This is a genomic window from Microbacterium sp. CFBP9034, assembly GCF_034045255.1.
Classification (GTDB): Bacteria; Actinomycetota; Actinomycetes; order Actinomycetales; family Microbacteriaceae; genus Microbacterium.
The window spans coordinates 455,733-1,183,907 of sequence record NZ_JAXCWC010000002.1 but is presented as its reverse complement, the minus strand read 5'-3'; the positions used below and the strand labels follow the sequence as shown (position 1 = coordinate 1,183,907).

The window sequence follows — 728,175 nt, the reverse complement described above, 5'->3', positions numbered from 1 at the left end:
TATTTTGGCATTTGACAAGTGCACGCTGTTGAGTTCTCAAGGATCAGACGCTCCCACCAACCAGCCTCACGACCAGCCCAGCAGGGCAACTTCACTATCTTATCCCTCTCGCTCCGTCTGTCAAACCGACGCGCCGTGACTGTTGAGGTCGGACGGCAGCGATCGATGACCGCGGTTTCCGGAAGGGAGACTCCCATTCTAGACCCGAAGGCCGGCCACCTCAATGAGGTGATGTTGAAGGGAGGTGGTCCGCTGCTTGAGGGGGGTGAGGCTCTGGGCCTCTCCGCTTCCCTGTGGGGCGAACAAGAAGAACACTACGTGAGGCTGGGCGAACGCGCGAATCGAGCCCCCCGCCCGGGCGTGTCGCGGCAGGTCCCGACGCGCTTCACAGAAACAGAACCCCTGATGGCGCGCGATTCGGTGGACGACGGCATCCGCTCGTCCCGGATAAGTCTCGGAGTGCAACCCGGTGACGGCCCCGCACCTCACGGCGCTACCGTGGAGGCATGAGCGACGAGCGATGGGTATGGGGCGTCGGCCTCGCGACGACGGCAGAAGACGGCACGGTGCTGGACACCTGGTTCCCCTCCCCCGAGGTGGGACGCATTCCGCTGGGGTTCGATCCGGCGATGCCGCCGGATGAGATCGACCGCCTCGCCGTACCCGATGCCCGCCGGGCGGTGACCGTCGACATCGTGACCATCGAGGTCGACCTCGATGAGGCGCCGGCCTCGACGTCCGACGCCTATCTGCGGCTGCACGCGCTGTCCCATCGCCTGGTGGCTCCCAACCAGGTCGATCTCACCGGCATCTTCGGGTTCCTGCCGAATGTGGCGTGGACCAACGCCGGGCCGATGCATCCCGAGACTTTCACCCGCCTGCGCCCCTTCCTCGCGCGGGAGGGCATCCAGGTGCAGGGCCTCGACAAGTTCCCGCGCCTGCTCGACTACGTCACGCCGCCCGGAGTGCGGATCGCGGATGCGTCGCGCGTGCGCCTGGGCGCCTACCTCTCGCCCGGCACCACCGTGATGCACGAGGGCTTCGTGAACTTCAATGCCGGCACCGTCGGCCAGAGCATGGTCGAGGGCCGGATCTCGCAGGGCGTCGTCGTCGGCGACGGCAGCGACATCGGCGGCGGCGCCTCCATCATGGGCACGCTGTCCGGCGGAGGCACGCACCAGGTGTCGGTCGGCGCGCGATCGCTGCTCGGCGCGAACGCCGGCATCGGCATCTCACTGGGCGACGACTGCGTCGTGGAGGCGGGGCTCTACCTCACGGCGGGCTCGAAGATCGTGCTGGCCGACGAGCCACGCCGTGCGGACGGATCCCCCACCACCGTGAAGGGCGCGGAGCTGTCGGGACGCAACGGTCTGCTGTTCCGGCGCAACTCCCTCACCGGTGCGGTCGAGGCGGTGCGGCGCGCGGGCGTCGGCGTCACGCTCAACGAGGCGCTGCACGCCTGATCGATCCGAAGGATCAGTCCCGGACCCGCACCGACAGGCATGTGACGCAGCCCTCGAGCTTCTCGAACTCGGTGACCGGCGTCGTGATGACCTCGAGACCGCGGCCGCGGAAGAGCTCCGCGCTCTCGGGCGCGTCCGCGGACATGAGGACGGTGGTCTCGTCGAGCACGACGACCGCCGTGCCGTGCGCCTCGGGAACCGCGAGGAAACGATCGAACGACGCCGGGTCGTCCACCAGGGGAGGGTAGCCGATCACGGTGCCGTCCGGCAGCGCCGTCACGCCCGACTTGAGGTGCAGCACCTTGGTCACGGGCACCTCGACGACTGTCCAGCCGCGCGGCTCGATGGCGGCCCGCAGCTGAGAGATGCCCGCATCGTTCGTCCGCGCCGACCGGCCGACGTACGCCGTGCGGCTCACCTTGAGCACATCGCCGCCGTCGAGAGTGCCGGGCTGCTCGATCCCCACCACGAGGAGGCCGGATGCCACGACCGCCGCCTCGACCGTCGAGGCTTCGCCGCGCCGGGACTCAGCGCCCGCGCGGCACAGCACCGCCAGGTCGTCGAAGACCACGACGGCATCCTCGACGAACACCCCGTCGGGCTGTGCGTCGGCCGGCTCGACCTCGATGACGTCCCACCCGCAGGAGCGGAACGCCGTGACGTAGGCCTGCCACTGCTCGTGCGCGAGAGCCGGGTCGACGGCCACACGCTCGAGGTGCGTGAGCTCGCCCTCGGCGAGGAGCGGCGACGGACGGCGGACGAAGAGCCGAGGCATCCGCTCGTCCTCAGACGCCCGGGTAGTCGCGCTCGCCCGCGCCGATGTACAGCTGCTGGGGGCGGCCGATCTTGGTCTGCGGGTCGCTCGCGGCCTCGCGCCACTGCGCGAGCCAGCCCGGCAGTCGCCCGATGGCGAACAGCACCGTGAACATGCGGGTCGGGAAGCCCATCGCCTTGTAGATGACGCCGGTGTAGAAGTCGACGTTCGGGTACAGGCGACGCTCGCGGAAGTAGTCGTCGCTCAGCGCGATCTCTTCCAGCTGCTTCGCGAGGTCGAGGAGCGGATCGCTGACGCCGAGCGCCGTGAGGACCTCGTCCGCCGATTCCTTCACGAGCTTGGCGCGCGGGTCGTAGTTCTTGTAGACGCGGTGCCCGAAGCCCATGAGCTTCACGCCGTCTTCCTTGTTCTTGACCCGCTCGACGAAGCGCTGGACGCTCTCGCCCGACTCCTGGATGCGCGCGAGCATGTCGAGCACGGCCTCGTTCGCGCCGCCGTGCAGCGGGCCGTAGAGCGCGTTGATGCCGGCCGAGATCGACGAGAACTGGTTCGCTCCGGTCGAGCCGACCAGGCGGACGGTCGACGTGGACGCGTTCTGCTCGTGGTCCTCGTGCAGGATGAGCAGCCGCTCGAGCGCCCGCGACATGACGGGGTCGACCTCGTACACCTCGGACAGGACGCCGAAGTTCAGCTTGAGGAAGTTGTCGACGAACCCCAGCCCGTTGTCGGGGTAGAGGAACGCCTGGCCGACGCTCTTCTTGTGCGCGTACGCGGCGATGACCGGCAGCTTCGCGAGCATGCGGATCGTGTTCAGCTCGACGTGCTCGGGATTGTTGGGGTCGGTCTCGCCCTCGTAGTACGTCGACAGCGCCGACACGGCCGAGGAGAGCACGGACATCGGGTGCGCGGTGTGCGGCAGCGCCGAGAAGAACCGCTTCAGGTCTTCGTGGAGCAGCGTGTGGTGACGGATGCGGTCGTCGAACGCCGCCAGCTCGTCTGCCGTGGGCAGCTCGCCGTAGATGAGCAGCCAGGCGACCTCGAGATAGGTGCTGTTCTTCGCGAGCTGCTCGATCGGATAGCCGCGATAGCGCAGGATGCCCTGGTCGCCGTCGATGTACGTGATGGCGGACTTGGTCGCCGCCGTGTTGACGAAGCCGTAGTCGAGGGCGGTGTGCCCCGTCTGCCGGGTGAACGTCGAAAGATCCACACTCGGCGTCCCGCCGCTGCCCCGCAGCAGCGGGAACTCGGCGGTCGTGTCACCGATCGTGAGGGTGGCCTTCTCCTGCTGGGTGCCCGCGTCGCTCACGGCGCCTCCTCGCGATTTCTGGTCGTGCCGGGGGTGTCGTCCGTCTCGCGGACGCTCAAGAGGCGTCTTCCGAGTACGGCAAGCGGGGACGGGATTGTCGCGCCGCCGCGTCATTACAGCCTAGTGCGCTCGCACGCCTACTGCTGACACAGCCAAAGGGCAGCAGCATCCGATGGAGGAATCCTCACGCGGTGGGGCGGAGCCGGGCCGAGGCCGCGGCGATGCGCTCGTCCGGTGCCGTGAGCGAGAGGCGGATGTGCCGCGGGAAGTGCGTGCCGTAGAAGTGCCCGGGGCCGGCCAGGATGCCGAGATCGGCGAGGCGTGCGAGGCTCTCCCACGCGTCGCGCCCCTCCGTGGCCCACAGGTACAGCCCGGCCTCGCTGGCATCCACCTGGAAGCCGGCCGACTCGAGCGCCGGCTTGAGCATCGCGCGTCGCCGGCGGTAGCGCTCCTTCTGGGCCGCGACGTGGTCATCGTCGCCCAACGCGGCGACCATGGCGGCCTGCACGGGCGCGGGAAGCATCAGTCCGAGGTGCTTGCGCGAGGTGACCAGGCGCGCCACGATCTCCGGATCGCCGGCGAGGAACGCCGCGCGGTAGCCCGCGAGGTTCGACTGCTTGCTCAGCGAGTACACCGAGAGCACGCTGTCGACGGAGCCGCCGGTGACCCGCGGGTCGAGCGCGGACGGGATGGGCTCGGCGTCCCACGGCGCCTCCCAGCCGAGCTCCGCGTAGCACTCGTCCGAGGCCAGCACGGCGCCGAGCTCGCGCGCCCGGGCCACGGCGGCGCGGAGTCCTTCGACGTCGAGCACGCGTCCGTCGGGATTGCCGGGCGAGTTCACCCACACGAGGCGCGTGCCGGCCGGCCACTCCGCCGGGTCATCGGAGGGGAACGGCGTCGCACCGACGAGCTCGGCCCCGACCGCGTACGTGGGGTAGGCCGCACGCGGGTGGACGACGACGTCGCCCGGGCCGAGTCCGAGCAGCAGAGGCAGCAGTGCGACGAGCTCCTTCGAGCCGACCGTCGGAAGGACATGGGCGGCGGTCAGGCCCGGCACGCCGCGGCGCCGCGCGTACCACTGCGCGATGGCGTCGCGCAGGGCGGGAGTCCCGACGGTCTGCGGGTACGCGTGGGCATCGGTGGCAGAGCGGAGGGCCGCGGCGACGATCTCGGGCGTCTCATCGACGGGCGAGCCGATGGAGAGGTCGACGAGGCCGTCGGGATGAGCCCGGGCACGCTCGGCGTAGGGGGCGACGGCGTCCCAGGGGTAGTCGGCGAGATCCGCGACGCCCACGTCAGCGCTCCCCGCGGTGGGCGAGGGTCACGGTGCCTGTGGAGGGAGGGCGGCGATGACGGGGTGGTCCTTGTGGATCACGCCGACCTTGGCAGCGCCGCCGGGCGACCCCACGTCGTCGAAGAACTCGACGTTGGCCTTGTAGTAGTCCTGCCACTCGTCGGGCAGGTCGTCCTCGTAGTAGATCGCCTCGACGGGGCAGACCGGCTCGCAGGCGCCGCAGTCGACGCACTCGTCGGGGTGGATGTACAGCGACCGGTCGCCCTCGTAGATGCAGTCCACCGGGCACTCGTCGATACAGGCCCGGTCTTTGACATCCACACAGGGAAGAGCGATCACATACGTCACTCCCCCAGTCTAGTTCTCCTCGCGGGGGCCGAAGCGGTCGGGCCAGCCCACCACGATCGCGACGATGATCGGCAGGGCCAGCGTCCACACCGAGCCCAAACCGGTCTCGGGCACGACCACCGAGCCGCCGGGGCCACGCCCGGAGAAGACGAGGGTCGTCGTCATCATGCCCAGACCGGTGGCCAGCGCCGCCCAGCGGTCCAGCGTGAGCATCCGCACCGCGACGAGCAGCGCCGCGCAGCCGACGATCCCGAGGACCAGACCGAGGGGGAACCAGCCGAGCTCGTACGCGTGGGCGATCGTCCCGGCGAGCCCGTACACCGCGCCGACGACGAAGGCCACGAACCACGTGCCGACGCGGGCGGGAACGGAGGAACGCACCCGTCGACTCTACCGGCGCTGCTGAGGGCCCTCAGGCCGCCCAGCCCCACAGCCGCAGGAGCGCAGCCGTGAGCGCCGCCGCCGCCACGACGACGAGGAAGGGGGCGCGGAGCAGCAGCAGACCGGCCGCGACCAGCACCGCGGGCACACGGGCGTCGACGACGATCGCCTGCCCGGCGCCGAGCGTCTGCACCGCCACGAGGGCGGCCAGAAGGGCGACCGTCAGCAGGTCGGCGATGCGCATCGGCCGCGGAGCCTCCACCCAGCGCGCGGGCATCAGATAGCCGACGGTCTTCAGCGCGACGCAGATGATCGACGCCACGAGGATCGCGGTCCACATGGTCACGGCATCCCCTCCCGCTCTGCGACGTTCCGGGGCTCATCCCAGTCCGTGCCCTCGTCGTCGGAGCCGAGCCAGTTCAGCCAGCCCACGACGACCGCCACGGAGGCGGCGATGATGACCGGGAGCCCGGGCATGAGCACCGGGGTGAGGATCGTCGCGACGACCGCCGCCGCGACGCCCACGACGATCGGCTGCCGGCGGCGCAGGCGCGGCCACAGGAGCGCGAGGAAGGCGGCGGCGGCCGCGGCATCCAATCCGTACTCTCTGGGGTCTCCCAGCACGTCGCCGAGCAGTGCACCGGCCAGGGTGGAAAGGTTCCAGCCGATGTAGATGCCGATGCCGGTCACCCAGAAGCCGAGCGTGCGCGCGTGACGGGTCTTCTGCGCGAGGGATACGGCCGTCGACTCGTCGATGGTGAACTGCGCGGCCGCGGCCCGGCGCCAGAAACCCGGGCCGATGACCGGCGACATGCGCATGCCGTACGCGACGTTGCGCACTCCGAGCAGCGCGGCCGACGCGATGGCGGCCGGCGCGGCCGCGAGTCCCCCCGCCCCTACGACACCGACGAAGGCGAACTGCGAGCCGCCGGTGAACATCAGCAGGCTCATCACGCAGGTCTGCCAGACGTCGAGCCCCGACGCGACCGCCAGTGCGCCGAACGAGATGCCGTAGGCACTGGTGGCAAGCGCGACGCCGAGACCCTCGCGCACCGCTCGCCGGGCCTCGCCGGCGTGGTGCTCGTCGTCGAAGTGCGGGTCGAGGCTCACCCGTTCGATGCTACCGACGGGGCTCGCGACCTCCCGCGTGCCGCCGCGACACGGGTGGCACGATCCCTGCCATCTTCGGGGTGCCCCGTGGGGCATCCGGGGATTGCGCTTTCCGTCGGTCGTTGCGATGCTGGGGACACCGCAGAAAACGCTTCCTCAGCTTGCAGACGCCCTCGCGTCCGTTCTCATCACGATTCTGCCGTCGGACGAAGGAGTCCCATGAGAACGACCCTGCCCGCGCGCGAGCGCGCACCGCGCACGATCGCCCCTCTCGCCCTGGCAGCCGCAGTGGCGGCCGGCCTGATCGTCGGCGCCGGCGGTGGCCCGGCCGCCGCGGCTCCGCCGACCGCTCCCCCACCGCCGGCCGTGGATCTCGGGCGCGAGGCGATCGCCGAGAACGACGGCTGGGCCTCCTGGACCGGCCCCACCTTCCCCGAGCGGATCGAGCGTGCGGCGGCGCGGACCACCGGTGGCGCCGCCGCCGATCCGTCCGAGGTGTACGTCGTCGACACCTGGCAGGAGCTGCGCGACGCTCTCGCCGGCACGCCCGGCGGATCCCAGAACGACGCCCGGTTCAACGTGGTGCCGAGGATCGTCTACATCACCGGCACGATCGACCCGTGGCTGCAGCCGGACGGCACGCGCCTCACCTGCGACGACATCGCGGGCCGGGTGACCGTCGCCGGCACCGGCGCCCCCTTCGCGATGGCCGACTACATCGCGGCCTTCGGGCCCGGCATCGACCCCGCCGGACCGCTCGAGGCCGCACGGGTGGCCGCGGCGGCGATCCAGGCGCAGCTCACGCTCCAGCACATCGGCTCGAACGTCACCCTGGTCGGCGTGGGCGAGGCGACCGTGACCGGCGCGTCGCTTCGGATCCGCGACGCGCACAACATGATCGTCCGCAACCTCACCCTCTCGGACGCCTATGACTGCTTCCCGCAGTGGGACGCCAACGACTCGGGCGGCAACTGGAACTCGGCGTACGACAACCTGTCGGTCTGGACGGCGACGAGCGTCTGGATCGACCACAGCACCTTCGGCGACGGCGAGCATCCTCCGGCCAGCCTGGACCGCGTGTACGGGCGGCCCTTCGAGGTGCACGACGGGCTCGTCGACGTGACCCACGGCGCCGATCTCGTGACGCTGTCGTGGAACTGGTTCCAGCACCACGACAAGACCGACATCATCGGTTCGTCGGACTCGCGGCTGCAGGACCGAGGGCAGCACCGGGTCACGCAGCACCACAACCGCTGGACCGACATCGGCCAGCGGGCGCCGCGCGTGCGGTTCGGCGACGTGCACGTCTACAACAACCTGTACGAGCAGACGGATGCCACGGCCCACGAGACCGTGCCCGGATCGCCGTTCTTCCAGTACTTCTGGGGCGCGGGCGTGGAGAGCAGCATCGTCGCGGAGCAGAATGCGTTCGAGCTGCTGGAGTCGTCCCCGGTCGAGCGGATCATCGCCGGCTGGAAGGGCACCGAGCTCTCGGCCACCGGCAGTCTCGTCAACGGCGAGCCCGCGGACGTCCTCGCCGCGTTCAATGCGACGGCGGCCGTCCCGCTCTCGCCCGACGTACGCTGGAGCCCCGCCGATCACTACGCCTACACGGCGCAGCCGGCCGTGGAGGTCCCGGCCGCGGTGCGGGCCGGCGCCGGCGCCGGCATCCTACGCTCCGGATCGCCGGTGGCGACCGCGGCGCCCGGCACCTTCGCCCTCTCCGACGACAACGGCTGGGACACCGGACTGCGCGACGGCGACTACCGCGTCAGCGCCGACCTGTGGTGGGGGCGCAACGCCACGGTCGTCAAGCTCTACGAGAACGGCCGGCTCGTCGGAGCCCAGCGGCTCGACGACGCCACGCCGGGTGCTCAGCACGTCACGTTCGACATCACCGGCAAGGCCGACGGCACGTACGCGTACGAGCTGATCGCCCTGAACCCCTACGGCGAGACGAGGTCTGCGGTGCACACCGTGGCGGTGACGGATGCCGCGCCCGCCCGTGCGGTGCTGTCGGCGGCGGGTCTGCGGACCGGGGCGCCCGCGATCACCGCGAACCTCTGGTGGGGCACGAACGCCACCGAGTACGTGCTGTTCCAGGACGGCATCGAGATCGACCGCCAGGAGCTCGTGGCCGCCACGCCCGGCGCCCAGTCCGCGACCACGGCGCTCACGGGCCTCGCGCCAGGGACGTACGTGTTCACGTCCGAGCTGCGCAACGCCGCGGGCGCGACCGCCACGCGACCGCTCACGGTGACGATCCGCGGCTGACGGGAGCCGCGGCATCCGGAATCACGAAAGGGCATGTCCCCCGCAGAAGCGGTGGGGCATGCCCTTTCGAAGGGATCAGGCGTTCGCGTCCTGGCGCTTCAGACGCGCGGTGGCGCGGGCGCGCTCGGTGGCGTCGAGGTTCACCTTGCGGATGCGGACGATCTCGGGCGTCACCTCGACGCACTCGTCCTCGCGGGCGAACTCGAGGCTCTCCTCGAGGGAGAGCTGACGCGACGGGGTCATCGACTCGAACGTGTCGGAGGTGGACTGACGCATGTTCGTCAGCTTCTTCTCCTTGGTGATGTTCACGTCCATGTCGTCGTTGCGCGAGTTCTCGCCGATGACCATGCCCTCGTAGACCTCCTGCGTGGGCTGGACGAAGAACGACATGCGCTCCTGCAGCGCGATGATCGCGAAGGGGGTGACCACACCGGTGCGGTCGGCGACGATGGAGCCGTTCTGACGGGTGACGATGCTGCCCGCCCAGGCCTCGTAGCCGTGCGAGATGGCATTGGCGATGCCGGTGCCGCGTGTCGTCGTGAGGAACTCCGTGCGGAAGCCGATCAGGCCGCGCGAGGGAACGACGAACTCCATGCGCACCCAGCCCGTGCCGTGGTTCGACATGCTCTCCATGCGGCCGCGACGCGTCGCCAGCAGCTGCGTGATCGCGCCGAGGTACTCCTCCGGGGCGTCGATGGTGAGGTGCTCGAACGGCTCCTGCAGCTCGCCGTCGACGCGGCGGGTGACCACCTGGGGCTTGCCGACGGTCAGCTCGAAGCCCTCGCGGCGCATGTTCTCGACGAGGATGGCGAGAGCGAGCTCACCGCGACCCTGCACCTCCCACGCGTCCGGGCGTCCGATGTCGACGACCTTGAGCGAGACGTTTCCGATGAGCTCGCGGTCGAGGCGGTCCTTGACCAGGCGCGCCGTGAGCTTGTGGCCCTTGACCTTGCCGGCCAGCGGCGAGGTGTTGGTGCCGATCGTCATCGAGATCGCGGGGTCGTCGACGTGGATCTGGGGCAGCGGACGGACGTCCTCCGGGTCGGCGATCGTCTCGCCGATCGTGATGTCGGGGAAGCCCGCGATGGCGACGATGTCGCCGGGGGCGGCGCTCTCGGCCGGGTAGCGCTCGAGGGCGCGCGTCTTCAGCAGCTCGGTGATGCGGGCGCTGCTGACGGTTCCGTCCGCGCGCACCCAGGCGACGGTCTGGCCCTTCTTCAGGGTGCCGTTGAAGACGCGCAGAAGCGCGAGGCGACCGAGGAACGGGCTCGAGTCGAGGTTGGTGACCCACGCCTGCAGCGGGGCCTCGTCGTCGTAGACGGGGGCAGGCACGTGCTCGAGGATCGCACCGAAGAGCGGCTCGAGGTCGGCGTTGTCGGGCAGCTCGCCGTTCGCCGGTCGGTTGCGCGAGGCGGCGCCGGCGCGGCCCGAGGCATAGACGACCGGCACGTCGAGAAGCGCGTCGACGTCGAGGTCGGGCACGTCGTCGACGAGGTCGGAGGCGAGGCCCAGGAGCAGGTCGTGCGCCTCTTCCTCGACCTCGGCGATGCGCGCGTCGGGGCGGTCGGTCTTGTTGACCAGGAGGATGACGGGAAGCTTGGCCTCGAGCGCCTTGCGCAGCACGAAGCGGGTCTGCGGCAGCGGGCCCTCGCTCGCGTCGACCAGCAGCACGACGCCGTCGACCATGGACAGGCCGCGCTCGACCTCTCCGCCGAAGTCGGCGTGACCGGGGGTGTCGATCACGTTGATCGTGACGGGGCCGTCCTTGGCGTGCTCGCCGGAGTACGTGATCGCCGTGTTCTTGGCGAGGATCGTGATCCCCTTCTCGCGCTCCAGGTCGTTCGAGTCCATGGCGCGCTCCTCCATGTGCTCGTGCGAGCCGAAGGAGCCGGTCTGACGAAGCATGGCGTCGACGAGGGTCGTCTTGCCGTGGTCGACGTGGGCAACGATTGCGACGTTGCGAAGGTCTGAACGGAGGGCGCGCACCATGAAGGATCCTTGCAAAAAAGAGGGAGGGCCGGGATGCCGGCATCCCCAGCCTATCGCAGGCAGCCGAAAGCGACCTGAGGGTGCGTGCAGGCACCGCTCAGGCCGCTTCGGTTCACATCAGTCCTGCTGCGCGAGGAGCGCGGCACGCGCTTCGCGGCGCATGCGCTGCTCGGCGGGGTCGGGCACCGGCACGGCGGAGATGAGCCGCTGCGTGTAGGGATCCTGCGGGTTGCGCAGAATCTGCTCCTTGGTTCCCTGCTCCACGATCTTGCCGTGCTGCATCACCGCGATGCGGTCGGCGAGGAGGTCGACGACCGCGAGGTCGTGCGTCACGAACAGCGTCGCGAACTGCTGCTCCTTCTGGATCGCCTGGAGGAGCTCCAGCACGCGGGCCTGCACCGAGACGTCGAGCGCGCTCGTCGGCTCGTCGGCGACCAGCACCTTCGGGTCGAGCGCGAGGGCGCGCGCGATGCCGATGCGCTGGCGCTGACCACCCGAGAGCTCGTGCGGGTAGCGGTTGCGGAACTCGCGGGGCAGCTCGACCATGTCGAGCAGCTCGGTCACGCGGCTCGCGATCGCCTTCTTGTCGCGGCCGGCCAGCTCGAGCGGCTCGCCGATGGACTCGCCGACGGGCCAGCGGGGATTGAGCGACGAGCCCGGGTCCTGGAAGACGATGCCGAGCTTGCGGCGCACCGCGCGCAGCTGCTTCGTGTCGACGCCCACCATCTCCTGACCGGCGACGCGGAGCGTTCCCTCGGCGATCGGGACGAGGCCGACGATCGCACGCGCGATCGTCGTCTTCCCCGACCCCGATTCGCCCACGAGGCCGAGCACCTCGCCCGGCTGGATCGAGAGCGACGCGTCCGCGACAGCCCGGAACGCGGGCACCCGCCCGCGCTTGGGGTAGTCGATCGACACGCGGTCGAGCAGCAGCGCTGCGGTCGCATCCTGGCTCGTCGACGCGATGTCGGCCACGGCGGTGCCGAGCCCGAGGTGCGGGACGGACGCCATGAGCGCCTTGGTGTAGGGGTGCTCCGGCGCGCTGAACAGCTTCGCCGAGGTGCTGTGCTCGACGACGTCGCCGTCCTTCATGACCATGACGTCGTCGGCCATGTCGGCGACGACGCCCATGTCGTGCGTGATGAGGATGATGGCCGAGTCGAGCTTCTGGTGCAGGTGGCGCAGCAGGTCGAGGATCTCGGCCTGCACCGTGACGTCGAGCGCGGTGGTCGGCTCGTCGGCGATGAGCACGCGCGGGTCGAGCGAGATCGACTGCGCGATCATCGCGCGCTGGCGCTGACCGCCCGACAGCTGGTGCGGGTACGAGTTGTACGCCTTCGTCGGGTCGGGCATCTCGACCAGGCCGAGAAGCTCGATCGCGCGGGCCTTCGCCTGCTTGCGGGTCATGCCCGGGCGGTGGGTGAGGATCGTCTCCGAGATCTGGAACCCGATCGTGTACACCGGGTTCAGAGCCGTCATCGGCTCCTGGAAGATCGCCGCGATGCCCTCACCGCGCACCTGGCGCAGCACCTCTTCGCGGGCGTTGATCAGCTCACGGCCGGCAAGCTTCGCACTGCCCGACACGCGGGCGTTCTTGGGCAGCAGGCCCATGATCGCCATCGAGCTCGTGCTCTTGCCCGAACCCGACTCACCCACGATGGCGAGCACCTTGCCCGGCATCAGGTCGTACGTGACGTGCTTGGCAGCCGCGGCCCAGCCGCCGCCCACCCAGAACTCCACGCCGAGGTTCTTGACGGACAGCACGGGGCCGCCCTCCTGCGGGACGTGTCCGCGCATGCGGGCATTCTCCTTCGTGCTCATCGAACCGTCTCCCATGTCAGGATGGGCGCATGCCCGAACCGGTCACTTTTCGTCCGCGCGGCGGTCAGATCCTCGCCTGGGTGGCGATCGGCATCTGCGCTCTCGGACTGGTCTACATCGCCGTCACCGACGGCGTCGCGAGCCTGGTCGTGTGGGCCTGGCCGATCGTCCTGGTCGCCTGGCTGGCGTGGATCCTGTACGTCCGTCCGTACGTGCGCATCCACGAGGGCTTCATCGAGATCGGCAACGTCTTCCGCACCCACCGTGTGCCGTGGGGCGACGTGGCCGACGTCGACTCGCGCTACGCGCTCACCATCCACACGACCGGCGGCCGCAGCATCCGCGCGTGGGCCGCTCCCGCACCCGGCGCCCGACAGGCCATGACGACGCGCCGGGACGAGGTCGCGCGCACGCCCGGCGAGGGTGACACGCGACGGCCTGCGGATGCCGAGGGCACCGCCAGTGGCGACGCCACGGCGCTCGTCCGCCGAACGCTCGAGGAGTTCCGACGCCGCGGCGGAGACACCCTGCCGGGCGGCACCGCGTCGACGCTGAACGTCGCCGTGATCGCCATGACCGCGGTGCTCGTCGCGGCCGCGGTGCTGAGCCTCGCGGCCCCTCACGACTGATCGTCCTTGCGGCGGCCCCAGCGGCGCTTCTCGGCTGCAGGCGACTCCGGCAGCCCGCCGAACTGGTCGATGTACGCTTCGTCGTCGCTGGACGTCGGCCCCTCGATCATCTGGACGCCCTGCACGGAAGGGATCGCGGCGACCGCGCGGTTGGACTTCCGGCGGCTCACCTTGCCCTGCTGACGCGGATCGAAAGCGTCGCGCAGGCCGTCGCCGATGAAGTTGATGCACAGCGCGAGGATCACGATGAACAGACCCGGCCACCAGAACAGCCAGGGCCGCGTGCGGAACGCCTCGCGGTACTCGCTGATGATCTGACCGAGCGAGACGTCCGGCGGTGTGATGCCGAAGCCGATGAAGCTCAGCGCCGCCTCCGTCAGCACGGCCGCGCTCATGAGCAGGGTCGTGTTGACGATGATGATGCCGACCGCGTTCGGAAGGATGTGCTGGAAGATGATGCGCCCGTTCGACGCACCCGCGACGCGCGCGGCGTCGACGAACTCCCGTTCGCGCAGGGCGAGGAAGTCGCCGCGCACGAGGCGCGCAAGGCCGGTCCAGCTCAGGATTCCGAGGAAGAGCCCGAACACCACGGCGCTGCTGCCGCCGAGCATCTTTCCGATGATCGAGCCGATGACGATGATCGGGATGATGATGATCACGTCGGTGAAGCGCATGATCAGCGAGTCGACCCAGCCGCGGAAGAAGCCGGACAGGGCACCGAACAGAACGCCGAGCACGAGCGACACGACGCCGACGATGAACATGACAGTGAGCGACTGCTGCGTGCCCCGCATGACCTGGGCGAAGATGTCCTTGCCGAGCGTGTCCTGGCCGAAGGGGTGCTCGCCGAGGCTGAACGGCCACCACGTCAGCGTGGGCTGACCGCCGTTGACGAGCGGGTAGCTCGTCCACCAGTTCAACGGCCACCAGCCGGGGATGCGGAAGCCGCTGAGGTCGAGCGTCCCGTCGGGTGAGGCCACGAGCTTGCCGGTGCCGCCGATGACGGTGCCGACCGAGGTGAACGCCAGGATGATGACCAGCACGAGCACGACGAGCGACGCCATCGCACCGGCGTGACGGAAGAACCGGCGGCGCACGAGCGCCCCCTGGCTCAGACCGGCCACGGCCTTCTGCTCGATGGACTGCTCGCTGCCGCGGTCCTGCGGCGCGTCGGTGGGAATTGTGGTCGTCATGTCAGCTCACCCGGATCCGGGGGTCGAGGGCGGAGTAGAGGAGGTCGGCGATCAGGTTGAACATGACCGCGAGAACGCCGGTCACCACGAAGAAGCCCATGACGAGGTTCACGTCGCCGGCCTCGAGCCCGTCGACGAACAGCGCACCCATGCCCTTCCACGCGAAGATCGTCTCGGTGATGACGGCACCGCCGATGAGCGCGCCGATGTCGAATGCGATGATCGTCGCGATGGGGATGAGCGCATTGCGCATCGCGTGGCGCACGACGACCGTGCGCTCGGTGAGTCCCTTCGCGCGCGCGGTGCGGACGTAGTCCTGGTTCATCACCTCGAGCAGGCTCGAGCGCGAGTACCGGGTGTACGCGGCGATGGAGACGAGCGCCAGGGCGATCGTCGGCAGCACGAGGTGGGCGAACCCGTCGAGGATCTGGAACCACATGTCGCCCTGCAGGCCCGGTGTCTTCGAACCGATCGTCGCGATGACACCGCTCTGCGGGATGCGCTCGACGTAGTCGGTATAGACGAGCATCACGCGGTCGACAACGATCACGAAGAACGTGATGAAGCTCACGATCGCCGCCGTACGGGCGGCCTCCTTGCGCGCGTCGCCTCCGACGAGGACGCCGACGAGGATGCCGATGCCGATGGCCACGATCCCCATCACGAACAGCATCCAGCCGTACGGGAGGTAGAAGAACAGGTACTGGAGCGGGAAGTAGAGCGCTGCCCAGACGGCGACGACGATGAGCGTCGCGTAGAGCGTCCGCCGGTTCGCCAGCCCGGTAGAGATCGCCGTGACGCCGACAGCGGCGCCGATGCCGGTGATGACCACGCCGATGAAGCCGATGGACGGAGCCTCGAACCAGCCGGTGATTCCCAGGAGGGCGAGCATGCCGCCTGCGGCGACGAACGCCGATGCGAAGGTGATGAGGCGCCTCTTCATCGAACCGCCGATGATGCTCATGAAGATCACACCGGCGATCAGGCCGGTGATGAGCACCGCTGTTATCGACACCTGCGGATTCGCGAGGAACTCGTTGAAGCGGATGGCGCCGAACTCCTTGAGGAGCACCGCGACCCAGAAGATCGGGAGCGAGTAGACGATGAAGGTGAGGAACGTCACCGAGTAGTCGAAGCCGCTGTACTGCCGCAGCGCCGTCAGGATGCCGATCGTCAGGCCGAAGATGATGGCGACGATCGTCGCCGCGGTGACCAGCTGGATGGTCGATGACGCCGCGGAGGCCACTGCCTCGGTCACGGGCTGGTTGCTGCGGCTGAAGGCGACGCCGAGGTCGCACTGCCCGATGAAGCACTTGGCGGCACCGCCGAGCCACGCGAAGTAGCGGATGACAGGCGGCAGGTCGAGCCGCAGCAGCTCGGTGCGGTTGTCGATCGCCTCCTGGCGGTTCGGCGCGTTGCTCGCCTTGAGGTCCGCCAGCGGATCTGCGGTGATCGCCGTCAGGGTGTAGACGATGAAGGAGGCGACGAGGAGGACGAGGAGGATGGCGCCCAGTCGTCGCAGGATGAAGGTCAGCACGGAAGCCCTCTCGGATATGGGGCTGAAGTCATGATTTTACGTCCGTCCCGGAGTGCCGGTATGGCACGCCAAAACTACTACGAGGAGGACTCGACGGCACCTGGTCTGCCGCGAGTCCGATTCGGACATGACTGTGGGTGCCAAGGGTTCGCCTCGGCACCCACAGTCTCTCGCGATGTCTGCGACGGGATGGGCAGGAGACCCGCCCATCCGTCGCGGCGTGGATTACTCCGCGCCTGCACCCACCGGCGTCCACTCCCAGAAGTTCCAGAAGTAGTCGGGGCTCAGGGGCATTGCCTTGACCTCGGTCACCTTGTCGCTGTTCACCAGCAGACCCGGGTGCTGGAAGATCGGGATCGAGACGGCGTCCGCCCAGATGCCCGCCTCAGCGGTCTCGAGGAGCTCGGTCTGCGCGGCAGTGTCGGCCGTGGCGTTGAGAGTCTTCAGCGCCGCGGTCACCTCGTCGTCGCAGTAGCCGTTGTAGTTGCCGCCCTTGGCCATCGGGTCGTCGTAGCACGCGTAGATCTGGTCGGATCCACCCACGGCGAGGCTGGTCTGCGACCAGGCGAACAGGGTTGCGTCGTGCGGGTTGATCGGCTCCTGCGCCGGGTCGGTGAAGACCCAGTCCGGCTCGCTCTCGTCGACGAGCTCGAAGCCCGCCAGAGCTGCCGAAGCAGAGATCAGCTCGAACTCCTGGCCACGACGGACGTTGCCCTCGGGGTACCAGAATCCGACCTCGACCGGACCGGTCACGCCGGCCTCGGCGAGCAGCGCCTTGGCGCCGTCGATGTCGACCTCGGCGTAGTCGGCCGAGCCGTTGCTCTCGCTCAGGACCGGGTAGCGCTCCGGGTCGGCCGAAGAGACGAGGTGCGTGTTGCGGACCTCGGCCTCAGGGTCGAGCGGCACGATGATCTTGTCGACGATCTCCTGGCGGGGGATGGTCTTCAGGAACGCCTGGCGAACCGCGAGAGCCTTGGCCTCGTCGCCGCCGTAGGTGGCCGGGTCGAACGGGCCGCCGTTGTTGACCGTGAGGTCGACGTGCTCGTGCGAAGCCTGGACGCCGGTCTGAACCGTCGCGGTGTCGATGTCCTCAGCGAGCTGGAGGATGTCGGCGGTCGGCTGACCCGTCCAGATGTCGAGCTCGCCGGACTCCAGAGCCTGGAGTGCGGTGGTCGAGTCGGCGATCGTGCGGACGGTGATCTTCTCGAACTTCGGCGACGGACCCCAGGTGTAGAGGGGGTTCGCGGCGATGGTGATGTACTGGTCCTCGACGATGTCGTCGACGATGTACGCACCGCTCGTCAGCGCGGCTGCCGGGCTCTCGGGAAGCGTGGTGTAGCCGTAGGCGTTGCTCCACGCGTCGCCCAGGGCCGTGAGCACTTCCTCGTCACCGTCGGCGATGGCCGTGGCGACCTTCTCCTTGGCACCCTCGGCGAACTCCTTGGCGGCGTCGGTGTATGCGGTGAAGTCGCCCTCTTCGCCCGACTCGCTCCACGTGTCGTACGCGGCCTGGACGTCGGAGTACTCCTCCGGGAACGCGAGCGCGTAGGTGCCGTGCGCCGAGACGCCGAGCGGTCCGACGAGCTCCCAGTCCACGTAAGGCTCGTCGTAGACGAACGTGATCTCCTTCTCGCCCGTCTCCGGGACCTCGGTGACCAGGTTGTAGCCCGTCGTCGCAGCCGGCGAGAACGCCTCGTTGACGTTGCCCGACATCGCGGCCCACTGGAGGAGCATGTCGGTCTCGTCGATCGGCACGCCGTCCGACCAGACTGCGTCGGCGGTGATGGTGTACTTGACCGTCAGCGGGTCTTCGCTGACCTGCTCGTACTCGCCGAACTCGGTGTTGCGCACCAGCTCCGGGGTGTTGTTGTAGTACGAGAAACCGGTGTCGGTCATGTACTTGACGTTGCCGTTGGCCGTGTTGTTGCCGGCCGAGCTGTCGTCGTTGAAGTGGAAGAAGCCCGAGTTGTACGCGGTGGTAATCTCGGTGCCTTCCACGACTTCGGACTGGTATGGGTTGCCGCAGCCTGAAAGCACGAGTGCTCCCGCAGCCACGACCCCCACGCCCGCCATAAGACGCGCGATCTTCACATTTCCTCCTGTGCAAGGGTTGGGTGCCCAGCCTGTGGCAGCTCTGGACACGGACAGGGACACACTAAGCACCGCGTGCGGACGTGGCAAAACAGAACGGCAAACCGTTACATATCCTTAACTCAACGCTACGTGCGTGTGACAATCTGACAACGTGCACGCTTTCGCGTCTGGGAATCTGCCCGACACCGCCCCCATAGATCATGCGACGCGCGTGCGGCTGCGGTGGGAGATCGCTCTCGTTCTCCTGCTCTCGGTCGGCCGCTCCGCGATCTACTCCGTCCTGGGCCTCATCCGGTCGCTGCAGCGCGACGTCGCCCTGGGCGATCAGCAGACATCGCTGAACCCTGCCGCCGACGCCGAGGCCTTCTGGGACGTGCTGTACGGGTTCCTCGGGCAGGCCTTCGGCCTGGTGCCGGTGGCGCTCGCCGTCTTCCTGCTGTGGGAGCCCGGGATGTCGGCGTTCCGCCGGATCGGTCTCGACTTCCGGCGCTTCGGCGGCGACCTCGGCCGCGGCGTCGCCCTGGTCGCGCTCATCGGCATCCCGGGTCTCGCCCTCTACGCGGGAGGGCGAGCGCTCGGGCTCTCGCTGCTCGTCGAGGCGTCGCCGCTGTCGACCTCGTGGTGGACGATCCCCTTCCTGCTGCTGGCGGCCCTCCGCGCCGGGCTGACCGAAGAGGTCATCTTCATCGGCTACCTGTTCGACCGCCTTCGCCGCCTCGGCTGGGGCTGGTGGACGATCATCCTCTCCACCGCCGCCCTGCGCGGGGCCTACCACGCCTACCAGGGCTTCCCCGCCGTGATCGGCAACTTCGCGATGGGCGTGGTCTTCGGGTGGTGCTACCGACGCTGGGGCCGTGTCATGCCGCTCGTGATCGCCCACACCCTGATCGACATCATCGCCTTCGTCGGCTATCCGCTCGCCGTCGCGCTCTGGCCGGGCGTGTTCGGGCCGCTCCCGTCGCCGTCGGGCACACCCACCCCCGCACCGAGTCCGACGGCCTGAGGCGGCGCGGGGATCTCCGCGCCGCGGCATCCGCCCCCCTGCTGGCGCCCACGACCCAGGCCGCGCGCTGAGACACGACGATTCGGCTGGAAAACGCTGCGCCGCAGCGTTTCCCAGCCACGATGCCCTGTTCCACCAGGCGCGAGCACTCCTCCACAGCCAGACCGACGGCCGCGCACGCACCACGGCGCCCGCATGAGGCGCACGCCGCCGCACGGAGCGACGACAGTGGGCGGATGCCGCTCCCCACGATGACGATCCAGCACGCGCCCATCGAGCTCCTTGTCGCGCGAGATGAAGCGACGGCAGGCATCCGTCTTCGACGAGATCCGAGGTTCGTCAGAGTGCGGTCAGGCATCTACGCCGCGACAGCAGCCTGGCGCCGCCTGAAGCCGTGGGAACGGTACCTGGCGAGAGTGCATGCGTTTGCGCTGCGAAGCCCCGGCGCGGTCTTCTCACACGAGTCAGCCGCTGCCCTGCTCGGGCTGCCGGTGTTCGGAGAGCCGCGAGACATCCACGTCTTCGATCCGGGCCGCACGCGGTCGTTCCGGTTCGGCGACGTACTGGTTCACACGAGTCAGGACTCGCGGGCGATCCTCGAGCGCGGCTCCTTCGCTGTCACGGCGGTCGCCGACACCGTCGTCGACCTCGCACGAGTGCTGCCGCCCGCGTTCGGTCTTGCCACGGTGGATGCCGCCCTCGGCGGGGGGCCGGGACATCCGTCGCTCGACGACATGCGCGACAGGGCACGCGAGCAATCCGCGCGACGCGGGCGACTCAAGCTCGCCTGGATCTGCGACCAGGCCGACGGGCGGGCGGAGTCTCCGGGCGAATCGGTGAGTCGCGCCGTCATCTCGTGGTGGGGCTTCGAGCCTCCCGAGGTGCAGGTCGAGTTCGCGCACGAGGGCGTGGTCGATCGCGTCGATTTCTTCTGGCGTCGGCACCGGGCGATGGGCGAGTCGGACGGCTACAGCAAGTACGCGGCCGACGACCCCGTCGAGCTGAAGAGGCAGCTCATCGCGGAGAAGGTCAGGGAAGACCGGCTTCGCCGCCACCAAGGCGCCCTGGCGCGCTGGGACTGGTCCGACTCGATGCGGGCCGTGCCGCTGCGCGACAAGCTGCTCCTCGCGGGACTCGAACCCGCCGGTCGGGCGCGGACGGCCATGCTGGCGACGCTCCGGACGCACCCGCGCTCGCTCTCGCGCGATGAACTCGTCGCGCGCGGCCCGGCGCTCCGCGCGAGGTCGCACGGGTGAGAACGCGCGGCGGGTGAGAAACGGCGATCTGGCCGGGAAACGCGGCGGCGCCACGTTTCCCGGCCAGAACCTCGTTTCTGGAGGGAGAGCAGCGGCGCCTGGCCAGGGCGCGCTGAGGCGGCGCGGGTGTCTCCGCGCCGCGCGCCGAGCAGCGTGACGGGATGCCGGAGCCCGGCATCCCGCCACCCGGGGTCGGCTACGCGAACGCCTCGATCGGCGGGCAGGCGCACACCAGGTTGCGATCGCCATAGGCCTGGTCGATCCGGCGCACGGGCGGCCAGTACTTCGTGCGCACCAGGGCGTGCACGGGGTACACCGCGGTCTCGCGCGAGTACGGGTGCGTCCACTCGCCCGTGACGACGGACTCGGCGGTGTGCGGCGCGTGGACGAGCGGGTTGTCGCCGGCCGGCCACTCCCCCGCGGCCACGGCGTCCGCCTCGGCCTTGATCGCGATCATCGCCTCGATGAACCGCTCGATCTCGCCGAGGTCCTCGGACTCGGTCGGCTCGACCATGAGCGTCCCGGCGACCGGGAACGACATCGTCGGGGCGTGGAAGCCGTAGTCGATCAGGCGCTTGGCGACGTCGTCCACCGTCACCCCGGTGGCCTCGCGCAGCGGTCGCAGGTCCAGGATGCACTCGTGCGCGACGAGGCCGCCCTCGCCGGTGTACAGCACCGGGTAGTGGTCCCGCAGGCGCACCGCGATGTAGTTCGCCGCGAGAACGGCTGCCGCGGTCGCGTCGCGCAGACCCTGCGCGCCCATCATGCGCACGTACGCCCAAGAGATGGGCAGGATCCCGGCCGAGCCGTGCGGCGCCGCGGAGATCGCACCGCCTTCGAACACGCCGCCGGCGTGGTCCTTGCGCTGGGCGAGCGGATGCCCCGGCAGATACGGCGCCAGGTGCGCCTTGGCAGCCACCGGCCCGACGCCCGGCCCACCGCCGCCGTGCGGGATCGCGAACGTCTTGTGCAGGTTCAGGTGCGACACGTCGCCTCCGAGGTCGCCGAACCGCGCGTACCCGAGGAGCGCGTTGAGGTTCGCGCCGTCGACGTAGACCTGGCCTCCCGCGTCGTGGACCGCCTGCGTGATGTCGAGCACGTCGTGCTCGTACACGCCGTGCGTCGACGGGTAGGTGATCATGAGCGCGGCGAGCGCGTCGGCATGCGCGGCGATCTTGGCCCGCAGGTCGTCGAGGTCGACGTTGCCGGCGTCGTCGCACGCGACCACGACGACCCTCATGCCCGCGAGCACGGCCGAGGCGGCATTGGTGCCGTGGGCCGAGGACGGGATGAGGCACACGGTGCGCTCGAGGTCGCCGTTCGCGCGGTGGTAGCCGCGGATGGCCATGAGTCCTGCGAGCTCGCCCTGCGAGCCGGCGTTGGGCTGCAGCGACACCGCGTCATAGCCGGTGACCTCGGCGAGCCACACCTCGAGCTGCTCGATGAGCGCGAGGTAGCCGTGCACGTCGGCCTCGGGGGCGAAGGGGTGCACGCGTGAGAACTCGGGCCACGACACGGCCGCCATCTCGGTCGCGGCGTTGAGCTTCATGGTGCACGAGCCGAGCGGGATCATGCCGCGGTCGAGCGCGTAGTCCCGGTCCGACAGCTGCTTGAGGTAGCGCATCATCGCCGTCTCGGACCGATGCGTGTTGAACACCGGGTGCGTGAGGTACTCCTCGACGCGTGCGAGGTCCGCCGGTACCCCGACGAGGGGCTCGGCATCCGCGAAGGGGACGTCGCGCACGTCGTGCTCGTCGGCGCTCGGCAGTCCGAACGCCCAGGCGACGGCCGCGAGGTCGTCGGAGGTCGTCGTCTCGTCGACCGAGACGCCCACGGTGGCGTCGTCGGCCCAGAAGAGCTGATAGCCCTTGTCGCGGGCGCGCTCGATGACGCGGCTCGAGGGTCCGGGGGTCACGACGCGGATCGTGTCGAAGAACGAGTCCGACACCAGCGACAGCCCGTGGGAGCGCAGGCGCTCGGCGAGCGCCTCAGCCTTGCGCGCCACGTCGGTCGCGATCTTCTTCAGTCCTTCGGGACCGTGGTAGACGGCGTACATCGACGCCATGACGGCCAGCAGCACCTGGGACGTGCAGATGTTGGAGGTCGCCTTCTCGCGGCGGATGTGCTGCTCGCGCGTCTGCAGCGCCAGGCGGTAGGCCGGGTGGCCGACCGCGTCCTGCGACACCCCCACCAGGCGCCCGGGGAGCTGGCGCTCGAGACCCGCCCGCACGGCCATGTAGCCGGCGTGGGGTCCGCCGAAGCCGAGCGGCACGCCGAAGCGCTGGGTCGTGCCGACCGCCACATCCGCGCCCAGCGATCCGGGCGAACGCAGCAGCGTGAGCGCGAGGAGGTCCGCCGCGACGACGGCGAGGCCACCCTGGGCGTGCACGGCGGCGATGACGTCCGACGGGTCCCACACGCGCCCCGACGCACCGGGGTACTGCACGAACGCGCCGAAGGCCGCGGCATCCGGAACCGACGCGTAGGAGCTGTACTGCAGCTCGATGCCCACGGCCTCGGCGCGGTGCTCCAGGAGCGCCTTGGTCTGCGGGAGCGCGTCGGAGTCGACGAGGAACACGTTCGAGGCGGACTTCGACGCGCGGCGCGCCACGAGCATGCCCTCCACCACGGCCGTGGACTCGTCGAGCATCGACGCGTTCGCGGTCTCGAGCCCGGTGAGGTCGGTCACCATGGTCTGGAAGTTGATGAGCGCCTCGAGGCGCCCCTGGGAGATCTCCGGCTGGTACGGCGTGTACGCGGTGTACCAGGACGGGTTCTCGAGCACGTTGCGCGCGATCACCGACGGCGTGAACGTGTCGTAGTAGCCGATGCCGATCATCGGCCGCGCGACCCGGTTCTGCGAGGCCAGCACGCGCAGCTCGGCGAGCGCCTCGGCCTCGGTCGCGGCGGGTGGGATGTCGCTCGTCTCGCGCTGCTTCACCTGGATGGATGCCGGCACCGCGCGCTCGACGAGGGCGTCGACGCTGTCGTAGCCCAGGGCGTCGAGCATCGTGCGCTGGGCCGCGGCATCCGTTCCGATGTGACGCGCCGCGAAGGCGCCCGTCATTCGTCGCCGCCCGTGAGTGCGACATAGGCGTCGCGGTCGAGGAGCGCGGCGACGGCGGCGGCGTCGACCGTGAGCTTCACGAGCCAGCCGGCGCCGAACGGGTCGGAGTTGACCAGCGAGGGATCTTCGACCACGGCGTCGTTGACCTCGGCGACCTCGCCGTCGAGCGGCGCGTACAGCTCGCCGACGGACTTCGTGGATTCGATCTCTCCCACCACGGCGCCGGCGGAGACCGCCGTGCCGGCACCGGGCAGCTCGACGAAGACGACGTCGCCGAGCTTGTCCGCGGCGTAGTCGGTGATGCCGACGGTGGCCACGTCGCCGTCGAGGGCGATCCACTCGTGCTCGGCGGTGTACTTGAGGCTGTTGAGATCGGTCACTTGGTCCTCCGGTAGAAAGGCAGGGCGGTCACGGTCGCGGGGATGCGGGTTCCCCGCACGTCGATGAAGAGGTCGGTGCCGGGCTCGCTGACCGACGGACGGACGAAGGCCATCGCGATCGGATGCCCGAGGGTGGGACTGAGGGCGCCGCTGGTGATCTGACCGACGCGCTCGTCGCCGTCGAGCACGTCGTAGCCCTCACGGCCCGCGCGGCGGCCCTCCGACACGAGGCCGACGAGCACGGGGGCGTCGGTGGCGACGACCGACTCCAGGGCGGATCGGCCGACGAAGTCCGCGGTCTTGGTCGACAGCGGCACGACGCGGCCGAGCCCGGCCTGCGCCGGGATGACGTGACGCGACAGCTCGTGCCCGTACAGCGGCATGCCCGCCTCGAGCCGCAGCGTGTCGCGCGAGGCGAGGCCCGCGGGAACGAGCCCGAGCGGCTCCCCCGCCGCGAGGAGCGCGTCCCACAGCCGCACGGCGAGGTCGCCGTCGACGCTGATCTCGAAGCCGTCCTCGCCGGTGTAGCCGGTGCGGCTGATGAGCACGGCGCTGTCGCCGAACCGCATGCCCATCGCGGCGTAGTACGGGAGCGTGTCGAGGGTGTGCCCCAGCGCGAGCTCGTCGTCGTGGTCGAGTCCGGCGGTCTGCTGGAGGATCTCGCGGGCACGGGGCCCCTGCACGGCGATGAGCGAGTCGTCGAGCTCGATGAGCATCGCCTCGAAGCCGTCGAGGCGCTCCTGCAGCGCCGTGCGGACGGCATCCCGGTTCCCCGCGTTCGCGACGATGAGGAACTGGTCCTCGGCGTTGCGGGTGACGATGAGGTCGTCGATGATGCCGCCGTCCGGGGCGAGGATCATCGTGTACTTCGCCCGCGACAGCTTGAGCGCGGTCGGGTCGAAGGCCAGCGCGTAGGCGAGGAAGGCCTCGCGCTCGGGTCCGGCGACGCCGAAGAGAGCCATGTGGGAGATGTCGAAGAGACCGGCGGCCGTGCGCACCGCGTGGTGCTCGGCGAGCTCCGAGCTGTACCGGACGGGCATCGACCAGCCGCCGAAGTCGGTGAAGGACGCGCCGAGGGCGACGTGGCGGTCGTGCAGCGGAGTCGTGCGGGGGTCTGTCATGAGTTCTCCCGTTTCGCGATCGGGCGGACGCCGGACGGCGCCGTGGAACTCCCCCTCTGTCATGGGCCTGAGAGTTTCGCCGCGGCATCCGTCCTGCTGAGCGGATGCCGCTGCTTTCACCTTCGGCGGACCCCCGGCGCGCAGCGCAGGAGATCACTTTCCAGAGTCGGCCTCACCCGAGCGGTACGCGTACCTGAGAGATTGGCGGGGAGGCTTGCTCCTTCGGTGCTCGACTGACTGCTGTCGAGGCTCTCCCGCCCGGGTCGTTGGCCGGTATTGAATTGCTGTGCCAGCATACCGGTCGCGAGGCGCTCAGCCGGTGCAGCGCCCGGACGGCACGGCGTCGCGGAGCGAGGCGGCCTGCGCGGCCACCGGACTGAGCTCCGCCATGGTCATCGCGTAGCCCCGCTCGGGGTCGTCCTCGCCCCGGGCGAACACCACGCCGGCGACCTCGCCGTCGTCGGTGAGCAGCGGTCCGCCCGAGTTTCCGGGCCGCACGGCGGCCTGCAGCGAGTAGATCTCCCTCGGTGCGGCGCTCTCGTCGTAGATGTCGGGCACCGGCACCGTGCCCGTCGACAGCACGCCCGCCGGGATCATGGTGAAGGGGCCGCCGTGGGGGTAGCCCTGCACCACGGCAGGCGCCCCGGGTGCGAGCGTCGGGGCGAACGGCAGCGGGTCGACGCCGAGGCTGTCGACGGCGATGACGGCGATGTCGTCGATCGGGTCGAAGTACACGACGCGTCCCTCGCGCGCGGTGACCCCCGGCAGCTCGACGACGGGCTGCTCCACGCCGGCGACGACGTGCGCGTTCGTCACCACGCGGTCGGCGGCGATGACGAAGCCGCTCCCGGTGGAGCTGCGGCCGCACGCGAATGCCCTGCCCGAGACGCGCGCGACGGATGCCGCGGCCTCGGCGAGCTCGGGATCGGCGAGGTCCACGGGCGGGATGTTGACCGGGCCGGCCTGCTCCAGGAGCTCGCCGAGCGCCGGCAGCCCCTCGTCGAGCACGAACCCGCGCAGCTCGGCGAGCGCCACCGCGACGGGCACGGGGGTCACCCGGTCGATCGTCCGGAGCACGGTCGAGGACGACAGCGCGGACGACACCACCGGCATGCCCGTGGCCGCGAGGCTCGCCCCCGCGAGGGAGATCGCGAGCGCTGCCACCACGGTGCCGGCGACCCCGCCGAGCACGCGGTCGATGGCCCGCAGCGGCGTGCGGTCGACGCCGCGCCGGAGGGCGGCTCCCGCCGTGGCGCCGAGGGCGGCCCCTGCCACGATCAGCCCGACGGTCACCGCCAGCACCACCGCCGGACGCCACTGCTGCCAGGGCCAGGCGTCGTTGACGACGGGCACGAGCCAGTACGCAGCCGCCCCGCCGGCGACGAGCCCGAGCAGCAGCCCGAGACTCCCAGTGAGGCCTCGCCCGACACCGACGACCAGGCCCACGACCAGGAGCGCGACGAGCACGACGTCGACGACGAGCATGCGGCCTCCTGAGTGCGAGCGGGCGAGCGGTCGGTTGTTGCCAGCGTAAGCATCGAACCTGTGTGACGGCCTCGGTTTGCCCTTCGTGTCAAAGTGACACTAAGATGGATGCGGAGTAATAGTCACCATGACCAGAACCAGCACCCTCACCCCCGCGACGGCCGATGCCTCGGCCGTCGATGCGACGCGCGTCGCCGTCTCCACGGTGATCTTCACGCTGCGGCGGCTCCCGGGCGCCGACTCCGCGAGCGTCGTGCTGCCGCTCGTGCGCCGCACCCGTGACCCGCACGAGGGTCTGTGGGCGCTTCCGGGCGGCTGGCTCGACGTGGCGGAGGGACTGGATGCCGCGGCATCCCGCACCCTCGGCGAGACCACCGGGCTGGCACCGAGCTTTCTCGAGCAGCTGTACGCGTTCGGCGCGGTGGACCGCTCCCCCACCCGGGTGGTGTCGATCGTCTACTGGGCGCTGCTGCGCCCCGACGAGGTGCCCGACGCGAGCGATGAGAACGTCGCCTGGTTCGACGCCGCCGCGCTTCCGCAACTCGCCTTCGACCACAACGTGATCGTCGACTACGCGCTGTGGCGTCTGCGCAACAAGGTGGGCTACAGCCGCATTGCGCACGGCCTCCTCGCCGACGAGTTCACGCTCGCCGAGCTGAGAGAGGTGTACGAGTCGATCCTCGGCCGTCGCCTCGACCCCGCGAACTTCCGGCGCCAGGTCGAGAACTCCGGCACCCTCATCCCGACCGACCGCTTCCGCACCGGCAGTCACCGGCCCGCCCGGCTGTACCGCTACAACCAGGACGTCGAGCTGTCCGACAGCGGCCCGCTCGACTCCCGTCACTGAAAGAGTCCGCCATGTCCGCCGTGAACATCACGCTGCAGCCCCGACCCGACGTGGATGCGTCCGTCGATCACGCGATCCAGGCGATCGTGGCCGGGGCATCGACCGCCGAGACGTGCAACACGGATCTCGCCTCGGGGCCGTGGGACTTCGACATCCGTCCCGGCTACGGTCCCGGATCCTCCATGGGCGACGTCATCCCGACCGGCTCGCCGCGCCAGGGCGAGCTGCCGCAGTCGTACCGCGACGCGTCCGAGCACGAGCTCGCCGATCGCATCCGTGCCGCCAAGGCGACGCTCGGCGAGCGCGCCGTGGTGCTCGGGCACTTCTACCAGCGGGAAGAGGTGATCGAGCACGCCGACTACGTGGGCGACTCGTTCCAGCTGGCGAACGCCGCGAAGGAACACCCCGAGGCGGAGGCGATCGTCTTCTGCGGTGTGCACTTCATGGCGGAGACCGCCGACCTGCTGTCGGGACCGGAGCAGGCGGTCATCCTCCCGAACCTCGCCGCCGGCTGCTCGATGGCCGACATGGCCGACATCGACCAGGTCGAGGAGTGCTGGGAGCAGCTCGCCGAGGTGTACGGCGACATGGATCAGGCGGATGCCGAGGGCCGGGTGCCCGTGATCCCCGTGACCTACATGAACTCGTCGGCCGCCATCAAGGGCTTCGTCGGGCGGCACGGCGGCATCGTGTGCACCTCGTCGAACGCCCGCACCGTGCTCGAGTGGGCGTTCCAGCGCGGCCGCCGCGTGCTGTTCTTCCCCGACCAGCACCTGGGCCGCAACACCGCGAAGGCGATGGGGGTCCCCCTCGAGCAGATGCCCATGTGGAACCCGCGCAAGCCGCTGGGCGGGGCATCCGCTGCGGAGCTCGTCGACAGCCGGGTGATCCTGTGGCACGGCTTCTGCTCGGTGCACCGCCGCTTCAGCGTCGCGCAGATCGACAAGGCGCGCGCCGAGCACCCCGGGGTGCGGGTCATCGTGCACCCCGAGTGCCCGATGGACGTCGTCGACGCGGCCGACGAGTCGGGCTCGACCGACTACATCCGCCGCGCGATCGAGGCGGCGACCGAGCCCACCACCTTCGCCATCGGCACCGAGGTCAACATGGTGCAGCGCCTCGCGGCGCAGTACCCCCAGCACGAGATCTTCTGCCTCGACCCGGTGGTGTGCCCGTGCTCCACCATGTACCGCATCCACCCGGGCTACCTGGCGTGGGTCCTCGAAGGGCTCGTCGCCGGCCAGGTGCTCAACCGCATCACGGTTCCTCAGGACGTCGCCGACCCGGCCCGCGTGGCGCTCGAGCGCATGCTCGCCGCGAAGCCGCCCGAGGCGCCGGCGGCCGCGTGGGAGCACGCCTCATGACGTCGGCGGCCGAGGGCTCCGCGGTCCACGTCGTCGTGGTGGGCAGCGGCATCGCCGGGCTGACGGTGGCGCTGCACGCCGTCGACCGCGGCTGCCGCGCGACCCTCGTGACCAAGGACGTGCTCGAGCACGCGAACACCCGGTTCGCCCAGGGCGGGATCGCCGGCGTGATGTTCGACGACGACCACGTCGAGGACCACATCCGCGACACCCTCGTCGCCGGCGCCGGGCTCAGCGACCCCGAGGCGGTCCGCGTGCTCGCCGAGGAGGGCCCGGCCCGGATCCGCGAGCTCGTCGACCTCGGCGTGGCGTTCGACCTCGATGCCGAGGGCGGCTTCGTCAAGGGCCTCGAGGCCGCGCACTCGTACCCGCGCATCCTCCACTCCGGCGGCGACGCGACGGGAACGGCGATCGAGAAGGCGCTGGTCGCCCGGCTGCGCGCCAGCCGCGTGCGCGTCGTCGAGCACGCGTTCCTCGTCGACCTCGTCCTCGACGGCGGCCGGGTGCGCGGCGTCGAACTGCTCGTCGACGACCACGCCGCCACCGCCCACTCGCCCGCCGTGGCCGGACGCCGTGAGACGATCGCGGCCGACGCCGTGGTGCTCGCCACCGGCGGGGCGGGCGAGCTGTACGCGCACTCCACCAATCCCCCGGTGGCCACCGGCGACGGGATCGCGGCTGCGCTGCGGGCCGGAGCCGACGTGCGCGACCTCGAGTTCTTCCAGTTCCACCCGACGATCCTGGCCGTGGGCGAGGCGTTCCTCGTGTCCGAGGCCGTGCGCGGCGAAGGCGCGACCCTCGTCGACGAGCACGGACGCCGGTTCGCCTTCGATGCCCACCCCGACGGCGAGCTCGCACCGCGCGACGTCGTGGCCCGGGCGATCGCCCATCAGATGGACCTGCAGGACGGTCGTCCGGTGTTCCTCGACGCGACGCACCTGCACGGGACGGATGCCGCGGCCCGCGCCGCCTTCCTCGCCCGGCGCTTCCCGACCATCGACCGGGCCGTCCACGACCGCGGTCTCGACTGGGCTCGCCAGCCCATCCCGGTCACCCCGGCGGCGCACTACCTCATGGGCGGCGTGACCACCGACCTCGTCGGGCGCACGACGCTTCCCGGCCTCTACGCGGTGGGCGAGGTCGCCCGCACGGGCGTGCACGGCGCGAACCGACTGGCGTCCAACTCGCTGCTCGAGGGCGCGGTCTTCGGTGCTCGGGCGGGCGACGCGATCGCGGCGGATACGGCATCAGGCGTCTGGCCGGTGGCTGTCGCCCACGAGCGGGAGGCTCCGAGGCTGCCCGCGGAGCCGTCGCCCGACGCGCCGGCCTTCACACGCCCCGCCCTGCAGCAGCTGCTCTGGGAGGACGCCGGACTGGTGCGCGACGAGGCGGGCCTCGGGCACGCGGCATCCGTCCTCGCCGCCTGGCGCCTCCAGCAGCGCGCACCGCGCACCGAGCACGAGTACGAGAACGAGAATCTGCTGGCCGTCGCCGAGCAGCTGGTCGCCGCCGCCCGGGCACGCCGGGAGTCCGTCGGTGCGCACTACCGCCGCGACGCCGTGGCACCGGACGAATCATCCGCCCTGCACCCCGAGGAAGCCGTCGCATGCTGACCCGCGCCACCATCGACCGCGTCGTCACGGCCGCCCTCGACGAAGACGCGCCGTGGGGAGACCTCACGAGCGAGTACCTCATCGTCGAGAGCGCCACCGCGCGCGCCGACCTCGTCGCCCGGGAGTCCGGCGTGTTCAGCGGCGGGGAGGTGTTCGCCGCGGCGTTCCGGCTCACCGATCCGCGCATCGACGTGCAGCTCGTCGTCGAGGACGGCGAATGGTTCGCGCCCGGCGCCGTGCTCGCGGTCGTCACGGGGCCCGCCCGCGGAGTGCTGACCGCGGAGCGCATCGGACTGAACTTCGTGCAGCGCATGTCGGGCATCGCGACGCTCACGAGCAGCTACGTCGCCGAGGTCGCGCACACCGGCGCGCGCATCGCCGACACCCGCAAGACGACGCCCGGTCTCCGCGCCTTCGAGCGGCACGCCGTGGTCAACGGCGGCGGCCACAACCACCGCTTCTCGCTGTCCGACGCCGTCATGGCCAAGGACAACCACCTCGCGGTGCTGACGCGCTCCGGCCTGTCGGTGACAGCGGCGCTGCAGGGGGCGATCGCGCGTCTCCCCCACACCACCCACGTCGAAGTGGAGGTGGACCGGCTCGACCAGATCGAACCGGTGCTCGGCGCGGGCGTGGGCACGATCATGCTCGACAACTTCTCGCTCGACGACCTCCGGACGGGCGTGTCGCAGGTCGCCGGCCGGGCGATCGTGGAGGCCTCGGGCGGGGTGACGCTCGAGACCGTGCGCGCCATCGCCGAGACCGGCGTCGACGTCATCTCGGTCGGCGCCCTCACTCACTCCGCGCGGGCCCTCGACCTCGGCCTCGACGTGCGCATCGACGCCCCGTGAGCCGCGGCCGGTGAGCATGCTCTACCTCGACAACGCCGCGACGACACCGCTGCGCCCCGAAGTGCTCGAGGCGATGATGCCGTACCTCACCGAGCGCTTCGGCAACCCGTCGAGCCACCACACCGTCGGCGAGGATGCGGCCGACGCCCTCGCCGATGCCCGGGCTCGCGTGGCACGGGTGCTCGGCCTGCGCGCGAGCGACATCGTGTTCACGTCCGGCGGCACGGAGGCGAACAACCTGGCCGTCAAGGGCATCGCGATCGGGGCCCGCGAGCACCGCGGCGCCCGGCACGTCGTGACGACGCCCATCGAGCACGAGTCGATCCTCGAGTCGGTCGGCTACCTCGAGCGCATCCACGGGTTCGACGCGACGCGCGTGCCCGTCGACCACGTCGGGCGGGTGGATCCGGATGCCGTGGCCCGCGCCCTCCGCGACGACACCGCGCTCGTGAGCATCGGGTACGCCAACAACGAGGTCGGCACGGTGCAAGATGTCGCCGCGCTCGCCGCCGTCGCCCGCGAGCGCGGCGTGCCCGTGCACATCGACGCCGTGCAGGCCGCCGGCTGGCTGCCGCTCTCGGCCGCCGAGCTCGGCGTCGACGCCATCTCGCTGGCCGGGCACAAGCTCGGCGCGCCGAAGGGCACCGGCGTGCTCGGCGTGCGGGGCCGCATCCCGCTGGAACCCCTGCTGCACGGCGGGGGCCAGGAGCGCGGCCGGCGCAGCGGCACCGAGGACGTGGCCGGAGCCGTGGGCCTGGCGACCGCACTCGAACTCGCCGAGGCGGACCGGGCCGAGGCATCCGCTCGCGTCACGGTGATCCGCGATCGGTTCGTCGCCCGGGTGCTGACGACCGTCCCGACGTCGGAGCTGACCGGAGACCCGGTGCACCGACTCCCCGGCACGGCCAGCTTCACCTTCGCCGGCACGAGCGGCGAGGCGGTGCTGCTCGAGCTCGAGCGGCGTGGCGTCGTGTCCTCCAGCGGCTCGGCCTGCGCGGCCGGGAGCGACGAGCCCTCGCACGTGCTGCTCGCGATGGGCATCGCACCCGAGGTCGCGCAGACCGCCGTGCGCTTCACCTTCCCCCACCGGCTGCGTCAGCCCCTGGATGCCGTCGCCGACGCGGTCGCGGCATCCGTCAGCGCCGTACAATCGGGCGGATGACCTCGCCGCCCGCACCCGTCGTGACCGTCATCGTCCCCGGACACGACGTCGCGGACTACGCGCAGGAGGCGGTCGACTCGCTCCGCGCGCAGACGCTGGCGGACTGGACGGCCGTGCTCGTCGACGACGGGTCGATCGACGACACCGGCGCCGTCTTCGATGCCGCTGCCGCCCAGGAGCCGCGCTTCACGGTCGTGCACCACGCCACGCGCTCCGGCCTCAGCGCCGCCCGCAACACCGGGCTCGATCTCGTGGAGACTCCGTTCGTCGGCTTCCTCGACGCCGACGACCGATTCACCCCGCGCGCCCTCGAGCGCCTCGTCGGCACGGTGGCCCAGAGCGGCAGCGACTTCGCCCTCGGCGCGTACGTGCGGCTGCGACCGGATGGAGACGGCGGTTACCGCGCAGGAGAGGTGCAGCCCTGGGTCGCCGCGGCGACCGACCCCGCCCGCACGGGGACGACCCTCGACGAGCATCCCGACGCGTCGGGCAACATCGTCGCGTGGTCCAAGGTGAGCCGGATGGACTTCTGGCGCCGGGCCGGCCTGCGGTTCCCCGTCGGGAAGTCGTACGAGGACCAGGTGCTCGCGCAGCGGATGTACACGAGCGCGCGGGCGTTCGACGTGATCCCCGACGTCGTCGTGGAGTGGCGCGAACGCGCGGACGGCTCGTCCATCACGCAGCACAAGGGCGAGCTGCCCGTGCTGCGCGATTACCTCGAGGCCCTCGCCGGTGGGATCGCGGTGCTGGATGCCGCGGGCCAGACGCAGGCCGCGGCATCCCGGGTCCGTCTCATCCAGTCGATGGACCTTCCCCCGCTCGTGCGCCTGGCCGGCGACCACCCCGACGACGCCTACCGGAGCGCGGTCGGAGCGTTCGCCCGGGACCTGTGGGCCCGCGACGCGGGATCTGGGCGCGAGCTCGACGAGCTCGTGGCGCCGGCGCTCGCGGCCGCGCGGCTCTGGTAGCCCTGGGGGGCTGCGGGGGGGGTGCCGGGGGGGGTGCCGGTCGGGTTGCGGCCGGTCGGGGTGCGCCCGGCCGAGGTCAGGAGATCTGCCGTGTTCAGGACGGGTTCTGCCCGAATGGTCCTGACTCGGGCTGATCGCCTGAGCTGGGCAGACAGCCGGACAGGCGGGCGCACCAGCGGTCCGACGACGCAGCAGCCCGCCACTGCGCGTGCGCCCGGCCGAGGTCAGGAGATCCGCCGTGTTCAGGACGGATTGGGCCCGATCCGTCCTGACTGGGGCAGATCGCCTGATCTGGGCAACCAGCAGGCGGGTGGCAGACCGGCGCCAGAGGGCGGACTGAACCCCGCTGCGCGGCCGAGCGTACCTCCGGCCGGCCGCGAGAACTCAGGCCTCGGGGAGGTCGTCGCCGGGCACCCACCCGGGCCCGGCGACGACGCCGGCGGCGAAGCGGGCGGGGCCTTCCACGGCCGCCGGGCCCGCGGCGAAGCGGACGGGGTCCTCGACGGGCGCCGGGAGCGCCGGGCGCTCCGTCTGCTCGCCCGCGGCGGTCCCTTCCGCCTCCTCTTCGGCCTGGAGGATCCGCGAGGCGGCGAGCTGCTGCGCCGCGAGCTCGGCGTACAGCCCGCCCTGCTCGATGAGCGACGCGTGGGTGCCCGACTCGACGATGCGGCCGGCCTCGACGACGTGGATGACATCCGCCGCGATCACCGTCGACAGCCGGTGCGCGATGGAGAGCGTCGTGCGGCCGCGGGCCGCGGCATCCAGTGCCTCCTGCACGACGCGTTCGGAGACGGTGTCGAGCGCCGAGGTGGCCTCGTCGAGCAGCAGCACGGGCGGATCCTTGAGCAGCACGCGGGCGATCGCGATGCGCTGCTTCTCGCCGCCCGAGAGCCGGTACCCCCGCTCCCCCACCACGGTGTCGTAGCCCTGCTCGAACTCCTCGATGATGTGGTGGATGTTCGCGGCTCGGCAGGCCTCCACCAGTTCGGCGTCGCTGGCGTCGGGCTTGGCGTAGCGGAGGTTCTCGCGGATCGAGGCGTGGAAGAGGTAGGTCTCCTGCGACACGATGCCGATGTGATCGATGATCGAGTCCTGCTGGAGCGTACGGACGTCTGCCCCGGCGAAGAGCACTTGACCGCCGGATGCCTCGTACATGCGCGGGGTCAGGTAGATCACAGTCGTCTTCCCCGCCCCCGACGGTCCGACGAACGCGACGTGCTGACCGGGCTCGGCCGTGAATGTCACGCCCTGAAGCGTCGGACGGGCGTCCTTGCCGGCATCCGGATAGCGGAAGACGACGTCGCGGAACTCGATGCGCCCCATCGGCCCGGGCGCCCGCTCGACCGGGATCGCGTCGGGCGCGTCGCGGATCGCGGGCTCGAGGTCGAGGTACTCGAAGATGCGGGCGAAGAGCGCCGAGGAGGTCTGCAGGTCGAGCGTGACGCGCATCAGGCCCATGAGGGGCATGAGCAGCCGCGCCTGCACGGTGGTGAAGGCGACCACGGTGCCTGCGGTGATCACCACGTCGCCCCCGGTGATGAAGTACCCCGAGACGAGGTAGATCACCGCCGGCACGCTCGCCATCAGCACCTGGACGACGGCGAAGAATCCCTGGCCGCTCATCGCACGGCGCACCTGCAGCCGGACCTGGTTGCGGTTCTCGTCGGAGTACCGGGCCGACTCCGCCCGCTGCCGGTTGAAGGACTTCGACAGCAGGATGCCCGAGACGCTCAAGGTCTCCTGGGTGATGGCGGTGAGCTCCGACAGCGACTCCTGCGTCTCGCCGGCGATCCGCGCCCGCACCTGCCCGACGCGCCGCTGGACCAGGACGAGGATCGGCATCATCACGACGGCGATCAGCGTCAGACGCCAGTCGATGATGATCATGGCGATGAGCGACGCGATGACCGTCACGACATTGCCGAGGATGCTCGTGAACGTGTTCGTCAGCACGCCCGAGACGCCCCCCACGTCGTTCTGGAGGCGGGACTGGATGACGCCCGTCTTGGTGCGCGTGAAGAATCCGAGCTCCATCGCCTGGAGGTGGTCGAAGAGGGTCACGCGCAGGTCGCCGGTGACTTTGTTGCCGATGGTCGACGTGAACCACGTCTGCGCCACGCCGAGCGCGGCCGACAGCAGGAACAGCACGATCATGAGGGCGACCAGACGCCACAGCAGCGGCATGTCGGGCGGAGAGCCATCGATGGGGAAGAGCGCGTCGTCGAAGATCCGCTGCACGATCAGCGGCGGGATGACCGCGATGGCCGCACCGACCACGACCAGCACACCGGTGAAGGCGAGAGGCCACGCGTAGGGCCGGAAGAGACCGACCACGCGCTGCTTCAGATGCGGGATCTTGGGGGCCGCCGCGTTGAGCTTGCGCTGCGCCTCGATGTCGACGCCGCGGAAGCCAGGGTGCCCGCCACCGCCACCTCCGCCGCCCCCTCCGCCACCGCGCATGCTCACGTTTCCAGCCTACTGACGGCCTTCCCCCCGAGGGCTAGGCTGACACCATGGTCTCCCCCTCCGACACCCCGCCGCACGACGGCTCCGACTTGGCGGCGCTCCGAAAGGAGATCGACGCCCTCCAGGCCATCCCCGAGGAGGAGCTGCTCAATCCGCTGCCGACCTCGGTGGAGGAACGAGAGCCGACCCCGCACTCGACGGATGCGATCGGCACCGAGAAGTGGGATCGGCCGGCGTCGGAGGAGACGCTGGAGGGCTGATCCCCTTCACCTGAAAGCCCCGTTCCGGACGACGATCTTCGTGGGATCGGGAATGGGATGTCGGCGCTCGCCGTTAGCCTGAGAGCTTGCCATCTTCGGGTGGCTCATCGCTGTCCACCGAGCCCCGAGGAGACGACCTATGGCCGCCGTCCAGACATCCCCCGGAACCGACAGCATTCGCGTGCCCGCAGCATCCACCCCGATGCTGCGCCCCGAAGACAGCCGCATCATCTGGCTGCTCCTCGGCGCCGCGTTCGTCGCGATCCTCAACGAGACCACGATGGGTGTGGCGATCCCGCACCTCATCACCGACTTGGGCATCACCGCGCTGGCGGCCCAGTGGCTGACGACGGCGTTCATGCTGACGATGGCCGTGATCATCCCGATCAGCGGGTTCCTGCTCCGCCGATTCACCACGCGCACGATGTTCATCGCCGCGATGGGCCTGTTCTCGGCCGGCACGCTGATCGCGTTCCTCTCCCCCGGCTTCCCTCTGCTGCTGGTCGCCCGGGTGGTCCAGGCGTCGGGCACCGCCATCATGATGCCGCTGCTCATGACGACGATCATGACGCTCGTGCCGTCGGCGATCCGCGGTCGAATGATGGGCCGCGTCAGCATCGTCATCTCCCTCGCGCCCGCGATCGGACCCACCCTGGCCGGCGCCCTGCTCGACACGGTCGGGTGGCGCTGGATCTTCGGCATCGTCCTGCCCATCGCCCTCGTCGCGCTCGCCGTGGGCGCGCGCTGGATCCACAACATCGGCGAGACGACCCGCGCTCCCATCGACGTGCTCTCGGTCATCCTGTCGGCCTTCGGCTTCGGCGGGCTCGTCTTCGGGCTCAGTCAGCTCGGCGCCGGCGGGCACGGGACTGGAGCGGATGCCGCGGCGGCCGACGCGCTCTCGCGCGTCTCGCTGATCGTGTCGCTCACGATCGGCATCGTCGCTCTCGGCCTCTTCGCCTGGCGTCAGATCCTGCTGCAGCGCAAGGACGATGCGCTGCTCGACCTGCGCGTCTTCCGGTCCGCCAACTTCTCGCTCTCGATCGGCCAGATGGCGATCATGTCGATGGCGTTCTTCGGCGCGATCACGGTGCTGCCGCTGTACCTCCAGCGCGTTGTCCAGGTGTCGCCCCTCGACACTGGACTTATCGTCCTGCCCGGCGCGCTCGCGATGGGCCTCGCGGGCCCGCTGATCGGCCGCATCTACGATCGCTGGGGCACCCGCGTGCTCCTGGTCCCGGGCGCCGTCATCACCACCGGCATGCTGTGGTTCTACACGACCTACACGGCGACCACTCCCATCTGGATCATCACGGTCGCGCACACGGTGTTGTCGATCGGCCTGGCCCTGTCGTTCACCCCGCTGTTCACGGCGTCTCTGGCGTCGCTGCAGCCGCGCTTCTACTCCTACGGGTCGGCGGTCGTGGGAACGGTGCAGCAGGTCGCGGGCGCCGCGGGCATCGCCCTGATGTTCGGGGTCATGGCGTCGGCCTCCGCGAGCGCGACGGCCGCCGGCGCAGATGCGATCTCGGCCGAGGCGGCGGGCACGCAGGCCGCGTTCCTCATCGCCGCGATCCTCTCGCTGCCGCTGATCGTGGGGGCGTTCCTCATCCGCAAGCCCGCCGATCAGCCGATGGGTGCGCCGGTCGGCCACTGACACGCAGGACCTGGATGCCCCGCCCTCTCGACGGAGGGCGGGGCATCCGTCATTCTGGAGGCGCCGGCAGGCAGTGCGCAGGAGGCGTCCGATGATCGTCCAGACCCCACCCCTCGACCGAGCGACCGGTCACGTCGCCGATATGTACGACGGCGACCTCCGCCGAGACGGACTCGTCTACGCCCACACCCGGGCGATGGCGATCAATCCCGAGGCGCATCAGGCGTTCGAGGCACTGGTTGCCGCCATCGTGCCGTCGATCGGCGTGCGCACCTACGAGCTGGCGACGCTCGCCGCTGCTCGGGCGGTGGGCTCGCCGCACTGCCTTCTCGCCCACGGCCGCAAGACACTCCGCGCCGGGCTCATGACGGAGGAGGAGCTCGAGCGGGTCGCGCGCGACTACACGGATGCCGGGCTCGACGACGCCGACGTCGCGGTCATGGCGTACGCGGAGAAGCTCTCCACAGCGCCGGCGAGCATGACGGACGCGGACTCGGAGCGCCTCCGCGCGGTGGGCTTCTCGGACCGGCAGATCGTCGACATCACGCTCGCCGCCGCCATGCGAAACCACTTCAGCAGGGCCCTGCAGGCGCTCGCGGTTCCCGTCGACGAGGTCCCGGGCCTGACTCCCGCGCTCGTGGATGCGCTGCTCTCGCCCGTGGACTGACGACGGACGTCGCCAAGATCAGTGGTGGATGACGGCCTTGAGCAGGATCAGGACCCCGCCGAACGCCGCGGTGAAGAGGGCGCTCAGCAGCCGGGGCCACCAGTGGGTGCTCCACCGGGCGACAGCGGTCCAGCCGAGGCCGCCGAGGATGATCGTGTTCACGACGAGCGCGGTCCAGATCGCGGTGTCGTCGTCGAGGAGGCCCACCGCGCCGAGCAGCAGCACCAGCAACGGCGCTACGGCGGCGAGCAGCATGCCCCCGGACTGCCGCACGGATGACCTGATGCTCGCCGCGAGTCCGGCGTGACCGTCGGTCGCCGCGAGCCGGCCCAGAGTGCCGGCGTAGACATGGGCGGCGTAGAACACGAGCACGGTCACCGCCACGGTGATCAGGGCATTGATCGACGTGCCGACGGATGTTCCGCTGACCACGATCATCCCGGATACGAGGATGAGCCCGTAGATGGCCTCTTCCGACATCAGCACGCGGGCGACCCGCGGCGTGATGTGGAGCTGCTCGTCGGTCATAGCGGACTCAGCGTCTCACTCCGCACGGGGGCGGGTCAGTCGGTGCTGCAGCTGCCGCCACCGCAGCACGAGCCGGTGGACTCGACGACGGTGAGGAGGCTCTTCTCGTCCGCGACCGGCTGAAGGGTGGGGGTGGGAAGCTGCGAAGACGTCATGACGCCCATGCTACCCGCGGTGCGAGCGCGTCGAGGTCGCCTTCGGCCGTGTCACAGCTCGGCCCCCGCGGTCTGACAGGTGGGGCAGTACTGGGCCGTGGTGCTGGCGAAGGCGAAGTCGCGGATGGTGTCGCCGCAGACCGGGCAGGCTTCTCCGCCCCGGCCGTGCACCCGCATGGCCGCGACCTTCGCGGCCTTGAGCAGGTGAATCGGGATGCCGCGCTGCGCGTCGATGGTGTCGCGCACGGTGCGCACGGTGGCGTCGTACAGCCGGGCACGGGTGTCGTCGTCGAGCGCTGCCGCGTGGGCGACCGGCGACACCCGTGCGAGGTGGAGGATCTCGTCGGAGTAGGCGTTCCCGATGCCCGCGATCGACTCCTGCTCCTGCAGGATCGCCTTGATCTGCTTGCGGCGGCCCCCGAGAACCGCTTCGAAGTTCTGCGGGGAGAACGCCGGATCGGCGGGATCGGGCCCGAGCTTCGCGATGGCCGGCACGTCGGCGACGTCGGCGACGACGAAGAGGCCGAGCGAGACCCAGGTGCCGGCATCCGTCACCTCGAAGGCGTCTCCGCCGTCGAGACCGAAGTTCGCGAGCGCGGGCGGGGCGTCGTCGGGAAGCGCGAGGGGCGCTTCGGCGTCACGCCACCGCACCCAGCCGTATCGGCCGAGAGACACCACCAGCCGGGTGCCGTCGTCGATCGCGAGGGCCACATGCTTGCCGTGCCGATCTGCGCCCGTGACGGCATGGCCGACCAGCGTCGCGGGCGGTGCGGCACGCGTCTTCACCGAGCGGAACTCAAGGACGTCGACCTCTCGGATCGCGTGCCCCGCCGCATGCTCGCCCAGGAATTCGGCGAGCGCCTGGACTTCGGGCGACTCCGGCATGGCACCATCCTGGCACCGGGGTCCGACATCCGCTCAGCGCAGCGCCTTGCGCAGGAACACCTGCTCGATGCCGTCGTCCTCCTGCACCCGCTCGGTCTCGCGGTATCCGGCTCGGGTGTACAGCCGCAGGTTCGCCTCGCTCAGCGATCCGGTGAAGAGCTCGGCCTCGCGGCATCCCGCGTCCGCCCCACGACTCTCCACCGCCTCGAGGAGCGTGGTCCCGACCCCCCTCCCCTGCATGTCCGGCGCGATCGCGAGACGGCCGATGAGCAGCAGGTCGCCGTCGCGCCGGGCCCGCACCGCGCCGATCATGCGACCGCCGTCGAGGGCGACGCATCCGAGGTTCTCGATGAGCTCGGCGCGCAGCTCGTCCAGCGTCTGGGTGAGGGGCGGCATCTGCACGGAGTCGTAGATCAGCGCCTCCTGGACGAACGCGGCTCGCTGAAGGGTCAGCGCCTCCCCCGCGTGAGCGGGGCGGATGTCGCGGATCTCGATGTCGTTCTCGGCCACCCTCCCGTTATACGCGATCCGGTGCGCCGACGAGAACCCGCCCCGAGCCCGGGGTGCGCGGGAGATAGTTAGGCCTCCTAGCCGGAATTAGCCGACCGCGCCGCACCGTCTACGGTGCAGACGTGGGAAGACTGATTTACGGCAGCGACGGTCAATCGTTGGACATCGACGATCGGGCGCTGGCGCACCTGCGGGTCGTCTTCATGAACAAGCTGCGGCGTGCCGAGCCGTTCCTCTTCCACCACACCGAGGCCTCTGGGCTTCGGAGCCTGTGGATCCATCCGGCCGTCCCCATCGTCTTCCACTTCTACGGGAGCCGCCAGCCGGCGCTGAACCGGGAATGGGTCGAGAGCCTCATGATCGCCGCCAGCGGGGCCCACGGGCTGAGCGTTTTGCCCGAGCCGGCCGCCGCGACGCCGGCGCCGAACGACCAGGTGCCCGTCTAGCCCTCGCTCACAGGCATTCGCCGTCCACGGCCTCGGTGACCGCCTCCAGGAACCGGGCGACGTGATCGGCCTCGCGCTCGGTCAGCCCACCGGCGAACTCGCGGATCCGCGCGGTGAGCGGGTCGATCTCGTCGATGTCCGCCGAGCGGTCGACAGGCACCACGCGCTTGCTGCGGCCGTCGTCGGGATTGCGCTGGAAGGTGATGAGGCCTCCTCCGCGCAGGCGATGAAGGATCCCGGTCATCGACGCTGTGGCCAGGCCGAGGTGCTCGGCGATCTCGGTGGGGGTGGCGGGGCTTCCGTCGTCGGCGCGCTCGAGGATGTAGCGCATCGCCGCCCGCGCGGTCTCGCTGGGACCGCACTGCGTCTGACGCCGGCGTGCCAATCGAGCTTCGGCCAGGCGGAGCCGTTCCACGGCGAGGGCGGCGGTGAGTGTCTTCTCTTCTACGGGCATGGATCCTCGCTACCGGGGGCCGCAATGGGTGTCAACCCCCTCGACCCCGAATCGACCTCGACCCGATGCTTCCAGGGTCGGAAAGCGCCTGCGGGCGGAGCCCCAGGAAGCAGAGGAAATCACCATGACCGCGGATGCCATACACCGCCTGGAACTCGTCCCTCTGGGCGAGCGCACCTGGCGGGTCTGCGACCATCGCACGACGGACGACCAGCATGAGACGCTGATCGCCTCCGTGGAGCAGCTCTCCACGGGCGGGTTCGAGACGGTGTGGGTGAACGACCTTCCACGAGTCGAGGAGTTCCCCTCGCTGGGTGACGTCCTGGTTGCGGCGGCCCACCGGCTCTCGGCGCATCGGCGGACGGATTCCAAGCCGATCCCCATCCCGCATCGCGCACCGATTGCGGCTCGCTGAGTGCGGGTGAGGACCCTCGGCGTCCCTGCGCGCCGAGCCATTGCCGCCGCCGCCTCCGGCGAGGACAATGAGGCGCAGACGGCGCAATCCCCGGCGGGCCTGGCGGAACCTCTGACGGTCGTGCGGTCGCGGGCGGCATGCGGAGGGCGCCATGGGTAAGTTCGTCTACGAAGGCACCGTGAAGGTCGACTTCGACGACCGGACGCTCGCACACCTCCAGCTGGTGATCGGCACGAAGCTGCGACGCGGCGAGCCCTTCCACTTCACGTGGAAGGACGATGCGAGCATCGGCAACGGGCGCACGACCGTCTGGATCCATCCGCGGTGCTCGTTGATGTACAAGTACTACGGCAGCCGCAGACCCCGGCTCAACATGGCGTGGATCGATGCCCTGGCGTACACGGCCAACTCGCCGACGGGACTGTACCTCGTGCCCGAGCCGAGCGGCCCGGCGACGGGGGAAGTGGAGTCGCTCTAGTCGGCATCCCGTCCCCTTCCATTATCCCGGACGGAGGGGGGCTTGCGGCAAGGCCCCCTCGGTACGGCAGAATCGCAGGTCGCGCCGCGAATCGGGCACCGACGACCCCTCCTCGTGCGCGACTGGACCCGGGAGCCGCCGAGTGACCACCACCGCCCTGTTCGACCTGCCCGAGGGCCTCGCGACCAAGAGCGACCCGCGGCTCATCGCCGACGACGAAATGCACCTCTCGGCGATCGCCGCGGCGCTGGAGCAGCAGATCGCCGATCACTCCGCCCGGCTGGAGGCCTGGCGGCGAGCCGCGGCGGGAGCCGGATCGCAGGCACTCGAGCGCGACCTGGAGATCCACCGCCTCAGCGCCCGCCTGCGCGCCCTTCGGCGGTTCGGCGCGGAGCTGTGCCTCGGCCGCATCGTCGGCGGGCACGGCGAGGAGCCGGTGTACATCGGACGCTTCGGACTCACGGACGGCGAGGGCCGCCACCTCCTCGTCGACTGGCGGGCGCCCGCCGCCGCGCCGTACTTCGCGGCCACGTATGCCCAGCCGATGGGTCTGATCAGCCGCCGACGCTATCGCTGGGGCGGCGGCCGGATCCGTGACTACTGGGACGAGGTGTTCACCCTCGACGGTGCGCGCGACGGCGTCGCCCTCGACGACGAGTCGGCGTTCATCGCGAGCCTCGGCGCGAGCCGCTCGCCGCACATGCGCGATGTGCTCAGCACCATCCAGGCCGATCAGGACGCGGTCATCCGCGCGGGCTCCGAGGGTGCCCTGGTGGTGGACGGCGGTCCGGGAACGGGAAAGACCGTGGTGGCGCTGCACCGGGCGGCCTACCTGATCTACTCCGACCCCCGGCTCGGCGCGGGTCGCGGCGGAGTGCTGTTCGTCGGGCCCCACGAACCGTACCTCGCGTACGTCGCGGATGTGCTCCCCAGCCTCGGTGAGGAGACGGTGCAGACCTGCACGCTGCGTCACCTCGTGGCCGAGGGCGCCGGCGCGGGTGCGGAGACGGACCCCGATGCTGCGCGGCTCAAGGCGGACACCCGCATGGTCGACGCCATCGAGCCCGCCGTGCGGCTGTACGAGGAGCCTCCCGTCCATGAGTTGACCGTCGAGACCCCGTGGGCGGAGCTCCGGCTGACCCCCCAGGATTGGGCAGAGGCGTTCGCCTCGCCCGAGCCCGGCACCCCGCACAACGAGGCGCGCGACCAGGTGTGGGACACGGTGCTCGACATCCTCACCGACAGGTTCCCGGACGAGGACGTGCCGCTGCACCTGGTGCGTCGCGCCCTCGCGCGGAGCGAGGAGCTCACCCGCACCTTCAACCGCGCGTGGCCGCTGGTCGAGGCATCCGTCCTCGTCGCAGACCTGTGGTCGGTGCCGGCGTATCTCCGCCGCTGCGCCCCCTGGCTCACCGCGAACGACGTGGCGACGCTGCAGCGCCAGGACCCGGGGGCCTGTACGGTCTCGGACGTGCCGCTCCTGGATGCCGCGCGCCGTCGCCTCGGCGATCCCGCGGCCTCGGTGCGCCGCCGCCGCCGTGAGGCGACCCTCGCCGCGGAGCGCGAGTACATGTCGCAGGTCGTGGAGCGGCTGAAGGAGGCGGGCGACGAGATGCTCCAGTGGCTCGACGGCGATGACCTGCGGAACAGCCTCGTCGACGAGGCCGCGCTCCCCTCGCTCGACCCCGACCTGCTCGCCGGTCCGTTCGCCCACGTCATCGTCGACGAGGCGCAGGAGCTGACGGATGCCGAGTGGCTGATGCTGATGCGGCGGTGCCCCTCGCGCAGCTTCACGATCGTCGGCGACCGCGCTCAGGCCCGGCACGGCTTCACCGAGTCCTGGGAGAACCGGCTCGGACGGATCGGGCTCTCCTCGGTCGAGCTGGCCACCCTGCGGATCAACTACCGGACACCCGAAGAGGTCATGGTCGAGGCCGAGCCGGTCATCCGCACGGCGGTCCCGGACGCGAACGTGCCGACCTCGGTCCGCTCGACCGGCATCCCGGTGCGGCGGGCCTCGGTGGCCGATCTGGGCGGCGTGCTGGACGAGTGGCTCCATGCGCATCCGCAGGGCGTCGCGTGCGTCATCGGCGACCCGCGCTTCCCCGAGAGGGAGCGGGTGAGGTCACTGACCCCGGCGAGCGCGAAGGGCCTCGAGTTCGACCTCGTCGTGCTCGTGAACCCGGACGCGCTGGGTGACGGCATCGAGGGGGCCGTCGACCGCTACGTGGCGATGACGCGCACGACCCAGGAGCTCGTGATCCTGCGACCGTGACGGTCGCGCACTGGTCGGGCGGAGCCGGCTCAGCCCTTGAGTCCCGAGGTGCTGATCCCCTGGATGATCTGACGCTGACCCACGAAGAACACGATGATCATCGGGATGGTCGCGATGACGCTCGCCGTCACGATGATCTCCCAGTGCCACTCGCCGCCGAACCCGAACGCGTCCACGAGCGACTTGAGGCCTCGCGGAATCGTGAAGGTGGACGAGTCCCGCAGGTAGATGAGGGCTCGCATGAGGTCGGTCCACACCGCCTGAATCTCGAACACCAGCGTCACCGCCAGTGCCGGCTTCGTGAGCGGGAGCGCGATACGCCAGAAGACGGCCCACTGGGATGCCCCGTCCACGCGCGCGGCATCGAACAGGTCGCGCGGCAGCGCGAGCATGAACTGACGCAGCAGGAAGATGTAGAAGGCGCTTCCGAAGAGATTCTGCGCCCACAGCGGGGTCAGCGTGCCCACGGCGCCGAGGGAGTTCCAGATGAGGAACGTCGGGATCATGGTGACGGCGCCCGGCAGCATCATGCTCGCGAGCACGAAGCCGAACAGCACGCCGCGGCCCCGGAACCGGAAGTACGAGAATCCCCAGGCCACCATGGCGCTCGAGAGGGTCACGGTCACCGAGGCCAGGACCGTCACGATGAGGGTGTTGAGCAGCCACAGTCCCAGCGGCGCCTCCTGCCAGACGTTCACGTAGTTGTCGAGCGTGAACGTCTTGGGGATGAGGCGGTTGTCGAACACTTCGCCGCGCGGCTTGAACGAGGCGCTCACGAGCCACACGAACGGATAGGCGAACACCACCGCGAGCACGCTCAGCGCGATCACCCGGGAGACCTTGAGCGCCTTGTGCACCCCCGGCCGGGATCCCACCGGCAGCGTCGCGCGCGCCGGCTCGCGCGGAGGCGACTGGCCGTCGTCCGAGCCCAGCCCCGACTTTCCCGCCGGCGTCGCCGGCTCGCCTCGAGCGGGATCGGGTTCGCGCTCCTGGTCGCGGACGTTCGGAGGCAGCACGCCGGTCATTTCGCCGCCTCGCCCTCGTAGTAGACCAGCCGCCGGGAGACGATCAGCTGGATCCCGGTGACCACCATGATGATGAGGAAGAGCAGCCACGCCATCGCAGACGCGTACCCCATGTGGAGGAACTCGAACGCCTGCTGGAACAGGTAGATCACATAGAAGAGCGCGGCATCATTGCTGTACGTCGTGTTGCCCGAACCGAAGAAGGCCGTATACGCCTCGTCGAATGTCTGCAGTCCGGCGATGGTGTTGACGATGACGATGAAGAAGATCGCCGGGCTGATCATCGGCATCGTCACGCTGAAGGACTGCCGCCAGAAGCCGGCGCCGTCCAGGCGGGCCGACTCGTACAGCTCCTCCGGCACGTTCTGCAGGGCGGCGAGCAGGATGATGATCGAGGCGCCGACGGTCCACAGGCTCATCATGATCAGGCCGGGCTTGACCCATGCCGGGTCGGTGGTCCACGACGGCCCGTCGATGCCGAACCACCCGAGCACCGTGTTGATGAGCCCGTTCTGCCCGTTGAAGAGCAGGAGGAACAGGATGCCGATCGCGACCGGCGGCGTCATCTTGGGGAGGAAGAACACGGTGCGGAAGAACCCGGAGGCCCGCCCGGCACGGTTGAGCAGCAGTGCGAGCGTCAACGACACGGCGACGTAGAGCGGGATCTGCACGAGTGTGAAGAAGAAGGTGTTGGCCAGCGCGAGTGCCACCTTCGGGTCGGAGAGCAGGGTGGCGTAGTTCTCGAAGCCCACGAACTGCGGATCGTTGATGACGTCGTAGTCGGTGAACGACAGGTACGCGCTGTACAGCAGCGGCCACAGGGTGAACACGAGGAACCCGATCACCCACGGCGACAGGAAGAGGAGGGCGGTCAGGAAGTTCCGCCGCATCGCCCGACGGTGCGACGGGCGGTGAGCGGCGTCGACGGGCGCCCCGCGCTCGGCCTTCCGTGACCGCGGGGTGACCGCCGTCGCGCCCGACATGTCAGCCCTCTTCCTCGAGCTTCGCCCAGCCCTCGTCGAGCGCCGTCTGCGCCTTCTGCTGGGCCTCCGCAAGCGCCTCCTCAGGGCTCGCCTGACCGTTGAGCACCGAGTTGACCGCGTCCTGCAGGGCGCTCTTGAACTCCGCGTCCGCGGGGTTGGCCGGGAGCGAGAACGTGGCCTCATTGGCTTCGTACATCTTGGCGATGCCGGTGTCCCAGGGTTCGCCGCCCTCGGTCACCATGCCCTGGATCGCGGCGTCGGCCTCGGCGTTGCCGGTGAGGATGCCGGTGAACGGCTTGCCCTCCTCGGTCCTCACATCGATGCGAGCCTGAGCCGCGGTCTGCCATGCCTCCGGTGAGGTCATCACGCGAGCCCAGCGGCAGGCAGCACCGGGGTTCGCCGTACCCGAGGGAATGGCCCACGCCGACCCCGAAGCGTAGGCGATCGGCGCCCCGCTGGTGTCGCGCACCGTGTCGAAGGCGAGCGGAGCATCAGGCGACACGTCGTTGAGCACGTTGATGTACCACTGCTCCATCGGCATAGCGCCGAGCGAGCCGACGGCGAACTGGTTCCCTTCGCCGAAGAAGTCGGCCGAGTCCCGGAACGCCTTCACCGCGCTGAACCCGCCCTGGTCGTCGTAGATCGAGACGGCCCAGGTCAGCGCCTCGACGACGGCCGGGTCGTCGAGGTTCGCCGTGCGACCGTCTTCGGAGATGAGGTCGACTCCGTTGGCCTTGGCCCACAGCGGCATGAACTCCGGCAGCTTGCTGTCGACGCCGATGACCGACAGCCCGCCGCCCTCGGACTTCGTGAGCGCCTTGTTGGCCGCCGACATCGCCTCCCAATCGGACCCGTTCACGTCGTCGAGAGTCAGGCCGGCCGCGTCGAGCAGATCGGCGTTGGCCATGGTGAGCTGAACCGTGTTGAACTCGGGGATGCCGTACACGGTGCCGTCGAGCGTGACCTGCTCGAGCGCCGGTCCGACGAACATCCCGGTGTCGATCCCCTCGCCCTCGATGCAGTTGGTGAGCGGGATGATGGCCCCACGCGCGGCGAGGGAGCCGATCTGATCGCGGTTGGCGTAGAGCAGCTCGGGCGGTTCCCCGCTGGCCACCGACGAGAGGAACTGCTGCAGGTCGAGGTCTCCCTCGATGAGCTTGACATCGACCCCCGTGCCCAGTTCCTCCTCGGCCAGCGCGACGCGGGACGTCGCCACTTCGTCGACGCCGGAGAAGCCCATGACGCTCAGCGGGCCCTCGAGTTCGGCGCCGCTGTCGTACGATCCCTCGTCGGCGCCGCCGCCCGTGCCGACCGCGCACCCGGTCACGAGGAGGGCCGCTGTCGCCGCCGCGGCGGCAACGGGCAGGCGCCAGGGGCGTGCTGTGTGAGTCATCTCGGTTCCCTCCGTCGGGCCCTCGGAGAAGTGGGCGGTGGGGTGAAAGTAGAACGGCGCCACGGAGGCACCGAGGGGCTTGACGAGAACCGGGAACGGGCCTATCGTCGGCCGGCCGGCCATCGGCGGCTGACGCCGGGCCGGTCCCCCGCTTCCGGCTCCGACTACAGGGACGCTGTCGGCGTGTCAAGGTGTTGGCACGGCGGTCTCGCGCTGTCAGGGTGAACGTGACGGCCGAGGTCTCGCACACCGTGCGCCTCGTTGCCGGCGGGATCGGAGAAGGCCGATGGGCAAGTTCATCTACGAAGGAACCGTCAAAGTCGACTTCGACGACAGAACGCTCGCCCACCTGCAGATCGTCATCGGGACGAAGTTGCGCCGTGGAGAGGCGTTCCACTTCAGCTGGAAGGACGATGCGAGCATCGGAGACGGGCGGACCACCGTCTGGGTGCATCCCCGCTGCTCCCTCGTGTACAAGTACTACGGCAGTCGGCGGCCGCCGTTGAACATCGCCTGGATCGACGCGCTCGCCTTCACGGCGAACTCTCCGTCAGGCCTTCACGTCGTGCCCGAACCGCCTGAGGGCTCGGTCGGCCGGGAAGAAAGGGGGGCCCTCCTGTGAAGCGCATCGACATCATCTACGGGAACGAGCACTACAGCGTCGGCGGGCGGACTCTCGAGTCGCTGACCCAGGAGATCGCCGAAGGGCTCGCCTCCGGACACGGCTGGCTGCAGGTGAACGACGGTGAGGGCGCCCCACGCGTGGCCTACCTGCTGCTGACGCCCGGAGTGAACCTCTCCATCGTCCCGATCCCCGACACCGCGACCCCGGATCATGACGGCTCCGAGCCGCTGGCCGACGACCCCGAGGCCGACGTCGCACGAAGCACGTGAGGCGCGGGCCCGTCAGGCCGGCTGCAGCACGACCTTGATGCAGCCGTCCGCCTTCTTCTGGAAGGTCTCGTAGAGAGCCGGTGCCTCCGCGAGCGGAGCCCGGTGGGTCACCAGGCTCTGCGTGCCGAGGGGGTCGGCCGGGTCCTCCACCAGGGGCAGCAGGTCGTCGATCCACCGCTTGACGTTGCACTGTCCCATCCGCAGGGTCAGCTGCTTGTCGAACATCGTCTTCATCGGCATGACATCGGCGTCGCCGGCATACACGCCGCTGATCGAGACGGTGCCGCCGCGGCGCACGAGCTCGATCGCGCTGTGGAGCGCCGCCAGGCGATCGACACCGGCGTGCACCATGAGCGGCCTCGCGAGGGCATCCGGCAGCACCGCCAGCGCGCGGTGTCCGGCCTTGACGATCGGATTGCCGTGGGCCTCCAGGCCGACCGCGTCGACGACCGCATCGGGCCCTCTCCCCTCTGTCACCGAGCGGACGCGCTCCACGAGGTCGTCCTCCTCCCACGCTTCGATTCCGTGGCGGCAGGCGAGCTCTCGCCTCTCGGGCACATCGTCGATCCCGATCACGCGATAGCCCCGGTGCCGTCCGATGCGGGCGGCGAACTGACCGACCGGTCCGAGCCCGAGCACGACCAGCGTGCCGCCGTCCGGCACCGCCGCATACTCGACCGCCTGCCACGCGGTCGGCAGGATGTCGCTCAGGAACAGGTAGCGCTCGTCGGGAAGGTCCTGATCGAGCACGATGGAGTTGTAGTCGGCATACGGCACGCGGAGGAGCTCGGCCTGGCCCCCGGGCACCTGCCCGTAGAGCTTGGTGTACCCGAACAGCGCGGCGCCGGTGCCGTACTCGGTGACCTGCGTCGTCTCGCATTGCGACTGCAGCCCGCGGCGGCACATGAAGCATTCGCCGCACGCGATGTTGAAGGGGATCACGACTCGCTCCCCGACGTGGAGCCGCTGCACGGCCGAGCCGACCGCCTCGACGACCCCCATCGCCTCGTGGCCGAGCACGTCGCCGCTGTCCAGGAACGGACCGAAGAGCTCGTAGAGGTGCAGGTCGGAGCCGCAGATGGCCGTCGACGTGACGCGGATGACGGCATCCGTCGGCTCTTCGATCCGCGGATCGGGGACATCGACCACCGCAACCTTGCGATGCCCCTGCCAGGTGAGGGCCTTCATGGTCTTCCTCTCGTCGCCGGCGGCATGCCGCAGCGGTGGCCGGATGCCGCCACCGTACGAGCCATCCACACGGTTCGCGCAGGCGGTTGACCCCGGCCGCGCGATCGCGTTAGGCCGCCCCTGGCACCTCCGCCGCGGTCCGGTACGCGCGACATCGCGCACTGTCAAGGCCCTGCGCGCGGAGCGTCCACCGCTTCTACGTTCGCCGCACCAACGGAAGGAACCGATGATGACTGTCGCACGAGAGATCATGACTCCGGACGCGCGCTGCGTCGGAGAGAACGAGACGCTGGTGGATGCCGCCCGCCTGATGGCGTCGCTGGACGTCGGCGCACTGCCGATCTGCGGCGAAGACAAGCGGCTCAAGGGGATGGTGACGGACCGCGACATCGTCGTGAAGTGCCTCGCCGAGGGCGGAGACCCGGCGTCCACCACCGCGGGGTCGCTGGGCAGCGGCAAGCCGGTGACGATCGGCGCCGACGACGACATCGAAGTGGCCCTGGAGATGATGAAGCGGCATCAGGTGCGGCGACTGCCGGTGATCGACGGCCACGACCTCGTCGGGATCATCAGCCAGGCCGACATCGCCCTCTCGCTCTCGGCCTCCGACGTCGGCGAGACCGTGGCCGAGATCTCCGAATGACACCCGAGGAGACGACGACGAGGATCACCACGAGCCAGGCGAGCGCGACCCAGATGTCGGTGCCGACGGGCTCCTGGGCGAACAGCGAGCGCATCGTGTCGACGATGGCCGTCACAGGCTGGTTCTCGGCGAACCAGGCGACGGGGCCGGGCATCGACTCGGTGGGCACGAACGCGGAGCTGATGAACGGCAGGAAGATCAGCGGATAGCTGAACGCACTCGCGCCGTCCACGGTCTTGGCGGAGAGCCCCGCGATCACGGCGATCCAGGTCAGGGCGAGGGTGAAGAGCACCAGGATGCCGATCACCGCGAGCCACGCGCCGAACGATGCGCCGGTGCGGAAGCCCATGATCAGCCCGACGCCGATGACGACCGCGATCGACACGAGGATGGCGACCAGTGACGTGAAGACGTGGGCCCAGAGCACACTGGAACGGGCGATCGGCATGGACTGGAACCGCTCGAAGATGCCGCCCTGCATGTCGAGGAACAGCCGGTACGCGGTGTAGGCGATGCCCGACGCGATCGTGATCAGCAGGATGCCCGGCAGCATGTAGTCGATGTACGACTCGCTCGACCCGGTGTCGATGGCGCCGCCGAAGACGTACGTGAACAGGAGCATCAGCGCGATCGGCGTGACCGCGGTGGTGATGATCGTGTCGGGGCTGCGCAGGATGTGGCGCAGCGAGCGGCCGGTCAGGACGCCGGTGTCGCTCAGGACGTGCGTGGTCATCAGGGTTCCTTTCGTGTCGCGAGGGCGTCGTCGGCATCGCCGGGTTCGGTCTCGCCGGTGTCGCCGACGAGGGCGAGGAAGACGTCCTCGAGGGACGGCTGCTTCTCGACGTACTCGACCGTGGCGGGCGGCAGCAGACGCTTGAGCTCGGCGAGCGTGCCGTTCTGGATGATCGTGCCCTTGTGCAGGATCGCGATGCGGTCGGCGAGCTGCTCGGCCTCGTCGAGGTACTGCGTGGTCAGCAGCACCGTGGTGCCGCCCTTGGCGAGCTCCTTGACGGTCTGCCACACCTCGATGCGCGCCTGAGGATCGAGGCCTGTGGTCGGCTCGTCCAGGAAGATGACCGGCGGGTCGCCGATCAGGCTCATCGCGATGTCGAGCCGCCGGCGCATGCCGCCCGAGTAGGTGGCGGCCTTGCGGCCGCCGGCCTCGGTGAGCGAGAAGCGCGCGAGCAGGTCGTCCGCGATCGCGCCGGGGTCCTTCAGGTGCCGCAGCCTGGCGACGAGCACCAGGTTCTCCCGGCCGCTGAGCACCTCGTCGACGGCGGCGAACTGGCCGGTCAGGCTGATCGACTCGCGCACCTGGCCCGGGCTGGCGGCGACATCGAAGTCGTTCACCGTCGCGGTGCCGGCATCCGCCTTCAGCAGTGTCGACAGGATCCGCACAACCGTGGTCTTGCCCGCGCCGTTCGAGCCGAGGAGCGCGAAGATGCTCCCCGCTGCCACATCGAAGTCGACGCCTTTCAGCACGTGAAGATCCTTGAACGACTTCTCGATGCCCTGTACGCGGATGGCGGCATCGTTGGTGGAGGTCATCGATCGTCCTTCGAGTCGAGGCTGCGGATGGTATCGGTGAGGCGCGTGCGCTCTTTGTCGATCCATCGCTTGCCCGCGTAGGCGGCGGCGAACACCTCGGCGAATTCGACCGGATCGTCGCCGACGATCTCGTTGACGGGCGTCTGATCTGCGGCTGCGCGCTCCCACAGGTCAGCGAAGTCGTTCAGCATCGTGATCATGACGGCCGGATCGCCGTCGGTGATGCCGCCGTTGTACATGAAGTAACGCTCGAAGGCCATCGCGGCCTTCTTGTAGGGCTCGGGCAGCGCCGCGATGCGGGCCTTGTACTGCCGGTATGCCTTCTTGTCGTCGAGCGACCCGGTGAGGAACTCGATCCACTTTGCGGCCATGATTACTTCTCTCCTTCGTCTGTCTGGTTCATCTGCTCGTGGTGAAGCTGTTCGATGCGTTCCGAGAGGAAGCTCCATGTCCTCCAGAACTCTCCGAGCTGTTCGCGCCCGCTCGCGTTGAGCGAGTACACCTTGCGCGGCGGTCCCTTCTCGGAGGGGACCTTCACGACATCCACGAAGCCCCGCTGCTCGACGCGGACGAGCAGCGCGTACACGGTGCCTTCGACGATGTCGGCGAATCCCTGCTCGCGCAGCCGTGCCGTGATCTCGTACCCGTATGCGGGCCGCGCGGCGACGGTCGCGAGCACGATGCCCTCGAGGGTGCCCTTGAGCATCTCCGTCATCTGACTGCCCATCACTCTCCTTCCGATCTACTCTGTGATGCTGACTACCACTAGACGGTAACACTGAGTACCGGTACTTAGCAACACCAGATACCGAATTTGCCGAACTGCGCCGGCGGGCGCACGACAAAGGCCCGTGCTCGATGAGCACGGGCCTTCGTCAGCAGCGGGTCAGGAGCGCGTGACGCTGTTCCGACGCGTGAAGAAGACGTACAGTCCCAGCACGATGATGGCGCCGATGATGGAGCCGATGATGCCGGCCGGCTGCAGGAAGCCGTCGTTCGCGTCGCTGCCGAAGATGAGGAATCCGAGGAATCCTCCCACGAACGAGCCGACGATTCCGAGGACGATCGTCAGAAGGATGCTCATGCTCTGCTTGCCTGGAATGAGCGCGCGGGCGATGAGTCCTGCGATGAGGCCGATGACGATGAGGCCGAGGATGGTCCAGAGCATGTTTCTCTCCCTTTTGGTTCGGATCGCCGACGGGTGTGCGGCGATCCACTGTGAGGCGGACATCAAGCTAGCAGGATGCTGAGATCAACGGCCGGATCTACACATCACGGTTTTGACCCGGTATTATCACGGCCGCATCGCCCCGGCCGGTGTCGCCACCTGCATGGTCGATGACCGCCGATCCGCCAGCGCCGCCGCGGTGCGCGCAATCGTCCGCTGCATCACACCCACAGCGGCGGTGGGCGCCATGCCCGCCACACGCGCGATGCTGATCGTGCGCGTGAGCGTGGGCTCGACCAGCCGGACCGACCGCAGCCCCGGACGCTCGACGACCACCATGGCCGGCACGATCGCGACGCCGATGCCCCGCTCCACGAAGCGGATCACCGCATCCATCTCTGCCCCGTCGATGACCGCCTTCGGCGTCAGACCCGCGGCCTGGAACGCGGCATCCGTCGTACGGCGCAGGTCGTATGAGGAGGCGAAGACCACCTGCGGAAGGTCGGCGAGCTCCGCGAGACGGATGCTGTCTGCCCGCGCCACGGGCGGTGCCGCGCTGGATGAGATGACGACGAGCTCCTCGACCAGCAGCGGCGCGACGGCGAAGCGCTCGCCCGCAGCACCGTCGGACGTGGTGATGAGCGCGAGGTCGAGCTGCCCGCCGGCCAGTTCCTCGAGCAGGTGCCGGGAGCCGTGCTCCGAGATGTGCAGCTCGATGGCGGGGTGCGCGGCGTGGAATGCGCTCAGCACCTCCGCGACCAGGCTGATGCACAGGGTTGGAGTCGCACCCAGGCGCACGCGGCCGCGGCGGAGCCCGGCGAGCTCGTCGATCTCGCGGCGCACGGATTCGGCATCGGCCATCATGCGACGGGCCAGCGGAAGCAGCGTCTCCCCCGCGGTGGTGAGCGTCGTGCCGGTGCGGGCGCGATGGAACAGTTCGGCACCAAGGTCCTGCTCCAGCACAGCGATCTGCCGACTCAGGGACGGCTGTGCGAGACGCAGCCGCTCGGCGGCGCGCGTGAAGTTGCCGATCTGAGCGACCGCGACGAAGCTGCGCAGCTGTTCCAGGTTCATGGTCATAGCGTACGGCTATCGGCTGGAGTGAAAAGACTCATTGGAGTTATGGATCGGCTCCGCTTAGCGTCGAGGCATGACAGTTTCCGAGCGCCGGCTCTCCACCACCGTTCTCGTGATCGGCACGGGAGGCTCCGGGTTGCGCGCAGCCATCGAACTCGCCGAGGCGGGAGTCGACGTGCTCGCGCTGGGCAAGCGCGCGAAGTCCGACGCGCACACCTCCCTCGCTGCCGGCGGCATCAACGCCGCCCTCGCCACCATGGACGCCGACGACAGCTGGCAGCAGCATGCCGCCGACACGCTCACGGAGAGCTACCTGCTCGCCAACCCCGAGACGGTCGAGATCGTCACCTCCGGGGCGGCACGGGGCATCGAGGACCTGGAACGCTACGGCATGCCCTTCGCGCGGGAGGACGACGGGCGGATCTCGCAGCGCTTCTTCGGCGCGCACACCTACCGTCGCACCGCGTTCGCCGGCGACTACACCGGGCTCGAGATCCAGCGCACGCTGATCAACCGAGCGGCGCAGCTGCAGGTGCCCATCCTCGACACCGTGTACGTCACTCGCATCCTCGTGAACGACGACGGCGTCGTCTTCGGCGCCTACGGCTTCGACCTCGAAGACGGCACGCGGTACCTGATCCACGCCGATGCCGTGATCCTCGCCGCCGGCGGCCACAACCGGATCTGGCGCCGCACCTCGTCCCGGCGCGACGAGAACACCGGCGACTCGTTCCGGCTCGCCGTCGAAGCCGGCGGACGCCTGCGCGACCCCGAGCTCGTGCAGTTCCACCCCAGCGGCATCATCGAGCCGGAGAATGCCGCCGGGACCCTGATCTCCGAAGCGGCGCGCGGCGAGGGGGGCATCCTGCGCAACGGCCTGGGTGAGCGCTTCATGCACAAGTACGATCCCGAACGGCTGGAGCTGTCCACGCGCGACCGCGTGGCCCTGGCCTGCTACACCGAGATCAAGGAGGGCCGCGGCACCGCGAACGGCGGCGTCTGGCTGGATGTCTCGCACCTCCCGCGCGAGACGATCATGACCCGGCTCCCCCGGGTGTACCAGACGATGCTCGAGCTGCAGATGCTCGACATCACGAAGGATCCGATCGAGATCGCCCCCACCGCCCACTACTCGATGGGCGGGGTCTGGGTCCGCTCGTCGGACCACGGCACGGACGTGCCGGGCCTGTACGCGATCGGCGAGGCCTCGTCGGGTCTGCACGGCGCGAACCGCCTCGGCGGCAACTCGCTCATCGAGCTGCTGGTGTTCGGGCGGATCGTCGGTCAGGCGGCGGCCGCCTACTCGGGGTCCCTCCGGGCCCAGGTGCGCTCCGGGTCGGCCGTGGCCGCTGCGCGCTCGGAGATCGACGTTCTCCTCGCGTCGGACGGGCAGGAGAACGTCCGCGCGCTGCAGCGGGCGATCCGAGACACCATGACCGAGCACGCGGGCGTCGTGCGCTCTGAGGCAGGGCTGCGGGCCGGGCTGGCCGAGCTCGACGCGATCGAGGCACGCATGGCACACGTCGGCGTGCACCCCGACATCGCGGGATTCCACGACCTCGCGCACGCGTTCGATCTGAAGTCCGCGGCGCTGGCCGCCCGCGCGACGCTCGAGGCGGCGCTCGAGCGACGGGAGACCCGCGGATGCCACAACCGCTCGGACTTCCCCGACACCGATCCCGATCTGCAGGTCAATTTGGTGTGGTCGCCCGGGACGGGCGTGGTGCGCGAGGCGATCCCGCCGATTCCGGACGAGATCGCTCAGCTGATGCGGGACGAAGTGTCGGTGGCGGGGAAGCTCGTCGAGTAGGGCCGAGATTCCCGAGCATCCGGCCTCCCTCCCGCCCGGTGGCGACGGTCCTCTTCGTCGAGGAGCCGAGTGAGACCGAAGAAGTCGCGCATCAGGATCCACTCCCAGGCGATGGCGGGGAGGAGTGCAGTGAGCCCCAGCCAGCCGGCGATGTCACCCTCGTACTCGGCGCGCATCCGGGTGCCGCCGTTCTCCGGCAGGCAGACATACTCCACGCGGGAGTTCCAGGGCGACGTCGAGTGCCAGACGACGCGCCGTCCCGGCTCGATGCTCTCGAGCACGTCGGCGAACCGCACCCGGAACGGACCGATGCGGTCGACGGCCCACCAGCGGCTCCCCACATCCGGAGGAACATCGCCGATGAGCTGGCGAAACGCCACAGCCGGCGCGAAATCCGGCCAGCGCGCCGGGTCGGCGAGATACCGGAACACGCGCTGCGGCGGGTGAGGCAGGTGCACGTCGAGCACCACGCGCTTCCACATGGCTGTCACACCATCGCCGGAACCGGACGATCGGGGTAGAGGTCCCGCATCGCGCGGTCGTACTGCCTCTTCAGCAGCAGGGCGTACAGGATCCGAATCGGCGCCGGGATGTTCGCGCGCATCCACTCCCGACGCTCATCCTGCGGAACACTCGCGATCAGCAGGCCGGCCTGCAGCGCCATGATGTCGTTTCCGAGGTCCTTGCGATGCGAAGCCAGGGTCGCTCGCGTGTGCTCCTCCATCCAGTCCCACTCCTGTTGAGAGAGGACGGCGCCGGCGACGGGCATGATGTCGTCCTCCTCCTGCCCGAGATGCGTGTTGAGCGCGTCCCGCAGGACTTCGATGTCGGCGGCGAACGCCTCCCCTCGGGCAGGGTCTGCCGACGTCATCCAGGGCTTCAGCTGCGGCTCGATGCGAGACAGCATCGCGGCCACCTGGGCATGCTGCGCCCGCATCTGATCGACGTGCGCTGCGCATCCCGGGTCCCTGATCGTCAGCCGGTCCCAGAGCGCCGCGTCCTCCGTCTCGTGGTGCATGTGGAGTGCGAAGAAGTCGAGGTGCGCGTAGCGGCCGACGACCGCGGCCCGCTCGGTGTCCCCCGGCTTCACCTCGCGAATCAGCCCCGGCAGCTCGCGGTAGAGCCATCGGAAGATCCGGTGCACGAGGATGAGTCCCGAGGTGTCGCACCCCGCGTGCTGCCCTTCGGGCATCGCTCCGGACGAAGGCAGTTTGGTGACCATGTCTCACTCCCCAGTGTCATCCGCCGACCACCGGGATCGACAGCACCAGTGGCGCGGACGGTCGAACGATACACCCGCGACCGGCGCCGGGACAGTACCCCGACGGTGCGAGCGGCACTCGGAACGAACCCCAGCGCCCTGGCTCGCGCGTCGCGAAGCCCCCGGGGCGCGTAGCCTGGGCAGGCCGCGCCGAGCGTCCCGTCCATCGGCGCTCGACTCGAACGGGTCGGCACCCACACACGAGAGGTACCCGTGAAGCTCGCAGACCTCAGCCGGTTCGTCGCCCTCGTGGGCGCCGACTTGCACTTCCCCCGGGCGGCCGACGCCCTCGGGATCCCGCTGGCCTCCCTCCACTCCTCCATCGAGAAGCTCGAGGCCGAGGTGGGGCATCCGCTATTCGTCCGCACCAAGGCCGGGCCGGCCTTGAGCCCGGCGGGGACGCTCCTGCTGGAGGAAGCCGCCCAGCAGATCGCCGCGGCACCTGCCCCCGCGCCGAAGCAGATCGCCCCGGCGGGCGGCAAGGCGAAGGCCTCGAAGGGCAAGGGCCGCGCGCCGGCCGTGAAGGGCCAGCCGAAGCCGTTCAAGAAGCGCCAGGGTCGCTGACCGACCCCGCGCGACCGAAGAGCTAGAGCTCGGCGACCTGACCGGCGTCGACGCGCCAGCGCCGATCGAGCCGCACGGTGGCGAGCATCCGGCGGTCGTGCGTCACGAGCAGCAGTGCTCCCTCGTAGGACTCGAGCGCCTGCTCCAGCTGCTCGATCGCCGCCAGGTCGAGATGGTTGGTCGGCTCATCCAGCACCAGCACGTTGACGCCCCGTGCCTGCAGCAGCGCCAGGCCGGCGCGCGTGCGCTCCCCCGGCGACAGCTCGTCGACCGGGCGTCCGACGTGATCGGCCTTGAGCCCGAACTTGGCGAGCAGCGTGCGCACCTCGCCCGAGGCCAGGGCGGGCACGAGGGCTTCGAAGGCATCGGCAAGAGGGGCGGATCCGACGAGCAGCGACCGCGCCTGGTCGATCTCGCCGACCTGAACGCTGGCACCCAGGGAGGCTGTCCCGGACGTGGGCGCCTGCGTGCCGAGCAGCGCGCGGAGCAGCGTCGACTTGCCCGCCCCATTGGGCCCGGTGATGCCGATGCGCTCCCCGGCGTTGACCTGGAGCGACACCGGCCCCAGCGTGAACGCGCCCTGCCGGAAGACCGCCGAGCTGAGCGTCGAAACCACCGAGCTCGATCGCGGAGCCGACCCGATGGTGAACTCGAGCTGCCACTCCTTGCGCGGTTCCTGGACCTCGTCGAGCCGGGCGATGCGGCTCTCCATCTGGCGCACCTTCTGCGCCTGCTTCTCGCTCGACTCGGTCGCCGCCTTGCGCCTGATCTTGTCGTTGTCGGGCGACTTCTTCATCGCATTGCGCACACCCTGACTCGACCATTCCCGCTGGGTGCGCGCCCGCGCGACGAGGTCCGCTTTCTTGTCGGCGAACTCGTCGTACTTCTCGCGCTGGTGACGGCGCACCGTCGCGCGCTCCTCGAGGTAGGAGTCGTAACCCCCGCCGAACAGCCGGTTCGCGTTCTGCGCGAGGTCGAGCTCGAGCACACGCGTCACGCAGCGGGCGAGGAATTCGCGGTCGTGGCTCACCAGCACCACGCCCCCGCGGATGCCGCGCACGAACGCTTCGAGCCGCTCGAGTCCGTCGAGGTCGAGGTCGTTCGTCGGCTCGTCGAGCAGCACGATGTCGAACCGCGAGAGCAGCAGCGCCGCGAGCCCCACGCGGGCGGCCTGGCCGCCGGAGAGCGACGTCATGGTCGCCTGTTCCGGCGTGTCGCCGAGATCCAGCCCGAGGTCGGCGAGCACCACCGGAAGGCGCTCATCCAGGTCGGCTGCGCCGCTCGCCAGCCAGCGATCGAGGGCGGTCGAGTAGGCGTCGGCCGGGTCGGCTCCGGCTGCCGAGAGCGCCGGGTCGGCCAGAGCGGATGCCGCGGCATCCATCTCGCTCGTCGCCTGCGCGCATCCCGTGCGCCGCGCGATGTACTCGGCGACCGTCTCGCCTGCGACGCGTTCGTGCTCCTGGGGCAGCCATCCCACGAAGGCATCGGCGGGCGACAGCGCGACGCTGCCGGACTGCGGCTCGTCGATGCCCGCGAGCAGGCGCAGCAGCGTCGATTTCCCCGCGCCGTTGGCGCCGACGACCCCCACGACATCGCCCGGGGCGACAGTCAGGTCGAGCGAGTCGAACAGGGTGCGATGGCCGTAGCCTCCGGCGAGACCCTGGGCGACGAGTGTTGCGGTCATCAGTCCCAGTCGAGGTATTCCTCGATGATGACCGCGGTCTCGACGGGGTGCGTGAGGGGGAAGAGGTGCCCGCCCGGCAGAGTCTTGACACTGGCCCGCTCCGGCGCGGTGGACTGCAGGCGCTCGCCGTTGACCGGCGGGGTGACCTCGTCATCGCTGCCCTGGACGATCAGCACCGGGATCACCGGGGCCAGGGGGATGTCCTCGTCCTCCACGCCGAGCAGCAGCAGCCCGTTCGCGCGGTCGCTGTGCGCGGCGACGGCTGCGCGGGCGACGGTGCCGCCGAACCCGTGGCCGCCGATCCAGGCGTGATCGAAACCGAGGTGATCCATCACGGCGGTGAGGTCTGCGACACGATCGCTCACCGACGCCTCACCGTCCGCATCGCCCGAGGAGTCGCGGAACCCGATCCGCACGACGTGGAAGCCCGCCTCCTCGGCGAGGTAGTGGGCTACGACGCCCAGGGCGCGGTCCTGACCCGGCTCCGGGACGAGAACGAGCCGGACCGGCCCGTCCCCTTCGCTGGCATACGGGATCGCGCGTCCCTCGGGCTCGAAGATCTGGGTGTCGGTCATGGTCGTGAGTCCTCTCGTGCGACGCGACGGTCTCTGCCCGGCGGGGTCAGACGTTGAACCTGAACTCCACGACATCGCCGTCGTGCATCACGTAGTCCTTGCCCTCGAGCCGGGCCTTGCCGCGGTGACGCGCCTCCAGGACCGATCCGGCGTCGACGAGGTCGTCGAACGAGATGACCTCCGCCTTGATGAAGCCCTTCTCGAAGTCGGTGTGGATCACCCCGGCCGCCTGCGGAGCCTTCCAGCCCTTGCCGATGGTCCAGGCGCGCGCTTCCTTCGGACCGGCCGTGAGGTAGGTCTGCAGGCCCAGCGTGTCGAAGCCGATGCGGGCGAGCTGGTCGAGCCCGGACTCCTCCTGGCCGGTCGAGGCCAGCAGCTCGGCGGCGTCCTCGGGGTCGAGGTCGATCAGCTCGGACTCGATCTTGGCGTCGAGGAAGACGGCGTGGGCCGGCGCGACGAGCTCTTCGAGGGCGGCCTTGCGCGCGGCATCCGTCAGCACCGCCTCATCGACGTTGAACACGAAGATGAAGGGCTTCGCCGTCAGCAGGCCGAGCTCCTTGATGGGCTCGAGGTCGATCTTCGACGCCGACAGCAGCTCACCGCGCTGGAGGGCATCCCGGGCTTCGACGGCCGTCGCGAGCACCGAGGGGTCGAGCTTGCGGCCCTTGACCTCTTTCTCGTACCGGGTGATCGCCCTCTCGAGGGTCTCGAGGTCGGCGAGCTGCAGCTCGGCATTGATCGTCTCGAGGTCGTTCTTGGGATTCACGCCGCCCTCGACGTGCACGACGTCGTCATCGGTGAAGCCCCGCACGACCTGTGCGATCGCGTCGGCCTCGCGGATGTTCGCGAGGAACTTGTTTCCCAGCCCCTCACCCTCCGACGCCCCACGGACGATTCCCGCGATGTCGACGAACGACACCGCCGCGGGCAGGATGCGCTCGCTGTGGAAGATGTCGGCGAGCTTCTGCAGGCGCGGATCCGGGAGGTTCACGACCCCGATGTTCGGCTCGATCGTCGCGAACGGATAGTTCGCCGCGAGAACCTGGTTCTTGGTCAGGGCGTTGAAGAGGGTGGACTTGCCGACATTGGGCAGTCCGACGATTCCGATGGTGAGAGCCACGGGAGTTCAGTCTACGTGGCGCCCGGTGCCCGCTCAGTCGTGGGCCCGCACGCCCTCGACCGGGTCGACGCGCCAGCGCATCAGCACGTTGCCCGATTCCTCCCACGCCTGCGTGCCGAGCAGCTTCAGCGCCACGGGCGGTCGCGAATCGAACAGCGGCACCCCGGTGCCGGCGATGAGGGGAAACGTCACCAGGTGCAGCTCATCCACGAGTCCGGCGTTCATCAGGTCGTTCCACAGCACGCGTCCGAGGAGGATCAGGATGCCGCGCCCCTCGCCCTCCTTGAGCGCGGCGATCTCGCGCCGGGCGTCGGAGACCGGCACGATCCGGACGTTCCCGTACCGCGCGATGTCGTCGGAGGTGATCGTGTCGGACACCACGAGCTTCTCGATGCCGAGGATGAGGTCGGCGAGCTCGCGGCGGATCGCCGTGGCACCGGAGTCGGCGCGGACCGAGGTCCAGTACTCCAGGTTGCCGAGAGCCGAACGGCGACCCGACAGCACCATCGTGTCGGACGCACGCAGCAGCGACGCCGTGTAGTGGTCGAACGTGTCCGCGCCGGCGTAGTCGGGGTGCTGATGCTCGAAGAACGACCCGATGTCGTGATCGTCGTCTTCGTACCTGCCGTCCACGGTGACGAAGTTGCAGACGGTGAGGGTGCGCATGGGGTCACGCTAGCGGTGCCCGCCGACGGTCGCTACGGACGGATGCCGCGGAACGCCTCGGTCCGATAGGGGATGTCAACCACCTCGGCGCCGTGCGGGCCGATGCGGCGCTCGGCGTCGAAGAGCGCTCCGACCTCGGCGAGGATCTGCGCGCGCTCGCTCTCGGGCGCCGTGATGATGTAGCTCCGAGAGGCCACCAGGTCGAGCAGCGCCCGGCGCCCGACGGTGCGGGTCCACCGCCAGGTGCGCGTCTCGAGCGCTCCGAACGGGGGGCCCACGACCGGTCCGTCGCCCGCGAGAAGCTGCTCCGCGTGGCTGCCGTGCATCGCGGCGGTGAGGCGCCTGACCCACGGCACGGACTCGTCGCGGATGTTCCACACGAGTCCGAGCACTCCGCCGGCACGCAGGACCCGTGCGGCCTCGGCGCCTCCGGCGGCAGGGTCGACCCAGTGCCACGCCTGCCCGAGCAGCAGCGCGTCGACCGAGGCGTCGGGAAGGGGCATCCGCTCGGCCGTTCCCACGAAGGTCGGCACACCGTGCACGTTCTCCCGCAGGGCGGCGAGCATCTCGGGGTCGGGGTCGATGGCCACGACATCGGCGCCCGCTTCGACGATCGTGCGCGTGAGCTTGCCCGTGCCGGCGCCCACGTCGGCGGCGCGCAGGGCGCGACCCTCGGTGCGGACCGGCTCGAGGAGCCAGTCGACCGCCTCCCGGGGATAGTCGGGCCTTCCGGCCTCGTAGGCGCTCGCGGCGGCGCCGAACGACGTGGACATCTCCTCGCGGCTGGCCATGATCCGAGCCTATTCCGCTCGCGGCCGCTCGGGCCGGCGAGCGGACGTTCGCACCGTCTGCGGCGCGCCTGGCGGCGGGGCGCACGCGCCCGGGTGAGTCTGAAGGCGTGCCACTGGACTTCACCGCGATCGACTTCGAGACGGCGAACTCCAGCAACGCGTCGGCCTGCGCGGTGGGTCTCGTCCGCGTGCGGGACGGCGAGATCGTGGCGAAGACCGGCTGGCTGATCCAGCCGCCGCCGGGCCATGATCGGTTCTTCGAGCTGAACACGCGCATCCACGGCATCACCGCCGAGGATGTCGTGGGGGCCGCGACCTGGACCGCCCAGCTCGGCGCGATCTCGGGGTTCGCCGGCGACGACGTGCTCGTCGCCCACAACGCCGGCTTCGACATGGCCGTCATCAAGCGGGCGTGCGAGGCCACCGGCGACGACTGCCCGCCCTTCCGTTACGCCTGCAGCCTGCAGGTGGCCCGCAAGGTCTATCAGCTGGAGTCGTACCGCCTCCCCTTCGTCGCCGCCGAGGCAGGATTCGCCGAGTTCGCGCACCACAACGCGACCGCGGACGCCCTCGCGTGCGCACACGTCATGATCGACGCCGCCCGCCGGCTGGGCGCCGACGACATCGAGGCGCTCGCAGCGGGGGCCGCCGTGCGCGTCTCGCAGATCGCGGTCGCCGAGGCTCCCGCCGTCTCGTTCGCGATCGCCTGAGGCGACGGAAGAGCGGATGCCGCGGCCCGCCGCCGCGCGATGTCGGAGGCGCAGGGCATCCTGAGGCGATGGACCCGCTCATCGTCTCTGTGATCGCCGTCGCGATGCTGGCCGTCGGCGCGCTGGCGGGCTGGGCCGCGGGTCTCGCGCGGGGGGCCGCCCGCGCCGCCCGCGAACAGGCCGACCTGCGCGCGCGCCTGGCCGGCGCCGAGGCGACGCGGCACGGCGTGCAGGCGCAGCTGGAGCACCAGCAGCTTCTCTACCGCGAGCTCGCGAGCCAGTCACGACACGACCAGGCGTCCCGGGAAGAGCGCGAGCGCCGCGAGCAGACCGTGCTGCGCGCCCTCGCGCCGGTGCAGGAGACGCTCGCCGCGATGCAGACCAAGGTGGGCGATCTCGAGCGCGACCGCCACACCCAGTTCGGCACCCTGGCCGAGCAGCTGCGGCGGGCGCACGAGTCCGACGAGGCCCTGCGAGCGACGACCGAGTCGCTGGCCAGCGCCCTGCGCTCGGGCGCCACGCGCGGTGTCTGGGGCGAGACGCAGCTGCGTCGGGTGGTCGAGGCCGCAGGACTCACGCGGTACGTCGACTTCGACCTGCAGACCTCGATCGCGTCGGATGCCGGGGCCGGCCGCCCCGACATGGTGATCCGGCTTCCCGGCGACAAGGCGATCGCCGTCGACGCGAAGGTGCCGCTCGATGCCTACCTGGAGGCCAGCGCGATCCCGCTCACCGCCCAGGGCGCCGAGGGCGCGCGGCGGGAGGCGCTGCTCGACAAGCATGTGAAGGCGGTGCGCGCCCACATCGACGCCCTCGCGAAGAAGGCCTACTGGTCGGGCCTCGCCTCGAGCCCGGAGTTCGTGGTGTGCTTCGTCCCCAGCGAGTCGCTGCTCTCGGCGGCGCTCGAGAGGGATCCCTCGCTGCTCGACTACGCCTTCGGCAAGCGCGTCGCGCTCGCGTCCCCGGTCAATCTGTGGGCGGTCCTCAAGACCGTCGCCTTCACCTGGACGCAGCAGGACGTCTCGCGCGAGGCCCGCACGCTGTTCGACCTCGGCAACCAGTTGTACGAGCGCCTCGGCTCACTGGCGTCGCACGCCGACGACCTCCGTCGCGCGATCGAGCGCACGGTCGACAGCTACAACCGGTTCGCCGGGTCGCTCGAGTCGCGCGTGCTCGTCAGCGCCCGCCGGTTCCCGGGCATCGACGCGACGAAACTCGATGCGGTCGCTGCGCCGGCCACGATCGAGAAGACTCCGCGCCGGCTGACGGCGCCGGAGTTCCTCGACCAGACGCTCCTCACCGAGGATGCCGCGGCGACAGCAGACCTGGGCGAGCTGCGGGAGCGGATCGCCCCGGCGCGCGAATAGCGGCGCGACCGGCGCCGGCTCGCGGGCTCAGGCGCCGCCGGGAACGAAGCTCAGCAGAGCGATCACGGCGACGGACACGCCGACGAAGGCGCCGACCATCCACCACGCGCTGATCTCATGACCCTCGTCGCGACGGACGCGCAGCAGCACATCCGGACGCCGGGCCGGGTCCACCGCGTTGGCGACGACGGCGTGCGCGCCGGTCTGCGGCGACGAGCCGCCTACCTGTCCGGACATTGGAGACTCCCTCGCATCGGCAATACGTGCGTCGCCGTCGACCCGCGTCCGATTCTGCCAGAGTTCCGGCGGCCGAGTCGTCACGAATGAGTCACAACAGTCACACCCGCCCCACCTGTCACAGGGCTGATCCCGGAGAACTCAGAGCCACTTGGAGACGAGGTGCTCCGATGAGATGCGTCGCAACGTGCCCGAGGCGCCGCGCAGCACGACGCTCTCGGTGTAGACATAGCCGCCTTCGCGTCGCACGCCGGCGACCAGCTGGCCGTCGGTGACACCGGTCGCGACGAAGATCGTGTTGCTCCCCTTGACGAGATCATCGGCTTCGTACACGTGGCCGTCGAGCTTCAGCCCCGCGTCGACGCCCTTCTGCTTCTCGTCGTCGTCGCGCGGCCACAGGCGACCCTGGATGTGGCCGCCGAGCGCCTTGATCGCGCACGCGGTGACGATCCCCTCGGGGCTGCCGCCGACACCGACGCACATGTCGGTGCGGGCGTTGTGCCGCGCGGCGTTGATGCCTCCGGCGACGTCGCCGTCGCTCATGAGTCGCGTCCCGGCGCCTGCTTCGCGGATCTGCTCGATCAGCTCCTCGTGGCGCGGGCGGTGAAGCACCGACACGACGATCTCGTCGACGGGCTTGCCGAGCGACTTCGCGAGCAGGCGGATGTTCTCCCCGATCGGGAGGCGGATGTCGACGACGCCGACGCCGGCCGGGCCGGTCACGAGCTTGTCCATGTAGAAGACGGTGGACGCATCGAGCATGGTGCCGTGATCGGAGACGGCGATGACCGAGAGCGCGTTGTTGCGGCCGGCGGCCGTCAGCGACGTGCCGTCGATCGGGTCGACCGCGACGTCGCATTGGGGGCCGCGTCCGTTCCCGACCTTCTCGCCGTTGAAGAGCATCGGCGCCTCGTCCTTCTCGCCCTCGCCGATCACGATCGTCCCGTCGAAGTTCACGGTGGTGAAGAAGGCGCGCATCGCGTCGACCGCAGCGCCGTCGGCATCCTCCTTCGCCCCGCGGCCGATGAACGGCACGGCGCGGATGGACGCCGCCTCGGTCGCGCGAACGAGCTCCAGCGCGAGGTTCCGGTCGGGGTGCAGGGGACTCATGTCCGCGGTCAGACTCACCATGGCGCCAGCCTAGCCAGAGCCCCCGTGATCGCCCCGGAGTTTCCGCCTCGCCAGCGTGAAGGAATCGACTTTCTTTCCCCAGTGGCAGAACCTCCCGGCACAGCCCGCTGCGAGCTGCGCTGAGGCATCCTGCTCGCCGGCAGCCCTTCGGTAGAGTTCTCGTGAAGCCCGTCACGACCTAGGAGCACTCATGCCCGTCGCCACCCCAGAGCAGTACGCCGACATGCTGGACCGCGCGAAGTCCGGTGGGTTCGCGTACCCCGCCATCAACGCCGCGAGCTCGCAGTCGGTGAACGCCGTCCTCCAGGGTCTGACCGAAGCCGGTTCCGACGGCATCATCCAGGTCACCACGGGCGGCGCGGACTACTTCGCCGGCCACACCGTCAAGGCCCGCGCGACCGGCGCACTCGCCTTCGCCGCCTACGTCCACGAGGTCGCGAAGAGCTACCCCATCACGGTCGCCCTCCACACCGACCACTGCCCGAAGCCGGCGCTCGAGGACTTCGTCCTCCCGCTGATCAAGGCCTCGGAGCAGGCTGTCGCCGACGGCGGCAACCCGATCTTCCAGTCCCACATGTGGGACGGCTCGGCCGTTCCGCTCGACGAGAACATCGCCATCGCCAAGGACCTCCTCCCCCGCCTCAAGGCGATCAACGCGATCCTCGAGGTCGAGATCGGCGTCGTCGGCGGCGAAGAGGACGGCGTGCAGCACGAGGGCTCGAACGAGGCTCTCTACACGACCACGGCCGACGTCACCCAGGTCGTCGAAGCCCTCGGCCTCGGCGACCAGGGCCGCTGGATCGCCGCCCTCACCTTCGGGAACGTGCACGGCGTCTACAAGCCGGGCAACGTCAAGCTCCGTCCGGAGCTCCTGGGCGAGATCCAGGAGGGCATCGCCGCGAAGTTCGGCACCGGCCCCAAGCCGCTCGACCTCGTCTTCCACGGCGGCAGCGGCTCGACCGACGCAGAGATCGCCGAGGCGGTCGCGAACGGCGTCGTGAAGATGAACATCGACACCGATACCCAGTACGCCTTCACGCGCTCGGTCGCCGGCTTCATGTTCGCCAACTACGACGGCGTGCTGAAGGTCGACGGCGAGGTCGGCAACAAGAAGGCCTACGACCCGCGCGCATGGGGCAAGGTCGCCGAGTCGGCGATGGCCGCCCGCGTCGCCGAGGCCACGAAGCAGCTCGGCTCGGCGGGCAAGAGCCTCGCGGCCTGAGCCACAGGTCCGGGCACTGAGCCCGATCGACGTCCGGATGCCCCGGCGCCTGCCCTCCGGGGCGGCGCGCCGGGGCATCCGTCGTCCGACGCTCGAACGGCGGGATCGGTCAGCGAACGGTTCCCACGAGGGCATCCCAGACGGCGGGGTCGTTCATGATCGGCACGAGGATGAGCATCGCGGCGACGAAGGTGAACACGATGCCGCCGACCAGCGGGATCCACCAGGAGAGGCGCCCGCGACGCAGGTTTACCCACGCGAGCAGCGCCGTGAGCAGCCAGCCGAAGGCGAGCACGAGCGCTGCAGCGATGCCCCAGGGCCGGCCGCCAGAGGGATCCGAGAGCTCGACGTCGAGGCCGAGGATCTCGAACATCGTGTCGGTGTAGGCGACGTAGTCCACCATGGCGGGAAACGCCGAGATCACGTTCACCAGGCCGTACGCCAGGAGCGCGAACGTCACGATGCGGTCGATGGCGCGCGAGCGCTGGGGCCGGGCGGAGGCATCCGGCGTCGCAGGCGCTGCGCCGAGCGGCGGAGCCACGGCGGTGGGAGCCACGGCGGGCGCTTCCGCGGGCGACGCCTGGCCGGTCTCGAGTGCCCAGGTGACATCGGGCTGGCGGATGCGCGCCTGCTGCTCCTCGGGCGACGCGTATTCGCCGTACTGGGGGCGGGGGCGCGGGTCCGGCGACGCGTTCGGGCTGGGGGTGGCCGCCTCGGTCATGCGCTGGTCCGTCCGCCCAGGGCGCGCTCGTCGCGCTTGCCCGAGGCATCCTGTCGCAGTTCCTTGGGGAGGGAGAAGATCAGGTCCTCCTCGGCGGTGCGCACCTCTTGGACGGTGCCGTAGCCGGCCGACGCCAGGTCTTCGAGCACCTGCTGCACGAGCACATCCGGCACCGACGCGCCGCTGGTCACGCCGACGGTCTCGACGCCCTCGAGCCAGGACTGCTCGACCTCGTCGGCGTAGTCCACGCGGTACGCGGCCTTCGCGCCGTACTCCAGCGCCACCTCGACGAGGCGCACGCTGTTGGAGGAGTTGGCCGAACCGACGACGATGACGAGGTCGGCGTCCTTGGCGACCTTCTTGATGGCGACCTGGCGGTTCTGGGTGGCGTAGCAGATGTCGTCCGAAGGCGGGTCCTGCAGCTGCGGGAACCGCTCGCGCAGCCGGCGGACCGTCTCCATGGTCTCGTCGACGGAGAGCGTGGTCTGCGAGAGCCACACGACCTTGGAAGGGTCCTTCACCTCGATGGTGTCGGCATGCGCCGGCGAGTTGACGATCGTCACGTGATCGGGCGCCTCGCCCGCGGTCCCCTCGACCTCCTCATGGCCTTCGTGGCCGATGAGAAGGATCTCGAAGTCGTCGCGAGCGAATCGCACGGCCTCGCGGTGCACCTTCGTGACGAGGGGGCAGGTGGCGTCGATGGCCTGGAGCCGCCGATCGGATGCCGCGGACACGACCGCGGGCGACACTCCGTGCGCACTGAAGACGACGTGGGCGCCCTCGGGAACCTCGTCGACCTCCTCCACGAAGATCGCGCCCTTCTGCTCGAGCTCGGTCACGACGTGGATGTTGTGGACGATCTGCTTGCGGACGTACACGGGAGCGCCGAAGCGCTCGAGGGCCTTCTCGACGGCGATCACCGCACGGTCGACGCCGGCGCAGTAGCCGCGGGGGGAGGCCAGCAGCACCCGCTTCTGTCCTTGGACGGGGATATCCTGGAGGCGTTCGCGCCGCCGCGGTACGCGGGGAACGGGCATGCTCACAGGGGTTCTGCCCACGGTGCTGGTGCTCACACGTCGATTCTACGTGCGGCCCCTGGGCAGGGGCCGAGCGCCGACGCCCGAGCGCACGAGAGGACCGCATGACGACCTTCCAGGCCGAGCCCGTCGCGGGCGAGCCGCCGCCCGCCGATTCCGTTCGCCCGAAGGACTCCACCCCGCAGGCCCCGACCTCGGTCAGCCGGCTCAACGAGACGATCAGAGGGTTCATCTCGACGTGGGGCTCGGTGTGGGTCGAAGGCGAGATCACGGCGTGGAACCTGCGCGGCGGCAACGTCTTCGGCCGTCTGAAAGACCTCGTCACCGATGCCACGATCTCGTTCCGCATCTGGTCGTCGACGCGCGAGCGACTGCCCGCCGACCTCAAGGTCGGAGACCACGTGATCGCCGCCGTGAAGGCGGACTACTTCGTCAAGAGCGGCGACTTCGGCTTCGGCGTGTCGTCGATGCGCCACGTCGGACTCGGCGATCAGCTGGAGCGCCTGGAGCGGCTCCGGGTGCAGCTGCGGGCCGAGGGGCTCTTCGATCCGTCGCGCAAGAAGCCGCTCCCCTTCCTGCCCCAGGTCATCGGCCTCATCACCGGCGAGAACTCCGATGCCGAGAAGGACGTGCACCGCAACGCCGAACTGCGCTGGCCGCAGGTGAGGTTCCGCACGAAGTACGCGGCCGTGCAGGGTGACCGCTGCGTTCCCGAGACGATCGCTGCCCTGAAGGCCCTCGACGCGGCCCCCGAGGTCGACGTGATCGTGATCGCGCGCGGCGGCGGCGACCCCCAGACGCTCCTGGGGTTCAGCGACGAGCGCCTGGTGCGCGCCGTGGCGGCGGCATCCACTCCGATCGTGAGCGCGATCGGCCACGAGAACGACCGTCCGCTGCTCGACGACGTGGCCGATCTGCGGGCCTCCACGCCGACCGATGCGGCCAAGCGGGTGGTTCCGGATGTCGCGGAGCAGCGTGCGCTGGTCGCGCAGCTCCGGTCGCGGCTCACCTCGCGCCTCACCCACCGCATCACCCACGACATCGCGCAGCTCGAGCAGCTGCGCTCACGCCCGGCGCTGCGCAGCCCCGAGTCGATGATCGACTCGCGCGCCCAGGACATCGAACTCCTGGCCTCCCGAGGCCGCGATCGGGTCGACCGCGCGCTCGAGACCCAGTCGCGTCGCACCGCCGAGCTGCGCGCGACCCTGCGGGCCCTCTCCCCCGCCTCGACGCTCGCCCGCGGCTACGCGATCGCCCACCTGGCCGACGGCACCATCGTGCGCGACGCCGCCCAGGCGCCGGCATCCACCGCGGTGCTGGTGACGGTCGAGCGGGGCTCGTTCGCGGTGCGTTCCGAGGGCGAGATCGCCGAGAGCGGGGTCGGTCCGGCGGCCGCCCCGCCCGCAGGCGACGCCCAGCCGCCGAACTAGGATGGAAGCATGACCGAGCCGACCGGAGCACCGTCCGACGTCGCCGAGCTGTCGTTCGAGCAGGCGCGGGACGAGCTCGTGCGCGTCGTCTCCGAACTCGAGCAGGGCGCGCCGACGCTCGAGCACTCGCTCGCTCTCTGGGAGCGCGGCGAAGCCCTCGCCGCGCGCTGCGACGAGTGGCTCCTCGGCGCCAAACGGCGCCTCGAGGCCGCGCGCTCCACGGCCGAACGCTCGGCGGAGGGCGCGTGATGGCACGCTCCCCGCGAATCGTGGCGGAGCTCGGGCGCCCCGAGACCCCCGGTGAGACCGCGTCCCGCAAGGCGGAGTCCTCCCGGGTCCACCGCGAGAGCCAGAACACCCGCAACCTCGTGGCGGCGCTCATCGTGACCGTCCTGGTCGTGGTCGTCATCATCTTCGCCGTTCCCCGCGGAACGCCGCCCGAGCGGGCGCCCATCGACGTGGCCGCCGTCGCCGAGAGTGTTTCGACCGCCGAAGGCCGCACCGTCATCGTCCCCGATGCCCCGGCGGACTGGCGCGTCAACGTCGCCAGCGTCGAGGGTGACGCTCCCCGGGCGTGGACGGTCGTCTACGCCCCCGAGTCCGGATTCCTCCGCGTGGCACAGGGCTTCGACGCCGACCCCGCGTGGGCGGCCCGGATGCTCTCCGGCGCCCGCGTCGACGGCACCGTGACGATCGACGGCATCACGTGGGACCGGTACGACATCGCGGATCCTGCTCGCGCCGGCAACGTCTCCGTGGCCCTCGCCACCGAGGCGGGACCCGACACCGTCCTGATCTACGGCAAGGCCGACACCGCGACACTCGAGCAGGCGGCGTCCGCCGTCGCGACCGAGGTCGCCGAACTGCGCGAGGAGTCCGAGTGACCGAGGAGCCGATGCCCCGCAAGGTGTGGCAGGAGATGCAGCGGGGCAATGCCCGGTTCGTCGCGGGAGAGCCGCGCCATCCCCGCCAGGACGTCGAGCGGCGTCACGACCTGGCGGCGGGTCAGCGCCCGCGTGCCGCGCTCTTCGGATGCTCCGACTCGCGGCTCGCCGCCGAGATCATCTTCGACAAGGGACTCGGAGACCTCTTCGTCGTGCGCAACGCCGGCCAGGTCATCTCGGACTCGGTGATCGGCAGCCTCGAGTACGCCGTCGCCGTCCTCGGCGTTCCGCTCATCGTCGTCCTCGGCCACGATGAGTGCGGCGCGGTCAGCGCGGCCATCGAGAGCACCCGAGCGGATGCCCCGTCCCTCCCGCCGCACATCTGGCGCCAGATCGCGCCGATCGTGCCCGCGGTGCGCCGGGTCATCCGTCAGGGCACGGTCGACGGCGTTCCGCCCGAGACGATCGACGCCGAGCATGTCGGCCGCGAGCACCTGCGCGACACCGTCGGCGAGCTCCTGCACTCGTCCGAGCTGATCAGCGACGCCGTGGCCGCCGGCCGGCTGGCCATCGTCGGCGCGAACTACCGCCTCTCCGAGGGCGCCGCCGTGCCGGACGTCCTGGTCGGCGACGTCTCCGACGACTCCTGACACTGCTCCCACACACACTCGCCACCAACGGAGGAACGACGAAGTGACCGACACCGACTACCGCATCGAGCACGACACCATGGGTGAGGTGCGCGTCCCGAAGGATGCGCTGTACGCCGCGCAGACCCAGCGCGCCGTCGAGAACTTCCCCATCTCGGGCGACCCGCTCGAGCCGGCTCAGATCGTGGCGCTCGCGCGCATCAAGAAGGCCGCCGCGCTGGCGAACAAAGAGCTCGGCACGCTCGACGGCGCGATCGCCGACGCCATCGCCCGCTCCGCCGACCGGATCATCGCCGGCGAGTTCGCCGACCAGTTCCCGATCGACGTCTACCAGACGGGCAGCGGCACCTCGTCGAACATGAACATGAACGAGGTGCTCGCGACGCTCGCAACGCGCGACCTCGGGTCGCCGGTTCACCCGAACGACCACGTCAACGCCTCGCAGTCCTCGAACGACGTGTTCCCGACCTCGGTGCACATCGCCGTCACTCAGGAGCTCATCGACGACCTCATCCCCGCTCTCGACCACCTCGCCGTCGCGCTCGAGGCCAAGGCCGAGGAGTGGAAGAGCGTCGTCAAGTCGGGCCGGACGCACCTCATGGATGCCACGCCCGTCACGCTCGGCCAGGAGTTCGGCGGCTACGCGCGCCAGATGCGCCTGGGCATCGAGCGCGTGCAGGCGGTGCTCCCCCGCGTCGCCGAGGTGCCGCTGGGCGGTACGGCGGTCGGCACCGGCATCAACACCCCGCTCGGCTTCCCGCAGAAGGTGCTCGAGCTCATCGTCGCCGACACCGAGCTGCCGATCACCGAGGCGAAGGACCACTTCGAGGCCCAGGCCAACCGCGACGGGCTGGTCGAGGCATCCGGCGCGCTCCGTACGATCGCGGTGTCGCTCACGAAGATCAACAACGACATCCGCTGGATGGGCTCCGGCCCCAACACCGGTCTCGGCGAGCTGCACATCCCCGATCTGCAGCCGGGGTCCTCGATCATGCCCGGCAAGGTCAACCCCGTCGTGCCCGAGGCCACGCTCATGGTGTGCGCGCGGGTCATCGGCAACGACGCGACGATCGCGTGGGCCGGCGCCTCGGGCTCGTTCGAGCTGAACGTCGCGATCCCCGTCATGGGGTCCGCGCTGCTCGAGTCGATCGAGCTGCTCGCCAACGCCTCGCGCCTCCTCGCCGACAAGACCATCGACGGACTCCAGGCGAACATCGAGCGCACGTCGGCGCTCGCGGGCATGTCGCCGTCGATCGTCACCCCGCTGAACAAGCTCATCGGCTACGAGGCGGCGGCCAAGATCGCCAAGCACTCGGTCGCCAAGGGCATCACGGTTCGCGAGGCCGTCATCGACCTCGGGTACGTCGAGCGCGGTGAGCTGACGATCGAGCAGCTCGACGAGAAGCTCGACCTGCTTTCGATGACTCACCCGGGCTGATCGCCGACCCTGTGCCGCCGACGACGACGGAGGGCGATAATCAAGGGGTGACCCGCTCGTCGTCCCGGCCGATCCCGGCTCGCGTCAGGATCCTGGCAGCGATCCTCGCTGTGGCGTGCGTGGGCCTGGCCATCGTGGGGAGCGTCACGTTCGTCGTGCAGCGCGAGCGGGTGATCGCCGAGATCGACCACCGGCTCGACGCGCAGGTCGAAGGCCTGCTCACCGTGGCGAAGCCCGACGAGACCCCGGGCGCCGACGACGGCGCGACGACGGCGACGACGGTCCTCGACATCTCGGAGTACGACTCGGTCGAGGACTACCTCCACGACGCAGTGGCGCGGCTCGTGCCGGCCCGGAACGAGGCATCCGTCGCGATCGTGGACGGTGCTGCGCGGTACAAGCCCGCCACTCTCTCGGGCTTCGACATCTCGGACGACGCGGACTTCATCGAACGGGCCGTCGCCGAGACCTCGACCGGCAAGACGAAGATCGGCACCGCGGTGACCGACGAGGGCTCGCTGCGGTACATCGCGATCCCCATCGCCATGGAGGGCGACCCGCAGGCCGGTGTGTACGTGAGGGCGGTGAACCTCGGCGCCGAGCTCGAGGCGGTGTCCGCCGCGATGGCGACCTACGTCATCGCGGCGATCGCCGTCCTCGTCGCGATCGGCATCGTCGGCTGGTTCGTGACGGGCCGGCTCCTCTCTCCCCTGCGTCATATGCGGGAGACCGCCGATTCCATCTCGATCTCCGACCTGTCACCGCGGCTCCCTGAACAGGGCAACGACGACATCTCCGATCTCTCCCGCACCATGAACTCCATGCTCGACCGGCTCGAGGGGTCGGTGGACGTTCAGCGACAGCTTCTCGACGACGTCCGGCACGAGCTGAAGACCCCGATCACGATCGTGCGCGGCCACCTCGAGCTGATGGACCCCGACGATGCGGGCGACGCGGCATCCGCTCGCGAGATCGGCATCGCGGAGCTGGACCGCCTGGCGCGCCTGGTGGAGGACATCGACCAGCTGGCCGCCGCGGAGGGCGACTCGTACCTCATGAGCGAAGTCGACCTCGGCGCGCTGACCGCACGCGTGGGCGAACTCGTCGCGGTGATACCGGGCCACGCCTGGCGGGTCGAGGCGCTCGCAGACGGTGTCGTGCAGGGCGACCAGGACCGCCTCCTGCAGGCCTGGCTGCAGCTCGCCGACAACGCCGCGAAGTACACGCCCCCGGGCTCGCCCATCGAGATCGGCAGCTCGCTGGCACCCGACGGCGCACGCCTGTGGGTGCGCGACCACGGGCCGGGAATCCCGCCCGCCGCCCGCCACCGCATCTTCCGCCGCTTCGATCGCGCCCAGGGCAAGCGCGTCGTCGGCGGCTCCGGGCTGGGCCTGGCCATCGTCGACGCGATCACCAAGGGGCACGGCGGCAGCTGCACCGTGGCCGACACCGAGGGCGGCGGCGCGACGTTCACGATCCACCTCCCGCCCACCGCCGCCCAGCTCCCGGCACCCGTTCGGGTCGGCGACGTGCTGCAGCGGGAGGCGACAGCATGACCAGGATCCTCATCGTCGAGGACGAGCCGCGCATCGCGTCGTTCGTCAGCCGCGGCCTGGTGGCCGCGGGATACGAGACCATCCTCGTCGAGGACGGCGCCGAGGCGCTGGCGGTGGCGCTGCGCGGCGATGCCGACCTCGTGCTGCTCGACGTCGGCCTCCCGACCATGGACGGGTTCGAAGTCCTGCGCGAGCTGAGGTCACGCGGGTCGGTGATCCCCGTCATCATGCTGACCGCGCGTTCGAGCACGCGAGACACGGTGGAAGGGCTCGACGCCGGCGCCAACGACTACGTGCCCAAGCCGTTCACGTTCGAAGAGCTCCTCGCCCGCGTGCGCTCCCGGCTGCGCGAGACCGTTCCGCAGCTCGGGGTGGCTGTCTCGCACGGCGATGTGGTGCTCGACATCCTCGCCCGGCGTGCCAGCGTGGGCGGGCGCGACATCGACCTATCCGCGCGCGAGTTCGCCCTCGCCGAGCAGTTCCTGCGCAATCCCGGCCGGGTCCTCAGCCGGGAGCTGCTCCTCAGCCGCGTCTGGGGGCTGGACTTCGACCCCGGATCCAACGTGGTGGACGTGTACGTGCGGTACCTCCGGGGCAAGCTCGGTCCCGACCACATCGTCACGGTGCGAGGAGCCGGCTACCGCTGGGAGTGACTCCGCCCACGAAGAAGCCCCCGGCGCTGGGGGACGCCGGGGGCTGGGAAGGGCCGGATTGGGGGATCCGACCGGTTACCGATCGCGTCTGTCTGGGGAAACGCGCGATCGGTCTTTCTTCTCGCCGGCTCCGGGCTTCTCTGACCGGTGCTCGGCGTTCGCACCCGCGTGTGCGGGGCGCTGTGTCGGGGAGTTGCCGGCATTCGCCGGCTTCTCCGCCGTGCCTGTGGGGGCAGCGGGCGCTGCCGGTGCGGGTTCGACCGCGAGCTGCTCCGTGCCGACGGACTCCTGGCCGTGATCGGCGCCGCTGCGCGTACGGTCCGCGTCGCGGCGGTCGGAACGGCGGTCGGAATCGCCACGGTCCGAGTCACCTCGGTCGGAGTCGGAATCGGTGGTCAGCTCGCTGCTGCCGTCGCCGCCCTGCCAGTCGTCGAGCACCGAGCCGTGGGTGCGCTCGAGCTTCGCGATCCACGCGTCGATCCGAGCCTGCGACCAGCCGACCGTGGCGGCCCATTCCCGGGCCGAGTCCCAGGATCCGGAAGCCTTCGCCGCCGCAACTGCTTCTGCTTGGCTCGGGATGACCGGCGAGCCGCCATGCGGCTCCGCGACGGGTTGCGCAACCGGGGGCGCGATGACGACGGGGTCAGGAGCGGGAACGATCTCGGCCACCGGCGTGACGGGGAGAGTGCGGGTCTCTTCCGCGGCCGGCGGCACCGGAGCGACGTCATCCGGCGCCTCGCCGCCGTTCGCCGCGGAGGCTCCTCCCGAGGAGGGAACGACCACGCGAGCCGCGTGCACCGTCGAGCCTTGGGTGTCGGAGAGCGCCATCGAGTTGGTCAGCGCGACCGCGCAGATGACCGCAACGCTCGCCGCGACCGTGGACATGCCACCGATCGCAAGTCGCGTCCGACCTTCCACGCCTGCACCTTCCGTCCCCGATACCGAAATGCACCTCCTCCATCGTCGCAGACCACGTGCCCCGCTCGGCACGATGGGAATGAGACTCTTCTCATCCTGGAAAGCCATTTCCTCACGCGAACACGGCAACGAGGCCGGGATGCGGCATCCCGGCCTCGCAGCGCGGATCAGGCCAGTTCGCCCGCTTCGAGCAGCTCGGTGACGAGCGCGGCGATGGCCGAGCGCTCGGACCGCACGAGGGTGACATGGCCGAAGAGGCCGTGCCCCTTGAGTGTCTCGATGACGGACGCGACACCGTCGTGGCGGCCGACCCGGAGGTTGTCGCGCTGACCGACGTCGTGCGTGAGCACGACCCGGGAGTTCTGGCCGATGCGACTGAGCACCGTCAGCAGCACGTTGCGCTCGAGCGACTGCGCCTCGTCGACGATCACGAACGCGTCGTGGAGCGACCGGCCGCGGATGTGCGTCAGCGGGAGCACTTCGAGCAGACCGCGCTCGATCACCTCTTCGACGACGTTCGACGAGACGACGGAACCGAGGGTGTCGAAGACCGCCTGTCCCCACGGGTTCATCTTCTCCTGCGCGTCGCCGGGCAGGTAGCCGAGCTCCTGGCCGCCCACCGCGAACAACGGTCGGAAGACGATGATCTTGCGCTGCTGCTGGCGCTCGAGCACGGCCTCCAGGGCGGCGCACAGCGCGAGCGCCGACTTGCCGGTGCCCGCCCGGCCGCCGAGCGACACGATGCCCACCTCGGGGTCGGTCAGCAGGTCGATGGCGATCCGCTGCTCCGCCGACCGGCCGTGCAGCCCGAACACCTCACGGTCACCGCGCACGAGCTTGTACGCGCCGTCTCCGGTGACGCGTCCGAGGGCAGAGCCTCGTTCGGAGTGGATGATGAGACCGGTGTTGATGGGAAGCCCCCGCACGTCGTCGCTCGAGGCGACTTCGCTCTCGTACAGGTCGCTGATGTCGTCGCCCGACACGTCGATCGCGGCGATCCCGGTCCAGCCCGAGTCGACGGCCTGCTCGGCGAGGTACTCCTCGGCTGTGACGCCGAGCGATGCGGCCTTCACGCGCATCGGCAGGTCCTTGGAGACCACCGTGACGGACTGGCCCTCCTGCGCCAGGTTCATCGCGACCGCCAGGATGCGGCTGTCGTTGTCGCCGAGTCGCATGCCCGCGGGGAGCACGCCGGCGTCGGTGTTCGTGAGCTCCACGCGGAGGGTTCCGCCCTCGCCGACGGGGACCGGGAAGTCGAGGCGCCCGTGCTCGACGCGCAGCTCGTCGAGGTGCCGCAGCGCCTGGCGGGCGAAGTAGCCGATCTCGGGGTCGTGCCGCTTGCCTTCGAGCTCGGTGATCACCACGACGGGGATCACGACGTTGTGCTCGGCGAAGCGGAAGAACGCCCGCGGATCGCTCAGCAGCACCGACGTGTCGAGCACGTATGTGCGGAGATCCTGGTCGAGGTCCTCCTGCTGCTCGAAGTGCTGACCGTGCTGCTTGTGTGGTGCTCGTGTGGTCACAACCCACTCCCGCCCCGGGTGGGAAACCCGGCAGTCACGAGTCGACCAGAGGTCACGAGTCGTGGTCCAAGCGGCCGACCCGAACGGGCACCTTGCCCGATGTGATGAACGTACGACCGACCTGCGACAGACACGCGGCCGACACGCTGTGCGACGGTTACGACGGGGTTAATTCCGGATGCCGCGGACTCACCACACCCGCGACGACGAGAACGCCGCGAGCGCGTCGCCGAACAGACGCAGGGTGTCGCCCCCGGTGCCGACGTGCGGGGAGATGCGAACGAGGCCGGAGCGCACCGTCACGGTGAGCCCGTGATTGGCCAGCGAGGCCGCCAGCGGAGCGGCATCCTGCGGCGCGGGAGCGAGGGTGACGATCCCGCCGCGCTGCGCGGGATCGCGCGGGGTGATGACGGGCACCTCGTAGCGATCCGCGAAGAACATCACGTCGCGCGTGCGCTCCGACAGTTCGGCATCGACCGTGGCGACCCCGACGTCGGCGAGCTCCTGGAGCGCCGTCGCCAGCCGCGCCGCGGCGAGCGTGTCGATGCCGCTCACGGTGAAGGCCTGGGCCGAAGCAGACGGCAGCGGGACGAGGTCGAGCGGCAGATCGCCGTCTGTGCCGGCGAACCCCGACAGCACCGGAGCGATCCGTTCGAGGGCGCGCTCGCCGAACCACGCGAACCCGGTCCCGCGGCCTGCCCGCAGCCACTTGTAGCCGTTGGAGCAGACCACATCGGCCGCACCGTAATCCACGTCGACGGCGCCGAAGCCCTGGATGGCATCGACGATGAGCAGCCGGTCGCCGATCACGTCGCGCAGGCCCGCCAGGTCGGCGCGGTACCCGGTGCGGAAGTCGACCAGGCTCACCGCGACGGCGCGGGTGTCGTCGGTCAGCGCCTCGCGCACGACATCGGGAGTGATGAAGCCGTCATCGGGCTCGAGCCACTGCAGCTGGACGGAGCCCAACGCATCGGCGGCACGCGTGGCGGCGACCGTCAGGCTCGGGAATTCGCCGCGGCCGAGCATGAGCCCGCCGGCGAGTCCGTAGATGGCCTGCATGAGCCCGTACGTCGTCGAGGGCTGCAGGACCACCTGCGAGGCATCCGTCCGCAGCAGCGACGCGACGAGCTCGCGCGCCTCGCGCGCGTGATCGTTCACGAGGTCGATGCTGGTGCGCCGCCCCGAGCCCAGAAGCTCGGTGTCGGCCTGCGCTTCCGCGCGCACGGCAGGCGAGAGCGGTCCGAACGCAGCCCAGTCCAGATACCCCGGCTCCCCATCGAACGACGCCAGATATGAATCCAGATCCGTCACCGTGCCATTGTGGCACGGTGCGACCCCAGGCGGGGTGCCGCCCGGAAGCGCGCGCTCAGCTGCCGAAGCGCCGGTCTCGCGTCGCGAAGGCGCGGATCGCGCGCAGGAAGTCCACCTCGCGCAGATCGGGCCCGAGCGCCTCGACGAAGTAGAACTCGCTGTGGGCGCTCTGCCACAGCAGGAAGTCACTGATCCGCTGCTCCCCCGACGTGCGGATGACGAGGTCGGGGTCGGGCTGCCCGCCGGTGTACAGGTGCTCGCCGACCTGCTCGGGTGTGAGGCTGGCGGCGAGCTCCTCGAGCGAGCCGCCCTCCTCGTCGTGCTTGGCGATGATGCTGCGGACGGCGTCGACGATCTCGCCGCGGCCGCCGTAGCCGACCGCGAGGTTCACGTGCAGCCCGCTGTTGTTCCGGGTGCGCTCCTCCGCCTCGGCGAGCACGCGCGCCAGATCGGGCGGGAGCAGGTCCGCCCGGCCGACGTGCTTCACGCGCCAGTCCCGCTCGAGGGAGAGCTCGTGGGCGAGCTCGGCGATGATCTCGATGAGATCGGAGAGCTCCTGGGTGTCGCGCTTGCGCAGGTTGTCGGTCGAGAGCAGATAGAGCGACACCACGCCGACGCCGACGTCGTCGCACCAGCCGAGGAACTCGTGCATCTTCGCCGCCCCTGCGCGATGGCCGTGGGCGGCGGAGTCGAAGCCCAGCTGCTTGGCCCAGCGCCGGTTGCCGTCGATCATCATGGCGACATGGCGAGGCACTGCGTCCGGCTCCAGCTGACGGCGCAGACGGTTGATGTAGAGCCGGTAGAGGGGTCCCCTGCCCTCGTTCGACCAAGCGCGCGCCACACGCCTACGCTACCCTCCCGCCGACCGCCTCCCTAGCGTGGCACTCAGTACCACCGCCGGCGGGACTGGGCATGTAACGCTTCGGGCATGCCCTGCGGCCTAGTCTGGGGGGCATGAGCCGTCGCAGCAGACTCCCCCGCGCACCAGAGGTCCCCGAGCTGCCGTTGATGGATGCCGCGGACGTCGATGCGGCCACTCCCGAGCTGAAGCCCAGCTGGCGCGGCTGGATCCACGCCGTGACGTTCCCCGTGGCGATCGTCGCGGGCATCGTGCTGATCGGCGTGGCCCAGGGACCGGCCGCCAAGTGGGCGTGCGCCGTGTTCATGGTCACGTCGGTGGTGATGTTCGGCAACTCCGCGCTCTATCACCGTTTCAACTGGGGCCCCAAGACCAAGGCGGTGCTCAAGCGGATCGACCACGCGAACATCCTGCTGCTGATCGCCGGCACGTACACGCCGATCGCGGTTCTCGCTCTCGCGCCGCAGCAGGGCGCGATCCTGCTCGTGGTGGTGTGGTCGGGCGCCGTGGTCGGCATCCTGTTCCGGGTCTTCTGGATCAACGCGCCGCGCTGGCTCTACGTGGCCCTCTACCTCGCGCTCGGCTGGGCGGCCGTGATGTACCTGCCCGACCTCCTGCGCGCGAACGCGGTGATGATGATCCTCGTCGCCGTCGGTGGCCTGCTCTACACCGGCGGAGCGATCGTCTACGCGATGAAGCGTCCGAACCCGTGGCCCGGGCACTTCGGCTTCCACGAGATCTTCCACGTCTGCACCGTGCTGGCGTTCCTGTGCCACTGGGCCGCGTGCCTGCTCATCGCGATCGACCCGCTGTCCCCATCGCTCGGCCTCTCCGGCTGACCCGGGCTGCGGCATCCGCTCCCTTCAGAAGGCGAGGATGCCGGGCTCAGCCCCGCGGGCGGTCGTCGGGCTCGCCGGCGTCGATGTCCTCGTCGTCGGTCTCGGTCGCCGCGACGGCGCGGGCCGCCTGCTCCTCGGCGTCGAGCTCCTCGTTGATGTCGGCGCGGACCCGTCCGCGGCGGATCCGTCGCATCATGTCCCACACCAGCAGGATCACCGCGAGGGCGACGAAGGCGATCGCCAGGAAGCCGACGACACCCGGCGTCACCAGGTCGGGATCGACCATGGACGGCGTCGGAGTGGGAGTCGCAGCCGCGGCGCGCGCGAGAGCGTCCAGCGCATCGTGCATGGGTGTCCTCGTTCTGCCCCGTCGCGGGGCCGTCCGGGTGGCGACGGCGGCGCTCGAGAGCGCATAGCCTGGAATCTCCAGCCTAATCTTCCGACGGACCGGCGATGACGACACAGGACATGCTCGACGAGCGATACGGGCGCGTGCGCTCCCCGCGCCGACGCTGGACGATCGGCATCGCGATCGCGGTCGCCGCCCTGATCGTCGCGCTGTTCGCCTGGTTCGCGGTGTCGGACTCGCTCGACGCCGTCGACGCCGACACGACCGGCTTCGAAGTCGTCGACGGGCACTCGGTGACGCTCAGCTTCCAGGTGTCCGCCCCGCCCGGGAGATCGATCGCGTGCGCCATCGAAGCCCAGGACGAAGAGCACGGCGTGGTGGGCTGGCGCGTCGTCGAGTACGCCGCATCCGACCTCCCCGCCCAGGCTTTCCGCGAGGAGATCCCCACGGTCGCCGCGGCCACGACGGGTTTTGTCAACTCCTGCTGGGTGACGTAGTCTGGCTCGACTGCAGTCGAGAGACGCCCTGGCCGTGAGCCGGGGCGTTTGACATATCGACCGTCCCCCGCAGACCGAAGGAGTCAGACGTGTCCAGCGATGCCCCTGTGACGTTCCTCACGCAGGATGCCTACGACCGGCTCGCCGGCGAACTCGAGCAGCTCTCCACCACCGGACGCGAAGAGATCGCGAAGAAGATCGAAGCGGCGCGCGAAGAGGGCGACCTCAAGGAGAACGGCGGCTATCACGCGGCCAAGGACGAGCAGGGCAAGCAGGAGGCGCGCATCCGCACCCTGCAGCACCTGCTGAAGACCGCCACCGTCAGCGAGGCGCCCCAGAGCACCGGCGTCGTCGAGCCCGGCACCGTCGTGACCGCGCTCGTCGCCGGCGGCGAAGAGGTCTTCCTGCTCGGCAATCGCGAGATCGCGGTCGGCTCCGAGCTCGATGTCTACAGCGAGGCCTCTCCCCTGGGCGTCGCCATCCTCGGCCGCAAGGAGGGCGAGAAGACGTCGTACACCGCCCCGAACGGCCGCGAGATCGCCGTCGAGATCGTCAAGGTCGAGACCTACAACGGCCAGTAGGCCGGCAGGGCCGCCGGCTCGCTAGCCGGGCATCACCGTCGGCGCGTAGCCGGCCTGCTCCAGCACGGAGATTACGTGTGCCCGGTGCTCCTCGCCGCGCGTCTCGACGCTCAGCTGCAGGATCACCTCGCTGATCTGAAGTCCCTGGCCGTGCCGGGTGTGCAGCACCTCGATGACGTTCGCGCCCGCCTGCGCGAGCAGCTCCGACACGCGGGCGAGCTGGCCGGGGCGGTCGGGAAGCGGCACCTGGAGGGTCATGTACCGGCCGGATGCCGACAGCCCGTGCGAGACGACCCGCAGCAGCAGCATCGGGTCGATGTTGCCGCCCGACAGCACGGTCACCGTCGGTCCACCTGCCTTGATCTTGCCCGCGAGGATGGCCGCGACCCCGACCGCGCCGGCCGGCTCGACCACCTGCTTCGCGCGCTCGAGGAGCACGAGCAGGGCGCGCGCGATGTCGTCCTCGGACACCGTGACCACCTCGTCCACCAGGTCGCGGATGATCTCGAACGGCAGGTCGCCGGGACGCGCGACGGCGATGCCGTCCGCGATCGTCGGAAGGGTCGCCACCTCGAGCGGGTGACCGGCGGCGAGCGAGGCCGGGTAGGCGGCCGAGTTCTCCGCCTGCACGCCGATGATGCGTATGGTGCGTCCTTCGACGGCCGCGCGGGCCTTCACGGCGGCCGCGACACCCGCGACGAGTCCGCCGCCGCCGATGCCGAGCACGATCGTGTCGAGGTCTGGCAGCTCATCCATGAGCTCGAGGCCGAGCGTGCCCTGGCCGGCGATCACGTCCGGGTGATCGAACGGGTGGATGAAGACGGCGCCGGTGCGCTCGGCGAATTCCGCCGCAAGGCGCAGCGGCGTCTCGACCGTCGCGCCCTCGAGCACCACGTCCGCGCCGTAGCCTCGCGTCGCCAGCAGTTTGGGGACCGGCACGCCGAGCGGCATGAAGATCGTCGCCGAGATGCCGAGCTCCTTGGCCGCGAGCGCGACGCCCTGGGCATGGTTGCCGGCCGACGCTGCGACCACACCGCGGGCGCGCTCCTGCGCCGTCAGTCGGGAGAGCCGGTACGTCGCGCCGCGGATCTTGAAGGATCCGGTGCGCTGCAGGTTCTCGAGCTTGAGATGCACCGGCACGCCGAGCAGCTCGCTGAGGTGGAGCGACTCGTCGAGCGGCGTGTGCGCGATCACTCCGTCGAGAGTGGCCGCGGCATCCGCGAAGTCCGCGAGCGTGGGGGCCACGAGCTTGCGTGCGGGGGGCGAGGTCATGCTCACGAACGGGTCCTCCTCGGACGTGGGACGGTGCTCCAGATGAGGTCGCCGCGCGGGATGCCGCCGGTCTTCCACGCCTTCTCGGCCAGGTACACCGCGACCACGTTCACGAAGGCGGCCAGGGGCACCGCGAACAGGGCCCCCGGGATGCCGGCGATCATCGCGCCGCCAGCCACCACGAGCACGACCGCGAGGGGATGCACCTTGACGGCCGAGCCCATGAGCAGCGGCTGGAGCACGTGGCCCTCCAGCTGCTGGACTCCGAGCACGACGATGAGCATCCACAGCGCGATCCACGGCCCGTTGTAGACGAGCGCGAGGAACACGGCCACGGCGCCCGTCACGACCGCACCCACGATCGGCACGAACGCGCCGAGGAACACGAGCACGGCGACGGGGATCGCGAGCGGCACGCCGAGAAGGAAGGCGCCCAGGCCGATGCCGACGGCGTCGATGGTGGCGACGAGCAGCTGGGTGCGGGCGTAGTTGACGACGGTGACCCAACCCGCCCGGCCGGCGCCGTCTGCCGCCGGACGCGCCTTCTTGGGGAAGAGCCGCAGAGTCCAGCGCCAGATGCCCGCTCCGTCGGCGAGGAGGCACAGCAGGATGAAGAAGGCCAGCACTCCGCCCGTCAGCACGTGCCCGAGCGTGGAGCCGATCGCGAGCGCCCCCGACCACACGAGCTCCGCCTGCTCCTGCACGAGCGCCCACCCCTGCCCGAGCAGACCGTCGATCTCCCCCGCGGTGAGGTGGAGCGGACCGTCGATGAGATAGTCGCGGAACCGCTCGATCGCGGCGACCGTGCTCTCCCGGACCGACGACCACTGCCGGGCGATCTGCCAGGCCACGAGCCACAGCAACCCGCCCACGATCGCCAGGGTTCCGACGACCGAGATGACGATGGCGAGCCAGCGCGGCACGCGGCGGCGCAGCATCCAGCTGAAGACGGGCCACAGCAGAGCGGTGATGAGGATCCCGATGAGGAGAGGGATGACGAGGAGCTTGAGCTGGATGACCAGCCAGATCGCCACGCCGATCGCAGCGGCGACGATGAGGAACCGCCAAGAATAGGCGGTCGCGATGCGCAGACCGTGCGGGATGCTTCCCGACAGGTCGGTCGAGACGACCCTGCTCCGATCGCGGATGGCGTCGACCAGCGAACCGCGGGGCTTTTCGTCGGAGCCGCTCATCCCGCCAGTCTAGGCGGGTCGCATGCCGGCCCGGTCATGCGTCGGACGGCCCTCCCAGGGCCTGCGCGCGGCTGTCGGACGCTCTCATTAGGCTTGCGGCGTGAAGTCGACCCTCAGCGCCGCCGAGGCCCGCCGCATCGCTCTCGCGGCGCAGGGATTCGCGCGGCCGCGTCCTGCCGCCGCCGGCACGCGCCAGCTCAACATGGCCCTGAGCCGCATGGCGACCCTGCAGATCGACTCCGTCAACGTGTTCGCCCGCTCGCACTACATGCCGCTCTTCTCGCGCGTCGGGCCCTACGACACCGCTGCACTCGACCGTCTGCTCTTCGCCCAACGACCGCCTTACGTGGAGTACTGGGCACACGTCGCCGCCTTCATCCCGGCCGCCGATTGGGGGCTGTTCCGTTTCCGCATGGACGATCTGCGCGCGAAGTACGGGACCCAGCCCGACGGGTGGTTCCACTCCCATCGCGAGATCGTCGACTGGGTGCGCGCCGAGCTCACCGAGCGCGGTCCCCTGCGTCCGGCGCAGATCGAGCACGACGCCAAGAAGGGCGCACGCGGCCCCTGGTGGGACTGGGACGTCGTGAAGAACGCGCTCGAGTACCTCTGGATGTTCGGGGATGTCGCCATCGCGGGGCGACGGGGGTTCGAGCGCCGCTACGGCATGGCCGAAGACGTCATCCCCGCCGAGGTGCTCGCGGCCCCGGTTCCCCGCGCAGACGCGGTGAGAGAACTGGTCCGGCGTGCGGCCGCCGCCTACGGCGTGGCGACGGCGTCCGACCTGGCCGACTACTGGCGACTCAAGGACCGCCGCGCCGTCATGACCGCGATCGCGGAGCTCACCGACTCCGGCGAGCTGCAGCCGGTCTCGGTGCAGGGATGGACAAGCGCGGGCCGACCGGCCAAGGCGTGGGTCCACCGAGATGCCGCACTCCCCCGCCGGGTGGATGCGACCGCCCTCCTCACCCCGTTCGACCCGGTGGTGTGGTTCCGCGACCGCGCCGAGCGCCTCTTCGACTTCGAGTACCGCATCGAGATCTACACCCCCGCGCCGCAGCGCCGGTACGGCTACTACTCGCTCCCCGTGCTGATCGGCGACGACGTGGTCGGACGCGTCGATCTGAAAGCCGATCGTGCCTCGTCCACCCTGCTCGTGCAGTCGGCGTGGTGGGAGAACGGCCATCCGGCCGACGCCGCGGCCCGACTCGCCGACGAGCTGCGCGCCGCCGCGCGCTGGCAGTCCCTCGAGGCGATCTCGGTCTCGCGGTGGGGCGACGCCGTCGACGACCTCGCCGATGTGCTGCCCGAGGCCCGGCGTCACGACGCGGGGCCGCTGGCCGAGCCGGTCGCGCTCGCCGCGGACGAGCCGGCGGGCTAGCGTGGAGGGGTGAAGCGCGCAGCGGTCGTCGGCGTCGCCGCCGGCGTCACCGCGATCGTGATCGCCGCCGGCGCGACGGGGTGGCTGCTGACACGCCCATCGGGACCGGATGCCGCAGCCCGCGGCTTCCTCGAGGCACTCGCTGCCGATGACGCGGAGGCGGCGGTCGCCCTGCTCGCCGACGAGCCGGAGTCGCGAACAGACCTCGTGGCGGCCTACGACGGCGCGACGTCGATGGTCGTCGATCCCCGCGTCATCGGGACGGAGTCCGAGAGCGGCGGACGCAGCCGCGCGGAGGTGTCCTTCACCCTCGACGGCGACGTGGTCACCACGTCGTTCGGTCTCGTGGAGACGCGCGACGGCTGGCGCATCGCCGCGGACGGTCTCGGCGCGGTCACCCCGACGGTCACGATCGGGGATGCCGTCGCCACGGGCTCCGCGCTCCTTCCGGCGGGCACCGAGTCCGACCTGCTTCCCGGCGCGTACGCCCTCGCCGCGGCCCCCGTGCGGTTCCTGGACGGGGAGACCACGGCGACCGTGCTGCCCGGGGGCAGCGAGCAACCCGAGGTCGAGGCATCCGTCGATCCGGCCGCCACCGAGGCGGCGCAGGACCAGTTCGACGCGTACCTCGAGGAGTGCGCGGCCCCCGCCACGGCCGTGCCCGACAACTGCGGCCTGCGGGTGCCATGGGCGGTCGATCTCACGTCGCTGGACCGCATCGCGTTCCGGATCGACGAGCGTCCGGTGCTCGCGCTCTCGGAGGACGGCGCCTCGTTCGACGCCACGGGCGGAGTGATCGTCGCGACCGCCACCGGCACGGCGCGGGGCGGCGGCACCGCCTCGTTCACCTACCGCGCCGACGACTGGGCGCTGCGCGGGTCGGTGCGGTTCACCGGCGACGACCTCGTGCTGGTCGTGCGCTGATCAGCCCTCGGGTAGGCCCTGCACGTCGAGGCCGAGCCAGCGCGCGAGTTCGCGGATCTCGGCATGGACGGCCTCGGCGGTGGGCGCATCGAACGGGTGGTCCTCGTGGACGGCGGACACCCGGAGCACACCGGCCTTGCGATCGGCCTTCGCATCGAGCTTGCCGACGAAGCGATCGCCGTGCAGGATCGGCAGGGCGAAGTATCCCCAGCGACGCCGGGCAGCGGGCTTGTACATCTCGAGCAGGTACTCGTACTCGAAGATCTCCTCGAGCCGACGGCGGTCGAACACCAGCCGGTCGAACGGCGACAGGAGCGCGGTACGCGGTGCGAAGTCGTCGAGCCCCTCCGACGCCTCGGGGTCGATGCGCCACACGCCGGGCACCCCGTCGATCACGGCCTCTTCGCCGACTTCGCCGACGTCGATCGGCTCGACGGGCTGCGCCAGGCTCTTCGGCCGCGCCACGCCGAAGGAGGTGAGCCGGCGCTCCGCGCGCTCGCGAGCCGCCTCTTCGGCGGACAGGACGGTCAGATCACGGGGATACACGCGCTCCGCCAGATCGAACAGACGCCCCCCGGAGTCGCGCGACGACACGGCCACATCGCCGCACATGGTCAGGATCTCGAGCATCTGCATCGTGTTGCGATTGTTCGTCCAGCCGGACGACCGCCACGACACCTGTGCGGTGTCGGGGATGTCGGCCGGGCGCAGCGGGCCTTCGGCGCGGAGCCGGGCGAGCACCTCGGCACGGAACACCGCGTTCGCGTCGAGCCAGTCGCGGGCCTCGCGCGAGTGCGGCCGGGAGGCCATGTCGGGCACGAGCAGCGGCAGATCCGCCATCGTCCGATAGAAGCCGCCCCACTCGAAGACGGCGCGGTCCTCCTCGACCAGCCGCGTGAGGTCGGCCGGCTGGTAGGGCCAGCCGAGCCTGCTCCACAGGATGAGGTCTGCGCTCGGCGCGATCGCAGCCGTCGGCTCGATGTTGACGACGGTCAGCGCGTCGATCGTCTCGACGATGCCGGCGGGACGGTCGGCCGCGAGCAGCTGGGCACGGACGGCGATGTGCCGCGCCTGCTCGCGCGTGAGCCGATGAGCCATGGTGCGAGGCTAGTGGCCCCGTGCGACAGGCGGGGCGAGGCGGCCCTCAGCGCGCGATCAGAACTGGACGCGCGGCGGCTCGGAGATGGCTGCCCCGTCGACGACCTCGAAGAACTCGCGCTCGTGGAAGCCCAGGTTGCGCGCGAAGAGGTTGTTGGGGAACACCTTGATCTTGGTGTTGAGCTCGCGCACACCGCCGTTGTAGAACCGGCGCGACGCCTGGATCTTGTCTTCGGTGTCGACGATCGACTGCTGGAGCTGGAGGAAGTTCTGGCTGGCCTGCAGCTGCGGGTAGGCCTCGGCGACGGCGAACAGCGACCTCAGCGCCTGCTGCATGTGCCCTTCGGCGAGCCCTGCCTGCGCGGGTCCGCCGGCGGTGAGCGTCTCGGCCCGTGCCCGCGTGACGTTCTCGAAGACGGCCTTCTCATGCGCCGCGTAGCCCTTCACCGCCTCGATGAGGTTCGGCAGGAGGTCCGCACGCCGCTTGAGCTGCACCGTGATGTCGCTCCACGCCTCATCGACGCGCACGTTCAGCTGGACGAGCGAGTTGTACGTCGCCCAGAGATAGATGCCGACGATGATGACGAGAGCCACCACGATCAGGACCGGGATCAGCCATTCCATTGCGGTGACTCCGTTTCGAGGTTTTCCTCATCCTAGCGAGGAGGGTCCTCGCCGACGGAGCGCCTGTGCAGGACTCTCAGCCGTTACCCACCGAGCACGCGTTCGAGGTACGGGTTCTGGAAGAGGCGATCGGGATCGAGGCGATCGCGCAGCGCGACGAAGTCGTCGAAACGCGGGTAGCGCTCGCGCAGGATCGAGGCATCCAGCGTGTGCATCTTGCCCCAGTGCGGGCGCCCGTCGAAGCCGAGCATGATCTTCTCGACGGCCTCGAAGTACTCGGTGGGGTCCTCGCGCCAGTAGCGGTGCACGGCGATGTAGCCGGACGCACGGCCGTGAGCCGTCGAGAGCCAGCGGTCGTCCGCGGCAGCGAAGCGCACCTCGACCGGGAAGGAGATGCGCCATCCCTTCTCGTCGACCAGCGACCGCAGGGCGTCGAACGCCGGACGCACGTTCTCAACGGGCAGCGCGTACTCCATCTCGCGGAAGCGGACCGACCGCGACGTCGCGAAGACGCGGGACGAGGCATCCGTGAATTCGCGGTCTCCCCACATCTTCACCGAGACGCGGTTGATGAGCGGGATGGTCGCGGGAATCGTCCGCGCCACGCTGCACGCGACCTGGTGCAGCCCGCTGCCGACGAGCGTGTCGTCGACCCACTTGCCCACCGGAGAGAGCGGATGCCTCGGCGCGCTCTCGGGAAGCCGCGTGTTGGTCTTCGTCATCGCGCGGTCGGTGTGGGGGAACCAGTAGAACTCGAAGTGATCGGCCGCCGCCACCCGGGCCTCGAGGTCGTCGAGGACCGCATCGAGCGCCTCGGGCTGCTCGACCGCGTGCAGCACGAACGCCGGGACGCACTGGATGGTCACCTCTACGAGGATGCCGAGGGCGCCGAGGCCGAGGGCCACCGCGGGAACCAGGTCGGCGTTCTCGGTCTCGTCCACGACGAGCAGCTCACCGGATGCCGTCACCAGCGTGGCGCCGACGACCTGAGTGGCGATGCCGCCGAACCGGGAACCGGTGCCGTGCGTGCCGGTCGAGATCGCGCCCGAGATGGACTGCCGGTCGATGTCTCCCAGGTTCTCCATCGCCAGCCCGTACGGCGCCAGGAGTGCCGGCACCTGGTGGAGGCGGGTTCCGGCCCGGAACGTCACGCGCGAGCGCTCGACGTCGACGCTCACGAGGCCGCTGAGGTCGCTGAGATCGAGCAGCACGCCGGGCGCGACCGCGATGCCCGTGAAGCTGTGCCCTGCCCCGACCGCCTTGATCGGCAGGCCCTGTGCCGCTGCCGCGACGACGGCGCGCTGGACCGCATCGGCGGTGCGAGGGAACTCGACCCGGCGCGGACGCACCGACTCCGAGCGTCCCCAGTTCTGCCATCTTCCGCCGGGACGGGTCACAGGAACGCCTTCCCTTCGCCGCGATACGTCGGCACCTCGCCGAGGATCCGGTCTCCGTCGACCACATGGTAGCGATCGACGCGCTCGGCGAGCTCCCCGCTCTTGGAGTGTCGGAACCACACCCGATCGCCGACCCGCAGGTCGCGGGCCGCCTCGCCCTTGAGCGGTGTCTGCACCTCGCCCGCGCCCTCCCGCGCCACGGTCTTGAGCCCGGCCGGCCACACGGGCAGCGGCTGACGCGACGCCACCGGCGGCCCCGAGGCGATCCAGCCGCCGCCGAGCACGGTCGCGATGTCGGGAGCGGGCTTGCGCACCACCTCGAGGGCGAACGCCGCGGCGGGCGCGAGGTCGAAGGCGCGGTAGCCGTCGAACAGGTGTCCGGCGAGCAGTCCGCTCCCGGCGGTGATTTCGGTGACCGACTGATCGGATGCCGTGAACTCCAGCGATCCGGTGCCGCCGCCGTTGACGAACTCCAGCGGAGCGATGTCGCGCAGCGCCGAGACGATCTCGGACCGGCGCTCGAGCAGCTCGTGCTCGGAGCGGCGCTGCATCCAGCGGATGACGGCGTCGCCCGATCCGGTGGCATCGCCCTGGCCGGCGATCTGCGCCTCGTACATCATGAGCCCGACCAGCCGGAAGCCGGGGCGTGCGGCGATGGCGCGGCCGAGAGCGGCCACCTCGCCGGGCTCGTGGACCGGCGAGCGGTGGACTCCGATGTGGCCGAGGCCGGGCGCCCGCCAGGAGGCGTCGGCGTCGATCGCGACGCGGATCTCGGGTCGCCCGCCGGGTGCGGCGGTCACGTCCACCAGATCGAGCTGAGCGAGGTCGTCCACCATGAGCGTGATGCGCGCCGCCGCCTGCTCGTCCGCGACGAGCGCGGCAAGCGCGGCGCGGTCGGCGGTCGGGTACCCGAGCACCACATCGTCGTGGGTCTGGGCCAGCCACAGCGCCTCAGGCAGGGTGAACGCCAGGATGCCGTGGTAACCGGCCATCGCGAGCGTCGCGTCGATCGCCTCTCGCACGCGCACGGACTTGCTGGCGACGCGGATCGGAACGCCGGCGGCGCGCACGAGCATGTCGAGCGCGTTGTAGCGCAGGGCGGGGAGACTGAGGGTGGCCAGGGGTCCGGAGATGCCCTCGACCGCGTGTGTCAGAGAACCCCAGTACGACGCGGGGTCGTTCCATGGTTCGGTCGCCGTGGGCGAGGACAGCAGGTCGAGGCTCATACGGCCCGCTTCGGGTGCGCGCGCATGCCGTCCAGCCTAGGGCTCGCGGAGCGCGGCCTCAGACGGGGTGTGGACCGTGTCGTCCGCACCTCGCGCAGGGTTCGGCAGTGCACCATGGAGCCTCCTCCGAGGACCGTACCCCCGCTGGGACTCGAACCCAGACTGAAGCGATTTTAAGTCGCCTGCCTCTGCCGATTGGGCTACGGGGGCGCCGCGTGCGCGGACGCCCTCCACCGTACCGGTCAGCTCGTCGCGGACGCCTTCTCGGGAGTCTTCTTCGCGGCGGGCCGCTTCGCGACCGGCTTCGCCGCCGGCGCAGCCTCGACGGGCTGCGGCGGACGCGGGCGGGCCGCGAACTCCTCGAAGACGTAGCGCGGGTTCTGGACGGTCGAGAGGTTCACGAGGTCGCGGCGCAGCCAGAGGTTGTTCCACCAGCCCCACAGCACGCGGAACTTGCGCTCCCACGACGGCATCGCGAGGCCATGGTAGCCGCGGTGCGCGACCCAGGCGACGATGCCCTTGAGGGCGATGTTGCCCGACTGGAAGACGCCGTTGTAGAGACCGAGACCGGCCACCGCGCCCAGGTTCTTGTGGAAGTACTCGCGCGGGAGCTCGCCGCGGAGCACCGCGATCAGGTTCTTCGCGAGCAGCTTCGCCTGTCGGACGGCGTGCTGGGCGTTCGGCACGCAGTAGCCGCCGACGCCGCCGCCCGAGAGATCGGGAACGGCCGACACATCACCGGCTGCCCAGGCGCCTTCGACGATCTCCTCGTCGCTGCCCACCCGCAGATCGGCGCGCGTGCGGATGCGGCCGCGCTCCTCGACGGGGAGGTCCCCGCCGCGGACGACGGTCGGGTTCGCCATGACACCGGCGGTCCAGACGATCAGGTCGGTGGGAATGGTCTCCCCCGTCGACAGCTCGACGATGCCGTCGACAGCGCTCGTGAGCTGCGTGTCGAGGTGCACCGACGCGCCGCGCTTGGCGAGGTCCTTGAGCACCCACTCGCTCGTCTTCAGCGACACCTCGGGCATGATGCGCCCCATCGCCTCGATGAGGTGGAAGTGGGTGTCGTCGAACGTGATCTCCGGGTAGCTCTTGACCAGCGACGAGGCGAGCGAACGAAGCTCGGCGAACACCTCGATGCCGGCGAAGCCGCCGCCGACGACGACGACGGTCAGCAGGCGTGCGCGCTCGGGGCCGGGGGGCAGCGTCGAGGCCTTGTCGAAGTTCGACATCAGGCGGTCGCGGATGGCGACGGCCTCCTCGATCGTCTTGAGGCCGATCGCGTTGTCGGCGATCCCGGGAATCGGGAACGTGCGCGAGACCGCGCCGGCCGTGACCACGATCTGGTCGTATTCGAACTCGTAGGGCTCGCCCGCGATCGGCGTGATCGTGGCGACCTTGCCGGCGTGGTTGATGCCGGTGACCTTGGCGGCCACGACCTTGGTCTTCTTGAGATGACGACGCAGCGCCACCACGGAGTGGCGGGCCTCGATCGAGCCGGCGGCGACCTCGGGGAGGAACGGCTGGTAGGTCATGTACGGGAGCGGATCGACGATCGTCACATCGGCCTCGCCCTTGCGCAGCTGCTTCTCCAGCTTCCACGCCGTGTAGAAACCTGCGTATCCGCCACCGACGATGAGGATCTTGGGCACGGTGTTGGTCACGTTTGGAGGCTCCTCCTGGATCAGCGGCTCGGCGCGCGGGACGCCAATCGGATGCGTCGGACAGCTGCGGTGACGCCGAGCGCCACCAGTATAGCCGTCGCTGACACCACCGAGAGCGGCAGCGTCCCGTACAGCAGGGTGTCTCGGGACGGGAGCAGGGGCGATGTCGGGCGCACGGCGCTCTCCGCCGGCGGCAGGGGCGCGACCTGCACCGGCTCCGCGGGCCGGGAGGGAACCGGGTCGCTCTGCGCGCGCCGGTTGAGCCGTACCCACTCGGTGAGGCTGCCCATCGGGTTCTCAGCGACGGCGGGCACCGTCGCCGACACGGCGGCCGCGGCATCCACCAGTCCGTGGCCGTAGAGCGGATCGGGCACGGACTTGGCGCCGGCCGCCGGGCGGGTGGTGCGGATGATGCGGTTGATGACATTGTCGGCATCGAGGTCGGGATACGCCGCGCGCACGAGCGCGGCGACGCCCGCGACGATCGGGGCCGCGCCGCTCGTGCCGTTCCACAGCACCAGCCGGCCGTCCGCCGAGACCCCGACGAGGTCCTCGCTCGGCGCTGTCACCCCGATGGTGATGCCCTGCGTGGACGCCTCGACGCTCGCCTTGCCGTCGGGATCGACGCCGCCGACCGTCAGCACGCCCGGGATGGTCGCCGGTGCGCCGACGCGCGTCGTGCCGCTGCCCCTGTTGCCCGCCGCCACCACCACGACCACGTCGTTCTCGAATGCGTAGAGGAATGCATCGTCCCAGCTCTCATCCCAGTCGGGCACGTTCGTGGTGAGGGACATGTTGATGACATCGGCGCCGTGATCCACCGACCAGCGGATCGCCTCGGCGATCTGCTCGGTGAACGAGGCAGAGGCCGCCGAACCGAAGCCGACCGACACCGACAGCAGCTCGGCGGCGGGTGCGACGCCGATCATGCCGGCGCCGGGCCCCGTGCCGCGGCCGGCGGCGAGCGACGCGACCCAACTGCCGTGATTGGCGTCCACCGCACCCACGGGTGTCCGACCGTCGGGCGTTCCTGCACCTGAGACGTCGGTGCCGCCCACGACGGCCCCTTCGAACTCGACGGGTCCCTTGCCGATGCCGGTGTCGATCACGGCGATGGTCACGCCCGCACCCCGGGTGGTCTCCCACGCCTTCTCGATGCCGTACTCGGTGAGCCAGTACTCGGCCGCCCGGACAGGGTCTTCCTCGGGAGCCTCCGGCGCGACGGCCGCAGCGGGCGCGGCGCCGACCAGGGTCAGCACCGCGGCGGCGGCGATCGCGGCGAGGAGGCCCCGGGTCATCCGGCCGTCCCGGGCTCTGCGCACACGCAGCGCTGCGGGGACCACGACGAGAGCTCGAGGGCACGGTCGCCGATCGGATTGACGCCCGGGCCCGCCGCGAGCGCGTGCCCCGCCAGCGCGTGCAGGCACTTCACCCGCGTCGGCATCCCACCCGCGGAGATGCCGTCGATCTCCTCGACCTCGCCGTACGCCGCGCGATCCCGGAGGTAGGCGTCGTGCGCCCGCGCGTACGACGCGGCGAGCTCCTCGTCGGCGGCGAGCTCGTCGTTGAGACCCCTCATGACGTGGTCTGCCTCGAGCACCGACATCGCCGCCGTCGCCGCGGGGTGTGTGAGGTAGTAGAACGTGGGGAACGGTGTGCCGTCGGGAAGGCGCGGCACGGTGGCCGCGACCGTGGGATTGCCGCACACGCAGCGCGCGGCGATGCCGACGACCCCGCGGGCGGGACGCCCCAGCTGCTCGCGGAGCACGGCGAGGTCGGCGTCGCTGACAGGGGGGAACGGCACGGTCGTCACGTCGCCAGATTACCGGTGGCGGCTGGGACGAGGCTGGATCGCACACCCGTGCAGGCGGGAGCGCCGTTCGTGTCAGGGCGCGGCGGGCGGCGGCGGCTCGCCGTCGGGCACGCCGACCGTGGGCGTCTTGACCGTCTGGGCGAGCCCGGCCGCGGTGACCGAGCGCACGAGCTGCGACATCCAGTCGGTGCGGGTCTGTCCGACCTCGTCGCTCACGGGCGACTGCTCCTGCGGCACGAGCTCGGGCGGCAGGTCGTCGTCCACCAGGTACACGACCTCGCCCGGCCGCACGTAGTAGAGCCGCTCGCGCGCCTGGGTCGTGATGTAGGCGGGGTCCGCCCAGCGATCGCGCTGCGACTCCAGCTCGGCGACCTCTTCGCGGCTCACCACGACGGCCTCCTCCAGCGCCGCGATCTGCTGGCGCTGGTCGACATAAGTGCCGATCGTCGGGACGAGAACGAAGGCGGCGAGCACCACGAGCCCCATCATGATCACCATGAAGCCCGACAGGCGGATGCCGCCGAGCCAGCCGCGTACGTCGACCGCGGCCTGCGCGGGGCGACGTCGAGGCGGACGGGAAGGGGGAGCCGTGGTCTTCGCCATGGCTCCCCCTCTCGTGTTCGTGTCAGCCCTTGAAGCGCGGGAACGCGCCGCGGCCGATGAACTCCGCCGCATCGCCCAGCTCTTCTTCGATACGCAGAAGCTGATTGTATTTCGCGACGCGCTCGCTGCGAGCGGGCGCGCCGCTCTTGATCTGGCCCGAGTTCACGGCGACCGCGAGGTCGGCGATCGTGGTGTCCTCGGTCTCGCCCGAGCGGTGCGAGAACATCGTGGTGTACCCGGCTCGGTGGGCCATCTCGACGGCGTCGAACGTCTCGGACAGCGTCCCGATCTGGTTGACCTTGACGAGCAGCGAGTTGCCGACACCGAGGTCGATGCCCTTCTTCAGCCGCTCGGGGTTGGTGACGAACAGGTCGTCGCCGACGAGCTGGATCTTGGAGCCGAGCTTCTCGGTCAGGTGCTTCCAGCTGTCCCAGTCGTCTTCGTCGAGTGCGTCCTCGATCGTGACGATCGGGTAGGCGTCGGCGAGCTCGATGTAGTAGTCCGTGAGCGCCTCCGCCGTCCAGGGCTTGCCCTCGAACGTGTAGACCCCGTTGTCGTGGAACTCGCTGGCGGCGACGTCCATGCCGAGGGCGATGTCGCTGCCGACGGCGAAGCCCGCCTTCTCGATGGCCTTCACGAGGAAGTCGAGGCCTTCACGGTTGCTCTTCAGGTCGGGTGCGAACCCGCCCTCGTCTCCCAGTCCGGTCGCGTAGCCCGCCGCCTTCAGCTCGCTGTGGAGCACGTGGTACGTCTCGGCGCCCCAGCGGAGGGCCTCGGCGAAGGACGAGGCGCCGACCGGCGCGAGGAAGAACTCCTGGCAGTCGATGCCGTTGTCGGCATGGGAGCCGCCGTTGATGACATTGAACAGCGGGATGGGGAGCACATGCGCGTTCGGGCCGCCCAGGTAGCGGAACAGCGGCAGGTCGACGCTGTCGGCCGCAGCCTTGGCGACGGCGAGCGAGACGCCGAGGATGGCGTTGGCGCCGACGCGGCCCTTGTTGTCGGTGCCGTCCACCTCGATGAGGATCTCGTCGATGATGCGCTGCTCGCTCGCGTCGACGCCCTCGATCGCGGGGCCGAGCTCGTCGATGACCGCGGCGACGGCCTTGAGCACGCCCTTGCCGTTGTAGCGCGTCTTGTCGCCGTCGCGCAGCTCGTACGCCTCGAAGGCTCCGGTCGACGCGCCGGAGGGGACGGCTGCGCGCTGGACGATCCCGTCGTCGAGCAGCACCTCCACCTCTACGGTCGGATTTCCACGCGAGTCGAGGATCTCGCGCGCGCCTACAGCCTCGATCAGTGCCACAGGGTGACTCCTTGCTTGGGGAGAACGGGCCGCAGCCCGTCGGAACAGTGGAGCATCGTCGGTCCGCAGACGAGTCTAGTGATCGGGATGCCCCGGCCACAGGTCCCCGCACGCGCGGGCGTCACACCACGACGGCGATCGCGACGCCGTCCCACCCCTTGAGGTCGAGGGTCTGCAGTGCGGTCGCATCGAAGCGAGGATCCCGCCCGAGCATCTCGAGGCCGCGCTGCACGCCGATGATCTGCGAGTTCGTGGTCGCGGGGTTGGCGACCTCTCCCCCACGGACGGTGTTGTCGACGACGACGACCGTGCCGGGCCGCCCGAGCCGCGCGGCCCAGTCCAGGTAGATCGTGTTCGACTCCTTGTCGGCGTCGATGAACACCAGATCGAAGGGCTCCGCGCCTTCGAGCCCCGGCAGGACGTCGGCCGCGCGTCCGAGCTTGATCTCGACCTTGCCGCCGACCCCCGCCCGATCCAGGTTCGCCCGGGCGACCTTCGCGATCGCCGGCTCGGCCTCGATCGTGACGACGGCGCCGTCGTCGGGCAGGCCGCGCGCCATCCAGATCGTCGAGTAGGCGCCGAGCGTGCCGATCTCGAGCACCCGCCGGGCGCCCGCGATGCGGACCAGCAGGTGCAGCAGCTTGCCGTTGACCGGCGCCACCTCGATCGGCGGCAGACCGGCGGCGTGCTGCTCGGCGACGGCGAACTCCAGATCGGGGTCGTGGCCCACGAGGGTCTCGGTCAGGTAGGCGTCGACGCGACGCCAGGATTCGGGAGTGGGCGTCGGGCTGGGCTCGCTCATCCCGCAAGCCAACCGTGTCGCCGACGAGACCGCAACGGGTGCCCAGCCCGGGATTTGTCGTTTGTCCACAACGGATGCCGCGACGCTGCGAGCGCTTTGGCACCATGACCGGATGCAGATCACGCCTCGCCGCCTCGCCCTCGGAATGAGCCTCTGGGCACCGAACCTCTGGAGCGGCATCCGCGTCAAGCGCTTCTCCGACGACTGGACCAGCGCGACCGTCGAACTCCATGTGAACTTCCTCACCCGCAACTACGTCAAGACGGCGTTCGGCGGGTCGATGTCGGCGATGACCGACCCCTACTTCTTCATGCTCGTGATGCATCAGCTGGGCCGCGACTACGTGGTGTGGGACACCCGCGGCGAGATCGAGTTCGTCAAGCCGGGCCGTGGCGTACTGACGGCGCACTTCGAGGTGCCGCCGGAGAAGGCCGACGAGCTGCGGGACCGCGCTCGCGGCGGCGCCAAGGTGCTGGAGTGGTTCGAGACCGACATCACGGATGCCGCGGGCGACGTCGTCGCACGGGTGCGGCGCGAGGTCTACGTCCGCGAGAAGAAGCGGGTCACGACCGGCGTCCGCGGCTAGCGCTCACTGCGGTACTCCGTCGCCGTCATCCCCAGCACGGTGCGGAAGTCGTTCGCCAGATGGGCCTGGTCGGCGTAGCCCAGCGACACCGCGATCTCGGCGAGCGAGGCATCCGGATCCTCCCGGACGTGCTGCGCGGCCTCCTGGAGCCGCCGGCGCCGGATCATGGTGGCCGGCGGCAGGCCCACGGTGCGGTGCGCGAGGCGCTGCAGCGTGCGCGGCGACACCGAGAGCCGTGCGGCCGCATCCTCGACGCGGAGGATCGTGGCATCCGTCATGAGCAGCTCGGCCATGTCGGCGGCCAGACGCGCCTCGCCGGTGCGCACTCCGACTCGGGCGTCGACCCAGGCCGCCATGCGTGCAACGGCCGCCTCCGCGCCGCCGGGCATCACACCGCGGACGGCCGCGTGCAGGTCGGGCTCGTCGAGGGTCGCGAACGAGTCGACCAGGTCCGCCGGCGAGTCCGACAGGACGGCGAGGGCCGCCGGCTTCAGCAGCGCCCCGACAGCCCATCCCCGGCCCTCGAGGACGCGCTCGGACACGCGGGTCGTCGCCCCCCACAGCGTCACCCCGGAAGGCTCGACGACGAGGTTCGCCGCCGGGAACGCGAGCACCTGCTGTCGGGATGCGACGCCGGGCGGAAGGTCCCATTCGGGCACCCAGAACCAGCCCACCAGGTCGGCGGCGGCGTCCGGGGCGGGGAGCCGCTGGAGGTGGGGCAGCCGTTCGGGGTACAGGATCCCGCGCGTCGGATCGGTCACCAGGTCAGGGTAGACGGAGCCTGTCGCGAATCTCCAAGACCGCGGCCGGTTGCCGCTCCTACCGTCGGAGCATGAGCACAGACAGCATCACCGGCGCGACCGGTGCACACACCACGAACGGACGGCCGAACACGGCGACGAGCCTCACTCCCTTCCTCGCGATACGGCGCGCCAAGGAAGCGCTCGAGTTCTACCGCGACGTGTTCGGGGCCCGGATCATCGACGCCACCGAGATCGGCGGGGTCGTCGTCCACGCCGACCTCGACTTCGGTCTCGGACTGCTGCAGTTGGGCGAGCCCACCCCGGAGTACGGGCTGATCGCGGCACCCGACGGCGACGAGGACTGCTACTCGCTCGGGCTCTACGTTGCCGACGTCGACGCGACGGTCGCGGGCGCGGTCGCAGCGGGTGCGACCGTCCGGGAGGCTCCCGACACCTTCGTCTCGGGCGACCGGTTCGCGAGCATCCGCGATCCCTTCGGTGTGCGCTGGAGCATCATGACCAGGGTCGAGGACCTGTCGGAGCAGGAGAGCGCGGCGCGCGTCGCGGAGTGGGCCGCGTCGTTCAGCCCGACGGAGTGAGGCGTCGGGCGGGACGAGAAGCGAGCGTCGACCCGGCGACGAAAGAGGGCACCCGCCACTCCCCGGTGTTCGCCGCCACCCGTTAGGGTTCCGCTCGTGACCTCGACCTCGCTCCCCCGCCGGCTCGGACTGGGCGATGCGGTGTTCATCGGCCTCGGCTCCATGATCGGCGCCGGCGTGTTCTCCGCGTTCGCGCCGGCCGCCGCGGCGGCGGGGAGCGGCCTTCTCGTGGGTCTGGGCATCGCGGCGATCGTGGCGTTCGGCAACGCCACCTCGTCGGCACAGCTCGCGGCGGTGCATCCGACCTCGGGCGGGGCCTACGCCTACGGCCGCGCCGAGCTGGGGCCGTGGTGGGGGTTCGTCGCGGGGTGGGGGTTCGTGGTCGGGAAGACCGCCAGCTGCGCCGCGATGGCGCTGACGTTCGCCGCCTACGCCGCACCGCCGGGATGGGAGCGACCCGTCGCCATCGCCGCGGTCGCCGCCCTCGCCGCAGTGAACTGGTTCGGGGTCACGCGCACGGCGCAGCTCACGCGCCTCATCGTCGTGTTCGTGCTGCTCGGACTGGCAGTGGCGGTGGCGGCGGCGACCGCGGCCCCCGACGCGCCGGGCTGGCTGGAACCCGGTGCCCTGTGGGAGCACGGCGGGTACGGCGTCCTGCAGTCGGCGGGTCTCCTCTTCTTCGCCTTCGCCGGGTACGCCCGCATCGCGACGATGGGCGAGGAGGTGCGCGACCCCGCGCGCACCATCCCCCGCGCGATCGTCCTGGCTTTCGCGGGGGCGCTGGTGGTCTACGCCGTGGTCGCCGTCGCCGTGCTGTCCGCGCTCGGGGCGGCGGGAACGGCCGCGGCCGCCGACCCGGTGGCCGAGGCCGCAGCGGCGTCGGGGTGGGCCTGGGCGGAGCCGGTCGTCCGCGTCGGGGCGGCCGCGGCATCCCTCGGCGCCCTGCTCGCCCTCATCGCCGGAGTCGGCCGCACCGCGTTCGCCATGGCGCGCGAGGGCGACCTGCCGCCGTACCTGGCCGCGGTGCACCCGAGGTGGCACGTGCCGCATCGCGCCGAGGCGACGCTCGCGGTCGTCGTGATCGGGCTCGTCGCGGTCGTGGATCTCCGGGGCGCGATCGGCTTCTCGTCGTTCGGCGTGCTGCTGTACTACCTCGTCGCCAACATCGCCGCGTTCCGCCAGGCGGGGGCCGCGCGCCGCTATCCCCGTGCGCTCCAGATCGTCGGCGGGGTCGGATGCCTCGTCCTGGCGGTCACCCTGCCGTGGCAGGCGGTCGTCGCCGGCGTCGTGGTGGTCGCCGCGGGGATCGTCTACCGTTTGCTGCGGGTGCGGCTCAGGCCAGCGGCTTGACCTCGAGGCCGGCGGGGACGGTTCCGGCAGAGACCGTCGCGAAGGCCGTGTAGCCGTCGGATGCCGCGCGCTCGAGCAGCGCCTTGAGGTTCTTGGTTCGCTGCTCCAGGCGCACCCTCGAACCCTGGGCGATGAGCGCGGCCTTGAGCGCGAGCAGCTCCCCCGTGGGCACGTCGCGGTCGTGGACCAGCACGACCGCCGAGGGGCCGTCGCCGTCGGCGGCCTCGATCAGGTCGACGAGACGCTCGAACCCGATGGAGAAGCCGACGGCGGGCACGTCCTGGCCGAGGAACCGCCCGATCATGCCGTCATAGCGTCCACCACCGCCAAGCGAGTAGTCCACCGACGGGTGCGCGAGCTCGAAGATCGTCCCGGTGTAGTACCCCATGCCGCGGACGAGGAAGGGATCGAACACGAGCGGGATGTCGATGCCGTCGCCGTCGCCGTCGCCGCCGGCGCGAGAAGCCGCGACCGCCTCGCCGATGCCCACCAGGTGCGACACGATCTCGTCGGGCGCGTCCGGCGGCAGGAGCTTGCGGATCTGCCGCTCACCGTACGGGTTGTACTCGAGGGTCATCGGCCGGGTGAGGAACGCCTCGAGCGCGTCCACCGCCGGAGCCGTCGCGCCGCGCTCACGCAGCTCGGCCACGACCCCGTGCGGCCCGATCTTGTCGAGCTTGTCGATGGTGATGAGCACGCCCGGGCGCTCGTCGGCGGTGAAGCCGAAGCTGTCGAGCATCCAGTCGAGCGCGCGACGGTCATTGATCCGGATGCTGCCGCCCTCGAGTCCGAGGGCCTCGAGCGTGTCGAGCGTCGCGACCGCGAGCTCCGCCTCGGCGCGGGCGGAGGCATCCCCGATGATGTCGATGTCGCACTGGACGAACTGGCGGTAGCGGCCCTTCTGCGGCCGCTCCGCGCGCCACACCGGCGCGATCTGGATGGCGCGGAACACCGCCGGCAGCTGACCCCGGTTCGTCGCGTAGAAGCGGGCGAGCGGCACCGTGAGGTCGTAGCGCAGGCCGAGGTCGGTCAGCTGGGACTGATCGTCGGCGGCGGCTCGGAGGGCCTCGGGGTCGAGGCCGCGCTTGAGCACGTTGTAGGCGAGCTTCTCGTTGTCGCCGCCGATCCCGGCGTGCAGCCGCGAGTACTCCTCCATGACGGGCGTCTCGATCTCGTCGAACCCGTGCGCGCGGTAGCGGTCGCGGATGACGGCGAGCACGCGCTCGCGGCGGGCCTTGTCGGCGGGGAGGAAGTCGCGCATGCCGCGCGGCGGGTTCACGGATGCCACGTCCGTATTCTCTCAGGTCGGCTCGGCCCCTCATTCACGCAGCCGCCGGCCGTGCCTGCCCACCCGCCCCGCCCCGCCTGCCCGGCTCAGGGGATCCGCCCAGATCAGGACGAATCAGGGCCATCCGGTCCTGATTGCGGCAGATCTCCTGAGCCCGGCAGCGGGCTGGCCGGGCAGCGAACGGTCGGTCGACCTGATCTTCCGCGGCCGGCCACGCATGCCCACCCACACCGCTCCGCCAGCCCAGCTCAGGGAATCCGCCCGGATCAGGACGAATCAGGGCCTTCTGGTCCTGACTGCGGCAGATCTCCTGAGCCCGGCAGCGACCAGACAGGCCCAAGCCCGGCCCCAAACCAGGCCGCCTCAGGCGGAGCCGGCCTCGGCGCGCCGGATCTCCGACTCGAGGCCGCGGAGGCGTTCGCGCAGCGCGCGCTCGGCATCCCAGCCGTTCGCACGGGCCGTGGCCACGAGCGCCAGCAGCGCGTCGCCCAGCTCGGGCTCGGTGGCGGGGCCTTCGGCGGGAGCGACCCGGACGCCGGCCTGGGACCCCTTCGACACGAGCTTCTGCGCGAGGGCGAGGGACGGCATCCGCTCGCTCACTCCGTCGAGCACGCTGGTGCGCGAGCTCTTCTCCGCCGCCTTGGCCGCGTTCCAGTGCACGAGCACCTCTTCGGGCGTGTTCGCCACCGCATCGCCGAAGACATGCGGATGCCGGCGCACCATCTTGTCGGTCAGGCCGCGTGCGACGTCGTCGATGTCGAACGGGTCCTGGGTGTCGCGGGAGGCGATCTCGGCGTGGAACAGCACCTGCCACAGCAGGTCGCCGAGCTCTTCGCGCAGCTCGTCCCGGTCGCCCTCCTCGACGGCGTCGATCAGCTCGGCGCTCTCCTCGACGAGGTACGGGACGAGGGCTCGATGGTCGATCTGCTGCGTCCACACGCACCGGTCGCGCACCGCCCGCATGGTGTCGGCGGCGTCGCGCAGCGGATCGGTCGGAGTCATGCCTCGGCCGCGTCCGCCGTCGCCTGCGCTGCCTGCTTCCGGTAGTGCCATGCCCGCCACGATACGAGGATCCCGGCCAGAACGAGCGAGATCAGCGACCCGGCGAGCACGCCGAGGATCGCCTGATCGCGGATCTCGGGCGCGTCGCCGAAGGCGAGCTCCGACAGCAGCAGCGACACCGTGAAGCCGATCCCGCCCAGCGCCCCGGCCGCGATGAGGTCGCCGAACCGCAGCGGCGGCGCGCTGCTGCGGTCGCCGATCCGCAGCGACACCCATCCGAACAGCGCGATGCCCACGATCTTGCCGACCGGGAGCGCCACCAGCACGCCCCAGAACGCGGGCGACAGCTCCCCGAGCGACACCGCCGGGATCGCGACGAGCGCGGCGTTGAAGGCGAACAGGGGCAGCACGACGACGTTGACCCACGGCTCGAGCTCGTGCCGCACCCGCAGCGCCGGCCGCTGCGCCATCGCGAGTCCGAGCACGACGCCGGCGATGGTCGCGTGGACACCCGACTGGTACACGAACGCCCAGGTCAGGATCGCCAGGATCACGAGGAGGACGGCGATCGGCACCCGCGCACGCGTGTCGAGCAGGCGGCTCAGGATGCCGAACAGCACCACCGAGAACAGTGCGAGCCCCAGCATCCCGAAGTCCACGTCGCTCGTGAACAGCACCGCGATGAAGACGATCCCGACGATGTCGTCGAGGATCGCGAGTGCGAGCAGGAACACCCGGAGCGCGGGAGGAAGCCCCTTGCCGAAGACCGCGAGCACCCCGAGCGCGAAGGCGATGTCGGTTGCCGTCGGAATGGGCCAGCCCGACGCCGCCTCGCTGCCGAGGGCGAACATCAGGTAGATCGCGATGGGGACGACGACGCCGCCTGCGGCCGCGATGGCCGGCTGCATCGCCTTGCGCGCCGAGTTGAGCTGACCCGCGGTCAGCTCGTACTGCAGTTCGACCGCGACGACGAAGAAGAACACGGCCAGGAGCCCGTCGGCGATCCAGTGGTCGATCGTCAGCTCGAAGAACCCCGGGATGCCGACATACGTGTGCAGGAAGTCGTCCACGGGCCCGCCCGCCGGGCTGTTCGCCACGACGAGGCCCGCGGTCGCGGCGACCAGGAGCACGATCGCCGGGAAGCGGGCCGATCGTAACAATGACATCGAGGTCCTTCCGTCCAGCCGCCCACGAGGGTCGTCGCGACATCGCCGACCAGACTTCCCGGCACACCTGCGGGCAGTCTAGCCACAGGCGGTCGTCACACGGGGCCCCGCGTGTCATCGCCGAATCGCCGCGGCATTAGCGTGGAACCATGCGTGAACTCACCCAGACCGAAGCGATCGACCTCGTCGGGCGCTTCGAGGCCGAGCAGGAGATCCCGGAGAGGATGCGCGCCGACGTCAGCATGCTCGGATCGCTCCTGGGCCGCGTCCTGCGCGAGAGCGGATCGCACGGGCTGTACGACGATGTCGAGCGGCTGCGGATCGCGACCATTCAGGCCTACACCGACGAGACGCCCGAGGCGTTCGCGCGGGCCGCGGCGATCGCCGACTCCTTCACGGTGGCACGGGCCGACGAGGTCGCGCGGGCGTTCACGGCGTACTTCCACCTCGTGAACCTCGCCGAGGAGCACCAGCGCGTGCGCATCCTCCGCGAGCGCGACGGCCGCCCCGACCGCGAGCAGGCGACCGATTCGGTGGCGGCGGCGTTCGTGCGCCTCGCCGCGGAGGTCGGCGACGACACCGCCCTCGCGCGCCTTCAGGGACTGCGCTTCCACCCGGTCTTCACGGCGCACCCCACCGAGGCGCGCCGCCGCGCGGTGTCGTCGAGCATTCGCCGTCTCGCCGCCCTGCTCGAGGAGCACGACGCCTCGCTGCGCAACGGGGCCGACCAGCGCCGCGCCGAGCGCCGCATGCTCGAGGAGGTCGACACGCTGTGGCGCACCGCGCCGCTGCGCCCGGAGAAGCCTGCTCCCACCGACGAGGTGCGCGCGGTCATGGCCGTGTTCGACGAGACCCTGTACACCGCGGTGCCCCACGTCTACCGGCGCGTCGACGACGCCCTTCAGGGTCCGGCCGCTGGCAGCCGCGCGCCCATCGTGCGTCCGTTCGTGCGCGTCGGATCGTGGGTGGGCGGCGACCGCGACGGCAACCCCTTCGTGACGGCATCCGTCACCCGCAAGGCGGCGAAGATCGCGAGCGAGCACGTTCTCCTGGGCCTCGAGCGCACGACCAGCCGCGTGGGTCGCACGCTCACGCTCGACGGGAGCACGACGCCGCCGAGCACCGCGCTGGTGGCCCTGTGGAAGCGACTGTCGGCGGCCGACGAGGACGCCGCCGCCGAGATCGCCAAGCGCTCCCCCAACGAGCCCTACCGCCGGATCCTGCTCCTGCTCGGACGCAAGCTCACGGCGACGCGAGAGCGCAACGCCGACCTGGCCTACAGCGACCCGGAGCACTTCCTCGCAGACCTCCGGGTGGTGCAGGACTCGCTCGTGCAGGCCGGCGCCGCCCGCCAGGCGTACGGCCACCTGCAGCAGCTGCTGTGGCAGGTGGAGACGTACGGCTTCCACCTGACCGAGCTGGAGGTGCGCCAGCACTCGGCCGTCCACGCCTCGGTGCTCGCCGAGCTCGACGCGGGGGGTGCGCGCTCCGAGCAGGCCGAAGAGGTGCTCGACGTCTTCCGCTCGATCGCGTTCCTGCAGGAGCGCTACGGTCCTCGCGCCGCCGGTCGCTACATCGTGTCGTTCACGCAGTCGGCCAACGACCTCGCCGCCGTCCATCGCCTCGCGCGGCACGCCTTCGGATCCGACGCCGAGCTGCCCGTGCTCGACGTCATCCCGCTCTTCGAGACCTTCGCCGACCTGCAGGCCGCCCCGCGGATCCTGGCCGAGATCGTCCACCATCCCGAGTTCGCGGCGCGGCTCGACGCCACGGGCCGCCGGCTCGAGGTCATGCTCGGCTACTCCGATTCCTCGAAGGACGTCGGTCCGGTGGCGGCCAACCTCGCTCTCTACGAGGCGCAGGCCGCGATCGCCGCCTGGGCGCGCGAGAACGGCATCGAACTCACCCTCTTCCACGGTCGCGGCGGCGCCCTCGGTCGCGGCGGCGGACCGGCGAACTCCGCGATCCTCGCCCAGCCCCCGCACTCGGTCGACGGCCGGTTCAAGCTCACCGAGCAGGGCGAGGTGATCTTCGCGCGCTACGGCGACCCCGCGATCGCGATGCGGCACATCGACCAGGTGGCCGCGGCGATCCTGCTGGCGTCCTCTCCCACCAACGAGGAGCGCAACCGCGCGGCCGCCGAGCGCTACGCCGCGGTCGCCGCGACGATGGACACGGCATCCCGCGAACGCTTCTTCTCGCTCGTCAAGGCGCCCGGCTTCGCCCCGTGGTTCGCCCGCGTGACGCCCATGGAGGAGCTCGGCCTGCTCGCCCTCGGATCGCGGCCCGCACGCCGCGGGCTGTCGGTCGAGTCGCTCGAGGACCTCCGCGCCATTCCGTGGGTCTTCGCCTGGACGCAGGCGCGCATCAACCTGGCCGGCTGGTTCGGGCTGGGAACCGCACTCGACGCGGTCGGCGACGAGGACCTGCTGGTGCGGGCGTACGACGACTGGCCGCTGCTGCGCACCCTCATCGACAACGTCGCGATGAGCCTGGCCAAGGCCGACGACCGCATCGCGCAGCTCTATCTCGCGCTCGGCGACCGCGACGATCTCGCGGCGCTCGTGCGCGACGAGATGACCCTGACGCGCTCGTGGGTGGTGCGGATCACCGGGGGCACCGAGCTGCTCGGCAACAAGCCGGTGCTGCAGCGCGCCGTCAAGATGCGAAGCCCCTACGTCGACGCCCTCTCGCTCCTGCAGCTGCGCGCCCTGCGCGCCCTCCGCGACGCCCCCGAGGGTTCGCCGGTCGACCCCGAGCAGCAGCGCCTCCTGCTGCTCTCGGTGAGCGGGGTCGCGGCCGGCCTTCAGAACACCGGCTGACACGCGCGTCGCTGCCACGGATGCCGCGGGCCGGGGCTACCGTGGCGGCATGGCACGGACCATCGTCGCCGAAACCTGTCCCGAATGCGGATCGCTCGATGTGCGGGCGACCGAGCCGAAGTGGTTCCTCGTGGAGTTCGACCGGCGCGTCGACCTCGACGACGGCTGGGTCGAGCGCCTCGAGTTCGAGTGCCGCGACTGCCACGGCAGCTGGGATTGACGGCCGGAGGAGAGCGGATGCCGCACCCCCGGCATCCGGTCATTCGACGCGTCGGTCGTCGGCGTGGCGCGACAGCCCGCGCCCGTAACGCTCGGTGAGCTGCACCATGAGGTCGGGCGTCTCGCGGTCGAGGCCGAAGACGTAGCCCGGGAAGTCGAGCTCGCGCTGCGCGGCCCAGATCTCCTCGTGTCTGTCGGGAGACAGGATCTGCAGCGGCTCGCCGACCGCCACCCACGCGATGGGCACCACCGTCTCGGGGGGCAGCACCGTGCGCAGGTGCACGACGGCGTTGATGCGCACCTCGCTCCGCTCGCCGATGCGGGCGCCGTTGAACACTCGCGTGCCCGTGGCGAGGAAGACCTCGTCGCCGATCGTCGCGCCCGAGACGCTCGCCATCGGCCCGACGAGCACATGGTCGCCGATGTGCACCGGATTGGTCGAGGTCGCACGGATCAGCGCGTTCTCCATGACGATCACGTTCTCGCCGAGGGTGATCGGACCGCCCTCCGCCGTGATCACGGCACCGTGCAGCACCTGGCAGTCCGGTCCGATCACGACATCGCCGCTGATCACCGCGGTGGCCGCGATGACGGCATCGGGATGGATGCGGGGCTGTGCCCCGAGGTGTTCGAACCGCATGCGGCCTCCTCGCTCGGTGTCAGCGTAGCGGGGTGCCTCAGCGGCGCGAAGGGTCAGCCGCCGGCCGCCGCGGCCCCGACGCTCTCCGGCTTGGGCGTGGGCCACAGCTGGTCGAGCAGCTGCCGCACCCATTCGATGAGCTCGGCGTCGCCCAGCGGCTCCCCCGCCGCGCGCGGCAGCGGGAGGACGAGCGCCTCGCCGCCCGAGAGCAGCTTGGCCTTCGGGTGCAGGCGCTGCAGGCGCACCCGCATCGAGTCGGGCAGGTCCGCGGGCGCGATGCGCAGGTTCGGCCCCATCGCGACGACGTCGGTGAGCCCCGCCTGGGCGGCGCGGCGCCGCAGCCGTGCGACCGCGAGCAGCCCCTCGACGTCGGCGGGCGGCTCGCCGTAGCGGTCGCGGAGCTCGTCGATCACGAGGTCGAGCGACTCGTCCTTCGCCGTGACGGATGCCGCGGCCGACAGCTTCTGGTACGCCTCGAGCCGCAGCCGCTCGCTGTCGATGTACGACTCGGGGATGCGGGCCTGCACCGGCAGCTCGAGCCGCAGCTCGGCCGGGCCCTCGACCTCGTCGCCCCGGAACGCCGACACGGCCTCGCCGATCATGCGCAGGTAGAGGTCGAAGCCCACGCCGGCGATGTGGCCGGCCTGCTCGGCGCCGAGCAGGTTGCCCGCGCCGCGCAGCTCGAGGTCCTTCAAGGCCACCTGCATGCCGCTGCCGAGGTCGTTGTTGACGGCGATCGTCTCGAGGCGGTCGGCCGCGGTCTCGGACAGCGGCTTCTGCTCGTCGTAGAGGAAGTACGCGTAGGCGCGCTCGCGCGCACGTCCGACGCGGCCGCGCAGCTGGTGGAGCTGCGACAGGCCGTACTTGTCGGCCCGGTCGATGATGATCGTGTTGGCGTTCGAGATGTCGAGGCCCGTCTCGACGATGGTGGTGCACACCAGCACGTCGGAGCGGCGCTCCCAGAACGCGTCGACGACCTCTTCCAGCGCGTGCTCGCCCATCTGGCCGTGGGCGACGGCGATGCGCGCATCCGGCACGAGCTCGGCCAGCTGCGACGCGACCCGCTGGATCGACTGCACCCGGTTGTGGACGAAGAAGACCTGGCCCTCGCGCAGCAGTTCACGGCGGATCGCGGCGGCGATCTGCTTGTCGTTGCGCGGGCCGACGAACGAGAGGATCGGATGCCGGTCCTCCGGCGGCGTCTGCAGCGTCGACATCTCGCGGATCCCGGTGACCGCCATCTCGAGCGTGCGCGGGATCGGCGTCGCGCTCATCGCGAGGATGTCGACGTTGGTCTTGAGCTTCTTCAGCTGGTCCTTGTGCTCGACTCCGAAGCGCTGCTCCTCGTCGATGATCATGAGGCCGAGGTCCTTGAAGAACACCTTCTCGGTGAGGATGCGGTGCGTGCCGATCACCATGTCGACGGTGCCGTCGGCCAGCCCCGCGAGCGTGTCGCGCGCCTCCTTGTCGGTCTGGAAGCGCGAGAGCGCCTTGACCTTGACCGGGAAGCCGGCGAAGCGCTCGGTGAACGTCTCGATGTGCTGCTTGACGAGCAGCGTCGTCGGCACGAGCATCGCGACCTGCTTGCCGTCCTGGATCGCCTTGAACGCCGCCCGCACGGCGACCTCGGTCTTGCCGAACCCGACGTCGCCCGACAGCAGCCGGTCCATGGGGATCGGCTTCTCCATGTCGGCCTTGATCTCGTCGATCGTCTGCAGCTGGTCGGGCGTCTCGGCGAACGGGAACGCCTCCTCGAGCTCGCGCTGCCAGGGCGTGTCGGGGCCGAACGCATAGCCCTTGGCGGCCATACGCGCCGAGTAGAGCTTGACCAGCTCGACCGCGATGTCGCGCACCGCCCTGCGGGCGCGACCCTTGGCCTGTGCCCAGTCGCTGCCGCCCATCTTCGAGAGGGTCGGCGCCTCGCCGCCGACGTACTTCGAGAGCAGGTCGAGCTGATCGGTGGGGACGAAGAGCTTGTCTCCCGGGTAGCCGCGCTTGGAGGGCGCGTACTCGAGCACGAGGTACTCGCGCACGCTCTTGATCGGGTTGCGGCCGCCGCTGGAAACCTCGCGCTGGGTGAGCTCGACGAAGCGCCCGATGCCGTGCGTCGCGTGCACGACGAAGTCCCCCGACTTCAGCTGGATCGGGTCGACGACGTTCTTCCGCCGCGACGCCAGCTTCTTCACGACGCGCTGGTCGCCGCCGATCGTGCGGCCGTAGAACTCGGTCTCGGTGAGCACGGCGAGCTTCGCATCGGCGGATTCGAAACCGCGCTCGAGCACCGACAGCACGATGTGCGCGACGCCGGGCTCGGGCGCCTCGAGCACCGTGTCGACGCGGCGGGCGGCGATGCCGCGTTCGGCGAGCACATCGCGTGCGCGCTCGACGAGTCCTGCTCCGGATGCCGCGACCACGACCCGCCAGCCGTCGGCGAGGAGCGATCCGACATGCGCGGTGGCGCCCTCGACGTTGCCCTGGAACGAGGGCACCGGGGCGCCCGGCACGCGGACCACGGCCGCGGCTTGGAGCGCGACGTCGATGTCGACGTCGAGCAGGCCCTCGGCCGAGGCATCCGCTTCTCCCGAGTCGAAGGCGCTCATCGTCCACCAGACGTCACCGCGCTGGTGCGCCGCCCGGCGCAGCGCCGGCAGCGTGAGGAAATCGCCGGCTCCGAGGTCGATCGGCGTCTGCGCGCCGGCGGTCGCCGCGCTCCAGGCCGCCTCGAGGAACTCGCGGTTCGTCTCGCCGAGCGTGATGGCGCGCGTGACGGAGCGCTCCGGGTCGACGAGCGCCACGGCCGCGCCCTCGGGCAGGTAGTCGACGATCGTGACGAGTCGGTCGACCACCGCAGGCAGGAGCGACTCCATGCCCTCGACGGGGATGCCCTCCGACATCTTCTCGAGCATGCCGGCGAGCCCGGGGAACTCTCCCTTGAGTTCGCGGGCGCGCGCGCGGACGGCGTCGGTGAGCAGGAGCTCGCGGCTCGCGAGGAGCGAGACCTCGGGCACCTCGCCCGGGAGCGAGCGCTGGTCGGCCACCGAGAACGCGCGGATCTGGTCCACCTCGTCGCCGAAGAACTCCACGCGGAACGGATGCGGCGCGGTCGGCGGGAAGACGTCGAGGATGCCGCCACGCACCGCGAACTCGCCGCGGCGCGACACCATGTCCACGCGATGGTAGGCGAGTTCGACGAGGCGCAGCGAGACCTCGCCGAGGTCGTTGCCGCGCGCACCCACCACGAGGTGGATCGGATCGACGTCGGTGAGCCCGGCGGCCAGCGGCTGGATCGCACCGCGCACGGACGCCGTGATGACGAGAGGGGTCTCGCCGCTCCAGCGGGCGATCCTGCCGAGCACGTCCAGCCGGTTGCCGACGATCTCGGGGCTCGGGCTCAGGCGCTCGTGGGGCAGCGTCTCCCAGGCCGGGAAGTGCAGCACCTCGGCCCCCGGCAGAAGCGCACCCAGCGCCGGGCCGATCGATTCGGAGCGGCGGCCGGTCGGGGTGATCAGAAGGATCACCGGCGGCTTGCCGGCCGCACGGCGGCGTTCGAGGAGCGCGGAGAGGAGTGGCGCTGCGAGGCCTTCGACCAGTGAGAAGTCGCCGTCGACGGATGCCGCGGCCACCGCATCCCGGAACGACTCAGCCTGCTCGAGGGCGCGCACGATCCCGGGAACTGTCACCGTAGGAGTCTAATGGCGGCCGCCGCCCGGGAGGAGCGGGAGCGCCTCATAGGATGAGCCCGTGAGCGACCAGACCGAGCCGACGCCCCCGCAGCCGCCGACGTCCCCTCCGACGGTTCCGGCCGCAGCTCCCTGGGCTCCCCCCGGCGCCCCGCCGTTCGGGGCACCCGCGGGCACTGCCGGTGGGCAGGGTGCCGCGGCGTACGCTCCGCCGGTGGGCTACGCGCTGCCGCCCGCCTCCCCGCTCGCCCCCGCCGGCCCCGCCGGTCAGGCCAGGCAGCCCGGTCCCCCGTTGACTGCCGCCGCGGGCTCGGCGCCACGGACCGCCCGCCTCGGCCTCGTCGCACTCGCACTGGCGGTCGTGGCCACCGTCGGCACGGCGGTCGCCGTTGCGATCGCCGCCTTCAACATCGGGCTCGGCACCGGCCGGGAGATCGCCATGCGCGCGATCGACGCCGACTTCGACTGGTCGGTCCTGACGCCCGTCCGCGGCTGGGTCCAGCTCGCCGAGACCGCGTTCTGGATCGGGACGGCGCTGGGCGTCTGGGCGCTGGTGCAGGGCGTCATCGCGATCGTGAAGGACCGGGGGCGCGGCGCGGCGATCGCCGCCGTCGCGGTCGCCGCGATCGGGCCGATCGTCGCGTTCGTCGTGCTGCAGGGATTCCTCGCCGCCGGGTTCACGGCCGGCGCGGGCGTGGGCGGCTGACCGCCGCAGCCCTACACCCGCGGCGCGTGATGCTTCTGCTGCGCGGCGAGGAGGCCCTCCTCGATGAGCTGCTCGACCGCATCCGCGGCATCGCCCAGGAGGATCGGCAGGTTATTGCGCTCGGTCGCGCCGAAGGGGTCGAGCACCCAGTCCGCGGCATCCTGACGCCCCGGCGGGCGTCCGATGCCCACCCGCACGCGCGCGAACTCTCCGGAGTCGAGAGCCTTGGCGACATCCCGCACCCCGTTGTGACCGCCGTGACCGCCGCCGGTCTTGAGCTTGATGGTGTCGAAGGGGATGTCGAGCTCATCGTGCACGACCACGACGTGCTCGGGCTCGATCCCGTAGAACTTGGCCAGACCGGCCACCGGACCGCCCGAGACGTTCATGAACGTGTTGGGCTTGGCCAGGATGAGCTTGGCCCCGCCCGGACGCAGCCAGGTCTCAGCCACGCGGGCGTTCGCCTTGTGCGCGCGGAAGCCCTCGCCGCGGCGGCCGGCCAGCTCATCGACGACGAGCTGACCCACGTTGTGACGGGTCAGCTCGTAGCGGGGTCCCGGGTTTCCGAGGCCCACGATCAGCCACGCCTGTGCCATCTGTCCCTGTCCTTCCGACGGCGAAGCCCGTCCCCCTCAGTATCGGGGACGGGCTTCGACGGATGATGCGGTGAGTCCTACTCGGACTCGGCCTCCTTGGCCTCTTCGGCCTGCTCCGCCTGCTCGGCGGCGACCTCGGCGTCAGCCTCGGCGATCTCGTCCTCGGCGGCGAGCGTCGACGACGGCACGGAGATGGCGACGACGAGCGTCTCGGGGTCGACGGCCAGCGTCGCGCCCTTGGGCAGCGTGAGGTCGGCCGCGGTGATGTGCGTGCCCTCCTCCAGGCCCTCGACGTCGACCTCGATGCGCTCCGGGATGTGGGTCGCCTCGACCTCGAGGAGCACCGTGTTGGCGTCCTGCGCGGCGATGGTGCCGGGGGCGGACTCGCCGGTGACGGAGATCGGGACGTCGACCTGGACCTTCTCGCCCTTCTTCACGACGAGGAGGTCGATGTGCTCGATGATCTGGTGGACCGGGTCCTTCTGGACGTCCTTGACCAGGGTGAGCTGCTGCGTGCCGTTGACGTCGAGCTCGAGCACGACGTTCGCGCGGCGGATGAGCAGCGCGACCTGGTGGCCCGGGAGGGCGACGTGCACGGGGTCGGTGCCGTGACCGTAGATGACGGCGGGGATCTTGCCGGCGGCGCGGAGGCGGCGGGCGAAGCCCTTGCCGAAGTTCTCGCGGACTTCGGCGTGGACCTTGGTGTCGGACTCGGTCGACATGGTTACTCCTAGCGGGCGCGTGCCCGGTCTGATCGCGGGTCCGCGCGGATGGCGGGCCCAGGTATTTGGGGGTTGTCTCGACTCGAACGCACACGCGTGAGGAAAGCCATGGGCCTGCTCCACCGCGTCGATCACGGATGCCGCATCCCGCCGTTCAGGCGGGCGCGAGGCATCCCTCGCCGAAGTTCAAGCAATGAGTCTACCAGCGGCCCCGCTACGATGAGGAACGCACCCCATCCACCCCTGGAGGACCCCCATGGACTACGGCTTCCTGTCCCACGCCCTGCTGTGGCTGATCGGCGCGATGGCGGCGGTGGGCGGTGTCCTGACGATCGCCGCGTTCTGGTCGATGGGGCGCGCGAACTACCGCAAGGACTGACCCGGCCAGCCTCACAACGCCGTACCGCCGGCGGTGAGCAGCACGCCGCTCCCGCGTAACACGGGCACGCCAGACTCTAGGCTGGAAGTCTCCCCTCTACGAACCTCAGGAGTGCGTGTGTCATCGAACGAGCCCTCGGCGCAGACGAACATCTCGACCGATCGCGACGATCAGCCCGGATCCGCGCGCGAGCACGAGGGGGCTCCTGCTCCCGAAGAGGTTCCCCGCCACCGGGCCGAGCCCTCGGACGGCACGCCCTCGGGTCCGGCGAACATCGGCGTCGTGGGCCTCGCGGTGATGGGCTCGAACCTGGCCCGCAACCTCGCGAGCCGCGAGGGCAACACGGTGGCGATCTACAACCGCAGCCGCGAGAAGACCGACACCGTGCTCGCCGAGCACCCGGACGCGCAGTTCGTCCCCGCGTTCTCGTACGACGAATTCGCCGCCTCGCTGCAGAAGCCGCGCACCGCGATCATCATGGTCAAGGCCGGTGCCGGAACGGATGCCGTCATCGACGCGCTCGTGAGCGTGTTCGAGCCGGGCGACATCATCGTCGACGGCGGCAACGCCCTCTTCACCGACACCATCCGCCGCGAGAAGGCGGTGCGCCAGACCGGCATCAACTTCGTCGGCGCCGGCATCTCCGGCGGCGAGGAAGGGGCGCTGCTCGGCCCCTCGATCATGCCCGGCGGCTCGGACGAGTCGTGGGTCACCCTCGGCCCGATCCTCAAGTCGATCGCCGCGATCGCCGAGGGAGAGCCGTGTGTCACCCACGTCGGCCACGACGGCGCGGGCCACTTCGTCAAGATGGTGCACAACGGCATCGAGTACGCCGACATGCAGCTCATCGCCGAGGCGTACGACCTGATCCGCCGCGGCACCGGCAAGAGCCCCGCCGAGATCGCGGACGTGTTCGCCGAATGGAACGGCGGCGAGCTCGAGTCGTACCTCATCGAGATCACCGCCGAGGTGCTGCGCCAGGTCGATGCCGAGACGGGCAAGCCGCTCGTCGACGTCATCCTCGACCAGGCCGGGGCCAAGGGCACCGGCGCATGGACGGTGCAGACGGCGCTGAACCTCGGCGTTCCCGTCTCGGGCATCGCCGAGGCCGTGTTCGCCCGTTCGCTGTCGAGCCACCCCGAGCAGCGGGCCGTGTCGGGCGGCCTCCCCGGCCCCGCCGAAGGACTGCAGGTCGACGACGCCGACGCCTTCATCGAAGACGTGCGCCTCGCGCTCTACGCCTCGAAGATCGTCGCCTACTCGCAGGGCTTCGACGAGATCCGCGCGGGAGCGATCGAGTACAACTGGTCGATCGACCTGGGCGCGGTGTCGAAGATCTGGCGCGGCGGCTGCATCATCCGGGCGCAGTTCCTGAACCGCATCGCGGACGCCTACGTCGAGACGCCCGAGCTGCCCGTGCTGCTCACCGCGCCGTACTTCGTCGAGGCGCTGGGCCGCGCCCAGGCGGCGTGGCGGCGGATCGTGTCGACGGCCTCGGCCGCCGGCATCCCCGCTCCCGCCTTCTCGTCGTCGCTCGCGTACTACGACGGCCTGCGCGCGGAGCGGCTGCCCGCTGCCCTCGTGCAGGGTCAGCGCGACTTCTTCGGCGCCCACACGTACCAGCGCATCGACAAGCCCGGCACCTTCCACACGCTGTGGTCGGGCGACCGCACCGAGATCGAGGCGGAAGACACGCACTGACCGCGGCGTCACCGCTCGGCCGAGGCCCTCACCGCTTTACGGTGAGGGCCTCGCCTGTGCGCGGGCTCAGGACGGCCGGATGTTGTGGCAGCGCGCGAAGAGGTTCTGCGGGTCCCAGTCCCGCTTGACGGCGGCCAGGCGCGCCACCGTCTCGGGCGAGTACATGCGCTCGACCAGCGCGGGATCGGTCGACACCGTGAAGTTGCCGTAGAGCGCTTCGCCGAGGGCCTCGATGGCGTCCCACTCCGCCTGGATCAGCGGACGGTTGCCGTCGTGCACGAGACCCGGGATGTCGAACGCGCCGGCCATCGCGAACCACGTGGCGTTGCGCGCCGGGAACGCCGTCGCCTCCTGCGCGACATCGCCGAACGCCCCGCCCAGCGAGCGCAGGAACAGCACCGAGGCCTGATTGGCCTCGCGGAACGACGCCAGCCGCTCGATCGCGTCGTCGCTCAGGTCGCGCAGCAGCGTATTGCCGCCGACGAACCCGGGCATCGGCGCGTCGGGATCCGCCGCCGGCATCTCCATCAGGATGTCGGGGTACGACCGCACGGCGAGCTCGGTCTCGGTCACGCCGTCGAGAGCGAGGAGCGGTGCCAGCGCGGCGCGCGCAGCGGCCTCGTCGTCTCCGATCCAGCACGCCGTGATCGAGGCGCCGCCGGGGGCGCTCGGGTCCATCTCGGGCACGTCCATGTACGTCACGGTGAGCTCGCGCGGGGCATCCTGCAGCGTGTCGCGGAGCGCGCGCAGCACGGGCCTCGCGTCGCCCGTCACCGCGAGCGTCGCGAAGACGACGGAGGGCAGCTCGTGCGCGCGGAAGTCGAACCGCGTGACCACGCCGAAGTTGCCGCCACCGCCGCGCAGCGCCCAGAGCAGCTCGGGATGCGACGCGTCGGTCAGCTCGAGCACGTCGCCGCGGGCGGTGACCAGCTGGGCTCCCACGAGCTGATCGGCGGCGAGCCCCCAGGCGCGCACCATCCAGCCGATACCGCCGCCGAGCGTGAGTCCGCCCACGCCGACGGATGCGGTGTCACCCGAGCTCACGCCCAGCCCCTGCTCGGCGAGCGTGTGGGCCACAGCGCCCCAGGTCGCGCCACCGCCCACGCGGACGAGGGTGCCGTCGACGTGGATGCTGTCGAGAGCGTCGAGGTCGAGGGTGACGCCTCCGGGCACCGCACCCCAGGCACTGTGCCCACCGCCGCGCACCATGACCTCGAGGCGCTCGGCGGCGGCGTAGCGCAGGGCGGCGCGCACATCGTCGACGGATGAGGCGCGGACGACGATGGTGGGTTCGCCGATGCCGGAGTGGAAGGCCCGTGCTTCGTCCCATTCGGCATCGCCGGGCTTGACGACCGTTCCGGCCGCGAGGTCGCTCAGAGTAGTGTCAGTCACCCGCGCCACGGTAACGGGGGGTGACGACATCCCGCTAGAGCCACCCCTTGCGCTTGAAGATCACGTACAGCGTCACCGAGGTCGTGGCCATCAGCGCCAGCGCCATCGGATAGCCGAGGGTCCAGTGCAGCTCGGGCATGTGGTCGAAGTTCATGCCGTAGATGGTGCCTACGAGGGTCGGGGCGAACAGGATCGCCGCCCAGCCGGAGACCTTCTTCACCTGCTCGTTCTGCTGGATGCCGAACTCCGCGATGCGCCGCATCGCCTCGTTGTTGTCCTGGTCGACCATGGTCGCGTGCACCGTGAGTGCACTGTCGAGCGTGGGGCGGAACCCATCGACCTTCTCCACGATCCGCCGGGCATGGTCGTCGACGTCGCGGATCGCCGGTGCCTCCGTGGCGCCGGTCGACTCGATGACGATCTCCTGGAGCCGGTCGAAGATGTCCACGAGCGGAGTCGTGGCGTGCTGCAGGTCGATGACCTCGCGCTGCAGCCCGAAGATGCGCTGGGATACCGCGGGGTCGCGCGAGAACAGCTCGTCCTCGATCTCGTCGATGTCGTTCTCGACGCCTGCCACGACCGGCTGGTACTGGTCCACGATGTCGTCGCACACGGCCCACACGACGGCGAACGGCCCCTGCGCGAGCACGTCCGGCCGACCCTCCAGTCGGTGTCGCACGGCTCCCAGGTCGGGGTTCTCGGCGTGACGGATCGTGATGACGTAGTCCGGGCCGACGAAGATGTGGACCTCGCCGAACTCCACCGTCTCGCTGGCGTCGAGGTAGCGTGCCGGCTGGAGCACCAGGAACGTCATGTCGCCGTACTGCTCGAGCTTCGCCCGCTGGTGGCCTTTCAGCGCATCCTCCACCGCGAGGGGGTGGAGGCCGAGGACCGCCGCGAGCTCGTTCATCTCCTCGATCTCGGGCCGGTAGAGGCCGATCCATGCCATTCCGCCGCGGGCACGGGCGTCGGCGAGCGTCTCGGCCGCCGTTCCACTGGAGACCCGCCGGCCGTCGATGTACACGGCGGCATCAACGAGGGTCATGGAGCCACCCTAAGTCAGCGCGGGCGCGGCTAGTGTCGAAGCGTGACGACCAGGCGAGTGCTCTACATCGGCGGAACGGGAACCATCAGCGCGGCGTGCGTCCGGCGCACGGTGGAGACGGGGAACGAGGTCACCGTGCTCAATCGCGGCTCGTCGCCGCGAGAGCTCCCCCCGGAGGTGCGGCAGCTGGTCGCCGACGTCCGCGACCCGCGTGCCGTGCGCGCGGCGCTCGGCGGGGCCGAGTTCGACGTGGTGGCCGAGTTCCTGGCGTTCACCCCCGAGCACGTGCAGCAGGACCTCGACCTCTTCGAGGGCCGCACCGGACAGTACGTGTTCATCAGCTCGGCATCGGCGTACGAGAAGCCGCCCCGGCGCGTCCCGGTCACCGAGTCCACGCCGCTGCGCAACCCGTTCTGGCAGTACTCCCGCGACAAGATCGCCTGCGAGGACCTCCTGGTGGACGCCCACCGTCGGCGCGGACTGCCGGTCACGATCGTCCGGCCGTCGCACACCTACGACGAGCGCTCCATCCCCACGATCGGCCACTGGATCGACATCGCTCGGATGCGGGCAGGCAAGCCCGTCGTGATCCACGGCGACGGCACGAGCCTGTGGACGATCACCCACTCGGACGACTTCGCGGTCGCGTTCGCCGGGCTGCTCGGCCATCCGGACGCGATCGGCGAGGCGTTCACGATCACCGGCTCGCACGCCCCGACCTGGAATCAGATCTACGGGTGGCTGGCGGCGGCCGCCGGCGTCGACGAGCCGTCGTTCGTGCACGTCGCATCGCAGACCATCGCGGCCTTCGAGCCGGACCTCGGCCCGACGCTCATCGGCGACAAGGCGCACTCGATGCTGTTCGACAACGCCAAGGTGACCGCACTTGTGCCGGAGTTCCGCACGACGATCACGTTCGACGAGGGCGCGCGCCGCATCCTCGCGCACTACGACGCGCACCCCGAGGAGCAGCAGGTCGACGCCGACCGCGATGCGCTGTTCGATCGCATCGCGGCCCACGCCCGCACCGCCGGCTGACATCGCGGGCCTTCGCCCGTCCTTCTCACAGCCAGTGCATAGCGCGCGCCATAGGAAGTGCATAGGAACGGGCGCACAATGGAGCCATGACCAACGCCTCCCCCGCGCTCCTGCGTCCCGACGGCACACCGCTGCGCGTGCTCGTCGTCGATGACGAGCAGATGCTCACCGACCTCCTGTCGATGGCCCTGCGCATGGAGGGGTGGGAGGTTCGGACCGCGGGATCCGGCTTCCAGGCGCTGCAGGCGGCACGCGAGTTCGTCCCCGACGCGATGGTGCTCGACGTGATGATGCCCGACCTGGACGGGATGGCGGTGCTCCAGCGGCTGCGCCAGTCCGGAGATGACGTCCCCGTCCTGTTCCTCACCGCCAAGGATGCGGTCAGCGACCGGGTCGCGGGACTCACCGCGGGCGGCGACGACTACGTGACCAAGCCGTTCAGCCTCGAGGAGGTCGTGGCGCGCCTGCGCGGCTTGATGCGGCGGGCCGGCACGGCGCACGCGGCGGGCGCGGAGCCGATCCTGCGGGTCGCCGACCTGACCCTCAATGAGGACTCGCACGAGGTGGAGCGCGGCGGCGATGAGATCGAACTGACCGCCACCGAGTTCGAGCTGCTGCGCTACCTCATGCGCAATCAGCGGCGCGTGGTGTCGAAGGCCCAGATCCTCGACCGCGTCTGGAACTACGACTTCGGCGGACGCTCGAGTGTCGTCGAGCTGTACATCTCCTACCTCCGCAAGAAGATCGACCACGGCCGCGAGCCGCTCATCCACACCGTGCGCGGGGTGGGCTACATGATCAAGGTCCCGCAGTGACCGAGACCGCCGCTTCGCCACCCGAGAGCGCGGAGACGGATGCCTCGGCACCGCCGGCGGCCGCGGCATCCGCTCGCCGTCCCTGGACGCTGCAGCGAAAGCTCATCGTCACCGTCGTGGGGATCACCTCGCTCATCATGGTGCTCGTGGGGGTCTCGATCAGCCTCCTGCTCGGGACCGTGCTCGAGGGTCAGCTGACCGCCCAGGTGGACGCGCTGAAGAGCCGCAGCGCCGGCATGCAGGGGCCGATCATGGCCGGCATGAGCGCGGAGCAGATCCTGCAGGAGCAGCCGCAGGCGCCGGGAACGCTGCTCGCGATCGAGACGCCGCCGATGCCGCCGACGGCCGCGGTCACCGACGCCGAGGGCGAGGTCGTGGCGCTCGACGCCGCGCAGATCGATCAGCTGGCCGACGGGCTCGGCCAGGAGGGTCCGATCGTCGTGGACATCGACGACCTCGGCACCTACCGCGTGGCGGGAGAGCGATTCGGCCAGACCGTCGTGGTCGCGGGGGTCTCCCGCGCGGAGATCGTCGCGACGACCGGCAAGATGCTGACGACCATCGGACTGCTCACGGCCGGCGGCCTGATCCTGCTCGCGACCGCCACGGCGTGGACGATCCGGGCGGGCCTGGCGCCGCTGCGCGCCGTCGCCGACACCGCCGAGCGCGTCTCGAAGCTCCCGCTGGACCAGGGCGAGGTCTCGATCCCCGAGCGCGTGCCGGCACGCCAGGCGGACCCCCGCACCGAAGTCGGTCGCGTCGGCGAGGCGCTCAACACGCTGCTCGATCACGTCGGCGAGTCGCTCACGGCCCGGCAGCGCAACGAGGAGCGCATGCGCACCTTCGTCGCCGACGCCAGCCACGAGCTCCGCACTCCCCTGGCTTCCATCCGCGGATACTCGGAACTCTCGCTCCGCGCGCTGTCGAAGGACCGTCGCGAGGAGACCATCGAGACGGCGGAGTCGTCGCTCGAGCGCATCCAGGCGCAGTCGCTCCGCATGACCACGCTGGTCGAGGATCTCCTGCTTCTCGCGCGGCTCGACGAGGGCCAGGAGCTCGTCTACGGCACCGTCGACCTCTCGCGGCTCGCGATCGAGGCTGTCGGCGACGCCCGGCCCGCCGGCCCGGGCCACAACTGGGTGCTCGAGCTCACCGACGAGCCGGTGCAGATCGCCGGCGACACCGGGCGGCTGCACCAGGTGGCCGCGAACCTGCTCGCGAATGCGCGAACCCACACGCCGGAAGGGACGACCGTCACGGTCACCGTCGCGCGCGAGGGCGACAGTGCGGTGCTGCGCGTGCACGACGACGGTCCCGGCATCGAGCCGGCGCTGCGGGACGAGCTGTTCCAGCGCTTCTCACGGGCCGACCGCTCGCGCGCGCGTCAGACCGGCGGCACCGGGCTCGGGCTGTCGATCGCCCGGGCGATCGTCGACGCCCACGGCGGGACGATCTCTGTCGAGAGCGTCCCCGGCGACACGAGCTTCGAGGTGCGGCTGCCCGCGCGGCCCATCGTGCCCGGGGCCCTGGCCGACGCCGAGCCGACGATGGACGCGCCCGACGAGGAGTCGCTCGACCCGGTGAGCTGAGCGGGGGTTCTGAGCTCTTGCGGCTCTGGGTTCTGGGTTTCCCACGGCCGAGGTCAGGAGATCAGCCGCAGTCAGGACCCAAAGCGGTGGATCCGTCCTGATGCCGGCAGATCGCCTGACTGCGGCAGATGGATTGGGCCCGGGCAGCCCGGGGCTGAGTGCCGGGGCGGTGCTTCGGCTCGGCTCACGGACCCAGCCTTCCCCGCGGCCGAGATCAGGAGATCAGCCGCAGTCAGGACCCAAAGCGGTGGATCCGTCCTGATGCCGGCAGATCTCCTGACTACGGCAGATGGATTCGGCCCGGGCGGCCCGGGGCTGAGTGCCGGGGCGGTGCTTCGGCTCGGCCCAGGGGTCCAGCGCGCGGCGGCCGAGGGCAGGAACCCAGCCCCCCTCGCCGCGGCCGAGGTCAGGAGATCAGCCGCAGTCAGGACCCAAAGCGGTGGATCCGTCCTGATGCCGGCAGATCTCCTGACTGCGGGCGGCGAGACGCCAAGCGCCCGCCCGCCGACACCCGCCGTGTCAGTAGCCGCTGAAGGCGTCCGTCGTGATCGAGCGCGCGCGCTCCAGGGCCGGCGCGAGGTCGGCGATGAGGCCGGCCGGACCGGAGATGTATGCGTGGCGCGAGCTGATGTCGGGCACGATCTTGAGAAGGCCCTCGGCGTCCAGCCGCACTCCGCGCGCCCACATCCAGTTCGCCGGCAGATCGGCGGGCCGGTCGCGCGTGAACAGGATCACGGGAACTCCGGATGCCACGAGATCGTCGCGGTACGCGAGCTCCGAGGCATCCGACGCCACGTACACGAGCACGATGTCGCGCTCCTCGCCCGCCGCCCGGGCATGACGCAGCTGCGAGATGAACGGAGTGACGCCGATGCCGGCGGCGACCATCAGCAGCGGCGCGGAATCCCGCTTCGGGAGCACGAAGTCGCCCCACACCCCGGTGATCGCGAGGCGCTCGCCCTCGTCGACCTGTGCGAGCGCCTTCTTGAACGAGCTCTGCGGCTTCGAGCTCGAGCCCTCCTTGAACGCGACGCGCAGCAGCGGCAGATCCTCCGGGGCCGACGCGATGCTGAACTCGCGACGCGTTCCGCGGGCGTCGGGGTGCGGGTGCGGCACCTCGAGCTCGAGGTACTGACCGGGCACGAACGACAGCCGGTCGTGCACCTCGAAGGTGAGCTCCTTCACCGTGGGCGTCCGCTCGGCCCGCGAAGCGAGCGTCAGGCGCACCGCGGTGCGCGCGGCGAACGCGAAGGCGACCAGGTTGCCGATGAGCAGCGCGCGCTCCTGCCCGAGCGAGATGTCGCCGAGCGGGATGGGCCACCCCGCGAGCACGCCGACGATGCCGGCGACGACGAACTGCTGCCACCGGCGCGGTGGGAGCGTGAGGGGCTCGGAGAGCATGAACGCGCCGAGGAACAGGAACGGCGACGACCACAGGATCTGCCAGAAGACCGTCATGGCGTCCACCGCGACCCCCGCGGCCTGCAACTGCGCGGCCGTGCGCAGCACCGCGATGGCGACCGCGATCACGAGGAACACGGCGACGACGCGGATCTTCTCGGTGCGCCACAGCACCGCCAGGCCCAATATCAGGACGGGCGCCGCCATGGCGGGCGTCCCGACCCACCAGGCCGAGGCGCCGAGTGCCGGCCAGACGATGCTCAGCAGGGTGAGGACCGTGGCGCCGATCGCGGCCGGGTTGAAGATGTGTCGCCCTCGCCAGGCGAGGAGGTACTTCGATGCGGATGCCGCGGCCGCCGCGATCACGAGGCCGACGAGTGCGACGACGTCGAGTGTCGGGCGCAGCACGAACAGCAGGATGTGCGCCGTGATGAGCGACGACTCCAGCCGCCACGGCAGGTGCATGACGCGCTGGGCGGCGGCATCCACCCCCACGCAGACGGCCGACAGGACCGCGAGGGTCACGACGAGTTCGAGCGGACCCGGCCCGACGAGGTCGAAGAACGACAGGATCAGCGCGATGACGGCGAGCGTCGCGAGCGCGAGGTAGACCACCCGATACATCGAGACGCGTCCGAGCAGGGCGAAGACGCGATTCCAGAGCGAGGTCAGGCTTCCCACGTCACACCGCCTGCAGGGGCACGTGGGCGGCGGGAGGAATGACGCGGATGCCGTCACCCGGCCGCACCTCGCCGCCCGCGACGACGATCGACATGATGCCGGCCAGGCGCACGGTGTCACCCTGGTCGTCGACGTAGACGAGCTCCTTCATGAGGCCTTTCGAGAGTCCGTTGATCTGGCTGCAGGGGTTGCGCAGCCCGGTGACTTCGACGACCGCGTCGTCGCCGAGCGCCAGCCGGGTGCCGCGCGACAGCCCGAGCAGATCGATGCCCACGGTCGTGATGTTCTCGCCCATCGCACCGGGGGCGATCCCATGACCGCGAGCGGCCATCTCGTCGAAGAGCTCGGAGTGCAGCAGATGCACCTGCCGAAGGTTCGGCGCGGCGGCATCGCGCTGCACGCGGGAGCGGTGCTTGACCGTGGCGCCGGCGTGGGCGTCGCCCTCGACGCCGTAGCCGGCGACCAAGGTGATGCTCGTGCGGGTGGGCTTGCTGAACCGGTGGCCGTCGTCGCGCGCGACGGCGACGATCTGTCCGGCGGGAGGCGACTGGCTCACCGTCCCACGCTAGCCGGTCCGGTGAACAGGTCGGCGCGGCAGCCGGGCGACCAGTCCACCCGCCCGTCCGTGGTCATGCGCACCCACTCGACGCCCCACTCGAAGGCGAGCCGGGGTCCGCCGTCGAAGAACAGTGCCGTCGCGGTCGCGTCCGCGATCATCGCGGTGGGCGCCACGGCCCAGGTGGCGGCGATGGTCCGCACGGGCAGTCCGGTGCGCGCGTCGAGCACGTGGTGGAGCCCGCCGCCCCACGTGCGTCGATTCACGGCCGAGGCGCAGAGCGCGGCATCCGTCACCTCCCACACGCCGATGGCGCGACCCGGATCGAACGGATGCTCCAGCCCGATGCGCTGGGAGCTCCCGCGGACCGCGAGGTCGCCGCCGGCGTCGACGACGATGTCACCTCCCGTCGCACCCGCGACGACCGCGGCCACGAGGTCCACCAGGCGCCCTTTGCCGAGCGCTCCGACGTCGATGGTCGCCGGGCGGTCGAGCGCGAGCACTCCCCCGCCCCAGGTGAGCGCCGCCGTCCAGTCGGGCGGTGCGGCGACCGGGTCGTGAGGCGTGAACGAGTACGACGCGTCATAGCCGAGCCGCTCCAGCGAGCCGCCGATCAACGGGTTGACGGCGCCCTGGGTTGCCGTGGACAGTGCGGCGAAGGCGTCGAGCATCTCCTCCGCGTCGGCCGGCGCCGGGGCGCGGCCGCCGGTGCGCGCGAGGGCGGTGACGACCGAGTCCGGGCGGAACCGCGACCACGCCGCGTCGAACGCCTCGATCACGACGGTCACCGCGCGGCGGCTGTCGTCGCCGAGCGGCTCGGGCGTGACGATCTCCCACGGCGTGCCGATGGCGTCGAAGCGCCACGACGCCTCGGCGGGCGGAGTGGTACCCGCGCGGGGCATGACGCTACAGGGCCGCTTCGGCCTTGATCGCGTCGATGGCCTGGTTGAACCCGCCGCTGGTGAGCGACGAGCCGGCGACGCGGCTCACCGAGATGTCGTCGATGTCCTGGCCGACGACCTCGTCCGAGATCCCGCCGATGAACTGGCCCTGATACTGCTCCGACTCGCTCTTCTGCGGATCCCCGACCACCTCGACGTCGGTCACGACGTCGTCCTCCAGCGTCACCGTGACCGAGATCGTCTCGACCGACTCGGGGGTCTGGTACGTGCCGTCGGCGGTGTACGTGCCGTCCGCGTACGCGGCGGCGCCGTCGGCGCCGCTCGAGCCGTCGGCGGTGTCGGTGGAGGCGTCGTCGGGGGTGTCGGTCGCGGGCGCGCAGCCGGCGAGCAGGACGATGCCGGCGACCGCCGCGAGAGTGGCACCGGCGCGGGCGGGACGGGTGGCGACGGCGGTGCGGATCATGGTGGTCCTCCTGGGTCGTTGAGTCGTGCGGACGCCGGCGAGCGACGCCGTGAAGGCATCCTGACAGCGGCCGCTATGAGCGGCCTCCGAATCGCTTCGCAGTCCGCCATGGTGGGAGAGGCGGGACCTCGGGCGGTCAGGCCGCTCCGTCGAACATGCTGGTGACGGAGCCGTCCTCGAACACCTCGTGGATCGCCCGGGCGAGCAGCGGCGCGATGGGCAGCACCGTGAGCGTCGGGAAGCGCTTCTCCTCGGGGATCGGGATGGTGTCGGTGACGACGACCTCGTCGATCGCCTCGCTCTGCAGTCGCTGCGTGGCGGGGTCGCTGAAGATCGGGTGGGTGGCCGCGACGATGACCCGGACCGCGCCGCTGGCCTTGAGCGCCTCGGCGGCCTTGACGATGGTGCCGCCGGTGTCGATCATGTCGTCGACGAGCAGGCACACCCGCCCCGACACGTCACCGACGATCTCGTTCACCGTCACCTGGTTGGCGACGTTCGGGTCTCGGCGCTTGTGGATGATCGCGAGCGGCGCGCCCAGGCTGTCGGACCAGGTGTCGGCCACGCGCACTCGTCCGGTGTCGGGCGAGACCACCGTGAGCTTGGCGCGATCGTCGGCGGTGAGCGTCCTCTCGAAGTACTCCAGCAGGACGGGCTTCGCGAACAGGTGGTCGACGGGGCCGTCGAAGAAGCCCTGGATCTGAGCGGCGTGCAGGTCGACGCTCATCACGCGGTCGGCGCCCGCGGTCTTCATGAGGTCGGCGACCAGGCGTGCGCTGATGGGCTCGCGGCCGCGGCCCTTCTTGTCCTGACGCGAGTACGGGTAGTACGGCGCGACGACGGTGATGCGCTTCGCCGAGGCCCGCTTGGCCGCGTCGAGCATGATGAGCGTCTCCATGAGCCACTCGTTGACCGGCGGGCCGAAGCTCTGGATGAGGAAGAAGTCGCAGCCGCGGATCGACACCTCGAACCGGGTCAGGATCTCGCCCGACGCGAAGGTGCGGTACTCGGTGGGCACGAGCTCGGTGCCGAGGTGCTCGGTTACCTCTGCTGCCAGCGCGGGGTGCGAGCTGCCCCGGGCGATGACGAGTCGCTTCTTCGTCTTCGCGACCAGTCCGGGCGCGATGTCGTTCTCGCGGTCGAGCTCAACGGTCTTCTTCTTGCGCGCCATCGTCCGCCTTCTGTGCGGACCGAGCCTTTGCAGCGACCTGCGCCGCGCCGGTACCCGGTCGGTTGTCCTCGACCCACCCCTCGACATTGCGCTGAGGGGCGACACTGAGAGCGAGGGCGCCGGCCGGCACATCCTTGCGGATCACCGCCCCGGCCCCGGTCTTCGCGCCGTCTCCGATCCTAACGGGCGCCACGAACACGTTGTGCGACCCGGTGTGCACCTCGTCGCCGATCTCGGTGCGGTGCTTGGTGACGTCGTCGTAGTTGGCCGTGATGGCGCCCGCGCCGAGGTTGACGCCGGTGCCGATCGTCGTGTCGCCGATGTACGACAGGTGGGGCACCTTGCTGCGCTCGCCGATCGTGGAGTTCTTCGTCTCGACGAAGGTGCCGATCTTGCCCTTGTCGCCGAGGTACGTCCCCGGACGCAGGTAGGCGAACGGTCCGACGTTCGCACCCTCGCCGATGACGGCGAGCGTGGCATCGGTGCGGGTGACCACGGCGTTCTCGCCGACCTCGCAGGTGACCAGGCTCGTGTCGGGGCCGATGAGGGCGCCCGACGCGACGTTGGTCGCCCGCAGCAGATGCGTGTTGGGCAGCACGGTGACGTCGGTGCCGAGCGTGACGTCGACGTCGATCCAGGTCGTGGCCGGATCGAGGATCGTCACGCCCTCGAGCTGCCACCGGCGCACCGTGCGCGCGTTGAGCAGGCGCGCCGCGTCGGACAGCTGCACCCGGTCGTTGACGCCCAGGGCGGCCGCGGCATCCGGAGCGCTCGCGGCTGCTACGAGAAGGTGCGAGCCGCGCAGCAGCGCCACCACGTCGGTGAGGTACTTCTCGCCCTGCGCGTTCGCCGTGCCCACCAGCGCGAGGTGGGACCGCAGCGCCTGCGCCTCGAAGACGTAGACCCCGGCGTTGATCTCGGAGACGGATGCCTCGTCCGCCGTCGCGTCCTTCTGCTCGACGATGCGGGCCACGGCGCCGTCGGCGTCGCGGATCACGCGGCCGTATCCCGTCGCGTCGTCGAGGACGGCGCTGAGCACGGTGGCCGCCGCGGCGCCGTCGCGGTGCGCCTGGACGAGCGCCGTGAGCGTGTCGGAGTCGAGCAGGGGCACGTCGCCGCTGAGCACGAGGACGTCGCCCTCGAAGTCGTCCAGCGCGGCGAGCGCGAGCTCGACCGCGCGACCGGTTCCGGGGATCTCGTCCTGGTCGACAACGAGCACCCCGGGCATCGTCTCGACGACCGCGCCGGCGACGAGGTCCCGCTCGTGGCGCACGACGAGCACCACGTGGTCGGGGGAAAGGGTCAGCGCGGTGTCGATCACGTGCCCGATGAGCGGGCGACCGCCGATGCGGTGCAGCACCTTCGGAAGCGACGACTTCATGCGCGTGCCCTGGCCGGCGGCCAGCACGATCACGGCGAGCGTGCGATCAGACGTGTTGTGGGTCATGCTCCGCCGCCAGGATTCGAACCTGGACCTAACAGCTCCAAAGGCTGTCGTGCTGCCGTTACACCACGGCGGACCACCGCGTCGCGCGCGGCCGCCGTCAAGTCTGCCAGACCTCCCTGCGCCGCCTGCCCGGCCCGAGGCCCGACGCGCTGCCGCGCCCGCTGGCGCCCGGCCTGTCCATCTGTGCGAAATCGGCCTTCGTGCGCTCCACGACCGTCGACTACGCACAGATGAGTCGGGGCGACGACCCGCGCGACTTGATAATGGAGCCATGGCCAAGGAGACCGACGAGGTCGATCGCATCGTCGAGGCGTGGATCGCGCAGCGCCCCGACCTCGACTTCTCGCCCCTCGAGGTGCTCTCGCGCGTCGACCGGCTCTCCCGGCATCTCGACCGCGCCCGGCGCGACGCATTCCGGCGCAGCGACCTCGAGCCGTGGGAGTGGGACGTGCTGTCGGCGCTCCGGCGCGCGGGCGAGCCGTTCCAGCTCACCCCGAAGCAGCTGCTGCTGCAGACGCTCGTATCGAGCGGCACGATGACCAACCGCATCGACCGGCTCGTCGGGCGCCGACTCGTTCGGCGCGAGGCCGACCCGGACGACGGGCGCAGCATCCTGGTCATCCTCTCCGAGGACGGGAAGACCCGGGTGGATGCCGCCATCACGCGACTGGTCGACGCCGAGGCCGTGCTGCTGGGCACGCTCTCGCGCAGCGACCGGGAGAGGCTCGCGGCCCTGCTGCGAAAGCTCAGCCTCGGCTTCGACGCCTGACCGACGTCAGTCCATGTGCTCGGTGAGCTCGAACCACCGCGTCTCGACGTCGTCGCGGTCGGCCTCCAGGGCGCTGATGCGCTCCATCTCCGCACCGATGCCGACGTAGTCGCCCTGATCGTGCTCGGCCAGGGCGGTGCGGGCAGCGGCGATCTGCTTCTCGAGCTTCTCGAGCCGTCGCTCGAGGGCCGAGATCTCCTTCTGCGCCGCGCGGAGCTCCGCACCCGTGAGCCCCGGCGTCTGGGCGGCAACGGATGTCGCGGCCTGCCGGCCGGCCGGCGCCTCGCGCTCGCGGGTGCGCAGTCGCAGGTACTCGTCGACGCCGCCCGGCAGGTGGCGCAGGTGCCCGCTGAGGATGGCGTACTGCTGGTCCGTGACGCGCTCGATGAAGTACCGGTCGTGCGAGACGACCAGCAGCGTGCCGGGCCACGTGTCGAGGAGATCCTCCATGGCGGCCAGCATGTCGGTGTCGAGGTCGTTCGTCGGCTCGTCGAGGATCAGCACGTTGGGCTGCTCCAGCAGGATGAGCAGCAGCTGGAGCCGGCGCTTCTGGCCGCCCGAGAGGTCCTTGACCGGCGTGGAGAGCTGGGCGCTCGCGAACCCCATGCGCTCGAGCAGCTGGCCGGGCGTCAGCTCCTGCGCCTTGGACCCGCTGCCGAACGTGTAGGTCGTGCGCAGCCGCTCGATCACGATGCGCACCGGACTCTCGAGGTGCGCCTCGAGCTCGTCGAGTCGCTGCGTGAGCGTGGCCACGTGGACGGTCTTGCCGCGCTTGACGCGCCCGCCGGTGGGCTCGACCTCGCCGGACACGAGGCCGAGGAGCGTCGACTTGCCGACGCCGTTCACGCCCAGGATGCCGGTGCGCTCGCCCGGGGCGATGCGCCACTCGACGGGGTGGACGACCTCGCGATCCGGCCCTCCGTCGGACGACGGGTAGGTCACCGAGGCGTCGAGCAGATCGACGACGTCCTTGCCGAGACGGGAGACCGCGAGGGACTGCAGCTCGGTGGGGTCGCGGATCTCGGGCACGTCGGCTATCAGCGCGTTGGCGGCGTCGATGCGGAACTTCGGCTTCGACGTGCGCGCCGGCGCCCCCCGGCGCAGCCATGCCAGCTCCTTGCGCGCGAGGTTCTGCCGGCGCTGCTCGATCGCGGCGGACTGCCGGTCGCGCTCCACCCGCTGCAGGATGTAGGCCGCGTAGCCGCCCTCGAACGGGTCGACGATGCGGTCGTGGACCTCCCACGTGCGGGTGCACACCTCGTCGAGGAACCACCGGTCGTGCGTGACGACGAGCAGGCCGCCCTGGTTTGCCGACCAGCGGCGCTTGAGATGCTCGGCGAGCCACGCGATCGCCTCGACGTCGAGGTGGTTGGTGGGCTCGTCGAGGAAGATGACGTCGTCATCGCCCGCCAGCAGGGCCGCGAGCGCGACGCGCCGTCGCTGCCCGCCGGAGAGACCGGTTACCGGACCGTCCCACGCCAGCCCGTCGAGCAGGCCCGCGATGACGTCCCGGACGCGCGCGTCGCCCGCCCACTCGTGCTCCGCCCGGTCGCCGACCACGGACTGGGCGATGGTGAGCGAGTCGTCGAGGGTGTCGGCCTGGTCGAGCACCCCCACCCGCACGCCGCTGCGCACCGTCACGCGGCCGGAGTCCGGCGTCAGCCGGCCGGCGAGCATCGCCATGAGGCTCGACTTGCCGTCGCCGTTGCGACCGACGATGCCGATGCGGTCGCCCTCGTCGACGCCGAGGGAGACGCCGTCGAAGACGACCTTGGTGGGGAATTCGAGGTGCAGGGCCTCGGCCCCGAGAAGATGTGCCATGTCCCCTCAAGGCTAGGCGAGTCGAGGCGCCCCGGTCACCGATCGCCGGTCAGTACCAGATGCTCAGCCTCGGGGCGGTGTGCCAGGCCAGCACGCGGGCGGCGGTCGAGGGATCCGCCGACTGCACCCGACCGGCCGCGGCGAGCGTCGCGAGCGACACCCCGCCGAGATAGGCGGCCGAGAGCTCCTCGATGCCGAGCGACACGGCGACGGCGCCTTCGGGCGCGCTCGGGGACTCCCAGGGCGTCACCGTGCCGCGGCCCTCGGCGTCGACCTCGAGCAGGTATCGCCCGGCGGCATGGCCCAGCGGATCCGCGACGTCGAGCGCGAGCGTGCCCGAGGCCCCGAACCGGCGCGCCTCGAGCGCCCTCGGCACGTCGAGGATGCGCACGTACTGGTGGTCGCGCAGCGTCACCGTGGCCGCACGCTGGTCGGCGATCATCCACCGCAGCGGCTCGTCCACCGACTGCTCGTCGGCGTTCACCTCTGCGACGAGGTCGAGCTCGAGGAGGAACCGCCACAGCGCCGCGTAGGCGTCGTCGGTCTCGGCGAGGAGATAGGTCACCCGCACGGACGCCTTGGTGAAGTCGTCGTGGTTCTCCTTCACGCTGTACAGCGCGAGGCCGCGGACTTCGCCGGACGCATCGGCGTACTGGATCGCCCGCTTCTCGCCCGCCTTCTCGGCCGTGGGATGCGTGCCGGCCATGCCGTCCCAGTGCCCCGCCGGCACGTCGATCTCACCGGCGAAGCGCCGGCGTGCGCGGTCGTGCAGCGGCGCGATCAGCTCGCGCAGCCGCTCGCGCGGGATGAAGTCGACACGGCCGTCGGGCCGGGGCCCGATCCAGGTGGCGCGCTTGGTCTCGATGCGCCACGAGGCGCTCGCCGCGGCGGGGGCGAACCCGTACCGGCCGTACAGCGTCGACTCGCTCACGGTGAGCATAGCCATCGGAAGGTCCGCGTCGACGGCGGACCGGAGCTCTCCCTCGAGCATCACGCGCGCCAGGCCGCGGCGGCGGTGCGTGGGGGCGACGGTGACGGCCGAGATCGCGCACGACGGGACCGCGGCGCCGCCCGGGACGGTGAGCTGGCCCACCCACGAGGCGATCGTCGCGACCGGGGCGTCGGGCACCGGCGCGGACGGATCGTAGATACCGGTGGTGCGCCGGAAGGCGCTGCGCTCACGCGCGGAGGCGATCTGCTCCTCGGAGCGCTCGCCATCGAGGAATCCGCGGGCGGTCGACTGCAGCCAGCCCGGGAAGTCGTCGCCGTCGACCGGCACGAGACGCGCCTCGAGCCCGGCGTCGGCGAGCCGCGCGGTGGTCGTCTCGTGGATCGGCGCGACGCGGAACGCTGTCGCGTCCGCCTCTCCCGGCGCCCCGGGGCGGGTCTCGGTGTCGAACGTCATCGTCGCTTTCCTTCCGTCTTCGTCGTTTCTCGGAGTCAGAGGCCCACGACGCGCGCACCCGTGACGGGTCCGTGCACGTGCAGCGCCTCGAGTCCGGCGGCCGAGAGCGTGACCTGCAGCTCGAGGGCCGACTCGGGGTCTCCGGTCAGGAATGCCAGCGTAGGACCCGACCCCGACACCATCCCGGCGAGCGCACCCGACCGCTCGCCGAGCTCGAGGGCCTCGCGCAGCCCGGGGCGCAGCGAGAGCGCAGCGGCCTGCAGGTCGTTGCGCGTGTGCTCGGCGAGCGCCACAGGGTCGCCCGCCCGCAAGGCGTGCAGCACGGCCGGGGCGACTTCGGGCCGCTCGGCGACCGCGGCGATGTCGTGTTCGCCGCGCAGGGTGTCGAGGTGCGCGTACACCTCCGGTGTCGAGAGCCCTTCGCCGGCCGGGGGCACGATGACCCAGTCGAACCGGCCCTTCGCGAGCGCGGGACTCAGCTGATCGCCGCGCCCGGTGCCGATCGCCGTGCCGCCCATCAGCGCGAAGGGCACGTCCGCGCCGAGCCGGGCCGCGAGCTTGTGCAGCTCGGCCGTGCCGAGCTCGGCGCCCCACAGCGCGTCGCAGGCGACCAGGGCGGCTGCGGCATCCGCCGACCCGCCGCCCATGCCGCCGGCGACCGGGACGTTCTTGACGATGTCGAGGTGGACGCCGCCCCGATGGCCGATGCGCTGCGCGACCAGGCGCGCCGCGCGCACCGCCAGGTTGCGGTCATCGGCCGGGACGCCCGCGAGGTCGACCGTCCCCGAGATCATGACCGTGAACTCGTCGGAGGGGGTCGCCCACACGTTCTCGTACAGCGAGACCGCCTGATACGCCGAGGCGACCTCGTGATAGCCGTCATCCTGGACGCCGCCGACCTGGAAGAACAGGTTCAGCTTGCCCGGCGCCCGCACGTGGACGCGGTCGGTGACGGCGGCGTGGGTCACAGCTGGGTCGACTCCGCCCACAGGTCGACGTCGATGCCGTCCGACAGCGCGTCGATCTGCTCGAGCTCCTCGGTGCTGAACGCGGGCCCGTCGAGGGCCGCGAGGTTCTCGTCGAGCTGGGACGTGCGCGACGCGCCGATGAGCGCGGAGGTGACCACCGGATTGCGCAGCACCCACTGGATCGCCAGCTGGGCGAGTGACTGGCCGCGCTCCTTCGCGATGGTGTCGAGCCCGCGGAGCTTGGCGAGGCCCTTCTCGGAAAGCGAGCGATCGGGCACGGAGGAGCGCTGCTGAGCGCGCTCGGCCGGACCGCCACCGAGGTACTTGTCGGTGAGGAGACCCTGGGCGAGCGGAGTGAAGGCGATCGCCCCCATGCCCTCCTGCTCGAGCACTCCGGTGAGGCCGTCCTCGACCCAGCGGTTGAGGATCGAGTACGCCGGCTGGTGGATGACGAGCGGGGTCCCGAGCGAGCGGGCGACGGATGCGGCGACCGCGGTGCGCTCGGCACTGTAGGACGAGATGCCGACGTAGAGCGCCTTGCCCTGGCGGACCAGGGTGTCGAGAGCTCCTACGGTCTCCTCCACGGGGACGTCGGGGTCGACACGATGGGAGTAGAAGATGTCGAAGTAGTCCACGCTCATGCGCTTCAGCGACTGCTCGGCGCTCGCCAGCACGTACTTGCGCGAGCCGCCGTCGCCGTACGGACCGTGCCACATGTCGTAGCCCGCCTTCGACGAGATGATGAGCTCGTCGCGGTACGGCGCGAAGTCCTCGCGCATCATGCGGCCGAAGTTCACCTCGGCCGATCCGTAGGGCGGGCCGTAGTTGTTGGCGAGATCGAAGTGCGTGATGCCCTTGTCGAACGCGTGCCGCAGGAGCGCCCGCTGGTTGTCGAAGGGGATGTTGTCGCCGAAGTTCCACCACAGCCCGAGCGAGATGGGCGGGAGGGTGAGGCCCGACGTGCCGACCCGGCGGTACTCGGCCTGGTCGTAGCGGTCGTCGGCGGCGGTGTACGGGCGGTTGAGGTCTCCCCCACGGGAGCGGTACTGCGGCTCATCGGTCACCGGTCCAGGCTATCGGCGCGGCGGCGTGCGCGCAGGATCGGGCGCTCGGTCGCGCTCCGGAGCGGCCTGCACACGCCAGCACGGCGTGTCAAGGGGCGGGCTCGGTAACGTCGCTGTAATGGAGAGTGCCTAAGGTGAGGAGACCGGATGTCGCAGTCGCGGCATCCGGTTCGCGCGCGAAGGAGGAACAGTTGCCCGCACTCTCGGTCATGCCCACCCCCCAGGACCCCTGGACGACACTGCTGGAGCGCCCCGACGTCGCGCTCAAAGGCGGCCTGCTCCACATCGTGCACGACACGGTGACTCCTGAGGAGGCGCGCACCGCCGACCTGCTGCTGGTGGCTTCCGCACTCGAGGCGGCGGGTGTGGAGACCACGCTCATCCGCCACGACCGCGCGATCCCCGCGCTCGTGGTCGACGTGGCCGCACGGGCCGCTGCCATCGCGGCGATCGCCGCGCTGGGCGAGACCGAGCCCCTCTACGTCAAGGAGAAGGGGCGGCCCGCCATCCGCGCCACCGAGGCGCGCGTGCCCGGCGCCGGACCGTCCGCCGTGCGGATCTACCGCCCCCGCGTGGCGCGCACCGGCGGCCTGCGCTACGGCGCCTCGCTCGGCGCGCGGCTGGAGTTCTGGCGCTTCGGCGAGGAGCTGATCGAAGCGCCGCACGACAACGCCTTCACCCGGCGCCTCACTCCCGCGAACGACCTCGAGTACACCGTCGTGGAGCGCTACGGCCGCAACTGGCGGACCATCGACGGCATGTTCGACCTGCAGCCGCACGAGTTCGCCGAGCCGGTCGATCTCGTGTTCTCGTGGGTCGACGGCTCGTCGAGCGACTTCCAGCGTCAGCGCGCGGCACGGATGGCCGAGTACGTCGTCGGCGACGGCGACGAGGGCCCGGCCCGCTACCGTCACGTCGACGAGCTGCGGTACGCCCTGCGCAGCGTGCACATGTACGCGCCGTGGGTGCGCCGGATCTTCATCGCGACCGACTCCCCCACGCCGGCGTGGCTCCTGGATCATCCGAAGGTCACGATCGTGCGCAGCGAGGAGTTCTTCGCCGACCCGTCGGTGCTTCCCACGCACAACTCGCACGCCGTCGAAGCGCAGCTGCACCGCATCCCCGGGCTGTCGGAGCACTTCCTCTACTCCAACGACGACATGTTCTTCGGACGGCTCAGCGAGCCCGAGCTGTTCTTCACGCCGGCGGGCGTCACGAAGTTCGTGGAGTGCGAGGTGCGCATCGGCGCGGGCGCTCCGGCGACCCACCGCAGCGGCCACGACAACGGGCTGCGCGTGAACCGCGACCTGCTCAAGCAGCGGTTCGGCCGGGCGATCGTCCGCGACCTCGAGCACTGCGCGACTCCGGTGCGTCGCAGCGTGATGGCCGAGCTCGAGGAGACCTTCCCCGAGGACTTCGCCCGGACCGCGGCATCCCGCTTCCGCTCGGCGACCGACATCTCGGTCACCAACAGCCTCTACCACTACTACGCGCTCATGACCGGGCGGGCCGTCGCCACCCGCCAGCCCCGGGTCCGCTACGTGCAGACCACGCTGGCGGCGTCGCTGCGGCGCATGGAGCGCCTCGCCGACCGCACCGACATCGACATGTTCTGCCTCAACGACGGCGGCGAGAGCGAGGTGCCCGAGCAGCTGCGCACCCGCGTGCTGCGTGCGGCGCTCGAGCGCATGTTCCCGGTGCGCGCCCCGTGGGAGCGCGAGGAGCTCAGCGTGGCAGAGCGATCGGCTCGGTCGGCGCACCCGTCCGCGCGACTCTGACCGGATCCACGCCGGCCAGCCGGAGCCGCCGCAGCGCCTCGTCGGGATCGATGTACTCCAGGGTGCGCGACGCGTCGACCGGCACCACCGAATGCACGATCGTGTCGTCGTACAGGTGGATCAGGTTGAACGCCTGTGCGCCGTCCTGGGGACGCGTGCCGCCGGTCGGCACCGTGAGGTCCTGGGCGTAGCAGGTGGACGAGGCCACCGACACCGGGATCCCGGCGAACGTCGCGAACGTCGAGTAGTGGAGATGGCCGGCGATGATCGCCCGGACGTCGGTCCCGCGCAGCACCGCCGCGAGGCGCGACTGCTGGCGCAGCTCGACGCTGGCGGCCAGCGGCAGCACGCTCGGCACCGGCGGGTGGTGCATCGCGAGGATCGTGCCGAGGGGCGCGGGCGTCGCCAGCACGGTCGAGAGCCAGGCCAGCTGCGCGTCCCGCACCTCGCCGTAGTGGTGGCCGGGGACGCTGGTGTCGAGTGTCACGATCCGGAGCCCGTCGAGCTCATCGACACGGTCGACCGGGGCGGCGTGGCCCGTCTCGCCGAGCAGCGTCTGGCGGAAGGCCGCCCGGTCGTCGTGGTTGCCCATGACCCAGAACACCGCCGCGCCGATGCGCACGGCGAAGGGCTCGACCAGGGCGCGAAGGTCGGCGTACGCTCCCTGCTCCCCCAGGTCGGCGAGGTCCCCGGTGAACACCAGCGCGTCAGGCTGGACGCCGCTGGCCTCGATGACGTCCAGCGCGCGCTCCAGGTGCGTGGCGGCGTCCACGAGGTCGAACAGCCGCGAGCCGCCCGCGCGCAGGTGGGTGTCGCTGAGATGGAGCAGAATCCGGTCGGGCGCCGGATACTCGGCGGTGCGCATCGTCACATCCCTCCGCCCCGCGGTCGAGACGAGACGTTCCGAATGTTACAGACATGTTTCGCAACGGCCCGGAAGCACGCGGTGAACGTTGGACGAACGGTGCGTCACAGGACGCGGGCGATCCTCACGAAGTCGTCGATCGACAGCTCCTCGCCGCGGGCGGTGGGCGCGACTCCGGCTCGCTCCAGGACAGCGGATGCCTCGGCCGAGCTGCCGCCGAGCACCACGGAGAGGGCCTGCCGGAGCATCTTGCGGCGCTGCTGGAAGGCGGCATCGACGATCCGGAAGGTGCGGCGGCGCTCGTCCTCGCTCCCCCGCGATTCGGCGTCGCGGCGGAACCCCACCAGCACGCTGTCGACGTTGGGCACCGGCCAGAACACCTGGCGCGAGACGGTGCCGGCCAGCCGCCACGAGCCGTACCAGGCGGCCTTCACGCTGGGTGCGCCGTAGACCTTGGATCCCGGAGGTGCGGCGAGCCTCTCCCCCACCTCGGCCTGCACCATCACGACGCCCGACTCCAGGCCGTCGAACGTCTCGAGGAAGTGCAGCAGCACGGGGACGGACACGTTGTACGGCAGGTTCGCCACCAGGATCGTCGGGTCGCCCGGCAGCTCGGTCACCCGCAGCGCGTCGGCATCCACCACGGTGAGCGTCCCGTCGGTCACGCCGTGCGCGGCCGCGGTCGCCGGAAGGCGCTCCGCCAGCCGGTGGTCGATCTCGACGGCGGTGACGGATGCCCCGGCCTCGAGGATCGCGAGGGTCAGCGAGCCGAGGCCCGGCCCCACCTCGACGACGCGATCGCCGGGAGCGACGCCGGCGACGTGGACGATCTTGCGCACCGTGTTGGCGTCGACCACGAAGTTCTGGCCGAGCTTCTTGGTCGGAGTGACGTCGAGGTCGGCGGCGAGCGCGCGGATCTCGGCGGCTCCGAGCAGTGACACGGGCATGGGTTCACTGTACCCAGTGACGCACGCACTCCCCTGTGGCTAGTGTGAGGCGAGTGAACACCACTGGAGCAATTCCGTCCGATGCGTTCTCACTCCGGAGCCCCTACGGGCGAAGGGCCGTCGGCCTGTCCGTAGCCGCGGCGGTCGGCGGGTTCCTCTTCGGCTTCGACTCCTCGGTCATCAACGGAGCGGTCGACTCGATCTCGTCGGACTTCGCGATCAACGACGTGCTCACCGGGTTCGTCGTCGCGATCGCCCTCCTGGGCTGCGCCGTCGGTGCGATCGTCGCCGGCAACCTGTCGGATCGCTGGGGGCGCCTGCGGGTGATGTTCCTCGGCGCGGTCATGTTCTTCGTCAGCTCGATCGGCGCCGGACTCGCCTTCTCGGTCTGGGACCTCGCTCTCTGGCGCGTGATCGGCGGTCTCGGAATCGGCATCGCCTCGGTCATCGCGCCGGCCTACATCGCGGAGATCGCACCCCGTCAGATCCGCGGCGGCCTCGCCTCCCTGCAGCAGCTCGCGATCACCCTCGGCATCTTCACGGCGCTGCTGTCCGACGCCCTGCTCGCCAACACGGCCGGAGGCGCGGACAACGTGCTGTGGCTCGGCCTCGAGGCCTGGCGCTGGATGTTCATCGTCGGGGTGATCCCGTCGGCCGTGTACGGCATCCTGTCGTTCACGCTGCCCGAGTCGCCGCGCTACCTGCTGGCGAAGGGCCGCACCGAGGAGGCCAGGGCGATCTTCTCGCGCCTGGTGCCGCCGGCGGATCTCGACCACACCATCCGCGACCTGCAGACCACGATCGAGACCGACCGCAAGAACTCCGGCGTCTCGCTGCGCGGACCGGTGCTCGGGCTGCAGCGGATCGTCTGGGTGGGCATCATCCTGTCGGTGTTCCAGCAGTTCGTCGGCATCAACGTGATCTTCTACTACTCCACGAGCCTGTGGCAGTCCGTCGGCTTCGACGAGACCGACTCGTTCACGATCAGCGTCGCGACCTCGATCACGAACGTGCTCGTGACGCTCATCGCGATCTTCCTGGTCGACCGGGTGGGGCGAAAGCCCATCCTCCTCACCGGGTCGGTGATGATGGCGCTGTCGCTCGGCCTCATGGCGATCTCATTCGTGTTCTCCGAGACGGACGCCGAGGGAGCCGTGACGCTGCCGGCCCCGTGGGGCCCCATCGCGCTGATCGCGGCGAACGTGTTCGTCGTGGGGTTCGGCGCGTCATGGGGACCGCTCGTCTGGGTGCTGCTCGGCGAGATCTTCCCGAGCCGCATCCGCGGCAAGGCGCTCGGGGTCGCGGCGGGCGCGCAGTGGATCGCGAACTTCCTCATCACGATCTCGTTCCCCGCGATGTCGTCGTGGTCGCTGCCGCTCACCTACGGCATGTACGCCGCCTTCGCCGCGCTGTCGTTCTTCTACGTGCTCTTGCGCATCCCCGAGACGAAGGGGATGGACATCGAGCAGACGGAGACGCTGTTCACGCATCCCGGTGCCAAGGCGACGACGCCGGTGGCAGACCGGGACTGAGCGGCGAGAGTCGCGAGCGCCTCGTAGGATCGAGGGATGCCCACGCTCGGCGACCTCATCGCACCCCGCCGGATGGGGAGAGATTTCCGCTGGCTGCTCGCCGCCTCGTGGACGAGCAACCTCGGCGACGGCATCGCCCTGGCGGCGGCTCCGCTGCTGATCGCCTCGCTCACCTCGTCGCCGATCCTCGTCGCCGCCGGCGCCATGATGCAGTTCCTGCCGTGGCTGCTGTTCGGCCTGCTCGCCGGCGCGGTCGCCGATCACCACGACCGACGGCGACTCGTCATGCTGGCCAACAGCCTTCGCGCCGTCGTCGTGCTCGCCCTCGTGGCCTTCCTCGTCACCGGGAACGCGTCGGTGTGGCTCGTTCTGGCCACCGCCTTCCTCTACGGCACCGCCGAGGTGTTCGCCGACTCGGCCGGCAGCACCCTCCTGCCGATGCTCGTCAAGCCCGGCGACCTCGGCATCGGCAATGCGCGCATGCAGGCCGGGTATCTCGTCGCGAATCAGCTCGCCGGCCCCCCGCTCGGCGCGTTCCTCTTCGCCCTCGGCTCGTTCTGGCCCTTCGTGCTGCAGGTGGTCTGCGTGGCGCTGGCGGTGCTGCTCATCTCCCGTATCTCCCGGACGCCCGTTCCCGAGCATCCCGAGCAGCCGTCGGGGACGAAGGCCCACGCGATCCGCGAGGGCCTGCAGTGGCTGCGCCACAACGCGCCGGTGCGGACGCTCGTGATCATCATCCTGGTGTTCAACGTGACGTGGGCCGCGCCCTGGGGCGTGCTCGTGCTGTACGCCACCGAGTACCTCGGCATGGGGCCGGTCGGCTACGGCGCCCTCACGACCGCCACCGCGCTCGGGGGCATCATCGCGGTGTTCGGCTTCGGCTGGCTCGAGAAGCACGTGTCGTTCGCGACGCTCATGCGCGTGTGCCTCTCGCTCGAGGTCCTCATGCACCTCGGCTTCGCGCTGACCACGTCGCCGGCGGTCGCCTTCGTCATCATGTTCGGCTTCGGGCTGTACGCGTTCGTGTGGGGCACCATCTCCACCACCGTGCGCCAGCGCCTCGTGCCGATGGAGCTGCAGGGACGCATCGCGTCGGTGAACATGGTCGGCGTATTCGGCGGGCTCGTGATCGGGCAGTTCCTCGGCGGCATCATCGCCCAGGTCTGGGGCCCGACGGCGCCGTGGTGGTTCGCCTTCGGCGGCTCGGCGATCACGCTCGCCCTGGTGTGGCGGTCGATCTCCCACATCGCGGCCGCGAAGCCGGTGCTGGGGGCCGATGAGACCGACGCGATCGACCCCGAAGACGAGCCGGGCGCCGGTGGGATGCCCCTTCCCGACCGCGGCTAGAGAAGGGGATCAGTCCGCGCTCTCCCAGGAGAGCGCGACGGTCGGCAGGATGAGGACGCGCCCGAGCACCGCGGTGGGGTGCTTCGCCATATACGCTGCCGCCTCCTCGATGGACTCCGCCTCCACGAGGTCGTAGCCGGCGAACCACTCCTTGAACTCGGGGAACGGACCGTCGGTGACGATCGTCCGCCCGTCGCGGACGACCACCGACTTCGCGCGATCCGGTCCTGCGACCGTTGATCCGCTCCCGACCGTGCCGGCCTCGACCCCCTCCTCCTCCCATGCCTCGAGCATGCGCCGGTCCTCCCCGGCGTCGAGCCGCGAACCGCTGGAGTCGGTGAGGTGGAGCACGAGGAACTGCTGGGTGGTCATTCGGTTTCTCCCTTGGTGGATGCCGCGAGATCGCCGCGGCGGCGGATGAGATGGGCGACCTCGGCGGTGTTCCCTGCCAGCAGGATCGCCCGGTCGTACGCGGCGCGCGCCTCCTCAGGACGGCCCGAGCGCCGGAGCAGCTCCGCACGGGTGGCGTGGAACGCGTGGTGGCCGTCGAGCGGCACGGCGAGCCGCTCGGTCATGGCCAGGCCGATCTGCGGAGAGTGGAGCTCCGACAGCGCGATCGCCTTGTTCAGTGTGACGAGCGGGTTCGGGTCGACGCGCTCGAGCTCGCCGTACAGCGTCACGACCCGCGACCAGTCGGTGTCGCGCGCATGCGGTGCCGACGCGTGCACCGCGTTGATCGCCGAGAGGATCTGATACCGGTCCAGCATCGCCTCGCCGTGTGCGGCGGCGTCGACCCGCGCGCGCACCAGGGCGAGGCCCTCGTCGAGGAGGGCCCGGTCCCACGCACTGCGGTCCTGCTCGTCCAGGCGCAGCAGCTCACCGTCCGACGACACCCTCGCCGCGGCGCGGGCCTCGGTCAGAAGCATGAGCGCCAAAAGCCCTGTCGCCTCGTGCTGTTCGCCCGACCTCGACGCGAGCAGATCGCGCAGCAGCCGTGTGAGCCGGATCGCCTCGCCGGTGAGATCCGGGCGGAGCGGATCGGAGTGCCGCCCCGAGGCGAGGTAGCCCTCGTTGAAGATCAGGTACAGCACCGCGAGCACCCCCTCGGCCCGATCAGCCAGCTCCTCCCGCTCCGGCACCCGGAACGGCACCCCTGCCGCCTTGATCTTCGCCTTGGCCCGGGTCAACCGCTGTCCCATGGTCGTCTCCTGCACCATGAACGCGTGCGCGATCTCGCTGACGGTCAGGCCGCCGACGACGCGCAGTGTGAGGGCGACACGTGCCTCCATCGACAGCACGGGGTGACAGCACACGAACATCAGGCGGAGTCTGTCGTCGTCGACGGCGCCCACGTCGACGACGCCCGCATCGCCTGCAAGCATCAGCGCCTCCCGGGAGAGCTCATCGCCGCGCGCTTCCCGCCTGAGCCGGTCGATCGCCTTGCGATGCGCGGTCGTCGTGATCCAGGCGCCCGGATTCGGCGGGACGCCAGCGGTCGGCCACCGCTCGATCGCCACGGCGAAGGCTTCGGCCGCGGCCTCCTCGGCGATGTCGAGGTCGGCGAAGCGCCGGGCGAGCCCTGCGACGACGCGGGCCCATTCCTCCCGGTGTGTACGCGCGACGGTCGCCGCGACATCTGCGCGCACGGTCACCGCCGGCTCACCGAAGGGCGGCCCCTGCCTCTGTCCCTGCGCCATCGACCGCTCTGCCTCCTCGTGGTCGCCTGGCGACGACCCTCACCAAGTCAACGAACGGGACTCGTCCGATTCGACACCGGACTGCAAAGAGATTCAAGTGCCCGTGATCGATCAGCGGTGTCGAATTCGCGCTCCGCCGTTCGTGGCGATGGTGAGGGCAGGTCACCGGATCGCCCCGCGAGGAGAGGGGAAGGCATGATGCACAGCCGCATGAGCGCCGATGACGAGCGTGAATACGCCGACCGGATCATCGAGGCCCGGCAGCAGCACCGCCGGGAGAGTCGGCCGCGACGTCACGCATTCTGGAACGACATCAGAGCGTTCCTCCTGTCGATCCCGGCAGGAATCGGGATTCGCATCGGCGGCTGACGAGCCGAGGACCGGCAGTCGTGCGGCAGGTCAGACCGACGGCCGTGCACTGCCGGCCAGCTCGGCGAGCCGCTTCCCGAGCCGCTCGAGCCGCGGCACCCACGGCCCCGCCATCTCGCCCGCGCCGCTCCGGCGCAGGGCCTCCGTGAGCGGCACCCACTCGGCCTCGCACACCTCCTCGGGATCGAGCTCGAGAACGGGGTCGCCCACCACGTGGGTCACGTACACGTCGAACAGCGCCAGCCTCTCGACAAGCCGCCCGACGAGCGTCAATGCTGCAGTCTCGACGCGCACGCCGGACTCCTCCGCCAGCTCGCGCACCGCGGCATCGGCGCTCGACTCACCGGTCAGAGCGCTGCCGGCGGGGAACTCCCACGCCAGCGGCCAGTCCTTGATCGCGGCACGTTTCGTCATGAGCACGAGTCCATCGCCGCGCACGACGCACACCGACGCCACGATGTGGAACAGCCCTGACGGGAAATCCGGGTCGTCCCGGCGATGCGTGCGGCCGGTCGGGATGCCCGCGGCATCCGTCAGGTCCCACAGTTCGCCGCGCGACACGTCAGTCCTCGAAGGCTCCGTACACGGCGAGCGTGTTCGCGGCGACCTGTGCGCAGAACTCGTCGAGGTCGGCGCCGAGCTCGGCCGCCATGAACCGCACCGTCACCGGGATCAGGTACGGGGCGTTCGGGCGGCCCCGGTGCGGGATGGGCGTGAGGAACGGGGCATCCGTCTCGACCAGGATCCGCTCGCGCGGCGTCACCGCGAGCGCATCGCGGAGGTTCTGCGCGTTCTTGAAGGTGACGTTTCCCGCGAAGGAGAGGTAGTAGCCGCGCTCGGCGGCGATGCGGGCCATCGCGTCATCGCCCGAGAAGCAGTGGAAGACGGTCCGCGCGGGCGCGCCCACCCGCTCCAGGGCGTCGAGCACGGCGTCGTGGGCGTCGCGATCGTGGATCTGCATCGCGAGGTCGTGCTTCTTCGCCAGCTCGATGTGCGCCTCGAACGAGCGCAGCTGCGCAGGGATGCCGTCGGGCTCGGTGCGGAAGAAGTCCAGGCCCGTCTCGCCGATCGCCCGCACGCGGGGCTGCGCCGCGAGCTCATCGATCACCGCGATGGCCTCGTCGAGGCGTCCGGCCTCTTCGTACGCCGGCGCCTCGTTCGGGTGGATGGCGACCGCGGCGAGCACGCGGGGGTGCGAGGCCGCGGCCTCGGCCGACCACACGCTCGACTCGATGTCGCCGCCGGCCTGCACGACGCCCATCACCCCGACGCCGACCGCCAGCTCGAGCTGCTCCGCCAGCGTGCGCGGCTCGTCGCCGTCGGCGATCTCGAGGTGGGCGTGGTTGTCGTACAACGGCACGGCCAGAGGCTCGGGCGCCGCGGGCCAGCGAACGTCGCGCGACCCGTCGTTGTGCCGCTGCCGGACGTACTGGCTGGGGTCTGTCATCGGGGTCGGCGGGTCAGCCGGTCTGCTCGATGCGCGGGAACAGCGGCGCCAGCCCGTTGACCGAGGTGCCCGGCTTGAGCACGCCCCACGCACCGGCCTCGCGAAGCGGCTGGTCCTGCAGGCGCCCGATCGACTCGGCCGCGCCCAGCGCGACCCACAGCTTCTCGGTGGCGATCGGCATCACCGGCGACAGCAGCACGGCCAGCGCCCGCAGGCCCTCGGCCGCGGTGTAGAGCACCGTGCCCAGCCGTCCGCGCTGCGCCTCGTCCTTCGCGAGCGCCCACGGCTCGTTCTCGGTGATGTACAGGTTCAGCGCGTCGACGATCTTCCAGATCGACGAGATCGCCTCGTCGATGCGGAAGCGCTCGATCGCGTCGTCGGCGGCGGCCGCGGCATCCGCCACCGTCTTGTGGATGTGCCGATCGGCGTCGGTGTACTCGCCCGCCGGGGGCACGACGCCCTCGAAGTAGCGCTCGACCATCGCCGTCGTGCGCGAGGCGAGGTTGCCGAACCCGTTGGCGAGCTCGGCCTGGTAGCGGGCAGAGAGGTCCTCCCACGAGAACGATCCGTCCTGGCCGAACGCGATGGCCGACAGGAAGTAGAACCGGTACGCATCCGAGCCGAAGACGTCGGTGATCTCGGTCGGCGCGATGCCGGTGAGCTTGGACTTGGACATCTTCTCGCCGCCGACGAGGAGCCAGCCGTGGGCGAAGACGCCCTTGGGCACATCGACGCCCGCCGCGAGCAGCAGCGCGGGCCAGATGACGGCATGGAAGCGCAGGATGTCCTTGCCGACCACGTGGTACGCCGGCCAGCGCCGCGCGAACTCCTCGGGGTCGGAGCCATACCCGACGGCCGTGGCGTAGTTGAGCAGCGCATCGACCCACACGTAGATGACGTGGCTGTCGTCCCACGGGACCTTGATGCCCCAGTCGAACGTCGAGCGGGAGATCGAGAGGTCCTTGAGCCCGTTCTTCACGAACGACACGACCTCGTTGCGCGCCGACTCGGGTCGGATGAAGTCGGTGTCGGCGTACAGCGCGAGCAGCTTGTCCTGGAACTCGCTGAGCTTGAAGAAGTAGTTCTTCTCGTGCAGCAGCTCGAGGGGCTTGGAATGGATCGCGCAGACCTTCAGCCCCTCGAAGGCGCCGGTGCCGTCGACGATCTCGGACTCCGGCTTGAACTCCTCGCAGCCCACGCAGTACAGCGCCTCGTACTCGCCGGCATAGATGTACCCGCGGTCGTACAGCGTCTGGAAGAAGGTCTGCACGTTGCGCTCGTGGCGCTCCTGCGTCGTGCGGATGAAGTCGTCGTTGGCGACGTCGAGCGTCTTCAGCAGCGGGAACCACGACTCGCCGACGAGCCGGTCGACCCACTGCTGCGGCGTCACGCCGTTCGCGCTGGCGGCCCGCAGCATCTTCTGACCGTGCTCGTCCGTGCCCGTCAGCATCCAGGTGTCGTCGCCCGACTGGCGGTGCCAGCGCGCCAGCGTGTCGACGGCCACGGTCGTATAGCCGTGGCCGATGTGGGGCACGTCGCTCGGATAGTAGATCGGCGTCGTGATGTAGAAAGATCGGCCGGAAGTCACCCGAGGATTCTAGTCGGGCGGGGTGCCACGCCCGGCCGCTGTGACGACGGGTGGCCGCGCGCGGGCCCGGCGGGCGCCTTTCGTCACAAACGGGCGAGCACTCAGGCGGGAGCCGCGCCGGGCTTGCCTCGCACGGCGAGGGCGGCCTGGTAGAGCTCGCGGCTGGAGTGGCCGGTGTGGGCGGCGACCTCGCCCGCGGCATCCTTCAGCCGGGTGCCGGTGCGCACGAGCTCGAGCACCTGCGTCACGGCGTCCGGGAAGGCGATGTCCCGGGGCGCGGCGCCGGCCACGACGATCACGAGCTCGCCGCGCACGCGCTCCCCGGCCCAGTCGACCAGTTCGGCGAGGGTCCCGCGGGCGATCTCCTCGTGCAGCTTGGTCAGCTCGCGGCACACCGCGGCCCGCCGGTCGGCGCCGAACGCCGACGCCATGTCGGAGAGCGTCGCGCCCACGCGCGTCGGGGCATCGAAGAAGACCATCGTGCGGGGCTCGCTCGCCAGCGCCCGGAACGCGCTCAGGCGCTCGCCCTGTTTGCGGCCGACGAACCCCTCGAACGTGAAACGGTCGGTCGGGAGCCCCGAGACGGCGAGCGCGGTGAGCACGGCGCTCGGTCCGGGAATCGCCGTGACCGTGACTCCCGCGGCGGCAGCGGCGGCCACGAGCCCGTACCCCGGGTCGCTGACGGTCGGCATCCCGGCATCGCTGAGGACGAGGATGTCCTGATCGCGCGCGAGCTCGACCAGCTCCGGCGCGCGGTCCTTCTCGTTGTGGTCGTGCAGGGCGATCAGCCGCGGACGATTGGCGATGCCGAGCGCCGTGAGCAGGCGCACCGTGGTGCGGGTGTCCTCGGCGGCGACGATGGTCGCGGCCTCGAGCGCGTCGACCAGGCGCCGCGACGCGTCCCCCAGGTTGCCGATCGGAGTGGCCGCGAGGATGATCACGCACTCAGCCTAGGCGGGCCGAATCGTCGTGTGGGGTCGCCGCGAGGATGATCACGCACTCAGCCTAGGCGGGCCGTGAATCGTCGTGTGGGGTCGCCGCGAGGATGATCACGCACTCAGCCTAGGCGGGCGGCGAATCCTCGTGCGCGGGCTCCACGAGGTCGACGGCCGCCTGCAGGCGCTCCAGGCAGTCCATCACGATGCGGATCTCGTCCGGGGACATGTCGATGACCGCATCGAGCATCCGGCCGTGCATCGCGCCGAGCGTACGCCTCACCTCGTCGTCGGTCTCCACGGTCGGCTCGACCACGATGCTGCGGCGGTCGGTCGGGTGGGGCCGGCGGCGCACATGGCCGGACTTCTCGAGGCGGTCGATGATCGCGGTGGACGACGCGGTGGACACTCCCAGATACCGCGCGAGCTCCGCCGACGAGACCAGCCGGCTCTCCTTCTCGGCCTTGAGCAGATAGCGGAGCGTCAGCAGATCCTTCTCGCCCATCGACATCGAGTCGCGAGTGCGACGGCGCATCGCGACCTCGGCGGCGCGGTAGAGACGGAAGGCCTGCAGGAGCTCCACGGCACGACGACGGCGCGAGTCGTGATCATCGCCGTACCAGTACCCCGTGCTGTCGCCCACGTCACGAATCATACGGATGCCGCGACCCCGAGCGGCCGGCTCCTGTGGACGGGTCGTCCACGGGGCGCCGCCTACACTGGGCTGGTGACGCACGCCCCCCGGCTGGACGCCGACCCGCCCGCCGAGTCGCTGCTTCCCCCCGTGCGTCCGAGCCTGTACGACCGGTTCGTCCTTCACCTGAGTCTCGACCCGCGAGCCGCCCGCCTCTACGGCTGGATCGGCCCGGCGATCGTCGTCGTCCTCGCCGGTGTGCTGCGGCTGTGGAACCTCGGCGCCGCCCACGACCTGATGAATCAGTTCGACGAGACGTACTACGTCAAGGACGCGTGGACGCTGTCGCAGCTCGGGTATGAGGCAGCGTGGCCGGCCGAGGCGAACGACCGCTTCCTGGCGGGTGCGACGGACATCTTCACCACCGACCCCGCCTTCGTGATCCACCCCCCGCTGGGCAAGTGGATCATCGCGCTCGGCATGATGATCGTCGGGCCGGAGAACGGCTGGGGATGGCGCCTCACGACGGCACTCCTCGGCACCGCGGCGGTGCTCGTGCTCATGCTGATCGCCAAGCGCCTCACCCGTTCGACCACCTTCGCCGTGATCGCCGGGCTGCTGATGGCGGTCGACGGCCTCGCGATCTCGATGAGCCGCGTCGCGCTGCTCGACACCCCGCTGATGTTCTTCGTGCTGCTGGCGTTCCTCTTCGTGCTGCTCGACCGCGAGAGAACGATGACCCGGATCGCTCAGACCGTGGCCGCGCGCTTCGACGAGCATGACGAGCCGCCGTCGTGGGGCCCGATCCTCTGGAACCGGCCGTGGATCGTCGCAGCGGGCACGGCGCTCGGGGCGGCCACGGCGGTCAAGTGGTCGGGAGCATGGGTGCTCGCGGGCCTGGGCGTGTACCTGGTGGTCACCGATGCCCTCGCACGGCGGCGGGCGGGCGTGCTGTTCTGGCCGACCGACGCCATCCGACAGGGCGCCGCCACCTTCCTCCTGCTCGTGCCGGTGGCCGTCGTGGTGTACCTGGCCTCGTGGACGGGATGGCTCGTCAGTGACGGCGGCTACAGCCGGCACGCCGCCGACGCGAACCCGGCGACCGGGCCGTGGTCGTGGGTGCCGCTCTCGCTGCAGAGCCTCTGGCTCGACCACGTCACGATGTTCAACGCCGCCTCGCAGATCACGTCCGGTCACACCTACGCCAGCCCGGCGTGGCAGTGGCCGCTCCTATTGCGGCCCACCGGGATGTACTACCACCACGACGTGCTCGGCACCGACGGCTGCACGGCGGTGAACGGCTGCTCGTCGGTGATCGCCAGCATCCCGAACCCGCTCATCTGGTACGCCGCCGTCGCCGCGGTGCTCTACCTGGCGTACCGATTCGTGGTCGCGCGGGACTGGCGCCACGCCCTCGTGCTCACCGGCATCGCCGTGACCTACGTTCCCTGGCTGTTCTACCCCGAGCGCACGATCTTCCAGTTCTACACGGTCCTGATGCTCCCCTTCATGCTGCTCGCGCTCGTGTTCGCACTGCGCGACATCGCCGGTCCGGCGCACGCCGACGCCTACCGGCGCCATACCGGTCAGCGGCTCGTGCTGGTCTTCCTGGTCGTCGCGCTCGCGCTCTCGGCGTTCTGGTACCCGGTGATCTCGGCCATGACGGTGCCCTACGACTTCTGGCGCCTGCACAACTGGATGCCCACCTGGGTCTAGCGCACGCTCGAGTCAGAGTGCGAGCGCGGCGGGATCTTTCACGCCCAGTGGGTCTAGCGCACGCGCGTCAGGGCGCCAGCTCCGCCGGCTCCGTCACGGGCAGCAGGCACGCGAAGTCGCGGCAGTCGTACGCGGTGGCGAGGCCGTCACGCGCGGTCTTGCCCTCGAACAGCGCGAACCCCGCCACGGCGAACGCATCGGACTGCTCGGGGGTCGCGATGACGACGACGTCGGCCGGGATGCCGCGGGCCGCGGTCACCAGCGGATCCCGGCTGTCGGCGGTCACGACCACCACCTGACGCGGCGCCACGGCGAGGCCCGCGGCGACCCGCAGCAGCGCGCCGTGGGCCAGCGGCTGCTCGAGCGCGACGCGCGCGTGCCGTGCCGTGATCCGCTCGGCGACCTCGCGCATGGCGTCGCCGGATCCGAGCACCCAGAGCGCCAGCGCGGCCTCGGCGAAGGCCGCGACGCCGGACGGCTCGTCGCCGTCGGACGAGGCATCCGGAGCCCCCACGCCCTGCGCCGCGAGCACCGGGTCTCCCCCGCCCGGCACGGCCGGCTCACCGTCGGCGCGGAGGCAGGCCTCCACCAGCTCGCGGCCTCGCACGGCGTAGCGGACGTCGCCGGTGGCGGCCGCGAGGGCGACGAGTCCCGACGCCAGCTGTCCGTAGTCGGCGAGGGTGGCGGTGGCGCGCGACGGGATCTCATCGAGCGAGGCCCGCACGAGCCGCCCGTCGAGGGCGACGTTGCTCTCGAGCACGGCGTCGGCGGCCCAGCGGGCGGACTCGATCCAGCGATCCTCGCCGTGACGGCTGCCGGCCCGGGCGAGGGCGCCGATCGCGAGGCCGTTCCATCCGGTGACGACCTTGCCGTCGACGGCCGGCGGTGCCAGCGCGGCGCGGGCGGCGGCATCCGCCCGGTAGTAGCCGCCCTCGCTGCGTTCGCCGTCGATCCACGACTCCGAGTCCTGCGCGGCTCCGAACCCGCCGCTGGACTGCTGCAGCACCTCGAGGAGGAAGTGCGCGACACCACGGGCCGTGGACTCGTCGCCGGCATCGCGCGCCACATCGAGGAGCTGTGCGTTGTCGGTGAGCATGCGCTCGTAGTGCGGCACCGTCCAGTCGCGTCGCGTCGCATAGCGGAAGAAGCCGCCTTCGACGGCGTCGCGGAGCGGCGAGGAGGCCATCGCGGCGAGTGCGCGATCAGCGACGGCCGCCGCCGGCGCTGCCCGCTGGCGCACGACGGGGCTCTGCAGGAACCGCAGCGCGGTCGCCACAGGGAACTTCGGCGCCGCCGGGTCACCCCCGCCGAAACCGCCGAACTCGTGGTCCTCGCGCTCGGCGAGGGTCTGGGCCGCGGCGGCGAGCTCGGCCGGCGAAGGCAGACCGGATGCCGCGTCCCCACCGTCGGCCCGCACCTCGGCGAGCGCTGACACCACCGCGTCGGCCGTTCCGTCGATCTGATCCCGGCGCTCGGTCCAGGCCTCCCTTACGGCGGCCAGCACCTGCCGGAACGCGGGCAGCCCTCCCCGCGGCTGCGGCGGGAAGTACGTGCCTGCGAAGAACGGGCGGCCCTCCGGCGTCACGAACACCGTCAGCGGCCAGCCGAGACTCGGGCTGAACGCGGAGGCCGCCGCCATGTAGGCGGAGTCGACCTCCGGATGCTCTTCCCTATCGACCTTGACCGCGACGAAGCCCGCGTCGAGCTCGGCTGCGGTGGCGGCGTCCTCGAACGACTCGCGGGCCATGACGTGGCACCAGTGGCACGTCGAATAGCCGATCGACACGAGCACGGGCACGTCGCGGGCGCGGGCCTCGGCGAACGCCTCCTCGCCCCAGGGGAACCAGGAGACGGGATTGCCGGCGTGCGCCCGCAGATACGGGCTGGTGGATTCCGCGAGACGGGGGTTCATTGCGCGTGCCGTTCCTGTTGCGGTGTCAGTGCACCTCGGACGGGTGGGCCGAGACCCGGCCGTCCCGCTCGAGCGCGGTGATCGCCGCGTGCTCTTCGGGGGTGAGCTCGAAATCGAGGATGTCGATGTTCTCGCGCATCCGGGTCAGGCTGCTGGACTTCGGGAAGACGATCTCGCCCTCCTCCAGATGCCAGCGCAGGACGACCTGGGCCGGGGTCTTGCCGTGGGCGGCCGCGGCTGCGGCGACCGGCTGCTCGTCGAACAGCGGGTACTTCCCCTGCCCGAGAGGCCCCCATGACTCGATCTTGATGCCGTGCGCCGCGGCGTAGTCGGTCACCTCGCGCTGCTGGTACGCGGGGTGCAGCTCGATCTGGTCGACGGCCGGGGTGACGCCCGTCGCGGCGATGATCCGGTCGAGGTGCTCGGGGAGGTGGTTCGACACACCGATCGAGCGGGTCCTTCCCGACTCCCGGATGTCGATGAGCTTCTCCCACGCGTTGACGTAGTTGCCGTTGTCGGGGGCGGGCCAGTGCACCAGGTACAGGTCGACGTGATCGAGGCCCAGCTTCTCGAGGCTCTCATCGATCGCCGCCAGGGGCGCGTCGCCGGCCTGCCGGTCGTTCCACAGCTTCGTGGTGATGAAGAGCTCGTCTCGCGGGATGCCGCTTGCCGCGATCGCGGCCCCGACGCCCGCCTCGTTGCCGTAGATCGCCGCGGTGTCGATGTGGCGGTACCCCGCCTCGAACGCGTCCAGGACGAGACGTTCGGTTTCGGCCGGTGCGACCTTGAAGACGCCGTAGCCGAGCTGCGGGATGGTGTTGCCGTCATTGAGGGTCAGGGTGGGGATGATCGCCATGCTCTCCAGCCTACGAGCGGGCGTGCACCCGCGGGGCTTCTCAGCGGAAGCGCCGCCCCTGATCGCGCCGGAACAGCAGGAGGGCGAGGGCGAATGACCCGATGGTCCACACGAGCAGCCCGACCCAGACCCACCACGGCAGCGGTCCGCCTTCCACGGCCCAGATGACGAACTCGCGCGCCTGACGGGAGGGCGTGAACTTCGAGATCGTGTCGAGCCAGTCCGCGAACATGATCGGCGGCAGGAACAGCCCGCCGATGAACGCGAGCGAGAACATCACGATCTGCACGACCGCGATCGCCGCCTTGAACGGCAGCGCGTAGCCGATCGCCGTGCCGATGAACATGAACGGCAGCGCCGAGACCATGAGGGCGAGCACGCCGGCCAGGATGCGCTCCGGCGGCGCTTCGGCGGCGGTGAGCAGTCCTCCGACGACGACGACCGGGATTATGGCCACGAGCCCCAGCGTGCCGGTGGACACGATCTGGGCGAGCACGCGGGCGACCCCCGGCGCCGGCAGCGTGCGCAGATACGGGTCCCAGGGCTTCTCGCGGTTCTCCGAGATGGTCAGTCCGAAGGAGAAGAGCGCATTCGACATGACGGCGAACACCGACAGCGAGATCACGGCTGCGGTCGCGAACTCGGGATTCTCGGCGACCGTCCGCTGGGGCACCACGAAGAACAGCAGCGCGAGGGCGGGGAAGACCAGGGTGCCGATCACCGCGACCGGCACGCGCAGCGTCTCGATGAGACCGTACTTGGCATGCAGGAGCGTGAGACGTGCGGTGGACGGGCCTGCGGCCGCTGTGGCGCTCATGCCGCCGCCTCGCTCGACAGGGAGGCATCGGTCAGCGCGAGGAACGCCTCCTCCAGGGTCGCCCCGCGCACCGCGAGGTCGTGGAAGTCCAGCCCGCCCTTGACGAGCTCGCGGACGAAGAGGTCGGCATCCGCCACGGTCAGCTCCTCGCGACCGGCGACGCGGTCGTGCCGCACGACGCCGGGCAGCCGGCCGATGAGCTCGGGAACGGCGCTCGTCAGCTGAACCCGGCCGACGCCGACTCGGCCGATGACGCGGGCGACGGTGTCGTCGGCCAGGACCCGGCCGTCGCCGACGACGATGACCCGCTCGGCGAGCGCCTCGATCTCCTCTAGATAGTGGCTGGTCACCAGCACCGTCGCACCTGCCTCGTGCTGTCGGCGGATGGCGGCCCAGAGCGTCCGGCGCGCGTCGACGTCGAGGCCGGTCGTCGGCTCGTCGAGCAGCACCAGGCGCGGCCTCCCGACGAAGGCGAGCGCGACCGCGAGGCGCCGCTTCTGGCCGCCCGACAGGGCGCCGCACTGGCGTCGGAGCAGCTCGGCGAACCCGAACTCCTCGGCCAGGGCGGCCGTCGGCACGCGCTGGGCGAAGTGACCGCCGACGTAGTCGACGACCTCGCCCACCCGCAGCGTCTCGGGCAGCGCCGTCTCCTGCGGCGTGGTGCCCAGGGCGACACGGCGGCGCGCGTCCAGTGGATTGCCTCCGAAGAGCGTGACGGTGCCGGAGGTGGGGCGCCGCAGCCCCTGCAGCAGCGAAAGGAGGGTCGTCTTCCCCGCGCCGTTCGGCCCGAGGAGGCCCACGAGGGTGCCCTCGCCGATGACGAGTGAGATGTCGTCGACCGCCACCACGTCGCCGTAGCGGCGCGTGACGCGATCGAAGGAAGCGAGTGTCATGGGTGTTCTCCCAACACGGATCGGAGCGTCTCGACGTAGTCTTCGAACGCGCGCCTGCCCTGCCTGGTGAGCGCGAGGTAGGTCACCGGGGTGCGCCCCCGATGCGTCTTGTCCACGGCGACGTAGCCGGCGTCCTCCAGCTTGCGCAGGTGCGTCGAGAGGTTGCCCGGGGTCATCTCGAGCAGGCTCTGCAGGCGAGGGAAGGCCATGCTGTCGCCGGCGTCGAGGGTCGCCAGCGCCGCGGTGATCCGCAGGCGCGCGGCGGCGTGGATGACGGGGTCGAGCTCCGTCATCGCCGGGCCCACAGCCACACCACGAGCGCACCCACCAGGAAGCCGCCGCCCCCGCCGAGCGCGAACACCAGGTAGTGCGTGGGGTAGCCGAAGTACGGCGCGACGAGCGCGACGGCGACGATCCACAGGCCCATCCAGAGGGTCGGGCGCGCCTGCCAGATGGCGGCCGCGAGCATGTACATGATGCCGACGAAGAGCACCGAGCCGGTCGGGTAGAAGATGTTGGCGAGCGCGGGCGGCATGCCGTTCACGATGAGCGCTGTGCCGAAGACCATGAGCGCCAGGAACCCGACCATCCAGGTGAGACCGAACACCGTGCCGGTGAAGGCGGACTCCGCCGACGTGCGGATGCCGCGCTGGCCGCGGGCGCCGAGGACGGCCGACGCGACGATCGCGGCGATCATGAGCCCGATGAACACGGCGACCGCGAAGGGCAGCGGCACCGCGAAGGCGGGCTCCGCGCCGTCGATGAGCCACAGCATCCCGAACCCGACCGTCCACGCGATCCCCCACGACAGGAGGATGGCCGGCACGTAAGCCGCCATGCTCCGGGTGACGCGGTCCTGCTGGCTCTCGAGCAGCTGCAGCATCTCGGCCGGGTCGCCGGGCGACTCGTCGTCGGCCTGGGCGTCGTCGATGTTCACGAGGCTCCGTTCGAGATCAGGAAGGGCACGATGAGCACGGGGAGCGTCGTGAAGAGGTTGACCATGCCGTGAGCCAGGATCAGCGGGAACAGCCGGCCCTGCCGCCACGCGATGATCCCCGATCCGACGCCCCACACGAAGAACGCGCATACGTAGACGAGCACGGCGTCGGGTGTCGGGGCGTACCAGGCGTGCTGCAGGCCGAACAGCACCGATGGCACCGCGATCGCCAGGGCGAGCGGCCAGCGCGTGGCCAGCGATCGCTGGGCGTATCCGCGGTAGACCAGCTCCTCGGTGGGTGCGTTGAGCGGTGCGAAGGTGAGCACCGCGATGAGGGCGAGGACGAGCGTCACGATGGGATCGGCCGTCGCGACGGCGGCCTCATCGAAGAACACGGTCTCGAAGCCGTCCCACACCGCCGGACCGTGCAGCGCCCACATGACGCCGGCGATCGTGAGCATGAACGGCACCGACAGCACGGCCAGCCACAGCAGGCCCCACAGGATGTCGCGGCCGAGGTGCTGCGGGCGCCAGCCGATGACGGCGCCCGCGCTGCGCCTTTCCCGATGGAGCTGCCGGAGCACCAGAGCCAGGCACACGATGTTGACGGGCAGCATCGCCACGGTCGCGACGAGCGGCGTCGGTGGGAACGGCGCCCAGCCGGCGGCAAGGCCCACGACCACCCAGGCGCACACGCAGGCGACGGCCACCAGGACGACACGCAGCGCGGGGAGGCCGAGCCCCCACGCGAAGGACCAGGGGCGCCCAGCCGTCGCCGTCACACCGCGTCCTGTCGTCGTCAATGGCGTGCTCATGGCTACTTTGTACTGCAAAGTACTTTGTCGCGCAAGAGGCGGTCGCTCAAGCGGGCGCCTCTCGGACCGCCGCCGTCATACGATGGAGGGCTATGTCTGCGACCGAACCCGTGATCTCCTACCCGCCGGAGCTGCCCGTCAGCGCCGCGCGGGAGGAGATCTCCCGTGCCATCCGCGACCACCAGGTGGTGATCGTGGCGGGGGCGACCGGCTCGGGCAAGACGACGCAGCTTCCGAAGATCTGCCTCGAGCTCGGCCGCACCCGCATCGCGCACACCCAGCCGCGACGCATCGCCGCGCGCACGATCGCCGAGCGCGTCGCGGAGGAGCTGCAGGTGCCCCTCGGGTCGACCGTCGGCTACCGGGTGCGCTTCACCGACAAGGTGTCCGAAGACACCCGGATCGCGCTGATGACGGACGGCATCCTGCTCAACGAGATCCATCGCGACCGGCTGCTGCGGCGCTACGACACGATCATCGTCGACGAGGCGCACGAGCGGTCGCTCAACGTCGACTTCCTCATCGGCTACCTCAAGCGCGTGCTGCCCCAGCGCCCCGACCTCAAGGTCGTCATCACGAGCGCGACCATCGACCCGGAGAGCTTCGCGAAGCATTTCGCGGATCGCGACGGCACGCCGGCGCCGATCATCGAGGTCTCGGGCCGGACGTTCCCGGTCGAGGTGCGCTACCGCCCTCCCGTCCCGCCCGCCGGCGATCGCGCCGAGGCGGACGACGTCGACGGCATCACCGCCGCGCTGCGCGAGCTCGACCGCGAGCCGGCGGGCGACGTGCTGGTCTTCCTGCCGGGCGAAGCGGAGATCCGCGATGCGACGGATGCCGTTCGCGGAATGTATGCCAAGGACACCTCCCCGACAGAGGTGCTCCCCCTTTACGGGCGGCTGAGCGCGGCCGAGCAGCACCGCGTGTTCGAGCGGTCCTCGGTGGCGGGCGTGCGCCGCCGGGTGATCCTCGCGACCAACGTCGCCGAGACGAGCCTCACCGTGCCCGGCATCCGCTACGTGATCGACACGGGCACCGCCCGCATCTCCCGCTACAGCCACCGCACGAAGATCCAGCAGCTGCCCATCGAGGCGATCTCGCAAGCCTCGGCGCAGCAGCGCTCGGGGCGCGCCGGGCGCACCAGCCCCGGCGTCGCCATCCGCCTCTATGCGGAGGAGGACTTCGCGACCCGCGACGAGTTCACCGAGCCGGAGATCCTCCGCACCAGCCTGGCATCGGTCATCCTGCAGACGCTGACCCTCGGCTTCGGCGATATCGCGTCGTTCCCGTTCCTGATGCCGCCCGACTCCCGCGGCGTGAAGGCGGCGTTCGATCTCCTCGTCGAGCTCGGCGCGGTGCGCACCGGCGCGGACTCGGGAGCCGGGTCCGGCCGCGGGCCTGCGCTCACCGACATCGGGCGCGAGATCGCGCGACTGCCGATCGACCCGCGGTTCGCGCGCATGCTCATCGAAGCGCGGCGTGCCGGCGTGCTCCGCGACCTGCTCGTGATCGTGGCCGGCCTGTCGATCCAGGATGTGCGTGAGCGACCCGAGGAGCGACGCGAGGAGGCCGATCGCCTGCACGCGCGCTTCACCGATCCGACCAGCGACTTCCTCAGCCTGCTGAACCTGTGGAACCACCTGCAGGAGAAGCAGGCCGAGCTCGGATCGAGCGCGTTCCGGCGGCTCTGCCGCCAGGAGCACCTCAACTACGTCCGCGTGCGGGAGTGGGCGGACGTGCACCGCCAGCTCAGCACGATCGTGGGGGCCTCGCGCAAGGGATCGGCCGGCTCGACCGCCGACCCCGATGACATCCACCGCGCGATCCTGTCGGGACTGCTGTCGCAGCTGGGCATCCTCGACGACCGCACGCCGCCGAAGACGGCCCAGCGCGGGCGCCCGGCGAACGACCGGGCCGAGACGCGGCGATCGGCCGAGTACCTGGGCGCGCGCGGCACGCGGTTCGCGATCTTCCCCGGCTCGGGCCTCAAGAAGAAGCGGCCCACGGCCGTCATGGCGGCCGAGGTGGTCGAGACGTCGCGACTCTTCGCCCGCACGGTCGCCGCGATCGATCCCGCGTGGGCCGAGCCCCTTGCCGGCGATCTCGCGAAGCGCCAGCTCAGCGAGCCGCACTGGTCGAAGGACGCCGGCGCGGCATCCGCCTACGAGAAGGTGACGCTGTACGGCGTCGAGATCATCCCCCGCCGCCGGGTGCAGCTCGCCCGGTTCGACCGGCCGTTCGCGCGCGAGCTGTTCCTGCGCCACGCGCTGGTCGAGGGCGAATGGGACTCCACGGTGCTCGACAAGCGCCTGACCGCGTTCGAGCGACGCAACCTCGAGCTGCGCCGTCGGCTCGAGAAGGTGGAGGAGCGCGAACGCCGCCGCGACATCCTCGTCGGCGACGAGGCTGTGTACCGGTTCTACGACGCGCGTCTCCCGCGCGACGTGTTCGACCTGCGGTCCTTCGAGGCCTGGTGGCGGGATGCCTCGCAGCGCACCCCCCGACTGCTCGACATGACCGAGGCCGACCTCGTCGACGAGGCGTCGCGCGGTGACGAGCGGGACTTCCCGGCCCGCTGGCAGCAGTCGGACCAGGTGCTCTCGCTCGCGTACCGGTTCGAGCCGGGCGCCGCCGACGACGGCGTGACGGCGATCGTGCCCCTCGCCCTTCTCGCGCAGCTGCAGCCCGTCGGCTTCGACTGGCAGGTGCCCGGCATGCGCGACGAGCTCATCACCGCGCTGCTGCGCTCGCTGCCGAAGGCCATCCGCCGTCATGTGGTTCCCGCGGCGGACTGGGCGGCGACGCTCGCCGGCGAACTCGCCGGGCAGGGTCCGGAGTCGCACGCGGGGGTTCCTCCGACCGGGCTGCGGGAGGCGCTGGCCGCCCGCATCCAGCGGGTCGCGAGCCAGCCCGTCACCGCGGCGGACTTCGACATGGATCGGGTGCCGCCGCACCTGCAGATCTCTTTCCGCGCCGTCGACGAGCGCGGCCGCGCGGTGGGGTCCGACCGCGATCTCACGGCGCTCCAGCGTCGCCTTGCGACCCGCGCTCGCGACTCGGTCGCCAAGTCGGTGGCCCGCGCCCAGTCCGGCCCGTCACGCACCTCCCCCGCACATGCCCCCGCCTCCGCCGCCCCCGCCGCCGACGGACGCGCCGCGTTCGTGGAGCGGACGGGCCTCACCGAGTGGTCGTTCGGCGACCTCCCCGACGTCGTCGACACGCGGGTGGCCGGCGGCGTCGTGCGCGGCTACCCCGCGCTCGTGGACGAGGGCGCCTCGATCGCGCTGCGCGTCGAGACCACCCCGGAGGCCGCGGCGGCGTCGACCCGGGCGGGCGTCCGCCGCCTGGTGCTGCTGTCGGTCCCCTCTCCCTCGACGTATGTGCTCGACCACCTGACCTCGCCGGAGAAGCTCGCCCTGGCCGCGTCGCCCTATGCCTCGGCCCGGGCGCTCGTGGAGGACTGCCGCGTCGCGGTGGCGGATGCCGTGATCGACCGGGTGGCACCGGGCGGCGTCGTGCGCACGCGCGCCGGCTTCGACGCCGTCCGCGACGCGGTGTCGGCCGTCGTGGTCGACGAACTCTTCCAGACCGTGTCGCTCACCGCGCGCATCCTGACGGCCGGTCGGGAGGTGGAGCGCGCACTGCGCTCGCAGAACTCGCTCACGCTCCTCGGTGCGCTGAACGACGTCAAGGGCCAGCTCGCCGGGCTGGTCTTCCCCGGATTCGTCTCGCGCATCGGCACCGCGCGGCTCGCACACCTCCCCCGGTATCTGCGCGGTGCGCTCGAGCGTGTCAACGCTCTCTCCGACAATCCGGGGCGCGACCGCCAGCGCATGAGCGAGTTCGAGCGCGCGGCGGTGGTCTTCGCCGACGCGGGCGGGGTCGTCCCGGTTCCGGCCGACGCATCGCCGGCGCTGGCCCGCACGCGGTGGCTGCTCGAGGAGTACCGCGTGAGCCTGTTTGCGCAGCAGCTGGGCACGGCCGAGCCGGTGTCGCTGCAGCGCATCCAGAAGGCGCTGCGGGAATAGCCGGAGACGCCCGGAGGGTTGCGACTGCCATGACCAGTGCCATCGTCTACACCGAGTTCGGCGGACCAGAGGTGCTCCACCTCATCGACGTGCCCGACCCCGTCCCCGCCGAAGGGGAGGTCGCGATCCGCGTCGAGGCGGGGGGCGTCAACCCCATCGAATGGAAGCTGCGTCAGGGCCTGCGCGCCTCCGACCCGATCGTCGAGCCGCGGCGCGTCGGAACCGACGGCGCCGGCGTCGTCACCGCGGTCGGTGAGGGGGTGGACGGCTTCCGCCCCGGCGACGCCGTCGCGTTCTCCGGAGCCACGGGCTCCTACGCCACCGATCTTGTCGTCGCAGCTCACCGCGTCCACTCCCGTCCCCCGCAGGTCGACGCCGCGGTGGGCGCCGGGCTCGGCATCCCCGTCGGCACGGCCTACCAGACGCTGCGCTCGCTGTCGGTCGGTCCCGGCGACACCCTGCTGTTCCACGGCGGATCGGGCGCCGTCGGACAGGCCGCGATCCAGCTCGCGGTGCTGTGGGGGGCGACCGTCATCGCGACGTCATCGCCGCGACGCGCGGAGACCGTCCGCGCGCTCGGCGGGATCCCGGTGGCCTACGGCGACGGACTCGCCGACCGCGTGCGTGCGCTCGCCCCGTGGGGCATCACCGCGGCGATCGACGCCGCCGGCACCGACGAGGCGCTGCAGACCTCGATCGAGCTCGTCGACGACAAGACCCGCATCGCCACCCTCGTGCGAGGACGGGATGCCGCATCCCTCGGAATCCGCGCCTTCTCCGGCGGCTCCCCCGCGCCGCTGACCGCGCAGCAGCAGGCCTGGCGCGGCGAGGCGGTGCCGGTCGTGCTCGCACTCATCGCCGCGGGGCGGTTCACCGTCGAGCTCGGACCCTCGTTCCCGCTGGCCGAGGCATCCGAAGCCCACCGTCTCGTGGCGGACGGCGTCGACGGCAAGGTGACCCTGGTCCCGTAGCGGCGGCGAGCGGGACGCCCTCAGCCCGGAGCGCCAGGCTCCGCACCGGTCGCGACCGGCCGGCCCGGGGTGTTGGACCATGCGCTCCACGACCCGGGGTACACCGTGACCTCGAGGCCGGCGAGTGCGCCGGCGAGCGCGGTGTGGGCCGCGGTGATACCCGAACCGCAGTACGCGGCCACCGGCACGTCGGGGGTCGCCCCGACCTCGGCGAACGCCGCGCGCAGGGCTGCGGCATCCCGGAATCTCCCGGCCTCGAGCACGGCCGCCGCCGGCAGGTTGCGTGCGCCCGGGATGTGCCCCGCCCGGGGGTCGAGCGGCTCGACGTCGCCGCGATAGCGCTCGGGAGCGCGGGAGTCCAGGAGCACGCCGGCGGCGGGCCACTGCGCGGCGCCGTCGGTGGTCAGCACGCCGTCCAGAATCGGCTTCAGCGTGACGGCCCCCGGCTCGGGCACGACATCATCCGTCTCGAGCGGGTGACCCGCGTCCGTCCAGGCGCGGAATCCCCCGTCCAGCACGCGGACGTCGGCGACGCCGCTGCGGCGCAGCAGCCACCATGCCCTGGCGGCGGCGAGCGAGTTCCAGTCGTCGTAGACCACGACGACATCGCCGTCGTCGAGTCCCCACCGCCGGGCCGCCGCCTGCAGCGTCTCGAGGGAGGGAAGCGGATGACGGCCGTCCTCAGGTGCGTGGTGGCTCGCGAGCTCGCGGTCGAGGTCGACCCAGACGGCACCGGGGATGTGCCCCGCGAGGTAGTCCGGATGCCCGTCCGGGCGGTCCAGCCGCCACCGGACGTCGAGCACCGCGACACGCGGAGCGGAGTCTCGGAGGGCGGCGAGCTGAGCGGGGGTGACGAGCAGCGGCATGCTCCCATCCTCGCCCGTGCCGGGGGCCGACGCACGCAGATGCGGCACCGGGCGGTGCAACAGTTCGACACACGGCGGGCGGGGCGGGGCATCCGCCCTCGACAATGGGACGCATGTCACACGAGCCTGTTGCTTCCCCGGCCCCGCGCTCGTTCGCGACCTCGCAGGTGCAGGCGGGGTTCGACTCCGGCATCGCCGAGAACACCGCCGTCCCGTCGATCCACCAGTCCAACGCCTTCGAGTTCCGCTCGCTCACCGAGGCGCGCGACCTGTTCGCGCTGCGCCGCGACGGCAACATCTACAGCCGCGCCGCGAACCCGACGGTTCTCGTGTTCGAGAAGCGCGTCGCCGAGCTCGAAGGCGGCGTCGCCGCAGCCGGTGTCGCGTCCGGGCAGGCCGCGGTCGCCCTCGCGCTGCTCGCCCTCGCCAAGCAGGGCGAGCACATCGTCGCCGCGCGCCAGCTGTACGGCGGCACGGTCGACCTCCTCCAGGACACCCTCGCCGACTGGGGCATCGAGGTCACCTTCGTCGATCAGGACGACACGGATGCCTGGGCCGCCGCCGTGCGACCCACCACGCGCGCCTTCTTCGCGGAGTCGATCACGAATCCGATCGCCCAGGTGCTCGATGTCCGCACGGTCGCCGACATCGCCCACCGGGCGGGCGTGCCACTCGTGGTCGACGCGACCGTCGCGACGCCGTACCTGCAGCGCGTCAAGGACCTCGGCGCCGACATCACGGTGCACTCCGCAACCAAGTTCCTCGGCGGACATGGTACGTCGCTCGGCGGCGTCATCGTCGACCTCGGGACATTCGACTTCACCGCCGAGCCCGATCGCTGGCCGCAGTTGACGAAGACGTACCCTCGGGTGCCGAGCGGCAGCCTCGTCGAGCGGTTCGGCGCGACCGGCTCCCCGTACATCGCACTGGTGAAGACGAAGTACGTGCACGACCTCGGGCCCTCGCTGTCGGCATTCAACGCCTTCCAGCTGCTGCAGGGCATCGAGACGCTCGACCTGCGGATCGCGCGTCACTCGGCGAGCGCTCTCGAGGTCGCACGGTTCCTCGAGGCCCACGACGCCGTCACCGCCGTGCACCACCCCGGACTGGAGTCCAGCCCGTGGCACGGGCGCGCACAGGAGTACCTCCCGCGGGGGGCGAGTTCAGTGTTCGCGTTCGATCTGCCCGGGAGCGGAGATCCGGAGACCGACTTCGCTCTCGTGGAGTCGTTCATCGAGCGCCTCGGCCTGGTCAAGCTCGTCGCGAACATCGGCGACGCCCGGAGCCTCGTCGCCCACCCCGCCTCGATGACGCACAGCCACCTGAGCGCGGCCCAGCTGGCCGAGGCCGGAATCTCGTGGACGACCGTGCGCCTGTCGATCGGCCTCGAGGATCCGAGCGACATCATCGCCGATCTCGGGCAGGCGCTCGCGGGCGTCGTGCCCGCCACGGCCGCCGAGCCCGAGTTCGCAGTGAGCGGCGCACGAGCCTGAGCCGCGAGTGAGGCGTCCGGTCGGTACGCTCGGGGAATGACCCCTCCTTCTTCCCCCGGCCTGCGCTGGGGCATCCTCGGCCCCGGCGGCATCGCCCGGGCCTTCGCGTCCGATCTCCGCACCGCCGGACTCGACCTCGTGGCCGTCGGCTCCCGAAGCCTGGATAGCGCCTCCGCCTTCGCGACGGAGTTCGGTGCCGCGCGGGCCCACGGCTCGTACGAGGAGCTCGTGTCCGACCCCGAGGTCGACATCGTCTACATCGCGACGCCGCATCCGTTCCACGCGGAGCAGGCGATCCTCGCCCTCGAGCACGGCAAGCACGTGCTCGTCGAGAAGCCGTTCACCCTCACCGCGGACGAGGCGGCCGCCGTCCGCGCCGTCGCCGCCGAACGCGGGCTCCTCGCGATGGAGGCCATGTGGACGCGGTACCTGCCGCACATGGTCCGCATCCGCGAGATCGTCGCCGCCGGCACGCTCGGCGAAGTCCGTCTGGTGACGGCCGACCACACCCAGCTGATCTCGAGCGACCCGTCGCACCGCCTCAACGCGCTCGAGCTCGGAGGCGGCGCACTGCTCGATCTGGGGATCTACCCGATCTCCTTCGCCTGGGACATCCTGGGCGAGCCGCTGTCGATCACGGCGGCAGCCCGGCTCGGCGAGACCGGCGCCGACAGCGAGGTCGCCACGATCATGTCGCACGTCTCCGGAGCGCTCTCGACCTCCATCTCGGCCTCACGCTCCGCCGGCCCCAACACCGCGCACGTGATCGGCACCGACGCCCGCATCGACATCGACAGCGTCTGGTACAACGCCACCTCGTTCCGCGTCATCACCGCCGACGGCACCGTGCTCGAGGAGTACGCCTCCGACATCCAGGGCCGCGGAATGCAGTACCAGGCGATCGCCGCCGAGCGCTACATCGCCGCGGGACTCACCGACAGCGAGATCCTCCCCATCGACGAGACCGTCGCCATCATGGAGTCCCTCGACGAGATCCGCGTCATGATCGGCGTGCGCTACCCCGGAGAGGACTGACATGCCCGACATCCAGAACCCCCGCGTGGCGGTGTACCTCGATTTCGACAACATCGTCATGTCCTGGTACGACCGCGTGCACGGACGCAACTCGTACTCGCGCGATCGCCAGCGCATCGCCGAGACTCCCAGCGATCCCGAGATCGCCGAGCGTCTCTCGGCGGCCACGATCGACGTCGGCGCCATCATCGACTTCGCCGCGTCCTTCGGCACCCTCGTGCTCACGCGCGCCTACGCCGACTGGTCGTCGCCGGTCAACGCGATCTACCGGTCGCAGCTCGTGGCCCGCGCGGTGGACCTCGTGCAGCTCTTCCCCGCTGCCGCCTATGCGAAGAACGGGGCGGACATCCGCCTGGCGGTGGACACCGTCGAGGACATGTTCCGGCTCCCCGACCTCACCCACGTCGTGATCGTGGCCGGCGACTCGGACTACGTCCCGCTCGCCCAGCGCTGCAAGCGGCTCGGCCGGTACGTGGTCGGTGTCGGCGTCGCCGGCTCCACCGCGAAGTCGCTCGCCGCCGCGTGCGACGAGTTCGAGGCGTACGACTCGCTGCCCGGAGTCCCCCGGGTGGTGCGCGAGCCGGCGAGGGCGACGAGGACCGCCGACAAGTCGGCCGAGCCGGCGTCGGACAAGGCACGCGAGAAGGCTCCGGCGAAGGCCGGATCGCGCACCCGATCGACCAAGGCGAAGGACGCAGCCGCCGCCGCTGCGGTCGCCGACGGTGAGACTGCGGTCGAGGCACCCGCTGCCGCCGCTGCTCCGCGTTCGGGAGGCCGACGCGGCACGAAGGCCGCGGCGCCGACGGAGGCCGCGGTTCCCACGGATGCCGTGGAGACGACCGCGCTCGAGATCGTCGCGCCGGCTGAGGTCGCCGGGGCGCCGACGACCACCGCCGACGTCGAGGCGTCGCTCAACGAGGCGCTCGTGGCTGCCGCTCCCCCGAAGCGCACCAACCGGCGCGTCTCGTCGAAGAGTCTGGCGGCGAGCGCTGAAGCTCCCCCTGCGGAACCGGAACCGCAGCCCGAGCCCGAGCAGCCCGCCGAGGAGCCGGCCGAGGATCCGCAAGACACCGCGACCCGCCTGCTCGAGCGCGCGCTGCGCCTGGGCCACGATAAGAACGACGACTCCGAGTGGCTGCACAGCTCGGCGGTCAAGACGCACATGCGGCGCATGGACCCGTCGTTCAGCGAGAAGGCCCTCGGCTACCGGTCGTTCAACGACTTCGTCAAGGCCCGTGAGTCGATCGCGGAACTCGAGGAATCCGGCCACGAGAGGCTGGTGCGGCTGCGCGAGTAGCAGCGCTGCCCCCTCGCGCAGGATCGTCAGTCGGCTCGGCCGAGGAGCTCCAGCCTGGAGGTCCTCGGCCGATGTCGTCAGCCGGCTCGCCCGAGGAACTCCCGCATGGCCGCGTTGAACGCCTTCGGCTGCTCGATGTTCGCGGCGTGCCCGTCATTGTCGATCACGACGGACTCGCCGCGCGCGGCGAGCGATGCGGCCGCGGCGGCGTGCGAGCTCGGCCAGAATTCGCTCTCCGCTCCGGCGACGAACAGGATCGGCACCTCGGTCGCCGCGATGACCGGCCGCCAGTCCGCCTTGGCGTGGTCGTTCAGCAGCGCCAGCTCTCCCGGCGTGAGGTCGCGCTCGGCGCCCTTCATCGCCTTGAGCAGCCTGATGAGACGCATGCCCCGGCGCGCGAGCGGCGTGCCCATTCCTGTGTCGGGGATGCGCTCGGCGAAGTACGTGTCGATGTTGCTCTCGTCGTAGCCGTAGAACCCGTGCGTCCACTCGGCGGTGCCGAGCATCTTCGGGGTCTGGTCGACGATCACGATGGCTCCGACGCGGTCGGCGCCGTACTGCGCGAGGTACGACCAGACGGTGTTGCCGCCCATCGAGCCGCCGACGAGAACCGCATCGTGCAGGTCGAGAGCCGTCATGACGTCACGCAGGTCGCGGCCGCGACGGGCCATGTCGACCCCCGATGCCGGCCGCTCACTCATGCCGTGACCGCGCAGGTCGACGGCGAGCACCCGGTAGCCCGCATCCGCCAGCGGGCCCGTCTGGTACAGCCAGCTCGTGGCGGCGGCCTTGAATCCGGCGAGCAGGACGACGGGCCGACCGCCCGGGGCTCCACTCTCGGTGTAGTCGAGACGGACGCCGTCGTCGGCGGTGAGGGAGGGCATGGATCAGGCTCCGTTCGGGAAGGCTTTGCCGGGATTGAGGAGGCTCCGGGGGTCGAGGGCGTCCTTGATCGCGCGGTGCAGTCCGAGGACCACCGGGCTCAGCTCCTCGGCCGCGCCGGGAAGCTTCAGCAGGCCGACGCCGTGCTCGCCGGTGACCGTGCCGCCGAGGGCCCGGCAGTCGGCGACGATGCGATCGAACGCGACCTTGGCTCGGGCCTTGGCGTCGTCATCGCCCTCCGGCGCGATGATGAGGGGGTGCAGGTTGCCGTCGCCGGCGTGCGCGATGTTGGCGATCACGACGCCCGCCTCTGCGGCGACGGCCTCGATGCGCGCGAGCATCTCGGGCACGGCCGACCGCGGTACGCAGACGTCTTCGGTGAGCACGGGGCCGAGTCGCTCGAGCGCCGGGTAGGCGAGCCGCCGGGCCGCGAACAGCCGATCGACCTCGTCGGGATCGGACGCCCGCTCCACCCGCGCACCCCCGGCAGCGCGGAACAGCGCCTCGATCGCCGCGGCGAGCTCCTCGCCGCGCGCGCCGGTCTCGTCGACCTTCGCCAGCAGCAGCGCGTTCGCCTCCTCGGGGAGCTCCCACCCCTGCCACTGCGCGACCGCATGGAGGCACGTGCGGTCGATGAGCTCCAGCGCCGAAGGCACGATCCCTGCCGCCGAGACCGCGGCGACGGCTCGGCCGGCGTCGGTCAGCGAGCGGAAGTAGCCGACGATCGCGCGCTCCTCCCGCCCGCCGAGCGGGCGGAGCTTGACGGTCACGTCCACGACGATGCCGAGCGTGCCCTCCGATCCGACGAACAGCCCGGTGAGGTCGTAGCCGGTCACGCCCTTCGCCGTGGTCCGCCCGAGCTTCGCGATCGACCCGTCGGCCAGCACCACCGTGAGCCCGATCACGTAGTCGCGGGTGACGCCGTACTTCACGCAGCAGATCCCCCCGGCGTTCGTGGCGACATTGCCGCCGATGGTGCTGATCGACTGGCTGGCGGGATCGGGGGGATACCAGAGACCGGATGCCGCGACCACGCGCCGCAGGTCGTCGTTGAGCACCCCCGCCTCGGCCACGGCGTAGCGCTCGGCGGCATTGACCTCGGTGACGGCGGTCATGCGCTCGAGGGAGAGGACGAGGCATCCGCTCGTCGCGTTCGCACCGCCCGACAGGCCGGTGCCGGCGCCGCGGGGGACGACGGAGACGCCGTGGGCCGCGGCGATGCGCACGGTCGCGGCGACGTCGTCGATGCCGGACGCGAAGACCACGGCCGCGGGAAGGCCGTAGTCGGCCCACTCGGCGTCGTCGTGGCTGCAGCGGGAGAGCGTCTCGTCGTCGGTGGCGACGGCGGAGGCGGGGAGAGCGGCGCGCAGCGCCTCGACGACGGTGTCCATCGCGTCCGATGCTAACCCCCGACGTGAGGGCTTTCTCACGCGCCCGGTGTTGAAACCTGAATCCGTCGTCAGGTAAGGTTCCCAGCGCGGCGGTCTCGTCGCGTCCGCGCTCCACAAGGAGGTTCAGCGCATGGCATCCGCCACAGCATCCCCCCAGCAGTCGAGTCTTCGCCGCGTCGTCACCGCGTCGATGGCCGGCACCGTCGTCGAGTGGTACGAGTTCTTCCTCTACGCCACCGCAGCGACCCTGGTCTTCAACCAGATCATGTTCCCGCCCTCGGACGACCCCTACACCCCGATCATCGCCGCCCTCGCGACCTACGCGGTCGGGTTCATCGCCCGCCCGCTCGGCGGCATCGTCTTCGGGCACTTCGGCGACAAGTACGGCCGCAAGAAGCTCCTCCAGCTCGCGATCATCCTGGTCGGCGTCGCGACGTTCCTGATGGGATGCCTCCCCACCTACGATCAGATCGGCTACTGGGCCGTCGGGCTCCTGCTCTTCCTCCGCTTCGCGCAGGGCTTCGCCGTCGGCGGCGAGTGGGGCGGCGCCGTGCTCCTGGTCTCGGAGCACTCGCCCGACCGGACCCGCGGCTTCTGGGCATCCTTCCCCCAGGCGGCGGTGCCGCTCGGAAACCTCATCGCGACCATCGTGCTCCTCGTCCTCAGCAACGTGCTGAGCCCCGAGGCGTTCCTGTCCTGGGGCTGGCGGGTCGCCTTCTGGCTGTCGGTCGTCATCGTCGCCGTCGGCTACTACATCCGCACGAGGATCACCGACGCCCCGATCTTCCTCGAGGTGCAGAAGCAGGTCGAGCACGAGAAGCACCTGCGGTACGGCGTGCTCGAGGTGATCAGGCGCTACCCCCGCGGCGTCCTCACCGCGATGGGCCTGCGCTTCGCGGAGAACATCATGTACTACCTGGTCGTGACGTTCTCGATCGTCTACCTCCGCACCGCCCTCGGCATGGACGTCGCCGCCATCCTCGGATACCTCGCGATCGCGCACATCGTCCACATGATCGTGATCCCGCTGATCGGCGGCCTCGCCGACCGGATCGGCCGCAAGCCGGTGTACCTCATCGGCACCGTGCTCGCCGCGACCTGGGGCTTCATCGCGTTCCCGATGTTCGACACCCGGAATCCCGGCGTCGTCATCGCGGCGATCTGCCTCGGCCTCGTCATCCACGCGTTCATGTACGCGCCGCAGCCGGCGATCATGTCGGAGATGTTCCCCACGCGCATGCGCTACTCCGGCGTCTCGCTGGGATACCAGGTCACCTCGATCGTCGCAGGCTCGCTCGCGCCGATCATCGCGACCGCGCTCCTCTCGCAGTACGGCACCTGGCAGCCCGTCGCGATCTACCTCGCCCTCGCCGCGGCGGTGACCCTGGTCGCCGTCCTGTCGATGCGCGAGACCAAGGGCGCCTCGCTGCACGAGCTCGACCGCATCGACGAGGAGAAGCTGGCCGCCGCGCGGACGGCCGATCGCGCCACGGTATGACGGACGACCGGATGCCCCGACCCGGCGACGGGTCGGGGCATCCGGTCCCGTCGTTCCCGGCCCTTGCCGCCAGAGCCTCCGAACGCACGCCCGACCTGGGAAATCCGCCGTCCGGTACAGTGTGGAACGTGGCACGCCGTAATCCCCCGCCGGGGTCGCAGACCTCGCTCCGCGAGGCCAATCGCGCGCGCCTGGTGGAGTCCCTCAAGCGACACGGCCGGCTGACGCAGGTCGAGCTCGCCGGGAGCACGGGCCTCTCCCCCGCCACGGTGTCGAACATCGTCAAGGAGCTGACGGCCTCCGGGCTGCTGCACACGTCGTTCACGTCCCGCAGCGGTCGCCGCGCCACCCTCGTCTCGCTCGCCCGCCAGCTCGGGCTCGTCGCCGGCGTGCACTTCAGCTCGCGGCAGCTGCACATCGCCATCGCCGATGCGACCCGCACGATCATCGCGCAGACCTCGCTCCCGCTCGCTCTCGACCACCGCCTCGACGCCGAGCTCGACCGGCTCAGCCTCCTGCTCGGCGACATGATGGAGTCCCTCGGCGGCGCGCTGTCCGATCTCCTCGCCGTCGGCCTGGCCCTGCCCGCCCCCATCGACCCCCGCACCGGCATGGTGTCCACCCCGGGGCTGCTGCGCGGATGGGAGGGCGTCGATGTCGCGGCGAGCCTCTCCGACCGCATCGGCCGCCCCGTCTACGTCGACAGCGAGGCCAACCTCGGCGGACTCGCCGAGGCCCGCGAGGGCAACGGCCGCACCGCCTCGTCGTCGGTCTTCATCCGCGTCGGCCACACGATCAGCGCGGGCCTCATCGTCGGCGGCGACCTGTTCCGCGGCGTCAACGGCAAGGCCGGTCAGATCGGGCACGTCACGATCGACGAGAACGGGCCCATCTGCCGCTGCAGCAACCGCGGATGCCTCGAGACGTATGCCGGCGGACCGGCGCTGCTGTCGCTGTTCCCTCCGGCGGACGGCATGCAGCGGCTGGGCGATCTGCTGCAGGCGGCCGAAGACGGCGACGGAAGCTCGCGCCGCGTGATCGCGGACGCCGGCCGCCACATCGGCATCGCCGCCGCGAGCCTCTGCAATCTGTTCGACCCCGAGCTCATCGTCGTGGGCGGCGAGCTCGCCCAGGCCGGCGAGATCCTGATGGCGCCGATGCGCCACTCGCTCGAGCGCACCGCGCTGTCGAGCGCCGCGGGCCTCCCTGAGATCGTGGAGGCCTCGTTCGGCGAGTGGGCCGAGACCCGCGGGGCGATCGCGATCGCCCTCGAGCATGTGACGGTGGACGCACAAGCACTCCCGTTCTCGGCGTAGATACCCGATGTCGCTCTCCGCGTCGCTTCGACGCCTCCTCCCACGGACCGCTGCAGCGGTCGCCGCGACCGCCCTCGCCGCCGCCGCGCTCACCGCGTGCACGGGACCGGGCGCCGCATCCGGCACCGACGGCACCGTGGCGCTCCTCCTCCCCGACGCGAAGACGGCCCGGTACGAGACGTTCGATCGCCCGTTCTTCGAAGCGCGCATGACCGAGTTGGGCGACTACCGCGTGCTGTACTCCAACGCCGACCAGGACGCCCAGAAGCAGCAGCAGCAGGCGGAGTCCGCGCTCGCGGCGGGCGCGGGCGTGCTCGTGCTCGACCCCGTCGACGTGCAAGCCGCGATCACCATCGTGGCGGCCGCGAACGCGCAGGACGTCCCCGTCATCTCGTACGACCGGCTCGTGGCGGGCGGCGACCTGGCCTACTACGTGTCCTTCGACAACGAGAAGGTCGGCGAGCTGCAGGCCGAGGCGTTCGCCGAGGAGCTCGAGGCGCGCGGTCACGGGCGCGGAGGCATCCTGATGGTCAACGGCTCGCCCACCGACAGCAACGCCACGAGCTTCGCCGAGGGCGCCCACCGCGTGCTCGACGCGACCGACCTCGACGTCCTCGCGGAGTTCGCGACACCGGACTGGAGCCCCGACAAGGCGCAGACCTGGGTGGCCGGCCAGATCGCGCAGTTCGGCGACGACATCGTCGGCGTCTATGCGGCCAACGACGGCACGGCCAGCGGCGCGATCGCGGCGTTCAAGGCGGCGAACGCCGAGGAGCATCCGGTCGTGACGGGTCAGGATGCCGAGCTCTCCGCCATCCAGCGCATTCTCACCGGCGACCAGTACATGACCGTGTACAAGGCGATCCAGCCGCAGGCGGAGCTCGCCGCCGAGGTCGCCGTGGCCCTTCTCAACGGTGACGAGGTGACGGCGCCCATGGAGATCGACGGAACGCCCACCACGCTCCTGGACCCCGTCGCGGTCACCGTCGACAACATCGTGGAGACCGTGGTGGCGGACGGCTTCTGGACGATCGAGGACATCTGCACTCCGGCCTACGCCGATGCGTGCGCGGCGGCGGGCATCGGGTAGGGTCCTGACCTTGGCAGGGAAGAGGACATGACGAGAACGCCGATCACACAGCCGCGAGCCGGGCGCGCCCGCAACCGCGTGCTGACGATGCACGGCATCGGCAAGCACTTCGGCGCCGTCAAGGCGCTGACCGACGTCGAGTTCTGGGTGAACGAGGGCGAGGTCGTCGCACTCGTCGGCGACAACGGCGCGGGCAAGTCGACCCTGGTGAAGGTGCTCGCCGGCGTGCACGCGCCCGACGCGGGGACGATCGACTTCGACGGCGAGCTGGTCGAGATCGAGAGCCCCGCCGACGCGCAGGACCTCGGGATCGCGACGATCTTCCAGGACCTGGCGCTGTGCGACAACCTCGATGTGGTCGCCAACCTGTGGCTGGGCCGCGAGCTCGTCGAGGGCACGACCCTCAACGAGGTCGACATGGAGCAGCGCACCTGGAGCCTGCTGCGCGAGCTCTCGGCGAAGATCCCGTCGGTGCGGATCCCGGTGGCCTCTCTCTCCGGCGGTCAGCGACAGACGGTCGCGATCGCCCGGTCGCTGATCGGCGATCCCCGGATCGTCATCCTCGACGAGCCCACCGCGGCGCTCGGCGTGGCGCAGACCGCCGAGGTGCTGAACCTCATCGAGCGCCTCCGCGAACGTGGGCACGGCGTCATCCTCATCAGTCACAACATGGCCGACGTGATGGCTGTCGCCGACCGCGTCGTCGTGCTGCGGCTCGGGCGCAACAACGGGGTGTACAACGTGGCCGATGTCACGAGCGAGACCCTCATCGCCGCCATCACCGGCGCCGCCGACAACTCGGTCACGCGCCGGGCGGCCGAGCGGCCGGTCGAGCAGCCCGACAGCCTCGCGGACGCTGCACCCGAGCAGCGAGACGCCAAGATCACCCGCATGCCCTCCGGGGGCGCCCGGCGCTCCGACAGCACGGGCAAGCCGCGCGCATGACCGTCGGCAGAGACGAGCGCGCGCTCACGGACGAACTCCCCGACGAGGGGCTGTTCAGCGCCGGCGGCGTCCGCGCAGCCGTGTCGCTGCTGGTGTCCCGGGTCCGCGGCGGCGATCTGGGCTCGCTCCCCGTCGCCGTGGGGCTCGTCGTCATCTGGACCGTGTTCCAGCTCCTCAACCCGGTCTTCCTCTCGAGCGAGAACCTCGTCCTCCTCACGATGCAGTGCGCGGCGATCGGCACGATCGCGCTCGGCGTCGTCCTCCTCCTGCTGCTCGGCGAGATCGACCTGTCCGTCGGCTCGGTGTCGGGACTGGCTGCCGCCGTGCTCGCGGTCTCGTTCGTGCAGCTGCAGTGGCCGCTGATCCTCGCGCTGGCCGCGGCCGTCGCCATCGGCTGTCTCGTCGGCCTGCTCTACGGCTATCTCTTCACCCGCTTCGGCGTGCCGAGCTTCGTCATCACGCTCGCCGGGCTGCTGGGGTTCCTCGGGCTCCAGCTGTGGGTGCTCGGCGACACCGGGTCCATCGCGATCCCCTACGACTCGTGGATCGTCCAGTTCGCGCAGCAGGCGTACCTGCCGCCGTGGGCGTCGTACGCGGTCGTGGTGCTGTCCGTCGGCGCCTTCGCCTGGACGCTGGTGCGACGGGCACGGCGGCGGGCGGCCGCGAACCTCGCGAGCCAGAGCTATCTCGAGATCGGCGTGCGAACGGGCACACTGCTCGTCTTCCTGGTCGCGGCGACCTGGTACCTCAACCTGGACCGCGGCGTCGGGGCCATGTTCCTGCTCTTCCTGGCGCTCGTGGTCGTGATGAACTTCCTGCTGACGCGCACGCGCTGGGGCCGGGCTGTCTACGCCGTCGGCGGGTCGGTCGAGGCGGCGCGGCGAGCCGGGATCCGCGTGGACCGCATCTACCTCTCGGTGTTCATGCTGTGCTCGACCCTGGCCGCGGTGGGCGGCATCCTGGCGGCCGCGCGCCTGGGCTCGGCCAACCAGAGCTCGGGAGCAGGCGACACCAACCTCAACGCCATCGCCGCCGCCGTGATCGGCGGCGCGAGCCTGTTCGGCGGCCGCGGCTCGGCGTTCTCGGCGCTGCTCGGGATCATCGTCATCCAGTCGATCTCCTCCGGCCTGACGCTCCTCAGCTTCGACTCGTCCGTGCAGTTCATGATCACCGGCGTCGTCCTCGTCCTGGCGGTCATCGTCGACTCGATCTCTCGTCGCACCCGGGCTGCCACCGGTCGCGCCTGATCGCGCTCTGTTCATTGGGCAAACGCTCACCCGCAGAACGATGATGGTCGCGCGTTCGCTATTGCGCGCTATGGCGGTTCTCCGTGAGAATACTGCGCACTATGCGCGTTCGCGGCGCCGGAGACTCTCGGTCGCACGGACCCCGATCGATCGCCGGACGGGCGTTGCCAAAGCGTTACGTTCAAGACTTGACGACAAGAACCGTTCGGGAAAGGATCTCATCAAGCGCGAAGCGAAGCAGAGATGCTCCTGGGCTCGCGACCTTCAATGACGAAAGGCAAAAGATGAAGAAGTCTTCACTCCTCGCCGTGGCCGCCTTCACGGGCGCAGCCGCGGTGATGCTCTCCGGCTGTGCCGGCGGCACCGGTGGGACCCCGAGCGAGGGCGGCGGCGATGCCGAGGCCGGCCGCGCCTGCGTGATCCTCCCCGACGCGGCGTCCTCACCGCGCTGGGAGAACTTCGACCGCAAGTACCTCCAGGAGGGCCTGGAGGGCGCAGGCTTCGAGGTCGACATCCAGAACGCGCAGGGTGATGTCGCCAAGTACGCGACGATCGCCGAGCAGCAGCTCACGCAGGGCTGTGGCGTCATGCTCCTGGTGGACTACCAGGGAGCAGCCGAGGGCGTCGCCGCCGACGCGAAGGCCGAAGGCATCCCGGTCATCGCGTACGACCGCCCCTTCACGGGCGCCGACTACTACGTGTCGTTCGACAACGTCGAGGTCGGCCGCATGGAGGGCCAGACGGTCCTCGACGGGCTCGAGACCGCCGGCGTCGACCCGGCAGAGGCCACCGTCGTCTACATGGGCGGCGACCCCACCGACGGCAATGCCGCGATGTTCAAGGAAGGCGCTGTCGAGGTCATGGAGGCCGCAGGCATCACGCCCGCCGCCGAGCCGCAGGGCGTCTGGGACCAGGCCAAGTCGCAGACCAACTTCGAGCAGGCTCTCACGGGCCTCGGCGGTCAGGTCGACGGCGTCTGGGCCGCGAACGACACCAACGCGGCCGGCGTGATCAAGGTCCTCCAGGACAACAACCTCGAGGGTGTTGCCGTGTCGGGCCAGGACGCGAACGTCGCCGGACTGCAGAACATCCTGCTCGGCTGGCAGACGGCCACCGTCTACAAGCCGGTCAAGGATGAGGCCGAGGCAGCCGTCGACACGGCCGTGGCGCTGCTGAAGGGCGAGACCCCCGACGCCGGTGCCGAGCTGGAGGACGGCACGCCGTACATCCAGGTCACGCCCATCCTGGTCGGCCCGAACGAGGTCAAGGACGTCATCGCCGCCGGCGACGCGGCCTACGACGACGTCTGCACCCCGGATGTCATCGACGCCTGCGAGGAGTTCGGAGTCCCCGCCGAGTAAGTTATCGGTCAGAGCCGCGAGGGCGTCGCGTCATCATGGCGCGGCGCCCTCCGTGCGCTCGTACCGACATTCTGCAAGGAAGCGAGTATGTCAGAGACGATCACAGCCCCAGAGCCGATCATCCAGTTGGTCGGCGTCAAGAAGTCGTTCGGTCCGGTCAGCGTCCTCAAGGGCGTCGACCTCAAGGTGTACCCCGGCAGGGTGACCGCCCTCGTGGGCGACAACGGCGCCGGAAAGTCCACGCTCATCAAGGGTCTCGCGGGCGTGCAGCCCTACGACGAGGGCGAAGTCCTCATCGACGGACAGCACCGCGACCTGCACGCGCCGCGGGATGCCGCCCACCTCGGCATCGAGGTGGTGTATCAGGATCTCGCACTGTGCGACAACCTCGACATCGTGCAGAACATGTTCCTCGGGCGGGAAGAGCTCTCGACCGGCACGTTCGACGAGGGCCGCATGGAGAAGGACGCGTCCGACACGCTGCGCTCGCTGTCGGTGCGCACCGTGAAGTCGGTGCGCCAGAAGGTGTCGTCCCTGTCGGGCGGCCAGCGGCAGACGGTCGCCATCGCCCGCGCAGTGCTCAAGAAGGCGCGCGTGGTCATCCTCGACGAGCCGACCGCCGCGCTCGGAGTCGCACAGACGGAGCAGGTGCTGAACCTCGTCCACCGCCTCAAGGAGCAGGGCGTCGCCGTCGTGCTCATCAGCCACAACCTCGTCGACGTGTTCCAGGTCGCCGACGACATCGCGGTGCTCTACCTCGGCCAGATGGTCGCGCAGATCCCCACGTCCGAGACCACCCGCGACGACGTCGTCGGCTACATCACGGGCACGAAGACGCTCGGCGGCGTCGAGATCATCAACACATCCACGCTTCGCACCGAGGGAGGGGCGGAATGAGCAGCAACACCCGCACGGAAGCCGCACCCGATCCGCTCGCCAGCGACCTGATCGGCAGCGGCGTCGAAGGCGGCCTCGGCGACCAGGTGCAGGCCTGGTGGCAGCGCGTCCGCAGCGGCGACATGGGAGCACTCCCCGCCGTCGGCGGCCTCGTGGTGCTGAGCATCCTGTTCTCCGTGATGAGCCCGTTCTTCCTCACCGAGCGCAACTTCGCCAACCTGCTCAACCAGGCCGCGACGCTCGTGGTGCTCGGCATGGCGCTGGTGTTCGTGCTCCTCCTCGGCGAGATCGACCTGTCCGCCGGCGTCACCGGCGGCGTGGGCATGGCGCTGTTCGTCGTCCTCAATGCGCAGTTCGGCGTCCCCTGGCCGCTGGCGCTGCTGATCGGGTTCGGCTTCGGCTTCTTCATCGGCGCGCTCATAGGCTTCTTCGTCGCGAGGGTCGGCATCCCGTCGTTCGTCGTGACGCTGGGTCTGTTCCTCGGGCTGCAGGGCCTCGCCCTCGTCGTCATCGGCCCGGGCGGACTGTTCCGCGTCGAGGTGCCCGAGCTCATCGCGCTGCAGAACGGCAACCTGCCCGTCTGGGCCGGCTGGGCGATGCTGCTGATCATGCTCGCCGTCTCGGCCGGCACGGCGTTCTGGGACCGCGCGCGCCGCGCCCGGGCCGGCGTGCCCAACCGGGCGATCTCGCTGGTCTTCATCAAGCTCGGCGTGATCGCCGTGCTCGGCGGCATCGTCGTCTTCATCCTCAACCAGGACCGCGGCCAGGGGCTCAACGCCGTCCAGGGCGTGCCGAACGTGGTTCCGATCGTGCTGGTGATCCTCTGGATCGGCACGTTCGTCCTCGACCGCACGCGGTTCGGCCGCTACCTGTACGCCATCGGCGGCAACGCCGAGGCCGCGCGCCGGTCGGGCGTCAAGGTGCGGTGGATCAAGTGGTGGGCCTTCGTAATCTGCTCGAGCCTCGCGGTGTTCTCCGCGCTGCTGAGCGTGTCACGGGTCGGCTCCGTCGACGCCACCGTCGGACGCGACATCGTGCTGAGCGGTGTGGCGGCAGCGGTCGTCGGCGGTGTCAGCCTCTTCGGCGGACGCGGCCGGCTCATGCACGCCGCCATCGGCGCGCTGGTGATCGCCGTGATCACCAACGGCCTCGGCCTGCTCAACCTGCCGGCCGGCATCAACCTGCTCGTCACCGGCGGCGTGCTGATCCTGGCCGCCACCGTCGACGCGCTCTCGCGCATCCGCTCCGGCGGCGTGCGAACGTAGCGCAGGGTTCGGAAAGGCGCCGGGGCGATCACCGCTCCGGCGCCTTTCGCGTCCCCCGCTCAGCGGCGGCGGCGGCGAGCACCTCGTCGACCCAGACCGGCACGAGGTCGCCCGCGCGGCCGGCGCGCGCGTCGTCGAACGGGATGATCGCGTCGCTCGGCTCGAGGTTGAGCTCCACCGTGCGCGCACCGAAGGCCGCGGCGAGCGCGACATAACCCGCGGCCGGGTACACCGCACCCGACGTCCCCACCGAGACGAAGACGTCGCAGGCGACGACGGCCTGCTCGATGCGATCGAGCTCGTACGGCATCTCGCCGAACCACACGACGTCGGGGCGCAGCATCCGCTCTCCGCAGACCGGACACGGCGGCCGCGGTTCGAGGTCGTCGTCCCACGCCGGCCGGGCGCCGCACCACCCGCACAGCGCGCGACGCAGCTCGCCGTGCATGTGGATGAGCCGACGCGTGCCCGCCCGCTCGTGAAGGTCGTCGACGTTCTGCGTGACGATGAGCAGGTCGTCGTCGAGGGCTCGTTCGAGCCGCGCGAGCGCGAGGTGCGCCGCATTCGGCCGGACCCGGCTCAGCGCCCTCCGGCGGAGGTCGTAGAAGCGCTGCACGGCATCGGGGTCGCGCTCGAATCCCTCGGGCGTCGCGACGTCCTCGATGCTGTGCCCTTCCCACAGGCCGTCGGCGTCGCGGAAGGTCGGGACCCCGCTCTCGGCCGAGATGCCGGCGCCGGTGAGCACGACGATGCGCATGCAGCCATTCTCCCGCCCGGCACACGCGCAGGAGACGGGCCGGGCAACCAGCCCGGCCCGTCTCCCGAGATCCGGTCAGGCCATGAAGGGGATGGCTCCGACGAGCACGCCGACCGCGAGCATCGCGAGCGACACGACGCAGGCGCGCCACAGCACCTTCTTGTGATGGTCGCCGAGGTTCACGCTCGCCAGCGACACCAGGAGCAGGATCGCCGGAACGAGCGGGCTCTGCAGATGCACGGGCTGACCGGTGATGGATGCCCGGGCCATCTCGACCGGCTCGATCCCGAAGTGGGCGGCGCTCTGGGCGAGCACCGGCAGGATGCCGTAGTAGAACGCGTCGTTCGACATGAAGAACGTGAACGGGATCGACAGGATGCCCGTGATCACGGCGAGGAAGGGGCCGAGCGACTCGGGGATCACCGTGGTGATCCACGTCGCCATGGCGTCGACCATGCCCGTGCCGTTGAGCACGCCGACCAGCACGCCCGCGGCGAGCACCATCGACACGACGCCGACGATGCTCGGCGCGTGGGCCACGATCTCGTCGGCCTGGCCCTTGAGCTTCGGGAAGTTCACCACGAGCGCGACCGCCGCGCCGACCATGAAGACGTACGCCAGCGGGAAGACGTCGGCGATCAGCAGCGCCATCACCGCGATCGTGAGCGCGAGGTTGACCCAGATGAGCTTCGGACGAAGCGTCGCGCGGTCGGGGTCGAGCATCGTGTCGGCCATCGCGGTGTCCTCGCGGTCGACGAGCGCGGTGGCCGCGGGCACGCCGCGGCGGCCGCCGGCGACGGTCAGGAGGTTGCCCGTCCGGAGAGAGGCACGCGCACCCGGCTTGGCGTCCGCGCCTCGGAACATCGCCGGGGCGGCGAGCACTCCCCCGCCACCCTCGACGCCGACGGCGTCGAGCTGGCCGATGCGGCGGCGCTCACCCAGGCCGAGGAACCACGCGAACGTCAGGGCGATCACGAGGCCCGCGGCGAGGGACGGGAGCATCGGCACGAAGATGTCGGTCGGCTGAAGCCCGAGCGCGGTGGCGGCCCGCACCGTGGGACCGCCCCACGGCACGATGTTGAGCGTGCCGTTCATGAGCCCGGCGACGCACGTCAGCACGACGGGGCTCATGCCCAGGCGCAGGTAGATCGGCAGCATCGCCGACGTCGTGATGATGAAGGTGGTCGATCCGTCGCCGTCGAGCGACACCGCGCCGGCGAGGATCGCCGTGCCGAGCACGACCTTCGCGGGGTCGTCGCCGAGGAGGCGCGTGATGACCCGGATCAGCGGGTCGAACAGCCCGACGTCGATCATGATGCCGAAGTACATGATCGCGAACATCAGGAGTGCGGCCGTGGGCGCCATGGTGGCGATCGCGTCGATGATCATGTCGCCGAGGCCGAGGCCCGCGCCGGCGAAGAGTCCGAAGACGGTCGGCACGAGGATCAGCGCCACCATCGGGGTCAGTCGCCGCGTCATGATCAGCGCCATGAACACGAGGACCATGGTGAACCCGAGGGCGACGAGCACCCACTCGGGCGGGATGAAGGCGGTGGCGTAGGCCTCGGCCTCGTCCGCGGCCGCCCGCAGAATCGGTGTTGCCGTGTGCATGTCGACTCCTTCGTCGTCGGTGCGCATCCATCGGTGCGTCCGTGCGACATTAGGAGCCACCCGCGGCCCGGCGCGCGCTTGCTCGCATTCCGGCGGGTTGTGCGCGTAGCCTTGGTTCTGCTCATTGTGCTCAGGTGGCTCGGGCAGCGAGGAGGTGGCCGTGCGATTCGCCACGCGCCTGCTCCTCGTGCAGCTGATCACGGTCGCCGCGGTGCTGGCGGTATGCGCCACGGCGTTCGGCTGGCTGGGTGTGCGCCAGCTGCGCGCGGAGTCCGAGGCATCCGCTCTCAACATCGCCCGGACCGTCGCCGAGGACCCGGAGGTGCGGGCCCTCGTGGCGGAGTTCTCGGCGGATCCCGGGACACCGGATGCCGCGGCCCTCCGCGGCGGCGACCTGGATCGCCTCGCCGCCGGTGTGGCCGGCCGCACGGACGCGCTGTTCGTCGTGATCACCGACGACCACGGGATACGTCTCGCCCATCCGAACGCGGAGCTGCTCGGGCAGGTCGTGTCGACGCCGTTCGAGGAGGTGCTGGAGGGCAACGAGGTCGTGGACTGGGAGACCGGAACGCTCGGCGAGTCCGCGCGCGCCAAGGTGCCCGTCTATCCGCCGGGCACCGCAGCCGCCCCCGTCGGCGAGGTGAGCGTCGGCTTCGAGCGGGCGAGCGTCTTCGACGACCTGCCCGCCCTCCTGGTGAGCATCGTCATCGCCGTCGCCGCCGCGCTCGGTCTCGCGACGCTCGCCACGCTGCTCCTGCGCCGCCGCTTCGAGCGCCTGACGCTCGGCCTGCAGCCCGAAGAGCTCGTGGCGCTGGTGCAGAATCAGGCGGCGGTGCTCGATGGCGTGGACGACGGCGTGATCGCGCTGGACCCCGACGGCATCGTCCGCGTCTGCAACAGTGCGGCCGAGCGGATGCTGCGCCTCGACGATCCCGTGGGGCGCCCGATCGATCGGCTCGGCCTTCCGGTTGAGGTGCTGGAGGGACTGCGGTCCGGCGCTGCCGCGAACGGCGTCGTGGTGGGCGACCGCGTGCTGTACCTTGACGCCCGGCCGGTCTCGCACGGGGCCCGCCCGCTCGGCGAGGTGGTCGTGGTGCGCGATCGCACCGACCTCGAGGCGCTGGCGAGCAGGCTCGAGACCGTCGGCGCGATGACCGAGGCGCTGCGCGTGCAGCGCCATGAGTTCGCGAACCGGCTGCACGTCGCGGCCGGCCTGCTCGACGCGCAGCGCGTACCCGATGCCCGGGCCTTCCTCGGCGACCTGCTCGACCGGGGCTCGGTCGACTTCGCGGTCGCCGGCATCGAACGTGTGCCCGACCCGCTGCTGCAGTCCCTCCTGGGGGCGAAGTCGATCGCGGCCGGCGAGCGCGGGGTCGCCTTGCGCGTGTCGGACGACACGCTCGTGATCGGCACGCTCTCTGCGGTCGAGGACGTCGCCGCGATCCTCGGCAATCTGCTCGACAACGCCGTCGTCGCTGCCGTGTCGGGCGACGCGCCCGCGTGGGTCGAGGTGGCGCTGCTGGGCGATGCCGACGAACTCGTGATCGCCGTCTCGGACTCGGGCGGCGGCATCCGGCCGGGGCTCGACCCGTTCCAGCGCGGTGCCGAGCAGTCGGGCGACACGGAGGACGACGCGGGGAGGGTGCACGGCCGCGGTTTCGGCCTGCCCCTCTCGCGGGAGCTGGCGCGGCGCGTCGGCGGCGACGTGTGGCTCATCGACGGCGGTGGCGACGGGCGAGGAGCGGTGTTCGGCGCGCGGATCCCCGGCGCGCTGCGACAGGACAAGACGGAGCACACACCATGAGCGACCCGATCCGCGTGCTGGTCATCGACGACGACTTCCGCGTCGCCGGGCTGCACCACGACATCGTCGCGGCCCGACCGGGCTTCGCGGCGCTGGAGCCGGCACGAACGCTCGGCGCGGCACGGCAGGCGGTGCGCGCGCACGCGCCCGACCTGCTGCTCGTCGACGCGTACCTGCCCGACGGCGACGGCATCGAGTTCGTCGCGTCCGCCGAGGTCGACGCCTTCGTGCTGTCGGCGGCGACGGATGCCGCGACCGTCCGTCGGGCGCTGCGCGCCGGAGCGTTCGGCTATCTCGCCAAGCCGTTCGAGGCGCGCGCGCTCGCGGCGCTGCTCGACCGCTACGCGCGGATGCGCAACGTCCTCGGCACCGATCGACCGCTCGCTCAGGAGCAGATCGACAGAGCGCTCGCGATCATGCACGGCGGCGGCGAGCCCGCGAGCGTCTCACGGTCGGCCACGGAGCAGCTCGTCCTCGAGGGCCTCGGGACGGACGAGGCCTCGGCGGCCGAGGTCGCCGATCGCGTCGGCATCTCGCGAGCGACGGCGCAGCGGCACCTCGCGGCACTGGCCACGCGCGGGCTCGTCGACGTCCGACTGCGCTACGGATCCACCGGGCGCCCGGAGCACCGGTACGCCCTCGCACGCCCCGCATGAGATGCCTTGGCGCGCACCCTCAGCGTGCGCTCAGGGGTCGGCTGAGCGCACGGTCCGCCCCGGAGCAGCGCCCTGAGCGCGTCGACGGCGAGGGGGCGCGCACCGGAGGCCCGGGCCGACGAGCGGTCCGGGCCTCCTGCTGCGCGTGGTCCGTGGACTACTTGAGCTTGAACAGCGCGGTCAGGCTCGAGCCGTCCTGGGTGCTCATCGTCACCTGGTAGCAGGCGCCCGGCTTCTTGGGGGTCTGCCAGTTCTGGATGAACTGCCCGGCCGTGCTGTCGTACCGGAGCGTGGTGCCGCCGGTCGTGGTCAGCTCGATGTCGTCAGTCGCAACCGCCGTGCCGGGGCAGGCGACGCCCTTGACCGTGAACTCCTTGACCGCGGAGGTGCCCACGAGCTCAGTCGAGCCGGCGAACACCTCGAACTTCAGGGGCACGGTGGAGCCGCCCTTGACGCTGTTCCAGACGCCGTTCATGTCGACGGGCTGGAAGAACCCGCCGAGACGCCATGCGTCCACCGAGTATTCGCGCGCCTCCGTGGCGGTGTTGCCGGCCTTGTCCACGGCTGTCGCGGTTGCGGTGTGGGACCCCACGGTGGTGCCGTAGCCCTCGATCTCGCACGGCACCGATCCATCGACCGTGTCCGTCGCGGTGCACGAGCCCATGGCCGGCACCGCACCGAACACGTAGGTCTGGCCGTCGACCGGCCCGCCGGGCCAGCTGATCGTCGGCTCCGTGCTGTCGATGACCTCCACCGAGAACGACTCGCTGGCAGAGTTCCCGGCGGCATCGGTCGCCGTGCAGTCGACCTGATGCGTCCCGAGGGCGAAGGTCTCGCCCGAGTCGCGCGAGCAGTCCACCGTGACGTCACCGTCGACGATGTCGTCTGCCGTGACCGTGAACTCGACGATCGCGCCGTCCGGACCGGTCGCCTCGGCGACGATGGCGGTGGGCACATCGAGGTCGGGCGGCGTCGAGTCGACCACCGTGACCACGAAGGTCTCCGAACCGGTGTTGCCCGCCGCATCGGTCGCGGTGCAGGTGACGGTCGTCTCACCCATCGGCAGCGTGGTCGCCGACGCCGGAGCGCAGACCGGCGTGATGGCTTCGTCGACGATGTCGTGGGCTGTCGCAGCGAACTCGACGGTCGCGCCGTCAGGGCCGGTGGCCTCGGCGGTGAACGAGGCCGGGACCGTCACGGTGGGCGGCGTCGAGTCGACGACCGTGACCACGAAGGACGCATCGACAGCGTTTCCGCGGCTGTCGGAGGCGGAGCACTCGACGAGCGTGTCGCCGAGAGGGAAGGTCTCGCCGGACTCATGCGTGCAGTCCACCGCGACGTCCCCCTCGACCAGGTCGGTGGCGGCCGTCGTGAAGTCCACGGTCGCACCCAGAGGGCCGGTCGCTTCGCGGCTGATGTCACCCGGCACGATGAGGCTGGGGGCTTGGGTGTCGGAGATCGCCACGAGGAAGCTCATCGAGCCCGTGTTGCCCGCACCATCCGTCGCGGTGCAGGTGACGTCGGTCTCTCCGACGGAGAAGCTCGTCCCCGAGGCGGGCGAGCAGGTGACCGGCGGAGCGCCCGAGACGGCGTCCGAGGCCACGGGGTCCTCCCACCAGACCACGGTGTACTCGGCTTCGGCCTCCATGTGCACATCGTCGATCTCAGCAACGCTCGGTGCGATGCTGTCCTGCACGGTCACGCCGAAGCTGCCCGTGCGGACGTTGCCTGCCGCGTCGGTCGCGGAACAGGAGACGGTTGTCGTTCCCAGCTCGAACACCGAGCCCGCGACGGGCGTGCAGCTGACGGCAGGGAATGCGGGCGCGGTCTCGTCGGTCGCCGTCGCGGCGAACGTGACCGTTGCTCCGAGCGCGCTCGTCGCCTCTACGGTGAGGCCTGAGGGGAGCGAGAGCGTCGGTGCGATCGCATCGGTGATGCATTTCTTGGTCGTCCACGACACCGGAACCGTCGAGGTGCCCAAGACGGCGCCGCCGCCGCTGTTGACGCCCGCGAAGTTGAACGCCAGCGTGCCCGACCCCGCCACCGCCTTCGCGGGCAGCATGACCGTTGCCGCGATGGTGTCGGAGCTGACGCTGTCGGCGGAGCTGCCCATCGTGGCCCAGCCGGCCGGGATCGCGATCGTGGAGTCACCCAGCGTGGCGGTCATCCCCTCTGTGGTCTGCGCAACGGCGAATGTCACGCCGACGCTCGAGAGGTCGGCGAACACGTTGCCACCGCCGCCGTTGCGCCGCGCGGCGATCAGCACCGTGAACGGCACCGCCTGATCCGAGCATGCCTGCACCGACGTCGCGCCTTGGTCGAACGGCGCGAGGCCGTCGACGTCGAAGGCGAGCTGATCGGCTACGGCAGCCGACGCACCTCCTGTGATCAGCAGCAGCGCCGCACCGATTGCGGCCGTGATTTTGAGCGCACGAGATCGCGCCATGGTGAATCCCCATTCTCCCCACCGGCCGCGGCGACATCGCCGAGACTCGGTCCCGCCCACATCGTGACACGCGGCGTCCCGAAGTCACAGAGCAGGATCCTCAGCATGCGCTCAGGGTCGGCTCAGCGGGCGCTCAGCCCCGGAGAAGCGCCCGGAGCGCGTCGATGGTGTCGGCATCCTGCGGCCCCTTGTCGGGGCGATACCCCTTCACCCGGGCGAACCGCAGCGCGACTCCGCCGGGATAGCGCGTCGACCGCTGCACGCCGTCGATCGCGATCTCGACCACCGTCTGGGGCCGCACGTGCACGGCGTACGCGGACCGGTGCGTCTCGATCGAGGGGAAGTGCTCGGTCTGCCAGCGCAGCAGTGCGTCGGTGAGTCCCTTGAAGGTCTTGCCGACCATGACGAAGCCGCCCGGCTCGCCGAACGCGCCGTCGGGGTCGCGTGCGCCGAGGTGGAGGTTGGACAGCTGGCCGGTGCGCCGCCCCGATCCCCACTCGACGGCGAGCACCACGAGGTCGAACGTCAGCACGGGCTTGACCTTGAGCCAGCTCTTGCCCCGGCGCCCGGCGGCGTAGGCCGAGTCGACCGCCTTCACCATGACCCCCTCGTGCCCGGCCGCGAGCGCCTCGCGCGAGAACTCCTCGGCGCGCGCCGCATCCGTCGTGACGATGCCGGGCATCCGCGACGGACCAGCGACCCGCTCGAGGATCTCGAGGCGCTCCGACAGCGGCTCATCGAGGAGGTCGCGGCCGTCGAGGTGCAGGATGTCGAAGAACCACGGACGCAGCACGACCGACTCCCCGCTCTCGGATCCGAAGCGGGCCATCGTGTCCTGGAACGGCCGCGGGCCGCCGTCCTCGTCGAGTGACAGGGTCTCGCCGTCGAGGATGACCCGCTCGGCGGGCAGCGCGCGGACGGCCTCGACGATCTCGGGCACGCGGTGCGTGATGTCGGCGAGGTTGCGCGTGTAGACCTGCACATCGTCGCCGTCGCGGTGCACCTGGATGCGCGCTCCGTCGAGCTTGTATTCGACGGATGCCGCTCCCCCGAGCGCCGCGATCGCCTCGGCGGTCGAGCCGGCCGTCGACGCGAGCATCGGCATGACGGGGCGGCCGACGACGAGTCCGACGGCGTCGAGCTCGTCGGCGGTTCCGGTGAGCGCGAGGCGAGCCGTGGTGCCGAGGTCGCCGGAGAGCATCGCGGCGCGGCGGACGGTCGCGGCATCCCGCTCCGCCGCCCGGGAGACGGCGTCGAGCAGCACGCCTTCCAGCGCGCCGGTGCGCAGCTCGCCCAGCATGACCCGCACGAGGAAGTCCCACTCCCCCGCCGTCGCGCGCTCGGACAGCGCGACGAGCTCGCGGCGCCGGGACGCGACCGAGCCCTGGCCATCGGTCGCCGCGAGGCGATCGAGCGCGTCGTCGACGTCGAGGATGGTCAGCGACGGCTCGGCCGCGTGAGCGGTCTCGAGGCTCGTGAGGCTTCGCCAGCCCACTCCGAGGCGTCCCTGCCGAGGAGTCGCGGTGAGGAAGCCGATGGCCGGCACGATCTCGTCGGCGGCGAGGTCACGCAGGACGCCGGCGAGCGCCGCGACCTTGGCGAGGCGGGAGGACGTGGCTGCGACGGACTCGGTGGCGGCGACGACGTCGGTGAGCAGCATGAGGGCATTCTTCCACCGGTCCCCGACAGACCAGCGCGTCGGACGGGAGCCGACCGCTACGCGACCGAGGCGGGCACCGCGCCCGGCCGGAGCACGCCGTCGTGCAGCTCGAGCACCCGGTCGGCGCGGAGCACGATCGAGGGGTCGTGCGTCGACAGCAGCACGGCGACCCCGTCTTCGTGCGCGATCGACGCGATGAGGTCGATCATCGTGGCCGCCGTGTGGGAGTCGAGCTGGCCGGTGGGTTCGTCGGCCAGGAGGATGCGGGGCGACCCCGCCAGCGCCCGCGCGATCCCGACGCGCTGCTGCTGGCCGCCCGACAGCTCTCCGGGCCGCTGCGTGGCGTGTCCGGCGAGGCCCACGCGTTCGAGCAGACGCGCCACGCGCTCGGACCGCTGCGACGGGTCGGTGCCCTGGATCCGCATCGGCAGCTCGACGTTCTCCTCCGCCGACAGTGCGCCGATGAGCCCGAAGGACTGGAAGACGTATCCGATGTCGTCGCGGCGCACCGCGTCGACATCCCGCTCGGGTGCGTCGGTGAGCACGACGTCGCCGACGCGCACGCGGCCGGTCGTGGGCGGCTGGATACCGCCGAGCACATGGAGCAGCGTCGTCTTGCCGGCGCCCGAGGGGCCGATCAGGACGACCAGCTCGCCGGCGTGGAGTTCGAGCGAGGCATCCGTCAGCGCGTGCACGTCACCCGCGGGAGTGCGGTGCAGCACGGAAAGCCCGGATGCCTCGAGCACGGGTTCACTCATGGGCGTCGTCCTCTCCGGGGCCCTCGATGCGCCTGCTGCGGCGCGTCTCGGTGGTGGACCCGCGCTCCGGAGCAGGAGCCGCGGGCGGTGCGGCAGGCGTCTGGCGACCGTCGCCGGGCCAGACGCCGACGTGATCGGCATTGAGCTTGAGCCGCACGCGGTCGCGGAGCGACAGCTGGTGCATGTACTCGGTGGGCAGCTGCATCCGGCCGACCTTGTCGAGCACCACGAACTCCTCGGCCATGTCGTGCTCGCGCCCCTCGGCGTCGGTGTGCGTCCAGCGCAGCACCTCGGTCGAGGTGCGTCCGTCGCGGATCTGGACGGTGCGCTGCACGTGGTCGGAGACGGCGGGATCGTGCGTGACGATCAGCGCCGTCGTGCCGATCTCACGGTTGACGGTCTCGAACGTCGCGAGCACCTCCGCCGAGGCGTGTTCGTCGAGGTCGCCGGTGGGCTCGTCGGCGAGCAGCACCCGGGGATCGTTCGCGAGCGCCACGGCGATCGCGACCCGCTGCTGCTGACCTCCCGACAGCTCGGCCGGTCGCCGGTCGGCGACGTCGGCGACGCCCGCGAGCTCGAGGAGCTCGTTCGCCCGCTCCGGGTGCTTCCGGTCCCCGCCGATCGCGCGCGCCAGCAGCACGTTCTCCCGCGCGGACAGGTACGGGAGGAGGTTCCGAGAGGTCTGCTGCCAGACGAATCCCACGACTTCGCGGCGATACGTCACGCGGTTGCGCGGGGAGAGCGAGGGCAGGTCGCGCCCGGCGACGCGCGCGGCGCCGGCGGTCGGGGCATCCAGCGCCGACAGGATCGACAGCAGCGTCGACTTGCCCGATCCGGACGCGCCGACCAGCGCCACGAGCTCGCCGCGGTCGACGACGAGATCCAGTCCCTGGAGCGCCTGCACCTCGATGTCGGCGACGGCGAAGATCCGCACGAGACCCTCGCACACGATGTCGGGTTCGGTCATCAGTCCTCCTCGGTTCGGAGCACGGTCGCCATCGACGTCGTCCGGGCGCTCACGACCCCGCCGACCACGGCGAGAGCGAGGGCGACCACGACGACGGCGATGAGCGCGCCGCTGAGCACGGGGTCGACGGCGACGGCGGGCTGTCCGCCCCCGCCGGTGAAGGGCCGCAGGTCGATCGACGTCACCACGAGGAGCGGCAGCACCGCGCCGAGCACCACGCCGCCCACGAGGGCCGTGACACCGAGCGGAGCGAACTCCCACGCGACGACGCCGCGAGCGCGGCGTCGGTCGAGACCCATGCTGCGCAGCAGGGCGATCACACGTGAGCGGGCGTCCTGCGAGACCCCTGCCACGAGCAGGAGCGCGACGACCGAGAGGGCGACGGCGATGCCGAGCGCGGCGAACAGCACGAAGCGCAGCGCCGACACGGCCGGCGACGCCTGGATCTCGGCCGTGGACTCCTCGAGCACGCGCACGGAATGGGCGCCGCCGACGATGTCGTCGAGCTCGGCCACGACGGCCGCGGGATCCGCGTCGTCGGCGATCTCGATCATGACCGTGCGCGGGAAGAAGCCGAACCCCGTGAGCGACGCGTAGTCGGCCTGGTCCATGAGGACGAACTTCTCCGAGCCCGAGAGGCCCAGCACGCGCTCGAGCGTTCCCACGACGTCCACCGGCTGTTCGGCCGCCGAGGCGTCCCCCTCGCCGAGCGACTCCACGAGCGCGGTCGACTCCACGAGCTGGACCGGGTCCGAACCCGGCCTGATCAGCCCGGGAGGGAGGGCGCCGACCATCCCCGCCTGGACGGCCGCGAGGCGCTCCACCTCGGTGACCGTGACCTGCACGCTCTCGCGTCCACCCGGGCCGGTCACCGAGACGTAGTCACCGCGGAGCATGCCCACGGCCTCCACGACGCCGTCCACCGCGCGCATGCGATCGATCGTGTCGGCGTCGAAGTACGGACCCGCCAGCCGGATGTCGCCGCCCACGTCGCGCTGCGCCGCCACGACCGCCCCACGGTCGACGGTGGCGAGCACGAGCGATGAGAACACCGCGATCGCCACCGCGACGAGCATCGCCAGCACAGCGGTGGTGCCCGCGGCGGAGTCGCGGAGGTTGCGGGCGGCGCCCACGAGCCCGACGACGCCGCGCCCACGACGGGCGACGCGCAGCGCCGCGGCGATGGGGAGGGGATGCAGGCGCACCACGATGAGCGCCACCGCCACGGTCGCGAGCAGCGGCGCCGCGACGACGAGCGGGTCGATCCCGTCGGTCGCGGGCCCGATCCCCCGCACGAAGAGCTGCACGACGGCGACGAGGGCGAGCAGCAGCACGACGGCCTCGGCGATCCGCACCGCCTTGCTGCGCTGCGGTGCGTCGAGGTCGGAGCGTCCGCGCTCGAGGAGGGCCGGACGGAGCGTGAACGCGAGGGCGAGGCCCGGGACGACGCCCACGGCGATCGCCGCGATGGTCGGGGCGGGACCCGCGTCGTTCGGGGTGACGACGACGGCCACGGTCGCGGCCGTGACGGCGATGGGCAGCCCGAGGATCAGTCCCTCGCCGAGGAGCAACCGCCGCAGCCGCGCCAGCGGCGCGCCCCGGGCGCTCATCAGCGACAGGTCGGCGCGACGGCGGCGGATCATGAGCGCGGCCGCGAGCACGACCAGCGCCACGCTCACGGCGAGAGGTCCGACGGCGGCGACCGCGAGGATGGCGCTGGCGGAGTTCGCCCGCGCCAGGGCGGTGGAGAGCACGTCGACGATCTCGCTCTGGAACCGCACGCGCAGCTGACCGGCGTCGTCCACGGGGACGCTCGACGACGTCGCGGCGCGGAGCGCGGAGAGCAGGGCGACGGGCTCCTGCCCGATGGCGGCCCTCCCGTCGACCGGGTACCACAGGGTCATCGCGGGATCGTCGAAATGGTCCAGGTTCGCCCGCGACTCAGGATGCACCCACGCGACCGAGGTCGCCCGCGGCCGCCGGTTGCCGTCGTCGAACACCGTCGCCGTGAGCGCCGTCGGCAGATGCGTCCAGCGGTCGGCCTCGGGATCGGATGCCTCGACCGTGCCGACCAGTTCCATGACGGGACCGTCGGCGCTTCGTCCACTCGTCGTCGGCGCGCTCGGATCGCCCGGGAGCGCGCGCTGCTCGCCGACGGGCCACTGCATCGTCGCGGCCGCCTCGGCGCTGAGGACGATCTCGAGCGTCCCGTCGCCGCTCCACGCAGCCGGCCATTCGCCGTCGACGAGCTCCAGGTGCTGCTGCTGCTCGGGATCGGCGAGCAGCTGCACGAGCGACAGCGGCGCATCCGCCGGAAGCGCCTGCGGCACGACCAGCGTCGGCTGGCCGTACAGCGCGAACCGGGCATCCGACACCAGGGGCTCGAGCGCCGGATCGAGCGAGTCCCGGTTCTCGGCGAGCAGCTGGCCGAACGCGCCGAACACCTCGGCCGCGCCCTCGTCCCAGCCCGCACTGACCTCGGGATCGGTGGCGGCGCCGACCACCGGCATCCCGAGCAGGCTGGCGGAGAGGTCGCGCGCGACGGCGGGCATGTCGGCGATCTGATGCGCGACCTCGGCGCGGACGACCCCGACGAGCGCCCGTGGCGCTGCCGCGATCACGAACGCCGCGAAGGCGATGAGCGCCACGATGACGAGCGCGGCGCTGCGCGGCGTGGCGAAGCGCCGGCGCGTGAGGGCGGACAGACCGGGCGACCTGGTCACTCGTCCTCCCTCATGAGCGGGGCGAGCACGGCCGGTGTGCGGACCGTGGCGACGATCGCGGCGAACACCGCGATGACGACCGCGATCGCGACGGTGAGCGCGACGGGATCGGCCTGCAGCAGCACGGGATACGCTTCGGGCACGCCCGCGTACGCGGCGCGGACGAGCGGCGCGACGACGAGCCAGGCGGTCGCGGCTCCGGCGGTGATCCCGCCCACGGCCCCGACGAAGACCGCGAAGAGGTCCTCCTGCGCGCGGAGCCGGGAGGCGCGCCGTCGCCCCAGGCCCATGACGGCGAAGAGCGCGAGCTCCCGGGAGTCCGCGCGGCTTCGGGTGCGGCGAAGGACCAGGACGACGATCGTCAGCACCACCGCGCCGGCCGCGGCGAGGTAGAACGCCCATGCCGTCCCTGCCGCGTTCTGCGCGGACCGCGGGTCGGCGACGATCGCGACGGTCTGCGGGAACTCGTCGGAGACGGCCGCCGCGACCGCTCCCGGGTCATCGGTCGCGAGCCAGGCCTGCGTCGGCGCGATCTCGAACGGGCTGGCGAGCGCGAGCGTTCCCAGATCGACCAGCATGCCCTGGCCTGAGACGGTGCCGGGCAGCACCGGTACGACGTCGATGATCTCGAAGTCGGCCTCGAAGTCGGGCTTGACGATCTCGAGGGCGATGGAGTCCCCGATCTCGAGGCTCATGGAGTCGGCCAGGGCCGAGGTGATGACGGTGGGCACGCCCGCCGGAACGCCGGGAGCGACCGCCCGGGTGAACGGGTGCTCGGTGCTGGGCTCGGGCGCGAACGAGAGTCCGGCCGATGTCGCCTCGACTGACCCCGGGGTGCCCGCGGCCGGCCGGAAGTCCGCGACGTCGAGGGCTTCTCCTCCGCTGCGCAGCTCGGAGATCTCCGCCGTGCCCGGGAAGCAGGAGAAGGGGTGGAAGGCCACGTCGACGGCGGCCAGCGACCACGGCCCGGCGTCGGGCAGCTCGAACTCGGCCGTCTCGACCGCGCGCGCCGCCGTCTCGGCGCACTCGAAGAATCTCGGGTCGGGATCGACGGTCAGGTCCGCGTTCGAGAACGCGAACGACGCGACGGCACCGGATGCCGAGACCGCCGTCACCCGCACCTGGAAGGCCAGCACGCCCTCGACCACCTCGCCGTCGTCGAGCTGGAGCGCCGGCGACGCGGGTGCGAGGAGGGTCAGCGACACGTCGTCACCGGCCAGCGGTGCGCCCGTGTCGGGCAGCGCCAGCGTGCCGCCCAGCGCGACGGGATCGAGGATGCCGCCCCCGTCGAGCATGACCTCCCCGAGCTGCGGCGCCTCGACCGCCAGGATCGGGATGCGCTGGTCGGCGCCCTCGGCGTTCATGGGTCGCGCGAGCATCGCGGCCGCGGGCGAACCGGCGGCCGCGACATCCGCCGCCGGCACGTCCTCCGGAATCGTGCCCACCTTGACGTCCGCGCCGACGCGCAGGGCCTCGGGAGCGTCTCCGAGCGCCGTGAGGCTGGCGTGATAGGCGCCGGCGACCGTCATCGTGCCGATCGCGAATGCCACGACGGTGATCGACAGCGCGTGGCGGGCGGGCCTGCGCGAGGCGAGGCGGAGCGACGTGACCGGGGACACGCCGCGCGTCGGGGCGAGGGCGGCCGCTACGGCGCGAGCCACGGGTGTCGCCACGGCGACGGCGACGAGCGCGGCGAGCCCGAGCGCCAGGGCCGGAGCGATGGCGACGAGGGGGTCGAGGACGGTGGCGCCGTCGCCTCGCTCGACGACGGGTGTGCCGGCCCGGACGAACTGCCAGACGGCGAGCCCCGTGATCACCGCGAGCAGGATGACCGCCCCGACGTCGGCGACGGTGCGGGCGCGGGATGAACCGCGGTCGACTCCGCGAGACGTCGCCACCGCGACCACCAGGGCTGCGACCACGACGATCCCGGCGGCGGCGACGGCGGACACGACGACATCGGGGGCGGTTCCCGACCACAGCGCCACGAGGAGCGCGCCGAGGACGGCTCCGGCGGATGCTCCGACCAGCGCGACGGCGGCGGTCTCCACCGCGGCCAGCCGGACCAGGTCCCGGCCGCGTGCTCCCCTCGCCCGCAGCAGCAGGCTCTCCCCCTCGCGGGCCCGGACCGCTTCGAGTGCGACGGCACCGACCACGACCGCGGTCAGGAGGCCCAGCAGCCCGAGGGCCACGGCCGTCGGACCCCGCCGTGCCCCGATCCCGTCGCGCACCGCGTCCAGCGTGGCGGGAAGTCCTCCGGAGGTCTGCGGGCGGTCGCCCGTGCGCTCCTCTACGGCGTCGCGCAGGCCGCCGATCGCGTCTGCCAGTGCGAGCGCCTGCCCGCTCGTGACGGCGTCCAGGTCGGGGGTGAGCACGACGTCACCGTCCTCGACCCCGATCCTGAGGGCGCCGGCCCCGCCGTCGGCGGCCAGAGCACCCGCCACCGCGTCGGCCACGGCATCCGCCGACGCGCCCTCTTCGACGCTCAGCACCACCCGGGCGCGATCCCCGGTCGCCGCGGAGAGCGCGGCGCGCACCTCACGGGTCTCGACGGACGAGACCAGACCGGCCACGCCGACGATCAGCAGTGCGGCGAGGGCCGCGACCACAGCCAGGGTCACCAGCGGCGCGGCGGCGGCACGTGCCCGGGCGATGGCGAACCGGGATCCTCCGATCACGCGGCCGCCCTTTGCACTCTGGCACTCTAACCCAGCCCGCGACCGCCCCCGGGAAGAGTCGCCGGGCCTGGGGAGAGGGCGTCCACGACGTCTCGCAGCGCAGGCTCCAGCTCGGCGTGTGCGAATCGATAGCCGGCATCGTCGAGGATCCCGGGCGCGACCCAGCGACTCTTGAGAACCAGCTCCGGCTCGGTGCGCAGCGCCCACATCGCGGGCTCCAGCATGAAGCGCCACGCCGGCAGTCCGATCGGGGCACGCACCACGCGTCGGAGCGTCGCCATCAGCGTGCGATTGTCGGTCGCCTCGGGCGTCGCCAGATTGACCGGGCCCGAGATCGCCGGATCGTCGCGGATGAACCGCATCGCCCCGATCACATCGTCGAGGTGGATCCAGCTGAACCGCTGAGCTCCCCGGGACCGGTGTCGGGGTGCGCGGCCGTCTCCGGTCGGTCGCGGCCCGATCCCGCGGTAGCGGCGGTGCGGGAACCACCAGCCGTCGTGCTGCGCGCCGCCGACACCGAGACGGGCAAGGCGCACCAGCGTGCGCGTGGCGGGCCCGTCCCCGAGGACGATCGCCATGCGGAGCGCGACGCGCCGGGTGTGGGGCAGCTCACCGGAGAAGAGCTCGTCCTCCCATGTGCGGGCCACGTCGACGGAGAAGCCGCTCCCGAGCTCGCCGTCCGCCTCGGTCTGCGGCCGATCGAGCGCGTACCGGTAGATGGTGGCCGTGCTCGCGTTGAGCCACAGCGGCGGCGGGGCCGCGGCATCCGTGATCGCCTGCCGCAGCGCGCGGGTCGTCTCGACCCGCGACCGCAGGATCTCATCGCGATTCGCGTCGGTGTAGCGGCAGTTCACCGACTTCCCCGCGAGGTTGACCACGAGGGCAGCACCGTCCACCACGGCGCGCAGGCTCGCGGGGTCCGACCAGCGGGCGTCCGGGCCGTGGCGTCCGACGAGGCGGACGTCGTAGCCGTCCTCGGCGAGCGCACGGCGCAGCGCTCCCCCGACGAAACCGGAGCCGCCGGCGATCACCGCCACCGGGCGCGTCATCGACGGCGTCGCTTCGGCGCGGGTGCGGCGTCGGGCCACGTGCTCCACAGAGCCCAGGCGACGAGGACAGGCTGCAGCAGCAGCCGCACGAACCGGGCGCGATCGGTGCGCATGAGGGGTGCGGACCGGCCGGTGCGCCACTGATGCACGTTGCCGGGGAAGACGGCCACGAAGAACGCGGCGACGACCCAGCCGATGCGCTGCCGGTCCCGCGGGAGGGCGACCAGCGCGCCGCCGAGCATGAGCTCGACCGCTCCCGAGGCGACGACGATCATGTCCTTGTCGGTGCGCAGCAGGCGCGTCGCCCAGTCCGGCACGACGATGCGGTAGCCGCGGCGGCCCCACGTGAGGTGCGAGGCCCCGGCGGCCAGGAGCAGCAGCGCGAGCAGGCCGCGGCCGAACGTGCGGAGGACGGGAGTCGCGGAGCCGTTCGTCATGCCCCCAGTTTCGCCCGTCGTGCATCCAAACCCGCCGCACACGCGGAATCACTCCATGACCGCCCGGCTGCCGGGCGAGCCTCCCACAGAACGAAGGAGTTCGATCATGAAGAAGATCATCGCGACGGCTGCGGCCGCGGCACTGCTCGTCATCGGAGCCGCCACCCCGGCGCAGGCCGCGGACCCCCGCCCGGCGCACGGCTCGGCGCCCACCATGAACATCGTCCAGACCGCCGTCGCGGCGTCGGGCGGTGGCACCCCGGATGCCAATCCGAATGACTACGACATCCTCGTTCAGGCGGTGCTCGCCACCGAGCTCGCCGAGCCGCTGTCGGGCGGCACATGGACCGTGTTCGCGCCCACCGACCGCGCGTTCCTGCGGCTCGTCCGCGACCTCACCGGCGTCGCGCCGGCAAGCGAGGCCGAAGCCCTGACGACCATCACCACCGCGTTCACGATCGACCAGATCCGCGAGATCGTGCTCTACCACGCCGTCGAGGGCCGCACGATCAGCCCGCTGCGCCTCATCCTCACGCGATCCCTCACGATGGCGGACGGCGGCGTGGTGCGGCCGATCGGCATCGTGCTGCGCGATGAGAGCCCCACCCTCCGCAACCCGAAGCTCGTGCTCAGCGGCGTGAACATCAAGGCCACGAACGGCGTGATCCACACCATCGACCGCGTGCTGGTGCCCAGTCTCTGACCACGTGCGCAATCAGCCCCGGCGTCGCGATGCGACCCCGGGGCTGACTCGTGTGCGCGGATGGCGCCGATCCGATACGAGCGCGTGGTCGGGCGTTCTTCCGTTCGTCACCATGCCCGCATACCGTGGAGGAGCCCCCGCTCGCGCCCAGGCACGGCGCCGTCTCATTGAGGAGAACTCATGTCCCCCCGACTCCGCGGCGTGATCGCCGCTGTCACCGCCGCCGGTGTGGTCTGCGCCGGCGCGCTGGCCGCCGTTCCTGCGTCGGCCGCCCCTGCCGGCCGCGGTGACGTCCTCTTCCAGAAGGAGCCGCTGCGCGTGGCGACCTTCAACCTGTCGCTGAACCGCAGCGCCGCGGGACAGCTCGTCACGGATCTGTCCACCGGTACGAACGCCCAGGCCCGCACGGTGGCCGAGATCATCCAGCGCGCCGATCCCGACGTGGTCCTCCTCAACGAGTTCGACTACGTGGAGCTCGGCGCCGCGGTCGACCTCTTCCGAGACAACTACCTCGAGGTCGGCCAGAACGGCGCGGCGGCCGTCGAGTACCCCTATGCCTTCGTGGCCCCCTCGAACACCGGTGTCCCGAGCGGCTTCGACCTCAACAACAACGGCGTGATCGCGGGCGGCGACGACGCGTTCGGCTTCGGCGCGTACGAGGGCCAGTACGGCATGGTGGTGCTGTCGAAGCATCCGATCGTCAGCGATGAGGTGCGCACGTTCCAGCACTTCCTGTGGAAGGACATGCCCGGCGCGCTGCTCCCCGACGACCCGGCGACCGCTGCTCCCGCCGACTGGTACTCCGCCGCGGAGCTCGAGGTCTTCCGGCTGTCGAGCAAGTCGCACTGGGACGTTCCGGTGAGGGTCGGTCGGCACACGGTGCACATCCTGGCGTCGCACCCGACTCCGCCCACCTTCGACGGCGTCGAGGACCGCAACGGCCGGCGCAATCACGACGAGATCCGCTTCTGGGCGGATTACGTCACTCCCGGCAAGGGCCGTTACATCTACGACGACGAGGGCGAGCGGGGCGGGTTGCGGCCGCTGTCGTCGTTCGTCATCGTCGGCGACCAGAACGCCGATCCGCTGGACGGCGACTCGGTGGATGCCGCGATCCAGCAGCTGCTCGGCAGCCGCTGGATCCGCGATCCGAAGCCGGCGTCGGCCGGAGCGGTGGAGGCCGCCGCGCTTCAGGGAGGCGCCAACGCCACTCACCGCGGCGATCCGAAGTACGACACCGCCGACTTCGCCGACACGGCGCCGGGCAACCTCCGCGCCGACTACGTGCTGCCCTCGCTGACCCTGCCTCCGGTGGCCTCCGGTGTGTTCTGGCCGATGCAGGCCGATCCGCTGTCGTCGCTGACCGGCGTGTACCCGTTCCCAAGCAGTGATCACCGGCTCGTGTGGGTCGATGTGAAGGTCCCCCGCATCGGTCGTTGACCGTTCGATGCGGCCGTTCCCTCCGTCAGCCCCGGAGTCGCGATGCGGCGCCGGGGCTGACTCGTGCGGTCAGCGGGCTGCGGCGGCCGCTTCGATGAACCGCATGTAGTCCCCCGCGGTGGCGCCGGGCGTGATCGCTCGCAGCACGACCTCGTCGACGGCCGAGCGATACGCCGCGATCCGTGCGGCCGCGTCGCCGGGACGGATGATCGTGTCGGCCGCGTCGATGCGGAGCCGCTCGAAGTTCGCCGCATAGGCGGGGTAGCCGGCGTAGGCGGCGGTCTCGGCCTCGAGCAGCCCGGTCGCGGCCGGGTCGAAGGCCGCGCGGACGTACAGCGCGACGTGCGCCTCGGGCGCGACCGCGTGCGCCTCCGCCGCCTGGTCGGCGGCCGCGTCCGGCGTGAGCCAGCTCAGGAGAAGACCAGCGGATGCCTCGGCCCCCAGCCGCCGCATCTTCGGGCCGAGGGCGCCGACCACGACCCGGGCCGTCGTGCCCGCACCCAGCGCGGCGGCGGCATTCCGCACCCGATCGAGGGCCCCCGGCGCGCGGCCGCCCGAGCCGATGCCCAGCACGAGCCGATCGGCGGGCAGCCCGAGGTCGCGGACGCGGTCCAGGATCTCGGCGGGGCGGCGGCGGTCGACCGGCAGCACGCCGGTCGCGACCACCAGTCGGTCGGTGGTGCGCGCCGCAGCCGCGATCACCTCGAGTGCGTCGTGACCGGGGGTGTCGTTGACCCACAGCGCGTGGAACCCGGCGGCCTCGATCCGTGGTGCGATGTGCGCCGCCAGCTCGGGGCCGACGGCCGCCGCGACGCCGATCGACAGCCGGCCGGCACGCTCGGTCATGCGGCGCCGACGAGCCGGGCGACCTCACCCGAGCCGGCGTAGAACGCGGCGAGGTCTCCGCGCGATGCCGGCAGCAGGATGACCTCGTCGACACCGGCGTCGAAGAACGCCCGCGTGCCGGCTGCGACCTCGGAGGGCTCGCCCCACACGGCGCGGCGGTGCGGATCGTCCCGCTCGCCGACATCGGCGATCGCGCGGGCCTCGGCGTCCGGGCCGAACGCCGCCATGACGTAGGCGACGATGTCGTGCGCGCCGTCGCGCCCGGTCTCGGACCGGGCCTCGCGGATCGCGCGGACGGAGGCGGCGACCTCCTCGGGGGTGTGGCCGCTGTCGAGCACCGTGCCGTCGGCGACCTCGCCGCTCAGGCGGAGCGTCTTGGGCCCCTCCGCCGCCGCGTAGACCCGTGGCGGTGTCACCGGCGGCGCGTCGAGGCGGACGCCGCGGAGCGTGACGTAGCGGCCGTCCACGTCGAGCTCATCCCCGGCGAGCAGACCTCGCAGGGCGGGCACGTACTCGCGCATGAGCGTCAGCGGCGAGGCGACGCGGGCGCCCACCTGGCCCATCCACGGCAGCACGCCGTGCCCGACGCCCGGAAGCAGGCGGCCAGGGAAGAGGCGCTCGATCGTGGCGATCTCCATCGCCGTCGCCGCCACGTTGCGCAGCGGCATCGGGGCGATGCCGATGCCGATCTTCAGGCGCTCGGTCCGGGCGAGCGCGGCCGCGGCGGCGGCGAACGCGGACTGGCGGAAGCAGTCCTCCCAGAGCCACAGCTCCGGAACGCCGGCGGCCTCGGCGTCGCGGACCGCGGCGAGGAACTCGTCGGGCGAGTGGGTGTACGGGTTGAAGATCGCGCCGATGCGGGTCATGCCTCCACTCTGGCAGGCGGATCCGACACCACGCATGGCGAAGGCGCCGTGGATCGCTCCACGGCGCCTTCGGTGTGCGATCAGGCCGCGACGGAGTACGCCGCACCGGCGCGGACGGTCAGGCCGTCGGCCGCGGCATCCACCGTCACCGTCCCGCCGTCCACGAGCGCGCCCGTCACGAACAGGTCGGCGATGAGGTCGTCGACCTCGCGCTGGATCAGGCGTCGCAGCGGCCGCGCGCCGTACTCCGGCTCGTAGCCGTGCTCGGCCAGCCAGTCGATCGCGGCGTCGGTGACCTCGAGCCCGACCTCGCGCTTGGCGAGGCGCCGCTCGGACGTGGCGAGCATGAGGCCGACGATCTCGCGCAACTGGGGCTTGTCGAGCTTGCGGAACAGCACGATCTCGTCGATGCGGTTGAGGAACTCCGGCCGCATCGCCTCGCGCAGCTTGCCCATGACGCGGTCGCGCAGGTCCTTCTCCGAGCCGAAGCCGGTCGACCCGCCGCCGTCGGCGAGGAAGCCGATCGCACCGCCTCGCGAGGCGAGGAACTCCGAGCCCAGGTTCGATGTCATCACGATGACCGTGTTGCGGAAGTCGACGGTTCTGCCCTGCCCGTCGGTGAGCCGGCCGTCGTCCAGCACCTGCAGCAGCAGGTTGAAGACGTCGGGGTGGGCCTTCTCGATCTCGTCGAACAGCACGACCGAGTACGGGTTGCGGCGGACCCGCTCGGTGAGCTGGCCGGCCTCGTCGTAGCCGACGTATCCCGGAGGGGCGCCCACGAGCCGCGACACGGTGTGACGCTCGCCGAACTCGCTCATGTCGAAGCGGATCACGGCGCTGCCGCCCGAGTCCGCCGTCGGCTCGTCGAACAGGCTCGCGGCGAGCGCCTTGGCGAGCTCGGTCTTGCCGACGCCCGTCGGGCCCAGGAAGAGGAAGGAGCCGACCGGACGGTGGGCGTCGCCCATGCCGGTGCGGTTGCGCCGCACGGCCTTGGCCACGGCGGTCACGGCGTCGTCCTGCCCGATGACGCGGTCGTGCAGCTCGTCCTCCAGCTGCGCGAGTCGCTCGCGCTCGGTCTCGGTCAGCCGGTTGACGGGGATGCCGGTGGCCCGGCTGATGACGGCGGCGATCTCGGGCTCGCCCACGACGGCATCGCCGCTCCGGGCGGCGCCCGCGGTGGTGGCCTCGTCGAGCTTCGCCTGCACGGCGGCGATCTGATCGCGGACGCGCGAGGCCTCTTCGTAGTGCTCGGCCGAGACGGCCGCGTTCTTGTCGGCCTCGAGGGTGGCGAGCTGCTCGATGAGGTCGCTCACGTCGACCTTCGCGCCGAGGCGGAGCCGCAGCCGCGCACCGGCCTGGTCGATCAGGTCGATGGCCTTGTCGGGAAGCACCCGGTCGGTGAGGTAGCGGTCGCTGAGCTCGACGGCCGCGCGGATCGCCGCGTCCGTGTACGCGATGCCGTGGTGCTCCTCGTACGCGGGCTGGAGACCGCGCAGGATGAGCACCGCGTCCTCGACCGTGGGCTCGCCGACCTTGACCGGCTGGAAGCGGCGCTCGAGCGCCGGGTCCTTCTCGACGACGCGGTACTCCTTGAGGGTCGTGGCGCCCACGAGGTGCAGGTCGCCCCGCGCCAGGCGGGGCTTGAGGATGTTGCCGGCGTCCATGCCGCCGTCGCCCGCTCCCCCGGCACCCACGACCGTGTGCACCTCGTCGATGAACACGATGAGCTCGCCCTTGTGCGCGGCGATCTCGTCCATCGTCTTCGTGAGGCGCTCCTCGAAGTCGCCGCGGTACCGGGTGCCGGCCAGCATCGCGGGGAGGTCGAGCGCCACGACGCGCCGGCCGAGCAGCTGCTCGGGCACGCCGCCGTCGACGATCGCCTGCGCGAGGCCCTCGACGATCGCGGTCTTGCCGACGCCGGCCTCGCCGACGAGCACCGGGTTGTTCTTGGTGCGCCGGCTGAGGATCTCGATGGTCTGCTCGATCTCCTCGGCGCGCCCGATCACAGGATCGAGCTCGCCGGCCACGGCGAGCGCCGTCAGGTCGGTGCCGTACGTGTCGAGGAGCGGGGTGGCGGATGCCGAGGCATCCGTCTCGTCCGCAGGCGTCGGCTCGCCGCCGGACGTGACCGTGTCACGCAATCCCTGGGTGAGGGCTTCGGCGGTCACACCGGCCCGCGCCAGCACCTGGCCGGCCGGAGTGTCCTGGGCGAGCACGAGGGCGAAGAAGAGGTGCTCGGGATCGACGTAGGTCGAGCCGGACGAACGCGCGACCTGGAAGGCGTGGAACAGCGCGCGCTGCACCGACGGCGTGATGACCGCGCCATCGATGTCGGCCGCGGCGGAGGCCGCCGGAAGGCGCTGCTCGGCGGCGCGGACGATCGCGGTGGGGTCGGCCCCGATGTGCTCGACCGCGTCACGGGCGGGCGCCTCGTCGGCGAGGATGCGCAGCACGTGCAGGGCGTCGAGCTCTCGCTGGCCGCGCTCGAGGGCGAAGCGGCCGGCGCGCTGGAGCAGCTCCTGGGTGCGCGCGCCGAGGAAGCGGCTGAGGTCGATCGACCGTTCGGCGCGTGAACGCTCCCTGGCCAGGTAGCGCGCGAGGAACTCGTCGAACGAGCCGCTGTCGTCGGCGTCCGCAGAGGGGGTGAAGTCTTCGGGCATTCCGTCTCTCCTGAAACTTGAGTAGATGCGTATCAAGTTCAACCCACCGGGACGGAACCTATTCCCGGGAGGCGACGCGAGTAGCCTCATCGCAGCAGCGACGAAGGAGCCCGCGATGACCGACCCGACGCACGGCGACGACCACGCGGCGACGTCGCCGCGGGTGCAGCCCGCGCCGCCCGAGATCGACGAGAGCACCGCGGCGCGGATCGTCCTAGAGGAGTGGGGCATCCGGTCGACCGCGAGCGCGCTCGGCAGCCACCAGGACCGCAACTTCCTCCTCGAGCGGGCAGGCGCTCCCCCGCTGCTTCTCAAGATCGCGAACCCCAGCGTCACCGCCGCCGAGCTCGAGGCGCAGTCCGCCGCCGCCGCCGCGATCGCCGATCGTGCCGGAGCCCGCGCGCCGCGGGCGATCTCCCAGGACGGCACGACGGCCTGCTCCGTCGTCGTCGCGGGAGTCACGATGCAGGCGCGCGTGCTCGAGTTCCTCGAGGGTGAGACGCTGTCGGGCTACCTCTCCCCCGCAGTGGTCGCCGAACTGGGCGCGCTCGCCGGCCGCGTGGCCCTCGCTCTGGACGATCTCGACGTTCCGGCCGCCGAGCGCGTGCACCAGTGGGATCTGCGCCATGCACCCGCTGTGCTGGAGGAGCTCCTCCCCTTCGTCGCCGATCCGGCGGTGCGCGCCCGGCTGGCGGAGGCCGCGGCATCCGCGTGGACCGTCGTCGAGGACATCGCCGGGGAGCTTCCCGTGCAGTTCATCCACGGCGACCTGACCGACGACAACGTCGTCACCGCCGACCCGGTGACACGGGTGCCCGACGGCGTGATCGACCTCGGCGACCTCAACCGCACCTGGGCGGTCGGCGAGCTCGCGATCACCGTCTCCTCCCTGCTGCACCACGACGGGATAAATCTGCCCGCGGCGATGCGCGCCGTCGCGGCGTACCACGCGGTGCGTCCGCTCTCCGAGGCCGAGGCGCGGGTACTCTGGCCGCTCGTGGTGGTGCGGGGCGCCACGCTGGTCGCGAGCGCCCACCACGTGCTCGCGACCGATGCCGCCAACGCGTACGCGGCGGGCAACCTGGTGAGCGAGCGGGCGATCTTCGGGCAGGCCGTGTCGGTCCCGCTTCCCGTCGCGACCGCCCTGGTGCGTGCTGCGATCGGCATGGCGACTCCTCCGCTCACCGTTCCGGCGGGGTCGCTGCTGCTCCCCTGGCTCGCCGCCGCCGACGTCACGACCACCGACCTCTCCCCGTCGAGTCCCGCACTGCACGACGGGCGGTGGCTGGAGGCCTCCGCGGAGGAAGACGTGATGAGCGGATGCCTCGGCCCCGCCCGCGCCGCCGCGGCGCCGTTCGGCGAGCCCCGGCTCACGCGCTCACGGCTGCACGACCCCGACGAGCCGTACAACGTCGCCCTGGGCGTCGAGCTGCGCTTCGCCGAGCCGCAGCCCGTCGCCGCGCCGTGGCCGGGCATCGTCGAGGTGACCGAGACCGGCGTGCGGCTCCGCGCCGGCCAGGTCGATCTGCGGCTCGACGGCGTGCGGTCCGCTCTCTCCCCCGGCACGGCGGTCGAGCCGGGCGAGCTTCTCGGCGAGGCCGATCGGGCGCTGTGGGTGCAGGTCGCCCAGGCGGGGATCGACCCGCCGCCTTTCACGACGCCCGGTCTCGCCCGTGCGTGGCGCAGCGTCGTCGCAGATCCGGGATCGCTCGTGCCGGGGCATCCGCTCGCTCGCCCCTCCGTCGACGCGGCCGCCCTCCTCTCGCGCCGGGACGCGGTGTTCGCCGACGTGCAGGAGCACTACTTCGACGATCCGCCGATCATGGTGCGGGGGTGGCGCGAGCACCTCGTCGACGCCGAGGGGCGCGTGTACCTCGACACGCTCAACAACGTCACCTCCGTCGGGCACGCGCACCCGCGCCTCGTCGACGCCGTCGCCGGGCAGTGGCGGCTGCTCAACACCAACTCACGCTTCCACTACGCCTCGGTCGTGGAGTTCTCGGAGCGGCTGGCGGAACTCGTCCCCGACCCGCTCGACACGGTGTTCCTCGTCAACAGCGGGTCGGAAGCCGTCGACCTCGCGCTGCGCCTGGGCCAGGCGTGGTCGGGGCGCCGCGACGTGCTCGCGGTGCGCGAGGGCTACCACGGGTGGACCTATCTCACCGATGCGGTCTCGACCTCGGTCGCCGACAATCCGACCGCGCTCGACACGCGTCCCGAGTGGGTGCACACCGTGCCCGCTCCCTACGGTCCGCGCGGCACGGCGCCCGCGCGGTACGCCGAGGGTGCGGTCGCCGAGATCGAGCGCCTCGCTGCCGCGGGGACGCCGGTGGGGGCGTTCGTCGCCGAGACGGTGTTCGGCAACGCCGGCGGCATCCCCCTCCCCGACGGCTACCTCGCCGCGATCTACGACGCGGTGCGCGCGCAGGGCGGTCTCGCCGTCGCCGACGAGGTGCAGGTGGGCTACGGCCGGCTGGGCGAGTGGTTCTGGGGCTTCGAGCAGCAGCGGGTCGTTCCCGACGTCGTCACGATCGCCAAGGCGATCGGCAACGGCCATCCCCTGGGGGCGGTGATCACGACGCGGGAGATCGCCGAGCGCTATCGCGAAGGCGGCTACTTCTTCTCCTCGGCCGGCGGCAGCCCGGTCTCGAGCGTCGTCGGGCTCACCGTGCTCGACATCATCCGCGACGAGGGGCTGCAGCAGAACGCGCGGGAAGTCGGCGGCTACCTGCGCGACCGTCTCCAGCAGCTCGGGCAGCGGCATCCGCTCCTCGCCGCCGTGCACGGCAGCGGGTTCTACCTGGGGCCGGAGTTCGTGCGCGACCGGAGCACCTGGGAGCCGGCGACGGCCGAGACGGCGGCGATCTGCGCCCGGCTGCGCGAGCGAGGCGTGATCGCCCAGCCCACCGGCGACCACCAGAACGTCCTGAAGATCAAGCCGCCGATGTGCTTCTCCCGCGAGAGCGCGGACGCACTCGTCGAGGCGCTCGACCTGGTGCTGACGACCGGGTGGTGACGTCTCAGGGGATGCGCACCACGACGGCGCCGCGCTTGCGCCCGGTGTCGACGTACCGGTGGGCCGCGACGATGTCGTCGAGCGCGAACGTGCGGTCGACGACCGGCCGCACCGCGCCGGCCTCGGCGAGCGCGACGAGCCGCTGGATGACCGCGGCGCCGAACGTCACGCCGGTGTGGGTCACGAGCCGACCCGACCGACGGGACTGGCCCTTCTCGCGCAGCATCGCCGGACCGTCCGCGATGACGAGGAGGAGCGCCCCTCCCGGGTTAAGCACACGCTCCACGCGAGTGAAGGGGGCGTTGCCGACGCACTCGACGATCACGTCCCAGCGCTGCTCGCCGGCGGCGAAGTCCTCCTTCTCGTAATCGATCACGCGCGCGGCGCCGAGCGAGCGCACGAGGTCGGCATTGCGGCCGCTCGTGACGGCGGTCACGCGTGCGCCGGCGTGCACCGCGAGCTGGACGGCCGAGGTCCCGACGGCGCCGGATGCCCCGTTCACGAGCACCTCGGTCCCCGGGCCGAGCTCGACCTGGTCCAGGAACGAGATCGCGGTGTACCCGCCGAACAGGAGGGCGGCGGCATCCTCGAGCGAGAGCCCGTGCGGCGCGCGGGCGACAGCATCCGTCGCGCGCATGGTGACGTACTCTGCGTGGCAGCCCATGCGCGAACCGCGGAGGAAGACGACCTCGTCTCCGACCGCGAACCCCGTGACGTCGTCGCCGACCGCCGCGACGACCCCGGCGCCTTCCATGCCGAGCGCGGGCTTGCGCGGCCGGAATGCTCCGAGCGCCACGATCCGCAGGAATCCGAGGCCGCGCGGCAGGTCGGCGGCGCGGATGCGATGGTCGGCGATGCTCACGGTCGACGCGCTCAGCCGCACGAGCACCTCTCCCGGCGCAGGCACCGGCGTCGGCACCACGCGGAGCTCCACGACCTCCGGCGCCCCGAACCGTCGCGCGACGGCGGCGCGCATCGTCTTCGGCACGGCCTGGCGAGCGGCTCGGGTGGGTTCGAGCTGAGTCATGGTTTCTCCCTTACGCTGTAAGTATTACAACGTAAGGTACGCCACGGACGCCGCCCTGTCCAGCGTTGGATGTGCGCTCCGCCGTTGTACGGTGAGAAGCGAGGAGGTGAGCGGATGCCGCAGCGCAGCGTCGCCGAGCGCCCCGCGCTCACGCGCGAACGCGTGGTCGCCACGGCGATGTCGCTCGCCGACGGCGGAGGTCTCGACTCCCTCACGATGCGCCGCCTGGCCGAGGAGCTCGGCGTCGAGGCGATGTCGCTCTACTACCACTTCCCCAACAAGAACGCGATCCTCGACGGCCTGCTCGAGCGCACGTTCGCCGAGATCGAAGACGAAAGCGGTGGGTTCTCCACCGAGGCGTCGGGCGACACGTGGCAGCAGGCGCTGCGCGATCGCATCCTCGGCGCGCGGCGCGTGCTGCTGCGGCATCCGTGGGTTCCGGCCGTGATGGAATCACGCTCCACGCTGGTGCCCACGATGGCGCGCTACATCGACGCGAACGTCGGCCTGATGAGGTCCGGGGGGCTTTCGCACGACCTCATCCACCACGCGATGCACGCGCTCGGCAGTCGCCAGTACGGGTTCAGCCAGGAGCTCACGCTCGACGGGGACGGGTCGTCGAGCCCCGGCGACCAGGACCTCGCGCGCATGGCGGAGATGGTGCCGCACCTGGCGGCCATGCTGCAGGAGGTCGTGCACGACGACCCCGAATCTACGCTCGGCTGGTGCGACGACCAGACCGAGTTCGAGTTCGGTCTGGACATCCTCCTCGACGGCCTCGCCCGGCGGCACGCCGCCGAAGAGCACTGAGCACCGTCTCGACGGTCGGATCGGTCAGTCGCGCCCGCCGGGAGGACCGACGAGCAGCAGGATCGCGTACAGCGCCACGACCGCGACGGCGATGAGCACGGCGAGAAGCCAGGCGCGGTTGAGGAACCAGCGCATCAGCCGGTCATGCCAGGCCCCGTCCCGGGGGTCGTCGGTGGCGGTGAGCCGCCACGCGCCCGCGAGCCGCCCGGAGCGGTGCAGCCACACCTCGGTGGGGATCGTGGCGTACGGGATCACCGCGCTCGCGATCGCCACGACCGTCGGCCATGCCCCCCACCGCTGGTTCTTGGCGACCAGGATCGCCGTCGCGCCGTACGAGAGGAAGACGAACCCGTGGATGCCGCCGCCCACCGTGACGCCCACGGCGACGTCCGTCGTCGCCCGGAGGACGAGCCCCGCGATCAGCAGTGTCCACGAGATGGCCTCGGCGATCGCCAGGACGCGGAACAGGGTCAGGGGCGCGCGGAACACAGGTCTCCTTCGGGTGGGGATGCCTCCACCCTACGTTCGCCCGTGGGCGGGGCCCGACCGGCGGGTGGTCGGCCCGAACCGCCCGCCGGGGCGACGCACTACCGTGGGACGGTGGACTTCTCCCTGACCGCGCTGCGGCGCTGGCCCGATCTCGAGGGGCCCGACCTGCCTGCCGCGGACGCCGCCGACCGGCTGATCCTCGACGAGTCCGCGGCTGCGCGGGCCTCGCTCTCCGACGGCGATCTCACGATCATCGGCGACGGGTTCGGGGCGCTGACGCTCGGTGCCGCCGCGGACGGGGGGCGCGGCATCCGGGTCCATCAGGACGCGCTGACCGGCGAGCTCGCGCTCGCGGCGAACGCCGAGCGGCTCGGACTCGCCGGCGGGTTCGTCTCGCTGCCACTCACCGCCGAGCTCGTGGCCGGCGCGCGGGTCGTGCTGCTGCGGCTGCCGCGCTCGCTCGACGAACTGCGAGACGTCGCGGGCCTGATCGCCGCGCACGCCGCACCCGAGGTCGTCGTCTTCGCGGGCGGACGCCTGAAGCACATGACCACGGCGATGAACGATGTGCTCGGCGCGCACTTCGATCGGGTCGACATCACGCACGCCCGCCAGAAGTCGCGGGTGCTCATCGCGCGCGGACCCCACGACGGGCGCGACCCCGAGCCGCGACGCCAGGTGCACGACGGCCTCACCGTGTGCGCGTTCGGCGGCGCGTTCGCGGGGACCTCGCTCGACATCGGCACGCGGTTCCTCCTCGAGCATCTGCCGCCCGTCGAGTCCGGCGGCGACGCGGCGATCGACCTGGCGTGCGGCACCGGCATCGTCGCGACGACACTCGCCCTGCGGCATCCGGACCTGCGTGTCTACGCGTGCGACCAGTCCGCCGCCGCCGTGGCGTCGACCCGAGCCACGGCCGAGGCGAACGGCGTGGCCGATCGGATCGACGTCGCCCGCGACGACATGCTGCGGTCGAGGCCTGACGCGAGCGCAACGTTCATCGCGCTGAATCCGCCCTTCCACGTCGGCGCCGCTGTGAGCGAAGGAGTCGGCCCGCGCCTGTTCGCCGATGCGGCGCGCGTGCTGCGGCCGGGCGGCGGGCTCTGGACGGTCTGGAACTCCGCGCTGCAGTATCGGCCGATCCTCGAGCGATTGGTGGGTCCCACGCGTCAGATCGCGCGCAACGCGAAGTTCACCGTCACCGCCTCGACACGGCGCTGATCGCTGCCCGGGCCACACTGCTCGGGCAATGCTGCCCGGCGCCCCGGCTCACTTCGGATCGCGGGTCGACCAGAATGCCCACGCGACCAGCACCGGCTGGAAGAACAGCCGGACCAGCCGCTTCCTGTCGGTGTCGAGACCGAACCCGTCACGCCGTTTGGCGTACTGCTCGATGTTGCCTGGGAAGACGGCCACGAAGAACGCCGCGAGGATCGCCCCGATCGTACGCCGGGACGCAGGGAGGACGACAAGCGCGGCCCCGAGCATGACCTCGACGACACCGGATGCCACGACCACGGCATCCTTGTCCATCGCCTTGGTCGTGAAGTCGGGGACCTGCGCCTGGAACTCCCGGCGTGCCCAGAACAGATGGCTGATGCCGGCGAACATCATCGATCCGGCGAGAAGCCACCGCGCGAACGTTCTCATGTGGGCATCCTAGGCGCCGGCGGTCACTCCTCGACGACCTCCTCCGGCGGTGCGAACGACGCCCACTCACCATCTGTGCACTGGTAGAGCACCGACGATGACGTGTCGATGTAGATGTCGTCGCCCTCGCACGCGCTGTCCTCCGGCTCGCCCGTGCCCAGGGTGATCTGCGTTCCGGCGGCTCCCGGCTCGCCGGGAGCGCCCGGCTCGCCCGGTGCGCCGCTCGCGCCGGGGGCTCCGGTCGCTCCCTGCGACCCGGTCGCTCCCGTCGAGCCTGGTGTGCCGGGGGCGCCGGTCGCGCCGGTGAGATTCTCCGCCGCCGACTCCCGGATGTTGCCGACCAGCGTCCAGTCCTCCTCGAAGAGCCACACGTCGGCCGATGCGACGTCGATGTACACGTCCCCTTCGGAGCCCTTGCCCGTCTCGGGCGCGCCCGAGCCCGCACGCACCGCGGAGCCGGCGGGGAGGATCTCCTCGAGCGCCGCCTCGTAGTCGTCCATGCTCGCCTCCTCGACCGTCGCGCTGGGCGACGGGGCGGCGGTCGTCTCCACCGAGCGGGCGAGCCACGATCCGAGGAACGCGGCGAAGAACGACAGGGCGACGATGGCGAGGCCGAACCACACGAGGGTGCCGCGTGTTATCCCGACGGGCGGCGGCGGCTGCTGCGGGGGCAGTGCGGAGGGCTTCGTGATGGGTGGCGAGGGTTCTTGAGACATGCCGGACTCCGTTCGACCGCTCCCCAGAGCGCCCGGGGTTTCAGCGCAGAGCGGCGTGAGGCTCACTGTAGGGATCAGGCCACACAGCGGCAACACCCGTCACAGGGCGTGTCGCCCGGCCCCCGCCTCCGTCGTCCGGACATGAAGCCGCCTCCGGGCCCGATTGGGGAGGGGCCAGGAGGCGGCGTGAGACGGTTGGGGTCGTCTCACTGATGAGACGGCGCACCCGCTCGGTTATTACGCGGTTGTCAGAAGTTCCAGTCCTCGTCTTCCGTGGCCTCGGCCTTGCCGATGACATACGACGAGCCCGACCCCGAGAAGAAGTCGTGGTTCTCGTCGGCGTTCGGCGAGAGCGCCGAGAGGATGGCCGGGTTCACGTCGGTGACGGATGCCGGGAACATCGCCTCGTACCCCAGGTTCATCAGGGCCTTGTTGGCGTTGTAGTGCAGGAACTTCTTGACGTCCTCGGTCAGGCCGACGCCGTCGTACAGGTCCTGCGTGTACTGCACCTCGTTGTCGTAGAGCTCGTACAGCAGCGAGAACGTGTAGTCCTTGATGTCGTTGCGCGTGGCCTCGTCGACCTTCTCGAGCCCCTTCTGGAACTTGTAGCCGATGTAGTAGCCGTGCACGGCCTCGTCGCGGATGATGAGGCGGATGAGGTCGGCGGTGTTGGTGAGCTTGGCGCGGCTCGACCAGTGCATCGGCAGGTAGAAGCCCGAGTAGAACAGGAAGCTCTCGAGCAGGGTCGAGGCGACCTTGCGCTTGAGCGGGCTGTCGCCCTGGTAGTACTCCATGACGATCTGAGCCTTCTTCTGAAGGTTCGGGTTCTCGACGGACCAGCGGAACGCCTCGTCGATCTCCTTCGTCGAGCAGAGCGTCGAGAAGATCGACGAGTAGCTCTTGGCGTGCACCGACTCCATGAACGCGATGTTGGTGTACACCGCCTCCTCGTGGGGCGTGATCGCGTCGGGGATGAGCGAAACCGCGCCCACCGTGCCCTGGATGGTGTCGAGCAGCGTCAGGCCGGTGAAGACGCGCATCGTGAGGGTCTGCTCGTCGGGCGTGAGCGTGTTCCACGACTGGATGTCGTTGGACAGCGGCACCTTCTCGGGCAGCCAGAAGTTGTTCACGAGACGGTTCCAGACCTCGAGGTCCTTGTCGTCCTGGATGCGGTTCCAGTTGATCGCTTCGACGTGGCTGAGCAGCTTGAGCTTGTCGGGGGTCATTTTCTCGGTGTCCTAGATCAGGGGTGCGCGGCTAGAGCATGCAGGAGACGCACTCGGACATGTCGGTGCCCTCCAGCGCCATCTGCCGCAGGCGGATGTAGTAGATCGTCTTGATGCCCTTGCGCCAGGCGTAGATCTGCGCCTTGTTGATGTCGCGCGTGGTGGCGGTGTCCTTGAAGAACAGCGTGAGCGACAGGCCCTGGTCGACGTGCTGCGTGGCCGCGGCGTACGTGTCGATGACCTTCTCGTAGCCGATCTCGTACGCGTCCTGGTAGTACTCCAGGTTGTCGTTCGTCATGAACGGCGCCGGGTAGTAGACGCGGCCGAGCTTGCCTTCCTTGCGGATCTCGATCTTCGACGCGATCGGGTGGATCGACGACGTCGAGTTGTTGATGTACGAGATCGAGCCGGTCGGCGGCACCGCCTGCAGGTTCTGGTTGTAGATGCCGTGCTCCTGGATGCTGGCCTTCAGCGCCGTCCAGTCCTCCTGCGTCGGGATCGGGATGCCGGCGAACAGCTCCTTGACCTTCTCGGTCTCGGGCTCCCAGGCGCGGTCGATGTACTTGTCGAAGAACGTGCCCGACGCGTACGTCGAATCGGCGAACCCATCGAAGGACTCCCCCCGCTCCTTGGCGATGTTGTTCGAGGCGCGCAGCGCGTGGAACAGCACCGTGTAGAAGTAGATGTTCGTGAAGTCCAGGCCCTCTTCCGAGCCGTAGTGCACGTGCTCGCGGGCGAGGTAGCCGTGCAGGTTCATCTGGCCGAGGCCGATGGCGTGCGAGCGGTCGTTCCCGTCCTCGATCGAGCGGACCGACGCGATGTGGCTCTGGTCGCTGACCGCGCTCAGTGCGCGGATGGCCGTCTCGACGGTGGCACCGAGGTTGCCGCCGTCCATCGCCAGGGCGATGTTCATCGAACCCAGGTTGCAGGAGATGTCCTTGCCGATCTCGGCGTAGGAGAGGTCCTCGTTGTACGTGGTCGGCGTGTTGACCTGGAGGATCTCTGAGCACAGGTTGGACATGTTGATCCGGCCCTTGATCGGGTTGGCCTTGTTCACCGTGTCCTCGAACATGATGTACGGGTAGCCCGACTCGAACTGGATCTCGGCGAGGGTCTGGAAGAACTCGCGCGCGTTGATCTTGGTCTTCTTGATGCGGGGGTCGTCGACCATCTCGCGGTACTTCTCAGTGACCGAGATGTCGCCGAAGGGCACGCCGTAGACCTTCTCGACGTCGTACGGCGAGAAGAGGTACATGTCCTCGTCGTTCTTGGCGAGCTCGAACGTGATGTCGGGCACGACGACGCCGAGCGACAGCGTCTTGATGCGGATCTTCTCGTCGGCGTTCTCGCGCTTGGTGTCGAGGAAGCGCAGGATGTCGGGGTGGTGCGCCGAGAGGTACACCGCGCCGGCGCCCTGGCGGGCACCCAGCTGGTTGGCGTAGCTGAAGCTGTCTTCGAGCAGCTTCATCACGGGGATGATGCCGCTGGACTGGTTCTCGATCTGCTTGATCGGGGCGCCGGACTCGCGGATGTTCGACAGCAGCAGGGCCACGCCGCCGCCGCGCTTGGAGAGCTGCAGCGACGAGTTGATCCCGCGCGAGATCGACTCCATGTTGTCTTCGATGCGCAGCAGGAAGCACGAGACGAGCTCGCCGCGCTGCGCCTTGCCGGTGTTGAGGAAGGTCGGCGTCGCGGGCTGGAAGCGGCCCGAGATGATCTCCTCGACCAAGTCCATGGCGAGCTTCTGGTCGCCGTCGGCGAGCGCGAGCGCGGTCATCACGACGCGGTCCTCAAAGCGCTCGAGGTACCGCTTGCCGTCGAAGGTCTTCAGCGTGTAGCTCGTGTAGTACTTGAACGCGCCGAGGAAGGTCTCGAAGCGGAACTTCTTGCCGTACGCGAAGTCATTGATCTTCTGGATGAACTCGAACGGGTACTTGGCGAGCAGCTCGGGCTCGTAGTACTCCTTCTCGACGAGGTAGTCCAGGCGCTCCTTGAGGGAGTGGAAGAACACCGTGTTCAGGTTGACGTGCTGCAGGAAGTACTCCCGGGCGGCGCGCTTGTCGGCGTCGAACTGGATCTTGCCGTCGGCGTCGTAGAGGTTGAGCATCGCGTTCAGGGAGTGGTAGTCCATCCCCTCGAAGCGCACCTCTGTCTTGAAGTCCTTCTCGGTCACTGCAGCTTCTGCCATCTTTCCAATCCCTCGCTCACGCGTTCCACGTCTTCAGGCGTGCCGAATACTTCTAGCCGGTACAAGTGCGGCACGTTGCACTTGCGGCTGATGATGTCGCCGGCGAGACAGAAGTGCTCGCCGAAGTTGGTGTTGCCCGCGGAGATGACCCCGCGAATCAGGCGCCGATTGCGCTCGTCGTTGAGGAACCGGATCACCTGTTTGGGAACGGCTCCGCTCTCCTCGCCCCGACCTTGGCCACCGCCGTAGGTCGGGGTGACGAGGATGAACGGCTCATCGACCACGAGACCCGGATCCGCCGCATGCAGCGGAATCCGGACCGCCCTCGCCCCCAGCTTCTCTATGAAGCGTGCGGTGTTCCCCGAAACGCTCGAGAAGTAGACGAGGAGCGGTGTCGCGGTCGCCCGCCCGGCAACCGCGCTTCGCTGAGCGACCGCGGTTGCCATGGCACTACGCGAGTCGCGACGCGAGCTCGTCGATCTTGTCGGGCCGGAAGCCCGACCAGTGGTCTTCATCGGTGATGACGACCGGCGCGGAGAGGTACCCCAGCGCCTTGACCTGCTCGAGGGCCGAAGGGTCCTCCGACAGGTCGTGAATCTCGTATTCGATACCCTTCGAGTCCAACGCTCGGTAGGTCGCCGTGCACTGCACGCACGCGGGCTTCGTGTAGACCGTGATCGCCATATGGATCCGTCTCTCCCTCACATCCGCTTGTCTTTCCGGCAGGCCCCCCGCCGGGAGACCAATACTACATATGGGTACCGACATTCGATAGCACCACAAGGGCTAGTAGTTACATCGGTGTGATTATCCACCGCCCTCCCCATGTACAACACAGGTTGTCCACCGTTTCATCCACAGGGACGACCCTGATTCCGAACCTGGAAAATCCCTGGATCCCGGGGTTTTCGGAGGCCGCCGGCCAGACTCTCCACAGGTCGGACGTTACGGCGGGCCTCCGACATCGGATCCGCCTGTGGAGAGCCGATCCGGGCGTGTCGCGGCGTGTCGCGAGGCATCCGTCCCCTCCTGCCTGTCGCGGGCGCCTCGCGGACGCGACCACCCGCGATAACGTGGAGCCGTGGCGGGCTACCGGGATCTTCTTCGCACGCCGGGCGTCGGGCGCATCATCGCCGCACAGCTCACCGCGCGGTTCCCGAACGGTATGACGAGCCTCGCGATCCTGCTGCACATCGAGTACGTGACCGGCTCGTACGGCGCTGCCGGGCTCGTGCTGGCCGCGGCCTCGATCGGGCAGGCGATCGCCGGGCCGGTGACCAGCCGCTGGATGGGCCGATGGGGCATGCGCCCCGTCATCACCACCACGCTCGCGGTGTGCGCCGTCTCGATCACCGCGATCGCGCTGCTTCAGCTGCCGCTCCCCGGGTACATGGCCCTCGGCTTCGTCAGCGGCCTCTCGACACCGCCGATCCAGTCCGCGGCGCGCACCATCTACCCGAAGCTCGTCACCTCGAAGCAGCTGACCCCGCTGTTCTCGCTCGACGCGTCGCTGCAGGAGATCATCTGGATCGTCGCGCCCGTCGTGATCACCCTGGTCGCGACGCAGGTCGGCACGGTCCAGGCCCTGCTGCTCATCGTCGTCATCCTGATCGCAGGCGGATCCTGGTTCATCCTCTCCCCCGAGGTGGGGCGCGTGCGGATCCCGCGCAGCCGCCGCAGCATCGGCAAGGTGCTCACCAAGGCTCCCGTGCTGCTGGCGACCGTGGTCGGCTTCCTCCTCATCGGCGCCTGCGCGGCGGTCGAGGCCGGCGTGGTCGCCACGTTCGACCACGGCGGACTCGAGGCCGGCATCGTGCTCGCCCTGTTCTCGGTCGGGAGTCTCGCGGGCGGCCTGTCGTTCGGGCACCTGCCGATCGGTCCCTGGGCCATGGCGCGGCGCCTGGCGATCGTGACCGTCGGGCTCGCCCTCACCATCGTCTCGCTCAACGTGTTCTGGCTCGGCGGCACGCTCGTGCTCGCCGGCATCGGCATCGCTCCCGCCCTGGCCGTGCTGTTCGCGATGACCTCCGCGAGCGTCAAGTTCAGCGACACGGCCGAGGCATTCGGATGGGTCGGCACCGGTCAGCTCATCGGCGCCGCCGCCGGCTCGGCGATCGCCGGCTTCCTGATCGACGACCTCGGCCCAACCGGCGCGTACATCGCCGCGACCGTGTTCGCCGCGGTCGGTCTGCTCGTGGCCATCGTGTTCGCCAAGGGATTCCCCGACCTGCGCGGCCGTGACGCCGCCCCCATCCCCGACACCGAGCCGGTCCCCATCGTCACCTGAGAACGGCATAGCCGGGCCATAGCGGGCGCAAAGGCCGGGGGTGTGTCGTAGTCGTCATGAGACAAGACGACAGCCCCTGGACCGACGCCGACGGCCGGGTCATCGACGAGGACCACCGAGGCCTCGTCTACGACATCCGTACGCTCATCGACCGCCGCCGGGCGCTCGGCATCTTCGGCGGCGTGGCGCTCACGAGCCTGCTCACCGCCTGCGGTGTGAAGACCGACGCGGACGCCACGGCCGGTGCCGCCTCGCCGGCCTCAGGGACCCCGACGCCCTCCGCGAGCGCGACGGCCGAGGCATCGGCTCCCCTCGACGAGGTCCCCGACGAGACCGGAGGTCCCTACCCGGGCGACGGGTCGAACGGTGTGAACGTGCTCGACGACTCCGGGATCGTGCGCACGGACATCCGCTCGAGCTTCGGCTCGTCGACGACGGTGGCGCAGGGCGTGCCGCTCACGATCGCGCTGACCGTGCGGGATGCCACAACCGGGGCAGCCCTGGCGGGACGCGGTGTGTACCTGTGGCACTGCGACCGCGATGGCGGCTACTCCCTCTACAGCCAGGGCGTGGAGGACGAGAACTACCTGCGCGGTGTGCAGGAGACCGATGCCAGCGGCACTGTCACGTTCACGTCGATCTATCCCGCCTGCTACTCGGGCCGCTGGCCCCACATCCACTTCGAGGTCTATGACGACGTCGCGACGGCCGTCGCCTCGGGCCCGATCGTGAAGACGTCGCAGATCGCGCTTCCCGACGAGGCCAACTCGGCGGTCTACGCCACGAGCGGGTACGAGCGCAGTGTTGACAACGCCGCACGGGTGTCGCTGCAGAGCGACAACGTCTTCGCCGACGACGGCGGCATCCACCAGATCGCGACGATGTCGGGATCCGTCGACGACGGCTTTCGGGCGGCGCTCACGATCGGCGTGTGAGAACGCCGGAGCCGGGCCGGAGCGCGCACACAGGTCGCGGGTGTTCTGTGAGCGTCAGAGGATGCGGCGCAGCACCTCGAGGAGCGCGAGGGCGTACGCGTCAGCCGGCTCGGGGAACTCGAACACCAGCACCTCCTCCGGCTCCTCCGCGCGGCGCAGGACGATCTCGACCTCGTACGTGTCGGGCAGGCGCCGCAGCACCCGGAACGAGCCGCCGAGCATCTCGCGGAGCTGACTCTCGTGCGGCAGCCACAGCGCGTCCTCGAGGGCGACGGAATCCAGCGCCCACTCGGTCGTGCCGTTGAAGGCGAGGATGCGTCCCGTCGGGTACTCCCGCGGCTCGATGGTCATCTCGCTCACAGTGAAGACGTCGGCCTCGAACTCCGGCTCATTCAGCTGGAACCGGTCGCCGGACCGCGGACGCCAGACCAGCCCCGCCTCCCGCAGTGCCACTGCCAGTTCCGTCGAGATCATGCCAACCATCATGCCGCGGGATGTCGCACCCCCGGGCCGCTTCTAGGCTGGGGGCCATGCCTGCTCCCGTCACCCTTCCCCGCCTGTCGTGGGGAGATCCCGGTTCTGCGCATCGCGCGCTGCTCGTCCACGGCCTCGGCTCGAACGGCCCGCTGATGTGGCGCTACGGCGTGGCGCTGGCGGAAGCCGGCTGGCACGCCGACGCCGTCGACCTGCGCGGCCACGGGATGGCACCGCGGGCACTCGACTACACGATCGCGGCGTACGCCGCCGACCTGGCCGCGACCGCCCCGGTGGGCGGCGGGCCCTGGGATCTCGTGGTGGCGCACTCGCTGGGCGGCGCCGCAGCCACGGTCGCCGGCGCGGCCGATGCCGGATGGGCGCGGCGGCTCGTCCTCATCGACCCCGCGATCGCCCTGACCGACCGCGACCGGGAGATCGTGCGCGCCAGCCAGGAGGAGTCGTTCGCCGATCCCTCGAAGCGCGCCGTGCGCGACGCCCACCCCCACTGGCACGAGCACGACATCGAGCTCAAGTCGCTGTCGGCGCAGCAGGCCAGCCGGTGGGCGGTGGAGCAGACCAGCGTGCAGAACGCCCACTGGGATGTGACGGATGCCGCGGCCGCCCTCACGGTGCCGACCCACGTGATCGCATCCGACCCGAAGGTCTACAGCATCTTCCGCGGCAAGCCGGCCGAATCGGTGGTGGCGGCGAACCCGCGGATCACGATGTCGGTCGTCGCCGGCGCCGGGCACTCGCCGCACCGCGACAAGCCCGAGGCCACGATCACGCAGCTGATCGCGGCACTCGAGGGCTGAGCCCACTGCACCGGGCTCACTGCACGGGCTCACTGCACCGGGATCTCGACCCCCTGGCCCGCATCGACCACGACGCCGACGAACGCCGGGATCGCGGTCGACAGTGCCTTCTGAAGTTCGTCGACCGGGGGAACCTCGCCGTCGTTCGTGGTGACGTCGACCGTCGCCGTCGCTCCGCTCCAGGTCACGTCGTAGACGCGCGCACCCTTCTCTCCCGCCAGCCAGTCCCCCGTGATCGTCTGGATCGTGACGGACCAGCGCGCGAGAGCGACGGCGGCGATCGAGTTCGCCGCCAGCGGGATGGCGACCACCACCGCGAGCACCGTCACGACGATGTAGGCGCGGCGCCGGTTCGCCGTCGTCGACGAGCCGGGCTCGCGTGCGTAGCCGCCCATCGTGAACACGATGCTGCCGGCGATGACCAGCGCCAGGACGTTGGACAGGAACAGGACGAGCGCCCCCAGTGCGTCTCCCCAGAGCCCCTGGCCCGCACACACCCCGACCACTCCGAGCGGCGGGACGAGCGAGATCGCGATCGCGACGCCGGGGAGCACCGCGCTCAGGTCCTTTCGGCACATCGCGAACCCGCCGGCGAAACCGGTCGCCAGCGCCGCGACCAGATCCATCAGGCTCGGTGAGGTGCGACCCACGACCTGCGAATTGGTGGCGAGGCTCTCCGGCGTGGCGACGAAGGCGGAGAACAGCACGCCGAGCACGACGACGATGACGAGTCCGGTGAGCACCCAGAAGATCGAGCGCAGCACCAGACTCAGGTGGCCCGTCACGATGCCCAGCGCGATCCCGAGGATCGGCGTGCCGAGCGGCGCGATGATCATGGCGCCGATGACCGTGGCGGTCGACTCGGTCAGCACGCCCGCGATCGCGATGACCCCCGAGAGGGTCAGCATGATGAGGAAGCCGGTGCGCTTGCTCGACGTCTCTCCGAACCCGAGGTCGAGCGCATCGTTGAGTTCGCCGACCGTCTGCCGCTTCTGAGGTGGAATGAGGGTCTGGGTGAGACGGGACATGGCTGCTCCTCGGTCGTGCTTGCGATCATCGTGGCACGCGTTCGCGGCGACACCCGGGATCCTGCGCGGGAGAATGGGCGGGTGAGCGACTTCGATCCGACCGCGTACCTTCCCGACGACCTGCTCGAGCGCGTCCGTGAGCGCGCGGCGGTGCACGACCGAGAGAACACCTTCCCCGAGGCGGACCTCGCGGAGCTGCGGGATGCCGGGTACCTCGCGATCCTCGTGCCGTCGGAGCTCGGCGGTGCCGGACTCGGGCTGGCCGAGGCATCCGCTCTCCAGCAGCGACTTGCGGGCGCCGCCCCCGCGACGGCCCTCGCGATCAACATGCACCTGGTCTGGACCGGCGTCGCCAAGGTGCTCGCGGACCGCGGCATCGACGACCTCCGCTTCGTGCAGGACGGCGCCGTGGCCGGCGAGGTGTTCGCATTCGGGATCAGCGAGGCGGGGAACGATCTCGTGCTGTTCGGGAGTGGAACGGATGCCGCGCCTCATGCCGACGGCGGCTACGCCTTCACCGGCACGAAGATCTTCACCTCGCTCGCCCCCGTGTGGACCCAGCTCGGCCTGCACGGCCTGGACACGGCGTCGCCCGACGGTCCGAAGATGGTCTACGCGTTCGTGCCGCGGTCCGAGGAGTCCGCGGGCCGGGTGGTGACGCGCGACGACTGGGACACGCTGGGCATGCGCGGCACGCAGTCGCGGACGACGGAGCTGCACGCCGCGATCGCCCCGGCGGACCGGGTCGCGCGGCGCATCGACCCCGGACCCAACCCCGACCCTCTCGTGTTCGGGATCTTCAGCGTGTTCGAGATCCTGCTCGCGTCGGTGTACACGGGCATCGCCCGGCGGGCCCTCGACCTCGCGGTCGCCGCGGCCGGGAAGCGCACGTCGAAGCGCACCGGCAAGCCGTACAGCCAGGATCCCGACATCCGGTGGCGCATCGCCGGCATGGCGCTCGCGTACGACGCGCTGCCGCCGCAGCTCGAGTCGCTCTCGCGTGACGTCGACGACCTCGCCGACCACGGCGCGCGGTGGTTCTCGCTGCTCGCGGGCCTCAAGCACCGCGCCGTGACGGCCGCCAAGGGCATCGTCGACGACGCCGTGCTCGTGGCCGGCGGCTCGTCCTACTTCTCCTCGAACGAGCTCGGGCGCCTGTACCGCGACGTGCTGGCCGGTCTCTTCCACCCGAGCGATCCCGAATCCGCCCACTCCACCGTCGCGACCGCCTGGCTCGGCCCGGTAGAGGACTGAGTCGCGCGGGGGGCATCCGGCCGGCTAGGCGGACGTGGCTGTGCGCCGAGATCAGGAGATCTGCCGGGCGGATCTCCTGAGCCGGGCTGGGCGCTGTCAGCCGGCGACCGTCGGCGCCGGGTGTGTCGGCCGGAGCATCCTCTGGGCGCCCGACCGCCAGATTTGCCGACGTCAGGAGATCTGCCGGGATCAGGACCGTCTGGGCCGATACGGTCCTGACCCCGGCGGATCTCCTGCGCTCGGGCGGCGAGGCCGGCCGTGTCGTGCCGTCGCGGCGCGGTTCATCGCGGCACTGTCGGCAACGGCGTTCGCGGGCATAGGATCCGGCCAGCAGGTCGAAGACGACCTCCGGGATCACCTCGCCCTCGCAGGGCCTCACAGAACCGAGTTTCTGATGTCAGTGAATCCCTTCGGCGCGCCCTCGCGCGCCTTGCCCACCCTCGGGGTCGCGCTCACCGCGGCGGCCGCCCTGATCGCGACAACGCTGTGCACGCCGCTCGCCGCGGCGGCCGCTCCGATGTCGGACGCGCCCCGCGACGCCCGCACCATCACTCAGGTCGACGTCTTCGAGAGCGATGACGACGCGGACGGCGTGATCGACAGTCGATCCACGACCACCGTCGTGATCGACTCCAAGGGTCGGTTGCTCTCGCTCCGCGCCGACAACGACATAGATGCCGACGGCGTCATCGACGACGCGCTGGTCGAGACCTACAGCTACGACCATCGCGGTCGCCCGGTGCTCGCTGTGCGAGAGACATTCGAAGGCGCTGATCCCTTCCCGGTCAGTCGCGTCACGATCCAGGGCGAATACGCGAAGAGCGGCGAGCTTTTCCGCCTCACCGAGCGCGTCGACAGCGACGCCGACGGTGTCGTGGACACGACATCGGTCAGCGAGACGACGTGGGGGAAGAAGCCGACGTCTGTGACCGAGACCTGGCACACGGACGCGGACAATGACGGCGAAGCGGACGACGTGTTCGCAACCTACTCGGAGTACGACCACCGCGGGAACCACGTGCTCCAGCGATCGACGACCGATCTCGACGACGACGGGGTGATCGACGAGCGCTTCGAATCGAGCTACACGTACTCCAAGTCGGGTGCGCTGCTCACCGAACACGCCACGGTGTCGATCGAAGGCAACGAGTGGACGACTGACACCGTTTGGTCGTATGGGAGCCGGGATGTCGTGCTCGGTTACACAATCGTCGAGTCGAGCGGCAACGTCGTCTCGGTATCGATCGGGTACGACGACCAGGGCCGGATCGTCCGGATCAGCGAGACGTCGGACTGGGAGGGTGACGGCATCGTCGACTTCACCTACGTCGAGTCATCAACGTGGGGAGATGGCGACCTTCTGCTTTCGTCGGTCGTGGAGACCGGCCTGGACCTTGCAGGGGCGAGTCCGCTCTACGAAAGGACGACGATGACCTTCACCCATGACGAGGAAGGACGCCAGGTGTCATGGGTCTACGACACCGACACCGGGGCCGACGGAACTCTCGACAGCCGCTCTGAGTGGTGGAGCACCTGGGAGGACGGGCTGCCTGTGTCGGACCTGACCACCACTGACGGCGACGGCGACGGAGACGTGGACAGGAGCACGCTCAACACGTATGGCTACGACGAGAACGGCAACCTGATTCAGGTGATCACGGAGGCGGACGACGACGGCGACGGCGTCGTCGACAGCCGTCAGACCTACACCCGGACGACGATCGGCTGACGAGAGTCCGCCTGGCGGCTGCCGCTCTCCGCGGTGCGGCAGCCGCCGGGATCAGGAGATCTGCCGGACTCAGGACGGTTTCGGCCCAATCCGTCCTGACTCGGGCGAATCTCCTGAACTGGGCCGCCATCGCCCCGGATCGGCCGCACCCCCAGCACCCGCTGCATCCCCCGGCCGCGTCGTCTCGAACGTGCCGGGATCAGGAGATCTGCCGCAGTCAGGACGAATCCGGCCCAATCCGTCCTGACTCGGGCGAATCACCTGACTCGGGCCGCCACGGCACCGAACTCCACCCCGCCCAAGCCCCCGGCGCAACCGCGAACGCACCACCTCGCACGACGCACGACCCGGGCGCAACCCCGGGCCGCGTCACGTGCGCCGTGCGAGGATGACGGCATGGCGCGCACCCCCACGGCCCTGTTGAGCCCCGCAGACCAGGAGCGGCGGCGCGGGCTGCGGGTGATGAAGGGCGTCGCCCTCGGCGGCCTGGTCTTCATGGCCGTGCTGTTCGTCGTCGCCTTCGCGTTCCAGGACCAGTATCCGACCCTCGCCTACGTGCGGGCGTTCGCGGAGGGCGGCATGGTCGGTGCGCTCGCCGACTGGTTCGCCGTCACGGCCCTGTTCCGGCATCCGCTCGGCATCCCCATCCCCCACACCGCGATCATCCCGAACCGCAAGGACGAGATCGGCCGCACCCTGGGCGAGTTCGTCGAGACCGAGTTCCTGCGGGGCGACGTCGTGCGCACCAAGCTCGAGGCGACCGCGATCGCCGCGCGGCTCGGCGAGTGGATCCGCGAACCCGCGCATGCCGAGCGGGTGGCGGCCGAGGTATCCGTCATGGTCTCCGGTGTGCTGGCGGCGCTGAGCGACGACGACGTCCAGACCGTCATCGAGGACCTCGCCCGCGAGCACCTCATCGCGCCGGAGTGGGGACCCCCGCTCGGCGCGTGGCTCGGTCGCATCGTCGAGTCCGGCGCCCACCACGGCGCGGTCGACCTCGGCATCGACAGCATCGCGGCGTGGCTCGAGGCCAACCAGGCCGCGTTCACGGGGCTCGTGTCGCGGCGCCTTCCGTCGTGGATGCCCTCGGTGGCGCAGCGGCTCGTCGACGACACGGCGTACAACGAAGCGGTGAAGTTCGTCGCCGCCGTGCGGAACGATCCCGGGCATCAGGCGCGGGGCGCGATCGACGGCTATCTCGTGCGCCTCTCCGAGAACCTGCAGCACGATCCCACCACGATCGGCCGATTCGAGGACGCCAAGTCGACGGTGTTCGACAGCCCCCGCGTGCGGGAACTCGCCGCCGAGGCCTGGAACACCGCCAAGGCGGGGCTGCTCACGGCCCTTGCCGACCCCGAGAGCGGCCTGCGCCGGCGGGGCGCGACGGCGCTGGCCGAGATCGGCGATCGATTGACGACGGATGCCGCGCTCCAGCGCCGCGTGGACTCCTGGGTCACCGATGCCGCCGTCTTCCTCGTCGACCGCTACCGGCACGACATCGCCTCGATCATCACCGACACCGTCGAGCACTGGGACCCGGTCGAGACGACCGAGAAGATCGAGCTCATGGTCGGACGCGACCTGCAGTACATCCGGCTGAACGGCACGGTGGTCGGTGCACTGGCGGGACTGGCGATCTACTCCCTCGCGCAGGCGTTCCTCGGCTGACCCGCGCCCAGACCCACAGACGCCCCGACGCGCTAGCCTGAACCCGTGGCCGCCGACGAGCTCCTCTTCAGCTACGGGACGCTCCAGAACCCGGAAGTGCAGCTCGACACGTTCGGTCGGCTGCTCGACGCCGAGGACGACGTGCTCCCCGGCTACACGGTGGACTACGCCGAGATCGCCGATCCGAGGGTCGTCGATCTCTCCGGCCTCTCCGTGCATCCGATCGTCCGCGAGACGTCCAACCCGCTCGACAAGGTCGTGGGCAAGGCGCTGTGGGTGACCGAGGAAGAGCTCGAGGCATCCGACGAGTACGAGGTCTCGATGTACCGCCGCACCTCCGTGGTGCTCGCCAGCGGACGAGCCGCCTGGGTGTACGTCTCAGCCTGACCGCCGAACCTCCGTGACGCTCGCCAGCGGACGCGCCGCCTGGGTGTACGTCTCAGCCTGAACGGTCGGGCCGCGCCGGCGGCTGATCCACCCTGCGCGTGGGTGTACGTCTCAGCCTGAACGGTCGGGCCGCGCCGGCGGCTGATCCACCCTGCGCGTGGGTGTACGTCTCGGCCTGAACGGCCGGGCCGTGCCGGCGGCTGATCCACCCCGCGCGTGGGTGTACGTCTCGGCGTGAACCGCCCCGTGCCGCACCGGCGGCTGATCCACTCTGCGCGTGGGTGTACGTCTCGGCCTGAGCCCCCGACCGGAGTAGCGTCGACCGCGTGACGCTCTCGCACGATCCCCTGTGGCCCCGCGCCGGCGGCTGGCCCGCTCCGCACGACGAGGCGGGACGGTGGGATGCCGTGGTCCTGGGCGTCCCCGCCTGGCGGACCTCGCTCTCCCCCACCGGTGCCCACGCCACTCCGGCCGCGGTGCGCGAAGCGCTCCGCCGGTACAGCCCTACGCTGCTCGGACCTCCGCCGATCGACCTGACCGAGACGCTCCGGATCGCCGACGCCGGTGACATCCCCTCGCCCGACGGGCCCGAGGGCGAGGCATCCGTCCGCTCCGCCGTGCGCGAGCTCAGCGCGACCTCGCGGCTCGTCATCGCACTGGGCGGCGACAACTCGGCGACCTACGCGGTCGCCCAGGGCGCCGGAGCCGGAGGCCTGATCACGATCGACGCGCACTTCGACCTGCGCGACGGCATCTCCAACGGCTCGCCGGTGCGCCGCCTCGTCGCGGACGGCCTCGATCCCCGGCGGATCGTGCAGCTCGGCATCGCCGACTTCGCCAACTCGACGGCCTACGCCCAGCGTGCCGCCGACCTCGGGATCACCGTGGTGAGTCTGGACGACGTGCGACGGCGCGGCGCGGCCGACGTCATGGCGCAGGCGCTCGAGATCGCGGGGGCCGGCGACGGCGGCATCCACCTCGACATCGACGTGGACGTGTGCGACCGCTCGGTGGCTCCCGGATGCCCGGCGTCGGTGCCCGGCGGCCTGGCGGCCTGGGAGCTGCGCGCCCTGGTGCGGGCCGCGGCATCCGATTCCCGCCTCCGCAGCGCCGACATCGTCGAGGTCGATGCGACCGCCGACGCCCCCGACGGACGAACCGTGCGCCTCGCGGCGCTGTGCGTGCTGGAGCTCCTGGCCGGCGTGGCGGCGACGGCATGATCCGCCTCGCGCTCGTGCGGCACGCGAAGTCGGACTGGGGCGACGCGTCGCTGCCTGATCACGACCGGCCGCTCAACGACCGGGGTCGCCGGGATGCTCCGCGCATGGCGGCCCGGCTGGCGGAGTCGGGGTTCCGGCCCGACGTGATCCTCTCGAGCACCGCAGTGCGAGCGCGCACGACGGCCGGGTTCTTCAGCAAGGAGTTCGGCACCGCGATCGATCTGCAGGAGACGCTTTACGGCGCGCCGGCGTCGGTGCTGCTGCGCGCGGCCGCCGAGTCGGGAGCGACCGCGGCGATGGTCGTCGCCCACGATCCCGGCATGAGCGAGCTGGCGGAGCAGCTCTCGGGCGGCGGGATCGCGCACATGCCGACCTGCGCCGTCGCCACCTTCGCGTGGGACGCCGACGAGTGGGAGGTCGCGACCGCCCTCGACCCCGACGACTGGACCCTCGACACGCCGCGCTGATCGCCGCCCGCGTATCACCCGCCCGCGGCGTTTCCTCCTTCCCTGCACAACCCTCACTTTGGGGAAAGGGAAGGTACTGCCATGGCCAAGCTGGACATCGCCGAACTCACAACGGCGATCCGAACGAACAACCTCACGTGGGTCGCGAGAGAGAACACGGTCGCGACGCTCTCCGAGGCGACCAAGAAACGGATGCTGGGCGTCGTCGTCGACGAAGCGGCACTGCGGGCCGAGATGGCGCCACGTGCGCTCGTCGGAGCCCCGCCCGCCTTCGACCCCGCCGTCGACTGGCGCAATCGCAACGGCAACCACGTCACACCGCCCAAGGATCAGGGCGGCTGCGGCTCGTGCGTGTCGTTCTGCACCACCGGACTCGTCGAGTCGATGGCGTCGATCGAGAAGGGACAGCGGCTCGACCTCTCCGAGGCCGACCTGCACTTCTGCTCGAACCACGGGGCGAACTGCGGTGGCTGGTGGCCGTCGCAGGCACTCGACGAGATCAAGGCCCGCGGCATCCCCGATGAAGCGGCCTTCCCGTACTCGACGGCCTTCACCGGCGCCGACGGGGCGCCGGTCTGCAAGCTGGTCCCCGACCGCGACAAGCGAGCGGTGAAGATCACGTCGTGGAACGCGCTCACGAGCGCCGCCGAGCGGAAGAACCACCTCTCCACCAAGGGGCCCGTGTCGGCCGTGATCGAGGTCTACGACGACTTCTTCTACTACTCCAGCGGCGTCTACCGTCACACGACGGGCGGACTCGCGGGCCTCCACTGCGTGCTGGTCATCGGATACTCCGAGGCCGAGCAGGCGTGGCTCGTGAAGAACAGCTGGGGCACCGCGTGGGGCGACGGCGGCTACGTCAAGATCGCCTACGGCGAGATCGGCATCGACACCACCTATCCGTTCCACGGTGCGCAGGGGGTCAAGATCCCGGGCACGCAGTTCAGCGGCTGGGAGGACCTCGGCGGCATCATCACGTCGCGGCCCCAGGCCGAGTCGTGGGGTCCGAACCGCATCGACGTCGTCGCGCGCGGGACGGACTCGGCGGTCTGGCACCGCTGGTGGGACGGCTCGTCGTGGAAGGGGTGGGAGAGCCTGGGCGGAACCATCCAGGACGGCCCGGCGATCAGCAGCTGGGGCTCCGGGCGCCTCGACCTCTTCGGGATCGGCACGGACCACAAGCTGTACCACAAGTGGTTCCAGGGCGGCTGGAGCGGCTGGGAGAGCCTCGGCGGCTTCCTCACGTCGGAGCCTGCGGCGGTCTCGTGGGGCCCGAACCGCATCGACGTCTTCGCCCGCGGCGGCGACTACGCGCTGTGGCACCTGTGGTGGGACGGCACGGCGTGGCGCGGCTGGGAGCGCCTGGGCGGCTACATCACGTCGGCTCCGACGGTCGCATCGTGGGGCCCGAACCGGCTCGACGTGTTCGCGGCCGGCGGCGACTCGGCGATGTGGCACCTCTGGTGGGACGGCACCGCGTGGCGCGGCTGGGAGAGCCTCGGCGGCGTCATCACCGAAGCCCCCGGCGCTGTGTCGTGGGGACCGAACCGCGTCGATGTGTTCGCGCGGGGAACCGACTCGCACATGTGGCACAAGGCCTGGAACGGCAGCGCATGGGTCGACTGGCAGGACCTCGGAGGTATCCTCAGCTCAGGTGTCGGCGCGAGCTCGTGGGCCGAGAACCGGATCGACACGTTCGTGATGGGCACCGACAGCCACATGTACCACAAGTGGACCGTCTGACCGGGAGCACGCCATGGAGCACGTCACCACCGCCGTAGGTCAGCTCCTGCGCATCGCGCTCGAGTCCTTCGGCGGCGCGGGATACGAGTGGCGGCTCCGTGATCCGGTGCCCGGCCTCCAGCTCGAGACTCGCGAGAGCCTCCCGCCGGAGGCCGGGTCGCCTCCCGGCTCACCACACCAAGTGGTGTTCACGTTCGTCGCCGAGGAGCCCGGCATCTACGACGTCATGTTCGTGCTGCAGCGGCCCTGGGAGGCGGAAGCTCTCAAGGAGACCGCCTACGTCGTCGAGGTGGAGGAGGACTAGAGCGCCGCGCCGTCCTTCCACACCCGGAAGACCAGCGGCACACCCGGACGGTAGGCCAGGTGCACCCGAGTGGGCGCGTCGAGGAGCACGAGGTCGGCCCTCATCCCCGGCGCGATCGCACCGATGTCGTCGCGTCGCAGCGCCCGCGCACCCCCGGCGGTCGCTGCCCACACCGCCTCGGCGGGAGTCATTCCCATCTCGCGCACGGCCAGGGCGATCATGAGCGGCATCGAGCTCGTGAAGCTGGAACCCGGGTTGCAGTCGCTCGCCAGGGCCACCGTGACGCCGGCATCGATCAGCCGACGCGCGTCGGGATACGGCTGCCGGGTCGAGAACTCCACGCCGGGCAGCAGCGTCGCGACGGTGTCCGAGCCGGCGAGGGCGGCGACATCCGAGTCCTCGAGATACGTGCAGTGATCGACGGATGCCGCGCCCGCCGCCACCGCGAGCCGCACGCCCTCGCCCGGGCCGAGCTGGTTCCCGTGCACCCGCGGCAGCAGGCCGTGCGCGACGCCGGCCGCCAGGATGCGCCGGCTCTCGTCCGGGGTGAACGCCCCGCGTTCGCAGAAGACGTCGATCCAGCGGCTGTGCGCGGCGCACGCCTGCAGCATCTCCCCCACGACCAGCTCGACGTACTCGTCGCGCCGGTCGGAGTACTCCGCCGGCACGACGTGGGCACCGAGGAACGTGACCTCGGGAGTGACCTCGGCGGCGAGCCGCGCGAGGCGCGCTTCGTCGTGCACCGTCAGGCCGTACCCGGTCTTGACTTCGAACGTCGTCGTGCCCTGGGCATGCAGCTCGGCGACGAACCCGGCGAGACGGGCACGGAGCTCATCGTCGCCGGCGCCGCGGGTCGCGGCCACCGTCCGTCGTATGCCGCCCGCGGCATAGGGCGTGCCGGTCATGCGCGCCTCGAACTCGTCGGCCCGGTCGCCGCCGAACACGAGGTGGGTATGGCTGTCCACGAAGCCGGGGATGACGGCCCGTCCGCCGGCATCGACGACCTCGACCGATGCTGCATCGTCGGGCGAGGCATCCGCTGAAACATGACCTTCCGCCCCGGAAACGGTGCGGCGCCGCGTTTCCGAGCCGATTCGGTGTGTCTCAGCGTCGGCCGCGGACCCGACCCAGACGACGCGAGAGCCCTCGAGGAGCACGGCGGCGTCGAGCTTGGTGCCACAGGCGTCACCGTCGCGTGCGACGTTGGTCGTCAGCTCGCCGATGTTCGTGATCAGCGTCGTCATGGTGGCTCCTGCCTCGGGCGTCGGCGGTCCGGCTCGGGCGTCAGCGGTCCAGCATCGGCACGTTGAGGCCACGCTCGCGCGCGATCTCCTTGGCCCGGTCATAGCCGGCGTCGACGTGCCGCATGACCCCGGTGCCCGGATCGTTGGTGAGCACCCGCTCGAGCTTCTCGGCGGCGAGGGCCGTGCCGTCGGCGACGGTGACCTGACCGGCATGGATGCTGCGGCCGATGCCGACGCCGCCGCCGTGGTGGATCGACACCCACGACGCCCCGCTCGAGGTGTTGAGGAGCGCGTTCAGGAGCGGCCAGTCCGCGATCGCGTCGGAACCGTCGGCCATCGCCTCGGTCTCGCGGTACGGGCTGGCGACCGATCCGGAGTCCAGGTGGTCGCGGCCGATCACGATCGGCGCGGACAGCTCGCCCGACGCCACCATCTCGTTGAACTTGAGGCCCGCGAGGTGGCGCTCCTTGTAGCCGAGCCAGCAGATCCGGGCGGGAAGGCCCTCGAAGTGCACGGTCTCGCCGGCCTTGTCGAGCCACCGCACGAGCCCGGCGTCATCGGGGAAGAGCTCTTTGACGGCACGGTCGGTCTTCGCGATGTCCTCGGGGTCGCCCGAGAGCGCCACCCAGCGGAAGGGTCCGCGTCCCTCGGCGAACTGCGGGCGGATGTAGGCGGGCACGAAGCCGGGGAAGGCGAACGCCCGCTCGAACCCGCCGAGCTCGGCCTCGCGCCGGATGGAGTTGCCGTAGTCGAAGACCTCGGCTCCGGCATCCTGGAACCCGACCATCGCGGCCACGTGCTTCGCCATGCTTCCGCGCGACCGCGCCGTGAACGCCTCGGGATCGCGGTCGGCCTCGGCCTTCCAGTCTTCGAAGGCGATGCCGACGGGCAGGTAGGCCAGCGGGTCGTGGGCGCTCGTCTGGTCGGTGACGACGTCGATGGGCACCTTCCGCAGCAGCAGGTCGCCGAAGACCTCGGCGGCGTTGCCGACGACGCCCACGCTCAGCGCCTCGCCGGCGTCCTTGGCGGCGACGACCCGGGCGATGGCCGCGTCGAGGTCGGTCGTGTACTCGTCGAGGTAGCCGTGCTCGACCCGGCGCGCGAGCCGCGACTCGTCCACGTCGACGATGAGCACCGCCCCGCCGTTGAGGGTCACGGCCAGGGGCTGCGCTCCGCCCATTCCGCCGCAGCCGGCGGTGAGGGTGAGCGTGCCGGAGAGGTCGTCGCGGCCGAGCGACCGTGCGACCGCCGCGAACGTCTCGTACGTGCCCTGGAGGATGCCCTGCGTGCCGATGTAGATCCACGAGCCGGCGGTCATCTGGCCGTACATGGTGAGGCCGAGCTCCTCGAGCTTGCGGAACTCGGGCCACGTCGCCCAGTCGCCGACGAGGTTGGAGTTCGCGATGAGCACCCGCGGCGCCCACTCGTGCGTGCGGAAGACGCCGACCGGCTTGCCCGACTGCACGAGCAGCGTCTCATCGGGTTCGAGTTCGTCGAGCGTGCGCACGATGGCGTCGTACGCCTCCCAGCTACGCGCGGCCTTGCCGGTGCCGCCGTAGACGACGAGGTCCTCGGGGTGCTCGGCGACCTCCGGGTCGAGGTTGTTCATGAGCATGCGCTTGGCGGCCTCGGCGCCCCAGCTCTTGGCGGTGCGGACGTTGCCGCGCGCGGCGCGCACGGTGTGGGTCTCGGTCGGGACGGTCATCGTCTCACTCCTTGTTGTCTGGCTGAGGGCTGAGCGCCGTCGCGGCCACAGCGCCCGACGACACGAGCACGGTCACGGCCTCCATGTCGGGCGAGAGGAACCGGTCGGGGCCAGGGCCGCCGGCGACGGTGCGCACGAGGTCGCGCACGGCTCCGGTGGCGCGGCCGGGCTGCAGCGGGGCGCGCAGGTCGAGCGCCCGGGCGCCGGTGAGCACTTCGATCGCGAGCACGCGGGCGAGCCCGTCGATGCCCCGACGGAGCTTGCGTGCCGCCGCCCAGCCCATGGACACATGATCCTCCTGCATCGCGGATGACGGGATCGAGTCGACCGATGCCGGCACCGCGAGCCGCTTGAGCTCGGACACGATCCCGGCGGCGGCGTACTGCGCGATCATGAGCCCCGAGTCGACGCCGACCTCGTGGGCGAGGAACGGCGGCAGCCCGTTGCTGCGACTCTTGTCGAGCGCCCGGTCGGTGCGGCGCTCCGAGATCGAGGCCACATCGGCCACGGCGATCGCGAGGAAGTCGAGGACGTACGCCACGGGCGCGCCGTGGAAGTTGCCGTTGGACTCGACGCGGCCGTCGTCGGTGATGACGGGGTTGTCGACGGCCGAGGCCAGCTCGCGCGCGGCGATGAGCCTGGCGTGCTCGACCGTGTCGCGGGCAGCGCCGTGCACCTGCGGCGAGCAGCGCAGCGAGTACGCGTCCTGCACGCGCGTGCACACGGCGGGGTCGCGGTGCGAGGCGACGATGGGCGAGTCCGCCAGCACGGCCCGCAGGTTCCACGCGGACGCCGCCTGCCCGACCTGGGGACGCAGCGCCTGCAGATCGGCGGCGAAGACCGCGTCGGTGCCGAGCTGCGACTCCACCGACATGGCGGCTGCGACATCAGCCGTGTCGAGCAGCACCGACAGGTCGTGGAGTGCGAGGAGCAGCATCCCGAGCATGCCGTCCGTGCCGTTGATGAGGGCGAGCCCTTCCTTCTCGCGCAGCACGAGAGGGGGAAGGGATGCCGCGGCCAGCGCATCCGCGGCATCGACCTCGACGCCCTCGGCATTGCGCACGGGCCCCTCGCCCATCGCGGCGAGCGCGACGTGCGAGAGCGGAGCGAGGTCGCCCGAGCAGCCCAGCGAACCGTACTCGCGCACGATGGGGGTGATACCGGCGTTGAGCATGCCGGCGTAGGTCTCCACGACGACGGGGCGCACGCCGGTGTGACCGGTGGCCAGGGTCTGCAGCCGCAGGAGCTGCAGCGCGCGCACGACTTCCCGCTCGACCTCGGGACCGGTGCCGGCGGCGTGCGAGCGGATGAGGCTGGCCTGCAGCTGCAGCCGGCGCTCCGGTGCGATGAAGGTGGTGGCGAGCGCGCCGAACCCGGTCGAGATGCCGTAGTGCGGGTCGGGGTCGTCGGCCAGACCTTCGACGAGCGCGCGGGTCGCGACGACGCGAGCGAGGGCCTCAGGCGCGATCTCCACGGTCGCTCCATGGCGTGCGACGGCGACGACATCGTCGGGGTGCAAGGGGGAAGCCCCCACGGTGACGGTGGTCATGGCTCGATTCCACACCCCAGGGCTGGCGCCGGACAGCCGGCGGTGCCATCCTGTGTCTGTCATGCCAGACAGTCCGCGGACCCGACCGCAGGTTCCGGCAGCGGATCAGACGCTGCGGATCCTGTCGTTCCTCGCGCACCAGCGCGGTCCGGTGGCAGCGAGCACCATCGCCACGACGCTCGGCATCGCCCGGTCGAGCGTGTACCACCTGCTCGATGCGCTCGAGGCGCACGGGTTCGTGATCCACCTGCCCGCCGAGCGGCGCTGGGGGCTGGGGACGGCGGCCTTCGAACTCGCGGGCGGGTTCTCGCGCCAGCAGCCGCTTGCGCGTCTGGGCCGCCCGCTCGTTGCCGCGCTGGCCGACCGGGCCGGCGAGAGCGCGCACCTCGCCGTGATGACCGGACGTGATGTGCTCTACATCGTCGAGGAGCGCGCCCCGCGACGCCCGGCGCTCGTGACCGACGTCGGCGTGCGGCTGCCGGCGCATCTGACGGCGACCGGCCGCGCGATGCTCGCGGTGCTGCCGCGCGAGCAGGTGCGGGCGCTGTATCCGGATGCCTCGGCCTTCGCCGATCGCACCGGCCGGGGTCCGTCGGGTCCGTCCGAGCTGCGAGAGGTGCTGCGCGAAGTTCGCGCGCGGGGCTTCGCGACCGAGGACGGCGAGGTCACGCTCGGGCTCCGGTCGGTCGGCGTCGCGGTGCGGGACCACGCGGGATGGCCCGCGGCGGCGATCGCACTGACCTGGCCGACGGATGCCGAGCGCGATGCGGAGTCGCTGGCGGCGCTCATCCGGGATGCCGCGACCGAACTCGAGCGCCGAATCGGACGTACCTGAGCACGGGGCTCACACGGCAGCGGTCAGTCGACCTTCGCCACGGTGCCGCCCGTCAGCCGCACGAGTTCGGCGTAGGTCAGTGGGAACAGGGTGTGGGGCGTGCCGCCGGCCGCCCAGACCTCGTCGAACGCGGCGAGGTCCTGATCGACCACGGTCGTGAGGGGCGCCGGATGCCCCGTCGGAGCCACGCCGCCGATGGCCTGGCCCGTGGCATCCCGCACCTGCTCGGGGGTGGCTCGCTGGATCTTCTGGCGGCCGAGACGCTCGGCGAGCGCGGCGGTGTCGACGCGGTGCGCGCCGCTGGTCATGACGAGCAGGGGCTCGCCGTCGCACCAGAAGACGAGGCTGTTCGCGATCGCGCCCACCTCCACCCCGAGGGCGGCCGCGGCGAGCGCGGCGGTGGACGCGGCATCCGGGAGCATGATGATCTCGCCCGAGATGCCGGCCCCGCGGAGGGAGTCGTGCACGAGGCGGCTGCGGGCGGGCAGGTCGTGGGGTGCGGTCACCGGTCGAGCCTAGCGACGGGCGTCAGCCACGAGCGAGGATCTCGGCGTGCGGCATCAGCAGCCACCCGTCGGGTGACGCCGCCCACTCCCGCCACCCAGCGGCCATGCGCTCGAGCGCCGCCCGATCGGCGAACCCGAGCGAGAGCGCGTGCTCGGCGAACTGCGACTCGACGGCACGCACCGCCCACGACCCGCCCCACCATTCGCGGTCCGCCGCATCCTCGAACAGCCAGGTCGACACGGACGACGTGATCTCGGCGAAGCCCGCGGCGCGCGCCCACGCCTTCAGCCGCCGACCCGCCGCCGGCTCGCCGCTCACGGCGCGGTGCACCCGCAGGTACACGTCGCGCCACTCGTCCAGCGCGGGCACGAGCGGGTACCAGATCACCCCTTCGTAATCGACGTCGCGGGCCGCCACGACGCCGTCGGGGCGCACAACACGGCGGAACTCCCGCAGCGCGTCGGACGGCCGCTCGAGATGCTGCAGCACCTGGTGGGCGTGCACCACGTCGACGCTGTCGTCGGCCGCGGCGAGCGCGTACGCATCGCCGACCTCGAACGTGATGTGGCCCAGTCCGCGCTCCGCCGCGTAGGCCGTCGCCTTCTGGACGATCTCGGGCGAGGCGTCGATTCCCGTCACCTGTCCCGGCGCGACGAGGTCGGCCAGGTCGGCCGTGATGGTCCCGGGGCCTGCGCCGACGTCGAGCACTCGCTGACCCGGACGCAGGAACGGCAGCAGGTAGGCGGCGGAGTTCTGGGCGGTGCGCCACTCGTGCGAGCGCAGCACGCTCTCGTGGTGGCCGTGCGTGTACGGGGTTGCCATGCCGCGAGACTACCGAAGGCTGAGCACAGTGCTGGCCCGTGCGCCTTGCTGGACCGCGCGGCCTGTCAGTCTGCTCCCTTGCGCGGCGGCCGGTTGAACACTTCGCCTGATGGTGGTGCAATGGTCACGGATGCCGCAACGGCGCGGCGTCCGCAGCGCACTGCCCACAAGGCCCGCCGAAGGAAGAACCGCGATGACGCACACTCTGCCCCTGCCCGATTTCACGCACGAGCGCGTGGAGGTGATCACCGGCCGGCGGAGCGGACTGTTCATCACGGTCGCGCTGCACTCCTCCGTCCTCGGCTCCGCTCTGGGCGGCGCCCGTCTGTGGACCTACCCGCACTGGAGCGACGCACTGGGCGACGCCCTGCGCCTCTCGGCGGCGATGACGCTCAAGAACGCGGCGGCCGGGCTCGACGCCGGTGGCGGCAAGTCCGTGATCGCGCTCCCCCCGGGCACGGTGCTCGACGCCGAGCGCCGCCGCGAGGCGTTCCTCGATCTCGGCGACGCCGTCGAGTCGCTGCACGGCTTGTACCGCACCGCCGAGGATGTGGGCTCGACCACTGAGGACATGCTCGTGGTCAGCGAGCGCACCGAGCACGTCGTGGGCCTTCCCGACGCCGTGGGCGGCTCGGGCGAGCCCGCCGGTCCGACGAGCCTCGGCGTGTACGAGTCGCTCCGCGCGACGCTGGAGCGCGTGACCGGATCTGCCGGGATGGACGGTCGCCGCATCACGATCTCGGGCCTGGGCCAGGTCGGCAGCCGCCTCGCCGTGCGTTTGGCCGCGGAGGGGGCGAAGCTCACCGTCACCGACGTCAACCCGGCCAAGCGCGACCTGGCGCTCGAGCTCGGCGCCGAGTGGAGTGCCCCGGGCGAGGAGCACCTGGTGAACGCCGACGTGTTCGTGCCCGCCGGTATCGGCGGTCTCCTCACCGACGACATCATCGACGCGCTCGACGCCAAGGCTGTCTGCGGCCCGGCGAACAACCCCCTCGCCGAGCGGGCCGGCGCCGAGCGACTGGCGCAGCGCGGCATCCTGTACGCCCCCGACTTCGTGGTGAACGCGGGCGGTGTCATCTACCTCGACCTCGAGGCGAAGAAGCTCGGCACCCGCACCGAGATCATGGACCGCGTCGCGCACATCGGCGACACCGTCCGGCGCATCTTCGACGAGGCCGAGACGCGCGGCATGACGCCGCTCGAGGCCGCCGAGGGACTCGCCGCCGAGCGCCTCGCCGCGGGCGCACAGCGCCACGCGCTGGCGGTGTAAGCGGTCGAAAGAGCCCCGGCTCGGAGTGGCACGCGGTCCCGTCTGCGGCGGAATCGCGTGCCACGACGCCGGTTCGGGTGGCAGGATGTGAGTCGGCGCAGCGTCGCGCCGACGATCGAAGGAGATCCGGTGTTCACCAGTGCCTACCCCGATGTCGACATCCCCGCCCTGAGCGTCTACGACTACCTGTTCGGCAGCCTCGAGGGCGATGATCTCGGCAAGGTCGCGCTCATCGATCCGGCGACCGGCGCCGAGACGACCTACGGGGTGCTGCGGGCGCAGATCGACGCGTTCGCCGGCGCGCTGGCTGCGCGCGGGGTCGGACCCGGCGCCGCCGAGGGCGAGCAGACCGTGCTCGGGCTCCTCTGCCCGAACGTCCCGGCGTTCGCGACGGTGTTCCACGGCATCCTCCGTGCGGGCGCGACGGTGACCACGATCAACTCGCTCTACACACCCGGCGAGATCGAGAAGCAGCTGCGGGATGCCGGGGCCACTTGGCTCATCACGGTGAGCCCGCTCCTCCCCCAGGCCGTCGCTGCGGCTGAGGCAGTCGGCATCCCGCACGATCGCGTCATCGTGCTCGACGGCGCCGCGGGACACCCCAACCTGCGCGACCTGCTGACCGAGCAGTCGCCGGCGCCCGAGGTCTCGTTCGATCCGGCCACGCACGTCGCGGTGCTGCCCTACTCGTCGGGCACGACGGGCATCCCGAAAGGCGTGATGCTGTCGCATCGGAATCTCGTCGCGAACGTGCAGCAGTGCCGCGTCAACATCGACCTGCGCGAGACCGACCGCGTGCTCGCCGTCCTGCCCTTCTTCCACATCTACGGCATGACGGTGCTGCTGAATCTGGCGCTGCGTCAGCGGGCCAGCCTCGTGACGATGCCGAAGTTCGATCTGGTCGAGTTCCTCACGAACATCCAGAAGTTCCAGTGCACGTACCTGTACATCGCGCCGCCGATCGCCGTCGCGCTCGCCAAGCACCCGATCGTCGACCAGTTCGACATCTCGAGCGTGCACACGGTGTTCTCGGGCGCGGCGCCGCTCGACGGCGACACGGCCGAGCTCGCCGGACGGCGCATCAACGCCCGCATGATGCAGGGCTACGGCATGAGCGAGCTCAGCCCGGTCTCGCACGCGATGCCCTTCGAGCGCGACGACATCCCGGTGAGCTCGGTGGGCGTGATGCTGCCGAATGAGGAGTGCAAGCTCATCGACACGGCAACGGGCGAGGAGATCACCGAGGTCGGCGACGACGGCGTGACGCGACCGGGCGAACTGTGGGTCAAGGGCCCGAACGTCATGCTCGGCTACCTCGATCAGCCCGAGGCGACCGCCGAGACGCTCGACGCCGACGGATTCCTCCACACCGGAGACATCGCGGTCTACCACGAGGGCGGCTACTTCTCGATCGTCGATCGGGTGAAGGAGCTGATCAAGTACAAGGGCTACCAGATCGCGCCGGCCGAGCTCGAGGCGCTGCTCCTCGGTCATCCGAAGGTGATGGATGCCGCGGTCATCGGCGTGCTCGACGACGACAAGCAGGAGATCCCCAAGGCCTTCGTCGTCGCCGCCCCCGAGTCTGGCCTCACCGAGGACGAGGTGATGGCGTTCGTCGCCGAGAACGTGGCGCCGCACAAGAAGGTGCGCCGCGTCGAGTTCATCGAGGCGATCCCCAAGTCCACCGCCGGCAAGATCCTGCGCAAGGATCTGCGGGCGCGCGAGGCCTCGACGGTCTGACCCGTGCGGGAACGGATGCCGCGGCCCGCGTGGCCGCGGCATCCGCTCCCCTGCGCACGTTAGGTTGGCGCCATGGACGGGGTGTGGCTCGCCGCGCTGAGCGGCGTGATCGGCGGCGGGACGCTGCTCGTGGGCGCGGCGGTCGCGTGGTTCATCGACATTCCGCAGCGGGTCGTCGCCGGGATCATGGCGCTCGGCGCCGGGGTGCTGATCTCGACGCTCGCGTTCGAGTTGGTGGAGGAGGCCGCCGAGGTCGGCGGGCTGATTCCGACGTCGGTCGGCTTCCTGGTGGGTGCGCTGCTGTACATCGTCGCCGACTGGCTGGTGTCGCGGCCGAAAGCGCCGCGACCGAGCACCCCCGCCAACATCGTCGCCCGTCGCGCGGGTTCGCGGGTGGCCGGTGGCGCGGGCGTGGCGATCGCGATCGGGGCCCTGATCGACGGCATCCCGGAGTCGATCGTGATGGGCCTGTCAGTGTTGCAGGGAGGCATCAGCATCCCGATCGTGGCCGCGATCGCGATCAGCAACTTCCCCGAGGGTCTGGGGTCGACCGCCGCCCTCAAGCGCAGCGGCTCGAGCGGGCGGCGCGTCGCGCTGCTGTGGTCGAGCATCGCGGCGGTCACGGTCGTTGCTGCGGTGCTCGGCTATGTCGCGTTTCAGTCCGCGCCGGTCGGACTCATCGCCCTCATCACCACGATCGCCGCCGGCGGACTGCTGGCGATGGTCTGCAACACGATGATCCCCGAGGCGTTCGACGAGCAGCAGGCGCTCACCGGCCTCTACGCGACGATCGGCTTCTTGGCCGCGTTCCTCCTGCACGAACTAGCGGGCTGACCGGGGTCTCGCTGGGGCCAACATCTCATCGGCATCGGCCCAGGGCCGCACATGGGGCACGATCGTGACATGCCTGGCGAACTCTTCTCCGGACCTCTCGGGCCGATCCATCTTGCTGTTCAGGAGCAGTTGCTCGCATTCGGGGACGACATCGTCCAAGAGTTCACGGCTACGCAGGTGAGCTACGGCGCCGCACGGAAGTTCGCGTGGCTGACTCCCCTCACCAAGACGAAGGCGCTGCTGAATCTCGACCTGTGGGAGCAGCGGAGCGCCCCCATCCTGCGGAGCGTCATCCGGTACCGTGACGACAAATACACGCACCAGATCGAGGTCCGCGATGCGGAGGACATCGACGCGATCGCTGACCTCGGCTGGTTCGACGAAGCCGTGTCCTGGGGCAGGAAGCTCCGATAGCGGGGCGGCGATCGCGGCCGGTCTTCGGGGCGCCGATGGCTCCTCACAACACGGCAACCACGCCCGCGCGGGAGCGCTTGTCCCGGGCTCCTAAGACAGGTCGAGCAGGACTTCGAACGACGCCGGACCGTCGTCTGCGGCGCGCATCACCTCGTGATGTCGCTGGTCGATCTCATGGGTGGAGGCGGCGCCGACGCGCCGGCGCGATCGATGTCGTCGGTCTCCATCGCGTAGACGATGACGGGACCTTCGCTCGTGTCGAGGATGATCGCCGTCTCATGGCGCACGCCCTCGGCGGCGAGGGTCTCGAGCGCCTCCGTGCGCAATGGGCCGTTCACCTCCGCGAGCCACCGCTCGACGGACGCTCGCTTCTCGGGCTTCAGTCGCCGCACGCTCAGTTGGATCACTCGACGATGCTAGAGCGAGACATGATGTCGTGTCGCTCGACGCGGATCTCATTCCGGCCCGCGTTCGGCGGCCCCGTTCGGCGGCCCCGTTCGGCGGCCCGTTCGGCGGCCCGCGTTCGGCGGCCCCGCCGCATCGCGGCGTCGGGCCGCGACTCGCGTCGGGAACGGGCCGCCGGCGCTCGAGGTCAAAACGGCGCGCGGGCCGACGCGACGGCATCCGCAGCACGGAACACCGGCACCCGCCGTTCGGGTTCGACGCGATATCGTCGCCCGCTCGGCGAACACCACTCGAGCGCACCTCCGCTGCCGTCGATCTGCCGGACGGTCCAGCCTCCGTGATGCTTCACGATGTGGTGGCCTTTGCAGATCGGCGCAAGGTTCTCCAGCGAGGTCGTTCCCCCGTGCTCCCACGCGACGGTGTGGTCGATCTCGCATCTCGACGCCGGCGTGCCGCATCCGGGAGCCATGCACCGGTCGGCGCGCCACTTGACGATCTTTCGCAGGCCGGGTGGCGGCCGGTACTGATCCCGGCCGACCGACAGCACGGCGCCGGTCTCAGGATGAGTCAGGATCCGTGTCCACCCATTCGCAGCACCGCACAGCTCGCGAGCACGCGAGAGCGGGATGGGTCCGACGCCCTCCACGGTCGGAGGTTCGCCTGACCCGGCTGAGTCATCGTCCAGCAGCGCCAGCACGGGCACGGTGACCATCACGCTCGCACGGATGCCCCGAGCCTCCGCCGGGTGCACCCCGGCTTCCCCCTCGACGAGCAGGTCGCCCAGCACGTCCGCGCGGACCTGGTCCAGCGTGCGCGTCTCTCCGTCGCCCTCCGCGATCACCTTGGCCATCGCCGTGACGCGCGACTGGATCGCTCTCGCCTCGACCGCCGGTAGCAGCGCCGACAGCCACGCCATGCCGTCGTCGGCCGGTTCGACGATCACTCGACGCTTCTCGAGCGCCTCCTGGTGGCGCTGCTCGAGGGTCTCCGAGCGCACGGTGTCGATCAGCGTCCTCAGGAAGCGCCGGAACGGCCCGACCGACTCCGACTCGGCCAGCTCGACCGCGAGTGGAACGATCCGATCGGCGAACTCGGGCTCGACCCCGGTCATGGCATCGACGAAGATCGCCGCGTGCCGCTCGGTCGTGCGAGCGCCGCCCAAGGACGCCAGCATCTGTGGATACCGGTGCACGAGCGCCTCCGCCCGCGCCAGCAGCTCGCCCGCGGCGTGGTCGGTCACCCGCAGGGCGGTCGCCAACTCGAGTCGGATCCCGCGCTCCACGATCTCGGCCGCGCGCGAGCCTCGAACGACGGCATCGGCGAGGGCTTCACACCGCATCGCATCGATGCGCTCGAGCTGCTGCGCGGCGAAGACGGACATCATCGTCGCGACCTCCACCACGAGGTCGACGGCGTCAGGCAGGTCGGGCAGATCCTCGACGCCCCAACTGACGGCGACGAAGGGCGCGCCCCCTGAGTCGCCGTTGCTTTCCATACCTTGAGATTAGAACATACCTCCGACACTGTGGCGGCGTCGCGGTCGAGTTCGGCCGTTGGTTGAGGGCGGAGGGCGGCGGGCGGCGGGCGGCGGAGTCGGAGAGTTCGGATGCCCCGGGAGAGGCCTGGGTCGTCGAGCGCCAGGGGAAGCCGACGGCACGAAATTCCCGGAACCCGCACCGCTGAACCCGCCTCGCTCGGAATCCCGGGCGGGACCGGAAACCTCACTCCGCCAAGACCCGGACGCCGCAACCCAGGGCCCGTCACCCTCGACGGCGCAACCTGGTCCACTTCCCGGATCCGGACACCCTGGACACCGCACCCGGCAGCAGAAACTCCGGACACCGAACCGAGCCCCGGAACCCGCGGACACCGCGCCTCTCACGAAGGACGCGGCATCCGCTCCCCGATCACCCCACGGCGATCACGGCTGCACCCACGCAGCCGCAGGCCGCTACGGCTGCACCCACGGCGACGGCGCCGGCGGGGCGACCACGGGCGGCCGGTCGTCGCATGTGATGGTGTTCGGCAGCTGCCATGACCCGGCCCAGGGCCCGGTGGTGCCGCCGCCGTCGTTGCCGCCGAGGTCGATGACCGAGAACTCCGAGCCCGTCGGCGGGAAGCCGAAGGAGCCGCAGTTGTTGATCCCCACCGCCCCCACATTGCGGGCGTCGACGTTCTCGAACGACGCGGAGCCCTCGATGCGGGCGCTCAGCACCGACGTCCCCGTGCCGTCCACCCGGACGTCGGCGAACGAGACGTCCGACAGCGAGTACAGGTCCTTCACACCCCACTCCGACACCAGCATGATCGCGTTGTAGGTGCTGTCGAGATAGTGGTCGCCTGTCACACGGACTCCGGAGATCGAGCCCTCGAGGGCATAGATCCACAGCGACCCGAGGCCGATGTTCCAGTTGAGCTCGCGCGTTCCGGCGCGGGCCGTCGTGTTGTCGCGGAACGTCAGGGTGCCGGCGAACGGGTGCGCGCCGAACCTGGATCCGGCGTGCAGCGCGCTGCCCTCGCGGATCGTGTCGGCCACCAGGTTGCCCGACACCATGATGTCGGTCCCGCCGTAGATCGCGATGCCGTTGGCCAGCGTAGGGGTCTGCACCGTGTTGTGGTCGAACACGTTGCCGGCGTTGGTGGGCGTGGTCCCGCCGCGGGACTCCGCCCACATCGCCAGCCCGTCGTCGCCGCTGTTCCGCACGAAGTTGTTCCGCGCGACCGAGTCCGTCACGCCGAGGTGGAAGTTCAGGGCATCGGCGATCTGGTCGACGATGATGTTGTCCTCGACCGCGACGTTCGACATCGGTCCGTCGAACCACAGCCCGACCTTGGTGTGCTGGATGTGGAGGTCCGAGAACGACGAGTCGTGGAAGGCCCCGCCGACGGCATTGACCTGGTCGGTGTCGATGCGCTCGCGCACGTCGCCCTCGATCGCGAAGCCCGACAGGTGCACGTTGCGACTGCCGCCGGCCGCGGCATCCTTCCCGTAGAACCCGACGCCCGTATGCGTCGAGCCGTCAGCGGCAGGTTCGGCCAGTGCGACCTCCCGACCCTTGATGGTGGTGTACCAGTGCCCCGCGCCGCGGATGGTCACGTCGTCGACGACGATGTGGCGGTCGACCCGGTAGGTCCCCGGCGGCACGTACACCGTGAGTCCTGCCTTCTTGGCGAAGGCGATCGCCTTGTCGAACGCCTTCGCCGAGTCCTTGCGCCCGGTCGGGTCGGCGCCGAAGGCGAGGACGTTCGAGGCGACGAGCTTCACGTGCGGCTTGCCGACGAGCTCCGTGTCGATCAGGTCGATCACGGTCCAGGCGAGATCGGCCGGCGCCGTGAGGCGGATCCTCTCCCCCGCCTTGTACGTCTTCCCCAGCAGCATCCTCTCCTCGTCGTAGAACTTCATCGGACGGAAGGGCTTCACCGGCTCGAAGCCGGGCTGGTCGAACTGAGGCACGCAGCCGCACTCCGCGAGCCACCAGTCGGGGTGCAGCAGACCGGCGGCGGGGTCGTTGGTGAACGGGTACTGGTTGTACAGGTAGGCGTACTGCGAGGTCAGGCCGAGCGAGGTCGCCTTCTTGCCGGTCGTCACCCCGAGCTTCGCCGTCAGGCCACCGCCGCCGGGCGCGTCCGGGATGCTGTACCGCACCGTCAGCGCATTGGCGGCGGCGGGCAGCGTGAACTCGACGTACTGCCCGGGCAGCAGTCGGACCGCCTTGCGCCCTGACGCCTCGGCCTCGATCGTGTACGCCTCGCGGCCGGGTCCGATCACCGTGCCGTTCGTGACGGCGTTCTCGGCCTCCTGCTCGAGGAAGGGCACATCCGCCCCGCGTCCGACGGTGAGCGCGGGGTCGAGCGCGGCCCGCGTCACGACCGCAGCGGGAGCGGGGTCCGGCGGTGCGGCGGATGCGGCCGGTCCTGCGGCTATGACGCCGACGGTGAGGGATGCCGCGGCCAGCGCCGCGACGAGGGTGGTGGATCGCGTCATCATCGACTCGCTTCGTCCGGGGACGGGCATCGTCGCCCGCTCGGCGCCAATCTAAGACGCGCGAGCGGGCGACATCAAGCTTTCGTCGTAAAATGCCGCGAACTTGTGCATTTCTTGCGCAGGAACGACGCAGCAACGCAAGACTTGCGCGCCCGACCGCGTCAGTTGCGCTCCACCGGCACCTGCAGCTCGGTGACCCACTGCGACTGCGGCAGGTCGTCATCGGCCTCGAGGTACACCTCGCGGCACGGTCCGACCATGCGGTAGCCGTCGTCGATCAGCCCGTTCATGAGCAGGTCGTAGGACTCGCCGATGCTGGGCATGTCGCCCCGATGAGTGACCACCGCCGCGAGCGGCACGGCGGGCAGCTCCACGACGTCGTAGCCCTCCCCCGCCTGCGGCTGGGGGTCGGCCGTGAACGACACGTGCACGCCGAGCTCTTCGGAGCCCTCGATGTCGTCGTACCAGAAGATGCCCGGCTCGATGAGCTCCCGCCCGGCGGCGCGCAGTGAGCCGGTCAGGCGTTCGAGGAGCGGGTCGATGACGGGGCTGACGTTCTCCGGGCCGGCCCCCGGCGCCCTCCCCTCGACGGCGTAGACGGTGACGGCCTCGATCGGTCGATATTCGATGGGTGCGGACATGGTGTGCTCTCCTTCCAGGATGCGAAGTCGTTCGCCGATGCGGGCCAGCCGCGCGCGGTCGGCGGCGACGGATGCCTCGAGCTCGGCGGCACGACGCACGAGGAGGTCGCGCATGACCTCCCGCTCGTCGTCCGCCTCGAGCACGACGGCGATCTCGTCCAGCCCGCAGCCGAGGCCGCGCAGCTCGACGATCCGCAGCAGATCGCGCAGCTGCGCGTTGCTGTAGAAGCGATAGCCGCTGCGTTCGTCGACGCGGGCGGGCCGCAGCAGCCCGACCGCGTCGTAGTGCCGCAGCATCCGCACGCTCACTCGCCCGAAAGCGGCGAACTCTCCGATGGTGTACATGTTGGAGACCACGGTCGACCCTGACACAGCGTGAGAGTCAAGCGGAAGGGCGGAACTAGGCCGAGGCGGTCCAGATGTCGCCGTCGGCGATCGGCTCGACGTCGACCGACAGCCCGTGCAGCATCTCGAGCGCCGCCGTGACCTCGTCGATCCGTCCTTCGACGGCCAGCTCGCGGATGCGGACCGACGGCCGGTGGAGCAGCACGCCGGCGAGGTGCCGGAGGGCCGCTTCGGTCTCATCGCCGGCACCGCGGGCACGAGCGCGCGCGATCTCCTCGTCGACGATCTGGAGGACGTCCCGGCGCAGAGCGGTGATCGCGGGGCCGGCCGTGCGATCGGCGGTGAACTCGCTCGCCGCGTCGCCCACGATCGCGCGGGCATCGGAATGGGCGCTGAACTGCTCGAGCGGCGCGTGCAGGCGGATCGTCTCGAGGTCGAGGAGCTCGACGCCTTCGACGAGCCCGACGGCGGGGTCGACGTTGCGCGGCAGGCCGAGGTCGATGACGAGCACGCGGCGTCCCGCGGTGAAGGCGTCGGCGTGCACGACGGCGTCGGCCGTGCAGGTGATGACGACGTCGGCGCGGGAGGCGGCCTCGGCGAAGTCCGAGACGGGAAGCAGCCCGTGCTTCACCGCGAACGCGCCGGCGCGGCCCGAGGGCGAGAACACCTCGATGCCGAGGGCGCCGCGCGCGCGCACGGCCTCGACCGTGCGCGAGGCGTAGCGGCCGGTGCCGACGACGAGCACACGGGCGGCGGACCAGTCGGCCACGCGGCTCGAGGCCAGCTCGAGGGCGAACCGCACGAGCGACCGGTGCGTGCCGCGAAGGCCGGTGCGATTGCGGATGCCGCGGCTCGTGTGCGTCGCCTTCTGGAAGAGTCGCTCGAGCTCGCCGCTCGTCGTGCCCTCGGCACGCGCGGCGTCGAGGGCGCGGCGCACCTGACCCGAGATCTCGTCCTCGCCGACGACGACGGACTCCAGCCCGCTCGTCACCGCGAAAAGGTGTGCCGCGGCATCCTCACCGGAATGCACGGTGACCGACGCGCGGAGGTGCTCGACCGGGACATCGGATGCCGCCGCCATCGCCTCGACGACCGACTCGACCGCGACGGCCTCGCCGCCCGTCAGCGGCTCATCGATGTCGAGGTAAGCCTCGAATCGGTTGCACGTGGCGAGCACGACGGCCCCGGCCACGAACAGCTCATCGTCCACGAGGGCGCGAGTCGCCGACGGCGCCCCGATGGAGAGGCGCTCCAGGATGTCGAGGCTCGCGTTCCGATGGTTCGCGGTGAGACAGAGAAGCACGACTCTAATGTTAACGTGTGCCGCTGCATAGCTCTCACCCATCCATCGTCCATCGCCAGAACCCGCCCGCGCTGATCCGCGCGTACCGCGGCGACCGCCCCGAGACGACGCCCGTCTGGTTCATGCGGCAGGCGGGCCGTTCGCTGCCGGAATACCGGGATCTCCGCGCCGGCACGGACATGCTCGAGACCTGCCTGAACCCCGAGCTGGCGAGCGAGATCACTCTGCAGCCGGTGCGCCGACACGGCGTCGACGCCGGAATCTTCTTCAGCGACATCGTGATCCCGGTGAAGCTCGCGGGCGTCGATGTGCGGATCGTCGCCGGGCGCGGACCCGTGCTCGCCGAGCCCGTGCGCACCGCCGCCGACGTCGCCGCCCTCCCGCCGCTCGAGCCGGAGGCGCTCGCGCCGATCCGTGAGGCGGTCGCCCGCACGGTCGCGGAGCTCGGCGAGACGCCGCTCATCGGCTTCGCCGGCGCCCCGTACACACTGGCGTCCTACCTCGTGGAGGGCGGCCCCTCGAAGGAGCAGCTCAAGACGCGCGCGCTCATGCACTCCGACCCCGCCACCTGGTCGGCGCTGCTGACGTGGTGCGCCGACATCACGGGCGCGTTCCTCGAGGCCCAGCTCGAGGCCGGAGCGTCGGCCGGGCAGCTCTTCGACTCCTGGGCCGGATCGCTCAGCCTTGCCGACTACACGACCCACGTCTCACCGCACTCGGCGAGGGCGCTCGAGCGCGCCAAGGCGCTGGGCCTGCCGCTCGTGCACTTCGGCGTCGGCACCGGTGAGCTCCTCACCGCGATGCACGGGATCGGCGTCGATGTGATGGGGGTGGACTGGCGCCTGCCCCTCGACGAGGCGTCGCGCCGGCTCGGCGCCCACGTGCCACTGCAGGGCAACATCGACCCGGCGCTCCTCGCGGCGCCGTGGCCGGTGCTCGAGGCGCACATCGCCGGCGTGCTCGAGCGCGGCCGCAGCGCTCGCGCGCACGTCGTCAACCTCGGGCACGGCGTGCCGCCCGACACCGACCCGACCGTCCTTACCCGCATCGTGGAGTTCGTCCACACCCATGGCTGATTTCACCGTCGTCGGCGGCGGCATCGCAGGGCTCGTGGTGGCCCGGCGGCTCGCGGCCTCCGGCGCGGGAGTGGTGCTGGTGGAGGCATCCGATCGTCTCGGCGGCACGGTCGCGCGACACGAGGTCGCGGGCATCGCCCTGGATGCCGGGGCCGAGAGCTTCGCCGTGCGGGGTGGGATCGTAGCGGCCCTGCTCGCCGAGCTAGGGCTCGACGGCGACATCGTGGAGCCCCGCCCTGGACCGGCCTGGCTGCAGCCGGCGGCCGGACCCGCCGTGCCGCTCCCTGCGACGGCGCTGCTCGGCATCCCGGCCGACCCGCTCGCCGCCGACGTGGTGCGGGTGGTCGGCGCGGAGGCCGCGCAGCGCGCGATCGCGCTCGATGCGCTCCCGGTCTCACCGCTGCCCGACGACGCTCGCCTCGGCGCCCTCGTCCGCGAGCGGTTCGGCGCCGAGGTGCTCGATCGCCTGGTCGCTCCCGTCGTGCACGGCGTCCACTCGCAGCACCCCGACGACGTGCCGGTAGCCCGCGCCCACCCCGGCCTTGCTGCCGCCTATGTCGACGGCGGGTCGCTGGCGGGCGCCGTGTCGCGCCTGCGGGCCGCCGCTCCCCCGGGGTCTGCCGTGGCCGGCCTGCGCGGCGGCGTCCACCGGCTCGTACCCGCGCTCGCCGACGACCTGGCGCGGCGCGGAGTCGACGTGCGTCTCGGCGCCCGTGTCGACGACGTCTCGACGCTCCCCGGCGCCGTCGTGATCGCCGCTCCGGGCCTCGCCTCTCCGTCGCAGCCCGGTCGCCGGATCGACCTCATCACGCTCGTCGTCGAGCAGGACGAATTGGATGCCGCCCCCCGCGGCAGCGGGCTCCTCGTGGCGCAGGGGGCGCCGGTGGCCGCGCGCGCTCTGACGCACGCCACCGCCAAGTGGGAGTGGCTGCGCGAGGTCGCCGGCGGGCGCCACGTGCTGCGGCTGTCCTATGACGACGTGCCCGCCGATCCTGTCGAGACCGCGCGCCGCGATGCCGAGGTGCTGCTCGGGGTCGCGCTCCCCGTCGTGGTCGATGCGGCGCAGGTGACCTGGAACCGCCCGGCCGCCGCATCCGTCACCGACAGGTCCGTCGTGGGCGAGACCGTCGCAGGCTCCGGCCTCGCCGGGATCATCGCCCAGGCCGAGCGCGCCGCGGACGCACTGCTCGGACGCTGAGCACCCCGCCGCGGCACAGATTCAGGAGACACGCCGCGTCCCGGCCCTCTCCGGCGGTGCGTCACGGCGTGTCTCCTGAACCTGGGTCGGCCATCGCCGTCGTCCGCGCACCGCGGACGCGCTCATCCAGCGGGGCTGACCCCGGCCGTCCGCTCGCCCTCCGCCACTCGACCCGCTTCGTCTCAGTCGCTCCGCTCCCTCGCTCAACGACCGGGTCCCGCGGCGGCACAGATTCAGGAGACACGCCGCGTCCCACCCTCCCTCCGGCGGTGCGTCACGGCGTGTCTCCTGAATCTGCACCGGCCATCCCGGGCGTACGCTCACCGCGGTCGTCCGCTCGTTGAGCGAGCGCAGCGAGACGAAACGCCCCCACGCGCGACTGCGCGTTTCGTCTCGGTCGCTCCGCTCCCTCGCTCAACGACCGGCGCCTTCGGCTCCCGCGCGGGATGAAACAATGGGTTCATGAGCGATCCCTCGGCAGCCCCCCCGACCGAGAACCCCGCGATCGGCTACACCCTGTGGGCCGTGTTCCGCCGTGACCCCCACCACCCGGCCCCCGCCGGCGACCTGTCCGCCGCTGTGGCGGAGGTCGAGGCATCCGGAGTCACTGTCCGTGGGTTCTACGACGTCTCGGGCCTGCGCGCCGACGCCGACCTCATGATCTGGCTGCACAGCGCACCGGAGTCGTCCGGCGAGCCCGAGGCACTGCAGGCCGCACTCCGCGTGCTCCGCCGCGCCGAGCCGCTGGCCTCGCTCATCCCGGTGTGGAACGCGATGGGCGTGCACCGCGACGCCGAGTTCACGGCGAGCCACCTGCCGGCGTTCCTCCGCGGCAAGGAGCCCGAGACGTGGCTCACCGTCTACCCGTTCGTGCGGTCGTACGAGTGGTACATCCTCCCCGACGACGAGCGACGGGCGATGCTGGCCGACCACGGCCGCAAGGGCTCGGAGCATCGTCAGGTGCTCAGCAACACCGTGGCGAGCTTCGCGCTCGGCGACTACGAGTGGATCCTGGCGCTGGAGGCTCCCGAGCTCGTCGACCTGGTCGACCTCATGCGGCATCTGCGGCAGACGGAGGCGCGACGGCACGTGCGCGAAGAGGTGCCGTTCTACACCGGACGCCGCATCGGACTCGACGAGATCGGCGAGGTGCTGTCGTGACTGCGGCATCCAGCAGCGTGCTGCGCATCGGCACGCGGGGCAGCGCCCTCGCCCTCACCCAGACCGGCATGGTGGCCTCCGATCTCTCCGACGCCACGGGCGTGCGAACCGAGCTCGTGACGATCACCACCGACGGCGACCGCTCGAACGAGCCGCTGTCGCGCGCGGGAGGCATGGGGCTCTTCACCGGTGCGCTGCGCGATGCGCTGGTCGAGGGTCGCTGCGACCTGGTCGTCCACTCGCTCAAGGACCTCCCCACCGCCCCTCACGACCAGCTCGTCGTCGCGGCGATCCCCTCCCGCGAAGACCCCCGTGACGCCCTGTGCGCGCGCGACGGTCTGACGCTCGAGGCCCTGCCCGCGGGCGCCCGCGTCGGCACCGGGTCGCCGCGGCGCATGGCGCAGCTGCGGGCGAAGCGTCCCGACCTCGAGATCGTCGACATCCGCGGCAACGTCGACACGCGGCTCGGCCGGGTGGCCCCCGGCGATCTCGATGCCGTCGTGCTCGCCGCGGCGGGGCTGCGCCGCCTCGGCCGCGCCGACGTCATCACCGAGCTGCTCGACGCCGACCGGTGGCCCACCGCTCCGGGGCAGGGCGCCCTCGCGGTCGAGGTGCGCCGAGGAGACGAGGACCTCGTCCGGGCGCTCGACCACCCCGAGACGCGCGCCGCCGTCGAGGCGGAGCGGCACGTGCTCGCCCTCCTCGAGGCCGGCTGCTCGGCCCCGCTCGGCGCCCGCGCCGTCGTCGACGCCGGCCTGCTGCTGCTCTCGGCCAGCGTCTACAGCCTCGACGGCGCGACCGTCCTCACCTCGTCCCACGCCGGGGTCTGGCCCGATGACGGTGACGTGTCGCTCGACATCGCCGAGGGCGTCGCGCGCGAGCTGATCGATGCCGGCGCCGCCGGACTGACCGGAGCACGCCCATGATCGAACGCCCCCGGCGCCTGCGTGCGACCCCGGCCATGCGCCGGCTCGTCGCCGAGACCCGCCTGCACCCCGCCGACCTGATCCTCCCGATGTTTGTCCGCGAGGGCGCCGGCGCCCCCGTGCCGATCTCGTCGATGCCGGGCGTGGTGCAGCACACGACCGAGTCCTTCAAGGGCGCGATCGCGGATGCCGCGGCCGCCGGCATCGGCGGCGTCATGCTGTTCGGCGTGCCCGAGCACAAGGACGCCGTCGGCTCCGGTGCGACCGACCCGGACGGCATCCTGAACGTCGCGACGCGGATCGCCGTCGCCGAAGCCGGTGACGCGCTCGTCGTGCAGACCGACCTCTGCCTCGACGAGTTCACCGACCACGGGCACTGCGGCGTGCTCGATGCCGAGGGACGCGTCGACAACGACGCCTCGCTCGAGCGGTACCGCGAGATGGGGATCGCCCAGGCCGAGGCCGGCTCGCAACTGCTCGGGCTCAGCGGCATGATGGACGGCCAGGTCGCGGCGGTGCGCGACGCGCTCGACTCGTCCGGCCACGCCGCCACCCCGATCCTCGGGTACGCCGCGAAGTACTCCTCCGCCTTCTACGGCCCGTTCCGAGAGGCCGTGCAGTCGTCGCTGCAGGGCGACCGGCGCACCTATCAGCTCAATCCGGCGAACCGCCGCGAGGGCGCGCGCGAGATCGAGCTCGACGTCGCCGAAGGCGCCGACGTCGTGATGGTCAAGCCCGCGATGAGCTACCTCGACGTGCTGGCGGATGCCGCGGCATCCAGCCCTGTTCCCGTGTGGGCGTACCAGGTGTCGGGCGAGTACGCGATGATCGAGGCGGCCGCCGCCCACGGCTGGATCGACCGGCGCCGGGCGATCGAGGAGTCCGTGCTCGGCATCCGTCGCGCCGGCGCGGAGGCCGTGCTCACCTATTGGGCCGTCGAACTCGCAGGATGGATCCGATGACCACGAACGACCAGGAGTTCGCCCGGGCACGCGCCGCCATGCCGGGCGGGGTCAACTCCCCCGTACGGGCGTTCGGCTCCGTCGGCGCCACGCCGCGCTTCTTCGTCTCGGCGTCGGGCCCGCGTGTCACCGACGTCGAGGGCCGGGAGTACGTCGACCTCGTCGGATCCTGGGGTCCCGCGATCCTCGGGCACGCGCATCCCGCCGTCGTGAAGGCTGTTCAGGATGCCGCCGCCCACGGCCTCGGCTTCGGAGCGTCGACGCCCGGCGAGACCGAGCTGGCCGAGCTGATCGAGGCCCGCGTGAGCCGCGACGGCGTGCGCCCGATCGAGCGCGTGCGCCTGGTCTCGACGGGCACCGAGGCGACCATGACCGCCATCCGCCTGGCGCGCGGTGCGACCGGCCGCGACCTCATCGTGAAGTTCGCCGGCCACTACCACGGCCACTCCGACGGATTGCTGGCCGAGGCCGGCTCCGGCGTCGCGACGCTCGCCATGCCGGGTTCGGCGGGCGTGCCCGCGGCGATCGCGGCACAGACCCTGGTGATCCCCTACAACGACGTCGACGCCGTGCGCGAGGTGTTCGCCGCTCGCGGCAGCGACATCGCCGCGGTCATCGTCGAGGCGGCTCCGGCCAACATGGGCATCGTTCCCCCTGCGCACGGCTTCAACGCGGCGCTGGCCGACATCGCGCACGCGCACGGCGCGCTGCTGATCCTCGACGAGGTGCTCACGGGCTTCCGGGTCGGGACGGCCGGCTGGTACGGGATCGACCCGGTGCCGTTCGCTCCCGACCTCATCACCTTCGGCAAGGTCGTTGGCGGCGGGCTGCCGCTCGCGGCGCTCGGCGGTTCGGCGGCGCTCATGGAGCTGCTGGCTCCCCTGGGGCCGGTGTACCAGGCGGGCACGCTGAGCGGCAATCCGCTCGCGGTCGCGGCCGGGCGCGCGACCCTCGCCCACCTCGACGCCGACGCCTACGCCCGCATCGACGCCGCCGCTTCGCGGATCGCGGATGCCGCGGCATCCGCCCTCGCCGCCGAAGGCGTCACTCACGTGGTGCAGCGCTCGGGCAACCTGTTCTCCATCCAGTTCGCCGGCACCGCACCGCACGACTACGACACCGTGAAGGCGCAGGAGGCGTTCCGCTACCCGCCGTTCTTCCGCGCGATGCTCGAGCAGGGCGTCTCGCTGCCGCCGTCGGTGTTCGAGGCGTGGTTCGTCTCGGCCGCCCACGACGACGCAGCCGTGTCGCAGATCATCGAGGCCCTGCCCGCCGCCGCACGCGCCGCCGCCGGGGCCGAGCCGGTCTGACCCCGGGCGACCGCCCCGGGCCACCACGCGCGTGTGCCGGGTGCGCCGGGGTGCGTGCGGCGCGCTCCGGCGTCGCGTCACAGATTCAGGAGACACGCCGCCTGGCGCCGCGCCGCGGGGCCGGGGCGCCGCGGTTCCTCCTGAATCCGGAACGGCAGCGACCGGATTGGCCCCGCTGGCCGCATCGGCGGCTCCGGGCCGGGTCCCGTCACAGGTTCAGGAAACACGCCGCCCGGGCACCCCTCCGGCTGGCGCGATCGGCCGGTTCCTCCTGAATCCGGTACGGCGGCGACTGGTAAGGCCGCGGCGGCGCAACTCTCAGGACGCCGGTTCCGACTCACGCCGTCGGCGGGGCGGCCTCGGCTGTAGCCGTTACAGATTCAGGAGACACGCCGCCTGCAACCCCTCTTGCGGAACCGGATCGGCGGGTTCCTCCTGAATCCGGCACGGCAGCGACCGGACCGCCGGGCAACGGGAGGGGCCTGAGGATATTCACGCACGCCACGCCTCAGCCGCCGGTCAGGATGCGCGCCGGCCGGGGCCGGCCGGATCCCGGCCGTAGCTGTCACAGATTCAGGAGGCGCGCCGCCCTGCGCCCTTCCCGCAGGGCCGAGGTGTGCGGTTCCTCCTGAATCTGGAACGGCGGCGACTGGTCGGGACGCGATGGCACGCCGTCGGCGCGACGGGGTACCGTACGGCCATGGGCCGCACTGCCGCGACACTCGCCACCCTCGCGCTGCTCGCCGCCCTCCTCGGAGGGTGCTCCGGGCCGCCGTCGACAACCGAGCCGACATCGGCACCGACCGACGGCGTGATCGTGCACACGCCGGCCGCCGACCTGGACGAGGCGCTGCGCGACGAGCTCCTCACGATGCTGGAGGAGGACCAGGCCGAGCGCCTCGAGGGCGCCGACCACGGAGGCGACGCTCCCCGCACCGCCCGCCTCGAGGAGATCATCCTCGAGCACGGCTGGCCGTCGTACTCGCTCGTGGGCGAAGAGGCCGAGGACGCCGCCTGGGCGATCGCGCAGCACTCCGACCAGGACCCGGACTTCCAGGCGCTGGCCCTCGCGCACCTTGCGGCTGCTGTCGAGGCCGAAGACGCCTCGCCGGGCAACCTCGCGTATCTCACCGATCGTGTCGCGGTCGGCGCGGGAGAGCCGCAGACCTATGGGACGCAGATCGGCTGCGGCGAGGACGGCCCCGAGCCCGTCACGCCGATCGTCGATGAAGAGGCCGTCGACGAGCGACGAGCGGATGCCGGACTCCCCCCGCTCGCGGACTACTACGCCGAGATGGAGGAGATCTGCGCCGAGGACTTCTGAGCGGCGTGGGGCTCTCGAGGGATCGAAGGCTCCGCCCGATGAACGCAGAAATGCCCCCGCAAGCAGGGGCATTTCTCGGTTGTGGACCTGAGGGGATTCGAACCCCTGACCTCCTCGATGCGAACGAGGCGCGCTACCAACTGCGCCACAGGCCCGGAAACCTCAGCTAGATTATCACGCTCGCGCGGCCGCCCCGGACCGCCGCGATGGCCCGTCGGCGACCGCCCGAAACAGGGTCGCGCCGCTGGAAAGCACGCTGCGGGAGAGGATGGAGGCATGAGCTCCGCGTCCGCCCTCCCCGTCCGTGCCGTCCGAAACGTCCGCATCGAGGCGGGCGGCCGCGACGGGTCGCTGCGTGACATCCGCATCGACGAGGCCGGCCTCATCACGGCGGTGGAAACAGCCACCGCCGCACCCGTCGGCCCGGACGAGATCGACGGCCGAGGCCTGTTCGCACTCCCCGGACTCGTGAACACGCACGCGCACATCGACAAGTCGTGGATCGGCCACCCGTGGCAGTCGTACGGCGGCGAGGGCGGCACCGACGGGCGCATCCGCCACGAGCGCGCCCGCCGCGACGAGCTCGGCATCCCGAGCCTCGACATCACCCGTCGCGTGCTCGCCGAGTTCGTGCGGTTCGGCACGACGGCGCTCCGCACGCACGTCGATGTGGATCTGGGGCTCGGCGTGCGGGGCATCGAGATCGTGCGCGACGCCGTGGCCGAGTACGACGGCGCGATCCAGGCCGAGATCGTGGCGTTCCCGCAGGACGGCGTGCTGCGTCGCCCCGGCGTCGTCCAGCTCCTCAACGCCGCGGTGGAGGCGGGTGCCGAGCACATCGGCGGTCTGGACCCCGCGAGCATCGACCGCGACCCGGTCGGACAGCTCGACGCGATCTTCGCCCTCGCCGCTGAGACCGGCGCGGGGATCGACATCCACCTGCACGATCCCGCCGAGCTCGGGGCGTTCCAGTTCGACCTCATCCTCGATCGCACCGAGGCGCTCGGACTCGTCGGCAGGGTCAACATCGCCCACGGGTTCGCGATCGCCCAGGTCGACGCGGTGCGGCGCCGGGATCTGCTGCAACGGATGGCGGCGCTCGACGTCACGATGACCACGGTCGCGCCGCTCCGGCTGCCGCAGCTGCCGCTCCGCGAGTTCGACGAGGCCGGCGTCCGCTTCGGTTTCGGCACGGATGGTATCCGTGACCTCTGGAGCCCGTACGGCACCGGCGATCTGCTCGGCATCGCGTGGCAGTACGCGCGAGCTTCGAGTCTCGTGCGCGACGAGGATCTCCGCCGCGTGGTCGAGCTGGCCACCACGGCGGCCGCGCCCTTCGCCGGCCTGAGCGGCAACGCCCTGGCCGCGGGCGATCGCGCCGACGTCGTGCTGCTCGACGCCGAGAACCCTATGGACGCTCTGGTGCGCACTCCCCCGCGCGAGCTCGTGCTCGGCGCCGGAAGCGTGCTCTACGGGGCCTGAGCGGGGGCCTGGGCTCAGGCCTGAGCCGAGGCCTGAGCCGGGGTCACTGCCCGGCGGCGCGGCGTGAGAGCAGGTCGCGCACGTGCGCCTCGATCTCGGCGTCGTCGACGTAGCCCATCTGCGAGTACTCGGACCCGCCCGCGCGGGCCGTGCGTGCGACGTCGATCGACGGCGGACGCTGCGCGGCGGCGCGCTCGCGCATCGCCTCTTCCAGCGCAGCCTGACGCAGCGCTTCGCGAGCCGCCTCGGCTTCGAGCACCGCAGAAGCGCGGGATCCGGCAGAAGCCGTGAGCGGCCTCGGAAGTTCGCGCGGCGCCCAGACGCGCGGCTCACGCTCGAGCTCGACATCCTGCAGGTGCGCGGGAGCGCGGGTCGCGGCATCCATCGTCTTCGCAGCCGCGCGCGCGCCGACCTGGGACATGCGCTGCAGCAGCAGCCCCGCGGCGATGGCGACCAGCACGCCTGCCCAGAGCAGGAGCTGCGCACCGGTGGTCACGACCTGGATCGCGCCCCAGACGGCGACGCCGATCGCGGCGAGCGCCACACTCGTGGCGGCGAGGCGCAGCCGGCGACGAGCGCGGGCCTGGCGCACCGCGGGAATCGCGCGCACCGCCGCGTGCTCGGAGCGCGCCCGCTCGAGGTCGGCCTTGGCGTGCTCGAGGGCGGCGGACTCTCGCTCGGCCATCGCCTGACGCGCAAGGCGCTGCTGGGCCATGGCCGTGCGGGCGTTGAGCTCCAAGCGCACTTCACCCGGCACTTCGCTCGTCTCGGCGAGCACCCGGAGCGCCTGGTTCAGCCGCACGGCGTTGCGCTCGGCGGCGTCGAACTGGCGTCGACTGTGCCAGGTCGGAAGCAGATACACGAGCCACAGGAGCGCGGCGACGAGAACGATCACGCCCCCGCCCAGCACCTGCCCACCCATGTCGACAACGGTAGGCGACGCGCGTGCCCACGCCCGGCCATCGGTCGCGTGTCGGACTATGCGTGCAGGCGATCGGCCGGCGGTACGGTGGCGGCGTCCTGCGGTGCGCGCCCGGCGACCCAGCGCTGGAGCACGCCCTCGGGCACCTCTTCTCGCACCAGCGCGAACGCGTAGTGGTCGCGCCAGTCGCCGTCGATGTGGATGTAGCGCCGGCGGAGGCCCTCGTAGCGGAACCCGAGCTTCTCGACGACCCGGAGGCTCGCGAGGTTCTCCGGGCGGATGCAGATCTCCATGCGGTGCAGGCGCAGCTCGGTGAAGCAGACGTCGGTGGCGAGGGCGACGGCCGTCGGGGTGATGCCGCGCCCGGCGTACCGCTTGCTCACCCAGTAGCCGATGGTCGCGGAGGCGAGCGAGCCCCGCGCGATCCCCCACACGTTGAGCTGGCCGGCGATGTCGCCGTCGTGCTCCATGACGAACGGCACGCCCGCACCGTCGCGGTACTGCTGGAGCAGGCGGCGCACGCCGAGCCGCATGTCGAACGAGACCGGGCCGTCGGGGCTCGTGGCCTCCCACGGACGCAGCCACTCGCGATTGAACATCAGCTCGTTCTGAAGGGTGCGCGCATCACGAGCACGCACGATCCGGATGGATACCGGGCCGTGCGTGCGGGGAGCCGTCAGGTCCACCATGACCCCCCTCGAACGGGCGGCGTCAGAGCGTCGCCGCGAACTCCTTGAACCAGGGCCGCAGTTCGGGACCGAGATCCTCGCGGTCGGCCGCGAGCTGCACGATGGCCTTGATGTAGTCCACTCTATCGCCGGTGTCATACCGACGACCCCGGAAGACGACACCGTACACGCCGGGTCCCTCGGGGTCGCTGGCGAGCTCCTGCAGGGCATCCGTGAGCTGGATCTCGCCGCCCTTGCCCGGCTCGGTGCGCTCCAGGATGTCGAACACTGCGGGGGTGAGGACGTAGCGGCCGATGATGGCCAGATTGGAGGGGGCGTCCTCCTTCTTGGGCTTCTCGACGAGGCCGGTCACCTTGACGATGCCGTCGGTGCCGGTCTCCTCGACGGCCGCGGCCCCGTACATCTGGATGTGCTCGGGGTCGACCTCCATGAGCGCGATCACGGACGCGCCGGTGCGCTGGTGCTCGGCGATCATGGTGGTCAGGAGCGGGTCGCGCTCGTCGATCAGGTCGTCGCCGAGCATCACGGCGAACGACGCGTCGCCGACGTGGGCGCGGGCACGCAGCACTGCGTGGCCCAGACCCTTCGGCTCGCCCTGGCGGACGAAGTGGATGTCGGCCAGATCGCTCGAAGCCATGACGCGGCGCAGACGGTCGTCGTCGCCCTTGTCCTTCAGCTTCTCCTCGAGCTCGGGCACCGAGTCGAAGTGGTTCGAGATCGCGTTCTTGTTGCGCCCGATGATGACGAGGATGTCCTCGATCCCGGCCTGGGCCGCTTCCTCGACGACGTACTGGATGGCGGGCTTGTCGACGACCGGGAGCATCTCCTTCGGCATCGCCTTCGTTGCCGGGAGGAATCGGGTGCCGAGTCCCGCCGCGGGGATCACTGCCTTGATGGGGGTGTGGAGCATTGGACGATTCTAGTTGGCGACCATCGAGGCACTAGGCCGCCGATTCCGGGGGCGCGCCGGGGCGAGGCGGGCGACGCCTAGAATCGAGGGCATGTCCGACGCGATCGCCGATGCGAAACGCGCGCTCCGCGCAGAGCTGAGGGAGCGGCGGCAGCTGCTGACCCCCCACGCCCGCGAAGTGGCCTCCGCCGGTGTGCGCGAGCAGCTCGATGCGCTGGTCGACAGGCTCGGCGTCACGTCGATGTCGTGCTTCCTCTCGACCACGACCGAGCCCGACACCCGCGAGTTCGTCGCCGCGGCGGTGGCGCGCGGCATCCGTGTGCTCCTCCCCGTCACGCGCACCGACGGCCTTCTCGACTGGTCGGTGGCGACGCCCGGCTTCGACATCGCCGAGGGCATGTTCGGTCTTCCCGAACCCGTCGGCGAACTGCTCGGCCCGATCGCCGTGAACGACGTCGACCTTCTGGTCATCCCCGCCGCCGCCGTCGACCGCCGGGGCATGCGCCTCGGCTGGGGCCGCGGCTACTACGACAAGACCATCGGCTCGATGCACCGCTGCCCGCCCGTCTACGCCGTCGTCTTCGACTCCGAGGTCGTCGACGAGGTTCCGAGCGACGTGCACGACCAGCCCGTGACCGGGGTCGTCACCCCCACGCAGACCGTTGTCCTCGCGCCTTCGCGGCGCTGAACGTCCGAGAGAGACATGCCCACCTACGCCTACGCCTGCAAGCAGTGCGGCCATCGTTTCGACGCCGTCCAGTCCTTCGCCGACCCCACGCTCACCGAGTGCCCCGAATGCGGCGGCCCGCTCCGCAAGGAGTACGGCTCGATCGGCGTCACCTTCAACGGGTCGGGCTTCTACCGCACCGATTCCCGGGCCGGTGAGAAGAGCGCCGGAGAGAAGAAGTCGACGGATGCCTCGTCCGGCGCCTCCTCATCGGGTTCGGCATCATCGAAGCCCGAGGCGAAGGCCTCCCCCGCCTCCACCGGATCCTGACCGGCGCACGCCGGAGAGAGTGAAGAGCATCACGTGATCAAGGGCTTCAAGGAATTCATCCTCCGCGGAAACGTCATCGATCTGGCAGTGGCCGTCGTCATCGGCGCGGCGTTCACCGCGGTCGTGAACTCGATCGTCTCGAGCATCATCACGCCGTTCATCGAGCTCTTCTGGAAGCCCGATGCGGAGGGCAAGATCGGATTCACCGTCGAGGGCATGTGGGGCCCGGTGACCTTCCCGATCAGCGACCTCATCAACGCCATCATCGGGTTCCTCGCGGTCGCGGTCGTCGTCTACTTCGTGTTCGTGTTCCCGATGAACAAGCTCAAGGCGCGCGCCGCCGCGAAGGCCGGGCTCACCGAAGCCGACGAGGAGCCCAAGCTGCCTACCGAGCAGGAGCTCCTGGTGCAGATCCGCGACCTGCTCGGCAGCCAGAGCACCACGCCGCGCGGCTGACACGTTTCGTCTCGGTCGCTGCGCTCCCTCGCTCAACGACCGGGTCACGCCCACCGGCCCCCGCTCGTTGAGCGAGCGAAGCGAGACGAAACGCCCCACCGAGCGTCAGTAGTGCGGCGGGACGTCGCGTCTCAACTGGTCGTCGTTGGGTCCGCGCACGGCTCCGGATGCCGCGTCCGCCGGGGCTGCGGCATCCGCTGTCTCCTCGTCGTCGGCGGGAACGGGCTCGGGGCTCGTGCCGGGCGCGGGCGTGAGCTTCGCACGGCGCGACCCGGGGACCCGCTCGATGCGCTGGCGCCTATTCGACGACATCGATCGGCTGCGTGTCGTTCTCGACGCGCAGCGCCTCCGGCGGCACCCCGAGCATCTCGGCGATGCGCTGCGCGACGCCCGCGGGGTCGCTGTACAGGTCGAACGAGTGCACGCGCACGTAGTGCCAACCCAGGCGGCGGAGGATCTGCGGGCGCAGTCGCAGCGACTCGCGCAGCGACTCCCCGATCGTCTCGGGGTCGCTCTCGACCACGACCGCCTTGCCGTCGTACTGGGCGACGAGCGGGAGCAGGCCGCGGTAGTGCACGTCGACCGAGAGTCCGAGGCGCCGGAGCTCGCGGGCCAGGCCCAGCGTGAGCGGATCGGCGAGGTCCTCGAGGCGGGCCTCGCGGGCACGCGCGGCGATTCCGCCGAGGATCGACATCAGCGTCGCGGCGCCGTGCTCCAGCCGGCCCTCGTCGAAGGCCGACGGTCGGATGGACGACACGATGACCATCGAGCGTCGGGCCCGGGTCATGCCGACCGTGAGCAGCCGCTCGCCGTCAGGTGTCGACAGGTCTCCGAAGTCGCTCAGCACCCGGCCGTGCTTGGTCAGCCCGAACCCGAGCGAGAAGATCACGCGGTCGCGGCTCTCCGCGACGGACTCCTCGAGCGTCAGCACGGCGAACGGCTCGGCGGTGTCGCGCGAGACGAAGTCGGCCACGTCGGCGCGTCCCGAGAACGCGGCGTCGACGGCGGCCCGGATGCGCTCGGCGTGCCGCGAGCTCGCGGTCACCACCATGAGCGACTCGGTGCCGCGGTTGACGGCGTGCTCGACGACGAGCGTCACCACGCGGGCGACCTCGGCGTCGGGGCTCTCGACCGCGCCGGTGATCGGATCGGGGGCGCCGGTGCCGCCCTCGACGTAGTCGACGCCGAGGCTGCCGCGGCCGAGGTAGGAGCCCGCCCACGGAAGCGACACCAGCTCGCCGCCGTAGAAGGCGTCGTTGACGAGCTCGGCGAGATCTTCGCCGCCGGCGCGATAGCTGCGGGTGAGGGTCTCGACGGGGAGGATGTCGGCGAGGCGCTCGAACACGCTCGTCGAGTCGAACGGCTCCTCCGGCTCGACGGCGTCACTCGCGAAGCCGGCGGCCACGCGGAACGGGGTCGGCTTCTGCGTCACGGGGTCGCCGAAGACGACGATCTGCCGGCCGCGCCGCAGCGCGGGGGCGGCTTCCGCGAGGCAGAGGGCCGCGGCATCCGCCACGATCACGACGTCGAAGTCGGCGGACGAGGGGATCTCGGGCACGTCGTAGGGCGACGCGAGCCAGACCGGAGCCAGCGTGCGCGAGAGCGACGGGGCGACGACGGCGAGGTGCTCAGGGGTGACGGCGCCGTTCTTGAGTGCGAGCTTGAGCGCGCCGGCTTCGGCGGGGTGATCGACGATGCCGATCCGCCACTGCGTCGCGAGCTGGGCCGCGAGAAGCGGACCGGATGCCGCGGCATGCGCCTCGTCGACGAGCCGGAAGTCGCGTTCCAGGCGATCGACCACGGCGGTGTTGGCGCCGAGCACGGCACGGTCGGTGCGCAGCAGCAGCTCGAGCGCGGACTGCCACCAGGCGTACTCGAGCTCGGCCGCGACCTCGTCCTCGGGCACGTGCCGCACCGAGAGATCGGTGAGCAGCGGCTCGAGGCCGAGGGAGCGCAGCTCGGTGCGCAGCGTGACGCGCTCCTTGAGGTTGTCGAAGACGTCGGAGTCGGCCGCGAGTCCGGCGAGCGTGCGCACGAGCTGCTTCACCGGCAGCGTGACGAGGCGATCGGCGCCGCTGCGGCCGAGGATCTCGTCGAGCTCGCCGAGCTCGGCATCCACCCGCTGCCAGGCGACGTGCACGTCGCTCAGGCCGAGCGGCACCTCGGGCGTGACGCCGGCGTCCACGAAGCGCTGCCACTCGGTGCGCTGCTGCTGGATGCGCAGGAGCGCCTCGTACATGTCGGTGATGTGCACGCCGGGCCGCACGTACTCGCGCGACAGGCGGCGCAGGCGACGGCGGTTGGCTCCGCTCAACGTCGGGGAGTCACGGCGGGGAGCGTGCGCCTGGATGAGCTCGCCGAGAGGGCGCTCGAAAACGGTGAGGCTGAAGCGGTCCAGCGAGTCGCGGATGCCCTGCAGCAGTCGCAGGTACGCGCCCAGTTCGGCGATCGTGTGGAACGGGCGCATGCGCGTCTGGGCGATGAGCTCGTAGCCGCGCTCGAGCAGGTTGGGCACGTCGCTGCGCTGCAGCTTGCCCGCCAGCGCGTGGGCCGCACGGGCCTGCTCCGTCGTCGCGAACGACACCCCGTACCAGGGCGAGTCGTCGGGGCCGAAGCGGAACTCCCCCAAGCGCGCCGCCGACGACAGCTTCGCGGCGGCATCCGTCCGACTGTCGGCGAGGCGCTCGAGCGTGGGCCCGTCGAACCGGGCCTCGGTCGAGGGCGAGACCTCGCGTCCGTTCAGCGCGGCGAGGGAGCGCAGGATGTCGAGGACCGACACGCCCAGCGAGGGGTGCTGGGCGGTGACAGCGCCGCGGTAGTCGCGGAGCACGCTGCGCAGGCGCACCAGGGCGTCGTCGACGTCGGCGATCTTCGGCTGCTCGGCCTTCTCATTGCGGCCGATGGCGCGGATGAGATCGCGCTGCAGGCGGCGCGGCGACACCGCGAGCCCGGGGAGGCCGATGCCGGCCAGGCGATGGCGGATGCCGTCGACCGTCGAGCTGCGAGCGCTCACGACGAGCACGCGGCGGCCGTCGCGGACGAGCGCTCCGACCGCGTTGATCACGGTCTGGGTGCCGCCCGTGCCGGGCAGGGTGTGCACGGCGAGCGACTGTCCGGCGACGATGCGGGCGAGGACGCGCTCCTGCTCGGAGTCGGCGTCGAGCAGCAGGGTGTCGGCGGCGGGCGGACGCTCGTCGGGACTCACGGGCGCCGGCGTGTCGCGCCGGATGGCGAGCGCCTCGCGATCGGAGTGATGCCCCGCGAGGGCGTTCAGGACCGGATGGTCGAGGTTGGAGGCATCGCGCGCCATGCCTCCGGCGACGTCGGCGAAGCTCGACACGAGCAGCCGTGGCTTGACCGTGTACGACTCGATCCACGAGGTCAGTGCACGCAGGTGGTCGATGACGGGCTGCGGCTTGAACACGCCGCCCTCGTGCGCGAGCACGGCGAGCCCGGCGCCGTCGATCTCGATGCCGAAGTGGGTGCGCATCGCGCGGACGAGTTCGGGATTGACCACGAACGCGCCCTGCAGCTTGAGTTCGAAGTCGGCGTGATGACGGCGGATCGCCAGCGGACGGAGCAGGATCGGCGCGGTGCACTCCAGGTTGCCGATGCGCCAGGTGGCGAGGCCCACGGCCAGATGCACGGCCTCGATGCCGCGCGTGGTGCGCAGTTCGACGTTCTTGGCGGTGATGCGCTCGGCCGCGAGGCGGGCGTTGCGCAGGGCCACCTCGTCGCGGAAGAGGTTGGAGAGGAGCGTCGAGCGCCCGGTGATGAACTGCGGGAGGCTGCCCGGGTGCGCCTTGGTGATCTCGATCGAGGCATCCGCGGCATCCGTGAAGTGGAGCAGCGTCGAGCGGCCGCCCAGCTCCGCCGACTGCACCCGCAGGCGCTCGCGCTCGGGGTCGGCGACGTGGGCCACCGTGACGTCGGGCTCGGCAAGGCCGAGATCGCCCGGGGTCACGACGCTGCCTGACTCGGCGCTGTCTGCGCCGGCCACGACGCTGCCTTCTGCTCGCCACACACGAGCCACCCTAAGCGCCGGTTCCCGATGCCTCTTGCAGTGAGGCCGAGTTTCGCGGTATTGGCGACACGCCCCGTGATCAGCGCTTCCTCCCCACGACGGTCCGGGCACGCGTCGTCCACACCGACCGGCGTCGCCGACCCCGCCCATCTCCCCCGGGCCAGGATGGTCGCATGACCTCCGAGCACCCGCCTCGCTTCCGCGTCCACCCGTCGCCGATCGGCGACATCCTCATCGTCACGACCGACGACGGCATCGTGACGCTCCACCCCTTCGACGGTCCGCTCGGCGCCGAGCTCGAGCGCGTCGCCCGGGCACTGCACGCCGTGGCGGAACACGACGGAGCGGATGCCGCGGCCGACGCCGCAGCGACGCAGCTCGACGAGTACTTCGACGGCGAGCGCCGGAGGTTCGACCTGCCGCTCGACTGGCGGCTGGTGCGCGGGTTCACCCGTGCGGCCCTCGAGGCCGTGTGCGACATCCCCTACGGCGAGACGGCCGGGTACGGCGAAGTCGCGATCGCCGCCGGCAGCCCGCGCGCCGCCCGAGCCGTCGGCACCGCGTGCGCGACCACCCCGTTCTCCATCGTGGTCCCGGTGCACCGGGTCGTGCGAGCCGACGGCTCCCTCGGCGAGTACGGGGGCAGGCCCGAGATGAAGCAGTACCTCATCGACCTCGAACGGGCCGCGGGCGTGTAGGCCGCCGGCGCGCCGCGCGGCCCGGGCGGATCGCTCCGCCCGGGCCGCGCATTCACCCTCGGTTGCCGGGGGTCAGTGGTGCGTCGCCTTCTCGGCGCCGAAGCCGGTGAGCGACCGCACGTCCATCTCGGCCGCCTTGCGACGGTCCTCCGCCCGGCGCGAGGTGACTGAGCCGAGCCAGCCGAGGAAGAACCCGAGCGGGATCGAGACGATGCCCGGGTTGTTCAGCGGCCAGATGGGCGTGCCCACCTTGAACACGCTCAGCTCCCCGCCCCAGAACACCGGCGACAGGAAGATGAGGATGACCGCGGCGCTGAGCCCGCCGTACATGCTCCACACCGCGCCGCGCGTGGTGAACTTGCGCCAGTAGAGCGAGTAGAGGATCGTCGGCAGGTTCGCCGACGCCGCCACGGCGAAGGCGAGCGCCACGAGGAAGGCGATGTTCTGCCCCTGCACGCCGATGCCGCCGATGATCGCCAGGATGCCGATCACGACCACGGTGCGCCGTGCGACCTTGACCTCGCCGTCGGGCGGCACATCGCCCTTCTTGATCACGTTCGCATAGATGTCGTGGGCGAACGACGCGGCGGCCGTGATGGTGAGTCCGGCCACGACCGCGAGGATCGTGGCGAACGCCACCGCCGAGATGAAGCCCATGAGCAGCGGTCCGCCGAGCGCGAGCGCGAGCAGCGGTGCCGCGGAGTTGGCCCCGCCGGGCGCCGCCTTGATCGCATCCGGGCCGACGAGCGCCGCGGCGCCGTAGCCGAGCACGAGCGTCAGCAGGTAGAAGAGGCCGATCAGCCAGATCGCCCAGACCACCGAGCGCCGCGCCTCCTTGGCGGTGGGCACCGTGTAGAAGCGCATCAGCACGTGCGGCAGCCCGGCGGTGCCGAGCACCAGGGCGATCGCGAGTGAGATGAAGTCCCACGGGTTGGCGCCGTACTGGAGCCCAGGGCCGAGGATCGCGTCCTGGGGGTCGGTCGTCGACTGCTCGACCGCGCTGGCGAGCAGGTTGTCGAGGCTGAACCCGTTGATCGCGAGCACCCAGATCGTCATGATGAGCGCGCCGCCGATGAGCAGGAACGCCTTGACGATCTGCACCCAGGTCGTGCCCTTCATCCCGCCGACGAGCACGTAGACGATCATCAGTGCGCCGACGACGGCGACCACGAGCGCCTGGCCGATCCACTCGTCGATGCCCAGCAGCAGCGACACGAGGCCGCCGGCGCCGGCCATCTGGGCGAGCAGGTAGAAGAAGCAGACGGCGAGCGTCGTGATGGCGGCCGCCATCCGCACCGGGCGCTCCTTGAGCCGGAACGACAGCACGTCGGCCATCGTGAACTTGCCGGTGTTGCGCATGAGCTCGGCCACGAGCAGCAGGGCCACGAGCCAGGCGACGAGGAACCCGATCGAGTACAGGAAGCCGTCGTACCCGTTGATGGCGATGGCGCCGCAGATGCCGAGGAACGACGCCGCGGAGAGGTAGTCGCCCGAGATCGCGAAGCCGTTCTGCGGACCGGTGAACGAGCGGCCGGCCGCGTAGTAGTCCGCGGCGGTCTTGTTGTTGCGGCTGGCGCGGATGACGATGAACAGCGTCACGCCGACGAAGGCGGCGAAGATCGAGATGTTCAGGATCGGGTTGTTCTCGACCGTCGTGACGGCCGCCTGGATTGCGGTGAAGACCTCGTTCATGCCGCCTGCTCCTGCTTCTGCTCGAGATTGTCGCGGATCTCCTCGGCGATCGGGTCGAGCTTGCGGTTCGCGTACGCCACGTACGTCATCGTGATCGCGAAGGTGGTGACGAACTGGCCCAGCCCGAGCAGAAGGCCCATGGTGACGTGGCCCCAGACCTGCTGCGCCATGAACTCGGGCGCGAACGACGACAGCAGCACATAGGCGAAGTACCAGACCAGGAAGGCGATCGCCATGGGAAAGACGAAGCCGCGCTGACGCCGTTTGAGCTCGACGAATTGCGGCGACTGCTCCTCCGCGATGTAGTCGATGTCACCGGGTGGCGCGGCATCGATGGTGGGTTCGGACATGTGGCCTCCTTGCCTCATGAACTGGCGCATCTTCGCGCCGGTGGGGGGTGCCCGGACGGCGGGATGGGGCCCCTGGTCCGGTGGTAAGGTCGACGCTACGAAAAGCGGCGAGGATGCCGTCACCCCCGGAAGTAGGTAGTACGTGGCCGCGCAGCACGGCAGCCGTACACAGAGCCGCACGCAGATGCTCGCCGGCGGCGAATCGCCGTCGTCCGCCGAGACCGACACTGCGGCCCTGGCCCGCGCGGTGGCCGACCTCGTGCGGCGCACCCACTTCCCCGTCGCGTTCGGCGGACTGGAGCACGGCGACGCCATTCACGTCACCTCGATCGTCGGCGCCCGCACCCGGAGTCTCGAGGGACTGGTGGTGCAGGCGTCCCGCGGACTCGGCGGTCGCGCGCTGGTCGAGAAGCGGCCTCGTCTGGCCATGGACTACCGCTCGTCGCGCGCGATCACCCATGACTACGACCGCGCCGTGCTCGGCGAGGGCATCTCGACGCTCTTCGCCGTCCCGGTGCTCGTGGGCGGCCGGGCGCGCGGCGTGATCTACTGCGGGTCGTGGGCGGAGGCGCCCGTCGGCGACGTCGTGGCGAAGCCCGCCTTCGCCGTGGCCGAGGAGCTCTCCTCCGAGCTGCGGATCCGCGAAGAGGTGCTGCGCCGACTCGCCCTGACTCCCCGGCCCAGCGACGCCGCGACGATGGCCCCTGCAGCCCGCGAAGAGCTGCGCCAGACCTACGCCGAACTGCGCAGCATCGCTGCCGTGGTCGACGACCCGCTGCTGCGTGAGCGGCTCGCTCGTCTCGAGCAGCGCCTGGCCGCGCTGACGCACTCCGAGGTCGACCCGCCGCTGAATCTCGACGTGCGCCTGTCGCCGCGCGAGGTCGACGTGCTCGCGTGTGCCGCCCTCGGCGCGACGAATGCCGAAATCGCCGTGACGCTGGAATTGCGCGAAGGCACGGTCAAGTCGTATCTCCAGTCGGCGATGTCGAAACTGGATGCCTCGACCCGGCACGCCGCGGTCGCCACCGCCCGGCGCGCGGGCTTGCTTCCCTGAATCGACTTCTTCTCCCGGAATTTCGCGGCGCCTATCTTTCGGTAATCCGCACTTCATCGGACAAACGAAAAGCAATTGTCGCGCGCAATGACATCGGAATTCTCGACAATTCGGCGTAATGTTCCTCCCATGGCTCGCAGAATCGTGCATCAACTCGTCGACGACCTCGACGGAACCCTTCTCGAAGTCGGGGAGGGCGAGACCGTCCTCTTCTCGATCGACGGGGTCGCCTACGAGATCGACCTGACCGACGGCAACGCGGCGTCGCTCCGCGACGCGCTCGCCCCCTACGTGGCGGCCGGGCGCAGCGTCTCGTCGCGGGGCGCGGGTGGCGGTGGCACTCGCAATGGCTCGTCCGCAGCGAGCCGGCGCCGGCGCACCGGACAGCAGGACTACAGCGCCATCCGCGAATGGGCCAAGTCGAACGGCTTCACCGTGTCGGAGCGGGGCCGGGTGCCGGCAGCCGTTCTCGAAGCGTACGAGGCGGCCCACTGACGCAAGCCGCCTCGCGGCGCGTTTCGTCTCGTCGCTTCGCTCGCTCAACGACCGAGCGCTCGTTGAGCGAGCGAAGCGAGACGGAACGCCCCGACCCCGGTCGTTGAGCGAGCGAAGCGAGACGAAACGCCCTACGCGGTCGTCTTGACCGCCGCCAGGATCTTGGTCAGCGTGTGCTTGGCGTCGCCGAGCACGATCGACACCTTCGGGTCGAAGAAGAGCTCGTTGTCGATCCCGGCGAACCCGGGGTTGAGCGAGCGCTTGAGGAAGACCACCTGCTGCGCGTCGGCGACGGTGAGGATCGGCATCCCGTAGATGGGTGAACCCGGCGAGGTCTTCGCGGCGGGGTTGACGACATCGTTCGCGCCCACGACGAGCACCAGGTCGGTCGTGCGGAACCGCGGGTTGACCTCATCCATCTCGACGAGCGCGTCGTACGGCACGTTCGCCTCGGCGAGCAGCACGTTCATGTGGCCCGGCATCCGGCCGGCGACCGGGTGGATGCCGAACACCACGTCCACTCCGCGTGCGCGCAGCACCTCGGCGAGCTCGGCCGCGGCGTGGTGGGCGCCGGCGACGGCGAGTCCGTAGCCGGGCACGATCACGACGCGCTGCGCGTAGTCGAGCAGGATCGCGACGTCGTCGGGTCCCATCGTGCGCACGGGCCGGTCGGCGGCCGCTCCCCCGGCCGCGGCAGAGACGTGCGCCCGGAAGGCGCCGAACACGATCCCGGTGACCGTGCGGCCCATGGCCTTCGCCATCGCCATCGTGAGGATCGTGCCGCTCGCGCCGACGAGCGTGCCCGCGATGAGCAGCAGCACATTGCCGAGGACGATTCCGGATGCCGCGACCGCGAGCCCGGTGAAGGCGTTGAGCAGCGAGATCACGATGGGCACGTCGGCGCCGCCGATCGGCAGCACCAGCAGCACTCCGAGCACGAGGCCTATAGCGACGAGCGCGAACGACCAGACGGCGTCGCCGGTGAGGACGAGCGCGGTGCCCGCGGCGAGCGCCGCGACGACGAGCAGCACCATCAGCGCGCGGAGGCCGGGGAAGGTCACGGCGCGCGAGGTCAGGATGCCCTGCAGCTTGCCGAAGGTCACGAACGATCCGGTGAGCGAGACGCCGCCGATGAGCACCGTGAAGGCGACGACGCCCAGCGTCCCCGGGTTGTCGCTGTGGCCGACCTCGACGAGGGCGACGAGCGCAGCAGCGCCGCCTCCGACGCCGTTGAACGCGGCGACGAGCTGGGGCATCTGGGTCATCTGCACCCGGCGCGCCGCGGGGACGGCGATGATCGCGCCGACAACCACGGCGGCGATGATCCACCAGATGTTGCGCAGCTCGACGCTCAGGCAGAACGCCAGCACCGCGATGGCTGCCCCGGCCGCGCCGAGCAGGTTCGCGCGGCGGGCCGTCCGCGGGTTGCCGAGGCCCTTGAGCGCGAGGATGAAGAGCACCGCCGCCAGGATGTAGCAGGCCGTGACGACCTCGGGGGGCAGGAGCTTCACGACGCCACCTCCGCCCGGCGGGGCTTGGCCGAGAACATCACGAGCATGCGGTCGGTGACCACGAAGCCTCCGACGACGTTGATCGTGGCGAGCAGCACCGCGACGATCGAGAGGCTCAGCGACAGCGCGTCCTCGGCTTGCCCGGCGACCATGATGGCGCCGAGCAGGATGATGCCGTGGATGGCGTTCGCCTCGCTCATGAGCGGAGTGTGCAGGGTGCTCGACACCTTGGAGACGACCTCGAAGCCGAGGAAGACGGCGAGGATTGTGATCGTGAAGAGGGCGAAGCCATCCATCAGGCGCTCTCCTCCACCATGGTGGACGGCGCGAGCGCGGCGGCGACGCGCTCGCTCACGATCCGTCCGTCGTGGGTGATGGCGCTCCCGGCCACGAGCTCGTCGTCGAAGTCGAGCACGGTCTCCCCTTCCTTCAGCAGCAGCGCGGTGAAGTTCGCGCAATTCATGGCGTAGAGCTTCGAGGCATCCGGAGCGAGGTCCGACTGGATGTCGCGGGCGCCGATGAGCGTCACCGCGCCTCCCTCGACGGCGACCCGGCGCCGCTCCCCCGCGACGGACCCCTCGATGTTCCCGCCGGTCTCGGCGGCGAGGTCTACGAGCACGGACCCGGGCTTCATGCCCGCGATCATCGCCGCCGTCACCAGGCGCGGTGCGGCCCGCCCGGGCACGGCGGCCGTGGTGATGACGATGTCGGATGCCGCGATGTGCGGTGCGAGCAGCTCCTGCTGGCGGCGGGCCCGGTCTTCGGCGAGCTCCTTGGCGTAGCCGCCGGCGGCATCGGCGGTGCCGAGGTCGAGGTCGATGAAGGTTCCGCCGACCGAGCGGACCTCGTCGGCCGAGGCCGCTCGCACGTCGTTGGCCGACACGATGCCGCCGAGCCGCTTGGCGGTCGCGATCGCCTGGAGTCCGGCTACGCCCGCCCCGAGCACCAGCACGCGGGCAGGGGCGAGCGTTCCAGCCGCCGTCATGGTCATGCCGAACATCCGGCCGAACGCGTCAGCGGCGAGGGTCACGAGCCGGTAGCCGGCGAGCAGCGCCTGCGACGACAGCACGTCCATCGACTGGGCGCGTGAGATGCGGGGCAGCAGGTCGAGCGCGAACGTCGTCACTCCCCTGTCGCGCGCCGCCTCGACCCCTGCCGCGTTCTGGAAGGGGTCGAGCATGCCGACGGTGATCGCCCCGGACGGGAGCGCCTCGACGTCATCGACGGTCAGCGGGCGCACGTGCAGCAGGACGCCGCTCGCGACAGCGGTGCCCGGCGGCACGATCGCGGCGCCGGCGGCGCGGTAGGCGGCATCCGATATCAGTGAAGCCTCACCCGCGCCCGCCTCGATCTCGACTGCTGCGCCGGCGGTGACGAGCTTCTTGACGCTCTCGGGCGACGCGGCGACGCGCTTCTCCCCTGACGCGCGTTCGGCGCGCACGCGGACGGTGACCGGCACGGATCCCTCACTCCTCCGCGACGACGGCGTCGCGGCACTGTGGGAATCGTAACGAGCGGATGCCGCCTCCCGGCGAGGTGGAGACGCAATCGTTGTGCGGCGGTGGGGTCATGGTCCCCCTGATGTCGACGCATCCCGAGTTGTCAAGCCCAAGAGTGATTAGACCGAAACGTGCGTAGGGTGCCGCGAAAGCGTGGGGGCGACAAGGTGCGCAGCGATCGATCTCCGCGAGGCGGAGAAGTCGACCACGAAACCGGCAGGCCATGAAAGCACTCACCAATCGAGTCGGAACCTTCCTCACCGGCGATGAGATCGCCGACGCCGTCATGGAGTACAGCGGCGCGCTGGCGCAGGAGCACCGCACCGAGGTCGTCGAGTTGCCGTTCATCACCGGCAGCGGAGATGTCGGCCACGTGAAGATGCTCATCGGCTGGCAATCGGACGTCACCGCGATCCGCGAGGGTCATCACCATCGCGAGATGGTGGACGACGAGCTGGCCGATGCACTGCGGCGGTCGGCGGCGACGGTCCGGGGCCCGTCCGGCGACACGCCGTTCAGCGCTCGCGACCTCGAAAGCTTGGTCGACGAGTGCGAGTTCTGACAGGTCTTGACGTCGTTCTGCGGGGTCAGGGCGTGCTGTCGGGGCAGAGCTCGAACACGTAGTCGGGGTCGCCGGGGGCGGTGAGACCGCGGTCGCGCAGGACAGCGGATGCCGGCATCCCCTCATCGCTGCAGGCTTCGGTGAAGTCCACGCCGGTGTCATCCGAGTACTCGATGGCGATCACGTGCTGGCCGTAGACGTCGGTGTACAGGTCGCACTCGTCGAACGCGGCGCACTCCTCGGCGATGGCGAAGTCGAAGTCGGCTTCGTCGCGCAGGGTGGCGGCGTTCTCCGCGGAGTTCTTCTGGGCGGCGGCGAGCCCTGCCTCGTGGGCGATCTCGACGAGCTCCTCGGCGAGTTCGAGGTTGTTCTCGAGTGTCAGCGCGCCGTCGCTGCGGGTGAACGAGTCGAGGTTGTCGAACTCGACCGCGTTGAAGCCGGCGCCGGCGCACTCCTGGATCCACGGCGACACGATGTCTTCGATGGCTTCGCGGTTGTCGTCGGTAGACGTGTCGAGCAGCGCCTCGTCGGGCCAGTCGGGGTCGACCACCGGGTCGCCCTCTTCGCTCAGCAGCACGAGTTCGTCGGGCCAGTCGCCTAACTCGTCGGGCTGCGTCTGGAAAGCGTTGATGTAGCAGATCGAGTACATCTCTTCCGGCGGAGGCGAGGTGCGATCGCGCACGAGGATCTCGACGCCCTCCGGCGGCGGATAGCCCTCACCCAGCTGATAGTCCGGCGCGGCGCCTTCCGGCGGCAGCGTGACGGCCGACTCTCCGCTCGCGCACGCGGTCAGCGCCGCCGCCACGAAAGCGACGACCATGACGGATGCCGCACCCCTCCTGATGCTCATGGGTGCGAGGCTAGCGCTCCAGGGCTGTGTCGGCACGAGGGTAGACTTTCGAGGCCAGCCTCTGTAGCTCAATGGAAGAGCAGTTCCGTCCTAAGGAAACGGTTGGGGGTTCGAGTCTCTCTAGGGGTGAAACTCATCCCGCTATCGGTTCCGGGCTCTGCAATGGGCTCCGTCCAACCTCATGGAGCGCGAGAAGCGACCTTTCGGGTGATCAGTGGTTCGATCGTTCGACTGAGCATTCTGCTCGGCCGCTACCCTTCGTACATGAACAAGACTCGCCTCGCCTCCGTCGCCGTTCTTCTCCTCCTTCTCACCGGCTGCGCCAGCCCTGCCGCTGATGAGGCGGGAACCGGGAACTCTGGGTCCACGACCGAGCAAGAGGCGGAGGAAACTCAGGCGCCGCCTGCTGAGCCGCTGGACCTCGCTGGTGAGTGGAAGCAGACGAACTCGAAGTCCACGGACGCCTACCAGGCTGCGATCATCACCGGAGACGAGATCGTCGTCAACTGGGTGAACGACACCGAGGACACGACCGCGCTGTACTGGGCCGGCACCTACGTCGCGCCGACCGAGGACGTCGACACGTACACGTGGAACTCCGCGAACGACACCGCAAGGACGGAGAGCGCGATACTCGCGTCGAGCGACCCGACGAAGACCTTCACATACGAGGGCGGCGTCCTCAAGTATGAACTCACCGCCATGGGCGTCACGATGACCGTCGAGATGGCACAGCAGTAGCCTCGACGCCCTTCTCCATCGGCACGCTCACAGACACACCCGGCCCGGCTCTTCCATGGCTCCCGGGTGCTCGCTTTGCGCTCGTGCAGCTGGGATGGCGCTTGCTCAGGAATTGGCAAGGCGTCACCGAGTGGTGCGGTCTGCGGCAATCGTGCCCTAGGTTCAACACTGGGGCGCACGGTGTGCGCGGGGTACGTTCGGTGGCTTCCAGCCACTCGATGCGCCTGCGTCGTGGACCCCGACCAGAACGCGATGTCCTTGCTGCTCTATCTGTTCACAAGGGATCGCGCTCTGCTGCCCTATCCGGCCACCAGAGCCGGCAACCATAACTGAAAGAGAACCATGACTGACTCGCAGCAGCCATCGCCCGCTCCGCAGGACCAGCCCCCGGCATACCAGCCGCAGCAGCCCGCCTACCAGCCGCAGTACGGCGCGCCGGTCGAGGCCCCCGTCAAGGTGAAGCCGGGCCGCAACGTCCTCGGGATCATCGCGCTCGTCGCAGCTGCCGTCGGCTTCATCTTCGCCTGCATCCCCGGCGCGCTCATCCTCGGCTGGATCCTTCTCCCCATCGGCTTCATCCTCGGCATCATCTCGCTGTTCCTCAAAGACAAGGCGAAGTGGCAGGGCCTGACCGCGATCATCGTCTCGGTCATCGGCACCATCATCGGCTTCATCGTGTTCTTCGCCGTGGTCGCGAACTCGTTCGACAACGCGTTCAACTCAGATGTCGAGGTCAGCGATGGTGACACCTCTGTCGTCGAGGAGAGCGAAGAGCCTGCGGCCGAGGAAGAGCCCGCTGCAGAGGTCGGCACGCGAGAGAATCCCGCCGCCATCGGCTCGACTATCGAAGGCGACGAGTGGACCGTCGTCATCAACTCGGTCACCCCCGGGGCGACGGACCAGATCCTCGCCGAGAACTCGTTCAACGAGGCGCCAGACGCGGGCACCGAGTACCTCCTCATCAACTACACCGTCACCTACACGGGTGATGACGCCGACGGGCAGATGCCCGCGTTTGTGAGCATCGACTACGTCACTGCCGACGGCGTGACCGTCAACAGCCTCGACAAGCTCATCGTGGCCCCGGACGCGATGGACACCACGAGCGTCCTCTACGCGGACGCCACCGCGACCGGCAACACCGCCATCCAGGTTCCCAGCCCCGTCGACGGCGTCATCGTCGTGAGCCCGGGCATGCTTTCCGACAACGTGTTCGTCGCCACAAAGTAGCGCTCAAACCGCGAAGGGCCGGGGAACATCAACTCCCCGGCCCTTCCTGCCGGCACCAGTAGGCGATGCCCCGGGAACGCGCGGCGGAACCGCCCCGACCGAGCGGTGGTCCCACCCGCCCAAACGTTCAGGCAGCGCTCAGCGGCGCATCGTAATCTGCTCATAGGGCACTCATAGAAGCTGATTAGAAACCCCATGGCGCCTTCTAAGCCGTGGATGGTTGGCGGCGTCCGAGTGTTCTCGTGTGAGTAGGAACCCGGCTGCCGTATGGGTCAAAGGTTCAGGAAGCAACTCCCTGTCGAGCGGAAGGCCGCGCATTTGTCTTGGTTGTCAGATTCTCTTGCAGTGCTCGGCGGCGCCGACCTGCGAGTACTCGAGCGCGCACGTTCGGAGAAGAACGGGCTGGTCAGCCTTGGCCTCGTCGTCCTCTCGACCGCGACGGTGGCCGCCATCTCGATGTTCTTTGCGGTCGCCAACGCCATGGGTCAACCGTGGCCTGTCGCGATTGTGATCGGTCTTGTCTGGGGAGCAATCATCGTCGCCCTGGACCGACTCCTCATTAAATCAATGCAGGGCATCTATGGCGTCCAGGCATTGTGGTTCGGACTTCCGCGTCTTCTGATGGCGCTCGTCATCGGCGTCGTCGTGTCCATACCGATCACTCTTCAGATCTTCGACCGCGAGATCGAGATGCAGGTCCACGTCGACAACGTCGCCGCGGCCGCCGCCGCCTCAGACGAAGTCGAGAGTGGGCCCGTCGCACAGCAGCTCAAGTCCGTCGAGGAGGAAATCGCCGCAAACGAGGCAATTCTGCGCGGAGACGTACAGGGGCTGACGTCCCCCGAGCTGCAGACGGCTCAGCTCGAGTTCGACGAAGCCACAACGGCGAGCGAAGCGGCCGATGCCGCCAAGACCGAAACCTACAAGGTCATGGTCTGCGAGAAGGAAGGCGCCGGCAGCAATGCCGAGTGCGACGGCCTGGCGAGTCAGACCGCCGGCGAGGGGCCCCTGTACGAGGCTCGGGTCCGCGAGTACCAAGACGCGTTGGGGAAGGCGGATGCCGCAGCCGACCGTCTCGCCACGGCTCGCGTCGCGCTCGAGACTGCGCGGACGAACGCCGTATCCTCCAACGCCGAGATCGTCGAAGAAGCGCAACTGGAAGCGCAGAACCTGCTCTGCGGACCCTCTGCCGCCGCCAGTACAGAGACGACGTCCGAAGCCGCCGGAATCGATCCGGAATGTGTCGGGGGCCTGCGGGCCGAAGCCGTGAACCTTCGTCAGCAGATGGCGCGGGCTCAGGACCCCACGACGTTCGAGGAGAACACCGGCATGCTCGCCCGCCTTCAGGCGCTGCACGAGCTGTCAGCGCAGAATCCGCTCAGCGGCACGGCGCATATCGCCATCGCTCTGCTGTTCATCATCATCGAGCTCATGCCCGTGACTGTGAAGACGCTCCTCGCCTTCCGCGGTGAGAGCCAGTACGACCGCATTGCGCTCCGGCTCCAGGAAGACGAACTCAACGAACTCGAGACGGAGGTCGACACCGGGCAGGTGCAGCGCGAGCGCGAGATGCGTAAGCGGGAGGAGGTTCGCGAGGACATGCTTCAACGCGAGATCGCGCTCGGGAAGACTGCGAACGCCCACGTGGCCGAACAGATGCAGTCCATCCTCGCCGCGTCGCTCGACAGGTGGAGCGCCGACGTGCAGGAGACCTTGGAACGGAACCGCGCGACCTCAGGCACCGAGCCGCAGTTCGCCAATGCTTCCCGCCGCCCCTACGACCTCCCGCCCGAGGAGAGTCTGTGACCGCGGGCGATCCGGAAGCCGGCTCGCTCACCGCCGCGCCCGACCCAGCCCAGACGCAGACTGTGTTCCTTGTCGTGACGACGGCAGAGCTCAAGGACTCCGTGGCGGGCATCGTGGAGTCCGCGCGCTACCGCCTGACCACACGTCCGAGCCTCGAGGGGATCACAGTCGTCGGCCCCGTGCGACCCTCTCGTACCGTAGGTCAGTGGCTTCGCGGCAGCGAGGACGCCGGAGAGTCCGTCTGGAGGGCTCTGCGCGACAGCATTCCCAAAGTCACGTCACGGCAAGGTGCGAACCTGCTCCTAGGGGTCGTCGTTGTCGACCGCCAGCCCGACGCCGTCGCGGATCGCATCGCGGCGCTTCGCGCCTCTCCGCGCTTGCAGGCGCTTCCGCTGCAGATCCATGGGCTCTCCATCGATGGGCAGGCCGCAGACGGGAGCGGGCGCGCCGCCGCGAGCAGAGGTGTGGAGGAGGACGAGCATGCCGTCGGCGCGGCCGTGCGCGACCGAATCGATATCGCCCTCCTGCGCATCATGGAAGGCGCGCTGTCACGCGCGGAGGCCGACCCCGATCTCCTCATCCCCGAACCACTGCTCGCACGGCTCTTCGCCGGACGCACCATGCAGCGCGATCTGGCGGCAGGAGTGCGAGGAGTCACGCTAAGCGACACCGACGAGTCCTCGGCCCACGCGCGGCTGATTGCGTCAGGAACCCGTCAGGACGCTGAGGAACCGCAGTTGAGCACGCCCGCGCCGCCCGACGTGACTGGGATCAGTCACCGGCCCTTGCGCAGGCTTTACATCGTGGCCGCGGCCGGCGTCGAGTCGCGACCCCGCAAGGTCAGGCGACGTCTAGGCGAGCTCATCGAGAACCTCGATCTCTCGCTCACCCCCTCGGACAGCGAGACGACGGGATACACCTGGCTCGTCGCTGCGGGGAATCCGCAGTTCTCCCAGCCGACCGTGCGGCCGAGCGGGACGCTGACGGCGGCGGATCTCCCGCGCGGCTCGGCAACGCATGTCGATATGCGTGCCACGATGCGCGGCGTTGCGGCACTCGTCAGCGGTCACGACGCATCGTTTCGACGTCGCGGCCACGCCCTGACGCCCGCTCTCGTCGTCTTCGTGCTCCCGAGCGCCACCCTCGCAGGGCCGACAACACTCGCCGCCTATCGCTCGATCAAAGAGCTCGCGACGGTCGGGTGGATCATCACGGGTTCAGGGTCGCGCTCCCCCAGCCGGGATGTCGACGGCGCGACACTCGTTCACGACACGGATGACGCGGCGAACGAGCTCGCTGCAGCGCTGCGCATCGCCGAACTCGAGGCGAGTGACGTCGACAGCGTCCTGCGCGACCTCGAGAACGAGATGCAGCACAGGTGATCCGCCATGGTCGCTAAGGAAGAACTCGGCACGCTCACTCCGGTCGACGATCCGAGTGCCGTCGCATCGGAATATCGGACCGGCTACCGCCTGCCGGGGTACTCGGGCCCGCTCGCATTCGTCGAGCTGGACTCTCATCTGGACGAGGAAGCACTCCTGCGCTCGAAGCGTGCCCTGGCACAGGCCATGCGGCTCAGGCAGGACCTGGACACACCGGGCCGCACGAGCCTCGACAGCGTCGCATCGTGGCCGCTCGAGCAGGTGACCGACGCCGGTCGGACGGTCGGATCGCTCGTGCCGCCGACCCCCGAAGAGTTCTTTGTGGACTTCGAGACTCCGAGGCTTCCGCCCGTGCGACGCCCGCAACTGCTGGAGTGGCTGTCGGTCGCGCCCATGCAGGCCGCGGTGGCGGGCTACCGTGTCGACACACGTGACGCCCTTCTGCGCTTGGCGGTGCTGGCGAACTTCGTATTCGCGGTAGCGACGCTCCACCGCCACGGAATGGTCTACGGCGATCTGAGCCTTGCGAGCGCGGCCTTCTCGGCCAGCGATGCGCGGGTACACCTGCTGGACTGCCACGCCGCGGCGGCCCTGACCGACCCGGGCCGGCACCAGGACAACACACCTCACTTTCTCGCGCCCGAGTGTCGGGCCGTTGGCGTAGACGAGCACGCGCGGGGCAACCCGCATCTTCAGGATCAGCAGACAGATGTCTACAAGCTCGGCTTGTGCATCGTGCGCGGGCTCAGTCAGGGCCGCGGCTCGACCCAGCTGAGGACTGCCGAACACTTGGCCGACGTCCTCGACACCGAGATGATGGCCGCCGTCAACGGGGCGCTCAGCCCCGACCCAGGCGCACGGCCGTCCGCGCGCGTGCTGTACTCGCAACTAGCCCGCTACATCGAGCGACTGACCGAGCCGCCCGAGATCGCGCAATTCGGCGCCCTGTCGACAGCTGTGCCACGGGGCAGCGATCTGATGTTCACGTGGGAAGTCCGCAATGCGACGGCGGCCTATCTGCGCGGACCCAACGGGTTCTCGATGCCAGTCGATCCGAACTGGGGCTATTTGGCCCTTCCGGTCACGCACTCGGGAGATTTCGCACTCGAGGCGAGTCGACGTGGCGCAACGACCGTCCGGCGCTCGGCCTTCATCACGGTCTTCGATCTTCCCGAGTTCGATGTCGCCGACGTTGCCGGGCGGATCGTCGAGATCCCCACTCTTGAACCGATCAGCCTGGGGACGATCCTCAACGACGTACCGCACCGCCCCACGGTCGAGATCGGCGCCGACTTCATCCCGTCGGTGACCATCCCGCCCATCGCGACGCTCACCACCGCCATCGCAACGATGAACCACCGTATGGGCGAGTCGTTCTCCGTGGCCGAGGCGGTCGAGACGCTCACGGGAGCCGATGTCGGCGGTCTGACGCTGCCGACGATCGACGCGCTCCGATTCGACGTGACCGACGTCGGCATGGCCGCGGCATCCGAATCACAGCGCGCACACGGCGAGGAGACACCAGCATGACGACGAACCCCGGGTGGTTTCCCGAACCTTCGAACCGCGGCCAGTCTCGGTATTGGGATGGCCAGCAGTGGACCGATCATGTCCTGCCCACCGCCACGATCGGTGCGCCCTCAGCGTGGGCTGTCCCCACCGACGGGCCGAGCCTGCCCCTCTGGAGCTGGCTCCTGATGGGGGCCGCGGGACTGCTCCTCCTGGTGTTGCTGCCGCCCGTCTTCGGCGTCCTCGCGCTCGTCGTCCTCGTTACGGCGATTCTCGCGCTGACGAGGAATACAGCGACGTGGATGCGCCTCCCGAGCCGCCGGTTGGCGATTGCGGCCACCGCGATCGCCGCTGCCTGCTTCCTGGTGGCCGGCGGGATGACCGCCGCGGCGTTCGCCGGCATGACGGGCGACGCCGTGGTGAAGGCAGCCAGCAGCGGTGGCAGCGGCGCGCCAGCCGCCCTGCCTGCATTCACCGGTGAGATCGGAACTGCCGCCGACACCTCCGTCACGGACGAACAGACTGCGCTCGCCGTGCTTGCGACGCTCCCGATCAAGGGGCGCGCATCGAAGACCGACTACGACCGCGACGCGTTCGGCCAACGGTGGCTCGACGTGGATCGGAACGGATGCGACACCCGAAACGACATCCTCGCCCGCGATCTCACCGAGATCGGGCGCTCTGGCCCCTGCACCGTCATGGAGGGAATGCTCGCGGATCCTTTCACGGGTGAGAGCATCGAGTTCGAGCGCGGCGAACACACCTCGGCCGAGGTGCAGATCGATCATGTCGTGGCCCTGTCGGACGCGTGGCAGAAGGGCGCGGCGCAACTCACAGCGGACGAGCTCGCGACGTTCGCCAATGACCCGCTCAACCTTCTTGCTGTATCGGGGCCCGCCAATACGCAGAAGGGCGACGGAGACGCGGCGACGTGGCTTCCGCGGAACAAGGCCTTCCGCTGCTCCTATGTCGCGCGACAGGTGTCGGTCAAGGCAACCTACGGCCTGTGGGTGACCCAGGCGGAACACGATGCGATAGCCGCCATCCTCGCCGCGTGCCCCGACGAGCCGGCGCTGACTTCGGACTACGCGGCAAAGGCCACGGCACGCGAAGAGGTTGTGACCGAGCCGGTGGTGTTCGGTAAGACCTCTGTCGACGACCCGACGCTATTGGCCGGCCAGACCCGCGTCACGACCCCCGGACAGGACGGCGAGAGGACGCTCACCTACCGCGTAAAGGTCGTCGACGGCAAGGAGACGGGGCGCGAGCTCATCTCGGATGAGGTCACCACACCGCCTGTCGCAGAGGTGACCGCCGTGGGAACGGCCGCCGCGGCAGCGCCACCGGCGCCAGCGCCCGCGCCCGCGCCCGCAGAGCCGGGCTCGGGGTGCGACCCGAACTATGCCGAGGCGTGTGTGCCTGCCTCGAGCGACGTCGACTGCGCGGGCGGCAGTGGAAACGGCCCCGCCTACTTCGACGGCGTTGCACGAGTAGTCGGCAGTGACATCTACGGCCTCGACAGGGACGGCGACGGCTACGCCTGTGAGCCGTGGGGATACTAGCGACACCGTATCCGCGCACTCCCGGACCGTTTCCTCCGCACTTCCGGAGACGACGGTAGAGCACGCGCAGCACGGTTCGCCGCCTGTTCCACAAGTACGAGCCTGCGATCGCCATAGCTCTGCTATAAGACTTGCATAGAACTCCCATAAAGCATTGATAGAAATAGGTGTCTCATTTGGGTCACTCGCACTTCAATGCCCGCCGACCACGAGCTGCTTCAATTCGCCTAGAGAGAGTCCCATGAACCCGAAACCCGAGGAATCGCCCCTCGTTGATCCGATGACCCCGCCCCCGCTGCCCGTTTCGCCGCGCAGCCGCAAGAAGCTGAAGGCTTACTTCACTCCGACGGTGGGCATGATCGGATGTGGTGCCGCCGTCGCGTCCGTTATCGCTCTTGGCACGCTCGCCGGCGTGAACGGGTCGATGGCGAACATGAACCTCGCGGCCTACAACGCGAGCCAGCAGGAGGTAGACGAGCTGACCGCCGAACTCACGTCGACCGCGCGTGAACTCGCCGGGTCCGAGGAGGACGTGGCCAAGTTCAAGCCGGCCTTCGACATGTTGGCAGATGTCGAGAAGCGCGAAGCTGAGCTGACGGCTGCCGAGGAGGCCATCGATGCGCGTGAGGCTGCGGTCACTGTCGTCGAGGAGACGATCGAGCGAAACAGCTTCGCGGATGGCGGGTACATCGTAGGCGTCAGTATCGAACCTGGCCGCTACCGCACCACGACCGCCACGTCCTCGTGCTACTGGGGTGTCTACGCCTCCGGAACGAACAAGGACGACATCGTCGCGAACGACTTCGGCACCGCGGGTACCGCGGAGGTCACGTTGAGCATCGGGCAAGACTTTGAGTCCGACTCCTGCGGCGAGTGGACGAAGGTCGGCTGACCTATGCGGCTTCATACCTCGTCACCGCGCGCAGCGGGTTTCACCTCGAGCGCAATCTCATGAGCAATGGCACGCCTGCTGGCTGGTACGACGATGGAACTGGCCGCCATCGTTGGTGGGACGGCTTTCGATGGACGGACCAGTTCACTCCCGCGCTGGTGCTCGCTCAGCCACCCGCGCCAGCGACCGCCAGGGACCAGCTCGAGTTGGTCAGCCCCCTGCCTAACAAGTTGGGCTGGGCTTCACTCGGCGTTGCCGTATTTGGGGTGCTGCTTGCCGTTCTTCCGGGACTGTCGCTCGTGGCGTGGATTCCCGCGCTCGTTGCTGTTGGACTGGGCATCGCCGGCTTGGTCTCGAAGAATCGCCGACTCGCGGCCGCGGTTACGGGGATCTCGATCGCAGTGTTTGCGATGCTCATCGGAATCGTCCTCACCGTCATGAGCATCTCGCTGGGGGCATTGGATTCGCGCAACAGTGGAAGCGGGAACGCTGTCCCGTCAGACGTCGATGTCGCTGAACTCAGCGCTGCACCGACAGCCGAGCCGGGAGCCGATCGGCGCGCGACGGTCGTCTGGGAAGGTCAGGGCGAAGGAGCATCCGCGAAGGCCATCTTAGAGGGTGACTACGTCGTAACGTGGGAAGCGGTCGGATCCTGCTACTACTCCGCAACGCTTGATGATGAAGCTTTCGAAAACGTCTTCACGGCCTCCGATGCAGCCACGGGAACGAATAACCTCTACGGCCTGGAGGCTGGCGAGCACTTCGTATCGGTGATCACGGGACCCGCACCAGACTGCGGCTGGAGGGTGACCTTCACGCCTCAGTAGGCGGGCTCGGAACGTGGCGATCACGATTGGTCCGAGGACGCCAGAAGCTGAACGAGCATGCGGAGTCGGCCTCGAATGCAGCTGCGGCGTGGCGCAGCCGAGTTCTAGCGGTGCCAGATTGACTGCCGCCATGACTCGTTACAGGGTCTCACCACATCTCGGACGGTCGCTGTATCAGGTCGAGGGAGACGCTCGCTGTTGAGCGTTGCGACGACGCCAATAAGCGCATGTGCTCGCGAGGGCGCTCCCGCAGGGGACCCATCACCCATGACCTCGCGTGATGTGAGTCGAGGAGGGGAGAGGTCTAACCGTTCCACACGCCCTCTCCGTCCGTACGACGCAGCCCAGCCTCGGAGTGATCCCAGAGGTCCTCCGTGCTCCTACCCATCCGAATCCGGAGCCACCCAGGCACCTTGAACATATTCGCACCCATCTCGCCCCTGATCTGCACGAACCGGCGTGTCGCCCCCTCCCCTGGTCCATACTGCATTCGAGAACCATCCGGCGATTGGGGCTTCTGGCTGTCGTCGGCTCGCGGGGGAGTCGTCCAGCACAAGCGGAGGATTCGCGATGGATCACGAAAACATTCATGGGGAAATCAGCGGTGGCGGGGGCGTCAGCCGCAGGACCCTTCTCCTCGGCACGGCCGCAACGGCGGTGGGAGTCGCCGCCGGGCTCGCTGAGGTAAGCGCAGCCCATGCTGCGCCCAGCTACACCAAGGTGCCGAAGTTGCCGGGCGAGCTGAGTCGCAGGGAGACCCAGTACTCGCTGTCGGGCACGCCGTACGAGAACATCGACGTGTCGATTCAGGGCGACCGCACGCGGCTGTTCGTGCCGCATGCGTCGCCACCATCCCTGTCGACGTCGGTCTCGGTCGTCTGGTACTACCACTCGAACGGCGGGTCGTACACCGACCTGAACTACCCGTACAAGTACGCCTCCGATCCGCTCATCGATCACGGGCTGATCTCGATATGCCCTAACCACGGTGGACCCTTCGAGTTCGCAGGGCCGAAGGCTGCCACCGCCGCCCGAAACGCCATCGCGTACGTGAACTCACTGTGGCGCGTCGGGCGCAGCTTCGGCCGCGCCAACTCCGCCGGCGGAGCGCTCATGGGCTGGGCGTTCGGCAACAAACTCGTGCCCAATCGCTACGGCATGTACATGGCGAGCGCCGTGTACGACGTGATGGACATCTACCGCCGCGATCCGATTCGCGTCGGACTGCCGTACGGGTACAGCACTACCCGCATCCAGGCGACGAACCCGGCCAAGCTGCCGCAGTCCGCCTGGACCGGCATGCGAATCAGAGCCTCGTACGCCACCGAAGACCAGGTCGTGCCGCCCCAGGCGCACTGCATGGCGCTCGCGACCAAGGCGGCACCCGTGGCCGTCGAGGCATCCCTCCTGCAGGTCACCGGAGGCGAGGGACCCGGCGGGCACTACATCGCCGCGAATGCGAACCGGGAGATGGTCGCGACCTTCCAACGGTGGACGGGATGGTAGCCCCGGGTCGATAGAGTGCGCGGTATGACGGATGTCACCCTCTACATCGGAACCATGCCGTACCCCGCAAAGTTCCGCTTCGCCGACGCGAGCGTCTGGCACAACGTACGGTCGCAGATCCTCGCGGCGATGGATGCCGGCAAGGGAACGATCGAGATCGACCGCAAGGGAGACAAGGTCGTCTACGTCTACAGCCCGTTCCTCCAGGTGAACTGGGTGGAAGCGGGCGCCTGACACCCCGTCCTAGAGATCGGCGATGCGCGCCAGCGCAGCCTTGACCAGCGCGACCAGCTCGCTGTCGTCGGCGGATGCCTCTTCCTCTGGTTCTTCGGGCTCGGGTGCCGTCATGGCATCGGGCTCGATGTCGGTCCCGCGCACTCGCGCCATCTCGGGGTCGACCGGATACCACTCTCGGACCGCCGCCTGCTGGGCGGCGACCGTGAGCAGCAGACGCATCTCGGCGACCGCAGCTGGATCAGGCCCTGCGGGTGTCGCGCCCCCAGACACGGGAGCAGCCGGGGTCGTCACCGGAGGAACCGCCGGCGGATCCACGAAGAGTCCGGCGATCCACGCCCCGAGGGCAGCCAAGCCCGACGGGGGCGGAACGACAGGCGGCCCCTCAACCACGACGGCCGGCACGGGTGCCTGGCCGACCGGGGGTGGACCGGGCAGCGGCATGTACGCCTCGCTCCGATAGCAGGCCAGGGAGTACGCGATGCCGGCGTCGCGCATGACGTCGCTCGACACGGCGAGCGCGGCATCCTCCCGACGGAATCTCGTCGCGAGGTCGTCCGCCGGCCTCGACGCGTTCCCCGTCACCGAACCACTGCTCGTGCCCGCCTCGTCGTCGGCCATCGGGCCAGCGGTCGTGCCGGACGCTTCCTCGGCCGTACCACCGCCACTCGCGACCGACCCGTCCTCCGCCGGAAACGCCCCAGCCGGAGCAAGCGGAGCCGCCACTCCCCGCCAGGCCTCCCGCTCCCCCGCGTACTCCCGCCGCTCCAGGATCGGCGGGATCGCGCCGGCCGCCTCCTCCTCGGTCCACGGCGTCGCCCGCAGCTCGTCGATCAGCAGCAACTGGCGCCGCCGGATCGAGGCCGGCGTGCCGTCTTGCCGTTCGCCGATCGCCAGGTACAGGCGCAGCCACCGCCCCGGGTCGTCCGCGAGTGGGGGTGGAGACAGATGGGCCGGCACCGACTGCCCGGCGTGCACCAGCGCCCGAAGATTCGCCGAGGCCGCCGAATAGGTCTGCAGGAGTCGCGTCAACAGCGTGTTCCTGCGCAGGGCGGAGCGCCGAGCACGCTGAGCCCGGTCGCCGATGCGCGCGTACAGGCCATCCTGGGAGGTGACGGTGCGCAGCCACACCTCAACGGGCGTCGCACGCCGCGCGCGGCGCACCTCCTCGTCGATGGCCGTGATCAAGGACTCCCGGTACACGATGTGCGGCGTCGCGTCACCGATGGGAGTCAACTCCGGATCGCGGTAGAGGAAGTTGGCGAGCGTCACCCACGCCGCGCGATTCGCCGGGTCATCGTCGAGCGCTCGCCGCAGCAGCGGAACCGCCTTCTTGCGAAGCTCCCTCGTGCCCGCGAGCGTGCTGCTGGCCACGAACTGCAGGCCGATCGACGACCCCTGCGTCGCACCGTGCAGATACGGATCGAACTCGGCGCGGTACCGCAGCCGGAGCGCGGCGATCAGCTCTCCGGCGGCGAGCGCCGCGAGCTGGTCGGCGCGCGAGGATTCGCTGATCCCGTGCAGCGGATGCCCCTCATCGATGCGCATGCGCCTGGCTGCGAGCAGGACGCCATTGCGCGAGATCGCGATGGATGCGGCATCCGCTGTCTCGCTCTCGACCTTCATCTCCCACGGGCTCGCCGCGAAGATCGCCTTCACCACGGCCTGCACGGCCGCGACGGCCTTGTTGGACGAGATCTCGGTGACTGCCGCAGAGGCCGACGCGAGGTCGGTGCCGACCGGGAACTCCAGCCCGCGGGCGCCGCGTCCGGCCATGGCGTGGATGGCGGCCATCAAGCGCGTGGAGTCGAGCCCCGTGCCATCCTCCTTCGGCTTGATCGTGACGGTGACGCGCTGCCGCGACCCGAACGCGAACGCGAGCAGCGCCACCGACAACACTGCGGGCACGACGAGCCACCACCACCAGGGCCAGCCGTTCGCCGCGACCAGCGCCACGAAGTCGGGGTAGAAGGGCGTCGTTTCGGCAAGGCTGGTGCCGGCCGGCCCCTGCGTTCGCATGAGCCACATCCCGCGGAGAGCGACCGCACTCGGCACCGCGAGCGCGAGCACGAGCCCGATGGCTCCCGCGATGCGACGCACCGCGCGCCGCTGCCCGCGCCACTTCCAGTCTCGGAACGGCGGCAGGAGCGCCAGCAGTCGTCCGAGTGCGACCAGCACGAGCGTCGACAGACCGACGAACCCGGCGACGGACGACAGCGGCGTCAGGACGGACTTCTGGAACTCCGTCCACAGACCGCCGAACCCTTCGGGAGTGGATGCCGTCGCCCCGCCCGCTACGGCGGCGTCGAACTCGTCCTCGCAGAGGTCGGTGCTGTCCTTCGCCTCGCGCGCTGCCTCGATGAGCACGACCGCGTCGTCGAACTTCTTGTCGGCGTTCAGCTCCCCCGCGATGGCGCAGACCGCTTCCGTGGACTGGGCGCCGGTGAGCTTCTGCGGCGCGACGGTCAGGCAGCGGGTGATCGCGGCTGCGACATCCTCGACGTCACGGCCCTGCGAGAGAAGCTCATTCGCGATCCGGATGCCGTCATCCGACTCCGCCGCGATGATCGCGTCGACGACCTCGCACACCGGATTCGTGGTCGGCGAAGGCGAAGGCGTCGCGCCGACCGAGTCGGCCGGGAAGGACGCGGCGTGCGCGGGAAGCGCGAAGCCCCCCATCGCGAGCGCCCCAGCGATGATCAGCGTGCCGACGCCGGCACGCACAAGTGAAACCTTTGGCATCGTGGCCCCCGCCGTTCGCTACCAAACCCCCGGATATAGGCACAACAGTGGCCCCGCCGGTCCTCGCCGTCAAGGTGGCTCCTGCCCGACGAGTCCGCAGCGCGACAGGTTGCCCACGGCTTCTCTCACGGGACTTCGGCAAATGCAAGGGGGTACCCGCACGGAGCACCGCTTGATTCGGTAGCCGAGGGCTTGCACCCAGGCCCGAACCACACCCGAGGAAGGGAACCACCCCATGAGTACGAAGGTCGAAAAGAGGATCCTCGTCAACGTGCCGCTGAGCGTCGCGTACAACCAGTGGACCCAGTTCGAAGAATTCCCGCACTTCATGAGCGGCATCAAATCCGTCACTCAGCTCGATGATCAGCACTTGGAGTGGGTCGCGGAGATTGCCGGTGTCCGCCGGCAGTGGAAGGCGAGAATCGTGGAGCAGGTGCCGGACAAGAAGGTCTCTTGGGCGGCGACGGAAGGTGCCACGAACGCAGGGTCAGTCACGTTCGAGGACGTCGGAGGCGGGCAGACTCAGGTGCATCTCGTCCTCGAATACGAGCCCGAAGGTCTGGTCGAGAAGATCGGTGACAAGCTGAACGTCGTCGAGAACAGGGCCGAAGGGGACTTGGACCGGTTCAAGGCGTTCATCGAGTCCGAAGGCTATGCCACGGGAGCATGGCGCGGCGCGGTCGGAACCGGCACTGCCGCCGGCGAGCCCGGGATCGAGGCTGCCGCGGCGTCGCGTGGTGACAGCGGCAAGGCGGGCATTTCGGGCAAGGTCGCAGCGGGGGTGGGTATCGCCGCTGCAGGTGCCGCCGCCGCTGCTGCTGTGGCCGCCAGCAAGCAGAACCGCGACGACGCAGCTGACGTCACGGTTACCCCTGCTACGCGTGACGAGAGGTCCCAGACATGGGATGCGTGGAGTTATCGTGACACCGCTCGTCCCGCGCAGGGATCGCGGAGTTTGGTCGGCTACGAGGTGACTGCCCGCGACGGTGACATCGGCAAGATCGATGAAGCCAGCGACGAGGTCGGCACGAGCCGACTTGTGGTCGATACCGGTCCTTGGATCCTGGGCCGGAAGGTCATCCTTCCGGCAGGGACCATCGACCGCGTAGATGACGCCAACCGGAAGGTTTACGTCGACCTCACGAAGGACCAGATCAAGAACTCTCCGGAGTGGGATCAGGACACCGCGTTCGACGGGGACTACCAAGGCCGCCTCGGGAACTACTACGACGAGTTCTACCGGTGACTGACAGGGCTGCCCGGCTCTCGAGCCGGGCAGCCCTGTCCTCACGTTTTCGGCACCGACGGCTTCTGAGCGCCCTGGTGTCCTGAGACTCAGAGGGGGATCGGCGATCCGCGGGTGAGCGCGCCCTGAACAGGGCGGCCGAACCGATCGAACATGGACTCCAAGACACCGATCACAGGGGCGATTGCCCGGAGCCGTGGAGGCCTGCCATGCCGAAGACCATTGACATTCCCGTCCCCGACCTCACCGGAAAGCTGGCGCTCGTCACCGGCGCGAGCGACGGGGTCGGCATCCACATCGCCGCCCGACTGGCGCGCGCCGGCGCGGAAGTCATCATGCCGGTGCGCAACAAGACGAAAGGGGATGCCGCCGCAGATCGCATCCGGGAGAGCACTCCGGGCGCCCTGCTCGATGTGCGGTCGGCGGACCTCTCATCGCTCGCATCGGTCACCGAGTTGGCGGACGAGCTGCTGAGCGAGGGCCGCCCGATCAGCATCCAGATCAACAACGCCGGCGTGATGAGTCCTCCGACCCGCCAGGTGAGCGTCGATGGGTTCGAGCTCCAGCTCGCCACCAACCATCTGGGACACATCGCGCTGACCACGCGGCTGCTCCCGCTGCTGAAAGCCGGGAACGCCCATGTCACCAGCCAGGTGAGCGTGGCGGCGAATCACAACGCCGTCAACTGGTCAGACCCGAACTGGGAGCGCGACTACGACCCGATGAAGGCCTACAGCTCGTCGAAGATCGCGTTCGGCCTGTTCGCCAGAGAGCTCGACCGCCGGAGCGAGGCGGAGGGGTGGGGTATTCAGAGCAACCTCTCCCATCCCGGCATCACCCCGACCAACCTGCTCGCCGCCCAGCCGCAGCTGGGGCGACCGCAGGACACCGCCGCCGTGAGATTCATTCGAGCGATGTCTCGCCGCGGCATCCTCGTCGGCACACCCGAGTCCGCCTCTCTGTCGGCCGTCTACGCGGCAACGGACCCGGCCGCGATCGGCGGTGGGTTCTACGGTCCGCGTGGGTTCCAGCACCTCAGCGGACCGCCCGCCGAGCAGCCCCTCTACTCGCGACTGCAGAACGCCGACGACGCGAGGAGGATGTGGCAGCTGTCCGAGACGCTGATCTCGGCGAGCCTGCCCGTCTGAGGTCGGCACGAGGGCCGTGGGTGGGACCGCCGATCCCTTGCTTCGCCTTCGACGAGATCCGAGACTCGACGCATGGACAGAGACCAGCTGGCCGACTTCCTCCGCCACCGCCGCGAGTCGCTGCAGCCCGAAGACGTCGGGCTGGGTCGCGGCCCGCGGCGGCGCACCGCGGGCCTCCGGCGCGAAGAGGTCGCGGCGCTGTGCGACATGTCGGTCGACTACTACAGCCGGCTCGAGCAGCGCCGCGGGCCGCAGCCATCGGAACAGATGCTCAGCGCCATCGCCCGCGGACTTCGACTCTCCGTCAACGAGCGCGATCACCTGTTCCGCCTGGCCGGCCACAATGCGCCGGTCCGCTCATCCCGGAGCGAGCATGTCTCGCCCGGGATGATGCGCATCCTCGACCGCCTCGCCGACACCCCGGCGCAGGTGATGAGCGAGCTCGGCGAGACACTCGCGCAGACGCCCGCCGCGAGAGTGCTCTTCGGCGACGAGACGAGATACCAGGGAATGATCCGCAGCGTCGGCTACCGCTGGTTCACCGACCCCGAAGCGCGCAACGTCTACCCCGTCGAGGATCACCCCGCGCACTCGCGCGCCTTCACCGCCGACATCCGCTCGATCTATGCCCTGCGGGGTGCTCGATCCCGCGCCGCGGCGATCGTCGATGCACTCCTCGCCGAGAGCCCTGAGTTCGCCGCGCTCTGGGAAGACCACGAGGTGCGCAACACCCACAGTCTCGAGAAGCGACTTCGGCATCCCGAGGTCGGCGTCATGGAACTGCAGTGCCAGGTCCTGTTCGATCCGGAGCAGGGGCACTCGCTGCTCGTCCTCACCGCGCAGCCGGGCACCGAGAGCTACGACAAGCTGCAGCTGCTGTCGGTGATCGGAACGCAGCAGATCTCGGGCGGGCGCTGAGTCTCAGATCCAGTCCCGCTCCTGCGCGAGCAGGACGGCCTGCTGGCGGGTGTCAACGGCGAGCTTGCTCAGGATGACCGAAATGTGGTTGCGCACGGTGCCGGGCGCGAGCGACAGGGTTCGTGCGATCTGACCCGTGGTCTCGCCGCGCTGCCCGGCACGCAGCACGTCGATCTCTCGATCGGTCAACGGGCTGCGCTCGTCGCTCAGAGCATCGGCCGCGACCTCCGGATCCACGTAGCGTCCGCCGGCGGCGACCCTGCGGATCACCGTGGCGACCTCGTCCGCGTCGCGGGACTTCGGCAGGAAGCCCGCGACCCCCGACGAGAGCGCACGCCGGAGCACCCCGGGTCGCGCATGGCGAGTGACGACGATGCACCGCGTCACCACCAGACGGCTCAGCCGCTCGGCGACCTCGACACCGTCGAGGCCGGGCATCTCGAGGTCGAGCAGGCAGATGTCGGGGCGCAGCCGGACCGCGGCGGCGAGCGCCTCCTCGCCGTCCGCGCACTCGGCGACGATCTCGATGTCGGGCTCCAGCCGGAGCAGCGCCGCGAGCGCGGAGCGGATCATCGCCTCGTCGTCAGCGAGCAGGACGGTGATCACGGGCGCTGCTCCTGCCGCACGGGGATGGTCACGATGACGGTGAAGTCCTCGTTCGTGTGCCGCACCTCGAGGCGCCCACCCGCCTCTGCGATGCGTCGGCGGACGCCGTCCAGCCCTGAGCCGTGACTGCTGGCGACGGCGTGCGCGGCGACGTCGTTCGAGATCTCATAGCGCCAGGCATCACCGGCCTGCTCGAGCGAGAGACGCGCCCGCCTGCCGCCACCATGGCGGAGGACATTGGTCGTCGTCTCGCGGATGACGGGACCGAAGTCGGATGCCGGCGCCCGGTCCACGTCCGGTCCGACGGAGGCCTCGGCCGCGATCCCCGCGGCGATCAGCAGATCCCGGGCGTTCGCGATCTCGTCGCCCAGCGGCACCGAGCGGAACCGTGTCGCCAGGTCGCGCGTGCCCTGTCGGGCTTCATCGACGCTCGCGCGGGCGGCACGCAGTGTCTGCAACGCCGCGTCGGGATCGCGCTCGAGGAGCTTCTCGGTCAACTCCAGCTGCAGGGCGATGACCTGCAGGTGGTGGCCTTGCAGATCGTGGACGTCTGTCGCGACGCGCAGTCGCTCCTGGGTCGCGGCGAGTCTCGCCTCGGACGCTCGCGCGAGATCGAGGGTCGCCAGAACGTCCCACCACCACAGCGAGGCGACGGTCATGGTGGGCAGCAACGCGGAGTAGAAGCCGAGCAGCGCCCAGCTGCCGGCATCCTCGAGTCTGCCGCCCGCCGCGAAGGCGACTTGCGCGTCGATCATCCAGACGATGCCCAGCAGGAGCGTCACGCCGAGCACCACGCGGAGGCGCACCCCGCGCGGCCAGTTCAGCAGCATGAGGGTCTGCGACACCGGCAGGAGGGCGATCAGCCAGCTGCCCGTGGTGACGACCGCGACGGCGCCGAACAGGACGGCGACGAGCAGTGGGCCGACGGCCCTCGGCCAGATCCCCGCGGCCGACGCATCGGTGCGCAGACGGTAGTCGAAGAGCAGGGGCAGGGTCGACGCCACCCACAGCAGTCCCCCCACCCCGATGGCAAGCAGGACCCCGGACTCCAGGCCCGCGTCGAGCAGTGCCACCAGCCACACCCCGACGATCATCACCTCGAGGAAGACGATGGCGGTCACCGTGTACCACCAGGTCGCGGTGATCCCCCGGTTCAGCCGCAGAGTCGCCCGGGCCGCAGCGGCCGGAGCCCCGGCATCCGGGTCAGTGCGAGTTTTCACGCGCCCCACCATACGTCCATGACAGATGTCACGGATCCCGCGTGCGAAGCACCCGGCAACCGGTGACACCACGACACTCCCGCGCAGCGCCGGGGTCCGATGAGCTTGACGCAACACCACGGAGCGCGTCGAGATGCGACCGCCCGACCGGCAGGAGCACACATCCCATGAACCTCATCGAAACCTTCCAGGACCTCGTCGCGCAGGTCCCCGAGCTGGTCCAGCCGCTGATCGTGGCCGCGGCCGGCGCCATCCCCTTCATCGAGGGTGAGGGCGCCGCAACGATCGGCATCATCGGCGGCATCCCGCCCGTCGTCGCCGTCGTGGCCGCGGTGATCGGCAACTTCCTGTGCGTCACCGTGCTCGTGCTGCTCAGCTCCCGTGCCCGCACGAAGGTCGTCGGGCGGCACCGCACCCGCAAGGAGGCTCGCGAGAGGGTCGTGGCCGGCGGGCAGGACGAGGCACCGCCCGCAGCGAGCAAGCGAGCACTCGATGAAAGCGCGGCCGCCTCGCCCCGCGCCGCGAAATTCCAGCGAGCCTTCGAGCGTTACGGCGTGCCCGGGGTGAGCCTGCTCGGCCCGCTGCTGCTCCCGACGCAGTTCACCGCCACCATGCTCGCGGCCGCCGGCGTGGGCACCGTCCGCATCCTGATCTGGCAGGCCGTCGCGATCATCGGCTGGACGACCGCGGTCGCGGTGATCGTCGGCGGCGCGGTCTACGCCGTGCGGTGATCATTGACGGGCATTCCGCCAGGCAATACCGTCTCGAACGCAGTGCCATCCCCGCGCAGATCGGAGCACCATGCTGAACCAGGTCGCTGAGGGCGTCTACGTCCACGAGAGCGAGTTCCTCCAGAGCAACTCCGTCGTCGTCCAGGGCCGGGAGGGTGTGCTGCTCATCGACCCGGGCATCACCCGCGACGAACTGGCCCACCTGGCGGAGGACCTCCGCGAACTGGGGCAGCCGGTGGTCGCAGGATTCTCGACGCATCCCGACTGGGACCACGTGCTGTGGCATCCGAGTTTCGGCGATGTCCCCCGCTACGGGACGGCCCGCGGCGCGGCGTCCATCCGCGAGGTGCTGACCCATCCGGACTGGCAGGCCGAGGTGGCCGAAGGCCTGCCCCCGGAGCATGCCGACGAGATCCCCATGGAGCTGCTCGGCCTGCTCGCCGGGCTGCCCGCCGGGGCCACGGAGGTGCCTTGGGACGGACCGACCGTGCGGATCATCGAGCATCGGGCGCATGCGCCCGGCCACGCGGCGCTCTTGATCCAGGAGCGCAGGGTGCTCGTGGCCGGCGACATGCTGTCCGACATCCTGATGCCGTTCCTCGACCTGCAGGCCGCGCATCCGATCGACGACTATCTGGCCGCGCTGCAACTGTTTGAGAGCGTGATCGATGAAGCGGATGCCGTCATCCCCGGTCACGGCTCCGTCGGCATGGGGCAGCTTCGGGCGCGCATCGAACTGGATCGCGCCTACGTGGAGGCCGCGCGAGACGGTTCCGAGATCGACGACCCGCGGGTCGGCCCCTCGGCTCCGCTGGAGTGGCTGCCCGACGTGCACGAGTGGCAGGTGGAGCGGCTCGCCCAGCTGCGGGCGCAATGAGGGTCGCGAGCACCGGCTTCGGGAGACCATCGGGCTTCCCTCCGCACCGCTGCACCAGGATGGGACGGTGACCGATACCGAGACGAGCGGCGCCGGCCTCGCCCGCGCGTACTTCCTCGAGATCGTGGAGCCGCTGCTGACCGAGCGATTCCCCGGTCTTCGCTACTCGGCCGGGCGACTGGGGCCCGGTTCGGACGTCCTCGGTCTCGACGACGCCATGTCGCGCGATCATGACTGGGGTCTGCGGCTGAGCCTCTTCGTCCCGACTGACGCCGTCACCGAGGTCGACCGAGAGCTGGGGCGGACGCTTCCAGAGAGCTTCCGCGGCCTGCCGGTGCGGTTCGCATTCACGGGCGAGACGGAGCAGCGACACCACGTCGGCGTGACGAGCGTGTCGGAGTTCCTCCACACGCGGATCGGCTTCGATCCCCGTTCGGGCGCATCGGCCCGCGATTGGCTCTCCCTCTCGGGGCAGGCGGCACTCGAAGTTGTCGCGGGTCCGGTCTTCGTCGACTCCTCAGGCGAGCTCGACGCCGCTCGACGAGCGCTGGAGTGGTATCCGGACGACGTGTGGCGCTACGTGCTCGCGTGCGACTGGATTCGCATCGAGCAGGAGCTGCCGCTCATGGGACGCGCTGCCGACGTCGGTGACGACGTCGGTTCCCGCCTCATCGCGGCGCGACTCGCGCACAGCGTCATGCACTTGGCATTCATGGTGGAACGGCGCTGGCCGCCGTACTCGAAGTGGTTCGGCACCGTCTTCCAGACCTTGGCCTCCGCACCCGAGGTGGGTGCGGCGGTCGATGCGACGCTCCGCTCCGCCGACCTCGCCGGCCGACAGCGCGGTGTCGCTGTGGCGCTCGACGCGATACTCCAGCGTCAGAACGCGCTCGGATTGACCGCGACGACACGGGCGACGATCCCGTTCTGGGATCGGCCGTATCTGCACCCCGACCCGGCCATCGTCGCCGAACTCCTGAACAGCGTCGCCGATCCGAGTGTCCGCCTCCTGCCCCGTGGCCGCGGCTCCGTGGAGCAGCGCACCGACAACGTCGATGTGCTCATCGATGTCGACGCTCGCAAGGCCGCCGTCGCGGACTGAGCCGCTGTGATCAGCGAGTGACCCGTTTCGCGGCGACCCGCTAGGCGGACGCGTCCTGGTTCGAGGCGAGGCGGAGGCGGCCCCGGAGGAACGGCAGCGCGGGCGCCCGGTAGACGAGCGCCGGCGTGTGACCGGGCTCGAAGGCGAACTCGGCCTGACCGAACCGCCACACGCGGTTGAAGACGTACACGCTGACCTGCACAGTGCGGTCGACGGGGACCTGCCACGTGCCGACGCCCCACTGCGCCGGGTGACCGCGACCGTCGACCACGAGCGTCGGCTTCACACGGGCGTAGAGCGCGAACCACGGCTTGTGCAGCGTGATGTCGATGCGGCGGGTCATCGGGGCTCCCCCGGCCCGGCGAGCGCGTGCGCGTCCGCCGACGTGGGCGTTTGCGGGGCGGAGGGCATCGGCCCATCCTGTCAGACCCGATGGCCCAGGCTTTTCCCCACCGGTCGCCGTGGGGCCGCGATCACAGCGGTCGCGGCATCCGCTCGTCCATCGGATCAGGGTCGGCAGTACCCAGGAATCGCCCGTCCAGCGCCGCGGCGTCGAGCGCCACGGTCGCCGCCCGGCGCCCCTCGGCGATGAGCCGCGGCACATCGGACATCATCCACTGCGCCATGCCCTCCATCTCGGGCTGGATGAGCAGCACCGACGGGTCGTCCGCCAGATCGGCGGTGCGGGTGACGGTGCGCATCATGCGCACGTTCTCCCACCGGGCGTGCAGACGCACGACGACCACCCGCTCAGCGCCCATCGCGCGGGTGGGGCCGACGGGGACGTTGTCGAGCATGCCGCCGTCGGCGAGCAGGGTGCCGTGCCGACGGACGGGTGGCAGCAGCCCGGGGACCGCGATCGTCGCCCTGAGCGCCACGCTCAGCGGACCGCTGTCGATCGTGACGGTGCGGCGCGCTCGCAGGTCGGTCGCCACCGCGCCGAACCGCAGCGGGAGGTCTTCGATCAGCGGCTCGGTTCCGAAGACCCGGCTGACGGCATCCGTCACCGCATGCGTGTCGAGCAGGCCCCAGCGCGGGCTCAACGACCAGCGCGCGATCGCGCGCCAGCGGAACTGCAGCACCGCCTGCTCGATCACCGACAGCTCGAGTCCCGCCGCATAGGCGGCGGCGACGAGGGCACCGGAGCTGGTGCCCGTGGCGATTCCCGGACGGATGCCGCGTTCCGCGAGCACCTGGAGAACGCCCACGTGGGCCGCGCCGAAGGCGCCACCGCCACCGAGGGTGAGCCCTAGGGTCGGGTCGGCGCTCACCCGGCCCGGGTCGTCGCTCACCTCACCGTCTTGACGGGCTTGAGGACCAGACCCGTGCCGCCACCGCGCCGGACCGGCTCTGCCGCGGCGGTCATCAGGCCGTTCTCGTCCACCTCGATGGCGGCCACCGCACCGATCTCGGCGGCGGTCGTGAACTGGTGGCCGTAAGCCGCGAGCGCGCTCTCGTACTGCGTGCGGAAGGCCTGCTCGGCCGCGACCGCAACGCTGTTCCGCTGCGACGCCCGAGGTGCCGCCACCGCCTGGGGCAGCGTCATCCCGAGATCGATGCGGTTCATGAGCACCTGCGTCACCGTCGTGATGATCATGGATCCGCCCGGCGAGCCGACCACGAGCCGCACTTCGCCGTCTTCGAGCACGATCGTGGGCGACATCGAGGACCGGGGCCGCTTGCCGGGCTCGACGGTGTTGGGATCCGTCGGAGTGGTCGGCGCGAAGTTGAAGTCGGTCAGCTCGTTGTTGAGCAGGAACCCGCGACCGGGAACGGTCATGCCCGACCCGCCGGTCTGCTCGATCGTGAGCGTGTAGGCCACGGCGTTGCCCCACCGGTCGACGACCGACAGGTGGGTCGTCGAGATGTTCTCGGTGTCGGCGGCCTCCGCGGCGGCCACGGCCTCGCAGCCGGCCGCGGTGAGCGGCGCCGGGGCGACCGGCTTGACGGATGCGGCATCCGGATCGATCACGCACGCGCGGGCGTCGGCGAACTCCTGGCTGAGCAGGGTCTCGGTCGGCACGTCGACGAACGCGGGATCACCGACGTACGCGTTGCGGTCGGCGAAGGCGTGAGCGGTCGCCTCCAGGTACAGGTGCAGCGCCTGCGGCGTGTGGGCGGCCGAGAGGTCGTAGTTCTCGAGGATGTTCAGCGACTCCCCCACGGTGGTGCCCCCGGACGACGACGGCGCCATGCCGTACACGTCGAGGCCGCGGTAGTCGATGTGCGTCGGAGCCTGCTCGAGCACCGTGTAGTCGGCGAGATCGTCGGCCGTCAGGTAGCCCGGGTAGGCCGGCAGCGTCGCGCCCGGCGTCGTGATCGGGTCCTGCACCACGGCGGCGATCTCGTCGGCGATCGCCCCCTCGTAGAAGGCGTCGGTGCCGCGCAGGGCGATCCGGAGGTAGGTCTTCGCCAGGTCGAGGTTCCGGAAGGTCGACCCCACGACCGGCGGGGCGCCGTTCGGCAGGAAGAGCTCCGCGGTGTCGGGGAACGCAGCGAACCTCGCCTGATTGTCGGCCGTCTGCTGCGCGAAGGTCGCATCGACCCTGAAGCCACGAGTGGCGAGCACGATCGACGGCTTGAGCATCTTCTTGAGCGACTCGGTTCCGAACTGCTCGAGCGCCGCCTCCCAGGTGGCCAGGGTGCCCGGCACTCCGACCGAGAGGCCGGACGACACCGCAGCCGGGAACGCATACGGCGCGCCCGTCGCCGGGTCGATGAACGCCGTCGTCGGCATGCCGGCCGGGGCGGTCTCGCGCCCGTCGATCGTGCTCACCTCGCCCGTCGCGGCGTCGAAGTACACGAAGTACCCGCCGCCGCCGATGCCCGCACTGTAGGGCTCGGTGACGCCCAGGGCCGCAGCGGTGGCCACGGCGGCGTCGGCGGCATTGCCGCCCTTGCGCAGCACCTCGAGCCCGACCTTGCTCGCTTCGGCATCGACGGAGGACACCGCACCGCCGTATCCGGTCGACGTCGAGGGCGCAGGTGGGGCGGGGCGACCGGCGGCGACGGGCGCGCCCGCGAGGGTCGATTGCCCCGCGGCGGCCGGGCCGGCGACCGCCACGGCTCCGACGACGAGCGCCGCGCTGAGGACGATGCCCGCGCCGCGGCGAGCGGACGTGTGCGTGATGTGGACCATGAGAACCCCGAACTGGCGAGGGGTGGTGCGGATCCTCTTCACCGTAGTCCGAGACCTGGTGGTCGGCAATGGCGGCCGATCGGCCTCAGTCGTCGAAGGCGTTCCAGCAGATCGCGCTGCGGAGCCGCTGATCGTCGAGCACGAGATCGCGGATCTCCCCCGGCAGCCGGTCACGCTGCCAGTCCCGTTCCCGGATGCGCGCCGACTCTGATTCGCCCTCGGATGCCGCGGCCGCCTCGGCCCGGATGGCATAGGCCGCAGCCCCCAGTTCGTGTGCGGCGACGTGCGCCACCGCCACCGCCTGTCCCGCTGAGAGCGCCGCGAACTTCGCCGGATCGGGCAGTCCCCGCCCGGCCGCGTTCGCGACGAAGGCCGTACGGTGAGCCTCCCGCATGGTGCGCTCGCCCCGGATCCACATCCGGCCGACCTCGATGGCGTCACGCGGGCGGGTGTCGCCGGGCTGCTCCAGCTCGAACAGCGGCAGGACGTGCTCGGCGCATTGCGCCGCCCACTCCGCGAGCAGCCGGTGGTGCTCGTCGGTCAGCGTCCCGCCGCGGCGGACCGTGATCAGCCGGGGATCGCGCTCGGCAGGCAGGATCGGCATGGCCTACGCCGCCGGTTCGAGGGTCGGATCGAGAGGCATCCCGGCAAGCTACCGCATGAGCCCGGTGTCGGGCGTCGCCGCTACCGTCAGGAGCGTGATCGAGATCGCGCACGCCCGCCGCCGCTCCCCCGCCTCGCCCGAGGCCTTCCACGCTCGCTGGATCGACCTCGCGACGCACCCCGAGTGGGCGAAGGGCATGGAGTTCCTGCGCCTCGACGAGCCGTTCCGCATCGGCGCCCGCGGGGTGCTCAGGGTGCGGGGCGGCCACGAGGCGCCGTTCGTGGTGACCGCGTGCGTGCCCGGCCGGGTCTACGCCGACACCACCGTGCTCGACGACGCCGAGCTGACGGTCCACCACGAGGCGTTGCCGGCGGAGGGCGGCGGGAGCGATGTCGTGCTGCGCGCCTGGCTCACCGGTCCCCGCGCCGAGGCGTATGCGACCCAGATGGGCACCGACGTGCAGGAGAGCCTCGATCGAGACCTCGCGGCCCTCGCGACACTCCTCGAGGTGGCCTGACCTCGCGTCGGGCCTGACCCGGCTGACCGGGCCTGACCCGGCCGACCGAGCGACAGTCAGGCCAGCAGGCCGGCGCCGATGTACGAGCCGGGGGTCGCTCCGGGCGGGACCGCCCAGATGCCCGACCCCACGTGCCGGATGTACTCGTTCAGCACGTCGGTCGACAGCGCGCGCTGCAGGCGCACGAACTGGTCGGGCTCGCGCTGGAACGACAGGAAGAACAGCCCGGCGTCGAGGCGCCCGAGGTCGTTGTTGCCGTCGACGAAGTTGTAGCCGCGCCGCAGGATCCGGTTCCCGCCGTTGAGCTCGGGATGCGCCAGCCTCACGTGGCTGGCCGCCGGCATCGCCGGTGCTCCCCCGCTCACGGCCGCGAAGTCGGGCTGGGTGAACTCGTCGCCGCCCGACAGCGGCGCGCCCTGGCCCTTGTCCCGACCGATGATCGTCTGCTGCTCCGTCAGCGGCACACGATCCCAGGTCTCGATCATCATGGCGATCTTGCGGGCCACGAGGTACGAACCGCCCGCCATCCACGCCGGCTGATCGGATGCCGCGACCCACACGTGGTCGTCGAGCGCGGCGGCATCGTCGGCAAGGATGTTCGCCGTGCCGTCCTTGAAGCCGAACAGGTTCCGCGGCGTCGCCTGCGCCGTCGTCGTGCGCGAGGTGCGGCCGAAGCCTAGCTGCGACCAGCGGAGCCGCGCCCGCCCGAAGGCAATCCGGCTGAGGTTGCGGATCGCGTGCACGGCCACCTGCGGATCGTCGGCGCACGCCTGGATGCACAGGTCGCCCCCCGACGCGTCGGGATCGAGGTCGTCGCCGAGGAACGCGGGCAGCCGTTCGAGGCCCGCCGGGCGCCCCGCCGCGATGCCGTAGCGGTCGACGCCGTCGGCCTCGAACAGCGTCGGACCGAAGCCGAACGTCAGGGTGAGGTGGCTCGAGGGGAGACCGAGCGCTTCGCCGGTGTCGTCGGGCGGGGCCTCCAGCGAACCGCCCACCGCACCCGTGGCGCTCACCTCGAGCCCCTGGCTCATGCGCGCGGCCGCGTACGTCCAGTCCTGCATCAGCGTCACGAGGTCGTCGCGATCGGTGCGGGCCATCATGTCGAACGACGCGAAGTGCAGGTGATCCTGCACGGGGGTGGTGATTCCGGCCTGATGGGCACCGAAGAAGTCGTAGGCGGATGCCGCGGCATCCGCTTCTCTCGCACGCCCGACCGCGACGCCGGCCGTGGCGCCCGCACCGGCGCCGAGCGCGAGGCCCGCAGCGCCCGCGCCGAGGGCGAGCCCGAGGAGACCTCGGCGGGAGACGCCCGCAGGCTCAGCGGCGCTGTCGGCCGCTGCGCCCGTCGGGGTCTGCTCGTGGGTGGTGTCGGTCATGTCACTCCAGGACGGTCACCGTGAGCTGGGAGATCGGCTCGCCGACGGCGTTGAGCAGGTCTGTGAGCTCGCGCTTGTCGTCGTCAGTGAGCTCGCTGTAGTTGATGAACCCCTCGGCGAGCGAACCGTGCTCGGCCAGCGCCGCCTCGAGGGCCACGTACCCGGCGGCGATGTCGTCGACCAGTGCCGCGCCCTCGTCGCCCTTGGTGGCGGCGAAGTCCTCGACGAGCGAGAAGGCCATCTTCGACCCCTCGACGTTGGCCGCGAAGTCCCAGAGGTCGGTCCCCGACCACCAGTCCTCCTCGCCGCTGATCTTGCCGGTGGCGACCTCGTCGAGGAGCGCCCGTGCGCCGTTGGACAGGCCGGCGACGCCCTGCGCGTCGAGGGCCGTCTCGAAGTCGGTGGAGTGCACGTAGTCGTAGAGCTCCTGCGTGTCGGCGATGAGCTGGTCGCCGTAGCCGATGCGCTCCTCCTCGGTGGACGGAGCCCAGTCCTGCCACGCCGGGGTCTCGCCGTCGGCGTTGAGCGCGTCTTCGGCCGGGACCCAGAGGTCCTTCTCGATGCGGTGGAAGCCGGTCCAGTCGAGCCCTTCGGCGACGGCGTCGACCTCGCGGTAGTCGATGCGCGGGTCGAGGTCGCCCAGCGCCTCGGCAACTGGCTCGATGCGCTCGTAGTAGGCACGCACCTGGGGGAACTGCTCGCGGGCGGCCGCGTCGTCGCCGGACTCGTACGCGGTGGCGAACGTCTCCACGGCCGGGAGGAGTTGACCCACCTGGTCCTTGACGAAGGCGGCGTACAGGTCGACGGCCTGCTGCTTCTGCTCGGCATCCGGTCCGTCGATCGCCACGGTGTCGCCGGTGACCGAGAACCCGGCGCGCCCGACACCGTCGCCGATCATGCCGGGCTTGCACAGGGTGTAGTACTCCCCCGGCTGCGCGGTGAGCGTGAGGGTGCGCGATGCGCCGGGGGCGATGTTCTCGACCTCGCCCACGATGCGCAGTCCGTCGTCGGCGAGGAGGTAGAACTCGGTGACCTCGTCGCCGCCGTTGGTGACCTCGAACGCGAGGGTCCCGCTCTCCGCTGCGGAGCCAGAGACCTCGCAGCCGTCGGCCGTCGAGGTGACGACGAGGGCATCGGAGGCCGCGGCATCCGCTTTCGCGACGCAGCCCGCGAGGAGGAGAGCGCCGGCTCCGGCGATCGCGATGGCCCCGAGGAGGCGGTGGGTGGTCATGCTGCTCCCTGCTGTGAAGTGGTCGAGACGGAGGATGGATCGTGTGCGGCGGCGGTGGTCGCCGGGGTGCCGGCGGGGGCCGGGGTGGCGGCGGGGGCCGGGGTCGCGGTGGGGCGCGTGGGGCGGAACTGGCCCCGCGCCCACACGGTGCCGACGACGGCGACGTAGACGACCCACGCCACGACCTGCAGCCACGACATCCTGGGCATGAAGCCGACCGTGGCCTGGAGGATCGCGGCCAGCGGCGAGCCGGGCGGGATCGCCGCGCTCACGTCGAAGGCCCAGCCGAAGGGGAAGGCGGCCCAGCCGATGGCGACCGCGCCGGTGACGGCATCGATGGGCGCGGCGGCGGTGAAGGGTCCGGGCAGCGCGCCCGCCTCCTGCAGGTCGTGGATCGCGTAGGCGAGCACGCCGGCGGCGACGATGATGAGGAAGGCGCCCGTCCACGTGAAGAACCGGCGGAGGTCGAGGCGCAGCATCCCTCTCGCGAGCAGCCAGCCGAGGACGACCGCCGCGACCAGCCCGAGCAGTGCGCCGAGGAGCGCTGTCGGGGCGTCGCCGAACGACTGGACCATCGACCACAGCAGGAGCGTGGTCTCGATGCCTTCGCGGGCGACCGAGATGAAGCCGATGGCGACGACGGCCCACAGGCTGCTGGCCGCGAGGGCCCGATCGATGCCGCCTTCGAGCGATTTCTTCAACGTGCGCGCCGTGCGCTGCATCCAGAAGATCATCCAGGTCACCATCGCGACCGTGAGGAGCGAGAGCGTTCCGCCGAGCAGCTCCTGCGCTTCGAACGTGAGCGTGTAGGCGCCGAAGGTCAGCACCGCGCCGATGACGAGCGCGAGTCCGACGGCGAGGGCGACGCCCGTCCACAGTCGTGGCAGCACGTCACGGCGGCCGAGCCGGGTGACGTAGGCGACCAGGATGCCGACGACCAGCGCGGCCTCGAGGCCTTCGCGCAGGCCGATCAGGAAGGTTGCGAGCACCAGGAATCCAGGAGAGGGAGAGAGGAGGGTGCACGCGATCGCGTGCGAAGTGAGGGTAGCCTCACCTACCCAGCGTAGTCCCGGTGCCGCGACGTTCGCGAATCAGCGCCGTCATACGGGGACCGGCAGGTGGGGGTGCTGCCCGTCCCGTCCCGCCGCGTTCGTCGGTCAGGCGAACGCGCGCACGTGCGCGGCCAGGTGAGGCTGTGCCCGCCCATCCAGCACGTGGACGGTCAGGCGAGGCTGCGCCCGAACACGGACACGGTGGGGCCAAGCTGCGCCAGCAGACTCGGAGTCTCGCGGTCAGGCAAGATTGCGCCCGCCATCCAGCACACGCAGATGGTCAGGAGAACGCGTGCCGGCACTGCCGCACACGGGCACGGTCAGGCGAAGCTGCGTTTCGCACTTCCGGCACACGTCGCCGGTCAGGCGAACGTGCGCCCGCACATGCCGCACACGTTCGTCGGCGGGATCTCGACGAAGCAGTCGGGGCACAGGTCGCGGGGTCGCTCGACGGCGGCCGCGCTGCGACGGGGGGCGACCTGGCGTTCTGCCCGCGGCGCGGCCGTGCGGGCCGGCCGGGTGGTCGGCGCCTCGACGCGCTTGATCGCGGGCACGTGGGCGCGGCAGTAGAACCGCACAAAGCCGTCGTGGTTCTTCGGATGCCGGTGCTTGACCGCCCACAGCTCGGTGCGCGGCAGCAGCTCGGACTCGGCGCCGCACGCGACGCACCGGGCGTCTTCTCCCGGGGAGATGTCGGCGACGAGGGCCGGTGACTCGAATGCGAGGCCGTCTCGCCAGTCGGAGCTCGAAACGACCTTCATGACAGTCCCTTTCCCGGCGTCCGACCATGGCGACGTGAGAGAGCCTCATCGTCGGCCGGAGCGCTTTCGAGGATACCTTCCGCGGCTGGGCGCGAGATGCACGAGCGGGTGCACGCAGCGCTGCATCGCGGGGCGTCCGCAGCTCGCTGCCGTACCGCGCGGCGGTCCTCGCAGCGGGGCGTCGCGGGGCGGTCCGCGGCTCATCGGAAGTCCCGGGACTGGTGGTTCACGCCCACCCGGAGGTCTTCGAACCTGTCGGCGAGAAGGTTGGTGACTCCCTCGACCGAGCGCTCCAGCATCCCCCGCACGATCAGTGCCGGAGCGTCGCGCACCACACGGCGGTAGCGATTCCAGACCCCGACCGAGCAGATGACGTTGACCAGGCCGTGCTCGTCCTCGAGGTTGATGAAAGTGACACCGGATGCCGTGGCCGGCCGCTGGCGGTGCGTCACGAGTCCGGCGACCTCGATGCGGCGGCCGACGTCGTGGGTGCGCAGCTCGCCCGAGGTCAGCACCCCGCGGGCGTCGAGCCCGGAGCGGTAGTGGGTCATCGGATGGTCGTCGGTCGAGACCCCGGTCGCCCAGAGGTCGGCGGCGAGCCTCTCGTAGCTGGTGGGATCGGTGAACAGGGGCGGCTGCACCGAGATGAGCGAGTCGGGGAGGAACTCCGGCCGGTCGAGCGCCGCCGAGCCGGCGAGCCAGATCGCCTCGCGCCGCGCGAGCCCCATGCCCTCGAACGCTCCGGCGGTGGCGAGGGCCTCGAGCTGGGCGGCGGTCACGCTGGTGCGCCGCACCAGGTCGCGCAGGTCGCGGAAGGGTCCGTCGGCCTCGCGCGCGGCGACGATTCGCTCGGCGACCTTCGACCCGATGCCCTTGACCGCGGCGAGCCCGAGCCGCACCGCGAACCCGCCGTCGCGGCGGTGGGCGGCGGACTCGTCGGGAGCGCGCCGGTCGAACTTGCCCACCGGCGGCTGGATGCGGTGGGTGCAGGAGTCGAGCCCCGTCGGTCGCTGGGTGGGCTGCTCCGGCTCGTCCGGCCGCGCCCCGGTCGACCCCATCCCGCCCGGCCGCCGCCCGAGCTCAGGAGATCCGCCGAATTCAGGACCAAGTCCCCCGTTTCCGTCCTGATCCGGGCTGATCTCCTGAGCTGGGCCGCTCCCTAGGCCGGGCTGCCCGTGGGTGGACTGTCCGTCGGTGGGCCTGATCCCGCCCGGCCGCCGCCCGAGATCAGGAGATCCGCCGAATTCAGGACCAATCCGCCCGTTTCCGTCCTGATCCGGGCTGATCTCCTGAGCCGGGCCGATCCCTAGGCCGGGCTGTCCGCGGGTGGACTGTCCATCGGTGCGCCTGATCTCGCCCGGCCGCCGCCCGAGCTCAGGAGATCCGCCGAATTCAGGACCGATTCCCCCGTTTCCATCCTGATCCGGGCTGATCTCCTGAGCTGGGCCGCTCCCCCACCCCGACCCCAACCCCGAACCCTCCCCGACCGGCTCGACCGCCGCCTCGACGCCGGATAGGTGCAGGTCGGGGCGGCGCACCTCGACGCCGTGCCGGCGGGCATCCGAGACCAGGGTGGCCGGCGAGTAGAAGCCCATCGGCTGGGCGCGCAGCAGCCCGGCGAGGAACGCCGCGGGGTAGTGCAGCTTGATCCACGAGCTGGCGTACACGAGCAGCCCGAACGAGAGGGAGTGCGACTCGGCGAACCCGAAGTTCGCGAACGCCTGGATCTTGGCGTAGATCGCGTCGGCCTCTTCGCCGACGAGCCCGTTCTCGGCCATGCCGGCGTACAGCTTCTCCTTGAGCGAGTCGATGCGCTCCACCCCGCGCTTGGATCCCATGGCCCGTCGCAGCAGGTCGGCGTCCTCGCCGCTCAGACCGCCGACCGCCATGCCCATCTGCATGAGCTGCTCCTGGAACACCGGGATGCCGAGCGTGCGCGCGAGCACGGGCTCGAGCTTGGGGTGGGCATAGGTCACCTCCTCGAGTCCGAGCTTGCGCTTGACGAACGGGTGAACCGCGCCGCCCTGGATCGGACCGGGACGGATCAGGGCGATCTCGATCACGAGGTCGTAGAACCGGCGGGGCTGCAGGCGCGGCAGCAGACCCATCTGCGCCCGCGACTCGACCTGGAACACCCCGATCGAGTCGGCCCGGCACAGCATGTCGTAGACGGCCTGCTCCTCTTTCGGCAGGGTCGCGAGCTCCCAGTCCTCCCCCGTCGAGGCGCGGATCATGTCGAAGCAGTACTGCAGGGCGGCCAGCATCCCGAGCCCCAGCAGGTCGAATTTGACGAGCCCCATCCAGGCGGCGTCGTCCTTGTCCCACTGGATCACCGTGCGGTTCTCCATGCGCGCGTGCTCGATCGGCACGACCTCGCCCACCGGCCGGTCGGTCAGCACCATCCCGCCGGAGTGGATGCCGAGGTGCCGCGGCGCCTTCAGCAGCTCACTGGCGAACTCGAGCACCTGATCGGGGATGTCGTGGCCCGGCCCGGTCTCGAGGTGCGCGCCCCATCCCTCCACCTGTTTCGACCAGGCGTCCTGCTGACCCGGGGAGTGCCCGAGCGCCTTCGCCATGTCGCGCACGGCGTTCTTGGGACGGTACTGGATCACGTTCGCCACCTGCGCCGCGCGCTCGCGCCCGTACTGGCCGTAGACCCACTGGATGATCTCCTCCCGGCGATCGGAGTCGAAGTCCACGTCGATGTCGGGCTCCTCGTCGCGCAGGCTCGACAGGAAGCGCTCGAACGGCAGGTCGTATGCGATCGCGTCCACCGCGGTGATGTCGAGCAGGTAGCAGATCGCACTGTTGGCCGCGGAACCGCGGCCCTGGCACAGGATGCCGCGGCGCCGCGCCTCCTGCACGATGCCGTAGACGATCAGGAAGTAGCCGGGGAAGTCCTTCAGCTCGATGACCCCGAGCTCCTTCTCGATGCGCGCCCGGTCTTTGTCGGAAAGGTCGGGGTACTTGCGGGGCACCGCCTCCCAGACCAGGTGCCGCAGCCACGACATCGGCGTGTGCCCGTCGGGTACCTCCTGCTTCGGCAGCGCAGGCTTCGCGCGACGCAGCGGGAAGGCGAGCTCGTCGGCGAGGGCGACCGTGCGGGCCACCGCATCGGGATGCCGGACGAAGCGCTCGGCCATCTCGGCCCCGGAGCGGAGGTGGGCGCCGGCGTGCGACGGGAGCCAGCCGTCGAGCTCGTCGAGTCCGCGGTTCGCCCGCACCGCGGCGACGGCCGCCGCGAGGAGCTGCCGGCGCGGCACGGCGTAGTGCACGTTGTTGGTCGCCAGCAGCGGCAGCCGCCGCTCCCGTGCGAGGCCGGCGAGCACATCGTTGTCGCGCGTGTCGAGCGGATTGCCGTGGTCGATGAGCTCGACGTGCACCGCATCGCGCCCGAACATCGCCACGAGCCGGTCGAGCTCGCGGGCCGCGGCATCCGCTCCCTCCTCGGCGAGGGCGCGACGCACCGCCCCCTTGCGACAGCCGGTGAGCACCGCCCACTCCCCCGCCGCCTGCGCCACGAGCTCGTCGAGGTCGTAGACGGGGCGGCCCTTCTCGGCACCCTGCAGCTGCGCGTGCGTGATCGCCCCGGCCAGGCGGTGGTACCCCTCCTCGCCGCGCGCGAGCACGAGCAGGTGCGTGCCCACGGGATCGGCCTCGCCGTTCTGCGGCTTCGGCAGCTCGAGCGACAGCTCGGCGCCGAACACGGTCTGCAGCGCCAGCGTCTCGGCCGCCTCGGCGAAGCGCACGATGCCGTAGAAGCCGTCGTGGTCGGTGATCGCGAGGGCGTGGAGCCCCAGACGCTCCGCCTCTTCCGCGAGCTCCTCGGGAGACGAGGCCCCGTCGAGGAACGAGAACGACGAGTGCGCGTGCAGCTCGGCGTACGGGATCGACTCTGCGGGGCGCTCGATGCCGGGCGCGACGTACGGCCCGCGCTTGTGCGACCAGGCCGGGCTGTCGCCGCCGTCGGCGCCCGCGGGCGGCCCACCGGGACGCCGCCGCCCGCTGAGCACGCGCTCCATCTCGGACCAGGGCACCGAGGGGTTGTCGAAGCCCATCAGCCACCGCCCCGCCCGGGGCGCCGACACACGTCAGTCATAGGTCGCCTCCGCCGTCCAGCTGTCTCCCTCGCACACCAGCAGCCAGGCCGCGCCGTCGGCGTCGACCACCTGGAACCGGTGCGCACGACGCGAGCGCACGGCATCCCATCCGCGCTCCACCACCGGCCACGGCCCCGCCCAGGCCTCGATCGGCCGCCGGCGCCCGCTCTCGATGAGCAGCGCCGGGACCGCGGAGACGCTGCCCCGGTCGTCGACGTCGATCGTCTCGCCGCCGAGCGCGCGCACGTCGACGGGGATCGGCTCGGCGAACACCGTCGTGGGCAGCGGATCGGGAAGGCTCCCCGGCCAGGGCCGGGCGCGCTGCGCCGCGAGTCCGTCCGGCCCCTTCACATGCCGGTCACCCCACGGCACGAGCACCTGCCGCTCGGTGAGCCACCGGCCGCCGCCGATCACCGGGGTGAGCACGCCGCGATGCCCGAGCATCGCCTGCACGCGCGACAGGGCGTGGTGCACGCGCTCCTCGGGTCCGCCGCCGAAAATCGCCGGGGCGTGATGGGATGCCGCGTCCACCGCCTCGGGCGAGATCCGCACCAGTGCGACCCCGCTGCGCAGCCCCTCGGACTCCTCGGAGAGCTGCCAGCGCACCCGGTCGACGACCGCGGCCGCATCGAAGGATCCGGGATGCAGCCACACCCGCTCACTGCGCTCCCCCCGATCGCCGACGAGCTCGACGCGCAGCTCGGTGCAGACGAGATCGACCGCACCGAGCCCCGCGATGAAGGCGTCGGCGGTGACGCGCATGCCGAAGGCGACCTGGTCGGCGATCTCGAGCGGCGGCTCGAAGGCGATCTCTCGATGCAGCTCGGGCGGTGGGGTGCGGGGCTCGACCGGGCGGGAGTCGCGGCCGCCGGAGAGGGCGTGCAGACGGATGCCGCGCTCTCCGAAGCGCTCGCGCACCCGATCGGGCTCCATCGCCGCGAAGTCGCCGAGCGTCTGCACGCCGAGGCGAGCGAGCAGGCCGACGAGATCGGCCGAGGCGGGAGCCGACGCCGACGGCGTGCCGACGCCGAGCGACGACGCGTCGAGCACCGACACCGAGAGGGGTGCGAGGAATCCCGCGGCCCCGCCGGCCGGCACCGCGCAGACGGGCTCGGCCCGGCTCGCGCCCGCCTTGGCGGCCTGTTCGGCGGTGAAGGGCCCGTCGGCGATGCCCGCCCGGACGTCGCCGAGACCCAGGCCAGCCAGCGTGTCGAGCAGCACGCGCGCCGCTTCGATCTCACCGCCGTAGTAGCGGGCCGGACCCCGCGCGCGCAGGGCGCACAGCCCGGGGCGCACCAGCTGAACTCCGGGTGCGCGCTCCTCGATGCGCGACACGACGGGGGCGAACGCGCGATGGTCGCGCGCGGGGTCGGCCGCCACCACCGTGAGCCCGGGGCAGCGGGCCTGGGCGTCGCGGCGGCGCTGCCCACGGCGCACCCCCTCGGCTCGTGCGGATGCCGAGCATGCCGTGACGAGGTTGCGCTCCATGACCGCCACCGGCTGCCCGGGATCGAGCGGCGCACCGCCGGCGAGGCCGCCGCCGTCGCGCGTCAGCGCGGTGACCGGCCAGTCGGGGAACCACAGCACGAGGCTCCGGACGGGAGACTCCCTGACCATGTCAGCCGACCGCCCTCGCTTCGAGCGGCGCGTACACCGGCTCGGCACCCCACTCGCCGCTCGCCGGAGAGTCGGGCACGGCCGTGAGCGCGGGCACCGGCTCGGCGATCGCGGCGACCGCCCCGTTCGCATCCGGCAGCAGCAGCCGCGACCGGCGCGCCCTCGGCCATCGCCTGCTCGACGCGGTGACGGTCACCTCGCGGCCCGCGAGATAGCCGTGTCCCCGGCCGACCCCCGTCCAGTCGGGCGCGTCGAGCTCGAGCACCGCCTCGGCCTGCGGCCACGGTCCCTGCACGAGCAGCACCGCCCCGCGATCGCGCAGTCTCGCCGCGAGGCGCGCGACCTCGCCGTCGGGCGCGCGCCCGGCGGGACGCACCGCCACGACCGGCAGCACCTCGGAGACGGTCGCCGTCACCGCGAGCCACCGCGGACCGGGCTCGGGGATGAGCACCAGCCGGGAGAGGTCGACCCCCAGTCGCTCGGCGGCCTCGACGCCGAGCCGCGGCATCCCCACCACACCGCACCACGACCCCGCCTGCGACGGCTGGGCGAGCAGCGCCAGCAGCAGCGAGGTGGACCGGGACAGGGAGTACGCCGCCCCGGGACGGAGTCCGCCGCCGGGCAGCAGCGCCGCGAGTGCGGGGTGCACGGGCAGCACCGGTGCGTCGAGCCGGCGCCCCTGGACCCGCTCGAGCTGCGCACGCAGGGAGGCCAGTTCCCCCGCCGCGCCGGCACGATCCCGCATCGCCGTCATTTGAACATCCTAGAATCTTTGTTCTAATGAATCAATCCTGAGAGTGATGCTAGTTCGCACCTCCGACACAATAGATGCGCGCGGCGGAAGCGCCCCGAGCACGATCCCGGCGAGCACGAGCACGACCCCGACCGCCTGCGGCAGACCGAACGCCTCTCCCGCGATGACCACTCCGAGCGCCACGCCGGTGACCGGGTTCAGCAGCCCGATGACCCCGACGACGCCGGGCGCGAGATGCCGCAGACCCGCGAACCATGCCGCGTACGCGAGCGCCGTCGCCACGAGGGTGACGTATAGGAAGCCCAGCGCAGACGGCACCGAGAGCGACGGCGGCGCCCCCTCCACCAGCAGCGCCGCCGGCAGGAGCACGAGCGAGCCGCCGACCAGCTGCCACGCCGTCATCGGCAGCGCCGGGACATCCGAGCCCCACCGGGCGGTGAGGACGAACCCGAGCGACGATGCCACCATCGCCCCCAGGGACGCCACGACTCCCCACGGATCGACCGCGCCCAGGTCGACGCCGAGCATCACCACGACTCCCACGAGCCCGACGCCCGCGCCGGCGACCGCCGCAGCCCGGGGCCGGCGATGCAGCAGCAGCCACGCGAACAGCAGCATGCCGGCCGCGGAGGTCGACATCAGGGTGGCCGCGAGGCCCGACGGCAGACGCTGACCGGCGATGTACACCAGCACGAAGAAGCCGCCGACGTTGAGCGTGCCGAGCACGAGCGAGCGCCACCACCACGACCCCTTCGGCAGCCTTCGGGCCACCAGCAGCACGAGCAGTCCCGCCGGCAGCGCCCGCAGCACGCCGCCCCACAGCGGCGACTCGGGCGGGAGCAGATTGCGCGTCACGACGTAGGTGCTCCCCCAGGCGATGGGGGCGATCGCCGTGACGAGGATCCAGCGCCATCTTCTATCTTCCATGGAAGATACTTTATCTTACCGGGAAGATAAGATGGCCGAATGGATGCCGCCGCTGAAGAGCCGCTCGACCGCGTCGCCGAGATCCAGCAGGCGTGGAAAAGGGAGCGACCCGACCTCGACCCCTCCCCGCAGGGCGTGATCGCGCGCCTGCACCGCGTCGCGCTCGAGCTGACCGAGCGACTCGTGGCGGTCTATGCCGAGTTCGGTCTCAGCGAGGGCGAGTTCGACGTGCTCGCCACCCTTCGCCGCGCCGGAGCTCCCTACGAGCACGCCGCGGGCGACCTCGCCGACCACACCCTGGTCACCACGGGCGGGCTCACCAAGCGCGTCGACCGGCTGGTCGCCCGGGGCCTCGTCGAGCGGCGGGCCGAGGCATCCGATGCCCGCCGTCGTCTGGTGCGGCTCACCCCGGAGGGCGTCGACCTCATCGACCGCGCGTTCACCGCGCATCTGGCGAACGAGCACCGCATCCTCGAAGAACTGGGATCAGCGGATGCCGCGGCCCTCGAGCCGCTGCTCACCCGCTGGCTGCGCGTGCTCGACGCGCACTAGACCCCTGTCACCGCGCCGGGCCCCGGCGCGAAGTCGCCCTTCCCCGCGCGACGCCGGGGAAGTAGCGTGAGGCCGACCGTGGCTCTGCACCACCCCGTGTACCCGTGAGGATCCTCGCCGATGAACGATGCCGTGCACCCGTCCCTGCTCGAATCGATCTCGGCGTGGGTGCTCGTCGCCGCCTTCGCGCTCTCGCTCGTCTACGAGCTATGGCGAGCGACCGTGAAGGCGGGAGCGTCGCGCCACGACTCTCTGAGTGCCTTCGTTCGGGAGCTGTGGCTCTACGTGCTCGCCGCCGTCGTGATCGTCCTGCTCTTCACGGGCGTGCCGTTCTCCGCATGGGTGGGACTGGTCTTCGCAGTCCTGGTCATCCTCGTCTCGATCTTCTACTACAACCCGAAGATGATGGTCGAGCGCGATCCGGGCCTGATCGACTGGTTCGAGGACCTCGTCTACACCGGGCTGCTGTTCGTGGTCGCGACCCTGCTGATCCTCGAGGTCTCGGGACTCGTGCTGGCGTAGAGCCGGCGGTCACGCCGCGAGGGCGAGGTAGGGCTCCCATCGAGGGTCGGTGCGCTCGGTGCCGCGGACGGTCCACTGCGCGCCGCGCGGCGGGTGCGGCGCGAAGCGAAGCTGCCAGTTCATCTCCTGCGGCGTGCGATCGCCCTTGACGTTGTTGCAGCGCAGGCAGCACGCGACGAGGTTCTCCCACGAATCGGCCCCACCGCGCGAGCGCGGCAGCACGTGGTCGATCGTCGACGCCGTCGTGCCGCAGTACGCGCAGCGGTGCGCATCGCGGCGCAGCACCCCGCGCCGGGTCACCGGCACGCGCCGCGCGCCGGGCACCCGCACGTATCTGGTGAGGATGATCACCGCCGGACGGTCGTAGGCACGTCTCGTGCCCCAGACGGGATCACCGTCGGTGTGCTCGATGACGGTTGCCTTCTCGTTCATCACGAGCACGAGCGCCCGTTTGAACGACACGACGGCGAGCGGTTCGTAGCCCGCGTTCAGCACCAGAGTGCGCATTGATCATCCTCTCGAACGGCCGGGACGGCTTCCCGGTGATTCGACTACTCGACGATTCGAGGTGCGCAGGGGTACGAAAAAGGCGCTGTCTTATAGACAGCGCCATGGCGCCACGGCGTGACCGTGGCATCCGCTCGTGCAATGCCGAAGAACAAGGCGTCCGAGCGCATCCGTGGTTCGGATGCGTGGTGTGATGCCCATCGGCTCCCTCCGCTTCTCTCAGCGTCGGATTTCAGGGTAACGCACGCACGAAGAAGGAGGGCCGCAGCCGCAGGTGAACGTCCCGTGGCGTGTCGGTCAACGAGAACTCCCCCCGACGCCAGGCGCCGAGGGGAGTCTGCGGAGAATTTCTCAGCCCGCGTTGGCCAGGAGCCAGGCGTACGGGTCGATGTTCGAGCCGTTGAGGTACGTCTCGAAGTGGAGGTGGTTGGCGGTCGAGCGACCGGTGCTGCCGACGAGGCCGATGATCTGGCCGGCCTGCACGGTCTGCCCGGCGACGACCTGACGGCTGCCGTAGGTCATGTGACCGTAGAGGGTGCCGACGCGCTGGCCGTTGATGACGTGGTCGATCGTGACCGCGACGCCGTAGCCGCCGTAGCTCTCCTGCGACACCTTCACCACACCGGCGGCGGCCGCGAAGATCGGGGTGCCGCCGGCGGCGAGCATGTCGACGCCCATGTGAGCACCGCCACGCGTGCCGAATCCTTCGCCCAGGGTGTAGCCGGCGAGGGGCCAGCGCACCGCGCCGGAACCGGGGGCGACCATGTTCAGGTCGACGGAGACGCGAGACTGCGTCTGAGCCTGCGAAGACGCGACACTCGCGGCGAGCCGTGCGCGCTCGGCGGCGGCGGCAGCTGCGGCTTCTTCGGCCTTCTTCTTCTCGATCTCCTCGGACGTGGTGGCCGAGTAGCTGTCACGGGAGAGCTCGGCCCCGGTGGCGTCGGACGCGACGACGAGCGTCTGCGCATCGGCCACGGCCTTCTGCTGAATGGTGACGCTTTCTTCCTGCAGCCCGCCCGCGGCGAAGGCGGGCAACGCGACGGTGGCGACGAGGCCGCCGACCATGCTCAGGATCACGAGGCTGCGCAGCGGCTTGACGACGCGGTTGGGGCCCTTCGGGGCGGCAGGTCGAGCGGCGGGCGCGGTGCGGGCGACCTTCGCCGGGGCCTGGGAACGACGAGCGACCGGACGTCGCACACGCGTGCGAGGGGTCAGACTCGTCGCGTCGTTGTCGGGCTCGCTCGCGAGCGAATCGATCTTTTCAGCCAAACTGTCCTCCGGCGCCTCTACGCCGTCGGCGCTGGCTCGTCGGCATTCGGTGTCGGGGCACGATATGCGGGCTTCACCGCGCGGACGACGAGCCAGGGAGGCAATCCGTGCGGGGTCCGTTGGCGGGCTTCTCGCCTGGTGGACTTTCCGAGGCTACCCGAAGGTAACGAATATGTCACGCTCATCGGCTGGCAGAACCCTGGGATGTGCGCGCGAACGGCGGCTGAGGCATCCGCTCGCGTCTCGAACGAGGGGTCAGCGGCGCTCGTCGACGAGGAAGATGTGCGAGGCGACCTCGATGGGCAGCTCGAGGCCTTCGTCGTTGCCGTGCATCTGCACCAGCACGTAGCCCTCGCTGTAGCGGTAGTCGCCGGAGGCCCCCGGGAGAACCCCCGCGCCCTTCAGCTGCTGCAGCAGCTCGGGGTCGACCTGGGCCGGCTCGGCGAGGCGCCGGACGGTGCCGGTGATCGGCTCGCCGGCCTCGTTCAGGCGACGGACGAGCCCCACAACGCCCTGATCGAACCCGTTCGCCGGCACGTCGCCGAGCTGGTCGAGTCCGGGGATGGGGTTGCCGTAGGGCGATTCGGTGGGATGCCCCAGCAGCTCGACGAGCCTGCGCTCGACCTGCTCGCTCATCACGTGCTCCCAGCGGCAGGCCTCTTCGTGCACGTACGCCCAGTCCAGACCGATCACGTCGGAGAGGAGGCGCTCGGCGAGCCGGTGCTTGCGCATGACGTCGACGGCCTTCTGGCGGCCGGCGGCGGTGAGTTCGAGACGGCGGTCCTCGGAGACCACGACGAGGCCGTCGCGCTCCATGCGGCCGATCGTCTGCGAGACGGTGGGACCGGAGTGGCCGAGCCGCTCCGAGATGCGCGCGCGCAGGGGAACGATGTTCTCCTCCTCGAGTTCGAGGATGGTGCGCAGGTACATCTCGGTGGTGTCGATCAGGTCGGTCATCTCGCGGTGTCCTCGTTCGTCGAAGGGGCGAGGCAAGCCTATCCATTCCCCCGACATGCGGCTCCGTCGCGGGCGCCGGCGCCGGGCCGCCCCGCGATGCGTCATCGGATGTCGTCCGACCCGGTCGGCTCGCGGCCCCGACCATACAATCGAGCCATGCCCCACGTCGCGCTTCCCCGTGAGATCCTGCCCGCCGACGGACGCTTCGGCTGCGGCCCGTCCAAGGTGCGCTCCGCCCACCTCGAGGCCCTCGCCGGCCCCGGCGCCGCGCTGCTCGGCACCTCGCACCGCCAGGCGCCCGTGAAGAGCCTCGTCGGCCAGGTGCGCGCCGAGCTGAACGAGCTGTTCCGGCTGCCGGCCGGCTACGAGATCATCCTCGGCAACGGCGGCTCGACGGCGTTCTGGGATGCCGCCGCGTTCGGGCTGATCGAGAAGCGCAGCCAGCACCTCGTGTTCGGAGAGTTCGGCGGCAAGTTCGCCTCGGCCGCCAGGACGCCGTGGCTCGAGGCCCCCGACGTGCGGGAGGTGCCCGCCGGCACGCGCACGGTCGCCGAGGCGGTCGAGGGCGTGGACGTCTACGCGTGGCCGCACAACGAGACCTCCACCGGCGTCTCGGCGCCGATCGAGCGCGTGCACGGCGACGAGGGCGCCCTCACGGTGATCGACGCCACCAGCGCCGCGGGCGGCATCGACTTCACGGTCCACGAGACCGACGTCTACTACTTCGCCCCGCAGAAGAACCTCGGCTCGGACGGCGGCCTGTGGTTCGCCGCGGTGTCGCCCGCGGCCATCGAGCGGATCGAGCGCATCGCCGCCTCGGGCCGCTACATCCCGGAGTTCCTGAGCCTCAAGAACGCGCTGGACAACTCGCGCCTCAACCAGACCCTGAACACCCCCGCGCTCGCGACGCTGTTCCTCCTCGACCGTCAGCTCGACTGGATCCGCGACAGCGGCGGCCTGCAGTGGGCCGACGCCCGGACGCGGCAGTCGTCGCAGGCGCTCTACGACTGGGCGGAGGCATCCGCTTTCGCGACGCCCTTCGTCGCCGACCCCGCCGACCGCTCCCCCGTCGTGGTGACGATCGACTTCGACGACTCCGTCGACGCCGCCGCCGTGGCGAAGAGCCTGCGTGCGAACGGCATCGTCGACACCGAGCCGTACCGCAAGCTCGGACGCAATCAGCTGCGCGTGGCGACGTTCGTCTCGATCGACCCCGAAGACGTGGAGCAGCTCATCCGCTGCATCGACTACACCGTCGAGCGCCTCTGACCCCGACCTCGCTCAGACGAGCGGCGACGGCACGGGCTCGAGCACCGAGGTGACGATCGCCTCGATCGCGAACTCCGACGCGCGCCCGAGGTCGAGCGCGGTCGGATCGAGCAGCCACTGCACCTGGAGCCCGTCCATGACGGCGAGGATGCTCGTCGCCGCGTAGGCCACCGTCTCGGGCTCGCTGATGCCACGCTCGGCGCAGGCGACGGCGAATGCGTGCGCGACCTCGCCACGCAGGGTCTCGTACCGCTTCTGGAAGAAGTCGCGGCCCGGGTGGTCATGGGTCACGGACTCGGCCGAGAGCACGGCGTAGGCCTGCACGATCCCGGGTCGGTCGGCGTTCGCGAACGCGGTGCGGACGAGGTGGCGGAACAGGTCCATCCCGTCGGGGATGTGCTGTTCCGCCAGGTCTGCCACATCGGTTTCATCACGATGCTTCAGCACCTCGAGCAGCAGGGCATCTTTGGAGCCGAAGTGATGGAGAATCCCTGCATGGGTCATGCCGACCTGGTCGGCGATCTCCTGGAGGGTGCCGCCGGTGAACCCTTTCGCGCCGAAGATCTCGGTCGCGGCATCGAGAATGTCGCGGCGACGCGCGATGGTTTCGGGTCGCGAACGCGGCTGTCTGCGCTGATCTGTCACTGGCTTCCGCCCCTCCACTCGTCGGCGGATCAAGAGTCTACGCACGAGTTGGACACGGTTCGGTCGACTCGGTTGCAATACTTACTTACTAGCACGTAAGGTAACTCCGCAATCACATCCCCCACGACGTCGTGGCGACTCACGTGAGTACGACGACGTCACATCACGAAGGAGAAGCAATGAGGCTTAGGTCCTCCCTCGTCGCCGTCGGCATCGCCACGGCGATCGTGCTGACCGGCTGCGCGGCCGGCGGCACGGACTCCGGCAACGCCGAACCCGGTGCCGCGCTCACGATCGCGAAGCCCGACGGCGCGATCACGACCGAGTCGAACAACCCGTACCTGGGCGACTCGTCCGCATCGAAGTACTCGTACCGCATGGTCATCTTCGAGTCGCTCGCCCTCGTCAACCCGACCGGCGACCTCGGCACCACGCCGTGGCTGGCCGAGTCCGTGACGTGGAACGACGACTACACCCAGCTCACCGCGGTGGCCCGCAGCGGCGTGAAGTGGAGCGACGGCGAGGACTTCACCGCCGACGACATCGCGTTCTCCTTCAACCAGGTCCTTGACGGAAAGCTCAACGACACCAACGCGCTGGACATCAAGAGCGTGAACGTCGACGGCGACACCGTCACGATCGACTTCAACAGCTCGAAGTACACCCAGCAGGCCCGGGTGCTGCACTTCCAGATCGTGCCCGAGCACATTTGGAGCGAGATCGAGGACCCGAACACCGACCCGCTGACCGGCGAGGGCCAGGTCGTGGGCACCGGTCCGTACGTGATGGACTCCTGGACGACCGAGTCGGTCACCCTCACCGCGAACCCCGACTACTGGGGCGGCGAGCTGGCAGTGCCCGAGCTGCACTACGTCTCGTACGGCGACAACGCGGCCCTCACCACCGCGCTGGCGACCGGCGAGGCCGACTGGGCGCAGGCGTTCATCCCGCAGATCGAAGACAGCTACCTGTCGGCCGACCCCGACAACAAGTTCCTGGCCTCGCCCACGGCGGGCGCGGGAACGCTGTTCATGAACCTGCAGACCAAGCCGTTCAACGACCCGGCCCTCCGTGAGGCCCTCGCCTGGACGATCGACCGTCAGGCCTACGTCGACATCGCACGCGAAGGCGCGAGCGAGGCCGTATGGAGCGTCACCGGTCTCGGTGCGCTGCTCGAGGACGAGGTCATCCCGGAGTACGCCGGCCAGGAGTACTCGGTCGACATCGACAAGGCCCGCCAGGTCCTCACGGACGCCGGCTACACCTGGGAGGGCGAGACGCTCATCGACCCGGATGGTGAGGCGGTCTCGTTCTCGATCTCCGTCCCCGCCGGCTGGAGCGACTGGAACACCGAGCAGGCGCTCATCGCCGAAGAGCTCAAGGAAGGCCTCGGCATCGAGGTCAAGGTGGACCAGCCCGACTGGGGCGGCTGGGATGCCGCACGCCAGGAGGGCACCTTCCAGGCGATCATCCACTGGCTCGAGGACACCGGCAACGCGTACGGCCTGTACACCTCGACGATGGACCCGAAGTGGATCGTCGACAACAAGGCGCAGTTCAACTTCGGCCGCTTCGACGACCCTGCGGTCACCGAGGCGCTGAACACCTACGCGAACGCGGCGTCCGACGCCGACCGTGAAGCCGCCCTCGAGGTGATGCAGACGGCCTTCGTCGAGAACGTGCCGGCCATTCCGCTGGGTGCGCACCCGCTCCTGGGCGAGTTCAACACGCGCAACTACGTCGGCTGGCCGTCCGAGGAGGACCAGTACGCCTCGGCCGACCCGACGCAGCCCGCGATCGTGCAGATCCTGACCGAGCTGCAGCCCGCCGAATAACGCACCGCAGGCGGGGCGGATGCGCTGCATCCGCCCCGCCTGTGCGTCACCCTCACGAAAGCGAACCAGCACAGATGAGAGATTCGCTGCTCTCCGTCGATGACTTCTCCATCGTCTATGACGTCGATCCCCCCGTACGAGCAGTCAAGAACGTCTCCCTCGAACTCCAGCGCGGTGAGATCCTCGGACTCGCCGGCGAGAGCGGATGCGGCAAGACCACCCTCGCCTATGGCGTCCAGCGCCTGCTCAAGCCCCCGGCCGTGATCACGAGCGGCTCCGTCGTCTTCCACGACGCGAGCGGCGAGGACGTCGACATCAACAGCCTCGGCGCCGAGGAGATGCGCCGCTTCCGCTGGGACAAGATCTCGATGGTCTTCCAGGGCGCGATGAACTCGCTGAACCCCGTCGCCACCATCGGCTCACAGCTCGCGGACGTCTTCGAGGTGCACCGCCCCGATCTCTCGCGGTCGCAGCGGCGTGAGGCGGTCGTCGAGCTGCTCGAGATCGTCAAGGTCGGCGCGCAGCGCTACCGCTCCTACCCGCACGAGTTGTCGGGCGGCATGCGCCAGCGCGTCATGATCGCCATGGCGCTCGCCCTGCGCCCGCAGCTCATGGTCATGGACGAGCCGACCACCGCTCTCGATGTGCTGGTGCAGCGCGAGATCCTGCGTCAGATCTCGCACCTGCGTCACGAGTTCGGCTTCTCGGTGATCTTCATCACCCACGACCTGCCGCTGCTGCTCGAGATCAGCGACCGGATCGCCATCATGCGCGACGGCGAGATCATCGAGCTCGACACGGCGGAGCGGATCTGGACCGACCCGAAGGACGAGTACACCCGCACGCTGCTCGCCTCGTTCCCACGACTCACCGGAGAGAGGGGGGTGGTCCACCGATGACCGTCCTCGAATTCGACGCCGTCACCAAGGTGTACTCGGTGCGCGGCGCCGGCCAGATGAAGGCCCTCGACGACGTGAGCTTCACGCTCCGCTCGGGTCAGACGATCGGTCTCGTCGGCCAGTCCGGCAGCGGCAAGTCGACCATCGCGAAGATCCTCACCCAGCTCGAGACGCCCACGAGCGGCGAGGTGCGGCTCGACGGAGAGCCGATCCCCCGTCGCGGCAAGGGCCTGCGCAAGTACCGCCAGCAGCTGCGGATGGTGTTCCAGGACCCGTTCGCGTCGCTCAACCCGTACCACTCGATCCGCTACGCCGTCGAGCGCCCGCTCCAGCTCGACGCCGTCGTCCCCAAGGACCAGCTCGAGGATGAGGTGCGCCGTCTGCTCGGCCGGGTGCGCCTCGACGCCGACGCGGTGATCGACCGCCGTCCGCACGAGCTCTCGGGCGGTCAGCGTCAGCGCGTCGCGATCGCCCGGGCCCTGGCATCCCGCCCGAAGCTGCTCGTGGCCGACGAGCCGGTGTCGATGCTCGACGTGTCGATCCGCCTGGGCGTGCTCAACCTGCTGGCAGACCTGCAGCGCGAGGAGGGCCTGGGCGTGCTGTACATCACGCACGACCTCGCCACCGCCCGCCACTTCAGCGACGAGATCCTCGTCCTCAACCAGGGCCGGGTGGTCGAACGCGGTCCCGCCGACGACGTGATCCTGCGTCCTCAGAACCCGTACACCCAAGAGCTGCGCGCGGCATCCCCCGATCCCGACACCTACTTCGCGCACGCATCAGGCATCCTCGGAGGTGAGAAGTGAGCGCTGTCGCTCCCCAGCTGCCGGTTCCCGACTTCGACGCGATCGAAGCCGGCACGACGGCCACCGGCGCCGTCAAGGCTCACGCGCGCATCCCGTGGCGCTTCCTCGGCAATCGCATCCTGTTCTACCTGTTCACGCTGTGGGCCGCGATCACGATCAACTTCTTCCTCCCTCGCCTGATGAAGGGCGACGCGGTGACGGCGTACCTCGCCCGCAACCGCAACGTCAGCCCCGAGGCGGCCGAGGCGCTGCGCGCCCTGCTCGGCCTCGACACCGACAAGTCGCTGTGGCAGCAGTACCTCGACTACTGGGGCCTGCTGCTGCGCGGCGACCTCGGGATCTCGCTGCTGCACGGCATGCGCCCGGTGACCGAGGTCGTCGGCCAGTCGCTGATCTGGACCGTCGGCCTCGTCGGCTTCGCGACGCTCATCGCGTTCGCGATCGGCACCATCGGCGGCGCGATCGTGGGATGGCGCCGCGGCAGCCGGCTCGACGCGCTCATCCCGATCACGACCTTCCTCAGCACCATCCCCTACTTCTGGCTCGGCCTGCTCGCCATCTCGTTCTTCTCGGTGACGCTCGGCTGGTTCCCCATCGGCAAGGCGTACGGCGTCGGAGTCGCGCCGGAGTGGTCGTGGGAGTTCGTCGGAGACGTGGCCCACCACGGCTTCCTTCCCGCGGCGACCATCATCATCGCCTCCCTCGGCGGCTGGATGCTCGGCATGCGCAACATGATGCTCACGGTGCTCGACGAGGACTACGTCACGGTCGCCCAGGCAAAGGGCATGCCGAACGACCGGGTGCTGTGGCGCTACGCCGCCCGCAACGCGGTGCTGCCGCAGATCCAGAGCTTCGCGCTGGCGCTCGGCTTCATCGTCGGCGGCACGATCGTGATGGAGGTGGTGTTCAGCTATCCCGGCGTCGGCAAGCTGCTGCTCGACGCCACCAACGCGAAGGACTACGCGCTGATGCAGGGAGTGTTCCTCGTGCTGACGATCTCAGTGCTCCTGGCCAACCTCATGGCGGACATCGCCTACGGATTCCTCGACCCGCGCACGCGCCAGACGGAGGCCTGAGCATGGACACCATCGTCAACGAGACCTCGGCCCAGCGTCCGGCGAACACGCCCGCGACCGCGACCGTACGCACCCCCGCACTCTCCGAGAGCACCGACGCCCCCCAGAAGCCGACCTTCCGGTCCAAGCTGGGCTCCGCCTTCGCGATGTTCCGCAACGGGAAGTCGATCGCGGGCCTGGCGATCCTCGGCTTCTTCGTGCTCGTCGCCATCTTCGCCGACGTGCTCGCCCCGTACTCCCCCACGAAGGTCGACAACACGGCGCGCTTCCAGCCGCCGTCGGCGGCGCACTGGCTGGGGACGACCCACATCGGCGAGGACGTGCTGAGCCAGGTCATCCACGGCACCCGCGGGGTCATCGTGGTCGGCTTCCTGGCCGCGATCATCGCCACCTTCCTCGCCATCGTGGTGGGTGTGATGTCGGGCTATCTGCGAGGGTGGCGCAGTGAGGGCCTCTCGGCGCTCACGAACGTCTTCCTCGTGATCCCCGGCATCCCGCTCATCATCATCGTGGCCTCGATGTTCGAGGACCCGCCGCTCATCCTCGTGGCGGGAGTGCTGGGCCTGATCGGCTGGGCCTGGGGCGCACGCGTGCTCCGTGCACAGACGATGTCGCTGCGCAGCCGCGACTTCGTGCTGGCCGCGAAGGCCAACGGCGAGCCGCTGCACCGCATCATCACCGTCGAGATGCTCCCCAACCTCATGGCGCTCATCGCCGCGAGCTTCGTGGGCACGGTGACGGCCGCGATCATCGGCCTCACGACCCTGTCGTACATCGGCATCATCCCGGTCACGACGTACAACTGGGGCACCATCCTCAATTGGGCCAGCGCGCAGGGAGCGTTCCGCCAGGGGCAGTGGTGGTGGTTCGTGCCTCCGGGCCTGTGCATCGCCGCCATCGGCGTCGCGCTCTCGCTGATCAACTTCGGCATCGACGAATACGTCAACCCGCGCCTCCGGTCCGCCGGCGAGCGAGCCCGCGCCCTCAAGAAGAAGGGCATGAGCGTCAACGACACCGTCACGGCCGTCCGCACCGCGCCCGCGACGCCCCGACAGGAGAACCTGTGACCAACGACGCCCCCTACCTCGACTCCGAGCTTCCGGTCGAGGAGCGGATCGCCGACCTGCTGGGTCGCATGACCCTCGAGGAGAAGGTCGGGCAGATGCTGCAGCTCGACGCCCGCGAGGACCTCGACGACCAGATCGTGCGGATGCACGCCGGATCGATCCTGCACGCCTCCCCCGCACACGTCCTGCGCGCCAGAGACCTGACGCTCCGGACGCGCCTGCAGATCCCCCTCCTCGTCGGCGAGGACTGCATCCACGGTCACGCCTTCTGGGAGGGAGGCACCGTCTTCCCCACGCAGCTGGGCATGGCGGCGACGTGGGACCCGGCGCTCGTCGAACAGGTCGCCAAGGCGACGGCGGCCGAGGTGTCGGCCACCGGCATCCACTGGACCTTCTCCCCCGTGCTGTGCATCGCCCGCGACCTGCGCTGGGGCCGCGTCGACGAGACGTTCGGCGAGGACCCCTATCTGATCGGCGAGCTCGCGTCGGCGATGGTGCGCGGGTACCAGGGCGGCGGGCTTCACGACCCCGACGCGATCCTCGCGACGGCGAAGCACTTCGCCGGCTACTCCGAGACGCAGGGCGGCCGCGACGCGAGCGAGGCCGACATCTCCCGTCGGAAGCTCCGGTCGTGGTTCCTCCCGCCGTTCGAGCGGGTCGCACGTGAAGGGTGCCGCACCTTCATGCTGGGTTACCAGACCACCGACGGCGTGCCCATCACCGTCAACGACTGGCTGCTGAACGACGTCCTCCGCGGCGAGTGGGGCTACACCGGCACCCTCATCACCGACTGGGACAACGTCGGCCGCATGGTGTGGGAGCAGAAGGTGCAGCCCGACTACGCGCACGCCGCCGCCGCCGCGGTCAAGGCCGGCAACGACATGGTCATGACCACGCCGGGCTTCTTCCACGGCGCGCTGATGGCGATCGAGCGCGGGCTGATGATCGAGAGCGATCTCGACCGCGCCGTGTCGCGCATCCTGCGCCTGAAGTTCGAGTTCGGACTGTTCGAGAACCCGCGTCTCCCCGACACCGAGCGCATCGAGACGGTGATCGGCCGCGCCGAGCACGTCGCGCTCAACCTCGAGACCGCCCGCCGGTCGCTCGTGCTGCTGCAGAACGACGGCACGCTTCCCCTCGGCGTCGACGAGAAGCCCCGCCGCATCGCGGTGGTCGGACCCCTGGCCGATGACGCGCAGACGCAGCTCGGCGACTGGGCCGGGTCGTCGGGTCAGGTCGATTGGCTCCCCGACGGCCAGCCGCGCGAGCTCATCACGACGGTGCTCGACGGTCTGCGCGCGCACGCGCCGTCGAACTGGGAGGTGACGCACACGCGAGGTGCCGACATCCTGGCGCTCGAAGAGGACCCGGACGGCGCCTTCTTCCCCGACGGACAGCCCCGCCCTCAGATCGTCGTTCCCGTCAGCCCCGACGCCGCGCTCATCGCAGAGGCTGTCGCGGCCGCCGAAGCCGCGGACTATGTCGTCGCCGTCGTGGGCGACCGCGTCGAGCTCGTCGGCGAGGGACGTTCCACCGCGACCCTGGAGCTCCTCGGCGGTCAGCAGGCGCTCCTGGAGGCGCTCGCGGCGACCGGCAAGCCCCTCATCGTCGTCCTGCTCGCCTCCAAGCCCCTGGTACTCCCCCGATCGGTGACGGATGCCGCGGCCCTCGTCTGGACCGCCAACCCGGGCATGGAGGGCGGTCACGCGATCGCCGAACTGCTGCTCGGGCACATCGAGCCCTCCGGCCGGCTGCCGATCTCGTTCGCGCGCCACGTCGGCCAGCAGCCGACGTACTACAACCAGCTGCGCGGGCAGCACGGGTCGCGCTATGCCGACCTGACGCAGAGCCCGGCGCACGCCTTCGGCGAGGGCCTGTCGTACACGCGGGTCGAGTACTCGGACCTCCGGATCGACGAGCCTGTGCTGGGCGCCGCCGACACGGTGCGTGCGAGCGTGACCGTGAGCAACGTCGGGTCGCGGCCCGCGCGGGAGGTCGTGCAGGCCTACATCCGCGACAGTGTGACCTCGGTCAGCTGGGCCGACAAGGAGCTCAAGGGCTTCACCGTCGTCCACATCGAGCCGGACGCCCGGGCGACCGTCGAGCTCGAGATCGCGGTGGCGGACTGCACGATCGTGGATGCCGACAGCCGCCGTGTCGTCGAGGCCGGGGAGTTCGAGCTGCTGGTGGGCCCGTCGTCACGCGACGAAGCCCTCCTGAGCGCACTCTTCACCGTCGAGGCTGGAAGTGCCGAGCGCACGGTCGAGATGATGGCTGCCGCGGCGCTGACCCCCTGAACCGCGAGGTCGGCGGCGCGGCGAGTCACTCCTCCGCGTCGTCGTCCTCGTCGTCGGAGTCCTCGTCGGACTCGTCCTCGTCGGAGTCGTCCTCGTCGGAGTCGTCGTCGTCCGCGTCTTCGTCGTCCGAGTCGTCGTCCTCGTCCGAGTCGTCCTCGTCCGAGTCGTCCTCGTCCGAGTCGTCCTCGTCCTCGTCGTCCGAGTCCTCGTCGTCGGCGTCTTCGTCGAGCTCGTCGATGTCGACGCCGTCGACGTCTCCGGCGTGGAGGATCGGGGATCCGTCATCGTCGAAGTCCGCGGCATCCAGATCGTCGACGTCATCCAGATCGTCGTCGTCCTCGTCGGAGTCGTCATCGTCCACGGCGTGCGGCGCCTCCGCGAGCACGACCTGGGCAGCCTGGTATTCGGCCAGGCGCACGGCCCACGGTACCCAGTCGGGAGCGAGCAGCGCGCCGTCGCCGGGCAGGAGCTCGACCTCCAGCACCGTGGGATCCGCGCCGTCGACGCGTGCCAGGCTGACCGTCCAGAACCAGCCGGGGTAGCCCGCCATACGGTTCGCGAAGCGCAGCGAGACGACGCCGTCCGGCTCGAGACGGTAGTCGGCGGCACCGCCCACGGTGGTCGCCGGGGTGATCTCGTGGAGCGCCGCGAGCGCCAGATCGTGTGCCTCGAGAAGCGCGGGATCGGGCTCGACGACGGCCGCCGGCTCAGGTTCCTCGACGGACGCGGTCTCGGGCTCCACGACGGGCGCGGCCCCCGGCTCAGACTCGACAGCCGATTCGGGCTCGACGGCGGGCTCAGCCGTGACCGCGTCATCCGGGGACGGCACGGCGTCGGCGGGCGCGTCGGCCGGATCAGGCGTCAAGTTCATCCGCGACCTTGCGCAGCACCGCTGCGACCTTCTTCGCGTGGGCGCCGCTGGGGTAGCGACCGTGACGCAGATCGCCGCCGAGGTCGTCGAGAAGCTTCACCAGATCCTCGATGATGATCGCCATGTCGTCGGCGGGCTTGCGCGAGCGCTTGGCGAGGCTCACCGGAGCCTCGAGCACCCGCACCGAGAGCGCCTGGAGCCCGCGCTTGCCGTCGGCGACGCCGAACTCGAGACGCGTGCCGGCCTTGGGCGGGAGGGTGCCCGCGGGCAGGGCCGTGGCGTGCAGGAAGACGTCCTGGCCGTCATCAGTGGTGATGAAGCCGAACCCCTTCTCCTCGTCGTAGAACCTGACCTTGCCGGTGGGCATCGGAACCTCGCTGTCTCGTGCGCCGCTGGAAGGGCGGGCATGACGGAACAGGGATCGGCGGATCCCCACCCCCCAGCCTACGCCAACGGCGCCGTCGGTCACCGGCGAGTGGGCGTCTGCCGTAGGCTGAGGCTGATGAGCAAGAACACTCCCAGTGAGGACGTCCCCGTCCGGCGGGTCGACCGCATCCTGGCTTTCATGTCGCTGGGTCTTCTGGTGCTGTCGATCCTCAGCTTCTTCGCCATCATGATCGGCTCGTCCTCTGGCGCCGACATGGCGTCCGGCATCTGGCCCCTCGTGGGCGTGCTCGTCTACATCGCCCCGATCGTGGCGTTCGCCCTGCTCCTGGCCGTGCTCATCATGAGCTTCACCCGGAGGGCTCGGGCGAACCGAGGAGGCTGAGTGGTCTCCGACGAGCGGGCTCTGGCGACCTGGCTGGCCGCACTCGACGACGAGGGACTGGCCGCGACGCTCGCTGGCCGCGGCGTGCCCGCGTCGGTCGCCTGGCACGACTTCTTCGACGCCTCGGAAGGGCTGCTGGATGCCGCGTCCCTCGACCGGGCACTCGCGCGGCTGCCGCGCTCCGCCCTGTCGGCCCTCGCCGGCGACGCCCCCGTCACCGACGGCGCGCTGCAGCGTCTGGCGCTGATCGACGCCTCCGGCCACCCGTACGCCGCCGTCAAGGACCGCATCGACCAGCTCTCGGCGTCACGCCCGGCCGCGTTCGATATCGCCCCGAGCCCCCCGCCGCCCGTCGCCGCCGACGACCGCACTGCGGCCGCCGCAGCCGAGCGCGCCTTCACCACCGCCGGCTCTCTCGCCGACGCCCTCCTCGCGTGCCTCCACTCCCCCTTCGCGCGCACCGGTTCGGGCGTGGTCAGCGCCGCCGAGCGCAAGCGCCTCGGCGACACCGGGGCCGTCGGGGCGACGGAGGACATCGAGGACCTCCTCGCGGCCGCGGAGGCCGCCGGGCTCGCCGCCGCCGAGGACCGGCAGTGGGTCGTGACACCGGAGGGCGAACGCTGGCTCGAGTCGTCGACGGCGCGCCGCTGGACCGTTCTCGCCGAAGGATTCCGTGACGCACTGCCCGAGGGGCTCCGCACCGACAGCGGCGGCTTCGTCGATCCGGCCGCATGGGCCGACGCGTACCCGCTCGATCCGGAGTGGCCGCTGCGTGTGGCGCGGATGCAGCGCATCGGCGCCCGCTGGGGCCTGCTCACGGCGGACGGCTCTGAACTGCCGTGGACCGCGGTGCTGCGCGAGGGCCTTCCGGCCGACGCGACCACGCTCGGCGTGCATCTTCCGGCTGAGATCGATCGCGTCTACCTGCAGGCGGATCTGACCGCGATCGCGCCCGGGCCGCTCGCGCCGGCACTCGATCTGCGGCTGCGCGCCATCGCCGTCCGCGAGTCCCGGGCTCAGGCCTCGACCTATCGGTTCACCGCCGACTCGCTCGGGGCCGGCATGACGGAGGGCGAGACGGCGGGCTCGATCCGCGAGTTCCTCGCCCAGCTGTCACTCACGGGCATCCCCCAGCCGCTCGACTACCTCATCGAGAGCACCGCCGCCCGGCACGGGCTCGTACGGGTCCGTGCCGACGAGGTCACCGGGCGCGCCGTCGTCGAGAGCCCGGATGTGTCGCTCCGAGAGACCATCGCCATCGACCAGGCGCTCCGGCCTCTCGGCCTGATCCCCGACGGCGACGTGCTGCTCTCACGCGTCACGCGGGACACGGTCTACTGGTCGCTCGCCGACGCCCGCTACCCCGTCGTCGCCCTCGATGCCTCCGGTGCGCCGGAGTCCGTCCGTCGCCGCGCCGTCGCCATCGACTCGCCCGGCGCGTCGTCACCCACAGGCACGTACGCCCGCCTGCTCTCCGAGCTGCGCAACGGCCACGGCACCGAGGGCGAGGAGGGCTGGCTCGGCCGCGAGCTCGAGCAGGCCGTGCGCGGGCGCTCCGAGATCGTCGTGGTCGTGCGCATGCCCGACGGCGCCGAGCGCACGCTCACGCTCGAGGCGTCGGGACTCGGCGGCGGAAGACTGCGTGGGCGCGACCGCGCCGCTGACATCGAGCGCACGCTTCCCGTCTCGAGCATCGTGAGCGTCCGTCCGGCGTGACCCGCTCCCCCGGTGCGACACGCCGGTCGGTCCGCGACCCCGGTAGACTGGCCCGTTATGGCTGACGGCCCCCTCATCGTCCAGAGCGATCGCACCGTGCTGCTCGAAGTCGCCCATCCGGATGCGGAGAGCGCGCGACACGAGCTCGCGATCTTCGCCGAGCTTGAGCGCGCCCCCGAGCACATCCACACGTATCGCATCACCCGGCTCGGACTGTGGAACGCGCGCGCCGCGGGCCACGACTCGAGCGACATGCTCGCGACCCTCGACCGGTGGTCCCGCTTCCCCGTGCCGCCGTCGGTGTCGATCGACATCAAGGAGACCGTGGGCCGGTACGGCCGCCTGGTCATCGAGCGCACCGAGGACGGCGACCTCGTACTGCGGTCGACGGATGCCGCGGTCCTGGCGGAGGTCTCCAAGAACAAGCGCATCCAGCCCCTGCTGATCGGGCGTCCGTCCCCCGACACGTTCGTCATCGACGCGTGGGCGCGCGGCCACATCAAGCAGGAGCTCCTCAAGATCGGCTGGCCGGCCGAGGATCTCGCCGGCTACACGCCCGGGACGCCGCATCCGATCGATCTCGACGAGAGCGGCTGGAACCTGCGGCCCTACCAGCGTCAGGCCGTCGACATCTTCACCCAGGGCGGCTCGGGGGTCGTGGTGCTGCCCTGCGGCGCCGGCAAGACGCTCGTCGGCGCCGCCGCCATGGCCGACACGAAGACCACGACGCTCATCCTGGTGACGAACACGGTCAGCGCCCGCCAGTGGCGCGACGAGCTGCTCAAGCGCACCTCGCTGACGGCCGAGGAGATCGGCGAGTACTCCGGGCAGGTCAAGGAGATCAAGCCGGTCACGATCGCGACGTACCAGATCCTCACGGCCAAGCGGAAGGGCGCCTACGCGCACCTCGCTCTCCTGGACGCCCTGGACTGGGGCCTCATCGTGTACGACGAGGTGCACCTGCTGCCGGCGCCGGTGTTCAAGCTCACCGCCGACCTGCAGGCCCGTCGCCGTCTCGGCCTGACGGCGACCCTCGTCCGGGAGGACGGCCGCGAGGGCGACGTCTTCAGCCTCATCGGCCCCAAGCGGTTCGACGCTCCGTGGAAGGAGATCGAGGCCCAGGGCTTCATCTCCCCGGCCGTCTGCTACGAAGTGCGCGTCGACCTTCCCGCGGGGGACCGTCTCGAATACGCCGCGGCCGCGGACGACGAGCGCTACCGGCTCGCGGCGACGGCGCCCGCGAAGATCGGCGTGGTCCGCCGGCTGGTCGAGCGGCACGCCGGCGAGCGCATTCTCGTGATCGGCCAGTACCTCGACCAGATCGACGTGCTCGCCGAAGCCCTGAACGCGCCGAAGATCACCGGCGCGACGCCCATCGACGAGCGCGAGCAGCTCTACCAGGCGTTCCGCGTCGGCGAGATCTCGCTGCTCGTGGTGTCGAAGGTCGCGAACTTCTCGATCGACCTGCCCGAGGCATCCGTCGCCATCCAGGTCTCGGGGTCGTTCGGCTCGCGGCAGGAGGAGGCCCAGCGCCTCGGCCGCCTGCTGCGCCCGAAGGAGTCCGGCAACACGGCGAGCTTCTACACGCTCATCGCCCGCGACACCGTCGACCAGGATTTCGCGCAGAACCGCCAGCGCTTCCTCGCCGAGCAGGGCTATGCCTACACGATCCTCGACGCGGACGGCATCGCCGCCTGAGACTCCGGGAACGCCGAACGGCCCGGCGCTGCATCGCAGCGCCGGGCCGTTCGTCTGTCGCTACTGCTTGACGATGCGGTCGAGCGGCGTCGGCGCGTAGGGGCTGTTCGCGGCGAGGTACGCCGCGAACGCGTCGATGTCGAGACCCCCGTAGTAGACGTCGTCCGCTTCCAGGAACGTCGGGAAGCCGTCCCCGCCGCCGGCGAGGAAGTTGTTCGTCACGACACGGTAGACGGTCGTGTCGACCAACGGCACACCGTTCAGCGTCACCGTGCCGAGCGTGGTGCCCGAGTACGTGTACGCGAAGCCCTCGCTGACCTGCAGGATCTTCGGGGCGGCCGCGTTCGCGCCGCTCCACTGCTCGACCAGCAGCTGCTTGATCTCGGCGCCCGTGAGGTCGAGCGAGACCAGGTAGTTGTTGAACGGCTGGACGGTGAACGCCTCACTGAAGGTGACTTCACCCGGCGTCCCCTGGGCGTACTGGAGATCTGCACGGATGCCGCCGGGGTTCATCAGCGCGATCTGCGGGGCGGCGTACGGCCCGATGACACTCGGGTCCGCCAGCTGCGCATCGGCGATCAGGTTGCCCAGCGCCGATTCACCGCCCGCGTTCACCATGCGCGTGATGTCGGCGGTGATCTGACCGATCACCTTGTTGGCGATGGGAGCGACGAGCGTGTTGTACTTCAGGATGAGCGCCGTCTCGGCCGCATCCTTCGGCACGTCGCGCGACACGAGCATGTTCTCGCTCGTGACCGACGTGCGCACGATGTCCTGCGTGCGCCGGTCGTACGTCAGGTTCGTGTCGGTGTACAGACGACCGAACGACGACGCCGACGTCACCATGCGGTCGTTGCCCGCCGGGTCCGGGATGTTGCAGACGTACGGCTGGTGCGTGTGCCCCGAGACGATCAGGTCGATCGCCGGATCGAGCTGCTCTGCGATCGGGATGATCGGGCTGTTGGCGGCCAGCTCGGCTCCGTTGCCGCACGCGGCGTTGTATGCCGGGCCGCCGACGGGCGATCCGCCCTGGTGGAGGAGGACGACGACGGCATTCACGCCCTGCGCCTTGAGCACCGGAACGAGCGCGTTCGCCGTCTCGACCTCATCCTTGAACTCGAGGCCGGCGACGCCCGAAGCCGTCACGATGTCGGGGGTGTCCTCGAGCGTCATGCCGATGAAGCCGATCTTGGCTCCCTTGAACTTCTTGATCGCGTAGGCCGGGAGGATCGTCTCGCTCGTGCCCTCCTTGACGACGTTCGCGGCCAGGAAGTCGAAGTCGGCGCCGGTGAAGGTTCCCGCCGGGCACGAGTTCTGGTTGTCCGCGCCGTCACCGTCGTCGAGGCACCCGCCGTTCGCCATGCGCAGCAGCTCGACGTAGCCCTCGTCGAACTCGTGGTTGCCCACCGCCGAGACGTCGAGCTTCAGCAGGTTGAGCGCCTCGATGGTCGGCTCGTCATGGAAGGCTGCCGAGAGCAGCGGCGACGCGCCGATGAGGTCGCCGGCCGCGACGGTGAGCGAATACGGGTTGCCCTCGCGTGCCTGCTCGAGGTGAGTCGCAAGGTACTCGACACCGCCGAAGTTGCCCGTGGTTCCATCCGGGAGCGTGAGCCGTGCACTGGAGCCGGCGGGCGGCTCGAGGTTGCCGTGGAAGTCGTTGAACGACAGGAGCTGGATGTCGATCGTCGGGCCGTTGGGCGTCTTCTTGTCGCCTGGCGCGGCGGTGGCCGCCGACCCCGGGCCGGCTACGGCGAGCGCGACGACGGTCGCAGCGACCAGCGCTCCTCCCGCCAGCCGGGCGATCGATGTCTTACGTGTGTGCACAGGGCCCTCCCCCATCTCGCGGGCGACGCTGCCCGCTGCAACCGCGTCCTCGTGAGCGCGATCACGAGAAACCTAATACACGGCGCCCTGGTGCGACAGGGAGAGATTCACGACAGGGCGCGACTCAGGACAGGACGAATCCGGCGATCCGGCGCGCGACCTCGCCGGGATTGTCGTCGACGAGGAAGTGCCCCCCGCCGGGAACGAACTCGACCGTCGTGCGGGGAGCGTCCGCCGCACTGACGACGAGGGCGTCCTTCGGCAGCAGGGCGTCGTCCGCTCCGAAGAGCACCAGCGTCGGGGTGTGCAGCACTCGCCCGGCGTAGGCGCCTCTCAGGATGCGGACGAAGCCGGGGAGGATGAGCCCTCGATACAGCTTCGATCCGGCCTGGGCCCGGGCCGGATCGCGCAGCGCTGCGACGTACGCCGCCACGTCGTCCGCGTCCATGGGGCGGGTCTCGAAACCTCGGAGGAGCCAGTGGGCGAGCCGCTGCCGACCGCGCGAGAGCAGCATCGACCCCAGCAGCGGGGTGGCGATCGCCCACTGGAACCACAGGTGCGGCATCGCCTTGATCAATCCCAGAGCGAGCGCCCGGCTCATCCGCAGATGCGGTGCGGGAACCGCGATCGCGACGTAGCGACGGATCCGATCCGGATGGTCCAGGCACAGGTCGAAGCCCACGATGGCACTCCAGTCATGGGCGACGAGGTCGACGCGGTCCACGCCCAGCTCGTCGAGGAGCGCGATCACGTCCCGTGCCACCGTCGCACTGTCGTATCCCGAGGACGGCGCGTCGGTGCGCCCCGCCCCGCGAAGATCGGGCGCAATCAGGCGAGCGCGGTCGGCGAGCTCGGTCATCACCGGCGCCCACTCACGGGAGCTCTCCGGGAATCCGTGCAGCAGGAGCACCGGCGTGCCCGAGCCGGCCTCGGTCACGTGCATGCGCAGTCCGTTCGCGGTGACCGTTCGCGAGCGGATGCCGGTTGCCTCGGCCATGAGGGAATCGTACTACGTTCATAGTGCTCTGTCACTACGGATGTAGTGTCGGTGCTACGGTTGCCCGGTGACGTCCATTCGCGAGCGTGCGCTCGAGGCCGCTGTCGATCTCGTCGGCACCCAGGGCATCCGAGCTCTCACCCACGCCCGCATCGACGCCCAGGCAGGGCTCCCCCGGGGTTCGACATCGAATCACTTCCGCACCCGCGCGGCCCTGCTCACCGGCGTCGCGACGTGGATCGCCGAGCAGGAGCGAGGTGCTCTCGGCGCCAAGGCCGCGCAATCCTTCGACGACGTCGACGGGTTCATCGACCTGTTCACCGAGATGGTCGAACTCCTCACCGGCCCGTACGCGGTGCGCACGCGCGCCCGGTATGCGCTGTTCCTGGAGGCGGCGTCGGATCCGGAGCTGTTCGCTCCCCTGCAGGCCCAGCGCGAGGCCATGGTCGCGTGGTCGGCGAACCTCCTGAGCACGCTCGGAGCGCGGCATCCGGATGCCGCCACCCACGCGTTCATGGCGTTCGGCGACGGGCTCGTCCTGCACCGCCTGAGTGTCGACCCGGATGCCGCGATCCGGCCCACGGTCGCGATCGCCGTGCACGGCTGCCTGTCGGCCTGACGACCCCGGCTCGCACCCCGTCTCCCGGCGTTCCGGCGGATATCCAGACACCGCACCGGATCCCTGGCCATAATGAGGGCATGACCGCACCTCGCATCCTCGTCGTGGACGACGAGCCGAACATCCGAGATCTGCTCATCACGAGCCTCCGGTTCGCCGGGTTCCAGGTGAGGGCCGTGTCCAACGGCGCCCAGACGATCTCGGCCGTCCTCGAAGAGGAACCGGACCTCATCATCCTCGACGTGATGCTGCCCGACATGAACGGGTTCAGCGTGACCAAGCGCCTGCGCGGCGCCGGGTACACCGCTCCGATCCTCTTCCTGACGGCCAAGGACGAGACCGAGGACAAGATCACCGGCCTCAACGCCGGCGGCGACGACTACGTCACCAAGCCGTTCAGCCTCGACGAGATCGTCGCCCGCATCCAGGCCATCCTGCGTCGCACGATGCAGGCCGACGAGGAGTCGATGATCCGCGCCGGCGAGCTCACCATGGACCAGGACACCCATGACGTGCAGGTGGGCGAGGCGAGCATCGACCTCAGTCCGACCGAGTTCAAGCTGCTGCGGTACCTCATGCTCAACCCCAACCGCGTGCTGTCGAAGGCCCAGATCCTCGACCACGTGTGGGAGTACGACTTCAACGGCGACGCCGGCATCGTGGAGAGCTACATCTCCTACCTCCGGCGGAAGATCGACCCGCACTCCTCGGAGCCCCTCATCCAGACCAAGCGCGGCTTCGGCTACATGCTGAAGGCGGGCAAGCCCGCGTAGAGCACGCGGCACGAGTCGAGGAGCCGCCCTGGCGCACAAGACGGACGTGATCACCCGGCGGTGGCGCGGCACGAGCCTGCGCGCGAAAGTCACCGGGGTGACGGTCGCCGTGCTCGCGCTCGGGCTCCTGGCGACCGGTGCGGGCGCCACAGTGTTCCTGCGCACCGCCCTCATCGCGAACCTGGACAGCACCGTCCAGCAGGTCGCGGCGACCGAGATCGGCGACGAACTGTTCGACATCCAGATCCAGGACGGCGTGGTCACGGCGACGGAGAAGCCCGATCTGGCGCGCACGGATTACCACGTCGCCCTCTACCAGTCCGGCAAGCCCGGAGAGTTCATCGCCTCCACGGGCGGCAGCGAGCCGTTCCCGGACTTCCCGGCCGAGTACTCCCTCGAGCAGGCCGTCACGGCCGGTCCCGAGGCGTTCGACCTGAGGGATGCCGAGACGGGCGCCCGGTTCCGCGCGAGCGTCGCTCCGCTCGAGGGCCCGGGCGGCGCTCTCCTCCCCCAGCTGGTCGCCCTCCCGGTCGCCCCTGTCAATCAGGTCGTCGGCACGTTCCTCGGCATCTACACCGTGCTCGCCGTCATCACGATCTTCGTCGGCGCACTCGCCACCCGCTGGCTCGTCACACTCACCTTCCGCAGCCTCGGCCAGGTCGAGGCCACCGCCGATGCGATCGCCGGGGGCGAGTTCAGCCTGCGCATGACCGACATCGAGCCGACGACCACCGAGGTCGGCCGGCTGAAGACCGCGATCAATGCCATGCTCGACCGGGTCGACGCCGCCCTGTCGCAGCGGGACGCGACCGTGCGCCAGATGCGGCGCTTCATCGGCGACGCGAGTCACGAGCTGCGCACGCCGCTCGTGACGGTGCGCGGCTACGCCGAGCTCTACCGGATGGGCGCCATCCGCGGCGACGAGGACGTCACGCAGTCGATGGAGCGCATCGAGAAGGAGGCGATCCGCATGGGCGTGCTGGTCGAGGACCTCCTCGCCCTGGCGCGACTCGACGAGCGGCGGGACGTCGTGATCGGTCCTGTCGACCTGCGGCCGATCGCGAGGGATGCCGCCCTCGACCTGCGCGCGTCGGCGCCGATGCGCCCCGTCACGGTGATCGACACCACGGTGGCGGCGCAGCGAGACGTCCCACCCGTCGAGCGGCCCGAGACCACGACAGAGGCTCCTAAGCCGCCGCCGACCGCGCTGACCCGCGCCGGGGCCACGCTGTCACTCCTCCGGCGGCGACCGAAGCCGGTGCCCGCCTCGAGCGCCACGGGGGCGCGCGAGCTGCCGTCGATGACCCCGCTGCCCGACGACCCCGCCGCGGTCGCAGGCACCGTCGTCCCGGTCGTCCTCGGCGATGAGAACCGGATCCGCCAGGTCGTGACGAACCTGATCGGCAACGCCCGTCGCTTCACCGCGAACGACTCCCCCATCGACCTGCGCGTCGGGGTCGAACCGTCCGCGCGCATGGGATGGGTCGAAGTCGTCGATCACGGCGAAGGGGTGCCCGACCAGATCAAGGACAAGATCTTCCAGCGCTTCTGGCGTGCCGACACCTCGCGCACGCGGGAGACCGGCGGCTCGGGGCTCGGACTGTCGATCGTGGCGTCCATCGTCGAGGCGCTGCACGGATCGGTCGGGGTGACCGACACGCCTGGCGGCGGCGCCACCTTCCGGGTGTCGTTCCCGCTCGCCGAGGGACGAGGTGCCGCGGAGCAGCTCCACATCGAGACGCAGCCGATCGAGCGGCTCGTGCTCGACGTGCCGTCCCCCGAAACGGACTGAGCCCCTCCTCCCCAGTGCGACCGGCGCCCGGCGCCTCCACGGGCGGACCGCAGGCGGACAGCCCGTGCCGTGCCCGCTCCTAGCGTGGCGGGAACGCGCGGCGCGACATCCGGTCGATCCGCAGAGTGAAGGAGCAATCCATGGCCGTCTTCTCCGTCGACAGCGACGCCGTCCTCGCGACCACCGCCTCGGTGCGCGGCACGATCGAGCGACTGCAGGCCGAGTCCAACGCGATGATGGGCCAGCTCACCCAGCTGCAGGCCACCTGGACCGGTTCCGCGTCGATCGCCTTCCACACGGTCACCGACCAGTGGCGAGCGACCCAGCGCCAGGTGGAGGAGTCCCTGGCCGGCATCAGCGTCGCCCTGGCTGCCGCCGGGCGGCAGTACGCCGATGCCGAGCTCGCGACCACGAGCCTGTTCCGCTGACCGCGGGAACGACGAAGGGCCCCTCCCGGAGAAGGGGCCCTTCGCTGCTACGCGTGACGCGGGCAGAGCTTCTGGATCAGAAGTCCATGCCGCCCGTGGGGTCGCCGGCCGGAGCCGCAACCCGCTCGGGCTTGTCGGCGACGACGGCCTCGGTGGTGAGGAAGAGCCCGGCGATCGACGCTGCGTTCTGCAGCGCGGAGCGGGTGACCTTCACCGGGTCGTTGATGCCGGCGGCCAGCATGTCGACGTACTCGCCCGTGGCGGCGTTGAGGCCCTGGCCCGCGGGAAGCTCCGCGACCTTGTTGGCGACGACGCCCGGCTCGAGGCCGGCGTTGAGGGCGATCTGCTTGAGCGGAGCCTCGATGGCGACACGCACGATGTTCGCGCCGGTCGCCTCGTCGCCCGTGAGCTCGAGCGTCTCGAAGGCCTTCTTGCCGGCCTGGATGAGCGCGACGCCACCACCGGGGACGATGCCCTCCTCGACGGCCGCCTTCGCGTTGCGCACGGCGTCCTCGATGCGGTGCTTGCGCTCCTTGAGCTCGACCTCGGTCGCCGCGCCCGCCTTGATGACGGCCACGCCGCCCGCGAGCTTGGCGAGGCGCTCCTGGAGCTTCTCGCGGTCGTAGTCGCTGTCGGTGTTCTCGATCTCACGACGGATCTGGGTCACGCGACCCTCGAGCTGCGCGGGGTCACCGGCACCCTCGATGATCGTGGTCTCGTCCTTCGTGATGATGACCTTGCGCGCACGGCCGAGCAGGTCGAGGGTGGCGTTCTCGAGCTTGAGACCGACCTCCTCGGTGATGACCTGGCCGCCGGTGAGGATCGCGATGTCCTGCAGCTGCGCCTTGCGACGGTCGCCGAAGCCGGGAGCCTTGACGGCAACCGACTTGAAGATGCCGCGGATCTTGTTGAGCACCAGGGTCGCCAGCGCTTCGCCCTCGACGTCCTCGGCGATGATCAGGAGTTCCTTGCCGTCCTGGATCACCTTGTCGACGATCGGCAGAAGGTCCTTGATGTTCGAGATCTTCTGGTTCGCGATGAGGATGTACGGGTCCTCGAAGACCGCCTCCTGGCGCTCCGGGTCCGTGACGAAGTAGGGGTTGATGTAACCCTTGTCGAAGCGCATGCCCTCGGTGAGCTCGAGCTCGGTGCCGAAGGTCTGCGACTCCTCGACGGTGACGACGCCCTCCTTGCCGACCTTGTCGATCGCCTCGGCGATCAGCGCGCCGATCTCGGGGTCGCCCGCGGAGATGGATGCCGTCGCGGCGATCTCCTCCTTGGTCTCGACCTCCTTGGCGTCGGCCAGCAGCTGGGTCGTGATGGCCGCGACGGCCTTCTCGATGCCCTTCTTGAGCGAGATGGGGTCGGCGCCGGCCGCGACGTTGCGCAGGCCCTCGCGCACGAGCGCCTGAGCGAGCACGACCGAGGTGGTCGTGCCGTCTCCGGCGACGTCGTCGGTCTTCTTGGCGACCTCCTTGACGAGCTCCGCGCCGATCTTCTCGTACGGGTCGTCGAGTTCGATCTCCTTGGCGATGGAGACGCCGTCGTTCGTGATCGTGGGGGCGCCCCACTTCTTCTCGAGAACGACGTTGCGACCGCGGGGGCCCAGGGTCACCTTGACGGCGTCGGCGAGGATGTTGAGGCCGCGCTCGAGACCGCGACGGGCCTCCTCATCGAAAGCGATGATCTTTGCCATTTTGTGTTTCGTCCTCCCAGGACGGGGCTTATGGATTAGCACTCGACAAACCGGAGTGCTAATCCATTCTGGCACTCCCCCCTACCGAGTGCAAGCCGCCGCCGAGGGATCGCAACACGCAGAAACGGGATGCCGCAGCATCCCGTTCCCGATCGTGCGCCGGTATCGCGCGGTCAGACGACGCGCACGGCCTCCGCCTGGGGGCCCTTCTGCCCGGTTCCGACGGTGAACTCGACGGTCTGGCCCTCCTCGAGGACGCGGAAGCCCGACATGTCGATGTTGGAGTAGTGGACGAAGACGTCCTGTCCCTCCGCCGTGATGAAGCCGAAGCCCTTCTCGGCGTTGAACCATTTGACGGTGCCCTGAGTCATGCGCATCTCCTGTTGCTGGTACGACAGGCCTCATCGTATGCATGGCGCGACACCGCCCGGAGCCCACTCGGGGACTTGTTGACACGGCGGCATACAAGTGTTTACCGGCGCGAAACACTCGCGCCCGCGGAGGGTCAGGGCGTAGGTGTGGCGGGTGCCCCGGCCGCCGTCCGGTCGAGGCCGATCACGACGGTGAGCTGCTTGGTCGCGGGGTCGGCCGGCTGGTAGACGTCGCTGCGCTCGATGTTCGCACCGCCGATCAACTGGGCCAGTCCCGCGGCGGCCGCCTCGTCCTCGGGGGCGAGGTAGTACACGGTCGTCTCCGGGAAGTCGTCAGCGCTCGCCTCACCGGCCGTGACGTCGGTGTCGGCCCATCCGGCGCCGACCACGACCTCCTTCATCTGCGTCGCGAGCCCCTGTTCCGGCGTCGCGTTGAGGATCACGACCTCGAAGGTGGGGTCGGTCACCGGCGTCACCTCGGCCGCCGCGGTCGGCGTCGGCGTGGGCGTCGGGAACAGCTCGATGCGCCCAGAAGTCAGGAGCGTGCCGAAGATCCCCACCGCGACGAGCACGATGGTCGCGAGCGCCGCCCACAGCAGCACGACCCAGCCGCGCATCCGGGGGTTCTCCGCCCGGTGGGCGCCGACCCGGTCCGCCTCCGAGAGGTCGTCGAACCGATCCCGGGGGAAGGACGTTTTCGGCACTTGACGATGCTACCGGGCCCGGCGCTGTGAGCCTGCGCGGAGCATCAGCGGGCCTCACCGGCGGCGCGACCCACCCTGGCCTCTGCCCGTGCGTCGCGGAGCCGGCGCAGCCGCTTGACGAGCATCGGGTCGTGAGCCTGGGCCTCCGGCGTGTCGATCAGCCGTCCGAGCAGCTGGTAGTAGCGGGCGGGCGACATCCCCAGCTCCGCGCGGATCGCCTCCTCCTTCGCACCGGCGTGACGGCGCCATTCGCCCTCGAAGGAGAGCAGAGCACGGTCGCGGTCGGAGAGGGGCACGGCCCCACGCTAGCCGGGCGGGGGCGAAGGACCGGCGCGCCACTCCACGGAAGCACCGAGCGGATCGACGGCGGCGAGCGGAACGCCGTCGCGACCGAGGACGAAGCCGCCCCAGGTGGCCTCGTCGACCGGGGGGCGCCAGGCGCGGTGCAGTCCGGGCGGGTCGATCGAGATCCAGACGGCGTCCAGCTCGCGCAGCGCACCGAGCAGCCGCTCCCGTCCCTCCCGAGGGATGTGCGGCAGCACGCCCGGGGTGGTGACGACGAGGGTGGCGTCGCGGGGCGCGCGGGCGGCCGCGGAGTGCACCACCGCGGGGTCGGAGGCGTCGCCGGCGATCAGGAGCGGCGGATCGGCGGCGACGATGTCGAGCGCCGCGTCGATGCGCGCGGCGCGCCCCGCTTCGCCCGGCCACACCAGCGCGGTCAGGAATCGGCGGTCGTTCGGATCGGCGGCGTCGAGGGGGGCGAGGTCGATCCCTGCGCGCCACACGATCTCCGGCATCCGCAGCGGCGGGTCGCCGACGAGGTCGCACTCCAGGACGACGCGGGACTCGCCGTCCGCCGGGTCGAGGTCGCGACCCCCGCCGAAGCGGTACGAATAGCGGTCGGGGTACAGGCAGAGCCCGGCGCTCGCTCCGAGCTCGAGGAGCGCGATCGGTCCGGCGACCGTGCTCAGCGCGGGCAGCAGGGCCGCGCACCGCTGCGGCTCGTTGGTCTGGAGGCTGCGACGGGATGCCTCGGCCACGACCTCGTCGGCGTGCGCGAGGAGCCAGGCCGACCACACCGCGAAGGGCGCCTCGGGGGCGCCGAGCAGGCGAGTCACCGCGAACACCAGCGGCGGCTGCCGACGGGTTTCGGGGATCCGGGCCAGGATGCCGGCGACCGCGACCGATCCGGCCACCCCCGACGCCCAGTCCGCGTACAGCGCGGAGCGTCCGGGCGCCTCGTCGCGGGCGAACCGGTCGTACCGTTCGGCGACGGCGGCGGCGGCATCCGTGATCACCGCCCCATTCTCGCGGTCAACGTCCAGCCCGTGCGGACCGCCGAGCGGCCGACTGGGGTTGAATGGAGGGGACCCACAGGAGAGCACGGAGGAGTCATGACCTACGCCGTTGACAAGAGCGACGAGCAGTGGCGGGCGGAGCTCAGCCCGGAGCAGTACGCCGTGCTGCGCCAGGCGGGCACCGAGCGCGCCTGGACGGGCGAGCTGCTCGACGAGAGCCGAGCCGGACTGTACACGTGTGCCGCGTGCGGCGCGGAGCTGTTCAAGAGCGGGACGAAGTTCGACTCGCACTGCGGCTGGCCGAGCTTCTACGAGTCGATCGAGCCGGAGGCGGTCGAGCTCATCGAGGACACCAGCCACGGGATGTCGCGCACCGAGGTGCGCTGCGCCAACTGCGGATCGCACCTCGGACACGTCTTCCCCGACGGCTTCGGCACACCGACCGGCGACCGGTACTGCATGAACTCGCTGTCGCTGGACTTCACGCCCGAAGCCACCGCATGACGGTCCCCACCGCTCCCCCGCACGCCGCCGGCGACGCGTCGCACGGAGCCTCCGCGCACGCGGGCACGGCCCTGGAGGCGGTGCGCAGCCGCCGGTCGTGGTCGAAGGTCACCGACGAGGCGCCGACGCACGCCGAACTGCTGACCCTGGTCTCCGCGGCCGGACGCGTCGCCGATCACTCCTCCCTGCGGCCGTGGCGGCTGATCGAGCTGCGCGGCACCGACCGCGAGCGACTCGGCCGCGCGATCGGCAAGGCCGAAGGCGACAAGGGCTCGTCGTCCAAGCCCCTGCGCGCACCGCTGCTCATCGCCGTCGTCGCCAGCTACCGCAAGAGCGACAAGGTGCCGCGCTGGGAGCAGGAGGCCGTCGCCTCCGGCGTCGCACACGTGCTGAGCCTGCTGCTGGACGAGGCCGGCTGGGGCGTCATCTGGCGCACCGGCCACTACACGCGCTCGAAGCCCGTCGCCAAGGCGCACGGACTCGAGAAGAACGAAGAGCTCCTCGGCTGGCTGTACGTCGGCGGCAAGCCGCCCCGCTCACGTCTCGGACGACGCAAGGGCGTCGAAGCGCGCAAGCACCTCTCGCGGATGCCGCGGCCCACGAAGGACTGACCCTCCGGCTGGGCGACCCGCTCAGCGGGCGCGGCGCCGCCACGGCACGGCGGCGACCACCACGGACAGCAGGGCGACGGTGACCATCGCGAGCTCCTGCACCACGCCGGGGCTCGCCGGTGCCGGCCACAGCGCGTCGAGCACGACCGACATGAGGAGCTGGCCCACGACGGCTCCGAGGCCGAGCAGGAGCACCCCGGTGTACTGCACGATCGCGGCCGACATGACGATGTAGACCACGCCGAGCGCCCCGCCCACGTAGAGCCACGGCTCGGTCGGGAAGGGCTCGGGGCCGCCGACCACCGCGATGTGCACCAGTGCCGCGAGGACGAGCAGCAGGGTGCCGCCGGTGAAGTTGACGAGCGTCGCCGTGAGCGGCGTTCCCACCCGCTGGCGCAGCCGGCCGTTGGTGGCCTGCTGCCAGGCGATCGCGATTCCGCACAGGAACGGCAGCGCGAGCATCCACACCGGCACGCCGGCGAGCCCGTCCCCGACGAGCGCGAGCCCCACGGCCACGAGCGCCAACGCGCCACCCAGCAGCCGCGGCACGGTCACCGCGACGACCCCGGCCGGCCCGAACCCGATGCGATCGAGCACGAGCCCGTTCACGGTCTGGCCGGCGACGATCCCGACGGTGAACAGCGAGACGCCGATGATGCCGACGGCGAGGCCCTGGGTCGCGACGGTCAGGGCGCCCGCGGCGCCGCCCGCCAGCATCCACCAGGGGATGCCCCGCGTGCGCACGCCCGAGACGAGCTTCGCGAAGCCCGCACGGCCGGAGGGAAGCACGGCCGACAGCACGACGACGATCACCAGGCCCGAACCGAAGGACACGACTGCGGCGACGAAGCCGTCGTCGAGGCGGATGCCGAGCTGCCCGTTCACGCGCGCCTGCACGGCCGTCATCATCCCGATGCCGGCCGCGGCGCCGAGGGTGACCCAGACGGGCAGGCGGGCGCGCGACGAGGGCGTGGCAGTCATCGAGCCGACGACGGGACTTGAACCCGTAACCCCCTAATTACAAGTTAGGTGCGCTACCAATTGCGCCACGTCGGCAGAGCGACCAGTCTATCCGCGCCTCGCGCCCCGCCGAACGGGTTACGGCGTCGGGGTGGGGCTGGGCGACTCTTCGTAGTACGCGTCGCTCGCGACCGTGAGCACGAACTGTGCGAACTCCTTGGGGTCGTTCAGGGCGCCGACGTAGGGCGTGCCGTTCACGAGGACCATCGGGGTTCCGGTCAGCGCCACGTCGTCGGTGTCGGGGAGCCCGTCGAGCGCGCGCTCGGTGGCCGTCTTCGCCCAGGACGCGAAGGCCTGGTCCTCGATGCACGACCGCACCGGCTTGGGCGAGTCGATGCCGCTCGCCTGCGCGAGGTCGGCCAGCTCGGCGTCGGTGTAGCCGTCGGAGTCGACGTCGGGCTGCTGCGTGAGCAGCGCGTTGTTGAAGGCGAAGAAGAACTCCGGCGAGTGCGTCGCGACGCACGCCGCCGCACCGGCGGCCCGCAGCGAGTACTTCGTGCCGTTCGACTTCGAGGTCAGCATCGCGACGGGATAGTACGTGAGCGTGGCGGCCTCCTCGGTGACCCACTTCGACAGCTGCTGCACGTTGGCGAGCTGGAAGTCACGGGAGCCGGTGGAGAGGTAGTCGACGTATACGCGGATGTCGACGTCGGGCTGCGCGGTCGGCGTGGCCTTCGGCGTCTTCTCTGCGTCAGACTCCGGTTCCGGCGTCGGCGTCGGCGTCGCCTCGATCGCTCCGGTGTCGGCGGGATCCTCGGAGGCGATTCCCACCCCGGAGACGCCGGTCACGACGAATCCGTCGTGCGTCGCGTTCGCGGGGCTCAGCAGCGGCTTGGACGCCGCCGACGAGACCGCCCAGGTCACCACGATCGCTGCGACGGCGATGACGGCGATCACGGTCGCCGTGATCGTCGCGCCCCGGATGGCCCGGGCTCGGGACTGGCGGGCCTGCACCTGCTGGGCCTTCTCGCGCACAGCGTCACGCCGCTCGCTCGCGGCAGCGGCGTTCTGTGACTCGTCGCTCGACATGGAACCTCTCGGGACGGAATGGGGCAGTGGCTCTCCGGGGGGAAGCGGCCGTGGACGATGCTAGCCAGACAGCCTGGGAAATGCCCAGACGGAGGCTCCACGCGCGCCGTGTCATACTAAAGGAGCGCCCGAAGAAGGGCGTGCGGGCAAGCCCCCGCTCATCCCATCACTACGGATCGTCCGGCACGTACCTGCCGGTGAGGAGAAGAGAACATGGCGTCAGTCACGTTTGACAACGCAACCCGCTTGTACCCCGGGGGCACGCGCCCCGCTGTGGACAAGCTCAACCTCGAAGTCGCCGATGGCGAGTTCCTGGTTCTCGTCGGCCCCTCGGGCTGCGGAAAGTCCACCTCGCTGCGAATGCTGGCCGGCCTCGAAGAGGTCAACTCGGGCCGCATCCTCATCGGCGATCGCGACGTCACCGACGTCCCGCCGAAGGACCGCGACATCGCGATGGTGTTCCAGAACTACGCGCTGTACCCCCACATGACTGTCGCCGAGAACATGGGCTTCGCCCTGAAGATCGCCGGCGTCGGCAAGGAGGAGCGTGCCGCACGCGTCCTCGAGGCCGCCAAGCTCCTCGACCTCGAGGAGTACCTGACCCGCAAGCCGAAGGCCCTCTCGGGTGGTCAGCGTCAGCGCGTCGCCATGGGCCGCGCGATCGTCCGCCAGCCGCAGGTGTTCCTCATGGACGAGCCGCTGTCGAACCTCGATGCCAAGCTGCGCGTGCAGACCCGCACCCAGATCGCCTCGCTGCAGCGCCGCCTGGGCGTCACCACCGTCTACGTCACGCACGACCAGACCGAGGCCCTCACCATGGGCGACCGCATCGCGGTCCTCAAGGACGGCATCCTGCAGCAGGTCGGCACGCCCCGCGACCTGTACGAGCGTCCGAACAACGTGTTCGTCGCCGGCTTCATCGGCTCCCCGGCCATGAACCTGTTCCCGGCGGACCTCGCCGAGGGCGGCGTCCAGTTCGGCTCCGAGGTCGTGCCGCTCGATCGCGACACGGTCGGCCGTGCGAACGGCAGCCAGGTCACGGTGGGTGTGCGGCCCGAGGACATCGTCGTCGGTCCGGCCGACGGCAAGGGCCTGTCGGTCGTCGTCGACCTCGTCGAGGAGCTCGGCGCCGACGGCTACCTGTACGGACACACCGACATCGCCGGCAAGCGCACCGACATCGTCGCGCGCGTCGACGGCCGCAGCCACCCGATCGCGGGCGACACCGTGACGCTGGCGGCCACCGCCGGGCACGTGCACGCGTTCGACGTCGAGACGGGCGAGCGCCTCAACGACGCTCCGGTCATCTCGGGTTAGTCAATCGCCGTTGCGGCGCGGGCGGGTCTTCGACCCTCCCGCGCCGCAGTCGTATCCAGGGAGACAGATGCCAGAGGCACTCAGCATCACCGCGAGCAGCGTCGACCCTGGGCTGCTGACGCTCCCCTGGTCGACCACGCTCGCCGATTGGCCGTCGAGCACGATCGTCTACCTGCCCAAGGGCCTCTCGCGCCACCTGGTCCGCTTCGCCAACCTCTCCGGCCGGGTCGTCGCCATCAAGGAGACGACCGAGGAGATGGCCCGCCGCGAGTACGACATGCTGGGCAATCTCGACCGCCTCGACGTGCCGTGCGTGCAGCGTGTGGCGGTGATCGCCGGGCGGACGGATGCCGAGGGCCACCCGCTTCCCGCCGCGCTCGTCACCGCGCATCTGAAGTTCTCACTCCCCTACCGGGCGCTCTTCACCCAGGTGCTGCGCCCCAACACGGCCACACGACTCGTCGATGCTCTGGCCGCCCTCCTCGTGCGGCTGCACAACGTCGGCTTCTTCTGGGGCGACGTCTCACTGTCCAACACGCTGTTCCGCCGCGACGCCGGCGCCTTCGCCGCCTACCTGGTCGACGCCGAGACGGGCGAGCTCCACGAGACCGGGCTGACGCGCGGCCAGCGGCTGCACGACCTCGACGTCGCACGCACGAACATCGCCGGCGAGATCATGGACCTCGAGGCAGGCGGCAGACTCGAGGGCGGCGTCGACGCCATCGCGATCGCCGACGGGATCGTCTCCTCGTACCACGCACTGTGGGCGGCGCTCACCGACAAGGAGTCGTTCCGCGCCGACGAGGCCTGGCGCCTCACCGAGCGCGTCCAGAGACTGAACGAGCTCGGCTTCGACATCGGCGAGATGTCGATCCAGACCACGGCCGACGGCACGCGGGTGTCGATCCAGCCCAAGGTCGTCGACGCCGGACACCACCAGCGGCGGCTGATCCGCCTCACCGGACTGGACGTCGAGGAGAACCAGGCCCGGCGACTCCTCAACGACCTCGACGAGTTCCGCGCCCGGGTGTCGCGGCTGGGCGACGACGAGGAGATGGTCGCGCACGAATGGCTCACCCGGGTCTTCGAGCCCGTGGTCAAGGCGATCCCGTGGGACCTCCGCGCCAAGCTCGAGCCCGCCGAGGTGTTCCACCAGGTGCTCGAGCACCGCTGGTACATGTCGCAGGCCCGCGGCCGCTCCGTGCCGCTGGCCGAGGTGCTCACGAGCTACATCGACGAGGTCCTGCGCCACCGGCGCGACGAGGCGACGCTCATGGGGCCGCCGACCGAGACGGTGTCGCTCGCGGTGATCACCTCGAGCATCCCGGTGATCGACGACGAGGACGACATCGACTGGCGCGACCTCGTCTAGAGGCCGCGCCGGACGGTGTCAGTAGCCGACGGTGAACCGCTCGCGCGAGTGCTGCGGGTTCTCGATCTCGTCGACGACGGCGACCGCGAGGTCCGGACCCGAGATGTAGGACTCGCCCTGATCGTCGGTCACGAGCACGTCGCCGCCCACGCGGTACGAGCCGGTGCGCTCGCCGGGGTTCCAGACGCCGAAGCCGCCGGCCGGGTGCACGTAGAACCAGTCGCGCGACGCCGGACCGTTCTGCAGATCCTCGAGGATGCCGATCGCCTCGAACGCCTCAGGCTTGTACTCCTCGGTGAACGACGGCTGGTCGACCAGACGCTCGCCGCCGGGGGCGACGAGGCTGCCGCCCGCACCGCCGATGACGCCGATCCGCACGTTCGCGGGCAGCTCGACCGCGAGCTCCGCGACGTTGTTGCGCACGTTGCCGACCATGTCGCCACGGGCGGGGACCGTCGAGACGACGACGTCCACCCCCTCGAGCTCGGCGACGAGACCGGGAACGTCGAGCAGGGTGCCCTCGATGTAGGTGGCGCCTTCGATCCGCTCCGCCGGAACCGAACGCGCGACCGACACGACAGTGTGGCCGCGACTCACCGCCTCCGCGACGATGTTGCTGCCGGCATAGCCGGTTCCTCCGATGACGGCGATGCGTGCCATGGTCTCCCTTTCGACGGTTACCCCTGACCCAAGGACGGCCCCGGCGCATTCATTCCCACGAATACGCCGGGTGACGGCATCCGGTCAGCTGTCCTTCTGAACGCGAAGCGTCGCGACCTGGTACAGCGCGACGGATGCCGCGATCCCCGCGTTGAGCGACTCCGTCGAGGCCGAGATCGGGATCGAGACGACCTGGTCGCAGGTCTCGGTGACCAGGCGCGAAAGCCCCTTGCCCTCGGAGCCCACCACGATCACGACAGGACGGTCTGCGAGCTCGAGCGCCGGCAGCGAGACGTCGCCGCCGCCGTCGAGACCGAGCACGAACACGCCCTGCTTCTTGAACTCCTTGAGCATCGACGTGAGGTTGGCCGCGATCGCGACCGGCACGCGCGCCGCGGCTCCGGCGCTCGTCTTCCAGGCGGCGGAGTTGACGCTGGCCGAGCGGCGCTGCGGCAGGATCACGCCGTGGCCGCCGAAGGCCGCCGTCGAGCGGATGATCGCACCGAGGTTGCGGGGATCGGTGATGCCGTCGAGGGCGACGAAGAGGGGCGTCCGGCCTTCGTCGATGACCTTCTCGAGGAGGTCCTGCGGGTGGGCGTACTCGTACGGGGGCACCTTGAGCGCGACGCCCTGGTGCACGCCGTCGAAGCCGGCCATGCGGTCGAGCTCGGGTCGCGTGACCTCCATGACCGGGATGCCTCGGTTCGTCGCGATGGACAGCATCTCCTTGACGCGATCATCCATCTCGACGCGCTGCGCGATGTAGAACGCGGTCGCGGGGATCTTGGCGCGCAGCGCCTCGAGCACGGAGTTGCGTCCGGTGACCGTCTCGGTGTCGTCTTCCTTCTTGGCGCGGGGCGAACGGTTCATGTTCGACGTGCCACCGGGCTTGCCCTTGCCGCCCGACGCCGCGTACCGCTCAGCGGCCGCCTTGCGCTTGCCGGCGGGGTGCCATGCGCGGTCCTCGGCCTTCGGGGTCGGGCCGCGGCCCTCGAGCGAGCGCTTGTTCTTGCCGCCGGTGCCCTTGGTGGGCTTCTTGCCGCCCTTTGCGGCGCCCGGTCGTCCTGGCTTTGCCATGAGTTACTTCTCCTTTGCGCCGGGCTCAGCGCCGGCGAGACTCCAATGCGTGCCGTTCGGCCCGTCTTCGAGGGCGATGCCCGCCGCCGCGATCGCGTCGCGGATGCGGTCGGCCGCCGCCCAGTCCTTCGCGGCCCGCGCGTCGGCGCGCTGGACCAGCATCGTCTGCACGAGGGCGTCGAGAGCGGATGCCTCGGCCGAGGCATCCGTCGACTGCCAGTGCGGGTCAAGAGGGTCGATCCCGAGCAGACCGGTCATGACCGCCACCTCGGCGAACGCGGTGAGCGTGGCGTCCCGGTCGCCGGCGTCGAGGGCGGAGTTGCCGTCGCGCACCGTCTCGTGGATCACGGCGAGCGCCTGCGGCACGCCGAGGTCGTCGTCCATCGCCGCGGCGAAGCGGTCGGGCACGGCGGCCGCGATGTGCAGGTCGTCGATCGCCTGCAGGGCGCGCACGGCGCGCTGCAGGAACGTCCGGATGCGGTCGACCGCGGCCTCGGCCTCGTCGAAGACCTTCGGCGCCACGTCGATGCTCGAACGGTAGTGAGCGGCCGCGAGTGCGTAGCGGACCACCAGCGGGTCGCGCTCAGCGAGGATGTCGTCGGCGAGGACGAAGTTGAAGAGGGACTTCGACATCTTCTGGCCCTCGACGTTCACAAGACCGTTGTGCATCCAGTACCGGGCGAACGCGTCTCCTGCGGCCGTCGACTGCGCGAGTTCGTTCTCGTGGTGCGGGAAGCGCAGGTCGAGGCCGCCGCCGTGGATGTCGAACTCGGGGCCGAGGTAGCGCCGTGACATGGCGGAGCACTCGATGTGCCAGCCCGGTCGGCCGGCGCCCCAGGGCGAGCCCCAAGTGGCCGATGACGGCTCCTCCGCCTTGGCGCCCTTCCACAGGGCGAAGTCGCGCGGGTCGCGCTTGCCGCGCGGATCGGCGTCGGCGGCGGGCTCCATGGCGTCGAGTGACTGGTTGGTGAGCGAGCCGTAGTCCGCCCATGAGCGCACATCGAAGTACACGTCGCCCGCGGCCTCGGAGTCCGGTGCGGCGGGGTAGGCGTGACCGGCCTGGACGAGGCGCTGGATGAGCTCCTGCATCTGCGGGATCGACGCTGTCGCGCGCGGCTCGTAGGTGGGGGGAAGGATGCCGATCGCCGTATAGGCCCGGGTGAACTCGAGCTCCATGCGATAGGCCAGCGCCCACCACGGCTCGCCGTCGGCGGCGTTGGCGAGCACCTTGTCGTCGATGTCGGTGACGTTGCGGACGAAGGTCACTCGTCCGAAGCGGTGGGACAGCCACCGGCGGAGGATGTCGAAGCTCAGCGCACCGCGCAGGTGACCGATGTGAGGACCCGACTGCACCGTCGGGCCGCAGACGTAGATCGAGACGTTTCCGGGGTCGAGCGGTACGAAGTCGCGCAAGACCTGCGCTTTGGTGTCGTAGAGCTGAACCGTCACCGCACCAGCCTACCGGCGGCCACCTGTGCGCCCGGGGTGTGACCAGCCGGTAGAACTGTAGGGTGCTCCACGTCCTCGCCGTCCTCGCCGCCGCGGTGCTGTTCGGCACCACGGGCACGTCGCAGGCGCTCGGTCCCGAAGGCACGACGCCCCTGTCGATCGGGGTCATGCGCATGGTGATCGGCGGCACCGGCCTCGCGGTCATCGCGTTCCTGCTGGCCGCCCGTCACGCCCGTGGGCGCCCGATGGATGCGCCGCGGCCGCGGCTCGGCATCCGGCCGCTCTCGCTCATGGTGCTGACCGGCGCATGCCTGGCGATCTACCAGCCGCTCTTCTTCCTCGGCACGGAGCGCAACGGCGTCGCCGTCGGAACGGTCGTCGCGCTGGGGTCCGCTCCGATCCTCGCCGGGCTGCTCGAATGGTCGCTCACGCGACGGATGCCGAGCGCCACCTGGATGGGCGCCACCGCACTGGCCACCCTCGGCGTGGTGCTCCTGGGCTTCGGCGGCGAGGCGGGCACGGGCGGCGGGACCGACCCGGTCGGGCTCCTCGGATCCGTCGGCGCGGGAGCGTCCTTCGCGGTGATCGCGAACGCGCAGCGACGCCTGCTCGACGACGGCTGGGACCCGTTCACGGTGGTGGGAGCGATGGGCGCGAGCGCGGCGATCCTCTGCGCCTTCGCGCTGCCGTTCGTCGACCTCGCGTGGCTGGGCACCGCCAGCGGCGTGGTGATGGCGCTGTGGCTCGGACTCGGCACGATCTCCGTCGCCTATGTGATGTTCACGTGGGGACTGAGCGGCCTCACCGCCGCCACCGCCGCGACCCTCACCCTCGGCGAACCTCTGACCGCGAGCATCCTGGGCATCACGGTGCTCGACGAGCGGCTGTCCGGGCTCGCGATCATCGGGCTGATCGTGCTCGCCGCGGGCCTCGCCCTCCTCGCCTGGGGATCGCGGTCACCGCGCAATCCGGCACCGTTCGCGGTCGAGGCCTGACGAAACGTCGGTGCAATCTTCGCGTGCGACACTGGCTGCGCCATGGAAGCCACCATCCTGATCCAGCCCGATGATCTCAGCGGCGATGCGACGCGCCGGCTGATCGCGTTCCACCTCGAGGGCATGCACGACACCTCGCCGCCCGAGAGCGTCCATGCGCTCGACGTCGAGGCCCTCCGCGATCCGGCGATCTCGTTCTGGTCGGGGTGGATCGACGGCGAACTGGCCGGCATCGGCGCGCTCAAGGCCATCGACGCCGAGCGAGGAGAGCTGAAGTCGATGCGGGTGGACGACCGGTTCCGCGGATACGGCGTGGGCCGCGTGCTGCTGCGCCACATCGTCGAGGTCGCCCGCGAGCGCGGGATGACGAGCCTCTGGCTGGAGACCGGCGACAGCGCGGACTTCGTGCCGGCGCAGCGGCTCTACGAGAGCGAGGGGTTCGTGCGGTGCGGCCCGTTCGGGGGCTACGTGCCGGATCCGTTCTCGGTGTTCATGACACGCGCGGTCTGACCCGGAGCTGCTCAGGCCGGCACGACCAGGGCGACGGCGAAGGCCGCGACGCCCTCGCCCCGGCCGGTGAACCCCAGCCCGTCCGTGGTCGTCGCCGACACCGACACCGGCGCCCCGCCGAGTGCCGCCGACAGCACGGCCTCGGACTCGGCTCGCCGAGCGGCGAACCGGGGGCGTACGGCCTGCACCTGCACCGACACGTTGCCGATGCGCCAGCCTGCCTCGCCGAGGAGGCCCGCGGTCCGTGCGAGGAACACGTCGGCGTGAGCGCCGGCGTACTCGGGATGATCGGTGCCGAAGTGCGTGCCGATGTCGCCGAGCCCGGCGGCGGCGAGCAGGGCGTCGACGATGGCGTGCGCGACCGCGTCGCCGTCGGAATGACCCGACAGGGGCTGCTCCCCCGGCCACTCCAGGCCCGCCAGCCACAGCGTGCCGTCGCCGCCGAAGGCGTGCACATCGGTGCCCGTCCCGACGCGGGGAATCGGCGCGGAGTGGTCGAGGTGCGCCGAGGCCGGGGCGATCGGCCGCTCCCCCACGATGCCGCGCGCGCGGTCGAGGTCGGCGGAGGTCGTGATCTTGAAGGCGAGCGGATGCCCCTCCACCGCGGCGACCGCATGCCCGGCGTCGGCGACGAGAGCTGCGTCGTCGGTGAACTCCGCGGTGGCGTCGCGGTAGGCCGCATCGAGCACCTCGCGGCGGAAGCCCTGCGGAGTCTGCGCCGCGGACAGCTTTGACCGGTCGACCGCCCCGACGACCTCGGCGCCTTCCACGCGCTTGATCGTGTCGACCACCGGGAGCACCGGCACGGCGCCGGCGCGCCCGTCGTCGATCGCCCCGATGACACGACCGAAGACCTCGGGAGGTGTGAGCGCACGCGCGGCGTCGTGGACGAGCACGATCTCGATGTCGGCCCACAGCGCGGCCAGCCCCGCGGCGACGGACGCCTGCCTGGAATGCCCTCCGGCGACGACCGTCACGAGATCGCGTCGGTCACCGGCGGCTGCGAGAGCCTCGCTCAACGCGTCGCCCTCGCGGCCCGCGGGCGTCACGACGACGACCTGTGCGGGCGGCCCGGCGAAGACGCGCTCGAGCGCGTGCCGCAGGATCGTGTGCCCGTCGATGCCGACGAACCCCTTGGGCGCTCCCGCGCCGAGACGCGAACCGGAACCGGCCGCGACCACGATGATGCCGACGCGGGGAACAGGGGTGATGGTCACCCCACGAATCTAGCTGGCGAGGACCTCGTCGAGGATGACGCCGGCCTTCTCCTCATCGGTCTTCTCAGCGAGCGCGAGCTCGGAGATGAGGATCTGCTTCGCCTTGGCGAGCATGCGCTTCTCACCGGCCGACAGACCGCGGTCCTGGTCGCGACGCCACAGGTCGCGAACGACCTCGCTCACCTTGATGACATCGCCGGAGGCGAGCTTCTCGAGGTTCGCCTTGTAGCGGCGGGACCAGTTCGTGGGCTCCTCCGTGAAGGGTGCGCGCAGGACCTCGAAGACCTTGTCGAGTCCTTCTTTGCCGATCACGTCGCGAACACCGACGAGATCGACGTTCTCAGCGGGGACCTCGATGATCAGGTCGCCCTGTGTGACGTTCAGCTTCAGGTACTTCTTGGTCTCGCCGCGGATGATCCGGTCTTTGACCTCGATGATCGTCGCCGCGCCGTGGTGGGGGTAAACGACCGTCTCGCCAACCTCAAAAAGCATGGAGTTATGTCCTTTCGGCAACCTCCAGGATACCACAGGCGACATACGCTAAGGTTCTCCGCCGCCCCGTGGCGGTGCGCCCGACGCCGGTGTCGGCGAACCCCTAGAATGCTGTGGAAGCCGTCATCCGTCCTGGGAGGATCTGTGAAACCGCGCCTCATCGCGTCGCTCGCCATCGGAACCGCGCTGGTTCTGGGCACGACCGGCTGCAGCATGATCTCGCCGCAGGCGACAACGATCGATTACTCCGCCGCCGAGGGCGTGAACGTCTACGGTTCCGGGCCGCTCGATGTGCGCAACGCGTTCATCGTCGCCAACGAGGACGGCTCGCAGGGCAACCTCGTCGCCGCGATCGTCAACCAGACCGATGTGTCGCACACGCTGCGCATCGAGCTCGGCGAAGGCTCCTCCGCGATCCCGCTCACGCTCCGCGTTCCGGCGAACACCACGATCAGCCTCGGCGCCGACGGTGAGGACCCGATCCTCGTCGAAGACCTCGACACCCCTGCGGGCGCCGACATCCCCGGCTACTTCCAGTCGGGCGACGGCGAGGGCGTCCTGGTCTCCGTCCCCGTCCTCGACGGCGAGCTGGACTACCTGGCGCCGCTCGTCCCCGAGGAGTCGACCTCGACCTTCGGCGGCTGAGAACGCCTCTCGTTCTGTCGTACGACGAAGCCCGCCCGGCGCCTCAGCGCGGGCGGGCTTCGTCGTCTCGCCGTCAGCCTTCGAAGCGGTAGCCCAGACCGCGGACGGTCACCAGCATCTCCGGCGTGCTCGGGTGCTCCTCGATGCGGGAGCGGATGCGCTTGATGTGCACGTCGAGGGTCTTCGTGTCCCCGAAGTAGTCGCTTCCCCACACCCGGTCGATCAGCTGCCCGCGGGTGAGCACGCGTCCGGCGTTGCGCATGAGCACCTCCAGCAGTTCGAATTCCTTCAGCGGAATGCTGATCTCCGTGCCCGCCACGGCGACGGTGTGGCGGTCGATGTCGAGCACGACCCGTCCGCCCTCGAGGACGCGGTCGTCGAGGTCGGTCTCCACCTGGTCGAACCGCCGGAGCACCGCGCGCATGCGGGCCAGGAGCTCGCGGGCGGAGTAGGGCTTCGTGACGTAGTCGTCGGCGCCGAGCTCCAGCCCGACGACGATGTCCACCTCCGAGTCCTTGGCGGTGACCATGATGATGGGGACGGTGGACGTGGTGCGGATCTGCCGGCACACCTCGGTCCCCGGCATCCCGGGCAGCATGAGGTCGAGCAGGACGATGTCGGCCCCGCGCTCGCGGAAGGCGGCGAGCGCCGCCGGGCCGTCCTCGGCGATCTCGACCTCGTAGCCCTCCCGGCGCAGCAGATAGGCCAGGGGGTCGGCGAGATCGGGCTCGTCTTCGACGATCAGGACGCGGGTCATACGGGTTCTCCGTTCGTGGGAAGCGGGCCGGTGGCTTCGACCGTCGCGCGCTTCTTCTTGCGCCCGCGCTTGGGCGCGGGCTCTGAAATGGGGGCCTCGGTCTGCGGGAGCCGGATGGTGAACGTCGAGCCGCGTCCGGGCCGGGACCACAGCCGCACCTCGCCGCCGTGGCGCTGGACGGCGTGCTTGACGATGGCGAGTCCGAGCCCGCTGCCGCCGGTGCGCCGCGCGCGGGCCGGATCAGCCCGGTAGAACCGCTCGAAGACGCGGTCCTGCTCGCCTTCGGCGATGCCGATGCCGCGATCGGTGACCGCGATCTCGACGATGCCGTCGACGAGCTTCACACCGACGCCGACGCTGGAGCCTCGGGGCGAGTAGGCGATCGCGTTGGCCACGAGGTTGCCCACCGCTTCGCTGAGCACCTGCGCGTCGCCGCGCACGTAGAGTCCGCGCTTGCCGCCGCGCACGACCTGGACGCCTGCCGAGTCGGCCTGGATGGCGTGTGCGTCGAGGGAGGCCGCGACGACCTCGTCGATCGACACGTCCCGCTCATCGGCCAGCTCGTCTGCGGACTGCAAGCGCGAGAGGTTCATGATGCGCGAGGTGAGATTGGCGAGCCGGGCGGCCTCGGCGGTGAGCCGCGCGGTGAAGATCCGCACCTGGGGCGGATCGTCCGCCGCGGACTCGATCGCCTCGGCGAGCAGGCTCACGGCCCCGACAGGGGTCTTCAGCTCGTGGCTGGTGTTCGCCACGAAGTCGCGGCGCATCTGCTCGACGCGCTCCCGCTCGGTGATGTCGCGCAGGACCAGCAGCGTCAGGCGCGGCGAGATGCGGGTGGCCCGCACCACTACGAGGCGCGGCTCCGCGGGCGGGGCGCCGCGGCGCAGGCGGATGGTGTCGGTCGCCGATGCACCGCCCGTGCGCGCTGCGCGCGCCACCGTGCGCAGCTGGTCATCGGGCACCGACCGGCCCTCGCGAAGGTGGAACGGAGCGGCGGCGGCGGAGGCCGCAAGCACTGTGAACGATGCGTCGACGACGACGGCCGCGTCATCCATCCCATGCAGCACTTCGCGCACTCCCTCGGGGATGGCGAGCGATGTCTCCGTCCGTGCGCGATCACGTGCACGAAGCGAGGTGACGATGACCGCGGAGACGGAGCCTCCGATCACGACTCCGGCGAGGAGGGCGAGCAGCGCGAGCTGCGTCGTATCCATGTGACCAGCGTAGAGGGCGCCCGGGAGCGCACCCCGGCCGAGCCGGAGATGCTCCAGGATGATCTCGCTACAATTCACCGCGGCGGCACCATCCGTTAACCTTCCCTGGCGAGAATCGCCAGGGTCACCGGGGCTGATGCCCGCCCGGATTCAGGAAAGGTGCGTCGGAATGCGCGAAGTCTTCCACCAGTCGCTCGAGGATGTGCAGGGCCGTCTGGTCGAGATCGCCGAGCTCGTGACAGTCGCGATCGACAAGGCGACACGGGCGTTCGGCACGAGCGACGTCGCGCTCGCCGAAGAGGTCATCGAGAACGACTCGGTCATCGACGACAAGGCGCTCGCGCTCGACGAGCTGGCGATCGAGATCCTGGCCCGGCAGCAGCCGGTGGCCCGCGACCTCCGCATCGTGGTGAGCGCGCTGCGCATGAGCGCCTCGCTCGAGCGGATGGGCGACATCGCCGAGCACATCGCCCAGCTGACCCGCATGCGCTTCCCCGAGCGGGCCATCCCCAAGGGCCTCAAGTCGACCTTCCTCCGGATGGGCGAGCTCGACGTCGAGGTGGCGCGCCAGCTGACCGAGCTGCTGCGCACGCAGGATCTCGGCATCACCGAGCAGATCCGCAACGCCGACGACCTGATCGACGACCTGCACGTCTCGGTCTTCGAGAAGGTCCTCAGCGACAGCTGGCAGGGCGAGGCATCCGCGACGGTCGATGCGACGCTCGCCAGCCGCTACCACGAGCGCTTCGCGGACCACGCGGTCTCGGTCGCTAAGAAGGTCGCGTACCTCTCGACGGGTGACTGGACCCCGTCGACCGACGCGCTGAACATCATCGCCGCGCCGTAGCGGCGCCAGAGACGAGAGAGCGGATGCCTCCGGGGAGGCATCCGCTCTCTTTCGCGTGGGGGGTGAGGGCTACTTCTTGCCCTGGCTCGCGACGGCTGCGGCGCCGGCGGCGGCGGCCTCGGGGTCGAGGTACTCCCCCGGGCCGGCCGGGGTGAGGTCTTCGTTCAGGCGGTACACGAGCGGGATGCCGGTGGGGATGTTGAGCTCAGAGATGTCGGCGTCGCTGATGCCGTCGAGGTGCTTCACGAGCCCGCGCAGCGAGTTGCCGTGCGCGGTGACCAGCACCGTCTTGCCGGCGCGCAGGTCGGGCACGATGTCGCTCTCCCAGTAGGGCAGGAAGCGGTCGATCACGAGCTTCAGCGACTCGGTGCGCGGGACCTCGCCGTCGATGCCGGCGTAGCGGGGGTCGTCGACCTGGCTCCACTCGCTGTCATCGGCGAGCGGCGGCGGCGGCACGTCGAACGAGCGGCGCCAGAGCATGAACTGCTCCTGGCCGAACTCCTCGAGGGTCTGCGCCTTGTCCTTGCCCTGCAGGGCGCCGTAGTGGCGCTCGTTGAGGCGCCACGTGCGCTTGACGGGGATCCAGAGGCGGTCGGCGGCGTCCAGCGCGATGTTGGCGGTCTGGATGGCGCGGCTCAGCACCGAGGTGTGCAGGACGTCGGGGTGCAGCCCCGCTTCGGCGATCAGCTCGCCGCCCCGCTTCGCCTCGGCCTTGCCCTGCCCGGTGAGGCGGACGTCCACCCATCCCGTGAAGAGGTTGAGCTCGTTCCATTCGCTCTGGCCGTGACGGAGAAGGATGAGCGTATAGGGCGCAGTCATGCGCCCCATGATATCGGCGCGGAGCGACCCGACCACGTCGCGTGACGCCTGACATCATGGGGGGATGGGACCCCCTCGCTCCGCTCTCGGGCACTCGAAGCGGGTCGGGCGCATCACGCGGGGCACGACCGGGACCAATCGCCTTCGGCGCATCGACCGGTGGATCGCCCGGCACCCCGCCCTGCGGCGGGCGGAGGATCCGCTCGTGGTCGACCTCGGCTACGGCGCCAGCGGCGTGACCGCCCTCGAGCTCCACGCACGACTCGCCCGGGTTCGTCCCGACGTCGAGGTGCTCGGCCTCGAGATCGACCCCGCGCGGGTCGCGCGGGCCGAGGAGCAGCTCGCGGCGGTGCGCGACGGCCGGACCTCGTTCGCGCCGGACGCGCGCGTCTCGTTCGGCCGGGGCGGGTTCGAGGTGCCGCTCCCCCGCGGGCGCCGACCGGCCGTGATCCGCGCGTTCAACGTGCTGCGGCAGTACGACGAGCACGAGGTCGCCGCGGCATGGGCGTCGATGTCGGCGCGACTCGCGCCCGGCGGGCTGCTGGTCGAGGGCACCTGCGACGAGCTCGGCCGCATCGCGACGTGGGCGGCCGTCGACGCCGGGGGCATCCCGCAGTCCCTCACGATCTCACTGCGGCTGACGGAACTGGAGCGTCCGTCGATCGCGGCAGAGCGCCTCCCGAAGGCCCTCATCCACCGGAACGTCCCGGGGGAGGGCGTGCATGCGCTGCTCGGCGGGCTCGACGCCGAGTGGGACCGCGCCGCGGCGGTGTCGCCCTTCGGGCCCGTCGAGCGCTGGCGCGCCGCGCTCGGGGCGCTCGCGGGCGCGGGGTGGCCGCTGCGGGAGCCCGCGCGCTGGCGGCTCGGCGAGGTCACCGTGCCGTGGGATGCGGTGGCCCCCACCGCGCGCTGACGTCTGCGGATCAGATCCGCGGCACCGCGGCACGCGCCTCAGCCGAGGTCATGCCGGTCGCCGTGAGGAGATCGACCACGAGCGGGCGGATCGCGGCGATGAGGTTCTGGTCGCCGAGCGACGCGCCAGGCAGGAGCGCGGCAGGGTCCAGCCGGGACGCGACCGCGGCGAGCGCGGCGCGGGCCGGCGGCTCGAGAGAGATGTCGTCGAGCGCGTCCGAGACGAACCCGGCACCGCGCATGGTCTCGGCCAGCACCTCGGCCGAGACCGGGCGACCGACGCCGTCGTCGCACAGGTAGACGACCCGGCGGGCAACGACGCGGAGGTTGCGGGTCGCGAGGTCGACCGACTCGCGGACGCGCTCCTGCCGCTCGAGGTCGAAGCGCTGCCGGCGAAGGAACGGCGAGATCCGGGCGATCGCGCGGCCGGACTCGAGCGAGGATCGCCAGTCGTCGAGCAGGGGCTGGAGCGCGCGGGCCTTCTCCAGTCCGCGCTCCGCGCGCATGCGGTCGCCCCGGCGCAGCGCCTGCACGAGGGCCGCGGACGCGCTGTCCATCGCCGCGAACACCGCGCGGCCGTCCCGCAGCGCCGCGCGCAGCGGATTCCGCGGGATGAGCGCGGTCACGAGCAGGGCGGCGACACCGCCGATCATGCCGTCGACGAGGCGCGTGAACGGGGCGATCGCCGGGATCACCATGACGATCAAGGACTGGATCGCGGCGGCGATCGCGAAGCTCGCCTGCGGGGAGAGCAGCCGCGCGACGACCAGCGTCAGCCCCAGTGTCAGACCGAGCTGCCACCACCCGGTGCCGGTCACCAGCAGCAGCAGCTCCGCGACCAGGATGCCGAGGAGCATGCCGAGCACCGTCTCCAGCACGCGGCGTGGACGCGCATCGCGCACCAGACCCAGGCTCGCCACCGTCACCGTGGCGGCGAGCAGCGGAGCCGGATGCCCCAGCACGTAGTGCGCGAACGCGTAGGAGGCGGTCGCCGCGACGACGATCTGCACGATCGCGATGCCCGAGTCCCGCACGCGCAGCAGCGCGGGTCGCGGGTCGACGCGCGCGCGCCACCCCGTGGGGATCGCGGTGGTCGACGGTGGACCGGTCACCGAGGCGCTCCGCTCCCCCGCGGCGGGATCATGTCGCCGCGGCCCGGCGCCCGAGTCTCGGCAGGCGAGGGACGTTCGCGGTCTTGCCTGCCTCCGGGGGCACCACGATCTCCTGCGCGGCCGCGATCGGCCCGTCGTCGGTGTCGACCAGCAGGGTCGCGTCCACCGGGGTGGAGCGGCGCACGATCGCGAGCGCGATGGGCCCCTCCTCGAAGTGGAGGGCGGTGGACGTCACCGCGCCCACCTCGTCGTCCCCGACGCGGACCACCGCCCCGCGAGCGGGGAGCACACTCGCGCTGCCGTCGAGCTGCAGCGCGACGAGCCGGCGCGGAGGATGGCCGAGGTTGTGGACCTTGGCGACCGTCTCCTGGCCGCGGTAGCAGCCCTTGCTGAGGTGCACCGCCGTGCGCAGCCAGTCCAGCTCATGCGGAAGGACGCGTTCGTCGACGTCGGCGCCCCAGCGAGGGCGCCAGGCGGCCACGCGCAGCGCATCGGCGGCGATGAGGCCCGCCACGGCGAGGTCGCCCGCGGCCGCGGCATCCGCGATCCGGCGCTCCTCCTCCCGCGTCACGAGCGCTTCGGCCCAGTCGCGATCGGCCCCCGGATGCGGGTCGACGGCGGCGTAGCCGTAGCCGCCCGGCGAGACGGCCGGCCACGGGTCGATCCACACCAGCGGGACGGACGCGGGCTGCGCGGCGGTGATCCGCTCGAGCGCGGCGGTCGTCCCGCCGATGACGGCGTACTCCTCGGTCGCGTCGCGCGGGTCGACGCGGAGCCGGAAGCGCATGCGGCGCAGCCACGACAGCAGGCCCTCGGCATCCGCCCGATCGACGATCAGCCACGTCGTCTCGCCGTCGTCGATGACGGATGCCGCGTGCTCGACTCGGCCCTGCGGGTCGAGCACGAGCAGCTCGGTGCTGACGCCGGGAGGGAGCGCTGCGAGCGCCTGCGACGTGAGGGAGTCCAGCCACGACAGGCGGTCTTCACCCGGCACCGCGATGACCGCGCGATCGCCGAGCGGAACGACGGCCTCGCCCGCGGCGATCGCCCGCTGCTCGACGAGGGGATTGCCCACGTGCTGCAGACCGGAGTCGTCGATGACGGCTCCGGGAAGTCCCGCGAACAGGGCGCTCATCACTCCACCCGCGCGAGGCGTGCGGAGGCGTGCGCGCCGAGCTCATGGCCGAGGGCCGCCATGTCCCACGCCCACAGCAGGTGGCCGTCGACGAGCCCGTACATGCGGGATGCCGCGGCATAGGCCTTCGCCCCGGCCGGTCGCACGACCGCGTCCGTGGAGATGTCGATCCGGGGCCCGCGGATCTGCCCGAGGTAGAGCTCGCTCACCCCGTCGGCATGGACCAGGGCGACCTCGATGTCGAAGCCGCCCTCCGGGTTGCGGAGCAGCTCGACGTCGTCGACGGTGCGGACCACCCCGGTGGTCACGGGCGGCAGGAGGCCCGGTCCGGCGTCGGCGTCCGTCGCCGCCCGCGAGAGGCGCCAGTAGCCCATCTCGGCGACCAGCGGCATGCTCGTGTCGGCGGCTCCCGCGGTGTCGCCGTGCAGCCAGGCACTGGCCGAGTAGTTCAGGTAGTCGCCGCCGTCATGGCTGAAGCTCACGCGATGGGTGAACTCGCCGCTGAACGCGTGATCGGCGTAATCGATGACGCCCGTGCCCTCCCAGACACCGACGAGCCACGACAGCGGCGCGAGGTCGGCGGGCAGGTCCGTCGGCAGATCGAACACGGCAGGGCCGCTCAGCGCTGGCCGCGGTACAGGTTCTTGAGGACCACGACCGATACGAATGCGATGGCGAGCGACGCGAGTCCGAGAAGGCCCACGTAGAACATTTCGAGCGCGAAGAGGTCCATGTGCCGAGTCTAACCGGGAACGATCGCGGCCAGGCCGAACCCCAGGCTGATGACGCCCATGACGACGAGTGCCCCCAGCGCGCTGGCTGCGACGCGCTCGGTGAAGCCCTGCGACCGACCGGACCACAGCTGGACGGCGAACGCGAGGACGAGGCATCCGCCCAGTCCGACCGCGAGCCATTGCGCGCGCCACTCGTCGCCGGCGAAGAGGCCGACGGCGATGCCGATCACGGCGGCGACGACCCACACGGCGACGATGCCGCCCATGGTTCGGCGGGGAGCGAGTTCGGGCACGGCCACGCCCCCATTCTCACCCACGACGGTGCAACATGCACAGTCGCGCAGCCGTGCGGCGCGTGACGCAGCGCAGAACGCGCTCTCCGACACGCCCTACACTGGGACGACGGCGCTCCCCGGCGCCGGGAAGGCGATGCTTTGGCACAGCTCCTCGTTCTGAGCTCCACACACGGAGGCGGGCCCGTCCTGCCCTCGCTCGAACTCCTGAGTCACCGCGTGCGCCAGATCCCGGCGGAGCCCGCCCAGCTCGTGAACGCCCCGAGCGCCGACGTGATCTTCGTCGATGCGCGCGTCGACCTCGTCGGCGCCAAGTCGCTGTGCAAGATCCTCAACACGACCGGGCTCGACGCCCCGCTGCTGCTGGTGGTCACCGAGGGCGGCCTGACCGCCGTGTCGACGGACTGGGGCGTCGACGACGTCATCCTCGTCACCGCCGGTCCTGCCGAGGTCGATGCCCGCGTGCGCCTGGCCGTCGGCCGGATGACCAAGGAGCAGGTCTCGACCCGCATCCAGACGTCCGGCATCAGCATCGACGAGTCCTCGTACTCGGCCAAGGTGCACGGCAAGCCGCTCGACCTCACGTACAAGGAGTTCCAGCTCCTGCACTTCTTCGCGACACACCCATCGCGTGTGTTCACCCGCGAGCAGCTGCTGAGCGAGGTCTGGGGCTACGACTACTTCGGCGGCACCCGAACCGTCGACGTGCACGTCCGGCGGTTGCGGGCCAAGCTCGGCGACCTGGAGCAGCTCATCGGCACGGTGCGCAACGTCGGCTATCGCTTCAACGTCTACGAGGACGATCAGCTGCCCTCGCGCGAGCGCACCGACGCGTAGCGCGGCATCCGCTCGGTCCTGAGGGAGCGAAGCGGAGACGAGCGGTTCACACTCTCGTCACGTGTCCCTGCAATGATGAGGGGATGATCGAACACGAGGTGCTCGACGCGGGGCTCGGCGACGCGGACGACGATGATTTCGACCAGTCCGAAGAAGTCGATGCGCAGCTTCCCGACCACCGCTATCTCGACCGCGAGCTGAGCTGGCTCGCCTTCAACCAGCGCGTGCTCGAGCTCGGCGAGGATCCCAACCTCCCCGTCCTCGAACGGGCCAACTACCTGGCGATCTTCGCGAGCAACCTCGACGAGTTCTTCATGGTCCGGGTGGCCGGCCTCAAGCGCCGCATCGTGACCGGGCTCGCGGTGCCGACGAACGTGGGCCGCGCGCCCGCCGAGGTGCTCGCCGACATCTCCGCCGAGTCCCACCGCCTGCAGCTGCGCCACGCCGACGCGTGGATGTCGCTCGTCCGGCCCGCGCTCGCGGCGGAGGGCGTCGACGTCGTCTCGTACGACTCCCTCGGCCCCGAGGACCGCGAGCTGCTCTACGACTACTTCCAGGCGCAGGTCTTCCCGGTGCTCATGCCGCTCGCGGTCGACCCGGCGCACCCGTTCCCGTACATCTCGGGCCTGTCGCTCAACCTCGCCATCCGCATCCGCAACGCGCGCACCGGTCGCCAGGAGTTCGCGCGACTCAAGGTGCCGCCGATGCTCCCGCGCTTCGTCGAAGCTCCGGCGGCGGAGGGGCGGGTGCGCTACCTGCCGCTCGAGGAGCTCATCTCCAACCACCTCGACGACCTGTTCCCGGGGATGGAGGTGCTCGACCACCACGCGTTCCGCCTGACGCGCAACGAGGACGTGGCGATCGAGGAGGACGAGTCCGAGAACCTGATCCAGGCGCTCGAGGCCGAGCTGCTGCGGCGGCGCTTCGGGCCGCCGATCCGGCTCGAGATCACCGACGACATGGACGAGCTCACGCTCGACCTGCTCATCCGCGAGCTCGACATCACGGCGCAGGAGGTCTACCGCCTCCCCGGCCCGCTCGACCTCCGGGGCCTCTTCGACCTGCGGATCGACCGCCCCGATCTGCGGTTCAAGCCGCACGTGCCGACGACGGCGATGGCGTTCCAGCCGGGCGACAACAACGAGCGTCCCGACATCTTCGCCTCGATCCGCAAGGGCGACGTGCTCGTGCACCACCCGTACGAGTCGTTCGCGACCAGCGTGCAGGCCTTCCTCGAGCAGGCGGCCAAGGACCCGCACGTTCTCGCGATCAAGCAGACGCTGTACCGCACCTCGGGCGACAGCCCGATCGTCGAGGCCTTGATCGACGCCGCCGAGGCGGGCAAGCAGGTGCTGGCCCTGGTCGAGATCAAGGCTCGGTTCGACGAGGCCAACAACATCCTGTGGGCCCGCAAGCTCGAGAAGGCCGGCGTGCATGTCGTCTACGGCCTCGTGGGCCTCAAGACCCACTGCAAGCTCGCGCTCGTCATCCGCGAAGAGGGCGGCGTGCTGCGCAGCTACAGCCATGTCGGCACAGGCAACTACAACCCCAAGACGAGTCGCATCTACGAGGACTTCGGCCTGTTCACCGCCGACGATCAGGTCGGCCGCGACCTCACCCGGCTCTTCAACGAGCTGAGCGGCTACGCGATCGAGAAGAAGTTCAAGCGCCTCCTCGTGGCCCCGCTCCACCTCCGCAAGGGGCTGCTGCGCCTCATCGACAAGGAGCGCCGCAACGCCCAGGCCGGCAAGCCGGCGCAGGTGCGCATCAAGGTCAACTCCATGGTCGACGAGCAGATCATCGACGCGCTGTACCGCGCCAGCCAGGCCGGGGTGAAGGTCGAGGTCTGGGTGCGCGGCATCTGCTCGCTCAAACCCGGGGTCGAGGGGATGAGCGAGAACATCACCGTCCGCAGCATCCTCGGCCGGTACCTCGAGCACTCGCGCATCTTCTCGTTCCACAACGACGGCGATCCGCAGCTCTTCCTCGGCAGCGCCGACATGATGCACCGCAACCTCGATCGCCGGGTCGAGGCGCTCGTGCGCGTGGTGGCGCCGGGGCACCTGAAGGAGCTCACGGACTTCTTCGACCTCGCCATGAGCGACACGTCGAGCTCGTGGCACCTCGGCTCGGACGGCGAATGGACCCGCCACAACGTGGACGAGCACGGGAAGCTCCTCGTCGACATCCAGGACCGCACCATGACGAACGTGCAGCGTCGCCGGCGCGCACGCGCGGTGCGATGACGGATACCGCCGTCTACGCCGCAGGAGGCGTCGTCTGGCGCGTCGTCGACGAGAAGCTCCGGGTGCTGCTGATCCACCGGACGAAGTACCGCGACGTGACGCTGCCCAAGGGCAAGGTCGACCCCGGCGAGATGCTCGCCGAGACCGCCGCCCGCGAGATCTTCGAAGAGACGGGCATCCGTGTCGCCCTCGGCGTGCCCGTCGGCGTCTCGCGGTACCGACTGCCCAGCAAGCGTCAGAAGATCGTCCACTACTGGGCCGCCGAGGCGACGGATGCCGCGATCCGCGCGTCCGCCTTCGTGCCGAACCGGGAGATCGCGGCGCTGGAATGGGTCACGCCGAAGAAGGCGATGTCCCGGCTCAGCTACCCGGTGGACGTGGAGATCCTCGAGAACTTCCTGCGGATGGTCGACGAAGGCGTCCTGCGCACCTTCCCCCTCATCGTGCTGCGCCACGCCAAGGCGCTCGGACGAGAGGAGTGGGACGGCAAGGACGCCGCGCGCCCGCTCTCCCCCCGCGGGCGCAAGCAGGCCAACTCGATCGTCGGGCCACTGCTCGCGTTCGGCGCACGCAAGCTCATCTCCAGCCCGGCCACTCGCTGCGTCAAGACGGTGGCGCCGTTGTCGGCCGCCACCGGGCGCAAGGTGGAGAAGTCGGCGCTCATCAGCCAGGACGCGTGGGAGGAAGGCGCCTCCGACGCTCGCACCGTGGTCGGGGAGCGGGTCCGCGCCCGGAAGCCCACCGTGCTCTGCAGCCACGGACCGGTGCTTCCCGAGATCCTGACCGAGATCGCGCTCGCCACCGGCACCCTGCGCGGATCGTACCTGGGCAGCGCCTCCGCCCTCGAACCCGCCGCCTTCTCGGTCGTCCATCTCTCCGTCGACAACCCCGGGTCGGGGATCGTCGCCATCGAGACGCACACGCCGAAGGTCTGACGCCCCCGCCGGCACCGGGTGCTGCGGGCCAAGGTGAACGGCTCGGGTCGCGTTCGAGCGCCGCGGGCGCGCCCGTCCGCGCTCGTTCACCTTCCGTTCACCGTGGGAGCGCACTCTCGTAAGAGTCCCCGCCTACGTTTCAGTGCGAGCCCTGCACCGGGCTCATACCCGAAGCCCTCCCGGGCCTCAATTCCCTGACACGTGAAGGATTCACACAGTGAAGATCTCCCGCATCGCCCAGGTGGGCGCTGTCGCCGCAGTCGCGGCCCTCGCCCTCGCCGGCTGCGCATCCAACGAGCCTTCGGGCGAGCCCTCGGGCGACGCCCCCGTCTCCGACCTCTCCGGCGCCATCGCCGGTGGCGGCGCGTCGTCGCAGGAGGTCGCCGTGTCGGCGTGGACCGCCGGCTTCCAGCAGGCGAACCCCGACGTCGACGTCACGTACGACCCCGCCGGCTCCGGCGCGGGCCGCGAGTCGTTCCAGGCCGGCGCCTTCCCGTTCGCGGGCTCGGACCGTCCCTTCAAGCTCGAGGAGATCGAGGCCGGCCCGTTCGACGGCTGCGTCGAGGGCACGGGCATCGTGGAGCTGCCGACCTACATCTCCCCCATCGCGGTCATCTTCAACCTCGAGGGCGTCGACGAGCTCAACCTCGATGCCGCCACGATCGCCGGCCTGTTCGCGGGCGAGATCACGAACTGGAACGACGAGGCGATCGCTGTCCTCAACCCGGGCGTCGAGCTTCCGGACGCCCCCGTGACGCCGGTGCACCGCGCCGACGACTCGGGCACGACCGAGAACTTCACCGACTACCTCTTCGCGGCCGCGCCCGACGTCTGGACGTACGAGCCCGACGGCGTGTGGCCGCTCAGCAGCGGTGAAGCCGCACAGGGCACCTCGGGTGTCGTCGGTGCCGTCGCGGGCGGCAACGGAACGATCGGCTACGCCGACGCATCGCGTGCCGCCGAAGAGGGTCTGTCGACCGCTGCCGTGCAGGTCGGCGACGAGTTCGTGACGTACTCGCCCGAGGCCGCCTCGGCCATCGTCGACGCGTCGCCGTTCGAAGAGGACCGCGCCGACGGCGACCTCGCGATCGCCCTCGACCGCACCTCGGAAGAGGCCGGCGTCTACCCGATCGTGCTCGTGAGCTACATGATCGCGTGCCAGGAGTACGTCGACACGGCCGTCGCGCCGATCGTCAAGGGCTACCTCCAGTACGTGGCGAGCCCCGAGGGCCAGGACGCTGCGGCCGCCGCCGCCGGCAGCGCCCCGATCTCGGACTCGCTGCGCGACAAGGTCAACGCGGCGATCGACACGATCGTCACGGAGTAGGACCATTGAGACCCGGCTCGGCTTCATCGCCGGGCCGGGTCTCGCCCTGAACACCACCCGAACCCGAAGGACACCATGACGACGACCACCGCTCCGGCAGCCCCGGCGGCCACGGTCAAGCAGCGACCGGGCGACCGCTGGTTCTCGGGCACCGCGCTGGCCGCGGGCAGCATGATCCTCGTGACGCTGGCCGCCGTCGCGATCTTCCTCATCGTCCAGTCGGTCCCCGGTCTCACCGCCACGAGCGAGACCGCGTCGATCCTCTCCGGCAACTTCTGGGAGTACGTCTGGCCGCTCGCCTTCGGCACGGTGTGGGCGTCGTTCCTCGCCCTTCTGATGGCGGTCCCCCTCGCGGTCGCCGTCGCCCTGTTCATCTCGCACTACGCGCCTCGCCGGCTCGCGCAGAGCCTGGGCTACGTCGTCGACCTGCTCGCCGCCGTTCCCTCGGTCGTGTTCGGCCTCTGGGGCATCATCGTCCTCGCCCCCGCCGTCCAGCCGGTCTATGAATGGCTGAACGCGAACATGGGCTGGTTCCCGCTCTTCGCCGGCACGGTCTCGCAGACCGGACGAACCATCTTCACCGCGGCGATCGTGCTCGCGGTCATGGTCGTCCCGATCATCACCGCCATCTGCCGCGAGATCTTCCTCCAGACGCCGGTCCTCCACGAGGAGGCCGCACTGGCCCTGGGCGCCACGCGCTGGGAGATGGTGCGCATGGCCGTCTTCCCGTTCGGCCGCAGCGGCATCGTGTCGGCCTCGATGCTCGGCCTCGGTCGTGCCCTCGGCGAGACGATGGCCGTCGCCATGGTGCTCTCCGCGTCGGGCATCATCACCTTCCAGCTGTTCACCGCCGAGAACCCGAACACCATCCCCGCGAACATCGCGCTCTCGTTCCCCGAGGCATTCGGCAGGAACATCAACGTGCTGATCGCGACGGGTCTCATCCTCTTCATCGTCACCTTCGCCGTGAACGCGATCGCCCGTTGGATCGTCAGCCGCCGCAAGGAATTCTCGGGAGCCAACTGACATGACCACCGTTACCGCTCCCCCGCAGGCGCCACCGCCCAGCGTGGTGCGCGAGCATCACGGTCTCACGAGCGGCCGTCTTCCGAGATGGGCCCCGTGGGGGATGCTCGGAGCGAGCGCCGCGCTCACCGCGCTGGTGTTCGCGGTTCTCGCGATGGCCGGCGACGCCGGCTTCAGCATCGCCGGCTGGGCCGTCGTCACGGCCCTCGTCTACCTGATCCTCATCACCGCCGTCTCGAGCGTGGTCGAGGGCCGGCGCAAGGGCGTCGACCGCCTGGTCACGGGCGTCGTCGCCGTGGCCTTCGGCGTCGCCATGGTGCCGCTGGTGTCGGTGGCGTGGACCGTCCTCGTCAACGGCATCGCCGGCATCAACGCCGAGTTCTTCACGAGCTCGATGCGCAACGTCGTCGGCGAGGGCGGCGGTGCCCTGCACGCGATCGTCGGCACCCTCCTCATCACGCTCGCCGCTGCCGTCATCTCCATCCCGATCGGCATCTTCACCGCGATCTACCTGGTGGAGTACGGCGCCGGCAAGCGTCTGGCGAACGGGATCACGTTCCTCGTCGACGTCATGACCGGCATCCCGTCGATCGTCGCCGGCCTGTTCGCGTACGCCCTCTTCGCGCTGTTCCTCGGCCCCGGCATCCGCATGGGCATCATGGGATCGATCGCGCTCTCGGTGCTCATGATTCCGGTCGTGGTGCGCTCGAGCGAGGAGATGCTGCGGCTCGTCCCGAATGAGCTGCGCGAGGCGGCCTATGCCCTGGGCGTGCCCAAGTGGCTGACCATCACCAAGGTCGTGCTGCCGACGTCGATCGCCGGCATCACGACCGGTGTCATGCTCTCGATCTCGCGCGTCATCGGCGAGACCGCCCCCCTGCTGCTCACCGCCGGCGTCGCGACCTCGATGAACTACAACCTCTTCGAGGGCCGCATGATGACGCTGCCGGTGTTCGCGTACACGCAGTACATGAACGCGGGCATCCCGGTGCAGGCCTACCACGATCGAGCCTGGGCCGCCGCGCTCATCCTCATCCTCATCGTGATGCTCCTCAACCTGGTCGCGCGCCTCGTCGCGAAGATCTTCTCCCCCAAGCTGGGCCGCTGACGCGCCGCCCCCCCAACTTCCCGAATCGAATCCGAGGAATCGTGTCCAAGAGCATCGAAGTCAATGATCTGAACGTCTACTACAGCGACTTCCTGGCCGTCGAAGGCGTCTCGCTCGAGATCGAGCCGCGCAGCGTGACGGCGTTCATCGGCCCGTCGGGCTGCGGCAAGTCGACCTTCCTACGCACCCTCAACCGCATGCACGAGGTCATCCCCGGCGCACGCGTCGAGGGCGAGGTGCTGCTCGACGGCGACGACCTCTACGGCGCGAACGTCGATCCGGTGCTCGTGCGCCGGCAGGTGGGCATGGTGTTCCAGCGCCCGAACCCGTTCCCCACGATGTCGATCAAGGAGAACGTGCTGGCGGGCGTCAAGCTCAACAACAAGCGCATCTCGAAGTCCGACTCCGAGGAGCTCGTCGAGAAGTCGCTCAAGGGCGCGAACCTGTGGAACGAGGTCAAGGACCGCCTCGACAAGCCCGGCTCCGGACTCTCGGGCGGCCAGCAGCAGCGTCTGTGCATCGCCCGCGCGATCGCCGTGTCGCCCGAGGTGATCCTCATGGACGAGCCGTGCTCGGCGCTCGACCCGATCTCGACCTACGCCATCGAGGAGCTGATCGGCGAGCTCAAGAACGACTACACCGTCGTCATCGTGACGCACAACATGCAGCAGGCCTCGCGGGTGAGCGACAAGACGGCGTTCTTCAACATTGCGGGCACCGGCAAGCCCGGGAAGCTCATCGAGTACGGCGCCACGACGTCGATCTTCACGACGCCCACGGTTCAGGCGACCGAGGACTACGTCTCCGGCCGCTTCGGCTGAGCGCTACCGCAGCCGGGCCCACGGCGGCCCGTGTCGGCTCAGGAGACGCGCCGTGCAGTGCGGCCCGAGGGCGGCTTCAGGCGGCGTGTTTCCTGAATCCGGTCCGCTCGTGGTCGCAAGACCGGTCCGCGGGCGCAGGATCAGTCGCGCGGGCTGAGCAGGTAGCGGTTGACGGATGCCGTCAGCTCCGCGTCGACCGGAACTTCGACTCCGTCGATCGCGGTGATCGGCGCGGCCAGGCGCACGCTCGACAGCAGCCACGCGGCATCCGCTTTCGCGAGCGCGCCCACCGGGACGGTCTCGTACGCGGTCTCATGGCCTTCCGCCGCGAGGTGCTCGAAGAGACTCAGCTGCGTCGTGCCGTGGAGGATCCCGCCGTTGGGCGCCGGCGTGACGAACCGGTCCCCCAGCCGCAGCACCAGCGACGCCGTCGGCGCCTCGAGCACGAAGCCGTCGGACGTCACGAAGATCGCGTCATCGGCCCCTCGCCGCTTGGCCTCGCGGATCGCCGCCATGTTGACCGCGTACGACAGCGTCTTCGCTCCCAGCAGCAGCCACGGCGCCCGGGCGGGAGTGTCGATGCCGTAGCCGCGGTCGAGCGTCACGACGCGGATGCCCCGCTCGCGCGCCGCAGTGTTGTCAGGAGCCTCCGCCGCCGTGACCCACGCAGTCGGAGCCGGGCCGTGCTCGACCCCACGGCTGAGGATGAGCTTGATGACGCCCTCCCCCTCCGGCGGGCAATGGGTCGCTGCTTCCGTCACGGCCTGGCGCCATTGCTCCCGGTGCGGCACGGGAAGGTCGCACAGCGACGCGGAGTGCGCGAGCCGATCGAGATGGGCGACGAGTTCCTGCGGATGCCGGTCCACCACGCCGATCGACTCGAAGATCCCGTCGCCGCGCTGGGTGCTGAGCTCGCCCACACTGAGCGCGGGCGCCGAGGGATCGATCACGCGGAAGGTCTCGGCGAACTCGGTTCGACGGTCATCGGATGCCGCGGGCTCGATCACGAGCGCGAAACGCCAGGTCATGCCCCCGAGCCTAGGCTGTCCGGGAATGCCCGCGCTCTCTCCTCGGTTACACTGGATCGGCCGGGCCGCAGTAACCCCGGGCTCCAAAATCTGCCGCCGCGAGCGGCTCCGCGCCGAGAGGCGTTCTGCGGCCCGGCACTTCCGTTCCCGGGGGCGGCGAAGATGCCGACGCCCCCGAAGCGGGCGTCTCGGAGCAGGCTCCGGCACCGGCTCAGGTCAGCGCGTCACGGCGCCACAGCGCCGCGCAGGCGGTGAGATCGACGGCGTAGTCCGCGAGACGCAGCGCCCTCGTGGTGAAGGTCGACGCGCGCTCGGGCTCGGTTGCCTCGTAGTCGTCGGCCAGGTGTATCGCACCCGACGCCTGCACGCGGCAGAACGCCGCCGCTCGGTCGAGGGCGACGGCGAAGTCGCCTTCGAAGAGGCCGCGCAGGATCTGGTCGATGAGCGCCACCAGCTCGTCGGGTCCGGCCGGCGTCGGCGCCCCCGCGACGACCTCGTCCGCCGAAGAGAGTGCTGTGCGACCGCGTTCGTACAGGAGCGCGGCCGTCCGCGGGTCGTCGTGGATCGAGAGCTGCAGCAGGTACAGCCGCCACAGGGCTCCGGGCAGCGACTTGGCGGGCGAACGGGACCAGAGCTCGGCGATGTCGTCGATGCCGTTCTCGTCGGTGAACGCGACAAGGCGGTCGACCACCTCGCCGTCGGGTTCCGCTCGCACGCGAGCGAGCAAGGCGTGCGCGGTCGAATGGGCGACCCGCGACACCTCCGCCGGGTCCTCGGCGGCGAACAGCCGGTCGAAGAGTTCGGCGGGGCGTCTGACGGGCTTGTGGAACTCCCTGGACTCATCGCTCACCCGATCCAGGGTACCGGCGGCCACCAGGACGGGCGCCCGTTCGGGCGCGCCGACCATCCACGGCAGGCACATGTCGCTTCCTGGCCGCGTGGGCGCGATCAGGACTGGTTGATGCGGATGTGGTTGCCCGCGGGGTCGCGGAACGCGCAGTCGCGCGGGCCCCAGTCCTGCTGGATCGGCTCCTGAAGCACCTCGGCGCCGGAGGCCCTCAGCCGCTCGAAGGTGGCGTCGATGTCGTCGGTCGCGAAGACGTAGGGGCCGGGGCCCGAGCCCTTGACGACGAGCCGCTGCAGCGCGTCGCCGTCCTCGGGCGAGCGGCCCGCAGTCGGGTCGGAGAAGACGACCGCGAGACCCTCCTGACCGGGGAAGCCGAAGCTCAGCCAGCGGTGTCCGTCGTAGGAGACGTCGTTGACGACTTCGAGGCCGAGACCGTCTCGGTAGAAGGGCAGCGCCGCTTCGACGTCGTCGACGGTGATGGGGCAGTATGCGAGAGAGATACGGGACATGGATGCCACGCTAGCCAGCCGCAGGCGCCCGCGCTTCTCCGATCCTGCTCGTTCGCGACGCGGGGTCAGACGTATCTGGCCGGCCGCGTGAGGATCTTCGCGATGCACAGCGGCATCGCCTCGGCGGCGTCGTGCGGACGCGAGCGGTAGGCGCTCGGCGTCTCGCCGACGATCTCGCTGAAGGTGGAGCTGAACGACCCCAGTGAGGTCGCCCCGACCGCGGTGCAGGCATCCGTCACCGACGCGCCGGCCCGCAGCAGCGCCATCGCCCGCTCGATGCGGCGCGTCATGAGGTAGGCGTACGGGGTCTCGCCGTAGGCGAGCTTGAACTCCCGCGAGAAGTGGGCCGGCGACATGAGGGCCTTGGCGGCCATAGTGGGCACGTCCAGCGGTTCGGCGAAGTCGCGGTCCATGAGGTCGCGCGCACGGCGGAGGTGCGCGAGGGTCTGGGTGGTCTGCGGAGCGGATGCCACCCTCTCACGCTACCGGGCGCGCGCGGTCGTGCGGCGTCAGGCCGTGGGGATCGTGACGATCGGCTCCGTCGACGGCTCGCCGGTCGGCGAACCGCCCTGCGGCTCGACGGTCACCGCGATCACGTCGCCGGGCTCCATCGCTCCGGCGAGCACCGCCGTCGAGGCACCTTCCTCGGCGGGGTCGAACGTTCCGGCCGACACGGCTCCGCCGTCGCGGACGAACCAGAGCTCGAAGCTCTCATCCTCGGCGATCTGAGGCAGGCCGTCCGAGACGAGCACCGCCTTGCCGAGCGACTCCGACCAGTGGGCGGTCGCGGTGCCTCCCTCGGCGAGCTCGGCTGTCGCGGCCTGGGCGTCGGGCGCGGCCTCGATCTCCTGCAGCGCGGCCACCTCAGGGGGTCGGTTGATGTACTGGTTGAGAGACACGGCGCCGAAGCCCAGCGACACGAGCAGCACCATCGAGGCTGCGAGCGTGAGCAGCCCGCGCGTCCAGTTGCGGCGCGAGATCGCCTGGATGGTCGATGTGGTCGGCGCGGGGTCGACGACCGCGTCGTCGCGGGAGTGCTCGGCGGCGACGGGACGTTCGGCCCCGGGACTCGGTGCCGCGGCGGCGACCGCCGCGTCGAGGTCGGGCACCTGCGGCATCGTCGCGATCCGCGACAGGAGCGTGGAGCGCAGCGTCAGGGGCGGGAGGGCGGGGTCGATCGAGTCCGCGAGCGCGGCGGCGGTCGCAGCATCCGCTTCGATCCAGTGCTCCCACTCGGGGTGCGCTGCGCGCGCGGTCTCGAAGGCCTGCCGATCTGCGGGCGACAGCGCGTTCAGCGCGTAGCCTGCGGCGTATTCGGCGAACTCCTGCTCGTCCATCACGCGGTCACCCCCATCTCTGCCCTCAGGCGAGACAGTCCGTCCCGCATCCTGGTCTTGATCGTGCCCAGCGGCGCCCCCACGAGCACCGCGATCTCGCTCTGACTGTAACCACCGAAATATGCCAGTGTGAGGGCTTCGCGCTGCGCCTCCGGCAGAGCCGTCAGTGCCGTCGCGACCTTCGCCCCCTCGACCCGCAGCTCCACCTGCTCGGCCACGCCGTCATGCGCGACATCCAGATCGCGCAGGCCGGCACGCACGTCCCGGTTCGTGCTCGCCTGCGACGATCGCACTCGATCGACCGCCCGGCGATGCGCGATCGTGAGGATCCACGACCGGCCCTGACCTCTGTTCGGAGCGAAGCGCGATGCGGATTGCCACACCTCCAGGAACACCTCCTGCAGCACCTCTTCGCTCTGCGATCTGTCGACGAGCACGCGCAGGATGAGGCCGAAGGCCCGGGGCGAGAGCATGTCGTACAGGCGGGCGAAGGCACCTTGATCGCCCTGCGCGACGCGCTGGAGCAGCTCACCGGCATGGTCGATGGGCTCGGCGCCGTCCTCCGGCACGTCGATCCCGTCGATCACCATGTCCACCAGCATGCCCTACTCCCCTCCGCCTGACCGACTGGGCCGCGCCGTCGTGAGCTCGGCTGTTGTTCGCGTCGGGACCGGCATCGGATTGCGCGGGGTGGCCGTGCGGACACCGGATGCCGATTTCCAATCCATTCGCCGCGCACCTCCGAACAGCCCGTTGTAGCCGCTCCCAGCGGCCACGCTCCCCACACCGGGGACCTGTAGATCACGGTCCGCACGGACCTCATGAAGGAGGAAGTCATGTCTCGCATCACCAGCAAGCGTGTCTCGGCGGGCCTGGCCCTTGCCATCGCCGCGACGTTCGCACTGTCAGCGTGTTCCATGGGTGGCGCGTCCACCGCCGAGCCGTCCGAGGAGCCCTCGACGCCCGCCGTCGAAGAGTCCGAAGAGCCCATGGCGATGGACCCGGCCGCGAACCTGGTCGGACCCGGCTGCGCCGACTACGCCGAGGCCGTGCCGGACGGCGGCGGCTCGATCGAGGGCATGTCGGCCGACCCGGTAGCCACCGCCGCCTCGAACAACCCGCTGCTGACCACCCTCGTCGCTGCGGTGAGCGGACAGCTCAACCCGGAGGTCGACCTCGTGGACACGCTGAACGGTGACGAGTTCACGGTGTTCGCACCGGTGGACGAGGCCTTCGCCGCGATCGACCCCGCGACCATCGAGGCGCTGAAGACCGACACCGCGACGCTGTCGTCGATCCTCACCTACCACGTGGTTCCCGGCCAGATCGCGCCGGCCGACATCGAGGGTATGCACACCACCGTGCAGGGCGCAGATCTCGAGGTGACCGGCAGCGGCGACAGCCTGATGGTCAACGACGCGAGCGTGATCTGCGGCGGGGTGCAGACGGCCAACGCGACGGTCTACCTGATCGACGCGGTGCTGATGCCTCCGACCGAGTGACTCGGTCGCCGGCTTCCGGCCGGCGATAGAGGGGCGGCGCGGCCGCCGGTGCCTGCGAGGTGGCACCGGCGGCTTCGTCGTTTTCGCGCCGCGGTCGTTTTCGCACCCGCGCATGCCTCAGATCGGGCCGAGAGTCAAGGGCATCCGGCCAATATGTGCGCGTAGGTAGTGTCAAAATCGCCCGGACTCCATCGGCTCCCTCACGACGTGGAATCCGAGTGGGGAGGAACCTTGACCGATCTGCGTGAGGCCGGTGATCTGTCGACCGGCGAGCTTCTGGACCATCGCTATCTGCTGCAGGAACGCATCGGCGAGGGCGGGATGGCGCGCGTCTACCGTGCCCACGACGAAGCCCTCGGCCGCACGGTCGCCATCAAGGTGCTGCGAGGTCAGGTCGACGCCATCGCGTCGGTGGAGCGGGCGCGCACCGAGACGACGCTGCTGGCGGCTCTGAACCATCACTGCCTGGTGACGCTGTTCGACGCCCACATCTCCGAAGACGACGTCAGCTACCTCGTGATGGAGTACGTCGAGGGACTCACCCTGCGCGAGCGGATCGCGCGGAGTCCGCTGCCTGCGCGAGAGGTCGCATCGGTCGCGGTGGACCTCGCCGAGGCGCTGCACGTGGCGCATTCGGCCGGCATCGTTCACCGCGACATCAAGCCGTCCAACGTTCTGCTGTGGAGGTCGCCCCTCCCCGGACGCGAGTGGCGGGCGAAGCTCGCGGACTTCGGCATCGCGCACCTGCTGGACTCGGCCCGCATGACGACTCCCGGCCTGATGGTGGGCACGGTCGCCTACATCGCTCCTGAGCAGGCCCGCGGCGAACCGCCCGCCCCGGCCGCCGACATCTACGCCCTCGGGCTGCTGCTGATCGAGGCGATCACCGGCAGGCGCCCGTTTGCGGATGCCGAGGGCATCGGCGCCGTGATGGCCCGACTGGATCACCCGCCCGACGTCCCCGAGTCGCTGGAACCGGAATGGCGCGGTCTGCTGCGCGGGATGACGTCCGTGCTCCCCGAGGACCGGCCGACGGCGCTCGAAGTGGCGATCGTGGCCGAGCGCCTGGCGCTGGGTTCGGCGCCCCCGCTGCCGGCGGCGCTGGCCGAGGTGCCGACCCAGGGAGCCGCTGTCATCGCCACCGCCCCCACCGCGGCCACCGGGCCCACCAGGATCCTGGCGCCCGGGCTCATCGCTGGCGCTGCGGCGAGCGCGGTCGTCGGCCTCCCGGGTCCGTCGCCCGTGGACGCCGCTCCCCCGTTGACCCGACGCTCGGCGGGCGCGCAGGCGACTCGCCGCTCGGCTGCCGCGCAGGCCGCCGCCGCGGTGCCCGACGGTGCCCGGTCGCGCCGGCTCATGATCCTCACGGCGCTCCTCCTCGCCTTCCTCGTCCTCGCCGGGGCCACCACCGCGATCTGGCTGTCGGCCCAGGCCGCCGCTGTGCCCGAGCCGCTGCCCTCGCAAACGGTCGTCGAGGAGCCCTCGCCGGAGCCGAGTGCCGCGCCGACCGAGCCGGAGGCGCCCGCTCCAACGGAGGAGCAGCCCGCAGGCACCAACACCGGGTCCGGCAACGGCGGAGGCGGTGGGAACGGGAACGGGAACGGCAACAGCGGACCCGGCAACAACAACGGCGGCGGCAACGGCGGGAACGGCGGCGGCAATGGCGGCGGGAACGGCGGGAACGGCAACGGTGGCTGAGAGCGAGCGCGCACCTCGACGCCATTAGGCTGGATGACGCGGGCCTCTAGCTCAGTCGGTAGAGCATCGGACTTTTAATCCGCGGGTCGTGGGTTCGAGCCCCACGGGGCCCACTCCTGCGTAGCCCCCGAGATTCCTGGATTGCACTGGGATCGCGGGGGTTTTTCTGCTGCCTCGATTCTGTCTCGTGACAACACTCGTGGAGCTCGCGGAGTGATCGAGGGCGTCGGAAACGGCGTCAAGGTCGTCGCGGGTGCTCGGCCACGCGTGGTGGGCCGGTTCGATTGAGGCGCCTGAGCGGGCATGTTCATCGCGCGGGGTAAACGTGCCGAGCTCGCCACTCGACCGGTCTGCAGCGACGGGCACCGGCATGTGGGCAGCCGGCAGACCACTGACGGAGCACTGGACTCCAGCGCTGACTCTTTCGCGATCAGCCCCTCCCCGCACTGCACGGCTTTGGATACGCTGACCTCGGGAGGCATCATGTCGAGCGACAACCCACACGTCCATCCCGAATCGGAGATGGACCTGGCAATAGAGCGGGCTCTCGAGTCGGCCAAACTCCAGGCTGGCGGTGCCACGACAACATCAACCGCCTTCGTCGAACACGGGGAGCTCTCCGCCGCAGAAGCGGATGGCGGCGCGGCTGACGGCGACTGAAGGCTGGCGTTCGTCGCAGGCCGGGTCCGCGCCGAGCGGAATCCGATGGTGCCGCGCGCGGTCTGTATTGTCGGAGCGTGATGGAGCGTAGACGAGCCGCCGCCGCGTGGGCGATAACAGGCACATTCGTCGTAGTGGGCGTCATTGTGGTTGTGATGGGACTGCTCACGCCAGTGACGTTCGGCTGGTTCGCTTATCAACCACTCGCCAATGCAACCTTCACTCCGGATGGAAGCGTCGTCTTCCTCTCCCGTGTCACCATCATCGGGTTCATCCTGCTGACGATCGGAATGCTTGCGGTCGCGTTCCTGCTCGGCCAGCGCGCAGGCGCCAAACGACGCCCATCTTCCGCGACCTAGGAGCCGCCCGCTCAGCGACCGGCGTACGTACCGTGGGAGTCGACTTCGTCTCGCCGTCGTGCCACGTTGGGGCGATGGATGCACCGCTCGCGGTCGACTCACATGGCCAGCGCCTAACTGAACTAAGCACCACTGCCGAGCCGACGGCCCAGCAGGTGGGCGGTGTTCCGTGCCCCCTGTCGTTGGTGGTCGCGTCCTGCTCATCGAAGGTCCTCTTCGGCCTCAACCGTTGGCGCCAACAGTGGGAGCTGCCCGGCGGAATGATCGACGCAGACGAGACACCGCGGATGGCGGCTGTCCGAGAAGTCCTGGAGGAGACCGGGCTTGTGGTCCACCCTGACGAGTTGGAGTGGGTAGGGCTGGCCGCGTTCGAGCTGCTCAACCCTCCCCGCCGGGAGTTGGCAGCTGTCTATCGGGTGAGCTTCGTCGACACCCCGTCCGTTCACGTGTCCGATGAGCTCCTCGAGGTGGCGTGGCTGGAACTGGACAGTCCGCCATCGAAGCACTCCGCGCTTGATCTGGCCATCGCGAGGCGGACACGCGACGTCGTTCGTTGAGCGACCCTCCGACGGCGCATGGCTTCAGCTGCTAGCGCTGGGGCTCCAGGGGTGCCGCGAATGCAGCGCCCGCGCATCTCCGGATCGCCGTCGCTGTCAACGACAGATCGGCGTGCAAACCCGACGGCAAGCGTCGCCACTGGATCGCTGATCGACGGGCGTTCCATGCCGAGACGAGTTTACGACTCGGACGCGTCATCACCCGTTGCGGGTGCCTCATCGTCGTTTGTCAGTTGCTCTCCACCGCGGAGGTCTGCCGCCAGTTGGTCGGTACCGGCCGGCGGCTCTTCGATGGGTTCATTATTGGCGCGCGCTTCAGTCATGGCTCGACGGTACGCCGGGCGATCTTGGCGTAGACCGGGATGGACAAGGCGTCTCCAGGTGAGCCGTCACAGCAGCCCGACTCCTCGTGGTCTGGCGCCATAGCGCGCTCGTTGCGTGCAGAGTGAGTAACGGGTTCGACTCCCGCTGCACACGTGGAAGCGGCGCCCGCTCGCGGACCGCCGAGCGAGCGGCGCGCTGGACACGGTGATCCCGCGCATCCAGCTAGTTGGGCCGTACTGAGAGAGCGATGCTCGCCGCCGTTACTCGTCGGTTTGGCTGTCATCGGGGATCACAAACCAGTCGGTGAATGATCGGGCGCGACCAGCAGTGAGTGTGATGACCATGAGGTTGTCGTAGTGGTGGCTCTTCTCAGTCGCGGCCGGGTAGCTCGTCCGTCCTCGGATGATCGCGACATCACCATCGACAGCAACGAGTTCATACTCGAACGACCACGTGCCGGGATCATCTTTCTGACCAAGCCACCCATCGAGAATCGCGTCGTGCCCGACCCACGGCGCCGTGGACGGGCCATCGCGATATTCCGCATCCGCCGTGAACAGCGAGCGAATGTCGTCTGGGTCGTTGGTCCCCCATGCGAGAACGTAACGCGCCATCCACTCACGCGCGGCGTCCGCCGCAGCTTCGCGATCCCACATGCCGTCATGCTCCCGTGGGATCACGGCGAGTGCAAGGCACAGCCTCGCCGCTCGTTTCTCCGCGTAGTCAAACGGCAGGGATGCGGCCGGTTGTGCCGCTCCCGACGGTGGTCTGCGCCGACCGTCCGCCCGTATGGCGACCGCTATTCGGTCGTCGGCCGGCGCAAGGCCATGACCGCCATCTCCATCACACGAGAGGCTGCCTTCGGCTGACCCAGCCCGCAAGACACCGCGGACTGGTCGGCCTCTCTGTTGCCTCGCCTAAGACCGAGCGGCAAGAATGGGACGACCGGCGTCGAGAGGAGCTGTGTGGACCAGCGCATGCTCGGGCGCACCGGCGTCTCGGTCAGCCAGATGTGTCTTGGCGCGATGATGTTCGGCGCCTGGGGCAACGCTGACCACGACGAGTCGATTCGCATCATTCACGCCGCTCTCGACGCCGGTATCAACTTCATCGACACCGCCGACGTCTACGCGCAGGGTGAGTCCGAGCAGATTGTCGGCAAGGCTCTGAAGGGCCGCCGCGACGACATCATCTTGGCCACCAAGTTCCACGGCGCTATGGGCGAGGATCCCAACCGCCAGGGCAGTTCCCGACGCTGGATCTTCCGGGCCGTCGAGGACTCGCTGCGCCGCCTGGACACCGACTGGATCGACCTCTACCAGGTACACCGACCGCGGACCGACACCGACATCGACGAGACCCTGGGTGCTCTCAGCGACCTTGTCCACCAGGGCAAGGTCCGGTACATCGGCGGCTCTACCTTCCCCGCCAGCCAGATCGTCGAAGCCCAGTGGTTGGCCCGTGAGCGTGGTTTGCCGCGCTTCGTCACGGAGCAGCCTGCCTATTCGATACTGGTCCGCCGGATCGAGGATGACATTCTGCCCACCTGCCAGCGCCACGGCATGGGCGTGCTGTCGTACAGCCCACTCACCGGCGGTTGGCTGTCCGGACGCTGGCGCAAGGACAGCGGCCAGCAGGACTCATCTCGTGCCAGCCGGCTCCCGGAACGATTCGACGTTTCACAGCCCGCCAACCAACGCAAGCTCGACGCCGTCGAGGCCCTCGCGCAGCTCGCCGACCAAACCGGCATCACCCTCATCCAGATGGCCATCGCTTTCGTGCTCAATCATCCAGCGATCACAGCAGCGATCATCGGACCGCGCACCATGGAACAGTTCGAGGGTCAGCTGGCCGCGGCAGACGTCGTACTCGAGCCGGCCGTGCTGAACCGGATCGATGAGATCGTCGCCCCCGGCACCACCATCAACCCCGTCGACAACTCCTTCGACAACCCCGCCCTGGCGCCGGCCGCTCGACGACGTCCGCACTGACCTCGGTCCACCCGCAAAGCGATGGATGAGACTCTGCGCGCAGGGCGATCGCTGCCGGTTCGAGCCCGGATGACGACCGTGAGCGAGCGAACTCCCCTTTAGCCAGGAACGCAGTCTCACACTCGACGGACAGAGGCCTTCAGGGCTGTCGCAGATGGCGTGGACCATCACGATCAGCGTGCTCCGTAAGAAGCTCGGGATCTCCCCGCTCGGCGTTGTTCCCATCACTACGGCGGCTGCACTGCTGACCCGCCTCGTCGGCGCGACCGTCTGGTTCGCCGTCCTGCCTCCCCTCCCTGACACACCCTCGTTCTGACGCGCCCTCGAGAGCTGGGTATCAGCCGCTCGATGAAGGACGTTCTCGGTTCGATGAAGGACTGAGCCGTGCCTGATCGACCTGTAACAGGTGGTTAGCGCAGTCGCTTGCGAAGGTAGACGAGCTCTACCGCCGGCAAGGTGACCCGATGTGTCTCGACGTAGCCCTGGCGTTTGTATAGACGGAGGTTCGCGACACTGAGCGCGCCTGTGAAAAGCGTGGCCTCCGCTGCATCCCATCGTGCCTCGACGGCTTCGAGGAGCCGTGTTCCGATTCCCCGGCCCTGCATGTCGGGGACCACCGCTAGCCGCCCGATCCTGAGAACGTCGCCGACCATTCGTGCGGTGACCGAACCAACCATCCGCGATCCGACAAGCGCCACGCAACCGCTGTTCGATGCGAGTTCGGCCTTCAGCTCGTCGAAGGTCTGGGTGAGTGCTGGTGTCTCAATCGTCTCGTAGAGGTGGGCCTCCTCGATGAACGCCGCCCGCTGGAGGGTGAACACCTCACCCGCATCGGCCAAGTCAATCGGGCGGATGCGGAGATCATCGATCATGACCTCACGATAAGGGGTTACCGCTGGTGCGGGTCAGTGGGGTCCAGAACAGCGTGCGCGTGGGAACGGTGATACGCGCTGAAAACGCCGTACGCGCGATTTAACCTCAGCATCGAGGGCAACTTCGGCTACAGCCGAAGCTCGTCCTGCACAGGGTCGACCACGACACGTTCGAGCGGGGCACGTTGCGCCGAGCGGACACGGTGCGGCCGGTCGTGTCGTGCCCGACTCGGCACCACCATGCCCGTTCGGCGCGACAGGGTAGAGGCGCCCCGCACGTCGCACCCCGGTACGGAGCAGACGTGAACGCCTCGGGCGGCGGACGGCTCAGTCCGGGGGCGTGCGGCGGGAACGGCGCAAGCCGGGTGCATGGATGGCCGCTTTCCCAACCGGCGCATCAGCCGCGGCGCCGCCCGCGTTCGCGGGACCGGGGAGCGCGGCCCTACGGTCGGCGGGCTGTGCCGCGCTCGTCCGGCGCAGGGGTTGATGCGTGTCGAGAGCGTGCCGGTAGGCCTTGTAGCCGCGCCGCATCCAGAGTGCTCCCGTGGTCAGTCCGACGAGCGCGCCTGCGGCAACTGCCCACCCGATCCACCCCGACAGCGCGATGATCAGGCTGGCGACGAACAGCCCCGTGATCGCCGCTTCGACGACAACGATCAGCAGCATTGAGCTGCCGAGCACCTGCGATCGGTCGCGGTTGGCGAAGGGGAAGTAGGTTCTCCTCATTCCGGCGTCGTCGTCGGCCGCCGACATGATGAGATAACGCTCGATTCCGGGATCGAGGTCGAGGTAGGCGCCCCGCAGTCGGTTCATGGCGAGCACGTGCGCGAGGTCCTCGGTGCCGGTATTGAGCACGCGAACGGTGGTGATGAGTCCCAGCAATACCAGCAGCAGAAGCACGCCGAGCGCAGCGACGCCGAACCAGCCGCGGAACTGAGTCGCGTTGCCCATGACGCCGAGGGCGAAGAGCCCGACCGAAACGAGGGTCAAGAAGATCGCAATGCGGGTGAGCACCTCGCTTTGAGTCGTGCTGCGCGAGGCAAGCAGGCTCCAGTGCTCCGTCGCGAGCATCTGCGCCCGCAGCGACCGCTGGGCATCGGTCAGGCGGGTGACGTCTTCGGCGCCCGACGCCTCGGGAACCCCTTCTTCGGCCGTCATAGGCGCATTCTCCACCCCCACGGCGCAGGCCGCCACACGCGTGATCCCCTGCACCTGGGGTGCGGCCGTGCGATACGCCGGGGGTCAGTGACCGTGATCGTCAGAGTCGGTGAGATCGATGAATGTGTCGTGTTGCGGATGGGCGTGGCCGTGGTCGGCAGGCGGGACTTCATGAGGAAGTGCCACGGCGTTGGAGTCCGCTTCGCCATGGGGAACGATCTCCACTGCGACAGAATCCCAGCGGTACACCGTCGTTCCTGCCGCTGGGCTCTGCGAGGTGATGTAGTAGAGCCCCGGCCACGCCAGTGCACCGATCGGCGGGCCGTCTGGATCGGGGTTGGCGAGCGTCACGCCCGCGTCGTTGGCCAGATCGCGGCCGACATGAAAGGGAAGCCCGACGACGTCGGGCACGGTCACTTGACCCGCGAACCGCTCTGTCATGATTCCGAGGCTACGCCCGTGTCAGCGGCCACCTATACGCCCGAGCGAAGACCGGCTTGCGTGCCGCGGGCCCAGTGGGATGGCGCGCCTGCCCCTCATGGAGCAGGCGCGCCCGATGGGGGCGGTGGCTACCCGCGCCTCCACTGCTGGGTCGGAGCGGTGGCGTCGCACGGTGCGAGCGTCACGCCCCACTGGTCTTCTGGCGTGGCCCAGCAGAGGTTGGGAGCGGCCACGCTGCTGATGGTGGAATCGGCGGCGAGTTCCCACTGCTGCTCGCTGCTCCCGGTGCAATCGGCAATCATGAGCTGACTGCCCGCGGTGGCCGCACCGACCGGTGCCACACACATATCTCCGTAGATCGACAGCTGCTTGTCGGCGGTCCAGTTGAACGACTGGTTTCCGCCCCCGTTGCAATACCAGAGGCCGAGGGTCGTACCGGCGGTAGTCGAGAAGCCTGGCACGTCTACGCACACGTCATGCTGGACGCTGACAAGCGGCTCGCCTGGAGGGGCGGCGGGCAGATCGTTGAGCTCTTCCGCCTTGAGAACGCCCCAGCCCCACTGCAGTTGTGCCAGGCCGCTCTGGTTGGTCACCTCTAGGTCACCGTCACCCACGAGGGTTGTAAGGGTGTACGCATCGCCCGTCCGCAGACCCGGCCAGTACACCAGCCCCATGCCCTGATCCCGGGCTACCTCAGTGAGGGCGCCGAGATACGACGTGTACACATCGCCCTCGTGGTTGCCGTAGTTCAAGCCGGTCGTCATCGGCGAGCCAGCCTCCGAGACGATCGTGCGCCACCCGTATTCGCCGATCCGCGGCAGCAGGTTCGCTTTCCACTCAGCCTCCGTCGTGTGATCGGCCCAGAATCCGTAGAAGTGCAGAGAGAGGAGCGTTCCCTCCAGCTCGGTTACCGCGCCAACACCTGTCACGTCATCGTTGTAGCCCGTCCCGGACACAACCACGCGCTTGCGCGGAACCTCGGAGTGGTCCCCGAGCCAGTTGGTTGCCACCGAGACCCACTCGTCAAGGGTGTAGCCGAAGGGTTCGTTCATGATCTCGAAGTACACGTGGGGGTTCTTGCCGTACTTGGCCACGACGGTGTCCCACATGGCGTCGAAGGCGGATGGGCTGTCCACCCGGCCGTCCTTCGCGTTGTCGGCTTCCCAGTAGCTGAGGATCACCTTAAATCCGTGGCGCGCGGCAGCGTCGATGGCGCCCTGGTAGGAGTCCCACCAGGCCGTGCCTACGCTTGCCGGATTAATCGGGAGGCGAACCGTGTTGGCTTTGAGCTCGTGACGGTATTCCGACACGATGTCTGACGCCTTGGCGTACGTGAGGCGGTAGTCGTCTGCGGTGCTCAAGCCCGACGGCACGACTTCGTCGTCGGCGTAATTGTCGCGTGGATCGGCCCAGTTCACACCCCGGAATTCGCTGGTGCCGGCCGGACCCGTAGACGGCAGCGCGAGCGCGGGAATGGGGGTGGCCAGAGCGATGAGAAGGGCTGCGACGGTCGCGAGGCCCAGTGATTTCTTCATTGATCTCCAATCGGCCGCGGCGCATCAGTGCCCCGCGATGTCTATGTTTGCGCAAACATAGGCGATAACGCTGCCATGTTATCCCAGGCTGTTTGCGCAAACAACCACCCCCTCGAGGCCGTAACCCCCGCGAACACTGAGAATGCAACCCGATTGTCGATGAGGGATGCCTGCACTAGCGTGCTGGAAGTCGATCGGCCCGCGCCTGCGCGTCGAAGGTTCACAACGGAGGTCATGAATTGTCGGTCGGTTTGCTCGCAGTCGTGGACGACATCCTGACCGCTGCCGTGAAGGCGAGCGCGAAGACCGCCGGCGTAGTGATCGATGACGCGGCCGTCACCCCGCAGTACGTGCAGGGAGTCACTCCCGCACGGGAGTTGCCGATAATCGGCAAGATCGCAATCGGCAGTCTCGTCAACAAATTCGTGATCATCATCCCCGTCGCTCTCCTGCTCACCGCCTTCGCGCCTTGGGTGCTGCCGTGGCTGCTCATTCTCGGCGGCTCATACCTCTGCTTCGAGGGCGCTGAGAAGGTCATGGAATGGTTCGGCGCTCACCACGGCCCTGGTCAGGATGAGCCGCGGGACGAGCGCAAGCTCGTGTTCGGCGCCATCCGGACAGACCTCATCCTGAGTGCGGAGATCATGCTGATCTCCTTGGCCAGTCTCGACGCGGACTTCGGGATCTGGATGACCTTCGGCGCTCTGGTCGTCATCGGTCTCGGGATGACGCTTCTCGTCTACGGTGCCGTAGCGCTCCTGGTCAAGATCGACGACATCGGGCTGGGGATGGCGGCCAGCCCGGCGCGCGGCGTGCGCAGCACCGGGGAGGGCATCGTGCGATCGATGCCGACGGTCTTCCGAGTCATCAGCATCGTCGGCACCGTGGCGATGCTCTGGGTGGGTGGCCACTTGGTCATCACCAACCTGGCGGAGACCCTCTGGCACGGCCCGCACGACTTGTTGCATGACGCGGCGCACGCGGTCGAGTCGCTCGGGCCGCTCGCGATGTGGATCACCGACACAGCGTTGTCGGGCGTGTTCGGCCTGGTGTACGGCCTGATCATCGCGGGGATCGTGTTCGCGGTGATGAGGATCGTGAAGCGCAGTCCGCCGGCAGATGTAGGTGCCTCGCATTGAGGACCTGACAGCCGGCGTTCCATTCGGGCGATCGGGCCACTTCCCCCGATCACGCGGCCGCCGGGACGGACCCCTTCGGGTCCTCGAAGATCATCGCGTCATCGTTGCCCGGTGAGGGACACCTGCCTGCGCACAGACCCGATCGCTACGTCCGGCACGAAAGCGCGGCAGCCTCGGCCCAGCCAATCAAATGAAGCTGTTCACGAGCTTGCGCCAGTCCTGGGGTCGAGCGGAGACTCCGTCGGTCTCGGTGAACTCGTAGTAGGAACCGTTGCGTTCGACGAACTCGCCGATGCGGTCGAAGCGGCGCGCAGCGCGCCTGAACTCGAAGACGCTCCAGGCGTCTGGTTGGTCAGCGGTGATCGAATACTGGATCTTGCCGATCCAGAAGTCGACGCTTGCTCGTTGGATCCTCGGCAGCTCGATGTCACGAAGGCTCGGGTTGTCCATTCCCCGACGATAGCGGGGCTTCGTGTCGGGCTGTGACTCGCATCATCTCGACGAGCTGTGCGGCAGCGAGTCCCCGCGGGTCGTGATCGGGGTTGTACTCCACAAGGAGCACGCCGGCGCAGCGCGGGTCGGCGAAGAGGATCCGGAGAGTGGCGGTGAGGTCTTCAATGGAGAGTCCTCGCCCGTAGGTCGGGATGTCGGCGGCGGGGACCTGCAGAAAGTCGAGCACGTCGACATCGATGTGGATGACAATGCTGGCGGCGCTGAGCGCGGCAAGGGCACGGGATGCGGCCGCCTCAGGATCGGCGCTGACGACGGACGCTGGGATGCGCTCGCTGTGCACAACGTCATGGATGTCCTCCTCCTCGTCGGAGTACCCGAGGAAGACGATGTCTGAGTCCCGCAGGAGCGGCCGCCGCGGGCCGATGCCGGAAATGGTGCCCTCCGTGCCGGGAAGGTCGAGCATGTGCGCGACACCCATGCCGTCGAGAATCGGTTCCTCGCGGTTGTCGTCGGGCGTCATGAGGTCCTGCCCACCGTCCACGTACACGACTCCCACATCGCGACCGCACTCGGCGAACGCACTCACCATCGCGACGGCCAGCGTGCACTCTCCACCGATCACGAACGGGCGGATGTTCTCGCGCAGCACATTGACGATGCGCTGACGGGTCTCGTCGAGGACCGCGCGTACCGCATCGACGTTGTTTACCCCGTTCCCCGTTCGCAGTGCGGCCCACTGGGCGACCTCCTGGTCACCGAAGTCCATAACCGGAGCGGATCCGTCGGACAACGCATCCACGAGTCCGGCCGATCGCAGCGCGGCTGGTGCCTTTTCGATCCCTGCCCAGTGCGCTGCGGCGCTGGACGGGGCGCCTACGATCCCCCAGGGTGAGGATGCGCCCGCGCCCTCACGCGCAGATGCTGCAAGCCGCTCCATGCAGTCGACACTGCCAGGTACCGAGGACACTGGATGATCCTCCCGCCGATCCAGTTGTATGGAGCTAGTAGGGAATGTGCCCGTTGGTCTGATTGACTTCGCTATCCCCGAGGAGCGCTCGTGTCCGCTTATCCACGCCACATCACCGAACGATCCGTCGGGAACGCAGACCAGCAGAACGCTCGCTGGGTGGCAGGCCACGCGCCGCTGTTCGATCCCATCCTCGTGGTCGAGCCCGATCCGGCATGGCCGGACATCTACCGCCGCGAGGCAGATCGCGTTGTTGCTGTGCTCGGCGACGAGGTCATCCAGATAGAACACGTCGGGTCTACGTCGGTGCCCGGTCTGCCTGCCAAGCCGATCATCGACATCGACCTACAGGTCCACGACTCGGAAGCCGAGCAAACGTACGTCCCAGCACTCGAGCAAGCGGGCTACACCCACGTGCTTCGCGAGCCGTGGTGGAACGGCCACCGAATGCTCGTCAGCGAAGACGGGCAGATCAACCCGCACGTCTTCCCCGCCGGGGCGCCGGAACCGCTGCGTCACCTCCTGTTCCGAGACTGGTTACGGGCCCATCCGGACGATCGGGAACTGTACGGGGCCACGAAGAGAGCCCTCGCCGCCTCCACTGTCGATGACCCCGATTCCTACAACTTGGCCAAGAACGACGTCATCGACGAGATCTACTCCCGAATCTTCAGCGTGCCGCCCGACGCCCATCCGGCCTGGCCGCTCGGAGGGCCGGAGCCGAGTTGACTTCCGTGGCCGCGACGCGCCCGGGCTGAGGGCGACGAGGTAACACGCCGATCGGGCCGGCGAAGCGAAGCCGCCGGCCCAATCGAGGAGTCAGGACATGCCGTGGAAGAAGCCGCGGATGTCGTCCGCGAGCAACTGTGGCTCCTCCATCGCGGGGAAGTGGCCGCCTTCGACGTGGTCGGTCCATCGGTCGACGGCGTTCCACGGGTCCATGGTGCGTCGAATGAGCGGGTGGGTGTCGAATGCCACCCACGCTGACGGCACCCCCTCGGCGAAAGCGAACGCCAGTTCGGAGTGTTCGGACTCGTAGTAGAACTGCGCGCTCGAGGCGCCGCTTCGCGTGAACCAGTAGAGGCTGATGGTGGTGAGCAGCTGGTCACGGTCGACGACCGGCGCCTGATGGCCGTCCTTGCTCCGCACCTTGAATTTCTCGCCGATCCACGCGAGGAGGCCGGCCGGTGAATCGGTGAGCGCCGGTCCGATCGTGTCGGGTCGGTGGTTGTGCATCTCGAGATAGCCGCGTTCGGCGGCGCTGACAGCCTGCAGCGTCGCGAGCTGGCCGGCCTCGTCGTCCGTCAGGCCTTCGGGCGCGGGGAAGATGACACCCACCAATCCGAGCACGGCGCGGTCGAAGCCGAGGTGCGTGCCGATCACCCGCTCCGGATAGAGAGCCGCGAGGCGGCCCGCGATGCCGGAACCGATGTCGGTGCCGTGCACCGCGTAGCGCTCGTAGCCGAGCCGTGTCATGACCTCGGCGTAGGCATCCGTCGTCCTTGCCAGTTCCCAGCCGCTGGACGATAGCGGAGTGGAGAAGCCGAATCCGGGCGGCGACGGGATCACCACATGGAACTCGTCGGTCAGCAGCGGGACCAGCCGCTGGTACTCGATGAACGAGCCGGGCCAGCCGTGGTTCAGCAGCAGCGGAGTGGCGGCCGGATTCGCGGATCGCACGTGCACGACATGGATCGTCTGGCCGTCGACGACGGTCGTGAACTGCTCGTACTGGTTGAGCTTCGTCTCTTGCGCGCGCCAGTCGAACTCATCACGCCAGTAGTCTGCGAGCTCCTGGAGATACGTCAGGGGGATGCCGCGGCTGAAGTCCCTCGGGTCATCCCGGTCTGGCGTGGGGAGAGGCCAGCGGGTGCGGGTGAGTCGGTCGTGCAGGTCGTCGAGGTCGGTCTGCGAGATGTCGATGCGGAATGGCGTGAGTGAGGTGGACGTGTTCATGCCATCGACCATTCCAAGCGATGCGGCAGGATAGCTTCCGCAATCTCCGGAATGATCGAGAACATGCTGGAGACATCGGCCCGCTTGCTCGAATTGCTGTCGCTGCTGCAGCTCAAACGCGACTGGACGAGTTCAGAGCTGTCCACCCGGCTGGAGGTGAGCACGCGAACGGTGCGTTCCGACATCGGGAAGCTGCGATCGCTCGGCTATCCCGTTGATGCTCGTCCCGGCGTCGCCGGCGGCTATCGGCTGGCCGCCGGCACCGCCATGCCGCCGCTGTTGCTCGACGATGACGAGGCCGTCGCCGTCGCGGTCGGACTGGGTGCGGTCGCGATCTGGCGACTCGGCGTCGAAGAGACTTCGCTCACCGCGCTCGCGAAGCTCGAGCAGGTGATGCCGTCACGCCTCCGACGGCGCGTCGATGCGATACGGGAGTCGACCAGCGTCGTCCCGGGAACCGAACCCCGACCCGATCTCTCGGTGCTGAACGCGGTGGCCTCGGCCATCCGCGGCCATGAACGGCTCCGGTTCGGCTACACGACTCACGCCGGCGGTGAAGGGGTGCGCCACACCGAGCCGCAAAGGCTCGTGAGTTGGGGACCCGTCTGGTATCTGTTCGCGTGGGACCTCGACCGCGAGGACTGGCGAGTCTTCCGCGTCGATCGGATCGTTCCGCACCGGCCGACGGGGGCGCGATTCCGTCCTCGCATGATTGCGGAGGACGATCTCGTCCAACACGTCGTCCGACGCATCGTCCGGGCGAGCTGGAAGTACCGCGCACGGGTCGTGGTCCACTCCCCCGCCGCCAAGGTCGCCGCCGCACTCGGCATCCCGGTCGACGTCGAGGCGATCGATGACTCCACATCTCGAGTCGAGCTCGGTTCAGATGACCCCGACGCCCTCGCCCTGCGGATGGCGCAGCTCGGCGCCGACATCGAGGTCATCGAGGGCGACGAGCTGAAGATGGCCTTCGAGCGCCTGGCGACGAGATTCGGCCGCGCAGCCGGCAATGACGGTCATTCGGCCAACCTGGCCCTCGGACACTTCGCGGCAGTAGATTCGTCCCGATGAACCTCGCCGCCAAGGTCACCACCGGAGTCGCTGTGCTCGTCGTCGGCGGCCTGGTCGCCCTCGCCGTGCCGTCTGTATCGGCCGCTTACGCTGAGGTGTCGGCCTGGGCGGTCTTCCAGCCGACCGAGCGGCGAACCGCCGAGCCGGCCTCCGAGGAGGACGGCGACCAAGTCGGCGAGCAGACGATCGATGAGCTGGGCGACGGCTACGTGTACGTCGGCAACGGCACCGCCATCCCGAAGGGCAGCCCTGCCGGGTGCGAGGACCCGGCCTGGATTCACCAGGGCGAGATGAGCGCGAGCCTGAGCGGGGACCTCGTGGACCGGGGCGCGCGCGACCTCGCGGCCGGCACGGCCGGGCTGGACGACGAGGGCCGGATCGTCTCCTACACCGTCGCGCCCGGTGACGCGCTCTACGCGATCGGCGATCGGTTCTGCATCGCGAACGCGCTCACGATCGCGGACCTCAACCACACGCGGACCATTCAGCCGGGCGAGGTGCTGCTGCTCCACCCGGACCGTTCGATCCCGTGGGTGCCGTACCTCATCCCTGCGGGCGCCCCCGCCGGTTACCGGCAGATCCCGTACCAGGTTGCGATCGAGGCCATGGGCACTGCGGCCGACGCCGGCGACGTCGAGGCGATGCGCGCGATCTTTGCCGACGGCTTGTCGAGCATGTTCCCCAACCCGGCACACGCCGACATGATCGCGCAGGCGCTCGACGGCGGCGACCTTCACGTGCTGCGCCAGATGTTCCCTTAGGCCACAGCCCACCGACGGCGCGTCGAGTCGAGCCGAGCATCCTCGCGGCAGGGTCGATCGCGATGATGAACGACGACTGGCCGTTCTGACGGACGCTCTTATACGGCGGCGGGCCGCCAACATCCATACCCTTGCGGTGGTCAAGATTCGGGTGTAGGGATTGCCGCAGACGAAGAAGTCTGGGGACACGCATGGGGATGCGAAAGGCAGGGCGTCGGCGAACGCTGACAGCATGGGCATCAGCGATCGCGGTCGTCGCGGGGAGTCTGCTCGGGGCTCCGGCAGCGACAGCGGTCGATGAGACGTTCACGATCGTCGTGCTGCCCGACACGCAGGGCTACACCGTGTCATCGACCTACGAGGCGACGATGGGCGCTCAGACCCAGTGGATCGTCGACTCCCGCGCCTCGCTGAACACGAAGTTCGTCATCCAGGTCGGCGACCTCGTCGAGTCGTGGCCCAATGTCAATCACTGGGAGCGCGCGAGCCGGAACATGAAGACCCTCGACGACGCAGGTGTCCCGAACTCCGTCCTGCCCGGCAACCACGACCTGGACATCACGACGGGTCAGTCCAGCACCTTCGACACGTACTTCCCGCCGTCGAGGTACGCCGGCGCGTCCTGGAACTCGCCGTCGGTCTCGTACGGCGGCTACCTCGGTCAGAACCTGTTCGGACCGGATGAGATCGATCGCAAGAACAAGGACAACTTCAGCCTGCTCACCGTCGGGGGCGTCGATCTGCTGATCCTGAACCTCGAGTTCGAGTCACCGGGCTACTCGATGCGCTGGGCGCAGAAGGTGCTCGACGCTCACCCGGATCGCAAGGTGATCCTCGCGACGCACGGCTTCATCAACACCGGCGGGACCCGCTCGACGCACGTCATCCGCACGGATGTCACGCCGACCTCGGCGGTCACGCTGTGGAACCAGTTCGTCACGAAGAACTGCGCGATCTTCATGGTCGTCAACGGGCACTGGCATGACGGCGACATCGGCGAGGCTCGGCGCACCGACGCGAACGACTGCGGTCAGCCGGTCCATCAGATCCTGTCCAACTACCAGAGCCGGGCGAACGGCGGGAACGGCTGGCTGCGGTACTACACCTTCAATCCCGGCGCGGGCACCGTCGACGCGTACACCTACTCCCCGAGCCTCGCGCAGTATGAGACGGATGCCGGCAGCCGCTTCACGCTTCCCGTCGACCTGACCCCTGGACAGGACGAGGTGCTCGTCGCCGGAGGTTCGACGTGGAAATGGCGCAACTCCGTCCAAAGCTGGCCGGCCGCCTGGAACACGGTCGGGTTCGACGATGCCCCATGGTCAGCGGGCCGCGCGCCGCTCGGGTGGGGCGCGGGCGTGACCACGAACATCGACCTGGCTCCCCCGACGACGGATCGTGCGCGGGCCATGATCTTCCGTCACACGGTGCAGCTCGATGACGTGGATGAGCTCTCGCAGGTGCAGGTCACGACACGTGCGGATGACGGCGTCGCGGTGTGGGTGAACGGCACGCTCGTCGGTTCGGCCTCGCTGCAGTCGACCACTCCGACGAGTTCGACGTACGCGAGCGCGGTGCGGAGCACGAGCGCGGCGACCGCCTCGCCGACAGTCTTCACGGTGCCCGCGTCTCTGCTGCGCGAAGGTGCGAACACGATCGCCGCATCCGCGCACGTCAACTACCGGGGCACAGCCGACAGCAGCTTCGATCTCGTCATGACCGCGCGCCGCGCCGAATCGGAGCCGCCCGTCGATCCGCCTGCCGCTCCCACTGTCTCGGCCACGGCCCTCTCAGCGACTTCCGCGCGCGTCGACTGGTCGGCGGGCGGCGGAGGGGAGACGACGGGCGTCGAGATCTCGCGCGGCGGCACGACGGTCACGGCGTCGGGAGCATCCGGCTCGTACGTCGACACCGGTCTGGACCCCGGCTCATCCGTGACGTACAGCGTCGTCGCCGTGGGGCCTGGGGGCCGCTCGACGGCGGCCTCTGCCACCGTCCAGCTGCCTTCCCCACCGCCTCCGCCCGGAGCGCCCATCGTCACGGCGACCGCCACAAGTGCGCGGTCCGTCGTCATCTCGTGGTCGCCCGGTCAGGGAGGCGCCGTCGCAGGGGTGGAAGTCACTCGCACGGGCGGCCCGACCCTGCAGGGGACCGGATCCTCCGGCAGCGTGACCGACAATACGGCGCCGGCCGGGTCGACGCTGACGTATTCGGTGACGGCGCTCGGCGCGGACGGGTCCCGCTCGCCTGCGGCAACGGCTACCGTGACCACTCCGCCGGCGACCGAGCCGGTGCCGGTCACCCTCGTCGCCAGCAATGCGTCGTGGCGGTTCCGCTATGAGGCCGGCGCCTGGCCGACCGGCTGGACATCGACCGCGTTCGACGCCGCGGCGTGGAATCAAGGGCCCGCCCCCCTCGGGTTCGGCGCCGGCGTGGCGACGGTCGTGGACGTGCCCCCGGGCTCCGTGCGCCCGCTGAGCATGATCTTCCGCACCGGATTCACGGTCTCCGACCCGGGCGCGCACTCGGCGATCACGCTCACGGTGCGCGGCGACGACGGGGTCGTCGTCTATCTGAACGGAACCGAGGTCGGGCGTCTGCGCATGCCGGCCGGATCCGTTACGGCGACGACGTATGCGACTGCCGCACCGAGCCTGGCCGCTGCGACGGCCAGCCCGCTCGTGATCCAGGTGCCCGCCTCGCTGCTGCGCGCCGGCGGCAACGTCATCTCGGCGTCCACGCACCTGAACTACCGCTCCACTCCAGGAGTCTCGTTCACGGCGACCCTGGAGGCGATGCGTCAGCCGTGACCGCCTCGGCCGGCGCGGCACCGCCCAGACTCCGACCCGCGTAGGCTCCTCGGATGACCTTCGATGCGAACGACGCGGGCACCGCCGTCGACGGGTTCCCCCGCGAGATCCCCACTTGGCACCAGTTCCGCGACGCGGCACCATCGCTTGCGGTCGCAGCCGGGGATCGTGCCGCGTGAGCGTGCATCTCATCGGCGGCGGCGCGACCACGAGTGCGGATGCCTCGCTCTACGCGCCGTTCGTCGCCGAAGCGCAGCTGCGAGCAGGTCACGCGGGCCGCGCGCGTCCGCGCGTCGCCGTAATCTCACTGCATCCCGAGCCCGAGGAGAAGGCGGCGGCGCTGGGTGAGCTTCTGGCTGAGGCCGGAGCGGGACCCGCGATCGATGTGCACCTGACCGCGGGGCGGCCGGGCGAGCCGATCGGGCTCGGCGCGATCGCCGACGTCGACGGCATCGCGGTGGGGGGCGGCGTCGTCGAGGACGTGCGAGCCGGGCTCGAGCCGGTATTCGGCGAGTTGCGCCGGCTGGTCGCCGGCGGTGTGCCCTACCTCGGCGTCTCCGCCGGCGCGATGATCGCGGCGGAGGGCTCGCTCGGAGGCGGCTCGCGCATCGGTGGCGTGGTCGTCTCACCCGAGGACGCCGGCGAAGCGGGCGACGAGTTGGAGATCGAGGCCGGTATCGGCCTCGTCGACGTGGCCATCGAGGTGCACGTGGCCGAGCGCGGGATGCTGTCCCGATTGGTCGCCGCCGTCGAGTCCGGGCTGGTCCCGGGTGGGCTCGGAATCGACGAGCGCACCGCCCTGATCGTGGGCGATGGCGGGCTCCGGGTCGAAGGCACAGGCAGCGTCTGGCGGGTGCTGCCGGCCGAGGGCGGCGTGCTGGTTTCCACGATCGGCGCTTGAGGGCGCCCCGGGATCGTCAGTCTCCCGACGGCAGCTCAGAGGTTGCGGCGTACATCCGGGTCGTCTGCGAGCCGGTCCGCCTCGCGCGCCACGGCCTCCTGCTCGGCCTCGCTGAGCGGCGGCAGGCCGACTTCGTCGGCCGGGATGCCCGCGTACGGGTCGGCGCCGGGGAACTCCTGACTGAACGAGCCCGCGACGACGCCCCCCGGGGGAACCTCGTCTCCTGCGGCGCCCAACAGCGTCTCCTCACCGGAAGCCTGCTCCGGCACGTCGTCTCCGAGGTGCTTACGATGCCATTCGCCACTCATGTCCACTCCCAGCAGTACGAACTGTGTCACACCGCGATCATCAGCGAGATGATGAAGGTGTCGGCGACGTTGTCGATCGCCAGCCGCATCCGCGGTGTGTTGATGAAGTCTATGACCAGCCCCTGCGCGCGGATACGCGATCAGGGATCGACATGGGGAGTGTCTCGTCGCGTCATCGTCGCTGACGAGCCGCGCCAGGCGCTCCCGCCCCAGGTGAGGTACAGGACACGACCGGCGGTCGCCGAGACGAGCAGGATTCCGGCCAGCACCAGGAGCCAGCCGATGTAGGTGAACGCCATGCCGAGGACGCCGAACCGATTCGCGGAATCGGCCAGGAGCGGGGGAAGGATGACGCGTCCGACCAAGCCGGCCACCGCGAACCCGATGCCGGCGAGCACCGACCCGGGGAGCAGTTCGCGGATGCTGATGCGCCGGTTGACGACGATCCACGTCGCGACCAGCCACAGCGACGTCCATACCGCGATCTCGACGACGAACTCGATCACCGGCATCACGCTGTCGCCGACGAGAATGATACGCGCACTCACGATCAATGCCAGTCCGATGACGACGGCCGCGAGAGCCGCGAGCCAACGCCACGCGAACTTCATGCTCACCGTCGGCGTGTGCCAGATCGTTCGGAGGCACCGTTCCAGCGCGCGCGCGAACGACGTCGCCGCGATGACGAGGAGCACGATGCCCACGATCCCGGTCGCCCGCAGCTGCTGGGCTTCCCCGGGCAACGATTGCTCCAGGATGTCGGCGGTGGCCGGGTTCAGGCCCAGGTGCTCCGCGAAGACCGGCCCGGTGCCTGGTTCCATTCGTGCCCGAAGCGCGCCCACGACGATGAGGATCGGCAGAATGGACGTGAACGCGTGCGCGGCCAGCGTCATGCTCCGGTCGACGAGCGCGAGGTTGCCGAGGTCTCGACCGACCCGCAGCACGACCTGTCCCGGTACCGTGCGGGCGGCGGTTCTCACTACGCGGTTCACGGTCCAACGACCCATGGGCACCTCACGTGGTCCATTCACCCGATGTCACCCTCGCTTGGTGACTCATGCTGAAGCGGTCTGAGGCTAACACCGGCGACCAGACCGCAGATTCTGTGCCGCGCCGCCGCACCCTCACCAGCCGTCGATGTGCAGAACCTCGTCGAGCGGCGCCCGGTGCGCGGGTCGGAAGTCCGTACCGACGGTGTACCCGACGGGCAGCAGCACGCCTTGGCGCACGGTCGGCGGGATGCCGAGGAGCTCTCCGATCTCACGCTCGTACGCGAGATGCAGGGTCGTCCACGCGCTGCCGAGGCCACGCGCTCGCAGGGCGAGCTGCAGACTCCAGGCGGCGGGGAGAAGCGATCCCCACAGACCGGCCTGACTTCCGGGCTCGAACTCCTCAGCGCCCGCGAAGATCGCGCCGATCACGAGAACCGGGACCTCTCGCATGTGCTCGGCCAGGTAGTCGGCGCTCGAGGAAACGCGCTGTTGCACCGCCTGACGCGTCGGGTCGGCGTAGGCCCGGGCGCCGGATGCGCGGTACCGGGCGAACGATCGGGCGTACAGCGAGGCGATGGCCTGGCGCTTCTCGGGGTCGGTGACGACGATCCAGTGCCATGTCTGGGCGTTGCTCCCCGTCGGCGCCTGGAGCGCGACCTCGAGCGCTTCACGGACGACGTCGACCGGGACGGGTCGTTCGAGGTCGAGCCTTCGCCGCACGGAGCGCGTCGTCGTCAGCAGCTCGTCGGGACTCAAGGGGAGGACGTCGCTCATAGGCCGAGGCTATCGCTCGTGCGCACCACCAATCCGAAGGCGTCTCCGCTGCGAACAAGCAATGTGACGCCGGGGCCGACCCTGCGCAGAAGGGTCCGATCATGGCGACCAGTCGCAGAGAACGTCTGAAGTTCCTGTCGCTCGCGGCGCTCGCGGGCGTGGTGAGCGCAGCCGTCTTCCTTGCCGTCGCCGAGTGCGTCGCACTTGTCGTCGCTCGCGAGAGCAGCCCGATCCTGGCGATCGGCTCGTTCGTCATCGACATCGTGCCGCAGCCGTTCAAGGAGTTCGCGATCGCGACCTTCGGCGAGTACGACAAGATCGCCCTGCTCGCGGGCCTCGGACTCGCGGTGTTCGTCGCTGCCGTCATCACGGGCATCGCGCAGTTCCTCAAGCCCCCGCTGGGGGTGATCCTCCTGGTGATCGCCGGCGGGCTCTCCGTCGCCGCGATCGTCACCCGGGCCGGCGCGACGCCGTTCGCCGCCCTTCCCCCGATCGCGGGGACGCTGGCCGGCTGCATCCTCCTCACCTCCCTCGTCACCCGGCTCCGCCGTTGGGCGGGCGTGGCTGCGGGTGCACCCGCCGTCCCGGAGACCGCCCCACTCGCCGACCGGCCCTTCGTGCACCCTCCGAAGAGTGCTCCGGCCGTCGAGGAGCGACCCGGAGGCCTGGACAGACGGTCCTTCTTCCGGATCACGGCCATCGCCGCGGCATCCGCCGTCATCGTCGGCATCGGCGCACGGGTGGTCAACGCCACGACGTCGTCGATCGCGGGCGTGCGCAAGGCTCTCAACCTGCCCGCTCCGCGATCGACCGTCATCGTGCCCGACGGCGCCGAGCTCGACATCGAGGGCATCTCGCCGCTGTTCACGCCGAACGCCGACTTCTACCGCGTGGATACGGCCCTCACCGTCCCCTCGATCGATCCGGCCACCTGGCGGCTCGTGGTCGACGGGATGGTGGACGAGCGGGTCGAGCTGACCTTCGACGACCTGGTGGGCATGGGCCTCGACGAGTACTCGATCACCCTCACCTGCGTCTCGAACGAAGTAGGCGGCAACCTGCTCGGCAACGCCAAGTGGCTCGGTGTGCCCGTGCGCGACGTGCTGAAGATGGCGGGTGTCCGATCGGGCGCCGACATGGTGCTGTCCACGAGCGTCGACGGATTCACCGCGAGCACTCCGCTGAGCTCGCTCACCGACGAGGGGACGGATGCCATCCTCGCGGTCGCGATGAACGGCGAGCCTCTGCCCCTCGAACACGGGTTCCCCGTGCGCATGGTCGTGCCCGGGCTCTACGGCTACGTCTCCGCGACCAAGTGGCTGACGGAGCTCAAGGTCACGACCTTCGCGGACGACGAGGCCTACTGGACCCCGCGCGGCTACAGCGCGGAGGCGCCGATCAAGTTCTCATCGCGCCTGGATACGCCGCGCACCGGCACCGCCGTTCCCGCCGGCCGCACGGCGATCGCCGGAGTGGCGTGGGCCCAGACCGTCGGCATCGAGCGTGTGGAGGTCAGCATCGACGACGGCGACTGGCAAGCCGCGACCCTCTCGTCGCCGGTGAACGAAGACACGTGGGTGCAATGGTTCCTGGACTGGGACGCCGCGGCCGGCAGCCACTTCATCACGGTGAGGGCGGTGAACAAGAACGGCGACCTGCAGATCGAGGAGCGTGCGCCCATCGCGCCCAACGGCTCGTCGGGCTGGCAGCGCACGCTGGTGCAGGTGACCTAGCGAGCGAAGAGCCGGTCGGGATCAGTTCCGCTGGTCGAGCGCCGTGCGGGCCGTCCGACGGGCGTGGGCGCTGAGTTCGTCGCCCCGCCGGTCGAGGAACTCGCGCAGGCGCGCGGCATCCACTCTCCCGATCTCGCGCAGCGCAACGCCGACGTTCGTCTGGACGAGATGCTCGGGATCTGCGGCGAGGATGTCGCACAGCGCGAGGGGGTCGTCGAGATCGCCGGAGCGGATGATCCAGAAGGCCGCCGTGACGGCCGCACGGCGATGCCACCAGTCAGGTGAGCGTGCCAGCTCGAACAGCACGTCGCGGGGCTTGTCGAGCAGGTACCAGCCGACGACGCGGGGCGCTGACCGGTCGATGTAGTCCCAGGTGTCGATGCGGTCCAGCCGTCGCATCCAGAGCTCGTACAGCGCCTGGCGGTCCACACCTTTCCGGCGAGCCTGGAAGTCGAGGATCGACACCGCGACCATCCGCAGCTCGTACACGTCCGAGTCGAGGAGGCGGTCGACCTCGGAAAGAGGCATCCGCTCGTTCGCCTTCGCGATGTCGAAGACCGTCCCCATCCGGACGCCGATCACCTCGGTGGCGTCGTCCGTCAGGCGCGCACGGATCTTGGCACGCTGGTCGACGGATGCCTCGGCCTCCAGCGCCGCCCGCACCGCTTCCGCCGTGAGCGGCTCAGGCACGGTCGAGCCGCTTCTCCATCTCGAGCTCCCGGCCGTTCTGACCGTCGATGGTTCCCCCGGTCGGCTGGAAGCCCATCCGGGCATAGGCGGCCCGGGCGCGAGCGTTGTCCTCGTGCACGTCGAGGACGAGCTCGGTGCATCCCTGGGACGCTGCCCACTCGGCGGCGGCGTCGAGAAGCTCGCCGAGGAGACCCTGCCCGCGGCGGGACGGCGCGATGTAGACGGCGACGATGAGGGCCGTTCCCTCATCGCGGATTCGGCCGAAGTAGTCGGGGCGTCCCGGCTCGGGCACGAGCACCGTGACGGTTCCCACCCACGTCGGCCCGGCCTCTGCGATGAACTGGGCCGCGGAGCCGGTCAGCGCGGCGACGACGGCCCGCTCGTCCCAGAACTCATCCGGACGCGCCGCTGCCTCGTCGCGCGTCTCGAGGAAGGCGATGCCTGCCGCCGGGTCGCCGAGCGCTTCGAGCCGGAGCGCGCGCAGCCGCGCGCCGTCGCTCGCGAGCACACGGCGGATGTGCGCGTCAGGCACCGGACTCCGCGAGTTCCGCGCCGGCGTGGGCGAGCTCGGCGAGCGCTGCGTCGCTGGACTCGGCGGCGACGCCGGCCACCAGGTCCGTCAGCACCCGCACGTGCCGGCCGTGCTCGATCGCGTCGAGCACGGAGGCCCGCACGCAGTAGTCCGTGGCGAGGCCGGTCACGTCGATGTCGACCACGCCGTGCTCGTCGAGCAGCTGAGCCACCGTCGTGCCATCGTCGGTGGTGCCCTCGAACAGGGAGTACGCCGGCTTGCCCTGGCCCTTCTTGACGTGGTGCGTCACGGCACCGGTGTCGAGCCCCGGGTCGTACTCGGCACCCTCTGTGCCACCCACGCAGTGCACCGGCCAGGTGCCGACGAAGTCGGGCTCGGGGTGGAAATGCCCGCCGTTGTCGTTGTCGGCATCGTGCCAGTCGCGCGAGGCCACGATCACGGCGTACTCCCCCGCGTGGGCGGCGAGATGTCGCGTGATCGCCTCGGCGACCGCGTCACCGCCGGACACGGCGAGCGCCCCGCCCTCGGTGAAGTCGTTCTGGACGTCGACGATGAACAGCGCCTTGCTCATGATTCGAGGGTACGCCGGTACTCCTCCCGTGTGAGCAGGTGTCCGTCTTCGGCGACCGGCGAGGGCTCGACGGTGGGGGCCGCACCGTCGTTGCGCCACAGCTTCGACGGCCACCAGATCGCGCGGCCGATGTCGTACGACAGGGCCGGTACGAGGAGGGACCGCACGACGAACGTGTCGAGCAGCACACCGAAGGCCACGATGAACGCGAGCTGCGCGAGGAACAGGATCGGGATCACGCCCAGGGCGGCGAAGGTGGCCGCCAAGACGAGGCCCGCGGACGTGATGACACCGCCGGTCGCGACGAGTCCTCGAAGGATGCCGGGTCTCGTGCCGTGGACGAGCGACTCCTCGCGCACCCTCGACATGAGGAAGATGTTGTAGTCCACGCCCAGCGCGACCAGGAACACGAACCCGTAGAGCGGCACGGCGGGGTCGGCGCCCGGGAACCCGAGCACCTGGTTGAAGACCAGCGCGCTCACGCCGAGTGCGGTCGCGAACGACAGGATGACGGTCGCTATGAGCAGCACGGGCGCCACGATCGATCGCAGCAGCAGCATGAGGATGAGCAGGATGACCAGGAGGATGACCGGGATGATGACCGTCCGGTCCCTGATCGACGTGTCGTTCGAGTCGATGTCGGTCGCGGTCTCGCCGCCGACGAGGGCCGTGCCCGCACCCAGCGAATCATCGAGGTCGGCGCGGAGCTCGCGCACCGTGTCTTCGGCCGCGAGGGAGTCGGCGGCATCGGTCAGAGTGCCGATCACGAGGACGTCGCCGTCCGAGACGGTCGGCGCGGGTGCGGGCGTGCCCGGTGGCCCGACCGCGGTGAACACCGGCTCGCCGTCCTCGACCGCGACGTCGGCCTGGCCGGTCGGAGAATCCTCCGAGGCCACGGCCACCGAGTCGATCCCGTCGCTGGCATCGAGCACCTCGACGGTCGCGGCCAGGTCCTCCTCGGGGACGATGACGTACACGGGGCTTCCCGATCCCGCCGGGAAGTGCTCGGCGAGCACCTCCTGACCGTCGCGCGCCTCGGATGCCCCGAGCACGAGGTCGCTCGAAGGCACGCCGTCCGCCTTCAGCTGGGTGAGCCCGAGCGCACCGATCAGCAGGACGATCGTCGAGATCACCCAGACGGCCCGGGTGTGCCGTGCGATGAACCGCGCCTGGCGGGGCCACAAGCCCTTGACCGGCTCGGTGAGGTCGTCGGGGATCATCGCCAGCGGCTGCTTCGGGATGAAGGGCCAGAAGGCGCTGCGGCCGACCAGGGCGAGGAGCGCGGGCAGGAACGTCAGTGCGGACAGCACGGAGAAGGCGATCCCGATCGACGCGATCGGGCCCAGCGCCCGGTTCGTCGCGAGGTCGGACAGCAGCAGGCACAGGAGGCCCGCGATGACCGTGCCGCCCGAGGCGAGGATCGGCTCGAAGGCTCCGCGCCAAGCCCTGGTCGTGGCATCCCACCGATTCGCGCCGTCGGCGATCGCCTCGCGGAACCGTGCGACATAGAGCAGGGCGTAGTCGGTGGCGGCGCCGATCACGAGGATGAAGAGGATGCCCTGCACCTGCCCGTTGAGGACGACGATGCCGGCCTTGGCCAGCCACCAGACGGTCAGGAGCGCGACGCACAGCGCAAACACCGAGGTCAGCAGCACCAGGACCGGCAGCAGCGGCGACCGGTAGACGATGACGAGGATCACGAACACGGCGATGAGCGCCACGGCGAGCAGCAGGCCGTCGATGCCGAGGAAGCCTTCGACCAGGTCCGCGGTGAAACCCGCCGGACCGGTCACCCAGCCCTCCATGCCCTCGGGAAGGTCGTCGGCGACCAGGGTGCGGATCTCCTCGACGATGTCGCTCACCTCGCCGCTCGCGTCGATGGGCACGAAGATCTGCGCCGCCGCGCCGTCGTCCGAGACGATCGGCGGGGAAACACCGTCTTTCACCCCCTCGATGCCGGCGATGTCGTCGGCGAGGGTCTGCACGTCGGCGAGCTCCGCCTCGGTCAGATCGCCCTCACCGGTGACGACCACCACGGCGGGGATCGTGTCGTCGCCCAGAAAACCGGGGAGCTGCTCGTTCACCTGCGTCGCATCCGCGCTCTCCGGCAGGAACGACGACCGGTCGTTGGACGAGACCTCGTCGACTTTCCCGAAGTAGGGACCGCCCATCGAGCCGACGACGAGCCAGACGAGGACGAGCAGCGACGGAATGCCGATGCGAAGCCACCGGCTGGGCAGGCGACGCGAGCGGTGAGGAGAGGCCATATCGCTAGCTTATCTAGCGAAATAGGTTCTGCGCACCATCCGTATGCTGAAAGGCGATGATCTCGGCAGCCCTCGCTCTGGTCGGCGCCCTCATCTACGGGGCCGCGGACTTCTTCGGCGGCCTCGCCGCCAAGCGTCTCCGCTCGATCGTGGTCACGGCTGTCGCCGCGCTGTCGGGCCTGGCTGCGCTGGTCGTCGTGCAGCCTCTGATCGGCGGCGAATGGGCCGGACCCGATCTGGCCTGGGGCGTGCTGGCGGGGTGCTTCGGAGTGGCGGCCGTCGCCCTCCTCTACGCCTGCCTGGCGATCGGGCCGATGAGCATCCTCTCCCCACTCACGGCCGTCGTGTCGGCGATCGCGCCGATGCTCTGGGGACTCCTGATCGACGACGAGACGCTCTCCCCGGTGGCCTACGCCGGACTCGGCGTCGCCCTCGTCGCGGTGGTGCTCGTCGGCTTCATCCCGGGCGAGAAGGTCGTGCGTCCCAGCGCACGGGGCCTCCTCATGGCGGTGGGGGCGGGACTCGCCATCGGCGGATTCCTCATCGCGGTCGACCAGACGTCGAGCGAGAGCGGACTCGTGCCCCTCGTGCTGAGCCGCGCCACCACGCTCACGGTCACCGTCGCCATCGTCGGCGTGCTGGCGCTCGTGGCGGTGCGTCGCGGGCAGGGCGCGGCATCCGTCCTCGCTCCCCCGGGCGCCGCTGAGACGCCGGGAGCGACGTCGCTCGCACGGGCGTGGTGGCTCGCGATCGCGTGCGGCGTGGTCGATGCCGCCGCCAACGCGCTGATGCTCATCGCACTGCGGGCGGGCGACCTGTCGATCGTCTCCGCGCTGACGGCGCTGTATCCGGCCGGCACCATCCTGCTCGCAGCACTCGTGCTCCGGGAGCGGGTCGCCGGTGTGCAGTGGCTGGGGCTCGGCCTGGCCCTCGTCGCGGGCGGGATGCTGGCGCTCGGCTGATCGCCGTGCGGGTGGGCTCAGCCGCGTGTGAAGAGCAGCACCCCGGAGGTGACGAGCGCGACGACGCCGACACCGACCAGCCCGAGCGACAGCAGTGCGAACGCTCGCACCGATGGCGAACCCGGAGTCAGCCGCATCCGCCCGATCTTCCCGCGACGGTAGTAGATGTCGGCCATGTCCTTGCCCGCCAGCGCGCGCTCCTGCTCGTGAGAGAGATGCGACTCGTTCACGCCGCCGTCCTGGTCGAACCAGCGCACGATCCGGCCGTGCTCGGCGTCTTCGACCACGGCGCGCGCGGGCAGCCAGGTGCCGTCGACCAGGTGCATGATGAGGGCGATTCCCGCGAGCAGCGCACCGAGGCCGAACCCGACCCAGGAGAAGATCTCGACGAGGGCGTCGATCGCAGAGTCCATCGGATCCTCACCGGGTGTGCGGGTACGAAAGAGGCCCGCCAGAAGCGGGCCTCCACTGTCCGAGCCACCTAAGGGAATCGAACCCTTGACCTATTCATTACGAGTGAATCGCTCTGCCGACTGAGCTAAGGTGGCGCGCTTCGCTTGCGCTATGCACGATCAACGATCTTACAGGGTCGCAGAGGTGCTCGCGAACAGCCGCCCGGCTCCCGGTGTCGACGTGTTACGACCCGATTCGGCCCTCGCGGGAGCGCGACGTAGCGTCGAGGCGGTACCGCGACGGAGCGAGCGCGGTCGAGCGATCGTGTTCGTGTTCCGACAGCCGCCGCGGACCACGACGCACAGGAGCACCAGATGTCCAAGAAGTTCACGATCGCGGCCGCAGCGGCCCTTCCCCTCGCCCTCCTCCTCGCCGGGTGCGCCGGCACGAGCGATGCCGGCAGCGGCGACGCAGGCACCACCGACGAGGTCGTCCGCATCGGCGTCGTGGGCGCCGGCGACCCGTACTGGGAGACCTACAAGGAGGCCGCGGCCGCCGAGGGCATCGAGATCGAGCTCGTCGACTTCAGCGAGTACACACAGCCGAACCCGGCTCTCTCCGCGGATGAGCTGGACCTCAACCAGTTCCAGCACGTGATCTACCTCGCGACCTACAACGTCGCCAGCGACGACGACCTGCAGCCCATCGGGGCGACGGCCATCTACCCGCTCGGCCTGTACTCGTCGCAGTACGACTCCGTCGAGGACATCCCCGACGGCTCCACCGTCGCCGTGCCGAACGACGAGAGCAACCAGGCTCGCGGCCTGCTCGTGCTCCAGTCCGCCGGCCTGATCGAGCTCGCGGACGGCGGCTCGATCTTCTCCACCGTCGCGGACGTGGAGCCGTCGTCCAAGGTCAAGGTCGAGGCCCTCGACGCGGCCCTCACCGCCACCTCGCTGCCCGACGTGGCGGCGGCCATCATCAACAACGACTTCGTCGCCGACGCCGGGCTGACGTTCGACGACGCCATCGCCGTCGACGACCCGTCGGACCCGAACGCGCTGCCGTACATCAACATCTTCGCCGCACGCGCCGAGGACGCCGAGAACCCGACGTACCTCAAGCTCGTCGAGATCTACCAGAGCACGCAGGACGTGCTGGACGGCGTCCAGGAGGCATCGGGCGGCACCGCCGTCTTCGTCGACACTCCGGCCGCCGATCTCGTCGCGTCGCTCACCGACGTCGAGGACGACATCCGCGCCAACCAGTAGCACCAGCCGTTCCGTCGCCTGTGCGGCCCGTCCGATCGGTCGGGCCGCACAGGCACGTCTCCAGGAAGCACCATGAGCCTCATCCGTCTGAGCGGGGTCTCCAAGACCTTCCCGCCCTCCGCCAAGGACGCATCCCCGGTCACCGCGGTCGACGACGTCGACCTGACGATCGACGCCGGGGAGGTGTGCGGGATCATCGGGTACTCCGGTGCGGGCAAGAGCACCGTGCTGCGTCTCGTCAACGCCCTCGAAACGCCGACCGCGGGCACCGTCGAGATCGACGGCCGCGACATCACGGCTCTCCGAGAGCGCGAGCTCCGGGAGCTCCGCGCCGACATCGGCATGATCTTCCAGCAGTTCAACCTCTTCGAATCGCGCACGGTCGCCAAGAACGTCGCCTACCCGCTGGAGATCGCAGGGCGCTCGCGGGCGGAGATCTCCACCCGCGTCGACGAGCTCCTCCGCTTCGTCGGTCTCGCCGACAAGGCCCGCAGCTATCCCGAGCAGCTGTCCGGGGGCCAGAAGCAGCGCGTCGGCATCGCCCGCGCCCTCGCCACGAACCCCCGCATCCTCCTCGCCGACGAGGCCACCAGCGCCCTCGACCCCGACACCACCCAGGAGGTGCTGGGGCTCCTCACGCGCGTCACCCGCGAGCTCGGCATCACGATCCTGGTCATCACGCACGAGATGGACGTCATCCGCACGCTCGCCGACCGCGTGGTCGTCATGGAAGCCGGCCGCATCATCGAGAGCGGCCCCGTCTTCGATGTGCTCTCGGCTCCGCAGCACCCGTCGACGCGGCGATTCGTCTCCAGCATCATCGAGGACGTGCCCGTCGGCGAGCAGTTGCGCACCCTCCGTGAGCGGCACCCCGGCCGGATCGTCACCTTCACCATCCGCGACGGCGACGTGACGCAGTCCGACGTCTTCGAGGCGCTCTCCTCGCACGGCGTGCGCTTCGAGCTCATCCACGGCGGCATCAACGACATCCGCGGGCGGGTCTTCGGCCACCTCACCCTCGCGCTCACCGGTGCCGACGACGCGGTCAGTCGGGCCATCGCCGCCGCGTCGGAGTTCGCGCCCCTGATCGAGGAGGATGGCCGTGGATAGGCTCATCGACCTGCTCCCGGAGCTGTGGGCGGCCACCGCCGAGACGCTCTACATGGTGACGTTCAGCCTGCTGCTCGGCGGCCTGGGCGGTCTCATCCTGGGGGTGGCGCTCTACGCCACCCGTGCCGGCAGCCTCTTCCCCCATCGCGCGTTGTTCGGCACCCTCAACGTCATCGTGAACACGGTGCGCCCCATCCCGTTCGTGATCCTCCTCACCGCGCTGCAGCCGCTCGCACGGAGTCTGGGCATCCCCGGTATCGGCACCAACTTCGGCGTCTTCGTGATCTCGGTCGCCTCGCTCTTCGCGATCAGCCGGATCGTCGAGCAGAACCTGCTGACGGTGCGCCCGGGCGTCATCGAAGCCGCCAGGGCGGCCGGTGCCAGCCGCTCCCGGATCCTCTTCCGGCTCGTCCCCCGCGAGTCGCTCGGCCCGCTCATCCTGGGCTACACGTTCATCGTCGTCGCGCTCGTCGACATGACGGCGATGGCGGGCGCGGTGGCCGCGGGCGGCCTCGGCGACTTCGCGATCGTCTACGGGTTCAAGCAGTTCAACCCGTGGGTGACGTGGTCGGCGGTCGTCGTCATCATCGTGATCGTGCAGGGCGTGCAGTTCCTCGGAAACGCCCTCGCCCGTCGCGTGCTGCGCCGCTGACCCTCTCGCCGACCGGTCTCTACTCGCAGACGAGCCCGTCCTCCGGAACCGTCCCGTCGAGCAGATACGTCTCGACCGCCTGGTCGACGCACGCGTTGCCCTTGTTGTACCCCGTGTGGCCTTCGCCGACCCGCGTGACCAGGACGCCGGATTCGAGCTGCTCCGCGAGGGCGACCGACCACTCGTACGGCGTGGCCGGGTCGTTCGTGGTGCCCACGACGACGATCGGCGCCGCGCCGGCGGCCGCGATGGGCTCGCGGATGCCGGTGGCCGGGTAGGGCCACACCTCGCACGGATCGGGCCCGGCCCAGTACGGGGCGACGGTGGGAGCTTTCTCGGCGAGCAGCGCCTCCGCTGCGGCGACTTCCTCCTCGGTGGAGTCGACCGGGTAGTCCATGCAGTTGTAGGCCCGGAACGCCTCGGTGGAGTTGTCGAGGTACGCGCCGCCTTCGCGGTTGAAGTAGAAGTCGGCCAGCTGGAACGCGGTCTCGGCTTCACCCTGCAGCGCACCGTCGAGGGCGAGCGTGAGGTACTCCCAGCTGTCCTCCGAGTACAGCGCGGCGACGATGGCGGTCATGAGCGAATCGGCGCCGAGCATGCGGCCGTCCGAGTTCGGGATGGGGTCGCGGTCGACCGAGGCCAGGAGGGCGCCGAGGTCGAGCATGGCCTGATCGACGGTGCCGCGGAACGGGCAGTCGCTGCCTTCGAGGCAATCCGCCATGTAGGCGCGCAGAGCCGACTCGAACCCGACGCCCTGGGTGATCCCGACGTCCAGCCCCGAGATCGACGGGTCGATCGCGCCGTCCAGCACGAGGCGTCCGACGCGATCCGGGAACAGCTTGGCGTACGTCGCGCCGAGGAAGGTGCCGTAGGAGTAGCCGAGGTAGGAGAGCTCGCGGTCGCCGAGCACGGCGCGCAGCAGATCCATGTCGCGCGCGGCGTTGTCGGTGGTGACGTACGGCAGGATCCCGTCGCTCGCGTCCTCGCACGCCTCGGCGAAGGCGCTGTGCCGGTCGAGCAGCTCGCCGGTCCAGGCATCCGACCCCCGCGTGTTCTCGGCGATGTCGAAGAGGTACGCGTCCATCTCGTCGGCGTCGTAGCAGCGCACGGCGGTGGACTCCCCCACCCCCCGCGGGTCGAACCCGATCACGTCGAACTGCTCGCGCAGGGGCTCGCCCACCGCGTACTCCAGGGAGTCGCGGATCAGCCCGACGCCGCTCGCACCCGGTCCGCCGGGGTTGGTGAGCAGTGAGCCGATGGCTTCCCCGCCCGTGGCGCGGCTGCGGATGATCGACAGCTCGATGTCGCCCTTCGCGGTGTCGGACCAGTCGAGGGGCGCCGTGACCGTGGTGCAGTCCAGGCCGTCGCCGCAGTCCGTCCAGGCGAGCGACTGCCCGTAGTACGGGAGCAGCTCGGCGGTGACGCCCTCGGTGTCGGGTGCAGGACTGGCCGTCGAGACCGGTCCGTCTTCCGGGATGAGGACGGAGACGCACCCGCTCAGGGCGAGCGACGCCACCGCCAGCCCGGCGATGATGCCGGCGAGGCGTCGAGCACGACGAGGAGTGTTCACGGGGTCCTTCCGCTCGCGACGGTCACGAGCATGCTCTCGAGGGCGAGGGTCGGAGCGGCATTGAGTTCGACGTTCTTGCGGGTCTCGCCGATCCGGTCGACGACGGCGAGGGTGCGATCGGGCGTCCACGCTTCGGCGAGTGCCCGGAGATCGGGCTCGAGCTCGCGATTGATCAGCTCGGTGTCGCGACCGAACTGCAGCATGAGAACATCGCGGAACATCGACTCGAGATCGGTGAGCACGCGGTCGATGCCGTCTCGCAGGCTGCGTGTGGCGCGGCGCTTCTGATCGTCCTCGAGGGCCGACAGCTGCGAGCGCACGGTCGGCGGCACCGGCGTGCCCGCGGCGATGCCGAGCGTGCGCAGCAGACCGGCCCGCTCCGCCTCGTCCCGCTCGGTGGTGAGCGCCTTTGCGTCGTCGGTCGCGGCCTGCACGATGCGGCCGGCGACCTCGACCACGTCGCCGACGCCCCGCACGCGGAGCACCGCGCGCAGCGTGTCGTCGCGGCGGGCACGGGCCGCGGCATCCGTCGCCAGCCGCTGCGCCATGCCGATGTGGCGCTGGGCATGCCGCGCGGACTGCTCGGCCGTGGCGGGATCGGCTCCGGTGCGCTCGACGATCAGTCGCGCCACGTCGGCGACATCGGGTTCGCGCAGCCGGAGGGTGCGGACGCGCGAGCGGATCGTGGGCAGCAGGTCGGCGTCGCTCGGGGCGCACAGCACCCAGACCGTCCGCTCGGGCGGCTCCTCGAGCGCCTTGAGCAGCACGTTGGAGGTGCGCTCGGCCATGCGATCGGCGTCTTCCATCACGATGACCCGGTACCGGCCGAGGGAGGGAGAGAAGTACGACCGCTCCACGAGCGCCCTGGCGTCTTTGATGGAGATGATGACGCCCTCGGTGCGCAGGGCGGTGAGGTCGGGGTGCGTGCCGGCGAGGACCTGTCGCATCGCGTTCTCGTCGCCCTCTTCGGCGATCAGCGCGGCGGCGAAGGCGTAGGCCAGCGTCGAGCGGCCGGAGCCGGGAGGGCCGGTGATGAGCCACGCATGGGTCAGGGCCGCGGGGTCGGATGCCGCGTCCTGCAGCGCCGCGACCGCGTCGTCCTGCCCCCAGACCGCACCCCACGGCACGTCGGAGTGCACCGTCGCGGTCGTCGGGCTCGCCGTGGCATCCATCCCGCTCAGCCTAACCGCCGCGTCCGACGCGTCCGCCCGGGCATCAGCCCAGGAGCGGCCGCACGCGGTCGCGCACCGCCGCCGCCAGCTGCTCGGCCGGGAGCGTGGCATCCAGCACGAGGAAACGGTCGGGCTCGGCCCCCGCGAGCGCGAGGAACTCCTCGCGGACGCGGGCGTGGAACGACTCGCGCTCGGCCTCGAGCCGGTCGAACGGCTTGTCGTCGGCGTCGAGTCGGGCGCGCGCCGCCGCGGGGTCGAGGTCGAGGAGGACGGTGAGATCGGGAAGCAGCCCCTCCGCCGCCCAGAGGGACAGATCGCGCACCTCGTCGCGGCCGAGGACCCGTCCGGCGCCTTGATATGCCACCGAGGAGTCGAGGTACCGGTCCTGGATCACCACGTCGCCGCGCGCGAGCGCCGGGCGCACCACCGTCTCGATGTGGTGAGCGCGGTCGGCCGCGTAAAGGAGCGCCTCGGCGCGCGGCGCGACCTCGCCGCGGTGATGGAGCACGATGTCGCGGATGAGCGCGCCGACCTCCGTGCCCCCGGGCTCGCGCGTGCGCACGACGGTGCGCCCGGCGTCTGCGACCCACTCCTCGAGGAGCGTCGACTGCGTCGTCTTGCCCGCACCGTCCCCGCCCTCGAACGTCACGAACAGGCCACCCGTCGTCCGGGGGTGGGATGCCGCCGCGCTCACTTCTTGGCCGGCGCCTTCTTCGTCGTCGTCTTGCGCGCGGTCGTGCGCTTGGGAGCGGGGCCCTTGGCACGCTTGTCGGCGAGCATCTGGACGGCGATCTCGTACGTGATGTCGTCGGGCGTCTGGCCGCGCGGGATCGTCACGTTGGTCACGCCGTCGGTGACGTACGGGCCGAACCGGCCGTCCTTCACCTTGATCGGCTTCTCGCTCACGGGATCGTTCTCGAACTCCTTGAGCGCGCTGCTGGCGCCGCGCGCCCCGTACTTCGGCTGGGCGTAGACCGCGAGCGCCTCGTCGAGGGTGATGTCGAACAGCTGCTGCTCGCTCTGCAGCGTGCGCGAGTCCGTGCCCTTCTTCAGGTACGGGCCGTAGCGGCCGTTCTGCGCGGTGATCTCGGCGCCGGACTCGGGGTCGACCCCCACGACGCGCGGCAGGTCGAGCAGCCGCAGCGCGGTCTCCAGGTCGATGGTGTCGACCGACATGGACTTGAACAGCGACGCGGTGCGCGGCTTGGGCGCGACTTCCTTCTTGGCCCCGCGCTTCTTCGGCGCGGGCTCGGAAGCCTCGACGATCTCACCGGTCGCCTCGTCGACCTCTTCATCGGCAGGCGGATCGCTCTCCTGCACGTAGGGGCCGAACCGTCCGTCCTTCACGACCACGAGCTTGCCGGTCGCCGGGTTCTCACCGAGCACGCGGTCACCGGCGACGGGGGCGTCGATGAGCTCCTGCGCCTTGGCGGGAGTGAGCTCGTCCGGCGCGAGATCCTCGGGGATGTTGACGCGACGCGGGTCGCCCTCGGGATTGTCGGCGTCGGGCAGCTCGAGGTACGGGCCGTACTTCCCGAACCGGAGGGTCGCGACGTCGCCGATCGGCGTCGAGTTGAGGGCGCGTGCGTCGATCTCGCCGAGGTTCTCGACGATGTTGCGCAGCCCCACCTGCTCCTCGGAGCCGAAGTAGAAGTCCTTGAGCCAATCCTCGCGCTTCTGCTCGCCGCGGGCGATCGCATCCAGGTCGTCCTCGAGCGCAGCGGTGAAGTCGTAGTCGACGAGGTCGGCGAAGTGCTCCTCGAGCAGACGCACGACGCTGAACGCGAGCCAGCTGGGGATGAGGGCCTGACCGCGCTTGGTGACGTAGCCGCGGTTGATGATCACGTCGATGATGCTCGCGAACGTCGAGGGGCGGCCGATGCCCTTCTCCTCGAGCGCCTTCACCAGGCTGGCCTCGGTGTAGCGCGGCTTGGGGCTCGTCGAGTGGCCCTTCGCCTCGGTGTCCTTGAGGCGCAGCACGTCCCCGACGGCGAGCACGGGAAGCGACTGCTCGTCGGCCTTGTCGGCGTCGCCGCGCTTCTCGTCCTTGCCCTCTTCGTACGCCTCGAGGAACCCCTTGAAGGTGTAGACGGTGCCGGATGCCGTGAACTCCGCGCGACGGCCGCCCGCGTCGACGCTGAGCGTGACGGTGGTGGTCTCGTACTTGGCGTCGGACATCTGGCTCGCCATGGTGCGCTTCCAGATGAGGTCGTAGAGGCGCTGCTCATCGCGGTCGAGCTCACCCGAGACGGATGCCGGCGTGCGGAACGTCTCGCCCGAGGGGCGGATCGCCTCGTGGGCCTCCTGCGCGTTCTTGCTCTTGCTCGCGTAGGTGCGGGGGTTCAGCGGCACGGCCTTCTCGCCGTACATGGCGACCGCCTGTTCGCGCGCGGCCTGGATGGCCTGCGTGCTCAGCGCGGTCGAGTCTGTGCGCATATAAGTGATGAAGCCCTTCTCGTAGAGACGCTGGGCGACGCTCATGGCGTGCTTCGCGCTCATCGAGAGCTTCCGACCGGCTTCCTGCTGCAACGTGGAAGTGGTGAACGGAGCGCGCGGGCTGCGTGTGCCCGGCTTCGCTTCGACGTTCGCGACGGATGCCTCGGCCGCCGCGTCGATCGCCGCAGCCAGTTCGCGCGCCTGCGCCTCGTCGAGGACAAGCACCGCCTTCTTCAGCTCACCGCGGTCGTCGAAATCGGTGCCGCGGGCGAGCGACGCGCCGTCGACACGGGCCAGACGCGCGGCGAAGGACTCCGCATCCTTCACCGCGAGCGTCTCGATGTCCCAGTAGGACGCCGACACGAAGGCCATGCGCTCGCGCTCGCGCTCCACGACCATGCGGGTCGCGGCGGACTGCACACGGCCGGCCGACGTGCCCTGCTGCACCTTGAACCACAGCACGGGGCTGACGTCCCAGCCGTACAGGCGATCGAGGATGCGCCGGGTCTCCTGCGCGTCGACGAGGGCGAGGTCGAGCTCGCGCGTGTTTCCGACCGCCGCCTGGATCGCGTCCTTGGTGATCTCGTGGAACACCATGCGCTTGACGGGGACCTTGGGCTTGAGCGTCTGGAGAAGATGCCACGCGATGGCTTCGCCCTCGCGGTCTTCATCGGTGGCGAGCAGGAGCTCGTCCGCACCCTTCAGCGCCCGCTTGAGCTCGGCGACGGTCTTCCGACCGCGCTCGCTCTCGACGTAGTAGGGGTCGAAGCCGTTGTCGATGTCGATGGAGTACTTGCCGTACGCCTCCTTCTTATCGGCCGGAATGTCCTTCTTGTCCGCGAGATCACGGATGTGCCCGACCGAGCTGAGCACCTCGTAGCCATCGCCGAGGTAACCCTGGATCGACCTCATCTTCGTCGGTGACTCGACGATGACGAGCTTCTTGCCTTCTGCCAACGGGGGCGTCCTTTCTTCGTCGCAAACCATACACGCCAGTTATCGGAGTGGTCGCTGTGAGCTCTGCGTGCGTGCTCCATGTGACGACGCCCCGCCCCGCGCTCACGGCGGCGGACCGGCACGCGCGGACGCGGCCGCAGGCAACGCGCCGAAGCGCGCCGAGACCGTCACCGTGGCGATGAGTCCTTCGACGTCGCAGGACTCGATCGCGGCGCCGCCGGACGCCGCCACCTCTTCAGCGCGGACGCACGGCACGCCGATGACCGCGCCGGATGCGGTGTCCGCGGCGGCGAGGGCGGCGGCATCCGCTGTTCCCGCCAGACGCTGCCCGAACACCGCCCCCGCGGCAACGGACAGGAGGCCCACCGTGAGCACGGCCGCGCTGCCGACCAGCCCCGCCGACAGGACGGCGCCGGGCATCAGAGCCCTCCGGCGAGCGCGCAGCCCGTCGCGCTCAGCCGCACGGAGAGCAGGGCGGGAGCGGATCCGGTCACGCACACGAGGTCGCCGCGGTGCGCGATGACGGCCGCGGCCCCCGGCGCGACGGACGACACCACCGCGTGCACGCGGTCGTCGGACTCGCCCCGCGCCGCCAGCCGTGCGGCATCGGAGACGGCGTCCTGCAGTCGCACGTGCCGCGCTCCGGCGCCGAGCGCTCCCATCCCGAGCAGCAGGACCAGGGCGACGGCCGGCAGCGCCACCGCGAACTCGGCGACGACGGAGCCGGTGTCGTCGCCGAGTCGGCGGCGGTTCACGCGACGGTGAGGGCGCGGCGCACGAGATCGGTGAGGATGCCGCGCACCTCATCAGACCTCATGATCACGACGAGGAGCCCGGCGAAGGCCACGGCGGCCATCGTCGCGATCGCGTACTCGGCGGTCGCGGCGCCGGTGTCATCGGTGAGCACGTCGGCGAACAGCCGCGCGGCACGGCGAGGGGTGAGAGGCGGAAAGGACATGTCTGCTCCAGTCGGTCGAAGGGATTCGGGCACGGTTCGCGGGCACGGCGTCGTCGGGCGCGTCACAGCGAGAGCGGCATCGTGGACATCACGCTGAGCATCATCGGCGCGACGCCGAGGAAGAGGAATGCGGGCAGCGTGCACACGCCGAGCGGGAGGAGCAGGCGCGACGAGAGCCGCGCCGCCCGGAGGCGCCCCTCGATGCGGGCGCGGTGCCGGGCGAACGCGGAGGTGGCGCGCAGCAGCTCGACGGCGGGCACGCCCGCGCTGCGGGACAGCGCGAGCACTCCCTCGGTCGCGGGATCCGCCGTCACTCCCGCCGCCCGCACGAGGGCGATGGCGCGCTCGACGGAGACGCCCCCGCTCAGAGCGATCGCCAGCAGCTCGGACTCGAGTCCGGCGATCCCGCCCTCCATCCGGGCGCGGCGCACCAGTGCCGCCGTCCAGCGCTGCGCGCCGACGATGAGCGCCACGCCCGCGGCCAGGCACACCAGCCCCAGCGGCTGCCCGAGCAGCACGGCGAACGTGTCGAACCCCAGCGCCGCGCCCAGCCCGACCGCGACCAGGGGCAGCCACCCCATGAGCCTCGCCGTGCCCGCCGGCTCGGCGAGCGCCACGCGCACGTCATCGGCGGCCTCCTGCGCATCGCGGAGCGCCGTCGCGAGACCACGCAGGCTCTCGGCGAGCGGAGCGCCGACGGTCGTCGCCACGCGCCAGGCCGCTGCCACCTCGCGCCACGCACGAGCAGTCTCGTCGGAGGCGCCGGGTGCGCGCTGCGACGGCTGTACAGCCCCGGCCTGCACGATGGCGTCGGCGAGCGGCATCCCGTCGTCCATCGACGCCACCACCCGCGCGGCCGGCGTGTCGCCGGACGCGGCCAGGTGCGACCACGCCCGTGCCGGCGACATCCCGGCCTGGAGCAGCACCGCCAGTCGCAGCACGGTCTCGGTCGCGTCGGAGGCGGACGCCTTCGGACCTCTCACTCGGGCGCCCATGACACCTCCTCGACAGCGAGCCGACCCGCCGTGTCGACGAACGGTCGCCCCACACCGGCGAGCCGCCGCACGCCGTCGGCGCCGCGCTCGATGTGCAGGATGCGTCCGATGGCACTGGCCACCTGGCGGGCCAGTGCCCGGTCGTCCAGCCCGGCCAGAGCGCCGAGCGCCTCGAGCCGGGCGGGGACGTCGTGCAGCCCGTTGGCGTGGAGTGTGCCCGCACCGCCGTCGTGACCCGTGTTGAGGGCGGACAGCAGTTCGCGCACCTCTTCACCGCGGCACTCCCCCACCACCAGCCTGTCGGGGCGCATGCGCAGGGCTTCTCGCACGAGCCGCGCGAGGCCGATGGCGCCGACGCCCTCGAGGTTGGACTGCCGCGCCTCGAGCCGCACATGGTGCGCGTGGTCGATGCGCAGTTCGGCGACATCCTCGATCGTGACGATGCGCTCGTGCGAAGGAGCCTGCCCGAGCATGCTCGCGAGAAGCGTGGTCTTCCCGGCGCCGGCCGCACCGGTGACGAGGATGTTCTCGCGCCGGCGGATGAGGTCTTCCAGCCCGGCGCGCGCCGGGGCGTCGAACATGCCCGATGCCTGGAGCTCGTCGAGCCCCGGCCGCTCCATCCTCGGAACGCGGATCGAGATCGCGGTGCCCTCGGGGGCCACCGGAGGCAGCACCGCGTGGACCCGCACGCCACCGTCGAGACGCACGTCCACGCAGGGAGTGGCGTCATCGATGTGCCGGCCGCCGAGCCCGATGAGGGCGATCGCGAGATCGCGCACCTCGTCCTCCCCGGCGTGCCAATCCGCGGCGGCGACGGGGCCGGAGCCGCGATCGACGAAGAGGCCGGTCCCGCCGTTGACGAAGAGGTCGGTGACATCAGGATCGTCCAGATACGCCGCCAGGGGCGCGAGCGAAGGATGCCGCGGCCTGACGGCGGGTCGTCGCGGCGGCGGGCTCGGCATCCATCCTGATTCCTGACCGCTCGGGGTCCCGACCTCGATCGCCGTCTTCCGAACGTTCGGAGCGCATGGCTCCTGCGGGCGGACGACGACGAACGGCTCGGGCATGCCTTGAAGGTAGGAGGAGCTCCCTCGCCGCGGAGCGCGTGGGAGAACGACTGTGGAGACGGCTGAGCGGCGCTCGCCTGGGGAGGAGCGGGATGCTCGTCGACCACCCGGAGAAAACAGGGGCGGCATCCCATGGGGGGAATGGGATGCCGCCACGCGCGACACACCACTTCGGGGGGTGATTGGGTGCCGCAATGCCAGAATCGATGTTCGGCCGCTCGACAGCATATGCGAGGAAGGGGTCCTTGCAAAACACATTATGAGAGCCTTCTCACTCATATATCGGTCGAGTCGAACAATTGGAGCGTCACCCACTAACGGGGGTGGTGACTCTCGGAGTCCAGAAGTACATTTCGTGACAGACTCGCCGGACCTCCGGCGCCCCTCCAGCCCGCAAAGGAGCGTGCTCAATGAGCAGCCAGATCGACCACCTGCTGACCGAGGATCGCCGGTTCTCCCCCTCTGAGGAATTCGCTGCGAACGCCGTGGCGAACCGGGACCTGTATGCCCGTGCGGCAGCCGACCCCGAGGGTTTCTGGGCCGATCAGGCGCGTGAACTGCACTGGCACACGCCCTTCACCGAAGTCCTCGACTGGACCAACCCGCCCTTCGCCCAGTGGTTCGCCGACGGCGAGCTGAACGTGGCGTACAACTGCCTCGACCGCCACGTCGAAGCGGGCAACGGCGAGCGCGTGGCGCTGCTGTGGGAGGGCGAGCCCGGGGACGACCGCCGCGTCACCTACGCCGAGCTGACCGCCGAGGTCAAGCGCCTCGCGAACGTCCTCGAAGGTCTCGGCATCGGCCAGGGCGACCGGGTCGCGATCTACATGCCGATGGTCCCCGAGGCCATCGCGGCGATGCTCGCGGTGGCGCGCATCGGCGCGATCCACTCCGTCGTCTTCGGCGGCTTCTCGGCCGACAGCCTTCGAGCACGCATCGACGACGCGGGCGCGAAGCTCGTGATCACCGCCGACGGCGGCTACCGCAAGGGGAAGGTGTCGCCGCTCAAGCCCGCGGTCGACCTCGCCCTCGGCGACCGCGGTGCGGGGCTGCAGGAGACCGTCGAGCACGTCCTCGTCGTGCGACGCGGCGAGAACGAGGTCGAGTGGACGCCGGGGCGCGACCTCTGGTGGCACGAGGTGGTGCCGGCGGCGTCGGCGGACCATGAGGCGCGCGCGTTCCCGTCGGAGAACCCGCTCTTCATCCTCTACACCTCGGGCACCACCGGGAAGCCGAAGGGGATCCTGCACACCTCGGGCGGCTACCTGACGCAGGCCGCCTTCACCAACAAGGTCGTGCACGACATCCACCCCGAGTCCGACGTGTTCTGGTGCACGGCCGACATCGGCTGGGTCACCGGCCACACCTACGTCGCCTACGGCCCGCTCGCGAACGGCGCCACGCAGGTCCTCTACGAAGGCACCCCCGACACCCCGCACCCGGGCCGCTGGTGGGAACTCGTGCAGAAGTACGGCGTCACGATCCTCTACACGGCGCCCACTGCGATCCGCTCGTTCATGAAGCTGGGCCGGGCGATCCCGAAGAGGTTCGACCTGTCGTCGCTGCGGCTCCTCGGCTCGGTCGGAGAGCCGATCAACCCCGAGGCGTGGATGTGGTACCGCAAGATCATCGGCGGGAAGACGGCCCCGATCGTCGACACGTGGTGGCAGACGGAGACCGGCGCCATCATGATCTCGGCGCTGCCCGGGGTGACCGAGACCAAGCCCGGCTCCGCCCAGGTGCCGCTGCCCGGCGTGTCGGTGGACGTCGTGGATGAGGACGGCAGCCACGTGGGCAACGGCAATGGCGGGCTCCTCGTCGTCACGCAGCCGTGGCCCAGCATGCTGCGCGGCATCTGGGGCGACCCGGACCGGTACGTCGAGACCTACTGGGAGAAGTTCCGCACTCAGGGCTACTACTTCGCCGGGGACGGCGCACGGCTCGACGACGACGGCGACGTCTGGCTCCTCGGCCGCGTGGACGACGTGATGAACGTGTCGGGCCACCGGCTCTCGACGACCGAGATCGAATCGGCGCTGGTCGGCAACGAGGCGGTGGCCGAAGCGGCCGTCGTCGGGGCATCCGACGAGACGACCGGGCAGGCCGTCGTCGCCTTCGTCATCATCAAGCAGTCCTACCTCGACGCGCACTCCCCCGACGGCCTGGCCCAGACGCTCCGGCGGTGGGTCGGCGAGCAGATCGGGCCGATCGCCCGTCCCCGTGACGTCTACATCGTGGGCGAGCTGCCCAAGACGCGCTCCGGCAAGATCATGCGGCGGCTGCTCCGAGATGTCGCGGAAGGCCGCGAGGTCGGCGACACCACCACGCTCGCCGACACGGCCGTGATGAGCGTGATCTCCGCCCAGGTGAGGTGATGCACGAGCGGCGGCGCGAGCTCGCCCGGAAGGCCCTTGAGGGCTACCCGGAGGGCCCCGCCGCCGCACTCGTCGGACGGACCGCGCCGGAGGGTCTCGACGACCAGCGCGCGATCGTGCTGGTGGAGGGCGTGAGCGACCAGATCGCCCTCGAGGCGGTCGCGCGGCGCCTCGGCCGCGACCTGCCTGCGTCGCGGGTCGCGGTCGTGCCGACCGGCGGCGCGCACGGGACGGCACGGATGCTGCGCACCCTGACCGCTCGGCCACCACACGCCGTCCTGAGCGGGGTCTACGACGTCGCCGAGACCGACGTGGTGCGTTCCGCGCTGCTCGGCGTGGGCCTGATCGAGCCGGGCGGTCCGCTCGAGGAGGCCGGGTTCTTCGCGTGCGAGGACGACCTCGAGGACGAGCTCATCCGCGCCCTCGGACCCGAAGCGGTCGAACGCTGCCTGACCGAGCAGGGCGACATCGCCTCGTTCCGCACGCTGCAGAAGCAGGTGGAGTGGCGCGAGCGCGATGTCCGGGCGCAGCTGCGCCGGTGGTGTCCAGCGGCGCACGACGGAAGCTCCGCTACGCCCGCGTGCTCGTCGAGGCGACTCCCCTCGAGCGGCTGCCCCGGCCCCTCGTCGCGGCGCTCGCGCGCAGCGATGCGGCCTAGGCGTCAGGCGTAGGAGAAGACGACCTCGACCTCGACCGGCGAGTCGAGCGGCAGCACCGGCACGCCGACAGCCGAGCGGGCATGCGTCCCCGCCTCGCCGAAGATCTCGCCGAGCACGTCGCTCGCGCCGTTGATGACACCGGGCTGACCGGTGAACTCGGGAACGGATGCCACGAATCCGACGACCTTGACCACTCCGGTCAGCCGGTCCACTCCGCCGACCGCGGCAGCGGCGGCCGCGATCGCGTTCAGCGCGCTCTGACGGGCGTAGGACTTCGCGTCCGATGCGGGGACCAGCCCGTCGCCCTCGCCGACCTTTCCGGTCGCGGGCAGGGCGCCCGCGATCATGGGCAGCTGCCCGGCGGTGTAGACGAGGTCGCCGTGCGCCTTCGCCGGCACGTACGCGGCGACCGGGGGCACGACGTCGGGCAGCGAGATGCCGAGTTCTGCGAGGCGGGAAGTGTTGCTCACCGGAGTCACGCCCCCTCGAACTGCTTGGCGGCCTGGGCCGCGGCATCCAGTCCCGCGTTCGCGTCGCCCCCGCCGGTCGGGCGCTTGAGGTAGGCGACGAGTCCGCCCTCGGGGCCCGGCACCACCTGAACCAGCTCCCAGCCCTGCTTGCCCCAGTTGTTGAGGATTGCAGCGGTGTTGTGGATCAGCAGGGGCGTGGTGAGATACTCCCACGTCGTCATCGAGGCTCCTCGGGTCGTGCGGAATCAGGCGTGCAGAGACTGGGAAACACCCCGGTGGGGGCACGTCCGTCAGGGATTCGCCCAGGTAATTCCCTTACGATCAACCCTATGCCTGATAAGAATCGCACGGCCAGCGGTGTGCTCGGCGGTCTCGCCGGCCTCGTCGGTCTGAGCGCCGTGGCGGGCGTCCTCGTAGCCGCCACCGTCACCCCCGCGATCGCCGTTTCCGGTGCCGCGGCGACGAGCGCGATCACGATGTTCGACAATCTGCCCAGCGTGCTCGAGATCGACAAGCTGATGCTCCCGACCACTCTGTGGGTGAAGAACGCCCCCACCGACGAAGAGTACGTCGAGATGACGCAGTTCTACGACCAGAACCGCTCTCCCGTCGAGTACAACGAGATCGCGCCGGTCATGTACGACGCGATCCTCTCGAGCGAGGACCCCCGCTACTACCAGCACGGTGGGGTCGACCTCATCGGAACCACGCGCGCCGTGCTGTCCAACCTGCGCGGCGGTGGCGAGACCCAGGGCGGATCGACGATCAGCCAGCAGTACGTGAAGAACATCCTCGTCCAGCGCTGCGAGGCAAAGGCGCAGACCGAGGAGGAGAAGCTCGACTGCTGGACTCAGGCCACCACGGCCGTCGGCGACGAGGGCATCGAGCGCAAGCTCCAGGAGATGCGCTACGCCATCGCCCTCGAGCAGAAGTACGACAAGGAGACGATCCTTCTCGGCTATCTGAACATCGCGAACTTCGGCGGCACGACCTACGGCATCGACGCCGCAGCCAAGTACTACTTCGGCGTCTCCGCCAAGGATCTCAACCTCGCGCAGGCCGCCACCCTCGCCGGCATCGTGCAGAACCCGAACTCGTACCGCATCGACAAGACCGACGGATCGTGGAGCGACGCCGACGGCGTCACCTACAACAAGGCCGCCGACCAGTCGGTCGAGGACGTCAATCCGAAGCAGATCCAGGCGCTGACCTCATTGCTCGACGCGGGCACGATCACGCAGGAGCAGTACGTCGCGGCCGCCGATGCCTACAGTTCGACCAAGGGCCGGCAGCTGTATGTGCTGAGCCGGCTGCTGGATGACAAGAAGATCACGCAGGAGCAGTACGACGCCGCCGTCCTCCAGCCGATCACTCCCAACATCACCCGCCCGAAGGCCGGATGTGCGGGAGCCGTCGGGCTCGAGTACTTCTGCCAGTACGTGCGCTACGTCATCGAACGCGATCCCGCCTTCGGCGCGACGCCGGAAGAGCGCACCGAGACGCTGCGCCGCGGTGGCCTGAACATCTACACCACGGTCGACCTGCGGATGCAGTACGAAGCGCAGACGACGATGAACGAAGTGGCGCCCACCTCGGTCCCCGGCGGCAGGTTCGGTGCCGCGGCCGTGAGCATCGAGGCCACGACGGGTCGCATCCTCGCGATCGCCCAGAACACCAAGTTCAGCGAGTCGATCACGGACGACCCCAACTACTCCTCGATCGTCTACGCGGGCAATCGCCAGTTCGGCCAGTCCGACGGCTTCAACGCCGGGTCGACCTTCAAGCTCTTCACGCTGGTGGACTGGCTCGAGAAGGGGCACTCGGTCAACGAGGTCGTCAACGGGCGTGATCGCATCATCAAGGAGTACCCGGACTCCTGCTACAACAACCCCGCGTACTACAACACGACCTACTCGCCGAAGAACTTCAACAACCAGAGCGGCTTCGTCGGCACGCCGATGCAGTTCACCAAGCAGTCGCTCAACACCGGCTTCATGGGCATGGCATCCCTTCTCGACCTCTGCAACATCGGCAAGGCCGCCACGAAGATGGGCGTCACCCTCGGAACGGGCGAGGAGATCGTGATGATCGGCCCCAACCAGGTGATCGGGTCCGACGCGGTGTCGCCGCTGGCCATGGCCGGCGCCTACGCCACCGTCGCGAACAACGGCATCTACTGCCAGCCTCAGGCGATCGATCGCGTGACCGACTCGGACGGCAACGAGATCAAGAAGCCCGATCGCACGTGCAAGCCGGTGCTCGACCCGGCGGTCGCGGCCACGGCCGCCTATGCGCTCGCCGGCGTCATGAACGGCGGCACGGGTCAGCCCGGCAATCCCAACGACGGCACGCCGCTCCTCGGCAAGACCGGCACCCACGAAGAGACCCAGACCTGGATGATCGAGTCGAGCACGACCGTGACCACGGCCGCCTGGGTGGGCAACGCCGACGGCGCGATCACCCTGCGAAACGCCTGGCACAACGGCCGCGCGCTGAACACGCTGCGCTACGCGCTGGCCTACGACATCCAGAAGTTCGCGAATCAGCTGTATCCCGGCGGGCAGTTCCCCGCTCCCGACAGCAACCTGTCGCGCCAGGTGTTCACCGACCTCCCCGACGTCGTCGGCAAGTCCGTCGAGGAGGCCACGACGATCCTGAGCAATGCCGGGTTCGAGGTGATCGTCGGCGCGCCCGTCGACTCCGACCAGCCGACCGGAATCGTGGCGGCGCAGAGTCCCCAAGCGGGCAAGGTGGCGGGCGGGACGCCCATCACCATCAGCCCGAGCAACGGGCAGGGCCTCACAGTGCCCGACGTGTCAGGCCGCTCACTCGATCGCGCCATCTCGGAGCTTCGGCAGGCAGGGTTCGGCAATGTGCAGCCCGGCACCTGCAACGAGAGCAAGGGCGCCGACCGGCGCGGGGAGGCGACGGCCACACAGCCCGCCGCGGGAACGGTCACCAACCGCAACACCGCGATCACCGTCGACTACGCCGCGCCCGATTGCGGGAACGGCGGAGGCAACGACGGCGGTGACGACGACTAGTGCCGTTCAGCTCTTCGCGGGCCGCCCTCACCTCGCTCGGCGTGGTGGGGGCGGTCGGCGCGGCGGCCGCCGTCTGGGGCATCGGCATCGAGCGGTACCTCTTCACGGTGCGCCGTCACCAGCTGCCGATCCTTCCGCGGGGCTCCGGCCCGCTGCGCATCCTGCACCTCTCCGACGCCCACATGGCACCGTGGCAGCACCGCAAGCAGCAGTGGATCGCCGCGCTCGCCGAACTCGAACCCGATCTGATCGTCAACACGGGCGACAACATGGGCCACGCGGACGGGCTGCGCGGACTTCGCAGCGCCTTCGACCCGCTCCGCGGCATCCCGGGCGTCTTCGTCCACGGGTCGAACGACCACACCGCGCCGTCCCCCCGGAATCCGATCAAGTACTTCATGGGTCCGTCGCACAGCGTCCACACGGCCGAGCCGCTCGACACCGAGGCGCTCGACCGCTACTTCACGGATGAGCTGGGCTGGCTCGACCTGAACAACGCCGTCGGCTCCGTGCAGGCCGCGGGCCTGCGGGTCGACACGTTCGGCGTGAGCGACGCGCATCGCGGCTGGGACCGGCTCGAGGTGCTGCCCGATCTCGTCGAGGATCTGCGCGACGGCGGCGCAGCCTCCGTGACCCTCGGAGTGACGCACGCCCCGTACCGCCGAGTGCTCGACGAGTTCACGGACCTGGGTGCAGACGCCATCCTCGGCGGCCACACGCACGGCGGTCAGGTGCGGATCCCTGGCGTGGGCGCGCTGGTCGCGAACTGCGACATCCCGCTGCGCCAGGCGCGCGGGCTCAGCGAGTGGAGGCGCGGGGCACGGACGGTGCCGCTCAACGTCAGCGCCGGCCTCGGCCACTCCATCTACGCTCCCGTGCGATTCGCGTGCCGGCCCGAGGCATCCGTCCTCACTCTCACCGCCGCTCCCTGAGCTCCGGACGTCTCGGCGACTCCTCCCCAGCGGGCGTCTGCGGCGGACATCCTCACCGCGTGGGCTCCGAACGTTCCGCAATCCGCCGCAGCGGTGAGGATCGAGGCGTCTTGCACGAAACGGAGCCGCCATGCACCCGACGACCGAAGGCCGTCCCCTCACCGCCCGCCTCGCCGCGATCGTCCTCGCTGTCGCCCTCCTCGCGGCCGCGATAGTCCTCCCCGCCTCACCCGCCCACGCGGCTTCACAGGGGTCGGGATTCGGGGCGTGGGCGCCGGTGTCCACGTACGGATGGCACGGCTCGAAGCTCGTCGGCGGCGTGCACACGTACTGCATCCTCCCCGGGGCATCCGCCCCCACTGGTCCGAGCACCGACAACGGCACGCGCTCCGCGGTGCTCGGGTTGAGTCCGCAGCAGCTCACCGGAATCAACCTCCTCGTCACGAAGTACGGGCAGACATCCGACCCGGCGCAGGCGGCGGCCGTCGCGTGGGCGGTCAAGGCGATCGCCGATCGGGATGCCGCGCTCCATCACTACGGCTACCACGGCGACTCGCTGGCCGGGGCGATCAACTGGACGTTCTCGGCCCTCGCTCCTCAGCACAACGCCACCGTGCAGCGTCTGGCGGTCGCCTACTACGACGAGGCGACGCGCACGCCTGCCGCGAAGCCTCCCGGCGGCCAGCTCGTCTTCACGACAGACGCGGCCGACCACCGTCTCGGCACCGTCACTGCCAAGGTCTCGCCGGCCGACGCGACAGGCTCGATCACCCTCGAAGGGGCGGTCTTCGTGAACGGCGGGGGCGCGACACTCCGCCACGCGAAGGCAGGCGTCGCCTACGCGATCCGCACGACACCCGGCTCCCCCGGCCGGCCGCACACGGTGACGGGCGCAGGGCGCTTCACCGATCCCAGACCGGCAGCGGTCCGTCACTTCACCACGCCGGGCGGGCAGGACACCGCAGGACCGGCCGCACCCGTGCCGTTCGCCGTGACCGGTGCGGATGCCGCGCCCCGCGTCGCGCCGTTCCTCCCATCGATCTCCACCCGCGTCGAGGCCCGGTACTCTGCGGGCGGGCCGTTCGTCGACGCCGTCACGATCGAGGTGGACGCGGGCGAGTGGCCGCGGACGAAGACAGGCGGGTACGTCCCCCTCGCAGCCTCCGCGACGGTGTACCGCACCGACGAGGAACCCGTCACGACTGCCGCAGTCCCGTCCGAGGCGGTCGTCGCAGGGACCCTGGAGCTGGTCACCGACCCCGTTGCCGGCCCGGAAGCCCCGTACCGAGTGACGTCGGAATGGACCGCCGACGAGCCGGGCTTCTACACCGCGGTGTGGACCATTCGCGCGGACGGCCAGCCGGCATCCGAGGCGCTTCGGATGCCCGCGGGGTATGCCTGGACCGAGGACTTCGGCGTCGAGAGCCAGGTGACGATGGTGACCGCGATCTCGTCTCGGGCCGAGCGGTTCGTCCCCGCAGGGCAGACGGCGAGCGACACGGTCCTCATCGACGGACCGATGCCGCGCGACGGGCTCGATGTGTCGTCGTCGCTCTATCGCGGAAGCCCCGACACCCCGGCGTCCGAGGCATGTGTAGCCGACGCCCTGGTGTGGACCTCTCCGACGCTCCACGTGCCGGGTCGTGGCGAGGTGACGGTGACCGCGCCCGCCGTCACCGAGCCCGGCACCTACTACTGGCAGGAGACGGCCACCGACGACGCCGGTGCCGTCGTGCACGTGGGCACCTGCGGCGTGGAAGCCGAGACGACCGAGGTGGTGCCCGCTGCGGCGCCATCCCCGACCCCGTCCGCGCCAGAGCCCGCCGCACCCGAGCCCACGGCGGCCGCCGCCCCCGAGGCACCGCAGCCCCCGGGGCCCTCCCGGCGCGTGCCGGATCTCGCGGCGACGGGCCTGGCCGCCGACGGCACGCGCACGATCGCGGCGGCAGGAGTCGTTCTCCTCACGCTCGGAGCGTCGCTGTTCACTTTTCCTCGCCGTGGGCGGTTCGGAGCACGGCCGCGGATCGGCTAGACTCGGAGGGTTGCAAAACGGGGTGTGGCGCAGCTTGGTAGCGCGCGTCGTTCGGGACGACGAGGCCGCAGGTTCAAATCCTGTCACCCCGACAGCAGAGAGGCTCCGCCGAGAGGCGGGGCCTTTCGTGTATCGGAGAAGACCCTGAGGAGAACACGATCGTGACCGACCGCACCACTCCCCGTCTCGTGGCATTCGATCTCGACGACACCCTCGCCCCGTCCAAGAGCGCGATCGATCCGAGGATCGGCGATCTCCTGGTCGCTCTCGCCGACCGCGTGGAGGTCGCCATCATCTCGGGGGGACAGCTCGCGCAGTTCACGGCCCAGGTGGTCGACAGGCTTCCGGATGCCTCTCCCGAGGCGCTCTCGCACCTGCACCTGCTCCCGACCTGCGGCACGCAGTACTACCGGCTGTCGCCCGACGGCATCGTCACGGTCTACGCCCATTCGCTGACCGACGATCAGAAGTCGCGGGCCCTCGCGGCCGTCGAGGGCGAGGCGCGGCGACTGGGGCTGTGGGAGTCGGAGACCTGGGGCGACATCCTCGAAGACCGCGGCTCGCAGATCACGTTCTCGGCGCTCGGCCAGCGGGCGCCGCTCGACGCCAAGACGGCGTGGGACCCGACCGGCGAGAAGAAGAGCTCGCTTCGCGCGGCGGTCGCCGAGCTCATCCCCGACCTCGAGGTGCGCTCCGGCGGATCCACCTCGGTCGACATCACGCACGAGGGGATCGACAAGGCCTACGGCATGCGCCAGCTCGCCGAGCAGACCGGCATCCCGCTCGACGACATGCTCTTCGTGGGCGACCGGCTCGACCCCGACGGCAACGACTATCCCGTCCTGGCGATGGGGGTCGCGTGCCACGCGGTCGAGGGCTGGGAAGACACCGCGGTCTATCTCGAGCAGCTCATCCCGACACTGCCCGAGCGCGTCTGACCGCGATCAGCTCTTTGCGGTCGAGCGGGCGCGAGGCGCCCGGACCGAGGTGGGCTGCCCCACCGGCACCAGCCGCTGGAGTTGGGTCACGTGCCCGGGCTCGAGCTCGGCGAGCGTCGAGACGCCCAGCAGCTTCATCGTGCGCTCGATCTCGTCGCGGAGGATCGCGATCGTGCGGTCGACGCCCTGCCGGCCGCCGGCCATCAGGCCGTACAGGTAGGCGCGCCCGATGAGGGTGAACTTCGCGCCGAGGGCGATCGAGGCCACGATGTCGGCGCCGTTCATGATGCCGGTGTCGATCATGACGGTGGCGTCCGGGCCCACGGCCTTCACGACCTTCGGCAGCAGGTGGAACGGGATCGGCGCGCGATCGAGCTGGCGCCCGCCGTGGTTGGACAGGATGATGCCGTCCACTCCGGCGTCGATCAGGCGCACCGAGTCCTCGACGTTCTGGACGCCCTTGACGACGATCTTCCCCGGCCAGATGTCGCGGATGACGGCCAGATCCTCGTAGCTGATGGTCGGGTCCATCGCCGCGTTGAGCAGCTCTCCGACAGTGCCCCCGGTGGTCGACAGCGAGGCGAACTCCAGCTTGGGGGTGGTGAGGAAGTCGTACCACCACCACGGCCGCGGGATGGCGTTGATGATCGTGCCGAGGGTGAGCTGGGGCGGGATGGAGAATCCGTTGCGCTTGTCACGCAGACGCGCACCGGCGACCGGCGTGTCGACGGTGAACTGCAGCGTGTCGAAGCCCGCCTCTGCCGCGCGGCGCGCGAGCGCGTAGGAGATCTCCCGGTCCCGCATGACATACAGCTGGAACCAGTTGCGGCCGTTCGGGTTTGCGGCTTTCACGCCCTCGATCGACGTGGTGCCGAGCGTCGACAGGGTGAACGGGATGCCGGCGGCTCCGGCCGCGGACGCTCCGGCGACCTCGCCCTCGGTCTGCATGAGTCGCGTGAACCCGGTCGGGGCGATGCCGAAGGGCAGCGCGCTCGGGCCGCCCAGGATCTCGACCGACGTGTCCACGTCGGGAGCGGGCCGCAGCACGCCGGGGTGGAACTCGATGTCTTCGAACGCCTGGCGCGCGCGCGACAGCGAGAGCTCGCCCTCGGCGGCGCCGTCGGTGTAATCGAAGGCCGCCTTGGGCGTGCGCCGCTTGGCGATCGCCCGCAGGTCGGAGATCGTCAGCGCGGCGTCGAGCCGGCGCTTCCTGCCGTCGAGCTCGGGCTTCTTGAACTGCATGAGCTCGAGGAGCTCTGCGGGCTTGGGGAGCTGGCGCTGGACCATCGTCGTTCGTCTCTCTGTCGGTCGGTTCATCCCGGGCGGAGCCGGGTCAGTCGTGGGAGCGGGCGAGCCCCGCCTGGGCGTAGTAGCCGGTGATGTGGTCGTGGATGAGGGTGCGCGCGCGCTCGGCGTCGCCGGCGTCGACGGCGTCGAGGATCGACCGGTGCTCCCGGCGCAGTCGCGCCGCTGCGGCATCCCAGTCGGCGATGCCCTCGGCACCGGCCTGCACGTAGGACTCGATCGCCGTGCGCAGCCCCGCCATCATGGCGGCGATGACGACATTGCCGGATGCCTCGGCCAGGGCGAGGTGCAGTTGGGCGTCGAGCGACAGGAACTCCGCGGGGGTGAGGTCGGCGGCGTCCATGGCGTCGACGACGCTGCGGGCGTCACCCGTGTCCCGATCAGGATCGCTCGCCAGCGCGTCGATGACCGCCGACTCCAGCACCAGGCGAGTGCGCACGACGTCATCGAGGGGGAAGCCCTGCGCGGCCACCTGGAGCCGCAGCAGCGCTGACATCCCGCCCCGCGGGGTGGCGATGATGATCGCGCCCGAGGTCGGGCCCGATCCTGTGCCGGTGCGGATGAGCCCCATGACCTCGAGGACTCGGAGCGCCTCGCGCACGCTCGATCGTCCGACACCGAGCGTCGAGGCGAGTTCGCGCTCGGGAGGAAGGCGATCGCCGGGACGCAGCCGACCGTCGAGCAGGTCGGTCTCTATCCGCTCCAGCACGAGCTGCCATGCACGGGCCTCGGGCATTCCACCTCCTATGGTCTGACCACATTAGCGTGTGGTCCGACCACATGCAACCACTAGCCTGAGCGCATGGATCCCCTCCTCCTCGTCATCCTCGTCGCGAGCATCACCTGTGCGTTCTGCTGGATCGCCTCGCTCATCACCAAAGACACGTCGTGGGTCGACCGCCTGTGGTCGATCGTGCCGGTGGTCTACGTCTGGATCTTCGCGATCGCGGCCATCAGCGCCGGCGACGACGCGATGCGCCTCATCGTCATGGCTGTGCTGGTCACCGCGTGGGGCGCGCGCCTCACGTACAACTTCGCCCGCAAGGGCGGCTACACCGGCATGGAGGACTACCGCTGGGCCGTGCTGCGCGGCCGCATGAAGCCGTGGCAGTTCCAGCTGTTCAACGTGTTCTTCATCGTGCTGTACCAGAACGCCCTGCTGGTGCTCATCACGCTCCCCGCATACATCGCGTGGCAGCATCCGGTGCCCTTCGGCGGGTGGGATGCCGTGTTCGCCGCGCTGTTCGCCGCGTTCCTCATCGGCGAGCTGGTGGCCGACCAGCAGCAGTGGGACTTCCACCGTGCGAAGCAGGCCGCGGGCGGGAAGCTGGAACCGGGCTTCGTGACCACGGGCCTCTTCGCATACAGCCGGCACCCCAACTTCTTCTTCGAGCAGGCGCAGTGGTGGGCCTTCTACGGCATCGGGGCGACTGCCGCCGTGGCCGCCGGTCTCGGAGCGTGGGGCGGCGCGATCAACTGGACGATCGTGGGCGCGGCGCTGCTGACCCTTCTCTTCATCGGATCGACCATCTTCACCGAGTCGATCACGGCCTCCAAGTACCCCGCCTACGCCGCGTACCAGCGCTCCACGTCGATGCTCGTGCCGCTCCCCCGCCGCCGGCGTGCGGGGGCGGTCACGACGGCCTGACGCCGGTCAGTCCCCGGCGTAGCCGTTCGGGTTGCGGGACTGCCAGTTCCACGAGTCCCGGGCCGCGTCGTCGATCGTGCGCGCCGCGGTCCAGCCGAGGTCCCGCTGCGCCTTGGAGGGATCGCAGTAGCTCGCCGCGACGTCGCCGGCACGGCGGGGCAGGATCTGCCGGGGCAGCTCACGCCCGGCCGCCCGCTCGAACGCGGCGATGAGCTCGAGCACGCTCACCGGCACCCCGGTGCCCAGGTTGAAGACGTCGTAGCCGGGTCCGGCGTGCTCCAGGGCGGCGACGTGGCCTGCGGCGAGGTCGACGACATGGATGTAGTCGCGCTGCCCGGTGCCGTCGGGGGTGTCGTAGTCGTCGCCGAAGATCCCCACCCTGTCGAGCGAGCCGACGGCCACGCGGGCGACGTACGGCATCAGATTGTTGGGCGTGCCGGTGGGGTCCTCGCCGATCAGGCCGCTCTCGTGGGCCCCGACCGGGTTGAAGTAGCGCAGGCTCACGGCCTGCAGCTGCGCATCGGCGGTCGCGGCATCCCGCAGGATCTCCTCGATGATGCGCTTCGTCTTGCCGTACGGGTTCGCCAGATCGATGCCGGTCCGGGACTCCTCCGACAGCGGAAGGTGCTCGGGGTCGCCGTACACCGTGGCGGAGCTCGAGAACACGATGGTGCGGATGCCCTCGGTCTTCATGACCTTGAGCAGCACGATGGCCGCGCCGAGGTTGACGTCGTAATAGCGCACCGGCTCGGCGACCGACTCCCCCACGGCCTTCAGGCCCGCGAAGTTGATGACCGCGTCGACGGGGGCGTGGGTGCGCACGAATGCGGCCACCGCCTCCTCGTCCCGCACGTCCGCGATCAGGAGGGGAACATCGGCGCCGGTGATCTGCTCGACCCGGGCGATCGCCTGCGCGCTGGAGTTCGACAGATCATCGACCACCAGCACGTCGTGCCCGGCCTCGATGAGGGCGACGGCGGTGTGGGCTCCGATGTAGCCGGCGCCGCCGGCAAGCAGGACTCGCATGGAACCAGCCTAGGGCCGTCGGCACGGGCCGCCCGCGACGGCGTCATCCCAGGCGGCCGCCCGACTCTCGCAGATAGCACTCCGCGCACAGGGACTCGTAGGTGACCCGCACCGTCGACATCTCGTCGATCGCGACCTGATCGCCCTCGAAGACGAATCGTCCTCCGACGAGCCGGGCGTTGAAGAGCGCCTTGCGACCGCAGCGGCAGATGGTCTTGAGCTCTTCGAGGCTGTGGGCCAGCTCGAGCAGCCGGCGGGAGCCCGGGAACGCCCGCGTCTGGAAGTCGGTGCGGATGCCGTAGGCCAGCACCGGCACGCCGTCGAGCACGACGATCCGCAGCAGGTCGTCGACCTGATCCCGTGTGAGGAACTGCGCCTCGTCGATCATGAGGCAGGCGACATCCGGCGCCGCTCCGGTGGCGGTCGTCTCAGGGATGAGGGCGTCCTCGGCGCGGGTACGCACCCGCGCGCGGTGCTCAGCGAACAGCGTGCGAAGGTCGGCGTCGGGGGTGATGAGGAAGTCGACGGTCCGTCTGACCCCCAGGCGGCTGTCGATCTGATCGGCGCCCTTGGTGTCGATCTCCGGCTTGGCCAGCAGCACGTGCTGCCCGCGCTCCTCATAGTTGAAGGCGGCCTGCAGCAGCGACGTCGACTTTCCCGAGTTCATCGCGCCGTAGCGGAAGTACAGTTTTGCCACGTGCCGAGCGTAGTGCGCGGATCAGCGCCCGCCGAACCCGCCGCCTCCACCGCCCCCGCCTGAGAACCCGCCGCCCGACGAACCCCCCGAGGACGACCAGCTCGAGCCGGACGAACTGCTCGAGCTCGAGCGCCCCGTCGACACCGGAGTCGCCGCGAGCCGGCCGATCGACCGCGAGGCGTCCGAGAGCGAGTGCGAGGTCACCGCGTCGAAGAGCGACACCCGGGTGACGGATGCCTCCCCCACCCCGGCGGCGCGGATCACGTCCACCCACTCCCGCTCCATGCCGAACAGCACCGCGTACGGGAGGAGCCTCTCGTACAGGTTCACGACGTCGGCCCCCGGCGCATTCGGCTCGTCTCCGAACGGCCTGACCCCGGCACTGACGAGGTCGGCCGTGCGCGGCGACTGCGCCGCCCGGAGGCGCTCCTCCTCGGCCAGCCGGAGGTACTCGCGGATGCCGTCGAGATAGGTCCTGTGCATGCCGCCGGCGCGCGTGAGGACCGAGGCCGGGAGGCTGATGAACGGCAGCACGAACCCGGCGAAGAATCCGCTGAAGATCGCCGCGATATAGATCGGGCCGGCCAGAGGGCCGAGGTCGGACATCCCGGCGAAGGCCGAGTCGCCGAAGAAGATCAGCACGAAGGCCAGCACGATGCCGCCGAACTGGAAGAGTCCGCGAACGGCGGTGATCCAGTGCGGGAGCGCGCTGCGGTAGCCGCGCTGCATCGTGAAGGCGTCGATCCGGCGCACATAGGTGACCGCGCGGCTCGGGGGCTTGCGGGCGAACGCCCCGAGGTCGATGTCGGCGCCGGGACCGGCATCCTTCCCGAAAAGCGTGTCGATGACGCGACGGTCGTCATGTCCCAGACCGGCTCGGTCCCGCAGCACCACCTCGAAGTCGTCGGCATCATCGCGCGCCCCGGACGCGCGGATCTCGACCTTGTCACGCACCGCGAGGTCGACCACGTGCGCCGCCAGAGCGCGACCGGGCACATCCAGCACGCCCGCGGAGAGCGTGATGGACTCATCGGGCGGCGGGCTGTACTGCACGATCACCGGCGCGTCGTCGGGATTGCGCCGAGCGAACGCCCGCACGATCAGCAGGAAGACGAGGCCTCCGACTCCGGCGAGCAGTGCGAGCCCCGGCAGGATCCACTCCCACCACGGGTACGGCGGTGGAGGCGGAGGCGTCTGCGCGGCGAACGTGCCCTGGGCGAAGCCGATCGCGACGGTGACGTTCTCGTCCGGACCGATGTCACCGTCGCCCGCGGTGAAGGAGACTGCGGCGGACGCGGCATCCGTCACCCCCACGCTCCCCGCCCAGGCCACCACGTCCTGCGGCCATTCGGTGTCGGCGGTGGGACCGTCGATCGTGCACCGCTCGGTCGATCCGGAGGGACCGGTGTAGCAGTGCGCGCGGCCGGGAAGGAGACCGGATGCCGCGTCCCCCGCCACGTGCACCTGCGCGATCACCTCGGCGAACGGCTGCGCGTGGTCGACGCCGACGGTGTCCCAGTAGAACTCGTCGGCGTCGGAGTCCTCATAGCGGAGCACCACGTCGTGCATCGCGTACGTGATGACGTAGGTCTGGACTCCCTGCACGTACGAATCGTCGCCGGTGAGGACGTAGAGCCACTCGCCATCGGTCTCGGTCCACCAGTTGATCGAGGCGCCGTCGGCGCCGGTCACCGCGCGGACATAGGTGCCGAGGTCGATGCCGCTGTCGACGAGAGGCAGGGCGCGCACCAGGCCCTTGTTCTGATCGAACTCGGGGAACCGCGCCACGATCGTCTCAGTCGTCAGGAGGTTGCTCACGCCGTTCGGCCCGCGCACCAGCCAGTAGTCGGCGTCGAACGAGTCGAACGTGAAATCGTCCACGTCCCTCGAAGCAGCAGCCGCCGGTGAGGCGATCGTCGGTGCGGCGATCGCGCCGAGAGTCAGGACGACGATCGCGACCATGGCCCGTCGCGTGAGCCATCCCCAGAGCCGCATGCCCCCACCCTAGGGGCGAGGGGCGGCTAGGCCGTGAGGGCGAGAGTCGTCGCCGTCTCGCTCAGCACCTCGTCGGCGGCCTCGGGACGCGCGTTGAGCGTCTCGCCGTAGCTCGGGATCAGCTCGCGCAGGCGCGGCTCCCAGCCGTCGATCTGCTCGGGGAAGCAGGTCTTCAGCAGCCCGAGCATGATCGACACGGCCGTGGAGGCGCCCGGTGAGGCGCCGAGAAGGCCCGCGATGGTGCCGTCGGCCCCGGTGACGACCTCGGTGCCGAACTGCAGGACACCGCCCTTCTCCGGATCCTTCTTCATCACCTGGGCGCGCTGGCCGGCCTGGATGAGCTCCCAGTCCTCGTCCTTCGCCGTCGGGACGAACGTGCGCAGGCTGTCGACCTTCTTGCCGTGGTTCTTGAGCAGCTCGCCCACGAGGTAGGTGATGAGCGAGGGGTTGTCCCACGCGACCTTGAGCATCGGCCCGAGGTTGCCGGGGCGCACCTGGGCGACGATGTCGAGCAGCGAGCCGTTCTTGAGGAACTTCGGGCTGAACGTGGCGAACGGGCCGAAGAGCAGGGACGCCTCGCCGTCGACGACACGCGTGTCGAGGTGCGGCACCGACATGGGGGGTGCGCCGACCGAGGCCTGCGAGTAGACCTTCGCCTGGTGCTGGGCGACGAGCGCGGGGTTCGTCGTCTTGAGGAACTGCCCGCCGATCGGGAAGACGCCGTACCCCGAGATCTCGGGGATGCCCGAGCGCTGCAGCAGCTTCAGCGCCCAGCCGCCCGCGCCGACGAACACGAACCTGGCACGGACCTCACCGGGGGTGCGGCCGATCGAGCGCCGGTACCTCACCCGCCAGGTGCCGTCGTCCAACCGCTTCAGGCGGCGCACCTCGGTGTTGGTGCGCACGTCCGCCCCGTTCGCGGCGAGGTTGGCGAAGAGCTGGTGGGTCAGCGCGCCGAAGTCGACGTCGGTGCCGGCAGGCACGCGGGTCGCGGCGAACGGCTCGCCCTTGCGGCGCTTCTGCATGAGCAGCGGCGCCCACGTGTTGATGACGCGCGAGTCCTCGCTGTACTCGATCCCCGCGAAGAGGGGCTGCGTGCGCAGCGCCTCGTAGCGCTTCTTGAGGAATGCGACATCCTTCTCGCCGCGGACGAAGGTCATGTGCGGCGCGGAGTTGATGAACGTCGACGGGGCGTCCAGGACGCCCTCGTCGACGAGCTTGGACCAGAACTGCCTGCTCTGCTGGAACTGCTCGTTGATCGAGATCGCCTTCGAGGGATCGACGGAGCCGTCCTTCGCCTCGGGCGTGTAGTTCAGCTCGCAGAGCGCCGCGTGACCCGTGCCGGCGTTGTTCCAGGCGTTCGAGCTTTCGAGGGCGACGTCGTGGAGTCGCTCGAAGACCGCGATCTTCCAGGTCGGCTGCAGCTGCTGCAGCAACGTCCCGAGCGTCGCGCTCATGATGCCGCCGCCGATCAGCAGGACGTCGACCGTTCCCTCGGGGAGGTCGCTGGCGTCGGGGCTGGGCAGGGCGTCGTCGGGCGTTTCGGTCACCCGACAAGTCTAGGCGCGCGGGAAAGGAGCCCAGACCGGGAGCGCCCGCCGACCGCGAAAGTCCGCGAGTTCTTGCCGGCCCGGCAACCCGTCAGGCGCTGACGCCCAGGTTCGCCGCGACGACTTCGGCGATCTGCACGGCGTTGAGGGCCGCACCCTTGCGCAGGTTGTCGTTCGAGATGAAGAGCACCAGGCCCTTGCCCTCGGGCGCGGACTGGTCGGCGCGGATGCGGCCGACGTAGCTCGGGTCGTTGCCGGCGGCCTGCAGCGGCGTCGGCACCTCTTCGAGTGCGACACCGGGTGCCGAAGCGAGCAGGTCGCGGGCGCGCGCCGGCGTGATGTCGCGGGCGAACTCGACGTTGATCGAGAGGGAGTGACCGGTGAACACCGGCACGCGAACGCACGTGCCCGCGACACGGAGGTCGGGCAGCTCGAGGATCTTCCGGCTCTCGTTGCGGAGCTTCTTCTCTTCGTCGGTCTCGTTGAGGCCGTCGTCGACGAGGTTGCCGGCCAGCGGGATGACGTCGAACGCGATGGGAGCGACGTACTTCTCGGGCTCGGGGAAGTCCACGGCCGAGCCGTCGTGCACGAGGTCGAGTGTGCGGCCCTGGGCGAGAACTCCCTCGACCTGGCCGAGCAGCTCCTGCGCGCCGGAGAGGCCGGAGCCGCTCACGGCCTGGTACGTGCTCACGATCAGTCGCTCGAGGCCTGCCTCGGTGTCGAGCACCTTGAGCACCGGCATCGCGGCCATCGTGGTGCAGTTGGGGTTGGCGACGATCCCCTTCTTCGCCTCGGCGATGGCGTGCGGGTTGACCTCGCTCACCACGAGGGGGACATCGGGGTCCATGCGCCAGGCGCTCGAGTTGTCGATGACGAGGGCGCCCGCCTCGGCGAAGCGCGGTGCGTGCGCACGGCTGCCGGTCGCGCCCGCAGAGAACAGGGCGATGTCGATGCCGGCGGGGTCGGCGGTCTCGATGTCTTCGACGATGACCGTCGCGCCCGCGAACTCGACGGCCGTGCCGGCCGAGCGGGCGGTCGCGAACAGGCGCAGCTCCCTGATCGGGAAGTTGCGTTCCGCGAGGATCTCGCGCATGACGGTCCCCACCTGGCCGGTGGCGCCGACGACGGCGACGGAGAGTCCTGAATCGGAGAGGCGGGTCATGACAAGATCCTAACTTCGGTCAGCAGGTCAGCGGCCGGTGCCGGCATGGACGACGGCGTCATCGTCGCCGTCGAGGCCGTACGCGGTGTGTACGACACGGGCGGCCTCGGCGAGGTCGTCGCCCTTCACCACCACGGAGATGCGGATCTCGGACGTCGAGATCATCTCGATGTTGATGCCGGAGACGCTCAGCGCCTCGAAGAGGGTGGCCGAGACGCCCGAGTGGGTGCGCATTCCGGCCCCGACGACGGAGAGCTTGCCGATCTGGTCGTCGTGGACGAGGCTCTCGAAGCCGATCTCGGCCTGATCGCCGGCGAGAGCCTTGAGCGCGGTCGCGGCGTCGGTTTTGGGCAGCGTGAACGAGATGTCGGTGCGACCCGTCGACGCCGCCGAGACGTTCTGCACGATCATGTCGACGTTGGCGCCCGACTTGGCGACCACCTTGAAGATCTCGGCGGCCTTGCCCGGCACGTCGGGGACGCCGATGACGGTGACCTTCGCCTGGCTGAGGTCGGTCGCGACTCCGGCGACGATCGGCTCTTCCATGTCTGCTCCCTTTTGACTGTCGGGCAGCTTCATGCCCGGGCCCAGCACGTACGTTCCGACGCTCGAGCTGAACGTCGAGCGCGCGTGGATCAGCACACCGTGGCGCCGGGCGTACTCGACGGCGCGGATGTACAGCACCTTGGCGCCGTTCGCGGAGAGCTCGAGCATCTCCTCGCTCGTGACGATGCCGAGCTTGCGAGCCTTGGGCACGACCCGCGGATCGGCCGTGTACACGCCGTCGACGTCGCTGTAGATCTCGCAGGCGTCCGCCTGGAGCGCGGCGGCGAGGGCGACGGCCGTCGTGTCGGTGCCGCCGCGGCCGAGCGTCGTGATGTCGCGGGTGTCGCGGTTGAAGCCCTGGAATCCCGCGACGATGACGATCGCGCCCTCGTCGAGCGCCTCGCGCAGGCGGATCGGGGTGACGTCGACGATGCGGGCGGCGCCGTGCGTGGCATCCGTGATCATGCCGGCCTGGCTGCCGGTGAAGGAGCGCGCCTCGAAGCCCATGGAGTGGATCGCCATCGCGAGCAGCGCCATCGAGATGCGCTCCCCGCTCGAGAGGAGCATGTCGAGCTCGCGCGGGGCGGGGATGGGGGCGACCTGCGACGCGAGATCGAGCAGCTCGTCGGTCGTGTCGCCCATCGCGCTCACCGCGACCACGACATCGTGCCCGGCACGACGCGCATCGACGATCCGCTTCGCCACGCGCTTGATGCTCACCGCGTCGGCGACGGACGATCCGCCGTACTTCTGGACGATCAGCGCCACGTTCGAACTCCCGGAGATGCCGCCCTGCGGCAGACCTGTCTCACGGACGCGATCGGATGCCGCGCCCGAGGATCCATCTTACGGACGTGGTCATTCCGGCCCCGCCATGTGACGGGTCTCGCTCAGCCGGGGGCGACCGGCGTGAGCTCGCCGTCGACCTGGCGCGGGCGGATCGTGCCGCCGGTCGCGGCGAGCCAGCACCCGAAGATGACCAGCGGGAACCCGATCAGCAGCCCGAGGGTGATCTCCTCGCCGAGGATGAGGGTGCCGAGCACGATCGCGACCACCGGATTGACGTAGGTGAAGAGCGGTGCGCGCACCGGTCCGACTCGCGCGATGAGGGCGAAGAACACGATGAAGGCGACCGCGGTGCACACCACCCCAAGGGCGACGAGGGCCAACGTGCCGTCGAGCGTGGGCACCTCGTGCTGGGTGAGCAGACCGATCGGCAGGTAGAAGAGCCCGACGGCGACGAGGGCGATCGTGATCGTTCCCAGCGAAGGGACGTCCTGCAGCTTGCGCGCGATGATGAAGGGTGCGATCGCATAGAGGAGCGCGACGAGGAGCACCTCACCGATCGCGATCAGGCCTCCCCCGCCCTCGACGGCGAGTCCGGGACCCAGGACCACCACCGCGACGCCGATGAACCCCACGAACAGACCGATCGCCCGCGAGGGACGCAGCACGGAGCGGTCGCCACCGCCGAGGGCGATCACGGCGGCGAACAGGGGCACCGTCGCCACGAGCAGCCCGGTCAGCCCCGAGGGAAGAGTCTGCTCGGCGTGACCGAGGAGCAGGAACGGACCGGCCATCTCGATCGCGCCGAAGGCGAGGACCCATCCGATCTTGGCGAACGCGGGTCGGAGCGCCTTCTGCCGCAGGGCGAACGGCAGCAGGACGAGCGCACCGATGAGCGTGCGGCCGGCCACGACGGCGGCAGGCGAGTACGAGTCGACCGCGACCTTGATGAACAGGTACGGGATGCCCCATACCACCGCCATGATCGCGAACAGCAGCCACGCCCGGGCGTCGAATCTCTGGACGGTGCCGTTCACGTCGCCTCTTTCATCGCTCCAGAATGCGGCGCTCTCGTGACCGACGCGACGCGCGCGACTGCCAATCTAGGGCGGACCTCAGACAGAGCGGCGGCCCTCGAACGCGCGGCCGAGGGTCACCTCGTCGGCGTATTCGAGGTCGCCGCCCACCGGCAGGCCGGACGCGAGCCGCGTCACCGAGATCTCGAGCGTGTGGAGCAGCCGGCTCAGATAGGTCGCCGTGGCCTCGCCCTCGAGATTGGGGTTGGTCGCCAGGATGACCTCCTGCACGGTGCCGTCGGCCAGTCGCTGCATGAGCTGTGTGATGCGCAGGTCATCGGGTCCGATGCCGGCGATCGGGCTGATCGCTCCGCCGAGCACGTGGTACAGCCCGCGGAACTCACGCGTGCGCTCGATCGCCGCGACGTCCTTCGCGTCTTCGACAACGCAGATCAGCGTCGCATTGCGGCGGGGGTCGCGGCAGATCGAGCAGCGGTCCTGCTCGGAGACGTTGCCGCACACCTCGCAGAAGCGCACCTTGTCGCGCACCTCGGCGAGCAGCGTCGCGAGATGCGCGACGTCGAAGTTCGGGGTCTGCAGGATGTGGAAGGTGATCCGCTGCGCCGACTTCGGCCCGATGCCGGGGAGGCGGCCGAACTCGTCGATGAGGTCCTGGACGATGCCTTCGTACATGCTCAGCTGAACCTTGTCGGCGGCTCGTACGGCTCTTCTCGCAGGAACGTGGCGCCCAGCACCTGACGCACCACGGCCTCGCCGTACCGCTGCACGCCGTCACCGCGGGCAGGCGCCACCGGCGGCAGCGGCGGCGCGACCACGGGCGGCACGGGCAGGTCGGCCGCGGCATCCGTCTCGTCGTCGTCATCGGCGTCGTCGTCGGGCTCGGTCGACGGCGCCACCTCGGCGGCCGGGAGCACGTCGCCTTCGCGGGGCGGGGCCAGCGTGGTGGTGCGGGTTCGGGCGGCGGCGTCCTCCGGCTCGTCGTCGACGGCGAACTGACCCGACGGCGGGACCGCAGCCGGTCCGGGGTCGGGCGGGGGCGCGTCGGCGTCGGACGGGATCGGCGCGACCGTCCACTCCGTGACGGGCGCCGCGGCCGCGGGCGCTGCCGCGCGTGCCTGTGCGGCGGGACGAGAGGGCGTCGGCGGCGGGGCGGGGGCGGTCTGGGGCGGTGCAGCCTTGCCGGACCCGGCGTCGTCGTGCTTGGCCAGGTACTTCACACGGATGCCGAGCACCGCCACGATCGCCTGGCGCAGGTCTTCGCTCGGCCCGCCGCCGGCGCTGCGCTGCTTGAACTTGCCGACGTCGGCCTGGCTGGAGAACGCGAGCGTGAGGACGTCGTCGTCGAGCCCGGTGACCTCGGCACCCGAGGCCAGCAGCCACGAGGTGCGGCTGATGTCTTCGAGGCGCGTGAGGATCTCGGGCCAGGACTCGCGCATGCGCTCGAGGGTGACCGGCCCGGTGGGACGTGGATCCACCGTGGCAGCAGGCACCTCAACGGCCGGCGCGGGCCGTGGATCTGGCACCGCGGCAGCGGGCACCTCAGCGACAGGCGCCGCAGCGGCCGGCGGTGCAGCAACAGGCGCCGCAGCCGCAGCGACCGGCGCCACGGCAACAGGCGCCACGGCAACCGCAGTCGCGGGCGCGACGGCGGTAGGGGCCGAGGCATCCGCTCCCCGCGCCAGCACGCGAGCGACCATGAGCTCCAGCTGCAGGCGGGGCGATGTGGCGCCCGTCATGTCGTCGAGCGTCGCGATGACGAGGTCGGCGGTGTGGGACAGGCGCGCGGTGCCGTACGTGTCGGCCTGGCGCTGCATGCGCGCGAGGTCTTCGGCGGACACCCCGCGCAGCACCGCCGCGGCGCCCTGGCCGGTCGCGGCGACGACGATGAGGTCGCGCAGGCGCTCGAGCAGGTCGTCGACGAATCGCCGGGGATCCTGACCGGTCTGCACCACTCGGTCGACCGCAGCGAATGCGGCCGAGGCGTTGCCGGCGGCGAAGGCGTCGACGACCTCGTCGAGCAGCTCGGCGTGCGTGTAGCCGAGCAGCGACACTGCGCGCTCGTAGCGCACCTTGCCCTCTTCGGACCCGGCGATGAGCTGATCGAGCAGCGACAGGGTGTCGCGGGGAGACCCGCCCCCGGCGCGCACGACGAGCGGGAGCACGCCGGGCTCGACCTCGACGCCCTCCGTCCGGCACAGCTGCTCGACGTACTCGAGCATGGCGCCCGGCGGCACGAGCCGGAACGGGTAGTGGTGCGTGCGGGAGCGGATGGTGCCGATGACCTTCTCGGGCTCGGTCGTCGCGAAGATGAACTTGACGTGGTCGGGCGGCTCTTCGACGAGCTTGAGCAGGGCGTTGAAGCCCTGCGGGGTGACCATGTGCGCCTCGTCGAGGATGAAGATCTTGAAGCGGTCGCGAGCCGGCGCGAAGACGGCGCGCTCACGCAGGTCGCGCGCATCGTCGACGCCGTTGTGGCTCGCGGCGTCGATCTCGACGACGTCGAGCGATCCGCTGCCGCCGCGGCCGAGCTCGACGCAGCTGTCGCACGTGCCGCACGGGGTGTCGGTGGGACCCGCCGCGCAGTTGAGGCAGCGCGCGAGGATCCTGGCCGAGGTGGTCTTGCCGCAGCCTCGCGGTCCGGAGAAGAGGTAGGCGTGGCCAACCCGGTCACCGCGGAGCGCCGTCATGAGCGGATCGGTGACCTGCGCCTGACCGATCATCTCGCCGAACGACTCGGGCCGGTAGCGGCGATACAGGGCTGTGGTCACGCCCCCAGCCTACGGCGTGCCCGCGACACGGCGGCAGGCCGTGGACAGGGCCTGCCGACCGCGCCAGGGCTAGACGTCGATGCCGTGCTCGACGTCGGTCGCTCCCAGGATGATCGGGATCGACGACGTCACCGTCGGGACGGAGGCCGACAGGTACGACCCGTCCTCGCGGCGCACATCGGTGAGCTGGCCGAGCGTCGGCCGGCCGGCGATGACGGGGCCCTGGCCCTCCAGGCGCACGACGACCTCTTCGCCCTCTCCGACGACGTACCCCACGCCCCGCACACTGAACCCGACCGGGTCCCCGTCGCTTGCGCGGATGCGCAGCTCGTCGCGGGTCACCGTGATCTGCAGCCGGGTGCCGTGCCAGTGCAGCACGAACGAGAGCTCGGGCCAGTCCGCGGGAAGGCGCGGGTCGAACGAGAGCTCCCCGTAGTGGTCGCGCATCCCTCCGAAGCCCGAGACGAGCGCCGTCCACACACCGCCGGCCGATGCCACGTGCACGCCGTCCGACGCATTGTGGTGCAGGTCCGCGAGGTCGACGAAGATCGACTGCCGGAAGTACTCGAGGGCCAGGTCCTGATACCCGACCTCGGCGGCGAGGATCGCCTGCACGACCGCCGACAGCGTGGAATCGCCCGTGGTCAGCGGGTCGTAGTACTCGAAGTCGGCGAGCTTGTCCTCATCGGAGAAGTGATTGCCCTGCAGGAACAGGGCGAGCACGACGTCGGCCTGCTTGAGCACCTGGTAGCGGTAGATCACCAGGGGGTGGAAGTGCAGGAGCAGCGGCCGCTTGTCGGGCGGGGTGTTCTCCAGGTCCCAGATCTCGCGCTCCAGGAACACGTGGTCCTGCGGGTGGATGCCCAGCGCCGGGCTGAACGGGATGTGCATGGCCTCCGCGGCCCGCTCCCAGCCCTCCGGCTCGCCCGGCTCGAGGCCCAGGCGGTCGACCATCTTGCGATAGACCTCGCCGTCGACCTCGGCCATCTCGCGGATCGTGCGGGCGGCGAAGCGCAGGTTGAAGCGCGCCATCACGTTCGTGAACAGGTTGTCGTTGACGACCGTCGTGTACTCGTCCGGCCCGGTGACGCCGTGGATGTGGAAGCTCTCCTCGCCGGCGCCGTCCATCGTGCGCCAGAAGCCGAGCGTCGCCCACAGGCGGGCCGTCTCCACGGCGATGTCGACGCCCTCGCGGTGGAGGAACTCGATGTCGTCGGTCGCACGGACGTACTTCGCGAGCGCGAAGCTGACATCGGCGTTGATGTGGTACTGCGCGGTGCCGGCCGCGTAGTACGCCGACGCCTCTTCGCCGTTGATCGTGCGCCACGGGAAGAGCGCGCCGTGCTCGTTGAGCTGGAAGGCGCGCTTGCGAGCCGCGGGGAGCATCAGGTAGCGCATGCGCAGCGCGTTCCGCGCCCACAGCGGGGTCGTGTACGCCAGGAACGGCAGGACATAGATCTCGGTGTCCCAGAAGTAGTGCCCGCTGTAGCCCGAGCCCGTCATGCCCTTCGCAGGCACGCCCTGCCCGTCGGCGCGCGCGGAAGCCTGCGCGAGCTGGAACAGGCACCACCGGGTCGCCTGCTGCAAGTCGTCGTGCCCGCCGATCCGCACATCTGACCGTTCCCAGAAGCCGTCGAGCCACTCGCGCTGACGCGCGGCGATCTGCGCGACGCCGGCGGCGAGCGCGCGGTCCAGCGTGCGACGGCAGCGGTCGACGAGCTCGCGGGCGGGAACGCCGCGGGACGTGTGATAGCTCACGACCTTGGTCACGCGGGTCGGCACGCCCGCCTTCGCCTGCACGCGGAAGACGTTCTTGGCGATGTCCGGCTCTATGAGCGTGCGAGCGCCGTACTCGTTCTCGGTCTCCACCACGTGGTCGGCGACGACGGCCACGGTCATCCCGGACTCCGTGACCCGGTACGACAGCGCCGAGCGCAGCTTGTCCTGCCAGTACTCCTGCGGCTGCAGCACGCGCACCTGGATGCGCTCCGCCTTGCGGGGATCGAACCCCGCCTTCTTCGGGGCGGTCGGCGTTCCGCCGTAGACGTCCTCGCCGTCCTGCCGGTTGAGGATCTGGCAGCTGACGGTCACGGGGGCGTCGTCGTTGAGGACGGTGACCTCCACCGTCATGACCACGAGGTGCTTCTCCTCGAACGACACCATCCGCTCGTAGTCGACGCGGACGTCCTTGCCCGAGGGGGTGGTCCACAGCACGCGGCGGCGCAACACGCCGTCGCGCATGTCCAGGCTGCGCTCGTAGTCGCGCACGTCGGCCACGTCGAGCGACAGCGGCTCGTCGTCGACGTACACGCGCATGACCTTCGCGTCGGGCGCGTTGATGATGGTCTGGCCGACCTCCGCGAATCCGTACGCCTGCTCGGCATGGCGGATCGGGAACGTCTCGTGGAAGCCGTTGATGAACGTGCCGTCCTCGTGCGCGTCGCGCCCCTCGGGGTGGTTGCCCCGCATGCCGAGGTAGCCGTTGCCGATGGCGAACAGCGTCTCGGTGACGCCGGTGTCCTCGAGATCGAAGGACGTCTCGACGAGACGCCAGGGGTCGACGGGGAATCGGTCGCGGTCCATCATGCGGTGAACTCCTCCAGGTCCTTGACGATCACGTGTGCACCGGCGTCGCGCAGCGCCTGCTCACCGGCGCCGCGGTCGACGCCGACCACCAGCGCGAATCCGCCGGCGACGGCCGACGCCACGCCGCTCAGCGCGTCCTCGACGGCTGCGCTGCGAGCGGGGTCGACGTCGAGCATCTTCGCCGCCTCGACGAAGACGTCGGGAGCGGGCTTGGAGGAAAGGTGGTCCCGCTCGGCGATGACGCCGTCCATGACGACCGCGAACCGGTCGCGGATGCCGGCCACGGCCAGTACCTCTTCGGCGTTCTTCGAGCTGGAGACGACGGCGACGGTCGTGCCGGCGGCGGCGAGCGCGTCCAGCAGGGCGAGCGACCCCGGGTAGGCGGCGATGCCGTCCTCCCGGAGCACCTTCTCGAACACGACGTTCTTGCGGTTGCCGATGCCGCACACGGTGTCCGCCGACACCGGATCGGACGGATCACCCCAGGGCACTTCGACGTCGCGCGAGCGCAGCAGGCTCGCGACACCGTCGTAGCGCTTCTTGCCGTCGAGGTGATCGAAGTAGTCGCGCTCGGTGTACGCCGGCGAGATGTCCCACGCGGCGAAGAGCTCTTCGAACATGGTCTGCCAGGCGTGCATGTGCACTTCGGCGGTCGGGGTCAGGACACCGTCCAGATCGAACAGCACGGCGTCATAGGAGGTCAGGTCGGGCAGGGCGTCCATAGGCACTCCACCAGGGTAGCGAGGGCAGGTTACGGGCGGGCGACAGTGAGGGTCTGCCGGGCGATCTCCAGCTCCTCGTCGGTGGGGACGATCAGCACCGTCACGGCCGAGGCATCCGTCGAGATGATCCGGATGCCGCGCCCCGGCGCCAGGTTGCGCTCCTCGTCGATCTCGACGCCGGCGAACCCCAGCGTCTCGAGCGCGGCGGAGCGCACCAGGGGCGCGTTCTCGCCCACGCCCGCCGTGAATGTGATGACGTCGGCGCCGCCCAGCTGCGCGAGGTAGGCGCCGGCGTACGCGCGGAGACGGTGGACGTACACCTCGTAGGCGAGGAGCGCTCGCTGGTCGCCGTTCGCGATGGCCGCGCGGATGTCGCGGAGGTCGGACGAGCCGGCGAGGCCCACCATGCCGCTGCGCTTGTTGAGGAGATCGTCGAGGTCGTCGATCGACATGTTCTCGCGGCGCGCCAGATGGAACAGCACGGCCGGGTCGATGTCGCCCGAGCGGGTTCCCATGACGAGCCCCTCGAGCGGGGTGAACCCCATCGACGTCTCGACCGACCGGCCGCCGTCGATCGCCGTCACCGACGCGCCGTTGCCGAGGTGGAAGACGATCTGCTTGAGGCTCTCGAGCGGCCGGCCGAGGAAGGCCGCCGCCGTCTCGCTGACGAACTTGTGGGAGGTGCCGTGGAACCCGTAGCGGCGGATGCGGTGCGTTTCGGCGAGCTGCGCATCGATGGCGTAGGTGAAGGCTGCCGGGGCCAGAGTCTGGTGGAATGCGGTGTCGAAGACCGCGACGTGCGGGACGCCGGGGAACGACTTCTTCGCGGCGACGATCCCGGCGAGGTTGGCCGGGTTGTGGAGCGGCGCCAGGACGGACAGCTCGTCGATGTTGATCTCGACGAGGGGCGTGATCAGCGTCGGCTCGAAGAAGCGCGCACCGCCGTGGACGACGCGATGCCCGACCGCGACGGGAGGATGCTCGGCGAGGGAGGGCCCGTCCGCGGCGAACGCGTCGAGCATGACCTGGAATCCGGCCGTGTGGTCGGCGATCGGGAGCTCGCGCGTCTGGGTCGCGTTGAGCATGGTCGTCGCCGGCCCGTCGGCGGGCTGAGCGACCACGGTGTGGGAGGAGTGGCCGGCGGGCTCGCCGATGCGCTCCACCAGGCCGGAGGCCAGGGTGCTCTCGGTCTCCATGTCGATCAGCTGGTACTTGAAGGACGAGGATCCGCTGTTGACGACCAGCACCGGGGTCATGGTCACTCCCCCTGCGCCTGGATCGCGGTGATCGCGATGGTGTTGACGATGTCGTCGACGAGTGCGCCGCGCGAGAGGTCGTTGATCGGCTTGTTGAGCCCCTGCAGGACCGGTCCGATCGCGACCGCGCCGGCCGAGCGCTGCACCGCCTTGTAGGTGTTGTTCCCCGTGTTCAGGTCGGGGAACACGAACACGGTCGCCCGGCCCGCGACCTCGGATCCGGGCATCTTGGCCGCGGCGACCGCGGCGTCGGCGGCCGCGTCGTACTGGATCGGCCCCTCCACGAGCAGCTCGGGGGCGCGCCGGCGCACGAGGGCCGTGGCATCCCGCACCTTCTCGACGTCGGCGCCCGACCCGGACTCGCCCGTCGAGTACGACAGCATCGCGATGCGCGGATCGATGCCGAACTGGCTCGCGGTGGCGGCCGACGATATGGCGATGTCGGCGAGCTGCTCGGAGGTGGGATCGGGGACGACGGCGCAGTCGCCGTAGACGAGCACCCGATCGGCCAGCGCCATGAGGAACACGCTCGACACAACCGAGACGCCGGGCTTCGTCTTGATGATCTCGAAGGCCGGGCGGATGGTGTGCGCGGTCGTGTGGGCCGCGCCAGACACCATGCCGTCGGCGAGGCCGAGGTGCACCATGAGCGTTCCGAAGTACGACACGTCGGTCACCGTGTCGGCGGCTTTCGACAGCGTGACGCCCTTGTGCGCCCGGAGCCGTGCGTACTCCTCGGCGAACTTGTGGACGTGCACGGCGTCGAACGGGCTGAGCACCTCGGCCCCGCCGATGTCGATGCCGAGCTCGATCGCCCGGGCGCGCACCTCGAACGGCTCGCCGAGGATCGTGAGGTCGGCAATTCCGCGCTTGAGCACGGTGGCGGCGGCGCGGAGCACCCGGTCGTCCTCGCCCTCGGGGAGCACGATGCGCTTGCGCTCGGATCGGGCGCGCTCGATGAGCTGGAACTCGAACATGAGCGGGGTCACGACGGTCGCCCGTGCCACGCCGAACGCCCGCAGCAGCTCGTCGGTGTCGACGTTCTGCTCGAAGAGCGAGAGCGCCGTGTCGTAGCGGCGCTGCGAGTCCGCGGCCAGGCGCCCGCGCGTGCTCATCACCCGCGCGGCCGTCTCATACGTGCCGAGGTCGGTGGTGATGATGGGAACGTTCGAACCGAGTCCGTCGAGCAGACGGGTGATCGGCTCGGGAAGCTCGAAGCCCCCGTTGAGGACGATGCCGGAGATCGACGGGAAGGTGCCGGATGCGTTCGCGAGCAGGGTGGCGAGCAGGACCTCGGAGCGGTCGGCCGGGATGATCACGACGGCGCCTTCGAGCAGGCGCGGCAGCACGTTGACCATCGACATGCCGGCGACCACGACGCCGAGCGCCTCCCTGGTCAGCCGGTCGGGATCGCCCGCCAGCAGCTCGCCGCCGACGGCGCGCATGATGCCCCGGATCGACGGGGCGACCAGGTACCGGTCCTCGGGGATGGCCCACACCGGCACGGCCTGGGGCGTCGCAGACCCGTGCCCGTCCACGGCGCGCCGGATGGCCGCGATCGTCGCGACCGCCTCGTCGGGCTCGGTGCGGTTGGCGACCACCGCGAACAGCTGGGCACGGCCGTGGGCGAGCTCGGCGAGCGCCAGGTCGGCGATCTGCCCCATCTCGGCCGGTGTGCGGGGCTGCGACGAGCCGAGCTGCTCAGGCTGCGTCTGTCCCTGCGACGAGCGACCGCCGAGCACGAGCAGCACGGGCGCGCCCAGGTTGGCCGCGATCCGGGCGTTGTACGCGAGCTCGGCCGGGCTGCCGACATCGGTGTAGTCGCTGCCCAGGATGACGACCGCGTCGCACTGCGCCTCGACGGCCTTGTAGCGCTCGACGATCACGGCGAGCGCGGCATCCGGATCCTGGCGCACGTCGTCATAGGTGACCCCGATGCAGTCGTCGTACGCCAGATCGACGCCGTCGTGGTCGACGAGCATCTCGAGCACGTAGTCGGGTTCGACGGTCGACCGGGCGATCGCGCGGAAGACGCCGACCCGGGGCGTGGCGTGACTGAAGGCATCGAGCACCCCCAGCGCGACCGTGGACTTGCCCGAGTGACCTTCTGCCGACGTGATGAAGATGCTCTGAGCCACGGCTCCAGCCTATGGGGGGTGGCTACACTCCGGGCTATGACCGAACCCCGCCCCGGCATCGACGTGCCCGACCACCGCGGCCGCACCGGACTCGACCGGACCGGACGCGACCTCGACGGCAACCCGGACGTGCGGGTGACCGACGTCGAACTGCTCGCGGCAGCCTGGCACGTGCTGCGCCGCACGACCCTGGAGTACCGCGGACCGTCGGGCGAGTGGGAGACCCAGCAGCGCGAGACGTACGACCGCGGCAACGGCGCCACCGTGCTGCTGTACGACCCGCACCGTCGCACGGTGCTGCTGACGCGTCAGTTCCGCTACCCCGTCTACGTCAACGATCACGCGGACGGCATGCTCGTCGAGACCGCCGCGGGACTGCTGGACGACGACGACCCGGCGACCGCGATCCGCCGCGAGGCCGCGGAGGAGACCGGCGTGGAGGTCGGCGAGCTCGAGCACGTGTGGGACGTGTACATGAGCCCCGGATCGGTCACCGAGCGCCTGCACTTCTTCGCCGCTCCCTACGACGGCGGCGGCCGCATCGGCGAGCGGGGCGGGCTCGCCCACGAGGGCGAGCACATCGAGCTGCTCGAGCCGGGGATCGACGAGGCGCTCGCGATGATCCGCGACGGTCGCATCCAGGACGCCAAGACCATCATGCTGCTGCAGTGGGCCGTGCTCGAGGGCCCCTTCGCCCGCTGATCGGCGGCCCGCGAGGGGCCTTCCGGGGTGCACCCGGGAAAATTAAGACTCTCCGCGAACCCGGCAGAGCCTGGTTACCCTTGCTACGTTTCCGTCCTGGGGGAGTTGGCCTGGATGCCGCCTCGCGGAGAGCTGGGTCAAGTCTAACCCGGTTGCGCGACGCTCTGTGCCCGGGGCGATCCGTACGCGTGCAGTGATCTCCCAGGCCCACAGCGGCCCCGCCGTTGTTACCATCGGAAGAGTGGGCGGTCGATGGGGCCTCGCTCACCGGCTGACCCGCCCGTACGGGCCGGTCCGAGGGAGGTCGCGATGATCGATGCCACGGTTGCCGACGCGGTGGGTGCGCTCACGGCCGAGGACTTCGCCCGCCGCACGGATGCGATCCTCGCGTCCGTCGGCAGTGTGATCGACGGCAAGCCCGAAGCGGTGCGCAGCGCCTTGGTGTGCCTGCTCGCGGAAGGGCATCTGCTCATCGAGGACGTGCCGGGCGTCGGCAAGACCATGCTCGCCCGAGCGCTCGCGGCCTCTGTGGATGCGACGGTCCGCCGCATCCAGTTCACTCCCGACCTCCTCCCCGGCGACGTGACCGGGGTGAGCGTATTCAATCCGGTCGACCGGGAGTTCGAGTTCAAGCCCGGTGCGATCTTCGCGAACATCGTGATCGCCGACGAGATCAACCGCTCCTCCCCCAAGACGCAGTCGGCGCTGCTCGAGGCGATGGAGGAAGGTCAGGTCACGGTCGACGGCCAGACCCACATGCTCCCGGCGCCGTTCCTCGTCGTCGCCACGCAGAACCCGCTCGAGATGGAGGGCACGTACGCCCTGCCCGAAGCGCAGCGGGACCGGTTCATGATGCGCATCTCGATGGGCTACCCGGACCAGCGCTCCGAGGCGCTCATGCTGCGCCAGCGCGACACGCTCAACCCGCTCGACCAGCTCGCCGCCGTGGTCACGGCCGAGCAGGTCACCGAGCTCGTCGCCTGGGCCCGCGCCGTGCACGTCGCCCCGCCGATCGAGGACTACGCCGTCGCCCTCGCCCACGCGACCCGCGTCCACTCCGACCTGCGCCTGGGCGCGAGCCCCCGGGCCACCCTGCAGCTCGCGCGCGCGGCCAAGGTGTGGGCAGCCCTCGACGGCCGCAGCTTCGTCATCCCCGACGACATCACGGCGCTCCTCGTGCCGGTGTTCGCCCACCGCCTGATTCCCACGCGCTCCGCCGGAGGCGCCCGCGCCCGGGGCGCGGCCGACGCCATCACCACGATCCTCGAGCGCATCGCGGCCAGCGTGCGCGTCCCCATCGCCGCCCGTCAGTGAGTTCGCGATGAGACGCCTGTGGCCGCTGACCGTGCGAGGCACGGGCGCGCTCATCCTCGCGATCGCCTGCTTCGTGGCCGCGAACGAGGTCGGCGTCACCGAGCTCCTCTACTTCGGCATCCTGCTGCTCGCCGTGATCGGGGCGAGCGTGGCCTCGCTGTACCTCACGCGACGCTCCGACGTCGTGACGCGGTCGCTGGCGCCGGATGTCGCGACCGTCGGCCGCGACTCGCGGGTGACCGTCCGGGTCGGGGTGCGCACCGCCGTTCCCACCCCGCCGGGCACCTGGCACGACGCGCTGCCGAAGGGGCTCACGGGCACCCCTGAGGGCATCTTCCCCGCGCTGGGCTCCGGCCTCCGCGGCGGCGAGCGCGTGGTCGACCTCGAGTACACGGTCACGGGCACGAGGCGCGGCATCCACTCGATCGGCCCGCTTTCGGTGCGAGCGACCGACCCGTTCGGACTCGCACGCCGCCGGACTCTGTTCGGCGAGCGCACGCGGGTCACGGTGGCGCCGGCTCTGGTGGACCTCCCCCCGCTCACCGACTTCGCCGGCGAGACCGGCGGCACCCTCCACACGACGACGAACCAGCTGGGCCAGGGCGCCGACAACCTGGTGGCGCGCCCGTATGTGTCCGGAGACTCCATGCGCCGCATCCACTGGCGGGCGACCGCCCACCGGGACGAGCTCATGGTGCGCCAGGAGGAGCAGGAGTCCACCCCCGAGGCGAGCGTCGTGCTCGACCGCGGCGCACTGCGGTGGGCGGCAGAGGCCATGCAGGCGCCGGGCGCGGACCCGGGGTTCGAGGCCGCGGTATCGGCGTGCGTCTCGGCGGTCGCCCGGCTGGTGCACGACGGCTACGCCGTCGAGGTGCTCGACTCCGACGGCACGGCGCTGGCCGAGCGCATCGACGGCGGCGACATGGCCGAGGTCGAGGGACTCCTCACCCACTTCGCGACGCTCACCGCCCGCCGCGACGACAGTCTGGCCCGGCTCCCGCGCCTGTTCGCCGGGGTGATGACCGGGCCGGTGATCCTGATCGTGGGCCGATTCGATCCCCCGGATGCCGAGGCCATCGCCCCGATCGCCCACCACAGCACCCTTCCCATGGTGTTCGCGGTGGCGCCCGTCGGAGACGCCCTCGACATCGCCGCCGACAGCGGCTGGCGCGTGGGCGCGATCGATCCCGAGGGCGACCTGGCGGTGGCCTGGGGGAACGCGGTCGGGCGAGGGATGAGCCATGTCATCGTCTGACCCGATCGACCTGCGTTCCGCGCGCCGCGGCGGCGAGCGGGTGCTGACGATCGCGATCCTCGCGGCACTGCTGGCGGCGCTCATCCCGGTCCTCCGGGTCGTCGAGCCCGGCGGCTGGCTGCTCGGCTCGGTGGTCATCGCGACGCTGGTGCTCGTCGCCGGCTTCTTCGCCCGCCGCTACCGTCTTCCGGCGGTCGCCGTCAGCCTCATCGAGGCCGGCGTCTGGGTCGCGGTGATGACGGCGGTGTTCCTGCGCGACACTGCGCTCCTGTGGATCATCCCCACACCGGCGACCGTTCGCGCGGTGCCCGCGCTGGTGGACGACGCGATGAGCGCGATCGTCTACGGCGCCGCCCCGCTCGAGCCGTCTCCCGAGCTCGCGTTCCTCATCGTCGGGGCGATGGGACTGCTCGCGATCATCGTCGATCACGTCGTGCTCACCGCGCGGATGCCGCTCCTCGCATCGATCGGCATCGTCGCGGTGTCTCTGATCCCCGCGATCGCCGTTCCCCGGCAGGTGGACGTGATGGCGTTCGTCTTCCTCGCCGTCGCCATCCTCTTCCTGATCCGGGCCGAGACGCGCTCGCGCGAGCGGCCGCTCGAACGCACCGCCGAGCGCACCGCCGGAGTGCCCGCGACCGCGGTCGGCATCGGCGCCATCGCCGTCATCGTCGCGGTCGTCGCCACCCCGCTCCTGCCCCAGCCCGGCGTGCGCGCGGGCGGCGGGCTCGGCCCGGGCCCCGGCATCGACGCGACGCTTCAGCTCGGCGACGACCTGCGCCGCCCGCAGGAGGTCGAGGTCCTGCGCGTCAGGTCGGACTCCCCCACCGCCCCGTACCTGCGGGCGACCACGCTGTCCCGGTTCGAGGGCGGCGTGTGGGAGCCCGACCGGGTGCGCACGGTGCCGCTCGACAGCGAGCTCGGCCTCGGCCGGGTGAGCGTGCCCCCCGGGGTGCGCGTGTCCGAGTTCACCACCACGGTCGAGGTCGTGAACCTCGCCTCGGTGTGGCTGCCCGTGTCGTATCCCGCCGTGGAGGTCACGGGGCTCGACGGCCGCTGGGCTGCCGTGCCGTACAACCGCACCGTGATCTCGCAGTCGGGGACCACCCAGGGACAGACCTACGACGTCGTCTCCAACCAGCCGCGGCCGACCCTCGAGCAGATCCGCCAATACAACGCCGGCGGGCCGGAGCTGCGCGACGAGACGACGGAGGTGCCCCCCGGCACGCCGGAGATCATCGCCTTTCTCGCGGCCGAGGTCACCGCAGAGGCGACCAACGACTACGACCGGCTGATCGCCCTGCAGCGCTGGTTCCGCGGCGGCGAGTTCCGCTACTCCCTCGAGGCGCCCGTCGAGGACGGCTTCGACGGGAGCGGCGCCGAGGCGGTCGCCCAGTTCCTCGAGCAGCGCGAGGGCTACTGCATCCACTTCGCCTCCGCGTTCGCGCTGATGGCGCGCACCCTCCACATGCCGACCCGCGTCGTCGTCGGGTACCTCCCCGGCGTCGCCACCACCGATGTCGTCGAGTCGGAGACCGTCTACTCGGTGTCGAGCTCCCTGCTCCACGCCTGGCCGGAGGTGTACTTCGACAACGTGGGCTGGATCTCGTTCGAGCCCACCGCGGGCCTCGGCGTGCCGACATCCTTCCTGCCGGCGGCGTCCGTGCCGGGCGCGACCGACCCCGACGGCCCGACCCCGGGCGCGACCCCCGCGCCGTCGTCGACTCCCGGGCTCGATCCGAACGATCCCTTGAACCCGCGCGACGAGGCTCTTCCCGGCACCCCGCTCACGAACGCGAACCCGCTCCCCGCGCTCGGCGTGGTCCTGCTCATCCTGTTGGTGCTCGCGCTGCCGTTCCTGGTGCGCCAGCTGCGCCACCGCCAGCTCACGGTCGCGGCGCGCGGAGGCGATGCCGCCTCGGCGTGGACGATCGTCCAGGATGCCGCGATCGACGTCGGCATCGCCGTCCCGGCCAGCGAGAGCCCCCGGGCGTTCGCCCAGCGGCTGGTCGAACGCCACGGCGTCTCCGCCGACGACATGTACACCCTGGCGACCGCGATCGAACGGGCCTCCTACGGTCCGCAGGGCGTGCGCGACTACTGGCTGGGCGATGCCGCCTTCGACGCCGCGACCGCGGTGCGGTCGACACTGCTGGCTTCCGCTCCCCTGTCGAGGCGCATCCTCGCCGTGATCGCCCCGCGCTCGCTCATCGTGCGCCCGGGGAGCGTGTACGCAGGGACGGCCCCCGCGACCAGGTAGGATGGTCTGCGGTCCTCCGGGGCCATGGAGGATTCGCCTAGTGGCCTATGGCGCACGCTTGGAAAGCGTGTTGAGTGAAAGCTCTCAGGGGTTCGAATCCCCTATCCTCCGCCGCTCCGATCCCAGTGTTTTCAAGGGATTTTTCGTCCGTCCAGGTCGCGTGACACACCTACTGGCACAGTTAAGGCCGATTTCGACCCCTCCAGAGGCCTGATTTTCCGCGGTTCGCTGATCGTGTGGAACTGGCCTGTTGCGACATGGCTGGCTCATGTCATGGGCGGAGCTAGCGGTTTTCGGACACGCTTCTGAGGCATCTGTTGTGTCGCTCGGCATGTGCCGGCTCTTCTCCGCCGCGAGAGTGTAGCGACCGCGCGAGGCTGCGTCCCGGGCTTTCGACGGCATATCCTCGGCGCTTCGCGCCTCCGACCCTTCTATGGGCTCTGTCAAGGCCGGGCAGCGCTGCTTCGGTGTGCAAGGATCGCCGCGTGACGGACGATTTGGGTGTTGAGGATACCGATGACGGCGAGGGCCACGTGATCGTCAGCTTCACGGTGATCAGCGTGGCTCCCATCGAAGGACTGGCGCAGTACTTGAGTGAGTCCAGAACGCCTGCGGATGAGTTCTTCTACGATCTCGGAACGACGTCGTTCGAAGAGCGGGAAGCGGAAGCTCGAGCGGACAGGCTCGAGGCCACCATCAATGCGTTTCTCGACCTCCTAGAGCCGATTCCTCATGAGGCGCTGCATGATCCCGGGGCGTTCGTCCGGCTGTTCATGACTCTGTGTCGGGGCGCCGAGACCATCCACGCAAAGACCTTGAAGCGGCTCGCGGATGCGAACGCCACCATCTGGATCGATGCATAGGACGCCCCCTCCGACAGCGAGAGGGTAGCGGTTGGGCGCGGCTCCGTTCCCTCGCTCGCTATTTGCAGACTCCGCTCCGCTCCGCTTAGCAACCGCTCGCCGCGGGCACTGCGCCGTCCCCGACCGCTTGGTCAGCTGATTGTCGGAGCGAGGGTGGGGATTGAGTTCAGCTCCCGATAGATCTGGCGCGCGATGTAGCGCTTGAGAACGCGACGGATCTCTGCCTCCGTTTTCCCTTCGGCTTGTCGTCGCGAGACGTAGGCGCGTGTCTCGGGGTCGCTCGCCATTCGGGCGCGAGCGACCACGTAGAGCGCGCGGTTCAGCTGCCGGTCACCTTGCCTGCTGAGCCGGTAGCGGATCGTGTTGCCGCTGGATGCCGGGATGGGGGCGACCCCACCGAGGCTGGCAAATGCCGCTTCGGAGCGGACTCGACCCGGATGCGACCAGGCGGTGAGGAAGATCGCCGCGCAGACCGGCCCCACGCCCCACGAGTTCATCAGCCCGGGAGCCAGCGCATCCGCGAGCTCACGCAGCTCCTGCTTGTTGCGGCGCAGCTCGGCTCCCAGCAGCAGGATCTCTCGCGCGAGCCGGCGCGCTTCCGCACGGGCGACGCGCTGGTCAATGTCGTCGGTCGAGCGTGACCGCCAGGCTGCGATCTCGCTGATCTGTTTCCCTGTCAGCGGGCGACGAACATCCATCCCCAGATCGACCGAACGCAACAGCGCCGTGAGCGCATTGCGGTGTCCGGTCCGGTGAGAATCCATGCTCCTGCGGCTCATCAACATGACCCGCAACGCCGAACGAGGCTTCCCATCCCGCGGGATGATCAGCTTCTCGACGTCCTGCCGCAGCGCCGTCCTAGCCGCAGCTTCCGCGTCGATCGTGTCCGACTTACCGTTGCGACGCTCACCCCGTTTCGGCGGATGCACCTCGACCACCGGTATCCCGGCTTCGCTGAGGACTTCCAGCAGCCGCGCCCCGTACGTGCTGGTGCCCTCTACCGCCGCCAGCACGCCACCCGCGAGACATCGCCGCTCGATCCACACCGCGGCGTGCAACAAGCCCGGCGGTGACGTCGAGAACGTCTCCTGACCGATCACCCGCCCGGTGGCCGATTCCACGATGACGTAGGTGTGTGTTCGGGCATGGGTGTCGACGCCGACGACGTGCCCATACTGCTCCGCAACGATTGGCATCACTGCTCTCCTTCGTGAACTGGATCAGTGCCGGCCAACGGGATCGCTTCACGACAGACCTCAAATGAGCCACGCCCTTGCGGGCGGGCAACCTTCTATCAAGCCACTGGAACGGACAGGTCAGCACCAGTCCCGTGGGCGGACAGGTCGAACGGAAGCCACCGCGATCCGGCAGCGGACATGTCGTAGCGAAGCCACCACGAGACGCGGGACAGGTATTCCAAGGGTCACGCCGAACGGAACCGGCACCAGCCTGACAGCCACGCCACAGGCCAGCCACTAACCATTAGAGGTATTCCACGGTCCCGGGACTCCGCCCCGCCCGATCGCTGATTCGCTGATGTCGGAGAAGCGCCGTGTCTGAGAGTTCCTGAGGACTAACTCGTCGTGAGCGCGTCGGCCCGGACGGGAGCCAGCAGCTCCCCCACGAGATCCGCGGCGCCGCGCTGCAGAGTGCGCACCGCATGCGAGTACGTGTTGAGGGTCGTTTGGATGTCGGCGTGCCCGAGGCGCTCGGAGACGATCTTCGGGTGCACTCCGGCGCGCAGAAGCAGCGTCGCATGGGTGTGCCGGAGCTCATGGAGGTGGAGCCGGTCGAGATCGGGATGCGCGTCCGCGGCCTTGTTCACCCGCTCGCGCCACTGCCGCGAGAACTGCGTCGGGTTGTGCGGCCGGCCGAACCGGTTACAGAAGATCAACTGCTCGCCACGCGCAAGGTCAGGCGCGACCGCCCGCAGCAGATCCCGCTTCGTCCGCAGCGCGTGCGCCAGCCGAGCGTCGATGTCGACGTTCCGCACGCGGCCGCTCTTGGTCTGACGGAAGTCGATGACCGGCTTCTTGCCGGCTTCCTTCACGTACGACATCGCGCGCGCGATCGTGATCACGTTGTTATCGAGGTCGACGTCCTTCCATCGCACGCCAAGGATCTCGCCGCGGCGCATGCCGGTGCCGAGCAGCGTCAGCCACGCCAGCCAGAGGTAGTCGCCAGTGGACTCGGACCACTCGAGGAAGAGTCGCGCATCCTCGGCCGACCAGGTCATCATCTCGGGCGGCGCCGCATCGATCTTGGTGGGAGGCGATGCCCGCTTGGCGGGGTTCAGCCGGATGAGACCATCCTCGAGTGCGTGCTGCAGGATCTGCGACAGCAGCACGTGAATGTGCCGGATGGTCGCCGGCCCCAGCGGCTCACCGATGTGTCCGCGGTCCTTTCGCCCGTCGCGCTCAAGCTGCCGATAGAGCCGGTTGAGCTGATCTTTCGAGATGTCGCTCAGCGGCGTGCGCCCTAGCGACGAGCTCTCGACATGGACGCGGTAGTGCTTGCGGTAGCCGGCGAGCGTCGTCGGACGCACCCGCAGCCCGTCGAAGTACTTCGCTGAGTAGGCGTTCAGCGTCTCGCGGGTCTCCTCGATATGAGTGCCACGGCGGATGTCAACCTGGAGGTCGGCCAGCGTCTCGCGCGCAAACCGCTCGGTTTCGAAGCCACGGCGGAAGCGGCGCACGTACTCACCGTCCGGGCGAACGATCCAGTACGCGATCCGGTAGCGGATCTCACCCGAGGGCGTCGTGTACGGCGAGAGTGTGCCCTCGTGGTTCACCCGTCGAGCCATGATGCTTCTCCTCAGCTGATCGACGGCCCCGTCGGCCCCGGTGCGCCGACGACCGGTCCGGTGGCATCGGCCCTCGGCAGCCTGATGCCTTCCGCGAGTCCATCGACGCGGGCGCGATTCATTAGCCGAGTCGCGGTGCTCTGGCTCACGCTCAAATTGTCGGCGACAGCCTTCAACGGCGGCATGCTCACCGCCGCCGCGAGACGGTAGATGGTCGCCGCGTCGGCGATGGTCTCTTCCGTCGTCCGCTCTTTCCGGTCGCGCATGCGCATAAGGTACGCCGCGCCAGACTCCGAGTGGTCCGTGCCGGTGGAAACTGTGGAAACCGTCAGGCCGGTTGCCTGCACCGCCCACTGGACTCGCACCTCGCGGAGCGTCAGGCTCGTCACCTCATCACCTTCCGCTTTGCGCCCGACGCTGACGAGTGCCGCGGCACTGCGCCCGAGCTTGCGATCGAACGTGATGTCCACGCGAATCGTTCCGGGGACATCCGGCTCTCCTTGGAGAATCGCCGTCCATGCCCGAGGGATGCTCACGCCGTTGCCCACCTCGACACGATCGTCGCTGATATCCGCTGTCGCGAGCTTCACCATGAGGGCAGTATCTCAGGCCGGAAAACGATGAACAAGGTTTGTCACGAAGCATTCATGACACATCTGGCTCAGACTGGTGTACAGTGTGGGCGCGTGCTGACATAGGTGGCTCAGAGATTGGACAGGAAATGAACCGGTCAGATACTTCCCTCGCACTCACATTCAAGGATGCCGCGATCCTCGTCGGCGTCGACTACCGCACCATCAAGGCGGGCGTCGACCGCGGGACAATCCCCAGCGTTCAGCTTGGCTCACGGCGCATGATCCCCCGCGCGGCGCTGCTGCGGATCTTCGCCGTCGAAGCCTCACCACGTTAGCGGCATTGCGCGACTGTTTTCGAACACGTCTGCTGACGTACTCAACCGTGCCGGTGATCGTCGTCGGCGAGGCGCTCATCGAGCGTTATCACCCACGGACATGCACCCAAGACACCGCCCCGACAGACACTCCGTGGCTCAACGTTCTAACGGGTCCTGTTTACACGGCATCTCATCGACGAGGAGATTACCCGCATCCAAGCCGGTGGACGCCGACGACGAGTCCGCCTAGCAGTACACGTTGGTAATGGCTGTGCGATAGGCCAACGGAACGTTGGCGTAGGTGTTGGCGGCAGCGCTCGCGCGCACGGTCGTACCCTCGCGCGCACTGAGCGTTCCGCTCGAGCGCGCGTTGGCGATCGAGCCAACTGTGCTCAGAGCGCTCGTCGACTTCGAACCGCATGTGGTCCAGGTGAGTTTCGTCCCGGCCATGCCGCCTTCGGAGTACGCGCAGATGCTGCCCGTCGCGCATGTGCCAACGGCACGAACGAGAGACACCTCGAGCGTCATTCCGAGCTCCGGCCACTCCGCCGAGCCGTAACCAGTCGCGACCCCGCCAGGCTCGGCGTCGAGAGCAAACGCGACGGACGGATGCACGTCTTGCCCGGACTCCTCTGCTGCAACAACCGATGTCGGCGCGCCTACGACGAGCGCCGTCACGAGGGCAACGGTGACGAGGGTGCGTTTCATTCTTGGTCCTTCCAAAGGGTGTACGAGATAACTGTGCCTTCCGGCACCTCGAGAGAGTTGTCGTTCGAGGTGACGCTGCTCTCGAGTCCAACGATGCGTCCGGACGAGGCTGAGACGAGGAGCACCGCATCTTGCCCAGGTCTGCTCGTCGCCGCCTTCAACCCGACCACATCCCTGCCCGCACGGTCTGTGGTGGTTCCGAGGACCGTAATGTTCTCGTAGTCGGACAGACCATGGAGCAGCGCAGAGTGCTGGGCGTTCGTCAGCGTCCACTCGTTCAAAACCGCATGCATTGCGAGGAACGCATCGCCCGCGAGTGACCGGTCGGGCGCGAACGCGGCGAGCAGAGCATCGAGAGCGGCCGGCTCGAGGCTGGCGGCGTCCGGAATCTGCGCGGGGAACTCACCGGGTGCGAACGTGCGCTCGTCGAGGACCGTTCCAGCCTCGTTAGCCTCGTCGGTGGCGACGGCGACGTCGTTGCCGTCCGCGAAGTATGGCTCGCCGGCAACGACCTTCAACGAGCCAGACAGGTCCGCTGCCCATTCGAGCTCGGTCACCGAAGGCGAAATAACGACGGTGGGCTCGGCTTGCCCATCCTCGGCGATCGTCAGGTTCCATGCAGTGGTTACGGCCTGCCGCAGAGGTTCGGTCACACTCTGCTGCTGTTCAAGGCGTCCCTGGGCCAAGCGAATCGCCTCCTCCGCGCTGCGACTTGTCGGCTGGTATTCGAGTGGCGGGGGCCCAAAGGCGGCGGCGGGCGCTGGGGCGAAAGGCTGGAAGACCGAAATGACGACAACGAATATGGCCAGCACCGCTGCTAGCGGTGCCGTGACCATGAGCGTGAGTCGGGCAGGCGAGCGCCTTCGCCCGACGGGCTCAGCGACGATGCGTTCGAGGATTGCGCGATGGTTTGCGCTGAGTCCCACCTCCGATGGGGTGCTCGCTGGATTGCTCTCTCGAAGGAGGCGCTCGAGTTCGTCGTCATTCATGGCTGCCTGCCTTCACCGGCTCCAAGAGAGCTGCCCGAAGTTGCGCCCGCGCTCGGTGCAATCGCGTCCAGATGGCGCCTTCCTTCATCCTCAGGACTAGGGCTACTTCTCCTGCAGTCAAGCCGTCCCAGTATGTGAGTCGAACAATCTGAAGGTCCTTTTCGCTCAGCTTCGACATCGCCTCGTGTAGGGCCAGGCGGTCGAGGTTGCTGACCCCGGTGCCAGACACCGCTGTCAGCAACGACAGGGTGGCCATCACCCTTGCACCGCGGTACTCCCGCCGCTGATAGTCCCGGGTCTTGTGAATCGCGGTCCGGATGAGCCACGGGAGCCCGAAGGGCTCCTCCGGGTCGAGCTTCTGCCAAGCCACACGAAACACCTCAGCCGCGATGTCCTCGGCAACGGCACGATTGGAGGTCTGTCCCTCCACGTACCGGACGACCCGTGAAAAGTTAGATGCGAACATTTCACGAAACACAGCGTCTCGGAACAGGTGCTCCTCGAAAGGTGTCTTCCTGTTCACAGTTGCTCCGGACTTGCAGCGAAGGTCAGTCCAACAGTAACCGCGTGTCTCGACCCGCCCACCGCTTATCCACAGGTCGTAAGGAAGTGGCTCCGGCGGCCACAACAGAGGAAGCACCGCCCCTTGAACTCCGGCAGCGACCCGCTGGGCCGGCAATAGAACACCCTGCCGGCCCACGCGAGTCGTTCTGTCACATGTCTCGACAGTGCTTGCACAGCGGCCAGTTGTTCGTCCCCGACCGCTTGTTGAGGTCCGGGATCTGCTGGCCGCTCGGGCAATCATCGTGGACGTGGTGAACATCGGGGTCGGTGGGGTTGATTGAGTAGTAAGGCGAGACACGCATCGCGGACTCCTTCGGGTGATGACGGCCACGCGCCGTCACTCGGTAGTCGCTTCGAGCCTGCGGTTCCTTACGGAGTCGCATCAACGACTCGCGTCCGCGAATGCGGCGCTGCATCACGTCACCCCGCCCCAGCGACAGACGCGGGAACCACGACGGGCGGGAAATGTGCTCTACCGAGGATCTCCGACGAAGGCGATACCCGACCGGCCGCTGTCGTCGCAACCCTCGACGCCCTCGATCTCCATGTCGTAGTGGCCCGCGTTCGTGCGGACAACGTTGACTTGCTCGCCGTAGGCCACTTCGAAGCCTTCCGGCGTGATGAGACCGTCGGCTGTGACTTCAGTGTCGTCGTCGAGGATCACGAGTTCCTGCGCCTCACCCGGGAATTCGACGTAGAGGCAGTCGCCTGGACCAATTGTCACGGTGCCCTGGTAATAGATGTCAGGGGCGTCACTGTGGCCATCGGAGCGTAGGAAGGTGATGCCCCCCGAATGCTCGACAGAGAGGGATCCGCCGCCTTGTGGTTGTTGGCACGCCACTAGGAGCAGACCGAACGCTGCGACGACCGCGGTAAAAACGAGGCGTTGCGGCTTCATGTTCAACCAGTGACCACCGTTACGCCGAGAAGGCCGGGAAGGAGCCCAATCTTCGTGAAAACGGAACTTGCCCCACTGCGTCCTGAGTGGATGCCAAGCGCCTTCGAACCCGTGAACCACGGACCGCCCGAGTCGCCAGGCTTGGTGAGGATCCCGGACATCGCAGCCAGACCGCAGAATCTCGGAAAGTTTTCGTACACAGCACACCAATCAACGCCCACTACTGTGGCGCACCCGTTCCCAGTCGTCACACCGAACTTGCACGCAAGGATTCCTATCGTCGGGTTGCCGTATGACTTGACGGTTCGGTAGCTGCCCCAGCTCCAACGAAAGGTCGCTGGGTGGCTGCCCGACAGTCGAGTCCTTCGAAGGTCATGGCCGGACGCGATCGCGCTCATGCTCGTGCTCACCGACGCACCGTCGTACGTGGACGGAGTTGTCAAGCAATGCCTCGCAGTGGAGATGAAGTAGTTGGTCGACTGGCGCACGATGAAAGCGCCTGTGCAACCGGCGTAGCCCATCCCACCACGCGCATCGGGCGCGGGGGTTTGTGATTCGTCAGCGGCTGCCACCACGACGTTCACGGTGCCAACCTCGGCATCGAGGAGTGCACTCGCCTCCGCCGCGAGGACGGATTCGGCAGCCGCCGCATCGGGCTCGCTGAACGTCGTGACATTTACTGTGTTCGTAAAGACGTCGTAGCTCACCTGAAACCCCGACTGGCCGGCGGCCTGAAGCGTACCCGCGTACTGGTCCACCACAGCGGCCTGCGCTACCTCGCCGGGGAGATCTGCAACCAGCACGTCCATGTCCGCGCCCGCGGTAACTGCAGCAGCTTGCGCGGCGTTTGCACCACCGGGTTTCACGTGAATGCTTCCCGACCCGTTGCCCCACGCAGCCCGTACCACCACATCCCCGGGGGCTGACCGTACCTGGTCAACCGCAGCCAAGAACTCGTGCTGCCCGCTGAAACGCTGGATGACCTCGTCAACAGAGATTCCCTCGCTCGCAGCGAAGGATTGATAGTCCTGCATCTGCTCGGGGGTGATCGGGTACACGGAATTGAGCTCCGGCGCGGGTACGTCATCTGGATTCTGGGCGGCCAGCGACGCGGCGGGATTGACCAGAGCCAGCGCACCTACTGTGATAAGTCCGACCCCGACCCGCAAGCGCCATTGCTTCATGTATCGACCTTTCCGTCTTCGCGCAACTGTCGACTGCGTCGTTGCGCGCTCATACTTGCATGCTGCGATAGCCCCGACAATGGCGCGAACTTGCCAATAGTGAAATGTAAGGAACTCGCCGTTCGCGCAACAATAGGGCGCTGCTCACGCCACACAGTTGACTGTCGATGGGGTGCACTCGGACTCCGTACAGGCGCAGCCGATGCGGTGAGCGCGATCGAAGAGATTCCGATGGGAATCCGGACGTGGATCGACAAGTTCGTTGACGCAGATCGCGCGTAAATCGAGTGCCCTGGGTTCATCACAAGGTGTCTCCACGGGACTCGCAGTTCGCCAACGAGTTACTGGCGCCCTGCGAAGAGAGCCGGCCGCAACGCCGCGATGCTGGCCGTCGCGAGCGCCATATTCCCGAGGCGGCGGTAACAGCGTTCTCGGCATTAGTTCCCCGACCGCGATCGCCAATGCGAATGCGGCGACGAATCTGATCGCGAATCCGCTCACCGGAGGGCCCATGGCGCTTCTACGGGACGCGCAATTCCCGGATAGGTTCGCGTCGGCTGGCGACGATCGCCGGGAGGAGCGCCGCCACGATCGCCGTGCAGAGGGCGAGGACGGCGAGGGAGGTGGTGAAGGCGACTCCAGGGAGCGGGTCGCCCGAGGCGAAGAGGATCACTGCGCTTGCCACCGTGCCGACGGCGATGCCCGCCGCGGCGAGCACAGCGGTCTGAGTCATGAGGAGGGCGACGATCAGGCCGCGGGTGGCGCCGAGCGCGCGGCGGCGGCCGTAATCCTTGCGACGCATCATCACGAGGCCGTAGAGGAGGACGGCCACGAGGGCTCCTGTGAGCGCGAGTAGTCCGAGGACCAGCCCGCGCGAGAAGCTCCCCAGCTGACCCTGGATGAGGGCCCGGAGCTGCGCGAGGGCTTCGCTCGTCTCGACCGTGATCTTGCTCGGGTCGGCGGGAGCGAGCACCGAGAGCACCGCATCGCTGACGGGGGCCACGAGGTCGGGACGATCGGCAATCACCACCACCACGCCCACCGCCTCCTCACCCGTCGCGTCTGGACGGGGAATGAGCGTCAAAGGCTGCAGCGCCGCGAGGAACTCCGGACTGGCCAACGTGCCGGCCACCGCGAAGTCGGCGCCGGTCGTGAGGGTGAGGGCGCCGACATCGTCGACGAGTCCGAGCTGGTCGAGGGCGCCTGGGGCGGCATAGGCGAGCTGGCCAGGCAGCGGCGAGTCCGCGGGGACGCCGAGCCGCTCCAAGTCGTTCCCATAGGCGAAGCGCACAGGTACGCGGGTGCCGTCGGAGACGAGGGTGTTGGTCGCGTCGATCGCGGTGGAGAACGCGCCCGCCCACTCGATGCCTTCGATGTGCGCGATCCGCTCGAGGACGTCGCTCGTGACTCCCGCGGCCTCCTCGGCCCGGATCGTGATCGACCGAGTGCCGGCCGAGTCGATTGAGCCGAGCACCTCCTGTTCGGCGCCGACGGTACGCCCAGTAGTGAGCATGACCGCGAGGATCATCCCTGCGACCATGAAGACGGTGAGTGCCGATGCCACCGGCTGCGACCTGGCGGTCGCGATCGCCTCGCGGATCAGCTCACCGGGGCGCGTCACAGTCGGATCTCCGCGTCGCACGCAGCGGCGACCTCGGGCGAGTGGGTGACGACGATCACGGCAGCGCCGGTGCGGGCATGGTCGCGCATCGCTTCGACGACGAGAACGGATGTCGCGGGGTCGAGGTTTCCCGTGGGTTCGTCTGCGAGCAGTACGGCGGGAGCATTCAGCAACGCTCGGCAGAGTGCGATGCGCTGAGCCTGTCCGCCGGACACCTGGCCGGGTTTGCGGTCGGGCGGCACGTCGACGCCGAACCGGTCGAGTAGCTCGAGGGCCCTGTCTCGGATGTCCCGCTTGGCCTCGCCACGGTACAGCGCGGTCTCAGTCACATTGTCGATCACCGTGCGGGTCTGGTCGAGCGCGGCGTCCTGGAACACGAACCCGAAACGGCTCGCTCGCAACCGAGCCCGCTGCGCGTCGCGCATCCCGGCCACGGATTCGCCATCGACCAGGATCGCGCCTGAGGCGGGATGCAGCATTAGGCCGAGCAGGTACAGCAATGTCGACTTGCCTCGCCCCGATGGCCCGGTCAGCGCGCTCATCGATCCCGCCGGGAACTCCGCCGACCAACCGTCGAGCACCCGGGTGCCGGCGGTGTACTCGAAGACGATGTCACGCGCTTCCAGCCGCGGCGTGCCAGGATCACCATCCCGCTCGTCGAACGCCTCTCCCCGGTCGTTGAGCGAGCGAAGCGAGACGAAACGCCCCGACGCATCAGGGTCCGCGTGTGCGCTCACCCGCCGCCTCCCTCGACCGCGGGGACGCGCACACGGGTACCCCCCTCGACGCCCTCAACGACCGACATTCCCCTGGCCGAAGTCACCACAGTCACTGGCAAGCGCGCGCCGGCCTCGTCGACCACCGCGACCTCGCCCCCGGCATCCGTCACCAGCGCCGCCGACGGGACGACGAGCCCGCCGGCGGTGGGTACCGTAACGATGACGGACGACAGCATCGCCTCGCCCGTCACCGGAACGAGCCCGCACGAGTCGCCGCAGATGACACCGCCGTCGGGACCCGCCAGCCCCACAGTGATCGTCTGCGTCTCGGCGTCGGCCACCTGATCGGTCGACACGGCATCCCATATCGACCCGTCGGGAGACGTGACCTGCACCTGCGTGCCTGTCGGGATCATCCCGGCTTGAGCTTCAGTGACGGGCAAGACGAACGTGGGTGCGGAGGGGAGCCCCAGAAGGACCTCCTCGCCTCCCGACACGCTCTTCCCTCGCGCGATCACCTTCGAGTCGAGCGAGACCCGGGTGGGCAGCGACGGCACGAAGATCACGTCGCCGAGCTCGGCGGTGCCGGTCTGCGGCACACCCAGCGACTTCTGCCAGGCCTTGATCGCCTGCACGGTTCCCGATCCCGCCTTGCCGTCCACGGCGCCGTTGTATAGACCCAAGGACTGGAGCATCCCCTGAAGCTGGGCGACATCAGCGCCCTGCGCATCGAGGCCTATCGCACGGAACGCCGGCACCTCGCCCTGCGCCACGACCACGGGATGCAAGTTCACCGTATACAGCACCGAGCCCTGCGACACCTGATCGCCGGGCTGCACCGCAGCCCCGGTGACCACTCCCGCTGCCTGGTTCGACCCCACCGGCGTCGGAGTCCACTCCGCCACGGTGTTCAGGTTGATGCTCGACCCGACCGATCCCGGCTCGACCGTGACGTACGTGAAGGCGGTGGCGTCGAGCGGGTCGTCGGCGGGCCGCAGCACCGTGGCCGCGGCCCAACCGGCGGCTCCCACGACAACTGCAGCGAGGACAATCGCGATGACCATCGGCCACCACCGGCGGCGCTGCGCCGTCGTGGTCTTGGGCGCTTGATCGGTGGCGTCACTCAAGGGCGCCTCCCCCTACGTCGCTGCGCGCGGTGGTGAACTGGGTGCCTCGACGCCATGGATCGAGCGTATGCGACCTCGTTCACCCACGTCATCGCAATCTGTGCCAGGTCTTCTCGACCCGTCACCTCGCGCGTGGGCGCTCATCCCCACCAATCATCCGGTTGCTGCGGACACGCGGCGTTGGCCTCGATGGACTCCTCTTCGGTCGCCGTCGCGAGCGCTTCCGCAAAGGGTGACCATGCGTCCTGCGTGTTGAACGTGTCAAGAAACTCCTGCAGCGACGGCGGAGGGCTGACCGTGTATCCAAGCGCGGTGAGGCACGCCACGCTGTCGTTGGCTTGATACTCGTACAGCCGTCGGAGCTGGTCCTCGGTCGGCGGAAGCGTGTATTTGTCTTCCAGCGGGTACGACGCCTGGCAGACGTACACCGCGACATTCAACGCGGTCCCCTGCGCCTTGGGCACCTCGCCGAATCTGATGCCGCCGTCGGCACCCAGGTCCGCGGCGAAACCCTGCTCGTTCACACAGTCCGCGACGAGGCCAAAATGCTCCTCCATTGTCACGTACCGCACGATCGCCGTCTCGGGTCGCACAGCCTTCGGATCCAAGCTTGCGATCGATGCCCACCTTGCGTCGAGCGACTCGCGATAGATCTCCGTTTCGGCCGCCGTTCCGTCCCCCAGCACGGTTCCAGAACCGGCCACGGGCGCAGGTGTCGACGCGGATCCCACCCCCCGATCGGAATCCGTGCATCCGGTGAGGAGAACGATGACGCACAGTAAGCCGACCGTAACCGCGCTTCGGCCCAGTCGGTCGCGATGTCGATCTGGCCTCATGCGCGCTGTCTGATGTGAGGGCCCTCGAGCTGGTCGGTTCAGTCCCAGAGATCGTCGGGTGCTTGCGGGCATGCAGCGACAACCTCCTCATATCGATCCCCGGTGAGCGATCCGAGTCCCACGAACGGCGGCCACATGTCCGGAGACTCGTACGTTTCCAGGAATACGGCGAGCGTCGGCGCTGGCGGCGTGTCGAGGCCGAAAGACTGCAAGCACGGGACTGACTCCTCGAGCCAGAACGCGTAGAGCTGTGAAAGCTGGGCGTCCGTGAGAGGCAGCGAGTACTTCTCCGCGAACGGGTAAGCGGCCCCGCACACGAATTGAGCCACGGCCAGTGCCTCCTGCTGCGCGGCCGGCACCCCGGGGCTCTCGATCCCTCCGTCCACGCGAACGATGGTCTGAAATCCCTGTTCCTCCAGGCAACCCGCGATTGTCAATGCCCAGGCTTCCGGCTTGATCTCGCGCACCTTCGTCGTTTCGGCCCGCACGGCGTCGGGGAAGACGGCGATCACCTGAGCCCAACGTTCATCGAGCATCTGGTCGTAGCCAGTTGTTGCGGTGGGCTGTGATGACTCCGAGATCGATGCAGTCACCTCTGCTTGCGTGCTCGGAGCACAACCGGCGGTTGCGAGGGCAATCGCAAGAGCAAGCAGCCCGGCCGCGTTCCTCCGCCTTACCGCGGTCAGGCCAGAAGCTGACGCGGCTGTTGAAGGCGGACATACCGTCAATTCTTCAGGTCGGGGTGCACACACTGACTGGCGGGATCGCAGAGTTCGAGCAAGCGGGATGCCGCGACCTGCCGCTCGACTTCCTCGTGGCATTCCTTCATCCTCACGCCGCCGTACCATCACGATCGGCGCTCAGACTCGATCCGTGGTGCCATCCTGGCGCGAAACTGCGACGGCGAGCATCTGAACCGCCGCCGCAAGTGTCTCCTCAAAGAGTCGCAATCGGAGAAGCCCGATCTGAGGGCCACCTCGGGCAACGGCAACCGATGGTCCTCTGCGAGCCACGTGCACGCCGCGCTGATGCGGGCTTCGGCAATCACTTGAGCGACTCCGACCCCGCGCGTCCGGAAGGCCCGATAGAGCTGTCGGCGCGACACGTGCAGTCGTTCGGCGAGTGTGTCGGGCGAGAGCTGGGGATCGGCGTAGCTCTGGTCGATCATCTGCATCGCTTCGATGAGCAGGGCGCCCAATGCGGAGGACGCATCCGCCAGGCGGACCGGAACCAGGCGTTCAGTGGTGTTGGTCATGGTTCCCTCCTTGCGGAGCCCGATCGGGGGCCCTCACCCAGGAAGTCGCCGCTGCCACCGGATCCTTACAACACCATTTGCGGCCGCTTGGCCGCTGACCAGGCGCGGCGCATGAGCATTCGTACGGGTGCCTGAAGTGAAATCCGGCAATCTGTGCCCGATCCTTCGAGACAAGTTGACGCCCTTTCGTCGCAGCGCTCACTATCTTGCGCGAGGACACCGCAAATGCGGCTATCCCGCCTGACGAAGAAGTGGAGCAACCCCATGCGTAATCAACCGAACGGTTCCAGCCGGATCAGAAGGGCAGTTCTGGCGGCGGCAGCCACGTGCTTGCTGGTAGCGGGCACCGTAGTGGCCGCCCCGGCTGCGAACGCCGCCGAGTCCTGGGACAAGACGCTCAGTTGCCTCGTGAACTACAACTGCCGGATCACGTCGACCACGACCAATGAGACGAGATACTACGTCGACGGAGTCCAGAAGAGCGTCTGGTTCTACGGTGGCTCCTACCAATGGACGGGCGCGATCTCCGCCGGGTCACACACCGCAAGAGTATGGACTTCAGGAACGATCTCGGCCCACACCGCTTCCTGCTACTGCCCGGGTGGCGTTTCGTGCGGGTCCTAAGAGATGCGGGCCATCGAGACTGCATGCCTGGCATTTCTCGCCATCGCACTTCTCACGGGGTGCAGCAGCGACGGCGAATCGCCACAGCCGGGCGAAACAGCGGCTGCAGTTCCCGACGACTGGGAGGTCACGCCCGCGCAAGTCGAACGGCTGTATAACGCGAAACTGGCGAACCTCGAGCAGGCCTACAGTCTCGACCACCCAGTGGACGCCCAGCTCGTTCGCTACGTGACGGCCACCGAGATCGCGCAGGTGATCTCCAGCTGTGCCGGCGAGGCTGGGTTCTCAGTGCAGCCGAACGATCAGGGCGGAGTCTCCATCGACCCTGCCCCGGCCGGCCAGGAGAGTGCGCTGAACGAGGCGCTCGCGCGGTGTGAGGCGATGTATCCGCTCGACCCTCGCTTCAACATGCAACTCCCGCGCTTGCGAGCCGAGGCACAGTACCGGTTCCTCACCGAAACCGTCGCAGCGTGCGTGCAAGAACAGGGCTACTCGTTATCGGACCCACCCTCACTGCAGGTTTGGCTCGACGACTACTATTCGACCGGCTCCGCGTGGGATCCCTTCGCGCTGGCCGCCGAGCAAATGCTTCCTGACGACGGAGCGGAGCCGCTCAACGAGTTGTATCGGAATTGTCCGACGATCAGCGAAGAAGTGTACCCGCCTATGGATCTGGGATGACTGTCATCGGCGCGTAGCGGGCCTTCCGGGCTACCCCTTCGCGCGCCGAGTACCGCTGCTATCACGAAGACCTCGGGTCCGACACCACAGAAGGAGCGCGCGTCACGAACAGCAACGGATGACAGGAGCGGCGATGCACGCAGGCACTCTTCAGTGGGGCCCTCAGATCCCTTGGCAACACTGGGATCGCGTGACAACCTGGTTACATGGCTCGAGGACGCCGGAATGCCAAGCGTGAGTTCGCTCAGGCGCGCGAGATCGAGGCACTGGAGCGAGCCGAAGCGGAACGCCGGGAGGCGGAAGCGAGGGCGGCCTTCGAGCGTCGCCTTGCTCGCAAATGGGGATCCGAACGCGCTGCGCTGGATCGCCTGAGCGCCCTGTCGAGAGACCTGGAGAAGCTCCATCGGGAAGAGTCCCGGATGCTTCGGGAGCGCGACGCTCTGGTTCAGATGCTCCGTCGCAGCGGGCAGAGCTGGGCCGCGTTGAGCGCGCGGACGAAGTTGAGTCGGCAAGCACTAATGAAGCGGGTCAACGCCTCACATGCTTCGCCCGAATAGCGAACGCTCGAGGCGCGCTCGGAGCACCGGACGCGCATGCTCCGCGCTGTCAGCCTCCAAACAAGTGCTCTGGCAAGCCTCAACCCGCACGCCGGCAGATCTCATCTGAATGAGAGGCGCGTCCGATCTCGCGCCGCTAGTCTGGAGCGCGATCCATGTCAGACACCGGGAGTAGTTTGAGGTGTCGCAGGGACAGCGCTTCAAGGGGTGGAGGTGATCCCAGTGGCAACACAGTTTGAGTTCCGGCTAATCGACGGAAGTGCCCCAGAGGGCGAGCTCGAAGCCGACCACCTGATCGCGATCGTGCAGAGCCTCAAGGAGGTCGCGACCAAGCTCGGTCGTGCTGAGACCGACGCTGAGGCATTCGGGCGCCCGCCGAAGCGCACGCAAAGAGTCGCCAAACTCACCATCGGCTTGGCCCCTGGGAGCACGAGGCTTCTCGCCCGGCGAACCGACGACGAAGACGCACTTGAGTTCGACCTTCAAGAAGAGCGGGTATTCGACGAGAAGTTTCAGGCGATCGTTGAGTCCATTGCGGTCGATGAGCGTCCCGATTGGGTAACGGACACGCTGGCCGCCGCCGCCGGCGACTTGCGCAACGCGCTCGAGAAAGCTGCGCCGAAAGTGGAATTCAAAGTCGGCGGTCAGGTTCGACGCACCTTCGCGACCTCTGCGACGCACAAAGAGACGTGGAGAGTTGCCGAGATCGACACAGGTGTCGAGACGGTCACGTTCGTCGGGCGCCTCCGCGCGGTGAACCTTGACACCCACCGCCTGCAGGTGACAGACGACCTCGGAAACAAGGTTGCGCTCCCGAACGTGGTGAACGACGCGGACGTAGGAAGTCTTCTCGGCCGTCACGTCGCAATCGTCGGCACACCTGAACGGGACGTGAAAGGTCGCCTGGCGCAGATCCACGCGGCAACGATCGGGGCGGCTTCGCCGATTCCAGCAGACATCGGGGTGCGTGGGGCTGTGTCGCTGAACGACATCCTGGCGAGCGCGCCAGGCGCCGAGCTCGGGGCCGTCCCCGGGCTTACAGAAGACGAAGCCGAGTTGTACCTGAAGGCGATTGGCCTCTGAGTGGCGACCGTTCAGGCCGCACTGCTGGATACCGATGTGTTCAGCGCCCTCTACGTCACCCCTGCCCACGTCGTGGAGAAGCAGGGGCACCCGGTCGCAGCGTGGACTGCGACCCTCACCGGGTATCGCCCCTTGATTTCCTTTCAGACGAGGGCTGAGGTCCTTTCCGGCGCCTACCTTGCGGGGTGGGGCGAGCAACGAGTTGAGGCTCTGACCGACAAGCTCGATGCGATGCCGACGATCGACGAAGACCGTGAGGTCATCGAGGCGTACGCAAGACTTCTGGCGTCCGCAAGGGGTGTTGGCCACCCATTCGGAGACAAATCCCGCCACGTCGGAGACCGGTGGATCGCATCGTGTGCAATCGCCAAAGGGTTGCCGCTGTTGACGGGCAATCGTAAGCACTTCGCCAATGCTCCCCGGCTGACCTTGCTGTGAGCCTCCAGCGCCCACTTCACCAATGGATCTCGACATCCTCCCGGTAGGTCGGGCCGAAGACCAGATTTGATCGCCCCCGTTCCGGAGGGTTCGCAGGCCACTTGTGGAACAGGAGCCAGCGACGCATCTCTGGCTCACCGATCCCGCCGCGTGACACATCTACTGGCACAGTTAACTGCGACACGCCGTGTATCTAAGTGCATGGGGATGCTGGTGTGCCACTAATTCGGCATACCGAAAACCGCGGAATTACGCGGCAAAAGCGATCATTTGCACCCCACCAAATGAGAGTTCGAATCCCCTATCCTCCGCCACGTGAAACGGCGCCGTCCCGGAGGGGCGGCGCCGTTTCGCGTAATCGGGCAGAGCGACCGAGGAGGAGCGCCAGCGACGGAGTCCCCTATCCTCCGCCCCTCAGATCCCAGTGTGTCCAGGGATTCCTCCGTCCGCGACCTTGCAGTCCTACTGGCACCGTCAGGCAGATCTCCCGCGGGCTGCCGCCGTTGGCAGCGGTCCGTCGCGTCGGCAAGCGTGACGTGGTTCGCGGAGCGTGCGAACATCAACCGTGGCTGATCATCCTGCGGTGTGCGGCGAATTCCTCGGCCGCACGGTTCACCCGGGATTCGGCCGCGACGAAGCCATCCGGTCTGACGAGATAGCAGCTGCCGCTGCGGATCCTGCGACTGGCCACGCGCGGGAAGAACTGGACGGGCAGACCCAGCTGCCGTGCGACGCGCTTGACTCGTCGACGGTCGAGCCGGCCATACGCGTGGACTTGCCAGGTCATCGTGCGAAGCGACTCGTAGTTGTCGCCGTTCCACGGAAGCCGGCGGCCCACCACCTTGCCCCTCCGGCCGCGGGACGCACGTCGTGCCGCGTCGCTCATCCAGTAGTGAATCCGCGTCTGCGACAGGTACTCGAAGATCCGAGATGACCGCACCAGTCTCGGTACGAATGAGGCCGCGATGGGCGCGAGAATCCGGACCACGGACCCCCTGAGAAGGCGCGGTATCCGGCGGTCCGAGGTGATGACGCCGAACATCGCATCGGTGGTCGATACGAGGCGCCGGGCGACGGGCCTGCGCTCGGCGCCGTATCGATCGAGATACGCATGACCTGCCGTACCGGCGAGCACATCGCCGAGCTTGCAGGCGAGGTTGTGCGCGTCCTGCAACCCCGTGTTCATCCCCTGAGCGCCCACGGGCGAGTGCACATGCGCGGCATCGCCGGCAAGGAAGACAGGGCCCTCGCGGAACCGGGCCGCCACTCGATGGTGCACACGGTAGGTCGAGAACCAGCGGGATGATGCGTAGGTCACGTGGAAGACGCGTCTCAGCGTCTCCTTCGTCGAGGACTCGGTGACCGCATCCGCGCTGCCACGCACCACGCCCAGCAGGCGATGATCGGCTTCGTCGCCCATGGGGAACGCCAGGAGGAAATCCCTCACCCCGAATCGAAGGTTGATCGACTTCGCGGGAAGGCCTTCGACGTGCTGGGCGTCGGCGACGTAGAACGTGTGGTCGTTCGTCTTGCCTTCGAACGGGATGCCGGTCAGCTCGCGAACGCTCGACGAACTTCCATCGGCTCCCACGCAGTAGCGCGCGCGGACCACTTCGATGTCGGCGCCGCCCGTTGTGCACTCGACCCGGCCGTCCGCGTGCAGATTGATCTCGCGTACGGGATGGGACCAGAGCACCCGCCCACCGAGACGTTCGAGCTGGTCGACGAGGAGCCGTTCGGTCCTGCTCTGCTCGAGCACGTACAGGTGCGGATACGGCGTCACTCCCCCGGCGAGCCGCTGAAGATCGATCGATCCGAAGCGTCGCGCCTCGAAGCCCGGCACGAGCTCGCTGGCAACCTCCGCCTCCGCAAGCACGCGGTCGGCCATGCCCAACTGGTCGTAGATCTCCATCGTGCGCGCGTGATGGACGAGAGCACGCGACTCCCGGGTCGGCCCGCTCTTCCCGTCGAGCAGGACCGAACTCACGCCAAGCTTCACGAGACAGTTGGCCAGCATCAGTCCGGTCGGGCCGGCTCCGACGACGACCACATCTACGTCGAGGGTCTTCGGCACCCGACCCCCCTCTCGTCGACCAAGACGGCACTCGACTGCCAGTCAATCGCGGGTGCACGGCGGCCGGAAGACCTCATCCGTCACGTTCCCGACCAACAGGCACGGCTGGGCTCGCTGACCGAGTCATTCAAGAGCGCCAACGGATCCGTCAGTCTGCGCGGCCGCCTGAACCGTTGTTGTCCAGTTCCTGGACCGCGCGAAGGATCTCGTCACGGAGCCCCCTCACACCGTCGAGGTCCCAGGACTCGGGGTCCGCGAACTCCCATTCGATGAGTCGGCCCCCGACGGGTCCAGGCAAGGCCAGCCCGGGCTTCATCGCAACGACGACGTCGGCGGTGGCCAAGTCATCCTCAGTGACACGGCGGGGCCTGGCCGCAGACGTGTCGATACCGAACTCCTGGAGTGCTTGTGCGACGACGGGGTTGATCTCGTCGGCGGGACTGATGCCGGCGCTGTCGGCCACGAATCCTCCCGGTGCGACGTATTCGAGAAGATGGGCGCCGAGCTGCGAGCGGCCGGCGTTGTGCTGGCAGAGGAAGAGCACGGTGGGCTTGTCGTTCATGCGACCACCCGCACCGGCGAGTTCGCCCGTGACCATGCCTGGGTCGCTGCTTGGACCGCGTCCCATGGCGATCCCAGCGGCGGTGTGTACGAGAGGTCGAGGTCGCTGACCTGTTCGACCGAGAGTCCAGCAAACAGCGCGGTCGCGAAGGTGTCGACCCGCTTGGCGGTCTCGGTGCCGAGCCGTCCCACCAATTGCGCTCCGAGGAGCAAGCCCGAATCTGCGTCACCGGTGATGCGAATACTGATGGGCTGCGCCCCGGGGTAGTACCGCTTGTGGTCATCTGCGACGGCTTGCGTCGTCGCCGGGTCGAACCCTGCCGCGGCGGCCTCGTGGTGGCGGAGCCCGGTGCGCGCGGCCACGAGATCGAACACCTTAACGACCTGGGTGCCCACCGAGCCGGCAAACTTTGTGATGCCGCCGACCGCGTTCTCACCCGCGACGCGACCTTGCTTGTGCGCGGTGGTGCCGAGCGGCAGGTAGGTGACGCCCAGGAGGCGATGGTGGGTCACGACGCCGTCGCCGGCGGCGTAGACGTTCGGGATGCCGGTGCGCATGTGCTCGTCGACGACAACGGCTCGCCCCGCGCCGAGGCGGGCGCCAGCCGACTCGAGCAGCGCGGTGTTCGGGCGCACACCGACGACAGCCAAGACAAGATCAGCCCGGAAGGCGATCGGCCGCCCCTGCTGTGAGGCGTGGACGATCAGCCCGTCCTCGACCTTCTTAACGGCCGCGACGGTCGTGTCCGTGTGTACGTCAATTCCGTGCTCGACGAGTTCGGTGCGTACGGCGCCGGCGAGTTCGGGGTCCAAGGTGGAGAGAACCTCGTGACCGCGTTGGAGCTGCGTGACGCGGATGCCTCGGCCGGCGAAGCCCTCGGCCATCTCCAGGCCGACATACCCGGCGCCGATGATGATCGCGGTGCGCGGGTCGCGCTCGGTGAGGTGGCGGTCGAGGGCGAACGTGTCGCCCATCGAGTGGATGACGTGCACGCCGTCGTCCGGTCCGAGAAGGTCCAGACCGTCGATGCCTGCGAAGGCAGGAAGCGCACCCGTACCGACGATGAGTTCGTCGTAGTCGATCGTCGACTCGCCGCGGTTGTCCACCACGGTGAGCCGCCTCGACGCGGCATCGATCTCGGTGGCGAGGGTGTCGAGCCTCAGTTGCATCCCGGTCGCCTCGAGATCGGCGTGAGTGCGGTGGGCGAGCGACTGCCACAGCTGGACGTCGCCGGAGAAGTAGTACGGGATGCCGCAGATCGAGTAGTTCGGATAGCGGTCGGCGACCACGACAGTCACGTCGACCGATGGGTCCAGTTCGCGGGCACGGAGCGCGGCGGAGATTCCCGCGTCGCTGCCGCCGATAGCGACGATGTGCATGATTCGGTCCTTGTCTGGAACGGGTCGGACGGGAAACGACTGGCGAAGGCGGCTGCGTGGCTACCTCAGCGAGTCGAGCTCATCCTGCGCGAGCAGGATCTGCTCATCCGTGAGGGGTACGAATAGCGCGCGTTCGGCGATGTCCCACGCGTTCTCCACGTAGAAGTCGACGAATGCCTTCACGTGCGACTTGTCGGCGTACGAAGCGTTGTTGACGTAGATGAACAGCGAACGACTGAGCGGTGCATAGCTGCCGTCCTGGACGGTGTCGGTGCTCGGGGACACGCCGTCTACCGACGCCGCGACGATGTCGCCTTCGTTCTCTTCGACGTAGCTGAGGCCGAGGAAGCCGATCGCACCGATGTCCTCGCGAACCCCGGCGACCGTGTTGTTGTCGTCTTCAGAGGCGTTGTAGTCCCCACGGATGGCACCTTCTTCGCCGTTCACCGCCACGGTGAAGAAGTCGAGTGTTCCGGAGTCGCTGCCCGGGCCGAAGAGCGCGAGCGGCTGGTCGGGGAACGCGGGGTTCACCTGATTCCAGTTGGTGACTTCACCTTCCGATTCCGGCGCCCAGATGGAAGCGAGCTGCTCGAGGGTCAAATCGGTCGCCCAGTCGTTCTCCGGATTCACGATGACGGAAAGCCCGTCGTTTGCGACGAGGATCTCGGTGAAGTCGACACCCGCGTCCGCGCACTTCGAGGCCTCGTCGTCCGAGATCGGGCGCGAGGCGTTCGAGATGTCAGTGATGCCGGAGCAAAGGGACCGGAATCCCGCACTCGTGCCCGTCGACGTGTTCTTGATCTCGACGTCCGGTTCGACACCGACGAACAGGTGACGCGCAGCGGCGGTCAGCGGTGCAACCGTCGACGAGCCGTCCGCGAGAACCGTGCCGGTGAGCCCACGCGAGCTCCCATCCGCCTCGCCAGCGCACCCGGAGAGCAGCATCGCGACTGGAATCATCGCCGATGCCGTCACCAAAGTCCTTCGCCGCATCGTCCATTTCGACAGCCCGAATCCCGACCCCGCCGACGGCGTGCTCATCACGCGCCTTTGGTCTGTACGAGGTCGGCGAGGAGCGCTTCGATGCGTGCCCGGATGTCATCCCTGATGGGGCGCACGGCCTCGATGCCTTGGCCGGCGGGGTCGTCGAGCTCCCAGTCCTCGTAGCGCTTGCCGGGGAAGATCGGGCACGCGTCACCGCAGCCCATGGTGATAACGACGTCAGACTCCTTGACGGCATCGACCGTCAGGATCTTGGGGGTGTTGTTGCTGATGTCGATGCCCTCTTCGGCCATCGCCTCCACAGCCACCGGGTTGATCGTGTCCTTCGGGGCCGACCCAGCCGAGAGCACCTCAATGGCATCTCCGCCCAGGGCGCGCAGATAGCCGGCGGCCATCTGCGAACGACCGGCGTTGTGGACGCACACGAACAGAACGGTGGGCTTGTGGGCCATGGTGGTCTCGCTTTCTCTCTTGTCGAAAGCATAGACCACGATCTATTGATCGGAGAACCCTAATCCGAACTCTCCGGAACCAGCTCCGCCAACAGCCCTCGCACTCGAACTTCGATGTCATCGCGGATCGTCCGCACGCGCTCGAGCGACTGACCCACCGGATCTTCGATGTCCCAATCGAGGTACCGCCGACCGGGATAGATGGGACAGGCGTCACCGCAGCCCATGGTGATGACGACATCTGCAGCACGCACGGCCTCGTCGGTAAGTGGCTTGGGGAACTCTCCGCCGAGGGGCACACCGATCTCGTCGAGCGCTGTGACAACCGTGTGGCGCACATCTGAGGCCGGAGCCGATCCCGCCGTGTTCACGACCAATTTGTCGCCGGCGAGTTGTCGGAGTATCCCTGCGGCGAGCTGCGAGCGTCCGGCGTTCTGGACGCACACGAAGAGCACGGTGGGGACGTCCGTAGTGACGGACTGCGTTCGGCTGAGCGCTTCCAGCCGGGCGGCGGCGAACGCAGCTGTTCGGCTTGCAAGCATCGAGGACTGCGATCCGCGGGCGAGCAGCTCGTGGCTCTCCTCGACGTTCGCCCGGACTGTCTCAGCGCCGAAGGTGCCGCGGAAGCGAGTGATGAGGTCGCTTGTGATCCGGTCGAGGTCTGGCGAGGACGATCGCGGGCCGTCTCCGAGCAGCGCGTCGACTCGCTCGGCGTGCTCGGGGGCGACTGAGTACCAGACGCGCCGACCGTCAGGCTCGCGCCTCACGACACCGTCCTCACGCAGCGCCTTCATATGATGACTGACGGTGGGTTGGCGCAGGTCGAGCGCCTCCGCGAGTCGGCCGACGAGCGCTCGGCCATCCTCGGATTCTCGGATCAGGCGGAGAATGCGCGCGCGCGTAGGATCACCGAGGGTGGTGAGGTCTCCGGCATCCGCGGGCCGATTCATAGATATCAGCCTATCTACTGCCGGACCCCCGGGCTCAGAGGTCGGGAAGCAGCACCCGTGTTCCGAGGTGCCGGCGGATTGTCGCGTCGTTCATCGGATCAGCCGTCGCGCGAGGTGCGGCGCTCGATCAGGATGGTGTCGCGCCACTGCCCCGCATGCGGGCCGACCCCGGACTTGGCGATGCGTTCCCGCCTGCCGACGACGCGGAACCCGGCCGCTTCGTGCAGCTTCAGGCTCGCCGCGTTCTCGGGGAAGACGCTCGACTGGATCGTCCAGATCCCGGCCTCATCCGCCGCCTCGACGAACGCGTGGAGCAGCAGTCGGCCGATGCCCTGCCCGCGCGCGCTGCGGTCGATGTAGACGGAGTGCTCGACGACGCCGCAGTAGGCGGGGCGTGTTGAGACGGCGGATGCCGCGACCCAGCCGAGAACCGCGTCGCGCTCATCCACGGCCACGATGCGCATCTGCGCGAGCTTTCCTGCGTCGAAGGCCTCCCAGGACGGGGTGGCGACCTCGAAGGTCGCCTCGCCGTCCTCGATGCCCTGCGCGTAGATCTTCTGAACGGCCGGCCAGTCGCCCGCTGTCATCTCACGAAGCCGGATCACGAGCAGCAGCCGCCTCCGTCGCTCACGTCCGTGGAGCACACGCCCGTCGCCGGCAGCACTAGTTCGACCTGGGCCGCCGAGGCGGTGTCACCCGCCAGCCAGGCTGTGACCGACCTCACCTGCTCGTATCCCGTTGCCAGGAGGAACGTAGGGGCACGACCGTAAGACTTCATCCCGACGATGAAGAACCCCTGCTCCGGGTGAGTGAGCTCCCGGAAGCCGTGAGGCTCCACGGTTCCGCACGAGTGGACGTTCGGGTCGATGAGCGGGGCGAGACGCTTCGGTGCCTCGACGATGTCATCGAGTTCGAGCCGGATCTCGCGGAGCATATCGAGGTTCGGCCGGAAGCCGGTGGCGTTGACGACGACATCGGCGCGGTGTGCGACGACTTCGCCGCGGCGGTGGCCGACGAGTTCGACGCCGTCGGCGACTCGGCGTCCGCGGATGATCTCGAAGCCGTCCAGAACCGCGATCCGGCCGTCGGCGACCGCCTGATCCACCCGGCTGCCGAGACGCGCGCGATCGGCGAGCTCGTCGTCGGCGGAAGAAGAGACACGTACCGCCTGGGCATTGCGGATCAGCCAGGTCACGGTCGTGCCCGGCTCCTGACGTGCCAGCTCGGCCAGCCCCAGGAGGGTGTTCGCGGCAGAGTGACCTGCGCCGACCACAGTCGTGTGGCGACCAGCGAACAGCACGCGATCGCGGCCCAGGACGTCGGGCAGCGCCGCGGTGACCGCATCGGCGATCTCCGACATGCCGAGAAGTTCGAGACCGCTGGACGACAGCGAGTTCGGTGTGCGGTAGGTGCCGGAGGCGTCGATCACAGCCCGAGCCGCGACGTCCTCGATGTCGCCGTCCTCGGTGCGGATGCGCACCGCGAACGGAGTGGCGGCGCGTGCGCGGGTGCGGGTGCGATCCATCCCTTCGCGCGTCACCCCGAGCACCTCGACCCCGGTGCGCACGCGGGAGGCGATCGCCTCGACCTCGGCCAGCGGGGCGACGTACTTCTCCACCAGCTCGGCCCCCGTAGGCGCACGCTCGGGGTCCGGCGATTCCCAGCCGTCAGCTTCGAGCAGTCGCCGGGAGGCCGGGTCGACCAGATGCTTCCACGGCGAGAAGAGGCGCGTGTGGCCCCACGATCGCACGCTCGACGCGATTTCGTCCCCAGCTTCGAAGACGACGAAGTCGATGCCGCGCTCGACGAGGTTGGCGGCGGCAGCGAGGCCGATCGGGCCAGCGCCGATGATGACGACAGGAAGAGCGGACACGCGGTCGGTGTCGACGACGCGGGGTGTCAGGTCGAGCAGGGTCACAGCATCCTCCGATGGATATCGATGAACTTCGATGCTCGATTCTGCATCGGTCTATCGACAGCTGTCAATATCGACTATCTTCGATATATGACCGCGATGCTGCCCGTGACCGATGTCACCGCCGAGGCGTGCTGCACCCCTCTGGTCCGTGAGCCGCTGACCGCCGCCGAAGCAGATCAGCTGGCCACGACGATGAAGGCCCTGGCCGATCCGACCAGGTTGCGCCTGCTGTCCATCGTGGCGGCGTCCGAGGATTCGGAGGCGTGCGTCTGCGATCTGATCGAACCGGTCGGGCTGAGCCAGCCGACGGTGTCGCATCACCTCAAGATCCTCACCGCCGCCGGGTTCCTCACCCGCAGCAAGCGGGGGACGTGGGCCTACTTCACGCTCGTTCCGGGCGCGCTCGACCGCGTCTCGCAGCTTCTCGTCGCCTCGTGAGCCGGACCGTTCGAGCCGCCACGGGAGAATTCCTCGGCAGCGCAGGACTTGCCGCGGTCGTCGTCGGATCCGGGATCGCCGCGCAGCGCCTTTCGCCGAACGACGTCGGCCTCCAGCTCTTCGAGAACGCATTCGCCACCGCGCTCGGCCTCGCGGTGCTCATCGTCGTCTTCGCCACGGTCTCGGGCGCTCACTTCAACCCCGTCGTGACGCTCGTGGACATCGCCCTGCACCGGCGGCGCTGGTCGACCGCCGCTGTCTACCTTCCGGTGCAGATCCTCGGATGCGTCGCCGGTGCGGTCCTCGCGAACGTCATGTTCGCCGCCCCCGCCGTCGCGTGGAGCACCACCGATCGGTCAGGTTGGCCCCTGCTGCTGTCCGAGGTCATCGCGACCGCAGGCCTCATACTCGTCATCTTCGCCCTCGTCCGCACCGGCCGCTCGCATCTCGCGGCGCCTGCGGTCGGCGCGTACATCGGCGCCGCGTACTTCTTCACGTCGTCGACCAGCTTCGCCAACCCGGCGATCACGATCGGGCGGATGTTCACCGACACCTTCGCCGGCATCGCGCCGACGTCCGCGCTTCCCTTCATCGCCGCCCAGCTCATCGGTGCCGCACTCGGCCTCGCGGTCGTCCGCACGCTCTTTCCTGTTGCCGCGGCCGGTGACGTCGTCGCGCGAGGCTGACCTCCCAGCCAGAGCCGCTCGGCTAGCGTCATGGGTATGACCGATGCCGCTGACCTGCGATCCCTCGCCCGCGACGCCTATACCTTCGGCTACGCGATGGTCGAGAACTACCGCACCCTGTACGAGCAGGCGGTGGATGCCGACGACTCCCGCTTCACGGGCGGGTTCGGCGGGTTCCGGCACTATTCCGAGCCCTTCACGCCCCACAACACCGACATCGTCACCCCGAACAACGACACCCCGTACTCGTGGGGGTGGTTCGATCTCCGGGCCGAACCGTGGGTGATCAGTGTGCCTGCCATCGACCGGTTCTACATCCTCCCTTTCCACGACCTGTATACGGTGTACGCCGGGTATGTCAGCGCGGCCACTACGGGGACAGCCGCCGGCACCTACCTCCTGGCCGGCCCGTCCTGGAACGGCATCACTCCCGAGGGATTCGACGGGGTGATCACCGCCTCGACGGACTTCGTCGGATGCCTCGGCCGCACCGCGTTCACCGACGACGACCTCGGCGAGCTCCGCCGCATCCAGCAGTCCTACGGCGCCACGCCGCTGCACGTCTTCCAGGGCAGCGCGGCCCCTGCGATCGAGCCGGTCACGTGGCCGGAGTGGGACGAAGCGGCTGCCACCGACGTCCGCTTCTATGACTACCTCGACCACCTCCTCCGGTTCGCTCCCGTCCTCGCCGAAGACCGTGACATCCGGGATCGGATGGCCGCCGCGGGACTCGACGGCAGCGGAACATTCCGCACCGCCGCACTCGACGCTGCGGAGAGAGCTGACTTCGAGGCGGGCCTCGCTGACGGCATCGCCCACCTCGACGACGTCGCATCCCGCACGGCGAGCTCGACAGGGCTGTTCGGCACCCGCGAGGAGATGGCGGGGGCTTATGACCAGCGCAACGTGGGTGCGAAGAAGGGCCTGTATGGACTCCCCCCGGCCATCGCCTGGTACGGGGGCTGGCTCGTCGACTCCGCCGGCAATCGGATCACCGGCGAAACGGACTACACCCTCACGTTCTCGGCCGAGCAGCTCCCGCGGGCCCGCTTCTTCTGGTCAGCGACGCTCTACACCCTCCCGCAGCGGCTGCTGAGCGCCAATGAGATCGACCGGTACTCCATCGGCGACCGCACCCCGGGGATCCGGTACGCGGACGACGGATCCCTCACCCTCTACCTTCAGCATCGACGCCCGGCAGATCCTGTGCACGCAGCCAACTGGCTTCCCTCGCCCGAGGGTCCCTTCACGGTCATCATCCGCGCCTACGGCGGCGACTCCGACATCGCCGAAGGCACCTACCGCCTCCCGCCCATCACTCCCGCCTGAGAACGATGGCACGAACGGTGAAGGACAGGGTGTCCGCGGCGGCACCCGCTGCCGGGCGAGGTGACTGGCGGAGCCTGGTGTCGCGCTCGACGGTCGTGACACTCGCGGTGGGGTGGTCCGCGACGATCTTCTTCCTCACGATCGGCCACGAGTGGGTGGCGCATCCGCCGAATGCCGGCGTCGCGGTCGCCTGCTTCGTGCTGATCCTCGCCGCCATCATGGTCGCCGCCTTCGGGGTGGTCCGCCACGCCGAGCACCTCGCGGAGAAGGTGGGCGAGCCGTTCGGCACGCTGATCCTCACCCTCACGGTGGTGGTGATCGAGGTCGTCCTGATCGCCTCCATCATGCTGGGCCCGGGAGGTTCGGCGACGATCGGACGCGATTCGCTGTTCGCCGTGATGATGATCATCGTGAACGGCGTGCTGGGGCTCACGATCCTGCTGGGGGCGATCAGATTCGGACCACAGCGCTACAACATGGAGGGGGCGTCGATCTATCTCGCGATGATCGCCGCTCTCTCGCTGTGCACGCTTGTCCTGCCGAGCTTCCTCGCCTCCACGGATGACGGCAGCCTCGTCCCGCTGCAGTCGATCGGCCTCGCCGTGCTGTCCGCGGCGCTGTACGCCTTCTTCCTGTACATGCAGACCGGCACCGACCGAGCGCTCTATCTTCAGCCGCTCCCGGAGCTCGCCCTCGTCGCCCGCACCCCGGCGCCGGCGACCCGCGACAAGGTGTCGGCCCGCGAACTGACGCTCCGCACGGTGCTGCTCATCGCCACGGTGCTGCCGATCATCCTTCTCGCCCACGACCTCGGAATCCTGGTCGATCTCGGCATCGGACTCACCGGCGCGCCCGTCGCGCTGGGCGGCGTGATCATCGCGATCATCGTCTTCACACCCGAGGCCATCACCGCCGTGCGCGCGGCACTGGCCGATCAGAACCAGCGGGCTTTGAACCTCGGCCTCGGCGCCTTCGTGTCGACGGTGGGACTCACCATCCCCGCGATCCTCGTGATCGGGCTCGTGACCGGCCAGCCCGTGATCCTCGGCGAATCGCCCGCGAACATGGTGCTCATCTGCATCACGCTGGTGATGACGCTGATCACCTATTTCGCACCGCGCACGACCGCCGTCCACGGGGCCGTCCACCTCATGCTCTTCGGGGTGTACGCGATCCTGCTCTTCGCCCCGTGAACGACCCGCTCGGTGACGGCCTCGTGACTCACGCCTCGAAATCCTCCGGCTCGACGTCGTCGAGGAACCGCTTGAACTCGTCGAGACTCTCGGCGGCATCGGTCTCGGTGAGCACGTCGGGCACGCCGGCCTCGCCCATCACCTCGTCCGCCACCCAGATGCCCGCGCCCACGCGCGTGGCGAGGGCCACGGCATCCGACGGTCTCGCATCGACGATGCGATCGCCGAGCGCTGTCGAGAGAGTGATCTCCGCGTAGAACGTGCCGTCGTCGATGCGGGTGACCTCGACCCGCGTGACCTCGGCTCCGAGAGTCGTGATGAGCGTGCGCATGAGGTCGTGCGCGAGCGGTCGCGGCACCGGAGCCTTCTCGACCGCCACGAGGATCGAGGTGGCCTCGAGCTGACCGATCCAGATGGGGAGCACCTCGCCGGAGCCGGGGATTTCGTCGATGGGCTTGAGGAGCACGACATGCTGCCCCGACGCGTCCAGCGCCACCCCTGCCACACGTACCTGCACCATCACGCCTCCCTCCGTCGAAGCGTCGCCTTCAGCCCATCGTAGGCACGGAGGGGGGTCAGACGGCGGCCGGAGTCCACTCCGAGACGCGGTCGAGCTGATCGAGCTCGTCGGCGGACAGCTCGACGCGCGCGCCGTCGAGCAGATCGGCGACCTGATCCACGCGAGACGCGCTGGCGATCGGCGCCGCGACCGTCGGCTGGGCGCGAAGCCACGCGAGCGCGGTCGCCGCGATCGAGACGCCGTGGGTGCGGCCGATCCCCTCGAGGGCGTCGATGATCTGGAGGCCCTGGGTCGTGGCGTAGGCCGAGGCGCCGGCCGCGCGCGGCGAGCTGTGCGCCGAGGCATCCGTCGACCGGTACTTGCCGGTGAGGAACCCCTTGGCGAGCGCGAAGTAGGGCACGAGGCTCAGGTCGAACTCCTGGGCGAGGGGGACGATGTGCTCCTCGACGTCATTGCGGTGCACGAGGTTGTAGTGCGGCTGGACGGCCACGGGCCGGGCGACACCGAGCTCGTCCGCGATCCGGATCCACTCGCGGATGCGCTCGGCACTGTAGTTCGAGACCGCGGTGTAGCGCACGAGGCCCTCGGTCACGAGCGCCCCGAAAGCCGCGACGGTCTCCTCCAGCGGCACCGACTCGTCGTCGAAGTGCGCGTAGTAGAGGTCGATCGCCTCGACGCCGAGACGGGTGACGGATGCCTCGGCCGCCGCTCGCACGTTGGCGCCGGCGAGTCCCTTGAACTCCGGGTGCTGGCTCACCTTCGTCGCCACCACGACGCCTTCGGGGCGGCGGGACGCGAGCCATTCGCCGATGATCCGCTCGCTGTCGCCGCCCGAGTTGCCGGGCACCCAGGCGCTGTACGAGTCGGCGGTGTCGATGAAGTCGCCGCCGCCGGCGGTGAAGGCGTCGAGGATCGCGAACGAGGCGTCGCGGTCGGCCGTCCAGCCGAACACGTTGCCGCCGAGGGAGAGGGGAAGGACATCCAGGGAGCTGCTGCCGATGCGGGTCATGCTCCGAGTCAACCCCGCCAGGCGGCTCGATGTTCCGGCGATGACGGCGGATGACGGTCTGGCAGGCGGGCGCGCACGCGCCTAGCCTGGGGCGATGACCGCGTCCGGCGCACTCCCCGACACCGACCGCCAGACCGCAGCGGGCAAGGTGCTGTGGCACTTCACGATGTCGCTCGACGGCTTCGTCGCGGGACCCGGCCACTCCATGGGCTGGATGACGGGCTTCACCCATCGGCCGGGACTGACCGACGAGTACGTCGAGACGACGGGCGCGATCCTCGGCGGGCGGGACGGGTGGGATGCCTACCCCGACGTGAGCGCGACCTACGGTGGGCGCTGGCAGGGCCACACCTTCGTGCTCACGCACCACCCCGAGGATGCCGGAACCGTCGAGGGCGTGACCTTCCTGAACTGCGACGTGGGCGAGGCGGTGCGCCTCGGCCTCGAGGCTGCCGCCGGGAAGAACCTCGAGATCCTCTCCCCCACGATCGGGCGCCAGGCGCTGGAGCGCGGGCTCGTCGACGAGGTCGAGCTGCACATCGCCCCGGTGCTGCTCGGCGACGGGGTGCGCCTCTACGACAACCCGGGCGGCGCCCCGATCCCGCTCGAGCTGCTCAACGGCGGAGGCTCCTCGCTGGCGGTCAACCTGCGCTATCGCCCCCGCCCGGCAGGCTGAGCCGCATTCATTCACCGGAATGGATGCCACGGGCGTACCGTTGCACCCGACATGGAGCGCTTCGGAACCCTCTCGTTCGGACACTACGGACCCCTCGGTGGCGGACGTCAGCTCACCGCTGCCGACTCGATGCTGCAGGCCATCGACCTCGCGCAGGGCATGGACGACCTCGGCGTCGACGGCGCGTACTTCCGGGTGCACCACTTCGCGCGGCAGCAGTCGTCGCCGATGCCGCTTCTCGCGGCCATCGCGGCGAGGACCCGGCGCATCGAGGTCGGCACCGGCGTCATCGACATGCGCTACGAGAACCCCCTGTACCTCGCCGAGGAAGCGGCATCCGTCGATCTCATCTCGGGCGGCCGACTCGCGCTCGGGGTCAGCCGCGGCTCACCCGAGACGGTCGTCAAGGGGTACGAGGCCTTCGGCTACACCGGCTCGGCCGACCCGCGCGGCGCGGACCTCGCCCGCGATCACTTCGACCTGTTCCTCCGGGCGATCGAGGGCGAAGGGCTGGCGGAACGGGATGCCTCCTCCCCGTTCGGCGCCGGCGCCACAGGGCTGCAGCGCATCGAGCCGCACTCCCCCGGGCTGCGCTCGCGCATCTGGTGGGGAGCCGGCAACCGCGACTCGGCGGAGTGGGCCGGGCGCGTGGGCGTGAACCTGATGTCCTCGACGCTGCTGACCTCTGCTGACGGCCGGCCGTTCGACATCCTGCAGGCCGAGCAGATCGACGCCTTCCGGGCCGCGTGGCGCGAGGCGGGCCATACCGGCGAGCCACGGGTGTCGGTGAGCCGCTCGATCTTCCCGCTGGTGACGGCGGAGGATCATCTCTACTTCGGCGGACGCCAGGACGGCGACCAGATCGGCATCATCGACGGGATGCGGTCGACGTTCGGCAAGACGTATGCCGCCGAACCCGACGCGCTCATCGAGCAGCTCCTGAACGACGCGGCGATCCAGTCGGCGGACACGCTGATGCTGACGATCCCGAGTCAGCTCGGCGTCGAGTTCAACCTCCGGGTGATCGAGACGTTCGCGACCCAGGTCGCACCGAGCCTGGGCTGGAAGGGCACGCTCACCGAGGCGTGAGGCCGCTCCCGAGTTCGCCGAGACCCTCGGCGATCACATCGACGAGCAGCGGCGCGTACCGGCCGTCGGGGTCGAGGTCGGGGTCGAAGATCGTCACCGCTGTCCCGACCGCCCTCGGCGCGAGTTCACGGAGCAGCCCGACCAGCTGGTCGGGCGAGAGTCCGCCCGGCGCGGGGCCGTCGACCGCGGGCATGAAGGAGGGATCGAGCACGTCGACGTCGACCTGCAGCCAGTAGCCGGCGTGGTCGGCCACTCGCATGGCGTCGCGGGCGGCCTCGGCGCCGCCGCGACGGATGACGTCGCCTGCGGTCGCAACCGAGCCGAGCGTCGAGCGGACACGCTCGAGGAAGTGGTCGTCGTCGCGGCATCCGATGTGCGCGGTGCGGGTCGCCGCGAAGTACGGCGCCGTTCCGTCGATGTCGGAGATGGCCGGCCAGTGGAGCCCGATCGCCGCGGCGAGGTCTTCGCCGGCCACGCTCGCGCACCAGTCGCTGACGGCCGGGTGGCGGAAGTCGGTGTGTCCGTCGACGTGCACCAGGCCGCGTCCCCGCGGCGCTGCGGTCATCAGACCGGCCCCGATCACGAGGCTGCAGTCTCCGCCGATGACGAGCGGGACGCGCCCCTCGCCGATCACGGCGTCGAGCCGCGCGCCGAGGCGACGCGCGTGGTCGATGATCGCCGCCTCATTGCGCACGTGGCCGGGCGGGCGTGTCGCGTCGTCATCGACGTAGCGCCCGGGGAGGACGACTCCGGCATCCGTCGCTCCTGCGGCCCCGAGGCGGTCGAACAGCCCCGCCGCCCGCAGCGCCTCAGGCGCCTTGGACGTGCCCGGCACACCACCGGGTTCCGGAGGACGCAGCCCGAGGTTCGTGGGGGCGGAGACCAGCGCGATCATCGTGTCAGTCGCCGTCTTCGATCAGATGCAGCTGCGTGCCGTCGGGGTCGATGAGGTACCCCGCTCGCTGGCCCCATTCCTGCAGGGCGACGGGGATGAGGCGCGGGATCCCGACCGTCACTTCCGGCACACCGCTCGCCCGCACCGCCTCATACAGCTGCTCGAGATCGCCCACGCGGATGCTCGCCATGAACCAGCTCTCGTAGGGGTCGTGCTCGGGCGCGAGGAAGAACTCGAGCACGATTCCGCCGCGGCTCAGAATGAGCCACCCGCCGTCGCGGTACGACACCTCGAAGCCGAATCCGCCGTAGAACGCGACCGTGGTGTCGAAGTCGCGTGAGGGGAGGTTGGGCACCGCGCGGTCTGCCATGGCTCCGAACCTACGGCCGAGAGGGGCGCCGAGTGAAGAGGGAGGACGGGCCCGCACCCGAGTGAGGGTGCGGGCCCGTCCTCTTCAGTGCAGCGAGTTCACTTCTTGTTGAGGCTGAACTGCAGGGCGACCGAGTCGTCCAGGTAGGCGCCCGCCACCCCCGGCCACGAGACCGTGAGCGGGTAGTACGCCGGCTTCTGCGTCAGCTTGATCGTCGTCGCTGCGACGCCGCTGGCGTTGGTGGTCGCCGCGACCGACTGGCTGCCGATCGTGAACGTGATCACCTTGCCGGCGAGCGGCCGGCCCAGCGAGTCGGTCAGCTTGGCCGAGACGGCGGTGTCCTTGTTGGGAGCGCCCTTGAGCCCACCGGTGTAGGTGAGCACCGAGGCATCCGCTCCGACCGAGAACGGCTCGTCACCCGACCCGTCCGCCGCGAACAGCACCGATCCCGCGTAGGCGACCGACACCGTGTGCGCACCCGCGAGGACGGGCACGGCATAGCCGAGCGACGCATTGCCGGACGCATTGGTGCTCGCCGTGCCGACCGGCGTGCCGTCGATCGAGAACTGCACCGGCGCGCCGTTGATCGGCGTACCGAACTCGTCCACGAGCGACGCGGTCAGGGTGGTGGGCACCTTGTGGGTGCCCGCATTCGGACCGGTGTAGGCCAGGACCGTCTCGTGTGCGCGCACGTGCACGGTGAACGAACGCGTGGTCTCGCCCCCGTCTTTGTCGCTCACGGTGACCGTGGGGTGACGGTCGCCCACGCTCGCCCACTGATGCGTGGCCGAGGGACCGCCGTTGTCGATCGAGTCGCCGTCGTCGAAGTTCCAGGCGTACGTCAGCGTCGACTGGTCGGCCGCGCCCGGATCCACCGCTTGAGCCTTCAGCGTCAGCGGCTTGCCCCACGCGACAGTGACCGGTGCGCCCGGGATGACCGTGACCTTCGGCGCCGCATTCGCGACGACGACTGTGAAGTCCTTGATGTCGGTGAGCCCGGTCGGATCGGTGACGACGACCTGGCCGGTGTAGACCCCGTCATCGGCGTAGGTGTGCTGCGGAGTGGCCGTGTGTCCGGCACCGCTGCCGTCGCCGAAGTCCCACGAGTACGTGGCACCCGTCGCGCAGGGTCCGGTCGCCGAGGTGGCGAACTGCACCGGAGTGCCTTCGATGTTCTCGGCCGGCACGGTCACCGCCCCGAGGGTCGGGGGCACGTTGTTCGGCTTGATCTCCCCGAAGCCCACGGAGCCGCCCGGACCTGCCATGGTGAGTTCGGCATCGCTCTGCGCGACGGTGATGGTGTCGCTGTAGACCTCGAGGCGGTACCCGGGGAGCGGCGGGACGACGGGCACGATGAATCCCGCCGCGAGCCCGAGCTTGCTGTCGACGTGCAGACCGGGAGTGGATGCCAGCGCACCGAGCGCGTAGTTGAGCGCATCGCCCGCAGGAACCTTGCAGCCGACCCCGAGCGGATCGATCTGCGCCTCCTCGCCGAGGGCGAGGTCGCTGGTCCCCAGTGGCTGGCCGCCGGCACTGGCAGTGCGCAGCGTCGCGAGCGCCTCGGGCGTGACCGTGACGTCGGCGACCATGCTCGCATCGAGGTACGGCAGGCCGTACCCGAAGTCGCTCGGATCGAAGATGCCGACCTCGTCGCTCTCGAGGTGGCAGGCGTACGCCGCTCCGCCGGCGCGCAGCTCGCACGCGCCCGATGCGGTGATCGATTCGGCGAACGAGACGTCGAGGTCGCCGATGTCGGTGGCCAGCGTCAGCGACGCGTTGATGCCGTACGTGATGCTCAACGTTCCCGCGAGGGGTCGCTCATAGTCGACGCTGGGATCGATCTGGCGACCCTGGCGCACGAGGTCCGGATCCCAGTCCACGGCGATGACCGCCGGCTGGCTCCATGACCCGTTCGCGCTGAACGTCGCCTGACCCGACAGGGCGCCCTCGGTGAAGTCGTAGGTCTCGCTTCCGATCGGCCCGGAGCCGCTCAGGTTCGTTGCGACGCCGCCGGTGTCGGCCAGCGCCGGCGACGCGGTGGCGAGCACAGTGCTCGCGGCGAGAACCGCGACGACTGCTGCCGCCACACCGCGTCGACCCGCTGAGCGGGCCCGGGATGCAGTTGATGACATGGTTTGTTACCCCTCCTGTTGCAGCTCCGGGCGGACGCCCGGAACCGGCGAAGCCATGGCCCCGCACGAGGTACGAGGAGCCGGGACCGCTCGGCGATACGCCGCGCAGCCGGAGGCTCGATAGGCACGTGCCCTCATACCCCGGTCGATGCACACCAAGGACAGACGTGCCCTCCTTCCCCTCGCAGCGGATGCACGGACAGAACGCCGTGTTTTCAGGCAGAGGAAGAGGGATGACGCACGGATGCGCACATGTGGTTACCCCCGGTGGTTCGAAAACCGATAACCCGTCGCCCCCACGACGATCCGCCCCGCACGTTACACCCGCCAGGCGGCCGCCGACAGAGGGAGGGCGGTCAGGGCATTCCGGTGACGGCGACCCCGAGCCACTCGGCCAGGTCAGCGATCTCGGCGCGCACCATCTCCTGCTCTTCGGGCTCGAACGGCAGGAACTCGTGCAGGGCGTTCACCCGCAGCACGTCGTGGGCGCGGTCGACCTCGGCGTCCAGCATCCCGACGAATCGGTCGCCCATGAGGATCGGGTGGGCGAAGTAGCCGTACTTGCGCTGCCCCTTCGGCTTGAACTGCTCGAGCACGTAGTCGAACTCGAAGATCTCGCTGAGGCGAGGACGGTCGGAGAGCAGGCTGTCGTACGGAGTCAGGAGCGCGACGCGCCCTCCATCGTCCTCGTCGTCGAGGGCGGCGAGCGCTTCCGGATCGATCCGGAACTTCCACTTGCTGCCTTCTACGGCCGCGGATTCTCCCGCCTCCCCGACCTGCGACCAGGGCGAGCGGTGCTTCGCGATGCCCGCCGCCTGCAGACGGCGCTCGGCGAGCAGGTGCGCTGCCTCGTCCTCCTCGTACTCGGGGAGATCCTGGGGATACACGCGCTCGGCAAGGTCCCACCTGCGGTGCCGGCCTTCACGCCCGGTGATGGCCACTTCGCCGCGGCGCATGAGGAATTCCAGCATGTGCGGCACCTGGTTCGACCCCGACCACCCGTCCGGCGCCCGGCTGACCTGCGAGGTGTCGGGGATCTGCGCGGCGAGGAGCGGCCCTTCCGCCCGCAGCCGGGCGAGCACGTCGTCGCGGAACCCGTGGTTCGCATCGAGCCAGGCGCGACTGCTCTCGCGGCGCGGCCACCGGCGCATCGAGGGGAGCATGAGCGGCAGCAGGCTGACGGGTCGGAACGCGCCGTCGAACTCGAACAGGAGCCGGTCGATCTCGACGGCCTTCTGCAGCTGCCCGGGTTCGTACGACCAGCCGATGCGGGACCACAGGACGGTGTGCTCGCACGGTGCGATCGTGGCGGTCGGGTCGATCTTGATGTAGCCGAGCTGCTCGCCCACCTCCACCGCGTCGCCGGGCCGCGCGGCGTCGAGCAGCTGGGCGCGCACGACGATGCGGCGGGCCTGCTCGCGTGTGAGGCGGTGCGTCACGAGGTCGAGGCTAGCCCAGGGCGTGACCGGGCATCGCCTAGGCTGGCGCGACGCGACCGCGCCGTCGCGGACCCCTAACCCCCCGAGGAGTCGATGTGAGCGACACCATCGCCGATGTGTCGGAAGCGCCTGCGGTGACCAGGTCGACTCTGGCCCACTGGGCGTGTGCGGCGATCGGGGTGGCCGCGGCGCTCCTCGGCCTGCTGCCCTGGCTGGGGACCGGCATGCGACTGCCGCTGCAGAACCTGTGGGCCGTCTCGACCATGCCGGAGGACATGCCGCTCGTCGCACTGCCGTTCAGCCAGTACTACCTGAGCCAACTGTTCGGTCTGCTCGTGACCGGATCCGTGGTCGCCGGGATCGCGGCGCGTGCGACTCGGGCGCGGCTGCCGCGCGGTGGATTCGGACTGCTGGTGTTCGGCCTCCTCATCATTCAGGTCGGCGCGACCGCGCAGTCCGCCGTGACGGTGCGCGCCGGGTTGCAGGACCGGACGGAGTCGACCCTTTATCTCGTCGTGGTCGTCGCCGTGTGCGCCCTGTCGATCGCCGTGGGCGCGGGCGTCGTGGCCCTGGTCGCTCGTGCGCCGCGAGCGGGGGCGCTGCTCGGTCTGACGATCGGCTCCCTCGCGGCCGGAGCCTGGCTCAGCGCAGTGCTGCGGCCGCTCACCATGATGTCGTCCGAGGGTGCGTATGCAATCGTCACCGCGGTGCAGTGGGTCCCGCCGGTACTCGTCGGTGTCGCGATCGCCTGGGCCGGGCTGAACACGGTCGGACGCGTCGTCGCCGCCCTCGCCAGCCTCGTTCTGCTCTGGATCGTCCCAGCGCTGATCACCGGCGTCACCAGCGCCGCCGGCAGCCGGGTGCTCGCCCATGAGCCGCAGCAGATGATCGAGTACGCCGTGCAGGTGTTCTCCGCGGCGCTCTTGCTGCCGGAGCTGGCCATGCCGCCCGTGCTCGTCGCCGTCGTGGTCGCGGCGATGGGGCTGGGTGTGCGGTGGGTGGTCGCGCGTCGTCGGAGCCGCGCCCAGCTCTGAGCCGTCCCGGGCCTCCGCCGCGCCGCCTTCAGCCGGCATCCCCGTCAGAACGGCGCGTCGTGGCGCCCGGAAGGATGAAACGCGGGCACTCGTCGCTCGGGTTCGACGCGGTAGCGCCTTCCGGAAGGCGACGTCCACTCCATCGCCCCGCCGCTGCCCTCGATCTGCTGCACCCGCCAGCCGCCGTGGTGCTTCACGGTGTGGTGTCCCTTGCAGAGCGGCGCGAGGTTCGACAGCGCCGTCTCACCGCCGTCCTCCCATGCGACCGTATGGTCGATCTCGCAGCGACCGGCCGGGGTGCCGCAACCCGGAGCCATACATCGGTCGGCCCGCCACCGCGCCAGCCTGCGGAGGGCCGGCGGCGGTCTGTACTGTGCACGTCCCACGGAGAGGACGACCCCGGACTCCGGATGGGTGAGGATCCGCATCCATCCGTCGGCGGCCCCGCACAGTTCGCGCGCGCGGGCCGGCGAGATCGGTCCGACACCCTCGACGACCGCAACACCGCCGGACCCACCAACTCCATCGGCCCCGTCGCGTCCGTCTGCCAGCAAGGTCAGCACCGGCACGGTGACCGCGACCGTCGCGCGGATCCCGCGCAAGGCGGGTGGCAGCGCGCTCGTCTCACCGTCGACGAGCAGGTCGCCGAACACGTCCGCTCGAAGCTGGTCGAGCGTTCGGGTCTCATCTTCCTGGGCGCTGAGAACCTTCGCGAGCGCGGTCACGCGACCATGAATGGCGCGCGCCTCGACAGCTGGAAGATGCGCGTGGATCCACGCCATGCCGTCGTCCGCGGACTCCACGATCACCCGGCGCTGCGCCAGTGCAGCCTCATGCCTCTCGGCCAGCGTCGCGAGGCGCTCGGTCTCGATGAGCGTGCGCAGGCCGCGCCGAAAAGCGCCGACCGCGAGTTCTTCCGCCAGCTCGACGGCGCGCGGCATCAGGCGATCCTGCACCTCGGGTTCTGCGGCTTCCAATCCATCGACCAGGATCTCGACGTGGCGCTGAGTCATTCGCGCACGACCCAGAGAATCGAGAGCGGCGGGATACCTGTGAACGAGCGCCTCGGCCAGGGCGAGCAGCCTCGCCGCGCCGTGCTCAGTGATCCGCAGCGCCGCGGCGAGCTCCAAGCGCAAGGAGCGGTCCACCACGGATTCGAGCGACCCGCCATACTTGCGCGCGTCGGCCAGCGCGTGACGACGCATCGCATCGACGCGCACGAACTGCTGCGCCGCGAAGACGGCGATCATGTCGGCGACTTCGCTGACCAGCCCGACGTCGTCGGGCACCGGCGGGGCCCACTCCGCCAGGGCGTCGGCGGCATCGCCGGGCCGTTCATGAGTCTCGGTGAGCATGCTCTGACTTTAGAACGTACCTACGACATCCCATTGAGCGCGGAAGAAGGCACGTCCAAGCGCCGCGACCACGCGACCTCCCGGGCCAGCTGACCGGTCCGCTGGAACAGTCGCACCTGATACGTGTCAGCCAGCGCCTCGGCGAGCGCTTCGCGGTTCGCTGACTCGAATCCCAACCGCTCCCAGAACGGGCCGGAGCGACGACTGAAGAGCCACGCCGTCGTCGCGCCTTCCTCTGCGGCGCGTCCCAGAGCGAAGCGGGCCAGTTCGCTGCCCCTCCCGCGAGCCCGTTGCGATGCACTCACGGCCACGCTCCGGATCAACACGTGGAGTCCATCGGCGCTCATCTCGTACCCGGTGCTTCCCACGATCTCGCCGCGCTCGTCCCGTTCGAGCCACAGCCGAACGCCGGGTGCCTCCAGCCCGCTGAGCGTCAGATCGGCATGGATCAGAAACCCTGTCAGTGCCGCGACATCCGACGCGCGACACTGCTCAAGATCCACACCATCAGTCAACCACCCCTCCCTCGAGCGGACGACCCGACAAGATGGTCCCGACGTCCGTCACCCTTCGAAAAGCGCCTCGTAGTCCGCCACCGGGATGATCCCCTCGGCGCCCGCCGCGAGGGCGGCGTCTTGCGTGACGAGGGCGTCCGCCTGCAGCTTCCCGACGGCGAGGTATTCGGCTCGGGACGTGTCATCCCAGTCGAGCTGCGCCGCGATCTTCCACGCGGTGGCGCGCGACACGCGGTCTCCGAGCAGACGAATCTTCAGCCCTGCGAGCTGCTCGAGCTTCTCCCGCCCGGCGCCCTCGTCGAGCCTGCCGTCTCGCACGAGGCGGTAGAGCGCGGCGAGCGCTTCGGACCGGAGCAGAGCCGGCCCCACGAGGCTGTGCCCGCCGGGAATCGTGCGGTCGTCGTCGATGATCCGCAGCGCCGTCGCCGCGTCGATCGCATACCTCGTCATGCCGCGATCCTGGCATGCACCGCCGACATCAGAGGCCCGCGACGGGGGCTCGGAAAGCACCTGATCCGGCCTTTTCGGCGATCGGGCTCCCATGATTCGTCCAGGAAACACACCGGAACCGTCCAGAAGAAGTAGGAAGACTCGGCAACTTGCGTCCGCGCCCGAGCGGATGCGGTGCGCCCCATCATCGGCGCGGATACCTCATACGAAACCGGTCACATGCGCTCGATCACGCCCTCTTCCCCTGCCCGCCGCTCTCGCCGACTCGCCGCCCGACGCACTCGCCGGCGGCCCGCGATCCTCGCCGCAGGACTGGCAGTGGGCCTTCTGGCCACCGCGGGGATGACGGTCACCACACCTGCGTCGCTGGCCGAGGCATCCGGGTCCTACCCGCGTTTCGCGCTCGCGTCGTTCACCGCCAGCGCCGAACCTATCGCGGCGACCGCGGTGGCGGACGCGGATGAGGTCTCCGCCGACGTCCGTGAGGCGATCGCCGACGCCGACACCGCGATCGCCGCGGCCGACGATGTCGCCGGTGACATCGCCGCATCGGGCCTCGACCTCGGTGTGTCCGAGACCACTGTCGACACCGCCGCGCTCGAGGCCGCGGTGGAGCGTCTGGAAGCCGCCGACTCGCTGCCCGCTCCGCTGGTCCCCGCCCTGACCGATGACGTCACGGCCCTCGTCGCGTCCGTCGACGGCGACGTGAGCGGACTGCGGGGCAGCCTCGACGCCGCCATCGCGAAGAAGGCGGAGCAGGAAGCCGCCGCGCAGGCGAAGCGCGAGGCCGAAGCCGCGGCTCCCGCCGCCGCCGAGGCTCAGGCGGCCGCCGAGGCCGAAGCCGAGGCCGAGGCCACCGCCCCGGCCGCGCCCAGCGCCCCGGCCCCGAGCGCGCCCGTCCCCACCGGCGGCGGAACCGGCGACAACAGCCCGGCCGGCGCCCAGGCGAGCGCCTACGGCATGCTCGGCAACTACGGCTGGGGCGACGACCAGTTCGGTTGCCTCGTGTCGCTGTGGAACAAGGAGTCCGGCTGGAACTACCAGGCGTACAACTCATCGAGCGGTGCGTACGGCATCCCGCAGGCGCTTCCCGGCAGCAAGATGGGGACCGCCGGCGCGGACTGGCAGACCAACGCGGCCACGCAGGTTGCGTGGGGTCTCGGCTACATCGCCGGCCGCTACGGCTCGCCGTGCGGTGCCTGGTCCCACTCGGAGTCGGTCGGCTGGTACTGATCCGGATGCCGCGCCCGGCGCCCGCGAGGCGCGCCGGGACGCGGACTACATCTTGGTCGACCGCTCGATCGACATGACGAGGATCACGCGGTCTGTCTTGTCACGCGGGGGGCGCGTACCCGGGTTTCCGTAGCGGTTCTGGAGCCGCACGTAGAACGCCCCTTCGGGGTCGGGCACGACCTCGACCAGCCTGCCGGCCACCTCGAGATACCGGAACGGGTCATCGGGATCGATGATCGACAGCGACATCGACGAGTTGTGCCGCAGATTGCGGTACTTCTGGCGGAACGTGGTGTGCGTGAACCTGACGTTCTCGCCGTCGAACTCGAACCACATCGGGTTCACCTGAACGGTGTCGTCGGGGCGGATCGTGCCGAGGTGGCCGTAGTTGGGCTCCTCGAGCAGATGACGGTAGTCGGGGGCGATGATCTCGTCGGCGGAGGGCATGGCATCCAGTCTGGTGCCGCTGGGGGACGCCGGCTCACTCCTCGCCGTCTTCGTCGGCGGCCGCACCGTGCGTGTGCATCCGCACCCCGTCCGCGTTGAAGATGCTGAGCACCTCCGCCGGCCGGGAGCCGGCCGCGCACATCGCGTGCGGAGTGCGCGTGTCGAACTCGGCCGCCTCGCCACGACCCAGGATGAGATCCTGCTCGCCGAGCCGGAGCCGGAGTTTCCCTCGCAGGACGTAGAGCCACTCGAAGCCGTCGTGCACCTTCAGCTCGGGCAGCTCCGCCACCGGCGGATAGGTGATCTTGTACGTGTGGATGGGCGAGTCCTGCGGCGCCAGCGGCGCGATCACGAGCCCGTTCCGCCGGATCGCCGGGCGCCGCACGCGCGGGTCGGGTGAGTCCGGACGGACCAGATCGTCGAGACGTATGCCCAGCTGCCGAGTGACGGGAACGAGCAGTGCCAGGCTCGCCTGCCGCTTGCCGGACTCCAGCCGTGACAGCGTGCTCACCGACATGCCGGCGCGCCCGGCCACCTCCTCCAGCGTGAGGCCCTTCGCCTGCCGCGCCGCCCGCAGGCGGGCTCCGACCCGATCGATCTCGTCCGCCATGTCGAACGCACCTTGCCATTCCCGCAAACCGACTTGCGTATCCATTATCCTTCCACGCACGCTGGTCGCATGGGAACACGCCACTGGGATGTCATCGTGATCGGCGCCGGCATCGCCGGTCTCAGCGCCGCGCAGATGCTCGGACGCGCACGCCGGCGCACGCTCGTCGTCGATGCGGGAGTACCGCGCAACCGGTTCGCCGCGCACATGCACGGCGTGCTCGGACACGACGGCACCGCTCCCGCCGACCTGCTGGCTCGTGGCCGCGCCGAAGCGGAGGCGTACGGCGTCGACTTCCTCCCGGGGTCGGTCGCGGTCGTCGAGGAGGGCGACGGCATGGTCACCGTGACGCTCGAGGACGGCACGGCGGAGACCGCGCGAGCGGTGATCGTCGCCACCGGGCTGGCCGACGATCTGCCGGACATCCCGGGCCTCGCCGAGCGCTGGGGCGCGGGGGTCCTGCACTGCCCCTACTGCCACGGGTGGGAGGTCCGGGACCGCCGGCTGGGCGTGCTGCTCGTGTCCGAGCAGCAGCTCCACCAGGCGCAGCTGGTGCGCCAGTGGAGCCCCGACGTCGTCGTCTTCACCCATGCCACCGGCCCGCTTGCTCCCGAGGTCGAACGACGCCTGCGCGCCCGCGGCGTGGAGATCGTCGCCGAACCCGTCGTCGAGGTCATCGGCGATCAGCCCGAAGTCTCCGGCGTGCGCCTGCAGGGCGGCGACACGATCGCAGTCGGCGCGCTCTTCACGATGGGGATGCCGCGTCCGCTCGACGACTTCCTCGGTCCCCTCGCACTCGCCCGGACCGAGACGTCGTTCGGCCGCTTCCTCGCGGTGGATGCCATGGGCCGGACGAGCGCCGATCGCATCTGGGCGGCGGGCAACGTCGTCAACGCCGCCGCGAACGTGCCGCTGTCGCTGGGCTCCGGTGCGATGGCCGGGGCGGCCGTCAACGCCGCACTCGTCGCGGAGGAGTTCGACGCGGCAGAGTCCCGCGCCGTCGCGTCGTCCGAGCTCGCGCCCGCCGACTACTGGGAGCAGCGATACTCCGATTCCGAGCGGGTATGGTCCGGACGGCCCAATATCACGCTCGTCGATGTCGTGGCCACACTGTCGCCGGGGCGTTCGCTCGACCTGGGCTGCGGCGAGGGCGCCGACACGATCTGGCTGGCGACGCAGGGCTGGGATGCCACGGGCCTCGACATCTCGCCGACCGCCGTCCGCCGCGCCGAGATCGCCGCCGTCGCCGCCGGGCTCGACCCGTCGCGGGTGCGCTTCGTCGCGGCCGACCTCGCGGAGTGGGACGACGGAGGCACGTACGACCTGGTGACGGCGAGCTTCCTGCACTCCCCCGTCGCCCTCGACCGCGTGGGCGCGCTGCGACGCGCGGCGGAACGCGTGGCACCGGGCGGGCGACTGCTGATCGTGTCGCACGGTGCGCCACCGCCGTGGGCGCCCGCCGGGCACGGCCGCGGACATGCGTTCCCGACCGCCGCCGAGGAGATCGCGGACCTCGGTCTCGCGGACGCGGAGTGGATCACCGAGAGGGCAGAGCTCCGGTCGCGCGAGGCCGTGGCGCCCGACGGTACGCGCGCCGAACTCGACGACACGGTGGTGCAGCTGCGGCGCCGGCCGACGCCGGCCTGACGGGCCATCACCCGGGCGCACTCAGCGCGAGGACGTCGCCTCGGAGGTGTCGAACCCGGGCACCACGATCGGAAGCTCGCGGTCGGCATCCCACGGCTCGGTCCATCCCAGCCGATCGAAGAGCCCGTCGAGCACTGTCCCCGTGAAGCCCCACACCAGGTGCTCGCCGTGCGCGTGCGGCACGACGAATCCGGGTCCGCGCCACTCCTGCCCACCGCGCCGCACCACGGTGACCCCGCGGTTCGCGGGGTCGAGGAGGTCGGCGACGGGCGCACGGAACACGTCCGACGACTCCGCCTCGTCGACCACGCGGACGGGTGACGGATGCCGCCACCATGCCAGCACCGGCGTCACGTGGTGCCGCGAGTAGGCGAGCGGGATGTCGGCGAGGGTTCCGAGCACCTCGACGCCCGCCGGGTCGAGGCCGGTCTCCTCCTGCGCCTCGCGGAGCGCCGCGGCGATCGGTCCGTCGTCACCGGGGTCGACGCGTCCGCCGGGGAACGCGACCTGACCGGGGTGCGACCGCAGCGTGGACGCGCGCGCCAGCAGCAGGACGTCGAGGTCACGGGAGACGTTGTCGGCCTGGGCGATGTGCGTGCTGGCAAGCGAGTCGAGCACTCCGAACAGGATGAGCACGGCGGCCGGACGGGAGTCCTCGCCGGTGGGCAGCCCGGCGAACGCGTCGAATCGGGTGGATCCCGCCACCTCGGCGATCGCGGCGAGCTGCGCTCGTGCGCTTCGCGGGGACGGGTCGGCGGGCATTGGCTCAGGCTACGCCGCTCGGACGACACCGGTCGCCGTCACAGCCCCACCAGCCGCGCGCTCTCGTCCCACAGCCGCTTCGCGAGGACGGGGTCGTCGGCGAGCCGGTTCGTGCGGGACGCCGCGTTGTTCGCGTAGAACCCGCCGGGCTGCCAGTCGACCCCGGGCTTGCCCATCGCCAGCCAGGTCAGCCGCGAGCCGCCGACGTCGTTGGTCGCCAGCAGCCCCTGCGTGAGGCGGCTCGTGTAGAACCACCGGATCGGGCCGCGGGATGTCGCGCCGAAGCTGCTGCCGATCACGCCCGGGTGGAAGGCCACGGCGTTGACGCCGGCATCCCCGTATCGACGGTGCAGCTCCTTGGTGCACAGGACGTTCGCGAGCTTTCCGTTGCCGTAAGCGGCACGAGAGGAGTAGCGGCGCTCACCCTGCATATCGTCGATGTCGAACCGCGCGAACGTGCGCGCCGCCTCACTCGAGGTCTGGATCACCGATGCGCCGCTCTCGCACAGGCGGTCGAGCAGGAGGTTGGTGAGCAGGAACCCGGCGAGGTGATTGACCTGGAACGTCTGCTCGAAGCCGTCGACGGTGACCCGCCGCTCGGCGAAGATGCCCCCGGCATTGTTGGCCAGCACGTCGATGCGCGGATAGCGCTCGAGCAGGGCCGTGGCCAGTTCGCGGACCTGGGCGAGGTCGGCGAAGTCGGCCACGAGCGAATCGACGCCCAGCTCCCCCGCGACGGCGTGGGTCTTCGCGGGATCCCGCCCGACGACGACGACCTGCTCCCCCGCCTCGTGGAGTTGGCGGGCGGATGCCGCGCCGATGCCGTCGCTCGCTCCGGTGATGACGATCGTGCGTGGCACAGGGCTCCTCGGTCGGCGGTCGCTGGGATCCTCAGGCTAATGCCGGCGTGAGCGGTGGCCGAAGGCGTGGGTGGCACGCGCGTCCACAACTCATAGCTCCCTCCCAGCTTCGAGGGACCAATCCGCCTCCCATCGGCGTTCTCCTCCTATGACGCCGCAGCCAGTGACGTCAGCACAGGAGGAAACCCATCGTGACCACCGACTACCGCAGGACCCCGGAGGCGCTGAGCCGCCTCACCGACACCCAGTACCGCGTCACGCAGGAGGACGGCACCGAGCCCGCCTTCCGCAACGAGTACTGGAACAACCACGAGCCCGGCATCTACGTGGATGTCGTGTCGGGCGAGCCGCTGTTCTCGTCGCTGGACAAGTACGACAGCGGAACCGGCTGGCCGAGCTTCACGCGGCCGATCGAGTCCGACGCCGTCCGCACCACCACGGATCGCAAGCTCTGGATGAGCCGCACCGAGGTTCGCTCCGCCGGGGCCGACAGCCACCTCGGCCACGTCTTCGACGACGGCCCACGGAATGCCGGAGGCCTGAGATACTGCATGAACTCGGCTGCGCTGCGATTCATCCCCGCCGCCGAGCTCGACGAGCAGGGCTACGGCGCCTACCGCACACTCTTCGACAACACCCAGGAGCACGCATCATGACCGACACCGGAACCATCACCCGCACGCCCGGCACCGAGACCGCGGTCCTCGCCGGAGGCTGCTTCTGGGGCATGGAGGACCTGATCCGCCGCCAGCCCGGCGTCGTCGACACCCGCGTCGGCTACACGGGCGGGCAGAACGACCACGCGACCTACCGCAACCACCCCGGCCACGCCGAGGCGGTGGAGATCGTCTTCGACCCCGCCGAGACGTCGTATCGCGACATCCTGGCGTTCTTCTTCCAGATCCACGACCCGTCCACCCTGAACCGTCAGGGGAACGACATCGGCTCGAGCTACCGGTCCGCCATCTTCCCGCTCTCCCCCGAGCAGGAGCAGGTCGCCCGCGAGACGATCGCCGACGTGGATGCCTCGGGCCTCTGGCCGGCCAAGGCGGTCACCTCGATCGAGACCGCCGGACCCTTCTGGCAGGCGGAGCCCGAGCATCAGGACTACCTGATCAAGTACCCCAACGGCTACACCTGCCACTTCCCGCGCGCGGGATGGGTGCTGCCCCAGCGCAGCGAGGCCGGCGCGACCGCCTGAGCCCATGGCCACGGGACCGGAGGCGGGCTGGTACGACGACGGCACCGGCAAGCAGCGCTGGTGGGACGGCTCCCGCTGGACCGAGCACTACATCGATCTCAGCGAGCGGGACATCGAGCTGCACGTCGACACGTCGGCGCCGGCGAGCGCTCCGGCGAGCAAGGGTGGTATGACGACGGCCGCGGGCGACGGCGATGGTGGGACGGTGCCCGGTGGACGGATGCGGTCAGGTACAGCGGCGAGGAGCAGTCGCTGGGCGGCATCGTCGTCGACGGCCGGTGGATCCACTACGGGGCGTCCAGCCATCCCGTCGCCGGCGCTGTCGCCACGCAGGAGACCGGCGCCGAGCTGCTGAGGCGCGGCCGCCTGGCGAAGCCGGCGACCGCACGCACGCTGCTCGGTCCGGCCGGGCCCATCACACCGCACCTGCTGAGGCGATCCGTCTCCGCCGACGCCCGCTACCTCCTCGTCGAGGTGGCGGGCGAGGTGTGGCTCGCCACGGTTCCCCCGGGACAGGATGCCGCGGCCCGGCAGTTCACCTCGTGGGTCAACAGCGTCTCGGAGCACTACCGCTACCGCTGAGCACGTCTAGCCACACCCGCGGCGCCCGCGCAAGCCCTGGGCCCGCCGACCACCCCGGTGGTTGTCTGTGGGTATGACGGACGAACCGCTCATCGGCCGGGTCGACCCGCCGGCGCTGCAGGTGATGACGTTCAACATCCGTCGGCGGATGGAGAGGGCGTCCTCGCGCGCCGACCGCTGGGAGCACCGTGCGACGCGGCTCCACGCCCTCGTGCGCGCCGAGCAGCCGACACTGCTCGGCGCGCAGGAGGCACTGCCCGATCAGACGGCGTTCGTTCTGGATGCGCTCGGCGCCGGATACCGGTTCGTCGGCGACGGGCGGGATGCCCACCGGGGCGAGGAGGCTTGTCCGCTGTTCTACGACGCCGGGCGTCTGAGCCTTCTGCGCTGGTGGCAGACCGCACTGTCGAACCGCCCGGATGTGCCGGGCTCGCGGTCGTGGGGGAATCGCATCCCTCGCATCGTCGTCGCGGCCGCCTTCCGCGACGGGGCGACCGGCGTGCTGTTCCTCGCCGTGAACACCCACCTCGACGCGTTCTCGTCCCGCTCGCGGCTGCGCGCCGCGGAGCATCTGCGGCAGAGCCTCGCCGTCTCGACGGCACCGGTGATCCTGACCGGCGACCTCAACGCCCGGCCGGGCTCGCGCGCGCTGCGAGCGCTGCTGGACGGCGGAGCGCTGCGCGACACCTGGGTGGAGGCATCCGTGCGACTCACGCCCGAATGGGGCACCTTCGCGCGCTACCGGGTTCCGCGCGCGGACGGTGCGCGGATCGACTGGATCGCCGTGAGCCCGGGGATCGCCGTGGAGAGCGCGGCGATCAACGCCCGGGTGATCGATGGCGGCTGGGGGTCCGATCACCTGCCGGTGCAGGCGGTCATCCACCTCCCGGCTCCGAGAGCCGCCGCGTGATCGCCGACCTCCTGCGGAGACCGCAGGACCTCGGCGAGTGGACAGCCGATGCCGTCCGGGCGCTCGGCCTTCTCAGCGTCGTGGTCGCCGCGATCTGGTGGACGGTGACGGATGCCGGCATCCTCGCGCTCGCTCTTCCGGCGCTGCTGCTGCCCCGGCTGGTCGGGGCGCGCCCGGCGTTCGACATCGTGTACGGCGTGACGGTGCTGGTGGCCGCGTGGAGCAACGTGCTCGGCCTGTACGAGCTGGTGCCGTGGTGGGATCTCGTCGTCCACTTCGTCGCGACCGGAGTGATCGCCGCGATGCTCTTCCTGCTTCTCGCCCGCTGCCGCGTCGTGCCGGCGCCGGGCACCGCCGGGTTCGCGCCCCGCGTCGCCCTCGTCATCGTGCCGGCCCTCGCCTTGGCGCTCAGTGCACTGTGGGAGATGGTCGAGTGGTTCGGCTACACCTTCGTCAGCGACGAGATCTTCGTCGCGTACGGCGACACCATCGGCGACCTCTGCGCGGGCGGACTCGGCGGGGTCGTCGCGGGCGTCCTGGTGACGTTCGTCCGGCTCGATCGCCGAGCGCGGGTGAGCGCGTCAGTCGGGTGACCTGCCGGCGTCGCCGACGGCGACGACGACCTTGCCGAGCGCCCGGCCTTCGCCGTGCCACGCGAGAGCCGCGGGCGCGTCCTTGAGCCCGAACACCCGGTCGATGCAGATGCTCACCGACCCTGCCGCGCACTGCTCGGCCATGGCCGCGAAGTGGGCGGGACCCTCGCGCACCATGAGCACGCCCAGCCGGACGCCCGTCGCGAGTCCGAGAAGGCCGCCGATGGTCAGCATCCGCACCATCGTCCGGGCGGTGCCGCCGACCATCACGCAGCGGCCGCCCTTCGCCAGCGCCCGGCGATAGGCGAACACCGATCGGTGCGCGACGAGGTCGACGATCACGTCGTACGGCCCGGTGCGCGTGAAGTCCTCGGCGCGGTAGTCGATCACCCGATGCGCCCCGAGCTGCCGCATGAAGTCGAGCTTGCCGGCGTTGTCCACCGCGGTGACCTCGACGCCCTTCGCGACGGCGAGCTGGATCGCGAACGAGCCGGACCCGCCGCCGCCGCCGTTGATCAGCATCCGCGAACCCGGCTCGGCCAGCGCGACGGCCTGCGAGGCGATCACGCCTGCTTGGGGGACCGCGGATGCCTCGGCGAACGACAGCGCGGCCGGCTTGGGTGCAAGCGCCGACGCCGGCATCGCGACGTACTCGGCGAAGCCGCCGTTACGGGGAAGGTTGTCTCCGAAGATTTCGTCGCCGACGTGGAAGCGGGTGACGCCGTCGCCCACCGCGACGACCCGGCCGGCGATGTCCGATCCGAGGATGGTACGGCGCGGACGGAACAGCCCGCCGATGCGGGCGTACGCAGGCGTGCCATGCAGCGATTCCCAGTCCGAGAGGTTGATCGAGACGGCGACGACCTCGACCAGCACCTCGCCGCGCGCCGGCGTGGGCGTCGCCACGTCGCGCAGCTCGAGCACCTCGGGAGACCCGTACCGCTCGAAGACGATCGCACGCACGTCCCCACCTTACGGAAGTCCGGGACGCCGGCGCCGAGCTCGTCTACCGGCGCCGACCGACGCCCGCGAACAGTGCGTAGAGCAGCGGCACCGCCGACGAGACCATCATCACCGTGCCGAGCACGGCGTCGTCCGCGCGCAGCAGCACTCCCCCGATGAGCAGCCCGGCGAAGAGGACCGCCGCGAGGATGCGCCGTGCCAGACGCTCGAGCCCCCGCAGCCGCTGGTCGAGCCGCGGAGTGTCGACGGCGAGCCGGCCGTTCTCCAGCCGCGTGGCGAGGTCGTCGATGCGCCGGGGCAGCCGCGCAGCGATGCCGGCGACGGAGACCGCTTCGCGCCCGAACGACCGCGCGATGCCGCCACGCTCGTCGCGAAGCAGGCGGGCGGCGTAGGGCTCGATCGCACTCCAGATGTTGAAGTCGGGATCGAGCGAGCTGCACATGCCCGAGGTCAGCGAGACGGCCCGGATGATCAGCAGGAAGTTCTCCGGCAGCTGGAACGGCAGCGCGCGCATCACATCGCCGAACTCCATCGCGAAGTCGCGCAGCTCGCGCTCGTCGACCTTCTGGAGCTCGGCGAAGCCCATTCCGCCGAACCGGTCGAAGAGCGCGGTCATCGCCCGTTCGAGCTCGGCCGTGTCCGCCGACGGGAGGAGAACCCCCACGTCGCGGATGCTGTCGACCAGCTGTCGTCCGTTGCGGCCGGCCACCGCGATCATCAGCTGCTGCAGGTCTCGGCGCAGCCTGTCGGGGACCTCGCCCATCATCCCGAAGTCGATGAAGGTCAGTCGCCACTCCCGGCCGCCCTCCACCGCCGGCGCGGTCGGCGTGACGAAGATGTTCCCGGGATGCGGATCTGCGTGGAAGTAGCCATGCGCGAAGAGCTGGTCGAACATGACCGTCGCGAACTCGGCGGCGACCTCCGACGGGTCGATCCCGGCGGCGCGCAAGGCGTCGACGTCGTTGATCTTGATCGCGGTCACGTCGGCCAGCGTCAGCACGCGCCGCGTCGTGCGCTCCCACGCGATCTCGGGCACGCCCACGCGCGGATCGCCGGCGAAGTCCTCGGCGAACCGCTCGGCGTTGCGCGCCTCGTGGAGGTAGTCGATCTCCTCGCGGCTGGTGTGCGCGAACTCCTCGACGAGACCGGGCAGATCGACGTGATCGCGCACGACCCGCACGCGGGTCAGCCAGCCCGCGACCTTCCGAAGTGCCGCGAGGTCGACGTCGACGATCTCGTCGATCCCCGGTCGCTGGATCTTGATCACCACGTCGGTGAACCCCGTGTCGACGGCATCAGACGGCGTCAGCCGTGCCCGGTGCGCCTGACCGAGGGATGCGGCAGCCACAGGCGTCGGGTCCACCCACGAGAACGCGCGCTCGAACGGAAGTCCCAGCTCGGCCTCTGCGAGCGCGCGGATCGCGGCGAACTCGACCGGGGGCACCTCGTCCTGCAGTCCCTCGAGCTCTCGGGTGATCTCGGGAGGGAGCACGTCGAGCCTCGATGACATGAACTGGCCGACCTTGATCATCAGCCCGCCGAGCGACACCGCGAGCGTGTGGAAGTTCCGCGCGATGCGCTGGAAGCGCGCGCCGCGACCGCGCGCCGCGAATCGGCCGAGGCCGATCCGCGGCAGGAACAGCTCGTACCACCACGCCTGAGCCATGTAGCGGGCGGCGAACCGCAGGATCCGGCGATAGCGGGCGCGCGAACTCCCGGCGTCGGTCATCGAGTCTCCTTGACGCCGACGTTCCGGCGGCATCCGGTCAGCCCTGGGCGAGGATCGAGTAGAGCTTACGACGAGCCTCGTCGAGCACTGCCACCGCCTCTTTCACCTGCTCCGGTGTTCCGCTCGTGCCGACCTGGGCGGCTGCCTGCGCCAGCTTGGCCCCGGCCTTCGGCAGCGCCGTTGACCGCGCTGCGTCCTTCATGCCGGGCGTCTCCCAGGGCGCCGAGCGGCCGCCGGCGGCGTCGACCTCGGCACGGCCGGCGTCGGTCAGGGAGTAGGTCTTCTTCCCGCCTGCCTCCTCGGCCGTGATGAGGCCCTCGTCGGCGAGGAGCTGCAGCGTCGGGTACACCGAGCCGGGGCTCGGCTTCCACGTGCCCCCGCTGCGCTCCTCGATCTCGTGGATGATCTGGTACCCGTGCATCGGCTGCTCCGCGAGGATCGCCAGCACGGAGGCGCGCACGTCGCCGCGCCCCATGCGAGGGCCGCCGGTGAGGCCCTTGTCGAACATGTCGCGGAGCTGGTCCATGGCCTCCCACAGACCTCCGCCGAGTCCGCCTCCGGCGGGACCCCTGCTGCGTGAGCCGAATGCGCTCTCGTCGAACGAACCGTTCATGATGACCTCCTCGAGGATGTGGCATCCGAGATCGGACGATATATACCGATATATCGTTCACGACGCCGGAGGTCGACCCCTGGCGCCGAACTCACACCGCACTTTCAGGCACGCCACCGGGTCATATCGCCGGTCGACGCCGGGGTCAAGGGGGTGCGCGCCGGGGTCCCGTATCGCAGAGTGGAAGGGTCGCGTCACCCCCGGTCCCGCGCCGGACGACAGGTGAGCGGCCCCGGAGCGAAGGAGACAGGCGATGGCCCAGATCATCGAGAGCATCGACGTGGACGTGGACGTGACGACCGCCTACAACCAGTGGACGCAGTTCGAGAGCTTCCCGCACTTTCTCGACGAGGTGGAGTCGATCACCCAGCTCGACGACACCCACACCCACTGGAAGGTCAAGGTCGGCCCGTTCGAGCGCGAGTTCGACGCCGAGATCACTGAGCAGCACCCCGACGAGCGCGTCGCGTGGCGGAGTCTCGGTGGCGACACCGCGCACGCCGGCGTGGTGACATTCCACAAGCTCGACGACACCACGTCCCGCGTGACGGTGCAGATCGACTGGGAGCCGTCCGATGCCATCGAGAAGCTCGGCTCGATCGTCGGCGCGGGCACCCACGCCGTCAAGAAGGATCTGAAGAACTTCAAGGAGTTCATCGAGAAGGCCGGCACCGAGACCGGCGCCTGGCGGGGCGACGTCCCGCGCTGATCAGCGATCGTCGGCGACGGGCTGCCGCAGGATCGTCCTCAGTTTCGACGGGTCGGTGCGACGGAAGTCGCTCAGGTAGATCTCGTGATGCCTGCCCGTCATCATCAGCCCCTCCGCAGGGATGAAGCGATGGTGCAGCTCGTCGAGAACCGGCCCCTCGTCGTCGAACGATCCGACGTGCAGTGTCTGCGCGCAGCGCCCCTCGTCGTACGTCTCGAGTCGGACTCGGGCGACGGCGGGGGCGCCGCTCTTCGAAGCGCCCGCGAGCGCAGCGTCGAGGTGCGCGTCGGTGATCCAGTCCGGCACGAGGTTCAGAGCGGTCCACTCCCACTGCGCCTTGTCGCGGTCGGTCGTGAAGCTCGCCATGTCGTCGGCCCACCACAGCGCCTCGAGCGGCATGACCACGTAGTCGCGATCCGCCTCCCGCTTGCTCACGAACTTGAGCTTGTAGGCCACCGCGAAGATCGTCGAGACGGCGTCGGCGTACTCCGCGGTGTTCGGGTCGCCGTGGCCGTCGATCATCAGGTATCGCAGCGGCGGCACATCGACGACCTCGAACACCCCGCTCTTCGCGGCGTATGAGCGCAGTTCCTTCTTGAGGTCGATCTTCGACACGTGGCCTCTCCTTCGGACGGCGGCGGACACCCCCAGGGTAGAGTTCCCGTGGCACGCTGAGCCGCCGCCCGGCGGAGCGTGCTATGTTGGGTGTAGCCCGTTCGGGCCAGCGCGACCCCTTTCTGCTTCACAGTGGAAGCAGCCGTACGGTCGCCTCACATAACACGGACGTTCATTCGTCCCCCAGAATTTCTGCGGATGCGTCGCCTTCGATGCGACTCCGCCTCTTGAAAGCACTTTTGACTTCCGTTTCACACTCCGCATCACCGTCCCGATCGACCCTCGACTGGCGTCAGGCTGACGACGATGTGTTCGTCGCGCTCCACGCCGGCGAATACGCCGGATTCGTCGCTGTCACGCCCCTCGGCGTCGAGGCCCACGGCCCTCTCGGCGAGGATCTCGGACTGCACATCTCCCGTGAACTCGCTCACAGTGCGGTCACGGCATCCCTTACACGTATCGCTCCGCACCCTGCACGCGGTACGATCCACACACGTCCGCTCCGCACACGTTGGCGCGGCACCCCGGTCGCTTACGCGGCCCGCAAAGAAGAAGGAAAGACACGATGGCCACTGGCACCGTGAAATGGTTCAACTCCGAAAAGGGCTTCGGCTTCATCGCTCCCGATGACGGGGGCGCCGACCTCTTCGCGCACTTCAGCGCGATCACCGGCGAAGGCTACAAGGAGCTCCGCGAAGACCAGAAGGTCGAGTTCGAGGCGGAGCGTGGCCCGAAGGGCATGCAGGCCGCGAACATCCGGCCGCTCTGATCCACTCTCGTGAGCCGGGTCGACTTCGGTCGGCCCGGCTTTCGTGTACCCCGGCGGCGGCCTCTCGCCCTCGTCGGAGGTTGACGCCACACTGATCTCATGACCGACGCCGCCACTCCGTGGGTGCTGCACGTCGACCTCGACCAGTTCATCGCCGCCGTCGAGGTGCTCCGGCGGCCCGAACTCGCCGGGAAGCCGGTGATCGTCGGAGGTCGCGGCGATCCCACCGAGCGAGCTGTCGTCTCGACGGCGTCCTACGAGGCGCGGGCCTTCGGCGTCGGGTCCGGGATGCCGCTGCGCATCGCCGCCCGCAAGGCACCGGATGCGATCATCCTCCCGGTCGACGCCCCGGCGTACACCGCGGCATCGGACGAGGTCATGGCGACCCTGCGCGCGCAGCCCGGCGCCGTCGTCCAGGTGCTCGGGTGGGACGAGGCGTTCCTCGGCATCCGGACGGATGATCCCGAGGCCTACGCGCAGCGGGTGCAGGAGGCCGTCCTCGAGCGCACCGAACTGCATTGCAGCGTCGGGATCGGCGACACCCTGGTGCGCGCGAAGAACGCGACGGACTTCGGCAAGCCGCGGGGCACGTTCCGCCTCACCGTCGAGAACTGGCTCGAGGTGATGGGTCCGCGCGCCACGAGGGAGCTGTGGGGCGTGGGGGCGAAGATCTCCCAGCGACTCCAGGCGCACGGCATTCGCACCGTCGAGGAGCTCGCCCGGGCAGACGAGGCGCTCCTCGCCGCGGAGTTCGGACCGAAGATGGGGCCCTGGTATCGGCAGCTGGGCCGCGGCGACGGCTCGGCGGTCGTCGACGACACGCCTTGGGTCGCGCGCGGACACGGACGGGAGACGACCTTCCAGCAGGACCTGGTCGACCGCTCCGAGATCGAGGGCGCGGCGCTCGACCTCCTCGAGCAGGTGCTGAAGGACATCGTGGCCGAGGGGCGGCCCGTCGTCGGCGTCGGACTCAAGGTGCGCTACGCGCCGTTCCTGACGAAGACCTTCGTGCACAAGGTCGCGGCGACGTTCGATCGCGAGGTGGTCATCGCGGAGACGATGAAGCTGGTCGACAGGATCGAGCCCGACCGGCCCCTTCGGCTCCTCGGGGTGCGGGCCGAGATGCAGATGCCGGACGACGCCCGCGAGGGCCACACGCCCACGCGGAGCGGCTGGTAGCCGCGCCGCACCCGCTCGCCGTGTTCCGCCGGGTCAGCCTGTGGACCGCCGGCACACGCATGGGGCCGCGGTCTGTACATTTGGCGGCGGGGCTTCGCACGTACTCCGCGTCTGCTCAGGAAACCCGAGGAACCGATGACCGACTCCACCCCGCCCGGCGGCCCTTACGGTCCTTCGACGGGCGCAGGATCCGTCGCCTCGGCACCCTCCAGCGGCTCGCAGACCGACGCCCAGCCCTACGGAACGGCGCACCCCCGCGGCGCGGCCAGGCCCTATGACACCGCGCTGCTTCACGAGACGGCGCGCGACCTCGGCATCGCGCGGATCCACGCCTCGCCCCCCGCGGCCGGCACGGCATCGACGGCCTCCGGCTCTCCCACGAAGCAGCTCGGCGTTCTCGCATTCACGCTGGCCGTCGTCGGCGCGGCGATGGCGCTCATCCCGATCATCGCCTTCTTCTCGGGCATTTTGCTGCTCACCGCGTTCGTCCTGTCGCTGATCGCCCTGATCAGCAGGAAGCACGTCGGGGGCGGCTTCGGCGTCGCCGCCCTGATCATCTCGGTCTCGGGCTGGCTCATCTCGATCGTGGTGGGGCTCATTTCGTTCGCGATGCTGTGAGACGCAGCCTTCACGGCCTACCCGTCACTCTGACCGTGCGGTGGCCGCTCGGGGGGGAAGGACGGCGTCTGCTCCACCTCGCGCGCCGCGCGAAGGGCGAGCTCGTCGGCGCCCCCGCGCGCGATGAGCTGCACTCCGATGGGCATTCCGTCGCGATCGAGGCCGACCGGCACCGAGACCGCGGGCAGTCCGAGGAAGTTCGCCGCGACGACCAGCCGCAGGTCGCGCCAGGCGGCGGTCGCGGCATCCTGTCCCCCGAGGTCGAAGTCGAGTCCGGGCGTCCGGCGCGTCGACACCGGGCCGAGGATCACCGGCACGTCGACCTGCAGCCGGCGCCACTCGGCGGCGATGACGGCCCGGCGCGCCCACGCCGCGGCGTAGTCGCGCGCGGACTCGTACGGGCGCGCCGCCGCCGTGCTGTCGCGCAGGAACGCCGTCGCCGAGCGACCGAGCGGCTCCGGAAGCAGAGCGGGGTCGAGCGTGAGCAGCATGTCGGTGCAGGCGAGCCGACGCCACAGCACGGCAGCCTCCTCGAGCAGAGGCGGTTCCAGGTCGACGAGCTCCCAGCCCGCGTCCGCGAGCGACTGGGCCGCGCGGTCGACCCCGGCGCGGACATCGTCGTCGACGCCCCAGCCGAGCGGATCCCGGGTGACGCCGACGCGGCGGGGCGCGGCATCCGAGTCGAAGGGAGCGAGGCCGAGGGAGACGGCGTCCGAGGGGTCCGGACCCTCCAGCACCTGGAGCGCGAGGGTGAGGTCGTCGACGGTGCGGGCGAGGGGCCCGTTGACCGAGAACTGCTGCAGCGTGAGCGCGGCGCCTGCGTCACGCGCGGCCGAGCGGGGGACGCGGCCGAAGGAGGGCCGGAGCCCTGCGATACCGACGGCCGCTGCCGGCAGGCGGATCGAGCCGCCGAAGTCGTTGCCGAGTCCGAGCGACGCCATCCCCGTGGCGACCGCGACGGCGTCGCCCCCGCTCGATCCGGAGGCCGTGCGCTCGGGGTTCCACGGGTTGAGGGTGCGGCCGAAGAGGTCGTTGTCGGTGTCCCAGCGCATGCCGAAGTCGGGCATGTTCCCGCGGCCGAGGGGGATCGCTCCCGCCTCGCGCAGGCGGCGGACTACGGTTGCATCGGCTGCCGGCACAGCGTCTGCGAGCCCGCGCCAGCCCTGCGTCGTGGCCGACCACGTGAGGTCGATGCTCTCCTTGACCGAGAAGGGCACCCCGGCGAGTGGGCCTGGGTCGACGCCGGCGGCGACGGCGCGATCGACGTCGTCCGCGGCGCGGCGAGCGCGGTCGGCGAAGACCACCGTGAGCGCGTTCAGCCGCGAGTTCGCGACGTCGACGCGGGCCAGGTGCGCGTCGACGACCTCGGCGGCGGTCGTGCGACCGTCACGGATCCGTGCGGCCATCTCGCGGATCGGCATGTGAGGCTGGGGCTCCTGGGAGAGGGCATCCGGTTCACTCACTCCCCCACTCTCGCACTGCAGGTCCGCCCGCGGGCTCGACGCGGGCGCGGCGGGACCCGCCGCGCCCGCACGACGTCAGGCCAGCCGAGCGAGCAGCGCCCGCGCGACCGATGACGAGGACTGCGGATTCTGCCCGCTCAGCAGATCGCCGTCCGCGACGACGTGGTCCGCCCACGGCTCCGCGGAGTCGACGATCACGCCACGCGCGCGCAGGGTCGACTCGAGCAGCCACGGTGCGCGGTCGGCCAGGCCGCCCTGCACCTCTTCTGCGTCGGTGAATGCGGTCACCGTGCGACCCGCGGCGGCGAGGGACCCGTCTGCTCGCGTGGCCGCGAGCAGCGCGGCGAGACCGTGGCAGACGAGCGCCAGGGGCAGTCCGGCGTCGAGCGCCCGCACGATCAGCGCGCCCGAGGCCTCATCGTGCGCGAGGTCCTGCATGGGGCCGTGACCGCCCGGATAGAACACCGCGTCATAGTCGGCGAGGTCGACGTCCGCGAGCACCCGCGGCGCAGTGATCCCGGGGACCAGAGCGAGAGCCTCGCGAAGGGCGTCGTCGTCGCCGATCGAGCCCTCGTCGGCGACGGGCGCGACGCCGCCGGGCGTCGCGATGATCACGTCGTGACCGGCGGCGGTGAGCAGCCGATGCGGCACGAGCAGCTCTTCGGCCCAGTAGCCGGTGGGATGCGCACTGCCGTCGGACAGCGTCCAGGTGCGTGCCGCCGAGACGACGAAGAGGACTGTGGACATGGTGACTCCTTCGTGGGGTGCCGCCCGGATGGCCGGCACTGAGGAGAACGGATGCCACCTCCCCAGCCTTCCGATAGCTTCGTGATATGAGCCATAACGATCCTGATGGACTGGCGCACCTGCCGCTCTGGCGCACCTTCCTCGCCGTGCACGCCTCCGGATCGCTCTCCGCCGCCGCTCGTACCCTGGGGCTCACGCAGCCCGCGGTCTCGGGGCAGCTGCAGGCGCTCGAGCGCATCGTCGGCGAGAGGCTGTTCGTACGGGGAGCGCGCGGCGTCGCGCCGACTCCTCGTGCCGGCGCACTGGCCGCACAGCTCGCGGGCCCCTTCGATGCGCTCGCGGCGGCACTCGCCGGTGCGGATCCGGCCGGCCGACTCGTCCACCCGCCCGTGCGGCTCGGCGCACCGGCGGAGCTGCTGGGCGAGGTCGTCGCCCCTGCCCTGGCGCCCCTCGTCGCCGACGGGGTGAGGGTGCAGGCGGTCTCCGGGACCACCAGCATTCTGACCGATGGCCTGCGGGCGGGGACGCTGGACCTGGCGATCGCGTCCGAGCGGCCCCGCGGTCGCGCGGTGATCGCCACGCCTCTGGTCGACGAGACCTTCGTGCTGGTCGCGGCGCCCGCCCTGGCGGATGCCGCCGGTCTCTCGCCGGAGCGGCTGGCCGACGCCGGTGCGCTGCCCCTCGAAGGCGTGCCGCTGCTGTCGTACGCGCACGATGTGCCGGTGCTGCGCCGGTTCTGGCGCCATGTCTTCGGCGTACGCCTGGAACGCGAGCCCGCTCTGACACTTCCCGACCTGCGCGCTCTCCGTCACGCCGCCATCGCGGGGGCCGGCGTGACGGTGCTGCCCGAGTACCTGTGCCGCGGCGCGCTCGCAGCGGGATCCCTCGTCGTGCTGCGGCCGACGGACGATCCTCCCCGCAACACCCTGTTCCTCGTGCGCCGCTCGGGCGGCGCGCCGCGCCCTCACGTGGAACGCGTCGCAGCCCTCCTCGCCGGACGCGTCGCTGCGACGGTCTCGGGAACGGGCACCTGACCGGCGCGAAGCCCTGGTCAGGACGCCGGCTCGTCGCTGGTCACGAGCGCATCCTCGGCGAGACGCCAGACCCACTCCCCCGCTGTCCTTCCCATGAGGCGTCGATAGGGTCGCTGCGGCCCGGCCGGTCCGCCCATGTGAAGCACGCCGGAGGGCCCGTAGAAGCCGGGGGACGGGGCATCCGTCACCGCGGCAAGGAGGGCGGACTGCGCGGCCTGCTCCGCGGTCGCGCCCAGGCGGCGTGCGATGTCGGCGGCGGGGCCGTCGGAGCGTCGCGCCCGCAGCGCCGGTGCCATGCCGGTGTCGGGGACGACGCCCGGGTGGCAGAGGTTCACGCCGAGCCGCCAGCTCTCCGCCGCCGAGCGGCGCGCCAGCTCGTACCCGAAGGTGCCGAGGGCGACCTTCGACATGCCGTACGCGCGCAGCGGGCTGTACCGGTGCACGCTCTGCAGGTCCTGCCAGTCGAGCGAGAACCGCCCGGCGGCGAGACTGCATTGCAGCACGATGCGCGCGGCCCGAGCCTGCAGCAGCGGGAGAAGCCGGAGGACGAGCGCGGCGTGGCCGAGGAAGTTCGTCTGGAAGTGAAGCTCGAACCCGTCGTCGGTGACATGCCGCCGAGGGTCGCCGAGCAGCACGATCCCGGCATTCAGAACGACGAGGTCGAGCGGCTCCGCCGATCGGGTGAGCTCCTCGGCGAGCGTCCGGACGGATGTCAGGCTCGCGAGATCCAGGTCGCGCAGCGCCAGCTCCGCCTGCGGGACGGTCGCTCGGATCCGGTCGGCCGCGCGCTCGCCCTTGGCCCGGTCGCGGACCGGGAGAAGCACGTGGGCTCCCGCGCCGGCGAGGCCTCGTGCGATCTCGACCCCGACGCCGTCGCTCGCACCGGTCACCAGTGCCGTCCTGCCAGCGAGGTCGGGCAGGGGAACGGGATCCGGCAGTGTGCGCGACATGGAGCGCCTCCCTTCGGGAGCACGGCCCTCCCCGCACGGGAGAGTCTGCACCCGCGCGGGTGATACGCGCCAGCGCTCCTAGATCGCCGCCGGGGCCGGCGACCGGGGAGTCAGAGCGGGGGTCAGTGCCTCGCGCTCGTCGAACACGAAGCAGTCGCCGTTCCAGTGCGCGCCGCCGACCTCCTCGAAATACCCGAGGATCCCGCCGTCGAGCTGCACTGCCTCCACGCCGGACTCCCGCAGGTGGATCGCAGCCTTCTCGCACCGGATGCCGCCGGTGCAGAAGCTGACCACGGTCTTGCCCGCGAGATCGTCCCGATGGGCGGCCGCGGCGCCGGGGAACTGCGTGAACCGCTCGATGCGCCAGTCGACCGCCCCGGTGAACGTGCCGTAGTCCACCTCGAACGCGTTGCGGGTGTCGAGCAGCACGACGTCTCGTCCCGAGTCGTCGTGACCCTGGTCGAGCCACCGGCGCAGGGTGGCGGGAGCGACGCCGGGCGCCCGTCCGGCCTCGGGCCGGATCGTCGGGTGGTCCATGCGGATGATCTCGCGCTTGAGTCGGACGAGCAGCTTCCGGAACGGCGGAGTGCTCGACCAGCTCTCCTTGGTCGACAGCGGGGCGAAGCGGACGTCGCGGCGAAGCTCCGCCACAAAGGCCCGCAGGTCGCTCGGATCGCCCGCGAGGAACAGATTGATGCCCTCCTCCGCCAGCAGGATGGTGCCCTTGAGTCCCCGCTCGGCCGCGCGTTGCCGCAGGACGGGGCGCAGGGTCTCGCGGTCGTCGATCCGCGTGAAGAGGTACGCGGAGATGTTCAGGACGGATGCCACGGCGACAAGCCTACGATCGACTCGCTGGGCGAGCTCCCGGCGGGTCAGCCCGCGGCGTCCGCGCGGAGCGCGGGGCAGGTGCCTCCGGCATCCGTCGCCTTCTCGAAATGCCACCGCTCGTTGGCGTAGATCTGGCACACCCCCCACTGCGCGCCGTGCGCGATGAGCCAGAGCTGCGCGTCGAGCGGGCCGATGTCGACCGCGTTCCCGGTGACGTGGCTCGATCGATCAGGGGTGGCGACGAACCGACGAGCGACCTCCTCGCTGCCGTAGGTGACGATCGCGTCATCGAGCAGCCACTGCTGGTAGTCCCGGCTGCGCCAGCCGCTCGTCACCTCGAACGCCACTCCCTCTGCGGCTGCGGCCTCGGCGGCGTCGGCCATCGCGGCGCGGAGCGAGGGGTTCAGCTTCGCGATGGCCGGCAGGTCGTCGTCGCCGAGCGCGACCGACTCGGCGAGGTGCCCGCTCGCCTCGGTGGGGACGAAGGGGGCCGAGAGGGCGCGCATCGGGCTCCACAGCGACACGACGACAGCGGCGATCACTGCCACGGCGGCCGCCGCGAACACCCCGGCGGCGAGGAAGGACGCCCGCGCGCGGGGCGGCGACGGGTCGGCGGGTGAGGCGGGGAAGACGGTCATGATCCCGATTCCACGCGGGCGCGTGTTGCGAGGGAGTATCGGGAATCGGATACACCCGCGATATGCCCGCCGACCTAGGCTGACGGCATGCGTGTGCTGATCGTCGAGGACGAGCTCTACCTCGCCGAGGCGATCCGCGACGGCCTGCGACTCGAGGCGATCGCCGCGGACATCGCGGGAGACGGCGACACCGCGCTCGAGCAGCTGGCGGTGAACGAGTACGACGTCGTCGTGCTCGACCGCGACATCCCCGGCCCGAACGGTGACGAGATCGCACGACAGCTCGCCGCCACGCCCACCGGGCCGCGGGTGCTGATGCTCACTGCTGCCGACCGCCTGGACGACAAGGCGACGGGCTTCGAGAGCGGCGCCGACGACTATCTCACCAAGCCCTTCGCGCTGCGCGAGCTCGTGCTGCGCCTGCGCGCCCTGGGCCGGCGATCGGCGGCGGGTCGGCCGCCGATCCTCGAGTTCGGCGGCATCCGGCTGGATCCGTTCCGCCGCGAGGTGTACCGGGACGGGCGCTACATCGCACTCACCCGCAAGCAGTTCGCCGTGCTCGAGGTGCTGCTGTCCGCCCGCGGCGGCGTCGTCAGCGCCGAGGCCCTGCTCGAGCGCGCCTGGGACGAGAACGCCGACCCCTTCACCAATGCCGTGCGCATCACGATCTCCAGCCTGCGCAAGCGCCTCGGCGAGCCGTGGGTCATCGAGACGGTCGCCGGGGTCGGCTACCGCGCGAGTGAGGCTCCGGATGCCGCCCCCTGATGCTCTCCGGCCCGGTGCCGCCCGGCGGCCACGCGGCCTTTCGGTGCGGGTCAAGCTCGCGCTGAGCTACGCCGGGTTCCTCGTGATCGCCGGTGTCGCACTGTTCGTGGTCGGCTTCCTGCTGCTGCGCTACGTGCCCGAGGGCAACCTGCAGGTGCCCGGCGGCCCGGCCGCCCCGAACCGCTCCGACCTGCTCGAGGTCTTCGTCAAATACGCGTGGTGGGCGCTCGGACTGCTGGTGGTGCTCGGCCTCGTGGGAGGGTGGCTGCTCGCCGGGTTCGTCCTGCGTCCGCTCCAACGCATCACCGACGTCGCCCGCCTGACCCGCGACGGCTCCCTCGACCGCCGTGTCGATCTCCCGGGGCCGCGCGACGAGCTCACCGACCTCGCCGACGCGTTCGACGCCATGCTGGTCCGCGTGCAGCACACCCTCGACGAGGAGCGCCGCTTCGCCGCCAATGCGTCGCACGAGCTGCGCACTCCCCTGGCGATCATCCGCACCATGGTCGAGGTGGGACAGGCCGATCCCGGCGGCCGCGACATCGAGGTGCTGCTGCAGCGGATCGGCACGACCAACGACCGCGCGATCGCGATCACCGAGTCGCTGCTCGCGCTCGCCCGCGTCGGCCGGGGTGGCGGGCTCGCTCGCGAACGGGTGGATCTCGCGGCGGTCGTCCGCGACGCGATCGACGATGTGATGACGGATGCCGCGGCCTCCGGCATCCGGATCGACACGTCGCTCGCGCCTGCGGTCACGATCGGCGACCGCACTCTGCTGGGTCAGGTCGCCGCGAACCTCGCTCGGAACGCGGTGGCGCACAACGTGGACGGCGGGCGGCTCTTCGCCTCGACCGCCGTCGCCGCCGACGGCCGCGCTGTGCTCCTGATCGCGAACAGCGGGCCGATCATCGACCCCGCCGTCGCGGCGACGCTCACCGAGCCCTTCGTGCGGGGCGCCGGCCGCACCCGGCACGAAGGCGGCGAGGGCTCGGGGCTCGGACTCGCGATCGTGTCGTCGATCGTGCGGGCGCACGACGGCGCCGTCGACGTCTCGGCGCGCCCCGAGGGCGGGCTGCAGGTGCGCGTCACCCTGCCGGGACCGGCATCCGTCACCGTGTGACGGCCCCGATGTCAGCGGAGGAAGGCCGCCGGATCGAACTCGTCGATGGGGATCACGCGCACGCGCGGCAGCGGCGCGTCGAACACCTGGGCGTCGAACTCGAGGTCGAAGCGCTCGAGGCCGGCGATCGACGCGAACCCTGCGTTGCGGAACTCCGAGAACGCCAGCAGCCCGACCCGGCGCTCGCCGTCGATGAGCGCCGAGACATCGTCGAGGAAGTCGCCGTCGTGGCTGACGAGCATCACGTCGTCGGCGCGACCCAGGACCGCCCGCAGCGTGCGCTGGATGGCGATGTCGACGACCTTCTCGTCCGGTGCACCGGAGAGCGGGATGACCTGGTAGTCCATCGCCTTGAGCGCCTGGACGAAGGCCATCGGAATGCCCGTGCTCGCGTTCAGGAAGAACAGGCCGCCGGCGTGCTGATTCCATTTGCGGGCGGCGAAGGTGAGGAGCCGGTCCCACCGCGGCCGCTCGTCGGGCTGGGGTCGCCGGCCGAGGATCGAGCCGCCGAGCGTGGCGTCGATGTTCTCGCCGTCGACCAGCACCCAGGTCGTACGGCCGTCGTCGTCGCTCACGCGTCCTCCTCGCCGGACGCGCGAAGTGCCGCCCGCGATCGATCCTAGGCGCGGTCGGAGCCGCGTGTGCCAGGGCGCCGGTTAGCACTCCCCCGCGCTCGAGGCAATCCCCGGGCACACACCGCGCGGCGTGGCTAACGTCGAAGCGTTCCGACGATGGGAAAGACAATGGCCACGACCACCGCTAAGAAGCCGACCACCAAGGCGAACTCGGGCGAGAGCGCACCGCGCAACAAGCGGCGCACCGCGCGAGGAGGCGCCGGCGCCGAACTGACGAACGAGCAGAACGCAGAAGGCGGCTTCACGGCATCCGAGTCGCTCAGCGAGAACCTGCAGAAGGTGCTCGTGGACCTGATCGAGCTGTCGCTGCAGGGGAAGCAGGCGCACTGGAACGTGGTGGGCCGCAACTTCCGTGACACGCACCAGCAGCTCGACGAGATCATCGAGGCGGCGAGGGACTTCGGCGACACCGTGGCCGAGCGCATGCGCTCGCTGCACGCGCTGCCCGACGGGCGCAGCGACCAGGTGGCCCAGACCACGACGCTGCCCGAGTTCCCGCAGGGTGAGATCGCCACCACGGAGGTCGTCGACCTCATGACCGAGCGACTCGATGCCGTCGCCACGACCTGCCGCGACGTCCACGACGACGTCGACGAAGAAGACCCCACGAGTGCCGACATCCTCCACGCCATCCTTGAGCGTGTGGAGCAGCTCTCGTGGATGGTGAGCGCGGAGAACCGCACACCGAAGCGGTGATCCCAGGCGCCCGACGCTGCCCACCTCTCTCCGGGACGGTGGGCAGCGCCATGTCGGGCGGAGGTGCAGCGCATCGGTGAGGAATGGTTGCGCAATCACAATAGTGAGCGCTAACATCGCTTCCGAGCCGTCCCACCTCTCCGCCGCGATTGCGCGGCGACCCGAAGGAAGTGCAATGAAGCAGCCCCTCGTTCGACGTGCCCTGGCGGCACTCACCGCGATCGCTCTGGGAGCCACCGGCGCGATCGTGGGCGTATCGCCGGCAACGGCCGCCTCGCAGCTCGTTGCGCACTATCCGCTCGACGAGACGACCGGCACGGCGGCGATCGACGCCTCCGGCGCCGGGCGCAACGGCATCTACGTCGGCTCGCCGGGGCTGACCGGAGGAGAAGGCGTGCGCCTCGACGGCGCCGACGACCACGTGAAGCTGCCCGACAATCTGCTCGCCGGGCTCAACTCGATCACGGTGAGCGCCGAAGTGCTGGTCCGGTCCGCGCAGGGCACGCCGTACTTCATCTACGGCTTCGGCAACACCGACGGCGCCGGTGTGGGCAACGGCTACCTGTACTCGACGGGCAACGGGTACAAGACGTCGATCGCCAGCGGCAACTGGTCCACCGAACAGACCGCCAACAGTGGTGCGAACCTGGAGCGCGACGTCTGGAAGACGATCACCTACACCCTCGACGACGCCACGAACACGGCGCGGGTGTACCTCGACGGCGCCCAGGTCGGGCAGAACACCGGCGTCACGATCACCCCCGGCTCCATCGGCGGCGGCGTGACGACCGCGAACTATCTCGGGCGCTCGGTGTACGCCGCCGACAAGACGCTCGCCGGGAGCCTCCGCGACGTCCGCATCTATGACACCGCGCTCTCGGCGACCGAGGTCGCGGCGCTCACCCCGTCCGACGCGACCCGGCTGCAGCGCGATGCCGCGGCGCTGTCGCTCGGCGACCTGAGTGCCGTCACGGCGAACCTCGCGCTGCCCGCCAAGGGCGCCAACGGCTCGACGATCACGTGGGCCTCCAGCAACACCGGCGTCATCACGGCCGCCGGCGTGGTCACCCGCCCGGCCGCCGGCCAGCCCGCGGCCACCGTCACGCTCACCGCTACGCTCGCACGCGGCATGGCGTTCGGCCCGCGCACCTTCACCGCGACCGTCCTCCCGCTCCCCGGGGGCGACGCCCTCGCACAGGCCGACCTCGATGCTCTCGTGATCCCGAACGCGGACGACATCCGGGGCAACATCACACTTCCCGGCGAGGGCAGCGTCAACGGCAGCGACATCGCGTGGTCGGCCTCCCCCGCCGGAGTCATCACCACCTCCGCGCAGGGCGGCAAGGCCGCGGGTGTCGTCACACGAGGCACGACCGACACGGCAGTGACCCTCACCGCCTCGGTGCCGGGAACCGGCGCGACCCGCGCGATCCCGGTCACCGTCACCGCCATCGACGCCGACCTCGACACCGACTACACGGCCGGCTACCTCTGGACGCACTTCGCGACCGAGGGCGGCTACGAGAAGATCTTCTACGGCCACAGCGACGACGGCCTGCACTGGTCCAAGCTGAACGACAACGCACCGATTCTCGCGAACCTGGGTGGCGACCTCGGGGTGCGCGACCCGCACCTCGTGCGCGCGCCCGAAGGCGACAAGTACTGGATCATCGGCACCGATCTCCACGCCGAGGGCGGCGGAGCCGGCGGTTCGGGCTGGGACCAGCTCAACGCCAGCCAGAACCTCGTGGTGTGGGAGTCCACCGACCTCGTGAACTGGAGCGACCAGCGCATCGTGTTCGCCGGGTTCGACCAGGCCGGCTGCGTCTGGGCTCCGGAGGCGACCTACAACGAGGCCACCGGCGAGTACTACGTCTACTGGGCCGCCCGCGACCGCACCGACGACGGCACCCCCGACTGGGCGCTGCGGATGTACCTCACCAAGACGCGGGACTTCGTGAACTTCACCGAACCCGAGATCTGGACGTCGCTCAACGACAAGGGCGACGGAGCGACGGGGCCGAACATCATCGACTCCACCATCGCGAAGGAGGGCGACACCTACTACCGCTTCTCGACGTCGGACTGGCTCACGGTGGTCGACACCGCGACGAGCCTCGACGGACCGTGGACACGGGTGATCGACCGCGGTGAAGCGGCGGCACACGGCCTCCGCGCGTCGATGGAGGGGCTCACGGTGTACCAGCTGCCCGACGAGCGCTGGGCCGTGATGGGCGACCAGAGCGGCTACTACGGCCACACCGCCGACACGCTCGCGAGTCTCGACTTCGAACAGTTGAGCGTGGGCGCAGGCGCGAACCAGTACTCCTTCGACCAGCGGTTCCGGCACGGCTCCGTGCTGCGACTGTCGGCGGCCGAGGAGGAGCGCCTGCTCGAAGCGTATGGAGACACCCCCGTCGATCCCGAGGAGCCCGAGGAGCCACAGCAGGAGCCCATCGCCGAGTACACCTTCGACGACGGCACCCTCGCCGACTCGATCGGCACGGCCGACCTCACCGCGAGCGGCACGGCGGCGGTCGCGACCGACCCGGCGCAGGGCAAGGCGCTGCGGCTCGACGGCACCACGAACGGGTTCGCGTCGTTCCCGACCGGCTTCTTCGACGGACGCAGCACCATGACGCTGTCGATGGACGTGAAGTCGGAGCGGACGAGCGGCAACTTCTTCACCTTCGCCCTGGGCGCGGACACCAACAAGTACTACTTCCTCCGCGTGCGGGGAGGCGATGTGCGCAGCGCGATCACCCAGACGTCCTGGCAGAACGAGTCGGCCGTGACCGGGTCCGTGGAGAGCGGCCAGTGGCACCGCATCGACGTCGTCTTCGCCGGCACCACGATGACCGTCTACGCGGACGGCGTGAAGCTCGGTGAGAACACCGCGCTGGGCACCACGGTCGAGCAGCTCGGCACCGACCTCGCCGCGTACCTCGGCAAGTCGTTCTACTCCGGCGACGCGTACTTCCAGGGCTGGTTCGACAACGTCCGCGTCTACAACCGCGCGCTGTCGAACACCGAGGTGCTGGCGAACGCCGGGGTCACCGACCAGCTGCTCGACATCTCCCTCACACAGCCCGAGAAGCTCAAGCTCGCGCCCATCGTGAGCGGCTCCGCGCACACCGCGGTGCTGCCCGTCGTGAAGGGCACCGACGTCACCGCCCTCGCGCCCACGTTCTCGACGGTCCCCGGCGTCACGGCGTCGCCCGCCTCCGGCACCGTCGTGGATCTGTCCGAGCCGGTGACCTACACGCTGACCGCGTCCGGCGGCGAGACCGCGCAGTGGACGCTGAAGGCGACCGTGGTGAACAGCCCGGTGCTGCCCGGGCTGTACGCCGATCCCAATATCGCCGTGTTCGGCGACACGTACTACATCTACGCCACCAGTGACGGCTATGCCGGCTGGGGCGGCAAGGAGTTCTACGTCTGGAGCTCGAAGGACCTCGTCGACTGGGAGCGCTCGGAGGAGCCGTTCCTCACGCTCGACGGCGCGAACGGCGATGTGCCGTGGGCCACAGGCAACGCATGGGCGCCGACGATCATCGAACGCGATGGGAAGTACTACTTCTACTTCAGCGGCCACAACGCCGCGCTCAACCGCAAGACGATCGGCGTCGCGGTGAGCGACAGCCCGCTCGGCCCCTTCCTCGCGCAGCCGAACGCCATGATCCTCAACAACGAGGCCGTCACGTCGGGCCAGGCCATCGATCCGGCCGCGTTCCACGACCCGGTGTCGGGCAAGTGGTACCTCGGGTGGGGCAACGGGTCACCCGTCCTCGCCGAGCTGAACGACGACATGGTCTCGATCAAGGCGGGCACCTATCAGCGCATCACGGGGCTGACGGACTTCCGCGAGGGCGTGTTCTTCAATTACCGCAACGGCCTCTACCACCTCACCTACGCGATCGACGACACCGGGTCCGAGAACTACCGTGTCGGCTACGCCACGGCGACGAGCATGAACGGGCCGTGGACGTACCGCGGCGTGATCCTGCAGAAGGATCTGTCGCTGGGCATCAAGGGCCCCGGCCACAGCTCGATCATCAACGTCCCCGGCACCGACGACTGGTACATCGCCTACCACCGGTTCGCCATGCCCGGGGGCGACGGCAACCACCGCGAGACGACGATCGACAAGGTGGAGTTCGGCAGCGACGGCCTCATCAAGCCCATCACTCCGACGCTCGAGAGCGTCGCCCCGCAGACGATCGAGCTCCCCGAGACCGGACCTGAGATCCAGGTCGCCGTGAACTCCCGCTGCGTGGCGGGCAAGGTGGTGCTCGCGGTGCAGACGAGCAACCCCGACGACGAGACGGTCGCGCTGCAGATCAGGACACCGTTCGGCGCGAAGGCCGTCGCCGCCCTTGCGCCCGGCAAGTCGGTCTCGCACGCCTTCACCACCCGCCTCCCGAACATCGAGGCCGGCACGGTCACCGTCACCGCGACGGCGACCGGAGGCGCCGAGCCGTCGACGTCCGTGGTCGACGCCTCGTACGCGCTGCAGAGCTGCGGCTGAGGCTCGGACGACCGCGGGCCGGGTGTCTTGCACACCCGGCCCGCGGCCTACCCTGATCCTGGCCGCGCTGACGGGGTACTTCCCCGGTCCGGCGGTGCTGCCGGTGCTCTCTGCGCTTCCCGCGCTGCGGGAGTTTCAGCGGGCGCAGGGGCTGGTCGCCGCCGCCTGGCTGCAGGATCGGGTGGAGACCGGGCTGCTCTGAGGCGGGTGCAGTGTAGTGCGGCAGCCGGGCGACGGCTACCTCCTCCCTATCGCCGCGGCGCGCGTGGAGGGTGGGCACCCCACCCCCATCGACGAGGAGCATCCGATGTACTTCCACCTCCCCCACCTCATCAACCCCATCGAGGTCGACGAGCCCGATCCCGCCGCGGCCAATGCCCTCCAGGAGGGGCTCGGCGGCCAGTTCGGCGAGATGCGCACGATGATGCAGTACCTCTTCCAGAGCATGAATTTCCGGGGTCCGTCGGCCAAGCCGTTCCGCGACCTCCTGCAGGGGATCGGCACCGAGGAGATCGGGCACGTCGAACTCATCGGCACCACGATCTCACGACTGCTCGACGGGTCACCGCGCTACCAGGGCAAGGCGGACGATCCGGTCGACGAGCCCGGGGCGGGCGGCAGCACGCCGCTGGACATCGCACTGAGCACGAGCAACATCCACCACTACCTCGTGGGGGCTCAGGGTGCCCTGCCGGTCGATGCGGCCGGAAACCCGTGGAGCGGGAGCTACGTGTACAACTCGGGCAACCTGGTGCTCGACCTGCTCTACAACCTCATGCTGGAGTCGACCGGGCGCCTCCAGAAGTGCCGCATCTACGAGATGACCTCGAACAAGACCGCTCGGTCGACGATCTCGTACCTGATCGTGCGGGACCAGGCCCACGAGAACGCATACGCGAAGGCGCTCGAGTCGCTGGGCGTGAACTGGCGCACATCGCTCCCGATCCCCAAGACGAGCGCGGAGCAGTTTCCCGAGGTGCGGCGTCTGCTCGACCTCGGCCTGCAGAGCAAGCAGTACTCGTTCGACCTGGGGGGGCAGTCCGAGGCGGGCCGCATCTTCCAGGGCATGTCGCCCTCGAATGACGGCACGTTCCTCGATGCGACCGAGCAGGCGCCGGAGGGTGTGCCCATCGAGATCGCGCCGGAGCGTCCCGAGGAGTTCGCGCCCGGCGCCGACGCCGAACTGCGTGAGCTGATCGCGGCGACCGCGGAGATGGAGATGGCCGAGATGGAGCTCACCTTCGGCCGGCTCGCCTGAACAGCGCCGGTCCGATTCATTCCTCGTCGGCGCGTGCGGATCGCGCCGGCGAGGAGAGCGCGATGAGGAAGGCGATCGCGAACACCGCAGCGACCACCAGCAGCGCGATACGGAGGTCGACGAAGGTGGCTGCGACGCCTCCCGCGAGCGCGCCGAGCGCGGCCATCGTGCGATTCACCGAGCGCAGCGTGCCGTTCATCCGGCCGAGGAGCGCATCGGGTGTCACCGCCTGGCGGTAGCTCATCTCATTGGCGTTCTCGAGGCCGCCCGCGAAGCCCTGCAGGGCGAACGCGGCGAACAGCACGGCGATGGTCGCGGCATCCGTTCCCGACTGGTCCGGGGTGACGGCGATGAGCGCCCACGCGACCGGATAGAGCGCGCGGGCCGCGGTGATCGTCGCGCCCGCTCCGAACCGCGCGCCGCTCCGCAGGGCGAGCACTGCCCCGGCGAGGGTGGCCACGCCGCCGACCGCGAACAGCAGGCCGAAGGCGAAGGGCGAGAGCCCGAGGGTGCGCAGCACGAAGAGGGAGAGCAGCGTGAGGGCGGCGCCGTTCGCGACGAACCAGACGTGCGTCGACCAGGCCAAGGGCGCCAGCGTGCGATGCCGGTAGGTCCATCGGAGGCCTTCGGCGACCTCACGGCGCAGCGAGCGCCGCGCGCGGGCGGCATCGACGCGCTCCGTGATCCGGGCCCCGGCGATCAGCACGGCATCGACGACATAGGTGACCGCATCGACCGCGATCGCGAGCGGCGCGCCGACGAGCCCGACCAGACCGCCGCCGATCGCCGGGCCGGCGGTGTGGGCGACGGCCTCCGCCTGATCGAGGCGGGCGTTCGCGGCCAGCAGCGCCCTCCGATCGACGATCTGCGGCAGCAGGGACTGCGTGGCGGCGAAGCCGAAGACCGCGAACGAGCCGAACAGCAGCAGGAGCACGACGAGCACCCACAGGTGCAGCACGCCGGTGAACCACAGCACCGGGATGAGTCCGAGGCTGACCGCCCGCCCGATGCTCGCCCACACCAGCACGCGCCGGCGCCGCCACCGGTCGACGTACACGCCGGCGACGAGTCCCAGCACCGCGTAGGGCACGAACTGGGCGGCGGCGACGACACCGACCTCGAAGGGATCCGCGCCGAGCACGTCGACCACCAGCACCGGCATGGCGACAGCGGTGAGCGCGGTGCCGAACGCCCCGACGGCCACAGCCGCGAAGTACCGCACGAACGCGGGTCGCCCGAAGAGGCCGTCGTCGCTCGCGCCCATCCGTGCTCCCTCCGTCGGGGGTGGTGCTTCCACCCTTGCAGACGACGGATGCCGCGCCCTCACGACCGCTCACGCGATGGTTCCGCGGGCGACCTCCCCGGCCGCTACGGTGATCGGATGGACTCGACCGACCGCGCCCTGGTGACCGATCTGCAGCGACTCGTCCGACGGCTGAATGAGATGCCCGACACACGGGAGCCGCAGGAGACCCGGCTGGGAGCGCTCGTGCGCGAGCACCTCGGCGTCGACGCCCACGCGGTGCCGGTCACCAGCGAGCGGATCAGCCCGCACCGGCTGGCCGACGCGGACATCGCACTCGCCACGGTCGCGTCCGACGACCCCGAGGCCCGGCTGGTCGGCGTCGCGGGCGGGATGGAGCGCCATCACGAGGACACGCAGAATCTCCTCGCCCACCGGTACACGACGTTCGCCCCCGGACCGGTCGAGTACGTGACCACGCCGACGGGGCCGCACTCCACCCGGCAGACCGTGGCGTTCGGACTGCACCTGTTCCGGTTCGACGGCGCACCGGTGGCGGTCCTGGTGCGCAACGCCTCGCCGATGCACGGCCGTGACGCGGTGACCGTCGACGTCCTCGCGGCCGAGGGCGACGTGTCGTCGCGGCTGATCGCTCGCCTGCACGAGGCGATGAACGAGTTCAGCGTGATCCGCGGCAACGTCGTCAGCTTCACCTCGGACGAGTACGGTCAGGGCCTGGGCGGCCTCACGTTCCTGCGCCGCCCGAGCATCGGGGCCGACGACATCGTGCTGCCGCGCGGCGTACTGGACGGCGTCCGCGGTCACATCATCGGCATCAGCGAGAAGGCGGAGGCCCTGCGAGCCTACGGACAGCACCTGAAGCGCGGGGTGCTGCTCTACGGTCCGCCCGGAACGGGGAAGACGCTGACGGTGGAGCATCTGCTCTCCGCCACGCCCGGCCGCACCGCGATCCTCCTGCAGGGCGGAAGTCTTCGTCACGTGGCCGAGGCGGCGCGCCTCGCGCGGGCGATGACGCCGGCGCTGCTCGTGTTCGAGGATGTCGATCTCGTCGCGATGGAGCGCGGCATGTTCGGCGGGCCGCAGCCCTTGCTGTTCGAGATCCTCGACGCGCTCGACGGGGTGGGCGGCGACGCCGACATCGCGTTCCTCCTCACGACGAACCGCGCCGACCTGCTGGAGCCCGCGCTCGCACAGCGCCCCGGCCGTGTCGATCTCGCGGTGGAGATCCCCCTTCCGGATGCCGCGGCCCGCCGCACGCTGCTCGCGCTCTACGCCGCCGGCACCCCGCTCAGCCCCGCTGCGCTCGACACGGCCGCCGACCGCTCCGAGGGGGTGACCGCGTCGTTCGCGAAGGAGCTCATCCGCCGGGCTGCTCTGCGCGCCGCCCTGGCCGACACCCCCCTGTCGGACGAGCACCTCGACGCCGCACTCGATGAGATGCTCGACGCGGCGAGTGCCATGGCCCGGTCATTCGCCGGTGCGGTCGGAGAGGATCACGCTGGTCCGCAGTCGTTCGGCCACTTCGGCTCGCTGCACGGCTAGCCCGACTGATTCTCATCCTGTTCGGATGACGGGCGGCCACCGCGGACCCCGCTAGAGTCGCGGCATGGCATCAGGCAAGCAGCAGCAGGCGGACCACTACGAGAGCACTCCCGGACACGGCGGCGTGATGAGCGGCAACGGGAGCCCCGGCCTCTGGGGGGCCCTGATCGGTCTCATCGTCTTCGCCTTCGTCGCGGTGCCGATCACGACGGCGGTGTCGTTCGCGACGCACCCCGCGTCGCAGCAGCTCTTCGGCGGCCGCCTCGAAGAGGCCTCGCTCGCCGGCTACACGACCTTCTGGTGGCTGGTCGCCGCTCTGCTGCTCGCCATCCCGTTCCTCGTCGGGTTCGGCGTCGCGAAGCTCTCGGGCAAGACGCTCGGCATCATCACCGCGATCCTCGCCGTCTTCTTCATCGCGATCCTGATCTTCGGACAGCTCTACCTGGTCTGACCGAGTCGTCGATCAGCGATTGCGGAGCTGAGACGAGTCGACCCAGACGAGCCGACCGGCGTACCAGACCTTGTACCAGATGCGGTTGGCGTCGAAGACCTCGAGCGCGGCTCCCGCCGGGATGGAACCCAGCATGGGGCCACCCGGGGAGGAGCGCATCGGGGCGCTCGTCTTCGTGGCCATCTGCATCACCGGGTAGACCTTGGCCGCGCCGAACGTGCCGAAGAAGTGCGAGTACACGGTGCGAGCGATCGCCGGGAGCGCGGCCTTGTCGGGTCCGTCGGTGCCGATGATCGAGATCGCGAAACTCGTCTGGGCTCCGTGCACCACCGCGGTGTCGGCCTGCAGGAGCCCGGACGCGATCCAGAGCGCTCCGGGCTTGCTCTCCTGGACGATTCCCGGCGGAAGCCCCGAGGGGATCCGCGAACGGAAGATCTGCGTGCGCATGTAGCCCAGCAGGACGTCCGCGTACCTCTTCTGCAGCAGCTCGCCGCGCTCCAGCTTCACCATGAACATCGTCAGATCGTTGGTGGTCGTGCGATTGCCGCCGTAGAGCACACTCGTGCCGGCGGGCACGTAGCCGTACGAGCTCGATGTGAACCCGGCCGCCCGGATCATGTTGTTGAGGTTGCCGAGCCCGATCCAGTGGGCGATGTCGGTGTGGCAGAAGTTGTCCGACGCGTGGATCATCACGCGCAGGCAGTCGCGCAGCGTGGTGTGCAGCGGTTTCGTGTCGAACGAGGCCTGCCCGTCCTGGATGCGCTTGAGGGCGGCATACGCGGCGAAGAGCTTCATCATGCTGGCGGGCTCGAGTCTCGTCCCTCCGATGACCGACACGGTCTGCCCCACGCGGCCCATCTCCCGCACCGAGACGGCATACGTGCCCGGATACCGCGCCGCCACGGCGTCGATGGCGAGATGCAGGCTGACGTCCAAGCGGTGCTTCTCGGTGGAGCACGGCGTGTTCGCCACGGCAGCGGCACGCAGCCAGTTGGTCTTCCCGACGCCCACGACCCGCGCTCCGACCTTCTTGATGTGGTCGGAGGCCACCGTGAGCATGCACTGATAGGGGGTGTACACCAGCGGCTGCCGGGTGGCGCCGGCCATGGCGGCCGCGGTGGCCGCATCCCACACGATCGCCGGATTGGCCGCATACACGCGTGAGACCGGCGCCGGCACCTTCTTCACGAGGGCCAGTGAGCGGGCGAAGTCGTCCGCTCCATCGACCCGGGTCACGGCGAAGCCCGCTGCCGTGAGCGAGGCCTGGTAGGCGGAGCTGATCGCGGACCCGCCGCCGACGATCACGAGCTTCGTCACCGTGAGCGCCCGCAGGGCCTCGACCGTCGCGGCATCGACGGCGCCGCGCGCGTTCTCCAGCGAGAGGGCCGACCCGCCCGTCGCCGCGGCGGCCGCGGATGCCGCCGCCAGGTCGAGCAGACTCGAACCGGTCACGAACACGCGATCGGTGGGCGCGCTCTGCCGCAGCGCGAGCAGCGAGCCCTGATAGCGCGATGTCAGCAGCACGCGCTCCACCGGGGCGATCGATTTGAGCGCCGACACCAGGCTGCCGTCGACGTCTGCGTCGCTGCCCACGAGCACGACCTTCGCGGGGGCGAGGCGCCCGAGTTCGGCGCGGACGGCCGACGAGATCGACCCCGTCGCCGAGTAGAGCAGCGGCGCGTTCCTCGCGGAGGCCATCGTCGCGGCGATCACGGGACCGACCGATGCCGCGCCGTTCGCGATCAGGACGGTGCCTGCTCCGGACGGGAAGGTCGCCCGGGAGGCGAGGATGGCGCGCGCGTAGCGATCGTTTCCGCCGATGCGCCCCGGGGCGGGAAGGACCGCGACCGGCGCTTCGGCGATTCTGCCCGCGCCTTCGTCCACCGACTCCTCTTCGTCGCGCTCAGGTCGCGTCGTGGGCGTCGGGGTGGGAGTCGGGACGGGCGTGGTCGTCGGGGTGGGCGTCGGCTCCGGCGTGGGCGTGGGCGTAGGCGTCGGCGTCGGGCTCGGCGAGCCGGTGGGCTGGGGGGTCGGCTCGGCCTCCGTCGAGGGATCCGTCTCCGTATCCTGAGCGATCGAGATCGGAGTGCGCACCGGCACGACCGCGACGGCGGCCTCGGTGCCGAACAGCGCCGTGATCGCAACCGCGGCGATCACTGCCACAGCCCGTTGTCGATTCGTCGTCATAGTCACATTGTCTTCCGCTGTGCCAGAGCCTACGAGCCGACCCCGGCGCGCCGACAGAAGATGAGAGCTTCATCATCCGGTGCGGCACCCGCGCCGCCCATCAGGTCCCCGCGGCGCTGACGGGAACGTCCGCGGTGACGCGGTCCGCCCGGGTGTACACGTTCATCGACTCGCCGCGCAGGAACCCGACAAGCGTGAGGCCCGATTCCGCGGCGAGCTCCACGGCGAGCGACGACGGCGCCGACACCGCCGCGAGGATCGGGATGCCGGCCATCACTGCTTTCTGCGCGAGTTCGAAGCTCGCGCGTCCGGAGACCTGGAGCACGGTGCCGCGCAGCGGCAGTCGATCGGCGAGGACCCCCCAGCCGATCACCTTGTCGACCGCGTTGTGCCGGCCGACGTCCTCGCGGACGACGAGCAGCTCCCCCGTCTCGGCGTCGAAGAGCGCGGCGGCGTGAAGGCCGCCGGTCTTGTCGAAGACGGTCTGCCCGGCGCGGAGCGCGTCCGGGAATCCCAGGAGGCGAGCCGCGGCGACGGTCGCGGCATCCGCCCCCACGTCGTAGCGCGAGACGGCGGCGATCGAGTCGATCGAGGCCTTGCCGCAGACGCCGCACGAGCTCGTCATGTAGAAGTTGCGGGTGATGTCGGTGCTCGGCGGCTCGACGCCGGGTGCGAGCGCGATGTCGAGCACGTTGTAGGTGTTCTCCGGCGCCCTCCCGGTCCCCGCGATCGGCGGGGCGCCGGTGCCCGGACCGCCGCAGTGGATCGCCGAGCGGAAGTCGGCGGCCGCCGCGATGACGCCCTCCGAGACGAGGAAGCCCGCGGCCAGTTCGATGTCGTGCCCGGGGGTGCGCATCGTGACCGTGAGCGGCGACCCGGCGACCCGGATCTCGAGCGGCTCCTCGACCACCAGCGCGTCGCTGCGCCGGCGCTCACCGATGCCGTCCGGCCCGACCGTGATCTTCACGACCGGTCGGTTCACCGTCAGCCGGCCCACCTCAGCCGCCGATGGCGTTCATGCCGCGCGCGGGCTGCAGGAAAGACGGGTCGTTGATCGCGTGGCCCGGCAGCTTGCCGTGCACGCAGGAGCGCAGCATCCGGTCGATCGCCTCGTCCTGCGCCGGGGCCGCCTGTGCGGCCCGCAGGATCGGCAGGAGATCGTACTCGGTGCTCGAGAACAGGCAGTTGCGCAGCTGGCCGTCGGCGGTGAGCCGCAGCCGGTCGCAGTCGCCGCAGAACGGCGCGGTGACCGACGCGATGACGCCCACCGTGTGAGGGCCCCCGTCGAGCAGCCACCGCGCTGCCGGCGCACCGCCCCGGCCGGGAACCGGCTCGAGCGACCACCGCGAGGACAGCGTCTGCAGGATCTCGTCCTGCGTCACCATGCGCGAGCGATCCCACGTGTGGCCGGCGTCGAGCGGCATCTGCTCGATGAACCGCATCTGGGCGCCGTGCGCGATGGCGAAGTCGACGAGGTCGATGAGCTCGTCGTCGTTGACGTCGCGCATGGCCACCGCGTTGAGCTTCAGGGGGCGGAGACCGGATGCCGCGGCCGCCGCGATCCCGTCCAGCACGTCATCGAGCCGATCGCGGCGGGTGAGCTCGCGGAAGCGGTCGCGCCGGATGGTGTCGATCGAGATGTTCAGGCGGCGCAGGCCCGCGTCGACGAGTGCGGGCAGGAGCTCTCGCAGCCGGATGCCGTTGGTCGTCATGGCGATGTCGACGGGGCGACCGTCGGGTCCGGTGAGGGCGGCGAGGCGACGGACGACGTCGACGATGTCGGTGCGCAGCAGCGGTTCGCCGCCGGTCAGACGGAAGGTCGTGATGCCGTCGGCCGCGGCGATGCGCGCGATCCCGACGATCTCGTCCAGGGTGAGGATGCTCGTCTTGGCGAGCCACTCGTTCCCCTGCTCGGGCATGCAGTACGTGCAGCGCAGCGAGCAGCGGTCGGTGAGGGAGATCCGGAGGTCGCGGTGCACCCGCCCGTGGGTGTCGACGAGCGCATCACCCGGGCGCCCGGCGACGTCCGTGGCGCCCCCGACGGCGGGCCCCGGCATCCGGGACGCGATCGTGACGGGGATCGCGGTCACCCGCGCGTCTCCCGCCGCCGAACGTTCCTAGCCATGTTCCGAGGGTAGTCGCGCGCCGCCCATCGAGGGCGATCCGTGTGGTCTGACCACATGCTACTGTGGTCAGACCACACAGGTCGGCCTGAGTGATCGGAGAATGCACCGTGGATCTGCTGGACCCCCTGCTGCTCGCCCGTTGGCAGTTCGGCCTCACGACGCTGTACCACTTCCTCTTCGTCCCCCTGACGCTCGGCATGGCGTTGACGGTCGCGATCTTCCAGTCCGCCTGGTTCCGCACCGGCGATGTCAAGTGGCTGCACCTCACCCGGTTCTTCGGGAAGATCTTCCTCATCAACTTCGCGATGGGCGTGGTCACCGGCATCGTGCAGGAGTTCCAGTTCGGCATGAACTGGTCCTCGTACTCGCGGTTCGTCGGCGATGTCTTCGGCGCCCCCCTCGCCTTCGAGGGATTGATGGCGTTCTTCTTCGAGGCGACGTTCATCGGCCTGTGGATCTTCGGCTGGGACAAGCTCCCCAAGGCGCTGCACCTCGCGAGCATCTGGATCGCCACGATCGGCGCGTGGTTCTCGGCGTACTTCATCCTCGCGGCCAACGCCTTCATGCAGAACCCCGTCGGGTTCCGGATGGCGGAGGACGGCTCTCGCGCTGAGATGACCGACTTCCTGGCGGTGCTCAGCAACCCTGTCGCCCTCGCCGCTCTACCGCACACGCTGTTCGCGGCATTCATGATGACCGCCGGGGTCATCATCTCGATCGCCGCGTGGCAGCTCGCCCGCCACCGCAACGTGGAGATGATGCGACCGGCGCTCCGCTACGGGCTCTGGGGCATGATCGTCGCCTTCGCCGGGGTCGCGCTCTCGGGCGACCAGCTCAGCCTCGTGATGGTGTCGACGCAGCCGATGAAGATGGCGGCGGCCGAGGCGATCTTCGACAGCGCCTGCGGGGCGGACGCCTCGTTCTCGATCTTCACGCTCGGCACGCCGGACGGCTCGACCGAGCTCTTCTCGATCCGCGTGCCCTACCTGCTCGCGCTGCTGTCGACCCACTCGCTCGACGGCTGCGTCGAAGGGATAAACGACCTGAACGCCCAGTACACGACCGAGCTGTTCCCGCAGTTCGCCGATCAGGTCGACGGCAGCTTCGCCCCCGTCCTGTGGGTCACCTACTGGGCGTTCCGCTGGATGATCGGCCTGGGCGGCATCGCCGCGCTGACCGCCGTCGTGGGCCTCTGGCTCACTCGCCGGAAGGCGAAGCGCGACGTCCCGGCGTGGGCGTGGAAGCTCGCCGTCTGGGCGTGGCCGGCGTCGCTGTTCGCGATCCTCGTCGGGTGGGTCTTCACCGAGATGGGCCGGCAGCCCTGGATCGTGTTCGGCCTGATGCTGACCGAGGACGGCGTCTCTCCGAGCGTGCCCGGATGGACGGTGCTCATCTCGCTCGTGGCGTTCACGCTGATCTACGCGGCACTGGCGGTCGTGGAGGTGGGGCTGATCGTGAAGACCGCGCAGAAGGGCCCCGACCCGCTGCCGGGACCCGACGACCCCGACCCGCGGGAGCGCGCGGTCCAAGACACCCCGACGACGGTCTACTAGGAGCGCGGCATGGACCTCTCATACCTCTGGTTCTGGATCGTCGGATTCCTCTTCGTCGGCTACTTCGTGCTCGACGGGTTCGACTTCGGGGTCGGCATGTCGCTCCCCTTCCTCGGCAAGGACGACATCGGCCGCCGCCAGATCATCAACACCATCGGCCCCGTGTGGGATCTGAACGAGACCTGGGTCATCGTCGCCGGCGCCTGCCTGTTCGCCTCGTTCCCCGAGTGGTACGCGACGCTGTTCTCCGGCTTCTATCTGGCGCTCCTCCTGATCCTGCTCGCCCTCATCCTGCGGGGAGTGTCGTTCGAATACCGTCACCAGCGCGACAGCCTGCGCTGGAAGAAGGGGTTCGACACGATGATCATCATCGGGTCCGCGGTGCCGGCGCTGCTCTGGGGCGTCGCGATCGCCAACATCGTCCAGGGCGTCCCGATCGACGCGGACCACGAGTTCGCAGGCTCGTTCCTCACCCTCCTGAACCCGTACGGCCTGCTCGGCGGGCTTACGACGCTGCTGCTGTTCTTCACCCACGGCGTGTACTTCGTCGCACTGAAGACGGACGGGCAGGTGCACCAGGACGCCCGCCGGCTGGCACGGCGCTCGGGCGCGCTCGCCGTCGTGGTCGCCGCGGCGTTCCTCCTATGGACCGTCTTCATCGCCGCCGGACACGGCGCTCCGCTGATGGCGCTCGTCATCGGCTGTGCCGCCCTCGCGGCGGTGACGCTGCTCATGTCGCTGCTGTTCAACCTCCGCGACCGCGAGGGCTGGGCGTTCGGCTTCGGAGCCGCGACGATCGCGGCGGCGGTGCTGACCCTGTGGTTCGCGCTGTTCCCGAACGTGATGCCGTCGTCGACGGACCCGGCGTTCAGCCTCACGATCGAGAACGCGTCGAGCACGGACTACACGCTCACGATCATGACCTGGGCCGCCGCGATCTTCCTGCCGCTCGTGCTGCTCTATCAGGGCTGGACGTACTGGATCTTCCGCAAGCGGGTCTCGCGCACCCGCATCGAGGACGCGGTCGCCGCGGCCGTACATTGATATCGATGCGTTTCGTCTCGTCGCTCCGCTCCTCGCTCAACGACCGGTTGGTCGTTGAGCGAGCGCAGCGAGACGAAACGCCGCAGGACGGCCCTCCCCGCCGAGGACCCAAACCGGTCGATCCGCGACTGCTCCGCTATGCGACGGCGTCCCGCGCGTTCTTCGTCGCCCTCGGCGTGATCGCGGTGGCCCAGACGGCCGTCATCGTCGCGTTCGCCTGGCTGCTCACGCGGGCGATCATCGGGGCGATCGACGGGATGCCACTCGCCGAGCTCACCGCGACTCTCGGCGCCCTCACCGTCGTGGTGGCAGCCCGAGCGATGCTCCTCTGGGTGCGCGAGTCCGTCGCGGCACGCGCGGCGGCGAGGGTGCAGACCCAGCTGCGCACGGCGCTCGTCGCGGCGGTGGGCGTCCTCGGACCGGATTGGCTCGCCGGCCGCAACTCCGCACGGCTCGCGATCACCGCAGGTCGCGGGCTGGACGCGCTCGAGGCGTATTTCGGGCGCTACCTGCCGCAGCTCGTGCAGACCGTGATCGCGACCCCCCTCATCATCGCCGTCATGTGGTGGCAGGACTGGCTCTCCGGCCTCACCGTGGTGCTCACGCTGCCGCTCATCCCCGTCTTCATGGTGCTGATCGGGCTTGCCACGAGGTCGGTGCAGCAGCGGCAGTGGCAGACGCTGCAGCGCCTGGCCGCGCGCTTCGCCGACACGGTGCAGGGGCTCGCCACACTCAAGGTGTTCGGCCGTCAGCACCGGGCCGCGGCATCCATCGAGCAGGTGACCGGGGAGTACCGCCGCGAGACGATGCGCGTGCTGCGGGTGTCGTTCCTGTCGGGCTTCGCACTCGAGTTCCTCGCATCGATCTCGGTCGCGATCATCGCCGTCTCGATCGGCTTCCGGCTCATCGACGGAGCGCTCGCGCTCGGCGTCGGCCTGTTCGTGCTGCTGCTCGCCCCGGAGGCGTACCTTCCGATGCGCCAGGTGGGCGTCCAGTTCCACGCCGCGTCGGAGGGCGTCGCCGCGACCGACGACGTGTTCGAGGTGCTCGACGCCGCGCAGGGTGCTCTGCCCACGGCCCCGGCCGCGACCGCCGCATCGTCGCTCTCGGACGGGGCGACGCTGCGGCTGATCGACGTGCGCGTACGGCGGGGAGAGCGCATGCTGCCTCCCGTGTCGCTGACGGCGGCCCCGGGCGCCGTCACCCTCCTCGAGGGTCCGAGCGGCATCGGCAAGTCCAGCGTGTTCGCCGCGCTGCGCGGGGCCGCCGCCTTCGACGGGGACGCCTCCTACGACGGGGTCGATGTCCGCCGTCTGGGGCCCTCGTCGTGGCTCGCGTGGGCCGGGCAGCAGGCCGGACTCGTCTCAGGGTCGGTCGGCGACAACGTCTCCCTCGGCGACCTCGAGCCCGATCCCGGCCTCGTACGACAGGCCCTCGCGCTGGCCTGCGCCGACGACCTCGATCCGCGCCGCGACCTCGGCGTCCAGGGCGCCGGACTGTCGGGCGGTCAGGCGCAGCGGGTCGCGGTCGCGCGTGCGTTCTACCGTCGCCTCCGCGGTCGCGCGGGCCTCATCGCCCTCGACGAGCCCAGCGCCGCGCTCGACCCCGGCACCGAGGAGCGGCTGTGGCGGAGCGTCCGGGCGCTCGCCGACGACGGCGCGGCCGTGCTGCTGATCTCGCACCGCACGAGCGCCCGGGCGATCGCCGACGACGTCGTGCGCCTCGAGCACAGCGGGGTGAGCGCATGACGGCCGTGACGGCGCGAGACGTGCTGCGCGGGGCCGTGCCCCCGTGGAAGCGCCTCTGGCCGGCGCTGGCCGCGGGCTTCGCGTCCGAGGCGTCGGCCGTCGCCCTGCTCTCGGTCAGCGCCTGGCTCATCGTGCGCGCGAGCGAGCAGCCCCCCGTGCTGTACCTGTCCGCCGCGGTCGTGGGCGTGCGCTTCTTCGCGCTGGCACGGGCGACGTTCCGCTACCTCGAGCGCCTCACCGGCCACGATGCCGCGCTCGGCCAGCTCGCCTCCACGCGCAGCGCGCTCGTGCGCCGGCTCGTGCCGCTGGCTCCCGACGGACTTGCTCGCACGCGGCGCGGATCGGTGCTCGGGGCCCTGGTCGACGACGTCGACGATCTGCAGAATCTTCCGCTGCGCGTGGTCCAGCCGCTGGTCTCCTCGGCCGTGGTCGCCCTCGCCGCAGTGGTGTTCGTCGCGTTCGTGTGGTGGCCGGCCGCCCTCGCGCTGCTGGGCTGCCTGGTGGCCGCCGGGTGCGCCGCGACACTGTGGGGGTGGGCGTCGGGGGCCCGCGCCGAGCGGGACATCGCGCCGCTGCGGGCGCGCGTGGCCGATGCCGTGCTCGACCACCTGAGCAGTCTCGACGTGCTCGCCGCGTTCGGCGCCGAGGCGCAGAGCCGTGACCGCATCGCCGCCGCCGACGCCGCCCTGCGCCGCGCGATCGTGCGACGGGCGGTCGCCCAGGCCGGCACGGCGGCACTGGTCTCGCTGCTCGCCGGTGCCGCGTCGATCCTCGCCGTCCTCGTCGCTGCGCCGGGCGCGGCATCCGGGGCACTCGACGGCCCGTCCCTGGCGGTCGTCGTGCTCGTCCCGATGGCGGTGTTCGAGGTGTTCGCCGCGGTCCCGCTGGCCGCCTCGGCGTGGCGTCAGGTGCGGGCATCGGCCGAGCGCATCGCCGGAGCACTCCCGGCCGAGCTGCCCGCAGAGGTAGTGGACGAGACCGTCCCCGCGACCGGCGACGCTGCCCCGCTCGGCGACGGCGTACGGCTGCGCGGCGCCTCGGTGCGCTGGCCCGGCAGCGGCGACGCGTCGCTGCACGACGTCGACCTCGACGTGAACCCGGGCGAGCGGCTGCTCGTCATCGGCTCGAGCGGAGCGGGCAAGACCACGCTCGCGCACGCGCTGGTGCGATTCCTCGAGACGGACGGCGCGTACGACCTGGGCGGCCGCTCCGTGCACGACCTCGCCGGCGACGATGTGCGGCGGACCGTCGGCCTGTGCGAGCAGCGCCCGATGCTGTTCGACGAGGACATCCGCCAGAATCTGCTCTTCGCCCGCGACACCGCGACCGACGCCGAGCTCGAGGCCGCGCTGGCCCGCGTGGGACTCGGCGACTGGCTGCACGAGCGCGGCGGACTGGGCGCGCGGGTCGGCGAGCGCGGTGCCCTCGTGTCGGGCGGCCAAGCGCAGCGCATCGCGCTCGCCCGGGCGCTGCTGCGGGGGTTCCCCGTACTCGTGCTCGACGAGCCGACGGCCGGCGTCGACCCCGAGGCATCCGACGCCCTCCTCGCAGACCTGCTCGGCGCAGTGGGCGACGACCAGGCGGTGGTGCTGATCTCGCACCTCACGGTGCCGCCCGACCTCGTCGACCGCGTCGTGCGTCTCGAGCACGGCCGGGTGGTTCCCGCGAGGTGACGGACGAGCGGATGCCTCCGCTACCGTCGAAGCCATGAGCCTGATCGTGCGGCGCGCCACCCGCGAGGACGTGCGGGCGATCTCGCATCTGCGGGTCGACACCTGGCGGGCGGCCTACGCGGGGCTCATGTCGGCGGACCTGCTCGATCGCCTGGATGCCGACGCCGAGGCGGTGCGGCGGCTCGCCCGGTGGGACGAGATGCACGTCGACCCCCGCGGCAGCGAACTGGTCGCCGAGGTCGACGGGGTCGTCGCGGGGTGGGCGGCGGTCGGCGCGTCGATCGACGACGACCGGCCGCGCGACGGTCAGGTGTTCGCCATCTACGCCCGGCCCGAGTTCTGGTCACGCGGCGTGGGTCACGCGCTCATGCTCGTCGCCGAGGAGCACCTCCGCGCCGCGGGTTTCCGGAAGGCCCACCTGTGGGTGCTGGACGGCAACGAGCGCGCGGCGGCGTTCTATGAGCGCCACGGCTGGCGCGAGGACGGCGCGACCATGACCGACGAGCGCCGGATCGGCGGCGGCGACGTGCACGCGCTGTTCGAACGCCGCCGCGTGCGAGACCTCAGCGAGCGGCTTCCGGCGCCGTGACATCGGGCGCGGGCACGTCGAGCTCCTCCGCGGTGCGAGCTTCGGCCGCCCCGCCGGCCTCCGACTCCGCAGCGGCGGCGATGCGGCTCGCCATGCCGGCGAAGATGAAGCCGTGGAAGGGCAGGACAGCGAGCCAGTACAGCCGGCCCGCCAGCCCCAGCGGGAAGAACACCGCGCGCTGGTCGTAGCGCGAGCCCTCGGCATCCGCCGTCGCGCGAAGCTCGAGCCAGGCCAGCCCCGGCACCTTCATCTCGGCCCGCAGCCGCAGGAAGGACCCGGGCTCGATCGCCTCGACGCGCCAGAAGTCCAACGCGTCGCCGACGCCCAGCCGCGCCTTGGAGCGGCGCCCGCGAGCGAGGCCGATGCCGCCGACGAGACGATCCATCCAGCCGCGCACCGCCCACAGGATCGGCGAGGAGTACCAGCCGTTCTGGCCGCCGATGCCCTCGATGACGCGCCACAGCGCCTCGGGCGGCGCGCTGGTGCGGGCGCTCCGGGCATCGACGAACACGACGCGTCCAGCCCAGTCCGGATCGCTGGGCAGCGGATCGCTCGGCACTCCGAGCACCTCGGCGTCCTGCCAGCTCGTCTCGACGCTGTCGTCCTCCACGCGCCCGAGGGCGAGGCGCACGGCCGCGCGATACCCGGTGAGCCCGTCCTCGGGCGGCGGGATCAGCGCGTCCACGGCGTGGTCCTTCATGACGCACTCGTTCTGCAGCGACTCCACGAGCGGGCGCGCGATCGACGCGGGGATCGGCGTGACCAGATTCACCCACAGCGAGGCCAGCCGCGGCGTCAGCACGGGCAGTGCGGCGATGGCCCGCTGGTGCAGGCCCGCCTCGACGGCGTAGCCGTTCATCATCTGGCCGTAGCGCAGCACGTCGGGGCCCCCGATGTCGACCGCCCGGTTCGCGTCCGGCGCGACCCGCGCGGCGCCGAGCAGGTAGTGCAGCACGTCCCGCACCGCGATGGGCTGGATGCGGTTGCGCACCCACTTCGGCGCCGGCATGTACGGAAGCACTTCGGTGAGGTGTCGCACCATCTCGAACGAGGCCGATCCCGAGCCGATCACGACGCCGGCCTGCAGCACCACTGTCGGCACGCCGGAGCCGAGGAACACCTCCCCCACCTCGACGCGGGAGCGCAGGTGCGGCGACAGCGCGACCTGCTCCGGGTGAAGGCCGCCGAGATACACGATGCGCCGGACGGATGCCGCGGCCGCCGCCGCCGCGACGGTTGCGGCCGCGCGCCGGTCGGCGTCGGCGAAGCCCTTCCCGGCCGACATCGAGTGGACCAGGTAGTAGAGCACATCGACGTCGGCCGTGGCCCGGGCGACGGCCGCGGCGTCGGCGGCATCGCCCGCGACGACCTCGACGCGGCTTCCCCATGTGAAGGTGCCGACGCGCGACGGATCGCGGGCGAGCACGCGGACCTCGTAGCCGGCGGCGAGCAGTCGAGGCACGAGGCGTCCCCCGATGTAGCCCGTCGCGCCGATCACCAGGGCGCGGGGCGGGGTGCCGTCCGGGCGCGGCACGGCGGCGAGCGCCGGTTCACGGCCGGTGGGCGCGGAGAAGTCGTCCATGTCGGCAGGCTACGCGCGGCGGGTGCGAACACGTAGGGGTTGACTCGCGCCCACGGTGACCCCAAGGCCGGTCAGGTGAGGATGCGCCCGAACGCCTGCACACCCTCGTGCGACGGCACGGGTGTGAAGCCGACGCGAGGGTAGAACGCGATCGCACCCTCGTTGTCGGCGGATGTGACCAGATGCAGCCCCGGAACCCCCTGCGCCCGCAGCGCCGCGACCAGCGTGGCGATCAGGTCGCGGCCGAGGCCCTGGCCCTGCACCTCGGGCAGCAGGTCGATGTGCAGGTGCGCCGGGTAGGCGTCGCCGTACGGCTCGGCACCGCCCCGACGTCCGTAGGCGTAGAGCAGGATCCCGTCCTGGCGGGTGACCTCGGCGTCGGGCTTCGGCCAGCGCGCGTGATGCCGCGGCCACCACTCCGCGCGGAACCACTCCTCGAACTCCGCGGTGTGCGGCGCCGACACGATGTAGCCGACGACGCGGCTGTCGTCGGACTCGACCACGAACGCGAGGTCCGGATGCCGGGCGACGTAGGGCAGCACGAAGAGCTCGGCCCACAGGTCGTCGTCCTCGAGCACGCCGGTTCCGTCGGCGCCGGCATCCGCCGTCTTCAGGCAGATCTCTGCGAGCGCGGGCTCGTCGCCGGGACGGAAGGGTCGGATGCGTGGCATCCGACGAGTCTAGGAGTCAGGGCGGACAGTCGCCTGGCTCACGGCAGCGGGACGAGTCGCACGTCCGACGCCGCGACCGACAGCCGCACCGGCACTCCGGGAGCGAGCCCGAGCGCCACCACGCGGTCGGCGGTCAGGTCGACCGACACCTCCGGATCGGCCGTCCTCACGCGCACTCCCGCGGGCGTCTGCTCGAGCCGCGTGACGCGTGCGAGCCACTCGCCCTCGGCGAGGGCCGGTGCGAGGCAGAGCGCCCCCGTCCAGGTGTCGGCCTCTGCCCGCTCGATCCGCACGGCCGACGGCGGGAACACGGCGGCGGCGTCGCTGTCGTCCGGGAGAGCGGATGCCTCGGCCACCGCACCGAGCACCACCGCGTCGCGCACCCAGCGCCCCGACCGCAGCGATCCCGCCACCCGGTTGAGACCGGCGACCGCCGCGGTGAAGCGGGTCGCCGGAGACGCCAGCACGTCACGCACCGGCCCGGCCTGCGTCACCCGTCCCGCTTCGAGCACGACCAGGCTCGAGGCGAGCGATACCGCGTCGACGGCGTCGTGCGTCGCCACGACGGCTGTGGTTCGCGTGGCCGCGAGCTGGTCGTGGAGGAGCGCCCGGATGTCGGCGGCGGTCTCGGTGTCGAGCGACGTCAGCGGCTCGTCCAGGAGCAGGGCGGACGGCGAGGTGGCGAGCGCGCGGGCCAGCGCGACCCGCTGCTGCTGGCCGCCCGACAGCTGCGCGGGACGCCGCATCCCCATCCCGTCGAGTCCGACGCGCCACAGCCACTCGTCGGCCTCGGCCACGGCGACAGCCCTGTCTGCGCCGTGGACGCGGAGGCCGAACGCGATGTTCGCGTGGGCCGACAGGTGCGGGAAGAGCCGGGGCTCCTGACCGAGCAGCACGATCCCGCGGTGGACGGGTGCGGTGCGACGGCGTGGCCGGGGCGCGGTGTCCAGGTCGCGCTCCCCCAGCCGGACATGGCCTTCGTCGAGGGCGGCGAGCCCGGCGAGCACGCCGAGCAGCGTCGACTTGCCGGCGCCGCTCGGTCCCATGACCGCGACGACCTGTCCGGGCTCGGCGTGGAGGACCGCATCCAGCCGGAACCCCGGTCGCTCGACCACGACCCGCGCGTCGAGGGCGCCGGTCATCGCTGCGCCTCGGGGCGCCACGCCCGCACGAGCAGCAGCACGGCGATCGCGGTCACCAGCAGCAGGAGCGAGAGTGCCACGGCGCTCCCCTGCGAGACGCCGGCGCCGTTGAACGCGGTGTAGATCGCGAGCGGCATCGTCTGGGTCACCCCGGGCGCGTTCCCCGCGAACAGCGCCGTCGCGCCGAATTCGCCGATCGCCCGGGCGAAGCAGAGCACGATGCCCGCGATGAGGCCGGGGGCAGCCAAGGGCAGCGTCACCCGGCCGAGGATGGTCCATCGACCGGCGCCGAGGGCCGCAGCGGCCTGCTCATACCCGACCCCGGTCGAGCGCAGCGACCCCTCGAGCGCGAGCACGAGGAAAGGCAGCGCCACGAAGGTCTGAGCCAGCACCACGGCGGTCGTGGTGAACGGGATCCGGATGCCCCATTCCGCGAGCATCCCGCCGAGCCAGCTGGTGCGCCCGAACAGGAACAGCATCGCCACACCGCCCACCATGGGAGGGAGCACCAGCGGGACCGTCACGAGGGCGCGCAGCACCGCCGCCGGGCGCGCGCCGCTGCGGGCGATGAGCAGCGCGAGGGGAACCCCCAGGACCACGCACACGCCCGTCGCGATGATGCCCGTCGCGAGCGACAGCCACAGCGCCGAGACGGCCTCGGGCGAGGTGATGTCGGACCAGATCGTCGACCACTCCACCCGCAGCACGAGGGCGACGAGAGGCAGCCCGAGCAGCGCCAGCCCGACGATCGCGGGAAGGGCCAGGATGCGAGGGACGAAGCCGACACGGTCGCCGCGGGGAGTCACGGCGTCCCGAACCCGAGCCCGTCGAGCACGGACCGTCCCTCGTCCGAGAGCACGAACGCGGTGAAGGCGGCGGCGGCCTCGGGGTTCCCCGCGGCACCCAGCTCCGCGATCGGGTACCGGTTCACGATGCGCTCCGAGCCCGCGGCCCCCACCGCCTGCACGTCGTCGCGCCCGAGCGCATCGGTCACGTAGACGAGTCCCGCGTCCGCCTCGCCCGCCGCGACCTTGGTGAGCACCGCGGTGACGTTCTGCTCGAGGCTCGCGGGCGTCAGGGACACATCGTTGTCGTCGAGGAGCGCCTCGGATGCCGCACCGCACGGCACCTCGGGCGCGCACAGGACGACCGTGAGCCCCGGTGCCGCGAGGTCCTCGACGGTCTTCACCCCGCCGGGGTTGCCCTTCGGCACGGCGATCACCAGCGTGTTGGAGGCGAAGAGCTCCGAGCCGGTGGCGAGTCCGGCATCGACGACCTTCGCCATGTTCTCCTCGTCGGCCGAGGCGAAGACGTCTGCCGGCGCCCCCTCGATGAGCTGCCGGGCGAGGGTGCTGGATCCGTCGTACGAGATCGGCCGGACGTCGACCCCCGGATGCCGCTGCTCGAACTGCAGCGCGAGCTCGTCGAACGCGGTGGCGAGCGATGCGGCGGCGAAGACCGTGAGGTCGCCCGTCGGCTCGGTCGTCGCGTCCCCGGCGGACGGCGCGGCGCTCCCCGCCCCGGCGGGCGCGTCCGCGCTGGCGCACCCCGCCGTCACGAGCACAGCGAGGAGCGCGACGGCGGCGAGCGCGCGGCGAGCGGCGGTGTGCGGCATCCTCATCCTCTCGGCGTCTCGATGATGACGTTCGTGGCCTTGACGACCGCGGCGGCGAGGGACCCCACCTCGAGGCCGAGATCGTCGGCGGCTTCGGCCGACATGAGCGAGACGACGCGATGCGGACCGGCCTGGATGTCGACCTGGGCCATGAGCCCGTCTCGCTGCACCCGCGTGACGAGCCCGACGAACCTGTTGCGTGCGCTCGAGAGCACGTCGGCGGTGTCGTGGGGAGTCGCGGCCAGCTCGACCGCTCGCGCGGCGAGGGCCTCGCCGGGCACCTCCGCGGGCGACGACCCGGTGGTGGGAAGCGCTCCGGCGTCGATCCACCGGCGGACCGTGTCGTCGCTCACCCCGAGGAGCCGGGCGGCTTCGGCGATCTTGAAGCTGGGCATACTCGCACGATATCACCGCGTGTGCGGAGGTATCCGCTTCGATTGTCCGCACGTGCGGCCTGCGGTGCGTGCGCTGTCCGCTCCCGGACGCTGCGGAACCGCAACAACCGCGCGTATCGACTCTGTGAGGGAGCGACTTCTGCGGTGTCGACGCCCGGCGTCACGACCCAGAGCCGCTGAGGCGCGACGCGGATACCCTGGATCCATGCCCTTCCCCCCGCTCGTGAAGCCGGTCGACGCGCTCGACCAGGCCGAGCGCGTGCGCACCGCCCGGCACGCGAGCCTGGCCGGATTCGGCGAGATCGCGCAGCGGCGGCTCGCGGCCGCACACGTGGCCGTCGTCGGGGCCGGCGGCCTCGGATCGCCCGTCGTGCTGGCCCTCGCGGCCGCCGGTGTCGGGACCCTGACCGTGATCGACGACGACGGGGTCGAGGCATCCAATCTCCAGCGGCAGGTGATGCACCGGGTCGGTGATGTCGGCCGGCCCAAGGTCGACTCCGCGGTGCGCGTCGCCGCCGACCTGTCGCCGGGCACCGTCGTGCGACCGGTACAGGCGCGTCTGACCCCCGCGAACGCCCGGCAGCTGCTCGCCGGGGCCCACGTGGTCATCGACGGCACCGACACCTTCGAGACGCGGGATGCCGTCGCCACCGCCTGCGAGCACCTCGGGGTGCCGCTCGTATGGGGCGTGGTGCAGGAGTTCCACGCGCAGGCGACCGTGTTCTGGTCGTCGCCGCCGCCTGGAGTCGCGCCGGTGCGACTGCGCGATCTCTATCCCGCCGAGACCGTCGGAGAGCTGCCGACCTGCGCGGCCGTGGGCGTGCTCGGCTCGCTGTGCCTGCAGGTCGGCGCACTCCTGGCCACCGAGGCCGTGAAGCTGATCACCGGAGTCGGCGAACCGCTCCTCGGTCGTGTGCTGATCATCGACGCCCTGCGCGGCCGCACCGACGAGGTGGCGCTGCGACCCGCCGTCGCGCCCGCCGTGCCGGCCGCCGCCGCCGTCCCGGCCGCCGCTGCGGCTTCACCCATCGTGCACATCGACCTCGACGCGGCCCTGGCCGCGCAGGCCCAAGGTTCGACGCTGCTCGATGTGCGCGAGCCGCACGAGACCGCGACCGGCGTGCTTCCCGGCGCGGTCGAGGTTCCGCTGGCGACGCTGCTCGCCGAGCCGGCGCGGGCCGGATCAGGCCCGTTCGTGGTGGTGTGCAAGGTCGGCGTCCGCGCGGAGCGCGCGGCCCGGGCGCTCCGGGATGCCGGGTTCGAGGCATCCGTCCTCGCCGGCGGCATGGATGCGTGGGACGGCACGGGCCGCCGATGGGTGCACGCGTGACGCCGGCCGCGGACGACGACCTGACCACCGTCGACGCCCATCTGGCGACCGTGCTGGAGGCGGTCATGCCGGTGGAGACGGTCACGGTCCCGGTGTCGGCGGCGCGCGGCCGCACGCTGCGCGAGCCCGTCACCGCCGCGGTCGACATCCCCGTGTTCGACAACTCCGCCATGGACGGGTTCGCGGTGCGCCACGACGACGTCGCCGGGGCCTCGGCCGATGCGCCGGTGACCCTGCGCGTCGTGGCCGACCTGCCCGCGGGGACCGAGCTCGACCCGGCGCTCGCCCCCGGCCAGACAGCGCGGATCATGACCGGGGCGCCCCTGCCGAAGGACGCGACCGCCGTCGTGCCGTTCGAGGACACGCGGGGCGGGCTGGCCGACTCCCTCGACGAGATCACCGTGCTGCGCGCTCCCCGAGCCGTCGGCGCCCATGTGCGACGCCGCGGAGAGGACGCGGTGGTCGGCGATGAGCTGCTCCCCGCGGGCGTCCGGCTCGGCGCACTGCAGCTCGCTGCCGCGGCCGCCGCCGGCGTCGCGGACGTCGCCGTGAGCCGGATGCCGCGGATCGCCGTCGTCTCCACGGGCTCCGAGCTCGTGACTCCCGGCGCACCCCTCGGACGTGGTCAGATCCCGGAGTCCAACAGCGAACTCCTCGCCGGGCTCGCTGCGGAGGCCGGCGCCGAGGTCGTGCTGCGGCTGAGCGTCCCCGACGACGGCGACGGCCCCCGGCAGGCGATCGCCGCGGCGGAGGCGCTCGGCGCCGATGTCGTCGTCTTCTCCGGCGGCGTGAGCGCCGGGGCGTATGAGGTGGTCAAGAGCACGCTCGGCGACAGCATGCGGTTCCTCAAGGTGCGCATGCAGCCCGGCAAGCCGCAGGGCTTCGGGCGCACGGCCTCCGGGATCCTGCTGTTCGGGCTCCCGGGCAACCCCGTGAGCGCCGCCGTGTCGTTCGAGGTGTTCGTGCGTCCGGCGCTGCTCCGGATGCAGGGGCGCTCCCCGGTGCACCGGCCGGTGATCGCCCTGCCTGCGGCGGTCGGCTGGCGCACACCCCCGGGGCGCACCCAGTACCTCCCGGTCTCGATCGATCGGACCGACCCTCGCGCCTGGCGCGTCGCGCCGGCGACCGCCGGAGGATCGCACCTCGCGGGCGGTCTCGGGCGAGCCGAGGCGTACGCCGTCGTGCCGGCGGACGTGGATGCCGTGGGTCCGGGCGACCTCGTCGATGTCATGCTGATCACATGAGCTTCACGCACCTCGACGACGCCGGAAACGCCCGGATGGTCGACGTCACGCAGAAGCAGCCGACGGTTCGCTCCGCGACGGCCCGCGGCTTCGTGCGCTGCGCTCCGGATGTCGTCGCCGCGCTGCGCGACGGCACGGTCCCGAAGGGCGATGTGCTCGCCGTTGCGCGGATCGCCGGCATCCAGGCCGCCAAGCGCACGCCCGATCTGCTGCCACTCGCCCACGTCATCGGCGTCCACGGCGCCGCGGTCGACCTCGTGATCGAGGAGGGCGGCGTGGCGGTCGAGGCCACCGTGCGCACCGCCGACCGCACCGGCGTCGAGATGGAGGCCCTCACCGCGGTCGCGGTCGCCGCGCTCGCGATCGTCGACATGGTGAAGGCGCTCGACAAGAGCACGTCCATCGAGAGCGTCCGCATCGTGACGAAGACCGGCGGCAAGAGCGGCGATTGGCACCGCCCCGACGAGGCGTGAGACCCGTGCCCGACCCGACCGACCCGACCCACTCGTCCGGCCTCGTCCCGGCAACCCCGGTCACGCCGCTCGGTGCGATCCTGCTCGCCGGTGGCCGCGCCTCCCGGGTCGACGGCGCCGCGAAGCCTCTGTTCGAGGTGGGCGGCCGGACACTGCTCGCCACGGCGGTGACGGCGGCAGCGGATGCCGGCGCCCGGCCCATCACCGTGGTCGCGCCGGTGCTCGATGCCGCTCTCGATGTGACGTGGGTGCGCGAGGACCCGCCGTTCGGCGGCCCCGCGGCCGCGACGGTGGCGGCCCTCTCCTCCTGGACCGCGGCAGGGGCAGCCGACCCCGAGTGGACGCTCCTGCTCGCATGCGACCTCCCCTCGGCCGGCGCCGCGGTGCGGCGGCTCGTGGACGACATCGTGCTCCTCCCGTCCGACACCGAAGGCCTGTGCCTGGGCGATGCCTCGAGCCGGCCGCAGTGGCTGACCGGCGTCTACCGAACGAGGGCGCTGCGGGCTGCGGCATCCGCTCTCCCCGACGCGGGGCGCGACGCCCCGGTGCGCGCGCTGCTGGCCGATCTCGCGATCGCCGTGGTCGCCGCACCCGACGACCTCACCCGCGATGTCGACACGTGGCAGGATCTGGAGGAGGCCCGGAGCCGGGTCGCCGAACCGTCCGAAGAGGAGCCGTCATGAGCGATCAGTCCCGCACGCTTCCGCCCGAGGCGCTCGATGCCTGGGCGGCCACGCTGCGACAGCGGTTCGATCTGGCCGAGGCCGACGTGCCGGTCGTGGCCGTCCTCGATCTCGCCCGGGACGTCGCCGCCGATGTCGCCCGGCCGGCCGCGCCCCTCGGGGCGTTCGTCGCCGGTCTGGTCGCCGGACGCGCGGGCGACGACCCCCAGGCGGTGCGCGAGGCCCTGGAAGCCGTCGCCGCTCTCGCCGCGGCCTGGGAGCAGTAGTGGCGGTCGTCCGCTACTTCGCGGCCGCGCAGGACGCCGCCGGCCGTGGCACCGAACGCCGTGGCGAGCGCACGCTGGGCGAGCTCCGCCGTGCTGTGGCCGAGGAGCACCCCGGGCTGGGCGGCATCCTGCCCCGCTGCGCGGTGCTCGTGGGCGGTGCGCGCGTCGACGATGCGACGGAGCTCGGCGCCGACGAGCTCGTCGATGTGCTGCCGCCCTTCGCGGGCGGCTGAACGTCAGCCGCCGAGGCCCAGCCAGGTCGCGGTGCCGTCGGCCTCGACCTGACGCTTCCACACCGGCAGCTCGGTCTTGATGGTCTCGATGACGGCGCGGCACACCTCGAAGGCCTCGGCGCGATGCGGAGCCGCGACCGCGATCACCACAGCGGCGTCCCCGACCTCGAGTCGGCCGACACGGTGAGAGACCGCGACGATCGCCGCGGTGCCCTGAGCGGCGGTCTCGGCGATCCGACGCAGGGCGTCCTCGGCGTCCGGATGTGCGGAGTACTCGAGCGCGACGACGGCGGTCGCGGCATCCGGATCATGATCCCGCACGCGACCGACGAACGTCGTCACGGCACCCGCAGTGGCGTCATCGACGGCGTCGAGGTGGGCGTCGAGGTCGAGCGGCTCGAGGCTGATCGCGGCGAGGCGGACAGCCGGCATCAGTGGTCGCCCCCGCCGAGCTGATCGAGCACGTGCGCCGCGACGGACAGCAGGACCGGCATTCCGGATGCCACGCCCCGGGGCGACCCGGGAAGGTTCACGACGAGCGCGCCATGGGGATCGACGACCCCGGCGATTCCGCGCGTGAGCATGCCGGCGGGCTTCTCGGCCGCGCCGCGACGGCGGAGTTCCTCGGCGATGCCCGGGACCTCGCGCGTGATGATCCGCAGCGTCCCCTCGGGTGTCGCATCGCGAGGACCGACGCCCGTGCCCCCGGTCGTGACGATGAGCTTCACGCCGGCGACGATCTGAGCCTGCAGCGCGCGTTCGACGCTGTCGGCGCCGTCGGGAACGACGATGGCATCGCTGCACTCGAAGCCCGCTTCGCGGAGCGCGGCGACGGCCACCGGGCCGCTGGCGTCTTCGCGGTCGCCGGCAGCGGAGCGATCGGAGACCGTGATCACGGCGGCTCGGGTCATGCGTCCAGCCTAGACACCGGCATCCCGGACGGTGCGCCAGGTCGCAACTCGGCCAGCGACGACCCTGTCTGCTCAGCCCCCGCGGCGCTCGAGCCGAACGACGACCGACTTGGACGTGGGCGTCCCGCTGACGTCCGCCACCGAATCCAGTGGCACGAGCACATTCGTCTCCGGGTAGTAGGCGGCGGCATTGCCCTGCGGCGTCCGATACGCGACGATGCGGAACTCCTCCGCGCGACGCTCCTGCAGCACTCCGTCGGGGCCGGTCCACTCCGACACGAGGTCGACGATCTCGTCTTCGGCGAACCCGAGCGCCGCGATGTCCGCCGCGTTCACGAGCACGACGCGACGACCGCCGTGGATGCCGCGGTACCGATCGTCCTTGCCGTAGATCGTGGTGTTGTACTGGTCGTGCGAGCGCAGAGTCTGCAGCAGCAGCCGCCCGGCCGGGATGCGCGGAAACTCCAGCGGATTCACCGTGAACCGCGCCTTGCCGTCGACGGTGGCGAACCGGCGCGCGTCACGCGGCCCGTTGGGCAGGAGCAGGGTGCGGCCCTTGTCGATCCGCGCCTCGAAGTCGTCGAAGCCGGGGATCACCCGCTCGATGTGCGCGCGGATCAGCGCGTAGTCCGATTCCAATGCCGCCCAATCAGCCTGAGGGACGTTGAGCGGATGCCTCTCGCCGGCCATATCGGCACCATCCGGCTGCTCGCGGGAGGGACGTTCGACCTGGCGGCGATCGGCGGCCGCCGCGTCGGCACTGCCCAGGTCGGGAGATCCGCCGGCATCAGGACCGAAACCCGGCATTCCGTCCTGACTGCGGCTGATCGCCTGAGCCGGGGCGGCGGGGGCGACGGCGGCACGAGCCCCACCGGCATCCGCTCGCGCGAACACGAGGCCGCACAGGCGGGCGACGATCGCCACCTCGCTCAGCAGGTCGTCGGAGGGCGGCGCGAGGCGCCCGCGCGAGGAGTGCACGGCGCCCATCGAGTCCTCGACGGTGACCCGCTGCTCGAGGCCACCGCGGCGATCGCGGTCGGTGCGGCCGAGGGTGGGCAGGATGATCGCGCGCCGCCCGGTCACCACGTGGGAGCGGTTGAGCTTCGTCGACACCTGCACCGTGAGGTCGACGCGGCCCATCGCCGTCTCGACGACCGCCGTATCGGGGGTGGCCGAGACGAAGTTGCCTCCCATGCCCATGAAGAACCGCACGCGGCCGTCGCGCATCGCGCGGATCGCGGCGACGGTGTCGTAGCCGTGCTCGCGGGGCGCTGCGAACTCGAACTCGGTGTCGAGCGCGTCGAGGAAGGCCGCGGACGGCTTCTCGTAGATGCCCACCGTGCGGTCTCCCTGCACGTTGGAGTGGCCGCGCACCGGGCAGACCCCGGCTCCGGGCCGGCCGATGCTGCCCTGCAGCAGCAGCACGTTCACCACGTCGCGGAGCGTCGGCACCGAGTGCTTGTGCTGCGTGAGCCCCATCGCCCAGCACACGATCGTCGCCTTCGAGGTGCGGACGGCCTCGCCCACCAGGCGCAGTGTCTGCTCGGGGAGCCCGGTGGCTTCGACGAGGTCGGGCCACGCGGCATCCGTCATCGCGTGACGATAGGCATCGAAGCCGCTCGTGTGCTCCGCGATGAACGCGTGGTCGAGCACTCCCCCGGCGGATGCCTCGACCTCGAGCAGGTGCTTCCCGATCGCCTGGAACAGCGCCTGGTCGCCGCCGAGGCGGATCTGCAGGAAGTGGTCGGCGAGCTTGGTGCCGCCGAACGCGATCCCGCGCACCGTCTGCGGGTTCTCGAAGCGCACGAGCCCGGCCTCGGGCAGGGGATTCACCGCGATGATCGTCGCCCCGCGCGACTTCGCCTTCTCGAGGGCGGCGAGCATGCGCGGGTGGTTCGTGCCGGGGTTCTGCCCGGCGACGATCAGCAGTTCGGCCTCGTGGATGTCGTCGATCGAGACGGTGCCCTTGCCGATGCCGATCGTCTCGGTCAGCGCCGATCCGGAGGACTCGTGGCACATGTTGGAGCAGTCCGGAAGGTTGTTCGTGCCGAGACCGCGGACCAGCAGCTGGTAGAGGAACGCGGCCTCGTTCGAGGTGCGCCCCGAGGTGTAGAACACCGTCTCGTCCGGGTCGGCGACCCCGCGGAGCGCGTCGGCGATCTCGCGCAGCGCGTCGTCCCACGAGATCGGCCGGTAGTGGGTGGCGCCCTCGTCCAGGATCACCGGCTGGGTCAGGCGGCCCTGCTGTCCGAGCCACCAGTCGTCGTGTCCGCGCAGTTCGTCGACCGAGTGCTCGGCGAAGAACGACGGCTCGACGCGTCGCAGGGTCGCCTCCTCGGCGACGGCCTTCGCGCCGTTCTCGCAGAACTCCGCGACGTGGCGCTTGTCCTCCTCGGGCCAGGCGCATCCGGGGCAGTCGAAGCCGTCCTTCTGGTTGACGCGGAGCAGCGTCTGCACCGAGCGCACGACGCCCATCTGGTCGTTCGAGATCTGCAGCGCGTGCAGCACGGCGGGCACGCCGACGGCGACCTTCTTCGGCTTCGTGACGCGCACGCGCGACTCGTCGATGTCGACCTTCGGGGGCTTCCTCGCCATGTGTCCAGGGTACGGGGCGGATTCCTCAGCCGGCCCAGCGCGCCCGGACGACGCCGCGCAGATCGGCGCGCGCGACCGCGCCGTGACCCGGCGCGGAGACCCGCGAGCGCGAGTCCACCGAGGCCTCGCGATTGTCGCCCATCACCCAGACGGATCCCTCGGGCACCGTGACGCGGAACGGCACCGCTCCGCCCGGGCGCTCGTCGCCGGCGTACGGCTCAACCACCGCCTGATCATTGACGAGGAGCCGGCCGGTGCCGCTCTCGCAGCACACGACCACGTCGCCGGCCACGCCGATCACGCGCTTCACGAGCACGACGTCCGACTCGCCCGACCACTCCTCGCGATCGGCCAGCAGCACGATGTCGCCCCTCGCCGCCGCCGACCACCTGTCGTAGATCACGAGATCGCCGTTGTGGAGCGTGGGCGACATCGACCCGTTGCGCACCGTCGCGACACCGAGCACGCCGATCGCGAGCGCCGCGACGAGCACCGGCGCGACGACGGCCAGGACCGCGACGGCCCGTCGCGCTCGGGGCGACCGGGTTCGCGGCGACCGGACGAGGGGAAAGCCGGAGAGCGGATGCCGCGCCCCGGCCGGCCGCTCGGCCACAGCTGTCACGGGAGGTCCGCCAGGAGGGCGTTCATCGCCGTGATCTCGCGGTCCTGCTCGACCAGCACGTGCTTGGCGGACGTGCGCACGAAGGCGTTGGACCCCTCCAGCACGGCGGTGGTCGCCATCTCGAGCGCGCCCTCGTGATGCACGATCATGAGCTCGAGGAAGAGCCGCTCGGCTCCGGGGCCCTCAGCCGCGTCGAGGGCGGCGAGCTCATCGGCGGAGGCCATGCCCTTCATGACGGTGTGATCGGCGTGCTCTCCGCACCCGGCCGGGATGCCCGCCGGGTCGTCCGCCGCATGACCGCCGTGGCCGCCTGTCCGGCCGTCGACCGGGATCGCATCGATCCAGGCCTCCTGCCACGCGTTCATCGTGCCGACCTCGGCGGACTGGTCCGCGACGATGAAATCGGCGAGGGCGCGGGTGCGTTCCCGAACGCCGTCGGCGGAGAGCACGAGCCGGCTCAGCTCGAGAGCCTGCTCGTGGTGCGGGATCATGCCCTCGATATAGCAGTGGTCCACGATCGTGGGGTACGCGGCCGCCCCGGCCGGCGCCGGGCCGGAGGCCGCTGCGGCGACGGGCGGGGCCGTGGGTGCGGTGTCCTCCGGCACGGTCATCCCGAGCGCCACGGCCGCGAGACCCGCGAATCCCACGGTGACGGCCAGGATCACGCCTGCTCCTGCTGCTCGGCTGCGCACGGGGAGGTCCTTTCGTCGGGATGATCACGGGGTGGCGCGACGTCGCGCGCCACCCCGTGATCGCGGTGCTTACGCGGACGCGTTCAGCGCGGTGCTGCGTCGCAGGTACCAGGAGGTACCCGCGAGCCCTGCGCCGGCGACGAGCAGCAGCAGCCCGGACAGCAGCCACCGGTTCGCGTCGGTGCCGGTCGACGCCAGGGCGCCGAGGATGGCGGCCGGCGAGCCCGCGGCCACCGTGAACGTGCCCTCGGCGACGACGGAGGACGTCTGGCCCGTCAGCACCAGGGTGTGCTCACCGGCAGGCGTGTCGCCCGGGACGATGAACTGCACGCTGACCTCGCCCTCCTCGTCGGCCACGAAGGTGCCCACCGAGACCGGATCGGAGTGCATCACGGCGCTGACGGTCTCCCCCGGGGCGAAGCCCTCGGCGGTCGCCGTCTGCGTCGCACCCGGCGCCACCTCGGACTGCCCGAACGACACCGGGTTCGCCGGGGCGGGGGCCGTCGGATCCGGGGTCGCCTCGCCGGGCGCCGGCGTCGCGGTCGGGGTCGCGCCGTCGGTCGGCTCCGTCGTCGGCGTGGGTTCGGTCGTCGGCGTCGGCTCGGTCGTCGGCGTCGGCTCGGCCGTCGGCGTCGGTGACGCGGTCGGCGTGGGCGTGATGTTCGGGTTCGGCACCCCACGCATGTCGCCGTTCACCCACTTGCGGCCCTCCGGGATGTTCGGCGCCTGCGCGGCGAAGTCCCGCGGGTAGAGGGTGAATCCCTGCCAGTGGATCGGCATGGGGCTCTGGTCCTCGTCGCGGTTGATGTGGTGGAACCCGACGTTGACCCAGGCCACCGGGTCCTCGAGCGTCTCGCCGTTCGCGATGTAGTCCGTGACCATCTGCCCGGCCTTGGACGGGATCAGGTTGTGGCTCGCGTGGACCTCGTCCGACCGCGCGCTCGTGAAGGCGATGTCGTAGTCGGTCTCGGGGTTCAGGTTGTACGCCTGATCGCGCGGCACGATGATCTCGTACGAGCGGGCGTGCCCGTCGGCGTTGATGCTCTCGGGGTTCACGACCCGGTACGCCTCGCGGTTGGAGCCCATGGTCTTGGTCTCGTTCGTGATCTCGGTGATCTGCGTGTCGAGGATCGCGGTGTGGCCCGTGTCGCCGGTCGTGCCGTACTCGCCGGTCGGGGTGGTCGCGAACTTCTCGACGACCTGGTTCGCGCCCGAGTCGATGCCGAAGTCCACGCGCCAGAATGCCGAGTGGTAGTGGTTGACGGCGTAGTCCTCGGCGCCGGGCGCGAGCGGCCAGCCCTGGTTGACCACGTTCACGTAGTCGTTGGGCGACAGGTCGCCCGTCGCCCCGAGGTTCACCGAGATCTCGCCGTCGTCGTGGAAGCGGTACTCGGTCTGGTACTCGTACCAGCCGATGCGCGACACGGCGTGGACCACGAGGTCGGTGCCCTGTGCGGCGTAGAGGGCGTCGCGGGTGATGTTCGAGCGGTACGCGATGCCCGACGCCTCCTCACCCACGCAGATCGCCGGGATGACGCCGCGGGTGGCATCGACCCACGAGGTGCGGATCTCGCCGACCGGGCAGTCCACGGCCTCGATCGCCTGCAGCCGGCGGCCGCCCACCTGGTAGGTCGTGACGTCGTTGTACTCGGTGGCGCCCGTGTCGTACGGCACGTTGAGCTGTGCCAAGGCGATCGAGTCGAGCACCAGGATCGGCGACTCGTCGTCGCGCGGCTGGTACCCGACCTTGTCGAGGACGAGGCCGCGGTACGAGTCGATGCGCCAGCACATCTGCCAGCTGGAGCCGGACTCGAGCGTCTCCGAGACGAGGGAATCGCCCGAACAGGATGCCTCGGTGACGGTCTGCGCCGTCGCGGCGGTGGGTGCGGTGAGGAGGAGTCCTCCCGCGAGCAGTGCGACCGCGGTGGCCGCGCTGAGGATGCGCTTCATCGGGTTTCTCTCCATGGTCATGAGACGGACAGGACGGTGCTGGTCGACAGGTTGACGACGTAGGTGGTGGTGGTGAGGAACGCGCCGCCGTCGACCTGCGCGAGCAGCTGCACGCAGCGGTCGACGCCGCACGTCTCGGCGCCGAAGGATCCGGCATCCGTGACGAACGAATGAGCGGTCAGCTCCAGCTCGGCCGACTCTGCGGTGAGCGCCGACCCGCCGGTGAGGGCCGCGAATTCGTCGACCAGCGGCTGGGACAGGTCGGAGTCCAGCAGCAGCTCCCAGGCGGCGGTCGTCTCGGCGTCGGTCGGCGCCGGCTGCGTGCCGCTCGCGCGCTCCACGGCCTCGACCGCGCCGGTGGTGGCGTTGACGATCATGCTCACCGTCTCGTTCGTGGCGTAGTCGTAGTAGAGCGAGAGGAGCCGCCGCTGTCCGTCGGTGTACGCCTGGGGCTCCGCGACGTCGGTCGACAGGAACTGCAGCCCCGCGTCTCCGAAGAGGTCCTTGCCGGCCGCGAAAGCCGCGTCCTGCGCACCGAGGTAGCGCACGTACTCGACCTCATCGCCGGACAGCTGGTCGTACGCCGCCGCCACTGTGGCCGGCGGGGGGATGGTCGCCGCCTTCTCGGGGGCGTCCTCGTCCGTGCTGTCGGCGGCGATCGGGGTCGACGCCGGATCGGCCGGCGCCGAGGTCGCCTGCACCGCGGTCTGCGTCGCGAAGACGAGTGCGATCGCGGCCGCGCCGGCGGCGACGGCCGACGCGACGCCGAGCGTCCGCGGCGTGACCAGGCGGCGTCCACGTGAGGGGGGTGGCGCGTCCCCCTCTGGTGAGTGCTGTGTATCCGTCACAGGAGTCCTTTCGATGGGAACGGCGCGGCGCGTGCCCCGCCTCGTCGTGAGTCTCCGCGACCGCGGTTTCGGCGCTGTGTGATCGGGCGAACGCGGCGCGAAAACCCGTTGAGACACGAACCGGCCATTCGCTCCTCGGCGTCCCGGCCCGCGTCACGAGCCGGAAACACGAACCGACGCGCCGCGCAATCCAGGCTCGGTAGCCTCACCGCACGCCGTGTCGGCGGAGTCAGGAGGTCGTGTGAGCGCATTGGCGGACGCCATCAGGCAGGGTCGGCCGCGGACCGACCTCGGCCGCAGCTCGCCGTTCGCGGGGCTGCGGAGGCGACATGCCCGCACGGTCGACGTCGTGGCGCAGTCCGTCGCCGCGACCGCGCCCGCCGGCGTGCTGCTCATCCACCCGGGGGCCCTCTACGCCCGGAGCGGCTCCTTCGCCTTCTTCGACATCGCGGTCACCATCACCCTGGTCGTGGGCGTGGCGCTCGTGATCGGCATGTTCGCGCGGCGAGTGTCGAGCACGGGATCGCTGTACACGTTCGCCGCCCGTGGCCTGGGCGCGCACGTCGGGCTCCTGACCGGCAGCGCGCTGGGCATCGGCTACCTCGCGATCGCGATGAACACCCTGAGCGCGGGCGCCACGCGGATCGCACAGCTCGCCACGGGGAACGCCGAGGCGCCGCCGTGGGCCATCGCCGGGGTGATGCTCGTCGTCGGTGGCGTCATCGCCTTCGTGATCGCCCGCGGCCTGCGGATATCGACCCGCGTGCTGCTGGTGCTGGAGTCGATCGCCGTGCTGACCGTGCTGGCGCTGTCGATCGCGGCGCTGAGTGCGACGCAGTGGGACCTCGCGATCCTGCTGCCCGATCCCTCCCACGTGTCCGTGGAGGCGGTGATCACCGGGGTGGCCTTCTCGCTCATCGGTTTCGTCGGATTCGAGAGCGGAGTCTCCCTCGGACCCGAGACCCGACGCCCCTTCGCCGCCGTGCCGCGTGCCATCCTGTTCAGCGTCGGCGCGACCGGGCTGGTCATGCTCGTCGGCACCGCCGCCCAGCTGTCGATCATCGCGGAGCAGCCGGGAGAGGCCTCCCTCGCGAGCGTCACCGGACTCGCCTGGCTCATCGACCTCATCGTGGCGATCTCCTTCCTGGCCTGCGCTCTCGCCATGACCAGCGCGGCCGCGAGGCTGGCGTTCGCGATGAGTCGCGAGGGAGTGCTGCCGGAGCGGTTCGGACGCGCCTCTCGGCACGGTGTTCCGGCGGTCGGCGGGATGCTCCTCTCCGCGTTCGTCGTCGCCGTCCCGGTTGCCGTCTACGCGTTCGGCGGCACCCGGCAGGACCTGCGCATGGTCACGTCGCCCGCCTCGATCATCGGGTTCGTGCTCGCCTACGCTCTGGTCTGCCTCGCGGCGCCGGTGTTCCTCGCGCGGATCGGCGAGATCACCCTCCGCGCGGTGCTGCTGGCCGCGGCTCCGCTGGCGGGACTCCTGGCGATCCTGGGCTTCTACCTCGCCTCGACCATGCGCGACAATCCGGTCGGCCTCGCCTGGGCAGGGGCGATCCTGGCCGCTGTCGTCGCCGCCGGGGCGGTCCGCCTGGCGCGGCATCCCGGCCTCGCCTCACGCGTCGGCGTGCACGACTGGCCCGTGGATGCCGACTGCATCGACGGGTCGGGACGCGCGTGAGCACGCAGGGGACCACGCCCGGCGCACGGCTGCCGGAGAAGGGTCTCGGCCTCGCGCTCGAGATCCTCGAGCAGGTGGCGCGTCACGACGAGGGCTCCACAGCCGCCGACATCGCCCGCGCGGTCGGCGCGCCGCGGGCGACGGTCTACCGCATCGTGAACTCGCTCGTGCGCGACGAGTATCTCGTTCGCCGTGCGGACTTCTCCGGGTTCCTCCTCGGGGCACGCGTGCTCGAGCTCGCCGCCGTGGTGGACGCCCACCGCCGGCCGGCGCATGCGCCCGTCGTCGAGCAGCTGAGGCGGGAGACGGGCGAGGCCGTGCATCTGTTCGGCTTCCACAGCGCAGGATTGACCATCCTCGACGAGGACGCCCGGCATCCCCTCTCGGATCCGGCGACGCTGCTCGGCGATCCGACGCGATCCGCGATCGGGCACCTGTGGTTGCTCGGCCACCCGGATCGCGACGCGCCGCGCGCCCCGCGATGGCGAGCCCGGCCCTCGGCCGAGGATCTCCGCGCGATCGCGGGCGCCTACACGGTACGCGGGTACACCGAGCAGGTGGCGATGCTCTCCCCCGACCGCGGCTGCCTGGCGGTGCCGGTGCACAACGAGCACTCCGAGGCCATCGGAGCACTCACGCTCTCGACGTCGATCTCACGCCTCTCGGTCGCCGCCCGGCACGTGCACGCGCTGCGCGCCGGCGCCGACGCGCTGGCCGGGCTGGAGCCGCTTCGGGGCTGGTGACCCGGGCGGAGCGTCAGGGCCCGGTCGCGACAGCTCGGAGCAGCTCGGTATCGCGCTCGGCCTGCGCGATGGCGTCCTCGGCGGCGGCGCGCACGAGGCTGTGCGCATCGGCGGCGGTCGTGGTCGCGGCCAGGTCGATCACTCCGGCGTTCATTGCCGGCATGAGGCTCAGGTAGAGCTCCTCGGCCTCGGCGCCGGATCCGTTCGAGAGGTCGGTGCGCTGTCCCCAGGTCGGGATGCCCGGCATGTCCGCGTGAGCCCCGTGCGCCGCGCACGGCCCTTCGTCGGGACGCTCCAGCGGCTTGGCCGACCCCCACGAGATGTACCACTCCCGCAGATCGTCGACCTGCGCCGACTGTTCGGCGACGATCGCGGCCGCCCGCTCGCGCGTCTCGGCCGTGATGCCCTCGGTGTCGAGCACCACGTTGCCGATCTCGACGGCTTCGACGCGGTAGAAGATCATCGACTCCACGAAGCAGAAATCCGACTCCGACACCGGCTCGGCGGACGCGCTGCCCGGCGCGGAGGCCAAGACCGTGGGGGTCCGCTCACCGGTCGCCGCTGCGGTGATCGCGAGCGCCACCGCACCCGTGGCGGCCGCCACGGCGACGACGACGCCCACGGCTGCCACAGCGATGCGCACGAGACGACTCCGATCGGGAAACCCCGGGGTTCCGGCCGAGCGCCTGGGGGATCAGCGGCGCCCGGTCCCGAAGATCCCGCGGATGACTCCCCCGAGGATAGTCTGCGTGGCCTTGGAGCCCAGGATCTGCTCGATCGGCGACTTCTGGGCGCTGCGCGATGTCCGGGTCGTGCCCTGGGTCTTCTTCAGCAGGCGGTCGTACTCCTGCTGCGCCTTCCGGTCCTCTGCCGCCTTGGCCTTGTCGATGGCCGCCTGCTGCTTGGCGTACTCGGCATCCGCCTTCGCCTTCGCGAGCGCGGCATCCGCGGCCGCCGCGGCGTCGTCGGCCGCCTTCATCTTCGCGGTGAGGATCTCACGGGCCGACTCGCGGTCGATCGCCGTGCCGTACTTGGCCAGCAGCGGCGAGGCCTTCACCGTCGCTTCGATCTGCGGGTCGGGCGTGGGCGACATCAGGCCCTGCGGGGCGCGCAGACGTGTCCAGGCCACCGGCGTCGGTGCGCCCTTCTCGCTCATCACGGTGACGATCGCCTCGCCGGTCCCGAGCTCCTGCAGCACCCGCTCGAGGTCGTAGCCCGACTTCGGGTACGTGCCCACGGTGGCTCGCAGCGCCTTGGCGTCGTCGGGAGTGAAGGCACGGAGGGCGTGCTGCACGCGGGATCCGAGCTGGGCCAGCACGTCGGAGGGGACATCCTTCGGCGTCTGCGTCACGAAGAAGACGCCGACACCCTTCGACCGGATGAGGCGCACGGTCTGCACGATGGCCGACAGGAAGTCCTTGGACGCGTCCTTGAACAGCAGGTGGGCCTCGTCGAAGAAGAACACCAGCTTCGGCTTGTCGAGGTCGCCGACCTCCGGGAGGATCTCGAACAGCTCGGCCAGCAGGTACATGAGGAACGTGGAGAACAGCGCGGGCTTGTCGACGACGCCCGGCACCTCGAGGAGGCTGATCACTCCGCGCCCGTCGGATGCCGTGCGCAGGAAGTCGCCGACCTCGAACTCCGGCTCGCCGAAGAAGACGTCGGCGCCCTCGTCGGCGAACGTGATGAGCTCGCGCAGGATCACGCCCGCCGTCGCGGCGGAGAGCCCGCCGAGCTCCTTCAGCTCGGCCTTGCCCTCGTCGCCGGTCAGATACGTGAGCACGGCGCGCAGGTCCGCGAGGTCGACGAGCGCGAGACCCTGCTGGTCGGCGTAGTGGAACACCAGGCCGAGGCTCGACTCCTGCGTCTCGTTGAGCCCCAGCACCTTGCTCAGCAGCAGCGGGCCGAAGCCCGAGACGGTCGCCCGCACCGGCACGCCCTTGCCGATCCCGCCGAGGGCGAAGTAGTCGGTGACGGATGCCTCGGCCTTCCAGTCCTGACCGATCCCCCGAGTGCGGGCGAGGAGCTTCTCATTCGCCTCGCCGGGCGTCGCGACGCCGGACAGATCGCCCTTGATGTCGGCGGCGAACACCGGCACGCCCTTCGCGGCGAGCTGCTCGGCGAGGCCCTGCAGAGTGCGGGTCTTGCCGGTGCCCGTCGCGCCGGCCACGAGCCCGTGCCGGTTCATCATGCCGAGCGGAATCCGCACCTGGGCGGACGGCACCGGGTCGCCGTTGAGAAGCGCCCCGAGGTCGAGGGTCTCGGCCTCGAACGTGTAGCCCTTGACGATCGCAGCCACCGCGTCGTCATCGAGCGGGCCGGACGCCGTGGCCGGCGCCTCCGCGGGAAGCGGAGCCGCGGGAGCGACGGCGGGTGCTTCCGCCTCCCGCGCCTCGGTGGCCGGCGCCGGGGCGATCGGAGCTTCAGCGAGGTGTGCGTCGGGAGCCGGCCCGTCGTCGCCCGACCCCGCACCGCCCGCCTTGGCCTTCGCGGCCTCGGCCTGTGCGGTCGCGAGCGCTGCGCGGGCCTGCGCGGCCCGGAGCTGCGCTTCGGCGGCCTCAGCCTCGGCGGTGAGCCGTGCGAGCTCGGCCTCAGCGGCGGCGACAGCGGGATCGGGCGTCTCGGGCGCGGTCATGCGCTCAGCCTACCGACGCCCTTTCCAAGACACGGGTCTGCTCACGCGCCATCGGCACGGCGAAGATGGCGGCGATCAGGAGCGCCGTGCCCGCGCCGATGAGGGCGCCGCCGAGCGTGTCGCTGAGCCAGTGGGCATGCAGATAGGTGCGGCTGAAAGCCATCAGCAGCACCCACGCGGCGCCGACGATCGCGACCCACAGACGGGGGAAGATCACGACCGCGGTCACCGCGAGTGTCGTGGCGTTGGCCACGTGCCCCGACGGGTAGGAGCCGTAGTCCGACACGACGATGATGTCCTCGGGCCGGACGCGACCGAACAGGTGCTTGAGCACCTGCACGCCGGCCGCGGAGGCCGCCTGGGCCGTGAGGAAGTAGGCGGCCGCCCACGGGCGTCGCAGCACCACCAGGGCGATTGCGCCGCCGATGGGCACCACGAGGACGGCGACCCAGCCACCGCCCACCCAGTTCATCGCCTGCGAGACGGCCGTGAGGATCGGGTTCCACCAGCCGGCGACCACGCCGTTCCACCAGACGTCGACCGCGAAGGGCGTGTCGCCCTTCGAGAAGATCCACAGCCCAAGGCCGCAGGAGAGCGCGACGAGCGCCAGGCCGGCGATGAGATCCCTCATCGCGGTTCGGACACTCGCCGTTCTCTGGTCGTTCATCGCCCTATTCTGCCCGGCTGGACGCCGAATCCGGGAGCGCGACTCGTGGAGTGGCGGCTTGAGGGCCTCCCGGGTGGAGGATTGCGGCATGCCCCGTGCCGTCGATGTCGTCCGTGCCGTCATCTCACCACTCACCCGCACCCGGGTGTTCCGCCGGTTCCTCGGGCCGCTCCTGCTCCCGCCCGTGGAACGCTTCGTGTCGATGGTGACGCGCGGCCGCGTGCAGGTCAGCGGCCTGCTGGTGCCCTCGCTGGTGCTCCACACGGTCGGGGCCAAGTCCGGCGAGCCCCGCGAGGCCCCGCTGATGTACTGTCCCGACGGCCAGGGACGCGCCATCGTCGCGGGCACGAACTTCGCCGGGGAGCGGCATCCGGCGTGGGTGGCCAATCTTCGCGCTCACCCCGATGCCGAGATCACGGTGCGCGGCCGCCGCCTGCTCGTCCATGCCCACCCGGTGCCCGACGACGAGCGCGACGCGGTGTGGTCGCGCATCGAGCGGCAGTGGCCGGGGTACCGCAATTACGAGCGCGAGTCCGGTCGCACGGTCGCACTGTTCCGCCTGCAGCCCGTCCGCGTCCGGGGCGGCGCATGATTCGGGCGGGCGATGTCCTGCGCATCGCGCTCGCCCCGATCAGCCGCACCGGCTGGTTCCGGCGCTTCGCGACGACGGCGCTCCCGCCGCTCGAGCGCTTCGTCGCCCGCGTCTCGCGCGGACGCGTGCAGCTGACGGCCTTCCTCGTCCCCTCGCTCACCCTTCACACCATCGGCGCCAAGTCGGGCGAGCCGCGCGACGCCCCGCTGATGTACACCGCCGACGGCGCCGGACGGGCGATCGTCGCGGGGACCAACTGGGCGGGCGCGCGGCACCCGGCGTGGACGGCGAACCTGCTCGCGCATCCGGATGCCGAGATCACCGTCCGCGGTCGCCGCATGGCGGTGCGGGCCACGCTCATCCCGGACGCCGACCGTGACGCCACCTGGGCGATCATGGAGGCGCAGTGGCCCGACTACCGGCAGTACGAGCACGACTCCGGGCGCACAGCGCGGCTGTTCCTGCTGCAGCCGGTCCGCCGCGGCGGCACGCCAGAACCCTGAGTCAGGGCGCGAGCCGCGCGACCGTGCGCGGGCGCACGATCAGCCACAGGGCCAGCACGCCGATGACAGCGCAGCCGACCATGACCGACGCCATCGTCGTGGCCGTGATGCCCGAGCCGACCGCCAGCCAGCCGACGAGCGGCGAGATGATCCCGGCGACGCCGAAGTTGCTCGCCCCGATGATCGACTGGGCCGTTCCGGCCGCCTTGCCGTGGCGGTCGAGCGCGAGCACCTGCACGCAGGGGAAGGTGAAGCCGCACGCGGTCATGAAGAAGAACAGCGGCACGACGGTGCCCCACAGCCCGAGTCCGAGCTGGTCGGTGACGATGATGGCGGATGCCGCGACCACGAGCACGCCGGTCGACCACGCGAGCACCCACTGGGGTCCGAAGCGGGCCGCGAGCCGCGAGGCGGCCTGCACGCCGAGCACGACGCCGAGCGAGTTCGCGGCGAACAGCAGCCCGTACTGCTGGGCGTCGAAGCCGTACTCGCCCTGGAACAGGAACGACGACGACGAGAGGTACGAGAACAGTCCGCTGAACGTCATCCCTCCGATGATGAGCACGCCGATGAAGACCCGGTCGGTGAAGACGCTCCGGTAGCGCTGCCAGACCGTCGTCGAGCCCATCTCGTGGCGCCGCGCACGCGGAAGCGTCTCCGGGATGAAGATCGACGCGGCGATCAGCATGATGCTGCCGTAGATGCCGAGCACGACGAAGATCCCGCGCCACGGCATGAACAGCAGGAGCGCGGAGCCCACCAGCGGGGCGAGCACGGGCGCGACGCCCGACACCAGCGCGAGCCGCGAGAGCATCACGACGAGACGGCGCCCACCGAAGAGGTCGCGCACGATCGCCGCGGCCACGACACCGCCGGCGGCAGCCCCGGCGCCCATGAAGACGCGTGCGACCGAGAGCAGCTCGAGGTTCGGGGCGAGGGCGGCGGAGATGCTCGCGACGACGTGCAGTGCGGTGACGATGAGCAGCGGGGCGCGCCGGCCGACCTTGTCGCTGAGCGGGCCGACGATGAGCTGCCCGAGGGCGAAGCCGATCATCGTGCCCGTGAGCGTGAGCTGGATGGCCGCCGCGGTGGTCGAGAACTCCGACTGCAGCACGGGGAACGCGGGCAGGTAGAGGTCGATCGTGAAGGGCCCGAGGGCCGTGAGAGCGCCGAGCAGGATGATGTACAGCACACGGCGGCGGTGCGTGATCGAGTCGCCGGGGTGGAGGACGATCGGCGCCGTCGCGGGGTTGGATCCGAGCGTGCGGATGGCACCCGTCGCGGAGGGCAGCGGACGGGTGACGGGGGCGGCGTCCGACGGGCGCTGAGTGGGGATGGAGGCGGTATCGAGCAACGTGCACTTCGTTTCGGCGGCATGGCGGACGCGTCGGCTCGGAGGAAGCCGGCTCAGGCGCGCAGAGTGGTGTGGGGGTTCGTGGGACGATTCATCGAATCGATTCGAGAACCATGATACCGGATGCCTCGCCCCTGCCCGAAATGCGGTCCGAAGCGGCATCCGTCCCGTGTCGGGCAGAGTCGCGGCGTGCTGTCGGCGCCTTCCCAGTCCTGGCCCGCATGCGCTCGCATAGGATTGCGGTGTCCTTGCCCCTACCCGCATCACCGCCGTCGCGTCGTGCCGGGTGCCCGAGCCGAGATCACGTACATGACCCCGACACCCCCGAGCCCCGCCGACAAGCGCGCGAGCGGCAACCCCGCCAAGCAGGCCGAGATCGCCCTCACGGTCAAGCAGCAGCGCGAGCAGAAGCGCCAGGAGAAGCTGGCCGAGTACCAGAAGCAGCTGGCGAAGCGTCGCCGCAGCAAGCTCGTGTGGTGGGTCGTCGGCGTGACGGCCGCGGTCGTCATCATCGGCCTGATCGTGGCATCGATCGTCTTCGCCCCCGCTCCCCCGAAGGCGTACACGCCCGGTGGCGAGGGCGTCGAGATCGAGGGCGTCGAGACCTACGAGAACGAGACGCAGCACGTCGAGGGCGCCGTGGAGTACGAGCAGTCGCCCCCCACCGGCGGCCCGCACAACGCCGTCTGGCTCAACTGCGGCATCTACGACCAGCAGGTCCCCAACGAGAACGCCGTCCACTCGCTCGAGCACGGCGCCGTCTGGGTGACGTACGACCCGGCCGAGGTCTCGGGCGACGAGCTCAGCACGCTCGAGGCGCAGCTGCCCTCGACGTACGTCGTGCTGTCGCCGTACGAGGGCCTCGACGCTCCGATCGCCGTCACCAACTGGAACCACCAGCTCAAGGTCGACTCGGCCGAGGACGAGCGCATCGGGGAGTTCTTCGAGGAGTACTGGCGCAGCGCCGACGTTCCCGAGCCGAACGCGGCCTGCACCGGCGCGCTCGACGCGCCCGGCAAGCGGAACTGAGCCCGTCGTGAGCGACGAGGCGGCACCCGGCGCGCCCGCGCGGCGCTGGTGGGTGATCGTCCTCGTCCTCCTCGGCATCGCCGCGCTGGCGTTCGCGATCGGCCGGTTCTCCACGTTCGGCGCGTCGAGCCAGGGCAGCGCCCCGGGAACGACCTCGCCCGAGGCCGGGTTCTCACGCGACATGCAGGTGCACCATGCGCAGGCGATCGAGATGGCGATGGAGATCTATCGCAAGACGGAGGACTCCGAGCTCCGGGTGCTTTCATACGACATCGCCACCGGCCAGGCCGGCCAGCGCGGCGAGATGTTCGACTGGCTCGTGCAGTGGGGCCTGCCGCAGTCGGGCGAGCCGATGATGGAGTGGATGAGCGCCGCGGGTGACGAGCACGCGCACGGCGGCACCGACGGCGAGCCCCTCACCGACGATGAGGCCCGCGAGGCGATGGGCATGGCATCGGCCGATGAGATCGCCGCTCTCCAGGAGGCCACCGGCCAGGAGGCCGACTGTCTCTTCCTTGAGCTCATGATCCGCCACCACGAGGGTGCCATCCCGATGGCCGAGGCCCTCCTCGAGCTCGGCACCGACCCCCGCGCGCTCCAGGTCGCCCAGTCCATCAAGGACGGCCAGACCGCCGAGATCGACGCCATGGAGTCGATGCAGGCGCGGCTCGGCTGCGGCGGCTGACCGCGCATCCGCTCACCGCTACAGTGATCGCGTGACCGACACTCCCGCCGCCGCGCCGATGCGGCGTCCGGTGGTGGTGACCGCCACAGTGGTGCTGGTCTACGTGAGCGCGCTGGCCGCCGTGGTCGTCGGCGTCCTCGTCCTCCTGAGTCGCTACGACGTGCAGCGTGCTGCGGTGCTGCCCACCTCGCTGCTCGGCGCCGCCGTCATCCTCTTCGGCCTCCTTCTCATCGCGATGGCCTCGGGGCTCGCGCGCGGCAGTGCGCTCTCACGCGTGCTCGCGACGGTGTACCTCGGCATCCTCGCGCTGCTTCACGTCGCCACGATCGTGACCACCGACGGCTGGGACTGGAGCGCCATCGTGCAGCTCGTCCTCGCGGCGCTCATGGTGGCGGCGATGTGGACTCCGCCGGGGTCGCGATACTTCGCGAAGGACTCAGGCCCGGCCGCGTGAGGCGTTGACGGCGGCGGTCATCGACCGGTCGACGTAGCGTCGGTGGAAGAAGCGCACGATCTCGATCGCGCCGATCGTCGCCGCGGTGACGACCGCGATCAGCACGGCCGCGTCCTCGCCCGGATCGACCAGAACGAAGAAGTCCGTCAGCAGCGGCACGGTGAAGACGGCGAGGAGGGCCACGAACATGGCCCCGATCACCAGCACCTTGAAGCGGGTGATCGGACGCGAGAGCACCGTGAGCACCCAGATGCCGACGATGGACAGGATGATCGTGGTGCCGGTGCGGAGCTCGTCCTCCTCGACGCCCAGCGACATCGCGCCGAGCGTGTACAGCGTCAGCGCCACCGCGATCACGGTGCCGGCGGGGATCGCGAACACGAGTGAGCGCTTCAGGAAGCCCGGGACGTACCGCTGGGTGTTCGGCAGAAGGGCGAGGAAGAACGCCGGGATGCCGATGGTCAGGCCGTCGGTGATCGACAGCTGCCTCGGCAGGAAGGGGAACTCGAGCACGAGCACGCCGAACAGGACGGCGAGCACCGTCGCATACACGGTCTTGTTGAGGAAGAGCATCGACACCCGCTCGATGTTCGCGATGACCTGGCGCCCCTCCGACACCACGTCAGGCAGGTGCGAGAAGCGGCCGTCGAGCAGCACGAGCCGCGCGACGGCCTTGGTCGCCGCGGCGCCGGAGTTCATCGCGATGCCGATGTCGGCGGTCTTGATCGCCAGGGCGTCGTTGACACCGTCACCCGTCATCGCGACGATGTGCCCCCTGCTCTGCAGCGCGACGACCATGCGCTTCTTCTGCTCCGGCGTCACCCGGCCGAACACCGTGTTCTCCTCGAGGATGTCCGCGAGCTCGATGTCGTCCTCGGGGAGCCGGCGAGCGTCGAAGCCCTCCGGAGCGTCGAGGCCGACCTCGCGTGCGATGGCGGCGACCGTCCGGGGATTGTCGCCGGAGATCACACGGATGCCGACGCCCTGCTCTCGGAAGTAAGCCAGTGTCTGCGCGGCATCCGGCCGCACCTGCTCGCGGAAGGTCACGACGACTGCGGGGACGAGACCGGCCGGCAGCCGCTCGGCGTCCACGTCCTCGCTGTCCAGGAGGACGGTGGAGTGCGCCAGCACGAGGGTGCGGCGACCGGAGGAGGCGAGACCGACGACGACCGCGCCCAGCTCGGTGGACGGGTCGGATGCCTCGTCGCCGAACACCATCTCCGGGGCTCCCAGAACCCAGGTCCCGGGCGCTTCGGAGGCGAACGAGACCGCGCTCCATTTCCGGGCGGACGAGAAGGCGATGTACGCTGCCGCGTCGAGGGTCTCCGGCGCCGGGAACGGCTCGCGCAGGCACCGGGCGGTGGCATTCGCGTCGGGGGCGGCTCCGTACCACCCGAGCACCCTCTCGACACCGGGTGCGGGATCCGTCATCGCGTGCATCGCATCGAACTCGATTTCGCCGGCCGTCAGCGTGCCGGTCTTGTCGAGGCAGATGACGTCGACGCGAGCGAGCCCTTCGACGGCCGGCAGCTCGTTGACCAGCACCTGCTTCGCGGCCAGCTTGGCCGCGCCGACCGCGAAGGTGATCGAGGTCATGAGCACCAGCCCCAGCGGGATCATCGCGGTGAGGGCGGCGATCGTGTTCACGACCGCCTGCACCCACTCGCCGCTCTCCCACGCGCCCGCCCAGCCGCCGGCGACGATCATCTGGGCATTGAGGACGAGGAGGCCCACCGGGCCGATGATCCAGCTCATCCACTTGAGGACCCGGTTCACCGAGCCGCGCACCTCCGACGCGACGAGCGAGAAGCGCTTCGCCTCACCGGCGAACCGGTTGGCGTACGAGTCGGCGCCGACGCGGGTCGCCTGCGCCGCGCCCTCGCCCGAAACGACGATCGAACCAGAGAGCGCGTCGTCTCCGGGCTTCTTGTCCACGGCGTCGGACTCGCCCGTGAGCATCGACTCGTCGATCTGGAGTGCACGCGAGACGACGACCACGGCGTCCGCCGGCACCTGATCGCCTGCACGCAGCACGAGGATGTCGTCGGCCACGACGTCGACCGGTGCGACCTCGATCTCCTGCGCCGAGCGCCGGACGCGCGCCACCGGTGCGTTCAGCAGCGCGAGGCGGTCGAGCGCGGCCTTGGCGCGGAACTCCTGCACGCACCCGATGATCGAGTTCGCGAAGGCCGCGAGCCCGAAGAGCGCGTCCTGCCAGCGACCGAGCACGAACAGCACGAAGAAGCAGGCGAAGACGATGCCGTTGAACAGCGTGAACACGTTGGCCCGCACGATGTTCCAGACGCTCCGGCTGGTGTCGGGCGTGAACGAGTTCGTGCGCCCGTCCGCGATGCGCTCGGCGACATCGGCCGCGGACAGCCCGAGCGCAGGATCGATCTCGGCAGTCGGGGACGAGACGTCGGTCGCGGCATCCATCTTCAGAGGCTAACGATGTCCGCCCGCAGACTCGACGCGGCGCACGTGCCCCCCGGTCCGTGCGCCGCGTCGCGTCTCGATCGGTCAGCCCTTCGTGGCGCCCGCCAGCAGACCCCTGACGAAGAAGCGCTGCAGGGCGAAGAACACGATCAGCGGCACGAGGATCGACAGGAAGGTTCCGGCCGACTGCAGGAACCACTGGTTGCCCCAGGTTCCCGACAGAGAGGCCAGCGACTGGGTCATCGGCAGCGATGACGACGGCGCGAAGATCGTCGCGACGAGCAGGTCGTTCCACACCCAGATGAACTGCAGCACCGCGAACGACGCCAGCGCCGGCGCGGCGAGCGGGATGATGATCCGGAAGAACACCTGACCGTGCCCGGCGCCGTCGACCTTGGCCGCCTCGATCACCTCGGAGGGGATCTCCGCGATGAAGTTGTGCAGCAGGAACACCGCCAGCGGCAGGGCGAAGATCGTGTGGGCGATCCAGAGCGTCGCGAAACTGTGGTCGACATCGCTCATGTCGAAGCCCGGGAAGATCGTCACGCCGTTGATCGTGAGACCGCGGGAGAACAGGCTCAGCAGCGGGACGAGCGCCATCTGGAGCGGCAGGATCTGCAGCGCGAAGACGCCGATGAACAGAATGTACTTGCCTTTGAAGTCGATCCACGCGAACGCGTAAGCGAGCATCGACGCCACGGCGAGCGCGAAGAAGGCCACCGGGATGGTGATCGCCAGCGAGTTGAGGAACGACTCCGCCAGAGTCAGGGTCGTGCCGCCGGACGTCAGTGCCAGCCGGTAGTTCTCCAGGGTGAACTCCGGGTCGGTGAACACCGTCCACCAGCCCGTCGACTGGGTGTCTGCGCCGGGGCGGAACGACGTGACGAGCAGGCCGAAGGTCGGGATGGTCCAGAAGAAGGCGATCACGACGGCCGCGATCGTCGCCCCCTTCGACGACAGCCGCTTCTGCGCCAGCTTCTCGTGCTTGCGCGTCTCTCGCGCGACCTGCCGCGCCGTGGGGGCGCCGCCCGGGATCGGCTCAATAACCTCGATGGTCATCGGATCTCCCTCTGCTTCCGCATCTGCACCACGTTGAACACGATCAGCGGGATCACGAAGATGAACAGCACGACGGCGAGCGCCGCCGAGTGCCCGTAGCTCTGGAACCGCTGCTGCTGGTTGACCATCTCGAACGCGAGCACCGTCGAGTCGTTGCGTCCGCCGGTCATGGTGGCGACGATGTCGTACACCTTCAGCGCGCCGATGGCGATCGTCGTGACCACCACGACGAGGGACGAGCGGATGCCCGGCACCGTGACGTTGCGGAACCGCTGCCAGGCGCTGGCGCCGTCGAGCGAAGCCGCCTCGATCTGCTCGGTCGGGACCGCCTTGACCGCGGCGGAGAGGATCACCATCGCGAGACCGGTCTGGCTCCAGATGAAAACGACCAGGAGCAGGAACGTGTTCACGAGCGGCTCGATGGTGAGCCACGGCACCGGTGGGAATCCGAACGCCGTGACGATCGCGTTGAGCAGCCCGATCTGGTCGCCCTGGCGGAAGTCGTACATGAACTTCCAGATGATGCCCGCACCGACGAACGAGATCGCGAACGGCATGAAGATCAGGATCTTCAGCGTCTTCTCGCCGCGGGCGCGGTCGATGAACACGGCGTAGGCGAGTCCGATCGTGGTGGCGATCGTCGGCGCCAGCAGCACCCAGATGATCGAGTTGATGACGGACCAGAAGCCCTGCGGGTTGGTGAACGTCCAGACGTAGTTCTCGAGGCCGACGAAGTTCTGCCCCGTCTTGTCGAAGAACGACTGGATGATCGTCGCGATCGCCGGGTAGACGAGGCCGATGAGGAGCAGCGTGAACGCCGGTGCGGCGAACAGCAGCAGCTGGTAGAGGTGCCCCGTGCCCTCGCGCGCCCGCGAGTCGGCCCAGAACAGGATGGCCCCGAGGAGCACCGCGATGCCGAGCACGTAGATGACGGCATTCTGGTACGGCCGCAGCAGCATGAACGCCAGCACCGGGATGGCGAAGCACGTGACGAGCCGCAGCCAGAAGTAGAACTTCCCCGGACGCGGCGCGTACTCGATGAGGAGGAGGATGAGCCCCACGAGCGCCCCGAAGACGATCAGGACGACGGGGATCTGGACGATCGGGCCCATGTCGCCCAGCCATCGGAAGAAGCTGTTGAGCGAGAAGCCCAGCGTGGTCGGCCGGGCGCCTTCGACCGGCGGGCGCGTGATCATGAAGAGGAAGAGCGCCGCCACGAGGATGAAGCCGATCGTGGTGACGAGGACCGTGGTCCGTCGTCGGCGCGAGAGTGCGGCCTGCTTGGCCGCGGACGCTTCGGTGCCGGTCGGGGCGGGTTCAGCCGCCTGGGACACCTTCGTTGTATCGGTCATGGATGCCTTCCGAGTGCTTCATCGGACTCCGTGGCCGCGCGTCGAGCGCCTCGGCCGGGGTGGGAGGGGCCGCCCGCGACGGCGAGCGGCCCCTGCCCGAATGAGCTTTCGCTCAGTTCTCGTAGCCGGCCTGGATGTCCTCCAGGACGGTTGCGGTGTCCTTGCCGTCGATCCAGTCCTGCATGCCGCGCCAGAACGAGCCCGAGCCGACCGTGGACGGCATCAGGTCCGAGGCGTCGAAGCGGACCGTGGTGTTCGGGTCCTGCAGCAGCGTCATGGCCTCCGTGAGGAACTCGCTCGACGCGAGGCTCGGGTCGGCATTGAGGTTCGCCGAGATGTTTCCACCCAGCTCCACGCGCGTGTCAGCCCACTCCGGCGTCGACATGTACTCGAGCACGGCCTGCGTCGCCGCGTCGTCCGAGAACGCCGTGACGAACTCGCCGCCGACCTCGATGGTCGCCGCACCCTCGTCGTAGCCCGGAAGCACGAACGCGTAGACGTCTCCGTCGGGGGCGACGTCAGGCGTCGCTCCGTCCGCCGTCTGCACGTCGAGGAAGTTCGCCGAGAGGAACGACGCCTGGTGCGTCATCGGGCAGCTGCCGTCGGCGACCTTCGCCGCGACGTCACCGAATGCCGTCGAGTTGATGCTCGCGACGTCGCCGTACCCGGCGTTGACGTAGTCCGGGTTCAGCAGGATCTCGCCGACCGCGTCGAACGCCTCCTTGATCTGCGGGTCGGTGAACTCGACCTCGTTGGCGACCCACTGGTCGTAGACCTCGGGGCCGGACTGGCGGAGGACGAGGTCCTCGATCCAGTCGGTGCCGGGCCAGCCGGAGGCGGCCTCGGACTCGAAGCCCGCGCACCACGGTGCGCTGCCGGTCGCTTCCTGGATCGTGGCCGTCAGGTCGAGCAGCTCGTCCCACGTGGTCGGAACCTCGACGCCCCATTCCTCGAACTGCGCCGGCGAGTACCAGACGTAGCCCTTGATGTTGGCGAGCATCGGCGCGGCGTAGAACACGTCGTCGACGGTGCCGTAGGCCTTCCAGTCAGGCGACCAGTTCTCGTCGACGTTCGCCTCGACCTCGGCCGGGGCGGCCTTGACCTCGCCGGTGCCGACGAGCGTCTTCAGCAGACCGGGCTGCGGCACGATTCCGATGTCAGGTGCGTCGCCGCCCTGGACCTTCGTGACGATGTTGCCCTCGAACGCCTTGTCGCCCGTGTACTCGACGATGACGCCGGTCTCCTCGGTGAACTGGTCGAACGACTTCTGCATATTCTCGGCTTCGATGCCGGTGATGCCGCCCGAGATGCTGACGGTCTCCCCTTCGATGTTGCCGTCGTCGCCTTCGTCTCCCCCGCCCTCGGCGCACCCCGCGAGTGCCAGGGTCGCGACGGCCGTCACTCCGAGTGCGGCGAACAGATGGCGCCGCCCCGGCGATCGCATTGCAGTCATTAGTGCCTCCTCATCAAGTTCCGCCGAGCCCATGCATGGCGACGGCGAGAACATCGGGAACCGATTCCATGTTCACGGTAGGGGATGCACGGTGACGACACAATCGCCGTTGATCACAACTCGGTAAACACGGCAATCGCACTGGCGCCGCACCCGGCCACACGGCACAATGTGCCAGGAACCGGTTCCACAAAATCGCCGATGCGCTCGTGGAGCCGTCTGACTGCCGAGGAGGGTCGATGGCGGGCATCGCCGATGTCGCGCGCGCCGCGGGTGTGTCCAAGTCCACCGCGAGTCGCGCCCTCACCGGTGCGGGCTATGTCTCCGAGGAGACGCGGACGCGCGTGCAGAAGGCCGCGGCAGACCTCGGCTACGTTCCCACCACGAGTGCGGTGAACCTCGTCACCGGTCGCACCCAGACCGTCGGCGTGGTCGTTCCCACGCTCGACCGGTGGTTCTTCGCGCACGTCCTCGAGGGCATCCAGGACGCCCTGCTCGAGCGCCGCTACGATCTCGCCCTGTACGGCGCACAGCCCGACTCCGGCGCGCGGCGCCAGATGTTCGAGCACTTCCTCGCCCGCAAGCGGTTCGACGGCCTCATCGCGGTGGGCATCGAGCCGAGCGCGCACGAGCTCGAGCGCCTCGTCGAGTTCGGCAAGCCCGTGGTGAGCGTCGGCGGCTACGACGTGGGAACCAACGCGGTGTCGATCGACGATCGCGCGGCCGGGCGGATCGCGACCGAGCACCTCCTGGGCCTCGGTCATCGGGAGATCACGTTCGTCGGCGGTGACCCCGACGGGCGCCGGACCAGCTACGGCGACCGGCAGCGGCTCGACGGCTACCTCGCGGCGATGCACGATGCCGGGCTCGCGGCATCCGCTCGCCACTCGCCCTCTGAGGTGACGATGCCCGGCGGCTACGGCGCGGCGGTCGAGCTGCTCGGCGACCGGCAGACCCGGCCCACCGCGATCGTCGGCGTGTGCGACGAGGTCGCCGTGGGAGCTGTCATCGCGGCGCGGCGGCTCGGCATCCGCGTTCCCGATCAGTTCAGCGTCGTCGGCATCGACGACCACGCCTACGCCGAGATGTTCTCCCTCACGACGCTCCAGCAGAAGCCGCACCAGCAGGGACGCGCGGCCGTCCAGCTGCTGATGTGGCAGCTCGACGATCCGGATGCCCCGACCCACCGCATCTACGAGTCCTCGCCTCTCATCGTGCGCAGCTCCACCGCCGCCATCGACGACGCCGCATCGGCCATCGTGGGCGTCGGACGCTGACGGCCGCTACCAGGGAGCGCCGAGCTCGCTGAAGGTGGCGGCCTCCCACGCCACGCGCTCGGACCACTCCTCGATCCCTCGGACGATCCGGAACGTCTCGCCGTCGCGGTTCTCGATCGAGACATGAGCGGATGCCGCGGCCCGCGGCGCCGGCGACGCCACCACCTCTTCGAGCACTCGCGTGAACGCTCCGGTGTCGGCCAGCGGGACCGCGAGCGGCGTGCCGTGACGGGCGTGCGCCACGAGGTCGGCGAGGAGCCCCACCCGGGTGAACGCGAAGGTCTGCGGCAGTGCGGCACCCGCGCGATGCACCTGCAGCAGGTCGAGCGTGTAGAAGTAGAGCGCGTGGCCGCGAGACCCGCGCAGCAGCACGTACGGCTCATGCCGCCGCGGCGCGGTCACGCTGAGTGCGGCGGCGATGCGCCCGCCGGCGGCGAGATCGATGACGAGCGATGACGTGTCGTCGGTGTCGATGTCGTTCGCTCGGCGAAGATCGGTGCGGATGCCGCGCACGTCATCCGGTGTGCGGGCGCCGGCGATCGCGAGCGCGGTGGCGACGGCATGCGCGAGCGGATTGGTCACCGCGCCGTCGGCGACCACTGCCCCGTCGGCGGCGTGGCGGCGACCCGCCCAGGCGCTTCGTCGCCAGTACTCCTCGGAGCGCGACCACAGGCCGACGGCCCCGACGTGCTCCAGCTCGCCGATCTCCCCCGAGGTCGCCATCTGGCGGGCCGCGGCGACCCCGGCGCTCGCGAGCGACTGGAAGCCGACCTGCACCGAGCGGTCGGCGGCCCGGGCCGCGGCATCCACTCGCGCGTGCTCGGCGATCGAGACCACCGGAGGCTTCTCGAGCAGCACGTGAGCACCCGCCTCGAGGGCCTGCACGGCGAGGTCGGCGTGCGTGGGGATCGGCGTGCTGAAGATCGCGATGTCGAGGTCGCCGGCGTCGAGCATGGTTCCCGCATCCGTGAACACGCGCACCCCCGGCGGCACGTCCCCGCCGCCGCGGGGATCGGCGACGGCCACGAGCTCGACCGCGTCGCCGAGAGCGAGCGCAGCGTCGACGTGACTCCGCCCGTGCCCGTGGACGCCGGCGATGCCGACGCGGAGCGGACCGCTCACAGTCCCGCCTGGGCGCGAAGCGACGGGAGCGCGCGTTCCACCGCCGCGGCGCCGTCGAGCTCCTCGTCGAGGACGAACGCGGTGAGCTCGAGGTTCAGCTCCCCGCCCTCGGGGATCGTGCGCGGCTGGTCCCAGGCGATCGACGGTCCGGCGCCGAGGTACTCCGCGTAGCGCACGAACCAGGGCAGCTGCTGCTCCCCCTGGGCCAGCACGACGGTCGTGCCCCGCTCGGGGAAGGCGAACGCGAGCCACGGGGTCGCGGCGCCGTGGACGTCCCGCTCGGTGTCGCCTGCGGGGCTGAAGACCCGTGCGATCTCGGGCGCGAACCGCCAGAAGATCCCGCCGTAGCCCGCCCCGTCGCGGCCGTTGGTGGCCGGGGAGCCGAAGGTGATGGCATCCATCGTCGCCTTGAGGTGACTGCGCCAGCGCAGGGCCCACCCGTTCTCGAGCTCGGCCGAGTGGAGCTCGCGCACCTCGACGAGCTGCGTGGTGCCCTGGTGGTCGACCCAGCTCAGGCGCTCGTCGAGCGAGTGCCCGTCGATGTGCAGCCGGTCGCGACGCTGGCGTCCGTGGTTGGGCACCATGATCGAGCCCTCGCCGCGCACGTAGGTGCGCCCGCCCCAGTACGACGTGCCGTTGACGTCCGCGATCGCGAGGCTCACGCCCAGGTGGTGCGGGTGGTCGGTCGGCTCGGTCACCGAGAGCGGCGTTCCGGCGCGCGACACCACGTTGTCGAGGAAAGGTCGGGGCGACAGCACGGAGTCCACCGTCGCGCCCTCCTCGTACTGGGCGACGACGGTCGAGCCCAGCCGCAGCACCGGGCGGGCGGGTCCGACCCAGCCGCTGGCGTGCGACGCCGGTCCGGAGCTGCGCCGCGCCACGAGGACCGGCCGGTAGAACAGGGGGTGGTCGGCGCTCTCGCCTTCCAGCGCTTGACGCATGCGATTCCAAGCCTGCCGTCCGATCTCGATCCGCGGCACCGACATCGTCGTGAGCGGAGGGGCGGCGAATCGGGACTGGGGGATGTCGTCGATGCCGACGACGGAGAGCTGCTCGGGCACCTCGACGCCCATCTCGCCCAGCCGGGAGAGCAGGCCGAGTGCGACGAGATCGTTGAAGGCGATCGCGGCCGTCGCGCCGGTCTCGAGCACGGCATCGGCTGCGTCGTACCCGGCCTCCATGCTCGATCCGGCGGTGATGGTGAGGAACTCGAGGTCGGGGTACTCCCGGGCGAGCTCGCCCAGCCCGAGTGCGCGCTGCTCGTTCGCGTAGCTGAGCGGCGGCCCGGCGACGTAGGCGATCCGGCGGTGACCGAAGCCGCGCAGATGGACGCCGAGCTCCTTGACCGCGGTGCCGTAGTCCACTGCGAGCTGCGCGGCCGGGCTGTCGTCGACACGGCGGTTGACGACCACCACGGGAGTGGTGCGCTGGATGAGGTCCTTGAGCTCGCTGTCGGGCATGCGCGGCGAGACGAGCACGAGGGCGTCGCACTTGCTGCGCGCCTCGACGGCGATCTCGGCCTCGACCCCGACCGCTTCGGCGCTGTCGGCCACGAGCACCCGATACCCGTCGCGGGCCGCGGCGACCGTCAGCCCCTTGAGCACGCCCTGGAACATGGGGTTCTCGAGGTCGGGCACGAGCAGCGCGATGGTGTGGCTGCTCCCCCGCACCAGGCTGCGCGCGGCTTCGCTCGGCGAGTAGTTCAGCGCGGCGACGGCCCGATTGACCTTCGCGACGATCGCGGGATCGACGGTGGCGACACCGTTGAGGACGCGCGAGACCGACGCCTGCGAAACGCCGGCGTGCTGCGCGACCTGCGCCATCGTGATCGGGCGCGACGTGACCTCGGTCAAGAGGGCCTCCTGGTGCTTCCTGTGTCAATCATGGGCGTGGCTGAGCGTGGAGGGTCGCATTCGCGCCCTCCCGGCTCGGTGCCGCCCGGGGCCGGACCCCTCATCACTTCGATCCGGCCCCGTGCGGTCTGGGGAACGTTCGGGCCTCGACCCGGGGGGATGCCGAGGCCCGCACGTCGGCTAGATGGCTGCGTCGTCGAGCGCCAGCTGCAGCTCGGCGAGGAAGCTCGCCGCCGCATCGGCCGGCGTCATGTCGCCGAACAGCACCTTCTGGGTGTGCTGGTCGATGATCGTCTCGATCGCTCCGCCGCCCGGAGGAGTCGCCGGCGGGGCATCGCCGATGCGGGGCTCGATCTCGGCGAGGAACTCGACGACCTCCTGGTCGACCTCGGCGAGCTCGGGTGTGATGTACTCACGGATCTTCTCGTTCGCCGGCACTCCGCGCTCGGCCAGCAGGATGTCGGCGGCCTCTTCGCTGTTGGAGAGCCAGTCGATGAAGAGCGCGACCTCACCGGGGTGCTCGGTCTTGGCCGAGGCCGACCAGAACATCGACGGCTTGTAGTAGGCCGAGGCGTCCGCGCCCGCGTCGGGGGTCGGGACCATGAGCGGCACGAGGTGCTGACCGCTCGCCTCGCGAAGGGCGGCGACCTGGTTCGACCACCACGGGCCGAAGGCCGACTGGTTCGTGGCCGTGAACGACTCGGCGAGGCCAGCCGATTCACGCTCGATGGTGGCGGACGGGTCGGGCGTGCCGCCTGCCTCGGTCACCTCGAGGAGGAACTCCCACCAGCTCTGCACGACCTCTTCGCTCGCCGCGACCTCGCCGTCGGTGTTGTAGAGCGATTCGCCGTGCTGACGGAGCCAGTTGTTGAGGCCGCCGTCCTCGAAGCCCCACGACTGCGAGCCGACGACCTCGCCGCCGCTGGCCTCGGTCACCTGGACCGCGAGCTCGGCGAAGTCGTCCCACGACCAGGTCTCGTCGTCGGGCAGCTCGATGCCGAACCCCTCGAGGAGGTCCTGGTTCGCCATGATCGTGTAGCTGTTGATGCCGACGGGCACGCCGTACTGCACGCCGTCGAGCGCGCCGGTGGCGAGCACGGGCTCCGGGAAGTCGTCCGTCGGCAGCGCCGTACCCAGCGCGCTCAGGTCGAGCAGCACGCCGTTGGCGGCGTAGGTCGAGAGCTGCTTCTCGTCCATCTGGATGATGTCCGGGGCATCGCCGGCGGCGACCGTCGTCGCCAGCTTGTCCCAGTAGCCGGCCCAGTCGGTGTACTGCGGCTCGATGGTGATGTTCTCGTTCTCCGCCTCGAACGCCGCGATGAGCTCCTCGGTGATCTCGTGACGGACATCGTTGCCCCACCACGTGAAGCTGAGCGTCACGGGCTCGTCGGACAGCGTGGGTGCGGTGCTGGGGGTCTCCGATGACCCCGCGCACGCCGTCAGCGCCAGCGTCGTCGCTGCGCCGACAGCGGTGAACAGCAACCAGCGGTGTGCGGTTCTGGTGCGTCGCATGTCTTGCATCCTTTCGACCGAAGTCGGGTTGTGGGTTGGTGCGTGTGATAAGGGTGGGTCCGGGAGGGCCCGCGAAGCGTGCGGTGACGTGGTCGTCACTTGATTCCCGTGGTCGCGATCCCCTTGATGAGGAACTTCTGGCCGAACAGGAAGATCAGGAAGATGGGGATGAGCGAGACCACGCTCATCGCGAACATCTGGGCGTAGTTGGTCGTGCTCTGCGCGTCCTCGAAGGACCGCAGCGCCAGAGGGACGGTGTAGAGCTCGGGTTTGGTGAGGAAGATCAGCTGCGAGAAGAAGTCGTTCCACGTCCAGATGAACGTGAAGATCGCCGTCGTCGCGAGCGCCGGCACCATGAGCGGCAGGATGATCTGCAGGAAGATGCGCGGGTGACCGGCGCCGTCGATCCGCGCCGCCTCGTCCAGCTCCTTCGGGATGCCGCGGATGAACTGCACCATCAGGAAGATGAAGAACGCGTCCGTGGCGAGGAGCTTCGGCACGATCAGCGGCAGGAAGGTGTTGATCCAGCCGAGCTGCGAGAACAGCACGTACTGCGGCACGATGATCACGTGGATGGGGAGCATGATGCTCAGCAGCATCACGGCGAACCAGAAGCGCTTGCCGCTGAAGTGCAGGCGGGCGAATGCATAGGCGGCGAGCGAGCACGACACCAGGTTGCCGATGATGCAGCCGATCACGATCAGCGCCGAGTTCCACATGTAGACGTTGAACGGGAACGCCAGGGCGTTCCAGCCGTCGACGTAGTTCGACACCTCGAAGCTGTCGGGCACGATGCTCGGATCGCGGAAGATCTCGTCGTTGGGCCGCAGCGAGCTGACGACCATCCAGATCACCGGATAGAGCATCGCCAGGGCCAGCGCGATCAGGAGCACGTGGCGCACGAGGCTGGTGGCGGGCCTGCGGAACGGATTGCGCCGTCGGACGGTGGGGCGGCCGGTGACGATGGTCTCGGTCGCGAGCGGAGTCGTCATGGGGTCGTCAATCCTGGTCATCGTAGAAAACCCAATACCTAGAGGTCCAGAACATCAGGACGGTGAGGATGCCGATGATCACGAGCAGGAGCCACGCCATGGCCGATGCGTAGCCCATGTTGTAGTTGCGGAAGCCCTGGTCGTAGAGATACAGCGTGTAGAAGAGCGTCGAGTCGACCGGTCCGCCGGACCCTCCCGAGACGATGTACGCCTGGGTGAAGGACTGGAAGGTGCCGATGAGCTGCAGCACGGCGTTGAAGAAGATGATCGGCGTGAGCAGCGGAATGGTGATGCGGAAGAGCTGCTGACGCCGGCTCGCACCGTCGACCGCGGCCGCCTCGTAGTACATCGTCGGGATCTGACGCAGGCCGGCGAGGAAGATCACCATGGGCGAGCCGAAGGTCCAGACGTTCAGGATCATCAGGGTGCCGAGCGCCGTGTCGGGGTTGGAGATCCATCCCTGGCCCTGGATGCCGAAGACGGCGAGCACCTGATTCACGAGGCCGTCGACCCCGAAGATCTGACGCCACAGGATGGCGATCGCGACGCTCGCGCCGAGCAGCGAGGGCAGGTAGAACGCCGAGCGGTACAACGCCAGCCCGCGCAGTCCGCGATCGAGCACGATCGCAAGGAAGAGCGCGGCGGCGAGCTGGAGCGGCAGCGACACGAAGACGTACGTGAAGGTCACCTGCAGCGCGGAGTGGAGGCGCTCGTCCTCCCACATGCGGACGAAGTTCTGGAAGCCGATCCACTTCGGCGGGCTCAGCAGGTTGTACCGCGTGAACGACAGGCCGAAGGAGGCGACCATCGGTCCGACCGTGATCAGCAGCAGTCCGACGAACCACGGGAGCAGGAACAGATAGGCGACCTTGTTCTGCTTCTTCTCACCCGCCTTGGCGGTCTTGAGCTTGCCGAGCTCGCTCAGCGCGCTCATGCGCGGGCTCCGCGGACGCGGCCCGGGGGCTGCGTTCTGGGGCGGTGCGTCGTCGTCACCGTGGTCCTCCGGTCATCTTCTTCGATGTGAGAATGCGCTTTCTGGAATGCGCTTTCTTTTCTAACATCCCCGATGCGCGGGCGCAACAGGGAACCGGAAAATCAACCCATTTCCGTGATCAAACCGTGAGAAAGGGCATTCGCATAAAACGCCATCCTGGCCTCGGGCGAGCGGTGTCCGGGCATGACGAAGGCCCCGGATGCCAGCATCCGGGGCCTTCGTTCAGAGCAGCGTGATTACTTGAGGGTAACCGTCGCGCCGGCCTCTTCCAGAGCGGCCTTCGCCTTGTCGGCGGCCTCCTTGGACGCGCCCTCGAGCACGGCCTTGGGGGCACCGTCGACGACGGCCTTGGCCTCGCCGAGGCCGAGCGAGGTGAGCTCGCGGACGACCTTGATGACCTGGATCTTCTTGTCGCCAGCGGCCTCGAGCACGACGTCGAACGCCGTCTGCTCCTCGGCCTCTTCGGCGGGGGCGGCACCGGCGGCGGCCGGGCCGGCAACGGCGACCGGAGCAGCGGCGGTGACCTCGAAGGTCTCCTCGAACTTCTTCACGAACTCGCTGAGCTCGATGAGCGTGAGCTCCTTGAACGCCTCGAGCAGCTCCTCAGTGCTGAGCTTTGCCATGATGTATCTCCTTGATTGGGGTTTGCTTTACCGAGGCCTATCAGGCCGCGGACTCCTGCTTCTCACGCAGCGCGTCGACCGTGCGAACGGCCTTCGACAGCGGTGCGTTGAACAGATAGGCGGCGCCGAACAGCGAGGCCTTCATCGCGCCGGCGAGCTTCGCCAGCAGGACTTCACGGCTCTCGAGGTCAGCGAGCTTGTTGACCTCATCCGCGCTCAGGGGGGCACCGTCGAAGTAGCCGCCCTTGATCACGAGAAGAGGGTGTGCCTTGGCGAAGGCGCGCAGACCCTTCGCGACGGCGACAGGGTCACCGTGCACGAAAGCGATGGCCGAGGGACCCTTGAGGTCCTCGTCCAGGGAGGAGATCCCGGCCTTGTTGGCCGCGATCTTCGTCAGCGTGTTCTTCACCACGGCGTATTCCGCGTCCTGACGAATGCTGTTGCGCAGCTCCTTGAGCTGGGCAACCGTCAGACCGCGGTACTCGGTCAGCAGAACGGCGGTCGAGTCCTCGAAATTCTTCGTGAGCTCGGCGACCGATGCATCCTTCTGCGCCATGGCCACTCCTTGTGTGTACGAGACGCTCCGCGATGGCGGGGCGTCGGCCGCGACATCCGCTCATCTGCTCTCACCACGGCAACAAAAAAGCTCCGGCGCAAGCGCACGGAGCTGGATTCAGGAGAATCATGTCGTACACCTGCGCGGGCCCCTGCGATGCAGTGCTTCGATCCTCGTGCGATTGCGCGCACGTCGATGACCGGCGGTCTTTGGCTGTACACCAGAGTACGGGATGCCCCGCCCGTCTCCAAATCGCCGCCGCCGGCGCGGATCAGGCCGTGATGAAGTCGCGGTACCGGTCGAGCGCTGCGGCCACCTCGGCGTCGGTCGCGGCATCCGTCGAGAACAGCTCGGGGATCGGCGAGTCTGCGTGACGCCCGACGGCGACCGAATGGGTCCATACGCCGATGGCCTCGCCGCGCGCGATCAGGAGCGGTCGCACGATGCCGTTCATGCTCGGACCGATCGCCTTCAGGAACTCCGGAGCGCACGGCACAGTGCGATCGACGTACGAGAGGTAGTACTCCTCGAACGGCGGCAGCGCGAGCACCTCGGGAACACCCGGGGTGCGCCGTGGCGGGGCACCGGCGGCCACGTAGAGCGGCTCCGGCTGATCGTCGACGACGACGAGGCGATCGGATGCCGCCCCCGCCGCCGCGCGCGAGACGCCCAGGGGCAGTCCCGTCCACCAGGCGAAGTCCCGCGCGCCGGCCGGGCCGTGCGAGGCGATGTAGCGGTAGAACAGCTCCGCGACCGGGTCGGCCGGGGACGCGGCATCCGTCACCCACTCCTCGGTGAGCACCAGGTACTGCTCGCGGGTGGGCCCGGTGGCGCGGGGCACCACCGGCCCCTGGCAGATGACCGCCGGCAGCGACAGCGACACCAGCAGGTGGTAGCCGCGCTGCCGGGCGGTGCTCACCCCGCCCGCCTCGAACACGTCGAACAGCTCTTTGCGGGTGAGGCGGTTGCCGCCGCGCAGCGCCCCACGCGCGAGCCGCTCGGCGCGTGCCATCTCGGCATCGTCGATGCTCTCGGCCCGGCGGACGGCGGCGACCTGCCGCGCCTGACGCTCGCCCGTGATCGACAGCACCCAGGCGAGGTCGCGGGCGGGGAGCAGGTGGATGGTGCCGCGCTGCGTCCACGACCGAACGATCTCGCCGCGGTCGAACGCCGCGTCGACATCCCTGACAGTGACGCGCCCTCGCGTGCGCGACGCGATCGCCCAGCGACCGCCCCAGAACTCCTGGGCCTGCGTCGCGAGCATGTGCGACGCCGCCTCGGCGATCGTCGGAGCGGGGGCGCTCAGCCGATGCGACCGCAGCCTGCGCTCACGGACGCTCGCGATATCCACCCGTCCATCATGGCGCGCCCCTCCGACGCGCGGTGCTCCCCATCTGTGCGATCTCGATGCTCGCGGTCGGGTGAGCGTCGAAATCGCACGGATGGACCCGAGTGAGGGGTCAGGAGAAGGGGTTCGCGGTGAGCGTGTACTTGGTCTGGAGGTACTCGTGGATCCCCTCCGCGCCGCCCTCGCGTCCGAGCCCCGACATCTTCCAGCCGCCGAACGGGGCGGCGGCGTTCGAGACGACGCCCATGTTGAGCCCCATCATCCCGGTCTCGAGCCGCTCGATCATGCGCTGGCCGCGGGACAGGCTCTCGGTGAAGACGTACGAGACGAGGCCGTACTCGGTGTCGTTGGCGATGCGCACGGCGTCGTCCTCGTCGTCGAACGGGATGATCGCCAGCACGGGCCCGAAGATCTCCTCGCGGAGGATGTCGCTGCCGGGCTGCACGTCGGTGACGACGGTGGGCTCGTAGAACGTGCCGGCGCCGTCCAGCGCCTTGCCGCCGGTGCGCACCGAAGCCCCGCGCTCGACGGCGTCGTCTACGAGCGTGCGGGCCTTGTCGACGGCGGCCTCGTTGATGAGCGGTCCGATGGCCACGCCCTCCTCGGTGCCGCGGCCGATCTTCAGCGACTGAACCCGCTCGGTGACCCGCCGGGCGAACTCGTCGGCGACCGAACGCTGCACGATGAACCGGTTCGCGGCCGTGCACGCCTGGCCGATGTTGCGGAACTTCGCGAGCATCGCGCCGTCGACGGCCTTGTCGAGATCGGCATCCTCGAACACGACGAACGGCGCGTTGCCGCCGAGCTCCATCGACGTGCGCAGCACGCCCTGCGCCGCCTGCTCCAGCAGACGCCGGCCGACCTGGGTCGATCCGGTGAAGGAGAGCTTGCGTAGGCGCGGGTCGCGGATGATCGGCTCCGACACGGCACCCGACGTCGAGGTCGTGAAGACGTTGACCACACCCTTCGGGAGCCCGGCGTCCTCGAGCAGCTTCGCGAAGGCGAGGGTCGTCAGCGGCGTGAGCTCAGCAGGCTTGATGACGACCGTGCAGCCGGCGGCGAGTGCGGGTGCGATCTTGCGTGTGGCCATGGCCAGCGGGAAGTTCCAGGGGGTGATGAGGAAGCAGGGGCCGACCGGATGCTGCGACACGATCATGCGGCCGGTGCCCTCGGGGTTCGCACCGTACCGGCCCTGCACCCGAGCGGTCTCCTCGCTGAACCAGCGGAGGAACTCTCCGCCGTACGCGACCTCGCCTCGGGCCTCGGCGAGCGGCTTGCCCATCTCCACGGTCATCAGGAGCGCGAAGTCCTCCTTGCGCTCCTGCAGAAGGTCGAACGCGCGGCGGAGGATCTCGGCCCGCTCACGGGCCGGCGTCGCGGCCCACGCGGGGAAGGCCTCGACCGCCGCGTCGAGGGCCGCCGCACCGTCATCGGGCGAGGCATCCGCGATCTGTTTCACCACCGCGCCGGTGGCGGGGTCGTACACCTTGAGCATCTTGCCACCCGACGCCGCGCGCCACTCGCCGCCGATGAACAGGCCCTCCGGGACGGATGCCAGCAGCTCGGTCTCACGGTTCTCGGTCACAAGGACTCCCTCGTCGTTCTCGGATGCCGCGGCATCCCTGCTCTCGGTGGCTTCGGGGCCAATTCTGCCCCGGTGCGGCTCGCCGCGCCGCTATACGCGGTGTACAGCTGCGGGGCTGCTGTCACCATGGCGGACACATCAGGCCGTGGCGGCCGGCACGCTGCGCTGATCGAGGAGCGACCGGCCGAGGAACTCCGCCAGCTCGGCCGTCGCCGACAGCGGCAGGACCGCCGCGACGTACTGGTCGGGCCGGACGACCACGACCACCCCTTCCCGCGACAGGCCCCGTTCGGCGAAGACGTCGTCGCTCGTCCAGGCGCTTGGCGCGGCCGCGTAGACCTTCTCCCAGTCCGTCAGTCCCAGCGGGCCGGTCCGGGGCAGGAACAGACCTGGTACGCGGTTGATGTCGACGTCCTCGAACGGCTGCTGGTAGATCACCTTCACATCGATCACCGCGTCGGCGTCCGCGCCGACGGGCGTGTGCCGTCGGAGGGGTCCCTCGTCGGACGACATCCACTCGGCCCACGACGCCAGAGCGGAGTCCTCCCCCGCCGTGGGCGCGTCCGCGAAGGCGTAGATCCGCCACCGTCCGTCGGCCTTCGCGTGATGCCCGAGATGCACCGCGTTGCCGTCGCAGACGCGCACCACCTCGGCCGACTTGAAGCGCTTCCCGATCGGGAACCCCTCCGCGAGAGCCTGGTGCGCGGCATCCGCGACGATCGTCGACGGGCCGTACTGCGTCATGAAGCCGGACGGGAACTCGGCCGTGGCGAGGTAGTAGGTCGCGAGGTCCTGCGGGTCGGAGATCTCGTCGGGCTTGCGCGCCATGAGCGTCGACCACTCGCGGTCGAAGTCGATGAGCTGCTGCGCCACCGGCTGCCGCTCGGCCGAGTAGGTGTCGAGCAGCGTCTCGGGGGCGATGCCGCTGAGCACGTGCCCCAGCTTCCAGCCCAGGTTGAATCCATCCTGCATCGACACGTTCATGCCCTGCCCGGCCTTGGCACTGTGGGTGTGGCACGCGTCGCCGGCGAGGAACACCCGGGGCATGCGACCGGAGTCGTCTGCCACGTCGTCGAACTTGTCGGTGACCCGGTGCCCGACCTCGTACACGCTGTGCCACGCGACCTGCTTCACGTCGATGGTGTACGGGTGCAGGATCTCGTTCGCGCGCCGGATGATCTCGTCGATCGGCGTCTGGCGCACGCGGTGATCGTCATCCTCGGCGACGGCGCCGAGATCGATGTACATGCGGCTCAGGTAGCCGCCCTCGCGCGGGATGTGGAGGATGTTGCCCGCCTCCGCGTTGATCGCGCACTTGATCCGCCAGTCGGGGAAGTCGGTGTTCACGAGCACGTCCATCACGCCCCACGCGTGAAGGGCGTGGGCGCCGGAGTGCGTGCGGCCGATCGCCTGGCGCACGCCGCTGCGGGCGCCGTCGCACCCGGCGACGTACTTGGCCCGGATGGTGCGCTCCTCGCCGGAACGGTCGCCCGCGGTGTGCCGCACTCGCACCTCGACCGGGTACGGCCCCTCGTCGCGCACGGTGAGGCCGAGGAATTCGACGCCGTAGTCGGGGGCGATCCTTCCGGGCCCGTGCGCGGCGGCCTCGGCGAAGTAGTCCAGCACGCGCGCCTGGTTGACGATGAGGTGCGGGAACTCGCTGATCTTGAACCCGTAGTCCTCGGTGCGCGTCTTGCGGACGATGTTGCCGGGGTTCTCCGGGTCAGGGCCCCAGAAGTTCATGTAGGCGATGTTGTAGGCCTCGGCGACGATGCGCTCGGCGAACCCGAAGGCCTGGAACGTCTCGACGCTCCGCGGCTGGATCCCGTCGGCCTGGCCCAGCACGAGCCGCCCCTCCCGGCGCTCGATGAGCCGCGTCGACACGTCGGGGAACTGCGAGAGCTGCGCCGCGAGGAGCATCCCGGCCGGCCCCGAGCCGACGATCAGCACGTCGGTCTCGTCGGGGAGGTCGGCGGGACGGTCGATGCCCGTGCCGGCGGCCTCGAGCACGCGCGGCTCTCCGGACACGTATCCGTGGTGGTGGAACTGCATGGGGTCTCCTCCTCGGACGGCGATGTCGAGGTGTCGCTGCGACAATGCGGTGCGATCGATCGGGTGTTGCGGAGCGAATGCGTGTGTTCTATATTCGAACACATTGTTCTACTATTGAACAGATCGTATACGAAGACGCGTGGGACTGGCAAGATCCTGCACGCCGGAGGGCAGTGATGACCGAGGAGCGGGCACCCGCGTCGCAGACGCTGAGCCGGGGCATCCGGATCCTCGAGGTCCTCGCCGACGCCCGCGAACCGCTCACGATCGACGAGATCGCCCGTCGCCTCGACGTGCACCGGTCGGTCGCCTACCGGCTGCTGCGGACCCTCGAGGACCACGGCCTCATCGCGCGCGATGCGAACGGGCACATCGCCCTGGGTGCCCGCATGGCCGCGCTCGCTGCCGGCGTCGCCCACGACCTCCAGGCCGAAGCGCTCCCCGAGCTCACCGACGTCGCGAACGAGCTCGGGATGACGTGCTTCCTGAGTGTGCTCGACCACGACGAGTGCGTCACGCTCGCCAGCGTCGAGCCTCGGCACGCCGTCGCCTCCGTGGCGCAGCGGCCGGGGACGCGGCATCCGGTCACCCGCGGAGCCCCCGGCAAGGCGATCCTGTCCCTCGTGCCCGGGGCCTCGTGGCCCTCCGGGGCCGACGCGCACCTGCGCGATGAGGTGACGGATGCCGCGACCCGCGGCTGGTTCGAGAGCCACGACGAGGTCATCCCGAGCCTGCGTGCCGTCGCCGTGCCGCTCGCGATCCGCGGGCGAGGGGCGGCCGCGATCGCCGTCGTCTACCTTGCGAGTCCGCACGCCCCGGCGGAGATCGCCGCGCGCCTGGCCCGGTCGGCCGGGGTCATCCGGGCGGCACTCGGCGGCTGAGGACTCGGGGGCGGAATCAGGCGAAGCGCTGGCCGACGAACGCGATGTCGTAGGCGGCGACCCGCTGCGGCACCCCGGCGAACGCCTCGGCCCGGGCATCCGACCCCATGTACTCCTTCTCGAGGGCCAGGAATGCCTCCTCGTCGCCCTCGGCGCTGACCGCCCACACGAACTCGTTCGTGGCCGGCAGTCCGTAGGCGAACTCGATCCCGAACCCGGCGCCGGGACGCACGCGGGGCATGCAGCCCTGCCACCAGGCGACGAAGGCGTCGTACTCCCCGTCGACGAGCGTGTAGCGGCGCAGCTGGATCGTCCTCATGGCACCCATCATGCCCTGGCCGGGGTCCTATACTCGAAGTCGTCCGGCGGGAACGACCCCGTCGGTGCTCGAAAAAAGGGCACGCAGCGCACGGCGCGAGACACACACGGCCTCACATCCGTTCCGTCTTGCAGGAGTTCTCCATGCCGACCGTTTCCGCGCACGTCGCCCTCACCCTCGCCCGCCACATCGACCACGTCTTCGGCGTCATGGGCAACGGCAACGCCTACTTCCTCGATGCGCTCGAGCGCTCCACCGATGTCACCTTCACCGCGGTGCGCCACGAGGCCGGCGGGGTCGTCGCCGCCGATGCGTTCCACCGCGCCTCGGGACGCCTCGCCGCCGCGACCGCGACCTACGGCGCCGGCTTCACGAACACGCTGACCGCGCTGGCCGAGGCCGTGCAGGCGCATGTGCCGCTCGTGCTCGTGGTCGGAGACGAGCCCACCTCGGGCCCGCGCCCCTGGGACGTCGACCAGATCGCCCTCGCGTCGGCCGTCGGCGCGCGGACCTATACCGTCGGGCGAGCGGATGCCGCGGCCACGACCGTCATCGCCATCGAGCACGCGCTGACGTACCGGGTGCCGACCGTGCTCGCGATCCCCTACGACGTGGCGGCGCGCGACGCCGGGCCCGTGCCGGAGGCGCCGGAGCCCCGGCTGCCCGCTCCCCTCTCCCCCGCCGGGCCCTTCGCGCAGGGCGCGGTCGCCGACATCGCAGCCGCGCTCGCGAGCGCCGAGCGACCGTTCCTGCTGGCCGGCCGTGGGGCGTGGATCTCGGGGGCGGGCGAGGCGCTCGGCGAGCTCGCCGATCTCACCGGCGCCCTCACGGCGTCGACCGCGCTCGGACGCGGCGTGTTCCCGCGCGCGGAGTACGACCTCGGGGTGACGGGCGGCTTCGGCGCCGAGGACGCCATGGCGCTCGTGCACGAGGCCGACGTCGCCGTGGTGTTCGGGGCATCCCTCAACCAGTTCACGATGCGGTTCGGCGACCTCTTCGCTCCCGGGACGCGGGTGTTCCAAGTGGACGTGGCGCCGGCCGCCACCCACCCGCATGTCGGCGGATACGTGCGCGGAGACGCGGCCGTGGTCGCGCGACGGCTGGTGGAGACGCTGAGTTCGACTCGCGGCGCGGCGAGTGGCTGGCGGGAGTCCGTCGACGTCGCCGCGGCGCGCGGGTACGACGAGGGCGACGGCCTTGCGGCGGACGGTCGCCTCGACCCGCGCTCGGTGGCCGCACGGATCCGCGACCTGCTGCCCGAGGACCGCGTGGTCGTCTCGGACGGCGGGCACTTCATCGGCTGGGCGAACATGTTCTGGCCGGTCGCGTCGCCGGACCGCATGATGATGGTCGGCACGGCGTTCCAGTCGATCGGACTCGGATTCCCGTCGGTCGCTGGCGCCGCGCTGGCGCGACCGGAGGCGACGGTCGTGCTGACGACGGGCGACGGCGGCGGACTCATGGCCCTCGCCGACCTCGAGACCGCCGTCCGGGTGGCGGGCGGACGCGGCATGGCCGTGGTGTGGAACGACGCGGCCTACGGCGCCGAGGTCAACCTCTACGGCCTCAAGGGGCTCGCCCAGGCGCCGATGCTCATCCCCGAGGTCGACTTCGCCGCACTCGCGGCCGGCGTCGGCGCCGAAGGCGTGGTCGTGCGCAGCCTGGACGACCTCGACCGCTTGGCGTCATGGACGGCGCAGGATGCGGCATCCCGTCCCTTCCTGCTCCTCGACTGCCGCATCTCCGGCACGGTCGTCGCGCCGTACCAGCAGGAGATCATCCGCGTGAACTCCTGACCCCGGGTCTGCTCTGGCGTGCGTTGACGCGAGGGCGCACACCCTGCACGAGGGCGCACACTCTGCGCGGGCAAAGAGTGCGCCCTCGTGCGAACACTGCGCCCTCGGCGGAAGGCGGGGTCGTGGAGGGCGAGCCGATACGGGGTGCTCAGGAACCGGTGAAGTCGGGCTTCCGCTTCGCCTGGAACGCGGCGAAGCCCTCGCGGTAGTCGGCGGTGCCGCGCAGCTCGGCCTGCCCGCGGTTCTCCTCGGCCACGACGCGCCACAGGCGCTCGTCCCGGAGACGGTCGATCAGGCGCTTCGAGGCGAGGAACGCCTGCGTCGGCCCGGCCGCCGCTCGAGCCGCCCGTTCCCGGGTGAACTCGAGCAGTTCTCCGGTGGGCATCGACCGGCTGAACAGTCCGGCGGCCACCGCCTCGGCTCCCGACAGCAGGTCGCCGGTGTAGATCAGGTCGAGCGCGCGGTGTGCACCGAGCCGCTCGTAGAGCAGCGCGTGGCCGCCCGAGTCGAGCATCGCGCCGAGGTTCGCGAACGGCGAGCCGACCTTGGCCGTCTCGGCGACGTAGACGACGTCGGTCGCGATCGCGAGGCCGAGTCCCACCCCGAGGCAGGCGCCCTGCACGGCGGCGAACGTCGGAGCGGGGAAGGCCGCCATGCGCCGCATCAGCGCTTCGACCGCGCCGAGGTACCCCGCCACGTCGTCCGTCGCCGGGTCGACGCCGGCGATGTCGCGCCCCGCGCAGAATGCGCGACCCTCGCCGCGCAGCACGAGCGCGCGGACGCCGGATGCCTCGGCCTCGGCGTACGCGGCATCCAACTCGCCTACCGCGTCGAGCGAGAGGGCGTTGAGCTTGTCGGGGGCGTCGAGGACGACCTCGGCGACGGGTCCGTCCACCTTGAGCGTGATCACGGGATGCCTCTCTCAGACGTCGTAGTCGACCACGACCCGGTCGGTCGTGGGGTGCGATTGGCAGGTGAGGATGTAGCCGCGCTCGAGTTCGTCGGGCTCGAGCGCGTAGTTCTCGGTCATCGACACCGAGCCCTCGAGCAGTCGTGCCCGGCACGTGCCGCACACGCCGCCCGCGCACGCGAAGGGTGCGTCCGGCCGCACGCGCAGCGCCGCGTTGAGGATCGACTCGTGCGCGGCGACCGGGCTCTCGACCGTGGCGGACTGGCCGTCGAGGGTGACCTCGATCCGGTGCACGGGCTCATCGGCCTTCACCTCGATGGGGCGGCCCGACGGCGCCTCGACGCGACCTCCCTCGCCCGTGGTGAAGAGCTCGTAGCGGATGTGGTCCGGCGCGACGCCGATGTCGGCGAGCGTGTCGCGGCACAGCTGCACGAGCTCGAAGGGACCGCAGAGGAACCACTCGTCGACCGTCTCGGGCAGGACGAGCACATCGAGGATGCGGCGGAGGCGCTCCTCGTCGATGCGGCCCGAGAGCAGAGGCGCGGCCCGCTGCTCGCGGGACAGCACGTGGTGGAGCGCGAGCCGGGCCGGATACCGGTCCTTGAGGTCGGCGAGCTCTTCGAGGAACATCACGTCCGTCGTGGAGCGGTTCGTGTACACGAGCGTGAAGCGCGAGGTCTCGGAGCGCGCCAGCACACTGGCGGCGAGCGCCATGAGCGGCGTGATGCCCGAGCCTGCCGCGATGCCGGCGACATGGGCTCCTGCGAGGTCGCCGAGCGCCGAGGTGAACGACCCCTGGGGGCTCATCACGTCGATCTCGTCACCGGCCTTCAGCTCGGACAGCGCCCAGGTCGAGAAGCGTCCGCCGAGGTCGCGCTTGATCGCGATGCTGATCGTCTGCGGTCCGTCGCCGCCACCTCCGGCATCGACCGCCCGGCAGAGCGAGTACGAGCGCCGCACCTCCTGGCCGTCGAGCGTCGTGCGCAGGCCCACGTGCTGGCCGGCGAGGTAGTCGTACTCTCCGCGCAGCTGCTCGGGGATCGTGAAGGTGACCTCGGCCGCGGCATCCGTCAGGGGGCGCACCGCGGCGACGCGGAGCGTGTGGAATCGTGCCCGGCGCCGGGAGCCCGCCGGGCCGCCGACAGCGCTTGCGAGCAGGCTCTCGGCGATGCGCTCGTTCCGGGGGTCGGTCGGGTGCTGCGCGGCCATCAGTGCACCTTGAAGTGGTCGAAGGGCTCGAGACATGCCCGGCACTCGTACAGCGCCTTGCACGAGGTCGATCCGAAACGGGCGAGCTCCTTCGTGTCGAGCGACCCGCAGCGCGGGCACTTGACCGCGAGCTGCAGCCGGATGACGCCGCCGACGGCCGCACGACCGGTGGGTGGCGCGATGCCGTACGCGCGCAGCTTGTCCTTGCCGGTCTCGCTCATCCAGTCCGTGGTCCACGCGGGCGTGAGAGTCAGGCGCACGTCGACGTCATCGAACCCCTCGGCGGTCAGCGCAAGGACGAGGTCGTCGCGGATGGTGTCCACCGCCGGGCACCCGGAGTACGTGGGTGTGATCGTCACGGTGACGCGTCCGCCGTCGACCGCCACTTCGCGGAGCACTCCGAGATCCTCGATCGTGAGCGCCGGCACCTCCGGGTCGGTCACGGCCGCAGCGATCCGCCAGGCCCGGGCCGCGGCATCCGCGATCGGCACGCGCGATTGGATCTCGGGCAGCGTCACCATGACGCCCCCGGATGCTGCCGTGCGAGCACCTGCATCTCGGCGAGCAGGTAGCCGAGCGTCGAGAAGTGCTGCCCGCGCCGGCCGCCGCCGGCCGACACGAAGCCCGTGGGGACGGCCAGGTCGGCCTCGGAGAAGACGGCGGAGATCACGGCGTCGAAGCCCGGCCGGAGCGCCGACGGACGCGCGGCGGCGGCGCCGAGCCGCTCGATCAGCGGCTCGTCGCGGAACAGCTCGTCGACGTACGGCCACACGTCTCCCACGGCCCGCACCATGCGGGTCCGCGACTCGTCGGTGCCGCCCGCGAGCCGCAGCGTCCACTGCACGGCGTGGTCGCGGTGGTACTCGACCTCTTTGACCGCCTTCGCGGCGATCGCGGCGAGCGTCGGGTCGGACGACTCCTGCAGCGCCGAGTACAGCTCGAACTGGTAGACGGATGCCGCCAGCCCGCGCGCGATCGTCTGCGCGAAGTCGCCGTTCGGCTGCTCGAAGAGCCACGCGCACCGGAAGCCGGACTCGTCACGCCAGTAGGCCAGGTCGTCCTCGGTGCGGCCGTCGTACCCGCCGGCGTAGCGCAGCAGCGAGCGGGCGTGCCCCAGCAGGTCGAGCGCGATGTTGCCGAGGGCGACATCCTCTTCCAGTTCGGGCGCCCGCGCGATCCAGCCGCCGAGCTGCTGCGACAGGATGAGCGCGTCGTCCCCGAGCCACAGCGCGTACTCGGCGACGTCGGCCGTGGCGGCGCGCTCTCCGGTGCCGGCCAGTTCGGCGGAGAGCTCGAGACGGTCGACCGTGACGTCGCCGTGCGCGTCGGCCAGGGGATCGGCGGTCACAGGTGCGGCACTCCCTCGGAGGCCGTGTAGTACACGGCGTGGCGGTAGTTCTTGCCCGCGGGACTCTCGAAGAACGCGCCCTTCGCGTCGGGGTCGCTCGTGGTGATCGCGTCGGCAGGCACGACCCAGACCGAGGTTCCCTCGCCGCGGCGCGTGTAGAGGTCGCGGGCATTGCGCAGGGCGAGCTCGGCGTCGGGGGCGTGCAGGGATCCGGCGTGCACATGGCTGAGCCCTCGGCTCGCCCGCACGAAGACCTCCCACAGCGGCCACGTCTCGCGTGCCGATGCACCAGGCGTCGTCATCATGCCACCTCCGCTTCGCGTCGCTGCTCCTGCTTGCGGGCGTAGGCGACCGCGGCCTCGCGCACCCACGCGCCGTCCTCGTGCGCGTTGCGTCGCTGACGCAGCCGCTCGGCGTTCATCGGTCCGCGGCCGGCGAGCACCTCGTGGAACTCGGTCCAGTCGATCTCGCTGATGTGCCAGCGCTGTGCGCCCTCGTCCCACCGCAGCTCCGGGTCGGGCAGCGTCACGCCGAGCACCTCGGCCTGGGGCACGAGCATGCCGATGAACCGCTGACGCAGCTCGTCGTTCGAGAAGCGCTTGATCTTCCATGCCATCGACTGGGCGGAGTTCGGCGACTCGTCGTCGGGCGGGCCGAACATCATCAGGCTCGGCCAGTACCACCGGTCGACGGCCTCCTGCGCGAGCTGCCGCTGGGCGGGCGTGCCTTGCATGAGTGCCAGCAGGATCTCGAACCCCTGCCGCTGGTGGAAGGACTCCTCCTTGCACACGCGCACCATCGCGCGGCCGTAGGGACCGTACGAGGCCCGGCAGAGCGGCACCTGATTGCAGATCGCGGCGCCGTCGACGAGCCAGCCGATCGCACCCATGTCGGCCCACGTCGGCGTGGGGTAGTTGAAGATCGAGGAGTACTTCGCCCGGCCGGAGATGAGCTGGTCGGTCATCTCGTCGCGCGTGATGCCGAGGGTCTGCGCCGCGGAGTAGAGATACAGCCCGTGCCCCGCCTCGTCCTGGACTTTCGCCATCAGGATGGCCTTGCGCTTGAGACTCGGTGCGCGCGTGATCCAGTTGCCCTCGGGCTGCATGCCGATGATCTCGGAGTGGGCATGCTGCGAGATCTGCCGGATGAGCGTCTTCCGATACGCCTCCGGCATCCAGTCGCGCGGCTCGATGCGCTGCTCCGCAGCGATGAGCGCGTCGAAGGCCGCCTGCTCGGCGTCGTCGTCGCGCTCCACGACGGTGAGTTCCGGTGCAGTCATCATCGACTCCTTAATTACAGACCGTTCGTTCAGTAAGTCTAACCCCGGGATGCCGCACCCACAACCGCAGCCACCGGCTCAGCCGTCCGCGACCCCGGGGGCCGTCCTTCGGGTGGTGAGCGAGCGACCGCGCACCTCCGCCACGACGGTCCCGGACTCGTCGGTGACCGTCACGTCGTACAGTCCCGCCCGTCCGGCGAGCGCGCGCCGGCGCGCGTGGGCGGTGAGGGTCTGGCCGGCCCGCGTCGATCCGAGGAAGGCTATGTCGGCGCCGGCCGCCACCGTGACGCCGTCGTCCTCGTTGCAGGCGATCGCGAACGCGGTGTCGGCCAGCGCGAACACCAGTCCGCCGTGCGTGATCGCGAAGCCGTTCAGCATGTCGGCGCGCACACGCATCGACACGACCGCTTCGCCGGGCTCGTCCTTCTCGACGATCATCCCGAGCGCGGCGGACGCGTGGTCGCGCTGCAGCATCGGGCGCTGGCCGGCGAACCAGGTCGCCGGGTCGGCGGCCGCGGGCGCGGCGACGGGCGTCGGCGGAGTGAGCGCGGCGGGCGGGGTGGGCGGGGACGCGGCATCCGTCATCGCTTCACCTCCATCGGCTCCTTCGAGACGAGGGTCAGCACGTCGTAGGTCGCGACGAGCTCGTCGTCCTGATTGAGGATCACGGCGTCCCAGCGCACCTCGCCGTACTCGTCGGTCTCCCGAGGCGTGATCTGCTTCGCCGTCAGCACCACGCGGATGTCGTCGCCCGGCGAGACCGGGGTGACGAACCGGAGGTTCTCCAGGCCGTAGTTGGCGAGCACCGGTCCCGGCTCGGGATCGACGAACAGACCCGCGGCCCACGACACCAGGAGGTAGCCGTGGGCGACGCGACCGGGGAAGAACGGGTTCGCTGCAGCCGCCTCCTCGTTCATGTGGGCGTAGAACGTGTCGCCCGTGAACTGCGCGAACGTCTCGATGTCGTCGAGCGTCACCGCGCGCGAGCCAGAGACGAGCTGATCGCCGACGGCGAGCTCGGAGAGGGACTTCCGGAACGGATGCCGGTCGGTGCGGGATGCCGCGCCCTGATGCCACACGCCGGTCAGCGCGGTGAGCATCGCGGGCGACCCCTGCACGGCCGTGCGCTGCATGTGGTGGAGCACCGCACGGATGCCGCCGAGCTCTTCGCCGCCCCCGGCACGCCCCGGGCCGCCGTGCACGAGGTGCGGCACGGGGGCGCCGTGCCCGGTCGAGCTGCGGGCATCGTCGCGATCGAGGAACAGGAGCCGGCCGTTGAAGGCCGCGATGCGCGCGAGGAGGGTCGTCGCCACCGCGGGGTCGCTGGTCGCCACGCTCGTGACCAGCGATCCGCCGCCGAGACTCACGAGATCGGCGGCCTCGTCGATCGTCCGGTAGGCGAGCACGCTGGCGACAGGCCCGAAGACCTCGACCTGGTGGACGGCCGGGGCCGAGGCATCCGCGAATCCCAGAAGAATGGGCTCGACGAACGCCCCGTCTTCGAGCACGCCGACCGAGCCGTCCGCGCGCTGGACCTCGGGAGCCGCGGTGGATCCGAGCAGGATGAGGCCGCCGGCGGCCTCGAGCTCGGCGACGCTGCGCAGCACCTCGTCGCGCTGAGCCACCGAGACGAGAGGCCCCATGGTGACGGACTCCGCGTGCGGGTCGCCGATCACCACGCGCTCGGCGATCTTGGCGCGGACGGCGTCCACCACGGCGTCGACGCTGCCTTCGGGCACGATCGCGCGCCGGATCGCGGTGCACTTCTGGCCGGCCTTCGTCGTCAGCTCCGACATGAGCTGCTTGACGTAGGCGTCGAACTCGGGGGTTCCGGGCACGGCATCGGGACCGAGGACCGAGGCGTTGATGGAGTCGGTCTCGTTCGTGAAGCGCACGCCGCCGGTCTGCACGCTCTCGTGCGCACGCAGCCGCTCGGCCGTCGATGCGCTGCCGGTGAAGCCGACCAGATCACCGAGCCGCAGGTGCTCGAAGAGACCGGGCACGCTGCCGCTGATCAGCTGCAGCGAGCCCTCGGGGAGAAGACCGGTCTCGACGAGGATCCGCACCCACGCCTCGGCGACGTACGACGTCGGCGTCGCGGGCTTGACGACGGTGGGGACGCCGGCGAGGAACGCGGGTGCGAACTTCTCGAGCGAGCCCCACATCGGGAAGTTGAAGGCGTTGATCTGAACCGCGACTCCGGGCAGCCGCGTGTAGACGTGGCGCCCGAGGAAGGAGCCGTCCTTCGACAGCGGTTCGACGGGGCCGTCGAGGTAGACCTGTCCGTTCGGCAGCTCGCGGCGGCCCTTCGACGAATAGGTGAAGAGCACCCCGATGCCGCCGTCCACGTCGTTCAGCGAGTCGCGCACGGTGGAGCCGGCCCGCTTGGAGAGCTCGTACAACTCTTGCTTGCGCTCGGTCAGCGCGACTGCGAACTGCTTGAGCAGCAGCGCGCGCTGGTGGAAGGTGAGCGCGCCGAGGCTCTGCTGTCCGACGGCGCGCGCGTACTCGAGCACCGTTCCGAGCTCGAGCCCGGCCGTGCTGACGCGCGTGACCGGCTCCCCCGTCGACGCGTCGCGCACGGTGGATGCGCCGGAATCGTCGGCCGGCGTCCACCAGCCGCCGAGGACGTAGCTGGGAAGGATGTCGCTCATCGTTCGCTCCATTCGTAGAAACCGCGACCGGTCTTGCGTCCGAGGTGGCCGTCGGCGACCATGCGCCGCAGCAGTGCCGGCGGCGCGAACCGCTCCCCCAGGCGTGCGTGCAGCTCCTCCGCGATCCCGAGACGCACATCGAGGCCGACGAGATCGGTGGTGCGCAGCGGACCGACCGGATGCCGGTACCCGAGCTCCATCGCCGCATCGATGTCGGCGGCCGAGGCGACGCCCTCCTCGAGCATCCGGATCGCCTCGAGGCCGAGCGCGACGCCCAGCCGGCTCGACGCGAACCCCGGCGCGTCGCGCACGACCACCGGGGTCTTCCCGATCGCTGCGATCCACGCCCGGGCATCGTCGACCAGGCCCGTCGCGGTCGCGACGCCCACCACGACCTCCACGAGCAGCGACGCGGGCACCGGGTTGAAGAAGTGCAGGCCGAGGAACCGCTCGGGCCGCTCCAGCCCGGCGGCGAGGTCGTCGATCGAGATCGAGGACGTGTTGGTCGCGAGGGCGGCGCCGGGGTCGAGCACGCGCTCGGCCCGCTCGAGCGCGGCGGTCTTGAGCTCGCGGTCCTCGGGCACGGCCTCGACGACGAGTCCGCAGCCGGCGAGGGCTGCGGCATCCGTCGCCGTCGACACCGTCGCCACGAGGTCGTCGAGGGCCCGCACGGTGGCGCCGCGCTCGACGCTCCGACGCAGGCTGTCGGCGACACGAGCGGATGCCGCAGCCGCCGCCTCTGCGTCGCGCTCGACGACGACGACCCGGGCGCCGGCGAGGGCGAAGGCGTGCGCGATCCCGGCGCCCATGCGTCCGCCGCCGATCACGCCGACCCGCTCGGGAAGGGCGCGGGTCTCGGGCTGGGCCGGGTTCATCGGCTCCGCCGTTCGAGGAAGGCGGTCATGCGGCGCTCCTTCTCGGGGCTCTCGAACAGCTCGGCCTGCAGTTCGAGCTCGATGTCGGGGTGCGCTCCCGGAGGGGCGGCGAGGGCAGTCTTGGTGTGGCGGGTGGCCAGCGGATCGTTCGCCGCGATGCGGTCCGCGAGGTGATGAGCGGCCGGGAGGAGCTCCTCGGGGTCGTGCAGCGACGACAGGACGCCCCAGGCGAGGGCTTCGTCGGCATCCAGGATGCGCCCGGTGAGGAGCAGCTCGGCGGCGCGCGCCTCGCCCACGATCTGCGGCAGCCGCCACGTCGCGCCCGCCGCCGCGATGATGCCGAGACCGGTCTCGGGGTTGCCGATCTTCAGGCGCGGAGTGCCGACGCGCAGGTCGGCGGCGTAGGCGAGTTCGGCTCCCCCGCCGAGCGCGTACCCGTCGATCGCCGCGATGACCGGCATCGGGAGCGCGCGGATGCGCTGGAACGCCCGGGTGTTGATCCCCCGCCGGGCATCGTCGGCGCGGCGGTCGCGCAGCTGCCCGATGTCGGCGCCGGACGCGAACACGCCGCCCGATCCGATGACGATGAGGGTGCGCGGATGCTCCTCGAGCTCGGCGCAGAGGTCGTGGAGCGCGTCGATCATCGCCTGGTCGATGGCGTTGCGGACCTCGGGACGGCACAGCGTCGCGACGACCCGGTCGTCGGCGCTCTCGACCTGCAGGGACTCAGCCATCGAGGCGCTCCACGATCATCGCGACGCCCTGGCCGACGCCGACGCACATGGTCGCGAGTCCGTACTGCACGCCTTGGCGCTCCATGCGCCCGAGCAGGGTCACGATGAGCCGGCTTCCGCTGGAGCCGAGCGGATGCCCCAGCGCGATCGCGCCTCCGTCGGCGTTGACGATCGCGGGGTCGAGGCCGAGACGTCGCATCGAGGCGAGCGACTGCGACGCGAACGCCTCATTCAGCTCGACCGCACCCAGGTCGTCGACCGTGAGGCCGGCCTTGGCGAGCGCCTTCTCGGTGGCCGGGACCGGACCGAGGCCCATCACCTCGGGTGCGAGCGCGGCGTTCGCCGAAGCCACGATGCGGGCCCGGGGCCGGAGCCCGTGGCGCTCCACGGCGTCGGCCGAGACGACGACGATCGCCGAGGCCCCGTCGTTGAGCGAGCTCGAGTTGCCGGCGGTCACGACCTCGCCGCCCGGGACGACCGGACGCAAGTCCGCGAGGGCGCGCAGGGAGGTCTCTCGCCGCGGACCTTCGTCCACGGTCACGTCGCCGGTGCGGGTGGGGACCGCGACGATCTCGGGCGCGAATCGCCCGGCGTCGATCGCCGCGATCGCGCGCTCGTGACTGGCGAGGGCGAAGGCATCGGCATCCGCTCGGGTGATCCCGTCGCGGCGCGCGACTTCTTCCGCCGTCTCGGGCATCGAGAATGTGGCCTTGTCGCGCGCGGCCATGCGCGGGTTCACGAACCGCCAGCCGATCGATGTGTCGAACGCCTCGCCGGGCTTCGCCCACGGGCGCTGCGGCTTGGCCTGCACCCAGGGTGCGCGTGTCATCGACTCGACACCGCCGGCCACCATCGCGTCGGCGTCGCCCGCGCGGATCGCCTGCGCGGCGAGCGCGATCGCGGAGAGGCCCGACGCGCACAGGCGGTTGACGGTGATGCCGGGGACCTCGTCGGGGAGCCCGGCGAGCAGCACCGCCATGCGGGCCACGTTGCGGTTGTCCTCGCCGGCCTGATTGGCGGCGCCGAGGATCACCTCGTCCACGGCGGTCGCCGGAAGCCCGGCGCGGGCCACGGCGTTCGCGACCACGAGCGCCGCGAGGTCGTCCGGACGGACGCTTGCGAGAGCTCCGCCGTAGCGACCGACAGGCGTGCGCACGCCGCCGACGAGATAGGCCTCGGACATCGACATCCCTCCCGGCCCGCCGCACTGCGAGCCGCCTTCCCAGAATAGCTTACCGATCGTTCAGTAATAGCAGATCGCTCGGTGCGCGGAAAGGCGTTCGGCCGGGCGCCGCGGGGCGCCGTGCCGGCCGGGGTGCGACACTGGTGCCATGTCCGCCCCCGCCACCGACCGCACGCCGAGCCCCGCGCCGCGCCGCGGGCGGCCCGGCTACGACCGGGCGCAGGTGCTCGAGATCGCGGTCGCGCTGTTCAACGAGCAGGGATACGACGCGACCTCCGTCGCTGACCTCGCGTCGCGGCTCGGACTCACCAAGTCGGCGCTGTACCACCACTTCGACTCCAAGGAGCAGCTCCTCTCGCTCGCGCTCGACGAGGCGTTGAACGGCCTGGAGGGCGTGCTCGACGAGCCGGAGGCGCAGACGGGGTCAGCCGCCGAGCGTCTGGCCGCCGTGCTGCGGGGCGCCGTGCGTGTGCTCGTCGACCGGCTGCCGTACGTCACGCTGCTGCTGCGACTGCGGGGGAACAGCGACGTCGAGCGGACGGCGCTGGAGCGACGTCGGGCCTTCGACCACCGCGTGACGGCGCTCGTCGTCGAGGCGCAGGCGGCCGGCCTCGTGCGAGCCGACGTCGACGGGCCCGTCGCCACCCGCCTGATCTTCGGCATGGTCAACTCCATCGTCGAGTGGTATCGCCCGACCGGTCCCGTCGACCGCGAGCGCCTCGCCCACGACGTCGTCGCGGTGGTGCTCGACGGCATGCGCCCGCGCTGACCCTCGGCCGCGTGCCTGGCCTTCTGGTGCCCGGGTTCCTGGTGCCCGGTGCCGCGCGTGCCCGTACCCATCTCCGCGAGAGCACATAGTTTGCACGAGCGCACATGGTTTCCCCGTGCAAACGATGTGCTCTCGGGCAATGTGTGTGCCCTCGGCGAGGAAGAGCCACCGGATGCCGCGAGCCGACTGCGGCGAACCCGGAGCCGTGCAGAGAAGAACCCCGCCCCGGCGAGCGGGGCGGGGTTCCAGAGGCTCAGACCTTGGCCATGCCGTAGATCGGACTGACCGACTGCTCCGCCTCGTGGTCGGGGCCGAGGGGGATGCCCGAGCGGTCGCGCAGCAGCAGCGTCGCGATGAGCCCGATGATCGTCATGCCCGCGAGGTACCAGGTCACCGACATCGTCGAACCCGTCGCCTTCACCAGCGCGGCCGCGATGGTGGGTGCGAACGCGCCGCCGATGATCGCGCCGATCGCGTACGAGATCGAGACGCCCGAGAAGCGGATGGATGCCGGGAAGAGCTCGGAGTACAGCGCGGCCTGGGGCCCGTAGGTGAACCCGAGGCCGACCGTCAGGATCGCGAGCCCGGCGAACAGCAGCCAGATGTCCCCCGTGTTGACGAGCGGGAAGAGCAGGAAGACGCCGGCGAGCTGCAGCATCCACCCGATGAGGTAGGTCGTCCGCCGGCCGATGCGGTCGGAGAGGAAGCCCGCGGCCAGCGTCGAGAGCAGCCAGGTCACCGCCGAGCCGGCGACAGCCCACAGCACGGGGCTGCGCTCGAGTCCGAGCGGGCCGGCCTCGTCGGTCGCGTAGTTCTGGATGTAGCCTCCGGTCGTCATGTAGCCGACCGCGTTGTTGCCGGCGAACACGAGCGCGGCGATGAGCACGAGCAGCGCGTGCTTGCGGAACAGCTGGACGATCGGCGTCTTCGCCTTCTCCTTGCGTGCCGCGAGCTCGGTGAACACGGGGCTCTCCTCGACGCGCCGGCGGACGTACCAGCCGATGAAGATCAGCACGACGCTCAGCAGGAACGGGATGCGCCAGCCCCACTCGAGGAAGGCGTCGCCCGGCGCGATCGTCGCCATGACGGCCATGACGCCCGACGCGAGGAGCAGGCCGAGCGGCACGCCGATCTGCGGCGAGGCGCCGAACGCACCACGGCGCGTCTTCGGCGCGTGCTCGACGGCCATGAGGACGGCGCCGCCCCACTCGCCGCCGGCGGAGATGCCCTGCAGGATGCGCAGGAGCACCAGGAAGATGGGCGCCCAGACGCCGATGGCCTCGTAGGTCGGCAGCACGCCGATCAGGGCCGTGGCCGCGCCCATCAGGATCAGCGTCCACATCAGCACGACCTTGCGACCGTACTTGTCGCCGAAGTGGCCGGCGAGGAAGGCGCCGAGGGGCCGGAAGAGGAAGCTGACGCCGACGGTCGCGAAGGCGACGATCGCGCTGTTCGCGCCGAGGGGTGCGAAGAACAGCTGGCCGAAGACGAGTCCGACCGCGGTCGCGTAGATGAAGAAGTCGTACCACTCGACGGTGGTTCCGACCACGGTCGCGAAGACGACCCGGCGTCGATCGACGGGGCTGGCGATGGTGCCTGTGGGCGTGAAGCCCTGGTCAGGCTGCGATGTGCTCATGGGTGACTCCTGTGTCTGAGGTGACGACTTCGTCCGCCGGCGAGCATCCTGAGGGGATGGTTGCCGGATGTGACACGATGATATACGATTTCGGATACGACGCAAGAGTGAGGATGCTCTGATGGACCAGAACACGCCGGTCGCCACGACCGCCGGTGCCGCGGCCCCCGATACCCGGTTCGCCGCGCTCCCCGCGCGGCCCGGCAAGATCGTCGCCATCCACCTCAGCTACGCCTCCCGCGCGGATCAGCGCGGACGGCGGCCGCAGCATCCGTCGTACTTCTTCAAGCCGTCCAGCTCGGTCGCGGCATCCGGAAGCACGATCGAGCGGCCGGAGGGCACCGAGCTGCTCGCCTTCGAGGGGGAGATCGCCCTCGTGATCGGAGCCCCCGCACGCCGCGTGACCATCGATGAGGCCTGGAGCCGTGTCGCCTGGGTGACCGCCGCCAACGACTTCGGGCTGTACGACCTCCGGGCGAACGACAAGGGATCCAACGTGCGGTCGAAGGGCGGCGACGGGTTCACTCCGATCGGCCCTTCCCTGCTCGACGCCCGCGCGATCGACCCGGCGAAGCTGCGCGTGCGCACGTGGCTGAACGGCGTCGTCGTCCAGGACGACAGCACCGCGGGTCTGCTCTTCCCCCTCGCGCAGCTGGTCGCCGATCTCTCGCAGCACTTCACCCTCGAGCGCGGCGACGTGATCCTCACCGGCACCCCCGCAGGCTCTTCGGTCGCGGTGCCGGGCGATGTCGTCGAGGTCGAGGTGGACGTCCCCGGGGGGGAGTCCTCCGGCCGGCTGGTCACGACCGTCGTCCAGGGCTCGGCGGCGTTCGACCCCGCGCTCGGGTCCCTCCCGGCCGTCGACGATGTGCAGCGCACCGAGGCCTGGGGGTCGCGCGAGGCCGCCGGGCTTCCCGCCGACGACACCCGACCGGGCCTGTCACCCGAGCTCCGCGCCAAGCTCGAAGCCGCCCCGGTCGCCGGACTCTCGGGCCAGCTGCGCAAGCGCGGGCTGAACAACGTGACGATCGACGGGGTCCGGGCGCAGCATCCGGGATCCAAGCTCGTCGGCACCGCCCGCACCCTGCGCTTCGTGCCGAACCGCGAGGATCTCTTCGCGTCGCACGGCGGCGGCTACAACGCGCAGAAGCGGGCGTTCGACAGCGTCGGCGACGGCGAGGTCATCGTCATCGAGGCTCGGGGCGAGACCGGCTCGGGCACGCTCGGCGACATCCTCGCGATCCGGGCACACGCCCGCGGCGCCGCCGGCATCGTCACCGACGGCGGGGTGCGGGATGCCGAGGCCGTCGCCGCGGTCGGCATCGCGGTGTACTCCGCCGGCGCCCACCCCGCGGTGCTCGGGCGAAAGCACGTGCCGTGGGACCACGACGTCACGATCGCGTGCGGCGGCACCACCGTGCAGCCCGGCGACATCATCGTCGGCGACGCGGACGGGGTGATCGTGATCCCCCCGGGGCTCGTCGAGGAGATCGTCGACGCGACGCTCGCGCAGGAGGACGAAGACGCCTGGATCGCGCAGCGCGTCGCGGAGGGGCATCCGATCGACGGGCTCTTCCCCATGAACGAGGAGTGGCAGGGGAGGTACCGCGCATGGCGCGAGACGAACTGACGTCCGCCGAGACCGCGACGCTGAGCAAGTCGCAGCAGGCCTACCGCTGGATCAAGGGACGCATCGCGTCGCAGGAGTTCAGCCCCGGCTACCGCCTCGTGCTCGGCTCGATCGCCGGTGAGCTCGACATGAGCGTCGTGCCGGTGCGCGAGGCGATCCGCCAGCTCGAGGCAGAGGGACTCGTGATGTTCGAGCGCAACGTCGGTGCCCGCGTGTCGATGGTCGACGACACCCATTACCGCTTCAGCATGCAGTCGCTGTCGATCCTCGAGGGGGCTGCGACCGCCCTCGCCGCCCGACGGCTGACCGTCGACGACATCCAGCGGGCCCGGCACATCAACGGCCTCATGATCGAGACACTCGAGCACTTCGATCCCCGCGCCTTCACCGGGCTCAACCAGGACTTCCATGCCGCGCTCTACGAGAAGTGCGCCAACCCGCGCATGCTCGACCTCGTGCACGGCGAGTGGGCACGCCTCGGGCATCTGCGCGACTCGACGTTCAGCTTCGTCCCCGGCCGCGCCGCGGAGTCGGTGCGCGAACACGAGAACATCCTGCAGCTCATCGAGTCGAGCGCGCCGCTCGGCGAGATCGAGAAGGCCGCCCGACGCCACCGCTCGGCGACCCTCGACGCCTACATGATCCACGAGCACCCCGACGAGGCCCTCGGCCTCCCGGCGTTCTGACCCTCCCGCGAAGGAGCACCCCATGACCCACACCGACACGCTCGCCGGCGAGCGCCACGTGCCCGCCGACCTGCCCACCCGCATCCAGCACTACATCGACGGCGAGTTCGTCGACTCAGTGGACGGCGCCACGTTCGACGTGCTCGATCCCGTCACGAACAAGACATACCTGCAGGCCGCCGCCGGCAAGAAGGCCGACGTCGACCGGGCCGTCTCGGCCGCCCGGCGCGCGTTCACCGAGGGGCCGTGGCCCCGGATGCTGCCGCGCGAACGCTCGCGGATCCTGCACCGGATCGCCGACCTCGTCGAGTCGCGCGACGCCCGTCTGGCCGAGCTCGAGTCGTTCGACTCCGGCCTGCCGATCACCCAGGCGCTCGGCCAGGCCCGCCGGGCGGCGGAGAACTTCCGCTTCTTCGCCGACCTGATCGTGGCGCAGACCGACGATGCCTTCAAGGTTCCGGGCCGCCAGCTGAACTACGTCAACCGCAAGCCGATCGGCGTCGCGGGGCTCATCACGCCCTGGAACACGCCGTTCATGCTCGAGTCGTGGAAGCTCGGTCCCGCGCTCGCCACCGGCAACACCGTCGTGCTGAAGCCCGCCGAGTTCACGCCGCTGTCGGCGTCGCTGTGGGCCGGGATCTTCGAGGAGGCCGGGCTGCCGAAGGGCGTGTTCAACCTGGTGAACGGACTCGGCGAGGATGCCGGCGACGCCCTGGTGAAGCATCCGGATGTCCCCCTCATCTCCTTCACGGGCGAGAGCCGCACCGGCCAGCTAATCTTCGCCAACGCGGCGCCCTTCCTGAAGGGCCTCTCGATGGAGCTCGGCGGCAAGTCGCCCGCGATCGTATTCGCCGACGCCGACCTCGAGGCCGCGATCGACGCGACGATCTTCGGCGTCTTCTCGCTCAACGGCGAGCGCTGCACCGCGGGTTCGCGCATCCTGGTGCAGCGCGAGGTCTACGACGAGTTCGTCGAGCGCTACGCCGCCCAGGCGTCGCGGGTCGTCGTCGGAGATCCGCAGAACCCGGCCACCGAGGTCGGCGCGCTCGTGCACCCCGAGCACTACGACAAGGTCATGAGCTACATCGAGATCGGCAAGTCCGAGGCGCGGCTCGTCGCCGGCGGCGGCCGCCCCGAGGGCTTCCCCGAGACCGGCAACTACGTCGCGCCGACCGTCTTCGCCGACGTCTCCCCCGACGCCCGCATCTTCCAGGAGGAGATCTTCGGCCCCGTGGTCGCCATCACCCCGTTCGACACGGACGAAGAGGCCCTCGCCCTCGCGAACGGGGTGAAGTACGGCCTCGCCGCCTACGTGTGGACGAGCGACCTCCGCCGCGCCCACAACTTCTCGCAGGCGATCGAGGCCGGGATGGTGTGGCTCAACTCGAACAACGTCCGTGACCTCCGCACGCCGTTCGGCGGGGTGAAGGCGTCCGGCCTCGGCCACGAGGGCGGCTACCGCTCGATCGACTTCTACACCGACCAGCAGGCCGTGCACATCACGCTCGGCCCGGCGCACAACCCGACGTTCGGCAAGGCCTCCGCGCCCGCCCACTGACCCCCGATTCCGGAAGCAAGGACGCTGACATGACCACGAACACCCCCGAACCCGTCGTCACCGCGGATTCCCCGATCCACGCGACCAACCGCATCCCGACGCCCACGGCACCGGCTCCCGACGTGCTGCGCTGCGCGTACATGGAGCTCGTCGTCACCGATCTCGCGGCATCCCGCGTCTTCTACGTCGACGTGCTCGGGCTGCATGTCACCGAGGAGGACGACGACGCGATCTACCTCCGGTCGACCGACGAGTTCATCCACCACAACCTCGTCCTGCGCAAGGGACCTGTCGCGGCCGTGGCGGCGTTCTCGTACCGTGTGCGCACCACGGCGGATCTCGACAGGGCGGTGGCGTTCTACGAGGAGCTCGGATGCCGCGTCGAGCGTCGTCCGGAGGGCTTCACGAAGGGCATCGGCGACTCCGTCCGCGTCGAGGACCCGCTCGGCTTCCCGTACGAGTTCTTCTTCCAGACCGAGCACGTCGAGCGTCTCTCTTGGCGCTACGACCTGCACACGCCGGGCGAGCTGGTGCGGCTCGACCACTTCAACCAGGTGACGCCGGACGTGCCGCGCGCGGTGGCGTACATGGAGGACCTCGGCTTCCGCGTGACCGAGGACATCCAGGACGATGCGGGCACGGTCTACGCCGCGTGGATGCGGCGCAAGCCCACCGTGCACGACACGGCCATGACGGGCGGGGACGGCCCCCGTATGCACCACGTCGCGTTCGCCACGCACGAGAAGCACAACATCATCGCGATCTGCGACAAGCTCGGCGCCCTGCGCCGCTCCGACGCCATCGAACGCGGTCCCGGCCGCCACGGCGTCTCGAACGCCTTCTACCTCTACCTCCGGGACCCCGACGGCCACCGTGTCGAGATCTACACGCAGGACTACTACACCGGCGACCCCGATAACCCCGTGGTGACGTGGGACGTGCACGACAACCAGCGCCGCGACTGGTGGGGCAACCCCGTCGTGCCGTCCTGGTACACCGAGGCCTCGCTCGTGCTCGACCTGGACGGCAACCCCCAGCCTCTCGTGTCCCGCACGGACGACTCCGAGATGGCGGTCACGATCGGCGCCGACGGCTTCTCGTACACCCGGCCCGACGACGCACCCGAGTCGCTGCCGTCGTGGAAGCAGGGCGAGTACAAGCTCGGCCACCAGCTCTGAGCTCGGGCGCTACCCTGACCACGAAGGAGGACGGATGCTGTCACCCGAGCAGATCGCCGCGATCGCCGATGAGCTCGCCGAGGCCGATCGCACCCACGGTGTGATCCCTCGCATCACGGCGCGGTACCCCGACGCGACGATCGAGGACTCCTACGCGATCCAGGGTGTCTGGCGCGACAAGAACGTCGCGGCGGGCCGCACCCTGGTCGGGCGGAAGATCGGCCTGACGTCCAAGGCCATGCAGGCGGCGACCGGCATCACCGAGCCGGACTACGGCGTGATGTTCGACGACACGGTGTTCCCGACGGGCTCCGAGATCGCGGTCGACCGCTTCTCCAATGTGCGGATCGAGGTCGAGCTCGCCTTCGTCCTCCGGGAGCCGCTGGAAGGGCCGGACTGCTCGCTCGACGACGTCCTGCGCGCGACGGACTACGTGGTCCCCGCACTCGAGGTGCTCAACTCGCACATCGAGCTCGAAGGGCGCACGATCGTCGACACGATCTCCGACAACGCCGCCTATGGCGCGATGGTGCTCGGCGACGTGCGCAAGCGCCCGGACGAGATCGACCTGCGCTGGATCCCGGGCCTGCTCTACCGCAACGGCGAGATCACCGAGACGGGCGTCGCCGCGGGCGTACTCGACCACCCCGCGACCGGAGTCGCCTGGCTCGCGAACAAGTTCCACCAGCACGGCGCCCGGCTCGAGTCGGGCGAGATCATCCTGGCAGGATCGTTCACACCCCCCATGTGGGTCGAGCGCGGCGACGAGGTGCTGTGCGACTACGGACCGATGGGGAGGATCACATGTCGCTTCGTCTGATGCCGACTTTCCGCCATGCGCTCGACGAGGCCGACCGCCCGCTCATCGGCATGTGGGTGTGCTCCGGCTCGCCGCTCGTGGCCGAGATCTGCGCGGGTGCGGGGCTGGATTGGCTCCTCATCGACATGGAGCACTCCCCGAACGGGCTGGAGTCCGCGCTCGCCCAGCTGCAGGCGGTCGCCGCGTACCCGGTGACCCCCGTCGTCCGCGTGCCGATCGGCGACGTGGTGACGCTCAAGCAGGTGCTCGACATCGGAGCGCAGAACATCCTCGTGCCGATGGTGTCCTCGGCGGAGGAGGCGGCGACGCTGGTCGCCGCCGTCCGCTATCCCCCGCGCGGCGGTCGCGGCGTGGGCTCCGCGCTCGCACGCTCGGCACGCTGGAACCGCGTCGAGGGCTACCTCGAGAACGCCGACGAGCACGTCTCCCTCTTCGTGCAGATCGAGACCGCCACCGGAGTCGAGGCCGCTGCGGCGATCGCGGCGGTCGACGGGATCGACGGCGTTTTCGTCGGCCCGAGCGATCTCGCAGCCTCGATGGGCCTGCTCGGGCAGCAGACGCATCCGGATGTCGCGGCCGCCGTGCGGCGGGCGTTCGACGCCGTCCGGGCAGCCGGCAAGCCGGTCGGGGTCAACGCCTTCGACCCCGAGGTCGCCCGGGCCTATCTCGATGCCGGCGCCGGCTTCGTCCTGGTCGGGGCGGATGTCGCGCTGCTCGCACGCGGGTCCGAGGCCCTCGCGACCCGGTTCGGCCAGGAGCCCGGTTCCGGGCGCGCGTCGTACTGACCGCTCGGGCGCGGATCCGTCCGGACGGCGCGCCTCGAAGTCAACCGGTCGAGGCCGAGCGCCCGGGCATGACACTCTGAACACATGCAGCGCGATGTCTCGAGCCGGATCGTCCTCGATATCACCGAGCCCGCCGACCTGGTGTTCGCGATAGCCGTCAGCAGCGACTACGGCCCCGAGGAGATCTTCACCGCCTCGCTGGACGGCGCGCCGGTCGACACCCACTCGGTGCTCGACGCCCACGGCACCCGGCTGCACCGCATGCTCTCCGGCGTCGGCCGCCTCGAGGTGATGTACACCGCGCGGATCCCGGGCACCGGGATCGCCGCCTCTGCGACCGAGGCGGACCTCCTCGTGTACACGCGCCCGAGCCGCTACGCCGAGTCCGACGCCCTCGCGCCGACCGCCGGAGCGGAGTTCGCCGGCATCACCGATGCCGCAGAGCTCCTCGGCGCCGTGTCGTCGTGGGTCGGCACGCGTCTGCGGTACGTCACCGGGTCGTCGCTGCCCACCGACGGCGCCACCCGGACTCTGCTCGCGCGCCAGGGCGTATGCCGTGACTACGCGCACCTGTGCGTCGCGCTGCTGCGCGGGCTCGGCATCCCGGCCCGCATGGCGGCGGTGTACGCGCCCGGGCTGTACCCGATGGACTTCCACGCCGTGGCCGAGGCCTGGATCGACGGCGCCTGGCGCGCCGTCGACGCGACGACGCTCGCCCCCCGTTCCTCGCTCGTGCGCATCGCGACGGGACGGGATGCCGCCGACACCGCGTTCCTGAACGTCATGTCGGGCCGGGCCGACCTTCTCGAGGTGACGGTGACGGCGATCGTCGATGCGCTTCCCGACGACGACATCATGGAGCTCGTCTCCATCACGTAGCAGGCGGGCCTCCCGCACGGCAGCCCGAGCATGGCACAGTGATCCCATGAAGAAATGGATCGTCCGGTTCGTCTCGCTGCTCGTCTTCAACGTCGTGGTGCTGCTCGTCATCGGCTTCCTCACGCCGGCGAAGGTGGGATGGTCCGCCCTCTGGGCCGGCATCGTCCTGACGGCGATCGAGATCTGGATCAAGCCCCTCGTCGTGAAGTGGTTCGGGTCGATGGCGGCGAAGTCGGCACATCAGCGCACCAAGGCCGGTCAGAAGCTCGTGGAGTTCTTCCTCGCGTTCGCCGTGGCGCTCCTGGTGTGGATCGCGACCGTCTTCCTTTCGGGCGTCAGCGTGGGCGGATGGTTCTGGGGCTACGTGCTGCCCCCGGTGATCCTGCTCATCGGCTGGGCGATCTACGACGCGATCGACGACAGAGTCCATGAGCACGCGGGTGCGCTGTACGACCGGGCCGGCGGCGGAGCCAAGGCGACGACGACGACGGATGCCACGCCCCCGGCCATTCCGAGCCCCGAGTCCAGGGCCGCACGGCGCGAGCTGCAGGACGGTCTCACCGAAGAGCAGCGCCGGATGCTCGACGAGCTCGGCAAGGGCTGACGCGGATTCCGCGAGGCTGTCGATCGGCGGCGTCCTCGATCGTCATCGCAGTGTCGCAGCACTGAACCGACGAGAGGACCACACCATGCGCTACACGCTTCTGCTCCACTACCCCGAGATGTCCGCCGACGACCTCGGCCCCGACGCTCTGGCCGAGGGCATGCGCGAGTTCGATGCGTACGCCCAGGCGCTCGATGCCGCCGGCGTGCTGCAGTCGGCCGAGGTGCTCCAGCCGTCGGCCGTCACGACCACGGTCACCGCGCCCGACGGCGCGCTGCGCGTGCAGGACGGACCCTTCGCCGACACGAAGGAGCAGCTCGGCGGGACGTTCGTGATCGAGGTCGACGATCTCGACGCCGCGATCGGCTGGGCCGGCCAGGCGCCGTCGCTCGCGTGGGGAGCGATCGAGATCCGGCCCACCGCCATCCGGTTCCGCGACGGAGCCTGGGCCCCGCCGGAGGTCTGATGCCGACCGACGGCGAGGTGCGAGCGGTCGCCGAACGCGCTGCCCGCGCGTCTTACGGCCACCTGCTCGCCCTCATCGTCGCGAGCACGCGGGACGTCGCCCTCGCGGAGGACGCCCTCGCCGACGCGTTCGAGAGGGCGCTGCGCACGTGGCCGGATGCCGGCATCCCCGCCAATCCCGAAGGGTGGCTGCTCACCGTGGCACGCAATCGCCGGCGAGACGCCCTCGGCTCCGCGGCCCGGCGCACGGGCGTCACCCTCGACGATGCCCTCGCCGCGACGCTCGCCGACGATCCGGCGCTCGATCCCGCCGCCGTGCTCGACGGCCGTGAGGGCATCCCCGACAAGCGGCTCGAGCTGCTGTTCGCCTGTGCGCACCCGGCGATCGATCCCGCGGCGCGGACGCCGCTCATGCTCCAGGCCGTGATGGGTTTCGATGCCGCCCAGATCGCCCGGGCGTTCGGTGTCGCGCCCGCGGCGATGGCTCAGCGGCTGGTGCGCGCCAAGCGACGCATCCGCGACGCGGGGATTCCTTTCCGCGTGCCGACGCGCGCCGACATGCCTGATCGCCTGCCGTCGGTGCTCGAGGCGATCTACGGTGCCTACGCGATCGGCTGGCTGGACCAGGGCGACGAGCCGCGCGAGTCGCTCGCCGACGAGGCGCGCTGGCTGGCGGTGCTCGTCGCCGGTCTGCTGGACGACGAGGCTGAGGCCTGGGGGCTCGCGGCCCTGCTGACTTACGCGCAGTCGCGAGCCCCTGCCCGCACCACGGCGCCATGGCCGCCGCTGGACGAGCAGGACCCCGCGACGTGGGATGCCGCACTCATCGCGGAGGCCGCGGGGCTGTTGCGCCGCGCGTCCGCCCTCGGCCGTCCGCTGGGGCGATTCCAGCTCGAGGCGGCGGTCCAGGCCGTGCACTGCGACCGGGCCCGCACCGGCTCGCTCGACTCCGGCGCCCTCGTCCGGCTCTATCGCGGGCTCGTGGCGATCGCGCCGACCGCCGGCGCGGAGGCGGCGCTGGCCGCGGCGGAAGCCCGGTGTGCGATCGACGGCGGGATGCGGCATCCGTGAAGAGCGTGTAACAAACCGACGCGAGCGGAGACCCCGACGCGACCCGCTCGACAAGATGGAACCAGCCCGGCCGCCGACAGCACGAGCGCGCCGACAGCACCCGACTCCTGGAGGCATCATGTCGCGTCACACCCTGCCGTTCCGCACCGCCGCCGTCGGCGTCGCGCTCGCCGCCCTGGCCCTCACCGGCTGCGCGGGCGGCGCATCGGGCACCCCCTCCGGCGAGGCGTCCGAGGGCGCGGTCGACGGGAGCTGGGTGACCCCGGGGAAGATCACGATCGCCACCGGGGAACCGGCCTACTACCCGTGGGTGATCGACGACGCCCCCGAGAGCGGCGAGGGCTTCGAGGCCGCGGTCGCGTTCGCCGTCGCGGAGCAGCTGGGCTTCGCCGAGGAAGACGTCGTGTGGGTGCGGACCACGTTCGACGAAGCCATCGCGCCCGGACCCAAGGACTTCGACATCAACCTCCAGCAGTTCTCCATCACGCCCGAGCGTGAGGAGTCGGTCGACTTCAGCTCGCCGTACTACGAGACGACTCAGGTCGTCGTGACGACCGGCGACTCCCCCGCCGCGGAGGCGACCTCGATCGCCGACCTTGAGGACCTGCTCATCGGAGCGCAGACCGGCACGACGAGCTTCACCACCATCGAGTCCGTCATCCAGCCGACGCAGGGCGCGCAGGCGTTCAACACGAACGACGACGCCAAGCTGGCGCTCGAGAACGGCCAGGTCGACGCGATCGTCGTGGATCTCCCCACCGCGTTCTACATCTCGGGCGTCGAGCTCAGCGACGGCGTGCTCGTCGGCCAGCTGCCGACCCCCGAAGGCTCGACCGGCGACCAATTCGGCTTCGTCCTGGCCAAGGACTCGCCCCTGACCGACGAGGTGACCGCCGCCGTCGACGCCCTCCGGCAGGACGGCACGCTGGACGAGCTTGCCAGCGAGTGGCTCGGAGGCGAGGGCCAGGCCCCGCTCCTGCAGTGAGCCGGCGCACCGTTAGCCTGGCCGGATGACACGCGCACCCGCCGGGGCTGCCGGGGCGTCCCGCGCGGTGAGCGCGGTCGAGCTCGAGCGCCAGGCCTTCCGCAAACGCCAGGGCGCTCGCTCGGTCGTGATCAGCCTCGCCTCGACGCTCGTCCTGGCGGCAGTGCTCTGGGCGCTCGTGATCAACACGCCCGGCTGGGCCGCCGTGCAGGAGAAGTTCTTCGACCCGGAGGTGTTCGTCGCCTCGATCCCGCGGGTGTGGGACGGGTTCCTCCTGAATCTCCGCGTGCTGGCCATGTCGTCGGTGCTGGTGCTGATCTTCGGGATGCTGCTCGCCACCCTCCGCACCCTCCGCGGGCCGCTGTGGCTGCCGCTGCGCGCGCTGGCGGCGGGCTACACCGACCTGTTCCGCGGCATCCCGCTGATCATCGTGCTGTTCCTCGTCGGGTTCGGGATTCCGGGGCTCGGCCTCATCCCGGTGCGCGTTCCCGCGGAGGTGTGGGGCACGATCGCCATCACTCTCACCTACTCGGCGTACGTCTCCGAGGTGTTCCGCGCGGGCATCGAGGCGGTGCATCCCTCGCAGCGGCATGCCGCCCGATCGCTGGGTCTGAGCCATGGGAAGGCCATGCGGCTGGTCGTGGTGCCGCAGGCGATCCGCAAGGTGACCCCGGCCCTCATGAACGACTTCGTCGCGCTGCAGAAGGACGTCGGCCTCATCTCGGTGCTCGGCGCCGTCGACGCCGTGCGCGCGGCGCAGATCGAGACGGCCAAGTACTTCAACTTCACGCCGTATGTCCTTGCCGCTCTGCTGTTCGTGCTCCTGGCGATCCCCACCATCCGCCTGACCGACTGGTACACCGCGCGCGTCCGCGCCCGCGAGCAGATCGGGGGCATCGTATGAGCACCGTCGATCCGGTGCTCCGGCTCGAGGACGTCTGGAAGTCGTTCGGCGACCATGACGTCCTCCAGGGCATCGACCTCGACGTCGCGCCGGGCGAGGTCGTCGCGCTCATCGGCGCGAGCGGCTCGGGCAAGTCGACGCTTCTGCGCACCGTCAACCTCCTCGAGCCGATCGACGACGGGCGCATCTGGCTGAGCGGCGCCGACATCAGCGATCCGCGGGTCGACGCCGACGCCGTGCGCGCCCGAGTCGGCGTGGTGTTCCAGCAGTACAACCTGTTCCCGCACCTCACCGTGAAGGACAACATCACGCTCGCGCTCCGGCACGTCCACAAGTACTCCAAGAGCCGAGCGGATGCCGCTGCCACCGCGCTGCTGGAGCGCGTGGGTCTTGCAGAGAAGGCCGGAGAGCACCCCGATCGCCTCTCCGGCGGGCAGCAGCAGCGGGTGGCGATCGCGCGTGCTGTCGCGACATCCCCCGATCTCCTGCTCCTCGATGAGATCACCTCGGCGCTCGATCCCGAGCTCGTGGGCGACGTTCTCGACCTCGTGCGCGCCCTGGCCGACGACGGGATGACCATCGTCATGGCAACGCACGAGATGGCCTTCGCGCGCGACGTCGCCGATCAGGTCGTGTTCCTCGACGGCGGCCGGATCCTCGAGGCCGGCACCCCGGCCCAGGTGTTCGGCGCACCGCGCGAGGAGCGCACGCGTGCCTTCCTGGCGAGATTCACGGCCTGAGATCTGGCCGCGAGTCGCTCAGCGCGCGGCCCGGACGCGGAGCGCGCGCAGGTATCGGCGACGCGCAACGCTCTGGGCCAGCAGCAGCGCGGGATACGCCGCTCGCCAAGGAAGACCGGGTGCGGGGCGGGTCAGCGAGCGGATCGTCAGCACCACGGTGTCGCCGTCGCGGTGCACGATGAAGGCCTCCTCACCCGAGACGGGGTGGCCCGGCAGCGTCCGGTAAGCGAAGCCGACGCGGTCGGAAGTCTCGACCACATCGACCACTTCCACGGGCTCCCTGATGGAGAGGCCGAACGGGTGGGCCATGATGACAGGCCGGCTCCGGGGCGTCACCGCGCCGGGCGGCGCCACCGAGAACCCGCTGCGGGTCTTCACGCCCCACCGAAGCACTTCGGTGCGCGCCCACTCCCAGACAGCATCGCCTGCTCCGAGCACGGTCGACTTCTCCCAGCGCCGGAAGCCCTGGGCCGGCTCCCGCCAGACCGCGTCTGCCGGACGGGTCCGCGTCGTCCACGCGTCATTGGCCACGGATCGATCCTTGCAGGTGCGCTCCTGATTGCGCTGCCCCGTTCAGCTGCCCGAGACCTCGGAGTGGGACTACCTGATTCTCGGCCGCGGCGAGGCGGAGCTGCACTTCATGGCCGAGCCGTCGGTCGGCCCGTTGCGGACCGCCGGGTCAGCGTACGTGTTCGTGGATGACGCCGATGGACTCTTCCACGCGTGGAGCGCTGCGGTCGTCGCCGACGACAGCACGGCCAGCCGGGTGACTGACCTCATGGACACCGACTACGGGATGCGCGAGTTCGCGGTGGTCGACAGCAGCGGAAACCTCATCCGCGTCGGGTCCGCGCTCTAGACCACCGCCTGCGGAGACTGCTCCCGCGGCGGGTTGTGCATGAACTCGATGCGGATGCCGTTGTCGTCCTCCACGAAGGACGCGTAGTACCGGTCGTTGAAGCGCGGGTACAGTTTCGGCTCGCGCACGACGGACCAGCCGGCACCGACCGCGACCGCGTGGAGGCGGTCGACCTCGGCGCGTGAGCCGACGGCGAAGGCGAGGTGCTGCCAGCCGACCTGTCCATGCCGATGTGGTCCGGTGCCCGCTTCACGGGCCGGGAGGAGGATCAGCTCCGTCTCGCCCTCCGTGTGCCACGACACGCCGTTCTCCGCGTCGTAGCGAGTGAATCCCAGGGCAGCGAGGACAGGGGCGAATTGCGCGATCGCAGACGGAAGGTCGTCGACGGTGACGCCGAGGTGGTCGAAGACGGGCACCACGGCAGTCTTCCGCATCTCGGGCCCCTCCGGCGGTTCACATGCGCCGTCGCGGCATCCCGCCCCGCCTCGCGAGTCGGCTCGCCTGAGTAGCATGCCCCCATGCCCATCCGTCTGGAGAACGTCGCCATCGCCGTGCGCGACCTCGAAGCGACGATCGCCTTCTTCACCGACCTCGGCCTCACCGTCATCGGCCGCGACACGGTCAGCGGCGAGTGGACGGACACCGCCGTCGGCCTCGACGGCAACCACGCCCGGATCGCGATGCTGCAGACGCCCGACGGCCACGGCCGCCTGGAGCTCTTCGAGTACATCCACCCTGAGGCGATCGAGACCGAACCGACGCGTCCCCACGAGATCGGCATGCACCGCGTGGCGTTCTCGGTCGACGACATCGACGAAGCCCTGGCCACCGCTGCCAGACATGGCTGCCACCCTCTGCGCGGGTCGCGAACTACCAGGACGTCTACAAGCTCACCTATGTCCGGGGTCCGAGCGGGATCCTCGTGATGCTCGCTCAGGAGCTCAAGAAGGGAGCCGATCGAGTCAACTGGTTGACATGTCCGGAGTCAACTGGTTGACTCAGCACATGTCGGACCGCATCACCTTCACCCTCCACGAGGTGATCTCGGCCATGGACGCCCACGCCGACGCCGTGCTGCGTGCACGCTACGGCGTGACCTTCAACCACTTCCAGTTCCTCGCGATCCTCGCCGACGTCGAGCCCTCCGACATGACCACGCTCGCCGCCTGCCTCGGCATCACGAAGGCCGGCGTCAGCAAGCGCGTCCCCGCGCTCGTCGCCGACGGCTGGATCGCCTCCGAGCCCGGCGCGGGCCGCAGCATCCTGCTCTCGCTCACGGCGAAGGGCGCCGCCCTCGTCCGTGACGCCGGCGGAGTCCTCGAGCGAGAGTTCACCGAGCTCCTCGCCGACCCGGCGCTCGCCGCCGACCCCATCGACGTCCCCCGATTGAACCGCCAGCTCGTCGCCCTGACCACCCTCGTCCAACAACAGCAGGAGCAGCCATGACCTCGCCCGCGCGCATCCTCGTCGTGATCGGAACCCCGATCGCCGGCAGCCTCAACCATGCCCTCGCCCGCTCGTACGCCGATGCCGCCCGCGCTGCCGGCGCGGAGGTGCGAGTGGTCGACCTCGCCACCGACGCGGTGCCGGGGCATCCGTCGCTGCGCAGCGAACTGCGCACCCCGCGCTCGGACGCCGACACGCCGCTCGCGCCCGAGGTCGCGAACTACATGGGCGACGTGACCTGGGCCGACCACCTGGTGTTCTTCTTCCCGCAGTGGTGGGGCTCGACTCCCGCGGCGCTCAAGGGGTGGATCGACCGCGTCTTCCTCGCGGGCTTCGCATTCCGCTACCGCGAGCGCGGCCGGCTCTGGGACAAGCTCCTCACCGGCCGCACGGCCCGCATCGTCATGACGATGGACTCCCCCGTCCCGTGGAACGCCTGGGTCTACCGCGACGCGGCGATCCGCCAGCTGCGCAATGCGACGCTCGAATACTGCGGCATCAAGGTGCGCGGCATCACGCGCCTGTCGGAGGTGCGCCACCGCGCCGACGCCGATCGCGAGCGCTGGATCCGCGGAATGGCGTCGTTCGCTGCGATTGATGCCGCGTCCGCGCTCGCGCGCGATCGCGGGGAGCTCGTCCCGGCGTGACGGCTACAGGCGCTCGGCCGCCTCGACGACGTTCGTCATGAGGAGCGCCACCGTCATCGGCCCGACCCCGCCGGGGTTCGGCGACAGGTAGCCGGCGACGTCGGCGACGTCGGGATGGACGTCGCCGAAGATCCTGCTCTTGCCCGTCTCGGGGTCGACCTCACGCGTCACGCCGACATCGAGCACGGCGGCGCCGGGCTTCACGTCGGCCGCGCGGACGATGTGCTTGACGCCGGCCGCCGCGACCACCACGTCCGCCTGACGCAGGTGATGCGCGAGGTCGGCCGTACCCGTGTGCGTGAGCGTCACCGTGGCGTTGTACTCCCGGCGCGTGAGCAGCAGCCCGATGGAGCGGCCGATCGTGACACCGCGCCCGACGACCACCACGTCCTTGCCGTTCAGGTCGTACCCGTTGCGCAGCAGCAGCTCGATCACGCCGCGCGGCGTGCACGGCAGGGGCGAGGTGATCGGCGAGTTGACGTTCAGCACGAGCCGGCCGAGGTTGGTCGGGTGCAGACCGTCGGCATCCTTGGCCGGGTCGATGCGCTCCAGGATCGCGTCCGTGTCGATGTGCTTCGGCAGCGGCAGCTGGACGATGTAGCCGTGGCACTCCGGATCGGCGTTGAGGTCGTCGATGAGCGCCTCGACGTCGGCCTGCGTGGCGTCCGCCGGCAGCTCGCGCTGGATCGAGTTCATCCCGATCGACTCGGACTGGCGGTGCTTCATCCCGACATACAGCTGCGAGGCCGGGTCCGCTCCCACGAGCACCGTGGCGATGCCGGGCACGATGCCGCGTTCCTTGAGCGCCGCGACGCGGCCGCGCAGCTCTTCCTTGATGGCGTCGGCCGCCGCGCGGCCGTCGAGTACCTGTGCGGTCATTGTTGCGTCCTTCACTGTCGGCGGAGCACGCCGTCGTCGCTGAGGCAGGCGGTACCGCGGCCTGCCTCAGCCACACGTGCATGCTTCACGGCGGGGTGCCTGCGGAGGCCGGGCTACTGCGAGAGGCCGGGGTACAGGGGGAACGCCGCGGTCAGGGCGGCGACGCGGGTGCGCAGCGCCTCGACGTCGGCTCCGGGGAGCAGCGCGAGCGCGATGATGTCGGCGACCTCGGTGAACTCGGCGTCGCCGAATCCGCGGGTCGCGAGCGCGGGCGTGCCGATGCGCAGACCCGAGGTCACCATCGGGGGCCGCGGGTCGTTCGGCACCGCGTTGCGGTTGACCGTGATGTGGATCTCGTGGAGGAGGTCCTCGGCCTGCTTGCCGTCGATCTCGGCGTTGCGGAGGTCGACGAGCACCAGGTGCACGTCGGTGCCGCCGGAGCGGACCGAGATGCCGGCATCCGTCACATCCTGCTGCGAGAGACGTTCGGCGATGAGGTGCGCGCCGCTCAGGACCCGCTCCTGACGCTCCGCGAACTCGGGGGTCGCGGCGAGCTTGAACGCGGTCGCCTTGGCGGCGATCACGTGCATGAGCGGTCCGCCCTGCTGGCCGGGGAAGACCGCGGAGTTGATCTTCTTCGCGATGTCGGCGTCGTTGGTGAGGATGAAGCCCGAACGCGGGCCCCCGATGGTCTTGTGCACCGTCGACGAGACGACGTGCGCGTGGGGCACGGGGTTCGGGTGCAGCCCCGCGGCCACGAGTCCGGCGAAGTGCGCCATGTCGACCCAGAGGAGGGCTCCCACCTCGTCGGCGATCGCGCGGAACGCCGCGAAGTCGAGATGACGCGGGTAGGCGGACCAGCCGGCGATGATCACCTTGGGCTGGTGCTCGATCGCGAGGCGGCGCACCTCGTCCATGTCGATCAGCGACGTGGACTCATCCACCCCGTAGGCGACGATGTTGAACAGCCGGCCGGAGAAGTTGATCTTCATGCCGTGAGTGAGGTGGCCGCCCTGGTCGAGGGACAGTCCGAGCAGGGTGTCACCGGGGCGGGCGATCGCGTGGAGGACCGCGGCGTTGGCCGTTGCGCCCGAGTGGGGCTGGACGTTGGCGAACTCGGCGCCGAACAGCGACTTGGCGCGGGCGATGGCGAGCTCTTCCGCCACGTCGACCTCTTCGCAGCCACCGTAGTAGCGGCGGCCGGGGTAGCCCTCGGCGTACTTGTTCGTGAGGACCGAGCCCTGCGACTGCAGGACCGAGAGGGGCACGAAGTTCTCGGACGCGATCATCTCGAGGTAGCCGCGCTGGCGGTCGAGCTCCCGCTCGAGCACCTGGGCGATCTCGGGGTCGACCTCGGAGAGAGGGGCGTTGAAGTACTGATCGGTCATGACGATCTCCTTGACTGCGGCTTTCGGGGTGCGCGGCACGGCGTGCCGGGATTCACATCGGCCCAGGCGTGCGGTCGAATGCCGTAGTCAGCCGCTCCCCGGTGGTAGACCACCTCAACGCCAGTCGCGACATGCCGAGCATAACGGATGCTACGGCCCTGGTCCGCGCCGATGACGCCCTGCTAGGCTGAGTCCACCCTTTTGTTAGGACTCTTTACATGAACCGTCGCCGAGGACGGACCGCCGCCGTGGTCGTGGTCGCCGCGACGCTGCTGGCGGGCTGCACGCCCGCCGCCCAGAATGGAGACACCGTGTCGCTCCCCTCCGTCGTCCCCGCCCCGGCCTCGCTCGAGCAGGCCACCGGTGCGCCGTTCCGCCTCTCCGCGACCACCCGGATCGAGGGCGAGACGGATGCCGCGGCCTCCCTTGCCGCTCTCGTCACCGCACGGACCGGGCTCGAGGTCGAAGGCGGTGGCGCATCGACCATCACCCTCGCGATCGAGCCGGGTGGCGCCGCGGAGTCGTACTCGCTCACCGCCGACGAGGCATCCGTCGTCGTCACGGGGGCCGACGCCGCCGGCCTGTTCTACGGCGTCCAGACCCTCGGCCAGCTCCTGACCCGCGACGACGACGCGTGGATCGTGCCCGCCGTCACGGTCGAGGACTCCCCGCGCTTCGCCTACCGCGGCGTCATGCTCGACGTCGCGCGGCACTTCCACTCGGTCGAGACGGTCAAGGGGTACATCGACCGCGCCGCCGGCCTGAAGTTCAACGCGCTGCACCTCCACCTCGCCGACGATCAGGGCTGGCGTCTTCAGCTGCACTCGCGCCCGAAGCTCACCGAGCTCGCCTCGGGGACGGCGGTCGGGGGCGATCCGGGCGGCTTCTACACGAAGGCGGACTACGCCGAGATCATCGCCCACGCGGCGTCGCGCCACATGATCGTCGTGCCCGAGATCGACATGCCGGGCCACACGCACGCGGTGGGTCTCGCCTATCCCGAACTGGTCGAGGAGCCGGTCCTGAGCGACCACATCATCGAGATCGCGCGGGACTACGGCGGCGATCTCCCCGAGGCGGGCAAGCCCTACGACGGCATGGCCGTCGGCTTCTCCTCGCTGAAGATCCACGACGAGGCGACCTACGATTTCGTCGCCGATGTCTTCGGAGAGCTGGCGGGGATGACCCCCGGCCCGTACCTGCACCTCGGCGGCGACGAGGCCCTCGGCACCGCACCCGAGGACTTCGCCCTGTTCGTCTCCCGCGCGACCGAGATCATCGCGGACCTCGGCAAGACACCGGTCGCCTGGCACGAGGCGGGGGCAGCGCCCGATCTCACCGAAGCGACGGTCGGCCAGTACTGGGGATTCGTCACGCCGACCGACGGCATGGACGTCAAGGCGCGCGAGTTCGTCCGCAACGGCGGGCAGCTGATCCTCTCCCCCGCCGACGCGATCTATCTGGACATGAAGTACCCGACCGGACCCGACCTCGGCCTCACCTGGGCCAACGGTCCCACCAGCGTCGAGGACGCCTACTCGTGGGAGCCCTCGGCGATCATCCGGGGCATCGACGACACCGACATCCTCGGGGTCGAGGCTCCGATGTGGAGCGAGACCATCCGCACCGCGTCCGACATCGACACGATGGCGTTCCCGCGCATCGCCGCCGCCGCCGAGGCGGGGTGGTCCCCCGCGACGGGCGCCAGCGACCTGCGCACCTGGGAGTCCTTCCGCACCCGCGTCGGCGCGCTCGGCCCGCTGTGGACGAGCCTCGGGATCGGCTTCCACCCCACCGGGGAGATCCCCTGGGTCACCGAGTGAGCACGCTCGTCCACTCCGTCCGGCTCGTCGACGACGGGCGTGTGACGCCGGATGCGTGGGTGCTGTTCCAGGGCGGCCGGGTTTCGGCGACCGGAGTGGGCGCGGACCGCCCGGCAGCCGACGAGATCGTCGACGGGGAGAGCGGATGCCTCGCCCCGGGCTTCATCGACATCCACGGGCACGGCGGAGCAGGAGCGAGCTACGACGACGGCCCCGGCGCCATCCGGGCGGCGCGCGCGCTGCACCGCGCGCACGGCACGACGCGTGCGGTGGTGTCGCTCGTCACCGCCTCGCTCGACGAGCTCGTCTCCCGTACCGCCATGGTGGCCGACCTCGTCGCGGAGGACCCCACGATCCTCGGCTCGCACCTGGAGGGACCCTTCCTCGATCCGGGCCACAAGGGCGCGCACACCGAGGCGCTGCTGCGAGCCCCCGACGCGGCATCCGTCGCCCGTCTGCTCGACGCGGGGCGCGGCACCATCCGGCAGATCACCCTGGCCCCCGAGCTGCCCGGAGCGGGCGTCGCGATCGCGCGCTTCGTGGAGGCGGGCGTGGCCGTGGCGATCGGGCACACCGCCGCGGATGCCGCCACCTCCCGCCGCGCGTTCGACGCCGGCGCGACGCTCCTCACGCACGCCTTCAACGCGATGCCGGGCATCCACCATCGCGCCCCCGGCCCTGTGATCGCCGCTCTGCGCGACGACCGCGTGGTGCTCGAACTCGTCGCCGACGGAGTCCACGTCGACCTCGACCTGATCGCGGTCGTCTTCGCGGCTGCGACCGGCCGGGTCGCGCTGATCACCGACGCGATGGCGGCGGCCGGGGCGGATGATGGCGCGTACGACCTCGGCGGACTCGCCGTCACGGTGCACGAAGGTGTCGCGCGACTCGACGACGGCGGCGCGATCGCCGGATCGACCCTGACGCAGGATGCGGCTCTGCGGCGCGTGGTGAAGGCGGGTGTGCCGCTCGCGGCAGCGGTGGCCGCGGTGACGTCGACGCCGGCCCGCGCGATCGGGCGCCCGGATCTGGGCACACTGCGGGTCGGCGGGCTCGCGGACGCGGTGCTGCTGGGCGCCGATCTCGAGGTGCGACGCGTCTGGGTCGCCGGCACGGCGGAGTGATCCCAGGCCGCCCGCCGCACAACCCGGGGCGTCGTGCAGCGGACGGAGCACAAGGAGGGCCGCTGCGTTTCACACAGCGGCCACGGTACGGAGAGTAGGGCGGGGCCGGCAGTCCCTCCCCCGAGTTCCTGCCGAGCCCCGCCTCCGGCGGCGTGTACGAAATGTCCGTCCTTCGCCGGCGGTGCTCGCCATGTGCCCCCACAGAGCGACGAGCAGCGTCTCCTGCTTGATGAGACGGCGCGACGGGCGTTCTATTACGCGATCGGCCGGAAACATTTTCCGGGGGCGGTCCGGCGCCCCCGCCCGCCCGCCGCCCAAGGGCGCGGATTCAGCCCTCCATCTGGTCAAAACGACCGTCTCGGGCGACAATGAAGGAGTCGCGAGTCGCATCAGCACCGCTCGGGACTGGCTGGGGTCCCCAACGAGGGCGGTTTCGGTCGCCCATTCGCAGGGAGAGACAGTGACCGACCAGCACGAAGGCCCGAGCAGGGACGCGGCCGACCTCGGCGATGCCGACCTCGTGCTCCGTACGCGATCCGGCGACAGCGCGGCCTTCGGCGAACTGTGGCGGCGCCACTACCGGTCCGGCATCTCGGTCGCGCGCAACGTCTCTCCCGGTACCGACGCCGACGACCTCGTCCAGGAGGCCTACACCCGCATCTATCAGTCGATCCTTCGGGGCGGCGGCCCTACGGGCTCCTTCCGTGCGTACCTGTTCACGAGCATCCGCAACACCGCCGCGGGCTGGGGTCGTTCCCGCCGCGAAACCCCGATCGACCAGCTCGAGACGCTCGAAGATCCTGCGACCAGCGAGCAGGCCACCGCCGAGTCGCTCGACCGGGGCCTGACCCATCAGGCGTTCCGGAGCCTGCCGAGCCGGTGGCAGGAAGTGCTCTGGTACTCCGAGATCGAGGGGATGAAGCCCGCCGAGATCGCACCCCTCCTCGGGATGAAGGCGACCGCCGTCGCCCAGCTCACCTTCCGCGCCCGCGAAGGACTGCGAGAGGCGTGGATCCAGGCCCATCTGCGCTCCGTCGCCGACGGCTCGGACTGCGCGTGGTCCATCGAGCGCCTCGGGGCCTACGCGCGCAACAACTTGGGCCGCCGCGACCGCGGAAAGCTCGAGGCGCACGTCGCGGGCTGCACCCGCTGCGCCATCGTCGCCAGCGAGGCCAGAGAGGTCTCGAGCCGTCTGGCCATGGTTCTCATCCCGCTGACGGTCGGCGTCACCGGCACAGCCGGATACCTGGCGACGCTCCAGGGCGCCGGCGCCCCGGTCGCGGCTCTGGCAGCCATGCCGTCGAACGTGGTGCAGGGCGCCGTGTCGGCGGGATCGGCCGGATCCGCCACTGTGGCGGGCGGGACGGCCGCCGGAGGAACGGCTGCGGGGTCCACCGCACTGGCGGGAGCGGGGTCCGCCGCAGGAGCCGGTTCCGCGGCGTCCGTGGGCGCCGGTGCGGCCGCCGCGACGGTGGGAACGGCCGGCGTCGCCGCGACGGCGGGAACCGTGGCCACCGTCGGGGCCGGAGCCGCCGCCGCCGCCGGCACCGTGCTTTCTGTCGGCGGCGTCGCCGGGCTCGCCGCGGCAGGACTCGTCGTCGTGAGCAGCGTGGTCGCCGCAGCGGTCGGGCTGCCTCCGCAGCCGAGCGCGGACAAGATCGCGGTCGACGGCACATCGTCGGTCACCGAGGTATCCGACGACGCGACCGCAGCGTCGACCACACCCCTCGAGACGGCCCCGGAGTCCTCGGTCCCCATCGCCGACGCGGGTGGTCCGTCGCCGGCCGACATTCCCGCGCTACCCGTTGAGGCGGCCGCTGAAGCCGGCCCTCCGGCAACCGTCGAACTCCCTGAACAGGCCGCCGGCGACAGCGGCACAACCACCCCGGGCACCGGCGACGCCGGCAACGGGGGCACCGTGCCCGACAGCGGCCTGCCGACGACGGGCACGGCCACCCCGACCCCGGGGGTCGGCACGCCCACTTCGGGCACCGGCAACGCCAGCCCGCCCGCCGACCCCGGCAAGCCCGGTACGACCACCGACAGCCCGGGCAACGGCAACCCCGGCAACAGCGACGGCAATCCCGGAACCGGCAACCCCGGCAACGGCAACGGCACCTCCGGAGCGAACGGCGGCAAGCCGCCGAGCGGCACCCCGAACGGCGGGAGCCTCAACAGCAGCACGGGCGGCGCCGTCGAGGAGCCTCCCGCCTCCGCCGGACCCTCCGTTCCTGCAGGCTCGCCGTCCATCGCGTCGAGCTCCTCGTCCACCTCCGGCGTGCAGACGACCGTCGAGGTCACGGTCAGCGGCGTCCCCGGTGCGACCGTTCAGGCGCGCATCCGCGGCACCGTCCGCGCCACCGCCACCGTGGACTCCGCAGGCACGGCGATCCTGGTCCTCCTGCCGAGTGCGCAGGATCTGAGCAGCGACGCCCGCGTCGACATCCGGTACGTGGGCGGCGCCGGCGCGCCCACCAGCGCCCGGCTCAGCGCGCTGCTCTGACCTCGCCGACGGTCCGCCGACGACTCGGACCGGGAGCACCGGCGCCTAAACTGGAGCCATGACCGACTCCGCCCGCGCCGCCTCTCGCGCCGAGCCCGCGCCCGGCACCCGCGCCCCGCTGTCGGTCATCGACCTTCTCGCGTTCGTCTGCGAGCTGTTCGCCTTCGCCAGCCTGGCCGTGTGGGGCTTCGCGTCCTGGCCCCTGCCCTGGAACATCGTCGCCGGGATCGGCGCTCCGGTGCTCGCCATCCTGGTCTGGGCGCTTTTCGTCTCCCCGCGGGCCGTGCTGGCGGTCCATCCCTTCGTTCGGGCGCTGGTCGAACTCCTCGTCTACGCGTCTGCCACGATCGCGTGGTGGAGCCTCGGGTACGCCTGGATCGGCCTGATCTTCGGCATCGTGGCGGTCACCATCGGCGTGATCGCGGGCCGACGCCGGCTCGCGTGAGCGCCGGCCGCGACGTCCTCGCGCTGCTGAGAGCGGCGCTCGGCGATCGCGTCGACTCCACGCCGCAGGCCCGGCACGCCGCCCGCGCGGACAAGTCGGGGCATGCGGCATCCGGAATCCCGCTCGCAGTCGTCAATGCGACCTCGGTGTCGGACGTGCAGGAGACTCTGCGCATCGCGAGCGCGACAGGCACCCCGGTCGTCACCCGCGGTGCGGGCACGGGGCTCGCGGGCGGGGCGATCGCGGGCTCGGGCGAGATCTCGCTCTCGGTGCGCGGGATGGACCGCATCCTCGAGGTGCGTCCCGACGATCTGCTCGCGGTGGTCGAGCCCGGCATCCTCAACGCCGACCTCAATGAGGCGCTCGCGGAGCACGGCCTGTGGTGGGCGCCGGATCCGGCGAGCCGCGCCATCTCCACCGTCGGCGGCAACATCGCCACGGGTGCGGGGGGCCTGTTGTGCGCGAAGTACGGCGTCGTCCGCGACGCGGTGCTGGGCGTCGACATCGTGCTCGCGGACGGCCGCCTGCTCCACCTCGGCCACCGCACCGTCAAGGGTGTGACCGGCCTCGACCTCACGTCGCTGGTGATCGGCTCTGAAGGCACACTGGGCGTCGTCGTCGGCGCCACCCTGAAGCTGCGTCGCCTGGTGCCCGGTGAGGTCTGCACGGTCGCCGCGACCTTCCCGGGCGTGCGGGCGGCGGCCGAGGCATCCGCCGCCGTCACGGCTTCGGGTGCGCAGCCGGCCATCATGGAACTGATGGATGCCGCGTCCCTCGCCGCCGTCCACGCTCTGCTGTCGCTCGCTCCCCCGACGCCCGGGGCGTCGCAGCTCACCATCCAGACCGACGGTCCGGCCGCGGCGGCCGAAGCCGACGCGATCGCCGCGGTGCTGCGCGCCTCGGGCGGCACCGTCGCTGTGTCGCACGACCGCGCCGAGGGAGAGCGGCTGCTCACGATCCGGCGGTCGATGCACCCGGCCATGGAGACGCTCGGCACCGCCCTCATCGAAGACGTCTCGGTGCCGCGCAGCGCGCTGCCGGCGATGTTCGACGAGATCGCGCGCGTCGAACGCGAGCACGGTCTGGTGATCCCCACCGTGGCGCACGCCGGCGACGGCAACCTGCACCCGAACTTCATCTTCCACGCCGAGCCCGATGAGGCCGGGATCGTGGAGGTGCCCGAAAGCATCTGGGATGCCGCGGACGACCTCTTCCGCGCTGCCCTCCGGCTGGGTGGCACTCTCACCGGCGAGCACGGGGTCGGCGTGCTCAAGCGCCGCTGGCTGGCCGACGAGCTCGGTGCGGATCAGTGGGAGCTGCAGCGGCAGATCACGCGTGTGTTCGATCCGCAGGGCATCCTGAACCCGGGCAAGGTGTTCGAGGTCTGAGCCGGTCGCGTCCCGCGGACGGGGGGCGCCCTACGGCGCCGGCGGGATCGGAGCCGGCGACTCAGCAGCAGACACCGTGGCCTGCCGCCTCTGAGCGAACAGCGCCAGTGCGACGGCCGCGATGCCCAGCACGAGCGGGGCGATGAACGCCGCGAACAGCGAGATGGCATAGGGGACCACGACAACCGGTGCGTAGGCTTCGCCGTTGTTCCAGCCGAGCTCCTGGGCGATCGACCCGAACACCACGGATCCGATCACCACCAGGTACGCAAGCGCCGGCAGCCACTGCCACGGTCCGGGGACGGCCCGCACTCGGACGATCTCGACCACCGCGATCAGCCCCGCCGCGACAGGGACGAGCGAGAGTGCAGCGAACGCCCACCACGACAGACCGGCCATCGACTCGTATGGCACGAGCGTCCAGATGAGCTCGACCACGTATGGCCAGACCGCGAACACCACCAGGGCGACCATGCCCAGGGGCTTGCGAGCCACGACGCTGCCTCCGCCCCGCGTGCCGACCGCGAACACGATCATGGCGATCGCCGAGAGGGCCCGACCCGACTGCTGCATCACCTGGCCGTACACGCTGTACGCGTCGCCGCCCCACTGATACGCCCACTCGAACACCGGAGTGAGCGGCGTCTGAAGGATCGCGACGATGCCCGCCAGGATGAAGAGCCCCCCGCCGACGAAGAACACCACGCGCCCGCTCCTGCTGCTGACCGCCGTTGCCCGGGTCCGTGACGTCGGGGCGTCGATGGGCTCGTCCGTGATGGGCTGGGACATGTGACTGCCTCCTTGCCGACGCGCTGCGAGGTGGCGTCGGACTCCGGCGGATGCGGCGTGGCATCCGTTGCCGCGATCGTAGACCCTCGGGCGGGTCCTCACCCCTGACTTCCACCGCCGAGGCGCGGGCAGCGGCGATCAGGACGGGGGCGGATAGACCTGTACCGTCGGGCGATCGGGGACGGTCGTGCGACGACCGGACAGCTGGAGCGCGAGGATGCCGAGCACCAGAGGAGCCCCGATGACTGCGAGCTGTCCACGCAGCACACCGCCGACCCGGAGTGTGCGGCGCAGCGAGTTCCCTGCAGCCGACGACCGGTCCACCTGTCCCGCGACTGCAGGCCGCGGGCCGTCGCCGGAGGGAGAGGGGAAGAGCGCCGTCATGGCGTCAGCCTAGCGACGGCAGGACGGCTCAGATGCCCTGCCAGTCCGGCTTGTTGATGAAGGCGTAACGGTAGTAGTCGGCGTGCGCCAAGCGCGACGCCGCAGCCTCGTCCACGACCACCGTGGTGTGCGGGTGGAGCTGGATCGCGGACCCCGGGAGCGACGCCGTCACCGGCCCCTCGACGGCGGCGGCCACGGCCTGTGCCTTGCCCTCGCCGAATGCGAGCAGCACCAGGTGACGGGCCCGCATGATGGTGCCGAGCCCCTGGGTGATGCAGTGGCGCGGCACCTCGTCGATGCTGTCGAAGAAGCGGGCGTTGTCGGCGCGCGTCTGCTCGGTGAGGGTCTTCACCCGCGTCAGGGAGGCGAACGACGATCCCGGCTCGTTGAAGCCGACGTGTCCGTCGGTGCCGATCCCGAGGATCTGCAGATCGACGCCGCCGGACTCGATGAGCGCGCGCTCGTAGTCGTCACCGGCATGCTCGATCCCCGCGAGCGACCCGTCGGGGACGCGGATGAGCGCGGGATCGAGGCCGAGCGGCTCGACGACCTCGCGAGCGATCACGGAGCGATAGCTCTCGGGGTGGGCCGGGTCGAGGCCGACGTACTCGTCGAGGGCGAAGCCCCGAACGCGCGACACGTCCACACCCGCGAGCCGGGAGCGCAGCGCCTCGTACACCGGCAGCGGCGTCGAGCCGGTGGCGAGTCCGAGCACGGTGGCCGGGTCCGCGCGGATCAGGCGCACGATCTCGTCGGCGACGAGCGCCCCACCGGCCGCCTGGTCGGCGACGATGACGACCTCAGCCATGGGCCAGCGCTCCTTCGGCATCACGGGCCGCACCCACGAGTGCCGCGCCGAGTGCTGCGGCGGGCGAACCGGCCGGGAGCAGCTCCACGCGCTCCTCGAGGCGGAGCGATCGCATGAACGGGGATGCCTCGGCGCTGGCTGCGAGCTCGGCTCTGACGTCGGCCATCAGCCGGTCACCGAGCGCGGTGACCCCGCCCCCGAGCACCACGGCGTCGACGTCGGCGGTGAGCACGAGCACCCGCACCGCCGCGGCGACACCGCGCGCGAGGCCGGCCCGCAGCGCGCGCGCCTCGGGGTCGCCCGCGTCGGCGGCGTCGAACACATCGCGCACCGGCAGCGCTCCGGCACGACCCCATCGCTCGGCGATGGCGCCGCCCCCGGCGAGCGCTTCGATGCAGCCGTGCTGGCCGCAGCGGCAAAGGGGGCCGCGGGGATCGACCGAGATGTGCCCGACCTCGCCGGCCGTGCCCCGAGCGCCACGCCAGAGGCTTCCCTCGCTGACGATGCCGGCCGCGATGCCGGTGCCCAGATTGAGGTAGGCCATCGATCCCGACCCGCCGTGGAGGGCGAACGCACCGAGCGCCGCGGCCTTGACGTCGTTCTCCACGCCCACCGGCACCCCCAGGCTCGGCGCCGTGAGAGCGGCGAGGTCGAGCTCGTCGACCCCGAGGTTCACAGCGTGCACGACGCGGCCGGTCCCGGGTTCGATCTGTCCGGGGATCCCGATCCCGACCGAGCGGATCTCCGCGAGGTCGACACCCGACTCGTCGCCGAGAGCCCGGACCGCTTCGAGGACCGTCGCGGTGACGGCATCCGGTCCCCATCCCGTGGCCAGGCGCACCCGGCCGACGATCGTCCCGGCGGCGTCCACCGCGACGGCGTCCGTCTTGGTGCCGCCGACGTCCAGCCCGACCTTCATCCGCCGACCTCCCTGCGGAAGGCGGCACGGTTCAGCGCGCGCATCAGCCCTTGACCGCCCCGGCCACGAGACCGCCGGTCATGCGGCCCTGCACGATGAGGAAGAAGATCACGACGGGGATCGAGATCAGCGTCGCACCGGCCATCACGGCACCCCAGTTCGTGGCCTCGGTGGCCGACTGGAAGGAGTTGAGCCAGGTCGGCAGTGTGAGGTTGTAGCCCTTCATGAGCAGGAGAGCCATCGTGAACTCGTTCCACGCCTGGATGAACGCGAAGATGCCCGTGGCGACCAGACCCGGCGCGAGCAGCGGGAACGTCACGCGTCGGAACGCCTGGGACTTCGTGCAGCCGTCGATCATCGCGGCCTCTTCGAGGTCGGCCGGAACACCGGCGACGAAGCCGCGAAGGGTCCAGATCGTGAAGGGGATCACCGCGGCGACGTAGACGATGCCCAGGCCGAGCATCGTGTTCATGAGACGCCAGTCGTCGATCATCCCGTAGAGGGTGAACATCATCGCCTCGCCGGGGATCATCTGGATGACGAGCACCGAGATGATGAACCCGCGACGGCCCTTGAAGTGGAACCGCGCCACGGCGATGGACGCCAGGAAGGCGAACAGCAGCGTGACGATGAGCACGCCGACGGTCACGATCGAGGAGGTCATCAGGCCGTGGGGGAAGTCCGTCTGGCCGGGTGCGGCCTCGCGCGTCCACGCCGTGACGTAGTTCTGCCACGTCAGCTCGAGCGGAACGAGGCTGGGGCTGCGGCTGATGATCTTGTTCGGCGGGGTCAGCGACATGTTGATCATCCAGTACACCGGGAAGACCGAACAGAGGAAGACGATGACCGCGGCGGTGTTCAGGAGCGCCCGCGTCGCGGTGCGCCTGCCCGACGGCCGGCGCGCCTCGATCGAACGCCGGCGGGGAGTCTTGGGCGTGCCGCCCTCGCCGAGGACCTCCTCGACGCCGATGGTGCCGAGCTGGACGCTCGCGTTGATCTGAGTGCTCACAGCTCCTCCTCCTTGAGCGTCGAGCGGACGTAGCCCCAGGAGAGGATCAGCAGCAGAACGACCATCACGACGCCGATGGCGCTCGTGAAGCCGAAGTCGCCGGGACCCTGGCGGAACATGTAGGTGCCGAGCACGTTGGTCTCCGACGCGAGACCGCCCTTGCTCTGCAGCGCGTAGACCTGGGTGAAGATCCGGAGGTTCCAGATGACCTGGAGCACCAGGATCACCACGAGCACGCTGCGGATGTAGGGGAACACGACGAAGCGGAAGCGCTTGAGTCCGGTCGCGCCGTCGAGCGCCGCAGCCTCGAGCACCTCGCCGGGCACCTGGCCGAGCGCCGCATACGTGGTGAAGGCGACGAACGGGATGCCCTGCCACACGATGATGATGGTCAGGACGAAGAAGAACGACCACGGGTTGAGCAGCCACGAGTGGTTGGTCCAGTCGTCGGTGCCCGTGACGGTGTTGAGCGCCCAGTTGACGACGCCGTACTGCGTGTCGAAGATCCATCCCCACACGACGGTCGCGGCCAGCGGCGGCATGGCCCAGGCGAGCAACAGCCCCACCGAGACGAGCACACGGAGCGTGCGGCCGAGCCGCGTCATCAGCACCGCGACAAGCACGCCGAGGCCGATGATGAGGACGGTCATGACGACCATCAGGCCGAGGCTGCGCATCAGCACGGCGGGGAAGCCCGACGTCGTGAACAGCTTGACGTAGTTGTCGAACCCGACGAAGTCCGGCAGGGTGCCCTGCACCTTGTTCTTCACGCTGGCGTCGGTGAAGGACTGGATCACCATGAGCACGGCGGGGTAGCCCACCATGACGGCAAGGATGATGAAAGCGGGGCCGAGCAGTGTCCAGGCGCCGCGCGCCTCGCGGCGGGCCTTGGCCTTCTCGCGCGCGGTGGGGGCCGCCGGTCGTGGCGGCTCGGTCGCGCCCGCGGGAGCGGGTGCGGTGATGATTTCGCTCATTCTCGCCTCCTCTCTGTGGAAGCTGGGAGGGCGCGTCGAGGCGCACTCGGAAAACTGGTGGGCATGAAGGAGCGGACCGGTCTCCAGGTCAATCGCAGGCGGCGATGCGGGCGATGCATCCTGAGCCTGACCGAGGGATCGGTCCCGGGCAAGGGGCCCCGCTGTGCGGGACCCCTTGCCGGGTCTGGTGCTACTGGTTGAGGATCGCTTCGATCTGCGCGTCGAGCTCCTCGGCGATCGCCTTGACGTCGCCGCCCTGCGCGATCTTGACGAGCGCGTCCGGGATCACCAGCGCGGCCTCGACCTCGCCCCAGTTGGGGCTCATCGGCGTGAACTTCGAGTTGGCGAGCGCCGTGGCCTGGGCCTGCGTGATCTCGTCATCCGGCAGCGAGGAAGCGGCCGAGATGATTCCGGGGGTGAGGCCACCCTCGGCGAGAAGCTGCTGGTAGCCCTCGGAGAGCAGGATGCCCAGTGCGGCCTTGGCCTTCTCGGGCGAGTTGCTCTTCTGTGCGACGGCGACGTTCGAGCCACCGGCGAAGATCGGGGCGGTGGTGCCCTCCTCCAGGCCCGGGAGCGGGAAGGCCGAGAGGTCCTTGCCGTAGGTCTCGGGGCATCCGGGGTTCTCGGCGTCAGCCTCGGCCAGGATCGACCACTTCACCCAGCCGGGAGCGGAGATGTAGGCGATCTCCCCGGCGCAGAACGGCACCTGCGGGTTCGCCTCGTCACCGTCGGCCGGCGCGTTGGTCGCGTTGAGGTACACCTCCTGGAGCTGCTCCAGGCCGGCGAGCGACTCGTCGCTCGCGAACTGGGCGTCCCAGGTGTCGCCGTCCTGGACGGCGATCTCGCCGCCGTGCGCCCACACGTAGGGAAGGGCGTTGTACCAGTCCTTGCCCGGCGCGTAGATGCCCGAGACGGTGTCGGTCTTCATCGCGATGCCCTGCGCCACGTACTCGTCGAGCGTCGCGGGGTTCTCGTCGGTGACGATCTGCGGCGTGTAGAACACGATGCGGCCACCGGCGTAGTACGGCGCGGCGTAGAACGCGTCGTCGTAGGTGCCGGCGTCGACGAGACCCGGGAGCAGGTCGTCGCCGCCGAGGTCCTCCTGGATGTCGGTGATGTCGAGGAACAGGCCCTGGTCGATGAAGCCCAGCGCCTGGGTGTTGCCGACCTCGACCACGTCGGGCGAGTCGTTCGACGAGAGCGCGGCGACGTAGGTCTCGCTGGTGTCAGCCCACGTCTTCTCCTCGATCGTGAGCGTCCAGCCCTCGTTCTCGGCTTCGAACGTCTCCTTGAGGTACTCGCGCGCCGTGTCGGGCGTGTCCGTGCCGACGAGCCAGACGGTGATCTCACCGGTCTCGGCTTCGCTGGGGGTGGCACCGCTGCCACCGGCGCAGCCGGCGAGAACGACAGCCGAAGCGCCGACGAGCGCGAGGGCTCCGAGCTTCTTGTTCATGGTGTCTTCCTTCGTGTGTTTTCTCTTGGTGATTTCCGGGGGCCGGGTGACCCATCCGGGGGGGAATTGGGTGACGTGCTACGACACCCCGAGTTGTCCCGACAGGACCATGACGGCGGCGCCGCGCAGGACGATGTCCTGGCCTTGCTCCGTCATCCGCACCCGCACGCCGTCGTGGAACTGGGCGAGCGTCCGTGTGCGGAGTGTCTCGACGGCTTGCTCCGCAAGCGGTCCGTCGAGAAGTTCAGGGGGGCCGGAGAGGATGACCTCCGACAGGTCGAGCACGCCGACCACGGGGGCGAGCGCGATTCCGAGCCGCTCCCCCGCGTCGCGCAGGATTCCGTCGCGGGCCGCCGGATCGGATGCCTCCGCCAGCCGCTTCGTGAGCGACGGGACCGACAGCCACGCCTCGAGGCAGCCCACCTTGCCGCAGACGCAGACCGGACCGCCGTCTGTGCCGACCGTCACATGGCCGAGCTCGCCCGCGGCGAAGTGGCTGCCCCGCATGGGCTGACCGGCGGCGAGGAGGCCGGACCCGACACCGCGCCCCACCTTCACGAGGAGCACGTCGTCGCCGGCGCCGCCGAACGTGTACTCGGCGAGGACGGCGGCGTTCGCGTCGTTGGCGACGAGCACGGGCAGCCCGAGCGCGTCCTGCAGGGCGCCCTCGAGGTCGAATCCCGCCCAGCCGAAGTTGGGGGCCGTGAGGATCACACCGTGGTCGTCGACCACGCCGGGGGTTCCCACGCCGATGCCGAGCACCGGAGCATGCGACTCCTCGACCAGCACGCGGGCGAGCTCGACGACGGTGGCGACCACATCATCGGCCGGCGGGAGCGGCACTTCGCGGCGGACGACGATGTCGCCGTCGAGCGTCAGCACCGCTCCGATGAAGGCGTCGCTCTCGGAGAGATCGATGCCGATGATGCGGTGGCCGTCGCGATCGAGGTCGACGAGCATCGCCGGCTTTCCGGGACCGGAGGCCTCCCGCACGCCGATCTCGGCGACGAACCCGTCGGCGATCAGCTCGGCGACGAGATCCGAGATCGTGACCCGGGTGAGCCCCGTCTCCCGGGAGAGGTCGGCACGGCTCATCGCGTTCTGGTGGAAGAGCGTCTGCAGGACCAGCGAGCGGTTGTGGCCGCGGGCATGCTCCGGGAGCACCTTGGCACCCTGGCGCAGTGTGCGGCCGGGGCCGAACGCGCGGGCGGCGCTGGAGTTTCCTGAAGGGTGCGGCGACACGAGAGTGGAAGAGCCGCGTTGCACGTCCGATGAAGACATGTTTGTTAGTAGACCTTACGAACAAACGATCCGCAAGGGAGGAACGCGGTTTGAACGGCGTGTTTACAAAACTGTTACATTGCTGAGCGGGTCGCCTGCTGACGCGCCCGCCCGGGAGGTTCCGGATGCCGTCGCCTACAGTGGAAGCATGCGTACGCCGTCGACCTCCCGCCGTTTCGCCGCTCTCACCCTCACTGCCGTCGCCCTCCTGGGACTGACGGGATGCACCGGCTTCCCCACCGGCGCGAGCACGCCCGGCGTGTCTCCGACCAGCTCTGCCGACGCCGAGGGGGGCGCCGATGACGGATCCGGTGAGGGATCGAGCGACGGCTCGCAGACCACCGAGGAAGCCTGCCAGCTCGTGCAGGACACCATCACGGACGCGACCGCTGAATTCGAGAACGTCGACGGACAGGACCCGAGCGCCGTGGTCGACGGGATGAAGGCCGCGGCCGAGCGCCTGGCCGAGACCTCCTCGCAGATCACCAACGAAGAGGTCGCGGCAGTCGTGCCGTCGCTGCAGCAGATGTTCGAGCAGGTGGCCGAGGTCATGGCGGCGATCGTCGACGGCGAAACCGACAGGCTCGGCGAGCTCGAGGAGATCGGCACCACCTTCCAGGAGACGACGGAGCAGTTCCAGGAGCTGTGCGCTCCCACCGAGTGACCACTCCCTGACGGCGGGTTCTCCACCGTGACAAGGTCGTTGCGCACTCATCCAGGCATGTCATTTACGATGAGAGCAACATTGCTCACCGTCGGGGGGTGAAGGCATGACGGATCTGGCGACCAAGCCGGGCGCCGACAAGGCGCAGCCTGACGACGCCGATGGCGTCGACGAGGCCCTGCTCGACGACGGCACCGAAGCTGTCGACGATCCTTCTGCCGACGACTCCCCCACTGACGACGTAGCCGCCGACGACGACGACGAGGTCGACGACGACGCCGGCGAACGATCGGCTCAGGCCGACGAGGTCGAGCCCGGCGAGACTGACGAACCCGCCGAGGGCGACCCGGCAGGCGAGGCCGATGAGGCCGACGAGGTGGAGCCCACCGACGAGGCCGAGCCCACTGATGAGGCTGACTCGGCCGATGATGTCGAGCTCACCGATGAGGCTGACTCCGCCGACGAGGTGGAGCCTGAGGACGAGGTCGAGCCCACTGATGAGGTCGAGCCGGCCGAAGAGGCCGACTCCCCCGACGAGGTCGAGCCCACTGATGAGGCTGACTCGGCTGATGAGGTCGAAAGCGTCCAGTCCGACGAGGCTGACATCGACGAGACCAACGGCGACGTCGTTGAGATCGATGCGGCCGGAACGGACGAGGTCGATCCGGCGGACGACGCCGAGCTCACGGACGACGTCGAGCTGACCGGCGAGGTCGAGCCGGCCGACGAGGTCGAGCCCGAGCCCGCCGAGGAGCTGCTCCCCACCGACGAGACCGAGCCGGCCGGTGTCGCGTCCGTTCCGCTCACCGACCCCGAGCCCGCCGACAGCGTCGCCCCCCCGGTGGTCGACGCGGCCACCGCCGTGCACGACGAAGCCCTGGTCCCTGCTGTTGCTACCCGCGAGCACGTCGACGCTCCCCCCGCTGCCTCCGACGCCGACGCCCCCACTGGTGGCGGACCGGATGCCCCGGCTTACGCGTGGGCGCCGCTCGAACCCCGGCCTCGCAAGAGCCGGAAGCCGCTGTGGATCGGTCTCGGCGCGGGCGTCGTCGCCGCCGGGCTGGTCGCCTCTTCGCTCGTCCTGCTCGCGCCCGGCACGTCGATCGCGGGCGTGCCCGTCGGCTTCCTCACCCAGGCTGCCGCAGCCGAAGCCGTGCAGCAGCGACTCGCCACCACGACCATCGTGCTGACCGGCGCCGGCGGTGACGCCGAGGTGACGGGCGCGGATCTGGGCGCTTCGGTCGATGCGTCAGGTCTCGCCGAGGAGGCCTTCGCCGCGAACCCGATGTGGAACGTGACGGCGTGGTTCCCGGCATCCGTCGACGCACCCGTGCGGATCGACCCGGAAGCCGCCGGCTCGGCGCTGCGCGCTGCAGCCCCCGAGCTCTACACCGATCCGGTCGATGCGACTCTCGCGTTCGACGCCACCTCGGCGTCGTATGTCGCGACTCCCTCCGAAGAGGGCACCGGGATCGATGCCGACGCCGTCCGCCTGGCGCTCCAGGAGGCGTTCGAGTCCGGGCAGACCCGGGTCGAGGTGGAGGCGGCGGCGGTCCCCGTCGAGGCCACCACGCCCACGTATGTCGCCGCGGCCTCTGCCGCGCGACTCAACGGCATCCTCGACAACGCCGGCTTCTACATCGGCGGCGAGCGCACCGTGCCCGTCGATCGGGCGGTCGCGGCATCCTGGCTCACGGTCACCCCCGCCGACCGCGGGACGTTCGAGATCTCGGCCGATGCGTCCGCGATCGACGAGGTCGTCGCGACGCTCCCCGAGGCCGTCGAGCGCGACGTCGTGAACGCGACCGTCGTGACCGACTCCGGGGGCGAAGTCCTCCGCGAGGTGACCGCGGGTGTGAGCGGGCGCACGCTCGGCGCCACCGACAGGATCGCCGAGGAGTTCGCCGCGCAGCTCGCCGCCGGCAATGCGCGGTATGAGCTGCCGGTCGAAGAGACCGCATTCACGACTGCCGCGCTCGAACGACGGATCGAGATCGACCTCGGCGCGCAGATGACGTACCTGTTCGAGAACGACAAGGTCATCGGCTCTTACGCCATCTCGTCCGGTCTGCCCGGCACGCCCACCTTCACGGGCTCATACCGCGTCTTCGCCCACACGAGCATGCAGGACATGGGCTGCTTCAAGGACGCCCCCTACTGCACCGAGGACGTCCCGTGGATCACGTGGTTCAACGGGGACCAGGCACTCCACGGCGCCTACTGGCACAACAACTTCGGCAACCCCATGAGCCACGGCTGCGTGAACATGCCGATCGACATCGCGAAGTTCGTCTACGACTGGTCACCGGTCGGCACCGAGGTGTGGGTGCACGCCTGAGTCGACGCTCTCACCAGGGAGCAGCAGTCGACGGATGCCGCGGCATCCGCTCAGAACGAAGCCCCGTACCCGCTCGCGCGGGACGGGGCTTCGTCGATCCGGGGTCAGCTGAGCGCGTCGATGATCCCGTTGAAGGTCGGCGACGGACGCATGACGTCACGGACGAGCTCGGCGTCGGGGCGGTAGTAGCCGCCGATGTCGACGGGCGCACCCTGCACAGCGATGAGCTCGGCGACGATCTTCTCCTCGTTCGCGGCGAGTTCCTCCGCGACGGGAGCGAAGGCGGCGGCCAGCTCGGCGTCGGCCTGCTGCTGAGCCAGCTCCTGCGCCCAGTACAGGGCAAGGTAGAAGTGGCTGCCCCGGTTGTCGATGGTGCCCAGCGCACGCCCCGGAGACTTGTCGTTCTCGAGGAAGGTGCCGGTGGCGGCATCCAGCGTGTCGGCGAGGACCTGAGCGCGCACGTTGCCCGTGAAGTTCGCGAGGTGCTCGAGCGAGGCCGCGAGCGCGAAGAACTCGCCGAGCGAGTCCCATCGCAGGTAGTCCTCGGCGACGAGCTGCTGCACATGCTTGGGTGCGGACCCGCCTGCGCCGGTCTCGAACAGACCGCCACCCGCGAGCAGCGGCACGATCGAGAGCATCTTGGCGCTGGTGCCCACCTCGAGGATGGGGAACAGGTCGGTGTTGTAGTCGCGGAGCACGTTGCCGGTCACCGAGATGGTGTCCTCGCCCTTGCGGAGCCGGTCGAGCGAGTACTGCGTCGCCGCGGCCGGGGCGAGGATCTCGATCGTGAGGCCGTCGGTGTCGTGGTCGGCGAGATAGGTCTGCACCTTCTCGATGAGCGCCGCATCGTGCGACCGGGCGGCGTCGAGCCAGAAGACGGCGGGGCTCGCGCTCGCGCGGGCGCGGGTGACGGCGAGCTTCACCCAGTCGCGGATCGCGATGTCCTTGGTCTGCGTGGCGCGCCAGATGTCGCCGGGCTGAACGGCGTGCTCGAGGAGGACCTCGCCGGCCTGATTGCGGACCTCGACCACGCCGGGCGCCGAGATCTCGAACGTCTTGTCGTGGCTGCCGTACTCCTCGGCCGCCTGTGCCATGAGGCCGACGTTCGGCACGGAGCCGATCGTCGCGGGGTCGAGCGGGCCGCGGGCGTTCACATCGTCGATGACCGTCTGGAAGACACTCGCGTACGACGAGTCGGGGATGACGGCCAGGGTGTCGTCCTCGCCGCCGTCCACGCCCCAGAGCTTGCCGCCGTTGCGGATCAGCGCGGGCATGGAGGCATCCACGATCACGTCCGAAGGAACGTGGAGGTTCGTGAGCCCCTTGTCGGAGTTGGTGTACGACAGCCGCGGCCCGCGAGCGAGGCCAGCGGAAATCGCCGCGGCGATCTCGTCCCCGCCCTCGACCGACGGGAGGCCGGCGAGGATCGCGCCGAGACCGTCGTTGGGCGTGAGGCCCGCTTCGGCGATCTTGTCGCCGTACTTGTCGAACACCTCGGCGAAGTACGCCTTCACGACGTGGCCGAAGATGATCGGGTCGCTGACCTTCATCATCGTGGCCTTCAGGTGCACCGAGTACAGCACGTCGTCGGCCGCGGCATCGCGGAGCGTCGCCGCGAGGAACTCGTCGAGCGCGGACGCGGAGAGGAAGGTGCTGTCGACGATCTCGCCGGGAAGCACCTTGAGGCCGGTCTTGAGCGCCGTGACGGTTCCGTCCGCGGCCACATGCTGGATCGTCAGCACGTCGTCGCCGTTGATGACGACCGACTTCTCGTTCGACTTGAAGTCGTCGTGGCCCATCGTCGCGACGCGGGTCTTGGAGCCCTCCGCGAACGGCTTGTTGCGGTGGGGGTGCTTGCGGGCGTAGTTCTTCACCGAGAGGGGCGCACGGCGATCGCTGTTGCCCTCGCGCAGAACGGGGTTCACGGCCGACCCCTTGATCCGGTCGTAGCGCGCGCGGATGTCCTTCTCCTCGAGCGTCTGCGGCTCGTCGGGGTAGTCCGGGATGTCGAAGCCCGCCGCCTGCAGCTCGGCGACGGCGCCCTTGAGCTGCGGGATCGACGCGGAGATGTTCGGAAGCTTGATGATGTTCGCCTCGGGCAGCGTGGCGAGTCCGCCGAGTTCGGCGAGAGCGTCGCCGACCTGCTGCTCGGGGGTGAGGTTCTGCGGGAAAGCGGCCAGCACACGCCCCGCGAGGGAGATGTCCCGGGTCTCGATGTGCACCCCCGCCTGGCCGGTGACGGCCTGGACGATCGGCAGGAACGACGCGGTCGCAAGCGCCGGCGCCTCGTCGGTGTAGGTGTAGATGATGGTCGAGTCGGTCACCGGGTTCGTCTCCGTTCAGGTCGTCTTCCCAGACTAACGCACCGGCCCAAAGTATCTCGACGTCAAGATAAATCGCCCCGGCTTCGCGCTCGGCCCGGATGTCATCCTCAGACCCGCGCGTGACCGGGGGCGTCGAATGCGGTTAGCCTGTGCATATGGCTGACCTGCGACTTGTGGAACTGTCCGCCGCGACGATCGTCGCGGTCAACAACCTGTCGCTCAAGCCTGGGCAGGAGCAGTTCCTGGCGCCGGTGAGCTACGGCATCGCGGTGACAGTGGTCAACCCGCAGACGACGTGGCAGCGCGTCGTGCTCGACGGCGACGAGGTCGTCGCATTCGTGAGCGCGAACTTCGACCCCGATGCCCCCCAGGAGCACTTCCAGTCCGTGCTCTGGCGCATCAACGTCGACGCCGACGACCAGGGCCGTGGCGTCGGCCGCTTCGCAGTGCAACAGCTGATCGAAGAGGCCAAGAACCGCGGCCTCGACCGCGTCGCGGTCATCTACGAGGCCGGCGAAGGCGGACCCGAAGCATTTTTCCAGCGTGTGGGCTTCACGCCGGTCGGCGAGACCGAGTACGGTGAAGTGATTGCAGAAGTCCGGCTCTGACCGGCGTCCTCGCGCTTCACCCGAAAACGCATCTGCGACATAGCCCGCCCGGGCTCCTGAGACCGGCGGCGGGGCCTCGAATACCCCTCCCCCATCGAGGCTCCGTCGCCTTCACTCTGCCACCGGGGGCGCCCGCGTCCGTCAGGCTAGGGTGATCGTCGTGCCGCGATTCGATCTGACACCGACCGAGCTCGAGCAGTACCTCCCCGAGGTGCGCGAGCCCGCCGATTTCGACGCTTTCTGGGCCGAGACGCTCGACACCGCTCGTCGCCACGACGGGGCGCCCGAGTTGGTCCCGGTCGACACCCCGCTGCGGCTCGTGGACACCTTCGACCTCACCTTTCCGGGCTTCGCGGGCGATCCGATCCGGGCGTGGCTGACCGTTCCCGCCGGTGCGACCGGCCCGCTCCCCGCCGTCGTCGAGTACAACGGCTACGGCGGCGGGCGGGGACTGCCCGGCGAGCGCCTCGGCTGGGCGACCGCGGGCTATGTGCACCTGCTGATGGACACGCGCGGCCAGGGCTCCATGTGGGGAGCGGCCGGCGCGACAGCCGACCCCCACGGCACCGGACCGTCCGCGAGCGGCTTCATGACGCGCGGCATCGAGGACCCCGAGGACTACTACTACCGCCGGGTGTACACCGACGCCGTCCGCGCGGTCGACGCGGTGCGCGCGCTGCCGCTGGTCGACGCCGAGCGGGTCGCGGTGTGCGGCGGCAGCCAGGGCGGCGGCATCGCTCTGGCTGCAGCGGGCCTGAGCGAGGGACTCGTGGCCGTGATGCCCGACGTGCCGTTCCTGTGCCACTTCGAGCGCGCGGTGGGCCTTACCGACCGCGATCCGTACCAGGAGGTCGTCCGCTACCTTGCGGTCCATCGCGGCGCCGAGGACCGGGTGTTCGAGACGCTGTCGTACTTCGACGGCGCCAACATGGCTCGCCGAGCGGATGGCCCGGCACTGTTCTCCGTCGGCCTGCTCGACCCCATCTGCCCTCCGTCGACGGTGTACGCCGCGTTCAACCGGTACGCAGGCCCCAAGCAGATCGAGGTGTACGCGCACAACGAGCACGAGGGCGGCCAGGCGTACCAGTGGCACGCGCAGGCGCGCTTCCTCGAGTCACTGGTCTAGCCACGGCATCCGCTCCGGATTCGGAGTAGCGCGCCGGATTCGGACCCTCCCCGAGCACAGCACCGATCACGGGCCAGAAGTCCGGATCCGGAGGTACGACATGTACCGGTCTCGCCGCGGCATCCGCTCCGGATTCGGACTATCGCGTCGGCGTGCGGCGTCAGCCGGGCGCGCGCTCGCTGCCCCGCGTCGGAGAATCTCACGGACGTCGGAGGATCGACGGCACATCGTCCGACGGACGGCTCAACCTCCGAGCCGCGAGTCGAGCTGAGGCCGCCCGACACGAAGACAGCCCGGCTCAGACCGCCTCGACGTGCAGCACGAAGGCCTGCACGGGCCACAGGGTCGGGAGCTGCAGGCCGATCCCGGCCAGCACCCCTCCCGGAAGCTCGATCTCCCCGGCGGTGAACCACTCGGGGGCGATCCAGCCGTACTCGGCCGCGCCGATCTCGCGCCGCACCCGGACCCGGTAGCGGCGATGGGCGTCGAGCCACGGCATCCGCAGTCTCTCGGCTCGGGCGTCCTCGAGGCTCGACACCGTCGCGACGACGACCACGCTCGCCTCGTCCGTGACATGTGCGGTGACGCGCCACGCCGGATCCCGCAGGCGCGGATGAGCCACCCGGCCCGCGTGGACCACGGGACGGAGCTCCTTGTAGAGCGCTGCGAACCGCGTGATTGCCGCGGTCTCCTCCTCGGAGCACGACAGGATGTCCCACTCGAAGCCGGCCGAGCCCATCAGGCTCGTCGCCATGCGGTACGACAGAGCCGTCGTGCGCCCGGAACTGTGGGAGGTGGTCGGCCCGACGTGCGCGCCGACGAGCTCGGGCGGCAGCAGGAGCCCGGTCCACCGCTGGATGTCCTGCCTCTCGACCGGATCGTTCGAGTCGCTCGCCCAGACGCGATCCGTGACCTCGAGAATGCCCAGGTCGGAGCGCGCTCCCCCGCTCGAGCACGACTCGATCTCGAGGGACGGATGCCTCTCCTTGAGCGATGCCAGGAGCCGGTAGACCGCGAGCATCTGGCCGTGACCTCCGGGACGCCCGGCGTGGACGCTCTCGACGAGATCGCGGTTGTGGTCCCACTTGATGAAGTCGATGCCGAGCTCGGCGACGAGCGCGTCGATCTGCCCGAACACGTGGGCCCAGGCATCCGGATTCGCCAGATCGATCACGTACTGCCCGCGCCACGACAGGCCCGCATCATGGTCGAGATGGCCCGGGTCGTGCAGCAGCCAATCCGGATGCGCACGGGCGACATCGGAGTCGAGGCTGATCATCTCGGGCTCGAACCAGAGTCCGAACTGCATGCCCAGGTCGCGGACGCGCTGCGCGAGCGGCCCCAGCCCGTCGGGCCACACCGTACGGTCGACGACCCAGTCGCCGAGGCTGGTGCTGTCGTCGCGGCGTCCCTGGAACCAGCCGTCGTCCAGCACGAACCGCTCGATCCCCACCTCGGCGGCCCGGTCCGCCAGTGCGGCGAGCCGCGCCGGGTCGTGGTCGAAGTAGACCGCCTCCCAGGTGTTGAGCACCAGAGGCCGTGGGGTGGACGGATGCTGCGGCCGGGCCCGCATCCACGTGTGCACGCGTGCAGCGAAACCGTCGAGCCCCGCGTCGCTGTGCACGAACGCCGCGCGCGGCGCGCTGTACGACTCCCCCGGTGCGAGCCGGATCTCCCCCGGACGCAGCAGCTCACCGGCGCCGATCAGGGTGACGGCGTCGGTGACGCGGTCGACCCGCTGGGTGAGGTCGGAGGACCACGCCAGATGCACGCCCCACAGGTCGCCGGCGTCCCACTGCGGCTCGCCGATCGATGCGATGGCGGCCACCGGGTTGTCGTGGCCTGGCCTGCCGCGACGGGTCTGGCGCACGGTGGCGCCGGCGGGAATCGGCGTGGTCACCGGGCGCTTCTCACGGGTCCAGCGGCCGTCGAAGGTCAGCAGCGTGTCCGTCGTGCTGGGCACCGGCATGGTGGCCTCGAGCCAGTCGACGTCGATGGGCTCGGCATCCGCTCCGCCATCGTGGGCCAGTCGCTGCTCGACGAAGACGACGCCGCCTGCCTCGAGTGCGACGCGCACCGTGAGGACGAGAGCGGATGACTCATCCCGCGCCCGTGCGATGAGCTCGGTCTCGTCGTGGGCGACGTCGAACACCCGCCAGCGCGCGTGGTGCACGACGCCGGCACGACGCAGCTGCATCCCGGGCCGGCCGGTCCAGCCGTCGCCCTCCTGCGGCGACACCGAGAGCTGCCAGGCAGCGTCGAGGGTGCCCGGCGGGGTCTGCCGGCCGATCGCCGCGGCCACCGCGTCGGCGTCGGATGCCGCGAGGCCCGCGACATCGGACCCCCAGTGCAGCACGTGCGGCAGGCGGTCGCCGCCGTGCGCGATCACGACGGTCACGCCGTCTCGGGTCAGGGTCGCCAGCCGCAGGTTCGGGGTCATGCGGTGATCCTCTCGGAGGGTGGACGCTCGCCGGTGCCGCGCTCGACGATCCACGTCGGCAGCGAGAGCTGGCGCGTGAACCCGGCGGGATCCTTCATCCGCTCGATCGCGAGCTCTGCTGCGGCGCGGCCGAGCTCGAGCGGGTTGTACGTGATCACAGTGACGCCCAGCACGTCGGCGGTGTCGAAGTCGTCGAAGCCCACCAGCGCGGTGCGGCCGTCGTCGGCGCGGTCGCGCAGCACCCGCAGCGCGCCGATGGTCACGCGGTTGTTGCCTGTGATGAGCGCGGTCGGCGCGTCGTCCTGCCCGAGCAGATCGGCGACGAACCGGTCGGCGGGGATGCTGAGGTCGTCGGCGAGGCGCTCCCACCGCGAGGAGTCCACGACGCCGTACGCGGCGAGCGCGTCCCGGTAGCCGCGCAGGCGCTCGGACTGCGTGTAGACGGAGGCGGGGTTGCACACGTAGCCGATGCGACGGTGCCCGCGCTCGAGCAGCCGGGTGGTCGCCTCGAAGACGCCGCGGTGGTTCTCGAGCACGATCGAGTCGGCGACGAGGTTGCGGGCGGGGCGGTCGATCGCGATCACCGGTGTGCCGAGGTGCCGCTCGCCCTCGAGGTAGGACTGGTCGTCGGCCACCGGGATGATCATGAGCGCGCCGAGCCGCTGACCGAGCAGTGCCTCGGCGACGCGCTCCTCGCCCTCGGCCGTGTCGTCGGTGGTCGCGACGACCAGGGAGAACCCGTGAGACGCGAGCTCGCGCTCCATACCGGCGGCGACCTTGTAGTAGAACGGGTTGTTCAGATCGCCCATGATGAACCCGATGGTGTCGGTGGAGCCGCCTCGGCGCAGGCTCCGTGCGATCGGGTTCGGGCGGAACCGCAGGCGCTTCGCCGCGGCCAGCACACGTTCGACGGTCTCCGGCGCGACGAGCTCGCGGTGCGTGAAGACACGCGACACGGTCTTCGAGCTCACGTCGGCGAGCCGTGCGACGTCTTCGAGCGTCGCTCGCTGCTGAACCGTCATCGGCCGCCTCCTCGCTGAGGGACTTCACGCTAGCACCGCCGATGACGAAATGTCTACGTAGGACATTCTCCGGACAAGGAGGGACACGGGGGCCATCCAGCGAAGATTAAATACCAGGTCAAAAGGTGATTTATTCGGGTAAGCGGGTTCCGGACATCGACAGACAGCGTTGACATTTCGTCCTTGCGATAGCGGTCGAGGCGTGCGTAATCTGACCTCGCGACGACCCACGCATGGATGCGGGAGCGACCGCATTGCAGTTCAAGGGCGAATCTGACAAGGAGAATCACATGGCGAAGAAAGCACTCGCGGGCATCGCGCTGCTCGCCACCGCAGCGGTCGCGATCAGCGGCTGTGCGGGAGGCGGCGGCGGCACCGATCCTGAGAACACCATCGACGGCGAGGTGGCGGGCGACATCAAGGTCGTGACCTGGCGCACCGACCTCGTCGAGGACGGCACCTTCGAGAAGTACGCGGAGGAATTCAACAAGAAGTACCCCGACGTGAACGTCACGTTCGAGGGCATCACCGACTACGCCGGCGAGATGCAGACCCGCATGTCGACCTCCAACTATGGCGACGTCATCGGCATCCCGGCGATCCAGCCCGACCAGTACGAGCAGTTCCTCGAGCCCCTGGGCGAGACCGCCGACTTCGCGGAGACCTACCGCTTCCTGCCCGCGGCCAGCTTCGACGGCACGCAGTACGGCATCGCGTTCGGCGGCAACGCCAACGGCGTCGTCTACAACAAGAAGGTCTTCGAAGAGGCCGGGGTCACCACGCTCCCTACCACCGAGGCGGAGTGGCTCGACGCGCTCCAGCAGGTGAAGGACAACACCGACGCGATCCCGCTGTACACGAACTACAAGGACGGCTGGCCGCTCACCCAGAGCTTCGGCAACCTGGGCGTGGTCACGAACGACCCCGACGCTCCGGTGACGATGGCCGAGGACCCCGCGCCGTGGACCGAGGGGACCGACCAGTACGCGATCGACTCGCTGCTGTACGAATCCGTCGCCGCCGGCCTCACCGAGGAGGACCCGCTCACCACGAACTGGGAGCAGTCGAAGGTCGACCTCGGCACCGGCAAGATCGCGGCCATGACGCTCGGATCCTGGGCCATCTCCCAGATGCAGGCGGCCGCGGAGGACAACGGCGCGTCTGCCGAGGACATCGGCTTCATGGCGTTCCCGGCGAACGTGGACGGCACGCAGTACGCCGTCGTCGGAGGCGACTACAACCTTGCGGTGAGCAAGCACTCGAAAGCCAAAGCCGCCGCGTGGGCGTGGATCCAGTGGGCGGTGGAGGACTCGGGTTACACCGAGGCCCAGGGCATGATCTCGCCGGTGATCGCGAAGGAGCTGCCCGGCACTCTGTCGGGGCTGTCCGACGCCGGCGTCGAACTGATGGAGATCAACCCCGCCCCCGCGGGCAAGGAGGGCCTCATCAACGAGGTGGCCGACGACTCGCAGATCGACCTCTACGGACCGCTGTACCGCCAGAAGCTCGTCGACATCGCGCGCGGCGCGGCGGACGGCGACAAGGACAGCTACTTCGCCGAGCTGAACGAGCGCTGGGGCGCTTCGGTCGAGAAGCTCCAGGGCTGAGCGAGAGGACGGCAGAGACACATGGCGATCGCAGCACCAGGCTCGGCACCCGCCGATGCCCCTGCCGTCCTCTCCGCACCCGCACGGTCGGGCCGGTTCCGCGGGGCATCCCGCGGGGCCGGCCGCCCGCGCGGCGGCTCCGCCGGGCGGAGCATCCTGCAGAAGCTCACCCCGTGGCTGTTCCTCGGAACAGCTGTCGGCCTTCTGCTCCTGTTCACCTACTGGCCCGCGGTCAACCTGTTCTACTACAGCGTCACCGACTGGGACGGCATCGACCTGACGAAGAACTTCGTCGGCCTCGACAACTACTTCCGGGTCTTCACCGACCCGAGGATCTTCAGCGTCTTCGCGGTGAGCCTGTACTACTTCATCGCGTCGTTCGTGCAGATGGCGATCGCCCTGTACTTCGCGACGCTGCTCAGCTTCTCGACGCGGTTCCAGAACCTCTTCCGCGGCATCCTGTTCTTCCCCTACCTGATCAACGGGGTCGCGATCGGGTTCGTCTTCCTCTACCTCTTCCAGCCCGGCGGCACGCTCGACACGGCACTCAGCTGGTTCGGCGTGACCGACCCGCCGCAGTGGCTCGGCAATCCCGACGTCGTCAACTGGTCGCTGGCCGGCACGTCGGTCTGGCGCTACACCGGTCTCAACTTCGTGCTCTTCCTCGGTGCTATCCAGTCGATCCCGCATGAGCTGTACGAAGCGGCCGAGCTCGACGGCGCGACCAAGTGGCAGCAGTTCTGGGCGATCATCGTCCCCGGCATCCGTCGCATCATCGGCCTGTCGTTCATCCTCGCCATCGCCGGGAGCCTCAGCGTGTTCGAGGTCCCGTTCATCATGACCGGCGGCGCGAACGGCTCCGCGACCTTCGTCATCCAGACGCTGCAGACGGCCTTCAGCTTCCGGCAGGTCGGGCTCGCGTCCGCGATGGCGGTCGTCCTCCTGGCGATCGTGCTGGTGGTCACGGTGATCCAGCGAATGGTGTTCCCCGACGAGAAGGTGGATCTGACATGACGACCGAGCGCATCAGCATCCGGCAGCCCGTGTCGGGCCGGACGCCGCTCCAGCGGTTCAAGGGCATGAGCGCCACGACCGCCAAGTACACGAGCCTGATCGTCGCGTCGATCGTGACGCTCCTCCCCCTGTCGGTGCTCGTGTTCGCAAGCCTCAAGACGGCGCCCGAGTACGCGCAGTCGGGCCCGTTCGATCCGCCGGAGAACTGGCTCAACTTCGACAACTTCGTCACGGCGTTCACGAGCGGCAAGATGCTCGAGGGATTCGTCAACACGACGATCGTGCTGGTGGTGTCGCTCGCCGGCACCGTCTTCATCGGCACGATGGCGGCCTATGCCCTCGACCGGTTCGCGTTCCGCGGCAAGAAGCTCGTGTTCGGACTGTTCCTCGTCGCGACGCTCATCCCCGGGGTGACGAGCCAGGTCGCGACCTTCCAGCTGATCAACGGACTGGGCCTCTACGACACCAAGGCCGCGCTGATCCTGCTCTTCATGGGCACCGACATCATCGCGATCTACCTGTTCATCCAGTTCATGCAGTCGATCCCCGTCTCACTCGACGAAGCCGCGATGATCGACGGCGCGAACCGCTGGACGATCTACTGGCGGATCATCCTCCCGCTCCTCAAGCCCGCGATCGCCACGGTCGTGATCATCAAGGGCATCGCGGTGTACAACGAGTTCTACGCCCCCTTCCTCTACCTGCCGTCCGAGGGGCTGATCTCCACGTCCCTGTTCCGCTTCAAGGGGCCGTTCGGGGCACAGTGGGAGGTCATCGCGGCCGGCACCGTCGTCGTCATCATCCCCACCCTCATCGCGTTCCTCCTGCTGCAGCGCTGGATCTACAAGGGCCTCACCTCAGGAGCCGTCAAGTGACCGTCACCTCGTCTTTCGCCTCGCCCGTCCTCGACCGGCGGCCCCTCGACTCCGGATGGGAGCTGCGCGTCGGCGCCGGACCCGCCCCCGAGGCGATCGCCCGCGCTGTCGTCCCGGCGACCGTCCCGGGCTGCGTGCACACCGACCTGCTCGCGGCCGGCCTCATCCCCGATCCGTTCCTCGACGACAACGAGTCCGCGCTCGCATGGATCGGGCTGGTCGACTGGGTCTACACGACCCGGTTCGAATGGCGAGCGGGGCCCGCTGCCCCTGCCGCATCCCGCGTCGATCTCGTCTTCGAGAGCCTCGACACCGTCGCGACCATCACCCTCAACGGGCGCGAGCTGGGATCGACGTACAACCAGCACCGCTCCTATCGCTTCGACGTGCGCGACTTCCTCGTCGAGGGAGACAACGAGCTGGTCGTCGGGTTCCGCTCCCCCATCAAGTACGCCAACGAGCAGAGCGTCGCGCTCGGCGTGCGCCAGCGCCCCTACCCGCTGCCCTACGACGCGATCCGCAAATCCGCGTGCAGCTTCGGATGGGACTGGGGCATCGCGACGTACACGAGCGGGATCGTGAAGCCCGCGACGCTCGAGAGCTGGTCGGTCGCGCGACTGGCGCAGGCTCGGATCGTGGCGACACCCGATGGCGACGGCGGTGTCGTCGAGGTCGATGTGACGATCGAGCGGGCCGACGAGGATGGGCCCGCTCCGCTGTTCGTGAGCGTGGCGGTGAGCGGCCCCGGCCTCGGCGAGAGCACTCTCCCGGAGACGACCGTCGAGCTGGAGGGCGATCGCGCACGCGTGCACCTCGCGCTCCCCGCGGTGGAGCGATGGTGGCCGGCGGGCTACGGCGAGCAGCCGCTGTACGTGGTGGAGGTGCGCCTGCACGCCGACGGCGCCGACGACGTGCTCGACAGCCTCCACCGGAGGGTCGGCTTCCGGGACGTCCGCTGGGACACCACGCCCGACGAGGCGGGCACCCCCTTCACGCTCTTCGTCAACGACCAGGCCGTGTTCGTGAAGGGCGCCAACTGGATTCCCGACGACGCCCTCCCGGTGCGGATCACCCGCGACCGGCTGCGCCGGCGCTTCGAGCAGGCGCTCGACGCGAACCTCAACCTCATCCGGGTATGGGGCGGCGGACTGTACGAGTCCGACGACTTCTACGAGCTCGCCGACGAGCTGGGGCTGCTCACCTGGCAGGACTTCCTGTTCGCGTGCGCCGCCTACTCCGAGGAGGAGCCGCTGCGCTCCGAGGTCGAGGCCGAGGCGCGGGAGAACATCGCCCGCCTGTCGCACCACGCCTCGCTCGTGCTGCTCACCGGCAACAACGAGAACCTGTGGGGCTACGAGGACTGGGGCTGGAAGCAGCGCCTCGACGGCAAGACGTGGGGCGCGTACTACTACTACGACCTGTTCCCCGCGCTCATCGCCGAGCTCGCCCCCCACGTTCCGTACGCGCCGGGCAGTCCGTTCAGTCCGCAGGGGCAGCATCCGAACGACGAGGCCCACGGCAGCCAGCACCTGTGGGAGCAGTGGAACCGCCTCGACTGGACGACCTACCGCGATCACCGTCCCCGTTTCCTCGCCGAGTTCGGCTGGCAGGGACCGCCGGCCTGGAGCACCCTGACGCGCTCGATCCACGACGACCCGCTCACCCCGGAGTCGCCGGGCATGATCGTGCATCAGAAGGCGATGGAGGGGAACGTCAAGCTCACCAACGGCCTCATCCCCCACTTCCGGATGCCGGAGGCCATGGAGGACTGGCACTGGGCGATGCAGCTGAACCAGGCGCTGGCCGTGCGCACCGCGCTCGAGCACTTCCGCTCATGGGCGCCGCACACCATGGGTGCCATCGTGTGGCAGCTCAACGACTGCTGGCCGGTCACCTCGTGGGCGGCGATCGACGGCGACGAGCGGCCCAAGCCGCTGTTCCACGCGCTGCGCGCCGCGTTCGCGCCCCGGCTCGTCACCGTCCAGCCCAGGGACGGCGGCCTGGCCGTGATCGTCTCGAACGACACGGCCGAGCCCTGGGAAGGCGACGTCGTGGCGCGCCGGCTCGACTTCGACGGGACCGAGCTCGACGTCTTCTCGCAGCCGGTCGCACTGGCTCCGAGAGAGACGCGCAAGATCGCTCTCCCCGCAGCCGTCGCGACCGCCGACGACCCCTCACGGCAGGTGCTCGTCACGGCCGTGGGAGATGTGCGGGGGCACTGGTTCTTCGCCGAGCCGCGCGACTCCGCCCTCGAGCCCGCGCAGGTCGAGCTCGTGGTCGAGCGCGTCGCCGAGGGCTCGCTCGTCACCGTGAGCGCGTCCGGCCTGGTGCGCGACCTCACGCTGCTCGTCGACAAGGTCGACCCCGACGCCGTCGCGCAGGACGCCCTCCTGACGCTGCTGCCCGGCGAGACCGCGACGATCCTGGTCCGGCACGACGGCGAGCTCGCGGCATCCGCTCTCTCGGATCCCCGGGTGATGCGGACCGCCAACGAACTGGTCGTCAGGTGAGCTCCGTCCTCGAGGGGCCCGTCTGCGGGATGACGTGGGGCTGGGTGGGCACGCGCGGCACGTGGGCGACGCCGGCCGCGGCCGATTCGATGGCCCGGATGCCGGAGCACGGGGTGACCTGGACCGCGATCGCCTACTCGGCGCTGCAGGACACTCCCTTCAGCACCGAGATCCGCTTCCGCGAGGCGCCGACAGTGACCGACGACGAGATCGTGTGGGCCATCCGGGAAGCGAAGTCTCTCGGCATGCGGGTGTGCCTCAAGCCCGTCGTCAATTGCGCCGACGGCACCTGGCGCGCGCACATCGGCTTCTTCGATCAGGATGTGCCGGGCGAGCCGACCTGGACGCAGTGGTTCGCGTCGTACCGCGAGTTCCTCCTCCATGCCGCCGCGATCTCCGAGGCCGAAGGCGTCGACCTGCTCTGCATCGGCTGCGAGATGGTGCGGGCCGACGGGCAGGAACCGCACTGGCGCGCGCTGATCTCCGACATCCGCGGCGTGTACTCGGGACCGCTCACCTACAACTGCGACAAGTACCAGGAGGACCGCCTCACGTGGTGGGACGCGGTCGACGTGATCAGCTCGAGCGGCTACTACCCGATCGACACGTGGGAGGCCCAGCTCGATCGGATCGAGCCCGTCATCGCTGCGCACGGCAAGCCGTTCTTCTTCATGGAAGCGGGCTGCCCCAGCCGGGAAGGCTCCGCTCAGGCGCCGAACGACTGGGCGCTGCCCGGACAGCCGTCGGGCGAAGAGCAGGCGTGGTACTACAGGGTCATGTTCGACGCGTGCGCGCGGCGGCCGTGGGTGGAGGGATTCATGATGTGGGATTGGCCCGCGGAGCTCTACGCCCCCGCCGACGCCGCCGGCAACGACGACTACTGCCCGTACGGCAAGCCTGCGGGCGACCTCATGCGGGCACGTTACGGGCAGCTGCAGCAGGAGTGGTCGCGGTGACGGCGGACGAGGGCGTGCTCGCCATCGATGCAGGACAGACCGGCATCAAGGTGCGCATCCCCACCGCGCAGGGCGTTCGCGACGACGTCTTCCCCGGCATCCGGACGCACGAGCCCCTGCTCCCGCAGCTCGCGGCCGCCGTGCGGACCGCGCTCGACCACGCCGGCGCGACCGTCGCAACGGTCACCGCGGGCGTATCGGGGCTGACGTCACGCGAAGCGGATGCCGCGGCCCTCCTCGCGCGGATCGCCGACCGGGGCGTCCGTGATGTGCGGCTGGCGCACGACTCCACCACGTCTTTCCTCGGAGCCATGGGAGACGGGCGCGGGGCGGTCATCGCCGCGGGCACCGGCGTCGTCACCCTGGCCGTGGGGCCTTCCCGCGTGGCCCGCGTGGACGGCTGGGGCAACCTCATCGGCGACGCCGGGAGCGGGTACTGGATCGGGCGCGAAGCGCTCGACGCCGTGATGCGCTCCTTCGACGGACGCGGCCCCGACACCGGGCTGCGCGAGATCGCGGAGGAGCGCTGGCCGGACCTCACCCAGGCGTACATCAGCCTGCAATCGGGCGAGGACCGGGTGCAGATCATCGCCTCCTTCGCCGAGCACGTCGCTCGCCTCGCGACCGAGGGCGACCCCGTGTCGCAGCACATCACCGTGCGCGCCGGCGGAGAGCTCGCCCACAGCGTGGAGACGGCGCTGCGGCGGGTGCGCGAGGATGACCAGGCGCTCGGCGTGTGCGCGATCGGCGGAGTGTTCCGCTCCGCCCAGCTGCGGGAGGCATTCGTGTCGCACCTGTCGGCGAGCGGACTGGCCTCTCAGCTCGTCGACCCGCTCGGCCACGGCATCGACGGCGCCGTGGCGCTCGGGCAGCTGGCGCCGGGGCATCCGCTCGCCGCCGACGTCTCGATCGCGCACGCATGACCGACACCGGGTCGGGCCTTCCCGCTGCGAGGCCGGGCCTGCTGTTCGGCGGCGACTACAACCCCGAGCAGTGGTCCGAGGACGTGTGGCGCGACGACATCGCGCTGATGACCGAGGCGGGCGTGAACACCGTGACGCTCGGCGTCTTCGCGTGGGGCTTCCTCGAGGTCGACGACGACGTGTGGGAGTGGGACTGGTTCGACCGGATCGTCGGGATGCTGCACGACGCCGGGATCGGGATCGACATGGCCACCCCGACCGCCGCCCCGCCCACGTGGCTGCACCGCGGCCGCCCCGAGATCATCCCGGTCGACCGGCTCGGCATCCGCTTCCACGGCGGCGGCCGGCTCGGCTGGTGCGCGAGCAATCCGGTGTGGCACCGGTACTCGACGCGCATCGCGCACGCCCTCGGCGCGCGGTACGGGGATCATCCGGCCGTGCGGATGTGGCACGTGTCGAACGAGCTCGGCGGCGGGAATCGGCTCTGCTACTGCCACCACTCGTCGGAGGCCTTCCGCGCCTGGTGCGAGGCCCGGTACGAGACGATCGACGCCCTCAACCGCGCCTGGGGCACGGCGGTGTGGGGGCTGCGCTATCGCTCCTTCGCCGACGTCGCCGCCCCGCTCGCCAGCGAGTCGGGCCAGAACCCGTCGATGCTGCTCGCGTTCGACAGGTTCGCCTCGGACGAGCTGCGCGGGCAATTCCGACGGGAGCGCGACGCGCTGCGCGCCGCCGGTGTCACCACGCCGATCACGACGAACCTGATGCTCACCGTGGGCGGGAGCGTCGCGGACTACGCAGACTGGGTGGACGACCTCGATGTCGTCGCCATCGACCACTACACCCGGGCCGCCGACCCGGCGAGGGAACGCGAACTGGCCTTCGTCGCCTCCCGCGCCCGGGGCCTCGACCGCGACCGCCCGTGGCTCCTGATGGAGCACTCGGCCGGGGCCGTGAACTGGCAGCCCCGCAATGCTCCGAAGGCTACCGGCGAGATGATCCGCCACAGCCTGCAGCACGTCGCTCACGGCTCCGACGGCGCGCTCTTCTTCCAGTGGCGGGCGTCGGCCTCCGGCGTGGAGCAGTACCACTCCGGGATGGTGCCCCACGCGGGCCCGGACACCCGGCAGTTCCGCGAGGTGGTGGAGCTCGGGGAGATCCTTTCGCGGGCGTCGGAGGTGGCCGGCTCGCTCGTGGAGCGGTCCCGCGTCGCGATCGTGGCCGATATCCCCGCGAAGTGGGCGTGGGAGCGAGGCCAGAAGCCGCTCCACGACTACCCCGTCGAGCGTGCGGGGCGCCGCTGGCATGAGGCCCTGTCCGAACGCGGGCTTCTCCCCGACGTTGTGCCTCTCCGCGCGGACCTCCCGGCCTACGACCTGCTGATCGTGCCCGGGCTGTACGCGATCTCCGACGACGACGCCACGGCGCTCGCACGCGCGGCGGATGCCGGCGCCACCGTGGTCGTGACCCACCTGTCGGGGATCGCCGACGCCGAGAACCGCGTGCGCACGGGCGGCTACCCGGGGGCCTTCCGGGACCTGCTCGGCGTCTTCGTGGAGGAGCTCGCCCCGCTGCTGTCCGGCGACTCCGTGCGGCTGACGTCGGGCGCGGTCGCCGAGGACTGGACCGAGCGCCTGAGCACGACCGACGCGGAGGTCGTCGACTCCTACGCCGACGGACCCCTCGCCGGCTCGCCCGCCGTCACCCGGCGGCGCGTGGGAGCCGGATCGGCCTGGTACGTCTCGGCCGACATCGAACCGGCAGGGCTCAGCGGGCTCGTCGACGCCGTGGTCGAGGCATCCGGAGTCACGGCGTCGGTTCCGGTCGTCGCCGGGATCGAGGCGGTGCGTCGGGTCGGCGGTGGCCGATCGTGGCTGTTCCTCATCAACCACTCGGGCTCCGACGCGGTGGTGCCCGCCGCCGGGGTCGAGCTCGTGACGGGCGAACCGGTTTCGGGGCTCGTGGCCGTGCCCGCCGGCGGGGTGCGGGTGGTCCGGGAGGGCTGAGCGCGGGTGCGCTGCCGGTCACGGGAGTGAGCCCGTTGGGCCTGCTCCGGGCGCTCGGATTCGGAGTCGACCCGCGGAATCGGATGCCGGAGCCCGCAGCATCCGAATCCAAGCTCTCACTCCGAATCTGACTAGCTCAACCCGGGTCGGAGCTCTCGCTGTAGGAGCCCATCCCGTTCCGATCTGGTCACGCGGCCGTTGTCGCGGGATCGGAGTCCACGCTCGCAATCGGACTCGCGCGCCAACCGTGTCCGATTCCATCGGTCCACTCCGAGACCGGCTGGGACCCGCTTCCCCCCCAGCCCGCCACGTGAATACGCCATCCACAGAACCCGCTCGCGCCACCTCTCGCAAGGCAAGTGGCCGAGACACTCGCCTCATGCCGCAGCGCGCACCTCGACGTCGGATGCCTGATCGCTCCCTCCAGGAGTGGCTGGACCAGCTCGGCGGCATCGCCCATCGCAGCGACGCCATCGCGGCCGGCTATCCCCCGAGCGCGGTCCTTCACAGCATCGGCGCCGGGGGCGTGCGCCGGGTGCGCCGGTACTGGCTGGCCACCGCCTCGGCCCCACCGCCGCTGGTGATCGCGGCTCAGGCCACCGGCGTCCTCTCGTGCATCTCGGCCGCTCGTCACCGCGGGTGGTGGCTCCCTCCCGCTGCCGGACACGACAACCGGACGCACATCCGGGTGAAGCCGAATGCTGCGAGCCCTCAGGACGATGTCGTCGTGCACTGGACGCGACAGCTCGTGCCTGTGGGGCCTTTCGCGCTCGTCGAGTCGATCGAGGACAGCCTGCAGCACATCGCGGATTGCACCTCCCTCGAGGCGGCATCCGTGCTGTGGGAGTCGGCTGCCTCGAAAGAACGGCTGTCCGGCGACTACCTGCGCCACGTTTCGTGGACCTCACCGCGTGCTCGCCAGCTCGCGGACTCAGTGCAGGGCCTTGACGACTCCGGCCTGGAGACGATCTTCGTGCGGCGGATCCGTCGCCACGGAGTGACGGTGCGCCAGCAGATCGTGATCGCCGGCCACCCGGTGGATGTACTCATCGGCGAATGGCTCCTCGTGCAGGTGGACGGGTTCGCTCATCATTCGAGCCCCGCCGACCGGCGCCGCGATGCGGAACATGACGCAGAGCTGGCCGCGCGGGGATACACCGTGCTGCGCTTCACGTATGGGCAGATCCTGCATGACTGGCCCACCGTCACGCGAGCCGTGTCGCGGGCGCTGGCCGCCGGGCTGCATAGGCGGTCGCGCCGAGCAACGTTCGCGGAGTCGGAGTAGGACGACGGAATCGGATGCTGCCGGCCGAGGTGTCCGATTCCGGCACTCTCGTCCGAATCCGGGTGCACAGAGGGTTCCGGGCGCGGAGTCCACACGGACCGAGCCGCAGTAACGTGCACGCACTCGCGTGAAGCAGCGTGCACGGATTCGGAGTCGCCAGACAGAATCGGATGCGGCGAGCCGAGGCATCCGATTCCGGGGCAGTTCTCCGAATTGCACGGCGATTCACCGACGCCGCGCACACGCAAGTCGCGGAACGACGGATGCCCCGGCCGCCGCGAAAGGCGGGGCCGGGGCATCCGGAACCCGAGGTCAGACCAGCGACTCGCGCCAGGCCGCGTGCAGCTTGGCGAATCGGCCGTCGCCGCCGATGAGCGTCTCGGGTGCGTCGTCCTCGATGATGCGGCCGTGCTCCATGACGAGCACCCGGTCGGCGATCGCGACCGTCGACAGACGGTGCGCGATGATGATCGCCGTGCGGTCGGCCAGCAGCGTCTGCAGGGCGTCCTGGATCTGGCGCTCGCTCGGGATGTCGAGCGACGCCGTCGCCTCGTCGAGGATCAGCACCGCCGGGTCGGCGAGGAAGGCCCGCGCGAACGAGATCAGCTGACGCTGCCCCGCCGACACCCTGCCGCCTCGCTTGTTGACGTCGGTGGCGTAGCCGTCGGGCAGTGCCTGGATGAAGGCATCCGCTCCCACCGCGCGGGCCGCCGCCTCGATCTCTTCCATCGTCGCGTCGGGCTTTCCGAGAGCGATGTTGTCGGCGACCGTGCCGCTGAACAGGTAGGCCTCCTGGGTGACCATGACGATCGCGCGGCGGAGGTCCTTCGGGTGCAGCGCCCTCAGGTCCACGCCGTCGAGCGTCACCCGGCCCTCGGTGGGGTCGTAGAACCGTGAGACCAGCTTCGCGAGCGTCGACTTGCCCGCACCGGTCGTTCCCACCAGTGCGATGGTCTGGCCGGCCGGGATGTCGAGCGAGAAGTCCGGCAGGATGACGCGGTCCTTGGAGTATCCGAAGAGGACGTCGTGGAACTCGATGTGACCGCGCGCCGCCCACAGGTCGACCGGCCTCGCCGGGTCGGGGACCGTCGGCTCCTCCTCCAGCACGCCCGAGACCTTCTCGAGCGCCGCCGTGGCCGACTGGTACGAGTTCAGGAAGAACGCGACCTCCTGCAGCGGCGCGAAGAAGTTGCGCACGTACAGCACTGCGGCCAGCAGCGTTCCGATGAGGAGCGTTCCGTCGAGCACGCGGTAGCCGCCCCACAGCAGCACGAGGGCGAGCGAGACGGATGCCACGGCCATGAGTCCCGGCTCGAACGTGCCGAACAGGCGGATCGAGCGCATGCTGACGTCGCGGTAGTCGCTGGCCAGTTCGCCGAACTCATCGTCGTTGCGCGGCTCCTTGCGGAAGGCTTTGACCGCGCGGATGCCGGTCATGGTTTCGACGAACTTGACGATCACCTTCGCGCTCACCACCCGCGACTCGCGGTACGCGACCTGCGAGTTCAGGAAGAACCAGCGCATCAGCAGGAACAGCGGGATGCCCATCACCGCGAGGATGACGCCGGACTGCCAGTCCACCAGCAGCAGCATGATCAGGGTGAACCCGCCGTAGAGAAGCCCCGACACGAGCTCGTTGAGACCGCCGTCGAGCAGCTCTCGGATTGAGTCGAGGTCGCTCGTCTGGCGCGAGATGATGCGACCCGACGTGTACGACTCGTGGAACTCGAGGCTGAGGCGCTGCGTGTGAAGGAAGATCCGCTTGCGCAGGTCGAGCATGATCGCCTGAGTCAGCCGCGCCGCCACCACCACGTACCAGCCGATGAGCATGGCACCGGCGATGCCCGTGACGAGGTACACCACGACGATGCCGATCGTCGGCAGCCAGTTCATCTCGTCCACCGCGGCAGGCAGGGCCTGGTTGATCCCGTACGCGATCAGCGCGGGGCCGGCGACGCGGAAGGCCGTGGAGACGACCAGCACGACCCCGGCGAGCCACAGCTGCGCGCGCACCGGCGTGACGAGCGTCCCGAGAAGGCGCAGCGACCTCTTGCGGATCGCCTTGCTCTCGTCGCGAGAGTAGTCGGAGCGGTCTTCGCCGCTGGTGCCGGAGACGGTTGCCGTGCTCACAGGTTCACCTCCCTCTCCCGAAGGCGGGCTTGCTCGACCTCGAGGCTCGAGATCACGTGGCGGTAGTGCTCGCTCTCGCGGAGCAGCTCGGAATGGGTGCCGACGGCCGTGACGCGACCCGCCTCCAGCAGGGCGACACGATCGGCGAGCATGACGGTCGACGGACGGTGCGCGACCACGAGCGCGGTGGTGGCGTGCAGCACCTCGCGCAGCGCGTCCTCGACCAGCGCCTCGGTATCGACGTCGAGCGCCGACAGCGGGTCGTCGAGCACGAGCACCGCCGGGCGAGCCGCCACGGCACGTGCCAGGGCGAGGCGCTGGCGCTGGCCGCCCGACAGCGACAGGCCCTCTTCGCCGATGATCGTGTCGACGCCGTCGGGAAGCTCGTCGACGAAGCCGGCCTGGGCGACGTCGAGGGCTTCGCGCAGGATGGCGTCTGCCTCAGGACTGCCGGGAGCGAGGTCTTCCCGACCGAGCAGGATGTTGTCGCGCACCGACTGCGAGAACAGCGTCGCGTCCTCGAAGGCCATGCCGACGTGGCGCCGCAGCTCGTCGATCGTCAGGTCTCGCACATCCACTCCGTCGAGCGTCACGCGCCCCTGCGTCACGTCGTAGAGGCGTGCCGGAAGGGTGGTGAGAGTGGTCTTGCCGGAACCGGTGAGACCGACCAGCGCCATGGTCTCGCCGGGGCGCAGCGCCAGGTCGATGCCGTCGAGCAGATCGCGTTCGCGGGTCGCGGCATCCTGATACCGGAAGTGCACGCCCTCGAACACGAGCTCGCCGCGCGGGCGGTCGATCGTCTTCGGCGAGGCGGGGTCGACGATCGTGTTCTGCTCGTCGAACACCTCGAAGATGCGGTCGGTCGCCGTGCGCGCGTCGAGCGTGAAGGAGAACAGGAAGCCGATGGACTCCATAGGCCAGCGCAGCACCGTGGCCATGGCGAAGAAGGCGATGAGCTCGGCGGTCTGCAGCTGTCCTACAGCGGTGAGGTAGATGCCGGCGCCGAGGCACAGTGCGAAGGCGACGTCCGGCAGCAGCACCAGCCAGAACCAGATCCAGCCGATCGCGCGGGCCTTGCTCAGCTCGGTCTCGCGCAGCGTCTCGGCCTGCCGGGTGAACTTCTGCAGGGCGTGCTTGCCGCGGCCGAAGGCCTTGAGGACGCGGATGCCGTGGACGCTCTCCTCGACGGAAGTGGCCAGGTCTCCCGCCTGGTCCTGGCTCTGGCGCGCGAGGCTGCCGTAGGTCTTCTCGAACCAGTAGCCCGTGTACCACAGCGGCGCGGATGTGACGAGGAAGATCGCGCCGAGGAGCCAGTGCCAGCGGAACAGCAGCAGCGTGCCGACGGCGACGGTGATCGCGTTGACGAGGAGCATCACGATGCCGAACGCCATCCAGCGGCGCAGCATGCTGATGTCCTGCATCATCCGGCTGAGCAGCTGCCCGGACTGCCAGCGGTCGTGGAACGACACGGGCAGCCGCTGCAGGCGCGAGTAGAAGCTCTGGCGGAGCTCGTACTCCACCTTGGTGGCCGGTCCGACGACGAAGAAGCGACGCAGCCAGACCATGAGGGCCTCGGCCAGGCCGAGGAAGAGGATGGCGACGGAGCCCCAGATCACGAGGGTGAAGTCACCGGAGCTGATCGGGCCCTGGACCATCTGCTCGAGAACGAGCGGGATCGACAGTGCGAGGAGGCTCGCGATGAGCGCGCTGACGGCGCCCAGGGTGAGGCGGGGCAGGACGGGCTTGGCGAACGGCAGGAGCCGCGCGAGCGCTTTCAGAGTGGACTGTTGGGAGCGCGGCGACGGCTCCGATTGCAGAGGCGGGGCAGTGGTGGTCATGATCCTTGAAGGGAGGTGGTGCGGAAGACCCCGTGAGGTCTGGGATTGCGCGAGGCGCGACGGAGCCCCGGTGAAGGGAACGCTCCGGAAGGTGGCGGTATGCCGAAGCCGGCCGAGGCCGGGACTCGCGGGACGAGCGATTACCCCTGAATGCGAGGGCGCTTCGGTCCGGCGGCACGGAGGACGAAGGCGGTCTTCGCAGCGATGGCGACCTGAATCATGGCATCCTCCTGGGTGTGAGCGGACAGGACCGTGCGCTCGCCACCGGGACGGCAGGAGGCGCAACAGCCCTCCAGCCTATACCTGAGAGTTCCCTGGGCGCAACAACCGCTTTCCGCTCCCCCCGGAAATTCCTCCCGGATCGCGACGACCGCGCTCAGCCGAGCAGCGCCGGCACTCCTGACTCCCGCGAGAGCAGACTGCGCTTCACCTCGAGGCCCCAGGCGAAGCCGCCCAGCGCGCCCCCGGTGCGCAGCACCCGGTGGCACGGCACGAAGAGGGCGGGGGCGTTGCGGGCGCAGATGGAGGCCGCCGCGCGCACGGCCGACGGCGACCCGAGCTCCGCGGCGAACTCCGCGTAGGTGAGCGGATGCCCCGGCTCGATGCGGCGCAGAGCCTCCCACCCCGTCCGCTGCATCGGCGTGCCCTGCTGCGACACCGCGACGTCGTCGATGGCCGAGAGGTCGCCGTCGTAGTAGGCGAGCACGGCGGCCGCGGCATCCGTCCGCCCTTCCCGCACGGTCGCGGGTCGATCGGCGGCACGCAGACGGCCGAGGATGCGATCCGCGTCGACGGTCCAGCCAGACACCAGCACGCGCTGATCGTCGTCGCTGAGGATCGTGAAGGCCCCGTCCGGGGTGTCGATCGTCTGGAGGGTTGCGGAGCTCATGCTGTCGCCTTCGTCTCGGGGGTCGTTCGGAGGGGGGATGCCGCTCCCCGCCGTGCGCGCGGCGGTCTCGGCGGCACGGCGCGCCACAGGTGGGCGGTGAGGTAGCTGCGCCAGGGGGCTGTCCGCGCGGTCCACTCGGTGAGCGCGCGAGGCTCGGACGGCAGGCCCACGGCGGCAGCGCCGGCCCGCACCGCGACGTCTCCGGGCAGGAACACGTCGGGGTCGCCCAGCACGCGCATCCGCACGTAGTCGGCGGTCCACGGCCCGATGCCGGGCATCGCGAGGAGCGCGGCCCGCTGATCGGCGCCGTCGTCGCCCGGGGTGAGCGTCAAGGTTCCGTCGGCGAGGGCTGCGGCCGCTCCGACGATCGACCGGATCCGGGCCGCCGGGCCGCGCAGCACTTCGTGACCGCGTTCGGCGATCGCGCTCATCGTCGGGAAGAGGCGCGTGGCGCCGTCGAACCCCTCGACCGTCTCGCCGAGCTCGGCGGTCAGCGCAGAGAGAGCGGTGCGCGCGGCCACGACCGTGATCTGCTGCCCCACCATGGCGCGGATGAGCATCTCGTGGGGGTCGGCCGCACCGGGGACGCGGATGCCGGGGAGTGCCGTCACGAGCGGAGCGAGCTCGGGATGCCGCGACAGGGCGTCGTCGACGGCGAGCGGATCGGCGTCGAGGTCGAAGAGCCGACGCGCACGGGTGACCAGGGTGGAGAGGTCGCCGAGATGCGTGAGGCGGGCACGGAGACGCACCCTGCCGGCGTCGTCGAGGCGCAGCTCGAACCACGCCGGGCCGCCTGCGAGGCGCAGCGTGCGCGCGAATGATCCGGGGCCGGCGACCTCGGCTCCGTCGACGGCTCGGGCGGCCATCCACGCGAACAGGCCGTCGGCGTCGAGCGGCCCGCGGTGCGGCAGCACGAGATCGATCGCACCGGGAACGGGTGCCTCTGCCCGCGAGCCCGCGGCGAGCCGCCGGCGGGCGCGAAGCTCGAGCGGCGTCAGGCCGAACACCTCGCGGACGGTGTCGTTGAACTGGCGCACGCTCGCGAAGCCCGACGAGAACGCGACGTCCGCGGCGGGCAGGTCGGTGCCGACGAGAAGCATGCGCGCGGTCTGGGCGCGGTGCGCGCGACTCAGGGCCAGCGGCCCCGCACCCAGCTCGGCGCTCAGCAGCCGCGTCAGGTGCCGCGGCGAGTAGCCGAGCCGCCGCGCCAGCCCCGGGACGCCCTCGCGCTCGACGACGCCGTCGGCGATGAGGCGCATCGCCCGGCCGGCCGTGTCGCCGCGGAGGTTCCACTGCGGGGAGCCGGGCGCGGCCTCGGGAAGGCACCGCTTGCACGCCCGGTAGCCGGCTTCATGCGCCGCCGCGCTCGTGGGGTAGAACGTGACGTTCGAGGGCTTCGGCGTGCGCGCGGGGCAGCTGGGGCGGCAGTAGATCCGCGTCGAGCTCACCGCCGTCACGAACTGTCCGTCGAAGCGCGTGTCGCGCGAGTCGATGGCGCGGTACCGCTCGTCGAACGTCATCGACGGGTGCGCGGCGATCGAGGTCATGTCCCCTAGCCTGACACGCCCCCCGGACGTCCGCTCGCGGAAATCGGACACGGCGGTGAGGGCATCCCCGTCACCGCCTCGTCGCCCGCGATGCGCGACGGTAGGAGCGTTTCGTCTCGTCGCTGCGCTCCTCGCTCAACGACCGGGGCTGGTCGTTGAGCGAGCGCAGCGAGACGAAACGCCTAGTGGAAGAAGTGGCGCTCGCCCGTGAAGAACATCGTGACGTTCGCGGCGCGAGCGGCCTCGATGACCTCTTCGTCGCGCACGGATCCGCCGGGCTGGATGATCGCCCGGATCCCGGCGTCGATCAGCACCTGAGGCCCGTCGGCGAACGGGAAGAAGGCATCGGATGCCGCGACCGACCCGGCGGCGCGATCGCCGGCGCGCTCGACCGCCAGGCGGCACGAGTCCACTCGGTTCACCTGGCCCATGCCGATGCCGACCGTCGCCGACTGCTTGGCCAGGACGATCGCATTGGATTTGACGGCCCGGCAGGCCTTCCAGGCGAAGATGAGGTTCGTCATGTCGTCGTCGGCCGGACGCTCGCCCGACACCAGCTGCCAGTCCTTGGCGACCGACTCGATGTCGTCGGGGAAGCGGTCGGCGTCCTGCAGCAGCAGGCCGCCCGACACCAGCCGCACGTCCATGCGCTCCTGCTGCCAGTCCGCCGGGAGCTTCAGCACGCGCAGGTTCTTCTTGAGCTTGAACAGCTCGAGCGCCTCGGGCTCGAACTCCGGGGCGACGATCACCTCGGTGAAGATGTCGCGGAGGTTCTCGGCCATCTTGAGCGTGATGGGGCGGTTCGCGGCGATGACGCCGCCGAACGCCGACACCGGGTCGCACTCGTGGGCGCGCAGGTGCGCGCTCGCGATCGGGTCGAGCGCGTTGGGCGCCCCGACGGCGATGCCGCAGGGGTTCGCGTGCTTGATGATCGCCACAGCGGGCTTGACCATGTCGAATGCGGCGCGCAGCGCCGCATCGGCGTCGACGTAGTTGTTGTAGGACATCTCCTTGCCCTGCAGCTGCGTCGCCTGCGCGATGCCGTGGGCGCCGAGGCGCGTGTAGATCGCCGCGCGCTGGTGCGAGTTCTCGCCGTAGCGGAGTGTGGACAGGCGCTCCGCCTTGATGGTGAGGTGCTGAGGGAGGTCGGCGCCGGCGAGCGTCTCCTCGGCGAACCAGGTGGCCACGGCCCGGTCGTACTCGCAGGTGTGGGCGAAGGCGCGGGCGGCCAGGTCGCGGCGCTGCGTGAGCGACGTGCCGCCCTTGCCGAGCGCGCCGATGATCGCCGGGTACGACTCGGGCGAGACGACGATCGCGACGTTGGCGAAGTTCTTGGCCGACGCGCGCACCATGGCGGGCCCGCCGATGTCGATCTGCTCCACGACGTCGTCGCCCTGAGCGCCGGACCGCACGGTCTCGACGAAGGGGTACAGGTTCACCACCACGAGCTCGAACGGCTCGATGCCGAGCTCGGTCAGCTGCTGCAGGTGGTCCTCCAGCCGGAGGTCGGCGAGCAGACCGGCGTGGACCCCGGGGTGGAGGGTCTTCACGCGACCGCCCAGCGATTCGGGGAAGCCCGTCACGCTCGCGACGTCGGTCACCCGGTGGCCGGCGTCGCGGATCGTGGCTGCGGTCGATCCCGTCGAGACGATCTCGACGCCGGCGCCCGCGAGCGCGTCGGCGAGCGTGAGCAGATCGGTCTTGTCGCTCACCGACACCAGGGCGCGACGGATGGGGACGATGTCGCGGTGACGGTACAGGGCGGGGTCGTGGCTGGGGCCGGCCATGGAGGCTCCTCGGTGTCGGGTCAGGAAGCGGGGGCTGCGGCCGCCGAGGCGGCGGCGAGGTCGAGGTCGCCCGTCGCGATGCGACGCACGACGTCGATCAGCAGGCGGCGTTCGACGGGCTTGATGCGGTCGTGGAGCGTGTGCTCATCGTCGCCGGGAAGCACGGGGACGCGCTCCTGGGCGAGGATGGGCCCCGAGTCGACCCCGTTGTCGACGATGATGACGCTGGCGCCGGTCTGCTCGACGCCGGCCGCGAGCGCGTCGCGCACGCCGTGGGCGCCGGGGAACTCGGGCAGGTACGCGGGGTGGGTGTTCACGATGCGGGGCGACCACTGGTCGACGAGCGATGCCGGCAGCAGGCGCATCAGCCCGCTGAGCACCACCAGGTCGGGCTTCCACACGGCCAGCTGCTCGCCGAGCTCGGCGCCCCACTCCTCGCGGGATCCGGACGTGGCCCACGGGACCATGAACGACGGGATGCCGTACTCCTCCGCGTGGGCGAACCCCTCGGCTTCGCGGTCCGCGCCGACGACGACGACCTGCGCCGGGTATCCGGGATCTGCGGCCGCATCGAGCAGTGCACGCAGATTGGACCCTGTGCCCGAGATGAGGACAGCGACCGTGAGCACCCGCCTAGTCTACGGCGTGCCCGGATCGGTGCGTCGGGGGCCCAGATCGAGGGTCTCGGTGAGGTCGGGAGCGGCATCCGTCGTCTCGCTGGGCAGATCCGCCGACACCTCGTCGTCGCCTCGCGCGCCGGGGGCGGGCTCGCGGTCCGGCGCGCTCCGGGGGTGCTCGGTGCGGCCCCGACCCCGCGGGGAGAGGAGGAGGATCGCGGCGCCGACGATGACTTCGAGACCGACGGCGAGCGCCACAGGGCCCGGCTCGGGACCGAAGTGCGCCAGCCGGCCTGGGCCGAGCGAGCCCGATGCCACCGCGGCGAGGAGCGCGGCACCCGCGGCGGAGAGCACGGCGATGCCCAGGGCCACGACCAGTCGTGGTCCGATCGGATCGTCGTCGTGCCCCTCGCCGAGCGCAGTCGGAGGACCCTCGGGCGCGGGTTCGGGCTTGATGACGGGCGCCGACGCGAGCAGCCCGGTGAGTGCGGTCGTGCGGTCGAGGTCGAGCGATTCGGGCGCGAGCGGTGGCGATGGCCTCGTGACCGGAGCCGCTGCGGCGGATGAGGGATGCACGAGGCGGGAGCGGGCGGTCCAGCCGGCGAGCGCGCCCAGGGCGACCGGCACGAGGGCGAGGAGAAGCAGCCAGGGCGTGGTCGACTCCGGGATCGCGCCGAGGAGCGGGATGCCGGGCACGACGCCGACCTGGGTGCCCGCCGCCGACACCGCGGTGCCCTCCCCCACGGTGAAGCCGGGACCGGCCGCGAACGCCATGCCCCAGATCGCGAGGGTGGGCACGTAGACGAGCTGCGCGAGCGTCAGGACCGTCGCGCCGAGGGCGTCGACGTTGCCGGCCTGGAAGAGGGCGACGACCTCGCTGCCGCGCAGCGCGAGACCCACGGCGCTCACGACGGCGCCGAGTCCGATGAGACCGACCACCACCACCGCGGTCCCCCGCGCCACGAGTCCGGGCACGTCGCCCCAGCCGTGCGGCGCCTGCTCGACGCGGTCGCGGACCCGGGCGACGAACCCGCCCCCGGCCTCGCGCCACTCGGTGACGATCGCCGCGCCGGTCGCGGGCAGCGCGAACACGAGCACGGGAACGAGGATCGCCTGCCAGAGCTCGGTGTCGGCGATGAGGTTCTGCCCCGTGAAGGCTGCGATGGCCGCGAGCACGCCGAAGACCGCGGTGCCGCAAGTCACGCCGGTGACCCAGGCGTCGGCCCGCGAGGCGCGCACCCCCGACCGGGCCGCGAAGATCGCGGTGAAGGCGGCGAAGGCGAGCGGGGCGAGCGAGAGGGTGAAGGATGCCGCCGCCGGATCGATGCCGGCGGCCGCCAGGTAGTCGGCCGGGAGCGTGACGGCGAGCGGCACGAGATTGCCGAACTGCCACACCGTGACGGCGACGGGCCACAGCGCCGCCCAGTCCGCGGCGCCGCCCAGCCCGAACACCCACACGAGCGTGAGGGGGGCAAGGGTCGCCGCGATCCCGACGGCCACGGCGATGGCGGCGTCGACGGCGGTGAGGAGGGCGACGATGAGGCGGTGCATGCCCCATCGACCCTACCCACGCGCGAGGAGGCGTCCGTTCGCGGCACGGCCGGTCGCGGCATCCGGATCCGTTGCGATCCCGGGGCGTGCGGGCACTAACGTCGTCTGCGGAGGTCATTCATGAGCACAGCCCCGTCGCCCGCAGTCGACACCACCGAGCCCCCCGAGCCGCGCAACGGCTTGGATCGATTCTTCGAGATCAGCCGGCGAGGCTCGACCGTCGGAACAGAGGTGCGCGGCGGCGTCGTGACCTTCGTGACGATGGCCTACATCGTCATCCTCAACCCGATCATCCTGTCGAGCGGCGTGGACGTCGACGGGAACAGCCTCGGGTTCCCGCAGGTCGCCGCCGTCACGGCGCTCACCGCGGGTGTGATGACGGTGCTGTTCGGCCTCGTCACGCGCCTGCCGTTCGCGTTCGCCGCCGGCCTGGGGATCAACTCCTTCCTGGCCGTGGCCGTCGTCGGGCAGGTGACGTGGCCCGAGGCCATGGGGCTCGTCGTCATCAACGGCCTCATCATCGTTGTGCTGGCGGCCACGGGCCTGCGGCGCATGATCTTCGACGCCGTCCCGATCCAGCTGAAGCTCGCCATCACCGTCGGCATCGGCCTGTTCATCGCCTTCATCGGCTTCGTGGACGCCGGCTTCGTCACCGCGACCGGCGCCTCCTCGCCGCCGGTGGGGCTCGGCATCAACGGGTCGGTCGCGACCGTTCCGACGCTGATCTTCGTCTTCACGCTGCTGCTCACCGGCATCCTGGTCGCCCGCAAGGTGAAGGGCGGCATCCTCATCGGCCTCGTCACCGGCACCGTGGTCGCCGTGGTGGTGGAGGCGATCTGGAACATCGGCCCCAAGTTCACCGATGACGGCGTGAACCCCGGCGGCTGGGGGCTGTCCGTGCCCGAGCTGCCCGCGTCGCTCGTGAGCATCCCCGACCTCTCGCTCATCGGCCAGGTGTCGTTCGGCTCGTTCGAGCGCATCGGCGTGCTGGCGGCGCTGATGCTCGTCTTCACGCTCGTGTTCACCAACTTCTTCGACGCGATGGGCACGATGACCGGCCTCTCGAAGGAAGCCGGCCTGGCCAACGAGAAGGGCGACTTCCCGCGCATCAAGTCGGCGCTGATCGTGGAGGGCGTCGGGGCGGTGGCCGGCGGCTACGCGTCCGCCTCCTCGAACACCGTGTTCATCGAGTCCGGTGCCGGCATCGGCGAAGGCGCGCGCACCGGCTTCGCGAACGTCGTCACGGGCCTGCTGTTCCTCATCGCGATGTTCTTCACGCCGCTCGTGTCGATCGTCCCGAGCGAGGTGGCGGCATCCGCTCTGGTGATCGTCGGTGCGCTCATGATGGCGCAGATCAAGTACATCGACTTCTCGGAGTTCTCGGTGCTGCTGCCGGTGTTCCTCGCGGTCACCGTCATGCCGCTGACCTACTCGATCGCCAACGGCATCGGGGCGGGATTCATCTCGTGGGTCGTCGTGCGATCGCTCTCCGGCAAGGCCAGGGAGATCAGCCCGCTGCTGTGGATCGTCGCGGCCGGGTTCTTCGTGTACTTCGCCCGCGGGCCGGTCGAGGCGCTGCTCGCCGGCTGACGGTCTTTCGAGTGACGGGATGCCGCGGCCGCGGCATCCCGTTTCTCATTCCTCGATCGGCTCGAGGAGGAAGATCGCGATCTGCCGGTCGGTCTTGGCCTGGTAGCTGTCGTAGTCGGGCCAGACCTCGACGGCGCGCGCCCACCATTCGGTGCGCTCGTCGCCGGAGAGCTCGCGCGCGAGGTAGTCGCGCTTGACGGCGCCGTCCTGCAGCTCCACGTGGGTGTTCGCCCGGACGTTCCAGTACCAGTTCGGCGGGTCGGGGTGCCCGCCCTTCGATGCGACGACGAGATAGCGCCCGTCGTGCTCCACGCGCATGAGCGCGGTCTTGCGCAAACCGCCGCTCTTGGCGCCCACCGAGGTCAGCACGATGATCGGGACGCCGCGCAGCGTGTTCGCCTTGGCGCCGTTCGACGCCTCGAACAGCTCGGCCTGCTTGCGGGCCCATTCGGACGTGGACGGCTTGTACTCTCCGGTCAGCGGCATGCCTTCACCGTAATCGTCAACCATGACGAAGGGGGCGGATGCCGCAGCATCCGCCCCCTTCGTCGTTCAGATGTCTACAGCCCGGCGATGATGCCGCGCATGAGGTCGGCGGTCTCGCTCGGGGTCTTTCCGACCTTGACGCCGGCGGCCTCGAGGGCCTCCTTCTTGGCCTGGGCGGTGCCCGCGGAGCCGGAGACGATGGCGCCCGCGTGGCCCATGGTCTTGCCCTCGGGAGCCGTGAATCCGGCGACGTAGCCGACGACCGGCTTGGTCACGTTCGCCTTGATGAAGTCGGCCGCGCGCTCCTCGGCGTCGCCGCCGATCTCGCCGATCATGACGATCGCCTTGGTCTCGGGGTCGGCCTCGAACGCGGCGAGCGCGTCGATGTGCGTGGTGCCGATGACCGGGTCGCCGCCGATGCCGATGGCGGTGGAGAAGCCGATCTCACGGAGCTCGAACATCATCTGGTAGGTCAGCGTGCCCGACTTCGACACGAGACCGATGGGGCCCTTGCCGGTGATGTTGGCAGGCGTGATGCCGACGAGGGACTCGCCCGGCGTGATGATGCCCGGGCAGTTCGGCCCGATGATGCGGGTGGTGTTGCCCTTGGACTGCGCGTAGGCCCAGGCCTCGGCGGTGTCACCGACGGGCACGCCCTCGGTGATGACCACGAGGAGCGGGATCTCGGCGTCGATGGCCTCGACCATCGCGCTCTTGGTGAAGGCCGGGGGCACGAAGGCGATCGACACATCGGCGCCCGTCGCGGCGATGGCCTCGGCGACGGAGGCGAAGACGGGGAGCTCGACGGGCTTGCCGTCGGCGTCGGTGTGCAGCACGGTCGTACCGGCCTTGCGGGCGTTGACGCCGCCGACGACCTGCGTGCCGGCCTTGAGCATGAGCGCGGTGTGCTTGGTGCCCTCGCCGCCCGTGATGCCCTGGACGATGACCTTGGAGTCCTTGTTGAGGAAGATCGACATTTCTCTAGGTTCCTTGTTCTCGGCTGTCTCAGGCGTTGGCGAGCTCGGCGGCCTTGTCGGCGCCCTCGTCCATGGTCTCGGCCAGCGTCACGAGCGGGTGGTTGGCGTCGCGGAGGATCGCGCGGCCCTCTTCGACCTTGTTGCCGTCCAGGCGCACGACGAGCGGCTTGGTCGCGGTGGACCCGAGCTCGGCCAGCGCGCCCACGATGCCCTTGGCGACCGCGTCGCACGCGGTGATGCCGCCGAAGACGTTGACGAACACGCTCTTGACCTGCGGGTCGCCCAGGATGACGTCCAGACCCGCGGCCATGACCTCGGCCGAGGCGCCGCCGCCGATGTCGAGGAAGTTGGCCGGCTTGACGCCGCCGTGGTTCTCTCCGGCGTAGGCCACGACGTCGAGGGTCGACATCACGAGGCCCGCACCGTTGCCGATGACGCCCACCTGGCCGTCGAGCTTGACGTAGTTGAGGTCGTTCTCCTTGGCCTTCGCCTCGAGCGGGTCGGCCGCGTCCTTGTCTTCGAGCAGCGCGTGCCCGGAGTGGCGGAAGTCGGCGTTCTCGTCGAGCGAGACCTTGCCGTCGAGGGCGATGATGTCGCCCTCCTCCGAGAGGATGAGCGGGTTGACCTCGACGAGCGTGGCGTCCTCGCCCGTGTAGACGGCGTAGAGCTTGACGAAGACGTCGCTCACCTTGTCGACGAGCTCAGGCGCGAACCCGGCCGCTTCGGCGATCTCGACGGCCTTCTGCTTGTCGATGCCCTGCAGCGGGTCGACGGCGATGCGCGCGAGCGCCTCGGGGCGCTCGACCGCGAGCTCCTCGATCTCCATACCGCCCTCGACGCTCGCGAGCGAGAGGTAGGCGCGGTTGGCGCGGTCCAGCAGCACCGAGAAGTAGTACTCCTTGTCGATGCGCGCGCCCTGCGCGACCATCACACGCTTGACGACGTGGCCCTTGATGTCGAGGCCGAGGATGGCTTTCGCGGCTTCGTAGGCCTCATCAGGGGTCTTGGCGACCTTCACGCCGCCGGCCTTGCCGCGGCCGCCGGTCTTGACCTGCGCCTTGACGACGACGACTCCGCCGATCTTCTCGGCTGCGGCCCGCACCTCCTCCGGCGTGTCCGCGACGATGCCGGCGAGCACCGGCACCTCGTACTTCTCGAAAAGGTCTCGTGCCTGGTACTCGTACAGATCCACAGTGGAATTCCTTCGCAGGTGGCGAATGGGGGGTGGGATGACGCCTGAAAGCGTCTCGACGTCGAGATATCGACCAGTCGCCCAGCCTACTACCGCCTGCTGAGCGCGCCGACCGCGAACGACGCGCCGGGCCCTTCGGCTGATCGTGCGTGCGACGCATCGTGTCCGCGCCGCCGCAGCCGGGGGCAGCGCGCGGACTAGGCTCTCAGCGAGATGACCGACACCGCCGCCGCTTCCTCCGCCGCACCCCGGGCCGCCGTCGTCGCGGCCGCGCTCGAGCTGTTCGCCCGGCAGGGGTTCGACCAGACGTCTGTGGAGCAGATCGCCCAGGCGGCCGGAGTGTCGCGGTCCACCTTCTTCCGCCAGTTCGGCGGCAAGGACGACGTCGTCTTCGCCGACCACGAGCTGCTGCTCGACCGGCTGCGCGAGTTCCTGGCGGGCGAGCACGCGGATCCGTGGAAGGCCGTGTGCGAGGCATCCGTCCTCGTCTACGCCCATTTCGCCGCGGACCCCGACCTGGCCCGCCGGCGCTACACCGTCGTGCGCCAGGTTCCGGCTCTGCGCGAGCGGGAGATCGTGACCGTGTTCCGCTACGAGCGCCTCTTCGACGAGTACCTGCGCGCGTCGCTGCCGGGTCTGGATCCCCTCGACGCGGTCGGCTTCTCGGCCCTCGTGACGGCGATCCACAACCACGTGCTGCGCCAGCTGCTGCGCGGACCGAAGCGCGTGCCCGTCTCGGTGCTGCGCCGGGCGCTGGACGACGCGCTGCGACGGTTCGGCGTCGACCCCGACGGCGAAGCGCGCGGCGCCGCCGACGACGACCTCATCGTGGCGGTCTTCCCCCGCACCATGCCGAAGGCCGAAGTCGCACGCCGCCTGCGCGAGCGCCTGGACTGACACCGCCGGGCGCGGCTGACGCGCCGAATCTCACCCTCGCCGGACCATGGGGCGGGCGGTATCGTCAAGCCATGAGCACCGTGGAGACGTCACCCCCCACTCCCGCACCTTCCGCGGCGACCTGGTACACCCAGGACCCCGATGCCGTCGTCGCGGCATTGGGGACCGATCGCGAGCGCGGACTGACCCAGGCCGAGGCCGCGCGGCGGCTCGCCGAGCACGGGCCCAACGCGATCGCCGCCGAGAAGGCGCCGTCGCTCTGGCAGGTGTCCCTCGGTCAGCTCGCCGACCCGATGAACGTGATGCTCGTCATCGTCGCGGTCATCAGTCTGCTCATCGGCCAGGTCAGCGTCGGCATCGTCGTCGGCGCGCTGGTGGTCCTGAACGTGTTCCTCGGAGCGAGTCAGGAGATGAAGGCGAAGGCCTCCGTCGACGCCCTGTCGAAGATGCAGATTCCCCAGGCCCGCGTCTTCCGCGACGGGAGCCTCCTGCAGGTCGCCGCCACCGATATCGTGCCGGGTGACATCGTCGCCCTGGAAGCCGGCGACATCGTGCCCGCCGACGGACGCATCCTGCGCTCGGCGACGCTCGAGACGCAGGAGGCCGCGCTCACGGGCGAGAGCGCGCCGATCGCCAAGGACGCCGGCACCATCGCGAATCCCGAGACGACGCTGGGCGACCGGGCGAACATGGCGTTCCAGAACACGCAGGTGACGAGAGGGACCGCCACGGTCGTCATCACCGACACGGGCATGACCACGCAGATGGGGCAGATCGCCTCGATGCTGTCGTCCGTGAAGCAGGCGAAGTCGCCGCTCCAGCGGGAGCTCGATTCACTCACCGGCGTGCTGGGCTGGATCGCCTGGGGCGCGGTCGCCGTCATCGTCATCTTCGGCCTCGTGCGCGATCAGCCGATCGCGTCGGTCATCCTGCTCGGCATCTCCATGGCGATCTCGGCCATCCCGACAGGCATGCCCTCGTTCGTGCAGGCGATGCTCTCGTTCGGCTCCCGCCAGCTCGCCGAGCACAAGGCGATCGTCAAGAACCTCACCGACGTCGAGACGCTCGGCGCAACGAGCGCGATCAACTCCGACAAGACCGGCACGCTCACGATGAACGAGATGACGGTCGAGTCGCTGTACTTCGCGGGCGACTGGTTCACCGTCGGGGGCAGCGGGTACGAGAAGACGGGCGAGATCCGTCAGGTGGCGGGCCAGCCGGTCCCGGACTTCCGGCAGCTCGCGCTGGGGCTGACGCTGTGCAGCGACGCCACGGTGTCGGATGACGGCGCCGTGATCGGCGACCCGACCGAGGCCGCCCTCGTGGTGCTGGCCGCCAAGATGGGCGCCGACTCGGAGCTCACGCGCGCGAAGTACCCCCGTGCGGCCGAGGTGCCCTTCGACTCCGCGTACAAGTTCATGGCGACTTTCCACGAGGTGCCGCAGGAGGGCACGACGCGGCTGATCGCCCTCGTCAAGGGCGGACCGGATGTCGTCCTCGACCGCTGCTCGACGGTGATGACCGCCGACGGCCCGGCGCCGATCGACGCGCAGCTGGAAACGGTGCTCGCGGCGAACCGGAAGCTGTCGGAGCAGGGCCTGCGCGTGCTGGCCTTCGCCGTGCGCCGCTTCGTGCCGGGTACGCCGGTTCCCGTCGACCCGATGGCCGAGGTCAAGGACCTCACGTTCGTCGGGCTCGTCGGCATCATCGACCCGCTGCGCCCCTCTTCCAAGGAAGCGGTGCGCATCGCCCACGAGGCGGGCATCGAGGTGCGCATGATCACCGGCGACCACGCGATCACCGCCGCTGCCATCGGCGCGAAGCTCGGCCTCGGCCCCGGCGCCGCGAGCGGCGCGGACATCCAGGCGATGACCGACGACGAGCTCAAGGCGGCTCTGCCGAACCTCCACGTGTTCGGGCGTGTGACGCCCGAGGACAAGCTCCGGCTCGCCCGCCTCATGCAGGAGATGGGCGACGTCGTCGCGATGACCGGTGACGCCGTCAACGACGCCGCCGCGCTCAAGCAGGCCGACATCGGCGTCGCGATGGGCTCGGGGAGCGAGGTGACGAAGCAGGCGGGCAAGATGATCCTGATCGACGACAACTTCGGGACCCTGGTGACGGCAGTCCAGCTCGGCCGCGGGATCTACGAGAAGATCGTCAGTTACGTCCGCTACCAGATGTCGCAGCTCTTCTCGCTGGTGCTGCTCTTCCTGGTCGCGAGCATCTTCGACATCAACAGCGGCGTCCCGCTGACGCCGATCATGATCCTGTTCCTCAACTTCTTCGTCTCGATCTTCCCGGTGATCGTGATCCTCCTCGATCCGGTGCCCGACGGCATCATGCTCAAACCGCCGCGCGACCCGAAGAAGACGATCGCCAACGGCGGAGCAGTCACCCTGTGGTTCGTCTACGGCGGCGTGCTGTTCCTCATGACGCTGATCCCGCTGCTGATGTTCCCCGAGCTTGCGAGCCCTTCCGAGCCGAACGTCCCGGTGACCATGACGTTCGTGATCGCGGCCTTCGGGGCGATCCTGGGCGGGCTGGCGATGCGACGCGACCCGGACTCCGGTCTCGCCGGGCCGATCCTCACGGCTCTGAAGTGGCTCGCGATTCCGCTGGCGCTCACCGTCGCCGCGGTGGAGATCGGCTTCCTCCAGAAGCTCGTCGGCACGGTGTCGCTGAGCGGGAACGAATGGCTCCTCTGCCTCGGACTGGCGCTCGTCGTGCCGCTCTTCGTCGAGGTCGAGAAGTGGATCCGCCGCCGCCGCATCGCCAAGCGGATTCGGGCCGGGCTGCTCTGATCCCGGGCGAGGAGGACCCCATGCGCGGCAGCAGGCGGATCCGGCAGGCGGCGATCGCCGCCCTCCTCCTCGGGGCGCTCACGCTCGGAGGGTGCGCGAACCTGCCGATCGTGCTGCCGACCGCGCTCCCCACCAGCCTCCCGAGCATCTCGCCGACCGTCGCCCTGCCGACTGCGCTGCCCACCCCCGAGCGGCCCACGCCGACCGCGGAGCCCACGCCGACATCGGAGCCGACGCCGACGCCTGAGCCGACGCGGACTCCGGCGCCACGACCGACCCGCACACCCTCCGCCGTGCCGACCGCCGAGCCCGCCCCGACGGCCGAGCCGGCGCCCACCGCCGCGCCGACCCCGGTGCCGACGGCGGCGCCTCCCACCCAGCCGACCGGGACGCCCGCGCCGACGCCGAGCCAGACCCCGACGCTCACTCCGAGCGCTACCCCCACACCCACCCCGACGACGAGCTCGACGGCCACTCCGACGCCGACGGCGGACGCGAGCGCCGACCAGACGATGGCGACGTGGCTCCCGTGGGCGATTCCGATCGCGCTGCTGATCGCCGGGATCGGGTTCGGCATCTACTTCCTGATCCGGCGCGGCAATCGCGTCTCCGGAGGCAGCGGGCCCGGCGGCGCCTGACCGGCAGACGCGCTCGCGCTGCCTCCGGCACTCGATTGGCGAGCATACCGCCCAGTCGGTATGCTCGTGGCATACTCGAGGGTCCGCAGGACGACGAGGAGGTCGCATGCTCATCACGGGTGCCGTACTGGAACGCTCCGGCGCCGGAGCGCCGTTCGCCCGGTCCCGGCCGTTCACGGTCGGCGACCTCGAGCTCGATGCGCCCGGCCCGGGCGAGCTGCTCGTGCGCATCGAGGCCGCCGGCGTCTGCCATTCCGACCTCAGCGTCGTCGACGGCAACCGCATGCGCCCGACGCCGATGCTCCTCGGTCACGAGGCGGCCGGCATCGTCGAGGCGCTCGGCGACGGCGTGACGGACGTCGTCCCCGGCGACCGGGTCGTCATGACCTTCCTCCCGCGTTGCGGTGAGTGCGACGGATGCCGCACCGACGGCAGGCTGCCGTGCGCTCCGGGCACCGCGGCCAACAACGCCGGCACGCTCGTCGGAGGCGGCATCCGCCTTCACCGCGCCGCCGCCGACGGCGCAGAGGAAGCCGTGCACCACCACCTCGGTGTCTCCGCCTTCGCGACCCATGCCGTCGTGAGCCGCACGTCGGTCGTGCCGGTGGACGCCGACGTTCCGGCCGAAGTCGCCGCGCTCCTCGGCTGCGCCGTGCTCACCGGAGGCGGCGCGGTGCTCAACGCCGGCCGCCCGGGCCCCGGCGATCGCGTGATCGTCGTCGGGCTGGGTGGAGTCGGCATGGCGGCACTTCTCGTCGCCGTCGCGCTGGGCCAAGAGGTCGTCGGGATCGACGCGGTCGACGCCAAGCTCGAGCTCGCGCGTGAACTCGGCGCCGCGGAGGCGCTGAGCCCGGCCGACGCGGTGGAGCGCGGCATCCGTGCCCCTGTCGTGATCGAGGCCGCAGGAGCCGTGCGCGCCTTCGAGACCGCGATCGCGCTCACCGCCCCGGGCGGCACCACCGTCACGGTCGGACTCCCGGCACCGGGAGCCACCGCCGCCGTATCGCCCCTGCTCCTCACCGCCGAAGCGCGGACCATCGTCGGCAGCTACCTCGGATCGGCTGTGCCGAGCCGGGACATCCCGCGCTACGTCGAGCTGTGGCGCGCCGGACGACTGCCCCTCGAGCGACTCGTGTCCTCCCGCATCCGCCTGGACGACATCGACGAGGCCATGGACCGCCTCGCCGCGGGCGGCGAGCTCCGCCAGCTGATCACCTTCGAAAGGACCCCCTCATGACCCGGACCGCCATCGTCACCGGCGCGGCGCGCGGCATCGGCGCCGCAACCGCCCGGCGCCTCGCCGCCGACGGGAACGCCGTCGCCGTGCTCGACCTCGACGAGGCGCAGTGCGCCGAGACCGTCGACGCCATCGTCGCAGCCGGCGGACGTGCCCTCGCCGTGGGGGCGAACGTCGCGGACGCGACGGCGGTGACGGATGCCGCGGCCCGCGTCGAGGCTGAGCTCGGCGCCCCCACGATCCTGGTCAACAACGCCGGGATCATCCGCGACAACCTGCTGTTCAAGATGACCGAGGACGACTGGGATGCCGTGCTCTCCGTGCACCTGCGCGGTGCCTTCCTGATGTCGCGGGCCGTGCAGGCGCATCAGGTGAAGGCGGGCTGGGGCCGGGTCGTGAACCTCTCGAGCACCTCGGCGCTCGGCAATCGAGGGCAGGCGAACTACGCGGCGGCGAAGGCCGGCATGCAGGGCTTCACGAAGACGCTCGCGCTCGAGCTCGGACGCTACGGCGTCACCGCCAACGCGGTCGCGCCCGGGTTCATCGTGACCGACATGACGCGATCGACCGCCGAGCGGATGGGCGTCGGGTTCGACGACTTCATCGCCGCCGCCGCAGCCGAGGTGCCGGTGCAGCGGGCGGGCACCCCCGACGACATCGCGGGGGCCGTCTCCTTCTTCTGCTCAGACGACGCCGGCTTCGTGTCGGGCCAGGTGCTGTACGTCGCCGGAGGTCCGCGCGCATGAGCATCGTCGTCGACTCCCCCGCAGCACTCCCCTCGGCGATCGGCCGCACCGCGACGGGCGAGTGGTTCGCCATCGACCAGGAGCGCATCCAGGCCTTCGCCGACGCGACGGAGGACTGGCAGTGGATCCACCTCGACGCTGAGCGCGCGGCATCCGGTCCCTTCGGGGCGACGATCGCCCACGGCTACCTGACGCTCTCGCTGCTGCCTCGGCTCACCGCCGGGCTGCTCGACATCGCCGGGACCTCGATGGTCGTCAACTACGGGCTCGACCGGGTGCGGTTCCTGCAGCCCGTGATCGTGGGCTCGCGGGTGCGCGCGGTCACCGAGGTCGCCGCGGTCGAGCCGACGCCGACGGGCTACCGGGTGAGCCTCAAGACGACGGTGGAGCTCGAGGGCTCGTCGCGCCCGGCGCTCGTCGCCGACGCCGTGGCTCTGGTGGTGCCGGAGGCCTGAGGGGTCCCTGCCGGCGCTCTCGCGAGCGCACACGGTCTGCGCGAACGGACATGGTTCGTCCGCGCAAACCATGTCCGCTCGCGCAGATCGTGTGCGTTCGCGCCCCGGGCGCCCCCGTCAGACCCGCTCGAGCACCAGGGCCATCCCCTGGCCGCCGCCGACGCACATCGTCTCGAGGCCGTAGCGGCCGCCGACCTCGGCCAGGCCGTTGATGAGCGTGGAGGTGATGCGGGCGCCGGTCATCCCGAACGGATGCCCCACCGCGATCGCTCCGCCGTGCACGTTGAGCCGCTCCTCGTCGATGCCGAGCTCGCGCGCGGACGGGATGACCTGGGCCGCGAACGCCTCGTTGATCTCGACCAGATCCATGTCGTCGATCGAGAGCCCGGCGAGACGCAGCGCGCGGCGGGATGCCTCGACCGGCCCGAGCCCCATCACCTCGGGCGAGAGGGCCCCGACGCCGGTGGACACGATGCGGGCGAGGGGTGTGAGTCCGAGCTCGTCCACGATGCGCTCCGACACGACGATCACCGCGGCGGCGCCGTCGTTGAGCGGGCAGCAGTTTCCCGCGGTCACGGTGCCGCCGGGACGGAAGACCGGGTCGAGCCCGGCGAGCGCCTCGAGGGTGACACCGGGCCGGGGTCCGTCGTCGGCCGCGACCACCGTGCCGTCGTCGAGCGTGACGGGTGTGATGTCGCGCGACCAGAACCCCGAGGCGATCGCCGCCTCGGCACGCTGCTGCGAGCGGGCGGCGAAGGCATCCTGTTCCGCCCGGGTGATGCCGTGCACCTGCGCGACGTTCTCAGCCGTCTGGCCCATCGCGATGTACGGATCGGGCAGCGAGCCGTCGCGGCGTGGATCCGCCCAGACCGGTGCGCCGCCTTCGGCCCGAGCCGCGGTGCGAGCCTCGGCCGTCTCGAACACCGGATTGAAGGCCGCCGGAATGTCGGACGCTCCGGCGCCGTAGCGCGACACCGACTCGACTCCGGCCGACACGAAGACGTCGCCCTCCCCCGCCTTGATCGCGTGGAAGGCCATCCGCGTCGTCTGCAGCGACGACGAGCAGTAGCGGTTGACGGTGGTGCCGGGCACGGTGTCGAGCCCGAGCAGCACCGACACGATGCGCCCCAGGTTCATGCCCTGCTCGCCGGCGGGCTGGCCGCAGCCGATCATGAGGTCGTCGATGCGCGCGGGGTCGAGCGCGGGCAGCGTGTCGAGGGCGGCGCGCACCATCCTGGCGGCGAGGTCGTCGGGGCGCACCCCGGCGAGCGATCCCTTGCGGGCACGTCCGATCGGCGATCGGGCAGTGGCGACGATATAGGCCTCGGTCATCGGTTCTCCTTCGGGTGGCGGATGCCGCGGCTCACGTGAACGCGGCGATCCCGGTGATGGCGCGGCCGACGATGAGGGTGTTCATGTCGTACGTGCCCTCGAACGTGTAGACCGCCTCGGCGTCGGCGAAGTAGCGTGCGACGCCGTAGCCCGGCGGGATCCCGTCGACCTGCGACTCGCCGCCGAGCTGGATGCCGTTGCCGCCGCAGATCTCGCGGCAGAGCGCCACGGTCTCCCGGACGCGCGCGGAGACGAACGCCTTCGCCATGGCGGAGTGGTGATCGCGCTGGATTCCCTCGTCCTGCATCTGCGAGACCCGCACGCTCAGGGCGATCGAGGCGGTGATGTTCGACAGCGCGACGGCGAGCTTCTGCTGGACGAGCTGGAACGACGCGATCGGCTTGCCGAACTGGATCCGGGCCTTCGCGTAGGCGAGCGCCGCCTCGTAGGCGCCGACGGCGACGCCGAGCCCCTGCCACGCGACCTCCGCGCGGGTGAGGCGCAGCACCACCGCGAGATCGCGGAACCCGTCGATGTGCTGGAGCCGGTCGCGCTCGGGCACCACGAGATCGGTCATCAGGATGTCGGCGTTCTCGACCCCGCGCAGCGACTGCTTGCGCTCGATCTTCGACGCCGAGAAGCCGACCGCGGGCGTGCGCACCAGAAAGCCCTTCACCTGGTCGTCCGCGACATCCCTCGCCCAGATCACGACGAGGTCGGCGAACGCCCCGTTGCCGATCCACCGCTTGGCGCCGTTGAGCACCCAGTGGTCGCCCCGCCGCTCGGCCGTGGTCTCGAGCCCTCGCGCGGTGTCGGAGCCGTGGCCCGGCTCGGTCAGGCCGAACGCCGCGACGAGCTCGCCGGCACCGAGCCGCGGGAGCCACTCGGCCTTCTGCTCGGCCGAACCCCCGACCGAGATCGAGGTCATCGCCAGCCCGCTGTGCACGCCGATGAAGGTGGCGAGCGACGGGTCGGCGCGCGCGATCTCCAGCGCCACCCAGCCGCGGAACACGTTGCTGTTCTCGAACCGCCGGGTCTCGGCGAACCCGTTGCCGTAGAGCCCCAGCTCGGCGATGCGCGGAACGAGGTGCCGGGGGCTCTCCGCCCGCTCCCACAGGTCGTCGGCGAACGGCCGAACCTCGGTGTCGAGGAAGGCGCGGATGTCGCGGAGCGCCGACTGCTCGCGGTCGGTGAGGAGGTGCTGGAAGGCATAGAAGTCCGCGTCGAGAAGATCTGCGGGAACGGATGCCGCGGCCTCCGCCTCGGTGAGGGTGAACGTCATCGTCTGCTCCGATCATCGGTGATCCTCGGCCAGTATGCATCATTACCGAGAACGTTGCACAACATATTCCAGAACGTTGCGCGCTCGGGAGGGCGAAGGGGTAGAGTTCCCGCATGACCACGACCGCCGCGCCTGCGCTCACCCTCGCGACGGCGGGCCTGCTCGCGGCACCGTCGTGGCTGTCGGAGCGGCTGGCGGAGGCATCCCATCCCGACGCAGTCCGGGCGTTCGACGCGGCACGCGAGACGTTCATCGCCGCCCGGCGCATCGATATGGGAAGCCTGGCGGCCTCACTCGGCGTCGACCGCACGTCGCTGTTCCGCTGGGTCGGCAACCGCGACGCCCTGCTGGGCGAGGTGCTGTGGTCGCTCGCGATCCCCACGCTCGTGCAGGCCGAGCACGCAACCGCCGACCTGGCCGGCGGCGAGCGCATCGCCGCGATCCTCACCCACTTCGTCGACGACCTGATCACGGCGGAGTACTTCCGCCAGTTCCTGCGCCGCGAGCCCGCGCGGGCGCTTCGGCTGCTCACGACGAAGGAGAGCCCCATCCAGCGCCGCTACGTCGCGACGACCGACTGGCTGGTGCGGCGAGAACTCGGCGATCAGCCGCTCGGCGGTGCGATTGACCCACCCGGACTGGCGTACCTGCTCGTGCGGATGTCGGAGTCCTTCACGTACGCCGATCTCATCTCGGGCGATCAGCCCAGCGCGGAGCGCGCCCGCGTCGCCTTCCGGCTGCTGCTGCGGGTCGACGGCTGATGAGCGGCTTCCGGGTGCGTCGCCCGTTCGCCACGCGGTGGAACGACAACGATCAGTACGGGCACCTCAACAACACCGTCTACTACGAGGCGATGGACACCGCAGTGAACGCCTGGATGATCGACGCGGCCGGACTCGACCCGCAGGGCAGTTCGATCGCCCTGTGCGCCGCGTCGTCGTGCGAGTTCCTCGCCTCGGCGTCGTTCCCCGACGAGCTCGAGGTGGGCATCGGCGTCGAACGGCTCGGCACTACGAGCGTCACCTGGTCGCTCGGCATCCTCCGCGCGGGAACGGACGACCCGATCGCGACGGGAACATTCGTGCATGTCTTCGTGGATGCCGCGAGCCGCCGGCCGACGCCGGTGCCGGCATCCGTCCGCTCCGCCATCGAGGAGCACCTCGAGGGCTAGCGCATCACTGCAGGCAGAACTCGTTGCCCTCCGGATCGCGCAGCTGGTAGTAGTGCTCGGGCCAGGGCCCCCAGTCCTGGTCGACGAGGCGCACGACCTCGGCACCGAGCGCGACGAGCCGGTCCTTCTCCGCCTCGAGCTCGTCGTGCGACGGGTGGCGGCCGGGCGTGGCGCTGATGTCGAGGTGCAGCCGATTGCGACCGGCCTTCGGATCGGACGCGTGGTGGAAGAAGAGACGCGGACCGTCACCGTCCGGGTCTTCGGCGACCGCGCGGGCGGCGAGATCGGCTTCGGTCAGCCCCGACTCGAGCAGCTGGCTCTTGAGCGGCTCGTCCCACTCGACCGGCGGGTAGCCGAACACCCCCGACCAGAACCGCGCGAGCCTCGGCGGATCGTCTGCATAGAAGGTGATGTTGCCGAGCTTCGATGCCATGGGTCACTCCTCTCGCCGCGCCGCCGCGACCGGAAGCCAGGCTATGACGCCCCGCCGACAGTCGCCAGGGGTCCGGCCCGGCCGTACGCTCGGGGGATGACACCGACGCCCGACGCCCGACGTCACGCCGGAGACCCGGACTTCGCGCGGTGACCGACATCGAGCTCGCGCGCATCGCGGCCGGGTCTGTCACTCTGCACGACGCCCGCCGGAAAGCCCGCTGGACCGTCGACCTCGAACCGTTCGAGATCGGCGTCTACCCCGTCACCGAGGAGCAGCTCGCCGAGATCATCGGAGAGGCGTCCCGGCACCCTCGGCGCCCCGCGACCGACGTCAGCTGGCTGCGCGCGATCCGGTTCTGCAACGCCGCGTCGGAGTGGGAGGGGCTCGATCCCGCCTACACGTTCGACGGCGAGGACGTCACCTGGCACGTGGACTCGGACGGCTACCGGCTCCCGACCGAGGCCGAGTGGGAGTACGCGTGCCGTGCCGGGTCGACCGGGCCGCACTACGGGCCCCCGGCGGATGTCGCGTGGACGAGCGCCGACGGCGTCACGTCGCCGCAGGACATCGGCGGCAAGCTCCCGAATCTGCACGGACTCTTCGACACTCTCGGCAACGTGTGGGAGTGGTGCTGGGATCTGCTGGACCCCGCACGCTACGACGCCTACCGGGTCTTCCGGGGCGGCGGCTACGCCGACGACGCCTGGAGCGTGCGAGCGTCGACTCGACGTGGCGGCGCGCCGCGCATGCACCACGAGGACGTCGGCTTCCGCGTCGCGCGCGGCGGCTTCGACAGCACGGATGCCGCGCAGGGCTGGTCGGCCCGCGCCGACCTCGAACGGGCCGCCGTCGACGGCCCGCTGCCGCCGGGCTGGACGCCACGCCGCTGACTTCCCCGGGCGGCCGGAAGTGCGGTTGCGACGAACATACCGACCATCCGGTATGCTGACATGGTCCCATCGATGGGACGACGCGAGAGGCAGGGTCGAGGATGACCGAGGTACCCGGGTTGAACGTCGCGGGGCTCACCGCGTGGCTCGCCGCCACGCATCCGGAACTCGCCGCGGCCGAGCTCTCGGCGACCGTGATCGCGGGCGGCCGCAGCAACCTCACCTACGCCGTCGACGGGGCACGCATGCCCCTCATCGTGCGTCGCCCGCCGCTCGGACATGTGCTCTCGAGCGCACACGACATGCGGCGCGAGCATCGCGTGATCTCCGCGCTGGCCGGCAGCGCCGTGCCGGTGCCGCGGACGGTCGACGTGGTCGACGATGCGGAAGACGGATTGGTGACGGGCACCGTGTTCTTCGTGATGGAGCGCTCCCCCGGGCGCGTGCTCGCCCGCCCGCAGCAGAACTCCGCGTACAGCGCCGAGGGACTCCGGCTGCTCAGCGTCGACCTCGTGCGCATCCTCGCCGACCTGCACGCCGTCGACCCCGCGTCAGTCGGGCTGGGCGACTTCGGGCGTCCAGACGGCTACCTCGCCCGGCAGCTCTCGACGTGGCGGCGACAGCTCGATGCCTCACGCTCCCGGGACACTCCGGCGCTCGATCGACTTCAGGACTCTCTGGCCGACGGGATGCCGGAGGCCCGGCGTGCCGGCATCGTCCACGGCGACTTCCGCCTCGACAACGCCCTCGTGGAGGGCGGGCCGGACGACCCGCGCATCTCGGCGATCCTCGACTGGGAGATGGCGACCCTCGGCGACCCCTTCGTCGATCTCGGGATCTTCGCCCTGTACTGGGAGATCGCCAACCTCCCTGCTGACTTCGCCGGAGCGGTGCCGAGCGCGGTCGACCCTGCGGCCGGCTACCCGACCTTCGACGAGCTCGTCGAGGTCTACGCGCAGCGCGCGGGGATCGGCATCCCGGATCTGCGCTGGTATCGCGCTTTCGCGGCCTACAAGCTCGCCGTCATCCTCGAGGGGATCCACTACCGCTACCAGGCCGGCGACACCGTCGGCGAGGGCTTCGATCGGATGGGCGGGCTCGTCGAGCCCCTCGCCGGAATGGGACTGGAGGTGCGCTGATGGACTTCGCACACGATGCACGCACGCTCGAACTCACCGCGCGCGCGAAGACATTCCTCGAGGAGCATGTCCTGCCCGCGGAGAGCGTGCTGGATGAGCAGCTGGCGGCCGCGCCCGACGAGTGGACCACTCGCCCCATCGTCCGCGAGCTGCAGGCGAAGGCCCGAGCGCAGGGGCTCTGGAACCTCTTCCTGCCGGGCGAGCACGGCGGGGCGGGGCTGACGAATCTGCAGTACGCGCCGATCGCCGAGGTGACCGGATGGAGCCCCCGGCTGGCACCGGCCGCGTTCAACTGCGCCGCCCCCGACACCGGCAACATGGAGGTGCTCAGCGACTTCGGCACCGCCGAGCAGAAGGAGCAGTGGCTGGAGCCGCTCCTCCGGGCGGAGATCCGCTCGTCCTTCTGCATGACCGAGCCCGATACCGCCTCGTCCGACGCGACGAACATCGGCACCCGCATCCGCCGCGACGGCGACTCGTACGTGATCACCGGACGCAAGTGGTGGTCGACGGGCGCGATGAACCCGGATGCCGCGATCTTCATCGTGATGGGCAAGACCGACCCGGAGGCCGACCGCCATCGTCAGCAGTCCATGATCCTGGTGCCGCGCCACACCCCGGGCGTGCGGATCGTGCGCCCGCTCACCGTCTTCGGCTATGAGGACCGTGACCACGGCGGCCACGCCGAGATCGCCTTCGACGACGTGCGGGTTCCCGTCGCCCACCTGATCGGCGACGAGGGCTCGGGCTTCGCGATCGCCCAGGCGCGCCTCGGTCCCGGCCGGATCCACCACTGCATGCGCGCCCTCGGCATGGGCGAGCGGGCACTATCCCTCCTCACTGCCCGCGCGAACGAGCGTCACGCGTTCGGGCGCACCCTCGCCGATCAGGGCGTCGTCCGCGAGTGGGCCGCCGAGTCGCGCATCCAGCTCGAGGCGCTGCGGCTCCTCGTGCTGAAGACCGCGTGGCTCATGGACACGGTCGGGAACAAGGAGGCGATGACCGAGATCCAGGCGATCAAGATCGCCGTGCCGCGCGCCGTCCAGACGATCATCGACCGCGCGATCCAGGTGCATGGCGCCGCCGGGGTGTCGTCCGACACTCCGCTGGCCGAGCTCTACGCCGGCATCCGGTCGCTGCGGATCGCCGACGGTCCCGACGAGGTGCATCTCTCGAGCCTCGGCCGCGCCCAGCTGCGCGGCTGAGCCTCGCCGGGCGGCAGCATCCGCTCTCCGTCCCGAGCGCGTTCCCCCGATGTCGAAGGAGACACCGATGACACACCAGCCCGACGAGGCGATCGACGGCCTCGGCTTCACCACGCTCTCGGTCGCGAGCATCCTGAGCGAGTCGGCGACCCGCCACGGCGATCGCGTGGCCCTGCACTTCCTGGGCACGGCCACGACGTATCGCGAGCTCTGGGATCAGACCCGCGCGTACGCGGGGGCGCTGCGCGACCGGGGCATCGGGCGCGGCGACCGGGTCGCGATGCTGGTGCCGAACGTGCCCGACTTCGCACGCGTCTATTACGCCGCTCTCGCGCTCGGGGCCGTCGTCGTCCCGGTGCATCTCCTGTTCAAAGCGGAGGAGATCGCGTACGTGCTGCGCGACGCAGAGGCCGACCTGCTCGTGGTCGCCGCACCGCTGCTCGGCGAGGCCGTTCCCGCCGCGGCCCAGGCCGGCGTGCCGCTCGTGACGGTGCTGCTGCCCGGCGACGCCGGCGTCGACCTGCCGCGGCTCGAGGCCGAGGCATCCGCTTCCCTGCCGATCGAGCGGCACACCCCGGTGGGTCCGCTGGAGGCTGCGACCATCCTCTACACGAGCGGGACGACGGGAACGCCCAAAGGCGCCGTGGGATCCCACCTGTCGATCATCGAGCAGGTGCACTGCACACTCATCGACGCGTTCGACCTGCGCTCCGACGACGTCGTGTTCGGCGGGCTGCCGCTCTTCCACACGTTCGGGCAGACCGCCGTGATGAACATCGCCTTCCGGGTCGGGGCATCCGTGATCCTGCTGCCGCGGTTCGACGCCGACCAGGCGCTCGCTCTCATGGTGTCGCTGGAGGCGACGGTGTTCACCGCCGTGCCGACGATGTACGTCGGGATGCTGGAAGCCGCACGCCGCTCGGACGCCCGGCCGCCGCTGCGCTACGCCGTGTCGGGCGGAGCCGCCCTTCCGGTCGCGGTGCTCGAGGCGTTCTCCGCCGCCTTCGGTGCCGACGTGCACGAGGGATACGGCCTCACCGAGACGGCGCCCACCGTGTCGTCGAACCCGCTGCACGAGCCCATCCGGCCGGGCACCGTGGGCCGCGCGCTGTGGGGCGTCGACGTCGCCGTCGCGGATCCCGAGGTGGAGTCCGCCGTCGCGCTCATCGACGAACCGGGTGCACTCGGCGAGATCGTCGTGCGCGGCCACAACCTCTTCAAGGGCTATCTCGGGCGAGCGGATGCCTCGGCCGCCGCCGTCGTCGACGGCTGGTTCCGCACCGGCGACCTGGGCACGTTCGTCGACGGCGTGCTGACGATCGTCGACCGCAAGAAGGACATGATCGTGCGCTCGGGCTACAACGTCTACCCGACGGAGGTCGAGGCGGTGCTGGCGCGGCATCCGGGCATCGCCGTGGCCGCCGTGTTCGGCGTCGCCGACGACGTACGCGGGCAAGAGGTGCACGCCGCCGTCGTGCCGCACGAGGGTGTGGAGCTCGATCCGGCCGAGATCACCGCATTCGCGCGCGACCGCATCGCGGCGTACAAGTACCCGCGGGTCGTGCACGTCGTGCCCGCGCTGCCCCTCGGTTCGAGCGGCAAGGTCCTCAAGCGCGAGCTCGTGGCGCAGTTCACCCCGGTGGGCTGAGCCCGGGCTGGTCCAGCTCGGCCCGGCCGGGCCTCGCGCGCCTCGCCGCCTAGCTCACAGCCTCCTTCCCGCGAACGCACATGATGTGCGCGAGCGCACACGCATTGGACGTCCACATCATGTGCGCTCGACCGAACCATGTGCGTTCGGCGTCGTTGGAGCGGCGCGGGAGGGCTCGAGGCGGGGGCCGGCCCGGCCGGCCGGCACGTGCCTCCTCCCCAGACGACACGCGGTGGGACGCACGCACAACGAGACCCGGAACATCGAACGCGGTTACGCATGAGCGGATGCTGGGGCGGTGGACCTCGACGAAGCGGCCGAGAAGCTGACGCACTACTCGCAGCTGGACCGAGCCGGGTTCGGTCGGCGACAGCAGAGAGCCCTCCTGCGGTCGGGGGACCTCGTCCGAGTCCACGACGGGTGGTACGCCGACGGCGCCGACTGGACCACCGCCTACTCCGAGGGTCGTCAGCTCCGACGGGTAGCAGCAGTTGCCGCATCCATGCGATCGGGCGGCGCCGTGTTCTCCCACACATCGGCGGCCGCGATCTGGGGGCTGCCGCTCTATCGTTGGGATCCCGCCCGCGCCCATGTGACTCTGCGCCGCGGCGCGGGGGCGAGTTCGACGGGCGGTGTGTTCCGGCATCGCGACGACCTTCCCGACGATGACATCACCGAGCGACACGGGCTGCTGTGCACGAGCCTCGAGCGCACGGTCGTGGACCTGGCGAGGTCGGTTCCCACAGAGACGGCGCTTGTCATCGCGGATGCCGCGCTCCGCGCCGTCGCACACCGACCCGGGATCAGGCGGTACGACGTGGACGCCGCCTTGCGCCTTCGCGACGCGATGTGGCGACTGCTGGGAACGATGCAGGGCAAACGCGGAGTCCGACAAGCGAGATGGGTCCTCGAGCATGCGGACGGCCGCGCCGAGCTGCCCGGAGAGAGCGTGAGTCGGCACCATCTCATCCAGCTCGGGTACACGGCTGTCCGGCTCCAGGTGCATGTACCCGGCCCCGCAGGTGCCGACTACTTCGTCGACCTTGGCCTCGACGAGTCGCACGCCTGGGGCGAGTTCGACGGCAAAGCCAAGTACACCGATCCGATGATGCTCGACGGGCGCAGCCCTGCCGAAGTCCTACGCGCCGAGAAGGAGCGGGAGGACTGGATCCGCGCGACCACCGGGCGGCCCATCGCCCGCTGGGGATTCGAGCACCTCGTCAGTCCGGAGGGGCTCGCCCGCCGACTGGCCGTGTACGGCATCCGTGCTCCTCGGCGTCGCCGCTCCGAACGCACATGATGTGCGCGAGCGCACATGGTTTGCGCGAACCGAACATGTGCGTTCGGCGGAACCATGTGCGCTCGCGAGGCAGCCCTACGACCCCGGCACCCCTTCGTTCGCGAGCGGAGTCTGGGCGGCCTCGACCTCGACGACCGAGCCGCCGTCGACGGCGTACGTCGTGCCGATGTAGTCCTGCACGCCCTCGTCGACCGTCGTGATGCCGACGCCGGTATAGGCGGCGTGGCTGTCCTCGGCGAAGGACAGGGGCAGGATGCCGTTCCCGGCCAGTCCGCCACCGCTCACCGCGTCCAGAAGGGACTCGCGCGTCGGGTTCTCGCCCGCCGCCTCGAGCGCCTCGGCGAAGAGGTAGGCGACGCTCATGCCGTAGACGGTGTTGCCGTCGAAGGGCGCATCCTCGTTGTACTCGGTGTTGATCTCGCGGAAGAGCGCGACCCAGTCGTCGTCGCCCTGCGCCGCGGGCAGGTAGTTCGTCCCGGTGAAGCCCTGCAGCAGCTGCGGCGCGAGCTCTTCGCCGAGATACCCGACGAGCGTGGGGTAGTTCGCGCCTGACGAGGACGAGAACCACTGGGGGAACCATCCCAGCTGCGCCGCCGTGCCGACCGCGAGCGCGGTGAACCCGTTGATCGTGGCGAGGATGTTGATCTCGCAGCCCGCGGCCTTGAGCGCACCGATCTGCGCGGTCACGTCCTGGTTCGAGACCGAGTAGCGCTCGACGGCGGTCAGCCCGTCGGCGCCGAGGGCGAGCTCGGCGCCCTCGATCATCTCGTCGCCGAAGTCGTCGTCCTGCCCGAGCAGGCACACCTTCTTGCCGGCGTGGGCGTCCGCGGCGTACTGGGCGAGCGCCGCCCCCTCAACGACATAGTCGGCGTTGAACCCGAAGGTGTACGGGTACTTCTCCGGCTGGTTCCAGCTCGTCGAGCCCGACGCGACGAACAGGTCGGGCACTTCGTTCTGGTTGAGGTAGTCGAGCACCGCGGTGTGCGTGGGCGTGCCCAGACCGTTGACGATCGCGAACACCTCGTCCTCCTGCACGAGCTCGCGCACGACGGTCTGCGTGGTCGCCGGGTTGTAGCCGTCGTCCTTGACGACGTAGTCGATCGTCCGGCCGTGGACGCCGCCCTGCTCGTTCAGGTAGTCGAAGTAGGCCGACGCGGCCGCGGAGATCGACGAGTAGCCGGCGGCCGCCGGCCCGGTGAGCGGCGTGTGCGTGCCGATCGTCACGGTGTCGTCGGTGACTCCGGGGGTGTCGACCTCGGAGTCGTCGCCGCCGGCGGGCGTGCTGCAGGCGGTCAGCGCGAGGAGGACGGCGGCGGTGCCGGCCATCGTCGCGAGACGGCGTGCGGTGTGGTGCTGTGACATGGTCACCTCTTTCGTTGAGTGGTGGACGGGAGGAAGGATTCGATCGGATGCCGCGCCCCCGCCGCGACGGGCGGCTCGGGCGCGGGCGCCACGGGCGTCGCGGCCGCGGGGACCTCGGGGGTTGCGGGCGTCGGCGGTGCCGAGGCATCCGCTCGCCTGCGTCGCCGGCGGATGCTGGCGAGCCCACCCGGCCACGCGAGCGTGACGACGATGAGGAGTGCCCCGAAGACCAGGACCGTGAGGTTGCCGGACAGGCGCTGGGCCAGCTCGGCGGGGAGCGGGAGGGACGAGGTGCCGGTGGCGATGAGCCACGGCAGCAGGACGATGAGAGCCGAGCCGATCGCGGCGCCGCCGATGCTGCCGAGCCCGCCGACCACGACGGCGACCACGAGCAGCAGCGAGAACGCGAGGGTGTACGCGCCGGGACTGACGGACTGCGTCACGACGCACAGCACCGCTCCCCCGGCGCCCGCGGCGAGTGAGCTGACCGTGAACGCGGTGACCTTGACGCGTCCTGCCGGCACCCCGTTCAGGCGCGCCGCCGTCTCGTCGTCGCGCACCGCGCGCATGCGCAGGCCCAGACGGCCGCGCTGCAGCGCGGCCAGCGTGGTGACCACGACGCCGGCGACGAGGATCGCGATCCACGCCTGCCACTGCTCGATCGCGATGATCCGCTCGAGGCTATCCGGCACGTCCTCGAAGGGCATCTGCAGCCCCTGGTCCCCGCGGAAGACTCCCGAGAACACGGCCGTCACAGCCGGGATCGCGATCACGAGCGCGAGCGTGACGCCGGCCAGGTACGGCCCCTTCAGGCGGGCGGCGGCGAGCCCGAGCAGCAGTCCGAGGGCGCCCGACGCGACGAGCGCGCCGAGCATGCCGAGCAGGAACCGTGGCACGCCGTCGATCCCGGCATCCGTCAGCGCATTCGAGGTGAGCGCGTAGCCGTACCCGCCCACCGCCATGAGGGCCGCGTGACCCAGCGAGAGCTGGCCGCTGAGTCCGATGAGAAGGGTGAGCCCCGCCGCCGCGCAGAAGTAGGCGGTGATCGTGGCGAGCTGGAAGTTGCGGTGCGGGTCGAGCAGGAACGTGCCACCGAGGGCGAGCGCGGTCAGCACCGCGCCGATGACGATGGTACGGGGTGCGCCGGTGAGCGAGGGCAGGAGCCGGGTCATGCGCTGCGCGCCTCTCGCATCGAGAAGAGGCCGCCCGGTCGGACGAGGAGCACTCCGACCAGCAGCACGAGCACTCCGATCGGGGCGACGGTGGCGCCCAGGTATCCGGTGACGAGGGTCATCGCGACGCCCACGACGAGTCCGCCGAGGAGCGCTCCGACCGGAGAGTCGAGCCCGCCGACCACGGCCACCGTGAAGGCGTAGACGAACAGCACATCCGTGGAGTGCGGGTTGAGGCCGAGCTCGGTCGGCACGAGCAGCATCGCGGCGAGCGCGGCGACGGCGGCCGACAGCATCCACCCGATCGTCACCATGCGCGAGACCCGCACGCCGAGCACGCGTGACACCTCGGGTGCGAAGGCCGACGCCCGCAGCTGCAGGCCGAGCGATGTGAAGCGGAACAGCACCGCGAGCCCCGCCATGACCACCGTCGCGACGACGAGAACAAACAGGTCGTACGGCGAGAGCAGCGGCACGCCGCCGATGACGATGGGGCTGTCGTCGAACGGCGCGCGCATGGGCCGGTACTCCTGCCCGAACAGGATGCCGAGCAGCGACTGCAGCACCATCACGAGCCCGATCGCGACGATGACGCCCGAGAGCGGATTGCGGTGGGGAGCGAAGCGCATGACCCCGCGCTCGACGGCGAAGCCGATGGCCGCTCCGGCGAGGATCCCGGCGGCAAGGCCGGCCCAGTACGAACCGGTCAACCCGGTGACGGCGAACGCGATGTACGTCGCGACCAGGGCCATCGCGCCCTGCGCGAAGTTGACGATGCGTGCCGCGCGCCAGATGAGCACGAGCGACAGCGCGAAGAGCGCGAACACCGCCCCGCGCGCGAGGCCCGTGGCGAGGAGGAAGGCGAAGCGGTCCATCAGAATCCCAAGTAGGCGTGGCGGAGGGCGGTGTCGCGTGCGAGATCGTCGGCCGAGGCATCCGCCACCACCCGGCCGAGGTCGAGGACCACGCCGCGATCGGCGATCGACAGGGCGCTCGTCACGTTCTGCTCGGCGAGCAGCACCGTCAAGCCGCGCTCGACGGAGGCGTCGCGGAGCGTGCCCATGAGCTGCGCGACGACGAGCGGCGCGAGCCCGAGCGAAGGCTCGTCGAGGGCCAGCAGGATGGGGTCGGCGATCAGGGCGCGGCCGAGGGCGAGCATCTGCCGCTCCCCGCCGGAGAGCTGGTGGCCGGCACTGGCCCTGCGGCGCGCGAGTGGCTCGAAGAGCTCGTAGATCCCGTCAACCGCGCGCTGACGGGCCGGGCCGCGGTGGCGCCACAGGGCTCCGAGCCGGAGGTTCTCGTCGACGGTGAGCTCGGCGACGACGCTCTGCCCGTCGGGCACGAGGGCCACGCCACGGCGCGCGCGGTCCTCGGTGCGCACGCGGGCCAGGTCGTCGCCGTCGAGCCGGATGGTTCCGGATGCCGCGGGCACGAGTCCTGCGAGCGTGCGCAGGAGCGTCGTCTTCCCTGCGCCGTTCGCGCCGAGCAGCGCAACGATCTCGCCGGGACGGATGTTGAAGGCCACCTCGTGGAGCACCGGCGCGCCGCCGTACCCGACGGTGAGGCGGTCGACCGAGAGCGCGCCGCCGGTGAGGGTGCTCGTGGCGTTCATACTCGGGGTGTTCCTGCCCGCGCCGTTCACGCCGGCGCCGTTCATGCCGGCCACGTTCAGGCCCGCGGCGTTCATGCCGTCGCCTTCACGCCGAGGTAGGCCTCTTCGACCCGCGGGTCCACACGCACGTCAGCCGGCGCGCCGCGCGCGATGACGCGGCCGAAGTCCAGCACCACGATGCGATCCGCGATGCCCATCACGAAGTCCACGTGGTGCTCGACCAGCAGCACGGCGCATCCGGTACTGGCGATGTCGCAGATCACCGCGCCGAGGGCGGCGATGTCGTCGGCGCCCAGTCCGCCGGCCGGCTCGTCGAGCAGCAGCAGTCGAGGGTCCGTCACGAGCGCCCGGGCGAGGGCGACGCGCTTGCGGTCGGGATAGGCCAGCGCCGCGACCGGGACGTCAGCGAGACCGGTGAGCGCGAGGCGCTCGAGCTGCGCGGCGACGCGCGCCGGGGCATCCGTCTCCCCCGCGATCGGGACGAGCACGTTCTCGCGCGCCGTCAGGCCGGTGAAGAGGCCGAGGCCCTGCAGCGTGCGCGAGACGCCGCGCCGCGTGAGCCCGGATGTGCGGCGGGGCGCCGGGGCGCCGTCGATCGCGACCGAGCCGCGACGCCGCACGAGCCCGCACACGGCGTTGAACACGGTGGTCTTGCCCGCGCCGTTGGGGCCGATGAGCGCCACGATCTCTCCCGGCCCGACGTCGAACGACACTCCGTCGACGGCGGTGAGGCCGCCGAACGCGACGGACAGGTCGCTGACCTGGAGGCGCGGGGGGACGGATGCCGCGGCAGGGCGGGGGTCTGCCACAGCTGGCTCGGGAAGTTCGGGGGACATCGGCACCTCTTCGTGTCGGGTGCGCTCACTCTAACGCAGAAACCGACCGGGCGGTATGTTGTTGTTGCGCGATTGTGATCGACCGAGTGCGAGGGGCGCTCGAGGCTCGGCGGCACCGGCCTGAGCACAGCCCGGGTGCAGGGTCGGGAACGACCTGCCTCGCCGAACGCACATACATTCTCCGAAAGCACATGCTTTGCACGGGCAAATCATGTGCTCTCGCGCAAACGATGTGCGCTCGGCGACGGGCGGGCGGGCTCGGTGCTCGTGCGGCAGCGTCGCTCATCCGCCATCGCCAGGTGCCGGATCCGGAACGACTCGCCTCGCCGAAAGCGCATACTTTCGCCGGAAGCACATGCTTTGCACGGGCAAACAGTGTGCTCTCGTGCAAACCATGCGCGCTCGGCGACGGGAGCGATGGCGCGAGTCGGCCTGCGCTCGGCGACGGGAGCGATGGCTCGAGTCTGCGTGCGCTCGGCGACGGGAGCGATGGCGCGAGTCGGCCTGCGCTTGGCGACGATAGGCCGCGCGAGACGCTCCTACTTGTGCGGGATCCCGGCGATCATGCCGCCGTCGACAACGAACTCCGCGCCGCTGGTGAACGCCGAGGCGTCGCTCGCGAGGAAGAGGATCGTGCCGGCGACGTCGGCGGGATCGCCCGGACGACCGAGCGGGATGTCGAGGTGCGCCGGATCGATCCGGTCCGTCATCGACGTGCGGATGAAGCCGGGGTGCACCGAGTTCACGCGGATACCGAACGGCCCGAGCTCCACCGCAAGTGACTGCGAGAGTCCCCGCACGCCGAACTTCGCCGCCGTGTACCCGTGCAGTCCTGGGCTGCCGCGCATCCCCTCGACCGATGAGATGTTGATGATCGACCCACCCCCGCGTGCCTTCAGCGTGGGCACGACCGCGCGGCAGCCGAAGAACGTGCCCGTGAGGTTGACGGCGATGACGGCATCCCATTTCGCTGTCGTCAGGTGCTCGATCGGGGCGGCGTTCGCGATGCCCGCATTGTTCACGAGCACATCGATACCGCCGAAGGCGGAGACGGATGCCGCGACCGCCGCCGTCCACTGCTCCTCGTCCGTCACGTCGAGGTGTACGAACCGCGCCCGCTCGCCCAGCTCGGCGGCGAGCGCGGCGCCCTCGGCGTCGAGGAGGTCCGCGACCACGACCCGCGCGCCCGCCGCATGCAGCGCGCGGACATAGGCCTCGCCGATGCCGCGGGCACCACCCGTGACGAGACAGACGCGTCCGCCGAGGTCGGTCATGGCGCGACCTGCCCCGAACGCGAGCGCACATGCTTTGCGCGAGCGCACGCGCTTTGGCCGCTCAAAACATGTGCGCTCGGCGAAACCATGTGCGCTCGAACCCCGGCACGCCGTGCCGACGCACCCAGCGTCATCCCGCCACCTCGACCACCACGCGGCCCACCGTCGTGCCCGAGGCGAGCGCGGTGAGCGCGGCCGGGGCATCCGCGAAGGGCACCACGTGGTCGACGACCGGAGCGATCGATCCCGCCTCGAAGAGTCGCATGAGCTCGGCGTGCGCCTCGGCCACGAGCTCGGGGAAGCGCTCCTGGTACAGCCCCCAGTAGAGGCCGACCACGCTGTAGTTCTTCACGAGGGTGTGGCTCACGGTCAGGCTCGGGATCTCGCCACTGGCGAAGCCGATGACGACGATCCGCCCCTCGAAGGCGACGCAGCGGGTCGACGCCTGGAACGCGTCGCCGCCCACGGGGTCGAACACGACGTCCGCGCCGTGGCCTCCGGTGACGGTCTTGACGGATGCCGCGACGTCGTCGACCCCGCGGATCAGCGCATGCTCGGCTCCGGCTGCGAGCACGACGGAGGCCTTGGCCTCCGACCCGACGACCCCGATCACCCGCGCTCCGGCGGCGACGCCGAGCTGCACGGCCGCCGCGCCGACCCCGCCCGCGGCGGCATGGACGAGCAGCCACTCCCCCGGCCGGATCGCGGCACGACGATGAAGGGCGAACCACGCGGTCTGATACGCGATCGTGAGACCCGACGCGGCGACGTCGGTCAGGGCATCCGGGATCTTCTGCACCGCCGCAGCCGGCACCACGGCGTACTCCGCGAGGACGCCGATCTTCGCGGCGACGACGCGGTCGCCGACGGCGACGCCGGACGCACCTTCGCCGAGTGCGGCGACGGTGCCGCTGCACTCGATGCCGGGCACGAAAGGCAGCTCCGGGCGAACCTGGTACTGCCCGCGCGCCAGCAGCACGTCGGGAAAGTTGGCGGCGACCGCGCCGACGCGCACGAGCACCTCGCCAGGACCCGGTGAGGGCACGTCGACCTCATCGAGCGACAGGGCGTCGGCAGGCTCGCCGAGCGTGGTGACGCGCCAGGCGCGCATGGTGTCAGGCAGGGGCATCCGTTCTCCTGATGCTGGTGACGAAGAGGTCGGTGAGCTGCTCGGCGACGAGCGTCTTGTCCTCGGGGCCTTCGGGCGAGTACCAGTGCGACAGGTAGTGCAGGTCGCTGAAGAAGTGGGCGACGAGCACGGCCACCGGGATGTCGGTGCGGAAGACGCCGTCGCGGCGCCCGCGGTCGATCAGCTCGACGAACTCGTCGTGGTACGCACGACGGCGGCGGGTGACCTCCTGCTGCCGGGGCGCGGAGAGCATGTGCATGCTGCGGAAGAACACCGTGCCCTCGGGCATGTGGTCGATCGAGGTCTCGATCACGTCGACGCAGACGGCCCGCAGGACCTCCTCCACGTCGCCGCCGCGCGCGATGATCTCGTCGAGACGCGACTTCTGCAGCGACAGCAGCTTCTCGTAGATGCCGAAGAGCAGATCGTCCTTCGACTCGAAGTAGTGGTACATCGCGCCCTTGGTGACGCCGGCGGCCTCGACGATCTGCTGCACGCTCGTGTTGGCGTAGCCCTGCGTGGCGAACAGCTCGACGGCGGCGCGGGTGACGTCGTCGGCGACGTGGGAATCCTTCATGGCCTCATCCTTCCGCGAATCCCGCCGATACCCGGGCTCATCACAGGAAAGGGCGGATGCCGGCGCCGCCGTCGATCGGCAGCGTCTGGCCCGTGATCCAGGCCGCGTCGGCCGAGAGCAGGAAGGCGACGGGTCCGGCGACGTCGTCGGTCTCGCCCAGCCGCGCCAGCGGATAGGCGGCGGACGCCTCGGCCTCGTGACCCTCGTAGAGCGCCCGGGCGAAGGCGGTCTTGATCACGGCGGGGGCCACGGCATTGACCCGGATCCCTGGCGCCAGCTCGTAGGCCAGTTGCATGGTGAGGTTGATGAGCGCTGCCTTCGAGATGCCGTAGAAGGCGATGCCGGGGCTGGCGCCGAGTCCCGCGACCGATGCGATGTTCACGACCGAGCGGCTGAGGCCCGCCGCCACGGCGGCGCGCGTCCACTCGAGCGCGGCGACGACATTCACCTCGAGGATCTTGCGGGCGGCCTCGGCGTCGACGTCGACGATGGGGCCGTAGACCGGGTTGATGCCGGTGTTGTTGACGAGGTGGTCGAGGCGGCCGTGGCGCTCGGCGATGTGGGCGAAGACCGCGGCGCGGTGGTCGGAATCGTCGGCCTTGCCGGCGACGGCGGAGGCGGCATCCCCGAGTTCGGCGAGCGCGGCGTCGAGAGACTCCTGCCGTCGTCCGGTGATGACGACCGAGCCGCCCTCGGCCACTAGACGCCGTGCGATCGCGAACCCGATGCCGCGACTCGCGCCCGTGATGAGTGTGACCGTTCCGTCGAATCGCCCCGTGCTCGCTGCCATGGCGCCTCCTTGCGCTCGTGCATACCGTCCAGTCGGTTTCCCGCATCCGAGCGTAGCACGCGCATCCCCGGCGAGAGCATCGGTCGACGCCGCGAGTTTGACACTCAGTCCTGCAATATGCGGCACCGAGTCCCACTACACTGGGACCGCACCCCGCATCACCGTCAGGAGCACGATCGTGACCGACTTCCAGGCACGCCCCGGTCAGAGCGTCGACAGGTACGACGTCACCTCCCGGCTCGGCACCGACTACTACCAGGTCTTCGCCGACATCTCCGCCGACGACCGCGCGGTGTGGCAGCGCGCGCAGTCGTTCGTCGACGAGGTCGGCACGCAGATGCAGCAAGCGTGGGATGCCGCGACGTATCCCCTCGACCTGGCGATGCGCCTCGGCGAGTTCGACCTCTTCAACGACGGCATCGACCACCCCGGTCTCACCCGGTTCTCGCCGCTCGCGGCCGGGCTGGTGAACATGGAGGTCTCGCGCGGCGACGGGTCGCTCGGCACGGTGATCGCCGTGCAGGGCGGTCTCGCGCTCCGCACGCTCGCGCTGTTCGGCAGTCCCGAGCAGCAGGACCGCTGGCTGGGCCCCATCGCCCGCGGCGAGGTCCCGGCGGCCTTCGCCCTCACCGAGCCCGACCACGGCTCCGACTCCGTGTCGCTCGAGACCACCGCCCGCCGCGAGGGCGAGGAGTGGGTGCTCGACGGGGCCAAGAAGTGGATCGGCAACGGGGCATCGGGCGGCGTCACGTTCGTGTGGGCCCGTGTCGCCGACCCCACCGCTCCCGAGCACGGCGCCGTGCGGTGCTTCCTCATCGAGCAGGACACCGCCGGGTACACCGGCACGGTGATCGGAGGCAAGGCGTCGCTGCGCGGCATCCATCAGGCGCTCGTCACCCTCGATGCGGTGCGCGTTCCCCTCGCGGCCGTCCTCCCCGGCGCGAAGACGTTCAAGGATGCCTCGACCGTGCTGTACTCGACCCGCTCGGGCGTCGCGTGGTCCGCGCTCGGGCACGCGACCGCCTGCTACGAGGCGGCCTTGTCGTACTCGCAGCAGCGCACGCAGTTCGGGAAGCCGCTCGCGAAGTTCCAGATGGTGCAGGAGCGGCTGGCTCAGATGCTCGAGGAGCTGACCGCGATGCAGCTCTATTGCCGTCACCTCGCCGATCTCGAGACGTCGGGCGGACTGCGCCCCACGCAGGCCTCGCTCGCCAAGTACCACAACACCCGCGCGGCACGACGGATCGCCGCAACGGCCCGCGACCTGCTCGGGGGCAACGGCATCCTGCTGGAGAACGGCGTCATGCAGCACATGGCCGACATCGAGGCGATCCACACGTACGAGGGCACCGAGAGCGTGCAGGCGCTGCTCATCGGCCGCGACATCACCGGAATGAGCGCTTTCGCGTAGCAGTCGCAGGGCGGCCCAGGCAAGCCGGGGAGCCGGATGCCGCGCCACGGTTAGCCTCGACGCATGGGACTCTTCCACAACGACCCGCAGAAGGTGCGCCTCGAGTCGCCGGACGTCGAGCTGAAGGCCACGCGGGCACCGTGGAGCCTGTGGGCCGACGGCTTCGGCAAGCTCGGCATCCGGGCGATCCAGATCATCGTGGTGGTCGCCGTCGCGGGCGGGATCATCTTCGCGATCCAGTCCCTCACGCTGGTGACGATCCCGCTCGTGATCGCACTGATCCTCGCGTGCGCGTTCCTCCCCGTCATGAACTGGATGCGCCGGCGCGGCGTGCCGTCGGTCATCGCCACCCTCATCACCATGCTGGGAATCACGGCGATCCTCGGCCTGCTCAGCTGGCTCATCGTGTGGGCGGTGCGCGACCAGTGGGACGAGTTGTACGCGCAGGCCGAAGGCGGATTCCAGGACCTGCTCGCCTGGGTGCAGACGCTGCCGTTCGAGTTCGTGCAGCCCGACCAGATCGACGAGCTGGTCGATCAGGTCACCGCGTTCGTCACGAGCTCCCAGTTCGGCTCCGGCGCGCTGGCCGGCGTGGGGGCCGTCGCGAACTTCGTGACCGGCCTGGTGCTCATGATCACGATCCTCTTCTTCTTCCTCAAGGACGGCCCGCAGATGTGGGAGTTCCTGCTGCGGCCGTTCCGCGGTGAGAACTACGTGCGGGCCCGTCGCATCGGCGACAAGACCACGACGGTGCTCGGCTCCTACGTGCGCGGCACGGCGACGGTCGCGGCGGTCGATGCGATCGGCATCATGATCGGTCTGCTCATCCTGCAGGTGCCGCTCTGGCTGCCGCTGGGTGTGCTCGTGTTCCTGCTCGCCTTCATCCCGATCGTGGGGGCGACCGTCGCCGGCATCATCGCGGCGCTGGTCGCGCTCGTCGCGAACGGCCCGCTCAACGCGCTCCTGGTCGTCGGCGTGGTCGTGCTCGTGAACCAGCTCGAGGGCAACTTCCTCCAGCCCGTGCTCATGGGTCGCACGATGAAGCTGCACGCCTTCGTCATCCTGGTCGCGCTGACCGTCGGCACGGTGCTCGGCGGCATCGTCGGCGCCGTGCTCGCGGTGCCCATCGCCGCCGCCGCCTGGGGAGTCATCCAGGTCTGGGACGGACCCGATCTCCCGGCCCGCTGGGCGCGGCCGAAGCTTCCGATCGAGGCCTGACCCGCCCGCGGCTCACCGAGTCTCCGTCCGGCGTATAGGGCGGTGCCGGCGCGAAGATACGGCATTCGTCCGATGGGGTGCACCCCCCTCAGCGAGCAGAGTCGTACCTGTCCGAAGCCATCGGCTGAAGCAGGGAGATCGAAATGGATGCCTCGACCTTCGTCGTCGCCCGTCTCAACGACCAGCGCGCACGCGAGCTCGACCGCGACCTGGCGCACCTCGCGTCGCAGGCGCAACGGCCCGCAGACGTCGCGCACCCCGCACCGGTTCGCGCACTGTGGCGCCGGCTCACGGTGCCGCGTCGTCGCACGCTCCCGGCCGACGAGCGGGCGCGCCTCACCCTGGCGGGTCCGGCGTCATGATGCGCCCCTCCTGCGCGTCGGGGGGAGGTGCGAGCATATGACCATGCCCGCACTCACCTCGACCCCTCGCATGGTCGGACGCCGAGCTGAGCTCGATGTGCTCCTCGACGCGTACGACGACGGCCGAGCCGGGCACCCGCGCACGGTGATCGTGCGCGGCGAGGCGGGGATCGGCAAGACGCGACTGGTGCAGGAGTTCCTCGCCGCGACCGCGACGCGGCGGGACCCGGGCCTGCCTCTCGTGATCGCGGTCGGGCAGTGCGTCGACCTCGGCCCCATCGGCTCGCCGTTCGGTCCGGTCCGGCGCGTGCTGCGCGACCTGCACTCCGCCCTCGGCACCGACGCCCTGCGCGTGGCGGCGGGGTCACCCGCGGTCACCGCGACACTCGCCGCCCTCGTTCCCGGCATCGCCGACGATGCGGCCGCCGCCGAGGAGCGACCGGGTGAGTTCTCCGAGGCCATCGAGGTGCTCCTCGAGGGCCTGTCGAACGAGCGTCACGTGATCGTCGTGCTCGAAGACCTGCAGTGGGCGGATGCCGCGACCCTCGCCCTGCTGAAGACGCTGGCCAGCACTCTGCGCGGCCGGCACCTCACGATCGTCGCGACCTACCGCTCCGACGACATCGACCGCTTCCACCCGCTCAAGCCCGTGCTCGCGGAACTCGACCGCACGCGCACGATCCTCCGCGTCGAGGTGGTGCGGCTCACGCTCGAGGAGGTCGCCGAGCAGGTCGCTCAGCTCGCCGCCGCAGACGGCCCGACCGGGGGCGACGTCGACGCCCTCGCGGAGCGCAGCGGAGGCATCCCGTTCCTCGTGGAGGAGCTGGTCGATCTCGGCGCCCGCGGGCTGCCCGACACGCTGCGAGAACTGGTGCTCGCCCGCTACTGGAGACTGAGCGAGGAGGCGCAGGAGACCGTCCGCGCGATGGCGGCCGGCGGTGTGCACGCCGACCACGACGTGCTGGTCGCGGTGTCGGCGCTCGACGAGCACGCGCTCGACGTCGCGCTGCGCGAGGCCATCGACTCCCGGGTCGTGCTCGCGGACGGCGCCGGCTACTCGTTCCGCCATGCCCTCACGCGCGAGGCCGTGCAGGGCGAGATGCTTCCGAGCGAACGCGTGCGCGTCCACCGCCGGTACGCCGAGTGCCTCGCCGAGCGACGGACGGACTCGCCCGACGACGTCTCGGCCATCGCCGAGCACTGGCTCGCCGCGCGCGACCTGACGGCGGCGTTCGACGCAACGGTGGTCGCCCTCACCCGGTCGCGGGCAGGGTACTCCCCCGCGACCTCCGCGAAGCTCGCCGAGCGTCTCACCGAGCTCTGGGATCAGGTTCCGGATGCCGAGACCCGCGCGGGCGCGACGCTGGCGCAGCTGCACCTCGAGGCCGCACAGGCCTGGCACGACCTGGGCGAAGCCGAACGCGCGCTGCGGTCCGCGGGCGAAGGGCTCGCCGTCTGCCCGGACGACCCGCTCACACGGGCGGGCCTCCTGCGCCAGCGCTTCGTCGAGGTGTACAACCTCGAGCACCACAGCCGCCTGGAGGATCTCCACACCGCGGTCGAGCTGCTCGAGTCGGTCGACGACGTACGGGCGAGGGTGCTGCTGTCGCGGGTGCTGTCGAATCTCGCGATCGGCGAGCACGGCGCCGAGGCGGAGGAGCACGCGCACCGGGCGATCTCGCTTGCGGAGGAGGCCGACGACCACGCCGCCCTCGCGGTCGCCCTCACGATCGAGACGTGGCGCATCGCCGGCGATGAGGACGACTCACCCCGCGCGGTGGCTCCCATCGAACGCGCGGTGGCACTGGACCTGGACCCGGCGATGCGCGCCTACGCCGGGTGGGCACAGATCGACCTGCTGATCCGGCTCGGCCGGTTCGACGAGGCGGCGCTCGTCGGGGAGCAGCACTACGCCGAGTGCGTCCGCGCCGGCATCGAGCGCGGCTCCGGCTCGTCGATCGCGTTCTCGGTCGCACGGGCGCTGTTCGCCGCCGGCCGGCCGGTCGAAGCCCGGCGCTATGCGCGACGCGCACTCCGGCTGATGGAGCGAGACTCGCGCGGCTCCGCGCTGCGAATGCTCTCGACCCACTACACCTGGAACGACGAGGCGGTCGCCCGCGAAGAGCTGCTCGCCGCCGAGCGCACGACGATCGACGAGACGCTCCGCGCGAATCCGGATAAGCACGGCTCCTGGGTCATCGACCGCGGCGATGCCCTCCTCGACAGGCCCGGAGCGGCGATCGCGCCCGCGAACCGGCAGACCTGGGCCGACACCGTCGACCGCACGGTCTCGCTGGCCGAAGACACCTCCCCCTCGGGGATCGCGCGATTCGCCGCACTGACGGCGGCCATGCTGCTCGCGGCGGGATCGCCCGACGATGCCCGGCCCGCTCGGGACCGTCTCGAGAAAGCGGTCGCCGCCTGGCCGGCACGTGGCACGGCCCCGGTGGTCGCGGCCTACGTCCGAGCGGTGCTGGCCGAGGCCGACCGGGTGGCCGCACCAGACCGCGTCGCGCTGTGGTCGACGGTCACCGACGACCCGGCGTTCGCCGAACTGCCCGTGTGGCACCGCCACGCCGCGCGCTGCTTCCAGGCCGCCGCTCTCATCGAAGGAGGGGATCGGGATGCCGCGGCCGCTCTGCTGCGCGAGGTCGCCGATGAAGCGCCCCGCCATGGCGTCGCCCGGGTCGGGCGCTGGGCGACCGAGCTCGCGGCGCAGGCGGGACTGCTCACCGACGCCGGCGCTCCCCCGCGCGACGCGGAACTGTCGGCGCTCACGCCGCGCGAGCTGCAGGTCCTCGAACTCATCGCCGAGGGACTCACGAACCCGCAGATCGGCAAACGGCTGTTCATCAGCCCCAAGACGGCGTCGGTCCACGTCTCGGCGATCCTCGCGAAGATCGGGGCGTCCAACCGGGCCGAGGCCGCCGCGCTGTACGCCGCGTCCGTGGCCTGACACTGTCCGGCGTCGGACCGGCACGGCAGGATGGGTCCATGCCGTACGAGATCCCCGCGCCCATGCTCGCGAAGTCCGTGCCCGTCGTGCCCGATCCGGCCAAGACGCCCGGCGGACTGAGCTTCGAGCCGAAGTGGGACGGGTTTCGCGCCCTCGTCTCCTGGGACGGCGAGAACGTCGAGATCGGATCCCGTGGCGCGAAGCCGCTGACGCGGTACTTCCCCGAGCTCGTCGAGGCTTTCGCCCGGCTTCTCCCCGAGCCCTGCCTGATCGACGGCGAGATCGTCGTGCCGAAGGGCGAGCCGGGTGCGCAGCGACTCGACTGGGAGTCGCTGAGCCAGCGCATCCACCCGGCGGCGTCGCGCGTGAACATGCTCGCCGAGACCACGCCGGCCATGCTCATCGCGTTCGATCTGCTCGCCCGGGGCGATCGTGACCTGCAGGCCGAGCCGTTCGAGGCGCGACGGGCCGAGCTGGTCGACCTGCTCGCCGGGGTGCCGCACCCGGTGCACGTCACACGCACCACCGACGACCCCGAGGTTGCTCAGCGCTGGCTCTCCGAGTTCGAGGGGGCAGGCCTCGACGGGGTCGTCGCCAAGCCGCTCGCGCAGCCGTACGCCCCCAACAAGCGGGCGATGTTCAAGATCAAGCACGCTCGCACGGCCGACGTGGTGGCGATGGGCTACCGCATCCACAAATCCGGTGAAGGGGTCGGCTCGCTGCTGGTCGGCCTCTACTCGGACGACGGCACGCTGTATCCGGTCGGAGGGGTCGCCGCGTGGAGCAACGCGCGCCGCCTCGAGCTGATCGACGAGCTCGCACCGCTCGTGCAGCGCGACGAGGACGGCGCAGCGGTTAAGGGCGAGGGCGAGAAGTCGCGGTTCTCCGCCGCCGACCGCGACTCGTCGTTCGTGCACCTGCGCCCCGAGCGGGTGCTCGAAGTGCGCTACGACCAGCTCGAGGGCTGGCGGTTCCGTCACACGGTGCAGTTCGAGCGCTGGCGTCCCGATCGGGATCCCGCCTCCTGCACCTACGACCAGCTCGAGACCGTCTCGGCCTACGACCTGGGGGACGTGCTCGACTGACGGCGGTCCGTCACTTCGCTTCGCCGTCTTCCGACCAGTTCTCCGCGTTCTTCCGGCTCGGCTGCACGCGCGGCGGCTCGCCGGGCATCTTCGGGAAGTCCGGGGGGAACGACAGTTCACCGAGCCCCGCATCGAGGTCGCGCTGCCACCACTCCAGCAGCGTTTCGATGCGGCCGGGCTTCGCCAGCAGGTCGGCCCACGGGTCGCCGACGTCTGCCAGACGCTGCGGAACCGTGCGCACGGTGAAGGCGGCGGGATCGGCATCCGCCAGCTCGTCCCAGGTCAGCGGCGTCGACACCGTGGCTCCGGGCAGCGCGCGAGGGCTGTACGCCCCGGCCATCGTGCGGTCGCGATTTGCCTGATTGAAGTCGATGAAGATGCGTTCGCCGCGCTCTTCCTTCCACCAGTTCATCGTCACCTTGTCGGGCATGCGGCGCTCGAGCTCGCGCCCGGCCGCGATCACCGCGTGCCGCACGTCGAGGAACTCATGCGTCGGCTCGATGGGGCAGAAGACGTGGATTCCGCGATTCCCGCTGGTCTTCAGGAACGCCGTCAGCCCCGCCTCCGCCAGCACCTCGCGAAGCGCCGGAGCGACGGCTGCGGCATCCGCATAATCGGTGCCCGGCTGGGGGTCGAGGTCGATGCGCAGCTCGACGGGATTGTCGGTGTTCGCGGTGAGCGACGCCCAAGGGTGGAACACGATGGTGTTCATCTGGACGGCCCACACGGCCGTCGCGATCTCGCTCAGGATGAGCTGCGGATGCCGTCGCCCGCTGTTGTACGTCACCGTCTGCGCCTCGACGAACGCCGGGGCGCCCTTGGGCGGGTTCTTGGAGTAGAACTTCTCACCGCCGACGCCGTCGGGGAACCGCTCGAGCGACACCGGACGATCGCCGTTCGCGGTGATGAACGGCTCGGCGACGGCGAGGAGGTACTCGGCCAGCTCGTGCTTGGTGATCCCGAGCTCCGGCCAGATCACCCGGTTCGGGCTGGAGAGCCCGACCTCGCGATCGCCGTCCGGACCGGGCATGGTCAACGTGATGCGCTCCGACGCCATGCCTCGACCCTAGGCGGGGGACGCGACATCCCGCACCCCTCGGGCCGCCCGGCTTCCGCACCGGATTCAGGAGACACGCCGAGCCGGGGGGTTCGCCGACCCATCAACTCCGGCGCGTCTCCCGAATCTGGCACAGTGCCGCCCGAGGCCTTCGCTGGACGACGTTCCGCCGCGCCCGGCTCCGCACCCGGCTTCCGCACCGGATTCAGGAGACACGCCGAGCCGCCCGGCCCGCTGACCCCTCGGCTGCGGCGCGTCTCCTGAATCTGCGAGCGCGACTCGCGATCCGCTGCAGAAAAACCAGCCCGGGCTACTTCTCGACCGGGAACACCATGTGCGTGACGCGCGTGCTCGGGATGACGACCGTGGGGTCGCCGAGCCGGACGAGCGCAGGGTCGATGCCGGCGAAGTACGCGTGGCCGCTGCCGAGCACCACCGGCACCAGGTCGATCGCGACCTCGTCGACGAGTCCGGCTGCCAGCGCCTGGGCGGCGACGGTGCCCGCAGCGACCCCGACCGTGCCGTCGCCCGCGATCTCCTGCGCCCGCGCGATCGCCGCCTCGATGCCCTCGGTCACGAAGTGCGCGTTGCCGGTGTGCGCGTGCGCCCAGCCGGTCGGCACCTCGTGGGTCAGCACGACGAACGGCACTCCCATCGGGTGCACGCCCTGCCAGCCATCGGTGATGTCGAACAGCAGGCGCCCGACGACGAGGCAGGCGACGTCGCCCACCCAGCTGCGCCAGTAGTCGGCGCTGGTCGGCGTCAGGTGGAACGGGCCGAGCTCGCCCTCGTTGACGATCTCGACGTCGCCGGCCTCGTACCAGTCGAAGAGGCGACCGGGGTCGTTGTCCTCGTGCGCGACGAACCCGTCGAGAGACATCGACGCCGCGGTCACCACCTTGCCCATGTCAGCGCGCCTCCCCCAGCATCCGGTCGAGCTTCTCGTAGCCCTCGCGCATGCCGCGCTCCATGCCGGAGGCGATCATGTTCTCGAGCACCTCCGCGCTCGGGAAGACGCTTCGGTCGACCAGGCGCGACCGCCCGCCCGGGAGCTCCTCGAAGCGGATGGTGTCCATGCTGACCTGGTCCGGCCAGCCCTCGAACTCGAACGTCTGGATGATCAGCGCATTCTCGCGGATCGTGTGGAAGACGCCGCGGAAGGCGTACTCGCCGTCGGTGTCCTCCTGCACGAAGCGGTAGCTTCCGCCGGTGCGGAAGTCCCACTCCGTCGTGGTGGTGCGCTCCTTGTCGGGTCCGATCCACTGGGCGAACAGCTCAGGGTCGGCATGGGCGCGGAACAGCGCCTCGACGGGGGCGTCGAACTCGCGTGTGATGTCGGCACAGGACGTGCCGGGCACGGCGTCGATGACCAGCGGATTGCTCATGATTCCTTCTCCTTCGTGCGGGTGGATGTGTTGTCGCGAGGGGTCGTGGGCCGGGACTCGGCGAGCACCGAGTCGAGGCGTCGGTAGGCGCGCTCGGCATCGATCCGGTAGCGGTCGATCCAGGCGGTGAGGCGCTCCAGCGCGGCGGCGTCGAGGTGCACCGGCTTGCGCTGCGCCTCCCTGGTCCGCCACACGAGGCCGGCGTCTTCGAGCACGGTGATGTGCTTGGAGACCGCCTGGAGCGAGATGGCGAACGGCTCGGCGAGCTCGCCGAGCGTTGCCGAACCGCGACTGAGGCGGGCGACGATCGCACGCCGCACCGGATCCGCCAGCGCGGCGAACGCCCGGTCGAGTGCGGCATCGGTGTTCGTCATCAATCTCATCCTTTATCAATCAGTAGGTTTACTAAAGGATAGGACGATGCGGATGCCGCGTCAAGGCCTGAATCAGACGGCGCGGGCGAAGACCGGTGCGAGGTCGATCCGGGAAAGACGGATCCAGGGTCCCGCGGGATCCACGATCACGCCGGAGAGTCCGGTGTCGCCGTTGAGGGCACCCGCGAGCTGCGCGGCCGTGAGCGGCGCAGCCTGGTCGCCGCGCCCCATGACCGCGACTTCGAGCGGGTGAGAGTAGACCTCGAGGTAGCGCGCGCCGTCCTCAGACCGCCCCTCCGCGATGCCGGGGCGCCCGTCAGCGACCTTCCCCACGGCCACCCAGAGCGGCACACGCGTGAGCGCTTCGGCCACCGCCGACGCCGTCCCGGGCGTGCGCTCCCCGGCGAGGAGCGTCTTCACGGTGAGGGAGTCGTCCACCTTCTCCATCACCTTCTTGAGGAGCTCTTTGGGAAGCACGGCCCGCGCCGGCGCCGACGACTGGTCGATGACGAGTCCGTCGTAGGGTCCGTCGAGCACGTGCCGCAGGACGGCGAGCACCGGCTGACCCATCGCCGAGGTATCCACATCGCCGTCGGCGCGCACGCTCGCCTGGAGCGAGGCACCGCTCGAGTACGCCAGGGCGAAGCGGCGCTCCCCGACGTTGATCATCGCCAGCGGCAGCTCCTTCCCCTCGGCGAGCAGGGTGCGGGCGTCGCCCTTGACCCGCAGGAAGAGGTGCCCCTGCAGCATCTGACGCGCCACGTCGAGCAGGGCCTGCGAGGCGATGCCGTCGGCGACGCGGGCGAGCGCCTCGCGCACGAGCACATTGTCACGCAGCCCGGGGACGGTCTCGGTCGCGACCGGGGCGACCTTCGTCGCAGCGCGGGCCGTCCGGCGCGGTTCGACCCGCGGGGCGGGCGAGCCCAGGCCGCCGTAGGAAGAGACCGAGATGGGAACGGATGCCGCGGCCTCCGTGGGCGTGGAGACCTCTGTCGGCTCCTCCGATGCGCGCTCACCGGCCGGCGAGGGCGCGTCGTCGGGCGTGACGTCGCTGCGCTGCGAGTCGGAGGAGTCCTTGGGTCGGCGCGAGAAAAGAGCCATGGTCCGAGCCTAACCCGGGCGCCCGGACAGCTCCGATGAGCCCGCGGCCGGGGCTGACGCCCAGGTCCCTGTTAGCACCCCCGACCCAGTCCTACAGCTTCTCGATCGGCGCGATCTTGATCAGCAGCTTCTTGGGTCCGGCCTTGTCGAAGCGCACGTGCGCGACGCGCTTGGCACCCTCGCCGGTCACGGCGTCGATCTTGCCTTCGCCGAAGTCGTCATGACGGATGCGGTCGCCCGGCGCCAGCTCGAGGTCGCCGTTGTCGCGCACCCGGGCGGGGATCTTGTTCGCGAACCGGTCGATTGAGCCGCTCGGCTCGCGTCGCGCCAACGGCACGAGGTCGTCGCCGTAGCGCTTGCCCGAGCCGCCGAAGCCGGAGCCAGACTGACGGCGGGCGTTGAGCGCGCGCGACTGCGTTCCGCCGCGTGAGTTGACGTCGCCCGGCGACTGCCGCCAGTTCAGCAGCTCGGCCGGGATCTCCTGCAGGAAGCGGCTCGGCATGGCGACCGTCACCTCGCCGAACTGGGCGCGGGTCATCGCGAGCGAGAGGTAGAGCCGCTTGCGGGCGCGCGTGATGCCGACGTAGAAGAGGCGGCGTTCCTCCTGCGGACCGCCGGGCTCTCCTGCCGAGATCCGGTGCGGGATGAGGTCCTCCTCGACACCGGTCACGAAGACGGCGTCGTACTCTAGGCCCTTGGCGGTGTGCAGCGTCATGAGCGACACCGAGCCGGATGCGTCGTCGAGGTCGTCGGCGTCGGCCACGAGCTGCACCTCGGCGAGGAAGTCGATGACCGTGCCCTCCGGGTTGTTGCGCGCGAACTCTCGGGCGACGGCGACGAGCTCGTCGAGGTTCTCGATGCGCGCCTCGTCCTGCGCGTCCTTGCTCGCGCGGAGGGCGTCGTAGTAGCCGCTCCGGTTCAACAAGAGCTGCAGGCCCTCGGCGACCGCGGTCGGCGGCGCGAGCTCGCCCGTCGCGGGGAGCATGAGAGCGGATGCCTCGGCCAGCACCGCGTCGAGGTGGGCGATGGCGGTCTGGATCTTGGGCCCGACACCGAGCGCCGACGAGTTCGCGAGCGCGTCGCGGAAGGTGATCTGCTCCTCCTGCGCGTAGCGGGCGATCGTCTCGATGGTCACATCGCCGATGCCACGGCGCGGGCGGTTGATGATGCGACGAAGCGCCATCTCGTCGGCCGGGTTCGAGACCGCGATCAGATAGGCGAGGGCGTCCTTGATCTCGGCGCGCTCGTAGAACTTCGTGCCGCCCATGATCTTGTAGGGGACGGCGGCCCGGATGAAGATCTCCTCGAGCGCACGCGACTGGGAGTTCGTGCGGTAGAACACCGCCATCTCGGAGTAGGCCGCGCCCGCTCGGTGCAGGACCTCGATCTCGTCGGCGACGAACTGCGCTTCATCGTGCTGCGAGTAGCCGGTGAAGCCGATGATCTGCTCACCGGCGCCGACGTCGGTCCACAGCTTCTTGTCTTTGCGGTCGAAGTTGTTGCTGATCACCGCGTTGGCGGCCGAGAGGATGTTCTGAGTCGAGCGGTAGTTCTGCTCGAGCAGCACCACCTTCGCCCCCGGGTAGTCGCGCTCGAACTCGCTGATGTTGCGGATGTCGGCGCCGCGGAAGGCGTAGATCGACTGGTCCGAGTCGCCGACGACTGTGAGGGAGGCACCCGCCTTGTCGGGGTCATCGGCCGGGTCGGCGTCGAAGATCATCATGCCGCCGGACGAGGCGATGGGTCCGGCATCCGACCCGACCGGCCTGGTCAGCTCGTGGATGAGGGCGTACTGCGCGTGATTCGTGTCCTGATACTCGTCGACGAGGATGTGGCGGAACCGGCGGCGATAGACGTCGGCCACGTGCGGGAAGGCCCGGAAGAGGAAGACCGTCTGACCGATCAGGTCGTCGAAGTCGAACGCGTTGGCGCGCTGCAGTTCGCGCTGGTAGGCCGCAAACACCTCCACGAAGACGCGCTCGGCCGGATCGCTCATGTTGGCCGACCGGGCGTAGGACTCGGCATCCGACAGCTCGTTCTTGAGTTTGGAGATGCGGCCCTGAGTCGCCGCAGGGGTCAGCCCGAATGCGTCGGCCTCGTGCTCCTTCACCAGACGCTTGATGAGCGCACGCGAGTCGCCCGAGTCGTAGATGGTGAACGCCTTCGTGAAGCCGAACTGCTCGGCCTCGCGACGCAGGATCCGTACGCACGCGGAGTGGAAGGTCGAGATCCACATGCCCCGGGCGGTGTCGCCCACGAGCTGCTCGACGCGCTCGCGCATCTCGCCGGCCGCCTTGTTCGTGAACGTGATCGCGAGGATCTGGCTGGGCCAGGCCTCTCTCGTGCGCAGCAGGCTGGCGACACGGCGCGTGAGCACGCTCGTCTTTCCCGAGCCTGCGCCGGCGACGATGAGCAGCGCAGGGCCGCGATACGTGACAGCCTCGCGCTGCGGTGCGTTCAGCCCCGTCAGCAGGTCTTCGTCCGGGCGGGAATCGCTGGTCCTGGGTCCGCGATCTCCGCCGACGATGAGGGGCATGGAGGCGTCGGTCATGGCTCCTCAAGTCTAGGCGCGCCACCCGACAGTCGCCCTCGCGTCAGTCGCTGAGTCAGGCGGCTGCGGTCGGCTTCCGGCGCCACGGCACGGCGAGCAGCACACCGATGACGAACAGCACGCCGCCGAAGGCCGCGGCGATCCACGGCGTCTCCGGCGGGATCTCGAGGTACGTGGTGATGCCGAGGATGCGGGCGAGTCCCCACGGCAGCAGCCCCATCTCGTCGTTCCACAGCGTCAGCGCCCGCTCCAGGCCGATGACGCCGATGACCATCGCGGGAACAGCGAGTCCTGCGCCGACACCGGCGAGCACGTAGCCCGTGGCCCGCCGCGCGCCGACCTGGGCCGCCAGGGCCCACCCTCCGGCGACGAAGACCCACACGAACAGCGCGAAGGCGACGGCGATGTACGCCGTGCGGAACAGCGGCTCGGTCCAGAACGCGAACCAGTACCCACCCGGACCGGTGAACGACAGTGCCGCCAGCGTCACGATGCAGCGGAGGACCACCACCCCGCCGACCGCGGCGATCACGGGCCACGGCGAGCGATCGCGGATCAAGGCCCTCACAACGATGGCGAAGACGGCCCACGCGCCGAAGATCACGAGGAGGTGGGTCCACGACAGGAAGGAGGTCTGCACTGCCCGGGTGGCGACGAGGAGCGCGCCCGGAACGATCAGCAGCAGCCAGCGATCGAGCCGCAGCATCCCGAGCGTCGACTCGCGTGCGCGCCACGGCCGGGTCGAAGCGATCCACGATGCGCGTGCCGCCGCGGCGCCCGGACGCCGGACGAGGCGGGTACGCGCCGCCACCATCCCGATGACCACCCACGCGCCCGCGAAGACGAGCAGCACGCGGGCCATCCACGCCATCGCGAGATCGCGCTCGGCGCGCTCCACCCCGAGCTGCGCGGCCGTCAGGTTGTACGCGGGATAGTCGATGTCGCCCTCGTAGCGCTCGAGGTGCGCGGCGGCGAGCGCCTCGAACTCGGCGCGGTCGGAGTCCCACGAGGCGTACGCCGCGGGTGAGAGCGTGTCGTGCCACTCCCCCTGGTGCAGGATCATCGCGCGGTACGCCGCGAGCATCCGCAGCACGTCGAGCTCGTAGTCCAGCGTCTGGGTGAAGGCCTCGTGGAGTGCCGGATCGCGCCAGGTCGCGGCATCCGTCTCCGCCACCGTCTCGCGCATCTTCTCGACCGTCGCGACCGCCTCGTCACCGCCGGCGATGGCCGCCTCGATGTCGCCGCCGGTCGCGTCGCGCGAGATGGCGTAGAGCACGTCGAGCACGGCGGAGTCGCCGGTGAGGATGTCCCACTCGAAGATCCACATCATGGGCGGCGGCTCGAGGCCGATCGCGAACACGCGCTGATCGGCGAACGCCTCGATGTACAGGCCCTGCTCGATGGCCTCACGCGAGAGGCCCATCGCCTCGACGATCGCCGCGACCGTGGCCGGGTCGTCGGAGAACCACTGCCGAGCCCAGCCCGCTGTGACGTCGGCGACATCGGTCTCGGGGTCGCGCGCGAGCGCGGAGGCGACGACGGTGTCGAGCTCGTACAGCTGCCAGAATCCGGCCTTGAGGTAGAGCGTCATCGGACCGGCCCGCCAGGGCCCGCCGTCCTGCGTCCACACCCAGACGCCCTCGATGTTGTCGTTGGCGGCCAGCAGCGTCTGCAGCGCGTACTGATACTCGCGGCCGAGGTCGTTCGGGAAGGCGCCGAAGTCCTCGAACTCGCGGCGGCTCTGGAACTCGACGATGCGCCGCTGGGCGCCCTGCTCAAGGGTGTCGTTGAGCGGCAGCCAGCTGTAGAAGTCGCCGAGCGTGTACTTCGTCGACACGATGAGCGCCGGCGAGTCGATGCCGCCGAGCACCGCCTCGTACGAGGCCGGGTTCGTGTGCATGTCGCCGACGGCGCCCACGCCGACGCTCCACGTACGGAAGATCACTTCACGATCGGATGCCTCGGCCTGCGCGCTGAGCGTCTCGAGCATCGCGCGCACCGCGGTCGGAGTGCGCACGGCCAGCTGCGAGTAGTAGTCCCAGCCTTCGACGTCGTACACCTGCCCGGCCTCGCCGATCCGGATGAGGATGCCGTCGAGCGCGGGCTCGGAGGCGTAGAGCTCGTCGAGTCCCGCAGCGTAGACGTCCCACAGGGCCGGGTTCTCGGTGTCGAGCGACCCGAACCGGTCGACGAGGTAGTCCTCGAGCGGTGTCGTGAGGGTGAGCATGTCGGTGCGCAGGAACACGTCCATGCCGAGCTCGTCGGCGTGCGCCCAGAAGGGTCCGAAGGCGTCGCGGAGGGCGAGTGCCTGCTCCCGATGCTCGTCGCCGGGCGTGTAGACCTCGCCCTCGGCGACCTCGTCGAACGCGACGAACTCGACGAATCCGGGGAACGCGACGGCGTTGTAGCCGTTGGCGAGCGAGTGGCGGATGAACTGGTCGAAGTCGGAGAACGCCTCCGCCAGTGCAGTTTCATCGATGTACGGGGCCTCCGGCAGCAGCACGTCGGCGAACGCCTTCGAGGCGTGCGAGTAGTCGGTCCCGGGCTCCCAGGCGGCGGGATCGGGCTCGACGCCGACGGCGCCCATGTCGACCATCCGGAAGGGCAGCCGCGACGTCACCTCCTCGCCGAGGTGCTCGGCGACCGAGCGGCCGGTGCGCACCTGTGCGGCGAGGTCGTAGATGCCGCGGACCGCCCCGCTCTCGCTCGCGGCCTCGATGCGCAGCGCGGCCGCCGTGCCGGCGAGCCGGTAGGTCTCGTCCTCCTCGTCGCCGTTCCCTGCGACGACGGTCAGCGAGGTCTGCCCCTCCCGCGCGAAGGCGTCGGCGGTGGCGTCGAGGAGGGTGTCCAGGGCGACGTCGTAGCGCTCACCAGCCGGCGCGTCGACGGTGGTGAACCGGGGCGCCGGAACCGGCGCGCCGACGTCGGGGGCGGTCGGCGCCGCGGGCTGCATCTGCTCGGCCGACTCGGTGCGGATGCCGAGAGCGTCACCCACGACGATGCCGAGGCCGGCGCCGAGCGCGATCAGCACGAGTGCGGTGACCACGGCGAGCGTCCCCCGCCTGGTCGCCATCGTCATGCGCTAACGGTACCTTCCCGCGAGGCCTCTTCCGCAACGGCGCCTGCCGCCTGTGGATCAGCCGCCGCCGAGGGTGCCACGCACCACGCCAGCCAGCGGGAACAGCGGATGCCCGCCCCCGCGTGGGGACGGGCATCCGCTTACCCGTGTCCGCGTCAGCTGCTCTTCTTCATGGCACGGATCCCGGCCCACAGACCGAGGGCCGCGAGCACGAGCGCCGAGATCCAGCCCCACAACACGGTCACGCTGCCGAGGTCTCCGGCGAAGAGCGCCCGCTCGGCCTGCACGACCCAGTTGACGGGATTCACCGCCGAGACGGCGCGCATCCACTCCGGTGCGTCGTCGAGCGGCAGCAGCATGCCCGAGAGGATCAGCAGCGGGAAGATCAGCGTCTGCTGCACCCCCCAGAACAGCCACTCCCGGTCCTTGGTCTTCAGCGCCAGCGTGTACGAGAGCGAGCCGAGGCCGACGCCGAACACGGCGAGGAGCGCGAGCCCGATCACGAGCCCCGGCACATTGATCGTGAAGCCGAACGGCCAGGCGATCAGCACGATGATGAGCGCCTGCACGACGATCGGCGCGATCTCCTTGAGCGCGCGTCCGATCAGCAGCGACGAGCGCGCGAGCGGCGCGACGAGCGTCCGCTCGTGCGAGCCCGTCATCATCTCGTACTGCAGGTTCGACCCGGTCGCCCCAGTGCCGAAGAGCACGATCATCACGAGCACCCCCGGGACGAACCACTGCAGGGTCTCGCCGACGGGCTGCCCGGACGAGCCGATCAGCAGCGGTGCGAACAGCCCGAGGAACACGAGCGGCTGGACGAGGCTGAAGATCAGCGTGAAGGGATCGCGCACGACGGGCTTCAACTCCCGCGTGAGGACGTTCCAGGTGTCGCGTGCGAGGTTGGCCCGCACGACCGTGTCGGGCCGGCGCTCGGTCTGGTCGATGGTCATCGGTTCGCTCCCGCCTTCTGCGCCGCGGCGTCGGCCGCGGCATCCGGTTCCGTCTCTTCGTCGTCGGACGGCTCGCCCTCGCCCGCTTCGCGGAGCGTGCGCCCCGTCAGTGCGAGGAACACGTCGTCCAGGGTGGGCGGCACTCCGGTCGCGCGAGCGACCTGGATGCCCGCGGCGTCGAGTGCCCGCACCGCCGCCGGCAGCAGCGCATCGCCGTCCGGCGCGGTGAGGGCGACCGACGCCTCGCCGTCGCGCCGTACCTCGCGGTCGGTCAGCCGCTGCACGACCGCGACGCCGGCATCGGCATCCGCTCTCGAAGCGAACCCGAGGGTGAGCAGATCGCCCGCGAGGTTCGCCTTCAAACGTGCCGCCGTGTCGTCGGCGATGACGCGCCCCTTGTCCATGACCATGACGCGCTCGGCATAGCGGTCGGCCTCCTCGAGGTAGTGCGTGGTGAGGAAGACCGTCGTGCCGTACTTGGCGCGCAGATCGAGGATGTGCTGCCACAGGTTCGCCCGGCTCTGCGGGTCGAGCCCCGTGGACGGCTCATCGAGGAAGATGAGCGGCGGCGCGTGCATGAGCCCCAGCGCGACGTCGAGCCGCCGCTTCTGGCCCCCGGACAGCTGCTGCACCGAGCGACTCGCGAAACCCGTGAGGTCGAGCGACTCGATGAGCTCATCGGCCCGGGACCGCGCCGCGGCCTTGGACATGCCGTAGAACGCGCCCTGGCTGAGCAGCTCGTCGCGCGCCCGCTGCGAGAAGCTGCCGCTCGTGAGCTGTCCGACGTAGCCGATGCGGGCACGCACCTCGGCCGGCTGATTCAGGATGTCGAATCCGACGACCCGCGCGGTGCCCGCGGTCGGTGGGATCAGGGTGGTGAGCATCCGCAGGCTCGTGGACTTGCCCGCGCCGTTGGGGCCCAGGAACGCGACGAGTTCGCCTCGCGCGACCTGGAACGAGAGGTCGGTGACCGCCTCGACGGTCTTCTTCTTGACGCTGAAGCGCTTGGTCAGCCCTTGAGCTTCGATGATCGGTTCGTTCGCCATGGTCCGAGGGTAGAATCCAATGCGGACAGTTCCCGTCCTCGATCTAGGGCAATCTTGGAACATGTCCGACACGACCACCCGAGCCCTCTCGCTCCTCAACCTGCTCCAGACGCACCGGCACTGGCCCGGGCCCGAGCTCGCCGACCGGCTAGGGGTCACCGAGCGCACCGTGCGCAGAGACGTCGATCGGCTGCGTGAACTCGGGTATCGCATCGAGTCCTCCCCCGGCGCAGCGGGCGGGTACCGCCTCGAAGCCGGCAGCGCCGTGCCCCCGCTGCTGCTCACCGACGAAGAGGCCGTGGCGATGGCGATCGGGCTCCGCGTTGCGGCATCCCAGCGGCTCGTGAGCGGCCCCGAGACGACGATCACTGCGCTCGCGAAGCTCGAGCAGGTGCTGCCGGCGCCGCTGCGCCGCCGCGTCGCCGCCCTGGCCGAAGCAGTGCAGCCGGCGGGCCTCAACGCCGGAGCGGCGGTCTCGAGCGATGTGCTCGGCGAGCTGGCACTGGCGTGCCGCGACCGCGAGCGCGTGCGCTTCACCTATACGGCGGCCTCCGGCGAGGTCACCAAGCGCCGGGTCGAGCCGCACGCCCTCGCGCCCGCCGACCGGCACTGGTACCTGCTGTGCTGGGACATCGAGAAGGACGACTGGCGCACCTTCCGCGTCGACCGGCTCGCCGATGTCGAGCACACACGCGTGCTGTTCGAGCGGCATCCGCTCACCCCCGAGGAGGTGGAGGAGTTCATCCTCATCGCCCGCTCCTGGGTGCGCCAGGCCGTCGAGGCCGATGCCGTGATGGAGCTGCCGCTCGCCGAGATGCGCGAGTACTTCGGCCAGTGGGGCCAGGGCGCCGAGGCCGAGGACGACACGCACACCCGCTGGGGCGTGGGCGGCGCCGACTGGCGCGAGACCATGTACGGCCTCAGCTACATCCCGGCCGGGGTCGAGTACACGACCGATCTGGAGGAGCCGGGCCGCGGCGACCTGCGCGAGATGCTCGAGCGGATGCTGCGTGCCCTCGATGCTCCGCCGCCACCTCGGCGGATCCCCTCCGGGGTCCGTCACGAGGAGCAGGAGCGAGGACGCTCACGCTGAGCCGCCCGCGCGGCACGGCCTCAGCCGCCTCGCAGGAGCCGCGCCTACGCTGGCGCCGATCGAAGGAGTGACATGCGCCGCACGCTCGCCGCCTGGGCCGCCGGAGTGCTGCTGCTGTCTCTCACCGCCTGTGCGACCGGAGGACCCATGTCAGACCCCACCTCTTCGGCATCGCCGGGCAGGATCCCGTTCGAGACGACCACCCCGGGCCCTATCGGGTCTTCCGGCGCCCCGACCGAGGCGTCGCCGGAGCAGTGGGACGCGATCGTGGCCGACCTCTCCCGGCGCGGAGTCACCGGCGAGCCCGAGCTCGTCTCGGCCGAGGCCGTCACCTGGCCCAACGGCGCGCTCGGCTGCCCGAAACCGGGCATGTCGTACACGCAGGCGATGGTCGACGGCACGCGGGTCGTGGTGACCGTCGACGGGACCACCTACGACTACCGGTTCGGCCGAGGCGACGCACCGGTGCTCTGCGAGGCCTGACCGGGAGCCGCTCGCACGCCGAAGGCGGCACCCCCTTGCGGGAATGCCGCCCTCGACGGTGGACGAGTGCTACTTGGCCTTGACCAGCACCGTCTCGCTCTTGCCCGACTTGTTGTCGATCACGACCGCCATCACGCCCAGCGGCTTCTGCGCGGTGAAGGCCGCGCCGTCGACCGCGACGGGAACCGTGACGGAGCCGTTGCGCGGCACCTCGACGTACTGGCCGTTCTCGATGGCCGGCGACCACGGGTTGTAACCCGCGACGCCGTCGATCTCGTCGAAGCCCGCCGAATCGGTGAGGGAGTAGCTCGCGACCGAGTAGCCGAAGCTGCCCGCCGAGGAGGTCAGCCCGAGGTCGCTCGCGTACACCGGCAGCAGGATGGTGCTGCTGTCGGTCGGAGCCGAGGCGTAGAAACCGGCCGCGAACAGACCCGCAGCAGTGCTGATGAACACCTCGCTGCGCCCATTGACGCTGCCCGTGTTGACCAGTCCCGAGTCGGCCGAGAAGACGATCGCCTCCGGCTTACCGTCGCCGTTGCGGTCGATCACGACATCGAACTCCAGGCTCGCCGGGTTGGACCACCGCTTGTGCGTGTTCACCGCGAACACGAGCAGCTGGTCGCCGCCCCCGACGTCGAACGACTGCACACCCGCCGACGCGAGGTCGAACCCGGTGTCGCTGATGGCCTTCGGCACGTCCTTGGCGTCGCTGAGACCCCACGTGTAGAAGTCCGCGGCAGCCGTGAGCGCGCCGAGCTTGTTCGTCAGCTTGAGCGACTTCTCGGCTGTGGCCACCGACTCCTTCTTGCCGAACAGGGCGCTCGTCGATGACGCGACGCGGCTGTCCGAACGGGGAACGAGCAGGTACGGCACGCGCAGTGTGGACGAGTCCGACGTGAGCACGACGTCACCCGAGAACTCGTACAGGGCGAACGGGTCACCCGCGACCGACGACGATCCGACCGCACCGGCGGCCGCCGTGAGCCCGACGATCACCGTCGCCTTGCCCTTGGCAGGCACCTTCACCGACGAGCGGTTGAACGTGAGCTTCGCCTTCTCGGACTGAGCCGAGGGAGCGGAGCTGACCTTGTAGGTGACCGCGGAGTCGCCGTGGTTGGTGAGGGTGATGGTCTTCAGCCCGGCGAATCCGAGCCAGGACTCCTGGAACCCGAAGTTCAGCGCTGACTCACGCAGCCAGCCGCTGTCGGTGCGGAACGCGTCGCCTGTCGCCGTGACCTTCGTCGCGACGGCCTGCGCCGCGTCGACCAGGCCGACGCCGCCGCGGGTCAGCTGCTGACCCGCCACCTTGTCGGGGTCTGCCGACGACACGACGGCTGCCGCGATCTCGCCGGCCTTCCAGCCCGGATGGGACTGGACGGTCAGCGCCGCGACGCCCGCCACGTGCGGGGCGGCCATCGAGGTGCCCGAGATGGTCGCGGGGCCGTTGCCGGTGCCCACGCCCGTCGAGACGATCGAGACGCCCGGGGCCGCGACATCCACTGCCACTCCGCTGTCACCGCTGCGCGGGCCGTTCGAGGAGAACGACGCGTAGCCGCGGAAGCCGGGGTTGTCGAGATCGGCGGCGGCCACCGTGGCGGGCGCACCCGTCACGAACGCCGGGCCGTCAGACGCGCGGACGCCGAGGAACGGGATGGTGACGTCGTACGGCTCGCCGGTGTCGGCGTTCTCCGTGATCACACCCTCGAACGGCGGGTAGTCGTTGGTGTTGTTCACCATCAGCGCTGCGGCGGCTCCTGCCATCTGTGCGTAGATCGCCTTCGAGACGCGCGCGCAGTCGCCTCGCGTCGAGACGGCGAGCTGGTTGCCGCCGGGCGTGACGCCGGCGGCCGTGTACGCGGCGGCCGAGCATCCGAGCGCCTCGTTCACCGGCGTGGCCGGGTTGTCGACGAGACGCACCACGGTCAGCGGCGGGATGCCCGACAGATCTGCGCCGTTCGCGTTGATCGCCGGCTTCCCGACACCGTTCACGGTGATCAAGGCTCCGGGGAAGCTCTCGGTGCTGTCGACCGCGGCCACCGAGACGACTCCTTCACCGGTGCCGGGCGAGCCCGCGATGTAGGGGCTGGGACCGGCGTTGCCCGCGGAGGCTACGACCACGACACCGGCGCCGATGGCGTTCGCCGAAGCGACGGCCTCCGGGTCATCCGGACCGCCGTAGCTCGAGCCGAGCGACATGTTGATGACGTCCATGTCGTTGGCGACGGCCCAGTCGATGGCCGCCACTGTGACGTTGGTCGATCCGTCGCAGCCGAACACGCGCAGCGCGTACAGGTCGACCTCCGGCGCGACGCCGGGGCCGATCTTCCACTGCTTCGTCGCGGTCGACTCGTCGTACGGGCCGGCGTAGGTCGCGCCGTCGGCCGTGACGCCGTTGCCGCCGGTGGTGCCGGCGACGTGGCTGCCGTGACCGTTGCAGTCGAGCGGGTTCGGGTCGGGCTGGGGGACGCTGTCGTCCTCGTTGGCGTTGTAGTCGTCGCCGACGAAGTCCCAGCCGCCCTTCACGCGCGGCGCGGCGGGTCCGAACAGCGCGGGATCGGCCGGCTGAGTCTCAGCGGCGTTGGCCGCCTCGTACGCCTCGACCGTGCCGGGACCGCCGAAGTTGGCGTGGGTGAAGTCGATGCCGGTGTCGATGATCGCCACCTTGACGTTCTCGCCCGTGTAGCCGGTGCTCTGCCACACCTGGGGGACGCCCAGGAAGGGAACCGAGACCGCGTTGTCGATCGTGTAGGTGCGCGCGGCATGGATGCCGACCACGCCGGGGAGCGCCGCGACCGTGTCGACCGCGTCAGCCGGGATCGTGGCCTGGACGCCGTTGTAGGCCGACTGCATCGTGGCCTCGACCGCTCCGCCCTCGGCTTCGACAGCGCCCACGACGGGCTGCTGCTCCTGCTCGAGCGACTTCTTGATGGCCGAGCGCTCGGCCTTGGTCAGGTCGCGGCCCTTCTCGGCCTGGACGACGGCGACCGGGTCGCTCGCCATCTCGACGACGACGGTGACATCGCCGTTCGCGTCGGCGCTCAGCGGCGCGACGGTGGCGCTCACCTGGCCTCGCGTCTCGGACTTCTCGAACCGCGACGACGGATCGTCGTCGGGTGTGGCGGCGAACGCCGCCGTTGTGGGGAGGGACAGCGCTACGACCGCAGCGACTGCGAGAACTCGTCGATACAAAGGGGAACTCACTTTCTCCGTACTGGGGGTGGAGATACTCCGGCGAACGTAAGTGGCAACCCATAACAAGTCAACAGTGAATTCTCAGGTTGATCAGACCGCTCAATCCAAGCGGGGCCGCACCACGGCAGACCCGCCCAGAAAGCCGTCCGCCCGACAATCTGACCGAGGCTCCCGCGCGGCGATACGCTCGTGCCCATGAGCGACCACGCGCGCAGCATCCTCGACCGCATCGAGTCGGAGGAGAACGAGCTCGTCCTCCCCCGCTTCGATCTGGCGGATGCCTGGGCCCTCGGTTCGCGCATGCGCGCTGCCGCTCTCGACGCCGGTCTTCCGATCGTCATCGGCATCACGCTGGGCGAGGCGAACGTGTTCCACACCGCCCTCCCCGGATCGAGCGCCGACAACGACGGCTGGCTGGAGCGCAAGACCCGGGTCGCCCGCCGGTACGCCCGCTCCTCGTACGGCGTCGGCCAGTCGTTCCGTGCCGTGGGCAAGGACTTCGACACCGACGCGCGCCTCGACCCGACGCTCTTCGCCGCCCACGGCGGAGTGTTCCCGATCACCATCGCCGGCGTCGGATTCGTCGGCACCGTGGGCGTCTCCGGCCTGCCCCAGGCCGAGGATCACGCGTTCGTCGTCGAGCACCTGCGCGCTTATCGCGCAAGCCTCGGCTGAGCGTCACGGGACGACGCACAGAGAAACCCGTGTTCACGCATAGCCGGAGCATGCCGAGACGGGTCTAACGTGGGCACATCGCGGCGATCCGGGCGGTCCCGGGCACCGGCTCATACCCGGGTGCGTGGCGGGTTCGACTCCCGCCGTCGCGTCTACATAGCGTCTCGAGGGACCGCCTGGGGGACGCCGGCCTCGTCAGCCCGAATGAATGTGCCCGAGAACGGCCGTGAGATTGGATCCGGCCGGCTCTATGGCGTCGACGGTGAAGTGCGGAACGCTCAGTGGCTCGAGCTCCGTCTTCATGAACTCGACATGGCTCCAGTCGATCTCATGCCAGCCGGGGATGTTGCGCGTGCGGCCTTCGATCCGAGATCGATGCACGGCCTCGTTCGAGCACACGCATTCGATGGTGATGAGTCGTCCGCCGTGCTGATGAGCGATCGACGACCACTCTTGGATGGTCTCGTCCGCGGCGATCGTGTCGAGGATCGCCGATTGCCCCAGCATCAGCTGACGGCTGAGAAGCGAACGGAGCAGTCGTTCATAGATACCTCGAACGACGGGCCGGGGCGCGCCATCGAGGACACCGGAGGGCGCAATGGCGCCAAGAAGCCAGTCCACGGAGAAGGCTGGAGCACCCGCGGCCGTCGCGATGCCCTCAGCGAGGGTCGACTTCCCCGTTCCCGGCAGACCCGTGACCACCACCAGCGTGGGTTGCTGCCAGACCGTCGCGCCGCTCACCACCTCACCCTAGATCCTTCCTCTCTCGAGCAATCGGGGCTCCCTGAACCGAGGCATGTGTGTCCAGCGGTCAGGGCTTGGCCGGACGCAGAGCGAGCTCAGCGGCATACGGAAATGGGCGTATGCCGCTGAGCTCCCAGAGCGGGCCAGCGCGTGGGGCGTCGAGCGACGCACCTGCCGGAGCGGGTCAGTTGCCGGGCCACACCGATTCGTCGAGGTTGGGCAGGGTTGCCGGGCTGAGGTGCTCGGTGTCCTTCGCGGTCAAGTGACCCGGGCCGAATCCGGACATCGGACCCGAGACGGGAAGGTTCAGCTTCGAACCGCTCAAGCTGACCGTGTAGGTGGTCGCCGCGGTATCGACGGCGACGACACCGTTGCGGCTGCCGCTGATCACGATGCCGAGCTGATGACCTGCCGGAACCAGGACATCGTTGGCAGCCAGTTCGACCGTCACCTTGTGGTTGCCGGGCCCGTCCAGACGGGCCCAGCCCCGGGCCAGCACCTGCAGTTCGGTGCTCGAGATGCGCTTGTCGACCTCGTAGTAGCAGGCGTCGTCGGTTGCAGTAGCCGGACCCCAGCAGGACTCCGCGCTCAGCGTCTGCGCACCGTCACCGGAGGCGCTGATGCGGTCCATCACGCCGTAGTCGACCAGCATGACCGACACCTGCCCGACCGGGGCGGTGTGCGTGACGTCGAGGTCCAGGGTCGGTGTGCCCGAGATCCGGATGTCGTGCTGGATCGTGCCGGTGAGGAACTGCAGCCGGTTGGCGTTGTCGCCGATCTTGATCGCATTGGCCTCGCTCAACGACGTGGAGTTGATGTAGCTGGCCGTGGAGCGGTCCTGCCTGCCCAGCATGAGCGTGCCATCCGCGTGCAGGTTCAGGCTCTGGCTGCGGGCCGACGAGATCGGCCAGGTGCGTGAGTGCTCCCACTGGTTCGGCGCCGTCTCGACGCTCACCCCGGGCTCACGATCGATGCCGTTGTCGATGTCCATGAGCTCGTGGTCGAACCACCGGTGGAGTGTGTCGACCCACAGGGTGCGCTCGGAGTCGAAGGGGTCCACGTGCCCGAGGCGGGTGAGCCACATCTTGCGGTCGACGCCCTGCTTGCCGAGGTCCTCCCACCACTTCGAGGCATTCATGGTCTTGACGTTGGTGTCCTGCAGGCCGTGCATGATGAACACGCTGGCCTTGACCTTGGACACGTCGTAGAAGGTGCCCTCACGGTAGTCGCGCTCAGCCCAGAAGTCGGTGTAGGCACCGGTCTCATCGCCGTCGTTGGCGTTCATCCAATTCAGTCGCGCCGAGCAGTCGGTTGCGATGGTTCGATTCGACGCGACCGACCGGGACAGGCTGCTCGGATAGTTGAAGGACTTCACCGCGCCCTGCCAGCGGTTGTAGTCGTACCACGAGCTGATCGCGCTGATCGGCACGATCGTCTTCAAGCCGTCGACGCCGGTGGCTGCGACACCGTTCGCCAGGGTCCCGTCATAGGACTTGCCGATCATGCCGGTCTTGCCGTTGCTCCAGTCTGCGTTGACGACCGCGCCACTGGCGTCATGAGCGACCCCGTTGCCGGCGAGCCACTCCACGACGGCCTTGACCGACTCGATATCGGAGCGGCCACCCTCGTCGGTGCAGCCGGTCGAGCGGGCGGTGCCCGCCATGTCGACGGCGACGAAGGCGTAGCCGCGGGGCACGAAGTAGTTGTCGTAGTAGAGCGGGAACTTCACGAGGTTGCCGTCAGCGTCGTAGACCTTGCGCTCGGCCTCGTTACCCCGTCCAGAGCTCAGGTAGTACGGGCTCGCGTCCATGATGATCGGGACCCGGGCGTTGCCGTCCAGTTCGCGGGGCCGGATGACGTCGGCAGCGATCCGCTCGTCGACGCCGTCACCGTCCAGGTCAGGGGCGGTGACCCATACCGTCTCCCGAATAGCGCCGGCGTAGTCGTAGATCGGGGCGGTCGCATCGTCGACGAGCGTGACCGGTGGGTTGTCGGTCGGTGCGGCGCTGGCCACCGTCGCCGAGCCGAGTGCCAGCGGTGCCGCGATGACCACCGCGCCCGCGAAGGCGAGAGTCCTGGATTTCACGAAGATCCTTTCGTCCGAGGACAACGTCTTCGCAAGGGTGAATAACGCGGTCCCATAAGGGGTGATGAGCAGTCCCACCTGGGGTGGTGGGACGTCGGACGCCGGCGCTCTTCGGCCCCGACAAGTGCCGAAGCGTGCACCGAAATCCCGGCCGCCCCGACGACTCCTGGGGGTACATGCGGTCAGTATGGAACCTACGGCGCTCGAGAGAGATTGGTCAACCATTTCGCACGAGGTAGTCGCAGCGACCAGCAGCTCGGCGCGCGTCGCCAACACGGAGCCCGACGGCCGCGGCGGAGTCACCCTGGTGAGCGTTGACGCCGCCGCGGCCGCAGGTTCAGCGGAGCGCGGCGATCAGCCGGTCGAGAAGGCCGGGCTTCGGGTCGACATCGTAGTTTCCGGTGATCGGGGTGATCGTCACTTTGTCCGCGGCGAGCGCGGTGGAGTCGGCACCCTTCACGGTTTCAGTCGGCGAGAGGTCGAACCCGATGGTGAGCGTGCTCGTTCCGCCGACCGCCGGGAGGGTGCCGCTGTCGATGATGTCGAGGAATCCGGTACCCGTCCGCGTCAGGGCGATGCCCTTCGGAGCGCCGCCGTCATCGACAAGCGGGTAGTTGACGTTGAGCCCGAGGCCGACAGGCAGAAGGGGCTGGCCGGCGCGACGCTGCTGCTCGAGTTGCGCGACAAGGCCGACCACGAAGTCCGCCGTCGCGGCGTAGGGACCGGTGCCCTGGGAACCGAGTTCGGTGCTGACGGCGATGGCGGGCAGCCCTTCGTTCAGTGCCGTCACCGCGGCGCCGACCGTGCCCGAGTGCACCGTGGCGGCGGCGATGTTCTGTCCCGCGTTGGTGCCCGAGATCACCAGGTCCGGCGCTTCCGCGGCGAAGACGGTCGAGAGTGCGGCTTCGACAGAGTCCGCCGGCGTACCGGTCACCGAGTACTTGCCCTCGGCTGGGTGCGCCACCTGCAGGGTTCCTCCGAACGTTGCCCTGCCGCCGACGCCGCTCTGGTTCGTCGCCGGGGCGAACAGGGTGACGTCGTGCCCGTCGGCAACGAGCGCGTCGTACACCGCCGTGATTCCGGGGGCGTTCCAGCCGTCGTCGTTGGTGAGCAGGATTGACAACGGCTCTGAAGGACCGTGCGAGGACGGCTGCGCAGCGGCCGGCGAACCCAGGGTGAGCACGGCGAGCGCAACTCCCGCGGTAGTCAGCAGGGCCGCGGTACGCGGACGGGCGGGAATGGTGAACGACATTGTGTCTCTTCCGTTTCGGGGGGAGGCTCAGGACGGGAGCCGAGCCGAGGATGCCGACCGAAGTTGAACGGCCGTGCACCGTGACATGAACGGCTCCGCCGCATGCGGTGCACTCCGCCCCGCCGTCATCCTGAGCAGGCCCTTCGTCTCATCCCGAGCTTTCGTCGCGCCTCCGTGCACTGCCAGCCTCAATCCGACGGGAATGCCGGGCAGGGCTCCCCCGTTGCAGTCCCCGACCAGACGAACCCAGAGGGAGCCACGATGGCGACACCCACCCCTGACGTGCGAGACGCCACTGCCGCTCCGGTCGTCGCGCCGTCGGCGCCTCAGCCGCCGTCCGTGCACGTCCGCGCGGTCATCACGTGGCTGGCGATCTTCCCGCTCGTCGCGATCGGCATGCTCCTCATCGGCCCAATCTCCGTCGACTGGCACCCGGTCGCGCGAGCGTTCGTGCTCACCCTGATCGTCGTGCCCCTCGCGGTGTACCTGGTGGTCCCGCAGCTGATGCGTGCGTACGGCGCGATCCGCGCGCGGAAGGCCCGCTGACATCGACGGATGAGGCAGGGCCGGTGTTCTCATAGAGCTGCTATAGAGCACACATAGATTACCCATAGAGCAATGATAGAAATGGGGTCATGACGACGACCCCAGCCGGCTGGTTCCCCGACCCTTCCAGCGCCGATCAGGTTCGCTACTGGGACGGCATGCGCTGGACCGAGCACGTCACGCCCTTGGCGGCGGCGCCAGCCGGAGTGATGCCGCCGCCCGCCCCTGCGACGGTCAAACCGAAGCGTCGTCTCCCGGTGTGGGCATGGGCAGCCATCGGCGTGGTTGCCCTGTTCCTCATGGTGCTGCTCGCCCCGATCTTCGCGCTGGTGTCGTTGGTCATCCTCATCACGGCGATCATCGCCCTGTCGAAGGGCACGCCGACCTGGCTGCGACTGCGCAGTCGCAAGGTCGCGATCGCCGTGACCGCTGCCTCTGCCGTCGCGCTCCTGGTCACCGGTGGCATCAGCGGCGCTGCGTTCTCTGCGACGCCCAGCGATGACACGACAAGCGCGATCGCCACAGCCCCCGCGGAGGTCGAGGTCCCCGTTGCGGAGTTCGCCGGCGAAACGCTGGCCGTCGCCGACAGCTCTGCCACCGTTGGGCAGACCGCGCTGGCGGTGCTCGCAACCCTCGAAGTGAAGGGAGGCGCCGCGAAGACCGGATACGACCGGGAGCAGTTCGGGCAGCGGTGGCTGGATGTCGACCGCAACGGCTGCGACACCCGCAACGACACCTTGGCGCGCGACCTCACGGACGTGGAACGCTCGGGCCCCTGCAAGATCATGTCGGGCACACTTGCCGACCCGTTCACCGGCGAGACCATCCCGTTCCTGCGCGGTCAGGAAACCTCTGCGTCAGTGCAGATCGACCACGTCGTCGCCCTCTCCGACGCCTGGCAGAAGGGCGCGCAGCGGCTCACCGAGGACCAGCGGGCGACGTTCGCCAACGACCCGCTGAACCTCCTCGCCGTCGCGGGAGATGCCAACGCGCAGAAGGGCGATGGTGACGCGGCGACCTGGCTTCCGAAGAACAAGGCATTCCGGTGCGAGTACGTCGCCCGGCAGGTGTCGGTGAAGGCCACCTACGGACTTTGGATCACCCCGGCCGAGCACGACGCCATCGCGGACGTCCTCATCGACTGCCCGGACGAACCCGCGCTGACCTCCGCCTACGCAGCCAAGGCAACCACCCGCGAAGAACTCGTCACCGAGCTCGTCGTCTTCGGACAGACCACCGTCGACGACCCCGCGCTGCCCGTTGGACAGACTCAGATCACCACCGCCGGGCAGAACGGCGAACGGACGCTGACCTACGTCATCAAGATCGTGGACGGGAAAGAAGTCAGCCGCGAACTGGCCTCCGACGTGGTCACGACACCGCCGATCAGCCAAGTGACCGCCGTCGGCACCTACGTGGCACCGAGCCAACCACCCGTCCAGCAATCCTCCGGCTGCGACGGGAACTACGCCGACGCGTGCGTACCCATCTCCAGCGATGTGGACTGCGCGAGCGGAAGCGGAAACGGACCCGCCTACTTCGACGGCATCGCACGGGTCGTCGGTTCCGACATCTACGACCTCGACCGCGACGGCGACGGATACGCCTGCGAACCCTCCTGATCGGCCAGAGGCAGGAGGGACTCGGATGCCTCAGCGCTGAGTCGCCGCCAGGTGGGAGTTGAGCTCGGCGGCCATGGCCGCGGCATCCGACTGACTCACCCTGTCGTAGGCGCCGACGATGGGGGTCAGCGCAACGGCGAGTTCGACATCGTCGCGCCTGACGGTGATCCACAGCGACGGGTAGGTCCGCGGGAGGAAGGTGCCCTTCGGAGTGAGGGACGCATCCCGTGCTTCGATCGAGACGATGTCCTTCAGCGGGATCGAGACGATCTCGCCGATCTTCTTGTCACGGATCGTCAGCGAATCAGTTGCCGCTCTCAGCGGCACGTTGCCGCGGCGTCGATCATGGCTTGCGAGGGATAGCCGTACGCTTGCACGCCGTTGCCGTCGGCGGTGTGTCCCATGCTGATGGCCCACGCGGTCGCCCATTCCTCGTTGGCATCCGCGCTCTCCCAGTCGAACTTGTCGTAGCACTTGCCGGAGATGGCGTGCCCGACCTCGTGGGTCACGAGCGCTCGCGCGTCCGCGGATCGTTCAGAGTCTGACGTCCACCATTCCGCGACCGAGTTCGAGAGCGTGATCGTCGTATACCCGCCACGGTCGGTGGTCCAGTTCGCGAGGCCGCCGATGCCCCAGTACCCACTCATCTCGTTGACGACGGGTGCCCAGTCGAAGTCGAGCACGATGCCTCCCGAGATCGATCGCGCGTAGGCCTCGATCTCGATCCGCGTCCAGTACAGCGGGCCAGCCTTCTCTGCCAGTTCGGCGTTCGACGAGGCTCCCAGCAGATCTGCGCGTGTCGCCAATGCGGAGAACCCGACGGCCGCTGCGGAGTCCACCCGGGTGAGCTTCGCCACCTGGGCTGCCGACTCGCGGAAGTCGAGGACGCTGGTCGCGCGCGCCGAGATGTTCGCGTCTTCGAACGCGCGTGCCTTGTCGGGCACGGAAGCATAGAGTGCGAGCGCTGCCTTCGTCATGGCGTCGCCTCCGGCCACGAGCGCGTCGTCAGCAACCGCCAACTCGACAGCGAAGTCGTCGGCCGCGACGGTGCGGACCTCGAGCGATGCGGTCTCGCTCCACAGCTCCCATGTCCAGAAGGGCTTGTCGAACTCGCCACCGTCGACGCCGCGATCGAGGAGGGATGCGACCTCCTCCGACGTCTCGGACGCCGCTGCGATCGCCTTCGAAAACGCCGATCGAGCCTTCGCATCCACGAGTGTGTCGTCCGCCTCGGCGACGATGTCCTCGGCCGACACCAGGGACCTCGTGACGGCGTCCGCCGCATCTTGGAACGTGTCCGCCGCTGTCGCAGCCGCTTCCGCCGCGATGGCCAGGCGCGCTCCCGCCGTGTCGAACGACGTATTGGCCGAGATGTGCACGAAAGCGATGACCGCACCGAGCACGAACAGCGCGGTGATGCCGGCACTCCAAGCCACGATCGCGCGGCGACGAGAGGGACGGGTGGATGCCGCGACCGGCGCATCCGCCGATGTCAAGCCATCGCCGCTCGCGGGGGCCTCCATGCTCGGGTCCGCAGCGAGAGGCTCGTGGCCCGTTTCCGCAGTCAAGTCCGCTGCCGTCGTCGTTTGATTCACATCGATGTCGATGGCGGAACCGGTTTCTGCCGGATCCGGGCTTTCGCTCTGCACCTCTGCACTCTAAGTTCCAGGGCGACAGCCGCTGCACACGAGGTGCCGTCGCTGTGGATAGCAGGAGACCGGTGAGGGACCCGCCATGCGACGGCGTGATCACCTGTCCGTCGGGGGTTGACCCTTCGGAGTCGGCGACGAGTCGTCGCGGCGACTCGGCGCCGACCCATCCTGCGTGGGCCAGATGGCGCGGAGAACCTCGATGGTCGCGTCGAGATCGACGTTGGTGCGGGTGCTGGTTTCGGCCAGCTTGCGCGCGGCGTCGAGAACAGCACGCGGGGTTGTGACGGCGGTGGGGCTGACGCGGGTTCCGGCGCCCGTTCGGGTGATGAGGACGCCTTCAATCTCGAGCGACCGGTAGGCCTTGGCGACAGTGCCAGGTGCGACGCCGAGGTCTCTGGCGAGCTGTCGGACGGATGGCAGCCGGTCATCCGCGGCGAGCTGCCGGGCTGCGATGAGACCGCGAATCTGGTCGCGGATCTGGTCTGCCGGGGGTGCTGACCCCGAAAGTCGGATGATCATGCGGCGGCGGGGACCAGAGACTGCCGTCGGGCGGGAATCGCGGACAGCGCCACAGTGGTCCAGAGGGCGATCCCGAGAATGGCGGTCGCATACGCAGCCACCGTGAAGACCGTTTGGAAGCCGGCGATCGGGCTCCACAGGAACATCGGTCCCTCCGATGTCGTGAACGTCCCTCGTACGGAGGCGGTGGCGGACAATGATGCGAACACGGGTGCCACGTGCAGCAGCATCGCGGCCGTCGTCGCAGTGAGGACGTTGCGTGAGCGGGTCACGCGAGTCCGCACGTCGAGTTCCCTGTCTTCGGCGAGCGGGGGCCGCGCGATGACGAAGAGATCGACGCATGCCACGAGGATCAGCACGCCGAGGGCGATGAGCGCAGGAACCGAGTAGAACCAGCCGTAGACGGTCGTTCCGATCGCCCCCACGCCCGCGTCCACCATGACGGTGTCGTAGCGCCCTGTCTCGGGGTCGGGCTGAGAGGCGATGCCCGCGGCGATGGTGATCACGGCAATCAACGCGAGCACGCCCGCCGGCGCTGCGAACCACCATCCGCGGGCGAAGCTCGCGATCGATCTCGGTGCCAAGTCAGCC

General features: G+C 70.3%; 675 protein-coding genes, 10 tRNA genes, 1 other RNA gene, 4 pseudogenes and 3 riboswitches (1 of these 693 cut by a window edge). Of the genes and pseudogenes, 304 read left to right on the top strand and 386 right to left on the bottom strand.

The features are described 5' to 3' along the window. Positions 1 to 506 precede the first annotated feature (506 nt). Complete coding sequence (gene dapD / locus SOM19_RS16805; RefSeq protein WP_320487727.1) at positions 507 to 1,463, top strand: 2,3,4,5-tetrahydropyridine-2,6-dicarboxylate N-succinyltransferase; 957 nt, start codon at positions 507 to 509, stop codon at positions 1,461 to 1,463. Positions 1,464 to 1,476: 13 nt separating this feature from the next. On the opposite strand, the gene ddaH is transcribed toward dapD, so the two are convergent. The 7 genes from ddaH to SOM19_RS16770 form a co-directional block, all read right to left on the bottom strand. Beyond that, a complete protein-coding gene (gene ddaH / locus SOM19_RS16800; RefSeq protein ID WP_320487726.1) occupies positions 1,477 to 2,238 on the bottom strand; it encodes a dimethylargininase in 762 nt (253 codons plus the stop codon). A 10-nt stretch (positions 2,239 to 2,248) separates the two neighbouring features. Continuing rightward, positions 2,249 to 3,544: a citrate synthase gene (locus SOM19_RS16795; protein WP_320487725.1), complete on the bottom strand. Its 1,296-nt coding sequence runs from the start codon at positions 3,542 to 3,544 to the stop codon at positions 2,249 to 2,251. Between the two features lie 184 nt (positions 3,545 to 3,728). Continuing rightward, positions 3,729 to 4,838 (bottom strand): succinyldiaminopimelate transaminase, encoded by a 1,110-nt coding sequence (gene dapC / locus SOM19_RS16790; protein WP_320487724.1) that lies wholly within the window; start codon positions 4,836 to 4,838, stop codon positions 3,729 to 3,731. A 27-nt stretch (positions 4,839 to 4,865) separates the two neighbouring features. Then, on the bottom strand, positions 4,866 to 5,186 hold the full coding sequence (gene fdxA / locus SOM19_RS16785; protein ID WP_320487723.1) for a ferredoxin: 321 nt from the start codon (positions 5,184 to 5,186) through the stop codon (positions 4,866 to 4,868). Between the two features lie 9 nt (positions 5,187 to 5,195). Beyond that, on the bottom strand, positions 5,196 to 5,567 hold the full coding sequence (locus SOM19_RS16780; RefSeq protein ID WP_320487722.1) for a DUF6113 family protein: 372 nt from the start codon (positions 5,565 to 5,567) through the stop codon (positions 5,196 to 5,198). A gap of 31 nt (positions 5,568 to 5,598) precedes the next feature. Then, a complete protein-coding gene (locus tag SOM19_RS16775; protein ID WP_320487721.1) occupies positions 5,599 to 5,913 on the bottom strand; it encodes an AzlD domain-containing protein in 315 nt (104 codons plus the stop codon). Beyond that, complete coding sequence (locus SOM19_RS16770) at positions 5,910 to 6,677, bottom strand: AzlC family ABC transporter permease (RefSeq protein WP_320487720.1); 768 nt, start codon at positions 6,675 to 6,677, stop codon at positions 5,910 to 5,912. Before SOM19_RS16770 ends, SOM19_RS16775 begins: the two co-directional genes overlap by 4 nt. 219 nt (positions 6,678 to 6,896) lie before the next feature. On the opposite strand from SOM19_RS16770, the gene SOM19_RS16765 reads away from it, so the two are divergent. After that, entirely contained in the window at positions 6,897 to 8,951 is a 2,055-nt protein-coding gene (locus SOM19_RS16765; RefSeq protein ID WP_320487719.1) for a pectate lyase family protein, read from the top strand. Between the two features lie 75 nt (positions 8,952 to 9,026). Here the strand turns inward: SOM19_RS16765 and typA are convergent, their stop codons facing one another. Next, complete coding sequence (gene typA, locus SOM19_RS16760) at positions 9,027 to 10,940, bottom strand: translational GTPase TypA (protein WP_320487718.1); 1,914 nt, start codon at positions 10,938 to 10,940, stop codon at positions 9,027 to 9,029. A gap of 117 nt (positions 10,941 to 11,057) precedes the next feature. Continuing rightward, positions 11,058 to 12,737 carry an ABC transporter ATP-binding protein gene (locus tag SOM19_RS16755; RefSeq protein WP_320487717.1) on the bottom strand — a complete coding sequence of 560 codons (1,680 nt, stop codon included), beginning with the start codon at positions 12,735 to 12,737 and terminating at the stop codon, positions 11,058 to 11,060. Positions 12,738 to 12,790: 53 nt separating this feature from the next. Here SOM19_RS16755 and SOM19_RS16750 point away from each other — a divergent pair, with 53 nt between their 5' ends. Continuing rightward, positions 12,791 to 13,390: a PH domain-containing protein gene (locus tag SOM19_RS16750; RefSeq protein ID WP_320487716.1), complete on the top strand. Its 600-nt coding sequence runs from the start codon at positions 12,791 to 12,793 to the stop codon at positions 13,388 to 13,390. On the opposite strand, the gene SOM19_RS16745 is transcribed toward SOM19_RS16750, so the two are convergent. The 3 genes from SOM19_RS16745 to SOM19_RS16735 form a co-directional block, all read right to left on the bottom strand. Next, complete coding sequence (locus SOM19_RS16745; RefSeq protein ID WP_320487715.1) at positions 13,381 to 14,583, bottom strand: ABC transporter permease; 1,203 nt, start codon at positions 14,581 to 14,583, stop codon at positions 13,381 to 13,383. The two genes, SOM19_RS16750 and SOM19_RS16745, sit on opposite strands and share 10 nt — an antisense overlap. Position 14,584: 1 nt before the next feature. Continuing rightward, positions 14,585 to 16,120 carry an ABC transporter permease gene (locus SOM19_RS16740; RefSeq protein ID WP_320487714.1) on the bottom strand — a complete coding sequence of 512 codons (1,536 nt, stop codon included), beginning with the start codon at positions 16,118 to 16,120 and terminating at the stop codon, positions 14,585 to 14,587. Between the two features lie 225 nt (positions 16,121 to 16,345). After that, complete coding sequence (locus SOM19_RS16735) at positions 16,346 to 18,211, bottom strand: ABC transporter family substrate-binding protein (protein ID WP_320487713.1); 1,866 nt, start codon at positions 18,209 to 18,211, stop codon at positions 16,346 to 16,348. A 214-nt stretch (positions 18,212 to 18,425) separates the two neighbouring features. Here SOM19_RS16735 and SOM19_RS16730 point away from each other — a divergent pair, with 214 nt between their 5' ends. Then, the gene (locus tag SOM19_RS16730) at positions 18,426 to 19,217 is read left to right on the top strand and encodes a CPBP family intramembrane glutamic endopeptidase (RefSeq protein ID WP_414683664.1); all 792 of its coding nucleotides are present in this window, start codon (positions 18,426 to 18,428) and stop codon (positions 19,215 to 19,217) included. Between the two features lie 236 nt (positions 19,218 to 19,453). Further along, the gene (locus tag SOM19_RS16725) at positions 19,454 to 20,473 is read left to right on the top strand and encodes a hypothetical protein (protein WP_320487712.1); all 1,020 of its coding nucleotides are present in this window, start codon (positions 19,454 to 19,456) and stop codon (positions 20,471 to 20,473) included. A 196-nt stretch (positions 20,474 to 20,669) separates the two neighbouring features. On the opposite strand, the gene gcvP is transcribed toward SOM19_RS16725, so the two are convergent. The 4 genes from gcvP to SOM19_RS16705 form a co-directional block, all read right to left on the bottom strand. Further along, positions 20,670 to 23,540: an aminomethyl-transferring glycine dehydrogenase gene (gene gcvP / locus SOM19_RS16720; RefSeq protein WP_320487711.1), complete on the bottom strand. Its 2,871-nt coding sequence runs from the start codon at positions 23,538 to 23,540 to the stop codon at positions 20,670 to 20,672. Then, a complete protein-coding gene (gcvH, locus tag SOM19_RS16715; protein WP_320487710.1) occupies positions 23,537 to 23,920 on the bottom strand; it encodes a glycine cleavage system protein GcvH in 384 nt (127 codons plus the stop codon). The genes gcvP and gcvH overlap by 4 nt, the downstream gene beginning before the upstream one ends. Next, on the bottom strand, positions 23,917 to 25,041 hold the full coding sequence (gene gcvT, locus SOM19_RS16710) for a glycine cleavage system aminomethyltransferase GcvT (protein ID WP_320487709.1): 1,125 nt from the start codon (positions 25,039 to 25,041) through the stop codon (positions 23,917 to 23,919). The genes gcvH and gcvT overlap by 4 nt, the downstream gene beginning before the upstream one ends. A 46-nt stretch (positions 25,042 to 25,087) precedes the next feature. Continuing rightward, a riboswitch (glycine riboswitch) is annotated at positions 25,088 to 25,211 on the bottom strand. A gap of 1 nt (position 25,212) precedes the next feature. Further along, positions 25,213 to 25,308: riboswitch (glycine riboswitch) on the bottom strand. 45 nt (positions 25,309 to 25,353) lie between these two features. Further along, on the bottom strand, positions 25,354 to 26,526 hold the full coding sequence (locus tag SOM19_RS16705) for a MarP family serine protease (RefSeq protein WP_320487708.1): 1,173 nt from the start codon (positions 26,524 to 26,526) through the stop codon (positions 25,354 to 25,356). A 127-nt stretch (positions 26,527 to 26,653) separates the two neighbouring features. Here SOM19_RS16705 and SOM19_RS16700 point away from each other — a divergent pair, with 127 nt between their 5' ends. The 6 genes from SOM19_RS16700 to SOM19_RS16675 are packed head-to-tail and all read left to right on the top strand — an operon-like array spanning position 26,654 to position 33,331. Beyond that, entirely contained in the window at positions 26,654 to 27,373 is a 720-nt protein-coding gene (locus SOM19_RS16700; RefSeq protein ID WP_320487707.1) for an NUDIX hydrolase, read from the top strand. Between the two features lie 11 nt (positions 27,374 to 27,384). Next, entirely contained in the window at positions 27,385 to 28,737 is a 1,353-nt protein-coding gene (gene nadA / locus SOM19_RS16695) for a quinolinate synthase NadA (RefSeq protein ID WP_320487706.1), read from the top strand. Continuing rightward, on the top strand, positions 28,734 to 30,350 hold the full coding sequence (gene nadB, locus SOM19_RS16690) for an L-aspartate oxidase (RefSeq protein WP_320487705.1): 1,617 nt from the start codon (positions 28,734 to 28,736) through the stop codon (positions 30,348 to 30,350). The genes nadA and nadB overlap by 4 nt, the downstream gene beginning before the upstream one ends. Beyond that, the gene (gene nadC, locus SOM19_RS16685; RefSeq protein ID WP_320487704.1) at positions 30,344 to 31,201 is read left to right on the top strand and encodes a carboxylating nicotinate-nucleotide diphosphorylase; all 858 of its coding nucleotides are present in this window, start codon (positions 30,344 to 30,346) and stop codon (positions 31,199 to 31,201) included. Before nadB ends, nadC begins: the two co-directional genes overlap by 7 nt. A 16-nt stretch (positions 31,202 to 31,217) precedes the next feature. Further along, positions 31,218 to 32,363: a cysteine desulfurase family protein gene (locus tag SOM19_RS16680; RefSeq protein WP_320487765.1), complete on the top strand. Its 1,146-nt coding sequence runs from the start codon at positions 31,218 to 31,220 to the stop codon at positions 32,361 to 32,363. Then, complete coding sequence (locus tag SOM19_RS16675) at positions 32,360 to 33,331, top strand: glycosyltransferase family 2 protein (protein ID WP_320487703.1); 972 nt, start codon at positions 32,360 to 32,362, stop codon at positions 33,329 to 33,331. Before SOM19_RS16680 ends, SOM19_RS16675 begins: the two co-directional genes overlap by 4 nt. 384 nt (positions 33,332 to 33,715) lie before the next feature. On the opposite strand, the gene SOM19_RS16670 is transcribed toward SOM19_RS16675, so the two are convergent. Then, positions 33,716 to 35,791 carry an ABC transporter ATP-binding protein gene (locus SOM19_RS16670; RefSeq protein WP_320487764.1) on the bottom strand — a complete coding sequence of 692 codons (2,076 nt, stop codon included), beginning with the start codon at positions 35,789 to 35,791 and terminating at the stop codon, positions 33,716 to 33,718. Positions 35,792 to 35,844: 53 nt separating this feature from the next. Here SOM19_RS16670 and SOM19_RS16665 point away from each other — a divergent pair, with 53 nt between their 5' ends. From SOM19_RS16665 to SOM19_RS16655, 3 genes are all read left to right on the top strand, one after another. Then, on the top strand, positions 35,845 to 36,057 hold the full coding sequence (locus tag SOM19_RS16665; RefSeq protein WP_320487702.1) for a hypothetical protein: 213 nt from the start codon (positions 35,845 to 35,847) through the stop codon (positions 36,055 to 36,057). Positions 36,058 to 36,196: 139 nt separating this feature from the next. Continuing rightward, entirely contained in the window at positions 36,197 to 37,714 is a 1,518-nt protein-coding gene (locus SOM19_RS16660; protein ID WP_320487701.1) for a DHA2 family efflux MFS transporter permease subunit, read from the top strand. 91 nt (positions 37,715 to 37,805) lie between these two features. After that, entirely contained in the window at positions 37,806 to 38,381 is a 576-nt protein-coding gene (locus tag SOM19_RS16655) for a carboxymuconolactone decarboxylase family protein (RefSeq protein ID WP_320487700.1), read from the top strand. Between the two features lie 18 nt (positions 38,382 to 38,399). Here SOM19_RS16655 and SOM19_RS16650 read toward each other — a convergent pair whose 3' ends face one another. The 3 genes from SOM19_RS16650 to SOM19_RS16640 form a co-directional block, all read right to left on the bottom strand. Next, positions 38,400 to 38,909 carry a hypothetical protein gene (locus tag SOM19_RS16650; protein WP_320487699.1) on the bottom strand — a complete coding sequence of 170 codons (510 nt, stop codon included), beginning with the start codon at positions 38,907 to 38,909 and terminating at the stop codon, positions 38,400 to 38,402. Between the two features lie 206 nt (positions 38,910 to 39,115). Further along, positions 39,116 to 39,949: a DNA-formamidopyrimidine glycosylase family protein gene (locus tag SOM19_RS16645; RefSeq protein WP_320487698.1), complete on the bottom strand. Its 834-nt coding sequence runs from the start codon at positions 39,947 to 39,949 to the stop codon at positions 39,116 to 39,118. Between the two features lie 33 nt (positions 39,950 to 39,982). Continuing rightward, positions 39,983 to 40,459, bottom strand: a complete 477-nt coding sequence (locus SOM19_RS16640) for a GNAT family N-acetyltransferase (RefSeq protein WP_320487697.1) — start codon at positions 40,457 to 40,459, stop codon at positions 39,983 to 39,985. Positions 40,460 to 40,581: 122 nt separating this feature from the next. On the opposite strand from SOM19_RS16640, the gene SOM19_RS16635 reads away from it, so the two are divergent. Continuing rightward, positions 40,582 to 40,905 (top strand): DUF7882 family protein, encoded by a 324-nt coding sequence (locus SOM19_RS16635; RefSeq protein ID WP_320487696.1) that lies wholly within the window; start codon positions 40,582 to 40,584, stop codon positions 40,903 to 40,905. Positions 40,906 to 40,912: 7 nt separating this feature from the next. On the opposite strand, the gene SOM19_RS16630 is transcribed toward SOM19_RS16635, so the two are convergent. Further along, positions 40,913 to 41,359: a MarR family winged helix-turn-helix transcriptional regulator gene (locus SOM19_RS16630; protein WP_320487695.1), complete on the bottom strand. Its 447-nt coding sequence runs from the start codon at positions 41,357 to 41,359 to the stop codon at positions 40,913 to 40,915. Between the two features lie 124 nt (positions 41,360 to 41,483). On the opposite strand from SOM19_RS16630, the gene SOM19_RS16625 reads away from it, so the two are divergent. The 3 genes from SOM19_RS16625 to helR all read left to right on the top strand — a co-directional run bounded on the left by SOM19_RS16625 (position 41,484) and on the right by helR (position 44,527). Next, positions 41,484 to 41,774, top strand: a complete 291-nt coding sequence (locus SOM19_RS16625) for a hypothetical protein (protein ID WP_320487694.1) — start codon at positions 41,484 to 41,486, stop codon at positions 41,772 to 41,774. Between the two features lie 151 nt (positions 41,775 to 41,925). Beyond that, positions 41,926 to 42,252, top strand: coding sequence for a DUF7882 family protein (locus tag SOM19_RS16620; RefSeq protein WP_320487693.1), 327 nt, complete (start codon positions 41,926 to 41,928; stop codon positions 42,250 to 42,252). A gap of 142 nt (positions 42,253 to 42,394) precedes the next feature. Next, a complete protein-coding gene (gene helR, locus SOM19_RS16615; protein WP_320487692.1) occupies positions 42,395 to 44,527 on the top strand; it encodes an RNA polymerase recycling motor ATPase HelR in 2,133 nt (710 codons plus the stop codon). 29 nt (positions 44,528 to 44,556) lie between these two features. On the opposite strand, the gene SOM19_RS16610 is transcribed toward helR, so the two are convergent. From SOM19_RS16610 to SOM19_RS16600, 3 genes are read right to left on the bottom strand one after another with little or no spacing between them, the layout of a single operon-like run. Then, complete coding sequence (locus SOM19_RS16610) at positions 44,557 to 45,552, bottom strand: carbohydrate ABC transporter permease (RefSeq protein WP_320487691.1); 996 nt, start codon at positions 45,550 to 45,552, stop codon at positions 44,557 to 44,559. Next, positions 45,549 to 46,535, bottom strand: coding sequence for a carbohydrate ABC transporter permease (locus tag SOM19_RS16605; protein WP_320487690.1), 987 nt, complete (start codon positions 46,533 to 46,535; stop codon positions 45,549 to 45,551). The genes SOM19_RS16610 and SOM19_RS16605 overlap by 4 nt, the downstream gene beginning before the upstream one ends. Position 46,536: 1 nt before the next feature. Further along, complete coding sequence (locus SOM19_RS16600; protein WP_320487689.1) at positions 46,537 to 47,928, bottom strand: extracellular solute-binding protein; 1,392 nt, start codon at positions 47,926 to 47,928, stop codon at positions 46,537 to 46,539. A 286-nt stretch (positions 47,929 to 48,214) separates the two neighbouring features. Between SOM19_RS16600 and SOM19_RS16595 the strand changes: the two genes are divergently transcribed. Further along, positions 48,215 to 48,550 (top strand): DUF7882 family protein, encoded by a 336-nt coding sequence (locus tag SOM19_RS16595; RefSeq protein WP_320487688.1) that lies wholly within the window; start codon positions 48,215 to 48,217, stop codon positions 48,548 to 48,550. Further along, the gene (locus SOM19_RS16590) at positions 48,547 to 48,822 is read left to right on the top strand and encodes a hypothetical protein (RefSeq protein WP_320487687.1); all 276 of its coding nucleotides are present in this window, start codon (positions 48,547 to 48,549) and stop codon (positions 48,820 to 48,822) included. Before SOM19_RS16595 ends, SOM19_RS16590 begins: the two co-directional genes overlap by 4 nt. 12 nt (positions 48,823 to 48,834) lie before the next feature. Here SOM19_RS16590 and SOM19_RS16585 read toward each other — a convergent pair whose 3' ends face one another. Next, the gene (locus SOM19_RS16585; protein WP_320487686.1) at positions 48,835 to 50,010 is read right to left on the bottom strand and encodes a zinc-dependent alcohol dehydrogenase; all 1,176 of its coding nucleotides are present in this window, start codon (positions 50,008 to 50,010) and stop codon (positions 48,835 to 48,837) included. 229 nt (positions 50,011 to 50,239) lie between these two features. Here SOM19_RS16585 and SOM19_RS16580 point away from each other — a divergent pair, with 229 nt between their 5' ends. Further along, positions 50,240 to 50,653 carry a CBS domain-containing protein gene (locus tag SOM19_RS16580; RefSeq protein WP_320487685.1) on the top strand — a complete coding sequence of 138 codons (414 nt, stop codon included), beginning with the start codon at positions 50,240 to 50,242 and terminating at the stop codon, positions 50,651 to 50,653. Here the strand turns inward: SOM19_RS16580 and SOM19_RS16575 are convergent. The 6 genes from SOM19_RS16575 to SOM19_RS16550 all read right to left on the bottom strand — a co-directional run bounded on the left by SOM19_RS16575 (position 50,580) and on the right by SOM19_RS16550 (position 54,443). Further along, on the bottom strand, positions 50,580 to 51,386 hold the full coding sequence (locus SOM19_RS16575) for an ABC transporter permease (protein WP_320487684.1): 807 nt from the start codon (positions 51,384 to 51,386) through the stop codon (positions 50,580 to 50,582). The genes SOM19_RS16580 and SOM19_RS16575 overlap by 74 nt on opposite strands. Further along, on the bottom strand, positions 51,386 to 52,201 hold the full coding sequence (locus SOM19_RS16570; RefSeq protein ID WP_320487683.1) for an ABC transporter ATP-binding protein: 816 nt from the start codon (positions 52,199 to 52,201) through the stop codon (positions 51,386 to 51,388). Before SOM19_RS16570 ends, SOM19_RS16575 begins: the two co-directional genes overlap by 1 nt. After that, the gene (locus tag SOM19_RS16565) at positions 52,198 to 52,572 is read right to left on the bottom strand and encodes a DUF1048 domain-containing protein (RefSeq protein WP_320487682.1); all 375 of its coding nucleotides are present in this window, start codon (positions 52,570 to 52,572) and stop codon (positions 52,198 to 52,200) included. The genes SOM19_RS16570 and SOM19_RS16565 overlap by 4 nt, the downstream gene beginning before the upstream one ends. Positions 52,573 to 52,574: 2 nt before the next feature. After that, positions 52,575 to 52,928, bottom strand: a complete 354-nt coding sequence (locus SOM19_RS16560) for a PadR family transcriptional regulator (RefSeq protein ID WP_320487681.1) — start codon at positions 52,926 to 52,928, stop codon at positions 52,575 to 52,577. Between the two features lie 159 nt (positions 52,929 to 53,087). After that, complete coding sequence (locus SOM19_RS16555; protein WP_320487680.1) at positions 53,088 to 53,369, bottom strand: GlsB/YeaQ/YmgE family stress response membrane protein; 282 nt, start codon at positions 53,367 to 53,369, stop codon at positions 53,088 to 53,090. A gap of 126 nt (positions 53,370 to 53,495) precedes the next feature. Then, positions 53,496 to 54,443, bottom strand: coding sequence for a LysR family transcriptional regulator (locus SOM19_RS16550; RefSeq protein WP_414683663.1), 948 nt, complete (start codon positions 54,441 to 54,443; stop codon positions 53,496 to 53,498). A 76-nt stretch (positions 54,444 to 54,519) separates the two neighbouring features. On the opposite strand from SOM19_RS16550, the gene SOM19_RS16545 reads away from it, so the two are divergent. Next, positions 54,520 to 56,256, top strand: a complete 1,737-nt coding sequence (locus tag SOM19_RS16545; RefSeq protein ID WP_320487678.1) for an L-aspartate oxidase — start codon at positions 54,520 to 54,522, stop codon at positions 56,254 to 56,256. On the opposite strand, the gene SOM19_RS16540 is transcribed toward SOM19_RS16545, so the two are convergent. Together SOM19_RS16540 and SOM19_RS16535 are read right to left on the bottom strand one after the other, a co-directional pair. Continuing rightward, positions 56,208 to 56,738, bottom strand: coding sequence for an SRPBCC family protein (locus SOM19_RS16540; protein ID WP_320487677.1), 531 nt, complete (start codon positions 56,736 to 56,738; stop codon positions 56,208 to 56,210). The two genes, SOM19_RS16545 and SOM19_RS16540, sit on opposite strands and share 49 nt — an antisense overlap. A 5-nt stretch (positions 56,739 to 56,743) precedes the next feature. Further along, the gene (locus SOM19_RS16535) at positions 56,744 to 57,478 is read right to left on the bottom strand and encodes a hemerythrin domain-containing protein (RefSeq protein ID WP_320487676.1); all 735 of its coding nucleotides are present in this window, start codon (positions 57,476 to 57,478) and stop codon (positions 56,744 to 56,746) included. Between the two features lie 252 nt (positions 57,479 to 57,730). On the opposite strand from SOM19_RS16535, the gene SOM19_RS16530 reads away from it, so the two are divergent. Next, entirely contained in the window at positions 57,731 to 58,081 is a 351-nt protein-coding gene (locus SOM19_RS16530; protein ID WP_320487675.1) for a LysR family transcriptional regulator, read from the top strand. A 22-nt stretch (positions 58,082 to 58,103) separates the two neighbouring features. Here the strand turns inward: SOM19_RS16530 and SOM19_RS16525 are convergent, their stop codons facing one another. The 5 genes from SOM19_RS16525 to SOM19_RS16505 are packed head-to-tail and all read right to left on the bottom strand — an operon-like array spanning position 58,104 to position 62,917. Beyond that, positions 58,104 to 59,765 carry an ABC-F family ATP-binding cassette domain-containing protein gene (locus tag SOM19_RS16525; protein ID WP_320487674.1) on the bottom strand — a complete coding sequence of 554 codons (1,662 nt, stop codon included), beginning with the start codon at positions 59,763 to 59,765 and terminating at the stop codon, positions 58,104 to 58,106. Next, positions 59,765 to 60,340 (bottom strand): alpha/beta fold hydrolase, encoded by a 576-nt coding sequence (locus SOM19_RS16520; protein ID WP_320487673.1) that lies wholly within the window; start codon positions 60,338 to 60,340, stop codon positions 59,765 to 59,767. The genes SOM19_RS16525 and SOM19_RS16520 overlap by 1 nt, the downstream gene beginning before the upstream one ends. Positions 60,341 to 60,386: 46 nt before the next feature. Then, on the bottom strand, positions 60,387 to 61,460 hold the full coding sequence (ychF, locus tag SOM19_RS16515; protein ID WP_320487672.1) for a redox-regulated ATPase YchF: 1,074 nt from the start codon (positions 61,458 to 61,460) through the stop codon (positions 60,387 to 60,389). A gap of 33 nt (positions 61,461 to 61,493) precedes the next feature. Further along, entirely contained in the window at positions 61,494 to 62,126 is a 633-nt protein-coding gene (locus tag SOM19_RS16510) for a dihydrofolate reductase family protein (RefSeq protein WP_320487671.1), read from the bottom strand. A 32-nt stretch (positions 62,127 to 62,158) separates the two neighbouring features. Continuing rightward, positions 62,159 to 62,917, bottom strand: coding sequence for a class I SAM-dependent methyltransferase (locus SOM19_RS16505; protein ID WP_320487670.1), 759 nt, complete (start codon positions 62,915 to 62,917; stop codon positions 62,159 to 62,161). 107 nt (positions 62,918 to 63,024) lie between these two features. Between SOM19_RS16505 and SOM19_RS16500 the strand changes: the two genes are divergently transcribed. Beyond that, a complete protein-coding gene (locus SOM19_RS16500) occupies positions 63,025 to 63,627 on the top strand; it encodes a 3'-5' exonuclease (protein ID WP_320487669.1) in 603 nt (200 codons plus the stop codon). A gap of 68 nt (positions 63,628 to 63,695) precedes the next feature. Beyond that, the gene (locus tag SOM19_RS16495) at positions 63,696 to 64,994 is read left to right on the top strand and encodes a DNA recombination protein RmuC (protein WP_320487668.1); all 1,299 of its coding nucleotides are present in this window, start codon (positions 63,696 to 63,698) and stop codon (positions 64,992 to 64,994) included. Positions 64,995 to 65,021: 27 nt separating this feature from the next. Here SOM19_RS16495 and SOM19_RS16490 read toward each other — a convergent pair whose 3' ends face one another. Next, on the bottom strand, positions 65,022 to 65,231 hold the full coding sequence (locus tag SOM19_RS16490) for a UDP-N-acetylmuramyl pentapeptide phosphotransferase (RefSeq protein WP_320487667.1): 210 nt from the start codon (positions 65,229 to 65,231) through the stop codon (positions 65,022 to 65,024). Between the two features lie 141 nt (positions 65,232 to 65,372). Then, positions 65,373 to 66,362 carry a class II fructose-bisphosphatase gene (gene glpX, locus SOM19_RS16485; protein WP_320487666.1) on the bottom strand — a complete coding sequence of 330 codons (990 nt, stop codon included), beginning with the start codon at positions 66,360 to 66,362 and terminating at the stop codon, positions 65,373 to 65,375. Positions 66,363 to 66,552: 190 nt separating this feature from the next. Between glpX and fbaA the strand changes: the two genes are divergently transcribed. Continuing rightward, entirely contained in the window at positions 66,553 to 67,584 is a 1,032-nt protein-coding gene (fbaA, locus tag SOM19_RS16480; protein ID WP_320487665.1) for a class II fructose-bisphosphate aldolase, read from the top strand. Between the two features lie 109 nt (positions 67,585 to 67,693). Here fbaA and SOM19_RS16475 read toward each other — a convergent pair whose 3' ends face one another. After that, positions 67,694 to 68,305: a DUF6264 family protein gene (locus tag SOM19_RS16475; protein WP_320487664.1), complete on the bottom strand. Its 612-nt coding sequence runs from the start codon at positions 68,303 to 68,305 to the stop codon at positions 67,694 to 67,696. Beyond that, positions 68,302 to 69,342 (bottom strand): 4-hydroxy-3-methylbut-2-enyl diphosphate reductase, encoded by a 1,041-nt coding sequence (locus tag SOM19_RS16470; protein WP_320487763.1) that lies wholly within the window; start codon positions 69,340 to 69,342, stop codon positions 68,302 to 68,304. The genes SOM19_RS16475 and SOM19_RS16470 overlap by 4 nt, the downstream gene beginning before the upstream one ends. Before the next feature lie 104 nt (positions 69,343 to 69,446). Between SOM19_RS16470 and xseA the strand changes: the two genes are divergently transcribed. Genes xseA through SOM19_RS16435 form a run of 7 tightly spaced genes read left to right on the top strand, consistent with a single transcriptional unit; the run spans position 69,447 to position 75,953 of the window. Then, the gene (gene xseA / locus SOM19_RS16465) at positions 69,447 to 70,772 is read left to right on the top strand and encodes an exodeoxyribonuclease VII large subunit (RefSeq protein WP_320487663.1); all 1,326 of its coding nucleotides are present in this window, start codon (positions 69,447 to 69,449) and stop codon (positions 70,770 to 70,772) included. Between the two features lie 9 nt (positions 70,773 to 70,781). Further along, a complete protein-coding gene (locus SOM19_RS16460) occupies positions 70,782 to 71,021 on the top strand; it encodes an exodeoxyribonuclease VII small subunit (protein ID WP_320487662.1) in 240 nt (79 codons plus the stop codon). Beyond that, positions 71,021 to 71,656, top strand: a complete 636-nt coding sequence (locus SOM19_RS16455; RefSeq protein WP_320487661.1) for a DUF4245 family protein — start codon at positions 71,021 to 71,023, stop codon at positions 71,654 to 71,656. The genes SOM19_RS16460 and SOM19_RS16455 overlap by 1 nt, the downstream gene beginning before the upstream one ends. A gap of 11 nt (positions 71,657 to 71,667) precedes the next feature. After that, the gene (locus tag SOM19_RS16450; RefSeq protein WP_320487762.1) at positions 71,668 to 72,306 is read left to right on the top strand and encodes a carbonic anhydrase; all 639 of its coding nucleotides are present in this window, start codon (positions 71,668 to 71,670) and stop codon (positions 72,304 to 72,306) included. A gap of 43 nt (positions 72,307 to 72,349) precedes the next feature. Beyond that, a complete protein-coding gene (locus SOM19_RS16445; protein WP_320487660.1) occupies positions 72,350 to 73,744 on the top strand; it encodes a class II fumarate hydratase in 1,395 nt (464 codons plus the stop codon). Positions 73,745 to 73,791: 47 nt separating this feature from the next. Further along, a complete protein-coding gene (locus SOM19_RS16440) occupies positions 73,792 to 75,300 on the top strand; it encodes a sensor histidine kinase (RefSeq protein WP_320487659.1) in 1,509 nt (502 codons plus the stop codon). Further along, positions 75,297 to 75,953, top strand: coding sequence for a response regulator transcription factor (locus tag SOM19_RS16435; protein ID WP_320487658.1), 657 nt, complete (start codon positions 75,297 to 75,299; stop codon positions 75,951 to 75,953). Before SOM19_RS16440 ends, SOM19_RS16435 begins: the two co-directional genes overlap by 4 nt. Positions 75,954 to 76,028: 75 nt before the next feature. Here the strand turns inward: SOM19_RS16435 and SOM19_RS16430 are convergent, their stop codons facing one another. The 4 genes from SOM19_RS16430 to SOM19_RS16415 form a co-directional block, all read right to left on the bottom strand. After that, positions 76,029 to 76,838, bottom strand: a complete 810-nt coding sequence (locus SOM19_RS16430; protein ID WP_320487657.1) for a hypothetical protein — start codon at positions 76,836 to 76,838, stop codon at positions 76,029 to 76,031. A 200-nt stretch (positions 76,839 to 77,038) separates the two neighbouring features. Next, the gene (gene phoH2, locus SOM19_RS16425) at positions 77,039 to 78,394 is read right to left on the bottom strand and encodes an RNA 5'-3' helicase PhoH2 (protein ID WP_320487656.1); all 1,356 of its coding nucleotides are present in this window, start codon (positions 78,392 to 78,394) and stop codon (positions 77,039 to 77,041) included. A gap of 189 nt (positions 78,395 to 78,583) precedes the next feature. Beyond that, complete coding sequence (locus tag SOM19_RS16420) at positions 78,584 to 79,705, bottom strand: aminotransferase class V-fold PLP-dependent enzyme (protein WP_320487655.1); 1,122 nt, start codon at positions 79,703 to 79,705, stop codon at positions 78,584 to 78,586. Positions 79,706 to 79,760: 55 nt separating this feature from the next. After that, on the bottom strand, positions 79,761 to 80,546 hold the full coding sequence (locus SOM19_RS16415; protein ID WP_320487654.1) for an isoprenyl transferase: 786 nt from the start codon (positions 80,544 to 80,546) through the stop codon (positions 79,761 to 79,763). A gap of 113 nt (positions 80,547 to 80,659) precedes the next feature. Here SOM19_RS16415 and trhA point away from each other — a divergent pair, with 113 nt between their 5' ends. Further along, positions 80,660 to 81,403 (top strand): PAQR family membrane homeostasis protein TrhA, encoded by a 744-nt coding sequence (trhA, locus tag SOM19_RS16410; protein ID WP_320487653.1) that lies wholly within the window; start codon positions 80,660 to 80,662, stop codon positions 81,401 to 81,403. A gap of 46 nt (positions 81,404 to 81,449) precedes the next feature. On the opposite strand, the gene SOM19_RS16405 is transcribed toward trhA, so the two are convergent. Next, positions 81,450 to 81,752, bottom strand: coding sequence for a hypothetical protein (locus tag SOM19_RS16405; protein ID WP_320487652.1), 303 nt, complete (start codon positions 81,750 to 81,752; stop codon positions 81,450 to 81,452). A 104-nt stretch (positions 81,753 to 81,856) separates the two neighbouring features. Between SOM19_RS16405 and SOM19_RS16400 the strand changes: the two genes are divergently transcribed. After that, on the top strand, positions 81,857 to 82,249 hold the full coding sequence (locus SOM19_RS16400; protein WP_320487651.1) for a DUF4307 domain-containing protein: 393 nt from the start codon (positions 81,857 to 81,859) through the stop codon (positions 82,247 to 82,249). Positions 82,250 to 82,338: 89 nt separating this feature from the next. Then, positions 82,339 to 82,830, top strand: a complete 492-nt coding sequence (gene greA / locus SOM19_RS16395; protein ID WP_320487650.1) for a transcription elongation factor GreA — start codon at positions 82,339 to 82,341, stop codon at positions 82,828 to 82,830. Positions 82,831 to 82,851: 21 nt separating this feature from the next. Here the strand turns inward: greA and ilvA are convergent, their stop codons facing one another. Beyond that, positions 82,852 to 84,102, bottom strand: a complete 1,251-nt coding sequence (gene ilvA, locus SOM19_RS16390) for a threonine ammonia-lyase (RefSeq protein ID WP_320487761.1) — start codon at positions 84,100 to 84,102, stop codon at positions 82,852 to 82,854. A 2-nt stretch (positions 84,103 to 84,104) separates the two neighbouring features. Then, complete coding sequence (locus SOM19_RS16385; RefSeq protein WP_320487649.1) at positions 84,105 to 85,295, bottom strand: AI-2E family transporter; 1,191 nt, start codon at positions 85,293 to 85,295, stop codon at positions 84,105 to 84,107. Between the two features lie 100 nt (positions 85,296 to 85,395). Here SOM19_RS16385 and SOM19_RS16380 point away from each other — a divergent pair, with 100 nt between their 5' ends. After that, the gene (locus SOM19_RS16380) at positions 85,396 to 86,676 is read left to right on the top strand and encodes a winged helix-turn-helix domain-containing protein (RefSeq protein WP_320487648.1); all 1,281 of its coding nucleotides are present in this window, start codon (positions 85,396 to 85,398) and stop codon (positions 86,674 to 86,676) included. Positions 86,677 to 86,685: 9 nt separating this feature from the next. Further along, positions 86,686 to 87,600 carry a hypothetical protein gene (locus SOM19_RS16375; RefSeq protein ID WP_320487647.1) on the top strand — a complete coding sequence of 305 codons (915 nt, stop codon included), beginning with the start codon at positions 86,686 to 86,688 and terminating at the stop codon, positions 87,598 to 87,600. Here SOM19_RS16375 and SOM19_RS16370 read toward each other — a convergent pair whose 3' ends face one another. The 11 genes from SOM19_RS16370 to SOM19_RS16320 form a co-directional block, all read right to left on the bottom strand. Continuing rightward, the gene (locus tag SOM19_RS16370) at positions 87,601 to 88,698 is read right to left on the bottom strand and encodes a DNA glycosylase AlkZ-like family protein (protein WP_320487646.1); all 1,098 of its coding nucleotides are present in this window, start codon (positions 88,696 to 88,698) and stop codon (positions 87,601 to 87,603) included. A gap of 57 nt (positions 88,699 to 88,755) precedes the next feature. Further along, the gene (locus SOM19_RS16365; protein ID WP_320487645.1) at positions 88,756 to 89,322 is read right to left on the bottom strand and encodes a LemA family protein; all 567 of its coding nucleotides are present in this window, start codon (positions 89,320 to 89,322) and stop codon (positions 88,756 to 88,758) included. An 83-nt stretch (positions 89,323 to 89,405) separates the two neighbouring features. Next, on the bottom strand, positions 89,406 to 90,719 hold the full coding sequence (locus SOM19_RS16360; protein WP_320487644.1) for a D-arabinono-1,4-lactone oxidase: 1,314 nt from the start codon (positions 90,717 to 90,719) through the stop codon (positions 89,406 to 89,408). Further along, on the bottom strand, positions 90,716 to 91,945 hold the full coding sequence (locus SOM19_RS16355; protein ID WP_320487643.1) for an alanine racemase: 1,230 nt from the start codon (positions 91,943 to 91,945) through the stop codon (positions 90,716 to 90,718). Before SOM19_RS16355 ends, SOM19_RS16360 begins: the two co-directional genes overlap by 4 nt. Positions 91,946 to 92,081: 136 nt before the next feature. Next, positions 92,082 to 92,155, bottom strand: a tRNA-Leu gene (locus SOM19_RS16350). 32 nt (positions 92,156 to 92,187) lie between these two features. Next, complete coding sequence (locus SOM19_RS16345) at positions 92,188 to 93,600, bottom strand: NAD(P)/FAD-dependent oxidoreductase (RefSeq protein WP_320487760.1); 1,413 nt, start codon at positions 93,598 to 93,600, stop codon at positions 92,188 to 92,190. A 32-nt stretch (positions 93,601 to 93,632) separates the two neighbouring features. Then, complete coding sequence (locus tag SOM19_RS16340; protein ID WP_320487642.1) at positions 93,633 to 94,910, bottom strand: S8 family serine peptidase; 1,278 nt, start codon at positions 94,908 to 94,910, stop codon at positions 93,633 to 93,635. Continuing rightward, positions 94,907 to 95,425: a DUF501 domain-containing protein gene (locus SOM19_RS16335; protein ID WP_320487641.1), complete on the bottom strand. Its 519-nt coding sequence runs from the start codon at positions 95,423 to 95,425 to the stop codon at positions 94,907 to 94,909. The genes SOM19_RS16340 and SOM19_RS16335 overlap by 4 nt, the downstream gene beginning before the upstream one ends. 72 nt (positions 95,426 to 95,497) lie before the next feature. Next, a complete protein-coding gene (locus SOM19_RS16330; RefSeq protein ID WP_320487640.1) occupies positions 95,498 to 96,028 on the bottom strand; it encodes an FtsB family cell division protein in 531 nt (176 codons plus the stop codon). A 22-nt stretch (positions 96,029 to 96,050) separates the two neighbouring features. Continuing rightward, on the bottom strand, positions 96,051 to 97,331 hold the full coding sequence (gene eno, locus SOM19_RS16325) for a phosphopyruvate hydratase (protein ID WP_320487639.1): 1,281 nt from the start codon (positions 97,329 to 97,331) through the stop codon (positions 96,051 to 96,053). Between the two features lie 121 nt (positions 97,332 to 97,452). Further along, positions 97,453 to 98,133 (bottom strand): O-methyltransferase, encoded by a 681-nt coding sequence (locus SOM19_RS16320; RefSeq protein ID WP_320487638.1) that lies wholly within the window; start codon positions 98,131 to 98,133, stop codon positions 97,453 to 97,455. Between the two features lie 112 nt (positions 98,134 to 98,245). Here SOM19_RS16320 and SOM19_RS16315 point away from each other — a divergent pair, with 112 nt between their 5' ends. After that, the gene (locus SOM19_RS16315; protein ID WP_320487637.1) at positions 98,246 to 98,719 is read left to right on the top strand and encodes a DUF4442 domain-containing protein; all 474 of its coding nucleotides are present in this window, start codon (positions 98,246 to 98,248) and stop codon (positions 98,717 to 98,719) included. On the opposite strand, the gene SOM19_RS16310 is transcribed toward SOM19_RS16315, so the two are convergent. After that, a complete protein-coding gene (locus SOM19_RS16310; RefSeq protein WP_320487636.1) occupies positions 98,716 to 99,480 on the bottom strand; it encodes a helix-turn-helix domain-containing protein in 765 nt (254 codons plus the stop codon). The two genes, SOM19_RS16315 and SOM19_RS16310, sit on opposite strands and share 4 nt — an antisense overlap. Positions 99,481 to 99,551: 71 nt before the next feature. Here SOM19_RS16310 and SOM19_RS16305 point away from each other — a divergent pair, with 71 nt between their 5' ends. Next, positions 99,552 to 100,061, top strand: a complete 510-nt coding sequence (locus tag SOM19_RS16305) for a VOC family protein (RefSeq protein ID WP_320487635.1) — start codon at positions 99,552 to 99,554, stop codon at positions 100,059 to 100,061. A gap of 96 nt (positions 100,062 to 100,157) precedes the next feature. Further along, complete coding sequence (locus SOM19_RS16300) at positions 100,158 to 101,411, top strand: APC family permease (RefSeq protein WP_320487634.1); 1,254 nt, start codon at positions 100,158 to 100,160, stop codon at positions 101,409 to 101,411. Here SOM19_RS16300 and hisS read toward each other — a convergent pair. The 3 genes from hisS to nhaA all read right to left on the bottom strand — a co-directional run bounded on the left by hisS (position 101,395) and on the right by nhaA (position 104,867). Continuing rightward, positions 101,395 to 102,672, bottom strand: coding sequence for a histidine--tRNA ligase (gene hisS, locus SOM19_RS16295; RefSeq protein WP_320487759.1), 1,278 nt, complete (start codon positions 102,670 to 102,672; stop codon positions 101,395 to 101,397). The two genes, SOM19_RS16300 and hisS, sit on opposite strands and share 17 nt — an antisense overlap. A 390-nt stretch (positions 102,673 to 103,062) precedes the next feature. Next, complete coding sequence (locus tag SOM19_RS16290; protein WP_320487633.1) at positions 103,063 to 103,701, bottom strand: nucleoside triphosphate pyrophosphohydrolase; 639 nt, start codon at positions 103,699 to 103,701, stop codon at positions 103,063 to 103,065. Next, positions 103,698 to 104,867, bottom strand: coding sequence for a Na+/H+ antiporter NhaA (gene nhaA / locus SOM19_RS16285; RefSeq protein ID WP_320487632.1), 1,170 nt, complete (start codon positions 104,865 to 104,867; stop codon positions 103,698 to 103,700). Before nhaA ends, SOM19_RS16290 begins: the two co-directional genes overlap by 4 nt. A 149-nt stretch (positions 104,868 to 105,016) precedes the next feature. Between nhaA and SOM19_RS16280 the strand changes: the two genes are divergently transcribed. After that, positions 105,017 to 107,689 (top strand): phosphoenolpyruvate carboxylase, encoded by a 2,673-nt coding sequence (locus SOM19_RS16280; protein ID WP_320487631.1) that lies wholly within the window; start codon positions 105,017 to 105,019, stop codon positions 107,687 to 107,689. A 49-nt stretch (positions 107,690 to 107,738) separates the two neighbouring features. Further along, positions 107,739 to 107,909 carry a hypothetical protein gene (locus tag SOM19_RS16275; protein ID WP_320487630.1) on the top strand — a complete coding sequence of 57 codons (171 nt, stop codon included), beginning with the start codon at positions 107,739 to 107,741 and terminating at the stop codon, positions 107,907 to 107,909. A gap of 39 nt (positions 107,910 to 107,948) precedes the next feature. On the opposite strand, the gene SOM19_RS16270 is transcribed toward SOM19_RS16275, so the two are convergent. Both SOM19_RS16270 and mfd read right to left on the bottom strand, forming a co-directional pair. Then, positions 107,949 to 108,548 (bottom strand): gamma carbonic anhydrase family protein, encoded by a 600-nt coding sequence (locus tag SOM19_RS16270; protein WP_320487629.1) that lies wholly within the window; start codon positions 108,546 to 108,548, stop codon positions 107,949 to 107,951. A gap of 53 nt (positions 108,549 to 108,601) precedes the next feature. Continuing rightward, positions 108,602 to 112,228 (bottom strand): transcription-repair coupling factor, encoded by a 3,627-nt coding sequence (mfd, locus tag SOM19_RS16265; RefSeq protein ID WP_320487628.1) that lies wholly within the window; start codon positions 112,226 to 112,228, stop codon positions 108,602 to 108,604. Between the two features lie 61 nt (positions 112,229 to 112,289). Between mfd and SOM19_RS16260 the strand changes: the two genes are divergently transcribed. After that, a complete protein-coding gene (locus tag SOM19_RS16260; protein WP_320487627.1) occupies positions 112,290 to 112,934 on the top strand; it encodes a hypothetical protein in 645 nt (214 codons plus the stop codon). Between the two features lie 11 nt (positions 112,935 to 112,945). Here SOM19_RS16260 and pth read toward each other — a convergent pair whose 3' ends face one another. Together pth and SOM19_RS16250 are read right to left on the bottom strand one after the other, a co-directional pair. Further along, positions 112,946 to 113,530 (bottom strand): aminoacyl-tRNA hydrolase, encoded by a 585-nt coding sequence (gene pth / locus SOM19_RS16255; RefSeq protein WP_320487626.1) that lies wholly within the window; start codon positions 113,528 to 113,530, stop codon positions 112,946 to 112,948. A 77-nt stretch (positions 113,531 to 113,607) separates the two neighbouring features. After that, on the bottom strand, positions 113,608 to 114,252 hold the full coding sequence (locus tag SOM19_RS16250) for a 50S ribosomal protein L25/general stress protein Ctc (RefSeq protein ID WP_320487625.1): 645 nt from the start codon (positions 114,250 to 114,252) through the stop codon (positions 113,608 to 113,610). 256 nt (positions 114,253 to 114,508) lie between these two features. Between SOM19_RS16250 and SOM19_RS16245 the strand changes: the two genes are divergently transcribed. Together SOM19_RS16245 and gnd are read left to right on the top strand one after the other, a co-directional pair. Beyond that, positions 114,509 to 114,631: a hypothetical protein gene (locus tag SOM19_RS16245; RefSeq protein ID WP_320487624.1), complete on the top strand. Its 123-nt coding sequence runs from the start codon at positions 114,509 to 114,511 to the stop codon at positions 114,629 to 114,631. A gap of 273 nt (positions 114,632 to 114,904) precedes the next feature. Further along, complete coding sequence (gene gnd / locus SOM19_RS16240) at positions 114,905 to 116,332, top strand: NADP-dependent phosphogluconate dehydrogenase (RefSeq protein ID WP_320487758.1); 1,428 nt, start codon at positions 114,905 to 114,907, stop codon at positions 116,330 to 116,332. Positions 116,333 to 116,398: 66 nt separating this feature from the next. Here the strand turns inward: gnd and SOM19_RS16235 are convergent, their stop codons facing one another. After that, the gene (locus tag SOM19_RS16235) at positions 116,399 to 117,724 is read right to left on the bottom strand and encodes an FAD-binding oxidoreductase (protein WP_320487623.1); all 1,326 of its coding nucleotides are present in this window, start codon (positions 117,722 to 117,724) and stop codon (positions 116,399 to 116,401) included. Positions 117,725 to 117,758: 34 nt separating this feature from the next. Continuing rightward, on the bottom strand, positions 117,759 to 118,769 hold the full coding sequence (locus tag SOM19_RS16230; RefSeq protein WP_320487622.1) for a magnesium and cobalt transport protein CorA: 1,011 nt from the start codon (positions 118,767 to 118,769) through the stop codon (positions 117,759 to 117,761). Between the two features lie 42 nt (positions 118,770 to 118,811). Between SOM19_RS16230 and SOM19_RS16225 the strand changes: the two genes are divergently transcribed. The 3 genes from SOM19_RS16225 to SOM19_RS16215 all read left to right on the top strand — a co-directional run bounded on the left by SOM19_RS16225 (position 118,812) and on the right by SOM19_RS16215 (position 122,211). Continuing rightward, on the top strand, positions 118,812 to 119,807 hold the full coding sequence (locus tag SOM19_RS16225; protein WP_320487621.1) for an SDR family oxidoreductase: 996 nt from the start codon (positions 118,812 to 118,814) through the stop codon (positions 119,805 to 119,807). Positions 119,808 to 119,893: 86 nt separating this feature from the next. Next, entirely contained in the window at positions 119,894 to 120,622 is a 729-nt protein-coding gene (locus SOM19_RS16220; protein ID WP_320487620.1) for a response regulator transcription factor, read from the top strand. Further along, positions 120,619 to 122,211, top strand: coding sequence for a sensor histidine kinase (locus tag SOM19_RS16215; RefSeq protein ID WP_320487619.1), 1,593 nt, complete (start codon positions 120,619 to 120,621; stop codon positions 122,209 to 122,211). The genes SOM19_RS16220 and SOM19_RS16215 overlap by 4 nt, the downstream gene beginning before the upstream one ends. 519 nt (positions 122,212 to 122,730) lie before the next feature. Here the strand turns inward: SOM19_RS16215 and SOM19_RS16210 are convergent. From SOM19_RS16210 to SOM19_RS16180, 7 genes are all read right to left on the bottom strand, one after another. Then, complete coding sequence (locus SOM19_RS16210) at positions 122,731 to 124,293, bottom strand: FAD-dependent oxidoreductase (protein ID WP_320487618.1); 1,563 nt, start codon at positions 124,291 to 124,293, stop codon at positions 122,731 to 122,733. Position 124,294: 1 nt separating this feature from the next. After that, positions 124,295 to 124,849 (bottom strand): MOSC domain-containing protein, encoded by a 555-nt coding sequence (locus SOM19_RS16205; protein WP_320487617.1) that lies wholly within the window; start codon positions 124,847 to 124,849, stop codon positions 124,295 to 124,297. Then, entirely contained in the window at positions 124,846 to 125,751 is a 906-nt protein-coding gene (locus tag SOM19_RS16200; protein ID WP_320487616.1) for an FAD:protein FMN transferase, read from the bottom strand. Before SOM19_RS16200 ends, SOM19_RS16205 begins: the two co-directional genes overlap by 4 nt. 4 nt (positions 125,752 to 125,755) lie before the next feature. Next, a complete protein-coding gene (locus SOM19_RS16195) occupies positions 125,756 to 126,214 on the bottom strand; it encodes an FMN-binding protein (protein ID WP_320487615.1) in 459 nt (152 codons plus the stop codon). 136 nt (positions 126,215 to 126,350) lie between these two features. After that, a complete protein-coding gene (locus SOM19_RS16190) occupies positions 126,351 to 127,385 on the bottom strand; it encodes a ribose-phosphate diphosphokinase (RefSeq protein WP_320487614.1) in 1,035 nt (344 codons plus the stop codon). After that, positions 127,360 to 128,832 carry a bifunctional UDP-N-acetylglucosamine diphosphorylase/glucosamine-1-phosphate N-acetyltransferase GlmU gene (glmU, locus tag SOM19_RS16185; RefSeq protein ID WP_320487613.1) on the bottom strand — a complete coding sequence of 491 codons (1,473 nt, stop codon included), beginning with the start codon at positions 128,830 to 128,832 and terminating at the stop codon, positions 127,360 to 127,362. The genes SOM19_RS16190 and glmU overlap by 26 nt, the downstream gene beginning before the upstream one ends. A gap of 1 nt (position 128,833) precedes the next feature. After that, positions 128,834 to 128,905 (bottom strand) — tRNA-Gln (locus SOM19_RS16180). Between the two features lie 198 nt (positions 128,906 to 129,103). Here SOM19_RS16180 and SOM19_RS16175 point away from each other — a divergent pair. After that, entirely contained in the window at positions 129,104 to 129,601 is a 498-nt protein-coding gene (locus SOM19_RS16175; RefSeq protein WP_320487612.1) for a MarR family winged helix-turn-helix transcriptional regulator, read from the top strand. 6 nt (positions 129,602 to 129,607) lie between these two features. Here the strand turns inward: SOM19_RS16175 and SOM19_RS16170 are convergent, their stop codons facing one another. From SOM19_RS16170 to mgrA, 4 genes are read right to left on the bottom strand one after another with little or no spacing between them, the layout of a single operon-like run. Continuing rightward, the gene (locus SOM19_RS16170) at positions 129,608 to 131,422 is read right to left on the bottom strand and encodes an ABC-F family ATP-binding cassette domain-containing protein (protein WP_320487611.1); all 1,815 of its coding nucleotides are present in this window, start codon (positions 131,420 to 131,422) and stop codon (positions 129,608 to 129,610) included. A 49-nt stretch (positions 131,423 to 131,471) separates the two neighbouring features. Continuing rightward, a complete protein-coding gene (locus tag SOM19_RS16165; protein WP_320487610.1) occupies positions 131,472 to 132,827 on the bottom strand; it encodes a GNAT family N-acetyltransferase in 1,356 nt (451 codons plus the stop codon). A 35-nt stretch (positions 132,828 to 132,862) separates the two neighbouring features. Next, entirely contained in the window at positions 132,863 to 133,795 is a 933-nt protein-coding gene (locus SOM19_RS16160) for a 4-(cytidine 5'-diphospho)-2-C-methyl-D-erythritol kinase (RefSeq protein ID WP_320487609.1), read from the bottom strand. Continuing rightward, complete coding sequence (gene mgrA, locus SOM19_RS16155) at positions 133,792 to 134,859, bottom strand: L-glyceraldehyde 3-phosphate reductase (protein ID WP_320487608.1); 1,068 nt, start codon at positions 134,857 to 134,859, stop codon at positions 133,792 to 133,794. The genes SOM19_RS16160 and mgrA overlap by 4 nt, the downstream gene beginning before the upstream one ends. Positions 134,860 to 135,050: 191 nt before the next feature. On the opposite strand from mgrA, the gene SOM19_RS16150 reads away from it, so the two are divergent. Further along, positions 135,051 to 136,637 carry a stealth family protein gene (locus SOM19_RS16150; protein ID WP_320487607.1) on the top strand — a complete coding sequence of 529 codons (1,587 nt, stop codon included), beginning with the start codon at positions 135,051 to 135,053 and terminating at the stop codon, positions 136,635 to 136,637. Here the strand turns inward: SOM19_RS16150 and SOM19_RS16145 are convergent. Continuing rightward, positions 136,585 to 137,502, bottom strand: a complete 918-nt coding sequence (locus SOM19_RS16145; protein ID WP_320487606.1) for a phosphodiesterase — start codon at positions 137,500 to 137,502, stop codon at positions 136,585 to 136,587. The two genes, SOM19_RS16150 and SOM19_RS16145, sit on opposite strands and share 53 nt — an antisense overlap. Positions 137,503 to 137,606: 104 nt before the next feature. Beyond that, positions 137,607 to 138,449 carry a 16S rRNA (adenine(1518)-N(6)/adenine(1519)-N(6))-dimethyltransferase RsmA gene (gene rsmA, locus SOM19_RS16140; protein WP_320487605.1) on the bottom strand — a complete coding sequence of 281 codons (843 nt, stop codon included), beginning with the start codon at positions 138,447 to 138,449 and terminating at the stop codon, positions 137,607 to 137,609. A gap of 53 nt (positions 138,450 to 138,502) precedes the next feature. On the opposite strand from rsmA, the gene SOM19_RS16135 reads away from it, so the two are divergent. Both SOM19_RS16135 and SOM19_RS16130 read left to right on the top strand, forming a co-directional pair. After that, complete coding sequence (locus tag SOM19_RS16135) at positions 138,503 to 139,981, top strand: sugar porter family MFS transporter (protein WP_320487604.1); 1,479 nt, start codon at positions 138,503 to 138,505, stop codon at positions 139,979 to 139,981. A 36-nt stretch (positions 139,982 to 140,017) separates the two neighbouring features. Then, a complete protein-coding gene (locus SOM19_RS16130) occupies positions 140,018 to 141,328 on the top strand; it encodes an MFS transporter (RefSeq protein WP_320487603.1) in 1,311 nt (436 codons plus the stop codon). 9 nt (positions 141,329 to 141,337) lie between these two features. Here the strand turns inward: SOM19_RS16130 and SOM19_RS16125 are convergent, their stop codons facing one another. After that, entirely contained in the window at positions 141,338 to 141,700 is a 363-nt protein-coding gene (locus tag SOM19_RS16125) for a YciI family protein (protein WP_320487602.1), read from the bottom strand. Continuing rightward, complete coding sequence (locus SOM19_RS16120; RefSeq protein ID WP_320487601.1) at positions 141,697 to 142,980, bottom strand: RNA polymerase sigma factor; 1,284 nt, start codon at positions 142,978 to 142,980, stop codon at positions 141,697 to 141,699. The genes SOM19_RS16125 and SOM19_RS16120 overlap by 4 nt, the downstream gene beginning before the upstream one ends. 240 nt (positions 142,981 to 143,220) lie before the next feature. Here SOM19_RS16120 and SOM19_RS16115 point away from each other — a divergent pair, with 240 nt between their 5' ends. Then, positions 143,221 to 143,394, top strand: coding sequence for a hypothetical protein (locus tag SOM19_RS16115; RefSeq protein ID WP_320487600.1), 174 nt, complete (start codon positions 143,221 to 143,223; stop codon positions 143,392 to 143,394). A 30-nt stretch (positions 143,395 to 143,424) separates the two neighbouring features. Here SOM19_RS16115 and SOM19_RS16110 read toward each other — a convergent pair whose 3' ends face one another. The 5 genes from SOM19_RS16110 to SOM19_RS16090 form a co-directional block, all read right to left on the bottom strand. Further along, a complete protein-coding gene (locus tag SOM19_RS16110) occupies positions 143,425 to 143,955 on the bottom strand; it encodes an NUDIX hydrolase (protein WP_320487599.1) in 531 nt (176 codons plus the stop codon). 1 nt (position 143,956) lies between these two features. Continuing rightward, positions 143,957 to 144,841, bottom strand: coding sequence for a TatD family hydrolase (locus tag SOM19_RS16105; RefSeq protein WP_320487598.1), 885 nt, complete (start codon positions 144,839 to 144,841; stop codon positions 143,957 to 143,959). Between the two features lie 13 nt (positions 144,842 to 144,854). Beyond that, positions 144,855 to 146,429 carry a methionine--tRNA ligase gene (gene metG, locus SOM19_RS16100; protein WP_320487597.1) on the bottom strand — a complete coding sequence of 525 codons (1,575 nt, stop codon included), beginning with the start codon at positions 146,427 to 146,429 and terminating at the stop codon, positions 144,855 to 144,857. Between the two features lie 101 nt (positions 146,430 to 146,530). Next, positions 146,531 to 147,370: a 16S rRNA (cytidine(1402)-2'-O)-methyltransferase gene (gene rsmI, locus SOM19_RS16095; protein WP_320487596.1), complete on the bottom strand. Its 840-nt coding sequence runs from the start codon at positions 147,368 to 147,370 to the stop codon at positions 146,531 to 146,533. A gap of 121 nt (positions 147,371 to 147,491) precedes the next feature. After that, complete coding sequence (locus tag SOM19_RS16090; RefSeq protein ID WP_320487595.1) at positions 147,492 to 148,007, bottom strand: MarR family winged helix-turn-helix transcriptional regulator; 516 nt, start codon at positions 148,005 to 148,007, stop codon at positions 147,492 to 147,494. 84 nt (positions 148,008 to 148,091) lie between these two features. Here SOM19_RS16090 and SOM19_RS16085 point away from each other — a divergent pair, with 84 nt between their 5' ends. After that, complete coding sequence (locus tag SOM19_RS16085; protein ID WP_320487594.1) at positions 148,092 to 149,714, top strand: dolichyl-phosphate-mannose--protein mannosyltransferase; 1,623 nt, start codon at positions 148,092 to 148,094, stop codon at positions 149,712 to 149,714. 67 nt (positions 149,715 to 149,781) lie between these two features. On the opposite strand, the gene SOM19_RS16080 is transcribed toward SOM19_RS16085, so the two are convergent. The 7 genes from SOM19_RS16080 to SOM19_RS17055 are packed head-to-tail and all read right to left on the bottom strand — an operon-like array spanning position 149,782 to position 155,944. Then, positions 149,782 to 151,626, bottom strand: a complete 1,845-nt coding sequence (locus tag SOM19_RS16080) for a thioredoxin domain-containing protein (protein ID WP_320487593.1) — start codon at positions 151,624 to 151,626, stop codon at positions 149,782 to 149,784. A 25-nt stretch (positions 151,627 to 151,651) separates the two neighbouring features. Next, complete coding sequence (locus tag SOM19_RS16075; RefSeq protein ID WP_320487592.1) at positions 151,652 to 152,482, bottom strand: aldo/keto reductase; 831 nt, start codon at positions 152,480 to 152,482, stop codon at positions 151,652 to 151,654. A 40-nt stretch (positions 152,483 to 152,522) separates the two neighbouring features. After that, positions 152,523 to 153,299, bottom strand: a complete 777-nt coding sequence (locus SOM19_RS16070; RefSeq protein ID WP_320487591.1) for an ABC transporter permease — start codon at positions 153,297 to 153,299, stop codon at positions 152,523 to 152,525. Next, entirely contained in the window at positions 153,296 to 154,192 is an 897-nt protein-coding gene (locus tag SOM19_RS16065) for an ABC transporter ATP-binding protein (RefSeq protein ID WP_320487590.1), read from the bottom strand. Before SOM19_RS16065 ends, SOM19_RS16070 begins: the two co-directional genes overlap by 4 nt. Continuing rightward, positions 154,189 to 154,485, bottom strand: a complete 297-nt coding sequence (locus SOM19_RS16060; protein WP_320487589.1) for a transcriptional regulator — start codon at positions 154,483 to 154,485, stop codon at positions 154,189 to 154,191. The genes SOM19_RS16065 and SOM19_RS16060 overlap by 4 nt, the downstream gene beginning before the upstream one ends. After that, on the bottom strand, positions 154,482 to 155,129 hold the full coding sequence (locus SOM19_RS16055; protein WP_320487588.1) for a hypothetical protein: 648 nt from the start codon (positions 155,127 to 155,129) through the stop codon (positions 154,482 to 154,484). Before SOM19_RS16055 ends, SOM19_RS16060 begins: the two co-directional genes overlap by 4 nt. After that, positions 155,126 to 155,944 carry a CPBP family intramembrane glutamic endopeptidase gene (locus tag SOM19_RS17055; protein ID WP_414683662.1) on the bottom strand — a complete coding sequence of 273 codons (819 nt, stop codon included), beginning with the start codon at positions 155,942 to 155,944 and terminating at the stop codon, positions 155,126 to 155,128. The genes SOM19_RS16055 and SOM19_RS17055 overlap by 4 nt, the downstream gene beginning before the upstream one ends. 92 nt (positions 155,945 to 156,036) lie before the next feature. Between SOM19_RS17055 and hrpA the strand changes: the two genes are divergently transcribed. Together hrpA and SOM19_RS16040 are read left to right on the top strand one after the other, a co-directional pair. Continuing rightward, entirely contained in the window at positions 156,037 to 159,972 is a 3,936-nt protein-coding gene (gene hrpA / locus SOM19_RS16045; protein WP_414683661.1) for an ATP-dependent RNA helicase HrpA, read from the top strand. A 29-nt stretch (positions 159,973 to 160,001) separates the two neighbouring features. Next, positions 160,002 to 160,943 carry a quinone oxidoreductase family protein gene (locus tag SOM19_RS16040; protein WP_320487586.1) on the top strand — a complete coding sequence of 314 codons (942 nt, stop codon included), beginning with the start codon at positions 160,002 to 160,004 and terminating at the stop codon, positions 160,941 to 160,943. Positions 160,944 to 160,963: 20 nt separating this feature from the next. Here SOM19_RS16040 and SOM19_RS16035 read toward each other — a convergent pair whose 3' ends face one another. Continuing rightward, positions 160,964 to 161,809 (bottom strand): sulfurtransferase, encoded by an 846-nt coding sequence (locus SOM19_RS16035; protein WP_320487585.1) that lies wholly within the window; start codon positions 161,807 to 161,809, stop codon positions 160,964 to 160,966. Between the two features lie 104 nt (positions 161,810 to 161,913). On the opposite strand from SOM19_RS16035, the gene SOM19_RS16030 reads away from it, so the two are divergent. The 4 genes and pseudogenes from SOM19_RS16030 to SOM19_RS17045 all read left to right on the top strand — a co-directional run bounded on the left by SOM19_RS16030 (position 161,914) and on the right by SOM19_RS17045 (position 165,634). Beyond that, positions 161,914 to 163,302 carry an O-acetylhomoserine aminocarboxypropyltransferase/cysteine synthase family protein gene (locus SOM19_RS16030; RefSeq protein WP_414683660.1) on the top strand — a complete coding sequence of 463 codons (1,389 nt, stop codon included), beginning with the start codon at positions 161,914 to 161,916 and terminating at the stop codon, positions 163,300 to 163,302. Positions 163,303 to 163,338: 36 nt separating this feature from the next. Next, a complete protein-coding gene (locus SOM19_RS16025) occupies positions 163,339 to 164,337 on the top strand; it encodes a Gfo/Idh/MocA family protein (protein WP_320487583.1) in 999 nt (332 codons plus the stop codon). Between the two features lies 1 nt (position 164,338). After that, a pseudogene (locus SOM19_RS17050) lies at positions 164,339 to 164,903 on the top strand (NYN domain-containing protein); the annotation flags it as partial. A gap of 2 nt (positions 164,904 to 164,905) precedes the next feature. Next, positions 164,906 to 165,634, top strand: a complete 729-nt coding sequence (locus SOM19_RS17045) for an OST-HTH/LOTUS domain-containing protein (protein ID WP_414683666.1) — start codon at positions 164,906 to 164,908, stop codon at positions 165,632 to 165,634. A gap of 77 nt (positions 165,635 to 165,711) precedes the next feature. Here the strand turns inward: SOM19_RS17045 and SOM19_RS16015 are convergent, their stop codons facing one another. Beyond that, on the bottom strand, positions 165,712 to 166,518 hold the full coding sequence (locus SOM19_RS16015; RefSeq protein WP_320487581.1) for an alpha/beta fold hydrolase: 807 nt from the start codon (positions 166,516 to 166,518) through the stop codon (positions 165,712 to 165,714). A gap of 3 nt (positions 166,519 to 166,521) precedes the next feature. Beyond that, the gene (locus SOM19_RS16010) at positions 166,522 to 167,907 is read right to left on the bottom strand and encodes an FAD-binding oxidoreductase (protein WP_320487580.1); all 1,386 of its coding nucleotides are present in this window, start codon (positions 167,905 to 167,907) and stop codon (positions 166,522 to 166,524) included. A gap of 130 nt (positions 167,908 to 168,037) precedes the next feature. Between SOM19_RS16010 and SOM19_RS16005 the strand changes: the two genes are divergently transcribed. The 8 genes and pseudogenes from SOM19_RS16005 (at position 168,038) to SOM19_RS15970 (ending at position 177,526) form a co-directional block, all read left to right on the top strand. Continuing rightward, complete coding sequence (locus SOM19_RS16005; protein ID WP_320487579.1) at positions 168,038 to 169,405, top strand: MFS transporter; 1,368 nt, start codon at positions 168,038 to 168,040, stop codon at positions 169,403 to 169,405. A 128-nt stretch (positions 169,406 to 169,533) separates the two neighbouring features. Further along, positions 169,534 to 170,721 carry an ROK family transcriptional regulator gene (locus tag SOM19_RS16000; RefSeq protein ID WP_320487578.1) on the top strand — a complete coding sequence of 396 codons (1,188 nt, stop codon included), beginning with the start codon at positions 169,534 to 169,536 and terminating at the stop codon, positions 170,719 to 170,721. Between the two features lie 7 nt (positions 170,722 to 170,728). Further along, positions 170,729 to 171,811, top strand: a complete 1,083-nt coding sequence (locus tag SOM19_RS15995) for a sugar ABC transporter substrate-binding protein (protein WP_320487577.1) — start codon at positions 170,729 to 170,731, stop codon at positions 171,809 to 171,811. 111 nt (positions 171,812 to 171,922) lie between these two features. Then, a pseudogene (locus SOM19_RS15990) lies at positions 171,923 to 172,756 on the top strand (ATP-binding cassette domain-containing protein); the annotation flags it as partial. Further along, entirely contained in the window at positions 172,753 to 174,003 is a 1,251-nt protein-coding gene (locus SOM19_RS15985; protein ID WP_320487575.1) for a sugar ABC transporter permease, read from the top strand. The pseudogene SOM19_RS15990 and the gene SOM19_RS15985, both read left to right, overlap by 4 nt. 284 nt (positions 174,004 to 174,287) lie before the next feature. Continuing rightward, positions 174,288 to 175,364 carry a sugar ABC transporter substrate-binding protein gene (locus tag SOM19_RS15980; protein ID WP_320487574.1) on the top strand — a complete coding sequence of 359 codons (1,077 nt, stop codon included), beginning with the start codon at positions 174,288 to 174,290 and terminating at the stop codon, positions 175,362 to 175,364. Between the two features lie 87 nt (positions 175,365 to 175,451). After that, a complete protein-coding gene (locus SOM19_RS15975) occupies positions 175,452 to 176,261 on the top strand; it encodes an ATP-binding cassette domain-containing protein (protein WP_320487573.1) in 810 nt (269 codons plus the stop codon). Beyond that, on the top strand, positions 176,258 to 177,526 hold the full coding sequence (locus tag SOM19_RS15970; RefSeq protein WP_320487572.1) for a sugar ABC transporter permease: 1,269 nt from the start codon (positions 176,258 to 176,260) through the stop codon (positions 177,524 to 177,526). Before SOM19_RS15975 ends, SOM19_RS15970 begins: the two co-directional genes overlap by 4 nt. Before the next feature lie 28 nt (positions 177,527 to 177,554). Here SOM19_RS15970 and SOM19_RS15965 read toward each other — a convergent pair whose 3' ends face one another. Together SOM19_RS15965 and SOM19_RS15960 are read right to left on the bottom strand one after the other, a co-directional pair. Beyond that, positions 177,555 to 178,283 (bottom strand): NAD-dependent deacylase, encoded by a 729-nt coding sequence (locus SOM19_RS15965; RefSeq protein ID WP_320487571.1) that lies wholly within the window; start codon positions 178,281 to 178,283, stop codon positions 177,555 to 177,557. 75 nt (positions 178,284 to 178,358) lie between these two features. Beyond that, positions 178,359 to 179,894, bottom strand: coding sequence for a CitMHS family transporter (locus SOM19_RS15960; protein WP_320487570.1), 1,536 nt, complete (start codon positions 179,892 to 179,894; stop codon positions 178,359 to 178,361). Positions 179,895 to 180,054: 160 nt separating this feature from the next. Between SOM19_RS15960 and SOM19_RS15955 the strand changes: the two genes are divergently transcribed. Both SOM19_RS15955 and SOM19_RS15950 read left to right on the top strand, forming a co-directional pair. Next, complete coding sequence (locus tag SOM19_RS15955) at positions 180,055 to 181,698, top strand: sensor histidine kinase (protein ID WP_320487569.1); 1,644 nt, start codon at positions 180,055 to 180,057, stop codon at positions 181,696 to 181,698. Further along, a complete protein-coding gene (locus tag SOM19_RS15950) occupies positions 181,695 to 182,354 on the top strand; it encodes a response regulator (RefSeq protein WP_320487568.1) in 660 nt (219 codons plus the stop codon). Before SOM19_RS15955 ends, SOM19_RS15950 begins: the two co-directional genes overlap by 4 nt. Positions 182,355 to 182,511: 157 nt before the next feature. On the opposite strand, the gene SOM19_RS15945 is transcribed toward SOM19_RS15950, so the two are convergent. The 8 genes from SOM19_RS15945 to SOM19_RS15910 form a co-directional block, all read right to left on the bottom strand. Further along, positions 182,512 to 184,800, bottom strand: coding sequence for an HYR domain-containing protein (locus SOM19_RS15945; protein ID WP_320487567.1), 2,289 nt, complete (start codon positions 184,798 to 184,800; stop codon positions 182,512 to 182,514). Between the two features lie 133 nt (positions 184,801 to 184,933). Continuing rightward, on the bottom strand, positions 184,934 to 186,460 hold the full coding sequence (locus SOM19_RS15940; protein ID WP_320487566.1) for an ATP-dependent DNA ligase: 1,527 nt from the start codon (positions 186,458 to 186,460) through the stop codon (positions 184,934 to 184,936). 56 nt (positions 186,461 to 186,516) lie between these two features. Then, positions 186,517 to 187,218: an ABC transporter ATP-binding protein gene (locus tag SOM19_RS15935; RefSeq protein WP_320487565.1), complete on the bottom strand. Its 702-nt coding sequence runs from the start codon at positions 187,216 to 187,218 to the stop codon at positions 186,517 to 186,519. Further along, the gene (locus SOM19_RS15930) at positions 187,211 to 188,185 is read right to left on the bottom strand and encodes an ABC transporter ATP-binding protein (RefSeq protein ID WP_320487564.1); all 975 of its coding nucleotides are present in this window, start codon (positions 188,183 to 188,185) and stop codon (positions 187,211 to 187,213) included. The genes SOM19_RS15935 and SOM19_RS15930 overlap by 8 nt, the downstream gene beginning before the upstream one ends. Beyond that, positions 188,185 to 190,908, bottom strand: a complete 2,724-nt coding sequence (locus SOM19_RS15925; RefSeq protein ID WP_320487563.1) for an ABC transporter permease — start codon at positions 190,906 to 190,908, stop codon at positions 188,185 to 188,187. The genes SOM19_RS15930 and SOM19_RS15925 overlap by 1 nt, the downstream gene beginning before the upstream one ends. Next, the gene (locus SOM19_RS15920) at positions 190,905 to 193,586 is read right to left on the bottom strand and encodes an ABC transporter permease (protein WP_320487562.1); all 2,682 of its coding nucleotides are present in this window, start codon (positions 193,584 to 193,586) and stop codon (positions 190,905 to 190,907) included. The genes SOM19_RS15925 and SOM19_RS15920 overlap by 4 nt, the downstream gene beginning before the upstream one ends. A gap of 26 nt (positions 193,587 to 193,612) precedes the next feature. Continuing rightward, positions 193,613 to 194,635, bottom strand: coding sequence for an epimerase (locus SOM19_RS15915; protein ID WP_320487561.1), 1,023 nt, complete (start codon positions 194,633 to 194,635; stop codon positions 193,613 to 193,615). Then, positions 194,632 to 195,072, bottom strand: coding sequence for a DoxX family protein (locus SOM19_RS15910; protein WP_320487560.1), 441 nt, complete (start codon positions 195,070 to 195,072; stop codon positions 194,632 to 194,634). The genes SOM19_RS15915 and SOM19_RS15910 overlap by 4 nt, the downstream gene beginning before the upstream one ends. A 106-nt stretch (positions 195,073 to 195,178) precedes the next feature. Here SOM19_RS15910 and SOM19_RS15905 point away from each other — a divergent pair, with 106 nt between their 5' ends. Both SOM19_RS15905 and SOM19_RS15900 read left to right on the top strand, forming a co-directional pair. Further along, the gene (locus tag SOM19_RS15905; protein ID WP_320487559.1) at positions 195,179 to 195,775 is read left to right on the top strand and encodes a fasciclin domain-containing protein; all 597 of its coding nucleotides are present in this window, start codon (positions 195,179 to 195,181) and stop codon (positions 195,773 to 195,775) included. 180 nt (positions 195,776 to 195,955) lie between these two features. Next, positions 195,956 to 197,215: an endonuclease/exonuclease/phosphatase family protein gene (locus tag SOM19_RS15900; RefSeq protein ID WP_320487558.1), complete on the top strand. Its 1,260-nt coding sequence runs from the start codon at positions 195,956 to 195,958 to the stop codon at positions 197,213 to 197,215. 69 nt (positions 197,216 to 197,284) lie between these two features. Here SOM19_RS15900 and SOM19_RS15895 read toward each other — a convergent pair whose 3' ends face one another. From SOM19_RS15895 to SOM19_RS15885, 3 genes are all read right to left on the bottom strand, one after another. Continuing rightward, complete coding sequence (locus SOM19_RS15895; RefSeq protein ID WP_320487557.1) at positions 197,285 to 198,061, bottom strand: LLM class flavin-dependent oxidoreductase; 777 nt, start codon at positions 198,059 to 198,061, stop codon at positions 197,285 to 197,287. After that, entirely contained in the window at positions 198,058 to 198,927 is an 870-nt protein-coding gene (locus tag SOM19_RS15890) for an LLM class flavin-dependent oxidoreductase (RefSeq protein ID WP_320487556.1), read from the bottom strand. The genes SOM19_RS15895 and SOM19_RS15890 overlap by 4 nt, the downstream gene beginning before the upstream one ends. A gap of 80 nt (positions 198,928 to 199,007) precedes the next feature. Further along, positions 199,008 to 201,587, bottom strand: coding sequence for an ATP-dependent Clp protease ATP-binding subunit (locus tag SOM19_RS15885; protein WP_320487555.1), 2,580 nt, complete (start codon positions 201,585 to 201,587; stop codon positions 199,008 to 199,010). Between the two features lie 115 nt (positions 201,588 to 201,702). On the opposite strand from SOM19_RS15885, the gene SOM19_RS15880 reads away from it, so the two are divergent. Next, positions 201,703 to 204,603: an aminotransferase gene (locus SOM19_RS15880; RefSeq protein WP_320487554.1), complete on the top strand. Its 2,901-nt coding sequence runs from the start codon at positions 201,703 to 201,705 to the stop codon at positions 204,601 to 204,603. Positions 204,604 to 204,607: 4 nt separating this feature from the next. Here SOM19_RS15880 and SOM19_RS15875 read toward each other — a convergent pair whose 3' ends face one another. After that, positions 204,608 to 205,630 (bottom strand): NAD(P)-dependent alcohol dehydrogenase, encoded by a 1,023-nt coding sequence (locus SOM19_RS15875; RefSeq protein WP_320487553.1) that lies wholly within the window; start codon positions 205,628 to 205,630, stop codon positions 204,608 to 204,610. 114 nt (positions 205,631 to 205,744) lie between these two features. Between SOM19_RS15875 and SOM19_RS15870 the strand changes: the two genes are divergently transcribed. Beyond that, positions 205,745 to 206,440, top strand: coding sequence for a TetR/AcrR family transcriptional regulator (locus SOM19_RS15870; RefSeq protein WP_320487552.1), 696 nt, complete (start codon positions 205,745 to 205,747; stop codon positions 206,438 to 206,440). Between the two features lie 24 nt (positions 206,441 to 206,464). Here the strand turns inward: SOM19_RS15870 and SOM19_RS15865 are convergent, their stop codons facing one another. After that, the gene (locus SOM19_RS15865) at positions 206,465 to 206,929 is read right to left on the bottom strand and encodes a DUF3817 domain-containing protein (protein ID WP_320487551.1); all 465 of its coding nucleotides are present in this window, start codon (positions 206,927 to 206,929) and stop codon (positions 206,465 to 206,467) included. A gap of 111 nt (positions 206,930 to 207,040) precedes the next feature. On the opposite strand from SOM19_RS15865, the gene SOM19_RS15860 reads away from it, so the two are divergent. Next, on the top strand, positions 207,041 to 208,150 hold the full coding sequence (locus tag SOM19_RS15860; protein WP_320487550.1) for a class I SAM-dependent methyltransferase: 1,110 nt from the start codon (positions 207,041 to 207,043) through the stop codon (positions 208,148 to 208,150). Positions 208,151 to 208,198: 48 nt separating this feature from the next. Here the strand turns inward: SOM19_RS15860 and SOM19_RS15855 are convergent, their stop codons facing one another. The 6 genes from SOM19_RS15855 to nrdH form a co-directional block, all read right to left on the bottom strand. Next, positions 208,199 to 208,579 (bottom strand): DoxX family protein, encoded by a 381-nt coding sequence (locus SOM19_RS15855; RefSeq protein ID WP_320487549.1) that lies wholly within the window; start codon positions 208,577 to 208,579, stop codon positions 208,199 to 208,201. A gap of 23 nt (positions 208,580 to 208,602) precedes the next feature. Next, positions 208,603 to 209,295 (bottom strand): collagen-like triple helix repeat-containing protein, encoded by a 693-nt coding sequence (locus tag SOM19_RS15850; RefSeq protein ID WP_320487548.1) that lies wholly within the window; start codon positions 209,293 to 209,295, stop codon positions 208,603 to 208,605. Positions 209,296 to 209,543: 248 nt separating this feature from the next. Next, positions 209,544 to 210,521 (bottom strand): class 1b ribonucleoside-diphosphate reductase subunit beta, encoded by a 978-nt coding sequence (nrdF, locus tag SOM19_RS15845; RefSeq protein WP_320487547.1) that lies wholly within the window; start codon positions 210,519 to 210,521, stop codon positions 209,544 to 209,546. 31 nt (positions 210,522 to 210,552) lie between these two features. Beyond that, on the bottom strand, positions 210,553 to 212,709 hold the full coding sequence (gene nrdE, locus SOM19_RS15840) for a class 1b ribonucleoside-diphosphate reductase subunit alpha (RefSeq protein WP_320487546.1): 2,157 nt from the start codon (positions 212,707 to 212,709) through the stop codon (positions 210,553 to 210,555). Beyond that, positions 212,691 to 213,155 carry a class Ib ribonucleoside-diphosphate reductase assembly flavoprotein NrdI gene (nrdI, locus tag SOM19_RS15835; RefSeq protein WP_320487545.1) on the bottom strand — a complete coding sequence of 155 codons (465 nt, stop codon included), beginning with the start codon at positions 213,153 to 213,155 and terminating at the stop codon, positions 212,691 to 212,693. The genes nrdE and nrdI overlap by 19 nt, the downstream gene beginning before the upstream one ends. Positions 213,156 to 213,159: 4 nt before the next feature. Then, complete coding sequence (gene nrdH / locus SOM19_RS15830; protein ID WP_056118519.1) at positions 213,160 to 213,393, bottom strand: glutaredoxin-like protein NrdH; 234 nt, start codon at positions 213,391 to 213,393, stop codon at positions 213,160 to 213,162. 397 nt (positions 213,394 to 213,790) lie between these two features. Between nrdH and SOM19_RS15825 the strand changes: the two genes are divergently transcribed. Beyond that, positions 213,791 to 214,996 carry an MFS transporter gene (locus tag SOM19_RS15825; protein ID WP_320487544.1) on the top strand — a complete coding sequence of 402 codons (1,206 nt, stop codon included), beginning with the start codon at positions 213,791 to 213,793 and terminating at the stop codon, positions 214,994 to 214,996. Between the two features lie 56 nt (positions 214,997 to 215,052). Next, positions 215,053 to 215,931 carry an intradiol ring-cleavage dioxygenase gene (locus tag SOM19_RS15820; RefSeq protein WP_320487543.1) on the top strand — a complete coding sequence of 293 codons (879 nt, stop codon included), beginning with the start codon at positions 215,053 to 215,055 and terminating at the stop codon, positions 215,929 to 215,931. A 54-nt stretch (positions 215,932 to 215,985) separates the two neighbouring features. On the opposite strand, the gene SOM19_RS15815 is transcribed toward SOM19_RS15820, so the two are convergent. Then, complete coding sequence (locus tag SOM19_RS15815; RefSeq protein WP_320487542.1) at positions 215,986 to 216,405, bottom strand: pilus assembly protein CpaE; 420 nt, start codon at positions 216,403 to 216,405, stop codon at positions 215,986 to 215,988. Between the two features lie 56 nt (positions 216,406 to 216,461). Between SOM19_RS15815 and SOM19_RS15810 the strand changes: the two genes are divergently transcribed. Continuing rightward, positions 216,462 to 217,223 (top strand): alpha/beta fold hydrolase, encoded by a 762-nt coding sequence (locus SOM19_RS15810; protein WP_320487541.1) that lies wholly within the window; start codon positions 216,462 to 216,464, stop codon positions 217,221 to 217,223. Positions 217,224 to 217,252: 29 nt separating this feature from the next. Here SOM19_RS15810 and SOM19_RS15805 read toward each other — a convergent pair whose 3' ends face one another. Continuing rightward, on the bottom strand, positions 217,253 to 218,251 hold the full coding sequence (locus SOM19_RS15805; protein ID WP_320487540.1) for a TIGR00341 family protein: 999 nt from the start codon (positions 218,249 to 218,251) through the stop codon (positions 217,253 to 217,255). A gap of 81 nt (positions 218,252 to 218,332) precedes the next feature. Here SOM19_RS15805 and SOM19_RS15800 point away from each other — a divergent pair, with 81 nt between their 5' ends. The 8 genes from SOM19_RS15800 (at position 218,333) to SOM19_RS15765 (ending at position 227,023) form a co-directional block, all read left to right on the top strand. Beyond that, positions 218,333 to 219,505: an acyl-CoA dehydrogenase family protein gene (locus SOM19_RS15800; RefSeq protein ID WP_320487539.1), complete on the top strand. Its 1,173-nt coding sequence runs from the start codon at positions 218,333 to 218,335 to the stop codon at positions 219,503 to 219,505. Positions 219,506 to 219,899: 394 nt separating this feature from the next. Further along, positions 219,900 to 221,234 (top strand): hypothetical protein, encoded by a 1,335-nt coding sequence (locus SOM19_RS15795; protein ID WP_320487538.1) that lies wholly within the window; start codon positions 219,900 to 219,902, stop codon positions 221,232 to 221,234. Between the two features lie 396 nt (positions 221,235 to 221,630). Then, complete coding sequence (locus SOM19_RS15790; RefSeq protein ID WP_320487537.1) at positions 221,631 to 222,902, top strand: DUF445 domain-containing protein; 1,272 nt, start codon at positions 221,631 to 221,633, stop codon at positions 222,900 to 222,902. 45 nt (positions 222,903 to 222,947) lie between these two features. Then, on the top strand, positions 222,948 to 223,289 hold the full coding sequence (locus tag SOM19_RS15785) for a gamma-glutamylcyclotransferase family protein (protein WP_320487536.1): 342 nt from the start codon (positions 222,948 to 222,950) through the stop codon (positions 223,287 to 223,289). A gap of 326 nt (positions 223,290 to 223,615) precedes the next feature. Beyond that, positions 223,616 to 224,509, top strand: a complete 894-nt coding sequence (locus SOM19_RS15780) for an arginase family protein (protein ID WP_320487535.1) — start codon at positions 223,616 to 223,618, stop codon at positions 224,507 to 224,509. Next, positions 224,506 to 224,976 (top strand): SixA phosphatase family protein, encoded by a 471-nt coding sequence (locus SOM19_RS15775; protein WP_320487534.1) that lies wholly within the window; start codon positions 224,506 to 224,508, stop codon positions 224,974 to 224,976. Before SOM19_RS15780 ends, SOM19_RS15775 begins: the two co-directional genes overlap by 4 nt. Positions 224,977 to 225,057: 81 nt before the next feature. Further along, a complete protein-coding gene (locus SOM19_RS15770) occupies positions 225,058 to 226,719 on the top strand; it encodes a DUF8189 domain-containing protein (protein WP_320487533.1) in 1,662 nt (553 codons plus the stop codon). A gap of 13 nt (positions 226,720 to 226,732) precedes the next feature. Further along, positions 226,733 to 227,023: a protease inhibitor I42 family protein gene (locus SOM19_RS15765; RefSeq protein WP_320487532.1), complete on the top strand. Its 291-nt coding sequence runs from the start codon at positions 226,733 to 226,735 to the stop codon at positions 227,021 to 227,023. On the opposite strand, the gene hutI is transcribed toward SOM19_RS15765, so the two are convergent. The 3 genes from hutI to hutH are packed head-to-tail and all read right to left on the bottom strand — an operon-like array spanning position 227,020 to position 231,521. Beyond that, positions 227,020 to 228,267, bottom strand: a complete 1,248-nt coding sequence (gene hutI / locus SOM19_RS15760) for an imidazolonepropionase (protein WP_320487531.1) — start codon at positions 228,265 to 228,267, stop codon at positions 227,020 to 227,022. The genes SOM19_RS15765 and hutI overlap by 4 nt on opposite strands. Before the next feature lie 40 nt (positions 228,268 to 228,307). Then, on the bottom strand, positions 228,308 to 229,972 hold the full coding sequence (hutU, locus tag SOM19_RS15755) for a urocanate hydratase (protein ID WP_320487530.1): 1,665 nt from the start codon (positions 229,970 to 229,972) through the stop codon (positions 228,308 to 228,310). A gap of 4 nt (positions 229,973 to 229,976) precedes the next feature. Further along, positions 229,977 to 231,521 (bottom strand): histidine ammonia-lyase, encoded by a 1,545-nt coding sequence (gene hutH, locus SOM19_RS15750; protein WP_320487529.1) that lies wholly within the window; start codon positions 231,519 to 231,521, stop codon positions 229,977 to 229,979. A 61-nt stretch (positions 231,522 to 231,582) separates the two neighbouring features. Here hutH and SOM19_RS15745 point away from each other — a divergent pair, with 61 nt between their 5' ends. Then, positions 231,583 to 232,356, top strand: a complete 774-nt coding sequence (locus tag SOM19_RS15745) for an IclR family transcriptional regulator (RefSeq protein ID WP_320487528.1) — start codon at positions 231,583 to 231,585, stop codon at positions 232,354 to 232,356. A 23-nt stretch (positions 232,357 to 232,379) separates the two neighbouring features. Here SOM19_RS15745 and SOM19_RS15740 read toward each other — a convergent pair whose 3' ends face one another. After that, positions 232,380 to 232,862: a YbaK/EbsC family protein gene (locus SOM19_RS15740; protein WP_320487527.1), complete on the bottom strand. Its 483-nt coding sequence runs from the start codon at positions 232,860 to 232,862 to the stop codon at positions 232,380 to 232,382. 22 nt (positions 232,863 to 232,884) lie between these two features. Continuing rightward, positions 232,885 to 233,685: a methyltransferase domain-containing protein gene (locus SOM19_RS15735; protein WP_320487526.1), complete on the bottom strand. Its 801-nt coding sequence runs from the start codon at positions 233,683 to 233,685 to the stop codon at positions 232,885 to 232,887. Between the two features lie 193 nt (positions 233,686 to 233,878). Here SOM19_RS15735 and SOM19_RS15730 point away from each other — a divergent pair, with 193 nt between their 5' ends. The 4 genes from SOM19_RS15730 (at position 233,879) to SOM19_RS15715 (ending at position 237,943) form a co-directional block, all read left to right on the top strand. Next, positions 233,879 to 234,955 (top strand): Glu/Leu/Phe/Val dehydrogenase family protein, encoded by a 1,077-nt coding sequence (locus tag SOM19_RS15730; protein WP_320487525.1) that lies wholly within the window; start codon positions 233,879 to 233,881, stop codon positions 234,953 to 234,955. Positions 234,956 to 235,084: 129 nt separating this feature from the next. Next, positions 235,085 to 236,695 carry an AMP-binding protein gene (locus SOM19_RS15725; RefSeq protein WP_320487524.1) on the top strand — a complete coding sequence of 537 codons (1,611 nt, stop codon included), beginning with the start codon at positions 235,085 to 235,087 and terminating at the stop codon, positions 236,693 to 236,695. A 72-nt stretch (positions 236,696 to 236,767) separates the two neighbouring features. Then, complete coding sequence (locus SOM19_RS15720; protein ID WP_320487523.1) at positions 236,768 to 237,529, top strand: ZIP family metal transporter; 762 nt, start codon at positions 236,768 to 236,770, stop codon at positions 237,527 to 237,529. Between the two features lie 69 nt (positions 237,530 to 237,598). Continuing rightward, positions 237,599 to 237,943, top strand: coding sequence for a DUF5655 domain-containing protein (locus SOM19_RS15715; protein ID WP_320487522.1), 345 nt, complete (start codon positions 237,599 to 237,601; stop codon positions 237,941 to 237,943). Positions 237,944 to 238,089: 146 nt separating this feature from the next. On the opposite strand, the gene SOM19_RS15710 is transcribed toward SOM19_RS15715, so the two are convergent. From SOM19_RS15710 to SOM19_RS15690, 5 genes are all read right to left on the bottom strand, one after another. Beyond that, positions 238,090 to 238,350 (bottom strand): DUF6176 family protein, encoded by a 261-nt coding sequence (locus SOM19_RS15710; RefSeq protein WP_320487521.1) that lies wholly within the window; start codon positions 238,348 to 238,350, stop codon positions 238,090 to 238,092. Between the two features lie 185 nt (positions 238,351 to 238,535). Beyond that, the gene (locus SOM19_RS15705) at positions 238,536 to 239,843 is read right to left on the bottom strand and encodes an HNH endonuclease signature motif containing protein (protein ID WP_320487520.1); all 1,308 of its coding nucleotides are present in this window, start codon (positions 239,841 to 239,843) and stop codon (positions 238,536 to 238,538) included. A gap of 456 nt (positions 239,844 to 240,299) precedes the next feature. Further along, a complete protein-coding gene (locus SOM19_RS15700; protein ID WP_320487519.1) occupies positions 240,300 to 242,333 on the bottom strand; it encodes a glycosyl hydrolase family 28-related protein in 2,034 nt (677 codons plus the stop codon). A gap of 161 nt (positions 242,334 to 242,494) precedes the next feature. Continuing rightward, entirely contained in the window at positions 242,495 to 243,346 is an 852-nt protein-coding gene (locus SOM19_RS15695) for a MerR family transcriptional regulator (RefSeq protein WP_320487518.1), read from the bottom strand. 28 nt (positions 243,347 to 243,374) lie between these two features. Beyond that, positions 243,375 to 244,622 (bottom strand): glutamyl-tRNA reductase, encoded by a 1,248-nt coding sequence (locus SOM19_RS15690; RefSeq protein ID WP_320487517.1) that lies wholly within the window; start codon positions 244,620 to 244,622, stop codon positions 243,375 to 243,377. Between the two features lie 17 nt (positions 244,623 to 244,639). Here SOM19_RS15690 and hemE point away from each other — a divergent pair, with 17 nt between their 5' ends. From hemE to SOM19_RS15655, 7 genes are all read left to right on the top strand, one after another. After that, on the top strand, positions 244,640 to 245,698 hold the full coding sequence (hemE, locus tag SOM19_RS15685; RefSeq protein WP_320487516.1) for a uroporphyrinogen decarboxylase: 1,059 nt from the start codon (positions 244,640 to 244,642) through the stop codon (positions 245,696 to 245,698). Further along, positions 245,691 to 246,896 carry a protoporphyrinogen/coproporphyrinogen oxidase gene (locus SOM19_RS15680; protein ID WP_320487515.1) on the top strand — a complete coding sequence of 402 codons (1,206 nt, stop codon included), beginning with the start codon at positions 245,691 to 245,693 and terminating at the stop codon, positions 246,894 to 246,896. Before hemE ends, SOM19_RS15680 begins: the two co-directional genes overlap by 8 nt. Before the next feature lie 462 nt (positions 246,897 to 247,358). Next, positions 247,359 to 248,057, top strand: a complete 699-nt coding sequence (hemQ, locus tag SOM19_RS15675) for a hydrogen peroxide-dependent heme synthase (protein ID WP_320487514.1) — start codon at positions 247,359 to 247,361, stop codon at positions 248,055 to 248,057. Then, complete coding sequence (gene hemC, locus SOM19_RS15670; RefSeq protein WP_320487513.1) at positions 248,054 to 248,983, top strand: hydroxymethylbilane synthase; 930 nt, start codon at positions 248,054 to 248,056, stop codon at positions 248,981 to 248,983. The genes hemQ and hemC overlap by 4 nt, the downstream gene beginning before the upstream one ends. Beyond that, the gene (hemB, locus tag SOM19_RS15665) at positions 248,980 to 249,945 is read left to right on the top strand and encodes a porphobilinogen synthase (RefSeq protein ID WP_320487512.1); all 966 of its coding nucleotides are present in this window, start codon (positions 248,980 to 248,982) and stop codon (positions 249,943 to 249,945) included. The genes hemC and hemB overlap by 4 nt, the downstream gene beginning before the upstream one ends. Further along, a complete protein-coding gene (hemL, locus tag SOM19_RS15660) occupies positions 249,942 to 251,255 on the top strand; it encodes a glutamate-1-semialdehyde 2,1-aminomutase (RefSeq protein WP_320487511.1) in 1,314 nt (437 codons plus the stop codon). Before hemB ends, hemL begins: the two co-directional genes overlap by 4 nt. A 700-nt stretch (positions 251,256 to 251,955) precedes the next feature. Beyond that, positions 251,956 to 252,579, top strand: a complete 624-nt coding sequence (locus SOM19_RS15655) for a DUF6624 domain-containing protein (RefSeq protein ID WP_320487510.1) — start codon at positions 251,956 to 251,958, stop codon at positions 252,577 to 252,579. A gap of 82 nt (positions 252,580 to 252,661) precedes the next feature. Here SOM19_RS15655 and SOM19_RS15650 read toward each other — a convergent pair. Next, a tRNA-Ala gene (locus SOM19_RS15650) sits at positions 252,662 to 252,734 on the bottom strand. A gap of 121 nt (positions 252,735 to 252,855) precedes the next feature. Here SOM19_RS15650 and SOM19_RS15645 point away from each other — a divergent pair. Next, positions 252,856 to 254,061, top strand: a complete 1,206-nt coding sequence (locus tag SOM19_RS15645; protein WP_320487509.1) for an amidohydrolase family protein — start codon at positions 252,856 to 252,858, stop codon at positions 254,059 to 254,061. A gap of 43 nt (positions 254,062 to 254,104) precedes the next feature. Here the strand turns inward: SOM19_RS15645 and SOM19_RS15640 are convergent, their stop codons facing one another. Genes SOM19_RS15640 through galU form a run of 3 tightly spaced genes read right to left on the bottom strand, consistent with a single transcriptional unit; the run spans position 254,105 to position 256,582 of the window. Next, positions 254,105 to 254,983, bottom strand: coding sequence for a large exoprotein (locus SOM19_RS15640; protein ID WP_320487508.1), 879 nt, complete (start codon positions 254,981 to 254,983; stop codon positions 254,105 to 254,107). A 56-nt stretch (positions 254,984 to 255,039) separates the two neighbouring features. Next, complete coding sequence (locus SOM19_RS15635; protein ID WP_320487507.1) at positions 255,040 to 255,672, bottom strand: GNAT family N-acetyltransferase; 633 nt, start codon at positions 255,670 to 255,672, stop codon at positions 255,040 to 255,042. A gap of 22 nt (positions 255,673 to 255,694) precedes the next feature. Beyond that, positions 255,695 to 256,582, bottom strand: a complete 888-nt coding sequence (galU, locus tag SOM19_RS15630) for a UTP--glucose-1-phosphate uridylyltransferase GalU (protein WP_320487506.1) — start codon at positions 256,580 to 256,582, stop codon at positions 255,695 to 255,697. Between the two features lie 91 nt (positions 256,583 to 256,673). Between galU and SOM19_RS15625 the strand changes: the two genes are divergently transcribed. The 3 genes from SOM19_RS15625 to mscL are packed head-to-tail and all read left to right on the top strand — an operon-like array spanning position 256,674 to position 258,035. After that, positions 256,674 to 257,270, top strand: a complete 597-nt coding sequence (locus SOM19_RS15625) for a 5-formyltetrahydrofolate cyclo-ligase (protein WP_320487505.1) — start codon at positions 256,674 to 256,676, stop codon at positions 257,268 to 257,270. Between the two features lie 15 nt (positions 257,271 to 257,285). Further along, on the top strand, positions 257,286 to 257,579 hold the full coding sequence (locus SOM19_RS15620) for an FmdB family zinc ribbon protein (protein ID WP_320487504.1): 294 nt from the start codon (positions 257,286 to 257,288) through the stop codon (positions 257,577 to 257,579). 33 nt (positions 257,580 to 257,612) lie between these two features. Continuing rightward, a complete protein-coding gene (gene mscL, locus SOM19_RS15615) occupies positions 257,613 to 258,035 on the top strand; it encodes a large conductance mechanosensitive channel protein MscL (RefSeq protein WP_320487503.1) in 423 nt (140 codons plus the stop codon). A 105-nt stretch (positions 258,036 to 258,140) separates the two neighbouring features. On the opposite strand, the gene SOM19_RS15610 is transcribed toward mscL, so the two are convergent. Together SOM19_RS15610 and SOM19_RS15605 are read right to left on the bottom strand one after the other, a co-directional pair. Continuing rightward, the gene (locus SOM19_RS15610) at positions 258,141 to 258,347 is read right to left on the bottom strand and encodes a hypothetical protein (RefSeq protein ID WP_320487502.1); all 207 of its coding nucleotides are present in this window, start codon (positions 258,345 to 258,347) and stop codon (positions 258,141 to 258,143) included. After that, the gene (locus SOM19_RS15605; protein WP_320487501.1) at positions 258,334 to 262,068 is read right to left on the bottom strand and encodes an AAA family ATPase; all 3,735 of its coding nucleotides are present in this window, start codon (positions 262,066 to 262,068) and stop codon (positions 258,334 to 258,336) included. The genes SOM19_RS15610 and SOM19_RS15605 overlap by 14 nt, the downstream gene beginning before the upstream one ends. Before the next feature lie 164 nt (positions 262,069 to 262,232). Here SOM19_RS15605 and SOM19_RS15600 point away from each other — a divergent pair, with 164 nt between their 5' ends. Next, positions 262,233 to 262,757: a methylated-DNA--[protein]-cysteine S-methyltransferase gene (locus SOM19_RS15600; protein WP_320487500.1), complete on the top strand. Its 525-nt coding sequence runs from the start codon at positions 262,233 to 262,235 to the stop codon at positions 262,755 to 262,757. Between the two features lie 72 nt (positions 262,758 to 262,829). Here the strand turns inward: SOM19_RS15600 and SOM19_RS15595 are convergent, their stop codons facing one another. Next, positions 262,830 to 264,449 (bottom strand): monocarboxylic acid transporter, encoded by a 1,620-nt coding sequence (locus SOM19_RS15595; protein ID WP_320487499.1) that lies wholly within the window; start codon positions 264,447 to 264,449, stop codon positions 262,830 to 262,832. Then, the gene (locus SOM19_RS15590; protein ID WP_320487498.1) at positions 264,446 to 264,799 is read right to left on the bottom strand and encodes a DUF485 domain-containing protein; all 354 of its coding nucleotides are present in this window, start codon (positions 264,797 to 264,799) and stop codon (positions 264,446 to 264,448) included. Before SOM19_RS15590 ends, SOM19_RS15595 begins: the two co-directional genes overlap by 4 nt. Positions 264,800 to 264,983: 184 nt before the next feature. Here SOM19_RS15590 and SOM19_RS15585 point away from each other — a divergent pair, with 184 nt between their 5' ends. Together SOM19_RS15585 and SOM19_RS15580 are read left to right on the top strand one after the other, a co-directional pair. Beyond that, complete coding sequence (locus tag SOM19_RS15585) at positions 264,984 to 265,853, top strand: response regulator transcription factor (RefSeq protein ID WP_320487756.1); 870 nt, start codon at positions 264,984 to 264,986, stop codon at positions 265,851 to 265,853. 129 nt (positions 265,854 to 265,982) lie between these two features. Further along, on the top strand, positions 265,983 to 266,348 hold the full coding sequence (locus SOM19_RS15580; RefSeq protein WP_320487497.1) for a histone-like nucleoid-structuring protein Lsr2: 366 nt from the start codon (positions 265,983 to 265,985) through the stop codon (positions 266,346 to 266,348). Positions 266,349 to 266,479: 131 nt separating this feature from the next. Here the strand turns inward: SOM19_RS15580 and SOM19_RS15575 are convergent, their stop codons facing one another. From SOM19_RS15575 to SOM19_RS15565, 3 genes are read right to left on the bottom strand one after another with little or no spacing between them, the layout of a single operon-like run. Continuing rightward, complete coding sequence (locus tag SOM19_RS15575) at positions 266,480 to 267,859, bottom strand: NAD(P)(+) transhydrogenase (Re/Si-specific) subunit beta (protein WP_320487496.1); 1,380 nt, start codon at positions 267,857 to 267,859, stop codon at positions 266,480 to 266,482. Then, the gene (locus SOM19_RS15570; protein WP_320487495.1) at positions 267,856 to 268,155 is read right to left on the bottom strand and encodes an NAD(P) transhydrogenase subunit alpha part 2; all 300 of its coding nucleotides are present in this window, start codon (positions 268,153 to 268,155) and stop codon (positions 267,856 to 267,858) included. The genes SOM19_RS15575 and SOM19_RS15570 overlap by 4 nt, the downstream gene beginning before the upstream one ends. After that, the gene (locus tag SOM19_RS15565; RefSeq protein ID WP_320487494.1) at positions 268,155 to 269,318 is read right to left on the bottom strand and encodes an NAD(P) transhydrogenase subunit alpha; all 1,164 of its coding nucleotides are present in this window, start codon (positions 269,316 to 269,318) and stop codon (positions 268,155 to 268,157) included. Before SOM19_RS15565 ends, SOM19_RS15570 begins: the two co-directional genes overlap by 1 nt. Before the next feature lie 263 nt (positions 269,319 to 269,581). Here SOM19_RS15565 and SOM19_RS15560 point away from each other — a divergent pair, with 263 nt between their 5' ends. Then, positions 269,582 to 269,920, top strand: coding sequence for a hypothetical protein (locus SOM19_RS15560; protein WP_320487493.1), 339 nt, complete (start codon positions 269,582 to 269,584; stop codon positions 269,918 to 269,920). A 25-nt stretch (positions 269,921 to 269,945) separates the two neighbouring features. Here SOM19_RS15560 and SOM19_RS15555 read toward each other — a convergent pair whose 3' ends face one another. Beyond that, entirely contained in the window at positions 269,946 to 270,770 is an 825-nt protein-coding gene (locus tag SOM19_RS15555) for an endo alpha-1,4 polygalactosaminidase (protein ID WP_320487492.1), read from the bottom strand. A gap of 57 nt (positions 270,771 to 270,827) precedes the next feature. Between SOM19_RS15555 and SOM19_RS15550 the strand changes: the two genes are divergently transcribed. The 11 genes from SOM19_RS15550 to SOM19_RS15500 all read left to right on the top strand — a co-directional run bounded on the left by SOM19_RS15550 (position 270,828) and on the right by SOM19_RS15500 (position 282,459). Then, positions 270,828 to 270,899 (top strand) — tRNA-Arg (locus tag SOM19_RS15550). 135 nt (positions 270,900 to 271,034) lie between these two features. Continuing rightward, positions 271,035 to 271,511: a hypothetical protein gene (locus tag SOM19_RS15545; protein WP_320487491.1), complete on the top strand. Its 477-nt coding sequence runs from the start codon at positions 271,035 to 271,037 to the stop codon at positions 271,509 to 271,511. Between the two features lie 342 nt (positions 271,512 to 271,853). Beyond that, complete coding sequence (locus tag SOM19_RS15540) at positions 271,854 to 272,741, top strand: DUF308 domain-containing protein (RefSeq protein WP_320487490.1); 888 nt, start codon at positions 271,854 to 271,856, stop codon at positions 272,739 to 272,741. Positions 272,742 to 273,086: 345 nt separating this feature from the next. Further along, entirely contained in the window at positions 273,087 to 274,547 is a 1,461-nt protein-coding gene (locus SOM19_RS15535; RefSeq protein ID WP_320487489.1) for a DUF4407 domain-containing protein, read from the top strand. Next, complete coding sequence (locus SOM19_RS15530; RefSeq protein ID WP_320487488.1) at positions 274,544 to 275,929, top strand: hypothetical protein; 1,386 nt, start codon at positions 274,544 to 274,546, stop codon at positions 275,927 to 275,929. The genes SOM19_RS15535 and SOM19_RS15530 overlap by 4 nt, the downstream gene beginning before the upstream one ends. 294 nt (positions 275,930 to 276,223) lie before the next feature. After that, complete coding sequence (locus tag SOM19_RS15525; RefSeq protein WP_320487487.1) at positions 276,224 to 277,459, top strand: protein kinase family protein; 1,236 nt, start codon at positions 276,224 to 276,226, stop codon at positions 277,457 to 277,459. Next, complete coding sequence (locus tag SOM19_RS15520) at positions 277,456 to 279,000, top strand: G5 domain-containing protein (RefSeq protein ID WP_320487486.1); 1,545 nt, start codon at positions 277,456 to 277,458, stop codon at positions 278,998 to 279,000. The genes SOM19_RS15525 and SOM19_RS15520 overlap by 4 nt, the downstream gene beginning before the upstream one ends. Positions 279,001 to 279,241: 241 nt before the next feature. Further along, on the top strand, positions 279,242 to 279,892 hold the full coding sequence (locus SOM19_RS15515; protein WP_320487485.1) for an Rv1352/Rv1906c domain-containing protein: 651 nt from the start codon (positions 279,242 to 279,244) through the stop codon (positions 279,890 to 279,892). After that, positions 279,874 to 280,719 carry a DUF2510 domain-containing protein gene (locus tag SOM19_RS15510; protein WP_320487484.1) on the top strand — a complete coding sequence of 282 codons (846 nt, stop codon included), beginning with the start codon at positions 279,874 to 279,876 and terminating at the stop codon, positions 280,717 to 280,719. The genes SOM19_RS15515 and SOM19_RS15510 overlap by 19 nt, the downstream gene beginning before the upstream one ends. A 720-nt stretch (positions 280,720 to 281,439) precedes the next feature. Further along, positions 281,440 to 282,225, top strand: coding sequence for a hypothetical protein (locus SOM19_RS15505; RefSeq protein ID WP_320487483.1), 786 nt, complete (start codon positions 281,440 to 281,442; stop codon positions 282,223 to 282,225). Positions 282,226 to 282,249: 24 nt separating this feature from the next. Continuing rightward, entirely contained in the window at positions 282,250 to 282,459 is a 210-nt protein-coding gene (locus tag SOM19_RS15500) for a hypothetical protein (RefSeq protein ID WP_320487482.1), read from the top strand. A gap of 9 nt (positions 282,460 to 282,468) precedes the next feature. Here SOM19_RS15500 and SOM19_RS15495 read toward each other — a convergent pair whose 3' ends face one another. Then, a complete protein-coding gene (locus SOM19_RS15495) occupies positions 282,469 to 285,183 on the bottom strand; it encodes a hypothetical protein (protein ID WP_320487481.1) in 2,715 nt (904 codons plus the stop codon). Between the two features lie 253 nt (positions 285,184 to 285,436). Here SOM19_RS15495 and SOM19_RS15490 point away from each other — a divergent pair, with 253 nt between their 5' ends. From SOM19_RS15490 to SOM19_RS15480, 3 genes are all read left to right on the top strand, one after another. Next, positions 285,437 to 286,447 carry an SRPBCC family protein gene (locus tag SOM19_RS15490; protein WP_320487480.1) on the top strand — a complete coding sequence of 337 codons (1,011 nt, stop codon included), beginning with the start codon at positions 285,437 to 285,439 and terminating at the stop codon, positions 286,445 to 286,447. A gap of 209 nt (positions 286,448 to 286,656) precedes the next feature. Beyond that, positions 286,657 to 287,595 carry an SDR family oxidoreductase gene (locus SOM19_RS15485; RefSeq protein WP_320487479.1) on the top strand — a complete coding sequence of 313 codons (939 nt, stop codon included), beginning with the start codon at positions 286,657 to 286,659 and terminating at the stop codon, positions 287,593 to 287,595. A 72-nt stretch (positions 287,596 to 287,667) separates the two neighbouring features. Continuing rightward, complete coding sequence (locus SOM19_RS15480; RefSeq protein WP_320487478.1) at positions 287,668 to 288,513, top strand: helix-turn-helix transcriptional regulator; 846 nt, start codon at positions 287,668 to 287,670, stop codon at positions 288,511 to 288,513. A gap of 3 nt (positions 288,514 to 288,516) precedes the next feature. On the opposite strand, the gene SOM19_RS15475 is transcribed toward SOM19_RS15480, so the two are convergent. Next, on the bottom strand, positions 288,517 to 289,119 hold the full coding sequence (locus SOM19_RS15475) for a response regulator transcription factor (protein ID WP_320487477.1): 603 nt from the start codon (positions 289,117 to 289,119) through the stop codon (positions 288,517 to 288,519). Beyond that, complete coding sequence (locus SOM19_RS15470) at positions 289,116 to 290,339, bottom strand: sensor histidine kinase (RefSeq protein ID WP_320487476.1); 1,224 nt, start codon at positions 290,337 to 290,339, stop codon at positions 289,116 to 289,118. The genes SOM19_RS15475 and SOM19_RS15470 overlap by 4 nt, the downstream gene beginning before the upstream one ends. Positions 290,340 to 290,506: 167 nt before the next feature. On the opposite strand from SOM19_RS15470, the gene SOM19_RS15465 reads away from it, so the two are divergent. From SOM19_RS15465 to SOM19_RS15455, 3 genes are all read left to right on the top strand, one after another. Beyond that, entirely contained in the window at positions 290,507 to 291,070 is a 564-nt protein-coding gene (locus SOM19_RS15465) for a small multidrug efflux protein (RefSeq protein WP_320487475.1), read from the top strand. Positions 291,071 to 291,140: 70 nt separating this feature from the next. Then, positions 291,141 to 291,947 (top strand): MBL fold metallo-hydrolase, encoded by an 807-nt coding sequence (locus SOM19_RS15460; RefSeq protein ID WP_320487474.1) that lies wholly within the window; start codon positions 291,141 to 291,143, stop codon positions 291,945 to 291,947. A gap of 67 nt (positions 291,948 to 292,014) precedes the next feature. Further along, complete coding sequence (locus SOM19_RS15455) at positions 292,015 to 293,049, top strand: DUF4037 domain-containing protein (RefSeq protein WP_320487473.1); 1,035 nt, start codon at positions 292,015 to 292,017, stop codon at positions 293,047 to 293,049. Between the two features lie 40 nt (positions 293,050 to 293,089). Here the strand turns inward: SOM19_RS15455 and SOM19_RS15450 are convergent, their stop codons facing one another. The 4 genes from SOM19_RS15450 to SOM19_RS15435 all read right to left on the bottom strand — a co-directional run bounded on the left by SOM19_RS15450 (position 293,090) and on the right by SOM19_RS15435 (position 296,792). Next, the gene (locus tag SOM19_RS15450) at positions 293,090 to 293,392 is read right to left on the bottom strand and encodes a hypothetical protein (RefSeq protein WP_320487472.1); all 303 of its coding nucleotides are present in this window, start codon (positions 293,390 to 293,392) and stop codon (positions 293,090 to 293,092) included. A 130-nt stretch (positions 293,393 to 293,522) separates the two neighbouring features. After that, entirely contained in the window at positions 293,523 to 294,341 is an 819-nt protein-coding gene (locus tag SOM19_RS15445; RefSeq protein WP_320487471.1) for a patatin-like phospholipase family protein, read from the bottom strand. Next, positions 294,338 to 296,188, bottom strand: coding sequence for a gamma-glutamyltransferase (gene ggt / locus SOM19_RS15440; protein WP_320487470.1), 1,851 nt, complete (start codon positions 296,186 to 296,188; stop codon positions 294,338 to 294,340). Before ggt ends, SOM19_RS15445 begins: the two co-directional genes overlap by 4 nt. 85 nt (positions 296,189 to 296,273) lie before the next feature. Continuing rightward, entirely contained in the window at positions 296,274 to 296,792 is a 519-nt protein-coding gene (locus SOM19_RS15435) for a putative immunity protein (RefSeq protein WP_320487469.1), read from the bottom strand. A gap of 94 nt (positions 296,793 to 296,886) precedes the next feature. Between SOM19_RS15435 and SOM19_RS15430 the strand changes: the two genes are divergently transcribed. Continuing rightward, positions 296,887 to 297,309, top strand: a complete 423-nt coding sequence (locus SOM19_RS15430) for an SRPBCC family protein (protein ID WP_320487468.1) — start codon at positions 296,887 to 296,889, stop codon at positions 297,307 to 297,309. A gap of 56 nt (positions 297,310 to 297,365) precedes the next feature. Here SOM19_RS15430 and efeB read toward each other — a convergent pair whose 3' ends face one another. The 8 genes from efeB to SOM19_RS15390 all read right to left on the bottom strand — a co-directional run bounded on the left by efeB (position 297,366) and on the right by SOM19_RS15390 (position 309,127). Then, complete coding sequence (efeB, locus tag SOM19_RS15425; RefSeq protein WP_320487467.1) at positions 297,366 to 298,685, bottom strand: iron uptake transporter deferrochelatase/peroxidase subunit; 1,320 nt, start codon at positions 298,683 to 298,685, stop codon at positions 297,366 to 297,368. A gap of 1 nt (position 298,686) precedes the next feature. Continuing rightward, positions 298,687 to 299,916, bottom strand: a complete 1,230-nt coding sequence (efeO, locus tag SOM19_RS15420) for an iron uptake system protein EfeO (protein ID WP_320487466.1) — start codon at positions 299,914 to 299,916, stop codon at positions 298,687 to 298,689. Further along, entirely contained in the window at positions 299,913 to 300,905 is a 993-nt protein-coding gene (gene efeU, locus SOM19_RS15415) for an iron uptake transporter permease EfeU (RefSeq protein ID WP_320487465.1), read from the bottom strand. The genes efeO and efeU overlap by 4 nt, the downstream gene beginning before the upstream one ends. Positions 300,906 to 301,330: 425 nt before the next feature. Continuing rightward, on the bottom strand, positions 301,331 to 301,729 hold the full coding sequence (locus SOM19_RS15410; protein WP_320487464.1) for a glucose-6-phosphate dehydrogenase: 399 nt from the start codon (positions 301,727 to 301,729) through the stop codon (positions 301,331 to 301,333). 200 nt (positions 301,730 to 301,929) lie between these two features. Next, entirely contained in the window at positions 301,930 to 305,787 is a 3,858-nt protein-coding gene (locus tag SOM19_RS15405) for an error-prone DNA polymerase (RefSeq protein ID WP_320487755.1), read from the bottom strand. 33 nt (positions 305,788 to 305,820) lie between these two features. Then, positions 305,821 to 307,446 carry a DNA polymerase Y family protein gene (locus tag SOM19_RS15400; RefSeq protein ID WP_320487463.1) on the bottom strand — a complete coding sequence of 542 codons (1,626 nt, stop codon included), beginning with the start codon at positions 307,444 to 307,446 and terminating at the stop codon, positions 305,821 to 305,823. A 1-nt stretch (position 307,447) separates the two neighbouring features. Continuing rightward, complete coding sequence (gene imuA' / locus SOM19_RS15395; RefSeq protein ID WP_320487754.1) at positions 307,448 to 308,191, bottom strand: DnaE2-dependent mutagenesis accessory factor ImuA'; 744 nt, start codon at positions 308,189 to 308,191, stop codon at positions 307,448 to 307,450. 18 nt (positions 308,192 to 308,209) lie between these two features. Then, complete coding sequence (locus SOM19_RS15390; RefSeq protein ID WP_320487462.1) at positions 308,210 to 309,127, bottom strand: DMT family transporter; 918 nt, start codon at positions 309,125 to 309,127, stop codon at positions 308,210 to 308,212. A 39-nt stretch (positions 309,128 to 309,166) separates the two neighbouring features. Here SOM19_RS15390 and SOM19_RS15385 point away from each other — a divergent pair, with 39 nt between their 5' ends. Both SOM19_RS15385 and SOM19_RS15380 read left to right on the top strand, forming a co-directional pair. Beyond that, positions 309,167 to 309,679 (top strand): MarR family winged helix-turn-helix transcriptional regulator, encoded by a 513-nt coding sequence (locus SOM19_RS15385; protein ID WP_320487461.1) that lies wholly within the window; start codon positions 309,167 to 309,169, stop codon positions 309,677 to 309,679. 120 nt (positions 309,680 to 309,799) lie between these two features. Next, positions 309,800 to 310,201 carry a hypothetical protein gene (locus SOM19_RS15380; protein WP_320487460.1) on the top strand — a complete coding sequence of 134 codons (402 nt, stop codon included), beginning with the start codon at positions 309,800 to 309,802 and terminating at the stop codon, positions 310,199 to 310,201. Between the two features lie 9 nt (positions 310,202 to 310,210). Here SOM19_RS15380 and SOM19_RS15375 read toward each other — a convergent pair whose 3' ends face one another. From SOM19_RS15375 to SOM19_RS15365, 3 genes are all read right to left on the bottom strand, one after another. Then, the gene (locus SOM19_RS15375; RefSeq protein ID WP_320487459.1) at positions 310,211 to 310,708 is read right to left on the bottom strand and encodes an HNH endonuclease; all 498 of its coding nucleotides are present in this window, start codon (positions 310,706 to 310,708) and stop codon (positions 310,211 to 310,213) included. A gap of 351 nt (positions 310,709 to 311,059) precedes the next feature. Further along, on the bottom strand, positions 311,060 to 311,977 hold the full coding sequence (locus SOM19_RS15370) for a M23 family metallopeptidase (protein WP_320487458.1): 918 nt from the start codon (positions 311,975 to 311,977) through the stop codon (positions 311,060 to 311,062). Between the two features lie 255 nt (positions 311,978 to 312,232). Further along, the gene (locus SOM19_RS15365) at positions 312,233 to 312,934 is read right to left on the bottom strand and encodes an iron-dependent transcriptional repressor DtxR (RefSeq protein ID WP_320487457.1); all 702 of its coding nucleotides are present in this window, start codon (positions 312,932 to 312,934) and stop codon (positions 312,233 to 312,235) included. A gap of 156 nt (positions 312,935 to 313,090) precedes the next feature. On the opposite strand from SOM19_RS15365, the gene serC reads away from it, so the two are divergent. Beyond that, a complete protein-coding gene (gene serC, locus SOM19_RS15360; RefSeq protein WP_320487456.1) occupies positions 313,091 to 314,203 on the top strand; it encodes a phosphoserine transaminase in 1,113 nt (370 codons plus the stop codon). A 12-nt stretch (positions 314,204 to 314,215) separates the two neighbouring features. On the opposite strand, the gene SOM19_RS15355 is transcribed toward serC, so the two are convergent. After that, positions 314,216 to 314,848 (bottom strand): TetR/AcrR family transcriptional regulator, encoded by a 633-nt coding sequence (locus SOM19_RS15355; protein ID WP_320487455.1) that lies wholly within the window; start codon positions 314,846 to 314,848, stop codon positions 314,216 to 314,218. A 179-nt stretch (positions 314,849 to 315,027) separates the two neighbouring features. Here SOM19_RS15355 and SOM19_RS15350 point away from each other — a divergent pair, with 179 nt between their 5' ends. The 6 genes from SOM19_RS15350 (at position 315,028) to SOM19_RS15325 (ending at position 322,828) form a co-directional block, all read left to right on the top strand. Beyond that, entirely contained in the window at positions 315,028 to 316,683 is a 1,656-nt protein-coding gene (locus SOM19_RS15350; protein ID WP_320487454.1) for an ABC transporter substrate-binding protein, read from the top strand. Positions 316,684 to 316,757: 74 nt separating this feature from the next. Then, positions 316,758 to 317,582 (top strand): ABC transporter ATP-binding protein, encoded by an 825-nt coding sequence (locus SOM19_RS15345; RefSeq protein WP_320487453.1) that lies wholly within the window; start codon positions 316,758 to 316,760, stop codon positions 317,580 to 317,582. Continuing rightward, complete coding sequence (locus tag SOM19_RS15340) at positions 317,579 to 318,388, top strand: ABC transporter ATP-binding protein (RefSeq protein ID WP_320487452.1); 810 nt, start codon at positions 317,579 to 317,581, stop codon at positions 318,386 to 318,388. The genes SOM19_RS15345 and SOM19_RS15340 overlap by 4 nt, the downstream gene beginning before the upstream one ends. Then, positions 318,385 to 319,464, top strand: coding sequence for an ABC transporter permease (locus SOM19_RS15335; protein WP_320487451.1), 1,080 nt, complete (start codon positions 318,385 to 318,387; stop codon positions 319,462 to 319,464). Before SOM19_RS15340 ends, SOM19_RS15335 begins: the two co-directional genes overlap by 4 nt. A gap of 2 nt (positions 319,465 to 319,466) precedes the next feature. Next, positions 319,467 to 320,531 carry an ABC transporter permease gene (locus tag SOM19_RS15330; protein ID WP_320487450.1) on the top strand — a complete coding sequence of 355 codons (1,065 nt, stop codon included), beginning with the start codon at positions 319,467 to 319,469 and terminating at the stop codon, positions 320,529 to 320,531. Beyond that, entirely contained in the window at positions 320,528 to 322,828 is a 2,301-nt protein-coding gene (locus SOM19_RS15325) for an exo-beta-d-1,3/1,6-glucosidase (RefSeq protein ID WP_320487449.1), read from the top strand. The genes SOM19_RS15330 and SOM19_RS15325 overlap by 4 nt, the downstream gene beginning before the upstream one ends. Before the next feature lie 25 nt (positions 322,829 to 322,853). Here SOM19_RS15325 and SOM19_RS15320 read toward each other — a convergent pair whose 3' ends face one another. Then, complete coding sequence (locus SOM19_RS15320) at positions 322,854 to 323,699, bottom strand: DUF3027 domain-containing protein (protein ID WP_320487448.1); 846 nt, start codon at positions 323,697 to 323,699, stop codon at positions 322,854 to 322,856. Next, the gene (locus SOM19_RS15315) at positions 323,683 to 324,066 is read right to left on the bottom strand and encodes a cold-shock protein (RefSeq protein ID WP_320487447.1); all 384 of its coding nucleotides are present in this window, start codon (positions 324,064 to 324,066) and stop codon (positions 323,683 to 323,685) included. The genes SOM19_RS15320 and SOM19_RS15315 overlap by 17 nt, the downstream gene beginning before the upstream one ends. Before the next feature lie 135 nt (positions 324,067 to 324,201). Between SOM19_RS15315 and SOM19_RS15310 the strand changes: the two genes are divergently transcribed. The 3 genes from SOM19_RS15310 to SOM19_RS15300 are packed head-to-tail and all read left to right on the top strand — an operon-like array spanning position 324,202 to position 327,882. Continuing rightward, complete coding sequence (locus tag SOM19_RS15310) at positions 324,202 to 324,468, top strand: multidrug ABC transporter ATPase (protein ID WP_320487446.1); 267 nt, start codon at positions 324,202 to 324,204, stop codon at positions 324,466 to 324,468. Further along, on the top strand, positions 324,469 to 326,184 hold the full coding sequence (locus SOM19_RS15305) for a helicase-associated domain-containing protein (RefSeq protein WP_320487445.1): 1,716 nt from the start codon (positions 324,469 to 324,471) through the stop codon (positions 326,182 to 326,184). A 57-nt stretch (positions 326,185 to 326,241) separates the two neighbouring features. Then, the gene (locus SOM19_RS15300; protein ID WP_320487444.1) at positions 326,242 to 327,882 is read left to right on the top strand and encodes a DNA repair helicase XPB; all 1,641 of its coding nucleotides are present in this window, start codon (positions 326,242 to 326,244) and stop codon (positions 327,880 to 327,882) included. 60 nt (positions 327,883 to 327,942) lie between these two features. Here SOM19_RS15300 and SOM19_RS15295 read toward each other — a convergent pair whose 3' ends face one another. After that, entirely contained in the window at positions 327,943 to 329,706 is a 1,764-nt protein-coding gene (locus SOM19_RS15295) for a bifunctional metallophosphatase/5'-nucleotidase (protein WP_320487443.1), read from the bottom strand. Positions 329,707 to 329,830: 124 nt separating this feature from the next. Continuing rightward, the gene (locus SOM19_RS15290; RefSeq protein WP_320487442.1) at positions 329,831 to 330,703 is read right to left on the bottom strand and encodes an alpha/beta fold hydrolase; all 873 of its coding nucleotides are present in this window, start codon (positions 330,701 to 330,703) and stop codon (positions 329,831 to 329,833) included. 67 nt (positions 330,704 to 330,770) lie between these two features. Between SOM19_RS15290 and SOM19_RS15285 the strand changes: the two genes are divergently transcribed. The 4 genes from SOM19_RS15285 (at position 330,771) to SOM19_RS15270 (ending at position 334,315) form a co-directional block, all read left to right on the top strand. Continuing rightward, positions 330,771 to 331,322: a TetR/AcrR family transcriptional regulator gene (locus SOM19_RS15285; RefSeq protein ID WP_320487441.1), complete on the top strand. Its 552-nt coding sequence runs from the start codon at positions 330,771 to 330,773 to the stop codon at positions 331,320 to 331,322. A gap of 80 nt (positions 331,323 to 331,402) precedes the next feature. After that, a complete protein-coding gene (locus SOM19_RS15280) occupies positions 331,403 to 332,095 on the top strand; it encodes a response regulator transcription factor (RefSeq protein WP_320487440.1) in 693 nt (230 codons plus the stop codon). Between the two features lie 46 nt (positions 332,096 to 332,141). After that, positions 332,142 to 333,887 carry a sensor histidine kinase gene (locus SOM19_RS15275; RefSeq protein WP_320487439.1) on the top strand — a complete coding sequence of 582 codons (1,746 nt, stop codon included), beginning with the start codon at positions 332,142 to 332,144 and terminating at the stop codon, positions 333,885 to 333,887. 140 nt (positions 333,888 to 334,027) lie between these two features. Then, entirely contained in the window at positions 334,028 to 334,315 is a 288-nt protein-coding gene (locus SOM19_RS15270; RefSeq protein WP_320487438.1) for a WXG100 family type VII secretion target, read from the top strand. A gap of 76 nt (positions 334,316 to 334,391) precedes the next feature. Here the strand turns inward: SOM19_RS15270 and groL are convergent, their stop codons facing one another. The 5 genes from groL to SOM19_RS15245 form a co-directional block, all read right to left on the bottom strand. Beyond that, positions 334,392 to 336,011, bottom strand: coding sequence for a chaperonin GroEL (gene groL / locus SOM19_RS15265; protein WP_320487437.1), 1,620 nt, complete (start codon positions 336,009 to 336,011; stop codon positions 334,392 to 334,394). Between the two features lie 173 nt (positions 336,012 to 336,184). Next, on the bottom strand, positions 336,185 to 336,382 hold the full coding sequence (locus SOM19_RS15260) for a cold-shock protein (protein WP_056118354.1): 198 nt from the start codon (positions 336,380 to 336,382) through the stop codon (positions 336,185 to 336,187). Between the two features lie 134 nt (positions 336,383 to 336,516). Next, positions 336,517 to 337,086 carry a LytR C-terminal domain-containing protein gene (locus SOM19_RS15255; protein WP_320487436.1) on the bottom strand — a complete coding sequence of 190 codons (570 nt, stop codon included), beginning with the start codon at positions 337,084 to 337,086 and terminating at the stop codon, positions 336,517 to 336,519. 44 nt (positions 337,087 to 337,130) lie between these two features. Further along, positions 337,131 to 337,382 (bottom strand): DUF3263 domain-containing protein, encoded by a 252-nt coding sequence (locus tag SOM19_RS15250; RefSeq protein WP_320487435.1) that lies wholly within the window; start codon positions 337,380 to 337,382, stop codon positions 337,131 to 337,133. Positions 337,383 to 337,391: 9 nt separating this feature from the next. Beyond that, positions 337,392 to 338,384, bottom strand: a complete 993-nt coding sequence (locus SOM19_RS15245; protein WP_320487434.1) for a DUF2332 domain-containing protein — start codon at positions 338,382 to 338,384, stop codon at positions 337,392 to 337,394. Positions 338,385 to 338,480: 96 nt separating this feature from the next. Between SOM19_RS15245 and msrB (SOM19_RS15240) the strand changes: the two genes are divergently transcribed. Further along, positions 338,481 to 338,888 (top strand): peptide-methionine (R)-S-oxide reductase MsrB, encoded by a 408-nt coding sequence (gene msrB / locus SOM19_RS15240; RefSeq protein ID WP_320487433.1) that lies wholly within the window; start codon positions 338,481 to 338,483, stop codon positions 338,886 to 338,888. An 80-nt stretch (positions 338,889 to 338,968) separates the two neighbouring features. Then, positions 338,969 to 339,499 carry a nitroreductase family protein gene (locus SOM19_RS15235; RefSeq protein ID WP_320487753.1) on the top strand — a complete coding sequence of 177 codons (531 nt, stop codon included), beginning with the start codon at positions 338,969 to 338,971 and terminating at the stop codon, positions 339,497 to 339,499. A gap of 21 nt (positions 339,500 to 339,520) precedes the next feature. On the opposite strand, the gene SOM19_RS15230 is transcribed toward SOM19_RS15235, so the two are convergent. The 3 genes from SOM19_RS15230 to SOM19_RS15220 all read right to left on the bottom strand — a co-directional run bounded on the left by SOM19_RS15230 (position 339,521) and on the right by SOM19_RS15220 (position 341,548). Further along, entirely contained in the window at positions 339,521 to 340,480 is a 960-nt protein-coding gene (locus tag SOM19_RS15230) for a DMT family transporter (protein WP_320487432.1), read from the bottom strand. 2 nt (positions 340,481 to 340,482) lie between these two features. After that, a tRNA-Thr gene (locus tag SOM19_RS15225) sits at positions 340,483 to 340,555 on the bottom strand. Positions 340,556 to 340,597: 42 nt separating this feature from the next. Next, positions 340,598 to 341,548 carry a DsbA family protein gene (locus SOM19_RS15220; RefSeq protein WP_320487431.1) on the bottom strand — a complete coding sequence of 317 codons (951 nt, stop codon included), beginning with the start codon at positions 341,546 to 341,548 and terminating at the stop codon, positions 340,598 to 340,600. A gap of 213 nt (positions 341,549 to 341,761) precedes the next feature. On the opposite strand from SOM19_RS15220, the gene SOM19_RS15215 reads away from it, so the two are divergent. Beyond that, a complete protein-coding gene (locus tag SOM19_RS15215) occupies positions 341,762 to 342,865 on the top strand; it encodes an ABC transporter ATP-binding protein (protein WP_320487430.1) in 1,104 nt (367 codons plus the stop codon). A gap of 67 nt (positions 342,866 to 342,932) precedes the next feature. After that, positions 342,933 to 344,237, top strand: a complete 1,305-nt coding sequence (locus SOM19_RS15210; RefSeq protein ID WP_320487429.1) for a DUF4032 domain-containing protein — start codon at positions 342,933 to 342,935, stop codon at positions 344,235 to 344,237. 18 nt (positions 344,238 to 344,255) lie between these two features. Here SOM19_RS15210 and SOM19_RS15205 read toward each other — a convergent pair whose 3' ends face one another. The 3 genes from SOM19_RS15205 to cysS all read right to left on the bottom strand — a co-directional run bounded on the left by SOM19_RS15205 (position 344,256) and on the right by cysS (position 347,423). Further along, positions 344,256 to 344,897, bottom strand: coding sequence for an NAD(P)-dependent oxidoreductase (locus SOM19_RS15205; protein WP_320487428.1), 642 nt, complete (start codon positions 344,895 to 344,897; stop codon positions 344,256 to 344,258). Positions 344,898 to 344,981: 84 nt separating this feature from the next. Then, the gene (gene rlmB, locus SOM19_RS15200) at positions 344,982 to 345,974 is read right to left on the bottom strand and encodes a 23S rRNA (guanosine(2251)-2'-O)-methyltransferase RlmB (protein ID WP_320487427.1); all 993 of its coding nucleotides are present in this window, start codon (positions 345,972 to 345,974) and stop codon (positions 344,982 to 344,984) included. Between the two features lie 3 nt (positions 345,975 to 345,977). Continuing rightward, on the bottom strand, positions 345,978 to 347,423 hold the full coding sequence (gene cysS, locus SOM19_RS15195; RefSeq protein WP_320487426.1) for a cysteine--tRNA ligase: 1,446 nt from the start codon (positions 347,421 to 347,423) through the stop codon (positions 345,978 to 345,980). Between the two features lie 62 nt (positions 347,424 to 347,485). Here cysS and SOM19_RS15190 point away from each other — a divergent pair, with 62 nt between their 5' ends. After that, the gene (locus tag SOM19_RS15190) at positions 347,486 to 348,418 is read left to right on the top strand and encodes a DMT family transporter (RefSeq protein ID WP_320487425.1); all 933 of its coding nucleotides are present in this window, start codon (positions 347,486 to 347,488) and stop codon (positions 348,416 to 348,418) included. A 42-nt stretch (positions 348,419 to 348,460) separates the two neighbouring features. Next, the gene (locus SOM19_RS15185; protein WP_320487424.1) at positions 348,461 to 348,928 is read left to right on the top strand and encodes a GNAT family N-acetyltransferase; all 468 of its coding nucleotides are present in this window, start codon (positions 348,461 to 348,463) and stop codon (positions 348,926 to 348,928) included. Between the two features lie 11 nt (positions 348,929 to 348,939). On the opposite strand, the gene ispD is transcribed toward SOM19_RS15185, so the two are convergent. After that, a complete protein-coding gene (ispD, locus tag SOM19_RS15180; protein ID WP_320487423.1) occupies positions 348,940 to 350,145 on the bottom strand; it encodes a 2-C-methyl-D-erythritol 4-phosphate cytidylyltransferase in 1,206 nt (401 codons plus the stop codon). A 9-nt stretch (positions 350,146 to 350,154) separates the two neighbouring features. Next, on the bottom strand, positions 350,155 to 350,637 hold the full coding sequence (locus tag SOM19_RS15175; RefSeq protein WP_320487422.1) for a CarD family transcriptional regulator: 483 nt from the start codon (positions 350,635 to 350,637) through the stop codon (positions 350,155 to 350,157). 144 nt (positions 350,638 to 350,781) lie between these two features. Between SOM19_RS15175 and SOM19_RS15170 the strand changes: the two genes are divergently transcribed. Further along, positions 350,782 to 351,282: a DNA modification methylase gene (locus SOM19_RS15170; RefSeq protein ID WP_320487421.1), complete on the top strand. Its 501-nt coding sequence runs from the start codon at positions 350,782 to 350,784 to the stop codon at positions 351,280 to 351,282. Between the two features lie 73 nt (positions 351,283 to 351,355). Here SOM19_RS15170 and SOM19_RS15165 read toward each other — a convergent pair whose 3' ends face one another. Beyond that, positions 351,356 to 352,039 carry a response regulator transcription factor gene (locus tag SOM19_RS15165; protein WP_320487420.1) on the bottom strand — a complete coding sequence of 228 codons (684 nt, stop codon included), beginning with the start codon at positions 352,037 to 352,039 and terminating at the stop codon, positions 351,356 to 351,358. After that, the gene (locus tag SOM19_RS15160; RefSeq protein WP_320487419.1) at positions 352,036 to 353,253 is read right to left on the bottom strand and encodes a sensor histidine kinase; all 1,218 of its coding nucleotides are present in this window, start codon (positions 353,251 to 353,253) and stop codon (positions 352,036 to 352,038) included. Before SOM19_RS15160 ends, SOM19_RS15165 begins: the two co-directional genes overlap by 4 nt. Before the next feature lie 169 nt (positions 353,254 to 353,422). Between SOM19_RS15160 and phoU the strand changes: the two genes are divergently transcribed. Then, positions 353,423 to 354,100, top strand: coding sequence for a phosphate signaling complex protein PhoU (gene phoU / locus SOM19_RS15155; protein ID WP_320487418.1), 678 nt, complete (start codon positions 353,423 to 353,425; stop codon positions 354,098 to 354,100). 69 nt (positions 354,101 to 354,169) lie between these two features. On the opposite strand, the gene SOM19_RS15150 is transcribed toward phoU, so the two are convergent. Next, positions 354,170 to 354,919 carry a phosphoglyceromutase gene (locus SOM19_RS15150; RefSeq protein ID WP_320487417.1) on the bottom strand — a complete coding sequence of 250 codons (750 nt, stop codon included), beginning with the start codon at positions 354,917 to 354,919 and terminating at the stop codon, positions 354,170 to 354,172. A 64-nt stretch (positions 354,920 to 354,983) separates the two neighbouring features. Here SOM19_RS15150 and SOM19_RS15145 point away from each other — a divergent pair, with 64 nt between their 5' ends. Continuing rightward, positions 354,984 to 355,832: a class I SAM-dependent methyltransferase gene (locus SOM19_RS15145; protein ID WP_320487416.1), complete on the top strand. Its 849-nt coding sequence runs from the start codon at positions 354,984 to 354,986 to the stop codon at positions 355,830 to 355,832. Positions 355,833 to 355,842: 10 nt separating this feature from the next. On the opposite strand, the gene SOM19_RS15140 is transcribed toward SOM19_RS15145, so the two are convergent. The 4 genes from SOM19_RS15140 to SOM19_RS15125 all read right to left on the bottom strand — a co-directional run bounded on the left by SOM19_RS15140 (position 355,843) and on the right by SOM19_RS15125 (position 359,111). Beyond that, positions 355,843 to 356,943: an FUSC family protein gene (locus SOM19_RS15140; protein ID WP_320487415.1), complete on the bottom strand. Its 1,101-nt coding sequence runs from the start codon at positions 356,941 to 356,943 to the stop codon at positions 355,843 to 355,845. Between the two features lie 28 nt (positions 356,944 to 356,971). Further along, entirely contained in the window at positions 356,972 to 358,078 is a 1,107-nt protein-coding gene (ygfZ, locus tag SOM19_RS15135; protein ID WP_320487414.1) for a CAF17-like 4Fe-4S cluster assembly/insertion protein YgfZ, read from the bottom strand. After that, positions 358,078 to 358,686, bottom strand: coding sequence for a nitrobindin family protein (locus tag SOM19_RS15130; RefSeq protein ID WP_320487413.1), 609 nt, complete (start codon positions 358,684 to 358,686; stop codon positions 358,078 to 358,080). Before SOM19_RS15130 ends, ygfZ begins: the two co-directional genes overlap by 1 nt. A 134-nt stretch (positions 358,687 to 358,820) precedes the next feature. Continuing rightward, positions 358,821 to 359,111: a hypothetical protein gene (locus SOM19_RS15125; protein WP_320487412.1), complete on the bottom strand. Its 291-nt coding sequence runs from the start codon at positions 359,109 to 359,111 to the stop codon at positions 358,821 to 358,823. A 135-nt stretch (positions 359,112 to 359,246) separates the two neighbouring features. Here SOM19_RS15125 and SOM19_RS15120 point away from each other — a divergent pair, with 135 nt between their 5' ends. The 7 genes from SOM19_RS15120 to pstB all read left to right on the top strand — a co-directional run bounded on the left by SOM19_RS15120 (position 359,247) and on the right by pstB (position 367,405). Beyond that, positions 359,247 to 359,942 (top strand): response regulator transcription factor, encoded by a 696-nt coding sequence (locus SOM19_RS15120; protein ID WP_320487411.1) that lies wholly within the window; start codon positions 359,247 to 359,249, stop codon positions 359,940 to 359,942. Positions 359,943 to 360,025: 83 nt separating this feature from the next. Then, entirely contained in the window at positions 360,026 to 362,188 is a 2,163-nt protein-coding gene (locus SOM19_RS15115; protein ID WP_320487410.1) for an RNA degradosome polyphosphate kinase, read from the top strand. Continuing rightward, positions 362,185 to 363,123 (top strand): NUDIX hydrolase, encoded by a 939-nt coding sequence (locus tag SOM19_RS15110; protein WP_320487409.1) that lies wholly within the window; start codon positions 362,185 to 362,187, stop codon positions 363,121 to 363,123. Before SOM19_RS15115 ends, SOM19_RS15110 begins: the two co-directional genes overlap by 4 nt. 217 nt (positions 363,124 to 363,340) lie before the next feature. After that, positions 363,341 to 364,450: a phosphate ABC transporter substrate-binding protein PstS gene (gene pstS / locus SOM19_RS15105; RefSeq protein WP_320487408.1), complete on the top strand. Its 1,110-nt coding sequence runs from the start codon at positions 363,341 to 363,343 to the stop codon at positions 364,448 to 364,450. 75 nt (positions 364,451 to 364,525) lie between these two features. After that, entirely contained in the window at positions 364,526 to 365,476 is a 951-nt protein-coding gene (gene pstC, locus SOM19_RS15100) for a phosphate ABC transporter permease subunit PstC (RefSeq protein ID WP_320487407.1), read from the top strand. A 1-nt stretch (position 365,477) separates the two neighbouring features. Continuing rightward, positions 365,478 to 366,584 carry a phosphate ABC transporter permease PstA gene (gene pstA / locus SOM19_RS15095; protein WP_320487406.1) on the top strand — a complete coding sequence of 369 codons (1,107 nt, stop codon included), beginning with the start codon at positions 365,478 to 365,480 and terminating at the stop codon, positions 366,582 to 366,584. Positions 366,585 to 366,625: 41 nt separating this feature from the next. Then, on the top strand, positions 366,626 to 367,405 hold the full coding sequence (gene pstB / locus SOM19_RS15090) for a phosphate ABC transporter ATP-binding protein PstB (RefSeq protein WP_320487405.1): 780 nt from the start codon (positions 366,626 to 366,628) through the stop codon (positions 367,403 to 367,405). A 140-nt stretch (positions 367,406 to 367,545) separates the two neighbouring features. Here the strand turns inward: pstB and SOM19_RS15085 are convergent, their stop codons facing one another. From SOM19_RS15085 to sigK, 6 genes are all read right to left on the bottom strand, one after another. Beyond that, positions 367,546 to 368,433 (bottom strand): aminodeoxychorismate lyase, encoded by an 888-nt coding sequence (locus tag SOM19_RS15085; protein ID WP_320487404.1) that lies wholly within the window; start codon positions 368,431 to 368,433, stop codon positions 367,546 to 367,548. Positions 368,434 to 368,644: 211 nt separating this feature from the next. Continuing rightward, positions 368,645 to 369,283, bottom strand: coding sequence for a DNA-directed RNA polymerase subunit beta (locus SOM19_RS15080; protein WP_320487403.1), 639 nt, complete (start codon positions 369,281 to 369,283; stop codon positions 368,645 to 368,647). Between the two features lie 98 nt (positions 369,284 to 369,381). Then, positions 369,382 to 369,789, bottom strand: a complete 408-nt coding sequence (locus tag SOM19_RS15075; protein ID WP_320487402.1) for a VOC family protein — start codon at positions 369,787 to 369,789, stop codon at positions 369,382 to 369,384. 65 nt (positions 369,790 to 369,854) lie between these two features. After that, complete coding sequence (locus SOM19_RS15070; protein ID WP_320487752.1) at positions 369,855 to 370,202, bottom strand: helix-turn-helix transcriptional regulator; 348 nt, start codon at positions 370,200 to 370,202, stop codon at positions 369,855 to 369,857. Positions 370,203 to 370,298: 96 nt separating this feature from the next. After that, positions 370,299 to 371,126, bottom strand: a complete 828-nt coding sequence (locus SOM19_RS15065; RefSeq protein ID WP_320487751.1) for an anti-sigma factor — start codon at positions 371,124 to 371,126, stop codon at positions 370,299 to 370,301. Next, positions 371,126 to 371,728 carry an ECF RNA polymerase sigma factor SigK gene (sigK, locus tag SOM19_RS15060; protein WP_320487401.1) on the bottom strand — a complete coding sequence of 201 codons (603 nt, stop codon included), beginning with the start codon at positions 371,726 to 371,728 and terminating at the stop codon, positions 371,126 to 371,128. The genes SOM19_RS15065 and sigK overlap by 1 nt, the downstream gene beginning before the upstream one ends. 234 nt (positions 371,729 to 371,962) lie before the next feature. Here sigK and SOM19_RS15055 point away from each other — a divergent pair, with 234 nt between their 5' ends. The 6 genes from SOM19_RS15055 to SOM19_RS15030 all read left to right on the top strand — a co-directional run bounded on the left by SOM19_RS15055 (position 371,963) and on the right by SOM19_RS15030 (position 375,902). Further along, positions 371,963 to 372,628 carry a fasciclin domain-containing protein gene (locus SOM19_RS15055; RefSeq protein WP_320487400.1) on the top strand — a complete coding sequence of 222 codons (666 nt, stop codon included), beginning with the start codon at positions 371,963 to 371,965 and terminating at the stop codon, positions 372,626 to 372,628. A gap of 231 nt (positions 372,629 to 372,859) precedes the next feature. Then, positions 372,860 to 374,326 (top strand): serine/threonine-protein kinase, encoded by a 1,467-nt coding sequence (locus tag SOM19_RS15050; protein ID WP_320487399.1) that lies wholly within the window; start codon positions 372,860 to 372,862, stop codon positions 374,324 to 374,326. A 40-nt stretch (positions 374,327 to 374,366) separates the two neighbouring features. Continuing rightward, positions 374,367 to 374,439: transfer RNA gene (locus SOM19_RS15045), tRNA-Lys, on the top strand. Between the two features lie 190 nt (positions 374,440 to 374,629). Beyond that, positions 374,630 to 374,986, top strand: a complete 357-nt coding sequence (locus SOM19_RS15040) for a hypothetical protein (protein ID WP_320487398.1) — start codon at positions 374,630 to 374,632, stop codon at positions 374,984 to 374,986. A gap of 77 nt (positions 374,987 to 375,063) precedes the next feature. Beyond that, positions 375,064 to 375,345, top strand: a complete 282-nt coding sequence (locus SOM19_RS15035) for a hypothetical protein (protein ID WP_320487397.1) — start codon at positions 375,064 to 375,066, stop codon at positions 375,343 to 375,345. A 74-nt stretch (positions 375,346 to 375,419) separates the two neighbouring features. After that, positions 375,420 to 375,902 (top strand): NUDIX hydrolase, encoded by a 483-nt coding sequence (locus SOM19_RS15030; RefSeq protein WP_320487396.1) that lies wholly within the window; start codon positions 375,420 to 375,422, stop codon positions 375,900 to 375,902. A 584-nt stretch (positions 375,903 to 376,486) separates the two neighbouring features. Here SOM19_RS15030 and SOM19_RS15025 read toward each other — a convergent pair. Then, a complete protein-coding gene (locus SOM19_RS15025) occupies positions 376,487 to 376,882 on the bottom strand; it encodes a nuclear transport factor 2 family protein (RefSeq protein WP_320487395.1) in 396 nt (131 codons plus the stop codon). 309 nt (positions 376,883 to 377,191) lie between these two features. Here SOM19_RS15025 and SOM19_RS15020 point away from each other — a divergent pair, with 309 nt between their 5' ends. Then, positions 377,192 to 378,217: an aldo/keto reductase gene (locus SOM19_RS15020; RefSeq protein WP_320487394.1), complete on the top strand. Its 1,026-nt coding sequence runs from the start codon at positions 377,192 to 377,194 to the stop codon at positions 378,215 to 378,217. A 154-nt stretch (positions 378,218 to 378,371) separates the two neighbouring features. Then, on the top strand, positions 378,372 to 378,533 hold the full coding sequence (locus tag SOM19_RS15015) for a hypothetical protein (protein ID WP_320487393.1): 162 nt from the start codon (positions 378,372 to 378,374) through the stop codon (positions 378,531 to 378,533). Positions 378,534 to 378,627: 94 nt separating this feature from the next. On the opposite strand, the gene SOM19_RS15010 is transcribed toward SOM19_RS15015, so the two are convergent. The 4 genes from SOM19_RS15010 to SOM19_RS14995 all read right to left on the bottom strand — a co-directional run bounded on the left by SOM19_RS15010 (position 378,628) and on the right by SOM19_RS14995 (position 382,223). Next, complete coding sequence (locus SOM19_RS15010; protein WP_320487392.1) at positions 378,628 to 379,089, bottom strand: GNAT family N-acetyltransferase; 462 nt, start codon at positions 379,087 to 379,089, stop codon at positions 378,628 to 378,630. A gap of 327 nt (positions 379,090 to 379,416) precedes the next feature. Beyond that, entirely contained in the window at positions 379,417 to 380,247 is an 831-nt protein-coding gene (locus SOM19_RS15005; protein ID WP_320487391.1) for a hypothetical protein, read from the bottom strand. 84 nt (positions 380,248 to 380,331) lie between these two features. Further along, a complete protein-coding gene (locus tag SOM19_RS15000; RefSeq protein ID WP_320487390.1) occupies positions 380,332 to 380,688 on the bottom strand; it encodes a PASTA domain-containing protein in 357 nt (118 codons plus the stop codon). Between the two features lie 128 nt (positions 380,689 to 380,816). After that, positions 380,817 to 382,223 (bottom strand): ricin-type beta-trefoil lectin domain protein, encoded by a 1,407-nt coding sequence (locus tag SOM19_RS14995; protein ID WP_320487389.1) that lies wholly within the window; start codon positions 382,221 to 382,223, stop codon positions 380,817 to 380,819. Between the two features lie 239 nt (positions 382,224 to 382,462). Between SOM19_RS14995 and SOM19_RS14990 the strand changes: the two genes are divergently transcribed. After that, entirely contained in the window at positions 382,463 to 383,362 is a 900-nt protein-coding gene (locus SOM19_RS14990; protein WP_320487388.1) for a DUF808 domain-containing protein, read from the top strand. Positions 383,363 to 383,548: 186 nt separating this feature from the next. Here SOM19_RS14990 and SOM19_RS14985 read toward each other — a convergent pair whose 3' ends face one another. Together SOM19_RS14985 and SOM19_RS14980 are read right to left on the bottom strand one after the other, a co-directional pair. Continuing rightward, on the bottom strand, positions 383,549 to 383,812 hold the full coding sequence (locus SOM19_RS14985; RefSeq protein WP_320487387.1) for a hypothetical protein: 264 nt from the start codon (positions 383,810 to 383,812) through the stop codon (positions 383,549 to 383,551). Next, positions 383,790 to 384,752: an arginase family protein gene (locus SOM19_RS14980; protein ID WP_320487386.1), complete on the bottom strand. Its 963-nt coding sequence runs from the start codon at positions 384,750 to 384,752 to the stop codon at positions 383,790 to 383,792. Before SOM19_RS14980 ends, SOM19_RS14985 begins: the two co-directional genes overlap by 23 nt. 189 nt (positions 384,753 to 384,941) lie before the next feature. Between SOM19_RS14980 and SOM19_RS14975 the strand changes: the two genes are divergently transcribed. Further along, positions 384,942 to 385,511 (top strand): GrpB family protein, encoded by a 570-nt coding sequence (locus tag SOM19_RS14975; protein WP_320487385.1) that lies wholly within the window; start codon positions 384,942 to 384,944, stop codon positions 385,509 to 385,511. A 90-nt stretch (positions 385,512 to 385,601) separates the two neighbouring features. Here the strand turns inward: SOM19_RS14975 and SOM19_RS14970 are convergent, their stop codons facing one another. Beyond that, positions 385,602 to 386,738 (bottom strand): epoxide hydrolase family protein, encoded by a 1,137-nt coding sequence (locus SOM19_RS14970; protein ID WP_320487384.1) that lies wholly within the window; start codon positions 386,736 to 386,738, stop codon positions 385,602 to 385,604. A 63-nt stretch (positions 386,739 to 386,801) separates the two neighbouring features. Between SOM19_RS14970 and SOM19_RS14965 the strand changes: the two genes are divergently transcribed. The 5 genes from SOM19_RS14965 to SOM19_RS14945 all read left to right on the top strand — a co-directional run bounded on the left by SOM19_RS14965 (position 386,802) and on the right by SOM19_RS14945 (position 392,281). Further along, entirely contained in the window at positions 386,802 to 387,809 is a 1,008-nt protein-coding gene (locus tag SOM19_RS14965; protein ID WP_320487383.1) for a helix-turn-helix transcriptional regulator, read from the top strand. Beyond that, positions 387,806 to 388,570, top strand: coding sequence for a LysM peptidoglycan-binding domain-containing protein (locus SOM19_RS14960; protein WP_320487382.1), 765 nt, complete (start codon positions 387,806 to 387,808; stop codon positions 388,568 to 388,570). The genes SOM19_RS14965 and SOM19_RS14960 overlap by 4 nt, the downstream gene beginning before the upstream one ends. A 197-nt stretch (positions 388,571 to 388,767) precedes the next feature. Beyond that, positions 388,768 to 391,380, top strand: coding sequence for a metallophosphoesterase (locus SOM19_RS14955; protein ID WP_320487381.1), 2,613 nt, complete (start codon positions 388,768 to 388,770; stop codon positions 391,378 to 391,380). 53 nt (positions 391,381 to 391,433) lie between these two features. Beyond that, positions 391,434 to 391,559 (top strand): hypothetical protein, encoded by a 126-nt coding sequence (locus tag SOM19_RS14950; protein ID WP_320487379.1) that lies wholly within the window; start codon positions 391,434 to 391,436, stop codon positions 391,557 to 391,559. Next, positions 391,556 to 392,281, top strand: coding sequence for a Type 1 glutamine amidotransferase-like domain-containing protein (locus SOM19_RS14945; RefSeq protein WP_320487377.1), 726 nt, complete (start codon positions 391,556 to 391,558; stop codon positions 392,279 to 392,281). Before SOM19_RS14950 ends, SOM19_RS14945 begins: the two co-directional genes overlap by 4 nt. A gap of 35 nt (positions 392,282 to 392,316) precedes the next feature. On the opposite strand, the gene SOM19_RS14940 is transcribed toward SOM19_RS14945, so the two are convergent. The 3 genes from SOM19_RS14940 to SOM19_RS14930 all read right to left on the bottom strand — a co-directional run bounded on the left by SOM19_RS14940 (position 392,317) and on the right by SOM19_RS14930 (position 394,355). Continuing rightward, positions 392,317 to 392,619, bottom strand: coding sequence for a hypothetical protein (locus SOM19_RS14940; protein WP_320487376.1), 303 nt, complete (start codon positions 392,617 to 392,619; stop codon positions 392,317 to 392,319). Between the two features lie 110 nt (positions 392,620 to 392,729). After that, positions 392,730 to 393,569, bottom strand: coding sequence for a YhjD/YihY/BrkB family envelope integrity protein (locus tag SOM19_RS14935; RefSeq protein ID WP_320487375.1), 840 nt, complete (start codon positions 393,567 to 393,569; stop codon positions 392,730 to 392,732). Between the two features lie 144 nt (positions 393,570 to 393,713). After that, on the bottom strand, positions 393,714 to 394,355 hold the full coding sequence (locus tag SOM19_RS14930) for a nitroreductase family protein (protein WP_320487374.1): 642 nt from the start codon (positions 394,353 to 394,355) through the stop codon (positions 393,714 to 393,716). Between the two features lie 101 nt (positions 394,356 to 394,456). Between SOM19_RS14930 and SOM19_RS14925 the strand changes: the two genes are divergently transcribed. Continuing rightward, a complete protein-coding gene (locus SOM19_RS14925; protein ID WP_320487373.1) occupies positions 394,457 to 396,088 on the top strand; it encodes a molybdopterin-dependent oxidoreductase in 1,632 nt (543 codons plus the stop codon). A gap of 21 nt (positions 396,089 to 396,109) precedes the next feature. On the opposite strand, the gene SOM19_RS14920 is transcribed toward SOM19_RS14925, so the two are convergent. Genes SOM19_RS14920 through SOM19_RS14905 form a run of 4 tightly spaced genes read right to left on the bottom strand, consistent with a single transcriptional unit; the run spans position 396,110 to position 400,148 of the window. Beyond that, complete coding sequence (locus tag SOM19_RS14920) at positions 396,110 to 396,778, bottom strand: DNA alkylation repair protein (RefSeq protein ID WP_320487372.1); 669 nt, start codon at positions 396,776 to 396,778, stop codon at positions 396,110 to 396,112. Continuing rightward, positions 396,771 to 397,310, bottom strand: coding sequence for a GNAT family N-acetyltransferase (locus tag SOM19_RS14915; protein ID WP_320487371.1), 540 nt, complete (start codon positions 397,308 to 397,310; stop codon positions 396,771 to 396,773). The genes SOM19_RS14920 and SOM19_RS14915 overlap by 8 nt, the downstream gene beginning before the upstream one ends. After that, the gene (locus SOM19_RS14910) at positions 397,303 to 397,881 is read right to left on the bottom strand and encodes an isochorismatase family protein (protein ID WP_320487370.1); all 579 of its coding nucleotides are present in this window, start codon (positions 397,879 to 397,881) and stop codon (positions 397,303 to 397,305) included. The genes SOM19_RS14915 and SOM19_RS14910 overlap by 8 nt, the downstream gene beginning before the upstream one ends. Beyond that, the gene (locus SOM19_RS14905; protein WP_320487369.1) at positions 397,878 to 400,148 is read right to left on the bottom strand and encodes an MMPL family transporter; all 2,271 of its coding nucleotides are present in this window, start codon (positions 400,146 to 400,148) and stop codon (positions 397,878 to 397,880) included. Before SOM19_RS14905 ends, SOM19_RS14910 begins: the two co-directional genes overlap by 4 nt. Positions 400,149 to 400,204: 56 nt before the next feature. On the opposite strand from SOM19_RS14905, the gene SOM19_RS14900 reads away from it, so the two are divergent. Next, a complete protein-coding gene (locus SOM19_RS14900; RefSeq protein WP_320487368.1) occupies positions 400,205 to 401,110 on the top strand; it encodes an EamA family transporter in 906 nt (301 codons plus the stop codon). Positions 401,111 to 401,127: 17 nt separating this feature from the next. On the opposite strand, the gene SOM19_RS14895 is transcribed toward SOM19_RS14900, so the two are convergent. Both SOM19_RS14895 and SOM19_RS14890 read right to left on the bottom strand, forming a co-directional pair. Next, on the bottom strand, positions 401,128 to 401,523 hold the full coding sequence (locus tag SOM19_RS14895; protein ID WP_320487367.1) for a hypothetical protein: 396 nt from the start codon (positions 401,521 to 401,523) through the stop codon (positions 401,128 to 401,130). Between the two features lie 62 nt (positions 401,524 to 401,585). Continuing rightward, a tRNA-Thr gene (locus SOM19_RS14890) sits at positions 401,586 to 401,658 on the bottom strand. 219 nt (positions 401,659 to 401,877) lie between these two features. Here SOM19_RS14890 and SOM19_RS14885 point away from each other — a divergent pair. From SOM19_RS14885 to SOM19_RS14875, 3 genes are all read left to right on the top strand, one after another. After that, positions 401,878 to 402,774, top strand: coding sequence for a MetQ/NlpA family ABC transporter substrate-binding protein (locus tag SOM19_RS14885; protein ID WP_320487366.1), 897 nt, complete (start codon positions 401,878 to 401,880; stop codon positions 402,772 to 402,774). Positions 402,775 to 402,846: 72 nt separating this feature from the next. Further along, positions 402,847 to 403,884 carry a methionine ABC transporter ATP-binding protein gene (locus SOM19_RS14880; RefSeq protein WP_320487365.1) on the top strand — a complete coding sequence of 346 codons (1,038 nt, stop codon included), beginning with the start codon at positions 402,847 to 402,849 and terminating at the stop codon, positions 403,882 to 403,884. Next, entirely contained in the window at positions 403,877 to 404,536 is a 660-nt protein-coding gene (locus SOM19_RS14875) for an ABC transporter permease subunit (protein ID WP_320487364.1), read from the top strand. Before SOM19_RS14880 ends, SOM19_RS14875 begins: the two co-directional genes overlap by 8 nt. A 19-nt stretch (positions 404,537 to 404,555) precedes the next feature. On the opposite strand, the gene SOM19_RS14870 is transcribed toward SOM19_RS14875, so the two are convergent. The 9 genes from SOM19_RS14870 to SOM19_RS14830 all read right to left on the bottom strand — a co-directional run bounded on the left by SOM19_RS14870 (position 404,556) and on the right by SOM19_RS14830 (position 413,691). Beyond that, on the bottom strand, positions 404,556 to 406,106 hold the full coding sequence (locus SOM19_RS14870) for an alpha/beta hydrolase (protein WP_320487363.1): 1,551 nt from the start codon (positions 406,104 to 406,106) through the stop codon (positions 404,556 to 404,558). After that, positions 406,103 to 407,278, bottom strand: coding sequence for a DNA polymerase III subunit delta' (locus tag SOM19_RS14865; RefSeq protein WP_320487362.1), 1,176 nt, complete (start codon positions 407,276 to 407,278; stop codon positions 406,103 to 406,105). The genes SOM19_RS14870 and SOM19_RS14865 overlap by 4 nt, the downstream gene beginning before the upstream one ends. Positions 407,279 to 407,321: 43 nt before the next feature. Continuing rightward, positions 407,322 to 407,972, bottom strand: coding sequence for a dTMP kinase (tmk, locus tag SOM19_RS14860; protein ID WP_320487361.1), 651 nt, complete (start codon positions 407,970 to 407,972; stop codon positions 407,322 to 407,324). After that, positions 407,969 to 410,671: a type I DNA topoisomerase gene (gene topA, locus SOM19_RS14855; protein WP_320487360.1), complete on the bottom strand. Its 2,703-nt coding sequence runs from the start codon at positions 410,669 to 410,671 to the stop codon at positions 407,969 to 407,971. The genes tmk and topA overlap by 4 nt, the downstream gene beginning before the upstream one ends. A gap of 102 nt (positions 410,672 to 410,773) precedes the next feature. Beyond that, a complete protein-coding gene (locus SOM19_RS14850) occupies positions 410,774 to 411,091 on the bottom strand; it encodes a helicase (protein WP_320487359.1) in 318 nt (105 codons plus the stop codon). Further along, on the bottom strand, positions 411,091 to 411,426 hold the full coding sequence (locus tag SOM19_RS14845; RefSeq protein WP_320487358.1) for a TadE family type IV pilus minor pilin: 336 nt from the start codon (positions 411,424 to 411,426) through the stop codon (positions 411,091 to 411,093). Before SOM19_RS14845 ends, SOM19_RS14850 begins: the two co-directional genes overlap by 1 nt. Beyond that, positions 411,423 to 411,629: a DUF4244 domain-containing protein gene (locus tag SOM19_RS14840; RefSeq protein WP_320487357.1), complete on the bottom strand. Its 207-nt coding sequence runs from the start codon at positions 411,627 to 411,629 to the stop codon at positions 411,423 to 411,425. Before SOM19_RS14840 ends, SOM19_RS14845 begins: the two co-directional genes overlap by 4 nt. A gap of 62 nt (positions 411,630 to 411,691) precedes the next feature. Beyond that, positions 411,692 to 412,624 carry a type II secretion system F family protein gene (locus tag SOM19_RS14835; RefSeq protein WP_320487356.1) on the bottom strand — a complete coding sequence of 311 codons (933 nt, stop codon included), beginning with the start codon at positions 412,622 to 412,624 and terminating at the stop codon, positions 411,692 to 411,694. Next, a complete protein-coding gene (locus SOM19_RS14830; protein ID WP_414683659.1) occupies positions 412,609 to 413,691 on the bottom strand; it encodes a TadA family conjugal transfer-associated ATPase in 1,083 nt (360 codons plus the stop codon). Before SOM19_RS14830 ends, SOM19_RS14835 begins: the two co-directional genes overlap by 16 nt. 410 nt (positions 413,692 to 414,101) lie before the next feature. On the opposite strand from SOM19_RS14830, the gene acs reads away from it, so the two are divergent. Beyond that, on the top strand, positions 414,102 to 416,066 hold the full coding sequence (gene acs / locus SOM19_RS14825) for an acetate--CoA ligase (protein WP_320487355.1): 1,965 nt from the start codon (positions 414,102 to 414,104) through the stop codon (positions 416,064 to 416,066). Further along, positions 416,066 to 416,737: a TOPRIM nucleotidyl transferase/hydrolase domain-containing protein gene (locus SOM19_RS14820; protein WP_320487354.1), complete on the top strand. Its 672-nt coding sequence runs from the start codon at positions 416,066 to 416,068 to the stop codon at positions 416,735 to 416,737. Before acs ends, SOM19_RS14820 begins: the two co-directional genes overlap by 1 nt. Here SOM19_RS14820 and SOM19_RS14815 read toward each other — a convergent pair. Continuing rightward, entirely contained in the window at positions 416,728 to 417,195 is a 468-nt protein-coding gene (locus SOM19_RS14815) for a RidA family protein (protein WP_320487353.1), read from the bottom strand. The two genes, SOM19_RS14820 and SOM19_RS14815, sit on opposite strands and share 10 nt — an antisense overlap. A 5-nt stretch (positions 417,196 to 417,200) precedes the next feature. After that, positions 417,201 to 417,416 carry a Sp36 family protein gene (sp36, locus tag SOM19_RS14810; protein WP_320487352.1) on the bottom strand — a complete coding sequence of 72 codons (216 nt, stop codon included), beginning with the start codon at positions 417,414 to 417,416 and terminating at the stop codon, positions 417,201 to 417,203. 108 nt (positions 417,417 to 417,524) lie between these two features. On the opposite strand from sp36, the gene SOM19_RS14805 reads away from it, so the two are divergent. From SOM19_RS14805 to SOM19_RS14785, 5 genes are all read left to right on the top strand, one after another. Beyond that, the gene (locus tag SOM19_RS14805; RefSeq protein ID WP_320487351.1) at positions 417,525 to 420,239 is read left to right on the top strand and encodes a transglycosylase domain-containing protein; all 2,715 of its coding nucleotides are present in this window, start codon (positions 417,525 to 417,527) and stop codon (positions 420,237 to 420,239) included. Further along, positions 420,239 to 421,171 (top strand): metallophosphoesterase, encoded by a 933-nt coding sequence (locus tag SOM19_RS14800; protein WP_320487350.1) that lies wholly within the window; start codon positions 420,239 to 420,241, stop codon positions 421,169 to 421,171. Before SOM19_RS14805 ends, SOM19_RS14800 begins: the two co-directional genes overlap by 1 nt. Positions 421,172 to 421,301: 130 nt before the next feature. After that, the gene (locus SOM19_RS14795) at positions 421,302 to 423,203 is read left to right on the top strand and encodes a hypothetical protein (RefSeq protein WP_320487349.1); all 1,902 of its coding nucleotides are present in this window, start codon (positions 421,302 to 421,304) and stop codon (positions 423,201 to 423,203) included. 18 nt (positions 423,204 to 423,221) lie between these two features. Then, positions 423,222 to 423,295, top strand: a tRNA-Pro gene (locus tag SOM19_RS14790). A gap of 69 nt (positions 423,296 to 423,364) precedes the next feature. Further along, positions 423,365 to 424,141: an HAD-IIB family hydrolase gene (locus SOM19_RS14785; protein WP_320487348.1), complete on the top strand. Its 777-nt coding sequence runs from the start codon at positions 423,365 to 423,367 to the stop codon at positions 424,139 to 424,141. Between the two features lie 6 nt (positions 424,142 to 424,147). Here the strand turns inward: SOM19_RS14785 and SOM19_RS14780 are convergent, their stop codons facing one another. Continuing rightward, on the bottom strand, positions 424,148 to 425,428 hold the full coding sequence (locus SOM19_RS14780) for an alpha-hydroxy acid oxidase (protein ID WP_320487347.1): 1,281 nt from the start codon (positions 425,426 to 425,428) through the stop codon (positions 424,148 to 424,150). A gap of 46 nt (positions 425,429 to 425,474) precedes the next feature. Next, positions 425,475 to 426,182 carry a FadR/GntR family transcriptional regulator gene (locus SOM19_RS14775; protein WP_320487346.1) on the bottom strand — a complete coding sequence of 236 codons (708 nt, stop codon included), beginning with the start codon at positions 426,180 to 426,182 and terminating at the stop codon, positions 425,475 to 425,477. Positions 426,183 to 426,248: 66 nt separating this feature from the next. On the opposite strand from SOM19_RS14775, the gene SOM19_RS14770 reads away from it, so the two are divergent. Continuing rightward, positions 426,249 to 427,094, top strand: a complete 846-nt coding sequence (locus tag SOM19_RS14770; RefSeq protein ID WP_320487345.1) for a DUF1295 domain-containing protein — start codon at positions 426,249 to 426,251, stop codon at positions 427,092 to 427,094. Between the two features lie 6 nt (positions 427,095 to 427,100). Here SOM19_RS14770 and galE read toward each other — a convergent pair whose 3' ends face one another. The 13 genes from galE to pta all read right to left on the bottom strand — a co-directional run bounded on the left by galE (position 427,101) and on the right by pta (position 445,363). Further along, positions 427,101 to 428,120, bottom strand: a complete 1,020-nt coding sequence (gene galE, locus SOM19_RS14765) for a UDP-glucose 4-epimerase GalE (protein ID WP_320487344.1) — start codon at positions 428,118 to 428,120, stop codon at positions 427,101 to 427,103. A gap of 43 nt (positions 428,121 to 428,163) precedes the next feature. After that, entirely contained in the window at positions 428,164 to 428,817 is a 654-nt protein-coding gene (locus SOM19_RS14760) for a thymidine kinase (protein WP_320487343.1), read from the bottom strand. Positions 428,818 to 428,838: 21 nt separating this feature from the next. Continuing rightward, complete coding sequence (locus SOM19_RS14755) at positions 428,839 to 430,812, bottom strand: DUF2207 family protein (RefSeq protein ID WP_320487342.1); 1,974 nt, start codon at positions 430,810 to 430,812, stop codon at positions 428,839 to 428,841. A 26-nt stretch (positions 430,813 to 430,838) separates the two neighbouring features. Further along, complete coding sequence (locus tag SOM19_RS14750) at positions 430,839 to 432,338, bottom strand: malate:quinone oxidoreductase (protein WP_320487749.1); 1,500 nt, start codon at positions 432,336 to 432,338, stop codon at positions 430,839 to 430,841. Between the two features lie 115 nt (positions 432,339 to 432,453). Further along, positions 432,454 to 433,524 (bottom strand): aspartate-semialdehyde dehydrogenase, encoded by a 1,071-nt coding sequence (locus tag SOM19_RS14745; protein ID WP_320487341.1) that lies wholly within the window; start codon positions 433,522 to 433,524, stop codon positions 432,454 to 432,456. A 27-nt stretch (positions 433,525 to 433,551) separates the two neighbouring features. Then, the gene (locus SOM19_RS14740; protein ID WP_320487340.1) at positions 433,552 to 434,838 is read right to left on the bottom strand and encodes an aspartate kinase; all 1,287 of its coding nucleotides are present in this window, start codon (positions 434,836 to 434,838) and stop codon (positions 433,552 to 433,554) included. Between the two features lie 122 nt (positions 434,839 to 434,960). Beyond that, positions 434,961 to 435,893, bottom strand: a complete 933-nt coding sequence (locus tag SOM19_RS14735; RefSeq protein ID WP_320487339.1) for a DMT family transporter — start codon at positions 435,891 to 435,893, stop codon at positions 434,961 to 434,963. A gap of 78 nt (positions 435,894 to 435,971) precedes the next feature. Beyond that, a complete protein-coding gene (recR, locus tag SOM19_RS14730; protein WP_320487338.1) occupies positions 435,972 to 436,565 on the bottom strand; it encodes a recombination mediator RecR in 594 nt (197 codons plus the stop codon). A gap of 2 nt (positions 436,566 to 436,567) precedes the next feature. Continuing rightward, the gene (locus tag SOM19_RS14725) at positions 436,568 to 438,661 is read right to left on the bottom strand and encodes a DNA polymerase III subunit gamma and tau (protein ID WP_320487337.1); all 2,094 of its coding nucleotides are present in this window, start codon (positions 438,659 to 438,661) and stop codon (positions 436,568 to 436,570) included. A gap of 69 nt (positions 438,662 to 438,730) precedes the next feature. Next, positions 438,731 to 441,247 carry a glycoside hydrolase family 65 protein gene (locus SOM19_RS14720; protein ID WP_320487336.1) on the bottom strand — a complete coding sequence of 839 codons (2,517 nt, stop codon included), beginning with the start codon at positions 441,245 to 441,247 and terminating at the stop codon, positions 438,731 to 438,733. Further along, a complete protein-coding gene (locus SOM19_RS14715) occupies positions 441,244 to 441,969 on the bottom strand; it encodes an HAD family hydrolase (RefSeq protein ID WP_320487748.1) in 726 nt (241 codons plus the stop codon). Before SOM19_RS14715 ends, SOM19_RS14720 begins: the two co-directional genes overlap by 4 nt. Before the next feature lie 29 nt (positions 441,970 to 441,998). Then, positions 441,999 to 443,225 (bottom strand): acetate/propionate family kinase, encoded by a 1,227-nt coding sequence (locus SOM19_RS14710; RefSeq protein ID WP_320487335.1) that lies wholly within the window; start codon positions 443,223 to 443,225, stop codon positions 441,999 to 442,001. Between the two features lie 2 nt (positions 443,226 to 443,227). Then, positions 443,228 to 445,363: a phosphate acetyltransferase gene (pta, locus tag SOM19_RS14705; RefSeq protein WP_320487334.1), complete on the bottom strand. Its 2,136-nt coding sequence runs from the start codon at positions 445,361 to 445,363 to the stop codon at positions 443,228 to 443,230. Positions 445,364 to 445,399: 36 nt separating this feature from the next. Between pta and SOM19_RS14700 the strand changes: the two genes are divergently transcribed. Beyond that, positions 445,400 to 446,065, top strand: a complete 666-nt coding sequence (locus SOM19_RS14700; RefSeq protein ID WP_320487333.1) for an NUDIX domain-containing protein — start codon at positions 445,400 to 445,402, stop codon at positions 446,063 to 446,065. Between the two features lie 40 nt (positions 446,066 to 446,105). Here SOM19_RS14700 and ffs read toward each other — a convergent pair. Then, an RNA gene (ffs, locus tag SOM19_RS14695) (signal recognition particle sRNA small type) lies at positions 446,106 to 446,202 on the bottom strand. Between the two features lie 172 nt (positions 446,203 to 446,374). On the opposite strand from ffs, the gene SOM19_RS14690 reads away from it, so the two are divergent. The 5 genes from SOM19_RS14690 (at position 446,375) to SOM19_RS14670 (ending at position 451,757) form a co-directional block, all read left to right on the top strand. Continuing rightward, on the top strand, positions 446,375 to 447,379 hold the full coding sequence (locus SOM19_RS14690; protein WP_320487332.1) for an AAA family ATPase: 1,005 nt from the start codon (positions 446,375 to 446,377) through the stop codon (positions 447,377 to 447,379). Positions 447,380 to 447,386: 7 nt separating this feature from the next. Further along, the gene (locus SOM19_RS14685; RefSeq protein ID WP_320487331.1) at positions 447,387 to 448,634 is read left to right on the top strand and encodes a DUF58 domain-containing protein; all 1,248 of its coding nucleotides are present in this window, start codon (positions 447,387 to 447,389) and stop codon (positions 448,632 to 448,634) included. Further along, positions 448,621 to 450,894, top strand: a complete 2,274-nt coding sequence (locus SOM19_RS14680; RefSeq protein WP_320487330.1) for a transglutaminase TgpA family protein — start codon at positions 448,621 to 448,623, stop codon at positions 450,892 to 450,894. The genes SOM19_RS14685 and SOM19_RS14680 overlap by 14 nt, the downstream gene beginning before the upstream one ends. 26 nt (positions 450,895 to 450,920) lie before the next feature. Continuing rightward, positions 450,921 to 451,005 (top strand) — tRNA-Ser (locus SOM19_RS14675). Positions 451,006 to 451,379: 374 nt separating this feature from the next. Further along, positions 451,380 to 451,757 (top strand): hypothetical protein, encoded by a 378-nt coding sequence (locus SOM19_RS14670; protein WP_320487329.1) that lies wholly within the window; start codon positions 451,380 to 451,382, stop codon positions 451,755 to 451,757. Between the two features lie 131 nt (positions 451,758 to 451,888). Here SOM19_RS14670 and SOM19_RS14665 read toward each other — a convergent pair whose 3' ends face one another. From SOM19_RS14665 to SOM19_RS14655, 3 genes are all read right to left on the bottom strand, one after another. After that, positions 451,889 to 452,953, bottom strand: coding sequence for an IS110 family RNA-guided transposase (locus tag SOM19_RS14665; protein WP_320487328.1), 1,065 nt, complete (start codon positions 452,951 to 452,953; stop codon positions 451,889 to 451,891). 377 nt (positions 452,954 to 453,330) lie between these two features. Beyond that, entirely contained in the window at positions 453,331 to 454,560 is a 1,230-nt protein-coding gene (locus tag SOM19_RS14660; protein ID WP_320487327.1) for a tyrosine-type recombinase/integrase, read from the bottom strand. A gap of 11 nt (positions 454,561 to 454,571) precedes the next feature. Continuing rightward, entirely contained in the window at positions 454,572 to 455,153 is a 582-nt protein-coding gene (locus tag SOM19_RS14655; RefSeq protein ID WP_214466309.1) for a helix-turn-helix domain-containing protein, read from the bottom strand. 128 nt (positions 455,154 to 455,281) lie between these two features. Between SOM19_RS14655 and SOM19_RS14650 the strand changes: the two genes are divergently transcribed. Continuing rightward, a complete protein-coding gene (locus tag SOM19_RS14650; RefSeq protein ID WP_320487326.1) occupies positions 455,282 to 455,470 on the top strand; it encodes a helix-turn-helix domain-containing protein in 189 nt (62 codons plus the stop codon). A 228-nt stretch (positions 455,471 to 455,698) separates the two neighbouring features. Here SOM19_RS14650 and SOM19_RS14645 read toward each other — a convergent pair whose 3' ends face one another. From SOM19_RS14645 to SOM19_RS14595, 11 genes are all read right to left on the bottom strand, one after another. Beyond that, positions 455,699 to 456,160 carry a hypothetical protein gene (locus tag SOM19_RS14645; RefSeq protein WP_214466307.1) on the bottom strand — a complete coding sequence of 154 codons (462 nt, stop codon included), beginning with the start codon at positions 456,158 to 456,160 and terminating at the stop codon, positions 455,699 to 455,701. Then, on the bottom strand, positions 456,157 to 457,149 hold the full coding sequence (locus SOM19_RS14640) for a hypothetical protein (protein WP_320487325.1): 993 nt from the start codon (positions 457,147 to 457,149) through the stop codon (positions 456,157 to 456,159). The genes SOM19_RS14645 and SOM19_RS14640 overlap by 4 nt, the downstream gene beginning before the upstream one ends. After that, positions 457,142 to 457,672 carry an RNA polymerase sigma factor gene (locus SOM19_RS14635; protein ID WP_320487324.1) on the bottom strand — a complete coding sequence of 177 codons (531 nt, stop codon included), beginning with the start codon at positions 457,670 to 457,672 and terminating at the stop codon, positions 457,142 to 457,144. Before SOM19_RS14635 ends, SOM19_RS14640 begins: the two co-directional genes overlap by 8 nt. Positions 457,673 to 458,185: 513 nt before the next feature. Next, the gene (locus SOM19_RS14630) at positions 458,186 to 458,611 is read right to left on the bottom strand and encodes a hypothetical protein (protein ID WP_214466304.1); all 426 of its coding nucleotides are present in this window, start codon (positions 458,609 to 458,611) and stop codon (positions 458,186 to 458,188) included. Between the two features lie 2 nt (positions 458,612 to 458,613). Then, the gene (locus SOM19_RS14625) at positions 458,614 to 459,795 is read right to left on the bottom strand and encodes a S1 family peptidase (protein WP_320487323.1); all 1,182 of its coding nucleotides are present in this window, start codon (positions 459,793 to 459,795) and stop codon (positions 458,614 to 458,616) included. A gap of 520 nt (positions 459,796 to 460,315) precedes the next feature. Continuing rightward, complete coding sequence (locus tag SOM19_RS14620; RefSeq protein WP_320487322.1) at positions 460,316 to 461,416, bottom strand: ABC transporter permease; 1,101 nt, start codon at positions 461,414 to 461,416, stop codon at positions 460,316 to 460,318. Then, on the bottom strand, positions 461,413 to 462,153 hold the full coding sequence (locus SOM19_RS14615) for an ABC transporter ATP-binding protein (protein ID WP_307858492.1): 741 nt from the start codon (positions 462,151 to 462,153) through the stop codon (positions 461,413 to 461,415). Before SOM19_RS14615 ends, SOM19_RS14620 begins: the two co-directional genes overlap by 4 nt. Further along, on the bottom strand, positions 462,150 to 463,262 hold the full coding sequence (locus SOM19_RS14610) for a peptidoglycan-binding domain-containing protein (RefSeq protein WP_246533557.1): 1,113 nt from the start codon (positions 463,260 to 463,262) through the stop codon (positions 462,150 to 462,152). The genes SOM19_RS14615 and SOM19_RS14610 overlap by 4 nt, the downstream gene beginning before the upstream one ends. Positions 463,263 to 463,402: 140 nt before the next feature. Continuing rightward, the gene (locus SOM19_RS14605; RefSeq protein ID WP_214466302.1) at positions 463,403 to 463,966 is read right to left on the bottom strand and encodes a hypothetical protein; all 564 of its coding nucleotides are present in this window, start codon (positions 463,964 to 463,966) and stop codon (positions 463,403 to 463,405) included. Positions 463,967 to 464,136: 170 nt separating this feature from the next. Continuing rightward, positions 464,137 to 464,691 carry a hypothetical protein gene (locus tag SOM19_RS14600; RefSeq protein WP_320487321.1) on the bottom strand — a complete coding sequence of 185 codons (555 nt, stop codon included), beginning with the start codon at positions 464,689 to 464,691 and terminating at the stop codon, positions 464,137 to 464,139. 254 nt (positions 464,692 to 464,945) lie between these two features. Continuing rightward, a complete protein-coding gene (locus SOM19_RS14595; RefSeq protein WP_214466300.1) occupies positions 464,946 to 465,353 on the bottom strand; it encodes a helix-turn-helix domain-containing protein in 408 nt (135 codons plus the stop codon). Positions 465,354 to 465,980: 627 nt separating this feature from the next. Here SOM19_RS14595 and SOM19_RS14590 point away from each other — a divergent pair. The 3 genes from SOM19_RS14590 (at position 465,981) to SOM19_RS14580 (ending at position 468,736) form a co-directional block, all read left to right on the top strand. Next, positions 465,981 to 466,658, top strand: a complete 678-nt coding sequence (locus tag SOM19_RS14590) for a hypothetical protein (protein ID WP_214466299.1) — start codon at positions 465,981 to 465,983, stop codon at positions 466,656 to 466,658. A gap of 779 nt (positions 466,659 to 467,437) precedes the next feature. Continuing rightward, on the top strand, positions 467,438 to 468,298 hold the full coding sequence (locus SOM19_RS14585) for a hypothetical protein (RefSeq protein WP_320487320.1): 861 nt from the start codon (positions 467,438 to 467,440) through the stop codon (positions 468,296 to 468,298). Then, entirely contained in the window at positions 468,299 to 468,736 is a 438-nt protein-coding gene (locus SOM19_RS14580) for a PIN domain-containing protein (protein ID WP_214466297.1), read from the top strand. It begins immediately after the preceding gene. Between the two features lie 559 nt (positions 468,737 to 469,295). Here SOM19_RS14580 and SOM19_RS14575 read toward each other — a convergent pair. The 8 genes from SOM19_RS14575 to SOM19_RS14540 form a co-directional block, all read right to left on the bottom strand. Beyond that, entirely contained in the window at positions 469,296 to 470,810 is a 1,515-nt protein-coding gene (locus SOM19_RS14575; RefSeq protein ID WP_320487319.1) for an FAD-dependent monooxygenase, read from the bottom strand. 148 nt (positions 470,811 to 470,958) lie between these two features. After that, positions 470,959 to 471,372 carry an arsenate-mycothiol transferase ArsC gene (locus SOM19_RS14570; protein ID WP_320487318.1) on the bottom strand — a complete coding sequence of 138 codons (414 nt, stop codon included), beginning with the start codon at positions 471,370 to 471,372 and terminating at the stop codon, positions 470,959 to 470,961. Next, on the bottom strand, positions 471,369 to 472,751 hold the full coding sequence (locus tag SOM19_RS14565; protein ID WP_320487317.1) for an FAD-dependent oxidoreductase: 1,383 nt from the start codon (positions 472,749 to 472,751) through the stop codon (positions 471,369 to 471,371). Before SOM19_RS14565 ends, SOM19_RS14570 begins: the two co-directional genes overlap by 4 nt. A gap of 60 nt (positions 472,752 to 472,811) precedes the next feature. After that, complete coding sequence (locus tag SOM19_RS14560) at positions 472,812 to 473,792, bottom strand: PstS family phosphate ABC transporter substrate-binding protein (RefSeq protein ID WP_320487316.1); 981 nt, start codon at positions 473,790 to 473,792, stop codon at positions 472,812 to 472,814. After that, complete coding sequence (locus SOM19_RS14555) at positions 473,792 to 474,205, bottom strand: arsenate reductase ArsC (protein WP_320487747.1); 414 nt, start codon at positions 474,203 to 474,205, stop codon at positions 473,792 to 473,794. Before SOM19_RS14555 ends, SOM19_RS14560 begins: the two co-directional genes overlap by 1 nt. 59 nt (positions 474,206 to 474,264) lie before the next feature. After that, the gene (locus tag SOM19_RS14550) at positions 474,265 to 475,155 is read right to left on the bottom strand and encodes a metalloregulator ArsR/SmtB family transcription factor (protein WP_320487315.1); all 891 of its coding nucleotides are present in this window, start codon (positions 475,153 to 475,155) and stop codon (positions 474,265 to 474,267) included. 98 nt (positions 475,156 to 475,253) lie between these two features. Beyond that, the gene (locus SOM19_RS14545; RefSeq protein ID WP_320487746.1) at positions 475,254 to 475,742 is read right to left on the bottom strand and encodes a GNAT family N-acetyltransferase; all 489 of its coding nucleotides are present in this window, start codon (positions 475,740 to 475,742) and stop codon (positions 475,254 to 475,256) included. 14 nt (positions 475,743 to 475,756) lie between these two features. Then, complete coding sequence (locus SOM19_RS14540) at positions 475,757 to 477,073, bottom strand: NAD(P)-binding domain-containing protein (protein WP_320487314.1); 1,317 nt, start codon at positions 477,071 to 477,073, stop codon at positions 475,757 to 475,759. Positions 477,074 to 477,160: 87 nt separating this feature from the next. Here SOM19_RS14540 and SOM19_RS14535 point away from each other — a divergent pair, with 87 nt between their 5' ends. The 4 genes from SOM19_RS14535 to SOM19_RS14520 are packed head-to-tail and all read left to right on the top strand — an operon-like array spanning position 477,161 to position 480,719. Next, on the top strand, positions 477,161 to 477,511 hold the full coding sequence (locus SOM19_RS14535; protein ID WP_320487745.1) for a metalloregulator ArsR/SmtB family transcription factor: 351 nt from the start codon (positions 477,161 to 477,163) through the stop codon (positions 477,509 to 477,511). Further along, positions 477,508 to 478,197 (top strand): aquaporin, encoded by a 690-nt coding sequence (locus SOM19_RS14530; RefSeq protein WP_320487313.1) that lies wholly within the window; start codon positions 477,508 to 477,510, stop codon positions 478,195 to 478,197. Before SOM19_RS14535 ends, SOM19_RS14530 begins: the two co-directional genes overlap by 4 nt. A gap of 36 nt (positions 478,198 to 478,233) precedes the next feature. Beyond that, positions 478,234 to 479,526: a DUF1254 domain-containing protein gene (locus SOM19_RS14525; protein ID WP_320487312.1), complete on the top strand. Its 1,293-nt coding sequence runs from the start codon at positions 478,234 to 478,236 to the stop codon at positions 479,524 to 479,526. A gap of 5 nt (positions 479,527 to 479,531) precedes the next feature. Beyond that, the gene (locus SOM19_RS14520; protein ID WP_320487311.1) at positions 479,532 to 480,719 is read left to right on the top strand and encodes a calcium:cation antiporter; all 1,188 of its coding nucleotides are present in this window, start codon (positions 479,532 to 479,534) and stop codon (positions 480,717 to 480,719) included. A 28-nt stretch (positions 480,720 to 480,747) separates the two neighbouring features. Here SOM19_RS14520 and SOM19_RS14515 read toward each other — a convergent pair whose 3' ends face one another. Both SOM19_RS14515 and SOM19_RS14510 read right to left on the bottom strand, forming a co-directional pair. After that, positions 480,748 to 481,239, bottom strand: a complete 492-nt coding sequence (locus tag SOM19_RS14515; protein WP_320487310.1) for a bifunctional nuclease family protein — start codon at positions 481,237 to 481,239, stop codon at positions 480,748 to 480,750. 55 nt (positions 481,240 to 481,294) lie between these two features. Next, positions 481,295 to 482,248 carry an aldo/keto reductase gene (locus SOM19_RS14510; RefSeq protein WP_320487309.1) on the bottom strand — a complete coding sequence of 318 codons (954 nt, stop codon included), beginning with the start codon at positions 482,246 to 482,248 and terminating at the stop codon, positions 481,295 to 481,297. A gap of 94 nt (positions 482,249 to 482,342) precedes the next feature. On the opposite strand from SOM19_RS14510, the gene SOM19_RS14505 reads away from it, so the two are divergent. Continuing rightward, entirely contained in the window at positions 482,343 to 482,924 is a 582-nt protein-coding gene (locus tag SOM19_RS14505) for a dihydrofolate reductase family protein (protein ID WP_320487308.1), read from the top strand. Between the two features lie 51 nt (positions 482,925 to 482,975). After that, complete coding sequence (locus SOM19_RS14500; RefSeq protein WP_320487307.1) at positions 482,976 to 484,013, top strand: LLM class flavin-dependent oxidoreductase; 1,038 nt, start codon at positions 482,976 to 482,978, stop codon at positions 484,011 to 484,013. On the opposite strand, the gene SOM19_RS14495 is transcribed toward SOM19_RS14500, so the two are convergent. The 4 genes from SOM19_RS14495 to SOM19_RS14480 form a co-directional block, all read right to left on the bottom strand. After that, a complete protein-coding gene (locus tag SOM19_RS14495; RefSeq protein ID WP_320487306.1) occupies positions 484,000 to 484,908 on the bottom strand; it encodes an arginase family protein in 909 nt (302 codons plus the stop codon). The genes SOM19_RS14500 and SOM19_RS14495 overlap by 14 nt on opposite strands. Positions 484,909 to 484,912: 4 nt before the next feature. Beyond that, a complete protein-coding gene (locus SOM19_RS14490) occupies positions 484,913 to 485,278 on the bottom strand; it encodes a bleomycin resistance protein (protein ID WP_320487305.1) in 366 nt (121 codons plus the stop codon). 98 nt (positions 485,279 to 485,376) lie between these two features. Next, positions 485,377 to 487,365, bottom strand: coding sequence for a PKD domain-containing protein (locus SOM19_RS14485; protein ID WP_320487304.1), 1,989 nt, complete (start codon positions 487,363 to 487,365; stop codon positions 485,377 to 485,379). A gap of 401 nt (positions 487,366 to 487,766) precedes the next feature. Continuing rightward, positions 487,767 to 488,849: a DNA glycosylase AlkZ-like family protein gene (locus tag SOM19_RS14480; RefSeq protein ID WP_320487303.1), complete on the bottom strand. Its 1,083-nt coding sequence runs from the start codon at positions 488,847 to 488,849 to the stop codon at positions 487,767 to 487,769. Positions 488,850 to 488,944: 95 nt separating this feature from the next. Between SOM19_RS14480 and SOM19_RS14475 the strand changes: the two genes are divergently transcribed. Then, on the top strand, positions 488,945 to 489,883 hold the full coding sequence (locus SOM19_RS14475) for a hypothetical protein (protein ID WP_320487302.1): 939 nt from the start codon (positions 488,945 to 488,947) through the stop codon (positions 489,881 to 489,883). Between the two features lie 44 nt (positions 489,884 to 489,927). On the opposite strand, the gene SOM19_RS14470 is transcribed toward SOM19_RS14475, so the two are convergent. The 3 genes from SOM19_RS14470 to SOM19_RS14460 are packed head-to-tail and all read right to left on the bottom strand — an operon-like array spanning position 489,928 to position 492,203. After that, positions 489,928 to 491,238: an HNH endonuclease signature motif containing protein gene (locus tag SOM19_RS14470; RefSeq protein ID WP_320487301.1), complete on the bottom strand. Its 1,311-nt coding sequence runs from the start codon at positions 491,236 to 491,238 to the stop codon at positions 489,928 to 489,930. A gap of 20 nt (positions 491,239 to 491,258) precedes the next feature. Then, complete coding sequence (locus SOM19_RS14465; RefSeq protein ID WP_320487300.1) at positions 491,259 to 491,741, bottom strand: GNAT family N-acetyltransferase; 483 nt, start codon at positions 491,739 to 491,741, stop codon at positions 491,259 to 491,261. A 60-nt stretch (positions 491,742 to 491,801) separates the two neighbouring features. Continuing rightward, a complete protein-coding gene (locus tag SOM19_RS14460; protein WP_320487299.1) occupies positions 491,802 to 492,203 on the bottom strand; it encodes a type II toxin-antitoxin system VapC family toxin in 402 nt (133 codons plus the stop codon). Between the two features lie 318 nt (positions 492,204 to 492,521). On the opposite strand from SOM19_RS14460, the gene SOM19_RS14455 reads away from it, so the two are divergent. Beyond that, positions 492,522 to 493,436: an aggregation-promoting factor C-terminal-like domain-containing protein gene (locus tag SOM19_RS14455; protein ID WP_320487298.1), complete on the top strand. Its 915-nt coding sequence runs from the start codon at positions 492,522 to 492,524 to the stop codon at positions 493,434 to 493,436. Positions 493,437 to 493,481: 45 nt separating this feature from the next. Here the strand turns inward: SOM19_RS14455 and SOM19_RS14450 are convergent, their stop codons facing one another. Both SOM19_RS14450 and SOM19_RS14445 read right to left on the bottom strand, forming a co-directional pair. Beyond that, positions 493,482 to 493,883 carry a PPOX class F420-dependent oxidoreductase gene (locus SOM19_RS14450; RefSeq protein WP_320487297.1) on the bottom strand — a complete coding sequence of 134 codons (402 nt, stop codon included), beginning with the start codon at positions 493,881 to 493,883 and terminating at the stop codon, positions 493,482 to 493,484. A gap of 34 nt (positions 493,884 to 493,917) precedes the next feature. Further along, entirely contained in the window at positions 493,918 to 494,493 is a 576-nt protein-coding gene (locus SOM19_RS14445) for a helix-turn-helix domain-containing protein (RefSeq protein WP_320487296.1), read from the bottom strand. Between the two features lie 69 nt (positions 494,494 to 494,562). Between SOM19_RS14445 and SOM19_RS14440 the strand changes: the two genes are divergently transcribed. Further along, positions 494,563 to 496,140: a bifunctional NAD(P)/FAD-dependent oxidoreductase/class I SAM-dependent methyltransferase gene (locus SOM19_RS14440; RefSeq protein WP_320487295.1), complete on the top strand. Its 1,578-nt coding sequence runs from the start codon at positions 494,563 to 494,565 to the stop codon at positions 496,138 to 496,140. A gap of 21 nt (positions 496,141 to 496,161) precedes the next feature. Here SOM19_RS14440 and SOM19_RS14435 read toward each other — a convergent pair whose 3' ends face one another. Together SOM19_RS14435 and SOM19_RS14430 are read right to left on the bottom strand one after the other, a co-directional pair. Next, positions 496,162 to 496,902, bottom strand: coding sequence for an NUDIX hydrolase (locus SOM19_RS14435; RefSeq protein WP_320487294.1), 741 nt, complete (start codon positions 496,900 to 496,902; stop codon positions 496,162 to 496,164). A gap of 38 nt (positions 496,903 to 496,940) precedes the next feature. Beyond that, a complete protein-coding gene (locus tag SOM19_RS14430; protein ID WP_320487293.1) occupies positions 496,941 to 497,762 on the bottom strand; it encodes an SDR family NAD(P)-dependent oxidoreductase in 822 nt (273 codons plus the stop codon). Positions 497,763 to 497,953: 191 nt separating this feature from the next. On the opposite strand from SOM19_RS14430, the gene msrB (SOM19_RS14425) reads away from it, so the two are divergent. The 6 genes and pseudogenes from msrB (SOM19_RS14425) (at position 497,954) to SOM19_RS14400 (ending at position 501,048) form a co-directional block, all read left to right on the top strand. Then, positions 497,954 to 498,418 carry a peptide-methionine (R)-S-oxide reductase MsrB gene (gene msrB, locus SOM19_RS14425; RefSeq protein ID WP_320487292.1) on the top strand — a complete coding sequence of 155 codons (465 nt, stop codon included), beginning with the start codon at positions 497,954 to 497,956 and terminating at the stop codon, positions 498,416 to 498,418. Beyond that, positions 498,415 to 498,963 (top strand): peptide-methionine (S)-S-oxide reductase MsrA, encoded by a 549-nt coding sequence (msrA, locus tag SOM19_RS14420; RefSeq protein ID WP_320487291.1) that lies wholly within the window; start codon positions 498,415 to 498,417, stop codon positions 498,961 to 498,963. The genes msrB (SOM19_RS14425) and msrA overlap by 4 nt, the downstream gene beginning before the upstream one ends. A 4-nt stretch (positions 498,964 to 498,967) precedes the next feature. Continuing rightward, positions 498,968 to 499,024 (top strand): annotated as a pseudogene (locus SOM19_RS14415) (hypothetical protein); the annotation flags it as partial. Beyond that, a complete protein-coding gene (locus SOM19_RS14410) occupies positions 499,024 to 499,545 on the top strand; it encodes a DUF2510 domain-containing protein (RefSeq protein WP_320487290.1) in 522 nt (173 codons plus the stop codon). The pseudogene SOM19_RS14415 and the gene SOM19_RS14410, both read left to right, overlap by 1 nt. 73 nt (positions 499,546 to 499,618) lie before the next feature. Continuing rightward, complete coding sequence (locus SOM19_RS14405) at positions 499,619 to 500,455, top strand: endonuclease/exonuclease/phosphatase family protein (protein ID WP_320487289.1); 837 nt, start codon at positions 499,619 to 499,621, stop codon at positions 500,453 to 500,455. Then, the gene (locus tag SOM19_RS14400) at positions 500,452 to 501,048 is read left to right on the top strand and encodes a DUF2238 domain-containing protein (protein WP_320487288.1); all 597 of its coding nucleotides are present in this window, start codon (positions 500,452 to 500,454) and stop codon (positions 501,046 to 501,048) included. Before SOM19_RS14405 ends, SOM19_RS14400 begins: the two co-directional genes overlap by 4 nt. On the opposite strand, the gene SOM19_RS14395 is transcribed toward SOM19_RS14400, so the two are convergent. From SOM19_RS14395 to SOM19_RS14385, 3 genes are read right to left on the bottom strand one after another with little or no spacing between them, the layout of a single operon-like run. Further along, positions 501,037 to 502,011, bottom strand: coding sequence for an NAD(P)-dependent alcohol dehydrogenase (locus SOM19_RS14395; RefSeq protein ID WP_320487287.1), 975 nt, complete (start codon positions 502,009 to 502,011; stop codon positions 501,037 to 501,039). The genes SOM19_RS14400 and SOM19_RS14395 overlap by 12 nt on opposite strands. Positions 502,012 to 502,054: 43 nt before the next feature. Then, on the bottom strand, positions 502,055 to 503,740 hold the full coding sequence (locus SOM19_RS14390) for an ABC1 kinase family protein (protein ID WP_320487286.1): 1,686 nt from the start codon (positions 503,738 to 503,740) through the stop codon (positions 502,055 to 502,057). A 37-nt stretch (positions 503,741 to 503,777) separates the two neighbouring features. After that, the gene (locus tag SOM19_RS14385; RefSeq protein ID WP_320487285.1) at positions 503,778 to 504,353 is read right to left on the bottom strand and encodes a PadR family transcriptional regulator; all 576 of its coding nucleotides are present in this window, start codon (positions 504,351 to 504,353) and stop codon (positions 503,778 to 503,780) included. A 253-nt stretch (positions 504,354 to 504,606) separates the two neighbouring features. Between SOM19_RS14385 and SOM19_RS14380 the strand changes: the two genes are divergently transcribed. Beyond that, positions 504,607 to 505,062, top strand: a complete 456-nt coding sequence (locus tag SOM19_RS14380) for an SRPBCC family protein (protein WP_320487284.1) — start codon at positions 504,607 to 504,609, stop codon at positions 505,060 to 505,062. Here SOM19_RS14380 and SOM19_RS14375 read toward each other — a convergent pair whose 3' ends face one another. Beyond that, positions 505,063 to 505,677 carry a GyrI-like domain-containing protein gene (locus SOM19_RS14375; protein ID WP_320487283.1) on the bottom strand — a complete coding sequence of 205 codons (615 nt, stop codon included), beginning with the start codon at positions 505,675 to 505,677 and terminating at the stop codon, positions 505,063 to 505,065. It lies immediately after the preceding gene. A 263-nt stretch (positions 505,678 to 505,940) separates the two neighbouring features. Further along, positions 505,941 to 506,087, bottom strand: coding sequence for a hypothetical protein (locus SOM19_RS14370; protein ID WP_320487282.1), 147 nt, complete (start codon positions 506,085 to 506,087; stop codon positions 505,941 to 505,943). A 155-nt stretch (positions 506,088 to 506,242) separates the two neighbouring features. On the opposite strand from SOM19_RS14370, the gene SOM19_RS14365 reads away from it, so the two are divergent. The 3 genes from SOM19_RS14365 to SOM19_RS14355 all read left to right on the top strand — a co-directional run bounded on the left by SOM19_RS14365 (position 506,243) and on the right by SOM19_RS14355 (position 508,243). Beyond that, positions 506,243 to 506,446 carry a cold-shock protein gene (locus SOM19_RS14365; protein WP_055967130.1) on the top strand — a complete coding sequence of 68 codons (204 nt, stop codon included), beginning with the start codon at positions 506,243 to 506,245 and terminating at the stop codon, positions 506,444 to 506,446. Positions 506,447 to 506,545: 99 nt separating this feature from the next. After that, on the top strand, positions 506,546 to 507,625 hold the full coding sequence (locus SOM19_RS14360; protein ID WP_320487281.1) for a DNA polymerase IV: 1,080 nt from the start codon (positions 506,546 to 506,548) through the stop codon (positions 507,623 to 507,625). Positions 507,626 to 507,760: 135 nt separating this feature from the next. Then, a complete protein-coding gene (locus SOM19_RS14355; protein ID WP_320487280.1) occupies positions 507,761 to 508,243 on the top strand; it encodes a hypothetical protein in 483 nt (160 codons plus the stop codon). Positions 508,244 to 508,260: 17 nt separating this feature from the next. Here the strand turns inward: SOM19_RS14355 and SOM19_RS14350 are convergent, their stop codons facing one another. Both SOM19_RS14350 and SOM19_RS14345 read right to left on the bottom strand, forming a co-directional pair. Further along, a complete protein-coding gene (locus tag SOM19_RS14350; protein ID WP_320487279.1) occupies positions 508,261 to 509,706 on the bottom strand; it encodes an amidase in 1,446 nt (481 codons plus the stop codon). 75 nt (positions 509,707 to 509,781) lie between these two features. Beyond that, positions 509,782 to 510,453, bottom strand: coding sequence for a type 1 glutamine amidotransferase domain-containing protein (locus tag SOM19_RS14345; protein WP_320487278.1), 672 nt, complete (start codon positions 510,451 to 510,453; stop codon positions 509,782 to 509,784). Between the two features lie 86 nt (positions 510,454 to 510,539). On the opposite strand from SOM19_RS14345, the gene SOM19_RS14340 reads away from it, so the two are divergent. After that, a complete protein-coding gene (locus SOM19_RS14340; protein WP_320487277.1) occupies positions 510,540 to 511,487 on the top strand; it encodes a LysR family transcriptional regulator in 948 nt (315 codons plus the stop codon). Positions 511,488 to 511,504: 17 nt separating this feature from the next. Here SOM19_RS14340 and SOM19_RS14335 read toward each other — a convergent pair whose 3' ends face one another. From SOM19_RS14335 to SOM19_RS14325, 3 genes are all read right to left on the bottom strand, one after another. Beyond that, positions 511,505 to 512,437 (bottom strand): SDR family oxidoreductase, encoded by a 933-nt coding sequence (locus SOM19_RS14335; protein ID WP_320487276.1) that lies wholly within the window; start codon positions 512,435 to 512,437, stop codon positions 511,505 to 511,507. A 78-nt stretch (positions 512,438 to 512,515) separates the two neighbouring features. Next, a complete protein-coding gene (locus tag SOM19_RS14330) occupies positions 512,516 to 513,265 on the bottom strand; it encodes a sulfurtransferase (RefSeq protein ID WP_320487275.1) in 750 nt (249 codons plus the stop codon). A 44-nt stretch (positions 513,266 to 513,309) separates the two neighbouring features. After that, positions 513,310 to 513,903, bottom strand: a complete 594-nt coding sequence (locus SOM19_RS14325) for a M15 family metallopeptidase (RefSeq protein WP_320487274.1) — start codon at positions 513,901 to 513,903, stop codon at positions 513,310 to 513,312. A gap of 87 nt (positions 513,904 to 513,990) precedes the next feature. Between SOM19_RS14325 and SOM19_RS14320 the strand changes: the two genes are divergently transcribed. After that, entirely contained in the window at positions 513,991 to 514,668 is a 678-nt protein-coding gene (locus SOM19_RS14320) for a response regulator transcription factor (protein ID WP_320487273.1), read from the top strand. Continuing rightward, entirely contained in the window at positions 514,655 to 515,788 is a 1,134-nt protein-coding gene (locus SOM19_RS14315) for a sensor histidine kinase (protein ID WP_320487272.1), read from the top strand. The genes SOM19_RS14320 and SOM19_RS14315 overlap by 14 nt, the downstream gene beginning before the upstream one ends. 11 nt (positions 515,789 to 515,799) lie before the next feature. On the opposite strand, the gene SOM19_RS14310 is transcribed toward SOM19_RS14315, so the two are convergent. Then, positions 515,800 to 516,363 carry an NYN domain-containing protein gene (locus tag SOM19_RS14310; RefSeq protein ID WP_320487271.1) on the bottom strand — a complete coding sequence of 188 codons (564 nt, stop codon included), beginning with the start codon at positions 516,361 to 516,363 and terminating at the stop codon, positions 515,800 to 515,802. A 168-nt stretch (positions 516,364 to 516,531) separates the two neighbouring features. Between SOM19_RS14310 and SOM19_RS14305 the strand changes: the two genes are divergently transcribed. From SOM19_RS14305 to SOM19_RS14290, 4 genes are all read left to right on the top strand, one after another. After that, positions 516,532 to 517,119: a Dps family protein gene (locus SOM19_RS14305; protein WP_320487270.1), complete on the top strand. Its 588-nt coding sequence runs from the start codon at positions 516,532 to 516,534 to the stop codon at positions 517,117 to 517,119. Between the two features lie 175 nt (positions 517,120 to 517,294). Beyond that, positions 517,295 to 521,647, top strand: a complete 4,353-nt coding sequence (locus tag SOM19_RS14300; RefSeq protein ID WP_320487269.1) for a family 43 glycosylhydrolase — start codon at positions 517,295 to 517,297, stop codon at positions 521,645 to 521,647. 22 nt (positions 521,648 to 521,669) lie between these two features. After that, complete coding sequence (locus tag SOM19_RS14295; RefSeq protein ID WP_320487268.1) at positions 521,670 to 521,849, top strand: hypothetical protein; 180 nt, start codon at positions 521,670 to 521,672, stop codon at positions 521,847 to 521,849. A 105-nt stretch (positions 521,850 to 521,954) separates the two neighbouring features. After that, positions 521,955 to 522,905 carry a manganese catalase family protein gene (locus tag SOM19_RS14290; RefSeq protein ID WP_320487744.1) on the top strand — a complete coding sequence of 317 codons (951 nt, stop codon included), beginning with the start codon at positions 521,955 to 521,957 and terminating at the stop codon, positions 522,903 to 522,905. Between the two features lie 16 nt (positions 522,906 to 522,921). Here the strand turns inward: SOM19_RS14290 and SOM19_RS14285 are convergent, their stop codons facing one another. After that, positions 522,922 to 524,169, bottom strand: a complete 1,248-nt coding sequence (locus tag SOM19_RS14285; RefSeq protein WP_320487267.1) for an MFS transporter — start codon at positions 524,167 to 524,169, stop codon at positions 522,922 to 522,924. A gap of 117 nt (positions 524,170 to 524,286) precedes the next feature. Between SOM19_RS14285 and SOM19_RS14280 the strand changes: the two genes are divergently transcribed. Next, positions 524,287 to 525,711 (top strand): ATP-binding protein, encoded by a 1,425-nt coding sequence (locus SOM19_RS14280; RefSeq protein ID WP_320487266.1) that lies wholly within the window; start codon positions 524,287 to 524,289, stop codon positions 525,709 to 525,711. 64 nt (positions 525,712 to 525,775) lie between these two features. Next, positions 525,776 to 526,162 carry a hypothetical protein gene (locus SOM19_RS14275; RefSeq protein WP_320487265.1) on the top strand — a complete coding sequence of 129 codons (387 nt, stop codon included), beginning with the start codon at positions 525,776 to 525,778 and terminating at the stop codon, positions 526,160 to 526,162. A 12-nt stretch (positions 526,163 to 526,174) separates the two neighbouring features. Here the strand turns inward: SOM19_RS14275 and SOM19_RS14270 are convergent, their stop codons facing one another. The 3 genes from SOM19_RS14270 to moaA all read right to left on the bottom strand — a co-directional run bounded on the left by SOM19_RS14270 (position 526,175) and on the right by moaA (position 530,406). Continuing rightward, positions 526,175 to 528,349, bottom strand: coding sequence for a serine hydrolase (locus SOM19_RS14270; protein ID WP_320487264.1), 2,175 nt, complete (start codon positions 528,347 to 528,349; stop codon positions 526,175 to 526,177). A 100-nt stretch (positions 528,350 to 528,449) separates the two neighbouring features. Beyond that, the gene (gene fdhD / locus SOM19_RS14265; RefSeq protein ID WP_320487263.1) at positions 528,450 to 529,346 is read right to left on the bottom strand and encodes a formate dehydrogenase accessory sulfurtransferase FdhD; all 897 of its coding nucleotides are present in this window, start codon (positions 529,344 to 529,346) and stop codon (positions 528,450 to 528,452) included. 1 nt (position 529,347) lies between these two features. Then, a complete protein-coding gene (gene moaA / locus SOM19_RS14260) occupies positions 529,348 to 530,406 on the bottom strand; it encodes a GTP 3',8-cyclase MoaA (protein WP_320487743.1) in 1,059 nt (352 codons plus the stop codon). A gap of 176 nt (positions 530,407 to 530,582) precedes the next feature. On the opposite strand from moaA, the gene SOM19_RS14255 reads away from it, so the two are divergent. Genes SOM19_RS14255 through SOM19_RS14235 form a run of 5 tightly spaced genes read left to right on the top strand, consistent with a single transcriptional unit; the run spans position 530,583 to position 537,082 of the window. After that, positions 530,583 to 532,028 carry a cytochrome ubiquinol oxidase subunit I gene (locus tag SOM19_RS14255; RefSeq protein ID WP_320487262.1) on the top strand — a complete coding sequence of 482 codons (1,446 nt, stop codon included), beginning with the start codon at positions 530,583 to 530,585 and terminating at the stop codon, positions 532,026 to 532,028. A gap of 9 nt (positions 532,029 to 532,037) precedes the next feature. Next, positions 532,038 to 533,072, top strand: coding sequence for a cytochrome d ubiquinol oxidase subunit II (gene cydB, locus SOM19_RS14250; protein WP_320487261.1), 1,035 nt, complete (start codon positions 532,038 to 532,040; stop codon positions 533,070 to 533,072). Positions 533,073 to 533,077: 5 nt separating this feature from the next. Beyond that, the gene (cydD, locus tag SOM19_RS14245; RefSeq protein WP_320487260.1) at positions 533,078 to 534,820 is read left to right on the top strand and encodes a thiol reductant ABC exporter subunit CydD; all 1,743 of its coding nucleotides are present in this window, start codon (positions 533,078 to 533,080) and stop codon (positions 534,818 to 534,820) included. After that, positions 534,817 to 536,493, top strand: a complete 1,677-nt coding sequence (cydC, locus tag SOM19_RS14240) for a thiol reductant ABC exporter subunit CydC (RefSeq protein ID WP_320487259.1) — start codon at positions 534,817 to 534,819, stop codon at positions 536,491 to 536,493. The genes cydD and cydC overlap by 4 nt, the downstream gene beginning before the upstream one ends. Positions 536,494 to 536,527: 34 nt before the next feature. Beyond that, positions 536,528 to 537,082 (top strand): GNAT family N-acetyltransferase, encoded by a 555-nt coding sequence (locus SOM19_RS14235; protein WP_320487258.1) that lies wholly within the window; start codon positions 536,528 to 536,530, stop codon positions 537,080 to 537,082. Here the strand turns inward: SOM19_RS14235 and SOM19_RS14230 are convergent. The 6 genes from SOM19_RS14230 to SOM19_RS14205 form a co-directional block, all read right to left on the bottom strand. Next, complete coding sequence (locus tag SOM19_RS14230) at positions 537,057 to 538,664, bottom strand: SDR family oxidoreductase (protein ID WP_320487257.1); 1,608 nt, start codon at positions 538,662 to 538,664, stop codon at positions 537,057 to 537,059. The two genes, SOM19_RS14235 and SOM19_RS14230, sit on opposite strands and share 26 nt — an antisense overlap. A 71-nt stretch (positions 538,665 to 538,735) precedes the next feature. Next, the gene (locus SOM19_RS14225) at positions 538,736 to 539,335 is read right to left on the bottom strand and encodes a GNAT family N-acetyltransferase (protein ID WP_320487256.1); all 600 of its coding nucleotides are present in this window, start codon (positions 539,333 to 539,335) and stop codon (positions 538,736 to 538,738) included. A 38-nt stretch (positions 539,336 to 539,373) separates the two neighbouring features. Then, on the bottom strand, positions 539,374 to 540,477 hold the full coding sequence (locus SOM19_RS14220) for a sulfate/molybdate ABC transporter ATP-binding protein (protein WP_320487255.1): 1,104 nt from the start codon (positions 540,475 to 540,477) through the stop codon (positions 539,374 to 539,376). After that, the gene (locus SOM19_RS14215) at positions 540,474 to 541,283 is read right to left on the bottom strand and encodes an ABC transporter permease (protein ID WP_320487254.1); all 810 of its coding nucleotides are present in this window, start codon (positions 541,281 to 541,283) and stop codon (positions 540,474 to 540,476) included. The genes SOM19_RS14220 and SOM19_RS14215 overlap by 4 nt, the downstream gene beginning before the upstream one ends. Then, on the bottom strand, positions 541,280 to 542,092 hold the full coding sequence (modA, locus tag SOM19_RS14210; protein WP_320487253.1) for a molybdate ABC transporter substrate-binding protein: 813 nt from the start codon (positions 542,090 to 542,092) through the stop codon (positions 541,280 to 541,282). The genes SOM19_RS14215 and modA overlap by 4 nt, the downstream gene beginning before the upstream one ends. Before the next feature lie 2 nt (positions 542,093 to 542,094). Next, on the bottom strand, positions 542,095 to 542,487 hold the full coding sequence (locus tag SOM19_RS14205; RefSeq protein WP_320487252.1) for a TOBE domain-containing protein: 393 nt from the start codon (positions 542,485 to 542,487) through the stop codon (positions 542,095 to 542,097). Between the two features lie 205 nt (positions 542,488 to 542,692). Here SOM19_RS14205 and SOM19_RS14200 point away from each other — a divergent pair, with 205 nt between their 5' ends. From SOM19_RS14200 to SOM19_RS14175, 6 genes are read left to right on the top strand one after another with little or no spacing between them, the layout of a single operon-like run. Beyond that, a complete protein-coding gene (locus SOM19_RS14200; RefSeq protein ID WP_320487251.1) occupies positions 542,693 to 543,817 on the top strand; it encodes a HesA/MoeB/ThiF family protein in 1,125 nt (374 codons plus the stop codon). Further along, positions 543,802 to 545,061, top strand: coding sequence for a molybdopterin molybdotransferase MoeA (locus tag SOM19_RS14195; RefSeq protein WP_320487250.1), 1,260 nt, complete (start codon positions 543,802 to 543,804; stop codon positions 545,059 to 545,061). The genes SOM19_RS14200 and SOM19_RS14195 overlap by 16 nt, the downstream gene beginning before the upstream one ends. Then, positions 545,058 to 545,534, top strand: a complete 477-nt coding sequence (moaC, locus tag SOM19_RS14190; RefSeq protein ID WP_320487249.1) for a cyclic pyranopterin monophosphate synthase MoaC — start codon at positions 545,058 to 545,060, stop codon at positions 545,532 to 545,534. Before SOM19_RS14195 ends, moaC begins: the two co-directional genes overlap by 4 nt. Positions 545,535 to 545,539: 5 nt before the next feature. Further along, positions 545,540 to 546,217: a molybdenum cofactor guanylyltransferase gene (gene mobA / locus SOM19_RS14185; protein WP_320487248.1), complete on the top strand. Its 678-nt coding sequence runs from the start codon at positions 545,540 to 545,542 to the stop codon at positions 546,215 to 546,217. Further along, positions 546,214 to 546,483: a DUF6457 domain-containing protein gene (locus SOM19_RS14180; protein ID WP_320487247.1), complete on the top strand. Its 270-nt coding sequence runs from the start codon at positions 546,214 to 546,216 to the stop codon at positions 546,481 to 546,483. The genes mobA and SOM19_RS14180 overlap by 4 nt, the downstream gene beginning before the upstream one ends. Continuing rightward, positions 546,483 to 546,716, top strand: a complete 234-nt coding sequence (locus SOM19_RS14175; protein ID WP_320487246.1) for a MoaD/ThiS family protein — start codon at positions 546,483 to 546,485, stop codon at positions 546,714 to 546,716. The genes SOM19_RS14180 and SOM19_RS14175 overlap by 1 nt, the downstream gene beginning before the upstream one ends. A 3-nt stretch (positions 546,717 to 546,719) precedes the next feature. On the opposite strand, the gene SOM19_RS14170 is transcribed toward SOM19_RS14175, so the two are convergent. The 7 genes from SOM19_RS14170 to SOM19_RS14140 form a co-directional block, all read right to left on the bottom strand. Beyond that, positions 546,720 to 547,148, bottom strand: a complete 429-nt coding sequence (locus SOM19_RS14170) for a molybdenum cofactor biosynthesis protein MoaE (RefSeq protein ID WP_320487245.1) — start codon at positions 547,146 to 547,148, stop codon at positions 546,720 to 546,722. Then, on the bottom strand, positions 547,148 to 547,627 hold the full coding sequence (locus SOM19_RS14165; protein WP_320487244.1) for a MogA/MoaB family molybdenum cofactor biosynthesis protein: 480 nt from the start codon (positions 547,625 to 547,627) through the stop codon (positions 547,148 to 547,150). Before SOM19_RS14165 ends, SOM19_RS14170 begins: the two co-directional genes overlap by 1 nt. Positions 547,628 to 547,699: 72 nt before the next feature. Then, a complete protein-coding gene (locus tag SOM19_RS14160) occupies positions 547,700 to 550,222 on the bottom strand; it encodes an FdhF/YdeP family oxidoreductase (RefSeq protein ID WP_320487243.1) in 2,523 nt (840 codons plus the stop codon). Positions 550,223 to 550,247: 25 nt separating this feature from the next. Beyond that, complete coding sequence (gene lepB / locus SOM19_RS14155; RefSeq protein ID WP_320487242.1) at positions 550,248 to 550,844, bottom strand: signal peptidase I; 597 nt, start codon at positions 550,842 to 550,844, stop codon at positions 550,248 to 550,250. Further along, positions 550,841 to 551,509 carry a DUF305 domain-containing protein gene (locus SOM19_RS14150; protein WP_320487241.1) on the bottom strand — a complete coding sequence of 223 codons (669 nt, stop codon included), beginning with the start codon at positions 551,507 to 551,509 and terminating at the stop codon, positions 550,841 to 550,843. The genes lepB and SOM19_RS14150 overlap by 4 nt, the downstream gene beginning before the upstream one ends. 96 nt (positions 551,510 to 551,605) lie before the next feature. Then, positions 551,606 to 553,486, bottom strand: coding sequence for a copper amine oxidase (locus SOM19_RS14145; RefSeq protein WP_320487240.1), 1,881 nt, complete (start codon positions 553,484 to 553,486; stop codon positions 551,606 to 551,608). A gap of 17 nt (positions 553,487 to 553,503) precedes the next feature. Next, a complete protein-coding gene (locus SOM19_RS14140) occupies positions 553,504 to 554,334 on the bottom strand; it encodes a hypothetical protein (protein WP_320487239.1) in 831 nt (276 codons plus the stop codon). Positions 554,335 to 554,575: 241 nt separating this feature from the next. On the opposite strand from SOM19_RS14140, the gene SOM19_RS14135 reads away from it, so the two are divergent. After that, on the top strand, positions 554,576 to 556,015 hold the full coding sequence (locus SOM19_RS14135) for an APC family permease (protein WP_320487238.1): 1,440 nt from the start codon (positions 554,576 to 554,578) through the stop codon (positions 556,013 to 556,015). Then, the gene (locus tag SOM19_RS14130; RefSeq protein ID WP_320487237.1) at positions 556,012 to 556,758 is read left to right on the top strand and encodes an IclR family transcriptional regulator; all 747 of its coding nucleotides are present in this window, start codon (positions 556,012 to 556,014) and stop codon (positions 556,756 to 556,758) included. Before SOM19_RS14135 ends, SOM19_RS14130 begins: the two co-directional genes overlap by 4 nt. A 13-nt stretch (positions 556,759 to 556,771) precedes the next feature. On the opposite strand, the gene SOM19_RS14125 is transcribed toward SOM19_RS14130, so the two are convergent. The 3 genes from SOM19_RS14125 to SOM19_RS14115 are packed head-to-tail and all read right to left on the bottom strand — an operon-like array spanning position 556,772 to position 560,060. Next, a complete protein-coding gene (locus SOM19_RS14125; RefSeq protein ID WP_320487236.1) occupies positions 556,772 to 557,401 on the bottom strand; it encodes a DUF305 domain-containing protein in 630 nt (209 codons plus the stop codon). Positions 557,402 to 557,452: 51 nt separating this feature from the next. Further along, a complete protein-coding gene (locus SOM19_RS14120) occupies positions 557,453 to 559,393 on the bottom strand; it encodes a helicase HerA-like domain-containing protein (RefSeq protein WP_320487235.1) in 1,941 nt (646 codons plus the stop codon). A gap of 4 nt (positions 559,394 to 559,397) precedes the next feature. Then, positions 559,398 to 560,060, bottom strand: coding sequence for a phosphatase PAP2 family protein (locus SOM19_RS14115; protein ID WP_320487234.1), 663 nt, complete (start codon positions 560,058 to 560,060; stop codon positions 559,398 to 559,400). An 88-nt stretch (positions 560,061 to 560,148) separates the two neighbouring features. Here SOM19_RS14115 and SOM19_RS14110 point away from each other — a divergent pair, with 88 nt between their 5' ends. Both SOM19_RS14110 and SOM19_RS14105 read left to right on the top strand, forming a co-directional pair. Beyond that, positions 560,149 to 560,652, top strand: a complete 504-nt coding sequence (locus SOM19_RS14110; protein WP_320487233.1) for a nitroreductase family deazaflavin-dependent oxidoreductase — start codon at positions 560,149 to 560,151, stop codon at positions 560,650 to 560,652. Then, a complete protein-coding gene (locus tag SOM19_RS14105; RefSeq protein ID WP_320487232.1) occupies positions 560,649 to 561,155 on the top strand; it encodes a nitroreductase family deazaflavin-dependent oxidoreductase in 507 nt (168 codons plus the stop codon). Before SOM19_RS14110 ends, SOM19_RS14105 begins: the two co-directional genes overlap by 4 nt. A 1-nt stretch (position 561,156) precedes the next feature. Here SOM19_RS14105 and SOM19_RS14100 read toward each other — a convergent pair whose 3' ends face one another. After that, entirely contained in the window at positions 561,157 to 562,509 is a 1,353-nt protein-coding gene (locus tag SOM19_RS14100) for a multidrug effflux MFS transporter (protein ID WP_320487231.1), read from the bottom strand. Between the two features lie 309 nt (positions 562,510 to 562,818). Between SOM19_RS14100 and SOM19_RS14095 the strand changes: the two genes are divergently transcribed. The 3 genes from SOM19_RS14095 to SOM19_RS14085 are packed head-to-tail and all read left to right on the top strand — an operon-like array spanning position 562,819 to position 564,677. Then, positions 562,819 to 563,538 (top strand): DUF3105 domain-containing protein, encoded by a 720-nt coding sequence (locus SOM19_RS14095; protein WP_320487230.1) that lies wholly within the window; start codon positions 562,819 to 562,821, stop codon positions 563,536 to 563,538. Positions 563,539 to 563,545: 7 nt separating this feature from the next. Then, positions 563,546 to 564,223: a DUF305 domain-containing protein gene (locus tag SOM19_RS14090; protein WP_320487229.1), complete on the top strand. Its 678-nt coding sequence runs from the start codon at positions 563,546 to 563,548 to the stop codon at positions 564,221 to 564,223. A gap of 31 nt (positions 564,224 to 564,254) precedes the next feature. Continuing rightward, complete coding sequence (locus SOM19_RS14085) at positions 564,255 to 564,677, top strand: hypothetical protein (RefSeq protein WP_320487228.1); 423 nt, start codon at positions 564,255 to 564,257, stop codon at positions 564,675 to 564,677. Here SOM19_RS14085 and SOM19_RS14080 read toward each other — a convergent pair. The 4 genes from SOM19_RS14080 to SOM19_RS14065 all read right to left on the bottom strand — a co-directional run bounded on the left by SOM19_RS14080 (position 564,660) and on the right by SOM19_RS14065 (position 570,977). Beyond that, positions 564,660 to 567,113, bottom strand: coding sequence for an HAD-IC family P-type ATPase (locus SOM19_RS14080; RefSeq protein ID WP_320487227.1), 2,454 nt, complete (start codon positions 567,111 to 567,113; stop codon positions 564,660 to 564,662). The genes SOM19_RS14085 and SOM19_RS14080 overlap by 18 nt on opposite strands. A gap of 84 nt (positions 567,114 to 567,197) precedes the next feature. Next, positions 567,198 to 568,172: a carbohydrate ABC transporter permease gene (locus tag SOM19_RS14075; protein WP_320487226.1), complete on the bottom strand. Its 975-nt coding sequence runs from the start codon at positions 568,170 to 568,172 to the stop codon at positions 567,198 to 567,200. Further along, positions 568,169 to 569,524 (bottom strand): carbohydrate ABC transporter permease, encoded by a 1,356-nt coding sequence (locus tag SOM19_RS14070; protein ID WP_414683658.1) that lies wholly within the window; start codon positions 569,522 to 569,524, stop codon positions 568,169 to 568,171. The genes SOM19_RS14075 and SOM19_RS14070 overlap by 4 nt, the downstream gene beginning before the upstream one ends. A gap of 112 nt (positions 569,525 to 569,636) precedes the next feature. Continuing rightward, positions 569,637 to 570,977 (bottom strand): ABC transporter substrate-binding protein, encoded by a 1,341-nt coding sequence (locus SOM19_RS14065; RefSeq protein ID WP_320487225.1) that lies wholly within the window; start codon positions 570,975 to 570,977, stop codon positions 569,637 to 569,639. A gap of 239 nt (positions 570,978 to 571,216) precedes the next feature. Here SOM19_RS14065 and SOM19_RS14060 point away from each other — a divergent pair, with 239 nt between their 5' ends. Then, on the top strand, positions 571,217 to 572,254 hold the full coding sequence (locus SOM19_RS14060; protein ID WP_320487224.1) for a LacI family DNA-binding transcriptional regulator: 1,038 nt from the start codon (positions 571,217 to 571,219) through the stop codon (positions 572,252 to 572,254). Between the two features lie 6 nt (positions 572,255 to 572,260). Here the strand turns inward: SOM19_RS14060 and SOM19_RS14055 are convergent, their stop codons facing one another. The 10 genes from SOM19_RS14055 to SOM19_RS14010 all read right to left on the bottom strand — a co-directional run bounded on the left by SOM19_RS14055 (position 572,261) and on the right by SOM19_RS14010 (position 584,891). After that, the gene (locus SOM19_RS14055) at positions 572,261 to 573,376 is read right to left on the bottom strand and encodes a Gfo/Idh/MocA family protein (RefSeq protein ID WP_320487223.1); all 1,116 of its coding nucleotides are present in this window, start codon (positions 573,374 to 573,376) and stop codon (positions 572,261 to 572,263) included. Then, a complete protein-coding gene (locus SOM19_RS14050; RefSeq protein ID WP_320487222.1) occupies positions 573,373 to 575,229 on the bottom strand; it encodes a DUF6807 family protein in 1,857 nt (618 codons plus the stop codon). Before SOM19_RS14050 ends, SOM19_RS14055 begins: the two co-directional genes overlap by 4 nt. A 180-nt stretch (positions 575,230 to 575,409) precedes the next feature. Beyond that, the gene (locus SOM19_RS14045; protein WP_320487221.1) at positions 575,410 to 576,741 is read right to left on the bottom strand and encodes an ABC transporter substrate-binding protein; all 1,332 of its coding nucleotides are present in this window, start codon (positions 576,739 to 576,741) and stop codon (positions 575,410 to 575,412) included. A gap of 95 nt (positions 576,742 to 576,836) precedes the next feature. Further along, positions 576,837 to 577,733, bottom strand: a complete 897-nt coding sequence (locus SOM19_RS14040) for a carbohydrate ABC transporter permease (protein WP_320487220.1) — start codon at positions 577,731 to 577,733, stop codon at positions 576,837 to 576,839. Positions 577,734 to 577,740: 7 nt separating this feature from the next. Next, the gene (locus SOM19_RS14035) at positions 577,741 to 578,667 is read right to left on the bottom strand and encodes a carbohydrate ABC transporter permease (protein WP_320487219.1); all 927 of its coding nucleotides are present in this window, start codon (positions 578,665 to 578,667) and stop codon (positions 577,741 to 577,743) included. A gap of 296 nt (positions 578,668 to 578,963) precedes the next feature. After that, positions 578,964 to 579,350, bottom strand: a complete 387-nt coding sequence (rplL, locus tag SOM19_RS14030) for a 50S ribosomal protein L7/L12 (protein ID WP_320487218.1) — start codon at positions 579,348 to 579,350, stop codon at positions 578,964 to 578,966. Between the two features lie 40 nt (positions 579,351 to 579,390). After that, on the bottom strand, positions 579,391 to 579,906 hold the full coding sequence (rplJ, locus tag SOM19_RS14025; protein WP_320487217.1) for a 50S ribosomal protein L10: 516 nt from the start codon (positions 579,904 to 579,906) through the stop codon (positions 579,391 to 579,393). 271 nt (positions 579,907 to 580,177) lie between these two features. Then, positions 580,178 to 581,257 carry a winged helix DNA-binding domain-containing protein gene (locus tag SOM19_RS14020; RefSeq protein WP_320487216.1) on the bottom strand — a complete coding sequence of 360 codons (1,080 nt, stop codon included), beginning with the start codon at positions 581,255 to 581,257 and terminating at the stop codon, positions 580,178 to 580,180. A gap of 109 nt (positions 581,258 to 581,366) precedes the next feature. Beyond that, the gene (locus tag SOM19_RS14015; protein WP_320487215.1) at positions 581,367 to 582,839 is read right to left on the bottom strand and encodes an NAD-dependent succinate-semialdehyde dehydrogenase; all 1,473 of its coding nucleotides are present in this window, start codon (positions 582,837 to 582,839) and stop codon (positions 581,367 to 581,369) included. Positions 582,840 to 582,977: 138 nt separating this feature from the next. Then, positions 582,978 to 584,891: an FAD-binding monooxygenase gene (locus tag SOM19_RS14010; RefSeq protein WP_320487214.1), complete on the bottom strand. Its 1,914-nt coding sequence runs from the start codon at positions 584,889 to 584,891 to the stop codon at positions 582,978 to 582,980. A 176-nt stretch (positions 584,892 to 585,067) separates the two neighbouring features. On the opposite strand from SOM19_RS14010, the gene SOM19_RS14005 reads away from it, so the two are divergent. After that, the gene (locus SOM19_RS14005; protein WP_320487213.1) at positions 585,068 to 585,772 is read left to right on the top strand and encodes an IclR family transcriptional regulator; all 705 of its coding nucleotides are present in this window, start codon (positions 585,068 to 585,070) and stop codon (positions 585,770 to 585,772) included. Positions 585,773 to 585,788: 16 nt separating this feature from the next. On the opposite strand, the gene SOM19_RS14000 is transcribed toward SOM19_RS14005, so the two are convergent. Beyond that, positions 585,789 to 586,091, bottom strand: a complete 303-nt coding sequence (locus SOM19_RS14000; RefSeq protein ID WP_320487212.1) for a hypothetical protein — start codon at positions 586,089 to 586,091, stop codon at positions 585,789 to 585,791. A gap of 143 nt (positions 586,092 to 586,234) precedes the next feature. Here SOM19_RS14000 and SOM19_RS13995 point away from each other — a divergent pair, with 143 nt between their 5' ends. Next, positions 586,235 to 587,887, top strand: coding sequence for a thiamine pyrophosphate-binding protein (locus SOM19_RS13995; RefSeq protein WP_320487211.1), 1,653 nt, complete (start codon positions 586,235 to 586,237; stop codon positions 587,885 to 587,887). Between the two features lie 148 nt (positions 587,888 to 588,035). Here SOM19_RS13995 and SOM19_RS13990 read toward each other — a convergent pair whose 3' ends face one another. From SOM19_RS13990 to SOM19_RS13940, 11 genes are all read right to left on the bottom strand, one after another. Continuing rightward, complete coding sequence (locus SOM19_RS13990; RefSeq protein WP_320487210.1) at positions 588,036 to 588,797, bottom strand: enoyl-CoA hydratase/isomerase family protein; 762 nt, start codon at positions 588,795 to 588,797, stop codon at positions 588,036 to 588,038. Between the two features lie 12 nt (positions 588,798 to 588,809). Continuing rightward, the gene (gene paaE / locus SOM19_RS13985) at positions 588,810 to 590,006 is read right to left on the bottom strand and encodes a 1,2-phenylacetyl-CoA epoxidase subunit PaaE (protein WP_320487209.1); all 1,197 of its coding nucleotides are present in this window, start codon (positions 590,004 to 590,006) and stop codon (positions 588,810 to 588,812) included. Continuing rightward, positions 590,006 to 590,527 (bottom strand): 1,2-phenylacetyl-CoA epoxidase subunit PaaD, encoded by a 522-nt coding sequence (gene paaD / locus SOM19_RS13980; RefSeq protein WP_320487208.1) that lies wholly within the window; start codon positions 590,525 to 590,527, stop codon positions 590,006 to 590,008. The genes paaE and paaD overlap by 1 nt, the downstream gene beginning before the upstream one ends. After that, positions 590,521 to 591,339, bottom strand: coding sequence for a 1,2-phenylacetyl-CoA epoxidase subunit PaaC (gene paaC, locus SOM19_RS13975; RefSeq protein WP_414683665.1), 819 nt, complete (start codon positions 591,337 to 591,339; stop codon positions 590,521 to 590,523). The genes paaD and paaC overlap by 7 nt, the downstream gene beginning before the upstream one ends. Positions 591,340 to 591,350: 11 nt before the next feature. After that, on the bottom strand, positions 591,351 to 591,656 hold the full coding sequence (gene paaB / locus SOM19_RS13970; RefSeq protein ID WP_320487206.1) for a 1,2-phenylacetyl-CoA epoxidase subunit PaaB: 306 nt from the start codon (positions 591,654 to 591,656) through the stop codon (positions 591,351 to 591,353). Further along, positions 591,656 to 592,633: a 1,2-phenylacetyl-CoA epoxidase subunit PaaA gene (gene paaA / locus SOM19_RS13965; protein WP_414683657.1), complete on the bottom strand. Its 978-nt coding sequence runs from the start codon at positions 592,631 to 592,633 to the stop codon at positions 591,656 to 591,658. The genes paaB and paaA overlap by 1 nt, the downstream gene beginning before the upstream one ends. 78 nt (positions 592,634 to 592,711) lie before the next feature. Then, positions 592,712 to 593,218 (bottom strand): hydroxyphenylacetyl-CoA thioesterase PaaI, encoded by a 507-nt coding sequence (gene paaI / locus SOM19_RS13960; RefSeq protein ID WP_320487204.1) that lies wholly within the window; start codon positions 593,216 to 593,218, stop codon positions 592,712 to 592,714. Beyond that, positions 593,215 to 595,287, bottom strand: a complete 2,073-nt coding sequence (gene paaZ / locus SOM19_RS13955; protein ID WP_320487203.1) for a phenylacetic acid degradation bifunctional protein PaaZ — start codon at positions 595,285 to 595,287, stop codon at positions 593,215 to 593,217. Before paaZ ends, paaI begins: the two co-directional genes overlap by 4 nt. Beyond that, entirely contained in the window at positions 595,284 to 596,162 is an 879-nt protein-coding gene (locus SOM19_RS13950; protein WP_320487202.1) for a 3-hydroxyacyl-CoA dehydrogenase family protein, read from the bottom strand. The genes paaZ and SOM19_RS13950 overlap by 4 nt, the downstream gene beginning before the upstream one ends. Next, positions 596,159 to 596,896, bottom strand: a complete 738-nt coding sequence (locus tag SOM19_RS13945) for an enoyl-CoA hydratase/isomerase family protein (RefSeq protein WP_320487201.1) — start codon at positions 596,894 to 596,896, stop codon at positions 596,159 to 596,161. Before SOM19_RS13945 ends, SOM19_RS13950 begins: the two co-directional genes overlap by 4 nt. After that, positions 596,889 to 598,079, bottom strand: coding sequence for a thiolase family protein (locus tag SOM19_RS13940; protein ID WP_320487200.1), 1,191 nt, complete (start codon positions 598,077 to 598,079; stop codon positions 596,889 to 596,891). Before SOM19_RS13940 ends, SOM19_RS13945 begins: the two co-directional genes overlap by 8 nt. 148 nt (positions 598,080 to 598,227) lie before the next feature. On the opposite strand from SOM19_RS13940, the gene SOM19_RS13935 reads away from it, so the two are divergent. Further along, positions 598,228 to 598,848 carry a TetR/AcrR family transcriptional regulator gene (locus SOM19_RS13935; RefSeq protein ID WP_320487199.1) on the top strand — a complete coding sequence of 207 codons (621 nt, stop codon included), beginning with the start codon at positions 598,228 to 598,230 and terminating at the stop codon, positions 598,846 to 598,848. 253 nt (positions 598,849 to 599,101) lie between these two features. On the opposite strand, the gene SOM19_RS13930 is transcribed toward SOM19_RS13935, so the two are convergent. Next, entirely contained in the window at positions 599,102 to 600,484 is a 1,383-nt protein-coding gene (locus SOM19_RS13930) for an MFS transporter (protein ID WP_320487198.1), read from the bottom strand. A 121-nt stretch (positions 600,485 to 600,605) separates the two neighbouring features. On the opposite strand from SOM19_RS13930, the gene SOM19_RS13925 reads away from it, so the two are divergent. From SOM19_RS13925 to SOM19_RS13865, 13 genes are all read left to right on the top strand, one after another. Next, positions 600,606 to 602,114 carry a fumarylacetoacetate hydrolase family protein gene (locus SOM19_RS13925; protein WP_320487197.1) on the top strand — a complete coding sequence of 503 codons (1,509 nt, stop codon included), beginning with the start codon at positions 600,606 to 600,608 and terminating at the stop codon, positions 602,112 to 602,114. Continuing rightward, positions 602,096 to 602,800, top strand: coding sequence for a GntR family transcriptional regulator (locus SOM19_RS13920; protein WP_320487196.1), 705 nt, complete (start codon positions 602,096 to 602,098; stop codon positions 602,798 to 602,800). Before SOM19_RS13925 ends, SOM19_RS13920 begins: the two co-directional genes overlap by 19 nt. Before the next feature lie 22 nt (positions 602,801 to 602,822). Beyond that, entirely contained in the window at positions 602,823 to 604,358 is a 1,536-nt protein-coding gene (gene hpaE, locus SOM19_RS13915; RefSeq protein ID WP_320487195.1) for a 5-carboxymethyl-2-hydroxymuconate semialdehyde dehydrogenase, read from the top strand. A 29-nt stretch (positions 604,359 to 604,387) separates the two neighbouring features. After that, complete coding sequence (gene hpaD / locus SOM19_RS13910; RefSeq protein ID WP_320487194.1) at positions 604,388 to 605,536, top strand: 3,4-dihydroxyphenylacetate 2,3-dioxygenase; 1,149 nt, start codon at positions 604,388 to 604,390, stop codon at positions 605,534 to 605,536. 34 nt (positions 605,537 to 605,570) lie between these two features. Continuing rightward, positions 605,571 to 606,356 carry a fumarylacetoacetate hydrolase family protein gene (locus tag SOM19_RS13905; RefSeq protein WP_320487193.1) on the top strand — a complete coding sequence of 262 codons (786 nt, stop codon included), beginning with the start codon at positions 605,571 to 605,573 and terminating at the stop codon, positions 606,354 to 606,356. After that, entirely contained in the window at positions 606,341 to 607,141 is an 801-nt protein-coding gene (locus SOM19_RS13900; protein ID WP_320487192.1) for an HpcH/HpaI aldolase family protein, read from the top strand. Before SOM19_RS13905 ends, SOM19_RS13900 begins: the two co-directional genes overlap by 16 nt. 84 nt (positions 607,142 to 607,225) lie before the next feature. After that, on the top strand, positions 607,226 to 608,020 hold the full coding sequence (locus SOM19_RS13895) for a transglutaminase-like domain-containing protein (RefSeq protein ID WP_320487191.1): 795 nt from the start codon (positions 607,226 to 607,228) through the stop codon (positions 608,018 to 608,020). 46 nt (positions 608,021 to 608,066) lie between these two features. Beyond that, a complete protein-coding gene (locus SOM19_RS13890) occupies positions 608,067 to 608,624 on the top strand; it encodes a hypothetical protein (protein WP_320487190.1) in 558 nt (185 codons plus the stop codon). Between the two features lie 85 nt (positions 608,625 to 608,709). Then, positions 608,710 to 609,090: a YciI family protein gene (locus tag SOM19_RS13885; RefSeq protein WP_320487189.1), complete on the top strand. Its 381-nt coding sequence runs from the start codon at positions 608,710 to 608,712 to the stop codon at positions 609,088 to 609,090. Beyond that, positions 609,090 to 610,160, top strand: coding sequence for an RNA polymerase sigma factor (locus SOM19_RS13880; RefSeq protein ID WP_320487188.1), 1,071 nt, complete (start codon positions 609,090 to 609,092; stop codon positions 610,158 to 610,160). Before SOM19_RS13885 ends, SOM19_RS13880 begins: the two co-directional genes overlap by 1 nt. A 118-nt stretch (positions 610,161 to 610,278) precedes the next feature. Then, positions 610,279 to 611,145: an ABC transporter substrate-binding protein gene (locus tag SOM19_RS13875; RefSeq protein WP_320487187.1), complete on the top strand. Its 867-nt coding sequence runs from the start codon at positions 610,279 to 610,281 to the stop codon at positions 611,143 to 611,145. Between the two features lie 25 nt (positions 611,146 to 611,170). Continuing rightward, a complete protein-coding gene (locus SOM19_RS13870; protein WP_320487186.1) occupies positions 611,171 to 612,049 on the top strand; it encodes an amino acid ABC transporter permease in 879 nt (292 codons plus the stop codon). After that, a complete protein-coding gene (locus SOM19_RS13865; protein ID WP_320487185.1) occupies positions 612,046 to 612,789 on the top strand; it encodes an amino acid ABC transporter ATP-binding protein in 744 nt (247 codons plus the stop codon). The genes SOM19_RS13870 and SOM19_RS13865 overlap by 4 nt, the downstream gene beginning before the upstream one ends. Before the next feature lie 18 nt (positions 612,790 to 612,807). On the opposite strand, the gene SOM19_RS13860 is transcribed toward SOM19_RS13865, so the two are convergent. Continuing rightward, entirely contained in the window at positions 612,808 to 613,320 is a 513-nt protein-coding gene (locus SOM19_RS13860) for a DUF1990 family protein (protein ID WP_320487184.1), read from the bottom strand. 28 nt (positions 613,321 to 613,348) lie between these two features. Here SOM19_RS13860 and SOM19_RS13855 point away from each other — a divergent pair, with 28 nt between their 5' ends. Then, on the top strand, positions 613,349 to 613,648 hold the full coding sequence (locus SOM19_RS13855) for a bleomycin resistance protein (RefSeq protein ID WP_320487183.1): 300 nt from the start codon (positions 613,349 to 613,351) through the stop codon (positions 613,646 to 613,648). Here the strand turns inward: SOM19_RS13855 and SOM19_RS13850 are convergent. Further along, positions 613,645 to 614,082 carry a VOC family protein gene (locus tag SOM19_RS13850; protein WP_320487182.1) on the bottom strand — a complete coding sequence of 146 codons (438 nt, stop codon included), beginning with the start codon at positions 614,080 to 614,082 and terminating at the stop codon, positions 613,645 to 613,647. The genes SOM19_RS13855 and SOM19_RS13850 overlap by 4 nt on opposite strands. Positions 614,083 to 614,166: 84 nt before the next feature. Between SOM19_RS13850 and SOM19_RS13845 the strand changes: the two are divergent. The 3 genes and pseudogenes from SOM19_RS13845 to SOM19_RS13835 all read left to right on the top strand — a co-directional run bounded on the left by SOM19_RS13845 (position 614,167) and on the right by SOM19_RS13835 (position 615,741). After that, positions 614,167 to 614,645, top strand: a pseudogene (locus SOM19_RS13845) (VOC family protein). Between the two features lie 8 nt (positions 614,646 to 614,653). Beyond that, the gene (locus tag SOM19_RS13840) at positions 614,654 to 615,094 is read left to right on the top strand and encodes a MarR family winged helix-turn-helix transcriptional regulator (RefSeq protein WP_320487181.1); all 441 of its coding nucleotides are present in this window, start codon (positions 614,654 to 614,656) and stop codon (positions 615,092 to 615,094) included. After that, the gene (locus SOM19_RS13835) at positions 615,091 to 615,741 is read left to right on the top strand and encodes an NAD(P)H-dependent oxidoreductase (protein ID WP_320487180.1); all 651 of its coding nucleotides are present in this window, start codon (positions 615,091 to 615,093) and stop codon (positions 615,739 to 615,741) included. Before SOM19_RS13840 ends, SOM19_RS13835 begins: the two co-directional genes overlap by 4 nt. Before the next feature lie 3 nt (positions 615,742 to 615,744). On the opposite strand, the gene SOM19_RS13830 is transcribed toward SOM19_RS13835, so the two are convergent. Together SOM19_RS13830 and glyA are read right to left on the bottom strand one after the other, a co-directional pair. After that, a complete protein-coding gene (locus SOM19_RS13830) occupies positions 615,745 to 616,620 on the bottom strand; it encodes a bifunctional methylenetetrahydrofolate dehydrogenase/methenyltetrahydrofolate cyclohydrolase (protein WP_320487179.1) in 876 nt (291 codons plus the stop codon). A gap of 113 nt (positions 616,621 to 616,733) precedes the next feature. Then, the gene (gene glyA / locus SOM19_RS13825) at positions 616,734 to 618,008 is read right to left on the bottom strand and encodes a serine hydroxymethyltransferase (protein ID WP_320487178.1); all 1,275 of its coding nucleotides are present in this window, start codon (positions 618,006 to 618,008) and stop codon (positions 616,734 to 616,736) included. Positions 618,009 to 618,061: 53 nt separating this feature from the next. Beyond that, positions 618,062 to 618,146: riboswitch (ZMP/ZTP riboswitch) on the bottom strand. Between the two features lie 173 nt (positions 618,147 to 618,319). Here glyA and SOM19_RS13820 point away from each other — a divergent pair. The 5 genes from SOM19_RS13820 (at position 618,320) to SOM19_RS13800 (ending at position 625,291) form a co-directional block, all read left to right on the top strand. Next, positions 618,320 to 619,831 (top strand): beta-N-acetylhexosaminidase, encoded by a 1,512-nt coding sequence (locus SOM19_RS13820; RefSeq protein ID WP_320487741.1) that lies wholly within the window; start codon positions 618,320 to 618,322, stop codon positions 619,829 to 619,831. Then, positions 619,828 to 620,955 (top strand): N-acetylglucosamine-6-phosphate deacetylase, encoded by a 1,128-nt coding sequence (nagA, locus tag SOM19_RS13815; RefSeq protein ID WP_320487177.1) that lies wholly within the window; start codon positions 619,828 to 619,830, stop codon positions 620,953 to 620,955. The genes SOM19_RS13820 and nagA overlap by 4 nt, the downstream gene beginning before the upstream one ends. A gap of 460 nt (positions 620,956 to 621,415) precedes the next feature. Then, positions 621,416 to 623,458, top strand: coding sequence for a sigma-70 family RNA polymerase sigma factor (locus SOM19_RS13810; RefSeq protein WP_320487176.1), 2,043 nt, complete (start codon positions 621,416 to 621,418; stop codon positions 623,456 to 623,458). A 58-nt stretch (positions 623,459 to 623,516) separates the two neighbouring features. Continuing rightward, on the top strand, positions 623,517 to 623,903 hold the full coding sequence (locus tag SOM19_RS13805; protein ID WP_320487175.1) for a YrdB family protein: 387 nt from the start codon (positions 623,517 to 623,519) through the stop codon (positions 623,901 to 623,903). After that, complete coding sequence (locus SOM19_RS13800; protein ID WP_320487174.1) at positions 623,900 to 625,291, top strand: FAD-binding oxidoreductase; 1,392 nt, start codon at positions 623,900 to 623,902, stop codon at positions 625,289 to 625,291. The genes SOM19_RS13805 and SOM19_RS13800 overlap by 4 nt, the downstream gene beginning before the upstream one ends. 30 nt (positions 625,292 to 625,321) lie before the next feature. Here the strand turns inward: SOM19_RS13800 and SOM19_RS13795 are convergent, their stop codons facing one another. The 8 genes from SOM19_RS13795 to SOM19_RS13760 form a co-directional block, all read right to left on the bottom strand. Continuing rightward, a complete protein-coding gene (locus tag SOM19_RS13795; protein WP_320487173.1) occupies positions 625,322 to 626,080 on the bottom strand; it encodes a hypothetical protein in 759 nt (252 codons plus the stop codon). Between the two features lie 138 nt (positions 626,081 to 626,218). Next, positions 626,219 to 626,464: a hypothetical protein gene (locus tag SOM19_RS13790; protein WP_320487172.1), complete on the bottom strand. Its 246-nt coding sequence runs from the start codon at positions 626,462 to 626,464 to the stop codon at positions 626,219 to 626,221. A gap of 28 nt (positions 626,465 to 626,492) precedes the next feature. Further along, the gene (locus SOM19_RS13785; RefSeq protein WP_320487171.1) at positions 626,493 to 627,272 is read right to left on the bottom strand and encodes a glucosamine-6-phosphate deaminase; all 780 of its coding nucleotides are present in this window, start codon (positions 627,270 to 627,272) and stop codon (positions 626,493 to 626,495) included. Continuing rightward, positions 627,265 to 628,191 (bottom strand): ROK family protein, encoded by a 927-nt coding sequence (locus SOM19_RS13780; protein WP_320487170.1) that lies wholly within the window; start codon positions 628,189 to 628,191, stop codon positions 627,265 to 627,267. Before SOM19_RS13780 ends, SOM19_RS13785 begins: the two co-directional genes overlap by 8 nt. A gap of 43 nt (positions 628,192 to 628,234) precedes the next feature. Further along, positions 628,235 to 629,200: a carbohydrate ABC transporter permease gene (locus SOM19_RS13775; protein WP_320487169.1), complete on the bottom strand. Its 966-nt coding sequence runs from the start codon at positions 629,198 to 629,200 to the stop codon at positions 628,235 to 628,237. Continuing rightward, positions 629,197 to 630,174: a carbohydrate ABC transporter permease gene (locus SOM19_RS13770; RefSeq protein WP_320487168.1), complete on the bottom strand. Its 978-nt coding sequence runs from the start codon at positions 630,172 to 630,174 to the stop codon at positions 629,197 to 629,199. The genes SOM19_RS13775 and SOM19_RS13770 overlap by 4 nt, the downstream gene beginning before the upstream one ends. Before the next feature lie 190 nt (positions 630,175 to 630,364). Continuing rightward, entirely contained in the window at positions 630,365 to 631,627 is a 1,263-nt protein-coding gene (locus SOM19_RS13765; protein WP_320487167.1) for an extracellular solute-binding protein, read from the bottom strand. A gap of 78 nt (positions 631,628 to 631,705) precedes the next feature. Continuing rightward, entirely contained in the window at positions 631,706 to 632,908 is a 1,203-nt protein-coding gene (locus tag SOM19_RS13760; RefSeq protein ID WP_320487166.1) for an ROK family transcriptional regulator, read from the bottom strand. A gap of 148 nt (positions 632,909 to 633,056) precedes the next feature. Here SOM19_RS13760 and SOM19_RS13755 point away from each other — a divergent pair, with 148 nt between their 5' ends. Next, positions 633,057 to 633,572 carry a hypothetical protein gene (locus SOM19_RS13755; protein WP_320487165.1) on the top strand — a complete coding sequence of 172 codons (516 nt, stop codon included), beginning with the start codon at positions 633,057 to 633,059 and terminating at the stop codon, positions 633,570 to 633,572. Between the two features lie 106 nt (positions 633,573 to 633,678). Continuing rightward, positions 633,679 to 635,910: a L,D-transpeptidase gene (locus tag SOM19_RS13750; protein WP_320487164.1), complete on the top strand. Its 2,232-nt coding sequence runs from the start codon at positions 633,679 to 633,681 to the stop codon at positions 635,908 to 635,910. A gap of 104 nt (positions 635,911 to 636,014) precedes the next feature. Here SOM19_RS13750 and SOM19_RS13745 read toward each other — a convergent pair whose 3' ends face one another. Then, positions 636,015 to 638,234 carry an NADP-dependent isocitrate dehydrogenase gene (locus SOM19_RS13745; protein ID WP_320487163.1) on the bottom strand — a complete coding sequence of 740 codons (2,220 nt, stop codon included), beginning with the start codon at positions 638,232 to 638,234 and terminating at the stop codon, positions 636,015 to 636,017. A gap of 155 nt (positions 638,235 to 638,389) precedes the next feature. Here SOM19_RS13745 and SOM19_RS13740 point away from each other — a divergent pair, with 155 nt between their 5' ends. Both SOM19_RS13740 and SOM19_RS13735 read left to right on the top strand, forming a co-directional pair. Beyond that, positions 638,390 to 638,842 (top strand): GNAT family N-acetyltransferase, encoded by a 453-nt coding sequence (locus SOM19_RS13740; protein ID WP_320487162.1) that lies wholly within the window; start codon positions 638,390 to 638,392, stop codon positions 638,840 to 638,842. Between the two features lie 160 nt (positions 638,843 to 639,002). After that, positions 639,003 to 639,968, top strand: coding sequence for an acetylxylan esterase (locus tag SOM19_RS13735; protein ID WP_320487161.1), 966 nt, complete (start codon positions 639,003 to 639,005; stop codon positions 639,966 to 639,968). A 298-nt stretch (positions 639,969 to 640,266) separates the two neighbouring features. Here the strand turns inward: SOM19_RS13735 and SOM19_RS13730 are convergent, their stop codons facing one another. Then, positions 640,267 to 642,408: an alpha-galactosidase gene (locus SOM19_RS13730; protein WP_320487160.1), complete on the bottom strand. Its 2,142-nt coding sequence runs from the start codon at positions 642,406 to 642,408 to the stop codon at positions 640,267 to 640,269. Beyond that, positions 642,405 to 643,430 carry a LacI family DNA-binding transcriptional regulator gene (locus SOM19_RS13725; protein ID WP_320487159.1) on the bottom strand — a complete coding sequence of 342 codons (1,026 nt, stop codon included), beginning with the start codon at positions 643,428 to 643,430 and terminating at the stop codon, positions 642,405 to 642,407. The genes SOM19_RS13730 and SOM19_RS13725 overlap by 4 nt, the downstream gene beginning before the upstream one ends. A 290-nt stretch (positions 643,431 to 643,720) precedes the next feature. Here SOM19_RS13725 and SOM19_RS13720 point away from each other — a divergent pair, with 290 nt between their 5' ends. The 8 genes from SOM19_RS13720 to SOM19_RS13685 all read left to right on the top strand — a co-directional run bounded on the left by SOM19_RS13720 (position 643,721) and on the right by SOM19_RS13685 (position 654,606). Further along, positions 643,721 to 645,037, top strand: a complete 1,317-nt coding sequence (locus SOM19_RS13720) for an ABC transporter substrate-binding protein (protein ID WP_320487158.1) — start codon at positions 643,721 to 643,723, stop codon at positions 645,035 to 645,037. A gap of 21 nt (positions 645,038 to 645,058) precedes the next feature. Next, positions 645,059 to 646,051 (top strand): carbohydrate ABC transporter permease, encoded by a 993-nt coding sequence (locus SOM19_RS13715; RefSeq protein WP_320487157.1) that lies wholly within the window; start codon positions 645,059 to 645,061, stop codon positions 646,049 to 646,051. Then, a complete protein-coding gene (locus tag SOM19_RS13710; RefSeq protein ID WP_320487156.1) occupies positions 646,048 to 646,926 on the top strand; it encodes a carbohydrate ABC transporter permease in 879 nt (292 codons plus the stop codon). Before SOM19_RS13715 ends, SOM19_RS13710 begins: the two co-directional genes overlap by 4 nt. Then, entirely contained in the window at positions 646,923 to 649,436 is a 2,514-nt protein-coding gene (locus SOM19_RS13705) for a glycoside hydrolase family 2 protein (protein ID WP_320487155.1), read from the top strand. Before SOM19_RS13710 ends, SOM19_RS13705 begins: the two co-directional genes overlap by 4 nt. Continuing rightward, positions 649,433 to 650,392 carry a glycoside hydrolase family 113 gene (locus SOM19_RS13700; protein ID WP_414683656.1) on the top strand — a complete coding sequence of 320 codons (960 nt, stop codon included), beginning with the start codon at positions 649,433 to 649,435 and terminating at the stop codon, positions 650,390 to 650,392. The genes SOM19_RS13705 and SOM19_RS13700 overlap by 4 nt, the downstream gene beginning before the upstream one ends. After that, positions 650,389 to 651,315, top strand: a complete 927-nt coding sequence (locus SOM19_RS13695; protein WP_320487154.1) for an N-acetylglucosamine kinase — start codon at positions 650,389 to 650,391, stop codon at positions 651,313 to 651,315. The genes SOM19_RS13700 and SOM19_RS13695 overlap by 4 nt, the downstream gene beginning before the upstream one ends. Further along, positions 651,312 to 653,321 carry a beta-galactosidase gene (locus SOM19_RS13690; protein ID WP_320487153.1) on the top strand — a complete coding sequence of 670 codons (2,010 nt, stop codon included), beginning with the start codon at positions 651,312 to 651,314 and terminating at the stop codon, positions 653,319 to 653,321. The genes SOM19_RS13695 and SOM19_RS13690 overlap by 4 nt, the downstream gene beginning before the upstream one ends. Before the next feature lie 406 nt (positions 653,322 to 653,727). Beyond that, on the top strand, positions 653,728 to 654,606 hold the full coding sequence (locus tag SOM19_RS13685; protein ID WP_320487152.1) for an endonuclease domain-containing protein: 879 nt from the start codon (positions 653,728 to 653,730) through the stop codon (positions 654,604 to 654,606). Between the two features lie 312 nt (positions 654,607 to 654,918). Here SOM19_RS13685 and SOM19_RS13680 read toward each other — a convergent pair whose 3' ends face one another. From SOM19_RS13680 to SOM19_RS13650, 7 genes are all read right to left on the bottom strand, one after another. Then, the gene (locus SOM19_RS13680; protein ID WP_320487151.1) at positions 654,919 to 656,736 is read right to left on the bottom strand and encodes an ABC transporter ATP-binding protein; all 1,818 of its coding nucleotides are present in this window, start codon (positions 656,734 to 656,736) and stop codon (positions 654,919 to 654,921) included. After that, complete coding sequence (locus SOM19_RS13675; protein WP_320487150.1) at positions 656,733 to 658,574, bottom strand: ABC transporter ATP-binding protein; 1,842 nt, start codon at positions 658,572 to 658,574, stop codon at positions 656,733 to 656,735. The genes SOM19_RS13680 and SOM19_RS13675 overlap by 4 nt, the downstream gene beginning before the upstream one ends. Positions 658,575 to 658,950: 376 nt before the next feature. Next, positions 658,951 to 659,463 (bottom strand): methylated-DNA--[protein]-cysteine S-methyltransferase, encoded by a 513-nt coding sequence (locus SOM19_RS13670; protein ID WP_320487149.1) that lies wholly within the window; start codon positions 659,461 to 659,463, stop codon positions 658,951 to 658,953. After that, positions 659,460 to 661,010, bottom strand: coding sequence for a DNA-3-methyladenine glycosylase 2 family protein (locus SOM19_RS13665; protein ID WP_320487148.1), 1,551 nt, complete (start codon positions 661,008 to 661,010; stop codon positions 659,460 to 659,462). Before SOM19_RS13665 ends, SOM19_RS13670 begins: the two co-directional genes overlap by 4 nt. Positions 661,011 to 661,192: 182 nt before the next feature. Continuing rightward, positions 661,193 to 662,797: a bifunctional phosphoribosylaminoimidazolecarboxamide formyltransferase/IMP cyclohydrolase gene (gene purH / locus SOM19_RS13660; protein ID WP_320487147.1), complete on the bottom strand. Its 1,605-nt coding sequence runs from the start codon at positions 662,795 to 662,797 to the stop codon at positions 661,193 to 661,195. Between the two features lie 20 nt (positions 662,798 to 662,817). After that, a complete protein-coding gene (gene purN, locus SOM19_RS13655; protein WP_320487146.1) occupies positions 662,818 to 663,426 on the bottom strand; it encodes a phosphoribosylglycinamide formyltransferase in 609 nt (202 codons plus the stop codon). A 9-nt stretch (positions 663,427 to 663,435) separates the two neighbouring features. Continuing rightward, positions 663,436 to 664,965: a cell division protein PerM gene (locus SOM19_RS13650; RefSeq protein ID WP_320487145.1), complete on the bottom strand. Its 1,530-nt coding sequence runs from the start codon at positions 664,963 to 664,965 to the stop codon at positions 663,436 to 663,438. 120 nt (positions 664,966 to 665,085) lie between these two features. Between SOM19_RS13650 and SOM19_RS13645 the strand changes: the two genes are divergently transcribed. Next, complete coding sequence (locus tag SOM19_RS13645; protein ID WP_320487144.1) at positions 665,086 to 666,555, top strand: NCS2 family permease; 1,470 nt, start codon at positions 665,086 to 665,088, stop codon at positions 666,553 to 666,555. A gap of 45 nt (positions 666,556 to 666,600) precedes the next feature. Here the strand turns inward: SOM19_RS13645 and SOM19_RS13640 are convergent, their stop codons facing one another. From SOM19_RS13640 to sucC, 3 genes are all read right to left on the bottom strand, one after another. Beyond that, entirely contained in the window at positions 666,601 to 667,041 is a 441-nt protein-coding gene (locus SOM19_RS13640) for a nitroreductase family deazaflavin-dependent oxidoreductase (protein ID WP_320487143.1), read from the bottom strand. Positions 667,042 to 667,115: 74 nt separating this feature from the next. Further along, on the bottom strand, positions 667,116 to 668,018 hold the full coding sequence (gene sucD / locus SOM19_RS13635; protein WP_320487142.1) for a succinate--CoA ligase subunit alpha: 903 nt from the start codon (positions 668,016 to 668,018) through the stop codon (positions 667,116 to 667,118). 28 nt (positions 668,019 to 668,046) lie between these two features. Beyond that, positions 668,047 to 669,210: an ADP-forming succinate--CoA ligase subunit beta gene (gene sucC, locus SOM19_RS13630; protein ID WP_320487141.1), complete on the bottom strand. Its 1,164-nt coding sequence runs from the start codon at positions 669,208 to 669,210 to the stop codon at positions 668,047 to 668,049. Between the two features lie 213 nt (positions 669,211 to 669,423). Here sucC and SOM19_RS13625 point away from each other — a divergent pair, with 213 nt between their 5' ends. The 6 genes from SOM19_RS13625 to SOM19_RS13600 all read left to right on the top strand — a co-directional run bounded on the left by SOM19_RS13625 (position 669,424) and on the right by SOM19_RS13600 (position 675,987). Further along, positions 669,424 to 670,107, top strand: a complete 684-nt coding sequence (locus SOM19_RS13625; protein ID WP_320487140.1) for a TetR family transcriptional regulator — start codon at positions 669,424 to 669,426, stop codon at positions 670,105 to 670,107. Positions 670,108 to 670,178: 71 nt separating this feature from the next. Next, positions 670,179 to 672,911: a cation-translocating P-type ATPase gene (locus tag SOM19_RS13620; RefSeq protein ID WP_320487139.1), complete on the top strand. Its 2,733-nt coding sequence runs from the start codon at positions 670,179 to 670,181 to the stop codon at positions 672,909 to 672,911. 20 nt (positions 672,912 to 672,931) lie between these two features. Continuing rightward, positions 672,932 to 673,549 carry a hypothetical protein gene (locus tag SOM19_RS13615; protein ID WP_320487138.1) on the top strand — a complete coding sequence of 206 codons (618 nt, stop codon included), beginning with the start codon at positions 672,932 to 672,934 and terminating at the stop codon, positions 673,547 to 673,549. A 106-nt stretch (positions 673,550 to 673,655) separates the two neighbouring features. Beyond that, the gene (locus SOM19_RS13610; protein WP_320487137.1) at positions 673,656 to 674,786 is read left to right on the top strand and encodes an alcohol dehydrogenase catalytic domain-containing protein; all 1,131 of its coding nucleotides are present in this window, start codon (positions 673,656 to 673,658) and stop codon (positions 674,784 to 674,786) included. After that, complete coding sequence (locus SOM19_RS13605; RefSeq protein WP_320487136.1) at positions 674,783 to 675,532, top strand: SDR family oxidoreductase; 750 nt, start codon at positions 674,783 to 674,785, stop codon at positions 675,530 to 675,532. Before SOM19_RS13610 ends, SOM19_RS13605 begins: the two co-directional genes overlap by 4 nt. Next, entirely contained in the window at positions 675,529 to 675,987 is a 459-nt protein-coding gene (locus SOM19_RS13600; RefSeq protein ID WP_320487135.1) for a MaoC family dehydratase, read from the top strand. Before SOM19_RS13605 ends, SOM19_RS13600 begins: the two co-directional genes overlap by 4 nt. Positions 675,988 to 676,104: 117 nt before the next feature. Here the strand turns inward: SOM19_RS13600 and SOM19_RS13595 are convergent, their stop codons facing one another. Further along, positions 676,105 to 677,319: an acetyl-CoA C-acetyltransferase gene (locus tag SOM19_RS13595; protein WP_320487134.1), complete on the bottom strand. Its 1,215-nt coding sequence runs from the start codon at positions 677,317 to 677,319 to the stop codon at positions 676,105 to 676,107. A 31-nt stretch (positions 677,320 to 677,350) separates the two neighbouring features. Then, positions 677,351 to 678,601: an acyl-CoA dehydrogenase family protein gene (locus tag SOM19_RS13590; protein ID WP_320487133.1), complete on the bottom strand. Its 1,251-nt coding sequence runs from the start codon at positions 678,599 to 678,601 to the stop codon at positions 677,351 to 677,353. A 113-nt stretch (positions 678,602 to 678,714) separates the two neighbouring features. On the opposite strand from SOM19_RS13590, the gene SOM19_RS13585 reads away from it, so the two are divergent. Further along, a complete protein-coding gene (locus SOM19_RS13585) occupies positions 678,715 to 679,362 on the top strand; it encodes a QsdR family transcriptional regulator (protein ID WP_320487132.1) in 648 nt (215 codons plus the stop codon). Continuing rightward, positions 679,362 to 679,772 (top strand): acyl-CoA thioesterase, encoded by a 411-nt coding sequence (locus SOM19_RS13580; RefSeq protein ID WP_320487131.1) that lies wholly within the window; start codon positions 679,362 to 679,364, stop codon positions 679,770 to 679,772. Before SOM19_RS13585 ends, SOM19_RS13580 begins: the two co-directional genes overlap by 1 nt. 4 nt (positions 679,773 to 679,776) lie before the next feature. Here SOM19_RS13580 and SOM19_RS13575 read toward each other — a convergent pair whose 3' ends face one another. After that, positions 679,777 to 680,205, bottom strand: coding sequence for a VOC family protein (locus tag SOM19_RS13575; RefSeq protein WP_320487130.1), 429 nt, complete (start codon positions 680,203 to 680,205; stop codon positions 679,777 to 679,779). A gap of 149 nt (positions 680,206 to 680,354) precedes the next feature. Between SOM19_RS13575 and SOM19_RS13570 the strand changes: the two genes are divergently transcribed. The 5 genes from SOM19_RS13570 to SOM19_RS13550 all read left to right on the top strand — a co-directional run bounded on the left by SOM19_RS13570 (position 680,355) and on the right by SOM19_RS13550 (position 686,390). After that, entirely contained in the window at positions 680,355 to 681,098 is a 744-nt protein-coding gene (locus SOM19_RS13570; RefSeq protein WP_320487129.1) for a formylglycine-generating enzyme family protein, read from the top strand. A 101-nt stretch (positions 681,099 to 681,199) separates the two neighbouring features. Further along, complete coding sequence (locus tag SOM19_RS13565) at positions 681,200 to 682,237, top strand: phosphotransferase family protein (RefSeq protein WP_320487128.1); 1,038 nt, start codon at positions 681,200 to 681,202, stop codon at positions 682,235 to 682,237. Beyond that, positions 682,237 to 683,442, top strand: a complete 1,206-nt coding sequence (locus SOM19_RS13560; RefSeq protein ID WP_320487127.1) for an acyl-CoA dehydrogenase family protein — start codon at positions 682,237 to 682,239, stop codon at positions 683,440 to 683,442. The genes SOM19_RS13565 and SOM19_RS13560 overlap by 1 nt, the downstream gene beginning before the upstream one ends. A 67-nt stretch (positions 683,443 to 683,509) precedes the next feature. Beyond that, entirely contained in the window at positions 683,510 to 685,090 is a 1,581-nt protein-coding gene (locus SOM19_RS13555; RefSeq protein WP_320487126.1) for an AMP-binding protein, read from the top strand. A 298-nt stretch (positions 685,091 to 685,388) separates the two neighbouring features. Further along, complete coding sequence (locus tag SOM19_RS13550; RefSeq protein WP_320487125.1) at positions 685,389 to 686,390, top strand: type IV toxin-antitoxin system AbiEi family antitoxin domain-containing protein; 1,002 nt, start codon at positions 685,389 to 685,391, stop codon at positions 686,388 to 686,390. Between the two features lie 75 nt (positions 686,391 to 686,465). Here SOM19_RS13550 and SOM19_RS13545 read toward each other — a convergent pair whose 3' ends face one another. The 9 genes from SOM19_RS13545 to SOM19_RS13505 all read right to left on the bottom strand — a co-directional run bounded on the left by SOM19_RS13545 (position 686,466) and on the right by SOM19_RS13505 (position 695,142). Continuing rightward, the gene (locus SOM19_RS13545) at positions 686,466 to 687,752 is read right to left on the bottom strand and encodes an ABC transporter substrate-binding protein (RefSeq protein ID WP_320487124.1); all 1,287 of its coding nucleotides are present in this window, start codon (positions 687,750 to 687,752) and stop codon (positions 686,466 to 686,468) included. A gap of 2 nt (positions 687,753 to 687,754) precedes the next feature. Beyond that, positions 687,755 to 688,924, bottom strand: a complete 1,170-nt coding sequence (locus SOM19_RS13540; protein ID WP_320487123.1) for a branched-chain amino acid ABC transporter permease — start codon at positions 688,922 to 688,924, stop codon at positions 687,755 to 687,757. Further along, entirely contained in the window at positions 688,921 to 689,799 is an 879-nt protein-coding gene (locus SOM19_RS13535; RefSeq protein ID WP_320487122.1) for a branched-chain amino acid ABC transporter permease, read from the bottom strand. Before SOM19_RS13535 ends, SOM19_RS13540 begins: the two co-directional genes overlap by 4 nt. Then, positions 689,799 to 690,611, bottom strand: a complete 813-nt coding sequence (locus SOM19_RS13530) for an ABC transporter ATP-binding protein (protein ID WP_320487121.1) — start codon at positions 690,609 to 690,611, stop codon at positions 689,799 to 689,801. The genes SOM19_RS13535 and SOM19_RS13530 overlap by 1 nt, the downstream gene beginning before the upstream one ends. Further along, positions 690,608 to 691,372: an ABC transporter ATP-binding protein gene (locus tag SOM19_RS13525; RefSeq protein ID WP_320487120.1), complete on the bottom strand. Its 765-nt coding sequence runs from the start codon at positions 691,370 to 691,372 to the stop codon at positions 690,608 to 690,610. Before SOM19_RS13525 ends, SOM19_RS13530 begins: the two co-directional genes overlap by 4 nt. A gap of 539 nt (positions 691,373 to 691,911) precedes the next feature. Beyond that, entirely contained in the window at positions 691,912 to 692,646 is a 735-nt protein-coding gene (locus SOM19_RS13520) for an SDR family NAD(P)-dependent oxidoreductase (protein WP_320487119.1), read from the bottom strand. A 130-nt stretch (positions 692,647 to 692,776) separates the two neighbouring features. Beyond that, the gene (locus tag SOM19_RS13515) at positions 692,777 to 693,775 is read right to left on the bottom strand and encodes an NADPH:quinone oxidoreductase family protein (RefSeq protein WP_320487118.1); all 999 of its coding nucleotides are present in this window, start codon (positions 693,773 to 693,775) and stop codon (positions 692,777 to 692,779) included. Beyond that, on the bottom strand, positions 693,762 to 694,352 hold the full coding sequence (locus SOM19_RS13510) for a TetR/AcrR family transcriptional regulator (RefSeq protein ID WP_320487117.1): 591 nt from the start codon (positions 694,350 to 694,352) through the stop codon (positions 693,762 to 693,764). Before SOM19_RS13510 ends, SOM19_RS13515 begins: the two co-directional genes overlap by 14 nt. A 40-nt stretch (positions 694,353 to 694,392) precedes the next feature. After that, a complete protein-coding gene (locus SOM19_RS13505; RefSeq protein WP_320487116.1) occupies positions 694,393 to 695,142 on the bottom strand; it encodes an SDR family oxidoreductase in 750 nt (249 codons plus the stop codon). 178 nt (positions 695,143 to 695,320) lie between these two features. Here SOM19_RS13505 and SOM19_RS13500 point away from each other — a divergent pair, with 178 nt between their 5' ends. The 5 genes from SOM19_RS13500 (at position 695,321) to SOM19_RS13480 (ending at position 702,174) form a co-directional block, all read left to right on the top strand. Further along, entirely contained in the window at positions 695,321 to 696,553 is a 1,233-nt protein-coding gene (locus SOM19_RS13500; protein ID WP_320487115.1) for an acyl-CoA dehydrogenase family protein, read from the top strand. Between the two features lie 63 nt (positions 696,554 to 696,616). Next, a complete protein-coding gene (locus SOM19_RS13495; protein ID WP_320487114.1) occupies positions 696,617 to 697,771 on the top strand; it encodes an AI-2E family transporter in 1,155 nt (384 codons plus the stop codon). Between the two features lie 143 nt (positions 697,772 to 697,914). Then, positions 697,915 to 698,133 carry a hypothetical protein gene (locus SOM19_RS13490; protein WP_320487113.1) on the top strand — a complete coding sequence of 73 codons (219 nt, stop codon included), beginning with the start codon at positions 697,915 to 697,917 and terminating at the stop codon, positions 698,131 to 698,133. Between the two features lie 43 nt (positions 698,134 to 698,176). After that, entirely contained in the window at positions 698,177 to 701,089 is a 2,913-nt protein-coding gene (locus SOM19_RS13485; protein ID WP_320487112.1) for a helix-turn-helix transcriptional regulator, read from the top strand. Between the two features lie 38 nt (positions 701,090 to 701,127). Next, a complete protein-coding gene (locus SOM19_RS13480; protein ID WP_320487111.1) occupies positions 701,128 to 702,174 on the top strand; it encodes an ATP-dependent DNA ligase in 1,047 nt (348 codons plus the stop codon). A gap of 10 nt (positions 702,175 to 702,184) precedes the next feature. Here SOM19_RS13480 and ligD read toward each other — a convergent pair whose 3' ends face one another. The 9 genes from ligD to SOM19_RS13435 all read right to left on the bottom strand — a co-directional run bounded on the left by ligD (position 702,185) and on the right by SOM19_RS13435 (position 713,720). After that, positions 702,185 to 703,231 carry a non-homologous end-joining DNA ligase gene (gene ligD / locus SOM19_RS13475; protein WP_320487110.1) on the bottom strand — a complete coding sequence of 349 codons (1,047 nt, stop codon included), beginning with the start codon at positions 703,229 to 703,231 and terminating at the stop codon, positions 702,185 to 702,187. Between the two features lie 310 nt (positions 703,232 to 703,541). Continuing rightward, the gene (locus SOM19_RS13470; RefSeq protein ID WP_320487109.1) at positions 703,542 to 704,138 is read right to left on the bottom strand and encodes a dihydrofolate reductase family protein; all 597 of its coding nucleotides are present in this window, start codon (positions 704,136 to 704,138) and stop codon (positions 703,542 to 703,544) included. Between the two features lies 1 nt (position 704,139). Continuing rightward, positions 704,140 to 704,616 carry an SRPBCC family protein gene (locus SOM19_RS13465; protein WP_320487108.1) on the bottom strand — a complete coding sequence of 159 codons (477 nt, stop codon included), beginning with the start codon at positions 704,614 to 704,616 and terminating at the stop codon, positions 704,140 to 704,142. After that, the gene (locus SOM19_RS13460; RefSeq protein WP_414683655.1) at positions 704,613 to 704,999 is read right to left on the bottom strand and encodes an ArsR/SmtB family transcription factor; all 387 of its coding nucleotides are present in this window, start codon (positions 704,997 to 704,999) and stop codon (positions 704,613 to 704,615) included. Before SOM19_RS13460 ends, SOM19_RS13465 begins: the two co-directional genes overlap by 4 nt. A 63-nt stretch (positions 705,000 to 705,062) precedes the next feature. Next, a complete protein-coding gene (locus tag SOM19_RS13455; protein WP_320487106.1) occupies positions 705,063 to 706,091 on the bottom strand; it encodes an SseB family protein in 1,029 nt (342 codons plus the stop codon). A gap of 91 nt (positions 706,092 to 706,182) precedes the next feature. After that, positions 706,183 to 708,642: an ATP-dependent helicase gene (locus SOM19_RS13450; RefSeq protein WP_320487105.1), complete on the bottom strand. Its 2,460-nt coding sequence runs from the start codon at positions 708,640 to 708,642 to the stop codon at positions 706,183 to 706,185. A gap of 55 nt (positions 708,643 to 708,697) precedes the next feature. Continuing rightward, entirely contained in the window at positions 708,698 to 711,721 is a 3,024-nt protein-coding gene (locus SOM19_RS13445) for a hypothetical protein (RefSeq protein ID WP_320487104.1), read from the bottom strand. Between the two features lie 155 nt (positions 711,722 to 711,876). Beyond that, the gene (locus SOM19_RS13440) at positions 711,877 to 712,674 is read right to left on the bottom strand and encodes an ABC transporter permease (protein ID WP_320487103.1); all 798 of its coding nucleotides are present in this window, start codon (positions 712,672 to 712,674) and stop codon (positions 711,877 to 711,879) included. After that, on the bottom strand, positions 712,671 to 713,720 hold the full coding sequence (locus SOM19_RS13435) for an ATP-binding cassette domain-containing protein (RefSeq protein WP_320487102.1): 1,050 nt from the start codon (positions 713,718 to 713,720) through the stop codon (positions 712,671 to 712,673). Before SOM19_RS13435 ends, SOM19_RS13440 begins: the two co-directional genes overlap by 4 nt. A 61-nt stretch (positions 713,721 to 713,781) precedes the next feature. Here SOM19_RS13435 and SOM19_RS13430 point away from each other — a divergent pair, with 61 nt between their 5' ends. Beyond that, positions 713,782 to 714,813 (top strand): helix-turn-helix transcriptional regulator, encoded by a 1,032-nt coding sequence (locus SOM19_RS13430; RefSeq protein WP_320487101.1) that lies wholly within the window; start codon positions 713,782 to 713,784, stop codon positions 714,811 to 714,813. A 72-nt stretch (positions 714,814 to 714,885) separates the two neighbouring features. Beyond that, positions 714,886 to 715,296, top strand: a complete 411-nt coding sequence (locus tag SOM19_RS13425; protein WP_320487100.1) for a DUF8738 domain-containing protein — start codon at positions 714,886 to 714,888, stop codon at positions 715,294 to 715,296. Positions 715,297 to 715,365: 69 nt separating this feature from the next. On the opposite strand, the gene SOM19_RS13420 is transcribed toward SOM19_RS13425, so the two are convergent. Beyond that, the gene (locus tag SOM19_RS13420; RefSeq protein ID WP_320487099.1) at positions 715,366 to 718,359 is read right to left on the bottom strand and encodes a S8 family peptidase; all 2,994 of its coding nucleotides are present in this window, start codon (positions 718,357 to 718,359) and stop codon (positions 715,366 to 715,368) included. Between the two features lie 324 nt (positions 718,360 to 718,683). On the opposite strand from SOM19_RS13420, the gene SOM19_RS13415 reads away from it, so the two are divergent. Continuing rightward, the gene (locus tag SOM19_RS13415) at positions 718,684 to 719,163 is read left to right on the top strand and encodes a heme-degrading domain-containing protein (RefSeq protein ID WP_320487098.1); all 480 of its coding nucleotides are present in this window, start codon (positions 718,684 to 718,686) and stop codon (positions 719,161 to 719,163) included. Positions 719,164 to 719,242: 79 nt separating this feature from the next. Continuing rightward, a tRNA-Met gene (locus SOM19_RS13410) sits at positions 719,243 to 719,315 on the top strand. 43 nt (positions 719,316 to 719,358) lie between these two features. On the opposite strand, the gene SOM19_RS13405 is transcribed toward SOM19_RS13410, so the two are convergent. The 3 genes from SOM19_RS13405 to surE form a co-directional block, all read right to left on the bottom strand. Continuing rightward, positions 719,359 to 719,904 (bottom strand): P-loop nucleotide/nucleoside kinase family protein, encoded by a 546-nt coding sequence (locus tag SOM19_RS13405; RefSeq protein WP_320487097.1) that lies wholly within the window; start codon positions 719,902 to 719,904, stop codon positions 719,359 to 719,361. A gap of 187 nt (positions 719,905 to 720,091) precedes the next feature. Further along, positions 720,092 to 721,993 carry a CocE/NonD family hydrolase gene (locus SOM19_RS13400; protein WP_320487096.1) on the bottom strand — a complete coding sequence of 634 codons (1,902 nt, stop codon included), beginning with the start codon at positions 721,991 to 721,993 and terminating at the stop codon, positions 720,092 to 720,094. A 337-nt stretch (positions 721,994 to 722,330) separates the two neighbouring features. Beyond that, positions 722,331 to 723,245 (bottom strand): 5'/3'-nucleotidase SurE, encoded by a 915-nt coding sequence (gene surE, locus SOM19_RS13395; RefSeq protein ID WP_320487095.1) that lies wholly within the window; start codon positions 723,243 to 723,245, stop codon positions 722,331 to 722,333. A 261-nt stretch (positions 723,246 to 723,506) separates the two neighbouring features. Here surE and SOM19_RS13390 point away from each other — a divergent pair, with 261 nt between their 5' ends. Beyond that, on the top strand, positions 723,507 to 723,791 hold the full coding sequence (locus tag SOM19_RS13390; protein WP_320487094.1) for a putative antibiotic biosynthesis monooxygenase: 285 nt from the start codon (positions 723,507 to 723,509) through the stop codon (positions 723,789 to 723,791). An 89-nt stretch (positions 723,792 to 723,880) separates the two neighbouring features. Beyond that, the gene (locus SOM19_RS13385; protein WP_320487093.1) at positions 723,881 to 725,413 is read left to right on the top strand and encodes a GmrSD restriction endonuclease domain-containing protein; all 1,533 of its coding nucleotides are present in this window, start codon (positions 723,881 to 723,883) and stop codon (positions 725,411 to 725,413) included. Positions 725,414 to 725,443: 30 nt separating this feature from the next. On the opposite strand, the gene SOM19_RS13380 is transcribed toward SOM19_RS13385, so the two are convergent. The 4 genes from SOM19_RS13380 to SOM19_RS13365 all read right to left on the bottom strand — a co-directional run. Then, positions 725,444 to 725,740, bottom strand: coding sequence for a hypothetical protein (locus tag SOM19_RS13380; protein ID WP_320487092.1), 297 nt, complete (start codon positions 725,738 to 725,740; stop codon positions 725,444 to 725,446). After that, positions 725,731 to 726,936, bottom strand: a complete 1,206-nt coding sequence (locus tag SOM19_RS13375; protein ID WP_320487091.1) for a hypothetical protein — start codon at positions 726,934 to 726,936, stop codon at positions 725,731 to 725,733. Before SOM19_RS13375 ends, SOM19_RS13380 begins: the two co-directional genes overlap by 10 nt. A 225-nt stretch (positions 726,937 to 727,161) precedes the next feature. Next, complete coding sequence (locus SOM19_RS13370; protein WP_320487090.1) at positions 727,162 to 727,584, bottom strand: GntR family transcriptional regulator; 423 nt, start codon at positions 727,582 to 727,584, stop codon at positions 727,162 to 727,164. Then, positions 727,581 to 728,175, bottom strand: partial view of a hypothetical protein gene (locus SOM19_RS13365; protein WP_320487089.1) — the 3' portion only. 311 nt of this gene lie beyond the right edge of the window; the window shows 595 of its 906 coding nt (coding positions 312-906); its start codon lies off the right edge, out of view; its stop codon occupies positions 727,581 to 727,583. The genes SOM19_RS13370 and SOM19_RS13365 overlap by 4 nt, the downstream gene beginning before the upstream one ends.

Excerpts from the sequence above, each read along its gene's own strand:
- SOM19_RS16190 (WP_320487614.1), bottom strand. The coding sequence starts at position 127,385 with ATGGCGCGCAAGAAGAAGACCGTTGAGCTCGACCGCGAGAACGACATC.
- SOM19_RS15705 (WP_320487520.1), bottom strand. The coding sequence starts at position 239,843 with ATGGAAAGCAACGGCGACTCAGGGGGCGCGCCCTTCGTCGCCGTCAGT.
- SOM19_RS15715 (WP_320487522.1), top strand. The coding sequence starts at position 237,599 with ATGCCTGGCGAACTCTTCTCCGGACCTCTCGGGCCGATCCATCTTGCT.
- SOM19_RS13435 (WP_320487102.1), bottom strand. The coding sequence starts at position 713,720 with ATGGCGAACGAACCGATCATCGAAGCTCAAGGGCTGACCAAGCGCTTC.
- pstA (WP_320487406.1), top strand. The coding sequence starts at position 365,478 with ATGACCACCGTTACCGCTCCCCCGCAGGCGCCACCGCCCAGCGTGGTG.
- SOM19_RS13725 (WP_320487159.1), bottom strand. The coding sequence starts at position 643,430 with ATGACGGTTCAGCAGCGAGCGACGCTCGAAGACGTCGCACGGCTCGCC.
- SOM19_RS15485 (WP_320487479.1), top strand. The coding sequence starts at position 286,657 with ATGCCGAAGACCATTGACATTCCCGTCCCCGACCTCACCGGAAAGCTG.
- SOM19_RS15570 (WP_320487495.1), bottom strand. The coding sequence starts at position 268,155 with ATGGATGGCTTCGCCCTCTTCACGATCACAATCCTCGCCGTCTTCCTC.
- SOM19_RS13895 (WP_320487191.1), top strand. The coding sequence starts at position 607,226 with ATGCAGCGCGATGTCTCGAGCCGGATCGTCCTCGATATCACCGAGCCC.
- SOM19_RS16570 (WP_320487683.1), bottom strand. The coding sequence starts at position 52,201 with ATGACCTCCACCAACGATGCCGCCATCCGCGTACAGGGCATCGAGAAG.
- SOM19_RS13505 (WP_320487116.1), bottom strand. The coding sequence starts at position 695,142 with ATGGCAGCGAGCACGGGGCGATTCGACGGAACGGTCACACTCATCACG.
- SOM19_RS16675 (WP_320487703.1), top strand. The coding sequence starts at position 32,360 with ATGACCTCGCCGCCCGCACCCGTCGTGACCGTCATCGTCCCCGGACAC.
- SOM19_RS14290 (WP_320487744.1), top strand. The coding sequence starts at position 521,955 with ATGTACTTCCACCTCCCCCACCTCATCAACCCCATCGAGGTCGACGAG.
- pstC (WP_320487407.1), top strand. The coding sequence starts at position 364,526 with ATGACGACGACCACCGCTCCGGCAGCCCCGGCGGCCACGGTCAAGCAG.
- SOM19_RS16670 (WP_320487764.1), bottom strand. The coding sequence starts at position 35,791 with ATGCGCGGTGGCGGAGGGGGCGGCGGAGGTGGCGGTGGCGGGCACCCT.
- SOM19_RS16025 (WP_320487583.1), top strand. The coding sequence starts at position 163,339 with ATGACCCCTCCTTCTTCCCCCGGCCTGCGCTGGGGCATCCTCGGCCCC.
- SOM19_RS16435 (WP_320487658.1), top strand. The coding sequence starts at position 75,297 with ATGACCAGGATCCTCATCGTCGAGGACGAGCCGCGCATCGCGTCGTTC.
- SOM19_RS15055 (WP_320487400.1), top strand. The coding sequence starts at position 371,963 with ATGTCTCGCATCACCAGCAAGCGTGTCTCGGCGGGCCTGGCCCTTGCC.
- SOM19_RS14900 (WP_320487368.1), top strand. The coding sequence starts at position 400,205 with ATGATCTCGGCAGCCCTCGCTCTGGTCGGCGCCCTCATCTACGGGGCC.
- SOM19_RS15340 (WP_320487452.1), top strand. The coding sequence starts at position 317,579 with ATGACCGTCCTCGAATTCGACGCCGTCACCAAGGTGTACTCGGTGCGC.
- SOM19_RS14865 (WP_320487362.1), bottom strand. The coding sequence starts at position 407,278 with ATGGATGCCACGGCGAGCCCGACGACCGCGACGGTGCACTCCGACGTG.
- SOM19_RS14390 (WP_320487286.1), bottom strand. The coding sequence starts at position 503,740 with ATGACCGACGCCGGGAGTTCGCGCGCCCGCTATCGCCGGATCCTGCGG.
- sp36 (WP_320487352.1), bottom strand. The coding sequence starts at position 417,416 with ATGACGACGTGGGAGTATCTCACCACGCCCCTGCTGATCCACAACACC.
- glyA (WP_320487178.1), bottom strand. The coding sequence starts at position 618,008 with ATGACCGATCAGTACTTCAACGCCCCTCTCTCCGAGGTCGACCCCGAG.
- SOM19_RS13620 (WP_320487139.1), top strand. The coding sequence starts at position 670,179 with ATGAGCACCGTGGAGACGTCACCCCCCACTCCCGCACCTTCCGCGGCG.
- SOM19_RS14440 (WP_320487295.1), top strand. The coding sequence starts at position 494,563 with ATGGGAACACGCCACTGGGATGTCATCGTGATCGGCGCCGGCATCGCC.
- SOM19_RS13370 (WP_320487090.1), bottom strand. The coding sequence starts at position 727,584 with ATGATCATCCGACTTTCGGGGTCAGCACCCCCGGCAGACCAGATCCGC.
- SOM19_RS14625 (WP_320487323.1), bottom strand. The coding sequence starts at position 459,795 with ATGAAGCAATGGCGCTTGCGGGTCGGGGTCGGACTTATCACAGTAGGT.
- SOM19_RS15720 (WP_320487523.1), top strand. The coding sequence starts at position 236,768 with ATGGACGGGGTGTGGCTCGCCGCGCTGAGCGGCGTGATCGGCGGCGGG.
- SOM19_RS15905 (WP_320487559.1), top strand. The coding sequence starts at position 195,179 with ATGAAGAAGATCATCGCGACGGCTGCGGCCGCGGCACTGCTCGTCATC.
- SOM19_RS16455 (WP_320487661.1), top strand. The coding sequence starts at position 71,021 with ATGGCACGCTCCCCGCGAATCGTGGCGGAGCTCGGGCGCCCCGAGACC.
- SOM19_RS16040 (WP_320487586.1), top strand. The coding sequence starts at position 160,002 with ATGACCAGTGCCATCGTCTACACCGAGTTCGGCGGACCAGAGGTGCTC.
- SOM19_RS15950 (WP_320487568.1), top strand. The coding sequence starts at position 181,695 with ATGAGCGACCCGATCCGCGTGCTGGTCATCGACGACGACTTCCGCGTC.
- SOM19_RS16195 (WP_320487615.1), bottom strand. The coding sequence starts at position 126,214 with ATGATCCGCACCGCCGTCGCCACCCGTCCCGCCCGCGCCGGTGCCACT.
- nadB (WP_320487705.1), top strand. The coding sequence starts at position 28,734 with ATGACGTCGGCGGCCGAGGGCTCCGCGGTCCACGTCGTCGTGGTGGGC.
- SOM19_RS15460 (WP_320487474.1), top strand. The coding sequence starts at position 291,141 with ATGCTGAACCAGGTCGCTGAGGGCGTCTACGTCCACGAGAGCGAGTTC.
- SOM19_RS14120 (WP_320487235.1), bottom strand. The coding sequence starts at position 559,393 with ATGACCGCGCCCGAGACGCCCGATCCCGCTGTCGCCGCCGCTGAGGCC.
- SOM19_RS13470 (WP_320487109.1), bottom strand. The coding sequence starts at position 704,138 with ATGGGCAAGGTGGTGACCGCGGCGTCGATGTCTCTCGACGGGTTCGTC.
- SOM19_RS16080 (WP_320487593.1), bottom strand. The coding sequence starts at position 151,626 with ATGAACCCCCGTCTCGCGGAATCCACCAGCCCGTATCTGCGGGCGCAC.
- SOM19_RS14355 (WP_320487280.1), top strand. The coding sequence starts at position 507,761 with ATGACCGACTCCACCCCGCCCGGCGGCCCTTACGGTCCTTCGACGGGC.
- SOM19_RS13740 (WP_320487162.1), top strand. The coding sequence starts at position 638,390 with ATGGCTGACCTGCGACTTGTGGAACTGTCCGCCGCGACGATCGTCGCG.
- SOM19_RS13885 (WP_320487189.1), top strand. The coding sequence starts at position 608,710 with ATGCGCTACACGCTTCTGCTCCACTACCCCGAGATGTCCGCCGACGAC.
- dapD (WP_320487727.1), top strand. The coding sequence starts at position 507 with ATGAGCGACGAGCGATGGGTATGGGGCGTCGGCCTCGCGACGACGGCA.
- SOM19_RS14965 (WP_320487383.1), top strand. The coding sequence starts at position 386,802 with ATGCTGGAGACATCGGCCCGCTTGCTCGAATTGCTGTCGCTGCTGCAG.
- hutI (WP_320487531.1), bottom strand. The coding sequence starts at position 228,267 with ATGACGACGCTGATCACGAACATCGGCGAGCTGACGACCAACGTCGCA.
- SOM19_RS14755 (WP_320487342.1), bottom strand. The coding sequence starts at position 430,812 with ATGCGGCTCTGGGGATGGCTCACGCGACGGGCCATGGTCGCGATCGTC.
- SOM19_RS14525 (WP_320487312.1), top strand. The coding sequence starts at position 478,234 with ATGACCGATGCCGCTGACCTGCGATCCCTCGCCCGCGACGCCTATACC.
- SOM19_RS14880 (WP_320487365.1), top strand. The coding sequence starts at position 402,847 with ATGAGCCTCATCCGTCTGAGCGGGGTCTCCAAGACCTTCCCGCCCTCC.
- SOM19_RS15010 (WP_320487392.1), bottom strand. The coding sequence starts at position 379,089 with ATGATCGATGATCTCCGCATCCGCCCGATTGACTTGGCCGATGCGGGT.
- SOM19_RS15070 (WP_320487752.1), bottom strand. The coding sequence starts at position 370,202 with ATGGACCGCGACTTCGCCGAACCGCTGGACGTGCCCACTATGGCCGCC.
- SOM19_RS14555 (WP_320487747.1), bottom strand. The coding sequence starts at position 474,205 with ATGGCCCACAAGCCCACCGTTCTGTTCGTGTGCGTCCACAACGCCGGT.
- SOM19_RS15595 (WP_320487499.1), bottom strand. The coding sequence starts at position 264,449 with ATGAACGAGGTCTTCACCGCAATCCAGGCGGCCGTCACGACGGTCGAG.
- SOM19_RS14315 (WP_320487272.1), top strand. The coding sequence starts at position 514,655 with ATGCCGCCCCCTGATGCTCTCCGGCCCGGTGCCGCCCGGCGGCCACGC.
- xseA (WP_320487663.1), top strand. The coding sequence starts at position 69,447 with ATGACGACCTTCCAGGCCGAGCCCGTCGCGGGCGAGCCGCCGCCCGCC.
- SOM19_RS16430 (WP_320487657.1), bottom strand. The coding sequence starts at position 76,838 with ATGTCCACGGTCGCGGCGAGCGTTGCGGTCATCTGCGCGGTCGCGCTG.
- SOM19_RS15085 (WP_320487404.1), bottom strand. The coding sequence starts at position 368,433 with ATGACCTGGCGTTTCGCGCTCGTGATCGAGCCCGCGGCATCCGATGAC.
- nrdF (WP_320487547.1), bottom strand. The coding sequence starts at position 210,521 with ATGACCCCCGACAAGCTCAAGCTGCTCAGCCACGTCGAAGCGATCAAC.
- SOM19_RS15995 (WP_320487577.1), top strand. The coding sequence starts at position 170,729 with ATGTCGCTCTCCGCGTCGCTTCGACGCCTCCTCCCACGGACCGCTGCA.
- SOM19_RS13595 (WP_320487134.1), bottom strand. The coding sequence starts at position 677,319 with ATGACCGAGGCCTATATCGTCGCCACTGCCCGATCGCCGATCGGACGT.
- SOM19_RS13685 (WP_320487152.1), top strand. The coding sequence starts at position 653,728 with ATGCCTGATCGCTCCCTCCAGGAGTGGCTGGACCAGCTCGGCGGCATC.
- SOM19_RS13945 (WP_320487201.1), bottom strand. The coding sequence starts at position 596,896 with ATGGCTGAGTCCCTGCAGGTCGAGAGCGCCGACGACCGGGTCGTCGCG.
- SOM19_RS16035 (WP_320487585.1), bottom strand. The coding sequence starts at position 161,809 with ATGCCGCTGCTCGTCACCCCCGCTCAGCTCGCCGCCCTCCGAGACTCC.
- SOM19_RS16525 (WP_320487674.1), bottom strand. The coding sequence starts at position 59,765 with ATGACCGCAACACTCGTCGCCCAGGGTCTCGCCGGAGGCTACGGCCAT.
- SOM19_RS15115 (WP_320487410.1), top strand. The coding sequence starts at position 360,026 with ATGATCGAACACGAGGTGCTCGACGCGGGGCTCGGCGACGCGGACGAC.
- hemB (WP_320487512.1), top strand. The coding sequence starts at position 248,980 with ATGATCGAACGCCCCCGGCGCCTGCGTGCGACCCCGGCCATGCGCCGG.
- SOM19_RS13675 (WP_320487150.1), bottom strand. The coding sequence starts at position 658,574 with ATGACCACCACTGCCCCGCCTCTGCAATCGGAGCCGTCGCCGCGCTCC.
- SOM19_RS14005 (WP_320487213.1), top strand. The coding sequence starts at position 585,068 with ATGACCGAGGAGCGGGCACCCGCGTCGCAGACGCTGAGCCGGGGCATC.
- SOM19_RS13995 (WP_320487211.1), top strand. The coding sequence starts at position 586,235 with ATGCCGACCGTTTCCGCGCACGTCGCCCTCACCCTCGCCCGCCACATC.
- SOM19_RS15640 (WP_320487508.1), bottom strand. The coding sequence starts at position 254,983 with ATGGGTGGGCAGGTGCTGGGCGGGGGCGTGATCGTTCTCGTCGCCGCG.
- SOM19_RS15875 (WP_320487553.1), bottom strand. The coding sequence starts at position 205,630 with ATGACTCAGCTCGAACCCACCCGAGCCGCTCGCCAGGCCGTGCCGAAG.
- SOM19_RS13760 (WP_320487166.1), bottom strand. The coding sequence starts at position 632,908 with ATGTCTTCATCGGACGTGCAACGCGGCTCTTCCACTCTCGTGTCGCCG.
- pth (WP_320487626.1), bottom strand. The coding sequence starts at position 113,530 with ATGGCACAGGCGTGGCTGATCGTGGGCCTCGGAAACCCGGGACCCCGC.
- SOM19_RS14010 (WP_320487214.1), bottom strand. The coding sequence starts at position 584,891 with ATGCAGTTCCACCACCACGGATACGTGTCCGGAGAGCCGCGCGTGCTC.
- SOM19_RS14280 (WP_320487266.1), top strand. The coding sequence starts at position 524,287 with ATGGACTCGACCGACCGCGCCCTGGTGACCGATCTGCAGCGACTCGTC.
- SOM19_RS16230 (WP_320487622.1), bottom strand. The coding sequence starts at position 118,769 with ATGACCCTCGTTGATGCCGCCGTGTACATCGACGGCCGGCGGGTCTCC.
- SOM19_RS16290 (WP_320487633.1), bottom strand. The coding sequence starts at position 103,701 with ATGACTCCGACCGATCCGCTGCGCGACGCCGCCGACACCATGCGGGCG.
- SOM19_RS16005 (WP_320487579.1), top strand. The coding sequence starts at position 168,038 with ATGGCATCCGCCACAGCATCCCCCCAGCAGTCGAGTCTTCGCCGCGTC.
- SOM19_RS16170 (WP_320487611.1), bottom strand. The coding sequence starts at position 131,422 with ATGGCACATCTTCTCGGGGCCGAGGCCCTGCACCTCGAATTCCCCACC.
- SOM19_RS16070 (WP_320487591.1), bottom strand. The coding sequence starts at position 153,299 with ATGAGCGCCACAGCGGCCGCAGGCCCGTCCACCGCACGTCTCACGCTC.
- SOM19_RS15210 (WP_320487429.1), top strand. The coding sequence starts at position 342,933 with ATGCCAGAGGCACTCAGCATCACCGCGAGCAGCGTCGACCCTGGGCTG.
- SOM19_RS16650 (WP_320487699.1), bottom strand. The coding sequence starts at position 38,909 with ATGACCGACGAGCAGCTCCACATCACGCCGCGGGTCGCCCGCGTGCTG.
- SOM19_RS13880 (WP_320487188.1), top strand. The coding sequence starts at position 609,090 with ATGCCGACCGACGGCGAGGTGCGAGCGGTCGCCGAACGCGCTGCCCGC.
- SOM19_RS15500 (WP_320487482.1), top strand. The coding sequence starts at position 282,250 with ATGACGGATGTCACCCTCTACATCGGAACCATGCCGTACCCCGCAAAG.
- SOM19_RS16555 (WP_320487680.1), bottom strand. The coding sequence starts at position 53,369 with ATGCTCTGGACCATCCTCGGCCTCATCGTCATCGGCCTCATCGCAGGA.
- hisS (WP_320487759.1), bottom strand. The coding sequence starts at position 102,672 with ATGCGCGACTTCCTCCCCGCCGACAAGGCCCGCCGCGAGCGCGTGCTC.
- phoU (WP_320487418.1), top strand. The coding sequence starts at position 353,423 with ATGCGCGAAGTCTTCCACCAGTCGCTCGAGGATGTGCAGGGCCGTCTG.
- SOM19_RS14470 (WP_320487301.1), bottom strand. The coding sequence starts at position 491,238 with ATGCTCACCGAGACTCATGAACGGCCCGGCGATGCCGCCGACGCCCTG.
- glpX (WP_320487666.1), bottom strand. The coding sequence starts at position 66,362 with ATGGTGAGTCTGACCGCGGACATGAGTCCCCTGCACCCCGACCGGAAC.
- SOM19_RS15110 (WP_320487409.1), top strand. The coding sequence starts at position 362,185 with ATGACGGATACCGCCGTCTACGCCGCAGGAGGCGTCGTCTGGCGCGTC.
- SOM19_RS15310 (WP_320487446.1), top strand. The coding sequence starts at position 324,202 with ATGAGCAAGAACACTCCCAGTGAGGACGTCCCCGTCCGGCGGGTCGAC.
- SOM19_RS14560 (WP_320487316.1), bottom strand. The coding sequence starts at position 473,792 with ATGAGCACGCCGTCGGCGGGGTCGGGATTCGGGCTGTCGAAATGGACG.
- SOM19_RS16405 (WP_320487652.1), bottom strand. The coding sequence starts at position 81,752 with ATGCACGATGCGCTGGACGCTCTCGCGCGCGCCGCGGCTGCGACTCCC.
- SOM19_RS15645 (WP_320487509.1), top strand. The coding sequence starts at position 252,856 with ATGAGCTCCGCGTCCGCCCTCCCCGTCCGTGCCGTCCGAAACGTCCGC.
- surE (WP_320487095.1), bottom strand. The coding sequence starts at position 723,245 with ATGTCGTTCACCATTCCCGCCCGTCCGCGTACCGCGGCCCTGCTGACT.
- SOM19_RS14160 (WP_320487243.1), bottom strand. The coding sequence starts at position 550,222 with ATGGCGAGGAAGCCCCCGAAGGTCGACATCGACGAGTCGCGCGTGCGC.
- SOM19_RS13445 (WP_320487104.1), bottom strand. The coding sequence starts at position 711,721 with ATGACGATGGCGACCAGGCGGGGGACGCTCGCCGTGGTCACCGCACTC.
- SOM19_RS14270 (WP_320487264.1), bottom strand. The coding sequence starts at position 528,349 with ATGACGACGAATCGACAACGGGCTGTGGCAGTGATCGCCGCGGTTGCG.
- SOM19_RS16495 (WP_320487668.1), top strand. The coding sequence starts at position 63,696 with ATGGACCCGCTCATCGTCTCTGTGATCGCCGTCGCGATGCTGGCCGTC.
- SOM19_RS13690 (WP_320487153.1), top strand. The coding sequence starts at position 651,312 with ATGACCGACACCGGGTCGGGCCTTCCCGCTGCGAGGCCGGGCCTGCTG.
- SOM19_RS14340 (WP_320487277.1), top strand. The coding sequence starts at position 510,540 with ATGAGCCATAACGATCCTGATGGACTGGCGCACCTGCCGCTCTGGCGC.
- SOM19_RS13600 (WP_320487135.1), top strand. The coding sequence starts at position 675,529 with ATGAGCATCGTCGTCGACTCCCCCGCAGCACTCCCCTCGGCGATCGGC.
- SOM19_RS15895 (WP_320487557.1), bottom strand. The coding sequence starts at position 198,061 with ATGACCGAGCGTGCCGGCCGGCTGTCGATCGGCGTCGCGGCGGCCGTC.
- SOM19_RS16355 (WP_320487643.1), bottom strand. The coding sequence starts at position 91,945 with ATGAGCCTCGACCTGCTGTCCTCGCCCACGGCGACCGAACCATGGAAC.
- SOM19_RS13605 (WP_320487136.1), top strand. The coding sequence starts at position 674,783 with ATGACCCGGACCGCCATCGTCACCGGCGCGGCGCGCGGCATCGGCGCC.
- SOM19_RS16010 (WP_320487580.1), bottom strand. The coding sequence starts at position 167,907 with ATGGACACCGTCGTCGAGGCGCTGCGCGCCGCTCTCCCCGCCTCCGCC.
- SOM19_RS15915 (WP_320487561.1), bottom strand. The coding sequence starts at position 194,635 with ATGACGCGCCCGGTGGCGGTGATCGCCGGCGGCTCCGGTTTCGTCGGG.
- SOM19_RS15065 (WP_320487751.1), bottom strand. The coding sequence starts at position 371,126 with ATGGACGAGCAGGAGTTCGCCGAATACGCCGCAGGCTACGCGCTGAAC.
- SOM19_RS15480 (WP_320487478.1), top strand. The coding sequence starts at position 287,668 with ATGGACAGAGACCAGCTGGCCGACTTCCTCCGCCACCGCCGCGAGTCG.
- SOM19_RS13645 (WP_320487144.1), top strand. The coding sequence starts at position 665,086 with ATGAGCACAGCCCCGTCGCCCGCAGTCGACACCACCGAGCCCCCCGAG.
- SOM19_RS16765 (WP_320487719.1), top strand. The coding sequence starts at position 6,897 with ATGAGAACGACCCTGCCCGCGCGCGAGCGCGCACCGCGCACGATCGCC.
- SOM19_RS15580 (WP_320487497.1), top strand. The coding sequence starts at position 265,983 with ATGGCTCGCAGAATCGTGCATCAACTCGTCGACGACCTCGACGGAACC.
- SOM19_RS16200 (WP_320487616.1), bottom strand. The coding sequence starts at position 125,751 with ATGCCCCGCGCGGGTACCACTCCGCCCGCCGAGGCGTCGTGGCGCTTC.
- SOM19_RS14320 (WP_320487273.1), top strand. The coding sequence starts at position 513,991 with ATGCGTGTGCTGATCGTCGAGGACGAGCTCTACCTCGCCGAGGCGATC.
- SOM19_RS13870 (WP_320487186.1), top strand. The coding sequence starts at position 611,171 with ATGACACGCGCACCCGCCGGGGCTGCCGGGGCGTCCCGCGCGGTGAGC.
- typA (WP_320487718.1), bottom strand. The coding sequence starts at position 10,940 with ATGGTGCGCGCCCTCCGTTCAGACCTTCGCAACGTCGCAATCGTTGCC.
- SOM19_RS14300 (WP_320487269.1), top strand. The coding sequence starts at position 517,295 with ATGAAGCAGCCCCTCGTTCGACGTGCCCTGGCGGCACTCACCGCGATC.
- SOM19_RS13650 (WP_320487145.1), bottom strand. The coding sequence starts at position 664,965 with ATGCACCGCCTCATCGTCGCCCTCCTCACCGCCGTCGACGCCGCCATC.
- SOM19_RS16065 (WP_320487590.1), bottom strand. The coding sequence starts at position 154,192 with ATGACACTCGCTTCCTTCGATCGCGTCACGCGCCGCTACGGCGACGTG.
- SOM19_RS15290 (WP_320487442.1), bottom strand. The coding sequence starts at position 330,703 with ATGGCCGAGGCAACCGGCATCCGCTCGCGAACGGTCACCGCGAACGGA.
- cydC (WP_320487259.1), top strand. The coding sequence starts at position 534,817 with ATGACGGCCGTGACGGCGCGAGACGTGCTGCGCGGGGCCGTGCCCCCG.
- SOM19_RS15330 (WP_320487450.1), top strand. The coding sequence starts at position 319,467 with ATGGACACCATCGTCAACGAGACCTCGGCCCAGCGTCCGGCGAACACG.
- SOM19_RS14570 (WP_320487318.1), bottom strand. The coding sequence starts at position 471,372 with ATGAACGACAAGCCCACCGTGCTCTTCCTCTGCCAGCACAACGCCGGC.
- SOM19_RS15980 (WP_320487574.1), top strand. The coding sequence starts at position 174,288 with ATGAAGAAGTCTTCACTCCTCGCCGTGGCCGCCTTCACGGGCGCAGCC.
- SOM19_RS14925 (WP_320487373.1), top strand. The coding sequence starts at position 394,457 with ATGGCGACCAGTCGCAGAGAACGTCTGAAGTTCCTGTCGCTCGCGGCG.
- SOM19_RS15900 (WP_320487558.1), top strand. The coding sequence starts at position 195,956 with ATGTCCCCCCGACTCCGCGGCGTGATCGCCGCTGTCACCGCCGCCGGT.
- SOM19_RS13530 (WP_320487121.1), bottom strand. The coding sequence starts at position 690,611 with ATGAACGCCGCGGGCCTGAACGTGGCCGGCATGAACGGCGCCGGCGTG.
- SOM19_RS16580 (WP_320487685.1), top strand. The coding sequence starts at position 50,240 with ATGACTGTCGCACGAGAGATCATGACTCCGGACGCGCGCTGCGTCGGA.
- SOM19_RS14105 (WP_320487232.1), top strand. The coding sequence starts at position 560,649 with ATGATTCGGGCGGGCGATGTCCTGCGCATCGCGCTCGCCCCGATCAGC.
- SOM19_RS15880 (WP_320487554.1), top strand. The coding sequence starts at position 201,703 with ATGACCGACCCGACGCACGGCGACGACCACGCGGCGACGTCGCCGCGG.
- SOM19_RS15040 (WP_320487398.1), top strand. The coding sequence starts at position 374,630 with ATGTTCATCGCGCGGGGTAAACGTGCCGAGCTCGCCACTCGACCGGTC.
- SOM19_RS16320 (WP_320487638.1), bottom strand. The coding sequence starts at position 98,133 with ATGAGCGAGCCCAGCCCGACGCCCACTCCCGAATCCTGGCGTCGCGTC.
- SOM19_RS13665 (WP_320487148.1), bottom strand. The coding sequence starts at position 661,010 with ATGACCTCGATCGCCGCGCACCCGTCGATGACGTTCGACGAGCGGTAC.
- SOM19_RS14820 (WP_320487354.1), top strand. The coding sequence starts at position 416,066 with ATGCACGAGCGGCGGCGCGAGCTCGCCCGGAAGGCCCTTGAGGGCTAC.
- SOM19_RS13770 (WP_320487168.1), bottom strand. The coding sequence starts at position 630,174 with ATGAGCGAAATCATCACCGCACCCGCTCCCGCGGGCGCGACCGAGCCG.
- SOM19_RS16130 (WP_320487603.1), top strand. The coding sequence starts at position 140,018 with ATGCCCACGCTCGGCGACCTCATCGCACCCCGCCGGATGGGGAGAGAT.
- SOM19_RS14195 (WP_320487250.1), top strand. The coding sequence starts at position 543,802 with ATGGGTGCACGCGTGACGCCGGCCGCGGACGACGACCTGACCACCGTC.
- moaC (WP_320487249.1), top strand. The coding sequence starts at position 545,058 with ATGAGCTTCACGCACCTCGACGACGCCGGAAACGCCCGGATGGTCGAC.
- SOM19_RS15345 (WP_320487453.1), top strand. The coding sequence starts at position 316,758 with ATGAGAGATTCGCTGCTCTCCGTCGATGACTTCTCCATCGTCTATGAC.
- SOM19_RS14545 (WP_320487746.1), bottom strand. The coding sequence starts at position 475,742 with ATGACAGCGGGCGACTGGCCGGCCGTTCAGAAGATCTACGCGCAGGGC.
- msrB (WP_320487433.1), top strand. The coding sequence starts at position 338,481 with ATGACCTACGCCGTTGACAAGAGCGACGAGCAGTGGCGGGCGGAGCTC.
- SOM19_RS14720 (WP_320487336.1), bottom strand. The coding sequence starts at position 441,247 with ATGATGGACCGCGACCGATTCCCCGTCGACCCCTGGCGTCTCGTCGAG.
- SOM19_RS14285 (WP_320487267.1), bottom strand. The coding sequence starts at position 524,169 with ATGGGCGCGAGCGACGACGGCCTCTTCGGGCGACCCGCGTTCGTGCGG.
- SOM19_RS15450 (WP_320487472.1), bottom strand. The coding sequence starts at position 293,392 with ATGACCCGCCGCATCGACATCACGCTGCACAAGCCGTGGTTCGCGCTC.
- SOM19_RS15805 (WP_320487540.1), bottom strand. The coding sequence starts at position 218,251 with ATGTCCCGTCTCACCCAGACCCTCATTCCACCTCAGAAGCGGCAGACG.
- SOM19_RS14460 (WP_320487299.1), bottom strand. The coding sequence starts at position 492,203 with ATGACGAGGTATGCGATCGACGCGGCGACGGCGCTGCGGATCATCGAC.
- msrA (WP_320487291.1), top strand. The coding sequence starts at position 498,415 with ATGACCGACACCGGAACCATCACCCGCACGCCCGGCACCGAGACCGCG.
- SOM19_RS15870 (WP_320487552.1), top strand. The coding sequence starts at position 205,745 with ATGCCGCAGCGCAGCGTCGCCGAGCGCCCCGCGCTCACGCGCGAACGC.
- SOM19_RS15015 (WP_320487393.1), top strand. The coding sequence starts at position 378,372 with ATGGCGTGGACCATCACGATCAGCGTGCTCCGTAAGAAGCTCGGGATC.
- SOM19_RS16115 (WP_320487600.1), top strand. The coding sequence starts at position 143,221 with ATGATGCACAGCCGCATGAGCGCCGATGACGAGCGTGAATACGCCGAC.
- SOM19_RS13950 (WP_320487202.1), bottom strand. The coding sequence starts at position 596,162 with ATGAACCCGGCCCAGCCCGAGACCCGCGCCCTTCCCGAGCGGGTCGGC.
- SOM19_RS16330 (WP_320487640.1), bottom strand. The coding sequence starts at position 96,028 with ATGGCGAAGACCACGGCTCCCCCTTCCCGTCCGCCTCGACGTCGCCCC.
- SOM19_RS15000 (WP_320487390.1), bottom strand. The coding sequence starts at position 380,688 with ATGACAGAGCGGTTCGCGGGTCAAGTGACCGTGCCCGACGTCGTCGGG.
- SOM19_RS13555 (WP_320487126.1), top strand. The coding sequence starts at position 683,510 with ATGACACACCAGCCCGACGAGGCGATCGACGGCCTCGGCTTCACCACG.
- SOM19_RS14655 (WP_214466309.1), bottom strand. The coding sequence starts at position 455,153 with ATGGTGAAGCTCGCGACAGCGGATATCAGCGACGATCGTGTCGAGGTG.
- SOM19_RS13850 (WP_320487182.1), bottom strand. The coding sequence starts at position 614,082 with ATGCGGAAGACTGCCGTGGTGCCCGTCTTCGACCACCTCGGCGTCACC.
- SOM19_RS16030 (WP_414683660.1), top strand. The coding sequence starts at position 161,914 with ATGGGACGCATGTCACACGAGCCTGTTGCTTCCCCGGCCCCGCGCTCG.
- SOM19_RS15540 (WP_320487490.1), top strand. The coding sequence starts at position 271,854 with ATGACTGACTCGCAGCAGCCATCGCCCGCTCCGCAGGACCAGCCCCCG.
- SOM19_RS16460 (WP_320487662.1), top strand. The coding sequence starts at position 70,782 with ATGACCGAGCCGACCGGAGCACCGTCCGACGTCGCCGAGCTGTCGTTC.
- SOM19_RS16145 (WP_320487606.1), bottom strand. The coding sequence starts at position 137,502 with ATGCGCACCGCCGAGTATCCGGCGCCCGACCGGATTCTGCTCCATCTC.
- SOM19_RS13425 (WP_320487100.1), top strand. The coding sequence starts at position 714,886 with ATGCGCCGCACGCTCGCCGCCTGGGCCGCCGGAGTGCTGCTGCTGTCT.
- SOM19_RS13535 (WP_320487122.1), bottom strand. The coding sequence starts at position 689,799 with ATGGACCGCTTCGCCTTCCTCCTCGCCACGGGCCTCGCGCGCGGGGCG.
- SOM19_RS16250 (WP_320487625.1), bottom strand. The coding sequence starts at position 114,252 with ATGTCGACCGAGTCCGACACCAAGGTCCACGCCGAAGTCCGCGAGAAC.
- SOM19_RS14225 (WP_320487256.1), bottom strand. The coding sequence starts at position 539,335 with ATGCCACGCATCCGACCCTTCCGTCCCGGCGACGAGCCCGCGCTCGCA.
- SOM19_RS13615 (WP_320487138.1), top strand. The coding sequence starts at position 672,932 with ATGCGCGGCAGCAGGCGGATCCGGCAGGCGGCGATCGCCGCCCTCCTC.
- SOM19_RS14590 (WP_214466299.1), top strand. The coding sequence starts at position 465,981 with ATGCGGGCCATCGAGACTGCATGCCTGGCATTTCTCGCCATCGCACTT.
- SOM19_RS13935 (WP_320487199.1), top strand. The coding sequence starts at position 598,228 with ATGTCCGCCCCCGCCACCGACCGCACGCCGAGCCCCGCGCCGCGCCGC.
- SOM19_RS15400 (WP_320487463.1), bottom strand. The coding sequence starts at position 307,446 with ATGGTCAGGGAGTCTCCCGTCCGGAGCCTCGTGCTGTGGTTCCCCGAC.
- SOM19_RS14645 (WP_214466307.1), bottom strand. The coding sequence starts at position 456,160 with ATGAAACGCACCCTCGTCACCGTTGCCCTCGTGACGGCGCTCGTCGTA.
- SOM19_RS14220 (WP_320487255.1), bottom strand. The coding sequence starts at position 540,477 with ATGACCGGCGCCCTCGACGCGCGGGTCGTGGTCGAGCGACCGGGGTTC.
- SOM19_RS14830 (WP_414683659.1), bottom strand. The coding sequence starts at position 413,691 with ATGCCCGAGCCGTTCGTCGTCGTCCGCCCGCAGGAGCCATGCGCTCCG.
- SOM19_RS14335 (WP_320487276.1), bottom strand. The coding sequence starts at position 512,437 with ATGTCGCGCACACTGCCGGATCCCGTTCCCCTGCCCGACCTCGCTGGC.
- SOM19_RS13755 (WP_320487165.1), top strand. The coding sequence starts at position 633,057 with ATGCGTACGCCGTCGACCTCCCGCCGTTTCGCCGCTCTCACCCTCACT.
- paaA (WP_414683657.1), bottom strand. The coding sequence starts at position 592,633 with ATGACTGCACCGGAACTCACCGTCGTGGAGCGCGACGACGACGCCGAG.
- SOM19_RS16340 (WP_320487642.1), bottom strand. The coding sequence starts at position 94,910 with ATGACCCGGGGCCTCCTCGCCGCGATCGCCGCCGCCGCGGTGCTGACC.
- SOM19_RS14070 (WP_414683658.1), bottom strand. The coding sequence starts at position 569,524 with ATGACCGATACAACGAAGGTGTCCCAGGCGGCTGAACCCGCCCCGACC.
- SOM19_RS15515 (WP_320487485.1), top strand. The coding sequence starts at position 279,242 with ATGAACCCGAAACCCGAGGAATCGCCCCTCGTTGATCCGATGACCCCG.
- SOM19_RS15030 (WP_320487396.1), top strand. The coding sequence starts at position 375,420 with ATGGATGCACCGCTCGCGGTCGACTCACATGGCCAGCGCCTAACTGAA.
- SOM19_RS15960 (WP_320487570.1), bottom strand. The coding sequence starts at position 179,894 with ATGCACACGGCAACACCGATTCTGCGGGCGGCCGCGGACGAGGCCGAG.
- SOM19_RS14955 (WP_320487381.1), top strand. The coding sequence starts at position 388,768 with ATGCGAAAGGCAGGGCGTCGGCGAACGCTGACAGCATGGGCATCAGCG.
- SOM19_RS13930 (WP_320487198.1), bottom strand. The coding sequence starts at position 600,484 with ATGAGCACATCGCAGCCTGACCAGGGCTTCACGCCCACAGGCACCATC.
- SOM19_RS13565 (WP_320487128.1), top strand. The coding sequence starts at position 681,200 with ATGACCGAGGTACCCGGGTTGAACGTCGCGGGGCTCACCGCGTGGCTC.
- SOM19_RS13920 (WP_320487196.1), top strand. The coding sequence starts at position 602,096 with ATGGCGCGAGACGAACTGACGTCCGCCGAGACCGCGACGCTGAGCAAG.
- SOM19_RS16510 (WP_320487671.1), bottom strand. The coding sequence starts at position 62,126 with ATGCGCACCCTCACCGTCTGCAACTTCGTCACCGTGGACGGCAGGTAC.
- SOM19_RS14490 (WP_320487305.1), bottom strand. The coding sequence starts at position 485,278 with ATGGCAGACCGCGCGGTGCCCAACCTCCCCTCACGCGACTTCGACACC.
- SOM19_RS13385 (WP_320487093.1), top strand. The coding sequence starts at position 723,881 with ATGACGACGACCCCAGCCGGCTGGTTCCCCGACCCTTCCAGCGCCGAT.
- SOM19_RS13560 (WP_320487127.1), top strand. The coding sequence starts at position 682,237 with ATGGACTTCGCACACGATGCACGCACGCTCGAACTCACCGCGCGCGCG.
- SOM19_RS16450 (WP_320487762.1), top strand. The coding sequence starts at position 71,668 with ATGCCCCGCAAGGTGTGGCAGGAGATGCAGCGGGGCAATGCCCGGTTC.
- SOM19_RS15215 (WP_320487430.1), top strand. The coding sequence starts at position 341,762 with ATGGCGTCAGTCACGTTTGACAACGCAACCCGCTTGTACCCCGGGGGC.
- SOM19_RS15185 (WP_320487424.1), top strand. The coding sequence starts at position 348,461 with ATGGAAGCCACCATCCTGATCCAGCCCGATGATCTCAGCGGCGATGCG.
- SOM19_RS14910 (WP_320487370.1), bottom strand. The coding sequence starts at position 397,881 with ATGAGCAAGGCGCTGTTCATCGTCGACGTCCAGAACGACTTCACCGAG.
- rlmB (WP_320487427.1), bottom strand. The coding sequence starts at position 345,974 with ATGGCAAAGCCAGGACGACCGGGCGCCGCAAAGGGCGGCAAGAAGCCC.
- SOM19_RS16505 (WP_320487670.1), bottom strand. The coding sequence starts at position 62,917 with ATGGCCAGCCGCGAGGAGATGTCCACGTCGTTCGGCGCCGCCGCGAGC.
- SOM19_RS14550 (WP_320487315.1), bottom strand. The coding sequence starts at position 475,155 with ATGAATCGGCCCGCGGATGCCGGAGACCTCACCACCCTCGGTGATCCT.
- SOM19_RS13515 (WP_320487118.1), bottom strand. The coding sequence starts at position 693,775 with ATGCCCCTGCCTGACACCATGCGCGCCTGGCGCGTCACCACGCTCGGC.
- SOM19_RS14995 (WP_320487389.1), bottom strand. The coding sequence starts at position 382,223 with ATGAAGAAATCACTGGGCCTCGCGACCGTCGCAGCCCTTCTCATCGCT.
- SOM19_RS13495 (WP_320487114.1), top strand. The coding sequence starts at position 696,617 with ATGGGACTCTTCCACAACGACCCGCAGAAGGTGCGCCTCGAGTCGCCG.
- SOM19_RS15610 (WP_320487502.1), bottom strand. The coding sequence starts at position 258,347 with ATGTCGTCGAATAGGCGCCAGCGCATCGAGCGGGTCCCCGGGTCGCGC.
- SOM19_RS15600 (WP_320487500.1), top strand. The coding sequence starts at position 262,233 with ATGACCTCCGAGCACCCGCCTCGCTTCCGCGTCCACCCGTCGCCGATC.
- SOM19_RS14795 (WP_320487349.1), top strand. The coding sequence starts at position 421,302 with ATGCACCCGACGACCGAAGGCCGTCCCCTCACCGCCCGCCTCGCCGCG.
- SOM19_RS13455 (WP_320487106.1), bottom strand. The coding sequence starts at position 706,091 with ATGGCTCTTTTCTCGCGCCGACCCAAGGACTCCTCCGACTCGCAGCGC.
- hemL (WP_320487511.1), top strand. The coding sequence starts at position 249,942 with ATGACCACGAACGACCAGGAGTTCGCCCGGGCACGCGCCGCCATGCCG.
- SOM19_RS16600 (WP_320487689.1), bottom strand. The coding sequence starts at position 47,928 with ATGACTCACACAGCACGCCCCTGGCGCCTGCCCGTTGCCGCCGCGGCG.
- nrdE (WP_320487546.1), bottom strand. The coding sequence starts at position 212,709 with ATGGCAGAAGCTGCAGTGACCGAGAAGGACTTCAAGACAGAGGTGCGC.
- SOM19_RS16015 (WP_320487581.1), bottom strand. The coding sequence starts at position 166,518 with ATGCCCTCCCTCACCGCCGACGACGGCGTCCGTCTCGACTACACCGAG.
- SOM19_RS16365 (WP_320487645.1), bottom strand. The coding sequence starts at position 89,322 with ATGGAATGGCTGATCCCGGTCCTGATCGTGGTGGCTCTCGTCATCATC.
- SOM19_RS14895 (WP_320487367.1), bottom strand. The coding sequence starts at position 401,523 with ATGGACTCTGCGATCGACGCCCTCGTCGAGATCTTCTCCTGGGTCGGG.
- SOM19_RS15270 (WP_320487438.1), top strand. The coding sequence starts at position 334,028 with ATGGCCGTCTTCTCCGTCGACAGCGACGCCGTCCTCGCGACCACCGCC.
- SOM19_RS13780 (WP_320487170.1), bottom strand. The coding sequence starts at position 628,191 with ATGAAGGTCGGGCTGGACGTCGGCGGCACCAAGACGGACGCCGTCGCG.
- SOM19_RS16665 (WP_320487702.1), top strand. The coding sequence starts at position 35,845 with ATGGTCTCCCCCTCCGACACCCCGCCGCACGACGGCTCCGACTTGGCG.
- SOM19_RS16585 (WP_320487686.1), bottom strand. The coding sequence starts at position 50,010 with ATGAAGGCCCTCACCTGGCAGGGGCATCGCAAGGTTGCGGTGGTCGAT.
- SOM19_RS15625 (WP_320487505.1), top strand. The coding sequence starts at position 256,674 with ATGTCCGACGCGATCGCCGATGCGAAACGCGCGCTCCGCGCAGAGCTG.
- SOM19_RS13765 (WP_320487167.1), bottom strand. The coding sequence starts at position 631,627 with ATGAACAAGAAGCTCGGAGCCCTCGCGCTCGTCGGCGCTTCGGCTGTC.
- SOM19_RS15620 (WP_320487504.1), top strand. The coding sequence starts at position 257,286 with ATGCCCACCTACGCCTACGCCTGCAAGCAGTGCGGCCATCGTTTCGAC.
- SOM19_RS15145 (WP_320487416.1), top strand. The coding sequence starts at position 354,984 with ATGGGACCCCCTCGCTCCGCTCTCGGGCACTCGAAGCGGGTCGGGCGC.
- acs (WP_320487355.1), top strand. The coding sequence starts at position 414,102 with ATGAGCAGCCAGATCGACCACCTGCTGACCGAGGATCGCCGGTTCTCC.
- SOM19_RS14170 (WP_320487245.1), bottom strand. The coding sequence starts at position 547,148 with ATGCCGGCTGTCCGCCTCGCCGCGATCAGCCTCGAGCCGCTCGACCTC.
- SOM19_RS13520 (WP_320487119.1), bottom strand. The coding sequence starts at position 692,646 with ATGACCGACCTCGGCGGACGCGTCTGTCTCGTCACGGGTGGTGCCCGC.
- ygfZ (WP_320487414.1), bottom strand. The coding sequence starts at position 358,078 with ATGAGCGCCCTGTTCGCGGGACTTCCCGGAGCCGTCATCGACGACTCC.
- SOM19_RS16060 (WP_320487589.1), bottom strand. The coding sequence starts at position 154,485 with ATGACGGAGCTCGACCCCGTCATCCACGCCGCCGCGCGCCTGCGGATC.
- SOM19_RS14985 (WP_320487387.1), bottom strand. The coding sequence starts at position 383,812 with ATGGACAACCCGAGCCTTCGTGACATCGAGCTGCCGAGGATCCAACGA.
- SOM19_RS13905 (WP_320487193.1), top strand. The coding sequence starts at position 605,571 with ATGCTGTCACCCGAGCAGATCGCCGCGATCGCCGATGAGCTCGCCGAG.
- SOM19_RS14360 (WP_320487281.1), top strand. The coding sequence starts at position 506,546 with ATGACCGACGCCGCCACTCCGTGGGTGCTGCACGTCGACCTCGACCAG.
- SOM19_RS16470 (WP_320487763.1), bottom strand. The coding sequence starts at position 69,342 with ATGCCCGTTCCCCGCGTACCGCGGCGGCGCGAACGCCTCCAGGATATC.
- efeO (WP_320487466.1), bottom strand. The coding sequence starts at position 299,916 with ATGACCACCCACCGCCTCCTCGGGGCCATCGCGATCGCCGGAGCCGGC.
- SOM19_RS16305 (WP_320487635.1), top strand. The coding sequence starts at position 99,552 with ATGAGCACAGACAGCATCACCGGCGCGACCGGTGCACACACCACGAAC.
- SOM19_RS16105 (WP_320487598.1), bottom strand. The coding sequence starts at position 144,841 with ATGACAGACCCCAGCCAGTACGTCCGGCAGCGGCACAACGACGGGTCG.
- SOM19_RS16520 (WP_320487673.1), bottom strand. The coding sequence starts at position 60,340 with ATGACCGACACCCAGATCTTCGAGCCCGAGGGACGCGCGATCCCGTAT.
- SOM19_RS14680 (WP_320487330.1), top strand. The coding sequence starts at position 448,621 with ATGTCATCGTCTGACCCGATCGACCTGCGTTCCGCGCGCCGCGGCGGC.
- SOM19_RS16745 (WP_320487715.1), bottom strand. The coding sequence starts at position 14,583 with ATGACGACCACAATTCCCACCGACGCGCCGCAGGACCGCGGCAGCGAG.
- SOM19_RS15385 (WP_320487461.1), top strand. The coding sequence starts at position 309,167 with ATGGATGCCGCCGCTGAAGAGCCGCTCGACCGCGTCGCCGAGATCCAG.
- hutH (WP_320487529.1), bottom strand. The coding sequence starts at position 231,521 with ATGACCACCGTCACCGTGGGGGCTTCCCCCTTGCACCCCGACGATGTC.
- SOM19_RS13710 (WP_320487156.1), top strand. The coding sequence starts at position 646,048 with ATGACGACCGAGCGCATCAGCATCCGGCAGCCCGTGTCGGGCCGGACG.
- SOM19_RS14325 (WP_320487274.1), bottom strand. The coding sequence starts at position 513,903 with ATGACCGTCTTCCCCGCCTCACCCGCCGACCCGTCGCCGCCCCGCGCG.
- SOM19_RS16560 (WP_320487681.1), bottom strand. The coding sequence starts at position 52,928 with ATGGGCAGTCAGATGACGGAGATGCTCAAGGGCACCCTCGAGGGCATC.
- SOM19_RS14075 (WP_320487226.1), bottom strand. The coding sequence starts at position 568,172 with ATGACCATCGAGGTTATTGAGCCGATCCCGGGCGGCGCCCCCACGGCG.
- SOM19_RS17055 (WP_414683662.1), bottom strand. The coding sequence starts at position 155,944 with ATGAGCACGCCATTGACGACGACAGGACGCGGTGTGACGGCGACGGCT.
- SOM19_RS14745 (WP_320487341.1), bottom strand. The coding sequence starts at position 433,524 with ATGACCCGCCTCTCCGATTCAGGACTCTCCGTCGCCGTCGTCGGCGCC.
- hrpA (WP_414683661.1), top strand. The coding sequence starts at position 156,037 with ATGTCTGCGACCGAACCCGTGATCTCCTACCCGCCGGAGCTGCCCGTC.
- SOM19_RS15700 (WP_320487519.1), bottom strand. The coding sequence starts at position 242,333 with ATGACGCGATCCACCACCCTCGTCGCGGCGCTGGCCGCGGCATCCCTC.
- gcvT (WP_320487709.1), bottom strand. The coding sequence starts at position 25,041 with ATGACAGACCCCCGCACGACTCCGCTGCACGACCGCCACGTCGCCCTC.
- SOM19_RS14640 (WP_320487325.1), bottom strand. The coding sequence starts at position 457,149 with ATGAATGACGACGAACTCGAGCGCCTCCTTCGAGAGAGCAATCCAGCG.
- SOM19_RS16220 (WP_320487620.1), top strand. The coding sequence starts at position 119,894 with ATGACCAACGCCTCCCCCGCGCTCCTGCGTCCCGACGGCACACCGCTG.
- SOM19_RS15945 (WP_320487567.1), bottom strand. The coding sequence starts at position 184,800 with ATGGCGCGATCTCGTGCGCTCAAAATCACGGCCGCAATCGGTGCGGCG.
- SOM19_RS15005 (WP_320487391.1), bottom strand. The coding sequence starts at position 380,247 with ATGACGGCCGAAGAAGGGGTTCCCGAGGCGTCGGGCGCCGAAGACGTC.
- nrdI (WP_320487545.1), bottom strand. The coding sequence starts at position 213,155 with ATGGCAACCGCGGTCGCTCAGCGAAGCGCGGTTGCCGGGCGGGCGACC.
- cydB (WP_320487261.1), top strand. The coding sequence starts at position 532,038 with ATGGACCTCTCATACCTCTGGTTCTGGATCGTCGGATTCCTCTTCGTC.
- SOM19_RS16755 (WP_320487717.1), bottom strand. The coding sequence starts at position 12,737 with ATGCGCGGACACGTCCCGCAGGAGGGCGGCCCCGTGCTGTCCGTCAAG.
- SOM19_RS15745 (WP_320487528.1), top strand. The coding sequence starts at position 231,583 with ATGCCAGACAGTCCGCGGACCCGACCGCAGGTTCCGGCAGCGGATCAG.
- SOM19_RS14770 (WP_320487345.1), top strand. The coding sequence starts at position 426,249 with ATGGATCCCCTCCTCCTCGTCATCCTCGTCGCGAGCATCACCTGTGCG.
- SOM19_RS16490 (WP_320487667.1), bottom strand. The coding sequence starts at position 65,231 with ATGTCCGGACAGGTAGGCGGCTCGTCGCCGCAGACCGGCGCGCACGCC.
- SOM19_RS15940 (WP_320487566.1), bottom strand. The coding sequence starts at position 186,460 with ATGCTGCTCACCGACGTCGTCGCCGCCACCGAGTCCGTCGCAGCCACG.
- SOM19_RS13440 (WP_320487103.1), bottom strand. The coding sequence starts at position 712,674 with ATGACCATCGACCAGACCGAGCGCCGGCCCGACACGGTCGTGCGGGCC.
- SOM19_RS14180 (WP_320487247.1), top strand. The coding sequence starts at position 546,214 with ATGAGCGATCAGTCCCGCACGCTTCCGCCCGAGGCGCTCGATGCCTGG.
- SOM19_RS15165 (WP_320487420.1), bottom strand. The coding sequence starts at position 352,039 with ATGACCCGCGTCCTGATCGTCGAAGACGAGCCCGATCTCGCCGACCCC.
- SOM19_RS14665 (WP_320487328.1), bottom strand. The coding sequence starts at position 452,953 with ATGCCAATCGTTGCGGAGCAGTATGGGCACGTCGTCGGCGTCGACACC.
- SOM19_RS13625 (WP_320487140.1), top strand. The coding sequence starts at position 669,424 with ATGACCGACACCGCCGCCGCTTCCTCCGCCGCACCCCGGGCCGCCGTC.
- SOM19_RS14930 (WP_320487374.1), bottom strand. The coding sequence starts at position 394,355 with ATGAGCGACGTCCTCCCCTTGAGTCCCGACGAGCTGCTGACGACGACG.
- SOM19_RS13490 (WP_320487113.1), top strand. The coding sequence starts at position 697,915 with ATGGATGCCTCGACCTTCGTCGTCGCCCGTCTCAACGACCAGCGCGCA.
- SOM19_RS15205 (WP_320487428.1), bottom strand. The coding sequence starts at position 344,897 with ATGGCACGCATCGCCGTCATCGGAGGAACCGGCTATGCCGGCAGCAAC.
- ggt (WP_320487470.1), bottom strand. The coding sequence starts at position 296,188 with ATGGTCCACATCACGCACACGTCCGCTCGCCGCGGCGCGGGCATCGTC.
- SOM19_RS14385 (WP_320487285.1), bottom strand. The coding sequence starts at position 504,353 with ATGAACGGTTCGTTCGACGAGAGCGCATTCGGCTCACGCAGCAGGGGT.
- SOM19_RS13890 (WP_320487190.1), top strand. The coding sequence starts at position 608,067 with ATGAAGAAATGGATCGTCCGGTTCGTCTCGCTGCTCGTCTTCAACGTC.
- nrdH (WP_056118519.1), bottom strand. The coding sequence starts at position 213,393 with ATGGCGATCACGGTCTACACGAAGCCCGCGTGCGTGCAGTGCACGGCG.
- SOM19_RS13575 (WP_320487130.1), bottom strand. The coding sequence starts at position 680,205 with ATGGCATCGAAGCTCGGCAACATCACCTTCTATGCAGACGATCCGCCG.
- imuA' (WP_320487754.1), bottom strand. The coding sequence starts at position 308,191 with ATGCGGGATCGTGCCGGCGCGGCGGGGGAACTGGCCTCCCTGCGTGCG.
- trhA (WP_320487653.1), top strand. The coding sequence starts at position 80,660 with ATGAGCCGTCGCAGCAGACTCCCCCGCGCACCAGAGGTCCCCGAGCTG.
- SOM19_RS14980 (WP_320487386.1), bottom strand. The coding sequence starts at position 384,752 with ATGGAGCGGCTTGCAGCATCTGCGCGTGAGGGCGCGGGCGCATCCTCA.
- SOM19_RS16275 (WP_320487630.1), top strand. The coding sequence starts at position 107,739 with ATGGCACGGACCATCGTCGCCGAAACCTGTCCCGAATGCGGATCGCTC.
- SOM19_RS14520 (WP_320487311.1), top strand. The coding sequence starts at position 479,532 with ATGGCACGAACGGTGAAGGACAGGGTGTCCGCGGCGGCACCCGCTGCC.
- SOM19_RS14510 (WP_320487309.1), bottom strand. The coding sequence starts at position 482,248 with ATGACCCGCATCGGCAGCAGCTCCCTGGATGTCCTTCCCCTCTCCCTC.
- SOM19_RS14775 (WP_320487346.1), bottom strand. The coding sequence starts at position 426,182 with ATGCCCGAGGCCCGTGCATGGCAGCTCGTGCTGGAGCGGATAGAGACC.
- SOM19_RS13460 (WP_414683655.1), bottom strand. The coding sequence starts at position 704,999 with ATGAGATTGATGACGAACACCGATGCCGCACTCGACCGGGCGTTCGCC.
- SOM19_RS14715 (WP_320487748.1), bottom strand. The coding sequence starts at position 441,969 with ATGGACGCCCTGCCCGACCTGACCTCCTATGACGCCGTGCTGTTCGAT.
- SOM19_RS16700 (WP_320487707.1), top strand. The coding sequence starts at position 26,654 with ATGACCAGAACCAGCACCCTCACCCCCGCGACGGCCGATGCCTCGGCC.
- SOM19_RS14095 (WP_320487230.1), top strand. The coding sequence starts at position 562,819 with ATGACCCCGACACCCCCGAGCCCCGCCGACAAGCGCGCGAGCGGCAAC.
- SOM19_RS15730 (WP_320487525.1), top strand. The coding sequence starts at position 233,879 with ATGACGCACACTCTGCCCCTGCCCGATTTCACGCACGAGCGCGTGGAG.
- SOM19_RS15365 (WP_320487457.1), bottom strand. The coding sequence starts at position 312,934 with ATGACCGACCTGATCGACACCACCGAGATGTACCTGCGCACCATCCTC.
- SOM19_RS14345 (WP_320487278.1), bottom strand. The coding sequence starts at position 510,453 with ATGTCCACAGTCCTCTTCGTCGTCTCGGCGGCACGCACCTGGACGCTG.
- SOM19_RS15220 (WP_320487431.1), bottom strand. The coding sequence starts at position 341,548 with ATGTCGAGCGACGAGTCACAGAACGCCGCTGCCGCGAGCGAGCGGCGT.
- SOM19_RS14365 (WP_055967130.1), top strand. The coding sequence starts at position 506,243 with ATGGCCACTGGCACCGTGAAATGGTTCAACTCCGAAAAGGGCTTCGGC.
- SOM19_RS13430 (WP_320487101.1), top strand. The coding sequence starts at position 713,782 with ATGTCCGACACGACCACCCGAGCCCTCTCGCTCCTCAACCTGCTCCAG.
- SOM19_RS13670 (WP_320487149.1), bottom strand. The coding sequence starts at position 659,463 with ATGAGCTCCGCAACCCTCCAGACGATCGACACCCCGGACGGGGCCTTC.
- SOM19_RS14165 (WP_320487244.1), bottom strand. The coding sequence starts at position 547,627 with ATGACCCGAGCCGCCGTGATCACGGTCTCCGATCGCTCCGCTGCCGGC.
- SOM19_RS13900 (WP_320487192.1), top strand. The coding sequence starts at position 606,341 with ATGTCGCTTCGTCTGATGCCGACTTTCCGCCATGCGCTCGACGAGGCC.
- SOM19_RS16565 (WP_320487682.1), bottom strand. The coding sequence starts at position 52,572 with ATGGCCGCAAAGTGGATCGAGTTCCTCACCGGGTCGCTCGACGACAAG.
- SOM19_RS13640 (WP_320487143.1), bottom strand. The coding sequence starts at position 667,041 with ATGCCGCTGACCGGAGAGTACAAGCCGTCCACGTCCGAATGGGCCCGC.
- SOM19_RS14450 (WP_320487297.1), bottom strand. The coding sequence starts at position 493,883 with ATGCCCTCCGCCGACGAGATCATCGCCCCCGACTACCGTCATCTGCTC.
- SOM19_RS14380 (WP_320487284.1), top strand. The coding sequence starts at position 504,607 with ATGGCCCAGATCATCGAGAGCATCGACGTGGACGTGGACGTGACGACC.
- SOM19_RS15810 (WP_320487541.1), top strand. The coding sequence starts at position 216,462 with ATGCCTGCTCCCGTCACCCTTCCCCGCCTGTCGTGGGGAGATCCCGGT.
- gcvP (WP_320487711.1), bottom strand. The coding sequence starts at position 23,540 with ATGACGGGCGCCTTCGCGGCGCGTCACATCGGAACGGATGCCGCGGCC.
- SOM19_RS15985 (WP_320487575.1), top strand. The coding sequence starts at position 172,753 with ATGACCGTCGGCAGAGACGAGCGCGCGCTCACGGACGAACTCCCCGAC.
- SOM19_RS14000 (WP_320487212.1), bottom strand. The coding sequence starts at position 586,091 with ATGAGGACGATCCAGCTGCGCCGCTACACGCTCGTCGACGGGGAGTAC.
- SOM19_RS16605 (WP_320487690.1), bottom strand. The coding sequence starts at position 46,535 with ATGTCGGGCGCGACGGCGGTCACCCCGCGGTCACGGAAGGCCGAGCGC.
- SOM19_RS15300 (WP_320487444.1), top strand. The coding sequence starts at position 326,242 with ATGGCTGACGGCCCCCTCATCGTCCAGAGCGATCGCACCGTGCTGCTC.
- SOM19_RS14950 (WP_320487379.1), top strand. The coding sequence starts at position 391,434 with ATGACCTTCGATGCGAACGACGCGGGCACCGCCGTCGACGGGTTCCCC.
- SOM19_RS14630 (WP_214466304.1), bottom strand. The coding sequence starts at position 458,611 with ATGAAGCCGCAACGCCTCGTTTTTACCGCGGTCGTCGCAGCGTTCGGT.
- SOM19_RS13390 (WP_320487094.1), top strand. The coding sequence starts at position 723,507 with ATGGCGACACCCACCCCTGACGTGCGAGACGCCACTGCCGCTCCGGTC.
- SOM19_RS15795 (WP_320487538.1), top strand. The coding sequence starts at position 219,900 with ATGTCAGTGAATCCCTTCGGCGCGCCCTCGCGCGCCTTGCCCACCCTC.
- SOM19_RS14905 (WP_320487369.1), bottom strand. The coding sequence starts at position 400,148 with ATGGCCTCTCCTCACCGCTCGCGTCGCCTGCCCAGCCGGTGGCTTCGC.
- SOM19_RS16245 (WP_320487624.1), top strand. The coding sequence starts at position 114,509 with ATGGACTACGGCTTCCTGTCCCACGCCCTGCTGTGGCTGATCGGCGCG.
- SOM19_RS13580 (WP_320487131.1), top strand. The coding sequence starts at position 679,362 with ATGAGCGGCTTCCGGGTGCGTCGCCCGTTCGCCACGCGGTGGAACGAC.
- SOM19_RS15230 (WP_320487432.1), bottom strand. The coding sequence starts at position 340,480 with ATGACTGCCACGCCCTCGTCGCGCGCCCGCCTGCCCGTCTGGGTCACC.
- SOM19_RS15815 (WP_320487542.1), bottom strand. The coding sequence starts at position 216,405 with ATGATCTCGACGGAACTGGCAGTGGCACTGCGGGAGGCGGGGCTGGTC.
- sigK (WP_320487401.1), bottom strand. The coding sequence starts at position 371,728 with ATGCTGGTGGACATGGTGATCGACGGGATCGACGTGCCGGAGGACGGC.
- paaI (WP_320487204.1), bottom strand. The coding sequence starts at position 593,218 with ATGACGGATGCCGCGTCCCCGCCCACCCCGCCCGCCGCGCTCACTCCG.
- SOM19_RS16280 (WP_320487631.1), top strand. The coding sequence starts at position 105,017 with ATGCGTGAACTCACCCAGACCGAAGCGATCGACCTCGTCGGGCGCTTC.
- SOM19_RS14110 (WP_320487233.1), top strand. The coding sequence starts at position 560,149 with ATGCCCCGTGCCGTCGATGTCGTCCGTGCCGTCATCTCACCACTCACC.
- SOM19_RS14835 (WP_320487356.1), bottom strand. The coding sequence starts at position 412,624 with ATGGGCGCCCGAGTGAGAGGTCCGAAGGCGTCCGCCTCCGACGCGACC.
- SOM19_RS16315 (WP_320487637.1), top strand. The coding sequence starts at position 98,246 with ATGCAGATCACGCCTCGCCGCCTCGCCCTCGGAATGAGCCTCTGGGCA.
- nadA (WP_320487706.1), top strand. The coding sequence starts at position 27,385 with ATGTCCGCCGTGAACATCACGCTGCAGCCCCGACCCGACGTGGATGCG.
- SOM19_RS16725 (WP_320487712.1), top strand. The coding sequence starts at position 19,454 with ATGCCGCTCCCCACGATGACGATCCAGCACGCGCCCATCGAGCTCCTT.
- SOM19_RS13830 (WP_320487179.1), bottom strand. The coding sequence starts at position 616,620 with ATGACCGCACAGGTACTCGACGGCCGCGCGGCGGCCGACGCCATCAAG.
- SOM19_RS16625 (WP_320487694.1), top strand. The coding sequence starts at position 41,484 with ATGACCGCGGATGCCATACACCGCCTGGAACTCGTCCCTCTGGGCGAG.
- SOM19_RS13585 (WP_320487132.1), top strand. The coding sequence starts at position 678,715 with ATGACCACGACCGCCGCGCCTGCGCTCACCCTCGCGACGGCGGGCCTG.
- SOM19_RS14040 (WP_320487220.1), bottom strand. The coding sequence starts at position 577,733 with ATGACGACTCCGCTCGCGACCGAGACCATCGTCACCGGCCGCCCCACC.
- SOM19_RS14690 (WP_320487332.1), top strand. The coding sequence starts at position 446,375 with ATGATCGATGCCACGGTTGCCGACGCGGTGGGTGCGCTCACGGCCGAG.
- SOM19_RS15410 (WP_320487464.1), bottom strand. The coding sequence starts at position 301,729 with ATGAAGGTCGTTTCGAGCTCCGACTGGCGAGACGGCCTCGCATTCGAG.
- ddaH (WP_320487726.1), bottom strand. The coding sequence starts at position 2,238 with ATGCCTCGGCTCTTCGTCCGCCGTCCGTCGCCGCTCCTCGCCGAGGGC.
- SOM19_RS15790 (WP_320487537.1), top strand. The coding sequence starts at position 221,631 with ATGGCGCGCACCCCCACGGCCCTGTTGAGCCCCGCAGACCAGGAGCGG.
- paaB (WP_320487206.1), bottom strand. The coding sequence starts at position 591,656 with ATGACGACGCCTGGTGCATCGGCACGCGAGACGTGGCCGCTGTGGGAG.
- SOM19_RS13865 (WP_320487185.1), top strand. The coding sequence starts at position 612,046 with ATGAGCACCGTCGATCCGGTGCTCCGGCTCGAGGACGTCTGGAAGTCG.
- paaE (WP_320487209.1), bottom strand. The coding sequence starts at position 590,006 with ATGGCCGCGCAGCACCCGACCGACCCCCGGAACGAGCGCATCGCCGAG.
- SOM19_RS15280 (WP_320487440.1), top strand. The coding sequence starts at position 331,403 with ATGACCGCACCTCGCATCCTCGTCGTGGACGACGAGCCGAACATCCGA.
- SOM19_RS15025 (WP_320487395.1), bottom strand. The coding sequence starts at position 376,882 with ATGTGGGATCGCGAAGCTGCGGCGGACGCCGCGCGTGAGTGGATGGCG.
- SOM19_RS16610 (WP_320487691.1), bottom strand. The coding sequence starts at position 45,552 with ATGACCGGCGTGCTGCCTCCGAACGTCCGCGACCAGGAGCGCGAACCC.
- SOM19_RS13545 (WP_320487124.1), bottom strand. The coding sequence starts at position 687,752 with ATGTCACAGCACCACACCGCACGCCGTCTCGCGACGATGGCCGGCACC.
- paaD (WP_320487208.1), bottom strand. The coding sequence starts at position 590,527 with ATGGTGACGCTGCCCGAGATCCAATCGCGCGTGCCGATCGCGGATGCC.
- SOM19_RS15965 (WP_320487571.1), bottom strand. The coding sequence starts at position 178,283 with ATGCGCATCGTCGTGCTCACCGGCGCCGGCATCTCGGCCGAGAGCGGG.
- SOM19_RS15850 (WP_320487548.1), bottom strand. The coding sequence starts at position 209,295 with ATGTCTCAAGAACCCTCGCCACCCATCACGAAGCCCTCCGCACTGCCC.
- SOM19_RS14780 (WP_320487347.1), bottom strand. The coding sequence starts at position 425,428 with ATGGTCCAGCGCCAGCTCCCCAAGCCCGCAGAGCTCCTCGAGCTCATG.
- SOM19_RS15820 (WP_320487543.1), top strand. The coding sequence starts at position 215,053 with ATGAGACAAGACGACAGCCCCTGGACCGACGCCGACGGCCGGGTCATC.
- rplJ (WP_320487217.1), bottom strand. The coding sequence starts at position 579,906 with ATGGCGCAGAAGGATGCATCGGTCGCCGAGCTCACGAAGAATTTCGAG.
- SOM19_RS15405 (WP_320487755.1), bottom strand. The coding sequence starts at position 305,787 with ATGGGCTTCGACAACCCCTCGGTGCCCTGGTCCGAGATGGAGCGCGTG.
- SOM19_RS15260 (WP_056118354.1), bottom strand. The coding sequence starts at position 336,382 with ATGACTCAGGGCACCGTCAAATGGTTCAACGCCGAGAAGGGCTTCGGC.
- SOM19_RS13940 (WP_320487200.1), bottom strand. The coding sequence starts at position 598,079 with ATGTCCGAGGCCTATCTCGTCGGCGGCGTGCGCACGCCTGTCGGTCGC.
- SOM19_RS14305 (WP_320487270.1), top strand. The coding sequence starts at position 516,532 with ATGGCCACGACCACCGCTAAGAAGCCGACCACCAAGGCGAACTCGGGC.
- glmU (WP_320487613.1), bottom strand. The coding sequence starts at position 128,832 with ATGACCCACAACACGTCTGATCGCACGCTCGCCGTGATCGTGCTGGCC.
- SOM19_RS16535 (WP_320487676.1), bottom strand. The coding sequence starts at position 57,478 with ATGGTCACCAAACTGCCTTCGTCCGGAGCGATGCCCGAAGGGCAGCAC.
- SOM19_RS15770 (WP_320487533.1), top strand. The coding sequence starts at position 225,058 with ATGGCCAAGCTGGACATCGCCGAACTCACAACGGCGATCCGAACGAAC.
- SOM19_RS15855 (WP_320487549.1), bottom strand. The coding sequence starts at position 208,579 with ATGAGAACGTTCGCGCGGTGGCTTCTCGCCGGATCGATGATGTTCGCC.
- SOM19_RS13840 (WP_320487181.1), top strand. The coding sequence starts at position 614,654 with ATGTCGGACCGCATCACCTTCACCCTCCACGAGGTGATCTCGGCCATG.
- SOM19_RS16165 (WP_320487610.1), bottom strand. The coding sequence starts at position 132,827 with ATGACGTTCGACACCGAGACCCGCCCCGGGGCGCCGGGAGAGGCGGAC.
- SOM19_RS14970 (WP_320487384.1), bottom strand. The coding sequence starts at position 386,738 with ATGAACACGTCCACCTCACTCACGCCATTCCGCATCGACATCTCGCAG.
- SOM19_RS16540 (WP_320487677.1), bottom strand. The coding sequence starts at position 56,738 with ATGTGGAAGCGCGTGGTGCTCGACGTGCACCTGCCTCACCCGCCGCAG.
- SOM19_RS15590 (WP_320487498.1), bottom strand. The coding sequence starts at position 264,799 with ATGTCCGAACCCACCATCGATGCCGCGCCACCCGGTGACATCGACTAC.
- SOM19_RS15975 (WP_320487573.1), top strand. The coding sequence starts at position 175,452 with ATGTCAGAGACGATCACAGCCCCAGAGCCGATCATCCAGTTGGTCGGC.
- SOM19_RS13465 (WP_320487108.1), bottom strand. The coding sequence starts at position 704,616 with ATGAGCAATCCGCTGGTCATCGACGCCGTGCCCGGCACGTCCTGTGCC.
- SOM19_RS15380 (WP_320487460.1), top strand. The coding sequence starts at position 309,800 with ATGAACGATGCCGTGCACCCGTCCCTGCTCGAATCGATCTCGGCGTGG.
- SOM19_RS13805 (WP_320487175.1), top strand. The coding sequence starts at position 623,517 with ATGACCGACTCCGCCCGCGCCGCCTCTCGCGCCGAGCCCGCGCCCGGC.
- SOM19_RS14660 (WP_320487327.1), bottom strand. The coding sequence starts at position 454,560 with ATGGCTCGACGGGTGAACCACGAGGGCACACTCTCGCCGTACACGACG.
- SOM19_RS14565 (WP_320487317.1), bottom strand. The coding sequence starts at position 472,751 with ATGCACATCGTCGCTATCGGCGGCAGCGACGCGGGAATCTCCGCCGCG.
- SOM19_RS14435 (WP_320487294.1), bottom strand. The coding sequence starts at position 496,902 with ATGCCCGCCGACCCGTCCCCGCGAAGCGCACGAGCGCAGCTCGCCGCG.
- SOM19_RS14805 (WP_320487351.1), top strand. The coding sequence starts at position 417,525 with ATGCCTGATAAGAATCGCACGGCCAGCGGTGTGCTCGGCGGTCTCGCC.
- SOM19_RS15520 (WP_320487486.1), top strand. The coding sequence starts at position 277,456 with ATGACGACGAACCCCGGGTGGTTTCCCGAACCTTCGAACCGCGGCCAG.
- SOM19_RS14535 (WP_320487745.1), top strand. The coding sequence starts at position 477,161 with ATGACCGCGATGCTGCCCGTGACCGATGTCACCGCCGAGGCGTGCTGC.
- SOM19_RS14080 (WP_320487227.1), bottom strand. The coding sequence starts at position 567,113 with ATGGATGCCGCGACCGACGTCTCGTCCCCGACTGCCGAGATCGATCCT.
- SOM19_RS13590 (WP_320487133.1), bottom strand. The coding sequence starts at position 678,601 with ATGACGTTCACCCTCACCGAGGCGGAGGCCGCGGCATCCGTTCCCGCA.
- recR (WP_320487338.1), bottom strand. The coding sequence starts at position 436,565 with ATGTACGAAGGCATCGTCCAGGACCTCATCGACGAGTTCGGCCGCCTC.
- paaZ (WP_320487203.1), bottom strand. The coding sequence starts at position 595,287 with ATGAGCGACATCCTTCCCAGCTACGTCCTCGGCGGCTGGTGGACGCCG.
- SOM19_RS15765 (WP_320487532.1), top strand. The coding sequence starts at position 226,733 with ATGGAGCACGTCACCACCGCCGTAGGTCAGCTCCTGCGCATCGCGCTC.
- galE (WP_320487344.1), bottom strand. The coding sequence starts at position 428,120 with ATGCGAGTCCTGCTTGCCGGCGGCGCCGGCTACATCGGAGCCCACACC.
- SOM19_RS13790 (WP_320487172.1), bottom strand. The coding sequence starts at position 626,464 with ATGACGGCGCTCTTCCCCTCTCCCTCCGGCGACGGCCCGCGGCCTGCA.
- SOM19_RS16620 (WP_320487693.1), top strand. The coding sequence starts at position 41,926 with ATGGGTAAGTTCGTCTACGAAGGCACCGTGAAGGTCGACTTCGACGAC.
- SOM19_RS13875 (WP_320487187.1), top strand. The coding sequence starts at position 610,279 with ATGTCGCGTCACACCCTGCCGTTCCGCACCGCCGCCGTCGGCGTCGCG.
- SOM19_RS15150 (WP_320487417.1), bottom strand. The coding sequence starts at position 354,919 with ATGACTGCGCCCTATACGCTCATCCTTCTCCGTCACGGCCAGAGCGAA.
- SOM19_RS16575 (WP_320487684.1), bottom strand. The coding sequence starts at position 51,386 with ATGACCACGCACGTCCTGAGCGACACCGGCGTCCTGACCGGCCGCTCG.
- SOM19_RS14060 (WP_320487224.1), top strand. The coding sequence starts at position 571,217 with ATGGCGGGCATCGCCGATGTCGCGCGCGCCGCGGGTGTGTCCAAGTCC.
- SOM19_RS13730 (WP_320487160.1), bottom strand. The coding sequence starts at position 642,408 with ATGACCCCGAACCTGCGGCTGGCGACCCTGACCCGAGACGGCGTGACC.
- rsmA (WP_320487605.1), bottom strand. The coding sequence starts at position 138,449 with ATGCCCGTGTCACTGCTCGGAGCCGCCGAGATCCGCGCGCTCGCCGCC.
- ligD (WP_320487110.1), bottom strand. The coding sequence starts at position 703,231 with ATGGCGTCGGAGCGCATCACGTTGACCATGCCCGGTCCGGACGGCGAT.
- SOM19_RS15465 (WP_320487475.1), top strand. The coding sequence starts at position 290,507 with ATGAACCTCATCGAAACCTTCCAGGACCTCGTCGCGCAGGTCCCCGAG.
- SOM19_RS13485 (WP_320487112.1), top strand. The coding sequence starts at position 698,177 with ATGCCCGCACTCACCTCGACCCCTCGCATGGTCGGACGCCGAGCTGAG.
- SOM19_RS14885 (WP_320487366.1), top strand. The coding sequence starts at position 401,878 with ATGTCCAAGAAGTTCACGATCGCGGCCGCAGCGGCCCTTCCCCTCGCC.
- SOM19_RS16175 (WP_320487612.1), top strand. The coding sequence starts at position 129,104 with ATGGCCAAGGAGACCGACGAGGTCGATCGCATCGTCGAGGCGTGGATC.
- nadC (WP_320487704.1), top strand. The coding sequence starts at position 30,344 with ATGCTGACCCGCGCCACCATCGACCGCGTCGTCACGGCCGCCCTCGAC.
- SOM19_RS16660 (WP_320487701.1), top strand. The coding sequence starts at position 36,197 with ATGGCCGCCGTCCAGACATCCCCCGGAACCGACAGCATTCGCGTGCCC.
- SOM19_RS15075 (WP_320487402.1), bottom strand. The coding sequence starts at position 369,789 with ATGTCCCGTATCTCTCTCGCATACTGCCCCATCACCGTCGACGACGTC.
- SOM19_RS15320 (WP_320487448.1), bottom strand. The coding sequence starts at position 323,699 with ATGAACTTGACGCCTGATCCGGCCGACGCGCCCGCCGACGCCGTGCCG.
- ilvA (WP_320487761.1), bottom strand. The coding sequence starts at position 84,102 with ATGACCTCGCCCCCCGCACGCAAGCTCGTGGCCCCCACGCTCGCGGAC.
- SOM19_RS14840 (WP_320487357.1), bottom strand. The coding sequence starts at position 411,629 with ATGTCCTTTCCGCCTCTCACCCCTCGCCGTGCCGCGCGGCTGTTCGCC.
- SOM19_RS13795 (WP_320487173.1), bottom strand. The coding sequence starts at position 626,080 with ATGTCCCAGCCCATCACGGACGAGCCCATCGACGCCCCGACGTCACGG.
- SOM19_RS15175 (WP_320487422.1), bottom strand. The coding sequence starts at position 350,637 with ATGCTTTTTGAGGTTGGCGAGACGGTCGTTTACCCCCACCACGGCGCG.
- SOM19_RS14700 (WP_320487333.1), top strand. The coding sequence starts at position 445,400 with ATGACCGAACCCCGCCCCGGCATCGACGTGCCCGACCACCGCGGCCGC.
- SOM19_RS13715 (WP_320487157.1), top strand. The coding sequence starts at position 645,059 with ATGGCGATCGCAGCACCAGGCTCGGCACCCGCCGATGCCCCTGCCGTC.
- SOM19_RS14445 (WP_320487296.1), bottom strand. The coding sequence starts at position 494,493 with ATGGCGGACGAGATCGATCGGGTCGGAGCCCGCCTGCGGGCGGCGCGG.
- hutU (WP_320487530.1), bottom strand. The coding sequence starts at position 229,972 with ATGACCGTCCCGACCGAGACCCACACCGTGCGCGCCGCGCGCGGCAAC.
- efeB (WP_320487467.1), bottom strand. The coding sequence starts at position 298,685 with ATGACCGACACCACCCACGAGCAGACCCCGACGGGCGCAGCGGCCGAC.
- SOM19_RS13540 (WP_320487123.1), bottom strand. The coding sequence starts at position 688,924 with ATGACCCGGCTCCTGCCCTCGCTCACCGGCGCACCCCGTACCATCGTC.
- SOM19_RS15160 (WP_320487419.1), bottom strand. The coding sequence starts at position 353,253 with ATGGATACGACGCAGCTCGCGCTGCTCGCCCTCCTCGCCGGAGTCGTG.
- SOM19_RS14275 (WP_320487265.1), top strand. The coding sequence starts at position 525,776 with ATGGCATCAGGCAAGCAGCAGCAGGCGGACCACTACGAGAGCACTCCC.
- SOM19_RS13480 (WP_320487111.1), top strand. The coding sequence starts at position 701,128 with ATGCCGTACGAGATCCCCGCGCCCATGCTCGCGAAGTCCGTGCCCGTC.
- SOM19_RS16125 (WP_320487602.1), bottom strand. The coding sequence starts at position 141,700 with ATGACCACCCAGCAGTTCCTCGTGCTCCACCTCACCGACTCCAGCGGT.
- hpaE (WP_320487195.1), top strand. The coding sequence starts at position 602,823 with ATGACCCACACCGACACGCTCGCCGGCGAGCGCCACGTGCCCGCCGAC.
- SOM19_RS16655 (WP_320487700.1), top strand. The coding sequence starts at position 37,806 with ATGATCGTCCAGACCCCACCCCTCGACCGAGCGACCGGTCACGTCGCC.
- SOM19_RS16645 (WP_320487698.1), bottom strand. The coding sequence starts at position 39,949 with ATGCCGGAGTCGCCCGAAGTCCAGGCGCTCGCCGAATTCCTGGGCGAG.
- SOM19_RS15315 (WP_320487447.1), bottom strand. The coding sequence starts at position 324,066 with ATGCCCACCGGCAAGGTCAGGTTCTACGACGAGGAGAAGGGGTTCGGC.
- SOM19_RS16075 (WP_320487592.1), bottom strand. The coding sequence starts at position 152,482 with ATGGCGATCATCCCCACCCTGACCCTCAATGACGGCAACACCATCCCG.
- SOM19_RS14710 (WP_320487335.1), bottom strand. The coding sequence starts at position 443,225 with ATGACCCCGGTGCTGGTCGTCAACAGCGGATCCTCGTCCTTCAAGTAC.
- SOM19_RS16385 (WP_320487649.1), bottom strand. The coding sequence starts at position 85,295 with ATGAGCGGCTCCGACGAAAAGCCCCGCGGTTCGCTGGTCGACGCCATC.
- SOM19_RS16370 (WP_320487646.1), bottom strand. The coding sequence starts at position 88,698 with ATGGCTCATCGGCTCACGCGCGAGCAGGCGCGGCACATCGCCGTCCGT.
- SOM19_RS13610 (WP_320487137.1), top strand. The coding sequence starts at position 673,656 with ATGCTCATCACGGGTGCCGTACTGGAACGCTCCGGCGCCGGAGCGCCG.
- hemQ (WP_320487514.1), top strand. The coding sequence starts at position 247,359 with ATGAGCGATCCCTCGGCAGCCCCCCCGACCGAGAACCCCGCGATCGGC.
- SOM19_RS14115 (WP_320487234.1), bottom strand. The coding sequence starts at position 560,060 with ATGAACGACCAGAGAACGGCGAGTGTCCGAACCGCGATGAGGGATCTC.
- SOM19_RS13415 (WP_320487098.1), top strand. The coding sequence starts at position 718,684 with ATGAGCGACCACGCGCGCAGCATCCTCGACCGCATCGAGTCGGAGGAG.
- SOM19_RS14650 (WP_320487326.1), top strand. The coding sequence starts at position 455,282 with ATGAACCGGTCAGATACTTCCCTCGCACTCACATTCAAGGATGCCGCG.
- SOM19_RS14145 (WP_320487240.1), bottom strand. The coding sequence starts at position 553,486 with ATGAAGCGCATCCTCAGCGCGGCCACCGCGGTCGCACTGCTCGCGGGA.
- SOM19_RS15680 (WP_320487515.1), top strand. The coding sequence starts at position 245,691 with ATGGCTGATTTCACCGTCGTCGGCGGCGGCATCGCAGGGCTCGTGGTG.
- SOM19_RS13785 (WP_320487171.1), bottom strand. The coding sequence starts at position 627,272 with ATGGCTGAGGTCGTCATCGTCGCCGACCAGGCGGCCGGTGGGGCGCTC.
- SOM19_RS16270 (WP_320487629.1), bottom strand. The coding sequence starts at position 108,548 with ATGCGGTTCGAACACCTCGGGGCACAGCCCCGCATCCATCCCGATGCC.
- SOM19_RS13925 (WP_320487197.1), top strand. The coding sequence starts at position 600,606 with ATGGACCAGAACACGCCGGTCGCCACGACCGCCGGTGCCGCGGCCCCC.
- SOM19_RS13525 (WP_320487120.1), bottom strand. The coding sequence starts at position 691,372 with ATGTCCCCCGAACTTCCCGAGCCAGCTGTGGCAGACCCCCGCCCTGCC.
- SOM19_RS15555 (WP_320487492.1), bottom strand. The coding sequence starts at position 270,770 with ATGAGCATCAGGAGGGGTGCGGCATCCGTCATGGTCGTCGCTTTCGTG.
- SOM19_RS15935 (WP_320487565.1), bottom strand. The coding sequence starts at position 187,218 with ATGAGTGAACCCGTGCTCGAGGCATCCGGGCTTTCCGTGCTGCACCGC.
- SOM19_RS16630 (WP_320487695.1), bottom strand. The coding sequence starts at position 41,359 with ATGCCCGTAGAAGAGAAGACACTCACCGCCGCCCTCGCCGTGGAACGG.
- SOM19_RS16545 (WP_320487678.1), top strand. The coding sequence starts at position 54,520 with ATGACAGTTTCCGAGCGCCGGCTCTCCACCACCGTTCTCGTGATCGGC.
- SOM19_RS16595 (WP_320487688.1), top strand. The coding sequence starts at position 48,215 with ATGGGCAAGTTCATCTACGAAGGAACCGTCAAAGTCGACTTCGACGAC.
- hpaD (WP_320487194.1), top strand. The coding sequence starts at position 604,388 with ATGACCACGAACACCCCCGAACCCGTCGTCACCGCGGATTCCCCGATC.
- SOM19_RS14200 (WP_320487251.1), top strand. The coding sequence starts at position 542,693 with ATGCCCTTCCCCCCGCTCGTGAAGCCGGTCGACGCGCTCGACCAGGCC.
- SOM19_RS13450 (WP_320487105.1), bottom strand. The coding sequence starts at position 708,642 with ATGACCGACGCCTCCATGCCCCTCATCGTCGGCGGAGATCGCGGACCC.
- SOM19_RS15435 (WP_320487469.1), bottom strand. The coding sequence starts at position 296,792 with ATGCCGATCCTGCCTGCCGAGCGCGATCCCCGGCTGATCACGGTCCGC.
- fbaA (WP_320487665.1), top strand. The coding sequence starts at position 66,553 with ATGCCCGTCGCCACCCCAGAGCAGTACGCCGACATGCTGGACCGCGCG.
- SOM19_RS15910 (WP_320487560.1), bottom strand. The coding sequence starts at position 195,072 with ATGACGAACGGCTCCGCGACTCCCGTCCTCCGCACGTTCGGCCGCGGC.
- sucD (WP_320487142.1), bottom strand. The coding sequence starts at position 668,018 with ATGTCGATCTTCCTCAACAAGGACTCCAAGGTCATCGTCCAGGGCATC.
- SOM19_RS14850 (WP_320487359.1), bottom strand. The coding sequence starts at position 411,091 with ATGCCCGGCGCCGTCCTGTCGGCGGGGCTGGTCGGCAGCGCGGCCGTG.
- SOM19_RS15635 (WP_320487507.1), bottom strand. The coding sequence starts at position 255,672 with ATGGTGGACCTGACGGCTCCCCGCACGCACGGCCCGGTATCCATCCGG.
- SOM19_RS16680 (WP_320487765.1), top strand. The coding sequence starts at position 31,218 with ATGCTCTACCTCGACAACGCCGCGACGACACCGCTGCGCCCCGAAGTG.
- modA (WP_320487253.1), bottom strand. The coding sequence starts at position 542,092 with ATGCCGCACACCGCCGCTCGCCGCGCGCTCGCCGCCGTCGCGCTCCTC.
- serC (WP_320487456.1), top strand. The coding sequence starts at position 313,091 with ATGCCCCACGTCGCGCTTCCCCGTGAGATCCTGCCCGCCGACGGACGC.
- SOM19_RS15885 (WP_320487555.1), bottom strand. The coding sequence starts at position 201,587 with ATGCCCGAAGACTTCACCCCCTCTGCGGACGCCGACGACAGCGGCTCG.
- SOM19_RS15775 (WP_320487534.1), top strand. The coding sequence starts at position 224,506 with ATGATCCGCCTCGCGCTCGTGCGGCACGCGAAGTCGGACTGGGGCGAC.
- SOM19_RS13375 (WP_320487091.1), bottom strand. The coding sequence starts at position 726,936 with ATGGAGGCCCCCGCGAGCGGCGATGGCTTGACATCGGCGGATGCGCCG.
- SOM19_RS15655 (WP_320487510.1), top strand. The coding sequence starts at position 251,956 with ATGGGCCGCACTGCCGCGACACTCGCCACCCTCGCGCTGCTCGCCGCC.
- cydD (WP_320487260.1), top strand. The coding sequence starts at position 533,078 with ATGCGTTTCGTCTCGTCGCTCCGCTCCTCGCTCAACGACCGGTTGGTC.
- SOM19_RS15490 (WP_320487480.1), top strand. The coding sequence starts at position 285,437 with ATGAGTACGAAGGTCGAAAAGAGGATCCTCGTCAACGTGCCGCTGAGC.
- galU (WP_320487506.1), bottom strand. The coding sequence starts at position 256,582 with ATGCTCCACACCCCCATCAAGGCAGTGATCCCCGCGGCGGGACTCGGC.
- SOM19_RS16705 (WP_320487708.1), bottom strand. The coding sequence starts at position 26,526 with ATGCTCGTCGTCGACGTCGTGCTCGTCGCGCTCCTGGTCGTGGGCCTG.
- SOM19_RS13750 (WP_320487164.1), top strand. The coding sequence starts at position 633,679 with ATGACGGATCTGGCGACCAAGCCGGGCGCCGACAAGGCGCAGCCTGAC.
- SOM19_RS16550 (WP_414683663.1), bottom strand. The coding sequence starts at position 54,443 with ATGAACCTGGAACAGCTGCGCAGCTTCGTCGCGGTCGCTCAGATCGGC.
- purH (WP_320487147.1), bottom strand. The coding sequence starts at position 662,797 with ATGGCCGGCCCCAGCCACGACCCCGCCCTGTACCGTCACCGCGACATC.
- SOM19_RS15375 (WP_320487459.1), bottom strand. The coding sequence starts at position 310,708 with ATGCGCACTCTGGTGCTGAACGCGGGCTACGAACCGCTCGCCGTCGTG.
- SOM19_RS14205 (WP_320487252.1), bottom strand. The coding sequence starts at position 542,487 with ATGCCCAGCTTCAAGATCGCCGAAGCCGCCCGGCTCCTCGGGGTGAGC.
- SOM19_RS14035 (WP_320487219.1), bottom strand. The coding sequence starts at position 578,667 with ATGAGCGCGCTGAGCGAGCTCGGCAAGCTCAAGACCGCCAAGGCGGGT.
- SOM19_RS14495 (WP_320487306.1), bottom strand. The coding sequence starts at position 484,908 with ATGATCGCGCTGGTCTCCGCCCCCACGAACCTCGGGCTGCGTCCTCCG.
- SOM19_RS14515 (WP_320487310.1), bottom strand. The coding sequence starts at position 481,239 with ATGGTGCAGGTACGTGTGGCAGGGGTGGCGCTGGACGCGTCGGGGCAG.
- SOM19_RS13720 (WP_320487158.1), top strand. The coding sequence starts at position 643,721 with ATGGCGAAGAAAGCACTCGCGGGCATCGCGCTGCTCGCCACCGCAGCG.
- SOM19_RS14505 (WP_320487308.1), top strand. The coding sequence starts at position 482,343 with ATGACCGCGTCCGGCGCACTCCCCGACACCGACCGCCAGACCGCAGCG.
- SOM19_RS15560 (WP_320487493.1), top strand. The coding sequence starts at position 269,582 with ATGAAAGCACTCACCAATCGAGTCGGAACCTTCCTCACCGGCGATGAG.
- SOM19_RS16475 (WP_320487664.1), bottom strand. The coding sequence starts at position 68,305 with ATGACCGAGGCGGCCACCCCCAGCCCGAACGCGTCGCCGGACCCGCGC.
- SOM19_RS14595 (WP_214466300.1), bottom strand. The coding sequence starts at position 465,353 with ATGACCAACACCACTGAACGCCTGGTTCCGGTCCGCCTGGCGGATGCG.
- SOM19_RS15930 (WP_320487564.1), bottom strand. The coding sequence starts at position 188,185 with ATGACCGAACCCGACATCGTGTGCGAGGGTCTCGTGCGGATCTTCGCC.
- SOM19_RS14230 (WP_320487257.1), bottom strand. The coding sequence starts at position 538,664 with ATGGACGACTTCTCCGCGCCCACCGGCCGTGAACCGGCGCTCGCCGCC.
- nhaA (WP_320487632.1), bottom strand. The coding sequence starts at position 104,867 with ATGTCATTGTTACGATCGGCCCGCTTCCCGGCGATCGTGCTCCTGGTC.
- SOM19_RS15585 (WP_320487756.1), top strand. The coding sequence starts at position 264,984 with ATGCTCGCCGGCGGCGAATCGCCGTCGTCCGCCGAGACCGACACTGCG.
- SOM19_RS14960 (WP_320487382.1), top strand. The coding sequence starts at position 387,806 with ATGAACCTCGCCGCCAAGGTCACCACCGGAGTCGCTGTGCTCGTCGTC.
- SOM19_RS13835 (WP_320487180.1), top strand. The coding sequence starts at position 615,091 with ATGACCTCGCCCGCGCGCATCCTCGTCGTGATCGGAACCCCGATCGCC.
- SOM19_RS14045 (WP_320487221.1), bottom strand. The coding sequence starts at position 576,741 with ATGCGACGCACCAGAACCGCACACCGCTGGTTGCTGTTCACCGCTGTC.
- SOM19_RS14235 (WP_320487258.1), top strand. The coding sequence starts at position 536,528 with ATGAGCCTGATCGTGCGGCGCGCCACCCGCGAGGACGTGCGGGCGATC.
- SOM19_RS14685 (WP_320487331.1), top strand. The coding sequence starts at position 447,387 with ATGAGACGCCTGTGGCCGCTGACCGTGCGAGGCACGGGCGCGCTCATC.
- groL (WP_320487437.1), bottom strand. The coding sequence starts at position 336,011 with ATGGCAAAGATCATCGCTTTCGATGAGGAGGCCCGTCGCGGTCTCGAG.
- rplL (WP_320487218.1), bottom strand. The coding sequence starts at position 579,350 with ATGGCAAAGCTCAGCACTGAGGAGCTGCTCGAGGCGTTCAAGGAGCTC.
- moaA (WP_320487743.1), bottom strand. The coding sequence starts at position 530,406 with ATGCCGGGGCCCGCCGTCGGGGGCGCCACGGACGTCGCCGGGCGCCCG.
- SOM19_RS15970 (WP_320487572.1), top strand. The coding sequence starts at position 176,258 with ATGAGCAGCAACACCCGCACGGAAGCCGCACCCGATCCGCTCGCCAGC.
- SOM19_RS15735 (WP_320487526.1), bottom strand. The coding sequence starts at position 233,685 with ATGGCAACCCCGTACACGCACGGCCACCACGAGAGCGTGCTGCGCTCG.
- SOM19_RS15390 (WP_320487462.1), bottom strand. The coding sequence starts at position 309,127 with ATGGAAGATAGAAGATGGCGCTGGATCCTCGTCACGGCGATCGCCCCC.
- SOM19_RS16400 (WP_320487651.1), top strand. The coding sequence starts at position 81,857 with ATGACGACACAGGACATGCTCGACGAGCGATACGGGCGCGTGCGCTCC.
- SOM19_RS14405 (WP_320487289.1), top strand. The coding sequence starts at position 499,619 with ATGACGGACGAACCGCTCATCGGCCGGGTCGACCCGCCGGCGCTGCAG.
- SOM19_RS14065 (WP_320487225.1), bottom strand. The coding sequence starts at position 570,977 with ATGACTGCAATGCGATCGCCGGGGCGGCGCCATCTGTTCGCCGCACTC.
- SOM19_RS13510 (WP_320487117.1), bottom strand. The coding sequence starts at position 694,352 with ATGAAGGATTCCCACGTCGCCGACGACGTCACCCGCGCCGCCGTCGAG.
- SOM19_RS15890 (WP_320487556.1), bottom strand. The coding sequence starts at position 198,927 with ATGACCCGCATCGGCGCGATCTTCAACCCGTACACCCACTCGCCCGAC.
- SOM19_RS15350 (WP_320487454.1), top strand. The coding sequence starts at position 315,028 with ATGAGGCTTAGGTCCTCCCTCGTCGCCGTCGGCATCGCCACGGCGATC.
- SOM19_RS14500 (WP_320487307.1), top strand. The coding sequence starts at position 482,976 with ATGGAGCGCTTCGGAACCCTCTCGTTCGGACACTACGGACCCCTCGGT.
- SOM19_RS15545 (WP_320487491.1), top strand. The coding sequence starts at position 271,035 with ATGAACAAGACTCGCCTCGCCTCCGTCGCCGTTCTTCTCCTCCTTCTC.
- SOM19_RS16750 (WP_320487716.1), top strand. The coding sequence starts at position 12,791 with ATGCCCGAACCGGTCACTTTTCGTCCGCGCGGCGGTCAGATCCTCGCC.